We start from the raw sequence: 922,746 nt of genomic DNA, 5'->3' as shown, positions 1-922,746 counted from the left end.
CCAGCGCCAACAAGTACAGCCTGCTCGGCGGGTTGCGGGCGGCGGCCCAACTGCTCGCGTACGAGCTGCCGTTCGTGCTGGCCGCGGCGAGTGTCGCGATGGCGGCGGGCACCCTGTCGCTGGGCGGGATCGTCGAGGCGTGGCGGCCGTGGTGGCTGGCCTGGCAGCTGCCGGCGATGCTGGTGTTCCTCACCGCGGGGATCGCCGAGCTGCGCCGGCCGCCGTTCGACATGCCGATCGCCGACTCGGAGCTGGTCTTCGGGTACCTGACCGAGTACACCGGGCTGCGGTTCGCGTTGTTCCTGCTCGCCGAGTACGTCGGGATCGTGGTGGTGGCGGCGCTGACCACGGTGCTGTTCCTGGGCGGCTGGCGCGGCCCGTTCGACGCGCAGCTGGGCTGGCTGTGGACGCTGGTCAAGGTGCTGATCGTGGCGTTCGTGATCATCTGGGTGCGGGTCACGTTCCCGCGGCTGCGGGCCGACCAGTTGCAGCGGTTCTGCTGGCTGGTGCTGGTGCCGGTCGCGCTGGCCCAGCTGGTGCTGACCGTCGGCGTTCGGCTCGCCCTCGCCTGACTGTGAGGCTTTTCTTCGCAGCCTGATGGTGCTGGGCTGTGGGTCGGCAGCTGCGGGCGTGACCCTTCGCCTGACTGGCTTCGTGCCTTTGCGTGGACTTGTCCGTTCGCGGTTGTCGGCCCCCGGCCCAGTCGGAGTAGGTGGCCTGATCAGGAGCTTGACCGCCGAGCGTTCACGGCGCGCGGCGTGTCTCATCACAGTCCTGCCCGATCTCCGCACCGGACCGGACACCGCATCCGCTCCAGGCAAGGAGAGAACGCATGACCAGTGTGACTGATCTTCGAGAGATGGTCGATGTCGTGGTAGGTGTCGACACTCATGTGCACACCCATTCCGCGGCCGTGGTCGATGCCGGCACCGGCGGGGTGGTCGGCCAGATCACCGTGGAGGCCACCGCGGACGGCTATGCCCAGCTGGTGGAGTTCGCCGACCAGCACGCAACACTACGAGCCTGGGCAATCGAAGGCACCGGCGGCCACGGCGCCGGTGCGACCCGGTACCTGCAACACCACGCCGAACTGGTCATCGAACTCGACCGCCCCGAACGAACCAAGCGGCGTAACGGCGCGAAGTCCGACCCGCTGGACGCCATCCGCGCCGCCCGCGAAGCCCTGTCCCGCACCAGGCTAGGCACCCCCCGCAGCGGCGGCGACCGGCAAGCCTTGTCGGTACTGCTGGCCGCCCGTAGATCCGCGATCCACGCCGCGACCGATGCGCAGCGACAGGTGTTCAGCCTGGTGGTCGCGGCCCCGGAACAGATCCGTACCCGTTTTCGTGGTCAGAAACTGCCCGCCATGCTCACCACCGCCTCACACCTGCGCGTTCACCCATCCTGGGACGCAGAAACCACCACCACCGTCACCGTGCTGCGCTGCCTGGCCCGCCGGGCCCACGCCGCGGCCGCAGAAGCCGCCCAACACCAGAAAGCCATCCACGCCATCGTGCGGTCCTGGCGCCCCGACCTACTCCAACGCAAAGGCATCGGACCGATCGTGGCCGCAACCGTGCTCTGCGCCTGGTCCCACCCCGGCCGGATCCATTCCGAGGCAGCCTTCGCCATGCTCGCCGGAGCCGCACCCATCCCCGCCAACAGCGGCCAAACCACCAACCGCTACCGACTCAACCGCCACGGCGACCGACAACTCAACCGCGCTCTGCACACCATCGTGCTATCCCGCATCCGCTACGACCAAGCCACCCGCACCTACGCCGCCCGCCGCACCCGCGAAGGCAAAACCAACCGAGAGATCAAACGCTGCCTCAAACGCTACATCGCCCGAGACCTCTACCGACTCCTCGAATCAGGCAACCCCACCGCCACCCCTTGACAACCCATAGGAGCGTCCGCCCCGCCGTCGCGCCGGTTCGCGCCGTGGCGGCGCCGGTGCCCGGCCGCCCTCGGCCTTACGGCCGGTGTTCTGTTGATCGTCGCCCGGCTAGCATGCCGATTCGCGCACTGCCCGGCCCGATCAGAGGATCCCCACCTTGACCGATCGAGAACCCGATGCTCCGCAGGAATCCGTGGCGGCACAGCAGCGTCAGCCCGCACCACCGTCCCCTGTGGACCGCCCGGCCACGGCGTCTCCCGGCCCGGCCGATCAGGATGCGGGAGACGCCGCCGACCCGCCGGCGCCGGCTCGGTGGGCTACCGACGGTCTTCCCGCGGCGGACCGCGGGGATGCCGACGGCCCCACGGTGCTGGTCTCGGCGGACGCCGAGGAGCCGGCCGTACCGGTCCGGCGCCGCCGCCGGTGGCCGTGGGTCGCGGCGGTCGCGGCCGTCGTCGTGCTGGCCTTCCTCGGCGTGGTCGTCGGCGCGCCGCTCTACCGCGAGGTCTTCGCGCCGCCGACCGACCGGGTACTCGCGGCCGCGGCGGCGCTGCGGTCCGCCCCGGCGGTGTCGCTGGCGGGCGGGTTGAGCACGAAGGACCGACCGGTGCAGCGGGTGGAGATGACCGTGGGCACCAAGGGGGAGACGTACGGGCGGCTGCGCGGTCCCGGCGGCACCGCGCTGGTGTACTCGGCGGACGGCAACACCTACCTGCGCGCCGACCACGGCTGGCTGCTCGCCAACGCGCCGTCCGACGCCGGGTACCAGACCGATCACTGGATCGCCGCCGGCGAGACGATGCCGCTCGACCTGAGCCGGCTCACCCCGGCCGGCATCGCCGGCTTCCTGCGTTCCGGGCTGCGCCGGGGCGACCCGAAGCACGCCGCCGTCGACGCGGGCGCCGCGTACCCGACCAGGATCGGTGGTGTCGGGGTGCACGCCTACCGGCTGCCGCACGGTGCGGTCGCCTACCTGACGAGCCACCGGCCGTACCGGGTCGTGGCGGTCGACGAGCCGCCCGGTCTCGCCGAGTCGGGCGGACATCTCGCGCTCTCGGTGGCACCGGCCGACCGGTCCCGGCTGCGGGCTGCCATGGCGAAGGGCCGACGCAGCTTCGACGACGACGCCACGCCCGCCGAGCCCGCGACCTACTCGACCGACCCGGCCGAGGGCAGGTTCGGGCATTGCGCGCCCGACTCGTGCTCGGCGTCGTCGCTGGTGCGGGCGGACGACGGGGACACCAGCGCACCCGGCCACCTGGTCGGCGTCTTCTTCGCCGACCGCGCTGGCAAGACTCCGGTCGGTACCTGCGTCGCGAAGCGGCCGCACCTGAAGCCGGGCGGTTCGGCGCGGGTCTGGTGCACGACCCGTGGGGCCGCCTGGCACCGGTACACCGCGACGCACGACGGCGGCTCCGTCTGGTTCCGGTCGATCGCCCTGTCACCCGGCTACGACGGCGACCAGACCCAGGCGGTACTGGACCTCAACAGCGCCACGTTGCAGCCGATGGACTGGATCGTGCTGGAGTCGGTCGGCAAGTCGGCCGAGGAACTGGCGTTCGCGGACTGGTTGGTGACCGAGCGGGAGCTGTCGGTGCACCGGGCGCTGGCGCTGGTCGACGAGGTCGCCGGGCAGGGTCTGCTCGGGCTGGTGCCACCGCTGGTGAAGAAGGGGCGGCTGGCCGTGCCGACCGCCGCCGCGGCGCACCCGGACCGGTACCGGGAGGCGGCCCGGTTGGCGGCGAGCGGAGCGGGCAAGGTCGCGGTGGACTCGTGGACCGATCCGGACGGTACCCGGCAGCGCGGTGACGTGTTCGACGTGTCCGGGCGGAGGGTCGTCACGACGGCGATGCTCGACGACAGGTCTTCGGCCGGTGTGCGGAAGGCGGTCGCGGCCGCCGCGAAGCGGGCCCGGGCGCAGCGGATGCCGGACGGGTTCCGTCGCGGCCTGCGCATCGTGGTGGCGCCGGGCAGCGCGCTGTACCACGTCGATCCTCGGGCGCTCGCGTCGACGCTGCGCGCGGCGGGGGTGCACGGGACGACGGTGCGAGACATCGCCCGGGTCGAACTGGTGACCGGCGCGGGGACCGGCAGCGTGTCCGCGGCGGCGCTGGGCTGACCCGCCGCGACGAGCTGGCCGGTGCACGACCGGCAAAGGGCCGCGACCGTGTTGGTCGCGGCCCTTCCTGCACCCCCCGCAGGACGGTCCCGGTCGCCGGACCGGGAGTGCAGAGACCGTAACACCCCAGTACGGCCTTGTGAAACTTGACGTCCGCAAATTGCACATAGCTGTAGGGCTGCGCGCCGGGACACGGACCGGGTCGTTATGTCCCGATCACGGCGTGATCGGATGCCTCTGTCATCGGCCGTACGGCCGGTACCTGGGCGGTTTCGACCTGGCTAACCTGCGCAATCGCGCCGTTCCCGAACTATCCAGGAGATCCCCACCTTGACCGATCCCGAGCGTCCGCATCCCGACACGGACGCGGTAGACCAGCCTGCCCACGATCCGATCCCCGCTCCGAACGCGTCGCCCGCTCCGGCCCCGTCGCCCGCACCGAACGCGTCGCCCGCTCCGGCCCCGTCGCCCGCCCCGGCCTCGTCGGTCGCCCCCGACGCCCCGCCCGCACCGCATGCCGCGCCCGCTCCGGACGCCCGAGCCGCCGCGGGCGCATCCGTTGGCTCGCCCGCCCCGGACGACCCGGCGGCCCCGGATACCCCCGCCGCCGGGGACGCTTCCGCTGCGCCGGCCGAGGCCGATGGCTCGCCCGCTCTGGACGCTGCGACTGCTCCGGACGCTGTGAGTGCGGCGGACGCAGCGAGTGCGGCGGACGCTGTGAGTGCGGCGGACGCGGCGGGCGCGCCGGATGCCCCGGCGGTGCCGGATGCCCCGGCCGGCGGGGATGCTCCGGCCGCCGCGAAGACGCCGGCTGCGGACGCATCGCCCACGCCGCCCGCGCCGGGCACCGGAGCGCCATCCGTACCGGCCGGGCCGCCCGCGCCGCCGGGCGCCCCGGTCCCGCCGCCGGGCGCCCCGGTCTCGCCGTCGGACGGTGCGGTGCCGCCGTCGGGCGGTGCGGTGCCGCCGGCCGCGCCAGCCTCCCTGGCTGGGCCGGCTGGGCCGGCTGGGCCGGCTGCGCCGGCTGGGCCGACGTACGGGCCGCCGGTCCCGGCCGGGGCGGCGGGACCGTTCGTGCCGTCCGCGTCGGCGCTGCCGGGCGGGCCGGAGACCCCGGCCGGCATGCCGGTACCGGGTGCGACGGAGCCGCCGCCGGGGATCATGATCGGGCTGCCGGGGGACCCGCAGACCGCGACGTTGCCGCCCGGGTACCTCCCGGTTCCGCCGGCGCCGCGGCGCCGCCGGCGCTGGCCCTGGGTGGCCGGGGCGGTCGCGCTGCTGCTGGTGCTCGGCGCGGTCGGTGTCCCGCTGTACCAGCGGCTCACCCGGGCCACCCCGACCGAGCAGGTGCAGGCCGCACTCCTCGCGCTGCGGCACGCACCGGCGATCCGGCTGACCGGCGAGTCGATCACCCCGGAGGGTGCCACCCAGCGGCTTGCCCTGTCGCTGGACGGCAAGCGGGCCTACGGCAAGGCCCAGGACGCCGCCGGCAGCGCCGACGTGCTGGTCCAGCACGGCATCACCTACCTGCGCGGCGACCGCTCCTGGTGGCGCACGGTGGACTCCACCACCGCGCTCTACCTGGCCGACCACTGGTCGACCCAGACCTCCGGGCTGAGCGTCGATCCGACCAAGCTCACCCCGGCCGCGCTGGCGAAGTACCTCGGGAAGGGGTTGCGCGCGATCGCCGATCCGGAGACACACGCGGTGCCGGCCGGCGCCCGGTACCCGCAGACGCTCGGCGGCACCGCGGTCTCGCCGTACCGGCTGCCGAACGGCTCGGTGGTCTTCGTGACCGCGGACACCCCGTACCGGCTGGTTGGCATCGACCGTGGCCCCGGCATGGTGGACGGCGGTTACCTCGACCTCACCGTGGCCACCCTGACCAAGGGGGCCTTCGGCAAGGCCGCGAACAAGTACGCGGGTGGCCTGGGCGACGCCGATCCGAAGGAACCGGCGCACTACGACGCCAGCTACCACAACGACAAGGTCGGCGAGTGCGACCCGTACTCGTGCACGCTCTCGGCGCTGGTCACGGCGGACTCCGGGAGTACCGGTAAGACCGGCCACGCGATCGGCGTGTTCACCAGCGACGAGAACGGCAAGCACATCATCGGTACCTGCGTGGCGAAGCTGCCGTCGATCAAGCCGGGCCACTCCGGCCGCACGTCGTGCACCACCACCTCGTCGGCCTGGACCAGGTGGGTGATGGGCGCGCACAACGGCAGCCACTACTGGTTCTGGCTCGTGGTGTTCGACCCGGGCCTGGCGGGCGACCACCCCACCCAGGCGGTCACGCTGCTGACCTCCGGAATCAGCGTCGAGAACATGTACAGCGACGGGTCGCCGCTGACGCAGTCCGAGGACCTGCTGGGGATGGCCGATCACCTGATCGCGGTCGGCGGCTGGAAGGGCTCCGCGGCGGTGTCCGCCGCCATGTCGATCAGCGACGCCGGCGCGTTGGGCGTCCTGCAGCCGCTGGTCATGGCGGACCGGGTCGCGCTCGACCCGGACACCTTCCCCGACTGGTTCGGTACCGCCCAGTTGCCGGCGGCGATCGCCGCGAAGGAGCGTGCGGCGGCCGGGTCGCGGAAGCTGGCCCTCGGATCCTGGACGGACCCGGACGGGACGATCGTCAAGGCCGACCTGATCGACGTCTCCGCGAAGGCCACCGTCACCACCGGGCAGGTCGCCACGACGAGCCGGACCCGCACCGACATCGAGCACGCCGCCGACCGGGCCCGCAAGGGTGCCGTGCCGGACGGGTTCGGGCGGCAGCTGCGGATCACGGCCAGCCCGCGCAGCGCGCTGTACTGGTCGTCGGCCAAGGACGTCGCCGCCGGGCTGCGCGCGGCCGGGCTGACCCCGGCGATGCTGCACGGCATCCGCCGGATCCGGGTCGTCACCGGTTTCGGTACGGCCACCCTCACTCCGAACCAACTGCACAAGTAGGGATCCGACGTGCCCGCACAACAACCCGACGACATTGCACCGTCGAACCCGGACCAGCCCCTGGAGCCCGGCGCGCCGGCTTCGGACCGGCGACCGGAAGCCGCCGCGCCGACCTCGGAGCAGTCCCCGGAGTCCGGCGCGCCAGCTTCGGAAGCCGCCGCGCCGACCTCGGAGCAGTCCGCGGAGTCCGGCGCGCCGGCTTCGGACCAGCGACCCGAACCCGCACCCACGTCGGGCCAGGAGGCGGCCGGGTCCGGGCCGGACGGTGCCGTCACCGCGCCGCCGCCGGCGGTTCCCGTCGTGGTGCGGCGGCGGCGCCGGTGGCCGCTGCTCGCCGCGGCGGCGGCCGTCGTCGCGCTGGCGGTGCTCGGTACCGCGGTCGGCATCCCGCTGTACCGCAAGCTGACCGCGCCGCCGCCGACCGAGCGGGTGCTCACCGCGACCGCCGCGCTCGCCTCCGCGCCGGCGCTGCGCCTCGCCGGCAGCCTGTGGGAGATGGACGACGGTTCGGTCGAGACGTTCGACGCCACGGTCGGTGCCGACACCACCACGGTGGGAACCGCCTCGATCGGCGGCGGCAAGGGGGACTTCCTCGTCGGTCCGCGGCTGGTCCGGCTACGGGCCGATCGCCCGTACCTGCTGGCCATCCATCCGGACCAGGCCGAGTACGGGGTGGGCAAGTGGCTGGAGCTGGAGCCGGGGACGCTGAAGGTGGCATTCTCCGAGCTGACCCCGCGCAACGTGGCCAACCGGTTGCAGGAGGGGCTGCTGCCGAACGGCACCGGCAAGCACGCCGCGGTGCCGGCCGACGGCTTCCCGACCCGGCTCGGCCGTACCGCGGTCACCCCGTACCGGCTGCCCGGCGGCGCGGTCGCCTACGTCACGGCGGACGCCCCGTACCGGCTCGCCGGGTTCACCGGGACGACGTTCGGGCTCAGCGTCAAGGGCGAACTGACCGCCGAGGTCTCCGTGGTGGCCAGGAAGCGCTTCGCGGCCGACTACGCCCGGCGGCAGCACGCGGTCGGCGACGCGCCGATCCCGCCGGCGCACTACCTGGCCGATCCGACCAGCCTGAAGCAGGGTGCCTGCACCGAGGTGTCCTGCGCCGAGTCAGCGACGATCGCTGTCGACGGCGGTGACACCAGCCGGCCCGGCCACGCGATCGGTCTGTTCAGCAGCGACTCGGCCGGCAAGCACATCGTCGGCACCTGCCAGGCGAAGCTGCCGAAGCTGGATGCGAACGGATCGGCGCGGGTCTGGTGCACCACGAGGTCGGCGAGCTGGCGGAAGTGGGCCTCGGCGCACCACTCGTCGTACTGGTTCCGGCTGGTCCCGCTGTCCCCAGGCTGGCAGGGCGACGACCTACGGACCGTGCTGCACGTGTTCGGAACCGGCGCGGTCAACGACGACACGGTCACCGGGTACCAGCTGTCGACGACCGGGCCGGGCGAGTTCTTCGGCGCGCTGGATTCGCTGGTCGGGCAGGGCTGGTCGGGCGAGACTGCCTGGCAGGCGGTGTCGAACCTCGCGGCCTCCGGGGCTTTGGGGCTCGCCGAGCCGATGCTGCGGGCCGGTGCGCTGTCGGTCGATCCGAAGGCCGGCGCGGGCATCTTCGAGATGTCGAACCGGCCGCTCTATCAGGAGGCGTGGCGCCGGCACCGGGCGCACGGCGACAAGGTCGCCGTCGGCGGCTACACCGACCCGGCCGGCACGCACCACACCGGTGAGCTGTACGACCTGACGAAGCGGCGGGTCGTCACCACGGTGCCGCTGAACGCCGACTCGGTACGGGGGCTGCGCAGCCAGCTGCTGGCCGCGGCGAAGCGGTCCCGCAGCGTCGACACGCCCGAAGGGTTCCGCCCGGAACTGGTCCTGGTGGCGACGCCGCGCAGCCCGCTCTGCCGGCTGGCCGGCGACGCGGTGGCCGACACGCTGCGTTCGGCCGGTGTCACCGGCAAGAACCTCGCCGGCATCGCGACGCTCACCGTGGTGACCCGGACCGGGGCGATCGCGGTGCGCGCGTCCGACCTGGGCTGACCGCAACCGGTGGGAGGCGTGCCGCGCCTCCCACCGGTACGGGTCAGGAGTGGCCGGAGATCGGCTTGGGCCGGTACGGCTCGGCCAGCGCGGCGAGTTCGTCGGCCGACAGCGCCAGCTCGGTGGCGGCGATCGCGTCGTCCAGGTGGTGCGGCTTGGTGGCGCCGACGATCGGCGAGGTGACGGCCGGCTGGTGCAGCAGCCACGCCAGCGCCACCTGCGCCGCGGGTACGCCGTGCGCGTCGGCGACGTCCGCCACCCGGTCGGCGACGGCGAAGTCGGTCTCGTCGTAGTCGTAGAACCGCAGATTGCCCGGGTCGGTGCGGGCCCGGACGGTGTGCTGCCCGTCCCGGCCGCGGTTGCCGGCGAGGAAGCCGCGGGCCAGCGGCGACCACGGCAGGATCCCGACACCCTGGTCGGCGCAGAACGGGATCATCTCCCGTTCCTCCTCGCGGTAGACCAGGTTGTAGTGGTTCTGCATGGACACGAACCGGGTCCAGCCGTGCGCGTCCGCGGCGTACTGCGCCTTCGCGAACTGCCACGCCCACATCGAGGACGCCCCGATGTACCGGGCCTTGCCGGCGCGCACGATGTCGTGCAGCGCCGCCATCGTCTCCTCGATCGGCGTCTCCGCATCGAACCGGTGGATCTGGTACAGGTCGATGTAGTCGGTGCCCAGCCGGCGCAGCGAGGCGTCGACCGAGTCCATGATGTGCTTGCGGGACAGCCCCCGGTCGTACGGCCCGTCGCCCATCGGGTTGCACACCTTGGTGGCGAGCACGTAGTCCTCGCGGTGCTGGAAGAAGCGGCGCAGCAGCCGGCCGGTGATCTCCTCGCTGACCCCGACCGAGTACACGTCGGCGGTGTCGTAGAAGGTGATCCCGGCTTCGGTGGCGCGGCGGACGAACGGAGCGGCGTCGGCCTCCGGCAGCACCCACTCGCGCCAGTTGACCGGATCGCCGTAGCTCATCATGCCCAGGCACAGCCGGGACACCTTCAGCCCGCTGCCGCCCAGTCGTACGTACTCCACGGTGTTTCCTTCCCCACGAGGCCTGACCGGGCCAGCCTAGGCCGTGGCCCCGGTGCGGCGGCCCGCCGGCATCGGGCCAGCCGGCCGCCGCAGCGGGGCAGCCGGCCGGGCGCGGCGCGGCGGGTGTGCTGCCGGCGGGCCGCGGCGGTGGCAGGATGGGTGCATGGCGGGATCGGTACCGGGCAAGGGGCTCGCGAAGGGGCTGGCCACCACGCTCAAGACGATGGTGCGCCCGGCCGTGACCGAGCAGTACCCGGACGTGCAGCCGGAGCTGCCACCCCGGTCCCGGGGCGTGATCGCGCTGCTCGCGGAGAACTGCACCTCGTGCATGCTGTGCGCGCGGGAGTGCCCCGACTGGTGCATCTACATCGACTCGCACAAGGAGACGGTGCAGGTGGAGGGTGCGGCCAGGGCCCGGCAGAAGAACGTGCTGGACCGGTTCGCGATCGACTTCTCGCTCTGCATGTACTGCGGGATCTGCGTCGAGGTGTGCCCGTTCGACGCGCTCTACTGGTCGCCCGAGTTCGAGTACGCCGAGTACGACATCCGCGACATGATGCACGAGTCGGACCGGCTCGGCGAGTGGATGGCGACGGTACCGGCGCCGCCCGCGCACGACCCGAACGGCGAGCCGGCCAAGGAGGTCACCGCCGCCGAACGGGGCGGCCGCGGTCGCGTCACCCGCCCACCGCGCTGACCCGGCCGGTAGCCCCGGGGCCGCCGAGGGGCGCTCCGGGTGACGGCACACCCGGCCGGCCGGCGCGCGCCGCCCGGCCGGCGGTCACGTCGACAGCAGCGCGGTCAGCTCGTCGGGCGCGGTGAGCATCGCGTCGTGGCCGGTGCCGATCTCGTCCACCGGCCAGCCGAACTCGCGCGCCCAGGTGCCGAAGGGCATCCCGTTGTCCGGCACGCAGACGATCGCCCGGCAGGGCAGCGCCTCGACCCGGCCGGTCAACACGGTCGGTTCGGCGAACGTCCGGCGCGGCTGCGGTACCAGTCGCGGCGTCAGCCAGGCGACCTGGTCCGGGTCGTCGATGCCGACCATCCGCGGCGGCGGCACCGCGATCAGCCCGTTCGCGGTGTTCCGGTCGACCCAGCGGCGGAACGGTTCGGGCGCCAGGCTGTCCATGCTGGCGCCGTCCGGCCCCGCCCAGGCGTCGACCAGGACCAGCCGTGCCACCCGCTCCGGTACCCGGTCCGCCGCCTGCCGCACGACCAGGCCGGCGTAGCTGTGCCCGACCAGTACCACCTCGGTGAGGTCCTCGGTGGCCAGCAGCGCGACGACGTCGTCGGCGTGGGTACCGAGCCCGACGTCGGGCCGCGGTTCGGCGCCGTCCAGGCCGGTCAGGGTCGGGGTGAGGACCCGGTGGCCGGCGGCCCGCAGCCGGTCGGCCACCGGCGCCCAGCACCAGCCGCCGTGCCAGGCTCCGGGCACCAGTACGAACGTGGACATCGGCCCTCCCCGCTCTCGGTTCGACAGCCGTCGAATGTTACCTGCCGTGCAGACATGGGTCGACTGGTTGTCGCGCCACGCGGGGTGACACGGCAGGATGGATCACCATGGGCGGATGGCAACCGTGACGGTCGCGGACGTACTGCTGGTGGCGCTCGGCGTGGTGACGCTGGGCGCCGCCATGCTGGTGGTCACCAGCCGGCACCTGGTCCGGGCCGGGCTGTGGCTGGTGGTCGCGCTCGGCGGGGTCGCCGGGTGCTACCTGGTGCTCACCGCCGAACTCGTCGCCTGGGTCCAGGTGCTGCTCTACGTCGGTGCCGTCGTGGTGCTGCTGCTGTTCGCGGTGATGCTGACCAGGGCGCCGATCGGGCCCAGCACGCAGCTCGACCGGCCCCGGCTGCCGGCTGCGCTGGTCGGCGGCGGCGCCGGCCTGGGGCTCGCCGCACTGCTGGCCGACGCGTACCGGTGGAGCCGGGTCGAGCAGCCGCCGCCGGGCACCGCGGAGCGGATCGGCAGCGCCGTGTTCCGACAGTGGGTGCTGCCGTTCGAGGTGCTGTCCGTGCTGCTGCTCGCTGCCCTGGTCGGCGCGATCGTGCTGTCCCGGCGAGCCGGCGACCCGGCGCGGACGCCGCACGGCGGTGACCGGCCGCCCGCGGCGGGCGGAACCGGCGACCGACCGCCGGCGGCACCGCGAGCCGGGCGGGGTCGCTGATGCATCCGGTGATCCCGTACCTGATCGCGGCGCTGCTGTTCGGCGTCGGCTGCTACGGCCTGCTGGTGCGGCGCAACGCGGTGCTGCTGCTGATGTCGCTGGAGCTGATGCTCAACGCGGTCAACCTGATCCTCGTCACGGCCGACACCAGCGTGGTCGGGGTGCCGCGTTCCGGTCAGGTGTTCGCGCTGTTCGTGATCGTGCTGGCCGCCGCCGAGGTCGGCGTCGGGCTCGCCGTGGTGCTGCGGTTCTTCCGGCTCCGCGGCAGCGTCGACACCGACCTGCTGGACACCCGCCGGGCCGGCCCGGGCCCGGCCCCGAAGGCGCCCGCCGCGGGCACCGCGGCCGACCCGGAGACCGCTGCCGTCACCGCGGCGGACACGGACGCCGGGGAGGCGCGGTGATGACGCCGACGGTGTTGGCGATCCTGCTGCCGGCGGCGCCCGGCGCGGCCGGGTTGGCCGGTCTGCTGGTACGACCGGGTGCGCGGCGGGCCGCGGCCGGTTTGGGCATCGCCGCGACCGCGGTGGCACTGGCCGCCGCGACGGTGCTGCTGGCCACGACGCAGAACGTGGCGGCCGGCAGCACGCTGGCCGACCTGGTGGGTGTGACGGTGCGGGTCGGTGTCTCGGTCGACCCGGTGGCCAGTGCGGTGGCCGTCGCGGTCGGCGTGGTGGCGCTGCTGGTACAGGTCTACTCGGTCGCCTACCTGCGCGGCGACGACCGGTACGGGCCGTACGCGGCGCAGGTGAGCCTGTTCACCGCGGCGATGCTGGACGTGGTGGTGGCCGGCGATCTGGTGCAGCTGCTGGTCGGCTGGGAGGTCATGGGCATCTGCTCGTACCTGCTGATCGGGCACGACCGCAGCCTCGCGACCGCGCCGGCCGCCGCGGTCAAGGCGTTCCTGGTCACCCGGGTCGGCGACGTCGGGTTCTGGCTCGGCGTGATCCTGCTCGGCACCGGCGCGGGCAGCTTCCGCATCGACGACGTGATCACCGCCGCGGCCACCGGCGAGCTGTCCCACGCCCGGGTCACCGCGGCGGTGCTGCTGCTGCTCGCCGGGGTGGCCGGCAAGAGCGCGCAGTTCCCGCTGCACAGCTGGCTGCCGGACGCGATGGCCGGCCCGACCCCGATCTCGGCACTGATCCACGCCGCGACGATGGTCGCCGCCGGCATCTACGTGGTCACCCGGCTGTACCCGCTGTTCGTCACCTCGAAGCCGGCGCTGGTGGTGCTGGGGCTGATGGCGGCGGTGACGATGCTGCTCGGCGCGCTCGCCGCGACCGCCGCCGACGACCTCAAGCGGGTGCTCGCCTGGTCCACGGTCAGCCAGCTCGCGTACATGGCCGGCGCGCTCGCGGTCGGCTCGGACCGCGCCGCGATCTTCCACCTGCTCACCCACGCCGCGTTCAAGGCGCTGCTGTTCCTCGCCGCCGGCTCGGTGATCCACGCCGCCGGCAGCAACCTGATGAGCCGGATGGGTGGGCTGCGCCGTGGCATGCCGGTCACGTTCGTGACGATGACGATCGGGTTGGCGGCGCTGGCCGGGGTGCCACCGTTCTCGGGCTTCTGGAGCAAGGACTCGATCCTGTCCGCCGCGCAGCAGGCCACCAACGGCCTCGGCGCCGCACCCGCCCTGATCGGCTGGCTGGTCCTGGTGTGCGGGCTGGCCACCGTCGCGATCACCGCCTGGTACGTGACGCGGCTGTGGCTGCGGACCTTCTTCGGTGCCCGGCGCGGCCCGGCCGGGCACGAGCCGGCCCGGTCGATGTGGATACCGCTGGTGCTGCTCGCGATCCCGGCGACGCTGCTCGGGCTGATCGAGCTGGTGCCGAGCCACAACCCGCGCGCCGACTTCGGCTGGTTCGCCTACACGCCGCGCAGGTACGCCGAGTACCTGCCGTCCGGGGTGCCGGGCAGCCACCTGCTGCCGATCGGCCGGCAGGACCTGGACCCGGTCACGATGGGCATCGGGCTGGCGCTCGTCGCGCTCGGGGTGGCCGCGGCGGTGCTGGTCTGGCGCCGGGACACCGCCGCCGATCCGGCCCGGGTGCTCGGCCGGGCGGCCCCGGTACTGCGGGCCGGGTTCCGGTTCGACGACGCGCAGCGCGCCCTGGTGGTGCGGCCGGTCCAGGCGCTCGCCACCACCGTGTGGCTGGGTGACGCGCGGGTCGTGGACGGGGCGGTCCGCGGCGTCGGATCCGGCGCGGTGCGGCTCGCCCGGCGGCTGGCCCGGCTGCACACCGGCCTGCCCCGCTCCCTCGTCGCGGTACTCGGCGGCGCGGTGCTGCTCGCGCTCGTCGCCGTGCTCGTCGGAGGTGCGCGGTGAGCCGGCCGGCGAGGCAGGGAGGCGGCGGGCGGTGCCGGCGCGGGCTTCCGGCGGAGGGGGGCGGCCGATGAGCGCGCTGTTGGTGGTGTTGCTGGCGGTGCCGGCGCTCGGTGCGGTGCTCGCCGCGCTGCTGCCGGACCGCACCGGCCGGCTGGTCGGTACCGGCGCGGCGGCCGTCGCGTTCCTCGCCACCCTGCCGCTCGCCTGGCACGGCACCCCGGCCGGCCACCATGCGATCGCCCCGTGGCACCAGCTCGACCTGGCGTGGGCGCCCGCCCTGGACATCCGGTTCCACCTCGGGGTGGATGGCATCTCCTGGCCGCTCGTGCTGCTGACCACGCTGCTGACGTTGCTGTGCTGCGGTTACACGGTCCGGCGCGCGCCCGGCACGCTGCCCGGCCGGTACCTGGTGGCGCTGCTGCTGGTGATCGAGGTCGGCATCGTGGGCGTGTTCGAGTCGCTGGACCTGGTGCTGTTCTTCGTGTTCTTCGAGGTCGTGCTGCTTCCGATGTACGCGGTGATCGTCGGCTGGGGTGGCCCGGGGCGCCGGGCCGCGGCGACCAAGTTCGTGCTGTACACGCTGTTCGGGTCGGTGCTGTTGCTGGTCGGCGTGTTCGTCGTCGTGGTGCACGCCGGGACGGCCGATCTGGTGACGCTGTCCGATCGCGGCGGCGCCGGGCTCTCCGGCGGTACCCAGCTGCTGGCGTTCACGCTGCTCGCGGTGGCGTTCGCGGTGAAGAGCCCGCTGTGGCCGCTGCACACCTGGCTGCCGGACGCGCACACCGAGGCGCCGACGGTGGGTTCGGTGATCCTGGCCGGCGTGCTGTTGAAGATGGGCACCTACGGGCTGCTGCGGGTCGCGGTCGGGGTGCTGCCGGACGGCGCGCGCGCCGCGTCCTGGGTGCTCGGCGTGCTGGCCACCGCGGCGATCCTGGTCGGTGCGCTGGTCTGCCTGCGGCAGACCGAGCTGAAACGGCTGATCGCGTACTCGTCGGTCGGTCACATGGGTTTCGTGGTGCTGGCCGTCGCCACCCTGACCGGGACCGGCTTCCAGGCGGCGCTGATCGGCAACATCGCCCACGGGCTGCTCACCGGGCTGCTGTTCTTCCTGGCCGGCGCGATCAAGGACCGCACCGGTACCGGCGAGCTGGCTCGGCTCGGCGGCCTGCGCGAGGTGGCGCCGGGGCTGGCCGGGCTGCTCGGCTTCGCCGCGATCGGGTCGCTCGGCCTGCCCGGCCTCGCCGGCTTCTGGGGCGAGTTCTTCACCGTGTACGCGGCGATCCGGCACGGCGGCCCACTGTGGATCCTGTTGGGTGTGCTCGCCGCGTTCGGCGGCGCCCTCGCCGCGGCGTACTTCCTCCGGTTGCTGCGCCGGGTCACGCACGGGCCGGCCGCCCCGGCGATCGCCGCGCTGCGCCCCCGCGCGCTGACCCGGCCGGAACTGGCCGCCTGGTCTCCGCTGGTACTGCTGGCCATCGCGGTCGGCGTGGCCCCGGCGCTGGTGCTCGCGCTCACCGCGCCGCCGGTCCGCGCCCTGATCGAGGTGGTCGGCCGATGAGCTGTGCCGCCCGACCCGACCACCCGTTCGCGGGTGCCTTTGCTCTGGACACCTATACGCACCACCGAGTGCTTCGCTCAGGTGCGCAGAGCAAAGGGCGCCGAACACGGGTGTGCCCCGCCGCCGTGCCGGTGGCCGCACCGCACCGGAAGGTGACCCGATGAGTCTGGTGCAGTCGGTCGACCAGGTGGCGCTCGCGCCGGCGTACGTCGCCGCGCTGACCGCGGTCGCGGTGCTGGTCACCGACCTGGTCGTGCCGGGCCGGCGGGTGCCGGCGCTGGTCGCCGCCGCGCTCGGCACCACCGCGACCGGCGTCGTCGCCGTACTCGTCGGGCTCGGTCCGGCCCGCGCCACCTTCTGCACCGCCGGCGGCACCCTGCCCGGTGGGGTGACCGTCGGCCGGTCCTGCTCGTACGTGGCGGACCACGTCGGCGCCCTCGTCGCCGTGCTGTTCTGCGCGATCACCCTGGTCGTACTGGCGCTGTCCACGCCGACGCTGGCGGCCCGGGTGGCGCCGAGCGGCGAGTACCTGTTCCTGCTGACCGCCTCGCTCACCGGCGGCGTCGTGCTCGGCTACGCCCGCGACCTGATCACCCTGATCGTCGCGGTCGAGACCCTCACCCTGCCGCTCTACGTCCTGATCGGGCTCCGGCACCGCGCGACCCGCCGGTCCGGTGCCGGCACGCCGGCCGACCCCACCCGGCCCGAGGTGGTCGGCGACGGGACCGGCGAGTCCGGTGCCGCCGACGACCCGCGCGGGCCGGCCGAAGCGGCGTCCGGTGCGCTGACGTTCTTCGTGGTCTCGGCGGTCTCGACGACGGTGACGCTGCTGGGCGCCGCGTTGCTCTACGCGTTGACCGGCGCGGTGCACCTGGACCGGATCGCCGCGGCGCTGGCGCACCGGGACGACCTGCACGGCGTACCGCTGACCTCGGCGGCGGTGCTGCTGGTGCTGGTGGGGCTGGCGTTCAAGCTGGCCGCGGTGCCGTTCCACGGCTGGGTGCCGGTGAGCTACGACGGCGCGCCACTGCCGGTCACCGCGTACCTGTCGACCGCGTCCAAGCTGGGCGGCGTCGTCGCACTGCTGTACGTCACGGTGTTCGCGCTCGGCCCGTGGTGGTCGGTGGTCGGTCCGCTGCTCGCGGTGCTCGCGGTGGCGAGCATGACGGTCGGTAACCTCGCCGCGCTGCGGCAGCGCCGCATGGTGCGGCTGCTCGCGTTCTCCTCCGTGGCGCAGGCCGGGTACCTGCTGGCGCCGCTCGGCGCGTTCGCCGCGGCGAACGGCGCCGCCCGGCACACGATGACCACCGCCACCCTCGGCTACACGATCTTCTACCTGCTGCTGGAACTCGCGGCGTTCGGTGCGCTGATCGCGCTGCGGGGCGCCGGGTCGGGCGGCGAGATCGACGACTACCGGGGTGCCGGCCGGGTGCGGCCGGCGACGGCGGCGGCGTTCGCGTTCGCCCTGATCGGCCTCGCCGGGCTGCCGCCGAGCCTGGCCGGCCTGTTCGCCAAGATCACCGTGGTGCGGGCGGCGCTCACCGGCGGTACGACCTGGCTGGCCGTGCTGATCGCGCTGAACGCGGTGCTCGGCCTGGTCTACTACCTGCGCGTGGTGGTCGTGCTGTGGCGCACCGGCGAGTACCGCCCGGTGCCGGTCCGGCCGCTGCTGGGCGGCGTGCTCGCCGCCGTCACGCTGGCGGCCGTGCTCGCCGGCTTCGCCCCCCAGCTGGTGCTCGACGCTGCCGCCGTGCTGCGCTGACCCGGCGGTACGTGCACGCCCGACAGGCAGCGTTTTCCCAGCTCGGTGTCAGAAAACCGGGGCATGCTGGAGTCGGCCCCGGAATCCCCGCCGGGGATGAAAAGGCGTCGGCGTGGTGTTGAACCAGCCGATCGCCACGTGCAGGGAGTGATGACGGTGACCGTACATCGGCACCACAACGGCCTCCGCACCGCGCTGCTGCTCGGGCTGCTCACCGCGCTGATCATCGGCATCGGCTATCTGATCGGCGGTACCAGCGGCCTGGTCATCGCGGTGCTGATCTCGCTGGCCATGAACGCCGCGACGTACTTCTGGTCGGACAAGATCGCGCTGCGCTCGATGCAGGCCCAGCCGGTGTCCGAGGCCCAGGCGCCCTGGCTGTACGCGATGGTCCGGGAGCTGTCGACCGCGGCCAAGCAGCCGATGCCCCGGCTGTACATCAGCCCCACCGCGCAGCCGAACGCGTTCGCGACCGGCCGCAACCCGGCCAACGCTGCCGTCTGCGTCACCGACGGCATCACCCGCATCCTGACCCAGCGTGAGCTGCGGGCGGTCATCGGGCACGAACTGTCCCACGTGTACAACCGGGACATCCTGATCTCCAGCGTCGCCGCGGCGCTCGGCGGCATCATCACCGCGCTGTCCTACCTGGTGTGGTTCATCCCGTTCGGCCGCTCGGAGGACGACGATGGCCCGGGCATCCTCGGGGTGCTGGCGATGCTGATCCTCGGCCCGATCGCGGCCACCCTTATCCAGCTCGGCATCAGCCGCAGCCGGGAGTACGAGGCGGACGCGGACGGCGCGCGGCTGTCCCAGGACCCGCTGGCGCTGGCCAGCGCGCTGCGCAAGATCGACGCCGGTGCCCAGCAGCTGCCGCTGCAACCGACCAGCCAGCTGCAGTCCAGCGCGCACCTGATGATCGCGAACCCGCTGCGTGCCGCCGGCGTGGCGAAGCTGTTCTCCACCCACCCGCCGATGGCCGACCGGATCAAGCGGCTGGAGGAGCTGGCGGTCTCCGGCGACCAGTACCGCGCCGTCGACCGCTGATCGGGAGAAGACCAACCACGAACCGGCCGCCCCACCCGGCCCGATCCGCGCGGGGCGGCCGGTTTCCTGTCGAATGGATACGGTGCGAAGCATGATCTATCTGGTGCGACACGCGCAGCCGATGGTGCGCCGGAAGGTCGCACCGGACCGGTGGCAGCTGACCGCGGACGGCCGGTCGGCCGCCGCCCGGCTGGCCGGCCGCCTCCCGTGGGACCCGTACCTGGTGGCGAGCGGCGAGCCGAAGGCGATCCAGACGCTGCAGTGCGCGTACCCGGGCCGCGCGGTCGACGTCGACCCGAGGTTCGGCGAGGTGCGCCGGGCCGAGCCGGTGGACGACGGGTACGCCGAGCGGCGCCGCCGGTACGTCTCCGGCCTGCTGCTGCCGGGCTGGGAGCTGGCCTCCGCGGTCGCGGCCCGGTTCGCCGCCGCGGTCACCGACCACCTCGGCCGGGCCGACGGGCGGCCGCTGGTCATCGGTACCCACGGGATGGCGCTGACGGTGTGGCTCGCCGCCCTGCTGCCGGCCGCGCTGACCGCCGGCCCGGCCGAGTTCTGGGCCGCGCTGGCGCTGCCGGACGTGCTCGCCGTCGACCCGTCCACCGCCACCGTCGTCCGCCAGGAGGGCTGACATGACCGACGCTCAACTGTCCACAATGGATGGATCTCGGGGCGAGATCACCGTGTACCGGTGGCCGCATCCCGCCCCGACCCACCGGGTGCTGCTGGTGCACGGGTACGGCGAGCACCTCGGCCGGTACGACCACGTCGCGGCGGCACTGCACGCCAACGGCGCCGAGGTCGTCGGACCGGACCATGTGGGCCACGGCCGGTCGGCGGGCGAACGGGTCCTCGTCGCCTCCTTCGACGACGTGCTCGCCGACCTGCGCGCCGTCGCCGACCAGGCCGGAACCGACCTTCCGGTGGTCCTCGTCGGGCACTCGATGGGCGGCATGATCGCCGCCCGGTACGCCCAGCTGCACGGCGCCGAGCTGACCTCCGTCGTACTGTCCGGCCCGGTGCTCGGCAGCTGGGCACCGGTGGCCCTGGCCGACGGCGAGATCCCGGACGAGCCGCTCGACGTCGCCACGCTGTCCCGCGACCCGGCGGTCGGGGAGCGGTACGCGGCGGATCCGCTGATCTGGCACGGCCCGTTCAAGCGGGCGACGCTGCGCGCCATCGGCCGCTGCCTGGACGAGATCAACGCCGGCCCCCGGCTGACCCCGCCGACCCTGTGGCTGCACGGCGCCGACGACGAGCTGGTACCGATCGGGCCGACCCGCGCCGGCATCGACACGATCCGCGGCGAACGGTTCGAGCAGGTCGCCTACCCGGGCGCCCGGCACGAGATCTTCAACGAAACCAACAACACCGCGGTGCTCGCCGACGTCACCGCGTTCATCGCCGGTACGCTGCCCACCGGGTGACCGGGTGACCGGGTGACCGGGTGACCGGGTGACCGGGTGACCGGGTGACCGGGTGACCGGGTGACCGGGTGACCGGGGCCGCCCGCCAGCAAGCTCCGGAGCGGGAGGTGCGCGATGTCGGCCGAGTCGGACCGGATGTGTGCGGCCTGCGGCGCGCTGCCCGGGGCGGCCGAGACCTACCCGTTCGGCGACGGGGTCGCCGTGTTCAAGGTGGGTGGCAAGATGTTCGCCCTGGTACCGCTGGGCGAGCAGGCGGCCAGCATCAGCCTCAAGTGCGACCCCGACCTCGCGCTGCACCTGCGCGACCGGTACCCGGCGATCACCGCCGGGTACCACCTCAACAAGCGGCACTGGAACACGGTCCTGCTGGACGGCTCGGTCCCCGACGACGAAGTGCTCGAACTGATCGACCACTCGTACGACCTGGTCCTGTCCGGCCTACCGAAGGCGCAGCGCGCGAAACTGCAGCGCTGAGGCCCCGGTCGACCTGCCGGCGGCCGATCGGCGGCCGGTTGGCGGCGGCAGCTTGGCGGCCGGCAGCTTGGCGGCCGGAGCCTACCGGTAGTTGGTGAACTGCAGCGGGATGTCGAAATCGGCGCCCTTGAGCAGCGTGATCACCGCCTGCAGATCGTCCTTCTTCTTGCCGGTGACGCGCAGCTGGTCGCCCTGGATCTGCGCCTGCACGCCCTTCGGCCCCTCGTCCCGGATCAGCTTGCCGATCTTCTTCGCCTTGTCCTGCTCGATGCCCTGCACCAGCTTGGCGCTGATCTTGTACGTCTTGCCGGACTGCTGCGGCTCGCCCGCGTCCAGCGCCTTCAACGACACGCCACGCTTGACCAGCTTGTCGCGGAACACGTCGAGTGCCGCCTTCACCCGGTCCTCGGTCTCGGCGACCAGCGAGATCGCCTCCTCGCCGGACCAGGTGATCTCGGCGCCGGTACCGCGGAAGTCGAACCGCTGGCTGATCTCCTTGGCCGCCTGGTTCACGGCGTTGTCGACCTCCTGCCGGTCGACGTTGCTGACGATGTCGAAGCTCGGATTCGCCACGGACAGTGCTCCCGTACTGCGTCGATGTCGGTTGATCCACCCTGCCGCGAGGAGCCCGGCGCACCGCCGGCCGCCCCCGCGCCGCCTCGACGCTACCCGTTTGCGTACCGCCCCGGGTGTACCGCTATCCTTCTTCCGCACCCCGCGTTTCGCGCGAGGTGCTGTGCCCACGGCGGGTTGCCCGAGCGGCCAAAGGGAGCGGTCTGTAAAACCGTCGGCTACGCCTACACTGGTTCGAATCCAGTACCCGCCACACCAGGGCTTCAAGGCCCCTGACCAGCAGAAATGCCGGTCGGGGCCTTCCTCGTACCGTCCAGCGGTTCACGACCGTTCACGGCCGTTCGCGAGCGCTCAGGGGCAGGACAGGGGCAGTGATCTTGCGCCGCCCGGCCCGACGGCGCGCCGCCCGTGTGACTCCAGGCACGTGCTCCGGCCACGGTGACGGCCCACGGACGGTGACCACCGGTCCCGGGGGCAAGGCGGCCCCGGTCTTGGGCCGCCGCGGCAGCGATCGCCCGCAAGCACCGACCACGGCAACCGCGCAGGGCGATCGTCGGCCTCGCGCCGAGACGTCCGCCTGGTCCTGGCCGCCGTAGAGCGCTGATGGCGCCGGTGGGGCGGCGGCGTACCGGCCCGTAGGCGCCAGCCGAAGGGCCGGGCCTTACCGCCGCCCCACCGGCGCGCGCCGCGCTCGCGCGGCGCCTTGATCCAGTAGAGACCAATTCGGCAGTTTGGACGATTGGATATCTCCGACACATCGATAGCCTGTGGCTAGGCAAGCTGCCCATATCGCGGTTGTGGCTGGGGGTTCTGATGGAAACGGATACGTCTAGCGCTCTCGATACTTGTCGGAGTGTATTCGGCGACAGATTTGTGTCGCACGTACTCAATTGTGACCGGCTCGACGATGCTCGATTGAGCGAGGTGCAGTCAAAGTTCGCGGGTGGGTTGTCAGAAGCTGCGATAAGGATCTCGCAAGCTCCTGCACCTGAAAGGCCGTTCATCGTGCAACGGTTTATTGGCGAGGCGATAGATGGGCGTGATGAGACATTCTTGACCTACGTGCGTTCGGCTTGCGGTGTAGAGATTCCTCAGTACGCGGCGAGTGACGATTTCGAGCGAGTGCTCCTACAGGTCGGGTTTGATATTTTCCCAGCGCTGCTGCTTGAGTTGGAAGCGGGTGATAATACGTCGCCGTATCAGGCGAGCCTTGTTTTAAATAGCATCTCGATTCCGATGCATGAGCGAATGGTCCAGGCGGCTATTGAGGTCGACGAATTTAGGCGTCTCTTCCCTGACTATCAGCCGGAATCAATTGTGAAACTCGAACCGCTTTGGCGGGTTAGTGCATTTGTACAATGGTTGAGGGGTGACGGAGGTTCAGTTACGCTTGGCATGCTTCCAGCCTCCGTAGTGGCTCACGCCGTCACAATGACCGGAATCCTCAATGAGATCACCATTGAGGAATGCTTTTTAAATATACGGAAGGCGATCAAATTAGCTAAAGGCCTCGCGTCCGGAGCCTCGTGTAAGATCCCGCAAGTCGTAGGCCTGTCTGGCGTCCGACTCGAAGATGATGTGCCGAAGATCGAGTTGTCTGGCGCAACTCTCACTAACGCAAATTCCTTCTCGGCTGGCTATCTGCGAGGTTGGGGTTCCGCTAGGGATCCAGCGGCCGTGCTGGTAGTCGATGTGGATGAGGAGATCATTAAGTTATCGAAGGATGTGGAGTCGGCGATCAATAACTCTCCGATCTCCATGCTTCCGGGTAGTGCATCCCGGCGGGCTCGTGACGATGTGATTGAGCAGGATCGGAAGGAAGTCGATCTAGCGCGATACGCACTATTGCTGGCGTCACCTTTTGGAGAAATTTATGCTTCGCAAGTCGAAGTCGCAACAGTTCTAAATCCGGTCAGAGCTAGTGGGTCAGCGCAGGTTCCTGTCGGGATTCGGCACGGCGGCTCCTCCGTGGAAATCGGTGCTGCCTGGGTTTCTGACATTCAGATGCTTAGTAGTCGAATTCGTGAGAGCCACCCCTCTTCTCTTAACATTGGGATAAAGCGGCTACTTTCTGCGGCGGCTGATCGAATAGACCCGATGGATTCGTTTATTGACGCTGTAATGTGTTGGGAAAATTTGTTCGGCGGTGCGCAAGAGACAACATTCAAAGTGTGCGCTTCACTTGCAATGATGCTGGAACCTGATGACGTCGAACGTCGACGTGCGCTATTTAAGAAGGCTCAGGATCTGTATAACGCTCGCAGTAAGCTCGTGCACGGCGTCAGTGAACCGAGCTTTGAAACTGCGCAGGAGTATCGCCGAGACGCGCTATTGATTGCAATGCGAGCATTGAGGCAAGCTTATTCTTTGCCAAGATTCCTGGCCTTGAAGGGTTCTGTTGAGCGGCACAAGTATTTTTTACTGAACTTTGGCTCTAACGGGGAGCCTATGGATGGCATTGCCCCTTCCTAGGGTGGCCGGCTTAGTGCCGCCGGCCATGCGTCCGCTAGAGTTAGGTATTCACTGGTGCATGACCGGAGGTGGCCATGACGTCGGCGCAGAGGGCGCGGGTGGGGGCTGAGCTGCGCCGGATCCGGCTAGCCGAGGGGCTGTCCGGAGAGGATGTCGGGGCGGCGCTGGGGTGGTCGCAGTCGAAGGTGTCCCGGATCGAGACGGGGCGGTTCGGGGTGAGCATCCCGGACCTGTCGGCGCTGCTGAGCTACTACGGCGTGCCGGAAGAGGTCAAGGCGGAGCTGCTGTCGACGGCGGCGGATGACGCCGGGATCGACGGGGCGTGGATCGTCCGGGCCGGTGGCACGCCGCGGCGGCAGGGCGAGGTGCAGGCCGTCGAGACGCAGTTGAAGCGGTTCCGGCAGCATCACCCGTTGCTGGTGCCGGGTCAGTTGCAGTCGGAGGAGTACGCGCGGGAGAACGCCCGGTTGGGGGCTGGCCTGACCCGGACGGCATCGCCCGGCGCCGAATGGTGCGGCAGGAACTGCTGGAGGGCAAGGGCGCGCCGCGCTATGAGGTCATCCTCGACGCGCGGGCGCTCTGGTACTGGCCCGGCGACCGGTCGGTGATGAAAGGCCAGATCGATCACCTCATCGAGCGGGCCGCGCTGTCGTCAGTGACGTTGCGCGTGATCCCGTTCGGGGCGGACCGCTCGGCCGTGGCGATGGCGCCGTTCATCCTCTACGACTTCACGAAGCAGACGAGTCCGCCGGTGGTGTTCCTGGAGGCGCAGACCTCGGACACGTACCTGTCGGATCCGAAGGACGTGCAGACGTACTCGGAGCTGTTCGACAAGCTTGCGGCGGACGCTCTTGATCATGCGGAGTCGATCAACTACGTTGCGTCGCTGGGTAAGGAAATCCAGTCCTATCGATCCCGAGGAGGATCACGTGGCAAGCGTGCCTGACTTCGGCAATGCCAAGTGGCGCAAGAGCAGTACCAGCGACTCCGGCGGCTGCGTCGAGGTCGCCTACGCGGACGGCTTCATCGGCGTACGCGACACGAAGGACCACGGCGCCGGCCCGGTCCTGACCTTCAACCGGCATGAGTGGACGGCGTTCCTCGAAGGCGTGGGCAACCGCGAGTTCACGTTGGACGAGCTGAGCAAGTAGATCGATGGCCACCGGTACCGACGAACGGCAGACCGTGCGTAAGCGCGGCCTGGCGCCGCTGCTCGCCTCGACGGGCGTCACGGTCACCGGTGACGGCATCTTCGCCGCGGCGGCTCCACTGCTCGCGGCATCGCTCACGCGCAACCCGGTCGCTGTCTCTGCGGTCTCCGCGGCCGGGTACGCGGCATGGTTCCTGGTCGGCCTCCCGGCCGGCGCGCTCGTCGACCGGTGGCACCGACGAGCCGTGATGATCACGGCCGACCTGGCGCGCTTCGTCGTCCTGGGCGTGCTGGCGCTCCTGCTGGTGACCGGGCACGCGACGGTCGGCCTGCTGATCGTGGCCGTCTTCCTGGTCGGAGTCGGCGCCTGCTTCTTCGAACCGGCCGCGCAGGCCGCGGTGCCGGCGGTCGTGGGACGGGACAAGTCGGCGCTGTCCCGCGCAAACGGCAAGGTCTGGGCGCTCGACACGTTCGGTCGATCCCTTGCGGGGCCACCGATCGGCGCCGCTCTGTTCGCGGCCGTGGCCGCGTTGCCGTTCGGTCTGGACGCCGTGTCCTTCCTCGTCTCGGCCGTGCTCCTGATCGGCCTTCCGGCCGGCCGCGCCAAATCGGCGGCAACCGAGCCGATCCTTCCGGCCGTACGCAACGGGGTCCGCTACCTCGTCCGCTCGGCCGAGCTGCGGACGCTCTCGCTCGGGATGGCCGCGTACAACTTCGGCTACAACGTGGCGTTCGCGACGCTGGTGCTGTTCGCCGAGGACATCCTTCACCTGGGCAACATCGGCTACGGCGCGCTCGTCGCGACGGCGGCTGTCGGCGGCATCGTCGGCGGCTGGCTCGGGCCGCGGGTCGGTCAACGCATGTCTGCCCGGCGCGTCTATGCCGTGGCGCTGCTTGCGCAGGGCGGTGCCTGGGCGTTGATGCTGTTCGGCAACCCGTGGGTCGCCGGCGTCGCCCTGGCCGTCGTCGGTATCGCGTCCACCACGGTCAGCGTCGTGGGCGGCTCGGCGCGGCAACTGCTCACCCCCGACAACATGCTCGGCCGGGTCACCGCGGCGACCCGGCTGCTCGGCATCGGCTCCGCGGGCATCGGCGCCATGGTCGGTGGCGCCATCGCGCACGCCGGGACGCTGCACACCCCCCTGATCGTCGCCCCGATCCTGCTCGCCGTGCTGTCGGTGGTGTTCGGGCTGCGATCCAGTACGACCTGACCGGAGGCGGCGATGGCCCGCGGTGACGCTCACATCGGTACTCGGGTCCGCTACTGGCGTGGTCGCCGTGGCCTGTCACAGGTCGCGCTCGCCGGTCTCGCCGGTATGAGCCAGGCGTACCTGAGCCAGATCGAAACCGGCGCCCGTACCGTCGACTCCCGCGCCACGCTCGCCCGCCTCGCCGAGGCGTTACAGGTCACCACGGCCAGCCTCGAAGGCCAACCCGCCGACCCGCGCACGCCGGAGCACTCCAGCGCATCCGCCGCGATCCCAGCGGTACGCGCCGCGCTCGTCGCCGCATCGCTGGGGGATGACGTCACGACCGGCCGCGGCGTCGACGAGCTGGCCGCCGAGGTCGACCGCGCCGTTCGGCTCCGCACCGAGGCGGACTATGCGCGCCTCACGCCGCTACTGCCCGACCTGATCAGCGACCTGCACGCGGCGACGTGCTCCGCCGACGAGCAGACCGCGCGCACGGCGCTTCGGCTCATGGTGTCCGCGCTGTACTGCTGCACGTTCACCGTGAAGTATCTCGGCTATCCGGACCTCGCGATGGCCGCCGCCGACCAGGCGCAGCGCGCCGCCGAACGGCTCGACGATCCGACGGTCCGCGGCATCGCCGACTTCGTCCGCATCCAAAGCCTTCCACCGGAGCTGGGCCGCCTCGCCCGCCACCTGTCCGCCGATGCCGTCGACCGCCTGGCGGTCCTCGCCGACGACCCCACCGCCGGCCAGGTGTACGGCATGCTCCACCTCGTCTCCGCCCGCGTCGCCGCCGTCGACCGCCGCACCGCCGACGTCGCGACTCATCTGGCCGAGGCCCGATCCATTGCGACTCGGCTCGGCGAAACCACCGACGGCGGCCTGGTCGCTCTTTGGTTCGGCCCTACCAACGTCTCCTTCTGGGAAACCGCGATCGCCGTCGAACTAGGCGAAGGCGGCCGAGTCCGCGAACTCGCCGCCGGCGTCACCCCCGACGCCGTACGCTCCGCCACCCGCCAAGCGTCCTGGTACGCCGACCTCGGCCGCGGCCTGGCCCAAACCCGCCGAGCCGACCAAGAGGCCGTCGCACACCTAGTCCGCGCTGAGCGCATCGCCCCACAACGCGTCCGTCTCAATCCGGCCGTGCGCGACACCGTCTCGCTGATTCTGCGCCGTGTACGACAGAGATCTGTGAGCTCAGACCTCCGCGCGCTCGCCGAACGAGTGGGTACCGTTCAAGGCACTTAACCAACTATGCAAACGATCAGCGTAGGATAAGTTGATAGGCTCGGTATCGGGCGATCTCGGGTTTCCCAGTTAAGAGCCCAGCAGCTTAACCTTGGCAGGGCCGGGATGCCGAATTGTCGGCACCGTTGGATTCTCGATGCTGAAGTCCACCTGTGCGTAGTCGCTGCGATACGCGGTCGGCAAGCTGTTGTCGGCAATAATGATTTGGATCTTGGCTCGGTTAACACCAATGCGTGAAAACTCCCTATTTGTGTCGGCCAGGGCGACCAAACGCCGGTACAGTGCTTGGGAGAGCGCTTCAGAATCATTCACAGATTGCCGAGGGCTATCGACTAGTAGAAATGCGGGGTAATGCGTCCAACTATGCTTCTGTGCAACCGCGAGCAGTGTCGCCCAATATGCGGTCTGGGCCGCCGTTGTGATGCCGCCGCCTCGCGGGCCGTGCTTGCGCCATGGGGTTCCATTGATAACTGGCAGATAGGTTCTTGAGTCGATCGATGCGGAGGTGATGCCGGGTACCCCAAGAAGCGAGATCGTATGACCATATTCCTCGTTTAGGTCTGAAAAGATTTGTTCACGCCGTTCTTCGAGTGCCTCTTCCAGACGTTGCAGTTCCGCCTTAGCGTTCTCGCGCTCAGACCGAAGTTCCCTTGCAGCTAGTTCGAGATCTTGTAGCCGGTCCCATTGGCGCAGGGTCCCCTCCATTTCCCGTTGTAGTGATCTTGCCTCGGCAAGCCTCTCGCTAAGGTCAGCGAATGCTTGTAGTCTTGGCGTGATGCGCTCACGAGTTCGGCTTTCAATTAGCGCTGTCAGTTCGGCAACCCGTCGCACTGCTGTTGCTTCTGTGTTGCTCGTTTCTTCTATCTGAGATGAAGCTGCATGCAGTTGAGACTCGATCTCGTTAAATTGGTCTCTTAACTGTTTGGATTCGTATTGGTCGAACTCGGCGGTCCCTGCTGGTGCCGGATCTGGCTGAAGGCAGACGCGGCATGCTCCCGTGGGAACTTCGCGGGTCGCAAGTGACTGGACGCAGCGGGGGCATACTTCAAACTCAATGTCGGCAAGACGGTGGCCGGCATCGGATATGCGGCTCAGGCGGTCGAGGTCGTCCTGAACTTGCTGCAATTCGACGCGGTACTCGCGCTCCCGCCGCTGGAGGGCCACTACTTGTGACCGACAATCAGCAACGGTACGTTCGGTGTCGGCGAGAAGATCGCGAAGCACGCTAGTCTTCCGATCCTCGACCGGATCGAGTGCGGCACGCAGTTCTGTAATTCTTACCTTCGTCTTTGCCTCGACCGACCTGGCTTCTTGCACAAGAGAATGCGCATTTTCCTGTGTCGTCGTATTGCTAGAAGCTAAGAATCCTGCCACGTTCCTAGCCTCTATTTCTGCTGTATCAATCTTTCCTTGAAGCTCATTTATCAATGAGCGCTGATTCAGTGTATCGGCATCGGTAAGGCCAAACAGTAGTTCAAATACTGCCTTGCGTTTCGGTTCTCTAACTGATTCGTCGCTATGGGCAATGTCCCGATTTATTTCTCGTTGGGGCACATAGAGAAATCCGAAGATGTCGATGAACGAAATTCGCGAGCCCGTGTTGCGGCTGACATTGGTGCGCGAAGGTGCTCTCATGTCGTCCGGCAATCCGAGCGCCGAGAGGAGGAGGCTGCTTAGACGAGGCTCAGCATTTGTCGTGTAATGATCAGCTAGTCTCTCCCGGGCTACTAGATCGATTACCCGGACAGTCTTTCGTTTGCTCGGGTCGATCGTCCGCGCCAACCTGAAACGACTATCGCCTAACGTTGTGTCTATTCGGACCTCGACAACGTAGTCACGGGCGACCTCTGCGATTTCGGCTTCTCCTCCATAGCCAAACTTGACCAACTCAAGTAGAGTTGTTTTACCGACACCGGTTGGTCCTGCCAGTACGGAGAGGTCGGAGGGAAATGTGTATCTCACCTCGCCCTCGGTGGTCTGGAGGGTTACTGCGTCCAGCCTGAAGGTAGTTGTCATCGAATAACCTGCCGATGCGGGCGGTCCATAAGACCTGCGAGTCTCTGATAGATTAAGTCTTTGAGGTTTGATCCAGTCAGTCCAGCACTGGCATCCGCGATCGCTCTACTGCGGCTGGCCATAATTCGCCACTCATTACTCGATGACATTTCCGCCGTCAGTCTTTTTCCCGCTGGCGTAGAGACAAGCGCGACGCTGCCCCGCCGACCACGCGCGTAGCGCACAAGACCCCGGCCTACCAAAGCTCCTATCATCGGATAGTATCGATCGTCCCAGGGGCCAAATTTGTATCTAATCATTGGCGCTTCGACTGATGTAGGCTCGGCCAGATCGCGTCGCGTGAGATTGAGTCGGCGATCGTTTGGGTCGAGGTCGTCTAATACGAGATGTGCAAGAGCTGGATAGCGCAGCAGGAAGTCCAGTTTGGCTAGCTTCGTCAGGCCATCAAGCTTTCCCTGATGCCCCCTCAGCGCGCTAACTGCTGTGATCAGAAGGAGCACTCGAGCTTGGTGGTAGGCAAGGTCCTCCCGCAACAAGGCGTACTTGTCTGGCTGTGGAGTCCTCGCGTACTTGTTTGGCTCCGGAGCCGCCTCGTTGTTCATGCCACTTGTCCTTGTTGGGCGTGCAGCATGGCGGTTTCGATATCGAATCGCTCGCTGAACCAAACCTGGCACTGACTCGATAAATCGCAGATGCCTCCGAGCGCCAGCTCCTTGTCCATTCGTGCAGGCAAAAGGTCCTCTCGGAGAGCTTTAATCCGCGACTGAATCTCGGTCCAAAACTGAGCGCCCCATATCTCACCTGGAACCATTACGCTGGCGGTGGCCTCGTCGCTTATGCGTAGAAGAAGTCGACGCAGGGAATCATGTTCGAATCTTGCGGAGTGGTCAACTTCTTGACTGGTTCGCCAGTACGCCCGGTAATCTAAGCGAAGCTGTTCAGCCCGCTCAACTGAGTTGTCGGAACAACCGCCTTTGGCCATTTTCAGCCCCAGACGACTTGGCGGCAATGGAGGCGGAGTTGAGAACGGTTCTGTTATTGACATTACTGCAATTTCTATGGCTATAGCGATGTCGGGTATGGGAACGATCCGAGCGCACAAGTTACTCTCAGTATTGGCGATCTGTCCGGTTTTTGTAGGCCGCCATTGCATGAGGCGAGGAAGTGATCCGTCTGGTGTAGGGCCCGCTGCGCGCATACGCTCGCGAAACAGCCCAAGCACCGCATTCCATATTTCGCTAGAGCGTTCTTCTTCATACCCCATGACTCGAAGTACGGGGCCGACGTACATCGATGGCGCGGCATGCCCTATCTCCGTGCGTAATGGTGGGTCACAATCTATTTCAAGGATCGCTAGAAATCGCATTGCCTGAGCTGTATGCGTCTGAGTTGGCTCTTCAATGGGATTCCCTGTCGCACCCGTCCACTCCGTTGGCAGCCCCGACTCATGCTCACCAGGTTTATACCCCAAGAGGCATTTGACGAAATCATCTATAACAGCTCGTTGATTGCTATCCACATTGAACGGCACTTTGTTAAGGCGCTGGCTGCGGAGCGTCTGGCAGGTGTCGATTAAATTCTTTGCCTTGCCCTTCAGGCCCGCTGTTGTCACTACCCGACAAGTTGGTTTCTCATGCAGGGCACACCAGCGCCCGAAGAGGTGTCCGCAACCTCCCTGGTTCACAAGCATATTTACAGTGGTGTATGCACCAAAAGAGCGTTCCCGGTGTTTGGCCGAGATGAGTTCAGCATCATCGTCGATGCATGTAACCCAGTCTTCATGTAGTTCGCAAATTATTCGACAGAATGGTCCGTCGTCGAGTGAGCCTTTGCTTAATACGTCATAGAGCAGCCGCAGGCCATGTGCGGCCGCCATGGCTGCCTGCCAGTCGTATCGGTCGGCGGTATCTGCACCAGAGTCATCTGGTTGTGGGGTAGATACGACAAGCGCAACTGCGGTAGGTGAGGGCGCCTGTGTGTCGTCCGGCATCTAACGGATACTAGGCGAAGCTGCCCACTTTGGGTATCCCCTCCGTGTACCGAACGCGACCCTACATTCGGCTCTCTGGACCAGGCTTCGGCTAATCCTGTGGTGAGGAACCACGACTCGTCTGCTCCGAGAGTTGGAACTTGCTGTGCTATGTGCGCTCCTCAAGAGGAGGCTGCCCGAAGGCACTTCCCGAGGCTCGATCTCGGCATCGGCCGCCTTGACGCGCGCGAGGGATTGGGGGCTCAGCAGTGTTCCGGCTGAAGGGTATAGCCGCGAGCGATATTCATAGGTGCATACACACATAGTCTGCTGGAGGCGGTCGTGGCGTCAGTCTTCGAGACGCTGCGGTCGGTGTGCAGGGGCGGCGACGTTCGGTGCCTTGGCTGGCCGTACCCCAGTCAACTCCCTAGCCTGGGCGTCGCTGCCCCGCCAGACGCGAATGGAGGGGCAGCGTGGTACGACACGGAACCCTGGCGCCGGAGGAGGAACCGCCGGACGGCGCGGATGTACTGCTGTGGCGCAGTGCCCAGCGGATGCTGAGGACCCACCGACCCGATCCGGTGGACTCGACCAGGTGCGGATTTGCGGGCTGTCTTCGGCCGGAGCAGTACCCGTGTCCGGCGCGGCGCATCGCCGAGGCGGCGTTGACGTTGAGCCTGTATGGGCACCGGATCACCACGGCGTGGGGCCGGTGATGGGAACCGGCAGGGGAGGCGGTCGCCGTGGGGTGGCCGAGGCGGATTCTTCGCGAGGCTCTGCGATACGCGGAGATCGGATGGCCGGTGGCTCCCGGTGCACGGGCGCTCGGTCCGGCTCGACGCTGGCAGTGGCTGCTCAACCCGGACGCGCCGGTACCGGCGGTGCGTTGCGAATGCGGGCCGAACTGCGCGACGCCTGCGGCCCATCCGACCGGCCCGGCGGTGACATCGGCCGCCGAGGTGCGGGCGGCATGGGACGTAAACGAGCCACCGAACATCGTGCTCGCCTGCGGGGTCCGCTTCGATGTGATCCGGGTCGGCGGCCAGGTGGCGGCCGAGAGCGAGAAGATCCTTGCCGCCTGGCGGGTGGCGCCGGCAATCGCGCTGACGGCGACCGCGGTCGTGCAACGGCTGTTGTTCGTTGCGCCGGGGGAGCCCGTCGAACTGCCGGCAGGCGCGGACTACCTCGGCCGCGGCGGCTGGGTACCGGCACCTCCCTCGTCCCGCGGCCCCGCCGGCGAGGACCGGTGGTTCTGGTCGTACGAGACGCGGTGGCGGACGCTGCCCAGCGCGGCGGACGTGGCACTCGCCGTGTGGCTGGCGGATCGCGAAGTGCGGAGGTTTCGTGATGGCCTCCTCCCTCGCCGATCGGGTCCGCTACGCGCGTGAGCGCAAGCCGGCGCCGGTCGCCGGCTCGTGGTGCTGGGATGCCCGGGACGAGCCGAACACGGGCCTCGTCTGCTTCCCGGATCTCGACCAGCGGCTACCGGGTCATGTGGCCGCTGCGCTGGCTGCGGGGCACGGCATCGGGGTCGCGATCGGCGACGTCGACGGGCTGACGGAGTACGTCGAGGCGGCCAACCAGGCGGGTAGCTGGGGCCACCTGGCGGGCAACGAGCTGATGCGGCTCGCCGGGCTGATCGCGCGGGAGTGGTTCGCCGCGCGGGTCACCGACGGGTGCCTGTCGACGTTCGGCGGGGACGAGATCGTGTTGGTCGCGGAGTCCGACGACGCGGACCGGTTTCAGGGCCACGTGGACGAGCTGCGCGGGCTGCTGTGTGATCGGCTGGCGTGCACGGTGTCGTTCGCGGTCGGGTACCTCGATCCGGCGTCGTTCGGCCCGTGGTTGTGCGCGACGTTGCTCGGGGGAGTGGACCGGGCGTTGTTCGAGCGGAAGTCCGCTCGTCGGCGCGGCGGCGACGTACCCGCGGGGTTTCTGCTGCGTGCGCCGCTCGCGCTGGTGCCGGGGAGGTCCGGTGGCTGCTGAGGTCATTGCCGGCGCGATCCCGCGGCCGGGACAACTCGTCTACCTCGGGCGGGAGGCGTCGCCGGAGTTCACCGCCAGCCCGTTCCGGCTGCTGCTGACCGCGCCGGTACAGGCGTCCAGCGTGGACCTGGCCGCCGGCCGCTCGGTCGACGATGCCGCCTGGCTCCTGCTGACCGGCTGGGAGCTGGACGAGCGGCAACGGCGCCGGCTCCTCCGTACCGTCTCGGCCCGCCGGATGGGCCTGATCATCGTCGTCGGACCCCGGTAGCCGAAATCTGCCGTACCGCCCGCCCCGTGTCTGACCAGGCACGGGGCGGCTTCGTGTGCCCGTCGGGCGAAAAAGGTGCCTTGCTTGGTTGCCGATCCTCTATGCACATGTGCATACTGGAGCTCGTTATGCAGTAGTGCATAGCGCGGACATGATCGGTGCCGGGCACGTCCCGGCCGAGGCGGAGGTGCACAGAGTGGCTATCCCGATGGGCATCCGGGTGGAGATCCCGTCCGATGCAGCGTTTCCGAACGGCGCGCTGTTCCTCGGCGTGCAGGCGGAGACCGACTTCGACAAGCGCGGCCAGGGCGACGACCAGGCGCGCGACAAGCAGACCGGCCAGCGGGTCTGGGCGGTCACGGTGATGGACCTCGACCCGGAGGCGTCGCGGTTCGGCCGTAACGCGCAGGTCAAGGTCAAGGTGCTGGCCGAGCAGCAGCCGGTGCCGCCGGCCTCCAAGATCCCCGGCTACCCGCCGGTGGTCGCGTTCGAAGGTTTGCAGTTCACGCCGTACGTCGACGACAAGAAGTGCCGCGCGCCTCGCGACGGTGGCGCGCACCGGTGCCGGGCGCAGCAGACGTACTCGTTTCGCGCCACCGGCATCTGCGAGCCGGCGCGCGTCGCGATGCCGGAACAGGTCGCCTGAGTCTTCCCCGATGAGGGGCGCGGGACGGCCCTGCTTGCCGGCTGACCGTCCCGCGCTTCTCCTGACCGCTTCACGTTTCAGGAGGAAACCAGCATGTCACGCCACGATGTGGTGAGTTTGGCCTGCCCTGGGCTGGCCGAGGTGCGAGCCGCGTACTGTTCGTCGGCGTCGGACGCCGATCGGGTGGCCGCGCTCGTCGAGATCGCCGGTGCCGCTGCGGCGCTGGCCCGAACGATCTGCCGGTACCGGCACCTGGACCCCGTCCAGCTGGCGGAGCTGGTGTCGCGTCCGATCGACGTGCCTGCCGCGCTGGGCCGCGGAACGTGGTTGCCCACGATGGTCTTCAGCATCCCAACGAAGCCGGAACGAAACCCGTTGCGGCGCAAGACATCGAACAACACGCCGAGCGGCCGTGGTTCTACTTGTGCGGTTCAGTCGACGTTGTTCCCGGTCGTGCCGGCGTTCGCGAGCGCTGGGGGTGCCCGATGAACGGCCCCACGGACGACGGCTCTCGCGATGCGCTGCCCGGTGAGCTGTGCACGTGTGGTCGTCAGGCGATCGCGGTGTTCTCGACCAGGTTCGGCCTCGTTGGTTCGTGCGGCATCGCGGACGGCGGCAGCGACGTTGGCCCGTGCCCGTTCTGCTCGTCGCCCCGTAAGCACTTCGACGAGCTGGGATACCCCGAACGTTGCCCGGACTACCGGCTGCGTCCGGTGATGGGTGGTGGTCGGTGATGGCGGGGCGTCGTGAGCCGCAGTTGGTGCGGCTGCAGTCGTCGGTGTTCGCGCTGCCTCGGTGGGCGCTGCTGATCGGTCTCATCATCCGGTGCGTGTTCCGCGCTGTGCGGTTCGTGTTCCGGTACTGGCGGGTGACCGGACCGGCGTTCCTGCTCGCCTGGTTGGGCTTCAACGCCGGGTGGAAGACCGTGCCGATCCTGCTCGTCCTGGTGGCCGCCGCACTGTCTGGCTGGCGGGTCGGGCATCGCGAGTCGTTCGACCGCTGGGTCCGCTGGCCGTTCGCGTCGCGGTGGCGCCGGTGGTGGCTGTACCGGCGCGGTTGGGAACCGACGATGCGCGCGTGCGGGCTGTCGTTCGCACACGGGTCGGAGCAGTACTGGCCGCGCGTCCTCTCGGTCGCCTCGTCCGTCGCCGGTGATGTGGTGCGGCTGCGGATGCTGCGTGGGCAGACGCCGGAGCACTACACCGGCAAGTCGGCCGAGCTGGCGTACTCGTTCGGTACGCGGCTGTGCCGGGTGTTCTCCGGCCGGGTCAACGTCTCGCCGCGCGTGCACTCCGGGCGGCTCGGCGCCGTCGTGGCGTGGTGGGAGCGCCGCAAGTACGGCCGCGATCGTCCGACCGAGATGACGCTGGTGTTCGTCCGCGGTGACCTGCTCGCGTACGTCGTGCCTGCGATCGCGTCGGACCGGATCGCCAGCGCGCCGGACCTGGCGCGGCTGCCCGTCGGGCTCCGAGAGGACAACGCGCCGCTGCACCTGGTACTGGCGCAGACGCACGTCCTGATCGCGGGCGCCACCGGTGCCGGGAAGGGCTCGGTGATCTGGTCGATCATGCGGGCGTTGGCCGGCGGGATCCGCAGTGGCCTCGTGCAGGTGTGGGCCATCGACCCGAAGGGTGGGATGGAGCTGGCGATGGGGCAGCGGATGTTCGCCCGTTTTGCGTACTCGTCGCTGACCGAGATGGCCGGCGTCCTGGACCAGGCCGTCGACGTCATGCGCGAGCGGCAGAACCGGTTGGCCGGCGCCGTTCGCCAGCACACCCCGACTCCGCAGGACCCGACGATCGTCGTGCTCGTTGACGAGCTGGCCGCGCTGACGGCGTACCTGACGGACAAGGATCTCCGGGCGCGAATCGAGTCGGCGTTGGCAATGCTCCTGTCGCAGGGCCGGGCGCTGGGCGTGCACGTGATCGCTGCGGTGCAGGACCCGCGCAAGGAGGTCGTCAAGTTCCGCGACCTGTTCCCCACCCGCATCGGGCTGCGGATGACCGAAGACCAGCAGGTCGACATGGTGCTCGGTGCCGGCGCACGCAAGCGGGGTGCGCTGGCGGACCAGATCCCGGCCAGCCTGCCCGGCGTCGGCTACATGGTGCTCGACCAGCGGCCCGAACCGGTGCGGGTGCGGTTCACCCACGTCACCGACGAGCACATCCGGGACATGAACGCGCGGTTCGCCTGCCCGAACGCGTACCGCTCGGGTTCCGTCGACCAGGAAGCGTCGACGAGCCGGCCAACGGTACCGGCGCAGACCTCGGCCGGTCGACGCACCACCGTCATGCCGGCGGGGCTGCTGGACAAGCTGAGGGCCGAGCAGTGACCGCCGCCGACATGTGGGCCGCCCGGCTGTGGCGGCTGCGCGTTCCGGATGTACGGACGAAGGGCACGGCGGTGACCGTTCGCCTCGACGCGAACGAGACCGATGCCCGGATCTGGCTCGCGGTGGGGTCCGGGCATCGGCGGATGCCGCTGACGCTCCCGGAGGCGTGGGCGGTCCTGAAGCTCCTCGCCGAGGCCGTCGACTTCACCGGTGATCCGCCGCCGTTCGTCGCTCGCACCGTCACCCCGACAACCAAGTAAGGGACGCACATGCCTACGGGAGAGCAGGTGGAGAGCGTCGCGCGCGTCGGCATCCTGGCCGGTATCGGGGTGATGGCGGGCGCCGCGAGCTTCACCCACATGCACGACTGGACGATGCAGGCGCTCCCGCACGGGACGGCCGACTGGTTCGGCTGGGCGAATGCCGTCGCTTCCGAGCTGATGCCGACCTGTGCGCTGTTGGAGATTCGCCGCAAGCGCCGGGCGGGTGGTTCGATCACCTACCCGGTGACGCTGCTCGTCGCGTCCGGGCTGCTCTCGCTGGGTGCGCAGGTCTCCCAGGCCGGTGACTCACTCACGTCGAAGGGGCTGGCCGCGCTACCAGCGGTAGCGTTCATGCTGCTCGTCAAGCTGGTGTTCTCCGGGCTGCCGCACGGCACGCCGGCGACAGAACCGGCGTCCCGCCATGATGCACCCGGCCGTCCAGATCACGCCGACGCCGGCGACCACCGCGGGGACCGCCACAGCCTGGTGGAAGACGGCGCGCGCGATCGTGAAGAACACACCGACCCACGCCAGGGAGATGCCGACCTGGCACAGCCGGTCCCAACGGTCCCGACGACGAGTGAACCACCGCATCAACCACAACACGGCCAGGCGCTATCGGCGCCAGCGCCGGTAGCGCCTCGTCCGATCGTCCCGTCCGCGCCGGTCGTGGCGGGTCGGGTCAACGGTCGCCCGGTGGTGATCCGCCGATGAGTACCAGTGTTCGACGGGCTGCCGTGGCTGCTGGGCTAGGCGGGCCGCTCGGAAGGCAGCGGATCGCGCACGAACTTGCGGCATCGCTGGTCGCATGCGCCGAAGGCGGCGAAGTTACGGCGCGCATCGGTCAGACTCAGCCGTTTGTTCGGTCCACCGCGTACCAGATCGGCGTCATGGTCGTCCTGCCCGTCGTCCTCCCAGAAGCAGACCGAGCAGATCTCAAACATTCCGCGCTCAGTCAACGTGACGTATCCGCAGCACGGGCATCGATGCGGCCCGTCGGCTTCACCGCGGACGACGTTCGTGAACGGCTCGATATGCGGCTCTGGATGCTCCGGCGTCTCCACGCCCGTGATCGTGTCACCCGCTCGGCGAACAGGACAACGGCATGACCGAAACGACAGCGCTTAAGTTGCCTGGACTCGGCCAGGACTACCAACCACGTCCGGGCTCACGGGCGGCTCGGTTGTTGCAGCCGATCGCGAAGGACGTTGCCGCGGAGCTGGCGAAGCAGTTCGGGGTGTGCGTCAAGCCGGTATGGCTGCGTCGCACCAACACCGCCACCGGCGAGACGGAGCTGATCTCCGTGCCGTGCGGCGCCACGTCGGCGGCGAAGTGTGAACCGTGCGCGGAGGCCAACCGGCGGCTGCGGATGCAGCAGATCCGCGAGGGCTGGCACCTGACCGAGGAACCGGTCACCACCCCGGACGCTCCGACCGACGAGCAACGGGAGTTGGTGGAGTACCGGGCCGTCCTGGAGTTCGCCCGGACCTCGGTCGTCATGGCGGCCGAATGGGAGCAGGTCGCCGAGCTGGACGCCGAGATCGACCAGGTGGACGAGCAGATCACCGCGGCCGGTATCCGCGGCTCGGTGCTGCCGGGCGGCAGGAAGGACGGCACCGACGGGCAGGAGTCGGCTCCGGCGCGGAAGCGGTCGACCAAACGGCGGCAGGACGCACCCGACCTGCCCCGGCTGCCCGTCGCGAACCGCACGATCCCGCATCCGCACATCGGGTCGGACGGGCGGGAGCACCGGGACTCGATGTTCCTGACGCTCACCCTCGGCTCCTACGGTCCGATCCACTCGGCCTACCACCGGCGCGGCCGGGTGCAGACCTGCGAGTGCGGGGAGCTGCACGGCCAGCATGACCCGCGCCTCGGTACCCCCGTCGACCCCGACTCGTACGACTACCGGGCCGCGGCGCTGGACTGCATCCATTTCGCCAAGGTGCTCGACCGCTTCTGGCAGAACCTGCGCCGCGCGGTCGGCTGGAACGTGCAGTACGCCGGATCGACCGAAATGCAGAAGAGGCTGGCTCCGCACGGGCACTTCGCGATCCGGGGCGCGCTACCACGCAAGCTGGTCCGGCAGGTGGCGGCGGCTACCTATCACCAGGTGTGGTGGCCGGCGCATGACCGGCTCGTGTACGACCCGGACGGCCCTCTGCCGACCTGGGACGCGACCGAGAAGACGTACCGCGACCCGGACACCGGGGCAGCACTGCCGACCTGGGATGAGGCGCTGGACGCGATCGACGACGACCCCGACGCTGAGCCTGTCCACGTGGCCCGGCTCGGCACCGTCAACGTCAAGGGCGTCCGCGGCGGCTCCGAGAGCGCCGAGAAGACCATCCGCTACATCACCAAGTACATCGCCAAAGACATCACCGACGCCGTCTCGCCGGACTCGCGGGCGCAGGAAGAGCACATGGCACGGCTTGCGGTCGAGCTGCAGGTGTTGCCGTGCTCGCCGACCTGCCCGAACTGGCTGCTCTACGGCATCCAGCCGAAGAACGCAAAAGCGACCGCGCGGCCGGGCGGTGCAAGGGCAAGGTGCATCAGCGGCGCACGCTCGGCTTCACCGGTCGGCGCGTCCTGGTCTCTCGGCAGTGGTCGAACAAGACCCTCGCTGACCACCGCGCCGACAGGAAGGCGTGGGTGAAGGCGCTCCTCGCCCTTTCGGCAACCGACGAGCAGGGCCAGGCGGACGACACCGACGGGCCGGCACTCGACCGGTACGAGTACGCGTTGGCGTCCCGGGACGACCCCGACGTGCCGCCGGCGCACGTTCATTTCCTGCGCAAGATCGCCGAACGGCAGCAGTGGAAGGCGCAGCGCGACGCGGCCATGGAACGGCTGCGCCTTCTTTCGGCAACTCCGAACCAAGCGGCATGAGACCTGGGGGAAACAGCGTGTTGATCAAGGATGAGTGGTTGAGCATCGGCCAGATCGCGGCGGAGCTGCGGGTCTCGCGGTCGACGGTCTACTACTGGCGCCAGACCGGTACGGGTCCTCGCGCGACCCGGCTCCCGAACGGCGAACTCCGCATTCGTCGCAGCGTGCTCGACGCCTGGCTCGCGGACCGGGAGGAGGCCGCGTGAACAGCTATGACGTCCAGATCTCCGACGTCTGGAAGCGCAAGGACTCCGGCGGCGTCCGGCGGTCGAAGCCGTACCGGCTGCGGTGGAAGGTCGGCGGCCAACCGTTCGAGCTGTACTACCGGACGAAGGCGCTCGCGAACTCCGACCGCGCCCGCCTGGTGCACGCGGCCAACGCCGGCGAGCCGTTCGACACGGAGACCGGCCGGCCGGTGACCGAGGCGCGCACCCTGAACATGGCGACCTGGTACGAGCACGCCCGCGACTACGTGTCGATGAAGTGGCCGCGCGCGGCTGCGAAGACCCGGCGCTCGATGGTGGAAGCGCTGGTGGTGATCACGCCGGTACTGACGAAGCAGGTGAAGGGCCGCCCCTCGGCCGCGGTGCTCCGTCGCGCGCTCTACCTCTACGGGCTCAACCCGCGACGGTGGGACGAAGAGGTACCGGCGCCGGAGGCGAAGGCGCTCGACTGGCTGGTGCGGGCTTCCCTGCCGCTCGACGCGCTGGCCAACGCAGCGACGGTACGGCGGGCTCTCGACGCGTGCGCGGTACGGCTCGACGGGAAGGCCGCAGCCGCAACGACGGTCGCCCGGAAACGCGCCGTCTTCTACAACGCGCTCGGGTACGCGGTCGAGCGGGAACAGCTTTCGGCAAACCCGATCGACAAGATCGACTGGAAGGCGCCGCAGGTCGCCTCGGCCGTCGACCGGCGCACCGTGGCCAACCCGGACCAGGTGGCGAAGATCCTCGACGGCGTGCGCTCGCTCGGCAAGCCGGGCCTGCGGCTGCTCGCGTTCTACGCCTGCATCTACTACACCGGCGCGCGTCCGTCCGAGGTCGCGTACCTGAAGCGGTCCGACTGCCGGCTTCCGGCAACCGGCTGGGGGAGGGTCACCTACGTCGAGACGCAACCGCGGGCCGGCGGCCACTGGACCGACGACGGCAGTCCGCGCGAGGTACGGGGGCTCAAACACCGACCCCGGAAGGAAACCCGCGAGGTACCGGCCCCGCCGGAGCTGGTCGCGCTGCTCCGCGAGCACATCGACCGCGAAGGCGTCGCTGCCGACGGGCGGCTGTTCCGCAGCGCGCGGGGCAACCCGGTCTCGGACAGCGTGTACGACCGGCTGTGGAAGAAGGCCAGGAAGCAAGCGTTTACCGCGGAGCAGGTGGCCTCTCCGCTGGCCCGCCGTCCGTACGACCTGCGGCACGCCGCAGCGTCGCTCTGGCTCAACGCCGGAGTCTCGCCGACCCGCGTCGCCCGCCGGCTCGGGCATAGCGTCGAGGTGCTGCTCCGGGTGTACGCGAACTGCGTCGACGGTGACGAAGAGTTGATGAACCAGCGGATCGGCCAGGCGCTCTCCGGCCAGGGCGTCACCGCGGCGCTCGAACAGGCGGCCGAGGGCACCGCGGAGGGCAGGCGCCCGGCCGGGGGCACGGCAGGGGCAGACGACCTCGCCGAGGGTGCCTGACGATGCCGTTGATGCAGGTAGACGCCGGTTTGCCGGCCAAGATCACGCGTTGTCTGTAAAACCGTCGGCTACGCCTACACTGGTTCGAATCCAGTACCCGCCACACCAGGGCTTCCAGGCCCCTGACCAGCAGCAATGCCGGTCAGGGGTCTTTCTCGTGTGTCCGGCCGTGTCCGGCGTTGACCGGCGGTCTACGGCTGGGCGCGGGGAATACGCGGGGCGTTTTGGGAGCCGGCCGCTTTGGCACGGACACAGAAAGACGCCCCCGACCCTCGCCACGCGCGAGGGTCGGGGGCGCCATGGTCAGCCTTGCTCGTCCTGATCCGTGTCCTCTTGTCGTAGTCCTTCGGCAATGCGACGCCGGGCGATGCCCTCCTGGCCATGGATGCACTTGGCGTACGTGCGGAGCCAGCACGGCGACGCTGTGCCCCGCCCACTCCGCCACCTGCGTGGCCGGTGCCCCAGCGCTATGTGCGGTTATGGCTTGGTGGCGCGGGTGGCGAAGTAGCCGGGCAGGTAGCGGGCGGTGGCGTCCGCGTGGTGTGGAGCTTCCTCGAAGTGGGTCAGGGAGAAGCCGGCCGCGAGCTGGCCGCCGATCTGCGCGGTCAGTGTGTGGCTGTACTCGATCGGCCCGGTGCCGTACGAGCGCTCCCGCTCGGCGTCGGGGAGGTCGAGGCTGCTGAACGGGAGCGGGTGGCGCACGACGAGCTCGTCCCGCTCCTCCAGCGCCGTGACGTCGAAGATGAAGACGTCGGGGTTCATGAACCCGGCCATCAGGACCCCACCCGGTCGCAGCACGCGGTACGACTCGCGCCAGACCGGTGCAAGATCGGGGCAGAACACGTTGGACACCGGGTTGAAGACGACATCGAAGCTGGCATCGGGGAACACGCTCAGGTCGCGCATGTCGCCGAGCACGGTGCGGACGTCCAGTCCCTCGCGGGCGGCGACTTCCCGGTCGCGGTCGAGTTGCCGCTGCGAGTTGTCCAGTACCGTCACGGTCGCGCCCGCCGCGGAGAGTACCGGCCCCTGCTGGCCGCCGCCGGACGCCAGGCACAGCACGTCGACGCCGGCCAGTTCGGCCGGAAACCAGTCGCGCGGCACCGCCTGGTAGCCGATCAGCACGATGGACCAGTCGCCGGCCCGGGCCCGGGCGATGGCCTCCGGCCCGACCGGCCGGGTCCACTCGTTGCTGTTCTCCACCTCGCGGTCCCAGGCGGCACGGTTGTACGCCACGGCGTCAAAGCTGTCGGTCACAGCATCAGAGCTTAGGAAGCCAGCACCGGGGCGCCTGACGCGGGCCGGGAGGTACCGCCGGCCGCGGGCAGTGCGGATGATCTGGTCGCGCAGTCCCGGGCCGGGTCCGGGTACCGGTTCGGGGTGTGCTCGTGCCGAGAGCGTGATTCCGTCGGGGTCGGGCCGAGTGACCGGTACGGGGTGGGGTGGCATCCGTCGCCACCCCACCCGGCGGATCAGGTGGTGTTCGCGATGATCGCGAACGTGCCGGGGTCGAGGCTCACGTCGAAGTCGGCACCGGTGGTGTAGTCGGCCAGCTGCTGCAGCGTGATGTTGTGCACCACGTCGTTGGCCGGGTCCCAGACCGCGAGGGTCTGGATGTCGTACGGGACGCCGCTGATCACCGTGCGCTTCGGCGCGCCGTAGCCGATCACGGTGATGTAGTGCCGGACGAACGTGCCGGTCTCGATGTCCCAACTCGACGGCAGGTTGTTCGGGTTGATCAGCAGGATCGCCGCCCGGCCCTTGTTCAGCTGCTGGCGCAGCGCCTCCAGGTCGTACAGCTCGCCTTCACCGTAGTTGTCCCAGAACAGCACCTTGTAGTCGGCGTTGCTCACCCGCGAGTCCAGCGAGTTCGGGATGTTGAACGGCGAGGTGAAGTGGATCGAGTCGGTGCCCTCCTCGGAGGCCAGCGTGGACTGCGACGGCATCGGGTAGCCCATCGTGCCGAGCGCCGCCTGGGTGCTGGCCGGCCCGCAGTAGTCACCCTTGGTCTGCTGGTCGCCGTACAGGTTCATGGTGAAGGCTCGCTGCGACTCCTGCGTCGAGCCGTTCACCGTGAACGTGGCATCGGCGTGCAGTGTGGGTGAGCCGATGGCGACCCAGGAGGTCGCGCACGTTCGGTACCCGGAGTAGTCGATGGTCAGACATCGGGCCGTGCGTACGGTGCCGCCGACGGTGAGGGTGACCGTGGCCCCGAACGCCTTCATGCTGCTCGGGTCGGCGATCGCGATCCCGCGGGCCTGCCGGCCGACCATCTGCACGCAGCTGTAGAACGCGGTGTGGTCCGGGCTGGTCAGGTCCTGCGAGCACACCGGGTCGGCGTAGTTGGTGCCGGTGGTGCCGTCGGAGAACTTCTGCGCGTACTGCGAGTTGGTGTCGTAGTCCGAACCCCACCTGGTGTCGCCGGAGTCGTTGACCGGTGCGACGACCGCGAAGATGCCGCCGTCGTGCGGGTGGTAGCTGGCCGCCTGGCTGGGCAGGTAGGGGCCGATCCTGCGGACCGCGTTGCTCATGTTGCCCTCGATGGTGGTGATCTCGCCGTCCGACTGGACGTCCACGACCACCCCCACGTGGTTGCTGTCCGGCCACTGTGGACCGCTGCCGAACAGCACCAGGTCGCCGGGCCGGATGTTGCTGGTGCTGCGCAGGGTTCCGTGCCGCTGCGCCCAGTAGTAGAAGTCGCCCGAGTAGGGCAGGGAGACGTCGATGCCGGCCTGCCGGAACGCCCAGCTGGCGAAGATCGAGCACCACGGTTCGCCGCAGACCGTGCCGCTGGTCCCGTACGGGTTGCAGTTGTCGCCCCACTCGTGCACACCCACCTGGGTGCGTACCGCGTTCACGATGTGGTCGCGCATCTGCGAGGACGCCACGCTGCCGGCCGGCGGCGTGCCCGGCACGCTCGGGTTGCCGGGGCCGCCGGTGGGTTTGGGATCGTTGTCGCAGCGCGACAGCACGATGTCGTAGCTGCCGGTCTTGACGTAGTAGTCGGCGACCCAGACGCCGTCGGTGGTCTTGTCCCACACCGCCGAGCTGCCGTAGTTGTACTCGCCGTACGCCTGGCAGACCACGGTGAGGTAGCTGCCGCCCAGGTACTTGTTGTTGACGTAGCTGGAGTTCAGGCTCTTGGACGAGTACCCGTTGAGGTCGGTCTCGGCGAGGAACCGGGTGCCGGAGCCGCCGGACGGGCCGTCGCTGTCGCAGCGCGACATCACGAAGCCGGTGGAGCCGGTGTGCACGTAGTAGTCGGCCACCCAGTAGCCCTCGGCGGTGCGGTCCCAGATCGCCGACCCGCCGTAGTTGTACGCACCGTAGGCCTGGCACATCACCGTCAGGTACTGGCCGTCCAGGTAGGCGTTGTCGACGTAGCTGGAGCTCAGGCTCTTCGACGAGTAGCCGTTGAGGTCGGTGGCGGCCACGAACCGCTGACCGCCGTTGGTGTTGGTGCTCGCGCCGCCGTCGATGCCGAGGTCGCTGCAGCGCGGCATGCCGGGCAGCATCGCGTTGGTGCCGGTCTTCACGTACGTGTCGGGGATCCAGTAGCCGTCCGCGGTGTAGTCCCACACCGTGTCCGAGTTGACCGACGGCCCGTAGTCCTGGCACTTGATGAACACGTCGCTGCCGGCCAGGTAGGCGTTGTACTTGATCCGGTCGGCGGTGTTCATGCTGCCGCGGCCGTCGATGTCGACCTCGGCCTTGTAGTCGCCCTGCACCGACCCGACGCCGGAACGGCCGTCCAGGCCGATCGACAGGCAGCGTGGCGCGCCGCTGACGAAGCCGCTGGTGCCGGTCTTGATGTAGGCGTCGGGTTCCCAGTAGCCGTCGGTGGTGTAGTCCCAGATGGTGCTGCCACCGTAGGAGGGGCCGGTGTCCTGGCAGATCAGGTAGAGCGTGTCGCCGGTGAGGTAGGCGTTGGTCTTGGTCCGGTCGTCGATGCTCATGCTGCCGCGAGCATCCAGGTCGACCTTGGCCGTGTACGGTCCGAAGTGGACGTACGGATCGGGATCGGGCACCATCGCGTGGGCTGGTGCGGTGGCTGCCAGCACGCCGACCGTCGGCACGACGATCAGGGACAGGGCAGCCGTCAGCAGACGTCGTAACCGACGCACCGAGGCTCCATTCGGGGGTAGGAAGCGGCCCCGCACCGCACCGACCATTCGGCACATTGTCTTAGGAACCGCTTAAGATCGCTGGGGCGAGGCGAACCTAGCACCAAAACCCCCGCTGGTACCCCGGGAAATCCATCGGTGCCGATAAATGCCGAATGTCCCCCGGAGGTCTCGCCGCAGCTCCGACGGCCCCAGTGGCCCAGCGCCCCGGCGGCCCCGGCGGCCCCGGCGGCTCGGCCGCCCCGGGCCTGGCCCTGGCGGCTCGGCCGAGCTGCTGCCCGGCCGGGCTTGGTGGCTGCGGGGCCGGCGACACCCCGGCCGGACGACTACCGTCTACCGGGGCCGGGAGGCGTCGCCGGAGTTCACGGCGAACCCGTGTCGGATCCGGCCGACCGGAGCGCGTTCATGGCGGCGGTCAACCGCGTCCGCGCCTCGTCGGCGACCCCGCGCAGGTTCTCCTCGCCCGCGACCTCCACCATGACGTTCGGGTCGAGCGCTTCGACGAGGACCTCGTCACCGTCGGCACGTACCACGACGTTGCAGGGCAACAACAGGCCGATGTGCCGGTCGACGGCCAGGGCGCGATGCGCCAGCGGCGGGTTGCAGGCGCCGAGGATCAGGTAGGGCTCCATCGACTCGCCCAGCTTGTCGCGCAGGGTCGCCTGCACGTCGATCTCGGTGAGTACGCCGAAACCCTGCTCCTTGAGGGCGGTGCGCACCCGCTCCACGGCCGCCGGGAAGGGCCCGGCGACCCGCGTCGCGATTCCGTAGCTCATCGATGGGTCCTCTCCTCCGGCGTCGTTGTGCCGGCCAGGTCCGTCCACGCACCGGCAACGTACGTTCAGCATCTGCCCCGGTGCGTCGGGTGAGTAGGGGATGACGGCACGACACGCCGGGACGAACGACACCGGACGGCGGCCCGGTGCGGGGCCGAGCCGCGGTGCGCGCACGCTGCGGGTCCGGCCGTGCCGGGCGCCGCCGACCGCCTGGTCTGTTCCACCCATCGGCATCGGGTCGTTCGGCACAGGTGGCAGCGCCCGCCGGGGCCCATTCTGGTATCGGCACCCGACGAGGCGGCGTTGCCGGAAGCGAGTCGAGATGCGGCGACCCAGCAATGGGCGCTTGTTCTCGCTGTCGTTGGCGACAGGTCGCCACCCGGCGACGGGCCCGCCGGGTGTCCGTACGCCAGGGCCGGCCGCGGCGACTCGGGCGTGCGGTACCGGGCGGGGGAGACCAGCAGCGCGACCGAGCGTGGCACGGTGCCGGCGGGTGTCACGGCGGGCCGCCGCGGTGGGGATGCGGTGGGTGATGGGTGCACGAAACGCGGCGCAGCGCCCAGCGGCGGTGCAGCGAGCCGGGCCGCCGGCCGGCACGGAGTCGTACCGGCTGCTGTATCGCGTCGGCGGGTTCGCCGCGCTGGCCTCGGCCGCGCTGATCCCGGTTCAGATCGCCGTCTTCCTCGCGGTCCCGCCGCCGCTGTCGGGTACGGCGGTGGCCTGGTTCGGGCTGCTCCGGGCGCATCCGGCGCTGGGGCTGGTCGATCTGGACCTGCTGCTCGTGGTGGACAACGTCCTGCTCGTTCCGCTCCTCCTGGCGCTGTACCTGACGCTGCGCCGTGCGTACCCGGCTGCGATGCTGCTCGCCGCGGCGGCGGGGCTGATGGGAGCGCTGCTGTACGTCGCGTCGAATCCGGCGATCCAGCTGGGCCGGCTCGCGGGGCGGTTCGTGGCCGCCGACAACGCCGCCGATCGCGCCGCGATCCGCGCGGCGGGTGAGGCGGCGCTCGCCACCTGGCAGGGCACCGGGTTCCAGGTGGCGTACCTGCTGGGGTCGCTGGCGGGGATCGTCGTCGGCGTGGTGATGCTGCGTACCCCGGTGTTCAGTCGCCTGACCGGCTGGATGGCGATCGCCGGCAACGTGATCGGCCTCGGCCTGTACCTGCCGGCCGTCGGGGTCTACGTCTCGGTCTTCTCGGTGCTGTTCCTGGAGGTGTGGTACGTCCTGGTCGGGGTACGGCTGGTGCGCCTCGCCGGAACCCGCTGACCGGGCACGTTCCGGGCTTGTCGCGGGGGCGGGGGCCCCACCGGACGCGGGTTCGGCCCGGCCGGGCCGACGGCGTACGGCCCGGCGGCCCGGCCGGGGCCGCGGCGTTCGGCCCGGTGGCTCGGCCGGGCGGTGCCGTCCCGTCAACCGATACGGTGTATCGGGGCATGCGTTGTACCGTGACGCCATGTTGGTGTGGGAGCGGCCGGAGCCGCCGGACCGGCCGGTACCGGCGCCGCTGAGCCGGGAGCGGATCGTCCGGGCGGCTATCCGGTTGGCCGACGCGGACGGGCTGCCGGCGGTGTCGCTGCGCAAGGTCGCCGCCGCGCTGGATGTCGGGCCGATGCGGCTGTACGGCTACCTCGACACCAAGGACGAGCTGCTCGACCTGATGGTCGACGAGATCCATGCGGAGATCCGGCCGGTCGGGGACGGGTGGCGGCAGGTGCTGCACTCCCTCGCCGGCGCCACCCGGCAGGCCGTGCACCGGCACGAGTGGCTGGCCGACCTGATCGGTGGCCGGCCCGCGCTCGGGCCACACGCGCTGGCCAGGGGCGAGGCGGTGGTCGCCGCGATGGGCGGTGTCGACATCGACCTGGTGATGCCGGTGGTCGGCGCCGTGGACGCGTACGTGATCGGCGTGGTGCGGCGCGAGATCGCCGAGCGGCGCGCCGAGCGGTCCAGCGGCCTGGACCAGCGCCAGTGGCAGCGGGCGTTCGGGCCCTACCTGGAGCGCACCTTCGCCACCGGCCGGTTCCCCGCGCTGGCCTCGGTCGTCCGCGACGCCGCCCACCTGGACGCCGAGGAGACGTTCCGGCTGGGGCTCGACTTCGTGCTCGACGGCGTCGAGGCGCGGCTCGCCCGCTGACCCGCCGAGGACCCGAGCGCGACGACGGGTGTCAGGCCGGGCCGAGGATGCAGAACTGGTTGCCTTCCGGGTCGGTGAGGACCCGCCAGCTGACCTCGCCCTGGCCCACGTCGGCGGCTGCGGCGCCGAGCGCCTCGACCCGGGCCACCTCCGCCGCGAACCGGTCGACGGGGTGCGGAACCAGATCGAGGTGGGCCCGGTGCCACCCGCTCGGGAGGTGCGGCGTGCGGACGAACTCCAGGTACGGCCCGATGTCGCCGGCGGCGCGCAGCAGGGCGCGCTCGTCGGACACGTCGTGCCGCGCCCAGCCCGCGGCCTCCGTCCAGAACCGGGCCATGGCCGCCGGATCCGTGCAGTCGACGACGATGGCGGCGATCGGTCCGGTGTTCCGGTAGCCCTCCCGCGGTTCCCGGACGCAGAACTGGTTGCCTTCCGGATCGGCCAGTACGGTCCAGGCGGCGGTGGCGTCGACCGGTGTCGCGCCGAGCCCGGGCAGCCGCGCGACCAGGTCCGCCCGGTGCGCGGTGGAGGTGGTGGCGAGTTCGAGGTGGGCACGGTGCCGCACGTTCTCGGGATCCGGTACGGCGATGAAGTCGATGGAGCTGGTGGCGGGCGCCGGCCAGGCGGCGCCGGCGGGTAGCACGCTGGCCGCCCCCGGTTCCGTGCTGGCGGCTTCCCAACCGAGTGCGGCCGCCCAGAACCGGGCGAGCGCGGATTCGTCCCGGGCCTTGAGGTTCACCTGACCGAGGTGCAGTGCCATGCCGCCGAGCCTATCCGCGGCGTGGTCGGCGTCGGCGGCGCCGCGCGTCGCCGGGCCAGGCGGCGCCGCGGAGCAGCCGCAGGCCGTTGAGGCCGACCAGCACGGTGGAGCCTTCGTGCCCGGCGACGCCGAGCGGCAGCGGCAGCTCGCCGGCGAGGTCCCAGGTGACCAGACCGGCGATGACCGTGGCGGCGATGACCAGGTTGGCCACCACGACCCGCCGGGCCCGCCGGGACAGGGCGATCGCGGCGGGTACCGCGGCCAGCTCGTCCCGGATGATCACGGCGTCGGCGGTCTGCAGCGTCAGGTCGGAGCCGGCGCCGCCCATCGCGAGTCCGGTGTGTGCGGCGGCGAGCGCGGGCGCGTCGTTGATTCCGTCGCCGACGACCGCGATCCGGTGCCCGGCCCGCTCGTACTCGCGCACCGCGGCGACCTTGTCGTCCGGTAGCAGCCCGGCGCGGACCTCCCGGATGCCGACCTGGTCGGCGAGCTGCCGGGCGGCGGGTTCGTTGTCGCCGGTGAGCAGCACCGGCTCCCGGCCGGTGAGCCCGGCGACCGCGCCGACGGCTCGGGGGGCGTCGGCCCGCACCTGGTCGGTGATGCCGAGTACGCCGATCGGCCGGTGGTCGACCAGCACCACGACGGCGGTCCGGCCGGCCGCGCTCAGGTCGGTACCCGCGGTGCGGGCCGCGGCGCGCGCGGCAGCCAGGTCCGTACCGGCGGTGTGGCTGCCGGTGGCCGCGGCTGCCCCGCCGCCGGCGGCGAGGCCCGCGGGGATGTCGGCGACGCCGTCCGGGCGAGCCGCCGCGCCGGTGGTGTCCGGCTCGTCGCCGGCCGGCGGTAGCAGCCGGTCCGGTGCGCCGACCTGGACGAGGTGGCCGGCCAGCCGCGCCGTGATGCCCTGGCCGGGCCGGGCGTCGAAGTCGTCCGCCGCGATCAGTGGCAGGTCGCGCTCGCGGGCGGCCCGGACGATGGCCGCCGCCAGCGGGTGTTCGCTGCGGTGCTCCGCGCTGGCCGCCCAGCGCAGTACCTCGTCGTCGGTGTGCCCGGGCAGCGCGCGGAGGTCGACGAGGTGTGGGACGCCGCGGGTGAGGGTGCCGGTCTTGTCGAACGCGACGAGGCTGGCGGTGCCGAGCCGCTCCATCACCACGGCGGATTTGACGAGTACGCCGTGCCGGCCGGCGTTGGCGATCGCGGCGAGCAGCGGCGGCATCGTCGCCAGCACCACCGCGCAGGGGGAGGCGACGATCATGAACGTCATCGCCCGCAGCAGCGAGTCCTGCAGCGCCGCCCCGAACAGCAGCGGCACCGTGAACAGCAGGACGGTGGCGGCGACCATGCCCACGGAGTACCGCTGCTCGACCTTCTCGATGAACAGTTGGGTGGTCGCCTTGGTCCGGGACGCCTCCTCGACCAGCGCCGCGATGCGCGCCACCACCGACTCGCCCGCCGGCCGCTGCACCCGTACCCGCAGGGCGCCGGTGCCGTTGACGGTGCCGGCGAACACCTCGTCGCCGGCGCTCTTGTCGGCGGGTAGCGGTTCGCCGGTGATGGTGGCCTGGTCGACCTCGCTGGCGCCGTCGAGCACGGTGCCGTCGGCGCCGATCCGGTCGCCGGGGCGGACCAGGATGACCTCGCCGACGGCGAGGTCGGCGACCGGTACCGTCGTTTCCGCGCCGTCCGAGTCGAGCCGGGTGGCGGTGTCGGGGGTCAGGTCGAGCAGGCCGCGCACGCTGTCCTCGGTCCGCGCCGTGGCCAGCGCCTCCAGCGCGCCGGAGGTGGCGAAGATGACGATCAGCAGGGCCCCGTCGAGTACCTGGCCGATCGCCGCGGCGCCGATCGCCGCCGCGACCATCAGCAGGTCCACGTCGAGCGTCCGGTCCTTCAGCGCGCGCAGCCCGGCCAGCGCCGGCTCCCAGCCGCCGGCGAGGTAGCAGGCGAGGTACAGCGGCCAGTACGCCCAGGCCGGCCCGCCGGTGAGGTGCACGGCCAGGCCGGCCAGGAACAGCGCGAGTGCCGCGGCGGCCCACCGCATCTCCGGCAGTGCGAGCAGCCGGGTGCGCCGCCGGCCGACCACCGCGGTACGGGTCGGCGCGGGTGCGGCGGTCAGGGTGTCCATGGTGGTCACTCCCCGGGGCGGGTGCACGGGCAGCTCCGAACGATAGCAGAACACATGAAGACGTCTTCATATGAGACAAGTGCGGGTAGGGTACGGCCCATGGGGCACGGAGTGGACGGCACACCCGGCGCGGCCGAGCGGCTGGACGCCGAGTCCGCGGCCACCGTCGCCGCCACCCTCCAGGCCCTCGCCACCCCCAGCCGGCTGCTGATCCTGACCCGGCTGCGGCAGAGCCCGTGCCCGGTCGGCGAACTCGCCGAAGCCGTCGGGATGGAGCAGTCGGCCGTGTCCCACCAGCTGCGCCTGCTGCGGGCATTGGGCCTGGTCGCCGGCACCCGCTCCGGCCGCCGCATCGTCTACTCGCTGTTCGACAACCACGTCGCGCAGCTGCTCGACGAGGCGATCTACCACATCGAGCACCTGCGGCTGGGTAAGCGCGACCCGATCGTCGAAGCCGGCTGAGGAGCGACGATGCCGTGGTGGCTGGATGCCCTGATCGGACTGGCCGGTGCCCTGCTGTTGGCCTGGCTGGCGCTGGCCGTCGCGCTGCTCGCGGCCAGACCGCGCGGGTCGCTGCTGGCCGAGGCGCTGCGCCTGCTGCCCGACCTGGTACGGCTGCTGCGCCGGCTCGCCGCCGACCGCGCCCTGCCCCGCGGCGTCCGGATCCGGCTCGCGCTGCTGCTGGGCTACCTCGCGTTGCCGATCGACCTGATTCCCGACTTCATCCCCGTCCTCGGCTACGCCGACGACGCCATCGTGGTCACGCTGGTCCTGCGCAGCACCGTGCGGCGGGCCGGCCTGGCCGCGGTGCGTGCGCACTGGCCCGGCACGCCGGACGGCTTCGCCGCGCTCTGCCGGCTCACCGGCCTCCCCGGCGCGCCGCAGCCGAGCGAGGCGGCGTGACGGGGCGGGCGGTCGCGCGCCGCTACGCCGTCGGGCCGTAGCGGCGGGCGATGTCCTCCGAACCGGTCCAGCGGCTGTACGTGGGTTCCTGCGGCCAGCCGTCGGGGGAGTCCTGCCACTCCTCCTGCCGCCCGTACGGGAGCAGGTCGATCAGTGCGAACGTGTGGCTGAGCTGCTCGGTACCGCGGCCGTTGGTGTGCCAGGTGCGGTAGACGGTGTCGCCGTCGCGCAGGAACACGTTCACCGCGAACCCGCCCCCGGGCGGCGCGCCCACGTCGGCCCCGAACGGGCTGTTCGCGGTGGAGTACCAGGTCATCTTGTTGCCGACCCGCTTCTTGTACGCGAGTGCCGCCTCGATCGGGCCCTGCGTGACGATGACGAACCGGGCGTCGTACGGCTCGAGGAACTCCAGCCGGGTGTACTGCGAGGTGAATCCGGTGCATCCCGGGCACTGCCACTCCTGGTCCGGGAACCACATGTGGTTGTAGACGATCAGCTGCGACTTCCCGTCGAACACGTCGGCCAGCCGGACCGGGCCCTCCTCGCCTTCCAGGGTGTACTCCGGCAGCTCGACCATCGGCAGCCGGCGGCGCTGCGCGGCGATCGCGTCGAGTTCCCGGGTCGCCGCCTTCTCGCGAACCCGCAGCGCATCCAGTTCGCGCTGCCAGGTCTCGGCGTCGACGACCGGCGGTCGTGCATTGGTGGCCATGGGCCCCTCCCGCGGTTACGTCGGATGATCCGTACGGGTAGACGGCCGCCGGCCGGCGGACTCATCGGTGGCCGCCGCACCGGATCGGTCGGCGCCGACGGTTCGGTGACCGCCCGCGGGTACTCCGGGGCGCCGGATCGGTCGGCGCCCGCGGCTCGGTGTCCCCCGGTTCGGGACGGGGCCGCCCCGGGGCAGCCGGCCCGGTTCAGAGCCAACTGGTGGCGAGCCAACCGGCGGCCACCGCGGCGAGCAGCAGGCCGATGTTGAGCCCGATGACCCGGGTCTCACCGCGGGAGACGTGCACGACGATGCCGCCGACCTGGATCAGGACCAGCCCGATGGCCGCCGCGATGGCGAGCCCGACCGCGATGCCGGTGAGCGGCGGCAGGACCAGGCCGATCGCGCCGAGGAGCTCCAGCGCGCCGATCAGCCGCACCGCCGGCATCGGCACCCGGTCGACCCAGCCCATCATGGGGCGCAGCTGCTCCTGGCTCTGCAGGAGCTTCCTGCCACCGGCGAAGAGGTAGAGCACCGCCAGCAGCGCGGCGACGATCCAGTAGACGACGTGCATGTGCGGCTCCCTGCCCGATGGTTACCAGCGGTAAGTTGCCACATCATGAGTCAGAATCGGGGACCGTACAAAAGGCACATGGATGTGCGTGACCCTCGGGAGCGGTCGTGTCGCGATACCAACACACCTGCCTGATCCGTGGCGACGGCGGGCAGACGATCCGCGCGGTGCTCGACCGGATCTGCGACAAGTGGGCGATGCTGATCGTCGCGACACTCGACGGGAACCGGCTGCGCTTCGGTGACCTGCACCGGCAGGTACCGGGCATCTCCCAGCGGATGTTGACGCGCACCCTGCGCAACCTGGAACGTGACGGACTCGTCCGCCGCACCGCCTACGCCGAGGTGCCGCCCGGGTCGAGTACGAGCTGACCGCACTGGGGCGCAGCCTGCTCCCGCCGGCGCTCGCCCTCGCCGGCTGGGCGATCGAGCATCTCGCCGAGATCGAGGCCAGCCGGGCCGCCCACCCGGCCCGCTGACACCTACCGGCTGCGCCACCGGCCGAGGATCGCGGCCGAGTCGTACCGCACCCGGTCCGGCTGGTTGAAGCGCAGGAAGTCACGAACCGCCTGGTTGACGGTCTGCTCGCCGAAGTCCTGCCCGGACACCAGATCGGGCGGCACCAGGTAGTGGTAGCCGCGCTCGGCGGCACCGAGCACCGCGTACAACACACAGCAGACACCGCGCCGGCGCCACCTCGAAGAACCCTGTCGTTCGCGCCGCGTCCATGCCAGCAGTCTCCCGAAGAGACCGGCTCGGCGCGACCGTCACTCGGCTTGCGGAGCGAACCCGCCGAGGTGCGCGCGGTGGTGACGCAGTGGTGGAAGGCGGTCTCACTCGGCTGAAACGCGCGAACCGAGTTTTCGGAAGGCATGGGTAGGGCCGCGTCGACCGGTCGTCCGGGCCAATAATCTTTCCGGCAAAACGGTCATTAAGGTGACGATCTGTGCGTGTGCTCGTGTCGAGGCGCGCCCGGACCTCTTCTACTCGCGTGGTGGTTGCGGCTAACATCTCCTTGAGGCTGCGCCAGCAGCCGCATTCCCCCACCTCGTTGACAGGAGACACCGCGATGCGTATGCATGTCGCCTCCGCGCACCGTTCCGACTATGGCTGGAACATCATCGGACGCTGACCTTGTCACGGGTCGTTTGACTCGGGTGGTGCTCGAGTGCGGCCCCGGGAAGGTGAGCGGATGGGCTCACTGACGAGTATCTCGGGCCGTCGGGCGCTGTATTCATGGGCGTTCACGGCGGGCCTTCTGCTCGCTGCACTTGGCATGACTGTGGTCAACCCGCGGGTCCACGGCTTCGACGTGGGCCCGACGGGGTTGTTCGCCGTTCTCGCTGGTGGTTTGCTGCTCAGCCAGGCCGCCAAGCTGCACATCGAGATCGGTCGGCAGAACATCACGGTGTCGCCGATCGAGATCCCGTTCCTTATCGCGCTGTTCGTGCTGCCGCCCGTCGGCGTGCTGGTCGCACGGCTGCTGGCCGGGGTCGTCGTGTACCTCTGGCTCAGCAAGGACAGCACCAAGTACGTCTTCAACGTCGCGCTGTTCGCCGCCTCGACTGCGGCGGCGAACCTGGTCGTCGCCGCGTTCGGGCCGCTGAAAATCGGGCAACCGCGAAGCTGGTTGGTGGCGCTGGGCGCCGTCCTGGTGCTGGAGGTCTTCGCATACCTGTGCGTGGCTGCCGTCGTCGGAGTCATGCAGGGCGCCGTGTCGCCCGGCGATCTGCTGCGTAACGCCTCGTCGCTGCTGTTCGGCGAGGCTGCGGCGGTGATCGGCCTGATCATGCTGCTCGCCATCCAGGTGACCCTGTGGGCGCTGGTTCCGCTCACCGCGCTCGCGCTGATCGTGGCGTACGGGTTCCGGATGTACGCGCGGTTCATCAACGAGCACCAGAAGCTCGACGAGATGTACGAGTTGACCCGGGCGGTGCGGCAGGCCACCTCCGAGGGGGAGCTGGCCGACATCCTGCTCAGCCGGGTGCGCGGGATGCTGCGCGCCGAGTACGCGACGCTGTGGCTGCCGGCCTCCGGCCGGTACCCGGAGGTGCTGCTCACCGCGAAGGAAGGCGTCCGCGGGCTGCTCGATCGGGCGCCGGCACCGGCCGACCTGCGCCGCGAGGCGTTCGCCGAGGGCGGCACCGTGGCGGTCGGCCCGAAGCTCGGCGACGACGCCCGGCGCGGACAGTTGCTGGACAGCCGTACCAAGGACGTCATCATCGTGCCGCTGCGCTCCGGAAGCGCGACGGTGGGCACCGTGGAGTGCGTGAACCGGCTGGGCGACGTGCACCAGTTCGGCCCGGCCGACGTGAACCAGATGGAGGCCATCGCCTCGCAGACCGCCGCCGCGGTGGAGAATGCCCGGCTGGTGGAGCGGCTACGGTTCGACGCGTACCACGATGCGCTGACCGGGCTGCCCAACCGGCACCGGATGATCACCGCGATCGAGGAAGCGGTGAAGGTGCGCGCGCCGGGCGAGGTGGTCAGCGTGCTGGTCTTCGACGTGGACGGGCTGCGCGACGTGAACGACTCGCTCGGCCACGGGGCCGGCGACCAGTTGCTCGCCGAGGTCGGCGAGCGGCTGCGGTCGGCGGCGCCGGCGGGTTCGCTCGTGTCCCGGGTCGGCGGGGACGAGTTCGCGCTGCTGGTCCGGATGCCCGGGATCGAGGACGCCGTCGCGCTGGCCGGCGAGCTGCGGACCGCGCTGCAGGAGCCGATGCCGTTCGGCAACGCCCGGCTGGACGTGGACACCGCGGTCGGCCTGTCGATCCATCCCGACCACGGCAGCGAACCGGAGGTGCTGCTGCAGCGCGCGGATCTCGCCAACCTGGCCGCCAAGGGCACCCAGGCCGCCGTCCAGGTGTTCAACCTCGGGCTGGAGTCGAGCAGCGTCCGGCGGCTCGGGCTGGCCGGTGACCTGCGCCGCGCGATCGACGCGGCCGAGCTGGAGGTGCACTTCCAGCCCAAGATCGCGATCGGTCGGCGGGAGCTGATCGGGGTGGAGTGCCTGGCCCGGTGGAAGCACGCGACGCACGGCTGGGTCGCACCGAGCGACTTCGTCGCGGTCGCCGAGCACACCGGCCAGCTGGGCCGGCTGACCGACCTGGTGCTGCGCGAGGGGCTGCGGCGTTGCCGGGAGTGGAGCGAGGCGGGTCACCCGCTCAGCGTCGCGGTCAACCTCTCCCCGCGGACGCTGGTCGACCCGGTGTTCCCCAGCTACCTGCAGGAGCTGCTCCGGGAGTACGAGGTGGCGCCGGCGCTGCTGACGCTGGAGATCACCGAGGACCGGATGTTCGCCGAGACCGACCGGCCGCTGCCGACGCTGCGTCGGCTCCGGGACACCGGTGTCCGGCTGTCCGTGGACGACTTCGGCACCGGCTACTCGTCCCTGTCGTACCTGCGCCGGCTGCCGGTTCAGGAGGTCAAGATCGACCGGTCGTTCGTGCAGGGCATGGCCACCGACGACGGCGACTACGCGATCGTGCGCGCGGTCGTCGACCTGTCTCGCCACTTCGGCCTGGAAGTCGTCGCCGAGGGGGTGGAGAGCGAGCTGGCGCTCAGCCAGTTGGAGGAGATCGGCTGCGACATCGGCCAGGGCTTCTACTTCTCCCGGCCGTTGTCGTACGAGCGGCTGGTGGCCTGGCTCGCGGCCCGCACCGAGTTGGCGGAGCCGGCCGGTGACAGCAGCCGGCGGCTGCGCGTCGTCACCTGATCCGGCGCCTCGCGGGGGTGGGGGATCCGATTTTGGGGCGGCAAACCCACCGTGTACCCTTACCCAGGCAGCTCCCCGCGAGGGGATGCACGCCCCTTTAGCTCAGTCGGCAGAGCGTCTCCATGGTAAGGAGAAGGTCTACGGTTCGATTCCGTAAAGGGGCTCGACATCGGGGTGTCCTGCGCCCGCCGCGAACGCGGGCCGGGATGTCTCGCTGATGCCAGCCCGGGGGGCGACCCCCGGACCCCCGAATGTCCAGGGCTTCGCCCCCGAACCCGCGGCCGGCCGCGTTGTCGGTGAGCCAGGTTCGCGGCGGGCACCTGGTCAAGCGGGCTCAAGGTTCGGCCTGACGCGGGTGTGGGTTTGCCTGGGGTCGGGTTTGCGGCGGTGTAGCTCAGTTGGCAGAGCAAGCGGCTCATAATCGCTGTGTCGCCGGTTCGAGTCCGGCCACCGCTACGGGACGTCGCCGATCTGGCGATGTATCTTTGTCCGGGCGCTTCCCTGAGCGCCTGACGACGGCCGTTCGTGGTCGTCGAGACAGCACCGACGAGAAAGGCACTCCGCCGTGGCCAAGGCGACCGATGTACGTCCGAAGATCACGATGGCGTGCGTGGAGTGCAAGGAGCGCAACTACATCACGCGCAAGAACCGTCGCAACGACCCGGACCGCATGGAGCTGAAGAAGTTCTGCCCGCGTTGCGGCAAGCACACCGCGCACCGCGAGACCCGCTGACCCGAAGCCGTGCAGCCTCGGTGGCTGCCGGCCGGCAGGTTCGCGCAACAGCACGTCACGACCGGCGCCCTCGGGCCGCCGGTCGTTTCGTGTCCGCCGCCACATCGATCAGCTGTCTCGGCCGGGTCGCCGGGACACCGCACCGGACGGGGAGCACCGATGCCGCTCGACAGCTCGTTCGTGGGCCGCAGTTACCCGCCCACCCCGGCGTACGAGGTGGGCCGGGAGAAGATCCGCGAGTTCGCCGTGGCGCTCGGTGACGACAACCCGGCGTACCGCGATCAGGCGGCCGCGCGCGCCCTCGGCCACCCGGACGTGATCGCGCCGCCGACGTTCGCCATCGCGTTCACCTGGCCAGCCAGCCAGCAACTGGTCCACGACCCGGAGTTGGGGCTCGACTTCGGCCGCGCCGTGCACGGAGACCAGAAATTCGCCTACCACCGGCCCATCCACGCCGGTGACCGCTTGCGCAGCACGGTGATCGTGGAGAACATCCGTGCGGTGGCCGGCAATGACATCATCACCACTCGGATCGAAGTGACCGACGAGGCCGGCGAGCCGGTCGTGACTACCTGGTCCACGCTCGTGGTCCGGGCTGCGGAGGTGTCGGGATGATCGCGTTCGACGAGGCTCCGGTCGGTACCGAGTTGCCGACCCGTACGTTCCGGGTGACTCGTACCGATCTGGTGCGGTACGCGGGCGCGTCCGGGGACTTCAACGTGATCCACTGGAACGAGCGCCGGGCCACCGCGGTCGGCTTGCCGGACGTGATCGCGCACGGCATGTACACCATGGGGCTGGCCGGCCGGGCGGTCACCGACTGGCTGGGCGACCCCGGCGCACTGGTCGACTTCGGGGTGCGGTTCAGCCGCCCGGTGGTGGTGCCGGACACCGACGACGGTACCGAGGTGCAGGTGTCCGGTGTGGTCAAGCGCGCCCTGGACGAGCGGCAGGTGGTCATCGAGCTGACCGTCTCGAGCGCCGGCGTCAAGGTGCTCGGGCAGGCGCGGGCGACCGCCCGGCTGGCCTGACCACGGCGGTAGGAACGAGGCGAGAACACCGCCACGACGCCCCGGTGGGGTGCCGGTTGGGAGATTGGGGTGGCAACCCGTACACTGGTCCGCCGGGGGTGCCGGTGCTTTGCGGTGCGTGTCGCCGATCGTGCCAACACCCTCGCTCCGTGACGTGCCGCGACAGCGTCGGGTCACGAAGGGGCGTGGCGCAATTGGCAGCGCAGCGGTCTCCAAAACCGCAGGTTGCAGGTTCGAATCCTGTCGCCCCTGCGCCGAGTACGTCCCGGCCGTTTCCGGTCGGGCGGGCAGGCGTGGCAGCACGTTGGTTCGCCGTCGCGCTGTCCCGACAATCCGGCGCGGATCCCATCACGGGGTTGGCTCGGGAGCACGAAATAGGCCAGGATCGAATGGCCCAGGACGTGGCTGGGATCGTGTTGGCATAGGGACCTGAGAGGGCTGAAGTGGCCGAGAGGAAGCGACGCGGGGGCGACGCCGACGGCGGATCCGCCGACGACGAGGTCCGCGACAGCCTCGATGAGGCCGCCGCCGAGGAGACCCTCGAGGACGACATCGCGGACGAGTCGGACTCCGACGACGAGGGTTCCGCGAGCGACGAGGGCACGACGGGCTCCGGCGCCAAGCGATCCACCCGGGCGAAGAACGCGGGCGGCAAGCGGGACGACAAGAGTTCCGGCGCCACCGCGGTGCGCAGCAAGAGTTCCAAGGCTGCCGGCAAGCCCGGTGACAAGAAGAACGACAAGTCGAAGAAGGACAAGACCGACGGACGGCCGCGTGGTCTGGGGCGGCTCACCCGGTTCGTTCGTGAGGTCGTCGCCGAGCTACGTAAGGTGATCTGGCCAACCCGCAAGGAACTGGTCACCTACGCGGTCGTGGTGATCATCTTCGTGGCGGTGATCCTGACGATCGTGGGGCTGCTCGACCTTGGGTTCTCCAAGGCGGCGCTGTGGGTCTTCGGCGGCGGTAAGAATAACCAGTAGACGAAGCCCGCGGAGCCTGAGCACCGCGTTCGCATCTCGGGTTGGCCGGCAACGCGGGCCGGCCCGTGATCCACATTGGAAGTGAGCAAGCGTGTCTGAGTTCGACGAGACCGGCCGGCCGACCGACGAGCAGGAGTCCTCGCCGGCGGCTGAGGCTGCCGCCACGACCGGTGGCGCGGCCGGGGACGGCGCCGCCGAGCAGGCCGGTACCGGCGCCGTGGCCACCGCCGTCGAGCCGACGGGCGAGCCGACCGCGGCCGACGCGGCCAGCGCCCAGCCGGCCGACGCCGAGCAGGCCGACGCCGAGCAGGCCGGCGCCGAGCAGCCGGCGGACACCGAACCGGCCGACGCCGAGCGGGCCGACGCCGAGCAGGCCGGTGCGGCGGCAGCGGACACCGAGCCGCAGGTCGACGCCGAGCTGGCCGACTCCGCCGACGAAGAGGCCGCCGAGGTCGATCCGGTGACCGAGCTGCGCCAGGCGCTGCGGCACGCACCCGGCTACTGGTACGTCGTGCACTCCTACGCCGGGTACGAGAACAAGGTCAAGACCAACCTGGAGAGCCGGATCCAGAGCCTGGACATGGAGGAGTACATCTTCCAGGTCGAGGTGCCGACCCGGGAAGAGGTCGAGGTCAAGAACGGCAAGCGGCAGAACGTCCAGAGCAAGGTCTTCCCCGGCTACATCCTGGTTCGGATGGACCTGATCCCGGAGTCGTACTCCTGCGTCCGGAACACGCCGGGTGTCACCGGCTTCGTCGGCGCCACCGACCGTGCGGACAACCCGTCGCCGCTCACCCTCGACGAGGTGATCAAGTGGCTGGCGCCGGGGGTCAAGGAGGAGAAGGCCGAGGCCGCGGCGGGTGCCGGCGCCAAGCCCGAGATCAAGGTCGACTTCGAGGTCGGCGACTCGGTCACGGTCATCGACGGCGCGTTCGCCTCGCTGCCGGCCAGCATCTCGGAGATCAACGCCGACCAGCAGAAGCTCAAGGTGCTGGTGTCGATCTTCGGCCGGGAGACCCCGGTGGAGCTCAACTTCAACCAGGTCTCGAAGATCTAGCGGTGGTGTGGAATCGGGCGGTGCGGCTGCGGCCCACCGGTCCCGGGCCGCGCGGCCTCGTGACACAACCGAAAACGTCCGGCGCCCGGGGCAGGCCCGGGTGCCGGTGTGTGGAAAACAAACCAGCGCCGCCGAGGACACGTCCGTGGCCGAGGCGGCCCAGTCCCGGGCCGGCCGGCAGCCGGTGCGGGGCGCGTAGGAGAAAGCCCAGGGTCATGCCTCCCAAGAAGAAGCTCGTCACCACGTTCAAGCTCGAACTGCCCGGTGGCCAGGCGACGCCGGCTCCGCCGGTCGGTCCGGCGCTCGGTCAGCACGGCGTGAACATCATGGAGTTCTGCAAGGCGTACAACGCGCAGACCGAGTCGCAGCGGGGCGAGATCGTCCCGGCCGAGATCAGCGTGTACGAGGACCGTTCGTTCACGTTCGTGCTGAAGACCCCGCCGGCGGCCAAGCTGCTGCTGAAGGCGGCCGGGGTGGCCAAGGGCTCCGGTGAGCCGCACAAGGACAAGGTCGGTACGGTCAGCCAGGCCCAGGTCCGTGAGATCGCGGAGCGCAAGATGGCCGACCTGAACGCGAACGACCTCGACCAGGCGTCGAAGATCATCGCCGGCACCGCCCGTTCGATGGGCATCACGGTCCAGGACTGAGAGCCCACCCCAGCACGACCGTGGGAGGGGCAGGCGCTGCCCCGCACCACGCACCACACCACTCGTGGAGGAAACGCACCATGGCGCAGCACGGCAAGCAGTACCGCAAGGCATCCGACACGGTCGACGGCGACAACCTGTACAGCCCGCTCGACGCGATGCAGCTTGCGAAGGACACGTCGAAGACCAAGTTCGACGCCACCGTCGAGGTCGCGATGCGACTCGGCGTCGACCCGCGTAAGGCCGACCAGATGGTGCGCGGCACCGTCAACCTGCCGCACGGTACCGGCAAGACCGCCCGTGTGATCGTCTTCGCCACCGGCGACAAGGCCACCGAGGCCATCGCCGCCGGCGCCGACGAGGTCGGCTCGGACGAGCTGATCGCCCGCATCCAGGGCGGCTGGCTCGACTTCGACGCGGCGATCGCGACGCCCGACCAGATGGCCAAGGTCGGCCGGATCGCGCGGATCCTGGGCCCGCGCGGTCTGATGCCGAACCCGAAGACCGGCACCGTCACCATGGACGTGACGAAGGCGGTGGCGGACATCAAGGGCGGCAAGATCGCTTTCCGGGTCGACAAGCACTCGAACCTGCACCTGATCATCGGCAAGGCCAGCTTCGACCAGCGTCAGCTGGTGGAGAACTACGCGGCCGCGCTGGACGAGGTGTTGCGGGCGAAGCCGGCGTCGGCCAAGGGCAAGTACCTCAAGAAGATCACCGTCTCCACCACGATGGGGCCGGGCATCCCGGTGGACACCAACCGGACCCGTAACCTCACCGAGGACGAGGTGGACGCCTGATCCGGGCGGTACTCGTGGGCGGGGCGTGCCGAGCGATCGGCGCGCCCCGCCGGCGTATCCGGCCGGTGGCCGCGCGGGCCGTCCGGCGCTGCTCGTTGTGGTGTGGCGTCGCCTACTCCGGTTGGCCGGCGCTGCCCGGGATCGAGTAGGCTGAACAGGCTTTACCGAAGACCGCTGGTCACCGCGCCGAGAGCGCGGTCGAAGGCTCCGCTCACCGCGGACGGCCCGCGCAGGGAAGACGGTCGCGATCCACACCGCAGGTCATCCAGGCTCCCGGATGACGACGGTGCCGGTGATCCGATCCGGTGGGCGGCACGCGCCACGTGGCGCCGCCCGGAGCCGGAGTCACGGACACCGAGTCGGTTCCTCGCCCCGTGCGCCCTGCGCCGGGGCGTTTCTCGTGTCTGCCGGGCCTTCGACGAGACCGGCCCGAGCATGCATGAGAGGAGGGACATGGCGGACACACATGGCCGGACCAAGCCAGTACGCGAGGACAAGGCCGCTGCGGTCACCGAGATCGTGGACCGGTTCCGCGCCGCCTCGGCGACCGTGATCACCGAGTACCGCGGGCTGAGCGTTTCGCAGATCACCGACCTGCGGCGCGCCCTGGGTGAGGACGCGCACTACCGCGTCGCGAAGAACACGCTGGTGAAGATCGCGGCGAACGAGGCCGGCGTCGAGGGCCTCGACGCGCTGTTCGTCGGCCCGACGGCGGTCACGTTCGTCAACGGCGACGTGGTCGACGCGGCCAAGGGGCTGCGCAACTTCGCGAAGGACAACCCCGCGCTGGTCATCAAGGGCGGCGTCTTCGAGGGCAAGGCCCTCACCGCGGACGACGTCAACAAGCTGGCCGACCTGGAGTCCCGCGAGGTGCTCCTCGCCAAGCTGGCTGGTGCCATGAAGGGCAGCATGTCCAAGGCCGCGAGCCTGTTCCAGGCCCCGCTGTCGAAGACGGCGCGGCTCGCTCAGGCCCTTGCCGACAAGCAGTCCGACGAAGCTGCCTGACCTCGGAACGCATCGCGCTGCGTGATGCGGTTCCGCAGGAACGGCGGCGTCGCCGCCTGACGGTCGCACCGGCCGTCGCCATGTTCGAAGAACTCGCCGCGATCCGGTTGCGGCAGTGGGAATCCGCCGCGAGTGGTTCGCGACGACAGACATACCGCGACACGGTCGTGGAGTAGGAAAGGAATCCGCCATCATGGCGAAGCTCAGCACCGAAGAGCTGCTCGACGCGTTCAAGGAGATGACGCTGATCGAGCTGTCCGAGTTCGTGAAGCAGTTCGAGGAGACCTTCGAGGTCACCGCGGCTGCTCCGGTCGCCGTCGCGGCCGTGGGCGGCGGCGCCGCTCCGGTCGAGGCCGCCGTCGAGCAGGACGAGTTCGACGTCATCCTCGACTCGGCCGGCGACAAGAAGATCCAGGTCATCAAGGAGGTGCGCGCGCTGACCAGCCTGGGCCTGAAGGAGGCCAAGGACGTGGTCGAGGGCGCGCCGAAGGCGATCCTGGAGAAGGTCACCAAGGAGGCCGCGGAGAAGGCCAAGGAGCAGCTCGAGGCTGCCGGCGGCAAGGTGACCCTGAAGTAAGGGTCCGCACCGCGGTTCCGCTGCGGCCAGCCGGCCGCGAGCACGAAGGCGGCCGTCCCCACCGGGGGCGGCCGCCTTTTGCTGTCCGGACGGAGCGGGCCGGACGGAGTCGGCCGGGCGAGTGGGTCGGGCGCCGGGAAAGCGCCGGGCGAGTGGGCCGGGCGCCGGGGAGTGCCGGGGGAATGGGTGACGGTGGCCCAGGTCACGTAACGTTGTAGGGCAAGCCGGGCACCGCGGTCACGCTCGATCTGTCCGGAAGCTACGGAGAGCTACGAAAGATCGCGACTGGTGCGCTACGTCGAGAGAATCATGACGTACGGCTCGACTTAGACGTTACTCGGAAGTTAACTTGTTCGCGTCACTACCGGCTCCGCGGCCTCTCCGGTACCGGCGGATCGCCGAGACCGGGCCATATCGAGGCTGCGCCGGCCGTGCCACGGCCGCAGCGGTGACCACGTCGGGAAGGAAGTACGCGTGGGCGTCGAGGTGCAGATCGACGGGCTGACGAAGTCCTTCGGTCGGCAGAACATCTGGGCGGACGTCAGCTTCACGCTGCCCGAGGGCGAGATCTCCGTGCTGCTCGGCCCCTCCGGTACCGGCAAGTCGGTGTTCCTGAAGACGCTGGTCGGGCTGCTGCGGCCGGACCGCGGGCACATCTGGATCGAGGGCCGGGACCTGCCCGAACTGTCCGAGCGCGACCTGTACGAGGTGCGCAAGCTGTTCGGGGTGCTGTTCCAGGACGGCGCGCTGTTCGGCTCGATGAACCTGTACGACAACGTGGCGTTCCCGCTGCGCGAGCACACCCGCAAGTCGGAGTCGGCGGTCCGCGACATCGTGATGGAGAAGCTCGACCTGGTCGGGCTGGCCGGTGACGAGGGGAAGCTGCCGGGCGAGATCTCCGGCGGGATGCGCAAGCGGGCCGGGCTGGCCCGGGCGCTGGTGCTGGAGCCGGAGATCATCCTGTTCGACGAGCCCGACTCGGGCCTCGATCCGGTGCGCACCACGCTGCTCAACCACCTGATCGTCGATCTCAACCAGCAGACCGGCGCGACGTTCCTGATCGTCACGCACGACATCAACACGGCGCGCACGGTGCCGGACAACATCGGCCTGATCTACCGGCGGCACCTGGCCATGTTCGGGCCCCGGGAGATGCTGCTGTCCAGCGAGGAACCGGTGGTCCGGCAGTTCCTGAACGCGCAGCGGCACGGCCCGATCGGGATGGCCGAGGAGAAGGACGCGAGCGAGCTGGAGGCGGAGGCCGCGGCCGGCATCGAACTGCCGATGCTGCCGCCGATCCCGCTGCAGATGCAGCCGACCGACGGGCTGCCTCGCCCCGCGGAGCGCGCCCCGGGCGAGTGGTGCCGGGCGAACGGGGTGACCCCACCGGCCGGCTCGTTCGTGCCGGCGCCGGGCCAGCCGGTGGTGCCGGGGCAGCCGACGGTGAGCGACTGGGCGGGGCCCCGCCCCGCCGACCCGCACGCCGACACCGTCGCCATCGAGCGGAGGGACGGCGGTGTCTGAGCGGCGTGCCCGAATCGGGGCCGGGGGTGAACGGTGAGCAATCCGGTCGCCGGTGCCCTGCGGCAGTCCGGCTCGTTCTTCGCGTACTGCCTGGACTGCCTCCTCGCGATCCCGCGCCGGCCGTTCCAGCTGCGCGAGATGATCCAGCAGGCGTGGTTCGTCTCCAGCGTGTCGATCCTGCCGACGGCGCTGGTGGCGATCCCGTTCGGGGCGGTGATCTCGCTCCAGCTCGGCACCCTGACGAGCCAGCTCGGCGCCCAGTCGTTCACCGGGGCGGCGAGCGTGCTCGCGGTGGTGCGGGAGGCGGGGCCGATCGTGACGGCGCTGCTGATCGCCGGCGCGGGCGGTTCGGCGATCTGCGCCGATCTCGGCGCCCGGAAGATCCGGGAAGAGCTGGACGCGATGGAGGTGCTGGGCATCGACCCGGTGCAGCGGCTGGTGGTGCCCCGGATCATCGCCTGCATGATCGTCGCGCTGCTGCTCAACGGGCTGGTCAGCGTCGTGGGCGTGGCCGGCGGGTACTTCTTCAACGTGGTGCTGCAGGGCGGTACGCCGGGCGCCTACCTGGCGAGCTTCCAGGCGCTGGGGCAGATCCAGGACCTGATCGCCGGTGAGTTCAAGGCGGTGGTGTTCGGCGCGATGGCGGCGCTGATCGCCTGCTACAAGGGGATGACCGCGAAGGGTGGGCCGAAGGGTGTCGGCGACGCGGTCAACCAGAGCGTGGTCATCAGCTTCATGTTGCTGTTCGCGGTGAACTTCGTAATGACCTCGATCTACTTCCAGATCGTCCCGCAGAAGGGCACCTGATGGCGCTGCTGGGAGGGGGCCGTACGGCCGGCATCGTGCGCAAGCCGCTGGGGTTCCTGGACGACCTCGGTGGCCAGATGTCGTTCTACCTGCGCGCGTTCGCCTGGGCCCCGCGCACCGTCCGGCGGTACAAGCGGGAGGTGCTGCGGCTGCTCGCCGAGGTCTCGTTCGGGTCCGGCGCGCTGGCGGTGATCGGCGGCACCGTCGGGGTGATCGTCGCGATGACGTTCTTCACCGGGACGGAGGTCGGCCTGCAGGGGTACGAGGCGCTCAACCAGATCGGCTCGTCCGCGTTCACCGGCTTCATCTCCGCGTACTTCAACACCCGGGAGATCTCGCCGCTGGTGGCCGGGATCGCCCTGTCGGCGACGGTGGGCTGCGGGTTCACCGCGCAGCTGGGCGCGATGCGGATCAACGAGGAGGTGGACGCGCTGGAGGTGATGGGACTGCCGTCGCTGCCGTTCCTCGTGACCACCCGGATGATCGCCGGCCTGATCGCGGTGATCCCGCTGTACGTGATCGGCCTGCTGGCGAGCTACCTGGCGACCCGCGAGATGGTCACGCTCTACTTCGGGCAGTCGTCCGGCACCTACGACTACTACTTCCACCTGTTCCTACCGCCCGAGGATGTGCTGTGGTCGTTCGGCAAGGTGCTGGTGTTCAGCGTGATCGTGGTGCTGATCCACTGCTACCACGGGTACCACGCGTCCGGCGGCCCGGCCGGCGTCGGGATGGCGGTGGGCCGCGCGGTGCGTACCGCGCTGGTGGCGATCAACGTGGTCGACTTCTTCCTCAGCCTGGCGATCTGGGGCGCCACCACCACCGTACGGATCTCCGGGTGAGTGGCGGATGTCGGTGAACAGGGTGTCTGACGGGCTGCGGCGCCGGTTGCTCGGCGTCGGGTTCGTCCTGCTGGTGGCGGTGCTACTCGCCGCGGCGGTCGGTGCCTACCAGAAGGTGTTCACCCCGGCGGTGTGGGTGACGGTGGTCGCCGACCACACCGGGCTGCAGGTGGACCGGAACGCCGACGTGAAGCTGCGCGGCGTCGTCGTCGGCCAGGTACGCGACATCTCCGCGAACGGGCAGCGGGCGAAGCTGCGGCTGGCGCTGGATCCCGGCTCGGTGCCGCGGATCCCGTCGAACGTGACGGCCAGGATGCTGCCGAAGACGCTGTTCGGCGAGAAGTACGTGTCGCTGGACGCGCCGGCTCGGCCGTCCGGTCACGCGATCACCGCCGGTACGGTCGTGCACCAGGACCGCTCGGCGCAGGCGGTGGAGCTGGAGCGGGTGCTCGATCGCGCGCTGCCGCTGCTCAAGGCGGTACCGCCGGAGAAGGTCTCGGCGACGCTGACCGCGCTGGCGGAGGCGCTCCGCGGTCGCGGCGAGGAACTCGGCGACACGCTCGTGACGCTGGACAGGTACCTCAAGACGCTGAACGCGCAGATGCCGACGATCCAGTCCGACATCCGCAAGCTGTCCGACGTGCTGGACACCTACACCGGGGCGTTGCCGGACCTGATGGCGATCCTGCGGAACCTGACGGTGACCTCGTCGACGGTCGCCGAGCAGCGCAGCCAGCTCGCCGCGTTCTGGTCCGACACCACCGGGCTGGCCGACACGGCGACGCCGTTCCTGCAGCGGCACGAGGGCCGGCTGATCCAGCTCGGCCAGGTCAGCCGGCCGCTGCTGGACGTGCTCGCCGAGTACTCGCCGGAGTATCCGTGCCTGACCGCCGGCGCGGTGCGGTTGCAGCAGAACATCGAGGGCGCGTTCGACACCGGCCGGCTGCACATCACCCTGGAGATCACCAAGGACTCCGGCAAGTACGTCGCCGGCGACGAGCCGGCGAACCTGGCCGACACCGGGCCCAACTGCCGCGGCCTGCCGAGCCCGGCGGTGCCGTACCCGGGTGGCACGGTCGCGGACGGTTACCAGCACGGCGTGTCGCACCCGGGCGGCCTGCTCAGCGGCGGCGGCGACCCGGGCACCGCGGGGAGTGGCCTGGGTGGCATCGGTGGCGGGTCGGGCGTGGACATGGGCTACGCGGGTACGAGCGCCGAGCAGTCGGTCGTCAACCCGCTGGTGGCGGCGGCGACCGGCCGCAACGTGACCGACCTGGGCGGTATCGACGACCTGCTGTGGGGTCCACTGATGCGCGGATCGGTGGTGAGCGTCAAGTGACCGAAGGAACGCACCGACGCACCGGGCTCGCCGGGGAGCGGCGATGAGCGGCCGGAGCAGCAGCCGGAGCGTGGCGCCGGCGTTGATCAAGCTGATCGTGTTCGCCGTGGTGACGGTGGTGCTGACCGGGCTGCTCGCGACCACGCTCGGCTCGCTGGGCTGGTTCGGCGGGACCCGGTACAACGCCCGGTTCACCGACGTCACGGGCCTGTTGAAGGGCGACGACGTGCGGATCGCCGGGGTCAAGGTGGGCCAGGTCAAGGGCATCTCGCTGGTGCACGGCAAGACCGCGCAGGTGTCCTTCACGGTCGACGACACGGTGCCGATGCCGAAGTCGGTCCGGGCGAAGATCCGGTACCGCAACCTGATCGGCCAGCGCTACGTCGAGCTCACCGAGGGCACCGGGGACAGCGCCACGCTGCCCGCCGGCAGCACCATCCCGCTGTCCCACACCGCGCCGGCGCTCGACCTGACCGCGCTGTTCAACGGGTTCCAGCCGCTGTTCGCCGGGCTGTCGCCGAAGGACGTCAACAAGTTCGCGTACGAGATCATCCAGGTGCTGCAGGGTGAGGGCGGCACGGTGAACGACCTGCTCGCCCGGACCGCGTCGCTGACCAACACGCTGGCCGACCGGGACAAGGTGATCGGCCAGGTGATCGACAACCTGAACAAGGTGCTGGCCACGCTGAACGCCCGGGACGACAAGCTCTCCGACATCATCTCGTCGCTGCAGGACTTCGTGTCCGGGCTGTCCGCCGACCGCAAGAACATCGGTGACTCGATCCAGAGCCTCGGCGACCTCGCCGGTACCACCGCCGATCTGGTCAAGGACGGTCGGCCGGCGCTGAAGGACGACATCAAGCAGCTGCGCTCGCTCGCGACCACGCTGAACGCCAACACCAGCGTGATCGAGGGGACGCTGGCCCGGCTGCCGGTGCGCACCGCGGCGCTGACCCGGACCGCGTCGTACGGGTCCTGGTTCAACTTCTACATGTGCAACTTCGACGGCACCGTCAACGTGCCGGGCATCGGTGACGTGAACCCGGCGACGGTGTCGGCGACCGCCGCCCGCTGTGCCTCGCCGGCGACGAGCGGGGGTGCGAAGTGAAGCCGTTCCGGCAGCGCAACCACCTCGTGATCGGGATGGCCGGAATCGCGGTCGTGGTGCTCGGCGTGCTCGCCGCGTTCAACGCCGACAAGCTGCCGGTGATCGGCGGCGGCGACCGGTACTCGGCGGAGTTCACCGACGCGAGCGGCCTCGCCACCGACAACGAGGTACGCATCGCCGGGGTCAAGGTCGGCAAGGTGACCGGGATCGACCTCACCCACCACGACGGGAAGCCCGCGGTGCGGGTCGACTTCCGGGTCGACCGCGGTGTCTCGTTCGGGACGAAGACCGAGGCGACGATCCGGATCAAGACGGTGCTGGGGCAGAAGTTCCTCGGCCTGGAGCCGGCCGGGCCCGGTTCGATGCGGCCCGGCCAGCAGATCCCGCGCTCGCGCACCTCGTCCCCGTTCGACGTGGTTCAGGCGGTGAACGGGCTGGCCGACACCGTCGACAAGATCGACACGAAGCAGCTGGCGAAGGCGTTCGACACGCTGTCCGCGACGCTGGCGGACACCGCGCCGAACGTGAAGGGCTCGATCCACGGCCTGTCCCGGCTGTCCCGCACGGTGGCCAGCCGCGACGACGCGCTGCGCCAGTTGTTGCGCCGGGCGCGCGGGGTCACCCAGGTGCTGGCCAACCGGGACAAGCAGTTCCAGCAGCTGCTGACCGACGGGAACAAGCTGCTCAAGGAGGTCAAGGCCCGCCGGGACGCGATCCACCAGTTGCTGGTGAGCACCGACGAGCTGGCCAAGCAGCTGTCCGGGCTGGTCGAGGACAACCAGAAGCAGCTCAACCCGGCGCTCAAGCAGCTGCGCCAGGTGGTGCAGGTGTTGCAGAACAACCGCGACAACCTCACCAAGAGCATCCAGAACATGGCGCCGTTCCTGAACGCGTTCACCAACGTGCTGGGCAACGGCCGGTGGTTCGACTCGTACATGGACGCGCTGCTCCAGCCGTACACGGTGGGTGCGCCGCCGGCCCGCCCGCAGGGCGGCGACCGGGCCGGCTCCGCCGCCACCCAGACCGGCAGCGAGAGCACCGGGAGCGGCAAGACCGACCAGGGCGGTTCGGCGAAGCCGAAGGCCACCCCGTCGGCGGGGGCCACACCGTCCGGCGGCGCGTCGCCCGGCGGTACCGGGACGCCGGCGCCCGGCGGCGCACTGTCACCGTCCACGACCGCGAGCCCGGGCAGGTGAGGGCGATGATGGTCCGCAGTCACCGGGACAGCCGTTCGCTGGGGGTGTTCCGCAGCCGGCTCGGGATCGGCCTGGCCGTCGCCGTGGTCGCCGTGCTCGGCACCGCGATCGGCCTGGCGGTGTGGCGGATGGGCCCGCCGCAGAAGACGCTCACCGCCTACTTCAGCCAGTCGGTCGGCATCTACGCCAACTCCGACGTGCGGGTGATGGGCGTCAAGATCGGCCACGTCACCGCGGTCCGACCCGGCGGCCGGACGGTCGCGGTCAGCATGACCTACGACGCCGACTACGAGATCCCGGCGAAGGCCAAGGCGGTCATCGTGCCGCCGAGCATCGTCGGCGACCGGTACGTGCAGCTCACCCCCGGCTATGTCGGCGGCGCGGTGCTGTCCACCGGTGCGGTGCTGCGCGGCGACCGGGCGGTCGTGCCGCTGGAACTCGACGACGTGTACAAGGCGCTGAACAACCTCAGCGTCGCGGTCGGCCCGAACGGCGCCAACAAGAACGGTTCGCTGAACAACCTGATCCGGACCGGCGCGAAGAACCTCAAGGGCAACGGCAAGGACCTCAACCAGACGCTGCGGGACCTGGCCGCCGCGCTGGACACCGTGTCGGACGGCCGGCAGGACCTGTTCGGCACCGTGGTCAACCTGCAGAAGTTCACCACCGCGCTGGCCGAGAGCGACGGCGCGGTCCGCCAGTTCAACAAGCAACTGGCGGACGTCTCGGAACAGCTGTCCAACGAGCGGGACGACCTGGCCGCCGCGCTCAAGGACCTCGGTACCGCGCTGAAGCAGGTCGCGACGTTCGTCAAGACCAACCGCAAGGAACTGTCGGACAACGTGGCCGCGCTCACCGACATCACCGGGGTGCTGGTCAAGCAGCAGAAGTCGATCATCGACGTGCTCGACCTGGCGCCGACCGCGCTGTCCAACCTGAACCTCGCGTACAACGCTCGTTCCGGCACGCTGGACACCCGCGACGACATCATCGGGCCGTACGACCCGGCGTCGTACGTGTGCTCGCTGGTGACCCACCTGGTGCCGGTCAAGCAGGTTCCGGTGGCGTGCTTCGAACTGGCCGCGTTCCTGGCCAAGGCCGGTTCACCGCTGACCACCGAACTCAAGCACCTGCTCAACCTGCTGCCGATCCCGGGGCTGAACCTCGGCGCGATCATCCAGCCGGACCCGGACGGGACCACCGGCGGTACCGACCGGGTCGGCCAGAAGCCGGTCGACGGCGAGACGACGCCGCAGGGCGACGGGTCCGGTGGCGTCGCGTCCGACCCGACCCTCGGCGGCATCCTCGGAGGTGGTGGCAAGTGAGGACGCGCATCCGGCGGCTGCTGCCCGCATTGCTCGGCCTGGTGCTGCTGGCCGGCTGCGGCTCGTCGGGGCTGTCCGGGGTGCAGCTGCCCGGCGGTGCCGGCGGTGACGGCTACCGGCTGACGATCGAGTTCGGCAACGTGCTCGATCTGGTCCCGCAGGCGGCCGTGAAGAGCAACGACGTGACCGTCGGCAGCGTCCGGTCGGTGACCCGGAAGGGGTGGCACGCGCAGGTCGAGGTGCAGGTCGACAAGAACGTCGAGCTGCCGGCGAACGCGGTCGCATCGATCCGGCAGACCAGCCTGCTGGGCGAGAAGTTCGTCGACCTGGACGCCCCGACCGACCGGCCGGCGACCGGCCGGCTGCGCGCCGGCGCCACCATCCCGCTGGCCCGGACCAGCCGCAACGTCGAGGCCGAGGAGGTCCTCGGGGCGATGTCGCTGCTGCTCAACGGCGGCAGCCTGGAGAAGCTGAAGACGATCAACGACGAGGTCGCGAAGGTCTTCGACGGCAGGGAACCCGACGTCCGGGACACGTTGAAGCAGCTGGACACGTTCGTCGGCGGCCTGGACGACCAGAAGAAGCAGATCGTGCGCGCGATCAACGCGCTGAACACGTTCTCCCGCCAGGTCGCGAAGCAGAAGACGACGGTGGCGAAGGCGGTCGACGCGCTCGACCCGGGCCTGAAGGTGCTGGACGACCAGAAGAAGCAGCTGATCGACATGCTCGCCGCGGTCAAGAAGCTCGGCACCGTCGGTACCAGGGTGATCAAGGAGAGCCGGCAGGACCTGCTGGCGAACCTGAAGTCGTTGCAGCCGACGCTGACCCAGCTGGTGAAGTCGGGCGACAACCTGCCGAAGTCGGTGGACCAGCTGCTGACCTACCCGTTCCCGCCGAACGTCGGCGGCGCCATCGTCGGCGACTACGTCAACCTGCACCTGACCGTCGACCTCAACGTCACCGACATCCTGTCGAACCTGCTGACCAGTACCCCGGTCGGCGATCAGCAGGGCAAGGTCGCCGACCAGAACGGCCCGGTCCGGGACCCGAACCAGACGGGGTCGAAGTCGACCACCGCGCAACCGGGGCCGACCGACGACAAGGGCCGGCAGCTGCCGGCGGGCGAGTCGAATCCACGGCAGGGCGACCTGCTCAGCATCCTGCTGGGAGGGCTGACCGGATGACTCCGCGCAGCGTCAAGATCAAGGTGCTGGCCTTCGTACTGGTCAGCGTGCTCGGCGTCTGCTACGTCGCGGTCCGCTACGTCGGGGTCGGCGCCGCGCTGCTGGGCAACACGTACGAGCTGGCGGCCGACTTCAGCAACGCCGGCGGCATCTTCACCAACGCCTCGGTCACCTACCGGGGCAGCCCGATCGGCAAGGTCACCTCGGTCGACCTGACCGCCAAGCAGGTCCGGGTGACGATGCGCATCGACCGCGGGGTGCGGATCCCGCGGGATCTGCGCGCCGTGGTCACCGACCGCTCGGCCGTCGGCGAGCAGTACCTGGACCTGCGGCCGAACACCGCCTCCGGCCCGTACCTGGCGCCCGGCGACGTGATCCCGGCGAGCCGGACCGGGATTCCGCTGCCGACCGAGACGCTGCTGGCCAACCTGGACAAGCTGGTCAGCTCCGTCGACACCAAGGACCTGCAGGTCGTGGTGAACGAGCTCGGCGCGGCGTTCCAGGGCAGCGAGGGGTCGCTGCAGCAGATCATCGACTCCAGCGACAAGATCCTCGCCACCGCGAACCAGGATCTGCCGCAGACCGTCAAGCTGCTGCAGGACGGCCAGACCGTGCTGACCACCCAGCAGGCCAGTGCGGCCGAGATCCGCCGCTGGGCCAAGGGACTCGCCGACCTGACCCACACCCTGCGCACCTCCGACGCCGACCTGCGGAAGGTGATCGCGAACGCGCCGCCCGCGGCGAAGCAGGTGTCCGGTCTGCTGCGCGACGTCGACCCGAACATCGGGATGCTGCTCGGCAACCTGATCACGGTCGGTGGCATCGCGACCCGGCGGCTGCCCGGCATCAAGCAGATCCTGGTGGTGTACCCGCTGGACATCGCCGGCGGTTTCACCGTGACGCCGGGCGACGGTACCGCCCACTTCGGCCTGGTACTCGACGTCGACGACCCGGCGCCCTGCCAGTACATCCGGACCGGGGTGAAGGTGGCCTGCACCAACTCCGAGCGGGCCAGCGGCTCGGAGGTACGCGGCAGCCAGAACACGCCGCGGCCCACCGGCCCGGAAATCACCCCGGTACCCGAAGGGGCCGGCTCGCTGCCGTCCACCGGTTCGACGTCCGGTTCGGGCGACACCGGGTCGGTCGACGGCGCCACCGCGAAGCCCGGTGCCGATCTGGCCGGGTACGACCCGTCGACCGGGCTGGTGCTCGGGCCGGACGGGCAGCCACTACAGTTCGGCGGCACCGGCGGCCAGTACCAGTTGGCCGGCGACCAGTCCTGGAAGCAGTTGCTGCTCACGGGGCTGGAATCGTGATCGGAACGGAGCGCACCAAGCGATGAGCAAGCCCTCGACGTCGACGACGTCGGCCAGCCGGGACACGCCGACCACGTCGGCGGGCCGGGGCACGACGAAGTCGACCACCTCCGGATCGGCCAAGGGCAACTCGACCAAGGGCAAGGGTGCGCCACCGACCGGGGGCGAGACCGGCGGCGAGCGCGGGTCGGCGGAGTCGACCGAGCGGGAGCCGGTGGCCGCCCGGGGCGGTTCGGCGGGCACCAAGCGCGGCTCCGACGCGGGGCGGCGGGGGTCGGACGCAGCGACCGGCGCCGCGGGGGCGCGCCGGAAGCCGTGGCAGCCGGTCGGCGCGGTGGTCGGCCGAGCCTGGCGGTCGCTGGCCGCGACCCGCGTTGCCGTCGCCGTGCTGGCGGTGATCCTCGCCGGTGCGCTCGGCGCCGGCGGCTACGCCGGTTGGCGGCACTACCAGCATCGCCAGGACGAGAAGGCCCGCAAAGCGGCGGTGTCGGCGGCGGAGACCACGGTCAGCAACTTCATGAGCATCAGCACCAAGACCGTCGACCACGACCTGAAGCGGGTGTTGACCGGGGCGACCGGTGACTTCAGGACCCAGTTCAAGAACGGCATGGGGCAGACGAAGACCGCGGTGGTGGAGAACAAGGTCACCTCGAAGGCGCACGTCAAGTGGGCCGGGGTCGTCACCAGCAAGCGCCGGTCGGCGACGGTGCTGGTGGCGATGGACGCCACCGTGAAGAACACGAACGCGCCGAAGGGGAGGCTCGCGCACTACCGGGTCAAGGTGACCATGGCCGAACAGAACGGCCGTTGGCTGGTGTCCGAGCTCCAGTTCGTCTGATCAACCGCTGCACGCTACGGAGGATGTCCCGCGATGGCTCGTTTCATCCCACGGACGCTGCGCGGCCAGATGCCGGCCAAGGGCGGCACGCCGCGCCGCCCGGCCCGCCCCCGGTCCGGCTCGCCTCGTAGCCAGCCGCCCCGCGCCGGCACCGACGACCAGCAGTACGACGAGCCGCCGGCACCGGCCGCCGAACGGGGTGCGGACGAGCCGTTCCACATCGACCCGATCGCCGTGGAGCCGGTCGATTCCGAGCCCGGTACCGATCGGGCCGGGAACCGCGACAACGCTGACGCGGGGTCCTCGGCCGGGCGCGACGCCGCACGCCGGCCGAGCCCACGGCCGCGCCCGGGCGCGTCGGCGTCGTCGGAGGAGTCCACCGGCGAGGCGCGGTCGCGTCGGCGCCGGCCGTCCCCGCGGCCGAAGCCGTCCCCGCGGCCGTACGCCGCGGACGACGCGGGTGATGCGGACCGGGACGCCGGGGTGGTCGCGGACCCCGGTGCGGGGTCGAAGACCGGGAAGGCGAAGCCGAGCCGGCCGCCGGTGAAGGCACCGGCCCGGCTGGGCGCAGGCGCCCGTGGCGGGAAGACGTCGGGCGCCGGCAAGTCCGGGAAGGCCGGCAGGTCCGGCCCGGCCGGCAAGCCCGGCGGCCGCGCCGGCAAGGCGGGCAAGGCAGCGCTGGCGCGTCGACGTCGTGCGGAACGCGCACTCGAGCGCACCCACCGGGCGATCGTGATCGTCGGTGTTCTCGCGGTGCTGGCGCTCGCCGCCGGTGGTGGCGCCTGGTGGCTGCACCTGCGTGACGACGCGGTCGAGCAGGCGCGGGACGACGCGGTGTCCGCGGCGCAGGCCGCCGCGCCAGCGCTCCTGTCGTACGACTACCGCACCTTCGACGCGAGCGTGCGGCGGGCCAAGCCGTACCTGGGTGGCAGCTTCGCGAAGAAGTACGCCAAGACGACGGCGTCGCTGAAGAAGTACGCGGTGAAGCAGAAGGCGATCCTGACCGCGCGGGTGTCGGCGACCAGCGTGGTGTCCGCGCAGGCCGACCGGGTCGTGTTGCTGCTCTACGTCGACCAGTACAAGCAGAACACGACGATCACCGGCCAGAAGGTCGACCAGAACCGGGTCGTGCTGACCATGACTCCGATGGCCGGCAAGTGGAAGGTGACGAAGGTCACTGCGATCTGATGGCGGTTCCGGCCACGGTCGGGGGTGAGTTGTGATTGCAGTCGGCTTTCGCCGCTCTACCGACGGTTGTCTGGTTCGCCGATTCGGGTTTCCGGGCATGTTGACCGCGTGCCAGCCCTTGACGACCCAGTGGTATCCAGGCACGCTGATCCCTAGCTGCCTCTGCATCGCGCGGAAGCCGGCCGAACGAGAGTTGGTGTTGTGCTCGGAGGCGTCTCCTCCAGGGCGCGGTTGGCGCCAGCCGCGGCCTGGCCTGGACAGCGGTGGGCCGTTCGGCTACACTGCTAGTTTGCGCTGCCTTCCAACTTCGAGCTCGCCGAAATTGTCTGATTGACCCTGTCTTGGGGCCCCATTTGGGCGGTTTTTGGGGAGTCGTTTGGGGTGCGCGCGAAACGGCCGTCGCTGACAGGTCCTCGGAAGGACGCATCTTGGCAGCTTCCCGCCCTGCGAAGACCCTGACCACGAGTGCATACGCTCCCCGCCGAGTCTCCTTCGGCAGGATCACCGAACACCTTGAGGTGCCCAACCTCCTTGCCATCCAGACCGAGTCGTTCGACTGGCTGGTGGGCAACGAGGCTTGGCGTGCCCGCAGTGCCGATGACTCCGCCGCACGGAGTGGACTCGCGGAGATCCTGGAGGAGATCAGTCCGATCGAGGACTTCTCCGGCACTATGTCGCTTTCCTTCTCGAACCCACGGTTCGACGAGGTGAAGGCGTCGATCGAAGAATGTAAGGAGAAGGACCTCACCTACTGCGCGCCGCTGTTCGTCACCGCGGAGTTCATCAACCACACGACTGGCGAGATCAAGAGCCAGACCGTGTTCATGGGTGACTTCCCGATGATGACGAGCAAGGGCACGTTCATCGTCAATGGCACCGAGCGTGTCGTCGTGTCCCAGTTGGTCCGTTCGCCGGGTGTCTACTTCGACAAGCAGCCCGACAAGACGTCCGACCGTGATGTCTCCAGCGTGAAGGTCATCCCGAGCCGGGGTGCCTGGCTGGAGTTCGACATCGACAAGCGCGACACCGCCGGTGTGCGCATCGACCGCAAGCGTCGCCAGGCCGTCACCGTCCTGCTCAAGGCCATCGGTTGGACCAACGAGCAGATCCGGGAACGGTTCAGCTGGTCCGAGATCATGCTGGCCACCCTGGAGAAGGACCACATCGGCAGCCAGGACGAGGCGCTGCTGGACATCTACCGCAAGCTGCGGCCGGGCGAGCCGCCGACGCGGGAGAACGCGCAGACCCTGCTGGACAACCTCTTCTTCAACCCGAAGCGATACGACCTGGCCAAGGTCGGTCGCTACAAGGTGAACAAGAAGCTGGAACTCGACGCCCCCGTCACCACCGGCGTGCTGACCGAGGACGACGTCGTCTCCACGATCGAATACCTGTGCCGCCTGCACACCGGCGAGGACGGGTACGACGCGGACGACATCGACCACTTCGGCAACCGCCGGCTGCGCACCGTCGGTGAGCTCATCCAGAACCAGGTCCGTGTCGGCCTGTCCCGGATGGAGCGGGTCGTGCGGGAGCGGATGACCACGCAGGACGTCGAGGCGATCACGCCGCAGACCCTGATCAACATCCGGCCCGTGGTGGCCGCGATCAAGGAGTTCTTCGGCACCAGCCAGCTCTCCCAGTTCATGGACCAGGCCAACCCGCTCACGGGTCTGACCCACCGCCGGCGGCTGTCGGCGCTGGGCCCGGGCGGCCTGTCCCGGGACCGGGCGGGCATGGAGGTCCGTGACGTCCACCCGTCGCACTACGGCCGGATGTGCCCGATCGAGACGCCGGAAGGCCCGAACATCGGCCTGATCGGCGCGCTGTCCGCGTTCGCGCGGGTCAACGCGTTCGGTTTCATCGAGACGCCGTACCGGAAGGTGACCGACGGCAAGGTCTCCGACGACGTGCAGTACCTGACCGCCGACGAGGAGGACAGGTACGTCATCGCGCAGGCCAACGCGCCGCTGGCGGAGGACGGTTCGTTCACCGAGAGCACCGTGCTGGTCCGCCGTAAGGGCGGCGAGTTCGAGGCCGTCGCGCCGGGTGTCGTCGACTACATCGACGTCTCGCCGCGGCAGATGGTCTCCGTCGCCACCGCGATGATCCCGTTCCTGGAGCACGACGACGCGAACCGCGCCCTGATGGGTGCGAACATGCAGCGCCAGGCGGTGCCGCTGATCAAGGCGGAGTCGCCGTTCGTCGGCACCGGAATGGAGTACCGCGCCGCGGTCGACGCCGGTGACGTCGTCGTCGCCGAGGAGCCCGGTGTCGTCGAGGACCTGTGCGCCGACTACGTGACGGTGCACCAGGACGACGGCCACCGCCGCACCTACCTGCTGCACAAGTTCCGCCGCTCCAACGCCGGTACCTGCATCAACCAGAGCCCGGTGGTGAACGAGGGGCAGCGGGTCGAGGCGGGCCAGGTGATCGCCGACGGGCCGTGCACCGACGAAGGTGAGATGGCGCTCGGCAAGAACCTGCTGGTCGCGTTCATGCCGTGGGAGGGCTACAACTACGAGGACGCGATCATCCTCTCGCAGCGCATCGTGCAGGAGGACGTGCTCTCCTCGATTCACATCGAGGAGCACGAGGTCGACGCCCGCGACACCAAGCTGGGTCCGGAGGAGATCACCCGGGACATCCCGAACGTCTCCGAGGAGATGCTGGCCGACCTCGACGAGCGGGGCATCATCCGCATCGGTGCCGAGGTCCGGGACGGCGACATCCTGGTCGGCAAGGTCACCCCGAAGGGCGAGACCGAGCTGACCCCGGAGGAGCGGCTGCTGCGCGCGATCTTCGGTGAGAAGGCCCGGGAGGTCCGGGACACCTCGCTGAAGGTGCCGCACGGCGAGTCCGGCACGGTGATCGGGGTCCGCACGTTCAGCCGGGAGGACGGCGACGAGCTGTCCCCGGGCGTGAACGAGCTGGTCCGGGTGTACGTCGCCCAGAAGCGCAAGATCCAGGACGGCGACAAGCTCGCCGGGCGCCACGGCAACAAGGGCGTCATCTCCAAGATCCTGCCGCTGGAGGACATGCCGTTCCTGGAGGACGGCACCCCGGTCGACATCGTGCTGAACCCGCTCGGCGTGCCGAGCCGGATGAACGTCGGACAGGTGTTGGAGACCCACCTCGGCTGGCTGGCCAAGAACGGCTGGAAGCTGAAGGTCGACGACACCCCGTGGAAGCAGTCGCTCGCCTCGATCGGCGCCGACTCGTCCGAGCCGGACACGAACCTGGCCACGCCGGTGTTCGACGGCGCGCACGAGGAGGAGATCGCCGGCATGCTGGAGGCGTCGCTCCCGAACCGGGACGGCACCCAGCTGATCGGGCGAACCGGCAAGGCGAAGCTGTTCGACGGTCGTTCCGGCGAGCCGTTCCCGTCGCCGATCGCGGTCGGCTACATGTACATCATCAAGCTGAACCACCTGGTGGACGACAAGATCCACGCCCGCTCCACCGGCCCGTACTCGATGATCACCCAGCAGCCGCTGGGTGGTAAGGCGCAGTTCGGTGGCCAGCGGTTCGGCGAGATGGAGTGCTGGGCCATGCAGGCCTACGGCGCGGCCTACGCGCTGCAGGAGCTGCTGACGATCAAGTCCGACGACGTGGTCGGCCGCGTCAAGGTCTACGAGGCGATCGTCAAGGGCGAGAACATCCCCGAACCGGGCATCCCGGAGTCGTTCAAGGTCCTGCTCAAGGAGCTGCAGTCGCTGTGCCTCAACGTCGAGGTGCTGTCCAGCGACGGAAGCACCCTGGAGATGAAGGACAGCGACGACGAGGTGTTCCGCGCCGCGGAAGAACTCGGTATCGACCTGTCCCGGCACGAGCCGAGCAGCGTCGAAGAGGTCTGAGTGGTTGTACCGGGGCGCTCCGGCGCCCCGGTATCCCGACGACAGCGGCCGATACCACCGGCCGGGCGGCGTGCACACCGTCCGGCCACAACCCAAAGGGGACTGACCACAAGTGCTCGACGTGAACTTCTTCGACGAGCTGCGGATCGGCCTGGCCAGCGCCGACGATATTCGGCAGTGGTCGCATGGCGAGGTCAAGAAGCCCGAGACGATCAACTACCGCACCCTGAAGCCGGAGAAGGACGGGCTCTTCTGCGAGAAGATCTTCGGCCCCACCCGTGACTGGGAGTGCTACTGCGGCAAGTACAAGCGCGTCCGGTTCAAGGGCATCATCTGTGAACGCTGCGGCGTCGAGGTGACTCGCGCCAAGGTGCGCCGGGAGCGGATGGGCCACATCGAGCTGGCCGCGTCCGTGACGCACATCTGGTACTTCAAGGGCGTGCCGAGCCGGCTGGGCTACCTGCTGGACATCGCGCCGAAGGACCTCGAGAAGATCATCTACTTCGCCGCGTACGTGGTGACGCAGGTGGACGCCGAGGCCCGGCACCGTGACCTGCCGACCATCGAGTCGGAGATCGGTGCGGAGAAGCGCCAGCTGGAGAACCGCCGCGACGCCGACGTGGACGCCCGCGCCAAGAAGCTCGAGACCGATCTGGCCGAGCTGGAGGCCGAGGGCGCCAAGAGCGACGTCCGGCGCAAGGTCAAGGAGTCCGGCGAGCGCGAGATGCGCCAGATCCGGGACCGTGCGCAGCGGGAGATCGACCGGCTCGACGAGGTCATGGAGACCTTCCGCAAGCTGGAGCCCAAGCAGCTGGTCCCGGACGAGCTGCTCTACCGCGAACTGCGGGACCGCTTCGGGGAGTACTTCGAGGGCGGCATGGGCGCCGAGGCGATCAAGGCGCTGCTGGAGAACCTGAACCTGGACGCCGAGTCCGAGAACCTGCGCGAGACCATCCGGTCCGGCAAGGGGCAGCGGAAGATCCGGGCGCTGAAGCGGCTGAAGGTCGTGGCGGCGTTCCAGACCACCCGCAACTCGCCGCTGGGCATGGTGCTCGACTGCGTTCCGGTGATCCCGCCGGATCTGCGGCCGATGGTGCAGCTGGACGGTGGCCGGTTCGCCACCTCCGACCTGAACGACCTGTACCGCCGCGTGATCAACCGGAACAACCGGCTCAAGCGGCTGATCGACCTCGGTGCGCCCGAGATCATCGTCAACAACGAGAAGCGGATGCTGCAGGAGGCCGTCGACGCGCTGTTCGACAACGGCCGCCGCGGTCGCCCGGTCACCGGTCCCGGTAACCGGCCGCTGAAGTCGCTGTCCGACATGCTCAAGGGCAAGCAGGGCCGGTTCCGGCAGAACCTGCTGGGCAAGCGCGTCGACTACTCCGGCCGTTCGGTCATCGTGGTCGGCCCGCGGCTCAAGCTGCACCAGTGCGGCCTGCCGCGGTACATGGCGCTGGAGCTGTTCAAGCCGTTCGTGATGAAGCGCCTGGTCGACCTGAACCACGCGCAGAACATCAAGTCGGCGAAGCGGATGGTCGAGCGTGGCCGCACCGCGGTGTGGGATGTCCTGGAAGAGGTCATCTCGGAGCACCCGGTGCTGCTGAACCGTGCTCCGACCCTGCACCGGCTCGGCATCCAGGCGTTCGAGCCGCAGCTGATCGAGGGCAAGGCGATCCAGCTGCACCCGCTGGTGTGTGCCGCGTTCAACGCCGACTTCGACGGCGACCAGATGGCGGTGCACGTGCCGCTGTCGACCGAGGCGCAGGCCGAGGCCCGCATCCTGATGCTGTCCTCGAACAACATCCTGAAGCCCTCGGACGGCAAGCCGGTCACGATGCCGTCGCACGAGATGATCATCGGGCTGTACCACCTGACCCACCGCAACGAGGGTGGCAAGGGTGAGGGCCGGGTGTTCGGTTCGCCGGCCGAGGCGCAGATGGCGTTCGACGCGGGTGAGTTGGACCTGCAGGCGCCGGTCCGGATCCGGCTGACCGGGGTCACCTCGGTGAGCAACGGTGCCGGGGCCGAGCCGTGGCAGGCGCCGGAGGGCTGGCAGCCGGGCGACCGGGTGCTGCTCGACACGACGCTGGGCCGGGTGCTGTTCAACGAGGCGCTGCCGGAGGACTACTCGTTCGTCAACTACGAGGTCCGCAAGGGTCAGCTCTCGGCGATCATCAACGATCTGGCCGAGCGGGCTCCGAAGGTGCTGCTGGCGGCGACGCTGGACGCGCTGAAGGAGGCCGGGTACCACTGGGCCACCTGGTCCGGGCTGACCATCGGCATCGCCGACGTGGTCGACCCGCCGCACAAGAAGGCGATCCTGGAGCGGTACGAGTCGGACGCCGCGCAGGTGGACAAGCAGTACCAGCGTGGTCTGATGACCGCCGAGGAGCGCCGCGGCGAGCTGATCGAGATCTGGACCAAGGCGACCAACGAGGTCACCAAGGACATGGAGGACGCGCTTCCGCAGGCGAACGCGCTGTGGAAGATGATCAACTCCGGTGCCCGCGGCAACATGCTGCAGCTCCGGCAGATCGCGGCCATCCGTGGCCTGGTGGCCAACCCGAAGGGCGAGATCATCCCGCGGCCGATCAAGTCGAGCTACCGCGAGGGTCTCTCCGTGCTGGAGTACTTCATCGCCACGCACGGCGCCCGGAAGGGTCTGGCCGACACCGCGCTGCGGACCGCCGACTCGGGTTACCTGACCCGACGGCTGGTCGACGTCTCGCAGGACGTGATCATCCGCGAGGACGACTGCGGTACCGAGCGGGCCGTGCCGATGACGGTCGCCACCGAGATCGACGGCAAGCTGGTCAAGGACGAGTACGTGGAGACCTCGGTCTTCGCGCGTTCGCTGGCCGAGGACGTGCACGACACCGACGGCAACCTGATCGCCACCCGGAACACCGACGTCGGTGGTCCGCTGGTGGACAAGCTGGTCGCCGGCGGCGTCAAGTCGGTCCGGGTGCGGTCGGTGCTGACCTGTGAGTCGCGGCTCGGGGTCTGCGCGCAGTGCTACGGCCGTTCGCTGCCGACCGGTCAGCTGGTCGACATCGGCGAGGCGGTCGGCATCATCGCGGCCCAGTCCATCGGTGAGCCCGGTACGCAGCTGACCATGCGTACCTTCCACACCGGTGGCGTCGCGGGTGACGACATCACCCAGGGTCTGCCGCGTGTCACCGAGATCTTCGAGGCCCGGGTGCCGAAGGGCAAGGCTCCGATCGCGGAGAAGGCCGGCCGGGTCCGGATCGAGGAGGGGGAGAAGTCGCGCAAGATCATCATCGTGCCGGACGACGGCTCCGATGAGGTCGTGTACGACAAGATCCCGCGGCGTACCAGGCTGCGCAAGCAGGACGGCGAACACGCCGCGGTGGCCGAGAAGCTCACCGAGGGCACCGTGGATCCGCACGAGCTGCTGCGCATCACCAACCGCCGCAACGTGCAGCTGCACACGGTGCAGGAGGTCCAGCAGGTCTACCGGTCGCAGGGTGTGCACATCCACGACAAGCACATCGAGATCATCGTCCGGCAGATGCTCCGCCGGTACATCGTGATCGAGTCCGGTGACACGGAGTTCCTGCCCGGTTCGCCGGTCGAGGCGGCCACCTTCGACGCCGAGGTGCGGCGTCTGGTGGCCGAGGGCGGCCGGCCGGCGTCGGCGCGTCCGGTGCTGATGGGCATCACGAAGGCGTCGCTGGCGACCGAGTCGTGGCTGTCCGCGGCCTCCTTCCAGGAGACCACCCGGGTTCTCACCGAGGCGGCGATCGAGGCGCGCAGCGACTCGCTCATCGGCCTCAAGGAGAACGTCATCATCGGTAAGCTCATCCCGGCCGGTACCGGTATCTCCAAGTACCGCAACATCCGGGTGGAGCCGACCGAGGAGGCGAAGGCCCAGGTGTACTCGATGACCGGGTACGGCGACACCGACTACGGGTTCGGGCCGGCCAGCGGGCAGGCAGTGCCGCTGGACGACTACGACCTCGGCGGGTTCGGCCGCTGACGCGACCCGGGCGGCTCCGGCCGTCGGGTTCGGCTGGTGGTTTCGGCCGCCGGCCAGCGGGACACAGGGCGCGGGCCGTCGGTACCTTCGGGTGCCGGCGGCCCGCGCCGTTTCCCGTTGCCGCCCGCCGTGCGGGCGGGTGCCGGTCCGGCCGCCCTCCGTGGGGCGGTTCGGTCGCCCTCCGTGGGGCGGTTCGGCCGCCCTCCGTGGGGCGGTCCGGTCGAGAGCCACGGGGCCGGCGACGCGTCTCGCGCCGGCTCGGCCACGTTTCGCGGACACCCCGCGCCGCGCCCGGCTGCTGGGTGCCGCTCAGGTTCGCCGGGTACGTTGGGCGCTACGGTGCGGCCGGACTCACACCGACCGCCGAGACAGGGGGATTCGGTTGATTCCAGCAGGTGGTCCGGCGCCGGTCGGCGCCGAGCCGACCACCCCGCGCCGGCACCCGCAGGACCCCGATCCGACCAGGTCGACCAAGGCCGTCGCGGTGGTCTGGCTGGCGGCGATCGGCCTGCTGTTCTCGCCGGTGGTGGCCGGCGCGTTGCCGGCCGGGTTCGCGTTGCTGCTGGCCCGCAGTGCCGAGGCGGAGATGCGCGCCTCGGGTGGTTTCCTCACCGGCGTGGCGCCGCTGCGCATCGGCACCCGGCTGGCTCGGCTGGCGTTGCTGGTGGCGGTCGCGGTGATCGTGGTCGGGATCGTCCTGGCGATCTTCCATCTGGGAGGCTCGGGCGGTGGCACCGGCGTCCGGTACGGCTCGGACGTGAACTGACTTCGTAGTGTTGCCGCGTCAGCTTGGTTCCAGGAAGGAACCGCATGAATGAGCGCCAGCGAGCGAAACATGGGCGTCGTGTCGCCTTTGCGCCTCGCGGGCGTTCCGACGAAGGAGGGACGGCCGTGAGCGCGCGCCAGCGAGCGAATCGGGTGGCGTGCAGCCCTGCGGGCGTTCCGACGAAGGAGGAACAGCCGTGAGTGACCAGTCCGGGCACGGTGACCGCCCCGCCGCGCCGCCGGAACCCGGCTATCTGATCCCCTCCGACGCCGACCGCGGCGTCGACTCGTCGAACGTCCCGCCACCACCGCGGCCGCCCGCCCCGAGCCGCCGCCCGCCGCGCCGGCCAGCGGCCCGGCCTTCACGTTGCCGTCCGCGGAGCCGGAGTCGCCGGTCAGCGCACCGCCGCCGCGGCACTCGGGGGCGGACGAGCCGGCGACCTCGCCCGGTGGCTACGGCGCGGGGGCGACCTCGGGCGCCGGGTCGTACGCGCAGCCCGGCCCGGCGGCGCCCGGTGACTATGCGCCGGACACCCAGACCAGCGCACCGGCCGGGTACGGCCAGCCGTCCGCCCCGGCGTACGGGCAGCCCTCGGCGCCGGGTTACGGCCGCCCGCCGGGCCCGCCGCAGTACGGGCAGCCTCAGCCGCCCGGCTACCCGCCGGCCGGTGGGTACGGCGCGCCACCGCCGGCGGCGGGCTACGGTGCACCGCAGCCGGCCGGGTACGGCGCGCCGCCGCAGCCCGGGCTGCCACCCGGTGGGTACGCGGTGCCGCCACCCACCCCGCAGTACGGTGTGATGTTGCCGGCGAGCAAGCCGCCGAACTCCGGCCTGGCGATCGGTGCGATGGTGGCGGGCATCGCCGGTTGTGCGATCTCGATCACCGGACTGTGCTCGTGGATTCTCAGCGTGCCGGCGATCCTGGCCGGCGGGGCCGGGCTGGTGCTGGGGATCATCGCCCGGAAGAACCTGACCAGCACGTCCGGCCGGACCGAGCAGACCGGCTCCGGGATGGCGATGGCCGGGATCGTCTGCGGTGCGATCGGCGCCGGTCTGGGCCTGATCGGTGTGATCATCTGGGTGATTCTGATCATCGCGTCGTTCAGCTGAGCCGGGTCCGGTGTGTGTCCGGCTCCGGCCGGGCGAGCCAGGTCACGAAGTTCCCGGGGCGGCGTCGGCGGCGTCCGCCCTACCGGTAGGCTGACAGGCCACAACAGATGACGTCGGGCGTCGGCCCAGGCGCGTGGCCGAGATGGCACCCCCGTTTTGACCCTGGTCCAGATGGTGGGTACTCTTGGTCTTCGTGCCTGGGCACTGCCTGGGCTCGTCGCGTGTGCGTCCGTGGTTGGCGTGGTTGCCTCGCCAACCTGTCGGGGCTGATCGGGCCCGACCGACGGGAGCGCCACATGGCGACGTGCGACAAGACTGTGTCAAGTGATTGTGCAGTGCGTCGGTTCGCGAGCGGGCGACACGCCCGACCGCGGGGGTCGGTCATCGGCCACCGAGCTGCGCATCCGTCGGTCGGGAGCCAGCGGCGCCTGCCCGGCGCCACGGACTCGACACGGGCTCACCAGGCACGACACCCCGCAACAAGGCAACACGTAGGACCTTGAAGACTGCACGACCCTGAAGACTCCGATCACTTTCACGATTGGCCCGGCCAGTGATGGCCGAAGGGAGCGAAAGACCCGGTGCCCACGATCCAGCAGCTGGTCCGCAAGGGCCGCCAGGCGAAGACCAGCAAGACCAAGACGCCGGCGCTGAACGGCAGCCCGCAGCGGCGCGGCGTGTGCACGCGTGTGTTCACGACCACGCCGAAGAAGCCGAACTCCGCACTGCGGAAGGTGGCGCGCGTCAAGCTGTCCAGCGGCATCGAGGTGACCGCCTACATCCCGGGCGTCGGCCACAACCTGCAGGAGCACTCCATCGTGCTCGTGCGCGGTGGCCGCGTGAAGGACCTGCCGGGTGTTCGGTACAAGATCATCCGCGGGTCGCTCGACACCCAGGGCGTGCGCAACCGCAAGCAGGCGCGCAGTCGTTACGGCGCGAAGAGGGAGAAGAGCTGACATGCCGCGCAAGGGACCCGCGCCACGTCGTCCGCTGACCCCGGACCCGGTGTACAGCTCGGTGCTCGTCACCCAGCTGGTCAACAAGCTGCTCATCTCGGGCAAGCGCCAGCTGGCCGAGCGGCTTGTCTACGGCGCGCTGGAAGGCGCCCGGGAGAAGTCGGGCACCGATCCGGTCGTGACGCTCAAGCGTGCGCTGGACAACGTGAAGCCCAGCCTGGAGGTCCGCAGCCGCCGCGTCGGTGGCGCGACCTACCAGGTGCCGGTGGAGGTGCGCCCGCAGCGCGCCACCACGCTGGGCCTGCGCTGGCTGATCCAGTACTCCCGCGCCCGGCGCGAGAAGACCATGACCGAGCGGCTGATGAACGAGCTGCTCGACGCCAGCAACGGGCTGGGTGCCGCGGTCAAGCGCCGCGAGGACACCCACAAGATGGCCGAGTCGAACCGCGCGTTCGCGCACTACCGCTGGTAGTGCTCCGCCCGGTCCGCGACACGTGGCGGCCGAACCGCAACGGAGGTAGCAGTGGCTAAAGCTGACGCCGCCCTGGCCCAGCTTCGCAACATCGGCATCATGGCCCACATCGATGCCGGCAAGACGACGACGACCGAGCGGATTCTCTTCTACACCGGCATCACGTACAAGATCGGTGAGGTCCACGAGGGCGCTGCCGTCATGGACTGGATGGAGCAGGAACAGGAACGTGGCATCACGATCACTTCGGCTGCGACGAAGTGTGAGTGGAAGGACCACACCATCCAGATCATCGACACCCCGGGCCACGTCGACTTCACCGTCGAGGTGGAGCGTTCGCTGCGCGTCCTCGACGGTTCGATCGCGGTCTACGACGGTGTCGCCGGTGTCGAGCCGCAGACCGAGAACGTCTGGCGGCAGGCGGACAAGTACCACGTCCCGCGGATGTGCTTCGTCAACAAGCTCGACCGCACCGGCGCGGACTTCTTCCGCTGCGTCGACATGATGGTCGACCGGCTCAACGCGACCCCGTTGGTGCTGCAGATCCCGATCGGGAACGAGGCCGACTTCATCGGCGTCGTCGACCTGATCCGGATGAAGGCGCTGACCTGGCGTGGCGAGACGCAGAAGGGCGAGGACTACGCGGTCGAGGACATCCCCGCCGACCTGCAGGCGAAGGCCGAGGAGTACCGGGAGAAGCTCCTGGAGACCCTGGCCGACGTCGACGACTCGGTGATGGAGAAGTACCTCGAGGGCGAGGAGCTGTCCGAGGCCGAGATCAAGGCCGGCATCCGCCGCGCCACGATCGGCAACAAGGCGAACCCGGTGGTGTGTGGCACGGCGTTCAAGAACAAGGGCGTGCAGCCCATGCTCGACGCCGTGATCGACTACCTGCCGAGCCCGCTGGACGTGCCCGCCATCCAGGGTGTCGCGACCGACGGTGAGACGCCGGTCGAGCGCCACTCCGACGTGAACGAGCCGTTCGCCGCGCTGGCCTTCAAGATCCAGACGGACAAGCACCTCGGCAAGCTCACCTACGTCCGGATCTACTCGGGTTCGGTCGAGGTCGGTTCCCAGGTGGTGAACTCCACCAAGGACAACCGCAAGGAGCGCATCGGCAAGATCTACCAGATGCACTCCAACAAGCGGGAGGAGCGTCCGTCGGCGCGCGCCGGCGACATCGTCGCGGTGCAGGGTCTCAAGCAGACCACCACCGGCGACACGCTCTGCGACCCGGCCAAGCCGGTGATCCTGGAGTCGATGACGTTCCCGGAGCCGGTCATCGACGTGGCGATCGAGCCGAAGTCGAAGGCCGACCAGGAGAAGCTGACCGTCGCGATCCAGCGGTTGGCCGAGGAGGACCCGACCTTCCGGGTGCACACCGACGAGGAGAGCGGCCAGACCGTCATCGGCGGCATGGGCGAGCTCCACCTGGACGTGCTGGTCGACCGCATGCGGCGGGAGTTCAACGTCGAGGCGAACATCGGCAAGCCGCAGGTCGCGTACCGCGAGACCATCAAGAACAAGGTCGAGAACGTCACCTACCTGCACAAGAAGCAGACCGGTGGTTCGGGCCAGTTCGCGAAGGTCGTCGTGAACCTGGAGCCGCTGCCGCTGGACCCCGACTCCCCGACGTACGAGTTCGACAACAAGGTCACTGGTGGCCGGGTGCCGAAGGAGTACATCCCGTCGGTGGACGCCGGTGCCCAGGACGCCATGCAGTACGGCGTGCTGGCCGGGTACCCGCTGGTCGGTGTCAAGCTGACGCTGGTCGACGGTCAGTACCACGAGGTCGACTCGTCCGAGATGGCGTTCAAGATCGCCGGTTCGATGGTGCTGAAGGAGGCGGCACGGCGTGCGAACGCGGTGCTGCTGGAGCCGATGATGGCAGTCGAGGTCACCACGCCCGAGGAGAACATGGGCGACGTGATCGGCGACCTGAACTCGCGGCGCGGCACCATCCAGGCGATGGAGGAGCGTGGCGGTGCGCGGGTCGTGCGAGCCGCGGTCCCGCTGTCCGAGATGTTCGGTTACGTCAACGACCTTCGGTCGAAGACACAGGGCCGGGCGAGCTACTCGATGCAGTTCGACTCGTACGCCGAGGTTCCGAGCAACGTCGCCAAGGAGATCATCGCCAAGGCGACCGGCGAGTGAGGTGTGGCCGCCGAGCCGACGGCTCGGCGGCCCCGCCCTCGCGAATCACATGAAATCGTCCGGCGGCCAGCGTCAGGTGCCCGTACCGGATAGAGGTAAGTAGCAAAGAACAGTCCACAGGAGGACACCAGTGGCGAAGGCGAAGTTCGAGCGGACCAAGCCGCACGTCAACATCGGCACCATCGGTCATATCGACCACGGCAAGACGACGCTGACCGCGGCCATCACAAAGGTCCTGCACGACAAGTACCCGGACCTGAACCCGTACACGCCGTTCGACGAGATCGACAACGCGCCTGAGGAGAAGCAGCGCGGTATCACGATCTCGATCTCGCACGTCGAGTACCAGACCGAGGCGCGGCACTACGCGCACGTCGACTGCCCCGGGCACGCCGACTACATCAAGAACATGATCACCGGTGCCGCCCAGATGGACGGCGCGATCCTGGTGGTCGCGGCGACCGACGGCCCGATGCCGCAGACCCGCGAGCACGTGCTGCTGGCCCGTCAGGTCGGCGTTCCGTACATCGTGGTCGCCCTGAACAAGGCGGACATGGTCGAGGACGAGGAGCTCATGGAGCTCGTCGAGCTCGAGGTTCGCGAGCTGCTGTCGAGCCAGGAGTACCCGGGCGACGACCTGCCGGTCGTGAAGGTCTCCGCGCTGAAGGCGCTGGAGGGCGAGGAGCAGTGGGTGAAGTCGGTCCAGGACCTCATGGAGGCCGTGGACACCTACATCCCTGAGCCGGAGCGCGACATCGACAAGCCGTTCCTGATGCCGATCGAGGACGTCTTCACGATCACCGGCCGCGGCACCGTGGTCACCGGTCGCGCCGAGCGCGGCACGCTGAAGGTGAACGAGGAGGTCGAGATCGTCGGCATCCGCGAGAAGTCGACCAAGACCACCGTCACCAGCGTCGAGATGTTCCGCAAGATCCTCGACGAGGCGCGTGCCGGCGAGAACTGCGGTCTGCTGCTTCGTGGCATCAAGCGCGAGGACGTGGAGCGCGGCCAGGTCGTGGTGAAGCCCGGCACGATCACCCCGCACACCAACTTCGAGTGCCAGGTCTACATCCTGAGCAAGGACGAGGGTGGGCGGCACACGCCGTTCTTCAACAACTACCGGCCGCAGTTCTACTTCCGCACCACGGACGTGACCGGCGTGGTGACCCTCCCCGAGGGCACCGAGATGGTCATGCCCGGTGACAACACCTCGATGTCGGTGGAGCTGATCCAGCCCATCGCCATGGAGGAGGGGCTGAAGCTGGCCATCCGCGAGGGCGGTCGTACCGTCGGCGCCGGCCAGGTCACCAAGATCAACAAGTAACGGCAGGCGGGGTGGCCGGCCCCTCAGGTGGGTCCGGTCACCCCGGTTTCCGTTCGCCGCACTCTGTACGGCATACTAGACAGGTTGCGTCCGCGGGGCGCCTGCTCGTGTGTTCGGCCGGCTGGGCCGGTCTGCCGAGCGAGGGTGCGCCGCACGGCGTGGGGCCAGCGAAGTCGGCCGGTGTCGAAGCCGGGCGGTGCTGTGTCAAGCGTCGAGACCCGCGCACGGGTCGCCGTCAGTCGGCGAGCTGCGGGCAGTGACGTCGAGCAAGATGGATCCTTCCGTTCCCGGGCGGATCCATGACCTTGAATCGGCGACACGCCCGACCGCGGGGGTCGGCCGAACCGGTTCTCCGGTCGGCTGAAGAAGGACCACAGGAGCCTCAGGTCGGGACTCCAGGGCAGTCGGAAAGATCGGTTGCCCCGATTCCCGGCCAGGCAGCGGCACGAGAGAAGGAATCAGAAGCCACCATGGCGGGACAGAAGATCCGCATCCGGCTGAAGGCCTACGACCACGAGGTCGTCGACTCCTCGGCGCGAAAGATCGTCGAGACGGTGACGCGCACCGGGGCGCAGGTCGCTGGCCCGGTGCCGCTGCCCACGGAGATCAACCGTTTCTGCGTCATCCGCTCGCCGCACAAGTACAAGGACTCGCGCGAGCACTTCGAGATGCGTACGCACAAGCGGCTGATCGACATCATCGACCCGACTCCGAAGACCGTCGACTCGCTGATGCGGCTGGATCTTCCGGCTGGCGTCGACATCGAGATCAAGCTGTAGGGATCGCAGACGATGGACAGGCAAGTCAAGGGAATCCTGGGCACCAAGCTCGGTATGACCCAGGTCTGGGACGAGTTCAACCGGGTCGTGCCCGTGACCGTGGTGCAGGCCGGGCCGTGCGTCGTCACCCAGGTCCGTACCCAGGACAAGGACGGCTACTCGGCCGTGCAGCTGGCGTTCGGTTCGATCGACCCGCGCAAGGTGAACAAGCCGCGGGCCGGCCACTTCGCCAAGGCGGGCGTCACACCCCGGCGGTACGTCGTGGAGATCCGCACCAGTGATGCCGCCGAGTACGAGCTGGGCGCCGAGGTCACGCTGAGCGACTTCGAGGGCGTCCGCCTGGTCGACGTGACCGGCCGGACCAAGGGCAAGGGCTTCGCCGGTGTGATGAAGCGGCACGGCTTCCACGGCCTGAAGGCCTCGCACGGCGTCGAGCGCAAGCACCGCTCGCCGGGCTCGATCGGCGGCTGCGCCACTCCGGGCCGCGTCTTCAAGGGCGTGCGGATGGCTGGCCGGATGGGCTCCGACCGGTTCACCGCGCAGAACCTCTCGATCGTCGACGTCGACACGGAGAACAACCTCCTGCTGGTCAAGGGCGCGATCCCCGGCCCGGCGAACGGGCTGGTGCTGATCCGCACCGCGGCCAAGCAGGCGCTGCGCAAGGGCGGTGTCAAGTGACTGAGGTGAAGGTACTGGACCGCGAGGGCAAGGACGCCGGTTCGGCCGACCTGCCCGGCGACATCTTCGACGTCCAGGTGAACATCCCGCTGATGCACCAGGTCGTGGTGGCACAGCTGGCCGCGGCCCGGCAGGGTACGCACAAGGCCAAGACCCGCGGCGAGGTCGCCGGCGGCGGCAAGAAGCCGTACCGGCAGAAGGGCACCGGCCGGGCTCGTCAGGGCTCGACCCGCGCGCCGCAGTTCGCCGGTGGTGGCACCGTGCACGGCCCCGTACCGCGGGACTACACGCAGCGCACCCCGAAGAAGATGAAGCGCGCGGCGTTGCGCGGCGCGCTGTCCGACCGGGCGCGTGCCGAGCAGGTGTTCGTGGTCTCCTCGCTGGTCGAGGGCGACGCACCGAGCACCAAGAGCGCGCTGACCGCGCTGCGCCAGGTGACCAAGGCCGCCCGGGTGCTGGTCGTGGTCGCCCGCGAGGACGAGCTCACCTGGAAGAGCCTGCGCAACGCCCCCGAGGTGCACCTGCTCGCCGCGGACCAGCTCAACACGTACGACGTGCTGGTCAACGACGACGTGGTGTTCGTCGGCGACGCGCTGGACGAGTTCCTCGGCGTGCAGGGGCACGGTTCGGCCTCGGCGAGTGAGGAGGAGCAGGCATGAGTGGCGTGAGCTTCAACGACCCGCGCGACGTCATCGACCGGCCGGTCGTCTCGGAGAAGAGTTACGGCCTGCTGGACCAGAACAAGTACACGTTCCTGGTCCACCCGGACTCGAACAAGACGCAGATCAAGATCGCGATCCAGCAGATCTTCAACGTGAAGGTGCTGTCGGTCAACACGATCAACCGGCAGGGCAAGCGCAAGCGCACCCGGACCGGTTTCGGGAAGCGCAAGGACACCAAGCGGGCGATCGTGACCCTCGCTCCGGGCGACCGGATCGAGGCGTTCGGCGGCCCGGTTTCCTGACAGCGGCGCGCCGGTACCGAATCTGATGGACACCGGCCTTGAGGTAGAGAGAGAACGATGGGCATCCGCAAGTACAAGCCGACCACGCCGGGTCGTCGCGGCTCGTCCGTGGCCGACTTCGCGGAAATCACGCGAAGCACGCCGGAGAAGTCGCTGCTGCGTCCGCTGCACAACAAGGGCGGTCGCAACGCGCAGGGCAAGATCACCCAGCGTCGGCAGGGTGGTGGGCACAAGCGGCAGTACCGCCTGATCGACTTCCGTCGCAACGACAAGGACGGCATCCCGGCCAAGGTCGCGCACATCGAGTACGACCCGAACCGCACCGCCCGCATCGCGCTGCTGCACTTCGCCGACGGCACCAAGCGCTACATCCTGGCTCCTCGCGGGCTCGGCCAGGGCGCGCGGGTCGAGTCCGGCCCGGCCGCCGACATCCAGCCCGGCAACAACAAGCCGCTGCGCAACATCCCGGTCGGTACCACGGTGCACGCCGTGGAACTGCGGCCCGGCGGTGGCGCGAAGCTGGGCCGGTCCGCCGGCGCCAGCATCCAGCTGCAGGCCAAGGAGGGCATGTACGCCACGCTGCGGCTGCCTTCCGGTGAGACCCGGATGGTCGACGTGCGGTGCCGCGCCACGATCGGCGAGGTCGGCAACGCCGAGCAGTCGAACATCAACTGGGGCAAGGCCGGCCGGATGCGCTGGAAGGGCCGGCGGCCGAAGGTTCGTGGTGTCGCGATGAACCCGGTTGACCACCCGCACGGCGGTGGTGAGGGCAAGACCTCCGGTGGTCGTAACCCGGTCAACCCGAACGGTAAGCCCGAGGGCCGGACCCGGCGTCAGGGCAAGGAGTCCGACCGGCTCATCGTCCGTCGTCGTTACGCCAACCGGAAGCGCTAGGAGTAGGGATGCCTCGCAGCCTCAAGAAGGGCCCGTTCGTCGACGACCACCTGATGAAGAAGGTGGAAGTCCAGAACGACAAGGGCACCAAGAACGTCATCAAGACCTGGTCTCGCCGGTCCACGATCACGCCCGAGATGCTCGGCCACACGATCGCGGTGCACAACGGCCGCAAGCACATCCCGGTGTTCATCACCGAGGCGATGGTCGGGCACAAGCTCGGCGAGTTCGCGTTGACCCGGACGTTCAAGGGTCACGAGAAGGACGACAGGAAGAGCCGGCGTCGCTGACCTGCGGGTCGCCCAATGACGCTGACGTACGAATCGATACGAGGAAACGAGCAAGGGGACAGCGATGCCAACTAAGGGCGACGCTACTGCGCCTCCCGGCGCGCGGGCGGTTGCGCGACACGTGCGCACCTCGCCGATGAAGGCGCGCCGTGTGGTCAACCTCGTTCGCGGGATGTCCGCGAAGGAGGCCCTCACGGTGCTCAAGTTCGCCCCCCAGGCAGCCAGCGAGCCGGTCTACAAGGTGGTTGCCTCCGCGATCGCCAACGCCGAGAACAACGAGCGGCTGGACCCGGATTCGTTGCTCATCAGCGAGGCGTACGTCGACGAGGGGCCGACACTGCGGCGCTTCCGTCCGCGTGCCCAGGGTCGGGCGTACCGGATCCGCAAGCGCACCTGCCACATCACGATCGTGGTGGAGAGCGTGCAGGCGGCGCCGGCGGACCGGAAGGGCGCCAAGAAGGCGGCGGCGAAGAAGGCCGCGCCGGCGAAGAAGGCGGCCGAGCCGGCGGCGAGCGCCGAGGGCGAGGCTACGACGGCCGCGGCGGCAGAAGCCACGACGTCGGCAGCTACGACGGCCTCCGCGGAGAAGAACGCGTCGGCCGGCGAGAAGGAGAGCGCGGAGTAATGGGTCAGAAGGTCCACCCGCACGGGTTCCGGCTCGGTATCAGCACCGACTGGACCTCCCGGTGGTACGCGGACAAGCTGTACAAGGACTACGTCGCCGAGGATGTCAAGATCCGTCGGATGATCTCCGGTGGCCTGGAGCGGGCCGGTATCTCCCGGGTCGACATCGAGCGCACCCGGGACCGGGTCCGCGTCGACATCCACTCCGCGCGGCCCGGCATCGTCATCGGCCGCAAGGGCGCCGAGGCGGACCGCATCCGCGGTGAGCTGGAGAAGCTGACGAAGAAGCAGATCCAGCTCAACATCCTCGAGGTCAAGAACCCCGAGTCGGACGCGCAGCTCGTCGCGCAGGGCATCGCCGAGCAGCTGGCCCAGCGGGTCGCGTTCCGGCGGGCGATGCGCAAGGCGATCCAGTCGGCCATGCGCAACCCGCTGGTCAAGGGCATCCGGGTGCAGTGCGGCGGCCGCCTCGGCGGCGCCGAGATGTCCCGCTCGGAGTTCTACCGCGAGGGTCGGGTGCCGCTGCACACGCTGCGCGCCAACATCGACTACGGCTTCTTCGAGGCCCGGACGACCTTCGGCCGGATCGGTGTGAAGGTCTGGATCTACAAGGGCGAGGCCGTGCCCGGTCGCGAGCAGCCGGAGGTTCCGTCCGGTCGTCCGCGTCGGGACCGCAACGACCGTCCGCGGCGCACCCGTTCGGGTTCGTCCGGCACGACCGCCGGCGGTACCGAGGCGGGTCGCGCGGCTGCGGCCGAGCGTCATGGTGGTCGCCCGGCGCCCGAGCCGGCTGCAACGTCGACGGCCCCCGCGGCCGAGAAGAGTCAGGAGGGCTGAGCAATGCTGATTCCGCGTAAGCCCCGAAGGGCTTCCGGAAGCCGCATCACCCGACGCGCCGCGGCAAGTCCAAGGGCGGTACCCGGGTGGCGTTCGGTGAGTTCGGCATCCAGGCGCTGGAGCCGGCGTACGTGACGAACCGGCAGATCGAGGCCGCGCGTATCGCCATGACCCGGCACATCAAGCGTGGCGGCAAGGTCTGGATCACGATCTTCCCGGACCAGGCGCTGACGAAGAAGCCGGCCGAAACCCGGATGGGTTCCGGTAAGGGTTCGCCCGAGTGGTGGGTCGCCAACGTCAAGCCCGGCCGGGTGATGTTCGAGCTGTCGTTCCCGAACGAAGCGGTAGCGCGTGAGGCGCTGACCCGCGCGATCCACAAGCTTCCGATGAAGTGCCGGATCGTGAAGCGCGAAGTGGGTGAGGTCTGATGGCGGCTGGTACGCCTTCCGGTGAGCTGCGCGAGCTCGGCGACGAGGAGCTCGCGACGAAGCTCGGCGAGGCCAAGGCGGAGCTGTTCAACCTCCGCGTGCAGGGTGCCACCGGGCAGCTGGACAACAACCGTCGGCTCCAGGTGGTACGCCGGGAGATCGCCCGGATCTACACGATCATGCGTGAGCGCGAGCTCGGCCTCAGCGCTGCGCCCAGCGAGGTTGCGTGATGAGCGAGCAGACGACAGAGCAGCGTGGCCGCCGCAAGGTCCGTGAGGGCCTGGTGGTCAGCGACAAGATGGACAAGACCGTCGTGGTCGCCGTGGAAGACCGGGTCAAGCACCCGCTCTACGGCAAGGTCATGCGACGGACCAACAAGCTCAAGGCGCACGACGAGCAGAACCAGTGCGGTGTCGGCGACCGGGTGCGTCTGATGGAGACGCGTCCGCAGTCGGCGACGAAGCGGTGGCGGATCGTCGAGATCCTGGAGAAGGCCAAGTAAAGCGAGCCGCCGTGACCCGGAAACGGGCTGCGGCGGGACGTTCCGCCAGGCTTCGCGTCAGCGGAGGACCGGCAGACATCAGGAGTTGACGTGATTCAGCAGGAGTCGCGACTGCGCGTCGCCGACAACACGGGTGCCAGGCAGATTCTGTGCATCCGGGTGCTCGGCGGCTCCGGTCGGCGCTACGCGAGCATCGGCGACGTCATCGTGGCCACCGTCAAGGACGCGATCCCGGGCGCCGGTGTGAAGAAGGGCGACGTGGTCAAGGCCGTCGTCGTCCGCACCGCCAAGGAGAAGCGCCGGCCGGATGGCTCGTACATCCGCTTCGACGAGAACGCAGCGGTCCTGATCCGGGACGGCGGGGACCCTCGGGGTACCCGCATCTTCGGGCCGGTCGGCCGGGAACTGCGCGACAAGAAGTTCATGAAGATCATCTCCCTGGCACCGGAGGTGTTGTAGGACCATGAAGGTCAAAAAGGGCGACACGGTCCTCGTCATCGCCGGCAAGGACCGGGGCGCGAAGGGCAAGGTCATTGCGGCCTACCCGGAGCAGAACCGGGTTCTCGTCGAGGGCGTGAACCGAGTCAAGAAGCACACGAAGATCCAGACGTCCCAGCGCGGTTCCCAGAGTGGTGGCATCGTCACCCAGGAGGCGTCGATCCACGTCAGCAACGTGATGGTGGTCGACGGCGACGGGAACGCGACCCGTGTGGGTTACCGCAAGGACGAGTCCGGGCGCAACGTGCGGATCTCCCGGCGCTCCAAGAAGGACCTGTGATGTCGACGGCAACTGATGAGAAGGTCACCCCGCGCCTGAAGGAGCGGTACCGGGCGGAGATCGCGGGCGGGATGGTCGAGAAGTTCGGCTACACCAACCCGATGACGGTTCCCGGTCTGGTGAAGATCGTCGTCAACATGGGTGTCGGCGACGCGGCCCGGGACGCCAAGCTGATCGACGGTGCGGTGCGCGACCTGACCGCGATCACCGGCCAGAAGCCGCTGGTGCGTCGGGCGAAGAAGTCGATCGCGCAGTTCAAGCTGCGTGAGGGGATGCCGATCGGCGCGAAGGTGACGCTGCGCGGCGACCGGATGTGGGAGTTCCTGGACCGGCTGCTGTCGATCTCGCTCCCGCGCATCCGTGACTTCCGCGGCCTGTCGGCGAAGCAGTTCGACGGGCACGGCAACTACACGTTCGGTCTCACCGAGCAGTCGGTCTTCCACGAGATCGACCAGGACAAGATCGACCGTGTGCGCGGTATGGACATCACCGTGGTGACGTCCGCAACGACCGACGAGGAGGGCCGGCACCTGTTGCGGCTGCTGGGCTTCCCGTTCAAGGAGAACTGACATGGCCAAGAAGGCGCTAGTCATCAAGGCGGCGCGGAAGCCGAAGTTCTCCGCGCGTGCGTACACTCGCTGCCAGCGTTGCGGTCGCCCGCGGGCGGTCTACCGCAAGTTCGGGCTGTGCCGGGTGTGCATCCGTGAGATGGCGCACCGCGGCGAGCTTCCCGGTGTGTCCAAGGCGTCCTGGTAACAGCCGACGCTGGATAAGCAACGCCACAGGCCCGTGAGGCGGGAACCGGGGCGAGGAAGGCACCACATCACATGACGATGACCGATCCGATCGCAGACATGTTGACCCGTCTGCGTAACGGCAACCAGGCATACCACGATGTCGTGGCGATGCCCTACTCGAAGATCAAGGCGAACATCGCCGAGGTCCTCAAGCAGGAGGGCTACGTCACGGGCTGGTCCGTCGAGGAACCGGCCGAGGGTACCGTCGGCAAGAAGCTGAGCGTCGAGCTGAAGTTCGGCCAGAACCGGGAGCGCAGCCTCGCCGGTATCCGTCGGGTCTCCAAGCCGGGCCTGCGGGTGTATGCGAAGGCAGACGAGCTGCCCCGGGTGCTCGGCGGTCTGGGCGTCGCGATCATCTCGACGTCGCAGGGGCTGCTGACCGACAGGCAGGCTCGCAAGCGCGGCGTGGGCGGGGAAGTCCTCGCCTACGTCTGGTAAGGGAGTTGCTGAGCCATGTCTCGGATTGGACGTAAGCCGATCCCGGTCCCGGCCGGTGTGGACGTCAAGATCGACGGCGCCACGGTCGCGGTCAAGGGCCCGAAGGGCGAGCTGTCGCACACGCTCGTCGAACCGATCACCGCACGCGTCGAAGACGGCACCATCTACGTGGAGCGGCCGAACGACGAGCGTCGTTCGCGCGCCCTGCACGGGCTGTGCCGGACGCTGGTGAACAACCTGGTCGTCGGTGTGACGACCGGATACGAGAAGGTGCTGGAGATCCAGGGCACCGGTTACCGGGTGCAGGCCAAGGGCCAGGACCTGGAGTTCGCGCTCGGGTTCTCGCACCCGGTCGTGGTTTCGGCGCCGGCCGGCATCACGTTCAGCGTGCAGAAGCCGACCCAGCTGACGGTCTCGGGCATCGACAAGCAGCAGGTCGGTGAGATCGCGGCGAACATCCGCAAGATCCGGCCGCCGGAGCCGTACAAGGGCAAGGGTGTGCGGTACCAGGGCGAGAACGTTCGTCGCAAGGCTGGAAAGGCGGGTAAGTAATGGCTGCCACACTGGCCAACCGCAACTCGGCGAAGGGCGGTGCGGCGGCGCGCCGGATTTCCCGGAACCGTCGGCACTTCCGGGTGCGCAAGCGGGTGACCGGCACCGAGGTTCGTCCTCGGCTGGTCGTGACCCGTTCGCTGCGGCACATCTACGCGCAGGTCATCGACGACACCAAGGGCCACACGCTGGTCGCGGCGTCGACGCTCGATGGCACCCTGCGCAGCGCCGATGGCGACAAGAAGGACCAGGCCCGCAAGGTCGGCGAGCTGCTCGCCGAGCGGGCGAAGGGCGCGGGTGTGACCAAGGTGGTCTTCGACCGGGGCGGCAACGCCTACCACGGTCGGGTTGCCGCGCTTGCCGACGCCGCTCGGTCCGGTGGCTTGGAGTTCTAGGAAACCGACCAGCATCGGGCCCGACCGGTCCGGTGACGAGGGACTTAAGAAAGGTAGCGCCTGATGGCAGGTCCGCAGCGCCGTGGCGGATCCGGCGATAACCGCCGGGATCGCCGGGATGGCGGCCGTGGCGGCGCGGCCGCGGAGAAGACACCGCACCTCGAGCGGCTCGTCAAGATCAACCGCGTCGCCAAGGTCGTGCGAGGTGGTCGACGCTTCAGCTTCACCGCGCTGGTCGTGGTGGGCGACGGCGACGGCACCGTCGGTGTCGGATATGGAAAGGCCAAGGAGGTGCCCGCGGCGATCGCCAAGGGCGTCGAGGAGGCCAAGAAGCACTTCTTCAAGGTGCCGCGCATCGGTGCGACGATCACCCACCCGGTGATCGGCGAGGATGCGGCCGGCGTCGTGATGCTGAAGCCGGCCAGCGCCGGTACCGGGGTGATCGCGGGCGGCCCGGTGCGTGCCGTGCTGGAGTGCGCCGGTATCCACGACGTGCTGTCCAAGAGCCTGGGTTCGTCCAACCCGATCAACATCGTGCACGCCACCGTGGCAGCCCTGAAGGGCCTGGAGTCTCCGGAGCAGGTGGCCGCGCGCCGTGGCCTGCCGCTGGAGGACGTGGCTCCAACCGCGATGCTGCGGACCCGTGCGGGCCTGGCGAGCTGAACGGGAGACATGACATGGCACGCCTGAAGGTCACCCAGGTCCGGTCCGTGATCGGGTCGAAGCAGAACCAGCGCGAGACGCTGCGCAGCCTCGGCCTGAAGCGGATCAACGACGTGGTGGTCAAGGAGGACCGTCCGGAGATCCGGGGCATGGTCCGTACCGTGACCCACCTCGTGCAGGTTGAGGAGGTGGAGTAGCGATGGCGCTCAAGGTGCATCACCTGCGCCCGGCTCCGGGTGCGAAGACCGCGAAGGTGCGGGTCGGCCGCGGTGAGGGCTCGAAGGGCAAGACCGCCGGCCGCGGTACGAAGGGCACCAAGGCCCGGAAGAACGTGCCGGCGTACTTCGAGGGTGGGCAGATGCCCATCCACATGCGGCTGCCGAAGCTGAAGGGCTTCAAGAACCGGTTCAAGGTCACCTACCAGGTGGTCAACCTGGACCGGCTGGCCGCGCTGTTCCCGAACGGCGGCGAGATCGGCCCGGTCGAGCTGGCGAAGGCGGGCGCGGTGCGTGCCGGCGAGCCGGTGAAGGTGCTGGGTTCCGGCGACCTCGGTGGCGTCAAGCTCCAGGTGCGGGCGCACGCGTTCAGCGGCTCCGCCAAGGAGAAGATCGCCGCCGCCGGCGGTTCGGTCACCGAGCTGTAAGTGAAGCATTTTGCCGCGCCGTTGTGAGCCTCACCAGGGGCTTCACAACGGCGCGGTCTCATGTCGGTGCGGAAGTGCCCGGCACGGATACCGCCGTAAACGCCCGTACTGTTAGAGTCGCCCCCGGACCCCGGCCATGCCGTGGGCGAAGGTCTCGACACGCACCGCCGCGTCGGCGGTCAGTCTGCGCAGGAGGAACAGTTGCTCTCCGCCTTTGTCAGTGCGTTCAGAACGCCTGACCTGCGCAAGAAACTGCTGTTCACGGTCTTCATCCTGGCCATCTTCCGGCTCGGGGCCGCGCTGCCGAGTCCGGGCGTGTCGTACACCAACGTGCAGACCTGCATCGGCATCGCGTCGAAGTCCGGCGGTACGCAGGACGTCTTCACCCTGCTGAACCTCTTCTCCGGTGGCGCGCTGTTCCAGCTGAGCGTGTTCGCGCTGGGCATCATGCCCTACATCACCGCGAGCATCATCCTGCAGCTGCTCACCGTGGTGATCCCTCGGTTGGAGCTGCTGAAGAAGGAAGGCCAGTCCGGTCAGGCGAAGATCACCCAGTACACGCGGTACCTGACGCTGGGGCTCGCGGTGCTGCAGGCGTCCGGCTACATCGCGCTGGCCGAGTCGGGCCAGCTGTTCGGCAACCAGTGCCCGGACCCGATCATCCCGACCGTCGGCCCGCTGCCGCACTGGCTGACGCTGGTGATGATCGTGACCACGATGACCGCCGGTACCGGCTGCATCATGTGGCTGGGTGAGCTGATCACCGATCGCGGTGTCGGCAACGGCATGTCGGTGCTGATCTTCACCAACATCGCGGCCCGGATGCCCGCCGAGGGCTGGACGATCCTGAAGAAGGGCACGCTGACCTTCGCCATCGTGCTCGGCATCGGTGTCGTGGTGATCGCCGCGGTGGTCTTCATCGAACAGGCCCAACGCCGCGTCCCGGTGCAGTACGCGAAGCGCATGATCGGCCGCCGGATGTTCGGCGGCACCTCGACCTACATTCCGCTGAAGGTCAACCAGGCCGGCGTCATCCCGGTGATCTTCGCGTCGTCGCTGCTCTACCTTCCGCAGCTGGTCACCCAGCTGGCCGGGTCGAACAGCACGAACCCGGTGGTCGTGTTCATCAACCGGTACATCACCCAGCAGGACAACTGGGTGCACATCGTCTTCTACTTCCTGCTGATCATCTTCTTCACGTACTTCTACGTCGCGATCACGTTCAACCCGACCGAGGTCGCGGACAACATGAAGAAGTACGGCGGTTTCGTGCCCGGCATTCGTCCCGGCCGACCGACCGCCGAGTACCTCGACTACATCCTGAGCCGGATCACCCTGCCCGGTTCGCTCTACCTGGGCATCATCTCCGTCCTGCCGAACCTGTTCATCGGCCTGGTCGGCGGTAACGTCCAGAACTTCCCCTTCGGTGGTACGGCCGTGCTGATCATGGTCGGCGTGGGCCTGGAGACTGTGAAGCAGATCGAGTCGCAGCTGATGCAGCGCAACTACGAAGGGTTCCTCCGGTAGTGTCGCCGCGCAGCGGGGCAGCGGCGACGGTGCCGGCAGAGCGGATCGAGGTGACGGGCGTGGACGAGCGTCGGCAGATTGGTCCTGCCCGGCCGGAGCGAAGCGGAGGGCGGGCATGAGCGAGCGCGAGCGAGCGAATCATGGGCGTCGCGGTCTCGTGTCTCATGCCCGGCCGGAGCGAAGCGGAGGGCGGGCATGAGCGAGCGCGAGCGAGCGAATCATGGGCGTCGCGGTCTCGTGTCTCATGCCCGGCCGGAGCGAAGCGGAGGGCGGGCATGAGGTTGGTGCTGGTGGGTCCGCCCGGGGCGGGCAAGGGGACCCAGGCCGAGTTCATCGCCGCGCACCTGTCGGCGCCGAAGATCTCCACCGGTGACATCCTGCGGGCCAACGTCGCCGAGGGCACCGAGCTGGGCCGCGAGGCCAAGGGCTACATGGACTCCGGCGAGCTGGTCCCCGACCAGGTCGTGATCAACATGGTGCGGGATCGGCTGGCCGAGCCGGACGCCGAGGACGGGTTCCTGCTGGACGGCTTCCCGCGCACGGTGCCGCAGGCGCAGGAGCTGGACAAGATGCTCGCCGACCTGGGTACCGGCCTCGACCTGGTGCTGGAGCTGGTGGTCGAGGAGGAAGAGGTGATCCGGCGGCTCTCCGGCCGGCGCACCTGCCGCGGTTGCGGCAAGATCTGGCACGTCGAGTTCGACCCGCCGGCGGTGGACGGGGTCTGCGACCGGTGCGGCGGCGAGCTGTTCCAGCGCGACGACGACAAGCCGGAGACCATCGCCGAGCGCCTCCGGGTGTACGCGCGGGACACCCAGCCGCTGGTGGCCTACTACGGCGCCCAGGGCAAGCTCGTCGGCCTCGATGCGGTCGGGCCGGTCGAGGACGTGACCCAGCGCGCGTACGACGCTCTCGCGTCCTACGGCGGCTGACAGACCGTCCGGGACGGCGCCGGCCCGAGCCGGTTGCCGTGCCGGTACGCACAACCCGTGAGGACCACTTTGTTCGCCAAGCAGCAGATCCAGCTCAAGACGCCGGAACAGATCCAGATGATGCGGCGGGCCGGTCTGCTCGTCGCGGACACGCTGGCGAAGGTCCGGGCCGCGGTGGCGCCCGGGGTGTCGACCGCGGAGCTGGACGAGCTGGCCGAGGAGAACATCCGGGCCAACGGCGGGATCCCGAACTTCAAGGGCTACTACGGCTATCCGGCGACGATCTGTGCGTCGGTCAACGACCAGGTCGTGCACGCGATCCCGAGCCGCAAGAAGGTGCTGGCCGAAGGCGACATCATCTCGATCGACGCCGGCGCGATCATCGCCGGCTGGCACGGCGACTCGGCGATCACCGTACCGGTGGGTGCGGTCGATCCGGCGCTGCTGCGGATGATCGAGGTCGCCGAGGACGCGATGTGGGCCGGCATCGCCGCCGCCGGTACCGGGAAGAAGCTCACCGACATCTCCGCCGCGGTGGAGCGCACCGTTCGTGCCGGTGGTTCGTACGGCATCGTCGAGGGGTACGGCGGGCACGGCATCGGCACCGAGATGCACCAGGATCCGCACATCCTCAACTACGGCAAGCCGGGGCGCGGCCCGAAGCTCGTGACCGGGATGGCGCTGGCCATCGAACCGATGATCACGATGGGTTCGGCGGACGTGGTGGAGCAGGACGACCAGTGGACGGTGGTGACCGTCGACGGGTCCCGGGCCGCGCACGTCGAGCATTCGGTGGCGCTGTGCGACGACGGCCTGTGGGTGTTGACCGCGGTCGACGGGGGCCGGGCCCGGCTGGGGTCGCTGGCCTCCGCCCGCGCCGATTCGGACGGCTGACCTTGCGGGGCCCGCTGATCGGCCCCGCCGAACGGCCTCGCCGGCGGAGCGCACCGGCCGGCAGTGCGCACCGGCCGGCAGTGCGCACCGGCCGGCAGTGCGCACCGGCCGGCAGTGCGCACCGGCCGGCAGTGCGCACCGGCTGGCAGTGCGCACCGGCCGGCGGATCATGCCGGCCAGCGGATCACGCCGATCGGCTGAGCGGCGTCGGCCGGCGGTGCCGTCTGCGTCGACTGAGAGGTCACTGAGCTGGCGAGCTGGCCAAGGTAAGCGCTTTCCCGCTTTTGCCGCCGTACGATGGACATGGTGGCTCTGCAGCGCGGGGAGGGGGCGGCCGTGGACCGGCAGGACATGCGGGTTTCCGATGCCGAGCGGCAGGAGGTCGCCGAGCGGCTGCGCACCGCGCTCGGCGAGGGCCGGCTCGAGCTCGACGAGTACGACCAGCGGGTGCAGTCTGCGTATCAGGCGAAGACCTATCGCGAGCTGGCGCCGCTGACCGCGGACCTGCCCGACGTGCCGATGCCGATGCCACCGGTGGAAGGGCGGGTGCGGGAGCAGCAGCGATCCGCCCATCCGAACCGGACGGTGGCGCTGCTCTCGGTCGTTTTCGTGTTCATCGGGCTGAGCGTGTTGCTCTCGGTGGCCAGCGGTGGGGTGTTGGTGCCGTTCTGGCCGCTGTTCATCTTCGGGTTCTGGGGTCTGGCCCGCTCGGGGCGGTACGGGAGGCGTTGACCACCCCTGCTGGCAGGCGAGCTGGCGGCGGGCTAAGATATCCGGTGGCGCACAGCGCCCGTCCCTTCGTGTCCGGAATTCGAACACGCCATGAACCCGTCTCCTGCGAGGCGGGTGGTGTCGTTTCGGCTGGTCAGCTGAGGGGCGCGGCTGAGGGTGTTGTACGTCGACCATAGGATCCGACTCGTCACGGTTAGCGGAGGACATGCCGAAAAAGGACGGCGCCATCGAGATCGAGGGCCGTGTCGTCGAGCCCCTGCCGAACGCGATGTTCCGCGTGGAGCTCACCAACGGTCACCGGGTGTTGGCACACATCAGCGGCAAGATGCGGCAGCACTACATTCGCATCCTGCCGGAAGACCGAGTCGTCGTGGAGCTCTCTCCCTACGACCTGACTCGGGGTCGCATCGTCTACCGCTACAAGTAGCCCGCCCGTCGGGCTGCTTCGAGCGACGGGGCAACCGAGCCACGGTTCGGAGACCTCGTCATCAGCTCGCTGACGCGGATCCACGTGTCCGTGATCGAAGCGCGTCTCCGCATGCGCGGCGGCGAGGATCGCAACAAGGAAGCCAACAACCGTGAAGGTAAAGCCGAGCGTCAAGAAGATCTGCAACAAGTGCCGGGTGATCCGTCGCCACGGCCGGGTCATGGTGATCTGCTCCGACCCGCGCCACAAGCAGCGTCAGGGCTGAACCCGCAGCACCCAGCGGATCGACAACGCTGACCACAGAAAGGCCCGTTCACAGTTCACCCCCGGCCCGGAGGCTGGGGCCCCGCTCATTGGGCGGGCGGGGACGGACGGGCGCAGACCTCCGGATGGACACGAGGAGTACGCCCAGCAATGGCACGTCTGGTTGGCGTCGATCTCCCCCGCGAAAAGCGGCTGGAGATCGCGCTCACGTACATCTACGGGGTGGGCCGGACCCGCGCGGCGGAGACGCTAGCGAAGACCGGCGTCAGCCCCGACAAGCGCGTCCGTGACCTCACCGACGAGGAGCTGGTGCAGCTCCGTGACTGGATCGAGGCCAACTACCAGGTAGAGGGCGACCTTCGCCGCGAGGTTGCTTCGGACATCAGGCGCAAGATCGAGATCGGTTGCTACCAGGGCATCCGGCACCGTCGCGGCCTGCCCGTCCGCGGGCAGCGGACCCGTACCAACGCGCGTGGACGCAAGGGTCCCAAGCGCACCGTCGCCGGCAAGAAGAAGCCCGGCAAGAAGTAGTAGCCACCTCGATTAGGAGAGACATACAGGTATGCCGCCCAAGGCGCGCGCCGGTGCCAAGAAGGTACGGCGCAAGGAGAAGAAGAACGTGGCCCACGGCCACGCCCACATCAAGAGCACGTTCAACAACACGATCGTGTCCATCACCGACCCGACCGGCGCGGTGATCTCGTGGGCGTCGTCCGGGCAGGTCGGTTTCAAGGGCTCCCGCAAGTCGACCCCGTTCGCGGCGCAGATGGCGGCCGAGGCCGCCGCCCGCCGTGCGATGGAGCACGGCATGCGCAAGGTCGACGTGTTCGTCAAGGGTCCCGGTTCCGGCCGGGAGACCGCGATCCGGTCGCTGCAGGGCGCCGGGCTCGAGGTCGGTTCGATCCAGGACGTCACGCCGCAGCCGCACAACGGATGCCGTCCGCCGAAGCGGCGCCGGGTCTGAGGGGGAGCAGAGAATCATGGCTCGTTACACAGGCGCGGACTGCCGCCGGTGCCGTCGCGAGAAGATGAAGCTGTACCTCAAGGGCAGCAAGTGCGAGGGCCCGAAGTGCCCGCTGGAGTCGCGTCCCTACCCGCCCGGCCAGCACGGCCGCGGTCGGCTCAAGGAGACCGAGTACCTGCTCCAGCTGCGTGAGAAGCAGAAGGCCAAGCGGGTCTACGGCGTGCTCGAGAAGCAGTTCGTCCGGTACTACGACGAGGCGAACCGGCAGAAGGGCAAGACCGGTGAGGCGCTGCTGCAGCTGCTGGAGATGCGGCTGGACAACGTGCTCTACCGGGCCGGTTACGCGAAGTCGCGCGACATGGCCCGCCAGCTGATCCGGCACGGCCACATCGTGGTGAACGGCCGCAAGGTCGACATCCCGTCGTACCAGGTCTCCGAGCACGACATCGTCGAGGTCCGGGAGAAGTCCCGCGAGCTGACGCCGTTCGTGGTCGCGCGGGCCGAGGCCGGCGAGAAGACGGTCCCGGCGTGGCTGGAGGCCATCCCCGGCCAGATGAAGGTTCTGATCCACTCGACGCCGGCCCGGCAGGTCATCGACACGCCGGTGCAGGAGCAGCTCATCGTCGAGTACTACTCGAAGTAACACCGGTGGCAGCGGGGTCGTGACTCGCCGGTCGGTTTCCGGCCGGCGGATCGCGACCCGCCCGGGGCCGACGGTCCCGGGCGCCACGGCGTGAAGTTTGCGGCGTCATATGGCGGGCGCCCGACTTAGAAGGAGATTCACCGTGCTCATCACCCAGCGGCCGTCGCTGTCCGAGGAGTCGATCGTCGAGAACCGCTCGCGGTTCACGATCGAGCCGTTGGAGCCCGGCTTCGGGTACACCCTCGGCAACTCGCTGCGGCGTACCCTGCTCAGCTCGATTCCCGGCGCCGCCGTCACCAGCATCAAGATCGACGGCGTGCTGCACGAGTTCACGACGATCCCCGGTGTCAAGGAGGACGTCGTCGACCTGGTGCTGAACATCAAGGAGCTGACCGTCAGCTCCGAGCACGACGAGCCGGTCACCATGTACCTGCGCAAGCAGGGCCCCGGCCCGGTCACCGCGGGCGACATCCAGCCGCCGGCCGGCGTCGAGGTGCACAACCCGGACCTGCACCTGGCCACCCTGAACGACAAGGGTCGGCTGGACATGGAGCTGGTCGTCGAGCGTGGCCGCGGGTACGTGACCGCGGCGCAGAACAAGCAGCAGGGTCAGGAGATCGGTCGGATCCCGGTCGACTCGATCTACTCGCCGGTGCTGAAGGTCAGCTACCGGGTCGAGGCCACTCGTGTCGAGCAGCGCACCGACTTCGACAAGCTGATCCTGGACGTCGAGACGAAGAACTCGATCTCGCCGCGTACCGCGCTGGCGTCCGCCGGTTCGACCCTGGTCGAGCTGTTCGGGCTGGCCCGCGAGCTGGACGAGGCGGCCGAGGGCATCGACATCGGCCCGTCGCCGCAGGACGCGCAGCTCGCGGCCGACCTGGCGCTGCCGATCGAGGAGCTGGACCTGACCGTCCGGTCGTACAACTGCCTCAAGCGCGAGGGCATCAACAGCGTCGGTGAGCTGCTGTCCCGGACCGAGGCCGACCTGCTGGACATCCGGAACTTCGGTCAGAAGTCGATCGACGAGGTCAAGATGAAGCTGGCCGGTATGGGGCTGGGCCTGAAGGACCAGGCTCCCGGGTTCGACCCCGCCAGCGTCGCGGAGAGCTTCGCCGAGCCGGACTACGACGGCAACGACTACCGCGAGACCGAGCAGCTGTAGCCGCGCGCCGCGGCGGAGCCCGTCTCCGTCACGGTTCGCACCGGAGCAGCACTGAGCTGGAGTACTTCGCCGGCAAGGGGCACCCCCGAGCCGCACTGGAATAAGGAGCCTGAGAAATGCCCAAGCCGACCAGGGGTGCCCGCCTGGGTGGTAGCCCGGCCCACGAGCGGATGCTGCTGGCGAACCTGGCGACGTCGCTGTTCAAGCACGGCCGGATCACCACCACCGAGGCCAAGGCCAAGCGGGTCCGCCCGCTGGCCGAGCGGATGGTGACCTTCGCCAAGCGCGGCGATCTGCACGCGCGTCGCCGGGTTGCCACCGTCATCCGTGACAAGGACGTGGCGTACCAGCTGTTCGCCGAGATCGCGCCGCGGTTCACCAGCCGGCCGGGTGGCTACACCCGGATCGTGAAGGTGGGCCCGCGCAAGGGTGACAACGCGCCGATGGCCGTCATCGAGCTGGTCGAGGAGCTGGCCGAGCCGACGAAGCCGGCGCGCGCCTCCCGCCCGGCGAAGAAGCAGGACACCGCCGCGGCGCTGGCACCGGAGGAGTCGACCCCGGCCGCCGAGGCCGCCGAGTCCGACGAGAGCAAGACCGAGGAGTAGACCTCCTCGACGCACGATGCCCGAGCCCGTCACCCCGGTGGTGACGGGCTCGGTGCGTACCGGGAAGTGAAGGTGGTGGCGGTGCGGCTGCGGTTGCGGGTGGCGTACGACGGGACCGGGTTCTCCGGGTGGGCGGTGCAGCCGGCGCGGCGCACCGTGGCCGGTGAGCTGACCGCGGCACTGGGCCGGCTGTTCGGACCGGTGACCGGGCTGACCGTGGCCGGCCGTACCGACGCCGGCGTGCACGCCACCGGGCAGGTCTGCCACCTCGACGTACCGGACGAGCAGTGGCAACGGGTGGCCACCGCCCGGGGCACCGGCGAGCCGGACCCGACGGTGCTGGTACGGCGGCTCGCCGGGGTGCTGCCGCCGGACGTCCGGGTGCCGGGCGTCGAGGTCGTCGACGACCGGTTCGACGCGCGGTTCTCCGCCCTCCGCCGGCACTACCGGTACCGGATCACCGACGACCCGGCCGGGCCGCCGCCGCTGCGCCGGTTCGACACGCTGGGTTGGCCGCGACCGCTGGCCCACGACGCGATGGCGGCCGCCGCGCCGGGGCTGCTCGGCGAGCACGACTTCGCCGCGTACTGCCGGCGCAAGCCGGACGCGACCACGATCCGCGAGCTGCAGCGGCTCGACGTGTCCCGGGCCGGCGACGGCGTGATCGGTGTCGCGGTCTCGGCGGACGCGTTCTGCCAGGCGATGGTGCGCAGCCTGGTCGGCGCGCTGCTGGCGGTCGGGGAGGGTCGGCGTCCGGTGGACTGGCCGGCGAGCCTGCTGACCCGGTCCGATCGGGCCAGCGAGGTCACCGTGGCACCGGCGCACGGGCTGACGCTGGTCGGCGTGGACTATCCGGCCGATCCGGCGCAGTGGTCCAGCCGGGACGCGGCCACCCGCCGCCGCCGCGACGGGTAGCTGGTTCGGGCGCCGCCACGTGGCTGACCGCCGGGCGGTCGAGTCGGGGCACCTCGGCTGGGGCGCCGGCCGTCGGCGCGGTCAGGGGCGAGGCAGGGTGTAGAGCACGAAGTGCTCGCCGCGGTGCCGGATCGGGCGCGGATCGCTCATCCCGAGCCGCTCCATCACCGCCCGGGAACGGCCGTTCTCCGGCTCGGTGAACGCGACGATCTCGTCGGCGCCGAGCTCACCGAAGCCGACGTCCAGGCCGGCCCGGCCGATCTCGGTGGCGTAGCCGCGGCCCCAGTACCGGGCCCGCACGATCCAGCCGATCTCCAGCCGGCGGGCGCCGTCGACGTGCTGGTACGACAGGCCGCCGCGGCCCATCAGCTCGCCGCTGACCCGGTGGTACGCGATCCACTTGTGCACGCCGTCGCGCGCCCAGCCGGCGGCCATCTCGTCGGCGGTCGCCTGCGCCTCCGGCAACCGGAGCCGGCCGAGATGCCAGATTGCGACCGGTTCGTCGGCGTGCAGCCGCCACAGGTCGACCGCGTGCGCCGGCCCGATCGGCTCCAGCCGAAGGCGCTGCGTGAAGTACCGATCCACCATCCGCCGACCGTAGCGCGCCGGTGGCCCGGTCGACACCGGATATCCGCCCTGGCGCGAAGGAGGACCCGGCGGAGTAGCCATCCGCCGGGTCCAGTGGGAATGCAACTGCTCTACCGGATTGAGCTACCAGCGCAACCGCCGGGGAGGACTCGAACCTCCAACCCGTTGCTCCATAACCCTCGCCGACTTTCCCGCGCCGACACGTTTAAGAGCCGGATCATCTTCACGACCCATGACTCTTCCATTGAGTCTACCGCCCGATGGGAAACCGTTGCGCCGCAACGGTTTCGAGTGGCCGGGCGGGCCGGATTCGAACCGGCAACCTGGGTCTACGTCCTGGCTCCCTCGATTCGACGCTCGGCGAAATGCTGAAACTGGAGCGATAGCGTGAACGTGAGTCGGTCTCCGGGACTGCCTCTGCCAGTTGGGCTATCCCGTCCTGGGTGACGGGAGGAGGACTCGAACCTCCACTGTGGACCCGGAGCCTGGAACGCGCGGGATTCCCGCCCGCGCGACCCTGGTTCAGGCTGAGCATCAGTCTCAGTCTGCGCTCCTTGGCGCGCGGTCAGCATAACCCGCGCGGCCAAGCCGTTCGAGCGCATTCGGCCCGCGCGACGGCGCCGAACGGGCCGGTCAGCCGAAGAGGTAACCGAGGACGCGCTCGCCGACCTTGCGGTCCTCCACCTCGGTGCCGTTCGCGTCCTCGCGGGCGAACTTGATCGCCGCCTGCAGCTTCTCCAACCGGTCCAGCAGCTCGTTGATCCGGCTGGCCGGCAGCGCTCCGGAGAACTTCACGGTGCGCCAGTAGCCCACGGTCACGTCCTCGTGGTACACCTCGACCTGTGCCGGGTGCTTCTCGGTCGCCTCCGCCTTGACGTGGTTGCGCGGCACCTTGCGGGTGCGCAGCGTCTGCACCGGTTCGGTGGCGAAGCAGTCCGCGGACGCGTCGTAGTTCCACGTCTCGGCGGCGTCCAGCGCCGGCAGCTTGCGGACGAACGTGTGCAGGTCGACCAGCTGCTTCTCCAGGAACAGCAGGTAGGTCACCGGCACCTCGGCGAGGATCGTCCGGCCGTCGACGACCACGTCGGCGCGGGCCGTGCAGTTCGCCCAGTCCTTCGTCGCGGTCACGTCGAACAGCTTGGTGAGGATGCGCGAGGTCTCCCGGATCACCTCCTCGGCCTTCACCTGGACCCGGGTCGACTCCGGTGGCAGCCGCTCACCCTCCTCGTCCTTCGGCTGGTACGTCCGGGAGATGCCGGACAGCGCCGCCTGCTTCTGCAGGGCGTGGTGGCTCGCGGTGAGTTCGGCGAACGAGCGGCTCTTGACGCCCTTCTCCACGGCGATGATCTGGTTCAGCTTCGTCATCGGGTCTGCCTTCGTCCATCCGGTCCCCGTCCGCGACGAGGATTGCTGGTTCGGCGTCGGAGGCTACCGCCCGCGGGCAACCGGCCGGCACCCGTTTTCCGTTGCGGCGCCCCGTTGCCCGCCACTGCACCAGCAGTACGCCGGCGAGGATCAGGGCGCCGCCGGCCAGGTGCCGGGCGGCGAGCGACTCGCCCAGCAGCAGCGCGCCGAGCAGCGTCGACCAGACCGGCGTCAGGTACGTGACGGTCGAGGCCACGGTCGCCCCGGCGGTACGGATCACCGTCAGGTTCAGGATGTAGGCGATGCCGGTACCGAGGGCGCCGAGCGCCAGCAGCGCACCGGCCGCGATCGGACCGGGCCACCGCGGGGCTTCGCCGGACAGCGGCGCGAGGACCGCGAGTTCGGCGGTGGCGCAGACCATCTGGACCGTACTGAGGCCCGTCGCGGACGCGGACCGGTGCGCGAGGAAGCGGCGCGTGTAGGCGAACCCCGCGCCGTACAGCACGGTCGAGGCGACGCAGGCGAGCGCGCCGGCGAGGGTGCCGCCGGGCAGCCCGCGCCACACCCCGAGCAGGACCAGCACCCCGCCGAGCCCGACGCCGAGCCCGGCGGCGCGGCGACCGGTGAGCCGCTCGGCCGGGACCAGCGCGACGGCGAACGCCATCGTGGCGAGCGGGGTGACGGCGTTGCACAGCCCGGCGAACACCGACGAGACGTGCGTCTCGCCGAAGGCGACGAGGGTGAACGGCACGGTGTTCAGCAGCAGCGCCACCACCAGGCCGTGCAGCCAGGTCACCGGGTCACGGCCGGGGCTCTCCCGGCGTACCAGGCAGACCAGGGCGAGGGTGAGCGCGCCGGTCAGGCAGCGGACGAACGCGAGCCAGGGTGGCGGCAGGCCGCCGTCGACCGCCAGCTTGATGAAGGTGAAGCTGGCGCCCCAGATCATCGAGACGAGCAGGAACCCGGGTACCCAGCGGGGGATTCGCACGCCGGCGATCGTCGCCGGATGCGGCATCATGAGTCCAACAAGTCGTGTCGACCGACTCATGAGGACCACTCATGGACATCAGCGTGCCGCAGCTCCGAGCCTTCCTGGCGGTACTCGACGAGGGCGGGTTCGGCGCCGCCGCGGACCGGCTCGGCATCAGCCAGTCCGCGGTGTCGCACAACGTCGCCGCGCTGGAGCGGGTGCTCGGCGGGCCGGTGGTCGAACGAACCGGGCGGATCCGGCCCACCGCGTTCGGCGAGAGCATCGTGCCGGCGGCCCGGGAGGTGGTCGGCGCGGCGGGCCGGATCGGCGCGATCGCCGCGCGCCGGGACGGCAGCCCGGCCGGTACCGTCCGGCTCGCCGCACCGCCGACCGCCTGCCAGGGGCTGCTGCCCGGGCTGCTGGCGCTGGTGTACCGAGCTGCCCCGGATCACCGTCACCCTGTTCGAGGGGGAGGACGACGAGATCGCCGGCTGGCTGGACACCCGCACCGTCGAGCTGGCGGTACTGGTCGACCCGCCGGCCGGCCGCGGCGTGCTGCTGGCGTCCGACGCGTTCTGCGCGCTGCTGCGCCGGGACCATCCGCTCGCCGGCGAACCATCGGTCACCGTCGGTGACCTGGACGACGACCCGTTCCTGCTGTCCCGTGGCGGCTGCGAGCGCCACATCCGGCGGCTGTACCGGTCGGCGCGGGTGCCGTTCGCGCCCGCGCACCGGGTCCGGGAGATGGGCACCCTGCTCGCGATGGTGCGGGCCGGCGTCGGCGTCTCGATCGTGCCGGACCTCGCCGGGTCGATGCTCGACGGCGACCTGACCCTCGTCCCGGTCCGGCCGCGGCGCACCCGGCGGTTGGTACTGGCCGCCGCGCCGGACGCGGATCCGGCCGCCGCCGCGCTGCTCGCCGCCGCCCGCGGCCGTACCGTGGGACCCGACCCGGCCCGGTCCGGCGGACGTGCCGGCGCCCCCATCGACGCGGGCCGGAACGTCGGAGCAGCGCAGTAGTCTCGGCGGTATGACCGGTACGGGTCGGCGCGCGGTGCCCCGGGCGGCCGCCGGAGCCTGGTCCACGCCGGCCGCGGCCAGCGCCGCGGAGTGGTCGGCGCCGACCGGCGCCACCTGGTACCGGCCGCGTCGGCCGCCAGCGGACCTGACCGCCGGCTTGGCGGTCGGCTGGACCGCGCGGATGGCCGGACGGTACCGGCTGGTGCCGGACGGCGCGGTGGAACTGCTCTGGCTCGACAGCGGCACGATCTGGCTCTGCGGTCCGGAAACCGCCGCCTGGCAGACCGACCTGCCGGCGCCGGTCGACGCGGTCGGCATCCGGTTCCGCCCCGGCCAGGTGGCGGGCGCCCTGCGGCTCGACGTGGCCGAGCTGCGGGACCGCCGGGTGCCGGTGGAGGACGTGTTCGGGTCCGGGTTCGCGCGGCGGCTGGCCGACCGCCTGGGCAGCGCGCCGGGCCCGGCGGCCCGGCTCGACCTCCTGCACGGCGCGGCCCGCGGCTGGCTCGCCGAGGCCGCCGACCCGGACCCCGTCGCCGGCATCGTCGCCGGGCTGCTCACCGCCGACCCGGCCACCTCGGTCGCGGATCTGGCCGCCGAGGCCGGCCGCAGCGGCCGGCAACTGCACCGACGCTGCCGGTCCGCCTTCGGCTACGGGCCGGCCACGCTGCGGCGGATCCTGCGGTTGCAGCGGTTCCTGGCACTGTCCCGGCGCACCGACGCCGGGCTCGCCACGCTGGCGGTGCTCGCCGGCTACACCGACCAGCCGCACCTGTCCCGGGACTGCCGGCAGATCGCCGGCGTCAGCCCCGCGGTACTCGTCGGGGCCCGCTCCGCGCCGCCGTCCCCGGCGCGGCGGGCGTGACCCGGCCGGGCGTTGCCGAGGCACCGTGCTGGCGGGACGGCGTTGCCACCTGGTGGGGCGGGCGTGGCCGGACCGGGCGTTGCCGCGGGCACCGTCGTGGTGGGGCGGCGTGGCCGATCCGTACACGACGGGCGGGGCGCGGCGGCGCAGGATGGGGGCATGAGTGAGATCGCCGAACGGCACCGGAAGCTCGCCGCCGAGTTCGATCGACGGGTGGCCGCGGTGCCCGACACCGCATGGGACAACGCCTCGCCGTGCGCCGGCTGGTCGGCGCGGGACGTGCTCCGGCACGTACTGGAGACCTCGTACCGGGACATGCCGGCGCACGTCGGCCTGACCGTGACGACCGGATCGGTGGACGACGACCCGGTCGGTTCCTGGCGGGCGGCGCGAGACCAGCTCCAGGAGATCCTGGCGGACCCGGACCGCGCCGGGCGCCAGTACGAGGGGATGTTCGGCCCACCACGCTGGAACGGACCGTCGGCGGCTTCTGCCTGTTCGACCTGCTGATCCACGGCTGGGACATCGCCCGCGCGACCGGCGGCGACGAGGTACTGCCGGCCGACGAGGTGCACGCCACCTACGAGCAGGCCGTCGGGATGGGCGACATGTTGCGCGCCGACGGGGTGTGCGGATCCGAGGTTCCGGTCCCGCCGGACGCCCCGGAGCAGGACCGGCTGCTGGGCCTGCTCGGCCGCGATCCGCAGCGCTGACCGGCTCGGCCGACATCGCCCCGATGGTCGGACCCGGCGCGTCCGGCCGCCGCGCGGTGCGGCGCGGTGCCGTGCGCGCGGTGCCGTGCGCGCGGTGCGGTGCGGTGCGGTGCGGTCGAGCGTGGCGGGCGGCCGGTTCGGGTGTCAGTCGGCGGTGCGGCGGGCGTCGATCACGCCGGTCAGGTAGCTCTGCACCAGATCGGTGACGATCTGCTGGGTGGTCGCGTCGGCGCTCGGCGCCTTCCGGTCGGTGCGGCCGACGACCACGTAGAGCAGGTAGTGCCCGTACGGCTGGAGGGTGAACGCGGTCGGTGACGTCGCCAGCTTGCTCGCCCCCGGCGCGGACAGCGCGGTGAGCGCGCCGTCGCCCGCCTTGCCCAACTCCTTGATCTTGTCGGTGGCCGCCTGCGCGCCGTCCGAGTCGGCCAGGTTGGCGATCCCGAGGGTCGCCACGTAGCCGTCGGCCGGGGCGGCGACGGTCGCCCGGATCACCTGATCGCACTTGTACTGCGCGAGCACGCCACCGACCTGCCCGCGCGCCGCCTTGCCGCAGTCGGTCCGTGGCTTGTCCCGGGCGAGCACGTGGTAGACGGCGTCCCGGCCCGGATCCGGTTGCAGATCGTCGCGGCCGAACACCTCCTTGACGGTGAGCGGCGCCGGGTCGGTCGCCCGGGCGCTGACGTCGATCGGCGACTTCTCCGGCGTCGGGCTGCCGGTCGGCGACTCGGCCCGAGCCGACGGACCGGTCGACGGCCCGTCCGAGGGGCTGCGCCGGACCAGCGCGTACGACCCGGCGAGCAGCCCGCCGAGCACCAGCACCGCGATGATGCCGGCCAGTACCTTCGGCCACAGCCGCGGTCCGCGCTCCGGCGGCCGTCCGACCTCGACCGGCGGGGGCGTGGTGTTTCCCTCCGGGTACCGGTCGGCCCCGCCCGGCTGCCAGCTGCCCTGCCCGGCGAACGGGTCGGCGGCGCCGCCGTCGGCCGGCCCGGGTGGCGCGAACCCCGACCCGACGGTACCGCCCGCTGGTGCCGGGGCGAATCCGGCGCCCGCCGGCACCTCCGGCCACGGTGCGGCCCCGGGGCCGCCGCCGGCCGGTGGCGGGTACCCGGGTCCGGTCCCGGCCGGTGGCCCGTACCCGGCACCGGGGGCCGCGCCGGCCTGCGGCCCGTACCCGGCACCGGGGGCCGCGCCGGCCTGCGGCCCGTACCCGGCACCGGGGGCCGCGCCGGCCGGCGGCCCGTACCCGGCACTGGGGTCCGTGCTGGCCTGCGGCGGGTAGCCGGCGCCGGGGTTTCCGGCCGACTGTGGCCCGAACCCGGGCGTACCGCCGGCCGGCGGTACCCAGCCGACTCCAGCCGACTCGCCGGAGCGCGGTGGGACGTCGCCGGAGTGCGGTGGTGGGGATCCACCGCCGGGGCGGGGCGCCGGGTGGCCGCTGCCCGAGCCCCCGTCGAAGCCGGGTCCGGCGGCGGTGCCGAAGCCGGGTCCGGCGGCGGTGCCGAAGGGGGGTCCGGCGGCGGTGCCGGAGTCCGGCCGGGCCGGCGGCCGGGTGCCGGGCGCTGCGGCCGGCGGCGGAACCGACAGCGTGGTCGGTTGTTCGTCGGAGCGCGTCGGATCGCGGTCACCGGCCGGCAGGCCGTCGGGGAAGCGGTCGGGGCCACCCGGATACCGTGGGTCCCGGTGCGTCATGCGCGCCAGCCTACCCAACCTCTTCGAGGGGACCCGCCGTGTCGAACGACCACTACTTCTCCGCGGATCCGGCCGCGCCGGCCACCCGGGTACAGGTGTCGTTCACCGCGGCCGGCCGGGAGCTGGAACTGACCGCATCCGCCGGCGTGTTCTCCGCGTCGCGGCTGGACCCGGGCACCGCGGTACTGCTGCGCAAGGCGCCGCTGCCGCGCCGCGCCGGCACCCTGCTCGACCTCGGCTGCGGGTACGGGCCGATCGCGGTGACGCTCGCGGTCAGCGCGCCGGCCGCCACCGTGTACGCGGTGGATGTCAACGCCCGCGCGCTGGAGCTGGTGCGGGAGAACGCGGCACGCATCGGCGCCGCCGACCGGGTCGTCGCGGTGCCGCCGGGCCAGGTCCCGGCCGACGTGCGGTTCGACGAGATCTGGTCGAATCCACCGATTCGGATCGGCAAGCCGGCGCTGCACGAGTTGCTGCAGACCTGGCTGCCGCGGCTCGCGCCGGGCGGCGTCGCCTGGCTGGTGGTGTCGCGCAACCTGGGCGCCGACTCGCTGGCCGGCTGGCTGGCCGAGCGCGGCTACGCGGTCGACCGGCATGCCAGCCAGAAGGGGTACCGGGTGCTCAGCGTCACCGCCGGCGACGACTGACCGGCCGAATTCGGTTCGCGTTCCGCCCGGCCGGCCGGCAGACTCCGGTAGCCGTGGGGTATGTCGACGTGGCCGGGGTGGCGCAGGTGCTGCCGGACGGCCGGGAACTGTTCGCGGACGTGTCGTTCCGGGTCGGTGAGGGCGCCAAGGTCGCCCTGATCGGTGCGAACGGGGCCGGCAAGACCACGCTGGTCTCGATGGTCGCGGGGGACTCTCCGGTCACCATCGGATCCGTCACGCGGTCCGGCGGTCTCGGCGTGATGCGCCAGTTCATCGGGATGAACCGGGCGATCCCCGGCATCGACGCGCCGCACGGCGGCTGGACGGTCGGCGACCTGGCGTTGTCGCTCGCCCCGCCCGCGGTGCGGGAGGCGGGCCGGGCCCTGGCCGCCGCGGAACGGCGGATGCGCGCCGAGGAGACCCGCGGCAAGTTCTCCAACGTGGCCCGGCGGGCCCAGGTGGAGTACGCCGAGGCGCTGGGCGCGTGGGGCGACGCCGGCGGGTACGAGGCGGAGGTGGCGTTCGACGTCGCCGCGATCGAGGTGCTCGACGCGGAGTGGCCGGACGTCAATCACCGCCGGCTGGACACCCTGTCCGGCGGCGAGCAGAAGCGGTTCGCGCTGGAGCTGCTGCTCGCCGGGCCGGACGAGGTGCTGCTGCTGGACGAGCCGGACAACTTCCTGGACGTACCGGCGAAGCGGCGGCTGGAGCGGCAGCTCACCGCCTCGGACAAGAGCATCCTGTACGTCAGCCACGACCGGGAACTGCTCGCCAACACCGCCGACCGGGTGGTGACGCTGGAGGCCGGCAGCTGCTGGACGCACGGCGGCGGCTTCGCCACCTGGCACCAGGCCCGGGAGGACCGGTACGAGCGGCTCGACGAGCTGCGCCGCCGCTGGGACGAGGAGCACGCCAAGATCAAGCAGCTGGTGCTGATGTACCGGGAGAAGGCGAAGTACAACGCGGACATGGCGAGCCGGCTGCAGGCGGCGAAGACCCGGCTGGCCAGGTTCGAGGAGGCCGGCCCGCCGCCGGAACGGCCGCGGGACCAGGACATCCGGATCGACCTGCGCGGCGGCCGGACCGGCAAGCGGGCCGTCGTCTGCGAGCAGCTGTCGCTCACCGGCCTGACCGACCCGTTCGACCTGGAGATCTGGTACGGCGACCGGGTCGCGGTGCTGGGCGCCAACGGCACCGGCAAGTCGCACCTGCTGCGCCTGCTGGCCCTCGGCGGTACCGACCCGGAGCCGGGCACCGTGCTGCCCGGTACGCACCTGAAACCGGTGGCGCACACCGGCGTGGCGCGGCTCGGCGCGCGGGTACGGCCCGGGCACTTCTCCCAGACCCACGACCGGCCGGAACTGTCGGGGCGGCTGCCCGGAGCGGTCGGCGGAGACCCGGGCGCCCGACGGTCGCTGCGGGACATCTTGTGGCACGGCGACGAGGACCGGGACGGCATGGACCGGTCGGCGGCGATGAAGGTGCTCAGCCGGTACGAGCTGGCGTTGCAGTCCGAGCAGGACTTCGACACCCTGTCCGGCGGTCAACAGGCCCGGTTCCTGATCCTGCTGCTGGAACTGAGCGGGGCGACGTTGTTGCTGCTCGACGAGCCGACCGACAACCTCGACCTGGTCAGTGCCGAGGCGCTGGAGGCGGGGTTGGCGTCGTTCGCCGGTACCGTCGTCGCGGTCACCCACGACCGCTGGTTCACCCGCGGCTTCGACCGGTTCGTCACGATCGCCAACGATGGCACCGTCACCGAGACCGCCGAGCCGGTCTGGGACGTCCGCTGACGCGGTGCGTGCCGCGGTGGGAGACCATGGAACGGTGTCCATTCCCCACCAGACGCTCGACGCGCAGGCTGCGCACCAGACGGACGACGCACCGGACCCGCACCGGACGGGCGTCGCACCGGATCCGGGCCAGGCGCCCGACCGGCCGGCCGGCGCGGACGACGTAGCCCGGCCGGCCGGCGCGGACGACGTAGCCCGGTCGGAAGGCGCGGACGACGTGTCGCGGGTGCTGCCGATCCGGCTGACCGCGGACGACTCGGACGAGCCGTTCGACGTGATCGACGCGCTGACGCTGATCCGGTTCACCAACGGCGAGCAGCCCTTCGCCCGCACCGTCCGGCTCGACCGGGTCAAGCCCGACGCCACCCTGATCCCGCCGGACGGCCGGCTGCTGCGCGGTGTCCGGGAGGACACCCGCCGCTCCCAGCTGGTCACCGGCACCGGCTGGACGCTGCGGGCGGTGCGCTGGCACAGCGGCGGCGGCGAGGTGACGGTGACCGCCGAGTCCGAGCAGCTCGCCGACCAGGTACTGGAGCGTGCCATCGCGGGCGCCGCGGCGGAGGAGAAGCCGCCGACCGACACCGTCGAGATGGGCTTCTGGTACCACTCCAGCCGGCGCGGCGCGTACCGCACCACCCGGTCGATCGCCGCCGCGGACTGGGCCGACATCCGGCGCAACTACTCGCGCCCGGTGTCCGCGGCGCTGGACTCGCTGATGACGTTGACCGCGGAGACGGTCACCGGCCGGCTGCTGCTGTTGCACGGCCCGCCCGGTACCGGCAAGACCACCGCGCTGCGGTCGCTGGCCCGGGCCTGGCGGGACTGGTGCCAGGTCGACTGCGTGCTCGACCCGGACAAGCTGTTCGGTGAGCCGAGCTACCTGATGGACCTGGTCATCGGGGACGACAGCGACGACGGCCGGTGGCGGTTGCTGCTGCTGGAGGACTGCGACGAGCTGGTCCGCGGGGAGGCGAAGTACGCCACCGGGCAGGCGCTGTCCCGGCTGCTCAACCTGACCGACGGGCTGCTCGGCCAGGGGCGCAACGTCATGGTCGGCATCACCACCAACGAGGACCTGCAGCAGTTGCACCCCGCGGTGGTACGGGCCGGCCGGTGCCTGGCGCAGGTGGAGGTCGGGCCGCTCGCCGCGGACGAGGCGCAGCAGTGGCTGGGTGACACGACGAGCGCGCCGCCAGGCGGCGCGACGCTCGCCGACCTGTTCGCGCTGCGTTCCGGCCGGCGTCCGGTCGAACTCCGCCAGGAGCCGGAGCCGGCCGGCGGCTTCTACCTGTAACACCCGCGCTGCGCGCGTCGCCCGGTTCGGTTGCCCGAGTTGGGCTGTTTCTCCAGCTCAGAGGTGGGTCTTCTCACTGTCCGCGGGTCGCTGTAACGGGACACCATCGAAGAGTGAGCGCCCCCCGTGAGCTGACCGTGCCCGCTGCCGCCAGCGACCCGGTCCGCACCCTGCCCATCGTCGTGCACATGGACGACGCCGACACCACCTACGACGTGGTCGACGCGCTGTCGCTGTCCCCGTTCGCCGACGGCGCCCAGCCGTGGGCCCGCACCGCCCGGCTCGACCACGTACGGCCGGAGGCGACGCTGCTGCCGGCCGGCGCCGTGCCGGTACGGCAGGCGTCCGGTGACCGCCGCGAGGCGCTGCTGGCCACCGGCGAGGGCTGGACGCTGCGCGCGGTGCGGTGGCGGGGCGGCGGCGGTGAGGTGACCGTCACCGCGACCAGCGACGAGCTGGCCCGGCGGATTCTCGCCGAGGCCGTGGCGGACGCCGCGACCCCGGTGCTGGAGTCCGCGGACAGCGAGGTCGAACTCGGCTTCTGGTACCACTCGGCGCGCCGCGGCGGCTACCGCACGGTGCGCGCGGTGGACGCCCCGGACTGGGCGGAGATCCGCGGCAACTACGCCGCCAGCGTCGGTGCCGACCTGGACCGGGTGATGGCGTTCCGGCCGCGGCCGACCGCGGGCCGGCTGCTGTTGCTGCACGGCGAGCCGGGGACCGGCAAGACGACCGCGCTGCGCTCGCTGGCCCGGGCCTGGCACGACTGGTGCCAGGTCGACTGCGTGCTCGACCCGGAGCACCTCTTCGCCGACCCCGGCTACCTGATGGACGTGGTGCTCGGCGACGACGAGGACGACGACGACGGCCGCTGGCGGCTGCTGCTGCTGGAGGACTGCGACGAGCTGATCCGCGGCGACGCGAAGCGGGCCAGCGGGCAGGCGCTGGCCCGGCTGCTCAACCTCACCGACGGGCTGCTCGGCCAGTCCCGCCGGGTGCTGGTGGCGATCACCACGAACGAGGACCTGACCCGGCTGCACCCGGCGGTCACCCGGCCGGGCCGGTGCCTGGCGCACCTGGAGATCGGCGCGCTGCCGCACGAGGAGGCGGCCCGGTGGCTCGGCGACCCCGGCCCGCTCGCCGGTACCGGCGCCACCCTGGCGGAGCTGTTCGCGCTGCGCGACGGCGGCGGCGCGGTCCCCGCGGCCCGTACCGCCCGGCCGGCCGGCGGCTTCTACCTCTGATCGGCATCCCACCCGTCGCCGATCCCGCCCCAGCCCCGCGTTGATCATGGCGTTGTCTGCTTGGTAAGCGCATACCGAGCGAGACAACACCATGATCAACGCGGCGGGGGCGGGGTGGGGCGGGCGGGGTCAGGTGCCGACCTTGGCGGCGACCGCCGAGGTGTCCGAGGTGCCGAACCGGATGCCGCGGCGTTCCTTGCCGATCGCGCTGAGCACGATGACCGCGACCAGGACCGGCACGATCGTCGCGGTCAGCGCGAACGGGTAGCCGTGCCGTTCCGCGAGCGCCGCCTGGATCGGCAGGTTGAGCGCCGCCAGCAGGTTGCCCAACTGGTAGGTGACGCCGGGGTAGAAGCCGCGGATCTCGTCCGGCGACAGCTCGGTCAGGTGTGCCGGGATCACGCCCCAGGCACCCTGCACCATCACCTGCATCAGGAACGAGCCGAGGCACAGCATCCCGGCCGTGGTGGACAGCGCGAACAGCGGTACGACCGGCAGCGCCAGCACCGCGCAGAAGACGATCAGCAGCCGCCGGCCGAACCGCTGGGACAGCGTGCCGGCGACGGTACCGCCGACGATCGCGCCGATGTTGTAGAGCACCACGATCCAGGTGGCGGTGGTCGGGTCCAGCCCGATGCCGCCGTGCCCGGTCTCCTTCAGGAACGTCGGGTACACGTCCTGGGTGCCGTGGCTCATCCAGTTGAACGCGGTCATCAGCAGCACCAGGTAGATGAACCGGCGCAGCGTCTTCCAGTTGAACAGCACCTGCGCGATCGAGGTGCTGGTCATCCTGCGGCGCTCGGTGGCCTTCTCCCACACCTCCGACTCGCGGACCCCGAGCCGGACCAGCAGCGCGATCAGCGCCGGGATGATCGACAGCGCGAACATCCACCGCCAGTTCAGCCCGAGGGTCGAGTGCACCAGCAGGAACGCCAGCGAGGCCAGCAGGTAGCCGAACGAGTAGCCCTCCTGCAGGATGCCGGAGAAGAAGCCGCGCCGGCCGGCGGGGATCTTCTCCATCGCGAGCGCCGCGCCGAGGCCCCACTCGCCGCCCATCCCGATCCCGTACAGCAGGCGCAGGACCATCAGGGTGGCGAAGTTCGGCGCGAAGGCGCACAGGAACCCGACCACGGCGTAGAAGCAGACGCAGACGATCAGCGGCACCCGCCGGCCGATCCGGTCCGCCCACAGCCCGAACAGGGCGGCCCCGACCGGCCGCATGACCAGCGTGAGCGTGGTGATGATCGCGGTCTCGGCCAGCGAGACCTTGAACGTGTCGGCGATGTCCTTGATGACCAGGACGACGATGAAGTAGTCGAAGGCGTCCATCGTCCAGCCGAGCAGTGCGGCGAGGAACGAACTGCGTTGGTCCCGGGTGAGTCGCTGCCGCCCGGACGGCGCTATGTCACTCATAGCCGCATACTGCTCTCACAAGCGATCTTTCGCACTATTCCGAACCAGTCGGATTTTGCCGGCTACAGCCGGTCGGCAGAGCCATGAACCGCGCTAGGCTGGTGCTTGACCGGGGCCACTTTGACCCTGCCGGATCGCGGCGGGTATCGTTGCGGGCTGTTGCGTGTACCGTCCGCGCGTCTGCCCGCGCCAGCCCGGCCAACCGGCCCGGTCTCCAGTGCGGCAGGCGTCGATAGCGTCAGGCGGCCGCACCCCGAGACACCGACGACAGACAAGGTAAACCTGTGCGTACGTACAGCCCCAAGCCGGGCGAGATTGCGCGCCAGTGGCACGTCATCGACGCCACGGACGTCGTGCTCGGCCGCCTCGCCAGCCAGACCGCGCAACTGCTGCGCGGCAAGCACAAGCCGACGTTCGCCCCGCACATGGACATGGGCGACTTCGTGATCATCGTGAACGCGGGCAAGGTCGCGCTGACCGGCAACAAGCGTGAGCAGAAGATCGCGTACCGGCACTCCGGTTACCCGGGCGGCCTGAAGCAGGTCCGCTACACCGACCTGCTGGCCAGCCGGCCCGAGCGCGCGGTCGAGCTGGCCGTCAAGGGCATGCTCCCGCACAACAAGCTCAGCCGGCAGGTGCTGAAGAAGCTCAAGGTCTACGCCGGCCCGGAGCACCCGCACCTGGCCCAGCAGCCGGTGCCGTTCGAGATCACCCAGATCGCGCAGTAAGGGCAGGGATTACGTGACCAGCGCCATCGAAACCGCCGTCGTGGCCGAAGAGCCGATCCCGACGCCGCGTGCTGCCGACCGTCCGGTGCAGACCGTCGGTCGCCGCAAGGAAGCCGTCGTCCGGGTCCGCCTGGTCCCGGGGACCGGCCAGTTCAAGCTGAACGGCCGCTCCCTGGAGGAGTACTTCCCGAGCAAGGTCAGCCAGCAGCTCGTCAAGGAGCCGCTGGTCACCTCCGACCGCCTCGAGGCGTACGACGTGCACGCCAACCTGAAGGGTGGCGGCATCACCGGGCAGGCCGGCGCGCTGCGGCTGGCCATCGCCCGCGCGCTGGTGGAGGTCGACCCCGACCACCGTCCGGCGCTGAAGAAGGCCGGCTTCCTCACCCGTGACGACCGCGCGGTGGAGAGCAAGAAGTACGGTCTGAAGAAGGCCCGCAAGGCGCCTCAGTACTCCAAGCGCTGATCCGAGCACGCCGGCCACTGCGGCCGGGACCGCATTTTCGGCCGGGCACGAGTGTCGTGTCCGGCCGAAGTGCTGTAGTGGGAACATGTCCTGCGGTCGAACGGACGATGACACGCCGGTGACCGCGACGCGAGCGACGTGAGGCGGTGCGCATGGGCCGACTGTTCGGTACCGACGGGGTTCGGGGCCTCGCCAACGCGGAGCTGACACCGGAGCTGGCGGTCGCCGTCGCGGTGTCGGCGGCGCACGTGCTGGCGCCGGAGCCGGACGAGTCGACCGGTCGGCGGCCGGTCGCCGTGGTCGGCCGGGATCCCCGGGCCAGCGGCGACATGCTGGAGGCGGCCGTGGTCGCCGGGCTGTGCAGCGCCGGTACCGACGTGCTGCGGGTCGGCGTGCTGCCGACGCCGGCGGTGGCGCACCTGGTCGCCGAGACCGGCGCGGCGTTCGGGGTGGTGCTGTCGGCGAGCCACAACCCGATGCCGGACAACGGGATCAAGCTGTTCGCCGCCGGCGGTCAGAAGCTGCCGGACGACGTCGAGGACGCCATCGAGCGGCTGGTCGCGGCGCCGGACGGGTGGCGCCGGCCGCGAGGCGGTGCGATCGGCCGGGCGGTCGACCACGCCGCCGGCGCCGATCGGTACCTGGAGCACCTGCTGGGCGCGCTGCCGCACCGGCTGGACGGGCTGCGGCTGGTCGTCGACTGCGCCAACGGGGCGGCCTCCGCGGTCAGCCCCGAGGCGTACCGCCGGGCCGGGGCCGAGGTGATCGCCATCCACGCCGAGCCGGACGGGCTCAACATCAACGCCGACTGCGGCTCCACCCACCTCGGTTCGCTGATCGCCGCGGTCGCCGAGCACGGCGCCGACCTGGGCATCGCGCACGACGGGGACGCCGATCGCTGCCTGGCGGTGACCGCCGACGGTACGGCCGTCGACGGCGACCAGATCATGGGCATCCTGGCGCTGGCGATGCGGGAGTCCGGCGCGCTGACCGACGACGTGCTGGTCGTCACGGTGATGAGCAACCTGGGCCTGCACCTGGCGATGCGCGAGCACGGCATCGAGGTCGCGACGACCGCGGTCGGCGACCGGTACGTGCTGGAGCTGCTCCGTTCCCGCGGCCTGGCGCTGGGCGGCGAGCAGTCCGGTCACGTGGTGCTGCCGCAGCACGCGACGACCGGGGACGGCACGCTGACCGCGCTGCAGCTGATGGCCCGGATGGCGGCCACCGGCGCGAGCCTGGCCGAACTGGCCGCGGTGGTCCGGCCGCTGCCGCAGGTGCTGCTCAACGTGCGGGTGGCGGACAAGGCGGCCGCCGCGGACACCGGCGTGCAGGACTCGGTGGCGAGCGCCGAGCGGGAACTCGGGGACAGCGGCCGGGTGCTGCTTCGCCCCTCCGGTACCGAGCCGCTGATCCGGGTGATGGTGGAGGCGGCGACGCAGCCGCAGGCCGCCGAGACGGCGGAGAAGATCGCCGCCGCGGTCCGTGCCGCCAGCCCGATCTGACCGACCTGCCGCGGCCGCCCGGCGTGCCGGCGGCGCGGTTCCGGCACGAGCAGAACACCCGCTCCGCGGCGCGGACGCGGCCGGGCGTCGGCCGGTGACGGTGGGCGTGGCGGCGGGTCAGTCGGCGACGGTGGCGCGCAGCCGGGCGAGCAGTTCCTCGGTGAGCGGGGAGTGCCAGCGGCCGATCGGGTAGACGGCGCCGACGTGCCGGACCGGTTCCGGGTCGAGGGGCCGGGCGACGATCTCGCCCGGCGGGTTGGCCAGTGCGACGGTAGGTACCAGCGCGATGCCCATTCCGGCGGCCACCACCGACTGCATGAACAGGTAGTCACTGGCGTAGCAGGCGACCCGCGGGGTGAAGCCGGCGACCGCGGCGTGGTGGTCGAGCAGCGCCCCGACGTCGGCCCAGCCCTGCACCCAGCGTTCGTCCGCGAGGTCGGCGAAGGCCACGGTGCGCCGGCCCGCCAGCGGGTGGTCGGCGGGCAGCACGACCCGGACCGGGTCCCGGCGCAGCCGCACGTACCGCAGCGACTCGCCGACGCCCCAGTCGTCCGGCGGCCGGGGCGAGCCGAAGTGGTAGACGATGGCGAGGTCGGCGTCGCCGCGCCGTAGCCGCGGGACCGCGTCGAACGGCTCGTACTCCAGCACGGTGACCTCGGCGTCCGGGCGGTCGGCGGCGAGTGCGCTGACCGCCTGCGGCAGCAGCCGCTGACCGGCGGAGGCGAAGGTGGCGACGGTGAGCCGGCCGCGGGTCCCCTCGGCGATCTCGGCGATGTGACGCTCCGCTTTCGCCAGCTCGGCGGCGATGACGTCCGCAGTGGCCACCAGCGCGCGGCCCGGCGCGGTGAGCGTGATGCCGGTGGTGCGGCGCTCGACCAGCGGCACGCCGACCTGCCGCTCCAGCGCCGCGACCTGCTGTGATACGGCCGACGGTGTGATTCGCAACAGGCGTGCGGCGGCGCTCAGGCTGCCCCGGGCGGCGGCCGCACGCAGGACCATCAGGCGGGCCACGTCGATCATAAGTTCTACTTAACACCCCTGCGTCAATTCCCCTCTACTGCTGGCAAGGAAATCGACGCACAGTAGTTTCCGTGAGTCGACGTTCGCTGCTCCTGCTGCTCGTGCTGTCCGCCACCTGGGGCGCCTCGTACCTGTTCATCGACCTGTCGTTGCGCGGCCTGTCCGCGCCGGTGGTGGTGTTCGGGCGGCTCGCCATCGGTGCCGGGGTGCTGGGTGCGCTGGCCCGGTCGACGAACCGGCGGCCGTTCGCCGCGCTGCGCGGTGACTGGCCGCGGATCACCCTGTTCGCGCTGTTCGAGATGGTGCTGCCGTACCTGCTGATCGCGTTCGGCGAGGGCCGGATCGCGACCGGTACGGCGAGCCTGCTGGTGTCCACCCAGATGCTGTGGCTGGTACTGCTGACCCCGCTGATGGTGCGCGGCGCCCGGGTGCGCGCGGTGCAGCTGGCGGGCGTCGGGGTGGGGCTCGCCGGGGTGGCGGCACTGGTGCAGCCGTTCGGCTCGGCCGGGCCGCCGGACCCGGTCGGCGCGGTACTGGTGACGCTTGCGGCGGCCAGCTACGCGATCGGCGCGCTGCTGCTCGGGCTGCTGCTGCCGGGTCGGCCGACGCTGCCGGTCACCGCCGCCGGCCAGGCGGTCGCCGCGGTACTGGTCGCCCCGGTCGCGGCGGTGAGCCTGCCGCGCGCGGTGCCGGCCGCGGGCACCTTCGGCGCGCTCGCGGTGCTCGGGGTGGCCTGCACGGCCGGCGGCTTCCTGCTGTTCAACGTGCTGATCACCCGCTCCGGCGCGGGCACCGCGAGCCTGGTCGCCTACCTCGCGCCGGTGTTCTCGCTGGCGTACGGGGCGCTCGCGCTGCACGAGCCGTTCACGGTGTCGGCGGCGGCCGGGCTGCTGCTGATCGTCGCCGGGTCGGCGCTGACCGTGTCGCGGCGACGGGCGGTTCAGCCGAAGACGGAGTCGACGCCCGCGGCGGTCCGGGTCGGCTCGACCTCCACCACCCGGTAGCGCGCCACGCCGGACCGGGTGAACGGGTCCTCGTTGATGATCTTGTCCAGCGTGGCCCGGTCGACGCCGCGGGCCAGGATCGCCCCGCCGGTCCGCGGCACCTGCCGCCCGGACAGGACGAACGTGCCGTCCGCGTAGTACCGGTCGAGGTAGGCGCGGTGTTCCGGAAGCAGCGCGTCGATCTCGCTCAGCGGCTTCTGGTAGTCGAGCAGCAGGATGTACACGACGCGCAGTCTGGCACGGATCCGGCTGCGGCGCTGTGACGCGTTCGTACCGAGGACGCCTGTTGCTCATCTTGGTGTCGAATGGTGTTTCCGATCAAATCGGCTGCGTGAAACATCGGGGACTGCGCATCGAGGCTGCGCGTTTCGCTGCTACCCTGCCGGCATGTGCGGCATCGTGGGGTACGTGGGAGCGCGGCCGGCGTGCACCGTCGTCGTGGACGGGCTCCGCCGGCTGGAGTACCGGGGGTACGACTCGGCCGGCGTCGCCGTCGTCGCCGACGACGAAGTCCGGGTGGTGAAGCGGGCCGGGAAGCTGACCAACCTGACCAAGGCGCTGGCCGAGCTGCCACCGGCCGACCGGATGCGCGCCGCGGTCAGCGGCATCGGGCACACCCGGTGGGCGACGCACGGCGCGCCGACCGACCGCAACGCGCACCCGCACGCCTCCGCGGACGGCCGGGTCGCGGTGATCCACAACGGCATCATCGAGAACTTCGCCCGGCTGCGCGACGAGCTGGAGGCTGCCGGGGTCGAGCTCGCCAGCGACACCGACAGCGAGGTCGTCGCGCACCTGCTCGCCGCCGAACTGGCTCGCACCGCGGTACCGGCCGGCGTGGGTGCCGGTGCCGCCGCGGTGGCCGCCGGCGGCGCGGCCGTCGGCGGCCGGGGCACCGCCGACGAGGTTGCCGCACCGGTGGGCGCCGGGGCGCTCGACGACGGTACCGCCGGGGCGCTCGAAGACGGTGCCGCCGGCACCGGGTTGGTGGCCGCGATGCGGGCCGTCTGCGCGCGGCTGACCGGCGCCTTCACCCTGCTGGCGGTGTCGGTGGACGAGCCCGGGTTGGTGGTCGGCGCGCGCCGCAACTCGCCGCTGGTCGTCGGCGTCGGGGCCGGCGAGTACTTCCTCGCCTCGGACGTGTCGGCGTTCATCGAGCACACCCGGGACGCGGTCGAGCTGGGCCAGGACCAGGTCGTCGCGATCACCGCGGACGGCTACCAGGTGACCGACTTCGCGGGCACCCCCGCGGTGACCCAGCAGTACCACGTGGACTGGGATGCCGGCGCCGCCGAGAAGGGCGGCTACGACTACTTCATGCTCAAGGAGATCGCCGAGCAGCCGAAGGCGGTCGCCGACACGCTGCGCGGCCGGCTCACCGAGGCCGGCGAGATCACCCTCGACGAGGTGCGGCTGTCCGACCAGGACCTGCGCGACGTGGACAAGATCTTCATCGTCGCGTGCGGCACCGCCTACCACGCCGGGCTGGTCGCGAAGTACGCGATCGAGCACTGGACCCGGATCCCGTGCGAGGTGGAACTGGCCAGCGAGTTCCGCTACCGCGATCCGGTGCTGGACCGCTCGACGCTGGTGGTGGCGATCTCGCAGTCCGGCGAGACGATGGACACCATCATGGCGCTGCGGCACGCGAAGGTGCAGAAGGCGCGGGTGCTCGCGATCTCCAACACCAACGGCTCGACGATCCCGCGCGAGTCCGACGCGGTGCTCTACACGCACGCCGGGCCGGAGGTGGCGGTCGCCTCGACGAAGGCCTTCCTGACCCAACTGGTGGCGTGCTACCTGGTGGGGCTGCACCTGGCGCAGGTGCGCGGCATCAAGTACGCGGACGAGGTCGCCGCGGTGGTCGCGCAGCTGACGGCCATGCCGTCCAAGGTGGACGAGGTGCTGGCCATCATGGAGCCGGTACGGGAGCTGGGGCGGTCGCTCGGTTCCGCGCCGTCGGTGCTGTTCATCGGCCGGCACGTCGGCTACCCGGTGGCGCTGGAAGGTGCGCTCAAGCTCAAGGAGCTGGCGTACATGCACGCCGAGGGGTTCGCCGCCGGCGAGCTGAAGCACGGCCCGATCGCCCTGATCGACAACGGAACCCCGGTGATCTGCGTACTGCCGTCGCCGCGCGGCCGGGCCGTGCTGCACGACAAGATGATCTCCAACATCCAGGAGGTACGGGCCCGCGGCGCCCGGGTCGTCGCGATCGCCGAGGAGGGCGACACCGCGGTCGCGCCGCACGCCGACCACGTGGTGTACGTGCCGCGCACGCCGACGTTGCTCGCGCCGCTGGTGACGACGGTGCCGCTGCAGGTGCTGGCCGCCGAGATCGCCACCACCCGCGGCCACGACGTCGACCAGCCCCGTAACCTGGCCAAGTCCGTCACCGTCGAGTAGCCCGCGGGGCCGGCGGGCGTCCTGATCGGCGGGACTCGACGTCACAGGGACACGTCGAGGGCGCCGCGGTCGGCGAGGGCCCGGAGGAAGCCGGCCGGGTCGAAGATCTCGCCGGCCGACGCGACGCCGACGGTCCTGGTCTCGCCGCCGAGAACGCGGCGTACCGCCTCCACCACGAGCGGTGCGGTGACCGCGTAGATGTCCTGCCCGCGTGCCACCGCCCGCCGCTCGGTCCCCCTGCTGCGGACCAGGGCCTCGACCACGAACGTCTGCGCGGAGCGGCCCCGCTCGTCCACGGCGGCCGGCGTGGGGGTGTCCGGCGCGGCGATGTCCCGGGCCGCCTCGGCGGTCATGTACGTGCACACCTCCCCGACGTCGAGGTGGCTGGGCACGGTGACCACGTCGGCCATGGTGAACTCCGCGAGCACCGTCCGCGAACCGATCGGCGCCGGGAAGTCCCAGGTCAGGGTCGTCGGCTGGCCGTCGTGGTACTGCAGTCGGCCGTCCTGGTAGCGCACCCGCCGGCCGTCCCGCCGCCGGCTCGACACCACCCCCGCGGCGCGCGTCCCGGCGGTCGGGTGCCAGCTGCTCAGCCCGTACCCGACGTGCACCTCGTCGGCGCCGGTCTCGCCGGCCAGCACCGCGCTGACCAGCAGGTCGCCGAGGCCGCCGTAGAAGGCCATCGCGGGGACCACGATCGCCTCGGCGGCCCGGGCGCGGTCGCCGAAGTGCCGGAACGTGTCCAGGTTCGCCTCGATCTCGGCGGCGACGTCCAGGTAGGGGATGCCGGCGCGCAGGGCGGCCTCGACCACCGGCCCGGCGGTGGTGGCGAACGGCCCGGCGCAGTTGATCACGGCGGCGACGCCGGCCAGTGCCCGGTCGAGCGCGGCCGGGTCGTCGACCGCGGCCGGCCGCACCTCGGTACCCGGGTGGGCCGCCGCGAGAGCCCGCAGCCGGTGCTCGTCGCGGCCGGACAGGACCGGGCGGAAACCGCGGTCGCGCAGTTCGGCGACGACGAAGCGGCCGGTGTGGCCGTAGGCGCCGTACACCGCGATCTGGTGGTTCGTGTTCATGGCTCTCCGCCCTGCTCGTACCGGTGGACGGGGACCAGCCTGGCAGCGCCGGGCCGCCGGCACGAGTGGCGGGAACGCCAACTCGCGTATAGTTTCGGACATGCGTACCGTCGCGTTCGCCGTCACCGACGGCATGCTGAGCCTGGAACTGTCGATGGCACACGAGGTCTTCGGCGGTGGGCCCGCCACCGAGCGTTACCAGGTCGCCCTCTGCGGGCCGCGCCCGGTGCCGGTCGGCCTGTTCCAGGTGGTCCCGGACGGCGGTCTCGACCGGCTACGGTCCGCCGACACGGTGATCGTGCCGGGCTGGGCCGACGTCGACGCGGACCCGCCGGCCGACCTGGTCGACGCGGTACGGGCGGCGCACGCGGCCGGCGCCCGCGTCGCGTCGCTGTGCACCGGCGCGTTCGTGCTGGCCGCGGCGGGGCTGCTGGACGGCCGGCGGGCCACCACGCACTGGGCGCACACCGCCGCGCTCGCCGCCCGCCACCCGCGGGTGACGGTCGACCCGGACGTGCTCTACGTCGACAACGGCAGCGTGCTCACCTCCGCCGGCAAGGCCGCCGCGATGGACCTCTGCCTGCACCTGGTACGCCTCGACCACGGTTCGGCGGTCGCCAACGCCGTGGCCCGTCGCCTGGTCGTACCGCCACACCGGGACGGCGGGCAGGCCCAGTTCGTCACCGCCCCGGTACCGGCATCCGACGCGGTGCCGCTCGCCGGCCTGTTCGACTGGGCGCTGGCCCGGCTGGACCGGCCGCTGACCGTGACCGACCTGGCCCGCCGCGCCAGCATGAGCCCCCGCAACCTGGGCCGGCACTTCCGGGCCGCGACCGGTACCACGCCGCTGCAGTGGCTGCTGTCCCAACGGATCCGCCGCGCCCAGGAACTGCTGGAACGCACCGACGACGGGATCGACGCCATCGCCGCGGCGACCGGCATGGGTACCGCCGCGACGCTGCGCCGGCACTTCCACCGCACCGTCGGGGTACCCCCGGACACCTACCGCCGCACCTTCACCGCTCCGCGCACGCCCGTCGAGTGACGGCGGCCCGCGGCGTCGACCCGCCTGCCGCGCGACCGGCCCCGGCACCGCCCCGCGACCAGGCGCCGCCCCCACGATCAGGCAGTGCCCCGCGACCAGGCACCGCCCCGCGACCAGGCACCGCCCCGCGACCGGGCAGTGCCGAACCGGGGACGTCAGTGCATCACCGCGGACACCTTCCGGAGGCTCGCCCTGGCGACCTGGGCGAGCGCGTCCGCCTCGGTATCGAGCCGTTCTCGCGGAATGGTGGGCCGGGGAGCCCCCTCCAACCATTCGCCGAAATCGAGGTCGACCTCGATCAGGATCAGGTAATCCGCCTTGCGCACCACGATCTCCAGGCCGTAGCCGACACCGTCGCCGGCCGGGCCTGACGGCGCGGGCGATGGTGCACCCGTGTTCTGGGCGGCGATGAAGTCGGGCAGTGGGCCGACGACCGCCTCGTCACCGATCGAGAGCTTCTTCACCGGGTAGTCGTGGTTCAGGCGCATCGCGGCGACGAAGTCGGTGTACTCGCCGGATGTCCTGCTGCCTTGCGAGTCGACGTTGAACGTGACCCCGCTGACGTCGATCTTGGGACGGCCCTTGCCGATGGTGTCCAGCGAGCACAGGTCGGTCCCGGAGTGGCCATTCGGGACGGGTTTCGCACTCGGTTTCGGGACCCCGAACTTCGTGTAGAGCGGCGTCATGTCGATGTACTTGCAGGCGTGTGAGCGCAGGTCGGCGGGCAGCGCGCGGGGGGCGTTCCGCTGCTCGTAGATCGCGCCGGCGGCGATGGCGACCAGGAGGAGCACGGTCACGCAGATCCCGAGCACCAGACCGAGACGGCGACGACGGCGCAGGGTGTGGGCTGACGCGGCCGGCCTCGCAGGCCCGGCACCACCCGCATTCGGCGCCGGGGAGCCCGAAACCGAGGCACCCGGCACCGAGGCGGCCGGCACTGGCGAGGGCGTCCCCGCCTGGTACGCCATGGCAGCGGGCGGCGTCGACGACAGCGCGGGCGCGGACACGGGAGACGCGGCACCCGGCATCGCCGACACCGGTGCGGCCCCATCGGGGGCTCGCCACGCCTGGCTGTGGTCGCCGTGCACCCCGGCCACCGGGCCACCGGGCCAGCCCGACGTCGCGCCGGCGCCGCCGGGCCCGGCCGACACCTGCCCCGGGGCGTCGGGCACGGCGGAGACCGGGCCCGGATCGCCGAGGCCGCCCGGCGCCGGCCGCGGCGGGTACGGCCCGAGCAGGGTGGCCGGCGCCGCGGTGCCAGTGGCGGTGCGGTGGTGCAGGGCGCCCTCGGCGACGACGATCTCGGGCTGTTCCAGTGCGATCGGCGCGAGGCCGACCCGCTGGTGCAGCAGCGTCGCCGCCATCGGTACCCGGGTGGATCCGCCGACGAGGAAGAGGCCGGCGACGTCGGCGGGGGTGATCCGGGCCTGCCTGATCGCCGACAGCGTCGCCTCGGCCGTACGGGTCAGCGCCGCGCGGGCAGCCGACTCGAACTGTTCCCGGGTGACGTGCACGTCCCGGTCGACCAGCGGGACGAAGATGCCGGCGGTGTTCTGCCGGGACAGCGCCTCCTTGGCCAGCCGGGCGTCCTCCCACAGGGTCCGGGAGTGGCGCAGCTCGGCCGGGTTGCTCGGGTGCGCCAGCCGCTGCCACTCGTCCGGTGCCTGCGCCCCGGCAACCTGACCGACGATCTCGACGACCAGCGCGTCGAGATCGACGCCGCCGATGTCGTCGAGCCCCTGGTAGGAGAGGGGTTCGAAGCCGTCGGCGCCGCGGCGGACGACGCACGCGTCGAACGTGCCGCCGCCCAGGTCGTACACGACGACACCGTGGCCGACCGGCACCCGGTGGTCCAGCACGTCGACGAAGTAGGTGGCGGCGGCGACAGGCTCGGGCACCAGCGTCGGCCGGGACAGTCCGGCGCGGTCGGCGGCCTCGGTCAGCAGCGCGCGCCGGGCCGGACCCCACTCGACCGGGTGGGTGATGGTGACGTCGGCGACCGGCGCGCCGGCGATGCGGGTCGCTTCCGCGGCCACCCGACGCAGCGTCGCCGCGACCAGCTCGCTCAGCGGGTAGGTGCGGTCGCCGAGCAGCACGTCGAGTTCGTCGATGCGGCGTTTCGGGTTCGGCTCGAACCGCTCCGGTGCGAGGCGGGCGGCGCGCGCCGCTTCCTGGCCGGTGATCAGCGTGCCGTCCGCGCCGGCGCACACCGCCGAGGGCAGCACCGGGGATCCGTCGAACAGCAGCGGCCGGGCGCGACCGTCCGGCCAGGCGAGGACGGCGACGGTGTTGGACGTGCCGTAGTCGATGCCGAGCCGGAAATCGTCGTGCACCTGTCTCCCCGCCTTGCTCGCCTGCCGGGCGCCGTTCCGACCCAGGCCCGTTGATACCACCGGGGGCAAGCGCACCGGCCGCGGCGTCGGCCCTCGGTGCCCGGATCTCGGCGCGGCGACCGGCGCCGGCACGCCCAGCCGGCGTCTGGGCACCCCGGCGCGGCGACCGGCGCGATCGGGTCAGTCCGCTGTGCGCGCGGGGTCGAGGAGGAACTCGGCGCCCGCGGTGACGGCGAGGTCGGGACCGAACAGCGCGGCCGGGGTGTACGCACCGGGGCGGCCGGCGCCGGCCGCGAGCCGTTCGGCCAGCGTCGCGGCGGTAGCCACGGTGAACGCCATCGCGTCGCCGGCCCGCAGCCACCCCTCCCGGCTGCTGCCGTCCGACCACCAGGCGCGGGCGTGCGCCCAGGTGAACGGGCGGGCCGGCGGCCGGTCGGCGACCTGGACGCGGGCCAACCGGCGCTTCGCGAAGCCGCCGATCGACGGCCGGGACAGCAGCGCCGTCACGGCCGGCAGCACCGCCCGGGCCGCCGTACCCGACGGCGCCATGCTCGACGCGGCCACCACCGCCGGGGCGCCGCTGGCCCGCTGCGCGGCCACCAGCTCGCCGGTCGGCACGCCGGCGGTGCGCGCGGTCGTACCGTCCGGGAGGGTCAGCCGGGCCGGGTCGTTGCCGAGCCGGGTCCGCACCAGCCGGCCCCGCTCGTACCGGAGTCCGCCGGCGGCGAGGCCGTCGACGATGCTCGCGGCGAGCGCCGGCCCCAACCGGCCGGGTTCGTTGCGCACCATGGGTACCGCGTCGACGCGGACCCGGGCGGGGGTCGGCCGGTCCGCGCACAACCGGCGTACCACGCTTTCGGTGCCGAGCACGCCGTAGCCGCCGCCGGTGACGAGGCAGTGCCGGCCGGCGACGGCGTCGTCGTGCCGGTCGAGCAGCCCGGCGACCGCGGGCAGCTCGTTCGCCAGGTCGACGTAGTGGGTGCCGGGCGGCAGCGCCGCGACGACCGCCGGCATGGTGCTGGTGAACGGGCCGATCGTGTTCACCACGACCGGCGGCGCGGCGTCCCGCAGCCGGGCGGCTGCCTCGTCGACCGATCCGGCAGGTACCACCCGGGCCGGCCCGGGGAACGTGTCGGCCAGCGCCGCGAGGCGCGCCCGGTCCCGCCCGACCAGTACCGGGGTGGCGCTGGCGGCCAGTCGGGCGGCGATGGCGCGGCCGGTCCGGCCGGTCGCGCCGAGGATCCAGATCTCGTTCATCGTTGCGGTCCGCTCGTTCGACGGTGCGAGGCCGCGGTCTGCGGCCCTGTCCATCGTGCGGGGGCGCCGTGCGCAGGGTCCAATGAGAGATCCGCACAGCGCATCTCGATTCATGCATCATCGCAGTTCAGCAGCAATATTCAGAGGTGAGACCGGGCGCCTCGGGTGGTTACGCTGGACGCATGACGAACGCCGAGTTGGACCTGCGGCTCGTCCGGTGCTTCGTGGTGGTCGCCACGCACCGCCACTTCGGCCGCGCCGCGACCGAGCTGCACCTGACCCAGTCGTCGCTCAGCCGCCAGATCCGGCGGCTGGAGCAGGGCGTCGGGGCGCGGCTGCTGGACCGTTCGCCGCAGGGCACCGCGCTCACCGAAGCCGGTGCCGTGTTCCTGCCGCTGGCCCGCTCGATGCTGGCCGCGGCGGCGAAGGCGGTGGCCCGGACCCGGGCCGCGGCCGACCCGAGCCGGGTCACGATCGGCTTCACCACGAACATCATCGTCACCCCGGCCGTCCGCGAGTTGCGCCGCCGGCACCCGGACGCCGAGATCGCAACCCGCCACCTGAACCTGGACGAGCCGCGGGCCGCCCTGCTGGACCACCGGGTCGATGCCGTCGTCACCCGGTTGCCGCTGGCGCCGGACGGGCTGCACGTGACGATCCTGTACGACGAGCCGCGGGCGCTGCTGCTGCCGGCCGACCACCGACTCGCCGGCCGCCGGTCGGTCACGCTCGCCGACATCGCCGACGAGCCGGTGACCCGGGCGGCCGACCCCGAGTGGGACGCGTTCTGGCGCATCGACCCGCGCCCGGACGGCAGCCCGGCACCGGACGGCCCGTACATCGAGTCGGTCGAGGACAAGATCGAACTCGTCGCGGCCGGTGCGGCGGTGGCCATCGTGCCCGTCGTGAACGGTATCGAGATGCTCCGGGCCGATCTGACCGTGGTGCCGCTGGACGGGGTGGAGCCGAGCCACGTGGTACTCGCGACCCGGGCCGGCGATCGCAACCGGCTGGTGGCCGACTTCGCCGGGTGCGCCCGCACCCTGCCGGCCCCGCCGAAACGGTGAGCCGGGTCCGCCCACGGTGCGGGCGAACCCGGCACTTTCTGTCTACTGTGGACGGACGGTCAGCCGCGCTGCCAGCCGTCCCGGACCGCGAACGGGGTGGCGATCTTGCCGGGATCGCGTTCGACCAGGTCGCCGAGGTCGGGGTCGACGAACGCGGCGTCGATGCGGGCCAGCGTGTCCGCGTCCAGCACCGCGCCGGCCGCCACCGCGTTGTCGCGCACCTGCTCCGGCCGGGAGGCGCCGAGGATCGCGCTGGACACCGCCGGGTTCGTCAGCACCCAGCGGATCGCCAGCTGCGCCAGCGTCAACCCGTGCTCGTCGGCGATCGGCCGCAGCCGCTGCACGGCGGACAGCACGGCGTCGCCCAGGTACCGGCCGACGAACCGGCCGCCGCGCTCCTGGGTCGCCCGGCTGCCCGCGGGTAGCGGCTGGCCCGGCAGGTACTTGCCGGTCAGCACGCCCTGCGCGACCGGCGACCAGACGATCTGGCCGATGCCGAGCCGCTCGCAGGTCGGCACCACCTCGGGCTCGATCACCCGCCAGAGCATCGAGTACTGCGGCTGGTTGGAGATCAGCGGCACCCGCAGCTCGGCGGCGAGCGCGGCGGCCGCCTCGATCTGGTCCGGCCGCCACTCCGAGGTACCGAGGTAGCCGACCTTGCCCTGCCGTACCAGGTCGGCGAACGCGACCATGGTCTCCTCCAGCGGCGTGCCGTCGTCGTACCGGTGCGCCTGGTACAGGTCGATGTGGTCGGTGCCGAGCCGGCGCAGCGAGGCGTCGCAGCTCTCCAGGATGTGCTTGCGGGACAGGCCCTGGTCGTTCGCGCCCGGCCCGGTGCGGCCACACACCTTGGTGCACAGCACGTAGCCGGCCCGGCGCACCGACGCCAGCGCACCGCCCAGCACCTCCTCGGCGGCGCCGTAGTCGGGCGCGCCGTACACGTCGGCGGTGTCGAACGTGGTGATGCCGGCGTCGAGCGCGGCGGCGACGCACTCCCGCGCCACCCGCTCGGTGTCCTTGCCGTGGGTCAGCCAGTTGCCGTACGTGACGGCGCTGACCTGCAACCCGCTACCACCCAGTCTCCGATGTTCCATCCGTCCACGCTAACAACAGCGCTGGTCGTCGCCGGGTGTCGGCTGTTGGCCGGGGTGGCTACGGTCGGAGCGGTACGGCAGGCGTGGCCTGCGCGCCGATCGGACGGAGGGCCCCGATGGCGGTGGGATGCGGGCTGGCGGTCCAGCTGGGCGCGGTGCACACGGTGGCGATGCTGGGCCACCCGGACGGGCGGGTCGAACCGCTGCTGTTCGACTCCTCGCCGCTGCTGCCGTCGGCGGTGTTCGCCCAACCCGACGGAGGCCTGCTCGCCGGCCGGGACGCGGTGCACGCCGCCCGGCTCGCCCCGGAGCGGTACGAGCCGAACCCGCTGCTGCGCATCGCCGACGAGACGGTGAAGCTGGGCGCCGACGTACCGGTCGTCACGGCGCTGGCGGCGGTGCTCGGCCGGGTCGCCGCGGAAGCGGCCCGGGTCGGCGGAGCCGCGCCCGGCACGGTGGTGCTGCTGTGCCCGGCCGGCTGGGCAGAGCGGGAACGGTCGGTGCTGACGGTGGCAGCGGAGTCGGCGGGACTGGGCAGGGCGCTGCTGGAGGCGGCGCCGATCGCCGCCGCCCGGTACTTCCACCGGCTGTTCGGCGCCCAGGCCGCGCCGCTGACCGTGCTCGATCTCGGCGGTACCGCCGCAGTCTCGGTGGTGTTCGGCGACCGGATCCTGGCGACCGAACGGCTCGCCGAGGCCGGCGGGCTGGACCTGGACGACGAGCTGATCGACCACCTCGACCGCACCCACCGGGAGCGGGATCCCGCCGGGTGGCAGCGGCTCCGGGTGCCGGACACGCCGGACGACCGGCGGGCGCGGCAGCAGCTGCTCGACGACGTACGGGCCGCGAAGGAGATGCTGTCCCGCACCCCGCAGGCGAGCGTGCACGTACCGCTGGTCGGCGTCGACGCCCCGATCTCCCGCGCCGAGCTGGAGGGCATCGCCGAGCCGATGGTCGGCGACGCCGTCGAGGCGCTGCGGGCGGTGCTCCGGGCGGCCGGCCTGGCACTGCCGCTGCCCGGGCCGATGTTCCTGGTGGGCGGGATGAGCCGGATGCCGCTGGTGGCCACCGTGCTGCATCGCGAGCTGGGGGTGGCGCCCACCGGAGTCAACCAGCCGGAACTGGTCGGCGTGCACGGCGCGCTGCTCGGGCTGCTCGCCCGGTCCGCCCCGGTAGGCGGCCCGGCGGACCCGCGGCGGGTCCGGGCCGACCAGGCGTACCGGCTGCTGGCCCAGGCGGAGCAGCTCGCCCGCCGGGTGTCCGCGCCGGCCGACCGGGCGCCGGCGTTGGCGCACCTGGCCGCCGCGATGGCGTCGGTGGCGCCGGATCGGGCCCGGCAGCTCGCGGTCGAGGCCGACGCGGTCGCCCGGACCACCCACGACGTCCGGTTCCGGGCCGGCGCGCTCGGCGAGGTGCTGGTCGGGTTGGCCGCGGCCGAACTGCCCGAGCTGGCTCCGCTGGGGTCCGCGGCGGCGCGGACGGCGCTGGCCGCGCCCGACCCGTACTGGCAGGTGATGGCGTTGGCGGATCTCGCCACGGGCCTGCGGCCGGTGCTGCCGGCCCGCGCCGCCGCGCTGATCGAGGTCGCCGAGTTGCTCGTCGAGGGGATCGCGGACCAGCAGCAGCGCCGGGACGGCCTGCTGTCGGTCGGGCAGGCGGCGGCGCTGGTCGATCCGGCGCGCGCGGTGCGACTCGCTGGCTACCTGGACGACCCGGACGCCCGGGCGAGCATGCTGGCCTCGGCTGCGGTCACCGTCGCGGCGGTCGATCCGGACCGGGGTGCCGAGCTGGCCGCGGAGGCGCTGCGGTGCGCGCGGACGCAGGCCACGCCGAACACCTGGGTCTCCGTCCTGACCTACCAGGTGCTGACCGGCGGCCCGCGCTGCGATGCCGCGACCGTCGAGGAGGCGGTACGGATCGCCTACGGTTGCGGCGATCCGGTCGACCGGGCGTGGCTGCTGGCGTGCTGCGCGGTGCTCACCGACGACGCAGCGAGGGCCGAGCGGTTCGCCGCCGACGCCACCGCGCAGACCCGGTTCGACGACACGGATCCGGCCGTCGCGGCGGGGATCGCCGCAGCCGCCCGGCTGCTGGCCGGGCCGCTGCCGGTGGCGGCGGAGGTGCTCGGCACCGCGTGTGCCCGGATGGTCGCCGCGACGGCCAAGGGCCGCTCGTCCGAGTGGCACCTGGCCGCGGCGGCGACGGTGCTGGCCGACCTCGCCCGGCTGCTGGCCGGTGGCCGGTTCGGTCCGCAGGACATCTGGTCCTGACCGTCTACCGGGGACACTCGGTGCCGGCCAGGTGGCGGTGCAGGAAGTGGTGCACGAGGGCGGACAGGAACGCGGCCTGGGCGTTGTCGGCGGCCCCGGCGTGGCCGCCCTCGATGTTCTCGTAGTACGACACGTCGTGGCCGGCCGCCCGCAGCCGGGCGACCATCTTGCGGGCGTGGCCGGGGTGCACCCGGTCGTCCCGGGTGGAAGTGGTGAACAGCAGTGGCGGATACTCGCCGTCCGGCCGGATCTGGTGGTACGGCGAGAACTCGCGCAGGAACGCCCAGTCGTCGGCGACGTCCGGGTCGCCGTACTCGGGCACCCACAGCGCGCCGGCGAGCAGCCGGTGGTAGCGGCGCATGTCGGTCAGCGGCACCTCGCTGACGGCGGCGCCGAACAGCTCCGGCCGGCGCATCGCCATCAGCGCGGTCAGCAGCCCACCGTTGCTGCCGCCGAGGATGCCGAGCCGGCTCGGTGTGGTGAGCCCGCGCTCGGTCAGATCCGTTGCCACCGCGGCGAAGTCGTCGTACACCCGGCGCCGGTTCGCGCGCAGCGCGGCGGTGTGCCAGGGCGAGCCGTACTCGGCGCCGCCGCGGGTGTTCGCCACCGCGTACCGGAAGCCGCGGGCCAGCCAGGCCCGGCCGATGACGCCGGAATAGCCTGGCAGCAGGGAGATCTCGAAGCCGCCGTAGCCGTACAGCAGGGTCGGCAGCGGCTCGTCGGTGTCCGGCCCGACCACGAAGTACGGCACCTTCGTGCCGTCCGCCGAGGCGGTGAACTGCTGCCGCACCGCCAGCCCGGTCGCGTCGAAGTAGCGCGGCTCGTGCTTCACCGGTACCGCGTCGCCCGCGCCCGCGGTGCCGAGGTGCACGGTGGACGGGGTCAGGAAGCTTTCCACGGTGAGCTGGTACTCGTCGTCCTCGTCGCTGTCGGTACCGAACGCGGACGCGTCGCTGTGCGCCGGCAGCGCGGTCAGCGTCGCCGCGTGCCACGGCCCCGATTCGGCGGGTGTGAGTACCCGCAGGTGGCTCGACACGTCCCGCAGTTCGGTGACGATCAGCCGGTGCCGGGTCCAGGACCAGCCGGCGAGCGCGGTGTGGTCGTCCGGTGCGAACAGCACCACCAGCTCGGGTGCGGCTGTGGCACCGCCGGCGAGGAACTCCTCGAACCGGGTGGCGAGCAGCGAACCGGCCGGGTGCGTGGTGCCGGCCACCGGCCAGTCGGAGCGCAGCTCGATCAGCAGCCAGTCGCGCTGCACGGCGGCGATCGCGTCGTCCGGCACCGGGATGCGGCGCAGCGCGGCACCGTCGCGCAGGTACCACTCGGTGCGGTAGAAGTCGACCGAACGGGAGACGAAGTCGCGTTCGAAGCCCGGGGTGTCGTCGTGCCACGCCGAGACGCCGGAGTCGGTGGGCTCGCCGGCGTACACCAGCTCGGCGTCGGCGAGCGGCGTGCCGCGGCGCCATTCCCGTACGGTGCGGGGCAGCCCGGCGGTGGTCAGGGTGTCGGGGCCGAAGTCGGTGGCGACGTAGATGCGGTCCGCGTCGATCCAGTCGATCGACGTCTTCGCCTCCGGCAGCACGAAACCGTCGGCGACGAACTCGCGCCGGGCGAGGTCGTACTCGCGGACCACGCTGGCGTCCGCCCCGCCCCGGGACAGCGACACCAGCGCCCGGGTGTAGTCCGGCCGCAGCACGGTCGCGCCGTCCCAGACCCAGTTCTCGCCCTCGTCGGCGGCGAGCCGGTCGACGTCCAGCACCGTCTCCCACACCGGCTGCTCGCTGCGGTACGACTCGGGTGTGGTGCGGCGCCACAGCCCGCGCGGGTGCTCCGCGTCGCGCCAGAAGTTGTACCGGTACGCCCCGCGCCGGGTGACATAGGGGATCCGGTCGTCGGCGTCGAGCACCTCCCGGATCGACGCCCGCAGCGTCTCGAACTCCGGTCCGGACAGCGCGGCGATCGTCTCCGCGTTGCGTTCCCGGACCCAGCCGAGCGCGCGCGGCGAGTCGATCTCCTCCAGCCAGAGGTTCTCGTCGTAGTCGTCCGGATCGGTCATCGGCACGTTCCTCCAGGTGATACGGGCGGCAGGCGAGGCGGTCGGGCGGGTGCCGGGGGCGGGCGGTGCCGACGGGCGGTGCCGGCAGGCGGTGCGGGTGGGCTTCCAGGCTGCCACAGCCGACGTTGCTCACGCCCCGCCGCGGTGTGTCAGGGTGGAGCCGTGATCATCGGGGTGGGAGTGGACGTGGTGTTGGTCGAGCGGTTCGCGCGGGCGCTGCTGCGGACGCCGATGCTGGTGGACCGGTTGTTCACCGACGACGAGCGGGTGACGGCGGTCGGCCGTCCGCGCGCGCCGGAGTCGCTGGCCGCCCGGTTCGCGGCCAAGGAGGCGGTGGCCAAGGCGCTCGGCGCACCGGCCGGGCTGAACTGGCGCGACTGCGAGGTGGTCGTCGACTCGGCGGGCCGGCCGTGGCTGGCGGTCACCGGTACCGTCGCCGACGCCGCCGCCGAACACGGCGTCGAGCGCTGGCACCTGTCGCTGTCGCACGACGGGGGATCGCCTCGGCCATGGTCGTCGCGGAGGGGGAGTCATGAGGCACGCGTACGGGGTGGCGCAGGTGCGCGCCGCGGAACAGGCGCTGATGGCGACGGTGCCGGACGGCGCGCTGATGCAGCGCGCCGCCGCCGGGCTCGCGGTGCGGGCCGCGAGCCTGCTCGCCGACCGCGGGGTGTACTCGTCGCGGGTGTTGCTGCTGGTGGGTGCGGGGAACAACGGTGGGGACACGCTGTTCGCCGGTGCCCGGCTGGCCCGGCGCGGGGCGCAGGTGCGGGCGTTGCTGCTCGGTGGCGACCACACCCACGCTGCCGGGCTGGCCGACTTCCGCGCCGCCGGCGGCCGGCTGGTCGACTCGGTGGCCGGCCCGGTCGACCTGGTACTCGACGGCATCGTCGGCATCGGTGGCCGGCCGGGGCTGCGACCGGACGCCCTCGCGGCGGTCCGGGCGGTCGCCGAGACGGGCGCGCCGGTGCTGGCCGTCGACGTACCGTCCGGGGTCGACGTGGACACCGGCGCGGCGCCGGCCGAGTCGGTGTGCGCCGACGTCACCGTCACGTTCGGTACCTACAAGCCGTGCCTGGTGGTGGGGCCGGCCGCGCCCCGGGCCGGGCTCGTCGAGCTGATCGACATCGGCCTGGGTCCCTACCTGCCGGCGCAGCTGGAGCCGCCGGCCGGACCGGTGTTGTCGGTTCCGGACGCCGGCGACATCGGCGCCGACTGGCCGGTGCCGGGGCCGCTGTCGGACAAGTACACCCGCGGGGTGGTCGGGGTGGCGACCGGTTCCGAGGCGTACAGCGGTGCGGCGGTGCTGTCGGTCGGCGGTGCGCTGCTGGGTCCGGCCGGCTTCGTCCGGTACGCCGGCCACGCCGCCGACTTCGTGCGGCGGGCCTGGCCGTCGGCGGTGATCTCCGACCGGGTCGGTGACGCGGGCCGGGTGCAGGCGTGGGTGGTCGGTTCCGGCCTCGGTACCGACGTGCGGGCGAAGGGCGAGCTGCGCGCGGCGCTCGCCGCCGACGTACCGGTGTGCGTGGACGCGGACGGCCTGACGCTGCTGGCCGAGGATCCGGCCGGTTGGCTCGGGGATCGTGCCGCGCCGACCGTGCTGACGCCGCACGACCGCGAGTTCGCCCGGTTGTCCGGCGCCGAGCCGGGCGACGACCGACCGGCGGCAGCGCGCGCGTTGGCCGCCCGGCTGGGGGTGATCGTGCTGCTGAAGGGCGACCGGACGGTGGTCGCCACGCCGGACGGCCGCTGCCTGGTCAACTCGACCGGTACCGCCGCGCTCGCCACCGCCGGTTCCGGCGACGTGCTGTCCGGCCTGCTCGGCTCGCTGCTCGCGGCCGGGCTGCCGGCGGATCGTGCCGCGATCGCCGCCGCCTTCGCGCACGGTCTCGCCGGCCGGGAGGCGGCCGGGCACGGGCCCGTGACCGCGATGCACGTCCTGTCCGCACTTCGACCCGTTGTCCGGTCCCTGACCAGCGGAAACGGCAGGACGAACACTTTCAGATGAGGAAGCCGGGACGGCACGCAGGGTAGCGGTCGTACCGCTTCCGGGGGCGGGTGACCGTCCGGTGTGCGCCGTTTCCGCGAACGAATGCGGCTACGCAGAGTCGTTCTGCCGGTGCCGTGTGCGCCTGGGCCGACGAATCGACGGTGGACGGCGCGGAGATCGCCAGGCATCATGACCAGGGTCCACAACGATTCGTGTTGGGACGCACACACAGCGGTGTTGATCGTCGCGTGCCGGTACCCGCCCGGAACTGGGGGGTGCGGACGGGCACCGGGCGCGGCGTTCCCCGCCTCGCGGGGTATTGCCGCCTTGGCCTGGCACCCGGACCGACCGGAATGGTCCGGGCGCCGGGTCGAACGGGGAGAGAGGTTCCAGACGCCTCTCTCCCCGTTCGCCTGTCTCCCCGTCGCCCACCCGCTCGAGGCCCGGCGCGGCGTCACCTCGGTCCGACCCGGCCGGGGCCGGCCGCCCGCCCGTCCACCAGCGCGCCAGCGGGCGGGGTGGGCGGTGCACCTGGAACACTGGGGGGATGGAGCAGGCCGAGGCGGTGATCGATCTCGACGCGATCGCGAGCAACGTGGCGCAGCTGGGTGGGCTCACGTCGGCCGAGGTGATGGCGGTCGTCAAGGCGGACGGGTACGGGCACGGCGCGGTGCCGGCGGCCCGCGCGGCGCTGCGCGGCGGGGCGAGCTGGCTCGGCGTGGCCACCCTGCCCGAGGCGTACCAGCTGCGTGACGCGGGGATCACGGCGCCGCTGCTGGCCTGGCTGATCGCGCCCGGTACCCCGGTGGACGCGGCGGTGCGGCGAGACGTGGACCTGTCCTGCGCGACGCTCGGTGGCCTCGCCGACGCCGCCGCGGCGGGGCGGTCCGCCGGCCGGCCGGCCCGGGTGCACCTCAAGATCGACACCGGCCTGTCCCGGGGCGGCGCGACCGCGGATCGCTGGCTGGACCTGGTCACCGCCGCGGCGAAGGCGCAGGCGGACGGCGCGGTGCAGGTCGTCGGCGTGTGGAGCCACCTGGCCTGCGCGGACGAGCCGGGGCATCCGAGCGTCGACCGGCAGCTCGCGGCGTACCACGACGCGTTGGCGGTCGCCGAGCGCGCCGGGCTGCGGCCGACCCATCGCCACCTGGCCAACTCGGCGGGCCTGTTGACCAGGCCGGACACCCACTTCGACCTGGTCCGTCCGGGGATCGCCTGCTACGGGCTGTCGCCGGTGCGCGGGTGGCCGGCCGCGGCGCCGCTGCGGCCCGCGATGACGGTTCGGGCGCGGGTGCTGATCGGCAAGCGGGTGCCGGCGGGCGCCGGCGTGTCGTACGGGCACACCTACCGCACCGAGCGGCCGAGCACGCTCGCGGTGGTCCCGCTCGGCTACGCCGACGGGGTGTTCCGGGCGGCGAGCAACGCGGGGCAGGTGTGGCTCGGCGGCGCCCGCCGAACGATCGCCGGGCGGGTCTGCATGGACCAGTTCGTGGTCGACCTGGGGGACGACCCGGTGGCCGACGGGGACGTCGCGGTGCTGTTCGGCCCGGGCGACGACGGCGAGCCGACCGCCGACGACTGGGCCGACGTGGTCGGCACGATCAGCTACGAGGTGGTGTGCCGGCTGGGCGTCTCGCGCGCGGTGCGGCGCTACGTCGGCGGCGCGTCGTAATGGCCGAACGACGCAGCAGGGCCCGTACCGCCGGGCTGGTCGGCGCGGCCGTCGGCGCCGCGGCCGCCGGGGTCGCCGGTGGCATCGCGGTGCGGGCGCTGCTGACCCGGCGCGATCGCACGCCCGCCGCGGCCGACCCGTACCGGGACGAGCCGTTCGACGCGCTGCCGGTGGACGCCGAGCTGATCGTCACCACCGACGACGGGGTGGATCTGCACGTCGAGGTGGTGGAGCCGCCGGGGCGGGGCTCGCCGGCGCTGACCGTCGTGTTCGTGCACGGCTACGCGCTGGATTCCGGCACGTTCCACTTCCAGCGCAAGGCGCTGTCGGAGCTGACCTCGCCGCGGCTGCGCATCGTCGCGTACGACCAGCCCGGGCACGGCCGGTCCGGCCGCCACCCGGCCGGGGAGTACTCGATCGATGCGCTCGGCGGCGCGTTGTGGCGGGTGCTGGAGGAGGTCGCGCCGGACGGGCCGGTCGCGCTGGTGGGTCACTCCATGGGCGGGATGACGATCATGGCGCTGGCCGAGCGCCATCCGGAGCTGTTCGAGCAGCACGGCCGGGTGCGTGCCGTGGCGCTCATCTCCACCTCGGCCGGTGAGCTGGCCGGGGTTCCGTTGGGGTTGCCGAAACTGCTGCCGCGGGCGAGCCTGCTGCCGGCGCTGGCGAACGCGGCGAAGCTGACTCCGGGGATCATCGACCGGGCCCGCGACGCCGCCGGCGACCTCGCGTACCTGCTGACCCGGCGGTACGGGTTCGCCGGTGCCGCGCCGAGCCCGGCCGTGGTGCGCTACGTGGAGCGGATGAACGCGCGTACCTCGGTCGAGTCGATCGCCGGCTACGTCAAGACGCTGTACGGGCACCGCCGGTACCAGGCGCTGGAAGCCTTGCGGCACAGTCGGGTGCTGGTGATCGCGGGCGACAAGGACGTGTTCACGCCGCTGTCGCACGCGCAGGAGATCACCCGGCTGCTGCCGAACGCGACGCTGCTGGTACTGCCGGATGCCGGACACATGGCGCTGCTGGAGTACCCGGAGGCGGTCGCCGAGCCGCTCCGGGTGCTGCTCGTGGCGGCCGCGAAGAAGAGGAGTGGTGCGTGATCGACACCGTCCACCATGAACTGTCCACAGTGGACGACACGCGGGCGTTCGGCGAGCGGCTGGCCGGGCTGCTGCGCACCGGCGACCTGGTCGTGCTGGTCGGCCCGCTCGGCGCCGGCAAGACCGCGCTGACCCAGGGCATCGGTGTCGGGCTGGGGGTGCGCGGCGACGTCACCAGCCCGACGTTCGTGATCGCCCGGGTGCACCCGCCCGATCCGGCCCGCGGCGGGACGCTGCCCCTGGTGCACGTCGACGCGTACCGGCTCGGCGGCGCGCTGGAGGTCGACGACCTGGACCTGGACGCGAGTACCGAGGAGTCGGTGACCGTGGTCGAGTGGGGTGCGGGGCTGGTCGAGCAGCTGGCCGACGCGCGCCTGGAGGTGCGGATCGACCGTCTCGACGACGACACCCGCACGGTCACCCTGGTGCCGCACGGTGGCGACTGGCCGGAACGCCTCGCCGGCCTCTGAGGAGAAGCCGCCCGGCACCCCGGCACGCCGCGATCGCCGGTTCAGGGCGCGGCCGGCTCCTCAGGCGGTGAGGAAGGGCAGCAGGGCGGCGGTGAGCTGGGCCGGTGCGTCCTCCTGGACCAGGTGGCCGGCACCGTCGATCACGGCCAGCTCGGCCGACGGGATCAGGCCGGCCAGCTGCCGCCCCCGGTCGAGCGGGATCCACTCGTCGTCGGCGCCCCAGCAGACCAGTACCGGCAGGTCGAGGTCGCCGAGCCGGTCGTGGAACTCGTCGGTGTAGCGCTCGTCGGCCTGGGCGATCTGCCGGTAGAAGGCGGGCTGGCCGGCGTCGCCGAGCCACGGTGCGACCAGCGCGTCCAGCGTGGCCGGGTGCAGGCCGGGCGAGCTCGCGGACGACACGTAGCGCCGGACCAGTGCCTCGTGCAGGTGCGGCGGCAGCTGCTCGAACACCGCGGAGTTGGCACCGACCAGCCGGAAGAACGGCGATCCCCAGGGCGCGAGCGCGACCGGATCGACCAGGCCGAGCCGGCGGTACCGGGCACCGTGCAGCAGCAACGCGCGCAGCGCGACGGCGCCGCCGAAGTCGTGCGCCACCACGGCCGGCGCCTCCAGCTGCCAGTGCGCCAGCAGCTCGGTGAACACCCGGGCCTGCGCGCCGAGCGAGACGTCCTGCCCGGTGGACATCGCCGAACCGCCGTAGCCCGGCATGTCCCAGACGTACACCCGGTGCGTGGCGGCGAGGGCCGCGGCGACGTTGCGCCACACGTACGAAGAGAACGGGGTGCCGTGCAGCAGCACCACCGGGTCGGCGTCGTCGGGCCCGAACCGGTCCCACCGTACGGTGCCCGATTCGCTGTCGTATGTCCTGCTCGGCGACCATGTGCTCATCCGCCGATGGTGCCAGTTCCGGGCGCGGCGGGTGCGGCGGGTCCGGCCCGGCGCCCGGCCGCCGGCGGTGTGGTAAGAGGTCGGCCCGTGGCCGCGAGGACCGACGGGGCAGGATGGGTACGTGCTGGTATTGGGTGTTGACACGGCGACCGCCGCGGTGACCGCGGTGCTCGCCGAGGTGACCGACGACGGGGTACGGGAGCTGGCCACCGAGGTGACGGTGGGCGGCCAGGCGCACGGGGAGCGGCTCGCGCCGGCGATCGAGACAGTGCTGACCGCGACCCGGCACGTGCCGGCCGACCTCGCCGCCGTGGTCGCCGGTACCGGCCCGGGGCCGTTCACCGGGCTGCGGGTCGGGCTGGTCACCGCGACCGCGCTCGGCCAGACCCTGGCGATCCCGACCTACGACGTGTGCACGCTGGACGCGCTCGGCGCCGCTGCCGGCCCCGGCCGGGTGTTGGTCGCCACCGACGCGCGCCGCCGGGAGATCTACTGGGCGGTCTACCTGGACGGGGTCCGGCAGACCGAGCCGGCGGTGGCCAAGCCCGCCGACGTCGCCACCGGACCGGCCATGGCCGCGGGCGGCGCGCCGGCCGGGGGCCGGGTGTCGAGCGGGCGGTCGGGGACGGCGCCGCGAAGTACGCGGAGATCCTTGGCGTGCCGGTCGCCGACGAGCCGCGCTACCCGGTCGGTACCGCGCTGGTCGCGCTGGCCGCCGACCGGATCCGGGCCGGGGCGCCGACCGAGACGCTGGTCCCGCGGTACCTGCGCCGGCCCGACGTGACGCCGGCCGCCGCGCCGAAGCCGGTCTCGGCGCGGTGAGCCGGGGCCGGTGCGAGGAACGGGGCCGGGGCCGGTGAGCGCGATACGGATCGAGCGGTTGCGCTGGTGGCACATCCGCGAACTGCTGCCGATCGAGGACGACCTGTTCGGCGCGGAGCGGTGGAGCGCGGCGATGTTCTGGAACGAACTGGCGTCCGGGCACTACTACCGGATCGCCCGCGACTCGTCCGGCATCGTCGGCTATGCCGGCCTCGCGGTCACCGGCCCGGACGAGGCGTGGATCCAGAACATCGCGGTACGCCGGGACAGGCAGCGTGCCGGGGTCGGCCGGGCGCTGCTGGACGATCTGCTCGCCGAGGCGGACCGGCGCGGCGCGCGGCACGTCCTGCTGGAGGTCGCGGTCGACAACGACCCGGCCCGCACGCTGTACGGTCGCTACGGCTTCGTCGAGGTCGGCCGGCGTCGCGGCTACTACCAGCCGAGCAACACCGATGCGTTGGTGATGAGCAGGGAGGGTTCGGGCGGTGCGTGAGCGAACCATCGGGATCACCCCGCGGTGTCTGGTCGGCGTCGTGGGAAGGAGGAGCGTCGATGAGCGTCGATGAGCCGCTGGTGCTCGGGATCGAGACGTCGTGCGACGAGACCGGCATCGGCGTGGTGCGCGGTACGACGTTGCTGGCGGACGCGATCGCGTCCAGCATGTCCGAGCACGCCAAGTACGGCGGGGTGGTGCCGGAGGTGGCGAGCCGGGCGCACCTGGCGGCGATGGCCGGCACCATGCGCGAGGCGCTCGACACCGCCGGCGTACGACTGTCCGATGTGGACGCCGTCGCGGTCACCGCCGGCCCGGGGCTGGCCGGTGCGCTGCTGGTGGGCGTCGCCGCGGCGAAGGCGTACGCGCTGGCCGCCGGCAAGCCGCTGTACGGGGTGAACCACCTGTCCGCGCACGTCGCGGTGGACACCCTGGAGCACGGGCCGCTGCCCGAGCCGGCGATCGCGATGCTGGTGTCCGGCGGCCATTCCTCGCTGCTGATGGTGGAGGATCTGGCCGGCCGGGTCGAGCCGCTCGGCGCCACCATCGACGACGCGGCCGGTGAGGCGTTCGACAAGGTGGCCCGGCTGCTCGGGCTGCCGTTCCCGGGTGGCCCGCCGATCGACAAGGCGGCCCGCAACGGCGACCCGGTCGCGATCGACTTCCCGCGCGGCCTGACCTCGCCGCGCGACCTGGCCCGGCACCGGTTCGACTTCTCGTTCTCCGGGCTGAAGACCGCGGTGGCCCGCTGGGTCGAGGCACGGGAACGCACCGGCGAGCCGGTACCGGTGGACGACGTCGCCGCGTCCTTCCAGGAGGCGGTGTGCGACGTGCTGTCCCGCAAGGCGATCGACGCGTGCCGCAGCAACGGGGTGGACACCCTGCTGATCGGCGGCGGGGTGGCGGCGAACTCGCGGCTGCGGTCGATGGCCACCGAACGCGCCGAGCGGTACGGGATCCGGGTTCGGGTGCCGCGGCCGAAGCTGTGCACCGACAACGGTGCGATGGTCGCCGCGCTCGGGTCGCATCTCGTCGCCGCCGCGGTACCACCGTCCGGGTTGGACATACCGGCCGACTCCTCGCTGCCGGTGACGACCGTCTCGCTCGCCGACCGGATCGGTGGCTGAGATGGTGACGGTGCGGATGTGGGAGGCCAGGGCGCACCCGGCGGAGTTCGCCGAACTGCTCGACTGGGTGTACGAGGCGGTCGTGCCGGCGCTCGCGGCGGCACCCGGCCACCTCGGTACCGAGGTGTTCCGGTCCGGCGACGAGCGCATCGTGCTGCTCTCCCGGTGGGGCGGCCGGCCGGCCGAGATCGCCGAGCCGCCGGCCCGGCTGGTGCCCCGGCCGCCGCACTCGTGGGACTTCGTCCCGGTCGACCGCGACGGGTCCTGACCGGCGCGAGACCTACCGGTCCTCGTCGGCCACCAGCTCGTCGAGCAGCGCGGGCAGGTCGGCGAGGGAACCGATCCGCGGCCCGGTCCAGCTGCCGGTGTCCGCCCACGGGTCGGCGATCGCCGTGTCGGCCAGCACGGTCGGCAGGCCCAGCGCCGCGGCGCCGGCCAGCTCGTCGCTGGCGCCGTCGCCGACGAACGCGCAGGAGGCGGGCGGCAGGTTCAGCGCGACGACCGCGGCCAGGTACGCGCGCGGGTCCGGCTTGACGTGGCCCAGGGTGCTGGAGAACACCGCCAGTTCGAACCGGTCGGCGAACTCGGTCTCGCGCCACAGCATCGGCACCTCGGCGCTGCAGTTGGTCACCAGCGCCAGCCGCCAACCGTTGCCACGCAACGCGTCCAACGCCGCCAGCACGCCGGGGGCGGGGTGCAGCTGGCGGCGGGCCAGGGCGAGCCGCTGCCGGACCGCGCTGTCCACGGCGGCCGGGGACGGCCGGCCGCCGACCCGTTCGGCGAGCGTCCGCATCGTCTCGGGGAGGTCGCCGAGGTGTCCGGCGAACCGGTCCTTGCGGCTGGCCTGTACCTCGGCGGCGAACCGTTCCGGGTCGACGCCGAGCACCGCGGAGATGCGCCGGGACACCTCGTCCCGCTGCACCCCGGTGTCGCCGGGTACCAGCGTGCCGAACAGGTCGAACAGAATCGCGCGAGTCACGCCCGCACGCTACCGTGGCCGCCCCGGTCCGGGCCGGGTCAGGCCGGTGCCGGGGCGGGCCAGTAGGAGCGGCGCTCGGCGACGGCGGTGAAGCCGAGCGCCCGGTACAGCGCCACGGCCGGCCGGTTGGAGACCGGGGTCAGTACCGCGACGCCGGTCGCGCCGAGCCGGGCGAGCCGCCGGAACGCCTCGACGATCACGGCGCTGGCGTGGCCGCGCCGGCGGTGCCCCGGATGGGTACCGGCCGGTTCGAGCAGCGCGGTGCCGCCCGGCGGCCCGAGCCAGGCCAGGCAGAACGCGGTGATCCGGTCGTCGACCGTACCGACCAGGTCGAGTTCGGCGCGGTAGTCGGGCACCGCGCGCAGCCGCCGGTACCGTTCCGCGGTCAGTGACGAGCCCGGGAACGCGGCGTGCTGCACCGCCACCCGCTGCGCCGCGTCGCCGGGCCGGAACGCCCGTACCGTCGGTTCGGGCCGGGGCTGGTGGGCCGCGCCGGGCAGCGGGCGCCACAGGTGCAGCCAGATGTCCGGGTCCGGCTCGTACCCGGCGGCGAGCAGCGCGCGGGTCAGCGCCCCCGGGCCGGGCGGCGGGTCGATCCACGGGCCGCCGCCGGCCGGGTCCAGCCGGCGGGACAGGTCGGCCAGCACCGCGTCGGCCAGCGTCGAGTCGTGCAGGTACGCGGGGTTGACCGCGCACCGGGCGCTGCCCGGCTGGTCGCACAGGATCACCGCGGCGGGGCGCCCGGTCGCGTCCCACCACACCCGGATCTGCTCGTCCCGGATCGCCGGTTCGAACCGCAGCGCCCAGCCGAGGTCGCCGGCCTGCAGCTGCCACCCGCAGCCGGCCGACGGTTCCCACGCGCGCAGCGATGCCAGCACCGTGCCGGCGTCCCGGTCGGTCAACCGGCGCCGGGTGAACCCCGTACTCACGAAACGGCACCCTATGTGCCGGTGCCCGGGCGCCCGGTACGCAAATCGCCGAACTGTGTCGCACGGCGCACCGGATCGACCGAACGGCGGACCCGCCGGCCGCCCGCCTGCTCCGGCCCCGGCCCCGTTGCACGCTCCTTCCGCCTGCCTGCTCCGGGGTCGGGCCCTTTGCACGCGCCTGCTCCGGGCCGGCCCCTTTGCGCGCGCCTGGTTCCGGGGCCGGGCCTTTTTCACGCTCCTTTGCTCTGCCTACCTATACGCAACACTTTGGTGGCACGCTCAGGTAGGCAGAGCAAAGGACGCTGCGCAGGGGGTGGCCGCCGGCGCCCCGAGTACCGGGGAAACTCGGTCGCGGTGGCCGTCGGTGCCGCCGTAGCGTCGAGGGTCGTGCGTCGACTGCCCCTCGCCGATCCCGGCACTCCGGTACACCGCTCACCCGCGTCGTACCTGCGCTGGCTGGTGCGCAGGCAGGCCGGCACGATCCTCGTCGCGATGTGCTTCGGGGTGGCGTGGATGCTCGCCCAGGCGCTGATGCCGGCCGCGATCGGCAAGGCGATCGACGCCGGCCTCGGCCACCGGGACACCCGCGCGCTGTTCGACTGGGCGGCCGTGCTGTTCGGGCTCGGCGTGGTGCAGGCCGCCGCCGGCGTGATGCGACACCGGCTCGCCGTGTCCAACTTCCTGACCGCCGCGTACCGGACCGTGCAGGTGGTGACCCGGCACGCGGTGCGGCTCGGTGCCACGCTGCCGAAGCGGGTCGCGACCGGTGAGGTGGTCACCGTCGGCGCCACCGACATCGCCCAGCTCGGCAACACCCTGGACATCTCCGGCCGGCTCGCCGGCTCGGTCGTCTCGTTCGTCACCGTGGCGGTCATCCTGCTCACCACCTCGGTACCGCTGGGACTGCTGGTGCTGATCGGGGTGCCGCTGCTGGTGCTCGCGATCGGGCCGGTGCTCAAGCCGCTGCACCGCCGCCAGCAGGCGCAGCGGGAACTCGCCGGCGACCTCACCACGTACGCGAACGACATCGTGCACGGGCTGCGGGTGCTGCGCGGGGTGGGCGGCGAGGAGGTGTTCGCCCGGCGGTACGCCACCCGGTCGCAGCGGGTCCGGGCGGCCGGCTACCGGGTCGCCGGCGTCGAGTCGACCCTGGACGCCACCCAGATCCTGCTGCCCGGTGTGTTCGTCGTACTGGTCACCTGGCTCGGCGCGCGGTTCGCGCTGACCGGCGTGATCAGCCCCGGCCAGCTCGTCGCCTTCTACGGGTACGCGGCGTTCCTGGTGCAGCCGCTGAGCACGCTCACCGAGGCGGCCGACAACCTGACCCGCGGGCTGGTCGCGGCCCGCCGGGTGGTGCGGATCCTCGACATCGAGCCGGAGCTGGCCGACCCCACCTCGCCCGCCCCGGTACCCGACGAGCCGGGTGCGGTGGAGCTGGCCGACGCCGCCTCCGGGATCCGGATCGCCGCCGGCTCGCTGACCGTACTGGTGGTGTCGGGCCGGCCGGCCGCGGCGCAGCTCGCCGACCGGCTCGGCCGGTACGCGGCCGGCTCGGTGCTGTTCCGCGGGGTACCGCTGGACCGGCTGCCGGCCGCCGAGGTGCGCCGCCGGATCCTGGTGTCCGACACCGGGGCCCGGCTGTTCGCCGGGCCGCTGCGGGCCGAGCTGGACCCGTCCGGTGCGCTGCCCGACGAGCGGATCCTGGCCGCGCTGGACGCCGCGTCCGGGGCCGACATCCTGGCCGGCCTGCCGGACGGGCTGGACACCACGATCGAGGAGCGCGGCCGGTCGGTGTCCGGCGGCCAGCAGCAGCGGCTGGTACTGGCGCGGGCACTGCTCGCCGACCCGGACGTGCTGATCCTGGTCGAGCCGACCTCCGCGGTCGACGCGCACACCGAGGCGCGGATCGCGTCCCGGCTGGCCGGCTTCCGCGCCGGTCGGACCACCGTGGTGCTGACCGAGAGCCCGCTGCTCGCCGGCCGGGCCGACACGGTGCTGTTCGTGGCCGACGGCGTCCTCGCCGCCGCCGGCAGCCACGCCGAACTGCTCGCGGACCCGGCGTACCGCGCGGTGGTGCTCCGCGGCGAGGACGACGACGAGGACCGGCCCGGTGTCCCGACGCTGCCGCCACGGTCGCGACACACCGTGGAGGCGACGGAATGACGGTGCAGCTGCCGGTGGCGACGCCGGCCCAGGTCCGGCGGTACGCCCGTACCCTCGCCCGGCGGCACCCGAAGGCGCTGGTGACCGCGCTGGTCCTGCACGCGCTGGCGGCCGTCGCCGGTCTCGGCGCGCCGCGGCTGCTCGGCAACCTGGTGCAGGCGGTACAGGATGGGACCACCCGGGTCACGGTGGACAAGGTGGCGCTGGCGATCGCGGCGTTCGTGATCGGCCAGTCGGTGCTGACCCGCTTCGCCCGGCTGGTGTCGTTCCGGCTCGGCGAGCGGGTGCTGGCCGAGCTGCGCGAGGAGTTCGTCCGCCGGGTACTGTCCCTGCCGCTGTCCACGGTGGAGCGTGCCGGCACCGGTGACCTGCTGACCCGCACCTCCCGGGACGTCGACGCGCTCGCCCGCACGGTCCGGTTCGCCGCGCCGGAGACGCTCATCGCGCTGGTCACGACCGTCCTCACGCTCGGCGCGCTGGCCCTGGTCGGCCCGCTCGTCGCGCTGCCCTGCCTGATCGCGGTGCCGATCCTGTGGGTCTCGACCCGCTGGTACCTGCGCCGTGCCACCGCCGGCTACCTGCGCGAGAACGCCGCGTACTCGGACGTCAACGAGGGGCTGGCCGAGACCGTCGAGGGCGCCCGTACCGTCGAGGCGCTGCGGCTGGCCCGGCAGCGGATCCGGCGCACCGACGGCGACATCGGGCGGTCGTTCGCGGCCGAGCGGTACACGCTGTTCCTGCGGTCGGTGTGGTTCCCCGCCGCGGAGGTCAGCTACGTCCTTCCGGTGGTGGCGACGCTGCTGGTCGGCGGGCTGCTCTACACGCACGGCATGGCCAGCCTCGGCCAGGTCACGGCCGCCACGCTGTACGTGCAGCAGCTGATCGACCCGGTCGACCGGCTGCTGTCCTGGCTGGACGAGTTGCAGGTCGGCGGCGCCTCGCTGGCCCGCCTGCTCGGCGTCTCCGCCGAACCGGGCGACGGGCGGGGACGCACCCCAGCGGGCAGCGCGCGGGGGCCCGGCGAAGCAGACACCGCGCAGAGGCCCGGCGAAGCAGACACCGCGCGGGGGTCCGGCGAAGGGGACACCGCGCGGAGGCCCGGCGAAGGGGACCATGCGTGCGGGCGCGGCGAAGGGGACACCGCGCCGACCCTGGTCGCCGCCGGCCTGCATTACTCCTATGTGGACGGTCGGGACGTGTTGCGCGGCATCGACCTCGCGGTACGACCGGGCGAACGGCTGGCGATGGTGGGCCCGTCCGGCGCGGGCAAGTCGACGCTGGGCCGGCTGCTCGCCGGCATCCACCCGCCGCGGGAAGGTTCGGTGACCATCGGCGGCGTACCGCTGACCTCGCTGCCGCTGGCCCGCCGGCGCCGCGAGGTGGCGCTGGTGACCCAGGAGCACCACGTGTTCGTCGGTACCGTCGCCGACAACGTGTCGCTGCCGCGGCCGGACGCGAGCGAGGCCGAGGTACGGGCCGCGCTGCGCGCCGTCGACGCGATCGGCTGGGCCGACGCGCTGCCGGACGGGCTGGCCACCGTGGTCGGCTCCGGCGGTACCGAGCTGTCCGCGGCGCAGGCGCAGCAGTTGGCGCTCGCCCGGCTGGTGCTCGCCGACCCGCACACCCTGGTACTCGACGAGGCGACCTCGCTGATCGACCCGCGCGCCGCCCGGCACCTGGAGCGTTCGCTCGGCGCCGTGCTCGACGGCCGTACCGTGATCGCGATCGCGCACCGGTTGCACACCGCGCACGACGCGGACCGGGTCGCCGTCGTCGCGGACGGCCGGATCGTCGAGCTCGGTTCGCACGCCGAGCTGGTCGCTGCCGGCGGCGACTACGCCGCGCTCTGGGAGTCCTGGCACGGCCGACCCTGACCCGGCCCGGCCGGTGGGCCGGCACCGACCCGGCCGGCGGGCGGGGTCGCCCGGGTTGCGTGGGTCGGTGATGATGTCGGCCGATCTCCTGGAGGCATCGTGACCGATCCGTCCCGACCCGACGACCCGCCACCGGCGGCCGGACCAGCGGAACCCGGCGGTGCCGAGGGGGCGGGCCGGCCCGAGGCGGCCGAGCCGCCAGGCGACGCCCGGCCGGCCGGGGAGCCGGGGGGCGCCGGTGGGTCGGCGGCGGAGGAGAGCGGCTGCCGCGGGCCGGGCGGCCGGGCCACCCAGGCCGCCGCGGGCGGCGCCGGGGCTGGTGCGGTGACGGGCCGGGCCGTCGTACCGGCGTCCCCGCATGCCGGGGCGGACCCGGCCGATGCCGCCGGGGCGCCGGGGCCGCCGGGCGGCTGGCGACGGCTGGTACCGCGGCGGCCGTGGCGGTGGCTGGGCGGCCTCGCCGCGCTGGTCGCGTTGGGTTCGCTCGCGATCGGCGTGCTGGTCGTCTGGCTCACCCAGCGTCCCGGCCACGGTGCGCCCGCGGCGCCCGGTGCCGGCCCCTCGTCCGGTCCGGGCCCGTTGTCCGGCGCCGGTTCGGGCCGCCCGACGCCCGGCCACACCCCATGGACGCCCGGTGCCGGTGGCGGCCCGACCGGCGATCCGACGGGTGTGGGTGGCGGCGCCACCGGTGGCCCGACCGGTACCGGCAACGCCGGGTGCACGGTCGAGGGGGTCAACTGTGATCCGGCCGGCAAGGCGTGCGACTCGGCCTGCAGTGGCACCGGCAGCGACTGCGGCAAGCAGCTGGACGACTCGTGCGCCGGTCCGTCGGGCGGCTGCGCCGGCTCCGACCCGGGGTGCGGCAGCAGCGGCGGTGGCTGCTCGAACACCGCGCACACGCTGCTCGTGTCGCTGGCCGGCACCGGCCTGCCGTACCTGCACCGCACCGCGACCGGTCCGTCCGTGCCGGCGGGTGCGGCCGACCTACCGGCCCGCCCGGCCGTTGTGCCGGCCCGGCCTCGGCCGGCCGGGGCCGGGCCCGCCCGCCGGGTCGGGGTGCCGGCCCGCGCCGGGGTCGCCGCGATCCGGGCGTACCAACGGATCTCGCCGCGGCTGCCGACCCGGTGCCGGTACGCGCCGACCTGCTCGCGCTACGGCCGGCTTGCGATCGAGCGGTACGGGCTGCTCACCGGGGCGCGGCTCGCGGTGTTGCGCATCCACCGGTGCACCGCGGACGTGCTGCCCGGCACCGCGGACCCGGTGCCGGCCTGACCGGAGGCCGGTGCCGTGCCGGCCGCCGGCGCCGGGCGGGCCCGCCGCGAGCCTCCGCCACCGGCCGGCGCCGCTGCGAACCGGTCAGCGCGGATCGGTGTCCAGTACCGACATCATGATCTCGTCGACGTACTCGCCGTCCCAGCGCAGCGCGTCCCGGAACCGGCCCTCGACCTGGAACCCGGCCTTCTCGTACACGTGCACCGCGCGTGGGTTGAACGGGTAGACGCCGAGCGAGACCCGGTGCAGCCCGACGGTGTCGAACGCGTGGTCGAGCAGCAGCGAGATCGCGGCGCTGCCCAGGCCGCGGCCGACCCACCGCGGCGCGATCATGATGCGCAGGTTGACCGAGCGGTCCGGCACGGACAGTTCGTTGAGCACGATCTCGCCGGTGCACTCGCCGCTCGCCCGGTCGACGATGGCCAGGTCCAGCCGGTCGTCGTGGTCGTGCCGGGTCCGGTACCACTCCTCGACCGCGCGCCGCCGCAGCTCGGGCGACGAGTCGTACGGCCGGGGGTGGCTGCCGGTCAGCCGCTGGACCTCCGGGTCCTCCATCGCCGCGAGCAGCACGTCGGTGTCGGCCACGTCGACCGGCCGCAGCAGCACCCGCTCGCCGGTCAGGGTCGGCTTCTCCGCCAGGTTGATGTCCACCGGCCGACCGTAGCCGGCATCCCGCCGGACCGTCCCGCAGTTTTCCGGTACCCCGATCCGGCGCGTCCTTCGGGAGCCGGTGCGGGGCATCGCGCCCCGCAGCGGCCGGTCAGTGCCCGGCGATCGGAGCGGTGACGGCGGCCAGCAGGCGAGCCAGGTCGGCGGCGGCCAGTTCCAGCTCCAGGCCGCGTCGCCCCGCCGAACAGAACACCGTCGGGTACCCCTCGGCCGACGAGTCGATGACGGTACGCAGCCGCTTGCGCTGGCCGAGCGGGCTGATGCCGCCGCGCACGTACCCGGTGGCGCGCTCGGCCGCCACCGGATCGGCCATCGTCGCCTTCTTCCCGCCGGCCGCCGCGGCCAGCGCCTTCAGGTCGAGCGAGCCGGTGACCGGCACGACCGCCACCGTCAGCGCCCCGTCCACCTCGGCCACCAGCGTCTTGAACACCCGTTCCGGCGGCACCCCGAGCGCCGCGGCGGCCTCCTCGCCGTACGACTCGGCGCGCGGATCGTGGGCGTACTCGTGCACCCGGTGGGTCACTCGTTCCCGGGCGACCAGCGCGGTCGCCGGGGTACCTTTGCCTGCCACGGTGCGGCACGTTACCCGCGTCGAGCGGCCGGAGCCGCTCATTTCCCCGGCCGCGGTTCAGCGTCCCAGCGGCCGGAGCCGCTGCTTTTCGGGCCGCGGTTCAGCGCGCCAGCGGCCGGAGCCGCTCCTTTTCGGGCCGCGGTTCAGTGCGCCAGCGGCCGGGCGAGCAGCGCGGTGGGTGCGCCGGCGATCCGGGTGACCAGCACCGTCGCGGTGCCGGCCCCGGAGGGTTTCAGCGAGCGCCGCAGCGCGTCCGGGTCGAGCGCGATGCCGCGCTTCTTGATGGTCACCACCCCGATGTCGCGGGCCCGCAGCGCCGCCCGCAACCGCTTCACCGAGAACGGCAGCACCTCGTCGATCCGGTACCCGCGGGCGAACGGCGTGGCCACCTCGGCGTCGGTGTACAGGTACCCGACGCCGGGCTCGCCGATGCTGCCGTCGATCGCCTCGGCGAGTTCGGCGACCAGGTGCGCGCGCAGCACCGCGCCGTCCGGCTCGTACAGGTAGCGGCGCAGCGGTGCGACCGGCGCCTCGCGGGTGCCGTCCCCGGTGAGTTCGGCGGCCGACGTACCGTCCAGTACCGTGGCCCGCCGCGGCACCCGGGCGAGCGGCCCGCACCACAGCGCGGCCTCGACGACCTCGCCCCGCACCGAGACCCATTCGGCCTCGACGCCGGGCGGCAGCAGCGCGTGGTCGATGCCGGGCCCGAGTTTCAGGCAGGCCGCCGAGCCGGTGAGGGACAGCAGGAAGTCCCACGGCGGGGAGTACGCGGCGGGGTCGAACACCCGGCGACCGCCGGCCCGCCGGGCCGGATCGCAGAACACCGCGCCGCCACGCCCGGACAGCTCCCGGTGCACCGTGGCGGCGTCCCCGACGCGGACCTCGATCCGGTCGGCGAGCCCGAGCTCCGCGGCGTTGGCGGCGGCGACGGCCGCGGTACCGGGGTCGGCGTCGACCGCGGTGACCGCCAGGCCGGCGCGGGCGAACGCGATCGCGTCCGACCCGATCCCGCAGCACAGGTCGAGCACGTGGGTGTGGCCGGCGGCGGCGAGGCGGCGGGCCCGGCGGGCCGCGACGACCGGCCGGGTCGCCTGCTGCAGGCCGTCGTCGGTGAACAGCAGCAGGTCGGCGTCGGCACCGAACTTGCCGGCGCCGCGCTGCCGCAGCCGCGCCTGACCGAGCGCTGCCGCGGCGAGCTCCGGGCTGCGACCGGCCCGGCGCAGCCGCTCGACGGCGGCGAGCAGGTCGGTGTCCGCCAGTGCCGCCGCGGCGGTCAGCGCCTCGCGGCCGGCCGCGGACCGCAGCATCGTCACCTGTTCCGGGGTCACCGTGCCGATGGTGCCCCAGCCCGGATCGGCCGCGTCGACCACCCGCGGGCGGTCCGAGCGGATGATTCGTCAGGTTCGGTGCCCGGTGGCCTGTTCGTCGACCACGCAGTCCGGCCCCGGGTACACCAGGTTCTCGTGCCCGTCGGGGAATCGGACCAGGTACGGCGGGGTGCCGTGCTCGCCGCGCACCTCGACGATCTCCCCGACCCGGTCGTGCTCGCCGACCGTACGGCCGTGTACGTGCAGATGTTCGCCAACTGACGCCCGCATGCTGCTCACCTCCGTCCACCTCCAGTCTGCGGCGGCGGGCGGCGGGGCGCGTAGCGTTCGCTCCGGCCGGCCGAAACATCGGCGTGGCGATTGGCACTCTCCTTGACGGAGTGCCAATCGTCGACCTAACCTTCGGTTAGCACTCTCGCGACAGGGGTGCTAACGAAGCGCCGTCAGGTGCCCTCGTTAGAGCTTCTGAGAGTGTCGACACATGACACTGGCCAGCGGTCCGGCCACCCGCGACGACGGATCCGCCGGTCACCCAAAGGCATGCAGATGAGTACCCCAGGAGGGTCTTGCCGTGACCACCGCGACCAAGGTTGCGATCAAGCCGTTGGAGGACCGGATCGTGGTCCAGGCCAACGAGGCTGAGACCACGACCGCGTCGGGCATCGTGATTCCCGACACCGCCAAGGAGAAGCCGCAGGAGGGCACCGTCCTCGCCGTCGGCCCCGGCCGGATCGACGACAAGGGCAACCGTGTCCCGGTCGACGTCAAGGAAGGCGACGTCGTCATCTACTCGAAGTACGGCGGCACCGAGGTCAAGTACGCGGGCGAGGACTACCTGATCCTCTCCGCGCGTGACGTCCTCGCGATCGTCGAGAAGTGACGCTCTCGTAACCACTCGCCCCGGAGTCGACCGCGTGTCGACTCCGGGGCGGTTCCATCTTTGAACGAAAAGGACCGGGGATGCCCAAGATTCTCAGCTTCTCCGACGACGCCCGGAAAGGTCTGGAGCGCGGGGTCAACGCGCTCGCCGATGCGGTCAAGGTGACCCTCGGTCCGCGCGGGCGCAACGTCGTACTGGACAAGAAGTTCGGCGCTCCGACGATCACCAAGGACGGCGTCACCGTCGCCAAGGAGATCGAGCTCACCGACCCGTACGAGAACCTCGGCGCGCAGCTCGCCAAGGAGGTCGCCACCAAGACCAACGACGTGGCCGGCGACGGTACGACCACGGCGACGGTGCTGGCCCAGGCGATGGTCCGGGAGGGTCTGCGCAACGTGGCCGCCGGCGCCAACCCGACCGCGCTGAAGCGGGGCATCGACGCGGCGGTCGCGGCGATCTCCGACGAGCTGGTCGCCAAGGCCACCGAGGTGGACACGCAGGAGCGCATCGCGCACGTCGCGACGGTCTCCGCGCAGGACGCCACCATCGGTGAGCTGATCGCCGAGGCGATGGAGCGGGTCGGTCGGGAAGGCGTCATCACCGTCGAGGACGGTTCCACGCTCACCACCGAGCTGGAGATCACCGAGGGGATGCAGTTCGACAAGGGCTACCTCTCGCCGCACTTCGTCACCGACCCGGAGGCCGGTGAGGCGGTGCTGGAGGACGCGCACATCCTCATCACCACCGAGAAGATCTCCTCGGTCGAGGACCTGCTGCCGATCCTGGAGAAGGTCCTGGAGACCAGCAAGCCGCTGCTGATCATCGCCGAGGACGTGGACGGCCAGGCACTGTCGACGCTCGCCGTCAACTCGATCCGCAAGACGCTGAAGGCGTGCGCGGTGAAGGCGCCCGGCTTCGGCGACCGCCGCAAGGCGATGCTGCAGGACCTCGCGATCCTGACCGGCGCCGAGGTGATCGCACCCGAGCTGGGCTACAAGCTCGACTCGGTCGGCCTGGAGGTGCTCGGCAGCGCGCACCGCGTCGTCGTCACCAAGGAGACCACCACGGTCGTCGACGGTGCCGGCAGCGACACCGCGGTCGCCGACCGGGTCACCCAGATCAAGCGCGAGATCGACGAGTCCGACTCCGACTGGGACAAAGAGAAGCTGAACGAGCGGCTCGCGAAGCTCTCCGGCGGCGTGGCGGTCATCAAGGTGGGCGCCGCGACCGAGGTCGAGATGAAGGAGAAGAAGCACCGCATCGAGGACGCCATCTCGGCGACCAAGGCGGCGGTCGAGGAGGGCACCGTGCCCGGTGGCGGCGCCACCCTGGTGCAGGTGGCCGGCAAGCTCGAGGGCGGCCTCGGGCTGTCCGGTGACGAGGCGACCGGCGTCAAGCTGGTCCGCACCTCGCTGGACGCGCCGCTGCGCTGGATCGCCGAGAACGCCGGCCGGGACGGCTACGTCGCGGTCGAGCGGGTCCGCGAGGCCGACTTCGGTACCGGCCTCAACGCCGCCACCGGCGAGTACGTCGAGCTGGCCAAGGCCGGCATCATCGACCCGGTGAAGGTGACCCGCAACGCGGTCGCCAACGCGGCGAGCATCGCGAGCCTGCTGCTCACCACGGAGAGCCTGGTCGCCGACAAGCCGGAGGAGCCGGAGGCGCCCGCCGCCGGCGGCCACGGCCACGGCCACCAGCACGGCCCGGGCTTCTAGCTCAGGGACGCTGCGCCGGGCCCGTTTGCCCGCTGGACGGCGCCGATTCGAGGCTTGGGTTCGCGCCCGGCGCCTCGCCTCGGCTTGCCAGCGGCCGAACGGGCCGCGGCTCGCTCACGCCCCACGGGGTGCTGTGGGCGCCGAAACACGACACGACGAAGCGGGCCACCTCGAGGTGGCCCGCTTCGTCGGGTTTCTAGGCGGAGGCCAGTTCGGGTTCGTCGGCGCCGGACAGGCGGGCGTCGAGCCGGCGCAGGTCGACCCGGTGCCGGCGCCGGTCGGCCAGGTCCTCCCAGCCGCCGTCGATCAGCCGCTGCCGCTCGGACTCGCTCAGCCCGCCCCACACGCCGTACGGCTCGTGCACGGTCAGGGCGTGCGCGGCGCACTGGGCCCGTACCGGGCAGGTACCGCAGACGGTCTTCGCGGCCCGCTCGCGGCGGGCCCGGGACGGCCCGCGCTCGCCGTCGGGATGGAAGAACATCGCGCTGTCCAACCCACGGCAGTTGCCGGCGAGCTGCCAGTCCCACCGGTCGGTGTTGGTACCGGGTAGGCGACGAATGTCTGCCATCGGTCCTCCCTGCGCGGCGGGGTGTGCCGCGTCGGTCGTTCAGTGCGGCGGATGCCGCGTCGGTCGTTCGGTGCGGCGGGGTGCCGCGTCGGTCGTCCGGATCGGCAAGGATGAGCGGATGCCTGCCTCGTCCGAGCCGGTGCCGGGTGCCCGGCGCCCGCCTTCGCCGTACCCTCGGCCGGCGAACGGCAAACGGCGCGGCGACACCCCGGTCGATCGGGCCGAGCGGGCGCTCTGGTTCGGCCGGCCGGCGCGGGCGTTGCCGCTGCTCGCGCCGGTACCGGCCGGGCCGCGGTCGGCGTGGCTGCGGGGCGTGGCGCTGATCGCGCTCGGCCGGTACGGTGCGGCCGACGAGGTGCTGCTGCCCGCGGCCCGGCTCACCGGATCGGTGCCTGGCCGGCTGCGGCCGGGCACCGACCAGCGGTACGTGTCGCTGGCGCGTTCCGCGCTCGGCAGCTCGGCCCGGCAGCGCGGGCGGTACGAGCGGGCCGCGGAGCTGGACGCGGCGGCGCTGGCGGCGGCCGGCAGCGATCTGGAGGCGCGGGCGGACGCGCTGGTCGGGTTGACCGCGGACGCGATCGGTGCGGGCGACCGGGGGCTGGCGGAGTGCCGGTGGGCGGCGCTGGCCGAGGTGGCCGGCACGAGCTGGCGAACGGCCGTACGTTGCGGTTGGGTTGCAGCCGAACTTTCCCTCCTTTCCGATCTTCCGGAAAACGCGGCCGACGCGGCCTACCGGGCGGTACGGTGCGCCGAAATGGCGCAAGCACGGCGTCATCTTGCGAAGTCTCTGCTCTTTTATGGCGTTTCGGTGCGGGAAGTTGCCCGCAGACAAGCGGTCGCACCCCTATTCCGGTCCGCGGCAGTGATACTGAGAAGAGCGGAGCGGCTCGCGGCGGCGGTCGAGGCGTTCCCGGTGTGGGGAGTGGCGTGCCGGCTGCGACAGGAGACCTTGAAGGAGGTCGTCGTGACGGGGGAAGCTGTGGCGCAGAACACGTACACCACAATCGCGTCATGAGCCCGAGTCACCGGGGTCTCTCTGTCTGGGAGAGAGGAGAAGCACGTGCGCTCGGTGCTCGTCTGTGTACGAACGCCCGTGGCGGCGCAACGCATCGCTGCCTGGGCTGCGCATCTCGGCGTCGCTGCCGCGGTGCGGACGGCGCTGTCCGGTGAGGAGGCGCTGGCCCGGATGGGCGAGCGTCCGGCGGACGTCGTCCTTATCGATGTCGGAATGACCCGGCCGGATCCGGTGCAGTTCACCCGCCGGGTTCTCAGCCGCGGTCCACACACCGCACTCGTGCTCGTCGGCGCCGACGACCCGCGGGCCGCGGCGGCCGCGGTCGCCGCCGGTGCCCGCGGCGTGATCCGTGCTGGCGAACACGGGGAAGACCTGGTCAGCGCGCTGGCCCAGGGGATCCTGCTGGCGTGCCCGAACGGGCGGCAGAATCCCGCCGGTTCCCCGACGCTCGGCCGCCCGGCCCAGCCGGCGGGGCCGCGGCGCGGGGTGCTCACCGAACGGGAGCTCCAGGTACTGCGGGGAATGAGCGAGGGGAAGAGCAACGCCGAGATCGGCCGGGAACTGTTCGTCTCGGAGGACACCGTGAAGACGCACGCCCGCCGGCTGTTCCGGAAACTCGGCGCGCGGGACCGGGCACACGCCGTGGCGTCCGCGTTCCGCTCCGGCCTGGTCAGCTGACGGGAGGCCGTCCCCGGACCCGCCCGTGCTCCGGGACGGGTCCGGGCCGGGGCGGGTCCGGGCCGGGCCGCTCGGGGCGACGTGTCGGGTGACCGGGCTCGGCCCGCCCGTGCCGGCCACGGCCAGCCACCTGACCTGCCCTGATGGGCGCCGACGGAGGTCTGTCGAGGCCCCAACCGGCGACGACCTCTATGCGAAGATCGCCGCAAACACGCTACCGTTCGGCGGAAGGTTCGTAACGGGAGAGTGCGAGCGGGCGATGACATCACCGGAGGCGGGGCTCACCGAGCTCGCCGTACGCGCCGGCGGCGGCGACCGCGCTGCGGTCGAGGAGCTGCTGACGCGGATCCGGCCGATCGTGGTTCGTTACTGCCGTGCTCGACTCGGTCGGACCGGCCGCGGCGCGTACACGACGGCTGACGACGTGGCGCAGGAGGTGTGTATCGCCGTGCTGGGTGCACTGCCCCGGTACCGGGCGGGCGGCTCGCCGTTCACCGCGTTCGTCTTCGGGATCGCCGCGCACAAGGTCGCCGATGCCCACCGGGGCGCCGCCCGGGACCGGTCCGAGCCGGTCGCGACGCTGCCCGAGCAGGTCGATCTGAACGCCGGGCCGGAGGCCCGGGCCATCGCGCTGGACGCGGCCGGTCGGATGCGCGGCCTGCTGGAACGGTTGACGCCGCAGCATCGCGAGGTCGTCGTGCTGCGGGTCGGTGTCGGCATGACCGCCGAGGAGACCGGGCACGCTCTGGGCATGACCGCCGGTGCGGTGCGGGTCGCCCAGCACCGCGCGCTGAACCGGCTGCGTGCCCTCGCGGCCGAGCTGTACGACGAGGTCGGAGTATGAGCACCCGAGCCGAACGAGCCGGCACCGACCGGAAGGCGGAACCCGACGACGCCACCCCGCCCGCGGACGCGGTGGCCCGGGACGACCGTGCTCTCGATGCGCTGCTCGGCCTGGCCGAGGGCGGCGGCCGGTACGACGACCCGGCGCTGCAGTTGCTCTCCGCCTGGCGCGAGGACATCGTCACCGGAGCCGGAGCCGGAGCCGGAGCCGGAGCCGGAGCCGGAGCCGGAGCCGAAGCGGGAGCCGGAGCCGGAGCCACCGGGGCCGGGGCCGAGACCGGAGCGGGTGCCGGGCCGGCGGACGCGAAGCCGGCGGCCGGCCGGCCGCCGCAGCTGCCGCGGATCCGGCGCGGCGGGCCGACGAGCCCGGCGCCGGGCCGGTCCCGCCCGCGGCGCGGGGCCCGGCCCCGCCGGCGGTCCGGCCGGCTCGTCCTGGCCACCGGGTTCGCGGTGCTGGCGGCCGGCGGGTTCGCCGGAGTGGCGATGGCCGCCGGCGGCGCCGCGCCGGACAGCCCGCTGTTCCCGGTGACGAAGGTGATCTATCCGGACCGGGCGGCGGTCGCCGAGCACCGGTCCGCCGCGGCCGCCGACGTGGACGACGCCCGCAGGGCCGCCCGGGAGGGGCGGGACGACGATGCCCGGCGCTACCTCGCCGACGCCGACAAACACGTCCGGCACCTGCCCGACGACGCGGCGCGGCCGTTGCGCCGCAAGGCGGACGAGGTGCGCCGCGGTCTGGACCCGTCGCCCAGCGGCGCGCCGGGCCTGACGGCGAGCCTTGCCCCCAGCCCGAACGAGCCGTCGCCGGAGTCCAGCGACAGCCCGTCGGCCGAGCCGTCGCCGTCGGACTCGTCCGCGGACGCCGGGCACACCCCGTCCTCGCCGGGCGGGCAGGAGTCGCCGAGCGCCGCGGCATCGGTGAAGGTGCAGTCGTCGGGCGCCGCGCACGGCAAGGCCGACCATCGCAGGAGCAGGCAGGGCAACGACGACGGGTGACCTGCCGGGGCCGGGTCAGTCGTGCTCGGCGGCCCGCGCCCCGTCCACGTAGCCCCGCGCGTACTCCCAGGAGACGTAGTGGTCCGGGTCGGGCTGGTAGGCCGGCTCGTGCAGCCGCGGCCGGCCGTGCTCCAGCACGTGGTGCAGGCTGCTGCGCAGCAGCTCCCAGGCGACGTAGTGGGCGGCGTGGCAGTCGTCGCAGTCGAACACCACGCCGCGGATCCCGGTCGGCTCCAGGAACCGCTGGAACTCGTCCAGCTCGGCCAGCTCCGCGGTGACCTCGTCGCGCTCGTCGTCGGCGAGCGGCTGGCCGGGCACGCCACCGAACAGGCCGGCGGTCGGGTCGGTCGGGTCGTTCGCGAAGGGGTCGAGCGGCTCGTCACGCACGAGCCCACGGTATCGCCTGGGTAGGCCCGCCCGCCGCCCGTGCACGGCCGGGTGATCCCGACAACCGGGCAGGTTCCACGCCGGCCCGGGTGTCTGGACGTGCTGCGGGCCGCACCCGGGAACAGCCCGCGTGGCGGGAATGTTGCCGGGCGTAGGATCGGAACACGCGGCCGGCGGCAGCGCTTGACGCTCGGCGTGCTGACGGTTCCCGCGTGCCGGAAGACGACCAGGCCCGGCCACCGGGGTCAACCAAGATCGGATCAACATGGCTGCCACGCATCCCGTCGACCATTCCCAGGACCTGCCGCTCGGCGCCGCCGCGAACCTACCGCTCGGCCTCACCTTCGACGACGTGCTGCTGCAGCCCGTCGAATCGGACGTCGACCCGGCGGAGATCACCCCGGCGACCCGGCTCACGAAGGACATCGAGCTGGCCATGCCGCTGGTGTCCTCGGCGATGGACACCGTCACCGAGGCGCGGATGGCGATCGCGATGGCGCGGCTCGGCGGCATCGGCGTGCTGCACCGCAACCTGTCCATCGACGACCAGGCCGGCCAGGTCGACCTGGTGAAGCGGTCCGAGGCCGGGATGATCACCCACCCGGTGACCTGCTCGCCGGACGACACCCTCGCCGAGGTGGACGCGCTGTGCGCCCGGTACCGGATCTCCGGTGTCCCGGTGGTCGACCCGGACGGGGTGCTGCTCGGCATCGTGACCAACCGTGACATGCGGTTCGTGGCCGACAAGCAGACCAAGGTCGGCGCCGTGATGACCGCGCAGCCGCTGGTCACCGCGCCGGTCGGGGTGGCCCGCGAGGACGCCTTCGCGCTGCTGCAGCAGCACAAGGTGGAGAAGCTGCCGCTGGTGGACGACTCCGGCCGGCTGCGCGGGCTGATCACCGTCAAGGACTTCACCAAGTCCGAGCAGTTCCCGGACGCGACGAAGGATCCGGCCGGCCGGCTGCGGGTGGCGGCGGCCGTCGGCATCGGCGACGAGTCGTACAAGCGGGCCCGCACGCTGGTGGATGCCGGCGTCGACGTGGTCGTGGTGGACATGGCGCACGGGCACAGCCGGGCCGTGGTGGAGATGGTGTCCCGGATCAAGAAGGACACCGGGGTGCAGGTCATCGGCGGCAACGTGGTGACGTACGAGGGGGCGAAGGCGCTGGCGGAGGCCGGTGTCGACGCGGTCAAGGTGGGTGTCGGGCCGGGCTCGATCTGCACCACCCGGGTGGTCGCCGGGGTCGGCGTGCCGCAGATCACCGCGATCATGGACACGGTCGCCGCCTGCAAGCCGCTCGGCGTGCCGGTGATCGCCGACGGCGGGATGCAGTTCTCCGGTGACATCGCGAAGGCGGTCGTGGCCGGTGCCGACAGCGTGATGCTCGGCTCGCTGCTGGCCGGCTGCGAGGAGAGCCCCGGCGAGCTGATCATCATCAACGGCAAGCAGTTCAAGTCGTACCGGGGGATGGGGTCGCTCGGCGCGATGCAGACCCGTGGCGCCGGCAAGTCGTTCTCCAAGGACCGGTACTTCCAGGGCGAGGTGGCCTCGGACGAGCAGCTGATCCCGGAGGGCATCGAGGGTCAGGTGCCGTACCGCGGTCCGCTGCGCGGGGTGGCCTACCAGCTGGTGGGCGGGCTCCGGCAGGCGATGCTCTACTCGGGTGCGCAGACGCTGCCGGCGCTGCAGGAGCGCGGCCGGCTGATCCGGATCACCGCCGCCGGGCTCAAGGAGAGCCACCCGCACGACATCCTGATGACCGCCGAGGCGCCGAACTACCACACCCGCTGAGCCGCCGACCGGTTCCGGGTACCGATCGGGTGGTCCCGTCGACGCACGTGCCGGTCACCATGACCGGTACAGTGCCGTTTCGGGTGTGAGTTCCGGACAGCGCGGCGATCCGGGCTCCGGATGGCGGGAGGGGTCCATCGTGCGGGACATGGTCGAGATCGGAATGGGTAAGGCGGCGCGTCGCGGGTTCCACCTCGACGAGGTGGCGCTGGTGCCGACCCGGCGCACCCGCGACGTGGACGACGTGTCGACCAGCTGGCAGCTCGACGCGTACCGGTTCGACATCCCGTGCGTGGGGCACCCGTCGGACGCCACGATGAGCCCGGAGTCGGTGGTGGCGCTGGGCCGGGCCGGGGGCCTCGGGGTGCTGAACGCCGAGGGCCTCTGGACCCGGTACGAGGATCCCGTGCCGGTGCTGCACGAGCTGAGCCAGCTGGACGAGGAGGCCGCGGCCACCCGCCGGCTGCAGCAGCTGTACGCGGAGCCGATCCGGCCGGAGCTGATCGGCGAGCGGGTCAAGCAGATCCGGGACGCCGGCGCCACCGTGGCGGTGCGGGTGTCGCCGCAGCACACCCTGCAGCTGGCCCCGGTGATCCTGGACGCCGGCATCGACATCCTGATCATCCAGGGCACCATCGTGTCCGCCGAGCACGTGTCGACCACCGACGAGCCGTTGAACCTCAAGGAGTTCATCGCCGACCTGGACCTGCCGGTGGTGGCCGGCGGCATCACCAACTACCAGACCGCGCTGCACCTGATGCGCACCGGCGCGGCCGGCGTGATCGTCGGGGTCGGCGCGGACGACTTCTCCACCACCGACACGGTGCTCGGCATCCGGGTACCGATGGCCACCGCGATCTCGGACGCGGCGGCGGCCCGGCGCGACTACCTGGACGAGACCGGCGGCCGGTACGTGCACCTGATCGCCGACGGCGGCCTGTCCACCTCCGGCGACATCGCGAAGGCGCTCGGCTGCGGGGCGGACGCGGTGATGCTCGGCGAGCCGCTGACGATGGCCACCGACGCGCCGGCCGGCGGCGCCTGGTGGCACTCCGCGGCCAGCCACCCGAAGCTGCCGCGCGGGATGTTCAGCCCGGCCGGCGAGCAGCTCGGCAGCCTGGAGGAGATCCTGTACGGGCCGTCCGACGACCCGGAGGGCGCGATGAACCTGTTCGGCGGCCTGCGCCGGGCGATGGCCAAGTGCGGCTACTCCGACCTCAAGGAGTTCCAGCGGGTCAACCTCATCCTCGACCGCTGACCGGTCCGGGACTCCTCGGGAAGGCCGGTGCCGGTAGAAGCGCACCCAGGTCAGGGACGGCCGGTACTCCGGTAGCAGGCCGTCTCGTTCCATCAGGGTGACGATCGTGTCGGCCTCTCCGGCCGCGAGCTCGGCGGATCGTTCGATGCGGCCGTCGTCGATGCCGAGCTGCCGGGCGCGGTGTACCGCTACGACCCGACGAAGCTCAGCTCGTACACGGCGACCACGTTGGCCTGGCTGGGAGATCCGGCGGCCGCCGGGCACGCCCGTAGCGTGATCGCCCGGCTCACCGCGGAACCGGATCCCGGCCGGTGGCCGCGCCGGGTCGCGGCGGCACGACTGGATCTCGCCCTCGCGCTCGCCACCTCTGGTGAGCCGGAGGGCGCGGTACTCGAAGCGTGTCAGGCGTTCGAGTCGGGACGGGTGGTGCGATCCAACCGCTGGCGGGCGCGCGAGGTGATCGCCGCGGTCGCCGACACCGGGGCCCCGGTCGCCGGGCTCCGGGAGGCGTACCGGCAGATGCCGTCCTGGTAGCTACGGGCAGGGTGGGGTGGGCTGTTCGCGCGGGCCCGGCAGGGTCTTGGCGAGCAGGGTTCCGTGCGGGCCGAAGCCGGCCGAGGTGTAGAAGCCCACGGCGTCCCGGTTGGGTGCGAAGACCACGGCGAGGAGGACCTCGACTCCGCGGCCCGTCGCGGTCTGCTCGGCCGCGGCGAGCAGTGCCCGGCCGACACCCAGGCCGCGGTGGCTGTCGAGTACCACGGTGTGCACCTCCGCGGTACGGCGCGGAACCAGGATCTGGTGGTCCGGCGGCTCCGGGCGCAGCACGACCTCGGCCATGCCAGCGGTCGTACCGGCCGTCTCGGCCACCAGGAGCAGGTCGTCCGGTCCGTCGCTCAGCCGGCGCTCGAAGTAGCGGCGCACGCTGTCGCGGTCCGGCACGCGGTGCGCGGCAGGGCCGAGCCGAACGTGGTGTTCGGCGTTGGAACAGCGCAGCTCGACGAGGGCGGGCACGTCCGCCGGGCCCGCCGACCGGGTCAGCACGGTCACGATGCACCTCCGTCGATCGGCGACCAGGTTAACCGTGCCGATGGCTATGGCCGTGCGCCGGCGTCGCCGAAGGCGTCGGCGAGCAGGCGGATGCCGGCGTCGATCCGGTCGGCGGGGACGGTACCGAAGCCGAGGGCCAGGCCGTGCTGCAGGTTCTGCTTGGTGCAGAAGCGATCCAGCGGGTCGACCGCGACGCCGACCCGGCTCGCCGCGGCGAGCCGAGGGCCGAGGTCGTGATACCGGCCGGCGCCGAGGGACCGGTCGGTCAGCCGGGCGGCGACGTGCAGGCCGGCGGCGGACGGCACCACGGCCAGCCGGTCGCCGAACCGGCGGTGCAGGGCGTCGAGCAGCGCCTCGCGGCGCGCCGCGTACGTGCGCTGCGCGCGGCGGACGTGCCGGGCCAGCAGGCCCTCGTCGATGAACCGGGCCATCGCGCCCGCCACGACCGGGTCGCCGTACCAGTCGGCCACCCGGCGGGCCGCGTGCAGCGCCGGGATCAGCGAGGCCGGCGCGACCAGGAACCCGAGCCGCAGCATCGGCGCCATCGTCTTGGCGAACGACCCGACGTACACGACCCGGCCGGCGGTGTCCAGGCTCTGCAACGGATCCAGCGGGCGGGCGCCGTACCGGAACTCGCTGTCGTAGTCGTCCTCCACGATCACCGCGCCGTGCCGGCCGGCCCAGTCGAGCAGCGCGTGCCGGCGGGCCGGTGACATCGCCACCCCGAGCGGGAACTGGTGCGACGGGGTCACGTACACCAGCCGGGCGTCGTCCGGCAGCGCCGTGACGTCGATGCCCTCGCCGTCCACCGGTACGCCGACGATCCGGGCACCGGCCGCCCGCAGCGCCTGCCGGGCCGGCAGGTATCCCGGGTCCTCCACTGCGACGCGGTCACCCGGTTCGACCAGTACCCGGCCGAGCAGGTCGATCGCCTGCTGCGCGCCCTGCGTGACGACCACGTCGTCGGCGCCGGCCCGGACCGACCGGGACAGGGCCAGGTGCCGCGCGATCGCGGCGCGCAGCGCCGGCAGCCCGGCCGGCTCCGCGTACGGCGGGCGGCGCAGGGTGGTGGCCCGCAGCTCGCCGGCGACCAGCCGGCGCCAGGTGGCGAGCGGGAACAGGTCCGGGTCGGGGACACCGACCCGGAAGTCGTACCGGGCCGGGGACGCGTCCGGCGCCGGCTCGGCGGCCAGCTGCCGCCAGATCGCCCGCGGGTGGACCCCGTGCCGCGGGGCGACGGGCGCGTCGCCGGGTGCGGTCGGCACCGGCCGCACGAAGGTACCGGCACCGACCCGGCCGGTGAGGAACCCCTCGGCGATCAGCCGCTCGTACGCGGCGGTCACGGTGGTCCGAGACACCGCGAGCGTGCTGGCCAGTTCCCGGGTCGGCGGCAGCCGGGTGCCGGCGCGCAGCCGGCCGTCCACGATCGCGTCGCGCAGCTGCCGGTAGATCCGGGTGGTCCGGTCGCCGCGCCCGGCCAGGCTGATGTGCACGTCCACCACGTGCTCGATCCTAGCCATTGGTCCAGTCGAGATGGCAGATCTTGGCCCTGTCGGTGCACCAATGCAGCACCGTAGCGTGGCCGCCATGAGCCGGTTGACCTCGGTACAGGGTGCCGCCGTGACCATCGGTGCCGTCCTCGGCACCGGCGTGATCACGCTGCCCGCGCTCGCGATCCGTACCGCCGGGCCGGCGTCGCTGCTGTCCTGGCTGGCGCTGATCGTGCTGTCGGTACCGTTGGCTGCCGCGTTCGCGGCGCTCGGCGCGCGGTACCCGGACGCCGGCGGCGTCTCCACGTACGTGCGGCGCGCGTTCGGCCGGCGCGCCGCGGCGGTCGTCGGCTGGTGCTTCTACCTCGCGGTGATGACCGGCGCGCCGGCCGCCGCGATGTTCGGCGCCGGGTACGTGTCGGCCGCCCTCGGCGGTGGCCGTACCACCACGATCGTGGTGTCCGGGCTGATGATCCTGGCGGTCGCCGGGGCGAACGCGTTCGGGGTCTCGCTGTCCGGCCGGATCCAGGTCGGCCTCGCCGGCCTGCTGGTCGCGCTGCTGCTGGTCGCGACGATCGCCGCCGCGCCGCACGCCCGGCTGGCCAACCTGCACCCGTTCGCGCCGCACGGCGGCCTCGCCGTGGTGTCCGCGGCGACGCTGCTGGTGTGGGGGTTCGCCGGCTGGGAGGCGGTCACCGCGCTGGCCGCCGACTTCCGCCGCCCGGCGCGCGACCTGCCCCGGGCCACCGCCGTGGCGCTGGTGGTGATCGGCGTGCTCTACCTCGCGATCGCGGCGGCCAGCGTGCTGGTGCTCGGCTCGGCCGCCGGACAGGCACAGGCACCGCTGGCGGATCTGCTGGCCATCGCGTTCGGCGGCGGGGTACGGATCTTCGCCGCCGTCGCCGCCGTGCTGCTCACCCTCGGCGCGATGAACGCATACTTCTCCGGTGCGGCGAAGCTCGGCGCGGCGCTCGGCCGGGACGGCGCGCTGCCCGGCTGGTTCTCGCACGGCAGCCAGGCCGGCGAGGTACCGCGGCGCAGCCTCGCCGTGGTCACCGCGATGGGCGGTGTGGCGCTGCTGGTGGTCGCGGCCACCGGGGCCGGCACCGAGGTACCGACCCGGCTCACCACCGGCTCGTTCGTCCTGGTGTACGTGCTGGGTACGGCCGCGGCGGTGAAGCTGCTGCCGCGCCGCAGCTGGTCCCGGCGGGCCGCGGCGTTCGCGCTGGTGTGCGTGTCGGCGCTGTTCGTGCTGGCCGGGCCCTACCTGCTGTGGACGCTCGCGGTGGCCGCCGCGGCGCTCAGCTACGACCACCTCCGGCACCGCCGGCGCGGCACCCCGCAGCCGACCGGCGACGCCGAACTGACCCGTGCCGGTCCGTGACGCCGGCCGGCGGGCCCGGCCCCGCCGGCAGCCACCCCGACCGGACGCCGGTTCAGGTGGGCAGCGGCGGGGTCTCGCCGGTGAGCACCAGCCGGCGCTCGGCCCGGTGCCGGCTCACCGCGATGGTGTATCCGGCGCGCACCGCGACCAGCTCCAGCCGGTCGCCGGCGCCCGCGCTGCGCACCACCGACCAGCCCTCGGCCACCAGGTGCCGGCGGACCGCGGCGAGGCGATGCTCCGGGTCGCCGTCGGCCGGGTCGCCGATCTCCACCCGGATCCGGCTGACCAGCGAGCTGGCCGCGCCGTCGGACAGCGCGCCGGCGCCGGTCGGCCCGGCGTCGACCGCCACGACCGGATGCTGGTCCGGCACCCCGGCCACCGCCGCCACCAGCAGCAGCCCGCGCAGCTCGTCCCGGGCCTGGTAGGGGTTCGCGGCACGACGCGGGTGGCTCATCCGCCCGCTCCCGGCCTCGGGGACTGCACTGCGGCGGTCGGCTGGCCGGGCGCCGACGCGGCCGGGGTCGACGCCCGGTCGGCCGGCGGCCGGGTCAGGACCCCGTCGAGGCTGCCCAGCACCCCGTCGACCGGGGCCTGGCCGGGCGGATGCACCGGCGCCGGCCGGTCCAGGCCGGCAAGCAGCAGCTCCTCCTCCAGCGTGGTGTCGGTGCAGGTCACCTCGGTGAGGCGGCCGGCGACCACGCGAGCCAGGTTGTCCAGCGATTCGCTGCCGATCGCGTAGTACCGGTCGTGCCCGACGACCTCGGTGCCGCCCTGCGTCTCCAGCCGGGTCACGTCGGCGAAGTCGGCCGGATCGGCGCCGTGCACCCTGGAGTACGCGAGGGTGTCGCCGGGCGCACGCACCGCCCACCAGCGGGTGCCGGTGCGTGCCCGCAGCACCGGTCCGGGCAGGTCGTCCCTGCCGTTCGGGGTGGCCGGCCGCAGGTCGGCCGCCGACCTGATCCGCTCGCCGAGGCCGGCACTGCCGACGAACACCGCATCGTCCGGCTGGTACCCGGCGCGCAGCGCCGCGGCCACCAGGACGGTGCCGAAGCCGTGGCCGAGCAGGACGGTACGGGCGTCGGGGCGCAGGTTCGGCGCGATCCCGGCGACGAACCGGCGCAGCGCCGTCGCGCCACTGCGGGCCCGGGCCGGCACCCCGCCGGGGCCCGCCGCGCCGGCCGAGTCGTACCCCAGCCAGACCACCACGGCGGTGCCGGGGCCGGCGGTGTCGGCCAGCAACCGGGCGTCCGCGGCGAGCGAGTTGAACGTGTCCAGCCCGTTGCGCCCGCCCGGCACCAGCACCGCGACGTTGCGGGCCCGGGCCAGATCGCCGAACACCTCGGCCACCCGGCCGGCGCCGCTCGGGTCGAAGCCGAGGAAGCTCCGCTCGTACCTGTCGGTGACGCGACCCCCGGTGGCCGGATCCACGCCGCTGACCGTGCGGGCGGCGAGGAACGAGTTGAGGGTGCCGATCCGCTGGTTGATCGCATCGGTGGTACGGGCCCGGGCCACCGACCGCTCGCCGTCGTCGTCGGCCGCGGCCAGCGCGCTGCGGCTGCGTCGCAGCTCGGCCCGGCTCTCGTCGATCAGCTGCCGGCTCGCCGCGTACCGCTCCGGCAGCGGTGCGCCGGGCAGCCCGGCGACCAGGCCCGGTCGCTTCCGGCGTGCCGCCCGGCGGCGGGACGCGGACATCCCGGCGTAGAGCAGCATCACCGCCGGGGCGAGGTCGCCGACCGAGCTGTGCTGGCCGGACAGCTGGTCGAGCCGGTCCGCGTCGTCCTGCTGGTCGGCCCGGTCCGTGGGCTCGCGCGGGTCCTCGCCGGCCGACGCCAGCTCGCTGCCGCCGCCGTGCTCGCCGGCCCCGGCCGGCGGACCCGGGGCGGCCGGCGGCTCGTCGCCCGGGTCCGGGTCGGCCAGCTCGCCGGGTGCCGCGCCGAGCGCCCGGGACGCGTGCAGGTCGGCCGCCTCGGCGACGACCAGCGCGCGGGCGGCGAGCGAGGCGGCGGTGCGGCGGACCGAGTCGTACACGTTGGCCAGCGGGCCGAGCATCGTGGACGGCAGCACGGTGACCTCGGCCCGGCCGTGCACCCGGCAGCCGACCAGCCCGGCGAACGAGTCGGCCAGCGACAGCAGCTGGGTCGCCTCGTCCAGCCGTTCGGCCACGTCGGCGATCACCGTCGCCGCCTGGGTACGCGCCTCGCCGAGCCGGCGCGCGTCGTCGACCAGCGCATGCCGGTGCGCGGTCGACGCGGTGGCCGCCGGCCCGTGCCAGCTGGCCAGGTCCTTGCCGGCGGACTCGACCGCCTGCTCGACCACCGAGGCCATCCGGGCGGCGTCGGCGCGCAGCGTGTCGGCGACCGCGGCGACCCGGCCCGGCCGTACCTGCCGAAGCTGCTCGACGGTGAGCATCACGAGCTGCCGCCGCGCAGCACCTGGTCGATGATGCGCTCGGCGTCGTCGTACCGGTCGGCGGCGGCCCGCAGCTGATCGGCATGGTCGGAGTAGTCGGCGGCGAGGCCGGCGACGCAGGCGTCCCAGCTGGCGTGCAGCCGGGACAGCACGGATCCGAACGACCAGCCGTCCAGCCCGGCGTCACCGAGCAGTTCGGCGGGATCCGGCATCGGCCCCGGCGGCTCGGCCGGGTCACCCGTCGGTGCCGTGCCGGCCCCCGGCACGGGGTGTGCCGCGCCGCCCGCCGCCGCGTCACCGGCCGGGGAGAGCCCCGGGCCGACGGGGTGGCCGAGGCGGTCGCCGATCTCGGCCAGTCGGGCGGCGGCGCTGCGCAACTGATCGGTGTCGACCTCGAACCGGTCCGCGGTCATGACCGTCTCCCTCCTGCCCGCGTACCGAAGATGGACCGCCGTGCCGAGCATCCCCGTACCTGCTCGGGCAACGGTGCGGTCGACCGGCGACCGCGCACCACGCCATACCACCGGCGCGCTACCCATCAGGTGCCATACGGGGGATCATTGTCCATCGACGCAAACCCGGTGGCGGGAAGGAGCCAAATGGGTGTGACCGAGCCGATCGCCGGCTTCGACGTGGTGATCGTCGGGTCGGGATTCGGGGGCAGTGTCGCGGCCCTGCGGCTGACCGAGAAAGGTTACCGGGTGGCCGTCGTGGAGGCCGGCCGCCGGTTCGCCGACGACGAGTTCCCGGAGACGTCGTGGCGGCTGCGCCGGTTCCTGTGGGCGCCGCGGCTGCGCTGCTACGGCATTCAGCGGATCACGCTGCTACGCAACGTGCTGGTGCTGTCCGGTGCGGGTGTCGGCGGCGGCTCCCTGGTCTACGCGAACACGCTGTACCGGCCGCCGGAGCGGTTCTTCGCCGACCCGCAGTGGGCCGACATCACCGACTGGTCGGCCGAGCTCGCAGCGCACTACGACCAGGCGGAACGGATGCTCGGCGTGGTGCCGTACGTGGGGGAGACGCCGTCGGACCGGGCGATGCGCACGGTCGCCGGGCAGATGGGGGTCGGCGACACGTTCCACAACGCGCCGGTCGGTGTCTTCTTCGGTACTCCGGGTGAGTCCGCCGAGGATCCCTACTTCGGTGGTGCCGGTCCGGCCCGCAACGGCTGCCTGCAGTGCGGCGAGTGCATGACCGGCTGCCGGCACAACGCGAAGAACACGTTGGTGAAGAACTACCTCTACCTGGCCGAACGGGCCGGCGCGCGGGTCTTCCCGATGAGCACCGTCACCGCGGTACGGCCGCGGCCCGGTGGCGGCTACCGGGTCGAGACGACGCGGACCGGATCGGTCGGGTCGGCCGCCAACCGGCGGGTGTTCGCCGCCGACCAGGTCGTGTTCGCGGCCGGCGCGCTCGGGACCCAGCGGCTGCTGCACGAGCTGCGCGACACCGGCGTGCTGCCCGAGCTGTCGCCCGCGCTCGGCACCCTGACCAGGACCAACTCCGAGTCGATCGTCGGCGCCAAGTCGAACCGGCCGGACGTCGACTTCACCCGCGGGGTGGCCATCACCAGCTCGTTCCATCCCGACCCGGACACCCACATCGAGCCGGTCCGGTACGGGCACGGGTCGAACGCGATGGGCCTGCTGCAGACGCTGCTCACCGACGGTGGCGGCCGGCTGCCCCGGTCGCTGAAGTGGCTGGCCGAGGCGGCCCGGCACCCGGGCACGCTGGCCCGGGGCATCTCCACCCGGCGCTGGTCCGAGCGCACCATCATCGCGCTGGTCATGCAGTCGCTGGACAACTCGCTGACGGTGCGGCGCCGGCGCGGCCCGTTCGGCGGGCTGACCAGCAGCCAGGGGCACGGCGAACCGAACCCGGGCTGGATCCCGGCCGGCAACGAGGCGGTACGGCGGCTCGCCGAGCTGATCGACGGGGTGCCCGGCGGCAGCTGGGGCGAGATCTTCAACATCCCGCTGACCGCGCACATCCTCGGCGGTTGCCCGATCGGCGCCGACCCCGAGCGCGGCGTCGTCGACGCGTACCAGCGGGTGTACGGGCATCCCGGGCTGCACGTGCTGGACGGTGCGGCGGTGTCGGCGAACCTCGGCGTCAACCCGTCGCTGACGATCACCGCGCAGGCCGAACGCGCGGTGTCGCTGTGGCCGAACCGGGGTGCGCCCGACCCGCGCCCGCCGCTGGGTGCCGGGTACCGCCCGGTCGAGCCGGTACCGCCGTCCGATCCGGTCGTGCCACGCTCCGCCCCGGCCGCGCTGCGCCTGCGCCCCGCCCGCTGACCCGGCTTCGCCGGCCGGGTGCCGGGGCGGGGTGCCGCTACCGGGCTCGACGTGCTTCGCGCTGTTCGGGGTGTTGCGCGAACGCTGCGGCGATACCGGGCCCGATGGGTCTTTCCCGGGCGGCAACCCGGTGAAGGCGAGCTGAAACCGCCCGCGGTCACCATGGGCGCATGAGCATCACCGACACACACACCGCCCGCCGGCCGTCCGGCCGGTCGGGTACCGGGGGCGCCGACCTCGCGGTGTACGCCGAGGGGCTGGTCAAGTCCTTCGGTGCGCAACGCGCGGTCGACGGCATCGACCTGGAGATCCGTACCGGCGGCGTCTTCGGGGTACTGGGCCCCAACGGCGCCGGCAAGACCACCACACTGCGGATGCTGGCGACGCTGCTGCGCATCGACTCCGGGCATGCCGAGATCTTCGGCGTGGACGTCGCCCGGCAGCCGCACGTGATCCGCCAGCTCGTCGGCGTGACCGGGCAGTACGCCTCGGTCGACGAGAACCTGACCGCGCGGGAGAACCTGTGGCTGTTCGCCCGGCTGCACGGCATCCGGTCGGCGCGGGCCAAGAAGCTCGCGGTCGACCTGCTGGAGCGGTTCGGCCTGGGCGACGCGGCGGACAAGACCATCGCCAAGTTCTCCGGCGGGATGCGGCGGCGCCTGGATCTGGCCGCGAGCCTGATCACCACCCCGCCGCTGATCTTCCTGGACGAGCCGACCACCGGACTGGACCCGCACACCCGCGGCCAGATGTGGGACACCATCCGCGGGTTGGTCGCGGACGGCTGCACCGTGCTGCTGACCACGCAGTACCTGGACGAGGCGGATCAGCTCGCCGACCGGATCGCGGTGATCGACCACGGCCGCAAGGTCGCCGAAGGCACCCCGGAGGAGTTGAAGGCCGCGGTCGGCGACACCAGCCTGCAACTGGTACTGGTCGAGCCGGAGCAGACCGGCGCGGCCGGCGACGTGATCCGCCGGGTACTGGGGCTCGACCCGATCCTCAGCCCGGAACGGTCCCGGTTGCAGGCCCCGCTGAAGCAGGCCGACCTGGCCGCCGAGGTACTGGTGGCGCTGCGCGACGCCGGCATCCGGGTCGCCTCGGTCAGCGTCGACCAGCCCAGCCTGGACGAGGCGTTCCTGACCCTCACCGGCCACCCCGCCGAACCGCAGGAACACGAGTCGGCCGAGGACGTTGCGACGAAGGAGGGACGGCGATGAGCGCCATCGGCGTGCTCGGCGAGCAGCGGGTCCGGCCGGCGGACCGGGTGGCCGCCGCGCGGCGGCGGATCAGCCCCCGCGAGGTCGTCAGCCAGACGATGACGATGGCCTGGCGGGCGTTGAAGAAGATGCGCCGCAACCCGGAGCAGTTCTTCGACGTGACGCTGCAGCCGATCCTGTTCACCGCGATGTTCGCGTACATCTTCGGCGGCGCGATCGCCGGCGACGTGCGCAGCTACCTGCCGCTGATGATCCCCGGCATCCTCGCCCAGACCGTACTGACGACCTGCATGGCCACCGGTACCCAGCTGCGCGAGGACATGGAGAAGGGTGTCTTCGACCGGTTCAAGTCGCTGCCGATGGCGCGGATCGCGCCGCTGGCCGGCCCGATGGTGGCCGACCTGGTGCGGTACGCCATCGCCGCGACGCTGACGTTCGGCATGGGCATCGCGGTCGGGTACCGGCCGGACGGCGGGGCGCTCGGGGTGCTCGGCGCGATCCTGCTCGCGATCGTCAGCGGCTGGTCGCTGGCCTGGGCGTTCACCTGGGTCGGCACGATCGCCCGCAGCGCCCAGGCGGTGCAGGGCATCTCGATGATGATCATGTTCCCGCTGACGTTCCTGTCCAACGCGTTCGTGCCGGAGGCCTCGCTGCCCGGCTGGCTGCAGGCGTTCGTCCGGGTCAACCCGGTGTCGCACATGGTCACCGCGGCGCGCGACCTGGCCAACAAGGGCACGATCAGCGCCGAGGTGGGCTGGACCCTGCTGGCCTGCCTGGTGGTCGTGGCGATCTTCGCCCCGCTGTCGGTGCGCAGCTACCGCCGGCACCTCTGAACCGCCGCACCTCTGGCCGTCGCGCCGGCCGGGCCCGACCGGGGCCCGGCCGGCGTCACGGTTCCTTCCGGTCCGGTCCGAACACCTGGTCGAGCACCCGGCCGGCCTCGTCCCGCAGCGCCGGGCCGCGCCGGTCCCCGTACTCCTCGCGTACCGCTTCGAGGCGGCCCAGCGCGACCCGCTCGGCGCGCGGGACGATCCGTTCGGGCGCCATCACCGGGACCACGTGCAGGCCGCCGAACCGTTCGGCCAGTACCAGCATCCGGATCGCCGGCTCGGCGGGCGCCGCGTCCCGCAGCAGCGCCCAGCAGGCCAGCCCGAACAGCAGCGCGCCCGCCACCGGATAGTCCGGGAACGCGGTACCGCCGAAGATCAGCCGGCGCACGCTGCGGCCGCAGTCGGCGAACAGCGTTGCGGCGAACGACACCTCGGCCGGCTCGGCGAACTCGGCGTACGCGGTCAGCGCCGCGGCCTCCGCGGTCATCACCCACGGCTCGGCGCCGGTGGACACCGCCGCGTTCGGTACCCGGAAGTCGCGCGCCCGGTGCACCGCCAGCCGGAACTCGGCCAGGCTGCGTTCCCGCTCGCCCCGGGCCAGGGCGAGTTCGGCGGTGCAGAGGTGGACGAGCCCGAAGCTGCCGAAGATCGGTTTCCCGTCGACGACCCGGGTGATGCCGGCCAGCTCGCGTTCCGCGCTGGCCAGCTCGCCGTCGCGGATGGCGGCGGCGAACAGCACCGCCCGCATCTGCGTCTCGTCGTCCACCGAACCCATCCGCGCCAGTACCGGCAGCGCGGCGCGGGCGTGCTCGACGGCACACCGGTGGTCGCCGAGCCGCAGCCGCAGCGAGGCGAGCATCGCGTGCAGGATTGCCGCCAGCCACGGCCCCTCGTCCCCGGTGATCAGCGCCAGCGCCTCCTCGGCGGCGTCCGCCGCCGCGTCGGGTTCGCCGGCGTTCTCCAGCAGGAAGCTGGTCATCTGCGCGGCGAGGAACACCACGGTGCCGTCGCCGCTGCGGCGGAGCTGTTCGAGATGGCGCCGCGACGCGAGGCCCTCGCTCGGGTCGCAGGCCATCAGTACGGTTGTCATCGCGGTGACGCGGGGATCGGTGTCGTGGCCCTCCGGCAGCCGGGCGAGCAGGTCGCGCAGCGGCAGCGACAGCTCGTCCTCCAGGATGGTCATCACGTTCATCAGGGTGGTGACGAGCGCGCCCCGGGTGACCTCCACCAGTTCCGGCGGCGGGGTCCAGCCGGCGAGGCTGGCCCCGATCGCGTCGCCCAACGCGATGAGGCGCAGGTGGTCGCCGCGCAGCGACCACAGCGGTGCCAACCCGGCCAGCAGGTGTACCACGGTCGCCGGGTCCGGTTCGGCGAGTGCCTGGCGCAGCAGTTCGGCGAGGTTGCCCTCCTCCGCCCACAGCGCGTCCACCGCCTCGAACTGGTCGCGGCCGAACAGCGCCGACGAGTACCGCTCGGTGTAGCCGATCGCCCAGGCACGCTGGGCGGCGAGCGCCTCGTCCGCCTGCCCCGCCTCGGCCAGCCGCAGCCGGCCGAACTCGCGGACCGTCTCCAGCATCCGGTACCGCAGGCCGGTGCCGGTCTCCTGAACGCTCAGCAGCGACTGGTCGGCGAGCGCGTGCACCGCGGCCAGTGCGGACGGCCCGAGCATCCGTTCGGCCGCGTCGAGGGTGAACCCGTCACCGAACAGCGACAGCCAGTGCAGCGCGCGCCGCTGCGCGTCGTCGAGCAGGTTCCAGGACCATTCGATGACGGCCTGGAGCGTTCGGTGCCGGTCCGGTGCGGTCCGGTCGCCGTCGCGCAGCAGCGCGAACCGGTCGGCCAGCCGGCGTGCGACCTCGTCCGCCGACATCACCCGTACCTTGGCCGCGGCGAGTTCGATGGCGAGCGGCAGCCCGTCGAGCCGGGTGACGATCTCGGTGACCGTCGGTTCGGCGATCCGGGCGCCCGGCCGTACCGCCAGGGCACGCTGCCGGAACAGCGCCGCGGCATCGGCGCTGGCCAGCTCCGCGAGCGGATGGACCTGTTCGGCCGGGATCGACAGCGGGGACCGGGAGGTGGTCAGCACCCGCAGGTCGCGCGTCGTCGCCACCAGGTACGCGACGAGCTCGGCGACCGCGGCGACCAGGTGCTCGCAGTTGTCCAGGATCAGCAACGCCGGCGCGCTGTCCAGATGCCGGGCCATCCGGGCGCGCACGTCGGCGCGCTGCCGGGCGGTCAGCATCCGGTGCCCGCGGACCGAGTCGCGCACCCCGAGCATCGCGCCGACCTCGCCGACCACCGCGTCCGGTGACGAGACGCCGACCAGCTCCACGAAGTGCACCACCGGCGCGGTGGACCGCCGGCCGACCGCGTGCGCCAACCGCGTCTTGCCCAACCCGCCGGGCCCCACCACCGAGACCACCCGGTGCGAGCCGAGCAGCCCGAGTACCGCGGAGATGTCCTGGTCGCGGCCGAGCAGCGTCGAGGCGTCGTAGTACAGCCCGGTGCGTACCGGCCGATCGGCGGCGAGCAGTTCGGCGTGCACCCGGGACAGTTCGGGCCCGGGGTCGGTACCGAGCCGGTCCCGCAGCGTCGCCCGATGCCGTTCGTACCGTTGCAGCGCCGGCCCGTTGCCGCGCACCGCGGCCTCGCTGCGCAGCAGCCGGGCGAGCAGGTCCTCGTCGTCGGGGTGCTCGGCCAGCGCCGCCTCCAGCAGCGGCAGCGCGCCGTCGTGGTCGCCGCCGAGGCTGCGGGCCAGGCCCACGATCCGCCGGGCTTCGGCGCACTCCCGCGTCGCCCGCCCGGTCAGCTCGGCGAGCGGCCCGTCCGGAGGGGCCGGCGTCGCCGCGCCCAGCAGGAGCGCTTCCTCGGCCAGCCGGCGGGCGTCGTCGGCCCGGCCGGCCGCGAGCGCCTCCCCGGCCCGGCGCATTGCGGCGGCCAGCCGCAGCACGTCCACCTGCTCGTCGGGCAGCCCGAGCCGGTAGCCGCCGGGGGTGCGCAGCACCGCGTCCGGCGCGGTCACGGCGCGGGTGCGCGACACCACCACCTGCAGCGCCTTGGTCGGGTTCGCCGGCGGCTGATCGGGCCAGAGCCGGTCGACCAGCCGGCCGCCGCCGACCCCGGTACGGGGGTGCAGGGCGAGCAGCGCGAGCAGGGTCCGGGCGCGGTCTCCGGGGATCGGCGTCCCGTGCCAGCGCACGCCGTCGAGCAGGGTCAGCACCGGGGCCACGCGGTCAAGGATATGGGCCGGCGGCGAGGGGCCGCCGCTCGCGCCGGGGCTCGGCGTGGCACCGCACGCTCGTACCGGTATCAACCGCCGCACAGCGGTCAGCGCTGGGCGGCTCCGTGGCGGCGGGCGGCGTCGCGGCCGGGCGGATCGGTGCGCCGGAGGGTGTGCGGGCCTGGCGGCAGCCCGGTGGCGCCGGAGGGCGCCCAGGCCTGGCGGCAGCCCGGCGCGCCGGAGGTGCGGGCCTGGCGGCAGCTCGGCGCGTTCGGCCTGGTAGCGCGCCGATGGACAGAAATCGTCCAGGATGTGGGATCAGGGCAACGCGGGCATAACAGTTTGCTCACCGCGGGTTCTAACCCTATCCGGCATGTCAGTCGGGTTGTAAGCTCGGGCACCGTTCATAGCCGGAACTTTCCAGATTAACTCTTGGGACATGTTCGGCGCCTTAACTTCCCGAAAATTGGAAGTGCGAGGCGGGAAGAGGACGCGCGACTGCCGTGGCGACAACGCAGCTAGACCGACCCAGCCGGCGTGGGGTCGCGGTGCGGAGCCGGCGCCGGTCCCGTGACCGCTCCGGGCCGACGGCGGTGCTGTTCAGCCTGCCGGCGCTGGTGATCTTCGCGGTCTTCACCATCCTGCCGACCGGGTACACGTTCGTGATCAGCCTGTTCGACTGGAACCCGCTGAACGTGTCGCAGTCGACGTTCATCGGCGCGGACAACTATCGCCGGCTGTTCGCGCACTCCACCCCGTCGTTCGCGGCGAGCGCGCTGACCTCGCTGTACTTCACCGCCGGCATGGTGATCGGCGGCACCGCGATCTCGCTGGCGATCGCGCTGCTGCTGTCCCGCGGCGGCGCCTGGCTCTCCGGGGTGCGGGTGGCGGTGTTCGTGCCGCACGTGACGCCGCTGGTGGCCACCTCGATCGTCTGGGTGTGGATCTTCAACCCGCAGTTCGGCCTGGCCAACGCGATCCTGCGGTGGCTGCACCTGCCGGCGGTGGACTGGCTCGACTCGTCCAGCACCGCGATGCCGGCGATCCTGACCTACAGCCTGTGGCACGAGGTCGGGTTCACCGTGGTGATCTTCCTCGGCGGGCTCGCCGTGGTCAGCGGCGAGCTGGGCGAGGCGGCCCGGGTCGACGGGGCGAACCGCTGGCAGGAGTTCTGGTACGTCACCTGGCCCCAGCTGCGGCCGGTCACCCTGTTCGTCGTCACCATCTCGACGATCTCCTCGCTGCAGGCGTTCACCCAGTTCTTCGTGATGACCGAGGGCGGCCCGGCACACGCCACCACCACGCTGAGCTACCTGCTCTACCAGGAGGCGTTCGTCTTCTTCCACACCGGTTACGCGGCGGCGCTCGCCGTCGTGCTGTTCCTCGTCACCGCGCTGTTCACGTTGCTGCAGTTCCGTACCCGTCGGTCCACCCTCAGCTAGGAGGTGTCTGCACAGCCAGCCACCCGGCTGCGCCGGGCCCGTTCGCCCGCTCGCCGCGTTGTCGGCGCGGGCACATACGACACCGGTATGCACCCGCACCTCCGCCTTGCGAGCGGACAAACGGACTCCGGCTCGCCCGGGCGGAGCCATGAAGACACCCCCTAGGAGTACCAGTGCATAAGACTCGTGTCGCCGCCGCGCTCGCGGTGTGCGCGCTCGGCGCGGGCGGGCTCGCCGCCTGCGGATCGGGTTCGTCGTCCGGCAAGACCACGATCACCTTCATGGAGGCGATGAGCTCCGGCACGCTCAAGACCTCGATGCAGACGCTGACCAAGCGGTTCGAGAAGGCGCACCCCGACATCGACGTCCAGCTGCAGGTCGAGCCGGACTACGGCACGCTGCACAACAAGGAGACCGCGGCGCTGTCCGCCGGCAAGCCACCGACGATCGGACAGGTCTACTCGGACTGGGCGGCCACCTTCGCCAAGAGCAACGTGGTGGTGCCGCTGACCGACTACGCCAAGCCGGCCGACGTCGATTCGCTGTATCCGAGCGTGCGCCACGACCTCTACCTGCCGGCCGACCACAAGCTATACATGTGGCCGTTCAACAAGAGCGTGGTCATCCAGTACTACAACAAGAAGCTGTTGTCCGCCAAGGGCAGGAGCGCGCCGAAGACCTGGGACGAGTTCGCCGCGACGGCGAAGGCGGTGTCCGGCAACGGTACCGTCGGCATCGCGATCGACCCGGGCGGCTCGGCCGGGCCCGCCGGCGGGGAGGCGTGGTTCGAGATCCTGTCCCAGGCGTACGGCACGCCGGTGTTCGCCGCCGACGGCAAGCCGCAGTTCACCAGCCCGGCCGCGGTCAAGGCGATGAACTACCTGGTGGGGTTGAAGAAGGCCGGTGCGCTGACGCTCGGCAAGAACTACCCGGGCCAGGTCGCGCTCGGCGCCGGCAAGGGCGGCTTCGACGTCTCCAGCGTCGCGAGCTACTACTACAACGCCAAGGCGGTCGGCGGGAAGTTCCCGATGGGCACCGCGCCGCTGCCGACCGGCCCCGGTGGCACCCGGGCGAACCAGATGGCCGGCACCAACATCGTGCTGTTCGCCAAGGCGTCCGACGCGGAGCGCACGGCGGCCTGGACCTTCCTGAAGTTCCTCACCTCGGCCGACTCCCAGGCGTACTGGGCGGAGAACTCGGGCTACCTGCCGGTGACGCCGTCCGCGCTGCCGAAGATGACCGACTTCATCACGAAGAACCCGTACCAGAAGTTCGCCGCGCAGGCACTGACGACCGCCAAGGCCGACCCGCCGTACCCGTGGATCACGCAGGCGCAGGGCATGCTCGCGGTGGCGATGCAGTCCGCGATCACCGGCAAGCAGTCAGCGTCCGCGGCGCTGGGTTCGGCCCAGCAACAGGCCGTCGACGCGATGAAGTCGGGGCAGTAGATGGCAACCCGGCGACGAGTGGCCGGCCCGGTACTGCGCCGTGTCGTGGCGGTCGTCGTCGGGCTGGCGTTCCTGGGGCCGTTCTGGTGGGTGCTGGTCACGTCGCTGGCCCGCACCGGCGACGTGTACAAGTTCCCGCCGTCGCTGCTGCCGCACTGGCACTGGGCGAACTACGCCCGGGCCTGGGCGGCGGCACCGTGGGTTCGGCTGTTCGGCAACACCGTCCTGATCGCGCTGTGCACGGTGGTGCTCGCCGTGGTCACCTCGGTACTGGCCGGCTACGCGTTCGGCGTGCTGCGCTTCCGCGGCCGTACCGCGCTGTTCACCGTGGTGCTCGCGGTGATGATGGTGCCGCAGACGGTGCTGCTGATCCCGGACTACGTGATCGCGCAGACCATCGACTGGCTGGACAGCTACTGGATCCAGATCATCCCGTTCGGTGGCAGCGTGTTCGGCATCTTCCTGGTCCGGCAGTTCTTCGCCGGGCTGCCGGCCGAACTGTTCGACGCCGCCGAGCTGGACGGCGCCGGCAGGCTGCGCACCCTGTGGTCGATCGGGGTGCCACTGGTCCGCCCGGCGGTCATCATCGTCGCGCTCAACGTGTTCATGGGTTCGTGGAACGCGTTCGTGTGGCCGTTCATCATGACCTCCTCCACCTCGGTGCAGCCGGTGGAGGTCGGCCTGGCCACGTTCTACGGCGCCGAGGGCACCGACTGGACCGGCCTGTCCGCCGCGGTCACCTTCACCACCATCCCGGTGCTCGCCATCTTCCTCGCGCTGCAACGACACTTCGTCACCGGCGCGTACTCGGCGGCCGGGGGTCTGAAGTGATCGAAGGCATCCTGCTGGTCGACCTGGACGGCACGCTCTACACCGGCGACGAGCCGATCCGGTGCTACGCCGCCGAACTGGCCGCGCTGACCGGCGATGCGGGCCTGGTTCCGGGCGTCGAGGCGTACCTGGCGGGCACCTCGCCGATCGTCGCCGCCGACGGCTGGGAGGCGGTACGGGCGATCGCCGGTACCGTCCCGCGCCGGCTCGCCGACGCCGCGTTCCTCCGCTCCCGGTACGGGATGGCCGACGGCACCGTGCCGGTCACGGTCTCGGAACCGTTGGTGCGGCTGGTGACCGAGCTGCGGGACCGGTACCTTCCGGTCCTCGCGACGAACAGCCCCCGAGACGGCCTGGTCGCACTGCTCGACCGGCTCGGGGTGGCGAACCTGTTCGCCGAGGTCGTGTTCAGCGCGCACAAGCCGGACGGGCTGGTACCGCTGGCGACCCGGCTGCTGCGCTCGATCGGCGCGGCCGGCCAGCCGTGGCGGCTGCTCAGCCTCGGCGACCACTGGCGCAACGACATCGCACCCGCGTTGCGGCTCGGCGCGATCGGTGGGTATGTTGACCGGTTCGGCCGGCAGGCCGGGCCGGCGCAGCTGTCCGGGCGGGTCGTGGACGACCTGCTGCCCGGTGTCCGCAGCTGGGCGGCGGATCCGGCCGGTTTCGCCGCGAGCCACCAGGTCGGCTGACGGCCCCTCCGGGCGGTGGCTCGGCCGGTACCCAACCAGTTTCGGGAGATGTGTGTGTCCACTGTGGAGTTCTTTGGCGGGCTCGGGGTCATCGGATCGAGCAAGATCCTGGTCAGCCACGGCGGACACCGGGTGCTGCTGGACATCGGCCTGGACATCCCGGCCGGCGGCGACCTGTTCCGCGCGCCGGTGACGCCGCGGCCGGGCCGCGACCTCGCGGACCGGCTGCGGGTCGGCGCCGCGCCGCGCATCCCCGGGCTGTTCGACCCGGCCCTGCTGCCGGGCGCCGACGAGGATCGCGAGCTGGCCGCGCTGGCCCAGCCGGCGGGCGAGACCGCGGTGTTCGTCAGCCACCCGCACCTGGACCACGTCGGCCTGGCCGGCTTCGTCCGCCCGGACCTCGGGGTGCACGCGCATCACGACGCGGTCCGGTTGCTGGCGGCGCTGGCCGACACCGGTGCCGGGCTGCCCGGCCGGGAGCCGGCCTGGCGGCCCCTCCACGACGGCGAGATCGTCCACTGTGGAGAAATCAGCGTCGAGTGCGTCCCGGTCGATCACGACGTGCCCGGGGCCAGCGGTTACCTGGTCCGTACCCCGGACGGGGTGCTCGCCTACACCGGTGACATCCGGTTCCACGGCCGGCATCCGGACCGCTCGGAGTCCTTCGTGGACCGGGCGGCCGGCTGCGATCTGCTCGTCACCGAGGGCACCACGCTGGGCTGGCCGGCCGCCGACGGCCGGCCCCGGGACGAGGACGACGTCGCCGCCTCGTACCGCACCCTGTTGCGCGAGACGAGCGGCCTGATCCTGCTCGCGCTGTACCCGCGGGACGTCGAGCGGGCGGCCGAGTTCGTCGCGTGCACCGAGACGGCCGGCCGGCGCCTGCTGTGGCCCGCCCAGGTGGCCGCGTTCCTGAACCGGCTGGGCGTCGCCGCCGAGTCCGCGGACTCGGTACCGCCGGCGCAGTTGCACGCCGCGCCCGGTGACTTCGTCGTCGCGCCCGAGCCGTACGAGTTCCCGGCGCTGCTGGACCTACCGCTGTCGGTGGACTCCGCGTACGTGCACGCCAACGGTGAGCCGCTCGGCGCGTTCGACCCGCGGTGGTCGCTGCTGACCGGCTGGCTCGCGACGCTGTCCGTACCGCTGCACACGATCGGCTGTTCCGGCCACGCCTCGCAGGACGACCTGCACCGGATGGTGCAACGCATCCACCCGGCCACGGTCGCGCCGATCCACACCACCGAGCCGACCCGGCTGCACCCGCCGATCGGCACCCGCCGCCTCGTCCCCGAGTACGGCACCCGCTACACCCTGACCGGCGACCCACTCTGACCGTGCGTTCGGACGGGCCGGGCCGGGTCGCGAGCTCCTCGTCGAGCACGGCGGCCCGGCCGCAGGCTCGCAGGACAGGAGACCGAGCCGCCCGGGTGGCCGACGCCGGCGCGGGGCGGATACCCGGGCCGGCCCGGCGATCAGCCTGTTCGGTCCCCGGACAGGGCCCGCATCGCGAAGCGCGGACCGTGGCGTGCCAGCTGTTCGCGGGCTGCCAGGTAGCTGGTGACCAGCCTGTGATTGGTACCCAGGTCACCGAAGACGGGAGCGAACTCCAGCAGCGCACCCGGGTGCGTCCGTTCCTGCGCGACGAGCGCCAGCAGCTCGTCCGCTCTCCGGTCGGTGATGGTCACCGCGTTCGCCGGCAGGCCACCTTCGAGGCACCTGCTCCACGCGGCGAGCACCAGCACGCAGCAGTCGATCGGCCCGCCGTCGGCGAGCTGCCGGCGAAGTACCGGGATCAGGAACTTCGGCAGCCGGTCCGACGCGTCGACGGCACGGCGCGCGAGGGTGTCCCGCACCGCCACCCCCGCGAACCGTTCGATCAACTGGTCGCAGTACGCCGGCAGGTCGACGCCAGGCACCGGGCGCAACGTCGGGACGGCTTCGGTTTCCATGTAGCGGCGCAGGAACGCGACGTAGGTCGGGTCAGCGCACACGTCGTGCACCCACGTTCGACCGTCGAGGAGGCCGAGATGGCTCATCGCCTGGTGCGAGGCGTTCAGCAGCCGTAGCTTCATCAGCTCGTACGGCTCGACGTCGGGGACCAGCTGGACACCCACCGATGCCAGATCCGGCCGGCCCGCCGGGAAGTCGTCCTCGACGACCCACTGGATGAAACTCTCCGACCGCAGCGCCCAACGATCCTCGACCCCGTACTCGTCCCGCAACGCACGGCGGGCCTCGGCCGTGGGCACCGGGGTGATGCGATCCACCATGCAGGACGGGAAGCTCACCGTGGCGTCGATCCAGTCGGCGAGCTGCGGGTCTCGTGCCCGCGCGAACGAGACGACCGCCTTCTTGGCGGTGTGCCCGTTGCCCTGCATGTTGTCGCAGGACAGAACCGTGAAGGGTGGGGTGCCTTCGGCCCGGCGGCGCCGGAGTGCTTCGGTGAGGTAGCCGAAGGCGCTGTGCGGGATGGTGGCACCGGCCAGGTCCAGGAGGGTGAGTTCGTCGTGCGGATCGAACTCTCCGGTGGCGTCGTCGATGCCGTAGCCACCTTCGGTGATGGTCAGTGAAACGATCCGGGTCGATGCGGCAGCCAGGACGTCCAGAACCGCGGCCGGATCGTCGGGTCCGAACAGGTAGCGGATCAGCGTGCCGATCACCTGTGCCTGCCGGGTGCCGTCGGGCGCGCTGGTGGTCAGGACATAGAGACCATCCTGCGCGTGGGCCGCGTCGCGGGCCGCGGCGTCCGGTGGCAGCAGACCCACCCCGCAGACACCCCAGTCGGTTTCGCCGCTGGCGGCGATCGCGTCGAGGTAGACCTGCTGGTGGGATCGGTGGAAGCCCCCGACGCCGAAGTGGACGATGCCGACCTGCAACGCAGAACGGTCGTAGGCGACGGTCGCCACGCGCGGGTCCAGCCGGTCGGTCGTCGCGGAGGTCAGCTCGGTCATGGCGGTGACACGCCTTTCGTATCGTCGAGCAGCGGGTTGGGTGGGCGGCACCGCCCGATGGGATCGCACGCGGTCGTATCGTCGGGGCTGGCGGCGGCGTTCGACACGGTCGGCGGCGCCGAGTGGCAACGCGGTACCAGGACGGTTCGGGTGCGCCGAGCCTCCTCAGGGTTCCTGGACCGCTCGGTTGCGCAGTTCCGCGAAAGCCGACACCGCCGAGCGCAGCGCACGTGCCGCGGCCGGCACCCGGTCGGTCATGTCGGCCCAGCCGTGCGGCAGGGTGGCGGCCGGTAGGTAGACGGTCGGCACACCGGCCTCGACCAGGCGTACCGCATAGGCCCGGCCTTCGTCGTGCAACGGGTCGAAGTGTGCCGTCGCTACGACCGCCGCGGGAGCGGAGGACAGCTCGCCGTGCAAGGCGGGCGCCGCGGTGGGGTGCTGGGACTGTTCCGGTGTCGTGTAAGAGCGCCAGTAGTAGTCCATGGCGGCGCTGGTGAGCTGGTACCCCTCGGCGAACGTGCGGTAGGACGCGGTGTCCTGCCGGGGATCGAGCGCCGGGTAGAGCAGCAGCTGGCCATCGATGAGATCCGGGAACTCGTTGGCCATGGCCGCGGCGAGGTTCCCCCCTGCGCTGTCGCCCGCCACACCCAGCCATCGTGGCTGACGGCCGGCCGCCCAGCGGATGACCGTGGCACAGTCCGTGGTCGCTGCCGGGAACGGGTGTTCCGGAGCGAGCCGGTAGCCGACGGACACGACCGTCGCACCCACGATGCTGCAGAGGTTGCGTGCGGTCACGTCGGCGGTGTCGAGCCCGCCGACGACCCAGCCGCCGCCATGCATGTAGACGACGGTGTCCGGGGTGCTCCTACTCGGCGGCGTGTAGAGCCGTACCGGCACCGAGGTGTCCGGCCCGTCGATGGTGCGGTCCTCGCTGCGGATGCCCGCGGCGGGCGAGGACGGCTCCCGCAACCAGGCGGTCGTCGCGGCGAAGTCGCCGCGCACCTGTTCGGGCGCCGAGTCGGGATCGATGTTCATGGTCTGCGCCATGTGTTCGATGACCAGTGCGGCGGCCGGATCGAGGTTCGGCTGACGCGCGGATGTCTCCATCGGACGGCTCCTGGACACGGTCACGGGGCGAGGGCTCGCTGCAGAGCGCGTACCTGGATGTCCAGGCACTCCAGTCCCAGCCGGGTGGCATCGAACGAGTCGAAGGAATGGAATCCCCGGCCGAAGTGGTGCAGGTCGACGGGTACGCCGGCGCCTGCCAGCCGAGCCGCGAACGCGAGCCCCTCGTCCCGCAGCGGGTCGTACTGGGCGGTGACCATCAGCGTCGGCGGGAAGCCGTGCACGTCGGTGGCCTCGGCCGGGGACGCGAGCGGCGGCAGTGGCGCCGCGCGCTGGCCGGGTTCGCCGAGGTAGAGGTTCCACAGCCGGTGGACGGTGTCGGCGATGAGCACCGGGGTGTCGGTGAATTCGTTGACCGACGGCGTCGCGAGCCGCGCATCGAGCACCGGGAACAGCAGCATCAGGAAGACGGGCCGGATGTCCCGATGCTCGGCTGTCCACAGGGCCAGTGCCGCGCCGAGGCAGCCGCCAGCGCTCAGGCCACCGAGCGCGATTCTGGCCGGATCGCAGCCGAGAGTGCGCGCATGCTCGACGATCCAGCCGAGCGCGTCCTGGCAGTCCTCGACCGCGGCCGGAAAGGGATGCTCGGGGGCGAGGCGGTAGTCCACCGCGACGACGGCGACCTGGGCCTCCCGCGCGTAGTGGATGCAGCGGTTGTCCTCGCTGTGCAGCCCGCCGGTGACGAAGCTGCCGCCGTGGATGAACAGGAGCACCGGCAGCGTGGCGCCGCGCCATCGGGCGGGCCGGTACAGCCGCATCGCGAGCGCCGTACCGTCCCGGCGCTCTCCGACCAGCTCCAGGACTTCGACGTCGTCCGGCTGCCGGGTCGTCTGTGTCGCCAGCGTCTGCTCCAGCTCGCGGGCGGCAGTGAGGTCGTCCAGCGTGATCCGCGGGGAGAGGACCTGCATCGCCGCGAGCTCGGGATCCACGTGGCGTGCCTGCACCGTCCAGTTCGTGGTCATCGCGTCAGCCCCGCCGGTACAAACGCTTGCGGCGCAGGTGATCGATCCCGACCGCGCCGATGAGGATGGCACCGACGATGATGTTGTTGTAGGCCGGCGGCACCTGCGCGACGATCAGCGCGTTGTCCACGGTCGACAGCAGGAGGGCACCGAACGCCACACCGGTGATCGTGCCGAGGCCGCCGAACAGGCTCACTCCGCCGATGAGGACGGCGGTGACGACGTTGAGGGTCGTGGTTGCGCCACCGGCCTGCACCTGGCCGGCGCCGACGCGTGCGGTGTAGATGATTCCGGCCAGGCTCCCGGTCGCCCCGGCGATCGCGTAGAGGGCGAGGTTGAGCCGCACCACCCGAAGCCCGTTCTGGACCGCTGCTTGCCGGTTGCCGCCGAGGGCACGAACGTTCACCCCGAACCGGGTGCGTTCCAGCACGAACCAGCAGACGACGCCGACGACGACGGCATAGAGCACGACGTTGGGAACGCCCAGGACGTTGCCCTGTCCCAACTTCGTGAACGAGTCCGGCAGCGGCAACACGTCGTCTCCCTGCGAGACCTCCGCGTTCACGCCCAGCAGTACGAAGAACGTGCCCAGGGTCGCGATGATCGGCGGGACGTGCCAGTAGGTGATGATGAGGTGGTTGACGATCCCGACCAGGGCACCGACCGCAACCCCGAACAGCACCGCCAACGGCCACGGGACATCCCGCACCAGCAGGAGGCTGGTGCTCAGGGCCCCGAGCGTGAAAACGCCGCCGACCGAGAAGTCAAGCCCGCCACCGATGCTGAGCATGGCCGCACCGCAGGCCATCACGAAGTAGATGACGGAACTGCGAAACAGTTCGAGCACGTTGTGGCCGCTGAGGAACTCGGGGTTACGCGTGAAGGCCGCAGCGCCGATGGCGATGATGACGAGCACGAGCGTGAGTTCCTGCCGCAGCAGCGCTCTGGACAGCACGCTGCGGTGAGCCGCGGCGGGTTCCGCACCCCGGGATGCGGTGGCAGGCTCCTGGTCTGCGGCCGAGGACGGCTGGGTGGCGGTCATGCCGGATCCTTCTGGGTTCGGACGGGCCGCGGATCACCGGGGAACGCTCCGGTGATGAGCCCGATGATTTCGTCGCGAGTGGTGTCCGCCGTCCGGCGGGTGCCGACGCTCACTCCCAGCCTGAGGACGGTGACCCGGTCGGCGTGGGCGAAGACGAACTCGAGATCGTGGCTGATGCAGACCACCGCCTTGCCGGCGGCGCGCAGCTCCTCCATGATCGTCCCGACGCGGGCCGACTCCTGGACGCCGAGGGCCGCGGTCGGCTCGTCGAGCAGGATCAGCGGTTTGTCCATCCGGACGGCGCGAGCAATCGCGATGATCTGCCGCTGGCCGCCGGAGAGCAGGCCGACGGGTGTGTGGACGTCGCCGACCCGCACCTTGAGGTCACTGAGCACCTTGGCCGCATCCCGCGCCATCCGTTGCCGGTCCAGCACGATGCCCCAGCGGCGGGGCAGGCTCCCGAGCGAGAGGTTCTGGGCGATGTCCAGGCATTCGACCAGGGCGAGATCCTGGTAGACCACCGCAACACCGAGATCCTGCACGGTCGTGGCGTTGTGGCGCAGCTCGACCGGCCGTCCGTTGAGGTGGATTTCGCCGGTGTCGGCCTGATGGATACCGGTGACGATCTTGAGCATCGTCGACTTGCCGGCACCGTTGTCGCCGACGATCGCATGGATCTCCCCGGGCCAGGCCGAGAAGTCGACGTGTTCGAGCGCCTGCACGGATCCGAAGCTCTTGGTGATCCCCCGCAACTGGAGGGCGGGACTGCTGCCGGTGTCCGAAGGTGGTTCGTCGGTCATCGGATCGGTCACCCCCAACCCTGCCCGAGCAGGGTGCTGAGGTTCTTCTTGGTACCGATGGTCTCCTTGGCGTCGATGTGCGCCGGCACCGTCTTGCCCTCGGCCTTGTCCGCGACCGCGTCGATGATGGTCTTGCCCTCGTCGCACAGGCCCTGCAGCCATGCCCCGTACGCGATGCCGTGCGCCACCGCCTCCTTGCCGCCGTTGTCGGCGCCGGACGCGACGAACACGACCTTGCCCACCAGGTTCCGTGACTTGATCGCGGCGACGACACCGGGCGTGACGGAACCCATGTGGCTGGCGATCACGTTGATGTCCGGGTGCGCGGTCAGCAGCGCGTTGGCCTGGTCGAGAGCCTTCGCGGCGTCGTCGTTGGTGTAGACGGTCCCGACGACCTTGACGTTGCTCGTGGCCTTCGCCGCGGCCACGACACCGGCCGTCCACTGCTTGGCCTGGCCGGTGTCACTCTGCGCCATCAGGCCGAGATTCTGCTGCCCGGGGCGCTTGGCGATGGCATCGACGAACATCTTGCCCAGCTTGGTGTAGTTGGGGCCGACGACGACGTCACCCCCATCGCCGTACAGCGTGCCGGTGACGATGCCTGCCTTCCGCGCGTTCTGCAGCACCGGCGTGAAGGCATCGCTGGCCGGGAAGGTGATGATGGCGCCCTTCTTGTCGGCGGTCGCCTGCTGGATCTGCTGGATCATCTTGGTGGCGTCGAGAGTGCCCCCGGTCGGGCCGCTCTCGGTGAAGTCGATCCCGCGGGACTTGGCCTCGCTCGCCATGCAGTCGCCGATGGTGCGCCACGCCGGGTACTGCGGCAACGGGTTGACGAACTCGGCCGATGCCAAGGGCTTACCGGTGGTGTGGGCTTTCGTCGAACTGGTCGTCGATGCGCTGCCTTCGTTGGGGTTCGCAGCACACGCCGACAGGACCGCCAGTATCGAGGTGCACGCGGCGACAACGAGTAACCGGCCTGAGGTGCTCCGGGTTCGTCCGGACATGCGAGGTCCTCTCAGCCGCACGAACGGCTACGGGTGGTGTTCGGGAAGGTGGAACGAGTCTCGCAACCGTCGGCGCGTAACGACATCGGAACCTGGCTGAAATAGCCGTCCGTAATTCCGCCAGATGGCGGAATGGACTCATCGGCAGTGCAGCCGCCAGAAGATCAGGGCCGTTCTGGCCCGATACCGCCCCACGGCCGTGCCGAGGTTCATGCCGAGTTGGGCGCCGAGTGCCTGCGCTCGGTAGTTGACGCTGCTGTGGTGCATGTGCGCCGAAGTGGCCGCTTCGCGTAGCGAGTTCGATGCGCAGATGACGTCGAGCAGGTCGAGGTCCTCCTTGCCGCGGCGACCGGCGGCGACCGCCCCCACCGCCCGCACATCCGCGAGTTCCCTGATCCCGTCACGGTCGAGCCCGTCGAGCGCGAGCAGGCATCCCAGGTCGGCGGTGTCGATCAGCGCCGGCCAGCTCGGTGACATCGCCGCGAACCGCAGGCCGCGATGGGCGGAGCGCCACGAGACGTCGGCGTGCTCGACTGGCACGGTGGGGCCGACGCAGCCGGTGGTGCCGTCCGGCAGTGTGATCGACGTCGGCAGCGGCGACCCGATGACCGCCGCGTCGGTCCCGCTCAGGGCGGCGAGGACGACGAAACCCGCGAACGCCGCACGCAGCTCCGACATGCGGTTCGAAAGGTCGGCGCAGGCAACGACGACGACCCTGACCTGCTGACCGGCCCGGAATCCGAGCAGTTGGGCGGCCCGGCTGGCGTCGGGCTCGGAGATCCCACCACCGAGGAGGTACTGCACGATGGCGGGGTCGGTCGGCCCGGAGACCAGGTTGCGCTCGGGGGGCCGCCGCCTGGCGTGGGCGGCGGCGATCGCCAACGCCATCCGCTCCATCACCAGATCGTCCCAGTCGCGCTCCAGGTCGCCCTCGGCGCGCGCGAGCCAGACTCGCCCGATCACCTCGTTGCCGTGCACGACGGGCCGGGAGATCGTTTTCGCGCCGGTCTGCTGAGCCGGCCGTCCGGCGGGTGTCATCGCGCACGCGACGTCGTGCACGTCGTCCTCGGCGCCGGCCGTCGCCTCGGCCATCACCGCGGTGGCGCGGGTCACCGCTTCGATGTCGGCGTCGTGCCGGGTCAGTTGGTCGAAGAACTCGATGATGCGCAGGGCGCGTTCGGCCGCGGAGTCGATCGTCGAGACCCATCGCAGCAGCCCTTGCATGCGGGCACTGTAGCCGTCGGAGCTGCGCACGGAAGGCTTCGCGGGTGTGGGCGTCGGATGCGGGTCGGGCCCGCGCGAGATTTCTCGGGTGCCGGCGGCTGCCGGATTGGGGGCGGTCTGCCGATGATCGACGAGTCACGGTGACGCTGTCGGGTTAAGCGCTCACTGGTGCGGTATGCGGGCTTCTGGCGGACCGACCCCGCGTCGTCGCCGCCCTGCCGTCACGGTCGTTCTGGGTCCTCCCAGGCGGCCGGCGACATCGAGACGGGCTGCTCGGGTCGCGAACGTCGGCCGTCGCGGTGGTCGCCTCGACGGTCACGGGAGGGCGACGGAGGCGTGTTCGGCTTCGAGCAGTTCGGTCAGGCGGGTCGCGTTGGTCTGGGCGTAGTCGCGGTAGCAGTTGTTCAGCAGGACGTAGGTGCGGTCCGAGTCGTCGGCGAGCCGGGCCAGCCGCGGCGCCCACTCGGCGAGTTCGGCGTCGGAGTAGTGGTAGCCGAACTTCTGGTGGATGTCCTTGCTAGTCCACTGTGAACTGTGGCCATGGAAGCGCATCACCGAGATCGGTGCGGTGGCGCGCAGCACCGGCGGTACCGAGGAGCGGTGGCCCTGCGGCATGTCGACTGCCACGTACGGGATCTCGTTGCGGGACAACAACTCCAGCGTCTCGTCGGCGTTGTCGCCGTCGAACCAGCTGGCGTTGCGCAACTCCACCAGTGCCGGGATCGGTGCGCACCGGTGCGCGCACTCCAGCACGAACTGCTTGTTGTCGCGCCGGATGGTGAACCACGGCGGGAACTGGAACAGGATCCCGCCGAGCTTGCCGGCCTGCACCAGCGGGTCCAGCGCGGAGAGGAACCGGTCCCAGCAGTCCTCCAGGGCCTGCGCGGGCAGGTCCTTCGGGTACACGTTGCGCTTGTCGGTGTCCGGCCGCAGGTCCTTGTAGATCGCCGACACCCGGGTCGGGTGCCCGGTCAGCAGGCTGAACGCCTTGATCGTGAAGGTGAACCCGGCCGGCGTACGAGCGGCCCAACTGCTCGCGGTGCGCTCGGCCGGCGGCGTGTAGTACGTGGCGTCCACCTCGACCAGCGGGAACCGGCTGGCGTAGTAGCTCAGTCGCCGCTCCGGGTTGTCGGCCGAGGCCGGGTACCAGCCGGAGTCGAGCAGCGTCCGGTCGGTCCAGGACGCGGTCCCCACCCGGATCTCCCCCATACCCGACAGTTCACCGCGCCGGGCCGGCGCCGGCAACCGGAACCGCGGTCACGGCCTGGTATCGGACCGGTTGCGTCCGGTGTCCCGCCTCGCGTCGCGCCGATACCCTGCCGGTATGCGTCCGACTGCTCGCGCCCTTGGTGTCCTTGCCGCCCTTGGCCTGGCCGCGGCCGGTCTGACCGGCTGCGGGTCGACCACGACCGAGGTGCGCGCGCCGGCGTTCACCGTGCCCACCCCGCCGCCGCTGGAGCAGCAGGGCCGGCCGGGGACCGCGGGTCAGGCCAACACGTTCCTGAGCGGGTGGGTGGCGGGTTTGGGCCGGGCCAGCGACCCGGACACCCGCCGGGCGTTGGAGGACGCCTGTCACCAGGACGAGAGCTGCCTACGCCTGGTAGCCGTCGCGGCCACGCTACCGAAACCGAAACAGGACCAGTACTTCCAGAACTGGGCGGTCGGCGTCGCCGGGACGGTTCGCGCCGACCCGAAGCATCCGAAGAGCTGGTCGGTGGTGATCCGACCGACCTGGCGCAGTTTCGACAAGCCCTACCTGGGTCGGTACGACGGCTGGACCACCCGCACCCCGGTGCGGGCCCGGCTGGAGCTGGTGGGCAAGGACGTGCAGGACGACTGGCGGCTCTGGCTCACCCCGCTGCCGAGCGGTACCCACATCGACGGGTCGGCGCCGCTGTCCAGGCCGAAGTACGGGGACATCTGACCGGCCGCCGCGGCAGGGCGCCGTGCTCGGCGCCGCGCCGGCCGCTGTGCTCGGCGCCGCGCCGGCCGCTGTGCTCGGCGCCGCGCCGGCCGCTGTGCTCGGCGCCGTGCCGGTCACCGTGCTCGGCGCCGTGCAGGCCAGGCACCGCGACCTGGCGCCCGGCGGAGTGCGGGCCGGGCGGGGCCGCCTGGATGCGCCCGGCGCCGGGTCGGTCCGGCTCGCTGGCTACGCTCGGACCATGGAAAACACGCCACGGGCCGGTGTGCCGCGTCCGGTGCTGGTCGTCGACTTCGGCGCGCAGTACGCGCAGCTGATCGCGCGGCGGGTGCGCGAGCTGCAGCTCTACTCCGAGATCGTGCCCCATTCGGCATCGGTGTCCGAGCTGCTCGCCCGGGACCCGGCCGCGATCGTGCTGTCCGGCGGCCCGGCCAGCGTGTACGCCGAGGACGCGCCGGGCGTCGACCCGGCCCTGTTCGACGCCGGGGTGCCGGTGTTCGGCATCTGCTACGGGTTCCAGGCGATGGCCCGCGCGCTCGGCGGCACGGTGGCGCAGACCGGCCGGCGCGAGTTCGGCGGTACCCCGCTGGTGGTCGATACGCCCGGCGCGGTGTTGGCCGACCTGCCGGCGGAGCAGTCGGTGTGGATGAGTCACAACGACGCGGTGACGGTGGCGCCGGGCGGTTTCGCGGTGACCGCGCACTCGGCCGGCGCGCCGGTCGCGGCGTTCGAGAACACCGCGCAACGGCTCGCCGGCGTGCAGTTCCACCCGGAGGTGGCGCACACCCCGCGCGGTCAGGACGTGCTGCGCCGCTTCCTGTTCGACGTGGCCGGGCTGACCCCGAACTGGACCACCGGTTCGGTCATCGACGACCAGGTGGCCGCGATCCGTGCCCAGGTGGGCGACGCGGCGGTGCTGTGCGCGCTGTCCGGCGGGGTCGATTCGGCGGTCGCCGCGGCCCTCGTCCACAAGGCCATCGGCGACCAGCTGACCTGCGTGTTCGTCGACCACGGGCTGCTGCGTGCGGGCGAGGCGGAGCAGGTCGAACGCGACTACGTGGCCGCCACCGGGATCAAGTTGAAGGTCGTCGACGCGGCCGAGACGTTCCTCGGCCAGCTCGCCGGTGTCACCGACCCGGAGCAGAAGCGCAAGATCATCGGCCGCGAGTTCATCCGTACCTTCGAGGCCGCCGCCCGCGAGGTCGCCGCCGCCGAGGGCGTGCAGTTCCTGGTGCAGGGCACCCTCTATCCGGATGTGGTGGAGTCCGGTGGCGGCACCGGCACCGCCAACATCAAGTCGCACCACAACGTCGGCGGGTTGCCCGACGACCTGGCCTTCACCCTGGTCGAGCCGCTGCGCACGCTGTTCAAGGACGAGGTGCGGGCGATCGGCGCGGAGCTGGGGCTGCCGACCGAGATGGTGCAGCGGCACCCGTTCCCGGGGCCCGGCCTGGCGATCCGGATCATCGGCGCGGTGACGCCGGAACGGCTGGCCATGCTGCGCGCCGCCGACCTGGTGGCCCGCGAGGAACTGACCGCCGCCGGGCTGGACGGCGAGATCTGGCAGTTCCCGGTGGTACTGCTGGCCGACGTGCGCTCCGTCGGGGTGCAGGGCGACGGTCGCACGTACGGGCATCCGGTGGTGCTGCGCCCGGTGGTCAGCGAGGACGCGATGACCGCCGACTGGGCCAAGCTGCCGTACGAGGTGCTCGCCCGCATCTCCACCCGGATCACCAACGAGGTGCCGGAGGTCAACCGGGTCACCCTGGACATCACCAGCAAGCCGCCGGGCACCATCGAGTGGGAGTGACCCCCGGACAGGGGGAGACCGGGGCCGCGTCCGGCCCCGGTCGGTGGGGGTGGGGCTCTCGCCGAACTGCCGGCGCTCCGCGACCGGAGCGTCGGCGCTCCGGGGCGAGCGGCCGGAGCGTCAGCTCTCCGGGGTGGAGCGTCAGCTCTCCGGGATGAACAGCGCCGCCGCCAGGTACGCGATGACCAGGGTGCCGCCGGTGAACAGCGCGCCCAGTACCACCGCGATGCGGACCAGCGTCGGGTCGACGTCGAAGTACTCGCCGAGGCCACCGCAGACGCCGACCACCTTCCGGTCGGTACGGCTGCGCAGCAGTCGCCGATAGGTCGTGTCGGTCTGTGTCGTCATCGAGGCCGCCTCCCGGCTCATCGTCGGTTCCTGTCGGATGCGATAGGAACTAGGTATGCCTCCACGGTGCGGTACGAGCCGCCCGAGCGGCATCGGGTGCGACCCCTGGTCGCACCCTGACCCGCGACCCTGATCCCGGGGGGCGGCACGGACCCGAGACGGAGGCGGCGTGCAGGCTCGACGAATCGGCGCGTACGGAGTGCTCACGGACGGCGCGGGTCGGGTGCTGTTGACCCGTTCGTCCGCGCTGTCCGACGTCGTCGGCACCTGGTACCTGCCGGGCGGCGGCGTCGAGCACGGCGAGGCCCCGGCCGACACGGTGGTACGGGAGGTCGCCGAGGAGACCGGCCTGCGGGTCGCGGTGACCGGGGTGCGCGACGTGGTGTCCGACGTGCTGGCCATCCCGGCCCGCGGCCAGCGGTTGCACACCGACCGGGTGCTGTACGACCTGCGGCTGCTCGGCGGTGCACTGCGCGCCGAACCGTCCGGCACCACCGACCTGGTGCGCTGGGTGGCGCCGGACGAGCTTCCGGCGCTGCGGCTGATGCCGTTCGTGGCCCGGGCGCTGGGGCAACCGGTCCGGGCCCCGTGGGTACGGCCGGATCTGCCGCCGGCCGAGCCGGCGCCGGCGCCGGGCGGGTCGCCGCGGGGCCAGCGGTTCGCCGCCTACGCGGTGGCCACCGACCCGGCCGGCCGGCTGCTGCTGACCCGCATCTCGCCCGGGTACCCGGGCGCCGGCCGCTGGCATCTGCCCGGCGGCGGTGTCGACCACGGCGAGCAGCCCGGCCAGGGGCTGCTGCGGGAACTGCGCGAGGAGACCGATCAGCTCGGCGTGCTGGGGGAGCTGCTCGACGTGTCCAGCCACCGCGATCCGGCCGCGCTCGGGCCGGAGGGGTATCCCATGGACTGGCACGCGGTGCGCGTACTGTATCGGGTCCAGGTGCCGGAACCGACCCGACCCAGGGTGATGGACCCGGACAACTCGACCGACGCGGCCGAGTGGTTCAGTCCGGCACGGATCGCCGACCAGGCGGTCACCGATGTGGTACGACGAGCACTCGAAGCACTTCCGTCGTCACGCTGAGCATCACCCAGCGTATTTCTCATCCGCAGGCATATGCAGTGGTTCGTCACTCTGTCGGCTAGAGTGACCGATCACTGGCATCGCCAAGGCATGTACTCGTATGCCATGGTGTAGGACGCGCGCCGGGCGGCCGCCGACGAGGCGGGACCAGCCGACCCGGCGAGGAGGAGACTTCGTGCCGACAAGCCCTTGGCGTCGCCGCCGTGTGACGGACAGTCCACGGCCCGGCGGTCGCCGCATCAGCCGAGGTCTGCGCCGCGGCGGCTCGCTGGCCCGGCGAGTGCTCGTCGGGCAGCGCTCGTACGAGCCGACCGCCACGATCCGGCGGCCGGACGACGCGCCCCGCGACGGCCAGCACCGCACCATCGGCACGATCGTGCCGCCGCGCCCCGAGGCGGCCGCGCTGGCGCTCCCGCCGGTACCGGTCGAGCCCGGGTTCGAGTCGACCGCGCCGCGGGTGCCGCGGCTGCTGCCGGGCGAGCACACCCTGCGCCGCCGGGTCGGTTTCCTGCTCGCCAACGGCTGCACCGTGGCGAGCCTGCTGCTCGGGGTCACCTCGATCTTCCTGGCCATCGCCGGCGACCTGCGGATCGGGGCGCTCTGCCTGGTCGGCTGCGTCGTCTTCGACGGGCTGGACGGCGGTGTCGCCCGCGCGTTCGGCGTGTCCAGCCCGTTCGGCGCGCAGATGGACTCGATGGCCGACATGTGCTCGTTCGGCATCGCCGCACCGGTGCTGGTGTTCCGCTGGCTGTCCGACGACACCCCGCTGTACGTGCTGGGGCCGGCCTGCGCGCTGATCGCGGTCTGCGCCGCCATCCGGCTCGCCCGGTTCAACGTGTCGCCGAAGGACGGCTGCTACTTCTCCGGCATCCCCACCACGATCGTCGCGTGCATCCTGGCGCTCGGCTGCCTGCTGCACCCGCACCACGGCGCGCCCATCGTGGCCAGCATCGCGGTGCTGGCGCTGCTGATGGTCACCACCTTCCCGTACGCGAAGCTGGCCCAGCTACGGCGGCTGCCGCTGTGGCTCGCCATCGTCCCGGTCGCCGGCGCGCTGCTCGACCTGAGTACCACGTTCCTCGCGCTGGTGGCGATCTACCTGCTGTCCGGCCCGGCCATCTGGCTGCTGCGGCGTCGGCGCACCGCCAGCCCGGCCTGAGCCGCCGCACCACCAGCCCCGTCCGAGCGGGACCGCCCGAACCGGGTGCCCGGGCCGCGCACCGACCGAGTGGTGCGGCCCGGCGGCACCCGGCCCGCGGTGCTCGAACGGCGACCCGGGCCGCGGTGCTCAGACGGCGACCCGGGCCGCGGTGCCCAGACGGCGGCCCGGCCCGCGGTGCTCGAACGGCGACCCGGGCCGCGGTGCTCAGACGGCGACCAGACCCGACTGGTACGCGAAGACGACGAGCTGCGCGCGGTCCCGGGCGCCGAGCTTGGTCATCGCCCGGCTCACGTGCGTCTTCGCCGTCGCCGGACTGATCACCATTCGGGCGGCGATCTCGTCGTTGCTCAGCCCGTACGCCACCAGCGTCACCACCTCGCGTTCCCGGTTGGTGAGCACACCCAGCCCCTCGGCCGGCAACGCGTCGGCCGGCCGGGAGACGAACTCGGCGATCAGTCGGCGGGTGATCGCCGGTGACAGCAGGGCGTCGCCGCGGGCCGCGACCCGCACCGCGGTCAGCAGCTCGGCCGGCTCGGTGTCCTTGAGCAGGAACCCGCTCGCGCCCGCGCGCAGCGCGGTGAAGACGTACTCGTCCAGGCCGTAGTTGGTCAGGATCACCACGCGCACCGCGGCGAGCCGCGGGTCGGCGACGATCCGGCGGGTCGCCTCGATCCCGTCCAGCACCGGCATCTGCACGTCGACCAGGGCCACGTCCGGTACGTGCTCGGTGGCCCGCGCGACGCCCTCGCTGCCGTTCGCCGCCTCCGCCACCACCTCGATGTCGTCCTCGGCGGACAGCAGCGCCCGCAGGCCGCCCCGGATCAGCGCCTGGTCGTCGACCAGCAGTATCCGGATCATGCCGGCTCCCGCAGCGGCAGCTCGGCGCGCACCGCGAAGCCACCGTCCGGGCGCGGCGCGGCCGACAGGGTGCCGCCCAGCGCGGTCACCCGCTCCCGCATGCCGAGCAGCCCGATCCCGGGGTTCGGAGGCGCATCCGGGGTGGCGCAACCGTCGTCGGTCACCTGCACGACCAGGCTGTCCGGCAGCCGCCGGATCTCGACGGTCGCCGCCGACGCCCGCGCGTGCCGCCCGGTGTTGGTCAGCGCCTCCTGCACGATCCGGTACGCGGCACGGTCCACCGCGGCCGGCACCTGCCCGGCCGTGACGTCCCGGTGCAGCGTGACCGGCAACCCGGCCGCCACCGAGCGGCCCACCAGGTCGGGCAGCGTGTCCAGGCCGTTGCCCGGCTCCGTCGCGTCGGTACGCAGCGCGCCGAGGGTGGCGCGCAGCTCCCGGTTGGCGTCCCGGCCGGCGTCCTGGATCGCGGTCAGCGCCTCCGGTACCGGCTCGCCGCGCTTGTTGGCCAGGTGCACCGCCACCCCGGCCTGCATGGCGATCACCGAGATGCTGTGGGTCAGCGAGTCGTGCAGTTCGCGCGCGATGCGCAGCCGCTCCTCCGCGGCGCGGCGGTGGGCGGTCTCCTCGCGGGTACGTTCCGCGTCCGCGGCCCGCTCCTCCAGCTGCCGCAGGTTCGCCTGGAACTGCCGGCGCGCGGCGCCCATCGCGGTGGCCGCCACGATCCACCCGAGCAGCAGGAACGCGGACTGCGAGGCCTGCCGTACGGACTGGCCGGCGAGCACCCAGACCACCGCGCTCAGTGCCAGCGCGGCCACCGGCACCAGCGCGATCCAGCGCCCGCCGGCCCGTACCGCGGAGAACAGCGCGACCAGCAGCGGCAGCGAGATGCCGTACCCGGGGTAGTCGAAGTCGAAGTAGACCGCGATGCACACGGTCGTGAGCACCACGACCGTGCCCGGCAGCCGGTGCCGGGCCAGCAGGCTCGCCGAGGCCAGTACCGGCAGCGCGTAGCCCAGCGCGTCCAGCGCGGTGCGGCCGGGCGGGGCGATCAGCGCCGCCACCGTCGCCACCGCCGCGACCGCGAGCACCAGGGCGGCCTCCTGGCCGCGCCGGCCGGCGGCACCCGTGGGACTCATGCCCGAACGGTAGCCGAGCGGCTGGCCCGGCACGTCCTCCGGCAAGCCGAGACGCCGGCTACTCCCGGCGTGGTAGCCGGCACCGAACCCTGCCGCCGGCCGCGCAGCCGCCGGTGTCATCCCTCGCCCGACGACACGACGCGCCGCCCCGGCCAGCATCGACGGCATGAACACGACACCGCTGCGGACATCGGCCGGCACCCGCCGGGCACGCTCGCCGGGGCACCCGCGTACCACCGTCAAGGACCGACTGTTCCATCTCTCGACCGCGCTGCACCGGCGGATCTTCCGGGCCACCAGGGGCCGGGTCCTCGGCCGCGCGATGGGCATGCCGGTCGCCGAACTCGTCACCGTCGGCCGCCGTACCGGCCGGGAACGCGGCACGATGCTGGCGGTCCCGGTCCTGGACGCCGACCGGGTGGTGCTGGTCGCGTCGTTCGGCGGTGACGACCGGAATCCGGCCTGGTTCCTCAACCTCCGCACCAACCCCTCGGCGCGGGTCACCGTCGCCGGGTCGACCCGCCGGGTGACCGCGCGGACCGCGACCGGCGCCGAACGCGCCGAGCTGTGGTCGCGCATCGTCGAGCGCTACGCCGGCTACGCGCGCTACCAGCAGCGCACCGAGCGGGAACTTCCGATCGTCGTACTCGAAAGCGGGAGGCAGGCATGACGATGCAGCTGGACGGGGAGATCGTCGGCCCCGGCGACCCGGCGTACGACGAGCTGCGGCGCACGTTCGCGCACCGCGGGCGGCCGGAACTGATCGTCCGGTGCCGCAGCGCCCGGGACGTCGCCGCCGCCCTCGACCACGCCCGTACCCACCGGCTCGCGGTGTCGGTGCGCGGCGGCGGCCACCACGCGGCCGGCTTCGGTACCAACGACGGCGGGCTGGTCGTCGACCTGTCCCCGCTGGACGCGATCGAACTGCTCGACCGCGACCGGCGGCTGGTCCGCATCGGCGGCGGCGCCACCTGGGGGCCGGTGTCCACGGCGCTCGCCGGGCACGGGCTGGCGCTCAGCTCCGGCGACACCGCTGACGTCGGGGTGGGCGGGCTGCTGCTCGGCGGCGGCATCGGCTGGCTGGCCCGCCGGTACGGGCTGGCGCTCGACGCCATCGTCGCCGCCGAGGTGGTCACCGCGGACGGCTCGATCGTGCGGGCCAGCGACACCGAGCGGCCGGACCTGTTCTGGGCGCTGCGCGGCGGGGGCGGCAACTTCGGCGTGGTGACCGCGTTCGAGCTGGTCGCGCAGCCGGTCACCGAGGTGGTGTTCGGCTCGGTGCGGTTCCCGGCGACGAGCGCCGCCGACGTGCTGCGGCAGTGGGCCCGGCATGCCGCCGCGGCCCCGGACGAGCTGACCACCGCGGTCAACCTGCTGCCCGGCGACGCCCCGGTGACGGTACAGGCCTGTTACGCCGGCGGTGACCCGGCAGCGGCGCGATCGGCGCTGCGCCCGCTGCTCGGCGCCGCACCGGAGCTGTCCGACGACCTGCGCACCATGCCGTACCCGGAGATCCTCGCCGACATGCCTGGCCTGCCGCCCGGATTCCGGTTCGTACTGCGCAGCGCGTTCGTTCGCCGGATCACGCCGGACCTGATCGAGGAGCTGGTCGCCGCGGCGCCGACGACGGCGGTGAACGTGCGCGGCCTCGGCGGCGCGGTGGCCCGGGTGGCACCGGACGCCACGGCGTTCGGGTACCGGGACAGCGCGGCCCTGGTCACCCTCGCGCTGATGGGCGACGCGGAGACGGTGCAGCGGGCCACCCCGGCGTTGGCCGAGACGTGGCGCCGGATCGAGCCGTTCACCACCGGTACCTACTCGAACTTCGGCACCGCCGACCAGCCCGTCGACGCCGCCTCGAGCTACCCGGCGCCGACGCTCCGGCGGCTGGCGGAGGTGAAGCGGGAACTCGACCCGGGCAACGTGTTCCGGCACAACTACAACATCGCCCCGGCCCGGCCCTGACTCGCGCCGCCACCGGCCGTGAGTCGGCGGCGACCCTGCCGCTGGGTCCGTCGGCGCGGTGGCTCCCGCCGTCGCCGCCGCCCGGCGCGGTACCCGGGTAGTCGCCGCCGGCCGGTGATCCTGGTTGCGGACCCCGGCCGGCGGGCGGTGCTAGGGCGTGTCTTCATGGCTCCGCCCGGGCGAACGGGCCCGGCGCAGCCGGGTGGCTGGCCATGAAGACCCGGCCTAGCTCGGCTGCCAGCGGGCGATGACGGTGGCGCCACCGGCCACCTTGTCGCCCGGCGCGACGACCGCCTCGGCGGCCCCGGCCGGCAGGTACACGTCGGTGCGGGAACCGAACCGGATCAGCCCGAACCGCTCGCCCCGGGCCAGCAGCCCGCCGACCGGCGCCCGGTGCACGATCCGCCGAGCGACGAGCCCGGTCCGCTGGGCCACCACGACCGGCCCGTGCGCCGTCTCCAGCACCGTGTACGCGGCGACGTTGTGCTCGGCCGCCGCCTTCATCGCCGGTGCGTAGCCGCCGGTCTCCCGGAACACCTCGATCACCCGGCCGGCCACCGGCGCCCGGTTGATGTGCACGTCCAGCACGGACAGGAAGACCGCGACGCGCAGCCAGTCGCCGTCGCCGACACCGAACTTGTCGTCGTGCAGCTGCTCGACGCCGAGCACGGTGCCGTCGCTCGCCGCGACCACCGCGTCCGGATCGTGCGGTGTGCTGCGCTGCGGGTCCCGGAAGAACGCCGCCGCCGGCACCGCCGCGAGCGCCGGCACCAGCCACAGCTTCGAGGACGGCCGGGCTCGCTTGGCCAGCAGGGCGAGCCCGAGGCAGGCGACGCCGGCGGCGACGCCGTTCGAGTCCAGGTGCATCCCACCGGTCAGCGGTACGCTGCTGGGCCGCGTCACCGGTGCCAGCCGCTCGGCGAGTGCCGGTTCGGCCGGGGTGAACCGCAGCCGGTGCACCCGCAGCGCCGGACGGTGCCGCAGCAGCAGGTCGGAGCCGACACCGTGCCGTTCGGTCAGATCGGACAGTTCGGCCGCGGCCGGATCGGTCATCCGGGCGGCGGTGGCCACCACCAGGATGCCGCCCGGCGCCAGCAGCTCCCGCAGCTCGGCGAGCAGCCCGGCGACCGCGGCGGCCGGACCGGCCAGCGGCTGCGCCACGATCACCACGTCACACGGCTTCGCGTCGGCGAGCGAGTCGACGATCTCCACCTGGTCCGGCCGGCCGGCGGCCACCTCGGCGACGTGTGCCGGCGCCTCGATACTGCCGGCGTCGGCGAGCACCGTCAGGTGATCCTCGGCGGCGAGCGCGTCCAGCGCGCCGGCCAGCACCGGTGAGCCGGCCGGCACCCCGACCAGCAGCGCCGACTTCGGTCCCGGATGGCGGGTCAGCTCGGCCAGCAGCGCGCGGGCCAGCCGCCCGCTCGGCCGGGTGGTGCGCAGCGGCAGCGCGTCGCGGCTCGCGCCGGTGCGGCTCGTGGTCATGCGACGGGTGCTCCGTCCTGATCGGCGTGCCTGACGCTGCCACCGTACCTGTGTGCCGCGCCACGGCCCGCGGTCAGGTGCCGCACCCGGTACCGATCCGGGGTCTCGTCGCCCACCGCCCGGGGCCCGTCGGCTTCCGGGGCCGGGGCCCGTACGCCGCCGCGGGCCGGGCCACCCGGCCGCGGCGGCGTACGGTCACGGGTTCTTGTTCCGGCCGACCCGGACCGCGGCGAACAGGCCGATCGCGCCAATCACGATCAGCGACAGCGCGAGCAGCCAGCCGAACGGCAGCCGGATCGAGGACACCTCGGCCACCAGCCACCAGCCGCCCGCGCCGAGGAAGATCAGCCCGAAGACGAGGGAGAGTACGTCGGTCGGGTGCGGCGCCAGCCCGCGTCGCCGCTCGGTGTCGTCCTGCTGGTTCACCTGGTCACCTCCACATCGCCGGCGTTGTCCTTGATCCGCAGGTCCAGGATGCCGCCGCCGCGCCCGTCCGGCCCGAGGTCGGTCCGTTCCTGGGTCTTGTTGTGCGGGCTGTCCACCGGCTGGCCGAACAGCGTGGCGTCACCCAGCCCGGGCTCCAGCGTCACCGTGACGTCCACGTTCGGCGGCAGCAGGACCTTCACGTCGCCGACCGAGTTGTGCACGCTGACCGCCTCGTGCTGCCCGGCGAAGTCCACATTGGACAAATCGAGGGTGGCGTCGCCGACCGAACCGGTGTAGTCGGGCCGCAGTCCCTGCACACTCCGCGGCACCCAGACGTGATCGCCGGGGGAGAACTCCCGGGACCTCGACGGCCCTTCCCAGTGCGCGTTCTCCGAGACCCAGGCGATCGGTAGCGCCAGCGCGAACACGCAACCCAGGATGATCAGCCAGCGGGCCCGGCCGCGCCAGGCGCCGAACACCAGGCCGCCGCCCAGCACCACCAGACCGAGCGCGAAGAACGCCGATGCCGGTACGTGCAGCCCGGCCGCGGCGAGCACCGCGAGTGCGCCGATCGCGAGGCACAGGACGAAGAACGTCAGCCGGCCCAGGATCGACTTCTGCTTCGGCGGCTTCGGCGGCTTCCCCCGGTACTGCGGGGGCGGTGGCGGCGGTGGCAGCATCCCACCGATCGGCACCTCGCCGGCGCCGAGCGGGCTCGCGGTCCGCGGGCCGTACGGGCCGTGCGGCGCGAACGGCGGCCGGTAGCCCGGCTGCTGCGCCGTGGTCGGCGGGACCGTGTAGTTGGGCGTCACCCGGTAGCCCGCCGCGGTCGGCGGGGCGCCGGTCGCGGCGGGTGCCGCCGCCATCGCCGGATCCGGCGTCGGCCGGTCCGCGCCGCTCGGCGCCGTGGCACCGGACGGTGCGGCGGAACCGGGTGCGGCCGGGTCACCGTCGGTGGGGCGCTCCTGGTTGCGCCGGGTCAACACCACGGCCACCACCACGGCGACGCCCATCATCAGCACCATGGCCCGGAACCCGCTGTTGAACACGAAGAACACCAGCCCGATGCCGATCACCCCGAGCAGCACCGTGAGCACCGGCGACGTCGCGGAGCGGCCGCGGCCGACGAGCGACTCGACCGGCGCGACCTGGTCGTCCTCGCGCGGCATGCACAGCCAGCCCACCACGTAGGCGAGCAGGCCGACGCCGCCGAAGAACACCAGCACGGTGAGGATGACCCGCCACAGCACCGGATCGGTGCCGGTGGCCCGGCCGATCCCGGCGCAGACGCCGGCCACCTTCTTGCCCTGTACCGGCCGGATCAGCTGGTGCCGCCGGGCGAACCCGGTGATCGGCGGCGGTTCGTCCGCCCAGCCGGCACCGGACCCGCCTGGTGGCGGTGGTGGCGGTGGTGGCGGCGGACCCCCGTCGAACTGGCCGGCCGGCGGCGGCTCGGCGCCGAGGTGCGTGGTCGGCGACTCGTCCGCGGCCGTGCCGAACGCCGGCTCCTCGCCCGCCACCCGGTAGCCGGCGGGAACGTCGTCCTCCGGCTCGCCGGCCGCGCCACCCCCGGCGCGGTGGCGTCCGTCGAGCCGGCGTCGGACGGCTCGGCCGGGCTCGTCGAGCCGGCGGCCGGCGGCGGCGTCGGATCGTCGCCGGCCGGTGCGGCCGGCGGCATCGGATCGTCGCCGGCGGGTACGGCCGGCTCGCGGCCGTCGCCGGGCTCGGTCTCGCGGCTCATCGGCGCCCCTCCTGTCCCGGAACGCGTCGCCCCGCCGAACCTCGGCCGGGTGCTCTGTCACACGCCCTGGTCCTCATGGCCTCGATCGTGCCCGCTGCCGGTCGCACCAGCATCGGGGCCGCGACCCTGAGTCGACCCTGACCTGTACCGACGCGAAGGTCCGGGGTCGACCCGGTGGCCAGCCCGCGCCCCGCGTGTGAGGATCGATTTCGATGACATGACCGCTGTGCCAGCGTGAGGAGTCGGACATCAGCCACCCGACCGGGCCCGCATCCGCCGATCCGCGGCGGCAGGGTGAGCAGTCGACGGCGCCCGCCGCCGGCGATGCCAGGCTGGGGCCGTATCCGCCGCGTTGGGCGGCACAGCAGCAGCCACCGCCGGTACCGCCGGGAACGCCCGGTTCCGGCACCGGTCGCCCGGCCTGGTGGGGTCGTGGCCGGCCCTCCGGCCGGCCACGACCGGGTGCGTCCGGACAGTGGGGGAGCCAACCGGTTCAGGCCCAGCCGAGCCAGCCCCAGCCGAGCCAGCCCCAGCCGAGCCAGCCCCAGCCGCAGCCGCAGCCCCAGGGCCGGCCGACCCAGGCGCAGGCTCAGGGGCCGTGGGCGCCGGGCGGGGCGACGCGGCAGCTGCCGGCCGGCTGGCCCACCACCCCGATGCCCGCGATGGCGCCGAACTGGCGGCCGCCGGTGGTTCCGCCCCCGGCCGCTCCGGCACCGACCGGACCCCGGTTGTACCGGTCGGCCAACGGGCGCGCGCTCGCCGGTGTCGCCGCCGGCATCGCCAAGCACCTGCGGGTTCCGGTGCTCGCGGTGCGGATCGTGTTCGTCGTCCTGCTCGTCGCGTACGGGCTGGGCGCCATCCTCTACGCGGCGTTCTGGGCGGTGCTGCCGGTCGACCGCAGCACCCCGCCGAGCCGCCGCGACGTGGGCCAGCTCTCCGCGCTGGCCGCGCTCGGCATCGGCCTGGTCACGCTGCTCGGGATGGCCGGTTGGGGCGGTACCGCGTTCCTGATCGGTCTGCTGGCGGCGATCGTCGCGCTCGGTGTCGGGGTGATCTGGCACCAGGCCGACCCCGACCGGCGGCGCCGGATGGAGGACGCCGGCGTTCCGGACGTGTCGAAGGTGCCGGTGCTCGGCACCCTGAGCGGCGCGCTGGGCGACCGGCGGTCGATGATCCTGCGGTTCGGCGGCGGTGCGCTGCTGGTCGCCGTCGGCATCATCGGCCTGGTCGTGGTCACCTCCGCACTGGCCGGCGCCCAGATCAGCTGGACCGCGCTGTTGAACGGGTTGCTGTTCGCGCTGCTCGCGGTGCTCGGCATCACCGTGGTGTTCGGGCCGATGCTGTGGCGCTCGGTCGGCGCGCTGCGCACCGAGCGGGAGGCCCGGATCCGGGAGACGGAACGGGCCGAGATCGCCGCGATGGTGCACGACCAGGTGCTGCACACGCTCGCGCTGATCCAGCGCAACTCCGGTGACGCGCGGGAGGTGGCGCGGCTCGCCCGCGGGCAGGAACGCAGCCTGCGCAACTGGCTGTACAAGCCGACCGCGTCGCCGGCGGAGAAGCTGTCGGCGGCGCTGGAGGAGGCCTCGGCCGAGGTCGAGGACACGTACGCGATCGGGGTGGACACGGTCGTCGTCGGGGACGTGGACGTCGACTCGGACGTCGCGGCGCTGGCCGCGGCGGCCCGCGAGGCGATGGTGAACGCCGGCAAGCACGCCGGCGTGGAGACCATCTCGCTGTACGCGGAGATCGAGCCCGAGCAGGTCAGCGTCTTCGTCCGGGATCGGGGCGCCGGCTTCGACCTGGCCACCGTGCGGGATGATCGGCATGGGGTGCAGGGCTCCATCATCGGTCGGATGCAACGGCACGGCGGCCGGGCGGAGATCCGCAGCACCCCGGGCGAGGGCACCGAGGTCCGGCTGTACCTGCCGCGCCGGTCCGACGAGGGCACGAACAAGGAGAGCGGGCATGACTGACGAGACCCGGCCGCTGCGGGTGTTCCTGGTCGACGACCATGCCATGTTCCGCGCCGGGGTGCGGGCCGAACTCGGCACCCGGGTGTCCGTGGTGGGCGAGGCGGCGACGGTGGCCGAGGCGATCTCCGCGATCGCCGCGCACGAGCCGGACGTGGTGCTGCTGGACGTGCACATGCCCGACGGCGGCGGTCGCGCCGTGCTGGAGGCGATGCGCAAGACGCACCCGCAGGTGAAGTTTCTCGCCCTGTCGGTGTCCGACGCCGCGGAGGACGTGATCGGGCTGATCCGGGCCGGCGCCCGTGGCTACGTCACGAAGACCATCTCGGCCGAGGAGCTGGCCGGCGCGATCCGCCGGGTCGCCGAGGGGGACGCGGTGTTCAGCCCCCGGCTGGCCGGGTTCGTGCTGGACGCGTTCGCGGCCCGGCCGGACCAGCCGATCAGCGATCCGGAGCTCGACCAGCTGACGAACCGGGAGCGCGAGGTGCTGCGGCTGCTCGCCCGCGGCTACGCGTACAAGGAGATCGCCAAGGAGCTGTTCATCTCGATCAAGACGGTCGAGACGCACGTCTCCAACGTGCTGCGCAAGTTGCAGATGTCCAACCGGTACGAGCTGTCCCGGTGGGCCGCCGACCGCCGCCTGGTCTGACCTCGACCGGGCCGCCGGCCGGCGCACCGGGATGGGTTGGCCGTATCCACCAGTGTCGATACCTCGGATGAATTGATCCGATTCCGCCTTTCCCCGAGGAGTCGGCAGCGTCGGTTTCCCGCTTTTCGCCGTGCCGCATTCCCTGGTTTCCACAATGGACGATCTGCGCTTTGCCGGAGATGGTGACCATCTGTGTGATTGTTCGTGCCACTCCGCAACGCCATATCGTGTGTGGTGGTTGCTGACGATCGCTGTGAACTAGGTCCCCTACGTTGGGTCTTGTTCCAAACACGGGATTCGCGTATGGTCTGGCTCGCTTTTCCCTTTTTTCCAGCAGAGCTGGTGGCCTCTGCGCGATGGACGTCGTGCCGGGGCGGCCGAGATCCCTCAACCTGACACCCCATGCCCGGCTGGCCGTTCGGCCCGGCCGGGCGCTCCATCCCTCAAGCGCAGAGGAAGGCAATCAGTGTTCGCAGGAAAGAGCCGGCGTAGAGGCTTCGGCCTGCGCGCCGCGGTCGTGCTCGCCGCGACCGGCGCCCTCGTGTTCGGTGGCGCCGCCGCCGCTTCCGCCAAGGGTGACGACGGAACGAAGTCCGGCCCCGCGACCTTGTCGGACTCGTCCCTTCCGGCCGGCGGAGCGAAGATCGGCTACCAGGGCGATCAGGTCGCGGTGACGACCAGCAAGGGCAAGGCGGACGTCGTCGAGATCACGCTGCAGTTCTCCAGCGGTAAGCCGAAGCTCGCCTACTGCATCGACTACAGCCACACTGCCGGTGGCAAGGGCTCGCAGTACGACGCCGGCGCCTGGGACGGCGCGAACGTCAACAACCTGACCAAGATCCAGTGGATCCTCACCAACAGCTTCCCGAACAAGAGCGCCGCGGACGTCCTGAAGGACGCCAAGGTGAGCGACACCAGTGCGCTGAAGTCGGCTGAGCTGGACGCCTACGTTGGCACCCAGACCGCCATCTGGAACTTCAGCGACGGGGTGAAGCTGACCGGCATCGGCGACGGGCTCTCGCAGGCCGACCAGGCCGCTGCCACCGCGGTGCACGACTACCTGGTCAAGAACGCGCAGGACGCCAAGGAGCCGGCGGCCCCGGCGGTGTCGATCACGCCGCAGCAGGCCACCGGCCACGTCGGTGACAAGGCCGGCCCGTTCACCGTGCACGCGACCAACGTCAAGGACGTCGTCCTGGCCGCCGACAACGGGCAGATCGTCGACGCCGACGGCAAGCCGGTGACCTCGCCGTTGCACGACGGTGACCAGTTCTGGGTGAAGACCGACTCGACCGGCACGGTGTCCGTGACCGCGAACGGTTCTGGCGTCCTGCCGACCGGCTCGGTGTTCATCATGAAGGGCGACAACGCGAAGGTTCACCACCAGAAGCTGATCCTGGCGAACACCGCGAGCAAGAAGGTCGGCGCGAAGGTCACCGTGACCGTGACCGCGCAGCCGTCGGCCAGCCCGAGCAGCCAGGCGCCGTCCGCCTCGCCGTCGGAGTCGACCGCCGCGCCGGCCTCGCCGAGCGCGTCCGGCACCGCCGGTGGTGGCCTGCCGGTGACCGGTACCTCGCTGCCGATCATCATCGGCGTCGCGCTGGTGCTGCTCGTCGGTGGTGGCGCGGCCGTCTTCGTGGCCCGTCGTCGTCGCCTGACCAGCTGATCCGACTGACGTCAGAGAAACGGCGCCCCGGGCAACCGCCCGGGGCGCCGTTTCGTTCCGGTTTTCGGATGGCGTCTCGCCTGGGCCGCGCCCCGCCACGCCGGGCCCGGCGTGGCGCGGCCCAGGCGAGACGCCCGTTTCTAGCGAGCGATGGTGAACGACTCGGCGATGCGGCCGGCCGGCATCCCGGCGCGCTCGGCCTGCGCGCCGAAGCGTTCCCGCAGGCCACCGACGATCGCGTCCGGGTCGGGCAGCTGGCTGGCGTGCGACCGCAGCGCCGCGATCTTGCGGTCGAAGGTGTCGGTGATGTCGACGAAGTGGTCCGGTTCGGGCACGCCGGAGTACCAGACCTCGGGCACCGTCCAGGCCGCGAGCCCCTCCTCGGCCAGCAGTTCGGGGTGCGCGAACGGGTTCCGCGCGTCCGGGTACACCGCGTACGTGGTGGCCTCGCCGACGGCCTGGTGGTCCGGGTGGCTCGGTCCGCCGAGCATCGACCAGCTGCGTACCGGCGAGTTGGTGAGGACCCGGTCCGGCCGGAACCGGCGGATCTGCCGGGTGATGTCGCGTCGCAGCTGGTGGGTCACGTAGACCGCGCCGTCCGGGTAGCCGTCGAGGAAGTGCACCTCGTGCACACCGACGGCGGCCGCCGCGGCCTTCTGCTCGGCCTCCCGGATCTTCGGCATCTCGGCGCGCGGGGTGTCGTCGAAGCCGCCCGCGTCGCCGCGGGTGACCAGCACGTACGCCACCTCGATGCCGGCGTCGGTCCATGCCGCGACGGTGCCCGCGGCGCCGAAGTCGATGTCGTCGGGGTGCGCGAACACCGCGAGCACGCGCTTGACCCCGTCGTCCTGTGTTCTGCCGTCCTGTCCGCTCACCGGACCGATCCTAGGGTGCGTTTCGGAGCCCCCGGTCGAGCGAGGCGAGCCCCGGTCGTCTGCGGCTGCGGCGGAGGGCGGACCGTGTGCCCGGCTCGCACCCGGGCTGACCGACAACGCCGCGAGCGGCAGGGGTCGCCGCAGCTGGCCCGCAGCCAGCAGGCCGGTGGCTGCGGACTGCGGGCACGGGGCCGTCGCAGCCGGCACACGGGAGCCCGAAACAACACCCTGGGCACCCGGACGACTCGATCGGCGGGCGCGAGCGGGATCACCTTGCGGCGGCGGGCAGCTCGACGGCGGTACCCGGCGCCGGCCGTTCGTACCGGGCGCCGGTGCCCGGGCCGCCGGCGCCCAGGAAGCCGCCGACCATCGCGATGCCGACGTCGTTGAGCGCCCCGTCGTGGATCGCGTACGCCTGGCGCGGGCCCACCTCGCGGACGTAGTCGATCAGCTGCCCGGTGGCGGACCAGGGGGCGTGTACCGGCAGCAGCAGCGTGTCGATCGCGGTGCCGGGCACGGTGAGCGCGTCACCGGGATGGAACACGGTGCCGTCGAGGAGAAAACCGACGTTGCGGACGCGCGGGATGTCGGGATGAACGACCGCGTGCCAGGTCCCGTGCACCTGCACGTCGATGCCGGCGGCGGTGAAGGTGTCGCCGGCATCGACCGTGCTGACGCGGGTGCCGAGGCCGTCCAGCCGGGCGGCGACGGCCTGGTTCGTCCAGATCCGCAGCGCCGCGTTGGCGGCGGCGGCCGCCCGCAGGGTGTCCTCGGCGAAGTGGTCGAAGTGCTCGTGGGTGACCAGCACCGCGTCGGTGCCGTTGAGCGCCTGCGGCTCGGACAGGCCGCCGGGGTCGATGACCAGGCGCTGGCCGTCCTTCTCGACGCGGATGCAGGAGTGGCCGAACTTGGTGAGCAGCATGGTGCCTCCATTTCTACACCTAGACTGTACAACTGGGTTGTAGATATGCTGGCGCCATGGGTGAGGACGCGTTGGCCGACGAACTGCGACAGGCGATCGGGCAGCTGGTCCGGGCGGTGCGGTCGGCGGACACGATGCCGCCCGGGGAGGCCGCCGTGCTCGGCTACCTCGACCGGGACGGACCGCAGACCACGGCCGACCTCGCGTACCGGCGCCGGGTCAGTCACCAGTCGGCGGCGAAAACGGTGCAGACCCTGCTCGGCACCGGTCTGGTGCGCACCGGGCCGCACCCCCGCGACGGTCGCAAGCTGCTGGTCAGCATCACCGACGCGGGTCGGCTCCGGCTCCGGCAGGAACGCGCCCGCCGCTCCGGCTCACTCGACGGCGCCATCCGGGACGCGCTCGACGCCACGGAACGGCGACAACTGCGGGCCTGCGTACCGCTGCTGGACCGGTTGACCGCGACGATCTCCGCACGCTGACCCGGGCGACCGCGCCACCCGGGGCGAGCCACGGCCGACGGTGTGGCCTCGCCCTGGCGAGAGCGCCGCGGGCGGTGCTGGCTTCGCCTCGGCGGGGGCGCCGCGGGCGGTGCTGGCCTCGCCCCGACGGGCTGCCGCGGGTGGGACTGGCTTCGCCCCGACGGCGCCGGTCAGGAGGCGTCGACGCCGCCGAGCGGGCCGCGGCCAGCGCGCAGGATCAGCAGTGCCACCTGGGTGCCGTCCGGGCCCATGCCCTCCCGGTACCGCTCCATGATCACGCGCTCCCGGGACAGCACCAGCCGGGTACCACCGGAGGCGATGCGGGTGGCGCCGACCTCCTGGGAAGCCGCGGCGCGTTCCTGCCACAGCGCGATGATCTGGCCGTCTATCTCGTCGATGCGTCGTCGCAACGCCGAGATCCGGTCGCTCGCCGCGGGCTGGTCTGTACCGGTCTCGGGGCTGTCGGTGGCTGGGCTCATCGGATGCTCCTGGTCGTCGGCCCGGCACCCCGGCCCGGGCAGACGAAACGCCCCGGGCTCGAGGAGCCCGGGGCGTTCGTGTCGGTCTGCGGTGTTCAGGCGCGACCTACGGCTGCCGGGTCTCCGGTGCCATAGCCATAAAATCGCGCGTCGAACAGCACGGTGCGACTATACACGGCGCCGAGGAAGGGGCCGCCTTCCTCGGCGCCGGGGCAGCAACTGACCGGGCGCCGGGCGCCGGGTCGGGAGCCGACCGCGGTGTCGGTCAGAACTGGACCGACCAGGAGTCGAGCGTGCCGGTGTCGCCGGAGTAGACGTCGGTCACCTTCAGCTTCCAGGTGCCGTCGCGCGTCTCGTCCGAGGCGTTCACCGTGTACGTCGCGTCCACGTCCGCCGCCCCGTCGTACGGGTTGGCGTTCTTCAGCCGTGCCGTGTCGCCCTTCGGCGAGATCAGGTCGATCTGCAGGTCACCGCGGTACGTGTGGCTGATGTGCACGGTGATCTTGGTCTGCGCGGTGGCGTTGCCGGCGCAGTCGGCCACGGCGATCGAACTGGTCACCGAGCCGTTGTCCGGGATGGCCTGCGGCGCGGCGCTGGTGACCGTGTCGCAGTTGTCCCCGCCGCCGGGCGGCGGCGTGGTCGGGTCGGTCGGGTCCGGGGTGCCGTCGCACGGCGCGTCGCTACCGTCCACCGACACCGCCGACCAGGCGGACTGGGTGGCTTGGTATTCGGCGCTGCACTGGCCGTAGAGGTCGGTTGCGGCCTTGAGGGTGTCCTGGCGGGCCTGTGCGTAGGTCTCGGTGGAGACCATGTAGGCGTCCAGGGCGTGGTACCAGATGTTGGCGGCCTTGTCCCGCCCGATGCCGGTGACGGTCGAGTTGTTGCAGGTCGGGCTGTTGCCGTACTGGGTGTCTCCGCTGCCCTCGGCGAGCAGGAAGAACAGGTGGTTGCCGACGCCGGAGGAGTAGTGCGGGTCGGACTGCGGTACGGCCGAGGACCAGCAGTCGTAGGAGGCGCCGTCCAGCGACGGGTGGTACATGTACCGCAGCGGGGTCCCGTCACCGTTGATGTCGATCTTCTCGCCGATGTCGTAGTCGCCGGGGTCCTCGCTGTTGTTGGCATAGAACTCGACCATGGTGCCGAAGATGTCGCTGTTGGCCTCGTTGATGCCGCCGACGTCACCGGAGTAGCCCAGGTCGGCCAGCGCCTCGGACACGCCGTGCGACATCTCGTGGCCGGCGACGTCGATCTCGACGAGCGGGGCGTTGTTGCCCGCGCCGTCGCCGTACGTCATCTGCTGGCCGTCCCAGAAGGCGTTGACGTAGTTGTTGCCGTAGTGCACCCGGGACGGCACACCCTTGCCGTCGCCGAAGATGCCGTTGCGGCCCTGCTTCTGCTTGTAGTAGTCGAACGTCATCGCGGCGCCGTACGCCACGTCGACGCCGGCGGTGGCGCGGTCGGAGTTGCTGCCGTTGCCCCACTTGTTGTCCGAGTCGGTCAGCGTGGTGCAGGTGCCGCTCGTGCTGTTGTTCAGGTCGCAGGTGTAGCCGTCACCGTGCGACGGGTCGACCATCTCGTAGCCGCCGCTGGCCTGGGTGGTGTCCAGGTCGACGGTGCCGACGAACAGGCCCTGCCCGGTACCGGCGACGTTCTCGACCTCGTCCCAGGAGCGGATGGTCCTGCCGGTGTCGGCGTCGACCAGCACGTGCTGCTTGCTGGGGGTCTGGCCGTCCGCCTGGAAGCCGGTCACGATCGTCTCGTACGCGAGTACCGGCGTGCCGGCGGTCGCGTCCACCACGAGCCTGGGGTCGCCGACTCCGGTGACCTTGCCCTGGTGGTCGGCGCGGGAGGTCTTCGCAGCGGTGGCCGCACCGACCTTCGCGCTGGTCCCGACGGCGATGGTGCGGTGCTGCGCGACGGTCACCCCGGCGTACGAGCCGCCGGGCGCGTTGTGCACCACGAAGTCGCCGCCGTACACCGGCATCCCGTGGTACGTGCGGGTGTAGCGGACGTGGGTCGCGCCGGTGGGGTCGGTGACGACCCGGCGGACCTTGAAGGTGTCGGAGCTGGACGCGTGGATCGCGCTGCGGTGTGCGGTCAGCGCGCCGTTGGCCGTGCTGATGGCCTGCGCCCGGCTGGGGATCGACGGTCCTGCCTGTGCAGACGCGGCCAGCCCGGCGCCGATACCTCCGGCGACGAGTACCGCGGCGCCCGCGGCGGCGAGGGTCTTTCTCACCCTGAGCCTCCCAGACTTTGAGGGGTGCGTGACTGTTGTCACGGAAGGCGGTATAACAGGACATTTGGACCGGAGTAAAGGCACTCTTAATTGCCTTTTAAGATTGATGGCCATAATTAGGCAGAATTACCCACAACAACCACCGAACCGGCCGGTCGTACGACCCACAGTCACCGCGCATGGCGATGGCCCCGGCGGTACTGCCGGGGCCATCGCACTCAGGGGGTTTCGCGAGTGAAGTCGTGCCGCGGAATCAGCAGTCGCCCACCTTCTCCCAGACCGCCCAGGAACCCGCCTCGCCCGGCGCCGCGCCGGTCGACCACCAGGTCGCCTTCCAGAGGCTGCCGTCGTACGAGACCTCGTCGTCCGGCTCGTAGCCGGTGCTGGCATCCCACGCCGGCACGCCACCGCAGCCCTGACCGGGCGGCGGGGTGGGTGACGAGGTGTCCGTCGGCGAGGCCGTCGGGGTGCCACCGCACGGCTGGTCGTTGCCGGTCACGCTGACCGCCGACCAGGCGGACTGGGTGGCCTGGTATTCGGCGCTGCACTGGCCGTACAGGTCGGTTGCGGCCTTGAGGGTGTCCTGGCGGGCCTGTGCGTAGGTCTCGGTGGAGACCATGTAGGCGTCCAGGGCGTGGTACCAGATGTTGGCGGCCTTGTCCCGCCCGATGCCGGTGACGGTGGAGTTGTTGCAGGTCGGGCTGTTGCCGTAGGAGGTGTTGCCGCTGCCTTCGGCGAGCAGGAAGAACAGGTGGTTGCCGACGCCGGAGGAGTAGTGCGGGTCGGACTGGGGTACCGCGGAGGACCAGCAGTCGAACGACGAACCGTCCAGCGACGGGTGGTACATGTAGCGCAGTGGCCGGCCGCCGAAGTTGCCCGAGATCATCTCGCCGATGGTGTAGTCGCCCGGGTCGCCGGGGCTGTTGGCGTAGAACTCGACCATGGTGCCGAAGATGTCGCTGTTGGCCTCGTTGATGCCGCCGACGTCACCGGAGTAGCCCAGGTCGGCCAGCGCCTGTGACACGCCGTGCGACATCTCGTGGCCGGCCACGTCCAGCGCGATCAGCGGGTACTGGTTGTTCTGGCCGTCGCCGTAGGTCATCGACGAGCCGTCCCAGAACGCGTTCACGTACCCGTTGCCGTAGTGCACCTTCGACGGCACGCCCTGCCCGTCGCCGAAGATGCCGTTCCGGCCGTAGGTCTGCTTGTAGAAGTCGAACGTCTTGGCGGCGCCGAAGTGCGCGTCCACCGCGGCGCTCGCCCGGTCGGAGTTGCTGCCGTTGCCCCAGTCGTTGTCCGAGTCGGTGAAGATCGAGCAGCTGCCGCTCTCCGACCCGTGCATGTCGCAGGTGTAGCCGTTGCCGTGCGCCGGATCCTGCAGCTGGTAACCGCTGCCGGACTGGGTGGTGTCGATGTCGACGGTGCCGACGTACAGGCCGTGGCCGGTGCCGGTGACCGTCTCCACCTCCTCCCAGGACCGGATCGTCCGGCCGGTGTTCGCGTCCACCAGCACGTGCTCCCGGCTCGGCGTCTGCTTGTCCGCCTGGAAACCGCGCACCACCACGTCGTACGCCAGCTCCGGCCGGCTCCGGGTGGCGTCCACGACCAGGTCCGGGTCGGAGACCGAGGTGACCTTCCCGTCGTGGTCGGCCCGGGCGGTCCGCGCCGCCGCGGCGGCCTTGATCTTCGCGGTGGTGGACACGTCGATGGTGGCGTGCTGCGCCACGTCGACGCCGGCATAGCTGCCACCGGGCGCGTTGTGCACCACGAAGTCACCGCCGTAGACGGGCAGCCCGTGGTACGTGCGGGTGTAGCGGACGTGGGTCGCGCCGGTGGGGTCGGTGACGACCCGGCGGACGGCGAAGGCGTCGGCCGTCGAGGCGTGGATCGCGGCGTGGTGCGCGGCGAGCGAGTGGTCGGCGCGGGCGATGGCCGCCGATCTCGTCGGTACCGAGGGTTTGGCCGAGGCGGTGGCCGCGATGCCGGCGGTGATCCCGCCGGCGACGAGGACCGCTGCGCCGACCGCGGCGAGCGTTCTCTTCACGTGTTCCTCCCTGCGTGGGGGTAGCAGGGCCCGATCCGCGGGGTGGTGCGGAGGGCCGGGAGAGGTGCGTGCGCGGCGCCGCGCTGACGCGACGTTAGTAAACTTTCCTGCCAGTACGGTAGGTGTCCGACTGGCGGGTAAATGTCACGGTGCGGGAACGCGCCGGCCGTGCCCTCCTCGTACCGGTCGGCGGCGTCACCCGGTCTCGCCGGTCACCGGCCCGCGGTCTCACCGGTCCGCGGTCTCGCGGGTCACCGGTCCGCGGTCTCGCTGGACGCCGGGCTGCGGTCTCGCCGGGTACCGGTCGGCGGCGGCCGGGCCGTGCCCGGTGTCGGGTGGTCGTGCCGCGACTGGTGTCGGTGCCCCGGCATAGACTCGGTCGCGATGCACGCACTCTTCGAGATCCCACCGGTCCAGCCCGCTTCGTCGGCCCGTCGGCCGCCCGGTTCCGACCCCGACGAGTTGCTGCGCGGGCTCAACGCGCAGCAGCGCGCGGCGGTCGTGCACGCCGGTTCGCCGCTGCTGATCGTGGCCGGTGCCGGTTCCGGCAAGACCCGGGTGCTGACCCACCGGATCGCCTACCTGCTCGCCGCGCGGGACGTGACGCCCGGTCAGATCATGGCGATCACGTTCACCAACAAGGCGGCCGGCGAGATGCGCGAGCGGGTCGCCGGCCTCGTCGGGCCGCGCGGCCGGCGGATGTGGGTGTCCACCTTCCACTCTGCCTGCGTGCGCATCCTGCGCGCCGAGCACGAGCACGCCGGGCTGAAGTCGACGTTCTCCATCTACGACGCGGACGACTCGCGCCGGTTGATGCAGTTGGTGGCCCGCGAGCTCGATCTCGACCCGAAGCGCTACCCGGCCCGGTCGCTCGCCGCCCAGGTGTCGAACCTGAAGAACGAGCTGGTCGACGAGTCGACGTTCACGGCCCGGGCGTCCGGCCCGGCCGAGCGGGCGCTCGCCGAGGCCTACTCGTCGTACCAGCAGCGGCTGCGGCAGGCGCACGCGCTCGACTTCGACGACCTGATCATGACCACGGTGCGGCTGCTGCAGACGTTCCCGGACGTCGCGGAGCACTACCACCGCCGGTTCCGGCACATCCTGGTGGACGAGTACCAGGACACCAACCACGCCCAGTACGTGCTGATCAAGGAGCTGGTGGGGCGCAGCCCCGAGGCGCCGTCGGACCTCGACGACGTGGCCGCGTCCGCGCCGGAGCTGCTGGCCGACGGGGCGCCGCTCGGGCCGGCCGAGCTGTGCGTGGTCGGCGACGCGGACCAGTCGATCTACGCGTTCCGTGGTGCGACGATCCGCAACATCATGGAGTTCGAGCGCGACTTCCCGGACGCCGAGACCATCCTGCTGGAGCAGAACTACCGCTCCACCCAGACGATCCTCAACGCCGCCAACCGCGTCATCGAGCGCAACAGCGAGCGCAAGCCCAAGAACCTCTGGTCCGACTCCGGCCCCGGCGAGAAGATCGTCGGTTACGTCGCGGACAACGAGCACGACGAGGCCGACTGGGTGGCCAAGGAGATCGACCGGCTGGTCGACGACGAGGGGTACAAGCCGGCCGACGTGGCCGTCTTCTACCGCACCAACGCGCAGTCCCGGGTCTTCGAGGACATCTTCATCCGCTTCGGCGTGCCCTACAAGGTCGTCGGTGGGGTTCGGTTCTACGAGCGCAAGGAGGTCCGGGACGCGCTCGCCTACCTGCGCGCGATCGCCAACCCGGACGACGTGGTCAGCGTCCGGCGGATCCTGAACACACCGCGCCGGGGCATCGGGGAGCGGGCCGAGGCCTGCGTGGACGCGCTGGCCAGCAAGGAGAACATCTCGTTCGGCGCCGCACTGGAACGGGCCGGCGAGGCGGTCGGTATCTCCTCGCGCGCGGTGAAGGGCATCGGCGACTTCACCACCATCATGGCCGAGGTGCGGCAGATGGCCGCGACCGAGCCGCCGGAGGACGTGCTGGAGGCGGTGCTCGCCCGGTCCGGTTACCTGGCCGAGCTGGAGGAGAGCGACGACCCGCAGGACGCCGGCCGGGTGGAGAACCTGCAGGAGCTGGTCAGCGTCGCCCGGGAGTACACCGAGCGGATCCAGCGGGCCGCCGCGGCCGGTGACGCCGACGAGGACGCCGGCCCCGACCCCGAGATCGAGGAGACCCCGTCGCTGGCCGGGTTCCTGGAACAGGTGGCGCTGGTCGCCGACGCGGACGAGATCCCCGACGACGACGGCGAACAGTCCGGCGTGGTCACCATGATGACGCTGCACACCGCGAAGGGGCTGGAGTTCCCGGTGGTGTTCCTGACCGGGATGGAGGACGGCGTCTTCCCGCACATGCGCTCCATGGGCGACAAGCGCGAGCTGGAGGAGGAGCGCCGCCTCGCCTACGTCGGGATCACCCGGGCCCGGCAGCGGCTGTACATCTCCCGGGCGGTGACCCGCTCGGCGTGGGGGCAGCCGCAGTACAACCCGGAGTCCCGGTTCGTGCCGGAGCTGCCCAGCGAGCTGATCGACTGGAAGCGCACCGCCGACGCGTACACCAGCTGGACCCGTGGTGGGGTCGGCCGGGGCGAGTCCGCGCAGTACCGCGGGCCGAGCAGCGCGCTGACCAACGGCCCGAAGAGCCAGGCGCTGGCCGGCAAGCTGGGGCTGGATCCGAAGCTGGTCGGCGCGGCCAGCGAGATGCGGCAGGTGCCGTCGCTGTCGCCGGGCGACCGGGTCAACCACGACCGGCACGGCCTCGGCCGGGTGGTGGCGGTGCAGGGGTCCGGGCCGCGGGCCCAGGCGCAGATCGATTTCGGCGACCAGACGATGTGGATCGTGCTGCGGCACGCCCCGATCCAGAAGCTCTGAACCCGGCCGTGTCGAGCCGCCCCTCGCCGCTGGGCCGTTCGTCTCTGCGGGCCGCCTGCCGCCGGTGCCATGGTGGGTTCGGGGTGGTCGACGATGAACGAGCAGTCCCCGGTGCGGTGGCACACCGCGATCGGCGCCACGGCCCGCTGCTTGCTGGTCAGCGCGGGGTTGCTGGTTCGTGGTCGGATCCGGCAGCCGGCCGACGCCGTCGGCCGCCGCATCCGGTTCGCGAACGGCACCTCGGCCCGGGTGTACCGGGAGACGCGGCTGGCCGGCGCGACCGGCGACGGGCCGTGCACGCTGGTGGTGGCGTTCCGGGTGCGACTGCTGCGGGGCCGCTGGCATGCGCTGTTCCGTGCCGTGAGCGTGCTGAACACGCCGCTGTTCGTCGGCTATCCGGGCTTCGTCGGGAAGCTGTGGCTCGCCGCCGACGAACGCGGTGACTACCGCGGCGTGTACGACTGGGACGGTTGGCAGCGCGCCGAGTCGTACGCACGCTCGCTGTGGCGGGTGCTGCAGCTGATCAGCGTGCCCGGCTCGATCCGGTACGAGGTGATTCCCGGGGTGCGCCGCGACGAGGCGATGGCCGACCCGGCGCTGCTGGTCCGGCTCGGCAGCGTCGACGGCACGGCCTGGTGGCGCCTGGTGGGTACCTCGTGAGCGACGCCGACGTGCTCGTGGTCGGTGCCGGGCCGACCGGCCTCACGATGGCGTTGCAGGCGTACGACCACGGTGCCCGGGTCCGGGTGGTGGACCGCCGGCCGGAGCCGTTCCGCCCGTCCCGGGCGCTGATCGTGCATCCGCGCACGCTGGAGGTGCTCCGCCCGCTCGGGGTGTCCGATGCCCTGGTGGCGCTCGGGGACACCGCGCCGCGGGTACGGCTGCGTCTCGGTCACCGGGTGACCACGGTCGGGCTCGCCGACCTGGACCTGCCGGACACCGGATACCCGCACCTGACGCTGCTCCGGCAGTCCGACGTGGAGCGGGTACTCGCCGCCGCGCTGGCGGAGCGGGGGGTGCCGGTGCGCTGGGGCACCGAGCTGGTCGACGCGGTGGATCGCGGTGACGGGGTGGACGTGACGCTGCGGTCGGCGACCGGGGCGACCGGGGCGACCGGGGCGACCGGGGCGTCCGGGGCGACCCGGGCGGCGTGCGGCTACCTGGCTGGCTGTGACGGCCCGGCCAGTACGGTCCGGAGCCTGGCCGGCATCGGTTGGCCCGGCGCGGCGTACCGCGAGGAGGTGGTCCTGGCCGACCTGGATCTCGAGCTGGACGTCCCGGATCACCTGGCGGTGGCCGGCCGCGACGGCCTGGTGCTGCTGTTCCGGCTGGGCGAGCTGGCCACCTGGCGGCTGCTCGCGACCCGGGTCGCGGCGGGGCCCCGGTCGCCGTTCGGGCAGCCCGGCCCGCCGGTACCGGACGGCGCGGTGCGGGCCCTGCTCGCCGAAGCGGGGCTGGCCGACCGGCTGCGCGGGGTGGGCTGGTCGGCCCGGGTGCCGTTGCAGCATCGCGTGGCGAGCCGGTTCCGGCGGGGCCGGTTGTTCCTGGCCGGGGATGCCGCGCACGCGTACTCGCCCGCCACCGGGCAGGGCATGAACGCCGGCATCCAGGACGCGGCCAATCTGGGCTGGAAGCTCGCCTTCGCCGCCGGGGCGGGCCCGGCGCTGCTGGACTCGTACGACCGGGAGCGGCGGCCGGTGGCCCGGGACCGCCTGGCGCTGACCCGGGCGGCGTTCTGGGCCGAGGCGTCGACGAACCGGCTACCGGCGACCCTGCGGGCGGTCGGCGGCCCGCTCCTGGCGCCGGTACTTCCGGTGCTGCTGCGGCGTCGGCGGCTGGTCGCGGCGGCCGTGCGGGTGCTGTCCCAGCTGCGCGTCGACTACCGGGACAGCCCGCTGTCGGTGGATGGGGCCGGGCGCCGCGGTGCGCCGCGCGCGGGTGACCGGCTGCCGGACGCCACCGTGCGGTGCGAGGGCCGGTGGGTGCGGCTGCACGAGCTGTTGGCCGGTCCGGGCATGCACGTGCTGCTGCATCGGGACGCCGACCCGGGCGTGGCGGCCGCCGCCGGCCGGTTCGTGACCGTGTGCCGGCTGCCCGGGGTGCCGGGGCCCGGCATGGTCGCGGTACGGCCGGACGGCCATGTCGGGCTCCGGGCGGCGGTGGCCGACCGCGACCAGCTGGCGCGCTGGCTGGCGTCGTGCGGCGTCGACGCCGCACCGGTGCCGTCCGGCCGCTGACGTGCTGACGGGCTGACGCGCTGACGAGCGGACGCGCTGATAGGTGGACGCGTTGACGGGTGGACGTGCTGACGCAGGACTCGTGCCGCGGTGACGTGCGGCGCTCCGGCGGCGGTTTCGGGACCGATATCACGCTGGCGCTCCCGGCCGCGCCGGCTATCCTGAACGCATGCAGGGCTTCGTGGTGCATTCCGCCGCGGCCGCGCGAGCTGCCAGCTCGCCGGCCGCCGCCTGATCCTGCATGTCATCCGGCGACCGGACACGGTCGCCGGATTCGTGTCTCCCGCAGGCCAGTGAGCCGTGGGATCCCGTGTCGTCGACGGTGTCCGGTCGCGCCATCCGCGCACCGATGGGAGTCCACAATGGACACCAAGCCGACCCTCGACCGGGAGCCCCGGCACACCAACGAGGACACCCCGATCCGGGACAGCACAACGTTTCCCGGTCCCGACACCGAGCAGGTGCTGGGCAGGTTCCTCGACTTCTACCGGGAACGCGGGCACCAGCCGCTGCCCGGCGGCTCGCTGCTCCCACCACCGGGAGACCCGGTGCTGTTCACCACCTCCGGCGTGCATCCGATGGTGCGCCATCTCGACCGCGGTGAGCATCCGCTCGGCAGCCGGTTGACCAACGTCCAACGATGTCTGCGTACCAAGGATCTCGACGAGGTCGGTGACGACTGGCATCTGACCCTGTTCGAGATGCTCGGCAGCTGGTCGTTCGGCGACTACTCGCACCCGCAGAGCCTGCGCTGGGGTACCGGCTGCTCACCGACGGCTTCGGGCTGCGCCCGGATCGCTTGCACGTCACGGTGTTCGGCGGCAACGGCGAGGTCAGGCCGGACACCGAGTCGCTGCGTACCTGGGGTGAGATCGGGCTGCCGGTCGAGCCCAGCGACGAGAACTGGTGGTCGCTCGGCCCCACCGGCCCGTGCGGTACCGACTCGGAGATCCACGTGTGGAGCGGCGACGGGCCGCCGACGGGCACACCCCACAGCGACCCGCGCTGGGTCGAGCTGTGGAACCACGTCGAGATGCGGTACCGGCGGCTCGGCGACGGCCGGCTGGAACCGCTGCCCCGCCGCGTGGTGGACACCGGGATGGGCCTGGATCGGTTGGTGGCGCTGGTCCAGGGCGGCCGCAGCGTGTACGACACCGACCGGTTCCGGCCGTGGCGCCGGCTGCTCGGCGAGCGGTGGCAGCTGGACGAGCAGTTGCTGCGGATGGTCTGCGACCACCTGCGCTCCACCGTGGTCCTGCTCGGTGACGGTGTGCGGCCCGGCAACACCGGCCGGGGGTACGTGCCGCGCCGGCTGATCCGCCGGGTCTTGACCACGCTGTGGCGCGATGACGACTCACGCTCGCTGTCCGAGTTGCCGGACGAGCTGGTCACCGGAACCCTGCGGCACTTCCGGCTGCCGCTGGATACCCCGGTACGCCAGGTGTTGCGGGACGAGCAGCGCCGGTTCGGGGACCTGGTCCGGCGCGGCCGGCGGGTGCTGGGCCGGTACCGGGGTCGGCCGCTGACCGACGGCGACCTGCACTACCTGCACGACACCCACGGCCTGCCGGGCGATCTGGTGCGGGAGCTGCACGTGCCGGGCTGACCGGCCGAGGTCGCGTCGCCACCACACCCGGATCCCGCCGCGCCGCGCGGCTCCGGGTGCGGCGCCGCCCGGAGCCGCCCGCGCCGCCCGGATTCGGGCGTGGCGGCGGCAACGCCGGGGTCAGCCGCCGGCGAGCAGATCGAGCCCGCGGGCCCGCAGGTAGGGCACCGGGTCGAAGGCGACGCCGTTGCGGCGCAGCTCGAAGTGCACGTGCGGGCCGGTCGAGTCGCCCGTCGACCCGGAGTACGCGATCAGCTGGCCCCGCGTGACGTGCTGCCCGGCGGACACCGTCACCGACGAGTTGTGACCGTACACAGTGGACAGCCCAGCGCCGTCGTCGATCTCGACACCGTTGCCGTACCCGCCGTCCGCGCCGGCCAGCGTGACGGTGCCGGAGTGCGCCGCGTACACCGGCGTGCCGGTGGCGACGGCGAGGTCGATGCCGGGATGGTTGGTGCCCCACCGGGCGCCGAACTGCGAGGTGACCGTGTAGCCGTGCACCGGCAGTACCCACTCGACCGGTTTCGCCTTCGGTTTCGCCGACGTGCTCCGGGACGGGCGCGGCGACGCGGACGCCGATCCGGACGCGGACGGGGACGCCGAGCGGGACGCGCCGGGCGCCGGCGACGCGGTACGGGCCTTGCCGCGCGAGGCCCGCTGCGAGGCGGCCTGTTGCCGGTCCGCGGTGGCCCGCGCGGTCGAGGCCCGCGGCTCGGCGGACGGGCCGGCCGGCTGGTCGGTGGCCGCGTAGGCGGCGCCGGCGCCCAACGCCGCCGTCATGGTCAGGATGGCGGCGACGGTCAGGGTGCGCCGGCCGCGCCGGGCCGGCAGGTGGTGTCGGCCGGTGGTGCGGAACCTCCTCGGCAGCAGCGCCAACGTTCGGTCCTCCAGGGTCGTCCGCGGCGGCGGGGGTGTCGCCGCGAGTCGCCGCGCCGACAACCAGCACCGGCGCGGCGATCACGGTAGGCATCGAGGGCAGCGCGGAGTGTCCGCGTTTGCGTGCCGCACCGGCTACCGGCCTCGATGCGAGGATCGATACATCGCGATTGGGGCGGTTCATCCGGTGCGGGAAGCGTCACACTGTGCCGCTCGCCTCCCCGTACGGGGCACCGTGGCCTGGGGAAACCGCGCCCGGTGCCGCTCGCGTCGTACCCGCGGCTGCCGGCGGGCGCGGTTCCTGCGCCGACGGCTTAGGATTCGTTCAGGTCGCAGCGGAGGGACGGACGATGAGTGGACGGATCCGGGTCGTGGTCGCCAAGCCTGGGCTGGACGGGCACGATCGTGGCGCCAAGGTGGTGGCCCGCGCGCTGCGGGACGCCGGCATGGAGGTCGTGTACACCGGCCTGCACCAGACCCCGGAGCAGATCGTCGCGACGGCGCTGCAGGAGGACGCCGACGCGATCGGCCTCTCCGTACTCTCCGGCGCGCACATGACGCTGTTCGCCAAGCTGGTGGAGCTGCTCGCCGAACGCGACGCGAGCGACATCGTGGTCTTCGGTGGCGGCATCATCCCGGACGCCGACCTGCCCGAACTGGAGCGCATCGGCGTCGCCAAGATCTTCACCCCGGGCGCCAGCACGCAGGCGATCGTCGACTGGGTCACCCAGAACGTACCGGCGCGGGTCTGAGCGATTCGCCGTCCGTCGCCTGGGGTCTGGCCCCTGGCGACCGCCGCGCGTACCCATCGTTGGGAACTCTCTGTAAAAGTCAACGCGACTGGGCGTTACCTCGATCACGGACCGTCGTTGAGATCAACGTCGGCGTCGAAGCGATTCGGTACCGGCGCAGCAAGACGGCCGATGCCCTGTCGGTCGAGGGGTGGCGGCAGGGCGTCGTGCATAGGGGCCGGGTGTCTGAGGGGTGCACCCGGCCCCTTCTTTCTGCCCGCCGGTGCCGGCCGAAGAGCCGCCGCGGCCGGTGGCGAACCCCGGCCGCAAACCGGGGCGTCTCGGCCGCGGTACGGACGAATCCGCGGGCCGGTTTCCCTTTCGGACCGTTTGCTGGCAAGGTGGGAGGGCCATCCGGCCCGAGCGCCGCCGCCGGTGGTCGTGGGCGACATCGGCCACCGTCGCCGAGCCGCCCGCACGCCACGTCCGGTCCGTACAGGAGAATGCTGTCGTGAACGACGCCCCTCGGTACACGACCCGGGTGCCCGCTGGCCGGCCCGTCGTGGTCGAGCCGGACATCCGCCGCATCGCCCGCCGGTACGGTCGGCGCCTCGCCGTCGGCATCGCGATGATGGCGCTGTGGATCGCGCTCGCCGCGATCGGCCTGACCACCGGCGCCTTCGACGTGGACACCCCCACACTGATCGCCTGGCTGCTCGGCGCCGTCGTGGTGATCATCGGCGTGGTGCTGGTGATCCAGCGCTGGCGCGCCGAGTCCCGCGGCCCGCTGCTGGTGGCCGACGAGCAGGGGGTCTGGCTGCGGATGGGCGGCACCATCAAGGTGCGCGGGCTGTTCCTGCCGTGGGACACGGTGGAGACGGTCGAACTCGTCGAGTACCGGCGGGCCGCCGTGCTGTGCGTGCGCAGCGAGCTGGGCGAGGCGACGGTCCGGCAGAAGTCCGACGACCTGCTGATGGAGGTGCGCCGGCGGCGGCGCTGGTGCGACAGCTCGTTCGCGGTGCACGCCTGGTTCACCCGGGCGCAGCTGCCCGACGTGCTCGGCCGGCTGCACTCGCTCGGCGGCGAACGGGTCCGCGCCGAGGCCGAGTGACCCCACCGGGCCCGCCCTGCCACCGGTATTTCTACCCACCATCTTTGGCCGTTCTCCCGATCTGATCGGTCGATCGGATCGTTACCGTCGTTTCGTGCCCGATCTCGTACCCTTCACCGACAACGTCGACGACCTCTCCAACACCGAGGGCTATCAGTTCGAGTTCCGTTGTGAACGATGTGGCAACGGGTACCGCTCGCCGTTCAAGCGGGACAAGGTGGAGACCGGGCGCGGCCTGCTGCGCGCGGTCGGCTCCCTGTTCGGTGGCATGGCCGAGGACGTCAGCCGGTCCGTCGAGCAGTGGCGGTACGACCGGGCCACGAACTCGCCGGCCAAGGACCGCGCACTCACCGAAGCGGTCACGGCGGTACGCGGCCGGTTCCGGCAGTGCCGCGGCTGCGGCGACTGGATGTGCGTCGACGTGTGCTGGAACGACGACATCGGCCAGTGCCTGCAATGCGCCCCGGCGGTCGCCGAGGAGATGTCCCGCGCGCAGGCCGCCGCGCAGCGCGACCAGATCTGGGAGAAGGCGCAGCGGACCGACTGGACCGAGGGGTTGGACGTCGGGCACCGGGCGGTGGTGCAGTGCCCGGAGTGCGCGGCGAAGGTCGACGGCGGCAAGTTCTGCTCGTCCTGCGGCGCCTCGCTGGCCCCCAAGACCCGCTGCCCGGGTTGCGGGCACGACGGCAACCGGGTCGGCGCCCTGTTCTGCGCCGAGTGCGGCAGCAAGCTCTGACGATCCGGTGCACCATGGCCGGGTGGCCGTCGGTCACCGCCCCGCCGGTACGGGGTGACGTAGCAGGCATCAGGGACACCCGGGCGGGCGTGGACGGGTCTGCGTCGCTACCCTGCGCCGGTAGAGCGCTGCGGTGGCAGCGAGACAATGACGAACGTCAAGGACGACGGAACGGGACGCGCACGTGGACCTGTACGAGTACCAGGCGCGGGAGCTGTTCGCGCGGCACGGTGTGCCGGTGTTGGACGGCGGCGTCGCTAGCACCCCCGACGAGGCCCGGAAGGTGGCCGACCAGCTCGGCGGCCGGGTCGTGGTGAAGGCCCAGGTCAAGACCGGTGGCCGGGGCAAGGCTGGTGGCGTCAAGCTCGCCGACGACGCAGCGGACGCGCAGGCTCGCGCGACCGACATCCTCGGTATGGACATCAAGGGTCATACCGTTCACAAGGTGATGCTGGCGGTCACCGCCGACATCGCCGAGGAGTACTACTTCTCGTTCCTGCTCGACCGGGCCAACCGCACCTTCCTGGCGATGTCCAGCGTGCAGGGCGGGGTGGAGATCGAGCAGGTCGCCGAGGAGTCTCCGGACCAGGTCGCGAAGATCGCGATCGACGCCAACGTCGGCGTGGATCGGGCGAAGGCGGACGAGATCGTCGCCGCGACCGGCTTCCCGGCCGAGGTGGCCGACCAGGTCGCCGAGCTGGTCATCAAGCTGTGGGCGGCGTTCGTGGCCGAGGACGCCACGCTGGTCGAGGTGAACCCGCTGGCGAGGACCACCGACGGCCGGGTGCTCGCGCTCGACGCGAAGGTGACGCTGGACGAGAACGCCGAGTTCCGCCACCCGGAGCAGGCCGAGCTGGCGGACAGCAGCGCGGTCGACCCGCTGGAGCAGCGGGCCAAGGAGAAGCACCTCAACTACGTCAAGCTCGACGGCGAGGTCGGCATCATCGGCAACGGCGCCGGCCTGGTCATGTCCACCCTGGACGTGGTCGCCTACGCGGGCGAGGACCTGCCCGGTTCGCCGAAGCCGGCGAACTTCCTGGACATCGGCGGCGGCGCGAGCGCCGAGGTGATGGCGAACGGGCTGGAGATCATCCTGTCCGACCCGGCCGTCAGGTCGGTGTTCGTGAACGTGTTCGGCGGCATCACCGCCTGCGACGCCGTCGCGAACGGGATCGTCCAGGCGTTGCAGGTGCTCGCGGACCGCGGTGAGGACGTCAGCAAGCCGCTGGTCGTCCGGCTCGACGGCAACAACGCCGAGGAGGGCCGTCGCATCCTCACCGAGGCGAAGCACCCGCTGGTGCAACAGGTGGACACCATGGACGGTGCGGCCCGCCGCGCCGCCGAACTCGCCGCGCAGGGGGCCTGAGATGGCGATCTTCCTCACCGAGAACAGCAAGATCATTGTCCAGGGGATCACCGGCTCCGAGGGCACCAAGCACACCAAGAAGATGCTGGCCGCCGGCAGCAACCTGGTCGGCGGCGTGAACCCGCGCAAGGCCGGCCAGAAGGTCGACTTCGACGGGACCGAGCTGCCGGTGTTCGGCACCGTGGCCGAGGCGATGAAGGAGACGGGCGCCGACACGTCGGTCATCTTCGTGCCGCCGAAGTTCGCCAAGGACGCGATCATCGAGGCGGTCGACGCCGAGATCCCGCTCGCGGTGGTCATCACCGAGGGCATCCCGGTGCACGACTCGACCGCGGCCTGGGCGTACGCGTCGGCCAAGGGCAACAGGACCCGCATCGTCGGCCCGAACTGCCCCGGCGTCGCGAGCCCCGGCAAGTCGTACGCCGGCATCATCCCGGCCAGCATCACCGGCCCGGGCCGGATCGGCCTGGTGTCGAAGTCCGGGACGCTGACCTACCAGATGATGTACGAGCTGCGCGACATCGGCTTCTCCACCGCGGTCGGCATCGGCGGTGACCCGGTCATCGGGACCACCCACATCGACTGCCTGGCGGCGTTCGAGGCGGACCCGGAGACCGACGCGATCGTGATGATCGGCGAGATCGGCGGCGACGCCGAGGAGCGCGCCGCCGACTACATCAAGGCGCACGTGACGAAGCCGGTCGTCGGCTACGTCGCCGGCTTCACCGCGCCGCCCGGCAAGACCATGGGGCACGCCGGCGCGATCATCTCCGGTTCCTCCGGTACCGCCGCGGCGAAGAAGGACGCGCTGGAGGCGGCCGGGGTCAAGGTCGGCAAGACGCCGACCGAGACCGCGAACCTGATGCGCGAGCTGATGCAGAAGTAGGACCCGTCGCGCGGCGGCGCACCGCGACCGCCGCGGCTCGGGCACGAAGAAGGGGCACACCGCGTGGTGTGCCCCTTCTCGCGTTGGCTAGTAGGTGCTGGTGGCAGCGGAGTTGGCGGCCATCAGACCGCCGCAGCTGGCCAGCCCGAAGATCAGGCAGCTCAGCACGTACCAGCAGATGCCGATGATGGTGGCGAGCTTCGCCCACTTCTTGGCGTCCTCGGACGCCGCCTGCGCGCCCATGTAGTCACCAGCGGCGACTGCGGCGTTGCAGCGGCTGGCGGCCATGATCGCCGGGATGGCGAGCGGCCAGAACAGGAAGATGGCACCGATCGCCCAGCCCATGTGGCTGTTGACCGGCTCCTGGGGCGCGCCAGGCGGGGGTCCCTGCTGGTACCCCGGTGGGGGAGGCATACCCGGCTGCATCGTTCTCCTTAGAGGGGTGTGTTGGGTCGGGTGCGGGTCAGCGTAATGAAGCGGCGCCACACCCGGAACACCCTGGTCGGCATCAGATGATGCCGTACGCACGCAACTTGACTCGTTTGCGGGGCGATGATCACGTCGGGTGACGGTGGCCGGCTTTTCGATGCCGATGCCGGCCGCACCGCGTGTCGTTGCGGCGATCCGGCCGCCGATGGTGTTCGGTGAGAGCGTCATGTCCGTCACCGAACCGAGCACCGCTCCCGCCGAGGACTCCCCACCCGCGCCGGCGACGACCACTCCCGATGCCGCGCCGCTGGGGCGTGCCTCGGTGTTCGTCGCGGCCGCCGCGACCGCCGGCTGGGCCGCGCTCGTCTCCTTCGTCCCGCTGCTGGTGCTGGTCCTGCTCGGCTGGCTGGTCGCCGGCGGGGCCGGCGCCGCCACCAGCGCGCTCCGGGTCGCCGGCGCCGCCTGGCTGCTCGGCAACGGCGTGCCGATCCACACCCCGATCGGGCCGTACGGGCTGGTGCCGCTCGCGCTGACCGCGTTCATCGGCTGGCGGCTGGTCCGGGCCGGCGGCAACACCGCCCGGGCGCTCGGGGACCGGCGCGCCGCGCTGCTCGGCGCGGTCGGCGTCGCCGTCGGGTACGGCCTGCTCGCCGCGCTGCTGGCGCTGCTGGTGTCCGGGCCAGAGGTGTCCGTCCCGGTGCCGCGAGCGTTCCTCACCGCCGGCGGGTTCGCGCTGGTCTGCGCGGTGGTCGGGGTCGCGCACCGGAGCGGCATGCTGCGGCACATCGGCGGCCAGCTCTCCCCGGCCGTACGGCTCGGGCTGCGCTCCGGCGCGTTCGCCGCGGTGACCCTGCTCGGGCTCGGCGCGTTCACTGCCGGCGGTTCGCTCGCCTGGCACGCCGACCGAGCCGCGGACACGTTTCGCGCGTACCAGGCCGGTCCGGTCGGCGACATCGGCCTGACGCTGCTCTGCCTGCTGTACGCGCCGACCGTCTCGGTGTGGGCGGTGGCCTACCTGTCCGGGCCGGGTTTCGCGTTCGGCGCGCACACCGCGGTCGGCATCGGCGGCGTGCATCTCGGGCCGGTGCCGGCGATACCGCTGCTCGCGGCGCTGCCGACGAGCGCGGCGCCGGCCACTGGTGCGCTGCTGCTCGGGTTGCCGCTGCTGGTCGGGGTGGCGACCGGCTGGCTCGCCGCCCGCCGCGACACCGGGCCCGGGCTGACCCCGCTGCTGCTCGCGACCGCGCTGTCCGGCGCGGTGGCGGGTGCGCTGTTCGCGGTGGCGGGCGCGCTGTCGGCCGGCAGCCTCGGCGGCGGCCGGCTCGCCACGATCGGACCGTCCTGGTGGCAGCTCGGGCTGGCGGTGGCCGGCCTGATCGGGCTCGCCGCGATGGCCGCCGGGCTCACCGCCCGCACCATCGCCCGGGTCCGTCCGCGACCGGCACCGACCGGCTCGACGAACCTGGGGCCCACGGCCACGGCCACTGCCACGGCCGAGACCGACGGCCCAGCGGCCGGGACGAGCGGTCTCGGCGACGGCTCGGTGGCGGCGGGCGCGGCCGGCGAGGCCGGCGAGGCCGGCGAGGCCGGCGGCTCGGGTGCGGGCGGTGCGGCCGGCGGCTCGGGCGCGGTCGCACCCGCCCGCGGTGGCACGGCGAGCGCGGCCGGGTCAGAGGAGCAGGCCGACCCCGTGCAGGATCCAGCCGCCGAGCCCGCAGCAGGCCGCCAGCACCCAGCAGATCGGCCCGGCGACGAAACCGGCGCGGGTCCAGCGACGTGACTCGTTCGCGTTGTCCTGGGCGAGGCCGACCTGACCCGCCCGGTACGCGATCCGGGCCCGCCGGGCGTCGATGGTCGCCGGCAGCGCGAACGGCGGGAACAGCAGAAACATCGCCACCGCGGTCCCCAGGTTGGCGCTGAACGGCACCGCCCGGCGGGCGGCGGGGTACCGGGCTGCGGTGCCGGCGCCGGTCGTGGTGCCGGCGGTGGCTGCGGGGCGGGTGCGGGCTGCGGTGCGGCGTACGGCTGGTGTGGCGGTGGGTTCGGCAGCGGCGGCAACACCTCGCCTTCCAGCACCGGCTCCGGCCGGGCCTGCGGCGGCACCGGGCGACCCCCCGGTGCGGGGGAGCCGGCGTGCGGCGGCGTGGGGCCCCGCGGCGGGTCGGGCTGGCCGGGCTGCGTCATCGGCTCCTCGCAAACCATCGCTGGATGGGCGAAAGCTTAGCGGCCGTTCGCCGCGCGGTCGTCCGAGCCGACGCACCGGGGCTCGATCGCGCCCTGCGCCTATCGGGGCCGGGCGGCCGGTTCAGGATGCGCCGGGCTCGCTGCGGGCATCCGGTTCGCGGGACGCAGCGCCCAGGAGGCGACCACCAGCAACGTGATGGCCGCGGTGACGACGAGGTGATAGCCGCCGGCACCGTAGTCGTGCCGGACCAGGTGCGAGATGAAGGCCCCGGACATGTTGAAGAACATTCCGGCGTACGCCCACTCCTTGAGCCGCCCGAATCTCGGCACCAGGATCGCCGCGCTGCCGAGCAGTTTCCACGTCGCGATGATGGACAGGAAGTACGTGGGATACCCCAGGATGGTGTGCGTCTCGAGGGTGCCGTACTGCCGGGTCATCTCGCCGTAGGCGCCGGTGCTCAGGACGAACACCAGGATCAGGGTGCTGGACCAGTACGCGATCATGCGCAACCGCGCCCTTGTGGCGGGCCGGGTCTCGCGTCGCTCGATCGTGGTCATCGGGGGTTCCTCTTCCTCGCCAGGCCGCTCGGTTCGGGACAGCTGGTTGACCGGTGCGGCGGGAGGAATGTGACACGCCTGGTTCGCGACCCGACCGGATCCCGTCGAGGCCGACACCGGCCGCGGCGACGGCGGACGAGCCGCGCACCGGGTGGGCGGCCCGGCCACCCACCCGGCGGACGCGGTCACCCCTGGTTCTGGACGTTGCGCACCCAGTTGGCGCTGACGCCGGTGATGACCAGGATGATCTGGACGATGAAGATCACGGCGCCGATGATCCCCAGGATCAGGCCCACCGTGCCCATCGTCTTGTTGGTGGCCTGACCGGCGTCGGCCTTCTTCCGGCCGAGGATGCCGAGCACGATCGCCGGGACGCCGGCCCACACGCCGGCGTAGAAGCAGCAGATCACGATCGACACGATGCCGGCGATCATCGACAGCAGGTTGAGCACGTTGCCGCTGCTGTCCGGCGTCCCGCCGGCCTGGTACGGCGGGGGCGGCGGCGGTACGCCGGGGCCGCCGGGCGCGCCGTACCCGGGCTGCTGGCCGTACTCGCCGGGCTGGCCGTACGGCGTGCCGGGCGGTTGCCCGTACGGCGGGCCGGACGGCTGCCCGTACTCGCCGGGCGGTGGCCCGGACGGCTGGCCGTACTCGCCGGGCTGACCCGGGTACCCGCCGGGTTGGCCCGGGTAGCCACCGGGCTGGCCCGGCGGCGGTCCGGGTGGCCCGGACGGCTGGCCGTAGGGCGGGCCCGAGGGCTGGCCGGGCGGGCCCGAGGGCTGGCCGTAGGGCGGCCCCGAAGGCTGTCCCGGGTAGCCGCTTGGCGGGCCGGACGGTGGGCCGGGCGGCCGGTCGGACGGGCCACCGTAGCCGGGTTCGGGGCGGGGCCGGCCGCCGTGGTCCGGATCCTCCGGCTCGCCCGGCCCGCGCGGTGGTGGCGGTGGGTATGTCACGGTGCTGGTCCCCCCTCGTCCGGTCGCTGCCTCCCGGCGGCGACCGTGCGCGTTGTCTCCGACCCCCCAGTCTTACCGGCCGGACGTGCGCGATGCGGCTGGACGGGCGAATTGCGCCGGTCCGGGGTGGCCGGGCGGGGCGGGGGCTCGGGTCGGGCTTCCCGGGCACCGCCGACGCCCGGGTGGCGGGCCGCACCATGCGGGTGAGCTGGCTCCTGCCGGGCGCCGGCCGCGCGTGGGGCGCCCGGTCGTACCGGCTATCGTGTGGGCGTCGCCGCTGCTGAGGGCGGTCAGCCGCGCCGACGTGCACGGACCGCTGGGGCGCGGTCCGGGTCGATCCGGCCGTCGCGACGGCACGGCCGAAACCGCCGGAGGAGTAGCGCGTGGCAGCTCGCCTCGTCGTCCTGGTGTCCGGGGCGGGGTCCAACCTGCAGGCGTTGCTCGACGCCTGCGCCGACCCGGCGTACGGCGCGACCGTGGTGGCGGTCGGCGCCGACCGGCCGGGCGTCGAGGGGCTGGCCCGCGGTGCGCGCGCCGGTGCCGACACGTTCGTGGCGCGGGTCGGTGACTTTCCCGATCGGGCCGCCTGGGACGTCGCGCTGACCGAGCAGGTCGCCAAGTACCAGCCGGACCTGGTGGTCTCGGCCGGTTTCCTGAAGCTCGTCGGGCCGGCGTTCCTGGCCGAGTTCGGTGGCCGCTACCTCAACACGCACAACGCGCTGCTGCCGGCGTTCCCCGGCATCCACGGTCCGCGAGACGCCCTCGCGTACGGTGTCAAACTCGCCGGTGCCACGTTGTTCCTGGTGGACGAGGGTGTCGACACCGGCGCGATCATCGCCCAGGTGGCGGTCCCGGTGCTCGACGACGACACCGAGGAAAGCCTGTCCGAGCGCATCAAGCAGGCCGAACGGCCGCAGCTGGTGGAGTACGTCGGCCGGATGGTCCGGGAGGGCTGGACGGTCACCGGAAGAAAGGTCACCGTTCCGTGAGCGACATCGCGAGGAAGCCGATCCGCCGCGCGCTGATCAGCGTGTACGACAAGACCGGCCTGGAGACGCTGGCCCGGGCGCTGGCCGATGCCGGCGTGGAGATCGTGTCGACCGGCAACAGCGCCCGCACGATCTCCTCGTACGGCGTGCCGGTGACGCCGATCGAGCAGCTCACCGGGTTCCCGGAGTGCCTGGACGGGCGGGTCAAGACGCTGCACCCGAAGGTGCACGCCGGCCTGCTCGCCGACGTCCGGCGCGACGAGCACGTCAAGCAGCTGGCCGAGCTCGGCGTCGAGCCGTTCGACCTGCTGGTGAGCAACCTGTACCCGTTCCGGCAGACGGTGGCCTCGGGCGCGTCGTTCGACGAGTGCATCGAACAGATCGACATCGGCGGGCCGGCGATGGTGCGCAGCTCGGCGAAGAACCACGCGAACGTCGCGGTGGTCGTCTCGCCGGAGCTGTACCCGGAGCTGATCGAGGCGATCGCGGCCGGTGGCACCACGCCCGAGCAGCGCCAGCGGTACGCGCTGGGCGCGTTCCGGCACACCGCGTCGTACGACGTGGCGGTCGCGTCCTGGCTGGGCGGCCAGACCGAGGACGGCTTCCCCGGCTGGACCGGCGCCACCTGGGACCTCGCCACCACCCTGCGGTACGGGGAGAACCCGCACCAGCAGGCGGCGCTGTACACGCACTGGCGGCCGGGCCTGGCACACGCCGAGCAGCTGCACGGCAAGGAGATGTCGTACAACAACTACACCGACACGGATGCGGCGTGGCGGGCGGCGCACGACTTCACCGAGCCGTGCGTGGCGATCATCAAGCACGCCAACCCGTGCGGCATCGCGGTCGGCGCCGACGTGGCCGACGCGTACGCGAAGGCGCAGGCCTGTGACCCGCTGTCGGCGTACGGCGGGGTCATCGCGGCGAACACCGCGGTCACCGAGCCGATGGCCCGGCACATCGCCGAGGCGAGCTTCGCCGAGGTGGTGGCGGCGCCGGACTTCGAGCCGGCCGCGGTCGAGGTGCTCAGCAACCGCTGGAAGAACGTCCGGCTGCTGCGGGTGCCGGCCGAGGCGGCGCCGGACCCGGTGGAGTTCCACGGCATCTCCGGTGGCGTGCTGATGCAGACCGTGGACAAGGTCGACGCGCCCGGCGACGACCCGGCGAACTGGACACTGGCCGCCGGCGAGCCGGCCGACGAGGCGACCCTGGCCGACCTGGTGTTCGCCTGGCGGGCGATCCGCGCGGTCAAGTCGAACGCGATCCTGCTGGCGGCCGACCGCGCCACCACCGGCGTCGGGATGGGCCAGGTCAACCGGGTCGACGCCGCCCGGCTGGCGGTGCAGCGGGCCGGCGCCGAGCGGGCCGCCGCGTCGGTGGGCGCCTCGGACGCCTACTTCCCGTTCCCGGACGGTCTGGAGGTGCTGGCCGAGGCGGGCGTGCGCGCCGTCGTCGAGCCGGGCGGGTCGAAGCGCGACCCGGAGGCGATCGCCGCCGCGAAGGCCGCCGGCGTCACCCTCTACTTCACCGGTACCCGCCACTTCTTCCACTGATCGCCGGCGCCGCCGGTCACCCACCTCGCATCCGGCGGGGTTGACCCTGACGCAGGGTCAACCCCGCAGGATGGCGGCATGGACAGCCACCTCGCCGGAGCGCAGGCACCGCGCCCCTTCACCGTCGACCACGACGGCGTCACCATCGCCGCCGCCCGGGGCGGCGCTGGCCGCCCGCTGGTCCTGTGCCCGGGACTGAACGCCACGCAGGCAGATCTCGCCGAGCTGGCGGGCGCCCTGCGCCGGCACGTCGACCTGGTCACCTTCGACCTGCGCGGTCACGGCCGCTCGTCGGCCGCCGCCGACTACTCCGTCGCCGCGTTCGGTCGCGACCTGGCCGCCGTACTGGCCGCGGCCGGACCGATGGCGACCGCGCCGGTGCTCGTCGGGTACTCGATGGGTGCGGACCTGGCCGTGCGCCACGCCGCCGAACATCCCGGCGCGGTGGCCGGGCTGGTACTGCTGGACGGGGCGAACCCGGTGCCGGAACCGGTCGTGACCGAGCCGGTTGCCGCGCTGCTCCGGGCCGCCTGGACGGAGCTGGCGGTACGGCAGGCCGGTCGGGACCGCGCGCACCGGGTGGTGTTGACCGCCGAGGAGATCCTCGATCTCAACGTGGAGATCGACGGGGTGCGCGCCACGATCCTCGACCGGTACCGCCGGATCGACGTGCCGGTCAGCATGATCATGTCGACCGCGATGGCGGGCGACGCCGCCGACGACCACGTCGCGCGGCTCAACGAGAACTGGCGGGCCGGGGTCGGGCGGCTGGTCCGCGAGCGCCCCGGGGTCGACCTGCATTGGGTCGAGGCCGATCACGGTCTCGTCTTCAGCCACCCCGCCGAGATCGTGCGGATCATGCTGGGTACGCCGGCCGTCGGGTCGACCGGCTGACCAACGGGGGCCACGGTGTTGACCATCGGTGAGCTGGCGGCGTACGCCGGCGTGACCGTCCGTGCGGTCCGCCACTACCACGCGAGGGGGCTGCTGCCGGAACCGGAGCGGGACGGCTCCGGCTACCGCCGGTACGACGCCGGCGCCGTGGTCGAGTTGATCAGGATCCGGACGCTGGCCGAGGCCGGCGTCCCGCTGGCCCGCGTCGATGAGCTGCTGCGCGCCGACGGGCCCAGTTTCGCGGCCGCGATCGCGGAGATCGACACCAGGCTCGATGCCGAGATCCAGCGGCTGCGCCGGCACCGGGAACACCTCGCCCGGCTCGCCGCCGGCGACGGCCTGACGCTGCGGCCCGAGGTGGTCGACCATCTCGACCGGATGCGGGCGCTGGGCATCGACGAGCGGATCGTCCGGGCCGAGCGGGACGGCTGGATCCTGCTCGACGCCCAGTCGCCCGAACGGGTCCCGGACTGGATCGCCGGCAAGTCCGAGCAGCTCGCCGACCCGCGGTTCGTCGGGTTCTACCGCACCCTGGGCCGCGCGCTGGACCAGCCCGCCGACGCGCCCCTGGCGGCCCTCGCCGACGAGCTGGCCGACCACCTCGGCCAACTGGGTGAGGGGTACGTCGACGACCTCGGCGTCGAGCCGACGATGGTACGGCTGATGGACGCGCTGGCATTCGACACCGTGCCGGCCGCCCGCCGGCTGATCGCGCTGCTGCGGCAACGCGGCTGGACCGGCTGGACCCGGCTGGAACAGCGCGATCCGCCCGCCGCCGGACACCGCGACACCGGCCCCGGCGCCGGTTAGCGCACCTGGCACCGGGGCGGACGCCCGGCACCGAGCCGGGCGCGCGGTCAGCCCATCCGGTCGAGGTCGGCGGGGGTGACCTCGTGTTCCAGCGGGCGGCCGGACCGGTAGCGGTCGATCTCGGCGAGGACGATGTCGCCCTGGCGGCGCCGGCCCTCGACCGTCCCGGCGGCCTGGTGCGGGGTGAGCAGCACGTTGCGCAGGCCGCGCAGCGGGTGGTCGGCGGGCAGCGGTTCGGCGTCGTACACGTCGATCGCGGCGTCGAGCCGGCCGGTGGCCAGCTCGGCGAGCAGCGCGTGCTCGTCCACCAGCCAGGACCGGGCGGTGTTGACCAGGCCGGCACCGTCCGGCATCAGCGCCAGCTCCCGGGCGCCGATCAGGTGCCGCGTCTCCGGCAGTACCGGGGCGTGCAGGACGACGATCCGCGAGGAACGCAGCAGCGTGTCCAGGTCGGTACGGCGTACCCCGAGCGCGGCGGCGTCCGCCTCGGTGAGCAGCGGGTCGGCGACCGACACCGTGGCGCCGAGCGCCCGGGCCATCGCGATGTACGCCCGGCCGGTACGGGAGGCGCCGACGACCCCGATCGGGCAGCCGGCGATCTCGTGCCGGGCCGGGGCGCCCGATGCCTGGTCCCAGCCGGTACCGGCGTGCAACGCGTGGTCGAACCGGGGCAACTGGTGCAGCAGTGCCAGGGTGAACGCGAGCGCCACCTCGCCGACCGCCGGCGCCATCGCCTGCCCGGCCTGCGTGACGCGGACGCCCCGGTCGAACAGCTCGTCGGTGACGAAGAACTTGACGGTGGCGCCGGTGTGCGCCACCAGCCGCAGCCGCGGCGCGAGGTCCAGCAGCTCGGCGGACAGCCGCGGCTGACCCCAGCTGGTCACCAGGATCTCCGTGCCGGGCAGCGCCGCGGCGAGCCCGGTATGGTCGTCCACCAGCCGGAATCCGGGCAGCCCGGCCGGGAAGAACTGGCGACGCAGCGCGGGGGACACGCTCACCAGCACCGGATGGTCGATCATCGTGCTCCCTTCGGATGGCAGGATTCGGGCAGGACACGTCCGGGGACCGGGAGGGGGAGCGGGTGGGCGACGAGCTGGCCGACACGACGCCGCGGCTGACCGAGGCGATCCGCGGTCGGTTGATCGCCGCGCCGGTGACCCCGATGGACGAATCGGCGCACATCGCCCCCGCCGACCTCGACCGGTACGCGGCGGCCATCGCCGGCGCGGTCGACGGCGTCTGCGTCTGGGCGCACACCGCCCGTGGCCTGGAGCTCACCGACACCCAGCGGGACGCGGTACTCGCCGCGTTCCGGGCCGCGACCGACGGGCCGCTGCTCGCCGCGGTCGGCCCGCCGGCCGGCACCGGCGACGACTTCGCCAGCCAGTGCGCCGCGACCGCCCGGCTGGCCGAGCGGGCCGCGGCCGGCGGCGCGGACGCGCTGATGGTCTACCCGGTGTCGAGCCTGCGCGCACCGCAGACCCGGGCGGAGCGGACGATCCGGCTGCACGCCGAGGTGGCCGCCGCGGCCGGGTTGCCGGTGACCGGCTTCCTGCTGTACCCCGAGGCGGGTGGGGTCAGCTACCCGCCGGCGCTGCTGACCGAGCTGGCGGCGCGGCCGGAGGTGTTCGGCGTCAAGCTGGCCACCCTGTACGACGCGGTGGCCTGCCAGGACGCGATCGCGGCGATCCATGCCGGCGGTGCGCTCGCGATCACCGGCGAGGACCGGATGTTCGGCCCGTCGCTGCTCTGGGGCGCGGATGCCGCGCTGGTCGGTGTGGCGGCCGCGGTCGCCGAGCTGTCCGCCCGGCTGGTGCACGCCTGGTTCGCCGGCGAGACGGCGGCGTTCGTGGTGGCGGCGCGGCGGCTGGACCGGTTCGCCGCCGCGGTGTTCCGCGACCCGATGGACGGGTACGTGCAGCGCATGCTCTGGGCGGCCGAGCGCGAGGGCATCATCCCGGCGGCGTCGGCGCACGACCCGCACGGGGTCCGGCCGGACCCGGCCGAGCGCGCCGCCGTCGCCGCCGCCTACCGGGACGCGGTCGGCGGCTGACCGCCGGCGCGCGGCAGCTCCACCGGGGCACTCGCCGCCGGCCACCCCGCGGCGGCCCGCGGCGGCCCCACCTGGGCAGTCACCGCCGGCCACCGCGCTGGGGTCGGCGGCGGCCTCACCGGGGCGGTCATCGCCGGCCACCCCGCTGCGGTCCGCGGCGGCGGCCGGAATGCGGTCCGTCACCGGGCGGCGTACGCGGCTTCGGCCGGGGCGGCGAGGTCGAACAGTGCCGCGGCGTTGCGCCAGTACAGCGCCTCGGCGGTGGCCGGGTCCAGCGCGGCGTCCTCGACCTGACCGAACGACACCGCCGGGTCGATCAGCGTGGCGTCGGTGCCGAACAGCAGCTGCCCGGCCGGTACCCGGGCGGCGACGTGCGCGACCTGGCCGGCGTCGGTGATCGAGCAGGACGGTTCGAGGTAGAGCCGGTCGCAGTCGCGGGCGGCCTCGGCGGCGAGGTCCCAGCGGTTCGCGCCCATGTGCGCGGCGATCACCCGCAGCCGCGGGTTGGCGGCGAGCAGGCCGGGCAGGTCGAGCACGTCACCGCCCCAGGTGTGGATCAGGATCGTCGCCGCGTACTCGTTCAGCAGCGCGAACGTGTCGCGCATCTGCGGCGAGGAGATCTCCCGGCGCGGGTACCCGGTGTGGATCTTGACGCCGCAGAACAGCCCCGTGCCGGCGTACCGGCGCAGGTCGGCCTCGGTGGCGGCCGGATCGTTCGGGTTCGCCACCAGGTAGCCGCGCAGCCGCGGGTTCGCGGCGAGGATCTCGGCGAGCCGGGCGTTGCCGCCGGGCGCGTCGTAGGTGACCGCCTCGGACGCGGAGACGATCTGCAGGCTGATGCCCCACTCGTCCATCACCCGCAGGTTCTCGGCGACGTCGCCGATGTCCATCGCGAAGAACCACGGACCCCAGTGCCCGTGCACGTCGATCACCGGATGGTTCTTCACGGCTTCACCCTGTTCTTCAGGAGGGCTTCGAGGGTGCCGCCGGTGACGGCGGCCCAGTCGGCGTCGGACAGCCGGGCGTGCCGCATCCGCAGCACCGCCGGCGATGTGTCGTGCAGCGGGGTGCGGGAGCCGAACGTGAGATGGCCGGCCCCCACCTCGCCCACGACGGTCTCGATCGAGTCGGGTGCGTTCAACAGCCGGGTGGACGCGACGAAGCCGGGCTCGCGCCGGGCCAGCAGCACGAAGTCGGCCAGGTGGTACGCGTGTACGTCGAGGAACACCACCCGCGCGCCGCGGTCGGCGAACGCCGGCCAGCAGCTGCGTATGTCGCCCTCCACCAGCGGCAGCAGACCCCGGGCCAGCACCTCGTCGACGACGTGCCGGTAGCCGGGGAACACCGGTTCGCAGCCCTGCAGCGGACCGAACAGCCGCACCGCGCGTACTCCGGCGGCGCGGATCCGGTCCAGCTCGGCCTCGGCCCGCAGCGCGTGCCGCAGGTTGATCGTGCCGACCGGGACGAATCCGGGACCGGCGGCGAGCGTCTCGGTGTTGCCGTCGATGTCGTCGAACCAGGCGCCCCGGCCGGAGCAGACCAGCCCGGTCTCGATGCCGGCGGCGGTGAGTTTCGCGCGTACCGCCTCGGGGCGGAAGTCGAGCTCGGCCCGGGCCGGCCAGGTACCGCAGAGGGTGTCGCAGTCGTACCGGATCGGCTCAGCGCGCATGATGCTTGGCCACCTTCCGTACCGCCTCGACGATGTCGTCGACGTCCCGCTCGGTGAACCGCTCGTTGCACTGCAGCACGAGCAGGGTGCGGCCGATCAGGTCCTCGGCGACCGGGCAGTCGCCGGCCGCGTACCGGATCTCGGTGCGGGCCGGCGGCGAGGTGAACGGGAAGTCGGAGGTACCGAAGACGTGCCGTTCGGTCAGCGCCGGGTTGAGGTAGACGGGCCGGTCCAGGTAGCCGGCGGTGACCGGGATGCCTTCGGCGGCCAGCGCGGCGCCGAAGCGGGCGTTGTCGGCGCCGGCGACGTCCGGGTCGAGCAGCATCGGGAACAGCCAGAAGCTGTGCCGCTCGATCTCGGCCGGCGCGGGCAGCCGCAGGCCGGGCAGGTCGGCGAGACCGTCGACCAGCCGGCGGGCCACCGACCGGCGGGCGGCGACCACGCCGGCCAGCCGGGTCAGCTGCACCCGAGCGACGGCGCCGACCAGTTCGGTCATCCGGTAGTTGAGGCCGTAGAACAGGTGGGTGCGCTCGCCGGTGTCGCGCGGCCAGCCCTTGTCGGCGAACAGCCGCATCCGCCGGGCGAGCGCCGGATCGTCGGTGACGGTCAGCCCGCCGTCGCCGGCGCTGATGTGCTTGGACTGCTGCAGGCTGAAGCAGCCGATGTCGCCGCGGGTGCCGGCCCAGGTGGTGCCGCCGGCCGGCACCGTCAGGTACGCCTGGGCGCAGTCCTCGATGACCGCGACGCCGCGCGGCCGGCACAGCGCGACGATCTCGTCGATCGGCGCCGGCCCGCCGAACAGGTGTACCGCGAGGACGGCCCGGGTGCGCTCGGACAGTTTGGCCGCGACGGTCTGCGCGGTGAGGCAGCCGGTGACCGGGTCGACGTCGGCGAAGATCGGCACCGCGTTGCAGGCCAGTACGGCGATCACGGTGCCGAAGTCGGTGATGGGCGGGACGATCACCTCGTCTCCGGGCTCGGGGTCGATCGCGGCGACCGCCAGGTGCAGCGCGGCGGTACCGGACGTGCTGGCCACCGCGTGCCCGACACCCAGGTAGCCGGCGAACTCGCGCTCCAGCGCGTCGACCTCGGTGCCGGTGACGCGCCACAGCGCGCCGGACGCGACGACTCGGGCCGCGGCGGCTGCCTCGGCGGCGCCGAAGGTCCGGCCGGACGCGTCCGAGACGGTGGGGAAGGGCGTGTCGCGTACCGGTGTGCCGCCGTCGAGGGCGAGCGTCATCGTGCCTCCTGCGGCTCGGCCGGCCGGCGGGTCGGCAGCGCGCAGGTGCGCCGGGCGGGTCGGTGGTGGCGTGCTGCAGGCCGGCAGGTACGGCCGATTATGGTCGCGACCGTAAGGCCAGGCAAGGGGAAGGCGGCAGGTAGTCCCATTGACCGCATGTCCGCACCGGCGCTACCGTCCTGCAGCGAACCATTTGAGCCATGACCTTAATTGGCAATAAGGCACCATCGAGCTCGTGGTCTTGGAGGCACCGTGCCCACACCCCGACACGCTCCCCACCCCGACGCGTCCGCCGCTCCCCGCCGCGGCGAACCGCACCCCGAACTGAGCGGGCGGCTGTCCCGCCGTACCTTCGTTGTCGCCCTCGGCGGCGCCGTCGCGGCCGGTGCGCTGCCCGGCGCCGCCCTCACCGGCCCGGCCCTCGCCGGTCCGGCACCCGCGACCGCCGCCGCGACGCTGGCCGACCTCGGCATCCCGCTCTCCGACGTACTGGCCATCGGCGGCGCCGTGGGCCCCGGCCCGGACGGCCGGCCGGTGCTGTGGTCGGCGGTGTCCGGCGACCCGGCGCACCTGGTCGCGGTCGACCCGCGTACCGCGAAGACCGTCTCCAGCCAGCCGCTGACTGGGGCCCCCGGGTCCTACGGGGTGGCGCTCGGTCCGGACGGCACCGTCTGGGTCGGCGCGTACGGCACCGGGCAGCTGTTCCGCCGGCCGCCGGGACGGCAGAGCGAGATCGAGGACCTCGGCCAGCCACTGCCCGGCGAGTCGTACGTCTGGCGGCTGGCCGTCGACGACGCCGGCGTCGTGTACGGCTGCACCTACCCGCACGCCCGCGCGTTCGGCTACGACCCGGCGACCGGCGCGGTGCGCGACTACGGCACGGTCGTACCGGGCATGTCGTACGCCCGCAGCATCGCCACCGACGGCGGGAAGCTGTACGTCGGTACCCAGCCGGACGCGCACCTGGTGGAGATCGACATCGTCACCGGCGCCCGCCGCGAGCTGCCGCTGCCGGCCGAGGTCGGCGACGGCGCCGGCAGCACCGTGTACGACCTGGACGCCTACCGCGGCCTGGTGTACGCCCGGTTCGGCTCCGCCATCGACGGCAGCCTCGGGATCTGGGACACCCGCCGGCAGAGCTGGGGGCCGCTGCGCGACCACGTCGCCGGGCTGGACGTGTCCGAGCCGGGGCCCGGCGGCCTGGTCTACTACACCCGCGGCGGGGAACTGACCGGGCTGCTGCCGCGCACCGGTACCGAGGTCGGCACCGGGCTGACGTTCGCCGGCCGGGTGGTCAACAACCGCGGCATCGGCTGGGTCGACCTGCCCGACCGGGACCACCCGGGACGGACGCTGGTCGGGCTGCTGTGGCGCGGCGAGATGTTCCGCTACAACCCGAAGACCGGCGCCGGGGAACTCAGCGCGACCGACCTCCCGGGCGAGCCGATCCCGCTGGCCAGCCTCGCGGTCGGGGCCACCGGGCGGCTGTGGGCCGGCGGGTACCTCAACGGCGGGCTCGCACAGCTGGATCCGCAGACCGGATCGCCGACGTTCCACCGGTTCGCGCAGACCGAGAGCGTCCTCGACCTGGGCGACTCGATCTGGCTCGGCACCTACCCGGACGCCCGGCTCTACCGGTACGACCCGAGCCAGCCGTGGAGCAGCGCGGAGTACTCGCCGGGGCCGGCCGGCACCCCGGACAACCCGGTGAAGGTCGTCGACCTGCACGACCACGACCAGGTACGGGCCCGGGCCAGCGTCGACGCGGGCGACCACGTCGCGTACGGCACGATGCCGAACACGACGTTGGGTGGCGCGCTGGTGGTGGTGGCCAAGGCGACCAACGCGGCGAGCGTGCACCGGCCGGTGGTCACCGACCAGTCGATCGTGTCGCTGGCGTACACCGGCGGCACGATCGTCGGCGGCACCTCCATCCACGGCGGCTACTCGGTGCCGGCGCCGACGCAGACCGAGGCGAAGCTGTTCGGCTTCGACCCGGTGGCCGAGGCGAAGACGTTCGAGGCGGTACCGGTACCGGGCGCCGAGTCGGTCGACGGCCTGGCCGTCGACGCCGACGGCGGCGTGTGGGGGCTCGCCGCGGGCACCCTGTTCGCCTTCGATCTGCCCAGCCGTACCGTGACCCGCCAGGTCGCGGTCGCCACCGGCACCGGCCGGCTCGGCTACCACGCCGGGTCGGACACCTTCCTCGTCCTGGCCGGCGGCGCGCTGCACCGGGTGGCGCGCGCCGACCTCACGGTGAGCACGGTGCTCGACACCGACGCCGACTACCTCGCGGTCGCCCCGGACGGCACCGCCTTCCTCGGCGCCAACACCCGCGTCTACCGGGTGGTGCCGGGATGAGCCGCGGCAGGATCGGACAGCTGCGGCGGATCGTCGCGGCGCTGCTGATCGGCGGCCTCGCCGCTGCGTCGGTCGTGGCCGGCCCGGCCGCGGCCGAGCCGGCGCCGCCGGACGCCGGTACCGCGAGCGCCGCGGGGCGGGTGGACGACCTGGGGCCGGCCTCCGAGGTCACCTCGACCGGGGTGGCCGAGCCGGTCGGTGACCTGGTGTACACCGCCACGTCCGGGGTGTCGCCGGTGCAGGTGGCCGCGTTCGACCCGGCGAGCCACCGGATCACCGGCACCGTCGACCTGCCGACCGGCGAGGGCACCTGGGCGATGACGCACGTCGGCACCGACCTCTACGTCGGCACGTACGCGCCGGGTGACCTGTACCGGATCGACACGACGACCGGCACCGTGACCAGGGTGGCGCACTTCGGCTCGTTCGTCTGGTCGATCGCCGCGGCCCCGGACGGCACGATCGTGGCCGGCACCTACCCGGACGCCGGGGTCTGGAGCTACGACCCGGCCACCGGCCAGACCCGCGGCTACGGCGCCGCGGTCGCGGGCGAACAGTACGCGCGCAGCATCGCGGCGACCGACACCACGATCTTCGCCGGCGTCGGCACGCACGCGCACCTGATCGCGATCGACCGGGCCACCGGCGACCGTACCGACGTGCTGCCCGCCCAGTACGCGAACCGTACGTTCGTGGCGACGCTGGCGCTGTCCGGCGACACGCTCGCCGCCGGACTGTCGCCGACCGGCACCATGCTGGTGTTCCGGCTGGACGACCTGGCACACCCGGTCGAGGTGCAGGCCGACCCGGCCGAGCACTACGTCACCGCGATCACCGTGCACGGCGACTCGATCTACCTCGGTACCCGGCCGGCCGGCGTGCTGTGGCGCTACGACACGGCGGGCGACACCGTCACCCGGCTCGGCTCGCCGTACGACGGGGCGTACTTCAACCGCATCATGGTCGGCGCCGACGATGCCGTGACCGCGGAGCTGACCAGTACGTTCGTCGACTACGACGCGGCGTCGGGCAGTTTCGACGGCACCGACCTGACCGCGGCCGGGCTACCACCGGCGCCGGAGCTGGCCATGCAGGTGACCGCGACCGACGACCGGGTCCTGGTCAGCGGCAAGGCCGGGGTCCAGGTGCACGACCTCGCCACCGGGGTCAGCCACCGGACGTTCCTGGCCGGCGAGGCGAAGACCATGACGCCGGTCGGCGGGCAGGTCTACCTCGGCGTGTACACCCTGGCCCGGCTGTTCTCGGTCGCGCCGGACGGTACCGGGCTGCACCAGGTCGGCGACGTGGCGAACGAGCAGACCCGGCCGACCGACGCGGTGTACGACCCGGCGGTGGGCAAGCTGCTGGTCACCACCGAAGCCGACTACGGCAAGTACGGCGGGGCGCTGGCCTGCTTCGATCCGCGCACCGGCGCGGTGCGGGTGTACCGCGGTGTGTTGCCGGACCAGTCGGTGCGTTCGGTCGCCGCCGCCGGCGGCACCGCCTACCTGGGTAGCGAGATCCGCAACAGCCTGGGTACCGACCCGATCGTCGAGGAAGCGACGCTGTCCGCGTTCGACCTGCGCCGCGGCACGGTGCGCTGGCAGCTGACGCCGGTACCGGGTGCCGGGCAGATCACCGACCTGGCGCTGTGGCGCGGCACGCTCTACGGCACCACAGACACCGGGACCCTGTTCGCCTTCGACCCCGGTACCCGAACCGTGCTGTCCACCGTGGACGTCGGCGCCGGCGCCACCCTGGTCACCGCGCGCGGCCAGCTCTACGGCGCCACCGGCGACCGCATCTTCCGGGTCAACGGCGACGGCACCACGACCACGCTGCTCGACGACCTCGCCGCCGAAACGTACGGCCCACCCATGCTCGCCCCCGCCCCCGACGGCCGCTCCCTCTACACCCTCCGCCACCGCAACCTCATCCGCCTCTGGCTCTGACCCCCACGTGGGTGTGTGTCCACAACGGACACACACCCACCCGACCCCGCACACCGAACGCCGAAGCACGAGCACCGAAGGCCCGAGGCGCGAAGCACGAGGCCCGAGCACGAGACCCGAAGCGGCATGGCTCCCCGACGCGAGCCCCGTAGCGGCATGGCTCCCCGACGGCGAGCACCGGCCCCCGACATTCCGAGAAGGCCAGGCGGCGTCCGGACCTCGTCACCGTTCCCCCGACGGGGGATGGTCAAGGGGCGAAGGCCCCTTGACGGGGAAGGAGCGCGAGGAGGGGGCGAAGCCCTCTCCTCGCATTCCCCCACGCGGGCTCAGACCGCGAACAGAGGTGGCCTTTGCACCACCGCTCCAGGGCACACCTCAGCGCACAGAGATGGACCATCACCCCGGACGGTCAGAGCCTCACCCGAGGCGGACCCGGTAGATGGTCGGCGGTCGCCCGGTCGTCCCGGCCATCACCCGCCCGATCGGCTGCGCCACCCCGGCCCGCTCCAGCCGCTTCAACGTCCGGCGGGCCGAGCGCGGCTCGATGTCCAGCGCCTCGGCCACGTCGGACGCGGTGACCCCGTCGGCGCCCCGCTCGTACAGCATGGCCTTGAGCCGGTCCAGGTTCGCCTTCGAGAGGCCGGAACGGCGCGCGGCGACCCCGACCGGTACCGGCTCGTCCAGGCCCGCCTCGGCCGGGTCGACACCGCCGAGCATGATGTCGCCGCCGTTGCCCAGCGACACCACGGCGGCGAACGGGCCGGCGGCCCGGCAGCGGGCCAGCGCCCGGCGGGCCAGCGCCTCCGCCTCGGCGGCGGACCGGCCGACCCCGCAACCGACGTGCGCCCACATGTGTCGCTGGCTCAGCGCGGCGAGCAGCGGCAGCCGCTGGAAGCCGCCGGTCGCGCCCTCCAGCACGCCGCGGGTGGTGACCAGCAGGTACCGCCCCTCCTGCAGGGTGAACAGGCTGCCGGCCAGCGCGGTGATGTCGTCGGCGAGTTCCTGGTCGGGTTCGGACAGGTCGATGAAGCCGAGCACCACCTGCGCGTCGGCGTGCACCCGCCCGGCCGAGGCCAGCATGATCGTCTGCAGCGCGGACCGGACCGACACGATCGCCGGGGCCAGCCGTACCGTCTCGATGTCGCCGCGGATCTGCTCGTACACCGAGCGAACGCAGGTGATCGCCACGCTGCTCGCGGCGCCACGGGCAGCAGCCCGGTGGAAGTCGGCGAACTGGGCCGCGTCCCGCCCCGGCCGGTACTCCATCACCCGGACCCCCTCGACCGGCAGCGCGGCGTCCCGGAACGCCTCCACCACCTGGTCGCGGTCCAGGGTGTCGATGCTGATGGTGTCGACGGCGCGCCCGCTGGACAGCAGCTCGACGAGCACCCGGTACAGGGTGGCGCCGCTGTAGGTGATGTAGGTGGCCGGCCGGTCCAGCACGCCGGCCTGCTGCGCCAGCGTGTACGGGATGGCGCCGGTGAACAGCCAGGAGTCGACCTCCGGCGGGCGGTCGGCGACGATGTCCGCCGCCTGCGACTCGTTCTGGTACGGCAGCGGCCGCAGCTCCAGCTGCGGGAAGTCCCGGGCGGCCACCTGCTGGACCAGCGGCACCAGGTCAGGCGGCCCGACCACCCCGACCGTGGCCCGGACCTCCGCCTGATACCGGGGGTTGGTCATCACACCCGCATCGTGCCATGTCATCGGATGGTCGTACCGTCCCTCACCGGCCCGGCCGTCCCGGTGGTCAGCGCCGCCGGGACGTCGCCGCCGGTCAGGTCCGGGTAGGCGGTGAGTACCCGGCCGATCTGGTCGGCCTGGCCGGGGGACAGCCGTTCGGCGTCGGCCAGGCACCAGTTGCCGGCGAGCAGCCCCTCCCGGGCGAGTACCTCGTTGACCCCGGCGATGCTGCCGGCGAAGCCGTGCGCGGCGTCGAACACCGCGGAGTTCGCGTCGGTGAGCTGGGCGGCGCGGGCCAGCAGGTCCAGCGGTACCGGCGCGCCGGCCCGCACGATCGCGCGCACCTGGGCGTGCAGCGCCACCGCGGCCGGCGTCCACACCGCCCACTGGCCGAGCAGCCCGCCGACGATGTGCACCGTGCTGCCGCCGAACCGGTACGGGGTGAGCAGGTCGGCGACGATGTTGTCGTCGTTCCCGGTGTACAGCGCGATCCGGTCGGCGCTGCCGGCGTCCACCACGGCGCGGATCACCTCGATCGTGGCGTACCGGTCGAACGGTGCGATCTTGATCGCCTCGACCCCGGGCAGCCCCGCGTAGCGGCGCCAGAACTCGTAGCCGAAGCTGCGGTGGCCGATCGTCGGCTGCAGGTAGAAGCCGAACACCGGCAGGATCTCGGTGACCGCGGCGACGCCGGCGAGGATCTCCGCCTCGGGCGCGTCGCCCCAGCCGTTCATCGCCACCAGCGCCAGGTCGTAGCCGAGATCGGCGGCGAGCCGCGCCTCGGCGACCGCGCGCTCGGTCGGGCCGAGCACCCCGGCGACGAGCAGCGCCCGGCTGCCGCCGGCCGGATCCGGGGCCACCGCCGCCGCCTCCTCGGCGGCCAGCCGCAGCACCGGCTCGTACAGCCCGTTGTGGTGGATCTCGAACTGGGTGGTGTGCACGCCGACCGCGACCCCACCGGCGCCGGCACTCAGGTAGTACCGGGTCAGGCCGCGTTGCCGGGGTTCGTCCAGCCGCAGGTCCGCGGTGAGCGCCAGCGGGTGCGCCGGGATGACCATGCCGTCGCGCAGCCGGCTGCGCTTCTCCTCGTCGTACATCAGAACTTGCCCGCGCGCTCGGTGAAGTGGGTGGGCTTGTCCAGCAGCGGGCCGCCCTCCAGCAGCCACGCCGCGGTCCAGTCGAGCATCTCGGCCAGGCTGACCGACGGGTAACCGAACAGGCCGAAGCAGCGGGCCGCGTTGGACAGCAGCGCGGTGTCGGCCTCGGCGCCGCTGAACACCGGCTCGCGGTCGAGCCGGCGGCCGAGTTCGGTGCCGAGCCAGCGCACCGAGGCCGTCTCCGGGCCCGTCACGTTGAGCACCAGCGGGCTGCTGCCGAGGTGCGCGAGCGTGCTCAGCACGTACCGGTTGGCGTCGCCCTGCCAGACCACGTTGACCGCGGCGTTGCCCAGTTCGACCGGTTCGCCGGCGCGCACCGCGCGGGCGATGTCGGTGAGCACCCCGTACCGGCAGTCGATGGCGTAGTTGAGCCGGATGATCCCGAGCCGGCTGCCGGTCGCCGCCGCCTGGTGGGTCAGCACCCGCTCCCGCCCGAGGCAGGACTGCGCGTACTCGCCGACCGGGTCCGGCGCGACGGTCTCGTCGGCGCCCCCGGAGTGCGGCGGCACCAGCGGGTAGACGTTGCCGCTGGAGAACGCGACGAAGTTGGTGCCGGCGTAGCGCTGCGCCACCCGGCCCGGCAGGTAGGTGTTGAGCGCCCAGGTGGTCGCCGCGTCGGCGGCGGTGCCGAACTTGCGCCCCACCATGTACACCACGTTCGGCGCGTCCGGCAGGTTGGCGAGCGCCGCCTCGTCGGTCAGGTCGGCGGCGACGGTGTGCACGCCGGCCTCGTCGAGTTCGGTGCGGGCCTGCGGGTCGGAGAACCGGGACACGGCGTGCACCCGGCGGCCGCCGGGGAGCCGGGCGAACGCCTCCGCGGCCATCCGGGCCAGGCTCACGCCCATCTTGCCGGCGGCGCCGAGCACGACCAGGTCGCCGTCGGTGTGGCCGAGCTGCTCGATGAGCCGGTCGTCCGGCTCGTGGACCCGGCGGGCGATCAGCGTGCGCAGCGCCGTCATCGGTATCTCCTCCACTGCGGGCTGGGGGAGGGGCCGGGGTGGGTCCGGCGTCGGTGCCACCGGGCGCCCGCTCCTCCAGAATAAGGGCTGCGCCGAAAGTATCCGCTGCTCGACGGCGCGTCAACGGTTCCCGCTCCACGGTCACTGTTGCCGCAGGTATTGACCGCACATCCGAGCCTAGCTATGTTCATCGTGACTTCAGGCACGACCGTAATTGGTTTGAGGACTCACCGCCTCTCAGGTCCGCGGGTCTTCGGCTGTGGGGCCTCGCCCCGGTGCTGCCGGCCGCGCCGGTCGCCGGCAACCTCGGTACCTGCTTCGACGCGGCCATCCAAGCGAGTCACGGACAGGGAGTGCAGGCAATGCGAGTACGGGCAATGGCCGCGGCGCTGGTCGCGGGCGTACTGGCGGTGACCGCCAGCGCATGCAGCTCGGGCTCGGACGCGAAGGTGCCGTCCGATCCCAGCAAGGTGTCCGGCACGGTCACCATGTGGATCTACCCGATCAACGAGAAGATCGAGAACACCTGGTGGAAGTCCAGGATCGCGGCCTTCGAGAAGAAGTACTCCAAGGTGAACGTCAAGGTCGTCGTCCAGCCGTGGGCGAACCGGGACGAGCAGCTGACCACCGCCATCGCCGGCGGCAAGGGCCCCGACGTGGTGTACCTGATCCCGGACCAGATCCCGCAGTACGCCAACACCGGGGCGCTGGCCGACGTGTCCGACGTGGTGGCCAAGGACAAGGGCGACTTCCGGCAGAACGCCCTGGCCGCGATGACCTACCAGGACAAGCTGTACGGCGTGCCGATGCTGATGTCGGTGACGGCCACCGTGGCGAACAAGAAGGTGCTGGCCAAGGCCGGTATCGACGCGCCGCCGGCGACCTGGGACGAGGCGCTGGCCGACGGCGCCAAGCTGAAGAAGAAGGGCCTGTACCTCACCGACTACGTGGCCTCGCCGGACGCCACCCTGAACCAGACCTTCTACCCGCTGCTGTGGCAGGCCGGCGGCACCGTGCTGTCGCCGGACGGGAAGAAGGCCGCGTTCAACTCGCCGGCCGGGGTCAAGGCGCTGACGTTCGTCAAGACGCTGGTGGACCGGGGTTACGTCCCGAAGGACAGCCTGACCGTCACCCCCAAACCGGACCAGAGCGTGCTGTGCACCGGCAAAGCGGCGTTCGGGTTCGCCAGCGCCACCGCCGAGGTGACCATCTGCCCCGGGTACCAGGCGAGCGACTGGCAGGTCGCCGCGCCGTTGCAGGAGTCCAAGTCGGTCTCGTACGGCACGGTCGGCGGGCTGAGCGTGCTGTCCGGGTCGAAGAACGCCGCCGCCGCGAAGGCGTGGGTGCAGTGGATCAGCTCGCCGAGCCAGCTCAAGCAGTTCGACCTGGACCACGGCTACTCGTCCACGCGCACCTCGCAGGGCAGCCTGCTGGCCGACCAGCCGCTGGTGGGCGAGAGCGAGAAGTACCTCGGTGACATGAAGACCGGCGTCACCAACGCCGCCGCACCGCGGCAGCTGATGGACGTCATCAAGCCGCACCTGCAGGCGGCGCTGCTCGGCAAGGTCAGCGTCAAGCAGGCGCTCGCGGACGCCGAGAAGGACGCCAACAAGCAACTCGCCCGGGGCTGACCCGGCACGCCGCCGCCCGGATCACGGTCCGGGCGGCGGCATCGGCAAGGGGTTCCCACCGGACGGCGTCGATCCTTTCCGTGGCGGCCCCGGAGAACAGGAGCGGCACATGACGACCCAGACCGCGCCGCGGACCGAGCCGGCTGCCGGCCGACCGGCGCGCCCGTCCCGCTGGAGCCGGATGCGGCGTTCGGGCAGCGGGATGGCGCTGCTGTTCGTCGCACCGTACCTGCTGCTGTTCCTGGTCTTCCGGATCCTGCCGACGCTCGCCGGGATGGCGCTGAGCCTGGCGAAGTACCAGATCACCGGGATCCTCGAGTGGCGCGGGCTGGACAACTTCCAGCGGCTGTTCACCGACGACCTGTTCTGGAACGCGCTGCGGGTGACCGCGGTGTACACGGTGATCGCGGTGCCGCTGACGCTGGTCGTGGCGCTGGCGATGGCGCAGCTGTCGGCCCGCTCGATCCGCGGCATCCGGGTCTACCGCGCGCTGTACTTCCTGCCGGTGATCACCAGCCTGGTCACCAGCGGCGTGATCTGGCAGTGGCTGTACGCCGAGCACGGCCCGCTGAACGGGCTGTTCGGCCTGCTCGGCATCGGGCCGGTGCCGTGGCTGTCGTCCGGCGCGGCGGTGCTGCCGTCGCTGTCCCTGCTCAGCGTGTGGACCCGCTTCGGCTACGACATGCTCATCCTGCTCGCCGGGCTGCTCGCGATCCCGCAGGAGTACTCCGAGGCGGCGATGCTGGACGGTGCCTCGGCCTGGCAACGGTTCTGGCACATCACCCTGCCGCAGCTCAAGCCGGCGATGTTCTTCGTGGTGATCCTGGAGATCGTGCAGTCCTTCCAGGTCTTCGACGTGATCTACGTGATGACCGGCGGCGGCCCGGTGCGGTCCAGCTACTCGCTGGTGTTCTTCGTCTACGACCAGGGCTTCCACTACTTCGACTTCGGTTACGCCAGCGCCGCCGGTGTGGTGCTGTTCGCCATCACCCTGATCGTGTCGCTGGTGCAGCGGCGCCTGTTCCGGGAGGACTGAATAGTGTCCACTGTGGATAGAGTCGCCCGGAAGTCGCGACGCAACCGGCGGCGGCTGTGGGCGCACCTGCCGCTGGCGATCGTCGCGGTGGCCACGATCATCCCGTTCTACGTGATGATCGTGCTGTCGCTGCGCAAGGGGCGGTCGCTGTCGCTGCCGGACGCGCTGCTGCCGTTCCACGTCAACTTCGGCGCGTACGCCGACGTGCTGGCGCACGCGCAGGTGGTGCGCTGGATGCTGAACACCGCGGCGTACTCGGTGATCAGCGTCGTGCTGGTGCTCGTGTTCGCGTCGTTCGCCGCGTACGCGTTCGCCAAGAAACGGTTCTTCGGCCGCAACGCGATGTTCTGGACGCTGCTGGCCACCCTGATGGTGCCCTACCACCTGACGCTGATCCCGCAGTTCATCCTGATCTCGAAGATGGACGGGCTGGACACGCTGTGGGGCCTGATCGTGCCGACACTGGCCAACACCCAGGCGCTGTTCCTGATGCGGCAGTTCATCATGGGCATCCCGGACGAGCTGATCGAGGCGGCCCGGATCGACGGCGCCGGCGAGATCCGGCTGTTCTGGCAGATCGTGCTGCCGCAGACCAAGCCGATCCTCGCCACCCTCGGCGTGTTCGTGTTCCTGTGGCACTGGAACGACTTCCTCTGGCCGCTGGTCGCCACCCGCTCGCCGGACCACTACGTGCTCACCGTCGGGCTCAACAGTCTGCAGGCGCAGGACTCGTCGTTGACCGTGACGATGGCCGGCGCGGTACTGACGTTCCTGCCGATCCTGCTCGTCTACGTGCTGTTGCAGCGGTACTTCGTCCGCGGCGTGACGATGAGCGGGCTGAAGTGAGCGGCGCCGCGCGGAGTGGCCGGCGCAGCGACGAGGTGCGGGTCGGCATCGTCGGCACCGAGAGCTCGCACGTCGACCACGTCGTCCGGTACTGCAACGCCGAGCACCGCGCCGGCCCGGCCCGGGTGGTGGCGGTCGCGCCGGCCACGCCGGACGAGCGGGTACGCGATCTCGGCATCGACCGGGTGGTCGGAGCGCCGGAGGAGCTGCTCGGGCTGGTCGATGCGGTGGTCGTCGCCGACCGGGACGCCCGCCGGCACACCGGGCAGGCGCTGCCGTTCCTGACCGCCGGGCTGCCGACACTGGTGGACAAGCCGTTCGCCGCCGATCCCGCCGACGCCGAGGCGATGGTCGCCGCGGCCCGGCGGCACGGCGCGCCGCTCACCTCGTACTCGGCGCTGCGCTGGCATCCGGCGCTCGCCACGGTGCGGCGCGTCCGGCCGCGCGCCGTGGTGGCCACCGGGCCGGCCGATCCGGCCAGCCGGTACGCCGGGATCCACTTCTACGGCACCCACCCGGTCGAGCTGGCACTGTTGCTCGCGCCGGGGCCGGTCGGGCCGGTACGGGTGCAGACCGGCGACGGGATCGTGGTCGCCACCGCGGTCGTCGGCGGAACCGCGGTGACCGTCCAGTTCGTTGCGCCGACCGACCCGCCGGTGCCGTTCCACGTGCAGGTGACCGGCCATGCGGAGGTCGTCGGTACCGCACTGGAGCTGAGCCCGGACTACCTGCATCCGGGGCTGGACGCGTTCTTCGAGATGGTGCGGACCGGCACCCCGCCGCTACCGCTCGACGACCTGCCGCGGCCGGTGCGGTTCCTCGCCGCCGTGGCGCAACAGCTGGCACAACCCTAGATCGGGCACGGCGCTCGATCGGGCACGGCGCTCGATCGGGTGCGGCGCCGGATCGAGCACAGCCCTGATCCAGGCTCCGCCGCCGCGCGGAGCTCCGCTTCCGAGAAGGGATCACCGTGCGACGACACGACACCGGTACCGTGCGAAGACTCCGCCTCGTCCCCCTCGTACTCGCGCTCCTCGCCCCGCTCGCCCTCGCCGGCACCGCGCACGCCGGCGGCGCCGATCCGGTACGGGACCTCGGTACCCCGCTCACCTCGCTGACCGTGATGCAGGGCGCGGTCGGCCACGATCCGGACGGCTCCGACGTCCTCTACGCGGTACCGGCCGGCGAGAACGCCGAACTCAACGTCGTCGACGTGCACAGCCGGACGCTCAAGCGGGCGGTACCGCTGCCCGGCGCGGCCGGCGCGTGGGCGATCACCGTCGCCTCCGACGGCAGCGTGTACGTCGGCAGCTACTCCAACGCGCACCTCTACCGCTACACGCCCGCCGACGGCACGGTGACCGACCTCGGCCAGCCGATCGGCGGCGAGCAGTTCCTGTACGGCCTGTCCGCCGGCGACGACGGCAGCGTGTACGGCGGCACGTACCCGCACGCGCACGCGTTCCGCTACGACCCTGCCGACGGCCAGGTCACCGACTACGGCTCGCTGGACGACGTGCAGCAGTACGCCCGGTCCACCGCGTACGACCCGGACGACCGGGCGCTGTTCGTCGGGCTGGCGACGCCGAAGGCGCGGCTGCTGCGCATCGACGTCGACTCCGGTGCGGTGACCGAGCTGACCCCGGCCGGCTTCGGCGGTACCGAACTCTCCGACCTCGACTACGCGGGCGGCAAGGTGTTCGGCAACGACCACGGCCAGCTGGTGGTGTTCGACGCGAAGACCGGCAACCAGCTCGACTTCACCGACCCGTCCGGTGCCACGGTCGACCAGTTCCCGCTGTCCGCCCGCGGCGTGTCCCCGGCGCACGACGGCGCCGTCTGGTTCACCACCAGCACCCTGCACCTGGTCCGGTACGACCTGGCCACCGACACGCTGACCGACACCGGTGCGCGGGTCAGCCGGGGCGCGGCCATCGGGTACGGCTGGGTCGACGACCCGACCGGGCCGGCGCTGTACGGCCTGGCCGGCAACTACTCGGGCGGCACGTTCCGGTTCGACCCGGCCACCAACGCGCTGACCCAGTGGTCGTCGCCGCTGCGGTACGTACCGGTGCCGCTGATGAACGTGCTGCCGGACCCCACCGACGGCACCGTGCTGGTGGACGCGTTCCTGAACGGCACCGCCGGCAGGTACGACCCGGCGACCGGGAAGACCGCCGCCGCGCCGCGACTCGGCCAGGTGGAGGACTGGGCCTGGGGCGACGACGGCAAGGTCTACTTCGGCATCTACCCGTACGGGCAGCTGTCGGTGTGGGATCCGCACGCCCCGGCCGGCGCCGACAACCCGCGCAAGCTGTTCGCCCTGGTGGACAGCGACGAACAGAACCGCCCGGTGGCGGTGGTACCGCACGGGCGCCGGGTCTACGTCGGCACCACGCCCGGCTACGGCGTGTACGGCGGTGCGCTGAGCGTCTACGACTTGGACACCGGCGAGCTCGCCGTGCACCGCAACATCGTTCCCGACCAGACGGTCGCATCGCTGCTGCCGGTCGGCGACGCGGTCTGGGGCGGCTCCAGCATCGACGGCGGCCAGGGCACCGAGCCGAAGGCGACCGAGGCGAAGCTGTTCCGCTACGACCCGGCGACCGGCACCAGGACCGCCGAGTACACGCCGGTGCCGGGGGCCGAGAGCATCACCGCGCTGACCGTCGGCCCGGACCACGACCTGTGGGGGCTCGCCGACGGCACCGTGTTCGTGTTCGACCCGGACACGCACCAGGTGGTGCGCCGCATCCCGGTGTTCACCGGCGGTACCGGCGCCCAGGACGGCGCGCTGGTCTGGCGGGACGGCATGCTGTACGGGGTGTCCGGCGGCCGGCTGTTCGTGGTCGACTCGCTGGGCGGCACCGCGCGGGTGCTGCACTCCGGCGGGCTGCTGCGGCTGGCGCCGGCCGCCGACGGCACGCTGTACACGTTGCTGCAGCCGGCGGGCAGCGTCGACCGCACCCACCTGGCCGCCTACACCCCGCCGGCCGACGCCTGCCCGAGCTCCGACCTGCGCGGCACGGTCTGGGCCGGCGACGTCGACAGCGGCGTACCCAACCGGTTCGTCGGCGACGGCTGCACGGTCACCGACCGGCTCCCCGACCCGGACGCGAACTGGCCGAACCACGGCAGCTACGTCGCCGCGGTCACCAGCTCGGTCGATGCCCTGGTGGACAACGAGTCCGTGACTCCCGACGAGGGCGATCGGATCGTCGCCGCCGCGGCCCGCTCCGCGGTGAGCTGAGCACCACGGTGGCATCGGCGAGCGCGCTCGCCGATGCCACCGCCCACTCGCGGTCGGAGGATCATCTCGCTTCCGGCGTCGTGTTGCCCGGCCACGACGCAGAGCGCTCATCCGTTGGTCAACTACTGGTGGGGCGCTGACGTGTCTGGGAACTCACGGGACACTCGGTGAGTGAAGGCCGGCGCACCGCACCTGGCGAGATTCTGGAGGAGTTCGGAAACCGGGATCGCTGGTTTGCCTGCTTTGCCGGTGTCGGCGCTCTGCTCTCGAATGACCGATGTAACCGTTTGCGGCGCCAGGTCGAACTGATGCAGGAGAAAGTCATCCGGGTCCAGGCACTCGATGTGGAAGGGGGCGCACGCCGACGTTGGGAAACCGTTCCGATCGTCGCTGACGATCACGTCAGCTCGCCCAACGGCCGCTGCTGCCAGCACGTGCCGGTCTTTCGCGTTGTTCTTCATGCTGCTCACGATCGGCTCGTAGCCCTCGACGAGGGCATCGTCGAAAGCGGCGTTCATGCACTGGAACATGCGGTCGACGCTGGACTTGGTGGCAGTCGGTGCGAGTTCGAGGATGTGACGTCTGGTTTCGTCCAGGATGCCGACAGACCACAGCGGTCGATACAAGCCTGCCTCCGCGATGCGCAAGAGCGTGTCGCGAAGGCAGCTAGGAATCAGGACGTTCGCGTCTAGCAGGGCGGAGAAAGGCACACAGGTAGGTTATTCGTCCTACAGGGCGTTCTGCCAGAAGCGGATCACTCCGTGTTATCTGGCCGTTCAACGGATGGCAAGGGGGCATCGTAGAGCCCCATGTCGATGCTGTCCTGCGTCAACTGCCTCAGGGCACTGCGCCTCTCGCTGCGCCGCCGTTGCTGGTAGTCAATCAAGTCTGCGAGCTTGACGCGGCGGTGCATGTTGGGCTTCTCAAACGGGATCTTCCCTGCTTCGAGCATCTTCGTCAGGGTTGGGCGCGAGACGCCGAGGAAGTCAGCGGCCTGCTGCGTTGTGAGCGTGGTGTGTTGGGGAGCGATAGTGATCGCGTACCCGCTGGCCAGCGCCTCCACCGCCTTGACCAGGACTTCGTGCAGGCGGGGCGGCAGCTCGATGGCAGTGCCGTCTGCGCCGATTAGTTTGGCGTGTGCTTCTGGAACCTCCACCCCACGCTGACGAAGTACCTGGAGCAGGTTGACAACGGTCGCGTGATCGGTGGCCTCTGGCAGGATCGTCTGCTCGTCCATCACTCTTGCTGCCGTCGTGGTCATAGCCTCAGCCTCACCCAAATTCGAAAGAAACGCAACCGACTGTTCGGTCAAACGAGGGAAGAGGATCCTCGTGGCGGCGAGGCGTCGCCGATGCGGGTGGCCGTCGAGCCTCGATGCTGGTCGGCGACCTATCGGAGCGGTCTGGTCCACCGCTACCCCTGGTCCGAGGCGTGCCGGGGGAGGAGGAAGACCAGGGCGAAGGTGACGGCGAGCAGCGCGATCGCGACCGGGATCGTGGTGCGCAGGGCGGCGGTCCAGTCGGCGGCGTCCGGGCGCGGGCCGGCGAGGCCGAAGAACAGCGTGCCGAGCACCGCGGTACCGGTGGCGGTGGCGACCTGCTGCACCGCGTTCAGCAGCCCGGCACCGGCGCCGGCGTGGTCGCCGGCCACGTCGCCGAGGACGAACGTGAACAGCGGCGCGAAGACGGTACCCAGGCCGAAGCCGAGGACCAGCAGGGCCGGCGCGAAGTGCCACCAGGCCAGGCCGGCGCCGACCGTGGCGAGCAGCCCGGCCAGGGCCGCCAGGCCGACGGCGATCACCAGCACACCGAGGTGCAGGACGCGGCGGCCGAGCCGGCCGGCGACGGCGCCGCCGACGATGCTGCCGGCCACGATGCCCAGCGCGTTCGGCGCGCTGGCCAGGCTGGCCCGCAGCGCGCTGTATCCCAGCCCCAGCTGCAGGTAGAGCGCGAACGCCAGGGTCACGCCCATCACCGCGGTGAAGAACACCACGCCGAGGATCAGCCCGCCGGTGAACGAGCGCCGCCGGAACAGCGCCGGCAGTACCAGCGGGTCCCGGCCGGCGCGGCTTCGCGCGACCTGGTGGGCGGCGAACACCGTGAGCAGCGCGGCACCGAGACCGAGCAGCGCGAAGCTCCACCACGGCCAGCCGAGCTCGCGCCCCTGCACCAGCGGGTACAGCAGGGCGACGAGGCCGGCGCCGACCAGCAGCATGCCGACCGGGTCGAGCCGCTGCCCGCGCGTCGGCCGTACCGAGGGCAGGAAGAGGACCGCGCCGAGGATGCCGGCGAGCCCGATCGGCAGGTTGATCAGGAAGATCGACCGCCAGCCGGTGCCGAACAGGTCGGCGCCGAGCAGCACCCCGGCGAGGATCGGCCCGCCGACCGCGGACAGCCCCATCACCGGCCCGAACGCGCCGAACGCCTTGGCCTGGTCCTTCGGGCCGAACATGTCCTTGAGCAGCCCCAGTCCCTGCGGGATCAGGATCGCGCCGAACGCGCCCTGCGCGGCACGGCAGGCGATCAGCATCGCCGGGCCGGTGGACAGCCCGCAGGCGACCGAGGCGGCGGTGAAGCCGACCGCGCCGAGCAGGTACATCCGGCGCCGCCCGTACAGGTCGCCGAGCCGGCCGCCGGTGATCAGCCCGAGCGCGAAAGCCAGCGTGTAGGCGGCGCCGAGCCACTGCATGAACGTGGTGCCGCCGCCGAGCCGGTGCGCGATGCCCGGCGCCGCGATGGTGGTGATGGTGCTGTCCAGCAGGTCCATCACCTCGGCGCACAGCACGACGGCGAGGCCGAGCCAGCGCCAGCGGTACCCGGGCGGCGCCGCGAGGTGGCTGCCGGTTTCGGTCATGGTCATGAAGGCTCTCCGTACATTGATCGTGGAACGAACGGTGTTCGTAACTCGACTACCGTTCTACGGTGCGAATGGTGATCGCGTCAACTGGTATCGTGTCCGCGTCGATGTGAGGAGGGACATGCCGACGCAGTCCGCGGAGGGAAGAGCATGACCGAGATCCCGGCGCCACCCTGGCGCACCGGAAAGCGGCCGGTGCGCCAGCCGCTCAGCCAGGACGCGATCGTCGCCGCCGCGATCCGGGTGCTCGACGCCGAGGGGTTGGACGCCGTCTCGATGCGCCGCGTAGCGCAGGAACTCGGTACCGGGCCCGCATCGCTCTACGCGCACGTCGCGAACAAGGACGAACTGTACGAACTGATGCTGGACGCGGTGGTCGGCGAGACCGTCGAGGAGGCCGAGCGCGCGGTGTCCGAACCCGACTGGCAGCAGGGCGCCCGGCGGATCGCCCGCGCCGGCCGGGACGCGCTGCGCCGGCACCGCGACCTCGCCCGGGTCGCGATGACCGGGTTCCCGTTCGCGCCGAACAGCATGCGGGTCACCGAGTCGTACCTGGCGATCCTGCGCGGCGCCGGGCTGCCCGACCAGATCGTCGCCTGGGCCGTCGACCGGCTCGCCCTGTACGTGACGGCCGACGTGCTGGAGGGCGCGTACTACTACGCCAAGGGCTGGAAGACCGAGGAGGAGGCGCACGCCCACCTGGACCAGGCCGCCGAATACCTGCGGACGCTGCCGGCCGAGCGCTTCCCGCACATCGTGTCGATGGTGGACGCGCTGATGTCCGGCGGCTCCGACGAGCGGTTCGAGCAGGGCCTCGACATGATCCTGGACGGGGTCGCCAAGTACCTGCCGTGACCCGCTGGCGGCGCCGAAATGTCACCGCCCGGTGGCATGCTGCACCGCATGACCGACGAGGACGAACGACCGGAGCGGGTCGGTGAGCGGATCGACCACGAAGACTGGGCCTGCGCGACGGTCGAGCGGCAGCGCTTCGTCGACTGCGAGTTCGTCGAGGCCGACCTGACGGAGCTGACCGCGACCGCGTGTACCTTCGAACGGTGCACCTTCGTCGGGGCCCGGTTGAACGCCGCCGTGCTGACCCGGTGCGCGCTGCTGCACTGCACGTTGCGAGCGGCGTCGCTGTTCGGCGTCACGTTCGACGACTGCAAGCTGACCGGCAGCACGTTCCTGGGCTGCACGCTGCGACCGCTGACCGTCCGCGGCGGCGACTGGTCGTACGTGTCGCTGCGCGGGCACGACCTCGGCCGGCTCGACCTGCGCAAGGTTCGGCTGCGCGAGGCCGACCTGTCCGAGTCCGACCTGAGCCGGGCGGACCTGCGCGACGCCGACCTCGGGTACGCGAAGCTGTCGCACGTCAAGCTGGTCGACACGGACCTGCGTGGAGCCGACCTGACCGCGGTCGCGCTGCGCGGGCTCGATCTCACCGGCGCCCGCATCGATCTCGGCCAGGCCGTCCAGGTGGCCAGCTCGTACGGCGCGGTCGTCGAGGCGTAACGGCGACGTCGCGCCGCCCCACCCCGTACTCTCGCCCCAGAGCACCCGGACGCCGGCGCACTCGGAGCAAGCGAATGTCTGGTGATCGTTGGGCCTGCGGGTTCCCCGATCGTCCCGTCCGGGAGCGCGAATGTCGTCGGGGTCGGTGGTGATCGTTGGGCCTGCGGGTCTCCCCGATCGTCCCGTCCGAAGCGAGCGAATGTCGTCGGGGTCGGTGGTGATCGTTGGGCCTGTGGGTTCCCCCGATCGTCCCGTCCGAAGCGAGCGAATGTCGTCGGGAGGGGCGGGTCGTGATCTATGAGCCTTTGAGTGCCCCCCAACCCCCCGTCAGGACCGAGCGGATGTCTCCCCGGGGAGGAATACGCACATGCCCTGTATTCACATGGACCAGGCGGCCGAGCAGCCCGACCCGCCGCCGCAGACGCCGGCCGGCTGCACCGACTGCCTGGCCGAGGGCCGGCACGACTGGGTGCACCTGCGGCTGTGCCTGACCTGTGGTCATGTCGGTTGCTGTGACTCGTCGCCGGCCACCCACGCGACCCGCCACTACCAGCACACCGAGCATCCGGTGGTGCGCTCGGCCGAGCCGGGCGAGTCGTGGCGCTGGTGCTTTCCCGACGAGTTGGTCGGCTGAGCTGCCGGTCGGCCGACCGGCGTCGGTGGCCGTCCGGGACCGTGACAGACTGCGGTGTGTGAGCGAGCAGGCGACGATTCTCGACGGCAAGGCGACCGCTGCGGCGATCAAGGACGAGCTGCGGGCGCGGGTCAAGGCGCTGACCGAGCGGGGCAGCACTCCGGGGCTGGGCACCATCCTGGTCGGTGACGACCCCGGTTCGCACGCGTACGTGGCGGGCAAGCACCGGGACTGCGCCGAGGTCGGCATCACCTCGATCCGCCGCGACCTGCCGGCCGACGCGACGCAGGCGGACGTCGAGCGCGCGGTCGACGAGCTGAACGCCGACCCGGCCTGCACCGGCTACATCGTGCAGCTGCCGCTGCCGGACCAGATCGACACCCAGGCGATCCTGGAGCGGATCGATCCGGTCAAGGACGCCGACGGGCTGCACCCGGTCAGCCTGGGCCGGCTGGTGTTGGGCGAGGCCGGCGCGTTGCCGTGCACGCCGCGCGGCATCGTGGAGCTGCTCACCCGGTACGGGGTGGCCCTGCGCGGCGCGGAGGTCACCATCATCGGCCGCGGCACCACGGTGGGCCGGCCGCTCGGCCTGCTGCTGACCCGGCGCAGCGAGAACGCCACGGTGACGCTGTGCCACACCGGTACCAGGGACGTCGCGGCACACACCCGGAACGCCGACGTGGTGGTGGTCGCGGCCGGCCGGCCGCACCTGCTGACCGCGGACATGATCAAGCCCGGCGCGGCCGTGCTGGATGTGGGTATCACTCGGGTACCGCAGGAGTCCGGCAAGGCGAAGCTGGTCGGTGACGTGCACCCGGAGGTCCGGGAGGTCGCCGGCTACCTGGCCCCGATGCCCGGTGGTGTCGGCCCGATGACTCGCGCGATGCTGCTGACCAACGTGGTGGAGGCCGCCGAGGCGCGGCTCGGCTGAGCGACCGCTCGGATCGGCCGTGGCGGCCGGTTCCGGGCCGCCGGGGAGGTGGGCATGGCCGGCAAGGTGTCGGTGATCGGTGCCGGTGCGTACGGCGCGACGACGGCGCACCGGTTGGCCGAGTGCGACGCGTTCGACACGGTGGTGTTGACCGACGTGGTGGAGGGCCGGGCCGAGGGGCTGGCGCTGGACATCGGTCAGTGCCGGCCGATCGTCGGGTTCGAGACGCATGTGGTGGGGCGCACCACCGGTCGCGGTGGCGACGGGTACGACGTGCTGGCCGGGTCGGATGTGGTGGTGCTCGCGGCGGGGGTGCCGCGCACCCCGGGGATGAGCCGGCAGGAGCTGTTGGACACCAATGCGGCGGTGGTGCGGGACGCGGCGGCGCAGATCGCCCGGCATGCGGCCGGCGCGGTGTTGATCGTGGTGACCAATCCGCTGGACGAGATGACCGCGCTGGCGCAGCGGGTCACCGGGTTCCCGCCGTCCCGGGTGATCGGCCAGGGTGGGGTGCTGGATTCGGCTCGGTTCAGCACGTTCGTGGCGGATGAGCTCGGTGTGCCGGTCTCGTCGGTTCGTACCCTCACGCTCGGGTCGCACGGCGACGCGATGGTGCCGGTACCGTCGCGGTCGACCGTGGATGGCCGGCCGCTGGCGGAGGTGGTCGACGCGGACGCGCTGGACGCGTTGACCGAGCGGACCCGTACCGGTGGTGGCGAGATCGTGGCGCTGCTCAAGACCGGGTCGGCGTACCACGCGCCGTCCGCGGCGGCCGCTGCGATGGCGCGGGCGATCGCCGGGGACACCGGCGCGGTGCTGCCCGCCTGCGCGTGGCTGACCGGCGAGTACGGCATCGCCGACGTGTATCTCGGGGTGCCGGTGGAGCTCGGGGTGACCGGGGTGCGCCGGGTCGTGACGACGCCGCTGGCCGAGTCGGAGCTGGCGGCGCTGACCGAGGCGGCGGACACCCTCCGGGAGCGGCAGGCGAGGCTGCGCTGATCCGGCCGCCGGGTGTCGGGTTCGGCGCCGGTTGGCCACCGCGTCGGGTGTCGGGTTCGGTGCCGGTTCGCCGCGGAGTGTCGGGTTCGCGCCGGGCCGCGGATCCGCTCAGCGCTGGGTCGCCGCGAGCTGGTATTGGCCGCGGGCGCTGCGGCGCGGTCCCTCGGCGGCGCACCACAGGCAGAACACGACGAACGCGCCGGGGATCGCGGACCACAGCCACCACGGCGCGTCCCAGCCGCCGATCAGGCCGATCATCAGCCAGATCACGATCTGTACCGCGGTCGACACCAGGGTCAGCCCGGTGAGCAGCCGGATGGCCAGGAACAGGCCGGCCGGCGGGTACGGCGTGACGGGCACGCCGCGCAGCGCCGCACTGAGGTGGCCGCGGTTGGTGGCGCTGCCGATCCGGTTCAGCGCGCGGGCGTAGCGTTCGGCGTCGAGGTCGTTGCGCTGGTACGCGGTGCGGGCCGAGTCGCGGGCGATCCGGCGATCGATGTCGTCGATCGGCAGGATCTCGGGCCACAGCAGGTGGGTCGCGACGGTGGACGGGGCGCTCATCTTCGTGCTCCTGGGGTGCGGAACGGCGTCGTACCTGACCTCTCCAACCTGCCCGACGGGCGCGCCCGGGGCGATCCGGCGGCCCGGCGTCCGGGTGCTGGAGCTGCCCCCACCCCACCGGTTCGGCCGGTTTCGTCTGGTTGGCCGCGGCGGTGAGGGAACGGGTCCCGCCCGGCGGCGGGCGGATCGGCGCGGCCCCAGGGTGTACGGGGCCGGTGCTGTCCAGTACGCTCGTACTGTTAATGACCGTGAGAGGAGAGCCCGGCCGATGGCCAAGATCAAGGTAGCCAACCCGGTCGTCGAGCTCGACGGCGACGAGATGACCCGGATCATCTGGAAGCAGATCAAGGACCAGCTGATCCTGCCGTATCTCGATGTCGATCTTGAGTACTACGACCTGGGCATCGAGCACCGCGACGCGACCGACGACCAGGTCACGATCGACGCGGCGAACGCGATCAAGAAGCACGGCGTCGGCGTCAAGTGCGCGACGATCACCCCGGACGAGGCGCGGGTCGAGGAGTTCGGCCTGAAGAAGATGTGGCGCTCGCCCAACGGCACCATCCGCAACATCCTCGGCGGCGTGATCTTCCGCGAGCCGATCGTGATGTCCAACATCCCGCGGTACGTGCCGGGTTGGACCAAGCCGATCGTGATCGGCCGGCACGCGCACGGCGACCAGTACAAGGCGAGTGACTTCGTGGTGCCGGGGCCGGGCAAGGTGACGATCACCTACACGCCGTCCGGCGAGGGTGCGCCGATGGAGTTCAACGTCGCCGACTTCAACGGCGGCGGCGTCGCGGTCGGCATGTACAACTTCGACGACTCGATCCGGGACTTCGCCCGCGCGTCGCTCCGGTACGGGCTGGAGCGCAAGTACCCGGTCTACCTGTCGACGAAGAACACCATCCTGAAGGCGTACGACGGCCGGTTCAAGGACATCTTCGCGGAGATCTTCGAGGCGGAGTTCAAGGCCGACTTCGACGCCGCCGGCATCTGGTACGAGCACCGGCTGATCGACGACATGGTGGCGCAGGCCATCAAGGGCGACGGCGGCTACGTGTGGGCCTGCAAGAACTACGACGGCGACGTGCAGTCCGACGTCGTCGCGCAGGGCTTCGGCTCGCTCGGCCTGATGACCTCGGTGCTGATGACCCCGGACGGCCGTACGGTCGAGGCCGAGGCCGCGCACGGCACCGTGACCCGGCACTACCGGCGCTACCAGCAGGGCGAGAAGACCTCGACCAACCCGGTCGCGTCGATCTTCGCCTGGAGCCGGGGCCTGGAGCACCGTGGCAAGCTGGACAACACCCCGGAGCTGGCCGAGTTCGCCCACCAGGTCGAGGCGGCCTGCGTGGAGACCGTCGAGGCCGGCCAGATGACCAAGGACCTGGCGCTGCTCATCGGCAAGGACGCCCCGTGGCAGTCCACCGACGAGTTCATGTCCTCGATCGCCGACCGGCTCGCCGCGAAGCGCGCCTGACTGGGCGCCGGCGAAGCAACCTTTGCGCCTGCCGGTCGACCGACCCGTTCGACGGCCCGGACCGATCACGGTCCGGGCCGTCGGCGTGCCGGCCGGCTGTTGCCTCCGCCAGGTGGGTGAAACCGGTTGCGGGACAACCGACAGCGTGCTGCACTGCCGGCGTGATCGAACTGGACAGCTCAGCCCAGGCCCTGGCGTACCGCGGGGCGTACGACGACCAACTGCGCGGCCGGGCGGGCAGCGGCAACGGCGGCCAGATCGAGCGGGTCGGTCCGCTCGTGCGGAAGACCGCGCTGGAAGGCGCCGGCTTCGTGCTGTACCGCGATCTCGGCGGGCTGCGCGGTGCCGAGCTGGACGCGCTGATCGACGACCAGGTGCGGCACTTCGCGGCGCTCGGCCAGTCGTTCGAATGGAAGTGGCACCACTACGACGAGCCGGACGATCTGACCGATCGGTTGCGCGCCAAGGGTTTCACCCCGGAAGAGGACGAGACCATCCACATCGGGCCGGTGGCGCCGCTCGCCGTGCCGGCCACGGTAGCGGACGGGGTGGTGGTCCGGGCGGTTACCGGTCGCGCCGACCTGGAGCGGATCCGCGCGATGGAGGAGAAGGTCTGGGGGTTCGACCACTCCTGGCTACCGGACGCGCTGACCCGGTTCATGGATCCCGAGGACGGTGATCCGGCCGTCGTGGTTCTCGCCGAGGCCGGTGACGAGGTCGTCTGCGCATCCTGGGTGGTGTTCCACACCGGTACCGAGTTCGCCTCGCTGTGGGGTGGATCGACGTTGCCACAGTGGCGCGGCAAGGGCATCTACCGGGCGCTGGTGGCGCACCGGGCGCGGCTCGCCGCCGAGCGCGGTTACCGCTACCTGCAGGTCGACGCGTCGCCGGACAGCCGACCGATCCTGACCCGGCTCGGCCTGCGCCCGGTCGCCGTCACCGTTCCGTACATCTGGCGCCCGTCCGAGTAGCCTGCACCGTCGGCGTAGCGGCGTCTTCGCGTGGCCGCAGCCTATCGGAGTGGCGGCGCTGTGGTGTGGCCGCCAACTTTCGGCGTGGCGGCGCTGTGGTGTGGCCGGCGGCTTTCTGCCTGGCCGGCGGCTTTCTGCCTGGCCGGCGTTCCTCGGCGGGGCCGGCCCGTTGTGACCGCCCTTTGCTCTGGACACTCATGTGCACCACCGGTGGTGCACATGAGTGTCCAGAGCAAAGGGGCGTGGTCATGCCCACGCTCCGGGGCCGGGGCCGGGGCCGGGGCCGGGGCCGGGGCCAGGGCCAGGGCCGGGCGGCCGGAGCCGGTCGCTCAGGCGAGCCGGCCGGCGCCCTGCGAGGGCACCGCGAGGAACGTCGCCGGTTCGGTGAAACCGTTGCTGGCGAAGGCGTTCCGGACCGCCTGCTGCACCTCGTCGACCGCGCCGGCATCGGTGAGTGCCAGCACGCAGCCGCCGAAGCCGCCGCCGGTCATCCGCGCCCCGTACGCCCCGGCGGACAGCGCGGCGGCGACCGCGGTGTCGACCGGCGGCACGGTGATCTCGTAGTCGTCCCGCATCGAGGTGTGCGACGCGGACAGCAGCGGGCCGATCGCTCGCAGCTGTCCGGCCCGCAGCAGCGACACGGTGTCCAGTACCCGCTGGTTCTCGGTGACGACGTGCCGGACCCGGCGACGCGACTCGTCGTCCGGCAGGGCGGCGAGCGCGGCGTCGAGGTGTTCGCCGGAGACGTCGCGCAGCGCCGGGACGCCGAGGACCCGCGCGGCCGCCTCGCACGCCGACCGGCGCTTGGCGTACTCGCCGTCGGTGTGCTGGTGGGGCGCCCGGGTGTCGATGACCAGCAGGGCCAGGCCCGCGGCGGCGAGGTCGAACGGTACCTGCTCGTTGGACAGGTCCCGGCAGTCGAGGAACAGCGCGTGCCCGGCCTGGCACAGGATCGATGCGGACTGGTCCAGGATGCCGGTGGGCGCGCCGACGTAACCGTTCTCCGAGCGTTGCACCAGCCGCGGCCGGGCGGTCACCGGTATGTCCACATCGGACAGATCAGTGAGCGCGCCGAGCACCGCGCACTCCAGCGCGTGCGAGGAGGACAGCCCGGCACCGAGCGGCACGTCGGAGTCGATGAACAGCTCGGCGCCGGCGACCCGGTGCCCGGCCTCGTGCATCGCCCAGACCACCCCGGCGACGTACGCCGACCAGCCGGCCAGCGCGCCCGGGGTGGCCGCCGCGGCCTCGTCGATCTGGACGGTCTCCTTGGTCAGCGTCGAATGGACAGTCCACTGTGGACCAGCTGACCGCCGGGCGGTGACGGTGGTGCGCTGCGCCAGGGCGAACGGCAGCACGAACCCGTCGTTGTAGTCGGTGTGCTCGCCGATCAGGTTGACCCGACCGGGCGCGTACCATACGCCGTCCGGCTCCCCGCCGAACACCTCGGCGAAGGAACTCATGAGCGTTCCTCCTTCGTCGGAACACCCACGAGACACGGCGGACGATGCCGACGGTTCGCTCGCTGACGCTCGCTCACGGGCGCACCCCCGGACGGCCCGGCACCGGCTGGCGCGTCACGACCGGCCCTTGTCGTACTGGTAGAAGGTCCAGGCGTCGGCGATGATGTCGGACAGCCGCGGCTTCGTCGGCACCCAGCCGAGCTCCCGGCGGGCCTTCTCCGAGGAGGCGACGACGACCACCGCGTCGCCGTCCCGGCGCGGCGCGAGGGTCACCGGCAGCTTCGCCCCGGTCACCTCCCGGACCACGTCGATCACCTGCTTGTTGCTGTACCCGTTGCCGTTGCCCAGGTTGAAGATCTTGTGCTGCCCCGGCTCGGTGTTGTCCAGCGCCAGCAGGTGCGCGGTGGCCAGGTCCTCGACGTGGATGTAGTCGCGGATGCAGGTGCCGTCCGGCGTGTCGTAGTCGTCGCCGAACAGGAAGAACTCGCCCCGGTCGCCGGCCGCGGCCTGCAGCGCGATCGGGATCAGGTGGGTCTCCGGTTCGTGCCGCTCGCCGAGGTGCCCGGCGTCGGACAGTGACGCGCCGGCCGCGTTGAAGTACCGCAGGCTCACCGCGCCGAGGTTCGAGCCGCCGCACTCGCCGGCCAGCATCAGGTCGATCATCAGCTTGCTGGACGAGTACGGATTCGTTGGCGCGACCGGCGCGTCCTCGGTGATCTTCGCGGACGGGTCGTCGCCGGACACGTTGCCGTGCACCGTACCGGTGGAGGAGAAGATCAGCCGCGGGGTGCCCGCGGCGCGCACCGCGTCCAGCAGGTCGAGCGTGCCGCGCACGTTCGTGTCCCAGTACAGCCCCGGGTTGGACACCGACTCCTCGACGGCGATCTTCGCGGCGAAGTGCAGCACCCCGTCGAACCCGGCGTCCGGGGTCAGCACCTGCGCGACGTCGTGGATCGACAGCTGGTGGAACGGCACCCCGTCGGGCACGTTGTCCCGGAAGCCCTTCGACAGGTCGTCCAGGATCTCCACCTGGTGACCGGCCGCGAGCAGCTGGCGGGTGACGATGCTGCCGATGTACCCGGCGCCGCCGGTGACGAGAAGCTTCACTGTTCTACCTCGACTCCCTCAACATCTGCGCCGCCCGTTCCGGGCGGATGTCGTTGACGAATGCCCCCATCGCCGACTCCGATCCTGCCAGGTACTTGAGCTTGCCCGGCGCGCGGCGGATGGAGAACAGCTGAAGGTGCAGGTAGGCGAGGTGCCGGTCGGCGTGTACCGGGGCCTGGTGCCAGGCCGACACGTACGGCATCGGCAGGTCGAACAGCGCGTCGAAACGTCCCAGTACGTCCAGGTAGAGTGGTCCGAAGGCGTCCCGTTCCGCATCGGACAGGGCGGGGATGTCGGGCAGCTGGCGGTGCGGGTAGAGGTGCACCTCGAACGGCCAGCGAGCGGCGGCCGGCACGAACGCCGTCCAGTACTCGTTGCTGGCCACCACCCGGGAGCCGTCCGCGCGCTCGGCGGCGAGCAGGTCGGCGAACAGGCCCCGGCCGCCGGTCCGGTGCCCGTACCGCCGGGCCGAGTCCAGGGCGGTCGCGGTCTGCGGCGTCACGTACGGGTAGCCGTAGATCTGGCCGTGCGGGTGGTGCAGGGTGACGCCGATCTCCTCGCCCCGGTTCTCGAAGCAGAACACCTGCGCGATGCCGGGCAGCGCGGACAGCTCGGTGGTCCGGTCGGCCCAGGCTTCCACGACGGTACGCACCCGCTGCGGGGTCAGCCGCGCGAACGACGAGTCGTGGTCGGCGGTGAACCCCACCAGCTCGCAGCGGCCCCGACCGGGCACGGCCGGTACCAGGCCCTCGGTGCCGGGCACGGCCGGCGGGGCACCGGTGCCGAGCGGGCCCGCGGCGCCGTCGCCGATGCGGTGACTGAACGACGGGAAGCGGTTCTCGAACACCACCACGTCGTAGTCGTACGCCGGGATCTCGGTGGAGCGTTCCGGCGTCGACGGGCACAGCGGGCACTGGTCCGACGGCGGCAGGAAGGTGCGGTTCTGCCGGTGCGCGGCGACCGCGACCCACTCGTCGAGCACCGGGTCGTACCGCAGCTCGGAGGCGGGCGGTGGCTCCGGCAGATCGCGGCGGTCCGGCATGCTGCGGTCGGCGTCGTCGCGCTCGTCGAAGTAGATGAGCTCGCGGCCGTCGGCCAGCAGGATCGGGGTGCGTTTCATCGACTCGCCTGTCCAGCATCCACATCGGTGTCGGTATCGGGCGTGGCGCCGGCCGGCGCCACGAGCAGGTCGCCGACCAGCCCGCCCAGGATCTGCTGGGCATCGTCGGGCAGGCCGTCGTCGGTGACGAGCGCGTCGGCCTCGTCGAGCCGGGCGATGGTGGAGATGCCGACCGTCTCCCACTTGGTGTGGTCGGCCAGCACGACCAGCCGGCGGGCGGCGGCCACCAGTGCCCGGTCGGTCTCCGCTTCCATCAGGTTCGGCGTGGTGAAGCCGGACCGCTCGTTGATGCCGTGTACCCCGAGGAACAGCTGGTCGAGGTTGAGCGACCGGATCGCGGTCTCGGCGAACGGGCCGACCAGCGCGTCGGACGGGGTACGGATGCCGCCGGTGAGCACGACGGTCTGGTCGGCGCGGCCGTTGTGGTAGAACACCTCGGCCACCGGCACCGAGTTGGTCACCACGGTCAGCGCCGGTACGTCGAGCAGCTGGTGCGCGAGTGTCCAGGTGGTGGTGCCGGCGGACATCGCGATCGCGGTACCGGGGGAGACCAGTTCGGCGGCCCGCCGCGCGATGGCCTCCTTCTCGGCCTGCTGGCGCATCGACTTGGCGGCGAACCCGGGTTCGTCGGTGGAGCCGGGGGCGAGCGTGGTGGCGCCGCCGTGCACCTTGGCCAGCAGCCCGCGCTGGGCGAGCGATTCCAGGTCTCTGCGGATCGTCATGTCCGAGACGTTGAACTCGCGCACCAGGTCGGAGACCCGGACGCCACCGTGCCGGCGGACCAGGTCCAGGATCGCGGACTGCCGTTGCTGTGCGAGCATCTGGGAGCCTCCTGGGTGCGCCGACTGCGATGCACCGGGCCGAACGTGCGGACGTGTTCGGCTCGGCTGACGGGTGTCCCGCCGGGTCGGCGGCGTGGTCCCCGGCCGACGGAGTCCGTCGTCGCCGTTATCAACTCTTATGCCAGATCGACCAAGAGTCAACACGTTCGAACGAGAGTGTTGCACACCTCCGCCACCCGCCGATCGGTCGGGTCGCCTTCGTACCGTCGGCCTGTTTCCCGTGCGTTGCCACCGGATGGCCGATCCGTGACTACCGTGTGGGCAGCGAGTATCGGCCGACCACGCGGGTTTGGCATCGATCGGGCCACGAGCGCGGCGAGGGACTTGACAGGTCTTCACCCGGGCGGTGGAATGTGGGGACTTTTGAAGGGTCGCGTTTGATTCCTCGTTCTTTCCTGTAGGGGGTTTCCCATGGCGCAGTCATCGACCGGAAGCGGTCCTGGTGCCGCGGGTCCTGCCGTCTCTCGACGCGGCCTGCTGCGTGCGGCCGGCATCGGCGCGGGCGCGCTGGCGGTGCCCGCCCTGGCCGCGGCGTGCAGCGGCGACAGCGGTTCCGGCGGGACCACGAAGGGTGGCGGCAGCAGCTCGAAGATCACCTTCGGCTCCAACTACTCCGACCCCGCGCCGAAGCAGGCGTTCGCGTCGCTGATCTCGGCGGCCAAGGCCAAGACCGGGGTCACCACCAAGATCAACACCACGGACCACAACACGTTCCAGAACAACATCACGTCCTACCTGCAGGGCACGCCCGACGACCTGGCCACCTGGTTCGCCGGCTACCGCATGCAGTACTTCGCGAACCAGGGGCTGCTCGACCCGCTGGACGACGTGTGGGACAAGATCGGCGGCAACTTCCCCGACGTGGCCAAGAACCTGTCGAAGGGCGTGGACGGGCACTACTACCTGGTGCCGATCTACAACTACCCGTGGGTGGTGCACTACAACAAGAGCACCTTCGCCGACAAGGGCTACGACGTCCCGAAGGACTGGGACTCCTTCATCGCGCTGTGCAAGCAGATGAAGAAGGACAAGATCATCCCGCTCGCCTTCGCGGACAAGGACCTGTGGCCGGCCCTGGGCATGTTCGACATCCTGAACATGCGGATCAACGGGTACGACTACCACATGAAGCTCATGCAGAACAAGGCCGCGTACACCGACTCCGAAGTCACCAAGGTCTTCGACCAGTGGCGTGAGCTGATGCCGTACCTGCAGTCCGGCGCGAACGGCCGGATCTGGCAGGACGCGGCGAAGACGCTGGAGGCCAAGAAGGCCGGCATGATGTTCCAGGGCACCAACCAGGTCGCGGCGCAGTACGTGACCGACAAGAAGGACATCAAGGACCTGGACTTCTTCGCCTACCCGGCGATCAACCCGTCGTACGGCCAGGACTACATGGACGCCCCGGCGGACGGCTTCATCATGCCGAAGAAGGCGAAGAACACCGCCGGCGCGAAGAAGGTGCTGGAGTACATCGGCACCAAGCAAGCCGAGATCGCGTACCTCAAGTACGACCAGTGGGACGTCGGTCTGGCCACCGACCTGGTCGCGCCGACCTACAACGACATCCAGAAGAAGTCGGCGACGATGATCGCGCAGCAGAAGGCGGTCGCGCAGTTCGGCGACCGGGACACCGACCCGGCCATGGCCACCGCGCTGGAGCAGGCGATCCAGAAGTTCATCGGTGACCCGACCGCCGGCACGATCTCGACGATCCAGCAGAGCCTGGCCAAGCAGGCCAAGTCGATCTTCCACAGCTGAGTTCGCCGCCGCCGGTACGTCGTGGACGACGTACCGGCGGCCTGCACGCCGGCCGGGTGCGCCGGTGGCAGACGCAGATTGGAGTCCGAACGGATGGCTTCGACGGTGAACGACGCGTCGCCGGCGGTGACGCAGGCGCCGAAGCGCCGTCGCCGCCGGCTCGGCCGGTTGACCAAGAAGGAGATCCTGGTCGTCCTCGGCATGCTCGCGGTGCCGATCGTGGTCGACCTCGCGTTCGTCTGGGGCCCGGCGATCGCCTCGGTGGTGCTGTCGTTCTTCCGGTGGTCCGGCGTCGGCGGGCTGCACCCGCGGGCGTGCCGGCCGTCCGGCGGCCTGATCCAGGACAACGGCTGCTTCACCGGCGTCGACAACTACCACCGGGCCGCGACGAACTACCCGCCGTTCTGGCCGGCGGTCGAGCACAACGTGCTGTGGCTGCTGGTGTTCATCGTGATCGCCACCCCGCTCGGGATGCTGTTCGCGGTGGTCATCGACCGCGGCATCAAGGGCAGCCGGATCTACCAGAGCGTGCTGTTCCTGCCGGTGATGCTCTCGCTCGCGCTGATCGGGATCATCTGGGAGTTCGTCTACTCGCCGAACTACGGCCTGATCAACACGATCATCGGGCACAACCAGAACGACAACCTGATCGACTGGCTCGGCAACCCGCACCTCAACCTGTGGGCGGTGCTGGTGGCCGCCACCTGGCGACAGGCCGGGTACGTGATGGTGCTCTACCTGGCCGGGTTGAAGGCCGCCGACCCGGCGTTGCGCGAAGCCGCGCAGGTCGACGGGGCGAACGCGTGGCAGACGTTCTGGCGGGTCATCTTCCCGACGCTGCGGCCGATCAACATCGTCATCATCGTGGTCACGGTGATCGAGTCGCTGCGCGCGTTCGACCTGGTGTACATCGTCAACAAGGGCTCGAACGGCCTGGAACTGCTGTCGGTGCTGGTCACCAACAACATCGTCGGCGAGACGTCGCAGGTCGGCTTCGGCTCCGCGCTCGGAGTCGTGTTGCTGGTGATCTCGCTGATCCCGATCTCGATCTTCCTGTACCAGAACTTCAAGCGGAAGGAAGGCCGATGAGCGCGGCCACTGCCGACGTGGGCCCGGTGTCGCGGCAGAAGGCCGGGAAGCGGTTCCCGATCGGCCGGATCCTGTCGTACGTGCTGATGATCGGTGCGACGGTGCTGTGGCTGGTGCCGATCCTGTTCGCGCTGTACGTCTCGCTCCGGCCCTACGCGGAGACCTCGAAGCTGGGGTACGTCTCGCTGCCGCACAAGCTGACGTTCTCGAACTACGTGAACGCCTGGCAGCAGTCGGACATGTTCCACTTCTTCCTCAACTCGGTGCTGATCACGCTGCCGGCGGTGCTCATCACGCTGTTCCTGGCGTCGCTGGTGGCGTTCGTGCTGACCCGGGTCAACATCAAGATCAACGTCGCATTGCTGATCCTGTTCACCGCCGGCAACCTGCTGCCGCAGCAGGTCATCATCACCCCGCTGTACCGGCTCTACCTGATGATTCCGCTGCCGCACTTCCTGGCCGAGAGCGGCCTGATGTACAACTCGATCGCCGGGCTGGTCGCCATCAACGTGGCGTTCCAGCTGGGGTTCTGCGTGTTCGTGCTGAGCAACTTCATGCGCACCATCCCGGACGAGATGTACGAGGCGTCCGTGGTGGACGGCGCCTCGCTGTGGACCCGGTACTGGAAGTTGACGCTGCCGCTGGTGCGGCCGGCACTGGCCGCGCTGGCGACGCTGCTGACCACCTGGATCTACAACGACTTCTTCTGGGCGATCACGCTGATCGAGACGGGCAGCCGGCGGCCGGTGACCTCGGCGCTGGCGAACCTGCAGGGCCAGTTCGTCTCGAACCAGAACCTGATCGCGGCGGCCGCGATGATCGTCGCGATCCCGACCCTGGTCGTCTACATGCTGCTGCAGCGCCAGTTCATCTCCGGCCTCACCCTCGGCTCCACCAAGGGCTGACCCGACCCCCTGTCGATCATGGCGTTATCTCCGTCGGTAAGCGCTTACCGGCCAGATAACGCCATGATCGACTTTTCCGGCGGGTGCGGGACGGGTGGTGGCGGGCTGTCGGGCTGCTGACACAATTGCGGCATGCCCGATGCCCGACCGCGCGTGTTCTCCGGTATCCAGCCCACCGCCGACTCGTTCCACCTCGGCAACTACCTCGGCGCGCTGCGCAGCTGGGTGCGGATGCAGGACACCCACGACTGCCTGTACTGCGTGGTCGACCTGCACGCGATCACCGCCGGGCACGAGCCCAAGGTGCTGCGCCAGCGCACCCGGGTGGCGGCCGCGCAGCTGCTCGCGATCGGCATCGACCCGGAGCGTTCCACCCTGTTCGTGCAGAGCCACGTGCCGGCGCACGCCGAGCTGGCCTGGGTGCTCGGCTGCATCACCGGGTTCGGCGAGGCCAGCCGGATGACCCAGTTCAAGGACAAGGCCGCCCGGCAGGGCGCGGAGCGGGCCAGCGTCGGCCTGTTCACCTACCCGGTGCTGATGGCCGCCGACATCCTGCTGTACCGGGCGGCCGCGGTGCCGGTGGGCGAGGACCAGCGGCAGCACCTGGAGCTGTCCCGCGATCTCGCGCAGCGGTTCAACCGGGACTTCGGGAAGACGTTCGTGGTGCCGGAGGCGTACATCCCGACCGACACCGCCAAGATCACCGACCTGCAGGACCCGACCAGCAAGATGTCCAAGTCGTCGTCCACCCCGAACGGGATCGTCGAGCTGCTGGACGAGCCGAACCGGTCGGCGAAGCGGATCCGCAGCGCGGTCACCGACACCGGCCGCGAGATCGTGTACGACCCGGAGCACAAGCCGGGCATCTCGAACCTGCTGTCGATCTACTCGGCGCTGGCCGGGGAGAGCGTCGCCGAACTGGAGCAGCGGTACGAGGGGCACGGTTACGGCGACCTGAAGAAGGACCTCGGTCAGGTGGTGGCCGATTTCACCGCCCCGATCCGGGAGCGCACCCAGGCCTACCTGGACGATCCCGCCGGGCTGGACAAGATCCTCGCGGTCGGCGCGGAGAAGGCCCGGGCGCTGGCCGACGCCACCCTGCGTCAGGTGTACGACCGGGTCGGGTTCCTGCCCGCGGCCAGGTAGTCGGGCGGGCGGCCGGCGCCGGTCCGGTCGGCGCGCACCCGAGGCCGGTCTGTACGACAGGCGTACCGGCCGGTTAGGGTCTGCCTCGCGGGACCTCGGAGGCAGGAGGTGCGTTCGCCGGCGCGGCGCCGTCGGGCGTGGTGTGACACGGTCTTTTGCTGGAGGCGCGATGCGGGTCATCGGGGTGGCGATCGACGTTCCCGAGCCCTGGGGCAGCTATCTGAACCGGTGCCGGGCGCAGGCCGGTGACCCCCAGGCCGAGTACGTGCCGACGCATCTGACCCTGCTGCCGCCGACCGAGATCGGTGACGACGCCGAGCCGGTGGTGGAGCGGCACCTCGCCCAGGTCGCCGCCCGGCACGCCGGCTTCAGCCTGTTGCTGCGTGGCACCGGTACGTTCCGGCCGATCACCGACGTGGTGTTCGTCGCGGTCGCGGCCGGCATCAGCGAGTGCGAGCGGCTCGCCGCCGACGTGCGGTCCGGCCCGCTGGAGCGGGAGATCAAGTACCCCTACCACCCGCACATCACGGTGGCCCAGGACGTGCCGCAGCCGGCGCTGGACCAGGTCTTCACCGACCTGGCCGGGTTCGAGGTGCGGTTCGACGTGGTCGGGTTCCGGCTGTTCGTGCACAACGGCGACAGCCGCTGGCGGCCCCGCCGTGACTTCGCGCTGACCGCCTGACTCCCGGCCGCCGGGTGGCGGAGCGTCAGCGCCGGTCGCGCAGCAGCGCCCGGACGCCGGCGAGGTAGTCCCGGCGGTCCGGCTCACCGATCAGCACTCGCTGCAGGATGTAGCCCGGGATCAGGCCGAACAGCGCGGCCCCGGCCTGCGCCGGGTCGGTTCCGGCGGGCAGCACGCCGGCCGTCGTGGCGCGCTCGGCGTAGCCGACGAACAGCGCGCGCAGCCGGGCGTAGGTCGCGGCGACGAACTCGGACATCGCCGCGTCGTGCATCGACTCGCCCCACACCTGGACCGCCAGGCGCAGCATGCCGTCCGGGCCGAGGTGCCGGTCGACCTCGGTGAGGACGGTGTCGAGCAGTTCCGACACCGGCGGCGGCGGGTCGGCGTCGAGGCTCGCACCGACGCCGGCGAGGACCTGGCCGATCGTCTCGCCGGCGATGGTGGTCATGATCTCGTCCTTGCTCCGGAAGTAGCCGTAGACCGCGCCGGCGGACAGCCCGGCCTCGGTCAGGATGTGCTGCATCGAGGTGCGGTGGAACCCGTTGCGGTCGAAGCAGCGGCGGGCGGCGTCCAGGATCTGACGCCGCCGGGCGGTGCGGTGTTCGGCGGAGACCCGGGGCATGCCCCGACAGTAAAACGAATGTTCGTTCTTGACAACCGGGAGCCGTCGGGCGCACCCTGAGCAAAGGAGAACGACCATTCGTTTTTTGGAGCGGTCATGGACATCCGCACCGTCGAATCCGGTACCGAGGCGCCGGGCGCCACCCGCCGGAGAGTCGCCGGCCCGCTGGTCGGCATCGTGCTGGCCGTCGTCGCCGTGCAGGCGGTCCTGCTCACCCTGTTCGCCTGGCCGGCGCTGCACAGTGCGCCACGCGACCTGCCGATCGTCGTCGCCGGCCCGGCCCCCGCCACGCACCAGCTCGCCGGCCAGCTCGCCGCGGCCAAGCCCGGCGCGTTCGACATCGACACCGTGCCGACCGCCGCAGCAGCCGACCGCGCGCTGCGGCACCGGGACGCCTACGGGGCCTTCCTGGTGAGCCGCGGCGGCGTCCAACTGCACGTCGCGTCCGCTGCGGCACCGCAGGTCGCGCTGCTGCTGCGGCAGGTCGCGCAGGCCGCGGGACAGCGCACCGGCGCGCACATCGCGGTCACCGACGTGGTACCGAGCGACCCGGACGACCCGAACGGCGTGCTGCTGTCGATCGGCATCCTGCCGCTGGTGATGACCAGCATGCTGGCCGGGATCCTGCTCGGGCTGGCGATCGCGTCCCGCTGGCTACGGTTGCTCGGGGTGCTGCTGTTCGCCGCGCTCGCCGGGCTGGCGTCGATGGCGATCGGGCAGTACGCGCTGGGTGCGGTGCCGGGCAGCTACCTGCTCAACGCGGCGGTCGTCGGGCTGCTGGCGCTCGCCGTGGCCGGCAGCATGCTCGGACTGGTCGCAGTGCTCGGCTCGCCCGGCGCCGGCGTCGGTGTCGCCGTGCTGTTCGTCCTGGGCATCCCGCTGGCCGGGCTGACCTCGGCGCCGGCACTGCTGCCGACCGGGTGGGGCACGTTCGGCCAGTTCCTGCCGCCCGGCGCCGGCGGCACCCTGCTTCGCTCGGTGGTCTACTTCGACTCGGCCGGCGCCGGCACGCCGCTCGCGGTGCTGGCCGGTTGGGCGGTGCTGGGCCTGGTCCTGGTGCTGGTCGGGCGGGCCAGGCCACGTCGCCGGCTGCCGGTGGCGGCCCCGGCCACCGGCTGATCGGTGGCCCGCGCGGGCCGACGAGGATCATCGCGGGGTGGACAGCGCGACGGCCCCGGGCGGGTCACCGCCTCGGGGCCGTCGGCCTGAGATGAAGCGACCCATGGGTGCTTCCTTCCGGGACGGAAGGCCCAGGTGGACAAAGCCTGGGACCCATGGGTCGGGTAGTTGCCTGGGATTCGCCGCCCACCGTCCGCCCGCAACCCGACCCCTATCGGGGTGCCGGGGGCGAAGCCCGCCGGCGCAGGGTCTGGGGGCTGCGCCCCCAGGAGGCAAAACGGAGAGATCCGGCTCGCGTTTTCCGCGAGCACACTCCGGCCAATCTCGCAGTCCGAACGGCGGCTAGCGGACAACCACCTCGCGAGTCCGTTTACCACACATGTATCGGACCACCTCCTTTCCCACGTGGCTCGAACAGTACGCCCGGCTGGGGCCGGTCGCCAAGGTCTTTTTCGCGCCGGCCCGGGGTGGCTTCGACGGTCGGTAGAAGACCGGCGATACTGGCCCGGTGAAGCTGTCCCGACTGACCTCCACCCTGCTCGTCGCCTTCGGCGTGTGGACCTGGATCATCTGGCCCCGGTTCGCGCTCGCCGTCTGGCAGGACGACCGGGCCTGGCAGCACGGCTCGCCGACCGCCTTCCTGTGGGTACACGTGCTGCTGATCGCGGCGTCCGTGCTGTTCGGAACGGCGATCGCGGTGCTCGGCGTGCGCGGCTGGCTGGCGATTCGTGCCGCCGCGCGGTCCGGCGCGGCGGAACGGGCCGGAAAGATACATACCCGTTGATCTGCCTGGGGCGAAGCTGACCTTCTGGGGTGCTGTCGTCCGGGCAGGTCACGGCTCGGTACCGGGGTGCCAGGCCGCGCCGGTACGACGGGAGTGCTACGACTACGCTGCCCACCGGTAAAGCCACCGCATCGGAGCGGTGGCTGGTGCGGAAGGAGACCGTCTTGCGCCGGGTGCGTGGGGTGCGGCTCGTCACGGTGCTCGCGGTCGGAGGGCTCTCGCTCGCCATGGCCGCCGGGTGTGGCAAGCCGCCGGAGAAGAGTGCCAGCAGTGGCGGCAGCGGGAGCGGCCAGTACAAGGCATGCATGGTCACCGACACCGGTGGCATCGACGACCACTCGTTCAACGCGTCGGCCTGGCAGGGCATGCAGGACGCGAAGAAGGACGACAGCAAGGTCGACATCCAGAACACCCAGTCCTCCAGCGAGCAGGACTACGAGCCGAACCTGACGAAGTTCGTCAACGCCAAGTGCGACCTGGTGATCGGCGTCGGCGGGCTGATGTCGGACGCGCTGACCAAGGTGGCGAAGGCGAACCCGAAGCAGAAGTTCGCCATCATCGACGCCCAGGTCGACCTGCCGAACGTCTACTCGATGCAGTTCAACACCGCGCAGCCGGCGTTCCAGGCGGGCTACCTCGCGGCGGGGATGACGAAGACCGGCAAGGTCGCCACCTACGGCGGGCTGAACATCCCGCCGGTGACGATCTACATGGACGGCTTCTGGGAGGGCGTCCAGTACTACAACAAGACCAAGCACAAGAACGTCAAGGTGCTCGGCTGGGACGAGAAGTCCAAGAAGGGCGTTTTCGCCCAGAGCTTCACCGACCAGAACAAGGGTCAGTCGCTGACCAAGACGTTCATCTCGCAGGGCGCCGACATCATCCTGCCGGTCGCCGGCGGTACCGCGCTGGGTACGGCGGCGACGACGGTCAAGAGCGGCGGCAAGCAGTCCACCATCTTCGTCGACTTCGACGGCTGCGTGAGCGCGAAGAACTACTGCTCGACGTTCATGACCTCGGTGACCAAGGGCATCGCCGCGGCGGTGCAGAAGGCGGTCGAGGGCGCCCAGAAGGGCAAGGCGCTGACCGGCAGCTACATCGGTGACCTGAGCAACCAGGGGGTCGGCCTGGCGCCGTACCACGACTGGGAGTCCAAGGTCCCGACCTCGCTGCAGAAGGAAGTCACCCAGGTCGGTTCGGACATCGAGTCCGGCAAGATCACCATCACTTCCGGGGCGCAGCCCAAGTAACCCGCGCCGTTCGGCGGCGGTACGGGATGCCCGTACCGCCGCCGAGGCGTCACGTGCAGAAGGGGCGGGACGCTGAAACTCGAACTGCGGGGCATCACCAAGCGGTTCGGTGACCTGGTCGCGAACGACCGCATCGACCTCACGGTGGAGCCGGGAGAGATTCACGCGCTGCTCGGCGAGAACGGCGCCGGCAAGTCGACCCTGATGAACGTCCTGTACGGGCTGCTCGACCCGGACGAGGGCGAGATCGTGGTGGACGACGTACCGCGCCGGTTCGGCTCACCGCGGGACGCGATCGCGGCCGGCATCGGCATGGTGCACCAGCACTTCATGCTCGTTCCGGTGTTCACCGTGGCCGAGAACGTCATGCTCGGCGCCGAGCGCACCAGCGCGTTCGGCTGGCTGGACCGTCGCCGGGCCCGGCGCGACGTGGCGGCCGTGTCCGAGGAGTACCGGCTGCGGGTCGACCCGGACGAGCTGGTGGCGAACCTGCCGGTCGGCATCCAGCAGCGCGTCGAGATCATCAAGGCCCTGGTCCGCGAGGCGGACCTGCTCATCCTGGACGAGCCCACCGCGGTACTGACCCCGCAGGAGATCGACGACCTGCTCACCGTGATGCGGTCGCTGAAGGCGGCCGGCAAGTCGATCGTGTTCATCACGCACAAGCTGAAGGAAGTCAAGGCCATCGCGGACCGCATCACGGTGGTCCGCCGCGGCCGGGTCGTCGGCGCCGCCGAGCCGTCCGCGTCGGAGGACGAGCTGGCCGCGCTGATGGTCGGCCGCAACGTCAAGCTCACCGTGGACAAGGAGCCGGCGACGCCCGGCGAGGCCGTCCTCGCGGTCGAGTCCCTGTCGATGGTCGACGACCGCGGGCACCGGGCCGTCGACGGCATCGACCTGACCGTGCGCCGGGGCGAGATCCTCGGCGTGGCCGGGGTCGAGGGCAACGGCCAGACCGAGCTGGTCGAGGCGATCATGGGGCTGCGCCCGGCGATCGGCGGCGCGGTGCAGCTCGACGGCCGGCCGGTGCTGTCGTCCGCGCAGCACGTGGCCACCAGCACCGCGGCGGTGCTGGCCGGTGGGGTCGGGTACGTGCCGGCCGACCGCGGCCACGACGGGCTCGTCGCCGACTTCACGGTGGCCGAGAACCTGGTTCTGGACCGGTACCGGACGGCACCGTTCGGCCGTGGCCTGTCGCTGAAACCGGCCGCGATCCGGTCCTCGGCGCGCGAGCTGATCGACGAGTTCGACATCCGCACCTCCTCGGAGGCGACACCGGCGGGCACCCTGTCCGGCGGCAACCAGCAGAAGGTCGTGGTGGCCCGGGAGATGTCGCGGCCCCTCGACCTGCTGGTCGCGGCCCAACCGACCCGCGGGGTGGACGTCGGTTCGACCGAGTTCATCCACGCCCGCATCGTCGCCGAGCGCGACAACGGCGCCGGCGTGCTGCTGGTCTCCAGCGAACTGGACGAGATCCTCGCCCTCGCCGACCGGATCGCCGTGATGTACCGGGGGAAGGTGCTGGCGGTGGTGGATCCGGCCACGCCGCGGGAGCGGATCGGGCTGCTGATGGCGGGCGTGACCGAGGAGACGCCCGGCGACGGGTCGGCCGCGGAGGACGGCGATGAGTAGCGACGACGAGAAGCCGGCGGCGGACACCCCGGGCGCGGCGAAGAAGAACCCGCCCGCCCCGGCGGGTGAGGCCCGCGCGGAACGGAAGAGCGGCGACCCGCGGCGCAGCCGCACCGCGATCGTCATCGACGCGTTGACGACCGCGAACTCGGCGACCGTCACGGTGCTCGCGATCGTGCTGGCACTGGTGGTCGGCGCGCTGGTGATCGCGCTGTCCGACCAGCAGGTGCTGGACTCCATGCAGTACTTCTTCGCCCGGCCCGGCGACACCTTCTCGGCGGCCTGGCACGCGATCTCCACCGCGTACGCGGCGTTGTTCACCGGGTCGATCGTCGACCCCGAGACGCTGAACTACGCCTGGTGGGGGATGGCCAGCTGGACCCAGGTCCTCACGCCGATCTCGGAGACGCTGACCTTCGCGGCACCGCTGATCGGTACCGGTCTCGCGGTCGGCCTGGCGTTCCGCGCCGGCATGTTCAACATCGGCGCGCAGGGCCAGGCGATGATGGGCGCGATCGGCGCCGGCCTGGTCGGCTTCCTGCTGCCCTGGCCGCCGGTGATCGGGGTGATCGCGGCGGTGCTCGGCGGGCTGCTCGGCGGCAGCATCTGGGGCATGATCGCCGGCTGGCTGAAGGCCAAGTTCGGCGCGCACGAGGTGATCACCACGATCATGCTCAACTACATCGCCGCGCCGAGCTTCGTGACCTGGCTGGTCACCCAGCACGGGATCCAGCAGCCGGGCCGCAACGACCCGATCAGCAAGCCGGTGGTGGCCAACGCGCAGCTGCCGCACCTGTTCGGCAGCGGGTTGCGGGCGAACCTGGCGATCGTGCTGGTGGTGGCCGCCGCCATCGGGGTGTCCTGGCTGCTGCGGCGCTCGACGCTCGGCTTCGAGTTCCGCGCGGTCGGCTCGAACCCGAACGCCTCCCGTACCGCGGGGATCAACATCAACCGGACCTACCTGCTGGTGATGATCTTCGCCGGTGCGCTGGCGGGTCTCGGCGGTGCGGCCATCGTGCTGGGCAACACGCCGAACTCGATCACCCCGTCGGTGGTCGGCAACATCGGCTTCGACGGGATCACCGTGGCGCTGCTGGGCCGCGGCAAACCGGTCGGCACCGTACTGGCCGGGCTGCTGTTCGGTGCGCTGCAGGCGGGCGCCTCGCAGATGCAGGTGACCTCGCAGATCCCGATCGAGGTGTCCACGATCATCCAGTCGCTGATCGTCATCTTCGTCGCGGCGCCGGCGCTGGTGAAGGCGGTCTTCCGGTTGCGGGCGCAGCGGGTCGGCACGATCGGGCAGAACCTGGCGAAGGGGTGGAACGGCTGATGGTCGGCCCAGGACAGGCGGTGCTCTCGGACACCGTCGCGGAGTCCGTCGCGGTGCACGGGTTCTGGACCCGGTCCCGCAAGGCGGGGCTGGTCTATCTGGTTGCCGGGGTGTTCGCCGCGGTGGTGTTCGGCCTCGCCACCAAGGCGCACGAGACCGCGCGGTTCACCCTGTCGGTCAAGTCCAACGGCGCCGGGATCGACCTGCCGGCGCGGCCGTTCGCGATCGCCTTCGGCGTGGTCTGCGCGCTGGTCGGCGCCGCGATGCTCGGCGGGTACCTGAAGCGCCGGTTCGGCGCCTGCACCGCGGTGGCGCTGGTGGCGTTCGTGCTGTCGTTCCTGTGCTGGCAGATCGCCGGCAACTTCCTGCCGCTGGTGGGGTTGGCGCAGCAGACGCTGTTCCTCGCGGTGCCGCTGATCCTCGGGTCGCTGGCCGGTGTGCTGGGTGAACGGTCCGGCGTGATCAACGTGGCCATCGAGGGCCAGCTGCTGACCGGTGCGTTCTGTGGCGCGCTGTTCGGCTCGATCTTCGCGAGCGCCTGGGCGGGGCTGATCGCGGCGGCGATCGGTGGTGCGCTGATCGGCGCGATCCTCGCCGTGCTGGCGATCCGCTACCTGGTCGACCAGGTCGTGCTGGGCGTGGTGCTCAACGTGTTCGCGATGGGTGTCACCGGCTACCTGTACGACCGGTTCATGCAGCCGAACACCGAGGCGTACAACAACCCGCCGACGTTCGGCCCGATCCACATCCCGCTGCTGGCCGACATCCCGGTGCTCGGCCCGGTGCTGTTCCAGAACACGATCATCACCTACCTGGCGATCGTGTTGGTCGTGGTCGTCACGTTGGCGCTGAACAAGACCCGGTGGGGGCTGCGGACCCGGGCGGTCGGCGAGCACCCGACGGCGGCCGACACGCTGGGCATCCGGGTCCGGCTGGTCCGGTACCGCAACGTGCTGATCGGTGGGCTGATCGCCGGGATCGGCGGCGCGGCGCTGACCGTCGGTTCGGTGGGCCAGTTCGGCAAGGACATGTCCAACGGGCGCGGGTTCATCGCGCTGGCCGCGTTGATCTTCGGCCGGTGGAGCCCGACCGGCGCGCTGTACGGCGCGCTGCTGTTCGGGTTCGCCGACGCGCTGCAGAGCAACCTGTCGTCGCTGAACAGCGTGATCCCGTCGCAGTTCCTGACCATGCTGCCGTACATCGCGACGATCCTCGCGGTGGCGGGGTTGGTCGGCAAGGTGCGGGCGCCGGCCGCCGACGGCAAGCCGTACGTGAAGAGCTGACGTGGACGAGCACCACGAGCCGGCGGTGGACTGGGCCGCGCTGCGGGCCGCGGCGCGCGAGGTGATGCGGCACGCGTACGTGCCGTACTCGAAGTATCCGGTCGGCGCTGCCGGGCTGACCGCGGACGGCCGCATGGTGACCGGCTGCAACGTGGAGAACGCCGCGTACGGCGTGGTGCTGTGCGCGGAGTGCGGCGTGGTGTCGGCGCTGCACGCCACCGGCGGCGGCCGGCTGGTGGCTGTGTCCTGTGTGGACAGTCGAGGGATCGCGCTGATGCCGTGCGGCCGGTGCCGGCAGTTGCTCTGGGAGCAGGGTGGGCCGGCGTGCCTGGTCGACGCCGATCCGGCGCCGATCCCGATGGCGGAGCTGCTGCCGCACGCGTTCGACGTCACCGACCTGTCCGCCGGTACGTCGGACTGATCCCGCCGTCCCGCGCCGTCCGCGGGGCGACGGTACGACCTGCATCCGTGCACGAGGGGGAGCGATGGGTTATGCCGCGGTTGACGTTATTCGGGCGAAGCGGGACGGGCAGGTGCTGTCCGATGCGGCGATCGACTGGGTGATCGGGGCGTACACCGCGGGCGAGGTCGCCGAGGAGCAGATGTCGGCGCTGGCCATGGCGATCCTGTTGAACGGGATGACCGGCGCCGAGATCGCCCGGTGGACCGCCGCGATGATCGCCTCCGGTGACCGGCTCGACCTGTCCGGGGCGCGGCGCCCGACGGTCGACAAGCACTCCACCGGCGGGGTCGGGGACAAGATCACCCTGCCGCTGGCGCCGCTGGTGGCGAGCTTCGGCGTGGCGGTACCGCAGCTGTCCGGCCGCGGCCTCGGCCACACCGGCGGCACGCTGGACAAGCTGGAGGCGATCCCGGGGTTCCGGGTCAGGCTGTCGAGCGAGGAGTTCGTCGGCCAGCTGCGCGAGGTGGGCGCCGCGGTGTGCGCCGCGTCCGACGCGCTCGCCCCGGCCGACCGCAAGCTGTACGCGCTGCGCGACGTCACCGGCACCGTCGAGTCGATCCCGCTGATCGCCAGCTCGATCATGAGCAAGAAGATCGCCGAGGGCACCGGCGCGCTGGTGCTGGACGTCAAGGTCGGCTCCGGTGCGTTCATGAAGGACGTCGCGTCGGCGCGCGAGCTGGCCCGCACCATGGTGGAGCTGGGTGGCGCGCACGGGGTGCGTACCGTCGCGCTGCTCACCGACATGGCCACCCCGCTCGGCCTGGCCGTGGGCAACGGCATCGAGGTCGCCGAGTCGGTGCAGGTGCTGGCCGGTGGTGGCCCGGCCGACGTGGTGCAGCTGACGCTGGCGCTGGCCCGGGAGATGCTCGCCGCGGCGGGCCGGCCGGACGTCGATCCGGAGGCGGCGCTGGCGAACGGTACGGCGATGGACTCGTGGCGCGCGATGGTGCGCGCGCAGGGCGGCGACCCGGACGCGCCGTTGCCGACCGCCGCGGAGACCGAGCTGGTGCGCGCCGACCGGGACGGGGTGGTGTCCGCCATCGACGCGTACCGGGTGGGTGTCGCGGCGTGGCGGGCGGGTGCCGGCCGGGCTCGCAAGGAGGATCCGGTGTCGGCGGCGGCCGGGGTGCTGCTGCACCGCAAGCCGGGTGAGTGGGTGGCGCGCGGTGACGTCCTGGCGGAGCTGCGGGCCGACGACCCGGACCGGATCGCGCCGGCGCTGGACGAGCTGCGGGCCGCGGTCACGGTCGCGGACGAGGCGCCGGCACGTCGCCCGCTGGTACTGGACCGGGTCAGCTAAAGGTTGACGTCAACTCGGCGTTGACGATCCACCATGCGTCAACTTATGGTTGACGCATGGCAGAAGAGATCGTGTCCCTGGGGGCACTCATCGACCAGGTCAACTCCACCACCGAGGACCCCGTCGAGCGGCTCGCCAGCGCGGCCCGCCGCGCCGGCGACCTCAGCGCGCTCGGCGACCAGCTCATCGGCCACTTCGTCGACACCGCCCGGGTGTCCGGTGTCTCCTGGGCGCAGATCGGGCAGGCGCTCGGCGGGGTGAGCAAGCAGGCGGCGCAGAAGCGCTTCTCGCCCGACTTCTCGCGCTTCACCGCCCGCGCCCGGCACGTGATGGTCGGCAGCGAGGCGATCGCCGTCGAGCACCGGCACAGCTACATGGGCACCGAGCACATCCTGATCGCACTGTGCGGCGACCCGGACAGCCTGGCGGCCAAGGCGCTCGACGCGCTCGGCGGCCCGCTCGCCGAGATCCGGGACGCGGCCACCGCGGCACTCGGCCCGGCCAGCCCGGTCCAGGGCAAGCCGCGTTTCACCGCGAAGGCCAACGCGGCGCTGTCCGCCGCGCTGAGCGAGGCGCTCAACCTGAACCACAACTACATCGGCACCGAGCACCTGCTGCTCGGGCTGCTGGCCGGTGACCAGTCCGACCAGGACGGGTCGGTCGCGGCGCGGCTGCTGGCCGAGCGGGACATCACCTACCCGGCGGTGCGGGACAACATCGTCGAGCAGCTCTCCGGCTACCTGCGCGCGCAGGGCAAGTGACGGTCTCGCGGGCGGCGGGCACGCCTCGCCGCCGGTGGCCGTTAGTCTCGGCGGATGCCTGAACTGATCGACACCCCGACCCAGATCCCGGTGCCCGGCGGCAAGGTGATCAAGGAGTACGTGGGCCGCGTCAACAGCGGCACCGAGGCGGTCTCGGTGGCCCACATGATCGCCCCGGCCGGCTGGGACGAGCCGCCGCAGACCCCGGACTTCGACGAGTACACGGTCGTGCTGCGGGGCCTGCTGCGGGTGGAGCACGACGGCGGCGCGATCGAGGTGGCGGCCGGCCAGGCGGTGATCGCCCGCGCCGGCGAGACCATCCGGTACACCACGCCGGAGGGCGCCGAGTACCTCGCGGTCTGCCTGCCGGCCTTCGCTCCCGATCTCGCCCACCGCGCCTGACCCCGCCCGCCCGGGGCCGGGACGGCCAACCCGGGTTCGCCCGGATCCGGACGAACCCGGGTCGAGGTCAACCGATTAGGGCACCGCGCTGCCCACCCGCGTCATCAAACGCTACGTGCCGCGTTGATCACCCAGAGGCTGATTTCGGGTCTCTCCGGCCCGGCACGACGCGCAGGAGGTGAGGGGGCGTGGACGGCTCGATCCTGGAACGGATGGCGCTCGCCCCGGACCCGACCGAGGTACGGCGGGGCACGCTCGACGAGCTGAGCCGGCTCGGCGTCCGGCTGCCACCGCCGCAGTACCCGCTGATCTGGGATCCGGGCGACCGGGTGGCGATCCGGCCGCGGCGCGAGCTGGCCTGCCGCGCCGCGATCCTCACCGTCCTGCTGGCGGTGCACGACCGGCTGCCCCGGCGCAGCGCGATGCGCTGGCTGCGGGACGCCCAGCTGCTGGACCGGGTCACCCGGCGGGAATGGCGGTTCATCGCCGGCCGGCTCGGCGACCCGGCGCTGGTCGACCTGCAGCGCGACGCGCTGCACGGGCTGGTCTGGGTACTCGGCCTGGCCGACGACCTGGATCCGCTGCTGCCCCGGTCGGACCGGCTGGACGTGCTGCTGCCCGACCCGTGGGCCGACCCGGCTGCGTTCCCCGCCTGGTTGACCCGGCTGCCCCCGCCCCGGCGCGACCCGGCCGAGGCCGCCGCGCTGCTCGACCTGTACTGCTGCCTGGACTGGGCGTACCAGGAGGGCGAGCGGCACGGCGATCCGACGCCGGGTCCGGTGCCGCCGGTCGCGATCGGTGCCCGCCGCTGGGCGCTGGAGTGGGCGGTCGTGCTGCGCGGCCCGTACCACGACGACCCGCCGAACTGGGACGACGTCGACCTCTCGGTCTGAGCCCGGCGCGGGCGGCCGGCGGTCGAACGAGTGACGTCCGGCCGCCACCCGGTAGCCGAAATGTCGCGGCCCGCACCGAGCGACTAGGGTCGGTACATGGCACGACCTGTACCCACCATCGACGAGATCCGGCAGGCACCCAAGGTCCTGCTGCACGACCATCTGGACGGCGGGCTGCGGCCCGCGACCATCATCGAGCTGGCCCGCGAGATCGGCTACGCGGACAGCCTGCCCTCGACCGACCCGGACGAGCTGGGCCGCTGGTTCGTCGAGGCGGCGAACTCCGGCTCGCTGGAGCGCTACCTGGAGACCTTCGACCACACCGTCGCGGTGATGCAGACCGTGGCGGGTCTGCAGCGCGTCGCCGCGGAGTGCGCCGAGGACCTGGCCGCCGACGGCGTGGTCTACGCCGAGGTCAGGTTCGCGCCGGAGCAGCACACCGCCCGCGGGCTGAGCCTGTCCGAGGTGGTGGCCGTGGTGCTGTCCGGCTTCGCGATCGGCAGTCACCGTGCCGCCGAGGCCGGGCACCAGATCCGGGTCGGCACCCTGCTCACCGCGATGCGACACCAGGCCCGGTCGATGGAGATCGCCGAGCTGGCGGTCGAGTTCCGGGACGAGGGTGTCGTCGGCTTCGACATCGCCGGTGCCGAAGCCGGATACCCGCCCACCCGGCACCTGGACGCGTTCGAGTACCTGCAGCGGGAGAACTTCCACTTCACCATCCACGCCGGCGAGGCGTTCGGGCTGCCGAGCATCTGGCAGGCGATCCAGTGGTGCGGCGCGGACCGGCTCGGGCACGGCGTGCGCATCGTCGACGACATCGCCCGCACCCCGAACGGGCACCGGATCGGCCGCCTCGGCCAGTACGTGCGAGACAAGCGGATTCCGCTGGAGCTGTGCCCGTCGTCGAACGTGCAGACCGGCGCCGCCGCGTCGATCGCCGAGCACCCCATCGGGCTGCTGCACGACCTGCGGTTCCGGGTCACCGTCAACACCGACAACCGGCTGATGTCCGGTACCAGCATGTCCCGCGAGATGGCGCTGCTCGCGGCGGCGTTCGGGTACGGCTGGAACGACCTGCAGTGGTTCACCGTGAACGCGATGAAGAGCGCGTTCATCGGCTTCGACGAGCGACTGGCGCTGATCAACGACGTGATCAAGCCGGCGTACGCGAAGCTGATCGGCTGAGGCGATGCGGCTGCTGCGCGCGCTCGGCTGGGTCCTGGTCGTCCTGCTCACGGTGATCATCGTGGTCCGCTGGGCCGGCTGGGACCGCATCACGCCGCTGGTGCAGGCGATGGTCTTCGTGCCGTACCTGACCGGGCTCAGCCTGCTCGGCATGCTGATCCTGTTCGCCGGTGGCCGCCGGAAGCTCGGCATCTTCATGGTCCTGGTGACCATCGCGTACGCGGGTGCGCTGCTGCCCCGGTGGGCGGTCGGCCCGGTGCCCAAGCCGAACGGCTACCAGCTGACGGTGATGACGGTGAACCTGCACGCCGGCGGCGCGGACGCGGCCGGGCTGGTTCGCCGGATCGCGTCGGTCAAGCCCGACCTGCTCGCGGTGCAGGAGCTGACGCCGGCCGCGGTGAGCGCGCTGCGCCGGGCCGGGATCGGCAAGTACCTGCCGAGCCAGGTGCTCAAGCCGGCGGACAAGACCACCGGCACCGGGTTGTACTCGTCCGGCCACCTCACCGCGGGGAGCCTGTCCGGAACCACCTCGACGCTGGCCCGGGCCAGCCTGCCGGTCGGGAACACCACGCTGGACGTCGTCTCGGTGCACACCCGTACCCCGATGCTGGGTTCGACGGTGGGCGACTGGACCCGCGACCTGTCGGCGCTGCCGCGCACCACCGAGCCGGGCAGCCAGCTGCTGCTCGGCGACTTCAACGCCACCCAGGACAACCAGGCGTTCCGGCAGCTGGAGGACAACGGCTACGACGACGCGGCGATCGGTGTCGGCGCCGGCCTGAAACCCACGTACGCCGGGTGGCCGGTGCCGCCGACGCCGGTCGACCACGTGCTGCTCGACCACCGGGTCAAGCCGAGTGCCATCCACACCTACCAGCTGCGCGGCACCAGCCACCGCATCCTGGTCGCCGACCTCGCGGTCAGCTGAGCGCGGTCTCGCTCGGGCGGCGGCCCGGCCGCGCGCCGGCTGACCGGCGCCAACGGAACGGTGCGGCGGCCGGGATCGCGGGCAGGTCAGGCCGGTGTGGTCGGACCGTTCGGCTCGGTGCTGCTGTGCGGCGGGCCGCTCGGCTGCTCGCTCGGCGGCGCGGTCGGGTCCTGCGGCGCGACCGGCCGGGACGGCGGCTCGTCGGCCGGTGGCCGGGGCGGCTCGTCGTCCAGCCCGATGCGGATGTTCGGGTCGGCCGGGATGGCGGCCGGCGGCGGGTCGTCCAGCCCGATCCGGATGTTCGGGTCGTGCGCGACCTCGGCCGGTGCCGCATCGAGCGCGTCGCGCACCACGTGCAGCGCGCTCTCCGGCAGTTCGGACTGCATGATCGTGGCGCCCGGGAACCGCTCCAGCTCGGCCTGCAGCGCCGCCGTCGACACGTTGCTGACCAGCAGTGCGAGCGCCGTGGTGCCGGGGCGGACGGTCTCGCGCAGCTGCTTGACCTCGTGGTCCTTGATGCCGGTGTCGATCAGCTTGCCGAGCAGCGCGCCACCGCCGCCGGCGGCGGCGCCACCGACCAGCGCCCCGATCGGGCCGCCGAGCAGGGTCCCGATCAGCACCCCCCACATCGCGCCGCCGAGGGCACCGCGGCCGGGGTGAGGTCGGTCGTCTCCCGCACCATCGACCGGCCGTCGGCGCCCCGGCTGACGAACACGGCGTCGTGCAGCGTCAGCTGTCCCTCCTTCACCAACCGCGTCGCGGCCAGCAGGAACTCCTGGGCGCGCAGCGCGTCGTCGAAGTCGATGACGACCAGCTTGCGGGCATTCTGTTCGGCCACTGATCCCTCCCGGCATCTGGCTCCTGCGCCAAGCCTAACGGGTTCGGGCGCCGTGTCACGGGAGTCGGCGGTGTGGTCGTTCTTCACGCCCGACCACCGGATCCGGTTGCGGGCAGTGGCGCGGCCCTCATTGTCCGTGCCTGGGCGTCTTCGCTGGTCGCAGGCGTGTTGAACTGACTGCAGCCACCTTGGGGAGGTGGCGGGAGTTCTGAGGTGGGGGAAATGCGTACCGCTGTGTTCACCGTGCTGTTTGCCGTCCTGTCGATCGTCGTGCTGGTGCAGGCGATCCGCGCCATCCGCCGCGACGGTTCCTGAGCCGCCCGTACCGGCGCCCGGGCCCGCCTCGGCCGGCACGGGCGCTGTCACCTCGACCGCCGCGCCCGCTGGGCCGATCCCGCCGGTGCCGCCGCGCCCGCTGGGCCGATCCCGCCGGTGCGGACTAGGGTCGGTGCCGACATCGGCGTACCGAGCTGGTGCGCCGGTCCTGGAACCGACGGTCGGGGAGGCAGCAGGTGACCGAGCAGGTCGTACGGGCGGCGGAGGAACTGCGCGGGTACGACCCGCGGACCGGCGCAGAGGTGGGCTCGCCGGTGGCGGTGGCCGACCCGGCGCAGGTCGATGCGGTCGCCCGGGCCGCGGCCGGGGCGGCCGGCCCGCTGGCCGCGCTGAGCCTGCCGGAACGGGCCGGGCTGCTGCGCGCGGTCGCGTCCGCGCTGCGCGACCACGACGCCGAGCTGATCGCGTTGGCCGACGCGGAGACCGCGCTCGGTTCGCCGCGGCTGCCCGGCGAGCTGGCCCGGACCGCGGCGCAGTTGGAGCTGTTCGCCGACGCGGTCGAGGAGGGCTCCTTCTGCGAGGCGACCGTCGACCTGCCGGACCCGAACGCGACGCCGCCGCGGCCCGACCTGCGCCGGTTGCTGCTGCCGCTGGGGCCGGTCGCCGTGTTCGCGGCGAGCAACTTCCCGTTCGCCTTCTCGGTGGCCGGGGGCGACACCGCGTCCGCGCTCGCGGCCGGTTGCCCGGTGGTGGTGAAGGCGCATCCGAGCCACCCGGCCACCTCGGTACGCACCGGGGAGGTCGTCGCAGCGGCGCTCGCCGCGGCCGGTGCACCGGCCGGGACGTTCGCCGTCGTGCACGGCGAGCAGGCCGGCCGGGACCTGGTCACGCACCCGGCGATCACCGCGGTCGGGTTCACCGGCTCGCTCGGCGGTGGTCGGGCGCTGTTCGACCTGGCGTCGTCGCGGCCGGACCCGATCCCGTTCTACGGTGAGCTGGGTTCGCTGAACCCGGCGGTGGCCACGCCGGCCGCGGTCGCGGTGCGCGGCGCCGAGATCGCCAAGGGATTCGTCGGGTCGTACACGATGGGCAGTGGCCAGTTCTGCACCAAGCCGGGGCTGCTGTTCCTGCCGACCGGGCACGCGCTGACCGAGGTGCTGGTGCGGGCGAGCCGGGCCGCCACCGTCGCGCCGCTGCTCAACGCCCGGATCCGCGCCGGGTACCAGGCCGGGGTGCGCGAGCTCGCCGCGGTGCCCGGCGTCCGCGCCCTGCTGGCTCCATCCACTGTGGATGGTCCGGGCTTCGGGGCGAACCCGGCACTGCTCGCCGTCGACGTGCCGACGCTGGTCGAGCACGCCGACGAGCTGCTGCGGGAGTGCTTCGGCCCGGTCTCGCTGATCGTCGAGTACGCGGACGCCGACGAGCTGCTGCGCGCGGTCGAGCTGCTGCCCGGCAGCCTGACCGGCACCGTGCAGGGTGAGGAGACCGAGCCGGAGCTGCCGGCGGCGCTGCTGGAGGCGTTCTCCGAGCGGGCCGGCCGGGTGCTGTGGAACGGCTGGCCGACCGGTGTCGCGGTGTCCTGGGCGCAGCAGCACGGCGGGCCCTGGCCGGCGACGACCGCGCCGCTGTTCACCTCGGTCGGCGTCACCGCGATCCGCCGGTTCCTGCGCCCGGTGGCGTACCAGGACGTGCCGGACGCGCTGCTGCCCGCCGCGCTGCGGGACGCGAACCCGCTCGGCCTGCCGCGCCGTCTCAACGGCGTACTCACCGACGCCCCCGCCACTCGCGGCTGAGCCCCTGTCGATCATGGGGTTGTCCGGCTGGAGAGCGGTTGCCGGACAAGATAACCCCGTGATCAACGCCGTCGGCGGCGGGTTGGGCGGGGGTGGTTGGCGTCGTATTGCCTTCGGTCGATCGGGCTGGCAAGCTCGCGAGCGCAAGATCAGTGGTGCGTGGCCGGCCGGGGGAGCGCCCGGCCGGGACGGCCGAGGCCGGCAAGGGAGCAGTGGTGGCAACCGACGAGCAGGTCGTCTACGACCCGCAGACCTACCAGACCGGCATGCCGTACGAGCAGCTGACCCGGCTGCGGGAGGCGGCGCCGGTGTCCTGGGTGCCGGAGCGGTCGGTCGACGGTGCCGAGCACGGCCCCGGGTACTGGGCGGTCTGGCGGCACGCCGAGGTCAAGCAGGTGTTGAAGCGGCCGCAGCTGTTCTCGTCCGAGCTGGGCGCCACCCAGATCCGTGACCCCGCGACGCCGGAGGACCTGGCGTACGTGCAGAAGTCGATGCTGAACATGGATCCGCCCGAGCACTCCCGGCTGCGCCGGATCGTGAACCGCTCGTTCACCCCGCGGGCGGTCGAGCGGCTGCGGGAACGCATCGTGGAACGTGCCCGGCTGATCGTGGACGAGATGATCGACGGCAGCACCGACCACACCGCCGACTTCGCCAAGGTCGCCGCCGACCTGCCGGTGTGGACGCTGGCCGACGTGCTCGGCGTGCCGCAGACCGACCGGTACCTGATGTTCGACTGGGCCAGCCGGGTGATCGGCTTCCAGGACCCGGAGTACGCGGCGATCTCGCTCACCGACGCCACCGGCACCACGCCGATGGCGAAGGCGGCGCTCGCGGTGCGGCCGAGCCCCGGCCCGGACGGCACCATGCCCGACCCGCGGACCCGCGGCGGCATCCCCGACCTGTACGCGTACGCGCACGAGCTGGCGGCCGAGAAGCGCCGCGCGCCGGGCGAGGACATCATGTCCCTGATGCTGTCCCAGGTGGACGGCGACGGGCTGTCCACCGACGAGTTCGAGAACATGTTCTGGCTGTTCGCGGTGGCCGGCAACGAGACGCTGCGGAACGGCATCCCGGGCGGCATGTACGCGCTGCTGCACCACCCGGAGCAGTGGCGGCGGCTGGCCGCGGACCGGTCGCTGCTGCCCGGCGCGGCCGACGAGATGCTGCGCTGGTGGACCCCGGTGATCCACTTCCGCCGGACCGCCACCGAGGACACCGAGCTGGCCGGGCAGCGCATCGCCGCCGGCGACAAGGTGGTCGTCTACTTCGCCTCGGCCAACCGCGACCCGCGGGCGTTCGACGACCCGGACACGTTCGACGTGACCCGCTCCGCGGCCGATCACCTGTCGTTCGGCCACGGCCCGCACTACTGCCTCGGCTCGATGCTGGGCAAGGCGCAGCTGGTGGCGATGTTCGACGCGCTGCTGGACCGGCTGGCCGAGGTGCGCGCGGCGGGTGAACCGCAGCGGCTGCGGTCCAACTTCCAGCACGGCATCAAGCACCTGCCGATCGGCTGGACCCTCCGCTAGAAGCCCTGTCCAGGCCGTTCAACCGGCCTGGACCCCAGGAAGCAGCAGCGGGCCGGCCCAGCGACCCGACCCTTACCTGACCAGGCGCTTGAGGGCTGCGGCGGCGCCACCGACGATGCCGCGCGGCAGCAACCGCAGCACCAGGATCAGCGCCAGGCCGTACGCGATGATCTCGACCTGGCCGCCGGCGTGGCTGGACACCGCCGGCAGCCACTCCTTGGCGAACCGGGCGAGCGACACCACGACGAACGCACCGACCGTCGCGCCGTACACGCTGCGCCGGCCGCCGACGGTGGCGATGATCAGCAGCTGCAGCGACAGGTTCAGGTCCAGCGTGTTGACGTCGACGAAGCTGGACCACAGCGCGTACAGGGTGCCGCCCAGCGCGCTGCACACCGCCGCCAGGACGAAGGCGAACCGCTTCTGCGGTGCCGGGTCGACCCCGGCGGACTGCGCCGCGATCGGCGAGTCGGAGATCGCCAGCAGGGTGGTGCCCAACTGGGACCGGCAGACCCGCTGCACGACCAGGCTCGCCACCACCAGGACCGCCGCGGCCAGGTAGAAGAAGCTCACGTCGTCGCTGAACTGCAGACCGCCGAGCGACAGCGCGGGGAGACCGGAGATGCCCTCGGCGCCGCCGGTCAGGTCGAACTGCTTGACCACCACGGCGAGCACCAGGCCGACCGCGATCGTGGCCAGCGTCAGGTAGTGGCCGGCGGCCCGGAACAGCGCCAGGCCGAGCAGCCACGCCAGCAGCCCGGCCGCGACCACCCCGACCAGGATGCCCAGCAGCGGACTCAGGTGGTAGTGCACGGTCAGGATCGCCGTCGCGTACGCGCCGGTGCCGTAGAACGCCGCCTGCCCCAGCGAGACCTGCCCGGCGTACCCGGTCAGCGGCACCAGCCCCAGCGCGGCGACGGCCAGCAGCACCAGCTGCACCCCGTCCGCCATCGTGTACGGCGCCACCCGGGTGAACACGAACGGGATCAGCAGCAGCGCGACGAGCAGCAGTGCCGCCGGCAGCGCCACCCGGACCAGCGGCCGGAGCCGCCGGTGGGTGTCGATCCGGGCCAGCAGCCCGGTCGGGGCCTCGGCCGGCGCGGTGTCGGTGGCGGCCATCAGACGCGTTCTCCCGTGACTCGGCGCAGCAGCCCTGTCGGCCGGGCGATCAGCGCCACCAGCAACACCGCGTACGCGATGCCGTCGGCGAACCCGGACTGGGACGACGGCAGGTACCCGCTGGCCAGCGCCTCGACGACGCCGACCGCGAGGCCGCCCGCGACCGCACCGGCCGGCCGGTCCAGGCCACCGATCACCGCCGCCGCGAAACCCTTCAGCCCCAGCCCGATGCCGACGCTCGCGTCCGGGGACTGCAGCGGCGCGAGGACGATGCCGCCGATCGCGCCGAGCCCCGCCGCGGCGAGGAAGACCAGCATCGACATCCGGCTCGGCGAGATGCCGGACAGCCGGGCGGCGTCCGGGTCCATCGCGGTGGCCCGCATCGCCCAGCCGGTCCGGGTGCGGGTGAGCACCAGCCACACGGCGAGCATCACCAGGGCCGCGATGCCGATCACCCAGAGGTACTGGCGGTCCATCGAGGCGCCGCCGAACCGCAGCGCGTCACCGGCGGTGAACGGCCGGGCGAACTTCGGCTCGGTACCGATCGTCACGAACGCCACGCCCTCGATGACGATCGAGGCGCCGATGGTCAGCATGATCGCCTGGTCGGTGCGGCCGGCTGCCTGCCGGGGCAGCACCAGCCGCTCCAGGGCCAGCCCGACCAGCACCGTGACGGCGAGCGCCGCGAGCGCGGCGAGCACCGTCGGTACCTGGTGCTCCTCCAGGACCGCGAACAGCAGCCCGGCGAGCATCACGAACTGACCCTGGGCGAAGTTGATCACCCCGGTGACCTGGGCGATCAGGGCGATGCCCAGGCCCACCAGGGCATACGCGGAGCCGGTCGTGAGACCGGTGACCACGTACTGCAGCAGTTCGCTCATCAGCCGAGATCGCTGAGAGACCACGTCCCGTTCTTCACCTGAAGGACGGTCAACGAGGACTCACTGACCCCGCCGTGGTTGGTCGGGCTGAACTGGTAGGTACCGAACGCGCCGTCGTAGCTCAGGTGCTCCATCGCCTTCTGGATGTCCTGCGGATCGGCCGAGCCCGCCTTCTTGATGCCGGCGACGATCAGGTTCAGCGCGTCGGCGGCCATCGGCGCGAAGCCGGAGAAGCCGCCGTACTTCGCCGAGTACTCGGTGAAGAAGTTCTTCTCGGTCTGCGCGGCCGGGGTGGTCGCGGTGATCTCGTTACCGGCCAGCACCCGGGAGTGCACCATGTACGAGCCCTCGGACGCCGCACCGGCGCCCTTGACGAACAGCTCGGAGCCGGCGCCGGTGTCGTAGTAGACCTTGTCGCCGGAGAACTTCTTCTGCCGCAGCGCCTTCGCGGCCAGGCCGGACTGCGGCGGGATCGCCCACACCACGACGGCGTCCGGCTTCGCGGCCAGCACCTTCGTCGCCTGGACGCTGAGGTCCTTGACCTCGCTGGAGAACTTCTGGTGCGCGACCAGGTCGATCTTGCCGGCCTTGTCCAGCGCCTGCCACTCCTTCAACCCGGCCTCGCCGTACGGGTTGTCGACGGAGAGCACCGCGACCTTCTTGATCTTCTTCTTGGCGAACGCCTTGAGCATGACGTTGCCGATGACGTCGGTGTTGCCCGGCGTCTTGAAGATGTACTTGCGGACCGGCGTGACGATCGCCCCGGAGGAGCCCATCGAGACCAGCGGGATCTTCGCCTTCTCGACGGTGGGGATGATCGGAATGGTGGTCGGAGAGGCGCCGGCGCCGACGATCGCCACCACGTGGTCGTTGTTGATCAGCGACTTCGCCACCGTCAACGACTCGGCCGGATCGGACTTGTTGTCCCGGATGACCAGCTTGACCTTCTTGGTCTTGCCGCCGACCTTGATGCCGGTCTTGTTGATGTCGGCCTGGACCATCTTGAGCGCCCGCTGGTATGCCTCGCCCTGGACCGCGGCGGGGCCGGACAGTTCGAGGTCCGCTCCGATCACGATCTGCGAGCTGCCGTCACCGCCGGAACTCTGCTCCTTGGCACATCCAGTACCGACGGAGAGTGTCACCACCGCGGCAAGACCAGCCGCTACCCAGTGTCGCGTGGACACCTGCTCGCCCCCTGCTCAATTCGTGGGATCGATCGGGTGGGCCGAGACGGCACAACCCGTCGCGCCACCGCTCAGCCGGACCACAACGTGCGTGGCCGCCGCGGGTCGGGCGGGTCGACGTGCGAACGACTACCGCAGTGCAGCGCAGCGATGATCTTCATGATCTTCGTGCCGGGCGTCAAGCGGTGGACCTGCGCGGATGTCGGATTGATACTGAACCGCAAGACAGCACGCGCAGGCCAGCGCGGAGATGACCGTACGCCACGGATCGGCATCGATCGATACGTGGTGACACACGTCGCGATGACGACCACCGACCGTGCGGGTCGCTGCACCCACCGTCGATGCAGTACGTCGAGCGGGTGACATCGAGATGTCGGAACCTCGCACCGGCTGGTACGGAAAGTCAGGACAGGGCGGTCTGCCGCGCCGTCGACGTCCCGGCGGCCGCGATGATCGTGCGGCGGACCGTGGCCGCCGACGCCGGCCGGCAGCCCAGCGCCGCCTGCCGGGTCAACACCCGCGACTCGTCGTGGTAGAGCCGCACGCCGCGACGCAGCAGCACCGCCGGCGGCTTGCGGTGCTCGCGCAGGTCGCGGGCCAGCCGGCGGCAGAACGTGACCCCCCGGGGCCGCCGCAGCGCGTACGCCCCGGCGAGCACCCCGCGGTCCCGGCACGCGGCGGCGATCTCCGCGGCGAAGATGCCCTCGGCCACGAACACCCGGGCGCCCCGCAGCTCCAGCCGCTCGTACCCGGTGCACCGGTCGACGCTGATGTCGTAGTGCGGCACCTCGACCGAGCCGGTCCGGGCCAGCAGTTCGATCGCGGCAACCGCAGCGGTGGCGTCCCAGCTCGCCGGCGACTCCCAGTCCACCGGCGCCGGGTTCGGGCCGGTCGCCGGACCGTCGCCGACCCGGGGCAGCCGCGGATCGTCGCCGTTGAGGTAGAAGTCGTCCAACGGCAGCACCGGAACGCCGCACCGGCGCGCCACGTACGACTTGCCGGAGCCGGACGGGCCGGCCAGCAGCACGACCCGGGCGATACCTCCGTCGGCGTGCATCGCCCCTCCGTTCGGCTCCGTCGACAGGTCCAGAGCAGGGTACCGGTGCGGTCGCGTCGCGGTGATCGCCCGACATCCCCGCCGACACCCCGAAACAGCGCCGGTGAGCTGCGGTTTCGTTCGACCGGGGCGGGCGCGCAGGGTGGCCGGAAACACGGTCGGCGCGCGGCGCGGGTCCCGGGGACGTCACCCGGGGTCTGCGTCGACACGGCCGGCAGGACCGCCCACGTGACCCCCGGCGCCGCGTACCTCCCGGGCCAGCCACCCGGTCGACCGGGGCGTCGGTGTTCCCGGCCCCCAGCCGGTCGCGGTGCAGGTCGGGCACTCCGACATGCGCCGCTACCGCGTCGTTCTGCAGCTGGTCATCGGGCCGGCTGCCCCAGGTACGCCTGGTGCACCCGCGGATCGTCGCGCAGCTCGTCGACCGTACCGGCGGTCACCACCGCACCGCGGTCCAGCAGGTAGCCGCGCTGCGCGACGTGGAAGGCGACCTGCGCGTTCTGCTCGACCAGCGCCAGCGTGGTGTCCCGGCCGGCCAGCTCCACCAGCGCGTCGGCCACCTCGCGGACCGCGAGCGGCGCGAGGCCGAGCGACGGCTCGTCCAGCAGCAGCAGCTTCGGCCGGCTCATCAGTGCCCGGCCGATCGCGAGCATCTGCTGCTCGCCGCCGGACATGGTGCCGGCCGGCTGCCGCCGGCGGTCCTTCAGCTTCGGGAACAGCTCGTAGACCGTGGCCAGCCCCTCGCCGGTGGACGAGCGGGCCCGCGAGTACGCCCCGAGGTGCAGGTTCTCCTCGACGGTGAGGCCGGCGAACACCCGCCGGCCCTCCGGTACCAGGGCGAGGCCGGCGCGGCTGCGCCGCTCGGCCGACCAACGGGTGACGTCCTCGCCGGCGAACTGGATCCGGCCGCGCCAGGACCGCAACAGGCCGGCGATGGTGCCCAGCAGCGTCGTCTTGCCGGCTCCGTTGGCGCCGATCAGGGTCACCGCCTCACCGGCGCGTACCTCGATGTCGACGCCGTGCAGCGCCTCGATCCGGTCGTACCCGGCGACCAGCCCGGTCACCGACAGCACCAGCTCGCCGTCGTCCGCCCCGCTCGGCGTCGCCGCCGCGGCCGTCTGCCCGCTCATGTCCACTCCTCACCGAGGTACGCGGCGCGGACGGCCGGGTCGGCGGACACCTCGTCGGGCGTGCCGTCGGCCAGCAACCGGCCGTGGTCGAGCACCAGGACCCGCTTGGACACCGACAGCACGCTGGCCACGTCGTGCTCGACCAGCAGCACGGTGATGCCCTCGGTGGACACCTTGGTGAACAGTTCGGTGAGGTCGACGCTCTCCGAGGCGGACAGCCCGGCGAGCGGCTCGTCCAGCAGGATCAGTGCCGGGTCGCCGGCCAGCGCGCGGGCGATCTCCACCCGCCGCTGCAGCCCGTACGGCAGCGAGCCGGCCGGCTGGTCCGCGTACCCGGCGATGCCGACCCGGTCGAGCAGGTCGTGCGCCCGGGCCCGTTCGGCCCGCACCTTGCGGTGTGCCTGCGGCAGCAGCACCATGTCGCCGACCGCGGTCGCCCAGCCGCGGGCGACCCGCGGCAGCAGCACGTTGTCCAGCACCGACAGCGAACCGAAGATCTGCAGGTTCTGGAAGGTGCGGGTGATGCCGAGCCGGGCGATCTGGTGCGGCTTGCGGCTGGTCAGGTCACGCCCCCGCAACGAAATCCGCCCGGTGGTCAGTCGGACCGCGCCGGACAGCACGTTCAGCAGGGTGGTCTTACCGGCGCCGTTGGGCCCGATCAGGCCGACGACGCCGCCGTCGTCGTGGTGGAAGGACAGGTCGTCGATGGCCGCCACGCCGCCGTAGCGGACGGTCGCCGCGGAGACCTCCAGGGCACAGTTCATCGGACCGACGGCCGATGCAGAGCTGACATTTTTCCCTTACCAACACTCGATCCGCACGGCACGTCGTGGCCGTTCTGTCGCCGGTCATTCTCGCGCCCTCCGGCGGCGGGAGGAATGGTGCCCGGGCAGCTGGTTGGGGGCGGACCGCGGCGATATCTTCGTAGCTCGGTCGTTTCTCGCCAACGGGGCACGAACCGACCGCTACCAGATTGATACGGATCGATGACCACGGGTGCGCTGGCGGCCGGTTCGCCGCGGCATGACCAGGCCGAATGCTCTGCACTGTTGGTAGCGACATGAACACTCTCCGACCGGATCGGATGTCGCCCGGCCGGCCGGTATGCGGTGTCCCACTTGCCGTACCCTGCTCGGGGTTTCTCTTTCTGATCGAGCGTGGTGGAATCCCCCGGGGGCTCGGTGTAGTGGCCCGGCCCGACAAGCACACAAGCAGTCACGCAGTCTTGGAAGGCGGCAGCAAGTGAGCAAGCGGACCGCGGCGACCCAGGCAGGACGCCAACGCCGGCGGCGCCCGATTCCGCGGCTGAGCGACGTCCGCATCCAGTCGAAGCTGGGCCTGATCCTGGTCGTCCCGGTGCTCGCGGTCGTCGCACTGGCCGGGATCGAGCTCGCCAACGCGGGGAAGACGCTGTCCGACGCACGCCGGGTGGACGCGACGCTGCAGCTGAGCACGCAGGCCGGCAACCTGGTCGAGCAGTTGCAGAACGAGCGGCTGGACGCCGCCGAGGCGATGCTGTCCAAGGGCCGGTCCGGCTACTCCGACCTGGCCGACCAGTTCAAGAAGCAGTCGTCCGCCACCGACGAGCGGATCGGGGCCTACCGCACCGAGCGGGACAAGGTCAGCGGCACCTCCGAGGACATCTCCAGCAACCTCACCGTCATCGACGACCAGCTCGACTCGCTGACCAAGACCGGCCGCAGCGAGGTGCTGTCGTCGTCCAGCGACGCCACCGTCGCGTCCGTGACCTTCCGCTACCAGGTCCTCATCTCCGAGCTGCTCGATCTGCGCGACTCGATGACACACCTGACCGACGACCGCAGCCTGTCCAGCGAGCTCACCGCGAACGCGGCGCTCTCCGACGCCAAGGAGTACGCGGCCCAGGAGCAGCTGGCGCTGCTGCGGGTCATCGACGACTCCAGCGGGTTCGACGCGACCAGCTTCGAGACGTTCCTCGGCACCCTGACCGACCAGCAGAGCGCGTACGACTCGTTCAACCGGTCCGCCTCCGACGAACAGAAGCAGGAGCTGGAGGAGTCGGTCAGCGGCCCGCAGGTGCAGGACTCGACCCGGCTGGAGACCGACGCCCGTACCGTCGGGCTCAACAACCACCTCGACATCCAGGCCAGCGACTGGAACTCCGCCATGGCGAAGCGGATCAACGCGATCCGCTCGGTGGAGAAGCTGCTCGACGCGAACGCCGCGGCGCACGCCAAGGCGCAGGTCGCCTCGGTGGTCCGGCAGGTGATCGCGGAGGCCGGCGCCGGCCTGGTCGTCCTGGTGATCGCCATCGTGCTGGCCCTGCTGGTGGCGCGGGCGATGGCCCGGTCGCTGCGCCGGCTGCGGGAGGGCGCGCTGCAGGTGGCGTACGAGGGCCTGCCGCAGGCGGTCGGCCAGCTGGAGACGGCCGAGTCGATCGGTGGCCAGACCCCGGAGGAGATCGCCGGCCAGGTGCGCGACCCGATCCAGGTGCGCGGTCGGGACGAGATCGGCCAGGTCTCCGAGGCGTTCAACGTGGTGCACCGGGAGGCGGTCCGGGTGGCCGCCGCCCAGGCCGTGCTGCGCGCCAGCGTTTCCACCATGTTCATCAACCTGGCCCGCCGGTCCCAGCTGCTGGTCGACCGGCTCATCGGTCACCTCGACCGGTTGGAGCAGGGCGAGGAGGACCCGGACCGGTTGGCGCAGCTGTTCCAGCTCGACCACCTGGCCACCCGGATGCGCCGGAACGACGAGAACCTGCTGGTCCTCGCCGGTGCCGACTCCACCCGCGCGCGCCGCGAGGCGGCGCCGCTGGGCGACGTGTTGCGGGCCGCGCAGTCCGAGGTCGAGCAGTACACCCGGATCGAGTTCGGGGTGGTCGACCGGGACGTCGAGGTCGAGGCGACCGCGGTCAACGACGTGGTGCACCTGGTGGCCGAGCTGCTGGACAACGCGACCGCGTTCTCCTCGCCGGACACCGCCGTGGTGGTCGACGCGCGCCGGGTCGGCGACCGGGCGATCGTGCAGATCGAGGACCGCGGTATCGGCATGTCCGGCGACGTGCTGGCCGAGGTGAACGAGCGGCTGGCCAATCCGCCGCTGGTGGATGTCGCGGTGTCCCGGATGATGGGTCTGGTCGTGGTCGGCCGGCTGGCGTCCCGGCTCGGCATCAAGATCGAACTGCGGCCGGCGCCGGAACGCGGCACCGTCGCCGACGTGGTGCTGCCGGCCGCCGTGCTGGTACCGACCGAGCGGCCCGGCGTTCGCCCGAGCGAGCTGCCGGCGCAGGGCGGTCCGCTGGCGCTGGAGACCGGCCCCGGCGGGTCCACCCGGGAAGCGCCGCGGCCGGCCGCCCCGGAGCCGGTCGACCCGATGCCGGGCATCCCGTTCCAGCCGCCGGCGCGCGACAGCCTCGCCGACGCGGCCAACGGGCACCGGTTGAACAACGGATCGAGCGCGTTGCCCCGGCGCCAGCCGGGCCAGCAGGACGAGCCGACGAGTACGGAGCCGGCCCCGGCCCGAGGCGCCGACGAACCGATCCGGCGCAGCCTGTTCGACCCGCCGCCCCGCAAGCTCGCCCAGGAGCAGACCGGCAGTTTCGATGCGCCGCCGGTGGCCGAGCCCGGCCCGTACGAGCAGTCCCGGCCGGCGGCCTACCAGCAGCCGGAGCCGAGCGCGTTCGAGCAGACCTCGTACCAGCAGGCCGAGCCGCCGGCGTACGAGAAGCCGGCCGAGCCCGGCCCGTACCAGCGGTTGACCGGGTCGGAGCCGGACCGGACCGCGTCGCTTCGTCGGGAGGGCAGCACGCCGCCGGCCTCGGCGGCCGACGACACGGTGACGTTCGACCGGATCCCGGCGGAGCCGCCGCGCCGATCGCTGGACGATTCGGTCCGGCGCGCGGCGCAGCGACCGACCGCCGATCCGGAGCCGGTCAGCGAACCGGCGGCGGGCACGCTTGGCGGGCACGACCCGTGGGCGGAGCCGCCGGCCCGGCCGATGGCCGAGGACCTGACGGTGGAGACGCCGCAGCTGCCCGGCCGGGACGTCTGGTCCCCGTCGGCGCCGGCCGACCCGGCCCCGGTGGCGCAGCAGCGCCGGTCGGACGGCGGCCGGTTGGATGAGGAGATTTCGGCACAGCGCGGGCTAGAATCGGCCACGCCGGAGCCCGAGCACGGTTCCGGGGCAGGTCGGGCCGAGATCATCCCGAGGAATGTCGACGACACGATGGAGCTGCCCATCTTCCGCGAGGTCGAGTCGGCCTGGTTCCGGACCAGCCCGTCCCGGCCCCGGTCCGCGCCCGCGGTCGGTACCCCACCCGCGCCGGTGGCGGCCGCCGCCCGACCGGCGGGGATGACGGCAACCCGAGCACAGGAGGCGCCGGTGCGTGCGGCCGAGCCGAAGAAGCGGCCCACCGTGCTGCCTACTCGGGTGCCCGCCGGCAGCGACGCGCCGCGAAACCAGCCGGTGGCCCGGCCGGCGGAGCCGGCGCGCCGCCCGGCCGAGCCGGGCCCCGCCGCACCGGTGGACCGGCCGATGGCCGAGCCGATGGACCGGCCGATGGCCGAGCCGCTCGCGCGCCGGCAGCCGCCGGCCGAGATGCCGCCGGGCCGGCCGGCGGCCGAGGTGCCCTCCGAGGGCCGGCCGGACATCGACCCGTGGCGCTCGGCCGCCGACAAGGGCTGGCAGGCGGCCTCCGCGATCACCACCCCGCGGGAGTCCGACACCACCTCCGCCGGTCTGCCGATCCGGCGCCCGATGGCTCAGCTGGTGCCGGGCGGTATCGAAGATGCGTCCCGTCCTAAGTCCCGGGCACGGGAACGTTCACCCGAAGCGGTCCGTGGGCTGTTGTCCGCGTACCACCGAGGCGTCCAGCGCGGACGCGCCGGCGGCGGTGACTCGCCGCGGGCGGGAGCCGCGCCCGGACACAGGAGCACCGGTGACGGTGCTGGCGAGGAGCAGGAGGCATGACGACCCAGCAGATAGGTACCCAGGACCTCGGTTGGCTGCTGTCCAACTTTGCGGACAGGGTTCCCGGAGTGGCGCACGCGGTCGCGGTCTCCGCCGACGGCCTCTTACTCGCCTCCTCCCGGGACCTGCCCCGCGACCGGGCCGACCAGCTCGCCGCCATCGCGTCCGGGCTGGTCAGCCTGACCCAGGGCGCGTCGAGGTGTTTCGAGGGCGGCGCGGTGTTGCAGACCGTCGTCGAGATGGACAACGGCTTTCTCTTTCTGATGTCGATCAGCGACGGATCCTCGTTCGCGGTGCTGGCTGCCCGGAGTTGTGACGTCGGGCAGGTGGGGTACGAGATGGCATTGCTGGTCGACCGAGTCGGCGATGCGCTCACCCCGGCACCGCGCGAGGGGACCGCACGGTTGAGCTGAGGGGTCTCGTGGATTCCCTCGGGCTGACGACTCGGTGCGTGGCGGTGTGGTTCGCCGCGTCCGCGCATCGAGTCGGGACCATCCTGGATCGGGGTGTGGGGCATGATGAATGACCCTGATGAGCCGAGCAACGCGCTGGTTCGCCCCTACGCCGTGACCCGTGGCCGGACCCGGCCCCGGGTGGAGATCGCGATCGAGGCGCTGGTGGAGACGACCGCGAGAGGTCGTGACGCCAGCGTGGTCGGTGGGCGGGAGCAACAGCTGATCGCGGGGCTGTGCGCCCTGCGGGTGCAGTCGCTCGCCGAGATCGCCGCACGTATGCAGATGCCTTTGGGAGTGGCTCGGGTGCTGGTCGCGGACATGGCCGCGGACGGACTCGTCGCCGTGTACGAACCGACTGCGGTCGGGGACGACGCCGTGGGCACGGAACTGCTGGAGAGGGTGCTGAGTGGGCTTCGGAGGCTCTGACGAGGGCTACCGCCGGCCGAGCGGGCGGGTGACCTCGTCCAAGATCGTTATCGCCGGCGGTTTCGGCGTCGGAAAGACCACACTGGTCGGATCCGTCTCGGAGATCACGCCGCTGACCACCGAGGCGATCATGACCTCGGCCAGCGCGTCCGTCGACGACCTTGCCGGAGTGCCGGGCAAGAGCACGACGACGGTCGCGATGGACTTCGGCCGTATCACGATCGACCAGGACCTGATCCTCTATCTGTTCGGGACGCCCGGACAGACCCGGTTCTGGTTCATGTGGGACGAGCTGGTGCGCGGCGCGATCGGCGCGATCGTACTGGTGGACACGCGACGGCTGGCCGACTGCTTCGCCGCGGTCGACTTCTTCGAGCACCGTGGCCTGCCGTACCTGGTCGCGGTGAACTGCTTCGACGGCGTCCAGCTGCACCAGCTGGACGACGTGCGGGAGGCGCTTGCGGTGGGTCCGCAGGTGCCGGTGATCCCGTGTGACGCACGGAGCCGGGAGTCCACCAAGCAGGTGCTGATCACGCTGGTGGAGTACGTGTTGAAGATGCGGCGCGGTGCGGTGGCACCGTCCCGGTAGCGCCGCGACGTTCCGATCTCGACGCCCCGCTCGGCTCCGGCCGGGCGGGGCGTTTCGTGTCCGCGCCGCGCGTACACCGCCCTGTTCGACGCACCGTTCGGGGTGGCCGACCGAGTGGGCCAGAACTCAGAATCCCCAATGCGTGACGGTGAGTTACATCACCCGCCTAAACTCCGGTCCAGGCAAGGGGTCGAGTGTCCGTTCCGGCGCGCTCGACCGCCTGGTCGTGCCCGTCTCGAACGGTGCGCGACCTGGACATGAGGGGGGAGACGAATGCGACCACGGCTGGCAGTTGCCGCCGTAGGCGCCGTCGCACTGTTGGCGACGGTCGGTGCCTGCAGCAAGAACACCGGGTCGAACCAGGGGAGCGGCGGCCAGGGGTCGACGCAGAGCGGGTCGATCGCGACCGACCCGGCCGACTCGCAGGGGCCGGCGAAGGCGGTCAGCGGCGCGAAGACCGGCGGCACGCTCTATCAGTACGCGGAGGCGGACTTCGATCACCTGGACCCGACCCGGGCCTACGTGAACAACGCGACCGCCGTGATCAACCTGTTCGCCCGCACCCTGACGATGTTCAAGGACGAGGGCAACGGGAAGCTGAAGCTCGTCGGCGACCTGGCCACGACGCCCGGTAAGGACGTGTCGACCGGTACCAAGTGCACCTCGTGGGAGTTCACCCTCAAGAGCGGACTGAAGTACGAGGACGGCACGCCGATCACCGCCGCGGACGTGGCGTACGGGGTGGCGCGGTCGTTCTCGCCGGACCTGGCCGAGGGCCCGCACTACATCCAGCAGTGGCTGGCCAACGACGTCAACTACAACAAGACGTACAAGGGCCCGTACAACGGCGGCGCCCCGATCCCGCCGGGGGTCAAGGTCAGCGGCAACAAGATCACGTTCGACTTCAAGCAGCCGCACTGCGACATGCCGTTCGCCGCGTCGTGGGGGACGACGACGCCGCTGCCGAAGGCGAAGGACACCCGCACCAAGCTCGACCTGCACCCGTTCTCGTCCGGCCCGTACAAGGTGCAGACCTACACCCGGGACAGCAAGCTGGTGCTGGTCCGCAACAAGTACTGGGACCCGAAGACCGACGCGGTCCGGCACGCCTACTTCGACAAGTTCGAGACCGACATCGGTCAGGACGCCGACCAGCAGGCGAACTCGATCAAGGCGAGCCAGGGCAAGAGCGCCAACGCGGTGATGGGTGCGAACGTGCCACCGGCGCTGATTCCGACGGTGCAGGGGGACCCGGCGGTGAAGAGCCGGGTGGCCGCGGGCTACACCCAGTTCGTCTGGTACATGGCGATCAACAACCAGCGGATCACCGACCTGAAGGAACGCCAGGCGCTGAACTACGGGTTCGACCGCAAGTCGTTCATCCAGACGCTCGGCGGGAGTACCGCGGGGGATCCGGCGACGACGCTGCTGTCGCCGACCACGATCGGCTTCAAGAAGTACGACGCCTACCCGTACAGCCTGGACAAGGCGAAGCAGCTGCTCGGCAGCAAGCACCCGAAGCTGGTCTTCGCGTTCGCGAACACGGCGCAGTGGCAGAAGCGCGCCACGAACGTGCAGAACACGCTGCAGAAGATCGGTTTCAAGGTGGTGCTCAAGCCGATCGACGCGGCCAGCTACTACACCCAGATCGGTAAGAAGGACAACCAGTACGACCTGTACTTCGCCGGCTGGGGTTCGGACTGGCCGAGCGGGTCGACGATCATTCCGCCGGTGTTCGACGGCCGCAACATCCAGGCCCAGGGCAACTCGACCTACCCGTACTTCAACAACGATTCGGTGAACGCCCAGATCGACAAGCTCAGCAAGCAGACGGCGACCGAGGCGGCGCCGGGTTGGGCGAAGCTCGACAAGGACATCATGACGAAGTACGCGCCGGTCGTGCCGGTCTGGTACGACAAGGCCTACCAGCTGTACGGGACGAACGTCGGCAACATGAAGATCGGGCAGAGCACCGGCTGGCCGGTGTACTTCAACGCCTACCTCAAGAACGGCAAATAAACCGGTTGCGTGAGCGAGACTTAAGGTCTCCTTGAGCGGGGGTCGGATCCTAGCGGTCCGGCCCCGCTCTTGCTGCCCCGAAGTGCTGCGATGGCTGCCCAATCGTTAGCCCGCTGTGACGGGTCGGGCCTGAACGTCCACTAATTTCACAGGCGGGCGCGGGCGATCCGGCCCTACCGTGTGCCGTCCGGCCGCGGTGTGATGAGGAGGAGAAGACATGCGACCACGGATGGCTGTGGCTGCCCTCGGCGCTGTCGCTGTCGTCGCTGCGCTGGGTGCCTGCAGCAAGAACACGGGCGATAGCGGTGGCTCCAGTGACAAGGCCCAGAAGCAGTCCGGCGGTATCGGGACGGCGGCCGACTCGAAAGGCCCGGCGCCAGCGGTCAGCGGCGCGAAGAAGGGCGGCACGATCTACCTGATCCAGGAGAAGGACTTCGAACACCTGGACCCGGCCCGGATCTACGTCAACAACGCCCAGGTCTTCGGCCGGCTCATCCAGCGGCAGCTGACCGCGTTCGTCGACGACCCGAAGACGGGCAAGTCGACGCTGGTCGGCGACCTCGCCACCGATCCGGGCAAGGACATCTCCAACGGCAAGTGCACGTCGTGGCAGTTCACCCTCAAGGACGGGCTGAAGTACCAGGACGGCTCGCCGATCACCGCGAAGGACGTCGCCTACAACGTGGCGCGGTCGTTCTCGCCGGACCTGGCCGACGGTCCGCACTACATCCAGCAGTGGCTGGCCGACTCGATCGACTACAACAAGACCTACAAGGGTCCCTACAACGGCGGCTCGGACACCCCGCCGGGGGTCAAGGTCTCCGGCCAGAAGATCACCTTCGACTTCAAGAAGCCGCACTGCGACATGCCGTACGCGGCGTCCTGGGGCACCACGGCCCCGGTGCCGAAGGCGAAGGACACCAAGACCAAGTACGACCTGAACCCGTTCTCGTCCGGGCCGTACAAGATCGACACGTACAACCGGGACAGCAAGATCGTCCTGAGCCGTAACAAGTACTGGGACCCGAACACCGACCCGCTGCGGCACGACTACCCGGACCACTTCGAGGTGGACATGGGTGCCGATGGGGTGCAGCAGACCAACCGGATGATCTCGTCCAACGGCAACGACGCGTACGCGATCATGCAGAACTCCGGTGGTGTCGACGCGACGCTGATCAAGAAGGTGCAGGGCGACGCGTCGCTGAAGCCGCAGATCCGCGCCGGCTACACCCAGTTCACCTGGTACCTGGCGATCAACAACCAGCGGATCAAGGACCTCAACATCCGCAAGGCGCTGAACTACGGCCTGGACAAGAAGGCCTACATCCAGGCGCTCGGCGGCAGCGCGAAGGCGGACCCGGCGACCACGCTGGAGTCGCCGACCACGGCCGGGTTCAAGAAGTACGACGCGTATCCGTACGACCCGGCGAAGGCCAAGCAGCTGCTCAACGGCAAGCACCCCAAGCTGGTGTACGCCTACACCAACACCTCCACCGGGCAGAAGTACGCCACGGTGGTGAAGAACAACCTGGAGAAGATCGGTTTCCAGATCGTGCTCAAGCCGATCGACGGCGCGAGCTACTACACCGAGATCGGTCGCAAGAACAACAAGTACGACCTCTACCTGGCCGGTTGGGGCTCGGACTGGCCGAGCGGCTCGACGATCATTCCGCCGGTGTTCGACGGCCGGACGATCATTCCGCAGGGCAACAACGACTACTCGTACTTCAACGCCGATGACATCAACAAGCGCATCGACGAGATCAACCTGATGGCGCCCGACAAGGCCGCTCCGGAATGGGCCAAGCTGGACCAGGAGATCATGACGAAGTACGCGCCGGTGGTGCCCTTCTACTACCAGAAGGAGTACACCCTGGTCGGCAAGAAGGTCGGCGGTTGCGACCTGGGGCTGTCCAGCGGCTGGCCGGAGTACACCAGCGTCTACGCCAAGTAGGCCAGAACAGAACACGGCATCGGGGTCGCATTCCCGATCACGACAAACCGGGCCGGACTCGCGCAATGCGGGTCCGGCCCGGACGTGTCTGGACGAAGCGAGGCTTCGGTCGACCGCACTTGCCTCAGTGTGACGGTCGGCTCTCTTTCCGTGGTTTCTGGACCGGTTCGGGGTCGACCAGGAACGCAATCGTTAGCCGGCCGTGATGGCTGCCCGTGTCAAGTCCATTAGCTTGCTCTCATTGCTGGCCCGCGCTCCGCCGCGGCCAGTCCCCCGCACGCCGACCGGCGGCGGTAGCAAGAGGAGGAAGAATGCGACCACGGGTGGCACTCGCCGCCGCCGGCGCCCTCGCCGTCGTGGCCGCTCTCGGAGCCTGCAGCAAGAACACCGGCTCCACGGGCGGTACGAACGACAACGTGAAGGCTCAGCAGGGCGGCATCGGCACCGCTGCGGATTCCAAGGGACCGGCGAAGCCGGTCGCCGGCGCCAAGAAGGGTGGCACCATCACCCTGATCCAGGACGCCGACTTCGAGCACCTCGACCCCCAGCGCATCTACGTCAACAACGCGCAGGTGTTCGCCAAGCTGTTCAGCCGGCAGCTGACCGGGTACGTCGACGACCCGAAGACGGGCAAGTCGACGCTGGTCGGTGACCTCGCCACCGACACCGGCAAGGACACCTCCGGCGGCAAGTGCACGTCGTGGCAGTTCACCCTCAAGGACGGGCTGAAGTACCAGGACGGCTCGCCGATCACCGCCGCCGACGTGGCGTACGGCGTGGCCCGGTCCTTCTCGCCGGACCTGGCCGACGGCCCGCACTACATCCAGCAGTGGCTGGCGGGGTCGATCGACTACAACAAGACCTACAAGGGCCCGTACAACGGTGGCGCGGCCATGCCGCCGGGCGTCACGGTCGACGGCAACAAGATCACCTTCAAGTTCGCCAAGGCGCACTGCGACATGCCGTACGCGGCCTCGTGGGGCACCACCGCGCCGCTGCCGAAGGCGAAGGACACCAAGACCAAGCTGGACAGCAAGCCGTTCTCGTCCGGCCCGTACCAGTTCGACACCTACAACCGGGACAGCAAGATCGTGCTGACCCGGAACAAGTACTGGGACCCGAACTCGGACCCGATCCGGCACGACTACCCGGACAAGTTCGTGGTCACCATGGGTGTCGGCTCGACCGACCAGACCAACCGGATGATCTCCGACAACGGCGACGACCAGTACGGGATCATGCAGGGCAACGTCGACCCGACGCTGGTGAAGAAGGTGTCGACCGACCAGTCGCTGCAGAGCCGGGTGCTCAAGGGCTACACCCAGTACGTGTGGTTCCTGGCGATCAACACCGAGCGGGTCAAGGACCTCAACGTTCGCAAGGCGCTCAACTACGCGCTGAACAAGAAGTCCTACATCCAGGCGATCGGTGGCCCGAACGTCGCGGAGGCCGCCGGCACTCTGGAGTCGCCGACCACCACCGGCTACCAGAAGTACGACGCCTACCCGTACAACGTGGCGAAGGCGAAGAAGCTGCTGAACGGCAAGCACCCGAAGCTGGTGTACGCCTACGCCAACACCGAGACCGGTCAGAAGTACGCGACCAACATCAAGAGCAGCCTGGAGCAGGCCGGCTTCCAGATCGTGCTGAAGCCGATCGACAAGGCCAGCTTCTACACCGAGATCGGTCGCGACCACAACAAGTACGACCTGTACAAGCCGGGCTGGGGCTCGGACTGGCCGTCCGGCTCGACGATCATCCCGCCGCTGTTCGACGGCCGGACGATCCAGCCGCAGGGCAACAACAACTGGGCGTACTTCAACAACGCCGACGTGAACAAGAAGATCGACGAGATCAGCGACATGGCTCCGGAGAAGGCTGCCGCCGAGTGGGCGAAGCTGGACAAGGAGATCATGACGAAGTACGCGCCGGTCGTCCCGTTCTACTACGACAAGGAGTACACGCTGATCGGCAGCAAGGTGGGCGGCTGCGTGCTGGGTAACTCCAGCGGCTGGCCCGAGCTGACCGGCGTGTTCGCCAAGTGAGATCGGTCCTGGTCTGACCGACGAACGCCTCACCAGTGGCCGGGTCCGCCTCGTGCGGGCCCGGCCACCGGGCTGTTCGGCGCCTGCCGCTCGGGCGGACCGGCGACTGGACCGGCGCCGTACCGTGCGCGATCACGTTCCGCTGTTCGGTTAACGTCGCGGGACGATACGTCGCAGGTCGGTCGTCAGGAGGTCACATGCGCAAACGTCGCATCGTCGGTGTCGCGTGCGCGGCACTGCTCGTCGCCGGGATGGCCGGTGCATGCAGCAAGAACACCGGCGAGAACACGAAGGGTCCGGCGATCCGGCAGGACGCCGGGTCGATCTCCACCGACCCGGCCGAGTCGCAGGGACCGGCCAAGCCGATGCCCGGCGCGGTGCGCGGCGGCACGCTCTACTCGATCCAGCAGACCGACTACGAAACCCTCGACCCGCAACAGATCTACGTCAACGCGTCGATCGCGGTGGGGCAGCTGTTCACCCGCACCCTGACGATGTTCCGCAAGGACCCCAACACCGGCAAGGACCTGCTGGTCGGCGATCTCGCGACGGGCACCGGTACCGACGTCGATCACGACGGGAAGACCTGGCGCTACACCCTGAAGAAGGGGCTGAAGTACGAGGACGGCAGCAGCATCACCGCCGCCGACGTGGCGTACGGGGTGGCCCGGTCGTTCTCGCCGCAGGTGGCGGAGGGCCCGCACTACATCCAGCAGTGGCTGACCGGGCGCACCGACTACAACAAGACCTACCAGGGGCCGTACGACGGGGGCGCGAAGCTGCCACCCGGGGTGACGGTGTCCGGCCGGACGATCACCTTCCACCTTCAGCAGGCCGAGCCGGACTTCCCGTTCGCGGCCTCGATGGGGACCACCACGCCGCTGCCGCCGAGCCGCGACAAGGGCCGCACGCGCTGGCCGACCACCCGTTCTCGTCCGGCCCGTACAAGATCGAGTCGTACCAGCGGGAGCGCCAGCTGGTGCTGGTGCGCAACCGGTACTGGGATCCGCGCACCGACCCGGTACGGCACGACTACTTCGACCGGTTCGTCGTCGAGATGGGGCCCTCGCAGGTCGAGCAGACCAACCGGATGCTCGCCGACAACGGCAACGACCGGTACGCGGTGCAGGTCAACCCGGTCGCGCCGGAACTGATCAGCAAGGTGCTCGGCGACAAGAGCCTGAGCAACCGGGAACTCGCCGGCTACCTCGACTACGTGCGGTACCTGAACATCAACACCCGCCGGGTCACCGACCTCGACACCCGGCGCGCGATCAACTACGCGATGGACAAGGCCGGCTTCCTGCAGGCCGAGGGCGGCAGCCCGATCGGTGACGTGGCCTCGACGATCCAGTCACCGACCACGATCGGGTTCGAGAAGTACGACGCCTACCCGACGCCCGGCAACCACGGGGACGTGGCCAAGGCGAAGAAGCTGCTCAAGGGCGCGAAGCCGAAGCTGGTACTGGCGTTCCCGAACACCGCGGCCGGGCAGAAGGAGGCGACCAAGGTGCAGCAGAGCCTGGCCCGCGCCGGCTTCGAGATCGTGCTCAAGCCGATCGACCAGGACAACTACCTGACGATCCTGGGCCGCCGCGACAACCCGTACGACATCTACGTGTCGGCGTGGGCGTCGGACTGGCCGAGCGGGTCGACGATCATCCCGCCGCTGTTCGACGGCACCGCGATCGCGGCCACCGGCAACAACTCCCGCACCTACCTGGACGCGAAGCCGGTCAACGACCGGATCCGGCAGATCGCGAAGGAACCGGCGGCAAAGGGTGCCGCCGACTGGATGAAGCTGGACCAGCAGATCATGACCGACTACGCGCCGCTGGTGCCGCTCTACTACGAGAAGAACCTGTCGCTGTACGGCAGCCGGGTGCACGGCATCCTGCAGGGCGGCGCGCCCCGGTACTACGACGCCTGGGTGACGCAGTAGGCGATGACCGCGCATCGGGTGCTGCGGTGGGCGGCGGCGGGCATCGCGGTGCTCGTCGCCGCCACCGGCTGCACCGGCGGCGGCCGGCGCGCCGAGCCGGCCCGGTCCGCCGGGTCCGGGCCGGCCGAGCCGGTACCGGGTGCGAAGCGCGGCGGCACCCTGACGATCCTGCAGCAGGACGACTTCGACCACCTGGACCCGCAACGCCAGTACGTGACGCATGCCAACGCGGTCGACCAGCTGATGGTGCGGACCCTGACGATGCTCAAGAACGACCCGCGTACCGGCAGGCAGCTGCTGGTCGGTGACCTCGCCACCGATGCCGGTACCGACGTGCACCACGACGGGCGCACCTGGCGCTACACGCTGCGCGACGGGCTGCGGTACGCGGACGGCTCCGCGGTGACCGCCGCCGACGTGGCGTACGGGGTGGCCCGGTCGTTCACCCCGCAGCTGGCCGACGGGCCGCACTACATTCAGCAGTGGCTGACCGGCGCCGTCGACTACCGGTCCCACTACCGGGGTCCGTACCACGGGGGCGGCCGCATCCCGCCCGGCGTCACGGTGTCCGGCCGGACCATCACCTTCCACCTCGCCGCGCCGCACCCGGACTTCGGGTACGCGGCGTCGCTCGGCACCACCGCCCCGATCCCGGCGGGTACCGACCCGGGTCTCGCGCACGCCGACCGGTACGACACCGCGCCGCCGGCGACCGGCCCGTACCGGGTGTCGAAGTACCAGCGGGGGTGCGGCTGACCCTGGTGCGCAACCGGTACTGGGATCCGCGGACCGATCCGGTCCGGCACGACTATCCGGACCGGATCGTGGTGCGCATCGGCGCCGATCCGCGGCAGCAGACCGACCGGCTGATCGCCGACGAGGGCGCCGACCGGTACGCGGTGTCGATCGACGGGGTGCCACCGGACCGCGTCGACGCGGTGCTCGCCGACCGGTCGCTGCGGTCCCGCGAGGTGGTCGGCTTCTGGCCGTTCGTCACGTACCTGATGATCAACACGCGTCGGGTGTCCGACGTCGCCGAGCGCCGTGCGATCAACTACGCGGTCGACAAGGCCGGCTACCTCGACGCGATCGGCGGGCCGACGCACGGCGAGGTGGCGTCGACGCTGCTGTCCCCGACGGTGCTCGGCTTCGACCGCTACGACGCCTACCCGACGCCCGGCGACGCCGGCGCCCCGGCCAGGGCGCGCCGGCTGCTCGGCGACCGGCACCCCAGGCTGCGGTACGCCTACCCGAACACCTCGGAGGGCCGGGCGGCGGCGAAGCCGCTGGTGGCGTCGCTGCGCCGGGCCGGCTTCCGGGTGGCCGCGACCGCCCTGGACCCGGTGGACTTCTACTCCGACATCGCCCGGCCGGGCAATGGCTACGACCTGTACCCGGTGTCCTGGGGTGCGGACTGGCCGACCGGTACGACGGTGCTGCCGCCGCTGTTCGACGGGACGGCGATCGGGGTGGGCGGCAACGACTGGTCGCTGCTGTCGGTGCCGGCGCTGACCGACCGGCTGCACGCGCTCAGCGCCGAACCGACCCGGACGGCGGCTGCCGGCTGGGCCGCGCTGGACCGCGACATCATGCGCCGGTACGCGCCGTGCGTGCCGCTGGTCTACATGAAGAACCTGTCGCTGGCCGGCAGCCGGGTGCACGGCGTGTTCCAGAGCGGTACCGCCGGCAGCCCGCTCTTCTACGATTCCTGGCTCGGCTGACGCCTGCGTTCGGCCGGTTGCCGGCGGCGTTCGGCTCGGCTGCGGTCCGCGGTTCCCAGTTCGGCTCGGTTGCGGTCCGCGGTTCCCACCAGCTGACATCACCGCCACTTGATGCCGATTCGTGACCATCCATGGATATGGTCCGGGAAAACGCTTTCGAGGGGGTTGACCAGGTGCGTCGGGTCGTCATCGCGTCGGCTGCCGCGTTGCTGTGTGTCGGCGCGGCCGCGGGCTGCAGCAAGAACACCGGCGACACGTCCGCCACCAGGACCAAGCACACGGTGCAGACCAGCGCGATCGACACCGACCCGGCGCACTCCGCCGGCCCGGCGAAACCGGTCCCGGGAGCGGTGCGCGGCGGCACCCTCTACGCGCTGCAGGAGCAGGACTTCGAGCACCTCGACCCGCAGAACGTCTACATCTCCGACGCGGAGTCGGTGTCGCAGCTGCTGTCCCGGTCGCTCACCACGTTCCGGGAGGACTCGTCCGGCAAGCTGACGCTGATCGGCGACCTCGCCACCAGCCCCGGCGTCGACGTGCACCACGACTGCCGCACCTGGCGGTTCACCCTCAAGCCCGGCCTGAAGTACCAGGACGGGTCGACCATCACCGCCGCCGACGTGGCGTACGGGGTGGCGCGGTCGTTCTCGCCGGACATCAACCACGGGCCGCACTACATCCAGCAGTGGCTGGCCGGTTCGGTGGACTACAACGCCAAGTACAAGGGGCCCTACGACGGCGCAGCGAAGCTGCCGCCCGGCGTCACCGTGCAGGGCGACCGGCAGCTGACGTTCCAGTTCCCGAAGCCGGCCTGCGACCTGCCGTTCGCCGCCGCCTGGGGCACCACCGCACCGGTGCCGGCGGCGCGCGACCACAAGCCGCTCGCGCTGGACACCCACCCGTTCTCGTCCGGCCCGTACAAGATCGGCAAGTACACCCGGGGGAGCGAGCTGGACCTGGTGCGCAACGAGTACTGGGATCCGCGGACCGACCCGCTGCGGCACGACTACCCGGACAAGATCGTCACCCGGATCGGCGCCACCGCCGACCAGCAGACGCACCGGGTCCTCACCTCGCACGGGGACGACGCCGCGACCGTCACCCGCTCCTCGGTACCGGCCGAGCTGGTCCCGGTGGTGCAGCGGGACGGCACCGCGCGCCATCGCACCCTGGCCGGCTTCACGCCGTACGTGGAGTACCTGAACATCAACACCGAGCGGGTCACCAGCCTGGCCGAGCGGCAGGCCATCGAGTACGCGTTCAACCGGCGCGGCTACCTCCAGGTCGCCGGCGGGTCCGCGGCGGGGGAGCCGGCCAGCACCATCGAGTCGCCGCTGACCGCGGGCTACCACAAGTACGACGCGTATCCGGCCGGCCCGTCCGGCAACCCGGCGAAGGCGAAGAAGCTGCTCGGCGGCAAGCACCCGAAGCTGGTGTACGCGTTCACCAACACCGAGGAGGGCCAGAAGAAGGCCACCGTGGTGCAGGACGCGTTGCAGAAGGCCGGCTTCACGGTGGTGTTGCGGCCGGTCGACAAGTCGTCGTACTACGCGACGGTCGGCAAGCGGGACGCCGGCTTCGACATCTTCGTCACCGCCTGGGGTTCGGACTGGCCCAGCGGGTACACGATCATCCCGCAGCTGTTCGACGGCCGCGCGATGGACGTCAACGGCAGCTGGACCTGGCTGAACGAGAAGGACGTCAACGCGGCGATCGCGAAACTGTCCACCGAGGACGCGAACACCGCGGCGGCCGCCTGGGCCAAGCTGGACGAGCACATCATGCGGGCCTACGCGCCGGTCGTCCCGATCGACTACGAGAAGAGCTTCACCCTGGTCGGCAACCGGGTCGGTGGTGTCTTCCTGAGCGGCTTCGTCGGCGCCCCCGTCTACTACGACGCCTACGTCAAACCCTGATCCCGGCCACGCCACCCTCGGCTGCCCCCGGGCCGGCAAGGCGGAGGAAGAGTACGTGCGGGGCTGGCAAGGCGGAGGAAGGGTGCGTGTGGCGGAGCCACTCGGGCCTGACGACAACGCCGCCAGCGTCGTTCTGAAACCACCGAGCTCAGCGGCGGATGACGAGGCCCTCTATCCGGACGAAGAGGCTACGCTCCGTGTCGTCGTCGGTGAGCGGGTCGAAGCCGTCGAGATAGACCCAGCCGTTCTCGGACGACGCGCGCACCCCGGTGACCCGGAACCAGTAGTTGGTGCTGAAGTGCGGGCCTGCCGACGGGCCGACCAGCACCGTCTCGCCAGCACGCGGCAGCACGCCGCACACGGCACTCATGACCGGTCACCCCGGTACTGACGACTGGCGGCCACGATGGCCCCTTCTCCGCCAGGGCCGGGCTCGTGGTACGGACGAGCCCGGCCGGCCGATCACGGGCGCCGCCGCCTGGTCTGGCGAGACGACGACGCCCGTGGCTTGACGGACCGACGAGCCGGACGTTTCAGATGGCGATGCCGGTCCAGGACAGTGTGCGCGTTAACAACCCAATACGCAACTCCCGAAAATCGACCCGGAGTGTTTCGTCGCACTGGCTGTGCGTCGCCGGCGGGATCAGTTGTCCGATCGGGGGCTCGGCCATGGCGTCGGATGCCGGTCTTGTTGCACCATGTGCACATGTCGACCAGGACCAGCCCCACCGTCAAGCGTCGCCGCATCGCCGCCGAGCTGCGTCGACTGCGTGCCCGTACCGGAATGTCGGCGGAGGAGGCCGGCCGGCAGGTCGGCTTGAGCAAGTCGGCCATCAGCCGGATCGAGAACGCCGAGTCGACGCCGCAGGTCGCCACCGTCGCCGCACTGATGCGGCTGTACGGTGTTGCGGAGAGTGACATCGAGCAGATCTCCGACGTCGCCCGGCAGGCCCGCACCCGGGGCTGGTGGCAGCGCTGGAACGACGTGCTGCCCGGCTGGTTCGACACCTACGTGGGGCTGGAGTCGGAGGCCAGCCACATCAGCGAGTACGAGCCGCAGCTCGTACCAGGCCTGCTGCAGACCGCCGACTATGCCCGCGCGGTGATCCGCGCGGAGCACCCGGACGAAACCCCGGAAGGCATCGAACGCCGCGTGGAGCTGCGACTTCAGCGGCAACAGCAGCGGTTGGAGCATCCGCCGAAGCTGTGGGTGGTGTTGGACGAGGCGGTGCTGCACCGCATCGTCGGCAGCCGCGACGTGATGCGCAATCAGCTCAAGCGGCTGGCCGACGTCGCGGTGCAACCGGGCAATGACCTTCAGGTGCTTTCGTTCGAGGCGGGCGAACACGGCTCCATGGGATCCGCATTCTTCATTCTGCGGTTTCCGGACGTCGGTGACACTCCGTGCGTGTATCTGGAGACCAGAGCAGGTAGCCTCTACTTGGAGGAAATCGACGAGGTCGAGCAATACACGACCCTGTTCGACCATTTGCGTGCGACAGCGGTCGGTGTGCGTCGGTCCGAGGAGATGATCTCCGAGGCAATAAACAGGCTCTAGACCTACCTGGGGCCTGCCCTACTGAGAAGAAAGGAGCGCGGGATGATGTCCTCGCCAGACCTGACCCGCGCCCTCTGGCGCAAGAGTACCCGCAGCAACGGCTCGGGTGCATGCGTAGAGGTGGCACGGAACCTGCCCGGAATTGTCGCCATCCGAGACAGCAAGGATCCGCAGGGTCCTGCCTTGACGGTGGCCCCGACCGACTGGTCGTCCTTCACCGCGATGGTCAAGGGCGGCCGGCTGGACGGCTGAGTACAGCGACAGGTTGACGGCGGTCGGCCGCCACACCACCAGTTCGGTGTCGGTGGCCGGCCGTCGTCGTGCCCGCAGCCGTCCGCTCCGTGCGCAGGGATATGTTGGGCGCCAGCACGCTCGTACCGGGGAGGAACACCGATGAGTCGTCGGCTGCTGCTGATCCACGCCCATCCGGACGACGAGGTGATCGGCACCGGTGCCACGATCGCCCGCTACGTCGCGGAGGGCGCCCAGGTCACCCTCGTCACCTGCACCCTCGGCGAGGAAGGCGAGATCCACGTACCCGAACTCGCTCAGCTCGCCGCCGACCAGGCCGACCAGCTCGGCGGGTACCGGATCGCCGAGTGGCGGGCCGCCGCCGCGGCGCTCGGCCTCACCGACGCGCGGTTCCTCGGCGGTGCCGGGCACTTCCGTGACTCCGGCATGATGGGCACCCCGGCCAACGACCACCCGCGCGCGTTCTGGCGCGCCGAGGTGGACACCGGCGCCGCGCTCGTCGCCGACATCATCCGGCAGACCCGGCCGCAGGTGCTCGTCACGTACGACCCGAACGGGTTCTACGGGCATCCCGACCACATCCAGGCGCACCGGGTCGCGATGCGCGGTGCCGAACTCGCCGCGCCGGACTGGCAGGTGCAGAAGATCTACTGGACCGCGGTGCCGCGCAGCATCTTCGCCGACCGGATGGCCGAGTTCGCCGACCGGGCGGACAACCCGTTCGGGGACGCCCGTACCGTCGAGGACCTGCCGTTCGGCTGCGCCGACGAGGAGATCGCGGCCCGGCTCGACGGTGCCGCGTACGCGGCGGCGAAGACCGCGGCGATCCGCGCCTACCCGACCCAGATCCCGCCGGACAACTGGCTGAACACGCTGGCCGACGCGGACGGCGGCGCGCTCGGCGTCGAGTACTTCCGGCTCGCGGTCGGCACCCCCGGGGTGCCGGACGGCTGGGAGGACGACCTGTTCGCCGGCGTCGCCGAGGACGGCCCGGAGGTCGATACCGGCGCAGAGGCGGCTACGCTGCGCGCATGACCAGCCGCCCCGCACCGCAGGATGATCGCCGGCCGGCCACCGCGACGATCCGGCCGGGCGGCCCGCTCGACCTGACGTTGCGGATCGCCGGCGGCCTCGTCGCGGTGTGGGGGTCGATCGTCGCCACCCTGCTGGAGGCGTTCCTGGTGCCGCTGCGGATCGACGGCGTCCGGGCCCCGATCTGCCTGCTGCTCGCGGTGGTCGGCAACATCGCGCTGATGAGGTTCGCGCACGTCGTGACCGGCAGCCGGTTGTTCGCGTTGCTGCCCGGGCTCGTCTGGTTCGGCGTCACGATCGTGCTGAGCACTCAGACCGGCGCCGGCGACACCGTGCTGGTCGGCGGCGACTGGGTGCCGCTCGCGCTGCTGCTGCTCGGCGCCGCCTCGGTCGCGGTCGGCGCCTACCTGGTCGTCGTACCGCGACGGCGGTGACGGCCGCCGTTTTGACCGGGGTTGCCGGGCCGGCCTTGCCGGAACACAGGTTGGTTGGGCATCCTGTGGCCGGATTCGCGTGCTCAGCCGGCCGTACCGGTGCCGGCACCGACCGGCGCGCCTCGCCGAGGACAGAGGGGTACTACTCGTGTTGCGTCACCGCTGGACGCCGGTCGTCCTGGTCGCCCTGGCCCTGTTCGTGATCAACGTGATCGGCCGGGTGGTGGTGTACGCGGCCGGCATCGACGGCGACAAGCAGATGTTCATGGCCAGCCTGTACTCGATGCTCGCGATGGCGCTCGTCGCCGGGTACGCGGGTTTCCGCTGGACCCGCCGGTACGAGATGGTCCGGGTGGTCGGTGAGGTCGGGTTCGCGATCATCCTCGGCAGCCTGTTGACCACGATGGTCAGCCCGCTGTTCGTCGGGCTCGACCCGTTTTCCGGCGGCGCCTCCATCTACCTTCGGCAGCTTGGCGTGTGCTTCGTGATCTGCGCGGTCGGTGCGCTGGTCGGGTCGCTGATCGTGCTGGCGATGGGGCAGGACCGGACCGGGCGGGCGTGGAAGTACCAGGAGCAGCGGCTGCGCGCCAAGCCCCGCCGTACCGCCAAGCGCTGATCCCGCTCGCTCCCGCCCGGGGCGCTCGTGCGCCTGGGCCGACGGGTCGAGGTCACCCCGGTGCCCGGGTCGGCGGGTCGAGGCCAGCTCGGTTCGCTCTGCCGACCCCTGGGCGGGTAAGGCGGGCGGGCTCCCCGCTAGGGGGCGGTGCGGTAGTGGTAGCGGTGGTGCAGGCGGAAGGTGAGCCGGGCGTAGAGCGCGCGGGCTGCCGCGTTCTCCTCCTCCACCTGGAGAAACGCGGTGTGCGCGTGGTCGAACGCGGCGTCCGCGAGGGCGGCCAGCAGGTGCCGGGCCAGGCCGCGGCGGCGGAACGCCGGCGCCACCTCGATCGCGCTGAGCCCCAGGTGGCCGTCCGCGATCGCGCCGCGGCCGATGGCGACCAGCGCACCGTCCAGGTGTACCTCGGCGAAGCGGGTGTCACCGGCGGTGAGCACGGCGGTCGCGGCGGGGGCCAGGCCCTTGCGCGCGCCGAACATCGCGAGCCAGTCGGGCGTCGGCGTCTCGGACAGCCGGACCGGCGGCAGGCTGGCCGGGCGCGGCGCCCGGCGGAGCCGGTCGATCGGCGCCGTGAGCAGCAGCGTCTCCGCCTCGACCGGCCAGCCGCGGGCGGCCAGCGCGGCGTCGAGACCGGCGACCCGGCGCAGCTCCGGGTCGTCGGCGCCGGCCGGTGAGTCCGGGTCGACGGCGACCAGCTGGGCGCGCGCCGGCTGGTCGTGCCGCTGGTACCAGGCGACCACCGCGTCGATGGCCTCGGCCAGCGGCAGGCCCGGGTCGCCGGCGGCGACGACCGAGTTGGCCCGCCGGGTCCAGCCGTCCGAGCTGCCGAGCAGCCAGTCGCCCAGGGTGTCCCGGCGGTACGGCTGCCAGGTGGCGGCGGCGATGTGCTGCAGGTGGATGGGGGAGACCCGGCGGCGCCGCGGCGGTACCGGCTTCGCCGCCTCGACCTCGTCCCGCGGCACCGTGACCAGCGGGCCACCGCGGTCCGGCCGGACCGACAGCGCGGCGTCGTCGGCGGCGACCAGCTCACCGAGCACGTCGGCGAACTTCGGCGCGCCGGACGCGTCCCGCACCCGCCGCCGGATCACCACCCGGCGGCCCACGTCCGTGCTGCTCAGCATCGCACTACTATCCGGCAGTATCGATGGCCGCGGACGGCCGGGGTGGCTACGGTCGGGGGATGCGGGGAGCGGGACACCACACCCCCGCGGCGGAACGACGGCCCGGTCGGATACTAGGCTGTGCGGCGGAGACTCGCGGCCGGCGCCGACGCGGACCGCGGGCTGCCGGGAACGGAGAGGACGACGACCCGTGACATACATCATCGCCGAGCCGTGCGTTGACCTCATCGACAAGGCCTGCATCGAAGAGTGCCCGGTCGACTGCATCTACGAGGGCAACCGGATGCTCTACATCCATCCGGACGAGTGTGTCGACTGCGGGGCATGTGAGCCGGTCTGTCCGGTGGAGGCCATCTTCTACGAGGACGACGTCCCGGAGCAGTGGCGCGACTACATCTCCGCCAACTACGACTTCTTCGACGACCTGGGCTCGCCCGGCGGCGCCTCCAAGGTCGGCAAGATCGAGAAGGACGCCGGCGTCGTGGTGGGTCTGCCACCGCGGGAGAACGCGCACTGAGCGCGTCACCGGTGCCGCATTCGGGCGGTCGCGTCTCGGCGCGGCTGCCCGATTTTCCGTGGGACCAGCTCGCGCCGTACAAGACCCGGGCCGCCGGGCATCCGGGCGGCCTGGTCGACCTGTCCATGGGTACCCCGGTCGACCCGGTGCCGCCGCTGGTGCAGGCGGCCCTGGCCGACGCGGCCGACGCGCCCGGCTACCCGACGACCGCCGGGACGCCGGAGCTGCGGGCCGCGATCTCGACGTACCTGACCGACCGGTTCGGGGTCCCCGAGGCCGCCGCGGTGCTGCCGACGATCGGTTCGAAGGAGCTGGTGGCGGGGCTGCCGGGGCAGCTGGGGTTGGGCGCCGGGGACCTGGTGGTGATCCCCGAGGTGGCCTACCCGACGTACGCGGTGGGTGCCCGGCTGGCTGGCGCGCAGTGCCTGGCGGCCGACTCGCTCACCGCGCTCGGTCCGCGCCGCGTGTCGCTGCTGTGGCTGAACTCGCCGGCCAACCCGACCGGCAAGATCTTGCCGGTCACGCACTTGCGCAAGGTGGTCGCCTGGGCCCGGGAACGCGGCGTGATCGTTGCCAGCGACGAGTGCTACCTGGAACTCGGCGGCGCCGAGCAGCCGGTGTCGATCCTGCATCCGGACGTGTCCGACGGCGACTTCACCGGGCTGCTCGCGGTGCACTCGCTGTCCAAACGGTCCAATCTCGCCGGGTACCGGGCCGGGTTCGTCGCCGGTGACCCGGCGCTGGTGCGCGAGCTGCTCGCGGTGCGCAAGCATGCCGGGCTGATCGTGCCGACCCCGGTGCAGGCGGCGATGACCGCCGCGTTGCGCGACACCGCGCACGTCGACGCGCAGCGGCAGCGGTACGACCGGCGGCGGGAGCTGTTGCGCGGCGCGCTGCTCGCGGCCGGGTTCGGCATCGAACACTCCCAGGCCGGGCTGTACCTGTGGGCCACCCGGGACGAGGACTGCTGGCAGACCGTCGAGTTCCTCGCCCGGCGCGGCATCCTCGTGTCACCGGGCGCGTTCTACGGCCCGGCCGGCGCCCGGCACGTGCGGGTGGCGCTGACCGCCGCCGACACGCAGATCGCCGCCGCCACCGAACGCCTCGCCGGCTGACCGCCACCGCCGATCAAGGCCGGGCACGCACGACGCTGTCGATCGAGTGCCTGCGGTCGGCGATTCCGGCGTGACACGCCCGCGCGAGTCCTTGATCGACAGCTGCCGAGCGACGTGGCAGATGAGCGGGTCAGGCTGGGCGGAGCAGGACGAGGCGGTCGCCGGTGAACTCGTGTCGCAGGCCGGCGGCGGCCGCCTCGGCGAGCACCGTGGCTTCGTCCGAGGCGTACACGGTGGTCTCGACGACGTGTTCGGCGAGCACCGTCCCTCGTCGGACCACCCGGTAGGTGTTGCGGGCGTGGATGCGGTCGGGCTTCGCGGTGGCGGCGAACACCCGCTGGTACTCGCAGTCGCCCTGCCGGACGGTGGCGCTGACGGTCTCGGGTACCGGCTTCGGGTCGGCGGTGCCGTAGTGCCGGTCCAGCACGGCGACGCCGTCCGGGGCGAGCCGGTCGGCGAGCAGCGCGAGCAGTTGCCGGCGCTGCTCCGGGGCGAGCTGGCAGACCAGGTGGATGGCGAGCGCCAGGCCCCACGGCCCGGGTTCCGGGTCGGCGAGCACGTCGCCGGGCAGTACGGTCACCCGGTCGCGCAGGTCGGGGCGGCCGGCCAGGCGGGTCATCAGCGCGGTGCGCATCTCGGGGTCGCGCTCGACGGCGATCACCGGCGAGTCGGGCAGCGCGTCGGCCAGCGTCACCGTGCCGATGCCGGTGCCGGCGCCGAGGTCCAGGGCGAGGCCGGTGGTGTGCTGCGCGCGCAGCACGTCGGGGAGAGCGGCGACCAGCGGGTCGCCGCCGACGGAACGGATGAGGTCGGCGAACTCGCCGAAGACGACGTCGGGCACGGGACTCCTTGCGGTGGGCGGCGTCGGGCCCGCCATTCTGCCAACGCCACGCACCTCGTCGTACCCGGAATGTCGCCGGACCCGCCGCCATGATCGACGGCGGGCTCCGGGTCAGTTGTGGGCGTGCAGTTCGGTGTTGAGTGCGATGCCGGTACGGCCGGCGCGCGGCACCGCCTCCAGCGTGCCGGTGACCGAGTTGCGGCGCAGCAGCAGGTTCGACTGGCCGGACAGTTCCCGGGCCTTCACGGTGCTGCCGTCCGGCAGCGTCAGCTTCGCGCCGGCCGTGACGTAGCAGCCGGCCTCGACCACGCAGTCGTCGCCGAGCGAGATGCCGATGCCGGCGTTGGCGCCGAGCAGGCAGCGTTCGCCGATCCGGACCACTTCGGTACCGCCGCCGGACAGGGTGCCCATGATGGACGAACCGCCGCCGACGTCGGACCCGTCGCCGACCACGACGCCCTGCGAGATGCGGCCCTCCACCATCGAGGTGCCGAGGGTGCCGGCGTTGTAGTTGACGAAACCCTCGTGCATCACCGTGGTACCGGCGGCGAGATGGGCGCCGAGCCGGACCCGGTCGGCATCACCGATGCGCACCCCGGTCGGTACGACGTAGTCGGTCATCCGCGGGAACTTGTCCACGCTGGAGACGGCCAGCCGGTGCCCGGCGCTGCGGGCGGCGAGGCGGACCGCGTCGACCCGGTCGGCGGCCACCGGACCGAGATCGGTCCAGGCGACGTTGGCCAGCACGCCGAAGATGCCGGTCAGGTTCGCCTCGTGCGGCCGGATGTGCCGGTGCGACAGCAGGTGCAACCGGAGGTAGCCGTCGACGGCGTCGGCGGGTGGCTCGCCCAGCGCGCCGATCACCGTGGCGACCGCGACGGTGCGCACGTCCCGGATCTCGTCCCGGCGCAGCGTCGCGGCGAGCTGCTCGCCGAGCACCTCGGCCGCCTCCGCGGCGTCGAGTTGCGCGGTGCCGGCACGCTCGACGCCGAACGGCGGCGCGCCGAGCCCGAGCTTGGCAGCGGGAAACCAGGTGTCCAGGATGGTGCCGTCGGCCTCGACGGTGGCGATCCCGACACCCCAGGCGGAAGTAGGCTTCGTCGTCACCCGGCCACCGTACCGGTGCCGGTCGGCGGGGCTGGCGGGAAGGCGCCGACCGGGCGGTCAGCCGGTCGGGAGGTGCCGGGCGAACCAGTCGAGCGTCCGGGCGTGCTGGTCCAGAATCGCCCGCTGGCCACGCGTCACGTGCCCTTCGTTCGGGTACCTGACGTGTTCGACCGGGGTGCCCGACTCGGCGAGCGCGGTGGCGAACTCGGTCGACTGCACCGGCGGTACCCCGGTGTCGTCGGCGCCGGCGAACAGCAGCGTCGGGGTGCGTACCCGGTGCGCGAGCGACAGCGGGCTGCGGGTGAAGTGCGGGCCACCCGGCGTGTCCGGGGTGGCGCCGAGGAACGCGACGTCGAACCAGCCGATCTCGGAGGCGAAGTGCTGCACGTACCAGTCGGTGACCGAGGACGCGGCGACCGCGGCGGCGAACCGGCCCGGGTGCGCGCCGACCAGCCAGCAGGACATGAAGCCGCCGTAGCTGTGCCCGGTGACGCCGATCCGGCCCGGCTCGGTGACGCCGCGTTCGATCATCGCGTCGACGCCGGCGAGCAGGTCGCCGGCGTCCGCGCCGCCCATGTCGCCGACGACCCGGTCGACGTACTCCCGGCCGCGGCCGGTGGAACCGCGCGGGTTGGCCGACAGCACCGCGTAGCCGTGCGCGACGAGCAGTCCGATCAGCGGATGGCCGAGCTGCCAACGGTTCCGGAACGCGAGCACCGGCCCACCGTGCACGTGCAGCACCAGCGGATGTGGCCCGGTGCCGGCGGGCCGGGCGAGGAAGCCGCCGATCCGCAGCCCGTCCGGCGCGCTCCAGTCCACATAGGACAGCGTGCCGGCGCGGTCCCGGACCCGGTGCTCGCCGTCGTGCCCGGCGGCCAGCACGGTCCGCGGTTCGGCAGCCCGGTCGAAGACCGCCAGTTCCGGCGGCCGGGCGTAGCTGGAGTGCACGGCGACAAACCGGCCACCCGGCAGCGGCGCCACCGCCGGGTAGAACTGCCCGATCGTGTCCGTGCCGGACCAGATCTCCTCGCCCGCGCGGCTTCCGGCTGCCGGTGCCACCTCGGTGCTTGCCGGCGCCGGCCGTGCCGGGTCGCCGTCGACGCCGGTACCCGACACCACGCCGACGGCGGTCTCCGGCTCCCGGATCCCGGCGTACCACAGGGAGTTCGGCCACCGCAGGTCGGTCACGTCGACGCCCCGGGTGTCCACATCGGACACCGTTCCGGTGGCCGGGTCGAGCAGCTTGAGCGCTCCGGCCACCACCCCACGATCGGAACACCAGCACTCGACGAACGCGACCGCGGAACCGTCCGGCGCGCCGGTGGGCAGCGCGAGCTGCCGGTCGGAGCGGTACCCGATGCGCTGCCCACCGGCCACCTCGATCAGCGTGAGCGTCGCGGTGTACCAGGAGTTCTCGGTGGGCCGGTCGGAGACGATCGCGGCGATCCGGTCGGCGCCGCACCAGCTCGCCTCCCAGACCGCGCCGGTGACGGTCAGCTGCCGCACCGATGCCGTTGCGGTGTCCCAGATCCACAGCCCGCGCGCACCCTCGTCGGCGCCGGTACCGGTGACCACGGGTGCGGCATCGCCGCCGGTGGCCGCCGGGCGGTGCACCCCGAGCAGCAGCTGCCGCCCGTCCGGCGCCCACTGCAGGTACTCCACCACGCCGGGCACCGGTGGTGCCGGGGTGCCGGCGCCGGTGTCCGGGTCGACCAGCCGGGCGGCGCCGCCGGTGGCGACGGCGATCCGGGTGCCGTCCGGTGACCACTGTGGACAGACATCGCCGCCGTCGCCGAGCCGGGTCGTCGCGCCGGTGTCGAGGTCGACCAGGTGCAGCACGGCGTCGGGTCGGTCCCGCCAGGCGGACCGGATCTCGCCGAGGACCGCGGCGCGCCGCCCGTCCGGTGCGGCGTCGACGGCGAGCACCTGACCGAGCCGGCCGAACGCCGAGCCGTACAGCGCGGTGAAGTGCTCCTCGACGATCCGCCGGTACCTGCTCGGGGTGCTGTCGAGTCCCACGTTGTGCTCCCGTCGTCGCCCGCTTCCTTCGGACCTGACCGACATGCTAGACAAGTTTCGTCAGCAAGGTTCGGCGGTGCTGAGGCGGTGTGTGATGGGACGACCGGCCCGGTGGGGCGTGCTGGTGCTCGCGCTCGGAGTGACGGCGACGTCGCTCGTGGCGTGCTCGAAGAACACCGGCGAGCACGGCGGCACGGCGCCGCGGCCGAAGATCTCCGGCGGGATCTCGACGGATCCGGCCGACTCCCGGGGCCCCGCGCCGGCGGTCCCGGGCGCCCGCCGGGGCGGCACCATCGACCTGCTGCAGGACAGCGACTACGGCCACCTGGACCCGCAGCGCACCTACTCGATCCGGGAGTTCGCGATCGAGCAGGAGTTCGCCCGGCCGCTGACCTCGTTCCGGCAGGACTCGGCGGGCCGGATCACGCTGGTCGGTGACCTCGCGACCACGCCCGGTACCGACGTGCGGCACGACTGCACGACCTGGCGGTTCACCCTCAAGGACGGCCTGCGGTACGCCGACGGCAGCACCATCACCGCCGCCGACGTGGCGTACGGGGTGGCGCGCTCGTTCGCGTCGTTCGAATCCGACGGGCCGCACTACATCCAGCAGTGGCTGGCGAACTCGCCGGACTACAACGCGAAGTACCACGGCCCGTACGACGGGGGAGCCGCGGTGCCGCCCGGCGTCACGGTGTCCGGGCGCACGCTCACGTTCCGGTTCGCGAAGCCGCACTGCGACCTGCCGTTCGCGGCGTCGATGGGTACCACCGTGCCGGTGCCGAAGGACAAGGACACCAAGCAGCGGTACGATCTCGCGCCGTTCTCGTCCGGGCCGTACCGGATCGCCGACTACGCCAAGGGCAGCAAGCTCACGCTGGTGCGCAACAGGTACTGGGATCCGGCCACCGATCCGATCCGGCACGCCTACCCGGACCGGCTCGTCGTCAAGCTGGGGCTGACCGACGAGCTGCAGGCCAACCAGGAGATCGCCGACTCCGGCGACGCGCGCTACTCGATCTCGCAGAACAGCGTGCCGCAGCAACTGCTGTCGAAGGTCACCGGCGCCGTGGCGGCGCGCAGTACCAAGGGTCTCACCTCCTTCGTGCAGTACCTCGCGATCAACACCCAGCGGGTCAAGGACCTGACGGTGCGCAGGGCGATGGAGTACGCGATCAACCGCGCCGGGCTGGTGCAGGTGATCGGCGGTCCGCTGCGCGGCACCCCGACCACGACGATGCTGTCCCCGGCCACGATCGGGTACCACCACTACGACGCGTACCCGGCCGGGCCGAACGGTGACCCGGCGAAGGCGCGGAAGTTGCTGGCCGGCAAGCATCCCAAGCTCGTCTACGGGTACGAGAACAACGCGGAGGGACAGAAGCAGGCGACGGTGGTGAAGGCGGCGTTCGAGAAGGCCGGCTTCCGCATCTCGCTGTCCCCGATCGACGCCGCCACGTTCTACTCCAGCCAGCAGCGGCGGGACAACCCGTGGGACTTCTACCTGGCGAACTGGGCCGCCGACTGGCCGAGCGGGTCGACCGTCCTGCCGCCGCTGTTCGACGGCCGCGGCCTGCAGCCGCAGGGCAACTCCGACACCTCGTACCTCGACGATCCGGCCATCGACAAGCAGATCGACCGGATCGGCGCGCTGCCGTTCGCGCAGGCGGCGCCGGAATGGGGCAAGCTCGACCAGCGGATCGTCACCGACACCGCCGCCGCGGTTCCCGCCTACGACTCGAACTTCGTCGGGGTCAACGGCTCCAAGGTGGGCGGCGTGGTCCTGTCCAAGGTCCTCGCCACCCCCGTCTTCACCGACGTCTACGTCAAGCCGTAGCGGCGGCGCCGGCCCCGTGACGGCCGCTGAAGTAGGGTTCGGCGGTGGACAGTTTCAGTACCGAGACGTTGGCCGATCCGGTGGCGTTGACCCGGGCGCTGGTGGACATCGAGTCGGTGTCCGGCGACGAGCAGCGCATCACCGACACCGTCGAGCGGGCGCTGCGGTCCGCGCCCCACCTGAGCGTGCAGCGCGACGGCAACGTGCTCTGCGCGCGTACCGAGCTGGGGCGCGAACGGCGGGTCGTGCTCGCCGGCCACCTGGACACGGTGCCGATCGCGGACAACCTGCCGTCCCGGGTCGACGGCGACGTGATGCACGGCTGCGGTACCAGCGACATGAAGTCCGGCGACGCGCTCGCGCTGCACCTGGCGGTGACGCTGCCGGCGCCGCGGCACGACGTCACGTACCTGTTCTACGACTGCGAGGAGGTCGAGGCCGAGCGCAACGGCCTGAGCCGGATCTCCCGGACCCGGCCGGACTGGCTCGCCGCCGACTTCGCGATCCTGCTGGAGGGCACCTACGGCGAGGTCGAGGCCGGTTGCCAGGGGACCATGCGGGCCCGGCTGACCGCGACCGGGGTGCGCGCGCACTCCGCCCGCAGCTGGCTCGGCAGCAACGCCATCCACGCCGCCGGTGAGGCGCTGGACCGGCTCCGCGGGTACCAGCCGCGCACCGTGGTGATCGACGGCTGCGAGTACCGCGAGGGGTTGAACGCGGTGCGCATCGCCGGCGGCATCGCGGGCAACATCGTCCCCGACGAGTGTGTCGTCGAGGTCAACTTCCGGTTCGCCCCGGATCGTACCGAGGCGGATGCGCACGCGCACGTGCGCGAGGTGTTCGCCGGCCTGCCGCTGAAGGTCGAGATCACCGACTCGGCGCCCGGCGCGCTGCCCGGCCTGTCCGAGCCGGCCGCGGCCGATTTCCTGGCCGCGATCGGCACCCGGCCGCGCGGCAAGTTCGGCTGGACCGACGTGGCCCGGTTCGCCAGCATCGGCGTTCCGGCGCTCAACTACGGGCCGGGCGACCCGAACGTCGCGCACGCCCGGGACGAGCGGGTGGAGATCCCGCTGATCCGGTCCGGCGCCGAGGCGCTGCGCCGCTGGCTCGCCTGACCCGACATGGCCGCGGGTGGTGCCGCCGCCGGGATGCGGCCGGCACGGTGCCGCCGGCGGGCCAGCCGAGGACGGTGCCGCAGGCCGGCTCGCCAGATCCCGGGTCGGAGTGCCAGATCCCGGGCCGGAGGGCCAGATCCCGGGCCGGAGCGCCAGACCCCGGGTCGGAGTGCCAGGTCCCGGGCCGGAGGGCCAGATCCCGGGTCGGAGTGCCAGGCTCCGGGCCGGAGCGCCACCGGTTCGGTGGAGCCCGCCGTTCACCGGCGGTTGACCGTCGCGCCGGCCCGCCGCACCGCGCGGGTCGGTTCGGTCGCCGATGATCCGTTCGTGCGGATGGGACGGTGGGCGGGTGGTGCCGCTGGCGCGGCCGGATGCTGGTTAACGTGGTGCCCATGAGTGACGGATCCGGGGTGGACGAGGGCCGGCCGGCCGATCGGGACCGGTCGGTGAAGGGGCCGAGCTGGCAGCGCGGGCCGGTGGTGTTGCGGCGCGCGTCGCTGCCGCGCAGCATGGTCGACCAGCGCCTGCTGGACTCCCGGGAGCCGGTCGACTGGGTGCACACCGACCCGTGGCGGGTGCTGCGGATCCAGTCCGAGTTCGTCGAGGGTTTCGGTGCGCTCGCCGAGCTCGGCCCGGCGGTCAGCGTGTTCGGGTCGGCCCGCACCAAGCCCGGCACCGAGGAGTACCGGATGGCCGAGGAGCTGTCCGCCGCGCTCGCCCGCGCCGGGTACGCGGTGATCACCGGCGGCGGCCCCGGTGCCATGGAGGCGGCGAACAAGGGCGCCAGCCTCGCCGGCGGCACCGCGGTCGGCCTGGGCATCGAGTTGCCGTTCGAGCACGGCCTCAACGACTGGGTCGACCTGGGCATCAACTTCCGGTACTTCTTCGTGCGCAAGACGATGTTCGTCAAGTACGCGCGGGCGTTCTGCGTGCTGCCGGGCGGCTTCGGCACCATGGACGAGCTGTTCGAGGCGCTGACGCTGGTGCAGACCAAGCGCGTCACGTGGTTCCCGGTCATCCTGCTCGGCCGGGCGTACTGGCAGGGTCTGCTCGACTGGCTGCGCGACACGATGGTGCCGGCCGGCACGATCAACCCGTCCGACCTGGACCTGGTCCGGGTCACCGACGACGTCGACGAGGCGGTGGGCTGGGTGCTGGAGAGCGAGCAGGCGCGCGACGCCCGGCAGGTCGAACCGGACGTCACCGAGCCGCCGGTGGAGGGCTGAGATGGCCGCGATCGGGGTGTTCTGCGGCTCGTCCACGCAGATCAGCAAGGGCTACCTGGACCTGGCGGCCGACACCGGTGCCGAGCTGGCCCGGCGCGGTCATCTGGTGGTGTCCGGCGGCGGCAGCGTGGGCATGATGGGCGCGCTGGTGGCCGGCTGTCGGGCCGCCGGCGGCCGGACGTACGGCGTGATCCCCGAGGTGTTGTACGGGCGGGAGATCGCCGACGTCGGGTCCGACGAACTGGTCGTCACCACCGACATGGCGGAGCGCAAGAACCGGATGATCGCCGCCGCGGACGCCTTCCTCACCCTGCCGGGCGGGGTCGGCACCATGGACGAGCTGTTCGAGGTGTGGACCACCGGGCACCTCGGCCTGCACCGCAAGCCGATCGTGCTGGTGTCCACCGACGGCTTCTACGACGGCCTGATGTCCTACGTGGACACCCTGGTGCGGGACCGGTTCCTGTCCGCGGAGGCCCGCGACCTGCTGCGGGTCGTGCACGACGTGCCGGCGGCGGTCGACGTCCTCGAGGCCGCGCTCGCCGCCTGACGGCGGGCCGGACGGCACCGCTCCCGGATGGCACCGCTCCCGGATGGGCGCTGCCGCGGCGGTGCGCTGCCCGGTCGGGACCGCTGCGGTGTGGGCCGGGTGGCGCCGTGTCCGGGGTCAATCCGGCTCCGGCCAGGGCAGCACGGTCAGCTCCGGCCAGCGGGCCCGCCAGCGCGCGGCCTTTGTCTCGTAGACCGAGCGCGGTGCCTGCACCGGGTTCGGCCGCAGCACCAGGTTGAACACGTCGGACAGCCCGTACGGCGCGTAGACCCGCCAGCGGCCGTCCGGCTCGGCGCGCAGGCCGACGCAGCAGGTGGTGGCGGCGAAGCTGTCGATCGCCGCCTCGCTGGAACCGTAGGCCGGGCAGGGCACCCCGAACTTCTCCTCGTACCAGAGGTGGACCCGGGCCTCGTTGCGGATCTCGACCTCGACCGGCAGGTCCGCGAACACCGTCCGGCCGGCGGCGATGACCTCGTCCTCGGCCGCCCAGGACAGGTCGGTGTCGTCGAAGTAGAACACGTCGTAGTCCTTGATGCCGCCGCCCGGCGGCCGGCCGGTCACCACGTTCCACACGGTCTGGAACACGCACCCGGCGGTCAGGTACCACCCGGGCAGGCCCAGCCCGGCGGTGCGGGCCAGCACCTCGGTGAGCAGTTCGTTGGTCTGCAGGGCCGCGCGCAGCGCGGGCAGCTGCTCGTCCAGCGGCAGGCGACCGATCATGCCGCCCTGCCTACCAGCCGGCTGTGACATCGAACCGCGGTCACGCCCGCAGCTGCCGACCCACAGCCCAGCACCATCAGGCTGCGAAGAAAAGCCTCACAGTCAGGCGAGGCCGCGGCGGGCGGCGGCGGGCTGCCGGTCGCCGCGGATGGTGGCGACCATGTCCAGCGCCTGCCGGGTGGCGCGGACCTGGTGGGCGCGGAAGAAGCGGGCGCCGAGCCACGCGCTGACCACGCTGGCGGCGAGCGTGCCGGACAGCCGGCCGGCCACCGGTACGTCCAGCGACTCGCCGACGAAGTCCTTGTTGGACAGGGCGACCAGCACCGGCCAGCCGGTCTCGGCGAGCTCGTCCAGCCGGCGGGTGACCTCCAGCGAGTGCCGGGTGTTCTTGCCGAAGTCGTGCGCCGGGTCGATCAGGATCCCGTCCCGCCGTACTCCCAGCGAGACGGCCCGGTCGGCCAGCCGCGTCACCGTGTCCAGCACGTCGGCCAGCACGTCGTCGTAGGCCGGGCGGTGCGGCCGGGTACGCGGCGGCAGCCCACCGGTGTGCGAGCAGACCAGGCCGACGCCGGTCCGCGCGGCGACCTCGGCCAGCTGCGGGTCGGCGCCGGCCCAGGCGTCGTTGAGCAGGTCGGCGCCGGCGTCGACCGCCTGCCGGGCCACCTCCGCCCGCCAGGTGTCCACCGAGATCACCAGGTCGGGATGGCGCGCCCGGATGGTGGCCACGAACGGGACGATGCGCCGGATCTCCTCGTCGGCGTCGACCACCTGGCCCGGCCCGGCCTTGACGCCGCCGATGTCGACGATGTCGGCCCCTTCCTGGACCGCCCGGTCCACGGCGGCGAGCGCCGCGTCGGTACCGAACGTGGCGCCCTGGTCGAAGAACGAGTCCGGGGTCCGGTTGATGATGGCCATCACGGCCAGCTCGGTCGGCTCGAACGTGCGGCGGCCAAGCCGCACCGGACCGCTGTCCACGCGCTACCTCCTGATCGGATGGTGACCGCACCATCGGGTGTCGACCCCGGTCAAACGCCTGGTCGTCCCCGGTGGCGACGGCTCGGCGAGCCCGGCCAACCGTACCGGGGTCCTGGCGGTCTGTTCGTCGTGTCACGATTGCCGGTATGCGCGAGATTCTCCTGCTGCTCGTGGTGGCCCTGGTGGCGGCGGCCATCGTGTTCGGTGTGATCGTGGCGATCACCGGCGCGGCGCGCGGCCTGCAGCCGGCCGAGCCGGACGAGCGGGCCCGCCGGCTGCCCGGTGACCGGCCGCTCGCGGAGCGAGACCTGGGTTCCGTCCGGTTCGACGCGGTCGTCCGCGGGTACCGGATGGCGCAGGTCGATGCCGCCCTCCGCCGCGTCTCGTACGACCTGGGCTACAAGCAGGAGCTGATCGCCGCGCTGGAGGCCGAGGTCGCGGCGCTGCGAGACGGTCGCACCGCGGACGCCGACCTGCTCCGGGACCGCCGCCTCGCCGCCGCCGCGCCGGCGAACCGGCACCCGGCCGAGGGCGTACCGTCGACGGCCGCTCCGGCGGACACCGGCGCCGGGCCGGCAGCTGACGACGTGCCGGTCGACCGCGACGCGCCGGGCGTGGACGGGGTCGGGGTGTCGGCGGAGCACGACGCGGTGCTGGCGCGAGACGACGTGCCGGCAGCCGGCGGGGCTGACCGGGACTCGGTGGACGGTGCCGGTGCGTCGCCCACCGCGGGCGACGCCGATACCCCCGAGCCGGCCGCCGCGGACGCCGGTGCCGCGGCCGGCGAGCCGCCCGTCGGGGATGCCGGCGCGAGCGCGTCCGACGAGGACGAGCCAGCCGCGGACGGCGGCGCGACGACGGCGGGCGGGGACGAGCCGGCCGGCGCGGCCGCCGGGCACGAGGGCGAACCGGGCGACGGTACGGCGCCGGACGCGGACCGTGCCGGCCCCTCGAACGGGCGGCCGGGTGGCGCGGCCCGGCGGGTCGCGGACCAGCCGGCGGTGAGCTGACCGGATGAGCCGCACCCCGAGTTCACCGGACCTGCTCGTCGGCGCGGACGGCCAGGGCCGCTGCCCGTGGGCCGGCAGCGCGCCCGAGTACGTCGAGTACCACGACAGCGAGTGGGGCCGCCCGGTCCGCACCGACGACGGACTGTTCGAGCGACTCACCCTGGAGGCGTTCCAGTCCGGCCTGGCCTGGATCACCATCCTGCGCAAGCGGCCGGCGTTCCGACAGGCGTTCGCCGGGTTCCGGATCGGCACCGTCGCCGCGTTCGGTGCCGCCGACCGGGAACGGCTGCTGGCCGACGCCGGCATCGTCCGCAACCGGGCCAAGATCGACGCCGCGTTGCAGAACGCCCGGGTCGCGGCGGAGCTGCCGGGCGGCCTCGCCGCGCTGATCTGGTCGTACGCGCCGGAGCCGCGGCCACGGCCGAAGCGGCTCGCGGACGTGCCGGCGACCAGTCCCGAGTCGGTGGCGCTGGCGAAGGAGTTGAAGCGGCGCGGGTTCCGGTTCGTCGGCCCGACCACCGGGTACGCGTTGATGCAGGCAGCCGGGTTGGTCGACGACCACCTGGCCGGCTGCATCGCCCCGCGCCACCCCGCCGCCTGACCGCGCGCCGGCGTCGACCGGCGTGCCGCCGCCGGGCCGATCCGGGCGCCGTGACCGGCCGATCCGGCGTTCCGCCGATGGCACGGTGGACCCGGTGGAGTGGGTGCCCGCCAACCCCGGCATGCTGAAAGCTAAGGGTTGCCTCAGCAGCGCTGTGGCTGCGGGTGACCTCGACGGGGTGCGGAGGTGTCATGACGCAGTGGATGGTCGCGGTCGGTCCGGAGCAGTTCCGCTCGGAACGGCTCTACCAGCACGATCAGCTGGAAGTACCGCTGCCGGCGGTGCTGCCGATGGCGGCCGGTGACCCGGTCGCGCTGGTCACCAGCGGCGGCACGGCCGGCGAGCCGGTCGTGTTCGGGCTGGCCCGGGTCGTGACCCCGCCGTACCCGATCGACCGGGTGCCGGACGACCCGGACGACGACGACGCGGGGCTGCCGGCGGCGATGGTCGTCGAGTACCTGTCGCGGGCGGTCGACCGGCCGGTACCGCTCGCCGATCTGGCCCTGCCGGACGCGATGGAGTTCGAGGCGGGCGACCCGGCGGTACTGGGAGAGCCCGCGTACGGCCGGATCGTGGAGGCGCTCGGCCCCCGGCCGAGTCCGGTCGCGCCGAAGCGGGAGTGGCTGGTCAGCCTGGACCTGCCGATCGAGGCGGACTCGCCGGCCGAGGCGGTCCGGATCTTCTGGACCTACGTGCGGCAGCTCGGCCCGGCGGAGTTGCCGGCGTTCGTCTCGCCGCGCGGCGACGAGACGGCGATGCGCCCGTACGTGCTCGGCGCCGAGCACGAGATGGACCCCGAGGAGGACGAGTAGCCCGCCCGCACCGGTTGATCATGGTGTTGTCTTGCCGTGCAACCGATTCCCGGGCGGATGCCACCATGATCAACGGCGCTGGGGAAGCCGGCGGGTCGGCACGCCATGATCAGCGTGCCGGGGCCGGCGATGCGGTCAGCGGCCGTGGAAGGTGGGGCGTTGCTTGGCGACGAACGCCTCGGTGGCGGCCCGGTGGTCGGCGGTCCCGGCGCAGACGGCTTGCGCGTCCGCCTCGACCGCGAGCGCGTCGTGCAGGGTGCCCGACGCGCCGGTGGCCAGCTCCCGCTTGAGCTGCCCGTACGCGACGGTCGGGCCGGCGGCGAGCCGGGCGGCGAGCGCGGTGGCGGTGGGCAGTACCTGGTCGTCGTCGGCGACCAGGTCGGTGAGCAGGCCGAGCCGGTCGGCGGTGCCGGCGTCCACCTTGGTACCGAGCAGGGTCAGTTCGGTGGCCTTGGCGTAGCCGACCAGCCGGGGCAGGCTCCACGAGATGCCGGTGTCGCCGGCGAGGCCCACCCCGGCGAAGCTCATCGAGAACGAGGTGCCGGGGCCGCCGATGCGGAAGTCGGCGAGGAACGCCAGCGCCGCGCCGGCGCCGGCGGCCGGCCCCCGTACCGCGGCCACCACCGGCTTGGGCATCCCGCCGAGCAGCTCCGCGATCGGCGTGTAGTGCTCGTGCACGGTCCGCATCGGGTCCGCGCTCGTGTCCAGCGTCTCGATGTGTTCGCGCAGGTCCTGGCCGACGCAGAAGCCGCGGCCGGCGCCGGCGAGCAGCAGCGCCCGGCAGCCGTCGTCGGCGGCGGCGTCCCGCAGGGCATCCCGCAGCGCCTCCTTCAGCTCGGTGGACAGCGAGTTCAGCGACTCGGGGCGGTTGAAGGTGAACGTGACGACGCCGGTGTCGGCGCGGTCGACCAGCAGCACTTCGGTCATGGCAACCCTTCGGTCTCGGCGCGGTGTGGCACGCCCGATGATGTCGTCTCAGCGGTGGGTGGTGGGCAGGCAGGAGTCCACGTACCGGTCGGCGGCGGCGCGCAGCCGCCCCGCGTACCGGTCGAAGAAGACGGCCGCGGTGGTGCCGGGCCAGTCGGCGGGCAGCAGTTCGGCGGGCAGTTGCGGGTCGGAGAACAGGAACGTCCGCCAGGCGTGCACCAGCCGGAACCGTGCCGCGTACGCCTGCTCGTCGGTCGCGGTGGCCGGCAGCCCGGCGACCACCGGGGTGTACTGGGCCACGAACTCCCGGTACGCGGTGGCGAGCGCCGGCAGATCCCAGGCGCGGCGGACCAGCTCGGCGGCGCCGCTGGTGTCGCCACCGTGCCGGGCGACGAACCGCTCGGCCGGGACGCCGACCTCGTCCAGCAGCGCGGCGACCTCGGCGTCCCGGGCCCGTACGGTGCCGCGCCGGGGCGCCGCCCAGGTGCTCGGCGACAGCGCGCCGAAGCCGAGGTAGCCGAGGGTTTCGGCGAGCCGGGTCCGTTCCGCCCGGCCGACCGGTCCGGTCAGCACCAGCAGGTCGAACCGGCCGTCCCAGTCGCGGCGGGTGGTCCGGTAGATGCGGGCGGCGGCCTCGTCGAGCCGGCGCATGCCGCGGGCGGTGAGCGCGTAGCCGGGTCCGGCCGGCAGCCGGACCGGGGCCAGCCAGCCCTGCCGGACCATCCGGGAGATGGCGGTGCGCACGGCGGGCGCGGCGATGGACAGCGGCGCGAGCAGCCGGACGAGGGCCGCGACCGGTGCCTCACCGCCGCGCGGCCGAAGGTGATCTCCATAGAGATCGAACAGCGCGGAGCGGGCCTGCACGCTCGCGAGTGTGACAGTTCGATACCGAAGATGCCAACAACTGTCACATATCCCGGGGTCGGTTTGGGTCCCGGCCCGCTTATCAGGGAAAATCATCGTCGTGGAAGTGCGTCGCAGGCCGGCGGGCCGGCTCGGCCGCGACGCGCGGAAGGTATCGGCCGCGGGAAGGCCCGCGGTATCGAGTCGAGGGGAGACAACATGGCGGCCATGAAGCCGCGGACGGGCGACGGTCCGCTGGAGGTCACCAAGGAGGGCCGCGGCATCGTCATGCGGGTTCCGCTCGAAGGCGGTGGCCGGCTGGTCGTCGAGATGACCCCGGAGGAAGCCGGCGAGCTCGGCGAGGCGCTGAAGAACGTCGCGGGCTGATCCGTTTGCGGGGCGCCGTGCGGCACCCCACCGACCCACACCGGCCCGGTACCGATCCTCTCGGTACCGGGCCGGTGTCCTGACCTGGTTCCCTCGACCTGGCTTGTCCCGGCCCCGGGACGGATGGAGCTGCGTGTGGCCTCCCTGACCCTGCGACTCGGCACGGCCGCCCGGCCTGCCGTACTGGCCGTCCCGGTCGCCCCGACCGGCCCCGACGGTGCCTCCGGTACCGACGGTGCCGGCAGCGACGCCCCGGCCGCGGTGGTGTCCGGCGTGCCGCTGCCGGCCGGCACCGGCACCGTGCTCGCCACGTACCTGGCCGACGTCGAGCACACCGGCGCCGCCGGGGCCGTCGACGTGCTGCCCCGGCCCGGCGAGCGACCGCAGCAGCTGATCGCGGTCGGCGTCGGCGACGGTGCGGAAGCCGACTGGCGGGCCGCCGGCGCCGCCGTCGTCCGGGCCGCCACGACCCGACCGGCGGTCACCGTCGCGGTACCGGACGGGCTGACCGACACGCAGTTCGCCGGGCTGGCCGAGGGCATCCTGCTGGCCGGGTACCGGTTCAGCCTGGCCGCGGACGACAGCGGCGCACCGGCGCTGAGCCGGGTCACCATCGCCGCCGACGCCGACCGGTACGGCCCGGCGCTGGCCCGCGCGCAGGCGGTCGCCGAGGCCACCACGCTGGCCCGGGACTGGGTCAACACCCCCAGCAACCACAAGTCGCCGGACTGGCTCGCCGGGCGGATCGCCCGCGCCGCCGAGAAACACCAGGTGCAGGTGCGGATCCGGGACGCCGACCGGCTCGCCGCCGAGGGGTTCGGCGGGGTGCTCGCGGTCGGTGCCGGCTCGCCCCGCCCCCGCGGCTGGTCGAGCTGCGCTGGCGGCCGCGCGGCGCGCAGCGGCACGTCGTGCTCGTCGGCAAGGGCATCACGTACGACACCGGCGGCATCGACATCAAGCCGACCGGTGCGATGGAGCTGATGCGCAAGGACATGGGCGGTGCCGGCGCGGTCGCCGCGGCCGTGGTCGGGGCCGCCGCGCTGCGGCTGCCGGTCCGCGTCACGGCGCTGCTGCCGTTGGCGGAAAACACCGTCAGCGGTGCCGCGTACCGGCCGGGCGACGTGGTGCGGCACTACGGCGGGATCACCAGCGAGATCCAGAACACCGACGCGGAGGGGCGGATCGTGCTCGCCGACGCCCTCGCGTACGCGGTGCGCCGGCTCGCCCCCGACGTGCTCGTCGACCTGGCCACGCTGACCGGCGCGCAGCGGGTCGCGCTGGGCAAGAAGACCGCCGCGCTGTACGCGACCGACGACGAGCTGGCCGCCGCGCTGCTCGCGGCCGGCGACGCCGCCGGCGAGCCGATGTGGCGGATGCCGCTGCCCGCCGACTACGTCGAGAAGGTGCACGCCTCGGCGGTCGCGGACCTCACCAACGCCCCGGTACCGGGCGAGGCCGGGTCGGTGATGGCCGCACTGTTCCTGCGCGAGTTCACCGCCGACCACCCGCGCTGGGCGCACCTGGACATGTCCGCGCCGGCCTGGTCGTCCAGCGCCTCCGGTGAACTGCCGAAGGGCGCCACCGGCTGGGGAGTGCGTACCCTGCTGCGCTACCTCGCGACCCAGTAGCTGCGCTACCTCGCGACCCGGTAGCTGCGCTACTCGCCACCCGGTAACCGGCGCCGCCCCGCCCGCCGATCTCCACCCGGCTCTCCACCCACGCGCCGATCCGGCCGGACCGCCCGATCCCTACCTTCGGTGCCCGGGGAAAGGGGTAGGCGATGGGGAAAGCCGTGCTGGCCGTCGGCGTGGTCCTGGTGGTCGTCGCGTTGATGATCGCGCGCCGGGTCTACGGCGAGCCGTTGAAGGTGCGCCGGCTGCTGCTGGCGCCGCTGTTCGAACTGGCGATCGGCGGGTACCAGATCGCCACGCACGGCGGGCTGCCGGCGGGGGAGTGGCTGTCGCTGGCGCTGACCGGCGCCCTGTCGTTGGGGCTGGGAGCGGCCCGTGGCGCGACCGTCGAGCTGTTCGAGCGGCGCGGCGTGCTGTGGCAGCGGTACCGGCTGCGCACCTTCGGGGTGTGGCTGGCGGCGTTCGTCGCCCGGTTCGGGGTCCGGGCGCTGCTCGCCGTGCTCGGCGTCACGACCGCCGCGGCCAGCATCTCGTCGCTCGCGTCCGGCGGCAAGCCGCACTTCAGCGCCGCGCTGATCGGCACCCTGCTGATCACCTCGGGGCTGGGCTTCCTCGGCGAGTCGCTGGTGCTCACGCCGCGGGCGCTCGCCACCGGCGTACCGCTGCAGCCGTCCGGGCGTACCGGGTCGCCGCTGCTGGCGATACTCGACGGGGTACGAGGCGGCGACCGGCCGGCGGGTGGCGCTCGCCGGCGGAGGTGAGACGTGCAGCCCATCTGGTGGGGCCGGCCCGAGGACGGCCCGGTGACCTGGGATCTCCTGGTACGCCGGGGGATCCGGCTCGCGGTGCTGGTCTTCATGGCCGCCGCGGTGTTCTTCGTCGAGGTGCGGCACTGGTCGCCGGCGCGAGGGGTGCCGGCGCTGGTCCTGCTGGGCCTGTCGGTGGTGGGCATGCTGCTGCTGTGGCCGATGCGCCGCAGCGAGCACCGCTACGTTCCGGTGATCCTGCTGACGACCGCGGCGCTGACGGTGACACTCGGCATCCTCACACCGGAGACGATCGGTGGGTTGTTCCTGTTCCTGCCGGTCTCGGTGGTCGCGATCCGCTGGCGCATCGACGCATCGGCGGCGGTCCTGGTCGGCATCGTGGTCGCCTACGTCGGCGGCACCTGGCTGGTGTGGCAGCAGTGGCCGGACTGGTGGCTGCTCGGCGGGCTGGCCGGCTCGTACCTGGGCGGGCTGCTCGACCACGCGCATCAGGACCGGGTCCGCCAGTCGGCCGAACTGGTCGTGCAGGAGCAGCGGGCGCAGGTGGCGGAGGCGCGGTCGGCGACGCTCGCCGAGCGCAGCCGCATCGCCCGCGAGATCCACGACGTGCTGGCGCACTCGCTGGCCGCGCTGGCGGTACAGCTGGAGGCGGCGGACGCGCTGCTCGGCGCCGGGCGGGAGGGGGAGGCGCGGGAGGTGGTCCGGACCTCGCGCCGGCTCGCCCGGGAGGGGCTGGCCGAGACCAAGCAGGCGGTGCTGGCGTTGCGGGAGGGCGCCAGCGCACCGCTGCCCGAGTCGCTGTCCGCGCTGCTCGCCACCACCGCACCCCGGCCGCCCGGCCCGGTGCCGGCCGCCTCGACGCCGCCCGCGCCGGTACCGGCCGATTCGGTACCGGCGGGATCCGGGCCGGCACCGGCCGCCGGGGCTCCGGTGGCCACCGCGCCCGCACCGGCCGACGGGGAAGGCACCGGGTGGGACCCGCGGCTGCGGGTGGACGGGGCGGTACGCGAGGTGCCCGAGGAGGCGAGCTTCGCGCTGTACCGGATCGCCCAGGAGGCGCTGACGAACGCGACGAAGCACGCCGCCGGTGCGGCGGTGCGGATGGTTCTGGCGTACACCGACGACCAGGTCGCGCTGACGGTCCGGAACGGGCCGGCGCCGGACGGCGCGCCGACCTCGCTGGCCGCCGCCGGCGGCGGGTACGGCCTGACGGGCATGCGGGAACGGCTGGAACCGCTCGGTGGCAGCCTCGACGCGGGGCCGCTCGACGGCGGTTGGCAGGTGGCGGCGAGGATTCCGGTATGACCGAACCGGTGCGCATCGTGGTCGCCGATGATCAGACCGCGGTACGGGAAGGGCTCGCCACCATGCTCGACCTGCTGCCCGACGTGACGGTGGTGGCCACCGCGCCGGGTGGCGCCGAGGCGGTCGCCGCGGTCGCCGAGCACGCCCCCGACGTGGTGCTGATGGACCTGCACATGCCGGGGATGGACGGGGTGGCAGCGACTCGCCGGATCGCGGCCGGCCACCCGGCCACCCGGGTGGTGGTGCTCACCACGTTCGCCGACGACCAGAGCGTGCTGGCCGGGCTGCGCGCCGGCGCGATCGGCTACCTGACCAAGGAGGCCGGCCGGGACGAGATCGCCCGCGCGGTGCACGCCGCGGCCGCCGGCCAGGGGGTGCTGGATGCCGACGTGCAGCGCCGGCTGGTGGCGGCGACCGCGACTCCGCAGCCGCCGGTGCCGCGGGAGTTGCCGGACGGGCTGACACCCCGCGAGGGCGAGGTGCTCGCGCTGATCGCCGTTGGGCTGACCAACCGGGAGATCGCCACCGAGCTGTACGTCAGCGAGGCGACGGTCAAGACCCACATCAACAACCTGTTCACCAAGGCGCGGCTGCGGGACCGGGCCCAGGCGGTCCGGTACGCCTACCGGCACGCCGTCGTCGCCCCGGACCGCTGAGGCCGCCTCGCCCGCGCGCCGCGCCCGGGTGGTACCGGCGCCTCGGCACTCCAGGACCGAGGCGCCGCGCGATGCCCCGGGTGCTCGGGTACCGACCGGTCAGGCGCCCGGGGGCGGTGCGATCGGGCTGAGGTGCAGGCCCGCGAGGCGCCACCGGTCGTCCTGGCGGACCAGGATCTGGGTGACCCGGAACTGCCCGTCGCTGGGCCGCCCGCGGTACGCGGCGCGCTGCTGCTGGATGCCGATCGCGACGGCGGTGTCGCCGTAGCGGCGGACCGTGACGTCGTGCCAGTCCAGTTCGTCGGTGACGAACTGGCCGGACCGGTACCGGTCGAGCCACTGCTTCTTGTCGAGCAGGAAACCCAGCGGCCCGACCAGGGTGAAGTCGTCGACCGCCAGCTCGTCGAGGGTGTCGGTGTCGCCCTGCAGCTCGGCCGCGACCCAGCGCCGGCCGAGTTCGGTGATCTCGGTGATGGACATGGTCCCGCCTCTCGGTTGCTTTGATGGACCATTGGCTTCGATGACTAAACATTAGATCTCTAATGATTAGCCGTCAAGCATTTCTGTCCGAACTGGGTTACGCTCTCGCCATGGGACCGCCTGCCCGGATGCCGATCGGCCTGGCCCTGGCCCGTTCGGCCAAGACCGTGAGCCGCGCCTTCGACGACGCACTCGCCGCCGCCGGCGGCAGCCTGCCCAGCTGGCTCATCCTGATCTCGCTGAAGACCCGCACACACGCCAACCAGCGCGAACTCGCCGCGGCCATCGGCATCCAGGGCGCCACGCTGACCCACCACCTGAACGCGATGGAGTCGGCCGGCCTGCTGGTCCGTCGCCGCGACCCGGCCAACCGCCGGGTGCACCAGGTGACCATGACCGACGAGGGGGAGCAGCTGTTCCACCGGCTGCGCCGGGCCGCCACCGAGTTCGACCAGCAGCTGCGGGCCGGCCTCGACGACGCGGACCTCGAGACGCTCACCCGGGTGCTCGGCACCCTCGCCGGCAACGTCGCCACCGACGCCACCGACCCGGCCGACGCCTTTCCGAACCCGGCCGCGGCCCACTGACCGCCCCGCGCCGGCGCAGTTCCACGATCGGCGGGCCGCGCCGGCAGGCCGCCACGATCGCCGGATGGTGCCGCCGTGGCTCCAAGGTCGACGCGCGCGCCGGTCAGGCGGAGGTCAGGCGGCCCGGTGCGGGCGGGTGGCGTGCGTGGTCGGCACACCCATGCTGGCCAGCGCGGTCTTCGCGTAGTACGCCCACCAGCCGAGATAGCGGCCGTACCGCTCGGCAACCGCGTCGATCGAGGTGCCCGGCCCGTAGAGTCGGGCGGCCACGTCGGCGAACTGTGGCATCCCGATCGGCAGCCGGTCCGGCCGGCCGAGCACCCGGAGCATGATCGCGGACGCGGTGAAATCCCCGACGCCGCGGATGCGTCGCAGCTCGGCCAGGACCTCGTCGTACGGCGCGGTCGCGAGCCACTGCTCGTCCGCACCGGCGAGCGCGTGGATCGCGGCCAGCAGGTAGTCGGTCTGCCGGGCGTTGCCGGTGAACCGGCCGAGCTGGTCGGGGCCGAGACCGGTCAGGGTGGGAAACGCCGGGAACGCCACGAAGCGCTGCCCGCCCACCGTCAGCGACGGCCCGTGCGCCGCCGCCAGCCGGCGCTTGCGCAGCCCGGCGACCCGCTGCGCGGTGCGTTGGGTCAGCACGAAGTAGCACGCGCCCTCGGCCAGCGACGCGAACCGGACCTGGTGCAGCCCGGCCACCTCGGCCAGCACCGGCCGGATCGCCGGGTCGTCGGCGGCCACCGCGAGGAACCCGGTCATGTCGTCGGCCAGGCCGAGCCAGTCGGTCACCCGCCGCTCGGCCCAGCGCAGCTCGTCGTCGGCGAGCGCCCGGCCGCCGAACACGGCGAGCGAGACGCCGGCCCGGCCGTCGCCGCGCGGACCCACCTCCACCACGATCGCCTCGGCGGCCGGCGTCGGCAACGCGAACGCCTTGCGCACCGCGCCGTCGGCCACCACCTGCTCACCGGCGCAGGGGGCGAAGCCGGACAGCGCGCGCAGGCTCTGCCGCAGATCGAACGGTGACACGGCCGGAAGCTTGGTGGTGTGCTGCAGGCTGCTCGACATGCTCCCAGCATCGAACACCGGTACGACACTTTCCGGCTCGCGCGCCCGGGCCGGCGGCACCCCTGGCGGGATCCGGAAACGAGGTGCGGATCAGGTATAAGGGAGCGGGACAGCCCATCGGAGCCGGGAGTGCGCATGTCCACCAGCAGCGAACCGGACGTGCTCGTCGCCGGTGCCGGCATCGCGGGGCTGACCGCCGCGCTGAGCCTGGCCGTGGCCGGCCGGCCGGCGACGGTGGTCGACCCGGTCCGGCGGTTCACCCCGCTCGGCGTCGGCATCAACCTGCAGCCGCACGCGGTCCGCGAGCTGACCGAGCTGGGGCTGGCCGGCGAGCTGGCCGGGATCGGCATGCCGATCGAGGAGTGCGTGCACGTCGACCGGCACGGGAACCGGATCTGGAGCGAGCCGCGCGGCACCGCGGCGGGCTACCGCTGGCCGCAGTACGCGGTGCATCGCGGGCAGCTGCAGATGCTGCTGCTGGCCGCGGTCACCGCGCGTCTCGGCCCGGACGCGGTCCGGCCGGGCACCGGCGTGGTCGACGTCACGGATCGGCCCGACGGGCTGAGCGTCACCGTGCAGGACCGCGCGACCGGTGCGCGCCGGGAGCTGCCGGCCGCGGCGCTGCTCGGCGCGGACGGGCTGCACTCGACCGTCCGGGCGCGGTTGCATCCGGGCGAGGGCGAACCGCTGGGCAACGGGATCCTGATGTTTCGCGGCACCGCCCGGGTCGAGCCGTTCCTGACCGGCCGGTCGATGCTGGTGGCCGGCTGCAACACCCGGTCGAAGTTCGTCGCCTACCCGGTCTCGCCGGTCGTCGACGGCCTGGTCACCGTCAACTGGGTCGGCGAGGTCCGGCTGCCGGACCCCGCGCGGGGCCACGCGGCGGACTGGACCGCGGCCGGCTCGCTGGCCGACGTGCTGCCGCACTTCGCCGACTGGCGGTACGACTTCCTCGACGTGCCGGCGTTGATCCGCGGCGCCGAGCGGATCCTGGTGTACCCGATGGTCGACCGGGATCCGTTGCCGTGGTGGGGCCGCGGCCGGGTGACGTTGCTCGGTGACGCCGCGCACCCGATGTACCCGATCGGCTCGAACGGTGGTTCGCAGGCGATCCTGGACGGCCGGATCGTGGCGTACCACCTGGCGACGGCGCCGAGCGTCGCCGACGCGCTGGCGGGGTACGAGGCGGCCCGGCGGGACGAGGCCGTCGGGGTGCAGCGGGCGAACCGGGCGATGGGGCCGGAGCGGGTGCTGCGGCTGGTCGCCGAGCGGGCCCCGGACGGCTTCGCCCGGGTCGAGGACGTGCTGTCGGCGGCCGAGCTGGCCGCGATCGGCGCGGCCTACCAGCAGACCACCAGCATGGACGTGCCGGCGCTGAACGCCCGCCGGTCCTGGACGGTGCGCCCGACGGCCTGACCGCGGCCGGTCGGCTCGGCGCCGTCAGAGCAGGGTGCGGTAGAGCTCGGTGGTGCGGGCGGCGATGGCGTCCCAGCCGAACTCGGCGACCGCGCGGGCCCGCCCGGCGCGGCCCAGCGCCGCGGCCCGGTCCGGGTCGGTGAGCAGCGTGTTGAGGGCGGTGCCGAGCCGGGCCTCGAAGCCGTCCGGGTCCGCCGCGTCGTAGTGCACCAGCAGCCCGGTCTCGCCGTCGTCGACGACCTCCGGGATACCGCCGACGTCGGACGCGACGACCGCGGTCTCGCACGCCATCGCCTCCAGGTTGACGATGCCGAGCGGCTCGTACACCGAGGGGCAGCAGAACGCCGTGGCATGGCTGAGCAGGGTGATCACCTCGGCGCGGGACAGCATCGTGTCGAGCCAGACCGTACCGCCGCGGTGCGCGTCGAGTTCCTCGACGGCGGTGGCGACCTCGGCGGCGAGCTCGTCGGTGTCCGGTGCGGCGGCGGCGAGTACCAGCTGGGCGGACGGGTCCAGGTCGACGGCGGCGCCGAGCAGGTGCGGCAGCCCCTTCTGCCGGGTGATGCGGCCGACGTAGAGCACGTACGGGCGGTCCGGGTCGATGCCGTGCGCGCGCAGCAGCGCCTCGTCCGGGCGCGGCTGGTACAGCTCGGTGTCGATGCCGTTGTGGATGACCTGCACCCGGTCCGGGTCGATCTCCGGGTAGCTCGCGAGCACGTCGTCGCGCATCCCGGCGGACACCGCGACCACCGCGTCGGCGGCGAGGTAGGCGGTGCGCTCGGCGAACGAGGACAGCGCGTACCCGCCGCCGAGCTGTTCGGCCTTCCACGGCCGCAACGGTTCCAGCGAGTGCGCGGTGACCACGTGCGGCCTGCCGTACAGCAGCTTCGCCAGGTGCCCGGCGAGGTTCGCGTACCAGGTGTGCGAGTGCACCAGGTCGACCGACGGGTCGATCCCGGCGGTCATCCGCAGGTCGGTGGACAGGGTGCGCAGCGCGGCGTTCACGCCGGCGAGCGCCTCGTCCGGCCGGTACCCGGCGGCGTCCGGGCGGTCCGCGCCGAAGCAGTGCACGTCCACGTCGACGATCCGGCGCAGCTCGCGCACCAGGAAGTCGACGTGCACGCCGGCCCCGCCGTAGATCTCCGGTGGGTACTCGTTCGTCAGCATCGCCACCCGCATGCCGCCACCCTATGCGGCGTAGCGGCTGCCGCGCCCGTTCGCGGCCGGAGTGCTCGACCGCGGTCGTGGTGGCGCGGCGCCGGGCCGAGCCGGCCCCGGGCCGCCGGGGCCGGGTGGTTGACAGCGGCAGGGCCGAATGACAACGCTGTCATGCAGCTCCCGGGGCGGGTCGCACGACCCGCCGGCCCCGGCCACCCCGCCGACCCCTCGCACCGAACGAAGGAGCCCCCGATGAGACGAACCCTGCCGCGGCGACATCGGCCCCGCGCCGTCGCCGTCCTGGCGCCCGCCGTCGCTGCCATCGCCGTCTTCGCGCTGGCCGCCCCCGCCCACGCGGCACCCCGACCCGGGTACGTGACCGACCCCGCCGCCACCGTGAACACCCTCACCGGCACCGGGACCGGCGGCGAGACGGTCGGCTCGATCAACAACTTCCCCGGCCCGACCGTCCCGTTCGGCATGGTGCAGTTCTCCCCGGACAACCCGAACACCGGCCAGGGGTACTACTACGCCAACTCCACGTTGCGCGGCTTCGGCCTGGACCACGCGTCGCAGGGCTGCGGCGCGCTGGGCGACTTCCCGGTACTGCCGACCACGACGAGCATGGCGGCGAGCGCGAAGCCGTGGACGAAGACCGAGTCGTACTCACACGACGGTGAGGTCGGCACGCCCGGCTACTACCAGCTGACCTCCACCGACGCGGCCGGCGCGAACATCACCTCGCGACTGACCGCGACCACCCGCACCGGTGTCGCCACGTTCACGTTCCCCGCCGGTACGACGCCGTCGGTCACGTTCCGCTCCGGGGTGTCCAACAGCGGCGGCACCCGGGCCGGCGCGATCGACGTGAACCCGAACACCGGGATCGTCACCGGCTGGACGAAGTCCGGGAACTTCTGCGGCAAGAACAACTCCTACACCGCGTACTTCGCGGCCACCGTCGATGCCGGCATCGCCGGCTACGGCGCGTGGGACGAGTCGAGCGGCACCGTGCACGTCGGCGACGGCAGCCACGACGCGGCGGTCAGCAACGCCCGGGCCGGCGGCTACCTGTCGTTCGCGCCCGGCACCAGGACCGTCCACCTCAAGATCGCGATGTCGTACGTGAGCACCGACAACGCGATCCTGAACATGAACACCGAGGTGCCGACGCCGAGCGCGGCGGCGCACGGCACGCACCCGTACGGCTCGTGGCCGGCGGCGTTCGACGGGGTGCGCGGCGACGCGCACGACGCCTGGCGCGCCGCCCTGTCGACGGTGCAGGTCAGCCGGACCGCGACGGCCGAGCGCACCAGCACCTTCTACCACTCGCTGTACCGGTCGTTGCTGCACCCGAACACGTTCGACGACGTGAACGGGCAGTACCTCGGGTTCGAGGCGACGCCGAAGGTGCACAACGTGTCCGAGCATCCCGGCAGCGGCGGCCGGGCGCGCCACCAGTACGCCTACTACTCCGACTGGGACACCTACCGGACGCTGACGCCGCTGCAGTCGCTGCTGTTCCCGGACCGGGCCGCGGACATGGCGCAGTCGCTGGTCAACGACGCCGAGCAGAGTGGCTCCTACCCGCGGTGGGCGTTCGCGAACGCGGGCACCAACCAGATGAGCGGGGACAGCCCCGCCGCGCTGATCGCGCAGACGTACACGTTCGGCGCCCGCGGCTTCGACGTGCCCACCGCGCTGGACTACATGGTGCGCGGTGCGGTCGGCAGGAACGCCGGCCGCAACACCGGTGGTACCAACGACCAGGCGGTCGAGCGGTTCGGGGCGACCGTGTACAACCAGCGGCACTACGCGCCGCAGGTGAAGCAGTTCCAGACCGACCACGCGGTCACCGGCGCCTCGATCACCGAGGAGTACTCGGTGGACGACTTCGCGATCGGCCGGCTGGCCGGCTCGCTCGGCCGGCACGACCTGGCGGCCGAGTTCCAGGACCGGTCGAACTACTGGCAGAACCTGTTCAACCCGGCCACCCGGTACGTGTCGCCGCGGGACGGCTCCGGCGCGTTCCCGGCCGGCGACGGCTACACGATCCCGGACGACTTCGGCTACCGCGGGCACATCACCGGCTTCGGCTCGGTCGGCTACGACGAGGGCAACGCCGAGCAGTACCTGTGGCTCGTCCCGCAGAACGTCGGTGGCCTGGTGACCGCGCTCGGCGGCGACGAGATCGTCGGCCGGCGGCTCGACGCGTTCATGAGCCACGGGATGAACGTCGGACCCAACCAGCCGTACATGTGGGCCGGCAACGAGCCCGACTTCGGCGTCCCTTGGTACTACAACCACCTCGGCCAGCCGTGGCGCACCTCCGAGGTCGTCGACGAGATCCGGACGACCCTGTTCGGCGCCGAACCGAACTACGCCGAGCCCGGCAACGACGATCTCGGCGCCCAGTCCAGCTGGTACGTGTGGGCAGCGCTCGGGCTGTTCCCGGCGACGCCCGGGACGGACGTGCTGACCGTCAACGCTCCCGCGTTCGACGCCGCCCGGCTGCATCTCGCGGCCGGCCGGACCCTGGACGTGACGGCCGCCGGTGCCGACGAGGGCCGGCGGTACGTCGCCGGGCTGCGGGTGGACCGGCACCCCGGCACCGCGACGTACCTGCACCTGGACTCGCTGGCGCGCGCGGCGACCGTGGACTTCACCCTCGCCGGCCGGCCCAGCCACACCTGGGGCACCCGGGCGGCGGACGCGCCACCCTCGTACGGCCGGGGTTCGGCGCCGTTCGCGGTGCACGCCGGGCCGGACAACCCGGCGGTCGAGCCGGGCGGCAGCGTGGCGTTGACCGTCGCGGCGCAGCGTTTCCAGCACACCTCCGCACGGGTCCGGCTGACCGCGAGCACCTCGGTCGCCGGCCTGACCGTCACCCCCTCGGCGGCCATCCACCTCGACAAAACGGGCGCGGGAACGGCGCGGCTCACCGTGCACGCCGCGGCGTCGGTACCCGACGGGTACTACCCGGTGCGGGTCACCGCCCGCGCCGGCGCGGCGAGCATCCGGACCGAGTCGACGGTAAGGGTCGCTCGCGGCGGCGGCCTGCTCGCGGCGGCGAGCCTGGTCGGTACCTCGCCGCGGGACGCCGTCGACGGCAACTTCGACGGCGGGGGCAACAGCTATGCGCGCGACCAGCTCGCGTCCGCCGGCCTGGCGCCGGGTGCCACCACCACGCTCGCCAACGGTACGACCCTGACCTGGCCGAGCGCCCCGGTCGGCGAGCCGGAGACGGTGGCGCCCGCGGGGCAGCGCATCACGCTGGGCACGCCGGCGTCCCGGATCTCGTTCGTCGGCGCCGGCATCAACGGTGGTGGCCAGAACACCGCGACGGTCGAATTGAGCGACGGGACGACGGCGCGGGCCGACCTGTCGTTCGGCGACTGGGTGCTGCCGTCGAACCGGGGGAGCAAGGACGACGGGACACTCGAACCGGTCTACGGCAACTCGGTCGTGGCCTGGACGCCGGTCCGGAACGCCTCGTCCAGCGACCCGGGCGCGTACGTGTTCGCGACGCGGCCGTACGTCGCGCCGGCCGGTACCCACGTCGTCTCGGTGACGCTGCCGACCAGCGACAAGGTGCGGGTCTTCACGATCGCGCAGGGCTGAGCGGCGCCGTCGGCGCCCCGGTCGTCCGGGGCGCCGACGGCACGACCGGTGCAGCGGCCGGCACCGCCGCACCGTGCGGTGCAGCGGCCGACACCCCGCACCGGGCGGTGCGGTGGTGCCGGTCAGGGCGCGGTGGCGACGCCGAGTACCGAGTCGGCCATCCCGAAGTAGAGGAACCGCCGGCCGTGGAAGCGCACCAGCCCCTCGCTGAACACGACGTGGTTGACCTGCCCGTTCTGCTCGTCGTCGGCGGTCGGGACCAGGCACGGGCGCTCCAGCCGGGCGATCGCCTTGGTCGGGTCGGCCGGGTCGATCAGCAGCTGTCCGGTGGAGTACTGGCCGTTGGTCCAGCCGCCGCTGCCGTTCGCCCGGCCGTTGTAGACCAGCAGGATCTTGCCGTCGGCGGTGACGACCGGCGGCGGTCCGGGCTCCATCAGCCCGCGTTCCCAGGCGAACGCCGGGGTCGCGACCGGGTCGTCGTTACCGGGTGTCTCCCAGTGCAGCAGGTCCTTCGAGCGTGCCCAGAACACGTTCGACTCGCCGAAGTACATCCAGTGGTACCCGCCGATCGGGGTGGTGAGGATGGCTCCGGACTTGTTCCACGGGTTGCGGCCGGTGTGCCCCGGGTCCGGCAGGTTCGGGAAGAGCGGTCCGTGCTTGGTCCAGTGCACCAGGTCGGTGGAGGTGGCGAGGCACAGCAGCGCGTGCCTCCCGTCGTAGCCGGTGTAGGTCAGGTAGTAGGTGCCGTCGATGCGCACGACGCGCGGGTCCTCGCAGCCGCCGGGTGTCTCGTACGGTTCGGTCGGCGCCAGGACCGGTTCCGGCCGGCGTTCGAAGTGGAAGCCGTCGGTGCTGGTGGCGAGGCCGATGCTGGAGGTCTTGGCGGCGTTCTGGGCGCGGTAGAGCAGGGCGACGTGGCCGTCGACGACGATGGCGCACGGGTTGAACAGCCAAGCCGACTCCCAGTCGTGGCCGGGATCCGGGGTCAGGATCGGGTTCCCCGAGTACTTGGTGAACGGGCCGAGCGGGAACGTGTCGTGCGGGTGACCGTGCGGGTGGGTGCCTGCCGGGTCGGCGGCGGCCGGGGTGCTGGCGGCCAGCCCGGCCAGCGCCGCGGCGCCGCCGGTCGCGAGTACCTGCCGGCGGCCGATCCGGGCCGCTCCGGGTGGGTTCATCGGTGCCTCCTTGGGCCGGGGCCGGTCGACCTCGGCCCGGTCGGTGGTGGTGACGCCAGATGACATCGTTGTCATCGCCCAACGCACCCTGTCTAGCGGTGATCGGGCCTTCGTGTCAATCGCCGCAGAAGCACCACAAGGCGGCGGCCGGGCCGCGGCGGGTGCGCCGCGGCCCGGCCGGCCGAGGGCTGCTGCTACGCGGTGAGGTTGGCGCCGGAGTGCGGCTCGAACACGTCGATCGAGTCCGGATCGAACCAGACCTCCAGGTTCTGCCCCTCCCGAACCCGGGACCGCGCGTCCAGCTCGGTGACGATCTGCGCCTCGCCGATCTCCTCGCCGCCGGTGTCGCGCTCGATCTCGGCCAGATGCTCGGAGTCGACGCGCGCGTTCTCCAGCGAGAAGTACGCGTACTTCACCGAGCCCATCGACTCCAGGATGTCCACCGGCGCGGTGAACGTGACGCCGCTGCCGCGGCTGGCGTCCACCAGCGCGGCGTCCTCGAACGCCTCCGGCCGGACGCCGACGATCACCTCGCGGGGCACCTCGTGGGTGTTCATCGCGGTACGGATCCGGTCGGAGAGCGGGATCCGGCCGAGCACCGTGTCGATCGCGTCGTCGGCGATGGTGCCCGGCACGAAGTTCATCGACGGGGAGCCGATGAAGCCGGCGACGAACAGGTTGACGGGCTTCTCGTACAGCTCCTGGGGGAGCCCACCTGCTGGATCAGTCCCGCGCGCATCAGCACGATCCGGTCGCCGAGGGTCATCGCCTCGGTCTGGTCGTGCGTCACGTACACGGTGGTGGTGCCGAGGCGCTTCTGGATCCGGGAGATCGAGGTGCGCATCTGCACCCGCAGCTTGGCGTCCAGGTTGGACAGCGGTTCGTCCATCAGGAACGCCTTGGGGCTGCGGACGATCGCCCGGCCCATCGCCACCCGCTGCCGCTGGCCACCGGACAGCGCGCCGGGCTTGCGGTCCAGGTGCGGGGTGAGATCGAGGATCGCCGCGGCCTCCTCGATCTGCTTCTTCGCGGTCTCCTTGTCCACTTTGGCGAGCTTCAGCGGGAAGCCGATGTTCTCCCGCACCGTCATGTGCGGGTACAGCGCGTAGGACTGGAACACCATGGCGATGTCCCGGTCCCGGGGCGCGACCTCGTTGACCCGCTTGCCGTCGATGCGCAGTTCGCCGTCGGAGATGTCCTCCAGGCCGGCGATCATGTTCAGGGTGGTGGTCTTGCCGCAGCCGGACGGGCCGACCAGGATGATGAACTCGTGGTCGGCGATGTCCAGGCCGAACTTGTCGACGGCGAGGGTGCCGTCCGGATAGCGCTTGGTCACCTCATCGAGGACGATCTCAGCCACTGTTGACACTCATCCCTTCACGGCACCGGACGTGAGCCCGGAGACGATCCGACGCTGGAAGATCAGTACGAAGATGATGATCGGGATCGTGATCACCACCGCGGCCGCCATGATCGAACCCACCGGGTCCTCGAACTGCGAGGCGCCGGTGAAGAACGAGATCGCCGCCGGTGCCGTGCGCGCCGTGTTCGACGAGGTCAGCGAGATGGCGAAGACGAAGTCGTTCCAGCACATGATGAACGCGAGGATCGCGGTGGTGATCACGCCCGGCATCGCGAGCGGCACGATCACCTGCCGGAACGCCTGGAACGGGGTCGCCCCGTCCATCTTCGCCGCCTTCTCCAGCTCCCACGGGATCTCCCGCAGGAACGCCGACAACGTGTAGATCGTCAGCGGCAGCGCGAACGTGATGTACGGCAGGATCAGGCCCGGCCAGGTGTTGAACAGGCCGATCTGCCGCTCGATCTGGAACATCGGGGTCACCAGCGACACCTGCGGGAACATCGCGATCAGCAGCGACGCGCCGAGCATCAGCCGCTTGCCGGGGAACTGCAGCCGGGCGATCGCGTACGCGGCGAAGGTGCCGAACACGATCGCGATCAGGGTGGAGATGACGGCGATACCGATCGAGTTGATCAGCGGCCGGCCGAAGCTGCCGACCTTGAAGATGTTGATGTAGTTCTCGAACGTCCACTTGCGCGGGATGAAGTGCCCGTCGGTGAACGTGCTCTTGTCCTTCAGCGACAACGACAGCAACCACAGCACCGGGATCAACGCGTAGATCGCCACGACGACGTTCGCGATGGTCCAGCCGGTGCGCTGCCGGGTGGTGGTGGCCATCAGCGCCTCCCCGTGGCGTCGGAGCCGGGCGCGGCCGTGCCGAACCCCTTGATGAAGATGAACGCGATGATCGCGACGGCGATGAACATCAGGATCGACATCGTGGAGCCGATGCCGAGGTTCAGCCCGCCGATCAGGTTGTGGTACGTCAGGATCGACAGCGAACTCGTGCCCTGCGCACCGTTGGTCAGCACGTAGATGTTGTCGTAGATGCGTACCGCGTCCAGGGTGCGGAACAGCAGCGCCACCAGGATCGCCGGCTTCATCAGCGGCAGCGTCACCTGGGTGAACCGCTGCCAGGTGGTGGCACCGTCCATCGACGCGGCGCGCTGCAGGTCGTCCGGCACGATGGCGAGACCGGCCATCAGCAGCAGCGCCATGAACGGCGTCGTCTTCCAGATCTCGGCGAGGATGATGATGCCGACCGCCGGCGCCTGCTGGGTCAGCGGCGCCGAGTTGTGGGCCAGCACGTTCGCCAGGTAGCCGTAGCCGGGCGTCCACGCGTACCGCCAGCCGTAGGCGGCGACGACCGTGACGATGCCGTACGGGATGAGCGCCAGGGTGCGCACCAGCCCGCGGCCGAGCAGCGTCCGGTGCATGATCATCGCCAGCGCCATGCCGAGGACGAGCTCGACCGCGACGCTGACGACGGTCACGATCATGGTGATCGCGAACGCGTGCCACCAGAACGAGTTGGTCAGCACGGTGACGTAGTTGGTCAGCCCGATCCACTTGTTGTCGCTCGGGAACCGCAGGTCGGCCCGCTGGAACGACAGCAGCAGCGCGTAGACGATCGGGTAGATGGTCACCACGACCATCACCACCGCGGCCGGCAGGCACAGCAGCCAGCCGAGCCGCCGTTCGGAGCGCCTGCCCTCGCTGAGTGCCGCCCGGTGCGCGCCGCGGGCCGCCGGCTCGGCGCCGCCGGCCGCCGCGACGGTCCCGGCGGCCGGTTCGGGGATGCCGGCTCCGGCCGTCCCGGTCTCCTCGCGGGGCGGTCGCGTCTCGCCGTCCTCGGTCACGGCAGAACCCCCTTGGACTGGAGTGCCTTGTCGATCTGCGATCGCAGTTCGCGCTCGGTGGGCACCGGTTGGATCGCCTGCGGCGGCGACAGCAGCGTCGAGGTGACCGTCGAGACGTTCTGGTAGGTGGCCGTCACCGGCCGGGACACCGCGGTGTGCAGCTCGTCCAGGATCGCCTGCCGCATCGGGTAGGCGGTGACCATGCTCGGGTTGGTCTTCGCGTCGGCCTTCTTGCTCGGATCCAGTGGCCTGGTGTCGTGGTAGACCGACTCGATGGTCGGCGGCACCCCGTCCAGGATCGCGCCGTACTTCTGGTTCGCCGCATCGCGCAGGCACAGCGCGGCGGTGAAGGCCAGGTCCGGGTGGTCGGAGTACTTGCTCACGGCGAGGTTCTCGCCGCCGATGGTGGCCTTGCCGGTACCGGTGATGCCGGGAATGGGCGCCCACTTGAAGTTCTTCAGCATCGCCGGCTTGTCGGCGGCCATCGACGCGTACACGTACGGCCAGTTGATCTCTGCCGCGGCGGTGCCACCCTCGACGGCCAGCCGTGCCGGGTCCTCCTGGGTGTTGGACAGCGACGGGTCGGCCGCCGCCGAGTTGGCGAACTTGTGCATCGTGGACAGCGCCGTCACCGCCGGCTTGCCCAGCGACACCTGGGTGCCGGCCTTGTTCAGGATCGAGCCGCCGGCCGCGGCGAGCACGCTGTTGAACCACACCACCAGGCCCTCGTACTGGGCGCCGGTGACCTCGACGTAGTGCGGTTTGCCGGCCTTCTTCAGCCGGGTGGCCTCGTCGATCAGCCCCTGGTAGGTCGACGGCGGCTTCGGCATCAGGTCGGAGCGGTACCAGAGCAGCTGCACGTTGGTGTTGTTCGGCGCCCCGTACAGCTGGCCGTTGATGGTGGCGGTGGACAGCGGCGCCGGCAACGTGCCGTGCTCCACCTGCTGCCGGTTGCTGCCGGTCCACGGGAGGATCCAGCCCGCCTTCGCCAGCTCGGCGGTCCAGGTGACGTCGACGCCGAGGATGTCCATCCCGTGGTCACCGGCGGCGAGCCGGCGCACCAGCTGCTCTCGCTGCTGGTCCGCGGTACGCGGCAGCAGGTTCAGGTCGATCCGGTACTTGCCGTGCGCCTGCTGGTTGCAGCGCTTGACGAGGTCTGCTCGGTGCTGCTGCGGGTACGCATACAGGTTCAGGACCGGGGTGCCTGTCGATCCCGATCCACAGGCGGACAGCAGCGTGCCGGCCATGATGGCCGCCGCTCCCACCGCCAGTGCTGTGCGCAGCCGCGGGTGACGACCTGGTGGGCGATGGCCCGGCAGGCCACTGCCGCGTGCCAAGCCGTTGGTTTCTGGCCGCACGATCCGCTCTCCTTCCGGCAATCCGGGCCGGGTAGCGCGTGCCCGCCCCGTTCTGGGGTCGCCGCACTCGCGGTACGAGCGCGTGAGCGTCGCCAAGATGCGACACTCAGTAATCTAATTCCGGCTCGGGTAGGGCGCTGCCGTTTCCGCCCAACGCGTGGATGCGGCCGTGGCCGGCCCTCGCGAACCGCTGTGTGGCAGGGCAGGTTCCGCGAAGGACAAAGCGCTTCGCATCAGTCGGTACGGCGCCACGGGTACGAAACCACCGTAGTCCCAGCCGAAGCGGCCGGGCGGCGGTACCGGCCGGTGGGCCGGCACCGCCACCGGTCAGACCTCGCGCATCGCGCGCAGGCCGTCCCGCAGCGAGCCCATCGTGGCCAGCACCGCGCTCGGCTCGTACCCGCAGTGCGCCATGCAGTTGTTGCAGCGGGGGTCCCTGCCCCGCCCGTACTGGTCCCAGTCGGTGTCCTCGACCAGCTCCCGGTAGCTCTTCGCGTAGCTGTCGCCCATCAGGTAGCAGGGCCGCTGCCACCCCTTCAACGAGTACGACGGGATGCCCCAGGCGGTGCAGTCGAAGTCCCGCTTGCCCTCCAGGAAGTCCAGGAACAGCGGCGAGTGGGACAACCGCCACTTCTTCCGGTTGCCGTTCGCGAAGGCCTTGGCGAACAGTTCCCGGGTCTCGGTCACGCCGAGGAAGTGGTCCTGGTCCGGCGCCTTCTCGTACGCGTAGGCCGGCGAGATCATCATGTCGTCGACCTTGACCTCGTCGTTGAGGAAGTTCAGCACGTCGATGATGGTCTGCGGGGTGTCGGTGTTGAAGAACGTCGAGTTCGTCGTCACCCGGAAACCCTTGGCCTGCAGGAACCTGATCGCCTCGATCGCCTCGTCGAACACCCCTTCCTTGCTCACCGACTCGTCGTGCCGCTCGCGCAGCCCGTCGATGTGCACCGCGAACTGGAAGTACGGCGAGGGCCGGAAGTCGAACTTGTCGAACCGCTTGCGCAGCAGCACCGCGTTGGTGCACAGGATGACGAACTTCTTGCGCTTGACCAGCTCGTTGACCATCACGTCGATCTGCGGGTGCATCAGCGGCTCGCCGCCCGCGATGGAGATGGCCGGCGTACCGCACTCCTCGACCGCGGCGATCGCCTGCTCCACCGGCATCCGCCGCTTGAGCATGTCGTGCGGTTCCTGGATCTTCCCGCAGCCGGCGCACGCCAGGTTGCAGGCGAACAGCGGCTCCAGCTCCAGTACGAGCGGGAACTTGGTCCGGCCGGCGAGCTTGTTCTTCAGCACGTAGGCACCGACCTTGACCGCCTGGCGCAGTGGTACACCCATGTCAGCGCGCCTCCTTGAGGGGTTGGTGTGATTCGTTCCGCGGTGCCGGGTCCGCCGTTGCGGCCCAGGCGGTGAGCACGCCGGCCAGCGCCCGCAGCCGGCGCAGTGCGACCCCCAGATGCCACAGGGTGGCCGGGCCGAACACCGGCCCCGGCGCGCAGTCGGCGACCACCCGCAGGCACCCCACCGGCCGGGCCGGGCCGGACAGCAGCCAGTACGACTCGGTGTCGACAGCGAGCGCCCCGGTACCGGCCAGCCGGTCGCGTGCGGCGCCGGCCACGATCCCCGGCCGGCTCCCGACCGGCCCGATGTGGACGGGGTGACCGGCGGCGCGCAGCAGCGCGGCGAGCTCCGTCGCGCCGCGGAGCCGTACCGGGACGTCGTCCGGGCCCGGCCCGCGCACCTCCTCGGCGACCACCACGTCGCCGGTGTGCAGCGATGCGACGAGCCCGCCGCCGACCCCGGCGACGCACACCCCGCGGCCGGCGAGCCGGGCCGCGGCGCGCGCCGCCCGTAGCGGACCGACGCCGGCGTGCAGTACCGGTACGCCCCGCGTGGGCGCACCGGTGCCCGTCGCGCCGCCCCGGCGCAGGGCGCGGGCCTCGGCGCGCATCGGGGCGAGCAGTACGGTCATCGGACCGCCCGGGCCTCGTCGTCGGGAGCCGGCGTGACCCGGCCGAGGATCCGGCCGAGCGCGCTGACCGGGAACACCATCCGGTACAGCTTGTAGCTGAGGTAGAAGTCGCCCGGGAAGCCGGTGCCGGTGAAGAACTCCTCGTCCCAGGAGCCGTCCGGGTTCTGCGTCTGCGCCAGGTACCCGGCGCCGCGGCGGGCCTCCGCGCTGCCGCCGGCAGCCGCGGCGTCCAGCGCGAGCAGCGCCCACGCGGTCTGCGAGGGCGTCGACTCGCCGCGCCCGCGCCAGGCGTCGTCGCGGTAGGACCGCAGGTCCTCACCCCAGCCGCCGTCCGGGTTCTGGTGCGCCGACAGCCACCGCACCGCGCGCCGGATCCGCGGATCGTCGGGTGTGCGGCCGGCCGCGATCAGCGCGGGCAGTACCGCGCCGGTGCCGTACACGTGGTTCGCGCCCCACCGGCCGTACCACGAGCCGTCGTCCTCCTGGTTGCGCAGCAGCCAGTCGACGCCGCGCCGGACCACCGGATCGTTCGCCATCCCCTCGGCGCACAGGCACTCCACCACGTGCGCGGTGACGTCCGCGGACGGCGGGTCGGTCATCGCACCGAAGTCGGCGAACGGGATCTGCGCCGGAATGCTGGAGGTGTTGTCGGCGTCGAACGCGCCCCAGCCGCCGTCCGCGGACTGCATCCCGGCGAGCCACCGGACCGCCCGGCCGATGGTGGCCCGGCGCTCCCGGGTGTCCGCCGCCCCGGACCGGATCCGGCGCAGCGCGAGGATCACCTCGGCGGTGTCGTCGGTGTCCGGGTAGCCGTCGTTGGCGAACTCGAACGCCCAGCCGCTCGGCGGGAGCCCCGGCCGGCGCACCGACCAGTCGCCGGTGCGCCGGATCTCCTCACCGACCAGCCAGCGGCCGGCCCGGGTCAGTGCCGGATCGTCCGCCGGTACGCCGGCGTCGGCGAGCGCGGTGACCGCGAGGCAGGTGTCCCAGACCGGGGACTGGCACGCCTCCATCCAGCGGACCGGCCCGGCCGGGGAATCCTCGTGCACGGTGAAACCGTCCAGCCCGGCGAGCGCCGCCCGCTGCACCGGATGGTCCAGCGGGTAGCCGAGCGCGTCGAGCGCCATCAGCCCGTACGCCCAGGGTGGCTGGATGCCGCCCCAGCCACCGTCGGCCTCCTGCCGGGCGATCATCCACTCCGCACAGCGGGCCAACGCCAGTTCGCGCAGCGGCCGCACCGGGTGCCGCTCGTAGGGCACCAGGACCTGGCGGTCGAGCAGGTGGAACAGCCCCGGTACGGACAGCGCCCGGGGCGGCGTGGGCGGCGGGGAGCCGGCGCGCAGCTCGGCCAGCGAGACGCCGAGGCGGCGGGTCGGCCGCAGCGCGCGCAGCACCGCGATCGGCACCACGGTCTGCCGGGCCCAGCAACCGAAGCTGTACAGCGACAGCGGCGCGGACGGCGGCAGGAACACGATCTCCGGTGGGATCACCGGGACCAGCCGCCACGGCCACTCGCCGAACAGCGCCAGCCAGATCCGGGTGAACACCCGGGTCGATTCGAGACCACCGTGGGCGAGCACGTACCGCCGGGCGGCGGCCATGTGCGGGGCGTCGACGTCGTCGCCCGCGAGCTTGAGCGCCAGGTACGCCTCGACCGTGGTGGACAGGTCGGCCGGGCCGCCGTGGAAGGTGGCCCAGGTGCCGTCGTCGCGCTGCTTGGAGCGGATCCAGCGGGCCGAGGCCACGGTCTGCTCCGCGGTCCGGATGCCGAGGAACTGGCGCATCAGCAGGTCCTCGGCATCCATGGTCACGTTGGTCTCCATGTTGCCCTTCCACCAGCCGTCCGCGGTCTGGTGGTCGCGCAGCCACGCCACCGCACGGTCCAACGCCGCGCCGGCAGCGTCCAAAGTGGACTCAGCCTGTACCGTCATCGATCCCGTCCCGTGACGAAGTGCGCGAGGTCGATCAGCTCGGCCCGCACGTCGGCCGGCAGCGGTGCGGCTGCCGCCTCGGCGGTGCCGGCGAGCTGGTCGATCTCGTCGAGTTGGGCCAGCGCGAGGTCGAGCTGGCGGCCTGCCTCGTGTTCGGTCCACGCCCGGCCGCCGGCCCGCTCCACCAGCGTCGCGGCCTCGGCGAGCTGGTCGCCGGTCAGCTCGCCGGGCGCGAGGTACAGCTCGCGCAGCCGGTCGGCCGCGGCCACCCCGGACCCCAGCGCGTACACCACCGGGATCGACTTCTTGCGCGACTGCAGGTCGTGCAGCACCGGCTTGCCGGTCACCGCCGGCGTGCCCCAGATCCCGAGCAGGTCGTCGACCAGCTGGAACGCGACGCCGAGGTGCTCGCCGTACCGGGCGAGCCGCAGGGTGGTCTCGGCCGGTGCGTCACAGAGCATCGCGCCGATCGAGCAGGAACAGGCGAACAGCGCCGCGGTCTTGCCGCGCACCATCTCCAGGCACTCGTCGAGCGTGACGTCGTCGCGGCCCTCGAAGCCCAGGTCGGCGGTCTGCCCGGCGACCAGCCGCCGGACCGTCACCGACAGGGTACGCAGCGCCCAGGTCGCGGTCGGCTCGGCCGCCTCGGCGAGCAGCTCGAACGCCAGGCCCAGCAGCGCGTCCCCGGCGAGGATCGCGTCCGCCTCGCCGTACGCCGCCCAGGCCGACGGCCGGTGCCGCCGCTCGACGTCCCGGTCCATCACGTCGTCGTGCAGCAGCGAGTAGTTGTGCACCAGCTCGACGGCCGCGGCGGCGGGCACCGCGCGGTCCGGTCGGGCGCCGGCCGCCCGCGCGCCGAGCAGCGTGAACGCCGCGCGCATCCCCTTGCCGCCGCCGTCGGTGGGCGTCCCGTCGACCTCCCAGAAGCCCAGGTGGTAGCCGGACACCAGGCGGCAGTGCGGATCCAGCCGGTCGATCGCGCCCCGGATCGACGGCTCGACCAGCGCCCGCAGGGTACCGAGTGTCTCGGGTATGGTCGCCGTCATCGTGCCGGCTCCGGGGTGACCGCCGGGCGGTCCCGGGGTGTGCTCATGATGCTGCCTCCGAGGTGAGACGGGGATCCAGGTTCGACGGTGCGGTGGCCGGCTCCGCGGCGCCGGGTCTGTGCACTGTGGATTCGGGTGCCTCGCCGAGATGTTCCGCGATCGCGTCCGCCGCGGCGTTGCCGCTGCGGACCGCGCCCTCCATCGTGTCCGGCCAGCCGGTACCCACCCAGGCGCCGGCCAGCGCCAGGCCCGGCAGGGCGGTACGGGTCGGTGGCCGCAGCGCGCGCGTTCCCGGCGCCTGGCGAAACGTCGCGCGCGGCTCGCGGGTCACGAACGCCTCGGTCAGCTCCGCGCCGCGGGCGGCCGGCAGCAGCGCCGCGAGCGCGTCGCGCTGCTCGGCGATCAGCTCGGCCGCCGGCCGGCCGAGCAGCGCGTCGGCGGCGGACAGCGACACCGCCAGGTACTGCCCGGAACGCAGGCCGGACTCCCGGGTCCGGTCGAAGAACCACTGCACCGGCGAGTCGACCGCGGCGGCGAAGCCGTGCTCGGTGACGGTCCGGTCGTAGCGCAGGTGCACGTTGACGATCGCGGTGGCCGACAGCGCCGCCCAACGCTCCGGTGCCTCGACCGCGCCCGGCGGCACCAGCCGGGCGGCGGCCGGGTGCGGCACCGCCAGTACCACCGTCCGGGCGGCCACCTCGCCGTCCGGGGTGGACAGCGTGAACCCGGCGCCGGACCGGGTGATCCGGGAGACCTTGCAGCGGGTCCGGACGCTCGCGCCCCGCTCCCCGAGCACCCGAACCGCCGGCTCGGCGTGCAGCGCGGACAGCCCGACCCGCGGGCGGCCGATGTCGCCGGCCCGCGCCGACTCCAGCAGCCCGGTGCGGAACACCCGGGCGGCGAGCGCCAGCGACGCCTCGCCCGGCGGCACGTTCAGCGCGGACACCGCGACGAGCTCCCACAGCCGCCGCACCGTGTCCGGCGACTGGTGCCGGGCGGCGAAGAACTCGCCGAGGCTGCGCGCGTCGGTGGCCGGCGAGTCCGGGTCCACGAACCGCAGCGCCGCGGCGGCGTGCAGCGCGCCGAGCCGCTCGGGCACCGTCAGCGGCGCGTACCCGAGCAGCGCCGGCAGCAGGTGCAGCGGCGCCGGCAGCCCGCGGGTACGGCGCAGCCGGTGCACCGGCCGGCCCGGCGCGAGGACCGGCACGTCGAACCGGTCCTGCAGCTCGACCGAGCCGGCGCTGCCCAGCCGCCGCAGCAGCGCCAGGTAGTCGGTGTAGCAGCGCAGGAACACGTGCTGCCCGGTGTCCACGGTCAGCTCACCGCGGTGGAAGGAGTAGGTGGCGCCACCGAGCCGGGGCCGTCCCTCCAGCAGCGTGACGGCGGCGCCGGCATCGGCGAGCCGGACCGCGGCGGCGATGCCGGCGAGGCCACCGCCGACCACCGCGACGTCGTACCGGTTCGCGGTCACGACACCCCCGCGGTACCGCGCCGCCGGCGCGGCACCAGTGCGCGGCCCGCGACGAGCGCCTTCTGCCGGGCCGGCAGCGACATCCGGCCGCGGGTGACGGCGAGCGGGTCGCGCCAGATCCGGCGCAGCAGCGCGTGGTAGATCCCGGCCATGGCGCCGGTGCAGGCCGCCGAGCGGTGATCCAGCCGGGGGAGCAGTTGCAGCCCGACGGTGTACCAGCGGCCGGCGCGCGCCGCCTCGAACCGGATCAGCCCGGCCAGCGCGGCCCGCTCGTCGTCGAAGCCGACGCCGTCGCGCTCGGAGTCGGCGAGCCGGAGCCGGACCCCGAACCGTTGCAGATCCTGCTTGGGCAGGTAGATCCGGTCGTTGCGGCGGTCCTCCAGCACGTCGCGCAGGATGTTGGTGAGCTGCAGCGCGACGCCGAGCACGTCGGCCAGTTCGGCATCGGTGAGCGTGTCCGCGCTGGCCGGCTCCGGCGCCAGGTCGAGCATCCGCTCGATCGGCAGCGGCGGTCCGACCGTGGCCCGGTACGAACCGCCGGTCGCGGCCGGCGTTCCGGTGCCACCCTCTCCGAGGAAGACACCGAGCGACAGCCGGCCCACCGACCCGGCCACCTGGCGGCAGTAGCCGACCAGCTCGGCCAGCGTGCGGTAGCTGGTGCCCCGCACGTCCGCCTCGCAGCCGTCGACCAGCTCGTCGAAGCAGGACAGCGGGATCGGGAACCGGCGGGCAGCGTCGGTCATCGCGTACAGCACCGGGTCGTTCGGTTCGGCGTCCGGGTCGGCCAGCACCTTCAGGTCGGCGCGGACCGCGGCGAGGCCGGCGAGCCGCTCGTCCACGCTGCCCGCACCGTCGCCGATGTCGTCGATCCGGCGGGCCAGCGCGTACACGGCGGACAGCGCGCGCCGCTGGTCGGGCGGCAGCAGCCGGATCCCGTACGAGAAGTTCCGCGCCTCGGCGCGGGTGACCTGCTCGCAGTGTTCGTACGCGGCCTCGATGACTGTCATGCGCGCCTCCCGAACGTGGTGCGCAGCAGCGCACCCACCACCATCGCCTTGCTCGCCTTCGGCGGACCGGGCAGCGGGTCGTACCCGCTGCGGGCCAGGGCGGCGAGCGCGGCCCGGCCGCCCGCCGCGTAGCCGGTGACCGCGAGGCGCGCGAACCCGTGCAGCGAGTACAGCAGCGGCTCGCCCGCCGACAGCCAGGCCGCGGCCCGCTCCGCCTGGTACGCCACCAGGTCACGCAGCGCGGCGTTGGCGCGCGGCGCGGCCAGGTCGGCCTCGGTGACGCCGAACCGGTCCAGGTCCTCCTGCGGCAGGTACACCCGGCCGGCGCGGTGGTCCTCCGCGACGTCCTGCAGGTGCTCGATGATCTGCAGCGCGGTGCAGATCCGGTCGGACAGCGCGACCCGGGTCGGGGTGTGCCGGCCGAACACGTACAGCACCAGCTCGCCGACCGGGTTCGCGGACAGCGTGCAGTAGTCGGCCAGCTGGTCGAACGTCGCGTACCGCGCCACGACCTGATCGACCCGGTTCGCCTCGATCAGCCGGACCAGCACCTCGGCCGGAATCCCGCACGCCTCGATCGTCGGTGCCAGCTCGCGCAGCACCTGCTCCTTCGCCGGCCGCCCGGCGTACAGCCCGCGCAGCTCCTGTTCCACCGCGTCCAGCCGGGCGATCCGGTCACCGGTGTACTCGTCGCCGATGTCGTCGACCATCCGGGCGTACCCGTAGATGGCCATCAGGTGCCGGCGCGGCGCGGCGGGCAGCACCTTCAACGCGACCGGGAAGTTCTCCGCGCCGGCCTGCTCGGTCGGATCGGCCGTGACGGCGAGCCGTTCCGGCCCGGATCCGGTGTCGTCCGAGATGTCGTCGGGGTGCGCAGTGCTCATCGAGTCAACCGATCAGGCCGTCGTTGCGGTGGGAATGCGGCCGAGCGAGTCGAGCGTCGCGGCGGCGATGCCGGCCGCATCCAACCCGCACCGGCCGAGCAGGTCGCCGCGACCGGCGTGCGGCAGGAACTCGCGCGGCAGGCCGAGGACGGTGACCGGTACCTCGACTCCGGTGTCGGCCAGCAGCGTCGCGATCGCCGCGCCGACGCCGCCGTCGCGTACCCCGTCCTCGACGGTGACGACCAGGCGGTGTTCGGCGGCGAGATCGGCCAGTACCGGAGGGGTCGGCCGGACCCAGCGCGGATCGACCACGGTGACCCGGTGGCCGAGCGCGGCCAGCTCGTCGGCGGCGGCGAGCGCCGCACCGGCCAGCACGCCGACCGACACCAGCAGGATGTCCGGCCGCTCCGGCCGGCGCAGCAGGTCGACCCCGCCGACCCGGTGCAGCGCCGGGATGTCGTCGGACAGCGACGCCTTCGGGAACCGCAGGACGGTCGGCCCGTCGGTGACGTCGACCGCCTCGCGCAGCTCCTCGCGCAGGGTGCCGGCATCGCGCGGGGCGGCCAGCCGCAGCCCCGGCACCACACCGAGCGCGGCCATGTCCCACATGCCGTGGTGGCTCGGCCCGTCGGGCCCGGTCACACCGGCCCGGTCCAGCACGAACGTGACCGGCTGCCGGTGCAGCGCGACGTCCATCAGCACCTGGTCGAAGGCGCGGTTCAGGAACGTCGCGTAGATCGCGACGACCGGATGCTTGCCGCCCATCGCCAGCCCCGCCGCGGAGGTCACCGCGTGTTGCTCGGCGATGCCCACGTCGTACACCCGGTCCGGGAACTTCACCGCGAACGGGTGCAGTCCGGTCGGCCGCAGCATCGCCGCCGACATGGCGACCACGTCCGGCCGCTCGGAGCCGAGCGCGACCAGCTCGTCGGAGAACGCGTGCGTCCAGGTGCGCTCCGACTTGACCGGGGTACCGGTCGCGGCGTCGAGCACCCCGATCGAGTGCAGCCGGTCCGCGTCGTCGGTCTCCGCGGGCCGGTACCCGAGCCCCTTGCGGGTCAGGCAGTGCACCACCACCGGCCGGCCGTACTCCCGGGCGGCGGCGAACGCCGCCTCCAGCGCGGCGATGTCGTGCCCGTCGACCGGGCCCAGGTATCCCAGCCCGAGCCCGCCGAACAGCTCGCTCGGCGTCGGTGCCGCCGACCGCTCCGGCGCACCCTCCAGCAGGGCCAGCACGTCCGCGTACCCGCTGCGCCGGCGCAGCGCGGCGAGCTGGCCGGCGAGGCCGCCGACGGTCGGTTCGTACGAGCGGCCGTTGTCGTTGAGCACCACCACGACCGGCCGGTCGCAGGCGCCCAGGTTGTTCAGTGCCTCCCAGGCCAGCCCGCCGGTCAGCGCGCCGTCCCCGATCACGGCCACCACCCGGCGGTCCGAGCCGTCCAGCGCGTACGCCTTGGCCAGGCCGTCGGCGTAGGACAGCGCGGTCGACGCGTGCGAGTTCTCCACCAGATCGTGCACCGATTCGGTCCGGCTCGGATAGCCGGACAGCCCGCCCGCCTGGCGCAGGCCGGCGAACCCGGAACGGCGGCCGGTGAGCAGCTTGTGCACGTAGGACTGGTGGCCGGTGTCGAACACCAGCCGGTCGAACGGGGAGCCGAACACCCGGTGCAGCGCGATGGTCAACTCCACCACGCCGAGGTTCGGCCCCAGATGTCCGCCGGTGCCACACACCGTGCGGATCAGGAAGTCCCGAATCTCGCCGGCCAGCTCGGTGAGCTGAGCGGCGGCGAGCCGGCGGAGGTCCGCCGGCTCGGTGATCGACTTGAGCAGAGCCATTGCTGCCTCCGCGGGTTGGGCGCATCGGTGGTGTGTGCACTGCCTCACCGTCAGATGTACCCGTGCCGGCCGCCAATATCATCGATCTTGGGGAATCATTGTCTTCGCGGAGGTTTCCGCCCGGCCGCGCGCAGCCTCCTCGACCGCCCGTCGGTCCGTGCCGGAACGCCCGGGTGGCACCATGGAGGCGTGGGACGCACGCAGCAGGTACCAGTCGCGCCGGAGGGCGGCCACCGGGCCGCGCCGAGGCGGTTCGGTGCCGCGGAGGCGCGATGAGCAGCGACAGCCAGACCGCGGTCCGTCCGGTCGAGGAGACCGAGGTGGCCGAGCGGCCGGACGTCGACCGGCCGTGGGTCACCGTCGTCTGGGACGACCCGGTCAACATGATGACGTACGTGACCTGGGTGTTCGTCAAGCTTTTCGGTTATCCGAAGCCGACGGCGGAGAAGTTGATGCTGGACGTGCACACCAAGGGGCGCGCCACGGTGTCCACCGGCGCCCGGGAGCGGATGGAGTTCGACGCGAGCCGGCTCCACTCGTACGGGCTGTGGGCCACCGTCGAGCAGCAGTGACCGCCCCGGTACCACCATCGGCGCGAAGCAGCGATGGACCCGAGACAGCGACGACCCTGGATGTGCCGTGACCGAGCCCAGCGGGGAGTTCACCCTGTTTGTCCGTGATGGCGACGAGCTGGTCGGTTCGTTCGCACCGGAGTACGCGAGCGTGCTGCGCGAGCTGGTCCGGCAGAGCAGTGAGGTGCTCGACCAGCCGGTCGACCGCACCGACCCGGGACTGGCCCGGCTGTTCCCCGACGTGTACCCCGACTCGCTGGCCGACTCCGCCGAGCTGCGCCGGCTCACCGAGAGCGAGCTGCGCGGCGACAAGCTCGCCGCGGCGCAGCTGATCCTGGACACGCTGCCGGCCGACGGTGGCGAGGTCAGGCTGTCCGACGATTCGGCGGGCGTCTGGCTGCGCGGCCTGAACGACATCCGGCTGCTGCTCGGCAGCCGGCTGGAGGTCGACGCCGACACCGATCTCGCCGAGGAGCTCGACGCCGAGATCACCCGCGATCCGTCCTCGCCGCGCGCCGCCCAACTGCTCGCCTACGTGGTCGCCGGCGAGGTGCAGGACGCCCTGCTCACCGCGCTCACCGGCTGGCGGTACTGAGCGGCCGACCGCTGGGGTGGCGCCCGGGTGGCACGCGGGCGGGGTCCGAACCGGCTGCCGTCCGGTTCGCCCGGGTCTGACGCCGCCTGGTGAGACGTGCCACTCCCGGTGTCGGCCCAACGCCGGTTAGGCTGGAGGCGTGCTGAGGCTGGGCCGCTCCGTTCGGGACGCGATCGTCGAGCACGCCCGCCGGGACCACCCGGACGAGGCGTGCGGCATCGTGGCCGGTCCGGCCGGTTCGGACAGCGCCGTCCGCTTCATCGCGATGCTCAACGCCGAGCGGTCCATGACCGGCTACCGGTTCGAGGGCGACGAGTGGCGGCGCGTCTATCTGGAGCTGGACGACCGGGACGAGGAACCCGTCGTCATCTACCACTCGCACACGGCCACCGAGGCGTTCCCGTCTCGGACCGACGTCAACCGCGCCGCGGAGTACGCGACGATGCTGCCCGACCCGCACTACGTGCTGGTCAGCACCCGGGACGCGGAGACCGTCGAGTTCCGCTCGTTCCGCATCGTGGACGGCGTGGTCACCGAGGAGCCGGTCGAGATCGTCGACGACGACGCCGACCCGGTCCAGTCGTACAAGTTCGGGCACACCCCGACGTCGGTCGTCTACGACTGTTCGACCGGCGCTGCCGACGCCTGAGCGGCGTCGCCCACTCGTCGCGGTTCGTCCTTCTTCAGTTTTGTCGTCCTGCCCACCCAAGGAGTGCCCGCATGGCCATCGAGGTCCGCATCCCGACCATCCTGCGCAGCTACACCGGCGGCGCGAAGAGCGTCGAGGCGTCCGGTAGTTCGCTGTCGGAGGTGATCACCGACCTGGACGCGCGCCACCCCGGCCTGCGCGGCCGGCTGATCACCGACGACGGCGGCCTGCACCGCTTCGTCAACGTGTACGTCAACGACGAGGACGTCCGGTTCACCGGCGCCCTGGACACCTCGCTCGCCGACGGCGACTCGGTGACGATCCTGCCGGCGGTGGCCGGCGGGGCCCGCTGAGAGGTCACGCCATGTCCCGGTACGAGTCGCTGCTCGACGCCTGTGGTGACACGCCGCTCGTCGGCCTGCCCCGGCTGTCCCCGGCGCCGAACGTCCGGCTGTGGGCGAAGCTGGAGGACCGCAACCCGACCGGCAGCGTGAAGGACCGGGCCGCGCTGTACATGGTGCAGGCGGCGGAGCGGGCCGGCACGCTCCGCCCCGGCGACACGATCCTGGAGCCGACCAGCGGAAACACCGGTATCGCGCTGGCCATGGTGGCGAAGCTGCGGGGCTACCGGCTGGTTTGCGTGATGCCGGAGAACACGTCGGCCGAACGCCGCCAGATCCTCACCATGTACGGCGCGGAGATCATCTCCTCGCCGGCCGCCGGCGGCTCCAACCAGGCGGTCGCGATGGCCAAGGAGCTCGCCGCCGAGCACCCCGACTGGGTGATGCTCTTCCAGTACGGCAACGAGGCGAACGCGCGGGCGCACTTCGAGACGACCGGACCGGAGCTGCTTCGCGACCTGCCGACGATCACGCACTTCGTCGCCGGCCTCGGCACCACCGGCACCCTGATGGGCACCGGCCGGTACCTGCGGGAGAAGCAGCCGGACATCCAGGTCATCGCGGCCGAGCCGCGCTACGGCGAGCTGGTGTACGGGCTGCGCAACATCGACGAGGGCTACGTCCCCGAGCTGTACGACGCGACCGTGCTCACCCGCCGATTCTCCGTCGGTACCCGGGACGCGCTGCTGCGCACCCGGCAGCTGATGGAGGTGGAGGGGATCTTCGCCGGCCCGTCCACCGGCGCGGTGCTGCACGCCGCGCTGGCGGTGGCGCACCAGGCGCACCGGGTCGGGGAGGACGCCGACGTGGCGTTCGTGGTCGCCGACGGCGGCTGGAAGTACCTGTCGACCGGTGCCTATTCGGGCACCCTCGCCGAGGCGGAGACGGCCCTCGAAGGGCAGCTCTGGGCCTGACCGCCGACCCGGCCCGGGGCGCCGATGCCGTCGGGCCGGTCGGCGTACCGGCTCGGGGTGCCGAGCCGTCGGGCCGCCGGCTCACCGGCCCGGGGTGCCGAGCCCCCGGGCCGCGGCCGGGTCAGGTCGCGGAGGCGGTCAGCACGAACCCGGCGACCAGCGTGACGGTGCTGCCGCCGAGCAGCAGCCATGGCACCAGCTTCCGCTCGGCCAGCGGGAACGCCGCCGCGGCGAGCGCCAGGCCGAACACCCCGACGACCACGATCGCCGGCTCGTACCAGCTCGTCGTGGTCAGGCCGGCGAGGATCGCGATCAGCCCCCAGGTACCGCAGGCGAGGCCGCCGAGGCACAGCAGCAGCGCCCAGATCGCGGCGAGGCCGAGCGCCCGCATCCGTGGCGTACCGGTCCGCTTGGCGAGCTTCGGTTCCGGTTGACCGGGCTGGCCCATCAGGCCGAGCACCGCGTCGCGCCGGGATACCCCGGGTGCGTGGTCGGAGGTCACCGGGATGGTCTGGGTCGCGCTCATCCCGCCACCCGGGACGGGTGCGGCGCTCGCCGGCATCCGACCGCCCCCGGGCCCGTCCGGTGCGGCCGGGCCGAACGCCGCGTCCGGGCCGGCGCCGCCCCTGCCCGGTCCGCCGGTACCCGGTGCGCTCGGTGCCGCGCCCCCGGCCCGGGGCCGGGCGGGACCGCGCCGGCCGGAGCGGCGGTACCGGCGATGGTCGGGTCGGGCATGTTGCCGCGGTCGGGGTCGGGTCGAGCCGCCGGTGCTCCGGCCGGGGTGGCGGTCTCCTGCGGCCACACCGGCATCGGACCGGTCGGCGGCGCGGGCGGCGCGCCGCCCGCGGATGCCGCGGACCGCTGGTCGCCGCTACCGGCGCTGTCGCTGCTTGCTGGCTGCGAAGTCACGCGTCCGATTCTTCCGTATGTCGGTCGTCACCGGGTCCGGCCACGCGAAGCGAGCCGCCGACACGGTGCCGTGGCGGTTGCCGTGGCCCAGCATGTCAGGTCCGCCGGACGGGGTGCGCGTGAGGCGCCGGCCGCGTCGTGCCGTCACCAGAGTGTCACGTTCGCGACATTCAGCCGCGCTGGACGGCCCGGGGTGGCGCCGACGGTTAGGCTCACGCCCGTGACCGACGCGCCCATCGGCATCTTCGACTCCGGCGTCGGCGGCCTCACGGTGGCCCGCGCGATCCTCGACCAGCTGCCCAGCGAGCAGCTGCTCTACGTCGGGGACACCGCGCACGCGCCGTACGGGCCGCGCCCGATCGCCGAGGTCCGGCGCTATGCCCTCGACGTGCTCGACCACCTGGTCGAGCAGGGGGTCAAGATGCTCGTCATCGCCTGCAACGCGGCATCCTCGGCGTGCCTGCACGACGCGCGGGAGCGCTACCGGGTGCCCGTGGTGGAGGTGATCCGGCCGGCGGTGCGCCGTGCGGTGGCCGCCACCCGCAACGGTCGGGTCGGCGTGATCGCGACCCGGATGACCGTGACCAGCGGCTCGTACGAGGACGCGTTCTCGGCCGCGCCGGGGGTTTCGGTGCGCAGCGTCGCCTGCCCGCAGTTCGTCCCGTTCGTGGAGCGCGGGATCACCACCGGCCGGCAACTGCTCGGCCTGGCCCAGTCGTACCTGGAACCGCTGCAGCGCGACGATGTCGACACCCTCGTCCTCGGTTGTACCCACTACCCGCTGCTCGCCGGCCTGCTCGGGCTGGTGATGGGCGACGGCGTGACACTCGTCTCCAGCGCCGATGAGACGGCCAAGGACGTGTACCGCGTTCTTACCGAGGGAGACCTGCTGCGTGCCGAGGGTGCGGACGCGCCGCGGCACCGGTTCCTCTCCACCGGCGACCCGGCCCGGTTCGAGGCGCTGGCCCGACGGTTCCTCGGGCTCTCCGCGGCGACCGCGGAGTCGGTGCACGGGACGGCGTTCGGTGGGGTCTCGCTGGCGTCCTGACGGGCGGCGGACCGGTGCCGCGGCACCGGACAACCTCGGCGCCCGCGGGCGTCCGTACACACCGACCGAGGCGCCAGGTCGCGCGGCGGGGTGCACCCCCGCGGCGGCGCAGCCACACACAGGCAACGCAAGGGGTAGAGCAACGTGAAACTGACCATCGTCGGCTGTGCCGGCAGCTTTCCGGGTCCGGAGGCGCCGTGTTCGGCCTACCTGGTCGAGGCCGAGGGGTTCCGGCTGCTGGTCGATTTCGGCACCGGATCGCTGGGCACGCTGCAGCGCTACGTCGACCCGCACTCGATCGACGCGATATTCCTCAGCCACCTGCACGGCGACCACATGTTCGACGCGTCGTCCTACGTGGTGGCCCGGCGGTACGGGCCGAACGGGCCCTACCCGCAACTGCCGGTGTACGGCCCGGCCGGTACCGAGCAGCGGCTGTCCGCGGTGTACGACGGCGGCGAGGAGCCGCTGGGTGACGTGTACCGGTTCGTCACGTTGACCCCGGGCACCGGCACGATCGGCCCGTTCGAACTCACCGTGGACCGGATGAACCACCCGGTCGAGACGTTCGGCGCGCGCATCGAACACGGTGGCCGCACCCTCGCGTACTCGGCCGACACCGCGTCGTGCGACCAGCTCACCAAGCTCGCCGACGGCGCCGATCTGTTCCTGTCCGAGGCGAGCTACGTGGAGACCCGGCAGAACCCGCCGGACCTGCACCTGACCGGCCGGGAGGCCGGCGGGTACGCCAGCCGCGCCGCCGTCGGCCGGCTGCTGCTGACCCACCTGGTACCGGCGTGGCACTCCGAGGCGCAGACCCTCGACGAGGTGGCCGGGGAGTACGACGGGCCGACCGAGGTGGTCCGGCCGGGTGCCTCGTACCAGATCTGAACCCGTCGGTGCCCGTCGGTAGGGTGAGGCGCATGACGCGAGCTGACGGACGGAACGCCGACGAGCTGCGCCCGGTCACCCTGACCCGCGGCTGGACCAAGAACCCGGAGGGCTCGGTGCTGGTGTCGTTCGGCGACACCCGGGTGCTGTGCACCGCGAGCGTCACCGAGGGCGTGCCGCGCTGGCGCAAGGGCAGCGGCGAGGGCTGGGTCACCGCGGAGTACGCGATGCTGCCCCGGTCGACGAACACCCGCGGTGACCGGGAGAGCGTCAAGGGCCGCATCGGCGGGCGGACCCAGGAGATCAGCCGGCTGATCGGCCGCAGCCTGCGCGCCTGCCTCGACTTCAGGGCGCTCGGCGAGAACTCGATCGTGCTCGACTGCGACGTGCTGCAGGCCGACGGCGGCACCCGCACCGCCGCCATCACCGGGGCGTACGTGGCGCTCGCCGACGCGATCGCCTGGATGGGGGAGCGTCGCATCCTGGCTGCCTCGCCGGGCAAGGTGCTGCACCGGTCGGTGTCGGCGATCAGCGTCGGCGTCATCGACGGCGAGCCGCGCCTCGACCTGCCGTACGAGGAGGACGTCCGGGCCGATGTCGACATGAACGTGGTCTGCACCGGCACCGGCGAGTTCGTCGAGGTGCAGGGCACCGGCGAGCACGACGTGTTCGACCGTGCCCTGCTGGACAGGCTGCTCGACCTGGCCTCCGCGGGCTGCGCCCAGCTCGCCGAACACCAGCGGAAGGCGCTCGTGTGATGACCACCCGATTGCTGCTGGCCAGCCGGAACGCCAAGAAGCTCGTGGAGTTGCGCCGCATCCTCGCCGCGACCAGCGCCGGCGAGCAGGTCGAGCTGATCGGCCTGGACGACGTCGCCGAATACCCCGAGGTGCCCGAGTCGGGTCTCACCTTCGCCGAGAACGCGCTGATCAAGGCGCGCGAGGGTGCGCAGCAGACCGGGCTGCCCACCGTCGCCGACGACTCGGGGCTCGCCGTCGACGCGCTCAACGGCATGCCCGGCGTGTTCAGCGCCCGCTGGTCCGGCCGGCACGGCGACGACGAGGCGAACCTGCAGCTGGTCCTCGACCAGATCGGCGACGTACCGGACGAGCACCGCGGCGGCGGGTTCGTCTGCGCCGCGGCACTGGTCTGGCCGGACGGCCGGGAGCAGGTCGTGGAGGCCCGGATGCTCGGCCGCATCATCCGCACGCCGCGCGGCCGGAACGGCTTCGGGTACGACCCGATCTTCGTCCCGGAGGGCTACCAGCAGACCTCCGCCGAGCTGTCCGCCGACGCCAAGGACGCGATCAGCCACCGCGGCAAGGCGTTCCGTGGCCTGGCCGACCTCATCGCTGCCGAACTGCACTGATCCGGCCGGGCCGGGACGAGCGCCCGCGCGGGCGAGGTGCCGGTGGCAGGATGCGGATATGGGACGGACGGTGTATCTGGCCGGTGAGCCGGCCGCGGACTCGTTGCTCGCCGAGTCGCCGCTGGCGCTGCTGATCGGCATGCTGCTGGACCAGCAGGTGCCGATGGAGACCGCGTTCGCCGGGCCGAAGAAGATCGCCGACCGGTTCGGTGAGCTGTCCGCCGGGGCGATCGCCGACGCCGACGAGGACGAGTTCGTGGCGCTGTGTTCCGAGCCGCCGGCGGTGCACCGGTTCCCCGGCTCGATGGCCCGCCGCATCCAGGCACTCTGCCGGTACCTGGTGGCGGAGTACGACGGGACACCCGAAGCGTTGTGGACCAGCGGCGACCCGGACGGCGCGACGGTGCTGACGCGGTTGAAGAAGCTGCCCGGCTACGGCGAGCAGAAGGCCCGCATCTTCCTCGCCCTGCTCGGCAAGCAGTTCGACGTGCGACCGGCCGGCTGGCGCGCCGCGGCCGGCGACTACGGCGTCGCGAACTCGCGCCGGTCGATCGCCGACGTGGTCGACGACAGGTCACTCGCCGAGGTACGTGCCTTCAAGAAGCTCAGCAGGCGCTGAACGCCGCCTGCTGAGCGGCGGTGGTCTACGGCTGGGGTGGGCGTCACGAGTGGTTGCGGTGGGCGCACGACGCTGGGGTGGGCGCACGACGCTGGGGTGGGTGTCGGGAGTGGTTGCGGTGGGCCACGACGCTCGGGTGGTCAGCCGGCCGGGGGCGGGCCGGTGAGACCGTTGATGAGGTGGTCGAGGGCGGCGACCATCTCGGTCCGGGCGGCGTCCGGGTCGGCGGACTCGGCGACGTAGAGGGCCGCCTCGTCGCTGGCGCCGAGCAGTAGGTGGGTGAGCGGGGCGACCGGCTGGCGGGGGATCCGGCCGGTGTCCATCGCCGCCGCGAGCAGATCGTGGACCAGCCGGAAAACGTACTGCTGGCAGAGCGCGCGCCACCGGGCCCAGCCCAGTACCGAGGGGCCGTCGACCAGCACGATCCGCCGGACGTCGGGGTCGGCGCAGGCGTCCAGCCAGGCGCGGGCGGCGAGCCGCATCGCCGCGACCGGTTCGGTGACGCCGGCGGCGGCGACCCGCTCGGTGAGCCGCTCGGCGACGCCCGCCTCGACCGTCTCCAGCACCGCCGCGAACAGCGCCGTCTTGTCGGCGAACTGGTGGTACATCGCGCCGCGGGTCACCGCCGCGGCGGCCACGATCGCCTCGGTGCCCACGTTGGCGAAGCCGTGCGTGGCGAACAGCGGTCGCGCCGCCGTGACCAGCGCTTCCCGGGTCGCCGCGGAACGCTCGGGCTGGCTACGGCGGGGCCGCTTCGGCGTGGTCGAAGGCATCGGGCCCGGACCCTCCTTGATTTACATACAGTCTGTCTGTATCTTAATTGCATGGCCGGCGCCGCGCCAGCGCGCCGTCGTACCGAGTCTGCCGCCCCGTGCACGCACCTCCGATCCCGGGACGCCGGCCGGCGCAGCCGACACGCTCCGGGCGTGCGGCAGGCATCCGAAGTGGAGGAGTGAGCATGGCTCAGCAGATCAGGCCCCTCGCGGCGTCGATCGACGTCGCCGCGCCCGCGACCAGCGTGTGGCGCGTCGTCGCCGACGTGCGCCGCACCGGGGAATGGTCGCCCGAGTGCCGCCGGGTGATCCCGATCGGCGGTCGGGTCCGCCGGGGCTCGTGGCTGCTCGGGCTGAACCGTCGGGGCGGCACCCGGTGGCCCACGCTGTCCCGGGTGACCCGGTTCGATCCCGAGCGGGAGATCGCCTGGCGGGTCAACACCAACCGGTCGCAGTGGGGCTACACCCTGCGGGCCACCGACGCCGGGTGCGAGCTGACCTCGACCCGCCGCACCCCGGACGGGGTCGGCGCGTTCGCCAGCTGGTTCACCCGCACCTTCCTCGGCGGGCAGACCGGGCACGACGCGGAGCTGGAGGCCGGCATGCGGGCCAGCCTGGAACGGATCAGGGCGCTCGTCGAGTCGTGAGCGGCGCCGAGGGTGGGGCCGGTGAGATTCGAACTCACACTGGCATGGACCTAAACCATGTGCCTCTGCCGTTGGGCTACGGCCCGCGCACGCGTTGCGCCCGCTCCGAACGGAACGGGCGCGTCGAACGCAGGCCAGTCTAGGCAGCGGGCGCCGGCCGGCCCCGCCGGGTCAGTCCTGCGGCTTGTCGCCGCCCTCCGGGCGTTCCGCGGTGCCCTCCGGGCCGGCCTCGCCGCGCGAATTGGCGTCGCCCCCGGAGCCGGCCTCGCCGGCAGCGTGGTCCGGTCCGGTGTCGCCGTCGCGCGCGGTGCCCTCGGCGGGCGAGTCGCTACCCGCCTCGGGGGGCACGGTGCCGGTGAGGGCCGGGTCGGACAGGTCGAAGCCCATGTCACCGATGTCGAACGAGGACGTGTCGGCGAACGCGGCCGGTTCGGCGAAGTCGTCGGCCGACGGCAGCAGGTCCGGGTGGCCCCAGATCGCGTCCCGGCCGTCCACACCGCGGCGGGCCCGCAGCTCCTCCCACAGTGCGGTCGCCTCGCGCAGCCGGCGCGGCCGCAGCTCCAGTCCGACCAGCGCGGCGAACGTCTGCTCCGCCGGGCCGCCCTCGGCCCGGCGCCGCTGGAACGCCTCGGTCAGCCGCGCCACGTTCGGCAGCCGGTCCGCGACCGCGGCGGTGACCACGTGCGTCACCCAGCCCTCGACCAGCGCCAGGCTGGTCTCCAGCCGGTTCAGCGCGGACCGCTGTGCCGGGGTGTCCTCCGGGGTGAACACGCCCTCGAAGTTGAGTTCCTGCATCGATTCCGGGTTGCTCGGGTCGACGTGGCCGAGCGCCTCCTCGATGGCCTCCCGGTTGACGGTGATGCCCTGGGCGTACGTCTCGACGGCGGCGAGCATGTGCCCGCGCAGCCACGGGACGTGCGCGTACAGCCGGTGGTGGGCGGCCTCGCGCAGCGCGGTGTAGAGCCGGACCTGGTCGGCCGGCAGCTCCAGGCCCTCGCCGTACGCGGCGAGGTTGGTGGGCAGCAGCCCGGCCACCCCGGCGGGGCCGAGCGGCAGGCCGATGTCGGAGTCGGACAGCACCTCACCGGCCAGCGACGCGAGCGCCGCGCCGAGCTGGCCGCCGAACATGGCGCCGCCCAGCGAGGAGACCATCGCCTGCATCGGACCGAGCTGGCCGCGCAGTTCCTCCGGCATCAGGTCGCCCATCGAGTTGACCATCCGGCCGGCGACCGGATCGCACAGCTGCTGCCAGACCGGCAGCGTCTTCTCGATCCACTCCCGCCGGGTCCAGGCGGCGGTCGAGCGGACCCCGCTGGGCAGCGTGGTCACCGGGTCGAGCCACAGGTCGGCGAGCTTGAGTGCCTCGGCCAGTTCGGTGCGGTCGGCGCTCGCGACGGCGGGGTCGTCGGCCTCGATCTGGCTGGTGGCGACCTGCTTGGCCAGATCCCAGTTGACCGGGCCGGAACCCGGAGTCACCAGGAACTGCTGAAGCTGGGACAAAAACCGCGCCATCTGCTGCGGGTCGTTGGGGTCGGGTGTGCCTCCCGGCACCGAGAACCCGAACGGAATATCAGTCATCACAACGTCCCATCGCACCGTGTGCAGGTAGGTGCAACCGCCCCGGTCACACCTTCCACGGTACGCGACGTGCGGTGACCGGACACCCGGGCGGCGTCCGCTACGCGCGAACACGCGTCGCCGGCGGCGCCGGGCACCGGCCCGCCGAGCTGGGCCGACACGCGGTACGCGGGTGGCTGCGCCGGCGTGGCGCCGCCCGAATAGGCTCCCAGCATGGAACGACGCGGGTGGACCGTGCTGATCGGCACCGTACTGGTGGCCCTGCTGACCGCAGCCTCGCTGCTGGTGAAGGTGCCGTACGTGGCGCTGGGCCCGGGACCGACGGTCGACACGCTGGGCTCCGTCGACGGGACGAAGATCATCACCGTGCAGCGCGGTACGGCGTCCAAGTCGACCGGGCAGCTGCGGCTGGTCACGGTCTCGGTCTCCGACGATCTCACCCTCTGGTCGGCGATGTACGACTGGTGGGACGACCGGTACGCGGTGGTGCCGCGGGACGCCGTCTACCCGCCGGACCAGACCGAGCAGCAGACCGACAAGCAGCAGCAACAGCAGTTCCAGGACTCGCAGACCGCGGCCGAGACCGCCGCCTACCGGGAGCTCGGCTGCCCGGTGGTGGTGACCGTCAAGTCGGTCGCGGCCGGTTCCGGCGCCGCCGGCAAGCTCAAGGCCGGTGACGTGCTGAACAGCATCGACGGCAAGCCGGTCACCTCCACCGCGAAGCTGGTCACGCTGGTGCAGTCGGAGGCGGCCGGCAGCAAGCGCGAGGTCGGCTACACCCGCGGCGGCAAGGCCCGGACGACGACGGTCACCACCGGCAAGGGCGACTCCGGCAAGGCCGCGCTCGGTGTCACGGTGACCGAGAAGCAGCCCTGCCGGTACCGGGTGAAGGTGAGTCTCGGCGACATCGGTGGGCCGTCCGCCGGGATGATGTTCGCGCTGGGCATCATCGACACGCTGACCCCGGCCGACCTGACCGGCGGCAATGTCATCGCCGGGACCGGCGAGATCGACACGGACGGCAAGGTGGGCCCGATCGGCGGCATCCAGCAGAAGCTGCTGGGCGCCAAGCAGGACGGCGCGACGGTGTTCCTCACCCCGGCGGACAACTGCGCGCAGGCCAAGGGTGCGGTACCGAGCGGGCTGAAGCTGGTGAAGGTGAGCACCCTGCATGGCGCGCTGCAGGCGCTGTCCGAACTGCGTGCCGGCAAGCCCACCCCGTCCTGCTGAACGGCGCATCGACGCTCCCTTGAGGTTTCCTGACCGGCCGGCAGGCAGGACCGTGCGGGCGGTCGCTGGCGCGATCGCCTAGTCTGGGACGCCACGCGCAGGTCGGTGGGGTCGGCGGGATGGGGGAATAGCCGGTGACGATGCGTACGCCGCTGCCGATGGTCGGTCGCCGTGCCCGGCGGATCCTCGCCGTGATCGTGGCGCTGATCGTGCTGCTCGCGGCCGGCAGCTGGGTGGTGTCCACCTGGACCGACTGGCTGTGGTTCCGGGAGGTGTCGTACACCTCGGTGTTCGCCACCAACCTGCGCACCAGGCTGGCGCTGTTCGCGGTGTTCGGTGCCGGCGCCGCGGTGTGGCTCGGCGGCAACATCCTGCTCGCGTACCGGCTCCGGCCACGGGTGCGACCCCGCTCGCCCGAACAGCAGAACCTGGACCGGTACCGGGCGGCGGTGACGCCGCGGATCCGGCTGATCGTCGCCGCGGTGGCGATCGTGACCGGGCTGATCACCGGGCTGTCCGCGCGCGGCGTGTCGGCGCAGTGGCTGCTGTTCAGCAACGCGCAGCGGTTCGGCGTCGGCGACCCGCAGTTCGGCACCGACATCGGGTTCTACGTCTTCAAGTACCCGTTCTACCGGTACCTGATCGGGGTCGGGTTCACGCTGGTGTTCCTGGCGCTGGTGGCGGTGTTGCTGACGCACTGGCTGTACGGCGGGGTCCGGCTGTCCGGCCGCGGTGACCGGATCACCCACGCCGCGCGGCTGCACCTGTCGATCCTGGTCGCGCTGTTCGTGGTGCTCAAGGCGGTGGCGTACTTCCTGGACCAGCGTGGGCTGCTGCTCGGCCACACCTCCACCACCGGCACCGACGGCGCCGGCTACACCGCGATCAACGCGTTGCTGCCGGCGAAGCAGATCCTCGCCTGGATCGCGCTGGTGGTCGCGGTCGCGGTGCTGGTGTTCTCCAACGCGGTGGCCCGCAACCTGATCTGGCCCGGGGTGTCGCTGGCGCTGCTGGCCATCGCCGCCGTCACCGTCGGCGGGATCTACCCGGGCATGGTGTCCACCTTCACCGTGAAGCCGAACATCCCGGCCAAGGAAGGCAAGTACATCCAGCGCAGCATCACCGCGACCCGCGCGGCGTACGGGATCCAGGACATCGGTGGCGGGGTGTACCCGGCGTCCAACACCACGCCCGACGCGAAGCTCGCCGCGGACTCCAACACGGTGCCGAACGTCCGGCTGCTCGATCCGGCGAAGGTGCCGGCCACCTTCACCCAGCTCCAGCAGGTGCGCGGGTTCTACGACTTCGGCGACAAGCTCAACGTCGACCGGTACACGGTCGGCGGTCGTACCCAGGACTACGTCGTCGGGGTGCGGCAACTCGACTCGTCGCGGCTGTCCGGCGCGCAGCGCACCTGGCAGAACCGGCACGCGGTGTTCACCCACGGCTACGGGTTCGTCGCCGCGCCGGCCGACACCACCTGCGCCGACGGGCAACCGTCCTTCGTCTCCGGCTCGCTCGGCGACACGAAGCGGGCGGCGAAACAGGGCGACTGCTACTCCGGGCCGAGCAAGCTGCACGTCGAACAGCCGCGGATCTACTACTCGGACAAGCTCACCGACTTCGCCATCGTCGGCAAGGACGGCGGCGCCGACCGCGAGTACGACCGGCCCGGCGGCGGTGGCGCCAACGCACCCGAGCTGCAGAACACCTACCACGGCTCCGGCGGCGTGCCGGTCGGCTCGTACGGCCGGCGGCTGCTGTACGCGCTCGACTTCCACGACAGCAACTTCCTGCTCGCCAGCGACTACTTCAACGCCGACTCGAAGCTGCTGTACGTGCGCGATCCGCGGGCCCGGGTGGAGAAGGTCGCGCCCTTCCTGACCGTCGACGGCGACCCCTACCCGGCGGTGGTGAACGGCCGCGTCCAGTGGATCCTGGACTGCTACACCACCTCCTCGACCTACCCGTACTCGCAGCGCACCGACCTGCAGTCGGCCACCAGCGACTCGCAGACCGGATCCGGTACCGCCGAGCAGGACCGGCGCAGCATCAACTACATCCGCAACTCGGTCAAGGCCACCGTCGACGCCTACACCGGCAAGGTCACGCTGTACCAGTTCGACCGCACCGACCCGGTGCTCAAGGCCTGGAACGCGGCGTACGGCGGGATCCTGAAGACCGACATCCCGAAGGACCTCGCCGCGCACTTCCGGTACCCGGAGGACCTGTTCAAGGTGCAGCGCGACACGCTGAACCGCTACCACATCACCGACCCGCAGGCGTTCAACAAGCAGGACAACCTGTGGGAGACGCCGAAGGACCCGACCCGCTCCGGCGGCCACAAGCAACCGCCGTACTACGTGGTGGCGCAGTTCCCCGAACAGCAGCAGCCGACGTTCCAGCTGACCGCGGCGCTCACCTCGCACAACCGCAACAACCTCGCCGCGATCCTGTCCGCGTACTACGACGCGTCCGGCCGGCCGAAGCTCGCCGTCACCGAACTGCCCGGCAACTCCAACTTCCTCGGCCCCAACCAGGTCCAGTCGAAGATGCAGAACCAGGAAGGCATCCAGAACAACCTGGCCCTCGGCGACTCCAAGACCTCCAGCCTCGACTACGGCAACCTGCTCACCCTGCCGGTCGCCGACGGGCTGCTCTACGTCGAGCCGGTGTACATCAAGGGCAAGAACGTGCCGTACCCGTTGCTCAAGACCGTCCTCGTCGGGTACGGCAGCCAGGTCGGCTACGGCCCGGACCTCAAGTCGGCGATCGCCAACATGACCGCGTCGTCCACCGGTACCGCACCGCCCGGCGACGGCGGCTCCGACGCCGGCGGCGACACCGGTACCGGCTCGCCGGACCTCGACGCCGCGGTACGGGCGATCGACAAGGCACTCGCCGACCTGTCCGCCGCCCGCAAGGCCGACGACTACACCGCCGAGGGCAAGGCGCTCGCCGAGCTGAAGAAGGCCACCAAGCAGTACGAAGACGCCAAGAAGGCGGCGAAGGCCACCGGCTCACCCGGGGCCAGCGCGACGCCGTCGCCGGGCGCGAAGGCGACCCCGTCACCAGGGAGATGAGGGACACCCCCACCCCGATTTGGAGCCCTCCGAGAGGCCCGCTAGTATTGGTCTCACCGCCGCGGGGTGGAGCAGCTCGGTAGCTCGCTGGGCTCATAACCCAGAGGTCGCAGGTTCAAATCCTGCCCCCGCTACGAGGGAAAACGCCCTCCTGGAGATCATCCAGGAGGGCGTTTTCGCGTCTCCGTGACCAGATCCGTGACCAGGGACCCCGGTCAGGATGCTCGAGCGCGGTTCATCGCCTCCTCGATCAGCCTTCCGATCAGCGTGGCGGCCGCCTCGTCGTGGCCCGACGAACGGTGCACGTAGACCTTGCTCGTGATGCTGGTGTCGGAGTGCCCGATCCTGTCGCTCACGATCTTCAGGTCCACCCCAGCGTCGAGCGACAGCGTCGCGTACGTGTGGCGCACGTCGTGTAGCCGGATGCGCGGCACCCCGGCCGCGTCGACGAGCCGGTTGAACATCCGCGTCACGGTGTCGGGGTGCGGTAACCGGCCATCCTCGTACGCCATCAGCTTCCCGTGGTCGGGGTACGCCGTGCCGAACGCGCGGCGTTCCTCGCTCAGTTTGGCGAGATACGGCACCAGCGCGGCGCCGGTGAACGGGTCGACGGAGACCTCACGGACGCTGTCGTCCGACTTCCCGTCGGAGTCTTCCGCCCGCCCGGCGACCACGACCCGCGTCGGCTCGATGACGAGCGTTCCACGCACGACCACACCGGCCGCGCCGCACTTCTCGCACTTCTTCAACTCGCCCGCCTCCTGGCGGTGCTCGCACTTCACGCACTCGCTCCACAGCCGCAGGTCGTCACGCATGATCCCGGCCAGCTCGGACCGGCGCATGCCGGTCGTGGCGGCGAGCACCCACAGGCCGGCGAACCGGTCCCGCATCGCCACCGCCAACCACGCGGCCAGCTCGTCGACCGACCACGGCGCCGTCTTGCCCGCCCGTCGCTTCCGCTGAACGCGCGGAACGCTGGCGTGCACCGCCGGATTCATCGCGAGGTACTCCCACGCCACCGCGTCACGGAACGCGCGATGCAGCATCCGATGGATGTTCTTCACGGTCTTCGGTTCCAGCCCCGGCGACTTCGCCACCGGGATCCGGCCGCGCCGGTACCGGAGTACCGCCGCTCGTGCGGCGTAGATCGTTGTGCCGCAAGCTTTTGCGATCTCGGCCGGGCGCGGCCCCCTCCGTCGTTCGAGGCTTTCCGCGCCTTCCAGTACTCGTACATCTTCGTGTTGTTGTCCGGCTTCAGCCGGCCGGAGTCCAACAGCCGGCGGTACAGGAGGTTGAGCACGGGAACCTTGATCTCCTGTAGCGGACGCCCGCCGATGATCGGCACGACGTACGAACGCGTGTAGTCGGCGTAGTTCTGATAGGTGGTCGCCTTGACCTCGGCGCGGGTGGTCTCCAGCCATTCCGCCATGAAGGCCGCCACCGTGCGGGGCGATCGTTTGACCTGCCGTCCCGCATCATGGGCCGCTTTGGACTTCAGCACGGCGTCCCACGCCTCGTCTTCGGTGGCGAACCCGCCCCGGTTCTCCCGCTGCCGCTTGCCGGTCAACGGGTCCGGGGCGAGGTCGAGCCGATACGACCAGGTGGCGCCGCGCTGATAGACGGAGATTCCGGGGATCCGGCGTTTGGGCGTGCTCACTGAACGGTCTCCTCGGTGCCTTCGACGATCGCCCGCAGGCGGGCCGTGATGACATACACCCGGCGTCCACCGAACCGCTTGACCGGAAGGTCACCGGATGCGGCGTACCGGTAGGCGGTGGCGCGCGTGAGCCCCAGGATTTCGCCGGCGAGCGGAATGGAGATCAGCGCGGGAAGGTCGGACAGGCTCGTCATCGTCATGTTCGGGGTGGTCATGGTGGCGGTCCTCCACGACGAGTGCGGTTCAGGGGCAGAGACACCGGTGACACCCGCAAATGCGGGTGTCACCGGTGTTTGTGCAGGTCATGTGGGAAGCGGTGACACGGTGACGCGCCTACGCTGGATCGGCCGTCGCGGTCGGGTCGATGTACCGGCCACCGCCCGCGCGGGCGAGCTGCCCGTCGTCGGCCATACGGCGCGCGGTCTGCTTGACGGTGTCGTAGTCCAGGCCGGTGCCGTCGGCGATGGCACGCGGCGGCGAGCCGGGATGCTCGCGCACCCACCGCAGGACCGTTGCGCGGGTGACGCCGATCGTGTGATCGGACGCCGGCCCGTCGAGCAGCCGCCACGTGCCGGTGTCGGGCTCGAACCGCAACGCTTTCTCGATCTCGTCGACGTCGCGGCCGGTGCCGTGCAGCACGCCGTCAGCCTCGCCACGTCCGCGCTTGAGTACCAACGTCGTGTCGGCCGCTCCGGCGAACCCGTTGGTGCCGGACACCTCGTTGAGGTAGTCGTCGGCGGCGGCTTTGCGGAGGTGGCAGACGAGCACGATCGCGATGCCGTACGCGTCGGCCAACTTCTTCACGTGCCCGACGGCGGCGTAGTCCGCCTCGTACGCGGACAGGCCGGGCGGCGGTACGCCACGGATCTTGGCGAATACGTCGATGACGACCATGCGGGCCGATCGGTTGCGTTCCAACCATCGCGCGATCGCGTCGGTACCGCCCGACGTGAGCGGCGGGCAGGCGGTAGCGATCGTCAAGCCGGACGGGGCCATCCGGTCGCGCAGCAGCTTGCCCATGCGCGATTTGAGCCGCCGTGCGGTGTCTTCCAACGCCAGGTAGAGCACGGGGCCGCTGGTGACGGGAATCGAGCCGAACGCCGCGCCGCCCGAGGCGATCTCGATACCCAGCCCGAGCGATGCCCAAGACTTGCCGACCTTCGGCGGCCCGGCGAACAGGCTCACGCCTTCCGGGATGATGCCGGGTACGGCCCACTTCGGCTCGGGAAACTCGGTGGCCATCAACCGATCGGCGGTCCAGGCGGTCGCGAGCGGGTCGGGCCGCTCTCCGTCGCGGACGGGCCGCAGAGCGGGCCGGTCGTCCACCGGAATCGTGTCGGGTTCGGTGTGGGTGTCGGTGGCCATCTCAGACCTCTCGTCCGGTGGCGTGGTGGGTGATGAGTCGGCCGATGTGTTCGGCGACGGCGGGCACGACGGCGTTTCCGAGGGCTCGACGTCGGTCCACCCCGCGGGGAACCCCATGAGCCATTCGAGCCAGGTCGGGTTCAGCGGGCCACCGACCCGCTCCGACAGTGGCCGTCCGGGCCGGTCCCATCCTGCGCCGCGGTTGGCGTCCCGGGCTGTTGGCGTGGGCCAGCGTGAACAGTCGGGGCCGTGGGTGTGGGGCGCCCATCTCGCAAGCTCGGAGAGTGCCGGCACGGGTGGTGTAGCCGAGCCGTTCGAGGTCTGCCAGCACGATGCCGAGTCCCTTGGTGCGGTGTCCGGCGACGTTCTCGCCGATGACGTAGCGGGGTCGTAGGGCGGCGATGATGTCGGCCATGGCCGGCCACAGCCATCGTGGGTCGGCGGTGCCGAGCCGGGGTCCGGCGACGGATTCGGGTTGACAGGGGTAGCCGCCGGCGACGACGTCGACGCGGGGTCGGGGTTGGGAGCGCCACCAGGTGAGCGCGGTACGGACATCGTCATGACGCGGCACCCCCGGCCAGTGCCGGGCCAGAACGGTCCGGCAGAACGGATCGATCTCGACTTGCCCGACGACCGTCATCCCGGCCCGTTCCAACCCGAGCGACAGGCCGCCGATCCCGGCGAACAGCTCCAGCACGTTCATGCGGCCACCGTCCGGGGGCGTTTCGCGCCGGCCTTGAGTCCGGAGCTGATCGTGTTGTGTGCCTCGCGCTGGTTGTGGTGGCGCGGTTCGGCGGAGATGTGCACCGCGAACGCGTCGGACAGAATCCCCCGGACGTCGTCTTCGGTGAGCGCGCCTCCGGCGACGAGTTGCCCGAGTGCGCAGGCGGCGATGTAGAGGGCTCCGTTGTGGTTGTCCGGCTCGTCGCGGACCCGGGCGGCTTCGGCGCGGATCGCGGCGGCGACGTACCCGCCGTGTCGGCCGGTGTCCAGCTGGACCGGCGTGGCCGATACAGGTGGCGCGGTCGGCGGTTCGAGCAGCGCGGCGAGCCATGCGGGCAGCGGCGCCGGGTCGGTGTCGGTGACCGTCCGGTACGCCCGGCCGCCCACGGTCGAACCGGCGCCCACGACGTACCCGCCGGATGCGCGGGTGTCGATCAGCGCACCGAGCCGGCCGGCGGTGTTACGCCACGTCCGGCCGGCCGGGGCGGCGAAGTACAGGTGCCGCCCGCCGGACCCGGTCGCGACCGCGTAGGTGGAGTCCGGATAGGGCTGGCCGTGCTGTGCGGCGAGTCGGGCGAGCACGTCGGCGCCGGTGGCGCCCGGCGAGCCGGTGTGCTCGCCGGTCTTGGGCATGTCCAGGTCGACCACCAGCAGCCCGGACGGGCCGCAGGCGACACCGACCCCGTACGGGCCGGCGATCCAGCAGCGGCGGATGCGGTCGGGGTCGGTGGTGGCGCGGGCTTCCCACCCGCGCACGGCGGGGCGTTTGGCGTCGGGGACGAGCGGGAACACCCGCCAGCCCCGCTGTGCGGCCGCCAGAGCGGCGTTCAACGATGATGCGGTCATGCGGTGATGTCCTTTCGGGTCAGCCGGCCAGCGGCAGCGACACGGTGTCGGGCGCCGTCCCGCCCGTCGGACGAGCCGGGGCGGGCGGAATGGCAGCGGCGGCGACGGTCAGCCGCAGGTACAGGCGGAAGCGGCCGGGTTGTTCGAGCGGGTGCAGCTCGCCCAGGTGCGTGACGGTGCCGAGCTGGTGCAGCGCCGCCCATGCGGCGCGTAGCTCGTCTTTGCTGCCGTTGAGCCAGACCTCGACCCCGGTCAGCGCGGCCACGGCTACCGGCCTTCGCGGTACAGGCGACGAACGGCGTTGTAGACCTTCCGGCCGGTCCGCAGTCGGGCGCCGGTGCCCTTGCAGCGGCGGCAGTAGCGGAACGCGCGGCCGGACGGTGAGCGGTGTTTGCCGGCGCCGCCGCAGCGTCGGCAGGCGGTGAACGGCCAGACCGCGCACGCCATCACGTAACCGAGCGTGAGAACGATCATGGCGAGGATGGCGACGATAGCGACGCCAGCGTGGGGGTGCACGAACAGCCTCCAAGGGGGTTTTCGGGGTGTGTTCGGCTCGGGCCGCTAGCTCCTAACGGCCTGATCAGGTATCGGATCGGTTGCTAGCAGGGGTGCTAGCGCTAGCAGTCCCAGCCGCTAGCGCTAGCACCCGTTCCGTGGCCTACTCGGCCTGCCGCTTGCCGTTACGCTCCGCGATGGCGGCGAGGATGTCGGGCTGTGCCGGGCCGCGCCGGTTGACGGTCTTGCCGTCGACCCGGCGGCCGACCTGCCCGACCTTGACGCCGTGCACCGCGAGAGCGGCGGTGAGCTGTTCGGGCTTCCAACCGGCGTACACGTCGGCCCGGTACTCGGACAGCCGCTCGATCAGCGTCTCGTTCCACGCCTTCTCGTCACCCTGCGGCCAGACGGTGGCGACGTCGGCGAGCACGTCGTAGCCGGTCGACGTGTCGCGGGTCTGCTCGTCGGGCGCCGGCATCACGCCGGCCTTGGTACGGGCCTCGATCGCGCGGGCCATCACTCGGCCGGCCTGGTCGGTGTCGACGTAGTACGAGCGCAGCGCGGCGGGCTTGCCGATGCCCGACAGGATGCCCCATCCGGCCTCGACGACCGGCTCGAACACCGTGGCCCGGTACCCGTTCTTGTAGGCGGAGGTGCCAAGGATCATGTCGTTGGCGGTCTGGTCGGCCACCGACAGGCAGAACCGGGTGTTGACGTTGCGCGTGATCCCGGTCGGCAGGCTGTCCTTGTCCGGGATCTGCGTACCGATCAACAGGACCACCCCGAGCGCCCGGCCGAGCTTGATGACCTTCTCGGCGATCTCGCCGGCCTTCTTGCCGTACTTGGGGTGCCGGAACAGTTCCTGAATCTCGTCGATGAACACCACCAGCGGATGCAGCCCGGATCCCTTGAGTGACGCCAGTTCCGGCGTGACCTTGTTCTCGGGCGCCTTGCCGAGCTTGGCGTAGTGGTCGATGCGCTTGGACCGCCGGCGGCACTCCTCGTACAGCCAGTCCAGCATCGCGGCGCACCCGGCGATCGTGTCGTCGTCGAACCCGTTGCCGTACTCGGCGCACACCGGCGCCACGACACCGAAGTCACCGACGCCTTTCAGCTCGTACCCGCGGATCTCGGTACGCACGTCCAACGCCGCCGCCAGCACCAGGTCCCGCAGTGCGAACGTCTTGCCGGATCCGGGCTGGCCACCGAACAGCCAGTTGCGCGACATCAGTTCCGCGTTCACCGTCTCCAGACGCGGTGTCGTGGCGAACGGGAACGGCTTGAACACGTCCACCTTGCCGCCCGAGATCAGCGGCCACGCGGGCTGTTTCATCTGCGACGCGGGCTCGAACCCGACCCACAGCCCGAGCCGGCCGGTGTGTCCGGGTGCGGTTTCGGGCCATACCTGATCCAGCGGCAGACGCAGCGCCGAGGCGAGCCGGCCGCGCCGGGCGATGACGTCGGATGCCTCCACCCCGTAGGGCAGGTCGACGATGGCCATGTGACCGGGTCCGTCGCGGTGAATCTCGGTTGGAAACGAGATCGCGCCCGGATCCTGCGCCACGGCGCGATTGATGCCCGAGAGCTGAATCGAGGTGAGCGCACGTCGGACGAGTTCGGCGGTGAGCTTGCGGTAGGTCTTACCAGCCGAGACGCGGTCGGTGATCGGCTTGTCGGCGGGCCGTCCCAGACGCGCCAGGACCGGCACCGCCAGCGCCAGCGCCGCCCACTTGCCGGCGGTCGGGACCGGACCCAGCGCCAGGAACGAGGTACCGGCCGCAGCGATCGCACCCAGGCTGAGCACCAGCGTCCAGCGCCACCGGGACTGACGCTGCCGGCGCGCGTCCAACTTCATCCACGTATCCGCGTCCCCACGGTCGGCCGCGTGCTGCCGCAGGTCCCAGTTGTGCCGCTCAGCCATCGCCCACGAACCCAGCCGGTGCACGGTGCGAACGAACCCGACCGGCGCGTACACGATCGCCTTGCCCGCGTACTTGGGGGAGCGGATCGCGTGGTAGCCGGCCCGGTACCGGGCTTCCTTCATGCCGTAGACCAGACTCGTGCGGATGTTCGCCCGCGAGTTGAGCCACACCGGCACCACCGGCGCCCGATCCCGCTTGCCGGCCGACCGAGTGCGCGGCTCGTCCGGCGGATCCACCGGCCGACCCAGCTCCGGCCGGTCGATGCGCACGCTCTCGTGGTCGTAAAACTCGTCGTCCGCGTCGACCTGGTCGACGTCGATCCCGTCGGCCGCCGCGCGGCGGCGCGCTTCGGCCAGGTCGACCACATCGGCACCGTTGCCGTCGGTACCGGTCGCGGCCATCTCACGCGACAGCCGCTCGAACAGCTCGCGTTCGTCTTTGTCGTGGTTCACTGAAGGCTCCTCGCCTGTCTGGTGATGGGTGGAGGGGCCGGGACACGGCCGGGTTTCCTAGGCCGTGAGGCCGTGTCCCGGGCGGAACTACTCGGAGCGCACCAAGTGCGCCAGCGCCGCGCCCATCCCGAGCACAGCGACCGGGAGGCAGGCGACGAGCATCGTCACCGGCCACGGGGCGTGCGTGAAGTGCGCGGCCGACAGCAGGTGGTATGTGACCTGCCCGGCGGCGCCGGTGATCAGCGACGCGATCGCGGACACCTTCGCGAACTTCCGCGCGCGGGCTGGAATCCCGACCGTGAGCCACACGTAGAGCGCGTACGCGGCGTAGACCTCGACACCAATCGGCAGCGTGATCGCGGTGTTGAGCGTCAGGTGATCCGCGATGCCGGGCAGCGGGTGCACGACCCCGAAACCAGCCATGGCACCGAGCGAGACCCAGCCAGACCACACCGCGACGAGAGCCGGCAGCGTCAGCGCCATGACCGGCAGCACCGACACCGTGCGCCGCTTGTGCGCGGGCTCGTCGGGTACCTCGTGCGGCTCAGCGGTCGAGCTGACCGGCCCAGGGGCAGTACTTGGCTCCGGTGCTGTATTGGTGTCTTCCTGCGGCGGAGGCTCGTCGTCGGTCAAGGCTGACGGATCGGTCGGATCCGGCTCGGTCGTGGTGCCGGCGGTGGTGCCGTCGGGCTCAGCGTCCAGCTCGTCGACTGTGTCCGGCTCGTTGGTCGCCGGCTCGGGGTCCGGCTCGGTCGCAGCGTCGGGTACGACGTGCAGGTCCGGGCGCAGCAGCGCCGCGTGTACCTCGCGCGCCTTCGGCGCTCCGATGTGCAGCAGTCGAGTCAGCTCGTTCTGCGAGGGAACCTCGCCGCGCTCGTCGACGAGCTTGCGGGCCGCGTCGAGCAGCTCCGGCAGCGATCGGCGGTACGCCGAACGCGGTTTCGGGCGACGCTGCCGGCGCGGTTCCGTGGTAGCGGTACTCATCGTTTGATCTCCTTACTGTCCGAACAGGACAGACGTCGTTCGTTGGGGTTGCTGACATTCACGACAGGATCCACGCGCCGATCGAGTCCAGACCGGAGCGGATCGCATCCACAGTTCCGTGCGCGGCGTGCGCCATCGCGCCGTTCGAACCGGCGATGACCACGCCCAGCAGCACACCGACGATGACCGCCGCCGCCGACCGTGTCTTCTTCCAGCCGAGCAGCACCGCTGTCACCAGCAGCAACAGACCGAAGATCGCCAGACTCACGCTGCGGTTCCTTCCGCTGGCCCGTACTCGCAGTCCAGGCAGCACCCGAACCGCGATGGGATGACGTATTCGGTGAGGTGCCCGCATTCGGGGCAGGTGCGCCGCGCGGCGTTCGCCTTGACCAGCGCGGCCAGCTGGCGCGCGGTGGCGGTCCGCTTCGGTTTGGCCGTGGCGATCGGATACAGCAGTGCGAACCGGTCGCCGCCGACGCCGTGCCACATGATCTGAGCGACCGGAGCATGCCCGCCCGGTCGAAGGCTCATCGCGCGTAGCTGCCGGCGGGTAGCCAGTCCCGGTGGGGCCAGACCCCAACAGAACGTCGGGATGCCGTACCGGTCGCCGTCGGGATCGATGTAGCGGGCTCGGATCCGCGACGAGCGGCTCATCACGCCGCCCGCGTCCCGAACCGACGCATGATCGCCAGCCGCAGCCACGCGGCCAGTACCGCGCGCTGCGCCGACCGATACCGCTGCCAGTCCAGCTCCGATGCCTTGCGCCGGCCGACTGTGATCAGCCGGATCTCCGCGTCGGTGAGCGCGATCTCCGCCTCGATGACCTCTTGCTCGTCTTCGATCGCGGCCAGGTCAGCCGCCGACGGCTCGTCGTCCTCGGGCTCGTCAGTCTCATACACCTCGTCGTACATCAGGAGCTCTCTTTCGCTTGTGCGCCAACCGGTATCGGCGCTGCGTGCCCGCTCACGGCTCGAACGTGAGTGCCTGCCAGGTCGGGCGAGGTTGGGTTAGGCGCACGCGGCGAGGATCAACGCGGCCACGAACAGAAACAGGTAATGAGCGGACTGGTCGAGCGCGTAGGCGCCGGTGCCGAGCGTCGGGTTGTCGTCGTGGCCGGGCCGCGGTGCGCCCATCCGCACGAACGCGCGGGAACCGGTGCGTTCGGCCAGCCAGATCAGCGGCCAACGCCGGTCGATCAGCCAGTGCGTGACGCCGGAAACGGCCAGCCCGGCGGCGGTGCCGGCCGGCGGCAACGGCAGAGCCACGGCCAGGTGCAGCGCGACGAGCAGGACCGCGCAGGTGGCGGTGTAGGTGGCCACGTGCCAGGTACAGGCGATGCGGCCGGGCCAGCCCGGCAACGCCTTACGCGCCGCCTGCCGGTCGGTCTGGATCCAGTGGTCTGACAGCTGGTGACCGACGAACAACGCGGCGAACGCGGCGCCAAACACGGCGAGCTGAGACAACATCAGCGACTCCTGACGGTTCGTCCCGCCCGTTTGGGCAGGTCAGCGCTTGCCCCCGACTCGCACCGGGGGTGTCTGCTACGTCAAGCGCGGCGGACCCGTTTGTCCGCCGGTGCCGCCTTTTCGGTGGGAGGCGGTGACCCGATCCAGTTGTCAAAAGCCCTGCGCACGGCAGGTCAGCGGGCAGCACGAAACGTCTTCTGCCATGGCCTGCCGGCCGCTCCGATCTGGCCGGCTTGGCTAGCCATCTCGGAACTGAGAACAACATGGCCAACATGGCTAGCCATGTCAAGCAGTGGAGAGGAATTTAGCCATCTTGGCTAGTCAGGCCGTATGCTGTGCGGCATGCCGACGCAGAGCGATCAGCTAGCGGACCTCGACCCCGACGACCCCCGGTCACCGGCGCAACAGATCGCGAACGCCCTCCGGGCGGCGATCCTGACGGGCAAGCTCGCGCCGGGGGACAAGCTGCCCTCACAGAACGACCTCGCGGCCCGGTACAACGTGGCCCGCGAGACGGTCAAGCGCGGCCTTGCCCTGCTGCATGCGGAGAACCTGACGGTGAGCCGGCAGGGGAGTGGCGTGTTCGTCCGGCAGCGCACCGAGCGCGCCGTCGGCCTGCGCCCGCACATCGAGGCGGCGTTTCAGCGCGCGCACGTGTCCATCGACTTCGCCGGCTTCTCCGGCGAGACGCTGAACGGTGCGCTGGCCGAGCCGCTGGACAAGGTGCGCGCCGGTCGCCTCACCCCGGAGTCGATCGCCATCCGGCTCCTGCTGTCCGACCTGGACCGGCCGACCTCGCTGCCGTCGAACGCGGAGACCGGCGAGGATGACCCGGCCGTACGGGCACGCGCGGATCGCATCGTGCGCCGGTCGGTGGAGGGCATCACCGAGGCGGTGCACGAGCTGGCCACGATGGGCTTGGTGCACAGCGCCCGGGTGGAGGTCCGTACGCACGACATGCCGCCGTCGTTCAAGCTGTACGTCCTGAACGGCACCGAGGCGTTCTTCGGCTTGTACCAGGTGGTGGACAACCGGGTCAGCATCGACGGCACGCCGACGGTCATCCGCGACGTGCTGGGCAAGGACAGCGAGCTGTTCCACTTCGCCGACACCGACGGCGACACGTCGATCTCCCGCGAGTTCATCGACCAGCTACAGCAGTGGTTCAACACGCGGTGGGAGACGATCGCGAAGGACTACCCGCTATGACCGCGGTCGCCGCCGCGCTCGCGGTCGAGGTCATCTTGCTCGATTTCGACGGGCCGACCTGCCACCTGTTCGCCGGCCGTCCCGCCCGCGAGATCGCCGCAGACTTCCGCGCATACCTCGCGCGGATCGGCGTACCGGTCGACGGAGCCGACCCGTTCGACCCGCTCGCGCTGTACGCCGCTGCGGTTGTTGCGGATGCAGGCCAGGCGGACGCCGCCGAACGATGGCTCACTGAAGCCGAGGTCGCTGCGGCCGGCACCGCCGAGCCGACGCCCGGATGCCGCGCTGTGCTCGACGCTGCTCGTGCCGCCGGGCGGCCGGTCGTGATGGTCAGCAACAACTCCGGCGGTGCCGTACGTGCCTACCTCGCCCGCGAACGGCTCACCGATCACGTGGCCGATGTCGTCGGCCGACCGCACGCCGCGCCGGACCGGATGAAACCGGCCCCCTGGCCGATCCAGGAAGCAGCGCGGCGTCAAAAGGTCTCTCCGGCCTCGTGCGTGCTGATCGGAGACTCCGTGACCGACCTCGACGCGGCCAACGCCGCCGGCGCCCGCAGCATCGGCTACGCCAACAAACCCGGCAAGCGCGAACGCTTCACCGACGCCACCGCCATCGTCGACGACATGCACGCGATAGCCGACGCCATCCGCGCCACCCACGCCGACCGCACGGCGACGCCATGACCGACACCGCCCCGTTCACCGTCCCGGCCGAGGTCATTCGCGAGGTCCGCACACGCTGGCCCCACGTCGCCGGCACCTGGTCAGACAGCGCAACCGCCGAACTCCAACGATTCTGCGACCGGTACGAGGCGACACCGACCCGCGTCATGCCCTCCCGGTCCGGCCTCATCGTCAAGGCGGACACCGCATCCCGGCCGCTTGTGTTCCGGTACAGCCCCGATCCCAACGGCGCCGCACAAGCCACCGTCGCAGCGGCCCTCGCAGCCCTCGACGTCTCGCCCGCAGTGCGCGAGACAGCGACGACACCCCACGGCACGACAACGGTCCTCGACTTCATCACGCCCGGCACACCACTGGGCGATGCCAACACGCTGCCTTGTCCCGATCACATCGGGGCGATGCTCCGCCCATTGATCGGCCGACCGGCACCGCCCGGATTGCCAAGCCTCGTTGACTGGCTCCGCGACCGTCTAACGGACGACCACCTTGCCGACCTGCCGCCAGGCCGAGCCGTCGCCCCGCCGTCTGAGCGTCGAGCAGCACTCGCCTTGCTCGATAGCCTGTCTTGCGACCACGTTCCGGCCCTCTGCCACGGAGACGCGTCGCCCTGGAACATCCTGTACGGCCCAGCCGGCAGGCCGTACCTCATCGACCCCCGGGGCATCGGCGGTGAGCTGATGTACGACGTCGCAGTGATCGCCATGAAAGGCGGGCGGTTCATCCCCGCTGTTAGGACGGCCGCCGCGCTTGCCCGGAGCCTCGGTCTATCACTAGGCCGAACCGAGACCTGGCTGAGAATCGCGCATGCGGCGAGGGTCTGACGGGGAGAAACGGCGCCAGATGACGGATGATCTGGATCGCCGGCGCTGATGAGGGTGCCTGAGCCCTCCTCGCCGCCCCTTCTCCGCGGCCCCGTCTACGAGTTCCAACGGTGCGAAACTCCAGACATCTAAGCCAGAATAGCTGTATGGAGGAGCGTTGGGACGAGACATGGCAGCGGTTGCGGCTGTGGACATCAGGACAAGCGCCATCGGAACGGTTGGCTGCCCAAATATTATTGAATGATGACTTTTCCCGTTTAGACCCAAGTCATCCGCTCGGAGGGCCTGACGGGAAGAAAGATGCTCTGGTCTACAGGGACGGTCATAAGTGGATCATGGCCGTCTATTTTCCACGCGGCCAACGACCCTTTCGAGAGGTCAAAGCAAAGTTCATATCGGATCTGGCTGGCGTATCGGAAAACGGTGCTGCCGGGATCGCGTTTGTGACCAATCAAGAATTGTCCCTAATTGAGCGCGAAACGTTAGAAGATCAAGCGGCGTGCGCTTGCGAGATCTATCATCTTGAGCGAATAGTGGCCGTGCTCGACAAGCCAGCAATGGCGTCTGTTCGAGCTCAATACTTACGCATACCGCCTACGCACAATACTCTCACGCCACCACATGCAATCTTTGTTCGTAAGATCCTATCTACAAGTGGTATGGGAAATCGGTTTGTAGGCAGAGAAGACGATCTGCGCGATGTCAATAGTTTCCTGCTCAAGCCGTCAATTGAACCTGAATTTGCGCATGTAGGTGTAATCACAGGAATGCCCGGCGTTGGTAAGACGGCGCTTGCTCTAGAAGCTGCGTCCGATGCCTGTCAAGAACAGCGGTTTGGAGGCGGGGCCATCATTGCGGACTTTAAGGGGTATGAGGAGAGCCCTAAGGAGTTCATTGAGCCCCCTCAGGCAATTTCTGGTCTGCTATTGGCCCTAGGCATTGATCGCATCGATCCTGAGCCGGCGATTAATCTCATGGCTTATCGCGACCTGCTGGAATCTAGAGCGCGAGCTGGACGGCCTGTGCTTCTATTGTTTGACAATGTCGCAGAAGTACGTCAAGTCGAAGATCTCCTGCCGCCTCCGGGGATCCATCGCGTCATCATAACCTCGCGTAATGCGCTTGGCCCGAGGATTCCCGACTCAGTGAGCTTTCGTCTATCCACGCTTTCCGTGCATCGATCGATGGAAATGCTAGCACAGGTGCACGAACGGAGGTTCGTTGATCAGCAAGAGGGGTTACGGTCGCTCGCGAACCTGTGCGGTGGACTACCAATCGCCCTCCGTTTGATTTCTCAGATTCTTGCGAATGATCATGATCTGAGCGCGCTTGAGTTAGCCACCGAATTTGAGGAAGAGGCCGAGAGGCTGGCGGGCCTTGAATTTGAAGACTCAGAGATTCGCGCCGTATTTCGAGGCTCGTATCTGAGGCTTCCAGTCGAATCTGCTAGGTGCCTTCGATATCTGTCAATTCATCCAGGGGAAAAAATTTCATTACGGTCGACCGCGTATCTCTTGGACATTAGTGAAGGGAAAGCGCGACGTTTACTCAGGCGCCTTGAATCTTCCCACCTAGTTACGCGAGACCCGGAGCAACGAGCTTGGACGCTCCATGATCTCCTGCGTCTCTATGGCCGCGACGTTGCTCGCGATGTGGACACCCGAGACGATCAGGACGCTGCCTTGCATCGGCTATTCGAGTACTACCTTGAGTCGACCCAGCAACTTAACGGATGGCTCAACGATAATTCACTACGAGACGGCGATGAATTGTTTAGCGCGGCTAAGGACGCGACCGATTGGGCCGTACGTGAGTATACAAGCGTGATCGCATGTATTGGCGCGGCTCTCGACATAGGAGCCCTTAGCGACGCTTGGGCCTTGGCAATCGACATATGTCAGTACCTCTGCGTGCGGGGTGACTGGCCCACCGTCATCAGTGTCTCCGAATCAGCCGTTTCCATTGCCAAGATGTGTGGCGACAGGAAGAGAGAAGCGGATGCGCTTAACAACCTTGGGTTGGCCTATAACTCTCTTCGTGAATATTCTCGCGGCAAGGAAATATTTCTGCGAGCAAGAAAGATTTTCAAGGAGATTGGCGACAAGGAAGGTGAGGCGCGGGTACTAACGGGCCTTTCTGAATCGATGCGGGCTGAGGGGAATGCCCCGGCTACAATTCCGATGTTGCGACGCGCGGTCGGTTTATATACAGAGGCGAATAGCGCCTATGGACTCGGCTTTGCGCTCACCAATCTTGGAACATCTCTGAGGGAAGACAAGCAGTATCCGGCCGCCATTGAGGTTTTGGACCAAGCCCTTTATATTCATCGCGCTAACGGAGCAAAAAGAGCAGAAGCGGCGACCTTGGGACAGTTGGGGACCGCTCTTGGGCACGTGGGCCATGTACAAGCGTCAATGGACATGCTCGGTGAAGCAGCACGCGTCGCAAACGAAGTAGAAGACTATCTGTTGGCTGGAATGGCGTACATGAATAAGGGGAACTTTTTCAGGTTGCAGGGCCGCCTTCTGGACGCTGAGGAACTGTACGCAAGCGCCATCGATGCGTTTAGAAGAATTGGCAGCGTCTGGAACGAAGCTATTGCATTGATCAATATGGACCGACTCTATAGCGCATGCGGTGAGACGGAAAAGCAGGAAGAATGTCGGGCGAGGATTAGAAGACTCGGTTCAGCCGGTGCAGAGGCGCTAAGGATGGCACGAAACCAAGGTTGGGGTCCGGGCCGTGGTCCACTTTCATACTGACGCACCACGATCGGCCATGAGAGCAGCCTACCGGAGGAGCTGGTTGGTCGTTGCCATGGGCACATGAAGGGTCTAGTAGGTTGGTGATGGATCTCGCGCCGGCAGGCGATGCGCCGGCTCAGAAATCGAATAGGGCGATCGACCGTCGATCCGGCTCCAGCATTGAGGCGAGGATGCCGAAGGGAGTAGTTCTGAAAGTGATGACTAAAACTCTCGAAGTGCCAGACACTGTCTATCATTACACTAATGGAAGTGGCCTTTGTGGACTCCTCCAGGGTCGGTCCTTCTGGATGACAGATGTTGAATATATGAATGATGCGGAAGAGTTGGAGTATGCGAAGGAGCCAGTTTTAGATCTGTTACTTCGCAAGGCGGATTCTCTGGCGTCTCCGAGTGATTCGGTTTCGGCAAACGGGAATAGGGCATCGATTCTCAGAAATATCGTCGGTGAAGTGACTGGCGAGCGTTACGAGAATGGGAGCAGGTTCCACGTCTACGCAACGTGCTTCTGTGCTGAGAATGATCTCTTGAGCCAATGGCGTGCCTATAGTGGCAGTGGAGGGTATTCGATCGCATTCGCGACGAATGGATTACCTGTAGGAGACATTGAAGCCTTGGGCCTTAATCTTCTTTTCCGCCCAGTCGTTTACGGCCTTGAGTCTGCCGTCGACCACATTGCGAGGCTGGTAGACGATGCTGCTCCTGAACCCAGGGGCCACCCAGGAACGCAAGGATATTCGCAGGCGATGCGGCTTGTGCTTCCTGGTTTGGCCACGGTGAAGAACCCAGCGTTCATGGAGGAGCGCGAATGGCGACTCATAATGACAACCTGGGGTGACTGGCCTGATTTGCATTTCCGGAGCGGATCGGTGGGCATCGTCCCCTATCGTAATGTTCTATTTGAGCGATCGGCAGTGACGCAGGTTATGGTCGGACCGGGGAGCTACGTGGAACAGCGGATGAAGGCAGTGCGTCAGCTACTTGGTCAATATAAAGAGTACGAGGGCGTTGACGTGGTTAAGTCGAGCTCTCCACTTCGCTTTTAGTGGCGCCATAGGTTCGGGCGTGCGTGCCTCATGTACCCCGATCATCGCTTCCTTTTGGCCTGTGACGAGGTGTAGTGATCGGTGACGGTGGGGACGAACTCGCAGCTTCCATTTCAGCGGAGGTCCAGCGTGTCCGAGACGCGCCCCCGGCGCTGATGTTGGCCAGGGCCGTTGCCTAGGCACCGCGTGCTTGGGTGTCATTGAGCCGCAGATAGTCATCGCTGCGCCGAGTGGCGGAACTCCCCGTCAGCGGTCGAGGCCAGTTTAGAATGTCACCGTGTCACCATTTGCCCCCTGGCCTGCGCAGACATTGGTGACAACGTAGGCGGTGGTGTCACCGGTGTTCCCACGCGCCGGGAGTCTCCGTAGGCTGAAACATTGGGGTGAGCTTGCCTTCCGTTCGTTCGGAGCTACATTGGCTACCACCGGGCGATGTTAGGTCGTCTACGGCCGCCTCAGAGCCCCCTACATTCGCGCTGTACCGGTGCTCCCTCGCCGCTGCGCTACGAACCGTGCGCATCGCGGTTGACGGCTCTACAGCGAACTTGGCGGGTGGGCGCGGTGCGCCCCCTCTGTCGCGATGCCCCTGATGTTTCAGCCTGAGACAGACGGCACGCGAGAGTCCTGCGAGAGATTCGGACCCGTATTTCGCTAACGTGCGTTGTCGCAGGTCAATCGGTGTGCCTCGCGGTGAAGTTGACTCGCTTCCGGAGCCGTGTGCGCATGCGATCGCCTCCCTTGGGGGAGGGTCAGGAAGTCGGGGACGATGGACTGCGTCCGCCACGCCGCGTACCGGCGCGTGGAGCGCTGCGAAGACGTGGCCAGATCCGTGACCAAGACGGGTCGAGGGGCGTGAGACTTCATGAGACAGGCGAGACGACATGGCCGTGTTCTGCGAGGTCAGAGCGTCGCAATGGGGCCAACCGGGAACTCGTGAGACGGACGTCAGGCTACTCATAACCCAGAGGTCGCAGGTTCAAATCCTGCCCCGCTACGAGGGTGAGAGGGCCGTATCTGCGGAAAGCGCAGATGCGGCCCTCTTCGCATTCCATCTGGGGGGCCGAGCCCCCAGACCCCGCGTTCCGGCAACTCACTGGCCTGCCCTTCCGCAGGGCACGTGCCCTCGGGCCCTCGTGTTCCGGCAGCTCACCGGCCTGCCCTTCCGCAGGGCACGTGCCCTCGGGCCCTCGTGTTCCGGCAGCTCGCTGGCCTGCCCTTCCGCAGGGGACGTGCCCTCGGGGCCTCGCGTTCCGGCAGCACTGGCCTTTCCTTTCGCGGGCACCTTTTGGGCTAGGCGGGGTCGTGCCCTCGGGCCCTCGCGTTCCGGCGGCTCGGGGGCGCTTTCGTCGGTGTTTCCGTGCGCATGCGTGTGGCCACGGGTGGTTGTGAACGGGTGGCATCATCGGGACACGACGGGCGAGAAGGGGAGATCATGGACGTGTCTTCGCTGAGCCGGGATGTCATGGCCGAGGTGAAACAGCGCGGGCTGTTTCTGCTCTCGCCCGAGCCCGAATATCCGGGCGACCCGGACTTTGTCTGCGTGGTCCAGGATCCCTCCGGATTTCCGCAGGTCGGCCACGTCGGCGCGTCGATGGGCGGTGGCCCGCCGTACGTCGCGTTCGCGCCGGACCCGAGGAATCCGATGCGTACGGACGAGATCGCCGTCGGGCTGACGACCTGGGAAGCCGGCATCAGGGCGGTGCTCGCCGCCTTCGACCGTTCGTGACCCGACCGGGTTCCCCCGAAGCCCCGCGGGCGCTCGGTCGGGCGAATGTCCGACGGCCCCGGTGCGGCGGTGTCGGGCCGGTGCCGACACGAACGAGGTGGTTCGACTCGACGGTAACGAGGTACTCGACGGTAAGGGGCCGCGCCATGTGGGTGTTGCTGGTGCTCGGCGGTCTTGCTCTGCTCTGGTGGCTGGCCGCACGCCGCCCGTCCGGGTACCGGGATCGGCCAAGCCATCCCGATGGTCGCGGCGAATACCTGGGCACCGGGTGCCCGGGATGCGGCGACACCGCCCGGCCCTGCAAGTGCGTCACCGACCCGATCGACTGATCGCGGGAGATCGCCGCCGCACCGCATTGCGGTTGCGCCGATCGCGGAGCCTCGCCAGGGTGGGGGCGTGTGGGAGCCGGTGACGGTGGGGATGTCCGGGGCCGTGGTGGAGCGGCGCGGCGGCGTGTACCGCAAGCGGTCGACCGATCCGCGGCACGACCTGGTCGGGGAGGGCGAGCGGCTGCGCTGGTTGCGGGAGCAAGGGTTTCCCGCGGCGGAGGTGCTGGACTGCCGGCCGGGGTTGCTGGTGACCGCGGCGCTGCCCGGCCGGTCCGCGGCCGAGCACTGGCCGGCCGCGGCACGCCCGTCCATCGTCGCCGGGTTGGCCGACCTGACCCGGGCGCTGCACGGGTTGCCGATCGCGGCGTGCCCGTTCGATCGCCGGCTGGCGGTCGCCGTGCCCGAGGCGCTCGCCGCCGGCGTCGAGCCGACCGCACTGGGCGAGGAACGTACCGGCTGGTCGCGGGATCGGCTCGCCGCGGAACTGCTCGCCACCCGGCCGGACGACGAGGACCCGGTGGTGTGCCACGGTGACCTGTGCCTGCCGAACGTACTGTTCGATCCGGACAGCTACCGGCCGACCGGGGTGATCGATGTCGGCCGGCTCGGCGTCGCGGACCGCTGGTGTGATCTTGCCCTCGCGACCCGGTCGCTGACCGCCGCGAACCTCAACCCGCAGTACGGGCCGTGGGCCGCGGCGGCGTTCCTCGACCGGTACGGCATCCCGGTCGACCCGGACCGGATCGCGTTCTACCGGCTGCTCGACGAGTTTGCCTGACAGGTGGCGTCGTGCCGGTCGCCGCCCGGTGCCGGCGTGCATCGGCAGCCGAGCCCGGACGAGGAACCGGTACCAGGGCCGGACGCAGAGCCGATGTCGGTGCCGGACGCAGAGGCGGCGCCGAGCCCGGTACCAGGGCCGGACGCAGAGCTGGCGCCTGGGCCGGACGCAGAGCCGGTGTCGGTGCGGGGGTCAGTCGGCGGTGGCGTAGACGAAGAGCTGGAACTCGGTGGTGTCTCCGAGCGCGACCTCCTGGCGGTGCAGGGCGCGAACCGAGTAGCCGGCGGAGCTGACCGTGTCGGACAGGCCGGCGGCGGACGCCGCAGAGACCCGCACCGGTACGCCCAGGAACTCGATCGGCACGTCGTCCAGGTCGCCCTCGACCATCCCCAGGACGAGCAGCTTCGGGCCGTGCAGCCGGGTGCGCAGCGCGGCGAGGGTGTCGCGCCACTCGGCGCGGGGGAGCATCAGCAGCGAGAAGAACGCCACCACGGCGTCGACGGTACCCACGGCGTCCGGCAGGGCGCGCAGGTCGGCCTGGTGGAACTCGGCCTCCGGCACGTTGTGGCGGGCCAACTCCAGCATCCGGGCGGAGGTGTCGACGCCGACGACCTCGACGCCGCCGTCGACGAGCTGGCGCGCGGTCGGCAGCCCGGAGCCGCAGCCGAGATCGAGAACCCGACCGGGCCGGGGTAGCTCGTCCAGCAGCCACCGGCCGGCGGCGAGCTGGCCCGCACGATCGGTGGCGGCCTCGTCGTACCGCTCGGCGATCTCGTCGAATGGCTCGCTCATCCGCCCATCATGCCGCAGCGGGCCCAGCCGTACGCCATCCCGCGGCAGCAGCGACCTGTGCCACAGGGTCGACCGGGTTCGCGGTACGGCCCGCCGGGCAGGCCGGGCTCGGAGACCCAGGAGAAGCCGTCGGGCTCGGCGACCCAGGAGAAGCCGTCGGGCTCGGCGACCCAGGAGAAGCCGTCGGGCTCGGCGACCCAGGAGAAGCCGTCGGGCTCGGCGGGCCAAGAGAAGCCGTCGGGCTCGGCGGGCCAGGAGGAGCCGTCGGCGGTCCACCCGGACGGCGTCCGGTCACCGCGCGCCGCCGGTGCGCAGCGCCCGGGCGCGGCGGGCGGCGAGGGCCGAGCCGGACTCGCGGCGTGCCATCCGGCGCAGCACGACCGGTGCCAGCAGCAGTCCGACGACCGCCCAGGCGCCGAGTACGCCGACGGTTTCCAGGTGTCGCCAGGAGTGGCCGAGTTCCACCGCGACGGCGTCCGGCGGCAGCAGCGCCGAGCGCATCCCGAGGCCCAGCCAGTAGAGCGGGAAGACCTGCGCGATGCCCTGCACCCAGCCGGGTAGTGCGGCGATCGGGTAGAAGATGCCGGAGATGCCGATGACGCCGAGGATCGGCAGCGTCAGCAGCCCTTGGCTGCGCGAGCTGCCGAACGCCGAACCGAGTACGGCGCCGGCCGGCAGGGTGGCGACCAGCGCGAGAGCGAGTACCCACAGCAGGGTCAGCCACCGGCCGAGCTGGTTCAGGATCAGCCCGTCGGCGAGCAGCAGCGCCGGGACGAAGAACAGGGCGAGGTCCAGCAGCAGCCCGCCGGACACCGAGACGAGGCGGCCGACCAGGTAACCGACCATGCCGTGCGGGGTCGCCTTGGCGCGCAGCAGGGTGCCGTCCTCCCGGTCGGCGGTGAGGTACTGGCTCATCGTGACCATGGCCATTGCCGCGTTCATGCCGAGGATGCTGGGCACCGCCAGCGTGGCGAGCGGGGTGCCGCCGAAGTGCCAGCGCCGCAGGAACACCACCGCGATCAGCGCCAACGCCGGCCAGAACGCGTGGTTGAAGATCTCGGCGGGGCTGGTGATCGACTGGCGGAACTGGATGGCGCCCCGGGCGAGGCCGGCCCGGACCGCGGTGCTCGCGGCGCTCATCGTGCTGCTCCTTCGGGTTGCTCGGCGTGCCGGACCAGCCGCAGGTAGGTGTCCTCCAGCGACGGGCGGCGCACCTCCAGGTCGGTGATCTGCTCGCCGTACCGGCCGAGCAGGTCCCGGGTGAACCGGGTCGGGGTGGCGGTGCGTACCTGGTGTGGCTGGTCGGCGTGCACCCACCGGACCTCGCCCTCGCTGCCGAGCGCGGCGGCCAGTGCGGCGGCGGTACCGTCGGCGACGATGCGGCCGCCGTCCAGGATCAGGATGCGGTCGGCGAGCCGGGCGGCCTCGGCGAGGTCGTGGGTGGTCAGCACGATCGTGGTGGTACGCGGTGCGATCAGGTCGCCGATCAGCCGGTGGAACTCGCGCCGCGCCTCCGGGTCGAAGCCGGCGGTGGGCTCGTCCAGGAACAGCAGTTCGGGCCGGCCGACCAGGCCGATGGCGACGTCGAGCCGGCGGCGTTGGCCGCCGGACAGGGTGCCGATCCGGTGGTCCGCGCGGTCGGTGAGGCCGACCGCGGCGATCAGGTCGTCGGCCGGCCAGGGGCGCCGGAGCGCGGGTGTCGAGTACGCGGCGTAGTAGCTGCCCAGGTGGTCGAGCAGTTCACGGACCCGCCACCGGCCGTGGTCGCGCCAGGACTGGAGGACCACGCCCACCCGGGCCCGCCACGCCTCACCGGCGGTGGCCGGGTCGGTGCCGAGCACCCGTACCCGCCCGGCGGTACGGCTCCGGAAGCCTTCCAGGATCTCGATCGTGGTGGTCTTCCCGGCGCCGTTCGGTCCCAGCAGCGCGAGCACCTCGCCGGGCCGCGCGCCGAACGTGACGTTGTGCAGCACGTCGGTTGTGCCGTACCGCATCCGCAGGCCGGTGACCTCGATCGCGGGCGGTTCAGCGGCCGGCACGGCGGGCCTCGATCACGTCCCGTACCTGCTGGGCCAGCGCCGCGCGGTCGACCCCGGCGAGCGCCAGTGCCCGCGGCACCGTACCGACCTCGGCGGTCAGGATGCCGAGCAGTACGTGTGCGGCGGTGACGTCGCGTTTGCGGGTGGCGGCGGCGAAGCCGCGTTCCATCGCGAGCTTGGTGGACGCGCCGAGCCCGATCGACCCGGTGCGTACGGCGGGGCGTGGCAGCCCGGTGGTGCCCGCGCCGACGCCGGCGGCGGCGAGGCTCGTCGTGAACTCGCGGTCCAGCGCGCGGTGCAGCGCCGCATGGTCCAGGCCGGCCGCGGCGAGCAGCGGCGCGGTGGTCGGATCGTCGGCGAGCGCGAGCAGCACGTGGTGGGCTTCCAGCGTGCCGGACCCGTCGGCGCGGGCGTGTTCGGTGCCGGTGTCGAGCAGCCAGGTCAGCGTGGTGTCGACGTCGCTCATCCAGATCGCCTCCGTAGGGTGACTCCGGCGGCCATCAGCCGCTTGGCGTGTTTCTTGTAGACCGCCTGCCGGGTGATGCCGAGCGCCTCGGCGACCTGCGGCCAGCTCCAGCCGGCGCGCATCGCCTCCTCGACGGCGTTGTCCTCCAACCGGTCGGCGAGTCGGCGCAGCGCGCCGACGGCGGCCAGCCGGTCGTCGACGTTTCCCGGCGGCGGTATCTCCAGCTCGGACACGCAAGCAACCTTAGTTGACTAATCTCGCGATAGTCAACCCAGGTTGCTTAGTGCGGGTGGTCAGAGCCAGCCGCGGCGGACGGCCTCCATGCCGGTCTGGAAACGGGTGGTCGCGCCCAGCTCGGTCATCAGCCGGTGGATGTTGCGCTGCACGGTGCGGATGCTCCAGCCGAAGTTGCGCGCGATCGCGGCGTCGGTGGCGCCGACGGCGAGCAGCCCGAGGATCTGGCGGTCCCGGTCGGCCAGCCCGGCGGCCCCGTCGCCGACCGGTTGGTGCAGCGGAGTTGCCTTGTCCCACAACGCTTCGAACAGCTCGGTCAGCACGTCCAGCAGGGTCGAGGGGTGGACCAGGAACGCGATGCCGGCGGCCAGGTCGTCGGGCGCGGCCAGCACCGCGAGCTTGCGGTCGCTGAGTACCAGCTTGACCGGTGTGTTGGCGCACACCCGGGCCCGCTCGCCGAGCCGGACGCCGTCCCAGATGTTCTCCAGCCGGCCCGGCAGCGCGATCGTCTCGTGGTCGTAGATGACGCGGTAGCCCGCCCGCCCCTCGCGCAGGTGGCGCCGCTCCTCCAGGTTCGGGCCGTCGTCGCCGTGTTCGCCGGGCGGCACGAAGTACGGCGGCTTGTCGATGGCGCGGATCTGGTCCTGCGCGGCGCGCTGTACCCGGACGAAGGTGCGCCACACCGCGGTCGACCCCTCGATCACCTCCAGGTGGTCGGCCGGATGCCCCCTACCCCGCTCGGTCCGGAACCGGTCGTCGAGGGTGCTGAGGTGGTCCTGCAGGCGATGCAGCTCATCCTCGCGCTTGGCGATCAGGACCGAACCGGCCAGCGACGGTTCCGCCGCCGAGAACCGCGCCGGCCGGCCGGGCAGCCGGGTGACCAGGCCGCGGCGGCTGAGCCGGGCGAGCGAGCGCGCGGTCTGGGCGGCGGAGAAGCCGGCCCGTTCGGCCAGCTCGGCGACCGTGGACTGGCCGCGCGGGATCAGCGCCTCGTAGATCCTCGCGTCGGTGTTCGGAATGCCGACCGCTTCCCACACGTCGTCTCCCTGGCATGTTTGTGCCAATGTCCTGTAATTGACCCTGTCAGGTGCTTGTCCATGTTGACACAACTATGACAGCGTCCGTCGCTGACCGGCATTGACGTGCAGGTAGTGCCTGAGGAGTCGATCGATGCGAAGAACACCCCGGTTACGCGGACCCGCCGGTTGGCTGGTCGCGCCCCTCGCCGTACTGACGATGTTGTTCACCCCCGCCGTCGCCGAGGCTGCCCCGGCCCCGGTGCACACCGACCCACCGCCGGCCACCGCCAGCGCGCACGGCGCGAACGGCGGGCCGCTCGGCGCGGGCGTCGACTACCGCAGCGCCGGCTGCAACTCGCTGACCGCCGCGGAGCTGAACAAGGCCGAGCCGTACGCGCGGTGCTTCGCGCTCGGGCGGGCGACCGCCGACGGGAAGCTCGTCGTGCAGCCGAACACGCCACCGTCGACCGCGCTGACCCCCAGCGACCTGCAGGACGCGTACCACCTGCCGGACGGCGGCGCCGGCATGACGGTGGCGATCGTCGACGCGTACGGCTACGCGTCGGCGGAGTCGGACCTCGCGGTGTTCCGCGAGTACTACGGGCTACCGGCGTGCACCGCCGCGAACGGCTGCTTCCGCAAGGTCGACCAGCGCGGCGGGACCGATTTCCCGGCCGAGGACAACGGTTGGTCGATCGAGACCGCGCTGGATCTCGACGCGGTGTCCAGCGTCTGCCCGAAGTGCAACCTGCTGCTGGTGGAGGGCGACACGGCGAACCTCGGTGACCTGGGCGAGGCGGTCGACACGGCCGTGCAGCTGGGCGCCCAGGTGGTGTCGAACTCGTACGGGATCGCGCCGGAGGTGCCCCAGGAGACCCAGTACGACGCGTACTACGACCACCCCGGCGTCGCGATCACCGCGTCCACCGGCGACACCGGCAACCTCGCCGGCTGGCCGGCGACCAGCGGTCACGTCACCGCGGTCGGCGGTACCAAGCTGGTCAAGGACACCGGGAACGCGCGTGGTTGGGCCGAGTCGGCCTGGACCGACGGCGGTTCGGGCTGTTCGCCGTACGAGCCGCGGCCGGACTTCCAGCAGGGTGTCGAGACGAACTGCCCGAACAACCGGGCGGTGGCCGACATCGCCGCCGACGCCGACCCGTCCACCGGGATCGGCGTCTACAACACGCACCTGAACGGTTGGGCGCAGTACGGCGGGACCTCGCTGTCCGCGCCACTGGTCGCCGGCATGTACGCGCTGGCCGGTGCCGCCACCCCGAACACCTACCCGGCGAGCTACCCGTACCGGGACGCGCACGCCGCGCAGGACCTCAACGACGTGACCGCCGGGGTCGACGGCAGTTGCGGCAACCTGCTGTGCCAGGCCGGCACCGGCTGGGACGGGCCGACCGGGTTGGGCACGCCGAACGGCGTCGCCGCGCTGACCCAGGGCGAGCACGGCACGATCAGCGGCACCGTGACCGACGGCGACGGTACCGCGCTGGCGGGCGCGACCGTGGCGGCCGCCGCCGCGGACGGCACCGTCTACCACGCCACCAGCGACGACCAGGGGCACTACGACCTCGCCGTCGCGACCGGCAGCTACCAGGCCACGGCCAGCAAGTACGGCTACGGCGACCAGACCCGGTCCGACCTGACGGTGGCCGCCGACGCGACGGTGACCGCCGACTTCACGCTGGCCAAGAAGCCGACCGACACGGTGTCCGGCACCGTCACCGACGGCTCCGGGCACGGCTGGCCGCTGTACGCGAAGATCACCGTCGACGGTTACCCGAACGGCGCCGTCTACACCAACCCGTACACCGGTCGGTACTCCGTCGAGCTGCCGCACGGCGCCACCTACCGGATGCACGTGAGTTCGGTGGAACTGCCCGACTACGTCGACCAGAACCGCACCGTCGACCTGACCGGCGGTACCGCCGCCGCGTCGCCGAAGGACGCCGGCGCGCTGACCGAAGGCAGCGGGCAGGACGTCGCGCTGCCGGTCGACACCGCGCAGTGCACGGCGGTCGGCTACGACTGGGCGACCACCGGCAGCACCACCGGGTTCACCGGCTGGACCGGGGGCACCCCGCAGGACGGCTGGACCGTCACCGACGCCGCGGGTACCGGGCAGACGTGGCGGTTCGACAACCCGGGCGGCTGGGCCCCGCCGGCCGGTGACGCGTCGTTCGCGGACATCGACTCGAACTGGTTCGGCGAGAACGGCAGCCAGGACAGCTCGCTGGTGTCGCCGGCCGTCGACCTGTCCGGCGCGGCCAACCCGGAGATCGGCTTCGACACCGTCTACATCGGATTCCCCGACCAGGTCGGCACCGTCGACCTGAGCACCGACGACGGCGCGACCTGGTCGACGGTGCAGACGATGTCCGGCGGGTTGGGCAACCGGCTCGACATCCCGATCCCGCAGGCCGCCGGCAAGTCGAAGGTGCGGGTCCGGTTCCACTTCACCGGGAGCTGGAGCCGGCGCTGGGAGCTGGACAACGTGCTGATCGGCACCCGTACCTGCGCGCCGACGCCCGGTGGCCTGGTCGCCGGCGTGGTGCGGGACGGCAACACCGGCGACCCGCTGGTCGGTGCGACGGTCCGCAGCGACGCGGACGCCACCCGGTTCGGGGTGACCGAGGCGACGCCGGACGACCCCGCGGTACCGGACGGGTACTACTGGCTGTTCAGCTCGCACACCGGGGACACCGCCTTCACCGTGACCGACGCCCGGTACTCGACGCGGCACGCGTCGGCCACCCCGGTCGCCGACGCGGTGGTGCACCGCAACTGGAAACTCGGTGCCGGGCACCTGGCAGTCGACAAGTCGAGCGTGTCGGCCACCGAGACGCTGGGCGCGACCGCGACCCGCCAGGTGACGTTCCACAACGACGGGACGGCGCCGCTGCACGTCCGGCTGGCGGAGGAGGACGGCGGGTTCACCCCGCTGGGCGCGCCGCAGCAGGACAGCACGCCCGGCGCGGTGACCCGGACGGTCAGGACCGCCACCAGCCTCGCCGCGCAGCCGGCCGGCAAGGCGGCGAAGTCGGCGACGGTCGACGGGCATCGGGTGGCGCTGCGGCAGGGCGCCGCGGCGGACGGCTGGCAGGACGTGGCCGACTACCCGACCGCGCTGATGGACGACGCGGTCGCCTACCACGACGGCAAGGTGTACGTGGTCGGCGGCACCACCGGCTCGTCCAGCCTGGCCTCGGCGAACGTGTACGACCCGGCGACGCAGTCGTGGAGTGCGCTGGCCGATCTGCCCGAGGCGCTCAACGGCCCGGTCGCCGCGTTCGTCGGCGGCACCCTGTACGTGGCGGGCGGCTGGACCGGCGGCACGCAGGCCAGCACGCACGCCTACGGGTACGACCCGGGCAGCGACACCTGGTCCCGCGTCGCGGACATGCCCAGCGGCGCCGCGATGGCCGGGGTGGCGGTGCTCGGCGGCCGGCTGTACGTGATCGGTGGCTGCACCACCAGCTCGTGCGCGCCGTCCTCGACGTCGGTGGTCAGCTACGACCCGAGCAGCGACGCCTGGACGGCGGCGCCGGACTACCCGACCCCGATCGCGTACGGGTCGTGCGGTGCGGCGTCCGCCGAGCTGGTGTGCGCCGGCGGCATCGACGCGTCGGCGAGCACACCGTCGGCGCGGACGTACAGCTACTCGCCCGGGGCGAGCGGCTGGACGCGGCGGGCCGACCTGCCCGGCACGGTGTGGGGCGCCTCGGCGGCGGCCGCCAACGGCGGCGTGCAGATCGTCGGCGGCGTGGTCGACGGCAAGGGCGTCAGCAACCAGGCGCTGGAGTACGACCCGCAGCAGGACCGGTGGGTGGCGCTGCCGAGCGCGAACAACGCCCAGTACCGCGGTGGCGGCGCGTGCGGCCTGTACCAGGTCGGCGGGTCCGCCGGCTCGTTCGGCAGCACCGCGTTCGTGCAGCAGCTGCCCGGCTACGGTAGTTGCAACGGCGACGCGGATCTGCCCTGGCTGGCCGAGGGCACCGTCTCGTTCGAGGTGGCGGCCGGCGCGTCGGTGACGGTACCGGTGAGCCTGGACTCCTCGGCGGTCGCCCAGCCCGGTGACTACCTGGGGCTGGTCGACGTCGCCACCGACACGCCGTACGCGTCGTCGCCGGTGTCGGTCACGATGCACGTGACGCCGCCGAAGCGGTGGGGCAAGATCACCGGCACCGTGTCGGACGAGAACGGTGCGCCGCTGGCCGGCGCCACCGTCCAGGTGTGCACGATGTACGACCGGGGCACCGGTACCTGCGGGCCGCAGTCGTTCACCCTCGCGACCGACGGCAGCGGGCACTACCAGCTGTGGCTGAACAAGGGGTTCAACCCGCTGGAGGTGATCGCCGCGATGGCCGGCCGGCAGCCCAAGATGAAGGTGGCGCGGGTCGGCGCCGGCGCCACCACGACCGTGGACTTCGTGCTACCGAAGATCTGACCCGGTCGTCGCAAACGCCGCGGGGGTACCCGGTTCGGGTGCCCCCGCGGCGCGCGCGTTGCGGGGACGGGCGGGCCGCGGCCGGTGCGGTGGCCGGTCGGCCCGCGCCGGCGACACCGTTCGCCACCGGCAACCGGCGGTGCCGGGGCACCCGTTCCGCCCGCGTCGTGTCACGTTCGCGGGCGATGATTCGTCCAGGCGGGCGGGGGTGGTACGCGATGAGCGACGAGACGCGGATCCGGGCGGCGTGGCAGGCGGACCGGCCGTACCTGCTCGCGGTGGCGGCCGGCATGCTGGGGCGGTCGGTCGACGCCGAGGACGTGGTGCAGGAGGCGTTCGCCCGGCTCGCCGAGGTCGGCCCGGCCCGGATCGACGACCTGCGCGGCTGGCTGATCGTGGTCACCCGGCGGCTGTGCCTGGACCGGCTGCGGGCCGCCGAGACCCGCCGGACGACGGCCACCGCGACCCCGCCGGAGGCGGCGCCGGCGGCCGGCGCCGATCCGCTCGGCGCCGACCCGGCCGACCGCCTCACCCTCGACGACGAGGTACGGCGGGCGCTGACGGTGCTGCTGGACCGGCTGTCGCCGGCGGAGCGCACCTCGTTCGTGCTGCACGACGTGTTCGGTTTCCCGTTCGACGCGGTCGCCGAGCTGGTCGGCCGCACCCCAGGAGCCTGCCGGCAGCTGGCCCGGCGGGCCCGGCTCTCGCTCGGCGCCCCCGAACCGGCCCGGCGGGCCGCGCCGGTACCGGCGGAGAGCGCCGCGCTGGCCGACCGGTTCATCGCCGCCTGCGCCGGTGGCGACGTCGGTGCGCTGGTCGGGCTGCTGGATCCGGCCGCCGACGGGCTGGCGATCGTGCTCGGCCTCGGCGCGCCGGCGGAGACGCACGGGGTACCGGCGGTGGCCGAGCGGGCGATCGCGTTCTTCGGCCCGGCGGCCGGGGTGACGCTCGCACCGTTCGCGCTGGAGGGCCACGCCGGGGTGCTGGCCCGGCGCGGGGACGCCGTGGTCGCGGTGATCCGGCTCGACGAGCGGGCCGGCCGGATCCGCCACCTGCACGCGATCGCGTTGCCGCTGTTCCCGGCCTGAGCGCTCGCCGGCCGTGCGCCGAACGGCCGGAGCGCGCACCGCCGTGCGGCGGACAGCCCGAGGCGTCGGCGGCCGTGCGGGCGGACGGCCCGGCGCGGCCGATCGGGCGGACCGCGGTCTGCCGCCGGGGCCGGGGCCGGCCCGCCTGCCTCGGCCCCGGCGGCGGTCAGTGCTTGCTGCCGACCGCCTCGCGCCACATCATCGATGCCAGGCTCGGGCTGCCCTCGGTGGTCAGGACCGCGACCGCCTGCCGGTGGTGGCCGTTCTCGCCGAGTTCGCGCAGCAGGCAGTCGGCGAGGTCGATGCGGGCGGTGAACCTGCCGACACCGTGCCCGGGCACCACCGAGTACCGGCTGACCTCGGCGGCGGCGAACAGGCCGGACGGCCGGACCAGGGTCCAGTCCAGGCCGCTGGCCCGGATGATCGCCTCGCACCGGCGCATGTCGTCGTAGAGCGTCTTGCCGAGCCGGTTCACCACGTACGGCTGGAGCACCCGTTCGAACAGGAAGCCGCCGATCCGGTTCGGGTTCGGCTCCACCGCGCTGGAGGTGACCGCCACCAGCCGCTCCACCCCGGTACGGTGCATCGCCGCGGTGACGTGTTCCGCACCGACCGAGTAGACGGTGATCGGATCCTTGCTGTACGGCACGCCCAGTACCGACAGCACCGCGTCCTGGCCGGCGACGGCGTCGGTGACCGCGTCCTGGTCGGCCACGTCGCCGGCCGCGACCACCAGCCGCGGGTGCTCGATCGGGAACTCGTCCGGGTGCCGGGTGAACGCGGTGACGTGGTGCCCCTCGCCGAGCGCCTGGCCGGTGACCAGCCGGCCGGTCGGCCCGTTGGCGCCGAACACGCAGAGCCGCATGGTGACCATCCCCTTCGTCTGCCGGACCGCCGTCGCGGACCGCGGTCTGCCGGGGCCGCTCGGCCGCCGGGTCGACGGTTCGCGTCGACACCTGGCATGGACGAGGCGGCCGGGCAGCGTGTGACGCCGAGTGGCGCGGGCCACCCCGGACGGCCACCCCCGGACGGCCAGCCTGGACGGCCAGCCTGGACGGCGAGCCTGGACGGCAAGCCCGGACGGCCAGCCCTGCCGGCCGACCCCGCGGGCCGGGCCGAACGACCGACGCGACGGGCGCCACGCTGGGTTACGGTGAGGGCCTGCACCGCCCCACCGGGCACGGTGCCCGTTCCGGCATCCGGTGGTGCCTGCCGCGGGGGTGCGGTGCGCGTGCCGGCCGGTGCTCCACCGACGGCCGGCCCAGCTCCGGCGTTCCCGCGCCGGCGGTACGAGGTGGCGCCTGGAGCCTCGCGGCTGACGCGCAGCGGCGCGGGCGGCGCGGGGCAGGCGGACGGCCCCGGCGCAGCGCCGGGGCCGTTTCCACGGCGGTCGGGCGCCGCGTTCCGTTTCCACGGCGGTCGGTCGTGGCGTTCCGGTTCCGTGCCGGTCGGTCGCCGCGTTCCGGTTCCGTGCCGGCCGGGCGATCCGGTTCCTGATGGTCCGGTGCGCGGTCGGGTGGCGTCCGGAACCGTGCCGCAGCGCTCGCCGGGCCACCGAGATCCGGATTACGGTGGCGGCCGGGCGGGACGCTGTTACAGTTGACCGCTGTGTGCCGCGGGCGGTCGGAGCCCGGGCCCGATGGGGAGCGCAGACATGGCGGGTGACGACGACATCTCCGGGTGAGTCCCGGACGTGATCGACCGGCGGCAGGCTCGGCCACCGCGGTTCGGTCCCTCGTCGTCCCGTTCCCGCGACATCCGGCGCCGCTGCGACCGGATGCCTTGCACCCCAAGGATTCCGCATGTTCGATTCTTCCGTCGTCGCTACCCGGCTGCACTTTTCCTGGCCCGACGGCACCGTCGTGTTCGACGACCTGTCCTGGTCGTTCGGCGCCGGCCGCACCGGCCTGGTCGCGCCCAACGGCGCGGGCAAGAGCACGTTGTTGCGGTTGATCGCCGGGGAACTCACCCCGTCCGGCGGCACCGTGACCGTCTCCGGCGTGCTGGGCTACCTGCCGCAGAACCTGCCGCTGCGCTCCGGCGCGACCGTCGCCGAGGTGCTGGGCGTCGCGCCGGTGCTCGCAGCGCTGGCCGCGGTGGAGTCCGGCGACGCCAGCGAGGAACATTTCGCCACCATCGGCAACGACTGGGACGTGGCGGAACGTACCGCCGTGGAGCTGGACCGGTTGGGCCTCGGTGACGTGGCGCTGGATCGGCCGCTGGCCAGCCTGTCCGGTGGCCAGGTGGTGTCGCTCGGCCTGGCCGCGCAGCTGCTGAAGCGCCCGGACGTGCTGCTGCTCGACGAGCCGACGAACAACCTGGACGCGGACGCGCGGCACCGGCTGCACGACGTACTGGCCGGGTGGCGGGGTTGCCTGCTGGTGGTCAGCCACGACCGCGCGCTGCTGGACCGGATGGACCGCATCGCGGAGCTGTCCGCCGGCGAGATCCGTTCGTACGGTGGCAACTTCACCGACTACGAGCAGGCGGTCGCGGCCGAGCAGGAGGCGGCGCAGCGGGCGGTGCGCAGCGCGGCACAGGAGGTCAAGCGGGAGAAGCGGGAGCTGCAACAGGCCCGCGAGCGGGCCGCGCGGCGGGCCGGGAACGCCAGCCGGCACCGCAAGGACGCCGGCCTGGCCCGGATCGTCGCCGGCGGCCTGCAACGGCACGCGCAGGAGTCGGCCGGCAAGGCGAACGAGACGCACGCGGCCCGGCTGGGCGAGGCGCGGGCCAAGCTGGACGAGGCCGGCCGGGCGGTGCGCGACGACATCCGGATCGCCCTGGAACTGCCGGACACCGCGGTCCCGGCGGGCCGCACCGTGTTCACCGGTGAGCGGCTGCAGGTATGCCATGCGGGGCGGGAGCTGTTCGCCGCGCCGGGCCTGGACCTGACCGTACGGGGACCCGAGCGGATCGCGCTGACCGGCGCCAACGGTACCGGCAAGACGACGCTGCTGCGGCTGATCGGCGGCGACCTCGAACCGTCCGGCACGGCGCCCGGAGCCCGATCGCCGGCCGCCGCCCCGGACAGGTCGAGCGCCGGCCCGGATGCCCCGGACAGGTCGAGCGCCGGCCCGGATGCCCCGGACAGGTCGAGCGCCGGCCCGGATGCGCCGGGCGTCACCCTGGACGCGGCGGGCGAGGACCGGGGCGGGCCGGGCGACGCTTCGGGCGGGCCGGGCGACGCTCCGGGCGACGACCGGCGGGCCGTACCGCCGCCGCTGGTGCGCCGCGCCGACGGGCGGGTGGCGTACCTGTCGCAGCGGCTCGACCTGCTGGACGAGGACGCCTCGGTGCTGGACAACCTGACCCGGTTCGCACCCGAGCTGCCGCCGGACCGGCGGATGAACCTGCTGGCCCGCTTCCTGTTCCGCGGTGCGCGGGCACAGTTGCCGGTCGGTGCGCTGTCCGGTGGCGAGCGGTTGCGCGCGACGCTGGCCTGCGTGCTCTACGCCGAGCCGGCACCGCACCTGCTGCTGCTGGACGAGCCGACCAACAACCTGGACCTGGTCAGCGTCGGCCAGCTGGTGAGCGCGTTGAACGCCTATCGCGGCGCGTTCGTCGTGGTCAGCCACGACGAACGGTTCCTGGCCGAGATCGGCGTGACCCGCGGCCTGCACCTGGCCGCCGGCCGGCTGACCGAGGCTGCCGCGCCGTGACCGGCCGGGCGGTCCCGTTCGGGTAATCCGGCAAGCCACGCTTTTCCGGCACCTAGACTGGCCCGCGACGCTGCGGGTCGAGGTCGACCCCGTACCGACGGCGACCAAGTACCGACGGCGACCCCGCACCGACGGCGACCCCGCACCGACGGCGACCCCCCGCCCGGGCCGCCGAGCCGCGGTCGAGAAGGGCGAGGGCGTGGCGCTGCTGATCGTGGTCGGCCTCACGGTGCTGGTGCTGTGGGCGCTGGCCGAGCGTGGTCTGGAGCGCGTCCGGCTGACCGGCCCGTTCGTGATGCTGGCGTGCGGCGTGCTGGTCGGCGTGCTCGCGGCCGACGACTTCAACAGCCGGCTCGACACCGCACACGCGGAGAAGGTCGTCGAGCTGATTCTCGCGCTGCTGCTGTTCGTGGACGCCACCGAGGTACGCGGGGGGCCGTTCGGCGGCGAGGCCCGGGTGATCTCCCGGCTGCTGTTCCTCGCCATGCCGCTGTCGCTGATCGCGGCGTTCGTGGCCGGATCCTTGCTGCTGCCGGCACTGTCCGGGCCGGTACTGCTGATGCTGGCCTGCATCGTGATCCCGACCGACTTCGCGCCGGCGTCGCCGATCCTGCGGCACGCCGCGATCCCGGTCCGGATCCGGCACATCCTCAACGTCGAGAGCGGCTACAACGACGGGATCGTGTCGCCGATCTTCGTGTTCGCGGTGTCCCTGGTCGGCAAGCGTGCCGGCCTGGACGGTGTCGAGGCGCTGCTGGACGGCCTGTGGGCGTTCCTGTTCGCCGCCGCGGCCGGGATCGTGGTCGGCGGCGGTGCGGGTTTCGTGCTGCGCGGTACCCGGCGGATCGGGTTCGCCTCGGACCGGTCCGGCCGGTTCGCGATGGTGCTGGTCCCGCTGCTGTCCTACGTGGCCGCCAACCTGGTGGAGGCGAACGGGTTCGTCGCGGCGTTCCTCGCCGGCATCGTCTACCGGGTGGTACGCGGCGGTTCGCGGCACGCCGACCTGGACCCGGCGGAGACCGCGTTCGCCGACGACGTCGGCCAGCTGGTGTCGATGGCGATGTGGTTCGGGTTCGGTGCGGTCGCGGTACTGGTGTTCAGCAACGGGCTCAAGCCGGCGCTGATCCTGTTCGGCGTGCTCGCGGTGCTGGTACTGCGGCTGGTACCGGTCCTGCTGTGCCTGCTGCGCAGCTCGCTGCGGTGGCGGGAGCGGATCGCGGTCGGGGTGCTCGGCCCGCGCGGTACCGCGTCGATCGTGTTCGGCTTCCTCGCCTTCGACGCGCTGCCGGAGTCCGACGACCTGCCCCCGCTGTACGCGATGACGGTGGTCGTGGTGCTCAGCATCGTGTTGTACGGCGTGGTCGCGCCGCCGCTGACGGCCCGCCTGCTGCGGAGCCGCCGCGGCGGCTGACCGGCCGGCCGCCGAACCGGCTGACCGGGCGGCCGTCGAAACGGCTGACGGGCCGGCCGCCGGGGCGGCCGACCGGTGGGCTCAGGACGGGACGATCTCGTTCTCGAACGGCCGGCGGGTGCGGGACCGTTTCAGCTCGAAGAACCCGTCGGTACCGGCGCACAGCAGCACGCCGTCCCACAGCCGGCCGGCGGCCTCGCCGCGCGGTACCGGGGTGACGACCGGGCCGAAGAACGCGACCAGCCCGTCCGGCCCGGGTACGTGGATGGCCGGGGTGCCCAGGTCCTCGCCGACCGGGCCGAGACCGGCCCGGTTCGCCTCGGCCAGGCCGGCGTCGAGCGACGTGTCGTCGGCGGCGTCGGCCAGCTCGACCGGCAGCCCGGCTTCGGTGAGCGCCGCGACGTACAGTTCGCGGCCGAGCGGTTCGCGCTTGCGGTGGATGTGGCTACCCAGCGCGGTGTAGAGCCCGCGCAGCGACTCGGCGCCGTGCGCGCGTTCGGCGGCGAGGCAGATCCGGGCCGGCCCCCACCCGGCGTCCAGCCACTCCCGGTACCACGGCTCGACCTCGCGGTCGGCGTTGAGCGCGGACAGGCTGAGGGTGTGGAACAGCACCCGGATGTCCCGGACCTGCTCGACCTCCAGCAGCCAGCGGGACCCGTTCCACGCCCACGGACATTTCGGGTCGAACCACATCTCGACGGTGGTGCTCATGGCCTGCTCTCCTCGCCTGGCAACGTCTTACGCTCCGACGGTACGGTGGCCGATTGGTTCGGTGACAGGTCCGATCGGTGCCTAGTCGAGCAGACCAATCGGTGGCTGACCGGCCGTGCTGGACGGCCGCGATCAGCGCCGCAGCAGCGGCAGCACCCGATCCACCGGCAGCGCCTCGATCACGTGGCCGCGCGCCCCGGCGGTGCGCGCCCCGGCGAACAGCGAGTTGACCACCGCCTCCGCGGTCGCCTCGGCGACCGCGGTGAACAGCACGTCCAGCACCGGCCCCTCCTCGGCCAGGACGGTCGTCGCCCGCGTCGGCCCGGCCGGCACGTGCGGCACCCGGTTCGCGGTGCTGAACGCCACCGCGTACTCGCCGCTGCCGTGCTGGATCACGCTGCCGCCGCGGGCCAGGCCCACCGCGGCCCGCCGGGCCAGCCGGCCCAGCTGCCGGGCATCGGCCGGCGCGTCGGTGGCCAGGACCACCACGCAGGAGCCGGCGCCGCGAGTCCACTCCGGCGCCCGCCGCACCGGTTCGGGCCGCACCGTCGCGCCGACCGGTACGCCGGCGATCGTCAGCTCCGCCGGCCGGCCGTGGTTGGTCAGCACCAGCGCGCCGACGGTGTGGTCGGCCACCCGCCGGGACGCCGTGCCGATGCCGCCCTTCCAGCCGAAACAGACCATCCCGGTACCCGCGCCGACCGGGCCCTCGGCGACCGGGCCGGGACCCGCCGCGGTGAGCGCCCGGGCCACGTGCTCCGGCCGGACGTGCAGCCCGCGGATGTCGTTGAGCCAGCCGTCGTTGCACTCCAGCACCAGCGGGTTGACCGTGCCGGTGGTCACGCCGATCTCGTCGTGCCCGGCCAGCGCGTGCCGCACCAGCCCCTCGTGCGCGGCGCCGACCGCGAGCGTGTTGGTCAACACGATCGGGGTCTCCAGCACGCCCAGCTCGGTGATCTGACTCAGCCCGGCCGCCTTGCCGAACCCGTTGAACACCGCGACCGCGGCCGGGAACTTGTCCCGGAACGCCGAACCCGGGCCGGGCGACACCGCGGTCACCCCGGTGCGTACGGCGTCGCCGGCGTGCAGCGTCTCGTGCCCGACCAGCACGCCGGGCACATCGGTGATCGCGTTGTGGGTACCGGTGGGCAGCCCGCCCAGCGGCACCCCGGCCTCCCGCGCCCGGCCCATCCCGTACCCCCCGCTCGCTCGCGAACGCCGCGGCGCACCGCCGCGACCGAGCGGAAGTGTAGGACCCGGACCGATCAGCGGTGGAAGACGATCTCCGGGTCGGCCGGGTTCGGGTGGTCCAGGATCGGTTCGTACCGGCCGCGCAACTGGCGGTCGACGAAGGCGGCCACGTACCGCCGGGTCAGCCGCACCGAACGCGCCCCGCCGACCGCGGCGAGCGGCGGCAGCCCCAGCTGGTCGTTGAGCAGCGTGAGATCGGTGAACGTGAAGTGCTCGGAACCGGTGACGGTCAACCACCGGTGCCAGCCGGTCAGCTTGCCGGCCAGCGCGTCCCACTTGCCGTCGTCGCCGGGCAGGTGGTGCGCCGAGGACCCGAACAGCAGGAACGGTCGGTGCAGCCCGCCCGCTGGTGCCGGTACGTGCGGGGTGCCGTCCATGTTGATCCCGGCGTCGATGCGCCGGTCGGCGGCCATCGCGGCGGACGCGGTCGCGCCGCCGACCGAGTGCCCGACCAGGGCGATCCGGGACGCGTCGATCCGGCGTGCCCACCGCCACGCCGGCTGCCGGCCGGTCAGCTCGTCCAGCACGAAGCGGATGTCGGCGACCCGGCTGGCCACCACGTCGGAACCCGCCGCGCCGCAGGCCTCGCAGGTGTCCAGCTGGCCGCCCGGATAGGTGGTGGCGACCGACTCGTACCGGTGGTCGACCGCCGCGACCAGGTAGCCGCGGCTGGCGAGGTCCTCGGCGACCGCGGTCAGCGTCGCCGCCGGCTGGGTGAACCCGGGAGACAGCACGACCAGCGGCCGCCGGCCAGGCAGCGGCGCGGTGCCGGCGTAGGAGTGGGTACGGACGTGGCTCAGCGCGTCCGGCGGCACCGCCGTCAGGTGGTCGGCGGTCAGCAGCGCCGCCGACTCCGCCGCGCCGAGGTACGGCGCCGGCCCGCCGTGCCGGTGTGCCGTCGGGTACCGCAGCGTCACCTTGAGCCGCCGCGGCCCGGCCGACGGCACCCAGGGGTCGGTGCGGCCGGCGTCCACCAGGTCGATCCGGTCGACGCCCACCGGGTACCGGCCGGTCGGCGCCGGCAGCGCGAGCGCGCCGCCACCATCGAACTGGTGTGCCGGCGCCGCGGTGGCCGTCGCCGCCGGCGCCACCGCCACCGGGCCGAGCAGCCCGGCCAGGGCCACCGCACCGATCGCCCGCCGGGCGAGCGACCTGGATGCGCGGCCGGACACGCGTCGCTGGCCGCCTTTCGGTACCGCGGGGCCCGATTGCCGGCGGTCGAACCGGCGCAGCCGGCCGATCGCGCCGCGCAGTCTCGCGCGGGGGATGCCGGGGAGGTCGTCGCTGGGACGTGGTCGAGGTTTCTGCATGCCGTCCAGCGTTGGTGCACCGGCCGCGTCGTGTCGTCGGCGGGACGTTGCCGGCGGGTACGACTTTCGTCGTGCCTGGCGACTGTCGATCGATGGACGCGGCGTCCGGAACCGGTCCGTACGCTGGTGCGATGCAGTACGTGGCGGGCCGGGCGGCGGGCGGGGCGATCTTCGAGGCGGCCAGCCGTGCGGTGGTTCGGTGGTCGCCGCTGCTGGTCGGGATCGGCGTGTTCGCGTTCGCCACCGCCGGGCTGGATCTCGGCCCGATCCCGGCGGACGCCAAGCATGGCTGGCTGCTGGCCGGCTGCGCGGGGTGCGGCGTGGTCGCCGGCCTGGCCCGCTGGCGGCTGTGGCCGCTGTTCGTGCTGGCCCCGATTGCGCTGGTCGGCGCGCTGCTGTGGCCGCCGACGGTGGTCGCCGCGTTCTACGCCGGCTACCGGCTGCGGGGCCGGCGGCTGCTGGCCTTCGGCGCCGCTGCGGTGGTGGTCGAGGCGGCGTCGGTGCTGGTCAACCAGCTGATCGGGGGCTACCGCGCGGTGTGGGGGAGCATCTCGAACACGCTGCTGGAGGTGGTGGTGTTCGTGGCGCTGCCGATGATCCTCGGGCTGTGGCTGGCGGCCCGCCGGGGCCTGCTCGACGAGCTGCGGGACCGGGCGGAGCGGGCCGAACGCGAGCAGGCGGCGCGCGCCGAGGCGGCCCGGTCCACCGAACGGGCCCGGATCGCCCGGGAGATGCACGACGTGGTGGCGCACCGGGTGTCGCTGATGGTGCTGCACGCCGGCGCGATCGAGGTGACCGCCACCGACGCCGGGGTGAGCGCCGAGGCGGCGCTGATCCGTACCACCGGGCGGGCGGCGCTGACCGACCTGCGTGCCGTGCTCGGCGTGCTGCGCACCCGCACCGGCGAGTCCGGTACCGCGCCGCAGCCCGGGTTGGCCGAGTTGCCGGCGCTGGTCGAGCAGTCCCGGTCCGCCGGGGTGCCGGTGACGCTGGAGGTCGACGCCGCGTCCGCTCGAGCGCCGGACACGGTGCGGCGGGCCGCGTACCGGGTGGTGCAGGAGGCGCTGACCAACGTGCACAAGCACGCCGGCCGGGTCGAGACCGTGGTGCGGGTCGGGCTCGCCGCCGGCGGCCTGACCGTCGAGGTCCGCAACGAACCGCCGACCGAGCCGGTGGAACCGGCGGTGTCCGGCCGGCTCGGCCTCGCCGGGCTGCGCGAGCGGGTGGCGCTGCTCGGCGGCGAGTGCCACGCCGGGGCCGACCCGGACGGTGGCTTCACCGTTCGTGCGGTGCTGCCGGTGCCGGCCGGGACGGCGGCGGCATGATCCGGGTGCTGATCGTCGACGACGAGGCGCTGGTGCGCTCCGGGCTGCGGCTGATCCTGTCCGCGGCCGAGGACATCCTGGTGGTGGCGGAGGCGGCGGACGGCGCGGCGGCGGTGGCCGCGGTTCGCCGGCACCGGCCGGACGTGGTGCTGATGGACGTCCGGATGCCCGGCACGGACGGGCTCACCGCGGCCGAGCAGCTGCGCGCGTTGCCGGCCCGACCGCACGTGATCATGCTGACCACTTTCGACGAGGACGAGTACGTGCATCGGGCGCTGCGCGCCGGCGCGGTCGGCTTCCTGCTCAAGGACACCCCGCCGACCGAGCTGGCCGGCGCGGTCCGCACCGTCGCGGCGGGCAACGCGATGCTCGCGCCGACCGTCACCCGGCGGCTGCTGGACACCTTCGACGACCGGTACGCCGGCCCGGCGGTGGCGGCGAGCGCCCGCCTCGACGTGCTCACCGACCGGGAGCGGGAGGTGGCCGACGAGGTGGCGGAGGGCCGGTCCAACGCCGAGATCGCGCGCCGGCTGGGTACCACCGAGGCGACGGTCAAGACGCACGTCAGCCGGATCCTGGCGAAGCTGGGCCTGGACAACCGGGTGCAGGCCGCGATCCTGGTCCGCGACGCCGCCCACCGCTGAGCGCCACCCGCCTTGTTGATCATGGCGTCGTGTCGATTGCTCGCCCAGCCAACGCCATGATCAACGCGCCTGTGGGACATGGGGATAGGTTGGCGGAGTGCGGAAGGCGGCGATGGCGGCGGCGGGGCTGGTGCCGGACCGGCCGGTCACCGCGTGGCCGGTGCGCAAGCTGTGGGTGCGCGGGCTGGCCAGCCGGATGCGGGTTGTCGGCGAACCGGGCGGCACCCCGATCGCGTACGTGCACGGGCTCGGCGGTTCGGCGCTGGACTGGACGCTGCTGGGCGGGCTGCTCGCGCCGCGCCGCGGGTACGCGCTGGACCTGCCCGGGTTCGGCGGCAGCGCGCCGCTGCGCCGCTGCACGCTGCCGGCACTGGCCGAGCACGTCGCGGGCTGGCTGGCGGCACTCGACGGCCCGGTGCACCTGGTCGGCAACTCGCTGGGCGGGGCGGTCACGGTGCGGGTCGCGGCGGCCCACCCGGAGCTGGTGCGCAGCCTGACCCTGATCTCGCCGGCGATGCCGTTCCACCGACCGTGGCAGTCGCAGCTCGGCCCCCTGGTGCCGGCGGCGTGGCTGCCGGGCGCGGCGCTGGCGCTGTCGGCGTCGATGCGCCGGCTCGGCCCGGCCGGCCTGACCCGGCAGTCGCTGGACAGTTGCATGGCGCAGCCCGGTACGGTCACCGCCGAGTTGCTGGACGCGTTCGTCGCCGAGGCCGGCGAGTGGTTGACCACCCGCTGGCACGCCGAGGCGTACCTGCGGACGTTCCGGGCGCTGCTGGTCGACTTCCTGCGTGCCGGTACCGACACGCTCTGGTCGGCGGTCGCCCGCATCGCCGTGCCGACGCTGGTGGTGTGGGGCCGCGACGACCGGTTGGTGCCGGTCCGGCTGGCCGACCGGCTGGCCGCCACCGGCCCGGACGTCCGGCTGCTCACCCTCGACGGCGTCGGCCACGTCGCCCAGCTGGAGAACCCGCGTACCGTGGCGCGTGCGCTGCTCGCCCTCGTCACCGAAAGCGACCGGGCCGCCAGCGACCGGGACGGCGGTGACCGGGCCGCCAGCGGCCGGGACGGCGGTGACCGGGACGGCGCGGTCGGTGCCGACAGCCGGGCCGGCGTGCCGGGCGAGGGCGGTCGGGCCCGTGGCCCCGCAACGGGCGGTGGGGCCCGCGGCCCCGCAACGGGCGGTCGGGCCGGCGGCCCCGGCGGGGCGGGCGAGGACCGGCCACGATAGCGCCGGCGGCCGGCGGATCGGCCAATGCCGTCGATACGGTGAGAAACGTCGCTGGTTCGTGTCGTGACGCGATCACCTGGGCCGTTCGTGGCACCCTGAGCTGCAATGTCAGCACCGACGCGCCCACGTCCACGCAGCGGGGCGGCAGCCCGGGTCGACGCCCGGCTGCTCGCCCGGCAGCGGATGCTGCGTCGTCGCCGGCGGACGTTCCTGCTGGTGGTGCTGCTGGTTGCGGTGGTCGTGGTGGCCGTCGACCTGGTCCAGGGCGGGACCAGGGATCCGCGGCACGGTGCCTCCGCGGTGGCGAAGTCGCCGAGTACGGTGCCGAGCGGCGCCCCGGTGAGTCACCACCACAGCGCGTCACCGACGCCGAGCGCGTCGGCGAGCGCCGAAACGGTGCGGTACCCGAAGGACGGGTCCGGGAAGTTCGTCACCGCGCCCGGCACCAGCAAGGTGTACGGCCGCTCCGGCACGTTGCTGCGGTTCCAGGTCGAGGTGGAGACCGACATCAAGGGCATCGACGTGTCGGCGTTCGCCGACCGGGTGGTGGCGATCCTCGGCAACAAGCAGGGCTGGACGGCCGGCGGTGACTGGCGGTTCCAGCGGGTCGGGCCGGGCGCGTCGGCCGACTTCGTGCTGCACCTGGTCACGCCCGGCACCCGGGACCGGATGTGCCACGACGACCCGGACGGCTACACCTCCTGCCGGTACGAGGACAGCGTGATGATCAACGTGTCCCGCTGGGTGCACGGCGTGCCGTACTACAAGAATCTCGACGACTACCGCGACTACGCGATCGGTCACGAGGTGGGGCACCGGCTCGGCCACGGTCACCAGCTGTGCCCGGGCAAAGGCAAGAAGGCGCCGACGATGCAGCAGCAGACGCTGGGCATGCACGGCTGCGTGCCGAACCCGTGGCCGTACCCGAACGGCAAGCTCTACCAGGGCCCGGAGGGCGACTACTCGCAGGCCGACATCCCGAAGGACCCGTCGAGCTACTACACCGGCTGATTCCGATACACCGGCTGATTCCGAACCGGCTGATTCCGAACCGGCCGGCTCGACCGGCTGCTGGGACGGGTGGCGGAGGTCATGGGCGACCCCCGCGCCGGCGAGCAACAATGTTCGATGAACGTCAACCCGTACCCGAGCCACGGAGGAGACCCGTGTCGCTCCCACCGCTCGTCGAGCCCGCCGCGGAGTTGTCCGTGGACGAGGTCCGGCGCTACTCCCGGCATCTGATCATTCCGGACGTCGCCATGGACGGCCAGAAGCGGCTGAAGAACGCGAAGGTGCTGTGTGTCGGCGCGGGCGGGCTCGGCTCTCCGGCGCTGCTCTACCTCGCGGCGGCCGGTGTCGGCACCCTCGGCGTGATCGACTTCGACACCGTCGACGAGTCGAACCTGCAGCGCCAGATCATCCACGGCGTGTCCGACGTGGGCAAGTCGAAGGCGCAGTCGGCGAAGGAGTCGATCGCCGAGATCAACCCGCTGGTCGAGGTCGTGGTGCACGACGAGCAGCTGACCATCGACAACGTGATGGACATCTTCGCCGGTTACGACCTGATCGTGGACGGCACCGACAACTTCGCCACCCGGTACATGGTGAACGACGCGGCGGTGCTGCTCGGCAAGCCGTACGTGTGGGGGTCGATCTACCGGTTCGACGGGCAGGCCAGCGTGTTCTGGGCCGAGCACGGCCCCTGCTACCGCTGCCTGTACCCGGTGCCGCCGCCGCCCGGGATGGTGCCGTCCTGCGCCGAGGGCGGGGTGCTCGGCGTGCTGTGCGCCTCGATCGGCTCGATCCAGGTGAACGAGGCGATCAAGCTGATCACCGGGATCGGTGACCCGCTGGTCGGCCGGCTGATGGTGTACGACGCGCTGGAGATGTCCTACCGCGACATCAAGGTGCGCAAGGACCCGAACTGCCCGCTGTGCGGCGAGCACCCGACCCAGACCGCGCTGCTGGAGGACTACGAGGACTTCTGCGGCGCGGTGTCGGACGAGGCGACCGAGGCCGTGCAGGGGTCGACGATCACCGCCACCGAGCTGAAGGAGTGGCAGGACGCCGGCAAGGACTTCCTGCTGGTCGACGTGCGGGAGCAGGCCGAGTTCGAGATCATCCGGATCCCCGGCTCGGTGCTGATCCCGAAGGGCGACATCCTGTCCGGCGAGGCGCTGGCGTCGCTGCCGCAGGACCGGCAGATCGTGTTGCACTGCAAGTCCGGGGTGCGCTCGGCGGAGGCGCTGGCGGCGTTGAAGGCGGCCGGGTTCGCCGACGCGGTGCACGTGCAGGGCGGCGTGCTGGCCTGGCAGGCCCAGGTGGATCCGAGTCTGCCGACGTACTGATCGTCCGAACCGTGTGGCGGGGCCCGGATCCACCCGGATCCGGGCCCCGCGTCGTTCCGGTCCGATCCGTGCCCCGTGGGCGGTGCCTGGCTCAGCGCACGGTTACCGCTCGGCCAGTCCGGGTGAAGACCTGATCAGCGGACGATTAACGCTGATCCGCGCACCCCGGCAACGGGCTCGCCGCACACTAGTTTCCGGGGGAGGGCGTCACCTGGCGCCGGGGATCGCTAGGGAGCGTTGCGGTGCATGCGTCGCAGTACAACCACATGGCCGAGACGATGTCGAGGTACCTGCCGAAGGGGCGACATCTGGACGTCGTGGAACTCGGGTCCGCCACGTCACCGAACCAGCTGGTCACCCATCGTGCCCTGTTCGAGGGCATCGACCACTCGTACTTCGGCGTCGACGTGCGGGACGGCAACAACGTCGACGCGGTGATGCCCAAGCCGTACACGATCCCGGTGAAGAGCGGCCGCGCCGACGTCGTCGTGTCGGGTTCGGTGTTCGAGCACATCCCGATGCCCTGGGCGTCGATCCTGGAGGTCGCCCGGATCCTCCGGCCCGGCGGGCTGTTCTTCTTCACCGCGCCGTCGCGGGGGCACAAGCACACCGGCGTGGACTGCTGGCGCTACTACCCGGACGGGGTCCGGGCGCTCGCGACGGCGTCCCGGCTGACCCTCCGGCACGTGCACACGCACTACCCGCCGAAGAGCGACGGCCGGCTCGACTACGCGCGGATCGCGGTCGACGACTACTGGGGCGACACGGTCGCGGTGCTGCAGAAACCGGTCAAGTACGCCCCGACCATGCGGTTCATCCGTCCGGTGGTGCGCTGGTGGGCCAACCGTGCCTCCCGGCTGGGGCCGCTGGGCGACACCCCCGATCCGGCGACGCGCTGTTCGGTCGTCCGGGACCGGGCGGCGGGGCCGTGGGACGAGGTGTTGGAGCAGGCCAAGGCGCGGGCGGGGCAGTCCGCGGACGAGACCGCGGCTGCTGGCCGATCCTGACCGCCGGGCTCCCCGGGCTCCCCGGGCTCCCCGGGCTCCCCGGGCTCCCCGGGCTCCCTGGGCTCCCTGGGCTCCCCGGGCTCCCCGGGCTCTCGGGGTTCCCGGCTCTCGGGGCTCCCGGGGCCGCGCCCGGTGTCCGGGCTGGGTCCGCCGCCGGCCGGGCGTGTCGGTTCGCAGGTTCTCGACGGTCGACTTCACACCGGCTTGACACCCGCCGGCATGATCATGGTGTGCCTGCGAACCTGCCGACCGCCTGCCGGGCGTTGACCTCCGCCGACCAGCCCGGATTCGCCACTGCACTGTCCACTGTGTACGGTCAGGTGGCCGTCGCGACGCCCGCCGACCGGCAGGCCGCGATGACCCACCTGGGCGGCAGGCTGGAACTGCTCGACCCGGCCCCGGCCAGCTGGGCGGCCACCGTCGTCGCCCTGCTCACCGAGTACGGCGCCGATCCCGCGCCGGCGGTGTCGCCGGTGCTCGGCTGCCTGAAGACCGTCGCCGAGGGCGCCGGCTACTTCGCCGACGCCTGGCACGAGGCGACCGACGAGCCGCTGCCCGACCCGGCCGGCGTGCCCGACCGGCGGATCCGCCGGATCCTGGAACGTGGGCTGGGCGACGCGACCGAGGTGGTGCTGGAGGCGTGGGCCAGCCTGCCGCGCTGGTCCGCCGCCGCGCTGGCGGTGCTGCGGGTGGTGGTCCCGCCGGACGGGCCGGACACCGCGCAGCTGGTGCGCGCGGTGACCGGCGCCGAACCGTACTGCGTGGACCTGGCCCCGGTGCGCCGGCTGCTCACCGAACCCGCCACCGTCCCCATCTGACCCGGGGCAGTACCGTTCGGGTATGGAGCTGCCCGACAACGCGGACGCGGTGTTGACGGTCGTCGAGGCGATCCCGCCCGGCCGGGTCATGTCGTACGGGGCGATCGCCGACGTGGTGTGCGCGCGCGGCGGCGTGGCGTCGGCGCGCTCGGTCGGTACGGTGATGGCCCGCTACGGTGCCGCGGTGTGCTGGTACCGGGTGGTCAACTCGGTGGGGCGGACGCCGCCGGGGCACGAGCTGCGGGCCCGGGCGCTGCTCGCCGCGGAGGGCGTGCCGTTCCGCGGCGACCGGGTGGACATGCGGGCCGCCGCCTGGTACCCGGCGGACTGACCCTCCCTTGTGGATGGTGTCGGCGCGACGACGGCCCGCCGGAACGGATCCGGCGGGCCGTCCGTGGCTGGCGCGCTACTTCTGCACCGCGCGGTTGTAGTCGGCGATCGGCTTGGCCAGCGAGTCGGCCGCGGCCTTCATGTTGGCCGCCGCGGTGCTCGGGTCGCCGGAGGTGATGGTCTTCTCCAGGCCCTCCTCGGCGGCCTGCCGGGCCTGCGGCATGACGCCGAGCGCGCAGCCGGAGCTGGCGATCGACGGCTTCGCCGAGTGCAGCTGCTGCACCGCGACGTTGAACTGCGGGTACTGCTTCACCCACGCCTTGTCGGTCGGCTCGTCCAGCGCTTTGCTGTTGACCGGGAAGTAGCCGGTACCGGTGTGCCAGCTGGCCTGCATCGCCGGGGACGAGGCGAACTTGACGAACTCCCAGGAGGCGCGCTTCTGCGCGTCGGTGTGGCCGATGCCGTCGATCCACAGGCTGGCGCCGCCGATGATGGTGCCGCCGTCGGGCGCACCGTTGCCGGTCAGTCGCGGGAACGGCGCGGCGGCGACGCTGAACTTGCCCTTCGAGCCGTTGATGAAGTCGCGCAGCTCGCCGGTGGACTCCAGCTCCATCGCGACGGTACCGGACTTGAACGCCTGCTGCGCCGCGTCGGTGGTGCGGCCGGTGTTCGAGGCGTACCCCTTCTTGACCATGGTGGTCCACCACTGGGCGAGCTTGATGCCGTCCGGGCCGGCGAAGTTCACCTTGCTGGCGAGGCCCTTGCGGCCGTTGTCGTCGTTGCAGTACTGGTCGCCGTTGGTGGCCATCAGCTGTTCGAGGTACCAGCCGTAGATGGCGGCGTTGAAGCCGACGATGTTCTTCTTCTTGTCGGTCAGCTTCTTCGCGTCCGCCTCGATCTCGTCGAGGTTCTTCGGCGGCTTGTTCGGGTCCAGCCCGGCCTTTTTGAACAGGTCCTTGTTGATGTACAGCAGCGGCATCGAGGAGTTGAACGGCATCGACCACTGCTTGCCGTCGAACTGGTAGTAGCTCGCGATGTTCGGCTCGATCGCGGAGGCGTCCCACTTGTCCTTGGCGATGAACTTGTACATCGGCACGGTCTGCTTCGAGTCGATCATGAAGCGGGACCCGATGTCGTACACCTGGATCAGTTCCGGCGTGTTCTTCTGCTGCACCGCGGTCTTGTACTTGGCGATCGCGTCGTCGTACTCGCCGACGTACAGCGGCTTGACCACGATCTTGCCCTGGTGCGCGGCGTTGAACTTGTCCACGATCTGCTTGAGCGCGGTGACGTTGGCGCCCTTCATGCTGTGCCAGAACTCCACCGTCACCGGCGACTTGGCGCCCTTGAGGGCGTCGGCGCCGGGCGCGTCGGTGGAGTTGGTGCCGGAGTCGCTGCCGCCGCAGGCGGCCATCGTGGCGGTCAGTGCCAGCGCGGCGGCGCCGACCAGGGCGCGCGCCGCGAGGCCGCGCCGGATCTTGGCTGATCTCATGGTGTCGTTACCTCCACAGGGGTTCGTACGGTCGACGGACCGGCACGCGGGGTCGTGGTTCTCAGCGCACCGCGCCGGCGGTGAGGCCGCGGACGATGTAGCGCTGGCCGAAGATGACGATCAGCAGGGTCGGGATGACCGACAGGGCGGCCCCGGCCACGACCAGGCCGAGGTCGCCGACCTCGGCGTTGCGCAGCTGGGTGATGCCGATCTGCAGGGTCTGCTGGGAGGCGCTGCGGGTCACCAGCAGCGGCCAGAAGTACTGGTTCCACGCGGTGAGGAAGATGTACACCCCGGCGGCGGCGATCGACGGCCGGGCCAGCGGTACCAGGATGCGCCACAGGAACCGCAGGTGGCCGCAGCCGTCCATGGTGGCGGCGTCCCGCAGCTCGCTGGGGAACTGCAGGAACGCCTGGCGCAGCAGGAAGGTGCCGAACATGTTGGCCAGGAACGGCAGCACCAGACCGACCAGCACCCCGAAGCCGGACGTCAGCAGGTGCCAGTCGCCGATGTGCAGGTAGTTCGGGATGATGATCGACTCGGCCGGCACCATCAGGGTGGCCATGAAGGCGCCGAACAGGTAGCGGCGGCCCCACATCGGCATCAGCGCGAACGCGTACGCCGCGAAGATGCTCGTGATCAGCTGCGCGATCGTGATGATTCCGGCCTGCACCACCGAGTTGAGGTACTGCCGGCCGAGCGGGATGGAGTCGAACACGCCGGTGACGTTGGACCAGCGGAACCCGCTGGGGAAGATCCGCGGCGGGGAGGAGGCCAGGTCGCCGCCGGGCATCACGCTGCCGACGAACGCGTAGTAGATCGGGAAGACGACCGGGATCAGCGCCAGGATCAGCACCAGGTAGACCACGATCTTGCCGGCGCCGATCCGCCGCCGCGGCCGGGCGGCCACCGGTTTGTCCACAGTGGAGGGGTTCGGTTCGGCCATCAGTAGTGCACCTTCCGCTGCAACAGCCCGAACTGGATGCCGGTACAGGCCAGCACGATCACCAGCAGCACCATCGCCTGGGCGCTGGCGGTACCGAAGTCGCTGGAGCCGAACGCGAACGCCTTCTTGTAGATGGAGTAGACCAGCGTGGTGGTCGAGTTGTCCGGGCCGCCCCTGGTGAGGATGTGGATCTGGCCGAAGCTCTGCAGCGACTGGATCGTGGTGACCACGACGAGGAAGAACAGCTGTGGCGACAGCAGCGGCAGGATGATCCGGCGGGCCAGTTTCGGCCCGCTCGCCCCGTCGAGCCGGGCGGCCTCCATCACCTCGGTCGGGATCGAACCGACGCCGGCGGACAGGACGAGCACGTTGTAGCCGAGGTTCATCCACACCGTGGTCAGCGCCAGCGAGATCATCGCCACGTGCGGGTCGGTGGTCCAGCCGACCTTGCCGATGCCGAGGAAGCCGAGAATGCCGTTGGCCAGGCCGATCTGGTAGTTGTAGATGACCGAGAAGATCACCGACGCGGTCGCCACGCTGAACGCGAACGGCAGCGCGAACGCGGTGCGCAGCACCCGCACCCCGCGCAGCTGCGCCTCCAGCAGCAGCACCACCGCGAGCGCGCCGAGCACCCCGGGGACGACCGTCAGCAGCACGAACTCGACCGTGTTGAGCAGCACCCGGCCGAACTCGGCGGAGGTGAACATGTCCCGGTAGTTGTCCAGCCCGACGAACACCGACGCGCCGCCGAACAGGTCGCTGCCGTGCAGCGACAGGTAGATCGAGTCGCCCAGTGGCCACACCACGAACAGTGCGAACACGATCGTCGACGGCACCAGGAACAGGTACGCGAGGGCGTGCTCGCGGCCGTGCCGGGGTGTCGCCCGGGCGGGCCGGTCGGTGGGGGAGGGGTCGGCGGGGGCACCGCGGTCGGCGGCCTCGGCGGCACCCCGGGTCTGTGCGGTCACTCCGGATTCCTCCCGTCCGACCATGGTTCACGTCATGTTCGCCGTTAAGCAGAGGTATCACCTGTTGCTGATCATTCCAGCGCTCGGATTCTGCCACGACCGACATGTCCGTGCTGTACGCCGAAGGTTGATCTATCGGCGGTACCCGCGTGAACAGCAGGTTTCCCCGTTCCGTTCTGATGCGTGATGTCGCATCTGCGCCGAGCGTGTCAGGGGTTGACGCCAAATTGACTTGACTGACGTCACGAATGCCGTCACCATGGCGTCGTACGGCCGACGCTGGCCGCCGACCCCTGGGGGAACCAGACATGATTATCGAAACCACCGCGCTGCGAAAGAGCTTCCGGTCCCGCAAGGGCACCGTCGAAGCGGTTCGCGGTGTCGACCTGGCCGTGGCCGAGGGGCAGGTGTTCGGCTTCCTCGGCCCCAACGGCGCCGGTAAGACGACCACCCTGCGGATGCTCGCCACGCTGCTCGCCCCGGACGGCGGCAGCGCCGTCGTCGCCGGCGCCGACCTGCGCCGCGAACCCGGCGAGGTGCGCCGCCGGATCGGCTACGTCGGCCAGAACGGCGGCACCTGGCGGGAGGCCACCGCGCGCGAGGAACTCGTCCTGCAGGCCCGGCTGTACGGGGTGAGCAAGGCCGACGCGGTCCGGCGCGCGGCGCGCTCGATCGAGGCGTTCCAGCTCGACGCGTTCGCCGACCGCAAGACGGTGACCTACTCCGGCGGCCAGAAGCGCCGCGTCGACATCGCGCTCGGCCTGGTGCACGACCCGCGGCTGGTGTTCCTCGACGAGCCGACCACCGGCCTGGACCCGGCCAGCCGCAGCCACGTCTGGGACGAGGTGCGCCGGCTGCGCGCCGAGGGCATGACGGTCTTCCTGACCACCCACTACCTCGACGAGGCGGACGCGCTCTGCGACCAGATCTCCATCATGGACGGCGGCCTGATCGTCGCCGAGGGCACCGCCGACGAGCTCAAGCAGCAGGTCGAAGGCGACGTCATCACGCTCGGCTTCGGCCCGGACGGCACCGAGGCGGTCGCCGCCGCGGAGAAGCTGCTCACCGCGGAGCCGTACGCCCGCCGCGCCGAACGCGCCGACACCGAGCTGCGGCTGTACGTCGCCGGCGGCGCCACCGCGATGCCCCAGCTGATGCGGGTACTCGACGGCGCCGGCCTCACCGTAGAGACCGTCGAGCTGCACCGGCCCAGCCTCGACGACGTGTTCCTCGCCAAGACCGGCCGGTCGCTGCGCGACTGACCGGGCCGCGGCGGACGGGAGCCCGTCACCGGCACCGTCGCGCCGCGCGCGCCGAATCGCTTGCCTACAAGGAGAATCGTGATGCCATCGTTGGTCCGGGACACCTGGCTGGTGTTCCAACGATCGATGTTGTTGACCCTGCGCAACCCCACCTGGGTCGCCGTCGGCCTGGCCCAGCCGCTGTACTACCTGCTGCTGTTCGCGCCGCTGTTGAAGAACGTGCGGGCGCCCGGGATGGCCGGCGGCGATGCCGCCTTCGCCTTCTTCATCCCGGGGCTGCTCACCCAGCTGGCCCTGTTCGGCACGCTGTTCGTCGGCTTCGGGCTGATCGGCGAGCTGCGCGACGGCGTGATCGAGCGGATGCGGGTCACCCCGGTCAGCCGGTTCGCGCTGCTGCTCGGCCGCGCCCTGCGCGACGTGGTCACCCTGGTCGTCCAGGCGATCGTGCTGGTCGTGATCTCGATCCCGTTCGGCCTGTCCGTCCACTTCGGACCGCTGATCCTGGTGCTGTGCCTGATGGTGCTGCTGGCGCTGCTCGGCGCCTCGGTCTCGTACGCGGTGGCGCTGATCCTGAAGAGCGAGGACGCGCTGGCCCCGCTGGCCAACGGCGTCGCGATGCCGATCCTGCTGCTGTCCGGCGTGTTCCTGCCGATGGCCGCCGCCCCCGGCTGGCTGCAGGGCATCTCGCACGCCAACCCGCTGCGCTACGCGGTCGACGCCTCCCGCGACCTGTTCGCCGGTCACATCACCACCAACGCGGTGTACGAGGCAGCGATCATCCTGCTCGCCCTCACCGTCGCCTCGGTGATCTGGGCCGCCCGCCGCTTCGCCCGCAGCGTCTCCTGACCCGCCCTTACCCACGCAGCGCCCGGTCGGCACGAGGGGTCCGACCGGGCGCCGCGTTTACCGCCCCGACGGGACTTCGAGGTCGGTGTCGTTCGACACCGCGCTGGGCGGATCGATCGTCGACCGGGCGGCCTGGTCCGGGTTCTCCTACCAGACCACCAGCTACAGCGGCAGCGGCGGGAAGGCGGTGGCCCAGTCGATCACCACTCCGTGGCAGTCGTCGGCCACCGCGACCAAGACGCTGTCCGGGCTACCGGACCTGATCGCCCGGCACACCGACAGCTCCAAGACCGACACCCGGCAACTGCTGGCCGACGGGACCTGGCGCACCGCCGAAACCCTCACCACCCACGATGACGCCACCGGACTGCCGACCAAGGTCGACGACAAGGGCGAGATCGACGGCGACGGTGACCCGGTCGGCGGCAGCACCCCCGAGTCCTGCACCACCACCAGCTACGCCTCCGACCCGGCGCGCAACATGCTCGGGTTCGCCGCGCAGACCATCACCAACCAGGGCCCCTGCTCCACAGCGGTCAACACCACCACCATCGCCGCGTCACGTAACTACTACGACGGGTCCACCACGCTCGGCGAGCTGACCGGACCCGCCGAGGTCACCTCGTCCCAGTCGCTCAAGACGGCCGGCGCGGGTGGCGACGCGGTCTGGACGACACCGGCCCGCATGTCCTTCGACGCCTACGGCCGCACCCTGACCAGCACCGACCCGTTGGGCCGCACCGCCTCCACCAGCTACGGCACCACCGCCACCGACCGCAAGTACCTCCCGGTCAAGACCGTGGCGACCAACGCTGCCGGCTGGACGACCACCACCACGCTGGACCCCGGCCGGCAGCTGCCGCTGACCACCACCGACGTCAACGGCGGCGTGACCACCAACACCTACGACGGGCTCGGTCGGCTGACCGCCGTCTGGTCACCCGACCATCCACAAAGCGCGAACCCGACCCTGCCCTCGGCGAAGTACTCCTACCAGGTGTCGACCACCGCGCCGGTGGCGATCACCAGCCAGGCGCTGCTGGACACCCACAAGTATTCGGTGTCAATCTCGATCGACGATGCGCTGCTGCACGAGCGGCAGATCCAGTCCAGCCCGCTCAACGGCGCGGCCGGCGCCCGGCTGATCGGGATGGTCGACTACGACTCGCACGGCTGGACCACCAACACCGCCCAAGCGTTCTTCAACAAAGACAGTGCCCCCTCGGCGACACCGGTGTCGGTGGAGTCGGGCGAAATCCCCGCCGAGACCCGCGTCGGCTACGACGGTCAGGGCAGGCCGACCGGCTCCACCTTCTACTCCAACGGTGCTGCGCAATGGCAGACGGCCACCGCCTACCCGGGCGCCGACGAAACCGATGTCACTCCGCCGGCCGGTGGTACCCCGACCGCGGCGATCACCGACGCCCGCGGCCAGCAGACCCAGCTTCGGCAGTTCCACGGTGCGACACCGACCGGAACCTACGACGTCACGCACTACAACTACGACGCCGCCGGTCACCAGATCAGCATCGTGGGCCCGTTGGCGCAGACCGCTGACCCCAGCAGTTCCACCCTGCGTTGGACCAGCCGCTACGACGCACAGGGCAACATCGTCGCCTCCAGCGACCCGGACTCGGGCACCTCGACCAGCACCTTCGACGACGCCGGCCAGCAGATCTCCAGCACCGACGCCGCCGGCCAAACCATCACCACCGACTACGACCTGCTCGGCCGCCCGACCGGCACCCACAACGGCGACGCGTCCGGGCCGCTGCTCACCTCGCTGACCTACGACACCGCGACCCTCGGCAAGGGACTCCCGCAACCGCGACAGCCTATGCCGCCGACGGAACCACACCGACCTGGACCAGCAGCACCTCCGCCTACACCATCGATGGCAAGCCCATCGACCAGAAGGTGACCATCCCGGCCGGCGCCTACGGCAACACCCAGGCCATCAGCTACGGCACGCACACCGAATACACCGATGTGCTCGGTAACGTCTACAGCACCAAGATGACCGAGACCGGCGCCGGCGGCCTGATCGGGAACGAAACAGAATACTTCGGCTACAACCTCACAGGCCTGCCCACGTCGTCCGGCGGCATCGACTCCTACGAGACCAACACCAACTACGACCCCCACGGCCGCGTCACCCGCGCCACCAGCGGCGTGACCCCCAACCACATCGCCACCACCAACAACTGGGACGAGCCCACCGGCCGGCTGCTGGACACCACCGTGTCGGCGCAGTCCGGCGACAACTCCGCCGCCGCGGTCGACACCTACGACTACACCTACAACCCGGCTGGCAAGATCACCTCGTCCACCGACACCCGGGACGGCGGCGGCACCAGCAACGTCGACCGACAGTGCTACCTGTACGACCACCTCGGCCGCCTGTCCGACGTGTGGACCGACGCCGGCGGCGTCACCACCGCCCCAAGCCCATCGGTGCAGAACGTCGGCGGCTGCGACACGACCGACCCGAGCACGGCGTCGTTCTCGGGCCGGCGCCGTACTGGCGCAGCTACGCCTACGACCTGACCGGCAACCGGACCACCGCCACCGATCACGCGGTGACCGGCGGGGCGTTGACGACCACCACGACCACCGAAACCTTCGACACCCCCAACGCCGCGCACGCCGTCCACACCGCCACCACCGCGGTCGACGGCGCCACCAGCGGCAAGCAGACCTGGACCTACGACCCCGACGGCCGCCCCACCGGCATCGACAAGACCGGCGGCACCCAGGCCGACTCGACCCAGACACTGGCCTGGACTCCGACCGGGCAGCTGGCGAACCTGTCGACCGCTGAGAGCGGTAACCCGACCCACGACACCAGCTACGGCTACGACGCGACCGGCGGGTTGGTGGCTCGTACCGATGACGGTGTGACGACCTTGTATCTGGGGTCGGACACGATCACCGTCTCGGACGGGACGGTGTCGAAGGTGTCCCGGGCGTACGCGTTCCCGGGCGGCCCGACCGCGGTACGGGAGGCGACCACCGCCGGCACCACCTTGCATTGGCAGACCGCCGATCCGCAGGGCACGGGCCTGGACGACTTCACCGCCGACACTCTGTCGTTGACCCGACGCACCTACACCCCGTTCGGGCAAGACCGTGCTGCGGGCAACACCGGCACCGGCTGGGCCGGCGACAAGGGGTTCCTGGGCGGCGTCGCCGACGACACGACCGGCCTGACCAACCTCGGAGCCCGCGAGTACGCCCCGGCGCTGGGAAGGTTCCTCAACCCCGACCCCCTGCTGCAGCCAGGCAACCCGCAGCAGTTCAACGGCTACGCCTACGCCAACAACGACCCGGTCAACCAGTCTGACCCGACTGGGCAGGTTGCGTGTGCCGACCGTGGTGCCGTCTACGGGTGGACCGCACAGGACTTCAAGGATGCGGCCAAGCAGCGCGGCGACACCGTGGTGGTGGGCTCCAGCCCGCCGCCTCCGCCGGCGAAGCCTGCGCAGAAGAAGTGCGGCTGGTTGTCGTTCTGCAAGATCAAGCAGGTCGGGAACAGTGCGCTGCATTGGGCGCAGAAGCATCCCACGCTCGTCTCCACGATCGTGTCGATCGGGGTGGGTGTCGGCTGTGGCGCCGCGATCGGCTGGACCGGCGTGGGGGCGATCGCGTGCGGGGCGTTGTCCGGTGCCATCGGCGATGCAGTTTCGTATGGCTTGGAATGCTCAGCCGCCGGTGACTGTACTGGCGGAGGGTTCGCGAAGGCGGCGATTGTGGGAGCCGTCGCTGGGGCCGTAGGTGGAGCGATCGGTGGCGGCGCCGCCGGCAAGGTCATCCGCGCATTGGGCAAACGGGTCATCGCGAAAGCATTGAAGAAGGGCGCCACGGATGTCGTCGAAGACGCCGCAGAAACTGTCGGAAGTAAATCCGCCGAGGGGGCAGCTGAGACAGTAGAAGCAGGCGCAAGAGATGCGTCGACCTTGGAAGAGTCGGCAGGGAAAGAGTTGTTGCCATCGCCGTGGCCGCCGAATGATGGCTTCATGCACGAACCGGTCGATACCGTCTTAAAGCCCGGCTCCCGTATTGATCGATTCGGCCACGATGGCGGCCGGTTCGTTGCAAAAGAAGGAACCCCTCTCCCGCAACGAGCGATGAGGGTGGGAGCGGACAGGGCACCATACTCGATCTTTGAAGTTCAGGCCGACATGCAAGTCCGTGGCGGGATTACCGCGCCGGCATTCGGCCAGCCGGGTGGCGGAATCCAGTATACTTTGCCGGATTCCGTTGCAAATCTCCTGAAGGCTGGGACCATCCGAAGGGTCGGGTAATGGACCGAGAATCGTTCGAGGAAAGCGTGAGGGCTGAAGGAATTTCTTCTACCTCCTATATGATCGGCGGAGAGTTGGATGAAACATATTGCTTAACGCGATCCTCGGACGGCCAGTGGTCCGTGTTTTATTCCGAGCGTGGCCACCAGAGAGACAAGCGAACATTCGTAACAGAGGAGAGTGCCCGCGCGGATTTGTACGGGAGGCTCGTCTCGGACCCAACCACGCGAACTGGCTATATTGGCCCGGAGCTGCCTCGGGGGAGTGGCTGACAAACAAGAACCTGTCTTAACAGTCTCGCGATTGTGGATCATGGAGGCTTATTCACACAGTTGTGTAGAAATGAAGCCGGATCGCGGTTGAGATCGTTTCGGGGAACGTTGTGATCGGCCGCCGGTAGACTGACCCGACCGCGCAGTATGACCAGTTCCAGGGTAAGAACGACTCGGGGCGACTCGTGCTACAACCTGGTGGCTTACAGCCCGCCGCCTCCGCCGCCGGCGAAGCCGGCGCCGAAGAAGTGTGACTGGCTGTCGTTCTGCAAGACCAAGCAGGTCGGTAACTCCGCGCTGCACTGGGCGCAGAACCACCCCACCGCGGGTCTCCACCGTGGTGTCGATCGGGGTGGGAGTCCGGCGTGATGCCGCGATCGGCTGGACCGGTCTGGGGATGGTGGCCTGCGGGGCGTTGCCCGGTGCGGTGGCCTCGGCTGTGTCTTACGGGCCGACGTGTTCGGCAGCCGGTGGCTGTAGCGCGAAGGCCCTGGTCAAAGAGACGGTGATCGGGAGCGATCACCGGCGCTGAGGCTGGTGCTGGTGCGTGTTCGATTCACAGTTTCACTGGCGATACGCCGGTGGTGATGGCTGATGGGTCGTCGCAGCCGATCGACACGCTCCAGGTCGGTGATCAGGTCGCCGACAGCAAGCCCGGCGGGCATGGCACCGAGAAGCATCGGGTCGACCGGGTGATCGTCACCCACACCGACCACGACTTCGTCGACCTGACCGTCACCACCACAAAGGCCTCCCGGTCGCGCCGGCTGCCGGCCGGTGTCGCCGGCCCGGTCGTACCCGCTGCCGCTCATGCGACCGCGACGCTGACTACCACGACCCATCATCCGTTCTGGGATGTCACCACCCACACCTGGACCCAAGCCGCCAGCCTCCACCCCGGCGACACCCTGCAAACCCCCACCGGCCGGGCCCAGGTCGTCGCCTTGCACCTTTACACCGCCACCCAGACCACCTACGACCTCACCATCCACCGCCTCCACACCTACTATGTGAAGGCCGGGGCCACACCAGTCCTCGTCCACAACTGTGGCTACGAGGCGGAGGCAACTGCTGCGCAGGGCCGTGCGCAAGACCTCGAGGCGCAGCGAGGTTGGAGCGGAGGAACCACGGCCGTTATGGGGGTTCGAAATGTGGAGACTGGCTCCGTGGCAATTCGAATCGCTATAAATGGAGACAGGGCAATGCCGAAGTCGTGGGAACTGGGGGCAGGCGAAGAATTCGTACGAGGCGCCGGGCATGCTGAGGAGACGATATTTAACAGCCTTGCGTCTAATGAGGAAGTTGTCTATGGCGGGACATCTCGAAATGTGTGCCAAGCCATATGTGCGAAATTTATGCGACCGAACTCATTGACTCTGGGCGGTCGGCCATTTATGGGTCGTGCCGACAAGACTGCGTTTCGGACATTCTGGCGGCCTTGGCGCTCTAGGAGGTAATAGTGCGTATTACGCAATATCTTGATATTGAAGCGGCGCTTGGATCTCTTGATGCCATACTTGTTGAGACTGATGTAAACGCCTTGCGCGCAGAACATCTCGCTGCACACTTTGTCTATGATGATGAGGACCTAGACCTCGTGTGTCCCGCCTTCGGTGTGCAGCCAGACGCAGTGAGGACGGCGTATCACGAGCTGAAAAACCCAGATGAGTGGCCAGTATTCCGGATTAAGATGTCAAATAACTGCTCAATGCTGGTGATATATCGGAATTTTGAGGATGATCCTGGTATCGACTTTGTTCTCCAATTTGCGGATGTGGCTCGGGAAGCTCGCATCTCTGCATTGGAGGGCCACTATCTTGGCCCTGGACTCTCCTCGGGCGAATATCTGTCATTGGATGCGGGGATTGACTCAACCTCATTCGAGATCCTTCTCTTAGTTCCGATCGTTGGTGAAGCCCAGCCTGTCAATAACTACTATGAGCACGTTCTGTCAAGGATCCGGCAGGTGAACGGTGATCCTCGTGCGGCTGCCGAATTGGCGCGTCAATGGTGTCATCACAGTCCTTTCTGGCCGATGCCGACGTGGCGTAAACTTGACTCTGGGGTATTGGTTTCGGACGGGCAGTATAGTCCGAGGAATCCGGAGAATCCAAATGCTCTTGATCCGACACTTATGAAACTAGTGAGTCGCACGTTAAATGATTTTTCTGGATGAGGATGTAACAGCCCATCGTTCGGCAAATGCTACTGATCGGAGTTCGCCATTCACCACGTCGAGTTGGGCCTGTATTACCTTATATGAGCCATGTCGATGGCGGGAACAAAATTCCAAGAACAAGAAGCACTACGATAATCGCCGCGTTGAGGTACATGGTTGGGCTCCGCCAATAGCGCTTGCTTAGCTCCGGGACGTACGTCATGGACAGCCCTTACGGCCATGCGGTTCCGAACAGTCCTACTTCGTGCCCATTTCATGACTCAGTTCGTTCGTCATAGTCGGGAAACTTTCACCGTCATCCGGATCGTTTCTCAGGCTCATTCTATTCGCAATAGTCTCCAATGGAGATATCCATCAGTAGGTCTGGTCTGCTCACCGCCGCGACCAGCCACGATGCGTCCCAACTTGCCGAACTGCCGAGCCGACAGACCCGTGAACACCGGGATCTACTGCGGCTGATCGGATCTGATCGTTCGCTCCGGCTAAGACCAACGACCGACTCCGCCCACGATTACGGGACAACCTTTAGGGGCGTTTATGGAGGGAGCCGTCCGGCCTGCAGATGTTTCCGGCGAGTCGCTCCTGGACGTACTCACGCAACCTGTCGTTGATCGCGAGCCTCGCCGTCTTCGGTCGCTTCGCCGCCCCGCTTCCAGGCCACGGTCGATGCGGTCCTGCCGCCGCCAGGTGTAGATCGACTGATCGCTGATGCCCAGATCCCGCGCCACATCGGCCACCGCCCGGCCCGCCTCCACCGGGTCCAGCACCCTGCGCCGAAACTCCGGCGGGTACCCACGCCGTCCCATACCACCCTCTCCTTCAACATCGAGCGGCACAAGAATCCAACAACTCGCCTCCGAAAACCCCGGGACATACCACCTATGCGCGACCGCACTATCATGGCCCCAATGGTGGGCATTACTTCTATGGAGAGCGCATATGGTAAATGATCTTCACGTGCTCAATGAACAGGAAGTCACCATGTTCTTGACCGGGTCGGGACTCAAGCTCAGCGGTCATGGGGAACTCGCAGCGTTATGGCTTCCTGCTGCTGGCGAAGACGAGCCTCTGATGTTTGAAGAGTTGAGTGGTGCATGGTGCCAATTCAATTGGTGGGCGATGGGAAGTTGGTTTTCGACTAAAACGAACCCCGACCCCGCAAAAAGTTTCTCGGAACGATATCCTGAGCTCGCCGTTAAGAGCGTGATTTCGAATTGTATGATGTCTATCCCTGGAGGACGGAGGCTCTGGGCAGAGTGGTGCTCTGTCGAACTCGGAGCTGACCAACTCTACGCTCAAATAAGGCAATTACGGACCAGCCATGGGAAAGGTAAGTGCCTATCAATTGCCCCGCTCGGTGCGATCGTTGAAAGTTGGTACGCATCATCGATGATGATGTTTTACCGCGCGGTGATGGCTGCGAGCGGCGGGCGATACATATCAGATTTCGATGCAATAAATAGGGCCATTATTGCTCGATATCTTTCGGGCTCTTTGGAGGGCGGTTTTTCCTGTGTGATTCCGCTGGATCTCCACCCCTGGGGTGGTTGCGTTATGGTAGCGAGTGAGCAGGTTGTGTTAACTTTGAAAACTGCGTTGCCGAATACCCGCAAGGGCTCGCACGCGTCAGTTGGGAAGAGGTACGGAGTCATGCGGGCGGTATTTCGGTTTGATATGAAGTGGTCAACTCTGGAGGCTATTGGTCCTGAACCAGAAGCCCATGGGCAGGCAGAAAGCATTGTGCGAGAGGCCTTGTTAAAATTGTCACCCTAATGCATGGTTCGTGCGATTACCGGAGGCGATCGCTACTGATTGAGTGAAAGTCGGGGCTAGGTGTCCCTGGCGGAAAACCGTAGGCCGGAATACCAATTCCACTAAAAAATTCCCAGCGTAACAATGCTCGCCGATACGAGAACTCCTGGTTCCGTGACGACTGAGCGAGCGGTGCTGGTGCGTGTTCGATTCACAGTTTCACTGGCGATACGCCGGTGGTGATGGCTGATGGGTCGTCGCAGCCGATCGACACGCTCCAGGTCGGTGATCAGGTCGCCGACAGCAAGCCCGGCGGGCATGGCACCGAGAAGCATCGGGTCGACCGGGTGATCGTCACCCACACCGACCACGACTTCGTCGACCTGACCGTCACCACCACAAAGGCCTCCCGGTCGCGCCGGCTGCCGGCCGGTGTCGCCGGCCCGGTCGTACCCGCTGCCGCTCATGCGACCGCGACGCTGACTACCACGACCCATCATCCGTTCTGGGATGTCACCACCCACACCTGGACCCAAGCCGCCAGCCTCCACCCCGGCGACACCCTGCAAACCCCCACCGGCCGGGCCCAGGTCGTCGCCTTGCACCTTTACACCGCCACCCAGACCACCTACGACCTCACCATCCACCGCCTCCACACCTACTATGTGAAGGCCGGGGCCACACCAGTTCTCGTCCACAACTGCGGAGACGCTCTGCCGGCGGCAGACCGCGAACCGCCGAATGCCGGTCCAGTTCTATCCAGGAATGCCGATCCTGGCGAAGAGTTCAACATGGTCTTGTCGCATGGACAGCCGGTGAGCCGGCCGGGTGGGTTCGGCACCTTCGATGACATCCCAAACCAGGCTTATGCAAGGAGTCAATTGGCGATCCGAAGCGACTGGAAGCCGGATGTTTCCGTAGTGCAGCGGTACCGGATCCCCGGTGGGGATCCCATCAGAATCCAGGAAAGTATGGTGGGTCCACAGTATGATCCCAGCACCGGGCAGATTCTCCCCGGCGGAGGTACTCAATTGGAAATCCTGAATAATGCGGACCGTGCCCGGCTCATCCCCGTGGGTTCCCCAGTGGCGCTGTCGCCCTGAAGGTGGTCAGAATTGGACTCTGAGATAGCTCTTGAATGGGACGAGGGAGAACCCGATGTGGCGTGGAAATACCGGGGGTCAGAGTAGAGAAGCGCTTTCCCGAGCCGCCGAGCAGTGTCGTCGTTTGGGCGAATCCTCCAAGCGTTATCGTTGTTGAGCCCATCGTGAGTGCTGGGCGACTAGATAACGCGATCGTATTCGCGCCAAGCGGAATGGAACGCCTGCGCCTCGTGCCTCCCGCAGTCACCAGTGAGCGGTCGTGGAGGCTGGGATACTACGCTGTTTTCGTCAGTGATGGTGTACTGACTGCCGTTTTTTCGACCAGGATCGGCGACTATTGGGGTGTGCCGAACCTCGAAACAGGCGAGTTGGAGCAAGTTGCGGAATGGCGTTAGCCCGACCCGGCGCCGATGGCACGTCCTACAGCTGACCCGACGCACCTACACCCCGTTCGGGCAAGACCGCACCGCCGGCAACAGCGGCACCGGCTGGGCCGGTGACAAGGGGTTCCTGGGCGGCGTCGCAGACGACACCACCGGTCTGACCAATCTCGGAGCCCGCGAGTACTGCCCGGGGCTGGGCCGGTTCCTGAATCCGGATCCCCTGCTGCAGCGAGATCCTGTCCTGGTTCGGCTACATCCCCGTCGCCGGATCCGTCGCTGACGCTGCCAACGCTGTTTGGTATGCGACCGAAGGGCGCTGGGCCGAGGCGGGGGAGTCTCTGGGCTTCGCGGTGATCGGCATCATTCCGGTCGGGAAGATCCTCAAGCTCGCGGGCAAGCCGCTGATCAAGGGCAGCGTCAAGGTCGCCAAGATTTTGACCAAGGGTGCCGAAGACGGCTCAAAGGCCGTCAAACCCGCAGTCAAGGACGCTGGAAAATCCCTGGCCAAAGACACCGCCGAAAGCGGCGGTAAGAAGGCGGCGAAAGGTGCAGGAAAGGATGCCGCAGAGGGTGTAGGGAAGTCGGCGAAGTCGGCCGAGTCCTCACATGGGGGTGGTCGCCCGAAGGGGTGCAACAGCTTCCCCGGAGACACGAGGGTCCTTCTCGCAGACGGCAGCTCGAAACCCATCGCCAAGCTTCACATCGGCGATCATGTCACCAACGAAAAACCAGACAAGCACGGCACGCAAAAGCACCGCGTCGATGGTGTCATCCGCACCACCACTGACCACGACTTCGTCCAGATCACGCTTCAGGACGGCCAGGGCCAACAGAAGATCACCGCGACCGCCCATCACCGCTTCTGGGACCACAGCAGCCACCGCTGGACTGAAGCTGTTGACCTGAAGAGCGGCGATGAACTCCAAACGACGCACGGCACGACACGCATTAGCACGCTCACGCGCTAAAGGTTGTCCCGTAATGATCTTGATGGGTTGATGCGGAAGGGCTTCACGGCCGAGCTGGACCAGTCATACGACCATGGTCAGGTTGCGCATCAACGCGATACCCGCGGCGGCGTACCAGACACCGTGTCGTTTGCGGCGGCAGTCACGCAGGATCTTCCAGGACTTCATGTGGGCGAAGCAGTGCTCGACGCGGGCGCGGATACGGCGGTGGACGGTGTTGAGGTCTGGTTTCCACTGCGGCAACGGCGGTTGGTCCTCGCGGGGGTTGCGGTAGGGCATGATCACGTCCGGGTTGCCCTGGTAGCCGCCGTCGGCGATCGCCGCCGCGCCGGCGCACTGCTGATCGATGCCGGAGTCGGTGTAGGCGGTGCAGTCGTTGCGGTTGCCGGGCAACGGATCTCCCACCGCGACGGTGATCCGGGTGTTGGCGTCGATGGCCACTTGCAGGTTGGTGGAGTACCGGTAGTTCTTCGACCGGGCCGACATGTCCCGGTCGCGGATGGGCACCAGCGTGCCGTCCACGATCAACACCGCCTCGGGCCGGTGCCGGCGGGTCTGGGGCACCAGGACCAGGTGTGGAGCGAGGTGATCGACGATGCGTCCGGCAGCGGACTTCGATACTCCGAACAGCGGGGCGATCTGGCGCAGGGTCAGGTTGGTGCGGTAGTAGGTGGCCACCAACAACACCCGGTCGGCCAGCGACAGGCCCCACCGGCGGCCAGCGCCGGTCTGCTCGCCGCCGCGACCAGCCACGATGGCCACCAACTTGCCGAACTGCCGCTCCGACAGCCCAGTGAACACCGGGATCCACTGCGGCTGATCGGCCCTGATCGTCTGTTCCACACCAAGATCAACGACCGAGCGGACCAACGATTACGGGACAACCTTTAGGGGCGTTTATGAAGGGAGGGAAGATGGGAGATATAAAACTTCTTGGGACTGCCCCGAGTTTGTTTGACACTCGGGGTTGGCGGGTGTCAGGCCGCGTGTGTGGTGGTGTAGATGGTCTCAAACTCGATCGGGGTCAGTCGTCCGAGGCGGGTTTGACGGCGACGCCGGTGATAGGTGGCTTCGATCCAGGTGACGATCGCGAGCTTCAGCTGGTGGCGGGTGGTCCAGCGGCGGCGGTTGAGGACGTTCTTTTGCAGCAGGGCGAAGAACGATTCCATGGCGGCGTTGTCGCCGCAGGCACCGACCCGTCCCATCGATCCGGTCAGCCCGGCCTGGTGCAGTGTGGTGACGTATTTCCGGGACCGGAATTGGCTGCCCCGGTCGGAATGTACGATCGTGCCACCTGGTTCGCGCACCGCGACGGCGTGCTGCAGCGCGGCGACGGCCAGGTCAGAGGTCATCCGGGAGTCGATGGAGTAGCCGACGATCCGGTTGGACCACAGGTCCTTGATCGCGCACAGATACAGCTTGCCTTCGGCGGTGGGGTGTTCGGTGATGTCGGTCAACCACACCCTGTTCGGTGCCGAGGCGGTGAAGTTCCGGCCACCTCCAGGACGCTTGAGCAGATCGTCATGCACCGGTGGCCCCGGCCTACGGCCCAGCTCCCGCTTGCGGGAGTGAGTCGAGAAGATCCGCTGGTCGCGGCACAGCCGCCAGACCCGGTTGTCGGAGGCGTGGTGGCCGGCGGCACGTAGTTCGTCGGCAACCAGCCGGTATCCGAACTCCGGATCGTCGGCATGGGCATCGATCGCGGCGTTGGTCAGATACGCATCCTGCACGTCGCGCTGGGACACCGGCTCGGCCAGCCACTGGTAGTAGGCCTGCCGGGAGAAGCCCAGCACCCGACACGTCACCGCGACCGGCACCCGGACAGGGGCGTCGGCCGCGGCCAGGTCACGGACGAGCGGGTAGGTCATTTTGGGTTGATGTCCCGGGCCAGATAGGCAGCGGCCCGGCGCAGGACCTCGTTTTCCTGCTCCAACAGCCGGATCCGCTTCTTCGCCTCACGCAGCTGTTCGGACTCCTCGCGGGTCACTCCCGGACGTTGGCCGTCTTCCACGTCCGCGGCACGCAGCCAGTTGGACAAGCACGACTCGGAGATCCCGAAGTCTTTCGCGATCTGCGTCAACGGCGCGCCGCCGGCACGGGCGACGGCGACCACATTGTCCCGAAACTCACGGGGATAGGGCTTGGGCACAGCAAACATCCTTCCAGCAAGGCCAGCAGCCTCACAGATCAGGTGTCAACCAAACCCTGGGCAGTCCCCGGCCAGGTATTTGGATGAGAACGGAGAGGCCCAGACGATCGTTGCCCGCTCATCAAAAGGTAGAGGCAACCATGCGGAGAATAAGATTTTGCGGATGGTAGATCCCGCGCCAATAACGGACCTCTACTCAGAACTCCAGCCCTGTGCACGGTTGTGTGCGAAGGCACTAGGTCAAAATCCACACATAAACGTGACGTGGAGTTGGGCCTGGACTACCTCCGCTGCCGGGGGGGGGGGCATCGCGAGCGGCGCAATCCGCGGCAGTTAGCTCCCTTTTCGGAAGGTCGTGACTATGGCGAGTCGGGTCGTGCGCAGAGCGATATTTCCGCTGGAATCAACAACGCGGCTCAATAGCCGTGATGCTCAGATGTTCTTGGCTAACGAAGGTTTGCCAGAGCAGGACCTCTTGGTTGAATACTGCGATTGGCAAAACGTTTCGTCAATTGATATCGGATCAAATAGTTTTCTTTCGATCGGCAATGCCGGAGATGAGATTTTAGGAATTGATACGACTACCGCACGGGTTGTGGCTATCTCTCGGATAGACGCCGACATCGCATATATTGCCAGCTCGGTGATCACATTTGCCGCCCTGCTGGAGGCGTTTACGAGGCGTTACCCGTTTCTTCCTGATAAGTCCGGCCCAGATGGATTCGTGCATGCAGCTGATGAATTCAAAAGCGAGTTGCAGAGGATCGATGCATCCGCGCTTTCGGAAGATCCCGGTTTTTGGAACGACCTATTGATGGATATCTCCATTGGAGATTATTGCGAATAGAATGAGCGTGACTATGACGAACGAACTGAGTCATGGAACGGGCACGAAGTAGGGCTGTTCGGAACCGCATTGCCGTAAGGACTATCAATGACATATGTCCTAGAGCTGAGAAAACGCTATTGGCGAAGTCCGACCATGTACCTCAACGCGGTGATCATGGCGGTGCTTCTTGTTCTTGGAATTTTATTCCCGCCGTCTGCGTGGCCTGTATACCTGCTTGCTCTTATCGTCTTCTCGGTGGTCATAGGTTCGGGTGTGCGCTTTGTTGGGCGAATGTGGATCCGGCTGGATCGGGGGCGCGTTTACGTTGATGACATGCAATGGGGGCGGCGCCAGATGGATCGAAGTCAGGTGGCGCAGATCGTTGTGGGTGGACGAGTCTGGCGTGTTGAGTCGAGAGATGGATCGATCTTACGGCTGCGGACGGAGTGGTCCGATGGCGAGTTGGACCTCTTGGCTCAGGAGCTTAAGGTCCCGTTGATCCGTCAGGCATGATTCCCGTTAAGACCGTGAGCCTTTTTCTTCGTGCGGGGAGTTCGTGTCGGTGGAGGACGTGGATGCTTTGGTCAGGCGTCCGGCTCGGTCGGGGCTGGAGCGGAGTTTCCGCAGGATGCGCCGGGTCTTGAGTTGAGAGTTGGCTCGTTCGCCGGGGCCGCGTGTCGTCGTGTGGGCGCAATTGGCGGTCTTCTGCGGTTCGGGGTGGTTGCGGCCCTTGTGGTGGCCTGGTCACTTCCGGGCCGGTACGGTGGTAGCCCATGTCGCCCAGGGCGATCAGCCCCGCTTGGTGTAGTGCGGGAAGGATGTTCCAGATCCGGGCCGCGGCGGTGTCATGCACGCTGCCGGGCAGCGGACGCGACACCCACACGATGCTCCCGTCGGGTGCTGAGATCACCTGCAGGTTCATCCCGTGCTTGCGGTGTTTGCCGGAGTAGAACGGCCGGTCGCTGGTTACCCTCGACGATCTCGTTGACATGCTGCCAGCACGTGGTCGTTGACACCTCGAACCCGGGCGTACGGCGCCGTACCCCCCGGTAGTACAGGTCGTCGGCAAGCCCTCGTCCAGCGGCGGTTGCCGCACCCGGGACACGTACTCCACGCCCACCAGTATCGCCGCCCGCCCGGTACGCGTCCGGTTGCCCACGAGACGTTCCCGCGCGCGGTCCGAGGCCATCGATCGAGCAGGTCGGAGCAACGATCCGAGCGTGGCCGGGCGGCCGTGCCGGGTGGTCGGAGCGGTTCCGTCCCGAGAAATCCGGTCGCACGGCCAGGAGGCCGTTGGCAGGGTCGGGGCATGGCGGGTGGGTTCGTGGCGGGGTTGGAGCTGTCCCGGGGGTTCTACCGGGAGGCGGTGCGGCCGATTCTGGACGCGGCGGTACCGGGAGTGGAGCACAGTGCGGCGCGGCTCGGGAGCGGGTCGGAGGTGTTGGGGTTCGACACGGCGCGGTCGGCGGACCACGAGTGGGGGCCGCGGGTACAGCTGTTCCTGAGCGCGCCGGATGTCGCGGAGCACGGGGCGCGGCTCGATGCGGTGTTCGCGGAGCTGCTGCCGAAGACGTTCCGCGGCTATGCGACGCACTTCGTCGCCGCCGGGGCGAACGGCATCGGGACGATGCAGGTCACCGACGGTCCGGTACGGCATCGGGTCGAGGTCACCGATCCGCACAGCTGGTTCGTCGGGCAGCTCGGGTTCGACCCGGCCGACGGGGTGACCACGGCGGACTGGCTGGCGGTGCCGACGCAGCGGCTCGCCGAGGTGACGGCGGGCGCGGTGTTCCACGACGGGCTCGGGGCGCTCGGGCCGGCGCGGGCGCGGCTCGACTGGTACCCGCACGACCTGTGGCTGCACGTGCTCGCCTGCCAGTGGCAGCGGATCTCGCAGGAGGAGGCGTTCGTCGGACGCTGCGGCGAGGTGGGTGACGAACTGGGGTCGGCGGTGGTCGCGGCCCGGCTGGTCCGCGACCTGATGCGGCTGTGGCTGCTGCTGCACCGGCGCTACCCGCCGTACGGGAAGTGGTTGGGCAGCGCGTTCGCCGGCGTGCCGGGGGCCGGTGCGCTCGGCCCGCACCTGAGGGCGGCGCTGGCGGCGACCGACTGGCACACCCGGGAACGGCACCTCGCTGCGGCGTACGAAACCGTTGCGGCGCAACACAACCGGCTCGGCCTCACGGATCCGGTCGATCCGGCGACCCGGCCGTACCACAGCCGCCCGTTCCGGGTGCTGCACGCGGAACGGTTCGCCGCCGCGCTCGCCGCCCGGATCACCGACCCGGAGGTGGCCGCGCTGCCGGCGGTCGGTGCCGTCGACCAGTTCGTCGACAACACCGACCTGCTCTGCCGCCCGGCCCTGACCCGTGCCGTCACCCGAGCCACCGTCGCCGAGCCGGGCTGACGCGACCATCCACAGTGGAGTCAGTGGGCGCGGCGGGCCGCGGCGATCTCGGGCTGATGCTGCACCGCCCAGTCGGCGAGCGCGGACAGCGGCACGAGCAGGGTTCGGCCGAGCGGGGTGAGGCTGTACTCGACGCTCGGCGGCACGGTCGGATGCACCTCCCGGTGCACCAGCCCGTCGGCTTCGAGGCCGCGGAGGGTGCGGGTCAGCATCCGCTGGCTGATCGTCTCGATCCCGCGGTGCAGTTCGTTGAACCGGTACGGGCGGGTGCCCAGCAGCACGATCACCAGCACCGACCACTTGTCGCCGACCCGGCGCAGCACGTCGGTGACCGGGCACTGCTCGTGCTCCGCGGCCGGCACCGGATTGGGCAGCGGGGTGCTGACCATGGAGGGCACACCGCTGTGCGTACCTGACATCGAACTGCCTTCTTCCGCGGGCCGCTCCGGTTACTCATGATTGCGGTAGGTACCAAGAGTAACTACCCAGGAGCGGCCGTCGTGTCCAACCGGAACCAACCCCGCGTCATCGTGGTCAGCGGCGGTACCGACGGGATGGGGCGGGCGCTGGCCCTCTCCCGGGCGGAGCGCGGCGATTGCGTGGTCGCGCTCGGCAGCAACCCCGGCAAGGGCGAGAAGCTGCTTGCCGAGGCCGACCGGATCGGCGCCGCCGGGCGGATCGACTTCCTCCAGGTCGATCTGTCCAGCGTTGCGCGGACCCGGGCCGCCATCGAACACGTCGCCGCTCGGCATGACGCCCTCGACGCACTGGTCCTGTTCGCGAACAGGCAGGCACCCCGGCGGATCGCCACGACCGAACGGCTCGAACAGACCTTCGCGCTGTACTACCTGAGCCGGTACCTGCTCAGTCACGAGCTCGCGCCGTTGCTGGCCCGCGGCCGGACCGGCGTGATCGTGAACGTTGCCGGGGTGGGGATCCGCAGGGGCGGGGTTCACTGGGACGATCTGCAGCTGCAGCGCGGCTACCGGATGGTCGCCGCCCAGCTGCAGGCCGGCCGCGCCAACGATCTGCTCGGGGTCGCGTTCGCGGCGCAGCACCCTTCCGTGCCCTACGTTCTCTACCACCCCGGGTTCACCAGGAGCGGCGATCTCAGCACCCTCCCGGTACCGATGCGGGCCTTGATCCGGCTCGCCGCACGGATGGCGGCACGACCGGTCACGACGTCGATCGAGCCCATCCACCGGCTCATCGACCACCCGCCGACCGCGCCGTTGACCGCGATCGACCGGGACCGGATGCTGCCGCTGACGCTGGACACGCTCGATCCCGCCAACGCCACCCGGCTCGACGCGGCGACGCGGACGCTGCTCGCGGCGCTCTGAGTACCCCGCGACCCGGTCAGGTGGGGCGCCGGGATCGCGTCCCGACGCCCCACCACTCAGCACCGGCGGCGGACGACGATGCGGTCCAGCCAGATCATGACGCGGCCGGGGCGACCGTCCCGCCAGGTGCCGACCAGGTACGCCCAGCCGGGTGTGTCGCACGGTTGGGTCCAGCGCACCGTCAGGACGTCGGTGCGCACGGCGAGCGGAGCGACGGCCGGGCTGATCGGTACCTGGTCGCCCGGCAGCGGCAGCACCCCCGAGGCGTACACGGCGCTCACCACCGGTCCGCCCGTGTCGCCGCCGGTGCGCTGGGCGGCTGCTCGCCTGTCGCGTTGCCCCACAACGGGTCGGGCAGCCCGCGCAGCCGCGCGACCGGTACCAGGTAGCTGCGTTCGTGGACGGTGCCGCCGTCGATCAGGTACCCGTCGAGCCACCGGTACCCCTCGATGCCGGGATCGCGGACGCCGAGCACCCGGTACGGCAGGTCCGGCAGCCACGCCGGCAGGCCCAGCAGGTCGCCGATCCGCGGCGGCCGGTCCATCAGCGCCGCCATGTCGGCACCCGCTCGGGTTCGAGCCGTTCGACCAGCCCCGGTGGCGCCCAGGTGACCCGGCCGTCGGTGCCGGTGATCTCGACCAGCCGCCCGTGATGCAGGTACGCCTCGGCCACGGTGACGGTGCGCCGGCCGATGCGCGCCCGGTCGCCGGGGATCACGACCATGGCGCACCACCCCGGCCGGCGGCGTGCGCGGGTACCCGCTCGCGGCGGCGTGCGGCCAGCTCCTGTGCCTGCTGGTACGGGTCGCGCAGTGTCGTCGCCGACCGGCGTCGGCGGCCGGCCTGCCGGTCGATCAGGTACGCGGCGACGATGGTGACCGCCGCCGCGCCGACGACGAACGCGGTGCCGAGCACCGCCGCGTACGTGATGGCGTTCATCGCCACCACCCGTCCGGGTCGACCGGCCGCGCGGCAACCTCGTCCCGCCAGTCCCGTATGCGCGCGCGGACCCGCCGCAACGCTCTCACGGTACGGTGATACAGCTCCATCGGTAGGGCTCCAATCCTTCGATGGGGCGGGGCGCGGTGCGAGCTTGCAGGCGAGGCACCGCGCCCCACCGTCTTTATGGGACCCGCCGTCGGGTACGGCGACGACGGGCCGTTCTGTGGCCGGTCGATGGTCGGTTCGCTCAGGTGAGTGCGCATTCCAGACCAACCGGCGTGGTCACGATGCGGCTGCTGAGTCTGAGAAGACCGCTCCGTGACGCACTCGTTCGTCACATCGCGTCATGCCCGAGATGCGTGCGGCGACCGATCAGTCGATTAGACACGGCAATAAATTAAATTTCAACCCTATCGACAAGGTTGGATTGACTTTCGCGATTGACTGTTCTGTGCCAGACTGGTCGGCATGGGAACCGGACCAACCGCTCAGCGTCGCCGTCTGGGCATACTGCTTCGCGAGATGCGCAATGCGGCCGGGAAGGACGGATCCGCTGCCGGTGCAGCAGTCGACCGCTCGGCCGCCTGGGTGAGCCATCTTGAGGCGGGAAGGGTCGGCATCCGGCCGAAGATGCTCGATGAGCTTCTGGCCTTCTACGGCGTCACCGACGACGAGATGCGGCGCGAGATGCATCAGCTCGCCGTTGGTGGCCGCGAGCGAGGCTGGTGGTCGAAGTACGCGAGCGTGCTCAGCACGCAGTACTCGGCCTACGTCGGCTACGAGAACGATGCGACCGGCCTGCAGATCTACGAGACGCTGATCGTTCACGGACTGCTCCAGACGCCGGAGTATGCCGAGGCTGTGGTGCGGGCAAGCCGACCTGGTGAGTCCTCGGCGACGATCCGCAAGTTGGTGGACGTCAGGCTGAACCGGCAACGTCGGCTGCAAGGTGAGAATCCGTTGCAGCTCATGGTGGTCATGGACGAGGCGGTGCTGCATCGCATCATCGGTGGGGACGTACAGGTCCACCTCGACCAGATGACCCGCCTGCTCGACGTGGCGAGGGGCGAACCGCACGTGCGCGTGCAGATCATCCCGTTCGACCACGCGATGTTTCCCGGCATGCTCAGTTCGTTCACGATCATGGGCTTCGCCCGTGACCCGGACATCGTTTATGTCGAGACGCTCACCGGCGACCGCTACGAAGATCCGCCCGAAGCCGATCGCTATACAGTGGCGTTCGGCGATTTGCGGGCGGCTGCCCTGTCCGAGTCCGCGTCGGTCGAGCTGATCGAAGCGGCAGTGGACCGGGCCGCCACGAAACTGAAGGGGGCAGCCCATGCCCATGGACTCACGGTGGCGGAAGAGTAGCCGTAGCGGCGGCAACGGATCCTGCGTCGAGGTTCGGCTCGTCGACGGCGTGGTCCAGGTTCGTGACACCAAGCTCGGCGAGGCGAGTCCGATCCTGGACTTCCCGGCCGCGCAGTGGGCCGCGTTCACCGCGGACGTCCACGCGGGTGCCCACGACCTCGCCTGATCAGTACCGAGACGAGCGGGCGGTCTGTTGATCGCCCGCTCGCCGCGCGTGCCGCGCCGATTGTCGGTGCGACAGGGCGCGGCCCCGAGAACGATCTCGGGGCCGCGCACCCTTTTATGGCCCGTATGTCCGGTCTAGGCTCGGCGTGGATCCGGGTGCCAGGAAGGAGCCGCGGAATGTTCTTTGCAGAGCTGGCGCAGGCACGGTGGCGCAAATCCAGCCGATCTGGCGGCAACGGCGGTCAGTGCGTTGAAGTGGCGAGCAATCTCCCCGGCGTCGTCGCCATCCGTGACAGTAAGGATCCGAGCGGCCCCGTGCTGGTCGTCGAGACGCCTGCTTTTCGGGCTTTCGCGGCGACGGTGAAGTCGCTGTAGCTGCATGCCGAACGACCCCCGAGCGCCGCTCGGGGTCGTTTCGTGTGGTCGGCGGGGGATGGGTGGGTCGCTGGCGGGTGGGCGGGCCACCTCGTGCTGCGCGTCGGCCTCGATGACGAAGCGGAACTCGCGCGCGTTGGGGTGCCAGATCTCCTCGGCCGGGCCCATCAGCGCACCGCGCCGATGGCCAGGGGGTAGGCGACCGACGGAGATTGTTCTAATATCGCACAGGTGGATGTGACTGGGCTCGGGGCTCGGCTCGCGTCGGCCAGGCGGCAAGCCGGCATGACGCAGGCCCAGCTTGCGACGATCGCTCACCTCGATCGTTCGGCGTTGGCCAAGATCGAGTCGGGCACTCGGCAGGTCTCGGCGTTGGAGTTGGCTCGGCTGGCAACGGCACTGGACGCGCGAATCGAGTGGTTCGTCGGGGACGAGCCGGCACCCTTGCTCTCCCGGCGCAACATGGCCGAGCCCGGGGCGCCAAGCCCGGCGGTGGATGCGACGGTCGAGCGCATCAGCCGCGGCGTGTTGTTCGTTCGAGAACACGATCCCCGCTTGTCGGCATCGGCGATCGAACCGAAGCCGTTTCCGACGACGTTGGCCGAGTGCGAGGCGCTGGCCGTGACGGTGCGAGACGAACTGGGTGTCGGCGCGGACGCGCCCTTGGACCGGTTGGCTGAACGAGGCGAGCGGCTTGGGCTGCTGACGTTCAGTTTGGATCTCGGCGGGTCCGCGAACGCAGCCGATGCAGCCACGATGCTGCTTGACACGGGCGGTGTGGCACTCATCAACGGGCAGCTCAAGGTCGGCCGGCGGCGGTTGGCCCTGGCGCACGAGATTGGCCATTTCCTGGTCGCGGACGATTACACGGTCGACTGGCGCATAGCGGCGGAGCAGAACGCCGAGCGACGTGAGCAACGGCTCGATCGATTCGCTCGCGCCCTGTTGCTTCCGGCCGGCGCCGTGCGTCAGCAGTGGGACGCCCTTCTCCGGGGACCGGAAGGAAGCCTGCGTACCGCAGCGGTCAAGCTTGCCAGCTCGTACCGGGTGGACATGTCGACGCTGGCGCGCCGGTTGCAGGAACTCAACATCGTCGATGGCAAGGCGGCCGGAATCGTGCGTGAGGTTCGGACGAAGAAGGCCGACATCGTCGACTTCGATCTTGTGGTCAGTCATGAACTGGCACCGCCGGAGTTGCCGGACAGCTACATCCGTGCCGTGCTCGGTCTGTACCGCAAGGAAACGATCAGCGCGCCGCGGGCACTGGATCTTCTTCTCGACACCTGGCCCGTTTCGGAACTTCCCGATCTGCCGGAGCGTGCCGAACAAGCGATCTGGCAGTACCTATGACGACATCGGTCGCCGACGAGCTCGTCTTCGACACCGGTCCGCTCTCCCACTTCGCCAGACAGGGATGGCTCGGCGCGCTTCGTTTCGTGCTGGACGGTCGAACGGCCGTCACCCCGGACACCGTGATCGCCGAGCTGCAGAGCGGACTGCGTGCGCACCCGTACCTGCAGCTGGTGCTGGATGCTTCGTGGATTGTCCAGCGTCCCCTGACCAGTGCCGCGGAGATCGGAGAATTCGCTCACTTCTCCGCCCTTCTGGTGGCGCGCGGGCGCAATGTGGGCGAGGCCGGAGCCCTCGCCTACGCCAAAGTCCACAATAGAACCGTCGTTCTCGACGACGGTGCGGCCCGTAAAGCGGCGCAGGCTGCCGGGATCAAGTGTCGCGGTACGTTGAGTCTGCGTGCGAGGCCGTCCGAAAGGGCCAACTGACCATGACGATGGTCTCTGCGCTGGTCGACGATCTTATCGAGGGCGAGTACCGCCTGCCGCTTCCTCCTGGCGGCTTCGAGAAGTGGGCACGCGACAACGGGCAGATCTGACCACCAGGCGGATGTGGAGGCGTTTCACCTGTGCGGGTCGATCAGCGCGCGGTCAGCGGGGATGGGTGGGTCGCCGGCGGGTGGGCGGGCCACCTCGTGCTGCGCGTCGGCCTCGATGACGAAGCGGAACTCGCGCGCGTTGGGGTGCCAGATCTCCTCGGCCGGGCCCATCAGCGCGCCGCCGATGCCCCGGCGGCGGGCCCACCCGGCGAGCCGCATCAGCACCCAGGCGGCGCCGCCGGCCACCACCGCCAACACCGCGAATCCGATCAGGTCCCGCATCGGCCGAGCCTAACCCGGGCCGGTACCGGGGTCGAGGACGCGGCGACCGTCGTCGGTGGGTCGTGACATCGTGGCGGCATGAGCATCGAGGTTCGTCCCGCGTCGGTCTTCCCCGACGTGCGTGCCGTGATCGGGCCGAAGTCACCGGCGGCCACCGTGTGCTGGTGCCTGAGCCACCGGGTCCCGGCCAAGCTCGACCACGAGCTGCGCGGGCCGGAGCGCGGTGCGTACGTCGAGGAGCTGTGCCGGGCCGATCCCGCACCCGGCGTGCTCGCCTACGACGGGGACGAGCCGGTCGGCTGGGCCGCGGTGGCGCCGCGGGCGAACACGTCCTACGCGCGTAGTCGCAGCATTCCGCGCCTCGACGACCTGCCGGTGTGGTCGCTGTGGTGCATCCGGATCCGGCCGGGGCACCGGAAGCAGGGCATCTCGCACGCGCTGATCGCCGGTGCGGTCGAGTTCGCCCGGACGCACGGTGCGCCCGTGCTGGAGGCGTACCCGCTGGACAGCGGGACGGCCCGGGTCGACACCACGATGGCCTACGTCGGGTTCCGGAAGAACTTCGAGCGGGCCGGCTTCGTGCACGCCGCGGACACCACCTCGGTGCTCGCCGGCCAGCCCCGCATCCTGATGCGCCGCACCCTGTAGCCCGCACGCTGTAGCCCGCACCCCGTGGGCCGTGCCCTCCGCGGCCGTGCACCCGGTGCCCCGCACGCCGTGGACGACCGCACTTCGTTGCGCCGCCCTGCCACCCGCACGCCGTGTACCGCGCGCTTCGGGGACACAGCCCGGCCAATGGCTGGCCGTGGGCGGCGCCGGCGCGCCATCGTGCCGCGGCGACGGTTCAGTGCACCCCGCGCAGCGCCTTGACCTGCGTTTCGTCCATCGTGGCGTCGGCCTTGCCGTCCGTGCCGTAGGACTGGACGACGACGAACCGGCCGACCCGGCTCCAGCAGGTGGTGCCCTGCTGCCAGTGCTCGCCCCGGGCGCAGAGCCGCTCGTCACCCGCGCCGGCGCCGACCCGGTGCGGCGCCTGCTGGTACCGGTAGTCGGTCGACATCCCGGGCAGCTTCCCCAGTACCGCGTGCGCCGCCGCCCGGTCGGCATAGGCGTAGACGGTGTCCTTGCCGTAGAAGACCGTGTCGACGCCGCTGTCCGCGAACGGCTCGTCCAGCAGCGGCTGCACGTTCAGGCCGTCGCGCCGGCCGCTGACCTGCAGCTGCGACTGGTACCAGCCGCCGGAGCTGATGATCGGGACGCTCGCGGTGCCCGGCATCCACGTCGCCGGCACCGGCTGGCTCCGCACCGTCTCGATCGCCCGGACCGCCTTGCGGGCGATCGCCAGCAGGGCATCGGCCTGCTCACCGCCGTCGGCCGAGCTGGCGCACCCGTTCGTGATGGACAGCGCGACCCTCCCGTCCACCACGGCATCCACCGCCACCGAGATCGGCTTGCCCGCCTTCGGCCGGCACGGTGCCGAGAGCGACTTTCCCTGCCAGGCGGAGACGTGGCTGGCGCCGTCGATCGCCGGCGACGACACCCGCCGCAGCGACTCCCCGGACCGGTCGTCGCGCAGGGCGGCGAGCGCGTCGCTCGACCGCCCGTACTCGCCGACGTGGATGTCGTCGCTGCCCTCGGCGCCGCTGTCGGTGGTGCCGGTGCTGGCGCTGGCGCTGCTGGTGCTGGTGCTGGTGCTGGTGCCGTGCGGGTAGACCGACAGGCCGGCGAGGTAGGAGCCTCGCCGGTGCTGGGCCGGCGACTCGCCGCGGCGCTGATCGGGATCGAACGTGTACTCCTGGTCGACCTGCTGCTGGCCCAGCCCGGTGACGACGCTGCGCCAGGCGATCTCGTACTGCTGGGCCCGCAGCACGCTGCGGACCTGGGGGTCGGTGCTGCGTACCGGCCGGATCCGGGCGCCGTCGGCCCACGGTGCGGGGTTGACGGGCGGGTGCGAGGTGGGGCCGAACAACCCGGTGACCGCGCCGATGCCCACCACTGCCGCCACCAGGACCAGCACCGCAAGCCCGACGATCAGCACGATCAGGCTCCGGCGGATCCGACGCCGGCCCGGTGCCCTACCCGGTGCCCCGCCCGGTGCCATGGTCATCGCTGCCTCCCTGGGACGTCCGGGTCGAGTGTGCAAAGCCGGGGCCAGACCGGCGGGTGGTGAGCCGCGCCGACCGTACCGCGGGCCGGCAGCACCGCCGGTGCGGGTCCGGGGACCTGTACCGACCGCCGGCAGTACGGTCCGGGCATGACCGTCGTGCGCTCGTTGTTGCTGTTCGTGCTCGCCGCGCTCGCCGAGATCGGCGGGGCCTGGCTGGTGTGGCAGGGCTGGCGGGAGCACCGCGGCGTGCTGTGGATCGCCGGCGGCATCATCGCCCTCGGCTGTTACGGGTTCGTCGCCACGTTCCAGCCCGACCCGCACTTCGGCCGGATCCTCGCCGCGTACGGCGGGATCTTCGTGGCCGGCTCGCTGGCCTGGGGCATGCTCGTGGACAGGTTCCGGCCGGATCGTTGGGACCTGATCGGCGCCGGCATCTGCCTGGTCGGCGTCGCGGTCATCATGTACATGCCCCGCCGCTGACCGTCCGTCGCTGCGACGCGCGACGCGCGCGGGATTCCGGCTGGTGCGCTCAGGTGTCCAGAGCAAAGGTGCGCGTACACCGCCTGGTGGTGCGCTCAGGTGTCCAGAGCAAAGGTGCGCGTACACCGCCTGGTGGTGCGCTCAGGTGTCCAGAGCAAAGGTGCGCGTACACCGCCTGGTGGTGCGCTCAGGTGTCCAGAGCAAAGGTGCGCGTACACCGCCTGGTGGTGCGCTCAGGTGTCCAGAGCAAAGGTGCGCGTACACCGCCTGGTGGTGCGCTCAGGTGTCCAGAGCAAAGGTGCGCGTACACCGCCTGGTGGTGCGCTCAGGTGTCCAGAGCAAAGGTGCGCGTACACCGCCTGGTGGTGCGCTCAGGCGTCCAGAGCAAAGGCGCGCGAACACCACCTGTCCCCAGACGCGAGTACCCGGCCACTCGCGGGTGCGGGTGGCCGGGTACCGGATGGGTCGTGCCGGCCGATCAGGCCGGGTAGATCTTGCGGGACAGCCAGCGGCGGCCGCGCTTGATGTTGTTGCCGAGCTTGCCCGAGTCGGCGACCCGGGTGTACTCGACCATCTTCTGGCCGTTCGGGTGGCCCCACTCGCCGATGTAGCGGAACTTCCAGGCGCCGAACCCGGCGACCCACTGCAGGTCGGACCGGAAGTACCAGAAGACGTTCTGCTCGCTCAGCAGCGGCCGGCCGCCCTTGCGGATCGCGGTGATCTTGTCCAGCTTGGTGCCCGGCGGCTGCTCGAAGAACGTCACGTAGAACTTGCCGCCCGGCCGCATCACGCGCGAGACCCGGTTGAGGCACAGCCGCATGTGGTTGAGCGACACGTGGGTGAACACCGACTGGGCGATCGCGTAGTCGAACTTGACACCGAAGTTCGCGTCGAACCGGTCGTTGGCCCGCAGGTTCTCGGTGGGCAGCTTGGTGCGCTGCTCGTCGCTGAGCTCGACCTCGTACCCGGTCTCGATCAGCGACAGGTTGGCGTCGATGCCGTAGTAGTGCCCAGGCTCCAGCAGGTCGACGAAGTGGCGCCCGGCGCGGAACGCGCCGCAGCCGACGTCGAGGAACTTGTGTTCGGGCCGCAGGCCGCGCTCGGTGAGGAACTCCACCTGGTGCTGGCCGTGCCCGTCCCAGTGGCCACCGATGAACTTGCGGTGCACGCCGTTGGCGATCTGCTCCTCGGTGAACTTCTTCCCCGAATAGTCGGGTGTGATGGCCCGCTCGGTTTCGACGCGATGTTCGATCACGGTCATCGTGGGGGTCGGCCCTTCCTTTCGACGGTCCGTCCGGTGGCCCGCTCCGGTGCCGGCAAGGTGCCGGGATGTGGGAATGAGCCGACCGGACCGTGACAGTTTGTAGAACTTGTGCCGGATATTCGGCCCACCCTAGGTAACGACGGCGAGATGCGCCAGTGATTGCGTCGCGGCGGACCGGACTGTGCTGGCACAACACGTTCGGCGTCGATGCCTGGTTGCCGCCCGTTCAGATCTTGTGCCGTGTGGTTGTGTGTGTTTAAGTGCACATACCCAACGCCGCCACGGCGATAACCGCACATACCTCCACACGCTTGATCGTCGTCAGCGGCAGCGGATCCCAGCACAGGTACGCGAAAGGACGGCTCATGCGAAGACTCCTCGCGTTGGCAGCGGTCGCCGCGCTCGCGATCGGCGGCGCCACCGTCGTCGGCACCGTCGCCCACCCGACCGAGGCGAAGGCCCTGGACAACGGCCTCGCGCTCACCCCGCCGATGGGCTTCAACGACTGGAACTCGTTCGGCTGCAACGTCGACGAGCAGCTCATCAAGCAGACCGCCGACTTCTTCGTGTCGAGCGGCCTCAAGGACGCCGGCTACGAGTACGTCAACATCGACGACTGCTGGTCGGAGCGGCAGCGCAGCGCCGACGGGCACCTGGTACCCGACCCGGTCAAGTTCCCCGACGGGATCAAGGGCACCGCCGACTACGTCCACTCCAAGGGACTCAAGCTCGGCATCTACTCCAGCGCCGGCGACAAGACCTGCGCCGGCTACCCGGCCAGCTTCGGCCACGAGACCACCGACGCCAACGACTTCGCCGCCTGGGGTGTCGACTACCTCAAGTACGACAACTGCGGCAGCCGCGACACCCCGGAAACCGAGGCCGGCTACATCGACCGGTACTCCCGGATGCGCGACGCCCTCGCCGCCACCGGCCGGCCGATGGTCTACTCGCTGTGCGAGTGGGGCAACTTCGACCCGGCGAACTGGGCCGGCGACGTCGGCAACCTGTGGCGCACCACCGGTGACATCAGCGACCACTGGTCCAGCCTGAAGAGCATCATCCGCAAGAACATGGGCCTGTACGCGGCGGCCAAGCCCGGCGCCTGGAACGACCCGGACATGCTCGAAGTCGGCAACGGCGGGATGACCGACACCGAGTACCGCACCCACTTCGGCCTCTGGTCGATGATGGCCTCGCCGCTGCTGATCGGCAGCGACCTGCGCAAGGCGACCCCGGCCACGATGGAGATCCTCAGCAACTCCGAGGTCATCGCGCTCGACCAGGACTCGCTGGGCAAGCAGGCCAAGCCGATCGCGGACAGCAACGGGCACGTGGTGTTCGCCAAGCCCCTCGCCAACGGCGACGTCGCGGTCGCGCTGTACAACGAGTCCGACAGTGCGGCGACCATCTCCACCACGGCCGACGCGGCCGGGCTGCCGCACGCCGCCGCGTACTCGCTGCGCGACGTCTGGCAGCACAGCAACACCGAGACCGCCGGCACCATCAGCGCCTCGGTACCCGCGCACGGCACCGCCATCTACCGGGTCTCGGTGGACCACCGGTGGAACTCGTACCCGCCGAGCACGTCGGCCGGGGTGGACGCCGGTACCGTCTACGCCGGTGCGCCCGCGGCGATCCTGACCCCGGGCAAGGCCAACGAGGTGACCACCACGGTCGCCAACAACGGCCGGGTCCCGGTGCACGCGGTCCAGGCCGGCCTGACCGGCCCGGACGGCTGGCAGCTCAAGGCCACGTCGGGCACCGAGGCGCCGGCGCTGCCGACCGGCAAGTCGCTGACCACGACCTGGCAGGTCACCCCGCCGGCGAACGTCGCGGCCGGTACCTACTCGCTCAAGCTGCACGGTACGTACCAGTGGAATGGACACGGCTACACCGCGGACGGTGGCACCTCGGTGCTGGTCGCGGTCGGGCCCACTGCCGGCACGCACTACCTCAGCGACCTGGACTGGCTGTCCGCCGACAACGACTGGGGTCCGGTGGAACGCGACTCCAGCAACGGCGAGACCGGCGCCGGTGACGGGCACACCATCACCATCAACGGCGTCACCTACGCCAAGGGGCTCGGCACCAACGCGCCCGCGACCATCACGTACTTCCTCGGCGGTACCTGCACGGCGTTGCACACCGACGTCGGTATCGACGACGAGAAGGACGGCAGCGTCGCGAACGCGTCGTTCGAGATCTGGGTGGACGGCAGCAAGGTCGCCGACTCGGGCCCGATGACCGCCGACGACGCGGCCCGGACCCTGACCGCCGACCTGACCGGTGCGCACGTGGTGCAACTGGTCGCGAACGACCAGGGCGACGCCAACTCCGATCACACCGACTGGGCCGGCGCCGCGATCACCTGCTCCTGACCGCTACCGCACCGTCCGCCGACCCACCGCTGCACCGTTGATCATGGGGTTATCCACTCGGCAAGCGCTTGCCGCCCGAGATAACCCCATGATCAACTTCTGCCGGCGGGGTCAGACCGTGCGGCTGGACCGGGCGCCGTCCAGACCCCACGAGATGATCCGGCGCGGCGTGATCGTGATGATCTCCCGGGAGAAGTACGGCAGCGGCGGCTCCTGATCGGTCAGCGCCACCGCCGAACCCCGAACCTCGATGCCGCGCGGCACCCACGGATCCACCGACGCGAGATCGTCCACCACGAACGACACCGTGCTGCCGCGCTGCACGTTCCGGAACTTCTTGGAGGCGCCCAGCGCGTGCCCACCGATCGTGATCGTGCCCGCGCCGGCATCCACGAAGAACCCCACCGGATTGTTCTGTACCTGCCCGTCCGGAGCCACCGTGGCCAGCCGCCCGAGGCGCTGGGTGCCCAGGTAGTCCAGCTCTGCTGGGGTGAAGACCATGCGAACCAGTCTGCCCGCCTGACACCGCTGTCGGTCGACCGAGCCGGAATCAGGTCGACCGAGCGGGAATCAGGTCCACCGGACGGTCGGGACTCAGGTCCACAGGGCGGTGACGGGGATGTCCAGATCGGCCAGCAGGGTACGCAGCAGAGGCAGGGAGACGCCGACCACGGTGCCCGGATCGCCGTCCACGCCGGACACGAACGGGCCGCCCCGGCCGTCGATGGTGAAGGCGCCGGCCACCGCCAGCGGCTCCCCGGTCGCCACGTACGCCTCGATCTCGGCGTCGCTGACCTCGGCGAACCGCACGGTGGTGGCCGCGACGGCGCCGACCGCGGCGTCGTTGCGGGTGTCGATCAGCCAGTGCCCGGTGTGCAGCACGCCGCTGTGCCCGCGCATCCGCCGCCAGCGCGCGACCGCGTCGGCCGGGCCGCTCGGCTTGCCCCACGTCTCCTGCTCGAACTCCAGCACCGAATCGCAGCCGAGCACCACCGCGCCGGCCGCGGTGTCGCGGGCCGCGACCGCCTCGCACTTGTGCCGGGCCAGGATGCCGGCGAGCGCCGCGGTGTCGGCCGCCCGGACCGCCGACTCGTCCACGCCGCTGACGATCACCTCGGGGTCGAACCCGGCGGCGCGCAGCGACGCCAGCCGGGCCGGGCTCTGCGACGCGAGCACGAACCGCACCTGATCAGCCATGCCGCCTGTCTACCCGACGCCGGGGCCGGCGGCCGGCCCGGGGTCGGCGGATTTCGGTGTTTCCCGCGGGCACTCGGGCGAATCGCCCTAGGATCGGCCACATCGAGCACGACGGATCCACGGAGGGCGACGTCGTGGGATCGTCACCGTCCAGGCGGGTCCGTCGGCGTTCGGCGCCGGTACCGCGCGGCCGGGCGCCCTGGGTGCTGAGCCGGCGTCGTCGACGGCTGCGAGCCAGCGCGGTCGGGCTGCCGTACGCGGTGGCCGGCGTCATCCTCGGCGTGCTGCTCCCGACCATCCACAGCGGACCGACGGTGAACGCCGACAAGGTGACCGGCATCCTGCAGGCGATGGCCGCTGGACTCGTCGCGCTGACCGGGCTGGTCTTCTCGCTGCTGTCGGTCGTGGTCCGGCACGTCAGTACCAACCTGTCGCCGCGGCTGATGCTGTTCCGCGACCACCCGCTGGTCTGGCACGCGCTGGGGCTGTTCGTCGGGGTGCTCCTGTTCTCCGTCAGTGCCTCGCTGCAGGTCAGTCACGATCGCCGGATGTCGCTGGTGGTCCCGGTCGTGGCGGTGCTGCTCGTGCTCTGCTGCATGGCCGTCGGCGGGCAGCTGCAGTTGCGGGCGCTGTCGGCGGTGCAGTTCGAGTCGGTCCTGCAGCGTGTCACCGGGGAGGGCCTGCAACTGCTCGCCCGGCTGTACCCGGCGAGCTACGACGCGGCGCCCGCCCCCGCCCCGCTGCCGCCGGTGTCGCGCGCGGTGAGCTGGCCCTACCGGTACGCGCTGCTGCAGCAGGTCGACCTGCCGGCGTTGAGCGCGCTCGCCGAGGACCACGGCTGCACGATCGTGCTGGGCTACCGGCCCGGTGTCACGATCCCGTTTCGCGGTACCGCGCTGCGGGTGCACGGCCCCGATCCGGGCGTGCCGGACGCGGAACTGCTGGGCGCCCTCGACGTCGGCGTGGACCGTACCTTCGACCAGGATCCGCTGCTGGCCTTCCGGCTGCTCAACGACATCGCGCTGCGGGCGCTGTCGACCGCCGTCAACGACCCGTACACGGCGGTCCGGGCCGTCGACGGGATGGCCGACCTGCTGCGCGCCGTCGCCGACCGGGACCTGGACATCGGTACGGTGCGAGACGACCGGGGCCGCCCGCTGGTGGTGGCCCCGCTGCCCGGCTGGCCGCGGTTCGTGGCCGCGGCGACCGAGATCCTGCCGTACCTGACGGCGGCGCCGATGGTGCGAGCCCGGGTGCTGCGGATGCTCGACGAGACCGCGGCGGCCGTACCGCCGGACCGCCGCGCCGAGCTGACCGCCGCAGCGGGCTCGCTCCGGTGAACGGGCGCGACCCACCGGACACGGCCCGGCCTCGGGCCGGCGGTCGGGACGGGCCCGGCGCCGGCCACCGGCCGGCGCTCGGGGCGAGCGGCGCCGCGTGACTCTCCGCAGCTCCGCTCGGTAGTTCACGGGGGTTCCCGTAGTTCACGGGGGTGCAAAGCAGCCGCCGCATCGGCGGCTGCCGTTCATACGACTGATGGGGGGAAAGAATGAAGGCGACCATGGCGTCCCGATGGGCGACGGTGATGGTGGCGGCAGCGGTGGTCGGTGCCGGGCTCGGCGCGCCGGGCGCGGCGCTCGCCGCACCGGGCGACAACGGCGACGTGAAGATCCACAACTCGGGTACTCCGGTCGACGACCCGAGCAACGAGCCGAAGGTCTGCGTCTTCTATCTGGACGCGTTCAACTTCGACGGGTTGCAGCAGGTCAGCTGGCACATCGACGAGCAGCCGCCGACCGGAACCAGCCAGGTCGGTCAGGGCACGATCACGCTCGACCCGGACGGCAACGGGCACACCCAGGACATGACGCTGCCGAACGGGCACTACAAGCTCGTCTGGAACTGGGAGGGCGAGAACGGCGCGGGCAAGTCCAAGGTGTTCACCGTCGAGTGCGCCAGCCCGTCGCCGTCGACCAGCCCGTCGGCGTCGACCAGCTCCTCGCCGTCGGCGAGTACCAGCCCGTCCGGTTCGGCGAGCGCCTCGACGTCGACCAGCCCGTCGACCCCGGCCAGCCCGTCCGGTTCGGCGAGCCCGACCTCGGCTGCGCCGGTGTCACCGCAGCCCAGCGGATCGGGCTCGGCCGGCCCGACGCTGCCGGTCACCGGCACCCCGCTGGGTGTGCTGGCCGCGATCGCCGGGGCACTCGTGGCCGGCGGCGTCGCCCTGCGGCTCCGGATGCGGCGCCGTAGCTGAGTGCTGCGGGCCGGCGGCCGGCCGCCTCCCGCGCGGGATGAGCGGCCGGCCGCCTCCCGCGCGGGATGAGCGGCCGGTCGCCGCACGCCGGGGCCGGACGGGCCCCGGCGTGCGGCGATCAGGGTTCCACGATGTTGAACTGCGGGTCGCCCGGATCGAGCAGGCCGAGGAGGGTCTGCAGCGCCTGACGATCGCCGTCCATGGTCAGGCCGGCCGCCGCCGCGGCGTCCAGGTCGCCGCTGGCCAGGCCGGCCAGCGCTGCCCGGGGCACGGTGAGGGTCAGGTCCACGTCGCCCTTGCCGTCCCGTACCCGGGTGAACACCCCGTTGTGCAGCACCGTCCGGAACCTCTCGCCGTGGTCCGGGAAGTGCCAGCCCAGCGCGAGCTCGGTGTCCCACGCGCGCGGCCCGTCGACCTGTACGGCGATCGAGTCGAAGAACATCTCCGGCGGCAACTGCGCGAGCATGTCCGGCGACGAGCTGGTGGTCGGGGTACCGAAGTTCTTCCCGCGCAGTTCCGTCGCGCCGGACAGGTAGAAGTTGCGCCAGATGCCGTTCTCGCAGCCGAACCCGAGCCGCTCCAGTACGTCGGCGAGCAGTGCCCGGCCCTCCTGGTGGTCGGGTTCGGCGAACACCACGTGGTCGAGCACCTGTGCCGCCCAGCGCAGGTCGCCCTCGTCGGCGGACTTCTTCGCCTTGGTCACCACCGCGTCGGCGCCGCCCATGAACTCGACGTAGCGGCGGGCCGACTCCTCCGGCGGGTGCGGCCAGAGCCGGGATGGCACCCCGTCGAACCAGCCCATGTACCGCTGGTAGATCGCCTTCACGTTGTGGCTGACCGAGCCGTAGTAGCCGTGCGTGTGCCAGACGTTCTGCAGCGCCGGCGGCAGCTCGATCCGTTCCGCGATCTCGATGCCGGTGTAGCCCTTGTTCAGCAGGCGCAGCGTCTGGTCGTGCAGGTACGCGTAGAGGTCGCGCTGCAGGCCCAGGAAGGTCCGGATCTTCTCGGTGCCCCAGGTGGGCCAGTGGTGCGAGGCGAAGGCCACGTCGGAGGAGTCGGCGAACAGCTCGATCGCCTCGGTCAGGTAGTTGGCCCAGGCGTGCGGGTCGCGCACCACGGCGCCGCGCAGCGTGAGCAGGTTGTGCAGGGTGTGGGTGGCGTTCTCGGCCATGCACAGGGCGCGCCGGTCCGGGAAGTGGAAGTGCATCTCGGCCGGCGCCTCGGTGTTCGGCGTCAGCTGGAACACGATCCGCACTCCGTCGACGGTCAGCTCCTGCCCGGTGTGGGTGATGTCGACGGTCGGTGGGATCAGGCTGACCTGGCCGGTGGAGGTGGTTTGTCCGAGGCCGGCGCCGACCGCGCCGTCCACGCCACGGGCCAGCGCCGCACCGAACATGTACCCGGAACGGCGGCCCATCGCGGTGCCGGCGTACATGTTCTCCGAGATCGCGTGCTCCACGAACCCGGCGGGGGCGATGACCGGCACCTGCCGGGCGTCGGCGTCCTCCTGGGACAGCACCCCCTTCACCCCGCCGAAGTGGTCGACGTGGCTGTGCGTGTAGATCACCCCGGTCACCGGCCGATCGCCACGGTGTTCGCGGTACAGCGCCAGCGCGGCGGCGGCGGTCTCCACCGAGATCAGCGGGTCGATCACGATGACGCCGGTGTCGCCCTCGACGAACGAGACGTTCGACAGGTCGAAGCCGCGCACCTGGTAGATCCCGTCGACGACCTCGAACAGGCCGTGCCGGGCCACCAGCCCGGACTGCCGCCAGAGACTGCCGTGCACCGAGTCCGGCCGCTCGCCGTCGAGGAACGCGTAGGAACCGGCGTCCCAGACGACCTGCCCCGCGTCGTTGGTGACCGTGGTGTCCTCCGCCGATCCGATGCGTCCCCGTTCCGCGTCGGCGAAATCGTCACGATCCTGGTAAGGGAATGTCGTCTGCGCCATGGCCGTCCCCCCGGTGAGCCGTTGCAGCCGTTCGTCGATAACGACACGCTATGCCGACGGGACGGAGTTCGTACCGGCAACGACGGCCGCGCCGGCGATCAGATCTGGATCGGGAACAGCGCCAACGTGACGATGCAGCCGATCAGCACGGTACCGGCCAGGATCGTGAAGAACAGCTGGAGGCGCCGCCCGTTCGCCTTGCTGGCCATGCCGGAGAAGAACAGTACGGTCGCCAGGGCCACGGCGGTCAGCACGTAGTTGTCGGACCGCTGGTTGGCGGATCGTGCCTTGGCGGCCAGTTTCCCGGCGCTGTCGACCAGCCGTTCGGAGCGGCGCTGCGCGGCCAGCCGGTACTGCGGCATGTCGAACGGCGTCGCCGGCGCGTCGGCATTGATCAGCGGGTGGGTCGCGAGCCAGGCGTTCACGGCCGGCCGGAACTCCGGCCGGAAACGTTCGAACAGGAACCCGGACACGGCCTGCTGGTTGGGCTTGTAGTTTCCCTTGGGGCGTACCGAGGGGTCGGCCACGATCTCCGCGTTCAACGCGTTGAGCCAGGCGGTGAACGAGACGACGTCGATCCCGCGTTGCTGGCCGGCCAGCGTCGCGGCCCGGCTCGCCTCGGCCCGGTCGGCGCCGGCCGAGGCGTAGGAGTTGGCCTGCACGCCACTCCACTTGGCGCTCTCGAACCCGGCCCAGGCGGTGCCGACCGCGGCCAGCGCCATGAACAGCGCCACCACCAGATCGAACCGGGTGTTCCGCGATTCTTCGGCCATGGTTCATCATGGTCCGGTCCGGACCGGCGACCGGGCGAAACCACGGATCCGGCCGGTCCATTGTGGACTCGGCCGGCTATCCGGTTGGTCGGCTCACGCGGCACCGGGCGCCGGGGTCGCCGCCGGCGGCGCCGCGGGCTCCGTCGCCCGGGCCAGGATCTCGACGACGAGGACGAGCACCAGCAGGCCGAGGCCGAACCCGATCGCGCTGCTCACCCCGGCGCCGGTCAGTACGAAGCCCAGCAGCGCCAGCACCAGCGCGGCGATGTCGATGGCGACGTGGTAGCGGCGCAGCACCCGGGGTACCGGCCCCAACGGCACGCCGGTACGGCCCAGCGCGGCGCCGGTGGCGTCCAGGCCGCGGCCGGTGAGGTGGCGCAGCCCGACCGCGGGCCGGGCCGGGCCGGCGAGCCAGCAGGCGATCGCGAGCAGCGCGCCCAGCACCGCGATCACCCGGTACGCCTGGTACGGGCGGGCGAGCACCTGGTCGAGGATGTGCGCGACCGCGTCCGGCGACTTGACCTGGGCCGGCAGGTTGTTCAGGTAGTAGGCGCGCAGCACGGCCATCGCCGCCAACACCAGCAACGCACCGACGGCGAGGAACACGCCGACCACGAGCAGGCCGCGACGGTGCGCCGGGGCCACCGCGACGCCGAGCGCGAGCAGTACCAGGCAGATCCACGGCAGCCAGGTCGCCACCGTGTTGAGCAGCGTCACGTAGTTGCGCAGCTTCGGCAGCTGGGCCGAGGAGAACAGCACGAACTCCACGTTCACCTTCGGGATCTTGCTGGCCAACCCGAACCCGCGGGCCTCCAGTCGCTGCTTGACCGTGGCGATGAGCGCACCGAGGTCGACCGACACGGTGGTGCCCTGGCTCTTGATCGCGGTGGAGCCGTGGCCGGTCAGTACCGCGTCGAGGTTCTTGTGTGCCGCCCGGATGGCCGCGTCCCACGCCTGCGCGAACGTGTCGCTGTGCACGATCGCGGTGATCTGCCGGGAGATGAACGACTCGGCGCCGTTCACCGCCGGGCCGACCAGCGAGTTCACCGCCGGCGGCGCGCCCTGCTTCTGCAGCCAGGCGGACGCGTCCCGGCCCAGCTTCTCCAGGTCGGCCCGCTGGGTCACCTCGGTGGTCAGCCGGCGCGCGATGGCGTCCTGAACCACCGGGTCGCGGGCCAGCGGGGCCATGGTGGTGACGAACCGGTCGGTGTTCAGCAGCTGGTTGCGGGCGAACACCGCGAGGACCGACACCATCGCCAGCAACGCGGCGACGGTCACCAGCGCGATCGCGCCGACCCACCGCCCGGTCCGGGTACCGCGCCCCATCGACCGCACCGGTCGTTCCCCGTCGCTCATGCCCGCACCCTCCCGCCGGGCGGGCGTGGCCGGCCGGCGACGCCCGAGCACCTGAAGACAGCATGAGCGTACGGTCCCGGATCGGTCGCTGATCGTGGTTTCGGGCAACCGGTGAGACGGACGATTCCGGCCCACCGCTGCGTGTCGCCGAGATCCGACCGGCCCAGATCGTTAACCTCTGCGAGTCCAAGCGACTACGGAGAGTTGACTTCGATGGCGATAGCGGCGGTCAAGGCATCCACGGCGATGATCGGCGCCGCCGTCGCGGCAGGTGCCCTGTTGCTCGCGACATCGGCCATCGGCGTGCTGCTGCCGGGCGCGCGCGGCACCGCCGCACCGCCGGCGACGCCGTACGCCAGCAGCACCTGGGCCGAACTGCAACTCGACCCGACCGTGTACACCTCCGGAGTGTCCGGAAACTTGGCCGAACTCGCCGTGCGCGGTGACGGCGAGCAGGCGTGGGACATCGCCACCGGGCCCGGTTCGAACATCTCGCCGCACGTCCCGTCCGCGACCGGGACCGCCGAGGTCAACACCACCACCGCCCCGGCGTCCGCCCGCGCCCGCGCGGACGGCGCGTACACCCAACTGCTCGTCCCGCAGCCGGCCGACCCGACGGGCCCGGCCCAGGTGATCAACCAGTACGGCACGCCCAACGGCGATCTCACCCGGATCCTGCACGTCTCGACCTGGCAGAACAGCGTCAACTGCACCTACCCGTACGCGCCGATCTTCCTGACCAGCGCGGTCGACGTCCAGGTGCTCGGCCGGTCGATCGACGTGACGCAGCAGCTGCAGACCGAGACCTTCGACCTGCCCGGCGACTTCGGCCCGGGTGCCTCCGGTGTCCGGCTCGCCGTCACCAGCCAGCAGCTCCAGGAGATCGACGGGCTGCTGGGCCACGCCGAACTGGACCTGTCGGCCACCGCGCAGCTGCTGGACGAGGAGGGCGCCCCGACCGGCGCCGCCGATCCGCTGTTCGACCTGGTCCTCGGCGACGTCCGGATGGACTGCTCCGCGGTGAGCCCGACACCCACCGCCACCGGTACCGAGACGATCTCGCCGTCCGTCTCGCCCAGCGAGTCGCCGTCGGAGTCGCCGAGTCCCTCGCCGACCAGCACCGGCGCACCGAGCGAGTCCCCGAGTGCCGCACCGACCGAGTCCCCGAGTGTTTCGCCGAGCGAGTCGCCGTCGGACACCCCCTCCGGGAACCCGTCCGGGAACCCTTCCGGCAGCGCCAGCCCCTCCGCGCCGCCCAGCACCTCGGCCAGCGCGAGTACGCCGGTGGCGCCGGGCGGCGGTTCCGGCGCGGCCGGTGGTTCAGCCGGTTCCGGCGGCCAGCCGAGCCTGCCGATCACCGGCACCAGCCTGGCCGCGCTGGCCGGTACCGGCCTCGCGATCATCGGCGTCGCGGTCGCGCTGCTGGTCCTGGCCCGCCGCCGCCGGACCTGACGACCCGTTCGCCAGGCCGAGCCAGGGCACCGGTCGCCGCGCCGGGTTGGGCCGTTCCGGCCGCGGGGAGTTCCGCCGCCGCATACGCTGCACACGGGGGAAGGAGACCACCGATGGGCCGTGGTCCGATGGAGTTCGTGGTCGTCGAGTTTCCGACCACCACGATCGATCAACAGCTCGCCGAGCAGCTCCGCGAGGTCGTCGCGGCCGGCCTGGTCCGGGTCGTCGACGCGATGGTGATCCGGCGCGACGAGGCCGGCACCGTCACCATCCAGGAGTTCGCCGACCTAGCACCCGAGGCGGCCCGGCCGTACGCGGACGTCGTCGGCACGATCGAGGGGCTGATCGCGGACGAGGACGCCGCGGACATCGCCACCCGGGTGCAGCCCGGCACCAGCGCGCTGGTGGTGCTGCTGGAGCACCTGTGGCTGACCGGGCTGGCCGGCGCGATGGCGGCGGCCGGCGGCCGGGTCGTGTTCACGGAGCGGATCCCCGCCCCGGTGGTGGACCAGGTCCTCGCCGAACGCGCCGCCAGCTGACAGCCGGAGGGGGACGAGATGTTCATGCGCCCTGGATTGCGCCGCGGGCCCGGCCTGCTCGGCGCGGTCGCCCGCACCGCCGTGGTCGCCGGCACCGCCACCGCGGTGTCGCGCGGGGTGAACCGGTCGATGGAGAACCGGTCACAGCAGCGCGCCGAAGCCGCCGCCTACGAGCAGCAGGCCGCCCAGCAGCAGGCGCCCCCGCAGCAGGCGGCCCCGCCACCGGCCGCTGCGCAGGCGCCGGCCGGGCAGGACGATCTGATGGCCCAACTGCAACGGCTCGCGGACATGCGACAGCAGGGGCTGCTCGACGACCAGGAGTTCGCCGCGGCCAAGGCGAAGCTGCTCGGCTCGTGAGGCACCGGGCCGCCCGGTTCACAACCAGTCCCGGCGCTTGAAGGTGGCGTAGAGGCCGAGGAAACTGGCGACCAGGACCACGCAGCACAGCACGAAGCCCCACTCGCGGCCGATGCCGGGATAGGGCACGTTGATCCCGAAGAAGCCGGTGACCACCGCGGGCACCGCGACCAGCGCCGCCCAGCCGCTGACCTTCTTGCTGATCACCGTCATCCGGCTGTCGTGCAGCGACATGGTGGTCTGGGCGATCGAGGCGACCATCTCCCGCAGGCTCTCGGTCCAGTCCGACATGCGCCGCACCCGCTGGTGCACGCCGTGCAGGTACGGTTCCATCGCCGCGTCGTAGCGTGGCCGGGCCTCGCCGCCGAGCCCGTCCAGCGCCTCGTCGAACGGGAGGATCGCCCGGCGCAGCGACACCAGGCACCGGCGCAGCGACAACGACCGGCGCTGCGCCTCGTCGGACGAGGCGTAGTCGAAGATCTGCTCGGCCAGCTCGTCCAGCGCCTCGTCCAGCGCCCGGACGGCGTCCTCGGTGGTGCGCGACATGACCTCCAGCAGCCCGTACAGCAGGAAACCGACGCCGTGCCCGGCGAGTTCCGGCTCCTGGTCCCACTGGGCACGCAGGGCCTCGGCGGTCAGGATGCCGGGCCGGCGCACCGTGATCAGTGCGTTCGGGGTCAGGAAGGCGGAGACGACCTCGACCCGGAGCCGGGCCGGCTCCGGGTCGAACCGCGCCGTCGGGCCGGACAGGAAGTCGTGCGACGCGTACCGGGCGAAGGTGTGCGCCGGATGCGCCGTCAGCGCGTCGCGCACCGCGACCGCGTGCAGGTCGAGCTGCGCGGCGAGCGCCCGCAGCGCCGGCTCGTCGTCCGGCGTCAGGTCGATCCACACGCTGGTCCGCCGGCGGCCGATCAGCCGCGCCGCCTCGTCCACCGGCAGGTCGTCGTGCAGCACGCGGCCGTCGTGGTACACCCGGGTGTGCGTCATGCCGCCAGGGTACGAACCGGTTGCCGGGTCCGGCACGTCCAGCGTCGCAGCCGGGTCAGCGCTGCCGTCGCCGGGACCAGCGGGGCCGGGTCAGCGCTGCCGGCGCCGGGATCAGCGCGGCCGGGCGCTGGCGGCCCAGGCGAGCGGGCCGCGCCGGGCCACGCCGAGCCGAGCCGCCGGGTCCCGCCACAGCGACCGCGGCGCCGGTGTCGCGGCGGGCGCCCCGGCCGGTACCGCCGCGAGGGCGGTGACCAGCGCGGCGAGTTCCTCCGCGGTCGGCTCGCCGCGCACCACCCGCAGGATCGGTTCCTCCACGATGGACACTCCAGTTCCGTTGCTACAGCGGGATGTTGCCGTGCTTGCGTGGCGGGTTGGTCTCCCGCTTGCCGCGCAGCATCGCGAGGCCGCGGGAGATCGCCACCCGGGTCCGGGACGGCGGGATCACCGCGTCGACGTAGCCGCGCTCGGCCGCCTCGTACGGGTTGCAGAGGGTGTCCTCGTACTCGGTGATCAGCTCGGCGCGCTTCGCATCCGGGTCGTCGGCCGCCGCCAGGGTGCGCCGGTGCAGGATGTTCACCGCGCCCTGGGCGCCCATCACCGCGATCTGCGCGGTCGGCCAGGCGAAGTTCAGGTCCGCACCCAGGTGCTTGGACCCCATCACGTCGTACGCCCCGCCGTACGCCTTGCGGGTGATCACGGTGATCAGCGGGACGGTGGCCTCCGCGTACGCGTAGATCAGCTTGGCGCCGCGCCGGATGATGCCGTTCCACTCCTGGTCGGTACCGGGCAGGAAACCGGGCACGTCCACGAACGTCAGGATCGGCACGTTGAACGCGTCGCAGGTGCGCACGAACCGGGCCGCCTTCTCCGACGCGCCGATGTCCAGGCAGCCGGCGAACTGCATCGGCTGGTTCGCGACCACACCGACCGAATGCCCGTCGACCCGGCCGAAGCCGCACACGATGTTGCCCGCGTACAGCTCCTGCACCTCGCAGAACTCGCCGTCGTCGAGCACGTGCCGGATCACCGTGTGCATGTCGTACGGCTGGTTGTCGGAGTCCGGGATCAGCGTGTCGAGTTCCGCGTCGGCGTCGGTCACCGCGGCCGCCGGCTCGACCGGGTCGACCGGCGGCTCGTCCAGGTTGTTGCCCGGCAGGTACGACAGCAGCTGCTTGACGTAGTCGATCGCGTCCTGCTCGTCGCTCGCCAGGTAGTGCGCGTTGCCCGACTTCGTGTTGTGCGTGCGTGCCCCGCCGAGCTCCTCGAACCCGATGTCCTCGCCGGTCACCGTCTTGATCACGTCCGGCCCGGTGATGAACATGTGCGAGGTCTGGTCGACCATCACGGTGAAGTCGGTGATGGCGGGGGAGTAGACCGCGCCGCCGGCCGCCGGGCCGAGGATCAGCGAGATCTGCGGGATCACCCCGGACGCCTTGACGTTGCGCCGGAAGATCTCCGCGAACAGGCCGAGCGCGACCACCCCCTCCTGGATCCGCGCGCCGCCGCCGTCGTTGATGCCGACGATCGGGCAGCCGGTCTTCGCGGCCAGGTCCATCACCTTGCAGATCTTCTCGCCGTACACCTCGCCCAGCGAGCCGCCGAACACGGTGAAGTCCTGGCTGAACACCGCGACCGGCCGGCCGTCGACGGTGCCGTACCCGGTGACGACGCCGTCCCCGTACGGCCGGTTGGCGGCGATGCCGAAGTTGACCGAACGGTGCCGGGCAAGCTCGTCCAGCTCGGTGAAGGAGCCCGGATCCAGCAGCATGTCGATCCGCTCCCGGGCGGTCTTCTTGCCCTTCGCGTGCTGTTTCTCCACCGCCCGCGCCGAGCCCGCGTGCACCGCCTCGTCGGTACGGCGGGACAGGTCGGCGAGTTTGCCCGCGGTGGTGTGGATGTCCGGCCCCGGTTCGCTCACGTCTGCACTCACGCCGGGCAGCCTAACGCCGGCCGCCTTCCGGCCCGCCGGGCCGGCCGGTGGTGCGTGATTTGCGGGGGAAAGAAAAAGGGCGCCCGAATCCGGTGCGCCCCTTGCCCCACTCTCATTTTATACCCGAAAAGTGCCGCTCATGGCCAGCCGATTTCTGCGTCATAATCGGCCGCCACGTGCTGGAACACCATTGAGGAGCGGGCGGAATTGGCATACGTGTCGAGCCTTCACGACATCGACCGGACGCAGCGGGGTCGCGCCGGCGGTAAGGGCGCGCACCTGGGGGAACTCACCCGGATCGACGGCGTCCAGGTACCGGACGGCTTCTGCGTGACGACCGACGCCTTCGACCGGGCGCTGTCCACGGCGCCGTCGGTCGGGGCGGGAATCGAGCGGCTGGCCCGGCTGGGACCGGGGGACCAGGACGGCATCCGCGCGCTGAGCGCGGAGATCCGGCGAGAAATCGAGAAGATCACCGTGCCGGCCGAGGTGGCGGCGGCGATCGAGGCGCGACTCGTCCGGCTCGGCGACCGGGCCGGCTACGCCGTGCGGTCCAGCGCGACGGCGGAGGACTCGCCGACCGCGTCGTTCGCCGGCCAGCAGGACAGCTACCTGAACATCGCCGGCCCGGAGGTGCTCCGGCACGTCGCCCGGTGCTGGGCGTCCCTGTTCACCGAGCGGGCGGTCACCTACCGGCTGCGCAACGGGTTCGGCGACCGGACGGTTCGGATGGCGGTGGTGGTCCAGCGGATGGTCGCCGCCCAGGCGGCCGGGGTGCTGTTCACCGCCGACCCGATCACCGGCAACCGGAAGGTGATCTCGATCGAGGCCACCCTCGGCCTCGGCGAGGCGCTGGTGTCCGGCCAGGCGAACGCGGACCGCTACACCGTGCGGGACGGCGAGGTGCTGGACCGCACGATCGCCACCAAACAGCACGCGCTGCACGCCACGTCGGCCGGCGGCACCGAGGAACGGGAGGTCGAGCCGGGCCGGCGGCACCAACCGGTACTCACCGACGAGCAGGTGCTGCGGCTGGCCCGGCTCGGCCGGCGGATCGAGGCACACTTCGGCTGCCCGCAGGACATCGAATGGTGCCTCACCGACGGTGCCGGCTCGGTCGGCGCCGCCGACGGTGTCGGCGGCGCCGACAGTGCCAGCTCGGTCGGTCCCGAGGGTGACTTCCAGGTCGTGCAGAGCCGGCCCATCACCACGCTGTTCCCCATCCCCGCGGTGGCCGGAGACGGCGCGAACCACGTCTTCCTGTCCGTCGGGCACCAGCAGATGATGACCGATGCCTGGAAGCCGCTGGGCATCTCGATGTGGCAGCTGACCGCGGCCGGGCCGATGCACGAGGCCGGGGGTCGGCTGTTCGTGGACGCCACCCGCATCCTGGCGGCGCCGGACGGCGCCACGGTGGCGATGGTCAGCCGGTCCGACCCGCTGACCGGCGACGCGCTGCGCACCATCCTGGACCGCGGCGACTTCGTCCCGCCGGCGCCGGCCGCCAAGCCCACCGACCCGCCGCCGGCCCCTGCCGAGCCGCCCGCCCCGCTGCCCACCGATCCGGCCGTCGTGGACGAACTGGTCGAGCGGAGCCGCCGGTCGATCGAGGAGTTGCGGCGCGAGATCCCGACCCGGACCGGGCCGGAACTGTTCGACTTCATCAGGACCGACCTGACGGGCGAGCTGAAACCGACCCTGTTCGGGCCGCGCAGCCATCAGGTGATCATGGCCGCGATGGAGGCCGCCTGGTGGCTCAACGACCACCTGGCCGACTGGCTCGGCGTCACGAACGCGGCCGACACGCTCAGCCAGTCGGTACCCGGCAACGTGACCGCCGAGATGGGGCTGGCGCTGCTGGACGTCGCCGACGTGATCCGGGCTCACCCCGAGGTGGTGGCGTTCCTGGAGCAGGTCGACGACGACGGCTTCCTGGCCGAACTGCCGGCGCTGCCCGGCGGCCGGGACGCGTACGACGCCATCCGCGGTTTCCTCGACCGGTACGGGATGCGCTGCCCCGGCGAGGTGGACATCACCCGGCCGCGGTGGAGCGAACGGCCGAGCATGCTGATCGCCGCGATCCTCGCCAACGTCCGCGGGTTCGAACCGGGCGCCGGTGCGCGGCGGTTCGAGCAGGGGCGGCGGGAGGCGGCGGAGTTCGAGCGGGACGTGCTGGCCCGGCTGCGCGCGCTGCCGGACGGGGCCGAACGCGCCGCCGAGACCAAGCGGATGATCGACCGGGTCCGCACCTTCACCGGCTACCGGGAGTACCCGAAGTACGCGATGGTCAGCCGCTACCTGCTGTACAAGCGGGCGATCATGCGGGAGGCCGACCGGCTGGTCGACGCCGGCGTGCTGCCCGACGCGACGGACGCCCACTACCTCACGGTCGCCGAGTTGCAGGAGGTGGTGCGCACCCACCGGGCCGACGCCGAGCTGATCCGGCAGCGCAAGGCGGACTTCGCGCGGTACCAGGCACTCACCCCGCCACGGGTGCTCACCTCGGACGGCGAGGCCGTCGCCGGGGCGTACCGCCGGGACGACGTGCCGGCCGACGCGCTCGCCGGCATCGCGGTCTCCGCCGGCACCGTGGAAGGGCGGGCCCGGGTCGTGCTGGACATGGCGCAGGCCGACCTCGCCGCCGGCGACATCCTGGTCACCACGTTCACCGACCCCAGCTGGGTACCGGTGTTCGTCGGGATCGGTGGCCTGGTGACCGAGGTCGGTGGGCTGATGACGCACGGCGCGGTGATCGCCCGGGAGTACGGCCTGCCGGCCGTCGTCGGGGTCCAGGACGCCACCCGCCTGATCCGCGACGGGCAACGCATCCGGGTGCACGGCACCGACGGCTACGTCGAACTGCTCGACTGACCGCCGCGCCGATCGGGTCCCCGGCCCGTTCCCGTTGCCGATCGAGGGGGTCGTGCCCGCCCGCCTCGCCGATCGAGGGCCGTGCCCGCGTTCCGGGCGCGAAGCCAAGCCGCCGATCGAGGGTCGTGCCCGCGTTCCGGGCGCGAAGCCAAGATCGGCGGCGGCCCGGCCCGGGACGGGTCGTAGCCTGGGCGGATGAGTTCGGCGTACTCGGATCTGGGACGGCCGCCGCTGTCGGCGGAGGCGTTGGCGCGGGTGCTGGTGCGCCCCGGCGGGCTGTGGACCGAGGTACGGGTGGTGCCGAGCACCGGCTCGACCAACACCGACGTGGCCGCCGCCGCGGCCGGCGGGGCGCCCGAGGGGCTGGTGCTGGTCGCCGAGCAGCAGGTCGCCGGGAAGGGCCGGCTGGGGCGCACCTGGACCTCGCCGGCGCGGGCCGGACTGCACGTCAGCGTGCTGCTCCGGCCCGGCCGCACCGACCCGGACGGCCACCGGCCCGTGCCGCCGGCCCGGTACGGCTGGCTCACCCTGCTCGCCGCGGTCGCGCTGCGCGACACGGTGCACCGGCTGGCGGCGGTGTCGGCCGCGGTGAAGTGGCCGAACGACCTGCTCGTCGGGCCGGCGGGGGAGCCGGCGACGGGCAAGTGCGCCGGCATCCTCGCCGAGATGGTGCCGGACCCGGCCGGCGACGGCCCGGCGGTGGTGCTCGGCATCGGGCTCAACGTGACGCTGCGCGCCGACGAGTTGCCGCGCGCCGACGCGACCTCGCTCGCGCTCGCCGGCGGTACCTGCACCGACCGGGATCCGCTGCTGCGAGCGCTGCTGCGCGGGCTGGCCGACTGGTACGGGCGGTACCGGGCGGCCGACGGTGATCCGGTCGGCAGCGGCCTCGCCGCCGCGTACCGGCAGGCCAGCGGCACGCTCGGCAGCCAGGTACGGGTGGCGCTGCCGGACGGCGACACCCTGGTCGGCCGGGCCGTCGACGTCGACGACGACGGCCGGTTGGTCGTCACCGCCGAGGACGGTCGCACGGTCCCGCTCGCCGCCGGCGACGTCACTCACGTTCGCCCCGCCACCCCCTGACCCCGTCGCTCACGGCGCGCTCCGCTCCCACGGCGCGCTCCGCCGGTGACAGCGCGCTCCGGCTCGGCCGGACCACCCGTCCTGGGCGGCAATTGCTGGATTCGGCCGCGTCGCCTGCGGAAATGGATCACGCTGGTACCAACCTGCCGTGACACGGGAACGGCCGGGCCGCGGCGGCGAGGAGGAGTGATGTCCCACCGGCAGTACGCCTTCCTGGTCGGGCTGTTGATCGCCTGGCTGTGGGCGAGCGTCGGCTTCCTCGTCGCGGTCGGCGGGGTCGCCGCCGGGCTCGTCGGCTACGTGATCGTGCGGGTACTGGAAGGCGACATCAGCCTCGGTGACCTGACCGACCGGTTCGGCTCGTCGAAGCGGCCCCGCTGACGGTTCGATCGTGCCGGGTGGGCCCGGCATCTCGACCGGTGGCGGGCCAGATGTGGCAACGGATGTGGTAGGCGACGGGAAGGGGTCCGGTGATGGCGAGCAGTTCGTCGACCACGGCGGCGGAGCGGGACGGTGGCGGCGCGGGCACCGGTGCGGGCAGCGGCGCCACGGGCGGGCCGCGGCGCACCGGATCGGCGCCGGGCGCGCCCCCCAGCCATGCCGCGCTGACCACCGAGCACGGCCAGACGCGGATCGCGGACGGGGTGGTCGCGAAGATCGCCGGCTTGTCCGCCCGGGAGATACCCGGCGTGTACTCGATGGGAACCGGGTTCGCGCGCCGGATGGGGCAGTTGCGCTCCCTGGTGCCCGGCAGCAACGAGGTCGACGCCGCCGCGCAGGGCGTGTCCGTGGAGGTCGGCGAGCGGGAGACCGCGGTCGACCTGGACCTGGTCACCTGGTACGGGCAGAACATCGTCGAGGTGACCGAGGCGGTGCGCAACAACGTGATCGAACGGGTCGAGGGAATGACCGGGCTGCGCGTGGTCGAGGTGAACATCAACGTCGACGACATCTACGTCGAGGGCCAGGAGACCAGCGAGCCCAGCCAGCCGCGGGTGCAGTGACGTGGTCGGTTCGGATCGGGTCGCGCTGGCCCGTGCCGTCGCCGCCGCTGCCGGTGCCACGCCGGGGGTGTCGCGGCTGGTCGCCGGCGGGCTGATCCCGGCGGTCACGCACGTTCCCGGCGGGACCGTGCCCGGCGTGCGGCTCGGCAGCACCGCGGTGTCGGTGCACATCGCGGTCGACCGGTTCCCGCTGGAGCCGGTGATCACCGGCGTGGTGCACGCGGTCGGCGCGGTGCTGTCCGGCGCCGACGACCGGCGCCGGGTCGAGGTCGTCGTCGAGGACGTGGAGGACAGCGCGCTGCGTTCCGGCCCGTTCGGTACCGGGGCGTCGTGATGCGGCTGGTCAACCGGCTGCTGGCGCTGTTGTTCGGGCTGGCGCTGCTGGCCGGTGGCCTGCTGCTCGCCGCAGAGGCGGTGCTGGCCGCGGTCGGTCGCCCGCCGTGGCTGATCCGGTTCGACACCTGGCTGGCCCCGTTGCAGCGCAGCACGCTGGGCGATCCGATCGTGCTGGCCATCGCCTTCGCGGTCGCCGCGGTCGGCCTGTTGCTGCTGTTCGTGCAGGTACGGCCGTGGGCGCCGCGGCTGCTCGCGATCCGCCGCCGCACCGGGACCGAGCCGGTGCGCTGGTCGGTGTACCGGCGCTCGGTGGAGCGCCAGCTGTGCGTCGCGGTCGATGCCGTCGCAGGGGTCGGCGAGACCACCGCGCGGTTGCGCGGCAAGCGATCCCGGTGGCGGCTGACGGTCAGCCCGCGCGGGCGCGGCGACTCGCGCGGCCAGGTACGCGAGGTGGTGGCGGGCCAGCTGGACCGGATCGCGGCGCCGCTGCCGGTGAAGCTGCGGGTGTCGATGCGCCGGCCCCGGCGGGTGGCGTGATGGACCGCGGCAACCGGGTCCTGTTCGCGATCGTCGGGGCCGTACTGCTGGTCGGTGGGCTCGCCGTCGGTGTCGCCGGACTCGGCCTGGTACCCGCCGTCGACTCGTCGACCCGGCTGCTGCCCGCCGCGGTGCGCGACCGCTGGCACGACTGGGGCACCACCGCCTGGATCGTCACCGCCCTCGCCGGCGTACTGCTGGCCGCGCTCGGGGTGCTGCTGGTGCGCGCGCAACTCGTCTCCGGCCGCGGCCGTCCGATGCCGGACCTGTTGCTCACCGATCCCGTGGTGGGCGCCGACGCGCCGGATGATGTCGGCCGCGGCGCCGATGCGCCGGATGGTGTCGGCCGCGGCGCCGATGCGCCGGGCGGGCCGGGGCCCGGCGAGGAAGCGGTCGCGCCGGGGGCGGGTGCCGGTGCCGACGGCAGCGGGAACGGGCGGGCCCCCGGGCCGGGGCGCACCCGGGTACGGGCGGTGGCGCTGGTGCACGGCATCGAGCGCGACCTGGCCCGGCACCCGAAGGTACGGCGGGTCAGCGTGGCACTCGGCGGCGACGCCGCCGAACCTCGGGTGTACGCCCGGCTGGAGCTGCGTGCCGACGCCGACGTGCCGCACGTGCAGGCGTACCTGTCGGAGAGCCTGGCCCGGTTCACCCGGACGACCGGGCTGGCGCCGACCGACGTCGACGTCGTCCTCCAGCTCACCGGGCACGACCAGCTCCGGGTGCACTGACCGTACCCGGGCGCTCGCCGGGCGGCACTGGCGCGAGTCGACTAGATTTCCCGGGGAATCGGTCGGTGCGGCAGGAGGTCGTCGTGGGTTTCCCGGAGAACTTGCTCGTCGCCGAGGAGCGGGTCGCGCTGCGGTTGCATCCGCACTGGAAGCGCCTGGTCGGTGCGTTCCTGTTCACGCTGCTCGTGCTGGCCGCCGCGATCGCCGGCGTGGTGTACGCGCCGTGGCAGATCCTGCGCTACATCATCCTCGGGCTGGCGGTGCTGCTGCTCGTCATTTACCCGCTGCGGCGGCTGATCACCTGGGCCACCACGCACTACGTGTTCACCACGCACCGGATCCTGCTGCGTTCCGGGGTGATCTCGCGCAAGGGCCGCGACATCCCGCTGGACCGGATCAACGATGTGTCGTTCGAGCACAACCTGTTCGAGCGGATGCTCGGCTGCGGCACGCTGGTGATCGAGTCGGCCGGCGAGCACGGCCAGATCGTGCTCAAGGACGTCCCGCACGTCGAGCGTACCCACGGCGTGCTCTACCAGCTGGTCGAGCAGGACGACAGCCGCGCCGACGCCTGAGCGGCCGTCGGGGAGTCGCCCGCTCGGCGGCGCCGGCCCCGTCGCCGCGCGGCGTTCCGGGCGGGCGTCAGGCGTCCACCGGCTGGCCGGCGATCAGGTCGATCAGCGCGGCGTGCGTCCCGGCGTCCGCGGCCGCGACCAGGCCACCGATCCCGCTGCCGAGCGGGGCACCGTCGAGCCCGGTGACCACGCAGCCGGCCGCCTGGCACAGCGCGACACCGGCGGCACCGTGCACCCCGGACGCCAGCCCGCCGTCCGTCACGTACCCGGCGCGCCGGCCGGCCGCCACCCAGGTCAGCGGCAGGCTGGTGGACAGCACCCGCGGGCGGAAGCGTTCGGCGAAGCCGGCATCGGCGAGCAGCCGGACCGCGCGGAACCGCGCCCCGTTCGGGAACGGCGGATCCAGGTTGACGTCCACCAGCCGCGATTCGCCGGACGGGGCCAGCGGTTCGTCACCGCCGGCCCGGCGCACCGCGGCGCGGCGGCCGTCGGTCCAGAACACCTCGTCGGTGAACGGATCGGCCACCGCCGCGATCGTCGCGCCGGCGGTTCGCAGTGCGACGTTCACCGCGACCAGCATGGTGCCGGCGGCGTAGTTGAGGGTGCCGCACAGCGGATCGACCAGCCAGCGGCGTTCGGCGCCGGCGGGGCCGCTGTCACCGGACTCCTCCCCGGTGACCGCGTCGTCCGGCCGGGCCGACCGCAGCATGTCCAGGATCGCCCGCTCGGCCTCGATGTCGGCGGCCGTCGCGAAGTCGCCGCCGCCCTTGTCGTGCCGGGCCAGCGCCGTCCCGTACCGCTCGCGGACGATCAGGGCACCGGCCTGCGCCGCCGCCACCGCCAACTCCGCATCGCCGATCGCCATCCGCTCACCCTATGCAGGCTCGGTCCGCGCCGACCAGGGACCTGCCTCGCTCCCGCGCTGCGGGCGGGTGGGGCGGCGGGGTCAGCTCGGGCGGCGGGTGAACCAGCCGCGGAAGCGCAGCAGCAGCACCGGTACGTCGGGCTCGCCGCCGGTGCCCCGGCGAGACAGCGACCCGGCGAGCTGGACGGTACCGAGGTCGGGCCGGGTCGCGGAGGGGGAGCGGTCCAGCACGTGCAGCTCACCGGTCAGCGTGTCGCCGGCGCGTACCGGCGCCTTCCAGCGCAGCTCCTCCAGGCCCGGGGAGGCAGCGGCGGCGGCGCGGGACAGTACCCGGTCGACGTAGCCGCGCATGAACAGCGAGGCGGTGAACCACCCGCTCGCGATCAGCCCGCCGTACTCGCTGTCCGCGGCGAGCCTCTCGTCGACGTGGTACCACTGCGGGTCGAAGCGCTGCGCGAACGCGAGCATCTCGGTGCCGTCCACGACGGTCTCGCCGAGGTCGAAGCTACGGCCGGGGACGAGGTCCTCGTAGTACCACTCGGGCACCTGGCCGGTGCCGGAACGTGCTGCGGTCACTGCTACTCCGGGCTTGCGACTCGGCGCGACCGGCCCTCGGCCGGCCGCCGACCGGGCTGGTCGGCCCGCTCGGCGTCGGTCGGTTCCTGGTCGCTATTCGGGCTGGCTTCCGTGCTCGCCGTCGGCCGGCTCCGGCAGGCCGGTCGCCGGGTCGACGCCCGGGTCGTGGGCCGGTAGGAACACCCACTTGCGGTAGGCGAAGAACCGGAACAGCGTACCCAGCGCGGTACCCACGATCGAACCGGAGATGTTGTTCGCCAGCGTGGTCCGGAACACCGCCGGCCACTGCTCGCCGAGGACGTAGTAGCTGAAGCCCAGGCACAGCAGGGAGATCAGCAGGCCGACCGCGTTCATCACGAAGTAGAGGAAGTACTCGCGGGCCAGGTTGGTGCGCGGCCGGTTGCGCCACGTCCAGTACCGGTTGCCGACGAACGCGAGGGTGGCCGCCACGGTCACCGAGATCGTCTTGGAGGTCAGCGGGCCCAGCCCGAGCAGCGACTCGCAGACGTTGTAGAGGCCGATGTCGACGAAGAAGTTGACCCCGCCCACGACGCCGAACTTGGCGACCTCGTGGATCAGCTGGCGGAACCGGGCATACAGCCCGCGCAGCCCACCCATCGCCGGGGCTGCTGCCGCGCCCTCCGCTCGCGACTCCGCCACCCGGCCGAGAGTACCGACCGGCCGGGGCCGCCCCGCCGTGAGCACGAGAATCCCGCCGGCACGTCCCGGTGCGGTTCACCCGGCCGGCCGATCCGCCAGGAAGTATCGCCCTGGGTGTCGTGTTGACTACCCTGGGGGCGTCTTCCCGGCTCTGCCCGCGTCGGCGGGCCGGCGCAGCCGACTGGCTGGCCGTGCCGGCGGGGGAGCCCCCGGCGGGTCGGCGCACCCGGCCAGCTGCGGTGACCGGTGGCCGGCGGTGACGGCGCCGCTCGGCGGCGGCACCCGGCCCCGGTTCACCAGTGCCGGGTGCCGGGCTGCGGATCAGCCGGGCCGGCCGGTCAGCTGACCGGCCCGGCGATGGCCAGGGCGCCGACGTAGAACTTGTCCTGGCCGGTGCTGAAGGTCAGTTCGCCGTCGCCGGCCACCGGCGCGGAGCGGGTGGCGACGTCGGTACCGAGCAGGTTCCAGTTCGGGTCGGCGGCCGACTCCGGTGCGCTGGCCGACGCGCTGTGCCCGACGTCGGAGACGGTGCTGGAGCCGAGGCGCAGGGTGTCGTCGCCGAGCTGGTTGCCCTGCCGGCGGTCGCCGTCCCACAGCGTCGAACCGACCTGGGCGGTACCTGCGGTGCCGGCGCCGAGCCGCGCGACGAGCTGCTGCCCGACCTGCTGGGCGCCGTCGAACACCGCGACGTTGCGCTCCGGGCCGCTCGGCAGGGTGACCACCACCTGCAGGCTCCAGCCGTCGAACACGCCGCCGACGGCGGTACCGGTGAACAGGTCGTCGGCGGCGAACGTCCAGGTACCGCCGCCACCGTTGGCGATCAGCGAGGTGACGTCCGCGCTGTACTGGCGTCCCGCGGTGAGGGTGGTGGCCGCTCCGGTGATCCCGTGCGTCCCGCCGGACGGGTCGACCAGCCGGACCGCGGCCGGCAGCGAGCCCTTGCTGCCGCGACCGGCCCAGGTCAGCCGCGCGTACGAGACGTGCGCGCCGGCCGGCAGGCTCAGCCGGGCCCGGCTGCGGGCACCGGAACTGGCCGCGTACGCACCGCCGTCCCCGTGGTAGGGCACGACCGAGCACTCGTCGTTGATCGCGCACGGGCCGCGATGCCCGATGGGCAGCGGGATCGGCAGGATCCCGATGCCGCGGCTGGCGGTACCGCGGATCAGCGTGTTGCCGGCCGACACCAGCTGTGCCCGCCCGGTCGCCGCGTACACGGTGCGCATCTGCTGCGGCGCGACCACCACCGGGAAGCGCTCCGACACGGCCTGGCCCGGCACCGCCACCCGCACCCGGACCGGCTGGAACCCGGCCACCGAACCGACGTCGACGTGGGGTTTCAGGGTGCTGCTGGCGCCGGCCGGCAGCAGCGCGTGGGTGCAGGTGATGGTGGCCTCGGCTCCGGTGCAGTCCCAGCCGTTGCCGGCCGAGCCGGTGCTGCCGGCGGTCATCGGCGACGGCAGCGTGATGGTCACGGTCAGTTTCCCGGCCGGGGACGGGCTGGGCGACGCCGACGCCGACGGCGAGGCGCTGGCCGACGGCGTGCCGCCGGGGGTGTCGTACCCGCCGGCCGGTCGTTGTGCGGGCGCCACCGTGCTTCCGGTCGGGGCCGTGGTGGGCAGCGGTGGGCCGGGCGCCGGATGCGGTGTCGCCGGGTCGGCGGGATGCGGTGTGGCGGTGCCGCTGGGTGCCGCGGTCGGGTCGGCGAGCGGGATCAGCCCCTCGCCGTCGCCGCCGCCCCCACCGCCGGCCGGGTTGCTGATCGTGATCGGCAGTGCCGAGTTGGTGTCGCCGACCGACAGCGTGCCGGTGCTCAGCTTCGGCGGCGTCACCCGGTACGGCGGCTGCGCCGGCGCCGGCTGGTGCTTCGTCGGCGGCGCCGGGTGGTGCTGCGTGGTGGTGGGCCCGGCGGTCGGGTGCTGGGTGGCCGGCGGCGCCCCGGCGGCTGGCTTGCTGGCGGCTGACCGCCGGGCGGGGCGCCGGGCGGCGCGGCGGGCTGCGAGCCGGCGGCGCGCGGCCGGTGCGACGGCGGGGCGCCGAGCCGGAGGTGAGCAGCAGGCCGATGACCACGGCGACGGCGACCGCGGCGCCGCCACCGATCGCGGCGTTGCGCGGGCCGATCTTCGTCCACAGGCCCTTGAGCCAGAGCAGCACGCCGTGCCAGGCGTGCTGGAACCACACGACGACGCCGGTGCCGGCGACCGCGGCGGCCTTGCCGGCGCTGCCCAGGCCGAGATAGGCCGACCAGGTCGTACCGGCGATGACCGGGGCGATCAGCTCGCGCAGGCCGGAGTTGATCTCGCCCAGTTCGGTGTAGAGCAGGGTGCACTTGGCGCAGGCGGCGAGGTGCTCGTCGACCTTGTGCCGCTCGCGCCGGGACAGCCCGTCCCGGACCCGGGTACCGAGCCGTTCGGCCGCCCAGCGGCAGGCGGTGTCGGTCTCCCCGGCGATGTGTTCCTGCAGGTACATCTGCTTGAGGCGTTCCCGGGCCCGGTACGCGAGGGCGGAGACGCCGTTCGCGGTCAGCCCGAGCAGCGGCGCCACGTCGGCCGGGCTCTCGCCCTCGATCTCGGTGTGCCACAGCACCGTCTGCCAGCGTTCCGGCAACCGGCGGAACGCGCGGGCGGCGAGGCTGCGTTCCAGCCCCTCGCTGGCGGTGTCGGTGAACGGAACGCCCGTCTCGTACTTCCCGATGTCGTCGGTGACGGTCAGCCGCCGGTCCCGGCGCACCTGGTCGTAGAACAGGTTGCGCAGGCTGGTCAGCAGGTAGGCGCGGAACGCCTCGGTCGGGCCGTGCCCGGCCCGCAGCGTCGACAGCACCTTCGCGAACGCCTCGGCGACCAGGTCGTCGACCGCCGAGGAGTCCCGGACCAGCGTTCGGGCGAGGCGCTGGGCGGCGTCGACGTGGCGCAGGTACAGCAGGCCGAACGCGACCGCGTCCCCGTCGCGGGTGGCCGCGATCAGTTCGGCGTCGCTGCGTTCGACCGCGGCCGACGCGGTCGACCCCGGATCGGGTGAGGTAGTCATTACGTGCCGTTCTCTGGTGGGAGCGGTGCGTTGACCGACAAAACACGCTTACCGGTTCAACGGACCAGCTCGATCTTGGTGACGGCGCAGTCACGCACCATCTGCGCCGTTGCGTGTCGACAGTCCCAAAATCTCTGTCAAATCCGCGTCATGATCCTTGCGCTGCCGCGTCACTCCATCGGGGTCACGCGCGCTGCGGTGGGGGCTGCCGTCCGGCAGGTGCCGGCAGCGTCGTGTCCGGCCCCCACAGGTGCCGTAGACGAGGGAGACGGTGTGGCAGGCAGCCACCGCAGGTTGACCAGCGTGCCCGGGGTGCCGGGCAACTGGAGTTACGGGCGCAACCTGGAGCAGATCCGCCAGACCTGGCGTCGGGAGTCCGTCGCGGCCGGCTGGAGCCGCCCGCACGACTGGTGGGTACCGGAGGTCGACGTGCTGGCCGCGGCGCTGAGCCGGGCCAGCACGACGTTCACCCCCGGCGCCGGGAGGGCCCCGATCCCGGACGGCGCGGGACGGGTCGGCGCCGCGGTACCGGCCTGCGCCGGGCTCGGGCAGGCGCGCGCCGAGGCCGGGGTCGGCCTCGCCGAGGCGCTCGACGACCTCGCGGCGCTCTACCGCACGCTGCCGGTCGGCACACCACCGCTGCCGGCGGTACGGGCGTTCGTGGAGTCGTGGGCGGACGTGTGGCTGCGGGTGGTGGCCGACGCCGGCTGCGTCGATCCGATCACCGAACTGGCCAGCCGCGGCTACCTGCGGGCCCGGCTGACCGAGCTGTACCGCGCCAGCGAGCAGACCGGCGAGCCGGTCCCGGACCGGTACCGGCTGGTGCTGGTCACGCTGGATGCGCCGGACCGGCCGGACGGGCGGCCCGGCTGGCGGCTGCTGCTGCGCCGGGTCGCGGTCGCCGAGGCGCTGCGGGCGGCGTTCCCGGGCGGCGAGACGCTCGCCGCGGTCGCGCCGGACCGTGCGGTCGCGATCGTGGACCGGCGGCTGCCCGACCCGGTGCACCGGCTGCGCGACGTACTGGCCGGCCGGCCCGGCATCGCCCCGGTCCAGGTGCACACCGCCGACCTGCCCGAGCGAATCGGTGGCCTGGCCGGGCTGCTGACCCGGCTGGGCGAATGACGTTGCCCGGCCCCGGGGGTGGGGCGGGTGGTGTGGGACGGTCACGGGGCCGCCCCACACCACCCGAGTGCCGCGCCCGGCCTGCCGCGCACCCGGCGGCGGGCGGGCCGCGCGAACCGGGCGCCGATCCGTACCCCGGGGTGGAGCCGGGGACATACCCGGCGCCCGGGCGGAGCCGCCGACCGGTGCGTACGGCGCGGCCCATAGGCTGGGCGCCGATGGACACGCGCACCAACCTCCCCGTGGTCGGCATGGTCGGCGCCGGGCAGCTCGCCCGGATGACCCACCAGGCCGCGATCGCCCTCGGCCAGTCCCTGCGGATCCTCGCCGCGAACGCCGACGACGGCGCCGCGCTCGTCGCCAGCGACGTCCTGGTCGGGTCGCACACCGACCTGGCCGCGCTGCGCGAGCTGGCCGCCGGCGCCGACGTGGTCACCTTCGACCACGAGCACGTGCCGGGCGAGCACATCCGCGCCCTGCTCGCCGAGGGGTACAAGGTGTTCCCCGGCCCGGACGCGTTGATCTGCGCGCAGGACAAGCAGGTGATGCGGGAGCGGCTGAGCAAGCTCGGCGCACCGTGCCCGCGCTGGGCGCCGGTCGACACCCCGCAGGACCTGCTGGACTTCGCCGCCGGGAGCTGGCCGGTGGTGCTCAAGGCGGCCCGCGGTGGGTACGACGGGAAGGGCGTCTGGCTGGTCGGCTCGGCCGACGAGGGGCAGCGGCTGGTCACCGAGCTGCGCGCGGCCGGTACCCCGCTGATCGTGGAGGAGCGGGTCGCGCTGCGCCGGGAGATCGCCGCGGTGGTGGCCCGGTCGCCGTTCGGGCAGGTCGCCGCGTACCCGGTGGTGGAGACCGTGCAGGTGGACGGGATCTGCGTGGAGGTGATCGCACCGGCGCCGGGGCTGCCCGAGCCGCGCGCGATCGAGGCACAGCAGCTGGCCATCCGGATCGCCAACGAGCTCGGCGTGGTCGGCGTGCTCGCGGTCGAGCTGTTCGAGACCGACCCGGGTTCGGACGGGGCGGCCGACGCCGGGCTGGTGGTCAACGAGCTGGCGATGCGACCGCACAACTCGGCGCACTGGACCATCGAGGGTGCCCGTACCTCGCAGTTCGAGCAGCACCTGCGGGCGGTACTGGACTACCCGCTGGGTGCCACCGGGCTGACCGCGCCGTGGGTGGTGATGGCCAACGTGCTCGGCGGCCAGCCGGGCGGGATGGGCATCGACGAGCGGCTGCATCACCTGATGGCCGAGCTGCCGGACGCGAAGGTCCACCTGTACGGCAAGCAGGTACGGCCGGGCCGCAAGATCGGGCACGTCACGGTGCTCGGCGACGACCTGGCCGCGGTACGCGACCGGGCGGCCCGCGCCGCGGCCTGGATCCGCGACGGCGGCTGAAACCCCGGTAGCGCAGCGGCGTGACGGCGGCCGGCCGCGGTGACGCCGGAACCGGCCGCCGGGGCCACCGATCGACGACAGGAGAGGTACTCGTGGCGGAGCAGGCGGCACCCACGGTCGGCGTGATCATGGGCAGCGACTCGGACTGGCCGACGATGCAGGCGGCCACCGACGCGCTCACCGAGTTCGACGTCGACTTCGAGGTGCGGGTGGTGTCGGCGCACCGCACCCCGGCGCTGATGCTCGACTACGCGCGACAGGCGGCCGACCGTGGCCTGCGGGTGATCATCGCCGGTGCCGGCGGCGCGGCGCACCTGCCGGGCATGGTCGCCTCGGCCACGGCGCTGCCGGTGATCGGCGTACCGGTGCCGCTCAAGCACCTGGACGGCCTCGACTCGCTGCTGTCGATCGTGCAGATGCCGGCCGGCATCCCGGTCGCGACGGTCTCGGTCGGCGGCGCCCGGAACGCGGGGCTGCTCGCGGTGCGCATCCTCGCCGCCTCCGACGCCGGGCTGCGCGACCGGATCGTCGCGTTCCAGCGTGACCTGGAGCGGATGGTCGCCGACAAGGACGCCAAGCTGCAGGAACGCCTGCGCGCCTGAACATCGGACGCCGGGCTGCCGGCATCGTGGCGCCGCAACGGGCGGGCGCGGCGGGTCCGGAACGGCGGGCTCAGCGCAGCAGCGCGGTGCGGCGTCGTGCCGCGGTGCGCGGCCACAGCTCGGTGAGATCGGCCGGCCACTCGGTGCTGCCCCGGCGGTCCCGGATCGCCAGCGCCGTCGCGTACAGCTGGACGTCGCGCAGGTCGAGACCGTGCCCGGCGGTACGCAGCCGCGCCAGGACCGGCGCGACCTCGTCGGCCCACCAGTCCGCGGCCAGCTCCTCCCGGTCGGTGGGGGCCTGCCCGGCGAGGGTACGGTCCAGCGCCCACGCCTGGGCGGCGTCGGCGAGCCGCAGCCATTCGGCCGGGGTGTCCAGCCACAGGTCGGTGCGCACCGGTTCGGGCAGCGGGACCCGCCGCAGGAACTCCAGCTCGGCCCGCTTGCTCGCCAGGTGCACGGCGCGCAGGCACGCCATCCCGTACGCGATGGTGCAGATCCGGCGGACCCGGGCGGTGATCACCAGCCGGCCCAGCTCGCGCGCCACCGAGACGCGGTGGTGGCCGTCGGCCACGAAGTACAGCTCGCCGAGCTGGACGAGGTCGACCGGCGGCGGTTCGACGCCGGCCGCCATGGCCCGCGCCAGGCTCCGCCAGCGGCCCTGCAGGTGGGCGTTGACCAGGCGAAACTCCTGGTCGAAGTCGTCCGGCCGGTCGACCGTACCGACCACCTGGGCGAGCGGCACGTCGGCGACCCGACGCTCCATCACCCCGTCCGCGCCCAGCGCCGCCAGCGCGTCGTCGAACCGCATCAGCCTGGGCCGCGACCGCCCGCCGAACATCCGCATGTAACCACCAACCAGGCTACGACGGTGTTCATTCCGGTGTGGGCGGCTTGGACGGGGAGGGCGAACCGCGGTTGCGCCGGTCAGGGCCGGGCCGAACCAGCCGGGCGGCCCCGCGCCTTCACTGCCCGGAGCGGGACCATTCGATGGCCGGGCAGGTGTCCATCACGACGGCGAGGCCGGCTGCGGCGGCCCGGTCGGCCGCCGCCTCGTCGACGACGCCCAACTGCAGCCAGACCGCCGTGGCGCCGGCGGCGATCGCCTCGTCGACGTGCGCGCCGGCCTGCTCGGAGCGGCGGAAGACGTCCACCACGTCGATCTGCTCGTCGATCTCGGCCAGCGTCCGGACGCCCGGGCAGCCGAGCACCGGCTCGCCGCGCGGGTTGACGGCGATCACGTGCTTGCCGCGGTCCAGCAGCACCTGCGCGATCCGGTACGCGGTGCGGGCCGGGTTGTCGGTGAGCCCGACCACCGCCCAGGTGCGCAGGTCGAGCACCCGGGCGATGGTGGCGGGGTCCTGGTACCGCGAGGTCACAGGATCGGCCGCCCCATGCCGCGGTAGTCCCAGCCAGCGGCGATCCACGAGGCGTGGTCGAGACAGTTCATCCCGTCGATGATCCGGCGCGCGTTGGCCAGCTCGCCGATCGCGTGCGGGTCGGCCCGGCGGAACTCGTCCCACGCGGTGACCACGCAGGTCAGGTCGGCGCCGGTGACCGCCTCGGTGAGCGAGGTGACGTACTCGACGTCGGGCAGCTCGCGGTGCGCGTTCTTCGTCGCCTCCGGGTCGTAGATGACGATCTCCGCGTTGGCCTTGGCCAGCGCCTTGGCCACGGCCAGCCCGGGCGAGTTGCGCACGTCGTCGGTGTTCGGCTTGAACGCGGCGCCGAGCACCGCGATCTTGGCGCCGGCGAGGTCCGGGCCGGCCGGCCCGAGCGGCCGGTCGAGCAGGTCCGCGGCGAGCGCCAGCACCCGGTTGCGGCGCCGCTGGTTGACCAGGTCGACCTCGTGCAGGAACCGCAGCGCCTCGCCGGCACCGATCTCCTGGGCGCGGGCCTGGAACGCGCGGATGTCCTTGGGCAGGCAGCCGCCGCCGAAACCGATCCCGGCGCGGAGGAACTTGTTGCCGATCCGGGAGTCGTACCCGATCGACTTGGCCAGCAGGGTCACGTCGGCACCGGCCGCCTCGCACACCTCGGCCATCGCGTTGATGAACGAGATCTTGGTGGCGAGGAACGCGTTCGCGGCGACCTTGACCAGCTCGGCGGTGGCGTAGTCGGTGACCACGACCGGCACCTCGCGGTCCTCGGTGGCGGCCAGCTCGAACAGCGCCTTGTGCGACGCGTACAGCATCTGGCGGGCCCAGTCGGACTTCACCCCGAACACGACCCGGTTGGGGCGCAGCACGTCCTCGCAGGCGAACCCCTCGCGCAGGAACTCGGGGCTCCAGGCGATCTGCACGTCCACCCCGTCCGGCGCGTGCTTGCAGGCCAGCTCCTCGACCCAGTTCGCGGTACCGACCGGGACGGTGGACTTGCCGACGATCAGGGTGCGGCGGGTCAGGTGCGGCGCCAGGGTGGTGACGACCGACTCCACGTACGACAGGTCGGCGGCCTCACCGTCGGCGCGCTGCGGCGTGTCGACGCAGATGAAGTGCACGTCGCCGAACTCGGCCGCCTCCGCGTACGAGGTGGTGAACTTGAGCCGGCCGCTCTCCAGGTTGTGTTTGAGCAGCTCGTCGAGGCCCGGCTCGTGGATCGGGTTCTCCCCGGCGGACAGCTTGGCGATCTTCGCCTCGTCGATGTCCACGCCGAGCACCTCGTAGCCCAGCTCGGCGAAGCACGCCGCGTAGGTCGAGCCGAGGTAGCCGCAGCCGAGGAAGGTCAGCCGCGGCTTCGGCGCGCCGGACGGCGGGGTGCTCGTCGCTTGCGGCTGCACCGGTGACGTGCTGGGGTACTGGACGGTCACGTTGTCTCCGCTCCGCGAGGGCGCTCCGACGCCGGGTCATCGTGGCAGATCGTTGCTGTTTTTCGGATATATCCTGGCCGTTTCGGCCCGCTTGACGCTGCCCCGGCGAGGATAGCGCTCCGAGCTCGGAGCTGACCGACGGCGGATGCTACTCGTCGGTATCCTCACAGGGGTCAATGTGGATGCGGTGGCCTGCGATCGCCTTGGGCCAGTCGGGAGCGAGTCATGAGCCTGAACAATCCGGATTTCGCGGTGTACGAGCTGCCCGAGGAGCACCAGACGATCCGTGAGGCGGTGCGTGCCGTCTGTGACGGCAAGGTCGCCCCACACGCCGCCGAGGTCGACGAGAAGTCCGTCTTTCCGCAAGAAGCGTACGACGCGCTGCGAGCCAGCGACTTCCATGCGCCGCACATTCCCACCGAGTACGGCGGGGCCGGCGCCGACGCGCTCGCCACCGCGATCGTGATCGAGGAGGTGGCGCGCGCCTGCGCGTCCTCCTCGCTGATCCCGGCGGTCAACAAGCTCGGCACCATGCCACTGCTGCTGGCCGGCAGCGACGAGCTGAAGCAGGCGTACCTGCCGCCGGTGGCGCGCGGCGACGCGATGTTCTCCTACTGCCTGTCCGAGCCGGAGGCGGGCTCCGACGCGGCGTCGATGAAGACCCGCGCGGTGCGCGACGGTGACTTCTGGGTGCTCGACGGCGCCAAGCGGTGGATCACCAACGCCGGCGTCTCCGAGTACTACACGGTCTTCGCGGTGACCGACCCGGAGAAGCGGTCGAAGGGCATCTCCGCGTTCGTGGTGGAGAAGGGCGACGAGGGCGTCAGCTTCGGCGCACCGGAGCACAAACTGGGCATCAAGGGTTCGCCGACCCGCGAGGTCTACTTCGACAACGTCCGGATCCCGGCCGACCGGATCATCGGCGCCGAGGGCGAGGGGTTCAAGACCGCGATGCGCACCCTCGACCACACCCGGGTCACGATCGCCGCGCAGGCGCTCGGCATCGCGCAGGGCGCGCTGGACTACGCCGCCGGCTACGTCAAGGAGCGCAAGCAGTTCGGCAAGCCGATCGCCGACTTCCAGGGCATCCAGTTCATGCTCGCCGACATGGCGATGAAGCTGGAGGCGGCCCGGCAGATCACCTATGCCGCGGCCGGCAAGTCCGAGCGCGGCGACGACGATCTGACCTTCTTCGGCGCCGCCGCCAAGTGCTACGCCTCGGACGCCGCGATGGAGATCACCACCGACGCGGTGCAGCTGCTCGGCGGGTACGGCTACACCAAGGACTACCCGCTGGAGCGGATGATGCGCGACGCCAAGATCACCCAGATCTACGAGGGAACCAACCAGGTGCAGCGCGTCGTGATGGCCCGCCAGGTCCTCGCCCGGCACTGACGTCGGCCTCGCCCGGGCGGGCGCGCGATCGAATCCCCCTGCCGCACCGTGTCGGCAGGGCCGGGCGGCTTCGTGCTGTCTCGGTCTCTCGGGGGCCGAGACTCCTCGTACCGGAAATGTCAAGAAGAAGCGACGATCGACACTTGTCGATCGCATGCCCGGTCCGGCCGAATGTATGTACTTAACGTGACGATATGACTCCCCTCAGTTGTATTGCGTCGGGCATCGTCGGCCGCCCACCGAACGCGCCGGTACCCCACTGTCCGGGTCGGGGCCATGCGCGCGAGCCCCGGGCAGTCCGCGGATGGTGAGTTCGCCGGCCGGCACGAGCGGGTGGTCCTGCTCTGCCGAGGGTGCCCGCTGACCGAAGCGCTGGCGGCCGGACTCCGGCTGTGCGGCTGGCGAACCTCCGTGCTCGGACACCCCACCGAGCTGGCCGCTCGGGATACTCACCCGCTGGTTCTCGTCGAGGACGAGAGCGGGGAACTGCCGTCCGTCGTGGCCGCCGGCAGGGTCGTCGCGGTTGCCGGTGTCGGCGCCGTCGACGCGCTCCGGGCTGCGGTCGCCGCTGGTGCCCGGGCGGTCAACGCGCAGCTCCCGTACCGCGTTCTGCTCGCCGAGGTGCGAGCGGCGCTGTCGCTGCCGGTACCCAGCCCGGCGCAGCGCCAGCAGACGCTGCTCGACCTGCGGGCGCGCACCGCCGCGGCGCGTTGCTTCTGGAGCCTGACCGACCGAGAACGGGCGGTGCTGGTCGACGTCGCCTCCGGACTGCGGGCCGAGGCCATCGCCGCCCGCCGAACCGTCTCGCTGCCGACCGTTCGCAGCCAGATCGCCGCCATCCTGCACAAGCTCGGGGTTCGCTCGCAGCCCGCCGCGGTCGCGCTGCTGCTCGCGGCGTGCCCGGACCCACGCATCACCGACGCGCTCGCGCGGTTTCATCAAAATTATCGATGATTCGATCATGTTCGGAAAGTGACGATGAATGCGTCATGCAGGCCCCGAAAGATCGGAGAGGAAATGACGACCATCACCGTCGACCAGTTCGCCGTCGCCAGCACGCAGTGGGCGCGCCTGAGGAACGGCCAGTTCGCCCGGAACTGGCCGGTGAAAGGAGGGTGGGAGGGCTGGGTCCAGGTGGACCTGACCGCACACATCATCGCGGCCGACTCGCGGATCGACATTCTCCGGGAGCAGCCGGTCTACGCCAACAACCGGCAACGGTGCGACCTGCTGCTCAATGCGGACGAGGTGCCGGCCGATCAGATTCCGGTGGAGATCAAGGCCGAGTCGTTCGACAACCGGGGTCGGTTCATCAACGGCGTCGAGGAGGATCTGGACAAGTTCGACGGCCGCGACGGCGCGTACCTGAATTCCACCTGCGTGATGCTGGCGATTCCGTTCAGCCAGGGCGGTTACGACGAGTTGCTCGCCCTGCAACGCGGGGGCCACCGTATCTTCCACAGCATCTTCATCGGGGAGGTGGCGTGCGTGATGGCGGTCTGGATGCCGGGTCGAGGCTGGCTGAGCCCGACCCAGGTGCCCGCCGCGGAGGCCACCGGGAAGCTTGCGCGGCCCGAGTCGCCGTGACCGCGGCGGTCGACACCGGAACCCGCAACCGAGTCGGAAACAGGAGAGGAACCGAACATGAGCAACAGCATCGTCACCCCCGAACTGACCGTCGCCGAGCGCAAGCTCGCCATCGCCAACGCGTCGAACTACCTCGATGCGCTGCTGCTCGACGACGAGTACGACCCGAACATCGCCGACAGCGACGGGCTGGTCAGCTACATCAACGCCACCACCAACCCGCCGCCGCCGGAACTCGTCGAGGAGCGCAAGGAGGTCGCCCGGGTACTGGAGGGGCTGACCGGGATCGTGGCCGCGGGGGCGCTCGCGGCAGCTGGCGGCGATCAGGCGGCCAAACATCAGCCAGATCTGTGGAAGGCGCCGGTCATGTACGGTTTGGCGCCGTTCACCAGCGGTTATCTGTCGGAGGTGACAACCTACAAACGAACCGTCGTCGGCGTCGAGGTGGCCGTGCAGTTCCTGAACATTTTGCTGGACGCGGTGGCCAGTCAGGGCGCCGCGCTCGCCTCGTTCGCCAAGTTCCTGGCCGGTCAGGGCCAGACCATCCGAATGAACGGTTCGAACACCCAGGAAGGCTACAAGTACGCCTGCATCGGAATGGTGCACGAGCTCTTCCAGGTGGAGAACGGTGAATGGATCTACACGCCGAAGATCCGGATGTACTTCACCCACTTCACTCGGAAGACGTTCGTCGTCTCCACCTCCTGCTCGTCCTACCAGAAGGTCAGTTTCGACTTCATGATCGACAAGTTCGTCGCCCCATTCAAGATCGAGACCTGGCGTAAGGACGAGACGTTCCGCCAAGAGGTCGACTCGTTCATCAAGCGCTACACCAAGGCGCAGATCGACCGCTCCAAGAACTACTTCGACGACATCTTCCAGTCCGCGAAGGGCAAGCCTGTCGCGGGCTGAGCGTGCCGCCACGGTCACCGGCCCGGGCCGCCTGTCCCCCTGCAGGCGGTCCGGGCCGGCTCCGTCAGCCGGCGTTGTCGGCCGCCGGCACGAGCTGGGGCGGCAGGATCGCCTCGGACAGCGTGGCCGGGCCGAACGGGGCCGGGTCCTCGCCGAGGAAGATCTTGCGCACCACCCGCTCCGCGGCGTACCCGTCGTCGTACGGGCAGAACCGGGCACGGAAGCTCCGGCGGACGGCGGCCAGCTCCGCCGAGTCGTACGAGCCGGTGCGCAGCGCGGCGCACAGCTCGCCGGCGGCGCGGGTGACGAGGCCGGGCGCCTCGGCAAGCAGGTCGAAGTACGTGCCGCGCACCGTCCGGTACACCTCCCAGTCCGGTGCGAACAGCACGATCGGCCGGTCCAGTACGAGGTAGTCGAACATCGCCGACGAGTAGTCGGTCACGAGCACGTCGGCGACCTGGTAGAGCTCCCGGATGTCGCCGTGCTCGGAGACGTCCAGGATCCGGCCGTCCTCGACGGTCGCGCCGGCACCGCGGTCCAGGTGGTGCCCGCGGATCAACAGCCGGCAGCCGGGCCCGAGCGCCGCGGCGAGTTCGCGGTGGTCGATCAGCGGATCGCCGCCCGCGCGGTACTCGCGGAAGGTCGGCGCGTAGAGCACCACCCGCTCGTCGGCGCCGATGCCGAACTCGGCCCGCAGCCGGGCGGCCGACTCCGCGGTGGCGGTCGCCAGCGCGTCGTTGCGCGGGGAACCGTACTCCAGCGTCCGGACGCTGATCGGGTACGCGCGTTCCCAGACCTCGCTGCAGTACGGGCTGGTCGAGATGCTGTAGTCCCACCGGTCGCACTTGCCCAGCAACGCGGCGAAGTCGTTCTGCCGGGCGAGGATCGGGGAGTTCCGCATGTCGACGCCCATCGCCTTGAGCGGCGTGCCGTGATGGGTCTGCACGTGCACGCTGCCCGGCCGCTTCGGCGTCGACACCGGGAAGTTGACGTTGTTGAACAGGTACTTGGCCCGGGCCAGCGCCCGGTAGTAGGCGGCGGTGCCGTGCACCGCGTACTCGACCCCCGGTGGCAGGCTCGCGACCGCGTCCGGTTTGACCAGCCAGATCCCCCGGACGTTCGGGGCGATCGCGCGCGCTGTCTCGTAGATGGCCCGGTTGTGGCAGCCGTAGCCGGCACCCCAGTAGATCTCGTACACGGCGAGGTTCCGGTCCACCGGGAGCCGCCGCTGCAGCAGGTGGTAGCGGTAGAGCAGGGACCGCTTCGCGCGGTACCTGAGCCGGCCGGCGCGCCGGCGCAGCCCGCGTACCTTGCCGCGCGCGGTCCGGAGCACCCGCAGGGCGGTGCGGGGCAGGCTGAACCGGGCCCAGGAGCCCTGGACGAGCAGCCGGTACCGGAGCCGGCCGATGTCCCGCGGTGGCGCCCAGCCGGCCGGTTCGTGCGCCCGGCACAGCCGGGCCGCGGCCAGGAAGAACCGCCGCCGCAACGCGTTGCCCGGATGGTCGGGGCCGAGCCGGTTGCTGGTGCCCAGCAGCACCAGCAGGTGATCGACCATCCGCGCGTACACGGCGGGCAGCACCGGCGCGGCCCGGTCACCGAGGGCGGCGAGCCGTTCGAAGACCAGCTGGTACTGGTCGATCATGACCAGGTGCTTCGCGCCGCTGGTGCGCAGGATCGAGCCGTGCCGCCGCTGCCGGTAGTGCACGACGACCTGGTCGAGGATCGCGATCCGGTCCGCGGCGCACAGCAGCGGGTAGCTGAACGGCAGGTCCTCGTAGTACCCGGGCGGGAAGTCGAGGTCGTGCCGGAGCAGGAACTCGCGGCGCACGATCTTCGTCCAGGCGCACGGGAACACCCGCAGCAGCTGCGGGAACTCGCCGATGCGGAACACCTCGGGTGCGCCGGCGAGCAGCTCGGCCGTCGAGTTGCGCACCGTACGGCCGTCCCAGTACGTGCGCGCGTAGTCGACGACGAGGACGTCGGGTGCGGTGGCGGCGATGCGTTCGGCGATCGCGGCCAGCGAGTCGGGTGCGATCGAGTCGTCGGAGTCGACGAACCAGACGTACTCGCCGGTGGCGAGTTTCAACCCGGCGTTGCGCGCCGGGCCGAGCCCGCCGTTCACCGGCAGGTGCACCGCCGTGACCCGGGAGTCGGCCGCCGCGTACTCGTCGATGATCGCGCCGCAGTGGTCCGGCGAACGGTCGTCGACGGCGATCACCTCGATGTCGCGGAACCGTTGGTTCAGCAGGGAGTCCAGGCATTCGCGCAGGTATCCCTGCACCTGGTACACGGGTACGACGACGGTCAGGAGCGGCAAGGGAGTCACCTTCGGGCCAGGGCACGGGAAAGGGCCCGGCATCGGAACGCGTGATGCGGGCGGATCCCCGAACGGTGGGGTCAGGACTGGATGTGGCAGCCGCGCGCCGGGGCCGTCAGCAGCGGGCGGCGCAAGCGCCGTCGCCGACGTGGCGCGCGATATCGGTCACCCGGGGGTGCCGGTGCGCGCGAACGGATCGACCCGGAGCACGGCGGTGGCCGGTCTTCGGGGGCTCATGGGTTCCCTTCATGGCGTCGACGGGATCGCGAGACGTCGATGGGTCGCGCTCACTACGTAGACGCCCAGGGGTGGGGCCGGGTTGCTTGTTACCGCGAAGTAGTTGTCCGGCAGGTGACCGTCACCTTGCCGGCGCCGGTACCGTGCCAGCGCGGTGCGGTCAGCATTGGGGCGCGGTGCCGGCGGAGGGCCGGTACCGTGCCAGCGCGGTGCCGGCCGGTGCGGTCGGGGTTGCCCGCGGCGCCGGCGGGTGTCGGTCAGCGTGCGGGCGGGACGGCCGCGGGGCGGGAGCCGCGCTGGACGAGCCCCACGATGGCGATCACCGTGGCGGCCACGCCGACCAGGATGGCGAGGAGCAGCGCGATCATGAAACCCAGCCGGAAGCTGAATCGCTCGCTGACCACGGCGCCGATCAGGGGGCCGGCGACGCCGGCGACGACCAACCCGGCGCCGGACCCGACGGCGGCGGCGACCCGCTGTGCCGGCGCGACGCGCACCACCAGGGCGGCGGCGGTGCCGAGGACGGCGCCGGCACCGATCCCGCCGAGCAGCCTGGCCAGTGCGAGCACCGTGGGGTTCGGCGTGAACACGGCCAGGGTCAAGCCGACCACCATCATCGCGATCGCCGGCAGCGCGACGGCGTTCGGCGCCCGCCGCCCGAGCAGGTACCCGACGGGGAACAGCAACCCGGCCGCGATCAGGTACGGCAGCACGATCCTGGTGAACTGCTGCCCGCTCGACGCGTGCAGCACCCACCGCATCCTCGTGAGGTTCGGCCCGGTCGCCAGGGTGAACACGAAGACGGCCAGCCACGCCGCCGGCACGATTCCGGCGAGCGTCCACAGGGGCCGGGCCGCCGGGCCGGGCCGTTGCCCGAGCGGTCCGGGCGCACCGCCAGCGCCGAACGCTCCGGGACCGTCGGCGAACCCCGCCGTACCAGCGATCCCGGGGCTGCCGGGCATCCCGGGGCTGCCGGGCATGCCGGGGCCGCCAGCGGCGCCGGGCACCCCGGTGCCACCGGGCATCATCCCCGGGACGGCGGGCGGGTTCGGGCTGTCGGGGCCGCCGGGCGTACCGGGCGCGGGGGGATACACGGCGCGAGCGTACAAGGCAGTCAGACCCGCGACAAGGCGGCGGAGCGCGCGGGAGCGGCCGAGCTCGGCGACCGGGCCGGCGGCAGCTTCGTTCCGTGTACTCCACCGGTGGCTCCGCGGTACGGGTGCGGGATGGCTCCGCGGTATGACGCCGCCGGCGTGCGGCGGCACCTAGCGTGCGGGGCATGACGACGACGCACCCACCCGCCCCCGTCCGCGTGCTGCGCGCGGTGCCCGTTGCCGCCGGTCGCGGTGCGCTGCTGCTGCCGCGCGCGCTGGTGGCGCTGGCGGCCACCCTCACCGGCCGTGCGCAGCTCGCCTCCCGGCTGCTGCACCGGGACGCCGTGGACGCCGCCGGAGCCGGTGCGGCGCAACGGATCCGGGCGGCGCTCGCCGGGCTGGTGCTCGGTGTGCTGGCGTTGCTCCCGGTGGGTGCAGTGGTGCTGTGCGTGGCGCGCGGGCTGTGCTACGGGCTGGTCGACCGCGGCCCGTACGACCACTCCTGGGGTGGCCCGACGATGGCCGGCGCGTGGGCGGCGCACTTCGCCATCAGCCTGCCGTTCCTGGCGCTCGGGCTCCTTGCCCTGGCGGGGCTCGACGGGCTGCACCGGCAGCTCGCCGCACCGCTGGCCGGTCGGCGTACCCCGGCCTGGGCGGTGCTGGTCGCGCTGGTCGGGTGCGTGGCCGGGGCGCTGCTGTTCGTGGCCTGGCTCCGGCAGATCTGACCGGCCCGGCAGTTGTGACGGACTCCGGCGGCGGTGACCCGCTGGGCGCCGGGCCTGGGTCGCTGGCAGGATCTGAACCCATGGTTACCTTCTCCGCCGCCGACGGGACCCGACTCGCGTACCGGGTGCTCGGCGAGGGCGACCCGATCGTGTGCCTGCCCGGCGGCCCGACCGACTCTGCCTACCTGGGCGATCTCGGTGGGCTGTCGAAGTACCGGCAAGTGATCGTCCCGGACCTGCGCGGCACCGGCGGCTCCGCGCTCCCGGCCGACCCCGCCTCGTACCGGTGCGACCGGCTGGTGGACGACGTCGAGGCGCTGCGGGCGCACCTCGGGCTGGACCGCATCGATCTGCTCGGCCACTCCGCCGGTGGGAACATCGCGGTGCAGTACCTGGCCCGGTACGCCGAGCGGGTCCGCCGGTTCGCGCTGGTGTGTCCGAGCCCGCGTGCGGTCGGTATCGACATCACTCCGGCGATGCGGCTCGACCTGGCCCGGCAGCGCAGCGCCGAACCCTGGTACCCGGCGGCGTACGCGGCGCTGAGGGTGGCCGCCGAGGGTGGTGACGCGGACCGGGACGCGATCATGCCGTTCTTCTGGGGCCGCTGGGACGAGGCGGCGCGCAACCACCCGGCGAACCGGCCGCACACCAATCCGGAGCTGGTCGAGGGCTACCGGGCCGATGGGGCGTTCGACCCGCCGGCCACCCGGGCCGCGATCGCCGGGTACGACGGGCCGGTGCTGGTGCTGGCCGGCGAGCTCGACATGAACAGCCCGCCGGCCCCGATGTCCGAGTACGCCGGGCTGTTCGCGCACCCGTCGCTGGCGGTACAGCCCGGCGCCGGTCACTACCCGTGGGTCGACGACCCGGCCGCGTTCCTCCGGACCCTGACCGCCTTCCTGCGCTGAGCATCCAGAGCAGTCCACTGTGGACGGGTCGGTGGGGTTCGCCGGTCCCCGGCCGGCCCCGCGGTCAGTTCCCGGGGTCGGCCGATGCTCGGGCCGGCCTGGCCGTCAGTGCGGCGGTTCCGGGGGTCGGCCGATGCTCGGTCCGCCCGCCGGGTCGTCACCGCTGGGTTGCTGCGCCGGCATCGCCCGGGTCGGATCCTCCGCGCCGCTCGGCTGCGACATTCCGGTGTCGGTGGTCAGCGATCCCGAGCGGCTGCCCGACAGCGGGAACTGCCGATCGGTCGTGTCGCCCAGCCCGCTGCCGGCTCCGGCGCTCGCACCGGTGCGGCCGGGGGCGTGCGCGCCGGTGCCGGTGCGCGACGGCCAGCGCTGCCAGCGCCGGACGCTCGCGACCGCGACCAGCATGGCCAGGCCCAGTACCGCGAACAGGCCGCTGCGGGCCGGTCGGGTCCAGATGTCGGTCTGGCCGAACACGCTGTGCGGCAGCCAGTTCAGGAATCCGGGCCACTGCACGTACAGCGCCTGCAGGACCAGGTAGCCGATGCCGGCGATGAGCGGGCCGCTCGGTGAGATCCGGGTCGAGGCGATCAACCCGATCAGCAGGCCGCCGATCGCGAGGAACAGCAACGGCCAGGAGTAGGTGCCCCAGTTGTGGCTGGAGATGCCGGCAACCGCCGTGGCGCCGAGTTTCGCCTGGGCCCAGCCGAGCACTCCCCAGGCGACGATCGCGACCACGATGCCGGCGATGAAACTGCTGAGGTGTCGCATCTCTGCCTCCCTCGACAGCGAGTCGAGGCAATAGCCTCCCGGGCCGGTTCGTCCGGCTCGTCGGGTCGGGCGGTGTGGCAGCCGTCCGGCTCCGGACGGGACGTGAGGACCAGCCCCAAGCCCGACCGTACCGTGTCAGGCATGAACCTGCTCGCTGGGAAACCGACGTCGTACTCCCGGGTAACACTCAGTCGGATCATGACCGCCGCCGACGTCAACCTGTACGGGACCGTGCACGGCGGCGTGATCATGAAGTTCGTGGACGACGCCGCCGGCGCGGCCGCGGCCCGGCACTCCGGTGGCAACGCCGTCACCGCGGCCATCGACGAGATCGTCTTCGCCGCCCCGGTACGAGTGGGCGACCTGGTGCACGCGCACGCCGCCGTGAACTGGACCGGCAGCTCGTCGCTGGAGGTCGGCGTGCGGGTGGTGGCCGAACGCTGGGACACCGCCGGTACCGAGCCGGTCGAGGTGGCCACCGCCTACCTGGTGTTCGTCGGCATCGACGCGGACGGCAAGCCGCGCCCGATCCCGCCGGTACTGCCGGAGACCCCGGACGACGAGCGCCGCCAGCGCGAGGCCGAGATCCGCCGCACCCACCGGCTCGCCCGCCGCGACGCCATAGCCCAGTCCCGCACCGCCTGACGGTTCAGCGGCCGCGGACGTAGCTGCCGCGGCCGGTGACGGTGTAGACGAGGCCGCGTTCCTGGAGGTCCCGGATCACTCGCCGCGCGGTCATGATGGCGATGCCGTACTCCTGTCGCATGGCGGTCTGCGACGGGATGGCGTCGTCCTGGTGGAACTCGCCAGCCTTGATCCGCTGGGCGATGTCGTCCGCCACCTGTTTCCACACCGGCACCGGCCCGCCGTGTCGGATCTCCATACCGCTGAGCATGGCGACCTGCAACTAACTTCGTAGGTGTATATCAATCTATAGCTCGATGTAGATCGGTATAGATTTGACTGCTAAGGTCGGCCAGGTCCGTTGTGCGCTTGGTCCTCGGCGTGAACCGTCACCTTCCCGGAAAGTGGGTCCACATGTCGAAAGCTTCTGAACCGGTCATCCGGTACTGCACACCGCGCGCCGGCGATCAGGTCTTCATCTGTCCGGCCGCGGGAGTGCACGGCCACGGCAGTTTCTGGGCCATGGTCGTCAGTACGACGCCGGCGCTCGTCCGGCAGGCGCTGTACGTGAGGGTCGTGCCGGTTGACGAGATCGACGGCGCGGCGCGGGTGCAGACGTTCTACGTGCGACTCGCCGGGTTGCTGACCCGGGTCATGTCGTGACCGTTCCGCTCGCCGCCGGTTGGGTCCTCTCGTTGTTCCTCGCCTTCGCCATCGGCCTCGTAGTCGGTCATGGTCAGCGGTGACGGAGGTTCTTTGGCGGTGTCACCGCGCCCTCGGCCGACGATGTCGACGCGGACGGCAAGCCGCGCCCGATCCCGCCGGTACTGCCGGAGACCCCGGACGACGAGCGCCGCCAGCGCGAGGCCGAGATCCGCCGCACCCACCGGCTCGCCCGCCGCGACGCCATAGCCCAGTCCCGCACCGCCTGACCGCGCTATCGCTGCCGATGCGCGCAGCACATGCCGAGAACGAAGGCCAATACCAGTGAAAACGTCCAACCCAGCGCGATCGGAATAGTCATGGCATTCGCCGGACGAGCAGGCTGGAGATCCGTGCGTAGAAGACCTTCGGCGTCGCGGTGCCGTCTCGATGTCGTCGACCGGCACGACGCGCAGATAGACCGCACCGTTGACCAGTGCGGGCATCGTGGAGACGACCATCGCCCACCAACATCCGTGTCCATGAATCCCGGCGCGGGGGGCGATGAAGACCTGATCGCCTGCTCTGATGTCGTCCGCCGAGAGCACGTACGTGGCCGTAGGCTTGGACATGTCCGCTCCCTTCACGAGCGGTCAGACCCTCGGGCGCCCCGACCGGTGTCCGAGGGTCGCTTTGTGCGCTGACGCCGTCACGATAGCTAACTCATCTGTAGACGTCTACTCCGGGCTCATGACAGATCTAGAGATCATGGCATCGATGTACGCCATAGCCTCGGGGCATGGTCGACTTCTCAGGGGTGGATCCCGATCGGGTCGAGCCCCTGTACGAGCAGGTGGCCGAGGTGCTCCGGGCTGCGATCAAGGCCGGCGAGGTGCAGCCCGGCTATCGGTTGCCGTCAGAGTCCGGCATCGTGCAAGCGAGCGGCGTCTCGCGGCTGACCGCACGCCGCGCCGTCCAGTTGCTCGTCTCGGAAGGCTTGGTCACGGTCGTGCAGGGCCGGGGCACCTTCGTCAAGAAGTAGTGTGACCCGGCCCGCGCGGCGTGGGTCCGGACGTGTCGATCACTCTCAGCAGCGCGAGATCGATGCCTTCTCGGATGAGTTGGTTCCGAGACCGGCCAGTCGGACGGGCCATTTCCTTGAGCCCTTCCAGCTGTGCACGGCTGAGATAGATGCTCATGCGCACCTTGTCCATGTACCCAGCCTGGTCCGCGGCCGGGGGTGACGGGGGAGCCTGGGGTGGGCAAGATGGGGGCCGGTCACGACGGGGTGATGTGAGGAGGCGGTATGGGCGGGATCGACCAGGACGCGACCGGCGAGGCGGCCGAGACCGGCGCGGTGCTGTGGCGGCCACCGGCCGACGTGGCCGACCGTACCCGGGTCGGTGACTACCTGCGCTGGCTGCGCGAGCACCGCGGGCGCGACTTCGCCGGCTACGCCGACCTGTACGACTGGTCGGTGACCGACCTGGCCGGTTTCTGGTCCTCGGTCTGGGAGTACTTCGACCTCACGCCCGGGGTGCCGGCCGGCCCGGCGCTGACCGAGGACCGGATGCCCGGTGCGCGCTGGTTCCCGCAGGCGCGGCTGAACTACGCGCAGCGGGTGCTCGCGATGCCCGGCCTGGCCGACGACGATCTCGCGGTGCTCGGCCGGTCGCAGAGCCGCGGCCCGGTGGAGCTGACCGCGGCGCAGCTGCGCGACCAGGTGGCGCGGGCCCGGGCCGGGCTGGTCCGGCTCGGCGTCGGCAGGGGCGACCGGGTCGCCGCCTACCTGCCGAACGTGCCGGAGACGGTGGTGCTGCTGCTCGCCACCGCGAGCCTGGGTGCGGTGTTCTCCAGCTGCGCGCCGGAGTTCGGCACCCGCAGCGTGTGCGACCGCTGGCAGCAGATCGAACCGACCGTGCTGGTCGCGGTCGACGGCTACCAGTACGGGCGCAAGGCGATCGACCGCACCGCCGAGGTGGCGGCGATCCGGGACGCGCTGCCCAGCGTCCGGCACACCGTGGTGTTGTCCTATCTGGACGGTGTCGCCGCGGTGCCGGACGCGTTGTCCTGGCAGGAGTTCACCGCCGAGGCCGGGCCACTGGAGTTCGAGCAGGTCGGTTTCGACCACCCGCTCTACGTGCTCTACTCGTCCGGGACGACCGGGCTGCCGAAGCCGATCGTGCACGGCCACGGCGGCATCCTGCTCGAACACGTCAAGTCGCACGCGCTGCATGCCGATCTCGGCCCCGGCGACCGGTTCTTCTGGTTCTCCACCACCGGCTGGATGATGTGGAACTACCTGGTCAGCGCGCCGGCGGTGGGCGCCGCGATCGTGCTGTACGACGGGAATCCCGGCTACCCCGACCTCGGTGCCCTGTGGCAGCTGGCGGCCGAGACGGGCGTGACCTACTTCGGTACCTCCGCGCCGTTCCTGCTGTCCTGCCGCAAGGCGGAGCTGGTGCCCAACCAGCTCGCCGAGCTGAGCCGGATCCGGGGCGTCGGGTCGACCGGCGCGCCGCTGCCGCCGGAAGGCTTCCGCTGGGTGTACGAGAACGTCGGCGCCGACGTGCTGCTGTCGTCGTTCTCCGGCGGTACCGACGTGTGCACCGGCTTCGTCGGCGGCTCGCCGCTGCTGCCGGTGTACGAGGGGGAGATCTCCGGCCGCTGCCTGGGCTGCGCGGTGGAGTCGTTCGACGCCAACGGAACCCCGCAGCGCGACCGGCTCGGCGAGCTGGTGATCACCCGACCGATGCCGTCGATGCCGGTCGGATTCTGGGGCGACACCGACGGCTCCCGGTACGCCGACGCGTACTTCTCGGTGTTCCCGGGCGTGTGGCGGCACGGCGACTGGATCACCATCACCTCCCGCGGCACCTGCCTGATCACCGGGCGGTCCGACGCCACGCTCAACCGCGGCGGGGTGCGGCTGGGTACCGCCGAGTTCTACTCGGTGGTCGAGGGGCTGCCGCAGGTCGAGGACTCGGTGGTGGTGCACCTGGAGGACGACGAGGGCGGCGCCGGTGAGCTGCTGCTGTTCGTGGTGCCGGCGGCCGGGGTCGACCTGGACGACGAGCTGCGCCGCACCATCAACACCGCGCTGCGGTCCAACCTGTCGCCCCGGCACGTACCGGACGCGATCTACCAGGTGCCGGCGGTCCCGCACACGCTGTCGGCGAAGAAGTTGGAGGTGCCGGTCAAGCGGATCCTGACCGGGACGCCGGCCGATTCGGCGGCGGCGAAGGGCGCGCTGGCCAATCCGGAGTCGCTGTCCGCGTTCGAGCAGCTCGCCCGGGACCGTCAGGGCTGACAGGGCGGCCCCCCCGGCCGCCGGGGGCCGTCCCCGCCGCACCGGGCCGGCCCGGTGCGGCGGCGCCCCTGCCGCACCGGGGCCGTGGTCAGCTCCGGAGGAACTCCAGCAGGTCGGTGTTGAACTGCTCCCGGGTGCCGGCCACGGCGGCCAGGCCGTGCGAGGCGCCGGGATAGACCTTGAGGGTGGCGTTCGGGATGATCGTCGCCGCCTTCTGCGAGGCCGGGCCGATGGGCACGATCTGGTCGTCGTCGCCGTGCACCAGCAGCGTCGGTACGTCGATCTTGCGCAGGTCGGGCGTGAAGTCGGTCTCGGAGAACTGCGCCACGCAGTCGATCGCGCCCTTGATCGTCTGCTGCATGGCCATCCGCCAGAAGTCGTCCTTGTTGCCCTGGGTGACCTTGTTGCCGGGCCGGTTCGCCCCGAAGAACGGCTCGGTGAGGTCGCGCCAGAACTGCGACCGCCCGGTGCGGATGCCGTCCCGGATGCCGTCGAACACGTCCATCGGCAGGCCGTCCGGGTTGTTGTCGGTTTTGAGCATCAGCGGCGGTACCGCGCCGACCATCACCATCTTGCTCAGTCGCGCGGTGCCGTGCCGGCCCACGTAGCGGGCGATCTCGCCGCCGCCCATCGAGTGCGCGACCAGGACGACGTCGTGCAGGTCGAGCTTCTCGATCAGCGCGGCGAGGTCGTCGGCGAACGTGTCGTAGTCGTACCCGTGCCACACCTTCGACGAGCGGCCGTGGCCGCGCCGGTCGTGCGCGATGCCGCGGTAGCCGTTCTCCGCCACGCACAGCAGCTGGTCTTCCCAGGCGTCGGCGTTGAGTGGCCAGCCGTGGCTGAACACGACCGGTTGTCCGCTGCCCCAGTCCTTGTAGTAGATCTCGGTGCCGTCCGATACCGTCACGTAACCCATTGCGCCTCCCGTTGCTGCGAGCCCACCCGGGTCCGGGCTCTCCCCGAAGGGCCCGCCGCGACGCCGTCTCGGCCGGCGCGACGCCGTCTCGGCCGGCCTGGGCCGGACGCGGCGGGACCCTCTGCCGAGGTTCGCAGCAACGCGACGCTGCGCCGCCCGGAACGCGAAAATCCGATCCGGAGCTGGCCGAGGATCGGGCCCGGCATCGGGCGAACGGACGAGTGCCAGCTCAGCGCAGGCCGGCGAGCAGCGTGTCGACCAGCGCCGCGGCCCGCTGCTGCGCCTGCGCCGGGTCGTACTCGCGCTGCGCGAAGGTGTCCAGGAACGCGTGCTGCAGGCAGCCGCCGATCAGCAGCCGGGCCGCCGCGGCGCAGTCGGCATCGGCCCGTATCCGGCCGGCGCGCTGCTGGTCGCGCAGGTAGCCGGTGAGGCCGTCGACCGGTTTGTGCGGCCCGGCGCCGCGGCGCTCCAGCTCGGCGCGGTGCGCGGCGAGCAGCCTCGGCTCGGAGAACAGCGAGGCGCCGATCGGGTAACTGTCGTGGTAGAAGGCGAGTGTTCGGGCGGCGATGGCGACCAGGTTGTCGCGCAGCGAACCGTCCGGTTCGGCGGCGAGCAGCCCGGCGAGCGAGGGCAGCCGTTCGTGCAGGACCGCGAGGAACAGCTCGGTCTTGTCCTCGAAATGCTTGTACAGCGTGGCCTCGGAGTAGCCGGCCGCCCTGGCGATCTGCTTGGTGGTGGCACGAGCGAGCCCGTCGCGGTGCATCACCTCGGCGGCGGCGTCGAGGATCCGGTCCCGGGTACCGCCGCGTCGCCCTCCGCTGCCACCCGCAGGCGTGCTCGGCACGGTGCTGCTGGGCGTGCTCGGCACGGTGCTGCTGGGCGTGCTCGGCACGGTGCCGCCGGGCGTGCTCGGCACGGTGCCGCCGGGCGTGCTCGGCACGGTGCCGCCGGGCGTGCTCGGCACGGTGCCGCCGGGGGTACTCGCAACGGTGCGGTCGGGGCTGCTCGGCACGCTGCCTCCTTGACGGGTTAGTGGTTACTCACCATACTAGGTGGGTGAGTGCTCACTAACCAGAAGGGCGAGCTCATGCAGATCACCGTCTTCGGGGCAACCGGCCGCATCGGTACCCACGTCGTACGGCAGGCGCTCGACGCGGGACACAAGGTCGTCGCCGTGGTCCGGGACCCGGCCCGGCTCGACGTGGCCGCCACCCCGGCGCTGCGGGTGCACACCGCCGCCGTGCTCGACCCGGAGAGCATCACCCCGGCGGTGGACGGTGCCGACGCCGTGGTCTCCGCGCTCGGACCGCACGGCCGCGGCCCGACCACGGTGTGCTCCGACGGCACCCGCGCCGAGCTGGCCGCGATGGCTGCCACCGGGGTACGCCGGCTGGTCGTGGTCAGCGCCAACGGCGCCTACGTCGACGCCGGGGACAACCTGCTCAACCGGTTGGTGGTCAAGCCGCTGCTCGGCCGGCTGCTGCGGGAGGGCTTCACCGACACCCGGCGGTCCGACGACCAGGTCCGGGCCAGCGGGACGGACTGGACGATCATGCGGCCGCCGCGGCTGACCGACGGTCCGCACCGCCGCTACCGCACCGCCCTGGACCGCAACATCGGCATCACCATCGCCCGTACCGACGTGGCGGCGGCGATCCTCGCCGTGCTGGCCGACGACACGACGATCCGGCACACCGTCGGCGTCGGCTACTGAAGGTCGTCCACTATGGACGGTCAGGTACGGGTGGTGACCCGCTCGGCGGCCGCGATCGCGTCCAACCGTTCCGCGCCGGCGTTGCGCACCAGCACCACCGAGGCGCCCAGCATCAGCGGCGCGAACAGCCAGGCCACCGGATCCGGCTCCGCGTCGACCGGGATCAGCAGCCGCCCGCCGGGCAGCAGGCGGGACTCGCCGGCATGCCGCCGGGCCCGGTCGGCCAGCGCCGTCTGGCTCACCGGTTCCGGCTCGTACCAGGCGATCCCGCTCGGATCCGCCGGCGCCGCGGAGTACCGGTCGCCGAACGCGCGCACCGCCACCACGTAGTCCAGCGCGCCGGCCGGGACGGTACCCAACGGCATCGCCATCGGCGCCAGCCCGAGCAGGTAGGTCTCGGCCGGCCGGGCGGCCCGCGCCTGCTCGGCGCGATCGGGCGTGGCGAACGCGATGTCCACCGGCACCGGCCCGGCGGCGGCGTCGGCGACGCGCACTGGTACCCCGGCGGTCAGGCAGCCGAGCAGCACCGCGGCGGTCTGCCAGTGCGCCGGCAGCAGCACCGCGACGCTGTCGTCCGGGCCCAGCGCGGCACCGTCGACCAGCAGGTTCGCCGTCTTCGACACCCAGTTGTCCAGCGTCACCGCGGACAGCTCGGTCCGCTCGCCGAGCCGCTCGTCGTAGTACGTGATCAGCGGCGCGTTCTGGTTCGCACGCAGCGCGGCGGCCAGCGCCGCGGGCACGGTGGACGGATCGCTCGACACGGCCACACGATATCGTCGGTCGCTGGCGTGCCCACCCCGGGCGTGCCGTGACCCGGCCGCCGAGCCGCGGTGACGCCGATCCGGGCGGTATCCGGGCCTGCCGGCGAACGTGTCCCGGCCCGGGGGCGATGCCGGCCAGCCGGCGTGCCGCGGTACCAACCTCTAAGGTGAACGGGTCGGTACCGGGACGTGTCGGTCGTCGTGGCGCCCGTCGTTCGCGACGCTTCCGGCGTAGGCTTGCAGGCTGGCACCCGACGCGGCGCGGCCCACCGTGCGGCGGGTGTCGGGTACGAGAAGGTGACTTCGCATCGGCGGAGCGCGCAGCGGCTGGGGAGTGGTCGGGATGACCGGAGGCGAACTGCCCCGGGTGCTGTTCGACGCGACGAGCGTGCCGGCCGACCGAGGTGGCGTCGGGCGCTACGTGGACGGACTGCTGCAGGCGTTGTCCCGGGTCCAGCACGGTTTGACGGTGGTGTGCCAGCGCACCGACGCGGAGCGATACTCGCGGCTGTTGCCGCACGCCGACGTGGTCGTCGGCCCGGCCGCCGTGTCGCACCGCCCGGCCCGGCTGGCCTGGGAGCAGACCGGGCTGCCGCTGCTCGCGCAGCAGCAGGGCGCGCACGTGATCCACTCGCCGTTCTACACCTGCCCGCTGCGCGCCGCCTGCCCGGTGACGGTGACCGTGCACGACGCGACGTTCTTCACCGAGCCCGACCACTACGAGAAGGCACGCGGCACCTTCTTCCGGTCCGCCATCAAGACCTCGCTGCGCCGTGCGGCGCGGGTGATCGTGCCGAGCAAGGCGACCCGCGACGAGCTGATCCGGTTGCTGGACGCCGATCCGACCCGGCTGGACGTGGCGTACCACGGGGTCGACCCGGACGCGTTCCACCCGCCGTCGGCGGACGAGCAGGCCCGGGTGGCGGCCCGCCTCGGCCTCGCCGACACGCCGTACGTGGCGTTTCTCGGTGCCAAGGAGCCGCGCAAGAACGTGCCGGAGCTGATCCGCGGCTGGGTGCGTGCGGTGTCGGCGCGGGAGAACCCGCCGGCGCTGGTGCTCGCCGGCGGCAACGGGCACGACGAGGAGATCGACAAGGCGGTGGCCGAGGTGCCGCCGCACCTGCGGCTGCTGCGGCCCGGCTACCTGCGCTACGCCGACCTGCCCGGTTACCTGGGTGGCGCGCAGGTCGCGGCCTACCCCAGCCACGGCGAGGGGTTCGGGCTGCCGGTGCTGGAGGCGATGGCCTGCGGCGCCGCCGTGCTGACCACGCCGCGCCTGTCGCTGCCCGAGGTCGGCGGCGACGCGGTCGCCTACACCGGCGAGTCCGCCGAGGAGATCGGGCACGACCTGGCCGCGCTGCTGGACGACGTCGAGCGACGCGCCGACCTGGGCCGCCGGGGCTACGAGCGGTCCCGGGAGTTCACCTGGGAGCAGAGCGCCGAGGTGCACATCGCGGCCTGGACCAGGGCCGCCGCTCTGGTCACCGCCTGACGGCCGCTGCCGGGTCGCGGGTCCGATCACTCCCTGGTGTCGTCCAGGTGGCTTTCAGTTCGGCCGGTTAGTCTGCCGGGATGACCGACGAGGGCGGCTTCTACGCGGTGGTACCGGCGGGCGGCAGCGGCACCAGGCTGTGGCCGTTGTCGCGCGCCGGCCGACCCAAGTTCCTGCACCACCTGACCGGTTCGGACCGCACCCTGCTGCAGGCGACCATCGACCGGCTGGCGCCGTTCGCCCCCGCCGAACGCACCTACGTGGTGACCGGGGTGGCGCACGCGGCCGGGGTGTCGCGGCAGCTGCCGGCGCTGCCGGCGGACAACATCCTGGTCGAGCCGTCGCCGCGGGAGTCCTGCGCGGCGATCGGGCTGGCCGCGATGGTGATCGCCCGCCGGGACCCGACCGCGGTGATGGGCTCGTTCGCCGCCGACCACCTGGTCCGCTTCACCGAACGGTTCCGCTCCTCGGTGCGGGACGCGATCGACACCGCCCGCGCCGGCTACCTGACCACGATCGGCATCACCCCGACGCATCCCGAGACCGGTTACGGCTACCTGCGCTGCGCCGAGACGCTCGGTGCCGGGCCGGGGCGGCTGGTCGGCGAGTTCAAGGAGAAGCCGTCGCACGAGGTCGCCGTCGAGTACGTCGAGTCCGGGAAGTACCTGTGGAACGCCGGCATGTTCGTCTGGTCGGTGCGCGCGTTCCTGGACGAGCTGGCCCGCCAGCAGCCCGAGCTGCACGACGGGCTGAGCCGGGTGGTCGCCAGCTGGGACTCGCCGCAGCGGGAGGAGACCATCGGCGAGATCTGGCCGACGCTGCCGAAGATCTCGGTCGACTATGCGGTGATGGAGGGCGCGGCCCGGGCCGGCCGGGTCGCCACCGTGCCGGGCAGTTTCGGCTGGACCGACGTCGGCGACTTCCACACCCTCGGCGTGGTACTGCCGATGGACGACGACGGCAACGTGGTGGTCCGGGGCGAGGAGCGGGGCGGTGAGGTGCTCGCCATCGACGCGCACGACACGGTGGTGGTGCCGCGTTCCGGCCGGCTGGTCGCCGCCCTCGGCGTGCACGACCTGGTGGTCGTCGACACCGCCGACGCCGTCCTGGTCTGCCCGCGCAACCGCGCCCAGGACGTCAAGAAGCTCGTCGACCGCCTCAAGGAACGCGGCGAACGCGAACTGATCTAGAAGATCACTCAGTCTTGGAGCCCGTTCTTCGCGGGTGCCCCGAGCCTGCCGGCTAGCGCTCGTCGTTCGGTGACTCGATCCCCGGACCCGGGTTCCTGCCGGCGCGGACACCCGCTATCAGCCGGCCGGCACCCGCGCACGGCGGACCCAGGTCGACAGGGCGGTATCGAGGCCGGTGGTATCGCCCTCGACCGCGGTGGCCCAGGCGATGTGGCCGTCCGGGCGGACCAGCGCCGCGGCGGGTGCCGGTACCGTGCCGAGCACCGGCACCCGCCACGTCGCCGCAGTGCCGTGGGCGAGCACGTGATCGATGGCGCCAGCCCGATCCCGCGGTACCGCGACGGGTGTGGCGCCGAGGTCCAGCAACACCGGCCGGGCCGGGTGCAGCAGTTGGTAGGCGCGCCGACCGTCGGGCAGATCGATGTCGGGCAGCCGCCGGCCGACCAGCGGGTGCCCGCCGCCCAGCGGGTAGGTCACATCGAGCGCGGTGACCATGCCGGCCAGCTGGTCGTTGACCGCGGGCTGCTCGATCAGGCCGGCCATGGTGGACCGCAGCGCCTCGGTCTGCGCGTCGTACCCGCCGAGCGCGACCTGCGCACGGGTGTTGTCCAGCACGCGCGCGCCGACCGGGTGCCGCTCGTCGTGGTATGTGTCGAGCAGCGTGTCGTCGGCATCGCCGCGCAGCACTGCGGCGATTTTCCAGCCGAGGTTGATCGCGTCCTGCACGCCGGTGTTGAGGCCCTGCCCGCCGGCCGGGTAGTGGATGTGCGCGGCGTCGCCGGCGAGCAGCACCCGGCCCTGCCGGTACCGGTCGGCCTGCCGAGCGGTGTCGCCGTAGCGGGACAGCCAGCGCGGCGAGTGCAGCCCGAAGTCGCGACCGGCGATCTCGATCAGGCTGCTTCGCAGCCGGTCGAGGGTGACCGGGCCGTCCTGCGGAAGCACGCCGGTCCGGGTGGTCATCACCCGGTACCAGCCGGCCTCGAAGCCGAGCACGCTGTAGTCGCCGCGGGCGGTGCGCTGCTGGAAGACGTTCCCTGCGGGCGGGTCGGCCAGCTCGACGTCGCCGAGCAGCGAGGTCAGCGTCGCGTCGGTGCCGGGATAGCCGATGCCGGCGCGGTGCCGCACCACGCTGCGGCCTCCGTCGCAGCCGACCAGGTACCGGCCGCGCACGGTGCCGCCGTCGGCGAGCGTGACGGTGACGCCGTCGGTGTCCTGCCGCAGGTCGGTGACCTCGGCGTCGCGCCGGATCGCGACGCCGAGCGCGCTGGCCTGCTCGGCGAGCAGCCGTTCGACATGCGACTGCAGCAGCACCAGCAGGTACGGGTATCGAGTGGGCAGGTCGTGCAGGCGCAGCGGCAGCCCGGAGAAGTGGCCGGCCGACAGTGGCCGTCCCTCGGCGAGGAACGGTTCGACCATGCCGCGCTGGTCGAGCACCTCCAGCGTGCGGGCGTGCAGGCCGCCCGCGCGGGACTCGCCGGTGGGGCCGGTGCGCCGTTCCAGGATCAGCACCTCGACGCCGGCGAGGGCGAGCTCGCAGCCGAGCATCAGGCCGGTCGGGCCGGCACCGGCGATCACCACGTCTGCCATGACGCGCTCCTTAACATCGTTAAATTTAACGCTGTTAAGGATGGCTTGAACGCTGTTAAGGTGTCAACGTGCCGAAGGTGCGAAACGGATCACGCCTCGACCGGGCGGCGATCGCCGCCGCCGGGCTGCGGCTGCTCGACGAGGCCGGCCTGGACGGGTTGACCATGCGCGCGGTCGCTGCTGCACTCGACGTGCAGGCGCCCGCGCTCTACTGGCACATCCGCAACAAGCAGGAACTGCTCGACGCGATGGCCGAACGCCTGTTCGTCGCCGTCGCCGACGGGGTCCGCGCGCCCGCCGAGGGCGTCGACTGGATGCAGTGGTCCGCCGACGTGGTCCGGCGGCTACGCCGCGAGCTGCTCCGACACCGCGACGGCGCCCGGGTGCTCGCCGGTACCGACGTGTCCCACCCGGCGGTGCACGGGGTGATCGAGCTGACCCTGCACACCCTGACCGCGGCCGGCTTCGGCACCCGGCAGGCGGCCCGGGCCTTCCCGACGCTGCTGCACTACACGATCGGGTTCACCATCGAGGAGCAGGCGCGGGTCGGCGAGGCGTACCCGGAGAACCCCTACATCCCGGAACGCATCGCGCAGAGCATCGACGCGACGAGGTTCCCGCTCACCGCCGCGACCATCGGCGACATGTTCGACCCGGACACCGACGCCGCCTTCGACGAGGGTCTACAGCTCATCCTCACCGGCATGGCCGCCCTGCTCCCCGGCCAGCGGCGGTGACGGCGAGGTACTCGGCCACCAGCCGTCGCCAGACACCCGGGTGGGTGTGCCAGAAGTCGTGCGGCACCGCCGGTACCCGGTGCAGCGATCCATCCGGGGTCAGCGCAGCGAGTTGCTCGATCGGCCAGGACGGCCGGACGTCCCCGCCAGCCAGCACGAACCGGACCGGTACCGGCAGGCGGCTCAGCCGCGCCAGCAGGTCCGGGCGCTTGATCCAGCGCCGCCAACTGCTGGTCAGGCTGCGATGCACGGCCTCGTCGTACTCGATGTCGACGGCCGGCTCGGCGGCTCGCCCCGCCTCGTAGGCCGCCTTCCAGTCCCGGTCGTTCTGGATCCCGGTGCCGCAGACCGCCAGCACGCCGGCCACCGAGCCCGGGTACTCGACGGCATACGCCAATGCCAGATCCGCGCCGAAGGAGTGACCGAGCACGAGCCAGCGTTCGGTGCCCACCGTGCGGCGCAGATCCTCCAGGTCGGCCATGGCCCGGGCGATGCCATGCGGCCCGCCACCACTCGACCCGACGCCGCGCGGCTCCGGCGACAGTGCCCGTACCGGTGCCTCCGGGCCGAGGTCGGGAAGGTAGTTGACGCAGCCGGGTCCACCGCTGAGCTGCACCAGGGTCGCGTCCGCGGCGGATCCACTCCGGCGGACGACGAGTTCCACACCGTCGTCGGCACGCATGGGTCCGAGTCAATCAGTACCCGCCCGCCGGGGTCTGGCGGGCGGGTACTGGGTCAGCGGAACGCGGCGAGGGCCGGGGCGATCAGGTGCTCGGTGGCGGAGGCGAGCGGGGTCGGCAGCTCGTCCGGGCGGAACCAGCCGAGCGCGTCGGACTCGGCGCTGACCCGCTCGCGGGCGTCGGGCGGCGCGAGCACCGCGTAGCGCACGTCGTGGTGGTACGAGTCGCGGCCGGCGCAGCGCACCGGATGGATGTCCAGGTCGATCGGCTCCGGATGCAGCCGCAGCCCGGCGATGCCGGACTCCTCGGTCGCCTCCCGCAGCGCGGCGGCGGCGATCGACGGGTCGTCCGCCTCGACGTGCCCACCCAGCTGTACCCAGCGGTGGAACTTGCCGTGCAGGCACAGCAGCACCCGGCTCAGGTCGGCCGAGACGACCAGCGCGCTGGCCGTGACGTGCCCCGGGTCGTACCCGCGGGTGAGCGCCACCGGCCCCGCGTCCAGCAGCGCCAGGCTGCGCGCCCGCGACTCGCCCGTGCGCCAGCCCGACACCACCCGTACCGCATCGTCGTACAGCTCGGTCATCACCGCTCCAGGTAGGCGTCGCCCGGGTCGTCGTCGGCCGGCACGACCGGGCGTGCCGGGTACCCGGCGGCGGTGGCGCCCAGGAACTGCCAGCTCGCCGGTACGCCGAGGGCGGCGCCCAGCGCCACCGGATCCGGCGGGTCGATCAGGCCGGGCGTGACCATCACGTGCACCAGGCCCTCGGCGGCCAGCGCGTCGGCGGCGCAGGCGATCCCGTCCATCTGCCGCATGACCGCGGCGATCGTCTCCGGATCCTCGTCGTCCAGGTCGAACGCGCCCAACGCTTCGGTGCGGAACGCCACCAGCAGCACCGGCGCGCGCGTCACCAGGTCGGTGTCGATCTCGCCGGGCAGCAGGTCGGTCAGTGCCCGGCGCGCGGCCGGGGAGCTGACCCGCACGTACCGCCAGAGGCCCGGTTCGCTGGCCTGGCCGCGCATGACGGCGACGGCACGGCGTACCGGGGCGTCCGGGACGGGGTCGTCGGACAGCTCGCCGGCGGCGAGCCGGACGGCGAGCACCTCGCGCCGGCCGGCGGCCAGCGCCTCCGCGGTGCCCAGCGAGAACATGTCCTCGGCCGACGGGCGTACCAGCGCGGCGGCGCCGGGGCCGTCGTCGGCGGCGACCGGGCCCAGCCCGCGTACCACCGCGACCGGCACGCCGGACGTCTTGCCCTTGACCAGGTCCGCGGCGGCGGCGAGCTCGTCGATCACCGCGGCGGCGGTCACCGACAGGTCGTTGCCGTAAGGGTCGGTCTGGCCGCGGTGGTCCCGCAGCGGTGCCAGCCCGGCGGCGCCGATCGCCACGTCGGTCTGCCCGTTGCGCCAGGTGCGGCCCATCGTGTCGGTGATCACCACCGCGACCCGGATGCCGAGCCGGGCGGCGAGCTCGGCCCGCAGCGCGCGGGCCGAGGCGTCCGGGTCGACCGGCAGCAGTACCAGCTGCGTGGTGTCCACGTTGGACGCGTCGACGCCGGCGGCGGCGAGCACCAGGCCGTGCCGGGTCTGCACGATCCGGGTCCGGCCGCGGGTGGCGACCACCCGGACCGTCTCCGCGGTGACCGCCCGCTGCCGGGCGGCTTCCCGGGCCTCCGGGTCGGCCGGCGCGGGGACCAGCCGGCCCTCCGCCTTGCTGACGATCTTGCTGGTGACCACCAGGATGTCGTCGTCCCGCAGGTCCGCGCCGAGCTTGCCGATCAACGCCGCCAGGTCGTCGCCGGGCGTGACCTCCCCGATCCCGACCAGCGGCAGTACCTCGATCCGCGCCGGCACGGTCACGCCAGCCCGGTGCTCGTCGCCGCCCGATGCCGGCCTGCCGGTCTCGTGTTCGTCGCGTCCCGGTGCCGTCGCGCCGGGCTGGTGGGCGGTGGCGTCCGGTGTCGCTCGCTCAGGCATCGGCCAGGCCGATCGCGTCGGTGACGATGGCGGCGGTCTCCGCCTCGTCGGTCATCAGCAGCGGGCGGGCCAGCACCCGCACCCCCGGTACCGTCGTGGCGGCGTCGACCGGGTCGACCAGCCAGCCGGACAGCAGGCCGCCGTCGCCGGCCGCGCCGAACATCCGGCCCACCCCGGCGGCGCTGACCTCGACGCCGATCGCGGTCAGGCACTTGTCGGCCATGCCGCGCACCGGGGCGCCGCCGATGATCGGCGCGATCCCGACGACCGGGGCGGTGCCGGCGACCAGGGCGTCGCGCAGTCCCGGTACGGCGAGAATCGGGCCGATGCTGACCACCGGGTTGCTCGGTGCGAGCAGCACGACGTCGGCGGCGGCGAGCGCGTCCAGTACTCCGGCGGCCGGCTTGGCCTGCTCCGCGTCGACGAACACGAACCGCTGCGCCGGCGGCTCGGCGTGGTAGCGCACCCACCACTCCTGGAAGTGCAGTGCCCGCGGTGCCGCCTCGCCCTCGACGGTGGCGACCACGTGCGTCTCCATCCGGTCGTCGGTGGCCGGCAGCAGCCGGATGCCGGGCTGCCAGCGGGCGCACAGCGCCTCGGTCACCGCCGACAGCGGGTAGCCGGCGGCGAGCATCCGGGTCCGGATCAGGTGGGTGGCGAGGTCCCGGTCACCGAGGCCGAACCAGGTCGGCTCGGCGCCGTAGGCGGCCAGCTCGTCCCGCACGGCCCAGGTCTCGCCGGCCCGGCCCCAGCCGCGATCCGGGTCGGCGCCGCCACCCAGCGCGTACATCACGCTGTCCAGGTCGGGGCAGATCCGGACGCCGTGCAGGGTGACGTCGTCGCCGGTGTTGACGATCGCGGTGACCTCGTGGCCGCCGGCCGTGGCGAAGGCGCGCACCCCCGCCAGGAACCGGGCGCCACCGATGCCACCCGCGAGTACCACGATGCGCATGCCGACAATCCTCCCGCATGCCCCGGGTGCCGGCTCGGCGCGGTCCGGACCTGCGGGCTCGACCGGTCCGCGAGCATCCCGCTACCGTCCGGGTGGCGCCGGCGTGCGGCGCGCTGGCCATGCTGGGTACCGCGTGATACCACGGGGGGCGCGCCGCGGTTAGTCTCGTCGGGACATGGATGCCCACGAAACCACTGCGCTGTGCTACCCGAAGGGGGAGCTGTGACAACCCAGACGGCGGCCGACGAGAAGGACCCGACGGCCAGTCAGTACACGAAACCCATCCGGCTCATCGCCGCGTTCATTCTGCTCGGCGCCGCTGCCCTGCTGCTGCTGGCGAACATCATCCAGCTGGTCCCGACCGACCAGGCCTCGTTCAGCATCCGAGCCGGCAGTGGCGTCTCCGGCTTCCTCGACTGGGCGACCGTGCTGCCGCCGGTGCTCGCAGTGCTGTTGGTCAGCCACTGGCGGCCGATGCTCGCGCAGGCGAAGATCATCACCCTGATCGCGCTGATCGAGTACGGCGTGATGCTGCTGCTCGGCCTGATCGGCACGATCGCCGGCGCCTACCACAACTTCACCAACACCGGGGCGTACGCGGGCATCGGTGACGCGGCCGGCATCCTGCTGGGCGACCTCGCGCTGCTCGCCCTGGGCGGCGCCGGCGGCCTGGTGACGTTCCTGGTGTTCCGTGGGCTGTCGGCGCCCAAGCCGGCCGCCTTCGGCCAGTACGGGCAGGCCGGCTACGGCCAGCAGGGTTATCCGCAGCAGGGCTATGGCCAGCAGCAGTACGGCCAGGCCCAGCAGCAGTACGCGCAGCAGCAGGCCCAGGCCGCCCAGTACGGGCAGGCGCAGCAGGCGGCCGACCCGGCCGCGCAGCAGGCGGCCCAGCAGCAGGCCGCGCAGCAGGCCGCTCAGCAGCAGGCGGCCCAGCAGCAGGGTGCCGCCCAGTACGGCCAGCAGGCGTACGGCCAGCAGGCCCAGGCCGGGTACGGGCAGCAGGCCGGCTACGGGCAGCAGGCCGGTTACGGCCAGCAGCAGTACGGCGCCGCGGCCCCGACCTCGGGTGCCGGCGCACCGACCTCGGGCGCCGCCGCGCCGACCTCCGGTGCGGGCCAGGCCCAGCAGCAGGCGCAGCAGGGTGGGTACGGCTGGCCGAACCAGGCCGGCGGCGCGTCCTGGCCGGCCGGGCAGCAGGGCCAGCAGGCCCAGCAGGCCCAGCAGCCGCCGGCCGCGCAGGGCCCGGCGACGGCCGCGTGGCCGACCACCCCGGCCGCCGGCAACTGGCAGCAGCAGGCCGAGCCGGCGGAGCCGGAGAACCCGGACGAGGGTCAGCGCACCCAGCTGATCACGCCGGAGATGCGGCAGCGTCAGCAGAACCAGTGACACCCGGCGGGTCGGCGCGAGCCGCCCGCCACCGAACGTTCGTGGCCCGGCCGAAATCGGCCGGGCCACGGTCGTTGCCGGCCCGAGAGGACGCCCGGGTGTGGCTGCGGGCCGTTCGTGGCCGGCCGCAGCCCGGTGCTCCGGCCCGACCGTTCGCACCGCTCCGCGAGGTCGGCGAATCTCGTCCGGAAACGACCGGAGCTGGGTAGTCTGGTTGCCGCTCCTACCCCCGTTCCTGCCGGTCCGCACGAAACGCACGCCGAACGGGCCTATTTATCAGGTTCGGCTTGACGACGCACGCATTACACGCGTGTAATTTTGGGTGCGGACATTGGTGGGCCCGGTGCCGAGGCAGGACGCGGCGCCGCGTCCGGCGGCAGACGTCCGCGAGCAACAACTGAACGGGGCCTTCCGCGTGGGGGGTGAGCATCGGTGATCGTGGCCGATGCGCGGAGCTAGGAGGCACGTAGATGGACGGCCGGGAGACGGTGGCCGACCTGATGGAGGACGCACCGGAGTGGCAGGAGCGGGCCTTGTGCGCGCAGACCGACCCGGAGGCGTTCTTCCCGGAAAAGGGGGGTCGACCCGGGAAGCGAAGCGCATCTGCTCGCGCTGCGAGGTGCAGGCGGAGTGCTTGGAATACGCATTGGGCAAGGACGAGCGGTTCGGCATCTGGGGCGGATTGTCCGAACGCGAACGGCGAAAGTTGAAGCGTCGGGTCGGTTGAGGCCGACTCCGGCGAGCTGCAAAGGCCCGGTGATGGCGGGGGCGCCACACCGGGCCTTGCCGTATCCGGGTGGTCCGAGCATCCGGGCGTGATCCGAAGGGCGCGATTCCCGCGGTCAGTCCGGGTCGACGTCTTCGGGGTCGAGGCCGAGCAGGTTCGCCACCTGCTCGACGATCACGTCCTTGACCAGATCGGCCAGGTCCTCCCGGTCGACGGCGCGCAGTTCCAGCGGCCGGCGGTACAGCACGATGCGCGGCGGGACGCTGCCGGACCCGCCGGCCCGGCCGGGCAGCAGCCGGGCGATCGGCACCTCGCCGTCCTCGAGCACGTCGGCGTCGTAGACGTTCAGCGCGGGTGGCACGTCCTCGACGGCGAACTCGACGCCGCTCAGTTCCTGGGTGAACCGGTGATCGAGCAGCTCGACGGCGTCTCGGACCATCTCGTCGAACAGCTGGGCCCGGGTGCGCGACAGCGGCAGCGATGCCGGCACCAGCCGCCCGCGCAGGCCGCGCCCGCGCCGGTCTCGATGCGGACCGGCGGGCCGGCTGGTTCGTGGTCGCGTACTCACGCAGCCAGCGTAATGCGCCGACCCCGCCGGGTGGCAGAGCGGCCGGCCGCCCGGTCGTTCCGCGGCCCGCGGGGCCGGTGGTTCGGCGCCGGACCCGGCGCGGCGGCGGGCCGGTCGGGGTCGGACGGTGTGCGGAGTCGGGTGGCCCGAGCCGGCGTGCATTGTCGCTCGGCGTGTCGAGGCCCAACCGGACGAACGACGCAGCGCCGGGCGTTAACGTGATCGGTCGTGAGGTCTCCACGGCGTTGCACCCGAACCGGCTGCCCGAACCCGGCCGTCGCGACGCTGACCTACGTCTACGCGGACTCCACCGCGGTCGTCGGCCCGCTCGCGGCCTTCGCCGAGCCCCATTCGTACGACCTGTGCGAGCAGCACGCGCTGCGGCTGACCGCGCCGCGTGGCTGGGACCTGGTCCGGCACGAGGGCGAGTTCGAGGCACCGGCACCCACCACGGACGATCTGGTCGCGCTGGCCGAGGCGGTGCGCGAGGCGGGCCGGCCGGTCCGGCGGGAGGAGCCGGAGCGGGACGACGGGCGCGAGGTGGGGCGACGGGGGCATCTGCGGGTCATCCCACCACCGGCCTGAGTGGCCGGTGCCGGCGGCGGCCGGAAATGTCCGGGTGACGGGGCTGCCCGGACGGCCCGGGTTCGTGCCACGCTGAACCCATGAGCGAGCGCGAGCGAGCGAATCAGGGGTGCGGTGCGTGGTGCCTCGTCGGTGTTCCGACGCAGGAGGAACGCCGATGAGTGTGCGCGAGCGAGCGAATCAGGGGTGCGGTGCGTGGTGCCTCGTCGGTGTTCCGACGCAGGAGGAACGCCGATGAGCATCCAACCCGCCCCGCTGACGGTCATCGAGGTGCGGCGCACCGGTCCGCTCGTCGACGCGGTGTACACGGACATCCTGCAGCCCTCGTTCCCGCCCGCGGAGCTGGTCTCGCTGGCCGGGCTGCGGGACGCGATCACGGCGGGCCGGGCCACGCTGACCGTCGCGCTGGACGCGACCGGCCTGCCGTGGGGTGCGGCGGTCGGCGAGTGGTACGAGCCGGCCCGGGTGGTGCTGCTCGGCTACCTCGCGGCACGGCCGGGCAGCCGCGGTCGTGGGGTCGGCGGTCAACTGCTGGAGGAAGCGACCCGCACCTGGTCGGAGCGGTACCGGCCGTGCCTGGTGCTCGCCGAGGTGGAGCGGCCCGACCGGCACCGGGCCTCGCTGGCGCACGGTGACCCGGTCGGCCGGCTGCGGTTCTACCAGCGGTACGGGGCGAGCGCGCTGGACCTGCCGTACTTCCAGCCGGCGTTGCGCTCCGACGAGGACCGGGCGTACGGGATGCTGCTGGTCGCGCTGCACGTCGAGCAGGAGTACCGGCGGGGGGAGCGGGCGGTCGACGCCGAGCCGGTGCGCCGCTTCTGGTTCGATCACCTGGCCGCCACCGAGGGCGCCCCGGTCGACGGTGCGGCCCGCCGGATGGCGGCGGCGCTCGGCGCCGAGCGGGTCGCGCTGCGCCCGCTCGACGAGTACCGGCACATTCCGGTGGCCGCCGGCTGACCAGGGTGGTCCCGGCGGATTCGGGGGTCGTCGTCGCACACCACGTCGTGGCCGACCGGCCCGGGTCGGTACCCTTCGGGGCATCCGACTGGAGGACGGACGGGAGCGTGCGGTGGACCTGACCGAGATCGTCAAGGCGTACGACGTGCGCGGTGTGGTGCCCGACCAGCTCGACGACCGGGTCGCGCGGGCGGTGGGTGCGGCGTTCGTCCGGGTCACCGGGGCGGACCGGATCGTGGTCGCGCACGACATGCGTACCTCGTCGCCGCAGCTGGTGGCCGCGTTCGCGGAGGGCGCGACGAGCCAGGGAGCCGACGTGGTGGACGCCGGGCTCGGCCCGACCGACATGCTCTACTACGCCTCCGGTGCGCTGGACCTGCCCGGCGCGATGTTCACCGCCAGCCACAACCCGGCGCGGTACAACGGCATCAAGATGTGCCGCGCGGGTGCCCGGCCGATCGGCCAGGAGACCGGGCTGGCGGAGATCCGTGAGCTGGCACAGCAGTTCGTCGCCGAGCCGCCGGCGCCGGCCGCGACGACCGGCAGCGTGACGAAGCGCGACCTGCTGACCGACTACGCGAAGCACCTGCGGTCGCTGGTCGACCTGTCCGGCATCCGGCCGCTGAAGGTCGTCGTGGACGCCGGGAACGGGATGGGTGGCTACAGCGTGCCGACGGTGCTCGGCGACGAGAAGTTGCCGGCGCTGCCGCTGGACATCGTCCCGATGTACTTCGAGCTGGACGGCTCGTTCCCGAACCACGAGGCGAACCCGCTGGAGCCGAAGAACATCGTCGACCTGCAGGCCAGGGTGCGCGAGGTCGGCGCCGACATCGGGCTGGCGTTCGACGGCGACGCGGACCGGTGCTTCGTGGTCGACGAGCGCGGTGAGCCGGTCGCGCCGTCGGCGATCACCGCGCTGGTGGCGACCCGGGAGCTGGCGAAGGTGCCGGGCGCGACGATCATCCACAACCTGATCGTGTCGCACGCGGTACCGGAGATCGTGCGTGAGCACGGTGGGGTGCCGGTGCGTACTCGGGTCGGGCACTCGTTCATCAAGGCGGAGATGGCGAAGACCGGCGCGGTGTTCGGCGGCGAGCACTCGGCGCACTACTACTTCAAGGACTTCTGGTTCGCCGACACCGGGATGCTCGCCGCGATGCACGTGCTGGCCGCGCTCGGTGGCCAGGAGCGGCCGCTGTCCGAGCTGGTCGGCGAGTTCAGCCGGTACGTGGCGTCCGGCGAGGTGAACTCGACCGTGGACGATCAGGCCGCCCGGGTGGCGGCCGTCAAGGCGCGGTTCGCCGACGCGGATCTGGACGAGCTGGACGGGCTGACCGCGCAGTTCGACGACGGGTCCTGGTTCAACCTGCGGGCCTCGAACACCGAGCCGCTGCTGCGGCTCAACGTGGAGGCGCGCGACGAGCAGCGGATGGCCCAGCTGCGCGACGAGGTGCTGGCCGTCGTCCGCGGCTGAGCCCGGCGACCGCAGACGGCGCCGTGCCGAACGGCAGCCCGCGATCCGGAGGCGATGGTCCGCCGGCGGTGCCGGCGGGGGAGCGGCGACGAGAAGCAACCGGCGGTGCCGGTGGGAACGACCAGCCGGCCGGTGCCGGCGACGAGGAGCAGCCGGCGGTGCCGGCGCGGAGAACGGGAGGTGAGCGTCATGTCCGAGACCCCGGCGGTGCTGGACGATGAGCTGCTGTCGATCCTGGCGTGCCCGGACGAGCATCACGCGCCGCTGACGTACGACGCGGCGGCGCAGACTCTGACCTGCACCGAGTGCCACCGGGTGTTCGACGTGGTGGACGGGATCCCGGTGCTGCTGCTGGACGAGGCGCACGGCGGCCCCGCCGAGTCCGAGTCGTGACCGAGCCGGGTACGGAGGGCGTCAGCGGCCACCGCGACGTCGACGAGGCGCTGCTGGACGACCCGGCCCGCATCGACGCCGCGGACCCGGGGTTCATGCTGCGGGCGATCGCGTCGGGCGGCCCGCAGATCCGGGAGGCGATGTCGCTCGCGGCCGAGGCCGACCTGGCCTCGCTGGCCGACGAGGGCCGGCCGCGGTCGCTGGTGGTGGCCGGCGCCGGCACCGCCGCACGCACCGGTGACGTGCTGGCCGCGGTGGCCGGGCCGCGCTGCCCGGTGCCGGTGGTGTCGCACCGCAGCGCCGGGGTGCCCGGCTGGGTCGGCGCGGCGGACACGGTACTGGCGGTCTCCGCGTCCGGCCGCAGCCCGGAGGCGCTGGCGGCGGCGGATGCGGCGGCGCGGCGCGGCGCCCGGCTGGTGGCGATCGGCGCCCCCGGATCGGAGCTGGCGGCGGTCGCGGAGCGGGCCCGCGCGCCGTTCATCGCGGTGCCACGGCGGGCGCCGGCGCGCGCCAGCTTGTGGGCGCTGACCGTACCGGTGCTGCTGGCCGGCCGGGCGCTGGGGCTGCTGCGGATGGCGGAGGCGGACCTGGCCGAGGCGGCGACCCGGCTGGACGACGACGCGGAACGCTGCAAGGTCGGCAACGACGCGTTCACCAACCCGGCGAAGGCGCTGGCGCTGGACCTGGCCGGTTCGCTGCCGGTGGTCTGGGGTTCGACCCCGCTCGCGGCGGTGGCCGCCGGCCGGTTCGCCGAGATGCTGGCCGCGAACGCGCGGTACCCGTCGGTGGCGGACTCGCTGCTGGAGGCCGGCCGTGGCAGCGTCGGGCTGCTCGACGGCGTGTTCGGCGCGCTGGCCGAGTCGCAGCGCGACATCTTCGCCGACGAGCCGGGCGACGGTGGTACCCGGCTGCGGCTGGTGATCCTGCGCGACGACGGTTTCGAGTCCGGTACCCCGGCGGAGGACAGTGACGGGGACGAGCCGCCGGCGGTGGAGAGCCGCCGCGCCGAGGCGGTGCAGTCGCTGGCGGAGCGGCGCGGGGTGCGCTGCACGGTGCTGCGCGCCGAGGGGGCGTCGCCGTTGGAGCGGCTGGCGTCGCTGACCGCGGTGCCCGACTTCGCGTCGGTCTATCTCGCGCTGGCGCACGGGTTCGACCCGATGGCGGTGCCGGCGGTCTCGGAGATGAAGGATTTCGTGACCCCATGACCCGTCCCCCGATGAGAGGCAGCTCGTGAGTTCGTCCGGCGGTACCAAGGCGGTGTTGGCGGCGCTGGCCGCGAACCTGGGCATCGCGGTGGTGAAGTTCCTCGCGTTCCTGCTGACCCAGTCGTCGTCGATGCTGGCCGAGTCGATCCACTCGGTCGCCGACTCGGGCAACCAGGTGCTGCTGCTGGTCGGTGGGAAGCGGGCGCGGCGCAACCCGGACCCGGAGCACCCGTTCGGCTACGGCCGGGAGCGCTACATCTACGGGTTCATCGTGGCGATCGTGCTGTTCGCGGTCGGCGGCCTGTTCGCGCTGTACGAGGGCTATCACAAGGTGATCCACCCGGAGGCGATCCACTCCTGGCAGTGGGTGCCGATCGTGGTGCTGCTGGTGGGCATCGTGCTGGAGGGCAACTCGTTCCGTACCGCGCTCAAGGAGTCGGCGGACGCGCGGCGCAAGGTGGGTTTCCTCGGCTACATCCGGCGGGCGAAGAACCCGGAGCTGCCGGTGGTGCTGTTGGAGGACTCGGCGGCGCTGATCGGCCTGGTGTTCGCGTTGTTCGGGGTCGGGCTGACGTTGCTGACCGGCAACGGCGTGTTCGACGGCATCGGTACTCTCGCGATCGGTGCGCTGCTGGTGTGTGTCGCCGCCACGCTGGCGGTGGAGACCAAGAGCCTGCTGCTGGGCGAGTCGGCCACGGTGGCGAACGTGCGGGCGATCGAGGCGGCGGTGCTGGACGGGCCGGAGGCCGAACGCATCATCCACATGCGCACCATGCACCTCGGTCCGGAGGAGCTGCTGGTGGCGGTGAAGGTGGCGGTGCACCACGACGACACCGCGCAGGAGGTGGCCCGCGGCATCGACGCGATCGAGGCCCGGATCCGCGCCGCGGTGCCGATCGCGCACGTCATCTACATCGAACCGGACCTGTACCGGGCGGCCGCCGTCCAGCAGCCGAAGCAGTCCTGACGCCGGGTGGCGTCGGGTCGAGGGAGCCGAACATGCGCGCACTGACCGGCCGGATCCAGCCGTACGCGTGGGGGTCGCGTGCTGCGATCGCCGCGATCCAGGGGCGGCCGGTGCCGTCCGGGACGCCGGAGGCGGAGCTGTGGCTCGGCGCGCACCCGGCAGCACCATCCACAGTGGACGATGGTCGGTCGCTGGTGGACGTGATCGCCGACGACCCGGTCGGCACGCTCGGCCCGGCGCGCCGGTTCGAGCGGCTGCCGTTCCTGCTCAAGCTGCTCGCCGCGGACCAGCCGCTGTCGCTGCAGGTGCACCCGAACTCCGACCAGGCACGCGCCGGCTTCGACGCGGAGAGCGCCGCCGGGGTGCCGTTGACCGCGCCGGAGCGCAACTACAAGGATCCGTACCACAAGCCCGAGATGATCGTCGCGCTGACCGACTTCGACGCGCTGTGCGGGTTCGCGCCGCCGCAGCGGTCGGCGGAACTGCTCGCGGGGCTGGCCGTACCGGCGCTGGAGCCGGTGGTGTCGGCGCTGCGCTCGGACGAGGCCGCCGACGGGCTCCGGGCCGCGGTCGCCGCGCTGCTCGCGGTGCCGGTGCGTACCGTCGAGGAGGCGGTGCGCGCCGCGTCCGGCCGGACCGGTGCGGCGCCCGGGTACCGGCTGATGGTGGAGCTGGCGCGCCGGCATCCGGGTGACCCCGGGGTGCTGGTCGCGGTGCTGCTCAACCAGGTGCGGCTGCGGCCGGGGCAGGCGCTGTACGCGCCGGCCGGCTGCCTGCACGCCTACCTGGCCGGTGTCGGCGTGGAGCTGATGGCCGCCAGCGACAACGTGTTGCGGGGCGGCCTGACCCCCAAGCACGTCGACGTGCCGGAACTGCTCCGGTTGCTGCGGTACGAGCCGGCGCCGCCGCCGATCGCCGACCCGGTCCCGGTCGCCGGCGGGCTGGACAGCTACCCGCAACTGCTGCCGGGCGTCGCGGAGTTCGCGCTGTCGGTGGCCCGGGTGGGCGGCCCGCACCGCCGGGTGGAGCTGGCCGCGGACGGGCCGCGGGTGCTGTTCTGCGTGTCCGGCCGGGTGCTCGCCGACGACGGTGCGGCCGAGCTGTCGCTGGGGCCGGGCGAGGCGGCGTTCGTCGCGGCCGACCGCCGCACCGTGCAGCTCTCCGGGTACGGCGAGGTGTTCCAGGCGACGACCGCCTGAGCCCGGTCCGGCCGGCGGCGTCCGTCCGAGCCCGGTCCGGCCGGCGGCGTCCGTCCGAGCCCGGTCCGGCCGGCGGCGTCCGTCCGAGCCCGGTCCGGCCGGCGGCGTCCGTCCGAGCCCGGTCCGGCCGGCGGCGTCCGTCCGAGCCCGGTGGCGGATTCACCGGCCGGCGCGCCGGTCAGAGCAGCGGTCGCAGCGTGTTCCAGCCGGTGCCGAGCTGGATCCGGGTGCCGAAGCTGCCGTTGCGGCCGGGGTAGAGGTAGAGGCGGTTCGTCGACTTCTCGACCGCGAACAGGTCCGGGTAGCCGTCCCGGTTGAAGTCGCCCACCCCGGCCAGGTTGCGCATCCCGTTCCAGCCGGTGCCGATCCGCACCCTCGGCCCGAAGCCGATCCCGGTGCCCGGGTAGAAGTACAGGTCGCCGGAGCTGTTCAGGCGGGCGATCAGGTCCGGCCGCCCGTCGTGGTTCAGGTCGCCGATCGCCGCCAGGTCGCCCATCGCGTTCCAGCCGGGGCCGAGGCTGACGCGCGGGCCGAACCCGGCGGCCCCGCGGCCCGGATAGAAGTACAGGTAGCCGTTGGAGGACTGGACGGCGAGCAGGTCGGGGTGGCCGTCGCCGTTGAGGTCGCCGGTCGCGGTGATCTCGCGCATCCCGCCGAAGCCGGTGGCCAGCGTGACCCGGCTGCCCAGCCCGGAGCCGGTGCCCGGGTACAGCCAGAGGGTCCCGGTGGAGGTCTGCCGGGTGATCACGTCGGGACGGCCGTCGCCGTTCACGTCGCCGTACCGGGTGATCGTGTCCATCGCGTTGAACCCGGTGCCGAGCGACGACCGGCCGCCGAAGTTGGTGCCGTTGCCGGGGTACAGCCACAGCGTGCCGGTGGTGTTGTCCCGGGCCATCAGGTCCGACCAGCCGTTGCCGGTGGCGTCGCCGAACCCGGCGGCCGGCAGCGGAGCGAGGTCCACCAGGTCGTTGTCGATGGTCATCGTGACGCCGCCGTAGGTCTCCGCGTGCCCGCCCTGGTACTGCTTGATTCGCCGGTGCGGCGACCAGTACGAGGCGGGGATCGACGAGTTGGACAGCGTCGCGACCCCGTCGTAGCGGGCGAAGTCGAGGTAGTCGGCGCGCACCCGGCTGGTCGAGTTGTACACCGACACCTGGTCGGTGACGCCGGAGCCGAGGCTGCCGTAGAACCCGGCGAAGTATCCCCGCGTGTGCAGCCGGGCGTTGAACGAGCTCACGTACGACAGGACGGCGTTGCGGCAGCTGGTGTCGCCGGTGCGGTACGCCTCCATGTCCAGGATCAGCGCGCTGGAGGCCGGCAGCCCGATGGCCTGGGCCGCCGTCACCGCGTCGTCGGCGGAGGAACGGCCCTGGGTGGCCGCCGTGGCGGGGTCGATCCGGTACTTCTTGTTCGACGTGGTGCAGGGCGCCTGCAACCCCATGTACAGCGGCAGCAGGTGCCAGCCCGCCGCCTGCTGGGTGGCGACCCAGTCGGCGGTCAGGTTGGGTTGCGCGCACCCGCGGTTCGGCCCGCCGAAGTAGATGCCGACCGACCGGTACGGCGAGGCCAGCCAGGCGTGCATCGCCGCGCTCGACGGTGCGGCGCAGGTGTCGAAGCCCTTCCCGGCGTACGTGCCGGGGGCGGCCACCGCCGCCGCGGCGGCGGGCCGGGGCGGCGCGACGAGGGCGGTGATCGCCAGTGCCAGCGCGCCGAGGGCCGCTGTCCGGAATCGCACCCTGGCCATCTCACGCCTGCTTTCGTCGACCGTCGTGCCCAGCGCACCATCCGGTGCGGCCGGGCGCACCGGCCGAACGGAAGGCAACGCCGAGCCGAAGGTCCCGCCGGCGCCTCCGGAACTGCCGGGCGCGCCGGCCGGCTATCCGACCGGCAGCGGCCCGGTGACCCGGTACCGGCTCAGTACGACACCGGAGGGCGTCGTGCTGGTGTCGGCCAGCTCCAGCGACCGGGCCGGTGTGCCCTCCGCGACGAGGCGTTTCCCCGTCCCCAACACGATCGGGTAGACGATCAGCAGCACCTCGTCCGCCAGCCCGTCGCCGAGCAGGGTCGAGGCGAGCGTGGAACTGCCGCAGAGCACCAGGTCCGGGCCGTCGGTCGCCTTGACCCGGCGCACGCCCTCGGCCACGTCCGGCCCCAGCGGCTCGACCGGTCCCCACCGCAGGCTCTCCGGGCGGTGCGTCGCGACGTACTTCGTGGCGGCGTTGATCCGGTCCGCCATCGGGTTGGCCGGCGCGGTGGGCCAGAACCGGGCCCAGAGGTCGTAGGTGTGCCGTCCGAGCACCAGGTCGAAGCGCTCGCCGTGCAGGGCGAGTACCGCGTCCCGGCCCTCGGGTGTCCGGTACGGCAGGTTCCAGTCGGGGTACGGGAAGTCGTCGCCGTCGGCGGAGTGCTGGACCACCCCGTCCAGCGAGACGTGTTCGATGATCTTGAGCTTGCGCATCCCGGGCCCTCGTGTTCTCTCGTCGGTGTCCGTACGGCGGGGTAGACGACGCGCCGGGCCGGCACTCATCGCCGTGGCCGGCCCGCATCGCACGGCGGGTGATCCGCGACCCGCGCTCGCCGGTGGCGTCGAAGCCGGCCGCTGCCGTGCACCCGGGCCCGTCCCGCCGGGTACGCACCGGCGACGAGCGGGCCCGCCGGGTTCATCCGGCCGTCATCGGCCATCCCCTACCGACGCGCCGGGCTCCGCCCGCTGCCGGCGGGCACCGCGCGGGTTCGGCGCGTCGAGGCCGGCGAGCGTGGCGCGGACCAGCCGGCGTACCGCCGCCGGGTTCCGGCCGCGGACGGCTTCCAGGGCGTGCAGGCAGAAGCCGGCGAGCTCGTCGGGGTGGGCACCGCCGGGCAGGTCACCGGCCGCGGCGGCGTCGGCGATCAGCTCGCGGACGAACTCGTGCAGGCGCCGGTGCGCGGCGGCGACGTGCGCCCCGCGGTGCAGCGGGGCGGCGGCCGGTTCGGCGGGCGGGTGTGCCGTCCGGATCGCCCTGGCGTAAGCGGTCAGGACCGCGTCGAGCCGCTCGCGGGCGCCGTCGGTGCGGTCCCGGACCCGGACCAGCTCGGCCAGCTGCGCGTCGACCTGCCGGTCGTGCCAGGCGACCAGGATCGACTCGACGTCCGGGAAGTACTTGTACAGCGTGGCGCGGCCGATGCCGGTGTCCTTGGCGATCTGGGACATCGTGACACCGCTCGGTCCGCGCTCGGCGACGAGCGCCGCGGTGGCCTCGATCGTGGCGTCGCGGACCGCGTCGCGATGGGCCTCGATCGTCCGGCTCCAGATCCTGGGCATGCCGGTAGCGTACAGGACGGCGTGGTCCGAGACAGATGACTTGACGTAGACACTGTGTATTGAAAAACTGGGGACGGACGCGAGCGGCGTGCCGCCGCCGAACACCGATCCGTGACGAGGTGCGAAGCCGTGACCCACCCCGAACCGAAGACGCCGCCCAGCACACCGACCCCGGCGGACCCGGCGAGCGACACCACGGCGCCCGGCGGGACCGGTACCGGCCGGCAAGCCCCGGCGAGTGCACCGAACGACGACGCCGGGACGCTCGTCGAACGGTTGCTCGCGCCCGCCGGCCGCGCCGACCCGTACCCGCTCTACGCCGAGGCGCACCGGCTCGGGCCGGTGTCCCGGCTCGCCGACTCGCTGTACCTGGTCGCCGGGTACCAGGCCGTCGACCAGCTGCTGCGGGACCCGGGATTCGGCCTGTACACGATGGCGACCGGGCAGGACGCCGAGGGGCCGCTCGACCTGCTGAACCGGTCGATCCTGCGCGCCAACCCGCCGGACCACCCGCGGATGCGGTCGCTGATCGGGAAGGTGTTCACCCCGCGCCGGGTCGCCGCGCTCGCCCCGCGGGTCGAACGGGCGGTCGACGAGCTGCTCGACGCGCTCGCCGCCGGGAGTGGGCCGGTCGACTTCATGGACCGGTTCGCCTTCCCGCTGCCGGTCACGGTGATCTGCGCGCTGCTCGGCGTCGAGGAGCGCGACCACACCCGGCTCCGGCCGCTCGCCGCGGACCTGACCGAGGTGCTGGAGCTGACCGGGCCGACCACGGAGGCGGCCGCCGCGGCGGCGACCGAACTGGCCGGGCGGTTCACCGGGCTGGTCGCCGCCCGCCGCGCCGAACCGCGGGACGACCTGATCAGCGCGCTCGTCGCGGTGCGGGACGCAGAAGACGGCCGGCTCTCCGACGCCGAGCTGCTGGGCAACCTGATCCTGCTGCTGGTGGCCGGTTTCGAGACCACCACCAGCCTGCTCGGCAGCGGCCTCTCGCTGCTGCTGGAGCGCCCCGAGCTGCTCGCCGCCCTGCACGCCGCCAGCACGGCCGGCGACGGCGACGCGGCGGTCGCCGGGTTCGTCGAGGAGGTGCTGCGGTACGAGTCGCCGGTGCAGGTGCTGACCCGGACCGCGCTGGTCGACGGGCGGACCGTGGCCGGCCGGCCGGTACCGCGGGGCGCCGACCTGATCGTCCTGGTCGGCGCCGCCAACCGGGACCCGGCCCGCTACCGGGACCCGGACTCCTTCGACCCGACCCGGACCGACGTCCGGCCGCTCAGTTTCGGTGCGGGCGCGCACATCTGCCTGGGCAACAACCTCGCCCGGCTGGAGGCGACGGTGGCCTTCACCCGGCTGGTACGCCGGTTCCCGGCGCTGGCCGCCGCCGGCCCGGCGGTGCGCCGGGACCGGCTCGTGCTGCGCGGCCTGCAGTCGCTGCCGGTCCGGATCGGAGCCGCGGGTTGACGGTCAGCGTCGAAGCGGGACGCGCCGGGCGCGCACCGTACGGTGGCTGATCCGCCAGCCGGCCGCGGTGCGCACCACGGTGTCCTCGTAGGTGGCGCTGCCGCAGCTGCGGTCGGCGTGCATGGCGATCGCCTTCGACCAGGCGTGGACCCGGCCGTCGTCGAGCTCGGTGAGCACCGTGTTGGTGACGTGGTGGCCGACCGGGTTGCCGTCGCCGAGGGCGTACCCGGCCTCGATGACCGCCGTCACGCCGTGCAGCACCCCACCGCCGACGTCGCTGACGTCGTACGCCACGTCGGTGGTGAACAGCTCGTGGAACCGGTCGAGCTGCCCGCTGTCCGCGTACAGCCCGTGCAGGTTGATCAGGTCGGTGATGGCGACCCGGTCGTCGGTGGTCAGGCTCATCGGCGTTCCTGCCGCGTCGGACGGCCGACGGGGCACGACGCACCAGCGTCGTGATTCGCTCGCATGGCTACACTCCCAGCTATCCGGGGAACTCCCCGCTTCAACGTACTGGGGAGTTCCCCACTTGTCCAGGAGGCGACCGTGGCCGGACGCAGGATCGACGCGACCCGCAACGCCGAACGGCTGCTCGCCGCCGCCCGGGAGCTGTTCGACGAGGTCGGGCCGGACGTGGCGCTGGACGAGGTGGCGCGCCGGGCCGGCGTCGGCAACGCCACCCTCTACCGCAACTTCCCGACCCGCGGTGACCTGCTCGTCGCCGCGTACGCCGACGAGGTGGCCGAGCTGTGCGCCCGCGGCGACGCGCCGACGACCGCGGACCCGGCGGACGCGCTGTTCGACTGGCTCGGCGAGTTCGTCACGCACGTCGCGACCAAGCGCGACCTGGCGTACGCGGCGACCAGCGGCGACCACCGCACCGAGCGGTTCGACCAGTGGCACGCGGCGATGCACCGAACCGCCGCCGGGCTGGTGGACCGGGCATTGCGGGCCGGTACGCTCCGCCCCGACGCCGACGCGGCCGACCTGCTGGCACTGGCCAGCGGGGTCGCACTGGCCGGCGGGACCACCGGCTCGGCCCGCCGGCTGCTCGACCTGGTCCGGCACGGCGTCGAGGTGCCGTCGGGATGATCGATCAGCGCAGCCGCCGCAGCGGGCAGCGGGACGCGGCGGGCAACGCCACCGGCCGGTAGGGGGCAGGGGTCAGGTCGGCACCCACCTGCAGCGGATCGCGCAGGTGGGCGGGGGCGAGCGGGACCCGGTGCTGCGCCGCGTACCGCAGCAGCCGGCGCCGGCTGCCGGCCGCGGCGCCCGGGTCGGTCTCGTACCGGTAGGGCAGGTCCGGCCGGTGCGCCTGGGCCGGATGCACCAGCACGTCGCCGGCCAGCACGGCGCCGTCGGTGAGCACGCTCTGGTGCCCGGGCGTGTGCCCGGGTGTCGGCAGCAGCCGGTAGCCGCCGGGCATCGTCGCCGCACCGTCGACCGCCCGGAGCTGACCGGCCCGGGACACCGGGGCGAGCAGCCGGCGGTACGTGCCGGTCCCGGCGACGTGGTCCAGCTCGCTGCGCTGCACCAGGTACTCGGCGCGGGGGAACAGCGGCGCGCCGGCGTCGACGTTCCAGCCGGCGTGGTCGAGATGCACGTGGGTCAGCACCACGGCGTCGATCTCGGCCGGGGCCACGCCGGCCTCGGCCAGCAGCCCCGGCAGCCGCCCCGCGGTACCGAGCCAGTCCGCGCCGGGTGCGCCGGCCGGGCCGACGCCGGTGTCGACGAGCGCGGCGTGCCCCTCGCCGGTGAGCAGGAAGCTGTGCAGGTGCAGCACCCAGCCGGCCGGTGCGTGGTTGCCGGGTGCGCGGGCCGCGGTCCAGTCCGCATCGCCGGCCGACCAGCCGGGCAGCGCCGAGTCGAGCGGTTCCGGGAACACCGCGACCGCGTCGCACAGCATCGTCACGTCCACGGGCGGTTCCTCAGTCCAGGAAGGCGCCGAGCACCGGGTCGAGGATCTCGACGCGATGGGTGGCGAGCATGTGGGTGGTACCCGGCAGGACCAGCAGTTGCGAGCCGGGCGTCTTCTGCACCATGAAACCAGCGTGCTCGATTGTGGTGAAGTCGTGGTCGCCGATGACGAACAGCACCGGCGCGGTGACCCCGGCGAGCTGCTCGTCGGTCCAGCCCCGAAGGTCCTCCTCCGACGCGGACAGGGTGCCAAGGAACTCGTCGAAGTGCTCCGGGTGCGGCGACAGCCGGGTGTACGCCTCGCGCATCGCCGCCATGTCCTCCGCGGTCGGCATCCGGGTCGAGGTCGCCATCGCCTCCGGATCGCCGAAGTCGGCGTGCATCCCCTCCGGGCGCACGGTGATGGAGATCGGCACCACCGACAGCACCCGGTCGGGGTGGCTGACCGCGAGCTCCATCGCGACCGCACCGCCCATCGAGTGCCCGAGCACGTGGGCGCGCGGGATACCGAGATGGTCGAGCAGCGCGACGACGTCGCTGGCGGAGTTGGCGGGGGAGATGACCCGGTCGATGTCGCCGGTGCGGCCGTGCCCCTGCTGCTCGACGGCGATCACGCGGTGCCGGGCGGCGAGGCGCGGGATCAGCTCGGCGAAGTTGAGGTCGATGGTCAGCATGCCGCCGTGCAGCAGGACCAGCGGGGTGCCGGCGCTGCCGTACTCCTCGTAGTAGAGGTGCAGGCCGTCGACGTCGGCGTAACCGGTGCGGATCGGGGTGCTCATCGTGGTCATGCCCGTATCGACGGCGCCGGCCGGCAGAACTCATCGCTGCCGGCCGGGGTGGTCAGGTGAGGCGGGTGGTGCGGCTGGCGATCGCGGCCGGTACGACCGTCCAGGCGACCAGTACGAGGTAGGGAACCGCGTCCGAGTCGCTGCCGCGGGCCAGCGTGTCGGTCAGCCCGCCGGCCAGCGCGCCGGAGGGCAGCAGGTCGACGACGTCGGCGAGGCCGACGGGCAGCGAGGACATCGGTACCGCGATGCCGCCGGCGAGCAGCAGGATGAACCAGACCGCGTTGGCCACCGCGAGCACCACCTCGGCCCGCAGCGAACCGCCGAGCAGCACGCCGAGCGCGCCGAACGACAGCGCGCCGAGAACCAGCAGGCCGATCGCCGGGCCGACGCCGACCAGCTGCGGCGACCAGCCGAGCAGCGCGGCCACCCCGCCGAGCACCACCAGCTGCACGACGATGACCAGCAGCCCGGACAGCACCCGGCCGGCGACCAGCAGCCAGCGCGGCAGTGCGGTGGCGGCGAGCCGTTTGAGCACCCCGTACCGCCGGTCGAAACCGAGCGAGATGGCCTGGCTGGTGAAGCCGGTGGACATGATCGCCAGCGCCAGCACGCGCGGGGTCACCCAGTCCACCCGCGGGTGGCCGACGTCGATGATCGGCAGCTCGGTGAGCCCGATCAGCAGCGCCAGCGGGATGATCAGGGTCAGCAGGACCTGTTCCCCGTTGCGCAGGGCCAGCTTGGTCTCGGTGGCGGTCTGCGCGGCGAGCATCCGGACCAGCCGCCCGCGGCCCGGTGCGGGGGTGAAGGTACCCGGGGTGAACCGGCTGTCGGCCCGCATCGCGGCTCCCGGATGGTCGGCACTCATCGCAGCTCCCGCCCGGTGAGGTCGAGGAACACGTCCTCCAGGCTGCGGTGCGCGACCCGCAGCTCCTGCGCCAGCACGTCGTGCTCGGCGCACCAGGCGGTCACCGTCGACACCTCGGTCGGGCCGATCGGGCCGACCAGCTCGTACCGGCCGGGGCTGGGTTCGGTGGCGGCGCAGCCGGCCGGCAGCCGCCGCTCCAGCTCGGCGATCGGCAGGCCGGCGGTGGCGCGGAAGTCGAGCCGTTGCCGGCCGCCGCTCTCGGCGGTCAGCTCGGCCGGCGTACCTGCGGCGACCGGGCTGCCATGGTCGATGATCACGACCCGGTCGGCCAGCGTCTCCGCCTCGTCCATCAGGTGCGTGGTCAGCAGGACGCCGACGCCGTCGGTGCGCAGCGCGTCGACCAGCTCCCAGACCAGCCGTCGGGCCTGCGGATCGAGGCCGGCGGTCGGCTCGTCCAGGAACACCAGCTCGGGGCGGCCGACCACGGCGCAGGCCAGCGACAGCCGCTGCTGCTGCCCGCCGGACAGCCGCTTGTACGGGGTGCGCAGCGCGTCCCGCAGGCCGAGCACGTCGAGCAGCCAGTCGGGGTCGAGCGGGTGTGCGGCGCAGGAGGCGACGAGCCGCAACATTTCGCCGGCACGTACCCCGGGGTAGGCGCCGCCGCCCTGCGGCATCACGCCGATCCGGGGGCGCAGCGCGGCGCCGTCGCGGGTCGGGTCGAGGCCGAGCACCCGGACCCGGCCGCCGTCCGGGCGCAGGAATCCCTCGCAGATCTCCACGGTGGTGGTCTTGCCGGCGCCGTTGGGGCCGAGCAGGGCCAGCACCGTACCGCCGGGCATGGTCAGGTCGAGCCGGTCCACCGCGGTGGTAGTACCGAACCGTTTGACCAGGTTCGACACGGCGAGGGCCGGGGTGCCGGTGGCATCCGGCCCGGCGTGGACAGTCGCGCCCTGCGGCGTCGCTTCCTCGCTCACGGTCGCAGGGTATGCCGGGGCGTGCCGGCGCCCCGCGCCGGGGAGTGCCGGCTGCCGGAACGGTCACGATCAGGTACGGCAATCCGCGCCGCCGGCCGCAACAAATGGTGGAAGATCAGCGAACCGGCTTGACACCATCATGATTCTCAGTAACGCTACGACTACAGAACGTGAATCGGTGGTTCGAGTGCGGCACGAACCACGGTGAAGGCGCGGGGCGGGCGAGGCTTCACGGTACGGGGGGCACTGTGAAGCCGCGACCGCCCCGCGCGCCATTCCCCGCCGGGGACAGCGCGGGCGCCGGATCCGGCGCCGGCTCGGCCAGGATCCGGGCGGCGATGCCGCGGCGCACCGCCTGCCGGTGCAGCGACCGGCGATGCCGCTCCGCCACCACCGCGGCAAGGTACGCCCAGCCCGGCGTGCCGGGCGGCGCCGGCGGCGTCGTCTGCGCCGCCACCTGGGAGGCCAGCGCCAACCCGAGCCGGGTACGCGCCGGCTCACCGATCCGCCGGTTGCGGGCCAGGTAGTGCCGCACCGTGTTGGCCAGCTGATCGTCCAACGCGGTCAGATCCAGCCGCTGCGCCCAACCGGCCAGCTCCACCGGCATCGCCGGCACCCACCCCCACGACTGCGGGCTGCGTTCGTGCACCACCAGGGTGCCGGCGGCAAGATCACCCAGCCGCCGGCCGGAGCGCTGGCCGACCATCACACCCAGGCACAGCAGCCAGCTCACCGGCGGTACCAGCAGGCCCGGCCACTCCACCGCGAGCCCGACCAGCGCCCGGGTCAGCGCGTGCCGGAAACCGATCGGCCCGCCGTCGACCCGGACCACCCGCAACCCGAGCGCGAGCTTGCCGACCGACCGGCCGCCGGTGAGCGTCTCCACCAGCACCGGCGCGGCGACGAAGACCAGAACGGTGGCCACGACCAGGACGCCGCGGCCGAACGCGGCGGACCGGGGCAGCGTCAGCGGCACCACCACCGTCGCCACCGCCAGCCCGAACGCCAGCTGCAACGACAGGTCGACGACGAAGCCGAGCATCCGGGACCCGAGCCGGGCCGGCCGCAACTCGACCGCCACCGCCTCGCCGTCCACCACCGTCCCGTCGGCCATCCGCACATCCTGCGGCATCCCGTCCAGCCGGGACAACCACGGTGCCGGCCCAGCTCTCGGCGCAGCGTCGCGCTGGCGCCGCGACCGTATGCTGCCGGGGTGGATCTCGACGCCTTCGTCACCGAGCACCGGGACGAGTGGCGCCGGCTCGCGGCGCTCGCCGGCCGGCACCGCCCGGACGCCGCGGAGGCGGACGAGCTGATCGCGCTCTACCAGCGCACCGCCACCCACCTGTCGATGGTGCGCAGCCAGGCACCCGACCCGGCGCTGGTGGCGCACCTGTCCCGGCTGGTGCTGCGGTCCCGGGCCACCATCACCGGCGGTCGCTCGGTGCACCCGCGCGACGCGCTGCGGTTCGGCACCGTCACCTTCCCCGCCGCGGTGTACCGCACCTGGCGCTGGTGGTGCGGCGTCGCGGCGGCGTTCCTGGCCGTGTCCGCCGCGCTGACCGGCTGGTTCGTCGCGCACCCGGAGGCGCTGCGGGCGCTGATCGGCGACGGTGGCGCGCGCGCCCTCGCCGACCACGACTTCGCCAACTACTACCGGTCCGCGCCGGGGCAGGACTTCGCGTTCGAGGTGTGGACCAACAACGCGCTGGTCGCCGGGCTCTGCCTGGCTGGCGGCATCCTGCTGGTACCGGTGCTGCTGGTGCTTGCACAGAACGCGCTGGTGGTGGCGGTCGACGGGGGCGCGATGCTGGGCGCGGGGCGGGCCGACGTGTTCTTCGGGCTGCTCGCCCCGCACGGGCTGCTGGAACTCACCGCCGTGTTCGTCGCCGCCGGTACCGGCCTGCGAATCGGCTGGTCGTGGGTGGCGCCGGGACCGTACCTGACCCGCACCCAGTCGCTCGCCGGCGCCGCCCGCTCCGGTGTGGTGGTGGCCCTCGGGCTGGTGGGGGTGCTCGCGGTCAGCGGCGCGATCGAGGCGTTCGTGACCCCGTCGCCGCTGCCGACCGCCATCCGGGTCGGCATCGGCGTCCTCGCGCTCGCCGCGTTCCTGAGCTACGTCGTGGTGTTCGGCCGCCGTGCCGCCGCCGTCGGCGAGACCGGTGACCTCGCCCCCGAGCTGCGCGAAGCCACCGCCCCCAGCCACTGACCCCCGCCGCGGCCCGGGGCTCCAGAACGCACCCTAGCTGCCCAGATAGCGGAGGACGGCGAGGATGCGGCGGCTGTGGGTGCCGCTTCCCGGCAGCTCCAGCTTCGCGAAGATCGAGTTGACGTGCTTCTCCACCGCGCTGCGGGAGACGAACAGCTGGCCGCCGATCGACGCGTTGGTGTGTCCCTGTGCCATCAGGTCCAGCACGGCGCGTTCTCGCTCGGTGAGCCGGGACAGCGGGTCGGCGTGCGTGGTGGCGGCCAGCAGCTGGCGCACCACCTCCGGGTCGAACGCGGTACCGCCGGAGCCGACCCGGACCAGCGCGTCGAGGAACTCGTCGACGTCCACCACCCGATCCTTGAGCAGGTACCCGACGCCGGCCGGGTCGCCGCTCAGCAGCTGCGTGGCGTACCGCTTCTCGACGTACTGGGAGAGCACCAGCACCGCCACCGCGGGCCACCGCTGCCGGATCGTCAACGCCGCCCGTAGTCCCTCGTCGGTGTGCGTCGGCGGCATCCGTACGTCGAGCACGGTGACCTGCGGCCGGTGCTCGGCGACCGCGGCGAGCACCGCGTCCGCGTCACCGACCGCGGCGACGACCTGGTGGCCCTCCTCGGTCAGCAGCCGGACCAGCCCCTCGCGCAGCAACGCGGAGTCCTCCGCCAGCGCTACCCGCACGACGGCCCCGCGGGCTCGGTCGGGATCTCGGCGGTGAGCACGGTGGGGCCGCCTGCGGGGCTGCACACCGCCAGCCGACCGTCGACCGCGGCGAGCCGGCGGGCCAGCCCGGACAGGCCGGGCCCGGCCGGGTCGGCGCCGCCGCACCCGTCGTCGTGCACCTCGATGCGGATCATGCCGGCCTCCTCGGTCAGCCGTACGGTCGCGGTCGCGGCGTCCGCGTGCTTGGCCGCGTTGGTGATCGCCTCGCACACCACGAAATAGCAGGCCGCCTCGACGCCGGCCGGTGGCCGCGCGAGCAGCCGGTGATCCAGCCGTACCGGCAGCCCGGCGCGTTCGGCGACCGATTCCAGCGCGGCGGGCAACCCGGCGGAGTCCAGCGCCGACGGGTACACCCGCCACGCCACCTCGCGCAGCTCCACCAGCGCCCGACGGGACTCCTCGTGCGCGGCACGCAGCAGCTGCCCGGACCGTTCCGGGTCGGTGGCGCGACGGGCCCGGCCCAGCAGCATGCCCAGCGCCACCAGCCGCTGCTGCACTCCGTCGTGCAGGTCGCGTTCGATCCGGCGGCGTTCGCCGTCGACGGCGGCGACCACCTCGGCCCGGCTGGCCGACAGCTGGTCGATGCGGTGTTCCAGCGCGGCCCGACCGGGCCGCCGGGTCCGGTTCGCCCACCGCTGGTCCAGGGCGGCGACGGCGATCATGCCTTGTACCGCGAGAAACGCGAGGACCAGCCCGCCCATCGTCAGGTAGCCGACGATCAGCCAGGACGGGGTGATGTCGTCCAGCGGGTCGCCGGTCAGCCAGCCGGTCAGCAGCCGTGCGCCGGTCACCAGCCCGGCGCCGAACAGCGCCAGGACGGCGCCGCCGAGCAGCCCGAGGCCGAGGCGCACCACCAGGTAGCCGACGCAGCGTGCGGGAGGTGGCGGTACCGGTCGGGTGGCCGGCCAGCGGGCCGCCCGGGACAGTTCGGCGGCGGCCAGCCGGCGCAGCGTGCCGGCGATGGCGCGACGCGGGGCCGGCCGGCCGAACGTGACCAGTACCGCGAGCCCGGCCACCACCAGCGCCAGCGCCTCCGGCGGCACGGCCAGCGCGCCGACCAGCAGCGCCGCGACGGCGCGGGCCGGCCGGGTCAGCTGCCGCGCGGCGGCACCGGCATGGCGGGCGCTCACGGCTGGCGCCCGGCGAGCGCGCCCGATGCCATCCGGCGGCGGACCGTGCGGGCAGGCGCTATGGCCGTCCACCCGGTTCGGTGGGCCGGGAGCCGTACACGGTGCCATGGAACCGCTTCACCAGCGTCGGCTCCGAATCCTCGGCACCGGTGCGGGGCGCGTCGCGGGCGTCGGTCACCGGCTGGCCGTGCCGGCCGCCGTCCGGCCCGGCCGCGGGCCGCCCGCCGGGCCGGAACGAGGTCGGCTCGTCGAGCCGCCTGTCGTCCCGTGGATCCGCGGCGTGCCCGCCGGGCCGGAACGAGGTCGACTCGTCGAGCCGCCTGCCGTCCCGTGGATCCGCGGCGTGCCCGCCGGGGTACGGGTCGGGGTCGGGCGCCGCGGCATGCCGGGGCCGGCCCGGTGGGTACGGAGCGCCGCCTCGGCCGGGGCCCGGTGCGCCACCAGGCCCGAAGGCCACGTCCGCGCCGCCAGCGACGTCGCCGGCGGCTCCCCGCGGGGCGCCGCGACCGGCGCCGTCGGGGTAGCTGGATCCGCCCGGATGGCCGGCGCCGCCGGCGAAGCCGGGCCCGGCGTCGGCACCGCGAGCGAAGTCGGCGAAGCCGGGGTGCTCGTCGGCCTCGCGATGCTCGCCCACCATGCCGAAGCCCGGGTGCTCGTCGGCTTCCCGCTGGGCGGCCTCGCGTCGGCGGCGCAGCAGCCGGGAGATCACGAAGTACGCGATGGCCAGCACGATCAGCACGATGATCGCCTTGGAGAAGTAGCTGCCGTACTTCTCGACCGTCGCCCAGTTGGCGCCGAGCGAGTAGCCGGCCAGGACGAACACCGTGTTCCAGATCGCCGAGCCGGCGGCGGACAGCAGGGTGAACTTGGCCAGCGGCATGCGTTCCAGCCCGGCCGGCAGCGAGATCAGGCTGCGGAACACCGGGATGAACCGGCCGAAGAACACCGCCTTGCTGCCGTGCCTGCGGAAGAACGCCTCGGTGCGCTCCACCTCGTGCACCTGGACCAGCGGGATCTTCGCGGCCCAGCGCAGCACCCGCTCCCGGCCGAACGCCGCGCCGATGTAGTACATCACGACCGAACCGACGATCGAGCCGATCGTGGTCCACACCAGCGCCGCGTACAGGTTGATGCTGCCGCGGCTCGCGGCGAACCCGGCCAGCGGCAGGATCACCTCGCTCGGCAGCACCGGGATGATGCTGTCCAGCGCGTTCGCCAGGCCGGCACCGGGGCTGCCGGCGACGTCCATGATCTTGGTCGCCCAGTCGGCGACCGTACCGGCGAGGCCACCGCCGGTGCTGGCGTCGGCCAGGAGGATCAGGCTCACGTACGCATCTCCTTCGTCGCGCCGTCGCCGGCGGCATCCGTCCTGTTGCCGACCAACGCTACGGGGCCGCACTGTGCTTCCGCCATGCGGACGCGTTCCGGGTCCCCCTGTGGACAACCGCAGTACCGGTTGCTCACCCGGCGCTTGCCTGGCGCTCACGCCAGGGGGCTGGCCGGAGTCACCGCCAGGGTGATGGCGCCAGGTCGAATCCGGGAGCTGACGCCAGGGTGCTGCGGCCCGAACCGGACGAAAGTGGTGACCAGCCCAGCGAGGAGGAGAGTCCGATGAGTCAGGCAGAGATCCGGCCCGCGTCGGCGCCAGGTCGGCGCCGGCAGCGGGTGTGGTGGCTGGTGCCGTTCGCGGCGGTGTGGCTGCTGATCCTGTCGTACATGCTGTCCGCCTACCTGCCGCCGGAGATGCGGACCAGCCGGATACCGGTGGCCGGCGACCCGGTGCACTACTGGCTGCTCGTCGCGCACATCGGTACCGCCACGATCGCTACCCTGACCGGGTTCGTCCAGTTCTGGCCGTGGTTGCGGCGCGCCCACCCGCGGGTGCACCGGTTCGTCGGCCGCGCGTACTTCTTCGCCGGGGTGTTCCCGTCGCTGGCGCTCGCGGTACCGGTGGCGCTGCTGAGCACGTTCGGGCTCGCCAACATGGCGGGGCTGCTCGCGCTGGACGCGGCGTGGGCGATCACCGCGATCGCCGGGCTGCGCGCCGCCGTGCGGGGCCGCTATCCCGACCACCGGCGGTGGATGATCCGCAACTTCGCGGTGACGCTCGCCTCGCTGGCGTCCCGGCCGTGGCAGCTGGTGATGTCGGTACTGGTGTTCGGCTTCGCCGACAGTCCGATCTACCACGGCAACACCCTGGCGATGATCCACGACGTGGCGAGCTCCAGCGTGTGGCTCGCGCTGGCCGGCAACCTCGTGGTGGTCGAGATCTACCTGGCCCGGCGGTACCCGCTCCGGACGGTGCGGGCCGTGCCGCGGGTGCGGTCCACGGCCCCGGTGCTGGAGTCGGCGCCGCGCTGAGGTGTTGCGCTCCCTGCGGAGGAAGTCCCGTTACGGCATCAACCGGGTCGATCGGACGGCATCGAGGGGTTGCCGTCCGATCGACCCGGTTCGGTCCACCGGCGCCGGGAGCGGGCGCCGGCCGGCGACGCGGTTCAGCGCTCCCGGGCCGGTGCGGCGGTCGTGGCCGCCGCCCAGCCGAAACCGTCCGGGTCGGCGAAGCCGCCGGCGTCGCCGCCGATGGTGAGGCGGTGCGCACCGCTACCGGCGGCGTCGACGCCGAGGTCCTTGGCCGCGGCCCGCCGGCTGTACATCGCCAGCTTGATCGGCGCGGTGCCGAACTCGACGTACTTGCGGCCGTAGCTCTTCGTCACCGGCAGGCCGCGCTCGACGTAGTACCGCTTGCTGGCGGCCACGTCGGTGACGCCGAGCAGCAGCACCACGTCGTCGACCTCGCGACTGGCCGGGCCGGTGTCCTTCTTGGCCGACGAGGCGATCTTCCAGATCGTGCCGTACGGGTCGCGCAGCACCGCGCCGTAGCCCCAGAAGCTCCTGGCGGCGGGTTTCAGCGCGGTGGCGCCGCCGTCCAGGGCGGTACCCGCCAGGCTGTCCACGGTGCTCGGCTGCGCCACCACCAGCGAGACCGCGAAGCCGCGGAACCCGGTCGTGGCCGGCTGCCCCTCCCGTACCCGGATCCGGTCGCCCAGGCCGAACGCGGCGGCGTAGAACGCGGCGGCGGCGTCGGGGTCTGCGACGTCGAGGGTCAGGCTGTGAATCGCGGTCATGACAGGCTCTTTCTGCTCGAAGCGATGCTCGGGGTCACGTCCCGCGCGGGTGATCGGTGACGTGCCCCCAGCCTCTCGTCGTTGCGGGCCACGCACATCCGTGCTGAGCACGGATCGGCCACGGAGCGGTACGGGACAATGGCCGGTGTGAGCGCGCCGGTGGAGGTCTCGGCCCGGGAAACCGAGGTGTTGCAGCTGATCGGGGAGCACCTGAGCAACGCCGAGATCGGGGCACGGCTGTTCATTTCGGTGCGTACCGTGGAAAGTCACGTCTCCTCGCTGTTGCGCAAGCTGGGCGCGCCGGACCGGCGGGCGCTGGCCCGGCGCGCGGCCGAATCGGCCCGGCGGGGCCCGGCGCTTCCGGCGCCGGCGACCTCGTTCGTCGGGCGGGCCGCCGAACGGGCCGAGCTGGCCGGGCTGATCGCGACGCACCGGCAGGTCACCGCGCTCGGTGCCGGCGGCGTCGGCAAGACCCGGCTGGCGCTCGCGGTCGCGGCCGATGTCGCCGGTTCGTACCGGGACGGCGTCTGGTTCGTCGACCTGGCGCCCACCGGCGACCCGCGGATGGTGGCCGCTGCGGTCGCCGCTGCGCTCGGGCTCGGCGAGCAGCCGGGTCGCGGCATGGCCGAGTCGGTGTTCGCGGCGTTGGCCGACCGGCAGGCGCTGCTGGTCCTGGACAACTGCGAGCAGGTACGCGACGGGGTGGCGGACTTCGCCGACCGGCTGCTCGCGGCGTGCCCGCAGGTCAGGGTGCTCGCCACCAGCCGGGCGCGGCTGCTGGTGCCGTTCGAGCACCCGTACCCGGTGCCGCCGCTGTCGCTGTCCGGCGCCGGTGAGTCGGAGGCGGTGGCACTGTTCCTCGACCGGGCGGCGGCGGCCGGCGCGCGGCCCGACCCGGCGGTACGGGACGCGATCGCCGCGATCTGCGGTCGGCTGGACGGGATGGCGCTGGCGATCGAGCTGGCCGCGGCGCGGTGGCCGGCGCTCGGGCCGGACGGGTTGACGGCCGCGCTGGCCGACCCGCTGCGGGCGCTGGCCGGCGGTTCCCGCGCGCACGACCGGCACCGTTCGGTGCGGGCCGCGCTGGACTGGAGCCACCAGCTGCTGGACCCGGACGGCCAGGCGTTGCTGCGCCGGGTGTCGGTGTTCGTGGCGCCGTTCACGGTGGCCGCAGCGGCCGACATCGCCGGCGTCGAGGTCGGTGCCGCGGCCGACGGGCTGGCCCGGCTCGCCGAGCAGAGCCTGCTGGTGGTGTCGGTCGCGCCGGCCGGCACCCGCTACCGGGCGCCGGAGACGATCCGGCAGTACGGCACCGAGCGGCTCGCGGCGGCCGGTGAGGACGCCGGCACCCGGACCCGGCAGCTGCGCTGGTGCCTGGCGGTCGCCGCGGAGCTGGCGACGGCCGGCGAGGACTGGCGTGCCCGGTTCGACGCGGCGGCCGACGAGCTGCGGGCCGGGCTCGGCTGGGCGGTCGGTCGGCCCGAGCTGCGGGCCGAGGCGTACCTGCTGGCCAGCCGGCTCGCGGAGCTGGCGTTCACCCGCACCCTGACGGGCGAGTCGCAGGACCGGTACGAGCAGGCGGCGGCGCTGGCCGGCGATCCCGCGCGGGCGGCGCCGATGCTGCGCCGGGCCGCGGCGGTGGCGGGCTGCCGCACCCGCGGCGACGACGAGTACCGGCTGCACCGGGCCGCCGCCGACGCCGCCCGGCGGGCCGGTGATCACGCGGCCGCGGCCAGGGACCTGGCGACCGCGGCGACCTGCGCGTACCGGTTCTCCACCAAGTTCGAGCGGCTGCCGCCGCAGCCGGAGGTACGGGAGCTGCTGGCCGAGGCGCGGCAGCTGGCCGGCGCCGATCCGGCGGCGCGGGCGGCGGTGGCGCTGGCCGAGGCGGGGGTGTTGGCGGACGCGTTCGGCGCTGCCCAGGGGCCGCCCGACAACGCGGTGACCGACACGATCGCCGCCGCCGAGCGGGCGGTGACGCTGGCCCGCCGTACCGGTGACCCGATCGCCGAGTCGGCCGCGCTGGACGCGCTGACCGGGGCGCAGAGCTGGGCCGGCGACACGTTCGGTACCGCGGCCACGGCGCGGCGGCGCTGCACGCTGCTGCGCGCGGTACCGGTGACGCCGGAGAGCGTGCGCGAGCTGGTCGACGCGCTGGGCATGGCGGTCGAGACCAGCCTGGGTGTCGGTGACCTGGCCGGCGCGCACCGCTGGGGCCGGCAGCTGGCCGAGCATCCGCTGCTGGCCGAGGTCGGCCACCGCGCGACCGGGTGGCTGCTGGTCGCCGACGCGTTGGCCGGCAACGTGCCCGAGGTGGGTACCGGCAGCGTCCGGTTCCGGGAGGCCTGGCGGCGCGCCGGCAGCCCGGCTGCCGCCGCGTACAGCCCGGCGGCGACCGCGGTGGCGACCATCCACGCGCTGCGCGGTGACGAGGCAAGCCGGCGCGAGTGGGAGGCGATCCGGGACCGGCTCGGTACGCCGCCGGAACACACCTACGGCTACGGCGCGGTCTTCGACGCGCTGCGGTTGCTGCACGAGGGCGACCCGGCCGGTGCGGCCGACCGCACCGCGCCGGAGCCGGCCGAGGTGTGGAAGTGGGTCACCTGGATCTGGCTGCACTGGTACGTGGCGCTGCGCGCCGAGGCGGCGGTGCTGGCCGGCGATCCCGCCGCGCCCGACCGGGTGGCTGCGGCCGCCGCGGTCGTGGCGGGCAACCCGGTGGCCGGTGCGCTGGTGGACCGGGCCGCGGCGCTGCTGGCCGGCGACCGGGACCGGCTGCTCGGCACGGCCGCCGCGTTCGAGGCCGCCGGCTGCCGCTACCAGGTGGCCCGCACCCTGGTGCTGGCCGGCGGGGAGGACGCGCGGCGGGGCGGGCGCCAGGTCGCCGATCTGGGCCTGGTACCGATGGCCCCGCCGTCGCGCCGCTGAACCGCTGCCGGTCGCCCGGCGTCAGTCCATCGTCTCGGTACGGGCGATCTCGGCCAGCGCGGCCCGCAGGTAGCTGCCGAGCGGGTGCGGCGCCCCGGTGGCCAGCTCCGCGATCAGCAGCGGACCGTGCCCGGCCACCTCGGCGGCGGCCAGCGGCAACGGTTCGCCGTCGGCCTCGTGCACGCCCAGCGCGCCGGCGATCAGCGTCATCGCCACGGTCGGGTCGAACTCCGGGTACCAGCCGGCCGCGGCGGCGCACCCGGTCAGCACGGCGCGCAGGTCGTCGCCGGTCAGCCCGTCCGGGTACCGCTCCTCCAGCAGCAGCCGCACCGTCTCACCGGCCACGATGCCGACCTGCTCGGCGTGCTGGCCGGCCAACCGCGCCGTCGCGAGCTGGTACGACTCGGCGTCGGTGTCGCCGGCCGCGGCCACCGCGGCGGTGGTCGCCTCGGCGATGCCGCGGGCCGGCTGGGGCAGGTCGGACCACTCGGAGCTGTGCACCCCGCCGTTCTAGCAGACCGCATTGCCCGGCGCCCCGGTGGTGTCGGTGCGCAGCGCGTCGACCGCGGCGAGGATGGCGGCCCGGTCGTACCCGCCGGTCGGTACGGTGGCGGCGCGCACGTGCCGAACCGCACCGGCCGCGTCCAGCAGTACCGTGCCGGACTGCTGGATGCTGCCGAAGACCCGGCGGCCCAGGCCGACCCGCTGGTGCGGGTGGTCGCCGCGGCCGACGAGCACCGGGAACCCGACGTCGCGGCGGGCCCGCCAGGCCGCGGCCGTGCTGCGGTCCTCGGGTACCACCAGCAGGATGCGGACGTCGGCCAGCCGCGCCGCGTTGGCGGCCAGGTCCCGGACGTGCCGGTTGCACACCGGGCAGGTACTGGACCGCAGGAAGTACAGCAGGACCGGGTGACCGCGATGGTCCGAGAGGCGGACGGGGCGGCCGGTGGTGTCCTGGAACTCCAGATCCGGGGCCGGCGATCCGATGGCGAGCATCGCGAGATTCCTTCCCTCGATGGGGGTCCGCCACCAGATGCGGGCGGCGGCCCTGGTACGACGACGGATCGGTACGGTCAGCCGCGCCCGGCGCCGATGCCGGTGTCGCGCAGCTCCCGGCGCACCGCCGTACGCGCCCGGTGCAGCTGGGACTTCATCGCCGCGGTACTCAGCCCGAGCGACTCGGCGACCGCGCGTCCCGGGTGGCCCAGCACGTCGCGCAGCACCAGTACCCGGCGCTGGGTCTCCGGCAGCGCCCGGATCGCCGCGGCGACCCGCGCGGCGTCGAGCCGGTCCAGCGCCTCCTCCTCGGCCGATCCGACCGGCGCGGGCCGGTCGGCGGCCTCGGCCGGGACCTCACGGCGCCACGACCGGGCGCGGCGCAGGCACTCGTTCCGGACGATCCGGAACATCCACGACGTGAGGGCCGCGGTGGTGCGCAGGGTGCCGATCTTGCGGTACAGCACGAGCAGCGCCTCCTGCGCCGCGTCCTCCGCGTCCTGGCTGGTGGCGCACAGGTGCTGGGCGAAGCGCCGGACGTGCGGGTGGGCGCCGTGCACCACGGCGGTGAGCGAGTCGAGGTCCCCGGCCTGCGCGGCCTCGATCACCTGCCTGCTTGCCCATCCCGGCCCGGCCAACGCCGCCTCCCGTGCACCGTGCGAGCCGCCCTCGACCCGCGTTCGATCCGTCCGGGACAAGAGCGCCCGGCGCCGGGAAAGGATTCGCCCCCGGCGACTTCGTTACCCTGGCGGGCCGGTACCCGTCATGGTCATGACGGAGCGTGTGCAGGAAGGTAGCACCATGGCAGCAACGGGGCCGGAGACGCTTGCGGCGGCATTCGAACAGCAGCGGGGACGGCTGGTGGCGGTCGCGTACCGGATGCTCGGGTCGCGCAGCGACGCCGAGGATGCCGTGCAGGAGGCGTGGCTGCGGCTCAACCGCCAGGACGCCGCCGCGATCGACAACCTGGCCGGCTGGCTGACCACCGTGGTCGGCCGGATCTGCATCGATCTGCTGCGCTCCCGCAGAACGCACCCCGAGGTGTCGTACGAGCACCAGCTGCCCGACTTCGTGGTGACCGAGGACGACGGCGCGCAGCCGGCGGACGAGGCGGTACTGGCCGAGTCCGTCGGGTTGGCGCTGCTGGTGGTGCTCGACACGCTCGGGCCGGCGGAACGGCTGGCGTTCGTGCTGCACGACATGTTCGCGGTGCCCTTCGACGAGGTCGGCCGGGTCCTCGACCGGTCCCCGGACGCGGCGAAGATGCTGGCCAGCCGGGCCCGCCGCAAGGTGCAGGGCACCGCCCGGCCGAGCGACGACCGGCAGCGGCAGCGGGAGGTCGTGGACGCGTTCCTGGCCGCCTCGCGGGCCGGCGACTTCGACGGGCTGCTGCGGGTACTCGATCCGGACGTGCGGTGGACGGCGCACACCGCCCGCGGGGTGCTGGTCCGGCGCGGCGCGGCCGAGGTCGCCGAGCGCGCCCAGCTCGGTGCCCGGGCCGCGGTGGACGCCCGCCGCGCGCTGGTCAACGGCGAGCCCGGCATCGTGGTACGCGGGCCGAGCGGCACGCTGATCGGCGTGATGGCCTGTACGGTCGCCGACGGCCGGCTGGTCGAGATCCTTTCCGTCAACGACCCCGCCCTGCTGGCCTCGATCGACGCCCCCGGCCGGTAGCACCGGCCGTCGCCCCGGCCGGTGGCACCGGGCGCCGGACCTGCCGGACCGCCCCGGTCGGGCCGGCCGGGCCGGCCGGGGGCGACGGCGGCTCGGGCCGGAGCCGGGGAACGATCAGGCGGTGTAGCCGTTGAAGTAGTGCACGCCGTCGTGCGCGGTGTCGCCGGCAGCTTTCCTGCGGTTGGTGCTGAACCAGAGGTGGCTGCCGGCGCCGATTCCGACGCTCTCGATCTCGAAGAGATCCGGATAGGCGCTGGAGGTGATCCGGAAGGACAGGTCGTCGGCCGACCGGATGGTGCCACTCGCACTGGAGATGTTGCGATAGACGAGCACGACGCTGACGTTCTCGTGGGTCATCGGAAAATAGACCGTGTTGCTGTGGTAGCCGAAGCCCTGGTTCGCGTACGAGGTGATGTCGGGGACGGTCTTGCCGTTCACCAGCGCGTCGGCGACGTCCAGGGTGAAGCCGGCGGTCAGGTTGATGGTGCCGCTGGTCGCGGTCAGACCCAGGGCGCCCCGGTAGAAGGTCCGGCCGCTCTTGAACAGGAAGTTGATGGTGCTCGCGGTCTTGCTGGTGATCTTCACCCCGGACATGGACTTGTTCACGCCGTTGTACTTGATCGTGTAGCTGCCCACCTTGTAGTAGGTGGTGCTCACGTACTTCAGCTTCACCACGCTGGTGCTGCCGGCCTTCATCGTCACGACGAACATGTAGTAGTTGCCGTCGTTGGAACTGAGCACGACGTCGTTCGCGTGACCGAGGTAGCTGGCGTAGCTCGTTCCGTTGTCGCCGTTCTTCATCAGCGTGGTGGTGCCGTCGCTCATCCTGGTGCGGTAGATGACCGCCTTGCTCTCGTCGCCGTTGATCTTCACCGCGTAGGTGTAGCTGGAGCCGACCGCGAACCCCTCGGCCGCGTAGCAACTGTTCGCGTTACCGAGCGTCGCGACGGTGGTGTAGGTGTTGAAGTAGCCGGTGCTGGCCGCGGGGCGGGCAACCGAGGCGCTTCGGGTGGCGCTCGTCGAGCCGAGGTCGCCGTTGGCGCTCTCGGCCGAGACCTGGCCGGCGCTGGCAACGGTGGCCACTGCCACGGCCGCGACGGTCGCGCCGATGACCATTCTGAGCCTTCTCATGCTTGGTCCTCCTGCCCGTCCCCGAGTGCCGGCATATTACCTTTTGCCGGGGATGGGAATCGACCCCGAGAGCGGAGGCGGCGCCTCCCGATCGCGCCGCCGCCGTCCTCGGCGTGGGCCGGTCGCGCGAACCGCCGGCCGTCACCGGCGGTTCGGTGTTACCTCTCGGGGCGCTGCGTCGTCGGGTAGGTGAAGCAGCACCGATACGAGGAGATCACCATGCAGGCTCGACTCGACGTCATGGCCACCGAACTCGGCCCGAAGCTCGTCAAGCACCTGGTCGCGTCGCACCGCGCCGTCACCGCATCGTCGGTACCGCAGGCGACGCTGAACCTGGTCGACATCCGGGCCAGCCAGATCAACGGCTGCGCACCCTGCCTCGACATGCACACCAAGGAGGCCATCGCGGCGGGGGAGACCTCGGTACGGCTGAACCTGGTCGCCTGCTGGCGGGAGGCGAGCGTGTTCACCGAGCCCGAGCGTGCCGCGCTGGAACTCGCCGAGCAGGGCACCCGGCTGGCCGACGGCGCCGGTGTCGACGAGGACGCCTGGCAGAACGCGGCCAAGCACTACGACGAGGAGCAGCTGGCGGCGCTGGTCGCGCAGATCGCGCTGATCAACACGTTCAACCGGCTCAACGTGATCACCCGCCAGGTCGGCGGCAGCTACCAGGCCGGCCAGCTCGGCTGACCGCAGCCGCGGGACGGCGATCCGCGCCGTCCCGCGGGCGCGTGCCCGGGGCCGGCTGGCGGTGCCGCCCGGCGTGGTCTGCTGCCAGCGCCGGGCCGCCGGCTCCGGTGCGCGGAACCGGTCGGTGGCGCCGGGTGTCCGTCACCGGCCGGAGCCGACCGGTGCCGGTACCGTCGCCGGGCGCGCCAGTATGGTCAGCAGCAGCGCGACCGCGGTGGCCGCCGCGCCGACGCTCACGCAGGTCACGAAGCCACCGGTGAGGTCGTGCCGGGAACCGAGCAGCGGGCCGAAGGTGGCGACCCCGAGCGCGGCGCCGAGCTGCCGGGACGTGTTGAAGGCCGCGGCTGCCGCACCGTGCAGGTCGGGCGGCACCGCGGCGATCGACTGCGCGGTCATGGTCGGTACCAGCATCCCGGCGAAGAAGCCGGCCGGCAGCAGGGCGGCCACCAGCGGCCAGAGTCCGGCTGCGGTGCTCGCCCAGGCGACCGCGAGCAGGGCGCCGGTCAGCCCCGCCTGACCGAGGTAGAGCACCCCGCGGCGGCCGAGTCGCTGGGCGAGCGGCGCCGCGCACAGGCTGCCGAGCGAGATGAGGCCGGTCAGCGGCAGGAAGAGCAGGCCGCTGCGCAGCGGGTCGAGCCCGCGCCCCTGCTGGAGCAGCAGGCTCATCGCGAACAGCAGGCCGTAGAAGGTGAAGTTGAACAGCGCGCCCTGGCCCGTGCTGGCCGTGAAGCGGCGATCGGTGTACACCCCGGGCGGCAGCAACGGGGTGCGGACTGTTCGCTCGGCCCGGACGAAGCCGGCCAGTCCGGCCAGCGCCAGGACCATCGCGGCCAGCACGGTGGGGCTGGACCAGCCCCGTGCCGGCGCCTCGATGCAGGCGAAGACCAGCCCACCGATCAGCGCGGTCGCGGCGATCATCCCGGCCGTGTCGAAGCGCCGGTCGCGGCGCGGTACGGCGGGCATCGAGCGCAGGCTCCAGGCCACGGCCGGGACGGCGATGACCACGTTGACCGCGAAGACCGCGCGCCAGCCGGCGGTGGCGACCAGCACGCCGCCGAGCAGCGGGCCGGCCGCCATGCCGACGCCGCCGGCGGCGGTCCAGGCGCCGATGAGCCGGTGCCGGGCTCGTTCGTCCGGTGCGGACGCGGTCGCCAGCACCAGCGCGCTGGGCAGCAGCAGTGCCGCGCCGGCACCCTGGGCCAGCCGGGCGAGGTCCAGCGCGACCATCGATCCGGCGGCGGTGCAGATCGCGGAGGACGTACCGAAGACCAGCAGGCCGGCGACGAAGGTGCGCTTGGCGCCGAGCACGTCGGTGACGGCCCCGGCGGCGAGCATCGTCGCGGCGAACGACAGCGTGTACGCGTTGACCGACCATTCCAGTTCGCGGCGGGAGGCATCGAGCTGGGTGGCGAGCTCGGGGAGGGCGATGGTGACGATCGTCCCGTCGACGAAGACCATGAACGCCGCGATCAGCGCGAGCAGCACCACACTGCGGCGATGTTCGAGAATCATGGAACTAAACATAGAGCAATGTTCGATGTTCTTCGAACATGGGGTCCGGTACTGGTCGGGAACGCCGCGGTGACTTCCCGACGCGGGTACGCCGTCCGGTACTGCCGGGCGCCCACCGGCTGCGATGATCTGGTCATGCCCGCATCGCACCGCCCCGGTTTCCACCTCGCCATCCCGGTCGACGACCTGGCCGCCGCCCGCCGCTTCTACGGCGAGGTGCTCGGCCTGCCGCAGGGTCGCGACAGCGACCACTGGATCGACTGGGACCTGTACGGCCACCAGTTGGTCACCCACCTGGTACCCGATGCCACCGGCCCGGCCGGCCGCAGCGAGGTGGACGAGCACCGGGTACCGGTGCCGCACTTCGGGCTGATCCTGCCCGCGGACGAGTTCCACCAGTTGGCGGAGCGGCTGCGCGCGGCCGGCGTCGAGTTCGTCATCGAGCCGTACCTGCGGTTCCCGGGCCGCCCCGGCGAGCAGTGGACGATGTTCCTGCACGACCCGGCCGGCAACGCGCTGGAGTTCAAGTCGTTCACCGACGAGTCGCAGATCTTCGCCCGCTGACGCCCGACCCGGGTCCCGGTTCGTGACCCGACAGACACCCCCGCGGGTCCGGCGGCTGCGAGAATCGCCGGATGACCGAACCCTGGCGACTGCCCGACGGCCGAACCCTCGATGTCGACGTCACCGGCCCGGCCGACGGCGTTCCGCTCGTCTTCCATCACGGCACCCCCGGTTCGGCGGTCCCGGTACGGGCGTTCGCCCGCGCGGTGCACGACCGGGGGCTGCGGCTCGTCACGTACTCCCGGGCCGGGTACGGCGGATCGACCCGGCGCGCCGGCCGCAACGTGGCGGACATCGCGGGTGACGTCGCGGCGATCCTGGACCGGCTCGGCGCGGAGCGGTGCGTGACGGCGGGCTGGTCCGGCGGCGGCCCGCACGCGCTGGCCACCGGCGCGCTGCTGGCCGATCGCGTCGCCGGGGTGCTGAGCATCGCCTCGGTCGCCCCGTACGACGCGGAGGGGCTGGACTTCGACGCCGGTGCCGGCGAGCAGAACGTCGAGGAGAACGACGCCGCGCTGCGGGGCGAGTCGGCGCTACGGCCCTACCTGGAAGCCGAGGCCGCCGACCTGGCCGACGCCGACGCCGACGGGCTGATCGCCGGGATGTCGACGCTGCTGCCGCCGGTCGACCGGGCGGTGCTCACCGACGAGTACGGCGAGGACCTGGCGGCCGGGTTCCGCGAGGGGATGCGGTCCGGCGTCGACGGTTGGGTCGACGACGACCTCGCGTTCGTCACGCCGTGGGGCTTCGCGCTGGAGTCGATCACGGTGCCGGTGTCGGTGTGGCAGGGCAGCGAGGACCTGATGGTGCCCTTCGCGCACGGGGAGTGGCTCGCGGCGCACGTTCCGGGTGCCCGCGCGCACCTGCTGTCCGGCGAGGGCCACCTGTCGATCGGCCTGGGTTTCACCGCGGCGATGCTCGACGAGCTGACCGCCACCCTCTGACCCGGCTCGGCGCGCCGGCCGCCGTGCGGTGGCTCGGCGATCGTCGCCGTGCGGTGACCCGGCCGCGACACCTGGTTCCCACTGTGTCCACTGTGGATGGTGCTGGTTCGGTTGCCGGGGAACGACAGCAGCCGGTCGTGTCGCTGTCTACGGGGCCGTCGAGCGACCGTTGCGGGCGGATCGGTGGCCGGCGGTCGCGGCGCCGAGCCTTCGCCACGACCCGATAGGCTGCGCGCCATGGCAGGTCGCGTTCTCTCGGTGGATTACGGGTCGTCCAGCACGGTCGCCGCGATGCGGGAGCCCGACGGGCGCGACCGCCTGCTGCTGTTCGACTCCTCGCCGCTGCTGCCGTCCGCGGTCTGCGCCGACGCGGACGGGGCGCTGGTCGGCGGGCAGGAGGCGCAACACCTGGCCCGGGTGCATCCGGAGCGTTACGAGCCGACACCGAAACGTCGCATCGGCCAGATCGAGATGCTGCTCGGCGACCGGGCGTACCCGGTCGTCGATGCGGTGGCCGTCACGCTGCGGCTGGTCACCGACGCCGCGACCGAAGCGACCGGGGCGGCACCCGACACGGTCACCGTCACGCATCCGGCCGGCTGGCCGGCGACCCGCCGCGGCGTCCTGGTCGAGGCGGCACGCCGGGCCGGGCTGCCGGAACCCATCCTGGTGCCCGAGCCGGTCGCGGCTGCCCGCTACTTTCGCAACCTGTCCGACTGCCCGGCCGGCCCGCTCGTCGTGTACGACCTCGGCGCCGGCACCTGCGACGTGTCGGTCATCGCCGACGACGGCACGGTCCTGGCCGTCGACGGCATCGACGACCTGGGCGGCGCCGACCTGGACGAGATCGTCGTGACGATGGTGGCCGAGGCGGTGCCGGCGGCCCAGCTCGACCGCTGGCGGGCGATGACCGCACCGACGAGCGGGCCGGACCGTCGGTACTTCCGCCTGTTGTGGGACGACGCCCGCGCGGCGCGGGAACTGCTGTCCCGGCGGGCCGGCACGCAGCTGCACCTGCCGGCGCTGGGGATCGACGCGCCCGTGGGGCGGGAGCGGTTCGAGCGGGCCGCCGGACCGGTGTTGGTGCGCAGCGCGGGGCTGGCCGCCGGGCTCATCGGCCGGGCCGGCACCACCCCGACCGAGCTTGCCGGCATCGTCCTGGTCGGCGGCGCGTCCCGGACGCCGCTGGTCGCGACGCTGCTGCACCAGACCATCGGGGTCGCCCCCACGATGCTCGACCAACCCGAGCTGGTCGTCGCCGAGGGCGGTCTGCTCGCCGCCGCGGCGCCCGCCGCCAGCCCGACCGGCGTGGCTCCGGGCGCCGAGCTGGCCGGCACCGCGGTGCCCGGCGGCGGGCGCGGCACGTCGATCCCGGTCGCGGCGCCGGCGGGGCCGGCCGCGGTACCGATCGGATCGTTGCCGGCGGCCCCCGTTCGGGCGGCGGGCGGCTCGGCCCCCGGCGCCGGGGTGGTGGGAGGCGCCGGGCGGGCGGTGCCGGAGCACGCCGCGCCGGTCGGTACGGCCCGGTGGCCGTGGTGGCCGCCGGTGATCCTGCTGCTGCTCGGTCTGACCGTCTGCGCCAGGGTCGACAGCGTCCTCGGTCAGGACGGGCGGCTGCCGATACCGGTCGCGGTCGCCGCACTGGTCATCGGGGGGTACGCGGTCTTCGACACCGCGCGGCGGGCTCAGCCGGGAGCGACGCCGACCCGGTTGGGTGTCGCCGGCGGCGTGCTGCTCGCTGCCGCGGCGGCCTGCGACCCCCTCGCGTACCTGGTGTACGGCGACGACGACCTCGCCGGCGGAGGCGCCCTACCGGTGCCGTTCCTGCTGGTGTGCGGCACGGTCGCGGGCCTGACGGCGTGGCGTGGCAGCCGCGGTGGGCGTGCCGGGCCGCCGGTCGCCGTCCTCGGCACCGCGCTGCTGTACGGCGCCAGCTCCGCGGCGGTGTTCGCGGTGGTCGCCGTGGAGAACCCGGAAGATCCCAGCCTGGCCGTGCCGGCGGATCACATCATGGTCGCCGGCCTGGTCGCGGCGCTGCTGGCGACCGCCGGGTTGCTGGCCGCCGGCCGGTCCGCGCGATCGCGCCGCTGAGCCGGCGGCGCCGGGGCCGGCCCGCGGCGCCACCGGTCAGGCCGCCAGGCCCGGCGGCAACTGTCCACTGTGGATAACGCCGAGCCGGTTGGTGGTCCGGGTCAGCGCCACGTACAGATCGGAGTAGCCGCGCCGCGACTCGGTGACGATCTCGTCCGGTGCCACCACCAGTACGGTGTCGAACTCCAGCCCCTTGGCCTGCCGTGCGGTCAGCACCGCGACGCCGCGCTCCAGGTCGGCGTCGTCGCCGCTCGCCGCGTCCGGCGCGACCGCGCGCACCGCCGCCGCGACCGCGTCGGCCCGCCCGGCCGGTACGATCACGCCGACCCGCCCGTCGCCCACGGCGGCGGCCTCGACGCGCACCGTGTCCGCGACCTCGGTGGCGATCAGATCGCCGGGTACGCAACGGAACCACGGCTCGTCACCGGTGTCGCGGACCGCGCGTGGCGGGGTCAGCGTCGGGTCGATGTGGGCGAGCAGCCGGGCCGCCACCGTGAGGATCTCCGCCGGGGTGCGGTAGCTGGTGGCCAGCTCCGCGGTGCGCAGCCGACCGTCCACATAGGGCGCGAACGTGTCGGCCCAGGTGCGGGTGCCGGACTCGTCGGCGGTCTGCGCCACGTCACCGACGACGGTCAACGACCGGGTCGGGCAGCGGCGCATCAGCGCCCGCCACGCCATCGGCGACAGTTCCTGCGCCTCGTCCACGATCACGTGCCCGAACGTCCACTGCCGGTCGACCGCCGCCCGCTCGGCCGCGGTACGCCGGTCGGCCTCCACCTGCCGCTCGGCGAGCTGCTCGGCGGTCAGCGCGTCGGTGACCTCCAGGACCTCGGTCTCCTCGTCCTCGAACTCCTGCGACATGGAGCCCGCGGCGACCTCCAGCACGCCCTCCGCGTACTCGATCCGGCGGCGGCGGGCGCGTTCCTCGCGTGCCCGACGGGCCCGGTCGTCGGCGCCGAGCAGCTCGGCCGCCTCGTCCAGCAGCGGTACGTCGGAGACGGTCCACGCCGCCCCGGGCTCGCGGCGCAGCAGCGCGCGCTGCTGCTCGGGCAGGTCGGGCGCGGCAGCGGCGAGCCGGTCGTCGGACGCGTACAGGTCGGTGAGCAGCTGCTGCGGGGTGAGCGTCGGCCACAGCTCGTCCAGTGCGGCGGCGAGCTGAACGTCGGTGGCGAGTTCCCGACGGATCTCGGCCACGTCGCCCTCGTTGAGCAGCAACGCGCCCTCGCCGGGCGCGTCGTTGCCGCCGAGCGCGAGATCCGCGTACGGGTCGTCGCCGAGGCGCTGCGCGACCTGCCAGCCGAGCGCGTCGACGACCTCGGCGACGAACACCTCGCGGGCCAGGTTGTGCGGCCGGGTGGTGCGGCGGGCGCGGTCCCGGGCCGCCGCGATGGTCTCCGGCTCCAGCACCACGGTGTCGTGCTGGAAGCCGAACCCCTGGTGGCTGTCGTCGATGCGCACCTCCACCGGCTCGTCCGGTACCCGCTGCCGGTCGGCGACGGCGGCGCGCAGCACGTCGACCATCGACGTCGCGCCCTTGACCAGGCCGGCCTCGGCGGTCTCCTCGGCGGTGGCGCGCACCCCGGGGAACAGCTCCCCGACGGTGCGGGCCAGCACGCCGGTCTCGGCCAGCGCCGGCAGCACGTGCTCGATGTAGCGCAGGAACGTCCGATGTGGACCGACCAGCAGCACGCCCTGCCGGGTCAGCTGTTCCCGGTAGGTGTAGAGCAGGTACGCGGCGCGGTGCAACGCCACCGCGGTCTTGCCGGTACCGGGGCCGCCCTGGACGACCAGCATGCCGGCCAGCGGCGCCCGGATCACCGCGTCCTGCTCGGCCTGGATGGTGTCGACGATGTCGCGCATCCGCCCGGTGCGGCTGCGGGACAGCGCGGCGAGCAGCGTCGCCTCGCCGGTCAGCCCCTCGTGCCCGGCGTGAGCGGCGTCGTCGAGGTCGAGCACCTCGTCGGTGACCTCGACGACCCGGCGACCGCGGGTGTCCAGGTGCCGGCGGCGGCGGACGCCCTCCGGGGCGGCGGCGGTGGCCAGGTAGAACGGCCGGGCGGCCGGTGCGCGCCAGTCGACCAGCAGCGGCTCGTACCCGTTGGCCTCGTCGAACATCCCGATCCGGCCGACGTAGCGGGGCGGCTCGTCGGCCTCGAAGTCGAGCCGGCCGAAACACAGCCCCTGCTCGACCGCGCCGAGCATGGCGACCTGGTCGTTCGCGTCCCGGACCATGCTCTCTCGCTCGGCCCGCTCGGACGGGGTGCTCCCGGTCTGCCGCAGCGCCCCGGACAGCCGCCCCTGCGCGTCACCGCGCAGTTCGTCGAGCCGCCGGTACAGCCGGTCGAGGTGGCGCTGCTCGACCGCCAGGGCCGCCGCACCGGTGTCGGCGCCCGCAGCGGGGCCGGACGCGGCCCCGCCGGTACCGCCGTCCGCGTCCCGGACGGCGTCGGGTGCCGGTTGCTCTGCCACCGTCGATCGGTCCCTGTCTGCCACGCGCCTGCCACCTTCGCCCCGGGGAGATCTACCGGCCGGTCGACGCTGCGGCAGCCGCGAGGGCAGCGCGCACCGTGAACCCGAGCCGAGGGCCTAAGCTAACGCGTGGCGGCGCGATCCGCCCATCATCTGCCGACTGCCTCACCATTCCGTCGGACAGCGCCGGAACCGGCCGTTCTGCCTGTTAGAATGGCTCAGGACGGCGCGCTTCGGTCACTCGACCGACCGCCGTCTTTCTGTGCCATCCGGCCGCTTCGCACCGTTCGGTGCCGGCTTCGACCCGACCGTGGCCCGAGGACGGGTCGGGTTGGCAGGATGGCCGGGTGACGGCGATCTCGGCTGCGGATGCGCGCAGCGTGACGGAACTGGTGGCGGCGCTCGACGCGGGCGCGACACCGAAGTGGCTGGTGTTCTGGGGCCATCGACCGGACCGCGGCGGCGCGGTCGGGAAGGGCTGCCTGAGCCAGTGGTGGCCCACTCTGTTCACTGTGGACGGTGTCGACTACGCCTCGGCCGAGCACTGGATGATGGCGGGCAAGGCCAGGCTGTTCGGTGACGACGACGCGGCGGCGCGGATCCTGGCGGCGCGGACACCGGCCGAGGCGAAGAAGCTGGGCCGCACGGTCCGCGACTTCGACCAGGCGACCTGGGCGGCGCACCGCGTCGAGCTGGTGGTCGACGGGAACGTCGCGAAGTTCGGTCAGGACCCGGCACTGCGTGGGTTCCTGCTCGGCACCGCGCCGCGGGTGCTGGTCGAGGCCAGCTCGTACGACCGGATCTGGGGTGCCGGCGTCGCGGCCACCGACGAGCGGGCCACCGATCCGAGGCGCTGGCCGGGTACCAACCTGCTCGGGTTCGCCCTGATGCGGGCCCGGGACCTGCTGGCGGCGCCGCCGGAGCGGGGCTGAGGCCAGCCGGTTGCGGCCTGCCGACATGGTTGGTCTCGACTCCGTGCCGCGACCGGCAGATCAACCGCCGGCGGCCCGGTCGAGCCGATGTCGCGTCCCCCGCGCGAGCTACCTGGAAGTGTCCGCTCGATGGTGACGATTCCGACCGGTCCGCTCCGTAGCGTTCCGGGCGGTTGCGGCGCATTGGCCGCGCGTTCCGGTGAGGAGTCGTCGTGAAACTGTTCTTCAGGACCGTCCTGCAGCTGGTCGCCGTGGTGGTGGTGGCCGCCGCCGGTGGCCAGGCGATCACCGCGGTACAGAAGAACCCGTGGCTCATGCTCGCCGTCGGTGTCGGCAGCGCCGTCGCCGCGCTGTTCGTCTACAAGGGACTGGTCCGGCTGACCGAACGTCGCCGGGTGGTCGAGGCCGGCGCCCGGGGCCTGGTACCGGGGCTGCTGCTCGGCACGGCCATCGGTGTCGTGGTGTTCGGCTGCGTCATCGCGAACATCTGGTTCCTGGGTTACTACCGGGCGCACGGCGTGGGGCTGCACCAGGCGATGATCGGGCTGGTCGGCTACATGGCGGCGGCCGCGGTGACCGAGGAGCTGATGTTTCGCGGCGTGCTGTTCCGAGCGCTGGAGCGGGGCACCGGCACCTGGCTCGCGATGCTGATCTCCGGCCTGCTGTTCGGCGCCTACCACCTGGCGAACCCGGACGCGAGCCTGTGGGGGCGGCGGCGATCGTGGTCGAGGCGGGCGGCATGCTGACCGCCGCGTACGTCGCAACCCGCAAGCTGTGGGTACCGATCGGGCTGCACTTCGGCTGGAACTACGCCGAAGCCGCCATCTTCAGTACCGAGGTCTCCGGCAACGGCGGCAACCAGGGGCTGCTGGACGCCACGATGCACGGCCCGGCGCTGATCACCGGCGGCGAGTTCGGCCCCGAGGGCAGCCTGTACTCGATCCTGTGCTGTGTGGGCACCGCGGTCGTGTTCCTGCTCGTCGCGTGGCGGCGGGGGAAGCTGGTGCCGCGGAAGGCGCGGGCGGCCCGGCTCGCGACCCTCGACGCCGTTCCTACACTTTCGCAGTGATCGCTCTACCGCGAATCCCCGGACCGTGGCGCCGCATCGGCGCCGCGGTCTGGTACGTGCCGCTCGCGCTCGCGCTGTTCGTCGCGTCGCTGGTCCCGGAGTTCCACCACTACGGCACCCGGCTCGGCGGCGTGCCGACGCACCGGTTCGACCTGTGGGCGCTGCTCGCGGTCGCGTTGCAGTGCCTGCCGCTGATCAGCCGGCGCCGCTGGCCGCTGGCGAGCCTGGCGCTGGTGTCCGTCGGGTTCGCGCTCGACCAACTGCGCGGGTACCACACGGTGGCCGGTACCGCGCTGCCGTTCGCGCTGATCGGGGTCGGTGCCGCGCTGGATCGCCTGCGGCGTACCACGGTGCTGGCCGGTTCGGCGGGCTTCGTGGCGCTCGCGGTGGCGCTGGACCGGGTCGGTACCGGCGAGACCGTGACCGAGTTCGCCGCCTTCTACCTGGCGTTGGCGTTGTGCTGGGGGATCGGCGCCTGGTGGCGGACCGCCCGGCTGGCCGAGGCCGAGCGGCGCGACCGCGTCGCCGCGGACACCCGGACCGCGGAACGGATCCGGATCGCGCGGGAACTGCACGACGTGGTCACCCATCACGTGACGGCGATGGTGGTGCAGGCCGAGGCGGCGCGCTATCTGACCGCGGCGCCGGAACGGCTGGAGGAGACGCTCGGCGCGGTCTCCGACACCGGCCGGCGGGCCATCACCGACCTGCGGCACCTGCTGGATCTGCTCGACCCGGAGCACGACGTCGAGGCGCGCACGCCGACCGTGGGGCGGCTGCGTACGCTGGTCGAACAGACCCGCCAGGCGGGTCAGCCGGTGACGTTCGACGAGGTGGGTACGCCGGCCGAGTCGACCGGCAGCGCCGACCTGGTGGCGTACCGGGTGGTGCAGGAGGCGCTGACCAACGCCCTGAAGTACGCGCACGGGCGGCGGACCGTGGTGCGGGTGCACCACGGCGAACGGGAGATCGGTGTGCTGGTCACGACGGACGGGCCGGAAACGCCGGCCGCGGACGAGGCGACCGCGCGCCCGGCCGCCGAGCGGGTCCGGGTCGGCACGGCGACGGTGCCGGCAGGCAGCGACGGGCCGCGACTGCCGGCGGGCGGTGCCACGCCGGGGTTCCCGGCCGGTGGTCGGGGGCTGGCCGGTCTGCGCGAGCGGGTGGACGTGCTCGGCGGCGAGTTCGACGCCGGCGCCCGGTCGGACGGCGGTTTCCGGGTGTCGGCGCGGATCCCGGTGGGGAAGGCGTCGTGACCGCGCCGATCCGGGTACTGGTCTGCGACGACCAGGTGCTCATCCGCACCGGGCTGGCGACGATCATCGACGCGCAGCCGGACCTGGCCATGGTCGGCGAGTGCGGCGACGGCAGGGCCGCGGTCGAGCTCGCCGGCCGGCTGCGTCCCGACGTGGTGGTGATGGACGTCCGGATGCCGGTGCTCGACGGTATCGCGGCCACCCGGCTGCTCGCAGGCGCCGGTGTCGAGCAGCCGGTGAAGGTGCTCGTGGTGACCACGTTCAACCTGGACGAGTACGTCTACCAGGCGCTGCGGGCCGGGGCCAGCGGGTTCCTGCTCAAGGACGCGCCGCCGGCCCAGCTGCTGCACGGCATCCGTACCGTGGCGAGCGGGGCCGCGCTGCTGGATCCGGAGGTGACCCGCCAGCTCGTCGGCCGGTACGCGGCGCGGATCCGCCCGGTGGATGGCGCCGCACCGGACCGGCCGCTGACGCCGCGCGAGCTGGAGGTGCTGCGGCTGATCGCGGACGGGTTGTCCAACTCCGAGATCGCCGCGACGCTGCGGATCAGCCAGGAGACGGTCAAGACGTTCGTCTCCCGGATCCTGACCAAGCTCGGCCTGCGCGACCGGGTCCAGGCCGTCGTCTACGCCTACCGGCACGGCCTGGTCACCTGACCCGCCGGCCGGGACGGATCGCCCGCGCCGCGCCGCGAGGCGAGCCTTCCGGACGGTGCGCTGCGGCCGCACGGCACGGTGCCCACTCGTCGGCTTGCTCACATGGCGGGTGGGGCACGCCGGAGCGGCCGATAGGGTTCCGTGGTATGGCCGGTTCCGCAGTGCAGGGTGATCAGTGGCCGCCGTCGGTCGAGTCCGGCGAGCGGGACACGCTCGTCGCGTTTCTCGACTACGTGCGGGCGTCGGTGTTGGCGAAGCTGGACGGGCTGACCGCCGAGCAGGCCGCCGCGCCGGGAGTGCCGTCCGGTACCAGCGTGCTCGGCCTGGTGCGACACCTGGCCGGAGCCGAGACCGGCTGGTTCGCCTGGTCCTATGCCGGTGAGGACATCGCCTATCCCGATCTGGGCATGGCGCTGGGACCCGGTGACACACCGGAACGGGTGGCCGCCGGTTACCGGCGGGCGATCGCCCATTCGAACGCGATCGTCGCAGCCAGCCCGGATCTGTCGGCGCGCTCCGCCCGACGTAACGGCCAGCATCCGGACCGGACGTTGCGCTGGATCCTCACCCACATGATCGAGGAGACGGCGCGGCATGCCGGTCACGCCGACATCCTCCGCGAGCAACTGGACGGCGCCACCGGCCGCTGAGCCGGCCGGCGCGCCGCACCCGGGTGGCTTCGGTCCCCGGATGCGGCGCGCCGCGAATTCCGGATTCCGTTTCGTGCCAACGGAGGCGGGACTTCGACGTGACCGGGCGGCACTCGGCAGGCCGGGCCGGGCTCGGCTGTGCTGCCGCGCGCGGCAGTGCGGCGGTTCAGTCGAGGGCGGCGAGCTTGCCGGACAGTACGGTGCGTTCGGCGTCGTTGTCGCAGCGCTGCACGGCGAGCCGCAGTGCGGCGCGGGCCTCGTCGGTACGGCCGAGGCGGGCGAGCAGCTCGCCGCGGACGCTGGGCAGCAGGTGGGAGCCGGCGAGCGCGCCCGCGCCGGCCAATTCGTCCACAATGGACAATGCTGCCGCCGGGCCGTCGGTCATGCACACCGCGACCGCGCGGTTGAGTTCGACCACCGGCGAGGGCGCCAGCCGGCCGAGCGCCTCGTAGAGCAGGACGATGCGCGGCCAGTCCGTGGTGGCGACCGAGTCGGCGACCGCATGGCACTCGGCGATCGCGGCCTGCAACCCGTACCCACCGAGCCCGCGGCCGGCGCGCCCGGCGCGGGCCAGCGCCGCCCGGCCACGGCGGATCGCGGCACGGTCCCAGCGGCGGCGGTCCTGCTGTTCGAGCAGCACCGGCCGGCCGTCCGGACCGGTACGGGCCGGAAACCGTGCCGCGGTCAGTTCCAGCAGCGCGAGCAGGCCGTGCACCTCCGGTTCGTCCGGCATCAGCCGGGACAGGATGCGGGCCAGCCGCTGCGCCTCGCCGGCCAGGTCGAACCGGATCGCCTCGCTGCCCGAACTGGCCGACGAGCCCTCGGTGAAGATCAGGTAGACGACGTTGAGCACCGAGCCGAGCCGCTGGGCCCGTTCGGCCGGCGGCGGGACCGCGAACGGCACCCGGGCCGCGCCGAGCGTCTTCTTCGCCCGGGTGATCCGGGCCTGCACGGTCGCGGTCGGTACCAGGCTCGCCTTCGCGATCTCGTCGCTGGTCAGGCCGCCGAGCACGCGCAGCGTCAGTGCCACCCGGGCCTCCCGGGACAGCACCGGGTGGCAGGCGACGAACATCAGCGCCAGGGTGTCGTCGTCGATGCGGTCCGGGTCCCACAGCACGTCGTCACCGTCCCGGGCCGGATCGCCCGGTACCGGGCCGGACGCGGTGCCACCCTCGCCCAGATCGCGGGCGAGGGCGGCGTACCGGTCGTCCAGGGCCGCGCGGCGGCGGTACGCGTCGATCGCCCGCCGCCGCCCGACCGTGAGCAGCCAACCCGCCGGATGCCGCGGCACGCCGTCGCGCGGCCAGGTCACCAGCGCCTCGGCCAGCGCCTCCTGCGCCAGGTCCTCGGCCAGCGCGAAGTCGCCGGTGTAGCGGGCGAGCGCGCCCACGATGCGGGCGGACTCGATCCGCCACACCGCGGCCACCGCCTCCCGGCCGCTCGCCTCGCTCATCGTGTCCCCCTCGGCCTGCCCGCACCCGACCGCCGCTCAGAGCTGGCCGGTGGACTCGCGCCAGGCCCGCTCCCGCTTGATCCACTCGTTGTCCTGCGGGAACTCGTCGATGGTCGGCACCCGGCGGATCTCGGTCTTGAAGCCGGGACCGGTGACCGGGGACCGCTTGGCCCACTCGACCGCTTCCTCCTTGGACGCGACGTTGAGCAGGTAGAAGCCGCCGAACAGCTCCTTGGTCTCCCCGTACGGCCCGTCGGTGACCAGCGGCGGCTCGGTCGAGTAGTCGACGACCACCCCTTCCGCGGCGTCGGCCAGCCCCTCCATGGCCAGCAGCACCCCGGCGCGGATCATCTCCTCGTTGTACCGGCCGATGGTGGCCAGCATCTCGGTGAAGTCGGTACCGGCCATCTGCCCGAGCGCCGTGTCGTCCGCCCGCATGATCAGCATGTACTTCATGGTGGTGCCTCCGTGTTTCGTCCAGGCCGCCGTCCGGCCCCGTTCATCCGTAGGTCGAACGGTGCCGCGCCGGATCGACACCCGGCCAGATTTTCCGCAGGGTTTTTCTGCTCGGCCCGTTCCCGGGGCGACATCGCAGGTCGAACCGGGCGTTACCGCGCCGGGTCGGCGGGCTTCGCGGGGCGGCGCCACCAGCGGACCGGGCGGTAGCGGGGGCAGACGTCGGGACCGCAGACGGCACAGTCGCTGCCGTGCCGGTAGTGCTGGTGCGCGCTGCGCGGGTGGCCGCACACGCACGGCCGGTCGCCGCCGGCCGGTCGGCCCGTCCCGGGTGGCGGAGCGTTCACCGGTCCGCCCGTCCGGGGCCGCCACCGGCGCGGGCGGTCGCCGCCCACAGCACGATCGGCGCGGTGACCAGCGCCTCCAGCGCGAACACACCGACCAACCACAGCACCATCGTGGTCAGCCCGCCGTGGGTCCCGCCGTACGCGGCGGCGGCGATCTCCAGGCAGCCGGCGAGCACGGCGCCGACGGTGGCGAGCCGCACCCTGTCGAGCACCCGTACCACCCCGACGACGAGCTGGCGGAACACCGCGAGCAGGTAGCTGAGGGCCAGCACGCGCAGCGCGCCGGTGGCGACGTCGGCGTACTCGGGGCCGAACAGCGACATGATCGGCCGGGCCGCGACGGCCACCACCACGGTGGCCGGGACACCGACGCCGATCGCGACCGCGAGCGCGGTGCGCAGCTTGGCCCGCAGTACCGCGCGCTGCCCGGTCGCCACCGCGAACAGTGCGGTCGCGAGGTTGCCGGGCAGCATCACCGCGACGGTGTAGACCATCCAGGCAGTGTAGAAGGCGCCGGTCACCCGCACCCCCAACACGGCGGTGACCACCAGCGGCAACGTGATGTGCGGCAGGTACAGGGAGAGGTTGAGCAGGTTGTAGTCGAGGGTGCGGGCGGTCCGGCCGCGCAGCATGGACAGCGCCGGGCGCAGCGAGCCGAGCCGGCCGCGGTGGCGCAGCAGCGGGGCGAGCAGCAGCAGCGACAGCATCAGCCCGGCCAGCCAGCTGACCAGGATCGGGGTGCCGGTGCCGGTGCCGGTGCCGGTCAGCAGCGCGGCGGCGCCGAGCAGCAGCAGCTTGGCGACCGCGAAGTACAGGTTGCGCAGCGTCTGGTACGGGCCGGCGGCGAGCCCCACCAGCCCGTCGTCGACCACCAGCGCCATCGCGGTCAGCACGATGCCGGCCGCGACCAGCAGCACCATCGCCGGCCCGGGCAGTGCGGTGCGCAGGCCGGGGACGGCGAACCAGGCGAGGCCGAGATAGATCAGCGCGCCGACCGCGGCGATCGCACCGCTGGCGAGGGCGGCGGCCGACAGCAGCGGCCACCGGTCACCGCGCAGCCGGGGCAGCTCGCCGATCAGCATGGTGCCCAGGCCGAACATGCCGAGCGTGCCGACCAGCGTCATGGCGGACACCGCGGCCGAGGCGGTACCGACCGCCGCCGGGCTGAACAGCCGGGCGGCGACCAACCAGTACAGGAAGCCGGTGCCGGAGGTGATCAGGGTGGAGGCGGTCAGCGAGCCGGAGCTGGTGAGCAGGTCGCCGTCGCGCCGGGCGAGGCGGGCCAGCCGCGCCGCCGGGCGGGGCAGCGTCGGGGTACCGCGCTGGTGGCTCACGGCCGCCTCACCCCCCGGCCAGGAACACCGACCGGTACGGGGTGTGCCGGTCGCCGGTGTAGAGCTGTGCGGTGATCCGGCCCGCGCCCGGTACGGACAGCTGCCAGGTGCGGGAGTCGCCGGGGGCGAGGCGCGCGCTGCGCCGGGTGGCGTATCCGTCCGCCCCGGTCACCCGCAGCGTGTAGCCGGTCGGCCCGGATTCGTTGCAGGACACCGTGATGCGTACCGACCGGTCGAGCGCCTCGGCGGAGCCGACCGGGGTGATCGACAGCGCCGTGTAGTGCTGCACCGACCCGGCCCGTGCCGCCCGCAGCGCCACCGCGCCGGCCCCGCCGAGCAGCGCGATGGTCAGTACCGCCGGGACGACCGCCCGCAGCACCCGCTGCGCCGCTGGCCGCGGCCCGTCGCCGTCCGCGTCGCCCGGCCGCCGCCGCGCGGGTACCGGTCCCGCCGGCCGCTGCGCGCCGACGGTCCGCGGCGCTCGTGCCACGAGCGCGAGGTGCGTACCGCAGCCGGCGAGGGTGACCACCGTGGTCAGGACCGCCCAGACCGGGGCGGTCAACCGGGCACCAGCTGCGTAGAATCCGATCCCGCCGAGCACCGGTACCGCGATGCTCAGCAGTGGCACCAGCGCCACACGTTCCATTGTGGACAGCCGGGGCCGGAGCGGGCCGACGGCGCCGAGGCCGGGCAGGGCGAGCACCAGCCCGAGGCCGGCCGGCACCCGCAGCACCGGTACCGGCAGCAGCACCGCACCGGCGGCCAGCAGCGCGGCGAGCGCCACGCCGACCGGCCACCGCGCCCCGCGGACCGCGCCGACCGGCCACCGCACCCCGCCGGCCGCGGCGCTCGGTTGCCGGGAACCGCCGGACGTGCCGGCCGGGCGCCGCGGGCCGCGGGTCGGCCAGCGCAGTCCGCCGGCCGCGACGGTCGGCCAGCGCCGTCGGGCACCCGCTCGGCGATGCGCGCCGCTCATTGCTGCCCCGCCGTGTAGATCCGGACCGCGCCGTCGTCGTAGCGCCGGTCGGCGCCCGGCAGCCGGTCGAACTTGCCGACCGCGGCGGATGGCAGCGGCCGGTCCCGCCGCCCGGCACGCGGGTCGGTCGGGAACAGGCTGCCGGTCGGTGGCGTCTCGGTACCGAGCCGGCGATCGACCCACAGCAACGACACCGCCTCCCGGTCCAGCTGCGCCTCGGTACCCGGCGTCCAGCGCGGTGCGGTGTACACCGGGGCGAGGTAGCCGACCGGGTCGAGCCGCCCGTACGCGGCGGCGAGCGTGCAGCCGGTCAGGTCGCACCCGATCCGGGTACCGGGCGGGTACTGCCGGCCGAGCCACCGCGCCGCCGCGACCGACCGCGTGTCCACGCCGCTCTCGAACCCGTCGATCCGGAACCCGCCCGGTACCCGCTCGAACGCCGGCGGCCAGCCACCCAGCCGCGCCCCGACCAGCAACAGCAGGGTCAACGCGGTACCGGCAGCGACCCGCGACCGGTGGCGTGCCGCCGGTACCTCGCCGCCGAGCCCGGTGGTCCGGCGCGCGGTGGCGCCGACCAGCACGCCCGCGGCCAGCAGCGACAGCGGCAGGAAGGTGAACGTGGCGGCGCGGCCGGCGATCTCCGGCCCCTGCCCGCCGACGAACCGGATCGCCGCGACGGCGAAGAACGCACCGCCACCCACCAGCAGCCCCCACCGCCACGGATCGCGGCAGCGGGCGCGTACCGTCGCGCGCAGCGCCACCACCAGCACGGCGAGCAGCGCCAACAGCCCCGCCGCCTGAACCGCCGCCGACACCGGATCGGTACCGGTCGAGCCGGTCGACCGGCCGGACAGCAGCCCGCCCGCCGCGGCGCCCAGCTGGCTCAGCTGCGGGCCGAGGTAGCCGAACACCGACCGCGCCGGGCCCAGTGTCCACCCTCCCACCAGCACCGCCCCGGCCGCGGCGAGCAGCAACGTCTCGTACCGGCGGGGGCGGCCGGCCGTGCCACGCCGGCCCAGGAACGCCTCCAGGGTGCCCAGCAGGGCGAGGACGGCCACGGCGAAGTACCCGGTGAGGTGGTGGGTGACCGTCATGGTGGCGAGCGCGGCCAGCCCGATCCCGGCGTACGGCAGGGTGCCGGTCGAGCGCAGCCGCCAGCGGCGGCCGGCCCACAGCGCCAGCGGCAGGAACGGCAACGCGACCGTCTGGTAGAGGTACATCGAGTCGAAGAACAGGTAGTGCAGGCCGGTCGCGTACAGCACGCAGGCCACCGCCGCGGTGCGTGGCCCGGCGCCGGTGCGTCGCGCGAGCACGAACAGCGCCGCGACGAACGCCAGGTGGCAGACGCCGGCGACCAGCAGTCCGGCGACGGTGACCGGCAGCCCGGTCAGGCCGGCGACCGCGGCGCCGACCTCCGCGATGCCTGGGTAGTGCGCGGCGATCGGCAGCGCCTCGTTGGTGCGGTACAGCGCTCCGGTGTGCAGCAGGTCGGTGGTGCCGGCCCAGTGCTGCAACTCGTCGGTGAACCGGAACCGGTCCGGGCTGTACATCCACTTCAGCAGGTACTGCAGGACCGCCAGGCCCAGCACCAGCGTGCCGGCCTCGGCGGTACGGATCGTGCGGGCCGCCAGCAGCCGCACCGCGACCGGCGCGAACACCAGGAGCTGCCCGCACCAGTACGCCAGGGTGCCGTCGCCGCCGGCCCAGCCCTGCGCGTACGAGACCGCGACCAGCGCGACACCGACCGCGCAGAGCGTCAGCGTCTCCGGGGCGCGGCCGATGCCCGGCGCCCGCGGGACGGCGGGTGCCACCGCGTGCCGAGGCCGGTCGGCGGTCAGCGTCACGGGTGCTCACCTGCCCGCGCGTCGGCCCGGCGGCCACGCAGGTACCAGAGGGGGCCGCGCAGCATGCCGTGCCGGTTGGCGGTGAGCAGCTCGCGCGGGAAGTCCGGGCCGATGGTGGCGGTCCGGGGACTGTCGGCGGCGAACAGGTCGTGCAGCGCCCGCGGCGCCAGCCGGGCCAGGGTGAGCAGCGTCGCCGGGCGCCGGCGTACCAGCGCGGTGTAGGCGGCGGTCAGCCCGGCGCCGTAGCCGATCAGCTGGCTGCGCAGCCCGGCGAGGTCGTCCCGGTGCCGGTGCCGGACCAGCGCGCCCGGCTGGTACACGACGGTGCCACCGGCGGCGAGCAGCGACATGAACGCGAGGGTGTCCTCGCCGCCGCGCGCCGGGGTGCCGGCGCCGAGCGCCGGGTCGAACCGGCCGATCCGCTCGATCGCGCTCGGCCGCAGCGTCATGTTGACGCCGCTGCCGACCGCCGGCAGCGGGTAGAGCGGATGCTGCCGGTCGGTGCCGCCCGGCCCGAACACCCAGGTGCGGAAGCCGCGACCCTTGCTCAGCCCGCCGAACTGCTCGAACCACACCTGCGCCCGGGTGTCGAGTACCAGCGGGACCACCGGGCCGGTGACCGCGTCGGCCGCCGGGTGGTCGGCGAACGCGCGCGCGACCTCGGCCAGCCAGTACCGGTCGGGTTGGGCGTCGTCGTCCAGGAACGCGATGGTGCGGCCGCGGGTCGCCGCCAGCGCCGCGTTGCGGGCGTGGGACAGCCCGGCGCGCGGCGCCCGCAGGTAGTCCAGCCGCACCGGGTAGCGGGCGGCGGCAGCCGCGACGCAGCGGCGGGTGGCCTCGGTGCGCGGCGCGTTGTCCACCACCAGCACCCGGAACCGCGGATGGTGTTGGGCGGCAACGGCATCCAGGCACCCGGCGAGCAGCTCGGCGCGTTCCCGGGTGCAGATGACCACGGTGGTCTCCGGAGCGTCGCGCAGCACCTCGGCCCGGCGGCGCAGGTACTCCGAACCGTCCATGGTGGACGGACGGGAGGCCGGGGCCGGTTGGTCGGCGACGGAGTGACCGGGTGGCGCCGCGGTGGCAGCGACGGCGTCGGCGACCGGACCGGAACCCAGGCTGGCGACCAGCGCCGCCGCGAGCCGGCCCGCGGACAGCCCGCCGTCCGGAACCTCGACCGGTACCAGCGCCAGCGGTTCGGTGTGCAGCCGCAGCAGCAGGAAGGCCCGGTCGGCGCGGCGTCCAGCGTCGTCACAGGGCGGCAGGGCGGGCAGTCCGCCGGTCAGCTCCACGTCCCGGACCACGGCCGGGATCCGTACCGGCGCGGTCATCGCCGCCACCGGCGGGTCGATCCGGACCGCCGGCCGCCGGTCAGCTCGACCAGCGCGCCGCAGCCGGCCGCGCCGACCCCGGCGAGCATCGCCGCCGTCGGCAGCAGCGCGGCGGAGTCACCGCGCAGCGGCGCGGTCGCACCGCGCAGTACCGCCCGCGGCACCGTGCCGAGCAGGTACCCGCGTTCGCTGGACAGGCTGGCCGGTCCGCGGTTCAGCCGGGCCAGCGCGATCTTCCCGCGACCCTCCTGGTAGCAGCGGCCGAGGAAGTAGCGCAGCAGCGCCTTGTCGGCGTCGACCGGGTGCCGCACCCGCGCATCCGGCGCGTACCACCAGATCCCGCCGGCGACGCGGCTCATCCGCAGACACAGGTCGGTGTCCTCCGGCCGGGACAGGTCCCCGACCTTGCCGAAGTCGACCCGGAACCCGCCGACCGCGCGGAACGCCTCGGTGCGTACCGCCATGCTGGCCGACCAGACGTTGCGCACCGGGCCGGCGGTGGTCGGCAGGCCGGCGTAGGCACCGCCCCACGCCCACAGGAACTCCTCCGGTACCCACCGGGGCCGCCGGCCGGTCCAGACCGGGGTGATCGCGCCGCCGACCCCGCACACCGACGGGTCGGCGAACGGCGCGGTCAGCGCGGCGAGCCAGCCCGACTCGGCCGACGCGTCGCCGTCCAGCAACGCGATCACCGGGGTGTCCAGCAGCCGGGCTCCGCTGTTCCGGTTGCCCGACACGCCGCGCCCCGGGTACCCGTTGGCGACCGTGGTGACCTGCGGAAACGCCTCCCGGATCCGGGTCCGCAGCGGTTCGTTGTGGTCGACGGCCACGATCACCCGGGCGGCGGCGGGCCGCTGCGCGAGTACCGAGTCGATCGACCGGCGCAGCAGCGGCCACTGCCGCTCGTGGTGGCAGGGCACCACGACGCCCACGTCGCTGACCGCGGTGGACATCTCAGCGCTCGCCCGGATCGTGCTCGTCGGCCGGGGCCATCGAAGCCAGCCTGGCGGCGACGCTCAACGGGGTCATGGCCCGATGCCGCGGGCGGGCCGCGCGCCGCGCCCGGCGGTACTCGGTGGCGATGGTGCCGAGGATGCGCCGGCCGTCCCCGAACACGTGCAGGTTGCTCTCGCCGTGCAGCCGGCGGGCCTCCACGCTGGACACCTCCCGGATGGCCAGCCCGGTGCGGGCGGCGCGGATGTTGAGCAGCGTCTCGATCTCGAACCCGTCGCCCCAGATGCGTTCCCGTTCCCCGGTCTCCGCCGCCGGGAGCCGGGGGTCGGGCAGTTCCAGGGTCGGGATCACGTCCCGCCAGAACGCGTTGTAGCCGTAGCACAGGTCGGTGAACCGGGTACCGAACAGGCGGTTGACGATGCCGTTGAGGATCGCGTTCCCGAGCCGCCGCACCGGGGTGATGTCCGCGCTGCCGCCGCCGGTACGGAACCGGGAACCCTTGGCGTAGTCGGCGCCGGCCCGCAACGCGGCCACGAACGCCGGGATCTCCGCCGGATCGGTGGAACCGTCCGCGTCGATCATCACCACCACGTCGCCGGTGCAGACCGCGAACCCGCACGCCAGCGCGTTCCCCTTACCGGTACGGGTCTGCCGCACGACCCGCACGTCCGGCCGCAGCGCCCGCGCGACCGCGACGGTGTCGTCCACCGAGCCGCCGTCGACCAGAACCACCTCGGACAGGTCCGGGGGCAGCCGCCCGAACACGTACGGCAGGTTCCTCGACTCGTTGAGCGCCGGGATCACGACGCTCACCCGCGGCGCCCCGCCCGGTGATGGCTGGTCGCGGCTGACGGCAGAAGGCAGTGCCATGGTTCCCCCGTGCCGGCGCCGCGCAGCCCCCGATGCACTGCCGCGACGGGTATCGACGTAGCGCAGCCGTTCCGACACCCAGAAGCTATCCCCGGCCTGACCTGCGAGAATCCACCAAATGGCCACCGTTGCGCGGCGTCCCGTCAGCCGAGGGCACCGACCGTCGGCCGGTCCTGGACCGACGGAGCGTGACCGGCACCGCGTGGCCGCCGGTACCGGTCGGTAGGGCCGCGGCGGGGCGCCGCCGGACGGTGCGGCGGTCGTTTCGGTGGCCGGTACCGGTCGGAGTCCGACAATCGTGCCGGGTGCCGGGTGCCGGGTGCCGGGTGCCGGGCCGCGGCCGGGCGACGGTGGCGCCGGTCGCGGTCGCGCGGCACCCGCCGCCGCTCAGCCCGACAGCAGATCCGCCGGCCGCTCGCAGACCAGGTCCAGCGCGCGCCGGACCTGCCCGGCGGCGAAGCTGGTGGCGTGGAACGACGCGTCCAGGTGCAGCACCCCGGACAGTTCGGCCACCGAGACCGTGATGGCGTCCGGCCCGGCCGGGGACAGGACCGTCACGTTGCGCCGGTCCGGCGGTGCCGCCGCCCAGGGCAGCGGCGCCAGCGGCTCGCACCGGCCGAAATGGGTCAGAGTCATGGTCGGCGCGCCGGCCCACCGGTGCGCGCCCCGCGCCGAGTGCGGCGCCAGCATGACGTGCGCGGTCCGGGCGACCATCATCGACAGGGCACGGCCGGCGGCGAGCTCGGCCCGTACCGCGCCGTCGATGGCGACCGGATCGTCCAGCGGCTCGGGCCGGAGGTACTGGCCGAACGCGAAGTTGCCGGCCACCGGCCGGCTCGCGGGCAGGTAGCGGCGGGCGTCCACCAGGACCGTCACACCGGGTCCGCGGGCCGGCAGCCCGGCCGCGGCGAACGCCCGTAGGACCGCGGCGAACAGCGCCGACGCGGTGCTCACCGCCGGCGCGGTCGTCGCGCGCCACTCCCGCAGCGCCGGCAGCAGCCGCGCGGACCGTACCGACCGGTGCGTCGGTTCCGGCCGCCAGCCGGCCGGCAGCCGCAGCTCCGGCACCGGTGGCCGCGCCAGGCGCAGCGCCGCCGGCACCGACCGCGGATGGCGGCCGAAGTGGCCCAGCACGGCGCGCGCCAGCGGCGCACCGATCGGCGCGGCCGACGGGTCCGGGTCGTCGTCGCCGGTCGCGTCGCCGGTCGCGTCGGCGGCGAGTGCGCCCAGCAGCGCGTTGAAGCCACGCGCGTCCGCGACGCAGTGGTTGACGGCGGCGGCCAGGTAGCCGCCGCACACCGCGAGCCGCAGCGGCGTCTCCCGCACGTCCGCCGCCAGTACCACGGCGAGCGCCTGCCCCGCCGGGTCGCCGGCCGGGCCCGGGGTCGAGACGAGCGCGGCGACCTGCGCGGCGACGTCCGGCCCGGTGCGCGGTACCCAGCGTCGACCGTCCACCAACCGGGACAGCGGAGGCCAGCCCGGATCCGCCGCCTGCCGGCGGATCAGCGCGGTACGCAGCTCGGCCGGACACAGCCCGTGCAGCGGGCCGAGCAGCCGCACCATCCGTACCGCCGTCCAAGCCCGGTCCCGGTAGGGCACCCGGCGCCCGGCGCCGGTGGCGTGCCCGCTCATCCCCGGAACCGCGGGTCGCCGGCCATCGCCCGCACCGCGCCGAGCAGTCGGGGGCTGGAGTCGATGCGCCAGTTGGCCGCGGTGGCCTGCGAGGTGTCGGTGTCGAACCAGATCACCGCCCTGGTCCGGGGGTGCCGGACGACCCACCGGCGCAGTTGCGCGACCCAGCGCGCGGCGTAGCGGGAATCGGCGTGCACGCCGGTCTCGGCGAGCATGAACGGCTTGCTCGTCCCCAGCCCGTACACCCGGTCGAACAGCTGGTCCGGCGACTTGGTGCCGTAGCTGTAGCCGGACACCGCGATCCAGTCCACGTACCGGTCGCCGGGGTAGTAGTGGCGCACGTCGTTCCAGCTGGTGTCCGGGTTGGAGTTGCGGTTGGGCCCCCACACCCAGCGCACGTTCGTCGCGCCCTGCCGGTCGAAGATCGCGTGCAGGTGCCGCCAGGCGGCGACGTAGGCGGCCGGGTCGTTGCCGTTGGCGGCGCCGCCCCAGGCGAACCAGTCGCCGTTCATCTCCCACCCCCAGCGCAGCAGCACGGTCCTGCCGTACTGCCGGAGCCGGTCGGCCTGGGCGGCGATCCAGGCGTCGTCGGAGCCGTCGAGGATCTCCCGGTAGTGCGTGCCGCGCCACGACACCATCAGCAGCTGCCCCGGCTGCGGCGCCGGCGAGCCGACCAGCAGCGAGTCCTTCCAGGCGAAGAACTGCTGGTCGATCCGGTACGGGCGGCCCAGCTGGCGGCGGCGCAACGCCTCGGCCTGCGCGTGCGTGTGCCCGGACAGGTCCAGGTACGCGCCGAACATCACCCGCGGCGGCATCGACGGGCTCGGCGACGCCGACGGTGATCGGTGCGCCGCGGACGGTGCGCGCCCGCCGCGCGGCGCAGGATCGGCGTTGCCGCCGCCGGACCCGCCGGCACTGCAGGCGGACAACACGGCTGCCACCAGCAGCGCGGCGAGCGTCGCACGCAACCGCCGGGTACCGCCGCGGCGTGCACCGGGATGGCCGGTCATGTCAGCATCCGACCGGAGGCCCGGAACACCTGCCGTCGCACCAGCCGCCAGCCCGGCTGCGCCATCGTCCGCAACCGCGCCGACCAGACCGGGCCGCCGGTCGCGACCAGGTCCACCACCTGCGCCCCGGACTGGTCCGGGGCGGGCATCAGCCGCGGCACCGCGAACCGGTCGGCGCCGACGGTGTACAGCCGGCGGCCGACGACGCAGGCGTTGTCGTACCCGTGCCGGGCCACCGCGGCGCGCACCGCGGTGTCCTGGTAGCCGTGCGGGTAGCAGAACGACCGGAGCCGCCGGCCGTACCGCTCGGTCAGCCGCTCCCGGGCGGCCCGCAGCTCCTCGTCGACCTGGCCACGCGGCAACACGTCCAGCGGACGGTGGGTCAGGCCGTGGCAGCCGATCTCGATGCCGGCCGCGGCGACCTCGTCCAGCTCCGGCCAGTCCAGCAGCCGCCCGAACAGACCGGCCTGCTCGCCGAGCCAGTCCGGTTCACCGCCGAGCTGCCCGACCACCGGGTACAGCGTCGCGCCGGCGCCGACCGCCCGCAGGATCGGCAGCGCGTCGAGGAAGTCCGCGTACCCGTCGTCGAAGGTCACCGCCACCACCGGGTCGGTGAACCCGCCGGACACCAGGTCGAGGGCGTCGCTGAGGCCGACCAGCCGGTACCCGGCCGTCACCAGCGCGGCGAGCTGCTCGCGCAGCCGCCGCTGGGAGACGGCCAGCTCGGCGAGAGGTCCGGCGGGCACGGTCGACACCGAGTGGTACATCAGGACCGGCAGCGTGGCCGGGCCGGTGTGCTCCGCCACGATGCCTCTTCTCGTCGTGGTGCCCTCGGCGCGAACCCGCCCCGAGTATCGGCACCCGTCCGCCTCGCAGGCATCCACCGGTCAGCCCGTACCCTCCGCCGCTCGGGCGCCCCGGCCCGCCCGAACCGCCCCGCCCCACCCACCTACCGGCCAGCCGTGGCGAGCACCGGTCCGGTACCGCCGGCGCCGGTCGAACCGGTCATCCGCGGCGAGGGCGTGCAAACGCGGCAGCGGGTTTCGGCCGGCCGGGACCGGGTAGCCGACCGGTGCTGTCCGGACGGCTGGGGGTGAGGCGGCATGACCGGTACGGTGGCCGAGAAGCTGATCGCCGAACATCTGGTCGAGGGCGAGGCGACCCCGGGTGCCGAGATCGGCATCCGGGTGGACCAGACGCTGACCCAGGACGCCACCGGCACCCTGGTGATGCAGGAGCTGACCGCGCTCGGCCTGGACCGGGCCCGGACGAAGCGCAGCGTGCAGTACGTGGACCACAACCTGCTGCAGGCCGACGAGCGCAACGCCGAGGACCACGAGTTCCTGCGGACCGCGGCGCAACGGTTCGGCCTCTGGTACTCCCGGCCCGGCAACGGGGTCTCGCACCCGACGCACATGCAGCGCTTCGGGGTCCCCGGCCAGACGCTCGCCGGCTCCGACTCGCACACCTGCGCGGCCGGTTCGCTCGGCATGCTCGCGATCGGCGTCGGCGGCCTGGACGTCGCGCGGGCGATCGCCGGGGAGCCGCTGTACCTGCGGATGCCGGAGATCTGGGGCGTCGAGCTGACCGGTGAGCTGCCGCCGTGGGTGTCGGCCAAGGACGTGATCCTGGAACTGCTGCGGCGGCACGGGGTGGCCGGCGGGGTGCACCGGATCATCGAATACCACGGGCCGGGGCTCGCCGGGCTGACCGCGATGGACCGGCACGTGCTGGCGAACATGGGCGCCGAACTGGGCGCCACCACCACGGTGTTCCCGGCCGACGACGCGGTCCGCGACTTCCTGCGCGGCGAGGACCGGGCGGGCGACTTCACGCCCATCGCGGCCGACCCCGGCGCCCGGTACGACCTCGACGAGCGGATCGATCTGTCCACCGTGGAGCCGCTGGTGGCCCGGCCGTCCTCGCCGGGTGACGTGGTGCCGGTCCGGGAGGCCGCCGGTACCCCGGTCGGGCAGGTGGTGCTGGGCTCGTCGGCCAACCCCGGGCTGCGCGACTACGCGGTCGCCGCCGCGATCGTGGCCGGCCGGCGCATCGCCGACACCGTCTCGTTCGACGTCAACCCGACCTCGCGGGAGATCCTCGTCGACCTGACCCGGATGGGCGTGGTCAGCCGGTTGATCCAGGCCGGCGCGCGGCTGCACCAGACCGGATGCCTCGGCTGCATCGGGATGGGGCAGGCACCGGCGGCCGGCACCAACTCGCTGCGTACCTTCCCGCGCAACTTCCCGGGCCGCTCCGGTACCGCCGACGACCGGGTGTGGCTGTGCTCCCCGGAGACCGCCGCGGCGTCCGCGCTGACCGGGACCATCACCGACGCGCGGGAGCTCGCCGACCGGCTCGGCCTGGAGTACCCGGAGCTGACCCCGCCGGCCGAGCACCGCATCGACACCGAGATGGTGGTGCCGCCACCGCAGCGGGAGGCGGTGCGGATCGAGCCGACCCGCGGGCCGAACATCTCCGAGCTGCCCGAGCTGGATCCGTTGCCGGACACCGTCGAGGCGCCGGTGCTGCTGGTGCTCGGCGACGACGTGTCCACCGACGAGGTGTCGCCGGCCGGTGCCGCGGCGCTGCCCTACCGGTCGAACATCCCGAAGCTGGCCGACTTCACGTTCACCCGGATCGACCCGGACTACCCGAGCCGGGCCCGCGACACCGGGACGCACCTCGTGGTGGCCGGCGCGAACTACGGGCAGGGCTCGTCCCGCGAGCACGCCGCGATCACGCCCCGGTACCTGGGGATGCGGGTGGTGCTGGCGCGCTCGTACGCCCGGATCCACGCGCAGAACCTGGCCAACTTCGGGGTACTGGCGCTGGAGTTCGCCGACCCGGCCGACGCCGACGGGATCCGGGTCGGTACCACCCTGCGGTTGGCCGGGTTGCGTGACGCGTTGACCGCGGGTGACACGGTGACGGTGCGCGACGTCGAGACCGGCCGCGACATCCCGGCCCGGCACCGGCTGTCCCCGCGCCAGGTCCGGATGGTCCTCGCCGGCGGCCTGATCCCGCTGCTGCGCACGGAATCGACCTAGCGGCACGGCGCGGCGCCGGTCCGGGGTCGGCTGGGGCGCGGCTCCGGCGGGTCAGCCGTCGATACCGGTCGAGCGGCGGGCGGCGGCGGGGGAGTCACCGAAACCGACGGCGAGCCGGTAGGTCATGTCGGTGAGCAGGAAGCGGATCTGCGCCGCGGGCACCACCTCGCCGAGGGCGAGCACCACCATGCCGTGCTGCATGGTCCACAGCTCGGCGGCCCAGCCGACCGGTAGCGGGTCGGCGGCGGCCTCGAACCGGCCGGCGTCGATGCACCGGCGAACGGTGCCGAGCAGCCGCTGGAACAGGTCGTTTCCCGGGTCCTCGGTCCCTGCGGGCGGGCGGTCGACGAACATCGCCCGGTACAGCTCGGGTCGGGCCAGGCCGAAGTCGAGGTAGGTCAGTGCCCCGGCGGTGAGGTCGGCGAGCGGGTCGTCGGTGCGGCCGAGCGCGTCGAGGTCGGCGCCGAGCCGGGCGAACCCGTCCCGCCGGACCGCCTGCCGCACCTGGTCCATGCTGCCGAAATGGGTGTAGACGGCCATCGTCGAGGCGCCGACCTCGGCGGCGAGCCGCCGGGTGCTCAGCGCGCCCGGCCCGTCGGTGGCGAGGATCCGGGCCGCAGCGTCGAGCAGCGCGGCGCGGACGGCGGGATCAGCGGATCGGGGACTCACCGGTTGACCGTACCATAACGTCGGTATATAACAGCGATATGGAAACCGAGCGGATCGCCGACGAGGCGCGGTCACCCCGGCACGCCGGCACGGGCACAACCGGCCACGGCGCAGCCGGTCGCGCTCCTCGGCGGATGCGCTGGCTCGGCCCGGTCGCCGACCTCGCCCTCCCGGTCGGCGGGTACTACCTGCTGCGCTGGCTCGGCCTGTCCGACTGGACGGCGCTGCTGGCCGGCACCCTCGCGGCCGGGCTGCGAGTGCTCGTGGTCGCCGTCCTGGCCCGCCGGGTCACCTGGTTCGGTGCGCTCACCCTGGCCGTGTTCGGCGTCGGCCTCGCGCTCGCGTTCGTCGGCGGGGACGCCCGATTCCTGCTGTGGAAGGACTCCGCCGCCACCGGCGCGGTCGGGATGGTGTTCCTGGCCAGCGTCGCCGCCGGCCGCCCGCTGACGCTGTCCGCCGCGCAGACCTGGCGGCCCGGCCGGGCCGGGGCGCTGGCGGCGGCGTACCGGGCCGAGCCGTCGGTGCGGCGGGCCCTCCGCGGCAGCGCGATCGGCTGGGGCGCCGGCCTGGTCGCCGACGCCGCGCTGCGGCTCGCCGTCGCGTACCTGCTGCCGCTGGACGTCGCGGTCGGACTCACCGCCGCGCTGCCGGTCGTCACCCTGGTCGCGATCGGCGGCTGGAACGTCGGCTACCTCGCCCGGGCCGGCCGCCGGTCGCCCCGGCTGGCGTCCTTCCTGCCCGGGCTGCGGGCCGCGGCTCCGGCGCGCCGCATTACCGAAGTCGCCGTTCTCGACCCCGACCAGAAGGGACGACAGTGATGGATCGGACGACCGCACCGCGGGCCGAGGTGCCTCGCACCGGCAACCGCATGCTGTGGGTGCTGCAGGCGGTGACCGCGCTCGGTTTCGCCGGTGCCGCCGTGCAGAAGCTCACCGCCAGCGAGCAGGTGATGGCCACGTTCCAGGCGATCGGGCTGGGCAGCTGGTTCCGGTACCTGCTCGCCGGGTTGGAGTTGCTCGGTGCCGCCGCGCTGTTCGTACCGCGGTTGGCCGGGCTGGCCGGGCTGGCGTTCACCGGGCTCGCGGTGGGCGCGGTGGCCGCCCAACTCGGTACCGGTGGCAGCCCGGTGCCGGCGCTGGTCCTGCTGGTGACCTCGGCGGTGATCGCCTGGGGCCGACGATCCGGCACCCGCCGGCTGTGGCGGGCGCTGCGCCGACCCCGGCGGCCCGATGCGTCGCGCTGAGCCGCAGTCCGTCGCCGGGCTGCCGGCCTACCGCTGCTGTGCGGCCCACTCGGCGTAGGTGAGGGTGCCCAGCTCGGCGTCGGTTCCCGGCACCAGCGTCTCCTCGCCGACCTGGACACCGAAGTACGGCGCCTGGGGGTCGGTGACGACCGGGCGCGGGTCGCCGATGCCGGCGAGCGCGGTGCGCACCATCTCGTCCAGCCGGGACTGCTCCGGTCCGGCGACCTCGCGGATCGCGTTCAGCGGCGCGCCGGTGGCGACGCGGGCGACGCCGGCGGCGACGTCCTCGGCCGCCATCGGCCGGAACAGCACCGGCGGCAGGTGCACCTCGCCGTCGACGGTACTGAAGTCCGCGATGCCGCGAATGAACTCGAAGAACTGGGTGGCGTGCACGATCGAGTACGGCAGGCCGGAGCCGGCGATCATGTCCTCCTGCGCCTGCTTCGCCCGGAAGTAGCCGGAGTCCAGCAACTGGTCGGTACCCACCACCGACAGCGCGACGTAGTGCTTGACGTTCGCCTTCTCCGCCTGCTGCAGCAGGTTCGTGGTGGCGGTCCGGAAGAACCTCATTGCCGGATCGTCGTCGAACGAAGGCGAGTTCGACACGTCCACGACGACGTCGGCACCGTCCAGCGCTTCGGCGAGGCCCTCGCCGGTCAGCGTGTTCACGCCCGTGTTCGGCGCGGCAGCGACTGCCTCGTGGCCCTGCTCGCCGAGCCTGCTGACCACCTTCGAGCCGATCAACCCGGTACCACCGATCACAACGACCTTCACGATGCTTCCTCTCTGCGCTTGCGCTACGCCGCCGGTCTCACGCGACGGCTCCTGACCAGGGGACAGCGCGGCGGCGGGATTTGTGACGCCGGTACGGCGCTGTCACCGCATCGGGTCGATCCACCGGCTCGGGCCAGCCGTACTCCGCGTGCCGGTGCGGTTGACAGGGCAGCTTTGAGAGAACACTATCGATACAGTTCTCTCAAAGGAGCAGCATGGCGAACCGGTTGGGCGACGTCGAACTCGACGCCCGTGGCATGCGGGCGCTGGCGCACCCGGTGCGGCTGGCGATCCTGCGCACCCTGCGCGAGCACGGCCCGTCCACCGCGACCCGGCTGGCACCGCTGGTCGGCGCCAGCCCCTCGGTGACCAGCTGGCACCTGCGGCACCTCGCCGAGCACGGCCTGGTCGAGGACGCACCGCACGACGGCGGTGGCCGCAGCCGCTGGTGGCGTGCGGCCGGCCGCGGCTTCCGGTTCCAGACCGATCCGGCCGACCCGGAGGCGGCGAACCGGCTGCGCGACGCGCTGCAGGCCGACGAGGGCGACCTGGTCGGACGCTGGACCGCGGAGGTGCGCCCGCACCTGGACGCCGACTGGTTGTCGGTGGCCACCCGCCGCAACACCGGGCTGCTGGCCACCGCCGAGGAACTGCGCGCGCTCGACGACGCGATCGAACAGCTGCTGCTGCCGCTGGCCCGGCGCGACCCCGCCGACGCGCCGCCGGACGCGCGCCGGACCCGGCTGCTGCTCCACCTGCTGCCGTCCGCCGAACCGGGCGCCGACCGGTGATCGCGCCCCGCGGTACCGGGGACGGTTGCGGGGCGTGCCGCCGACCCGGAGAACGCCCGGCGTGAGTACGTCGACGGCCGAGGCGCTGCCGCTCCGGCGCAACGGGCGGTTCCTGCGCTACTGGTTCGGCCACGCCACGTCGATGTTCGGCGACCAGATCTCCGCGCTGGCGATGCCCTACCTCGCCGCCACCACGCTGCACGCCGGCGCCGGCCAGCTCGGGGTGCTCACCGCGGTGCTGTGGGCGCCGCAGCTGCTGTCGCTGCTGGTCGGTACCGGGGTGGACCGGCTGCGCCGGGTGCGCCGCCCGCTGATCGTGGCGAACCTGATGCAGTGCCTGACCGTCGCGGCGGTCCCGGTCGCGGCGGTGTCCGGGGTGCTGTCGATGCCCCTGCTGTACGGGGTGGGGCTGGTGCTCGGCGCCGGCGCCGTGCTGTACGGCACCTCGTACCCGCGGTTCTTCGTCCGGGTGGTGCCGCGCACCCGGTACGTGACGGCGAACTCGCTGCTGTCCACCACGGGTTCGGCCGCGAACATCGCCGGCCCGGCCCTCGGCGGCGCCCTGATCCAGCTGCTGACCGCGCCGTTCGCGATGCTCGCGGACGCGGTCACGTTCCTGGTGTCGGCCGCCGCGATCCGTACCGTCGACGTCGCCGCGGCCGGCACGGACGACACCGGCCCCGAGCCGTACCTGCGGCGGCTTCGCGCCGGCGTCCGGTACCTGCGGCGGCATCCGCACCTGCGGGCCAGCCTGGGCTGCTCGACCACGATGAACTTCGCCGCGTTCGTGGTGCAGGCGCTGCTGGTGCTGTACGCGACGCGCGGGCTGCAGCTGGGCGCCGGCCGGATCGGCGCCGCGCTCGCCGTCGGTGCCGTCGGCGGCCTGATCGGCGCGATGGCGTCGGGCCGGATCGCCGTGATCCTCGGTACCGGCCGCACGATCGCGCTGGGCGCGGTGCTCTACTGCCTGCCGTTCGCCGGGCTGGTGCTGGCCGGCCCCGGGACACCAGGACTGTTGGTGCTGGCCGGCGTCGAGGCGGTGTCGAGCTTCGGTGTGATGCTGTTCGACGTGCACAACAACGCGTTGCGCGCCACCGTCACCCGCGACGACATGCGGGCCCGGGTCTCCGGCGCGTACTCCACCGTGAACTACGGCATCCGGCCGGTCGGCGCCCTGGTCGGCGGCGTCGCCGCGGCGCATCTCGGCCTCGCCCCGGTGCTGGCCGGAGCCGGCGCGCTCGGCGCGCTGTCGGTCCTGTGGCTGCTCGCCAGCCCGATCCGCCGGCTCCGCTCGCTCACCGACCTGGGGTGACCCGCCCATCGCACCGGTCGATCGGGTACACCAGTGGGATGGTCGTTCCCACCGAGATCGTCGAGCCGGTCCGGATCGAGGTACGCGACGGGCACCGGCTCGCCGTGCGGCGCCGCGGCGACGGTGGCGTACCGCTGCTGCTGGTGCACGGATTTCCCTGCACCAGCCGGATCTGGTCGCACAACCTGCTCCCGCTGGCGGCGGCCGGCTTCGACGTGGTGGCGCCGGACCTGCGCGGCTACGGCGACTCCGACTTCGCACCGGACGGGTGCTACGACTTCGCCGCCTTCGACACCGACCTGACCGACCTGTTCGACCGGCTCGGCTGGAACCGGGCGGTCGTCGCCGGGCACGACCTGGGCGCCATGGTCGGCATCGACCTGGCCAATCGGTACCCGGATCGGGTGGACCGGCTGGTGATCCTGGACGACTCGATGCCCGACCTGCCGGAGGCGTTCGCCGCGGCGGGCATCCCGCCGAGCCCGGCCAAGCCGGCCGTGTACGACTACCAGCGCCGGCAGGGCCGGCACGCCGACGAACTCGTCGCCGAGCTGAACACGCCGGAGCGGCGCCGCCGCTACGTCGGCGAGTTCTTCGGGCATCGATTGTGGTGCCCGCCGGACGCGTTCGACGAGGCCGACCTGGCGTTCCTGACCGAGCCGTACTCGGATGCCGCGCGGCTGCGCGCCGCGTTCGCCGACTACGAGGTCGTCATGGGTACCCGGCCGGTCTCGGCGCCGGAGCTGATCGACCGGCCGGTACGACAGCAGGCGCTGGTGCTGATCGGTACCGACCAGGTGACCAAGGGCGAGCACGCCGAGCAGCGCTGCGCGATCGCGTTCCCCGAAGCGGTCGGCCCGTTCTGGGTCCGGGGCGCCGGGCACTTCCTGCCTTGGGAGCGGCCGGAGCTGGTGAACCGGGCGATCCGCGCCTTCTGCGGCGACCTGCTGCTGCGCCGCTGACCGGCGCCGGGCACTCCGCCGCGGCGTGGCGGCACCGTTCGGTGCCGGTGGTGCCGCGCGCAGGTCACCGGCTCGGTTCGCTGAAGTCGCGCCGGACCATGACGACCAGGGCATCGACGTCGGCGTCGGACATCGGTGCACCTGTCATGCCCAGCCGGTGCAGCAGGGTACCGACGACGGTGTCGATGAGGAACAGCACGCGCTGCTCGGGCTCGCCGAGCGCTTTCTGCAACGCCAGCCGGTACGGGTCCTGGAACCGCGCGGCGAGCATCTCGCGCAGCGCCGGATCGCTGACCGCGTCGCTGAACACGCCGGCGAACGCGTCGCCGATGCCCGGCTCGCCGATCTTGCCAGCGATCCACCGGATGGCGGTTTCGATCAGTGCGCCGCGGTCGGTGGCGTCCAGCGGTGCCGGACCGAACGCGTCGAGTAGGCAGTCGATGATCAGCGCGCCCTTGGTCGGCCAGCGGCGGTAGACGGTGGTCTTGGCGATGCCGGCCGCAGTGGCGATCCGGTCGACGGTGGCCCGCGCGTAGCCCAGCTCGTGCACGGTGCGCAGCGTCGCGGCGAACACGGCCGCGTTGAGGCCGGCGCGGGGACGTCCGGGCGCGCGGTGCGCTGTGGTCGGCGTCATGTGTGCACGGTACCGCGAGTTGCGATACCTTGAGTATCGAAACCAAAGGTAGCGAAATTAAAGGGAGCATCATGAGTGAACCGCCGGCCGCCGCGTTGCAGGCCGCCCTGGACGACGTGCACCGCGCCGGGATGCCCGGCATCTTCGCCGAGGTCCGCGACGGCGCCGAGGTGTGGCGCGGCGCCGCCGGCGTCGCCGACCTCGACACCGGCCGCCCGGCCGGCCCCGAGCTGCGGCACCGGGTCGGCAGCATCACCAAGGCGTTCACCGCCGCCGCCGTGCTCCAACAGGTCGAGCAGGGCCGGATCGGCCTCGATACGCCGATCGGCCACTACCTGCCTCGGCTCGTGCCCGATGCGCGCGGCGAGGCAATCACGGTCCGGATGCTGCTCGGCCACACCAGCGGGCTGGCCGACTACCTGCCGTACGCATACCCGTCGCTGCGGGACTTCCCGGCCGTCGCCCGGACGACCCCAGCCAGCCTGGACGACCACCGGTTCACCCGATTCGACCCGGTGGAGCTGATCGGGCTGGGTGTCGCAGCGCCGCCCGCCGGCGCTCCGGGTGACGCGCCCGGCGTCTACTCCAACACCAACTACCTGCTGCTCGGCCAGCTGCTGGCGCACGTCACCGGCACCAGCGCCGAGCGCTACCTCACCGATCAGGTCATCGGCCGTGCCGGCCTGCGCGACACCACGCTGCCCACCGGTACCGGCATCGACGGGCCGCACTCGAAGCACTACGAAGCCTGGTTCGGCATGATCGACCCGCCCCGCGACTACAGCGTGTTCGACATGTCCTGGGTCGGCCCGGCCGCGTCGCTGATCTCGACGGTCGGCGACCTCAACCGGTTCTTCGGGCTGCTGCTCGCCGGGGAGATCGTCCGGCCCTCGTCGCTGGCGCAGATGCAGCGCACCGGCCCGGTGATCTCCTTCGAGGGCAGGACGATCGAGTACGGGCTGGGCCTGCACCGCGTCGAGCTGCCTGGCCACGGCACGTTCTGGGGCCACGACGGCACGGTCTGGGGTGGCGGTGCGATGTCGCTGACCCGAGCCGACCGCGGTCGGCAGTTCTCGATCGCGGTCAACCTGATGCGCCCCAACCGGATAGACGCGGCCGGCCGGCCGCTGCGGCACCCGCTCGACGATGCGCTGCCCGCTCTGTACCGGTTGGCGATGGCCGGCATCCCGGCGCCGACGCGCCGCTGAGCCCGATCCGGCGCCGCCGCGCCGCGGAGCCCGATCCGGCGCCGCCGCGCCGCGAGCCCGATCCGGCGCCGCCGGGCCGCGGTACCCGGCCCGGTTGGCCGATCCGGGTCGCCGAGGGCGCACGGGGCAGCCCCCGGCCGCGGTGCGCCGCTACGGTGGGGACACCATCGAGCATTCGGGGAGGGCGCATGGTGGACCGGACCAGCCGCGAGATCGACCGCCGGCACGTGTTCTATCCGTGGGCCGCGCAGGCGCGCATCGAGCCGGTCGTGGTGACCGGCGGCGCCGGCGCCCGCTTCACCGACGACACCGGCAGCAGCTACCTGGACTTCGCCTCGCAGCTGGTGCACGCCAACCTCGGCATGCAGCACCCGCGGCTGGTGGCCGCGCTGCACCGGCAGGTCGACCGGCTGTGCACGGTGTCGCCCAACCACGCCACCGACGTCAAGGCCGAGGCGGCCCGGCTGATCGCCGCGCACGCGCCGGGCGGGTTGGACACCGTCTTCTTCACCACCGGCGGTGCCGAGGCGGTGGAGAACGCGATCCGACTGGCCCGGTTGCACAGCGGGCGGCACAAGATCCTCGCCGCGTACCGCTCGTACCACGGGTCGACGGCCGGCGCGGTGACCGCGACCGGCGAGCCGCGGCGGTGGGCCAGCGAGCCCGGCATCCCCGGCGTGGTGCACTTCTTCGGGCCGTACCTCTACCGCTCCGCGTTCCACGCCACGACCGCCGCGCAGGAACGCGACCGGGCGTTGGAGCACCTGGAGCAGGTGATCTGCTTCGAGGGTCCGGACCAGGTCGCCGCGATCCTGCTGGAGCCGGTGGTGGGCACCAACGGGGTGCTGGTGCCGCCGGACGGCTACCTCGCCGGCGTCCGGGAACTCTGCGACCGCTACGGGATCCTGCTGATCGCCGACGAGGTCATGGTCGGGTTCGGCCGGGTCGGCGAGTGGTTCGCGGTCGACGCCTGGAATGTGGTGCCCGACCTGCTGACCTTCGCCAAGGGCGTCAACTCCGGGTACGTACCGCTCGGCGGGGTGCTGCTGTCCCCGGCGATCGCGGCCAGCTTCGCCGATCGCGCCTATCCCGGCGGCCTGACGTACTCCGGGCATCCGTTGGCGTGCGCGGTGGCGGCCGAGTCGGTCCGGGTGTTCGAGGACGACGACATTCCGGCGCGCGCCCGCCGGCTGGGTGAGACCGTGCTGGCGCCGGCCCTGGCGAAGATCGCCGAGCGGCACCCGTCGGTCGGCGAGGTGCGCGGTCGCGGGCTGTTCTGGGCGATCGAGCTGGTCACGGACCGCGACAGCCGTCGAATGCTGGTGCCCTACAACGCATCCGGCCCGGCTGCGGAACCGATGACGCGGGTGCTCGCGGCCTGCAAGCGGCGCGGCGTGTGGCCGTTCACGCACTTCAACCGGGTCCAGCTGGCGCCGCCGCTGATCATCGACGAGGCCCAGTTGGCGGAGGGGCTCGCGGCGGTGGACGAGGCGCTGACGGTCGCCGACGAGTACGTGACCGGATGACCGACACGCTGCTGATCCTCGGTACCGGATCGTTGGCCGGTTCGGTGTGCGGCTCGATCGCCGTGCTGGCACCGGAACCGCTGCGGTTGGTGCTGGTCGGCCGCGACGCCGGTCGGGCCGCCCGGCTGGGCTACCTGACCGCCACCCGGGCCCGGCTCGCGGGTCGCCCGGTGACCGTGCAGGTGGAGGTCGCAGACGCCACCGACCGGGCGGCGCTGGATCGGCTGGTCACCCGGTACCGGCCGGTCGGGGTCGCCTCGATCACCTCGCCGCAGTCCCCGTGGGAGCCGCAGCGGGCCCGGTCAGCCTGGACGGATCTGCTGGCGGACGCCGGCTTCGCCCTCACCCTGCCGTTCCAGGCGGCCGTCGCCGGGCGGGTCGCCGAGGTGCTCGCCGAGCGCGGCGGCTGGCTGGTCAACGCGAGCCTGCCCGATGCGGTCAACCCGCTGCTCGCGGCACGCGGCACCGCGCCGCTGTGCGGGGTCGGCAACGTCGGCATCCTCGCCGCGTCGCTCGCCGCGACCCTGCCGGCCGGTGCGCCGCTGCGCGTGGTCGGGCACCACTGGCACCTGCACGCGCCCGACGACCCGGCCGCCGAGGCGCGGGCATTCGTTGGTACCGAAGAGATCCCGGACGTGTTGGCCCGGCTCGCCGGACAGCGTGGCACCCCCCGGGAGATGCTCAACCAGGTCACCGGTCTCGCCTCCGCCCGGGTACTGCTGGGTCTGCTCGGTGTCGGCGAGGCGGCGGCGAGCGTGCCCGGCCCGCTGGGACTGCCCGGCGGCTACCCGGTACGGCTGGGCCGCGGCAGCGTCACCCTCGATCTCCCGCCCGGCCTGGACCGGGACCGCGCCGTCGCCCTCAACCAGGACTGGAGCCGCCGCGACGGCGTCTGGCTCGACGGCACCCAGGTGGTGTACGCGGACCGCGTCGTCCGCGCGCTGACCCGGTACGCGCCCGACCTCGCCGCCGGATTCGCCGCCACCGACCTCGACGCCGCGTATGCCGCCCTCACCGCACTGCGCACCGCCCTCCGCACCCAACCACCGCGCAACGAGTGAGCCCCGGTCGCCGGATGGTGTCGGTAAGGGGGCACGTCGTGCGGTTCCGACCCACATGTTTCGCGGCGGTGCACGGTCGGGGGCCGCGCTGCAGCCCGGCACCCGATCCGCGCGCCGGCGCGTCCGGCACCCGATCCGCGCGCCGGCGGTGAGCCCGGCCCGCGAGACGCGGACCGGGACACGCCGCGGCTACGGCTCGACGACGAGGTGCACGGTGTCGGCGAGTTCCTGGTAGGTCTGGGAGAGTTCGTCGCGGGTCTCGAGCCCGGCGACCAGGAAGTTGATCGGGAACGTCTCGTAGCTGTGGTCGAGCCGTTCGCCGATCGCGGTGGCGACCACCGTGCTGATCACGTCCGGATGGTCGCGGGCCTCGTCCAGCCCCTCGATCGCCACCAGCCGGCCCGATTCGTGGCCGAACACGGTGAGGGTGGCCAGCGGCGGCGGCAGCTTCGGCGTTCCCCGTTCGGGCCGTGGAGCGCCGGTGGCGAGCGCGATCAGCTCGGCGCGCGGGTCGACACCGGTGGCCACCGCGGTCAGCGGCCCGATCAGCTGGCCGCCGCCGCGGCCGGCGTTGACCTCGACCACGGTCGGGCCGAGCCGCGGATCGTCGTACAGCTCGACGTGCGCCAGGGTGCGATCGAGGCCGAGCGCGCGCGCCGCGGCGACCGCCGTGGCGGCCAGCCCGGCGACCCGCTCGGCGGCCAGCTCCAGCGGCGGCCAGCAGAAACCGCACTCGAAGTGGTCCCTGTCGACCAGGAACTTGTCCAGCACCAGCACCGGCTCCGGCTCGCCGTCGCGCACCACCAGCTCGACGCTGTACTCCCGGCCGGTCAGCATCGACTCGGCCAGGAACACCCGCGTCGGGTCCAGCGGTGTCTCGGTGTCCGGGTCGACCAGCATCCGGTCGTACATGCCGCCCAACGCGCCGGGCGCCGCCGCGGCAAGGTCCCGGTACGCGGTGGCCAGGCCGGCGACGTCGGACACCCGGCGCACCAGGTTGCTGCCGCTGCCGTTGACCGGCTTCACCACCGCGGGCAACCCGACCTGTTCGGCCACCGACGCCGCCGCCTCGGCCGAATCCAGCAACGCGAACCGGGGACCGGCCAGCCCGGCGGCGGCCAGCGCGCGGCGCGCCGCGTACTTGTGCCGGGCCCGGGACAGCGCCGCGGCGGGCGCGGCCGGCAACCCGACCAGCGCAGCAGCGGCGGCAGCAGGGACGATCGTGCCGTCGTGTACCGACAGGATCGCGGCCGGGGTGCCGCCACACATCATGATGGCGGCATCGGCGAGCGCCCGCGGGTCGGTCGGATCGTCGACCTGGCACAGGCCGTCGAGCTGCGGCCGCAGCCGGGTCAGCACGTCGTTCGCCGCGGCCCGGCCCAGCACCGCCATCGGCCGGAACCCGGCGTCTCGTACCGCCTCCGGCAGCATCGAGATCCCCGGTCCATGACTGGACACCAACACCACACCTCGCGTCCGCGAGGACGAGAAACCCTCCACAGGGCAGCCTCCGATCGCCTCTGTTCGAGCACACGTGTCGGACCGCGTCGTTCGTCGCGTGGTCCGTTGGTCCCGATCCGTCGCGCCCACACGGCACCGGCGGCACCGGGCGTGCGTCGCGTCGCGGCGATCTGCCACCCGCTGCCGGCGGGTGGGGATCTCGTTCACACCAGGTGCCGTGCCGTCGGGGTCTTCCCCGGAAGCCGAGCCCTCCCATGCGTTCCCGGACGTCGCGGGACCGCGGCGGCTCGATTCGCCATGTTCGTCAACAGGTGAGGACGCCGACACGGTAGGGCATCACCGCAAACCCATCGCGGGATCGCGGGCCGGAAGCCGTTCTGGTCGAGCGCTTCACCGACACGCGACGAGAGGTTTGGCCGGCGCACCGTCTCGGGCCTTTCGCGGCGGTCGCGCGGCATCCGGTTCAGCCCGGATGCGCGCCGCGAGCGGTGCCACGTGCTACCCGGCGGCGGCACCAACCCGGCAGCTCACACGGCATCCCGAGCGGCTCACGCGGCGTTCCGCGCGTCCCTGCGGCGTTCCGCGCGCCCCTGCGGCATCCCGAGCGGCTCACGCGGCGTTCCGAGCGCCCCTCCGGCGTGGCGAGCGTCCCTGCGGCGTTGCGAGCCGCTCAGGCGGCCTCCCGCGCGGGTGCCGCCGGTACCGCGCCGCGTTCCTGCGCGCCGACCAGATCGTCGGGCACGGCGTCGGGCACCTGCTCGTCGAACCGGGCCAACCGCCGCACCACCATCGCCCCGCCGGCCAGCAGCGCCATCGCCGCCCCGGCCAGCAGGTACACCAGGGCGATGCCGCGGCCCGGCCCGGTGCCGAGCAGCAGGCCGGCCGAGCCGGCCAGCGCGCCGTGCCGGGTCATCAGCGGTTCGACCAGCCGTACCGCCAGCGGCACCAGCAGGCCGAACCCGATCGGCAGGGTGGACCAGGCGACGAGCTGGTTGATGGCGAAAACCCGGCCGTGGAACCGTTGCGGCACCTTGACCTGGATGATGGTCAGGTAGATGCCGTTGACGACGGTGAGGCTCAGCGCCAGCCCGGCGACCCCGGCACCGACCAGCCAAGCGGACGGCCGCAGCGCGGTGACCACGCAGCTCACCGCGAGCAGCAGCATCGCGACCTGCACGCCGCGCATCCGGCGCTTCGACGGCCCGCCCCAGGCGGTCATCAGCAGCGCGCCGAGCACGCCGCCGATCGCGCTGGCGAACGAGACGCGGCCGACGGTGCCGATGTCGCCGAACGACAGCACCAGCGGCGAGATCAGCATCATCGGCGCCGCGAGGAACAGGTTGAACAGCGCGAACATCGCCAGCATGGCGCGGAATCCGCGGTTGTTCCAGACGTAGGTGAAGCCGTGCGCGATGTCGCGGACCAGCGTCTCGCGGCGACGCCAGCCGAGGGTGGCGGGGAACCGGACGACCAGTACGACGGCGATCGCGACCAGGTAGCTGACCACGTCGATGGCGAGGATGCCGCCCAGCTCGATGGCGGCCAGCAGCCCGGCGGCGATCAGCGGTACCAGCAGCTGCGCCACCCCGGTGGCGAGCTGGGTGATGCCGGTGGCGTGCCCCAGGTAGGCCTTGGGCACCAGTTGCGGCAGTGCCGCGGAGAACGCGAGCCGCTGGAAGGTGGCCGCCACCGACAGCAGCGACAGCAACGGGTACAGCGCCCACAGGTGCAGGTGCCCGCTCCACACCAGGACGCCGAGGGTCAGCTGGACGGCCATCGCGGTACCGTCGCCGGCGAGCATCACCGCGCGCCGGTTGACCCGGTCGACGATCGCACCGGCCAGCGGGGACACCAGCAGCCCCGGCACCAGGCTGAGCACGCCGAGCAGGCCGAGCTTGGCCAGCGACCCGGTCGCCAGGTAGACGAAGATCGGGATGGCCCAGCTGGTCAGCGACGAGCCGAGCAGCGAGACGAGCTGGCCGGCGGCCACTGCGACGAACCGGCGCAGGTCGGGTTTGACGGCACGGCGGGCCGGCGGGGTGTCGGCGCGGTTCGCGACGCCCTCCAGGTACCAACCGTCGGCCGGGCCGCGGGCCGGCTCGGCGAGCCGTTCGGTGCTGCCGGCGGCGATCGCGGGATGCACCCGGGTGACGATCTCGGCGAGCTCGGCGGCCCGGTACTTGAGGAAGAAGTGCCCGGCCTGGTCGAGCACGACGGCGGCGGTGGTGTCGGTGAGGAACTGCCATTCGGTGTAGCGCTCGGCGTGGAACTCGGTGGCCGGGTCCTGGTCGCCGACCACCGCGATCACCGGCGCCCCGATCGAACCGAGGTCGCCGTCGGTGTCCAGCAGGCTGGTGAAGTACTCCTCGGCGCTGCGCGAGTCGCGGCGCATGTTGCGGATGATGCGTCGGGCCTGCTCGGCGTCGAGGTCGTCCATGCTGACGCCCATCGACTTGAGCCAGTTCTCGTGGTTGCGGTCGGCGGACAGCCGGTCCATCGCGGCGACGCGGGAGAGCGTGCGCAGCACCCCGCGCGGTTGCGCGAACGGGAAGATCGCCCCGATGTACACGGCGGTCAGCGGCCTGCCGGCGGCGGTGAGTGCGCGGGCCAGCGCCACCGTGAGGGCACCGCCGACGCCGCAGTGCCCGTACAGCACCAGGGGCCCGGTGATGCGGGAGCGGATCTCGGCGACGCAGGCGGCGACCAGGTCGTCGAACGGCATCGAGTCCTGGTCCAGGCCGACGTCGTGGCCGGGGATGGCCAGCGCGTACAGCGCGTTCCCGGCGGGCAGCGCGTCGGCGAGCGGCTGGTAGGCGATGGCGCTGCCGCCGCCGTACGGGACGCACACGTAGCTGACGGTTGCCCGCCCGGCCGGGGTCAGCTGGTGCAGCAGCTGGACCGGGCGGTCGGTGTCGTCGTCGAGCAGCGCGGCGAGCGCGCGGATCGTCTTGTGCTTGAACACGTCCAGCACGCCGACGCGCGGCCGGTCGGGCAGCGCGCTACGCAGCCGGGCGACGACCTGGGTGGCGAGCAGCGAGTGGCCGCCGACGTCGAAGAAGTCGTCGTCGACGCCGATCGTCTCGACGCCCAGCACCGCCGCCCACACGTCGTGGACGGCACGTTCGGTGTCGGTGGCCGGCGGGGCCGACCCGGCACCCGCGCCGGGCGCCGCCGGTGCGGGCAGCGCGGCGCGGTCGAGCTTGCCGTTCGCGGTGACCGGCAGTGCCGGGATCGGCACCAGCGTCGCGGGCACCATGTAGTCGGGCAGTTCGGCACCGAGCGCGGTCCGCAGCTGCGCCGGGTCGGCGTCGCCGACCAGGTAGCCGACCAGCCGCTGGTCGCCGGGCCGGTCCTCGCGGACCACCATGGCGGCGTCGAGCACCCCGGGCTGGTCGCGCAGCGCGGCGGCGATCTCGCCCAGCTCGATCCGCAGGCCGCGCAGCTTGACCTGATCGTCGAGCCGGCCGAGGAACTCGATCGCGCCGTCGGCGGTGCGGACGCCGAGGTCGCCGGTGCGGTAGAGCCGGGAGCCGGGCGCGCCGTACGGGTCGGGCACGAACCGGTCCGCGGTCAGCCGGGGCCGGTCGTGGTAGCCCAGTGCCGGTGCGGCGCCGCCGATGCACAGCTCGCCGGGCAGCCCGGCCGGGCACGGTGCGCCGGCCGGGTCGAGGACGTGCACCGCCACGTTGTCGATCGCGGTGCCGAGCGGGACCCGGGAGCGCCCGGCGAGCGAATCGACGGTGCAGTCGTACGCCAGGACGTCGATCGCGGCCTCGGTCGGGCCGTACAGGTTGTGCAGCGCGGTGCCGGGGTGCCGGGCGAGGAAGTCGCGGGCGACCGCGACGGGCAGCTCCTCGCCGCTGCACACCACCCGGCGCAGCGACGTCGGGCCGGACGCGGTGTCGTCGGCGAGGTAGGCGGCGAGCATCGAGGGTACGAAGTGCGCGACGCTGACCCGGTGCCGGTCGATCGCGGCGCGCAGGTAGGCCGGATCCTTGTGCCCGTCCGGCGCCGCCAGCACCAGCCGGGCGCCGGTGCGCAGCGGCCAGAAGAACTCCCACACCGACACGTCGAAGCTGGCCGGCGTCTTCTGCAGGACCGCGTCGGCCGGCCCGATCGGGTAGGCGGCCTGCATCCAGTCGAGCCGGTTCAGCACCGCGCGGTGCGCGTTCAGCACGCCCTTCGGCTTGCCGGTCGACCCGGACGTGTAGATCAGGTACGCCGGCGCGTCGGCGCCGCCGTGCCACTCCGGGTTCGTGCCGGGCTGGTCGGCCCAGCCGGCCGGCTCGTCGGCGAGCAGCAGCGGGATCCCGGCATCGGTGCCGAGTTCGGCGTGGCCGCGGCGGCAGACCAGGGTGCCGGCGCCGGAGTCGGCCAGCAGGTAGCGCAACCGGTCACGCGGATGCCCGGGGTCCAGCGGCAGGTAGGCGGCGCCGGACTTGAGCACCGCGAGCAGCGTGACCGCGAGTTCGATCGACCGTTCCAGGCACACCGCGACCACGTCGCCGGGGCCGATTCCGTTGGCACCCAACCGGTGCGCCAGCCGGTTCGCCTGCTCGTTGCACTGCCGGTAGGTCAGCGTGCCGGTGTCGGTGACCAGGGCGGGCGCGTCCGGTCGGGCGGCGGCCTGCGCCTCGATCGCGGCGTGCAGCGGCTCGATGGGTATCGGCGTAACGGTGCCGGTCGCGGCGCGCGCCTCGGCCCGTGCATCGGCCAGCGCCAGCCGCGCGACGGGGGTGTCCGGGTCGGCGAGGGCCCGGTCGAGCAGCACCGGCAGCCGGTCGGCGAACCCGGCGATGCGGTCGGCGTCGAACAGGTCGGTGTTGTACACGAACAGGCAGTCCAGCCCCGACTCGGCCTCGAAGACGTACAGCTCCAGGTCGAACCGGGTGGACTCGGGTTCCATGGTGAACCAGCTGACGTCCAGGCTTTCGGCTTCGGCGGCGGACCCGGCGCGGGCGTAGTTCTGCATCGCCAGCGTCACCGAGAACACCGGCGGCCGGCTCACGTCGCGCGGCACGTTGAGTTCGGTGACGATGTGCTCGAACGGGGTGCCCTGATGCTCGTACCCGTTCAGCGCGGTGCCGCGCACCCGCGCCACCAGGTCGGTGAAGGTCGGGTCGCCGGCCAGCCGCATCCGCATCGCCAGCACGTTGGTGAACATGCCGACCAGCCCCTCCAGCTCCGGCCGGGTCCGGCCGGCGATCGGGGAGCCGATGGCGAAGTCGTCCTGCCGGGCGTACCGGCCGAGCAGCGTGGCGTAGCCGGCGAGCAGCGTCATGTACAGGGTGGCGCCGTGCGCGCGGGAGAAGTCGCGGATCGCGTCGGTGAGCGCCGCCGAGAGGTGGAACCGGTGGGTGTCGCCGGCGAAGGTCTGTTCGGCCGGGCGGGGCCGGTCGGTCGGCAGCTCCAGCGGCGGAACCGCGGCCAGCTCGCGCCGCCAGTAGTCCAGGTCGCGGCGGGCCGGCGTGCTGCCCTGGGTGGCCCGCTGCCAGGCCGCGAAGTCGCGGTAGCGCACCGCGGGCTCGGCCAGCGTCTCGCCGCTGCGGTAGGCCCGGAGCAGGTCGGCGACCAGCACGTCGGTCGACCAGCCGTCGATCGCGATGTGATGCACGTCGAGCACCAGCAGGTGGTCGTCGGCGGCGATGCGGACCAGGCAGGCGCGGATCGGCGGCTCGGTGGTCAGGTCGAACGGGAACGCCAGCTCGGTGCGGACCGCGGCCTCGACGGCGCGTTCGTCGCCGTCCACGGTGATCGTCGGCAGCGGGACCGGTGCGGGCGGGTCGACGACGATGCGGGGCCGGCCGTCGTCGGTGGCGGGGAAGCGCATCCGCAGCGTCTCGTGCCGCCGGCACACCTCGGTCAGCGCCGCGGCCATCGCGTCGCCGTCCACCGCGCCGCGCAGCCGCAGCACCACCGGCACGGTGTACGCGGTGCTGCCGGGCACCAGCTGGTCCATGAACCAGAGCCGCTCCTGGGCGTACGACAGGATCGGCTCGGCGTCGTCGGCGCACCGGTCGATGGTGCCGGGTGTCTCGGCGTGCGCGGTGCGGGCGCGGCGCAGCCGGTCGGCGAGCAGCGCGCGTTTGGCGTCGGGGAGCTTGGCGGTGGTCATCGGCGCACCTCCCGGAACGTCGGTCGACCCGGTCGTCGCGATGCCCGGCGCCTCCCGCTCGCGGTCATCGTGGCTCGTCGGCGAGTTCGGCGTCGGTCGACTCGTCGATGTCGTCCAGCAGCAGCCGTTCCAGCTCGGCGGCGAAGCCGCGCACCGTCGGATGCCCGAACAGGGTCCGGATCGGGATCGGCAGGTCGACCGCGGCGCTGAGCCGGGCCACCGCGCGGGTGGCGAGCAGCGAGTGGCCGCCGAGGTCGAAGAAGTCGTCGGTGGCGGCGAGCGGGCCGCGGCCGAGCGTCTCGGCCCAGACCTGGGCGACCAGCTCCTCGGCGTCGCCGTCCGGCGGTGTCGCGTCGCCGGCGGCCGGCGCGTCCGGTGCCGGCAGCGCGGCGCGGTCGAGCTTTCCGTTGGCGGTCAACGGAAAACGATCCAGCGGGACGATCGCGGCGGGCAGCAGGTGGGCCGGCAGCACGGTGGCCAGCTCGGCCCGCAGCGCCGCGGCGTCGGCGTCACCGACGACGTAGCCGACCAGACAGGGCTGGTCGCTCGGGTCGCGGTGGACCAGCACCGCGGCCTGCGCGACGCCCGGCCGGGAGGCCAGCGCCGCCTCGACCTCGCCCGGCTCGACCCGGTGGCCGCGCACCTTGACCTGCTCGTCGAACCGGCCGAGGAACTCCAGCTGGCCGTCGGCGCGCCAGCGCACCCGGTCGCCGGTGCGGTACCAGCGGCCCCCGCCCGGCGCTGGCACGAAGGCCGCGGCGGTGGCGGCCGGGCGGCCGAGGTAGCCGCGGGCGAGCCCGGCGCCGCCGAGGTACAGCTCGCCGGCTACACCGATCGGCACCCGCCGGCCGCCCCCGTCCCGCACGCTGACCCGGGTGTCGCCGACCGGCCGGCCGATCGGCAGCCGGTGCGACAGCTCGGCGCCGGTCAGGTCGGCGGCCGTGGCGATGATCGTCGCCTCGGTCGGCCCGTACGTGTTGAGCACCCGGACGCGGTCACCCACCCGGCGCCGCCAGGCGGCCAGCGCCTCGGTGCCGACCTGGTCGCCGCCGAGGATCAGCAGCCGCAGCCCGGCCGGCCAGTCCAGGACCAGGTCGGTGCCGACCAGCTCGTGCCAGTACGAGGTGGGCAGGTCGAGCACGGTCGCGCCGGCTCCGTCGCCGGTGCGCAGGTAGTCGGGCAGTTCGGCGGCGGGGCCGTCCGGTACCAGCGCGGTGGCGCCGCTGGCCAGGCCCGGCCACAGTTCCTCGGCGTGGGTGTCGAAGCTGGTCGAGGCGAACTGGACGATGCGGTCGTCGCCGGTGATCCGGTAGTGCTCGGTCATCCAGGCGACGCGGGCGGCCAGGGCCCGGTGCGGCACGCCGACCGCCTTCGGGTCGCCGGTGGAGCCGGAGGTGTAGCAGACGTAGGCGAGGTCGTCCGGCCGGCCGGCGGCCGGCAGCGTGCCGGCACCGGCTTCGTCGGGCCGGATCGAGGTGACGCCGGGCCAGCCGCCGCCGGCGCCGATCACCTGCCGCACACCGCTGTCGGCGACCATGTACGCCAGTCGGGCGGCGGGGTAGCGCGGGTCCAGCGGCAGGTAGCCGGCGCCGGCCCGCCAGCAGGCGAGCATGCCGGCGATCGCGTCCGGGCCGGGCGGCAGGTGCACGCCGACCACGGAACCGGGTGTCACCCCGGCGTCGACGAGCCGGGCCCCGAGCCGGTCGGCGTGCTCGAACAGCTCGGCGTAGCGCACGTCGCGGCCGGCGTGCCGGATCGCGGTCCGGCCCGGGTCGATCCGGGCCACCCGCGCCGGCACCAGCTCGTACGGTGGCAGGGCCGGGCCCTGCTCGGCGTCGCGCAGCCGGTCGAGCTCCCCGGCCGCCAGCAGGTCCACAGTGGACAGGTTGGCCGCCGGGTCGGCGGCCACGGCGCGCAACAGCACCTCGAACCGGGCGGCCAGCCGCTCTATGGTCGCCTCGTCGAACAGCTCCGCGGCGTAGGTGAACCGGGTGTGCAGCCCGCCCCCGGCCTCCCGCCACGCCTCCAGGGTCAGGTCGCAGGTGGCCGGATGGTCGCCCTCGTCGTACGAGGTGGTGGTCAGCCCGGCGAACTCGGCCCGCGAGGTGCCCTGGTTCTGGAAGGTGAACACCGCCTGGAACACCGGCGTGCGGCTGGTGTCGCGGGGCAGCTTCAGCTCGGCGGTCAGCGTCTCGAACGGCACGTGCTGGTGCTGGTAGGCGGCCAGCGTGCTGCTCCGGGTGCGGCGCAGCACGTCGACGAAGGCCGGATCGCCGCGCAGGTCGCCGCGCAGCACCAGGGTGTTGGTGAAGTAACCGATCAGCGGCTCGAACTCGATCCGGTCCCGGCCCGCGATCGGCGCCCCGACCAGCACGTCGTCCTGGCCGGCGTGCCGGCCGAGCAGCACCTGGTAGGCGGCGAGCAGCAGCATGAACATCGTGCTCTGCTCGGCGGCGGCCAGCTCGGCGAGCCGCTCGGTCAGCTGCGGGTCGAGGTCGCGGACCACCCGCCCGCCGGCCGAGCCGCGGACCGGCGGGCGGGGCCGGTCGGTCGGCAGCTCCAGGGTCGGCGGGTCGGCCAGCGAGTCGCGCCAGTGCGCCAGCGACGCCTCGGCGTCCGGGCCGGTCAGCACCTCCTGCTGCCACCCGACGTGGTCGCCGTAGTGGTGCGGCAGCGCCGGCAGCGGGCGGCCGGAGTAGGCGGCGGCCAGTTCGTCCAGCAGTACGGTCATCGACCAGCCGTCGGCGACGATGTGGTGCAGCACCAGGCACAGCAGGTACTCGTCGTCGGCGACGGTGAGCAGGCTGGGCCGCAGCGGCGGGCCGGCGGTCAGGTCGAACGGCCGGCGCAGCCGGTCGGCGACCGCGGTCGCCGCCGCCTCGGCCGGATCGGGCCGGTCCCGCAAGTCCACGTATTCCCAGTCGACCGGCGCGGCCGGCGCAACGTGTTGCCGGCCCTGCCCGTCGCGGTCCAGGAAGCGGGTGCGCAGCGGCGCGTGCCGGGCCACCACGGTGTCCAGCGCGCGGCGCAGCGCCTCGACGTCGAGCCGGCCGTGCAGCCGGCGCACGATCGGCACGTTGTAGGCGGGATCGGCCGGATCGAGCTGGTGCAGGAACCACAGCCGCTGCTGCCCGGCGGACAGCGGCAGCTCGCCGATCTCGCCGGTGTGCGGCACCGCGATCGCGCCCGCGCCGGCGCGGGCGGCGGCCACCGCGCGGGCCAGCCCGGCGACGGTCGGTGCGGCGAACATGGCGCCGAGCGTCACCTCGACGCCCAGCACGGCGCGGATCCGGGCCAGGATCGCGGCGGCGCGCAGCGAGTGGCCGCCGAGCGCGAAGAAGTCGTCGTCCGGGCCGATCGTGGCAACCCCGAGCACCTGCGCCCAGATGCCGGCGACCGCCTCCTCGTCGGTGTTGCGGTAGCGCACCTCGCCGGTGCCCGACGGGCCGGTGGGGGTGGGCAGCGCGGACCGGTCGAGCTTGCCGCTGGGCGAGACCGGCAGCCGGTCCACGGTGCTCAGCACCGACGGCACCGCGGCGTCCGGCAGCGTCGCGCGCAGCGCGGCGCGGTCCGGCGGGGTGCCGACCACCCAGCCGACCAGGACCGGCTCGCCGGTGGCGTCCGGGCGCAGGTCGGCGGCGGCGGCCCGGACCCCGGGTGCGGCCCGCAGCGCGGCCTCGACCTCGCCGAGTTCGACGCGCTGGCCGCGGATCTTGACCTGCCCGTCCCGCCGGCCGCGGAACTCCAGCACGCTGCCGTCCGGCCGCCAGCGGCCGAGATCGCCGGTGCGGTACAGCCGGGCGCCGGGCGGCCCGTACGGGTCGGGCACGAAGCTGGCCGCGGTCGCCGCCGGGCGGTGCAGGTAGCCGAGAGCGGGTGCGGCGCCGCCGAGGCAGATCTCGCCGATGGTGCCCGGCGGTACCGGCCGGAGCCGGTCGTCGAGCACGTGGACGGCGACGTTGTCGATCGGCGTGCCCAGCGGCACCGTGGTCAGGTCGGGGTCGGCCAGCGCGTCGGGCGCGCAGTGCCAGGCGGTGACGTCGACCGCGGCCTCGGTCGGTCCGTAAAGGTTGTGCAGCTCGGCGGGCAGGGCGCCCACGCAGCGCCGCGCCAGCGCCACCGGCAGCTCCTCGCCGCTGGTGACGATGCGGCGCAGGGTGCGGCCGGCGCCGGCCGGCAGCGCGTCCAGGAACGGCCCGAGCATCGACGGGACGAAGTGTGCGGTGGTCACGCCGGCCCGGTCGACCAGCTCGGCCAGGTACGCCGGGTCGCGGTGTCCGTCGGGCCGGGCGAAGACCACGGTCGCGCCGGCCAGCAGCGGCCAGAACAGCTCCCACACCGACACGTCGAAGCTGATCGGCGTCTTCTGCAGCACGGCGTCGTCGGCGCCCAGCCGGAACCGGCGCTGCATCCAGCAGAGCCGGTTGACGATGGCGCGGTGGCTGGTCAGCACGCCCTTGGGGCGGCCGGTCGAGCCGGACGTGTAGATCAGGTACGCGGCGGCGCCCGGGTCGCGGTGCGCTCCGCCGCGCGGGTGCTGGTGGGACGCGGCGTCCGGGGCGGCGTCGGTCGGCTCGATCGGGTCGTCCAGGCAGCGGATCCGGGCGCCGGTGGCCGGCAGCTGGCCGAGCCGGGCTCGGTCGGCGAGCAGCACCGGCGCCGCGGCGTCGTCGAGCATGAACCGGATCCGGTCGGCCGGGTATCCGGGGTCGACCGGCAGGTAGTGCCCGCCGGCGCGCAGCACCGCGAGCAGCGCGGTGAGCAGGTTCGGTCCGCGGTCGGCGCAGACCGCGACCGGGGTGCCCGGCCCGACGCCGGCCTCGGCGAGTTCGGCGGCGAGCGCGCCGGCCCGCCGCCACAACCGGTGGTAGCTCAGCTCGCCGGTCTCGGCGGCCACCGCGGTCGCGTCGGGGGTGCGCCGCACCTGCGCGCCGATCAGCTCGTCGAGGGTGCCGTCGGGGTGGGCCACCGGCTCGGGGCGGGCGGTGGCTTCGGCGAACTCCCGGTCGGTGAGCAGCGGCAACGCGCCGATGCGCTGCTGCGGCGCGGCCAGCCCGGCGGCGAGCAGCCGCTGGTAGCGGTCGGCGAACGCGGTGACGGTGGCGGCGTCGAACAGGTCGGTGCGGTACTCGATCCGGCCGGTGGAGGTGGCGAGTTCGAGCAGCAGGTCGTCGCGGGCGGTGCCGTAGCTGGCGTCCAGGCCGGAGTGCGGCAGGTGGTTGAACGACAGCTGGTAGAGCGGGCGCACCGCCGGGTCGCGGTCCAGGCCGAGCCGGTCGACCAGCAGCTGGACCGGAACGTCGGCGTGTTCGTGGGCGCCGAGCACCGCCTCGCGGACCCGGCCGACGAGGTCGGCGAAGCTGGGGTCGCCGCCGGTGTCGACCCGGATCACCACCGGGTTGACGAACATTCCGATCAGCGGGGCGAGTTCGGGTCGGTCGCGGCCGTCGACGGGCAGCCCGACGACGATGTCGGTGCTGCCGGACAGCCGGGTCAGCAGCGCGAGGTACCCGGCCAGCAGCACCATCGCCTCGGTCGCGGACAGTGCCCGGGCGGTGTCGGCGAGCCGGCCGGTGACGCTCTCCGCCAGCTCGAACCGGTGTTCGGCACCGGCGAACGACGCGTGCTGCGGACGGGGCCGGTCGGTGGGCAGCTCGTGCACGGTGGGCAGACCGGCGAGCCGGTCGAGCCAGTAACCGACGGACTTCGAGCCGCCGGTGAGCTGGTCGCGCTGCCACGCCGCCCAGTCCGCGTACTGGATGGCCAGCTCGGGCAGCGCCGCCGGCCGGTGGGCGGTGGCCGCGGCGAGCAGCTCGGTGAGGTCGTCGCGCAGCACCGCAAGCGAGCCGGCGTCGAACACTGCGTGATGCACGATCAGCAGCAGCAGCCGGCCCGGGTACCGCGGTCGAGCACGGTGGCGTGCCACAGCGGCGCGGTGTCGATCGGCATCGGCCGGGCGACCAGGGCGCGCACCGTCTCGGTGAACGTGTCCTCGTCGGGGCCGATGGTCATCGTCGGGCAGTCGACCGGCACCGTCGGCGCGATCTCCTGCACCAGCCCGTCGGTGGTCAGCCGCAGCGCGGTGCGCAGCGGCTCGTGCCGGTCGACCAGGCCGCGCAGCGCGGTGTGCACGGCGGCGTGGTCGGCGTCGGCGGGCAGCGGCAGCGGCGCGATGACGTGGTAGACGGGCGATTCGGGGTCGAGCTGGTTGGCCAGCCAGACCCGCTCCTGCGCGTACGACGCCGCCGCGACGAACGGATCAGTCACGGTTGCCGGCCTGCTCGGTCGCCGCCCGCAGGCTGGCCGGCCGCAGGTCGGTCCAGACCTTCTCGACGTGATCCAGGCAGTCGTTCCGCGGCCCGGTGAAGCCGGACCGGTGCCAGCCGGCCGGCAGCTCGCGATCGGCCGGCCAGGTCGAGTACTGACCTTCGTCGTTGTGCACCACGCTGTGCAGCTCGTCGGCCATGTCAGCTCCTGAGGTCGTGTCGTCCAGCGCGTCAGCTCAACCGGACCGCTACCGGGCATGCAGACGATAGCCGACCGGCGCAAGGCCAAAATGGCGGAAATCCGTTATGTCCCAGGCGTTTCCACCGTATGGATCGACAGGGGTTGCAGGTGCCCGAGACCGTACCTACGATCGCCGCAGGTCACCGCGAGATCCACGGTGGCCGATATGGAGCGACTCGGTCCGACCGACGGGTGCCGCATCATTCCGGCGAAACGGATGCCGGTCTGCGCTGCGCCGTTGCCTTTCCACGGGGAGTGAACTGGCGCATGTTCCGGACGATGCTGCGAGCCAAGATCCATCGAGCCACCGTCACCCGGGCCGACCTGCACTACGTCGGCTCGATCACGGTGGACGCCGACCTGATGGCGGCGGCCGACCTGGCGCCCAACGAGCTGGTGCACGTGGTGGACATCAACAACGGTGCGCGGCTGGAAACGTACGTGATCGAGGGCGCCGCGGGTTCCGGCGAGATCGGCATGAACGGCGCCGCCGCCCGGCTGATCCAGCCCGGCGACCTGATCATCATCATCGCCTACGGCATCGTCGCCGACGGCGAGAAGGTCGAGCCGCGCATCGTGCACGTGGACGCCGCCAACCGGATCGTCGACCCGGCCGTGGGCGGCTGAGCCGCCGGTTCGGCTCCGCCCCGCCGTCCGTCCTTCGGCCCGCATCCACGGGAGACGCCAACGATGTCGCACCCGCCGACCGCGAACCTGATCCTCGACTACTACGACCGGCTGCCGGAGGTGGTGGCCGCCCGGGTGCACGACCCGTCACCGGTCGCCGACCCGGTCGCGTTCTCGCCGGGCTTCCGGTTCCCGGAACTCGACGACCGGCTGCGCGAGTTCTTCTCGGTGGCCGAAGCCCGCTGGTGGCAGCTCGGCGAGCACGACTCCGGTCGGTTGCAGCTGCTGGACCTCACCCGGGCCCCCGGCACCCGGACCACCAAGACGTTCGCCTCGCTGCTGATCGTGGCGCGTGCGGTGGAGTTCATCCGGCAGACCGGCGAGCCGGTGCTGATCTTCACGCCGACCTCGGCGAACAAGGGCACCGCGCTGCGCGACGCGGTGCAGCGGGCGATCCGCTGCGGCCTGGTCACCGCCGACCAGCTGCGGATCGCGATCGTGGCGCCGGCCAGCTGCCAGCCGAAGCTGCGCGGCGGCCTGTCCACCGGCGACGCCGCGCTGGACCCGCGGCGCAACCCGATCTTCCTGTACGACGGGGAGCGCTCCGAAGGAGTCAAGGCACTGGCGCGGGAGTTCGCCGACCAGTACGCGGGGAAGCTCGGCGCGCACCTGTGGTTCTCCCTGGAACTGCGCAACTACCTGGTCGCCGACGCGGCACGGGCCTTCTTCGAGCACGACGTGGCGCCCACCGTCGGTGCCGCACCGCGCTGGCACGCGCACGCGGTGTCCAGCGCGTTCGGGCTGCTCGGCTACAACCTGGGCCGCGACGTGCTGGAGGAGCGCGGGGTGGCCGAGCCGGCGCAGCGCCCCGGATTCCTGCTGGTGCAGCATCTGGACACCCCGGACATGGTGCTCAGCCTGCGCCGGGGCGGGTTCGACCGTGCCCTGCTCCCGGCGTACCAGGCGGCCGGCGGGTTGTACCGGCAGGACGCCGACCCGCACTTCCCTTACACCACCTACGATCCGGACGAGGTGCTGGACCCGACGTTCTACTCGCACGCGCCGGCCACCTCGCCGGCGATGAACGAGCTGATCGCCCGGTACGGCGGCGATGGCATCGTGGTCTCGCTCCACGAGTGCCTGCAGCGCTACCCGCAGATCCGCGAGCTGCTGTCGGCCACCGACCGGCCGCTGCCGGCCGATCCGCGACGGCTGCGGGAGTTCTCCCTGGTGATGGCGCTGACCGGGGTGCTGAACGCGGTGCAGCGAGGGTTGGTGCCGGACGGCACGGACATCGTGGTGCACGCCTCCGGCAGCTACACCGTCGACGACTATCCACCGCTGGCCGCCACCGACACCGTGCCGGTGCGCAGCGTGGCCGACATCGCCAAGGTCCTGCTGGGCACCTCGTGACCACGCTCGGCTCCCGCTACCCGTCGGTACCGCCGGATGCGCTGCGGCGCACCGCGATCGTCGATCCGGCGGAGGTGACACCGCGGTTGCCGGCCTGGCACGAGGCGCATCCGGGGTGGCGGGTTTCCTGGAGCGAAGCGCCTCCCGGGCGGCAGGCCGGTCCCGGCGCGGCGCGGCTCGAGGTCGACGCCGACGGCGGGTTCGACCACCGGTCGCTCGCCGGGGCCTGGACGGACCTCCTCGGCCGGCCGGCCAGGCCAGCGATCCGGTCCAGGACCGCTGCGCTGGCACCGGCGGTGCGGCACGACTGGGTGGCGCCGGAACTGGCGCCGGGGCGGGTGGTCGAGTCACGGCACGGCGTGGACGGCTGGTGCGCGGTAGCCGCCGATCACGCCGGCTCGGCACACCAGGTGCAGCGCGCGCTGCGGGCGGTGCTGACCCGCTACACCGGTACCGTCGGGTTCCCGATCGCTCGCGCGGTCGCCGGCGAGTCCGGCCCGCGGCTGATCCTGAGCGGTGACGACGCGGCCGGTGCGGCCGATCCCGTCGGCGCCGCGGCCGTCGATCCGGTCGACGCCGGTACGACCGGGGCCAGCCCGGCGGCGGGCGTGCCGTATCAGGAAACGCCGGCGGCGGGCGTGCCGTACCAGGAGGCGCCGGCGGCGGCGTCGGTCTGGCTGGTGACCGGCGATGCGATGGTGCCGGGGTGCACCGACGAGGTGGCCGAGCTGGTCCTGGCCGCCGGGTGGTACCCGTGCGACCTGGTCGTGGTGGTGACCGGGAACCGGGTCTGGCTGGGCCACGACCGGCAGGTGGTCGACGACGCCCTCGCCGGGTGCCTGGCCGCCGACCTGGCCGCCACCCTGACCGCCGGCGAGTTGCCGGACCGGATGACCATCGAGCGCCGCCGGCCGCCCGAACTCGGTGACCGGCACCGCCCCTCGGTCGGGTGGCGCCCCGCGCAGCGCACCGGCACGGTGCTCGGCCGGTTCGCCGAGTTGGCCGCCACGCAGCCCGATCGGCCCGCGGTGCTGGCCGACGACGGCACCCTCGGCTACGCCGCGCTGGCCGCGGCGGCCGGTGGCGTCGCGCGGGCGATCGCCGCCGGCGGGACGGCCGGTGACCGGGCAGCCGCCGGCCCCGGCGTGCCGGCCGGTGGCCGGGTCGCGGTGCTGCTCGGCCACGGCGCCAGCACGGTCGCGGCGATCCTCGGTACGCTCGCCGCCGGCGCCGCCTACGTGCCGGCCGACCCGTCGTACCCGCCGGCGCGGCTGGCGCACCTGCTGCGCGACAGCGGTGTGCACACCGTGCTGGTCGATGCCAGTACCCGTCGCCTCGCCGCGGAGCTGACCGCCGAGGCGGCGAGCGGGCGAACGGCGCGCGGCACGCTGCCACCCGCCGTCCGGGTGCTGGACGTGTCCGGGTTGCCCGCGGCGCCGCTGCCGGTGCCCGACACCGACCCGGACGCCGAGGCGTACGTGCTGTACACGTCCGGGTCGACGGGGCTGCCCAAGGGCGTGGTGCAGAGCCACCGCAACGTGTTGTTCGCGGCCGGCAACCACATCGACAACGCGCGCATCGACCCGGACGACCGGGTCGCGGTGCTCAGCTCGTTCAGCTTCGACATGGCGATCACCGACCTGTTCTCGGCGCTGCTGTCCGGGGCGGCGGCGGTGCCGGTGGACATCCGTACCCACGGGCTGGCGCATCTGGTCGACGCGTTGCAGGAGCGCCAGGTCAGCGTCTACCACTCGACCCCGACGGTGTACCGGCATCTGGTCGCGGCGCTGGACGGCGGTCGGCTGCCGGCGATCCGGGTGGTGCTGCTCGGCGGCGAGGCGGTGCACGCCGCCGACGCGGTCGCCTACTGGCGGCACTTCGCGCCGGACGGCGTGTTCGTCAACGGTTACGGCGCCACCGAGATCAGCTTCATCGCGCAGGACCACCTGACCGCGCCGCCGGCCGGCGGGCTGGTGCCGGTCGGCCACCCGCTGCCGGGCATCGAGGTGACGCTGTGCACCCCCTCCGGTGCGCCGGCGGCACTGTTCGGCGAGGTCGTGGTGCGCAGCCGGCACCTCGCCATCGGGTACGTCGGCCGGCCGTTCCCGACCGCCGGAGACGCCCGGACCTACCGCACCGGTGATCTGGCCCGGCGACTGTCCGACGGCCGGCTGGTGCACCTGGGCCGGGTCGACCGGCAGGTGAAGATCCGCGGGTACCGGGTGGAACTCGGCGAGATCGAAGCGGTGCTGGCCGAGCTGCCCGGTGTGCGCCAGGCCGTCGCGGTGGCCCGGGACCGGCCGGCCGGCACGGTGCCGGCCGAGCGGGAACTGGTCTGCTACGTGTCCGGGTCGGCCGGGCTGACCGCGGACCGGCTGCTGGCGCAGCTGTCCGAGCGGCTGCCGCACTATCTGGTGCCCCGGGCGGTGGTGGTGCTCGACGCGCTGCCGACCACGCCGACCGGCAAGGTGGACGTCGCCGCGCTGCCCGCCCCGCCGGCGCCCGCCGCCGGGGCACTGCCGGACGATCCGCTGGTGCGTACCGTGGCCGCGGCCTGGAGCGCGGAGCTGGGCGTGCCGCTCGTCGACGTGGACCGCAACTTCTTCGACCTGGGTGGCCACTCGCTGGCGCTGGCCGGCGTGCAGCGGCGGCTGGAACGTGACCTCGGGGTGCGGCTGCCGCTGCCGGAACTGTTCGAGTACCCGACGGTCAGCGCGCTGGCGCGCCGGATCGCCGCCGCGACCAACGTGTCCACAATGGACGGTGGTGGGGCGCGGCGCGCCGAGATGGCGGCGGGCGCCGGCGGGGAGCGGCTGGCGGCGCGGATGGCGCGCCGGGCGGCCCGGCGGGGTGCCCGATGAGCGACGAGATCGCGATCGTCGGGATGGCGGCCCGGCTGCCCGGCGCCGCCGACGTCGCCGGCTACTGGGACAACCTGCGGGCCGGCGTCGACGCGATCCACCGGTACTCCGACGTCGAGCTGCGCGCCGCCGGGGTCGGCGACGAGCTGCTGGCCGACCCGCGGTACGTGCGGGCCGGCGGCTACCTGCCCGGCATCGAGGACTTCGACGCCGAGTTCTTCGGCTACACCCCGGCCGAGGCGGCCGAGATCGACCCGCAGCACCGGCTGTTCCTGGAGGTCGCCTGGCACGCGTTGCAGGACGCCGGAGAACAGCCGGGCCGGCTCGACGCGCCGGTCGGCGTGTTCACCGGCACCTCGGTCAACCGGTACTTCCTGCGCCACCTGTACCGGCCGGACCGGCTCGGCGCCGCGGACGAGCCGATGCCGCCCGGTCACGCGCCCGACTACCTGCCGCTGCGCACCGCGTACAAGCTCGGGCTGACCGGGCCGGCGGTGGCGACCCAGGCGGCGTGCGCGTCGTCGCTGGTCGCGGTCTGCCTGGCGGCGCAGAGCCTGCTCGACTACCGCTGCGATCTGGCGATCGCGGGCGGCTCCTCGGTGGCGGCGACGACACCGTCGGGCTATCTGGCCCGGGCGGGATTGTCGCCGGACGGCGTGATCCGCGCGTTCGACGCCAAGGCGCAGGGCACCCGGTACGGCAGCGGCGCCGCCGGGGTGGTGCTGAAGCGATGCGAGGACGTCACCGACGACCGGGTGTACGCGGTGCTGCGCGGCTGGGCGGTCACCAACGACGGCGCCCGGCGCGGTGGCTTCGCGGTACCGGGAGTGGCCGGCCTCGCCGACGCGGTCGCGGAGGCGCTGGCCACCGCGGAGCTGACGCCGGCCGACATCGGCTACCTGGAGGCGCACGGCAGCGGCACCCCGCTGGGCGACGCGATCGAGGTACGCGCGCTCGGCTCGGTGTTCGCCGGGGCGGCCGACGGCTGCCTGCTCGGCTCGGTGAAGCCGAGCATCGGCAACCTGGACGCGGCGGCCGGGGTCGCCGGGCTGATCAAGGCGGCGCTGACGGTGCGCGACGGGGTCGTCCCGGCGAGCCTGCACGTCGAGGCGCCGCACCCGGACGTCGACCTCGCCGCCGGCCGGTTCGAGATCGCCACCACGACCCGCCGATGGCCGACGCCCGGCCCCCGGTACGCCGGGGTCAGCGCGATCGGGCTGGGCGGCACCACCGCGCACGTCGTACTGGGGGAGCCGGCTCCGGCCGACGGGCCGCGCCGCACCCCGTTGCCGGCCCACCGGTTCCGCCGCCAACGGCACTGGATCGAGCCGGCCGGGCGACCGGACCGCGCCGACCGGGCAGCCGGTCCGGAAGCGACCCGCGGGTCGGCCCGGCAACGGGACCGGGCAGCACAGGGATCGAACGGCAACGGGGATCGAGCCGAGACCGGAGGTCGACGATGACCGAGGACAACGTCGAGCGCATCGCACTGGTGGGGTTGGCCTGCCGGGTGCCGGGCGCCCGGGACGCCGGCCAGTTCTGGTCGAACCTGGTCGACGGCGTCGAGTCGATCCGGTTCTCCAACCGGGACGAGCAGCTGAAGCTGGGGCTGCCGGCCGAGATGGTCGACCATCCCGACTTCGTCGCCGCCGCACCGGTGATCGACGACATCGAGTACTTCGATCCGGGGCTGTTCGGGATGAGCCGTCGGGAGGCCGACGTCGCCGACCCGCAGCACCGGCTGTTCCTGGAGCTGTCGCACACCGCGTTGCAGGACGCCGGCTACGATCCGGCCCGCTACCCGGGGCTGGTCGGCGTCTACGCCGGTACCGGTGCCACCGACTATCTGTGGAAGAACGTGCGGGCGAACCCGCGGCTGGCCGACGCCGCCGGCAACCTCGCGGTCAACATCGGCAACAACCCGGACTACGTCGCGACGCTGGTGTCGTACAAGCTGAACCTGCGCGGGCCGAGCTTCACCCTGCACACCGCCTGTTCCACCTCGATGGTGGCGATCCACCTCGCCTGCGAGGCGCTGCGCAACGGCGAGTGCGACATGGCGCTGGCCGGCGGGGTGTGCATCGAGCTGCCGCACGGTGGCGGCTACATCGCGCAGGACGGCGGGATCACCGCGCCGGACGGGCACTGCCGGCCGTTCGACGCCCGCGGCGCCGGCACCCTGTGGGGCAGCGGCGGCGGCGTGATCGTGCTCAAGCGGCTGTCCGACGCGCTGGCCGACGGCGACGACGTGCGGGCGGTGATCCTCGGCAACGCGATCAACAACGACGGTGCGGCCAAGGTCGGTTTCTCGGCGCCCAGCGTCGAGGGCCAGACCGACGTGGTGGCGCAGGCGCTGGCGATGGCCGACATCGACCCGCGCACGGTGTCCTATGTGGAGGCACACGGTACCGCCACCGCACTCGGTGACCCGATCGAGGTGGCCGCGCTGTCCGCGGCGTACGGCGCGCAGGCCGACGACGCCGGCTGGTGCGCGCTGGGCTCGGTGAAGTCGAACATCGGCCACCTGTCCCAGGGGGCCGGTGTCGCCGGGGTGATCAAGACGGTACTGGCGTTGCAGCACAAGCTGATCCCGGCGAGCATCAACTACGAGTCGCCGAATCCGGCGATCGACTTCACCACCAGCCCGTTCTACGTCAACGCGATGCTGTCCGGCTGGCCGGCCGACGACGGGCCGCGCCGGGCCGGGGTCAGCTCGTTCGGCATCGGCGGTACCAACGCGCACGTGGTGCTGGAGGAGGCGCCGGCGGCGGCGCCGGCGGCCGCTCCGGCGCGGCCGGTCGAGCTGATCCAGCTGTCGGCCCGGTCCGAGACCGCGCTGGCCACCGTGGTCGACCAGCTCGCCGCCCGGCTCACCGAGGCACCGGACACGCCGCTGGCCGACGTCGCGTACACGCTGCGGGTCGGGCGCGAGGCGCATCCGCACCGCACCGTGGTGGTGGCCGAGGACACCGCCGGCGCGGTGCGGGCGCTGGCCGACCGCAAACGGCACACCGACCGGGTCGGCAGGTCCGCGCCGCAGGTGGCGTTCCTGTTCTCCGGCCAGGGCGCGCAGTACGCGGGAATGGCAGCGCAGCTGCGGGCCGCGGAGCCGGTGTTCGCCGCCGCGGTGGCCGAGTGCGCCGCGGTGCTGGGCGCCGACCCGCTTGCCGCCGACGGCGAGACGCTGCAGCAGACCCGGCATGCCCAGCCGGCGCTGTTCACCGTCGAGTACGCGCTGGCCCGGCTCTGGGAGTCCTGGGGTGTGGCGCCGGCGGCGATGATCGGCCACTCCATCGGCGAGTACGTGGCGGCCACCCTGGCCGGCGTGTTCGCGCCGGCCGACGCGCTGCGACTGGTGGCGGCCCGGGGTCGGCTGATGCAGTCGGCGGCGCCGGGCTCGATGCTCGCCGTGCAGCTGGCCGCCGACGAGGTCGCCAAGTCGCTGCCGGCCGGGCTGGACGTCGCGGCGGTGAACGGGCCGCGCACCTGCGTGGTGTCCGGGCCGGCGGACCTGATCGACCGCTACGCGGAGGAGCTGACCGGGCGCGGGGTCGGCCGTCGGCGGTTGCGCACCTCGCACGCGTTCCACTCCGCGTCGATGGACCCGGTGCTCGCCGAGTTCGCCGAGCTGGTCGCCGCGGTGCCGCGGCACGCGCCGCAGCGCCGATACCTGTCCAACCGCACCGGCGACTGGATCACCGCCGAGCAGGCCACCGACCCGGCGTACTGGGCGGCGCACCTGCGCGAGCCGGTCCGGTTCGGTGACTGCGTGGCGCGGCTGCGCGCCGACGGCGACTGGCTCGCGGTCGAGTGCGGGCCGGGCAACCAGCTGGTCGGGCTGGCCCGGATGCAGATCCCACGGGACGAGCGGCTGCCGGTGCCGAGCCTGCCGGGCCCGGACGGCCGGCAGGGCGATCTCGCCCCCCTGTACGCGGCGGCCGGTCGGCTCTGGGCGGCCGGCGTCGACCTGGCCGGGTTCGGCCAGCCGGGGCGGCGGATCCCGCTGCCGACCTACCCGTACGAGCGCAGCTACCACTGGGTCGACCCGGCGCCGTCGGCCGCACCGGCGCCCGCCCCGGCGCCGGTGGACCGCGGCATGGCGCAGTGGTGCAGCGTGCCGGTCTGGCGGCAGCTGCCGCCGGCCGTCGACGTGCCGGCGGCCCCGCGCTGCCTGCTGCTGGCCGACGGCGAGTACGGCGACGCGCTCGCCACCGCACTCGGCCCCGACACGGTACGGGCGCCCGCGCTCGCCCCGGCCGACCGCGCCGGGTACGCGGCGCTGCTCGCCGAGCTGGCGGCGGGTTCCGGAGTCCCGCAGCGGGTCGTGCACGCCTGGACGGTCCGGTCGGCGGCTCCCGGGACCCAGCACCAGCACTCGGGCCCGGACTCCGGGGTGGACGAGGCGGTGCACAGCATCGTCGCGCTCGGCCAGGCACTGGCCGAGGCGTCGCTGCCCGGCCCGGTGCACCTGGACGTGGTCACCGCCGGTACCCGGGCGGTGCTGGGCGGCGACGTGACCGACCCGGTCGCGGCCGGCGCCGCGGCGGCCGCCTGGTCGCTGCCGACCGAGCTGCCCGGCGTGGTCACCGTCCGGCACGTCGACGCGGCCAGTTCGTCGGACGTGGCGGCGGTCGCCGCCGAGCTGCGGGTGCCACCGTCCGGCGAGTACGGCCAGACGGTGGCGCTGCGCCGCGGCCGGCGCTGGGCGCCCGGCTTCGAGCCGGTGCCGCTGCCGGCGGCGGCCGATTCGCTGCCCGACGGCGGCGTGTACCTGATCACCGGTGGCACCGGCGGGATCGGCGGCACCGTCGCCGAGGACCTGGCCCGCCGCTGCCGGGCGAGGATCGTCCTGCTGGCCCGCACCCCGCTGCCGCCGCGTGACCAGTGGGCGGCGCTGGCCGGCGGCGGCGATCGCATCGGCCGCACGGTGGCCGCGATCCGGCGCATCGAGGCGGCCGGCGGCCAGGTGTTGCCGGTCGCCGCGGACGTCACCGACGCGACCGCGCTGCGGGTGGTGCGCGAGCGCATCCTCGCCGAGTACGGCCGGCTGGATGGCATCGTGCACGCCGCCGGTGTCCCGGGCGGCGGCCTGATCGAGGTGAAGACCCGGGAGGCGGTCGAGGCGGTACTGGCGCCCAAGCTCGCCGGCACCCGCGCGCTGGCGGAGGTGTTCGGCGACCTCGACCTGGCTTTCGTGGTGCTGTGCGGGTCGGTGACCGGCGTGGTCGGCGGGCTCGGTCAGGCCGACTACGCCGCGGCGAACGCCTACCTGGATGCGGTGGCGCACCACGGTGGCGGGTTCGGCTGCCCGGTGCTCAGCGTCGACTGGGGTGCCTGGAGCGAGGTCGGCATGGCAGTCGAGACCGCCCGCCCGGCCGCGCTCGGCGGTACCGCCGAGGCTGCCTCGTCCGCTGCCGGTGCCGGCGCGCTCGCGGTGGGATCGCCGGCCGACGCCGACTCCGCTGCCGGACCGGCCGGGGCGGTGCGCGCGGTGCGGCATCCGGTGCTGACCGACCGGGTCGACGACGGGCCGGGTTCGGTGGTCCGCGGCCGGCTCGGGCCCGCCAGCGACTGGGTGCTGGGTGAGCACCGGATCGCCGGGGTGCCGGTGCTGCCCGGCACCGGCCATCTGGAGCTGATCCGGGCGGCGTTGGCCGCGGCGGTGCCGGCGCCCGCCGCGGACGCCGTGGTGGAGCTGCGCGACGTGGCGTTCGTCGCGCCGCTGGCGGTGCCGGACGGTGCCGAGACGACCGTGCAGGTGCGGCTGCGTCCCGGCGACGACGGGTACGACGTCACGGTCGCCACCGGCGCGGGCCCGCACGTACGCGGCACCGCCGCCTGGGTGCGCACCGCTGCGCCGCAACCGATCGCGGTGGCCGAGCTGCGCGATCGGCTGGGTGCCGGCACCGAGGTGACGAGCCACCGGTCCCGGTCCGGGCTGGTCGAGTTCGGTGGCCGCTGGCAGAACCTGCGCGCCGTCCACCGGGGTGCCGGCGAGGTGCTGGCCCGGCTGGTCGCGCCGCCGGCGGTCGCGGCCGAACTCGCCGACTGGCCGCTGCACCCGGCGCTGCTGGACGAGGCGACCAGCCTGCTCGACGTCGAGGGCGGCTCGTTCCTGCCGCTCGGGTACGGCCGGATCACCGTGCACGCGCCGCTGCCGGCGCGGCTGTGGGCGCACGCGGTCGGGCAGCCCGGCGACGAGGTCACCACCGCCGACATCCGGCTGCTGGACGACGACGGCCGGGTGCTGGTCGACATCGCCGACTTCATGCTGCGCCGGGTCGACCCGGCGGCGATGGCCAGCACCGTGCAGGCCACCCCGGCGTCCGGCGCACCCCCGGCGGGCGGGGCCGCGCCGGCACCGGCCGGTGCGCTGTCACCAGGTGCCGCGGCGGCGGACCGCGGCAGCACGCCGCCCGGCGGTACCGCGGGCGGCAGCGGTGCGGCGGGCGGGATCGCGCCGGCGGACGGCGCCGAGGTGCTGTGGCGGCTGCTGTCCGGTGGGCTGGGGCCGCAGGTCGCGGTGTCGGTGCGGCCGATGGACGAGCAACTCGCGGCGGCCGCCGCGACCATCGACACGCTCACCGGGCCGGTCGATCCGGACGCGGGCGGGGCGCTCGGCGACGAGGCGGCACCCGGTACCGAGCTGGAGGCGCAGCTGGCGGCGATCTGGGCCGAGGTGCTCGGCGTGCCGGCGGTCGGCCGGGACGACGACTTCTTCGACCTGGGCGGCAACTCGCTGGTCGCGGTGCAGCTGATCGGGAAGGTGCGCACCGCGACCGGGGTGAAGCTGCCGATGCGCAGCCTGTTCGAGACGACCACCGTGGCCGGCATGGCGGAGCTGGTCGAGCAGCGCCGGGACGCCGCCACCGAGGCGCCCGCGGCGGCGATCCCGCGGCTGGCCCGGCCGCGATGACCGGGATCGACGACGCCGCCCGCACCGCGGTGGACCGCTGGTTCCCGCGGCCGGCGCGGCGCCCCGACGCCACCTGGCAGCTGTACTGCCTGCCCTACGCCGGCGCCGGCGCCAGCGCGTTCCGGCACTGGCCGGCCGCGTTCGGTGCCGAGGTGGAGATCGTCCCGGTGAAGCTGCCCGGCCGGGAGGGCCGGTACGGCGAGCCGCTGACACTGGATCCGGTCGCGATCGCCGACGCGATCGTGGCCGACGCCGGCCCGCGGTTCGCGCTGTACGGGCACTCGCTGGGCGCCCGGCTCGGCTACGAGGTGGCCCGGGTGCTGGCCGAGCGCGGTGACCGGCTGCCGGAGCGGCTGTTCGTGGCCGCCGGCCGGCCACCCGACGAGGCCGGTGACGGGCCGCTGGACAACATCGCGGCGCTGCCCGCGACCGGCTGGTGGCCCGGGTGGTCGCGGCCGGCGGGATGCCCACCGAACTGCTCGACGCGCCGGACCTGCTCGACCTGCTGCTGCCGGTGCTGCGGGCCGACCTGGCCTGGCTGGAGGCGTACCGGTACCAGCCGCGGGGGCCGCTGCCGGTCCCGGTGACCACCTTCGCCGGCGCGTCCGACCAGGCGGTACCGCCGGCGCGGCTGGCCGGCTGGCAGCGACACACCGACACCGAGGTTCGCGGGCACCAGCTGCCCGGCGGCCACTTCTTCCCGCACGATGCGCTCGCCGAGCTGGCCACGCTGATCCGGGACGACCTGCACGCCGGCCGCTCGCCGGCCGGCCGGCCGCCCGGCGCACCGGCGTCCGCTGCCGGATCCGGTGCGACCCGGTCGGCGGACCACCGGGCGCCGTTGGGGGACACCGGCTGGTCGGTGTGGCGGGACGCGCTGCTGCGCGGCACCGGGTTCCCGGCCGCCGGGCTGGACCGGTTCGCCGCGCCGGAACTCGCCGCGACCGCCGACGCGCTGGTACCGGTCGACCCGCAGCGGGCGGTCCACGACGACCGTTTCGTTGCCGCGTACCAGGCTGCGGTGGCGCGGGGTTCGGCGGTGGCGGCCGAGCTGGCCGCGGATCCGCTGCTGCGCGAGGCGGTCGGCTGGCAGAACCTCAACGCGCTGACCGGCCTGGACCACCTGCTGCCCGGCCGCGGCACCGGCCGCCCGTCCAAGCGGCGGGAGCGGGAGACCGCGCTGATCCGCTACTGGCAGCGGTACTGCGGGAAGAACGACACGATCGGCTTCTTCGGCCCGACCTGTTGGGTCACCGTCGATCCGGAGCTGGCCGAGGTGGCCACGGTCCGGCCCGGCAGCGGGCTGACCCGGCGCCGCCGGGTGCACTACGAGACCTGGGCACTCGACGCGTACGCGCAGCGGCTCGCCGACGATCCGGCGATCCGGCGCTGGCTGCCGGTGGTGGTCTCGCCGGAGATCCACCGGGACGGCAGGCTGGCGTACCGGCCGGCGCAACCGCCGGTGTCGCTGTCCGCGGCGGCCGCGGCGGCGCTGTCGGCGGCGGACGGCAGGCCGGCCGTCGAGGTGGTCGCCGAGCTGTCGACCGCGCCGGAGCTGGGCCTGCGCCGCGCCGACGACGGGTACCTGCTGCTCGACGGCCTGGTCCGGCAGGGGTTGCTGCGCTGGGGCGCCGACCTGCCGCTGCACCCGGACGCCGAGGCGGTGCTGCGGGAGCGGATCGCCGCGATCGGCACCGAACCGGAGCGCGGCAGCGCGCGGCGCGGCCTGGACCGGCTGGACGCGGCCCGGGACGCGGTGGCTGCCGCGGCCGGCGACCCGGAGGCGCTGCGCGCCGCGCTCGGCGGGCTGGCCGAGACGTTCGAGGCGGTGACCGGCCAGCCGGCGCAGCGGCGGGCCGGGCAGACCTACGCCGGCCGGGCGCTGTGCTACGAGGACACCGACCGTGACCTCGACGTGGTGTTCGGCCGCCCGCTGCTCGACGAGCTGGCCGGGCCGCTGGACATCCTGCTGCGGGCGGCGCGCTGGCTGACCGTGGCGCTCGCCGACGCGTACGGCGACGCGCTGCACGAGCTGTACCGGGAACTGGCCGCCGAGCCGGGTCCGGTGCGGCTGTCCGACCTGTGGTACCTGGCGCAGGGCCCGCTGTGGGGCGGCGGGGACCGGCCGGTCGACGCGGTCGCGGCGCAGTTCGCGGCGCGCTGGGCCGGCCTGTTCGGCGACACCGGCGACGGCCCGGTCCGGCGCAGCGCGGCGGAACTGGCGCCCGCGGTCGCCGCGGCGTTCCCGGCCGAGCGGCCCGGCTGGTCGGCCGGCTTCGTGCACAGCCCGGACCTGCAGCTCTGCGCGACCGACGTGGCCGCGTTGCGGCGCGGCGACTACCAGGTGGTGCTGGGCGAGATGCACGTCGCCTGGCCCACCTTCGACTGCGCGGTGTTCACCGAATGGCATCCGGACGCCGACCGGCTGCGCGCCGCGCTCGCCGCCGACCTGGGGCCGGGCCGGGTGCGGCTGCTGTACCCGCCGGACTGGCCGCGGCACACCGGCCGGGTCGCGCACAGCCTCGCCGACGCCGACGACGCGCACCTGGGTGTCGCGCCCGGCCCCGTCGCCGCCACACCGGGGCACCTACCGGCCAGCGGCGTGCTGGTCACCGAGCAGGACGGCGGGCTGGTCGCGACCGACCCGGCCGGCCGGCGACGGCCGCTGCTGGAGCTGTTCTCGGCGCTGCTGGCGATGCATGCGGTGGACGGGTTCAAGCTGCTGGCACCGGCCGCGCACACCGCCCGGCTGTCCATCGACCGGCTGGTGGTCAGCCGGGAGACCTGGCGTACCACGGTGGACCGCAGCGGGCTCGCCGCCGCCCGCGGCGACGCCGCTCGCTACCTCGCGGTACGCCGGTGGCGGGCCGAGCTGGGGCTGCCGGAGCGCGTCTATGTCAAGATCGACACCGAGATCAAGCCGTTCTTCGTCGACCTGACCAGCCCGCAGTTCGCGGTGGCGCTGTGCAACGCGGCGCGCGGGGCGCGCACCCGGGCCGGCCGGGACGTACCGGTGTCGGTCACCGAGATGCTGCCCACCCCCGACGAGTGCTGGGTGCCCGACGCCGCCGGCCGCCGGTACTTCAGCGAGCTGCGGCTGCAGATCACCGACGCGGAGGCGATGGATGGCTGACGAGAGCCTGTTCGCGCTGGTCCTGGCGCAGGCGCGGGCGACACCCGACGCGACCGCGGTACGGCAGTGGGAGCGCGCCGAGAGCTACGCGTCGCTGCTCGGCCGGGCCGGTGCCCTCGCGGCGACGCTGCCGGCCGGTGGTACCGGGCTGGTCGGGGTGTGCACCGAGCGCGGCGTCGAGATGGTCGTCGCGGTGCTCGGGTGTTGGGCTCCGGCGCTGGCTACCTCCCGCTGGACCCGGCGCACCCGCGGGACCGGTTGCGGCACCTGGTGACCGAGTCGCGGGTGGACGCGATCGTGGTCGATGCCGCCGGCCGGGAGGCGCTGGGCCCGGTCGACGTGCCGCTGGTGGAGGTCCCCGCGGTGCCCCTGCCGCTGGCGGAGGTGCCGGCCGGCCCGCCCGGCCGGGACCGACTCGGGTACCTCACCTACACGTCCGGCTCGACCGGCACCCCGAAGGGCGTCCTGGTCAGCCAGCGCAGCGTGCTGGAGTTCGTCGACGCCTGCCGGGCGATGACCGGGGCGACCGCCGCCGACCGGCTGCTCGGGCTCACCTCGTTGAGCTGGGACGCCTCGGTGATGGACCTGTTCCTGACGCTGACCACCGGCGCCACCGTCGCGCTGGTCGGCCACCGGGACCGGATCGACCCGGCCCGGCTGGTCGCCTTCGCCGCCGCGCACGAGGTCACCTGGTGCGTGGCGACCCCGCCGGTACTGGCGCTGCTCGACCCGGTGGCGCTGCCGACGCTGCGCACCATCGTGGTCGGTGGCGAGGCGCTGCCGCCGACGCTGGTGCGGCGCTGGCGGGAGCGTCGCCTGTTCAACGTGTACGGCCCGACCGAGACGACGGTGTTCGTGCTGGCCGCCGACCTGCACGGGGCGCCGGACGGGGAGCCGCCGATCGGGACGCCGGTGGGCACGCACGCCGCGTACCTGGTCGACGAGCAGTTGCGGCCGGTGCCCGACGGCGAGGCCGGTGAGCTGCTGATCGGCGGCCCGGGAGTGGCGTACGGCTACCTCGACGCGCCCCGGCTGACCGCCGAACGGTTCGTCCCGGACGCGCTGTCCGGCCGACCCGGCGCTCGGCTGTACCGCACCGGCGACCTGGCCCGGCGGCGGCCGGACGGCCAACTGGAGTTCCTCGGCCGCCGGGACGGTCAGGTGAAGATCCGCGGTCAGCGGGTCGAGACCGGCGAGATCGAGGCGGTGCTGCAGGCGCACCCGGACGTCACCCAGGCCGCGGTGCTGGCACTGCCCGGCCCGATCGGCCCGGAACTGGTCGGGTTCCTCGCCCCGGCGACCGCGCCGGCCGACGACGCGCTCGTCGCGCACGCCGCCCGGCGGCTGACCGACACGATGGTGCCGCGGCGGTACGTGCGGCTCGAGGCGCTGCCGTTCACCGTGGTCGGCAAGGTGGACCGGGACGCGCTGCGAGCCTTGGCGCCGATCGGATCGGTGGCCGTGCCGGCCGACCCGGTCGCCGCCGCCTGGTCCCGGGTGCTGGGCGGCAGTCCCGGCCCGGACGACGACTTCTTCGCCGCCGGTGGGCACTCGCTCGCCGCGATGCGGCTGGTCGCCGAGCTGCGCGAGCAGTTCGCCCGTGACGTCACCGTCGAGGACGTGTTCACCGGCCGCACCCCGGCCGGCATCGCCGCCCGCCTCGCCGCCGCCGGGCCGCTGACCGGCCCGGAGCCGACCAGCGGCAACCCGCCGACGCTGTCGCCCTCGCAGCGGCGGCTGTGGTTCGTTGACCAGCTCGCCCCCGACTCCGCCGCCTACAACATCGCGTTCGCCGAACGCCTCCGCGGCCCGCTGGACGTCCCGGCGCTGCGCCGCGCGCTGCGCCGGCTTTCCGACCGGCACGAGGTGCTGCGCTGGCGCATCGAGCAGCACGACGGTGTTCCGCGGCCGGTCTGCGACCCTAGCGGCGAGGTTCCGCTGCCGGTCACCGATCTCACCGAGGACGAGCTGCCCGCCGCGCTGCGCGAGCGCGCCGGTACGGTCGTCGACCTCGCGGCGGGCCCGGCGTGGCGCGCCGAACTGCTCCGGCTGGGCCCGACCGAGCACGTGCTGTGCCTGGTGCTGCACCACGCCGTCGCCGACGGCTGGTCCCAGTCGGTGCTGTACCGGGAGCTTGCCGCCGGATACTCGGGCATCGACGCCGAGCCGCTGCCGGCCAGCTACGCCGACTACGCCGCCTGGCGGGCCGACCGGGACTCCGCGCGGGGCACCGCCGACCTGGCCTGGTGGACCGAGCACCTGGCGGACGCGCCGACCGTGCTCGACCTGCCCCGCGACCGGCCCCGCCCGCCGGTGCAGACCTACGCCGGTGCGGTGCTCGCGGCGCCGCTGCCGGCCGCGACGGACGCGAACGTACGGGCCGTCGCCGCGCGGTACGGCGCCACCCCGTCGGTCGTGGTCCTCGCCGCGATCGGGGTGGCGCTGGGCCGGCTGACCGGCCGCACCGACCATGTGGTCGGTGCCGTCGTCGCCGACCGTCGCCGCACCGCGTTCACCGACCTGGTCGGCTTCTTCGTCGACATCGTGCCGCTGCGGCTGCGCAGCGCCACCGGCGGCAGCTTCGCCGACGACATCCGGTACTGCCTGGGCGAGGTGCTCGCCGCCGAGGCCCACCCGGGTGCCCCGCTGGAGGAGATCGTCGCCGCGCTCGGGGTGGCGCGCGATCCGTCCCGGGCGCCGCTGGTGCAGGTGCTGTTCAACGTGTTCAACTTCGCCGAGCCGCGGCTGGAGCTGGCCGGGCTGGAGGTCGCGCCGGTGCGGCTGCCGGTGCCGGGTTCGCCGTTCGACCTCACCCTGTACCTGACCGAGCGCGACGGACGGTTCGTGCTGGAGGCCGCCTACAACACCGACCTGTACCGGCCGGAGCGGATGCACGCGCTGCTCGACGGCCTGGTGGCGCTGATCGGTGCCCTGGCCGCCGCGCCGGATGCGGTCACCGGCGAGGTGGGGCCGCGGTTCGACACCTCGGGCGCCGGCGACGCTCCGGAGGTGCCGACCCGGACGGCCGGGGCGGTGTCGCAGACGGGGACGACCGGGGCGGTGATGCCCGCCGGGACGACCGGGGCGGTAACGCCGGCCGGGACGACCGGGGCGGTGGCGCCGGTGACGGACACCGAACGGTTGGTCGCCGAGGTGTGGCGGGCGCTGCTGGACCGGGCCGAGGTGGGCGCCACCGACAACTTCTTCGAACTCGGTGCGACGTCGCTGTCGATGGTGGAGGCCGGCAGCCGGATCGCTGCTCGGATCGGCCGGCCGGTACCGGTGGTCGACCTGTTCCGGTTCCCCAACATTCGCGCGCTGGCCGAGCACCTGGACGGCTCGGCGGACGACTCGGCGCTGACCCGCGCCCGGCAACGCTCGGCGCTGCGCCGCCGCAACGCGTCCCGCCGCCCCGGCCCCGGCCCCCGCTGACCCCACGCCCGCCTGCCTCGGCCGGCCTCGTCCCCGCCTGTCCCGGCCGGTCCGGGGCCGGCCGGCATCGGCCCACTGCGGCGGCGCGGCGGTGCGATCCAGGTCAGGGTCGGTCGGTGCGATCGTCCCGGTGCTCCTGCCACTGTTCGATGCTCCGCCGGAGAGCGTCGCTGACCAGGGACAGGAACTCGGCCGAGGCGGCGAAGCGGGCGCCCGCTGGTGTCTCGCTGCCGAGTACGTCGGCCCCGTGCTGCCATGCGGTCACCAGCTCGTCGTTCATCCGTGCCGCGGCCAGCGTGGACCGGACCCAGATCTCGTCGTCCACGACGTACCGCTCCCGGCGGGCGCCGGCGATCCGTTGCCGGCCGAGCAGTCCCTGCTGTTCCAGGAACCCGACCGCGTGCGAGATGGACGCCGGGCTGACCCGCAACTGCCGTACCAGGTCGGCGACGGTCAGCGCGCCGGAGTCGGTGAGGTAGAGGCAGGCCAGGACCCGGGCCGCCATCGGGGGCAGGCCCTGGCGCTCGAACAGGGCGGTCAACGACTCCGACAGCGCCCCGACCTGCCGCGGATCCCGGTCATGGCTCTGCTCCGGCGCCGGCGCGCGCTCCGGTGCGCGTTTCTGCCGGTGTGCTCGCCGGCGGGTCGCCTGCCGGGCGCGGTCCGCCTGGTAGCCGCCCGGTCCGCCGTTGCGGGTGACCTCGCGCATGATCGTCGAGGCCGGCCGGCCCAGCCGGCGGCCGATCGCGGCGTAGCCGAGCCCCTCGGCCAGGCCGGCCGCGATCTGCCGACGGTCCTCGTCGGTGAGCCTGCCTCCGGGCATCGACGCTCGCCTCCTCCTCGTCCGGCCGAACGCCGCGCGGGTTGCGCGGTGCGGTGTCCAGCGCTCTTCTCATTGCAACACAACCGACGCATCATCTTTGCGTTCAGCTCCAAAGCCATTGCAATACTCTCAATATCGCACGCATTGACAAGGAACTTCGACACCGAAGCTACGTTGACGGATTCATAAACGCAATGTAGCGTTCCGGGCGTTCAGGGATCCCTGAACGTTGCTGGCGGCATCAGGGAGAGCGACATGGGAAAGAGTCTGTCCGAGGCCGGGTTGCGCAGGCTGCGCGAGGTGCTGGTCCGGCATGTCGAGTCCGGCCGGATTCCGGGGTTGGTCGCGCTCGTCGGCCAGGGTGACCAGACGCACGTCGAGGTGCTGGGCACGATGCGAAAGGACGGCGGCGCCGCGATGCGGCGCGACACGATCTTCCGGATGGCGTCCACCTCCAAGCCGGTGTCGATCGCGGCCGGCATGGTGCTGCTGGACGAGTGCCGGTTGCGGCTGGACGACCCGGTGGACGAGTGGCTGCCGGAGCTGGCCGACCGGCAGGTGCTGAAGCGTCTCGACGGACCGCTGGACGAGACGGTGCCGGCGCACCGGCCGATCACCGTACGAGACGTGCTGACCTCCACGTTCGGGCTCGGCATGGACATGACCTCGCTCGGTACGCCGATCATGAACAAGGTGTTCGAGCTGGGGCTGACCCCCAACATGCCCGAGCCGCAGCCGGAGCCGGACGAGTGGCTGCGCCGGCTGGGCACGCTGCCGTTGATGCACCAGCCCGGTGCGCAGTGGCAGTACCAGATCGCCAGCGACCTGCTCGGGGTGCTCGTCGCGCGGGTCACCGGCCAGACCTACGACGCGTTCCTGCGGGAGCGGATCTTCGACCCGCTGGGCATGCGGGACACCGGGTTCTGGGTGCCGGCCGACAAGATGGACCGGTTCGGGCCGCTGTACGCGCCGGACCCGCAGTCCGGTGAGTTCCACGTCTGGGACGAGGCCGAGGGCGGGCGGCACAGCGCGCTGCCGGCGTTCCAGGGCGGCGGTGGCGGCCTGGTGTCCACTGTGGACGACTACTACGCCTACTTCCGGATGCTGCTCGACGGCGGGATGCACCGCGGCGAGCGGATCCTGTCGCGGCCCGCGGTCGAGCTGATGACCACCAACCGGCTCACGCCCGAGCAGAACGCGGCCCGGACCAAGCTGGCCCGCGACAACGTGCACATCTCGTTCGGCCAGGGGCAGCACGGCGGCTGGGGCTTCGGGATGGCGGTCCGCACCTACCGGGGCGACTACGCGCCGGTCGGGCAGTTCGGCTGGGACGGTGGGGCCGGCACCTCGACCTACGCCGATCCGGCGAACGACCTGGTCGGGATCCTGCTCACCCAGGTCGGTACCTCCAACCCCAACTCCGCGTGGGCGTTCCACGACTTCTGGACCACCCTGTACCAGGCCGTCGAGGACTGAGCCCGTCGGCCCGACCGGCCCGCCCGGGGTGATCCTCGCGGGCCGGTCGGGCGGCTCACGGTGCTGCGGCGGGGCGCGGCGCCGGGAGCGGCGGCAGGCCCGTGACCAACGGGTCGATCCGGCCGGCCGGGTACGGCGTGGTGCGGCTGGTGCCGAACAGCTCCCAGTAGAAGTCGTTCACCGCGACCGCGACCGGCGCGTACCGTCGGATCAGCGCGGCGATCGCCGGCGGCGCGCCGGCGATCTCGCCGCCCGCGGCGCACCGGCGCAGGTAGTCGTTGCGCTGCACCGGGCCACCGGCCGGCGGCACCGGCACCCCGCACACGTGCACGACCAGCCAGTTGAGCAGCTGGGTCAGCGCGTAGCCCACGTCGTGACTGCCGTGCCGGGCGACGAAGTCGGCCTCCGCCGCGGACAGCGCGAACCGTGGCGAGCTGGCCAGCCCCAGATCGACCAGGTAGAGCCGGGTTCCGTCGGTGCGGATGTTGCCGAAGTGCGCGTCGAAGTGCAGCAGCCCGGCGGAGTTCAGGAAGCCGAGATCGAGCCGCAGCCGCCGTTCCACCATGGCCGCGGCCGTCGCGATCGCCGCCGGCCCCTCGGCGAGCCGGCTCCGCAGCCAGTCGTCGAGGCCGTCCGGGACGTACTCCAGGAACAGCACGACGCTCGCCGACGCCGTCGCCGCCGCCTCGATCCGCTCCCGTACCGCGGCGGAACCGTGCAGGTAGGCGACGGTGCGGTCGACGTCGGCCAGCTCCTCGGCGAGTGGCGGGCTGCCGGGCAGCGTGCGCCAGTGGTAGAGCAGCGGGAACGCCTCGGTGCGCCGAGCCAGCACCCAGTCGGTCGTCATCGTGTTGGCGGTCACCTCCCGCCACACGCCGAACCCGGGGCCGCCCACGCCGTACTGGCAGTACGGCGGCAGCCCGAACAGGTTCGCCGTGGACAGCACGTGCTCCGGCCGGCGTTCCCGGTCGCTGAGCGGGATCCGCTTGACGAACACCGGGGTGTCGCCGATCGTCAGCAGCGCCGAGGTACCGCCGATGCCGTGCGCCAGCGGCCGGGCGCCGCGCACGAGCCGCGCCAGCTCGCGCTCGTCGAGCGCGGCCAGCGCCTCCGACACCCTGCCGTACCGCGTGATCCGTGCCGGCAGCTCCATCTCCGCGGAGTCGGTCACCACACGTCCTCCCGTCACCGCCGGAGCGGGCTCGACACTGTCCATAGTGGAGATACCGTGGCTGCGCCGGCGCGCGGTGCGGGCCGGCCGCGGCGCCGATCCGCGCATCGGCGCCGGCGCGCGGTGCCGGCCGGCCCGGCGCCCCGATCGCGCATCGGCGCCGGCCCGCCGGGACGGCGGGCGCCCCGCCGCCGGCGCCGATCGGCCGAGGTCAGGGGACGGCGCGGATCAGGACCAGGGAGCCGTTCAGCTGGCTCTGGCGACGGAGCTGGCCGTACCGGTCGTCCCAGGAACCGGAGTCCAGCGCGGTCCGCAGCCGGTCGGTGTACCGTTCGGCGACCTCGGGTTCCACGAAGCTCCAGGCGGAACAGGACTGCCGGGCGGCGGGGTCGAGCAGCATCTCCGGCCGCGCGTAGTACGCCTCGTTGAAGCCGTCGACGCAGTCCGCCGGGATCGGCACGGTCCGCACCTCGGCCCGGCCGCCGAGCGTGTCGACGATGTCGGCGATGGCCGGGTAGCGCCGCGCCTCGGTGTCCAGCACGGCCGGCGCGTACTCGTACAGCCAGAAGTCGCGGACCCGGTCGGGATCGCAGGTCAGCACGACGACCGGTCCGCGGGCGACCCGGCGCATCTCGCGCAGGCCGGCGGTCAGGTCGGGCCACTGATGCACGCTGAAGGTGGTCATCGCGGCGTCGAACGTGTCGTCGTCGAACGGCAGCCGCTCGGCGACGCCGTCGACCGCGGCGGGCAGGTGCGCGGGGCGTTGCGCGCGCATCGACGCGGACGGCTCGACCGGGGTGACCGTGCAGCGCGGCGACTCGTACGAACCGGCGCCGGCGCCCACGTTGACCACGGTCCGGGCACCGTCCAGCGCCTGCTCGATCAGCGCGGTGATCCGGGGCTCCGGACGGCGGTACCGCGCGTACCCGCCGCCGATCGTGCCGTAGTCGGCGTCACCGGCGCTGCCGTCGCTGCTGCGTGCCCTCATCAGCGGGTTCCCTCCTGCCGCGGGACGGTACCGACATCCTCCCGCGGGCACGGCACGCGCCGCCGCGCGGTGGGGCGATCGGCGGTGCCGACGGGGGATCCGGGGGCCGGCCCCGCGGCGGTGCGCGTTCAGCGGGTGTCGGTGGGCGCCCACAGCTGGTCGGCGTCGCCGGCGGCGAGGCTGCCCCGGTAGACGTCGATCTTGTGGTCGATCAGTTTCAGGTTCTCCTGGATCTCGGCGAGCCGGGCGCGCACGTCGGCCCGGTGCGCTTCCAGCAGGGCGAGGCGCTCGGCCTCGTTGCCGGGTCCGGCGGCGACCAGCTCCGCGTACCGGCGGATGCCTCGGATCGGCATCCCGGTCGCGCGCAGCTTGGTGCAGATCACCACCCACTTGAGGTCGAGGTGCCGGTAGCGCCGGCGGCCACCGCTGGTGCGGTCCACCGGGCTGATGACCAGGCCGGCACGCTCGTAGTAGCGCAGCGTGTGCACGCTCACCCCGGTGCGGCGGGCCGCTTCCGCGATGGTCACCCCCTCCGGCGGCAGCGGCTCCCGGGCCACCTTGCGGCGTGCCGGCGGGCCAGGCTCGGCGCGGGTCGCGCGCGGCTCCGGCCGGATCGTCGGTTGCGACTTGACTTCGAGCACGCTCTAAATTCTAGCGTCGTCGGCATGAGGTCACCCGTGCTGTCGCCCGCCCCACCGGCCACGCTGAGCAGCCGCCGCAAGTCCCTGGTCCTCGCGATCTGCTGCATCAGCATGATCGTGGTGGTGATGGACGTTTCGGTGGTGAACGTCGCACTGCCGTCGATAGGCCACGATTTCCATGCCACCGAGTCGGGCCTGCAGTGGACCGTCGACGCGTACACCCTGGTGCTGGCCGGCTTCCTGGTACTGGCCGGGTCGACCGCGGACCGGATCGGCCGGCGGCGGGTCTTCCAGGCCGGGCTGACCGTGTTCGGTGCCGGATCGCTGCTGTGCGGGCTGGCGCCCGGCATCGGCTGGCTGATCGCGGCGCGAGTCCTGCAGGCCGTGGGCGGCACCATGCTCAACCCGGTGGCGATGGCGATCGTGGCGAACACGTTCACCGGCGCCGCCGAGCGGGCCCGGGCCATCGGGGTGTTCGGCTCCATGTCCGGGCTGGCGCTCGCGCTGGGGCCGATCCTCGGCGGCGGGTTGGTGGACGCGTTCGGCTGGCGCGCGGTGTTCTGGATCAACGTGCCGGTGGTGGCCGCGGCGATCGTGGCCGCCGCGCGGTACGTGCCGGAGTCCCGGGCGCAGCGGGCCCGGCGGTTCGATCCGGTCGGGCAGCTGCTGATGCTGGTACTGCTGGGCAGCGTGGTGTTCGCGATCATCGAGTCCGGCTCGCTGGGCTGGGGCTCGCCGGTGATCGTCGGGCTGCTGGTGGTCGCGGCGGTCGCGGTGGTGGGCATCGTCTGGTACGAGCCGCGCCGGGTCGATCCGCTGCTGGAGCTGCGGCTGTTCCGCAGCCTGCCGTTCAGCTCGGCGATCGTGCTCGCGGTGTTCGCGCTGTGCGGGTTCGGCGCGTTCCTGTTCGTGACCACGCAGTACCTGCAGGACCTGCGCGGGATGTCGCCGGTCACCGCGGGGCTGTGCCTGCTGCCGGTCGGCGTGCCGGTGCTGCTGATCTCGCCGCGCACCGGGCGGATCGTCGGCCGGTACGGGCCGCTGCCGCCGCTGCTGGTGGCCGGCACCGCGCTGGCGCTGGGCGGTGCCGCCTCGTGGTGGCTGCGGACGAGCACGCCGCTGCCCGCGGTACTGGCGGTCTACCTGCTGTTCGGGGTGTTCCTCGGGGCCGTCAACCCGCCGATCAGCAACGCGGCGATCGCCGGGATGCCGCGCTCGATGGCCGGGCTGGCCGGCTCGCTCGCGTCCACCGGCCGCCAGGTCGGTACTACGCTGGGCGTCGCGGTGTCCGGCGTGATCGTCGGCCCGGCGCTCGCCGCCGGCGGCAGCGGGTTCACCGGCGCGGCACACGGCGTGTGGTGGCTGGTCGTGGTGCTCGGCGTCGGCATCGTCGCCCTCGCCCTGCTCGGCACCCGGACGGTCCACCCCGCCGCACGGTGACGGGGCGGCGCCATCCCGGCCAGCGGTGGTTGGATGCGGTGATGCGCCGATCAGCGATGCTGGCACTGGTTTTGACGTTCGCCGCGACCGCGCTCGGTGGCTGCGGCCGGAACGAGCATGCGACGATCTCGGTCGACCACCCCGACTCGCTGGCCGACCGGCCGGTGCACGTGCGCATCGCCGGCCTGCCGCCCGGCCACACCGTCTCCGTCCGGCTTCGGCTGGTGGACAAGCGGACACTGGCGTCGACCGCGTCGTACCGGGTGTCCTCGACCGGGGTGGTGGACCTGCGCACCGCGAAGCCGGTGGATGGCACGCCGTACCGCGGGGCCGACCCGATGGGGCTGTTCTGGACCCTGCGCGCGAACTCCGACCAGAACTGGCACCTCGGGTGGACGCTGCGGTTCACGCTCACCGTCCGGGACGGCGATACGGTCGTCGGGCAGCGCACCCTGACCCGCCGCAGCACCGTCCCCGGGTTGCGCAGCCGGAAGCTGCGCCCGGCTACGGACGGCGTGTACGGCACGGTGTTCGAGCCGCCGGCCGGATCACCGCGACGCCCGGGGGTGCTGGTGTTCGGCGGCTCGGAGGGCGGCGAGTACCTCGACGGGGTGGCCAGGCTGCTTGCGGTGCACGGCTTCCCGGCGCTGAGCCTGGCGTACTTCGCCGAGCCGGGGCTGCCGTCGACGCTCCGGCGGGTTCGGTTGGAGTACTTCGCGAAGGCGCTGACGGTGCTGTCCCGCCAGCCCGGCGTGGACCCGAAGCACCTGGCCGTACTGGGCGCCTCCCGCGGCGGCGAGGCCGCGTTGCTGGTCGGATCGTACTTCCCGCGCCAGGTACAGGGCGTGATCGCGTTGACGCCGGCGAACGTCGCGATCGGCTCGCCGCCGTCGGGCACCGCGCCGGCGTGGACCTACCGCGGCCACCCGATCCCGTACACCCGGCAGTTCAACGAGCCGGCGCCGACCGACGTGCCGGACGCGGTGATCCCGGTCGAGCGCATCGCCGGACCGGTGCTGCTCACCTGCGGCGGCAGGGACGCGGTGTGGGCCTCCTGCCCGTACGCCCGCGCCGCCGACGCGCGGCTGACCGGGCACCACGACCGGTACCCGCACCGGGTTCTCGCCTATCCGGACGCCGGTCACCACAGCAACGCCCTGCTGCCCTACGTCCCGGTGATGGGTGATCCCACCGCGCAGGCCGACGAAGCGGCGAAGCTGGCCGAATGGCCGGCCACCCGGACGTTCCTGAGCGACCTCGCGTCGCGCTGAGTGCCGGAACCGAGCTGCCGCCGGATGCGGCGGGAACGGACGTGCGGATCCACACACTTTCCCGGGTTCGGTAAGTACCGCGAGGTCCGCGGCCACCAACCAACGACCCAACGGGAACCGTGTGAGGAGACATCGTGAAGGCTGGGAAGACTCTGATCGCCGGTGCGGCGGTCGCCGCGGCGGCCGCGGGGCTGGGCGTCGCCGGCCCGGCGCAGGCGCAGGTGCAGCACGGGCGCACCGCCGGTGGGGCGGTCTTCGTGCAGACCGACAACCCGGACGGAAACAGCGTGGTGGCGTTCGACCGGTCCGCCGACGGCACCCTGCGGCAGGCGCGAACGTACCCCACCGGCGGGCGCGGGGGTGTGCTCGCCGGCTCGCAGGTCGACCACCTCGCCTCGCAGGGCGCGCTGGCCAGGTCGGGCAACACGCTGTTCGCGGTCAACGCCGGCAGCGACACCATCAGCGTCTTCGGTGTCCGCGGCGACCGGCTGCACCGCACCCAGGTGGTCGGCTCCGGCGGGGCGTTCCCGGTCAGCGTCGCGGTGCACGGCTCGATGGTGTACGTGCTCAACGCGCGCAACGGCGGCTCGATCCAGGGCTTCCTGCGGCTCGGTGACCGGCTGGTCCGGGTACCCGGCTGGCACCGCGGGCTCGGGCTCGACGCCGACCAGACCCCGGAGTTCACCAGTACCCCGGGGCAGGTGGCGTTCACCCCGGACGGGACCAAGCTGGTCGTGACGACCAAGGCCAACGGCAACGCGATCATGGTCTTCCCGGTCTCCCCGCTCGGGCCGGGCCGGGCGGTGACCACACCGGATGCGGGCAACGTGCCGTTCGCCGTCACGTTCGACCCCGCCGGCCGGATGCAGGTCGCCGAGGCCGGCCCGAACGCGGTCGCCATCTTCACCGTCGGGCGGGACGGATCGCTGCAGCTGCGCTCCCGTACCGCCACCGGCCAGCGGGGGACCTGCTGGATCGTCCGGTCGGGGCACTCGGTCTACGTGTCGAACGCCGGCAGTGCGACCGTCTCCCAGTACCGGTCCGAGCGGGGCGAGCTCACCTCGGCGGGAACGGTGCCGACCGACCCGGGCACCGTGGACGCCAGCGCCAGCTCCGACGGCCGGTTCCTCTACGTGCAGACCGGGCAGACCGGCACCGTCGACGAGTTCCGGATCGGGCCGGCCGGCAGCCTCACCGCGATCGGATCGGTGACCGTCCCCGGCTCGGTCGGCGGCGAGGGCATCGTCGCGTCCTGACCGCCGTACCGGTGTCGATCAGCGGGGTTGCCCGAACCGCCGGGCAACCCCGCCTGCGGCGGGTTGCCGTCGTCGCACTCCGGGCGATGGCGGTAAGACGGGGGCTCGCCGCCGACACCGACGTTCATGAACACTTCTGAGCAGACCGGTACGGTGGGCCTGACCGGACGGCTGGCGGTCGTCACCGGCGCGGGCCGGGGTATCGGTCGCGCCGTCGCCATCGAGCTGGCCCGGTCCGGCGCCCGGTTGGCGCTGGTGGCGCGCAGCGCCGACCAGCTGGCCGAGGTGCGCGACGAACTGGCGGCGGCCGGTACGACAGCGGAGGTGTACCCGGCCGACCTTGGCGACGTCGACGCGGTCGCCGAACTCGGCGCCCGGATCGAGCGCGAACTCGGCGGGGTGGGCGTGCTGGTCAACAATGCCGGTGTGGTCGGCCCGATCGGCCCGACCGAGCAGCTGACCGCCGCCGACATCGAACGGTCCTACCGGGTGAACGCGATCGCGCCGGTGTTGCTCACGGCGGCCTTCCTGGCGTCGATGCGGGCGGCCGGCTGGGGCCGGATCGTGAACGTGTCCACCGGCGTGGTGGCGCGCCCGGCGGCGATGGCGCGGGGGAACACGTACGTGGCGGCGAAGAGCGCGTTGGAGGCGCACAGCCTCAACCTGGCGGCGGAGCTGGCCGGCACCGGAATCACCGTCAACGTGTACCGGCCCGGCCGGGTCGACACCGCCATGCAGGGCTGGATCCGGGACCAGGACCCGGACGCGGTCGGCGGCGGCCTGGTCGAGCGGTTCGCCGCGTCGTACCGGGCGGGCGAGCTGATCACGCCGACCCACTCGGCTCGGGTCCTGGTGTCCCGGCTCGGCGGTACCGAGACCGGCCTGGTCCGCGACGTCGCGGACGGCGACGCCGCCTGAACCGGTACGCGGTCGGGCCGCGCCGCCGTCACGCGAGGGCGAGCAGGCCGGCAAGGTCGTCGGCGCACGGCGCGCAGTCGTGCAGGTGCGCGGCCACACCGGGGAACCGGGCGGCGGGATCGAGGCCGGCGAGGATCAGGTCGGCGTACACGTCGAGCACGTCGCGGGTCGCGCCGCAGCCGGCGTCGTCGTCCTGCGTCGCCAGGAAGGCCAGGAGCGCCGGACGCCCGTCGGGTGTCGTGTCGGGCTGCGTCATCGGGTTCCATCCTCGCCCAGGTGGCCGTTGGTGACCAGGTAGGCACGGATCTTGCGGCGCGCGTCGAAGACCGCTTTGTACACCGCGTTGCGGTTCGACCCGATCTGGTGCACGTAGCTGTCCAGCGGCATCCCGTCGACCACGATCGCCACGAACGCGTCGCGCTGCCGACTGGTCAGTTCCTTCGAGACGGCATCCCGGACGGCGGCGAGCAGGTCGGCCGACTGTGCCGCCTGCTCCGGGGAGAACCCGAACCGGTCCGGCAGCCGTTCCCACTGCTCGCTCTCCAGCGGCTGCGCGGCGCGGGCCCAGAAGTGCCGGGAGATCTTCGCCGCGACCTCGAACACCACGAACTTGTACACCCAGGTGGTGAACCGGCTGTCGCCGCGGAACTCGGGCAGCTTGCGCAGGATCGACACGAGCGCGTCGTCGGCGGCCTGGTGGGCGATGTCGTCCAGCTCCGGCCCGGCCAGCCGCAGCTGCCCGGCGCGGCGGCCGGTCTCGGCCCGTGCCGCGCGCAGCAGCAGGGCGTGCAGCCGTGCCTGTGCGGCGGTGCGGGACGTGCCCTGCAGCTCGGCGAGCCAGGTCAGGGTCTGCTCGTCCGCTGCCGGTCGGGGCGGTCTCGGCGCCGATGGGGATGCCACGCACCGAATATAGGCACGCCCGGCCGGCGCCGCGGTGTGCCGCCGGCGCCCGTTGCCGGTCGGTAAGAACGTCGCCGGCGGCCAGGCACCACCCCGGAAGTCCATCGCATCACCCCGGAAGTTCATCGGGTGGCGGTAAGACCCGGGCCGGGGGTGCCACTCACGACTGTGGCCGGTGCCGGCCGGCAGGGAACGCCGGACGTCCTGCGCAGCGGTTCGGCGCCGGCCACAGCCGCGTACCGGACGTTGTGAAGGATCCTGATGGCCCTGCTGAACCCTGGTGACAAGTTTCCCGAACTGCCCGTGCAGCTGCCGGCCGGGCGAGCGATCACGCTGCCCGACGAGCTGGTCGGGCACTACGGCGTGGTGCTGGTCTACCGCGGCTCCTGGTGCCCGTACTGCAACGCGCAGCTGGCGTCGTTCCAGCGGGCGAAGGACAAGCTGGCGAAGGTCGACGCCCGGGTCGTCGCGCTGTCGGTCGACGACGAGGCGACGACCGCGGAGCTGGTGGCCAAGCACGGGCTGGCGTTCCCGGTCGGGTACGGCGCGGACGCCGCCGAGGTGGCCGAGGCGACCGGCGCGTTCGTCAACCCCGATCCGGTCTACCTGCAGTCCACCGGGTTCGTCCTGGACCGCGACGGCAAGGTCGTCGTCTCGGTGTACTCCAGCGGAGCGATCGGCCGGCTGGTCCCGGCCGACGTGATCGGGCTCGTCGAGTACCTGGACGCGCATGCCTGACCCGGTCCCGGACGGCGGGGAAACACGCCGGCGTCGGCGGCCACTGGCGTAGCTTGTGCACAGCGAGATGTTCTGCGGCATCGACCCGGCCGGCGGCCGCACGCCGGCGCGGAGGGGCCACGTGCTCGTCGACCGACGTACCGAAGCCGAATCGCTCGATCGACTGCTCGACGACGTGCGGGCGGGGGAGAGCCGGGCGCTGGTGCTGCGCGGTGCGGCCGGTATCGGCAAGACCGAACTGCTGGGCTACCTGCGGGACCGGGCCGGCGGTTGCCAGATCGTGCCGGCTGCCGGGGTGGAGGCGGAGACCGGGTTCGCGTTCGCCGGCCTGCACCAGGTGTGCGCGCCGATGCTGGAGAGCCTGCGGCGCATCCCGGCGCCGCAGCGGGCGGCGCTCGACATCGCGTTCGGGCTGGACAGCGGCACCCCGCCGGACTCGTTCTTGGTGGGTATGGCCGCGTTGAGCCTGTTCGCCGAGACTGCCCGGGAACGGCCGCTGCTGTGCCTGATCGACGACGCGCAGTGGCTGGACCGGGCCTCGGCGCAGGTTCTGGGGTTCGCCGCGCGGCGGTTGCAGGCCGAGTCGGTGGCGCTGGTGTTCGCGGTCCGGGACGGCGACGACACTGTCGAGGCCCCGGAGCTGGCCGGCCTGGCCGAGCTGCCGGTGCGCGGCCTGCCCGAGGCGGATGCCAGGACGTTGCTGGCGTTGGCACACCCCGGCCCGGTCGACGCCGGTGTACTGGACCGGATCATCGCCGAGAGCCAGGGCAATCCGCTGGCGCTGGTGGAGCTGCCCCGCGGGTTCACCCCGGCGGAACTGGCCGGCGGGTTCGGGCTGCTCGGCTCGGCGCCGCTGCCGCGCCGGATCGAGGAGAGCTTCCGGCGTCAGATCGCCACCCTGACGCCGACCGCCCGGCAGCTGTTGCTGGTCGCGGCGGCCGAACCGGTGGGCGATCCGGTACTGGTGTGGCGGGCCCTGGGCCAGCTGGGCGTCGATGTGGACACCGACCCGGCGGCGCGGTTGGCGACGGAACGGTTCGTGACTTTCGGTGCCCGGGTGACGTTCCGGCATCCGCTGCTTCGTTCGGCGGTCTACCGGGCCGCCGGGTCGGCGGATCGGCGCCGGGTGCAGCGGGCGTTGGCGCAGGTGACGGACCCAAAGACCGATCCGGACCGGCGGGCGTGGCATCGCGCGCAGGCCGCCGTCGGCGAGGACGAGGAGGTCGCGGCGGAGCTGGTGCACTGCGCGGCGCGGGCTCAGGCACGGGGCGGCCCGGCGGCCGCCGCGGCGTTCCTGGAACGGGCGTCGGACCTGACCCCGGACCCGGCCCGGCGCGCGCAGCGGCTGTTGGCCGCCGCGGAGGCTCGGTACCAGGCCGGCCTGCCGGAGCCGTCGGTACGGTTGCTGGCGCGGGCCGAGGCCGGACCGCTCGACGAGGTGGCCCGCGCGCACGCGAACCTGCTGCGGGCCAGGATCACGTTCACCGTCGATCGCGGGGCGGCGGCGCCGGGCCTGCTGCTGCAGGCGGCCGGTCAGCTGCAGCCGCTGGACGCGCAGCTGGCGCGGGAGACCTACCTGGACGCGATGCAGGCGGGCTGGTTCGTCGGTGCCGGTGGGTCCGGCCCGGGGCTGCGCGAGCTGGCCGCGGAGGCGCTGGCCGTGCGGTCCGCGCAGGACCCGGCCGACGGGTGCGATCTGCTGCTGACCGGTCTCGCGGTCCGGTACCGGGACGGCTATCCGGCCGGGGTACCGCTGCTGCGCGAGGCGTTGGACGTGCTGCGGGCGGGGCCGGTCGGCGAGACCGGGTTGCGGTGGCTGTGGTTCGCCGCCACCTGCGCGTTGGATGCCTGGCAGTACCCGGCGGCCGACACGATCACCGCGGCGTTCGTGGCGCGGGCCCGGCGTACCGGCACCCTGACCGCGTTGCCGTTCGCGCTGGCGCAGCGCATCGTGGTGCAGGTGTTCACCGGCGAGCTGGCCGCCGCGGACGCGCTGGTGCACGAGTTCGACGCGGTGCGCGACAGCACCGGGCTCGACGAGCCGGCGTACGCGACTCAGGTACTGGCCGCCTGGCGCGGCGCGGCGGACACCACCACGATGCTGGTGGCCGCCACCACCAAACAGGCGGAACAGCGGGGTGAGTGGTTGGGGTGGCGGCCGGCGGGTGGGCGCTGGCGGTGTTGCACAACAGCCTCGGCCGGCCCGACGAGGCGTTGGCGGCGGCGCTGCCGGCGGCCGAGTCGGACGCGGATCTCGGCGTGGTGACGTGGTGTTCGCTGGTGGAGCTGATCATCGCGGCCGCCCGGCTGGGCCGGCTGGACCTCGCCGGGCGGGCGCTGGCGCGGTTGCGGGCGATGACCCAGGCGGCGGGTACCGACTGGGCGCTCGGCCTGGAGTCGCACTGTCAGGCGCTGGTCGACACCGACGCCGAGCCGCACTTTCGTGCCGCGGTGGAGCGGTTGGCCGGTACGCCGATCCGCGGCGAGCTGGCGCGCACCCGGCTGCACTACGGGGAGTGGTTGCGCCGGCAGAACCGGCGCACCGACGCGCGCCGGCAGCTGCGCGCCGCGTACGAGATGTTCGGTGAGATGGGGATGACGGCGTTCGCCGTGCGGGCGGCACGGGAACTCGGCACCACCGGCGAAACGGTACGCAAGCGCGGCGACGGGAACGCGGCGGACCTGACGCCGCAGGAGGCGCAGATCGTTCGCCTGGTCCGCGCCGGACTGTCCAATGTGGAGATCGCGACCCGGCTGTTCATCAGCCCGCGCACGGTGGAGTGGCACCTGAGCAAGACGTTCGCGAAGCTGGGCATCACCTCCCGGCGCCAGCTGCGGCGCTGACCGCAGCCGCCCGCGTACCGGGGTGGCCCGGGGCGCCGACCGGTGGCGGGCACGGGCGCGACGCCGGCCCCGGCGGCCACACCCTGTGGGGGCGCGCCGAGCCACGGCGCCGTCATCGAACCAGCAGGGGTGAGAGCGATGCCAGCCGTCCACCACCGGTACGCGGCCATCGACGGGCACCGGTTGTTCTACCGGGAGGCCGGTGATCCGGACGCACCGACCATCGTGCTGCTGCACGGGTTCCCGACCAGTTCGTTCATGTTTCGCAACCTGATCCCGGCGCTTGCCGACCGGTACCACGTGATCGCGCCGGACCATCTCGGTTTCGGCCTGTCGGACGCGCCACCGGCCGACGAGTTCGACTACACCTTCGACGCGCTGACCGAGCTGACCGTCGGGCTGCTCACCGAGCTGGGGGTGCTGCACTGCGCCCTCTACGTGCACGACTACGGGGCGCCGATCGGCTGGCGGATCGCGCTGCGCCATCCGGACGCGGTGACCGCGATCGTCACCCAGAACGGCAACGGCTACGACGCCGGTTTCGTCCCGGACTTCTGGCGCACCGTGTGGGACTACCAGCGGGAACGCACCCCCGACACCGAGGCCGCGATCCGCCAGGCGCTGACGCGGGACGTGACCCGGTGGCAGTACCTGACCGGGGTACCGGACGAGACGCTGGTCAGCCCGGACACCTGGCACCACGACTACGCGTTGCTGAGCCGGCCGGGCAACGACGAGATCCAGCTGGCGCTGTTCCGCGACTACGCGACCAACGCGCCGATGTACCCGCAACTGCACGAGTACCTGCGTACCAGCGCGGTGCCGGTGCTGGCGGTGTGGGGCCGCGGTGACGAGATCTTCGGCCCGGCCGGCGCGGAGGCGTTCGCCGCCGACGCGGTCGACCCGGAGATCCGGCTGCTGGACGGCGGCCACTTCCTGCTGGAGAGCGCCGGCGACGAGGTGGCGGCGCTGATCCGCGACTTCCTGTCCCGCCGCCTGCCACGACCTGCCGACGTGCCGGTCGCGATGTGAAGGAGAACGCGATGACGGAGGACTTCGCCGGGCGCAAGCTGATCGTCGTCGGCGGGAGCAGCGGGATGGGCCGGCAGGCCGCGCTCGACGTGGTGGCCGGTGGCGGCAGCGCCGTGGTCGTCGGCCGCAACCGCAACCGGGTGGACCAGACCGTCAGCGCCCTGTCGGCGCACGGCAAGGCGTGGGGGATCACCGCCGATCTGACCCGGCGCGACGAGGTCGAGGACGTGCGGCGGCTGATCGCCACCGACCATGCCGACGCGAGCCTGCTGGTCAACGCGGCCGGCGTGTTCGCCCCGCAACCGTTCCTGGAGCATGACGGCGACTCCTACGACTCGTACCAGGAGCTGAACCGGGCGATCTTCTTCCTGACGCAGACCGTGGTGGCGGGCATGGTCGCCGCCGGCGGTGGATCGATCGTCAACATCGGCAGCATGTGGGCGCACCAGGCGGTCGGCGCCACGCCGTCCGCCGCCTACTCGATGGCGAAGGCGGGGCTGCACGCCCTGACCCGCAACCTGGCGATCGAACTGGCCGGGCACCGGATCCGGGTCAACGCGGTCGCGCCCGCGGTGGTCGCCACCCCGATCTACGAGAGCTTCGTGCCGGCGGACAGGCTCGACGAGACGCTGCACGGGTTCGACGGCTTCCACCCGCTGGGCCGCATCGGTACCGCCGAGGACGTCGCCGCTGCCATCACCTTCCTGCTGTCGGACCGGGCCAGCTGGATCACCGGCAGCATCGTCGACGTCGACGGCGGGGTGATGGCCGGCCGCAACTGATCCCGCCGCCACCGCGGTGGCGACTGTCGCAGGAACCCGAGGGAGGTAGCGATGACACGATCGATCGCATGGGACCGGGTGACCCCGGCCGACGTCCGGCGGGCGATGAAGGAGTACGACAAGCTCGGCCCGCAGCGGTTCTTCGCCGCGCACGGGTTCGCCCCCACCACCACGTACACCCTGGTGCAGGACGGCCGGTCGTACCCGCCGAAGGCGATGCTCGGGGTGGCCTACGAGTTCGCCACCGGGGAGCGGCTCGCCTCCGGCGACTTCGAGGGCGGCAGGGCCGGTGCGGTCACGGTGCTCGGCCGGCTCGGCTTCACCGTCGAGCACGTCTGACCGGGTACGCGCCGTCGGGGACGACGTGCACGGCGGCCTCCTCGGCCGAGGCGCCGCTGCCGTCGATGCCGACGTCCCGAGCGACGAAGTCCTCGCCGGGGTCCGAGTCGTCCAGGTCGACGAACACCAGCCGCCCCGACCGGTCGGCGCCGACCTGGTCGTCGATCGGCTCGCCGTCGGTGTCGGTGGCGTCGCCGATACCGTCCCCGTCCGCGGCATCGCTCACGTCCGGTAGCTCGCGGGCGAGCCGGCGGGACAGCGACTCGTGGTCACCGATCTCGCGGTCGGTGACCCCCCAGGCGGGCCGGTCCGGCGGGGAGTACCCCTCGTCCGGATCGACACCGACCTCCTCGTCGTCGAGGCTCTCCTCGGCCGCCAGCAGGCTCTCGCCCAGCGAACCATCGTCTGAACCGGTCACCGGTCAGTCCCTTCTCCTTGCGGGGCAACACGTGGGGTGGCGCCGGTCGGGCCGGCTTCCGGTCGCCGGTCCGGCCCCGGTGGTGCCGGAGCCGGACCGGGATGGCCGCAGCTCAGCCGCGGTAGGCCTCCAGCAGCCGCAGCCAGACCTCGCTGATGGTGGGGAAGCACGGCACCGCGTGCCACAGCCGGCCGATCGGCACCTGACCGGCGACCGCGATCGTCGCCGAGTGCAGCAGTTCGGCGACACCCGGGCCGACGAACGTGACGCCCAGTAGCGTCTCGGTGTCCAGGTCGACGACCATCCGGGCCTGTCCCTGGTAGCCGTCGGCGTACAGCAGCGCGCCGACGACCTGGCGACCCAGATCGACGTCGACGACGCGGATCCGGTGCCCGGCCCGCTGCGCCTGGGCGGCGGACAGCCCCACCGCGCCGACCTCCGGATCGGTGAACACGGCCTGCGGTACCGCCGCGTTGTCGGCGGTCGCCACGTGCGCGCCCCACGGTTCGTCGTCGACCGGCCGGCCGGCGGCGCGGGCGGCGATCGCCGCGCCGGCCATCCGTGACTGGTACTTGCCCTGGTGGGTGAGCAGCGCGCGGTGGTTGAGGTCGCCGACCGCGTACAGCCAGCCGCCGGCCACGCCGCGCACCCGGCAGGTGTCGTCCACGTCCGGCCACGAACCGGCCGTCAGACCGACCGTGTGCAGGCCGATGTCGCCGGTGTTGGGTTTGCGACCGGTCGCCAGCAGCACCTCGTCGGCCTCGAACTCGCTGCCGTCGTCGAGCACCAGCCGCACCGGCCCGGTACCGCCGGGGCGGCTCAGCTCGGTGACCGTGACGCCCAACCGGACGTCGACGCCGGACTCCTTGAAGCTGTGCTCGACGAGTTCACCGACGAACGGCTCCATCCGCGGCAGCAGCCCGGACTCGCGGACCACCAGGGTCACCGTCGAGCCCAGGCCGCTCCACGCGGTCGCCATCTCGACCCCGACCGGGCCGCCGCCGACCACGGCGAGCCGGCGCGGCACGGTGCTGCTGTCGGTGCCCTGCCGGTTCGTCCACGGCCGGGCCTCGGCGATGCCCGGCAGGTCGGGCAGCGCGGGCGAGCTGCCGGTCGCGAGCACCACCGCGTGCCGGGCGGCGAGCCGGACGATCCGGTCGTCGGGGGTGGCCACCGACACCCGGCGCGGCCCGTCCAGGCGGCCGTGACCGCGCACCAGCACGGCACCCTTGCCGGAGGTCAGCGCGTCGGCCTGGCCGGTGTCGTCCCAGTCGCTGACGTACCGGTCCCGGCGGGTGAACACGCCCGCCGCGTCCACCGGCCCGGTGACGGCCTGCCGGGCGCCGTCGACCCGTCGCGCGTCGTCGACCGCGAGCACCGGGCGAAGCAGCGCCTTGCTGGGCACGCACCCCCAGTACGAGCACTCGCCGCCGACCAGTTCACGCTCCACGATCGCCACGCTCAGCCCGGCCGCCCGGGCCCGCTCGACCAGTACCTGCCCGACCGGGCCGGCACCCAGCACGATCACGTCGTAGGTGTCCTGCGCGGAGTCGTCCGCCGCCGCTGTCGCCTCGGTCATGTCCGTTCCTCTTCCCCGCCGTCCGAGATCGGTCCGAGTTCCCCATGCTTGCCGTCGCGCGGCCGGTTCGAACCCGTGCCGACCACCGGTCCGGCCCCAGGGATCGCCCGCTGCGCCCGGTGGCGTGGGTACCCACCGGCCGCCCGGTCAGCCCGCCCAGCGGCCGGACAGGAAGCTGACCGCGAAGATCGTGGACAGCGGTACGACCAGGCAGAGGTAACCGGTCCTGACCCGCGGCATCCGCAGGCTCGCCGCGGCGAGCCCGACCCACAGCGGCCACCACAGCAGGCTGGCGCGGGGGATCGACAGGTACCAGTACGAGGTGCCCAGGGCGCACAGGCTCAGGCCGACGTAGGCCGCCTCGGGCCAGCGGCGTCGTGCGACCAGCAGGCCCGTGACGACCAGGCCCACCAGCATCGCCAGCAGCTCGCCCGAGAACATGAACGCGAACTGGGTGGTCTGGGTGTGGGCGAACGCCGCGTGCCAGGTGTTGGTCCACGCCTGCCAGGGGCGTGAAACGTACGGCCCCAGCCGCGTTCCTGCGCGTGCTGCCACGCCATCCAGTCACCGGTGTGCACCTGCAGGTACCAGGTGTAGCCGGCCAGCGGGAGGACCGGGAGGGCCAACCACGGTGCCGCGCGCCACCGCCTGCCCCGGGTGACCAGGGCGAAGTGCAGCGCGATCGCGGCGGCCAGGAACAGCCCACTGATGCGTACCGTCGAGGCGAGCGCCGCCAGTGCCGCGGCCAGCGGCCAGTTGCGCCGCTGCGCGGCGAGCCAGGCCGGCAGCGCGAAGGCGAGGAACAACGACTCCGTGTAACCGACGAACAGGAAGATCGCGCACGGGGAGAGGACGAAGAACAGCACGGTGCGGCGGCCGATGCGCGGGTCGGGCAGCTGGAGTTCGGCGATGCGCGCCAGCGAGAACACCGCGACGGCACCGGCGACGAAGGAGATCAGCAGCCCGGACAGCGTCCAGTTCGGGACGACTTCGTGTGTCGCCCGAAGCAGCAGCGGCAGGCCGGGGAGGAACGCCTCCCGGTTGTCCCAGTCGACCTGCCAGGGCCCGACGAACCCGGGGAAGTAGCCGTCTCGCGCTATTTTCAGGTAGAAATCCCAGTCCCAGTGCTGGAAGGGGCCGAGGACCGGCCCGGCGTCGCGGGCCCCCGCATCGGCCGGAAACAGCCACCGGGTGCAGTAGGCGACGATCCAGATCCCTGCCCGGCTCAGCAGGTACAGCCACCACACCTCCGGATCGAACCGGCGCGGCGGCAACCCGAACAGCCGACTGCGCCGGAGGTGGGCTGCGCGGTCCGGGTGGTCCGGTGCGGTCCGTCGCCCGCATCGCAACGGTCCGGGCGTGCCGGATCGCACCGGAAACGACATGCGGCACTCCTTCGGCGGTGCGCGGGCGGGCGAGACCGCCGAGGCGGGTACGGCAGGCGGGCGGTCGTGTGCGCGGCTGTCGGCGCGGCGGTGGCTCGGCCGGTCGGCCCGGTCAGCGGTACGCCGAATGGGTCGGCGGCGGCGTCGTGCCCAGCCCGGTGTCGGTGCGGGGGGACGACGTGTGCGCCGCCGTCCGGCTCGGGGCCGGCCGGGTGGTCGGGCTGGTCGCCGGTCGCCGCGGTGCGGACGAGGAGCCGGGGGCGGGGGTCTCGGACGACGACCGATCGGTCACCAGGGCGGCGCCGGCGGCGCCGCCGCCGACCATCGCCAGGCACACGCCGGCCGCGGCCACGGCGAGGCGGCGCCGGTGCCGCCGCCGTCCGCGGTCGGTGATGTGCGCGACCGGTGCGGGGGACGCCTGCCGGGCGCCGACGGCGGCGGCGTGCTGGAACAGCGACCGTAGTGGGTCTGGCGACTCAGGCATCGTGGTCCTCCTGCACCCGCGGATCCGGCATCCGGTCGGCCAGCGCGAGCCGGCCCCGGGCGAGGTGTGTCTTGACGGTGCTGGTGGACTGGCCGGTCTCGCCGGCGATCTGCTCGACCGTCAGGTCGCAGACGTAGTGCAGGGTCATCGTGCGGCGCTGCTGCGCGGGTAGTCCACTCAGCGCGGCGACCAGCATCACCTGCTCGGGGCCGGGGCCCTCGACGTGCGTGCCGGCGCCGCTGCGCTTCCACGCCTCGGCGCTACGGCGCCGGAACCGCCACCTGCTCACCGCCAGACGCCACGCGACGGTACGGATCCACGCCTCCGGCCGGGCGTCCCGGTCGAGCTGGTGGCGCCGGCTCCAGCCGCGGACGAACGCCTCCTGTACGACATCCTGCGCCTCCTGCAGGTCACCGAGCATCACGTAGAGCTGGCCGACGAGCCTCGCGACCGCCTGCGCGTAGAACTGCTCGAACTCCTCGACGGTCACCGCCACTCCAGATCTCTTCGCACATCACGCATACGCCTGGAGTGCCGCGTCCGGTCGACAGCGCGAACGAAGCAACGGTGTGAAGGTCGTCACTCTACGGCCCGTCGCGGCGACGAGCCCTCCGGTGGCCGGGTCAGGCGGCCGGGGTCAGCTCGGCGAAGCCGAGGGCGTCGACGCAGGTGACGCCGCGAACCTCGACCAGCACCAGCAGTACCGCCTCGCAGCCGGGGCAGCGGGCCACGGTGCCCGGCCCGGCCAGGTACACGTCGAGGGCGCCGAGCGGGTTGCTCGCTCCGCAGTGCCCGCAGATCCCGACCGCGGTGGTCATCTCGGTGCCGAACACGGCCCGCAGGGTGCCGGCGATCGCGTTGCCGTCCAGTCGATCGGTCATCAGGTCCCCCCGAAGCGTTCGGTGCGGATGCGGCCCGGGTCGTGGCCGAGGCCGACCAGCGCGTTCGAGGCCGCCTCGACGAACCCGGTCGGACCGCAGAGGTACGCCGCCGGCTGTTCGTCCGGCGGCCAGCTCACCTGCCGCAGCAGCGCCGCGTCGACCCGGCCGGTGTAGCCGTGCCAGCCAGGCGGCTGGCTGCGGGTCAGCGTGATGCTCACGTCGATGCCGTCGCGCGCGGCGATGCGCAGCAGCTCGTCGCGGTAGATGATCTCGTCGAACGAGCGCGCCGAGTACAGCAGCCGGATCGGCGCGGCGCCCATCGCGGCGCCGTGCTCCCGCAGCATCGCGCGGAACGGGACGATGCCGGATCCGCCGGCGACCAGCAGGGCCGGCGCGGTGTCGGTGGGGCGCCGGACGAAGTACCCGCCGACCGGCCCGCGCAGTTCGATCTGGTCACCGACCTGCAGCTCGTCGACCAGGTACGGCGAGACCTCCCCGTCGTCGAGGCGCTCCACGGTCAGTACCAGGCGTTCGTCGGTCGGTGCCGAGGCGATGGAGTAGCTGCGCTGCGCCTGGTAGCCGTCCTCGGCGGTCAGCCGCACGTCGACGTGCTGGCCGGACAGGTGGCCGGGCCAGTCGGGCAGGTCGAGGCCGATGCTGTGGGTGCGGTCGGTCTCGGCGGTGATCTCGCGTACCGTCGCGAGCTGCCAGCTCAGTCGCCGGCGTAGCGCTGTTGCTTCCATGGGTCTCCGTAGTTGTGGTAGCCGTACCTCTCCCAGAACCCGGGCTCGTCGTCGTCGCGCAGCTCGATGCCGCGCACCCACTTGGCGCTCTTCCAGAAGTACAGGTGCGGGACGAGCAGCCGGGCCGGGCCGCCGTGCTCGGCGGTGAGCGGCTCCCCCTCGTACTCGTAGGCGATCATCGCCTGGCCGCCGGTCAGGTCGTCCAGCGGCAGGTTCGTGGTGTACCCGCCGTCGGAGAACGCCAGGGCGTAGTCGGCGCTGGTGTCGATGTCGGCCAGCAGCGTGTCGAGCGAGACGCCGCGCCAGGTGGTGTCCAGCTTCGACCACTTGGTGACGCAGTGGATGTCGGTGGTGATGGTCGTGGCCGGCAGCGCCCGCAGTTCGTAGAAGCTCCACACGACCGGTTCGTCGACCGCGCCGCGGATGGTGAAGGTCCAGTCCGCCGCCAGCCGGCGCGGCGTGGGTCCCGCCGACAGCACCGGGAAGTCCCGCGTCACGTACTGGCCCGGCGGTACCCGGGCCGGGTCGGCCTCGGCCCGTCTGCGGCCGTGAAACCCACGGGTGACAGCCATCGTCCATGCCCCCTCACTGGCGACGACACCGGTGCCGGCGGGCTGCCGTGGCGCTCGCCGCGGCCCGCGCCCGCACCGGTGATCCAGAGCCCAGTGTGTGCCGACGGGGTGCCGCCCGCGCCGGTGTTTCCCCCGGGTCCATTCCCCGGGGTGGCCGGTCGGCGGCGCTGCGGCGGTGGCCGGCGGCGCCGCGGGGAGGCCCGGCGGTCCTGCGGCGGTGGCCGGCGGCGCTGCGGGGAGGGCCGGCGGCGCCGACCGACGGGCCGCCGGTCGGCGCCCAGACCGCGAAGACCCGCTCGAACGATGCCGGGAAGTGGCGTTCGAGGGTGAACGTCGAGTGTGTCACTGCCATGATCATCATTCCTTCAGGTAGTCGTCGAGACGGTCGAGTTGCCGTTCGCACTGGGTGCGCTGGCCGCTGAGCCATCGTTCGGCCGCGCGCAGCGTGCCCGGCTCGATCCGGCAGCTGCGCACCCGGCCGGTCTTCTCGGTCGCGATGACCCCCGCCCGCTCCAGCACCTGCAGGTGCTGCATCACCGCGGGCAGCGACATCGCCAGCGGCTCCGCGAGCGCCGTGACGGCCGCCGGGCCGCGCACCAGCCGCTCGACGACGCGCCCTCGTGCGCCGGGTTGGCACGATGGGCGACATGGCGACCGGGCAGCACAGCGTGCGGCGAGTACGGCGGGGTGAGGTGGGCGCCGCGGCGGCCACCCTGGCCCGGGCGTTCGACGACGATCCGGTGATGCGCTGGATGTTCGGCGACGAGCAGATCCTGCGGGTCGGCCTGCCGCGGATGTTCGGCACCATGATCCGCCGCTTCCACCTGCACCACGGCGCCACCGAGCTGGTGGCCGGTGCCGGTGGCCCGCTGGGGGTGGCCACCTGGGATCCGCCCGGCCGGTGGCGCACGCCCTGGTGGCGCACGATGTGGGCGGTGCCGTCGCTGCTGCGGGCCATGCCCGGCCGGGTGGCGGCCGCTCAGGCGATCGTCACTGCCATCGAGACGGTGCATCCGAGCGAACCGCACTGGTACCTGGCGTACCTGGGCACCGACCCGAGCGCGCAACGTCAGGGCATCGGCGGGCGGCTGCTGCGCTCCCGGCTCGCGGTCTGCGACGCCGAGGCGGCGCCCGCCTACCTGGAGTCGAGCAACGAGGCCAACGTGCCGTACTACCGCTCCTTCGGGTTCGAGGTGACCCGCGAGATCGCGGTCCCGGACGGTGGCCCGACCCTCTGGGCGATGTGGCGCCCACCAGCGGCCAGGTAGCCCGTACGGCAGCGGGCGCCACCCGGTCCGGCCGGGCCGCGCCACCCGGTCCGCCAAGGTCGTCACCGGCGCCACCCGGCTCGGCCGGGGCCACCCGCGCCACCGTCCGGGCGGGTCACGCGCATCAGCGGAGCGGGCCGGCCGGCGCAGTACGGTGGTGCCCGGAGGGAAGGACGGGGTGCGGTGACGGTCAGCGACATCGGCGGGGCGGGGCAGACGCTGGAACCCGAACGGGTCGACGCGTTCGTTCGCTCGGTGCTCGGCGCCGACGACTACGCCGGCCGCTCGGTGTGCGTCCTGATCCCGGACGCGACCCGCAGCTGCCCGCTGCCGTTGCTGCTCGACGCGGTGCACGGCGCGCTGGCCGGCCGGGTCGCGCGGCTGACCGTGCTGGTCGCCCTCGGTACCCACGCCGGCCTGTCCGAGGCGGACCTCGCCGCGCTGGTCGGCGCGGCGCCCGGCGGCATCGCCGACCGGTACCCGGGAATGGCGGTGCGCAACCACGAGTGGTGGGATCCGACCCAGCTGACCACCGTCGGGCGGCTGTCCGCCGACACCGTCGAACGGCTGTCCGGGGGGCGGCTGCGCGCCGGCGTCGACGTGACCCTCAACCGGGCCGCGGTCGAGCACGACACGCTGCTGGTGGTCGGGCCGGTGTTCCCGCACGAGGTGGTCGGCTTCTCCGGCGGCAACAAGTACCTGTTCCCGGGGATCGCCGGGCCGGAGGTGATCGACCTGTCGCACTGGCTCGGCGCGCTGATCGGCAGCGCCGAGATCATCGGTACCCGGGGCAGTACGCCGGTGCGCGCCGTGATCGACGCCGCCGCGGCGCTGGTACCGGCGCGTCGCCGGGCGCTGTGCGTGGTGGTGGCCTCCGGCAGCGACGCGTTGCACTCGGTGGCCTACGGCGGTACCGAGGAGGCCTGGGCCGCCGCCGCGGAGGTGGCGGCCGAGGCGCACGTGCGCTACCTGAGCGCGCCGGTCCAGCGGGTGCTGTCGGTGGTCTCCACCCGGTACGACGAGCTGTGGACGGCCGCCAAGGGGATGTACAAGGTGGAGCCGGTGGTCGCCGACGGCGGCGAGGTGGTGCTGTACGCGCCGCACGTGCGGACGGTCAGTCATACCCACGACGCCGACATCCGGGCCGTCGGCTACCACTGCCGGGAGTACTTCACCGCCCAGTGGGACCGGTTCCGGGACCACCCGTGGGGCGTGCTGGCACACTCGACGCACCTGCGCGGTGCCGGCAGCTACGACCCGGTGCGCGGCGAGCGCTGCCGGATCACCGTCACCCTGGCCACCGGCATCGACGAGGCGACCACCCGCTCGCTCGGCCTGGACTACCGCGACCCGGCCGGCATCGACCCCGCGGCCGGCTCGGCCGATCCGGACACGATGGTGGTGCCGGACGCCGGGGAGATCCTCTACCGCCTGCGCTGAGCGCGCGGCGCAGGCGGCAGGGCGTCGCCGCGTGGTCAGGCGCGGCCGAGCAGCGCGAACAGTTGAACCGCCGCGGCCTGGTTGAGGGTGCCGACCGGGAGGGACGGATCCGGTGCACCGCCGTTGGATGCCTGGAACCGGAACAGCCCGGTCGCGGGGTCCCGGTTGTCCCGCCACAGCCGCGCGGCATAGCTGTCCAATGTGGACCGATAGCCGGGTGCGATCGGCAGCACGTCGCGGAACAGGAACGCGTTGAACACCGCCGGCTGGTCGTACAGCCGGTCGCCGCTGGTCCAGTAGGCCATCGCGCCGCGCACGTCGCCGCGCGCCAGGCTCAGCCAGTGCCGGTCCCCGGTCGCCCGGTACAGCGTGGCTGCGGTGCCGATCATGGCGCCGGAGTTGTAGCTCCACAGCGTGTCGTCGTAGCTGCCGTCGTCGGCGATGTCGTTGCGGTACAGGCCGGGCGAGCTCATCAGGCAGGACCGGTTCCACCGGTAGGCGCGCACCGCCCAGTGCAGGTAGTCGCGCTCCCCGGTGATCGCGTAGAGGTTCGCGGCCAGCTCGGCGAACAGCCCGGTCACGTTGGCCGCACGGATGGTGTTCCAGCTCGCCTCGACCCAGTGCATGCCGCCGGGACAGGTCTTCGCCGGGTCGGTGTCCCAGCCGCGCAGGTCGGTGCGGAACGCCGCCTCGGCGCCGGCGAGCATCCGGGCGTCCCGGCCGCCGCGGTACGCGTCGACGAAGGACAGTCCGACCACCGCGTTGTCGTCGTAGAACAGGTCACCGTCGGTGCCCAGTGGCGGTGGCAGGTACGAGTCGTACCCGGGATGCGCCGGGTCGGTGCTCGCGTACTGCCCGATCGCGGCGAAGCGGTCGGCGACGTCGGTGGCGTAGCGGCGGTGGTTGCCGGGCAGCGCCCGCACGTCCAGCGTCGCCTGGGTCGCCTCGCGGAACTCCCACAGGTACGAGTACGGGTTGCCGTCCGGCGCCGCGGGCGTGGTTTCCGCGTACAGCCGGTGTCCGGTGGTGCCGAGGTAGAGGTGGTCCTGCAGGGCCCGGTAGCTGGCCTCGGCCCGGGTGGCCCAGCGGGCCCGGTCGGCGCCGGAGCGGTCGGGTGCGGCCGTGGCCGGGCCGGCCAGGGTGACCGCGGGGAGCACCGCCAGCAGCCCCAGTAGCCATCGGCCGGGTCGGCCGCGTCGAGCAGCGCGCATCGTATGCCCCTTTCGTTGGTGATCGGAGCGACGTTAACGCTAACGTTCCTTTCTTCGCAAGAGACCGGTTGATTCGGACGTTACCGATATCGCTGCCTGGTCGGGTCGGGCGGTTCGCCGAACCGGCCGGGAGCCGACCTCTCGGTGCCTATATTCGAGGTCGGGCGACCGGCCACCAGCCAGCGCGTGCCGCTCGCCCCGGCACGGAACCGGAGCGAACAGTCCATCCGTTGCAAGGCGGGAGCGCGACGTGCAGCAGCCACCGAACCTGCAGATCGAGATCCTGGACCGGCTGGCGATCGACGACCTCATCGGGAAGGTGCACAGCGCCGCGGCCCAACCGGGGGCGGCGGAGCGGGTGCACGGGTGGCGCTCGGAGCACGGCACCGAACACGCCACCCCGATGGCGCGCTCGTTCGTGGTGATCGGATCCACGCTGATGTTCCTGCACCCGTGCCCGGACGGGGTCGTGCTGCCCTTCGCCGCCTACCCGGACGGGACCACCAAGGTCTACACCGACGCCGACCACGCCGGGGAGAGCTTCTACCGCGCTGCCGAGCCCGGTTCCGGTACCCCCGCCTGACGACCCGCCTGCCATCCGGACCGCACATCGACGGGCACCCGGTACCGGCGCGCACCGTTGCCACGATTGCGGTGCCGGGTGGCCGGGTAAGGGAGTCGTGTCGGTTCGGCACGGAGGCGAAGGTGGTGTTCAGCAGTGTCTGCGGCCGGAACGCCGTCGGTGCGACGCGGTTCGACCGGCCCACCGGCCGGGGACGGGCAGGCAACCGTGCCGCCGGCGAAGGAGCCGACGTCACCGTTGCGCTGGGAACTGGTCAGCGGCCTCGGGTTCGACCTGGTCCGGCTCTTCGGATCGATCGACGAGGCGGACGGCCCGCGGGTACGTCACGAGCTGAGCGCCATCCTGATCGCGCATCCGCGTGCCGTCGCCGACTGTACCGGCCTGCGGGCGTCCGGTCCCGCCGCGCTGGCGCTGCTCTGTCACGCGCACGAGCGTGCCGGCGGCTGGCCGGCCAGCCGGCTGTGCCTGTACGGGCTGGGCGGCGAGCAGGCCCGGTGGTACCGGGAAGCCGCGCTCGCGGAGCAGGTTCCGCTACGCGACTCGATGCCGGAGGCGGTGGCGGCCCTGGCCGAGCCGCCCCGGCGGTTGCGGCGCAGCGCCACGCTCGTCGCGGGGCGGCGGATCGCCCGGGAGGCGCGTTCGGTGATCGACTCCTGTGCCGCGGACTGGAAGCTGCCGCGATCGGTCAGCACCCCGGCGATGTTGGCGGCCAGCGAGGTCGTCAACGGCGCGGTCGAGGCCGGGGCGGCCGAAGTGCGCATCCTCGTCGAGCGTGAGCCGGGCCGGCTCGCGGTCACCGTGCTGGCCCACCGGGATGACAGCGCCGAACTGGGCACCCTGACCGAGATCACTCTCGACGCGTTCGCCGACGCGTGGTCCACCGAATCGACCCCGTACGGCCGGCGTACCCGCGCGACGTTCGTGGTCGACTGAGCTGGCTGCCACGTCCGCTGCGGACCGTCGGCGAACCGGCATGGCCCCGCCGGGGCGGCCGGCAGGAGAGGAGTGGTTGGTGATGTACCGAAACCTCGTGGTGGCGCTCAGCGGTACCGACGACTCGTCCCGGGTGCTGGCGCACACCACCGAGCTGGCGAAGGCTACCGGTGCACGGGTTCGGGTCCTGCACGTGCGGGCGGTGGACTGTGTCGAGCCGACCACGATGGGGCTGGTGCCGTCGGCCCCGGCGCTGGTGCGCGAGGAGAACGGCACGGCGCAGGATGTGGTGGACCGGGCGGTCGGAGAGCTGACCGCGGCCGGTGTCGACGCGCAGGGCGACATCGTCGAGGCGATGCGGGCCGAGGTCGCGTCGACGGTCTGCGAGCTGGCCGAGGCCGGCGGAGCCGATCTGATCGTGGTGGGCGAACACCAGGGCGGGCTGCTCACCGCGCTGGTCGGAAGCACCGGGGAGCGCGTCGCGCGGCTCTGTTCCGTCCCGGTGTTGCTCGTCCCGTAGGCCGTGGCAGGCTCCGGCCCGCAACTCATTCGATGTTCGTCGAACAATGTAGTAGTGTTCGGGCTCCGGGGAACGTCGAAAGAGGTGGGTCATGCGCGCGTTGGTCATCACCGGACCGTCCGATGCGACGGACACCAGCCAGGTCGGCGAGCTGGCCGATCCGGAACCGGGGCCCGGTGAGGTCACCATCGACGTCGAGTACGCCGGGATCAACTTCGTCGACGTGATGATGCGCCGCGGCGACCAGCCGTACGCGGACAGCTTCCCCGCGTACCCGGGCGACGAGGTCGCCGGCACGGTGCGCGCAGTGGGGGAGGGCGTCACCGGCCTCGCCGCCGGTACCCGGGTCACCGCCTTCCTGACCGCCGGCGGCCTGGCCAGCATCGCGCGCGCCCGCGCCGAGCTGACCGTTCCGGTACCCGACGGGGTGCCGGCGCCGCTCGCCGCCGCCACCCCGGCGGTGCTGGCCACCGGGTACCTGCTGCTCACCCAGGCGGCGCGATTCCGCGCCGGCGACCGGGTACTGGTGCACTCGGCCAGCGGCGGCGTCGGTAGTGCGGTGGCGCAGCTGGTGCCGGTGCTCGGCGGCGGCCAGCTGATCGGCACAGTCGGTCGCGCCAGCAAGGTGCCGACCGCGATCGACGCCGGCTACGCCGCCGCGTTCGCGCGCGACGCCAACTACCCCGACCGGGTGCGGGCCGCGGCGGGTGGCGGCGTCGACGTCGTACTCGACGCGCTCGGCGCCGGCGAGCTGGACAACGACCTCGCGCTCGCCGCACCGGGCGGACGGATCGTGCTGTTCGGCAACGCCACCGGCGGCGCTCCCGCCACCCTGCCGCACATGGGCCGGCTGATGGGCGGCAACCTGTCCGTCGGCGGCTTCTCGATCTCCAACCTGTCCCGCGCCGCGCCGGCCCGGGTCGCCGACGCGATGGCCCGCTGCCTGGACCTGCTCGCGTCCGGCCGGGTCGGCCTCGCGGTCACCGAGGTCGACGGGCTCGCCGCGGTACCGGCGGTGCACCAGCTGCTCGCCGAGGGCCGCGGTCGGGGCAAGTACGTGGTCCGGATCTGATCCGCCGCACGGTACGACCACCCGGCGCCGGGAGCCTCGCTCCCGGCGCCGCGTGCTGCGCCCGGCCCGATCGCGAGCCGACCGCATCGGCGGAACCCGTACCGGAATGCCCGCATCGCTGGTATCCGTACCGGATTGCCTGCCCGCCCGCGCGCGGATGTAGGGACGATTAGCGGGTTCACCCGGATGGTGGGTGCTCCGCACCGTCGCGAGGATGTGATCCCGTCGGCGGCCCGCGCCGGCGGTTGGGAGCAGACATGGATCACGAGCAGACCATTCGTGGCTGGAAGGATCTCGACGCCCCGGGACGGCCGAACCCGGCCGGCCGGATCGAGCTCGACTCGGCCCACGGCGGCATGATCGCCACCCCGCGTACCGACTGGAACTGGCTCAGCGACGACTGCTGCCTGAGCGGTGTGACCTGCGGGGTCACCTGCAGCTGAGCGGATCGGGGCCGGCGGGTGCCCCGCCCGCCGGCCCGCGACCGGCCGCCGGCCACCGGCCGCGAACCCGCCGCGGCCCGCGCGCCACGCCACCCGCCGCCACCCGCCACGACCCGCGCCAGAACGACTGCGCCACACCACCTTGCGCGTGCCCGGCAACACCGTCGGCCGCGTTCGCGGCATCCCGTTCGCCGTCCGTGAGGAGTCATCGTGCCCGTCGACAAGCACCCCCTGCCGGTACTGGGACTGCCGTGGGAACGCGGCGAGCGGCCGGCGCTGACCGGATCCTGGTGGGCCCGCGCGCTGACGCTGGCCGAACGGATCGCCGCGCCGGGCGCACCGTCCCCGGCGGTACCGGGTAGCCCGGACGCCGACCGGGCGGCGCGCCGGCTGGACCGGTGGCGCACCGCGTACCCGGAGGTCACCGACGATGCCGTCGCCCCGGTGCTGACCGGGTACGGGATCGATCCGCAGCGGCTGCTCGATCTGCTCGCCGAACCGGCCGACGAGCTCGCCGCGCGTGCCGGCGCACCGTCCTGGGCCGGCCGGGTCGAACGCATCGTCGCCGAAATGCCGCACCGCAGCGTGGCCAGGACCGACGACTGGCGGGACGCGTTCGCCGCGATCGTCGAGCCGTTCGTCGCCGACGCCGCCGACCGGCTGGCCCGACGTTCGGAGTACACCCTGGCGCCGGACGTCGACGGTCCGGCGTTGCTGGCGGCGTTCCGGGCGGCGCTGGCCCGGCAGCTGGTGGATGCGGCGAGCCGGATCCTGGTGCTGGAACTCAACGTGATGCGGCTCGCCGACCGGCTGTCCGGAGCCGACGCCACCGCCCGGTTCTGGTCGTTCGCCGAACTGCTCGCGGATCCGGCGGAACTCGCCGCGCTGCTCGACGAGTACGCGGTGCTGGGCCGGACCCTGGTCACGCTCGCCGACCAGGCCGTCGAGGCGTACGCGGAGTTCCTGGCCCGGTTCGCGGCCGACCGGCCGGCGCTGGTCGACCGGCTACTCGACGGGGAGCCGGGGACGCTGGTCGAGGTCGCGATGGGCGGCGGCGACGCGCACGACCGGGGCCGGTCGGTCGCGGTGCTGCGCTTCGCCGACGGTGCCCGGCTGGTGTACAAGCCGCGGTCGCTGGCACTGCACGAGCACGTCAACGACATCCTGGGCTGGTACGCGCAGCGGCTGCCGGACGCCGCGCTGCGCCGGGTGCGGGTGCTGTCGGCGGACGGGTACGGCTGGACGGAGTTCGTCCCGGTCGCCGAGTGCGCCGACACCGACGAGGCCCGCGGGTACTTCCGGCGGCAGGGCGCCCTGCTGGCGCTGCTGTACGTGCTGGCCGCAGTGGACTTCCACTACGAGAACGTGATCGCCTGCGGCGCCGACCCGGTGGTGGTCGACCTGGAGTCCGTGTTCCACGGCGACCTGCCGGTCACCACCGGCGCCGCGTTCACCGACGACGACCCGGCGATGGCCGCGCTGCGCGACTCGGTCAGCCGTACCGGCCTGCTGCCGGCGGTGCTCTACGGACCCGACGGCGGGGTCCTCGACGTCGGCGGGATGGGCGGCGACAAGGGCGGCGTGCTGCCGTTCAAGTCGGTGACCTTCGACGCCGCCGGTACCGACGAGATGCGGCTGGTGCGCGACTACCGGGAGTTCCCGGGCAGCCAGAACCGGCCCACCCTGGCCGGTCGCGACCTGGACGTCCGGGAGTTCGCGGCGGACCTGCTGGCCGGGTTCCGGGCCGGCTACCAGGTGCTGGCCGCGCACCGGGATCAGCTCGCCGGGCTGGTCGAGCGGTGCGCGGCCGACGAGACCCGGTGCATCGTTCGGGCGACCCGCAACTACATGCTGATCCTCACCGAGTCCAGCCACCCCGACGTCGGCCGGGACGCGCTGGACCGGGAGCGGGTGTTCGGCCTGCTGTGGGCGGCGTCGGTGTCGGACGCCGCGCGGCTGCGGCTGGTCGGCGCGGAACTGACCGACCTGTGGCACGGCGACGTGCCGCTGTTTCGTACCCGGGCCGGCTCCACCGACCTGTACGGCGTCGACGGCGGCCGGATCGCCGGCGTGCTGCCGGAGTCCGGGCTGGACCGCACCCGGCGGGTGCTCGACCGGCTGGGCGACGACGACCTGGCCGAGCAGGAGTGGGTCATCGAGGCGACGCTGGCGACCCGGGCCGAGACCGGCCATGGCACCGCGTCCCGGTCGGCCCGCAGCGCGCCCGACCCGGCGGCGAGCGTGGCCGAACGCGCGCTGGAGCACGCCCGGACGATCGGTGACCGGCTGGCCGACTCGGCGTACCGGCGCGCCGACCGGGTCGGCTGGCTCGGCATGGACCTGGTGCAGGACACCCAGTGGATGGTCACCCAGCTGCGCGCCGACCTGTACAACGGCTATCCGGGGGTCGCCGTGTTCCTGGCCGGGCTGGCCCACCTCACCGGCGAGCAACGGTACGCGGACCTGGCCCGCGCGACGCTGCGCCCGCTGCCGGCCCAGGTCGACCACGTCCGGCCGATGATCGACCGGGAAGGCGAGGTCCGTGGCGTGCTCGGCCCGTACTCGGGCCGACCGGGGTGGCCTACGCGCTCGCCTCGGCCGCGACGCTGCTGGACGACGCGGAGCTGGCCGAACCGGTGCCCGGCATCCTCGACTGGGTCACCGGCCTGGTCGAGCGGGACGAGACGCTGGACATCATCGGCGGCGCGGCCGGCTGCCTGGCGCTCGCCGAGTCGCTGCTGGACGCCGGCGTCGGCGGGACGGTGGCGGCCCGGCTGGCCGCGGCCTGCGCGGCCCGGCTGGTCGACACCGCGGTCCAGGTCGAGGGCGGGACCGGTTGGTACACCATGGACTCCGGCCGGCCACTGACCGGGTTCTCGCACGGCGCGGCGGGGATCGGCTGGGCCCTGCTGCGGTACGCGGCGCGCACCGGCGACGCCGCCGCGCGTGCCGCCGGCCGGGCGGCGCTGGCCTACGAGCGGTCGCTGTTTCGCCCGGACCTGGACAACTGGCCGGACCTGCGACAACTGCCGGACCGGCCGTGGGCACGGCGCAGCGAACCGGTCGAGGTGCCGCACATGCACGCCTGGTGCCACGGCGCGCCCGGTACCGGGCTGGCGCGGGCGGCGCTGCCGGCCGGTGAGCGGGACGCCGACACGGCCGCCGACCTGACCCGCGCGCTGCGCTCCACGGCGGTGTTCGGGCACTTCGGCAACCACAGCATCTGCCACGGCGACCTGGGCAACCTGGAACTGTTCACCGTCGCCGCCCGCGCCGGCGCCCCGGACGCGGCCGGGCACCGGGACACCCTCGCCGCGGCCGTACTGGGGCACCTGGACCGGGTCGGCCCGCGCTGCGGCACCCCGTCGTCGGTGCCGACGCCGGGGTTGATGACCGGGCTGTCCGGCATCGGCCACGGGCTGCTCCGCCTCGCGGCGCCGGACCGGATCGCGCCGGTGCTGCTGCTGGCGGTACGGCCGTGACCCGGGTACCGCTGCGGTTCCAGCTGACCCGCACCGAGTGCGGTGCCGCGTGCCTGGCGATGGTGCTCAGCCGGTACGGGCGGGACACCTCGGTGCCGGAGTGCCGGGCACTTCTGGGTACCGGCCGGGACGGGGTGTCGGTGTCCGCGATCGCCGCCGCCGCCGAGAAGGCGGGCCTGGCGGTCGGCATCGAGCGCTCCGACCGGCTGCCGGCCGGGCCGCTGACCGGCCCGGCGATCGCCTACCTGGCCCGGCACCACTTCGTCGTCGTGGTGCGCGCCGACGACCGGACGGTGTCGCTGGTGGATCCGGGCGTCGGCCGGCAGCGGCTGCCGCGCGCCGACTTCGACGACCAGTACGGCGGGGTCCTGCTGCGGCTGTCGCCGACGGATCGGTTGCAGCGGCGCCGAACCCGGTGGCGGGACGCGCCGATGGTGCGCTACCTGCGCCAGTTCGCCTCGGTACCGGGCGGGCGGCGGCTGATCGCGCTGACCGTGCTGTTCGCCGCCGGGCTGCAGGCGCTGGGGCTGGGCATCCCGTTGCTCACCAAGCTGGTCGTGGACACCCTGGTACCGGCGCACCGGACCGACCTGCTGCCCGCCGTCGGCCTGGGCATCGTCGCGGTCGGCGTCGCGTACGGCGGGTTGACGCTGGCCCGCGGGCTGGCGTTGCTGGGGCTGCGCGCGCTGGGCGACCGGGAACTGACGCACGGGTTCGTCAAGCACCTGTTCCGGCTGCCGATCGGGTTCTTCCTGGACCGCGGCCGCGGCGACCTGCTGATGCGGCTGTCCAGCGTCTCCACCACCCGCGAGACGTTGAGCCAGCAGCTGCTGACGATGATCGTGGACGGGTTCCTGCTGATCGGCTACCTGGTCGCGGTCGTGCTGCTGTCCCCGCTGTACCTGCTGCCGCTGGTACCGCTGGCCGTCGCGCAGGCGCTGGTGCTGGCCGCGACGTACCGGCGGCTGCGGGTGCTGGCGCAGCGCGAGCTGACCGCCCGGTCGGAGGAACAGAGCTACCTGGTGGAGACGCTGGAGGCGGTCATCCCGCTGAAGGCCAACGGGGTGGAGGAGCGGGCCGTCGCGCACTGGCGGCGGCTGTTCGACCGGTACCAGCGGGCGATGGTGCGCCGCGGCCGTGGCACGGCGGTACTCGGTGCGGCGCAGCGGGCGGTCGGCACCCTGGGGCCGCTGGCGTTGCTGTGGTTCGGCGCCGGCATGGTGCTGTCCGGACGGTTGAGCCTCGGCGCGATGCTCGCCGCCAACGCCGTCGCGCTGTCCATCCTGTCGCCGTTGGAGACCTTCGCCGGTGTCGGCCAGCTGTACCACGCGGTGCGGGCCCAGGTGGAGCGGCTGTTCGACGTGCTCGACACGCCGGCGGAGCAGAGCGGTACGGTCCGGCTGCCGGCCGGCGAACCGACCCGGATCACCGTGCGGGGCTTGGGTTTCCGCTACCACGACAGCCAGCCGCCGATCCTCACCGACGTCGGGTTCGACCTGCCGGCCGGCGGCAAGCTCGGCGTGGTCGGCCGGACCGGGTCGGGCAAGAGCACGCTGGGACTGCTGCTGCTGGGCCTGTTGCGGCCCACCGACGGCGAGGTGCGCCACGACGGGGTCACGGTGGCCGAGCTGGACGTACCCGACCTGCGGTCGCACTGCGGCGCCGTGCTGCAGGAGCTGACCCTGTTCAACGGCAGCATCCGGGACAACCTGGTACTGAGCCGGCCGGACGCCACCGACGCCGAGGTGATCGACGCGGCCCGCGCCGCGGGCCTGCACGACGACGTGCTGGCGCTGCCGATGGGCTACGACACGCTGGTCGGTGAGGGCGGTACGGCCCTGTCGGCCGGCCAGCGGCAACGCATCGCGCTGGCCCGCGCGCTGGTGCACCGCCCCGGCTGCTGGTGCTGGACGAGGCCACCAGCCACCTGGATCCGCAGACCGAACGCGAGGTCGACGCCGCGCTGGCGCGGTTGGCGGTGACCCGGGTGGTCATCTCGCACCGGCTGTCAGCGATCCGCGGCGCCGACCAGATCCTGGTACTGGACCGGGGTCGGGTCGTGCAGCGCGGCCGGCACGCCGATCTGGTGGCGGTGGACGGCCGGTACCGGCAGCTGTTCGGTACCGCCGATTCCGAGACCCGGGGCGGCGCCGTGCCGTCTCGTGACACCGAAAGGAGCATCCGATGAGCGACCTGATCCGGTCGTGGAAGGACCCGGACTCGACGGCGGCGGCGGCCAACCCGGCCGGCGAGATCGACCTGGCCGCCGAGACCGGCGGGATGATCGCCGACAGCTGGGGCAGCGTGTGCCCGGCGTCGTGCAACGCCACCGTCGGCAAGGGCACCTGCATGGTCAGTGCCACCATTGGCTGCTGCTGAGAGGAAGACCGTGATGAGTCACGACGACACGATCCGCGGCTGGAAGGACACCGGCGCCGCGACCCGCCCGGACAACCCGGCCGGCGACCTGGCGCTGACCGGGCACGGCGGGCTGGCACCCAGTTCCGAGCACGCCTCGACGCTGGGCTGCTGCGACGGGTTGACCAACGAGTCGACCTGCGGGCTGTGCCCGACCGACTTCTTCTGCTGACCCGCGCCGCACCGATCCTTCCCGCACACCAGCAGACAGCGAACGGAGAACTCATGACCGAGGACATCGTCCGGTCCTGGAAGGACCCGGACCTGCCCAGCATCCTGGACCACCCCGCCGGGCGGGTCGAGCTGGCGGACCCGGCCGGCGGCCGGCAGATCGCCACCGAGGGCGCGCTCACCTGGGGCTGCTGCCCGGACCAGACCGGCGTGCACTGGAGCTGCCTCAGCGCCTGCTGAGCCGGGCCCACCACCGGACGGAGCGAACGACGAAGGGAGGAATCCGATGGACACCGAGGACGTCCTGCGTTCCTGGAAGGACCCGGAGGTACCGGCCGAGACGAACCCTGCCGGGAACCCGGAGTTGACGACGCTGTTCGGCGGCGCCGTGCTCAACACCGAGGGTTGGCACACGTTCGGCTGCTGCGACACCGACCGCGGCTGCCGCACGTACGGCTGATCACCCGGCCCCGCCGCCGTGCCGCACCGCCGGCGCGGCGGCGGGACCGGCGGGGCCGGCAGCCCACGGGCCGCCGGGTGATGTGCGCAGCGCTCAGGGCGACGGCGCATTGCGGGGCGACGGCGCGCTGCGGATCGCGTCGACGAGCATCGCCCGCGAGCGCACCCCGAGCTTGCGGTAGGCCCGGGACAGGTGCGCCTCCACGGTCTTGACGGTGACGTGCAACGCGGCGGCGATGTCGGCGTTGGTGGCGCCGGCCGCGACCAGCTCGGCGATCTGCCGCTCCCGCCGGGTCAGCTCGCCGCGGCCACCCGGCGCCGGTTGCCGGCCGGCGGCCGACTGCAGCTGGCGTTGCGCGCCGGCGACCATCCGGTGCAGCCACGGTGCCGGCATCGACGTGGCGAGCCGGTGGGCGCGGGCCAGCTGGTCGGTGACCGCCGACCAGCGGCCGGCCCGGGCGGACAGGGTGGCGGTGAGCAGCCGCGCGTACATCTCGTCCGGGGTCCAGCCGAGCGCGCCGAAGCCGGCGACGGCCTCCTCGGCGGCGTCGACGGCCGCGGCCAGGTCGACCTCGGCGAGCAGCCGGGCGCGCGCGGTCGCCACGTGCGCGTCGGCGCCGCGCAAACCCAGCGGCTCCGCGTGGCGGGCCGCCTCGCCGAGCCAGTGCCGCGCCCGCTCACGGTCGCCGCGGTCGAGGAACATCTCGCTGAGCACGGTGCACCAGTACGGCCGGTTGCAGACCTCGACCCAGGCCATCGTCTCGCCACCGCAGGCGCGCAGCAGCGTGTTCGGGTCCACGCCGGTGTCGCCGGCCGTGGCGGAGATCCGGGCGGCGACCCGGGCGGCGATCTCGGCGAACCAGTCCCGCTCGGTACCCAGCGGCCGGGCGAGGGCGTCGCGCACCACCGTGGCGGCCTCGGCCGGGCCCGACACGTACACCCGCGCGGACGCCTGGAACGCCACCGCCAGCACCACACTGGCACCACCCAGCCGGCGGGCCGCGTCCACGGCGTCCCGGGCCGCGTCCAGGGCCGTGTCGAAGGCGCCGAGCCGGCTGCTCGCGTACGAGCGGCCGACCAGCAGGTACGGCAGCAGGTCGGCGTGCCCGGCCCGGTCGGCGATCGCGATCGCCCGCTCGAAGTGGCGCAACGCCACCGCATCGCGCTCCAGTTCCAGTTCGGTCCAGCCGAGCATCCCGAACGGGTCGAGCAGCTGCACCAGGTGGCCGTCGCTCAACGCGTCCAGCGTGGCGGCCGCCGCGGGCAGGTCGGTCGGCACCGGCCCGCCGGTCATCGAGGTCAGGAACGCGCGCGCCACCTGCACGGCCGCGCGGTAGGCCGGGTCGGTGACAGCACCGACCGCGCGCTGCGCGAGTGCCACGAACTCGGTCACCGCCGCCGAACCGCCGAACGCCGCGCACATCGCACCCTCCAGCGCGAGCAGCACCACCTGCCGCGGGTCGCTGGTACCGGCCAGCTCGGCCTGCAGGGTCGCGACCGCCTCGGCGTAGCGACCCAGCAGCCGGGACAGCCGGGCCCGGACCAGCGCGTGCCGGGCCCGCTCGGCGGCCGGCGCCGGGGCGCGCAGGATCTCCTCGGCGGCGGCGAGGTCGCCGGTGGCGATCAGCTGGCGTGCCGTCTCGACCTCGATGGTGGCGACCAGGTCCGGCTCGGTCGGGCCGAGCAGCGACCGGGCCGCGGTCAGGTACTCCACCGCGACGCCCGGCGCCCGCGGCCCGACCTGCTGCGCGCAGTCGAGGAGCAGCCGCGCCGCCGGTACGTCCCCGGGCTGGGCGGAGCGCACCACGTGCAGCGCCCGTACCGGTGCGGTGCTGCCCCGGCGGCCGAGTTCGGCGGCGAGCCGGCGGTGCAGCCGCCGGCGCACCGAACCGGGCAGCTGCCGGTAGGCGAGGTTCTGCAGCACCGGGTGCCGGAACCAGAGGCGGCCGTCGTCGTCGAGCCGGAGCAGGTCCCGCTCCTGCAGCCGGTCCAGCGCCGCCTCGTACCGGTCGGCTCCGGCGCCGCCCGCGTCGTCGTACCGGCCCGCTCCGGCACTGGCCACGCCGTCGTACCGGTCGGCTCCGGCGCCGCCCGCGTCGTCGGTGCTGCAGGCGAGTACCAGGCTCGGCGGGCAGCCGTCGCCGGCGACCGCCGCCACCCCCAGCACCCGGGCCTGGTCCGGTGGCAGGCCGCCGACCTCGGCGCGCAGGGCCGCCACCGCCGGGCCCGCCGCGGCGTCGCCGCCGTCGATGCCGGTGCGCAATGCCAAGGCGTACAAAGGATTTCCGCCGGATGCGGCGTGGGTCTCGGTGAGCCGTGGCCCGGCCGGCAGGCCGACGAGGCGGCCGACGTCGTCGACCGACAGCGGGCGCAGCGACAGCAGCCGGTGCTCGACGGTCGGTGAGCGCAGCCCGAGCGCCTCGGCCAGCGCCGGCGGGTCCTGCCGGTGGCGGTGTGCCACGGCGGCGACCAGGCCGGTCTCCGGGGGGTCCAGCAGCAGCCGGCCGAGCAGGTCGAGCGAGGCGGAGTCGGCCCAGTGCGCATCGTCCAGGCACACCAGCGTCGGGCGGTCGAACGCCGCCCGTACCGCCCGGTACAGTTCCCAGCGGGTCAGGTCGGTGCCGCCGCGGTCGCCGTCGACGGCGATGCCGAGGCCGCGCAGCAGTGGGGTCAGCGCCGAGTACGGCACGCCGGTGGTCATCCGGGCGCCGGCGGCGTGCACGGCGTGCAGGTCGGCGCCGCGGGCCCGCTCGGACAGCGCGGTCAGCAGCCGGGTCTTGCCCATCCCCGGATCGCCGGCCAGTTCCACCAGCACTGCGGCGCCGGCCAGGCCCGACCGCACCGCCGCGTCGAGCGCCGCGAGTTCGGCGGCGCGGCCGACCAGCGTGGTACGACTGTCCATTCCGCGTCACCTTTCCCGCACGCCGTGTGTACCCATCTTCGGGCATGACCGCCCAGTCGGGCAGCCCCGTCCGAGCTGGGTACGAGTGCGCGAAGAACGCGCAATGCCAGGAAAAGTGGTGATTCGTTCTCGACGCCGATCCAAAACCGTGGCACGTCGAGGGTTAGAAACCGCGCCGGGTGGACATCACCAACATGACAACAAGTTGCCGTGCGGCAATTGATTGGGGTGTGGGTCCGCCCGCGGGCTCCGATCACGCCGGCCCGGCACCCGCCCGGCGGCCGGCGCCGCCGGGCGGGACCGAACGAGGGAGCCATGATGCTGAGCCTGCTGCTGTGGATTCTGGCAGTGATCCTGGTGGTCGCGGGCGTCGTCTCGCTGCTGCGGCGCCGGATTCTCTGGGGCGTCGTACTGATCGTCGTCGGCCTGCTGGTCGGCCCCGGCGGCGTGAGCATCTTCACGTGATCGAGCGACCGGTACGGCCCGGAGCCGGGGCGTCCGGAGATCGCGGGCCGCACCTGCCGCCCGGCTCCGTCCCGACCATTCGAGGAGGTGGCACATGAGCATCGGCATCGGCATCTTCCTGCTCGTCGTCGGCGCGATCCTCGCCTTCGCCGTGCACGCCAGCCTGGGCTGGATCAGCATCTCGGCCGTCGGCTGGATCCTGCTGGCGGCCGGCCTGGTCGACCTGGTCATCACGCTGGCCGTGTGGTCGCGCCGGAGGCGTTCGACCCGGCTGACCCAGCGGCAGGTGTACCGGAACGGGCAGCCGGTGGCCGGCACCGAACAGCGGCAGGTCGTCAGCGACGCGCCGCCGGCCGGTGCGGCCGATCCGCCACCGGACGTGCGGGCCTGAAGACGGCCGGGGCGCGGTCCCCGTCAACGGTGGGAGACGGCGGCCCCGGGAATCGGTGACACCACGAGGGGGATTTCAGATGGCAACGGATGACAAGGCGGCCAACAAGAAGGACGAGTTGGTCGGCAAGGCGAAGGAGAAGCTCGGCGAGGCCACCGACAACGAGCAGTGGCAGGCCGAGGGCAAGTCCCAGCAGGCGAAGGGCAACGTCAAGCAGGCGGGCGAGAAGGTCAAGGACGCCTTCCGCGACTGACGCAGCAGCGCCCGAACAGCAGCGCGGCCCGGCATCTCGCCGGGCCGCGCTGTCGCGCACCCTGGGCTGGCGGGTCCGCGCGCTCCGAGGGCCCGGCGCGGTCTGTCAGCCGAGCTGGCCGAGCACGACGGCGACCACGGCCAGCGGTACCAGGGCGACGACCACCGCGGGCCGTGGCCGCGGCGCGGCGGCCAGGGTGCGCAGGCCGAGCGGGACGAAGGCGACGGCGAGCCCGGCGGTCTCGACGACCGATGCCACCGTGCTGCCCTTGAGTACGCCGATCATCAGGCCGGCCATCAGGGCCAGCGCGGCACTCCGTGCCGGGCCCAGGGTCCGGGACAGATAGCAGCCGGCGGCCAGCACGATCCAGCCGGCCATGATGCACCCGGTGAGGCTGGACACGACGTACTCGGGGCGGGCGTAGTAACCGGCGACGGCGGTCGTGGCCGCGGCCACCCCGGCGGAGTCGACCAGCCCGAACGCGAAGGTGTTCGCGCCGTAGTGGAAGCTGCGGGCGAACAGGCCCAGCAGGACCAGCCCGGCGCCGCAGGCGGCCCACCGGGGCCGGGTGGCGCCGACCCGCTGGGCGACGGCCAGCACGCCGGGCCAGAGGCTGAGGATGCCGGTCAGGAAGGTCGCGTACGCCGCGTTCATCAGGGCGGCGTGCCGGCCGTACGCGGCGAGCTGGTCCGGGAAGAAGAACGGAACGCCCAGCCGCAGCAGGGTACCGGCCAGCAGCAGGATCGGCGCGACCGTCAAGGACAGTCCGGACAGCCACGGCCCCGGGAACCGGAACCGGTTCGTGCCGTCCGGAACGGATCGGTGGTACCAGCGTCGAGTCGGTTTCGTCATGGCCACCAGCGTGGGTGTCGGCACGGTCGTGCCGCATCGGTCCGGCGCCTGACATCGTCCCCCAGCGGGCCGGTCCGACGGTGCCCGCAGCGGTACCCCCGTGGTCTGTCAGCCCCCGGTACGACGCTTTCGGCCGCGGCGCGGGCTAGCGTGCCGGAGGTGATCGTCGATACGGGTGGGTGGCGCTGGCTCGCCGTGGACTCCGCGGCCGCGCTGCTGGTGGCCGCGGCGTGCGGCTATGCCGCGGTCGAGTCGGGTGCCGGTGGCGGGCACCTGGCGCTGGCGTTGGTGGTGGGGCTGCCGGTGGCGGCCCGGCGGATCTGGCCGCTGCCGATGGCGGGCGCGGCGCTCGCCGCCGGGCTGCTGGCCCTGGACCTCGGTGCGATCTCGACGGTGGCGACGCCGGCCCCCTACGCGGCGGTGGCTGCCACCCAGTACCTGGTGGGTGCCCGGTCCGGTAGTCGGGTGTCGGTCGTGGCGATCGTGCTGTCGGTGGTCGCCGCGGTGCTCGTGTCGGGCCGGACGCCGGGGTCGGCGGTGCTGGTCGCCGCGCTGGTGTGCGGGCCGTGGGCGGCCGGCAGGTACCTGCGGCACCGACGGGATCGGGCCCGCCGGGCAAGCGCCGAGCTGGCGGAGCAGGCGGTGGCCGAGGACAGGCTGCGCATCGCCCGCGACATGCACGACGTGATCGCGCACAACCTGTCCCTGATCGCGGTGAAGTCCAGCGTGGCGCGGCACGTGGCGGCGATCCGGCCGCAGGAGAGCCAGGATGCGCTGGCGGTGATCGAGACGACCAGCCGGGAGGCGCTGACCGAGCTGCGGCGGGTTCTGGGCCTGCTGCGTGCCGGTGCGGACACGATGGCGCCGGCCGGAACCGAGGACGACCTGCGGGACCTGGCGGAGCGGGCCCGGCAGGCCGGCGTCGAGATTGCCGTCGTGCTGCGACGGCCGGACCTGCCGCCGGACGGGGTACGCCGCACCGTGTACCGCATCGTGCAGGAGGCGCTGACCAACGTCGTCCGGCATGCGGGGCCGACCCGGTGCCGGCTCGTCGTGGCCGCCGAGCCGGCCGGGGTCACCGTCGAGGTCTGCGACGAGGGGCCGGCCGGGGCCCCGCCGGCGGCCGCGGTACCGGGTGCCGGCCACGGGCTGCGCGGGATGCGGGAGCGGGTCGCGGCCTACCACGGCAGCCTGGTGACCGAGGCCCGCGCGGGCGGCGGGTTCCGGGTGGCCGCGCGCCTTCCGTACCCGGCGGTCGGCGAGGATGGACGACCGTGACCGAACCGATCCGGGTGCTCATCGCCGATGACCAGACCCTGCTGCGGGACAGCTTCCGGGTGCTGCTCGACGCGGCCGACGGTCTCACCGTGGTCGGGGAGGCGGGTACCGGCGACGAGGCGGTACGGCTCGCATCGTCCGAGGCGCCGGACGTGGTGCTGATGGACGTCCGGATGCCGCGGATGACCGGGATCGAGGCCACCGAGCTGATCTGCGCCGGGACCGAGGTGCGGGTGCTGATCCTCACGACCTTCGACCACGACGAGTACGTGTACTCGGCGCTCCGTGCCGGCGCCTCCGGGTTTCTGCTCAAGGACACCTCGGCGGCCGACCTGCTGGCCGGGATCCGTCTCGTCGCGGCCGGCGAGTCGCTGCTGGCGCCGACGGTCACCCGGCGGCTGATCGCCCAGTACGTCGGTCAGCCGCGGCCGTCTCGGTCGTTCTCCCGGCGGCTGTCGGAGTTGACCGGACGCGAGCGGGAGGTGCTGGCCCTGATCGCGCGGGGGCTGTCCAACCCGGACATCGCCGCGCACCTGACCGTCAGCCCGGCCACCGTCAAGACGCACGTCGGCCGGCTGCTCGCCAAGCTCGACGCCCGTGATCGCGCCCAACTGGTCATCGCCGCGTACGAGACCGGGCTGGTCACCCCGGCCGGGGAGTGACCCGGCCGGGTATTCCTTTTGTCGGTTTATACCTTCATAATCGTCCTTGCGTGCTAAAGAAACCTTCGGGCGCGGCTCGCACGATCGTCCGCGCGGCAGGGGAGGACAGATGCGCCATCGACCGCTCGTCGCCGCGCTGGCCGTCGCCGCGTTCACCGCCCTGACCGTCGCAGCCGTTCCGGCGGGGGCTGCCCGGGCGGCCAGCCCGGAGCCGGTGATCGGACATGCCGTGTTCAACGACCCGGCCGGCTCCGCCGCCGCCCAGGACGCGGTGTTCACCCAGCTGGCCGGGCTGATCGAGCGGGTACCGGCCGGCCAGGACATCGAGCTGACCAGCTACGGCTTCGACGTCGTGGACGGCGACAACGCACCCGATCTCGCGGCCGACCTGATCGCCGCGTACCAGCGGGGGTGCACGTGCGCGTCATCGTCGACCACGCGTCCGCGGCCAACGCCCCGGTCGACACCCTGCGCACCGCGCTGGGCAGCGACGACACCGCCGCCTCCTACCTGGTCGACTGCAAGGACCAGTTCCCCGACGGGCCGGACCGCGGCTGCATCGGCACCCGCCAGTACCTGTGGCCGGGTACCAGCACGCCCACCACCGCCTACAACCACAACAAGTTCGCGCTGTTCTCGCAGGTGGCGCTGTCCTCCGGCACGGTCTCGGACGTCGTGTACCAGGCGTCGGCCAACATCGGCACCTGGGACTCCCAGGACGCCTACAACAACGCCTTCACCTACACCGACGCGCGCACCTACGGCTACTACCACCAGTACTTCGACGACCTGCGCAGCTACCGGCACAGCAGCAGCGGCGACAACGACTACTACCGCGACTCCGGCACCGGGACGAAGTACCGGGTCTTCTTCTTCCCGCGGCACGAGCCGGCCGGGGCCAGCTTCACCGACTCGTCCAGCGACACGGTCTACAACATCCTCCGGTCGGTGGCCTGCACGCACACCAATCCGGACGGATCGAAACACCAGACCCTGATCCGGGTCGCCAACTGGGCGCTGGACCGTACCGACGTCGCGCAGCAGCTCGACACGCTGGCGCAGGCCGGCTGCTGGGTGGACGTGGTCTACAGCAATGTCAGCTCCGGCGCGAACGCCGCCCTCAGCTCGGCGAAGAACCTGCAGGTCACCAAGTGCGACTACAGCACCGGCGGGCGGCGGATCCGGGTGCACTCCAAGTACCTGCTGATCAACGGCGGCATCACCGGCGACCCGGGCGCGCACCTGTGGACCGGCAGCCCCAACATCGCCTGGGGCGAGCTGCGGCAGGCCGACGAGGCGCTGCTGCGGGTGCTCGACCAGGGTGCGCACGACGAGTACCTGGCCGACTTCTGGCACCTGCGCGACACCTGCCGGGCCAACGGCGGCGTCGTCAAGTAGCCGGGGTTCACCCCGGCGACCGGGCCCGGAGAGCCTGGCCGGCCAGTCGTGGCCCACCCGGCCCAGGCGTGGTCGGCGACAGCTGGAGTTGCCCGTCGAACGCGGGAATCCGGACCGGCCGGCCCGAACCGGTACGACGGCCGTGCCCGGCTGCGTCGCGCGGCTGGGGCGCACCGGTCGCCCCGAACCTGCCGGCAGACCGGCGAACGGCGGCAGCAGGTGATGCCATCGCGACGACACGGCGGAACAGTTGGCTGCCACCGTGCGGCACGCCCGCACCGGAGCCGACACGATGCAAACCATGCGTGAGCGATTCCGGCTGCGTCGCGACGTGACGCTCGCCGGCGACGATGCCGAGTACCTCGGCCTTCGGCTGGGCGACTACGAGATCGCGCTGGCCGGCTGCGACCTGGCCAGCCGCGCGTTGCTGCTGCGGCTGGCCAACGGCTGGGTCGATGCCGAGTCCCTGCACCGGCTGCCCGGCGGGGCCGGCAGCCAGCCGCTGCGGGCGCGGGCACTGCTGCTGCGGCTGCTCGCGCTGTCGCTGCTGGACCGCCGGGCCGAGCTGCCCGGTCGGCCGCTGCTGGAGGTGCTGCCGCACGCGGCGCGGGTCGGTGCCGAGCGGCGATCGGGCCAGCCGTCCGTGCCGGCCAGCTGCCGGCTGTCCCGGTTCGTGGTGCTGCGGCCGGACGCGGCGGGGCTGGTGGCGCGTTCGCCGTTGAGCGCCACCGCGATCCGCTGCCTGGACCCGCAGCTGGTACGGCTGCTGTGCGCCGCCGCGACCGGCGAGCACACCCCGGCCGAACTCGCCGAGCAGCTGGACGTGGACACCGACTCGGCGCGCTCGATCGTCGCGGAGCTTGCGGCGGCGAGGATCCTCGTCTCGGCGGGGGTGCACACGACCGAGCACCACGCGCAGCCCTACCTGTTCTGGTCGGTCGAGGAGCTGCAGCTGCACGACCGGTCCCGGCCCGGCCGGCACGCGTTGCCGCTGGGCGGAACCCGCCGGTTCGAGGGGCGGGTGGCGCCGGCACCGCTGGCGAGCCACCGACCCTGCATCCGTACCGTCGAGCTGACCCCGCCGGATCCCGGAGCGGTGACCGGCGGCGACGCGACCCTGTCCGACCTGCTGGCAGCGCGGCGCAGCATCCGGGAGCACGACCCGGCACATCCGATCAGCCTGGCCCAGCTCGGCGAGTTCCTCTACCGGGTGCAACGGACCCGGTCCGCGGGCGTCCGGTACGGACAGGAGCTCGGCGCGCGCCCGTACCCGAGCGGGGGCGGCATCTGCGAGCTGGAGGTGTACCCGGCCGTCTGGCGCTGCGACGGACTCGCGCCCGGCCTCTACCACTACGACGGGCTGGCGCACCGGCTGGAGCTGCTCGGGGACGAGGCCGGCCGGCTGTCGGCGATCCTGGACTATGCCCGGGCCAGCCTCGGGGCCGGTGAGCTGCCGCAGGTGCTGCTCGTCGTCACGGCGCGCGTCGCCCGCCTGCTGTGGCGCTACGAGGGCATGGGGTACGCGATGACGCTCAAGCATGCGGGTGTGCTCACCGAGCTGATGTACCTGGTGGCCACCGCGATGCGGTTGGCGCCGTGCGCGGTGGGCGGCGGCGACTCCGTGGCGTTCGCGCAGCTGTCCGGGCTGGATCCGATCGAGGAACCCAGCATCGCGGAGTTCGCGCTCGGCTCGGTCGGTGCCCGGTGAGGTTCCGCGCGCAGGCGCTGCGCCACTACGAGCGGGGCGAGCGGCTCGACGAGCCGCTGCGGTTGGCGTCGGTTCCGGTGTGGATCGGGGCGCTGGTCGTGTTCGCCGTGCTGGTGGCGGGGGCGGGCTGGTCGCTGCTGGTCCGGCTGCCGACCGAACTCGCGGCCGACGGGGTGCTGCACCGGGATGCCGCTGGCTGGCAGGCGGAGGTGTCGGTGCCGTTCGCGGCGGTGGCGCCGGTACGGGCCGGGCAGCCGGTGTCGTTGACGCTGCGGTCGGTGCCGGCCGCGGTCTACGGCACGCTGTCCGGCCGGACCGTGGGCGTCTCGGCCGCGACGGCGACCAGTGCCGACGCGGCCCCGCGCGCGACCGTACGGATCCGGATCGCCGTCACCGCCGGCGGCGAGCCGCGCTGGTCGGGTGGTCCGCCGCCGTTCGCGGTGCCGCCCGGAACGCCGGTCCGGGCGCGGATCGTGGTGGCCCGGCAGCGGGCCATCGAGTGGGTGCTGGCGCGGTGAGTACCGGCTGGGCGCGGCTCACCGCGCGGGCCCGACGCCGTACCCCCGTCGTGATCCAGCTGGAGGCGGTCGAGTGCGGTTCGGCGGCACTGGCCTCGGTACTCGCCTACCACGGCCGGCACGTGCCGCCGGAGGAGATGCGGGAGGCGTGCGGGGTCAGCCGGGACGGTTCGACGGCGTCCGGGTTGCTGCGTGCCGCGCGCCGCTACGGCCTGGTGGCGAAGGGGTTTCGCTGCGAACCGGCCGCACTGGCGAACGTCGGGTTGCCGGCGATCCTGTTCTGGGAGTTCTCCCACTTCGTGGTCGTGGAGCGGCTGACCGAGCGGCGGGCGTACCTGAACGATCCGGCGAGCGGGCGGCGGGTGGTGGCCAGGACGGAGTTCGACGCCGCCTTCACCGGCGTGGCGTTGACGTTCGCACCGGGCCCCGACTTCCGCCGGGGAGGAAGCCGGTACCGGCTGTTGCCGGCGCTGGCCGGCCGGCTGCGCGCCGCGGTCGGCGCGGTGCCGGCCCTGGCACTGTTGACCGCGACGCTGGCCGCGTTGGCGTTGGTGTCGCCGATGCTGGCGCGGGTGTTCGTGGACCGGGTACTGGCCGCGGGGGCGACCGCGACCGACGCGACCGTCGTGCTGAGCACGATCGCCGCGGCTGGTGTGCTGACGATCCTCGCCGGGCTGTGCCAGCAGCGGCTGCTGGTGCGGGCCGAGTTCGGGGTGGCGGTCGGGCAGGCCGCTGACCTGATGGCGCACCTGATGCGGTTGACGATCGGCTACTTCACCCAGCGGCAGCCCAGCGACCTGACCCGCCGGGTGCGCAGCGTCGATCGCGTCGCGGACGCGGTGACCCGGCAGCTGGCCGGCATGGTCACCGACCTGCTCCTGGTCGCCGGCTACGCGGTCCTGCTCTGCTGGTACGACCCGGTCATCGGGCTGTGCGTGCTGTTGCTGGCCGGGCTGAACGTGGTCGTACTGCGGGTGTCGGCGGCGCGGCGGGTCGCGACCGCGGCGGCGGTGGAGGCGGCCCGGACCCGCCGGGACACCCTGCTGTACGGGACGGTCGCGCTGATCGAGCCGATCAAGGTCGGTGGCGGGGAGGACGATCGGTTCGCCCGGCTGGCGGCCGAACAGGCCGCGACACTGTCCGCCGAGCAGCGCGCCGCCGCACCGCTGGCGGTGCTTGGTGCGGTGCCGCCTCTGCTGGCCGCGGCGGGTACCGCGCTGCTGATCGTGCTCGGCAGCCGGCACGTGTCGCTGGGGACGCTGACGGTGGGGTCGCTGGTGGCCATGCAGAGCGTGCTCGCCGCGCTCCACCGGCCGCTGCAGTCGGTGATCGGCACCACGGCCGGGATGCAGCAGCTCGGCGCCGATCTGGCCCGGTTGCGCGACATCGAGCACGCCCGGCCGGCCGATCCGCCGCGGCCGGCCGGCCGCACCATCGGTACCGGCGTGCTGGTCGCCGACCGGGTCGACTTCGGGTACACCCCGGCCTCGGCGCCGGTGCTCGCCGGCTTCACGGTGCGGGTGCCGCACGGCGGCTGGGTGGCACTGGTCGGGGCCACCGGGTCCGGCAAGTCGACGGTGGCGCGGCTGCTCGCGGGTCTCTACCGGCCCCGTTCCGGCCGGGTCACGGTCGACGGCATCGCACCCGACGAGGTCGACCCGGCACACTGGGCGGCCCGGGTGGCGATGGTCGACCAGGTCCCGTCGCTGTTCTCCGGCACGGTGCGGGAGAACGTCACCATGTGGGACCCGGACGTCGACGAGGGTGCCGTACTGCGGGCGCTGCGGCTGGCCGAGCTGGACCGGGAGGTGCTGGCGCGGCCGGGTGGGCTGGACGCGGTCGTCACCGAGCGCGGCGCGAACTTCTCCGGTGGCCAGCGGCAGCGGCTGGAACTGGCCCGAGCCCTGGTCCGCGAGCCGGCGGTGCTGATCCTGGACGAGGCGACCAGCGCGATGGACCCGGAGACCGAGCTGCGGGTCGACGAGAACCTGCGCCGGATCGGCGTCACCTGCTTCACCGTCGCGCACCGGTTGTCCACGATCCGGGACGCCGACCTGATCCTGGTGCTCGACCGCGGCCGGGAGGTCGATCGCGGCCGGCACGAGCAGCTGATGCGGTGCAGCGAGACGTACCGCCGCCTCATCCGGTCGAGCGAGTAGGGGGTCGCGTGGACGACAGGGACTATCGCCGCGCCGTGGCCGTGCTGCGGGCGTTGACCACCGGCACCGGCCACCCGGTCCGGGTACCGCTCGGCCCGGCGCCGGCCGATCCACGCGCCGCGGTGGCGGCCGTCGCCGGCCGCAGCGGGATCCGGCTGCACCGCATCACCCTGGGGCCGGCGTGGTGGCGGGTGAACCTCGGGCCGCTGCTGTGCTGGACCGGCGCACCCGTACGGCCGGCCGTCCTGCTGTTCCGCGGCCGGTGCTACCGCCGGGTCGATCCGGATACCGGGGCCGTGCAGAGGATCTCGGCCGCCGTGGCGGCCGAGCTGGGTGACTGCGCGGAGCGGCCGGTGCTGCCGGTCCCGGCCGGTACCGGTGCCGGCGGGCTGCTGCGCCGTGCGCTGCACGGCAGCCGGGCCGAGCTGGTCCGGCTGGTCCTGGCCGGTGCGCTGGTCGCGGCGTTCTCGCTGGCCACCCCGCTGGTCAGCGGCGTGGTGTTCGGTGCGCTGGTCGACGGCGCCGGGGTGTCGCTGCTGTCCGGGCTGACCCTGGCCTACGGCGCGGCGTCGGTGCTGGCCAGCCTGCTCGGCGTGGCGGCGAACCTGCGGGTGCTGCGGCTGGAGGGCATCCTGCGGTACGACACCGAGCTGCCGCTGTGGGATGCGCTGCTGCGGCTGCCCGCCCGGTTCTTCACCCACCGCGGCGCGGGGGAGATCACCGACATCGCCCTGAGCATGTCGGTGACCCGCGACAACCTGGCCGGGCTACCGGTGCAGCTGGTCGGCGCCACGTTCACGGTGCTGCTGGAGTTCGTGCTGCTGCTGGTGGTCAGCCCGGTGCTGGCGGCGCTGGCGGCGGCGCTGATCGGGCTGGCGCTGCTGGCCCTGCTGCCGCTGTTCCGGGTCGCGGCGCGTCGTCAGCGCGAGGCGCTGCCCCGCGAGTTCGGCATGATCACCCTCACCAACCAGGTGCTGTCCGGGATCGAACGCATCCACCTGTCGGCGGCGCAGCGCCGGGTGTTCGACCGGTGGTCCGGCCGCAACCGCGAGGCGCAGCGGTCGGTACGGCGGGTGCGCTGGGCCCATGCGCTGCCGACCGTGCTGGCGTCGATGCTGCCGATGGCGGCCCAGCTGATCCTGTACGCGCTGGCCGTCGGCCCGGCGTCGGCCATCCTGACGCCGCAACGGTTCTTCACCGTCAACGCCGCGTTCGGCCTGCTGTTCGGTTCCGCCACGGTCCTGTTCGCCGGCGCCGCCACGGTGGTGCTGGTACTGCCCCGAATGAACTGGGTGGGTACGGTGCTGGCCGCGCCACGGGAGCGGCAGGAGGCCGGCGCCGATCCGGGTGCGCTGCGCGGTGCGATCGGGTTCCGGCAGGTCTCGTTCGGCTACCGGTCGGACGGGCCGGCGCTGATCCCCGACCTCGATCTGGAGATCGCGCCGGGGGAGTTCGTCGCGGTGGTGGGCCCCAGCGGAAGCGGCAAGTCGACGCTGCTGCGGCTGCTGCTGGGGTTCGAGACCCCCTCGGCCGGCCAGGTCCGTTACGACGGGCGCGACCTGGCGACCCTGGACCTGGCCGCGGTGCGCCGCCAGTGTGGCGTGGTGCTCCAGCACTCCAGCCTGCTGCCCGGTACCGTGCGGGAGAACGTGGCCGGCGGTGACGGCGACCCTGCCGAGGTGCAGCGCGCCCTTCGCCTCGCCGGGCTCGCCGACGAGGTCGCCGGCTGGCCGATGGGCCTGGAGACGATCGTCGCCGCGGGCACCAGCACCGTGTCGGTCGGCCAGGCGCAGCGGATCCTGCTCGCCCGGGCGCTGGTGCGCCGGCCGCGGATCCTGCTGCTGGACGAGGCAACCAGCGCGCTGGACAACCGCACGCAGCAGGTCGTGGTGGCCAACCTGGCCGCGCTGCGGGTGACCCGGCTGGTGGTGGCGCACCGGCTGTCCACGGTGCTGGACGCCGACCGGATCGTCGTGCTGGACGAGGGCCGCATCGTGCAGCAGGGCACGCCGGCACTGCTGCGGGCGGACACCACCGGCCCGTTCCACCGGCTGGCGCGGCGGCAGCTGCTGACCGACCCCGAACCGGACGCCCGGCGCTACGACGCGGTCGCGGACTGAAGCGCGAACGCGCCGCCAGGCCGGACGATCCGGTCAGCCGTTGTCGATGCGCCGGTCGACGGACACCAGCCGGCTGGGCGCGAAACGCTGCGCGATCAGGTCGCCGACGATGTCGTCGGCGATGTTCTCCAGCGTCGCCCGAAACGACTCGGTGAGCATCGCGATCAGCGCGCTGGCCAGCTCGACCGCGGCGCTGTCCAGGTCGGCCCAGGACCGCTGGCTGCTGCCGACCCCCGAGGTGGTGGCGACGACGCGGGTGCTGACCGAGCGCATCAGGTCGTCGCCGAGCGGCCGCAGCCGCTCCAGCGTCTCGGCGAGCAGCACGATCGCGGTGGTCGGGTCCACCCCGGAGCGCCCCAGCGCCAGGGCCGCCTGCAGCGCGCGCGGCCGTACCGGATGGGCGACGCCGGCTTCGGTGCGGCTCACCACGCCGTGCCGGGCCAGCGCGTACATCAGGGTGGGCTTGTCCTGGCCGAGCCGGCGCAGGGTGGCGAGCAGGGTGCTGTCGCTGGGCGAGTCGCCGGCCACGCCGAGCATGGCGCCGATCGCGGCCAGGTTGAACCCCTGCCGTTGCAGCGTTCGTATCGTCCGCAACCGGCCGACGTGCTGCTCGTCGTAGTAGACCAGCCGGCCCTGCCGGCACGGCGGCGGCAGCAGCTTGCGGCTCTGGTAGGCGCGGATGTTGCGTGCGGACATGCCGACCGTGGCGGCCAGCTCGGTCACGCTGTACCGGCGGGACCGACCGGCCGCGATCGGCACCGCGGCGACCTCGTCGTTCATGGTTGTCTCCTCCCCAGGTACCTGTCCGACCGTAGAGCCATCGGGGCGGAGCGCACATTCGGGTAAACCCTCGATTCGGCTCCCGGGCGGCCGGATTGGCACCGATTCGTGCAACGGCGACGGCAGATCGTGCGATCGACCGCGCTCGATGCCTCCGGCGCTGCCGGCGACCGGGCTCGATTCGCTGCCGCGGCCGGTACCGGCGACGGCACCGACCCGGTCCGCGTGCGAGCACCGCCACGGCTGAACCCGCTGCCATCCCGGCCGGGCCCTTCTCGTTGCCACGAAACGGATCTAGCTTTCTCCCGGAGGTGCCACCAGGCGCTGCCGACAGTGAGGAGAAGCCATGAGCGACAAGGAACTCGACCAGACACCGGAGCGCCGGTTCATCGAGGCGTACTCGGACATGGTGATGGCCGTGTGGCGGGACGAGGCGGAGGCGGCGCGGCTGGAGAGCGACCCGCGCGGCTACGCGATCGCCGCCGGGCTGACGGTCGCCGACGGTGCCGAGGTCGTCCTCGACCGCAGCCAGCCGAGCGAGGTGCTCACCCAGGAGCAGGTCCTGGCCGACTGGAACGCGACCCCCGGTCGGCACGTCCTGCATGTGCCCGGTACGCCGCTGATCGACCTGAGCGAGCTGACCGAGGACGAGCTGGACCTGGTCGCGGCCGGCTACAACGCCGCCACCGCACCCGGAAACAACAACAACAACCACAACAACGTCATCGTCCTGATCGTCTGACCGGCCGCGCGGTCGGGCCGGCGACCGGGACCGCCGGCCCGACCGTTGCACCGATGGATGGCGTCGCCGGCAGCGCCCGCCAGCGTCTCGTGCGGGACCGGCCGGATGCGCATCCGCTGTCTTCCGGTCGAACCGCGTTGCTGCTGTAGTGGCTGCGAGTCCAGCGGATGCGCCCGGCGTCGAACCGGGTTCGCGGGCAGGGAGGGTCCATGACGGTGGCAGCCGGTTTCCATGCGGCGAGCGGCATCGACCGGATCGTGCTGCGCAGCGGTACCTACCGGGTCAGCGAGGCGGAACGTACCTGGGAGCGCATCCGCCCGGTGTTGCCGATGCTGGGCATCACCCGCATCGCCGACATCACCGATCTGGAGGACTTCGGCATTCCCACGCACACCGGGCTGCGCCCGACGGGTGCCACCGTGGCGGTGAGCATGGGTATGGCGATCGACCCGGCCCAGTCGCGGGTCAGCGCGGCGATGGAGTCCATCGAGGCCTGGCACGCCGAGAACCCGGGCGTGGCACCGGTTGCCCGCGGATCGGCACACGATGTCGGACTGCCCTACGACGTGCGTTCGCTCAACCTCGCGGCCGGGTCGCTGCTCACCGAGCACACCGTGCTGGACTGGGTGGCGGGGACCGGGTTGCTCACCGGGACCCGGATGCTGGTGCCGGCGGATCTGATCCTGCTCGACTCGGTGCGGCAGCGCACCCTGGCGCTGGCCCTGTTCGTCCCGACCAGCAACGGAAACGCCTGCGGGAACTCGGTGACCGAAGCCGCCCTGCACGGGCTGCTCGAACTGGTCGAGCGGGACTGCATCAGCGATCTGGTGGAGCGCTCCGCGGTCGACCGGATCGGCGTCGATCCGGACTCCTCGACCAACGAGACGACCGGGCAGGTGGTGGCCGCGCTGCACCGCACCGGCTGCCGGATCGAGCTGATGGACATCACCAACCCGGTCGGTGTTCCCTGCTACAGCGGGCGGATCTGGGCCGACGGCTATCCGGCCAACTACGGCGGGTTCGGCTGCCACCTCGATCCGCAGATCGCGGCCGGCCGCGCGCTGGGTGAGGCGATGCAGTCGCGGCTCGCTGCGGTCGCCGGGGCCCGCGACGACATCGTGCTGGCCGCCTACGACGAGCGGCCCGCGGCGCCGCCACCGGACTTCTCCTTCGGCTCCGTGGTACCGATCCGGCCCCGGCCGGCGGGACTGCCGGACTCGGCGAGCGCGGCGCTGGGGTGGCTCGCCGAGCGGGTACGCCGGCACACCGGGGTCGAGCCGTTCGCGGTCGACCTCAGCCGTCCCGAGGTCGGCGTGCCCGCGGTCAAGGTGTTCGCGCCCGGGCTGCGGCTGTTCCCGCTGGACGGCCTGTCGTTCGCGGACGGTGAGGCATGAGCGACTACCTCTTCCTCGGACCGTCGCTGTCGCCTGCCGAGGCCACCGAGCTGCTGCCCGGCGTGACCGTGCTGCCGCCGATCCGGCACGGCGACCTGTTCCGGGTCGACGCCGGCGAGGGCGACCGGGTGCTGATCGTGGACGGCTTCTTCCTGCACACCGCTCCGGTGCGGCACAAGGAGATCCTCGGTACGCTCGCCGCGGGTGCGGTGGTCGCCGGTGCCGGCAGCATGGGCGCGCTGCGCGCCGCGGAACTCTGGCCGTACGGGATGCGCGGGGTCGGTGCGGTCTTCGAGTTGTACCGGGACGGCGTGGTGACCGGCGACGACGAGGTCGCCGTCGTGCACGCGCCGCAGGAGGACGGGTACCGGTCGCTGAGCGAACCGCTGGTCAACATCCGGCTGTCGCTGCGGGCCGCGGCGGAGTCGCACGCGATGACCGTGGCGGCCACCGAGCGGGTACTCGCCGCCGCCCGCGCGCTGCCGTTCCGCGCCCGGTCGCTGCGCGCCCTGCAGCGGCTGGCCGCCGGCGCCCATCCGGCCGCCGACGACATCCGCACGTTCCTGGACTGGCATCGGCGGCGCCGCCCGGACGCGAAGGCCAGCGACGCGCGCGCCCTGCTGGCCGCGGCGGCGGCCGGCTCCCTCGCGCCGCACGGCCCCGGGGACGCGCCGATCGACAACGTCGGCACCGGCAACCAGCGGCGGTGGTGGCTGGAGCAGAGCCGGCCGGCCGCCGACGGGGTCAGCCGGCTGGACCTGGTGCTGGCGATCATGCTGCTGCACCCGGAGTATCCGGCGCTGCTTCGCCGTGCGGTGCTGGCCAGCCTGACCGGTCTGGCGCCGGGCGACCCGGACCTCACCACCCGGGCCGTGGCCTGGCTGCGTGAGCACGGCCTGATGACCGGGTTCGACGCCGACTGGTTGTCGATGGCCGAACGCCGCGTCCTGGACCCGGCGGCCGGTGCGCTCACCGCCATGGTCCGGGCCGGTGGTGCCTGGCGGCTGCCGGAGCTGTCGCCGCCGCCGTTCGCCGACCGGTTGGACCGCCCGGAACTGTGGCGGGCGGCGGCCCGGGTCGTCGAGCTGGCCGGGCGGGCCAACGCGTGGCTGCCCACCACCGGCGGCGCCCGGCGGCTGCACTTCCGGCCCGAGGTCGTCGATGCCTGCTTCGCCCGGCTGTGGGGGTGCGAACCCGCGGAGATCGACAGTGCCGCGCGGGACCGCGGCTTCCCGACCCCGAGCCTGTACCGGCGGCATGCCGAACGGTACGTGGCGCTGCTGAAGACCGGCGGCCCCGGCCCGCTGCCGCCGTTGCTGGGGCTTGCCGCGACGGCCCCGGCCGAGCGATGACCCCGCCACAGCCGCCAGCACCGCCGACCGACCGACTGCCCTGGGAGAGCCCATGCCTGCACCGAAGGTTGCGCTGATCTATCCGCCGGTCACCGATCCGACCTCCGGGTACCACTCGCTGTGCTACCTGGACACCTACGCGCGCTCGCGCGGGTTGCCGGCCGCGGACATCATCGACGCGAACATCGAGGCGTTCCACCACTCGTACACCGACGCCGCGGTGGCCGACCTGGCCGCGAGGCTGAGCGAGCCGGTGGCGCCGGACCCGCTCGGCTTCTACCGGCTGGAGCAGTTGCAGGCCGAACGGCTCGCGGTCGGTGATCCCGACCCGGCGGCGATCCGGGCCGCGGTGGCCACGATGCAGGATCCCGTCCGCTTCTACGACTACGACCAGTACCGGCACGCGGTCGACTCGATCACCGCCTGGATGAACTGCGTCGGCGCGATGGGTTATCCCGGCCAGTTCCGCAGCGGGTTCAGCCCGAACGCCCCGGCGCCGATGATGCTCGGTTCGATGAAGGTGCTGCGGCGCGAGGCGGCGATCGCCCGGATCAACCGCCCGTTCCAGCACTACTACGAGAACTCGCTGCTGCCGCGGCTGGCCGGCCGCTACGACGTGGTGGGCATCAACGTGACCTACCAGTACCAGCTGCCGTACGCGCTCTGGTTGATGCGGTTGATCCGGCGGGCGATGCCGGACGCGTTCCTGATCGCCGGCGGTACCGAGATCTCCGACACCTGGAAGTACATGGTGGACAAGTCGCGGCTGTTCGAGCTGTTCGACGAGCTGGACGCGGTGGTGGTCGGCGAGGGGGAGACCGCCTACGAGCACATCCTGCGTTCCCGGGCCGCCGGTGAGCTGCCGGCCGGGCATGCCAACGTCCGGCTGCACCCGCGGCACGGCGCGGTGCGCTCGCTGCCGCTGATCTACGAGCCGATCCGGGACCTGCCCACGCCGGACTTCAGCGGGCTGCCCTGGGACTCCTACCTGAGCCCGGAACGGTTCGTCTACTACTCGCCCACCCGCGGCTGCTACTGGAACAAGTGCACGTTCTGCGACTACGGGCTCAACGGGGACAGCCCGACGAGCCCGTGGCGGCAGAACACCGTCGACCTGATGATCAGAGACGTCCAGCGGCTGTCCGAGGTCGCCAAATTCGTCTACTTCTCGGTCGACGTGCTGGCCCGGCGGCGATCCTGCGGTTCGCCGAGCAGGTCGTCGAGCGCGGCATCGACGTGCGGTGGGGCGCCGAGATCCGGCTGGAGAAGTACTGGTCGGCGGAGCGCTGCGCGCTGCTCAAGCGGGCCGGCTGCACCGCGGTGTCGGTCGGTTTCGAGTCCGGCAACCAGCGCATCCTCGACCTGATCGACAAGGGCATCACACCGGCGCAGGTGCGTACCACGATCGAGGCGATGTCCGGCGCCGGTATCGGGGTGCAGATGATGGCCTTCACCGGGTTCCCCAGCGAGACCGCGGCGGAGGCGATGGACACCGTGAAGTTCCTCGCCGACAACCGGAAGTCCTGGACCTACGGCGGGGTGGGTACCTTCGTGCTGACCTCCGGTGCGATCGTGGCCCGGCACCCGGAGCGGTTCGGGATCGAGAACCTGCGGCCGATCCCGGACAGCGACATCCACCGGGTGCTGCTCTACGACGAGCCGGGGGTCGCCGAGGCGGACCGGCGGCGGGTCGACGCGGCGAAGCAGGCGCTGGACCCGTGCGACTACCCGCGACCGTGGATGAGTGCCACCGACACCCCGCACACGTTCTTCTACCACGGCCGGTACGGCACCGAGGTGCGCGAGCTGACCCAGGCGGCCAAGCGGCTCACCGCGGCCGACCAGCACACCGCGTACCAGGCCAACGGCGAGTTCGTCGGGCGCCCCGACGATGCGCTGCTGACCGCCTACCGGGACGAGCACGGGCTGTTCGAGGGTGACACCCCGCCGGCCGGGTGTGCGCTGTTCCGCCGCGCCGACGGGCAGCTGTTCCTGATCCCGGCGAACGTGGAGCGCGTGTTGCGCAACTTCACCGCGCCGACCAGCCTGGCCGAGGCGACGGCCCGGACCTGGCTGGCGGACTCGACCCGGCTCTGGCGGCTGTACGCGTCGTTCGTGGCCGAGCGGCTGCTGCGCCGGGCATCGCGGGCGAGTTCGCCCGAGGTGGGCCGGGCGCCCGCGGGTGCGGCGCTCCCACTCGCGGTGCGTTGAGCCTGATCGCCGGCGGGTCGCCCGGTACGGCGGCCGACCCGCCGGCGATCAGCACTGCTCCAGCGCGTCCGGGTGGCCCAGCAGCAGCGTCACCAGTTGGGTTCGCGACCCGGCGCCCAGCTTGCGGTACACGTGTGTCAGGTGCGCCTCGACGGTCTTCACCGTGACGCAGAGCCTCTCGGCGATCCGCGCGTTGCTGGCCCCGGTGAGTACCAGTCGGGCGATCTCCCGCTCGCGGCGGGTCAGCGGCGATCCCGGATGCGCCGACGACCGGCCCGCGAGGCCGCCGATCCGCCGCTGTTGCTCGATCGCCGATCGGCGCAGCCGTTCGGACCCGGTCGCCTCGGCCAGCCGGCGGGCCGCACCCAGATGGTCCTGCGCGTCGCGCCACCGCCGGCAGCGCCCGGCGGCGATCGCGGCGAACAGGTGGGCGTCGGCCTCGGCGATCCGCCAGCCGAGCGACTGGTAGGTCGAGATCGCCGTGCCGGCCGCCGGCAGTGCCGCTTCCGGCCGGCCGCGGTGTTGCAGCCAGCGGGCCCTGGCGAGCCGCGCGTGCGCCGACATGCCGGGTAGCCCGAGCCCGCGGGCCTGCCAGAGCGCCTGGGCAACCCACCGCCGGGCGGCGGCGTCGTCGTGTCGCCGGATGGCCAGTTCGAACAGGACGCTCGACCAGTACGGCCGCGTCGCGCGCGGCACCAGCCCCAGCGACGCGCCACCGCAGCAGGCCAGCAGCGCCGCCTCCGATCCGCGCAGCCGGGCCAGCGCACGCTGCGGCAGCGATCCGTACCAGGTCGCGGCGGTCGGGGGCGGCGGGTCGGCCCCGGCGTTGCCGGCGGAGCTACCGTCCCGCTCGGCGAGCGCGGCGGCCAGCAGCGCGGTAGCCAGCGTGCCGAGATGACCCGGCGGCGAACCCTCGACGGCGCGCAGTGCGTCGCGCAGGTCGGCCACGGCGTGCCCGACCGACCCCAGCCGGAGCGCGGCGGCGCCCCGGCCGACCAGCAGCCGGGGCAGCAGGTCACCGCGCCGGGCCGTACCGGCGGTGCGCAGCGCCTGATCGAAGTGGTGCCGGGCTCGACGGTCGTGTTCGAGCAGCAGTTCGCTACCGGCCACGATCATCGCGAGGTCCGGGGCCGGGTTGGGCATCGCGTCCAGCGCGGTCGCGACGGGTTCGAGCGCCGCCAGCGCCGCGGTGCGGTGCCCGGCCGCGGCGGCTGCCAGTGCCTGGATCGCCGAGACGGTACGGAGGCCGGGGTCGTCGCCGCGTTCGGCCGCGGCGCGCCGGGCCTCGGCGACGAGTTCGTCGGTACCGGATGCGTTGCACAGCACGGCATCGAGGGCGGCCTCGGTGAGCAGCGGCAGCCGGCCCGCGGCGCCGGGTTCCGCGGTCAGCCTGGACCGTACGACGGTGAGCGCCTCGTCGGGGTGGCCGAGCAACCGCTGGCACCGGGCCCGGGTGGTGGCGGCCCGGTCGCGCAGCTCGGCCGGGCCGGCCGGCGGGTGCCGGTCCAGCAGGTCGCTCGCCTCGTGCAGGGCGCCACCGGACGCCATCGCCTCGGCCAGCTCCACCCGGGTCTCGGCGACCTGGTCGGCATCGGGCGGCAGCAGGTCCAGCGCGCTGCGGAGCAGTTCCGCGGCCCGCAGCGGATTCCGGGCGTGGCTCTGCCGGCCGGCCGCCCGCAGGGCTTCGACCGCGGCGTTGTCGCTGCGGGCGGCGGACAGCCGGACGTGCTCGGCGTAGTCGGCGGCCGGGTAGCCCCGGGATCGCAGCAGCGTGGCGGCGGCGGCGTGCAGCCGCCACCGCTCGCCGGGCCCGAGCCGCCGGTAGGCGATCATCGCCACCAGGGTGTCCCGGAAGCGCAGCCCGTTCGTCCCGTCGCTGCGCAGCAGGTCGTGGGCGACCAGCGCGTCGATGCTGCGGGCCGCGTCAGGGCCGGCCGCCAGCGCGGCGACCTCCTCGACGGCCAGCGGTGCGGTGGGCCAGTGGCCACGGGTGCGCTGGCCGCACGCGAGTACCGAGGCCGCGGCCAGGCACCGCTGGTGCCGGTCGGCCACCGCCGACAGTTCGGACCCGGTCTGCTCGATCGCCGACTGGGCCGCGGCGGTCAGCCACGCCGGTGCCGCCGCGCCGGCCAGTCCCGACGCGGTGACCAGGGCCAGCCGCGGGTTGCCCGCGCACAGCGTGTACAGGGCGGTGTCCTCGGCCAGGCCGCTGAGCCTGGTGACATCGGCCGGCGACAGCGGCGGCAGGGTGAGCCGGCGCTGCCGGGTGGCCCGGGACAGCCGGTCACGCATCCGCGGCGAGCACTGCCGCGGCCGGTACGCGACGACGGTGAGCACGCCGTCCGGCGGCTCGCTCAGCAGCCGGCCGAGCAAATCGACCGAGTCGGGGTCGGACCAGTGCGCGTCGTCGAACAGCAGCAGCCGCGGCGCCGGGAGCCGGGTCAGCCAGTCGGCCACGGCGCGGTGGACCCCGCCGGGGTCGCGGGTCTCGGCGCCGGATCGGGTCAGGATCTCCCGGGTGAGGCCGTGCGGCCGGGCCGGCGCGAACCGATCCCCGCTGGCGGTGACGACCGACGCGCCGGTACCGGCCGAGCGGTACGCGAGCTGGTCGAGCAGCGCGGTCTTGCCGCTGCCCGGGTCGCCCAGGATCTCGATCACCGCGGAGACACCGTGGCCGGCGGCGTGCAGCGCGATCGCCAGCTCGTCGAGCTGGCGATCCCGCCCGACGAGGGGCCGGGGTGTGGCTGCTGGCTTTCGCACGCGGACTCCCGGCTGGCCGGCACGCACGGCGTCGCCCGCCAGCACACCTGCCGATGTCGGGACGCCGATACCCGCTCTTTTGTCATTTGCTGTGGTGCGCTAGGAGATTAGAGGACCGCCGTACCAATTGCCCATCGGCCGTCCGTGTCCAGCTGGTGACTGGAAGTGCCGATCCTGGCTTAAGGTTGATTTAGGGCCGCGGGCCACGCACCTGGCGTCGAGGGCTGGGCCGGGCGTCGGTGTCCTCCGCCGGCTGGGCCGTGTCGGGCCACCGAACGGGATGGTGCGGTCGTGCCGGGGCGCGGCGCAGCCCCGGCACGACGTGTTCACGAGGCGGGCGTCGCGTCCCGGAGGTGCGCGAGCAGCGCCGACCGGAACGCCTCGGGCCGGTCGAGATGCGGGCCGTGCCCGGCGTCGGGGATCACCACTTCCCGGTAGCGGCGGTACGTGTCGAGCACGGCGCGGGTCTGCGCCACCATCGGTTGCGGCGGGGCGGTCTCGGCGCCGGGCCAACCCGGGATCGCGCCGAGCTGACCCAGGTAGGCGAGATCGTGCAGCGAGGTGTCCGAGACGATCACGTCGTCGGCACCGCGCAGCCACAGGATCGGCGGCTTCGGCCGTACCGACGACAGGTCGTCGATGCGGAAGTGGTTCGGTGCCATGGTGTTGAGCACGCCGCGCTCGCCCGGCCGGGTCCCCGGCCAGGTGTCGGCCGCGACGGCGTCGCCGGGGTAGTGGTCGTCGCCGGTGCGGGTGGACAGCATCGACTCGACGAGCATGTCCAGGTGCGGCGGCACGCACGGCGGCTTGACGTACTGGGCGAGCAGCACCTCGCGCGGCGACAGCGGCGACTCCGCGCCGGTGTCGCCCTCGGCGAGGCGCCGGACGAACTCCGGGTTCGCCGCGCCGGCGCCGGCGCCGACCCCGTCCGGGCCGATCGGCTCTCCGTGCGCGCCCCGGGTACCGCCGAACCCGTACGGGGAGACGGGGTCGACCAGGGTCAGCGACGCGATCCGGCCCGGTGCGTCGAGCAGGTAGCGCAGCACCACGCCGCCGCCCATGCTCCAGCCGACCAGGTGTACCGGCGCCAGGTCGAGCGCGTCGACCAGCGCGGCGAGGTCATCGGCGTAGTCGGACAGGCCGCGGGTGGCGTCGACCGGTGCCGGGTCGGTGTCGCCGAACCCGCGCAGATCCATCGCGAGCGGCGCCAGGCCCGCCGGCAGCGCGAGCATGGTGTCCTGCCAGAAGTGGCCGGACGACACGTTGCCGTGCACGAACAGCACCGGGGCGCCGTCGGTACGGGAGGCGACCCGCAGGACGTTGATCCCGAGCCGGGCCGTCTCGACGCGGTCGGCGACGATGCCGGGCAGTAGCGTTGTCATCGGTTCCCCTCTCCGAGCCAGTTCGCCACCTGGGACTCGACCGCCGGGTACCAGCCGAGTTCGAGGTGGTTGGCGCCGGTGACCAGCGCCGTGCCGGCCACCGTCGCGATGCCCGCGGTGGCGAGCGCGCTGCTTTCGAACACCACGCCGTCGCTGGGGCCGCGGTCCTCGTTGAAGATGCCCACCACCGACGGCGAGCCGCCGGCCAGCAGGTAGGTGGAGACCGAGGCGGGCACCCCGGCCTGCTGGATGCGCGAGATCAGGGAGCCGGCGTCGATCGCCGCCTGGATGCCGGGACCCTTGGTGTAGTAGCCCTGCCCGCCGTAGTAGGTGGTGTACCAGTCCTGCTGCGTCTGGTCGACGCCGTAGGTCTGGTCGAAGCGGGCCAGCATCTGCCGCTGGCCGGGGTAGCAGTCGTAGCCGCCGGTCGGGACGAACGAGAACTCCGGATGGTAGGCGTACACGCCGTAGCAGGTCATGTAGGTGTGCGGGGCGGGGGAGTTGATGCTGCCCCCGCACTCCGGCCAGATCGACAGGTCGTGCGCCCAGCCGTGTGCGAACGGGTAGTCGTACCCGGCGTTCGGGCCGCCGAGGGTGATCAGCTTGCGCACGTCGCCCGCGTACGGCCGCCCCCAGCTCGGCCGCACCGACGAGACGTACATCCGGGCCGACATCTCGCCCTTGCTCCAGCCCACCAAGTCCACTGTGGACACACCGAGTTTGGCCTTGATGATCGCGATCGCGTCACCGACCTGCTGCGCCTGCATCAGGTTGTCGCCCTCCTTGTGCGCGAACCCGACGGCGAACACGCGGTAGCCGGCGTTCGACAGGTACTGCATCATGCCGGTGCCCGGGCAGCTGGCGGCGCCGCAGCCGAACCCGCCCGACTCGCCGGGGTTGGCCCACGCCCGGTCCGGGTTGTCGTTGGCGCCGTGCACCAGCAGCACCGGAACCGGGTTGGGGTTGGTGCTCGCGCCCGGGGCGGAATAGAGCAGGAACCGGCCGGAGAACGGCTCCTTCGCACCGCCGAAGAACGTCACCCGCTGCCCGTCCTGGTCGCCGCGGCCGTCCGGCGGGTAGTCCTCCTGGGTGAAGCCGGGTGTGCTGTCCAGGTAGCGTTCCACCGTGTCCCAGCCGTTCGCGACGCTGGTGTAGCGCTGCTCCATGGTCAGGTAGGACGGGATCGTCGCGGCGCGTGCCGCGGTCGGCACCAGCAGCGTGCCGAGCAGGGCCGCGACCACGACTGTCCACAATCGACGCATTGAACCTCCCGGTTCCGGGGGCGACCGACGAGGCGACCGGGCGGTCGCCGGGTCAGCGGCTCCGCAGTGAGTCGGCGACCGCGGCGGCGCCGCGCTCGCCGAGCAGGATCGTGTAGTGGTTGGTGCCATCGACGGTGCGCACCGCGAGCCGTTCGGGCAGTGCGGTGGGGTCCGGGTAGAGGGCGGGCGGCGCGCCGAGCATCCCGTACTCGGCGCGCAGCAGTACCGCCGGATGCCGCAGCCGGCGCCAGCCGTCCGCGAGCGCGGTGCCGGCGAACGTGTCGACCGAGTCGGCCCGTACCGCCTCGGCCGAGACCTTGCTGTGCAGCCGCGGCGGCTGCCCGGTCAGGTCGTAGTCCAGGTACGCCTCGACGTCGGTGCTCCACTCGGTGAACGCCGGGTGCCGGCGCCAGAAGTCGCGGTGCTCGGCCACGCTGCCGAAGCTCATCGCGAGCCGGCGCGCGGCCGGCCCGATCACCGCGGCGAGCCGCTCGTCGTCGGTGTCGCCGGGCGGCATCGGCAGCGGCGGCCCGCCGTCCACCAGCACCAGCCGGTCGACCCGCTCGGGGTGCCGGTCGGCGAGTACCAGCGCGACGAAGCCGCCCATCGAGTGCCCGGCGACCGTGGCGCTCCCGACGCCCAGCGCGTCGAGCACGGCGACCGCGTCGTCGGCGTGCGTGGCCATCCCGTACGGGCCGGGCAGCGGCGAGTCGCCCCGGCCGCGCAGGTCCGGCGCGACCAGCCGGATCCCGGCCGGCAACCGGTCGGCCACCGGCTGCCAGGCCAGATGGTTGGCCGTGATGCCGTGCAACGCCAGGACGGTGCGGGGCCCCTCGCCCCAGACGCGCACGGTGAGCTGCCCGCCGGGTACCGGTATCTTCATCGCGCGCTCCAACCGCCGTCGAGTACCAGTGAGCTGCCGTTGACGAACGACGCGTCCGGCGAGCACAGGTAGCTGACCGCGGCGGCGACCTCGGCCGGTTCGATCAGCCGCTTGATCGCCGGTTCGGTCAGCATCACCTGCGACACCACGTCCGCCTCGGGGATCTGGTGGGCCGCGGCCTGCGCGGCGATCTGCCCCTCCACCAGCGGTGTGCGCACGTACGCCGGGCACACCGTGTTGGAGGTGACGCCGCGCGGCCCGCCTTCCAGCGCGACCGTCTTGGACAGCCCTTCGGTGGCGTGCTTGGCGGCCACGTAACCGCTCTTGTACGCCGAGGCGCGCATCCCGTGCACCGACGAGATGTGCACGAGGCGGCCCCAGCCGCGCTCGTACATGCCCGGCAGCACGGCCCGCACCAGCAGGAACGGCGCCTCGACCATCAGCGTGAGGATCTCGTGGAAGCGCTCCGGCGGGAACTGCTCGATCGGCGCCACGTGCTGGATGCCGGCGTTGTTGACCAGGATGTCGACGTCCAGCTCCAGCGCCGCCAGCGCGGCGGTGTCGGTCAGGTCGAGCACCAGGCCGCGGCCGCCCAGCCGGGCCGCCGCGTCGACCACCCGCTCGTCCCGGTCGATCAGCAGCACCGAGGCGCCGTCGTCGGCCAGCCGCCGGGCGCACGCCGCGCCGATCCCGGAGGCGGCTCCGGTCACCACCGCGGTGCGGCCCGCGAGGCTGCTGTCCCGTTCCACCATCTGCGCTCCCTCCTAGCGGGTGTGGTCGCGAGCCGGTCGGTCCGCCGCTTCCGGGCCCGCCACGTGCGGGTCCGGCACACCCAGGATCCGGGCCACGATCTCGCCGGTACTGGCCAGCACCGCGGCCGGCACGCTGTCGTGCTGCTGCCACAGCACCCAGCGCATCCCGACCATCTCGCCGAGCCCCATCAGCGACCACGCCATCAGTTCCGAGTCACCGCGGGGGATCTCGCCGGAGTCCATCGCCGCGGCCAGCCGCGCGGAGTACCCGGACACGATCCGGTCGTAGTGCCGGCGCAGTTGCTCGGGGGCGACGAACTCGGCCTGCCGCATGATCCGGTAGAGGCCCGGATGCTCCCCGACGAAGTCGAAGTACGCCGCGAAGCCCGCCCGCTCGGCGGCCAGCCGGGTCGGATGCCCATCGGCGGCCCGCGCCATCGCCCGCCGCACCCGGCGGTTGAGGTCGTCGACCAGCTCCGCGAACAGCTCGTGCTTGCCCGGGAAGTAGATGTAGAAGGTGCCCTGGGCGACGCCGGCGGTTTCGGTGATCTTCACGACCGACGCGTCGTGGTAGCCGTACTCGACGAAGACGGCTTCGGCCGCGTCGAGGATCCGTTGCCGGGTGCGGGCGCCCTTGGCGCCCAGCCGCCTGGTCCGGTCGGCCGTGGTCTCGGTCATGGTTGCCCCCGCATCGCCCAGTCCCGCAACAGGTTCCGGCATGGCTTGCCGATTCCGGTGCGCGGCAGTTCGGGCACCATGAGCACGCGCGCCGGCACCTTGAACCCGGCGATCCGGTGCCGGCACCAGTCGCGTACCGCCGCGGGCTTCAGCTCGTCGCTCGCCACCACGAAGGCGACGCCCACCGCGCCCCACCGCTCGTCCGGTACGTCCACCACCGCCGCGTCCCGGACCGCGGGGTGCGCGAGCAGTACCCGTTCCACCTCGGCGGGGTGCACGTTCTCGCCACCGGCGACGTACCGGTCGTCCAGCCGGCCGACGATGCGGTACCAGCCGCGCCGGTCGCGCTCGGCCAGGTCACCGGTGTGCAGCCAGCCGCGGTGCCGCGGCCCGCGCCAGTACCCGGCGAACACCCCGGCGCCGCGCACCAGCAACTCGCCGCGGCCCGGGCCGTCCGGCACGCCGGTCAGGGTCACCTCGACACCGGGATAGGGCACGCCGACGAACCCGGCAGAGGAGTGCACCTCGGCCGGCGGCACGCAGAGCACGTTCGGGCCGGCCTCGGTCAGCCCGTAGCCCTGGCACAGCGGCACCCCGAGCGCCCACCAGGACCGCGCCAGCTCGGCCGGCAGTGCCGCGCCGCCGGAGATGGCGAGTCGCAGCGAGGACAGTTCGGCGCCGGCCGCGGCGGCGAGCATCATTCGGTACATGGCCGGCACCGCCATGGTGACGCTGGCCCGGTGCGCCGCGATGAGTCCGAGCACCCGGGTCGCGTCGAACTCCGGTACCAGCACCAGGGTGGCGCCGCGGGCGAGCGCCAGCAGCGGCAACACCGTCCACCCGCCGACGTGGTACTGCGGCAGCAGCTGCAGCACGACGTCGTCGGGGGTCAGCCGGGCCACCCCGTCCAGCGCGTCGTCGGTGGCGGTGCACATCCGGCCGCTGAGCGGCACCCCGCGTGGCCGGCCGGCGCTGCCGGAGGTGTAGCAGAGCAGTACCGGGGCGTCCGGGTCCGGTTCGGCGTCGACGCGTGGCGCGGCGGGTGGGGTGGTGAGCGGCGCGACCGGCGTCCGGTGGGTGGCCTGCGCGAGCGCGGCCGAGGCCGCCTGTCGGTGCGCTGGATCGGTGAGCAGCATGGCCGGTGTCGCGTCGTCGAGCAGCACGGCGAGTTCGGCGGGCCGCAGCCGGTGCGGCAGCGGGGCGAGCACCATGCCGGCTCGCGCACACCCGTACAGCAGGGCGATCTGTTCGATCCCGGCGCGGCACAGGGTCGCGACCCGCTGGCCGGGAGCGAGGCGGGCCCGCAGGAAGGCGGCCCAGGCGTCGGCGCGCGCGTCCAGCTCCCGGTACCCGACGACCTGCTCGCCGCAGCGCACGGCGGTGCCGCCGTGGCCCGCGCGGCGGCGCAGCTGGGTACCGAGATCTGCCATCGCGACCCCTCGGCCGGAAAAACTGAATCAACTGTCATATTGGCCGGCGCTGCGCCGGCCCGTCAAGGCCGGCGCAGCGCGCGGGAAGCCCCCTGCGCAGCGCGTGGCAGGCCCCGGCGCAGCGCGCGGCAGCCCCGGCGCGGGGCAGAGGTGATCAGTGCGCCGGGCACCCGCGCCGACGAGATCAGGGACGACCGCCGCTGGCGGCCAGCACCGCCGCGAGGCCTTCCCGCAGGTCCCGGACGAAGTAGCCGGGAACCTCCAGCGACGGGAAGTGGCCGCCGCGCTCCGGCGACCGCCAGCGGACGATCCGCCGGTACCGTTCCCGCGCCCAGGGCAGCGGGCACTTCTCGATGTCGCGGGGGTACACGACGATCGCCGACGGGACGTCGACCCGCAGCTCGGGGTCGAGCGCGAGGTGGCTCTCGTAGTAGATGCGGGCCGACGACGCGCCGGTGCGGGTCAGCCAGTACAGGGTGACGTTGTCCAGGAACCGGTCCCTGGAGATCGTCTCGAACGGGCTGTCCCGGGTGTCGCTCCACTCGGCGAACTTGTCGAGGATCCAGGCGAGCAACCCGACCGGTGAGTCGACGAGCGAGTAGCCGATGGTCTGCGGCCGGGCCGCCTGCAGCTTCGCGAACGCGGCGCGGTGGCCGTGCCAGAACTCGCGGGTCTGCTCGGTCCAGGCGCGCTCGGCCGCGGTCAGCTCGTCGGTGGACAACCCGGGCGGCGCCTGCGCGGTCGTGGTGTGGATGCCCAGCACGTGCGCGGGGAACCGGCCACCGAGGACGGTGGTGATCGGGCCTCCCCAGTCGCCACCGTGGGCCAGGAACCTGCGGTAGCCGAGCCGGCCCATCAGTTCCACCCAGGCGGCCGCGATCCTCTCCAACCCCCACCCGGTGACGGTCGGCCGGTCGCTGTATCCGAAGCCGGGCAGCGACGGGACCACCACATGGAACGCCGGCGCGTCCGCGTCCCGCGGGGCTGCCAGGTCGTCCAGCACGTCGACGAACTCGGCGATGCTGCCCGGCCAGCCGTGCGTCATGATCAGCGGAGTGGCGTCCGCGCGCGGCGACCGGCGGTGCAGGAAGTGGATGCCCAGCCCGTCGATGGTCGTGCGGAACTGGCCGATCTCGTCGAGGCGCGTTTCGAACGACCGCCAGTCGTACCCGGTGCGCCAGTGGTGCACGACCTCGGTGAGGTCGGCGAGCGGAACGCCCTGCTCCCACCGGCGTGGGTCCGGCGCGGCATGACGGACCGTCTCGGCCTCCGGCAGTCGCGCCGCGGCCAGTCGGGCGCGCAGGTCGTCGAGGTCGGCGTCGGTCGCGCGGGGGTGGAACGCCTGTACTTCGTCGGTGTGGCCGCTCATCGGTGGCCGCCGTCGGGCCGGACCGACGCGGTGATGGCGCCACGACCGGCGTGCGGTGCGGCGTGCCTGCGGGACCGGTGGCTGGACATGGGGCCTCCTCGTCGTCGGCGAGCCGGCCCGGGAGCCATCTGGAACCGGCTAAGACGGTTCTAGCATGTTACGCGCGCGACGGGCAACCGGCTAAGGTGGTTCGATGACTGCTCGGTTCCCCGACTTCCGCCTCGGTAAGGTGCTCGCCACCAGCTTCACCGGCACCCTGTCGGAGCGGCACGGCGACGCCGTGGAGCGCATCCCCACGCCGGGCCGGCTCGTCGACTGGCTGGCGGTGAGCGGCCTCGCCGTGCCGTCCTGCACCCCAGGCCAGCTCGAACAGGCCCGGGAGCTGCGCGAATCGATCCATGCGGCGGCGACCGCGGCGGCGCGCCGGGACCCGCTCCCGGCGGCCGCGGTGCGCATCATCAACCGCTACAGCGCCCAGGGGCGGGCCGCGGCGGTCCTGACGCCGGAGGGCAACCGGCACTGGCAGCTCGGCTCCACGTCCCCGGTGGCAGACGCCCTGGGCGTCATCGCCGCCGACGCGATCGGCATCCTCGCCGGCGAACGGGACGGACGACTGGCGTTGTGCGCGTCGCCGACCTGCCAGGCGGCCTTCTTCGACACCAGCCAGAGCCGCACCCGCCGGTGGTGCGACATGAACACCTGCGGGAACCGGCAGAAGAAGGCGCGCTTCCTCGCGGCCCGGCACGAGCGCTCCGGACCGGCACGGTAGCGGGACGCGCCGGTCGATCTCGCCGCGGCCCACCGGCCCGGCGAGCGCCCGACGGGCCGCCGCCGGTCGCTGAGAGATCTGCCGGGCAACGCGGTCGGCGCCGGCAAGAACCGCCGGATCTCGACCGGCACGGACGGCGGCGACCGGACGAACGGCCGAACCCGCCGACCCCCGTACCGGCCTACCCTTCGTGGTGCGGTCGTCGAACTGGGGGGTGTCGACGCCGCGGGGGGAAGTCCAGTCGGCATGGCTCCGGCACCTGATGGCTTCAACCGGGGAAGGCTCCGTACGCCCGCGTCGGTGGCGGAGTCTTCCCTTGCCCCACCGCCACCGGCAACCGCGTCCGGCCCCGGCGACGAACGCCGCTGGGGCCGCGCGGCGCGCAGCGCCGGCTCTCGCGGCAGCAGGCCGCCGACCACCGGATCGCCGGGCCGGCCGCCTTCCGGGTAGGTCCTTGAGCCGGCCCCGGGTCCGCCTAACGGCGCGTGCCGGGGGCGATGGGAGGATGGCCGAACGGCCGGACGCATCCCGCCCACCGGCCGATGGTGCACCGCTGGGCCAGTTTGACCCGCATCCCGGTGCCCGCGACGAGACTGGACAGGGTGACCCGGGGTGGCGAGGTGCGCCACGTGGCGTACCACCGACCGGCGGGAGCCGTGCTGCGGCACCCGGAGCTACCGGTCGGACTCCCACCGACGGTGGCCGCGCGGGTGTGCGTACCGCGGGGTCCGTCGGTACGGATCGCGCGCCCGCGGCCGGAGCGCCGGCTCACCGAACTCGCGGTGGCCGGGACGGTTCTCGTCACCGCCGGGCCCGGCGAGGGCAAGACGGTGCTGGTGGCCGGGTGGGCCGGCTCCGGCCAGGCCCCCGGCCGGCTCGCCTGGTACACACTGCCGGAGGCGGACGCCGACCCGGTGACGTTCTGGTCCGGCGTGCTCGCCGCGGTGGGCCGCACCGGCGTACGGCTGGGCGATGGCCGCCCGAGGCTGCTGGCCCCGCCGGACGGCCGGCCGGACCGGCAGGTCGACGAGATCCTGGCGCTGCTCTACGACCTGTCGGAGCCACTGGTGCTGGTACTCGACGGCGTGCACACGGTTCGCGACCGCTCGGTCCTGGAGCGTCTCGACCTGCTCCTGATGCAGCCGCCGCCGGCGCTGCGGCTGGTCCTGCTCGGCCGGACCGATCCCCGGCTGCGGTTGCACCGGCTGCGACTGGACGGCCTGCTCGGCGAGATCCGCACGCCGGAGCTGCGGTTCGACCGCACCGAAACGGTCCGGTTCCTGCGGGCGCACGGCCTGTCGTTCGACGATGCGCAGACCGCCCGCCTGCTGGTTCGTACCGGCGGGTGGGCGGCGGGCCTGCGGTTCGCCGCGATGTCGGCCGACCGGGCGGACCCGGCCCGCGGCCTGGCGCGGTTCTCCGGCGCGACGGCACCGGTCGCGGACTACCTGGCCGACGAGGTGGTGGCGCCGCTGCCGCCCGCGATCCGGTCGTTCCTGCTGCGGACGAGCGTCGTCGATCGGGTCAGCGGTTCGCTGGCCACCGCGCTGTCCGGGCGGCTCGACAGCCAGCGGCTGCTGGAGGGCCTGTCCGCGGACATCGGACTGATCCAGACCGCGGACGAGCGCGGCGAGTGGTTCGCCTACCACGCGCTGCTCCGCGAGTACCTCTACCACCGGCTGCTGCTGGAGGAGCCGGACGCGGCGTCGGCGACCCACCGGCGGGCCGCCCGCTGGTACGGCGAGCACCTGGCGCCGTTGCCGGCACTGCGGCACGCGGTGTCCTCCGGCGACGACGAGGAGATCGGTCGGATCCTGTTCACGCTGGCCCTGCCGCGGCTGATGTCGGACGAGGGCGCACGGCTCGTCGACGAGGTGCGGCCGCTGGCGGCCAACGCGCGGACCGCACCGTCGCTGGCGACACTGACCTGCGCCGCCGTCACCGACATGCACCGGCGCGACTTCACCCGGGCCGGTACCCGACTGCGGCAGGCCCGGTCGCTGCTGCCGGACAAGTCGGGAGCGCTGCGCCACGCGGCCGACGTCGGGCTCTCGGCGCTGGAGGCGATCACCGCCGGGTCCCTCGGCGAGCTGGCCGCCGCCCGCAGCGCGGCGATTCGGGTACTGGCCATGACGGGGTCGGACTCCGCGTCGGAGCTGCCGGCGCTGGCCGAGTACCGGGCGCTGGCGCGCTGGCGCATCGGCCGCACCCAGCTGTGGCAGGGCGCGGTGAGCGCCGCGTACCGAACGCTGCGGGAAGCGGCCGTCGTCGCCGGGGCGTGCCGGCTGGACCTGGCGGTGCTCAGCGCCGACGCGCACCGCGCGGTCGCCGAGGTCGCGCGCGGCGAGTTGCGTACCGGCACCCGGCTGGCGCGGTCCACCCTGGCCAGCGCGGAACGCGACACCTCGGGCCGGGAACCGTACCTGGCCGCGGCGTTCCTGGCGCTGGCGCTCGCCGAACTGCAGCAGGACCATCCGCTCGTCGCGGCCCGGTACCTGGCGCGGGCCGGTGCGGCCGCGGACGCCGGCGCCGACCAGCTGATGGGCCGGGCCGTCCGGGTCGCGGAGGCCAGGCTGCGGGTGCAGAGCGGCGACCAGTCGGTGGCCCGGCGGGTACTGGTCGAGCTTCGAGACGGTGCGCTGCCGGGCCTGCTCGCCGGGTGGCTGCAGGGGGCCGAGATCGAGGCGGAACTCGCCGCGGGCGCACCCGAGCAGGTCATCGAACGGCTGGACGCGCACCGCGATCCGGGCGACTGGGACCGCATCTGGCTCGGCTGGGCCGAGCTGGCGCTGCACCGACCGGACAGCGCCCGGCGGCGCATCGCGCCGCTGCGCCGGTCGGCGGATCGCGGGCGTGCCGTGGCCGTCGAGGAGTCGCTGATCACCGCGCTGGCGGCGGAGGCCCTCCGGCAGGACGGTGCGGCCGTCGAGGCGGTGGACCGGGCGCTCGGCCTGGCCTGCGAGGACCGGCTCAGCCACCCGTTCCGCATCGCCGGCGACCGGCTGGCGCCGCTGGTTCGGCGCCAGCAGCGGGTGCTCGGCACGTACGCGGCCTTCGCCGACACGCTGTTCGACGAGCGCATCGGCACGACCAGCGAGCCGCCCGCCGAGCCGCTGACCGAACGCGAGCTGACCGTGTTGCGCTACCTGCCGTCGATGAGCAGCAACGACGAGATCGCGGCCGACCTGCACCTGAGCGTGAACACCGTCAAGACGCACCTGAAGAGCCTGTTTCGCAAGCTGGCGGTCAACAACCGGCGGGAGGCGATCCGGCAGGGCCGGGTACGCGGGCTGCTGGACCCGCCGGCCGCGACGCCGGTCCCGCGTCCGGGCGTCAACGACCCGGACTGACGCGGCTCGGACTGACGCGGCTCGGCCGGACGCCGCTCGGACCGGGGCACGAAACGCCGGCCGGGGCACCGACAACGGGTCGTTCACCCGCATCGGGTGAGGACCGGGGCGTCCGGGTCGGGGACGGTGGTGTCGTGCCGTGTTGGCGGCGGCGTCCGCCGGCCGAGGCACGGCCGTACCGGGGGAGGAGGCACAGTCATGAGCCAGTCGAGCACTGCACGGTCGTGGGCGCGGGGCGGCACGATGTTCGCCGCCACGATGCTGCTCATCGTGGGCGTGTTCCAGGTGTTCCAGGGCATCGAGGCGATCGTTCGAGGTGGTTTCTACGTCGTCGCATCCAACTACCTCTACAAGGTCGACACCACGGCCTGGGGGTGGATCCACCTGTGCATCGGCGCGGTAGCCGTACTGACCGGGATCTTCCTGTTCGTGAACGGCTCGGCGTGGGCACGCGGAGCCGGGATCGTCCTGGCCAGCCTGTCGGCCATCGCCAACTTCTTCTTCATCCCGTACTACCCGTTCTGGGCGCTGCTGATGATCGCGCTGGACGTGTTCGTGATCTGGTCGCTGGCCGCGGTCGGTTCGACCAGCCGGCGCCAGGAGCAGCTGGCCAGCGGGGCGAGCGCGGGGGCGGAACGGTGGCCGATGACCCACCAGCCCGGCGCCTCGGCGCGGATGGACGCGCAGACGACACGGACGGCGGAGCCTGATACCGAGCATCGGGCCGAGGCGCCGGGATCCCGGCACTCCTCGGCGCCGCCGAGCTGACCGCCTCGCACCAATTGCGACGGTCTGCTGCGCAGGTAGCCGCCCCGGGGAACGGCCCACCGGGCACCGACGAGGCCTGGTGGACCGGACCGGGGCGCAGATCCGCAACGGGTGAGATCAGCGGGGTGCGATCGCGCCCCGCGAACACGTTGATCCGGTGCCCGGGCGGGAGCGTGCGGATGCCGCCGGGCCACGAATCGGGGACGGAGGAACGATGAGCGATCTGGTAGCGATCGGGTACCGGGACGTCACCACGGCCGAGATGGCCCGGCAGAAGATCCTGGAACTGCAACGGGAAGGGCTGATCTCGGTCGCGGACGCGGTGATCGTCGAGGCCCACATGGACGGCACTATCAAGCTGCACCAGCTGCGCAGCAGTACCGGTCGGGGTGCGACCGGCGGCGCGCTGTGGGGCGGGCTGATCGGCCTGCTGTTCTTCGCGCCGCTGTTCGGGATGGCGGTCGGCGCGGCCGGCGGCGCGCTGTCCGGCAAGCTCGCCGACACGGGTGTGAACGACTCGTTCATGCGCGATGTCGGATCGAAGTTGCAACCCGGTAAGGCCGCGTTGTTCCTGCTGGTCGATCAGATCACCGAGGACAAGGTGGTCGCTGCGATGGCGCAGTACGACTTCCAGGGCACGTTGCTTCGCACGTCGCTGAGCCGGGAGGCCGAGCAGCACCTGGTAGACGCGGCGGCGGCCGCACGCGCCCCCGTCGGTTGAGCGACGGGATCGGCGTCCGTGCTCGCCACGGCGCCGGCCTGGCTGCCCGGCGCCCGCGGCGCCCCCGGCATCCTGCGAAGCTGCGCGGGCCGGGCCGGGCCGGGCCGGGGCGGCTCGGCTCGGCCGGTGCCGTCGGCGGGCAGCCGGCCGAGCGGCACGATCGCGAGCTTCGCCGGTGTCTAGACGGTTGCCCGCTCCGACAGTTCGACCGCCGGCGGCTGCTGCACCGGATCTTTCAGGCGCTTGCCGATCTGCACGAACAACAGGACGAGCCCGACGGTGAGCACGGTGTGGCCGATGCCCGCGACGATCGGCACGACCTCCGGGACGCTCTGGCCGAGTACGGTCAGGCAGCCGTGCACACCCATCATGGTCACGCTCACCGCGATGCCGGCGTTGTACAGCCAGAAGAAGGTGGTGTGCAACCTCGTGCCGGACAGCTGGAACTGCTTGTCGAGTGCCAGGACGATCAGGAAGCCCAGCATGCCCAGGGCCAACAGGTGGGTGTGCGTGACCGCGAGCTGGGTGTCCCCGGTGAAGTGGTTGGCCTTGGTGAACTCGCGGTAGAACAGCCCGGAGCTGACTCCCAGGATCATGTAGGTGTGTGCGGCGTAGTACGACGCCCGCATCGATACCCGTTTGGCGCTCATCGTTCCTCTGTCTCCTTGTCCCGGGCAGCACGGGCTGCTCGGGGTCGTCGTTCGGCCGAGCCGGTGTGTTGCCGCGCGGCGCGGCGGTTCCGGTCGGTCCGCGCGGCCGGCAGTGCGGATGCGCGGTGGAAGGCCCGCTGGGCCAGCACCGTGTCGTGGCGGCTCGCCCGGAGTGCGGTCATGGCAGGCAGCGTGCTCCGGTGCGCTTGGAAACGACTTGGAGCGCGCGGCATGGCCCGAGCGGGCTGCCACTTCTCCGTCGCAGGCCCGGCCGGATCGTCCGGGTGGTCGGCGGCGGTCAGGCGCCCTGCGGCGGTGCGAGAGTCAGGATGGCCCGGCCGGTGTCGTAGGTCTGCACGTACCGGTCGAGGAAGGTGGTGCCGATCAGACCGTTGAGGGCCAGGTCCTGGAACATCACGGTGGGTCGTGGCAGCGCGGTGCCCGGTGCCGCGGCGAGCGCGACCGCGCCGTCGATCGGGATGAACCGGCGCACGAACGGGTGTCCGGTCTGGTCGACGCCCTCGACGGTGCGGGCCGCGGTCTCGCTGCCGTCCACCGAGCAGGCGGGCATGAACCGGGTGTCCAGGATCGTCTCCGCCGACCCGGTGTCGATTTCGACCTCGGTGACGGTGCCGTCCGGCAGCTGCAACTCGACCAGCAGGTCGACGGCGGGGCCGTCCCGGTGTGGTCGCACCGGAACCTCGATGCGGTGCCGCGTCGTGGGCCCAGACACCGCGCCGAGCGCGACCGTCGACCGGAACGGATCGATGGTCAGGGGAAGCTCGCCGAGCAGGTCGAGTCCGAGGATCCCGTCGAAGCCGTTCGCGCCGTCTGCCGGACCGAGATCGGCCTGCCCGGCGGTGCCGGCGGCGAGCAGCCGGCCACCCAGATCGAGGTGCGGCAGCTCGACCAGCGGGATCTGCACCGCCTGCCCCGACATCCGGTGACCGGTGTAGCTGTGCCCGGTGGCCGCGAGACCACACCGTTCGACCAGGGTCGGGGAGACGACCGTGATCCCGATCCCGGTGTCCACCAGGAACCGCGCCGTCTCGCCGCCGGGCAGCCGGACGGGGATGCGCACCAGGTGCTCGACGCGGTCAAACGGGATCTCGACCATCCGGCAACGATATCGGGCGCTTTCCACGCAGCGGGGTACCGCTGGGGGCGAGCCACGGCCGGCGCGGGTCGGGGGAGGCGTCGAGCCCGAGGCGTACCTCGACGGCTGCTCCCGCTCGTCGCTGGTTGGCTGCGCCGGCTCGTCAATGATACGGTGTCTAATCATTAGACGTCTAATGTATCGGGGAGCCGGCCGGGCGCCCCGCGCGGGCCGACAATCCGGCCCCGCTGACCGGGTGCGCAGCGCCCACCGAGACAGGGCACCAAGGAGGCAACGAGATGACAGGCACCCAGCGGCAGACACTCCGGCGGCGCATCCAGCCGAAGCTGATGAACCTGGCCAACGTCCCGATGCGAGGGCTGCTCGGGCTGCCCGTCGCGACCCCGCTGGGCGGCCGGCTCATGCTCGCCTACATTCACGGCCGCCGCACCGGCAAGCTCTACAAGCAACCGATCAGCTACGTGCGAGACGGCGAGGTCCTGCTCACCCCGGGCGGCGGCAAGTGGAAGCTGAACCTCGACCCCGCCACCGCCGTACGGCTGCGCATCCGCGGCCGTGATCGGGTCGCCCGGCCCGACCTGGTGCGCGACCAGGCGGAGGTGACCCGGCTGCTCGCGATCATGTCGGCGGCAAACCCCGCGCTGCAGCGCTTCGTGCCGCTGCCCAAGGATGCCAGCGGACGGCCCGACCAGCAGGCCCTGGCGCAGGCGCTGCGGCACGGGTTCTGCATCGTGCGCTGGCGCCTCGAACCCGTCGACTGAGACGGCCCGCCGGCCCGCCGTCGTCCGGCAAGGTGGGGGCTGCACCGGTACGGCCCCGTCATCCTCGCGGAGCCGGTGCACCGAGCAGCCGATCGTGGTGCGGACGATGCGGAGGGTGTGGTGGCGGGATGACGGACGTCCTCGTGGTTGGCGGCGGGATCATCGGCCTGTCGGCCGGGTGGCACCTGGCGCGGCACGGCGCGCGGGTCACGGTGGTCGAGGCCGGCGAACCGCTGCGGTTCACCTCACGCGCTGCGGCGGCGATGATCGCCCCGGTCGGCTACCTGGAGCCGGCCGACGACCAGTTCCTGCGGCTGCGCACCGACGCCCACGCCGACTGGGACCGGTTCGCGGCCTCGTTGCTCGACGACACCGGCGTCGACCCGGCGTACCAACGGATCGGGTCGCTGGTGGCGGCGTTCGACGACGCCGGGCTGGCGCGCGCCGATGCGCTCCGGACCCTGCACGCACAACTCGGCATCGACTCCAGCGTCGTCGACGCCGCCACCGCGCACGAGCTGGAACCGCTGGTACGCGGGATGATCGGTGGCCTGTGGGTGCCCGGCGAGGGGTGCGTCGACCCGGACGCGGCCGGCCGTGCGCTGCTGCGCGGGATCCGGTCCCGGCAGGGCACGGTGCGCACCGGCGTTCCGGTGTCGCGACTGCGTTCCGACGGAGACCGGATCGTCGGCGTCACGCTGTCCGACGGTACCGACCTCGACGCCGCGCTGGTGCTCGTCGCGGCCGGCGCGGCGAGTACCGGCCTGGGCGGCATCCCCGAGACGGCGCGCTTCCCGCTTCGCGCCGTCAAGGGCCAGTCGTTGCTGGTGCGCGACCGCACCGAGGCTCCCACGGTGCGCACCGTGCTTCGCGCCGGGGCGAACCTGGTACCGCGCGGGGACGGCCGGCTGATGATCGCCGGTACCGTCGAGGACGCCGCCGGGCTCGGCGACCACAACACGGTCGCCGGGATGTACGAGGTGCTCGACCGGGCGGTGGCGGCGGTCCCGGCGGTTCGCGAGCTGCCGCTGGACGGCTGGTGCGTCGGGCAGCGTCCGGTGGCCGCCGACGACGCCCCGGTACTCGGTCCGAGCGGCACCGACGGGCTGTGGTGGGCGACCGGGCACTCGTACTACGGCATCCTGCTGTCCGGGCTGACCGGGCGGCTGCTCGCGGACGCGGTGTACGGCGATCGCGCGGCGGCCGACCGGCTCCGGCTGTTCGCCGCCGAGCGCTTCCGCACCGGCACCCCGAAGTACGCGTCACTGACCCACGACCGACACGCCTGATCCGGTCCCGGACCGCTGGCGCCGCACCGGATCCGCCGCGCGGCGGCGAGCGTCCGGAGCCGGGGCGTCCGGGGCCACAAGTGTCGGGGACGCCGGCGGACGGGGCGTCGGGTGCCCAGGTTCGCGGACGGGCAGGGCCGGGGGGCGGGCAGGACCGGGGGCGGGAAGGGCCAGGGGTGGGAAGGGCCGGGGCGGTAGGACCGGGAACGGCGTACGCCGCAGGGCAGACGTGCGGGTCTGCCCACGGGTGGACGCCGACCGGCCCGGCCCGGACGGACAGTGGGCGGCATGACCACATCGCACTCCAGCACTCGCCGGCCGTGGAGCCGGCGCTCGCTGCTCGGCACGCTCGCGGTCGCGCCGGCCGCCACCGTCGGCGGCGCCTGGGCACTGACCGAGGCGGCCGGTGCCACCGGCTCGGACCGCAGCGGCGCACCGCGCGGCGGCGACTCCCCGGTACCACCGGCGTTGCGCAAGGGCGGCGAGTTCGACCGGTACCTGAGCGGACTCGCGGCGAAGGACCAGTTCTCCGGCACCGTGCTGGTCGCCCGCGGCGGCCACCCGGTGCTGTCCCGCTCGTACGGCTTCACCGACCGGAAGACGCGGGTCCGCAACAGGGCCGACACGATCTTCTGCCTGGCCTCGGTGACGAAACTGTTCACCGCGACCGCCGTCGCCCAGCTCGTGGCGCGCGGCAAGCTCGCGGTCACCGACACGATCGGCGAGCACCTGAGCGGGTTCAGCGCGCCGGTGGCCGACAAGGTGACCATCCACCACCTGCTGACCCACACCTCCGGGCTGGGCGACTTCATGCAGGACAAGGGGTACTTCGACGCGGCGAAGACCTGGACCACACCGGAACGGATGATGGACGGGACGCTGGAGTTCATCCGCAAGGAGCAGCTGGCGTTCGAGCCCGGTGCGGGCGAGCGGTACAGCAACGCGGGCTACCACGTGCTCGGCTGCATCGTGCAGCAGGTCTCCGGCCAGTCCTACTACCAGTACGTGCAGCGGCACGTGTTCGGCGCCGCCGGGATGACGGACGCGAGCTTCTGCACGCTGCCGCAGTGGCAGAGCGAGCGGCGCATCGCCCATCCGTACCCGACGGACAGTTCCGGCAAGCGCCACGACGCGCTGTCCACGGACGCGTTCGTGTTCATCGGCGACCCGGCCGGCAACGCCTTCGGTACCGCGCGCGACCTGGTCCGGTTCGCCCGCGCGCTGGCCGCCGGGTCGCTGCTGGCCGCGCCGTACCAGGAGGTGTTCTTCACCCCGAAGACGGCGCTGAAGCCACTGCCGCCCCCGCCGGGAGCACCGTCGATGGCCGAGTACGGCAGCTACGGCGCGCAGTTGCGGCTCATCGACGGCCGCCGGTGGACGGCGGGGCACTCCGGCGGTGCGCCCGGCGTCTACGCCAACGTCGACTGGTTTCCCGGGACCGACTGGACTGCGGTGGTGCTGAGCAACTACGACGCGCCGCGGAGCCCGACGGCCCCGACCGTCGATCTGAAGCTGCGCACGATCCTGACCGCCAGCTGACCGCGCCTCCGCGACCGGCGCCGGCCCCGCGTCGGGGCCGGCGCAGCCGTCAGTGTCCGCCGTCCGCCTCCAGCACCGCGGCCAGCGCATCGAGCAGCTGCGTCCAGCCCGGTTGCAGACCGGCGATCGCCGGCGCCGCCTCGGGCGCCACGTCGGACACCTCGATGCGCAGCTCCACGCCCGTCCCGCCGGAGCGGTCGCGGTGCAGGTCGAGCGTGTGGATGGCCGAGAACAGCGGCGTACCCGTTCGGTCGACCGGCGCGAGCGTGAACACCAGCCGGCGGCCGGGCTCGGCCTCGATCACCCTGCCCCCCGACTCGTACCGGGCGCCGTCGCCTTCGCGCAGCACCAGCCGGATCGGTGTGCCGGCGTGCGGTGCGATCTCGAGTGCCTCGACGGCGAAGTGCGGCGGTGCCCACCACCGGACCGCCCGCGCCGGGTCGGTCCACGCCGTCCACACGGTCCGCGCCGGGGCCCGGACGATCCGGTGCAAGCGCAGCACCCGGACGCCCTCGCCGGTGGGCCCTGCTGCGGTCTCGGCGGCGATCGCCGCCTCGTACCCGTCCAGTACGGCATCGTCGGGGTCGTGCTCGGCCAGCCGACCGAAGTGGTCGGCAAGCTGGTGCAGCGTGGCCCGGTCGAGCCGCGCCACGCGGCGGCGCCCCAGCTTGTGCAGCCGGACGACGCCGGCCGCCGCCAGCGCGTGCAGGTGCTTGGTGGTCTGCGGTTGCAGGGCGCCGATCGCCTCGGTCACCTCGCCCACGGTGCGGGCCCGGACCGCGAGCAGCTCGACGATCCGGAAGCGGGTCGGTTCGCCCACCGCGGCAACCGCGCGCTGGGTGTCGACCGGCGCGCCGGCCCCGTCCCCGTCCCCGGCGCCAGGGACGGGGACGCCTGGTTCGGCGCGCCCGCCCCCGCCGTCGCGCGTCACTCCGCCGCGACGAGCCGGGCCAGGTTGTCCAGCTCGTTGGTACGCCCGGCGACCAGCCGGCCGGTCCACTCCTCGTCGTGCATCGGTTCGACCCGCATCACGATGCGGGTGCCGTCCTCGACCGGGGCCAGCTCGATCTCGGTGAGCTGCTCGTACGGCTCGTGGTCGGGCACGAAGTCGATCACCGACCGGTAGCCCAGCCGCGCGGGTTCGTCGATCTCGGTGAAGACCTTGCGGGACTCGGTGGCCAGCGGCATCCCGTGCTGCTGCATGAAGGCGACCTGTTCGGGCGCGACAGCGGTCATGGTGTACACGAGGTCCCCGCCGGGCCGCAGGTCGAGCTGGGTGACGTCGGTGCGGAAGCCCTCCGGCGCCCACCAGCGGGAGATGCCCTCCGGGGTGGTCCACAGCTGCCAGACGCGCTCGGGTGTGGCGGCAACGACGCGTTCGATGATCTCAGTCATGCGCTCATCATACATTCCTCTAGGGGAATGTAAAGCCCGCGGAACGGGTCGCCGCCGTCCCGTCGTCCTCGCGCGGCGGGCCGCCACGAACGGCTACGCGTCGTCGGTGCCACCCTCCCGCAGCGAGCGGATCATGCTGCGCAGGATCCGCAACGCGGTCGCGCGCTCGGTCTCGGTCAGTCCGGCCAGCATGCGGACCTCGACGGCCCGGACCGCAGCCGATGCCTTCTCCAGGCTCCGTCGGCCGCGCGGGGTCAGTCGCGCGGGAAGGACCTTCCCGACGGCTGCCTCCGCGGGCCTGGTCACGTAGCCGTCCCGCTCCAGCGCCTGCAGCAGCACGTTCATCGACTGCCGGGTCACGAACGCGCCGCGGGCGAGCTCGGAGTTCGACAAGCCCGGTCGCTGTGCCAGCAGTTCGAGGCAGGAGTAGTGCGTCACGCTCATCCCGAGCGGTCGCAGCACCTCCTCCATGGCCGACCGCAGCACGCTGGACGCCTCCTTCAGCAGGTAGCCCAGGGATGTCTCCAGGTCGATGCCGGTACCGTCTTGACTCATGTCAGGATTCTGACATACGCTGCTGCATGTCAGAAGACTGACACGAACGAAGGAGCAACGTCATGCCCGCCACCGGCCCCGACTTCATCTCGCTGCAAGCGCGCGATCTCGACGCGTCGCAGGCGTTCTACGAGCGCTACCTCGGCCTGGTCCGCGCACCGGTCGGACCCGCGCACGCCGTGGTCTTCGACACCAAACCGATCGCGTTCGCGCTCCGCGACCTCGTCCCCGGCACCGACCTCGAATCCGTCGCCCAGCCCGGCATCGGCGCCGCGATCTGGCTGCACGCCACCGAGGTCCAGGCCATCCACGATGCCCTCGTGTCGGACGGCCACACCATCGTCTCCGCACCCGTCGACGGCCCCTTCGGCCGGACATTCACCTTCGCCGACCCGGACGGCTACCAGATCACGCTCCACGACCGCGCCTGATCGGCCCCGTTACCGACGATCACCAGCCGGCAGGCCGCGGTCCGGCCCGCGACAGGCGGGCCCGGGTGCCGCCGGTCGCGCCGGGCGACCGAGCCCCGCGAGGCGGCCCCGGGGCGACACCGCGGACGGCCCACCTGCTCTCAGCGCTGCCGCGGGACGGGGACCTCGGCGACGCCGTCGGCGCGAGCCCGCGCCTCGGCGTACCAGTGCGGCGCGTTCCACCGTTCGGCGATGGCCGCCGCCTCGGCGAAGTGGGTGGCCGCGTCGCTCGCGCGGCCCAGCAGCAGGGCGAGTTCGCCGAGCGTGTGGGCGATCGGGGGGAGGGCCAGCGACAGGCTCTCCACGCCGGCCGGCGGACCGTCCCGGTGCGGCAACAGGTCGGCGTACAGCTGCTCGGCGGTGCCCGGGTCGGCGGCGCCGGCGCCCGCGAGTGCGACGACGGCCATCGCGCGCAGGCTGGTCAGGAACGTGAAGAAGAAGTCCCGACGGATCGGGCCTGCCGTCCTGTTGACCCGGCGAGCCTCCTCGGTGCGGCCGGCAGCATGCAGGGCGAGCACCAGCAGGTCGCCGGCCATCGGCCCGACCTCCTCGTGCAGCGCGCGCACCTCGTCGAGGTGCTCGCCGAGCGTGCCCTCGCCGAGCCGGATCGTCGCCAGCGCGAGCCGCAGGAACCCCGCGTGTACCGAGCCGGCCCGCGCCATCCGACCGGCGGCCTCGGTGTAGAGCCGCGCGGCGTCGGCGAACCGGCCCTCGATCAGTACCAGGGTCGCCAGCGCGATCTCGGCGACCCCGATCGGCTCGGGCATCCGGTAGGCGCGGGCGAGGTCGAGCGCCTGCTCGATCGCGCGGCGCATCTTCGTCGGGTCGTTGCCCTTGGCGGCGTCCACGGCCAGGTTGAGCAGCCCGGTGACCCGGTAGCCCGGCCGGTCGTGCTCGACGCCGATCTCGATCAGCTCCCGGGCGTACTTCGGATGCTCGGTCCCGTGCACCAGCACCAGCAGCGCCGCGGCCCGCAGATCCGGATCGGTGGCGAGATCGAGCGCCTCGCCCGCCGCGGCGAGAGCCGCCGAATCGTCCTCGCCGACCAGCTCGATCGCGTAGGCGCTGAGCAGCCGGGAGCGTACCTCGGGGCCAGGTCGGTGCGGCGCAGCAGGGCGCGCAGCCGGCCGACCACGCGGTGATCGAGCGTGCCGTAGGTGCGGATCTGCCAGGAGGTGGGCTCGGTCCAGGCGGTGAACGCGGCGATCGTCAGGTCGTCCCGGCCGACCGACTCGGCGTACTGCACCGCCCGCTCGCGGGTCTCTCGGGCCGCGGCGACGGCACCGGCCCGGACCTGCGCGCGCAGCAGCCGGCCGAACAGCTTCACGCGCTCGTCCGGATCGGTGCAACCCGCCACGGCGTCGGTGAGCAGCGCCGCCGCCACGTCGTGCGCATAGCGTGCCTCGGCCAGCTCGGCGGCCCGGACGCAGTAGCCGACGGCTTTGGGTGACCCGGCCCGGGCGTAGTGGTGGGCGAGGGCCGCGACATCGCCGCTGCCCTCCAGCGCGGCGGCGATGCGGGCGTGCATCCGGGTCGCCCGCAGCCGGCTGACGTCGGCCACCAGCGTGTCCCGTACCAGCGCGTGCACGAACCGGACGACCCCGGGCGCCGGCTCGTCGAGCAGCCCGGCGATGACCCCGGCGTCCAGCGCGTCCAGCACGCCGTCCTCGTCGCAGTCGGCGGCCCGCACCAGCACGTCCACCGAGGCTTCCCGGCCGGCCACCGCCGCCAGCCGCAGTACCGACACGCCGGCCTCGGGGAGCCGGGCGAGCCGGCGCCGCAGCACGTCGCGTACCCCTTCGGGGACTTCGGACAGCGCGACCAGGGCGCCCTCGCCGCTGAGCAGCCGCGCGCTCTCCCGCACGTAGAACGGGTTGCCGCCGGTACGGTCCGCGATCCCGGCCACGGTCGCGTCGTCGGCATCGCACTCGGCACGGACCAGCGCCGCAACCGCCGCGCCGGTCAGGCCGGGCAGCTCCAGCCGGAACGGCTCGGCCCGGGCGAGGGAAGCCAGCGTGTCGGTGAGCCGCTCGCTCTCGTCGCCGCGGTAGGCCGCGACGAGCAGGACCGGGGCCGGCACCGTACCGCTGCCGGCGAGCAGTTCCCGCGTCGCGGCGTCCGCCCAGTGCAGGTCGTCGAGCAGCACCGCGACCGGCCGGTCCCGGGCCGCCGAGGCGAGCCAGTGCCACACCGCGCGGCGCAGCCGGAACCGCCCGGCCGCCGCGTCACCGTCCACCGGCACCGCGTCGGACAGCAGCGGCGCCACGTCGTCGGCGAACTCGCCCGGCGGCGCGGTCTGCGCCACCGTCCGCAGCGCCTCCACCCACGCCCACGCGGGCGGGGCGCCGTCCCCCTCGGGGCAGCGCCCGGCGGCCACCAGCCACCCGTCCGCGGCCAGCCGGGCGCCGAGCCGTTCCAGCAGCGTCGACTTCCCGAGCCCGGCGTCCCCGGTGACCAGCGCGACGCGTGCCGCCCCGGTGGCGGCCTGGCCGGCGACCGCCAGCAGCGCCGCCAGCTCGCCGTCGCGGCCCACGAACAGGACCTTTCCGGCCTCGTCGCGCGCCGTCGTCGAGGCGCTCGCCAACGGCGGCTTCGCTTCCAACGCCGGCTTCGCCTCCACCGGCCGCGTCTTCGCGTCCGGCGGCGGGACCGCCGCGCGCAGGACGTCGGTGCGCTGGGTGAGGATCGCCTCCTCCAGCGCCACCAGGTCCGGGCCGGGGTCGAGCCCCAGCTCGTCGGCGAAGGTGGCGCGGGCCCGGCGCAGCGCCGCCAGTGCCTCGGCCTGCCGGCCGCTGCTCCACAGGGCCAGGGCGTGCAGTCGCCAACCCTCCTCGCGCAGCGGCTCGTCGCGGGTGAGCCCTTCCGCCTCGACCACCACCGCCGCGGGGTCACCGATCCGCAGCCCGGCCGCGACGTGCAGTTGGCGGGCGACCAGGCGCAGCTCGTGCAGCCGGGCGGTCTCGGCGGCGGCCCACGGCTCGTCGGCGACCTCGGCGAAGGCCGGGCCCCGCCACAGCCCCAGCGCCTCGGCCAGGAGGGCGCGCGCCTCCCGGGCGTCGGCGACGGTACCGGCCTGATCGAGCAGTTCCTCGAACCGCCACGCGTCCACCGCCCCCGGCGGCAGCCGCAGCGCGTAGCCGGGCGGTGCACTCACCAGCAGGCTGGCCGGGGTCCGCGGCGGTCGCCCCGGCTCCAGCAGGCGGCGCAGGTTCGACACGTACGCCTGCAGCGACGACAGGGCGCGGGCCGGCGGCTCGCCGCGCCACAGGTCCTCGACCAGCCGGTCGACCGGCACCACCTGGCCGCGGGCCGCCACCAGCAGCGCCAGCACGCCGCGCTGCCGCGGACCGCCCAGCGGCACCAGCGTGCCGCCGACCTCGGCCGCCAACGAGCCCAGTACCCGGATCAAGACCATGACCTGGCACATCGTATGCGCGGTCGCGAGCAGCACGCCAAGTCGGCTCCAAGTGCCTTCCAACCGCCCGGGAGCAGTCTCACCACGTCGAACGCAGGAAAGGCAGGAGCCAAATGACCGTCAACACCCAGGACATGGAAATCGTCCACCGCGCCTTCCGCCGGGAGTCGCGGCTGCTGATCGAGCTGGTCTCGGCGGTCGCCCCGGGCGACACCGCCCGCGCCAGGGTGCTCGCCGACCACTTCCGCGACTACCGGCTCGGACTGCACAACCACAGCGAGGGTGAGGACGAGCTGCTGTGGCCGCCGCTGCTGTCCCGGGTCGACCTGGAGGCCGAGGTGATCCTGCGGATGGAGGCCCAGCACGAACGGATCGCGGCGACGCTGACCCGGCTGGACGCGGCGATGCCCGCCTGGGAGGCCACCGCCGCGGTCACCGAACGCGACACCGTCGTGGCGGCCCTCGCCGACCACTGGGCGGTACTGCTCGAACACCTCGACGACGAGGAGACCACCCTGCTGCCGCTCGCCGCGCAGCACATCACCGAGCAGGAATGGGCCTCGCTGGGCACTCACCTGGTGGCCAACACTCCCAAAACGACCCTGCTGACGCTGTTCGGTCTGGTCCTGGAGGATGCGGATCCCGCCGAGCGGGCCCTGCTGCTGTCCGTCCTTCCCGCACCGGTACGCGGCTTCTGGCACCTGATCGGCCGCCCCCGCTATGCCCGCCACATCCGCCGCGTCCGCGCGGCCTGAACCACCCCACCCCGGCTCGTACCCGGCGTGGCCTGGCCGAGCCGCTGGCTCTCATCCGAACCAAGCAAGGAGACGACCATGTCCCGCAAGACCGTCAACACCGTCCTGATCACCGCCGGCATCCTGTTCATCGGGTACGTCGGGGTGAGCTACGTGCTCACGCCGGAAACCACGGCGCCGGGGTTCGGCCTGCCGCACTGGCCCTCCGGCGACGGCGACGGCTTCCTGATCCTCAAGGGCATCCGCGACATCGTGTCCGGTCTGGTACTGGCCATCCTGCTGGTGACCGGTCACCGCCGCGCCCTGGGCTGGGTGCTGCTGGCCACGGCCCTCACCCCGCTCGGCGACATGACCACCGTGCTCGCCCACCACGGTTCGGCGGCCGTCGCGTTCGCCGTGCACGGCCTGACCGCGGCGCTGGTCGTCCTCACCGGCCTGCTCACCCTGCGCGAGACCCGCACGACCACCGCGCCCCCGGCCCCCGCCACCCGGTGACCTCGGGGCGGCCACGTGGCTTCACCCCGTCCGACGGGGCGGCAGCCGGAGCCGCCTGCCGCGTGCGTGCTGCGTGGTGGCGTCGCGAAGGTGGCGATCACCCTCAGCGTGCGCGGCCGGTTTGGTTTCACCGCGAACCCGACATGTCGCGGCGGTCCGGCAGCGACGGCGCCATGAGCACACCGCAGATCGCTACGCTGGCACGGTGATCCGGGACGAGCTGCTGCGACTGCGTGCAAGCGCAGCGATCGAGGCGGCGACGCTGGACCGGGAGCTGACCGAGTTGTTCGTGGCATCACGCGATTCGAACGCCGACGACGAGCACGACCCGGAGGGCGCCACCATCGGCTTCGAACGCGCCCAGCTGACCGCGCTGCTGGCCGCCACGCGGGAACGGATCGGCGAGATCGACGCCGCGCTGCGCCGGGTCGACGCAGGGTCCTATGGCGTCTGCGAACGGTGCGGGCAGCCGATCGCCGAGGAACGGCTTGCCGCCAGGCCGGCCGCACGTTGCTGCATCACCTGCTCGTAGCCCACGCTGCCGCCGGGTCAGCGAACGCTGGGAGGCACGGTTCGCCGGGAGTTCGCGGACCGGTCGGCCAGCCGACCGATGAGTTCCGGGCCGCGCGGACGTCACCACTTGCAGCGTTTGCGAGCGGCTGACGCGTGTTCGGATCTGGAGGAGACGGATGGCGAAGCTCATCTACTCGATGATCACCTCGCTCGACGGCTACGCCGAGGCGGCCGAGGGCGGCCTCGGCACCGGCGCCGAGGACCCGGAGGTACACACCTTCATCAACGACCTCTACCGTCCCGTCGGCACCTACCTGTACGGCAGGCGGATGTACGAGACGATGGTCTACTGGGAGACCGCGCACAGCCAGCCCGACCTGCCGCCGCACATCGTGCAGTACGCGCGCGACTGGCAGGCAGCGGAGAAGGTCGTGTACTCCACGACGCTGCAGTCGGTGTCCAGTGCGAGGACCAGGATCGAGCGGAGCTTCGATCCGGATGCGGTGCGCGCGCTCAAGGCCGAGTCCGACCGCGATCTGACCGTGGACGGTCCGAACCTTGCGGCCCAGGCGATCGCGGCCGGCCTGGTCGACGAGTACCACCTGTTCGTCACCACCAGCGTGGTCGGTGGCGGCAAGCGGTTCTTCCCGGACGGGGTGCGCCTGGATCTCGAACTCGTCGAGGAACGCACCTTCGACAGCGGCATGATCCACGCCCGCTACCGCACCCGCTGAGCCGCGCCGGTGCAGCGATGGCAGACCCGGATCGCCGAGCACCACGAAGCCGGGATCCGGCGGCGTCGTAGGGTCGCGCCATGTCGCTTCGTGAGCTGGCCGTGCTGGGCACCGCGAGCCAGGTGCCGACCCGGGCCCGCAACCACAACGGCTACCTGCTGCGATGGGACGGCGAGGGGTTCCTGTTCGATCCGGGCGACGGCACTCAGCGCCAGCTCGCGCACGCCCGGCTCGCCGCCTCCGACATCACGCGGCTGTGCCTGACGCACTTCCACGGCGACCACTGCCTCGGCGTACCGGGCGTGCTGCAGCGGCTGTCGCTGGACCGGGTCCGGCATCCGGTGGATGCGTACTATCCAGCGAGCGGGCGGGAGTTCTTCGCCCGGTTGCGGTACGCCTCGGTGTACCACGAGACGACCGAGCTGCGCGAGACGCCGGTCTCCTCCGACGGGGTGATCGCGACCGGTGCGTTCGGCACCCTGACGGCGCGGCGCCTCGACCACCTGGTGGAGTCGTTCGGGTACCGGATCGAGGAGCCGGACGGGCGCCGGATGCTGCCCGACCGGCTGGCTGCGGCGGGCCTGCGCGGGGCCCAGATCAGCCGGTTGCAGACCGACGGCAGCGTTCAGCTCGACGGGCGCACCGTGACCCTCGCCGAGGTGAGCGAACGCCGGCCCGGCCAACGGTTCGCGTTCGTGATGGACACCCGGCTCTGCGACGGGGTGTCCGCCCTGCTCGACGACGCGGACCTGGCGGTGGTCGAGTCGACGTTCCTGGACGCGGACGCCGACCTCGCCGCCGGGTACGGGCACCTGACCGCCGGGCAGGCCGCCCGTGCCGCCGCCGAGTGCGGCGTCCGGACCCTGGTGCTGACGCACTTCTCGCAGCGGTACGACGATCCCGCCGCCTTCGGGGCGGAGGCGGCCCGCTACTTCGACGGCACCGTCGTGGTCGCCGCCGACCTGGACCGCGTCCCGGTGCCTCGGCGCCGCTGACCCGAACCGCCCGCTCGCGATCGGGCGCGGCCCTCGGTCCCGGCCCTTCGCGGCCGGGACCGAGGCGGGTGCGGCGACCTCAGCCGAAGTCCACCGCGACGTGCGAGATCCGGCCGCCCCAGCCGTCCTGCGGGAAGGCGTCCGAGACGCGGACGTAGACCGCCTTGTCCGGCCCGAGGTAGGGCGTGAGGTCGATCGTGCGGTCGGCCTTGTTCGAGCCGTCGTGGATCTGCCGGTCCTCCTTCAGTACGGTGGTCCACTGCGTGCCGTCCGGGCTGACCTGGACCAGGAATTCGTTGTCGATCGCGAGCGTGGCGCTGGCCCGGCTGGTGTCGGACGGCAGCGGGAACTTGTAGACGAAGTAGTGGTCGTTGTCGGCGAAGCGGTTGCGCACTCCGTTGCTCTGCGAGCCGTCGGCGTCGAACATCCACGTCAGTTCGGCCGCGGTACCGGTGTCGAAGTCGATGGTGTGGGTGACGAGGATGTCCGCCGTTGCCCGGAAGGTGAGGCCCGGACCCGCCCGGACCGTGGCGGTGACCCGGTGATGGCCGTCCACCGCGTCGGCCGGTACCTGCACGGTCATCGGGATGCTGCCTCGGGCCGGATCGGCGCTGCCGTTGGGGTGCAGGGCGATCGAGTCGTGTGCGGCGGTGACCGTCCATCCGGCGGGTCCGGCGGTGCCGACCCGTACGTTCATCGGTGCCGGGCCGGGTGAGGTCGCCAGGACGGTCAGGGTCAGGGCCAGCCGGGTCGGCTTGCTGGCGGCGGGAATGACCACCGGCATGGCCGGTGACAGGGTGGCCGACAGCGACCACCGTGGCGCTGGCCGTGGAACGGCGGCGATCAGCGCGCTCAGAGCGCTGGCCTGGGTGCGCCAGTCGAACGCGTTCGGGGCGGCGTCGCTGGTCGGGCCGGACCAGCGCTCGCCCAGCTGGTCGCCGGCGTTGCGGTCGGCCGTCCAGATGCTCGCGGCCTGCCGCTGGACGAACCGGGTGTAGCGCGGATCGTGCGTGGTGTCGGCGGCGTCCATCAGGTACCGCATGAAGATGCCCTTGAACTGCTTGCCGTTGTCGTCGCAGGTGCGGTCGGTGGCATCGCAGGACTCGTGTAAGACATCGTTGTCAACCAGCGACGGGGAGGCGATCGCGGCGTCGGCGAGGCGCCGCGCGGTGGCCAGCACCGACCGGTCGTGGGTGGCCCGCCACAGCTCCAGCCCGGCGCCGATGGCAAGGCCCTGGTTGTAGCTCCAGACCGTCTGCCCGTTGCTCTGACAGGAATCGGTCAGCCCGTCGTTGACCAGGCCGGAGGAGTTGATCATCCCGGAGCCGGTGAACCAGTTCCACGCCGTCGTGGCGCGCGCGAGCCAGGTGCGGTCACCCGGGATCCGGTTGTGCAACTCGGCGGTGAGCCGGATGAACAGACCGTTGGTGACGGCGTTCTTGTAGGTCTTCTCGGCGTTCCACCACACGCCGCCACCGCAGGTGCCCGGGTCCCAGTACCCATAGGCGTAGCTGGCGATGGTCGTCGCCATGTCCAGGTACTTCCGGTTGCCGGTGAGGTCGTACGCCTCGACCCAGGTCAACCCCCACCACTCGGAGTCGTCGATCGCCCGGCTGGTGAAGTTGCCCAGCAGCGGGTCGCCGGACAGCACGCCCGGCGGGAAGGGGCCCTTGTCCTTCTCGAACGTGTTGTCCAGCTGAGGGAGAAACCTGCGGTCCCCGGTGCGCTGCATGTAGTCGCCGACGGTCTGCAGCGCGACGGCGGAGTTCCACCAGCTCGACGGCCACCATGCCTTGACCGGGTCGTACGAGTGCATCAGGACGTCGGCCGCGACCCGGGAGCGTGCGACGGCGGTGGCACCGGAGCCCGCCCGGTGGGCGGAGGCCGACGCCGGCGTCGCGGCGGTGCACACGGCCAGCAGGATCATCAGCCCGGCCAGCAGGCGCCCGGCCTGACGGATGGCGAGTCTTCGCATACGGTTCTCCTTCGCTCCGGTGGCAGGCGCAGCTGCGCCACCCGTTGTAGTTCGGGAGAAGCGTCGCGAACGCAACAAAACGTCCGGAGTGCGGGACAACCGGTGCCGCACACCGTCCGTCCCGACCAGGCCGGCATCGTCCCGGCATCGGCGCCGTTCGAGGCTCGGAGCGGGCATGGTTCGGGCGGCCGGTCCGGGTGGGGGCGGCCGGACGGCCGATGGGAACCGGGACGGATCGGGCCCACGATGACCGGGAAGGTGCCCGGGCTCGGTCGGGGGCGGGCGCGACGACACCGGGGGGCTGTGATGGCTCGCGCGCTCGGGCGTATCGGTACCGGCAAGTGGAGCAGGTTCGCGGTCGTGCTGTTCTGGCTGGTCGTGGTGGCGGCGGCCGGCCCGCTGGCCGGCAAGTTGACCGGCGTGGAGAAGAACGAGGCGAAGTCCTGGCTGCCGGGCAGCGCCGAGTCCACCCAGGTGCTCGCCGCCGAGTCGAGGTTCACCTCTCCCAACACGCTGCCCGCGGTCCTGGTGTACACCCGGCCGGGTGGGTTGACCCGGCCCGACCTGGCGAAGGCGGCGGCCGACGCGCGCGCCTTCGGCCGGTTCGGCTCGCTGGACGGCAAGGTCGTCGGGCCGGTACCGTCCCGCGACGGTCAGGCCGCGCAGACCGTGATCCCGCTGAACCTCGGCAGCAACGGCTGGTCGAAGGCCGGTACCGAGGTCGACCGGATCCGGGCCATCGCCACGACCGGCGCGGCCGGAATGACCGTGCACGTCACCGGGCCGGCCGGCAGCGCCGCCGACTCGTCGAAGGCGTTCGCCGGCATCGACAGCACCCTGCTGTACGCGACGGTCGGTGTGGTGGTGGTGATCCTGCTGTTCACCTACCGCAGTCCGATGCTGTGGGTGCTGCCGGTCGTGTCGGCCGGGGTGGCGCTCGCCGTCGCGCAGGGGGTGATCTACCTGCTGGCGCGGTACGCGCACCTGACCGTGAACGCGCAGAGCGCGGGCATCCTCACCGTGCTGGTGTTCGGCGCCGGTACCGACTACGCGCTGCTGCTGATCGCCCGGTACCGGGAGGAACTGCGCCGGCACGAGCAACGGCGCGAGGCGATGGCGGTGGCGCTGCACCGGGCCGGTCCGGCGATCCTGGCCAGCGGCAGCACCGTGATGCTCGGCATGCTGTGCCTGCTGGTCGCGGAGACCAACTCGACGCGCGGGCTGGGACCGGTCGCCGCGATCGGCGTGTTCGTGGCGCTCGCGGTGATGCTGACGCTGCTGCCGGCCCTGCTGGTCATCGTCGGTCGCTGGGTGTTCTGGCCGGCACGCCCGCGGTACGGCTCGGACGAGCCGACCAGCCGCGGGCTGTGGGCCAGGACCGGCGCCCGGATCGCCCGCCGTCCGCGCCGGACCTGGGTGATCACCGCACTCGTCCTGGCCGCGCTGTCGGTCGGGCTCGTCACGCTGGACGCCACCGGCCTGACCAACGCGCAGTCGTTCCGCGGCCACCCGGACTCGGTGGCCGGCGAGCAGGCCCTCGCGGCGCACTTCCCGGCCGGCGCCGGCAGCCCGGTGGTGGTCGTCGCCAACAGCACCCGGGCCGCCGCGGTGCGCGCCGCCTTCGCCGGTACGCCGGGTATCGACGCGGCCACCGTCACGCCGCCGATCAGCCGCGGCGGCATCGCCTACCTGCGCGGAACGCTGACCTCGGCGCCAGACAGCCAGGCCGCCTACGACACCGTCGACCGGGCCCGTGCCCGGGTGCACGCGGTACCCGGCGCGCACGCCCAGGTCGGCGGCAACACGGCGGTCAACCTCGACGTGCAACGGGCCGCGGTCCGCGACCGCAACCTGATCATCCCGATCGTGCTGGCGGTGGTCTTCGTGATCCTGGCGCTGCTGCTGCGCGCGGTGCTGGGTCCGCTGATCCTGATCGGCACCGTCGTGTTGTCGTTCGCCGCGGCGCTGGGCGCCAGCGCGCTGGTGTTCCGGTACGTGTTCGGTTTCGGCGGGGCGGACGCGTCGCTGCCGCTGTTCGTCTTCGTGTTCCTGGTCGCGCTGGGCATCGACTACAACATCTTCCTGATGACCCGGGTCCGGGAGGAGTCCGCCCGGGTCGGTACCAGACGGGCCGCGGTGGTGGGCCTCGCCGCGACCGGCGGGGTGATCACCTCGGCCGGCCTGGTACTCGCCGGCACCTTCGCGGTGCTCGCCACGCTGCCGCTGACCGCGTTCGCGGAGATCGGTTTCGCGGTGGCACTGGGCGTGCTGCTCGACACGATCGTCGTACGGTCGATCCTGGTCACCGCCCTGAACCTGGACATCGGCCGGCGCATCTGGTGGCCGGGGCGGCTGTCCCGGGAGCCCGAGGCGGGCCCGGTCGAGCCGGTCGGCTCGTCCAGCCGGACGCTCGGTTGACCAACCGTGAGCCACAATGGTGCGGCAGCGTGCATCGGGCAGCGGGAGGGCGGACGGGTGCCGAAGGCGTACTGGATCAACACGTTCCGGGTGATCGACGACCCCGACCGGGTGGCCGCGTACGCGGAACTCGGCGGTGCGGTGATGCGGGCCCACGGCGGTCGGTTCCTGGCCCGCGGGCTGCCGGCCGCGGCGTTCGAGGAAGGCGCGATCGAGCGGACGACGCTGATCGAGTTCGACAGCGTGGCGGACGCGGTGGCGGCGTACCGGAGCGACGCCTACCAGCACGCGCTGGCGGTGCTGGGCGACGCCGCGGTGCGCGACATCCGCATCATCGAGGCCGCCGGCTGACCGGTGCGCCGACCGCCGGCATGGCCCTCGCTCCGGGCCGCCCGGGACGAACACGCGTGGGTCGATGCGAACGCCCGCCAGCTCAGCCGGCGGGCGGCCGGGGGCCGGACGACGCCGGGTCGCTCGGGTGCGGCGTGAGTGGGGTGATCTGCTCGGTCAGCCACGGTGCCATGGGCAACGAATCCAGCATCGTCCGCAGGTGTTCCGGGTTCCGGGCCCGCCACAGGCCCAACGCGTGCGAGCCGTCCGGCCAGGCCGGCAACAGCCACAGCCGGATCAGGTGACCGTGTTCGGCCAGTTGGTGCGTGCGGGTCGCCTCACCGTGACGGGCGTCCTCGACCACCTCCGCTGGCGTGCCGTCGGGGATGGCGACGACGAACGTGGTGAAGTACTCCGAGCCGTTCGGTTCCGCCGCTGCCCGGGACGGGGCCGGGTCGTTCGGGTGCGGCGCCAGCTCGGTCACCTCGTCGGTGCGCCAGACCCGAAGCGGCATCGAGGCGAGGATCCGCTCCAGCTCGCGCCCGTCCACGGCGCTGAACAGCCCGAGCGTGCGCCACTCGCCCGGCGCCAGCGGTGGTCGCCACAGCCGTAGCACGTGGCCGTCTCGTGCGAGTTCGGCGGTGTGCGCGGCTTCCCGGGCGCGGACGTCCGCGACGGCCCGCTCCGCTGTTCCGTCCGGAACGTGCGTGGTCATGGTGACGAGGAATTCCATCGGTGCTGCCTTCTCCGGCGACGGTGGTTGCGCCTGCTCAGTGGCCCGCGCTCGTACCGCCGTCTATGTGCAGGATCTCCCCGGTGACGTGCGGCGATGCCTCCAGGAACAGTACGCCGCCGACGACGTCGCCGACCCGGCCCGGATGCCCGATGGGTGGCAGCTGCTCGCCCGTCCCGTCCGGGCGGCTCTGCGGCGGGCGCGTCGATGTCTGGATCATGCCGGGCGAGACGGCGTTGACCCTGATGCCGCGCCCCGCGTACTCGATGGCCAGCGACCTGGTCAGGGCGGCCAGGCCGCCCTTCGTGAGTGCGGCCAGCGCGGCCGGTGCGTGCGAGTCCGCGACCTCGGCGATGGTCGCCGCGATGTTCACGATGTGACCGCCGTGCCGGTCCAGCATCGGCGCGACGACCCGCTGCGTGAGCCAGAATGCTCCGGCCAGGTTCACCCCGGCGGCCAGCGCGTAGTCGTCGGCCGTGTACTCGATGAACGGTTTCGCGACGAAGACGCCGGCGTTGTTCACCAGGGTGTCGATCCGGCCGAACCGGTCGAGCGCCTGCGTGACGATCCGGTCGGCGGTCGCCGGGTCGGAGATGTCCCCGGCAACGGGCAGGAGCGCCGGGTCGTCGCTCGGCGTGATCGTGCGCGCGTTGGCCACGACCGCCCAACCCTGCGCGCGGTACCCGGCGACGATGCCGGCGCCGATACCCCGCGACCCGCCGGTGACGATGGCGACCTTCCGATCCGGCTCGCTCACACGCCCTGGTCGAGACACGCGTCAGGCTCGCATCCGATAGAACCGGTAGAACGGGTTCTCGATGGGGAGGATTTCCGTCCGGTCGAATCCGGCTTCGGCGGCCAGCTCGGCCATCCGGGAGGCTCGGATCACGGTACCGACCGGGTCTGCGTCCGGCGCGGAACGGCCCTGCGGCAGGCACCAGATGGGGCTGATGGCGCCGAAGAACCGCTGTACCGGATCGTCGGTCGGTGCGATCAGCTCGTCGTCGGTGGCCTCGTCCATGACCAGAACCACGCCGTCGGGGGCCAGGCAGTTCCGGGCGGTGGCGAGCACGCGGGCGGGATAGGCCATGTCGTGCACGCACTCCAACAGCATCACCAGGTCGTATCTGGTCTCGTCCGGCAGCGGCTCGGCAAGATCGTGCACCCTTGCCACGACCCGGTCGGCCACGTCGGAGTCCGCGGCGTTTCGCCGGGCGAAGGACACCGACGTCCGGTCCGCGTCGTAGGCGTCCACCGTGATCTGCGGGTACCGGACGGCCAGGGAGATCCCCGCCCAACCACCGCCACAACCCAGATCGGCCACCCGCGCCGGGTGGTCGCGATCGGCCAATCGGGCCGCGAGATCCGGGATGGCGGCGATCCACGACTCGGCCAGTTCGTTGTGGTACGCGGGGCGGTTGAGGGCCGCCTGCGCCGTGACCCCGTCCGCCCCGTACTCGTCGAGAGGTACGCCCGAGCCGCTCCGGTAGGCGCGGACCAGCGCCGGCATCGCTCGGCCCAGCGCGGCCGGGAACTGCGCCAACGCGGCCAGATAGGTGGGTGACAACTCGTCCACGAGGACGTCTCGGCCGCCCGGCGGCAGGCTGAACGTCGCGGTCTCCAGGTCCGGCCCGGACGTCGTGACGAATCCGGAGATCACCTGTCCCTGCAACCACTCCCGGGCGTATCGGCGGTCCACGCCGGTACAGGCGGCCAGTTCGGCGCAGGTGAGGTTCGCGGGGTCGGCGAGGGGCCGGTACAGCCCGAGCACCACACCGAGGTAGACGCCGGCCAGTTCGGCCGCGGCAACGCCTGCGGTGAAGATGCGTTCGCTCAACTCCTCGGCGGCCGTCGGTTGTTGCGTCATGGTCCAGCCCTTCGTCGACACCGCGTCTCCACCGAACTCACGGTGCCCCGCGCGCTCGGCGCCCGTGGCGGTACTCGGCAAGCAAAGCCGTACGGCGGGCACGTTCCACCATTCGTGGATCGCACCGCGCCGATCATCCGAACGCCCGGCCGCAACGCCCGCTGTGCCGACCGACCGGGTTCACCGGATTCCGGCCCGCGCCGGCGTACCTGCTGGGCCGGGAACGCGCGGCCATCTGCCCGCCGAGCGCGCGCGCCGGCTGCTGGGCCTGGGCGCGCCGAGGCGGACTCCGCCAGAGCGACGTCAGCCGCGCCGGGCGGTCCGGCTCGGCGGGCCTAGCGGGCCGATTCGCGGTCGTGTTCATCCCGGCGGTGCAACCGGGCGAGCATCGACCCGGCGGCAAGTCCCGCCCGAGCACCACCGTGGGCACCCAGACCCGCCACGGCGCGGGATCGTCGAGGGCGTCGAAGCGGCCCAGGTACTCGAAGCCGCCCCCGGCGGCGAGGGTCAACACCGGGGCCAGCACGACGATGGCGGCGCGGGGCCGCAGGCCGCCGAGGGTGAGCAGCAGCCACAGCAGGAGGGTCACCAGGAAGGCGGCCACCACCACCATGACCGGGAGGGTGAACAGGCCGTATCCAAGACCGCAGTAACTTTCCGGGTTGACCGCGTCCTGAACGGCGCAGAAATCGTGCGAACGCTGCGCCTCCCGCAACCACACCAGGCCCGAGACCACGCCCGTCCCGGCACCGATCGCCAGGGTGGCCGTCGACCACGCGGCGGTCCTGGCCCATGCACGGCGGGTCCCGCGCTGCGCGGGTGGTTGCCTGCTCTCGTCGTCCACCGCATCATCCTCGGCCAGCGACGCAAGCCGCCCGCCGGACCAAGATCACACCGGCGTCCCGCGAGTGTGCTAACTTGGTCGAGTGACCAACTTAGTCGATCGACCAACATCGGGCCGCGGTCGTCGACGTCGCGATCAGTTGATCGAGGCGGGCTTCACCTTGCTGGCCGAAGGCGGCTGGCCCGCGGTCACCACCCGGGCGGTGGCCGAGCGCGCCGGTACCAACGTCGGGCTGATCCACTACCACTTCGGCGGCCTGCCCGGACTGCACGAGGCCGTCGCCCACAAGGCCGGCCGCGAGATCGTCGGCTCGGTCGTCGATGCGTTGGTGGCGGCGCCGGACGCGCCTGCGGCGCTGGGCGCGGTCCGCGCGCTGGTGCCGGCCACCACCGGCGACGGCCAGCGGGTGCGGTTGGCGGTGGAGGTGATGGCCGGCTCGTTGCGTGACCCGATGCTGGGCACGGTGCTGCGGCAGGAACTGCGCACCGCGCGGGAGCGCATCGGCGCCCGGCTCGCCGAGCTGTACCCATCCTGGTCGGAGGGCCGGCGGGCCGGTGCGGCCACCGTGCTCGTCGCGCTGGTCGACGGCCTGCTGCTGCACCGGCTGCTGGACACCGCGCTGCCGGTCGACGAGGCGCTGACCGCGCTGGGCGACCTGCTCGGGGACCGGCCGTGAGAGTGCTCGTCTCCGGCGCCGGCGTCGCCGGCCTGACCTGCGCCTACTGGCTGCACGAGGCGGGCCATACGCCCGTCGTGGTCGAGCGGGCCGCGGCCGGCCCACTCGGTGGCTACGGCATCGACCTGTCCGGCAGCGGCTACGACGTCGCCGGCCGGATGGGCATCCTCGACCGGCTCGCCGCCCGCCAGTTGCGGGTCGACTCCGTCGCCCTCGTGGACGGCGCCGACCGGATCACGGCCCGGCTGGACCGGCCGTTGGCGGAGAAGATGCTGCGCGGGCCCTACCTCGGGCTGATGCACAGCACGCTGGAAGAGGTCCTCGCCGGCGCCGTCGAGGACCGGGTCGAGATCCGCCACCGGCAACGCATCGCCGCGCTGCGGCAGAACGACGACGACGTACTGGTGACCTTCGCCGACGGCACGCGGCAGCGCTTCGACGTGGTGGTCGGCGCCGACGGGGTGCACTCGGACACCCGCGAGCTGGTCTTCGGGCCCGAGCCGCGCTGGGCCCGCCAGCTGGGCTTCAGCATGGCCTGCTACCCGGTGCCGGACGTCGCCGGGCGCACCGACGTGCGGGCCCACTTCACCGAACCCGGACGCCAGACGGTGCTGTACCCGACCGACACGGTCGGCACCTCGGTGGCGCTGTTCCTGTACCGCTCCCAGCGGCACGGCCGCATCCCGCGCGCCGAGCGTGTCGCCCGGCTGCGGGCGGCCTACCAGGGTGCCGGCTGGTACACCCCGGAGCTGCTCGCGCAGGCGCCGGACGAGCCGTTCATGGACGACCTCACGCAGATCGAGCTGCCGCGCTGGCACCGCGGCCGGGTGGTCCTGATCGGCGACGCCTGCGGCGCGCTGACGCTCGGGTCCGCGCAGGGCGCCTCGGTGGCCATGGCCGGCGGGTACCTGCTCGCCACCGCCCTCGCCGCCCACCCCGGCGCGCACACCGACGCGTTCGCCGCCTACGAGGCCCGGGTGCGGCCGTTCGTCGCGGAGCGGCAGCGCCGGGCGCGCAGCTTCACCCGCGGGCTGGTGCCGGCCACCCGCGCCGGCCGCGGAATCCAGCGAGTGTTCACCCGGCTCGTCCTGCGCGATGCCGCCGTTCCGCTGCTGCGCTTCGGTTTCGGCGACGTCAGCAGCATTCTGCCCGGCCCGTCCCACCATTCGAAGGAGAGGCAGCGGTGAAGGTCTTCGTCGCCGGTTCGACCGGCTACCTGGGTTCCCACATCGTCCGGGAGCTGAAACAGCGCGGGCACCACGTTCGGGCGCTGGTCCGCAACCCGGAAAGGCTCGCGCCGATCCGGGACGCGGTCGACGACGTGCGCACCGCGGACGCCACCGATCCGGACGCGCTCGCCGGTTGCTGCGAGGGCGTCGACGCGGTCGTCAGTACCGTCGGGTTGGTGGGCAAGGGCGGCGGGAAGACCTGCTGGGACGTCGACTACGGGGCCAACCGGAACCTGCTGGACGAGGCCGTGCGGGCCGGCACGGGCAAGTTCGTCTACTGCTCGGTGGTGCGCGCGCCCGCCCTGGAGAAGCTGCAACTGGTCCGCGCCAAGCGCGCGTTCGAGCAGCGGCTGCGCGACTCCGGGATGGCCCACACGATCCTGTTTCCGAACGGCTTCTTCTCCGACTTCGACGCGTACCTCGGGATGGCCCGCAAGGGCCGGGTGTTCGTCTTCGGCAACGGCGGCTTCCGGATCAACCCGATCGACGGCGCCGACGTTGCCGCGGCGGCCGCCGACGCGCTCGGCACCGACGCCGCGGAGATCGAGCTCGGCGGCCCCGACGTGCTCACCCACGAGCAGATCGCGCAGCAGGCGTTCGGCGCGCTGGGCGCGAAGCCGCGCATCACCCACATCCCGGCGTGGCTGCTGACCGCGAACCTGGCGGTGCTGCGGCGGGTGACCCCGCTGCGGGTGCACGGCACCGTCGAGTTCCCGCTCACGGTGCTCACCCACGACGTGCTGTCCCCGGCGACCGGGCAGCACCACCTCGCCGGCTACTTCCGCCAGGCGGCGACCGGTGAAACGACAGCGGAGGGTGGCCGGGCCGGCGTCGCCTGATCTCCACCGCTGCCGAGCACGCTCGTTCCCTGGCCGGAGCACTCGCGACGCTCGTCGACCCGGCGCCCGAGCCGGGCTATCGTGTCGCGGTGGACTGGGACGCCTTCGAGACCGCATGGCACGACAGCGGATGCCGGGCGCTGGCCGGCATCGCCGCAGCGCATCCCGACCAGCCGCTGTACGCCGCCGCCTTCCACCTGTGCTACCTCGACGGCACCGAGATCCTCCCGCCGGCACTGGCCACCAACACCGACACCGCGGTGCACCAGCGGTACGGGTACTCGACGCGGTTCGTTCCGCCGGAGTGGCGCTGGCCGGTGCTGGAGAGCGCCAGCGAGCAGCTTCGGCCCTGGTACCGCCGGCTCAGCGACCAGTACCTCGCGCCCGCGGCGGACGACGGCCAGCGCGACGCGGCGATGGCCGCGCTGGAGGCCGCGCACGACGCCGCCCTCGCCAGGGTGTGCCGGGCGATCACCGCGACCGCCCGTCGCGGCGCCATCCACGACGCGCTGCCGCCGTCCTTCGTCGCGGTCGTCCTCGACGGAGAACGCGAGGACGAGCAGGCCGACCTGATCCGCGCGAGCGTCGCCGCACCGGTACTCGCCACCGTCCCCGACCTGGTCAGCTACCTGCGAGAGCTCGACGAGGGCTGACCAGCTCGGGGCACTCCCGCGCATCGCCGTTGCCCGGGCCGGTCGGCTCAGCAGATCTTGTGCAGCTTGTCGACCGTTGCGCGGGCGGCCTGCTGCGCCAGGGCGCTGTTGGCGCCCGACACGCCGCCCGCGGCGACGAACACCCCGCAGTGCCCGACGGACAGGTACGCGACGGTCATGCCCAGGGTGATGCCGGCGTCGCCCTTGGCCTCCCGCTGGAACGCGACGCGGTCGTCGCCGAGCTTCGGGAAGCTCGCCTTCTCGAGGGTGACCGTGCTGGTGGTGCCGTCCGGGTCGGTCGCGGTGTAGCGGGCGCACTTGCGCAACGCCGTCCCGGCCTGGTCCAGCAGGTTGCCGGGGCCTTCCCGGAACGCGTAGACGCCGACTCCGTACAGCAGCCCCTTGTCGGTGTCCGCGTAGGCGACCTCCGCCTGCGCCGCGTGGTCCACCTGGCCCATCGCGTTGGTGGCTGTGGCGCACCCGGCCGGCTTGGTGGTGGTGCCGCTGTCGCTCACGCCACCGTCCTGCTTGGTGTACCCGCTGGGCACGTCGCCGTGCGCGGGCAGCGCGGCGGCGAGCTGTTTGGAGCTGGGCAGCGGGGCCGTGCTCGGCGAGGCGCTGGTCGGGCTGGCCGCCATGGGGCTGGCACTCGGCGTGCCGGTGGCCGCGCGGTCACCGCCGGTGCCCGTGGAGCAGGCAGCCAGGGCGAGCGTTGCGGCCACGAGCGCGGCGAGGGCGAGGGATCGGCCCCGATTCATGAAGTACCTCCTTGGTGTCACCGTGAGACCCTGCCGATTTGGGGTCCGGCGCGCCAGGGGGCCGTTGCGTCAGCAAACACCACCTCTTCGGCGGATGCGGCACCGTGCCTGCGGCCGGGCGCCGAGCTGGCGACCTGGCGTTGCTTGGACGCCCGGCGACGGCCCGGACGCGGCGCGGTGCCGGACTCCGAGCGCGGCTCGGTGGGCAACACCGCACGGCGGGCCGCCCGCGATCCGGCGCCGCTCAGAAACTCGGCTGGAACGTGCATGGAATCCTCGGGCCCGGCGCGTCATAGCAGGTGGAGGAGGTGCCGATGGACGCCGTCGCGGAGCGGGAGTTCCTGGAGTTCGCGCGCACGCGCACGCAGGTGTTGCTGCGGTCGGCGTACGCGCTGACCGGGCAGCAGCAGAGCGCCGAGGACCTGGTGCAGTCCGCGCTGGCCAAGACGGCCGCCGGGTGGCGGCGCATCGACGCCGACCCCGAGCCGTACGCGCGCAAGGTCCTCTACCACGAGTTCGTCTCCTGGTGGCGGCGGCGCTCGACGCACGAGGTACCGACCCCCGAGCTTCCGGACCAGCACGCACCCGACGCGACCGGGCGCAGCACGACGCGGCTGATGCTGCACGCCGGGCTGGCCCGGCTCGGGCGCCGGCAGCGGGCGGTGCTGGTGCTGCGCTACCTGGAGGACCGCAGTACCAGCGAGGTGGCCGAGATCCTCGGCTGCCGGCCCGGCACGGTCGCCAGCCAGACCGCACGCGCGCTGGCCCGGTTGCGGGTGGTGGCACCCGAGCTGCGGGAACTGCTCGACTCCGAGGAGGCCGTGCGATGACACGAATCGACGACGCGCTGCGCGACACGCTCCAGACCCTCGCCGGGCAGGCCCGGGAGGCGGACCTCGGGCCGGCGGCGTTGCGGCAGGCGCGCCGGCGCCGCCGCCGGCGGCTGGCCGGGACCGGCGCCGCCGCGGCGGTCGTACTGGCGGCGGCGATCACGCCGGTCGTCGCGCAGCACGCCAACGCGCCCGAGACCGCCGCGCCCCGGCCGCACCGCACGTCGGCCGGCCCGGTACCGACCGAGACGCCCGCTGTCGTGCCGCCCACGGCCTACCCGAGCGGCGGTGTCGCGCTGCCGAAGCGCCTGTTCACGGTGAACGGCTACGCGGTGACCGGCTGGGCCAGCCAGCAGGGCACGCCCACCTATCCGAGCGTGCTGTGGGACGGTGTCCACCGCCGGTACGTCAAGGTCGACTACTCCAGCGCGGTGCCCTCGCCGAACGGCCGGCAGGCCGTGGTCATCGGGCAGTCGATGCCCTACCGGCCCGGCATGCTGGACTTCGCGACCGGCACGGTGACACCCCTGTCGATCCCCGGGTACGAGCCGTCGTCGCCGCAGTGGTCGCCGGACGGCAGGACCGTGCTGTTCACGGTGACGCAGAAGGACGATCCCAGCCACTTCCTCGGGTTCGCCCTGCTCGACGCGGCCACCGGCAAGGCCACCGTGCACTGGATCGACTCGCAACGGTTCGACAGCAGCCAGGCGGTGCTGTCCTGGAACCGGGACGGCACCCGCATCGTGCTCACCGTCGCCGACCGGGCGCACATGTCCGAGGCGACCCCGGACCGGGTGGACCACCTGCAGCTGTTCGACCGGAATGGCCGGCCCCGCCAGAAGCTGCCGGTCCGCGGCCTGGTCTACGGCGCGGCCAGCTGGTCCCCGGACGGCCGGTACGTGCTCGCCCAGGGTGTCACGACCCGCTCCGGCCCCGGCAGCACCCAGTTGCAGGTGGTGCGCACGAGCACCGGCAAGGTCGTCGCCCGGATCGCCGGCGGCGAGCGGGGATGGCAGACACCCGGTGTGTGGCTGGACGACCGCCGGGCCCTGGTGCCGACCTCCGCCGGCGGCCCGCTCCGCACCGTGGACGCGTTGACCGCCGTCACGGTCGGCGGCGGGCAACGTGTCCTGGGCTACCTGCCGAACGTGTACCCGGCCGGCGTGGCGCACGGCACCCTGACCTGGCGCCGCCGCTGACGGCCGGGCGGCCGTCCGTCGGGCCGCGAGCGGCGAGGGTCCAGCCCGGCCCGCACGAACGGTGTCCGGGCTCTGCCGTCCAGGGCTTTGAACCCGGCAGGAATGCCCCGGCTGCGCCGGGCCCGCGTCCCGCCGCGCCGGGCGCGGCTCGCCCGGGCGGAGCCATGAAGACACGCACTAGTGGCCCGAGCTGAGGGTGCCGGCGAGCCGGGTGTGCAGGGTGGCGCTGGGTTGGTTGAGGCCGACGATGGTGGCGGTCTTGCCGTGGTGCTGGTACTTGGTGGTGATGGCGTCGAGAGCCGCGACCGAGGAGGCGTCCCAGATGTGCGCGTCGGTCATGTCGATCAGCACGGTGTCCGGGTCGCCGGCGTAGTCGAACTGCTCGTAGAGCTGGTTGCTGGAGGCGAAGAACAGCTCGCCGGTGACCGCGTAGATGCGCTGCCCGCCGTCCGGGTCGTCCACACTGGACACCTGGACCAGCCGGGCGACGCGGCGGGCGAAGATGACCATGGCGGCGAGCACGCCGACCACGACGCCGATGGCGAGGTTGCTGGTGGCCACGACGACCGCAACGGTCAGAGCCATGACGATCGTCTCGCCGGCCGGCAAGCGCTTGAGGGTGGCGGGTTTGATGCTGTGCCAGTCGAAGGTGCCGACCGACACCAGGACCATCACGGCGACCAGTGCCGCCATCGGGATCATGCCGACGATCGGGCCCAGCGCCACCACCAGGATCAGCAGGAAGGTGCCGGCGAGGAAGGTGGACAGCCGGGTGCGGGCACCGGATCGTACGTTGATCATGGTCTGGCCGATCATGGCGCAGCCGCCCATGCCGCCGAACAGGCCGGTGACGATGTTGGCCACGCCCTGCCCCCACGACTCGCGGGTCTTGGACGAGCGGGTGTCGGTGACGTCGTCGACCAGCTTCGCGGTCATCAGCGATTCCAGCAGCCCGACCAGCGCGATGCCCAGCGCGTACGGGGCGATCACGGTCAGGGTGTGCACGGTCAACGGCACGTTCGGCAGGCCGGGTGCCGGAAGGGTGTCCGGCAGCCGGCCCATGTCGCCGACGGTGGGTACCGAGACGCCGGCGAGAACGGTGAGCACGGTCAGTGCCACGATCGCCACCAGCGGAGCCGGGATCACCCTGGTCAGTTTCGGGAACAGCAGGATGATCGCGAGGCCCGCTGCGACGAGCGGATACACCGGCCACGGCACGTGCCGCAGATTGGGCAGTTGGGCGAGGAAGATCAGGATCGCCAGGGCGTTGACGAAGCCGGTCATGACGCTGCGCGGCACGTAGCGCATCAGTTTCGCCACCCCGAGCACGCCGAGCACGACCTGGATCAGCCCGCCGAGCAACACGGCGGCGATCAGGTAGTCCACCCCGTGCTCGCGCGACAGCGGCGCGACCACCAGCGCCACCGATCCGGTCGCCGCGGAGATCATCGCGGGCCGGCCGCCGACCAGCGCGGTGGACACGGCCATCGTGAAGGAGGCGAACAGTCCGATCCGCGGATCGACGCCGGCCACGATCGAGAACGAGATCGCCTCCGGGATCAGCGCCAGCGCGACGACGAGGCCGGCGAGTACCTCGATGCGGAACACGCGGGGTGACAGCCAGGCGGGCCGGGGCAGGCGGGCAGCGGTGAACGGTGAGTGCATGGGGCCGTTTCTGGTCAGGGCAGCGCCAACCATCGGTACGAGAGCGTGCCGGGCGGTCACGAGCGCGGGGTAGCGGCCGGTCGGCGTTGACCGGGCGAGGTGCACATGGGCTACCGGGGGCCGAGTGCGGTTCCACCGCGGCAGGACGCAACCGGGGCGCACCGGCATCCCAAACCCTACCCGCACGTCAGGGAAGAGTCTTTTCTGTAGCGGATCTTGTGTCAACGCTCACGTGCCGGCACATCGCGCCGGTACTGGGCGTGGGCGGCTGCCGGGTCGTGCGCGGTCACCGGGTTCGTCGTGGCTGGTCGCCGCTGGCCCGACCGCCCGACCGTCCGACACCATGGTCAACGTCCTGATCGAGATGTGCTCCGCCGCGACCGCGCGGCGCCGCATCCGCGCCGCCGTCGACGAGCTGTACCGCTGAGCCGCTCAGCCGGTGCCGGCGACCACGTCCGGCGCCGCCCCGGTCGGCACGCTCTGGTCGTGGCCGGTCCCCGGGGCGTCGTCAGCGGCTGCTCCCGTCCTCGGCCGCGCCATGGGCGCGCCGGCCCGGTGCGTCCGCCGGACCGGGCGCCTGGCCGGCCGCGGAGCGCAGTTGAGCGGCGAAACGTTCCGCCGTGGTCAGTTGCTCGCGCAGCGCGTCGATGCGGGCGGCCACCGCGTGCTGGTACATCTCCAGCCGATCGCGCAACGCGGCCCGAGCCGGGGCGTCGTCGGTGGCGGCCAGGCGATCCACCACGCCGAGCAGATCGCGCATCTCCTGCAGGCTGAACTCCAACGGTTTCATCTGCTTGATCAGGTTCAGCCGTTGCACGTCGGCCTCGGTGTAGAGCCGGAAGCCGCCGCGACTGCGCGCCGAGGGCACCACGAGTCCGACCTCGTCGTACCACCGGATCGTGCGCAGTGACAGGCCGGTGCGCACCGACACCTCGCCGATCCGGATGTGCGCCTGTTCCACGTTCCACCTCACCCGCGCCGACGTCGACCGCACGATCCGCCACCGGCAGGACGGCCACCAGGTTCCGACGAGCGGGCTCGCGCCGCCCGATCCCCACCCTACCGTGACGTGAGAGTAATGTGGGTGTCGTCGCGCACGCCCCCGGCATGCTGGCTGGCCGTGTTCCGCCGGGTGCGGGGTGCCGGAGCCCGCGCCGGTGCGCCCGGGCGGGTGGCGCACGCTTCTCCGGGCGGCCGGCCCGAACGGACTCGTCAGGGCGGAGTGAGAGTGTGAGCGCGCGGTTTGCCGAGCTGGACTGGCAGCAGACACCGATCGGAGCGGTCAGCCTGCGGCGGCGGGTGGAGCCGACCCTTCGGGTGGAGCTGTACGAGGTCAAGCTCGACGACGAGTACCTGATGTCGAGCCTGTTCACCGACGGCGAGGTGGCGCTCGCCGACCTCGCCCTGGCGGAGCTGCCTGGTGACCGGCTGGACGTGGTGGTCGGTGGCCTCGGACTCGGATACACCGCACGGGCCGCCCTGGCCGATCCGCGGGTGGCGTCGCTGATGGTGGTGGAACTGCTGGAACCGGTGCTCGACTGGCACCGGCGCGGCCTGCTACCGGCGGCGGCGTCCCTGACCACCGATGCCCGCTGCCGCCTGGTCCGCGGAGACTTCTTCGAGCTGGCCGCGGACGCAGCTGGCTTCGACCCGGACGTGCCGGGCCGGCGGGTCGACGCGATCCTGCTCGACATCGACCACTCGCCCAGCCACCTTCTCGACGACCGCAGCGCCACGTTCTACTCGCCGGCAGGACTGCGCCGTCTGGTCGCCCACCTGCGTCCGGGTGGGGTGTTCGGGTTGTGGTCCAACGACCCGCCGGACACCGCCGTCACCGCCATGCTCGCCGAGGTGTTCCGCGGCGCGGCTGCACACGTCGTACGGTTCGCCAACCCGCTGCAGGGCGGCGAGGCGACCAACACCGTCTACCTCGCCACCGCGTAGCCGGGCCGTTCGCCACCAGGTACGCCCCAGGCAGGTCAGGTCACCGTCGGTTCGCCACGCTGAGCAGGCCGTCGTAGGCGCCACCGCCGATCTCGTCGATCAGCGAGGGCTGGTCCGGGTGCCAGCCGAGCAGCTCTCGGGTCGCCTCGGAGGAGACCGGATTGTCCAGCTGCACGAGGTGCCCGAGCCACCCGAAGTGGTCGGCGGCCCGCTCGGCTGGCACCGACGCCGTCGGTACGCCGACCAGCTGGCCGATCGCCTCGGCGATCTCGCGGATCCGTACGCCCTGCTCGGCGACGCCGTGCAGCCGGGTACCGGCCGGGGCGTGTTCCAGAGCGAGGCGGTAGAGCACCGCCGCGTCCGCGCGATGCACCGACGGCCAGCGCTGCTCGCCGTCCCCGACGTACCCCGAGACGCCGGCCCGGCGCGCCACGCCGATCAGCGTGGAGACGAAGCCACGTACGTCCGCGTCGCTGTGCACCGTCGGGGCGAGGCGCACCACGGCGCTGCGGACTCCGCGGTCGGCCAGCGCCAGCGTCGCCTCCTCCGACGGGCCGCGCGCCGCCCCGAGCGGAGTACGGAAGTCGGCGGCCAGCCGCTCGGTGGCGAGGCTGCCGGCAGCACCGACCAGCAGGGTGCCCGAGGTGGTCACGAGCGGCTTGCCGGTACCCGCCAACGCGTCGCCGATCGCCGCGATGACGGCTGCGTCCGCGCGACCGCTGCCGGCCAGATCGGTCGTGTCGTCGGTCTTGTAGCCGAGGTGGGCGACGCCCTCGGCGGCGCGGGCGAGGTCGGCCACGGCCGCCGGCTCGTCCAGCGTCCCCGCCACGGCACGGGCTCCGAGTGCCTCGATCCGTGCGGCACCTGCTGGACTGCGGGCTAGGCCGGTCACCCGGTGCCCGGCCGAGATCAGTTCCCGCACCACACCCTGACCGACGTACCCGCTTGCCCCTGTCACGAAGAACTCCATGCCACGACGGTAGGTACGGGAGAGGTCTGCGATCCAAGATCCGATCCGAGAGAGGCGATGCGGAACGGGCATCGCGCGAGGTCGGCGTCGGTGGGTGGGTACGCTCGGGGCGTGCCGGATCTGGATTTGCGGGTGGTCCGCTACTTCGTGGCGGTCGCCGAGCACGAGCATTTCGGCCGCGCGGCGAGCGCGCTGCATGTCGCGCAGCCGAGCCTGAGCCGGCAGATTCGACAGCTCGAACACCAGCTCGGTGTCGCGCTTCTGGACCGGACGCCTCGCGGCACCCGGCTCACCCCGGCCGGCCAGAGCTTCCTGGAGCGGGCGCGGCAGCTGCTCGGGGACGCCGAGGCCGCCGTCGCGAGCGCCCGCGCCGCCGCGAAGCCGGACGCCCTGGCGGTCGGCTTCGGCGGCGATCTGATCGTGACGCCGATCGTCCGCGAGCTGGCGCACCGGTTCCCCGAGACCCAGGTCACGGCCCGCCACATCGAGGCGCGCCACGTCCGCGAGGCGCTGGTGCACCACGAGCTGGACGTCGTCGTCGCCCGCACACCGTTCGACACCGCGGGGCTCGCCGTGCAGGTGCTCTACGACGAGCCTCGGGTGCTCGTCGTGCCGGTCGGCCACCGGCTCGCGGGCAAGGAGAGCGTCGTGCTGGCCGACTTCGCCGACGAGCCACTGGTCGGGGTGCAGGATCCGGACGCGGACGCGTTCTGGCGGGTCCTGCCCCGGCCCGACGGTCGGGTCCCGCCGCCCGGCCCGCTCATCAACGACCCGGAGGACAAGTTCGAGCACGTCGCGTCCGGCCGAGCCCTCACCCTCGCGCCGGCCAGCCGCACGGGTCCGCAGCGCCGTTCCGACATCACCGCCGTGCCGGTCGCCGACATCCCACCGCTGCAGGTGGTCATCGCGCATCGGGATGGCGAGGACGGTCCGCTGCTGCGGGCGTTCTGCCGCGCGGCGCGGGCCCAGTTGACCGGTGCACCAAGGGAATGAGCCACCGCCGCGACGAGGCGGCGGCAGGTCGCGGCGAGGTCCGAACGCCCCCGCCCGGCACCACCACGAACCGTACGACCGAAGGAGCCGATGCCGGATGACGCTGCAGCGACAGGTACCCGCGCAGGACGAGGTGCTCGGGTACTTCGACACGCTGTCCAACTGGGGACGCTGGGGTGACGACGACCAGCGCGGCGCCCTCAACCACATCACCGACGGCGTCCGGCTGGCGGCGGCGCGGGCCGTGCGCCACGGCCGGAGCGTGTCGTGCGGGTGGGAGGTTGCGGTACCGGCGGAGATGGAGCGGTCGACGACGGCGTGCCCGCGTGCCGCCGAGATGCCCGGTGCCGAGAACATGCCGGCGGCGTTCCACCGCGACCGGCGGTGGGGCTTCTCGAACGAGCGGCTCGGCATCCTGTTCCACGGCAACACCATCACCCACCTCGACTCGCCGTGCCACCTGTTCTGGGACGGCGCGATGTACAACGGTCGGTCGCACTCGCTGGTCGACGCCGCGACGGGATCGGCGTGGGCGGCCGTCACGGCGGCGGCGAACGGGATCGTCACGCGTGGCGTCCTGCTGGACATCGCCGGAGTCCGGGACGTGCCGTGGTTGGAGCCGGGGCAGGGGGTGTTTCCCGACGATCTGGAGGAGGCCGAGCGTCGCCAGGGTGTGCGGGTGCGGCCCGGCGATGCGGTCCTGCTGCGCACCGGCTACGGCCGCGCCCGCCACGAGGCCGGCCCGGCCGGCGGTGTCACGCAGGCCGGCTGGCACGCGTCCTGCCTGCCGTGGCTGCAGGAACGGCAGGTGGCGCTGATCGGCGCCGACACTCCCCAGGACGTTCAACCGTCCGGATACGACGACGTGTTGATGCCGGTGCACGCCGTGGGGCTGGTGGCGATGGGGTTGTGGCTGCTCGACAACTGCGATCTGGAGGACTGCGCGGCGACGGCCGCCGAGCTCGACCAGTGGGACTTCCAGCTCGCCGTCGCGCCGGTCCGCTTCGCCGGCACCTCCGGCAGCCCGGTCAACCCGATCGCCACCTTCTGAGTCGGGCACTGCTCAGGGGTTCCGCTCGGCGGCCAGCGTCTCGTGGTCAGGCCCGGTCGGGGGCCATGGCCTGTACGCCGACGACGGACAGCAGGTCGAGCTTGGCCGCGCCGTCGGTACCGACGGCCGGGGTGAACCACAGCAGCCGCTGCCGGCCGTCCTCGCTGAACAGGTTGAGGCAGTTGACCTCGATCAGGCCGAGGCTGGGATGCACGATCCGCTTGCGGTCGTCGCGCCGGAACCCGACCTCGTGCTCGGCCCACAGCCGTGCGAACTCCGGTGAGCCGGCGGACAGCTCCCGGATCAGGTCGGCGGCCTCGGTGTCGTTCGCGTCCCGCCGGGCCGCCGCCGCGCGCAGGTCCGCGGTGAACGACCGGGACTGCGTCTCGTGGTCCTCGGCCGGATAGAGCGCACGGGCCTCGGGGTCGGTGAACCAGCGGTGCACGAAGCTGGCCGACCGGCCCCGGTAGCCCGACTGGTCTCCGAGCAGGGCGACCGCCAGCGGGTTCTGCACCAGTGTCACGTGCAGGTCGGTGATGACCTGTGCCGGTGTCGTCTGCAGCCGGTCGAGCAGGTCGAGCATGCCGGGATGGACGTGCGAGGCCGGGCCGCCCTGCACCGGTACCGGCCGGTCGGCCAGGTGGTAGAGGTGGTCGCGCTCGTCGGCGGTCAGCCGCAGCGCGCGGGCCAGCGCGGCGAGCATCTGTTCGGACGGCTGGGCGCCGGCACCGCGTTCCAGCTCGGTGTAGTACTCCACGGAGGCTCCGGCGAGGACGGCCACCTCGTCGCGCCGCAGTCCCGGCACCCGGCGCCGCGGTCCGTGCGGCAGCCCGACGTCGGCCGGGCGGATGCGATCCCGGCGGGAGCGCAGGAACGCGCCCAGTTCGGCGAGCTTGTCGGTGCGGGCCATCCCAGCGTTCCTCTCCTGCGGTGCCGGCTGCCTCCAGTGTTCCCCGCCGACCGGCGCCGAGCCTGGGGTTGCCGTCCCCACCTTCCGCGGCCACTGGTCCGCCGCGCCGTGCCGCCGCATCGTCGGGTCATGACCACATCGAACAACTCTCCCCGGGTCGCGATCGTCACCGGGGGATCGCGCGGTATCGGCCGGGCCGTCGCGCTCCGGCTCGCCGCCGACGGCCTGCCGGTCGCCGTCGGTTTCGCCAGCAACCGGAAAGAAGCCGACACAACGGTCGAGGAGATCGAGGCCCTCGGCGGCCGGGCCGTCGCGGTCGCGGCCGACGTCGCCGAGCCCGATGCCGTCGCGGCGCTGTTCGACACCGCCGAGCAGAGCTTCGGCGGTGTCGACGTCGTCGTACACGCCGCGGGGCGGCTGGCCCTGTCCACGGTCGCCGATCTCGATCTCGACCTGCTCGACGACCTGCACCGGACCAACATCCGGGGCACGTTCGTCGTCGCGCAGCAGGCGGCGCGGCGGCTGCGGCCCGGTGGCGCCCTGATCACCTTCTCCACCTCGGTGGTCGGGCTGCAGTTCCCGAGCTACGGGCCGTACGCGGCCAGCAAGGGAGCCGTCGAGGCGCTGACCCTGATCCTGGCCCGCGAGCTGCGCGGCCGGGATGTGACGGTCAACGCGGTGGCGCCCGGGCCGACCGCGACCGACCTGTTCCTGGACGGCAAGGACCAGCAGACGATCGACCGGCTCGCCCAGCAGGCGCCGCTGGAACGGCTGGGTACCCCGACCGACATCGCGGCCGTCACCGCGTTCCTGGCCTCGCCGGACGGGCACTGGGTCAACGGTCAGACCGTGCGCGCCAACGGCGGAATCGTCTGAGCCCTGACATATCGGCAAACCAGTACACCGATCAAGGAGAAACCATGCCGTTCGCGAACTTCAAGGTGCCGGCCGGCACCATCACCACCGAGCAGAAGCAGCAGATCGTGCAGCGCGCGACCGACCTGTACGCGGAGATCTACGGGGAACGCGCCCGGGCCAGCACCGTCGTCCTGGTCGACGAGGTGGCCGACGGCGGTTGGGGTGTCGGCGGCACCGTCCTGACCGCCGCCATGCTCAACGGCGAGCGCTGAGCGACCGGCGCAGCGGGCGGTACGCGCCGATCGGTGTGCCGCTGCGCCGGTTGCCCGAACCGGCACCGGCATCCCTGTTGTCCACATCGGACAATGCTGGTAGCGGTCCAGAGCGGGCAAACCGCCGGGCAGATCCCCGCGATTCGTTGCGGCTGTGCCGATCGCGGTACCGAGCCGGCCGCCGCCAGCGCGGACGCGGTGCACCGGAATCCTGCTCACACCCCGCAATCCCGGCCCGTCGTCCGACCGGATCGGGCCACCCGCCGGGCTACGATTCCGCCGTGATCGATGGAACGATCCCGAGCCGGCAGGCCCGGGTGTTGCTCGGGGCGCTGCGCCGCGCCGGGCTGGGGGAGGGCAGCCGGGCCCGGCTGCCCGAGCTGGCCGCCGACGTGCTGGTCGACGAGCTCGCCCGCCCGTCGACCTCCAGCGCCATCCAGCTGTGGCGCGAGTTCACCCTGCTGCCCGATGACAGCTTCATCGACCTGTTCCCCGCCGGCCAGTTGCCGCTGGGCGCGTTCGGCGTCTGGGACTACCTCTACACCGCCGGCGACGACCTCGCCGGCTCCATCCGGCTGGCCACCGCGCACACCGGCAACCTCGCCGACCCCGCCCTCGAACGACTCGACCTCGTCGAGTCCGACGGGCTGCTGACCCTGCAACGCGCCAACAGCGTCCCCGGTGACCCGGACGTCGCGGCGGTGATCGAACAGTTCGCCATGCTGCTGTACCTGACCCGCTCCCGCGACGCGACCGGTCGGATGCTGACCCCGGTGCGGGTCAGCTTCACCCAGCGCGCGCCGCGCCGGCACGGCAACCTGGCCCGCGCCCTGGGCACCGGCACCATCGAGTTCGACGCCGAGTACAACTCGATGACGCTGCGCGGCGACGACGGGCGGCTCGAGATCCCCCAGTTCCGGCCGGGGTTGGGCGAGGTACTGGGCAGGCACGCCGAGATGCTGCTGACCGCGTCGCGGCCGGTCCGATCCTGGCAGGCGGGTTTTCGCACCGTGCTGCGCCGCAGCTTCGACGGCCGCGAGGTCTCCCTCGACGCGGTGGCCCGCCGGATGAGCATCAGCACCCGCACCCTGCAGCGCCGGCTCGCCGACCATCACACCACCTGGCGCGAGGAGGTGGAGGCGGCCCGCCGCGACGTGGCGACCACCCTGCTGCGCGACAGCCCGCTGCCGGTGGCCGCGATCGCCGCCCGCGTCGGTTACAGCGACGTACGCACGCTGCGCCGCGCGGTCCACCGCTGGCACGGCCGCTCGCCCAGCGCGCTGCGAGCCGCCTGACCCCACCGGCGTACGCGCGGCGACCGCCACCGGCCCGGTCCGGTGCCGGCGGCGGCCGCCAGGCTGCTCATCCGCGTTGCCGCGGCTCCAGTGCCTCTGTCACCCGCGTTGCCACAGCTTCAGGGCCTCTGCTCACCCGTGTTGCCACAGCTCCAGTGCCTCGTACGCGGGCTGCCACTGCGTCAGGTACGCCTGGTACGCCGGCTTCGGCAACGGTGCGAGCATCGTGGCGCGTACCCGCTCGTCGGCCCCGTCCAGCAACCATGGCAGCAGCCGGGGCGCGTTCGGCCCGATCCGCTGGGCGTGCACCTGGCCGAACTGCGCCCACTGCTCCGGCGTCACGAACGCCCCGATCACCGGCAGCGCCGCGCCCTCCTCGTGCTTCAGGTGGGCGTCGAGGCCGGTGACCAGCGCGTCGAGCAGGTCGCCCAGCGGCGCCTCCGGCTCGGCCACCGCGGCATCGATGGCCTGCAGGATCGGATCGATCGCCGCGTGCTCGGCCTCCATCGCATCCAGCAGCGCCAACTCGTCGGGCCGGTCGGCCAGCTGTTGCCGCATCGCCGGCCACAGCGCGTCGTCCTCGGCCGTGTGATGGATGTGCAGCGACGTCTTGAACAGGTCCCAGCCCGCGGCCGTGGCCAGGATCCGTCGGGGCTCGGCACCGGTCTGCCCGGCGAACCGGGCCAGGTGGGTCATTTCCCGGCGCAGCGCGTCGTGCATGGCGTACATCGCCGTCATGTCGAGAGTGCTCAAAACGGTGTCCTTCAACGTTGTGGGGACTCGGGCGGCAGCCCGGTCAGCCCCAGGTGGCTCCGGCCGGCTCCTGGATGGTGGCGTTGAGCCGGTTGAACAGGTTGGTCACCGAGATGACCAGGATCAGCCCTGCCAGCTGCTGCTCGTCGAAGTGGTCGGCCGCGGTGTCCCACAGCTCGTCGCCGACCGCCTCGGACGACCGGTCGGCCAGCCGCGTCACCGATTCGGTCAGCTGCAGCGCGGTACGTTCCGGCTCGGAGAAGTACGGCGCCTCCCGCCACGCCGCGACTCCCGCGATCCGTTCGCTGCTGGTACCGGCCTTGATCAGGTTCTGGGTGTGGGCGTGCACGCAGGCGCTGCACCCGTTGATCTGGCTGGCTCGCAGGCCCACGATCTCCTGCAGTTCGTGCGACAGGCCGCTCTGGTCGACGGCCTTGACGATGCTGCCGATGCCTTTCATGCCACCGGGCAGCACGAAGGCCGGGTTCTTCATTCTCGCGGGCATTGCGTCCTCACTTGCCGGGTCCGTTCGGTTGCGGAGCCGGCGAATCCGGCCTCGCAACCGAACCGTAGAGCCGGCCGGACCCACCCTGGGAGGACCGCACACGCCAGCCACCGGACCCAACCCGCCAGCCTGCTCGGCGTGGGGACAGGTTCGTCGCGGGTGGGTGGCGCGGGCAGCCGCCGGGCGCCGGCGCCGCCGGGGTTGGCCAACGGACGGCAAGCGCTCGGTTCCTGCAATCGCCGCGTACCGATCGGCTCCTAGAGTCGGTGTCGGGGCCCACGGGTACGCGACCACGAGACGGGCGGCCGGGCGAACCGCACCCGATCGAACCAGCTGGCGCCGTACCGCGGGTACCCGGAGATGGGGTGCCGGGGTCGATGGTGGCGACGTTGTCGGGTGGTGACGCCGGCGCCTCGACGCTGCGCCGCGAGCGTCTCGGTACCGCGCGGGCGGTGTCGCTGGCCGTGCTGGTGGCCTCGGTCGTCGCCGGCGCCGGGCTCGGCCGCAAGCCGCTGTCCTGGGACGAGGCGGTCAGCCTTTCCGCCGCGCAGCACCGGCTCTCGGGCCTCGCCGCGCTGCTGGCGCACACCGACGCACCGCTGGGCGCCTACTACCTGCTGCTGCATGGCTGGTTGGCCCTCGGCCGGCTGCTCGGGCAGCCGCCGGTCGAGTCGTGGGTGCGGCTGCCCAGCCTGGTCGGTGCCGTCGTCGCGGTGGGCTGCATTGTCGCCCTCGCCGCCCGGTACGTCGGTCCGCCGGCCGCCGCGGTCGCGGGGGTGCTGCTCGCCGTGCACCCCACGTTCGTGTTCTACGCCCAGGATGCCCGCCCGTACGGCCTGGCCACCGCCGCGATCGCCGCGGCGACGGTGCTGTTCGTCCGGGCGCTGGACCGGCCGTCCCCGGGGCGGCTCGCCAGCTACGCCGGGGTCGCCGTGCTGGCGGTCGCGCTGCACCTGTTCGCCGCGCTCGCGCTGCTGGCACACGCGGTGGTCGCGGTACGCCGGGGCCGGCCCGCCGGCAGGTGGGTGCTGACCGCGATGGCCGTCGCGATCGCGGTGACGCCGCTGGTGCTGGTGTCGGCCCGGCAGACCGCCGAGGTGTCGTGGATCCCGCCGGCCAGCCCGCGCGCGGTCGCCAGCGTCCTCACCCACCTGTACGGCGGGCCGCTGGTGCTCGCCGCCCTGCTCGCCGTGGTCGTCGCCGTCCTGGCCACCCGGTACGGCCCGCACCGGGCGGCGGTGCCCGTCGGGGACCCGCCGACCGGCCGGTGGACCGGCCTACGGTCGATGCTGCCCACGCTCCGGGCGTCCCCGGTGGCGGGGGTGCCGCGCCTGCCGCGGACCGGACCGGCACGGCCGCCGGTGGCGCCCTGGTCGGTGCCGATCGTGGTGGCGCTGCTGCCGCCCGTGCTGCTGGTCGCCGCGGACCTGCTGCGGCCGGTGTTGGTCGCGCGGTACGCGCTGGTGGCGCTGCCGGCGACGGTGCTTGCGGTGACCGGCGCCGCGGTGCGCGGTGGCCGGGTGGCACGGGCGATGCTGGCCGTGGCGCTGGTGGCGGCGGTGGGCACCACGGCGGTGCAGCAGCTGCGGCCGTACAAGTACGAGAACTTCCGGGCGGCCACCGACGCGGTCACCGACACCGCGCGGCCCGGTGACGGGATGCTGTTCCTGCCGCTGTCCAGCCGCGTCGGCTACCTGGCGTACGCCGGCCGCGACCGCGACGGCCACCTCCCGGCCGATCCGCTGCTGCGGCGTGCGCCGCGACTCGCCGACCGGATCGGTGGACGCGAGGTCGCGGCCCGACTCGTCCCGGCCCGCGTGCACGCCGCTCGCCGCATCTTCCTGTACGGCACGGATCTCGCCGCGCTGTCGGCTCGTCCCGGGCCATCCTCGGCGCCGAAGGTCCGGGCGGTCGCCGGCTGGCGGGTTCGCTGGATCCGCCACTTCGGTGCGGTCTCCGTCGCCCTGCTCACCCCGCCCCGGCCCGCGACCCCGCCGGCCACCAGCGCCCCGGTCAGCCAGCCCGACCCACCGGCCGATCGGTGACGGCACCGACGGTACGGCCGGGTTCGGCGACGCTGTGCGATGCCCGATAGGCCGGAGATTGTCTGCGTCTGCGGCTCGACGTCCCACACCTGCCGCCCGATGCCGGGGGTGACCGGGCGACTGTTGTGGTGCCGGTGCAGGATTGGCGCATGACCTGTGACAGCCGTCCCGGCCGGACCGATACATGACCGCCCAGCGGGGTGACGATTCGGTCAATGCAACACAGACGGCCGGCCGTCGATCCCCAGCGCCGGGCCGGGGCGGCGCGGTCGGGCTGGCGATCGCCGCGCTGGGTGTCGTGTTCGGCGACATCGGGACCAGTCCGCTGTACGCGCTGCAGACGGTGTTCAGCATCGACGGCGGCATCGTCCGGCCGACCCAGCCCGACGTCCTCGGCGTGGTGTCGCTGATGTTCTGGAGCCCGACGATCGTGGTGTCGATCAAGTACGTCACGATCCTGATGCGGGCGGACAACAACGGCGAGGGCGGGGTGATGGCGCTCGCCGCGCTGGCGCAGCGACTCTACGCCAGCCGGTTGGGTCGCACCACGTTCTTGTTGATCATCGGCATCGTGGGTGTCTCGCTGTTCTACGGCGACTCGGTGATCACGCCGGCGATGAGCGTGCTGTCGGCCGTCGAGGGGCTCAACGTCGCGGTACCGGGCATCGGACACCTCGCCGTGCCGATCGCGGCGCTGATCCTGACCGCCCTGTTCGTCGTCCAGCGATTCGGTACCGGGAAGGTCGGGCGGCTGTTCGGCCCGGTCATGATCCTGTGGTTCACGGTGCTTGCCGTCGCCGGGATCAGCGGCATCGTCCGGCGGCCCTCGGTGCTGCTGGGGCTGTCACCCACCTACGCGGTGGCGTTCGTGGTCGCGCATCCGGTCATCGCGTTCGTGGCGATGGGCGCCGTGGTGCTGGTGATCACCGGTGCCGAGGCGCTGTACGCGGACATGGGGCACTTCGGCCGGCCCGCGATCCGCCGCGCGTGGTTCTTCGTGGTGTTCCCCGCGTTGATGCTGAACTACCTGGGCCAGGCGGCGCTCGTTCTGCAGGATCCCGCCGCGCGGGCCAACCCGTTCTTCCTGCTGCTGCCCGGCTGGTCCCGGCTGCCGGTCGTGGTCCTGGCCACCGCGGCCACGGTGATCGCCAGCCAGGCGGTCATCTCCGGGGCGTTCTCGCTGTCCCGGCAGGCGACCCAGCTGGGGCTGCTGCCGCCGTTGACGGTCCGGCAGACCTCCGAGGAGGAACGCGGACAGGTCTACCTCCCGGCGGTCAACACGCTGTTGTTCATCGGGGTGCTGGCCGTGACGATCCTGTTCGGCTCGTCGGCCCGGTTGGCCACCGCCTACGGCGTCTCGGTGACCGGTGCGCTCGTGGTCGACACCGTGTTGCTGCTGATCGTGGCCCGCGTGCTGTGGGGATGGAAGGCCTGGCAGATCGCGCTGGCGGCGGTGGTGTTCGGCAGTCTCGAGCTGACGTTCCTGAGTGCCAACCTGTCCAAGATCCTGCATGGTGGTTGGGTGCCGCTGCTGCTGGCGCTGGCCGTGATCACCGTGATGACCACCTGGCGTCGCGGCCGGCAGCTGGTCGCCGACCGGCGCAAGGGCAAGGAAGGCTCGCTCGCCGACTTCGTCGAGTACGTGCGGGAGCAGCAGGTGCCGCGGGTCCCCGGCATCGCCGTGTTCCCGCACCCCCACAAGGGCACCACGCCGCTGGCGTTGCGCGCGAACGTCGAGCACAACCGCGTGCTGCACGAACACGTCATCATCGTGTCGGTACAGACGACCAACGTGCCGCACGTGCCCTGGGACAAGGCGTTCACGCACGACGACCTGGGCTACTCCGACGACGGGATCGAGCACCTCAACATCCGGATCGGCTTCTCCGACACGCCGAACATCCCGCGAGCGCTCCGGCGGGCCTGTGTCAGCGACGCGATCGGCGTCGAGGCCAAGGACATGGCGCGCGCGTCGTACTTCCTGTCGCGCGGCCCGGTCCGGACCACGCGGTCACGGACGATGGCCCAGTGGCGCAAGAAGCTGTTCGTCGCCCTCGCCAACAATGCGGCCAACCCGGCTGCGCGCTTCCAGCTGCCGCGGCGCCGCACCGTCACCATGGGTACCGACGTGGAGATCTGACCCTCGTCGCCGAGGTCGACGGCGGGCCGGTATCGAGGCGGGCAGCGTCAGTGGGCCACCGTCGTCTCGGTGGCGGGAGCCTGGCGGGCCAGTGTGTCCCGAAGGCGGCCGACCTCGCCGGCCGGTAGCTTCTCCACGAACCGCAGCAGTTCCACGGGGAACGGCAGAACGAGGGTGGAGTTCTTCTCGGCGGCGACCTCCACCACCGTCTCCAGCAGCCGCAGCTGCAACGCGCCGGGGGTGTCGGCCATGGCGTGTGCCGCCTGGGCGAGTTTCTCGGATGCCTGGAGTTCGCCGTCGGCGGAGATGACCCGGGCCCGGCGTTCGCGTTCGGCTTCGGCCTGGCGCGACATCGACCGCTTCATCGTCTCCGGCAGCGCCACGTCCTTGATCTCGACCCGGTCGATGTGGATTCCCCAGCCCAGCGCCGGGTTGTCGATCATGACTTCCAGGCCCTGGTTGAGTTTGTCCCGGTTGGACAGCAGATCGTCGAGCTCGCTCTTGCCGATGATGGAGCGCAGCGAGGTCTGCGCGACCTGCTCGATGGCGAACAGGTAGTCCTGCACGTTGATGATGGCCCGCGCCGGGTCCAACACGTTGAAATAGACCACGGCATCGACCCGGACGGTCACATTGTCCCGGGTGATGCCTTCCTGCGCAGGCACCGGCATGGTCACGATCTGCATGTTGACCTTGCGCAGCCGGTCCAGGACCGGCGCGAACAGCACCAGGCCGGGACCACGCACCGCCGAGCGGAGGCGGCCGAACCGGAAGACCAGGCCCCGCTCGTACTGTTTGACGATCCGCACGCCGGTAGCCAGCCACAGCGCGAGGACGATGAGCACACCGACAACGATGCCGACGACAGCCAAACCGCGCTCCCCGCGGATCCTGCCTCATGTCAGGCTTGGCGGGGCTGTCCGCTCCGCAAGGACCCGTTAGCCAGATCGTAGCGCCGAGAAGGGCACTCGCGTAGCGCTGAGCCAGCCGATCCTGGTGGTGGGCCGGGGTCGGTGCCGACGCCCCCGTGCAGCGTGCACCGATCGGCCGGGTCGAGCCAAGACAACGACCTCGTCGGGTCGTACGATGGAGGGGCAATTGACCGGTTGGCCCGACGCCGAGACCGGTCGTGGTTGCTCGACCACCTGCTCACAGCCATGATCACCACAGCGACGATCCGCACATATCGCGTCCCGGTCCTCCTCGACGTGCTGGAGGCCCGTCTCGACGCGGCCGGTGCCCGGCCCGCCGCGAACGGTGCCCGGGCCGGGTCGGCCGAGCGGTTCCGCGACCGGCCACTCCCGACGCAGCGCGGCGAACCCGTCGGCGGGCGGCTGATCGGGGAGTACCTGGCGGCGCAGCGGGACGCGCTCGTGGCCAACGATCCGGGAGCGCGGGCCGGTGATTCCGACGCGGTGCACGACCTGCGGATCGCGGTCCGGCGGCTGCGGTGCACGCTGCGTGCCTTCCGGCCGTTGCTGCGCAGCGAAACCACCGAGCCGCTCAGGGCCGAGCTGGGCTGGCTGGGCCGGCGGCTGGGCGCGGTTCGCGACGCGGACGTGATGTCGGCGAACCTCGCGGCGGCGATCGACGCGGTGGACCCGGAGCTGATCGTCGGTCCGGTCGCCGACCGGATCGGCCGACGCGTCGCCCGCGGCGCCGAGAAGGCCCGAAGCCGGCTGCTGCGCGCACTCGCCAGCCAGCGGTACGCCGGGCTGCTCGATCGGCTGGATCAACTCGTCGCCGAGCCGCGCGCGATCTCCTACCAGCAGGCGACGGCCTGCGCCGCCAAGGCACTGCGGCGCGCCGACCGCAAGCTGGACGCCGCGTTGCGCCACCCGCCGCGGGCACCCGTCGCCGCCGCGGCATCCGGCGAGACGGCGCTGCACGAGGCACGCAAGGCGTACAAGCGGGCGCGGTACGCGTTGGAGGTCGTGCTGCCCGCCGCTGGCCACCCCGCCCGCAGGCTGGTGCGCAGGCTGCGGGTCATGCAGGACCTGCTCGGCGATCTGCACGACGCGTGGCTTACCGCCGACCTGCTGCGTGACCACGGGATGCGAGCGCACCTGGCCGGCGAGAACGCCTTCAGCTACGGGATCCTCGTCGCCGACCGCAATGCCGCCGCCCGTGACCTGCTCGCCCGGCTACCCCGGGCACGACGCAGGCTCCGCAAACCCCGGCTCCGGCACTGGCTCGAACGGTGACCGCCGACCATGCCGACCGCCGTGCCGCACTCGTGGGCGCATCCCACGAACCCAACCGCGCCGCCCAGTAAAGCCTCCCCGCGTCGGGCTCACCGCGGCGATGCGGCGGCCGGCCACTCGTCCGCCGTACCGACGATCGAGCGGTGCAGCGCGGCCGGGTCGGTGATGCCGGGCAGCGCGGCGGTGGCGAGCCAGGCAGCCCCGGCCGCACCGCTGCCGGCGGTCAGTACCCGCGGCGCCGACTGGTGCGGACCGGGCGACCAGCCGGCCAGCCGCCGGCGCAACTGTGCACCGACCGGCGTGGCGGGCCGGATCACGCTGCCGGACAGCACCAGCGGGCCGCCCCCGTACGCCGCGGTGGCCAGCGTGAACAGATGCCGGCCGGCGCGCTCCACGATGTCTTCCGCGACCGGGTCACCGGCCTCGGCGGCGGTACTGACCAGCGACGCCAGCCGGGCGAGGCGCAGCGGATGGGCGTGGTCGACCGCGCTGACGGTGCGTTCGGTGTCGCTGCCCGGGTTCGCCGGGTCGACGGGCAGCTGGGCGGCAACCAGGTCGGTGAGCATGCCGGGTGGCCGCAGGCCGTCGGTGACCATGAGCAGCGCCCGGACCGCTTCCCGGCCGAGCCAGAACCCGGCGCCCTCGTCGCCGAGCAGCCAGCCGTACCCGGCGAACGCGCGGGTCATCCGGTGACCGGTGATGCGGCCTGCCGCGGTACCGGTGCCGGCGATCAGGATCGTGCCGTCGGGTTCGGCGGTGCCCGCTGCGTAGGCGACCTCCACGTCGCTGACGACGCGCATCGGGCAGCGCAGGCCAAGATCGCCCCAGGCTCGGCGGAACGTGTCGCCGACGGCCGGGACGGTGAGCACGTTGCCGCCGGCCACGCCGAGCACCCCCAGGCCCACCGCGGCGGGATCGTGGTCGCCCAGCGCCGCGCGCACGGCCTCGCGCAACGCGCCGGCCGCGCCCTCGGGTGCGTGCGCGAACGGGTTGCCGGGACCGGCCGCCCCGGTACCGAGCACGACACCGGACTCGGCGGCGAGCACCGCGCGGGTCGCGGTACCGCCCATGTCCAGGCCGAGGGCCAGCCGCATCGGTGCTCCCGGGTCGAGCGGGTACGACAATCGTGCATGATACGTGTGGTGCCTGACGAGAATTGATCGAAATGCGGGACATTCGCGTACCTGACGTCACGGTTGCGCGTTGTGCCCGACCCTGCAGAGCGGTGCGGCGCCCCTGGCGCGGCGCCGCCGGCGCGAACGAGAGCAAAGGGTGAGGACCGAATGACGGTGGATGGTGCGGTCTACGCGGCTGCCGCCCGCACGGTGCTGGACCGGGTGATCGACAGCCAGGCCGACGCGGTGGGGCAGGCGGCGGACCTGATCGTGGCGAGCCTGCGCGACGGCGGCGTGATCCAGGCGTTCGGCAGCGGCCACTCCGAGGCGCTGGCGATGGAGATCGCCGGCCGCGCCGGTGGGCTGGTGCCGACCAACAAGCTCGCGCTGCGCGACGTGGTCGTGTTCGGCGGGCAGCCGCCGTCGGTGCTGTCCGACCCGCTGCTGGAGCGTGACCCGGCCATCGCGCACCGCGTCCTGGAACTGGCGAACATCCAGCCCAGCGACGTGTTCGTGATCGCCTCCAGCTCCGGCATCAACGGCTCGACGGTGGAACTGGCCCGTACCGTCAAGCAGCGCGGGCACAAGCTGATCGCGATCACCTCGCTGGACCACACGGCCAAGGCCGAGCCGCGGCACCCGTCCGGGCAGCGGCTGTCGGAGGTCGCCGACGTGGTGCTCGACAACGGCGCCCCCTTCGGTGACGCGGTACTGCCGCTGCCCGGCGGCGGTGCGGTCGGCGCCGTGTCGTCGCTGACCGCGGCGATGCTGGCCCAGATGATCACCACCGAGGTGGTGCGTCGGCTGCTCGACGCCGGTGAGCAGCCGCCGATCTACCTGTCCGCGAACGTGCCCGGTGGCGACGAGCACAACCAGGCGCTGGAACAGCGCTACGCCGGCCGGATCCGCCGCACCGCCTGACCGCCGCCGCGCCAGGCCAGCGGCACCTGGGCCAGCGGTTGCAGCACCGGGCGACCCGCGGCGTCTCGTGCCGTGCCGTCCAACCGGACCCGGGCCGACCGGGCCCGCAGCTCCAGTGTCCCGACGGCGTTGGAGAAGTACGGGCCGGCGAGCTTGCGCCAGCGTGGCCCCGGCCGCGGTACCCGGGCCAGCCGGGCGATGCCCGCGGCGATCCCGGCGGCGGCGCGGCTCCAGCCGATCCGGAAGCCGATCTTCATCTCCGGCGGAGCCTGGTTGTGGGTCGGCGAACAGGTCAGCTGGTACACCCGGCTTCGCTGGTCGGGGCCGAGGTCGGCGGCGGCGACGTAGCTGTGGTGCACGTCGCCGGACAGCACGCTGATGCTGGCCGGCGGCCGCGGCGTGCACCTCCCGGCGGAGACGTCGCGCAGCAGCTCGCCGAACCGTTCGAAGGAGTCCCGGAAGGCGGCCCAGTGCTCCATGTCGGCGACCTGGCGCACCCGTTCCGCCCCGGCCGCGACCAGCGCCCGGGGCGAGTCGGCGAGCTTCTCGTCGGCGGTCTCCAGGTCGTGGATGGCCGGCGGCAACAGCCACGGTAGCGACGCGCCGACGATCAGGTGGTCGTAGTCGCCGCGCACCTGCTCGGTGAGCCAGTCCCAGTCGGTGGGGGAGAGCATCTGCCGCCGGCCCGGTGTGAGCACCCGGCCGCTGCGGTTGTCCAGCACCAACACCCGGGTACGGGCCAGGTCGATGCGGTAGCTCCAGCTCGGGCCGACCGTCGGTGTGGCCGGATCGGTGGCGCGGTCGCTGACGATGGCGAGGCGGGCCAGTGCCGCCGACGCGTCGCCGCCGGTCAACACCTCGCGGGCCGTCTCGTCGCTGGCCAGCTGGTCCGGGGTGAGGTTGCCCAGCTGCTGGTACACCCAGTACGAGGCGAGCCCGCCGACGATGCGGCGGCGCCACCAGGTGGTGGCGTGGATCCGTGCGCGCCAGGCGGCCGAGGTGTTCCAGTCGTCCACGATCTCGTGGTCGTCGAAGATCATCGCGGACGGCACGGTGGACAGCAGCCAGCGGATCTCCGGATCGGTCCACGACTCGTGGTAGAGCCTCGTGTACTCCTCGAAGTCGGCGGCCTGGTCGGTCGGCGCGTCCGACGGGCCGTCACCATGCTCGCGCCGGTCGCGCAGGTACCGCTGGGTGTCGGCGGAGATCTCGTCCGCGTACACCTGGTCGCCCAGCAGCAACAGGAGATCCGGTACCGCGGCGTCGCCCCTGGCCAGCGTGCGGGCGAAGGTGTCCAGCGCATCCGGCGGGAACCCGTCGTCGGTGTAGGGGGAGGCCTCCCGGCAGGAGCCGAACATCACCCGCACCGTCGCGGGCGGCCCGCCCCGGGTGCGCAGCCGGCTCGGCGGGTACTCGCCGCGCCGCGGCGGCCAGACCCGCTCACCGTCGAGCCGCACCGAGTACGGCAGGTCGGCGCCGGGTCCCAGGCCCGACGCTACGACGAGCGCGTAGTGATGCCCGAAGGCGGTGAAGGTGTCCGCGTGCGCGCTGACGTCCCCGGCGCGGACCTCGACCCGCGCCGGGGAGTCGGTCTCCACCCAGATACTCGCCGTGTCGTCCGTGGCGCATCGCAACACCGGTCCCAGCACCAGCCGCCGGGAGATCTCCCCGCTGAAGGTCATGCCCGATACTTTCCCGCAGACAGCGGTCGCGACACATCGGGCGGATGGTCATCGGCGGCCCGGCCGGTGCGGTGGCCGGGCTGCGCCGGTACGGGATCGTTGCCCGCGGTGCGTCCGCTGGGTGGTTCAGCGGCGACCGCGGTCCACCGGAGCCGCTGCCGGTGTGGATGCCTGTCCGGGGTGCAGGACGATCTTGCCGACGTGGCGTCGGCGGGCGAGCTGTTCCTGCGCCCGAGCCGCCTGTTGCAGGGGGAACGTCGCGGCGACGACGGGCCGGATCGCGCCGCGCCGGGCCAGCTCCATGAGCAGTGCGAAGTGGGTGCGCGTGTGCATCGCCGATCCGATGACCTGCGCGTTGTGCAGGTACAGCCGGCGCACGTCGAAGGCCACGCCGTATCCACCCAGTGCACCGGCGACCACCCACCGGCCGCCCTCCCGCATCAGCGGCAGCCCGTCGCTGAGCAGATCGCCGGCGACCACGTCGAGCACCACGTCGACGCCGTCGGGGGCGGCGGCACGAACCTGCTCGGCCACGTCCGCCGCCCGGTCGACGACGTGCCGTACCCCGGCTTCGCGCAGTACGCCGATCTTGGCGCCGCTGCTGATGGCAACCACTCGTGCTCCGCGGGCCTGGGCGAGTTGGACCAGCGCGATGCCCACACCGCCGGACGCCCCGGAGATCAGGGCGGTCTCGCCGTCGCGAAGCCGGCCGCGCTCGATCATCCCCAGTGCCGTCCCGTAGGCGGTCGGCAGTGTCGCGAGCTGGTCGTCGGTGAGTGGGGACTCCGTCACGTCATGGACCTGCTGCGCGGGCGCCGTGACGTACTCGGCGTACCCGCCGTCGCGCTCGCTGCCCATCAGGCCCACCGGGTTCGCGTCCGGCCCCTCACCCGCGTAGATCGCCGGATCGACGACCACCCGGCGCCCGACCAGGCTTCCCGGCACGCCGGGGCCGACCGCGGCAACTCGACCGGCCACGTCGGCGCCCTGGGTGCGGGGGAAGGCGATCGGCCCGCGCCAGCCGGACCGGGCGGCGGGCTCACCCGGGCGACCGTACGCGCCCTCCCGGGTCCACAGGTCCGTGTTGTTGAGGGCCACCGCGGCGACCCGCACCAGCACCTCGCCGGCCCGGGGGACCGGCACGGCCACCTCCGTCGTGCGGAGGACCTCCGGCCCGCCGTGTTCGATGATCCGCACTGCTCGCATGGTCGAGGACGCGCTCACGCCTGACCCCCTAGGTATACTGATCTGTGAACCCGAACCACGGTACACCGATCTGTGAAGGAGTGCTCGTGCAGCAGACGCCGCCGCTGACTCCGGCCGGGCGCCGCATCGTGGCCAGCGCGGAAGAACTGTTCTACGAGCGCGGCATCACCGCCGTCGGGGTGGACCTGATCGCCGAGCACTCCGGCGTGACCAAACGAACCCTCTACAACCAGTTCGGTTCGAAGGACCGGCTGGTGGCCGCCTACCTGGCCCAACGCGACCGGCGCTGGCGAGACCTGGTCCGCGCCGCCGTCGCGGCCTGCGAGGATCCCGTCGAGGCCGTCACCGCCCCCTTCGAAGCGCTGCGCACCTGGACCCGGACCAGCGCCCGGGGCTGCGCGTTCATCAACGCGATGGCCGAACTCCCGGATCCGGCCCACCCCGCATACCGGATCGCCGAGGACGAGAAGCTCTGGCTGCTGAACCTGTTCGAGGAACTCGCCACCGAAGCCGGCTGCCCGGCCCCCGCCACCCTGGCCACCCGGCTGCTGGTGCTGCACGAGGGTGCCCTTGCCACGCAGCCGCTCCCCACCGAAACCCTGCAGCAGGCAACGGAGTTGGCACGCGCCCTGGTCCGCTCCCCGTGACCGCCGCTGCACGAGAAGCCCTTCGCCGACACTGGTCCGGCCGCGGGGTCGCTGGACGACGCCCGGCGCCGACAGCTACCAGGAGGTGAGGGTGTCGTACAGCGGCTGCAGCAGCTCCGTGAGGTTCCGGCGGCCGATGACGATGTCCGGGGTGTCGAGGTGGCGCGGCGCCGGATCCGGATCCTGCGGCGGGTGGTCCTCCGGCCAGGCCAGCTGTTCGGGATGCTCGCCCAGCCAGTAGGTGCGCGGGGAACGGGTCAGCGGGACCGGCGTGCGGGTCGGCTCCCGCTCCGCCGGCGCCGCGCCGGCCGCAGGCTGGTCCGCGGTCAGCGCCTGTAGTCGCCGGCGCAACCGCTCGTACCGCCGGCCACGCCAGAGCAGCATCAGCAGCGGGTCGTCGTCGAACGAGCGCGCCACCTCGTGCAGCACGGCGATCAGGTGCCGGCACGGCACCGACCACTGTGGACAGGAGCATTCCAGCTCCAGTTCGGGGCGCTCTGGCAGCAGCGCCAGGCCGACCGCGTCCACGATGGACTCGACGTGGTGCGGCACGCTGCCGGCCAGCAGCTGTGGGCCGGCCGTGGCGTCGGCGGCCAGCGCCCGCTCCACGCGTTTCCACTGCACCGGAGTGAAGACGGGAATCTCCACCAGCACCTGGTACGGCCGCGGGTGCGAGCCGTGCACCTCGGCCGCCACCGATCCGGCGGTCAGGTGCAGTGCCGCCACCCGGTCCGGCCCGTCGGGCGGTCCGGCCAACCCGGCTCGGTCGAGGAACCGGCCGGACCAGTGGCCGGCTCCACCGTTGCCGCTACTCACCGATCGCCTCCGCGGACAACGTGACCAGCTCGCGCAGCTGCTCGGTGGACAGGTCGGTCAGCCAGCCGTCGTCGGCGCCGACCGCCGCGCGGGCGAGCGCCCGCTTGCCGTCGATCAGCGCGTCGATGCGCTCCTCGACGGTGCCGGCGCAGACCAGCTTCCGGACCTGCACGTTCCTGCGCTGCCCGATGCGGAACGCCCGGTCGCTCGCCTGTTCCTCCACGGCCGGGTTCCACCAGCGATCCACGTGGATGACGTGGTTGGCGGCGGTGAGGTTCAACCCGGTGCCGCCTGCCTTGACCGACAGCAGCAGTACCGATGGGCCGTCCGGTCGCTGGAACCGTTCGACGATCTCCTGCCGGCGGGGCGCCGGGGTACCGCCGTGCAGGTACAGCACGTCGTCGGGCAGTCGGCTGAGCAGATGCCGCTGCAACAGCGTGCCGAACCGGGCGTACTGGGTGAACACCAGCGCGCGCTCGTCGTTGGCCAGCACGGTGCGCAGGATCTCCTCCAGCCGCGCCAGCTTGCCGGAACGACCCGCGAACGCCGAGCCGTCCTGCAGGAAGTGCGCCGGATGGTTGCAGATCTGTTTGAGCCGGGTCAGCGTGGACAGCACCAGACCCCGGCGCCGGATGCCCTTCGTGCCGCGCATCCGGGCCAGCATGTCGTCCACCACCGCCTGGTACAGCGTCGCCTGCTCGGCGGTGAGCGTGCAGGACACCGTCATCTCCACCTTCGCCGGCAGCTCGGCGGCGACGGCCGGCTCGGCCTTGAGTCGGCGCAGCACGAACGGTGCGATCCGGCGCCGGAACGCCGCCGCGGCCTGCTCGTTGCCGAACCGTTCGATCGGGATGGCGTAGCGTTCCCGGAACGCGGCCCGGGAACCGAACAGGCCGGGGTTGGCGAAATCCAGGATGGCGTGCAGGTCGGTGAGCCGGTTCTCCACCGGCGTACCGGTCAGCGCGATCCGGTGCCGCGCCGGCAGGCCGCGGATCGCGGCCGACTGCCGGGTGGCCGCGTTCTTGATGTACTGCGCCTCGTCGAGCACGATCCGCCGCCAGTCGACCGTGCGCAGCAGCCGCGCGTCGCGCTGGGCGATGCCGTACGTGGTGATCACCAGATCGGAGGCGCGGGCCGTGGCGGCCAGCTCGGCGCCGTCCAACCGCTGCCCGCCGTGGTGCACGTGCACCACGAGATCCGGGGCGAACCGGGCCGCCTCCCGCTGCCAGTTGCCCACCAGCGACATCGGGCAGACCAGCAGGGTGGGCTCGCTTGCGCCGGCATCGGCCGCGGCCCGCTGCGCTTCGACGTGGTCAGTGTGCTCGCCGGTCGCGGCTGCCGCCCGCTCCGCGGCCAGCAGCGCGAGGACCTGAACCGTCTTACCCAGCCCCATGTCGTCGGCCAGCACCGCGCCGACCCCCAGCCGCGACATCAGTGCCAACCAGGACACCCCGCGCCGCTGGTAGGGCCGCAGCGAGGCCCGGAAGCTCGCCGGCACCGCCACCTGCTCGTCGGCGCCGGCCGAGGTGTCCGACTGCTCGTCCGGACCGGCCAGGGCGGCGGTGTGCTGGTTGACGCCGGTCAGCGCGGCGGCGTGCTCGTCCGCGCCGGCCAAGACGACGGCGAGGGCGCCGTCGGTGTCGACACCGGTCACCGGCAACCCGGCCACCTCGGCGTCCGGTTCGACCGCCAGCCGCAGCACCTCACCGCTGGCCATGGTGCCGCTGCCGGCGCGCGCCAGGAAGGCCGCGGCGGCGGCGATCTGCTCCGGGTCGGCCGCCAGCCACTGCCCGTGCAGCCGCACCAGCGGCGTCTTCGCGGCGGCCAGCATCCGCAGCTCGTCCTCGGACAGCGGGGTACCGCCGATCGCCACCTGCCAGCGGAACCCGACGACCGCGTCACGGTCCAGCAGTCGCGACTGCCCCTCGCTCGGCTGCTGCGCGCGGGTGGTCAGGCTCAGCCCCAACCGCTGCGGTTGCCGCCACCAGGCCGGCAACAACACCCCGAACCCGGCCGTGGCCAGCCGCGGCGCGACCTCACGCAGGAACGCGTGCGCACCGGTACGGTCCAGCGTCACCACGCCGCGCGGCGCCGGCCACGACACGTCGCGCAGCACCGGGTAGTGCTGGGCGGCCCGCGCGAGTTCGGCCAGCAGCACCTCCTGCGGCCGGTGCACGTGCCGGCGCAGCGCCCGCAGGCCCGGACCCGCCGACCAGACCTCGTCCGCCTGCACCAGCAGCGAAGGCTCGTCGACGGCCTGCACCAGCACGTCGAGCCGCCAGTCCTCCCGGGTCGTCGACCCCGACGGGTCGTCCGGGTCCAGACCGACCGGCTCGGCCAGCCGGAAGCACAGCCGCAGCGGCCCGCCCGCCGACGCACCCGACCGGCGCCAGCCCGCGAGCGCCTGCCGCAGCGCCGCCAGCTCGTCCGGGTCGGCGCCGTCGATGCGCCCATCGGCCGAGACGAGCGCCCGCAACCAGACCTCGCCGGTACCGTCGGTTGCGCTACGACCCCGCCCGCCGTCACTCGAGCGAGCGCCGCCCCGACCGGCGCTGCCCCGTCCGGCGCCGCTCGGGGGACCGTCGCCGGTACCGCCTTGCCCAGTGCCGTCGGGTCCGGCGCTGTCGAGCCGGGTACCGCCCTGCTCGACGGCGTCGGGCGCGGCGCTGGCTGGTGCGGTACCGCCGCGTCCGGCACTGGCAGGGACCGGCCGTGGCTGGTCTCGCAGGGCGGCGCGGACCTCGCGGTCGACCAGGCAGTTCAGCATGTCGGTGAGCAGCTCGGCCGGTGCCCGCCCGTCCGGCTGCGCCGCCGCCCATTCGGCGCGGCAGACAGGCGGGCAGCTGGCCGTGAGCCGGCGGATCTCGGACCAGATCACCGCGTCGGCGACCGGCTCCCAGCGGGCGGCCGGTGCCGCGTCCTCGGTCCGTACGGTCGGCAGGACTCGACCGCGGCCGGCGACCCGCCACGCCAGATCGTGCACCAGGATCAGCCACAGCAGCGAGGTACCGCAGGGCAGCTCGACCGGGGTGCCTGGCGGCGACTCGGTGGGCAGGACCGCCGAGCCCGGCGCGGACAGCTCACCGAGAAGCTGGGCCGCCTCGGCCGGGTCGAACAGCAACGCCGGCACCCCGAACCGGACCAGCCCCCGCTCCGGCGGTCCGGCCGCCGGTGCACCCGCGCCCAGCGTGCTCAGCTCCGGAGACGGCACCGGCTCCCCACCGCACACCGGCATCTGCAGGGTCACCTGCCCGTACCGCGCCCGGCCCGTGAGCCATTCCAGCCCGGGGCCGACGGCGGAGAGCAGCTCGGCCAGCGCTGGCGCCGGGCAGGCGTAGGGATGCGGCGGCAGCGCCACCCGCGCCGGGTCGTCCGCCGCCGCGGACCCGAGCAGCCGGGCGTCCTCTGCTGCGGACCGGCCGAGCAGCCGGGCGTCCTCCGCCCACAGCGCCAGGCGGCGGTCCAGCGTCCACAGGCCGTGCAACGCGAGCACCCGCCGCCCCCTCCCTCGGTCGAGCCCGTGTGAAGGTCTCCGCCACGCCGACCGGCCCCTGGGCCGGCGGCCACGAGACCGGCCGCGGGCGGGCCCCAACCCTACCGAGCCCCACCGACATCACCCGATGGGCGAGAACGTGCCCACCACTGCGCTGCTGCGCGGCAGCGCACCGATCGCCCGGCTCGCCCCGACCGGGCATCGACCGCGCATCCGTGGGACCGCACCGCACCGCCGCGGGTTTTGGGACACCGGCGCGCGGTTGGTCGAAGGCCCCCCGCGCCCCGCCCGCGGGCAACGGTGTTATTCGGCCGCGACTACGCCGGCTCTGCTAACCGACCATCAGCGCCGAGTGCCGGGGCGCGAGGAAGTGGTCCATGATGAGTTCCGCCGCGCCTTGGGCCGCCACGTGTTCCCCGACGGCCGAGCCCTGAACGACGAGACCGTCGTGGGTGGCCACCAGCTCCTGCGTGACGAGCCGCGGCAGCACGGGCAGGAACGTTTCGCTCAGCCGGTTCCAGAGCGGACCGCCGACGATGACCCTCGGCACGTCCAGGAGGTTCACCAGTACCCCCAACCCGACAGCGACCCCGCGCGCCGCGCGGGCCAGGATGCGGGCGGCGCCACCGTGGCCCGACGAGGCGAGGGTGCACAGCTCGGTACAGGAGTCGTCGATCGCCAGGTAGTCGTTGAGGTCGGGCAGCGGCAGCAGGCCCAGCCGGGCGGCCTGGATGACGAGCGCCTCGGGGACGCACGCCGCGGCGAGCCCGCCGCGCCGGGAGAAGCCGTCGAGGGGTTCCGCGTTCGGATCGACGATGATGTCGCCGATTTCGCCGATGTTGTTCGTCGTACCGCGCAGGACCTGGTTGTCGGCGACGACGGCCGCGCCGACCCCCGAACCGAGGTAGAGGAAGACGAAGTCGGTCGCGGTACCGCGTGACGACCGCAGCTCGGCGGTGGCCGCGGCCGTCACGTCCTTGTCCAGCAGTACTGGCAGGTTCGTCGCTTCGTGCAGGTCGGAGCGCAGCTGGACGTTGCGCCAGTTGGGCAGCTGCGGCGGGTCGAGGACGACGCCGGCCTGGACGTCGAGGGGTCCGGGCGCGGCCAGTCCGAGCCCGAGGACGCGATCCCGATCCACGCCGGCACGCCGCACGAGGGATGCGGCCTGGTCTGCCAGCAGCGTCGTGACCTCCGTCGGGTTGGTCGCCTGGGGCGTTCGCAGTTGCTGCTTGCGGCGCACCTTGCCGCTGAGGTCGAGCAGCACGATGGTCAGGCGTGCCGGATCGATGTGCACCCCGACCGAGAACGCGCCGTCGGGGTTGACGGTGAGCGGGATGCTCGGCCGGCCGCGCGCTCCGGCGCCGGGGGAGCTTTCCCGGATCAGGCGATCGTCGATCAACCGTCGGGTGATGTTCGAGATCGTCTGGGAACTCAACCCCGACGCGCGTTGCACGCCGGCGCGGCTGACGCCGGGCGTGCTGCGGATCGCGTCCAGCACGACGGCCTGGTTGAAGTCGGCGAGCTGGAGCTGGTTGCTTCCTCGGTGCACGGCTGGTTCCTCCGGCCGGAGCGCGGCTTTCATCAAGCCGATCGATAAATTGACCACCGGGGCAGTGGCCAGAAACGACGGTGCGGCTGTCCCGCTAGGTCCGTACTACCTGCTGTCTTGTTGGGTCGAACGGTTGCTTTCGGCTGGTGAGTGTGCCTAGCATGGCCGCCATCTTATCCCCATCCGTTGGAAAAATGAGGGCGCGGAGAGGTGGCACCATGCGCAGTCGTGTCGTGGCCGCTGTGGCGGCGGCCGTGATTGCGGGCAGCGGGCTCAGCGCGTGCTCGTCGGGTTCGGACAGCGGCAGCGGAACGATCACGCTGCTCGAATACCAGCAGGCTCGCGCGGATGTCGCCAAGAAGCTCATCCCCAAGTTCGAAGCCGCGATGGCGGCGAAGGGCAAGCACGTCAAGGTCAAGCTGGTCACCGACCAGCTCACCGACGCGCAGTTCAAGACCAAGATCACCCAGGAGTTCCACTCGGGTACCGCCCCCGACGTGATCGACACCGGCGGCAACCAGATGACGGGTCTGGCGGGAGCAGGCTACCTGCTGGAACTCGACGACTACCTGAACAAGTGGTCCGGCTGGTCGAGCTACTACCCGTCCGCCAAGGCGCCGGCCAAACAGTCGGACGGCCACTACTACTCCCTTCCGCACGAAGCCAGTGTGCAGAGCATCTTCTACCGCAAGGACGTCCTGCAGAAGCTGGGCGTCTCGACCGCCCAGCCCACGACCTGGGCCGAGCTGATCGCGCGGCTGAAGTCGGTCACGGCCAAGACGGGCAAGCCGTCGATCGTGATTCCGGGCGGCACCGCGTGGGGCGACGGGTCCTGGAGCGAGGGCTTCCTGCCCATCGTCGGCGGTACCGGCAGCACGTTCTACGACAAGAGCAGCGGCAAGTGGAAGCTGAACAGCGCCGGACTCACCGCCACGTTCAACCTCTACTACGAGCTGAAGAAGGACGGCCTGCTCCCCGTCCAGGACCTGCTCAACCCCAACCCCTGGGAGCCGACGAAGTACGTCGCGTTCAAGAAGGGGACGCTGCCGGTGTCGGCGCAGGGCACGTGGGGCTGGCGGTACGACTGGGGCCCGGACGGGGCCGCGCCGATCGCCGGCGTGCAGGACAAGGTCGCGACCTGGAACTATCCGGCGCTGGTGTCGGGCACCAAGCCGTACTCGATCAGCGGTGGTGGCTTCGCCTACGGGGTGAACGCGAAGTCGGCGAACGCCGATGCCGCGGTCGCACTCAGCGAGTGGCTCAGTTCCGGCACGGCACTCGCCCAGCAGCTCACCACGACCGGTGCGGCCTCACCGCGCTCCGGGATCTCCGGCCTGGCACCCTACAAGAACGAGCCAACGCTGCTGGACGCCGAGCACAAGCTCAAGACCAGCATCCTGCCGCCGCAGGGTGACGGCTCCGACCAGGTCTCGCAGGCCGTACAGCGCGCGACCGAGAGCATCCTCGACGGCAAGGCCAACGGTACGCAGGCAGCCGCGTCGTTCGCGAAGAACGCCGCCGACCTGCTCGGGCCGGACCTGGTAGCCAAGTGATGACCGCTCGTTCGTCGATCGCGAGCCAGGGCCGAGGGCACCGGCCGCGCGGCCTACTGCCGCTGCTGCTGGGTCCGTCGGTCCTGCTCATCGCGGTCTTCGTCATCGCGCCGGCCGGCTACAGCGTGTACCTGAGCCTCACCAACACGCGGTTGCTCGGGTTCGGCGCCCGGGACCCGAAGTTCGTGGGCCTGGAGAACTTCCGGTACCTGCTGGGGTCGGGCGACTTCCTGGAATCGTTGGGGCATACCGGTGTCTTCGTGCTCGGCTCCGCGATCGTCGGCCAGACCGTACTGGGCATGGCGGCCGCGCTGCTGCTGGGCCGAAAGTGGATGCGCGGCAAGGGGCTGTTCGGCGCCGCCGTACTGCTGCCGATGGTCGTTCCGGAGGTCGTGGCGTCCCTGACGTGGGCCAGCGTGCTCTCGCAACGCGGCGACGGCACCCTGAACCGCATGCTCGGGCTGGTCGGTGAGGGGCCGGTGGCGGCGCTGCAGTCGGCGCCGATGCTCTGCCTCGTGATCGTCAACATCTGGCGCGGCATCGCCTTCGCCATGATCATGTTCCAGGCGGCGCTGGAGGACATCCCCAACGAGCTGATCGAGGCGGCTCGCATCGACGGCGCGAGCGCTCCCCAGGTGTTCCGGCACATCACCCTGCCGCTCATTCGCGGTCCGGTCTTCCTCTACCTGCTGCTGACCACCATCACCACCGTCGGCGTGTTCGGCCTGGTCTACTTCCTCACCCAGGGCGGCCCTGGTACGTCGACGCAGCTGACGTCGATCTACATCTACCAGCGGGCGTTCGAGTACTCCCAGATCGGGCTCGGCAGCGCCGCGTCGGTCATCCTGCTCGCGATCCTGCTCATCCTGGGCCTGACCTACGTGCGTCTCGCGAAGGTCGACGTCTGATGGCCGCGGCACGGCCGGGGTTGCCGGCGATGACGGTGGTACGGCGCACGCTGCAGTACACGTTGATCGCGCTGATCGCGCTCTTCTGCCTGGTGCCGTTCGCCTGGGTGGTGTTGAGCGGGGTGGACGCCGACGCCGGGCCGACGGTCAAGGCCCCGTCGTTCACACTGGACAACTTCGCCCGCTTCTTCACCAGTGCCGACACACCACGGCTGCTGGTGAACAGCCTCGTCATCTCGGTGGGGGCGACGGCTCTCAACCTGGCGTGCGGCATCTTCGGCGGGTACGCGTTGGCGCGCTTCCGGTTCCGCGGTCGCAAGATCTTCATGTTCGCGATCCTGCTGATCCGGGTGATCCCGGCGCCGGCGACGATCGTGGCGCTCTACCTGATGATGACCAAGATGCACCTGGACAACAGCTACCTGGGCCTGATCCTGGTGGAGGCCGCCGCGGCGCTGCCGGTGACGCTCTGGCTGTTGAAGGGAACCATCGACGGGATCCCGTTCGAACTCGAGGAGGCCGCCTGGATGGACGGCACCTCGCGGCTCGGCGCGATCCGCACGGTCGTCCTTCCGCTGGCCGGCCCCGGCCTGGGCGCGGCCTCGATGCTGACGTTCATGGCGGTGTGGGGCGACTTCCTCGCCCCGCTGGTGTTGCTCCAGTCGCCCGAGCTGTACCCGTTGTCGATCGGGCTGTTCCGCTCCTTCAGCGCGTTCAACCAGGTGGACTGGGGCGTCCTCGCGGCCAGCGCGGTGATCTACATGGTGCCGCCGGCCGTCCTCTACGTCGTGCTGCGGCGGTACCTGCTGCGGTCCAGCCTCGGCGGTGCGCTCAAGGGCTGACCCAGCACGACACGACAACTCACCCACCGGGGGAAACAACACTGTGGTCGACGACTTCAACCCGAACGGCCGGACCCGACACGACGCTGTCGCGCTCGCGATGCTGCGCGTACGGCGGTTCACCAGGTTTCGCATCACGCCTGCGGTCTACCGTGACCCGCGCCCGGTACGGATCGGCGCGTGGCCAGTCGGCGGCGAGCCGGTACCGTTCGCGGATGCCGTCAGGCACTCGTTCGAGCCGTTCGAGCTCGGCCGGGAGTGGGGGCGGCCGTGGGACACGGTGTGGTTCGACGTGCGAGGTGAGGTGCCCGCGGACTGGGCGCCGGGTGCGGCCGAGCTCGTGGTTGATCTCGGCTTCACCGGCGACCAGCCCGGTTTCCAGGCCGAGGCGACCGTCTACCGGCCGGACGGTACGGTCGTCAAGGGGATCGAGCCGCTCAACAACTGGGTACCGCTGCCCGAGCCGGGGCCGTTCCGCCTGCTGGTCGAGGCCGCCGCGAACCCGGTCATCCAGGTGCCCTACGAGTACGAGCCGACGCACCTGGGTGACCGGGCCACCGCGGGCGAGACACCGCGCTACCGGCTCGCCGAGATGACCGTGGCGCGGCGCGACCCGATGGTGTGGAACCTGCTTCAGGACATCGTGACCCTCGACGGTCTGGTCGACGTGCTGCCGCCCGACGGCGCCCGCCGCGCCGAGATCGTGCACGCCCTGGAACGCATGGTCGACGCGATGGACCCCGACGACATCCCCGGCACCGCGCAGATCGGGCGCCGGGCACTGGCACCCGCCCTCGCCGGCAACGCCGCCAGCAGTTCCCTGATCGTGTCCGCGGTCGGCCACGCGCACATCGACTGCGCCTGGCTGTGGCCGGTACGAGAAACCGTGCGGAAGGTCGCGCGTACCTTCGCCAACGTCCTCGACCTCATCGATCGCGACCCGGACTTCGTCTTCGCCGCATCCTCGGCCCAGCAGTACGCCTGGCTCAAGGACAGCCAGCCCGAGCTGTTCGAGCGGGTCCGGGCGGCGGTGGCGGCCGGGCGCATCCGGCCGGTCGGCGGCATGTGGGTCGAGTCGGACACCAACATGCCCGGGGGAGAGGCGCTGGCACGGCAGTTCGTGCTCGGGAAGCGGTTCTTCGCCGAGGAGTTCGGTGTCGAGACCGACGAGGTGTGGCTGCCGGACTCGTTCGGCTACACGGCCGCCATGCCGCAGATCGCGCGGGCGGCCGGCGCCCGCTACTTCCTCACCCAGAAGCCGTCGTGGAACGAGATCAACGCGATGCCGCACTCGAGTTTCCTGTGGGAGGGCATCGACGGGTCCCGGTTGTTCACCCACTTCCCGCCGGCCGAGACGTACAACTCCGACCTCGGCGCGCACGACCTCGACCGCGGCGAGCGGCTGTTTCGGGAGAAGGGCGCGGCCCGACACGTGCTCGGGCTGTTCGGCTGGGGCGACGGCGGCGGTGGGCCGACCCGCGAGATGCTGGCGGTCGCGGAACGCAAGCGGGACCTCGACGGGTCGCCCCGGGTACGCCTCGGCGACCCGAACAGCTTCTTCCGCAGCGCCGAGGCGGAGTTGCCCGCGCCGCCGGTCTGGGTGGGCGAGATGTATCTGGAGCTGCACCGCGGCACGCTCACCTCGCAGCACCGTGGCAAGCATGGCAACCGGCACAGCGAGGCGCTGCTGCGCGAGGCGGAACTGTGGGCGACCACCGCCGCCGTGCTGCGCGGCACGCCCTACCCGTACGACGCGCTGGAGGCGGCGTGGCGGGTGGTGCTGCTGCAGCAGTTCCACGACATCCTGCCGGGGACGTCGATCGCCTGGGTGCACCAGGAGGCCGAGCGAAACTACGAGCGCGTCGCCGCCGACCTGACCGCGCTGATCGACGCCCGCCTGGCAGCGCTCGGCGGGGGCGGGACTACACCGATCGCCGCGAACGCCGGGCCCTACTCCCGTACCGGGGTGCCCGGCATGGGCATCGGGCCGGTGACACCGCCCGCGACCGTACGGCCCCGGCGCGACGGCGACCGGATCGTCCTGGAGGACCCGCTGCTGCGCGTCGAGGTCGGGCGGCACGGTGCGCTCGCGTCCGTCGTGGACCGGGTGGCCGACCGTGAGCTGCTGCCCGCCGCGACCCTGGGCGGCGTGCTGCAACTGCTGCGCGACACGCCACGCGAGTGGGACGCCTGGGACATCAACGAGGAGGACCAGCGCAGCGGGCGCGACCTTCTCGATCCCGTCGCGGTCGACCTCGTCGACGACGCGGTGCTGGTACGTCACGAGGTGGGCGCCACGACCATCGAGGTCACGGTGCGGCTCGTGGACGGCGTCGTCGAGTACGGTTTCCGGATCGACTGGCACGAGTCTCAGAAGCTGCTCAAGCTGGCTTTCCCGCTGGACGTCCGGGCCGACCGGGCGACCTCGGAGATCCAGTTCGGGCACCTGCACCGACCGATCCACCAGAACACGTCGTGGGACACCGCGCGCTTCGAGACCGTCGCGCACCGATGGATCCAGGTCGGCGAGCCCGGCTACGGCGTCGCGATCGCCAACGACGTGGTGTACGGCCACGACGTCCGCAACGCCCACGCACCCGACGGCCGGCCGATGACCACCGTGCGGCTCTCGCTGCTGCGGGCACCTCGATACCCGGACCCGTCGGCCGACCAGGGCAGCCACGAGTTCACCGTCAGCCTCCGCCCCGGCGGGGTCGCCGAAGCGATCACCGACGGGTACGCACGACACCTGCCACCACGACCGACCACGGGCACACCGGTGGCGCCACTGATCGAGGTGAGCAACCCGGCGGTCGTGGTCGAAAGCGTCAAGCTGGCCGAGGACCGCTGCGGTGATGTCGTCGTGCGTCTCTACGAGGCGCATGGCAACCGATCTTCGGCGATGGTGCGGACCTCGTTCGGCTGGGACCGGCTGACGACCACCGACCTGCTCGAACGGCCCGTCGCAAGCGACGCGGTCCGCGCCACGACGCCCGGGCCGCGGTCGACCTGCTGCTGCGCCCCTTCGAACTGGTGACCCTGCGATTCCACGACCCGAGGGCATGATGACCCGCCCGAACACGGAGAGCAGCCCGCCGATGGACGACGCATCGCAGCCGCGCCAGGAGTACCCGCGCCCCCAGTTCCGGCGCGACCGGTGGCTGAACCTCAACGGACGCTGGGGCTTCGAGATCGACCACGGAGACAGCGGGGTCGAGCGCGGCATGGTCGACCGGCCACTGTCCGGGGAGATCCTGGTACCCTTCGCGCCCGAGACGACGCTGTCTGGCGTCTCGGAGCTGGACTTCATGCGTGCCGTCTGGTACCGGCGGACGATCACGGTGCCGGCCGCGTGGGCCGGCAGCCGGATACTGCTGCACTTCGGCGCGGTCGATCACGACGCCACGGTGTGGGTCGGCGGTAGCGAGGTCGGCCGGCACCGCGGCGGGTTCAGCAGCTTCAGCCTGGACATCACCGACGCCGCACCCGCCGGTACCGAGGTGCCGCTGGTGGTCCGCGCCCGCGACGATCCGGACGCCTGGCAGGCGCGCGGCAAGCAGTCCCGCGACTACGCTCCCCGGGCCGGGAAGTACTGGCGCACCACGGGAATCTGGCAGACGGTCTGGCTGGAACCCGTACCGCAGACCGCGATACGCCGCCCGCGCATCACGCCCAACGTGGCCGGCCACTCGTTCGACGTGGTGGTACCGCTGTCGGGCAACCTGGCCGGCGGGGTCGTCCGGGTCATCGCGTCCGACGACGCGGGAGAGGTCGCGAGCGCGGAGGTCCGTGCCGACCTGGACCTCGCGCCCCGCGCCGCCCTCGTACTGCCGGCCGACCGGGTACGGCTGTGGGCTCCCGGCGACCCGTACCTGTACGGTCTTCGTATCGAGCTGCGGGACTCGGGCGGGCGAGTGGTGGACGAGATCGAGTCGTACGCGGGGCTGCGCGGGGTCGCCATCACCGGCAAACAGGTCCGGCTCAACGGCGAGGTCGTCTTCCAGCGGCTCGTCCTCGACCAGGGCTACTACCCGGACAGCCTGATGACGGCGCCGAGCGACGCCGCCCTCGTCCGCGACATCGAGCTGTCGCTCGCCGCCGGCTTCAACGGGGCACGCCTGCACCAGAAGGTGTTCGAGGAACGCTTCCTCTACCATGCCGACCGGCTCGGCTACCTGGTGTGGGGCGAGTTCGGCGACTGGGGCTGCAACACCGACCAGGGGCAGACCACCAACCAGCAACCCGACGCCGCCTACGTCCAGGAGTGGCTCGAGGTGTTGGAGCGCGACCACTCGCACCCGTCGATCATCGGGTGGTGCCCGATGAACGAGACGTGGCAGCAGTACGGCGACCGCATCACCGCGCTGGACGACGTGATGCGCGGGATGTTCCTGGCGACCAAGGCGTTCGACACCTCGCGCCCGGTGCTGGACACCTCGGGGTACGCCCATCGCATCGCCGAGTCCGACGTCTACGACAGCCACGACTACGAGCAGGATCCGCGGCGCTTCGCCGCGAACCACGCTGGTCTGGCCGCCGGCGACCCGTACCTGAACCGCTCGGACGACACCGGCGATCCGTGGTCGATCCCGTACCGGGGGCAGCCGTTCTTCGTCAGCGAGTTCGGCGGGATCTGGTGGAATCCCGCGGCCCGCGGCCGTGCCCAGTCGATGAGCGAGTCGTGGGGGTACGGCGACCGGGTACGTAGCGTCGAGGAGTTTCACGCGCGGTTCGAGGGCCTGGTGGCCGCGCTGCTCAACGACCCGGACATGTTCGGATACTGCTACACCCAGCTCACCGACGTCTTCCAGGAGCAGAACGGCATCTTCGCCTTCGACCGTACGAGCAAGTTCGACGTGGCGCGGATCCGGGCTGCCCAGGCGCGACCGGCCGCCATCGAGCGCGCGGCAGGACCGACACCATGAACGACACACCGTCGGAGAACGACATGCCCGATGCGGCACGACCCAACGTCCTGGTTCTGTACGCCGATGATCTCGGGCGCGGTGACGTCGGCTGTTTCGGCGCCGACGACATCCCGACACCCCACCTGGACCGCCTGTGCGCGTCCGGTGTCCGGCTGTCCCAGTGGTACTCCAACTCGCCGGTCTGCTCGCCGTCTCGCGCCGCCCTGCTGACCGGTCGCTACCCCGCGCACGCCGGTGTCGAGACCATCCTGGGCGGCACCCGCCGAACCCCGGGCCTGCCCCGGCAGGAGACGCTGGCCACCCAGCTTCGTCGCCGCGGGTACCGGACAGGGATCTTCGGCAAGTGGCATCTCGGGGTCGCACCCGAGTACAGTCCCGCGCACTTCGGGTTCGACGAGAGCTTCGGCTTCCGCGCGGGCTGCGTCGACTACTACTCGCACATCTACTACTGGGGCGACCACAACCCGGTACACGACCTCTGGGATGGCGACCAGGAGGTGTGGCTCAACGGTGACTACCTGACCACCGTCATCGGCGAGCGGGCGTCGCGGTTCGTCGCCCGCGACGTCGAGCGTCCCTTCTTCTGCTACGTGCCGTTCAACGCACCGCACTACCCGCTGCACGCCCCGCCCGAATACCTGGAACGGTTCCGGCACCTCGCCGACGGCCGCCACACCATGGCGGCCATGATCTCGGCGATGGACGACGCGATCGGGCAGATACTCGACACCCTCGACCGGTGCGGCCTGCGCGAGAACACGCTCGTCTTCTTCTCCTCGGACAACGGCCCGTCGGCCGAGAGCCGCAACTGGCTCGACGGCGAGGAGGTCTCCTACACCGGCGGCTCGACCGGCGGCCTCCGCGGTACGAAGGGTTCGGTGTTCGAGGGTGGCATTCGGGTGCCGTCGATCCTCTCCTGGCCGCGCGGGCTACCCGCGGGCGTCGACCATGGTGGCGTTGGCCTGATGATGGACGTACTCCCGACGGTGCTCGACGCGGTCGACGGTGCGCCAGCGGACCTGGCCGGCGTGGACGGCCGCTCGCAGCTCGCCCGGCTCCGGCGGCCGACCGGCACTCCCGACGAGCGCGCCGTCTGCTGGGCGCACGACGGTCAGTGGGCGGTGCGCCGTGGCCGCTACAAGCGTGTCCACGACGCGCAGGAAGGGATGACGCCGCCGGCTGCCGTGCATCGCGCCCTGTTCGACCTGGTCGAGGACAGCGCGGAGACCACCGATGTCGCCGGAGATTTCCCCGGTGTGGCGGACGAGCTGGATCGCGAGCTGGCCGCCTTCCAGGCACAGCACGCGGCCTGGCACGGCGCGGGGAACCGAACGGCCCGGTAGAACCTACGCGTCGGACGTGTCGCTGCCCGGAGTCGAGCGAGGCGCGTGACCGGTGGACGCGTGCTGCTGGTAGCGCGGCAGCGGAGCGCCCGCGCGGTCGGCCGGTTCGCCGTCGCGCATTCGCCGCGTCGTGCACGTGGCGCGGAAGCCGCCGATCCACATTGCGTGCGGTCGGTGCCGGGCAGCGCCGCGGGCCACGGAGACCGGCGACGGGTCGGTGCTGCCGCGGTGGCGGGATCCTGCCAAGGCCTTTCTGAGTTATTTGCGCGTGTCTATACTTTTGTCCGTTTGCTCCGTCTGATCCCCTCCAGTAAAGGAGCTCTCCATGCATCGCAGACTCGCCGGCCTCGCGATCCTCGGCGTCGGTGTGCTGGCCGCCGCCGGCATCGGCAGCACCCCGGCACAGGCCGCCCCACCGCTGTCCGCCGCCGTCCAGGCCGCGGCCGTACCGCAGGCCAACACGGTCGCGCACCGCCTCGGCAGCCGCAGCGGCGGCGTCTACCTGGACCGGAACGGTCATGCAGTGGTCACCGTGACCTCTGCCGCCGCCGCCCGCACGGTACGGGCGGCCGGGCTGCGCAGCCGAGTCGTGCACTACAGCGCGGCGTCGCTGACCAGTACCAAGAACCGCCTCGACCGGCTCGCCGGGGTACCCGACACCGCCTGGGGCATCGACACGGCACGCAACCAGGTCGTCGTCACGATCTCCGACTCGGCACCGAAGGCGGGCGCGGCTCGGGTACTGGCCGCCGCCCGCCGCTACGGCAGCGAGGTACGCGTCGAGCACAGCACCGGCCACTTCAGCACCTACGTACGCGGCGGCGACGCGATCCAGAACGACCAGGCGCGCTGCTCCGACGGGTTCAACGTACGGCGCAACGGCCGGTTGATGGTGCTCACCGCCGGGCACTGCACCAACCTGGGCGGCACCTGGTACCCGATGGGAGGGCAGGTCGTGGCGAGCTACTCGCCCGGGGCGGACGAGGGGTTGATCGACAACCCCAGCGGCAGCGGCCCCAGCCAGGTCAACACCGGCCAGACGATCAGCTACATCGGTCAGCCGACCCAGGGTGAGTACGTCGTCAAGAGCGGCTCGACCACCGGCGTGACCAGCGGCAGCATCGAAGCCGTGGACCAGACGGTCAACTTCGACGTCGGCGTGATCTACCACCTGTTCGCCACCAACGTGTACTCCGACCACGGTGACAGCGGCGGCCCCGGCTACAACGGGTCGACCGCCCTCGGCACGTTGACCGGCGGCGACACGCAGACCACGTTCTTCTACCCGGCGTGGCGCGAGTTCAACGACTACGGCCTCACCCTGCCGTAACCGTGCACCCGAGTGCCTCCCGGCGCCGTCCCCGGCAGCCGGGAGGCACTCCCATGCGTGCGCCCCGGACGCAGCTGGGCTCAGCGGCGCCGCGGTCGAGCAGCCTGGCAGCGCGAGTTGTCGCGCTACCAGATCGGCACCGCCTACCAGATCGGCACCGCCTGCTACGTCGGTCGGCTGTCCGAAGGCCGGCGTCGCCGGACGCCGACCTTCGGATGCCGGGCAGGCACTGGCCCGGCAGCTACCTGCAGCGGCAGCGAGCCCGTGCCCGCAGGTCGGCTACGCTCTCCGGGTCGCCGTCCAGGCGGGGTGTGGCCATCGGCGGGCCGCAGTCAGGTGCGGCCGGGGCGGTTCACTCGCCGCAGAGGCCGTTGCACTCGTTGAGCCACAGGTCCCCGCAGCCGCTGGAACTGCAGACGCAGGGCCCGTAACAGAGATCGTCGCACCCGGTGATGGCCTCGCAGTTGGTGTCGCAGTCTGGTCCGACCGGCTCACACCACAGATCGACCGACGGTTTCGCGGCATCGCCGGCAGCCGCACGGCTCTCGCCGGCGAGCGCCGGTACGGGGCCCTGCTCGCCGGTCGGCTGCGCGGCCTGCTGCGGACCGAGGGTGCCCAGCAGGGCCCGGGCCTCCTCAGCGCCGAACGCGGTGACCGCCGCCGTCGCCAACTCGCGCAGGTCGTCGCGACCCCGACCGGTCGTGAGAACTCGCGGTGCCAACCGCTCGACGTCGTCGATCACGCGTACCTGCGCGCGCGACAGCCTCGGATGGGTCTGCCGGTAGTGCGCGAAGTGCTCGCTCCAGAGCGTGACGCGCGCCGCCGGGGGCAGCACGTTGAACATCGCCCTGCGGTACGCCATCGGGTAGGCGGTGAACTCCCGGTAGGCGGTGGGCAGCCGGCCGGCGTTGGCGCGGGCCCATTTCGCCGCCGCACCGTTGTTGGACCGGGTGGCGGCCATCGCCGGCGCGGCGAGGCCACCGGAGACCACGAACGCTCCGAGACCCAGCAGCGGCACCGCCTTGAGTAGCTTGCGGCGACTGGGATGCCGCACGATGTCGGCGCGATTGAGAGCTCGGACGACTCGCGCCGAGTCGACCATGCCGAGCAGCCGGACGAGGCGCAGCGACAACGCCGGCCCGGTCCAGGCATGGACGTCGTCACCGTCGACCGCGAGCAGGGTGGGCGCCCACGGCGCGTCCTCGCCGAGGGCCTGTTGCCGCCAGCGGCGGATCCGCGGCTCGGTCAGGCCGGCGGTGTCGAGCTTGCCGTTCGTGCTGGCGCGCACCCGATCCACCACGTCGGTGCATGATCGGCAGCCCGCGTCGAAGGCCAGGATCCAGCTGGTAGTCACGGTTTCCCCATTCTGCAGGCGACGCCGGCCGGTCTCGTGGCCGGCAGGCGACGCGGTGGGTTCGGTACTCACGTCCCGTGCGCACCATGGCGGTTCGCAGAGTCATGAGTACGTCACTGAAAATCACAGAGCAGGGGAAGTCTGTCAAGCTTGCCCGGGTTGGTTCGCAAATTTCCGGATCGTTGCCCAGCTCCTCGGCGCCGTCGCCGTCGACGGCGCGGCGCAAGAGCCGCCGGTCCGAGGCCATCTCCGAGGTATCCGGGTGGCCGGCGCAGCCGCCGACCCGGGGCCATCTCCGAGGTATCCGGGTGGCCGGCGCAGCCGCCGACCCGGGGCCATCTCCGAGGTGTCCGGGTGGCCGCGGTACCCCTGCGGCACCGCCTACCAGCTACCGACCGGATGAACCCGCCGCGCGTCACGCCACGGTGCGCCCCAGCCCGACTGGACCGACCGGGTCTTGCCGATGCCGGGTTCCCCGGCGACGACGACCACTTCCGGCCGGCCGGCCGCGGCCAGCTGCGCCAGTCGACGCAGCTCGCCATCGCGGCCGACCATCATCGGACCGTTACCATCCCACCCGCGCACGGATCCACAGTAGCGGTGCCCCGCGGCGTCGCGTGCCGGCGCGTACGGCGGTGACCGCCACGCTTGCGCGCGGCGAACAACCGCGCCCGGCCGGCCGCCTCCAGATGGTCCTGCTGGTAGCCGTTGGCCAGGTCGAGCATGATTTCCGGGTTGCTGTACATGGTTCCTCCAAACCAGTCATCAGGTATGTGTTCATCCTGCGCTGGTAAGGGGCCACCCACATCGGCATCGATTACCTATCTTCACCGCTGCCGGATACCTAGACACACACCCAGACGCCGCCAGGCATGCCTACCGGCCTTCCCGGCACGGCCTAGGTATACCTAGTCGCGGTGGACCATGAAGTCGATGTCGTCGGGAACAGCCCCGCGTGCGCGGGGACGACCCGAGGTCGCCAATCTTGGCGATGACGGTTCCGGGAACAGCCCGCGTGCGCGGGGCCGTTCCCCCTTCCCCGGACAGCACCACGCACCCGAAACGGGCCTGTCTGAACCGCACCGGTTTGGGTAGATATCTCGGATTGTGGTTGTGGCCTGAGGTTTTGTGGTTGTCAGGGAGTAGTTGATCTCGTAGTCGACGGGCGGGACATGGCCGGTCTGACCGTGGAGTCGCCTGTCGCGCGTCAGACTTTGTGGCGGGTCTCGTTTCTTGCGAGTCCTGTCGTGGGTGAAGTCGATGTTCGCGGGTTTCGACACCACGACCCGCGGCATGCCAACCCCGACCGCGCATGCCTCCACCGACAGCATCCGGGGCTGGACAAAAGGCCGCGTCGAACAGGCGAGCACCGAGATGATGTCGGGCGGCCCGTCGTGCCAGCCGTGCAGTACGGCGACGAGGTCGACTCAGTCGTCCAGCGGGTCGGTGACGCACTTGCACGGGATGCTGCCGCTGCCGCACGCAGGGCAGTCCGTGATGGCGGGCTCCCCGCTTCCAGACGAGCGTGATGGGCCGCTGTCGCCGCGTCCGAACCAGGCAGCAGCCAGGATGATCACCCCGCATACCACGATCAGCAAGTGCTGCACCTCGCGCTCCCTCCGCTTGGCCACTTCAGTATCGGCTCGGCCGGTCCAGGAGTTCACGTCGGATTTCGGTCATGCTGGATCGGGTGAACAGCCCCGGTTTTGTCGGTCTGAGGTGACATCACTTGTTCGTCGGTGGTGACCGCGCCACGACCGTCGATCGCCTCACCTTCGGCGGCACCATCATCGAGACCGGCACCGACTCGTTCCCGCTGGCCCAGACCCGCGCCCGCGCCGAGCGACGCACGAGCTGACCAACCCGACCGCAGTGATCAGCAAGTGCGGTCACTTCTCTCACGCATTGATCACGGTTCCGGCCCGTCCGTGGTGTCGAAACTCGCCGTCAAGCGGTGTCATTTCCCGCGCACCAAGCCAGGTGGGCTCGATGTCTCGCCAGGTGCCGTCGAGCGCGGCATTCCACTGCTCCTCGTAGTAGATGCTGGTCTGCCGCCGCGATACCGACAACGCGACGACCAGCAGGTTGTCGCGGCGCCGGCCACCGACCGTCCAGCTCGGGTACGCCCGCTCATCGGTCCGTTCGGCCCGATCGATCCCGCCAGCAGGGGGCGCGGCATGCATCCGTAAGCGGAACCTGGCGCCGTCGGAGGCGAGCGGCCGCGCGTCCCGGCGCAGCGTTTCGCGCTCGGCGGCATCGAGCTCGCCGGCCGGGTCGTACAGCTGCCGATCGCAACCGGCGCCACCGTCCGCGCGGCTGGACACGGCCTGGGCGAGCCGCCCAGGCCGTGCGTCGGGTCCGCTCCGGCCGCGGCCGGGCACGCCAGCACGCCCGCCACAGCGGCCAGCAACAGCGCGCACCAGGTTCGTAGCGCCGCGCGCCATAGGGCGGTTTCAACATCGCACCGTCACCACCCCATGATTAGCCACCCGGCACGGTCGTACCTCCGGCGCCGCGGATCCGGGCAGTCCAACTCGTCGCCGGCGCGGGCGTGGCGGCTGGTCGGGCCTCGGTCGTCTCGGCGAGCACCGCGCGTGCGGCGGACAGCGTGCGAGCGGTACGGCGATGATGACGGACGAGGACGCCGGTGAACACCGTGAGGGCGATCCAGGCCAGCACGAAACCGATCAGTTCGGCCGGTGGCATCGCCTCACCGAACAGCAGCAGGCCGCAGCCGGGTTGCAGCATCGGCGCGAGATACTGCACGACGCCGACCGACGACAACGGCAGCCGGTTCGCGGCCGAGGCGAAGCACAGCAGCGGAACGGTCGTCAGCACACCGGTGCCGGCCGACAACAGCGTATGCCCGATCGAGCCGGCGCCGAAGGTGCCGGTGCCGGTGAATGCCAGGTATCCCAGGTAGCCGGCGGCCGCCGGCGCCAGCACCGCCGACTCGGCGCACAGGCCGCGCGTCGCTGGCAGCCGCAGTGCCTTCTTCGCCAGCCCGTACAGCCCTGACGAGCCGGCCAGCGCCAGCGTGATCCACGGCGGCCGGCCATGGTCGAGAGTGATGACGGCGACCGCCGCGACACCGAACGCCGACGCCGCCCACTGCAACTGCCGCCGTTCCCGCAGCACCACGACCCGAGCAAGGATCGACACCAGCGGGTTGACGACGTAGCCGAGCGGCGCTTCCACCACGTGCCCGGAGTTGTCGCCGTAGATGTAGACGCCGCAGAGGCCGACGCGGCGACGATCCACCGACTGCCTCCACCGGACTTCCACTCTTCGTAGTACTTCGTGCGCTCCTCGTAGCGAATATCACATTTCGTCGCGGCCGGACGGTCGTTGAACAAGTGCGTCATCTGAACATTTCCGGTGATTCTGCGTCGGGTGGTTCTGCATTGGCCCAAGGGGGTGGCATCACGGCGCCTGTTGCGCGATCGCTGGGTAGCGGGCTGCGGGCGTCCGACCAACTCACCAGAGGGGGAACGTGCACGGCAACGCTCGCGCGCCCGGAATGCGAACGGGCTCCGCGGAACCCTGGGAGCTTCGCCGAGACCGGCTGCTCGGTGCGGCGTACGAAGCCGTTGTCTCATCCGTGGTCATCACCGGCGAACCCGGAGCGGGCAAGACGACCTTGCTCTCCCAGTTCGCCCGCACACTGTTGATGCGCGGCTTCGAAGTCTGCTGGGGCGTGGTCGACAGGAGCGCTGCCACCAACCGTTTGGCGGTGGTCTCGAGCACACCGGCGAGAGACCTGACGGGCAGCAGACGGCGGCGATCGCTGTCGACCGAGTACCTCGCCACCCTCGCCGAGAACACCGCCAAACCGCTGGCGATCGTCGTCGACGACGTCCATCTGCTCACGCCCGGTGCACAGACAGCGGTGTCTGAGCTCATCCACCGGCTGCCGGCCACCGTCCGGTTTCTGCTTGCCGGACAGTTCGGTGCGGTCGAATGTATCGGCGATCTCCGCATGATGCGTGAGACCACGGTGCTGGGCACCCGCGAGCTCAGGTTTCGCCGGCACGAAGTCGAGCAGCTCTTCCGCGACGTCTATGCGGAACCGTTGAGCAAGGCCGAGGTACATGAGGTGGCATGGCGCACCGAGGGCTGGATCGCGGCAATCCATACGTTCCACAGCATCACCGCCGGTCGCTCGGGGGCCGACCGCCTTCGCGTGCTGCCCACGCTGGCCAGTGCCGATGGCCCACTGAGGGAGTTTCTTGCGGCCAAGGTCATGGCGAGCCTCACCGACGATGTCCGGTCCTTGCTGGTGGGAAGTAGCCCGCTGCCGGTGCTTCACCCGACTGTGTGCGACCAGCTGCTAGATCGTCGGGACAGCGATGCGGTGCTGCGCTGGCTCGCCGGACGCAACTTCTTCATCACGCGGCTCGACAGCCCAGCGGCGGGGTACCGCGTACCTCCGCTCGTGCGCAGCTATCTACAGGCGGAGCTGACCGAGCTGATCGGTACCGAAGGGTTCTCCGACCGCTGTCGGCAGGTGGGCCGGCTGTTGGCGGAGAGCGGGCTGGCGGGGGCGGAGCCCGAATCGTCCGGGTCGGCCAGCGAACCAGATGCCGGCATGCGCCGGGCTTCAGCCGTTGAGCTGCAAGCGGAGCCGGCTGCCGGCGAGCCGCGGCCGGACGCATGGCGACGCGTGGCTGCTGCCCATGGCAACCTCGACCGGGGCCGGTTGGCCGCCGCTCTTGCCGACTATGACGCCGCCCTGGCCGAACTTCCCGAAGGGCCAGCGCGGCGGGCCTGCATGGTGGAGCGCCAACTCGTCCATGCCTGGGCGTCACCGGATCCAGTGCGTACTCCCCTCGTCGACGAGCACTGGGCCCGAATGCTCCGTGAAGCGTTGCGAGAACGGCCCGCCCGCGTGGCCGAGTTGGCCGATGCCGCCGACACTGCCGACGGTGGGCATGCGTTGGTGGGCGGGGTGGCTGAGCTGCTGTGTGGCAACCAAGAACGGGCGAGGGTCCGATTGGATCGCGCCAGTCGGTCGGCAACGCCGGTCATCCGACAACTGGCACAGCTGCTTCGGACGGCGATCGACCGGAGTGTACAGCCGCCTGGGCGCGGGCCCACCGATCCGGTCGCCGAGCCCGCGCCGACCGAACCGCTGTGGCTGTGCCGATTGGACCGGGCGGCCCGCGCCCTGTCGGGCGACGCCGAACTGCTCGAGCGGGCCGAGCGGCTGGCTCTGGAGTGTGCTGAGACTGGTGACCGGTGGGGCGCGTTGTTGGCCCGACTCGCCGTCGTGATCGGTCGCGGTGCGGCCGGCCAGCTCCGGCATCGCAGCCTGCTCTCCTGCATCGAAGAGGCGATGGCGTTGGGCGCCGGAGTGATCGCCGCCTGGGCCCGGGTCGCCCTTGCCCGGGACGCCGCCCAACGCGGCCGGCCAGAGGCGGCACGGCTCCGCGTCGAGGCCGATGCAGCAGCAGCGAGCGTGGGCATTCCCTTGGGCATGGTCGTGCCGGCGAGTACCAAGCCGCTCACACCACCGTCCGCGGCATGGTCGGCGCGGTCGCCAGCCGTGTCGATCCGGTGCTTCGGCCGGTACGAGCTGAGCTCCGGCGGGCAGCCGCTGCGGTGGCAGGCGCTGCGGCCGCGGGTGCGGTCGGTCCTTCGGCTGATCTCGCTGCGGGCTGGGCACGACGTGCCCGTGGAGACCCTGCACGAGGCGTTCTGGCCGCAGGTGTCCGTCGAGTCGGCACGCCGCAACGTACATGTGGCCGTGTCGATGATTCGTTCGATCCTTGAGCCGGGCCGCGATCGTGCGCAGCGTTCGATGCTCGAACGCCGCGGGGACGCGTACCACCTGACGCTGCCACGTGGATCCGATCACGATGTGCAGCGGTTCGGCGCCGCCATGGCCGCCTGGCGCCGGCAGCGCACCAGCGGCCCGGCAGCGGCCGTCGGGCCGCTTCGGGCGGCAGTCGCTGCATACACCGGTGAGCTGCTGCCCGAGGACGGAGCAGCCGAGTGGTTGGTGGAGCAACGTCGCAGCCTGCGGGCCGAGGCCGTGACCGCAGCCACCGCGCTGGCCGCAGCACTGTCGCTTCTCTCCGAGCAGGACGGGGTGGTGGAGGCCGCGCAGCACGCATTGCGGATAGATCGGTTCCACGACCCCGCCTGGCGGCTGCTCATCGAGGGCTATGAACGGGCAGGGGACAGCGCGGCAGCCCGCCGCGCCCGCACCGAGTACACGGAGATGCTCATCGATCTGGGGATCGACCCGATCGATTAGATCAGCCCTTCCCGCACCGCATAGGCCACGGCATGCGAACGGTTCTTCAGCTGGAACCTGGTCGTGATGTCGTGCAGGGCATTTTTGACCGTACGCTCGGAGTAAGCCAGCCTCTTTGCGATATCGCGGGTGTCGTAGCCGTCCGCGACCAACCGGAGGATCTCGATCTCCCGGTCGGCCATCCCGCTGACGCTCAGCCCACGCGGCGCGAGCACCTGGTGCTGAAGCCGGGAGACCTGCCGTAACAACCGGCCGAGGACATCGGCAGGCATGGCGGCCTCACCGGAAGCGGTCATCATGATGAGCTGGGCCATCCTGTTCGTGGTGGCCTCCTGGCGTGCCACCATCGCGGACACGCCCAGCTCGATGGCGGCCATCAGATCGATGTCCTGTGGGGTGGTGGTGACGAGCACGAAGCGTTCGCAGCCCAGCCGGCGCATCGACCGCACGAGGGCCAGGACCGGTTCGGTCAGCGAGTCCGCGGCAACCAGTCCGACCGTCTCGGCGGTGACCGCCTGTTGTTCGATGATCTCGATCTCGGGGTGGCCGCGCAGAGCGGCGGAGAGCCCCGCCACCGAGATCGGATCCATGGCCCGGACATGAACGGGTACGCGTTTGGCCATCTCAAGCCTCCTGGGTGCCGGATGGTTGTCCGTTCAGTCTCCGAGTAACGCTTAACGTGCACTTATCGAGTGCCTTGCGCGGCGGGTCTGTTGCCGACCGACCAGATCAGCCGAGAACCGTCTCCTGCCCGGGCCGGGATACCGAGACCATCCCGCCGTACGTGCAGGCGCAGGTGCAGGTCTGATCGACCGCGGGGTTACCGCCGACGAACACGGTCGCAGCGCCTGGCAGCCACCGGGCGAGGACCGTTGGCACGCACGGCTGCGGGGTGAGTACGCCCTGGGCCGACGAGGTGGCGCTGGCCACCTCCGGATTGCCGAGCGATCGACACATTCCGAAGGAAGGAACGTTGGCCATCGTCGCGGTGTCCGTCACCGCCGCGGCCGCAGCGCCACCGATCAGGACCTGTGTTCCGGGCGGGACGAGGAGAGTTCCCGGGGCCGAACCCATGGAACAGACCAGGGTGGCGCCGGCGGCGATCAGAGGAGTGGGCATGGCGCCCAGGTAACCGCTGCCGATCCGCCCTCGGCCAGCCACGCTGAGGCGCCCATTCGGGAACCGACGGCTGCCCGATCGGCCCCTCGAAAGCGGCCCGCGGCCGCTGTTACGTCGGGCTGCACCAAAGCGCAACCGCCAGTGCACAGCGGGCTGCGCGGACATACGTTCGCGGCGTCTGTGGCCACGCCTACGGTTCGAGCAGGTACGCCCCGGGGCGCGGAAGCGGCCCACGGGGCGAGGGAAGTGGAGGGGAAGCACATGCCGAATCCGCCCACCCCAGAGTGGACAGTCGAGGACTACCTGGAATGGCTGCAGCGACCGTTCGAATACCTACACTTCCAGTGGGTCGAGCAGGACGGCGAGAAGCCCGAGTGGGAGCGGGTCTGCCGGCCGGACTTCCTGACGACGCTCGATCTCGATGACACACGCGTCGATACCGACCCGGATCTTCGCGTTCTGCGACTGTTCCTCGTCCACGTCGACGAGAGGATCACGAACGAGGACGAACGCCGCGAGTGGCTTCTGGACGAGGACAAGCGGCGACGGATCCTGACCGACTGCATCGACGAGGACCGCCGCGAGCGGGCCGAGTCGGTACGACGGTTGGACTGGGTGACCCCCGAGCAGGGGAGCGCACTGTCGGCGCTCGGAGCGGACTGGCGACAGACGGTGCCGGCGCGTCTCGACCAGATCTGGGCGGGGTGGTCCGACCGCGGGCCCGAGGAACTGGTGGGGTGGCTCGACGACTGGATTCCGACCCTGACCGGCAACTTCGCTCCGGCGCCGGCCGCACCGCCGCCGCCGGGCACACCGGAGAGCTTCACCTGGGTCGGCGACGAAGCCCGCGCCGCGCTCGGCGACGGCTGGCGCGAGACGATACGGAGCCGGATCGATCGGTCCTGGGCCGAGTGGAAACAGGCCGACGACACGCAGCTCGCCCAGTGGTTGCGGGACTGGATGCCCACCCTGACCGGGAACTACGCCGCGCCCCCCGTGGCGCCGCCACCACCGGAGACGCCGCAGAGCTTCAGCTGGGTCACGAAGGAGCAGCGGGACCTGCTCGGCAAGGACTGGCGCGATCTGCTTCGGCGGAGTCTGGACCACTACTACGCGGCTTGGCCCCAGCAGACCGATCTCGCGCTGCTCACCACTTGGCTGGACGGCTGGATGCCCGTCATTCGCGGTATCGCACCCGTTGCACCTGTCCCGCCGCCGGCGCAGAAGGTCGCGCAGGAGCCCGCGCCCGCGTCGCCGCAGTCTCCGGTGGAAAGGGTCACCGGACAGGTCACCGAGCAGGTCGTGTCCGGACGTGCCGACCTGACCAAGCTGGTACCGGAGCGGGCGGAGCTGGAAGAGATCGTCGCGGAGGTCGTCGCGGAACGGTTGGCGGCCCGCGCCGCCTGATCGGGGAAGGGGTGCCATGAGCAACGATGTCGACGATCCTCGCCACCCGACCGACTCCCAGCGGCACCCGGCCGCCCAGATCTTTCCCGACGTCGTGCTCATCACCGAACGGGTGCTCCTGCGGCCATACACCGAGACGGACGTGGATGCCCATCAGGCGATCTTCAACCACGACCTGGTGCGCCGCTGGTCGATCGCCGCACAGCCCTACACCTACGGTGACGCGGCTCGGTGGTGCACCCGGACTGCGGCGGAGATCAGGCTGACCGGCGACGGGATCTGTTGGGCAGCAGAGGATCGGGCCAGCAGCCGGCTGATCGGGGTTACCGGATTTCATCGCACCGACTGGAGCGAGCGCAGTACCGAGGTCTCCGCGACTGCGGCGGAATGGGCGCTGCGACAGGGGTACGCGAAGGAGGCCCTGCTGGCGATGAGCCACTGGGTACTGACGGTCGTGCGCTTCAACCGGGTGCAGATCTCGGCCGCGGTCGGCAACCGGCCGCCGCGGGCGGTGGCCGAGGCCTGTGGCTTCACCGCCGAGGGGGTGCTGCGCAACGCCGCTTCGGTGCCGGCCGGCCGGGTCGATGTCGCCGTGTACGGCCTGGTGCCAGGTGATCTGCGCGGCCGACCGCGGCCCCGCTACCGAGTGGCGGCCGGCGTGGAGCCGCAGACCTGGTCGAGCGAACCTCGGCGCACCGGTGTCGCTCTACCCGCGTCCGCTGGCGGTCCACCCGCCGTGGACCGCAACAACGATCACTCCCGGAGGAGATCATGACCAGTCCGGTCACTCGCAACAGGGTGAAGTTCGAGCTGTTGCCTCTTGTCGACAAGTACCTCGACGAACACCCCGAGCTCGTCCGCCAGTACAGCTCCGCCCCCAAGCCGCTGGTGCCCGTCGCACCGAGCCGGCGCCCGCGCCGGCCAAACCTGAGTCGGCGGCCAGGCCGGTGACGGGAGCCGCGACGGGCACTATGGCCGGGGACTCGACGATGGCGGGCGGCGGGGGCACTCCGACGGCCTCAGCGACCGCCGCGGCCGGGTCGCCGGCCGTCGATGATCTCGACATCGAACTGGACGACTCCGACCTCGAACTCGACAAGGTCATCGATGGCGCGCTGTCGAAGGTGGAACCGCAGCTGGCCGAGCAGACCGCGACCGAACTCACGGCAGCCGACGAGGCCGATGAAGTCGACTCCGCCGGTGCCGGTGAACAGATACGCGTGGTGCTGGTGTCCGCACCCAAGAAACCGGTCGGTTAGCCAGTCCGATATCCGTGGCGACACGAGCGTGAGGTGGAGGGAAGAGCGGAATGACGGATCCAGTAGGTGAGTCCGGGGCATCGCCGGCAGAGGCCGAGACGTTGGCGCTGGTGGCGGAGATGGAAGCGTTGACTGCGCAGATCGAGAAGGAACAGGAGTCGATTCCCGACGAAGGACCCGCAGAGTAGTCGTCGAGCAGACCGAATCGCCGAACGAACACCGAAGGGGAATCGATGGAATTTGGAAACCTTGCCAAGGAGCAGATCTCCGAGCTGCCGAAGAGGGTCATGGAAGGTGTTGATCACCTGGAGGAGACTTTCAACGCCAATCAGAAACAGTCTATGAGCATCAGCACCGAGGAGATTGGCAGCCTTGAGGGAATTCCCGAGCAGCGGCGGTGGAAATTCGACTGGAAGACCGTCGAGTCTCGTCGCTACGTGGGCGGCTACATCTCATGGATACGAATGTATCGCATGATGGGCGCGGATGACGTCGCGGCCAAGAAGAATAAGGCCGCGATAGAACACGAAATGAGCCAAGGTGCCAAGGTGGACACCTCGGAGCCGCTTAGCCGGAAAGCAAAGAACGAACTGAAGATGCTCGTGGACGAAGACGTCAAACAGTACGTCGTCCGCTATTACAAGGAGAAAATCGAGCGTCTGCGCGCCCGCGTCGAGGCAGCGCAAACCGTGAAATACCCGGATGCGGTACAGAAACAGCAGACCGATCCCGCGCAGAGACTGCGGGAGCTGGGGACAAGGAGCGAAAACCTCAAGGTGGACATCGGCACCAACGTGGATCGGCAGGCTGGGCGCTTCAGCGAAGCGGTGAAATCCATGATTGCCAAGCATGGATTCCAGCACAACAGCGGCGCGACCACTACTGCCTTCGGCGGTAATCCGCTGCCATTGGCCGAACATATCGCCGAGCAGATGATCGCCTCGGAAGACCCTCGGTTGGAGGCTAAGTACCAGGCGCTGCAGAACAGGTTCTTCGTCGCGCAAGAGGAGAACCGCTGGAAGCTGCGGCATCCGGGCGAGGAAGTCGACGAGGCGGTCCGAATGAAGATCAGGTCGAGGTTGCAACAAAATCAGCTCGCCCAGTACGAAAAGGATTTCGGAGTCTCGGTGGTGGTCGGATTTGCTGCCCAGTACTCGATCATCGCGGTGGACGAGGATGAGGTCAGTCGGCGGTGGGAGCGGCTGGAAAGCGAGCTGGAGGAGTGGCACTCGAAAACGGTCGACGACCACCATCTCAAGGTGCTGGAGGTGGTGGGAAAGGCGAACAGCCTAGATGCGAAGGCGGCGGGTCCAGCCAAGGATCTGCTGGCGAAGGCGGTCGCCAAGCTGACCGCGGCGGACGACAGATTCGACAAAGTCTACAAAGACAAGAGGGATCAGCTGAAAAAGGCGCGAAAGGAGGTGGGCACACTACTGAAGGACGATCGTTTTAAACGACGAATAGGAAGTTTCAAGCTGAGTCCGGTGGCGATGGTGGCCGGACTGCCGGTGCGGGTCCACTCCCTCGACTCCAATGCCGACGTCGCCATCAGCGCGCAGGCCTTCGGTACCTGCGTCCGGGTGCATGTGGAGTATGTGGAGACGGCCGAGGGGCTGGCTGCGAAGATTCCGGGCAGGTACCTGCGGGAGAGTGGCGATATCGAGTTCGGCGTCGATGGTGTGAAGGCATCCGGAAAGTTCGGCAAGCAGTGGGTGCTGAACTCCGACGCGCCGCGATGATTCGGCTACGTACGCGCATCTCGGGCGGCGACCCGACGGCTCAGGAGTTCGCCACCCGAGGTGTTCGGCCCGGTGCGCTGGTTCCGGTACTGCTGCCCCGGGGGCCGAGACTCGCCGTCACCCTCTGCCGGATCCTTCGGCTCGGCGCCGGGTACGTGGCGTTGGACGAACGTTGGCCGGACGAGCGGGTACGGCGAGTCTGCTCGATGCTGGACGCGCCCGTCGTGGTGACCGACCAACCGTGGCGGGTCGAGCGGGGCTGGTGCCCGCCGGAGCTCGACGACCTGGACGCCGGCGCTCTGCGCGTACCGACTCCGTTTTGCGCGGTGGCTCCCGATGCGGTGTTCACCGCCTTTTTCACCTCGGGATCGACCGGGGAACCGAAGGGCGTGGCCGCCACCTACCGGGCGCTGGCGGCGTTGCTTGCGCCGGGCGCGATGCCGTTGCGGCTGGATTCCGCCACCGTCATGACGGTGGCGGCGGCGCCGCCCTGGGACGCGTTCGCGTTGGAGCTGTGGGGGCCGCTGTGCAACGGTGGAAGCTGCCTGTTGCCGGCAGGTGAGCACCTGTCCCCGGGCCAGGTACGTGAGGGTGTGGCGCGGGACGGGCTCAATACCGTGTGGTTGACCAGTTCGCTGTTCAACCTGTTCGTCGAGGAGGACCTCGGGGCCTTCACCGGTCTCGATCAGGTCGCGACCGGCGGCGAGCGGTTGTCCGTCGACCACGTCCGGGAGTTCCTGCGCGCCCATCCGGGTGTCCGGTTGTTCAACGGCTATGGCCCGGTGGAGAACTGCGTCTTCAGCACGATGCACCTGGTCTCGCTGGACGACTGTGACCTGTCCACGGGAATCCCGATCGGTACACCCGTTGCCGGAACCGGTGTGCACGTGTTGGACGGTGATCGCCCTTGCGAGCCGGGCGAGGTCGGTGAGATCTGCCTGACTGGCGACCGCTTGTCGCCTGGCTATCTGGGTAACCCGGAGTCGACTCGTCGGGCGTTCGGTTCCATCGAGGTCGGCGGGAAGCAGATGCGTTGCTACCGTACCGGCGATCTGGGCTGGCACGACGAGCGCGGTCGGTTCCACTACCACGGGCGGCTCGACCGGCAGGTGAAGATACACGGCCACCGGATCGAGCCGGCGGAGATCGAACGACACCTCGCGGAGCATCCGGCGGTGGACCAGTGCGCCGTCGTCGCACTGTCCGGGCCGGGCGCGGACAGTGTTCGGTTGGTTGCCTGTTACCGCAGCCGCGACGGCCAGGTGGCCGGCGCCGAGCTTCGGGCCTACCTGCATCGCAGGCTGCCGGCCTACCTGGTACCGGCGCATTGGCAGCAGCTGGAGAGTTTTCCCTTACTTGGTAACGGAAAGGTCGATACAGCGGCGGTACGAGCCAGGGCGGCATCGGCGGTGCAGCGACCCACCGGGACGGTGTCCGGCGGCGTGGCGGGCGATGCGCCGGCCGCTGTGGGCCCGGGCGAGCGGCGTCCGGCCGTGCAGGTCCCAGCGGAGCTACGGACGCTCGTCCGCGAGTGCACCGGCGTCGACGTGGCTTCGCCGGACGATTCGTTGGTGGACGCGGGCGCCGACTCTCTTGCTCTGCTGCGGTTGTGTTTTCGTGCGGGCCACCGCTTCGGCGTGAAAGTCGCGGTGGACGAGCTGCTGGCCCGCCCGACGACGCACGCCCTGGCCGAGTTACTCGACCGCGCGGCCGCGATCGGCCAGCCGCCGAGTCCCGCTGTGCCGGCGGAGCGGCCGCTGACGCCTACCCAAGCGGCGTTCCTGGTCACCGAGGCCGTCGATGCGGCCAACCGGCAGGCGTGGCACTGCGCTCTGGTGTGGCGGATCACCGGCACCGTCGACGTGGCGGCGTTGCGGCGGGCCGTCGGCCGGGTGCACCACCGGCACCCGGCCCTGCACGCGCGCTACCCGACCGAACCGCCCTTCGCGCGGGCCCGGACAGTCCCACCGACCGAGTCGGAGTTCCACCTCTTGCGGTGCCAGGACGAGCAGACCGCCGCGGCGCGGCTGGACGCCGTCCTCAACGAACCGTTCGACCTCGACCGGGGCCCTGCCTGGCGAGTCGTACTGGTCACCGGTGCCGATCGGCACCGCGCGTTGCTCGGGCTTGCCGTGCACCATGTGGCCTTCGACGGCTGGTCGGAGCACATCGTGGCGAGGGACCTGGCCGCAGCGTACCGCGCCGAGGTGGCCGGTAGGTCAGTCGGAACCGGGTGGTACGCCGAGCAGCAGCCGTGGCCGACGGCAACACCGGTGGACGAAGCCCGGTTGCGGTCACTGCGCGCGGACCTGGCGGCCGAGTTGCACGACACACCACCGTTCACCCTGCCTGCGCCGCCCGGCCGGCCCGACGACTCGACCGGGCTGCTGGTGCGCCGGCTGGATGCCGACCAGACCCGCCGTTGCCACGCGGTCGCGGCCGCTCGGCACAGCACCCCGTTCGTCGTCGGGCTGGCCGGCTATGCGGCAGCGGCTGCAGAGCTCACCGGCGCAGACGACATACCGGTCACCGTTCCCGTCGTGCAGCGCGATCCCGCCTCCCAGGACGCGGTCGGCTGCCTGATCGGTTTGCTGTGCCTCCGGCTGCGTGTGCCCCCGGCAGTAGCCCGGCGGCGCTGGTCGATGCCGCGCGGGGCGCGCTGCACCGCGGGCTGCGTACCCAAGCCGTACCGTTCCCGGAGGCGATCGAGTGTCTGCGGCCGCGCGCCGACCTCGGTCGTCCGGTGGTTCCGAATCTGTTCGTCGTCCAGCAGACCGAACCGCCGCTGCTGGACCTGCCCGGGTGCCGGGCCGAGCTGAGCAGGCCGATGCCGCACCGCGCCGGGTTCGCCTTCCAACTCGAACTGCGACTGCCTGCCGGCTCGACCGGAGAGGTCGTCGCCTCGTACCGATGCGGCGAGGTCGACCAGGCTGCGGTTTCCGGCTTCGTCCGCACGTTCACCGCATTCGTCACCGGTGCCGTCGACGATCCCCCGCCGGCGGGGCCGAAATGACCGCGGCCGGAGCGGGGTTGGCGGCGCGGCTGCTGTCCACGGCGGGTCGTGCGGACCCGTACCCGATCTACCGGCGTCTGCACGAACAGGGTTCGGTGCTGTGCGGTCCCGACGGTCCGACGCTGGTCGTCGGGCACAGCGCCGCTCGCGTCGCACTACGGGATCGCCGGCTGCTGGTCGAGGACGCGGAGCACCTCGACATGGTGGCGCCGTTGTGGCGCACGATGCCGTCACGACGGCTGTTGGGCGACGCGATGATCCTGGTGAACGGCGAGGCGCATGACAAGATGCGCCGGCTGGTTGGCCAGGCGTTCACCGCGCACCGTGTCGATGCGCTGCGGCCACTGGTCGCGGACCGCATCGGTCGGCTACTGGACCGCCTGGTCGCGCTCGGCGCCGGCGGCGGTTCGGTCGATTTCATGGCGGAGTTCGCCTTCCCCCTGCCGGTCAACGTCGTCGGTGATCTGCTGGGTGTGCCCGATGCCGACCGACCCCGGCTTCGCCAGCTGATCGCCGAGCTGGCGCGTGCTCTCGAACCCGACTGGCCCCGCGCCGAGCTGACGAAGGCGGACCGGGCCGCCTTCGCGCTGTCGGAGTACTTTCACTGGTTGCTCGAACGGCGGCGAGACAGTCCGCGAGCCGACCTGATCAGCGCTATGGCGGCCGGCAACGCGACTGCCGACGATCCGCTCAGCTCGGCGGAACTGGTGGCCAACGCGGTGTTTCTGCTGCTGGCAGGGTTCGAGACCACCGTCGGCTTGCTGGGAAACGGCTTTCAGATGTTGGTCGAGCACCCCGCCGAGCTGACACGACTGCGACGTCGCCCGGATCGGGCCGCGGCGTTCGTCACGGAGTTGCTGCGGTGCGAGGCGCCGGTCCAGATGACCGCTCGGCGAGCCGCTCGCGACCTGGAGATCGACGGTACCGCCGTGCCCGCCGGAGGGGCGGTGATCATCCTGATCGCCGCCGCCAACCGGGATCCGAGCCGGTTTGTCGAACCGGACCGTTTCGACTCGGCACGGCTAGTCAACGATCCGCTGAGCTTCAGCGGCGGGGTGCACTACTGCCTGGGCGCGAGACTGGCCCGGCTGGAAGGCGAGCTCGCTTTCTCCATGCTCGCCACCCGGTTGGCGCGGCTGTCGATCGCCGGCACGCCGCGACTGCTGGACCGGTTCAACTTGCGCGGCTACGCGAGCCTGCCGGTGTCCGTCGACTGATCGTCGTTCCGCGGGCCCGCGTCGATCGCCGGTCAGATCGCGCCGAGGTGCCGGAGCGGTGCCAGATCAGCATGACCGCACGGCGTCCATCGCGCTCAGCCCTTGACCAGCTGCCCGTCCAGATAGGCCGACGGCGTGCACTTGGTGGCGCCGGGGTTCTGGCAGTCCACCGCGAGGGTGATGCGATCGGTTCTGGTGAAGCGCAGCGGCTGGACGAAGTGGTAGTCCAGGTCCCGGAAGTTGGCCAGGCCGAACTCGAACAGCACGATCCGGCCGCGACGTACCTGCAGGGTGCCCGTGTCGCCCTGCGGGTTCTGCAGCACCATGTCGGTGATCCACAGGACGGTCTTCTTCGGCTGATCGTGGCTGGCGGTGGTGAAGCTACCCGGCCGGCCGGGCGCGACGCTGGTGGTGATCCGGAAGTCGATGGCTGTCTTCGAGTCACTGTTTGCCAGGGTGCCCGCAGCAGCGCCGCGGGCACCGCTCGGCGTCGGGCTCGCCCCTCCGCTCGGCGACGCCTTTGCCTGCTGTGCGGACTGGGCCGCCCGGCTGGCCTGCGCCTGCGCCTCGGCGGCGTGCTGCTTCGCACTGTTCGCCTCGGCGGAGAGCTGTGCACTCTGCTGCTGCACCGCCTTGGTGGCCTCCGAATGCACCTGCGGCTTGAGCACGGTGAACCACAGTGCAACCGAGGCGGCCACCACGGCCAGCGTCAGGGCGACCACCTTCATCGTCGATTTGGGAAGGAGCGCGTGCTGGAGCATGGCCCCGTCGGCGGTGGTGGCCTCCACGTCAGGCGCGGTGACAAACGCCTGGAACGGCAGGGTTCGGTTGTCGCCGCGCAGGAAGCGGCGGGTGGGCTGGGCCCGCAGCTTGATGAAGGTCGCAGTTCCCGGCGCGAGGTCGAGCAACGCCGGAGAGATCCGGAAATCCAGCAGCCGATCCGGGTCAGCGGCGTGGATCTCGACGGTCAGGGGATGGTTGCCGTTGTTGTCCACCACCAGTTCGTGTCGGCCGGTGCGGCTGCCCCGTGAGGTACGCGGAACCAACTCGGTACCCAAGTCGGTGAAGGGCGCCACGGTCAGCTCGCCCTCCTCGACCCGGGAGGACTCCGGATCCTCGGACGAGCGGACCTTGACCCCGAACGGCATGCTTCCGGCGCCGACGGCCGAGCTACGTGGTGGCCGGAACGTCAGAACTACCTGGCTCTCGGCTCCGGGCAGCAGGCTGACCACGGACGGCTCGACGTCGGTCCAGTCGCATGCAGCACCCACCAGCTCGACGGCGAACCGGTCGACGACCGGACCCGCGTTCCGGATCCGTACCGAGCAGCTGGTCTCGCTGCCGGGCTCGGCGGTCACGTTGCTCTCGGTGAGCCTGACTACGGCGGCCATGCGGTCAGTCTCCCGACAGCCCGGCCGCCTCGGTACCCGGCGGGAGGAACGATAGAGGGCATCCGGTCCGGACCCTTCGGGCAACGGTGCGTGCCTATCGCCTGGTGTCGAACCGGTTCGGTTGGCTCGTCGCCGCCTGCACCAGTAGCGCCGGCCCGGTGACCGCCCCGACTCCCGCTACGAGCGCACGCGGCCGGCTGGTACCCGTCGGTTCGTCGCCCAGAAGTACCACCGGCACGGCGAAGGTCCCGGAGCGGTCGGTGTCGACATCGACGGCCGAGCGCCGCACTCCACCGATCCGTACCCTCGTGCCGGGCGGGAAGTAGCGGCCGCTGAGCGTCACCACGTCGTGTGGACGGACCACCGTCGGGTTCAGGGCCAGCACCGGTGTGCGCGTGGTGGCGGATACCGGTACCAGTTGCGCCGTGTCGGCCTGCCCAGCGGAGCCGGACACCGCCAGCTCGCCCGACAGGCGTCCGAGCTGTCGTGGTGTCACCCGTACGAACAGGTGACAACCCGCCCCGGGCGCCAGCGAGCCGCGGCACGAACCGGTGGTGACACCGAACTGCGCCGGCCCCCGGCCGGGCAGGAACGCCGCGGTGACCGCCAACGGCACCGTTCCGGTGTTGGTCAACGCGAGCGCGACCCGATCACTGGCGACGCCGAGCTGCTGGCTGCCCAGCTTGAGGGAGTCGGGGACGGCGCGCAGTCCTGCGCTCGCGGGCGCGCCGGTGCCCGACAGCGTCACGCTGGTTGACCCGCCGATCGGCGCGGCGAACACCAACGCTGACACGGTGAGCTGACCGTTCAGGTCGCCGGACGTGGTCGGCTCGAAGACGATGTCGAGGCTGCAGGACTCGTTGGCGTGGACGGTGGAGCCGCAGTCGCTGTCGAGTATCCGGAACGGGCCGGTGACACCGATACTGGCGTGCAGCGGGCCCGGCCCAGCGTTTCGCACCCGCACGGTTCGAGGCAGGCTGGTAGTGCCGGCCGGCTGTGGGTCGAACGCGATGTCGGTCGGGGAGGTCGATGGGCTGGGATAGCGGAGCCGGGCGAGGAACGTGGCGGGTTGACGAGCCGATGCCACGGAGCTGTGCACGGTGTCGGCTGACCGGAATCCGACGACCCCGCCGTCCGCGCTGATCGCCGGATCCTGGCCGTGCCCGGCCGGGCTGGTCGAGATCAGCTCGGTCCCGGTCTGGCTGGTGTGAGCCGTGCCGAGGTTGCGTGCATATACTTGCGGGCCGCCCTCCACCGGCACGGGCACGGTGACCAGGTCGGTCGCGGTGGACTGCCAGGCCACCGTAGTGCCGTCGGCGGACAGGGCGGGGCGAGAGCTGGGGCCATCGGCGCCCACTCCACTGCGGACCGCGGCGGAGACGAGCACGGTGCGGCCGTTGGTCTGGTCGCGCAGGTAGATCTGGCCGGTGTCCTGACCGGTGCGTCGTGCCTCGAACGCGACCCGGGAGCCGTCGGCCGACAGCGTCGGGGCGTGGGCCGACTGAGCCACCGAACCGCCGGCGCTGCCGGTCGCGGGCAGCCGGGACACCAGCGCGGTGTGACCGGTGCGGGTGTCGCGCAGATAGACCAGATCGGTCGGTTCGGTTGCCGTGGTGGTGGCGCGGTGGGACCGGAACGCCACGTACCGACCATCGGCGGAGACCGCCGGCTCTCGCCCGTCGATGGCCGCGCCGCCATCGTCGGTGCTGACCACCGTGCTTTTCGCGGCGGCGAAGTCGCCGTGCCCGCCGGGATCGCGGCGGGCGACCACGCCGTACTGGCTGGCGGAACCAACGACAAGAGTGGTTGTGGTAGGCCCGTCGCCCCAACCCGCGGCGGTACTCAAGGTGGCGCGCAGAACCGAGGGTGGGAACGTGTCTCGCCGTGGCCGGTAGGCGACCACCAGCGCGCAGTCGCCGCCGGGCGGAACCGCACCGCTTCCGCAGCGAGTGTCGGGGCCGGTGGCCCCACCGAGTTGGGTGAGGGAGCAGTCGCTGCCCTGCACATCGACCAGTGCCGGCTCGCCCAGGGTGTTGTGGATCGTGTAGCTCGTCACGTAGGTACCGCCGGCGGGTCGGGCACCCAGGTCGACCAGTGTGGTGCCGGCGTTGTCGGTGCCCACCGAGGCCGACACGGTGTCGGGCCGAGCAGGGTCGGCGGGCGCGCACTGGCTCTCTACAGCCCGACAGCCGCCTGCCGCGTTACGGGCCACCAGGGTCAGGGCGCTCTGGCCGGCCGGCGTACTGCCACGCAGCGTCAGGGTTGCATACCGGGCTGCGCATGGATGCTCCCGGATGTCGGCGGTGTAACTGACCCACAGCGTGCAGGTGGCGCCTACGGCGACCGGGCGGCAGGCATCGCTGGTGTCGGTCGGCGTGCCGTCATCGTTGGCGAAGCCGAAGCCCGCACCCGCGGGCATCGGGGTCGAGGGCTGGATGTTGGCCGGAATCCGCAGCGAGCCGACGCCGGGTTGACCGCTGCCGAGGACCGTGACATGCAGCGGCAGCGTGACCACGGTTCCGGTGGTGTAGGCCGAGCCGAAGTCCAGGACCGGATCCGCGGCGAGTTGGCTGGCGGCTGCGGTCACCGTCCGAGGGCCCGGCGCCGCGCTCGATGTCTGCACGGCGTCGGTGCTCAGCCGCAGGTATGGCGATCGGGCGGTCTGCCGCACCGGGTAGACCAGGGTGTTGCCGTCACCCGACAGGCGCGGTCCGCACGGGTCGCTGGCGTCAGGACCCGCTCCGAGGCAGGGCACGACCCGCTCGTACTGCAGGTCCCGGGCGCTCCCGGTCACCTGTTGCAGGGTCCCGTCGCCAGACCGGCGCCACATCTCGATGCCCGAGGTTGGCGTGGCGCCGTCATCGACCTGGTAGGTGACCAGTGCGCCGTCCCCGGAGACACTCGGCGCGCTCGCCGCTTCGCCGGCCGGCGAGATCGTCTGCTGGGTACCGGTCTGCAGGTCGGCGAGCTGAATCCGGCTCGGTTGCCCCGCCGTACCGCTCGAGTAGGCCAGGTAACGTCCGTCCGCGCTCAGCGCGGTGCCGCTACCGGTGCCGCTCGGGAACGGGATCGTGCCGCTGCCCACCAGGATGGTCCGGCCGCTGGTTTCCGGCGCGGACGACGCCGCGCCGCCGCCGAGATCGGCGCCCAGCATGGCCAGGACCGCGGTTGCGGCGACGCCGCGCAGCCACCGCCGACGACGGCCCGGCGCCGTGTGGTGCAGATCAGCCATCCCGCCAGCCAACCGGGCCGGAGCCGCCGGAAGCAGGAGGTGTGGGGTACCCGGCGGGGAAGGTTCCGTTGCCCGAAGGTCACGGTCCCTCGATGACGGCAGGACGCTGTGGCCGGGGTGTCGTCGCTGCCGGAGACTGCTGCGATCGCAGCGCGACCCGCCTCGGCGACGGTGCAAGTTCGGCGTCGGCCTCGGGTACGAGGGTGGCGAGCACGGTGAGGGCAAGAGCGGTGTGCGCCGCCGGGCGGGCCGCCCACCAACCGGTTCCGACCGGCCGGTCGGGACCCTGCGGCGCGCAGCGCACCACGACCGGATACCCGTTGGCCAGCCTTCCGTCGAGGTACTCCGGCGGCAGCGCGAGGGTGCTTGCCGCGGCGACAAGGACCTGTCCGAGCAACTCGTGCTCGCGCCGGGCGGTCTGCGCCCACGCCGTCAACAGGTAGTCGAACCGGTACCTGCGCGGCGCCGGCAGCCGGGCGACCACCCGGCCATCGTCATTGCGCACGCTGCTGCCACCCGCCGGTGCACCGTCGGGGTCCTCGCGGATTGCGTACAGCCAGGCGTGCACCACCGGGGCCGGGCCGGGTGTCGCGGGCGGGTCGAGCACGATCGCAACCTCCTGGGGCAGCATCCGCGCAAGCCAACGCTCCAGCGCGGTGTCCAGGTCGGCGATCACCCCCCGATCGTCACCGAGCGGCGTGCCGGCTGCCTGCCCCGGCGGGCAGACAGGCGAGCGTCGTCGATGCCCGTCCGGGCATCGGCGGTGGCCCGATCGGAGGCCCGTGCGTTCGGTACGGCCCGCGGGCCCAGCTGCGATGCTCGCCCCACCCGGCAACGCTGCGGCGTCCCGGTCGCGCTCCGACAACTTCGACCCAGTGGGGTGTCCGATGGCGGCGACGTACCTGTCTCCCGGTGTCTATGTCGAGGAAGTCTCCTCCGGCTCACGACCGATCGAAGCGGTCGGCACCGCTGTTGCCGCCTTCGTCGGCTTCGCCGAGAAAGGCCCGGTTCACGAGCCGACCCTGATCACCAACTGGACCCAGTTCACCCGAACCTTCGGTACCTTCCTCGACGGCGCCTACCTGCCACTCGCCGTCTACGGCTTCTTCCTCAACGGCGGCGGGTCGGCCTATGTGGTCCGGATCGGCGCCGGGATGGTGGGTAACGCGGCCAACTCCGGCGATGAGCCGGCCGCGCTCACGGCTGGCCATGCCACCGCGAGCCTGCCGGCAAGCACAGGAGACAAGACGGCGCTGCGGGTACGGGCGCTGCAGCCGGGCCCGGCCGGCCGGGCACTTGCCGTGCTGGTCGAAGCGGCGTCCACGCCGTCGGACGGGACGTTCACGTTGACCGTCAAGCAGGGCGACAAGGTGGTCGAGACCTTCGCCGACGTGACCGTCAAGCGTGGCGCGACCAACGTGGTCACCGCGGTCCGGCAGCGCTCGAAGTTGATCGCGGTCGAGGAGACCAAGGGCGGATCGTTGGTACCGCGCCAGGGCGCCGAGGTGGCGCTGTCCGGCGGCGACGCCGCTCCCGCGGACAACCGGCTCGACGCGGCCGAGTACGTCGGGGATGTCGGCGACCGGACGGGCTTTGCCGGACTGGAGGCCCTGGAGGACGTCACCATGCTGTGCGCGCCTGATCTGATGAGCGCCTACCAGCGTGGCGCGCTCGACGACGACGGGCTCAAGGCGGTGCAACTGGGGATGATCGCCCACTGTGAGCTGATGGGGGATCGGGTCGCGATCCTGGATCCGCCGCCCGGCCTCAACGCCCAGCAGCTCAAGGAGTGGCGCAACGTCGTGGCCGGCTACGACTCGAAGTACGCGGCGCTCTACTGGCCCTGGATCAGGGTCATGGACCCGGCGCAGGGCAAGCCGATCCTGATGCCGCCCAGCGGGCATCTGGCCGGAGTGTGGGCACGAAGCGACGAGACCCGTGGCGTGCACAAGGCCCCGGCGAACGAGGTGGTGCGCGGTGCGCTGACGCTGGAGCTTGCCATCACCAAGGGCGAGCACGACCAACTCAACCCGATCGGCGTCAACTGCATCCGGTTCTTCCCAGGGCAGGGCATCCGCGTGTGGGGGGCGCGCACCCTCTCCAGCGACGCCGAGTGGCGCTACCTGAACGTGCGTCGTCTGTTCAACTGGGTGGAGAAGTCGATCCTGCTGGGTACCAACTGGGTCGTGTTCGAGCCCAACGACGCCGCGCTGTGGGACACCGTCGGCCGAGTCATCACGATGTTCCTCGGCCGTATCTGGGCGACCGGTGCACTGATGGGCAGCAGCTGGGCGGAGGGCTTCTACGTCAAGTGCGATGCCGAGAACAATCCGCCGGAGAACCTCGACGCGGGCGTACTCACCGTCGACATCGGCCTGGCACCAGTCAAACCGGCCGAGTTCGTGGTCTTCCGCCTCTCCCAACTCGCACAGGGTGCGGCGCTGGAGGAGTGAGCGTACCCCGGTCGTTCGGCATCCGATGCCGGCGCCGTGCCGTCGCCCCGTCCACCGCAAAGGAGTCATCTGATGCCAGGACCACGCCAGATCGCCCGCCCCGGTGCCCACACAGAGCTGCTCAGCGCCGCGATCTTCCAGTTGGAGATCACCGGGATGTCGACCGTCAACTTCGCTGAGCTCGGCGCCATCAACATGGAGACCACCACGGGCGAGTATCAGGCGATCGGGAAGAAGGGCATCGAGCACGCGAAGCTGTTCGGTGCGCAGAAGCCGCCGACCGTGACGCTCAAGCGTGGCCTGGACAAGGACCTCACGATCTGGACCTGGTACCAGATGGTGCGCACCGGCTTGGAGACGGCCTACAAGACCTGCACGCTGAAGTTCTTCCGGCCGATGGACCCGTATCCGGGCGGGCCACCCGGACTGCAGTACATCCTCCAGAACGCCTGGCCGTCCAAGATGAACATCGGATCGATGAAGTCCGGTACCAGCGATCTGGTGATGATGGAGCTGACGTTGATCTGCGACAACATCATCGACCCGAACGCCAAGGCGTCGTTCTGAGCCGATCTCGGGAGGTGCAGTCGTCATGGCGCGAGGCGTGCAACGCGCTCCGGGACAGCTGATGGACCCGTCCCTGCGCACCGAGTACCCGTTCGTGCTGCCCCGGGGATACCGTGACCGCAACGGATCCCTGCACCGAGACGGCGTGTTGCGGCTCGCGACCGCGCGGGACGAGATCGCGCCGCGCACGGACTTTCGGGTACGGCAGAACCCTGCCTATCTGACCGTCGTGCTGTTGGCGCGCACCCTGGTGCGCCTCGGCACCTACGAGCCGGTCGACACCGACGTCGTCGAGGGCCTGTTCGCCTCGGACCTGGCCTTTCTGCAGGACCTGTACCGGCGGATCAACCAGCAGGGGCACACGGAGGCGGACGTCGCGTGTCCCGAGTGCGGGCACGAGTTCAGCGTCGACATCGGCGGTGATGCCACGGGGGGATCCTGACGTACGCGACCGATCAGCTGTGGGGCGAGATCGCGTACGTCGCCTTTCATCTCCACTGGAGCCTGGACACCATTCTCGATCTGGAGCATCCGACGCGCATCCGCCTGTTGGCCGAGCTGGACGTGCTTGCCGGCCGCGGTGGCGGCACGGCGTGGGGATCAGTGTGAGCCGAGATATCGGGAGGAGGCAGGGGCATGCGATGGCCGTTCACCGGTCGGCGTGCAACGACAGCGGGCGCCGGCACCGGCGTGCATCCCGCTCGGGCGTGGGCGAGGCTTGCTCCTCTAGTTCCGACCGCCGGTGCCCTGACGCCGACGATCGGCTTTCAGCCGCCGGTGCCTGCTCTTTCGGCGGCGGACCCGCCGATGCGGGCACTCCCACCGCTGGGCCGGTCCCCGGCCGGCACGGTGGGCGGTCTGGCTCGGCCGGCCGTACCGGATGAACCGATCGAGACGGTCGCCGCGGTCGAGCGCCGGGCACCGGACGGGTGGCGACGCTCGCGTCACCCGGTCGTCGCCCATCCAGCCGGTCGGCATGACCTGACCGACGCTGGTGACCGCTGGGTCGGTGCACCGCGCCCGCCGGATACCGTCCGCGGCGTCCGGGTAGACGATCAGGCCGGGCCTGACGAGGACGACCCGGTCTGGGACGAGGACGACCCGGTCTCGGCAGCGGCGAACCACGACACGTCGCTCTGGGTACAGGGCGAGCCACCGCTGATCCCGGTACCGGTCGACCAGGACGTGACCGGCCCGCTCCCTCCGCCGGATCCGACACCGGGCCCCGTCGCCGGGATCTGGCCTGAACCTGCACCGGATCAGGACTTCGACCAGACCGATGACGAGTCGTCGGGTGAGCCGGCCTGGCTGGACCTGCTGCGAACGTTGGACCAGCAGGACGAGGCCCGCCGAGCGCACCGGAACGACCAGATGCCCGGCCCGCGGGCGAGCCTCGGCCAGAGCCGGCGCCTTGGTCTGCACTCGACCGCCCGTCCGCAACAGCGGACCCCGTCGGTCCCAGTGGCAGACGCACCTGCAACGGCTGGCACGGATGCGCCATCGGCACCGGCTCGGGGGCCGAAGCCGCCCGCTGCGGATGCGGGAACCGTTGCTGTGCCACATCACGACACGACACACCGCGCGGAGGCCGTGCCGCAGCGCGCCACCCTCGCATCCGGCGCCGACGGACCTCCGAACACCGCCGTCCCACCGGACCCGGCCCCGGTGCCGGATGCCGAAACCGCGCCGAAGGGCGAAACCGCACCGGATGTCGGCCCGCCCACGGCAGACGCGACACCGGATGTCGAACCCATACCGGATGCCGGCGCGGATGCCGGTGTGGGGCCTGATGTCGAAGGGGTACCGGCCGCCGATGCCCCGCCGGGAACCGGCGCGGTGCCGGAGGCCGAAGCGGTGCCGAACAGCGAGCTACGACGAGACCTCGGCGCCCAGGTCAGGTCGGCGGCCGGAGCCCGTTTCGCGGACACCGATCCGACGGTGCCGAACTCCGACGACCCGCTTCCCCGCCGATCGCCGGAGGGTAGGGGGCGTCCCTCCGCGCCTCGCCAGCACCCTGCGGCGACCATTGCGGCCCCCTTTCCCGAGACGGTTCCCGGGCCACCGGGCGCCGAGCGGACCGGTCCGGAACCCGTCGAGCCGGCCGCCGGCCCGCGTCAGACCGTGCCGGGTATGCCCGGCCGTCCTGCAAGCACCAGGCGCCCAGCAGAACCGGTCGATCCGATGCCGCTCGGTGGACGGGAGCGGCGTCGCACCGCACGGGTGGGCGCACCGACCACGAGCGCCACCTCCGAGCGGCAGGCACGACCCGATCGGCACGCACCATCGCCCCGTACGGACCTGTCGCACACCGGTACAGCGCCGGCGGTCGGCTTCGGTCCCGCTTCTTCGAATCCAGCCGGTGCCGGATCGATTGCCTTGCCCCGGCTCCGTCGCCAGTACGATGGCATCAAACACAGCCCGGGAGCCTCCAGCGGCGCGCCAGCAGGCCCGCCGGAAATCTTCGAACGGGATGCTTCCCCGTCGATGCCACTTCGCGCCACGGCCCCGGCGATCCGCGTGGACGGCCCCGACCGGGTGCCAGGTGTTCATGTCTCCCAGCTTCAGACGCAAGGGAGTGGAGCTCGCCGCGCGCTACCGAGCATACCGGCCGGCAGGTGGCCACGATTCCCGTCGGAGCCGGAACTATCGGCCCGCCCGAACGATCGACACCCCAACGGCGGCGTCCGGTGATCCCGCGATCCGACGGGAGCCGGGTACCTTGGCCCAGCGGTGGGGGCCCAACCGCGCCAATGCGCTGTTGGCGGCGGCCACCCGCCCCGATCCGCAACCCCCTGGCCCGGACCGCTGGGATGTCTCCGAATCCTTCGGCGACCCGGCCGCAGGCCGCAGTGGCGGGTCGCCCGTCCCCGTCCCGCTACAGACACTGGCCGAGCCCGCGCCCGATCTCGACGAGCTGCGGGAGTTGCTGCACCGCGAGTTCGGTGACCCGCCGGCGGCTGCCGACCCGTTGCCCGGGTGGGCCGCACCGACGGTTCCGGGCCCCCCGGAAGTGCCCGCCGCCGTGACGGGGACAGAGGTTGAGCTCGCCGCCCTCGCCCAATCCGTCGGCGAGCTTCGCAATCAGGTCCTGGACATCCGCACCGACGGGGTCGCGGCGCGAGCCGACGCCACGGCACTGCGCGGTCAGCTGGACCGACTCACCGACGCGCTGGAACGCCAGCCAGTCGACACCGGCCCGGCCGACCTGGAGGAGCTGACCGATCGGCTGTATCCGGGCCTGTTGGGCCGGCTTCGCCACGAACTGCTGGTCGACCGCGAACGCCGCGGCTGGCTCGCCGATCAATAGGGAGTTTCGATGGTCGCTGTCGTGGCATCGCCGCAGAAACACACCACGATGGGCACCGCCCATCACTTCTTCGTACACCTCGACCGCAGCGCCTACGACCTGGGTTCCTGGCAGAAGGCCAGCGGGCTCAAGGTCAGCTGGCAGATGTGTGAGTACCGCTCGGGCGACAGCAACCATGTGCGCCAGTACCCGGGCAACCCGAGCTACGAACGGATCCGGCTCAGCAGGGTGGCCTGCCCCGACTCCGCCGTGGTACGACGCTGGCTCGCGTCGCTGTCGGCCGAACACGACCCGATCAGCGGCGTGATCCAGATGCTGAGCTCCGACCTCAAACCGATCATCGAGTGGACCCTGCGCGACCTGTTTCCGGTGTCCTGGTCGATCGGTGAGTTCGACGCGGGAGGACCCAAGGCCATCGTCGAGACGCTGGAACTCGCGCACACCGGCTTCCTGGACGACAGCGTCAAGTACCGCAGGAGCTGAGTTGTGGACAAGCGATCGCACAGCCGAGGGGAGCGGCGATGACCGTCACCGTGGGTAGCGTGCCACCCGCCCGGAGCGACCCCGCAGGATCGGTCACTGCCGGACCGACGCCGACGACCGGCACTGCCTCATCGGCTGATGGCGGCACCCAGGCACCGGGCTCACCCGCGTCGGGGACCGCAACCGATGCCGCGACCGGCTCGTCGAGTTCGCGTCGGAGTACCGCACTGGGCCTGTCGATGCGCTTCGCCGTCAAACTCGACAACACCCATCTCGGAGAGTGGCAGTCGTGCAGTGGGCTGTCGGTGAACTTCAACCCGCAGGCGGTTCGCACCGGCGGTGACCACCTACACCAGTACTACCTCACCGGGCAGCTCGAGTACGGCACGATCACGCTGGCCCGTGCGATGAACGGACGAAGCTCGCCGCGCCTGCAGGCTTGGCTGCACGAGGTCACCAGTGGCTGGTCGGCCGGTGTGATGGACGAGGATCGCACCGCCACCGTGACGCTGCTGGACGCGGACCGCAAGATCGTGGCCCGGTGGGAGTTGCGGGGTGTGGTGCCGGTCGCCTGGACCGGTCCGGATCTTGCCGCCGGCACCAACGCCGTCGCCATCGAGAAACTGCAGCTACGCCACCAGGGGTTCCTCGGCGGCATGCTCGGCGGATCGGCGGGCTCCTCGACGGCGGGGCCGGGCCGCAGCGTGATCACCCTGAGCGATCAACGAACCGAGCAGCGAGTGGAGTTCCGGTACAACGCCGAGTCGATCAGCGTCAGCCGCTCGACCCAGCGCTCGGAGAACAAGGACGCCAGCGGCGCCAAGGTGCAGGTCGAGGCGAACCAGACGACCTACAGCGTCAACAACCTCCGGCTGGTGGGGCCAGACACCGAGATGTACGTGGAGCGCCTGTTGGCGTTCGCGACGCCGCGTGCTCAGGAGTCCGAGCCGGGCGCGTCGATGAACCCCCAGGTCTTCCGGCCACCGCAGCTGTCGTTTCGGTGGGGCGCCTTCGACCATCTGGTGGTCATCGACAAGCTCGGTACCACCTACGATCGGTTCGACGGATCGGGACGTCCGGTCCGCGCGACGGTCAGCCTCACCCTCAAGGAACAGAGCCCGGCCGACGCGGCGACGCCACCTGACGCTGGGCCGCCGGCCGTGGAACAGTCCGCGGTGGCCGGTGCGGCCGCCGCGGACACGACCGCGACGGATCCGGGCGACGATGAGTCGGCGGCCACCCCGGAGGCGAGCGCCGCCTCCCCGGCTGCCGACGAGGGTGGCGACGCCGAGGATCGTCGACCCCAGCCGGGTCAGGACGTGCGCACCGGGCTGGCCCAACGGCCCGGAGGGCGGCTCTGATGAGCACGCCAACCGCACCGCTGGACGGCACCGCCTTCGCGCATCCGGTGATCAGGACGGGCATGGAGGCGGCGGTGCTACCCGCGGCGGCCGCGGACCGGATCCGGCTCGTCGCGGTCGACTCGCATCTGACGGTGCCCGACATGTTCGAGATCAGGTTCCGGGATCCCGACGGTGCGGCACTGCGCATCGCCGGGCTCGCACTGGGCACCCCGATTCAGGTCTGGGGGCCCGACACAGCCGGTGGTTCGCACCGACTCATCGCCGGGGAGATCACCACGGTGGAAGGCAGCTTCGTCGAGTCGAGCGCGACGACCGTCGTACGCGGCTACACGCTGGACCACCGGTTGCAGCGGGCCCGCCGCACCCGGACCTTCCTCCAGCAGAAAGACTCCGAGATCGCCCGGCAGGTGGCCACCGATGCGGGCCTTGCGGTAGGGAGGGTGGATGCCACCCCCGACCCGGTGCACTACGTCGTGCAGGCCAATCAGACCGACTGGGAGTTCCTGTGCCAACGGGCCCGCGAGATCGGCTACGAGCTGGGGGTGGCCGATGACGGTTTCTACTTTCGCCGCCGATCGACGGTGGACACCGCAACACCGTTGCGGCTGCGCTACGGCGCGGAGCTGCGCCGGCTGTTCCCGCGTGTCACTGCGGGAAACCTGGCGCCGCAGGCAGAGGTGCGGGTGTGGGATCCGCTTCGGGCGACCACGGTCTCGGCCCAGCATGAGGTGGCCAACGCCGGGGCCACTACCGTCGCCGGCCCCCGGGCAGCCCGCTTCGCGGGTGCGTTCGTCCCACCGACGCGCGGGCCCGAACCGGCACACCGCGGCGTGGCCGACGATCTGGGACCCGCTCCCAACCCGCAAGCCAACGTCGTCACCACCCTTGCCCTGCCGCTGCCCGGCGGCAGTGACGCGGCAGCCGCCACCGCCGCCCGCTCCGCTGCCGCCCGATGGGGAAGCACCCAGGCGGAGGCGGACGGAGAGTGCCTGGGGGATGCGCGCATTCAGGCCGGATGCGTGGTACAGCTTGACCGATTGCCCGGCACGTTCGCCGGCCGCTGGCTTCTCAGCGGTGCCCGGCACATCTTCGATACCGAAGTCCTCGGCTACCGCACGAGCTTCACCGCCAGCGGGACGCAGGATCGCTCTCTGCTGACGCTGGCCCGAGCAGACCCGTGCCGTCGCGACAGCGCCGCCACTGTCGACGGGGTGGTGTGTGGGGTGGTCACCAACATCAACGATCCCGAGCAACTCGGCCGAGTGAAGGTCAGCCTGCCATGGCTCTCACCCGCACACGAGTCGGACTGGTCGCCGACCGGGCAACTGTTCGCCGGCACAGCGGAGGGCGCGCTCTTTCTCCCCAGCCCCGGCGACCAGGTCCTGGTGGCATTCGAACACGGTGACGTGCGCCGCCCGTACGTGCTGAGCAGCCTCGCGAGCACACGCACCGGATACGGACTCGCCGGCGGCAGGCGCGGCCGACCCGGCAACGGCGGCGTTCATGCGGCCGGCGAGTCCGGCGCCGTGGCCCGGCGCGGGCTGATCACCCCAGCCGGCAACGTCCTTGCCTTTCACGACGAGGTACCACCCAACGGCAAGGGAAAGCCGCTTGCAGCAGACCTGACGCTCGGCTCGGCAGATGGCCAGATCGGCCTGTGCCTGGACCAGGTGGCGGGGTCCGTGGCGCTGCGCTGCAGCCCGGACCGGCCCGGCCTACTGACGATCGAGTGCAACGGCTCGATCGAGATCAGGTCGGGCGCGGCGGGCACGGTGACCATCGACGGCGGCTCCCGATTGATCCTCAAAGGCAAGACCGTCGAGATCGACGGCGCCGGGCCGGTCGCGGTCAAGGGCAAGCCGATCCAGCTCAACTAGTCAAGCCAACGCGAGGAGGAGCCGTGAAATCCGACAGCATCGGAACCGGTTGGGTGTTCCCACCGCGGGCACGAGCCCACGGCGCCATCGCCGTCAACAGCGGGGTGGAGCGGGTGGAGCAAGCGATGCGCATCATTTTGTTGACCTACCCCGGTGAGCGGCAGATGCGGCCGGACTTCGGCTCACGGTTGCGTGACTTCGTGTTCGCCGAGATGAGCGTCGACACCGCCGGCCGCATCGCCACCGAGGTGCGGGCCGCCCTGTCGCGCTGGGAACGGCGCGTACAGGTGCGGGAAGTCTTCGTGGAACCGGCCGTCGATGAGGCCGCCGGCCTGTTTCGCATCGACATCCGCTACCGGCTCGCCGGTGAGCCCGATCGCAGCGTCGTGATCGATTTCGACAGCTTGGAGGAGAACACCGGCGTGGAAAGAAGCGGCGTCCGATGAGCCTGCCCTTGCCGAATCTCGATGACCGTCGGTTCGATGACCTGGTTGCCGACGCACGCCGGCTGATCATGCAGCGTTGTCCGGAGTGGACGGACAGGGGACCGGCCGATCCAGGCATCACCCTGGTCGAGGCGGTGGCGTTTCTCACCGACCAACTCCTGTACCGGCTCAACCGGGTGCCGGACCGGTTGTTCGTGAGGTTCCTGGACCTGATCGGGGTGCGACTGATCCCCGCCACTGCTGCCCGGGCCACCGTCACGTTCTGGCTCGCCACGCCGGCCCGTGCTCGGCTGGTGATACCGATCGGGACGCTTGTCGCCACCCAACGCACCGGCGCACAGGCGCCGCTCGTGTTCTCCACCGGTGCCGAACTGGAGGTCACCCCGTGCGCACTGTCGACGCTGCGGACGCGCTCAGCAGGCGCGGGCGAGTCGGTCGAGCAGACCCAACGACTGGAGCTCGGTACCCCGGTTCCTGCCTTCTCAGCGATGCCGGTACCGGACGACACGCTGTTGCTGGGCGTTGATGCCGAGGTACCCAGCGCCGCGGTACGCATCGACTTCGAAGGCCGGGTGGAAGGCATCGGGGTCAATCCGGTACATCCGCCGCTGGTATGGGAGGCCCGCTGCGCCGACGGCTGGGTCGAGTGTGCGGTGGGGCTCGACGAGACGGGTGGCCTCAACCACCCGGGGGCCATCATCCTGCACGTTCCCCCGGGGCACCGGCAGAGCCTGATCGACGGGCAGCTCGCCGGCTGGCTGCGGGCACGGGTGGTCGACCCGGCCGAGGGCCAACCGCCATACCACAGCAGCCCGCTGATCGAGGGGCTCGCCGCCTCCACCGTCGGCGGCACCGTTGAGGTCTTCCACGCCGAGGTGATCGACGGGGAGGCGGTCGGCACCTCCGACGGCACACCGGGCCAGTGGTTCACGCTGTCGCGTTCCCCGGTGCTGGCCGGGTTCGGCGCCCCAACTCTGCAAACCGGATCCGATCGCGGTTGGCGGGATTGGATCCAGGTCGAGCACTTCGCCGACAGTGCTCCCACCGACCGGCACTTCGTGTTGGACGCCCTCAGCGGCCGGGTCCTGTTCGGCCCGTTGGTGCGCCAACCCGACGGCACGACCAAGCAGTACGGCGCGGTGCCCGAGCGCGGCGCGGTCGTCCGGATGCTTCGCTACGCGGTGGGTGGTGGCAGCCACGGTAACGTCGCGGCCGGCGAGATTCGTGCCCTGCGTTCCTCCATCCCCTTCGTGTCGGCGGTGCAGAACCGGCAGCCGGCCCAAGGTGGCGTCGACGCCGAGTCGCTGGAGCAGGCGAAGGTGCGGGGGCCGATTCTGCTGCGCAGCCGCAACCGCGCCGTCACCGCCGAGGACTACGAAGAGATCACTCGCGAAGCCGCGCCGGAGGTGAGTCGGGTGCGCTGTGTGGTGGCCGGTGAGGCTGGCGTGCACGCCGGCCAGGTTCGGGTACTCGTGGTACCGGCCGCGCCCGACCGCCGTGGGCACCTCAGGCTGGAGGATCTCATCCCGGCAGAGGACACCCTGGCGCGCATCGCCGAACGGCTGCGGCAGGTCGGTGTCCTGGGTGTGCAGGTCATGGTCGAGCCGCCGCTGTATCGCGGGGTGACCGCGGTTGCGAGATTGGTCGCGCGGCCGAGGACCGATGCGGAACGACTCCGCGAGGACTCGTTGGCCGTGCTGTACCGGCTGCTCAGTCCGCTTCCGGGAGGCGGCCCGCACGGACATGGCTGGCCGTTCGGAAGGCCGGTCCAGGTCGGCGAGGTGTTCGCCGCGCTGGAGACGGTGCGTGGAGTGGATCTGGTGGAGGATCTGCGGCTGTTCGCCGCCAACCCGGTGACCGGCACTCGCGGCCCAGAGGTCGGTCGCGTCGACCTGGAACAGCACAGCCTGGTCTTTTCGTTCGAACACCAGGTGAGGATCGAGGGCAACTGATGCGTGGCACCGTCCCCGGACTCACCACACCGTACCCGCTGCGGGCCTTCCTACCCTCGATCTACCAGGACGACGACTTCACGATGCGCTGGGTCTCGGCGTTCGACGAGGTGATCGCGCCGGCTGCGCTCAGCCTGGAGTGTCTCGAGTCCTACCTCGACCCGCGGCTGGCCCCACCCGACTTCCTGCACTGGCTGGCCGACTGGGTCGGCGCCGTGACCGACGAGACCTGGGACGACCGCACCCAGCGCGACGCCGTACTTGCCGCGGTGCGAATCCACCGCTGTCGCGGCACGGTGGCAGGGCTGCGGATGCTGCTGGAGACCGCGACCGGTGGCCGGGTGGAGATCGTCGACACCGGCGGGGTTCACGTGTCTTCGATTCCCGGCGCCGAGGTCCCCGAACCCGGCGGACGGTTGAGCATTCGGGTCACGCTGGCGGACCCGGACTCGGTCTCCGTCCCGCTTCTCGACGCCTTGGTCCGCGGCGCGAAACCGGCCCACGTCCTGCACGAACTGGAGCTGCGACGCGATGATCATCTGCACCCGATGCGGTAACCACAACCAGGACGCCGATGCTTTCTGCGGCTCCTGCGGCGCATTCCTGGAGTGGACCGGCGAGCGCGTCACGCCGAAGGTCTCCGCGGAGGTGATCGACGAGGCCGTGGCAGAGCCGCACGCCGAGCCGCCGGGCCTGCTGGCACGGATCGCCAACGTCTTCTCACCGACCACGCAGACCGTCGACCGGCCCGGGCTGAGCTTCAAGGCACCGCCGGAGCCGCCCAGCTCCACCGGCGGTGCAGCCAGCACCGCCGGCGCCCAGACGGCGCCGCCCCGCCCGCCATCGAGCCCGGCTCCGAAGCCTCCGCCCCCTCCGCCGCGACCGGCCGAGGCAGTTGCCCCACCGCCCCGGTTCCCGCGCCTGCCCCGCCTCCGCCGCCACCGCCGCCACCGGGCGGCGGCGTGCCGCCCCCGCCACCGCCACCGCCACCGCCCCCGCCACCGGCACCGGCACCGGCACCGGCACCGGGTGGGGCTACCTCGCCCGCGCCATCCGGATCGGCCGTTGTGCCGCCCCCGCCCCCGCCTCCGCCGTCCCCGGGCCGCTCGGCGCCGACGGGGCCGGCAGCACCGGCGCACAGCCGGGCGGCATCGACGCCGTCAGCCGGCCCAGACGCGGGCGAGGAGCTGGGCGACGATGACGCGGCGAGGTTCCGGGCCACCCTGGCGGGCCGAGAGGCGAGCCAGCTGGTGTCCGCCGTCGGCCCGGCCCATTCCGCCGCGGCTGAGCAGCCCGGCCCCGGATCGCAGGCCGAACGCCCCACACCAGTACCAACCGACGACTCGCCCGGCAGCGTGGTGCCGCAACGGCCGCAGGCCCGTTTGACGCCGGTCCAGAAGACCAAACCCAGCCGGCGGCTTCGTCCCGGCGATCTGATCTGTGCCGAATGTGGCGAGGGCAACGCACCGACTCGGAAGTTCTGCAGCCGCTGCGGCACCGCGCTCACCGAGGCGCTGCCGGTACGCCGGCGATGGTGGCAGCGGCTGTCACCGCATCGCGGACCACGGGTTCTCGCTGCCGGTGCGCGGCGCGGCTCAGGCGGGCAGCGCGACATCCGTGCCGCCCTCCGTCGGCTGTACCGCCGGGCGGTCACGATCGCCGGGATTCTCGGTGTGCTGGTCGGCCTGACCTACGTTGCCTATCCGCCTCTGCGCAACAGGGTCAACGGGATCGTCGCGCCACGGGTCGAGGCGGCCAAAGACCGCGCCTGGGGGATGGTGCATCCGACCTACGTGCCGGTCCACCCGTCGACGGTGTCCGGAACGACGGGGCGGCACGGCCATCCGCCGGCCGATGTCGCCGATGGGTACAGCAACACCGCGTGGGAAGTCGTCTGGACGCCGAACAGCCCGCCCACGCTGACGTTCGATCTGGGGCGCCGGGTGAGCCTTACCCGGCTGGTTCTCACCGCCGGCACCGTCACCGGCTACGCCGACCATGACCGGCCTGCACAGCTACATCTCGTCTACTCGAACCGGCAGTCGGACACCCTCACCGTCACCGACCAGGCACGACCGCAGACCTTGACGCTGTCCCACGCGGCCGGGGTCACACAGGTCGAGGTCCAGGTAACCCACGTGTACCGATCACAGCACGGCAGCGACGTCGCGATCAGCGAGATCGAGTTGTTCGCCAAACAGTGAGCGCGAGTCCGGTGGCCCAGCGAGTTCGGCGAAGGACGCGGCCCGCCGTGGTGGCCCGCGGTCAGTTGGCGGCGTCGTCGGACCACAGCGGACCCGCGGTATCTGTCGGCGCCAGCAGCTCTGCCTGCCCAAGCTCGGCAAGCAGCTGCCGCACATGAAGGCACATCGTGTTTGCGGCGCGCTGCGGGTCCCCCGACTCGATGGCCTGGGAGATCTGGCGGTGCCAGTACCCGCTCCGCCGAGGGGCGCCGGCAACGCTCAGCGACACCCGTGCGCACGCGCTGGCCGTCGGCAGCAGCGTCAGGTACGTCGACAGGAGGACCGGATTGTGGGTGGCCTGCGCGAGCTCCTGATGAAACGCCAGTTCGCTTCGGACGCTCGCCTCCATGTCGTCGTCCGCTGTCTCCACCCGGATGGACAGCGCCCACATCCGTCGAATCTCCTCGTGGCTGGCCCGGCGGGCCGCCAGGGCGGCCATCGCCGGGCCTACGACCTCACTGGTCTCCAAGAAGTATCGAATCAACTCAGGACGACGCGGGTCCGCCGGCACGCTCGTGCCGGCTGGTTCATCCCCAGGGGTCCCCGCCCAAGTCGTCATGCCCGGCTCCTTCTCGACCATGCTTCGGCCGACCTGGAAGCGGCACCACGCTAGTTGTCCGATCGATGCCCCGGTATCCGGCAAACGGACGATCCGGGCCGATGGGTTCAGCGTCTGGACCGCCGGTCCGTCGGGTAGAGCGGCGAGACCCAGACGCGTGGTGTCGAGCACGTGCGGGAGCGGGGCAACCCGGACGGCGAGGAAGGCCGGTGGCCCCACCATCGCTCGGGTAGCTGGGCCGCTACCGCCGGGGGTCCGTGGCCGCCGGGTCGTCCAGTTCGGGCCGCCGCTGGTTCGGCGTCGGCGGCGCGGGCTGGTTGGCCAGCACGACCGTGCGGATCGGGAACGGGATCTCGATGCCCTCCACCCCGTACCGGCGGTGCAGACGCTTGATGAACTCGTGGGTGACCAGGTACTGGTCGCTGAACTCCTGGCAGCGCAGAATCACGTTGAACTCGATGCTGGAGTCGCCGAACGTGTGGTAGCGGATGGATGGCTCGTGGTCGGGTACGCCGCCCTCGACGGTGCGCATCACGTCGTCACCGACTTCGACGGTGACCCGCTCGACGTGGTCCAGGTCGCTGTCGTAGGCGACGCCCACCGGCACCAGCACGGACATCGGTGACATGGGGCGCTGGTAATTGGTGACCAGCGCGTCGGCGAACCTGGCGTTGGGCACGATGACCAGGTTGTTGCCGAGTTGGCGGATGGTCGTGTTCCGCCAGTTGATGTCCTCGACGTAACCGCCTTCGCCGCTGTCGAGCTGGACATAGTCACCGGGCTGCACCTTCCGGGACGCCAGGATGTGGATGCCGGCGAACAGGTTGGACAGGGTGTCCTGGAGCGCGAGGGCGACCGCGAGGCCGCCGACTCCCAGCGCGGTGAGCAGCGGCGTGATCGACACCCCGATGCTCTGCAACAGCAACAGCAGGCCGAGGGCCATGACCACGACCCGGGTGACGTTGACGAAGATGGTGGCCGACTGCGCGACACCGGAACGCCCCAGCGCCACCGTACGCACCACGCCACCCGCGCTGCGCGCTACCGCCAGCGTCACGGCCAGCACCACGGCAGCCACCAACGCCCGGCCGAGCAGTACGCGCACCGACGAACGCGCGTCGAACTCGTGGAGCGCCAGCCACAGCCCGGTGCTGACGGCGGCGATAGCGGCCAGGTCGCCGATCAGCGCGAGGCCGATGTCGTCCCACGCCCACCGGGTCTGGTCGGCCCGCCGCTTGAGGTAGCCGAACACCAGCCGCGTCAGCAGCGCGACCAGTATCCCGCCGATGATGTACCCGCCCGCGAGGAGCAGATGTTCGGTCGAACTGCCTCCCATCGCCGCGCGTACCTCCAGGTCTCGGCCGTCACTGATGGCCGATCGTAGGGCAGCACAGAGATCGCGGTCGATGTGGGTACGCCGCCGGGTGCCCTCGCCATCTCCGCCCCGGGTGCTCGTCGGTGTGGGGCGACACGTCAGGTGTCGAGTCGAGCGGCTCTCCACCCCCGGTCTCCTCCCGGTAGGAGGAGACCAACCCGCCGATCGAACCGCGGACCGATGTCCGAGCCGGCCGCTCGCCCGACGATGGGGCCATGACCGCAAGCACCGTGCTCATCCAAGTCATCGTTCTGGCCGTGACCCTGGAGTCGGACCTGGGCCGACGCAAGATCGGATGGTTTCGGGTCCTGCGCCCCGTGATCAGCGTCGCGGCGATCGCCCCGTTCTTCTTCACGAGCGTCCCGACAAGCGGCAACAGCGTGATCCTGCAGAGTGCGGGGGCAGTGCTCGGGCTCGGCATCGGAGCGGTGTCGGTGTCGGGTGCCTTCGTCTCGATCGAGCATGAACCGCGATACCGGGGGTGGCTGGCTCGGCTGACCCACCGCCCCGCGGTACCCGCCATGATGAGCCGATGCGGCATCGGCTACGCGGTGATCTGGGCGGCGGTCAGCGTCGGCCGCCTGGCCTTCGCGTACGCCTCGGAGCACATCTTCCCGGCCGCGATGGGCACGTTCATGGCCGCGCACCAGTTGAGCCCGGACGCGTTGGCGAACGCGTTCATCTTTCTCTCGTTCGGGATGGGGATCGCCCGCAGCGCCCTGCTGGTGGGGCGGGCCTACGTCGCCACACGGTCGGCATCGGCCGTGCCGGCGGCGCAGCCGGCCATACTGGAACCCGATGGCACCCACGTTTCTGCGGCCACCCGACGGTGACGAGCCCGTGCACGTGACCGCAGCGCCGCCCCGCCCTGGCCCGCGCCGGTTGGCGGGGCTGCGCCGTTCCGACATCGGGCTGGTCGACCTGATCCCGCACCACGTGGTGCGCGTCAGCGCCGGTCTGGCCGCACTGGCCGCTACGGTCGCCGCCAGCGTCGCCGGCATGCATCACCCGGCGCCCGGTTGGGCGGCCTGCGCGGGCGTGGGTATCGCGCTCGCCGTGGTCGGCTGGTTGGGGTGGCTGTGGGCCAAGCCCGGCGGCTGGCTGTTGCCGGGAGCCCTGGTTCTGATGGCCGTCGGCGGTGGCGTCGCCAGCGCCGTCACCGTCAACGCGGTGGTGTTCGCGGCGGTCGCGGCCAGCGGAGCGGCCCTGTCGTTCGACCTCGGCACCGCCGCGCTGTTGGCCGGTGTCGGCCCGGTCTGCTTCGTCGCTGCCGCCGCAGCGCACGGCGACCTGCCCGGGCGGTTGCTGGTCGTGGCGGTGGCGTGCCTGGCGGGGTTGCTCAGTTCCACCGGCCGGCGACAGATCATCCTGCGTACCCGGCAGGCCGCCAGGGTCGCGGCAGCCGATCAGCGCACCGACCTCGCGCGCCGGGAGGCCCAACTCGCCGAAGATCGCAACCGGATGGCGCGGGAAGTTCACGACGTGTTGGCGCACACGCTCGGTGCGCTGTCGATGAAGCTGACCGCGCTGGAGTCGCTGGTGGCGTCCGGCGTCGACGTGGCCCGCCTGCGCCAGGAGATCGAGATCAGTCACCGCTTGGTGGGGGAGGGCCTGGACGAGGCGCGGCACGCGGTCCACGCGCTGCGCGAAGACCCGACCCCGCTGCCGGCGCGGTTGGCGGAACTGGCGGCACTGCACCAGGCCACCTTCCGCCATTCCGGTCCGGACACCGCGATCGCGGTGGAGGTCGGGCTGGCGCTGTACCGGGTGGCGCAGGAAGCGCTGACCAACGCGCACAAACACGCGCCCGGAGCGCCGGTCACCATCGGTCTGATCGTCGATCCCAACGGGGTGATGCTGACCGTCTCGAACCGCCGGGCAGTGCGCACCGGCGATACCAGAATCGGCGCGTCCGGTGGCGGCTTCGGCCTCCAAGGCATGCGGGAACGGTTGCTGCTGGTGGGCGGTCGGCTGCGGGCCGGGCCGGTGCCCGACGACGGCTGGCAGGTCGTCGCCCAGGTACCGTCCCTCCCGACCGGTGCCCCACCGCGGTCTCTCCCGACCTCGTCGACAGAGCGGAACATCTGATGCACAGCGGCCCTCGCAGGATCGTCATTGCCGATGACCAGCGCATCATCCGCGACAGCTTGGAGACCATCCTCGGCGCCATGGACGATGTCGATGTGGTGGGCACGGCACAGGACGGCGCCGAGGCCGTCGAACTGGTGGAGCGGCACTCGGCCGACCTGGTGCTGATGGACCTGCGCATGCCAGGGATGGACGGTGTCGAGGCCACCCGCACGCTACGCCAGCGCCGGCCCGACACCGCCGTGGTGGTGCTCACCACCTACGTCGACGACGAATCGGTGACCGCGGCGCTGGCGGCCGGAGCCACCGGGTACCTGACCAAGAACGCCACGGTGGCCGACATCCGGCGCGCGCTCGACGCCGCCGGTTCCGGGCACTCCCTTGTGGACACTGCGGCGATCGCCCGGCTGGTGGAGTCGGCCAGCCGGCAACCGTCGCCCCAGGGCCGTCCAGCACGACACGCCGCACTGCCCGACGGCCTCACCGAACGCGAGGGCGAAGTGCTGGCTCTGGTCGCGCAGGGCCGATCGAACGCCGAGATCGGTGCCCAGCTGTACGTGGCGATGTCCACCGTCAAGACACACATCAACCAGATCTACACCAAGACCGGCTGCCAGAACCGAACGCAGGCCGTCCTCTACGCCCGCAACCACGGCATAGCCTGACCGTTCAGCAGCCGCCTGACCCTGTTCGCGCTGCCGCGGCTCCGATGCCGTAGCGACCTCCCCGCGATGCGGTCGGTTGTTGCCCGGGCCCGGCGACCCCAGCGTCGTGACCGGCGAGTGGGCTGCCGGCGGCAGCTCACGGCATCGGGGTACCTGCGGCCAGCGATCCAGGCGGTGACGCGGTCAGTCGGCGTGGACACCCTCCCGTCGCAGCCAGGCTGCGCACGCGGCCGTCCAGGACGCGGTGTGCGGTTCGCGCGCGATGGACTCGTGCGGTTCGCCGCCGTATTCCACGCCGTCGGCGAGGCCGATGCCGTGGCTGCCGCCCGGGTAGACATGCAACTCCACCGGTACCGCGGCGGCCGCCAGCGCCCGGGTCCACTCCAGGGCGTGGGACAAGCCCGGCGGGTCCTGGGCGGTGGCCCAGACGAAGGTGGGGCACACCGACGCGTCCACATGCTTGGCCGGGGACAGCTCGTCCTTGCTGGGCAGCAGGTCACCGAGCAGGTTCTCGACCACCGGCGGCGGCAGCAGGTCGAGGTCGGCCAGCGCGTAGGCCAGGATCGCGAAGTCCGGTCGGGGCGGGTCGGCGACGCCTTCCTCGATGGACAGGACCTGCCCGGTCATGAGCAGGCCGGCGAGTTGACCGCCCGCGCTTGAACCGATGACACCAACCCTGCCGATGTCGAGGCCGTGGTCGCCGTTGCGGATGTGGTCCAGTCCGGCCCGGGCGTCTTCGAGTGGGGCCGGGAACCGGTTCGGCAGCAGCCGGTAAGACAGGACGAAGGCGTGGATGCCGAGGCCGGACAGCCAGCGCGCGTAGCCTTCGCCCTCGTGCGGTGGAAGTTCCCGGAAGCCGCCGCCGGGCAGCACGAGCACGGCGGGTCGGGGGCCGAAGAACCGGCCCTCGGCGGGGTAGAGCGTGATCTTCTGGGAAACGGGCGTGGGAATGGTCGTAGCCACCTTTCGATGCGAAGTCGCCATGACGATCTGTCTGCCGCCGGCACGCGATGCTGCCTGGAACCATGGCCGCGAACGCCAGCTGGGCGCCTCCAGCCAGGGCGCTCGCAGCCGGTCCGGCCCGTGGGGCGTGGCGTGTGCTGCCGGGCCCGACTGGTGGCGTCAGTCGGCGTCGAGGGTGTAGGTGAGGGTGAGGACGCCGTGTCGGGCCTCGGTGGCATGGCCGGCCAGGCCGGCAAGTTCTGCCGTACCCGAGCGCGGGACGACGGTACCGAAGGTGCTCTGGTCCGTACCGTCCGCGAGGCCGCCGTGTTGGATCACGAAGGTGCCCCTCCGGCCGTCGAGTGTCGCCTGGATGTGTTCGGAGGCGACGTAACCGGCGCCCGCCGCGCCTTGGGCGGTGAGAACCTCGGCGACGCCGGTGCCGTCCAGCGCCCCGCGGTAGGTTTTGCGGATGGTGACCCTGGTCAGCTTCGGCCCCTCCGCGGGTTCGAGGTAGGGGCTCTCGTCCCAGTCGTCGATCTCGAACTCGGCGTCGATCGTTCGCGATGCGGTCGTCATGGCTTCCTCTGCTGGGTCGCTGTCAACGGGTGATGCGGGCGAGCGCGCCGATCTCCAGCGCCGCCCACAGCGCGCCGTCCGGGCCGAGGGTGATTCCGTGCGGTTCGGCGCCCGGGGTGGGCAGCTCGTACACCTGGATCAGGCCGTCCGCGGTGACCGAGCCGATGCGGTTGGCCGCCCATTCGGTGAACCAGTACCTGCCGTCGCCGCCGGCGGTGATGGCGTGCGGCTTGGCCGTCCGGTCGGGCAGCGGGACCTCCGTGATCGTGCCGTCCGGGTCGATTCGGCCGAGCTGGCCGGCCGCGATCTCGACGAACCACGCGGTTCCGTGCTCGCCAGCGGTGATGCCGACCGGCCCGGCAGCGGGCGTGGGCAGCGGGTGCACGTTTACCGTGCCGTCCGGCTCGACCCGGCCGATGGCGTTGGCCCGGTTGAGGGTGACGTACATGGCGCCGTCGTCCGCCACGGTGATCGCGGACGGGAACGCGTCGTCGACCGGGAGCGGGTACTCGGTGATCTGCCCGTCGGGCGTGATCCTGCCGATCTGGTTGGCAGCGGTCTCGGTGAACCACAGCGCACCGTCCGGCCCGGAGGCGATGCCGTACGGCCCGGAGTCCGGGGTGGGCAGCTGGAACTCGCGAACGGTTCCGTCGAGGGCGATCCGCCCGATCCGGTGTGCCTGGTACTCGGTGAACCACAGCGCGGCATCCGGCCCGACGGTGATGATCGTCGGGCCGCAGCCCGGTTCGAGCTGATGGCTGACGGCTCTCTCGCCGGGGGCCAGCCGACCGATGCTGCTGCCGGCGACCATGGTGAACCACAGCGCACCGTCGGGGCCGGCGGTGACCGCGTACGGGCCGTCGCCCGGCACCGCGTACTCCTCGATGGACACGGACGTCATGCGTTCTGCTCCAGGTTGTGCTCGACGGCGATGCGCTCGATGTCGACCGGGGTGCCGGCCATGATGACGCGGGCGTGCTCGGTGACCAGGGCGGCCGGCCAGTCCCACCAGGCGGCCCGGCGCAGGCGCTGGACGTCGGCGTCGTCGAACCGCTGGCGGATCGGCCGGGCCGGATTGCCACCGACGATCGTGTACGGCGGTACGTCCGTGGTGACGACCGAGCCGGCCGCGACGACGGCCCCGTCGCCGATGCGTACCCCGGGCATGACGGTGGCCTGGTGGCCGAACCAGACGTCGTGGCCGACGACGGTGTCGCCGCGGCTCGGCATCGCGGTCACGATGTCCAAAGTCCGTTCGGCCCACTCGCCGCCGAACATCGTGAACGGGAAGGTGGACGCGCCGAGCATCGGATGCTCGGCCCCGGCCATCAGAAAGCGCGTCCCGGCGGCGATCGCGCAGTACCTGCCGATGACCAGCCGTTCGGGGCCGTAGGCGTAGAGCACGTTGCGCTGCTCGAACCGGGTCGCGTCGTCGGGATCGTCGTAGTAGGTGTACTCACCGACGATGATCTTCGGCGAGCTGACCAGCGGTTTGAGGAACACCACCCGTGGGTGTGCGGCGAGCGGATGGATGGTCAACGGATCAGGTGACGACATGGGGCCTTCCTGTGCTTTCGTGTCGATCGGGCGGGTCTGTCCGGGCCTCTCGCCGGTCCGTCCAGACCCACGGGTCGCCCAGCGGCTGCCCGTTCGGGCTGGAGCTGCGCTACCGGTGCTGGCCATCACGCTAAGCGTGGATCGGCACGGTCGAATCCGTCACGGCATGAGTACTTGGCTCCGACGCAATGAGACACCCTGGGTACGGTGCGCGCATGATGCACGGACGCGCCGACGAGCTGACGGTCATCGACCGGCTACTTGCCGGGGCGCACGAACAAACCAGCGGTGTCCTGGTCGTCCGCGGCGAACCGGGCATCGGGAAGACCACGCTGCTGGCGTACGCCGCCGACGCCGCGGCGAGCTGGCGGGTACTGCGCGGTAGCGGTGTCGAGACCGAGATCGACCTGCCCTACGCAGGCCTGCACATGCTGCTGCGACCGGCGCTGGATCGCCTCGGCGCCCTGCCGGAGCCGCAGCGAAACGCGTTGCAGCGCGTGTTCGGTCTCACCGCGGCCCCCGGTCAGGAACCGGCGGACCGGTTGCTCGTCGGCCTGGCCGTCCTGTCGCTGCTGTCCGAACTCGCGGAGGACGGACCGCTACTGTGCCTGGTCGACGACGCGCACTGGCTCGACCCCGCGTCGACGCAGGCGCTCGTGTTCGCCGCGCGCCGGCTGGGTGCCGAAGGTGTCGTGATGATGTTCGCCGCCCGGGACACCGAAAGCGACGTCACCAGCTCCGAGCTGCCGCAACTGCGGCTCGGTGGCCTGGAACCGTCCGCCGCCGCCGCGCTGCTCGACGAACGGGTCCATGATCTGGCACCGGAGCTGCGCCGCCGGGTGCTGGCCGAGGCGGGTGGCAATCCGCTCGCCATCACCGAGTTGCCCGCCGCCGTGGCGGACCTCCGCGCCAGCGACGTACGAACACTGCCGGCGACGCTGCCTTTGACCGACCGGCTGCGAGAGGCGTTCGCCGGCCGGATCCGGAGCATGCCCGACGCCACCCGCGTACTGCTGGTCGTTGCGGCCGCACACGACACCGGCGAACTCGACGTCGTGCTACGGGCGGGAGCGCGGCTCGGGGCGGCGCCGGGCGACCTGGAGCCGGCAGAGCGCCTGGGGCTGGTCCGCGCGGATCCTGCCGCCGTGACGTTCCGGCACCCGCTGGTACGCGCAGCGGTCTACGAGACGGCCCCACACCGGTACCGTGTCGACGCCCACGCGGCGCTCGCCGCGACGCTGGACGGCCCCGACGACGCTGAGCGTCGTGCCTGGCATCGCGCCGCCACGGCAACCGACCCCGACGAGGACATCGCGGCGGAGCTGGAACGCAGCGCGGAGGCGGCGGCGGCGCGCAGCGGCTACGCGGCAGCGGTGTCGGCCCACGAGCGGGCGGCGCAGCTCACCCCGCCGGGCGAACGCCGCGCCGGCCGCCTTGCCCTCGCCGCCGAAGCCGCCCTCAACGGTGGCGATCTCCAAGCCGCGACCGACCTTGCGGACCGGGCCGCTGCCCACACCACGGATCTGGGCCTGCGCAGCCGGCTGGCCGGCGCGCAGGGTACCGCGGCGTTCTATCGCGGGTCGCTGCCCGAGGCGCGCCGCCTCCTGGTCAACGCCGCCTCAATGGTCGCCGCCGACGACCCCCGCCGGGCGGCCGACCTGCTCCTCGACGCCGTACACGTCGGCTGGTACCTCGGCGCGCCGCCGGTCACCGACGCTGCCGAACGCCTCGCCGCCCTTCCGCTGCCGACCGACGACCCGCTCTCGCATGTCGTACGACTGCTGGTGTGGTGCGTCCGGGACGCCGTCGACAACCCGAGCCCGGACAGCCTCACGGAACTCGTCGCCCGAGCACGCGACACCGGGTACGGAGGACCCGACGGCCTCATCCTCGTCGCCGCCACCGCTCTCCAAGCGACCGGACAGGACGCCGAGGCACACCGCGTCGCGACACGCATGCTGCGTAACCACCGGGAACGAGGCTGGCTCGGCCAGCTACCGCCCGTCCTGTCCTGCGTGGCACGCTCGCAGCTGTTCCACGGTCAGCACCTGGCGGCCCGCGACGCCGCGGAGGAGGGCGTACGCATCGCCCGTGCCGCCGGACACGACACCCTGGCCACCGACCTCAGCGGCGTGCTCGCCGTACTGGCCGCGTTTCGCGGTGACGCCGAGGCATGCCGCGCCTACTCCGACGACGCGCGCGCCGCCCCCGGGCCGGACCTGCTGGCGCCTGGCCTGGCGTGGGCGCACTGGGCGGACGGTCTGCTGCACCTCGGATCCGGCCGCTGGGACCGCGCCCTTTCCCGCCTCGACGCCCTCAGCCGGTCGCCGGCTCGCCACCACCTGCCCGGCAGGCGCAGCATCCCCGACCGTATCGAGGCAGCGACGCGGCTCGGTCGAACGGCGCACCTCGGCGACGCCCTCGCCTACCTGGCCGAGTGGGCCGACCGCGTCCGGCAACCCTGGCTCGACGCGGTGGTCCTGCGCTGCCGGGCGATGCTCGCGCGCGACAGCGACGCCGACGACCTCTACCGCGCCGCGATCCAGCGGCACGAACCCGACAACCGCGGATTCGAACGAGCCCGCACCCACCTGCTGTACGGCGAATGGCTGCGCCGCTCCCGCCGAAAGGCCGATGCCCGCACCCACCTGCGCGCGGCGCTCGAGGTATTCGAACCCCTCGGCGCCGCACCGTGGGCGGCGCGGGCTCGCGGCGAACTCGGCGCCGCCGGCGGCGCTGTCGCCCCGGCTGATCCGGGTAACACGACCGTCCTGACCCCGCAGGAACAGGCGGTCACCCGACTCGCCGCGCAGGGACTGTCCAACCGCGACATCGCCGCGCAGCTGTTCCTCAGCCCCCGCACCGTCGCCAACCACTTGTACAAGGCGTTTCCCAAACTCGGTATCGCCACCAGAACCGATCTGCCGATTCCATGACCGAGGTGGCCCGCTCCGGACCTACCTGACGGATGGCTCGACGGCGCGGTGCGCGTGTTCGCCCGGATCGCCAAGGGTGCCGCGCATCTGGTCGTCGCGTGGCTGGTCCAGAACGGGGGGCTCGACTGGCCCTGGCGGCCGTCCAAGCGGCCCAGCGCGCCGGCCCCGGCCAGCGTAACCGGCACTTGTCCCGGCGCCGGGTGTCTCGCCGGCGAGTGTCCGGTGTCGACGGCGGGCCAGACGGAGCAGCGGCGCAGCAGGTAGGCGGTGCCGAAGGCGACGGTGTAGCGGCCGGCGAACTCGGCGCCGCAGATCGCTCGGGCGCCGCAACCCGACCCGTGGGATCACTGGTGCACAAGCGATCCGCAACGGCCGGCCGGGTTCGGGGCCGCCAGTGCTGGTTGGTGGTCGGGTGCCGTCGCCCCGAGCCGGCAGGATGACGCCGGCGCTCCACACGATGCCGCCGGACCGCCGGGGGGCGGCCGCCGCCGGGCCGGCGCGTGGTGGGCGGTCAGAGCAGTCGGTCGACCAGCCCGTCGATGTACTCCGGGGTGAACGGGACCATGTCGAACAGGACGCGGACGTACATCGGCGCCAGGAGATGGTCCAGCACGTCGAGCGCCTCGGGAGCGTCCTCGCCGCGTGCGCGGGCGCGGTCGAGCACGGACTGCAGCTGCCGGGTGCGTTCGTCGCGGAGTGCTTCGGCCGCCCGCGCGCCGCGTTCGCCACTGCCGGACAGCGCGACGGCCAGATGCAGCACGACGGGCCCATCGGGGCCGGTGATCTCGCGGGCGACCTGGGCGGCGTACGTGCGAAGGTCGCTGGCCAGGCTTCCGGTGTCGGGCATCGGTGACTGCGTGTTGAGGCGGGTCAGCGCCACGTCGGTGAGCAGGGCCTCCAGGCTGCCCCACCGGCGGTAGATGCTGCTGTCGGCCACGCCTGCCCGGGCTGCGACGTCGCCGACGGTGAAGTTGCCGTACCCGCGGTCGCCGATCAGGTCCGTGACGGCCCGGTGCACCTGCGCGCCGACGCGGGCGCTGCGCCCGCCGGGACGGCGCCGAGCTTGCTGTCGCTCGTTCATCCCGTCACCTTAACGCAGTTCTCACTTGCGTTTGCGGGTCGGTCTCCCTACAGTCGCACTAACGCAGTCATCGACTGCATTAGTGTGACCGAAAGGGGATCCCAATGACGCTGCCGCACGCGGCCACGGGCAGCCGGCCGAACCGGGCGGTGCTGCTCGCAGTGACCTGCCTGGGCCAGTTCATGGTGCTGCTCGACAACACGATCGTCGGGGCGGCACTACCCGACATGCGGCAGCGGCTGGACACCGGGTTGACAGGTTTGCAGTGGATCGTCGACGGCTACGTCCTGCTCGTGGCCATGCTGCTGCTGTCCGGCGGTGTCTTCGCCGACCGGTTCGGCCGCAAGCGGGTCTACCTCGCCGGCGTGGCGGTCTTCACCGCCGCCTCTGTGCTGTGCAGCCTCGCGCCCTCGCTCGGCTGGCTGATCGCCGGCCGGATCGCGCAGGGAATCGGGGCGGCCGCGCTGAGCCCCGCCTCGCTGGCGCTACTCGCCGCCGCTCATCCCGCACCGTCGGAACGGGTCAGGGCCATCGGACTGTGGGCCGGTTTCAGCGGCATCGGTCTGGCCGCCGGCCCCGTGGCCGGCGGCGTACTGACAGACGCCTTCGGCTGGCCCGCGATCTTCCTCGTCAACCTGCCTATCGGCCTGGTCCTGCTGCTGGCAGGCCGACGCCACCTCGCCGAGTCCCGCAACCCCGCCGCCCCCGCCGTCGACCTGCCGGGAACAGTGCTGTCCGTCCTCGGCGTGGGCGTCCTCACGTACGGGCTGATCGAGAGCGGCGCCCGCGGCTGGACGTCGCCGGTGATCCTGACCAGCTTCGCCGCCGCCGCCGTGCTGCTGGTCGCCTTCATCGCAGTCGAGGCGCGCCGCGCCGCGCCGATGCTGCCGCCGAGGCTGTTCCGGCGGCGGTTGTTCAGCGTGTCCAACACGGCGATGGCCGTGGTCGGATTCGCGCTGATGGGCTCGTCGTTCTTCTTCTCCCAGTTCTTCGTGGACGTCCAAGGCAGTTCGGTCCTGCGCGCCGGCCTGGAGACCCTGCCCGTCTCCTTCGCCATGGTGGTCGTCAGCCCGTACGCGGGCCGGTTGGCCGCCCGGTACGGCTTCCGCGCCGCGGTCACCGCAGGCCTGGTCCTGGCCGGCCTGGGACTGCTGGCGCTGGGCGCCGTGCACGCCAGCACCAGCTACGGGAACGTGTGGTGGCGGCTCGCGGCCGTCGGCGCCGGCTTCGCCCTGACCCTCTCACCGCTGACGGGCGCCGCCATCCAGTCGGTCGGCCCGCAGGAAGGCGGCCTCGCCTCGGGCGTCAGCAGCACTGCCCGGCAGATCGGTGCGGTGCTCGGCGTGGCGGTGCTCGGAGCCGTCGTCCGCGCCCAGCAGTCCGGCGGCGCCTCCTTCGGCGCCGGCCTCGACGACGCCTTCCGCACCGCCGGAATCCTCACCCTGGGCACCGGCGTCGTCACCAGCCTGTGGCTGACGAAGCCCACCCTCGCGGGGCGGGCGACCGCGGGATCCACCCAGACCCAGGCCGCCAGCTTCCACGCCGCCGAAGCTGGCGAGCCCGTCGCGGTCCCGCCCCGCATGGCCGGTTCCGGCCGGCGGAGGCGTCAGAAACGGCGGAGTCGCACTGGGTCGATCGGGTGATCGCCACCCACGCCGATTGCTGGACATCGACGTCTCGGCGCTCAGGCGCTGCGGCTGACGCCGACCCGGTCCAGGTAGTCCCGCACGGCGGTCCTGCTGGCGCCGGGCGCGCGCAGCGCGAGGTAGCCATCGGGCCGCACCAGGACGAGGGTGCCCCCGGTGACGCCGTACGCGGTCCGCGCGTGCCCCTCGACGTCCACCAGATCGGCGCCGCTGCCCGGCGCACCGACCGACACCGGCTTGACGAGTCCACGGTGGACCGTACCGGCGTCCCGCAGTGCACCGGCGCAGGACTCGCCGAAGCCGAGCAGGGTGAAATGCGGGCCGCGGAAGGCGTCGAACAGCCGCCGTGGCGTACCGGAACGGTCCACGCAGGGCGCGTCGGGCGCACGATCACCGGCCCGCGGTCCATTCCCGGCGTCGCCGTCGACCGACAGCGAACTGGCCGGGTAGCCGAGTTCGAGCTGCTGGCCGTCCCGGTGCGCGCCGTCCGTGATGTCCGCGCCACCACCGTCGACGAACCGCGATGCGACCCTGCGCAGCCCCTCGGTACTCACGCCGAGCGTCCACGCGGCGACCGGGAGCCGCTCCTCCTGGTAGCTGTCCAGCAGCGACTGCCGCGCGCCGGAACACACCATGGCGAGCTTCCAGCCCAGGTTGTACGCGTCCTGGATGCCGGTGTTCATGCCGAGGCCACCGGCCGGCGGATGCACGTGCGCCGCGTCGCCGGCCAACACCACCCGGCCCACCGTGAACCGGTCGGCCATCCGCACGTTCACCCGGTACGTGGACAGCCAGGTCGCCGTCGAGAGGTGGATGCCGTGCCCGCCGGCGAGATCGTCCACGATCCGCCGGAAGTACGGCAGCGACGGCTCGGGGAGGCCGCCCTCCGCGCCGAAATCGCGCAACGGTACGGCCTGCAGTTGCCAGGACCGCTCGTCGCGGAACGGGCACAGGGCCAGAAACCCGCGCCCGCGGACGGTCCACTGGTACCAGGCGTCCGGCTCGAGCCCGTCGAGCTCGACGTCCCCGAGCAGCATGGCCTGCTCCCCGCTCTCGCCCTCGAAGCGCACCCCGAGCGCCTTGCGCACGGTGCTGCGCCCGCCGTCGCAGCCGACCAGGTAGCGCGCAGCCACCTGCTCGCCGGTGTCCAGCACCGCATGCACACCGTCCGCGGACTGGCTGAACTCGGCGACGCCTGCGGCCAGCTCCACCCGCACGCCGTCCTCGGCGAGCCGCGCGCGCAGGATCCGCTCGATCCGCCACTGCGGGATCAGCAGCCCGCCGTCGTAGGGCCGATCCGGGGCGGGTGCCCGCTGGGCGTGCGGGTCGGCCTCGGCAACCAGCTCACCGTCGACGTATCGCCGGTGTGGCAGGTGCCGGAACCCGTAGTGCAGCACCTCGTCGGCGACACCGAGATCGTCCAGCACCTCCTGGGTGCGTGCGGTGAGCCCCTTCCCGCGCGAGCCGGGGAAGTGCTCGCCAGCTCGGTCGACGATGCGCACCTCGACGCCCCGGCGGGCCAGCTCGATGGCCAGCGTGAGCCCGGTGGGTCCGGCGCCCGCGATCAGAACGTCGGTCACCGGTGCCCGCCCTGACGCACTCCCGGCAGCCATGCGGCATGCATCCTCGCCATCACACCCTCCTGATCCCGTGTCACTGAGGCGATCGGCGATGACACTAGCCGGCTTCCGGGCCGGGTGTCCTCGTGCTGGAGGTTGAGATCCGGGTGGATCCCTGCCCTGGGCAATCTCCAACCACGAACCGACGACACACCCGGGTCGGTGTTCGTAGCGTCGCCATCAACGGATGTGCCGTCGCGACAGTGACCATCGAAGGAGCCCACCCATGTTGATCGGATCCCTGCTGGTTGCCATTGGCCTGTTGTCCGGTGTGCCAACGGCAGTGTGGCTGACCGTCGCTGTCCTCGCCGTGGTGGGCGTGATCGCCGTCAAGATGCGGCGGCGCCGGCGGCGTTGACCACCGCCATCGTTCTCCCATCCTGGTCGCAGGGCTGAGGCCGCGCGACCAGGATGATCTGGCATGCACGAGTGACCGATCGGTGCGCTGTGGCCTGCTCGGGCAGGCCTGGTGTGCGTGGCCGGCGCCTGCCGGCACACGGTCGGTGACATCGTTGCGCTACAGCAGATGCAGACAAGCGACGAGGTGCGCGACACGGATGTGACAGGCGGAGCCGTTGGCCCGGCACGAGGCGTTAACCGGCCGCCGCAAGTCCGATGGCGCCCCGCCGGGTCGGTACACCACCTTCGACCATCGCAGCGATCCGACCGGACGGGTGGTGGTGCCGTTGGAAGCGCACATCCGCCGGGCGAAGCCGCGAATCCCAGCCACGGACAGCCGCCGGATCCTGCAGCGCGTGTACTCGCACCGCAACGAGCCGGATGGTCAGGGGCGGGCGGATGAGGGTCTGGTCCTTTGGTGTTTCCAGCAGGATCTGGACCGCCGGTGCGTCATCATGGAACGCCGCCTGGCGGGTAGGGGGTTGTCGAAGTCCATCCTGCCGTCCGGCGGCGGCTACTGCTACGTGCTGCCCGGCATCGACCACACCGCGCACGAGACTCTGGGCGGTGGCGTGCGCCAGGCAACCTCCGGTTCGTGACAGCCGGTCGACGGCGGCTCGTTCCCCAGCGGGGCTGGCAAGACGGATGCTCGCCTGCGCAACACACTCCACATCACCCTCGAGCGACCACTCCAGCCCGTGTTGGTGCCGGCATCCGACTCTGACCGCATTCGCTACGCCGACAGCGTCGCCACTCACCGGTTGCCGGGCCCGCCGGCTACGGCGGGCGCCGTACATTGCCCCGAACCGTCGCCTGTCGACGGTTCGGGGCGGCGGCTGGTCGCGGTGCGGTGTGCCAACGGCGCCGGCTGTCAGCCGACGTGGCGGCGTCGAGCAAGAAGCAAGGCGACCGCGCCGGTGCCGAGGAGAACGGCCGCGATTCCACCGACGAGCAGCAACGACGTACCGGTTACGGGCAGGCCACCGGCCGCGGGCGCACTCGGCGACGCGGTGAGGGTGGCCGTGGCGCTACCGCTGGGTGACGCGCTCGACGACACCAGCGTCACCGGTACCCGCGTCGAGACGGTGCCCTCGTCGTTGTGCGCGGTCAGGGTCACCCACCGCGTGGTCGGCGAGTGCGTCAGGTGCCGGACGACCAGCGTCGTGGTGTAGACGGCCGCGTCTTCGTCGGTGGGCACCTGGCAGGTCATCCGCGATGACGTGGTCATCTCGCACGCGTACTCCTCCGGTGTGTACCGCACCGACAGCGGGCCGCCGAGGCCGTCGACGGTCAACTGCCCGCCGGCGCTGGTGTACCGCACGGTCACGGTAAGCGTGACCCGGGTGTTCTCCGCCGCCGGGTTGGGCGAGAACACGCCTTCCACCGAGAACTGCGGCCCCGGCTCGCTCGAGGTACTCGGGCTCGGGCTCGGGCTGGAGCTGTCGTCGGGTGCGGACGTACTGGGGCTTGGGCTTGCGCTCGTACCATCGCTCGGGCTGGGGCTCGCGCTGATGGTGTCGCTGGGACTGGCGCTGGGGCTCGGGCTCGTCGGTTTCGCGAGCGCCGGCGCCCCCGCAGCGAGGGCGATCGCGGCCGCGGCGACCGGTACGGCGATCATTCTGGGGATACGCATGATGTCTCCACGGGATGAGGTAGCCGTCCGGGCGTCCACTCCACGCCGTGCCCACCGTCCCGGTTTCACCGGGGGCTCACCGAGTTCTCGCCGGTCAAGGCCGATCGGTACCGATGCGTGGCATGCTGCAGGTACTGCTTGGGCCCCTTGACGCCGATCGATGACGGACCTGGATGCGATCTTGTTCGTGCTGCGGTCGGGGTGTCAGTGGCGGATGATCCCGCACGACCTGCTGCCCTGGGACGCCGCCTACCGCTGGTATCGGGCGTGGATGGCTGATGGCACCTGGGGCCGTATCCGCGACACGCTGCGCGATCGGGTGCGTCAGCAGGCGGGACGTGATCGTTCGCCATCTGCGGCGGTGATCGACGCCCAGTCGATCAAGTCCAGCGAAGGCGGGCAGGCGCGCGGCTACGACGCCGGTACACGCACCACCGGCCGTAAACGCCACATCGTGGTCGACACGATGGGACTGCTGCTGGGCGTGGTGATCACCGCCGCCAGCCTGCAGGATCGGCCCGGCGGCCGCAGGAGGCTTTCGGTTCTTGCACAACGCTTCCCGTCCGTGTCACTGGAATGGGCCGACGGCGGCTACGCCAACCAGGTCGACACCAGCCTGATCGACTGGGCGCGCACCACGCTGCGGCTGGTCGTGCAGATCGTCAAACGCACCGACGACAAGAAGGGATTCCAGGTGCTGCCTCGCCGCTGGATCGTCGAACGCACCTTCGGCTGGCTGGTGCGCAACCGGCGCCTGGCCCGCGACTACGAACGACTCACCGCCAACTCCGAGGCCATGATCACGATCGCCATGATCCGGCTGATGCTCCATCGCCTTACCGAACAACAGATCCGATGGTCCAACCACACCGAACGCGAAGCCGCCCGCCGCCTCACCCTCGAAACCCACCTCGCAGCGCAACTACCCGCATACCCAACAGCCTCTCAGTCGCAGCTGCCGATCGGCCGCCCGTCTGCGGCGGGGTTGGACTGGAGTCGGTCGGTCATCGTCGGGTGCCTGCGCGGAAAACACTCGGTGACTGCCCGGTCTGGGTGACGAAGAAGGCCGAAAAGTTCGACGGGTCGCGGAAACCCAGGCGGTGAGCGAGTTGGGTGATCGGTTGGTCGGTGTGGGCGAGCAGGCGGCGGGCTTCGAGGACGAGGCGCCGGTTGATGGCCTGTTTCGGTGATTCGCCCACCGCGGTGTGGGTGGCGCGGTTGAGGGTGCGGGTGGTGTAGCCGAGTTGCCGGGCGTAGTGATCGACGTCATGGGCGGTGGTGAAGTCGCGTTCGAGCAAGGCGCGGAAGCGGGCGTCCAGACCAGTGCGATCGGGGGTGGGCTCCGGGGCGGCGCGTGCGAGTTCCAGGATGAGGACCGAAAGCAGGTGGCGCAGCGTCTCTGCTGCGACGAGGGTCGGCTTCCGGGCGCGGTCGTACTCGTGGCGCAGCGCGCGGCGAGCCGGTTCGAAGGGCGCGATCACTGTGACCGGGCCGCAGTGGCTGTCCGCGAGCGCCGCCGCGTGGGTGCCGGGGATGAGAAAGTCCGACTCGAACAGCACCAGGTCACCGGCGGCCCGTTCCCCGAAGACCTGGACCTGGCCGGGCCGCACCCACAGCGCGCAGCCGCGGGTCAGGTGGTGCTCCTCGAAGTCAAGGGTGTGTGTGGTCGCGCCCCCGGTCACCAGCAGCAGCAGGTGGAAGGTCGGGCGCTGCGGTGCGGCGAGGTAACCAGGCGGGGCCATCGCCCACAGCTCTGCAATCGACATCACCTCGACGCCGAACGGCGTGGGCGCCTGAAACGGCACCCGCCGAATCGCCTGTCTCGTTTTCACCGGTGGAGGTCCCTTCTGCACCTGTGGTCGTCACTAGCGTGTTGAAGCGTGACCGATTCTTACATCACCTCCGACGAGGTGTCACTGCACATCGCGGACACCGGTGGCGACACCCCGGCGCTGGTGTTCCTGCACTACTGGGGCGGATCGACCCGGACCTGGGACGCCGTTGTCGACCACATGACTGCTCGCTGCGTCGCGATCGACCACCGTGGCTGGGGTCAGTCGAGCGCACCCGAAACCGGCTACACGACGGCCGACCTCGCCGATGACGCGCAGACCGTGCTCCTCACTCTTGGCCTGCGGGACTACGTCCTGGTCGGGCACAGCATGGGCGGCAAGGTCGCGCAACTGCTCGCCACGCGCCGTCCGGCCGGACTGCGGGGCGTGGTCCTCGTTGCCCCGGCCCCGGCCAAGCCCGTCGCCGTGCCCGACGAGGCTCGTGCGCAGATGGCCGCGGCCTACGACAGCCGGGAGTCCGTGCTGGCGACGCTGGACGCCGTACTGAGCCACGCGCCGCTGACCGACGCGGCCCGCGAGCAGGTCGTCGTGGACAGCCTGGCGGGCACACCGGCGGCCAAGCGCGCGTGGCCGGCACGGACGATTCTCGAGGACGTCTCGACCGACCTCGCCCGCATCGACGTTCCGGTACTCGTCGTGGCGGGAGAGTACGACCGCGTGGAGCCGGTGGAGCTCATGCGCAGCCACGTCACCGACCTCATCCCCGGTGCTCGTCTCGACGTCATCCCCGACGCCGGGCACCTGCTACCGCTGGAACGACCCGATGCGCTCGCCGAGCGCATCGACACTTTCCGGAAGGACCTCCCGACATGGCCCTAGTCAAGATCACCACGAACGACACCGCCTTGCGCGACCACGACCCCGAACGGATCGCCGCCGCACTCGGCGAACTCACCTACTCGGCCGGGGGTTCGCGGGCAGCACTATCGCGCCGGAGTTGACTGGGTGCTGTTCGAGCAGCTTCTCCGACATCACCGATGGCGACCTCGTCATCGGAGGCCGGGCCACCTCACTGGCCACGCTGCGCGCCCTCGTGACTGGAAAGGAAATTCCGATGGACACCACGATCACCGACCCTGCTGACTTCGCCACGGCGTTCGACCACGCGCTCAACGCCGGTGACGCCGACCATCTCCTGGCTCTCTACGAGCCCGACGCCACCATGCGCACCTCCGACGGCTCGGTCGTCGAAGGCCACGACCTCGTCGGACAAGAGGTGAAAAACCTGATCGCCGCCCACGCGCATCTGGACAACCACACCCGGCATGTGTTCCGTCGCGGCGACATCGCGCTGATCATCGTCGACTACACCCTGTGGATCACCACCCCGGATGGACAGCGCATCGAGTCGCGGGGCACCGCCACGAACGTCCTGAAGCACACGCCCGAGCACGGCTGGCGCATGCTCATCGCGAACCCTCAAGGGATCGCGTGACGCTCACCCCTCCGAAGCGGACGGCCGCCGCCGTCCGCTTCGGCCTTGTCGCCGCCGCGTCGGCGAGCAGCGTGACGCCGGGTCGACGGTGGCCACCAAGACGCCCGCGGCCGAGATCGCCGGCACCTTGTTGACGATGGCGGCAAGGCCCAGCAGCGCGTTCGCCGCCTGCACCTGCTCCTCACCGACCAGCGAGGGCACCGGCCCGGAGGCGGCCGGGACGAACAGCGCCGCGCCCCTCCCGCCGGGGCCTGGAGCACCGCCAGCGTTGCGAGGTCGGCGTGTCCGGAGATCAGCAGCAGCCCGGTCGCGGCCTGGACGCAGCAACGCAGAACGTCGACGGTCGGCGTCGTCCACAAGACCTCAACCCGCCGGATCCTTCCGACCAGTAGGAAGGCGGACCGTTCGGCGACTTCGTGGTCCATCGGCGTTTCTCGTCCCATGCCGCCACGGTCACTCCGCAGACGTGCCGCCGCATCATCGACCCGCGACCTCATGATCCCTCTCAGAGACTGTTGGGTATGCGGGTGATCACGCTGTGATGAGGGTTTCGGCGGTGAGTCGGCGGACGGCTTGTCGCTGGTTGTGGTTGGACCATCGGATCTGTTGGCCGGTAAGGCGATGGGTCATCAGACGGATCATCGCGATCTTGATCATGGTTTCGGAGTGGAGCGTGAGGCGCTCGTAGTCGCGGGCCAATCGCCGGTTACGCACAAGCCATCCGAACGTTCGTTCCACAACCCAGCGACGTGGCAGTACCTGAAAGCCCTTCACGTCATCGGTTCGTTTGACGATCTGTAGCAGCAGGCCCAGCTTCTGGCGGGCCCAGCCGATCAGACTCCTGTCGATCTGATTGGCGTAGCCGCCGTCGGCCCACACCAGCGCAATCGAGGAGAACCGTTGCGCCAGCAGCGAAAGGACCACCTTGCCGCCGGGCCGGTCCTGGACGCTGGCGGCGGTGACGACCACGACCAGCAACAACCCCAACGTGTCGACCACGATGTGGCGTTTACGGCCGGTCGTGCGCTTTCCCGCGTCGAACCCGCGCGCCTGCCCGCCCTCGCTGGACTTGATCGACTGCGCATCGATGACTGCCGCCGATGGGTCAACATCACGCCCGAGCCCAGCCCGGACCTGGTCACGCAGCGCGTCATGAACCCGATCCCAGGTGCCGTCGGCGATCCACGCCCGATACCAGCGATACGCGGCGTCCCACGGCAGCAGATCATGCGGGATCATCCGCCACTGGCAACCCGAACGCACCACGAACAAGATCGCATCCAGCACCAGCCGATCACCGTAGCGACGCTTGGCGCCGCCCTTGCTGCGGTCGCGGGCCGGCATCAACGGCTCAACCAGCGCCCACGCACGTTCAGACAGGCTCGACGGATACGATGAACGGCGGTCGTCCCCGCCCAGGTCATGGTTGCTCACACAACACGATCTTGGCGGGGACGATCTTGTTTACACGGCTGACACGCCACCAACCCCAACGCAACCACGCTACGAAACCATCCAGCTACCCAACAGCCTCTCAGCGCCAACCGCTGTACCGCCGCCACTCAACCCCGGGGTCGTCGAGCGACCGGCCGATGCTGGCAGCGGTGGACATGTGTCCCCTCCGGATGGCCGCCCCTCGACGGCATCGTTGAAGATCGCATGAGACTCTCTCGACTGCGACCGGCCATGGCCGGCACGAGGGATCGTGTGCTGTCAGAGGCCCGCCCGGTTCAAGCGCGCGGTGAGGCTCGGTTTCCGAGCGTTGGCCTGCCGGATCTGCTCGGCGCCTGGCGCGAAGAAATGACGTCGGTGGTACGGACGGAGAGGTCTCGGAGGTCGATGAGCAGACTGACCGCCGCGTCATGGCCCGACGGTTTGCGGGTGCCGATCAGCTCGTCGACCCGCGGACCATGCCACCTCGTCTTCGGCGGCGAGCTGCTCGAGCCTCCGCTGGTACACCATGGCGCGTTCCTTGTCCCGGAGCGCCAGGTCCGCGGCGGCGCGTGGCTCCTCCCGGCGGCGATGTTCGGCGCGCGGGCGTGCTGCTTCGTCGAGCAGTTCGCCCACCCGTCGGCGGTGCGATGTCGCGGTAGTCGGGCCGGGGTCACAGCGGAAGCGGTGTGTCAGCTTCAGCTGTACCCCTGTCCCGCCGCCGGGCGCGACTCGGGCCAGGTACTGGTCCTTCTCGGCCGCCGGCAGCCCGACTACCCAGGCGGCGAGATTGTGGGTGAAGCGGCTGCCATGGTCAGCTCGACGTGCCGCTGGCCCGGTGCTTTACCACCCAGCTCGGTGCGGGTGGATAGCAGTGGCCGGGCGGCGGAGGGTGTGTTCGGTCCGCAGATCGGCGTCGCGGCACCAGCCCATCAGGTCGCACCGGGCGGCTATCGCAACAGCGGCCCGATCACGACACGAAGGAGCGCTCGGCGTCACCGACCGCGGCGCCCCGATGCGCTGCAGCAGCAAGAACGGCGACCACCCCCGCTGACGCTCAGCCGGCTGACACGGCGGTCGATGGAAACCGACGACACGGGCCGACCTCATCGACGTGGGCTGGCGCCACTGCGCCCGAATGATCAGCATGGGCGGGCGGCCACACGGCCGGCAAGGTTTGTGAACCCGCCCAACCTGATGTCGATCTCCACGCCGTCGACGAGCCAGCGCCGCTGCGGGCCTGGCCGCTCCCAGTCGTGAGACCACGCTCGGTCCCGACCCTTCGAGGGCCGGGACCGAGGAGGGTGCGGCGACGCTCAGCTGAAGGTCAGCGTGACGTGCGAGATCCGGCCGCCCCAGCCGTCCTGCGGGAAGGCGTCCGAGACGCGGACGTAGACCGCCTTGTCCGGCCCGAGGTAGGGCGTGAGGTCGATCGTGCGGTCGGCCTTGTTCGAGCCGTCGTGGATCTGCCGGTCCTCCTTCAGTACGGTGGTCCACTGCGTGCCGTCCGGGCTGACCTGGACCAGGAATTCGTTGTCGATCGCGAGCGTGGCGTTGGCCCGGCTGGTGTCGGACGGCAGCGGGAACTTGTAGACGAAGTAGTGGTCGTTGTCGGCGAAGCGGTTCCGCACTCCGTTGCTCTGCGAGCCGTCGGCGTCGAACATCCACGTCAGCTCGGCCGCGGTACCGGTGTCGAAGTCGATGGTGTGGGTGACGAGGATGTCTGCCGTTGCCCGGAAGCTCAGGCCCGGACCCGCCCGGACCGTGGCGGTCACGCGGTGGTGGCCGTCCGCTGCGTCGGCTGGTACCTGCACGGTCATCGGGATGCTGCCGCGGGCCGGTTCGGCGCTGCCGTTCGGGTGCAGGGCGATCGAGTCGTGTGCGGCGGTGACCGTCCAGCCGGCGGGTCCGGCGGTGCCGACCCGTACGTTCATCGGTGCCGGGCCGGGTGAGGTCGCCAGGACGGTCAGGGTCAGGGCCAGCCGGGTCGGCTTGCTGGCGGCGGGAATCACCACCGGCATGGCCGGTGACAGGGTGGCCGACAGCGACCACCGTGGCGCCGGCCGTGGAACGGCGGCGATCAGCGCGCTCAGCGCGCTGGCCTGGGTGCGCCAGTCGAACGCGTTCGGGGCGGCGTCGCTGGTCGGGCCGGACCAGCGCTCGCCCAGCTGGTCGCCGGCGTTGCGGTCGGCCGTCCAGACGCTCGCGGCCTGCCGCTGGACGAACCGGGTGTAGCGCGGATCGTGCGTGGTGTCGGCGGCGTCCATCAGGTACCGCATGAAGATGCCCTTGAACTGCTTGCCGTTGTCGTCGCAGGTGCGGTCCGGCGCGTCGCAGGACTCGTGTAAGACATCGTTGTCAACCAGCGACGGGGAGGCGATCGCGGCGTCCGCGAGGCGCCGCGCGGTGGCCAGCACCGACCGGTCGTGGGTCGCCCGCCACAGCTCCAGCCCGGCGCCGATGGCAAGGCCCTGGTTGTAGCTCCACACCGTCTGCCCGTTGCTCTGACAGGAATCGGTCAGCCCGTCGTTGACCAGGCCGGACGAGTTGATCATCCCGGAGCCGGTGAACCAGCGCCACGCCGTCGTGGCGCGCGCGAGCCAGGTCCGGTCACCCGGGATCCGGTTGTGCAACTCGGCGCTGAGCCGGATGAACAGGCCGTTGGTGACGGCGTTCTTGTAGGTCTTCTCGGCGTTCCACCACACGCCGCCGCCGCAGGTGCTCGGGTCCCAGTACCCGTAGGCGTAGGTGGCGATGGTCGTCGCCATGTCCAGGTACTTCCGGTTGCCGGTGAGGTCGTACGCCTCGACCCAGGTCAACCCCCACCACTCGGAGTCGTCGATCGCCCGGCTGGTGAAGTTGCCCAGCAGCGGGTCGCCGGACAGCACGCCCGGCGGGAAGGGGCCCTTGTCCTTCTCGAACGTGTTGTCCAGCTGAGGGAGAAACCTGCGGTCCCCGGTGCGCTGCATGTAGTCGCCGACGGTCTGCAGCGCGACGGCGGAGTTCCACCAGCTCGACGGCCACCATGCCTTGACCGGGTCGTACGAGTGCATCAGGACGTCGGCCGCGACCCGGGAGCGTGCGACGGCGGTGGCACCGGAGCCCGCCCGGTGGGCGGAGGCCGACGCCGGCGTCGCGGCGGTGCACACGGCCAGCAGGATCATCAGCCCGGCCAGCAGGCGCCCGGCCTGACGGATGGCGAGTCTTCGCATACGGTTCTCCTTCGCTCCGGTGGCAGGCGCAGCTGCGCCACCCGTTGTAGTTCGGGAGAAGCGCCGCGAACGCAACAAAACGCTGGCAACTGGGCGACTGGTCGTGGCTACGCCCGGCACAATGGGTCGCGGGTGCCCGGGCCCGGTCGGGGTCGGGGGCGGGAGGACACCGGGGCTGTGCTGGCTCGCGCGCTCGGGCGCATCGGTACCGGCAGATGGAGCAGGTTCGCGGTCGTGCTGTTCTGGCTGGCCGTGGTGGCGGCGGCCGGCCCGCTGGCCAGCAAGTTGACCGGCGTCGAGCAGTCAGGACATGTCGGGTGCCCACCCGGAGCAGCTGGCCAACGATCCGATCGAACTGCTTGCGGTCAGCGGGGCGGCCAACGAGTCCAAGGGCGACCAGGCCGCTTCGTAGTGGCTGTCAACCAGCAACGGATTCGACTGCACCTACGTCGCGGATCAGATCACCGTCAAGGCCACCTACGGCCTCTGGGTCACCAGCGCCGAGCACGACGCGATGGCATCCACGCTCCGCACGTGCGGCGGTGTCGCGCCGCAGCCCCCGCGACGCCAGTCGTGCCACTATCACCGCGGCCAGCCAGGACGCGGGCACCGCCGACGACTCAGGCACCGCCGCCGACGCAGCCGACCGGCAACGGCGGCGGGCAGACGATCGTGCACCCCGGCGCGTTCTGCTCACCGGAACGAGCGCTCGGCGTCACCGACCGCGGCACCCCGATGCGATGCGCCAGCAAGAACGGCGACCAGCCCCGCTGGCGCTCGGCTGCCTGACAGGGCGATCGATGGGAAGCCCCGGTGAGGACCCGGTCCGACCTCATCGAGCCGGGGGGCGTCACTGCACACGAACGACCAGTCACGATCACCGACTACGCGGCCATCGGTCCGAGCTCATGGATCGCCAACGCATCATGCCGTCATCCATCGACCAAGCCCCACCAGATGCCCTGTCAGGCTGTTGATCGCGTCGGCTCGAACCATTGCCGATGTTCACCACCGCCCGGGCGGTGGCTGCCTGAGCTGCCGTGCGGCCGAGGCAATGCGGCGCAGGGCGAATGGGACGGACTGCGCTCACCGCTGACCTATCGGCAGGCAGATCGAACGAAACCGTCACCGACTGCTGCCGACAAGGCATACCGGCGTCGACGATCGGCGTGGGCGGGTCCGCCACGCAGTCGATACCTTCCGTCTGCGACGAGAGCACACTCAGTAATCACGGGGGAAGGAAATACACATGAATCAGCAACCACCCAGCGGGCCGCCTCCCAACGGCGGCCAGCCCTACTACGTTTACCCACCACAGCCGCCGCCCAAGAAGCACACGGCGCGAACCGTGATCATCACTCTGTCCGCCGTGTTCGTCGTACTCGTGGGAGGCATCGCCAGTTGCACCGCGCTCGTCGTGGGTGGCAGCGGGGACGACAGCGGCCATACACAGGTGTCGGGCAACGGTGGCACCCGAGCCGATGGATCCGGAAAGGCGCAGAAGCCAGCCGCGAAGAAGTCGCACGACCCGACCAAGTACGGCTACTGGTACGACGCGAAGAAGGACGTCGCCGTGGACGGTGTGGCGACGGGGTCGTTTGATCAGTACGTGGCGTTCAGCGTCAAGAACCAATCCGACACGACGCTGGACTACGACGTCACGTTCGGCGAGTACAACGCGCAGGGCGAACGCATCGGAGAGACCTACGCCGTGACAGAGTCCGTGCAGCCCGGCGAGACGGTGCGCGGCAGCGACACCGACACCATGGTGGATCCGGGCACGAAGGCCGTCAAGGTAGTGGCCGCCGACGCCGAACCGTCGTCATGAGACAAGTGCGCAGCCGCGCTCGCGGTGGAGGCGGTCGCTGCTGCGCCGCTGACACGACCACTCGTCAGTCGTCCAAGTCGATGAACGCAGGTCCCGGCCACACAGTGCACACATGGGCACGTTCACGTACCGGCACAGCAGGTCGAGCCAGGTGTCGCGCTGCCAGACCTGCTCCCACAGGTAGGACGTGCGGTAGCCGTCGGTCGCGCCCGGGTTGCCGGCGCCGCCGTCCACGTCCGGTCCGTTGCTGCCGATATTGAACGGCAGGAAGCGGGTCTTCTCACCGGCCAGCTTCGTGGTGAGGAAGACGTAGTCCTGGTCCATCGCGAAGTGCACCAGCGCGCGGCGGGCGAACAGCAGCTCCCGCGGGTCGCGATCGGTGCAGTACTGCCGCTTCGCGTGCTCAACGGTCTGGCGGGTCAGCGCGTTCTTCAGCTCGGCGATCGCGACCGGGATGCCGTTGACGAACAGCGCCAGGTCGAGCGACTTGCCGGTCTCGGTGGCGGAGTAGTGCAGATGCCTGCGCTGCGCGTCCTCGACGCCGGCGTGGAACGCGAGGCGGCGCTCCACTCGTCCGGCTGCGTCCCCGATGAACGTCTCCAGCTCGGCGCCGTCGATGCCCAGCTTGGGGTCGTAGTTCTCGCCCAGGCCACGCTGCCAGCCGCCGCCCAGCAGGGAAGCTTCAATCGCGTCCTCGAAGCGCACCTCGCGGTGTTCCTGTCCTATTTGCGCTGCCTCCCCGTCACCGCGCCGTGTACGCACGGTGCGAAGCTCGCCCGCATCGAACGCCGCACCGCAACCTCCCTCCGGCCACGACTTGATCATCCGAACCGCGTGCCGGGTCGTTGACTTCCACCGCAGTACGAACGTATGTTCGATCGATGGAGTTTCGGCGCAGGTCACGATGCTGCGCGTCGGGCGGAGACGTCGGTACGGCGGCGCATAGGATCGGCGCCGTGCGAAACCAGGCGGAGCAGCGGGCGGCGCTGGTGGCGATGCTTCGACAGCCCGGAGCGCGCTGGTCGGAGATCACCGACGAGGTGCTCGACTCAGGCGACGCGATCGAGGTGCTGCGTTGTCGCCTCGGCGAGGGCGGTCTGTTCCCGGTCGCGGACGCAGGCGCGATGCTCGACGACGCGGCGCAGCTGATCGCCCAGTGGTCGACGGATGGGATCTGCTTCCGCACGTTCCTGGACGACGACTACCCGGCGCAGCTCCGGGACATCCGCGAGATGCCGCCGGTCCTTTTCAGTCGGGGTACCGACGCGCCGGACGAACGAGCCATCGCGGTCGTTGGTACCCGGCGGGCCAGCGAGCGGGGGATTCGGATCGCCGAAGCGGTGGCCACCGATCTCGCTCACCGCGAGGTGACGGTGGTCAGCGGCCTCGCGGCCGGCATCGACACCGCTGCCCACACTGCGGCGCTGCGGGCCGGCGGCCGTACGGTCGCTGTGATCGGTACGGGCATCCAGCGGTACTACCCGGCGCAGAATCGAGAGCTGCAAGACGAGATCGCGGCCAAGGGGCTCGTGCTCAGCCAGTTCTGGCCCGACGCCGCCCCGACCAGGCAGAGTTTCCCGATGCGCAACGCCGTGATGAGTGGCTACTCGGCGGCGACGGTCGTCGTCGAGGCACCTTGGCGGAGCGGGGCGCGTATCCAGGCCCGGCTCGCCCTCCAGCACGGCCGCCCAGTTGTCATGCCGAAGGAACTGTTGGAGCATGACTGGGCACAGGAGTTCGCCACCAGGCCCGGGGTTCGGGTCGTCGGCGATCTGGCGGAGCTGCTGGATGTGGTCGAGGAGCTGATCGCCATGATGTCGGGGGCGCTGGTGCCGCTGACCGGGATCCCCGGCCTTGCCGACGCATGACCAGTGGGGGCGCGTCCGCGCCCTGGTGGAGCTGCAGAGCAACTTCCTCGTCAACCCATTGCCCGCCGGCTCTGGTGTCTGCTCGGTATGCCGCGGCGCGGCGACGGTCGGCTACCCGCGCTGCTACAACTGCGGGAAGCACCGAAACGCGGCGGCCGGAAGACTCTCGCATGTGGTCGTGCCGGTGTCGTACGCCGTCAAGCGCACGCAGCATGCCCAGAATCTGGCCCGGTACAAGTCACCACGGCCGTCGCTCGGTGCCCGGCGGTCGCTGCATGCGTTGCTGGTTCTCTTCGTGCGGCAGCACGCCCACTGCCTGATCGGTGCCGCTGGTGGTCGCTTCACCCATCTGGTGACGGTCCCCAGTACCAGAGGCAGAGCCGGACCCCATCCGTTGGCAGAACTGGCGGTGCCGGCACTCCGGCTCCCCGTGCTCGCCGCGTCGTCGGCGGTGCGGTACCCGGAAGACGACCGCAGCTTCCATCCCGATCGGTTCCAGTTTTCGACGGCGGTTCCGGATGGGGCTCGGGTACTGCTCATCGATGACACCTGGACCACCGGCGGAAGGGTCCAGTCCCTCGCATTCCAGCTCCGTGAGAGCGGCGCAGATCGTGTCGTGTGCGTGGTGCTCGGGCGCCACATGGGACCGGACTTCCCGCTGAACCGGCCCATTCTCGATGCGGTGGACGGGAAACGCTTCGACATCGACCGGTGTGTTCTCTGCGCGGCCGGCCCGCCGACGGCCTCGTCCTGACCGATTACGGCTCCCGATACGGGCGCACGGCAGTTGAGGGGACCGGAGGGTGCGTTCGACCAGGGGATCGGCGTCGAGGTACCAGCCGGTGAGGTGCAGGTGGTTGGCGGGTAGCGGCGCCACGTCGATGACGCGGAACGGGGCCGGCTCGCGGCCGGGCTCGGCGACCAGGATGACGTCGCCGAGGTCGGGTCGCCAGCCGCTGCGGTCGACCGGTGGGCGCGGCAGGCTGCGCCGGTGCGGACCGCGCGCCAGATCCTCCGCCTCGCGGGCGAACGAGTAGGCGCGGCACGGCCACAGCACCCGGCACGTCGGCGAGGTGCCGGGCCGGCGTGCCGGATCGTTCGGCCAGTGCCGCGCCAGCACCGCCTGCGCGGCCCGCCACAGCAGCACGTCGGTGACCTCGCGCGGAACCGCGTCGTCGGCGCTCACCGGTGACCATCCCGATCCAGCGGTACGAGCGTGAAGCCGCCACGCGGGTCGCGAGCCAGCGCCCGCACGATCGCCTGCCGCCGACGGCGCGCGACGCGCAGCGCCGCGAAGTACGAATCGGTGGGCCGATCCCTGGTGCGTCCGGTGAACACGGCACACAGCCGCCCACGGAGACGATGAAGCGCCTCACGGAGACGTCCAGATTGTGAGTAGGGCAAGGGGACACGGCGCCTCATCGAGGCGCGACCGTGCAGACCCAGATCACCTGGGGCCACCTACAGTCGCCGCTCCTGCGGGAGCGGCCCTTCATCGAGGCCAGTCGTGCGTGCCCGGCTATGTCATGCCCGATGCCTCAGCCGCGCTCCTGCGGGAGCGCCCTTCATCGAAGCATCGTGGAGCCGCCACGACGGACGGGCGCCGGGCGCAACCGACGATGCCGCGAGGGTCGACAACGAGGTGGTCGGCTGTCCGGTCTGGCGGTGTCGGCCGGTAGTTCTGCCGGATTGGTGCCGTTCGGCTTGCCGTCTCCGAGGTGGGCTGGCGCGGCGTCGCGATCCGATCAGGAATCGAGAAGTACCGACGGACGCAGCACCGTAGCGTTCGATGCGGCGGCCGGCGCCATGCCGGCCGGACACGTACCGAAAGGCGAGGGCTGATGGCTGAGACCACCGACGCGAACGACGGGTTCACCGCTGCCGAGCGCGCTGCGATGAAGCAGCGCGCCGCGGAGCTGCGGGCCGAGGGGAGGAAGGGCGCGAAGAAGGCCGACGGTTTGCAGGCAGCGCTCGATGCGATTGCGAAGATGGATCCCGAGGACCGCGCGCTCGCCGAGCGGGTTCACGCCACGATCGCCGCCACCGCACCGGATCTGCTGCCGAAGACGTGGTACGGGATGCCCGCCTACACCAATGCGGACGGCAAGGTGGTCGTGGCGTTCAAGAACTCCGGGAAGTTCGGCACTCGTTACTCGACGCTGGAGTTCCAGGACGCTGCACGCCTGGACGACGGCGACGTGTGGCCGGTGTCGTTCGCGCTGCTGCGGTGGAGCCCTGCGGTCGAGAAGAAGGTGACCGAGGCGATCCGCGCCGCCGTCGCGTGACGCAATTGACGGCGGCAAGCCCAACTCGCCAGCACAGTGGGTGAGCGCCATGACGATCCCCGTCGGCGCGCCAATGCCACCGCCGAAGAAGCGACACGGCATCTTTCACCGGATCCTGGTCATCGTCGGCATCGTGCTGGGCAGCGCATTTGTCCTGTTCGTGACGCTGGGGATTCTCGGCGCCACCGGGGTGTTGCCCACCGCAGACACCAGCGCCAGCCCGACTCCAGCGCGTACCCAGGCTGCCGGCCACGGTTCGTCCGCCGCACCGAGCCACAGCCCGACGCCCGCAGCGGCCCCCCACCACGGTCCGACATCTGCCGCGCCGCCCAGCCCCAGTTCAACGCCTGCGGTGCTGCCCAGTACCGCACCGCCCGGTACCGCGCCCCCGGCCGCGGCGCCGACGGCCGGACCACAGAACGGCGACGGTACCGGCACCGCAGCCTCGGCCGCTCTCGCCGAACTTGCCAAGCTGCCGGTCAAACCCGCCGCACCCATGGCCGGCTACAGCCGCGACCAGTTCGGCCACGGGTGGATCGACACCGACCACAACGGCTGCGACACCCGCAACGACATCCTGCGCCGCGACCTGTCTGGCGTCGTCGCCAAGGCCGGGACCCACGGCTGCGTCGTGGCGGGCGGCGTGCTGAACGATCACTACACCGGTACCACCATCACCTTCCACCGCGGGGAGACCACGTCCACGGCGGTGGAAATCGATCACCTCGTAGCGCTCGCCGACGCCTGGCGCACCGGCGCGCAGGACATGTCGACCGCCCAGCGGGAGCAACTGGCCAACGACCCGATCGAACTGCTCGCCGTCAGCGGCCCGGCGAACGAGTCCAAGGGCGACCAGGACGCCTCGCAGTGGCTGCCGTCGAACAATGCGTTCGACTGCACGTACGTCGCGGACCAGATCACCATCAAGGCCACCTACGGCCTGTGGATCACCAGCGCCGAGCACGACGCCATGGCATCCACCCTCCGCGACTGCGGCGGCGTCGCGCCACGGCCTCGTACGACGACGGTCGCGCCCCCACCGCCGCCCGCGACAACGCACGGGCCGCCGCCTGATACGCCCCAGGCGCCGCCCACGCATTCGACCGACAACGGTGATGGTTCGACCGACGACGGCGGCGGAGCCTCGGTCGTACACCCGGGCGCGTTCTGCTCCCCGGAAGGCGCCGTCGGAATCACCGACCGCGGCACCCCCATGCGCTGCACCAGCAAGAACGGCGACCAACCCCGCTGGCGCTCCGCCGGCTGACTGATCTGACATCCGATTGGAGCCGTCGGCGAGGGCCAGCGGCTGAGCTCAACAAACAGGTGGTGTGCCCACATTCGAGAGGCCATTGCGGACTCCATGCAGCCGTCGCCTCTCGTTGAGGTCCGTGGTCGTGTTCGTCCGCTCCGCGGAATGAAGGCACGGCGCTGGTCGGTGGATGCCTGACGCGGTGCCCTCGAAGGTCGAAGTCTGGTCCCGACGTCAGCTCGGGCTGTCTGGGTGCACCGCGAAGACCGCTCGAGCACTCGGGAGGCGGTCACCCGGCGCTCGCATGGTCGATGCGCGTCTCGCGGTGCCTGCCCCACTTGCGCTGGCTTCCCGTCGGTGCGCGATTCAGGCACCCTGCCAAGTTGGCCTGCTTCGGTCGTCGCTTCGCGAGCTCGCTCGGACTCGATTCGATCACCCGAAGCCTCCAGGCATCCGACCAGCCTCGACCCGACCGAAGTGCGGCGCCTACCGACGATCGACCACGACGAGCTCGTCGCGGGCGCGCGTCGCCGCAACGTAGATCAACGAACGGTCCCTGAGCTCCAGATCGGTGCGCTCCTTGTCGTCCAGGACGCGTCGGCGTTCCTGCTCGGCCGGGGTCCTACCGCCCTTTGCCAGGATGACCCGGGCGAACTCCATACCCTTGGCGCGGTGCGTCGTCATCACCAGCACGCGGTCGGTTGGCGGCCGGCCACGATCCAGCGCGGCAGCCGGCACCCCCTTGGCGTCGAGCGAAGCGACGACCCGCTCTCGCAGGGCACGGTCCGGTACCAACACCGCGATCGTCTCGGGCGGTACCTTCTCGTCGACCCAGCGCCGGGCCTGGCCGGCGACGTGGTCGAGTTCGTCGGACAGTGAACCCACGGTCGAGACCTGTGGGTTCGGGCCGCTGCGCACCGACCGGTAGGTCGCTTCCTCCCACTGGTCTTCCAGGTCGGTGTACTGGCCGCCGGCCAGCCGGTCCAGGGCGTAGCGGAGGTTCTCCGCGGTGGTGCGGTAGTTCAGCGTCAAGCGCCGGGACCGACCGACGATCTTGATGCCGTAGCGGGCCAGCACCAGCCGGGCTCCGTAGATGCGCTGGTGGGCGTCCTCGGCGATGAACAGGTCGTCGGCGTGCTCGCCGACGAGTGCGCGCAGCATCTGCCAGTGTGTCGGGGACAGGTCCTGGCCCTCGTCGACCAGCACGTGGTCGACCAGCGGGCCGACGTGGCCGAGATGGCAGGCGGCGACCGCGGATGCTTCCGGGAAGTCCAGGCTGCCGTCCACTCGGCACTGCGCCCGGTAGGCGGCGATCAGTGACCACACCTGCGATCGTTTCCGGCGGTCCAGCGCGACGCCTCGGCCGGAGCGTCGAACCCGCAGGTAGCCGGCTTCGTCGGTGATTCGGTTCGGCAGCACCACCTGGCCGTACTCGCCGGTCAGGAAGGTCTCGTTGGCCGCCTCGGCCGGCAGTTCGGTGGCCGAGGCTTCCACCACGTCCCGCCAGCGGGTCGACGGCGGCCGTGGGGTACGCGACGTCCGTGCCTCGCCGAGTACCTCGCGCATCGCCTCGTCGACGGCGGCGCCGCCCGCCCGCAGCACGGCGGCGGCGAGCGCGTCGACCCCGGCGACGTAGACACCGGCGGCGCCGGGCCGGTCGGCGATCGGCAGGTCCGGGTCGAGCTGGCGGAGGCTGTCGCGCAGCGACTCGGCGAGGTTCGTGGTGAACGTGGTGAGCACGATCCGGGTGCTCGGGTCGCGGCGGAGCAGCGCGCGGGCCCGGTGTACCAGCACGACGGTCTTGCCGGTGCCGGCGCCGCCGGTGAGGCGGAACGGTCCGGAGTAGGAGCGGTCCACGTAGCGGCGCTGTTCGGGATGCAGGAACACCCGCCAGGCGGCGAAGTCGCCGCCTTCGATGACGCGACGCAGTTCCTGCTGGTCGCCGATGATGGTGAACTGCAGCTGTGCGGCGGGCCGGCGCAGCGAGTCCAGCAGACCCTGGTCGGTGTCGTCGGAGGTGCCTTCCGACAGCTCCATCGTCGCCGCGATCTCGTCCAGGGAGTCGCCGGCCCCCAACGACACCAGGATCGTGCCGAGCCAGCCCTCGTGCCGGGCGGCCAGGTCGAGCAGCGCGTCCTCGCTGGTGACGGCGAGCGCCTGGGTCGCGACCTCGGCCGGCACACCGAGCCGGTCGGTCAGGTCGGCCAGCTGGTACCCGTGCCGGGCCAGCAGGGGTCGTTCGACCGGCGGCGCCACCACGATCGTCGGATGCTCCGTCGGCGCCGGGGCGTCCTCGAACTGGGGCAGCCCGTTGACCGGGTTGACGGTCAGCCGGACCTTGCGTGCGATGGCGATGGCCTGATCGTGCGGCCACACGCCGTGGATGACGTAGTGCGTTTCGCCGTCGTGGTCGGCGCGGAACATCACCGCACGCCAGCCGTCGTCCACCCGTCCGGTGCGGACCCGCTGGTCGGCTGCCGACGCGATCGGCTCGACGTGCAGGCCCGGCAGGGCGTCGTTCTCGGCGAGCTTCTGCAGGAACGTCATGGCCTTGCCGCGGATCGACTTGTCCATGGCGCCGGCCAGCTTCGACATGATGATCGTCGGCACGTGTCACTCCCGTCCTGTCAACGCGGCGACGACCGCGTCGGGCTGCGGCTCGACGACGTCCCAGCCGGCCTCGGCCAGGTCGTCGCGGTCCGTGTCCGGCATCTGTTCGAACGCCACCGTCAGCCGTTGCGCCGGCCAGGCCAGGCTCAGCGGAATGCCGTCCGGCCCTTCCGCCCCGACCTGTGGTGGCGTGATGTCTCGTTCGGCCAGGGTGACGACCAGGTCGCGTTCGGGACCGGGGGTGGCCTCGTCGAAGATCTCGCCCCACCGGCCGCCCGGCCGGGCGACGCGCTCCGGCACCGCCGGTTCCTCGACCGCGCCGAGACCGACGGTGGTGACCGTCACCGGCCAGTCGCTGGCGGCGACGCTGTTGGCCAGCCGCAACCAGCGCTGCCAGGCCTGCGCGTACCCGTCGCCCATGACCGCGTCGCGGTCGTCCAGGACCAGCGCGCTGGACAGTGCGGTTCCGACCATCTCCACCACCGTGACCATCGGCCCGACTCGTCGGACCTGGACCTTACGCGGCCCGGGCGGGATGGGTCGCTCCAGCAGCACGGCACGGCCGACGTCGGCCAGCGTCGCGTCGGCCTCGACCGAGACCTGCTGCGACCCAATGTTGAGCATCATCGAGACGCCGTGCGCCACTTGGGTCAGGTCGCGTGGCGACGGTTCACGGACCCATTCCTGCAACCATTCGACCGGGTTGGCGGCCAGCCGGCGGTAGGCGTCCGGTGACGCCTGGAACATCGGCATCGACTGGAGTTGCCCGACCAGCTGGTCGTCGTACCAGTCGGGCGGCTCGGCGCGGGCCGCGTGCTCGGCGGCGAGCACGTCGTCGTGGGTGAGGGAGACGACGAGCTGGCCGGCGTCGCGCAGGTTCGTGCGAATCCGTGCGTCGTCGGCGATCCTGTTGTGCGTCGTCGTGGCGTGGAAGCCGCGGCCGTCGGTGAACACCACGACCGGCGGCACGTTGGTGTCGTTGCAGCGCAGCACGAAGTCGGCGCGTACCTCGCCGAGTTGCTCCTGCGGCAGCAGCGTCCAGTGCCGTGGGGTGCCGGGCAGCGTGAACCGCACCGCGTTGCCCCACTGGCCGGGCACCTCCTCGATCGCGGCGCCCTGGCGTCGCAGCCATCCCAGCAGCAACCGCCGCAGCCGCTGTTCCAGGTGCGACTCGGGCTCCTCCTGCGGAGGCACCTCACCCACCTGCCAGCTGCCGGACGATGGGTCGGACGCGTCGTCCGGCAGCCCGAGCAGGGTGCGCAGGTGCCGATCGGCGGAGGCACGCGAGACTCGGCGTACAGAGTTGGCGGAGATGAACGGCAACAGGCAGCGGTGACAGGCCAGCCGGTCCTCGTTCTGGCATTCGCAGTCACGCACCTTCTCCCAGGCCCGCACCAGCAGGTCCCGGAAGTTGTCCGGCACCGCGACTTCGGCGAGGTACCCGGTGCCGCCGGGCACCGTGTCGTGTATCAGCAGCGCCTCGTGATTGTCGGAGCCGTCCGACGAGGTCGGGTCGACGATGTTCTCGATGAGCAGGTGATCTGGATCTCCGCCCAACTGTTCGCGCAGCCCGAGCTGCAGCGCGGCCGCCAGGCTCGGTACCGCGAAGTCGTCGCCGACGGTGACGCTGTTGGGCAGCCGGACCACCACGCCCTGGGTTCGCAGCTTCCGAGACAGCGCGATACGCCTGGTGTGCTCGTCGGTGGACGTGCGGAACCGGCACCACGGGCGGTGCTCACGCGGGCTGTTGTGTCCGCTGTCGCTGTCCTTCTTGCCGCAGCCTTCGCAGACACGGAACATCTCGCCGGTGCGGTCGGCGCCGGCGATGCGTCGGGTGGTACCCCGTCCGGTGAGACCGATGTTGAGCCAGCGCAGGTCCATGGTGTGCAGGTAGGTGACGCCCAACCCGGTGTTGTCGGCGAACCACCGGCGGCCGATGTGCGCCGGATCCACGTCGGCTGCGGCGAGCACCGTGAACGGTGCGTTGCGCCGCTCGTCGCGCCGGTCGGAGATCGTCGATTCGTCTCGCCGGATCTCGGCCGACACACGAGTCAACTCCACGACGTCCAGCCGGGAGCCGACGTCGGCGATGCCGCGGCTGCCGCACCGAGGACACCGTGCCACCGCGACCTCCACGCCCGTCGCGGCGAGGTCGGCGGCGTATCCGCAGTCCGGGCAGAAGACCCACGGGCGAATCGCTGCGCCGTCCAAGCCCAGGTCCACCGCGTCGATGGAAATCTCCATACCGCGGGCGTAGAAGGTGGCGCCAGGAGCGAACTCGCGGATGGCCTGCGCCGAAGCGCGCTGGAACTGATCGTGCCGGTACTGGAACTGGTCGGTGTCCGGGTCGGTCCAGGACAACCCGACGTCGAGGACCGCAGTGTCGTCGAGCAGCGTGTAGTTCGGCAGCAGCCCGTACTCCTCCAGCACCCCGATCCAGTACTCGGTGCGCAGGGCGGCGAGTTGGCCACGAACGAGCTTCAGCGTCGACTCGGCCGACCGGACCTCCCGTTCGTCGTCGTCGGTGTGTGCCGGCGAGTCGGCCTGGGTGCGCAGTTCGGGCAGCAGCGTCTCGATCCGGGTTCGCCGGGTCTCCAGCTCCTGGATCGTGGCGTTCCAGCGTTCGCTGGCGGCCCGTACGTGTGCGGCGAACGGGCTGGTGCGTCGGCCGCCAGCCGGGCTCAGCCAGGCGCGGAGCCGGTCCACGACGTCGTCGGGCAGCCCGCCCATCGCGTCGACGAAGCCGGGCAGGCGTTGGCCGAGCGTCGATTCGGCCAGGTCGATCAGGTCGCCGAGGAAGCTGCCCGGCGCGGTACGGCCGATCGCCTGCGTCGCGCGCTGCGGATGGAACGCGCCGGGGTCGCGGGCGACCGAGTCGACCAGATGCGCGGTGTACTGCCGGCGCAGGATCTCCTCGGCGGACAGGTAGGTCGCCGGCGGGCGCACCTCGCCGTTCACCACCGACAGCGGGTCGCCGAGCTTCGGCAGCTGCTCGCCGCGGCCGCTCACGTACGCCAGGTCGAGCGCGTTGCCGGTCTGCCGGCCGGCGCGGCCGACCCGTTGCAGGTAGGAGGCGACGGTGCGTGGCAGCGAACCCAGCAGCACCGTGGACAGGTCGCCGATGTCGATACCCATCTCCAGCGTGGGCGTGGCGACCAGAACGTTCGGCGACTGCGGGGTCGGGTCCGGCGACTTGAACCCGTCCTCGTACTCCCGGCGGGTCGCGTCGTCGAGCAGGCTGGTGTGTTCCCGGGAGACGACCCGGCGCATGTCGGTGGAGTCGTACAGCCGCCGGTAGAAGTTGTCGCCGATCGGTGCTCGGGTGAGCTGCCCGCGGCAGCCGCCCAGCAGGCAGGGCCCGCCGTCCAGCTGGTCGATGCTGGTCACCGAGCCGGGTACCGGGGTGCGGCAGGTGTCGCAGCTGAGCAGATGCCGGCCGGCTTCCAGGTCGGGCAGGTCGGCCGCGGCGACGACGATGCGCTCCGGCCGGATCGCGTAGACGGTCGCCCCACTGCGGCTGGTCTCGGCCTTCAGCACACCACGTCGGTCCAGCTCGGCAAGCAGCATCCGCGCGAGCCGGGCACCGTCGTGCGGTGCCACGCCGAGGGCGCGTGCGGTCCAGCGCGCGTACCAGGACTGCGACGCGCCGACCGGTTGCAGGCCGCTGTCCTTGGGGATCGGAGCGCCGCCCACCCGCGGGTAGGCCGGCGCCGGCCGGTTCCTGCCGAACGCCGGCATCCCCTGGTGGCGCGGCCGTCCGCCGGTCAGCCACCACCGCTTGCCATCGTCGGTGCGGTACGTGCCGAACCATTGATGGTCGATGGCCCCCTGCGCGCGCATCCGGTCGAGGGTGCCGCGCACCCAGCGCACCAGGGCGGCCTCGGTGGCCGCCCCGTCGATGGTCAGCTGCAGGTCGGTGCCGTCGACCGAGGCCCGCGCCATGGCGGCGACCTCGCCCGGTGTGCCGGCGTCGACTTCGACGGTGGCCGAGCCGGTCAGCTCCAACGGCCGGCCGATCCGCGAGTTGAGGCCGAACTCCAACGCCGCGTCGAGCGCCAGCCGCAGCCGCACCCGGTTGGCCACCGAAGCGGGCACACCGGACAGCGTGGCGGCCTGCCAGAACGGAGCGAACGCCTCCCGATCGGCCAGCTCCGGCGGGAGCAGCCGGTAGCGCGCGAACGGGTCGTCGCCGGCCAGCTCGATCGCCCGGGAGACCACGGCGTCCAGGCTGCGCGGCGAGTCGCCGACCGCCTGCCGCAGCACCGCACGCAGCGTCAACGTGTGCGACCGGGCCTGCACGAACCCGGCCCGGTGCGCCGCGTCCTGCACCGAGTCGGTGAACACCAGGGCCTTCTTCTCCACCGTGTCCAGCACGGCCGAGCCGAACATCGTGGACAGCGACACCGAGAGCAGGGTGGCGACCGCGCTGCCGAGGAACCGGATGCCGTCGTCCTGCCGGCAGGAGGGGCAGAAATCGTCCTGCGCCTGCCGGTCGGCGTCGTCGCCGCTCGTGGTGAGCACCGGCAGCGTCCAGCCGTCCGCCAGGTCCGGATCGTCGGCGGCGACGTCGTCGACCAGGCGGCGGTTGTGCACGTCGAGGAAGAGCAGACCGTCCGGCCGCTGCTCGCCGTCGAAGTGGGCTTCCGCCTCGGCGGGGGCGTAGAGCAGCGCCCGGAACCGTCCGTCGTGCCGCCGGTGGTTGCTGCGGATCGAGTCGTCGTCGACCGCCAGGTCGAGGCCGACCGGTGCCAGCCCGACGCCCCAGCCGGACCGCCCGCAGTGCCGGCAGTAGATCGCGGGGAACATCGGCCGGGACTCCTCGTCGGCTCCGGCCGGCGGACCGTCGTCGAACCAGTGGAACCGTGCCGTGGTGCCGGCCGCCCGGTCGATGCGCACCAGCTCCCGCACCCACAGGTGCACCTCGACCGACAGTGCGCCCCGCCCGGCGCGCGCCCGCACGTGGCCGAGCGCGCCGGCCAGATACGACAGGAACGTCACCCACCGCGGATCCGGGCCGGCGACGGCGGCGGCCAGCTCGGGCAGCGGTGTCGCGTCCGCGGCGTGCCGGGCCAGATCCTGCACCATCGGATGGGCTCGGGACGCGGCGAGCAGGAACCTGGCGTCGGCGTCGGTGAACCGGGTGGGCGGCTCGTCGTACAGCAGGCCCAACATCGTGTCGGCGACCCTGCCGCCGGGCGGGTCGAAGCCGAGCGCCTCGATCGCCGCCGTGGCCGCGGCCAGATCGATCGCGTCGGCCGGGACCGGAACCATCTCGGCCGCCGCCACCTCGGACGGCGCGGCATCGACCCATTCCTCGACGCCCAGCCTGGTCTCGGTGACCACCGCGTCCGCATCGAATCGTTCCCCGAACACCGTCTCGGCGAACTCGCGCATCACCGCCGGGTCGCCCTTGTCGCCGAGCGTCGCCGAGGTGGCGACCGGGGTGATCCGGCCGAGCGGCCGGGCCCGGTCGGCGGCGTCGATCGACGGGTCGTCGGCCGGCCAATGGCTCTTCAGCGCCAGGCCCAACCGCCGCAGCAGCATCGCCACGTCGGTGCCCTGCGCGCCGTCGTAGGTGTGGAACTCGTCGAGCACCAGATAGGTCAGGCTGGTCGCCGACTTCGCCCACAGCGGCTGGTCCGCGGCCCGCAGCAGCAGCTGGTCCAGCATCTTGTAGTTGGTGAGCAGGATGTCCGGCGGATCGTCCCGGACGATCTCCCGGTCGGTGATCAGCCCGTCGGCGTCGACCGCCACCCGGGTCGGGCCGCCCTCGCCGGTGTAGAGCGCGGCCGTGATCCCGGCCAGCTCCGGATGCCCCGTGAGCAGCCTGGTCAGCCGGCCGGCCTGGTCGTTGGCCAGGGCGTTCATCGGGTAGAGGATCAGCGCCTTGGTCCCGGTGACGCCGGCGCGCCGGGCCCGGCGCACATGGTCGACGATCGGCATCAGGAACGCCTCGGTCTTGCCGGATCCGGTGCCGGTGGTGACCAGCGTCGGCAGCGGCCGGCGGCCTCGCCCGTCCACGCTGGAGGACAGCCGGGCGAACGCGGCGGCCTGGTGCCCGTACGGCTCCGGCCCGTCGTACCACTCCAACAGCGACTCCCAGCCGGGCTGCGCCGGCCGGAACGGCAGCCGGAGCCGCAGGTAGGGGCCCTTGAACATGCCGTCGACCGGGTCGCGCAGAAAGCGGCCGAGGTTGTCCCGCGCGTCGCCGTCGGTCAGCCCGAACGTGGTGGTCAGATAGTCGGTCAGGCCGGCCCGCACGTTGGCGGCCAGCAGCGTCGGCAGCAGCTCGCTGCGATCCCGGTTCACGACCGGGCCGCCAATCTGCGTTCGAACTCCTGGTACGCCTCGGTCATGTCCTTCTCCCGGTCCAGCGTCCGGAACGGCAGCTGGTAGGTGTAGGTGTTGCCCGCCTGGTTGGTTGCCGTCTGCTCCTCGACACTCAGTCGGTCACCCTTCTTCCGCCACACCGTCAGCACCGAGTTCGGCACCAGCCGCCCGTTCGCGTCGTAGTGGTAGACGTTGTGGTCGTACCCGTACAGCACCGCGAACTGCGTCCGATAGATCGTGCACAACTCCTCGGCGCTCAGCCCCAACATCAACGCCACCAACGCATCGATCTCCACCAACGCCTGCCGCCGATCCGCCGCAATGCGCAACGGCGTGGCGGGGCTCCAATCCGGTCCGATGTGGCAGAGCGGTTGCCGGCGTGCGTGCTCGAACCCGCCGGCCCAATGGTCGTCCATGAAGTCGCGGGAGTAACACGCATTCCAGAGCTCCGTGTAGGCACTGGTGATGCTGTTCAGTCGAGCGGATCGCAGGACCAGCGAGCTCAGCATCGGATGGTCGAAATTCGCTGGCATCCGTTCGATCGTGCCGAAGAGGATCTCCGACTTGGGTACACATCGAACCGAGAAGTCCAGCACGATCGACGACGTGTAGGCGCACGCGGCCAGCAAGCTCGGCAGGTTCCGGTCGCTTGGCGCGAAGGTGTGCACGGGATGCACGTGTGCGGAGCCTGGTGGTACCACTGCTCCGATCAGCGTGCGCTCACCGGTGTTTGCGGCCATCCGCCGCCAGGCGACGCGGTAGTAGTTGCGGGCGGAGCGGGGGCCGTCGGGGGTGGGCCAGGTGGTGTAGGCGGCGTCGTAGCGGGCGCGGTCGCCGCGTGGCTTGTAGGCGGTGGCGGGAACGGCGTCGGCCGCCAGCGCCTCGAAGTCGGTCGCCGACCAGTCCTTGTTGCTGTTCATGGTCTCGTTGGGTGTCTTGTAGAATGGCGTCGCCACGAACAGATGCGGCCCCTGCAGGATCACATCGTCCCAGAACGCCGGGACCCCCCACTCGGTTTCGAAGTACCCCTTCTTCCGATCGATGCTCTCGTCCCAGCCGCGCGAGAATTCCAGATCGAGGTCACCGATCCGTGGGGCGCGCGAGAGCTTGTCGAGCACGGAGACGACCGACCGATTGACCGCATAGACCATTCGGGTCTGGCGGATTGGCACGTCCGGATCTTCCAGCATCGTATGCCAGGTGGTTAATGTCGTGTCGGTCACCCAAGTGAGTCGCGCGCGATGCGGTCGGACGTCCCATCGGCCTTCATGGTCCTTCAGACCCGGCTCCTCGCCAGAACCGTCGTGCTCGAACGACCTTATGGCTGTCTCAGGATGGTAAAGCCAGGAGGCCTGTATGAAATTGGGCGCCTCACGCTTTGAACCCTGGATTGTAATGCCGAAGTGTTTGTGATTCTGAATTTCGAAAAGCAAGAGCTGGTTGACGAAGTGCCAATGCCGCCGGAGTCTCAGGTATAGCTCTTCACGTAACAGCCCAGCACGCTCATCTGTAAAATGAGACTCCAGGTGGATCATGCCGGTTACACCGGACGTTGATGCATGTTGCCACATGCGCTCCATGAAGCAGCGGTAGAGATCAGGTTGGAGGCCTTGCAGGCGCGGGTACTGGGCCGATGACCCGAGATAGTCGGCGAGGCAGGCGATATCGGTGGTGCCGTCGAGTACCAGGTCGGTCATGCCCGGCAATGCGAGGGTCTCCTCGCGCTTGGCCGTGATCTGTTCCTGAGCTGGTCTGCGGGCAAGTTGCCACCAGGGATCGCCCTCGGCGAGCAGTGCATCGACGTCGGAGCGGGGACGGACCCAGGGTGGGTTTCCGAGCTGGAGGTCAAAGCCGCCGCGGGCGAAGACGGTGGCGAAGTCGAGATTCCAGTGGAAGAAACCCTGCTGGGCGGCGACCCGTTCGCAGACGACCAGCCACGGGTGGTCGGCGAGCAGTGGGCCGATCGAGGCGACACTGGCCATGCCGAGATCCGTCGTCTCCTGGTTGTTCAGGTCCTGCCAGGACGAGCCGGTCTGCAGCGACGACTGACCGGCGGCCACCCGCCGCTTGCCGTCGTGCCGGCCGAGCAGCCGGCGCAGCGCGTCGATCCACTGGTCGAGTGTCGGCGGATCGACGGCCTTGTCGTCCACCGTGGTCGTCGCCTCGGTGAGGGGCCAGAACCAGAGGGCGCACCAGGCGTCCATGGCGCGGCGTAGCCGTCGGTAGGCGCCGTTCGGGTCGGCGAGCTTGCGTTCGATCTCCTCCCGGGTGACCGTCCCGCCGGACGGCAGTCCGGGTGCGCCCCAGACGTCGATGTTGCGGCGCACCTCGGCCTCGGCGATCTGCAGGCGCCGGTGGGCGAGCCGCCACAGCGACTCGACCCGCTTGGCCAGGTCGGTCAGCGCGGCGACCTGCTTGGCGGTCGGTTTGAGCCTGACCGCCTTGCGCCAGTCCTTCAGCCGCTTCGCCGCGTCGGGCGCGAGCCTGGCCGCCTCCTTCGCATCGGCGGCGGCCCCCCAACCGGGCGCCGGCAGCAGGAAGTGGTGCACGGCGTCGCCGATTCCGGCGCCGGTCTGCTCGTCGGGGTCGCGGTCGACCAGGTCGGTCGGCGGTACGTCCCGCGGGATCGCCGTCAGCCAGGACTTGTCGGCGACCTGCTTGCGGTCGAAGACGGCGCGGCGGGCGCCGACCAGCGAGTTGCCGCGGCGCAGATGCAGGCCGAACCACGGCGCGTCCAGGCCGGCGACCATGGTGTCCAGCCACAGCGAGATCTCCGCCAGCTCGACGGCGGTGGAGTTGAGGTCCACGCCGTGGACGTTGTGCAGGGCGAGGTACGCCTTGACCTTCTGCAGCTCCCGCTGGTACTCGTCCGGGTCGATGGTGGTGCCCAGCTCGGCCTGCCGCCGCTCCAGATATTCGGCGGCCAGCTGCCGGACCGCCTCGATGGCGAACGCGCCGGACCCGAGCGCCGGCTCGCAGATCGTCAGGTCCAGGATGTCCCGCGCCGACATCGGCGGCCTCGCCGCCGCATCGTCGGCCTCCGGCTCTTCGCCCTCGTCGTCCCGGCTCGCGTGGACGGACCTCTCGCCCGGTTTCGGCGGCAGCAGCTCGGCCAGCGCCTGACCGACGGTGAAGCGGGTCAGCACCTCCGGCGTGTAGTACGACGCCGACTGCTGGCGCTCCCGGCCGGCCAGCCGGTACACGAACGAGCCCCGCCGATGCAGCACCGGCTTGTCTTCGCCGGTGTCCGGGTCCTCGGCACGGACGAAGTCGTTCGTGCCGATGCCGTCGGCGCGGTCGACCGGCACCACCCAGGAACCCTTGTCCGCGTTGCCGGCCTTGGCCACCTCGTACAAGTCGGTGTCGGCGAAGAAGCCGGTGTAGGACATCAGCCCCTCGTACACCGCGCCCAGCTGGTTGATGCCCAGCTCGGCGTAGGAGATGTAGCCGCGGTCGCGGCCGCGCTGCTTCTTCGACAGCAGCAGATGCCCGAGCACCTGTTGCAGCGCGAGGTTGCCGAGCCCGACCTCGTCGATGAACGCGGTCGCCTCCGGCCGGAACAGGTCCGCGCGCAGCGGGTGGAAGGTCAGCTCCTCGCTGCCGGTGGCGTCGTCGAACCCACCCGGATGCCCCTTGTCGACCAGCCGGAACAGGGTCGCCAGCGACTCGTACAGGTGGGTGCCGGACCGTGCCTGCGGCGACGGCAGCTCCACCTGCACCAGGTCCCGCATCCGATCCAGCCCGTATCCGGCGTCGTACTCGGGCGCCCCCGCCGGCAGCACGCCCAGTTCCGGCTTCGCCTCGGCGTAGAGCAGGAACAGGATCCGGTAGAGGAACCGCAGCGCGTGCTTGGCGAGGTCCTGCGCGTCGTGTTGCGGCAGCGGCTCCAGGCCCGCCTCCCGCCGCCGGGTCACCACGTCGTTCGCGATGATCTCGATGGAGAGCCGGACGCCCTCACGCAGATCCGCGGAGACGCCGACGGTGTGCTCGATCGACTCGGTCAACGTCTGCTGCCACCACAGGTCGCCGTCCGCGTCCGGGGCGATCGACTCGACCGACAGGCAGGTCAGCGCCCGGTCCACCTCGCCGCCGCGGGTGCCCACGTTCCGCTCGCAGACCAGTTGCAGATCGACGGCGAGGTACCGGCCCTCGGCCCATCGTTCCCGCTCGGCGAGCATCGCCCACCGCCCGGCGAGCACCAGCACCAGCTGCGGCGCCTCGTCCCCGGTGAACAGGGTGGAGACCAGGCGCGCGGCGGAGGTGATCTCGTCGCCGTCCTCGTGCAACACGACCGGGACGGCGAGAGTGCGCGCATGCCGGTCGATCAGCTCCTCGACGGTGGCGACCGGGTAGCCGGAGACGACCGCCAGCGGGGCGGGGCCCTCGATGCCGGGTGTGCGCACCCACCGCAGCGGATGCTCGCCCCGCACCGTCAGCGCGCCGCCGGTGATGCCGAGGACCGCCAGCAGCCGGTCGGACAAGGCGTTCGCGGTCGCCGCGGTCTGCGCCCGGTCGACCGCGTCGATCGTGCCGGGGTCGGCGTCGGTGTCGAGCCGCTCGGCCAGGCCGACCAGCGTATCGAGCAACTCGCCGCGGGCACCCAGGAACCGGGACCGCGGGGTCACGGCGGTCTCGCCCGGCTCCTGCCCGGCCTCCTTCGCCTTCGCGGCCCGCTCCCGGGCCGCCGCCTCCTCCTCGTCCCACGCCTTGCGCCGGGCCAGCACCCGGGCCTGGAACGACTTGGCGCTGGTGGCGCTGGTGAAGTAGTGCTCGGAGATCCAGCTCTCCCCGATCACGATCGCGTCGCTCATGCCTCGCCCTCCGACGGCTCGGAGCGTTCCGGTACCACCACGATCAGCGGGCGGACCAGCTTTCGGTCCGGCGCCATCGCCTCGACCAGTTCCCGCTCCTGCCGAACACCGACCCGGTGCCGCTTCAGGTCCTCCCGCTGGATCAGCGCGTCCGCGTCCTCCTCCCAGCCGTCGAGCCGGCTCGACCAGGCGTCCAACCGCTGCTCGACGTCGCGGGTCGCCGACTCGAAGACGCTGGCCATGTGCTGCCCCGCCGCATCCACCGCGGCAGGAACGAGCGCGCGCAGGCCCTCGACGTCCACCGCGCCGGTGTTCGGCCGGGACCGGTCCAGGCCGAGCGCGGCCAGCGCGTCCGACGCCGACTCGTACGGCGTGACCGGGGCGAACGACGCGTCGCCGGTCGGGAAGGCCACGGTCGGCCAGGTCGTGGCCACCACCTGCCCGCGCCGGTTGGTGAGGGTGCCCACCAACAGCACGGTGGGCTCGTGCACCGTGCCGCGCACGGCGAAGATCTGGTTGCGGCCGAGCCGGGCCAGCGCCCGGTCGGCCGCCCACTCCAGCACCGGATGCAGCGGCGCCAGATAGTGCGCGTCCGGCCAGGTGGTGCCGGCCTTGTCGGCGAGCGCGGCGGCCAGCCGCTGCTTGCCCAGCAGCGGAGTCGTCGCCAGCAGCAGCCGGTCGGTGACCTTCCGGTCGGCGAGATAGGACTGCGGCAGATACGCCAGCCGCTGCACCAGATCCTTCGGCGGGGTCAGCTCGGCCGTGCCGTGCGCCTCGTGCAGCCGCCAGCCCACGCCCCGCGGCAACGCCTCGGCCGGGTCGACGTACGCCTCGTGCAGCGCGTCGTCGAGGAAGGACACGTCGTCGGGAAACAGCCCGGTGCCGGTGGGCGACTCGACCGAGCCGGTGGTCGCCGCGGCCGGTGTCGCCGCGAAGTGGGCGAACATCGCCGCGAGGCTGTCGTCGGCGCTCGCCTGCTCGACGGAGTGGACGACCTCGTCGAGTTCACGCTGCCCGGCGAGCACCTGGCGGATCTTCTCCTCCTCGTCGGACACGCTGTACTCGCCCATCAGGGAGGCGGCGTCGCCCAGCGCCGTGTGCGCCTCGCTCTCCTTCCGTACGAGACTGGACAGCACCCGGACGTCGCCGCGGAACCGCTCGCTCGCCGGGTCGAGCAGCAGCGCGGTGATGCGCGGACTCTGCCGCTGCCCGTACCGGTCGATGCGGCCGTTGCGCTGCTCGATGCGGATCAGGCTCCACGGGATGTCGTAGTGCACCAGTTCGTGGCACTGGGCGTGCAGGTTGACGCCTTCCGAGGCCACGTCGCCGGTCACCAGGACCCGGATCGGCGAGCTCTGCTGCTTGAACTGCTCGACCAGCTGCTGCTGCTCGTCGTCGGACAGCGAGCCGTGCATCACCCGCACCGCCTCGTCCGGCAGCTGGAGATCCGCCGGCAGCTGGCGCCGCAGCCAGTCGAGGGTGGCGATCCGCTCGGCGAACACCACCGCCCGGCTCGGCGAGTCCGGGCCGACACCGATCTCGCGCAGATGCTCGACCAGCGCACGATACTTCCCGGTCGGCGCCTGCAACGTCGCCTCGTTGACCGCCGTCAGACGATCCAGGGCGGCCCGCTCGGCCGCGGTGTCGGCCGTGGCGGCGAGCCGGTTCCGGCGGGCCGCGATCGTCTCCGCCAACGCGGCGGGGGAGGACAGGAACGCCTTGGCCAGCGTCCAGGCGAACAGCGCGCCGTTGCGTCCCGAATACGGCGGCGTCCCGCCGGCCGGCCACAGCCAGGTGTGCTCCAGCTCGTCGGCGACCGCGTTCTCGGCCTCGGTGGCCGGGACCAGCACGTTGTGCGGCGGCTGCCGCTCCTTCCAGTCGGCGCCGACGACGCTGGCCACCTCCGGGCTGTGCCGGTGCCGGCGCACCACCAGCCGCCCGACCTCGTCGCGGTTCAGCTCACCGCTGGGCGGCACGGCGGAGGGATCCAGCAGCCGGATCAGTTCGGCGAACGACTCGGCGCGCCCGTTGTGCGGCGTCGCGGACGCCAGGATCAGCGCCTCGGTGTTGTGCGACAGCAGCCGGGCCAGCCGGTTGTTCTGGGTGTTTCGATTGGTCAGGTTGTGCGACTCGTCGATGACCACCGCGTCCCAGCGGTGCTTGGCCAGCGCTGCCTGGTACCGGTCCGACTTGAGCGTGTCGATGGACACGATGACCCGCTTGAAGTAGCTGAACGGGTTGCGGGTGGCCGGCAGCTGCTGCCGGACCCGCTGGATGCCGGCCGAATCCAGCCGGACGAACGGCAGCGCGAACCGGGTCCACAGCTCGTGTTGGGTCTGTTCCAGCACGTGCCGCGGGGTGACCACCAGGATGCGCTCGCCGCGGCCACGTCGCACCAGCTCGGCCAGGATCATGCCGATCTCCAGCGTCTTGCCGAGACCGACCGCGTCCGCCAGCAGGATCCGCGGCCGAAGGTTCGCCGGATCCAGCGCCTTGGCCACCGCCGAGCGCTGGTAGACCAGCGCGTCCGCCAGGCCCTGGGTGGCCACGGTCAACTCCGTCTCGGCCAACGGGACGGCCGTCTTGCGGATCGTCGCCTCCAGCCACAGCCGGGCACGGCGATGATGGGAGCTGTCGTCGGCCACCACCACCGCATCCCGTGGATCGAGCGGCTCCACCCGGTCGAGACTGGTGAAGAACGCCGCGGCGGTGTCTCGAACCAGCTCGGACAGGCCCTGGACCCGCAGCAGGGTACCCTCCGGCGTCGCCTCGGTCGCCTGGACCAGCCATTCCTCGTCCCGGACCACCACGACCGAACCGGGCGCGAAGGCTGTCTGTTTGGTCAATGTCACTGCCAATTTCTCCGTCTTGTCGCAACCCTCGACGCCTGCTCGGTCACTCGGCGTACCATATCGTCCGGTCCCCGCGGTCCGGGATCGGCAGATAGGTTGATCACGATGGATCGGCCAACCCCACTCGACGCCGCCACCTCCGCCCGGCTCGCCCGGCAACCGCGCGCCGGCACCAAGCCGGAGCTGGCGCTCCGTCGCGAGCTGCACCGACGCGGGCTGCGGTACCGGGTGGTGCTCGCCGGTCTGCCCGGCCGCCCGGACATCGCGTTCACCCGGGCCAAGGTGGTGGTCTTCGTCGACGGCTGCTTCTGGCATCGCTGCCCGCAACACGGCACCATGCCGCGCAACAACCGCGGCTGGTGGGCCGACAAGCTGGCGCGCAACGTCGCGCGCGACCGGGCGAAGGACGCCGCGCTGGCCGAGCTGGGATGGACCGTGCTGCACGTGTGGGAACACGAGCCGATCGGCGACGCCGCCGACCGCGTCCAGGCCGCCGTCATCGCCGCAGGTAGCCGTCCCGCTCGAAGAGCACCCGCCGATCCAGGAACCGGTTGAAGTATCGGCAGGACGGCTCGCCCAGATGCACGCACGCACTGCACGCGCCGCTGCCCCGCGCGCAGCCGGGATCCAGCGGGCACCGATGCTCGGCGTCCACGAACTCGGTCAGCAGATCGTCCAGGTTCGACTCGAACACCGCCTGCATGCCGCCCAGGACGAAATCGCCGCGCGCCGCCGCGTACACGAAGAACGCCAGATGCCCCGGCAACAGGTACTCCGACAACGCGTCCCGGTCGATCCCGCACAGCACCGCCGCCTGCCGGACGAACCGGTGCGCATACGTGTGCACCAGCTTCAACAGGTCACTGCCGGCGGTCGGCGCCGGGGCGTCCTGCCGATGCGGGATGTCCACGTCGGTCAGCACCGCCAGCCGCGCAGCCTGCGGATCGGTGTCACCAGCGGACCAGCCGGACAATCTGTGGCCGCGCGCCAGCAACCAGTCTGCGACCCGGGCCGGATCCAGCCGGATCAGGAACGCCTCGGTGTCGCTGCGGTAGCCGTACAGCCGGTACTTGGTGCCGTTCCGGAACGGCACGAGGGTGCAACGCGCCGGATCGTCCTCGCCTCGGGTGTACCCGTACGCGGCCTGCAGGACAGGGAACTTGTCGACCAGATCGAGCCCCGCGATCCCGGCACGCTGCAGTGCCCGCGGATAACGCACCTGGTAGGCGTCGGTCAACGACGGGGGCGACGTCTCGGCGGCCAGTGCGGACACCGGGCGATGTCCTTCGGCCACCGCCATCGCGATGTCGACCGCGCCCTGCACGGCGAGTTCCCGCCGGTCCGCCGGAAGCCGGTCCGCCGGATGCTCCTGCGCCTCCGGGCGGGCCGCCACCGCCATCTCGGCCACCTCCCGCGGAATCTTCATGTCCAACAGCTTCTGCAGGGCGTGCTCCGCGGACTCGGGTGCGTCCACCTCGTTCGGCGACGGCACGGCCAGACCCTCGACCACCCAGATCAGTGCCTGGCGGGCGCCGCCGTTGCGGTTCAGCTCCGCCATCCGCTCGGGATCCGGCGGGTTGATCAGCACCATGCTGCGTGGCGTGTAGACCATCCGCGCCTTGTGCACGTTCCACCGGATCGTGCCGTTTCCGCACTCGCACTTGCGGTTGAAGCCGAGGCCCTGCTGCACCAGTTGGCGACACTCCGGGCAGACGAAACGGATGTCCGCGGCCTTGGCGCTCTTCGGACTGTCCAGCCGGACGTCCTGGTGCGCCGGACACTGTCTGATCCACGGTTCGACCACCCGGCCGCACTCGTGCACTCCCAGATAGTGCAGTTGCGTCCAGTCCTTCGTACCGCATCGGCATCGGACGTTCTGGTTGCGGCCGATGCGTCGGCAGCCGTTGCACAGCCACACCCGGGGGAAGCGCGTCACATGCACCCCGAAGCGGTCGTCGACCCGGACGACCTCCACCGGCGCACCCCGCTGCAGGGCCTGCCCCATGCCCATGTCGTGGTCGGCGAGCGTCCAGGGATAGATGTCGCCGCGCAGCCGCCGGCGCACCATCTCCCGGTCGACCTCGACGACCTCCGGTGCCTTCCACTCGGTCACCTGGTAGATCCGTCGATTCAGGTCGACGGTCTGGTACGGCAGGAAGGCCCGCATCATCTGGCTGCCGCTGCGCTTGCTGAGCTGGCGCATCATGCCTCCTCGTCGTCGAAGACCGGCGCGCTGGACTCCACGTCACGCAGGCTCAGCATCGGTGTGCGCGCGCTCAGGTCACGGGGGAACTTCCGGTCGAACGCCGGGTCGTCGAGATTGGCGAACCACTCCTCGAACCAGGACTCGATCTGCTCGCGATGCAGCGGGTCGTCGGCATCGAAGCCGAGCAACTCGGCGATGGCGGCCGCCTCCGACTCGGCGGTGGCCCCGATGTCGTGCAGGTAGCTGCGCAGCCAGGACACCATGGTCAACCGGGTCTTGCTCGCCGGCTCCTGCACCATCACGGTGCGGGCGGCGACCAGACCCGGCAGGGTCAGATCCAGCACCCGGCGGCTGCGGCGGGTGATCGGGATCGGCTCCACGAACCGGTCGCCCTGCGCCACGAACGGCCCGAAATGCCGGAACGTCTGCGCGTCGCGTTCCCGGGCGATCTTGTGCAGGACGTAGACCAGACCGGGGAAGCTGCGGCCCACGCGCGCGGTGGTCTGGATGAACTCGGCCGTGCTCAGCGGCAACCCCAGCATCACCATCGTGTTGAGCCGGTCCACGTCGACGCCGTGCGACAGCATGGAACTGGCCGCGACCACGTGCACACGCTCGCCGAAGTCGTCCTCCGGGTGCTGGAGCCGATTCAGGATCCCCCGCACGTCGTCGAACGCGGTCTGCCCGGTCAATTCCTCCACACCGACGCCGGACACGGACAGGTTGCTCTCGGCGCTGCGCGCCGCGGCCGTCACGTCGTACAGTGCCGTGCCGTAGACCACGTCGGTGCCGTACAGGCTCACCAACTCGCGCGCGAATCGTGGATCGACACCGGCCGCGGCGCACACCTCGTCCGGCTCGGTCAGCAACCGGCGCACCGATCGTTGCAGCGTGTCCAGGGTCCGGTCGTTCACGTGCTCCAGCGTCACGCCCCTCGGCGCGACCGCCACGTACCGGCGCAGCGGCTTATCGGTCGACCGGGTCCAGAACGACTCACCCGACCGCGGCCCCGGCTGCGGGAAGACCCGGGCCTGCCGCCGATACAACACGTCGATCTGGCGTTCGTAGCCGGACAACGTGGCGCTGGAACCCACGATCTTCGGCTTGGATCCACACAGCTGGAGCTGCAGGAAGTCCAGCAGGCTCTCGTAGTGGCTGTCCACCGCCCCCAGGCTGTCGCGCAGCAGATGCAGCTCGTCCTGCAGCCGCAGCGCCGGTCCGAACCGCTCCGCCGGCATCGGAAGCGGGTCGGGCGCGCCGCCCTGGCAGTCGGGCACCAGGCACCCGTACGGAGTCTTGCCGCGCTTCGCGTAGGTGAAGCCGTGGCCGGGAATCGTGCAGACACCGTACGGCGCGCCGACCAGGCCGCGCATCGCCTGCTGGTGGGCGATCGTCGCGGCCTTGTCGAGCGTGCCGACCAACACCGTCGGCAGGAACCGGTACATCTCCTGGTCGACCACGTAGAACGGCAGCGCCGGCCGCTTCCACCAGCAGTCGGCGTTGCCGCACCGGTGTTGCAGCGTCCAGGTGCGTCGGTCGAACCTCGTCGTCACCGACTCGGACCGGCAGAACGGGCAGCGCAGCAGCACCTGGTACGGCACCGCCACGTCCTTCTTGGCCACCACGTCACCGTCGTGCTGCTGCTGACCGTTCGGAACGATCTTGTTCGGAGTGTTGTTGCTCCCGACGAAGAAGCCGAGGCTGAACGGCTCGCCGCCGACCCGCTCGTCCTGCCGGACCCGCTCGGCACCGGCGAGAGCGTCGGCGAATCGCTGCGTCTGCTGCAGACTCAGCAGGCGCAACGGGAACCGCGACCACGCCGTGATGCCGTGCGTCTTGCCGGTGAGCCGGTCGTGGAAAGCGGTCGTCAGCAGCAACCCCAGATAGGTCTCGGTCTTGCCGCCACCGGTCGCGAACCAGACGACGTCCACCACGTCGGCGGAACGCTCCGGGGCGGTCAGGAACGTCACCGACGCGAGCAGGAAGCCGATCTGGAACGGCCGCCACGAGTCGTAGCCACGCCCCTCGGTCGCGACTCGCATCGCATCGTTCATCAGACAGAATGCCCGCCGCAGCGTCGCATCGTCCCGCAGCGCGGCGAGCCCCTCCCGCAGCCGGTCCAACTCGTCGAACACCTTCGCCGCATCGGCGGCGGCAGCCGTGCGCATCGGCTCGGTCCAGTCTTCGGCTTCGGCCCGCGTATCCAGGATCTCCGCCGACCATTGCTGCCGGTCGTACTCGTCCACGGCGTCCACCAGGGCCGTCAGGTGCGGCAGCGGATCGTCGGCGAGCGCGGCGAAGCGCAGGTCGGGGCGGCTGTGGGTGCTGTTCCAGTAGTCGGGACGCCAGCTCTGCGCGACCACCGTGTCCGTGGTCGCGAACACGCCCGGCTCCGGCTGCTCGACCCCGACGTTGATCCCGTAGGCCGGCACCTGCCGGTCGTAGCGGTAGCTGTCCGGCAGCGCCTCCAGCTCGAACGGCACCGTCGCCAGACCTTCGACCGTCAGTCGGGTCTCGAACAGGTGGGTGTCCAGGCCCTTGATCTTCTCCGGGCTGGTGTTCACCAGCTGGACCACCAGCTCCGGCGTACGGTGCCAGTCCTCCACCTCGACGCGCACCTCGGCGGTCAACCCGTCGGCCCCGACCACACGGAAGGCGGTCGCCAGCTGCTCGCTGCCATACTCACCGTCGTGGTCGAGCCCTGTCACCGTCACCGTCTCCTCGACCGGATCCAGCCGGCGCCAGCGCTGGTCAGGGTCGGGGTCGTCCTTGGAGGCCTGGAACCAGGCCTGCGCCCGGACGGTCACCCGCAGCGACCATGGTGACGGTTCGGCTGGGCGCAGCCGGACACCGATCGCACACGGGTCGAGCCGCTCGGCGCGCTCGTCACCCTGCCCCCGGCGCACCTCGTCCTCGGTGGCCAACCGACCCAACCAGAAGACGCTGGACGGACGCACGTCGAGCCGTTCGACGTCGTCCCCGCGCCCGACCATCAGCACCTCGTGGTCCAGCCACTCGACGAACCGCTCGCACGCCGCTCCGATGCTCTGTTCGGTCACCGACGTTCCCCCCTTCCCTCTGCCACTTCCGAAGGCGCCGGCCCGTCGGACAGGTACGAATACAGCGGCGCGATCGTGTCGCTGTCGCGCAACTTCCCCAATGCTTTCTTCACTATCTGACGAATCCGTTCCCTGGTGACGCCGAGAGCAGCGCCGATCTCGTCGAGAGTCTGTGCGGCGTCGAACCGGATGCCATACCGTCGGCAAACGATCTCGTACTCCCGCTCGGACAGCGTCGCTCGCAGCGCCCGATCGACGTCGCTTTCCTGCGCGGACGCCGTCACCCACTCGACGGGGTCGGACATCACCCCTCGGTCGACGACGAAGTCGGCAAGGTGGGAGTCGCCGTCGGTGCCGATCGGTGCGTCCAGACTTACCATCGGCCGATCCAGGTCGCGGATCGCGTCCACGGCGCCGGGCTCAAGCCCCGCCTTCTCGGCGATCTCGGCGGTCGTCGGCTCGCGGTCCAAGCGCGCGGTCAGCAGCCACTGTGCCCGGCGCACCTTGTCGACTTGCTCGGCCATGTGCACCGGCAGGCGAATGGTGCGCCCCGTGTCGGCGAGGCCCCGGGTGATGCTCTGCCGGATCCACCAGGTGGCGTAGGTGGAGAACTTGTAGCCCTTGGAGCCGTCGAACTTGTCCGCGGCGCGCATCACGCCCAGGTTGCCGAACTGGACGAGGTCGGCGAGGTCGAGCCCACGAACCTGGTAGCCACGCGCGATCGAGACGACCAACCGCAGGTTCGCGCAGACCAGTTCCTCGTGCGCGCGGCGCCCCACGGCGGAGATCTCCCGCAGCCTGGCCTGCTGGTCGAGCGTTTCCTGCCGATCCGACGACAGCTCGGCGTCGGCCTGCGCGCCCTGGGAGATCGCCGACCACAGCTCCACCTCCCGGCCGGCGTCGATGAGCCGGTACCGGCCGATCTGCTTCAGATAGCGACCGAGCGCGTCGCCGACCGGCAGTTCGCCCACCGACCGGTCCACCGGTCGGCGACCGCCAGTGACGTCCGGTCGTTCGAGCGACACACCCGAGTCGCGGAGCAGGTCGTACAGCTCGGCCGTCTCGCCGCCGCTCAGCTCGTGGTCGGCGGCGGTCGTGGCCACCTGTTCGTTAGTGAGTCGCCCGGTACGCAGCCAGTCGCCGACCAGGTCCTCGCCGGCGTCGGCCACCGACTGGCTGGATGCCCGGACGGAGTCGGGCGCCAGGGCGGATCGTTGTTCCGGGATCGGGGCGGCCGGTGCGGTCGGCTCTGCGCCATTCGCGGGTGCATAGCTGGCGGCCAGCTCGGCCAGCAACGGCCCGACGGCGTCGCTCGTCAGGCCGTGCCGGGCCAGGAACTCGTCGAGCGCCGCTCGGCTCGGACGGCCGGCCTGTCTTCGGACGAGAGCCGAGAATTCCTGCTGGATACGGCTTTCGCCGACCTCGTCCTGCCGGTGGGAACGGTGTGGTGCAGGGAAAACGTTCGCGGTCACGTCGATCCCTCCTCGAATCGCTCCACACCGTAGGGACGGGGTCCGACAAAAGGGCGAATTCGAACACGAGTTCGACATCGAGCCGCGTCCCGAATACAACTTTTCTCTCGGATACCAGAGCCTGTACAGGGCTGACATTCCTGTTTCCGACCGACGCATCGTCGGCCCCACGAGCCCACGGCCGCTGTCGGCTTGCCGACATCGCGAGGCGGCACCCGTTGCCCGTCGACGAGGCGGCCTCGATCGGCTAGAGTCTGCTCGTGCCCGTGCCGCCCCGTGTCTCCGCCGTCGACCTGTTCTGCGGAGTCGGTGGGTTGTCCTACGGTCTGTCGCAGGCCGGCATCGACATCGCGGCCGGGGTCGACCTGGACGAGGGCTGCCGCTATCCGTACGAGCAGAACCTCCACGCGAGCTTCCATCGCCGGGATGTCACGACGCTGTCGGCGCGTGAGCTCCGTGCGATGTGGCCGAAGGGCACGCGGTACCGGGTGCTCGCTGGATGTGCGCCCTGCCAGCCGTTCTCCTCCTACCGCCGGGGCGCGGACACCACCGCGGAGCGGCAGTGGCCGCTCGTCGACCAGATGAGCCGCCTGGTCGCCGCGACCAAGCCGCACGTCGTGACGATGGAGAACGTGCCCCGCATCGTCAACACCGACGTCTTCCAACGGTTCGTGGACACGTTGCGGGACAAGGGATACCTCGTCGACCATCGCTCGTGCCATTGCCCGGACTACGGGGTGCCGCAGTACCGACGCCGGCGCGTGCTGCTGGCGTCCCGCATCGGTCCGATCACGGTGCCGACCGGCGGCCTCTCGGCCGGCGAATACCGGACGGTCCGCACCGAGATCGGTGGACTGCCTCCGATCGAGCACGGTCAGGAGCACCCAGACGACCGGCTGCACAAGAGCCGCACCCTCGGCGCGACGAACCTGGCCCGGATACGGGCCTCGAAGCCGGGAGGCACCTGGCGCGACTGGGACGATCCGAAGCTGCTCTCGCCCTGTCACACCAAGAAGAGCGGCGCCACCTTCCGCAACGTCTACGCGCGCATGGTCTGGGACGAGCCGGCGCCCACGATCACCACGATGGCCTACAACTTCGGTACCGGCCGGTTCGGCCATCCGGAGCAGGACCGGCCGATCAGCCTGCGCGAGGCGGCGATCCTGCAGAGTTTCCCGCCGAGCTACGAGTTCGTGCCGCCGGACCAGCCGGTGCAGCTGGCTCCTCTCGGCCGGCTGATCGGCAACGCGGTGCCGCCGCGGTTGGCGGAGGCGATCGGCCACCGCATCCTCGACCACGTCGGCACGAGACACTGAACGTCCTGTTCCCCAGGGACTCGCACGATGCGAGGTCGGCCAGCGACTGGCTGTCTCGGCGACACGCGTGAGCCCGACCGACAGGAGCCTCGGCAGAGCATCGAATGCGTTCCGGCGTCGAGCCGACAATGCATGGGTAGGACCGGGCCCGTCGAGGGCGCAGGTTCGCTGCCTGTCTGTCGAGGTCGAGCAGGCGGCCGTCCAGTCGATCATGACGGGCCGGCGCCCAGGGTGAAGGTGCCGATGATGCCGGACAGGCCGCCCTTGATTTCGAGCTGCCCGCCGTGCAGCACGGAGCTCGGTGCGTCGAACATGACCCAGCCGCGCGCGGTGCTGCCGGCATAGACGGTGCCCGAATGGAGTTCGTGGTAGCCGGAGTCGAGGGCGAAGTCAGGGTCGTAGCCGTCGCCGTTCGGACCGCGCAACGCGAAGTCGTACTCGTCGTAGTCGAGCTGCCCGCTGGTGCCGTGGTAGCTGACCGAGAACGCGATGTACTGCCCGTGTTCGGAGATGCCGTCGACGTCCGCGACGATCTTCGGCTTGGCGACCCGCAGCGTGGCGGTGCCGTCGTACCCGTCGGTGGAACTGGTCATCTCGTAGTCGGTGCCGAAATCCATCGCGATCGGCCCCTCGTCCGGCGTCGCCTCGTCGGTCCGGGGCTCGTCGGTGGGTTCCTCCGTCGGTTCGTCGACCGCGGCGCTCGCACTGGCGTGCGCACTGGCGACGGCCGCGGGGCGGTTGCTCCGCTGCACGAGGGTGACCGAAACGGCGACGCCCACGACCACCACTGCGAGTGCGGCAGCCAAGGCGACGACGAGGGTGCGCAACCGGACCGTACGAGCAGGATGGCGGTGCGGCGCCAGCTCGGCGCCGGACGGCTGGTCGTCGGGCCACCCGGGGTCCGGCTGTTCGGGGATCGACTGTTCGTAGGTAGGTCGGTCCTGCGGCGACTGGTCGTCGGGCGATGTCTGGTCGTGCGGTGACATGATGTCCTCCTCTCCGTGGGCCCGTCGGCGCCGACGGCACCGACGGGCCCGCCGGTCACATGTCCTTGTTGCAGGTGACGACGGCGTACTGGCCGCGCGAGGTGTTGGTGACGGCCACCTTGCCGTCGACGCTGATGCTGCAGGTGATGGAGCCGGAGGTGCCGTCGGACTGGGCGGTCAGGCCGAGCAGCAGGACGCTGTCGTCGGTGTGCGACTTCTTCGTCCACGGCAGCGCCGCACCGTTGTCCTGCGACTGGTTGGCGCCGATGCCGTAGGTGATGTCGTTGGCCTTGCTCACCCCGTTTCCGGTGACCTTGAAGACGATGGTGTGCCCGGACTTGCGGTGCTTCGTTTCCGACGAGCCGTGCTTCGTCGCGGGCGTGCCCTGCCCGGAGGCGGCCGGGGTGCCGTCCTCGGCGCCGGGGCCCTTCGTGGTGCCGGTGCCGCTGCCGGAGCAGGCGATGGCGGTGACGGCGAGCAGGGCGAGCGGGATCGCGGTGAGCAGCTTGTTGCGCATGGGATCTCCCGAGTACGTCGAATCGATCGCGGTCGGATCGACGGGGCGTGTACTCGATCGGGCGCCGGATCGGAACTCTCGGCGTCGGACCGGTGCCGGCACTGCGTCGGCAGGAGCCACGATGAGGGCCGACGACGAAGCGGGTCAATTAATCGACCTGATAACCAGGGTTATCAGGTCACCGATTTGATTTTCGGAACCATGCGGTCATAGCCTGCGAGAGACAACTGCCGGTTTCGACGCCGGCGGCGCCCGATGTCGGGAACAGGAGGCCGTGCGGATGGACCCGCTGCTGATCTCCATGCCGGACATCGCCGAGCTCGCCGACGTGCAGCGCCCGGTCGTGACGACGTGGCGCCGACGGTACCCGGACTTTCCGCCACCGGTCGCGACCGACACGAACGTTCCGCTGTTCGTCGCCCGCGACGTGGCCGACTGGCTCACCCGCACCAACCGGGTCACCGCCCCCGATCTCGACACCGACCTCGCGCTCTACGGGCTGGCCCGCTACACCGACCGGATCGGCGGCGAACGCCTCGTCGCCGCGCTCACCGCCCTGCTATGCCTGCGCCACCTGGACGGCAGGCCGCTGCGGCCCGGCGCGGCGACCGGCAGCCTGTCTCGACTGCGCCGCCGAGCCCGCGCCGCCGACCCCGACGACCTGCTGCTCGCCAGCGAGATCGGCGAGCTCGGCGACGACGCCGCGTTCCTCGTCGAACACGCCGAACTGCTGGTCGAGGCCGCCTGGGACGTCCGCCGCGCATTCCGCCACGTGCTGCGATGCCGGCACCGGCTGGCCGCCGACGCGACCACCCGCGACGACGTGCTCGGCGAACTCGCCCGCCTGGTCGCCGGCCTCTCCGGAGCCGCCGACCGGGCCGCCACCGGCACCGTCCGGCTCGTCGACCTGGCCGCCGGCAGCGGTGACCTGGTGTCGGCGGTCCTCGCCGACCTCGACGAGCTCGCCGACACCCGGATCCGCGCCGCCGAAACCGACCGGGCCACGGCACGCCTGCTGCGGCGTCGCCTCGCGATGGCCGGCCTGCCGCCGCGTGCGGTCGTCGATCGGCCGACCGGGCCGGTCGCCGACGCGCTCGGGTTGGAGGACGATCCGCCCGACGTGGTCCTGCATCGGTTGCCGTACCGTCCGGGCGAGTCTCGGGCGGCTCGGCGTGCGCTCACCGCTCTGGCCGACACCGCGGACCTGCTGCCCACCGGCGCCACCGCCGTGCTGCTCGGCCCGGCCGCCGCACTGACCGAGCCGCTGCCCGCGTACGGGCCGGCCTGGCGGCTGCGCGCCGACCTGCTGCGAGCCGGCAACGTCGAGGCCGTGATCCGGCTGCCCGGCGGCTGCCTGCCCTACCGGCCGGCGCACCGGCTCGCCCTGTGGGTGCTTCGCCGGGAGCGCGACAACCGGGACGCCGACCAGGTGCTCACCGCCGACCTCTCCGACCGGGCGCTCGGCGCGCGCGACGTCGACGAGATCGTCACCGACGTGGTCACCTGGCGTCGCGACGGCTATCCGCGGCAGGCACGGGCCTTCGCACTGGCGGTCCCGGTACGCACCGCCACGCTGCTGGCCCGCGACACCGAACTGACCGCGGTGCACCGCCCGCATCGGCTCACCGACGCCCCGGCGGAGGCGCAGGCGATCGAGCTGGAAGCCGAACTGAACCGGCCCGCGCCGCCGGCGCCCGTGCACCTGCTGCTGGCGCCGCGGCCGAGTGCGGACCGGCCCGCCGTCACCACGCTCGGCGCGCTGATCAGGCAGCACGCCGTGCTGGTACGGCCGGGCACCAGGCTTCGCGCCGAGGACACCGCCGTCCGGGACGGACATCCGGTCTTCGGCGCGCCGGAACTGACCAGCCGCCGGGTGTCCGGCCACCGCCGGATCGACCGGGCCGTCTTCGCCGCCCGATACGACCATGCCGCCCTCACGCAGCCCGGCGACGTGGTGGTCACCGTGAAGCCGGAGCTGGCGGTGCTGGTCGACACCGACGGCTACGCCGTCGTCGAGTTTCCGGCCCGGGTGCTGCGCATCGCCCCGGAAGAGGACCGCTTCACCCCGTCGACCCTGGCGGCGCTGCTGTCCGCGGCGCACTCCGGCGACCGGCCCGCCGGCGCGGTGCACGAGCCGCTGCGGCTGGACCAGTACCCGCTGCCGCTGCTGCCGCCCGCCGAGACCGCGCGCCTCGACGCCGCGCTGCGCACCGTGCAGGACCGTCGGCGGCAGGCCCGGGAAGAGCTGGCCGCCCTGGACGAACTCACGCATCTGGCGGCCGGCGCACTGCTGGCCGGCAGCCACACCATCGGGGCCGACACGGCCCCGCGCTGAAGGAGAAACCATTGCCCAGAACCAAGAAGAGCGACCAGGCGATGCTGCCGGGCGTGCCGACCATGGCCGACCTGCGCGAAACGCTGTGGAAGGCCGCCGACAAGTTACGCGGCTCGATGGACGCCGCGCAGTACAAGGACTTCGTGCTCGGCCTGGTGTTCCTCAAGTACGTGTCGGACGCGTTCACCGAGCGCCGCGAACAGATCGCCCAGGAGGTGCGGGCCGAGGGCATCGCCGAAGAACGGGTCGCCGACTTCCTCGATGACGTGGACGAGTACACCGGCGAGGGCGTGTTCTGGGTGCCGGCGCCGGCCCGCTGGGACAACATCGCCTCCCGCGCGAAGGAAGGCCGGGTCGGTGAGCTGCTCGATGCCGCGATGGACGCCGTCATGGGCGCCAACGACGCGCTGCTCGGCGTGCTGCCGAAGATCTTCAACCGGGACAACGTCGACCAGCACCGGCTCGCCGAACTGGTCGACCTGATCTCCGACGCCCGGTTCACCGGGCACGGCGACCGGCCCGCCCGCGACGTGCTCGGCGAGGTGTACGAATACTTCCTGGAGAAGTTCGCCCGCGCCGAAGGCAAGCGCGGCGGCGAGTTCTACACCCCGGCCAGCGTGGTCAAGACCCTGGTCGAGGTGCTGGAGCCCTACCAGGGCCGGGTCTACGACCCGTGCTGCGGCTCCGGCGGCATGTTCGTGCAGGCCGAGAAGTTCGTGCTGGCGCACAGCAACCGGGCCGACGCGATCGCCGTCTACGGCCAGGAGTCCAACGAACGCACCTGGCGGCTGGCCAAGATGAACCTCGCCATCCACGGCATCGGCGGCAACCTCGGCCCCCGCTGGGCCGACACCTTCCGCGAGGACCGGCACCCCGACCTGCGGGCCGACCACGTGCTGGCCAACCCGCCGTTCAACATGTCCGACTGGGCCCGCAGCACCGACGACCCGCGCTGGCGCTACGGCGTACCGCCGGCCGGCAACGCCAACTTCGCCTGGATCCAGCACATCCTCGGCAAGCTCGCCGAACGCGGCACCGCCGGCATCGTGCTCGCCAACGGGTCGATGTCCTCCAAGCAGTCCGGCGAGGGCGCGATCCGGGCCGCGCTGGTCGAGGCCGACCTGGTCGCCTGCATGGTGGCGCTGCCGCCGCAGCTGTTCCGCACCACCCAGATCCCCGCCTGCCTGTGGTTCTTCACCAAGGACAAGACGCCGCAGGGCGGCGCCGCGCTGACCGACCGGCGCGGCGAGGTGCTGTTCGTCGACGCCCGCTCGCTCGGCACCATGACCAACCGCACCGAACGGGTGCTCACGCCCGACGAGATCGCCCGCATCGCCGGCACCTACCACGCCTGGCGCGGCACCAAGACCGCGACCGCGGCGTACGAGGACGTGCCCGGCTTCTGCTACTCCGCCAGCCAGGACGAGATCCGCACCCACGACCACGTCCTCACCCCCGGCCGCTACGTCGGCACCGCCGAGGTCGACGACACCGACGCGGAGCCGACAGCCGACAAGATCGCCCGCCTCACCAAGGACCTCTACACCCACTTCGACGAATCCGCCCGCCTCGAACAGGCCGTCCGCGAAGGATTGGAGCGCCTGGCATGAGGCTGAACGTGAACTGGCCCATCGTCGAATTGTCAGAGCTGCTCAAGATCCCGCCGTCCTATGGGATCGTCCAGCCAGGGCGTCACGTTTCAAGTGGTGTCCCAATCGTGAGAGTCGGTGATATCTCCAATGGTCGGGTCGATGCGTCGGCGCCGCTGTGTGTCGACGCCGAGGTCGAAGATAGATATCGTCGAACACGCCTCGAAGGCGGTGAGATCGTCTTATCGCTCGTTGGATCGGTTGGTAACGCCGCCGTCGTTGCGAACGATCTGTCAGGCTGGAATGTTGCACGTGCTGTGGCCGTCTTGCGTCCCAAGGATCCGGAGTTCACTCGCTGGATCTACTATTCGTTGCGATCCTCGACGGCTCAGGAAAGCATGAGGAATTGGCAAACGACGACTGTCCAAGCCACGCTGAACCTTAGAGACGTGGCGCGCATTCCAATTTCTGTGCCTCCCCCTGCTGTTATTGGAGCCGCAACATCGGTGTTGGGGGCGCTGGACGACAAGATCGCGGTCAACGAGCGGATCGCCGCTACCTGTGACGAGTTGAGGAGTCTCCTTTTTGCAGAGGCGATTTCGCGTGACCGTGCGAGGTGCGATGAGAGGCCACTCTCCGGCGTGGCGTCATTTGTCAATGGTCGTGCCTTTACGAAGGATGCGAACGGAACAGGGCGAGTGGTCGTTCGCATTGCCGAACTCAACTCAGGTCCGGGCGCGTCCACCGTCTATAGCGACATCGAGGTACCTGATCGGCATCTTGCCCGATCCGGGGACGTATTGTTCGCATGGTCGGGATCGCTTCGAGTCGCGCGCTGGTTCCGTTCGGCGGCAATCGTCAATCAGCATATATTCAAGGTGATTCCCCACTCCGGGATGCCGAATTGGCTCGTGTACGAGCTGATCAATCTGCGTATGCCGGAGTTCCGAGGGATCGCTGCCGACAAAGCTACGACCATGGGGCATATTCAACGAAAGCATTTGGATGACCTTGTCTTTGTGCCGAATGAAGATTTGTCGGCCGACCTGCACGGACGGCTTGAGCCGCTATGGCAGCGCGCCCTCACGGCCGAACAGGAATCGCTGGCGTTGACGGAGCTGCGGGATGCGTTGTTGCCGAAGTTGATGTCGGGGGAGATCCGGGTGAAGGACGCGGAGAGACAGGTCGGGGAGGTGGTGTAGGGATGCCGGGGGATTCCGAGGCGGACTGGGAAGCGGACGCCTACGACGAACTGGCCGGGCTGGGCTGGGCGTACCAGCCGGGCACGCAGATCAAGCCGGGCACCGGGGAGCGGGAGCGCTGGGAGCAGCTGGCGATCCCGGGGCGGCTGCGGCAGAAGGTGGCCGAGCTGAACCCTCGGCTGCCCGCGGCGGCGATCGACGAGGTGGTCGGCCGGGTGCTGTCCCCGGCCTCGCAGGATGCGATCGCGGAGAACCGGCGGGTGCACGAGCTGATCACCGGCGGGGTGCCGGTGGTGTACACCGACGACGGCGGGGTGGAGCAGAACCCGACCGCGCGGCTGGTCGACTTCCGCGACCCGAGCCGCAACGACTACCTGGTGGCCGACCAGGTGACGCTGCGGGACGGGCAGCACCACCGCCGGCTGGACCTGGTGATCTATCTCAACGGCCTGCCGGTCGGTGTGATCGAACTGAAGCGGGCCGACGACCAGTACGCCACCCTCGACGGTGCCCGGCAGCAACTGGCCACCTACGCGGCGGAGTTCCCGCAGGCGTTCGCGGCGAACGCGGTGTGCCTGGTGTCGGACGGCTGGACCGCCCGCTACGGCACCCCGTTCACGCCGTTCGAGCACTGGGCGCCGTGGAACGTCGACGAGAACGGCGAACCGGTGCGCACCGAGCCGGGGCACGTCTCGGTCGAGAACTGCCAGCTGTTCGTGGCGCTGGCCGGGCTGTTCACCCAGTTGCGGTTCCTGGAGCTGCTGAACGGCGGCATCACGTTCGGCACCGGTGAGCGTGGCCTGATCAAGCGGATCGCCAAGCCGCACCAGTACTTCGCGGTGCGCCGGGCGGTGCAGCGCACCGTGCAGGCGGTGCGGTCGGACGGCCGGATCGGCGTGGTCTGGCACACCCAGGGCTCCGGCAAGTCGATGGAGATGGAGCTCTACACCCACGCGGCGATGCGCGACCCGGCGCTGGGCAACCCGACCATCCTGGTCGTCACCGACCGCACCGACCTGGACGACCAGCTGTACAACACGTTCGCGGCGAGCACCCTGCTGCCCGAGCCGCTGCGTCCGGCCACCCGCGAGGACCTGCGGGCCGAACTGAACGGCCGGGCCACCGGCGGCATCATCTTCACCACGCTGCAGAAGTTCGGCCTCAGCCGCAAGGAACGCGACGACAACCGGCAGCATCCGCTGCTCAACGACCGGCACAACATCGTCGTGGTCGTCGACGAGGCGCACCGCAGCCACTACGGCGACCTGGACGGCTACGCCCGGCACCTGCGGGACGCGTTGCCGCACGCCAGCTTCGTCGCGTTCACCGGCACCCCGATCGCGCAGGCCGACCGCAACACCCGCACCGTGTTCGGCGACGTCATCGACGTCTACGACCTGACTCGGGCGGTGCGGGACGAGGCGACCGTCCGGGTGTACCACGAGAGCCGGGTGATCGACGTCCACCTGCCGTCCGACGTGACCGCCGAAGACATCGACGAGCAGGTCGACGAGATGACCGACGGACTCGACGAGGCGGAGCGACGCAAGGTCGAGCGCACCGTCGCGGCGATGAACGCGGTCTACGGTGCGCCGTCCCGGCTGCGCGAGCTGGCCGTCGACATCGTGACGCACTGGACCCAGCGCTCCGAACAGATGCAGGGGTTCCTCGGTGCGCCGGGCAAGGCGATGATCGTGTGCGCCACCCGGCGGATCTGCGCCGAGCTGTACGAGCGGATCGTCGAGTTGCGGCCCGACTGGCACGACGACGCCGTCGACCACGGCCGGATCAAGGTGATCTACAGCGGCGACGCCACCGACCCGGACCCGATCCAGCGGCACGTGCGCCGCCCGTCGCAGAACAAGGCGATCGAGGGGCGCATCCGCGACCTGGACGACGAGCTGGAACTGGTCATCGTCAACGACATGCTGCTGACCGGTTTCGACGCACCGCCGCTGCACACCATGTACATGGACCGGCCGATGAAGGGCGCCGCGCTGATGCAGGCGCTGGCCCGGGTCAACCGGCGGCTCGCCGGCAAGCCGGACGGGCTGCTCGTCGGCTACGCCCCGCTGACCGAGAACCTGCACAAGGCCCTCGCCGAGTACACCGTCACCGACCAGCAGGAGGAGCCGGTCGGCCAGGACGTCGAAGCGGTCGCTGCCTCCCTGCGCGACCAGCACGGCGTGCTGGGCGGCATCCTGCAGGGCTGCCCGTGGCGGCAGACCCTCGACGACGGCCGGCCGATGGCGTACCGCCGGGCCACGATCGCGGTCGTCAACTTCCTGCGCGACCCGGCCACGCCCGGCAACCAGGTCGAGGAGGGCGAGCCGGACCTGGCCGAACGGTTCCGCCGTGCCTCCCGGCACCTGGACCGGCTGTGGGCGCTGTGCTCGACCAGCGCCAGCCTGCGCGACTTCAAGGAGGACATCGCCTTCTTCAAGTCGGTGCGGGTCCTGATGGCCAAGCTGGACGCCGAGGAGCGGCGAGCCGCCGGCAAGCCGGTGCCGACCGAGATCACGCTGTATCTCAGCCAGCTCACCGCCGGCGTCATCGAGGCCGGCGACATCACCGACATCTACCGGATGGCCGGCATCGAACGGCCCGACCTGTCCGACCTGGACGAGTCCTATCTTGAGCGGCTGCGCGACAGTCCGCATCCGAGCCTGGCGATCGAGGCGCTGCGCAACGCGATCCAGCGGGAGATGCGACACGTCACCCAGCACAACCTGGTGCGGCAGGAGTCGTTCGCGGCCCGGCTCGAAGAGCTGATGCGCCGTTACCAGATGGAGAACCTGTCCTCCGCGCAGATCATCGCCGAACTGGTGGAGTTCTTCCGGACCGTCCGCGCCGAACGCGACCGGGGCGAGCGGTTCGACCCGCCGCTGTCGGAGGCTGAGCTGGCCTTCTACGACGCGGTCTGCTCGTCACCGTCGGCGGTCGAGCAGATGGCGGACGGCACGCTGGCCGACATCGCCCGCGACCTGGTCGACTCGGTGCGCCGCAACCTCAGTGTCGACTGGTCCCGCCGCACCGACGTGCAGGCCCGGCTGCGCCGTACCGTCAAACGACTGCTGGCCAAGCACGGCTACCCACCGGAAGCGGAGGCGCACGCCATCCGGACCGTGCTGGCGCAGGTCGAGCAGTCCGGTGAGCTGTGGAGCGCCGAGCGGACGCACTGACGCGGAGACATTCGGAGGGGCGGACGCATTCGGGGGGATGGTGCCGCGACCGAGACCGCGACCGGATCAGGGGATCAGCATGTACGACCACCGCTACACGGCCACCTATCAGGACTGCCTCGAACGATACCGGGGACGCGCCGACGTGCTCGCCTCCTTGTCCGAGAGCCTCGTCGAGCTGGCACGACAGCCGTTCGGCAACCCCAAACTGGAAACCCACCGGGTCAAGCGAGCCGCCGACGACACGTTCACCTCCCACGTCGGAAACCACGGGCACCGGCTGATCTGGCGTCGGGTCGACAACGTGCTCATCCTGCTGCTGTTCGGGGAGCACGAGGCGGTCTACCGGCGGGCCGAACGGCTCCGGTTGGAGATCGACGACAGCCAGAACGTGCTCCGCGTCTACGACCAGGACCCCGTCACGGAACGACCCGTCCCGTACAGCGAACGCCGCAGCGGCGAGGGCCGGCTGTTCATGGCCTGGAACGACCGGGAACTCACCGAGTTCGGCCTCGACGCGGACCAGATCTCCGTGCTGCGAAGGCTGGACACCGAAGACGAACTGATCGTCCTCGACGACCGGCACCCGGACCGCTGGCGGACGGCACTGAACCTGATCACGTACGCGAACCCGGACGGGCGGGCGACGTCGGTCGGCACGGCAGAGGCAGCGGAAACGGAGGCAGCAGAAACGGAGGTAGGGGAAGAGGTCACCGCCGACCCCACGATGCCGGCCGGCGGCACGCTCGGCGCGGCACTGCGCGACACCCGCAGCCACCGCGAGTTCGTTCCCGTGCCGGCCGACGAGTTGGCGAGGGTGCTGGCCCGGCCGATCGAGGACTGGATGGTCTACCTCGATCCGAACCAGGAGTCGCTGGTGCGGCGGGAGATGTCCGGCCCGGCGCGGGTGCGCGGCGCCGCCGGCACCGGCAAGACCGTCGTCGCGCTGCACCGGGCGCGGCGGCTCGCCGCCGCCGGCAAGCGGGTGCTGGTCACCACCTACGTACGCAACCTGCCGGAGGTCTACCGGGAGCTGTTCGGTCGGTTCGCGCCCGAATGTGACGGCGTCGAATTCAGCAACGTGCACCGGTGGGCACTCGGCTACCTGTACCGCAACGACGTGCGCCTGAAGATCGATACCGAGGCGATCAGCAGGGCATGGGGCGCGGCCTGCCGACGCGAGCTCACCGACGGGAGCGCGCTGAAGCGCGCCGGCCTGACCCGCGGCTACCTGCAGCAGGAAATCGAGTGGGTGATCAAGGGGCGTGCGCTGACCAGCCTGGACGACTACCTGAAGCTGGAACGCTCCGGCCGGGGCACGCCGCTCGGCGCCGACCAGCGCACCGCGCTCTGGCGACTGTACGAGCGCTACCAGCGGGAACTGACCAGCAGGCGCGCCTGCGACTTCACCGACGTGCTGCTGCGCGCCGCCGAGGTGGCGTCCGCGTCGTCGGAGAAGCCGTTCGACTGCGTGATCGTCGACGAAGCGCAGGACCTGACCGAGGCCGCGATGCGGCTGCTGTCGCAGGTGGTCGACACCGGCGCGCCGGACAGCTTCCTCGTCGTCGGCGACGGGCAGCAGTCTGTCTACCCCGGCGGGTTCAGCCTGGGCACGCTGGGCATCCAGATCCGCGGCCGATCGTTCGTACTGACCCACAACTACCGCAACACGCGAGAGATCTACGATCTTGCCGCCGCCGTCGCCGAGCAGTCCGGCTTCGACGACGGTGGCACACAGCGCGAGTCGGGGCGCCGCGTGGTGCGGCTCAGCCGACACGGGGCGGCCCCGGTGCTGTCCGGCCACGACACCGAGGACGACCACGACCTGGCGCTGTGCGCGGCGATCCAAGCGGCCGTCGACGGTGGCACCGGCAGCGGGGACCTGGCCGTCCTGCTGCCCACCAACGTCATGGTGCGGCGCTACCGGGAGCGCATCGAGAGCCTCGGGCTGCCCGCGCAGGACCTGACCAAGTACAACGGCGAACCCAACCGGTACGTGAAGGTCGGCACCTACCAGCGCGCCAAGGGGCTGGAGTTCAAGCACGTCTTCCTGCCCCGGCTCGATCCGGACGGACTGCACGAGGCGAAGCAGCCCAGCGAGGACGACGACACCTACGCCGAGCGCCTCGACCTGACCCGCCGCCAACTGTTCGTCGCCATGACCCGGGCCCGCGACGCCCTCTGGCTCGGCTGGCTCGGCACCCCGGCCCAAGCGCTGCACACGGTCGTCGGCAAGCCTGTCCGATGAGCTGATCCCGACTCGATCCTTCGACGACTAACCTCCGTCGCGCCCGTCCGACCGTTGCTGGAGTCGACATGCAGGTTCGCAAGACCACGTTCGCCGAGCTGGTGAGTACGCCCAAGACGCAGTTCCGGGTTCCGCTGTATCAGCGTCCGTACAGCTGGGGCAAGAAGAACTGGGCCGCGCTGTGGGAGGCGGTGACCGAGCAGGCGAACGCCATCACCGACGAGGACGAGGCGGAACACTTTCTCGGTTCGCTCGTGCTCGCACCCGGTGTCCCGGCCGCCGGTGGCACCACCGTGTGGATCGTGGTGGACGGGCAGCAGCGACTCACCACCCTGTCGATCCTGCTGTGCGCGCTACGCGATCGGATCGTCGGCGAAGACCGGACGGTCGCCGAGGAGATCGAACGGACCTACCTGCTCAACAGCAGGCTGTCCAGCGAGCGGTGGAAACTGCTGCCCACCCAGGTCGACCGGGAGGGATACCGCGCGTGTCTCGACGGTCGACCGGGTGCCGGGAACGTCGGCGAGGCGTACCGGTTCTTCCAGCGCGCCGTCATGGCCTACGACGACCCGGACGACCCGCACGACCTCGAACGGCTGGAGCAGGCGGTCAGCCAGCGTATGGAGCTGGTCTGCATCACCTCCGACCGGGACGACAACGTGCACCGGATCTTCGAGTCGCTCAACAACACCGGCATGACGTTGGGCCAGTCCGACCTGCTGCGCAACTACCTGTTCATGCTGCTCCCCACGCGTGATGAACAGGTGTACCGGCGGCACTGGGAGCCGATGGAACGGCTGCTGGACCGCGAGGACGAGGGCAACACCCTGGTCGAGCTGCTCGCCTGGTACGACCTGGTGATGGACGGCAACGTCCGGGTACGCAAGGACAACACCTACGCACCACACCAGAAGGCGTTGGACGAGCTGGCACGGTCGGGCGGCGAGGATGCGGTCGTGCAGGTCGCGGCGCGCTGGCACCGGCGGGCCGAGTACATGCGACTGCTGTGGCACCCGGACGAGGAACACGCGGCGGGCGTCCGGCAGGGACTGCAGCGGTTCATCGACTGGGGCACCGACGCCGCCGACCCGGCGCTGATGCTGCTGCTGGAGCGGCGAGCCCACGGCACGGTGCGCAGCGACGAGATCGTCGAGGTGATGCGGCTCGTCGAATCGTTCCTGGTGCGCCGGATGCTGTGTGCGGTCCCGACCAACAACCTGAACCGGATCCTCAACACGCTGCCCGGCGAACTCGCCGAGGGGCCGGTCGTTGAGAAGACTCGCGCCTATCTGTCCCGGGAGCGGCACCGTTGGCCGGACGACGACCAGGTCGTCGCCTCGATCAGGGAGAACAACTTCTATTGGTCCGGCCGCCCGGCGCAACGCTTCTACGTGCTCCGCCGGCTGGAGGAGTACCTCGACCACAAGGAGCCGATCGCGTGGGACGACACCGCGCTGTCGATCGAGCACGTGCTGCCGCAGACGCTGAGCGCCGGCTGGCGCGCCGACCTGGCCGGCTGGTGCGCCCCGGACGAGTCGGTCGACGACGTCGCCGCCGAGCTGGAACACAACCTCGGCAACCTCACGCTCACCGGCTACAACAGCGAGCTCGGCAACCGTCGGTTCGCGGACAAGTGTTCGCTGTTGCGAGACAGCGGGTTGGCGATGAACCACGAGATCGCCACCGAACAGCGGTGGGGCCCGGCCGAGATCCGTGCGCGGGCCGAGCGGCTCGCCGAACGGGCACTTGCGCTGTGGCCCGCACCGCTGCCACGAGAACACGCCCGGCCGGTCTCGCAGCTCAAGTGGAAGGCCCTGCACCAGGCGCTCGCCGCGATCCCGGCCGGGTCGTGGACGAGCTACGGCGACCTCGCCGAGCTGATCGGCAGCCATCCGGTGCCGGTGGGGGCGCATCTGGCGAGCAACGCGGCGCCCAACCCCTGGCGGGTGCTCAGCGCCGACGGCACGGTGTCCCCGCAGTTTCGCTGGCTGGAGCCGGACCGTGCCGACGACCCGCTGGAACTGCTGCGGTCCGAAGGCGTCAAGGTCGACGAGTCCGGACGGGCCGACCCGGCGGCGCGGATGACGGCCGCGGAGCTGGCCGGCGAGCTGGACATCGACCTGTCGGAGCAGGGCGAGGACCGGTCCGATGACCGCCGGGATTCGTTCGAAGGCCTGCTGGAGCACAACCAGCGGGCGGAGACCGTCGCCGCCGTTCGTCACCTGTTGGCGTTCTGGGACGATGCTCCTTCGAGCTGGCTCGGCTTCGGCACCGGCAAGGAGACGAGCTGTTTCCTGTTCACTCAGACGCGAGACGGGCACATCTGGCCGTTCACGCTGTACCCGGTGAGCGGGCGGATCGAGGTGGTCTTCCAGCATCTGAAAGGGCGGCATCCGTTCGACGACCCTGCCCTCCGGGAGGAGTTCCGTCAGGTGTGCAACACCATCGGCGACGTACAGATCCCCGCAGCCAAGATCGACCTACGCCCGTCCTTCGACATGGCACAACTGTCCGACCCGACCGCACTCGCCGCCGCCAGTTCCGCCCTCGACTGGTTCCGCCAGGCCGCAACTGAGTGAGAGTCGTGTCGAGGCGAGGTCGCCGCCGTGGGCGCGGGTGCGAGAAGCAGGATGCCGGCGTCCGGGCACGAGCGCGGCGGTGTCCCAGCGGGATTGTGTGCCGTCGGTGAGGTGGACAGGAACGTCGTCCAAGCGGTGCGCGAGGCTACCAGCACCGGCCCCCTCGCGGTCCTCGGAATCACGGACGCCGACCTCGACACGGTGACCCGCTCGCTGACGTGACGGGACAGCGAGACCGCCCGTAGCCCGTGCAGTTAACAATCCTGGCGCACGCGAGTGCGCTAGTGCGGCAGTGTAGACGGGCGGCTACGTTGGAGCCATGACGAGGAAGGTTCGAGCCGAAAAAGCACCGATCAGCGCGCTGAGCGGTCTCGATTTGAGGTCATGGCAGGGCGAGAGTGCCGGCGTACTGCTCGCTCAGGTTAACAAATCGACTGCAACGTCGGCCGAGGGAGAGGCCGCAGATCCGCACGTGGCGCTGGTGAGCCAGACCGCGATCGCCGGTCGTGCCGGGGTCAGCCTGGGTGCGGTGAGCAACTGGAGCAGGCGGCACGCGGACTTCCCGGCTTCCGTCGAGACCGTGGCGGGCCGGGAGCTGTTCGCCGCCGACCAGGTGGCCGCCTGGCTGGACGGCCGGCGCATCCCCAGCAACGCCCTGCGGCCCACCGAGCGTTCCGGGCGCACCTATGGCCAGCGGTTCCGGTCGGCCGGTCCAGACACCGACGCGACCGAGAACGATGGCGCGACCGAGCACGACGGCGCGACCGGGACGCCGGAGGCGGTGGTGGACGACCTGTTGCAAGCGCATGTGTACCGGCGCATCGGCGAGCCGCGATACCGGCAACTGCTGCTGGACCAGATCGCGGCGATGGGAGTCGGCGGGGTGCCGGCCGCCGGCCAGCCGGCGGCGGACGAATCGAAGGTTCGGGACGCCGTCAAGACGATCCTGGCCAGCAGGAAGATCACCGATGCCGCAACCGCGGCGCCGGTGTTCGACCGGCTCGTCGACCGGTTCCAGCTGCGGGACAAGCGCCGCAGCAGCGAGCCCGTCACGCCGCCGACCGTGGCCGAGCTGGTGGCCAAGCTCGCCCCGGTCGGCATCAGGGCCGCCTACGATCCGTACTGCCGGACGGGCGAACTGCTGGCCGCGGTCGTGGCCGGCCTGCCCTGCCGTGACCTCCTGGTCCGTGGCTGCGTACCTCCACACCGCAGCCCACGGCTGGCGCAGCAGCGGCTCGGCCTGCACGGCGTTCTCCTCGACGTCCCGCCGAGCGCTCCGCTGGACCGCGCCCGGGAACGCTTCGACGTGGTGGTGTGCAACCCGCCGTTCAACGCATCCCTCGGCATGTTCGCGCCGGGGCGGTCCTGGCCGTTCGACCGGCCGCCGGACAACAACGCCAACCTCGCCTGGCCGCAGCACGCCTGGGAGTCGCTCGCCGAGCCCGACGGCCGGGCGTTCGTGTTGATGCCGAACATCGCCGCGGTGTCCGGCCATCCGAACGACCGGGCCGTCCGGCAGGCGATGCTCGATTCGGGCGCGATCGAAGCGGTCATCGCGCTGCCGGAAGGTCTGTTCGCCGACACCGGCGCACTGACCATGCTGTGGGTGCTGTGCCGGCGCGGCGCCGAGCGGGTGCTGTTCATCGATGCGACCTCGGCGGGGCTGCGCGTGCACGGCCGAACCGTGTTGGCCGACCCGGACGCGATCGCGCGCTGCTACCGCCGCTGGCGTGTCGGCGCCGACTACCGGTCCGCCCAGGTGCCCTGTCAGGAGGTGCACACCGACGACGTCGTGCGCGCGGACTGCTCCGTCGACCCGCGTCGCCATGTCGCCCTCGACCCCGATCCGCGCACCGTCGGTGCAGATCAGGAACGATTCCTCGGCGCGGCCGTGACCGACCTGCAACGGGCCCGAGATGCGGTGGCGGAACTCTCCCCGGCACCGGTATCCGCGCTGACCGATGCGAGGACGCCGGTACGGCGACGTCGGTCGGTCCGGCTCGACGAGCTGTGCGAGGTCCAGCCCGGGCCATCCAGCCGACGACTGAAGGAGGTACCGGACGGCGGGGTGCGGATCCGGTTGGTCCGCCCACGGCACCTGGACGACGGAGCACTGGCGGCCGAGCTGGACGACATCTCCGTGGTGAGCACGCCGGACCGGTCCCGGTACGAACTGGAACCCGGTGACCTGGTCTGCGTGCGCAAGGGCAGCGTCGGAGGAATCGCCTTGGTCGACGCGGCCGCCGCCGGCGCGATGTTCGACACCGGGCTGATCCGCCTCCGGGCGCGCCGAGACGTGGTCGATCCTCGCTACCTGCTGCGGTGCCTGCTCCGCCCGGACGTCACCCAATGGCTGCGACGCAACAGCGGGGGCAGCGTCGTCCGGTCGATCCAGTCCCGGCGGCTCGGCGAACTCACCGTCGAGGTGCCCTCGATGGAGGCGCAGCGCAGTATCGCCGACCAGCTGGACGCGGTGGAGCACGAGCTGACCGCATACCGCGCCGCCGCCTCGGCGTCCGCCGCCGTCCGGGAGGCGCTGACTCGCCAGCTGCTCTCGGTGGCCGTGGACCATCCCCACCACGAGCGCTGACGCATCGCGCGCCGCCAGCGAGCCCAAGCCTTGCGGGATACGGCCCGCAACAGCGTCGAACCGTCCTGCCGGGCGGACTCATCTGGACCGATGACAGAAGGAGTACCCGTGAGCCTGATCTCGCAGCTCGCCGTGCCGACGGCGGTGGTGGCTTCGCTGGCCCTGCTGATCGTGTGGGACGCCATCCACGACGACGCCCTCACCCACCGTCTCGACACGCTGCTGCGCACGGTGCTGACGACCGTCGAGACCTGTTGGCTGGCCTCCCGCCGCAAACGCCGGCGAAACAAACGCCATTAGCGCGATCCCGACGCGGCTGGACTGCGCAGGCGTCGGGGTCGGCGCTGTTGGATGTCGCCGCGGCCCGGGGCCGGGCACGGCGCACCGGCGGTGTGCTCGACGGCAACGACGACACCCGTGGCCGGGAGCCCGATCGGCTGCAACGGCCGTGCGAATCCGCACGGCCGGCGGCGGTTGAATCACCGACCCGAAGCCAGTGCTCGTGTCGAGCTGAAGCGGTTCGCCGGCCGATTGCAGGAAGGACAGCAATTTTCGAACCTCGACGAGCGAGGCTTCCAATGCGCGTTCCGAGTATCGAGCCAGGATCTGGACAAGAACTGCCCGTGCCGGATTCATCGGCGGCCGGTGGCTGTACGCATGTCGGCAGCGGCAGGCGGCCCTCCCGGTGGGTAGAGCACGACGTGCACGTCGGGATCGAGCCTGCCCAGCACCGAGCGAATGCGTGGTTCGACCTCAGCCCACGGCAAACCCCCGTTGCCGCAACCCAGCGGCGGGACAGCGATCGAGCGGATGCGAAGTTCGCGTGCGGTGCGCACGAGATCGTCCAGACCTCGCTCGATGGCGGCAAGCCGCGATCGAGCGCGCCAGTGCCCCTTGGTCGGGAAATTGATCACGTACCGAGGCCCGGTGGGCGCCCCGGTCTGCCAGACGTGCATCCGCCCCAATGTGATGGCACCAGCCTTGGCGTCACGCTGGTACGTTTCGTACATCTTGGGGTATGCGCGGCGGAACTGCAGCGCGATGCCCCTGCCCATCACGCCGACCGTGTTGACTGTGTTGACCAACGCATCGACGTCGGCGTCCAGCAGATTGCCGTGCGCTTCGGTGATCATCGCCGTCCGTCCCATGGTCCAGAAGTACCAGCCGGCTGTGACACGAACCTTTTTTCCGAGCTCCACGCCTGCAGCTTCGGCCGGACCCGAATCCAGGGGTGGGGAGCTGGCGAGTCCGTCCGGCCGTTGGCGGCGTCGTGACTGTCGTAGCCGCGCGATACGGTCGGGGCGCTCGGATGGGGAGGTGGGATGGAGTACGACGAGTTGGTGCGGTTGCGGGACGGGAGTGCCGGGTGGCGGTTGTTGCGGGCCGATCATGCGCCGTTGGTGCTCAGCGTGCTGGGGCAGGTGTTCGTCGACGACAACGAGCGGTCGGTGCCGGCGGCGCGGCTGGTGGAGGTGCTCGACGACCATCTCTACGCGCTGAACGAGCGGCTCGGTGCGGGCACGTTTCCGCGGCCGGCGAAGGCGTACCTGGACGAGTGGGCTCGGCCCGAGGTGGGGTGGCTGCGCAAGTACTATCCGGCCGACTCCGACGAGGCGCATTTCGATGCGACGCCGGCGGTGGAGCAGGCGTTGTCGTGGGTGCGGTCGCTGGCGCCGCGCGAGTTCGTGGGGACCGAGTCCCGGCTGAACCTGATGGTCGACCTGTTGCGGCAGATCGCGTTCGGTGCGGAGGAGGATCCGGACGTGCGGCTGGCCGAGCTGCAGCGGCGCCGCACCGAGCTGGACGCCGAGATCGAGCGGGTGCGGTCCGGCCGGCTGGACGTGATGGACTCCGTCGCGCAGCGCGACCGGTACCAGCAGTTCGTCGGCATGGCGCGGGGGCTGCTGGCCGACTTCCGGGAGGTGGAGGCGAACTTCCGGCAGCTGGACAGGGAGCTGCGAGAACGCATCGCCGGCTGGTCCGGCGGCAAGGGTGAGCTGCTGGACGAGATGCTGCACAGCCGGGACGCGATCGGCGAGTCCGACCAGGGGCGCAGCTTCCACGCCTTCTACGACTTCCTGCTCTCCCAGCGCCGCCAGGACGAGCTGGAGGACCTGCTGACCCACGTGCACCGGCTCGACGCGCTGCGCGCCTCGGCCGACCCGAAGCTGCGCCGGGTGCACTACCAGTGGCTGGTCGCCGCCGAACGCACCCAGGCCACCGTGCGGCTGCTATCCGACCAGCTGCGCCGGTTTTTGGACGACCAGACGATCGTGGAGAACAAGCGGGTGCTGGAGCTGGTGCGCGGCATCGAGGCGACCGCGCTGCGGCTGCGGGAGGCGCGGCTTCCCGGGCCGGGCAGCACGCTGGACGCGCTGGCCCCGACGGTGTCGCTGCCGATGGAACGCCCGCTGTACCAGCCGAGGTCCGAGCTTGCCGTGGACAGCGGCGAGATCCGGGCCGGCGAGTCGGACTCGGACCTGTCGTTGCTGTTCGAGCAGGTGTACGTGGATCCGGCGCGGCTGGCCGAGCGGGTCGGCGACGCGCTGTCGCGGCAGCCGCAGGTGCGGCTGGTCGACCTGGTGCACACCCATCCGATCGAGCAGGGGCTGGCCGAGCTGGTCGGGTACTTCGCGCTGTCCGAGCCCGGCTTCGAGACGGTGTTCGACCCGCAGCGGTCCGAGCGGATCGGCTGGCGGGACGAGTCCGGCGCGCGGCGGGTGGCGACGGTGCCGGCGGTCAGTTTCGTGCGGGCGGAGGCCGGCCGGTGAACCACGATCCGGACCTGGGGCTGGTCGTCACCCACATGATGAAGGGTGTGGTCTACCGGGACGGCCAGCCGGAGGTGTGGCGTGCCCTGCTGCGGCTGCGCACCCAGGCCCACGACCACGTCGGGGTGCTGGGGCTGCGGATCGACATCGACGAGGCGGAAGGGTACGCGTTCCTGCGGTCCCGGCCGCAGGGTGACGACGAGGCGGCGCTGCCCAGGCTGGTCGCCCGGCGCTCGTTGTCGTTCCACGTCAGCCTGCTGGTGGCGCTGCTGCGCAAGAAGCTCGCCGAGTTCGACGCGGCGAACAGTGACACCCGGCTGATCCTGACCCGGCAGCAGATCGTCGAGTCGGTCTCCATCTTCCTGCCGCCCGGCAGCAGCGAGGCCCGGCTGATCGACCAGATCGACACCCACATCGGCAAGGTGGTCGAGCTGGGGTTCCTGCGCAAGGTCACCGGCACCGAGCACAGCTACGAGGTGCGGCGCATCATCAAGGCGTTCGTCGACGCGCAGTGGCTTTTCGAACTGGACGAACGGCTCCGCGAGTACGCCAGGCAACTCGCACCGGACGGCGAGGGGGAGGCGTGAGCGTACACGGGTTCCGGCTGCGCCGGCTGGAACTGTTCAACTGGGGCACGTTCGACGGCCGGGTCTGGAGTTTCGCGCCCGACGGGGCCGACTCGCTGCTGACCGGCGACATCGGCTCCGGCAAGTCGACGCTGGTGGACGCGGTGACCACGCTGCTGCTGCCGGCCAACAAGATCTCCTACAACAAGGCGGCCGGCGCGCTGAACCGGGAACGCAGCCTCCGCTCCTACGTGCAGGGGTACTTCAAGTCCGAGCGCAACGAGTCGACCGGGGTGGCGCGGCCGGTCGGGTTGCGATCCGGCAGCTGCCTGAGCGTGCTCCTGGGCGTGTTCGGTGACGCGGCCAGCGACGAGACGGTCTCGCTGGCGCAGGTGTTCTGGCTGCGGGACGGCCAGCCGGGCCAACCCGACCGGTTCTTCGCGGTGTCCGACGCCGAGTTGACGATCGCGGCCGACTTCGCCGACTTCGGCTCCGACATCGGGGCGCTCAAGCGGCGGCTGCGGCGCGGTGGGGCGAAACTGTCCGACTCCTTCCCGCAGTACGGCAAGGAGTTCCGGCGCCGGCTGGGCATCCGCTCGGAGCAGGCGATGGAGCTGTTCCACCAGACGGTGTCGATGAAGTCGGTCGGTGACCTGAACGACTTCGTCCGCGACCACATGCTCGAACCGTTCGACTCGGCCGGCTGGATCGACCGGTTGGTCCGGCACTTCGAGGACCTGACCAGCGCGCACGAGTCGGTGGTGCAGGCCCGCGACCAGCTCGCGCTGCTCGACCCGCTGCTGGGCGACTGCGACAAACACGAGAAGGCCGCCGGGCAGATCGCCGAGTTCGACGCGCAGCGCGAGGCGATCCGCTACTACACCGCCGACCTGCAGGAACGCCTGCACGGTGCGGAGATCGACCGGCAGAACGCCACGATGGCGCAGCTGGAGTCCGCCGGTGCGGCCTGCGCGGCTCAGCTGGGCGAACTCGACCGGGAACGCGACGCGCTGCTGGCCGAACGCGCCGGGCACGGCGGCACCCGGCTTGCCCAGATCGAACACCTGATGCAGTCGTGCGGGCAGCAGCGCGACGAACGGCGCAAACACGCGGAACGGATGGCCGCCCTGGCCGGGCAGGTCGAGCTGCCCGAGCCCGACTCGGCCGAGCAGTTCGCGGTCTTCCGGCGGTCGGTGGCCGACGAGCGGCAGTCGACCGCGAAGCGCCGCGAACAGATCCAGCAGGACCAGACCGACGCGCAGCTGGCCGTTCGCGAACTGACCAGCACCGTCGACGAGATCAACGCCGAGCTGCGCAGCCTGCGGCAACGCCGCAACAACATCCCCGCCTGGCTGGTCGCCCTGCGGGCCCGCATCGGCGCCGAACTGAACGTGCCCGATGACCGGCTGCCGTTCGCCGGCGAACTGATCCAGGTCCGGCCCGAGCATGCCGACTGGGAAGGCGCCGCCGAGCGGGTGCTGCACGGCTTCGGGATCTCGCTGCTGGTCGCCGAGCAGGACTACGCCGAGGTTGCTGCCTGGATCGACCAGCATCACCTCGGCGGCCGGCTGGTCTACTACCGGGTGCCGGCCGGGCGCCGGCACCCGCCGGAGCCGACCGGGCCCCGGTCGCTGGCGTCGAAACTGCAGATCAAGGATGGCCCGCTGGCCGGCTGGCTGGCCGAACAGGTGGCCCGCCGCGCCGGGCACGACTGCGTCGAGACGATCGACGAGTTCCGTCGGGCCGAGTGGGCGGTGACCCGCGCCGGGCAGATCAAGAACCGCGGCGGCCGGCACGAGAAGGACGACCGGCACCGCATCGACGACCGCGGCACCTACGTGCTGGGCTGGAGCAACGAACAGAAGATCACCGCGCTGCTGGCCGAGGCGACCGGCATGCACACGAAACAGCAGCAGGCGATCGAGCGGGTCGATGCCGCCCGCAGGCAGTTCGACGCAGTCGACCACCGGCTGCAGACGCTGATCACGCTGGGCGAGTTCACCGACCACGAGCAGGTCGACTGGCGCGGACCGGCCCGGCAGATCGCCACCCTGCAGGCCGAGAAGGACGAGCTGGAGTCCGGGTCCGGTGCGCTGGCCAGGATCGCCGCCCAACTCGACACGGTCGAGCGGCAGATCACCGAACAGCGCGCCCGGCAGGCCACCATCTCCGGCGAGGTGGGCGCCTGCCGCAACACCATCGAGCAGGCGCGGCGCGGGCAGCAGCAGGCGGCCGCGGTGCTGGCCGAACCGGACGCAGTGTCGGCCACCGCGCACTTCCCGGCGCTGGCCGAGCACTTCGACCCGGCGCCGACCGACGCCGTCGGCTGCGAACGGCGCGCCGGCGAGGTGCAGCGCACCCTGACCGCCCGGCGCGACCAGCGCTCCCGCGGACAGCAGCAGCTGACCGCGCGGATCGTCAACCAGATGGCCGCGTTCCGCAACCGGTACCCGACCCAGACCACCGAGATGGACGCGGCCATCGCCGCCATCGGCGAGTTCCGCGCCCTGCACCGGCGGCTCGCCGGCGACGACCTGCCCCGGTTCGAGGCCGACTTCAAGCAGTACCTCAACACCAACACGATCCGGGAGATCGCCCAGTTCCGGTCCGAGCTGAGCCGGCAGGCCGACCTGATCAGCGAGCGCATCGACACCATCAACGACGCGCTGGTCGACATCGACTACAACCCCGGCCGGTTCATCCGGCTGGAGGCCACCCGCACCCAGCTCACCGAGATCCGGGACTTCCGCACCGCTTTGCGCGACTGCACCGCCGACACCATCGGCGACGACTCCGACCAGTACTCCGAACAGAAGTTCCTGCAGGTCAAGCAGATCATCGAACGGTTACAGGGCCGGCCCGGGCAGGCCGACGCCGACCGGGGCTGGGCGCACCGGGTCACCGACGTGCGCAACTGGTTCACCTTCGCCGCCTCCGAGCGGAACCGCGACGACGACACCGAGTACGAGAACTACACCGACTCCGGCGGCAAGTCCGGCGGGCAGAAGGAGAAACTCGCCTACACCATCCTGGCCGCCTCGCTGACCTACCAGTTCCGGCTCGGCGAGCCGAACGACACCGCCCGCACGTTCCGGTTCGTGGTCATCGACGAGGCGTTCGGCCGCGGCTCCGACGAGTCGACCCGGTTCGCGCTGCGGCTGTTCGAACGGCTCGGGCTGCAGCTGATGATCGTCACACCGCTGCAGAAGATCCACGTGATCGAGCCGTACGTGTCGGCCGTCGGCTTCGTCGACAACCCGACCGGGCGCTTCTCCCGGCTGCAGACCCTGACCATCGCCGAGTACCGGAAACGGCAGCAGCGGCACGCGATGGGTGCAGGCAACGAGCCAGGTACCGAGAATGGCTGACTGGACGACTGCCGACGACGTCGTGGCGCAGCTGCGACGCCGATGGGATCGCGGTGAGCTGGTGGCGAGCGCCAGCGGCGTCACCGAATGGTCGCCGGTGTCGGTGCGGCTACGCGGCCCCTCGGCTCGGGAGCTGGCGAACCAGTTCGGGGCCGTGCAGGACTGGGCCGCCCGGTGGCGGGCCGACGGTCGCGGCGTCCGGGTGGAGTGGAGGCCGGTGGGCGGAAGACTGGTCGGCACGAACAAGCTTCCCGCTGTCGTATGGGTCGACTCCGCGCAGCAGCTGTGCAGCCTGTTGCGAGTCGGTCCGGTCGCGCGGAGCTTCAACACCGCGCACCAGCAGACCACCCAGCTGGTGCCGGCTCTCGCGGACTGGGCCGTCGCGCATTCGGCCACGGTGCTGCGCTGGCTCGACGACTGGGAGGCGCTGCTGCGCACCGTGCGCTGGCTGGACGAGCACAGCGGCTCCGGCAGCTACCTGCGTCAGATCGACGTACCGGCCGTCGACACCAAGTTCATCGAGAGCCATCGGGGCATCCTCGCCACCCTGCTCGACCAGGTCCTGCCCGCCGGACGGGTCACCGCGTCCGCGCCACCGGCACGGTTCGCCACCCGGTACGGGTTCGCCGACAAACCCGACCGGCTGCGGATGCGGGCGCTGGCCGGAGACGTCTCGCTTGGCGGGCCGTTCACCGACGTCACCGTCCCGGCGGGCGAGCTCGCCCACCATCCCATCGCTGCCGACACCGTATTCGTGGTCGAGAACGAGGTGACCTTTCTCGCCTTCCCCACCGTGTCAGGTGGGCTGCTGCTGCTCGGTGGCGGGTACGCGGTGTCCCGCCTCGCCGCCCTGCCGTGGCTGGCGGAGCGTCGGCTCGTCTACTGGGGTGACCTCGACACCCACGGTTTCGCCATCCTGCACCGGCTGCGAAGCGCGTATCCGCACACGCACTCGATCCTGATGGACCGTCCGACGCTGCTTGCGCATCGGTCGCAGTGGGTGGCCGAGCCGCAGCCGGTCCGGGACGACCTGCCGCTGTTGACCGAAGCGGAAGCAGCAGCGTACGACGACCTACGGCACGACGCACACGGCGACCGGATCCGGCTCGAACAGGAACGGATCCGCTTCGACCTGGTTCGTGCCGCGGTGGCTACGAGGTGACCTGCATCAAGGCAGCGACGATCGGTACGCAGCGGTTGGAGTTGCTGCCGGTTCGGGTGGAGTATGCCGAGGAGATGGCTCGGGTGTTGGGTGATCCGGCGCTGCACAGCTACATCGGTGGGGCGCCGGAGACCGTGGAGCAGCTGCGCTCGCGCTACGAGCGATGGTGCGCGGGCTCGCCCGACCCGACGGTCACCTGGCTCAACTGGGTGATTCGGCTGCGGAGCGACGGTCACCTGACCGGTACAGTCCAGGCGACCATCGCTCCCGAGGACGACGGCGTGGTCGCCGAGGCCGCCTGGGTGGTCGGTGCCCCATGGCAGCGCCGGGGCATCGCGACCGAGACCGCCGGCGCGCTCGTCGATTGGCTCGCGGCGCAGCCGGTGCACGAGATCACCGCGCACATCCACCCCGACCATGCGGCGTCGGCCGCAGTGGCCGCAGCGGCGGGCCTCACACCTACGGACCGCTGGCAGGACGGCGAGCGCCGGTGGCGGCGACGCATCCAACGGCGCCCGGGACGACTGCCGCCGCGGATTCCATGACGTGTTCCTGCCGAGGGTCAAGGAGATCACCCAGGATCGACTTGTTGCCGATGCCCACAAGTGGCTGACGTCGGTCGCGTGACAGGGGCGCGGAACCGAGAACCGTCCCCTGGGCGGCCGTGTATGACCATCCGCCGCACCTTGGTAGTCGCGGCCACCGCGGATCCGGCGTCTTGCTCGACCGCGGAGGGGTCACTTTCGGCGGAGGCCGTCGATGATGACGGCGATGATCGTCGGCACCCGCCGCTCCCAGTCGGACTCCGGTATCCGGGACAGGACACCCAACAGCAGGATCACGTCAGTGACGTCGACCTCGTCGCGGACCTCGCCGGCGGCCTTGCCCTGGTCGAGCAGTGCGCCGAGGGCCTCGTCGAGCCGGTGGTGCTGGTCGGAGTAGAGGTCGCGCCAGGCGGAGGCCTCGATGGCGGCCATCACGCCGCGCTTGACCCGGGCGTACTCGACGAGCCGGCGTAACCAGCGGGTCAGCGCGTCGAGCGGTGCGTGTCGTGCCAGCAGCGGGGCCACGGCGTCGACGAGTTCGGTCAGCTCGTCTCGGTACGCGGCCGCCAGCAGGTGTTCACGGGTCGGGAAGTGCCGGTACAGGGTGCCCTGGCCCACACCCGCGGCCTTGGCGACCACGTGCAGCTTGAGCTCGTCCGCGGTGCCGTTGGACTTGCTCAGTTCGGCCCGTGCGGCCTCGACGATGCGGTCGCGGTTCGCGGCAGCATCGGACCGCAACTCACGGGTCGCCACGGCATTCCCCTTCCCGCGCATCTCGGCGCGACCTCGGTGCGGTCTCCGGTGGCGGCGGCGTGGGCCGCGGCGCACCGCTCGCCGCACCCTCCCCACGAGCCAAGCGGACAAATGTCCGCTACGCTAAAGACGTAACCGGACAGTTGTCAGCTTAGACTGGGGGTGCTTCGATGAGCACGCTGGACGGCAAGGTCGTCGCCATCACCGGCGCCAGTAGCGGCATCGGCGCCGCCACCGCAGGTGAACTCGCGGCTCGTGGCGCCACTGTCGTACTCGGCGCCCGGCGCACCGACCGGCTCGCCGAGACGGTCGCGGGCATCCGCGCCGCGGGGGGTCGCGCCGAGGCGTTGACGATCGACGTCACCCGCAGGGCCGACCTCGAGCGGCTGGTCGCCCGGGCCGTCGACGAGTACGGGCGGCTCGATGTCCTGGTGAGCAATGCCGGCGTCGCCCGCATCGCCCCGATGGCAGACCTCGACGCGGACGACTGGGACACCATGATCGACGTCAACCTGCGCGGCGTCCTGCACGGCATCGCCGCCGCGCTGCCGGTCTTTCGCCAGCAGGGTCGGGGGCACTTCGTCACCACGGTGTCGACGTCGGGGCTGAAGATCGTGCCGACCCAGGCGGTCTACGCCGGCACCAAGAACGCCGTGCGTACGGTGCTGGAAGCGCTGCGCCAGGAGTCCACCGACGGCGTCGTGCGCACCACCGCTGTGTCACCCGGGTACGTGCGCACCGAACTGGTCGACGACATCGAAGATCCCGAGCAGCGCGCCCAGGTTCAGCACGCCATGGCCACGCTCGGCATCGGACCGGACGCCGTGGCGCGCGCCGTCGCGTTCGCCATCGAACAGCCCGACGACGTCGAGATCGGTGACATCACGATCCGTCCCACCAGGCAGGGCTGAGCATCGGCCACCGGATCGTGACGTGGCGCCGGCGAGCCCGCGCGACGCCGTGGCCGAACACCACGCCGATCCGCGGCGTCCGCCGGGTGGGCGCCGCCACCGGCCGCAGGCCAGACACCCGTACCTCGCCGGCGAACGGGCTCAGCACGCCGCTGAGCAGTGCTGCGCCTCCACGTCCCGGTCTTCTGGGCCGGGTTGCGGGATCCCGCGTGCCGGCTCCCGTGGCGTCGGTCGCCGACCGGCGGAGGGCGGGCCTCGTCGTTGGGGCTGCGCAGTCCCCCTGGCGCCGGTGGTCTCGCGCCTCGGGTTTCGCGCCGCGACACCACCGGCCGGTGCTCAGCCGTGGCCGGCGGCGCGGACGACGTGCAGGCCGTGGGCGTTCAGGTAGGGGAGCGGGTTGAACGGGACACCGTGCCGGCGCATCTCGAAGTGCACGTGCGGGCCGTGCGAGTCGCCGGTGTTGCCGGACAGGGCGATCACCTGACCAGCCCGTACCCACTGTCCATCGTGGACAAGCACCTTGGAGTTGTGACCGTAGACGGTGGCGATGCCCTGCCCGTTCTCGATGCCGACGGCACGGCCGTACCCGTCGTACCAGCCGGCGATGCTGACCCGGCCGGCGTGCGCGGCATGCACCGGGGTACGCATCGGGACCGCGAGGTCGACGCCGGCGTGCAGCACGCCCCACCGTCGTCCGAACCCGGAGCTGATCCAGTAGTGCTTGGCCTGCACCGGAAGCCGCCACGAGCTGCCGCGATCGACGTACTGGTAGGGGTTGGCGGCCGGCGCGCGCTTGGCGGCGGGCTTGCGCTTCGCCGGCGGCTTCGCGGGCTTGCCCTGGCCCTGTGGTGCGGGCTGCTGCTTGCCCCGCTTCTGCGTGGGCTGCGCCGGAGCGTGGCTCGGGGTGTTGCCGGGCGCGGGCCGGTCCTGGCCGCGGCTGGCGGCGGTGTGGCGATCGGCGCCCGCGTGCTGTTCGGCGGCCTGCGCTGCGGGGGCGCCGCCGCCGGTGTGTACCGCGGCGGCGGTGGTGGCGGTCGCGGCGATGACTGCGCCGCCCAGCAGCGCGGCGACGCCGAGACGCAGCGTCCGGGGCCGCCGGGCCACCGTCACGGTTCGCTGGCCAACGCCCCGCCACCAGCGCGGGTCCGAGACGCTGACCAGCACGGTACGGGCGTGCTTGCGCCACGGGGTGGTGCGGAGCGCGACGACCACGGTACGGGCGTGCTGGCGCCAGGGCGTGGTGCGCAGCGCGACGAACGCGGTACGGGCGTGCTCGCGCCACGGCGTGGTGCGCAGCGCGGTGACGGCGCTGCGGGCGTGCCGGCGCCACGGCGTGGCAACCAGCCAACGGACGGCGCCGCGGGCGTGTCGGCGCCACCGCGCGGCGTGCAGCGCAACCAGGGCGCGCAGCGAGCGGAGGGCATGCTCGGCCCGCCGGCGCCACGGGGTGTTGCCGAGGCTGGCGCGGAAGGTCAGGAGCGTACGGAGTGCCGAGTCCAGGGCACGGAACAGCAACGACAGGGGGTTCATGGGGGATGTCCTTGCGTCGGCGGCCCGGCGATGCGAAAGGGGTTCGCCGGAGCTGCTGCGGGGATGCTCTTGTCCGGGCCTCGGGCGGCCGCGCGACCACCCGACGGCAGCGCCCACCGTAGACGGAGTGTGACCGGAGCGGTGCGCGGTACGCGGCGAATGGCACGCCTGCGCGGTACGCGCGGTTCGCTTTGCCGGGTGGGTCCCGATTTCTGCGGTGCGTGCTGCGTCACATCGTGACCGTCACCTCAGGTGATCACGTGATCGTCGCAGCGTCTGCGGTCCGAGCGAGGCCGGGACCTGCCGGTACCGGTCAAGGCCGTGGTGGATGGCCTCTTGCCCGGGCAGCGCGTGGCGCCGCCGCCCGCGAGATCGCCGCCGCCACGATCCGGACCGTGCGGGAGCGTCGCCGCCACGATCCGGACCGTGCGGCAGCGTCGCCGCCGCGAGATCGCCGCCGGCAACTATCCGGACCACGCGCCGCCGCCGCGAGATCGCCGCCGGCAACTATCCGGACCGCGCGCCGCGGCCGCGAGACCGGCGGCACGATCCGGACCGCCGGGCGGCGATCAGTGCGTGCCGACCCGCTCGGTGCCCAGCACGCCGAGCAGTGCCAGCGCCTCGGCGTCGTGCGAGCCGGCGGGTGCGGTGTAGAGCACCAGGTGCTGGTCGCGGTCGGCGAGGGTGAGCACGTCGCAGTCCACGGTGATCGCACCGACGGACTGGTGCTGGAACGTCTTGGTCAACATCGGCGCCGGCTGCACGTCGTGTCGCTGCCACAGCCGGTCGAACTCGGCGCTGCCGGCGCGCAGTTCCTCGACGAGTCCGGTCACCGCCGGATCCGACGGGTAGCGGGCGAGGGTGGCGCGCAACGCCATCGCCACCTGCTGCCGGAACTGCGGGACGTCGGAGACCCCGTACAACGGGCTGGCGGTCGCCGGCCGCAGGAACGCCTTGCGGGCGAGGTTGCGGCTGGCCGGGTCGAGCCGGCCGAAGTCCTCCATCAGCGCGGCGGCCAGCTCGTTCCAGGCGAGCACCTCGAAGGTCGCCGACAGCACGATGGCCGCCGTGTGCGGAAGCCGCTCCAGCAACGCGAGGATGCTCGGGCGCACGTCGCGGCGGTGCACGCCGGACCGGGACGGTGCGGTACCGGCCAGCGTGTGCAGGTGCTCGGTTTCGGCGTCGGTGAGCCGCAGCGCACCGGCGATTCCGGCCAGCACCTCACCCGAGGGACGCGGCGCCCGAGCCTGCTCCAAGCGGACGTAGTACTCGGTGGAGATGTGCGCGAGCACCGCCACCTCCTCCCGGCGAAGGCCGGGCGTGCGGCGCCGCGGCCCCGACGGCAGACCGGCGTCCTCCGGCCGTAGCCGCTCGCGGCGGCTGCGCAGAAACGCGCCGAGTTCCTGCTTGTCCATGGCTCTAGTGTGCCCGCCGATCCCGCGCCGAGCCTGGTACCACCGGTGCCTGTCTGCGCGGCCGGCACGCGGCGAGGCTTGCGGCATGACCACCGACATCACCACCACTCCAACCCGGCTGCTGGCCGGCAAGGTCCTGTTCGTCACCGGCGCGAGTCGCGGCATCGGCGCTGCCGCCGCCCGGCTGTTTGCCCGCGAAGGCGCCGCGGTCGTCCTGGCCGCGCGCGGTATCGACGCGCTGGAACGCATCGTCGCCGACATCCGGGCGGCCGGCGGCATCGCCGACGCCGTACCGCTGGATCTTGCCGAGACGGCGAGCATCCGGGCGGCGGTCGACCACGTCGAGCGGCTGCACGGGCGGCTCGACGGGGCGTTCAACAACGGTGCGGCGATGCAGCAGCCGGGCCCGCTGGACGACACCAGCGACGCGGACATCGACCTGCAGTACGCGGTGAACTTCCGGGCGCACTGGACCGCGATGACCGCCGAGGCCGCGCTGCTGCGCAAGCGGGGTGGCGGAGCGATCGTCAACACCTCCAGCATCGGCAGCCGCCGCGCCAACCCTCACCTGCCCGCGTACGGGGCGATGAAGCGCGCGTTGAACAGCCTCACCGAGACCGCTGCGGTGACCTGGGGACGCCAGGGCATCCGGGTGAACGCCATCACCCCCGGCGGTACCGCCACCGAGATGATCGAGGCGTGGGAAGCGGCCAGCCCGGGCGTGATCGAGCGCAACAACGCCGCGACCCCGCTTGGCCGGATGGCCGAACCCGGTGAGGTCGCCGAGGTCGCCGCGTGGCTGCTCAGTGACCGGGCGTCGATGGTGACCGGCGCGATCGTACCGGTCGACGGTGGTGCCGGCGCCTGAGCGCCAGCACATCGGACCGTACGACCGGGGCGTGCGGCGCTGTGCGCTTCGTGTCGCCGTGGCGTGCTCTCGACGCGGTTGACCGGTGTGCTGCCGGCGGGCAGTCCCGGCCCCGCTGTCACGACGATTCGTGCCGATTGCCAGGGAGGTCGGCGCTGTCTAGGGTGAGGGAGCAAATGACAGCGTTGTCATTCGAGGTGTCGTCGCGGAGAGGGTGGAAGGTTTGCGCAGGTTACGAGTCCGGTGCGGGGCGGTGGTGGCGGGAGCGGCGCTGGTGCTCGGCGTGCTCCAGCCGGCCGGTGCGGCGCCGCAGCACGGTAGGCAACACGGCGAGCTGCCGCTGACGCAGTACGTGAATCCGTTCATCGGGACGGCGGTGTCGCCGACCAGCGGGTACGCCGGGAACGTGAACCCGGGCGCGCAGGTGCCGTTCGGCATGGTCGACTTCGGCCCGGACACGCCGCGCACCAACTTCAACGGCTCCGGCGGCTACCTCACCGACGCCGACGCGACCAACGGCCGGATCAACTTCTTCAGCCTCACCCACCTCAACGGCCCCGGCTGCCCGGGACAGGGCGTGGTCGGCATGATGCCGGCGGCCACCCCGCAGCCGGTCGCCTCGGATACGGGCGTGCCGACCGGCGTCGGCTTCCAGACGGCCAACGAGTCGGCCTCGCCCGGCTACTACTCGGTGCGGCTGGACAACAAGGTCGGCGTGCGGTTGACCGCGACCACGCGTACCGGGATGGCGCAGTTCAGCTACCCCGGCACGGATTCCGGCTACTTCTCGCTGGACACGCGGCTCAACGCCAACAGCAACATGGCGAGCACCGCCGGCAAGGTGTCGGCCGACAACACCGCGCTCGACATCGCCGACCACGGGCGGGTACTGACCGGCAAGACCGTCGCGCCGGCGTTCTGCACGCCGTACGGCACCCAGTTCAACTCCAACGTGTACTTCTACGCCGAGTTCGACAAGTCGCTGCGCGCGCAGCCGGCCGGCAGCACCCTCAACACGGTGCGGCACGGTGCCGCGCTGCTGCAGTACGACCTGACCGGCGCCGATCACACGCTGACGATGCGGGTCGGGATCTCCTCGGTCAGCGTCGCCAACGCGAAGCTCAACCTCAAGACCGAGAACGCGCGGTCACGGTTCGGGCAGGTGCGCGCGCATGCCGACGCGGCGTGGAACACGCGGCTCAACAGCGTGCAGATCGACGAGGCCGCGCGGCCGGGCCGGCTGACCGGCACCCAGCGTGACAACCTGACCAAGTTCTACACAGCGCTGTACCGGGTGTTCGGCACGCCGACGATCTACTCCGACGTCAACGGTGAGTACCGCAGCATGGCCGCGACCCCGCCGTACCCGAGCACCGTGGACACCTCCGGTGGCGTGGACCGGCGCCCCGTCGCGAACGTCGCCGACGACACGTTCACCCGCCCCGACGGCAGCACCGGGCATCCCCGGTACCACTACACGGGGCTGTCGATGTGGGACACCTACCGCTCCGACGCGCAGCTGCTGGCCATGCTCGCGCCGAAGGAGGCCAGCGACGTGATGCAGTCGCTGGTGGTCGACGGCGAGCAGTGCGGCGCCTTCCCGCACTGGGTGGACGCCAGCGACGACTCGACACCGATGGCCGGCGACAACGCGCTTCCGGTGCTGGCCGCCTCGTACGACTTCGGGGCCACCGACTTCGACGTGACCACCGCGGCGCGGCTGGTCAAGCAGTCGGTGTTCGACCCGACCAGCGCCTGCAACGGCCGGGCCAGCATGGCCAACGCGAAGCAGTACCTCGCCGACGGCTACTACCCGGACACCACCTCGCCCAACATCGAGCAGTACGCCGTGGACCACGCCGCCGCCACGTTCCTGTCGGCGCTGCCCGCCAGCGTGCGGTCCGACCCGACCGTCCAGGTCAGCCAGGCCGACATCGCCAAGCTCGACGACCGGGCCACCTGGTGGCGGCACATCTTCGACCCGAACAACGACACCATCGCCGCCCGCAAGCCGCCGACCAGTAGCGGCGAACCCGGCGAACTGGAGGCCGGCTGGTACCACGAGTCGACCGAGCCGAACTACTTCTGGTCGTTCGGCTACGCCTGGCCGCAGCTGATCGACGCGATCGGCGGCAAGGCCAAGGCGGTGGACCGGCTCAACACGCTGTTCTCGGTGGACTCGGCGCTGACCAAGGTACCGACACTCCAGCAGCTCAACGGCGGTCAGGACTCCCAGGGCTTCTACATGGGGAATGAAATGGGTTTCCCGGCGCCGTGGGCCTACAACTGGGTCGGCAAGCCCGCCTCGACGCAGTACGTCGTGCAGCAGTTGCTGCACACCGCTTTCGGCACCAGCCGTGACGGGCTGCCGGGCAACGACGACATGGGCGCGGAGTCCAGCTGGTACGTGTTCGCCTCGCTGGGCATGTTCCCGGCCTCCCAGGCCGACGGCGGACTCGCGCTGTCCACGCCACAGTTCCCGTCCGCCACGGTCCATCTCGGCAACCACCGGCTGCGCATCCGTACCGACCGGGACGCCTCGAGCGCACCGTTCATCCGGTCGCTTCGCGCCGACGGCCACAACCAGCAAGGATCGTGGCTGCCGCTGAACACGCTGCGCTCGACCAACACACTGCGGTATGCACTGAGCGCCAGCCCGACCTCCTGGGCGAGCACCGTCGACCCGGCCGGGCCGGCGGCGAAGCCCGCGAGCTGACCGCTCCCGTTCCGAGAGCCTCGGCCGCGCCCACGGGCCCGGCCGAGGCTCTCGGAGACCGTGCGAGGTTAGGCAGGCCAGGTAGCCTGATCCAGGGCTGTCATATGTGGGTACACCGTCCAAGGCGCCATCATTCTCATGGGCTGCCGAATCCGCCGAGCTGCCGTCACCGACCCCGTCAGCGGTGACCGGTCGGCCCGAACAAGTCGGTCCGAAGGTCCACCCGAGTGGCCCGATTGGCCGAGATCTGTTCGCGGCCAACGGAGTTAACGTGTGCGGAGGTAGCCCGGGGAGGACGCCGTGGAGTATCGGTACAACTCGCCGCCCGGCTGGCCTGTGCCACCGCCAGGATGGCGGCCTCCGCCAGGCTGGCATGCCGATCCTCGCTGGCCGGCGCCTCCTCCCGGATGGCAATTCTGGAGCCCCGTAACCGCGGATACTCCTGCGGCGGCACCCGCAGCCGGGCCAACGCCCGGAGATCCAACCCCAATCGACGGCACGAAGGGCGATGAACCCCGGCGACGTCTCGGTGCCAGGAGGCGGTTGCGTGTCGCCGAGGAGAGAAACAGTGAACTCGGCGATCAGGTAGCCGTCCTGAACACCGAGGTCACCAAGCTGCGGGCACGCGTCGATCAGCTGCGTGGCATGGATGCCACGGCGCTGGAGGCGGAGACAGAGCGCGCTCGTGATGAACTCGCGACAGTTCGCCAGCAGATCGAGCAGGAACGCCAGCGCGCCGACGAACAGATACGGCAGCAAGACAAGCAGGCCGAAGCGGACCGGGCCGCGGCCGATCGGTCGCTGCGCGACCTTCTGCGGCAGAACGAGGAAGCAGCGACTCAGCTCGCGCAGACTCAAGCGCAGATCGTGCAAACGCAGGATGTGGCGATGCTGCAGGAGGCGGGGCTCTACGAGTTCCGGCACCGGCTGGCTGATGCCGTCGCATACAAGTCGCGGCTGGACGACCTGCGGGACGAGATCAAGACCGCTGTACGGGCCGGTGACGCGGTCGAGTCGGCGACGGGCTGGATGGTCAATGGCTCGGCCAGCCAAGGACGCAAGATGCTCCGAGAAACCACGAAGCTGATGCTGCGCGCCTACAACGCTGAGGCCGATGCGTGCGTTCGGACGATGCGCCCCCATCGCCTGGCCTCCTGCACGGATCGTCTTGGCAAGGCACGCGACACCATCGCCCGTCTCGGCTCGACGATGAACATCCACATCACCGAGCATTACCACGGGCTTCGCGTCACCGAACTGGAGCTGACCGCCGACTATCTCGCAAAGGTAGAAGAGGAAAAAGAGCGCGTCCGAGCCGAACGCGAGGCCGCTCGTGAAGAGGCGGCGCTACGCCGGGAGATCGAGCGGGAGCGTGCCAAGCTTGCCAAGGAAGACGCGCACTGGGCCAACGTTCAAGAGCGGATGCGTGCCGCGGGTGACACCCTCGGCCTGTCCGAGGCTGAGACTCGACGCACGGAGATCGCGCAGGCGTTGCAGGACGTCGAGGCGCGGGCCGCGAACGTCCGCACTGGATGGGTGTATGTCATCTCCAACATCGGCGCCTTCGGACAGCACATGGTCAAGATCGGCATGACCCGCAGGTTGGACCCGACCGAACGGGTCCGCGAGCTCGGAGACGCGTCCGTGCCGTTCAAGTTCGACACCCACGCACTCATCTTCAGCTCGGATGCCGTCAGCCTGGAGACTCGCCTGCACCAGGAACTGGCCCATCGCCGAGTCAACCAGGTCAACCTGCGGCGAGAGTTCTTCTACGCCACTCCGACCGAAGTGCGGGACCTACTGCAACGGATCGACGGACAACACCTGCTGGACTTCACCGAAGACTGTGAGGCGTCGGAATGGCGTGCGAGCCAACATCCGGCTATCGAGACAAGCCCTGACCAGTCACACCCGACGCTGAGCGTGAAGTAGCCGTTCCACGACGTGGTATGGCCGACTCGGCGCCCGCGCACGAGCCGATGTTGCGGCGGTCACTCGGTGCGGAGTGCGACGGCGGTCCGGACGCGAATCGCCCACCCGGCGGGCAGCAGAGCGCCCACAGTGGCGATCACCAGTCCGCCCAGAAGCAGCGGGAGCACCAGCGGCAGGTGGTACACGGCGGTGTCGACGGCGGGGATGTCGGTTCCCGCGGCGCGGCCCATGATCGGCAGCACGACACCGTGCAGGGCGACGCCGAGAGGAACGCCGACGGCGCCGGCGATCAGGCCGACACCGGCCACGGATGTGATGGTCATGCCGATCGTCTGTCCCGGTGACATGCCGAGCGCCTGGTACACCCCGAGATCGTGCACGCGTTCGCGGGTCTCGAGCACGGCGGTGTTGAGCACCCCGATGCCGGCGACGGACAGCAGCAGGACGGTGAGAGCGCCGGCCAGCGCATCCATGGCAACGACGGTGTCACTGAGCTCGTCGCTGTTGCGGGTTGCCGAGACGCCCAGCGGCGCCAGATCGCGGTTCAGCGCCCGGAGGTAGTCGTCGCGAGGCACGCCCGGTTTCAGGCGGACGTTGAACCGGTACGAGAGAGGATCCAGCTCCGGTCGCAGCGCGTCGATCGACCTGCGGTCGAGCACGAGCAGCATGCCCTCCTGCCGCACGTCCAGGACCTCCCCTACGACCCGAACCGTCGCCGACCGGGATCCATCGACGAGCGTGATGCTGTCGCCGATGCGGGTGCCGGTTGCGTGCAGGAAGCCGGAGGCGGCGACGACCTCACCCGGCCGGTGGAACCAGCGCCCGCGGATCATCTGCCAGGACGCCCAGGAGGAATCACCCTGGTAGGAGATCACGGTGGTCGAACCGGCCAGGCCTGCCACCCCGAGAGCTGCCTCGGCGCTGTTGCACCACTGCCCGGTCCCCTGCTGTTGCCTGATCGCGGCGTCGACCCGGTCGGCGTCCACCGGCGAGGTCAGGTCGCTGACCACCACGTCGCCCGGGGAGCGGAGGTTGATGCCGCTCTGGATGCCGTCGACCGAGAGCACCAGCCCGATACCGAACGTCGCACCGATCGTGCCGATCGCCACGGCCACCGCCATCGTCGCCGAGCGGCCCGGACGCCCGAACGGTGCGGCGAGGCCGAGCGTGAGCGGGCGGGGCAGCGGAAGCCGTCCGAGTACCCGACGGGCTGCGCGACCGTGACCGCTGTCCGGCGTGCGACCCACGGCGATCGCCTCGACGGTACGCAGGTTCCCCGCCCGGCGAGCCGGCACCCCGGCACTGACGCCGATGCAGAGCAGAGCCACCGCCGCGACCAGAACGTCCACCCGAGGATCGATGCCGGCCCGGCCGACGCCATACACCTCAGCCGTGTCACCCATCACCGGGATCGCCAGCAGGTTCCCGAGAACCAGGCCGAGCAGGATGCCGGCACTGCCGGGCAGGAGCGCCTGCCCCAGGTAGGCCCGCACCACCTGGCCGGGCGTGCATCCCAGCGACTTGAGGATCCCGATGCGGCGCGTGCCGGCCGCCACCGCGCCGCCCACGACGATCCCGACGACCAGCATCGACATGGCAAGCCCGAGGATGCCGAAGGCCACGATGAAGGGCGCGAACGTCGCGGACACCCGGGTCGCGGCCAGCCGTACCTTCAGCCAGGACTGCACACCGACCAGCGACCCATCGGGCGCCAGGGCGGCGATCGTGGCGCGGTCGGCGCTCACCTGGGCGCTGGTCGAAGCCCGCCGAAACCGGTAGAGCATCTGGTAGTCGGGCCGGCTACCGGCGGCCGTGAGCGAAGAAATCGTCGTCGGCGGTACCCAGGCATCGGCCGTCTCGCCGACCGAACGGGCGATGCCGACGACCGTGAACAGCGGGTCGCCGGGTACCCCCGGGAAGCGCAGAGTGTTGCCCAGCACGAACGGTTCGTTGTGGGCGCTCATCACGATCTCGCCCGGCCTGGTGGCCCAGCGCCCCGCGGTGAGGGTCAGGTCGTCGACCGCGCCGCCGGGCTGCCGGCCCACGACCGTCAGATCCGTCAGCTGGATGCCCGGCGGCAAACCTCCCTTGGTGTCGACCGGAATCGGCTTGACCGATACCAGCGGGTACGGGCCGGCGGCGGCCGTGACCTGGCGTGCTCGCGTGGTGGTGGACACCTGGGCCGAGCTGATCCGCGCCGAGTCGAAGCGCGCCGACAGGTGGGCGCCGTGCTGCCGGTCGAACGCGTGGTCGAACGGGCCCTCGGACGCGACGATCAGGCCGGCGGCCAGTACGGACGCGGTGACCGCGAGCGTGGCCGTCAGGACGATGACCGCGGTCTGGACACGCCGGCGGCCGACGGCCGCGCGCACGATGGTGCCGAGGCGCCCGGTCATTCGCCGACCGCCGCGCCGTGCCGGGCGAGCCGGCCGTCCACCAGTTCGACCGTTCGGGTGGCGCAGCGTGCCGCCAGGCCGGTGTCGTGCGTGACCAGCAGGATGGTCTGGCCGCGTTCGTTGAGGTCGCGGACGAGTCGGACGACGCTGTCTGCGGCGGCGCGGTCCAGCGCGCCGGTCGGCTCGTCGGCCAGGATCAGCGGCGGGCGGTTGACCAGCGCCCGGGCCACCGCGACGCGTTGGCGTTCGCCGCCGGACAGCCGCCCCGGGAAGGTGTCCCGGTACTGGTCGACGCCGAGGTCGGCCAGCAGTGCGAGAGCGCGCTCGCGGGACTCGCCGCGGCCCATGCCGGCCAGCTGGGCCGGCAGCAGCACGTTGTCCTGGACGGTCAGGTCGTCCAGCAGGTTGAAGAACTGGAAGACCATGCCGATCGTCGCCCGCCGGTACCGGGCGGAGCCGGCCTCGCCGAGCTGGTCGACCCGCACGCCGTCCACGGTCACCGTGCCCTCGTCGGGCTTGTCGAGCCCGGCGATCATGTTGAGCAGCGTCGACTTTCCGCTGCCGGAGGGCCCCAGCACGGCGAGCGCCTCGCCGCGGCGAACCTGCACGGTGAGGTCGCGCAGCGCCGGATTCCCGGACCCGTACCGCTTCGTCAGATGACCGATCGAAATCAGCGGGCCAGCTCCCGAGCCCGTCGTGTTCTCCATGCGCCGACGCTAGAAACGGATCGCCGGCCGCCGCGTCGTCGGCGATGTGGAACCCGAGCCGAGGTCGTCCCTACGATGTACGTCGCTCGGACCGGCCACCTGCTCGTGGCGGGTGATGCGTGGCGGCGAGCGGCCCTGCGACACTGTCGAGGTGCAGAAGGTCCTGGGCCGATGGAGCGCGCGGCTGGCAACGTTGCGGCGCCCGGGCCCGGCCAGGCCGGTGACCCGCAGCGCCCTCCTGCTGGACGGCGGGCTGGCGCTCCTGATCGCCGTCCTGATCGCCGCCTCGGCGGAAGTCCACGGCGGCCTGGTCGACTCCACGGCCGCCCTGGCCAGTTCGAGGCGGGCCTGGGCGATCGGGATCGGCCTCGCGGTCGCACTGCCGCTCGTGTTCCGGCGCCGGGTGCCACTGACCACGTTCTGGCTGGTCCTGCTCGTGGTGCACGCCAGCCGGCACGCACTGGGGGTGGGGCCGACCTTTCTCGTGGTGGCCACGGTGATCGCGGCCTACAGCGCCGCGATGCACAGTCCGTACCAGATGCCGGCGATCAGCAGCGTCCTGCTCGGCACCGTCGTGCTGCTGGTCGACTACCGGTCCAGCCTGACGTCGGTTCGTCCCGGCATTCTCATGGTCTGCTTCCTGGTGCCGGTGGTGCTGGCGGCGGCCACCATCCACACCTGGCGGCGGCAGATCCGGGCCCTGGAACGCCAGCAGCAACTCGCCACCCGGCGGGCCGTGGAGCAGGAGCGGTCGCGCATCGCCCGCGATCTGCACGACGTGGTCAGCCACAACGTGAGCGTGATCGTGATACAGGCCGGTGCTGCGCGCAGGGTCATGGACAGCCGGCCGGACCTGGCCCGGGAGGCGCTGCTCGCCGTCGAGGACGGCGGCCGGGCCGCGATGACCGAGCTGCGGCACGTGATGGGGTTGCTGACGGCAGACAGTGCGGACGTGCGGGCAGCGGCGCCCGACGCCGGCGCCGAGCAGGCCACGCTCGCCCCCCAGCCGGGTATCGATCAGGTCGCGGACCTGGTCGACCGGGTACGCGACACCGGCGCGCGCGTGCGGCTGCAGGTCACCGGGTCGGTTGCACCGCTGCCGCCGGGTGTCGGCCTCGCGGCGTACCGGGTGGTTCAGGAGGCGCTCACCAACACCCTGAAGCACGCCCCGGGCTCGGAGGTCGCGGTGCTGGTCGACTACCGTCCCGGGACGATCCGGCTGCGCATCACCAACAGTGCCGGCAAGGCCGAGGACACCCGGCGCACCCGCACGCACGACACCGGGGGCGGGCACGGTCTGGTCGGGCTTCGAGAGCGCATCGGGATCTACGGAGGAACCGTGCAGACCGAACACCTGCCGGATGGCGGCTACCGCCTGGAGGCCCGGATCCCGACGGACGCCGGATGAGTGACACGGTCCGGGTCGTCATCGTCGACGACCAGGCGCTGGTACGGAGCGGGTTCACCATGATCCTCGCCGCGGACGGCATCGCGGTCGTCGGTGCGGCCGGCGACGGCGAGGAGGCGGTCGAGGTCGTTCGCCGAACGAACCCGGACGTGGTGCTGATGGACATCCGGATGCCGCGGCTCGACGGGCTGGAGGCGACCCGGCAGATCCTGGGTCGTGCCGGCCCGGCCCCGCGCGTCGTCATCCTGACGACCTTCGACCTCGACCGGTACGTGTACGCGGCGATCGCCGCAGGCGCGAGCGGGTTCCTGCTCAAGGACGTGTCGCCGGAACAGCTGGTCGCGGCGGTGCGACTGGTACGGACCGGCGACGCGCTGCTCGCACCGGCGATCACCCGTCGGCTGATCCAGCGCTATGCCCGGCGGGATCACCGGTCCTTTCCGTTGGCCGGCGATCTGTCCGCGCTGACCGCCCGGGAACTGGAGGTCCTGACGGTCCTGGCCCGGGGGCACAGCAACGCCGAGATCGCGCAGACCCTGCAGCTCAGCGAGACGACCGTGAAGACGCACGTCACCCGGATCCTCGGCAAGCTGGACCTGCGGGACCGAGCCCAGGCGATCGTCCTGGCCTACGAGGTGGGCCTGGTGACGCCAGGCTCCGCCGGCTGAGACCACCTCTGGCCGGGGCAGGCGGCCGTGCCGAGGCTCGGGCACCGCGGTCCCGGGTAGCAGCCGTTCCTTGCTGCGGGTTCGCCGGTGGGGCGCTGCGGTCGATGCCGGCTCACGGCCCGATCGGTGCACCAACGTCGCTGCCGGGACGATCCCGCCGATCCGGGTTGGACCGGTTGATCCATGATGATCAGTCATGGGGAGAGCGACGCGCCGGCGGGCGGACTGGGCGGTCGGCGTGCTGGGGCTGGTCGGGCTGACCGTGTCCGTGGTGCTGGGGTGGCGGCGGCTGCGCTTCGGTGATGTCGATCCGGCGTCGCTGGTGGTGGGGGTGGCCTCGCTGGCCGCCGCGGTCTGGCCGATGTGGCGGGGCCGCCGGCAGGAGAACGACGTGACTCTCGCCGCCGACCGGCTGGCCCGGACGGTCGGTGCGGTCGAGCGGCAGGAGCGCGCCCGGCTGCTCGGCGACGACGACCAGGCGCTCGACCTCGACCTGCGGATCGAAACCGACCGCCGCGGCCAGGCGGCGGTGCCGGCCACCGGCCTGCGGCTCAGCGAGCTCACCGACCACTTCCGGTCGCTGCCGGCGGGGCAGCGGCGGCTGGTGATCAGCGGCGCGCCCGGCGCCGGCAAGACGGTACTGGCTTTGCAGCTGATGCTGGACCTGCTGTCGCGGCGCGACCCCGGCGACGCGGTGCCGGTACGGCTGTCGTTGCCGGCCTGGCCGCCCGACACGTCGCTGGAGGACTGGCTCGTCGCCGCGCTGCGCGACGACTACGGGCTGAACACGGCGACCGCCGAGGCGCTGGTCGAGGACCGCCGGATCCTGCCGGTGCTGGACGGGCTCGACGAGATGGACGGCGCCGCCAAGCCCGGCTACGAGTCCCGGTCGGCGCACGCGGTGCGCGCGATCGACACCTACCGCGCCGGTACCGGCAAGGCCGACGTCGTGCTGACCTGCCGCACCCGCACCTGCCGGGCGTTGCGGGCGATCAAGGTATGGCCCAGGGACGCGACCTGCGTGCACCTTGCCCCGGTACGGCCGGCCACGGTGCGCGAGTTCGTCGCGCGGCGCTGCGCCGACCCCGACCGGTGGGCTCCGCTGCTGCGACAGCTCGACGAGCATCCGCAGGGCACCCTCGCCCAGGGCCTGTCCACGCCGTGGCGGCTGACCGCCGCGGTCACCGCCTACGAGCAGCGCGCCCCGGTCACCGGTGCCTGGGCCCGGGAGCCGGCCGAGCTGCGCACCGTCGCCCGCCGGGGCGCCGCGGCACTGCGCGACTGGCTCAACGAGCAGTACCTGCGGGCCCGCGCGGCGACCGGCCCGTACTCCGAGGAGCAGGTGTACGGCTGGCTCAGCCTGCTCGCCGCCGCACACCCGCGCGGCCCGGCACCCGCCCGCACCGCCACCCGAGAACACGCTGCCGCCCGCCCGGCCGGTGCCACCGGGCAGCGCAGAACGGCAAGCGAGCGCAGTGGCGCAGGGCAGCGCGGTACCGCAGGCGGGGCCCGCCCGGTGTGGCGGCGTGCGGGCCGGACGGCGCCGGGCCACGACATCGTGTTGCAGCGGCTCGCGTCGTCGAGCGGCTCGGTACGCCCGCGAAACCTCGCCTTCGTACTGGCCTGGCTGTGCCCGGTGGCGGCCTTCGGCACCGCCATGGCGCTGAGCGGCACCCTCGTGCAACCGATCTCGCACCTCACCACGGTGCTCGTGGTGTGCGCCGAGTGCTGGGCGATCAGACAGCGCATCGACCGGGAGCCGCCGAGCCGGCTGCATGTCGATGTCCGGCGGCTCGCCACCGTACGAGGTGCGCTGCTGTTCGGCTGGCGGTTCGCCACCGGACTGGTGCTCGGCTTCCTGCTGATGCTGCTGTCGGTGGCGGCCTTCACGTACTGGGCGGGCGGATCGCTGGGCCTGGAGCTGCCGCTGGCCGCCGGGTTGGCGACCGGGCTCGCCAACGCCACCGTCTTCGGGCTGGGCGCCGACAGCGCCTCGCTCGCGGTACGGCCGAACGACCTGATCCGCAACGACGTGGTCAGCGCCGTCGTCGGCCTGGTCCCGGCGGCACTGCTGTGTGCCGTGGTGGTCGGCGGGCAGGGCCCGGTGCCGTTCGTCTCCTACGACCTGCGCCGCGGCGCGCTGCTGGGCACCGCGCTGCTGGCGGTACCGACCGGGGTCGGCCTGGTGTTCGCCACCGGTGTCGGCCTGCAGGCGGTGCGCTACCTGGCGTTTCTGCTCAGCTTTCGCCGCTTCCGCGGGTCGCGCCTGCCGTTGCGGCTGGGCCGCCTGCTGGCCTGGTGCCACGGCGCCGGGCTGGTGCGCGTCTCCGGCGCCGCCTACCAGTTCCGGCACCGCGAACTGCAGGACCACCTGGCCCGCCATACCGAAGAGTGACCTGTCACCGTCGCCCGTTCAACAGCGGGGTTTCCTGGTGAGGTGCTTGGCTGGACGCTGACACTGTACTGCTGATCTCCGCCTCGGCAGGGTTGCGGAGACGGTCTTGCTGTCCACGACGAACGAATCCATCAGCGGGTCGCTGGCTCTGTCATGGCGGTGATGCTGTCTTCGCTTGAACCATTCTGTTTGGAAGGCGCTCAACTCCACGCCGCGCTCTGCGGGTCCCAGCTTCCCCTGGCACCACCGCGCAGGAGCGGATCCGTGAACCGGGCGACTGCGCTCAGGGCGTCCGCGAAATCGGCAGGCAAGTCTCCGTCCCTGCCGATCCGGACACGCCACGCCCGCCATTTCGACTGAGCCTGCTGCGACATGCCGGCCAATGCAGGCAACAGTGGCACGAGTTCCACGTCGCGGTACGCGGCAACAGCCTCCATCGATCCGCGCACCTCGGTGGCCTGCAAGGTGTGAACGCGTATCAGTGTGTACACGTCAGCGAAGTCGCGCCAGCGGGTGTTCGCGACGCCGCGATCCACGGCGGTAACGATTTTCTCGGCGATCACCATGCTCAAGGGATAGCCGAGGATCTCCACCGGTGCTCGCCCGACGTCAATGACCCGGGGAAGCTCGATGAGACCAGGCTCCGGCCAGATCGGGTCTCCGAAGTTCACGTCCACGCCGATCGTGATGCGGGCGCGGCCGAGCGTTCCCACGAGCTTCACCCGGATGCCGGCGTACTCGTCGTCGTCGCGGATCACGCGGGCGACGACGCTGTCGAGATCGAACACGACGCCGTCCGGCACGTCGATCGCTGCGACTTCCCGGACTCGCTGGGCGACTTGGTCGGCGTCGTTGGACAGGCGGTGAGCCTGCAAGTCGATGTCCTTGGTCGGTCGTCTGACTGCGAATGCAGCCAGCAGCACACCACCCTTGAGGACGAAGTCGCGCTGGTAGGGCGAGACGGCGATTCGGGCGAGCAGCGCCTCCAGCACATAAAGGGTCTGCAACTCCTGCACATCACCGCCGGTGCGTCGGGCCAACTGCTGGATTGCGATCGTGGCGTCTCCGGCGGGGGTGCCGTGTTGTGGGGCAGGGCTCATAGGAGGATCTCCAGAGTGGTTCGGAGGCTGGCGTAGGCGTCCGGGAAGTGCGCCGCGAGTGCAAGCAGCTTGGACGGGCTGTGGCCCCGCCCCGGCAACCACCGTTTCAACGCAGTGATGGCGAGGTCGGCGCCGTGGGTGTGGCGGAGCCGGAACGAGTCGATGATCGTCCGCTCGGCCGAGTACAGGCCGATCGACATTCCGCCGGGCAGAGCGTGTTCGCCGCGCCCGATGAGAAACGTGTCAGCGGCGAACGTGTGCCACGCGATCGGCGCGTGGCGAACCTTGATCGGATGGGTGCCGCGGGGCAGGGCGATGTCGCTTCGAGTGGGGATTTCGTCGGTCAGGTCGTGCAGCGCGAGCGCCGTGAGTAGACACAGCGTCGACTGAGGTTTCCGGGCGGCGATCGCCATCCACGCGGCGATGGTGTCGTCGGTGAGGCCAGCGCGGAGGAACAGGCCGGGTGCGATCCGCTCATAGTCGCCGCTGGCGAGGAGACGTTCAAGCTGGTGACGGCTCAGTTTGGGTCGATTGCGACCATATCCGATCAGGTCGGGCAGTTCGGTGGTGTTCACGGACCCTCCCCTCGTCGACAGAAACCGTGACAGGTCCAGGATACCTGTCACGGTTTCTGTCGACACTGTGATCTGCCGGGCCTGCGCACAGCGCCGGTGACATCGACCGGATCATGTCCGACGGGCCTTCCCACAATCAGCTGCAGCCCGGTTGGCGAGAGTGGCCTTCCAGCGGTACCAGGGCTCGTTCTCACCGGGGGTCAGGTGCCGGCCGGATTGCACCGGTCCGGCGCCTGCGGCGGCACCACTAGGGTCAACGGCGCTGTCGAACCGCGCGCGGCGACCGGTGAACCGGCACCGGACGCCGTCAGGAGCGGGGTTTCAGGGTCACGTGCTTGTGCTGGACGCCGGTGTCGTACCGCGGGTCGCCGCCCTGGTACGGGGTGGCCGAGACGGTCTTGTCGTCGACGACGAACGAGCCCACCGGCAGGTAGTTGAGCGTGCCGGAGCGCAGGCTCGCCGGTACGTCGAAGGCGAGGTCGAGGTGGCCGCCGGCGCCGCCGACCGAGTTCGGGTCGCTGGTGGTGTCGCCGCTGCTGGTGGCGTGGCCGGTCAGGGTGGTGCCGCCGGCGGTCAGCGTCAGGCTACGCGCCACGTTCGGCTTGAACTGCGACATGCTGCTGGTGGTGAAACCCACGGTGACGAAAAGCCAGGCGCGGCCCTTGCGCGCCCAGCCGAGCTTGTCGGCGTACGGGGCGAGCACGGCCTTGCCGCTGGCGGAGCTCAGGCCGGCGGAGCTGTGCGGGCCGGTCACGTAGTAGTCGTCGTCGAACGACGGGCTGGCCTCGCGCACCGGGTAGTACAGCGGGCTCGCGGTCCGGGTGCGCTTGCCGGTGCGCAGGTCGAGATCCTGCGCGCGACCGCCGTCGTTCATCCGCAGCGCGACCGGTGCGCCGGCCGGCACCGACACGATGATCGTCTCGTCGGCGAACAGCTGGCCGGGCACGCTGCGGCTCGTGCCGTCGACCACGATGGCGGCCTTGCTGGCGTTCAGCGCATCGCCGTCGTAGCCGGGCAGGCCGGGGCGGGCGACACCCGTGCCGGCGGTGCTGTTCGGGGTCAGGTGTGCCAACACGAACTCGTACCCGGATCGGGCGTGCGCCGGCAGGGCCTGGTCGCCGAGCTGGGCGACGCCGATCTGGTCGGCGGTCAGTGTGGTGGTCCGCGCGATGCGGTCGAGTTGCAGGAACGAGTGCGGTCCGACCAGCACGGCCTTGCTCGGGGTCAGGCTCTTCGTCGTCTTGATCCCGCGGTACGAGCGGCCGACCGCGGTGGTGAACGCGGCCGGCACGGTGGAGCCGCTGGCCGACGGTGACGGCGTCGGTGAGGTCGTCCCGCTGCCGCCGGGAGGGGTGGCGCATCCGGCGGTGCACAGCATCGCCGCCCCGATCGTGACCGCTGCTACCGCCCGCCGCATCCTGCCCCCTCGTCGCTGCCGACGGCACACGTTAGCGCCTCGCAACCGCGGCGCCGAGCCGGGACGGGACGCCGCACTGCCGTGCGCGGCCCGGCGCACGGCAGTGCGGACAGCTGTGGAGCAGGTTCAGCCCATGGACTTCGCGCCGTCGATCGACTCGCGGATGATGTCGGCGTGGCCGGCGTGCTGGGCGGTCTCGGCGGCGATGTGCAGCAGCGTGCGCCGCACCGACCAGCGGGCGCCGGGCTCGTTCCACGGCGCGTCCGGCAGCGGGTGGCTCGCGTCCAGGTCGGCCACGGTGCGCACCAGCTCGTCGGTGCGGCCGGCGACCTCGTCGTACGCCGCGAGCACCCCGGCGAGGGTCTCGCCGGGCAGCAGCTCGAACTCCTCGGCGCGGGCCTGGAAGTCGGCCTCGGTCATCTTGGTGAAGTCGGGCATCGCGGCGGGGCCCTCGACGATGAAGGTGGCCCAGCCGCGTTCGACCGACGTCACGTGCTTGATCAGCCCACCCAGGCACAGCGCGCTGGCGGTGCTGCGCTGGCGGGCCTGCTCGTCGGTCAGGTCGCGGGTGGTGAAGCGCAGGAAGTGCCGCTGGTGCGCGAGCAGCTGCAGGATGTCGGCGCGCTCCTGGCTGATCGCGGGCTGCTCGTCGGTGCTGGTCGGCTCGTTCACGGTCGGCATGATGCTCCCGGTGGTCCGTTCTCGCTGTTGAAGACCAGGTTACCGACTGTTGCGGTCAGCTTCTGTCCTCAGTCTCATCGCTGCTGGTCTGGTCCCCGCCCGCTGTGCCGTGCGGCGTCGAGAATGTCGATGTGCGGCGAACGGGCGCCGGAGTGCTGCCGCACGTACCTGGCGTGGGTGGCAGGTGACCAGACACCGACAGGGGAGTGGCCGAGGTGCGGGACGGGCAGGATCCGGACGGCGAGCGGGCCGAGGACGGCCGGCGGGCCAGGCATGTCGAGCGGGCTGAAGACGTCGGGCGGGCCGGGGAGGTCGGGCGGGCCGGGGACGTCGAGCGGGCCGAGAGCGACGGCGCGGAACCGGTCATCGAACTGGACGCGGCACAGCGCACGAGCGTGGGCCGGGCGGACAGCCGGTCGGTGCCGCGCCGGTACCTGGTGCTCGCGGCGGTCGCGCTGCTGGTGCTCGGGTTCGCCGCCGGCGTGCTGACCCAGCGCGCCCGCACCCCGAAGCCGCCACCGGCCGCCACCTCGCACCTGGGGATCCCGGAAGTGGGGATCGGCTTCGTCGCATCGGGTGACGTCGGTGGATGCCACTCGCTCCAGCGCGGCTACCACGAGGCGGGGGTGGTGAGCGTCTGTACCGGAACGCTGCGCAGGATCCGGCACACCGGCACCGACTGGCGGCTGACGATCGTCGGCGCCGGCCACACGGTGCATCCGGTCCTCGCGCACGACGACACGGCGGTACTGCCGGGCGGCTCGGTCGCCGACCTGCGGGTCGGCATGAAGCTTCGCGTCAGTGGCCGCGGCATCCTGCAGGACAACGCCTTCCACGCGGTGGCGATCAGCCGCGAGTGACCGATCCGCGGCCAGAACAGCCCGGCGTGGTGGATGCGCCGCAGCCCGGGGTGTCTCTCACGTTCGGCCGCTGTAGCGCAGCAGGCTCGGCACCGCGAGCGCCAGGCCCACCAGGAACAGCACCAGCAGGCTGCCGCTGATCATCGTGGTACCGGCCACGCCCAGGATCTCGGCCACCGCGCCGAGCATGATCGTCGCGAGCGGCATCACCCCGATGGCCAGCTCCTGCAACCCGAGTACCCGGCCCTGCACGGCCGGCGGGGTCAGCATCAGCAGCAGCGTGGTCTGCAGCACCCCGAACGCGGAGCTGGCCAGCCCCACCCCGGCGAGCAGGACGAACGACACCGGCACCACGCTCGACGCGGCGAACGCCACCCACAGGGTGCCCCAGATCGCGGTACCGACGACGAACATCGCGCCCTTGTACCGGAAGTCACCCAGCGCGGCGATGATCAGCGAACCGACCAGCCCGCCGAGGCCGCTACAGGTCAGCAGCCAGCCCAGACCACCGGCATCCAGGCCCAAGTGCACCTTGGCGAACACCGGCATGAACGCCTGGTAGATCGGCCACAGCAGGATGTTGGCCAGCAACGTGATCAGCAGTACCGCGGTGGCCAGCCGGTTGTCGAGCACGGCCCGGATTCCGCTGGATACCAAGCGCCGCAACGACTCCCCACCGGCGTGCGCCACCCGCCCGGCGGTGTGTCGCAGCGGCCACAGCGTCACCAGCGAGACCGCGAACCACGCGGTGGACACCCACAGCGCGCCGGGGGCGCCCAGCGCGCTGATCATCGCGCCGCCGATCGCCGGCCCGATCACCTGCGTCATGTTCATCACGATCGAGTTCAGCGCGTTGGCGTTGCTCAGGCTCTCCCGCCCGACGAAGTCCAGTACCAGGGTGGAGCGCGCCGGCTGGGACGGCGACTGCGCCAGGCCCAGGCACAGCCCACCGGTCACCAGCAGCCAGTAGGGTGCCGCGCCGGCCGACACCAGTACCGACAGCAGCAGCAGCACCACCGCCAGCGCCCACCCCGAGGCGGCCAGCAGCAACCTGGCCCGGTCGAACCGGTCGGAGACCACGCCGGACAGCGGGCCGAGCATCATCGGCGCCAGCCGCACCGCGGTGAACACCGCCAGCCGGAACTCCGAGCCGGTGGTGTCGAACACCAGCCAGCCGAGGATCAGCGTCTGGGTCCACACCCCGCCGAAGAAGAACAGGTTCGACACCCACAGCAGCCGGAACCGGGGGTAGCGCAGCAGCGACGCGAACACCCTGCGGTGCAACCCGTCGGGCCGCGGGGGAGCGGCCGGCGGGGCCACCTGTGCCATTGCTACTCCTCTGCACCCCGGCACACCGGCGCCGAGCCGGATCGACATCCCGGGGCGGATCGCCTGGCGTGGAAGGGAAAGCTCCGTCAGCCGCGGACCACGTTGCCGGCCACCACGACGATGTCGCGGGCCGGGGCGCGGGTGATGGCGTCCTGCGGGTTCTGCGCGTCCAGCAGCACCACGTCGGCCGGCGCGCCGACCACCAGGTCGTGCCGTTCGCGGCCGACGAACCCGGCCGCCGCCGAGGTCGCGATGCGCGCCGCGGACAGCAGGTCCTCGTCGCGGCGCCACCCGGCCAGCTGCGCCAGGGTGCCGGCCAGCCGCAGCACGTCGCCGTCGCCGAACGGGCCCCACAGGTCGCGGATCCCGTCGGTACCCAGGCCCACCGGTACCCCGGCCGCGCGCAGCATGGTGTTCGGCAGCCGCGGCGCGGTCACCCCCGCCACCGTGCTCAGCGACACGCCCGCCTCGGCCATCGCGTCGACGATCTCCAGCTGCCGGTCGGGCGTCAGGTTGCCCAGCGCGAACCCGTGCGAGACGTTGACCCGGCCGGCCAGGCCGGTCGCGCGGGTGCGTTCGATGATCAGCTCGTACTGGAACGCGCCCAACTCGCCCCGGTCGTGCAGGTGGATGTCGAGCCCGACGCCGCGCCGGTCGGCGATGTCGAACAGCGCGTCGAGCTGCCCGACGGGGTCGCGGTCGATCGACGCGGGGTCCAGCCCGCCGATGTGGTCGGCGCCCTCGGCGGCGGCCCGGTCGAGCAGGTCGAGCACGCCGGGGCGGCGCAGCACGCCGTCCTGCGGGAACGCCACGATCTGCAGCCCGATACCCGGATCGACCGCGGCAACCGCCTCGCGCACGAGCTGGATGCCGGTCAGGCCGACGCCCAGGTCGACGTCGACGTGGCTGCGAAACGCGGTGGTACCGAAGGAAAGCAGCTCGCGCACCAGCGCGGTGGTGGACTCCGGGCTGGGGATGCCGAGTTCCTCGCGGTGCGCCCGCTCGTGCGCGATGCGCCCCTGCGTGGTCGGCTCGCCGCCGTAAGGCACCCAGGGCCTGCCCCACCAGCTCTTGTCCAGGTGCGCGTGCGCGTTGATCAGGCCGGGCAGTGCGAGCAGCCCGCGCCCGTCGATGACGGTGGTACCGGCCGGCTGCGCGGTGCCGGTCGGCCGGATGTCGGCGATCGTCCCGTTCTCGATGACGAGGTCGCTTGCCGCGGCACCCCACGGGCGCACGTCGGTCACCACGGAACGGGTCATCTCCTACCTTTCTTCGCTGGGTCCGGCGGCTCACCCGAGGCCCGCGAAAAATGGTATACCAAACTCGGGCCATGGATCCGTGGCCCGAGCGGTGAGCGTGCCCACCCCCGATCGCGGCCGCGTCCGGCGCAACGACGACTCCGCTGTTTTCCTGGGCAGTCCCGGCCGACCGTGCCGCTCGTCGTTTCGCCGGCGGCGCCCCGCGGCATGCTCGCGACCGGACGACTCGAAGCAGCCTCGCCGGCGCTCGACACCGACCCGCCGAGCGCATCGGTCTCGCGTCAGCGGCTCGCGCGAAGCCCGGCGAACAGGTCGTCCTCCGGTCGCGAGACCTCGACCAGCGACCGGGCCAGGTGGTAGTCCTCCGTGGGCCACACCTCCCGCTCGATCGCCCGGTCGTGTCGCATGAACCCGGCGTGCGGATCGATCTGCGTCGCGTGCGCCAGCAGTGCCCGGTCCCGCACCGGGAAGTACTCCGCGCACGGCACCCGGGTGGTGATCGACAGAACCGGCGCGTCGTCGGAGAACTCGGCCAGCACCTCCGCCATCCCCGAGTCGATCCCGCGCGCGGTCATGGCGTCGTGCAAGGTCTGGAACCACGCCCGCGACAGCACACCGTGGTAGTACAGCTTGCGCGGCTGCCACGGTTCGCCCGCCTCCCGGTAGCGGTCGGCGTCGCCCGCCGCCTCGTACGCCGCGACGGTCACCTCGTGCGTCCGGAGGTGGTCGGGATGCGGATAGCCGCCGGTCTGGTCGTAGCTGACGACCACGTGCGGCCGGAACGCGCGGATCCGCGCCACCAGCCGCCCGACCGCTTCATCCAGCGGCCGGCGCGCGAAGCAGTCGTCCGGCAGCGCTTCGCCCTCGCCCGGCAGCCCCGAGTCGACGAAACCCAGGAACTCCTGCCGCACCCCGAGGATCTCCCGGGCGGCGGCCATCTCCGCGCGGCGGATCTCGGCCAGCCTCTCGCGTACGCCCGGCCGGTCCATCGCGGGGTTGAGCACGTCGCCGCGCTCCCCACCGGTGCAGGTGACCACCAGCACCTCCGCGCCCTCGGCGGCGTACTTGGCGAGCGTGGCAGCGCCCTTGCTCGACTCGTCATCGGGATGCGCATGCACGCTCATCAGTCGCAAGGTCTCGCCGCGGGTCACCCGCAGATTCATCGCTGCCTCTCGGTCTTTCGTCAGGCGCGGGACGTGCTCGTGATGCAGCAGGCCCCGCTTGAGCGGGTACAACTATATGTCGGACCTATAAATGTGCAAAGCATAAATTTAGCGCGAGTGTGCGCTGGAGCTGGTCTCCTCTCGACGGCGTACGGCGCGTCGAGTGCGTTCGCGAGCTCGTACGATGGGGCGTTGCCGTCGGTCGTGGTGGAGCTGGTGTGGCCCAGGAAAGCGAGCAGCCCCGCGAAGGCGGGCGAGTGCTGCTGGTCGCGCTGTTCGTGGTCTACCTCGCCCTGCTGTGCTGGCTGGTGCTGTGGAAGCTGGAGCCGCCGCACATCGGTGACGGCAGCCTGCGGCACCTCAAGCTCGTCCCGTTCAGCGCGGACGGCGGGCTGGACCCCAACTCGCCGCAGGAAGTGGCCGCGAACCTGCTGATGTTCGTCCCGTTCGGCCTCTACCTGCGGCTGCTCGCCCCGGCCCGGCCGTGGTGGCAGGCGGCGGTCGTGGTCGCCGCGGCGAGCGTGGCGCTGGAGACCACCCAGTACGTGCTGGCCATCGGCTGGTCCGATGTCACCGACGTGATCACCAACACCGCCGGGGGTGCGGCCGGCATCGCCCTGACCGCCCTGGCACGCCGGCGCCTGCACGCCCGTACCGCCCGCGTGCTGACCCGAATCTGCCTGATCGGCACCGTGCTCGTCCTGCTCGCCACCGGACTGTTCGTCGCCTCCCCGCTGCACTACGCACCGATGCACGACCGCAGCGCAGTACCCGCGCATCCCCGTGCCGGTGCAACCGCCGGCCACGCACGCCCGGCGCCGCCGCTGAGTGCGTCGTCGTAGCCGGTGGGTGCGTTGCGGTGACCGTGGTGATGGCGCCGGGCGCCCGGCATGTGCCCGACCGGTCCCGCACCGGGCACGCAGGAT

819 protein-coding genes, 6 tRNA genes and 21 pseudogenes (1 of these 846 cut by a window edge) are annotated in these 922,746 nt (G+C 72.0%); 517 read left to right on the top strand and 329 right to left on the bottom strand.

All coding sequences use genetic code 11. The annotated features are described in order from the left end of the window. The 5 genes from Athai_RS26980 to Athai_RS26960 form a co-directional block, all read left to right on the top strand. Positions 1-572, top strand: partial view of a complex I subunit 1/NuoH family protein gene (locus Athai_RS26980; RefSeq protein ID WP_203964080.1) — the 3' portion only. It extends 388 nt beyond the left edge of the window; 572 of the gene's 960 nt are visible here — the last part of the coding sequence; the start codon falls outside the window, past its left edge; the stop codon is at positions 570-572. Between the two features lie 260 nt (positions 573-832). After that, entirely contained in the window at positions 833-1,900 is a 1,068-nt protein-coding gene (locus Athai_RS26975) for an IS110 family RNA-guided transposase (protein ID WP_203964079.1), read from the top strand. A gap of 367 nt (positions 1,901-2,267) precedes the next feature. After that, positions 2,268-4,019, top strand: a complete 1,752-nt coding sequence (locus Athai_RS26970) for a hypothetical protein (RefSeq protein WP_203964078.1) — start codon at positions 2,268-2,270, stop codon at positions 4,017-4,019. 1,074 nt (positions 4,020-5,093) lie between these two features. Beyond that, on the top strand, positions 5,094-6,971 hold the full coding sequence (locus Athai_RS26965) for a hypothetical protein (RefSeq protein WP_203964077.1): 1,878 nt from the start codon (positions 5,094-5,096) through the stop codon (positions 6,969-6,971). Between the two features lie 300 nt (positions 6,972-7,271). Further along, positions 7,272-9,008 (top strand): hypothetical protein, encoded by a 1,737-nt coding sequence (locus Athai_RS26960; protein ID WP_203964076.1) that lies wholly within the window; start codon positions 7,272-7,274, stop codon positions 9,006-9,008. Between the two features lie 43 nt (positions 9,009-9,051). Here Athai_RS26960 and Athai_RS26955 read toward each other — a convergent pair whose 3' ends face one another. Further along, on the bottom strand, positions 9,052-10,038 hold the full coding sequence (locus Athai_RS26955; RefSeq protein ID WP_203964075.1) for an aldo/keto reductase: 987 nt from the start codon (positions 10,036-10,038) through the stop codon (positions 9,052-9,054). 163 nt (positions 10,039-10,201) lie between these two features. Here Athai_RS26955 and Athai_RS26950 point away from each other — a divergent pair. Further along, positions 10,202-10,778: pseudogene (locus tag Athai_RS26950) on the top strand (NuoI/complex I 23 kDa subunit family protein). A gap of 41 nt (positions 10,779-10,819) precedes the next feature. Here the strand turns inward: Athai_RS26950 and Athai_RS26945 are convergent. After that, entirely contained in the window at positions 10,820-11,491 is a 672-nt protein-coding gene (locus tag Athai_RS26945; protein ID WP_203964073.1) for an alpha/beta fold hydrolase, read from the bottom strand. Positions 11,492-11,615: 124 nt separating this feature from the next. On the opposite strand from Athai_RS26945, the gene Athai_RS26940 reads away from it, so the two are divergent. The 9 genes from Athai_RS26940 to Athai_RS26900 all read left to right on the top strand — a co-directional run bounded on the left by Athai_RS26940 (position 11,616) and on the right by Athai_RS26900 (position 20,797). Beyond that, positions 11,616-12,203, top strand: coding sequence for an NADH-quinone oxidoreductase subunit J family protein (locus Athai_RS26940; protein ID WP_203966253.1), 588 nt, complete (start codon positions 11,616-11,618; stop codon positions 12,201-12,203). Next, positions 12,203-12,607: an NADH-quinone oxidoreductase subunit NuoK gene (gene nuoK, locus Athai_RS26935; RefSeq protein ID WP_203964072.1), complete on the top strand. Its 405-nt coding sequence runs from the start codon at positions 12,203-12,205 to the stop codon at positions 12,605-12,607. Before Athai_RS26940 ends, nuoK begins: the two co-directional genes overlap by 1 nt. Beyond that, positions 12,604-14,532, top strand: coding sequence for an NADH-quinone oxidoreductase subunit 5 family protein (locus Athai_RS26930; RefSeq protein WP_203964071.1), 1,929 nt, complete (start codon positions 12,604-12,606; stop codon positions 14,530-14,532). Before nuoK ends, Athai_RS26930 begins: the two co-directional genes overlap by 4 nt. Positions 14,533-14,599: 67 nt before the next feature. After that, complete coding sequence (locus tag Athai_RS26925; RefSeq protein ID WP_203964070.1) at positions 14,600-16,090, top strand: complex I subunit 4 family protein; 1,491 nt, start codon at positions 14,600-14,602, stop codon at positions 16,088-16,090. 160 nt (positions 16,091-16,250) lie between these two features. Then, complete coding sequence (locus tag Athai_RS26920; RefSeq protein ID WP_203964069.1) at positions 16,251-17,852, top strand: NADH-quinone oxidoreductase subunit N; 1,602 nt, start codon at positions 16,251-16,253, stop codon at positions 17,850-17,852. Positions 17,853-18,008: 156 nt separating this feature from the next. Continuing rightward, the gene (gene htpX / locus Athai_RS26915) at positions 18,009-18,899 is read left to right on the top strand and encodes a zinc metalloprotease HtpX (protein WP_239157194.1); all 891 of its coding nucleotides are present in this window, start codon (positions 18,009-18,011) and stop codon (positions 18,897-18,899) included. Between the two features lie 91 nt (positions 18,900-18,990). Next, positions 18,991-19,527 carry a histidine phosphatase family protein gene (locus tag Athai_RS26910; RefSeq protein ID WP_203964067.1) on the top strand — a complete coding sequence of 179 codons (537 nt, stop codon included), beginning with the start codon at positions 18,991-18,993 and terminating at the stop codon, positions 19,525-19,527. A gap of 1 nt (position 19,528) precedes the next feature. Beyond that, positions 19,529-20,323: an alpha/beta hydrolase gene (locus Athai_RS26905; RefSeq protein ID WP_203964066.1), complete on the top strand. Its 795-nt coding sequence runs from the start codon at positions 19,529-19,531 to the stop codon at positions 20,321-20,323. A 114-nt stretch (positions 20,324-20,437) separates the two neighbouring features. After that, complete coding sequence (locus Athai_RS26900) at positions 20,438-20,797, top strand: MmcQ/YjbR family DNA-binding protein (RefSeq protein ID WP_239157193.1); 360 nt, start codon at positions 20,438-20,440, stop codon at positions 20,795-20,797. Positions 20,798-20,878: 81 nt separating this feature from the next. On the opposite strand, the gene Athai_RS26895 is transcribed toward Athai_RS26900, so the two are convergent. After that, positions 20,879-21,370 carry a YajQ family cyclic di-GMP-binding protein gene (locus tag Athai_RS26895; protein ID WP_203964065.1) on the bottom strand — a complete coding sequence of 164 codons (492 nt, stop codon included), beginning with the start codon at positions 21,368-21,370 and terminating at the stop codon, positions 20,879-20,881. 171 nt (positions 21,371-21,541) lie between these two features. Between Athai_RS26895 and Athai_RS26890 the strand changes: the two genes are divergently transcribed. The 6 genes and pseudogenes from Athai_RS26890 (at position 21,542) to Athai_RS26860 (ending at position 27,433) form a co-directional block, all read left to right on the top strand. Further along, positions 21,542-21,623 (top strand) — tRNA-Tyr (locus tag Athai_RS26890). Positions 21,624-22,285: 662 nt separating this feature from the next. Then, the gene (locus tag Athai_RS26885) at positions 22,286-23,842 is read left to right on the top strand and encodes a HEPN domain-containing protein (protein WP_203964064.1); all 1,557 of its coding nucleotides are present in this window, start codon (positions 22,286-22,288) and stop codon (positions 23,840-23,842) included. A gap of 74 nt (positions 23,843-23,916) precedes the next feature. Continuing rightward, positions 23,917-24,788: pseudogene (locus tag Athai_RS35400) on the top strand (helix-turn-helix domain-containing protein). Then, positions 24,772-24,993 (top strand): DUF397 domain-containing protein, encoded by a 222-nt coding sequence (locus Athai_RS26870; protein ID WP_239157191.1) that lies wholly within the window; start codon positions 24,772-24,774, stop codon positions 24,991-24,993. The pseudogene Athai_RS35400 and the gene Athai_RS26870 overlap by 17 nt, the downstream one beginning before the upstream one ends. 4 nt (positions 24,994-24,997) lie before the next feature. After that, positions 24,998-26,203, top strand: coding sequence for an MFS transporter (locus Athai_RS26865; protein ID WP_203964062.1), 1,206 nt, complete (start codon positions 24,998-25,000; stop codon positions 26,201-26,203). A 12-nt stretch (positions 26,204-26,215) separates the two neighbouring features. Beyond that, positions 26,216-27,433 (top strand): helix-turn-helix domain-containing protein, encoded by a 1,218-nt coding sequence (locus Athai_RS26860; RefSeq protein ID WP_203964061.1) that lies wholly within the window; start codon positions 26,216-26,218, stop codon positions 27,431-27,433. 69 nt (positions 27,434-27,502) lie between these two features. Here the strand turns inward: Athai_RS26860 and Athai_RS26855 are convergent, their stop codons facing one another. From Athai_RS26855 to Athai_RS26845, 3 genes are read right to left on the bottom strand one after another with little or no spacing between them, the layout of a single operon-like run. Next, complete coding sequence (locus tag Athai_RS26855; protein ID WP_203964060.1) at positions 27,503-29,449, bottom strand: AAA family ATPase; 1,947 nt, start codon at positions 29,447-29,449, stop codon at positions 27,503-27,505. Next, positions 29,446-30,051 carry a hypothetical protein gene (locus Athai_RS34485; RefSeq protein WP_239157190.1) on the bottom strand — a complete coding sequence of 202 codons (606 nt, stop codon included), beginning with the start codon at positions 30,049-30,051 and terminating at the stop codon, positions 29,446-29,448. Before Athai_RS34485 ends, Athai_RS26855 begins: the two co-directional genes overlap by 4 nt. Then, positions 30,048-31,439 carry a hypothetical protein gene (locus Athai_RS26845; protein ID WP_203964059.1) on the bottom strand — a complete coding sequence of 464 codons (1,392 nt, stop codon included), beginning with the start codon at positions 31,437-31,439 and terminating at the stop codon, positions 30,048-30,050. Before Athai_RS26845 ends, Athai_RS34485 begins: the two co-directional genes overlap by 4 nt. A gap of 722 nt (positions 31,440-32,161) precedes the next feature. On the opposite strand from Athai_RS26845, the gene Athai_RS26840 reads away from it, so the two are divergent. From Athai_RS26840 to Athai_RS26800, 9 genes are all read left to right on the top strand, one after another. After that, entirely contained in the window at positions 32,162-32,806 is a 645-nt protein-coding gene (locus Athai_RS26840) for a bifunctional DNA primase/polymerase (protein WP_275422584.1), read from the top strand. After that, positions 32,766-33,404 carry a nucleotidyl cyclase domain-containing protein gene (locus Athai_RS26835; protein WP_203964057.1) on the top strand — a complete coding sequence of 213 codons (639 nt, stop codon included), beginning with the start codon at positions 32,766-32,768 and terminating at the stop codon, positions 33,402-33,404. Before Athai_RS26840 ends, Athai_RS26835 begins: the two co-directional genes overlap by 41 nt. Continuing rightward, positions 33,394-33,672, top strand: coding sequence for a hypothetical protein (locus Athai_RS26830; RefSeq protein WP_203964056.1), 279 nt, complete (start codon positions 33,394-33,396; stop codon positions 33,670-33,672). Before Athai_RS26835 ends, Athai_RS26830 begins: the two co-directional genes overlap by 11 nt. A 196-nt stretch (positions 33,673-33,868) precedes the next feature. Next, positions 33,869-34,318: a hypothetical protein gene (locus Athai_RS26825; RefSeq protein ID WP_239157189.1), complete on the top strand. Its 450-nt coding sequence runs from the start codon at positions 33,869-33,871 to the stop codon at positions 34,316-34,318. 93 nt (positions 34,319-34,411) lie between these two features. Beyond that, positions 34,412-34,807 carry a hypothetical protein gene (locus Athai_RS26820; RefSeq protein ID WP_203964055.1) on the top strand — a complete coding sequence of 132 codons (396 nt, stop codon included), beginning with the start codon at positions 34,412-34,414 and terminating at the stop codon, positions 34,805-34,807. Then, entirely contained in the window at positions 34,804-35,052 is a 249-nt protein-coding gene (locus Athai_RS26815) for a hypothetical protein (RefSeq protein ID WP_203964054.1), read from the top strand. Before Athai_RS26820 ends, Athai_RS26815 begins: the two co-directional genes overlap by 4 nt. Next, positions 35,052-36,650 carry an FtsK/SpoIIIE domain-containing protein gene (locus tag Athai_RS26810; protein WP_203964053.1) on the top strand — a complete coding sequence of 533 codons (1,599 nt, stop codon included), beginning with the start codon at positions 35,052-35,054 and terminating at the stop codon, positions 36,648-36,650. Before Athai_RS26815 ends, Athai_RS26810 begins: the two co-directional genes overlap by 1 nt. Further along, positions 36,647-36,910 carry a hypothetical protein gene (locus Athai_RS26805; protein WP_239157188.1) on the top strand — a complete coding sequence of 88 codons (264 nt, stop codon included), beginning with the start codon at positions 36,647-36,649 and terminating at the stop codon, positions 36,908-36,910. Before Athai_RS26810 ends, Athai_RS26805 begins: the two co-directional genes overlap by 4 nt. Positions 36,911-36,937: 27 nt before the next feature. Then, positions 36,938-37,627 (top strand): DUF2637 domain-containing protein, encoded by a 690-nt coding sequence (locus Athai_RS26800; protein ID WP_203964052.1) that lies wholly within the window; start codon positions 36,938-36,940, stop codon positions 37,625-37,627. Between the two features lie 35 nt (positions 37,628-37,662). On the opposite strand, the gene Athai_RS34480 is transcribed toward Athai_RS26800, so the two are convergent. Further along, the gene (locus Athai_RS34480) at positions 37,663-37,977 is read right to left on the bottom strand and encodes a CPCC family cysteine-rich protein (protein ID WP_239157187.1); all 315 of its coding nucleotides are present in this window, start codon (positions 37,975-37,977) and stop codon (positions 37,663-37,665) included. Between the two features lie 41 nt (positions 37,978-38,018). Here Athai_RS34480 and Athai_RS26790 point away from each other — a divergent pair. From Athai_RS26790 to Athai_RS26780, 3 genes and pseudogenes are all read left to right on the top strand, one after another. Further along, positions 38,019-39,805: pseudogene (locus tag Athai_RS26790) on the top strand (replication initiator). A 17-nt stretch (positions 39,806-39,822) separates the two neighbouring features. After that, positions 39,823-40,011, top strand: a complete 189-nt coding sequence (locus Athai_RS26785) for a helix-turn-helix transcriptional regulator (RefSeq protein WP_338028161.1) — start codon at positions 39,823-39,825, stop codon at positions 40,009-40,011. Then, the gene (locus Athai_RS26780) at positions 40,008-41,477 is read left to right on the top strand and encodes a tyrosine-type recombinase/integrase (RefSeq protein ID WP_203964051.1); all 1,470 of its coding nucleotides are present in this window, start codon (positions 40,008-40,010) and stop codon (positions 41,475-41,477) included. Before Athai_RS26785 ends, Athai_RS26780 begins: the two co-directional genes overlap by 4 nt. A gap of 477 nt (positions 41,478-41,954) precedes the next feature. Here the strand turns inward: Athai_RS26780 and Athai_RS26775 are convergent, their stop codons facing one another. The 3 genes from Athai_RS26775 to Athai_RS26765 all read right to left on the bottom strand — a co-directional run bounded on the left by Athai_RS26775 (position 41,955) and on the right by Athai_RS26765 (position 46,377). Then, positions 41,955-42,734 (bottom strand): class I SAM-dependent methyltransferase, encoded by a 780-nt coding sequence (locus Athai_RS26775; RefSeq protein WP_239157184.1) that lies wholly within the window; start codon positions 42,732-42,734, stop codon positions 41,955-41,957. Between the two features lie 215 nt (positions 42,735-42,949). Further along, positions 42,950-45,601, bottom strand: coding sequence for a CHAP domain-containing protein (locus Athai_RS26770; protein WP_203964049.1), 2,652 nt, complete (start codon positions 45,599-45,601; stop codon positions 42,950-42,952). Positions 45,602-45,963: 362 nt separating this feature from the next. Then, positions 45,964-46,377, bottom strand: a complete 414-nt coding sequence (locus Athai_RS26765) for a DUF302 domain-containing protein (RefSeq protein WP_203964048.1) — start codon at positions 46,375-46,377, stop codon at positions 45,964-45,966. Positions 46,378-46,906: 529 nt separating this feature from the next. Here Athai_RS26765 and Athai_RS26760 point away from each other — a divergent pair. Together Athai_RS26760 and Athai_RS26755 are read left to right on the top strand one after the other, a co-directional pair. Further along, positions 46,907-47,644, top strand: coding sequence for a hypothetical protein (locus Athai_RS26760; RefSeq protein WP_203964047.1), 738 nt, complete (start codon positions 46,907-46,909; stop codon positions 47,642-47,644). A 187-nt stretch (positions 47,645-47,831) separates the two neighbouring features. Beyond that, a complete protein-coding gene (locus Athai_RS26755; protein ID WP_203964046.1) occupies positions 47,832-48,512 on the top strand; it encodes a TetR/AcrR family transcriptional regulator in 681 nt (226 codons plus the stop codon). Positions 48,513-48,543: 31 nt separating this feature from the next. Here Athai_RS26755 and Athai_RS26750 read toward each other — a convergent pair whose 3' ends face one another. Together Athai_RS26750 and Athai_RS26745 are read right to left on the bottom strand one after the other, a co-directional pair. Then, complete coding sequence (locus Athai_RS26750) at positions 48,544-49,272, bottom strand: VOC family protein (protein WP_203964045.1); 729 nt, start codon at positions 49,270-49,272, stop codon at positions 48,544-48,546. 10 nt (positions 49,273-49,282) lie between these two features. Then, on the bottom strand, positions 49,283-51,391 hold the full coding sequence (locus Athai_RS26745; protein ID WP_203964044.1) for a heavy metal translocating P-type ATPase: 2,109 nt from the start codon (positions 51,389-51,391) through the stop codon (positions 49,283-49,285). Between the two features lie 99 nt (positions 51,392-51,490). Between Athai_RS26745 and Athai_RS26740 the strand changes: the two genes are divergently transcribed. Further along, positions 51,491-51,853: an ArsR/SmtB family transcription factor gene (locus Athai_RS26740; RefSeq protein ID WP_203964043.1), complete on the top strand. Its 363-nt coding sequence runs from the start codon at positions 51,491-51,493 to the stop codon at positions 51,851-51,853. Between the two features lie 9 nt (positions 51,854-51,862). Continuing rightward, a complete protein-coding gene (locus tag Athai_RS26735; RefSeq protein WP_203964042.1) occupies positions 51,863-52,294 on the top strand; it encodes a YkvA family protein in 432 nt (143 codons plus the stop codon). Between the two features lie 22 nt (positions 52,295-52,316). Here Athai_RS26735 and Athai_RS26730 read toward each other — a convergent pair whose 3' ends face one another. Further along, positions 52,317-53,003, bottom strand: a complete 687-nt coding sequence (locus tag Athai_RS26730) for a DUF899 domain-containing protein (protein WP_203964041.1) — start codon at positions 53,001-53,003, stop codon at positions 52,317-52,319. A 205-nt stretch (positions 53,004-53,208) separates the two neighbouring features. After that, on the bottom strand, positions 53,209-53,574 hold the full coding sequence (locus tag Athai_RS26725) for a DoxX family protein (protein ID WP_203964040.1): 366 nt from the start codon (positions 53,572-53,574) through the stop codon (positions 53,209-53,211). A gap of 107 nt (positions 53,575-53,681) precedes the next feature. On the opposite strand from Athai_RS26725, the gene Athai_RS26720 reads away from it, so the two are divergent. Beyond that, positions 53,682-53,945, top strand: a complete 264-nt coding sequence (locus Athai_RS26720; RefSeq protein ID WP_338028160.1) for a winged helix-turn-helix transcriptional regulator — start codon at positions 53,682-53,684, stop codon at positions 53,943-53,945. A 110-nt stretch (positions 53,946-54,055) separates the two neighbouring features. Here Athai_RS26720 and Athai_RS26715 read toward each other — a convergent pair whose 3' ends face one another. Then, on the bottom strand, positions 54,056-54,244 hold the full coding sequence (locus Athai_RS26715) for a hypothetical protein (protein ID WP_203964039.1): 189 nt from the start codon (positions 54,242-54,244) through the stop codon (positions 54,056-54,058). A 605-nt stretch (positions 54,245-54,849) separates the two neighbouring features. Between Athai_RS26715 and Athai_RS26710 the strand changes: the two genes are divergently transcribed. The 65 genes and pseudogenes from Athai_RS26710 (at position 54,850) to truA (ending at position 110,754) form a co-directional block, all read left to right on the top strand. Further along, positions 54,850-57,288 carry a putative bifunctional diguanylate cyclase/phosphodiesterase gene (locus Athai_RS26710; RefSeq protein WP_239157183.1) on the top strand — a complete coding sequence of 813 codons (2,439 nt, stop codon included), beginning with the start codon at positions 54,850-54,852 and terminating at the stop codon, positions 57,286-57,288. A 91-nt stretch (positions 57,289-57,379) separates the two neighbouring features. Then, a tRNA-Thr gene (locus Athai_RS26705) sits at positions 57,380-57,452 on the top strand. Between the two features lie 219 nt (positions 57,453-57,671). Beyond that, positions 57,672-57,744, top strand: a tRNA-Met gene (locus Athai_RS26700). A gap of 109 nt (positions 57,745-57,853) precedes the next feature. Beyond that, positions 57,854-58,021, top strand: a complete 168-nt coding sequence (gene rpmG, locus Athai_RS26695; protein ID WP_030446732.1) for a 50S ribosomal protein L33 — start codon at positions 57,854-57,856, stop codon at positions 58,019-58,021. Positions 58,022-58,180: 159 nt separating this feature from the next. Next, positions 58,181-58,636 carry a MaoC family dehydratase N-terminal domain-containing protein gene (locus Athai_RS26690; RefSeq protein ID WP_203964037.1) on the top strand — a complete coding sequence of 152 codons (456 nt, stop codon included), beginning with the start codon at positions 58,181-58,183 and terminating at the stop codon, positions 58,634-58,636. Continuing rightward, positions 58,633-59,052 (top strand): MaoC family dehydratase, encoded by a 420-nt coding sequence (locus Athai_RS26685; RefSeq protein ID WP_203964036.1) that lies wholly within the window; start codon positions 58,633-58,635, stop codon positions 59,050-59,052. The genes Athai_RS26690 and Athai_RS26685 overlap by 4 nt, the downstream gene beginning before the upstream one ends. 179 nt (positions 59,053-59,231) lie before the next feature. Continuing rightward, positions 59,232-59,304: transfer RNA gene (locus tag Athai_RS26680), tRNA-Trp, on the top strand. Positions 59,305-59,495: 191 nt separating this feature from the next. After that, the gene (gene secE / locus Athai_RS26675; RefSeq protein ID WP_420829803.1) at positions 59,496-60,032 is read left to right on the top strand and encodes a preprotein translocase subunit SecE; all 537 of its coding nucleotides are present in this window, start codon (positions 59,496-59,498) and stop codon (positions 60,030-60,032) included. A 217-nt stretch (positions 60,033-60,249) separates the two neighbouring features. Next, complete coding sequence (gene nusG, locus Athai_RS26670; RefSeq protein ID WP_420829846.1) at positions 60,250-61,089, top strand: transcription termination/antitermination protein NusG; 840 nt, start codon at positions 60,250-60,252, stop codon at positions 61,087-61,089. 215 nt (positions 61,090-61,304) lie between these two features. Further along, positions 61,305-61,736, top strand: coding sequence for a 50S ribosomal protein L11 (gene rplK, locus Athai_RS26665; RefSeq protein ID WP_030446737.1), 432 nt, complete (start codon positions 61,305-61,307; stop codon positions 61,734-61,736). 80 nt (positions 61,737-61,816) lie between these two features. Beyond that, positions 61,817-62,536, top strand: a complete 720-nt coding sequence (gene rplA / locus Athai_RS26660) for a 50S ribosomal protein L1 (protein ID WP_203964035.1) — start codon at positions 61,817-61,819, stop codon at positions 62,534-62,536. A 453-nt stretch (positions 62,537-62,989) separates the two neighbouring features. Continuing rightward, positions 62,990-63,541, top strand: coding sequence for a 50S ribosomal protein L10 (rplJ, locus tag Athai_RS26655; protein ID WP_203964034.1), 552 nt, complete (start codon positions 62,990-62,992; stop codon positions 63,539-63,541). A gap of 193 nt (positions 63,542-63,734) precedes the next feature. Next, positions 63,735-64,118 (top strand): 50S ribosomal protein L7/L12, encoded by a 384-nt coding sequence (gene rplL, locus Athai_RS26650; protein ID WP_203964033.1) that lies wholly within the window; start codon positions 63,735-63,737, stop codon positions 64,116-64,118. Positions 64,119-64,592: 474 nt separating this feature from the next. Continuing rightward, a complete protein-coding gene (locus tag Athai_RS26645) occupies positions 64,593-65,642 on the top strand; it encodes an ABC transporter ATP-binding protein (protein WP_203964032.1) in 1,050 nt (349 codons plus the stop codon). A 33-nt stretch (positions 65,643-65,675) separates the two neighbouring features. Next, entirely contained in the window at positions 65,676-66,449 is a 774-nt protein-coding gene (locus tag Athai_RS26640; RefSeq protein WP_203964031.1) for an MlaE family ABC transporter permease, read from the top strand. Then, positions 66,449-67,291 (top strand): MlaE family ABC transporter permease, encoded by an 843-nt coding sequence (locus tag Athai_RS26635; protein WP_203964030.1) that lies wholly within the window; start codon positions 66,449-66,451, stop codon positions 67,289-67,291. The genes Athai_RS26640 and Athai_RS26635 overlap by 1 nt, the downstream gene beginning before the upstream one ends. A gap of 13 nt (positions 67,292-67,304) precedes the next feature. After that, entirely contained in the window at positions 67,305-68,630 is a 1,326-nt protein-coding gene (locus Athai_RS26630; protein WP_203964029.1) for an MCE family protein, read from the top strand. 43 nt (positions 68,631-68,673) lie between these two features. After that, entirely contained in the window at positions 68,674-69,738 is a 1,065-nt protein-coding gene (locus Athai_RS26625) for an MCE family protein (RefSeq protein ID WP_203964028.1), read from the top strand. Beyond that, positions 69,735-70,934 carry an MCE family protein gene (locus tag Athai_RS26620; RefSeq protein ID WP_239157182.1) on the top strand — a complete coding sequence of 400 codons (1,200 nt, stop codon included), beginning with the start codon at positions 69,735-69,737 and terminating at the stop codon, positions 70,932-70,934. The genes Athai_RS26625 and Athai_RS26620 overlap by 4 nt, the downstream gene beginning before the upstream one ends. Positions 70,935-70,939: 5 nt before the next feature. Further along, entirely contained in the window at positions 70,940-72,259 is a 1,320-nt protein-coding gene (locus tag Athai_RS26615) for an MCE family protein (protein WP_203964027.1), read from the top strand. Beyond that, complete coding sequence (locus Athai_RS26610; RefSeq protein ID WP_203964026.1) at positions 72,256-73,443, top strand: MCE family protein; 1,188 nt, start codon at positions 72,256-72,258, stop codon at positions 73,441-73,443. The genes Athai_RS26615 and Athai_RS26610 overlap by 4 nt, the downstream gene beginning before the upstream one ends. Continuing rightward, positions 73,440-74,759 carry an MCE family protein gene (locus Athai_RS26605; protein ID WP_203964025.1) on the top strand — a complete coding sequence of 440 codons (1,320 nt, stop codon included), beginning with the start codon at positions 73,440-73,442 and terminating at the stop codon, positions 74,757-74,759. The genes Athai_RS26610 and Athai_RS26605 overlap by 4 nt, the downstream gene beginning before the upstream one ends. Positions 74,760-74,781: 22 nt before the next feature. Then, on the top strand, positions 74,782-75,597 hold the full coding sequence (locus tag Athai_RS26600; RefSeq protein ID WP_203964024.1) for a hypothetical protein: 816 nt from the start codon (positions 74,782-74,784) through the stop codon (positions 75,595-75,597). 33 nt (positions 75,598-75,630) lie between these two features. Then, positions 75,631-76,785, top strand: a complete 1,155-nt coding sequence (locus Athai_RS26595) for a flagellar basal body-associated FliL family protein (protein ID WP_203964023.1) — start codon at positions 75,631-75,633, stop codon at positions 76,783-76,785. Positions 76,786-77,213: 428 nt separating this feature from the next. Beyond that, the gene (gene rpoB, locus Athai_RS26590) at positions 77,214-80,642 is read left to right on the top strand and encodes a DNA-directed RNA polymerase subunit beta (RefSeq protein WP_203964022.1); all 3,429 of its coding nucleotides are present in this window, start codon (positions 77,214-77,216) and stop codon (positions 80,640-80,642) included. 112 nt (positions 80,643-80,754) lie between these two features. After that, entirely contained in the window at positions 80,755-84,645 is a 3,891-nt protein-coding gene (locus Athai_RS26585; RefSeq protein ID WP_203964021.1) for a DNA-directed RNA polymerase subunit beta', read from the top strand. A gap of 382 nt (positions 84,646-85,027) precedes the next feature. Continuing rightward, a complete protein-coding gene (locus Athai_RS26580) occupies positions 85,028-85,411 on the top strand; it encodes a hypothetical protein (RefSeq protein ID WP_239157181.1) in 384 nt (127 codons plus the stop codon). A gap of 366 nt (positions 85,412-85,777) precedes the next feature. Beyond that, positions 85,778-86,521, top strand: coding sequence for a DUF4190 domain-containing protein (locus Athai_RS26575; protein WP_203964020.1), 744 nt, complete (start codon positions 85,778-85,780; stop codon positions 86,519-86,521). A gap of 581 nt (positions 86,522-87,102) precedes the next feature. Continuing rightward, positions 87,103-87,477 carry a 30S ribosomal protein S12 gene (gene rpsL / locus Athai_RS26570; protein ID WP_030446756.1) on the top strand — a complete coding sequence of 125 codons (375 nt, stop codon included), beginning with the start codon at positions 87,103-87,105 and terminating at the stop codon, positions 87,475-87,477. 1 nt (position 87,478) lies between these two features. After that, entirely contained in the window at positions 87,479-87,949 is a 471-nt protein-coding gene (gene rpsG / locus Athai_RS26565) for a 30S ribosomal protein S7 (RefSeq protein ID WP_030446757.1), read from the top strand. A gap of 51 nt (positions 87,950-88,000) precedes the next feature. Then, positions 88,001-90,103: an elongation factor G gene (gene fusA, locus Athai_RS26560; protein ID WP_203964019.1), complete on the top strand. Its 2,103-nt coding sequence runs from the start codon at positions 88,001-88,003 to the stop codon at positions 90,101-90,103. Positions 90,104-90,233: 130 nt separating this feature from the next. Next, positions 90,234-91,427, top strand: a complete 1,194-nt coding sequence (tuf, locus tag Athai_RS26555; protein ID WP_203964018.1) for an elongation factor Tu — start codon at positions 90,234-90,236, stop codon at positions 91,425-91,427. A 470-nt stretch (positions 91,428-91,897) separates the two neighbouring features. Beyond that, positions 91,898-92,206, top strand: coding sequence for a 30S ribosomal protein S10 (rpsJ, locus tag Athai_RS26550; RefSeq protein ID WP_007073037.1), 309 nt, complete (start codon positions 91,898-91,900; stop codon positions 92,204-92,206). Positions 92,207-92,218: 12 nt separating this feature from the next. Next, positions 92,219-92,884 (top strand): 50S ribosomal protein L3, encoded by a 666-nt coding sequence (gene rplC / locus Athai_RS26545; protein WP_203964017.1) that lies wholly within the window; start codon positions 92,219-92,221, stop codon positions 92,882-92,884. After that, complete coding sequence (gene rplD / locus Athai_RS26540; protein ID WP_203964016.1) at positions 92,881-93,543, top strand: 50S ribosomal protein L4; 663 nt, start codon at positions 92,881-92,883, stop codon at positions 93,541-93,543. The genes rplC and rplD overlap by 4 nt, the downstream gene beginning before the upstream one ends. Then, entirely contained in the window at positions 93,540-93,848 is a 309-nt protein-coding gene (rplW, locus tag Athai_RS26535; protein ID WP_203964015.1) for a 50S ribosomal protein L23, read from the top strand. The genes rplD and rplW overlap by 4 nt, the downstream gene beginning before the upstream one ends. A 57-nt stretch (positions 93,849-93,905) precedes the next feature. Continuing rightward, positions 93,906-94,742: a 50S ribosomal protein L2 gene (gene rplB / locus Athai_RS26530; protein ID WP_203964014.1), complete on the top strand. Its 837-nt coding sequence runs from the start codon at positions 93,906-93,908 to the stop codon at positions 94,740-94,742. Between the two features lie 8 nt (positions 94,743-94,750). Then, the gene (gene rpsS, locus Athai_RS26525) at positions 94,751-95,032 is read left to right on the top strand and encodes a 30S ribosomal protein S19 (RefSeq protein WP_030446764.1); all 282 of its coding nucleotides are present in this window, start codon (positions 94,751-94,753) and stop codon (positions 95,030-95,032) included. A 64-nt stretch (positions 95,033-95,096) separates the two neighbouring features. Beyond that, positions 95,097-95,576: pseudogene (gene rplV / locus Athai_RS26520) on the top strand (50S ribosomal protein L22); the annotation flags it as partial. A gap of 80 nt (positions 95,577-95,656) precedes the next feature. Continuing rightward, the gene (gene rpsC, locus Athai_RS26515) at positions 95,657-96,493 is read left to right on the top strand and encodes a 30S ribosomal protein S3 (protein WP_203964012.1); all 837 of its coding nucleotides are present in this window, start codon (positions 95,657-95,659) and stop codon (positions 96,491-96,493) included. A 3-nt stretch (positions 96,494-96,496) separates the two neighbouring features. Then, positions 96,497-96,921 (top strand): annotated as a pseudogene (gene rplP / locus Athai_RS26510) (50S ribosomal protein L16). Next, a complete protein-coding gene (gene rpmC, locus Athai_RS26505; protein ID WP_030446768.1) occupies positions 96,921-97,151 on the top strand; it encodes a 50S ribosomal protein L29 in 231 nt (76 codons plus the stop codon). The pseudogene rplP and the gene rpmC overlap by 1 nt, the downstream one beginning before the upstream one ends. Further along, on the top strand, positions 97,151-97,423 hold the full coding sequence (rpsQ, locus tag Athai_RS26500; protein ID WP_203964011.1) for a 30S ribosomal protein S17: 273 nt from the start codon (positions 97,151-97,153) through the stop codon (positions 97,421-97,423). The genes rpmC and rpsQ overlap by 1 nt, the downstream gene beginning before the upstream one ends. A 90-nt stretch (positions 97,424-97,513) precedes the next feature. Continuing rightward, positions 97,514-97,882 carry a 50S ribosomal protein L14 gene (gene rplN, locus Athai_RS26495; protein ID WP_030446770.1) on the top strand — a complete coding sequence of 123 codons (369 nt, stop codon included), beginning with the start codon at positions 97,514-97,516 and terminating at the stop codon, positions 97,880-97,882. A 4-nt stretch (positions 97,883-97,886) separates the two neighbouring features. After that, positions 97,887-98,201 carry a 50S ribosomal protein L24 gene (gene rplX / locus Athai_RS26490; protein WP_203964010.1) on the top strand — a complete coding sequence of 105 codons (315 nt, stop codon included), beginning with the start codon at positions 97,887-97,889 and terminating at the stop codon, positions 98,199-98,201. Then, positions 98,201-98,770 carry a 50S ribosomal protein L5 gene (rplE, locus tag Athai_RS26485; RefSeq protein WP_203964009.1) on the top strand — a complete coding sequence of 190 codons (570 nt, stop codon included), beginning with the start codon at positions 98,201-98,203 and terminating at the stop codon, positions 98,768-98,770. The genes rplX and rplE overlap by 1 nt, the downstream gene beginning before the upstream one ends. 1 nt (position 98,771) lies before the next feature. Continuing rightward, positions 98,772-98,957 carry a type Z 30S ribosomal protein S14 gene (locus Athai_RS26480; protein ID WP_030446773.1) on the top strand — a complete coding sequence of 62 codons (186 nt, stop codon included), beginning with the start codon at positions 98,772-98,774 and terminating at the stop codon, positions 98,955-98,957. A gap of 71 nt (positions 98,958-99,028) precedes the next feature. Next, positions 99,029-99,436 (top strand): 30S ribosomal protein S8, encoded by a 408-nt coding sequence (rpsH, locus tag Athai_RS26475; RefSeq protein WP_030446774.1) that lies wholly within the window; start codon positions 99,029-99,031, stop codon positions 99,434-99,436. Between the two features lie 15 nt (positions 99,437-99,451). Next, positions 99,452-99,988 carry a 50S ribosomal protein L6 gene (gene rplF / locus Athai_RS26470; RefSeq protein ID WP_203964008.1) on the top strand — a complete coding sequence of 179 codons (537 nt, stop codon included), beginning with the start codon at positions 99,452-99,454 and terminating at the stop codon, positions 99,986-99,988. Then, entirely contained in the window at positions 99,988-100,383 is a 396-nt protein-coding gene (gene rplR, locus Athai_RS26465; RefSeq protein ID WP_203964007.1) for a 50S ribosomal protein L18, read from the top strand. Before rplF ends, rplR begins: the two co-directional genes overlap by 1 nt. 63 nt (positions 100,384-100,446) lie before the next feature. Beyond that, positions 100,447-101,046, top strand: coding sequence for a 30S ribosomal protein S5 (rpsE, locus tag Athai_RS26460; protein WP_203964006.1), 600 nt, complete (start codon positions 100,447-100,449; stop codon positions 101,044-101,046). 14 nt (positions 101,047-101,060) lie between these two features. After that, positions 101,061-101,243 carry a 50S ribosomal protein L30 gene (gene rpmD / locus Athai_RS26455; protein WP_030446778.1) on the top strand — a complete coding sequence of 61 codons (183 nt, stop codon included), beginning with the start codon at positions 101,061-101,063 and terminating at the stop codon, positions 101,241-101,243. A 2-nt stretch (positions 101,244-101,245) separates the two neighbouring features. Then, the gene (gene rplO, locus Athai_RS26450) at positions 101,246-101,689 is read left to right on the top strand and encodes a 50S ribosomal protein L15 (protein ID WP_203964005.1); all 444 of its coding nucleotides are present in this window, start codon (positions 101,246-101,248) and stop codon (positions 101,687-101,689) included. A gap of 141 nt (positions 101,690-101,830) precedes the next feature. Further along, positions 101,831-103,216, top strand: coding sequence for a preprotein translocase subunit SecY (gene secY, locus Athai_RS26445; RefSeq protein ID WP_420829802.1), 1,386 nt, complete (start codon positions 101,831-101,833; stop codon positions 103,214-103,216). 275 nt (positions 103,217-103,491) lie between these two features. Next, a complete protein-coding gene (locus Athai_RS26440) occupies positions 103,492-104,145 on the top strand; it encodes an adenylate kinase (protein ID WP_203964003.1) in 654 nt (217 codons plus the stop codon). A 57-nt stretch (positions 104,146-104,202) separates the two neighbouring features. Then, positions 104,203-105,039, top strand: a complete 837-nt coding sequence (gene map, locus Athai_RS26435) for a type I methionyl aminopeptidase (protein ID WP_275422573.1) — start codon at positions 104,203-104,205, stop codon at positions 105,037-105,039. Positions 105,040-105,345: 306 nt separating this feature from the next. Next, a complete protein-coding gene (locus Athai_RS26430; protein WP_239157180.1) occupies positions 105,346-105,771 on the top strand; it encodes a DUF1707 SHOCT-like domain-containing protein in 426 nt (141 codons plus the stop codon). Between the two features lie 205 nt (positions 105,772-105,976). Beyond that, entirely contained in the window at positions 105,977-106,198 is a 222-nt protein-coding gene (gene infA / locus Athai_RS26425) for a translation initiation factor IF-1 (protein WP_030446784.1), read from the top strand. A gap of 151 nt (positions 106,199-106,349) precedes the next feature. Continuing rightward, positions 106,350-106,463: a 50S ribosomal protein L36 gene (gene rpmJ / locus Athai_RS26420; RefSeq protein ID WP_021596712.1), complete on the top strand. Its 114-nt coding sequence runs from the start codon at positions 106,350-106,352 to the stop codon at positions 106,461-106,463. Positions 106,464-106,612: 149 nt separating this feature from the next. Beyond that, on the top strand, positions 106,613-106,993 hold the full coding sequence (gene rpsM, locus Athai_RS26415) for a 30S ribosomal protein S13 (protein WP_203964002.1): 381 nt from the start codon (positions 106,613-106,615) through the stop codon (positions 106,991-106,993). Between the two features lie 31 nt (positions 106,994-107,024). After that, positions 107,025-107,426: a 30S ribosomal protein S11 gene (rpsK, locus tag Athai_RS26410; protein WP_030446786.1), complete on the top strand. Its 402-nt coding sequence runs from the start codon at positions 107,025-107,027 to the stop codon at positions 107,424-107,426. Positions 107,427-107,442: 16 nt separating this feature from the next. Then, positions 107,443-108,069: a 30S ribosomal protein S4 gene (gene rpsD / locus Athai_RS26405; RefSeq protein WP_203964001.1), complete on the top strand. Its 627-nt coding sequence runs from the start codon at positions 107,443-107,445 to the stop codon at positions 108,067-108,069. Positions 108,070-108,211: 142 nt separating this feature from the next. After that, entirely contained in the window at positions 108,212-109,234 is a 1,023-nt protein-coding gene (locus Athai_RS26400) for a DNA-directed RNA polymerase subunit alpha (protein WP_030446788.1), read from the top strand. Between the two features lie 116 nt (positions 109,235-109,350). Continuing rightward, complete coding sequence (rplQ, locus tag Athai_RS26395; RefSeq protein ID WP_203964000.1) at positions 109,351-109,839, top strand: 50S ribosomal protein L17; 489 nt, start codon at positions 109,351-109,353, stop codon at positions 109,837-109,839. Positions 109,840-109,920: 81 nt separating this feature from the next. Next, the gene (gene truA / locus Athai_RS26390; protein ID WP_203963999.1) at positions 109,921-110,754 is read left to right on the top strand and encodes a tRNA pseudouridine(38-40) synthase TruA; all 834 of its coding nucleotides are present in this window, start codon (positions 109,921-109,923) and stop codon (positions 110,752-110,754) included. Between the two features lie 81 nt (positions 110,755-110,835). On the opposite strand, the gene Athai_RS26385 is transcribed toward truA, so the two are convergent. The 3 genes and pseudogenes from Athai_RS26385 to Athai_RS26380 all read right to left on the bottom strand — a co-directional run. After that, on the bottom strand, positions 110,836-111,342 hold the full coding sequence (locus Athai_RS26385; protein ID WP_203963998.1) for a GNAT family N-acetyltransferase: 507 nt from the start codon (positions 111,340-111,342) through the stop codon (positions 110,836-110,838). 633 nt (positions 111,343-111,975) lie between these two features. Further along, entirely contained in the window at positions 111,976-112,707 is a 732-nt protein-coding gene (locus tag Athai_RS34465; protein ID WP_239157179.1) for a DUF7873 family protein, read from the bottom strand. Positions 112,708-112,846: 139 nt separating this feature from the next. Further along, positions 112,847-113,722: pseudogene (locus Athai_RS26380) on the bottom strand (DMT family transporter); the annotation flags it as partial. Positions 113,723-113,766: 44 nt separating this feature from the next. Here Athai_RS26380 and Athai_RS26375 point away from each other — a divergent pair. From Athai_RS26375 to Athai_RS26355, 5 genes and pseudogenes are all read left to right on the top strand, one after another. After that, positions 113,767-113,943, top strand: a pseudogene (locus Athai_RS26375) (helix-turn-helix domain-containing protein); the annotation flags it as partial. Positions 113,944-114,115: 172 nt separating this feature from the next. Then, positions 114,116-114,697: a LysR family transcriptional regulator substrate-binding protein gene (locus Athai_RS26370; RefSeq protein WP_239157472.1), complete on the top strand. Its 582-nt coding sequence runs from the start codon at positions 114,116-114,118 to the stop codon at positions 114,695-114,697. A 10-nt stretch (positions 114,698-114,707) separates the two neighbouring features. Further along, complete coding sequence (locus Athai_RS26365; RefSeq protein ID WP_203963996.1) at positions 114,708-115,559, top strand: helix-turn-helix transcriptional regulator; 852 nt, start codon at positions 114,708-114,710, stop codon at positions 115,557-115,559. Between the two features lie 159 nt (positions 115,560-115,718). After that, complete coding sequence (locus Athai_RS26360) at positions 115,719-116,069, top strand: maleylpyruvate isomerase N-terminal domain-containing protein (RefSeq protein WP_203963995.1); 351 nt, start codon at positions 115,719-115,721, stop codon at positions 116,067-116,069. 59 nt (positions 116,070-116,128) lie between these two features. After that, positions 116,129-116,272 carry a hypothetical protein gene (locus tag Athai_RS26355; protein ID WP_203963994.1) on the top strand — a complete coding sequence of 48 codons (144 nt, stop codon included), beginning with the start codon at positions 116,129-116,131 and terminating at the stop codon, positions 116,270-116,272. 144 nt (positions 116,273-116,416) lie between these two features. On the opposite strand, the gene Athai_RS34925 is transcribed toward Athai_RS26355, so the two are convergent. After that, positions 116,417-117,964: a hypothetical protein gene (locus Athai_RS34925; protein ID WP_203963993.1), complete on the bottom strand. Its 1,548-nt coding sequence runs from the start codon at positions 117,962-117,964 to the stop codon at positions 116,417-116,419. A gap of 38 nt (positions 117,965-118,002) precedes the next feature. Between Athai_RS34925 and Athai_RS26345 the strand changes: the two genes are divergently transcribed. From Athai_RS26345 to Athai_RS26330, 4 genes are all read left to right on the top strand, one after another. Beyond that, complete coding sequence (locus tag Athai_RS26345) at positions 118,003-118,611, top strand: class I SAM-dependent methyltransferase (protein WP_203963992.1); 609 nt, start codon at positions 118,003-118,005, stop codon at positions 118,609-118,611. Positions 118,612-118,664: 53 nt separating this feature from the next. After that, the gene (locus Athai_RS26340) at positions 118,665-120,404 is read left to right on the top strand and encodes an ATP-binding cassette domain-containing protein (protein WP_203963991.1); all 1,740 of its coding nucleotides are present in this window, start codon (positions 118,665-118,667) and stop codon (positions 120,402-120,404) included. Between the two features lie 34 nt (positions 120,405-120,438). Beyond that, complete coding sequence (locus Athai_RS26335) at positions 120,439-121,698, top strand: DUF5925 domain-containing protein (protein WP_239157177.1); 1,260 nt, start codon at positions 120,439-120,441, stop codon at positions 121,696-121,698. Between the two features lie 113 nt (positions 121,699-121,811). Continuing rightward, positions 121,812-122,942, top strand: coding sequence for a DUF5925 domain-containing protein (locus Athai_RS26330; RefSeq protein ID WP_239157176.1), 1,131 nt, complete (start codon positions 121,812-121,814; stop codon positions 122,940-122,942). 129 nt (positions 122,943-123,071) lie between these two features. Here Athai_RS26330 and Athai_RS26325 read toward each other — a convergent pair whose 3' ends face one another. Continuing rightward, positions 123,072-124,355, bottom strand: a complete 1,284-nt coding sequence (locus Athai_RS26325; protein ID WP_203963989.1) for an MFS transporter — start codon at positions 124,353-124,355, stop codon at positions 123,072-123,074. A 284-nt stretch (positions 124,356-124,639) separates the two neighbouring features. Here Athai_RS26325 and rplM point away from each other — a divergent pair, with 284 nt between their 5' ends. From rplM to glmM, 3 genes are all read left to right on the top strand, one after another. Further along, on the top strand, positions 124,640-125,083 hold the full coding sequence (rplM, locus tag Athai_RS26320; RefSeq protein ID WP_203963988.1) for a 50S ribosomal protein L13: 444 nt from the start codon (positions 124,640-124,642) through the stop codon (positions 125,081-125,083). 13 nt (positions 125,084-125,096) lie between these two features. Further along, positions 125,097-125,546 carry a 30S ribosomal protein S9 gene (gene rpsI, locus Athai_RS26315; protein ID WP_203963987.1) on the top strand — a complete coding sequence of 150 codons (450 nt, stop codon included), beginning with the start codon at positions 125,097-125,099 and terminating at the stop codon, positions 125,544-125,546. 152 nt (positions 125,547-125,698) lie between these two features. After that, a complete protein-coding gene (gene glmM, locus Athai_RS26310) occupies positions 125,699-127,051 on the top strand; it encodes a phosphoglucosamine mutase (RefSeq protein ID WP_203963986.1) in 1,353 nt (450 codons plus the stop codon). Positions 127,052-127,168: 117 nt separating this feature from the next. Here glmM and Athai_RS26305 read toward each other — a convergent pair whose 3' ends face one another. Continuing rightward, positions 127,169-128,071, bottom strand: a complete 903-nt coding sequence (locus Athai_RS26305; RefSeq protein WP_203963985.1) for a LysR family transcriptional regulator — start codon at positions 128,069-128,071, stop codon at positions 127,169-127,171. A gap of 71 nt (positions 128,072-128,142) precedes the next feature. Between Athai_RS26305 and Athai_RS26300 the strand changes: the two genes are divergently transcribed. Further along, a complete protein-coding gene (locus Athai_RS26300) occupies positions 128,143-129,075 on the top strand; it encodes a DMT family transporter (RefSeq protein ID WP_203963984.1) in 933 nt (310 codons plus the stop codon). Here the strand turns inward: Athai_RS26300 and Athai_RS26295 are convergent. After that, on the bottom strand, positions 129,012-129,299 hold the full coding sequence (locus tag Athai_RS26295) for a YciI family protein (protein WP_203963983.1): 288 nt from the start codon (positions 129,297-129,299) through the stop codon (positions 129,012-129,014). The two genes, Athai_RS26300 and Athai_RS26295, sit on opposite strands and share 64 nt — an antisense overlap. 163 nt (positions 129,300-129,462) lie before the next feature. On the opposite strand from Athai_RS26295, the gene glmS reads away from it, so the two are divergent. Beyond that, positions 129,463-131,478, top strand: coding sequence for a glutamine--fructose-6-phosphate transaminase (isomerizing) (gene glmS / locus Athai_RS26290; protein ID WP_203963982.1), 2,016 nt, complete (start codon positions 129,463-129,465; stop codon positions 131,476-131,478). A 41-nt stretch (positions 131,479-131,519) separates the two neighbouring features. On the opposite strand, the gene Athai_RS26285 is transcribed toward glmS, so the two are convergent. Beyond that, positions 131,520-132,551, bottom strand: coding sequence for a saccharopine dehydrogenase family protein (locus Athai_RS26285; RefSeq protein WP_203963981.1), 1,032 nt, complete (start codon positions 132,549-132,551; stop codon positions 131,520-131,522). A 100-nt stretch (positions 132,552-132,651) separates the two neighbouring features. Here Athai_RS26285 and Athai_RS26280 point away from each other — a divergent pair, with 100 nt between their 5' ends. Further along, positions 132,652-133,596 (top strand): helix-turn-helix domain-containing protein, encoded by a 945-nt coding sequence (locus tag Athai_RS26280; protein WP_203963980.1) that lies wholly within the window; start codon positions 132,652-132,654, stop codon positions 133,594-133,596. Positions 133,597-133,751: 155 nt separating this feature from the next. On the opposite strand, the gene Athai_RS26275 is transcribed toward Athai_RS26280, so the two are convergent. After that, positions 133,752-136,004 carry an Hsp70 family protein gene (locus Athai_RS26275; RefSeq protein ID WP_203963979.1) on the bottom strand — a complete coding sequence of 751 codons (2,253 nt, stop codon included), beginning with the start codon at positions 136,002-136,004 and terminating at the stop codon, positions 133,752-133,754. A 105-nt stretch (positions 136,005-136,109) separates the two neighbouring features. Beyond that, entirely contained in the window at positions 136,110-137,186 is a 1,077-nt protein-coding gene (locus Athai_RS26270; RefSeq protein ID WP_203963978.1) for a saccharopine dehydrogenase NADP-binding domain-containing protein, read from the bottom strand. A gap of 182 nt (positions 137,187-137,368) precedes the next feature. Here Athai_RS26270 and Athai_RS26265 point away from each other — a divergent pair, with 182 nt between their 5' ends. Continuing rightward, on the top strand, positions 137,369-138,253 hold the full coding sequence (locus Athai_RS26265) for a LysR family transcriptional regulator (RefSeq protein ID WP_203963977.1): 885 nt from the start codon (positions 137,369-137,371) through the stop codon (positions 138,251-138,253). Positions 138,254-138,312: 59 nt separating this feature from the next. Here Athai_RS26265 and Athai_RS26260 read toward each other — a convergent pair whose 3' ends face one another. Next, positions 138,313-139,347 (bottom strand): aldo/keto reductase family protein, encoded by a 1,035-nt coding sequence (locus Athai_RS26260; RefSeq protein WP_203963976.1) that lies wholly within the window; start codon positions 139,345-139,347, stop codon positions 138,313-138,315. A 116-nt stretch (positions 139,348-139,463) separates the two neighbouring features. On the opposite strand from Athai_RS26260, the gene Athai_RS34920 reads away from it, so the two are divergent. Continuing rightward, on the top strand, positions 139,464-141,617 hold the full coding sequence (locus tag Athai_RS34920; protein ID WP_203963975.1) for an Hsp70 family protein: 2,154 nt from the start codon (positions 139,464-139,466) through the stop codon (positions 141,615-141,617). Between the two features lie 4 nt (positions 141,618-141,621). Here the strand turns inward: Athai_RS34920 and Athai_RS26250 are convergent, their stop codons facing one another. Further along, positions 141,622-143,673 carry a prolyl oligopeptidase family serine peptidase gene (locus Athai_RS26250; protein ID WP_203963974.1) on the bottom strand — a complete coding sequence of 684 codons (2,052 nt, stop codon included), beginning with the start codon at positions 143,671-143,673 and terminating at the stop codon, positions 141,622-141,624. A 162-nt stretch (positions 143,674-143,835) separates the two neighbouring features. Between Athai_RS26250 and Athai_RS26245 the strand changes: the two are divergent. The 5 genes and pseudogenes from Athai_RS26245 to tsaE all read left to right on the top strand — a co-directional run bounded on the left by Athai_RS26245 (position 143,836) and on the right by tsaE (position 148,905). Next, positions 143,836-144,209: pseudogene (locus Athai_RS26245) on the top strand (holo-ACP synthase). Continuing rightward, positions 144,206-145,681, top strand: coding sequence for an NAD(P)H-hydrate dehydratase (locus Athai_RS26240; RefSeq protein WP_203963973.1), 1,476 nt, complete (start codon positions 144,206-144,208; stop codon positions 145,679-145,681). The pseudogene Athai_RS26245 and the gene Athai_RS26240 overlap by 4 nt, the downstream one beginning before the upstream one ends. Before the next feature lie 529 nt (positions 145,682-146,210). Next, positions 146,211-147,335 carry an alanine racemase gene (gene alr, locus Athai_RS26235; RefSeq protein WP_203963972.1) on the top strand — a complete coding sequence of 375 codons (1,125 nt, stop codon included), beginning with the start codon at positions 146,211-146,213 and terminating at the stop codon, positions 147,333-147,335. Continuing rightward, positions 147,335-148,435, top strand: a complete 1,101-nt coding sequence (locus Athai_RS26230; protein ID WP_203963971.1) for an alpha/beta fold hydrolase — start codon at positions 147,335-147,337, stop codon at positions 148,433-148,435. The genes alr and Athai_RS26230 overlap by 1 nt, the downstream gene beginning before the upstream one ends. After that, on the top strand, positions 148,432-148,905 hold the full coding sequence (gene tsaE / locus Athai_RS26225) for a tRNA (adenosine(37)-N6)-threonylcarbamoyltransferase complex ATPase subunit type 1 TsaE (RefSeq protein WP_203963970.1): 474 nt from the start codon (positions 148,432-148,434) through the stop codon (positions 148,903-148,905). Before Athai_RS26230 ends, tsaE begins: the two co-directional genes overlap by 4 nt. Positions 148,906-148,965: 60 nt before the next feature. Here the strand turns inward: tsaE and Athai_RS26220 are convergent, their stop codons facing one another. Then, on the bottom strand, positions 148,966-149,793 hold the full coding sequence (locus Athai_RS26220) for an alpha/beta fold hydrolase (RefSeq protein ID WP_239157175.1): 828 nt from the start codon (positions 149,791-149,793) through the stop codon (positions 148,966-148,968). A gap of 121 nt (positions 149,794-149,914) precedes the next feature. Here Athai_RS26220 and tsaB point away from each other — a divergent pair. The 4 genes and pseudogenes from tsaB (at position 149,915) to Athai_RS26200 (ending at position 152,503) form a co-directional block, all read left to right on the top strand. Continuing rightward, positions 149,915-150,615: pseudogene (gene tsaB / locus Athai_RS26215) on the top strand (tRNA (adenosine(37)-N6)-threonylcarbamoyltransferase complex dimerization subunit type 1 TsaB). 34 nt (positions 150,616-150,649) lie between these two features. Continuing rightward, positions 150,650-151,108, top strand: a complete 459-nt coding sequence (gene rimI / locus Athai_RS26210; protein ID WP_203963969.1) for a ribosomal protein S18-alanine N-acetyltransferase — start codon at positions 150,650-150,652, stop codon at positions 151,106-151,108. 59 nt (positions 151,109-151,167) lie between these two features. Beyond that, a complete protein-coding gene (gene tsaD / locus Athai_RS26205; RefSeq protein WP_203963968.1) occupies positions 151,168-152,235 on the top strand; it encodes a tRNA (adenosine(37)-N6)-threonylcarbamoyltransferase complex transferase subunit TsaD in 1,068 nt (355 codons plus the stop codon). A gap of 1 nt (position 152,236) precedes the next feature. Then, positions 152,237-152,503, top strand: a complete 267-nt coding sequence (locus tag Athai_RS26200; RefSeq protein ID WP_420829801.1) for an antibiotic biosynthesis monooxygenase — start codon at positions 152,237-152,239, stop codon at positions 152,501-152,503. A 12-nt stretch (positions 152,504-152,515) separates the two neighbouring features. Here the strand turns inward: Athai_RS26200 and Athai_RS26195 are convergent, their stop codons facing one another. Both Athai_RS26195 and Athai_RS26190 read right to left on the bottom strand, forming a co-directional pair. After that, the gene (locus tag Athai_RS26195; protein WP_203963967.1) at positions 152,516-153,214 is read right to left on the bottom strand and encodes an HAD family hydrolase; all 699 of its coding nucleotides are present in this window, start codon (positions 153,212-153,214) and stop codon (positions 152,516-152,518) included. Positions 153,215-153,252: 38 nt separating this feature from the next. Next, entirely contained in the window at positions 153,253-154,143 is an 891-nt protein-coding gene (locus tag Athai_RS26190) for a GNAT family N-acetyltransferase (protein WP_203963966.1), read from the bottom strand. Between the two features lie 387 nt (positions 154,144-154,530). On the opposite strand from Athai_RS26190, the gene Athai_RS26185 reads away from it, so the two are divergent. The 3 genes from Athai_RS26185 to yidD all read left to right on the top strand — a co-directional run bounded on the left by Athai_RS26185 (position 154,531) and on the right by yidD (position 159,452). Next, on the top strand, positions 154,531-156,306 hold the full coding sequence (locus Athai_RS26185; protein WP_203963965.1) for an ABC transporter ATP-binding protein: 1,776 nt from the start codon (positions 154,531-154,533) through the stop codon (positions 156,304-156,306). Next, on the top strand, positions 156,303-158,180 hold the full coding sequence (locus tag Athai_RS26180) for an ABC transporter ATP-binding protein (RefSeq protein ID WP_203963964.1): 1,878 nt from the start codon (positions 156,303-156,305) through the stop codon (positions 158,178-158,180). Before Athai_RS26185 ends, Athai_RS26180 begins: the two co-directional genes overlap by 4 nt. A 99-nt stretch (positions 158,181-158,279) precedes the next feature. Beyond that, positions 158,280-159,452, top strand: coding sequence for a membrane protein insertion efficiency factor YidD (yidD, locus tag Athai_RS34445; RefSeq protein WP_239157174.1), 1,173 nt, complete (start codon positions 158,280-158,282; stop codon positions 159,450-159,452). Positions 159,453-159,536: 84 nt separating this feature from the next. On the opposite strand, the gene Athai_RS26170 is transcribed toward yidD, so the two are convergent. From Athai_RS26170 to Athai_RS26155, 4 genes are all read right to left on the bottom strand, one after another. Further along, positions 159,537-160,103: a GNAT family N-acetyltransferase gene (locus tag Athai_RS26170; RefSeq protein ID WP_239157173.1), complete on the bottom strand. Its 567-nt coding sequence runs from the start codon at positions 160,101-160,103 to the stop codon at positions 159,537-159,539. Between the two features lie 109 nt (positions 160,104-160,212). Then, positions 160,213-160,692 carry a Cys-tRNA(Pro) deacylase gene (gene ybaK, locus Athai_RS26165; RefSeq protein ID WP_203963962.1) on the bottom strand — a complete coding sequence of 160 codons (480 nt, stop codon included), beginning with the start codon at positions 160,690-160,692 and terminating at the stop codon, positions 160,213-160,215. A gap of 143 nt (positions 160,693-160,835) precedes the next feature. Continuing rightward, positions 160,836-161,999, bottom strand: a complete 1,164-nt coding sequence (locus Athai_RS26160; RefSeq protein ID WP_420829844.1) for a class I SAM-dependent methyltransferase — start codon at positions 161,997-161,999, stop codon at positions 160,836-160,838. A gap of 90 nt (positions 162,000-162,089) precedes the next feature. Continuing rightward, on the bottom strand, positions 162,090-162,290 hold the full coding sequence (locus Athai_RS26155) for a DUF1918 domain-containing protein (protein WP_203963961.1): 201 nt from the start codon (positions 162,288-162,290) through the stop codon (positions 162,090-162,092). Positions 162,291-162,591: 301 nt separating this feature from the next. Between Athai_RS26155 and groES the strand changes: the two genes are divergently transcribed. After that, positions 162,592-162,900: a co-chaperone GroES gene (groES, locus tag Athai_RS26150; protein WP_030449259.1), complete on the top strand. Its 309-nt coding sequence runs from the start codon at positions 162,592-162,594 to the stop codon at positions 162,898-162,900. Between the two features lie 80 nt (positions 162,901-162,980). Beyond that, positions 162,981-164,615: a chaperonin GroEL gene (gene groL, locus Athai_RS26145; protein WP_203963960.1), complete on the top strand. Its 1,635-nt coding sequence runs from the start codon at positions 162,981-162,983 to the stop codon at positions 164,613-164,615. Between the two features lie 196 nt (positions 164,616-164,811). On the opposite strand, the gene Athai_RS26140 is transcribed toward groL, so the two are convergent. Continuing rightward, entirely contained in the window at positions 164,812-165,183 is a 372-nt protein-coding gene (locus tag Athai_RS26140) for a WhiB family transcriptional regulator (RefSeq protein ID WP_203963959.1), read from the bottom strand. 313 nt (positions 165,184-165,496) lie between these two features. Between Athai_RS26140 and Athai_RS26135 the strand changes: the two genes are divergently transcribed. The 4 genes from Athai_RS26135 (at position 165,497) to Athai_RS26120 (ending at position 168,715) form a co-directional block, all read left to right on the top strand. Further along, positions 165,497-166,198, top strand: coding sequence for a hypothetical protein (locus Athai_RS26135; RefSeq protein ID WP_203963958.1), 702 nt, complete (start codon positions 165,497-165,499; stop codon positions 166,196-166,198). Between the two features lie 45 nt (positions 166,199-166,243). Continuing rightward, positions 166,244-166,876, top strand: coding sequence for a response regulator transcription factor (locus Athai_RS26130; RefSeq protein WP_203963957.1), 633 nt, complete (start codon positions 166,244-166,246; stop codon positions 166,874-166,876). A 259-nt stretch (positions 166,877-167,135) separates the two neighbouring features. Then, positions 167,136-167,720, top strand: coding sequence for an RNA polymerase sigma factor ShbA (gene shbA, locus Athai_RS26125; protein ID WP_203963956.1), 585 nt, complete (start codon positions 167,136-167,138; stop codon positions 167,718-167,720). Further along, positions 167,717-168,715 (top strand): hypothetical protein, encoded by a 999-nt coding sequence (locus tag Athai_RS26120; protein WP_203963955.1) that lies wholly within the window; start codon positions 167,717-167,719, stop codon positions 168,713-168,715. The genes shbA and Athai_RS26120 overlap by 4 nt, the downstream gene beginning before the upstream one ends. Positions 168,716-168,730: 15 nt before the next feature. Here the strand turns inward: Athai_RS26120 and Athai_RS26115 are convergent, their stop codons facing one another. Continuing rightward, positions 168,731-169,102, bottom strand: a complete 372-nt coding sequence (locus tag Athai_RS26115; protein WP_203963954.1) for a DUF5319 family protein — start codon at positions 169,100-169,102, stop codon at positions 168,731-168,733. Positions 169,103-169,367: 265 nt separating this feature from the next. On the opposite strand from Athai_RS26115, the gene guaB reads away from it, so the two are divergent. The 3 genes from guaB (at position 169,368) to Athai_RS26100 (ending at position 172,686) form a co-directional block, all read left to right on the top strand. Continuing rightward, positions 169,368-170,894: an IMP dehydrogenase gene (gene guaB, locus Athai_RS26110; protein ID WP_203963953.1), complete on the top strand. Its 1,527-nt coding sequence runs from the start codon at positions 169,368-169,370 to the stop codon at positions 170,892-170,894. 139 nt (positions 170,895-171,033) lie between these two features. Beyond that, on the top strand, positions 171,034-172,152 hold the full coding sequence (locus tag Athai_RS26105; RefSeq protein WP_203966188.1) for a GuaB3 family IMP dehydrogenase-related protein: 1,119 nt from the start codon (positions 171,034-171,036) through the stop codon (positions 172,150-172,152). Positions 172,153-172,332: 180 nt separating this feature from the next. Continuing rightward, positions 172,333-172,686, top strand: a complete 354-nt coding sequence (locus tag Athai_RS26100; RefSeq protein WP_203963952.1) for a hypothetical protein — start codon at positions 172,333-172,335, stop codon at positions 172,684-172,686. On the opposite strand, the gene Athai_RS26095 is transcribed toward Athai_RS26100, so the two are convergent. Both Athai_RS26095 and pdxR read right to left on the bottom strand, forming a co-directional pair. Continuing rightward, entirely contained in the window at positions 172,687-173,199 is a 513-nt protein-coding gene (locus Athai_RS26095) for a GNAT family N-acetyltransferase (protein ID WP_203963951.1), read from the bottom strand. Between the two features lie 44 nt (positions 173,200-173,243). After that, on the bottom strand, positions 173,244-174,719 hold the full coding sequence (gene pdxR, locus Athai_RS26090) for a MocR-like pyridoxine biosynthesis transcription factor PdxR (RefSeq protein ID WP_203963950.1): 1,476 nt from the start codon (positions 174,717-174,719) through the stop codon (positions 173,244-173,246). Between the two features lie 67 nt (positions 174,720-174,786). Between pdxR and Athai_RS26085 the strand changes: the two genes are divergently transcribed. Then, on the top strand, positions 174,787-176,073 hold the full coding sequence (locus tag Athai_RS26085) for an APC family permease (protein WP_239157172.1): 1,287 nt from the start codon (positions 174,787-174,789) through the stop codon (positions 176,071-176,073). 52 nt (positions 176,074-176,125) lie between these two features. Here the strand turns inward: Athai_RS26085 and Athai_RS26080 are convergent, their stop codons facing one another. The 3 genes from Athai_RS26080 to Athai_RS26070 are packed head-to-tail and all read right to left on the bottom strand — an operon-like array spanning position 176,126 to position 178,895. Continuing rightward, entirely contained in the window at positions 176,126-176,527 is a 402-nt protein-coding gene (locus tag Athai_RS26080) for a hypothetical protein (RefSeq protein WP_203963948.1), read from the bottom strand. Next, positions 176,524-178,482, bottom strand: coding sequence for an alpha/beta hydrolase (locus Athai_RS26075; protein ID WP_203963947.1), 1,959 nt, complete (start codon positions 178,480-178,482; stop codon positions 176,524-176,526). The genes Athai_RS26080 and Athai_RS26075 overlap by 4 nt, the downstream gene beginning before the upstream one ends. Continuing rightward, a complete protein-coding gene (locus Athai_RS26070; RefSeq protein ID WP_203963946.1) occupies positions 178,482-178,895 on the bottom strand; it encodes a WXG100 family type VII secretion target in 414 nt (137 codons plus the stop codon). The genes Athai_RS26075 and Athai_RS26070 overlap by 1 nt, the downstream gene beginning before the upstream one ends. Positions 178,896-179,087: 192 nt before the next feature. Between Athai_RS26070 and Athai_RS26065 the strand changes: the two genes are divergently transcribed. The 3 genes from Athai_RS26065 (at position 179,088) to Athai_RS26055 (ending at position 182,832) form a co-directional block, all read left to right on the top strand. Next, positions 179,088-180,779, top strand: coding sequence for an FAD-dependent oxidoreductase (locus tag Athai_RS26065; protein WP_275422563.1), 1,692 nt, complete (start codon positions 179,088-179,090; stop codon positions 180,777-180,779). Positions 180,780-180,949: 170 nt separating this feature from the next. Beyond that, the gene (locus tag Athai_RS26060) at positions 180,950-181,999 is read left to right on the top strand and encodes an ATP-binding cassette domain-containing protein (RefSeq protein ID WP_203963944.1); all 1,050 of its coding nucleotides are present in this window, start codon (positions 180,950-180,952) and stop codon (positions 181,997-181,999) included. After that, positions 181,996-182,832 (top strand): ABC transporter permease, encoded by an 837-nt coding sequence (locus Athai_RS26055; RefSeq protein WP_203963943.1) that lies wholly within the window; start codon positions 181,996-181,998, stop codon positions 182,830-182,832. Before Athai_RS26060 ends, Athai_RS26055 begins: the two co-directional genes overlap by 4 nt. Positions 182,833-182,887: 55 nt before the next feature. Here Athai_RS26055 and Athai_RS26050 read toward each other — a convergent pair whose 3' ends face one another. Then, positions 182,888-186,058, bottom strand: a complete 3,171-nt coding sequence (locus Athai_RS26050; protein ID WP_203963942.1) for an ATP-binding protein — start codon at positions 186,056-186,058, stop codon at positions 182,888-182,890. A 539-nt stretch (positions 186,059-186,597) separates the two neighbouring features. Between Athai_RS26050 and Athai_RS26045 the strand changes: the two genes are divergently transcribed. The 5 genes from Athai_RS26045 to Athai_RS26025 all read left to right on the top strand — a co-directional run bounded on the left by Athai_RS26045 (position 186,598) and on the right by Athai_RS26025 (position 191,794). Continuing rightward, on the top strand, positions 186,598-187,491 hold the full coding sequence (locus tag Athai_RS26045) for a carbohydrate ABC transporter permease (RefSeq protein WP_203963941.1): 894 nt from the start codon (positions 186,598-186,600) through the stop codon (positions 187,489-187,491). 173 nt (positions 187,492-187,664) lie between these two features. Next, positions 187,665-188,939 carry an ABC transporter substrate-binding protein gene (locus tag Athai_RS26040; RefSeq protein ID WP_203963940.1) on the top strand — a complete coding sequence of 425 codons (1,275 nt, stop codon included), beginning with the start codon at positions 187,665-187,667 and terminating at the stop codon, positions 188,937-188,939. Beyond that, complete coding sequence (locus Athai_RS26035; protein ID WP_203963939.1) at positions 188,940-189,770, top strand: carbohydrate ABC transporter permease; 831 nt, start codon at positions 188,940-188,942, stop codon at positions 189,768-189,770. After that, positions 189,767-190,462, top strand: a complete 696-nt coding sequence (locus tag Athai_RS26030) for an HAD family hydrolase (RefSeq protein WP_203963938.1) — start codon at positions 189,767-189,769, stop codon at positions 190,460-190,462. Before Athai_RS26035 ends, Athai_RS26030 begins: the two co-directional genes overlap by 4 nt. A gap of 54 nt (positions 190,463-190,516) precedes the next feature. Then, positions 190,517-191,794, top strand: a complete 1,278-nt coding sequence (locus Athai_RS26025) for an MBL fold metallo-hydrolase (protein WP_203963937.1) — start codon at positions 190,517-190,519, stop codon at positions 191,792-191,794. 140 nt (positions 191,795-191,934) lie between these two features. Here the strand turns inward: Athai_RS26025 and Athai_RS26020 are convergent, their stop codons facing one another. The 8 genes from Athai_RS26020 to Athai_RS25985 all read right to left on the bottom strand — a co-directional run bounded on the left by Athai_RS26020 (position 191,935) and on the right by Athai_RS25985 (position 200,779). Further along, a complete protein-coding gene (locus tag Athai_RS26020) occupies positions 191,935-193,413 on the bottom strand; it encodes a mannitol dehydrogenase family protein (protein ID WP_203963936.1) in 1,479 nt (492 codons plus the stop codon). A 165-nt stretch (positions 193,414-193,578) separates the two neighbouring features. Further along, positions 193,579-194,520: an alpha/beta hydrolase gene (locus Athai_RS26015; protein ID WP_203963935.1), complete on the bottom strand. Its 942-nt coding sequence runs from the start codon at positions 194,518-194,520 to the stop codon at positions 193,579-193,581. Between the two features lie 20 nt (positions 194,521-194,540). Then, the gene (locus Athai_RS26010) at positions 194,541-195,500 is read right to left on the bottom strand and encodes an alpha/beta hydrolase (RefSeq protein ID WP_203963934.1); all 960 of its coding nucleotides are present in this window, start codon (positions 195,498-195,500) and stop codon (positions 194,541-194,543) included. A 4-nt stretch (positions 195,501-195,504) separates the two neighbouring features. Next, positions 195,505-196,542 carry an ABC transporter permease gene (locus Athai_RS26005; protein ID WP_203963933.1) on the bottom strand — a complete coding sequence of 346 codons (1,038 nt, stop codon included), beginning with the start codon at positions 196,540-196,542 and terminating at the stop codon, positions 195,505-195,507. Continuing rightward, entirely contained in the window at positions 196,539-197,354 is an 816-nt protein-coding gene (locus tag Athai_RS26000) for an ATP-binding cassette domain-containing protein (protein WP_239157171.1), read from the bottom strand. The genes Athai_RS26005 and Athai_RS26000 overlap by 4 nt, the downstream gene beginning before the upstream one ends. After that, entirely contained in the window at positions 197,351-198,193 is an 843-nt protein-coding gene (locus Athai_RS25995; protein WP_203963932.1) for a sugar ABC transporter substrate-binding protein, read from the bottom strand. The genes Athai_RS26000 and Athai_RS25995 overlap by 4 nt, the downstream gene beginning before the upstream one ends. A 291-nt stretch (positions 198,194-198,484) precedes the next feature. After that, positions 198,485-199,570: a CdaR family protein gene (locus Athai_RS25990; protein ID WP_203963931.1), complete on the bottom strand. Its 1,086-nt coding sequence runs from the start codon at positions 199,568-199,570 to the stop codon at positions 198,485-198,487. Between the two features lie 315 nt (positions 199,571-199,885). Next, positions 199,886-200,779 carry a DUF72 domain-containing protein gene (locus tag Athai_RS25985; RefSeq protein WP_203963930.1) on the bottom strand — a complete coding sequence of 298 codons (894 nt, stop codon included), beginning with the start codon at positions 200,777-200,779 and terminating at the stop codon, positions 199,886-199,888. 115 nt (positions 200,780-200,894) lie between these two features. Here Athai_RS25985 and Athai_RS25980 point away from each other — a divergent pair, with 115 nt between their 5' ends. Continuing rightward, positions 200,895-201,494, top strand: coding sequence for a hypothetical protein (locus Athai_RS25980; protein WP_203963929.1), 600 nt, complete (start codon positions 200,895-200,897; stop codon positions 201,492-201,494). Between the two features lie 238 nt (positions 201,495-201,732). Continuing rightward, the gene (gene guaA, locus Athai_RS25975; protein ID WP_203963928.1) at positions 201,733-203,301 is read left to right on the top strand and encodes a glutamine-hydrolyzing GMP synthase; all 1,569 of its coding nucleotides are present in this window, start codon (positions 201,733-201,735) and stop codon (positions 203,299-203,301) included. 141 nt (positions 203,302-203,442) lie between these two features. Here guaA and Athai_RS25970 read toward each other — a convergent pair whose 3' ends face one another. After that, positions 203,443-203,649 (bottom strand): PspC domain-containing protein, encoded by a 207-nt coding sequence (locus Athai_RS25970; RefSeq protein ID WP_203963927.1) that lies wholly within the window; start codon positions 203,647-203,649, stop codon positions 203,443-203,445. A 169-nt stretch (positions 203,650-203,818) separates the two neighbouring features. Here Athai_RS25970 and Athai_RS25965 point away from each other — a divergent pair, with 169 nt between their 5' ends. Beyond that, complete coding sequence (locus Athai_RS25965) at positions 203,819-204,733, top strand: NUDIX hydrolase (RefSeq protein WP_203963926.1); 915 nt, start codon at positions 203,819-203,821, stop codon at positions 204,731-204,733. Between the two features lie 250 nt (positions 204,734-204,983). Continuing rightward, positions 204,984-205,892, top strand: a complete 909-nt coding sequence (locus Athai_RS25960; protein ID WP_420829843.1) for a CDP-alcohol phosphatidyltransferase family protein — start codon at positions 204,984-204,986, stop codon at positions 205,890-205,892. Between the two features lie 207 nt (positions 205,893-206,099). On the opposite strand, the gene Athai_RS25955 is transcribed toward Athai_RS25960, so the two are convergent. Then, complete coding sequence (locus tag Athai_RS25955; protein ID WP_203963924.1) at positions 206,100-206,753, bottom strand: response regulator; 654 nt, start codon at positions 206,751-206,753, stop codon at positions 206,100-206,102. Next, entirely contained in the window at positions 206,750-207,889 is a 1,140-nt protein-coding gene (locus Athai_RS25950) for a sensor histidine kinase (RefSeq protein ID WP_203963923.1), read from the bottom strand. Before Athai_RS25950 ends, Athai_RS25955 begins: the two co-directional genes overlap by 4 nt. Positions 207,890-208,055: 166 nt before the next feature. Here Athai_RS25950 and Athai_RS25945 point away from each other — a divergent pair, with 166 nt between their 5' ends. Together Athai_RS25945 and Athai_RS25940 are read left to right on the top strand one after the other, a co-directional pair. After that, positions 208,056-208,559 (top strand): nitroreductase/quinone reductase family protein, encoded by a 504-nt coding sequence (locus Athai_RS25945; RefSeq protein ID WP_203963922.1) that lies wholly within the window; start codon positions 208,056-208,058, stop codon positions 208,557-208,559. Next, entirely contained in the window at positions 208,556-209,854 is a 1,299-nt protein-coding gene (locus tag Athai_RS25940; protein ID WP_203963921.1) for an FAD-binding oxidoreductase, read from the top strand. Before Athai_RS25945 ends, Athai_RS25940 begins: the two co-directional genes overlap by 4 nt. A gap of 225 nt (positions 209,855-210,079) precedes the next feature. On the opposite strand, the gene Athai_RS25935 is transcribed toward Athai_RS25940, so the two are convergent. From Athai_RS25935 to Athai_RS25925, 3 genes are all read right to left on the bottom strand, one after another. Beyond that, the gene (locus Athai_RS25935; protein ID WP_203963920.1) at positions 210,080-211,339 is read right to left on the bottom strand and encodes a phosphatidylserine decarboxylase; all 1,260 of its coding nucleotides are present in this window, start codon (positions 211,337-211,339) and stop codon (positions 210,080-210,082) included. Positions 211,340-211,534: 195 nt separating this feature from the next. Beyond that, complete coding sequence (locus tag Athai_RS25930) at positions 211,535-211,765, bottom strand: hypothetical protein (protein ID WP_203963919.1); 231 nt, start codon at positions 211,763-211,765, stop codon at positions 211,535-211,537. Then, the gene (locus Athai_RS25925) at positions 211,762-213,285 is read right to left on the bottom strand and encodes a PspC domain-containing protein (RefSeq protein ID WP_203963918.1); all 1,524 of its coding nucleotides are present in this window, start codon (positions 213,283-213,285) and stop codon (positions 211,762-211,764) included. The genes Athai_RS25930 and Athai_RS25925 overlap by 4 nt, the downstream gene beginning before the upstream one ends. 883 nt (positions 213,286-214,168) lie before the next feature. On the opposite strand from Athai_RS25925, the gene Athai_RS25920 reads away from it, so the two are divergent. The 3 genes from Athai_RS25920 (at position 214,169) to Athai_RS25910 (ending at position 217,794) form a co-directional block, all read left to right on the top strand. Next, a complete protein-coding gene (locus Athai_RS25920; RefSeq protein WP_203963917.1) occupies positions 214,169-215,482 on the top strand; it encodes an ATP-binding protein in 1,314 nt (437 codons plus the stop codon). Next, on the top strand, positions 215,475-216,128 hold the full coding sequence (locus Athai_RS25915; RefSeq protein ID WP_203963916.1) for a response regulator: 654 nt from the start codon (positions 215,475-215,477) through the stop codon (positions 216,126-216,128). Before Athai_RS25920 ends, Athai_RS25915 begins: the two co-directional genes overlap by 8 nt. A gap of 466 nt (positions 216,129-216,594) precedes the next feature. Then, a complete protein-coding gene (locus Athai_RS25910; protein WP_203963915.1) occupies positions 216,595-217,794 on the top strand; it encodes a thioester domain-containing protein in 1,200 nt (399 codons plus the stop codon). Between the two features lie 140 nt (positions 217,795-217,934). Here Athai_RS25910 and Athai_RS25905 read toward each other — a convergent pair whose 3' ends face one another. After that, complete coding sequence (locus Athai_RS25905; protein WP_203963914.1) at positions 217,935-218,669, bottom strand: PIG-L deacetylase family protein; 735 nt, start codon at positions 218,667-218,669, stop codon at positions 217,935-217,937. A 268-nt stretch (positions 218,670-218,937) separates the two neighbouring features. Next, positions 218,938-219,591 (bottom strand): MBL fold metallo-hydrolase, encoded by a 654-nt coding sequence (locus Athai_RS25900; RefSeq protein ID WP_203963913.1) that lies wholly within the window; start codon positions 219,589-219,591, stop codon positions 218,938-218,940. Positions 219,592-219,647: 56 nt separating this feature from the next. Here Athai_RS25900 and Athai_RS25895 point away from each other — a divergent pair, with 56 nt between their 5' ends. Continuing rightward, entirely contained in the window at positions 219,648-220,073 is a 426-nt protein-coding gene (locus Athai_RS25895; RefSeq protein ID WP_203963912.1) for a MarR family winged helix-turn-helix transcriptional regulator, read from the top strand. 170 nt (positions 220,074-220,243) lie between these two features. Here Athai_RS25895 and Athai_RS25890 read toward each other — a convergent pair whose 3' ends face one another. The 3 genes from Athai_RS25890 to Athai_RS25880 form a co-directional block, all read right to left on the bottom strand. After that, positions 220,244-220,552, bottom strand: coding sequence for a chorismate mutase (locus Athai_RS25890; protein WP_203963911.1), 309 nt, complete (start codon positions 220,550-220,552; stop codon positions 220,244-220,246). A 265-nt stretch (positions 220,553-220,817) separates the two neighbouring features. Further along, complete coding sequence (locus Athai_RS25885; RefSeq protein WP_239157169.1) at positions 220,818-222,788, bottom strand: M4 family metallopeptidase; 1,971 nt, start codon at positions 222,786-222,788, stop codon at positions 220,818-220,820. Positions 222,789-223,041: 253 nt separating this feature from the next. Further along, positions 223,042-224,832 carry a M4 family metallopeptidase gene (locus Athai_RS25880; RefSeq protein WP_203963909.1) on the bottom strand — a complete coding sequence of 597 codons (1,791 nt, stop codon included), beginning with the start codon at positions 224,830-224,832 and terminating at the stop codon, positions 223,042-223,044. A 384-nt stretch (positions 224,833-225,216) separates the two neighbouring features. On the opposite strand from Athai_RS25880, the gene pcrA reads away from it, so the two are divergent. From pcrA to Athai_RS34910, 5 genes and pseudogenes are all read left to right on the top strand, one after another. After that, complete coding sequence (pcrA, locus tag Athai_RS25875) at positions 225,217-227,691, top strand: DNA helicase PcrA (protein WP_203963908.1); 2,475 nt, start codon at positions 225,217-225,219, stop codon at positions 227,689-227,691. 93 nt (positions 227,692-227,784) lie between these two features. Further along, positions 227,785-228,351: a hypothetical protein gene (locus tag Athai_RS25870; RefSeq protein ID WP_203963907.1), complete on the top strand. Its 567-nt coding sequence runs from the start codon at positions 227,785-227,787 to the stop codon at positions 228,349-228,351. Continuing rightward, positions 228,348-229,928, top strand: a complete 1,581-nt coding sequence (locus Athai_RS25865; RefSeq protein WP_203963906.1) for an FAD-dependent monooxygenase — start codon at positions 228,348-228,350, stop codon at positions 229,926-229,928. Before Athai_RS25870 ends, Athai_RS25865 begins: the two co-directional genes overlap by 4 nt. Positions 229,929-230,290: 362 nt before the next feature. After that, positions 230,291-230,623: pseudogene (locus Athai_RS34915) on the top strand (alanine--tRNA ligase-related protein); the annotation flags it as partial. Between the two features lie 116 nt (positions 230,624-230,739). Beyond that, positions 230,740-231,534 carry an alanine--tRNA ligase-related protein gene (locus tag Athai_RS34910; RefSeq protein ID WP_275422557.1) on the top strand — a complete coding sequence of 265 codons (795 nt, stop codon included), beginning with the start codon at positions 230,740-230,742 and terminating at the stop codon, positions 231,532-231,534. Positions 231,535-231,654: 120 nt separating this feature from the next. Here Athai_RS34910 and Athai_RS25855 read toward each other — a convergent pair whose 3' ends face one another. Then, complete coding sequence (locus tag Athai_RS25855; protein ID WP_203963905.1) at positions 231,655-232,410, bottom strand: M23 family metallopeptidase; 756 nt, start codon at positions 232,408-232,410, stop codon at positions 231,655-231,657. A gap of 350 nt (positions 232,411-232,760) precedes the next feature. Between Athai_RS25855 and Athai_RS25850 the strand changes: the two genes are divergently transcribed. The 5 genes from Athai_RS25850 to sucD all read left to right on the top strand — a co-directional run bounded on the left by Athai_RS25850 (position 232,761) and on the right by sucD (position 237,240). Continuing rightward, positions 232,761-233,162 carry a coenzyme B12-dependent isobutyryl CoA mutase small subunit gene (locus Athai_RS25850; RefSeq protein ID WP_203963904.1) on the top strand — a complete coding sequence of 134 codons (402 nt, stop codon included), beginning with the start codon at positions 232,761-232,763 and terminating at the stop codon, positions 233,160-233,162. A 490-nt stretch (positions 233,163-233,652) separates the two neighbouring features. Further along, positions 233,653-234,252 carry a hypothetical protein gene (locus Athai_RS25845; RefSeq protein WP_203963903.1) on the top strand — a complete coding sequence of 200 codons (600 nt, stop codon included), beginning with the start codon at positions 233,653-233,655 and terminating at the stop codon, positions 234,250-234,252. 94 nt (positions 234,253-234,346) lie between these two features. Beyond that, a complete protein-coding gene (locus Athai_RS25840) occupies positions 234,347-234,988 on the top strand; it encodes a double zinc ribbon domain-containing protein (RefSeq protein WP_203963902.1) in 642 nt (213 codons plus the stop codon). Positions 234,989-235,172: 184 nt separating this feature from the next. After that, positions 235,173-236,354 (top strand): ADP-forming succinate--CoA ligase subunit beta, encoded by a 1,182-nt coding sequence (gene sucC, locus Athai_RS25835; RefSeq protein WP_203963901.1) that lies wholly within the window; start codon positions 235,173-235,175, stop codon positions 236,352-236,354. A 1-nt stretch (position 236,355) separates the two neighbouring features. Continuing rightward, positions 236,356-237,240, top strand: a complete 885-nt coding sequence (gene sucD / locus Athai_RS25830) for a succinate--CoA ligase subunit alpha (RefSeq protein WP_203963900.1) — start codon at positions 236,356-236,358, stop codon at positions 237,238-237,240. 87 nt (positions 237,241-237,327) lie between these two features. On the opposite strand, the gene Athai_RS25825 is transcribed toward sucD, so the two are convergent. Continuing rightward, complete coding sequence (locus Athai_RS25825; protein ID WP_203963899.1) at positions 237,328-237,654, bottom strand: CD225/dispanin family protein; 327 nt, start codon at positions 237,652-237,654, stop codon at positions 237,328-237,330. A gap of 241 nt (positions 237,655-237,895) precedes the next feature. Between Athai_RS25825 and Athai_RS25820 the strand changes: the two genes are divergently transcribed. Further along, a complete protein-coding gene (locus tag Athai_RS25820; protein ID WP_203963898.1) occupies positions 237,896-239,449 on the top strand; it encodes a cell division protein PerM in 1,554 nt (517 codons plus the stop codon). Between the two features lie 503 nt (positions 239,450-239,952). On the opposite strand, the gene Athai_RS25815 is transcribed toward Athai_RS25820, so the two are convergent. Continuing rightward, entirely contained in the window at positions 239,953-240,411 is a 459-nt protein-coding gene (locus Athai_RS25815) for a DoxX family protein (protein ID WP_203963897.1), read from the bottom strand. 185 nt (positions 240,412-240,596) lie between these two features. Continuing rightward, complete coding sequence (locus tag Athai_RS25810; RefSeq protein ID WP_203963896.1) at positions 240,597-240,845, bottom strand: hypothetical protein; 249 nt, start codon at positions 240,843-240,845, stop codon at positions 240,597-240,599. Between Athai_RS25810 and Athai_RS25805 the strand changes: the two genes are divergently transcribed. From Athai_RS25805 to Athai_RS25785, 5 genes are all read left to right on the top strand, one after another. Continuing rightward, positions 240,832-241,074, top strand: a complete 243-nt coding sequence (locus tag Athai_RS25805) for a hypothetical protein (RefSeq protein ID WP_203963895.1) — start codon at positions 240,832-240,834, stop codon at positions 241,072-241,074. The two genes, Athai_RS25810 and Athai_RS25805, sit on opposite strands and share 14 nt — an antisense overlap. 673 nt (positions 241,075-241,747) lie before the next feature. Then, positions 241,748-242,353, top strand: coding sequence for a phosphoribosylglycinamide formyltransferase (gene purN / locus Athai_RS25800; protein ID WP_203963894.1), 606 nt, complete (start codon positions 241,748-241,750; stop codon positions 242,351-242,353). Continuing rightward, positions 242,350-243,906 (top strand): bifunctional phosphoribosylaminoimidazolecarboxamide formyltransferase/IMP cyclohydrolase, encoded by a 1,557-nt coding sequence (gene purH, locus Athai_RS25795; RefSeq protein WP_239157168.1) that lies wholly within the window; start codon positions 242,350-242,352, stop codon positions 243,904-243,906. The genes purN and purH overlap by 4 nt, the downstream gene beginning before the upstream one ends. A 78-nt stretch (positions 243,907-243,984) precedes the next feature. Then, positions 243,985-244,800, top strand: a complete 816-nt coding sequence (locus Athai_RS25790; protein WP_203963893.1) for an alpha/beta fold hydrolase — start codon at positions 243,985-243,987, stop codon at positions 244,798-244,800. A gap of 15 nt (positions 244,801-244,815) precedes the next feature. Then, positions 244,816-245,610 (top strand): MerR family transcriptional regulator, encoded by a 795-nt coding sequence (locus Athai_RS25785; protein ID WP_203963892.1) that lies wholly within the window; start codon positions 244,816-244,818, stop codon positions 245,608-245,610. 47 nt (positions 245,611-245,657) lie between these two features. On the opposite strand, the gene Athai_RS25780 is transcribed toward Athai_RS25785, so the two are convergent. After that, positions 245,658-246,629, bottom strand: coding sequence for a hydroxyacid dehydrogenase (locus Athai_RS25780; protein ID WP_203963891.1), 972 nt, complete (start codon positions 246,627-246,629; stop codon positions 245,658-245,660). A 14-nt stretch (positions 246,630-246,643) separates the two neighbouring features. On the opposite strand from Athai_RS25780, the gene Athai_RS25775 reads away from it, so the two are divergent. After that, the gene (locus Athai_RS25775) at positions 246,644-247,663 is read left to right on the top strand and encodes a dihydrodipicolinate synthase family protein (protein WP_203963890.1); all 1,020 of its coding nucleotides are present in this window, start codon (positions 246,644-246,646) and stop codon (positions 247,661-247,663) included. A gap of 179 nt (positions 247,664-247,842) precedes the next feature. Here Athai_RS25775 and Athai_RS25770 read toward each other — a convergent pair whose 3' ends face one another. Genes Athai_RS25770 through Athai_RS25760 form a run of 3 tightly spaced genes read right to left on the bottom strand, consistent with a single transcriptional unit; the run spans position 247,843 to position 250,572 of the window. After that, complete coding sequence (locus Athai_RS25770) at positions 247,843-248,610, bottom strand: amidohydrolase family protein (protein ID WP_203963889.1); 768 nt, start codon at positions 248,608-248,610, stop codon at positions 247,843-247,845. After that, complete coding sequence (locus Athai_RS25765) at positions 248,607-249,332, bottom strand: amidohydrolase family protein (RefSeq protein ID WP_203963888.1); 726 nt, start codon at positions 249,330-249,332, stop codon at positions 248,607-248,609. The genes Athai_RS25770 and Athai_RS25765 overlap by 4 nt, the downstream gene beginning before the upstream one ends. Beyond that, complete coding sequence (locus Athai_RS25760; RefSeq protein WP_203963887.1) at positions 249,322-250,572, bottom strand: DegT/DnrJ/EryC1/StrS family aminotransferase; 1,251 nt, start codon at positions 250,570-250,572, stop codon at positions 249,322-249,324. Before Athai_RS25760 ends, Athai_RS25765 begins: the two co-directional genes overlap by 11 nt. 252 nt (positions 250,573-250,824) lie before the next feature. Here Athai_RS25760 and Athai_RS25755 point away from each other — a divergent pair, with 252 nt between their 5' ends. Together Athai_RS25755 and Athai_RS25750 are read left to right on the top strand one after the other, a co-directional pair. Beyond that, positions 250,825-252,933: a ligand-binding sensor domain-containing protein gene (locus Athai_RS25755; protein WP_203963886.1), complete on the top strand. Its 2,109-nt coding sequence runs from the start codon at positions 250,825-250,827 to the stop codon at positions 252,931-252,933. Beyond that, on the top strand, positions 252,930-254,885 hold the full coding sequence (locus Athai_RS25750) for a PQQ-binding-like beta-propeller repeat protein (protein ID WP_203963885.1): 1,956 nt from the start codon (positions 252,930-252,932) through the stop codon (positions 254,883-254,885). The genes Athai_RS25755 and Athai_RS25750 overlap by 4 nt, the downstream gene beginning before the upstream one ends. Before the next feature lie 417 nt (positions 254,886-255,302). Here the strand turns inward: Athai_RS25750 and Athai_RS25745 are convergent, their stop codons facing one another. The 3 genes from Athai_RS25745 to Athai_RS25735 are packed head-to-tail and all read right to left on the bottom strand — an operon-like array spanning position 255,303 to position 258,681. Then, complete coding sequence (locus Athai_RS25745) at positions 255,303-256,589, bottom strand: helix-turn-helix domain-containing protein (protein ID WP_203963884.1); 1,287 nt, start codon at positions 256,587-256,589, stop codon at positions 255,303-255,305. Then, entirely contained in the window at positions 256,586-257,662 is a 1,077-nt protein-coding gene (locus Athai_RS25740; RefSeq protein ID WP_203963883.1) for a dihydrodipicolinate synthase family protein, read from the bottom strand. Before Athai_RS25740 ends, Athai_RS25745 begins: the two co-directional genes overlap by 4 nt. Further along, on the bottom strand, positions 257,662-258,681 hold the full coding sequence (locus Athai_RS25735; protein WP_203963882.1) for an NAD-dependent epimerase/dehydratase family protein: 1,020 nt from the start codon (positions 258,679-258,681) through the stop codon (positions 257,662-257,664). Before Athai_RS25735 ends, Athai_RS25740 begins: the two co-directional genes overlap by 1 nt. 362 nt (positions 258,682-259,043) lie before the next feature. Here Athai_RS25735 and Athai_RS25730 point away from each other — a divergent pair, with 362 nt between their 5' ends. The 5 genes from Athai_RS25730 to Athai_RS25710 all read left to right on the top strand — a co-directional run bounded on the left by Athai_RS25730 (position 259,044) and on the right by Athai_RS25710 (position 265,444). Then, positions 259,044-260,312, top strand: coding sequence for an ABC transporter substrate-binding protein (locus tag Athai_RS25730; protein WP_203963881.1), 1,269 nt, complete (start codon positions 259,044-259,046; stop codon positions 260,310-260,312). Between the two features lie 109 nt (positions 260,313-260,421). Then, the gene (locus tag Athai_RS25725) at positions 260,422-261,348 is read left to right on the top strand and encodes a carbohydrate ABC transporter permease (RefSeq protein WP_203963880.1); all 927 of its coding nucleotides are present in this window, start codon (positions 260,422-260,424) and stop codon (positions 261,346-261,348) included. A gap of 12 nt (positions 261,349-261,360) precedes the next feature. After that, the gene (locus Athai_RS25720; protein ID WP_203963879.1) at positions 261,361-262,194 is read left to right on the top strand and encodes a carbohydrate ABC transporter permease; all 834 of its coding nucleotides are present in this window, start codon (positions 261,361-261,363) and stop codon (positions 262,192-262,194) included. Continuing rightward, a complete protein-coding gene (locus Athai_RS25715) occupies positions 262,191-263,048 on the top strand; it encodes a Gfo/Idh/MocA family oxidoreductase (protein ID WP_203963878.1) in 858 nt (285 codons plus the stop codon). The genes Athai_RS25720 and Athai_RS25715 overlap by 4 nt, the downstream gene beginning before the upstream one ends. Before the next feature lie 116 nt (positions 263,049-263,164). Continuing rightward, on the top strand, positions 263,165-265,444 hold the full coding sequence (locus Athai_RS25710) for a DUF6923 family protein (protein ID WP_203963877.1): 2,280 nt from the start codon (positions 263,165-263,167) through the stop codon (positions 265,442-265,444). Between the two features lie 122 nt (positions 265,445-265,566). Here the strand turns inward: Athai_RS25710 and Athai_RS25705 are convergent, their stop codons facing one another. The 3 genes from Athai_RS25705 to Athai_RS25695 all read right to left on the bottom strand — a co-directional run bounded on the left by Athai_RS25705 (position 265,567) and on the right by Athai_RS25695 (position 268,303). After that, on the bottom strand, positions 265,567-266,154 hold the full coding sequence (locus Athai_RS25705; RefSeq protein ID WP_203963876.1) for a PIN domain-containing protein: 588 nt from the start codon (positions 266,152-266,154) through the stop codon (positions 265,567-265,569). Positions 266,155-266,198: 44 nt separating this feature from the next. Continuing rightward, on the bottom strand, positions 266,199-266,705 hold the full coding sequence (locus tag Athai_RS25700) for a helix-turn-helix domain-containing protein (protein ID WP_239157167.1): 507 nt from the start codon (positions 266,703-266,705) through the stop codon (positions 266,199-266,201). A 152-nt stretch (positions 266,706-266,857) separates the two neighbouring features. Then, positions 266,858-268,303 (bottom strand): MFS transporter, encoded by a 1,446-nt coding sequence (locus Athai_RS25695; RefSeq protein WP_239157166.1) that lies wholly within the window; start codon positions 268,301-268,303, stop codon positions 266,858-266,860. 147 nt (positions 268,304-268,450) lie between these two features. Here Athai_RS25695 and Athai_RS25690 point away from each other — a divergent pair, with 147 nt between their 5' ends. The 5 genes from Athai_RS25690 (at position 268,451) to Athai_RS25670 (ending at position 272,379) form a co-directional block, all read left to right on the top strand. Beyond that, positions 268,451-269,155, top strand: a complete 705-nt coding sequence (locus Athai_RS25690; RefSeq protein WP_203963875.1) for a TetR/AcrR family transcriptional regulator — start codon at positions 268,451-268,453, stop codon at positions 269,153-269,155. Positions 269,156-269,203: 48 nt separating this feature from the next. Then, entirely contained in the window at positions 269,204-269,815 is a 612-nt protein-coding gene (locus Athai_RS25685; RefSeq protein WP_203963874.1) for a pentapeptide repeat-containing protein, read from the top strand. Between the two features lie 367 nt (positions 269,816-270,182). Then, on the top strand, positions 270,183-270,449 hold the full coding sequence (locus Athai_RS25680) for a UBP-type zinc finger domain-containing protein (protein WP_203963873.1): 267 nt from the start codon (positions 270,183-270,185) through the stop codon (positions 270,447-270,449). A 58-nt stretch (positions 270,450-270,507) separates the two neighbouring features. Continuing rightward, on the top strand, positions 270,508-271,380 hold the full coding sequence (locus tag Athai_RS25675) for a bifunctional methylenetetrahydrofolate dehydrogenase/methenyltetrahydrofolate cyclohydrolase (RefSeq protein WP_203963872.1): 873 nt from the start codon (positions 270,508-270,510) through the stop codon (positions 271,378-271,380). Positions 271,381-271,434: 54 nt separating this feature from the next. Then, complete coding sequence (locus tag Athai_RS25670; protein ID WP_203963871.1) at positions 271,435-272,379, top strand: malate dehydrogenase; 945 nt, start codon at positions 271,435-271,437, stop codon at positions 272,377-272,379. 108 nt (positions 272,380-272,487) lie between these two features. Here Athai_RS25670 and Athai_RS25665 read toward each other — a convergent pair whose 3' ends face one another. After that, positions 272,488-272,940 carry a hypothetical protein gene (locus Athai_RS25665; protein WP_203963870.1) on the bottom strand — a complete coding sequence of 151 codons (453 nt, stop codon included), beginning with the start codon at positions 272,938-272,940 and terminating at the stop codon, positions 272,488-272,490. A gap of 268 nt (positions 272,941-273,208) precedes the next feature. Between Athai_RS25665 and Athai_RS25660 the strand changes: the two genes are divergently transcribed. Together Athai_RS25660 and Athai_RS25655 are read left to right on the top strand one after the other, a co-directional pair. After that, a complete protein-coding gene (locus Athai_RS25660; protein ID WP_203963869.1) occupies positions 273,209-274,423 on the top strand; it encodes an NADP-dependent isocitrate dehydrogenase in 1,215 nt (404 codons plus the stop codon). A gap of 161 nt (positions 274,424-274,584) precedes the next feature. Further along, entirely contained in the window at positions 274,585-275,394 is an 810-nt protein-coding gene (locus tag Athai_RS25655; RefSeq protein ID WP_239157165.1) for a GNAT family N-acetyltransferase, read from the top strand. A gap of 329 nt (positions 275,395-275,723) precedes the next feature. Here Athai_RS25655 and galK read toward each other — a convergent pair whose 3' ends face one another. From galK to Athai_RS25635, 4 genes are all read right to left on the bottom strand, one after another. Beyond that, a complete protein-coding gene (gene galK / locus Athai_RS25650; protein WP_203963868.1) occupies positions 275,724-276,857 on the bottom strand; it encodes a galactokinase in 1,134 nt (377 codons plus the stop codon). 114 nt (positions 276,858-276,971) lie between these two features. Next, a complete protein-coding gene (gene galE, locus Athai_RS25645) occupies positions 276,972-277,964 on the bottom strand; it encodes a UDP-glucose 4-epimerase GalE (protein ID WP_203963867.1) in 993 nt (330 codons plus the stop codon). A gap of 4 nt (positions 277,965-277,968) precedes the next feature. Beyond that, positions 277,969-279,084, bottom strand: a complete 1,116-nt coding sequence (gene galT, locus Athai_RS25640) for a galactose-1-phosphate uridylyltransferase (RefSeq protein ID WP_203963866.1) — start codon at positions 279,082-279,084, stop codon at positions 277,969-277,971. Beyond that, positions 279,081-279,905 (bottom strand): DeoR/GlpR family DNA-binding transcription regulator, encoded by an 825-nt coding sequence (locus Athai_RS25635; RefSeq protein ID WP_203963865.1) that lies wholly within the window; start codon positions 279,903-279,905, stop codon positions 279,081-279,083. The genes galT and Athai_RS25635 overlap by 4 nt, the downstream gene beginning before the upstream one ends. Before the next feature lie 432 nt (positions 279,906-280,337). On the opposite strand from Athai_RS25635, the gene Athai_RS25630 reads away from it, so the two are divergent. The 5 genes from Athai_RS25630 to Athai_RS25610 all read left to right on the top strand — a co-directional run bounded on the left by Athai_RS25630 (position 280,338) and on the right by Athai_RS25610 (position 285,509). Continuing rightward, entirely contained in the window at positions 280,338-281,687 is a 1,350-nt protein-coding gene (locus tag Athai_RS25630; RefSeq protein ID WP_203963864.1) for an ABC transporter substrate-binding protein, read from the top strand. Positions 281,688-281,780: 93 nt separating this feature from the next. Beyond that, a complete protein-coding gene (locus Athai_RS25625) occupies positions 281,781-282,776 on the top strand; it encodes a carbohydrate ABC transporter permease (RefSeq protein ID WP_203963863.1) in 996 nt (331 codons plus the stop codon). Then, positions 282,773-283,681 (top strand): carbohydrate ABC transporter permease, encoded by a 909-nt coding sequence (locus tag Athai_RS25620; protein WP_203963862.1) that lies wholly within the window; start codon positions 282,773-282,775, stop codon positions 283,679-283,681. Before Athai_RS25625 ends, Athai_RS25620 begins: the two co-directional genes overlap by 4 nt. A 132-nt stretch (positions 283,682-283,813) precedes the next feature. Beyond that, positions 283,814-284,827 carry a tryptophan--tRNA ligase gene (trpS, locus tag Athai_RS25615; protein WP_203963861.1) on the top strand — a complete coding sequence of 338 codons (1,014 nt, stop codon included), beginning with the start codon at positions 283,814-283,816 and terminating at the stop codon, positions 284,825-284,827. A 169-nt stretch (positions 284,828-284,996) separates the two neighbouring features. Then, the gene (locus Athai_RS25610) at positions 284,997-285,509 is read left to right on the top strand and encodes a 2'-5' RNA ligase family protein (RefSeq protein ID WP_203963860.1); all 513 of its coding nucleotides are present in this window, start codon (positions 284,997-284,999) and stop codon (positions 285,507-285,509) included. A 25-nt stretch (positions 285,510-285,534) separates the two neighbouring features. Here the strand turns inward: Athai_RS25610 and Athai_RS25605 are convergent, their stop codons facing one another. Next, positions 285,535-286,131: a TetR/AcrR family transcriptional regulator gene (locus tag Athai_RS25605; RefSeq protein WP_203963859.1), complete on the bottom strand. Its 597-nt coding sequence runs from the start codon at positions 286,129-286,131 to the stop codon at positions 285,535-285,537. A 96-nt stretch (positions 286,132-286,227) separates the two neighbouring features. Between Athai_RS25605 and Athai_RS25600 the strand changes: the two genes are divergently transcribed. From Athai_RS25600 to Athai_RS25540, 13 genes and pseudogenes are all read left to right on the top strand, one after another. Continuing rightward, positions 286,228-287,250: a hypothetical protein gene (locus Athai_RS25600; RefSeq protein WP_203963858.1), complete on the top strand. Its 1,023-nt coding sequence runs from the start codon at positions 286,228-286,230 to the stop codon at positions 287,248-287,250. A 508-nt stretch (positions 287,251-287,758) separates the two neighbouring features. Next, complete coding sequence (locus Athai_RS25595; protein WP_203963857.1) at positions 287,759-288,034, top strand: SCO4848 family membrane protein; 276 nt, start codon at positions 287,759-287,761, stop codon at positions 288,032-288,034. Between the two features lie 182 nt (positions 288,035-288,216). After that, positions 288,217-289,284 (top strand): BMP family lipoprotein, encoded by a 1,068-nt coding sequence (locus Athai_RS25590; RefSeq protein WP_203966175.1) that lies wholly within the window; start codon positions 288,217-288,219, stop codon positions 289,282-289,284. 72 nt (positions 289,285-289,356) lie between these two features. Further along, positions 289,357-290,916, top strand: coding sequence for an ABC transporter ATP-binding protein (locus Athai_RS25585; protein ID WP_203966174.1), 1,560 nt, complete (start codon positions 289,357-289,359; stop codon positions 290,914-290,916). Next, a complete protein-coding gene (locus tag Athai_RS25580; protein WP_203963856.1) occupies positions 290,909-292,246 on the top strand; it encodes an ABC transporter permease in 1,338 nt (445 codons plus the stop codon). Before Athai_RS25585 ends, Athai_RS25580 begins: the two co-directional genes overlap by 8 nt. Continuing rightward, positions 292,246-293,529, top strand: coding sequence for an ABC transporter permease (locus tag Athai_RS25575; RefSeq protein WP_203963855.1), 1,284 nt, complete (start codon positions 292,246-292,248; stop codon positions 293,527-293,529). The genes Athai_RS25580 and Athai_RS25575 overlap by 1 nt, the downstream gene beginning before the upstream one ends. A gap of 25 nt (positions 293,530-293,554) precedes the next feature. After that, positions 293,555-293,947: pseudogene (locus Athai_RS25570) on the top strand (cytidine deaminase); the annotation flags it as partial. 67 nt (positions 293,948-294,014) lie between these two features. Then, positions 294,015-295,292 carry a thymidine phosphorylase gene (locus Athai_RS25565; protein WP_203963854.1) on the top strand — a complete coding sequence of 426 codons (1,278 nt, stop codon included), beginning with the start codon at positions 294,015-294,017 and terminating at the stop codon, positions 295,290-295,292. A 56-nt stretch (positions 295,293-295,348) separates the two neighbouring features. Continuing rightward, a complete protein-coding gene (locus Athai_RS25560; RefSeq protein ID WP_203963853.1) occupies positions 295,349-296,053 on the top strand; it encodes an ATP-dependent Clp protease ATP-binding subunit in 705 nt (234 codons plus the stop codon). A 54-nt stretch (positions 296,054-296,107) separates the two neighbouring features. Further along, the gene (locus Athai_RS25555) at positions 296,108-296,455 is read left to right on the top strand and encodes a cupin domain-containing protein (protein WP_203963852.1); all 348 of its coding nucleotides are present in this window, start codon (positions 296,108-296,110) and stop codon (positions 296,453-296,455) included. A 212-nt stretch (positions 296,456-296,667) separates the two neighbouring features. Beyond that, a complete protein-coding gene (locus Athai_RS25550; protein ID WP_203966170.1) occupies positions 296,668-297,348 on the top strand; it encodes a DUF4272 domain-containing protein in 681 nt (226 codons plus the stop codon). Positions 297,349-297,444: 96 nt separating this feature from the next. After that, positions 297,445-298,536, top strand: a complete 1,092-nt coding sequence (locus tag Athai_RS25545) for an adenosine deaminase (protein WP_203963851.1) — start codon at positions 297,445-297,447, stop codon at positions 298,534-298,536. A gap of 4 nt (positions 298,537-298,540) precedes the next feature. After that, positions 298,541-299,464, top strand: coding sequence for an endonuclease/exonuclease/phosphatase family protein (locus Athai_RS25540; RefSeq protein ID WP_203963850.1), 924 nt, complete (start codon positions 298,541-298,543; stop codon positions 299,462-299,464). Between the two features lie 86 nt (positions 299,465-299,550). Here Athai_RS25540 and Athai_RS25535 read toward each other — a convergent pair whose 3' ends face one another. Beyond that, positions 299,551-300,084 carry a DUF1269 domain-containing protein gene (locus tag Athai_RS25535; protein ID WP_203963849.1) on the bottom strand — a complete coding sequence of 178 codons (534 nt, stop codon included), beginning with the start codon at positions 300,082-300,084 and terminating at the stop codon, positions 299,551-299,553. Beyond that, positions 300,078-300,302: a hypothetical protein gene (locus Athai_RS25530; RefSeq protein WP_203963848.1), complete on the bottom strand. Its 225-nt coding sequence runs from the start codon at positions 300,300-300,302 to the stop codon at positions 300,078-300,080. The genes Athai_RS25535 and Athai_RS25530 overlap by 7 nt, the downstream gene beginning before the upstream one ends. A 512-nt stretch (positions 300,303-300,814) precedes the next feature. Here Athai_RS25530 and Athai_RS25525 point away from each other — a divergent pair. Further along, positions 300,815-302,371, top strand: coding sequence for an aldehyde dehydrogenase family protein (locus Athai_RS25525; protein ID WP_239157164.1), 1,557 nt, complete (start codon positions 300,815-300,817; stop codon positions 302,369-302,371). 215 nt (positions 302,372-302,586) lie between these two features. Beyond that, on the top strand, positions 302,587-303,903 hold the full coding sequence (locus tag Athai_RS25520) for a cytochrome P450 (protein WP_239157163.1): 1,317 nt from the start codon (positions 302,587-302,589) through the stop codon (positions 303,901-303,903). Positions 303,904-303,975: 72 nt separating this feature from the next. Here Athai_RS25520 and Athai_RS25515 read toward each other — a convergent pair whose 3' ends face one another. The 6 genes from Athai_RS25515 to Athai_RS25490 all read right to left on the bottom strand — a co-directional run bounded on the left by Athai_RS25515 (position 303,976) and on the right by Athai_RS25490 (position 310,041). Further along, complete coding sequence (locus Athai_RS25515) at positions 303,976-305,022, bottom strand: branched-chain amino acid ABC transporter permease (protein WP_203963847.1); 1,047 nt, start codon at positions 305,020-305,022, stop codon at positions 303,976-303,978. After that, entirely contained in the window at positions 305,022-305,903 is an 882-nt protein-coding gene (locus Athai_RS25510; protein WP_203963846.1) for a branched-chain amino acid ABC transporter permease, read from the bottom strand. The genes Athai_RS25515 and Athai_RS25510 overlap by 1 nt, the downstream gene beginning before the upstream one ends. Continuing rightward, on the bottom strand, positions 305,903-307,048 hold the full coding sequence (locus Athai_RS25505) for an ABC transporter substrate-binding protein (RefSeq protein ID WP_203963845.1): 1,146 nt from the start codon (positions 307,046-307,048) through the stop codon (positions 305,903-305,905). Before Athai_RS25505 ends, Athai_RS25510 begins: the two co-directional genes overlap by 1 nt. A 445-nt stretch (positions 307,049-307,493) precedes the next feature. Continuing rightward, on the bottom strand, positions 307,494-308,147 hold the full coding sequence (locus Athai_RS25500; protein WP_203963844.1) for a uridine kinase family protein: 654 nt from the start codon (positions 308,145-308,147) through the stop codon (positions 307,494-307,496). 362 nt (positions 308,148-308,509) lie between these two features. Then, positions 308,510-309,223, bottom strand: a complete 714-nt coding sequence (locus Athai_RS25495) for an ABC transporter ATP-binding protein (protein WP_420829842.1) — start codon at positions 309,221-309,223, stop codon at positions 308,510-308,512. A gap of 50 nt (positions 309,224-309,273) precedes the next feature. Further along, positions 309,274-310,041, bottom strand: a complete 768-nt coding sequence (locus Athai_RS25490; protein ID WP_203963842.1) for an ABC transporter ATP-binding protein — start codon at positions 310,039-310,041, stop codon at positions 309,274-309,276. A 478-nt stretch (positions 310,042-310,519) separates the two neighbouring features. Between Athai_RS25490 and Athai_RS25485 the strand changes: the two genes are divergently transcribed. The 11 genes and pseudogenes from Athai_RS25485 (at position 310,520) to Athai_RS25435 (ending at position 327,294) form a co-directional block, all read left to right on the top strand. Continuing rightward, the gene (locus tag Athai_RS25485) at positions 310,520-314,224 is read left to right on the top strand and encodes a sensor histidine kinase (RefSeq protein ID WP_203963841.1); all 3,705 of its coding nucleotides are present in this window, start codon (positions 310,520-310,522) and stop codon (positions 314,222-314,224) included. Beyond that, positions 314,221-314,637 carry a roadblock/LC7 domain-containing protein gene (locus Athai_RS25480; protein ID WP_030449102.1) on the top strand — a complete coding sequence of 139 codons (417 nt, stop codon included), beginning with the start codon at positions 314,221-314,223 and terminating at the stop codon, positions 314,635-314,637. The genes Athai_RS25485 and Athai_RS25480 overlap by 4 nt, the downstream gene beginning before the upstream one ends. A gap of 105 nt (positions 314,638-314,742) precedes the next feature. Further along, on the top strand, positions 314,743-315,105 hold the full coding sequence (locus Athai_RS25475) for a DUF742 domain-containing protein (RefSeq protein WP_030449103.1): 363 nt from the start codon (positions 314,743-314,745) through the stop codon (positions 315,103-315,105). A gap of 28 nt (positions 315,106-315,133) precedes the next feature. Beyond that, positions 315,134-315,694 carry a GTP-binding protein gene (locus tag Athai_RS25470; RefSeq protein ID WP_203963840.1) on the top strand — a complete coding sequence of 187 codons (561 nt, stop codon included), beginning with the start codon at positions 315,134-315,136 and terminating at the stop codon, positions 315,692-315,694. A gap of 273 nt (positions 315,695-315,967) precedes the next feature. Next, complete coding sequence (locus tag Athai_RS25465) at positions 315,968-317,713, top strand: ABC transporter substrate-binding protein (RefSeq protein ID WP_203963839.1); 1,746 nt, start codon at positions 315,968-315,970, stop codon at positions 317,711-317,713. 217 nt (positions 317,714-317,930) lie between these two features. Next, the gene (locus Athai_RS25460; RefSeq protein ID WP_203963838.1) at positions 317,931-319,670 is read left to right on the top strand and encodes an ABC transporter substrate-binding protein; all 1,740 of its coding nucleotides are present in this window, start codon (positions 317,931-317,933) and stop codon (positions 319,668-319,670) included. Between the two features lie 311 nt (positions 319,671-319,981). Then, complete coding sequence (locus Athai_RS25455) at positions 319,982-321,715, top strand: ABC transporter substrate-binding protein (protein WP_203963837.1); 1,734 nt, start codon at positions 319,982-319,984, stop codon at positions 321,713-321,715. 197 nt (positions 321,716-321,912) lie between these two features. Beyond that, a pseudogene (locus Athai_RS35130) lies at positions 321,913-322,587 on the top strand (ABC transporter substrate-binding protein); the annotation flags it as partial. Between the two features lie 41 nt (positions 322,588-322,628). Beyond that, positions 322,629-323,657: an ABC transporter substrate-binding protein gene (locus Athai_RS25450; RefSeq protein WP_338028186.1), complete on the top strand. Its 1,029-nt coding sequence runs from the start codon at positions 322,629-322,631 to the stop codon at positions 323,655-323,657. A 3-nt stretch (positions 323,658-323,660) separates the two neighbouring features. Beyond that, positions 323,661-325,378: pseudogene (locus tag Athai_RS35395) on the top strand (ABC transporter substrate-binding protein). A gap of 173 nt (positions 325,379-325,551) precedes the next feature. Next, positions 325,552-327,294, top strand: coding sequence for an ABC transporter substrate-binding protein (locus Athai_RS25435; protein WP_203963833.1), 1,743 nt, complete (start codon positions 325,552-325,554; stop codon positions 327,292-327,294). A 148-nt stretch (positions 327,295-327,442) separates the two neighbouring features. Here the strand turns inward: Athai_RS25435 and Athai_RS25430 are convergent, their stop codons facing one another. After that, positions 327,443-327,664, bottom strand: coding sequence for a hypothetical protein (locus tag Athai_RS25430; protein WP_203963832.1), 222 nt, complete (start codon positions 327,662-327,664; stop codon positions 327,443-327,445). Positions 327,665-328,000: 336 nt separating this feature from the next. On the opposite strand from Athai_RS25430, the gene Athai_RS25425 reads away from it, so the two are divergent. The 5 genes from Athai_RS25425 (at position 328,001) to Athai_RS25405 (ending at position 331,186) form a co-directional block, all read left to right on the top strand. Beyond that, on the top strand, positions 328,001-328,852 hold the full coding sequence (locus Athai_RS25425; protein WP_203963831.1) for a helix-turn-helix domain-containing protein: 852 nt from the start codon (positions 328,001-328,003) through the stop codon (positions 328,850-328,852). A 42-nt stretch (positions 328,853-328,894) separates the two neighbouring features. Next, the gene (locus Athai_RS25420; RefSeq protein ID WP_203963830.1) at positions 328,895-329,104 is read left to right on the top strand and encodes a DUF397 domain-containing protein; all 210 of its coding nucleotides are present in this window, start codon (positions 328,895-328,897) and stop codon (positions 329,102-329,104) included. Between the two features lie 141 nt (positions 329,105-329,245). Then, positions 329,246-330,139, top strand: a complete 894-nt coding sequence (gene mshB, locus Athai_RS25415) for an N-acetyl-1-D-myo-inositol-2-amino-2-deoxy-alpha-D-glucopyranoside deacetylase (RefSeq protein ID WP_203963829.1) — start codon at positions 329,246-329,248, stop codon at positions 330,137-330,139. Continuing rightward, positions 330,136-330,570 carry a hypothetical protein gene (locus Athai_RS25410; RefSeq protein ID WP_203963828.1) on the top strand — a complete coding sequence of 145 codons (435 nt, stop codon included), beginning with the start codon at positions 330,136-330,138 and terminating at the stop codon, positions 330,568-330,570. The genes mshB and Athai_RS25410 overlap by 4 nt, the downstream gene beginning before the upstream one ends. Before the next feature lie 148 nt (positions 330,571-330,718). Further along, the gene (locus Athai_RS25405) at positions 330,719-331,186 is read left to right on the top strand and encodes a hypothetical protein (RefSeq protein ID WP_203963827.1); all 468 of its coding nucleotides are present in this window, start codon (positions 330,719-330,721) and stop codon (positions 331,184-331,186) included. A 137-nt stretch (positions 331,187-331,323) separates the two neighbouring features. On the opposite strand, the gene Athai_RS25400 is transcribed toward Athai_RS25405, so the two are convergent. Further along, positions 331,324-332,304 carry a GNAT family N-acetyltransferase gene (locus tag Athai_RS25400; protein WP_239157162.1) on the bottom strand — a complete coding sequence of 327 codons (981 nt, stop codon included), beginning with the start codon at positions 332,302-332,304 and terminating at the stop codon, positions 331,324-331,326. A gap of 190 nt (positions 332,305-332,494) precedes the next feature. On the opposite strand from Athai_RS25400, the gene fdxA reads away from it, so the two are divergent. Then, complete coding sequence (gene fdxA, locus Athai_RS25395; RefSeq protein ID WP_239157161.1) at positions 332,495-332,821, top strand: ferredoxin; 327 nt, start codon at positions 332,495-332,497, stop codon at positions 332,819-332,821. Between the two features lie 11 nt (positions 332,822-332,832). Continuing rightward, positions 332,833-333,936 carry a succinyldiaminopimelate transaminase gene (gene dapC, locus Athai_RS25390; protein WP_239157160.1) on the top strand — a complete coding sequence of 368 codons (1,104 nt, stop codon included), beginning with the start codon at positions 332,833-332,835 and terminating at the stop codon, positions 333,934-333,936. A 130-nt stretch (positions 333,937-334,066) separates the two neighbouring features. On the opposite strand, the gene Athai_RS25385 is transcribed toward dapC, so the two are convergent. From Athai_RS25385 to Athai_RS25375, 3 genes are all read right to left on the bottom strand, one after another. Beyond that, the gene (locus Athai_RS25385) at positions 334,067-334,777 is read right to left on the bottom strand and encodes a class I SAM-dependent methyltransferase (RefSeq protein WP_203963825.1); all 711 of its coding nucleotides are present in this window, start codon (positions 334,775-334,777) and stop codon (positions 334,067-334,069) included. Positions 334,778-334,888: 111 nt separating this feature from the next. Continuing rightward, the gene (gene dapD / locus Athai_RS25380) at positions 334,889-335,884 is read right to left on the bottom strand and encodes a 2,3,4,5-tetrahydropyridine-2,6-dicarboxylate N-succinyltransferase (protein WP_203963824.1); all 996 of its coding nucleotides are present in this window, start codon (positions 335,882-335,884) and stop codon (positions 334,889-334,891) included. A gap of 57 nt (positions 335,885-335,941) precedes the next feature. Beyond that, positions 335,942-337,903 carry a S9 family peptidase gene (locus Athai_RS25375; RefSeq protein WP_203963823.1) on the bottom strand — a complete coding sequence of 654 codons (1,962 nt, stop codon included), beginning with the start codon at positions 337,901-337,903 and terminating at the stop codon, positions 335,942-335,944. Positions 337,904-337,979: 76 nt separating this feature from the next. On the opposite strand from Athai_RS25375, the gene Athai_RS25370 reads away from it, so the two are divergent. The 4 genes from Athai_RS25370 to Athai_RS25355 all read left to right on the top strand — a co-directional run bounded on the left by Athai_RS25370 (position 337,980) and on the right by Athai_RS25355 (position 342,631). Beyond that, on the top strand, positions 337,980-339,740 hold the full coding sequence (locus Athai_RS25370; RefSeq protein WP_239157159.1) for an ABC transporter substrate-binding protein: 1,761 nt from the start codon (positions 337,980-337,982) through the stop codon (positions 339,738-339,740). Between the two features lie 44 nt (positions 339,741-339,784). Then, a complete protein-coding gene (dapE, locus tag Athai_RS25365; RefSeq protein WP_203963822.1) occupies positions 339,785-340,855 on the top strand; it encodes a succinyl-diaminopimelate desuccinylase in 1,071 nt (356 codons plus the stop codon). Positions 340,856-341,247: 392 nt separating this feature from the next. Then, the gene (locus Athai_RS25360) at positions 341,248-342,081 is read left to right on the top strand and encodes an LOG family protein (RefSeq protein ID WP_203963821.1); all 834 of its coding nucleotides are present in this window, start codon (positions 341,248-341,250) and stop codon (positions 342,079-342,081) included. A 1-nt stretch (position 342,082) separates the two neighbouring features. Further along, positions 342,083-342,631: an LOG family protein gene (locus tag Athai_RS25355; protein WP_203963820.1), complete on the top strand. Its 549-nt coding sequence runs from the start codon at positions 342,083-342,085 to the stop codon at positions 342,629-342,631. 117 nt (positions 342,632-342,748) lie between these two features. Here the strand turns inward: Athai_RS25355 and Athai_RS25350 are convergent, their stop codons facing one another. After that, positions 342,749-343,351 (bottom strand): nucleotidyltransferase family protein, encoded by a 603-nt coding sequence (locus Athai_RS25350; RefSeq protein ID WP_203963819.1) that lies wholly within the window; start codon positions 343,349-343,351, stop codon positions 342,749-342,751. A gap of 102 nt (positions 343,352-343,453) precedes the next feature. Further along, on the bottom strand, positions 343,454-344,266 hold the full coding sequence (folP, locus tag Athai_RS25345) for a dihydropteroate synthase (protein WP_203966160.1): 813 nt from the start codon (positions 344,264-344,266) through the stop codon (positions 343,454-343,456). Between the two features lie 206 nt (positions 344,267-344,472). On the opposite strand from folP, the gene Athai_RS35390 reads away from it, so the two are divergent. The 3 genes from Athai_RS35390 (at position 344,473) to Athai_RS25330 (ending at position 346,749) form a co-directional block, all read left to right on the top strand. Then, complete coding sequence (locus tag Athai_RS35390) at positions 344,473-345,336, top strand: DivIVA domain-containing protein (RefSeq protein ID WP_203963818.1); 864 nt, start codon at positions 344,473-344,475, stop codon at positions 345,334-345,336. Between the two features lie 4 nt (positions 345,337-345,340). After that, positions 345,341-345,937, top strand: a complete 597-nt coding sequence (locus tag Athai_RS25335) for a DNA-3-methyladenine glycosylase I (RefSeq protein WP_203963817.1) — start codon at positions 345,341-345,343, stop codon at positions 345,935-345,937. 191 nt (positions 345,938-346,128) lie between these two features. Further along, entirely contained in the window at positions 346,129-346,749 is a 621-nt protein-coding gene (locus tag Athai_RS25330; protein WP_203963816.1) for a hypothetical protein, read from the top strand. Positions 346,750-346,884: 135 nt separating this feature from the next. Here Athai_RS25330 and Athai_RS25325 read toward each other — a convergent pair whose 3' ends face one another. Next, positions 346,885-347,676 carry an enoyl-CoA hydratase-related protein gene (locus tag Athai_RS25325; protein ID WP_203963815.1) on the bottom strand — a complete coding sequence of 264 codons (792 nt, stop codon included), beginning with the start codon at positions 347,674-347,676 and terminating at the stop codon, positions 346,885-346,887. Positions 347,677-347,724: 48 nt separating this feature from the next. After that, positions 347,725-348,540 carry a PaaX family transcriptional regulator gene (locus tag Athai_RS25320; RefSeq protein WP_203963814.1) on the bottom strand — a complete coding sequence of 272 codons (816 nt, stop codon included), beginning with the start codon at positions 348,538-348,540 and terminating at the stop codon, positions 347,725-347,727. A gap of 198 nt (positions 348,541-348,738) precedes the next feature. On the opposite strand from Athai_RS25320, the gene Athai_RS25315 reads away from it, so the two are divergent. The 5 genes and pseudogenes from Athai_RS25315 (at position 348,739) to Athai_RS25295 (ending at position 353,265) form a co-directional block, all read left to right on the top strand. Beyond that, positions 348,739-348,906: a DUF3117 domain-containing protein gene (locus tag Athai_RS25315; protein WP_084132636.1), complete on the top strand. Its 168-nt coding sequence runs from the start codon at positions 348,739-348,741 to the stop codon at positions 348,904-348,906. A gap of 123 nt (positions 348,907-349,029) precedes the next feature. Continuing rightward, positions 349,030-350,534, top strand: a pseudogene (locus Athai_RS25310) (leucyl aminopeptidase). 152 nt (positions 350,535-350,686) lie between these two features. Then, positions 350,687-351,298 carry a hypothetical protein gene (locus Athai_RS25305; RefSeq protein WP_203963813.1) on the top strand — a complete coding sequence of 204 codons (612 nt, stop codon included), beginning with the start codon at positions 350,687-350,689 and terminating at the stop codon, positions 351,296-351,298. Between the two features lie 42 nt (positions 351,299-351,340). Next, a complete protein-coding gene (locus tag Athai_RS25300; protein ID WP_203963812.1) occupies positions 351,341-352,609 on the top strand; it encodes a sensor histidine kinase in 1,269 nt (422 codons plus the stop codon). Further along, the gene (locus Athai_RS25295) at positions 352,606-353,265 is read left to right on the top strand and encodes a response regulator (RefSeq protein ID WP_203963811.1); all 660 of its coding nucleotides are present in this window, start codon (positions 352,606-352,608) and stop codon (positions 353,263-353,265) included. The genes Athai_RS25300 and Athai_RS25295 overlap by 4 nt, the downstream gene beginning before the upstream one ends. A 99-nt stretch (positions 353,266-353,364) precedes the next feature. Here the strand turns inward: Athai_RS25295 and Athai_RS25290 are convergent, their stop codons facing one another. Next, positions 353,365-353,745: a nuclear transport factor 2 family protein gene (locus Athai_RS25290; RefSeq protein WP_203963810.1), complete on the bottom strand. Its 381-nt coding sequence runs from the start codon at positions 353,743-353,745 to the stop codon at positions 353,365-353,367. Positions 353,746-353,855: 110 nt separating this feature from the next. On the opposite strand from Athai_RS25290, the gene Athai_RS25285 reads away from it, so the two are divergent. Continuing rightward, a complete protein-coding gene (locus Athai_RS25285; protein ID WP_203963809.1) occupies positions 353,856-354,332 on the top strand; it encodes a MarR family winged helix-turn-helix transcriptional regulator in 477 nt (158 codons plus the stop codon). 114 nt (positions 354,333-354,446) lie between these two features. On the opposite strand, the gene Athai_RS25280 is transcribed toward Athai_RS25285, so the two are convergent. Next, complete coding sequence (locus Athai_RS25280; RefSeq protein ID WP_203963808.1) at positions 354,447-355,397, bottom strand: DNA-3-methyladenine glycosylase family protein; 951 nt, start codon at positions 355,395-355,397, stop codon at positions 354,447-354,449. 135 nt (positions 355,398-355,532) lie between these two features. Here Athai_RS25280 and Athai_RS25275 point away from each other — a divergent pair, with 135 nt between their 5' ends. Beyond that, positions 355,533-356,813 (top strand): flavin-dependent oxidoreductase, encoded by a 1,281-nt coding sequence (locus Athai_RS25275; RefSeq protein ID WP_203963807.1) that lies wholly within the window; start codon positions 355,533-355,535, stop codon positions 356,811-356,813. Between the two features lie 24 nt (positions 356,814-356,837). Here the strand turns inward: Athai_RS25275 and glgA are convergent, their stop codons facing one another. Further along, complete coding sequence (gene glgA / locus Athai_RS25270) at positions 356,838-357,992, bottom strand: glycogen synthase (RefSeq protein WP_203963806.1); 1,155 nt, start codon at positions 357,990-357,992, stop codon at positions 356,838-356,840. Positions 357,993-358,223: 231 nt separating this feature from the next. Between glgA and Athai_RS25265 the strand changes: the two genes are divergently transcribed. Then, positions 358,224-361,592 (top strand): GH92 family glycosyl hydrolase, encoded by a 3,369-nt coding sequence (locus Athai_RS25265; RefSeq protein ID WP_203963805.1) that lies wholly within the window; start codon positions 358,224-358,226, stop codon positions 361,590-361,592. A 122-nt stretch (positions 361,593-361,714) separates the two neighbouring features. On the opposite strand, the gene Athai_RS25260 is transcribed toward Athai_RS25265, so the two are convergent. The 14 genes from Athai_RS25260 to dxs form a co-directional block, all read right to left on the bottom strand. Then, positions 361,715-362,767, bottom strand: coding sequence for a glycoside hydrolase family 130 protein (locus tag Athai_RS25260; protein ID WP_203963804.1), 1,053 nt, complete (start codon positions 362,765-362,767; stop codon positions 361,715-361,717). A 194-nt stretch (positions 362,768-362,961) separates the two neighbouring features. After that, positions 362,962-363,411, bottom strand: coding sequence for a P-loop NTPase family protein (locus Athai_RS35485; protein ID WP_476692253.1), 450 nt, complete (start codon positions 363,409-363,411; stop codon positions 362,962-362,964). Then, positions 363,408-364,127, bottom strand: coding sequence for an ABC transporter ATP-binding protein (locus tag Athai_RS35480; RefSeq protein ID WP_476692252.1), 720 nt, complete (start codon positions 364,125-364,127; stop codon positions 363,408-363,410). The genes Athai_RS35485 and Athai_RS35480 overlap by 4 nt, the downstream gene beginning before the upstream one ends. A gap of 9 nt (positions 364,128-364,136) precedes the next feature. After that, complete coding sequence (locus tag Athai_RS25250) at positions 364,137-364,967, bottom strand: carbohydrate ABC transporter permease (RefSeq protein WP_203963803.1); 831 nt, start codon at positions 364,965-364,967, stop codon at positions 364,137-364,139. Then, positions 364,967-365,929: a carbohydrate ABC transporter permease gene (locus Athai_RS25245; RefSeq protein ID WP_420829841.1), complete on the bottom strand. Its 963-nt coding sequence runs from the start codon at positions 365,927-365,929 to the stop codon at positions 364,967-364,969. Before Athai_RS25245 ends, Athai_RS25250 begins: the two co-directional genes overlap by 1 nt. 56 nt (positions 365,930-365,985) lie before the next feature. Beyond that, a complete protein-coding gene (locus Athai_RS25240; RefSeq protein ID WP_239157157.1) occupies positions 365,986-367,254 on the bottom strand; it encodes an ABC transporter substrate-binding protein in 1,269 nt (422 codons plus the stop codon). 420 nt (positions 367,255-367,674) lie between these two features. Beyond that, positions 367,675-368,685 carry an adenosyl-hopene transferase HpnH gene (gene hpnH / locus Athai_RS25235; protein ID WP_203963802.1) on the bottom strand — a complete coding sequence of 337 codons (1,011 nt, stop codon included), beginning with the start codon at positions 368,683-368,685 and terminating at the stop codon, positions 367,675-367,677. Between the two features lies 1 nt (position 368,686). Beyond that, positions 368,687-369,319 (bottom strand): phosphorylase family protein, encoded by a 633-nt coding sequence (locus Athai_RS25230; protein WP_203963801.1) that lies wholly within the window; start codon positions 369,317-369,319, stop codon positions 368,687-368,689. Further along, a complete protein-coding gene (shc, locus tag Athai_RS25225) occupies positions 369,316-371,250 on the bottom strand; it encodes a squalene--hopene cyclase (RefSeq protein WP_203963800.1) in 1,935 nt (644 codons plus the stop codon). The genes Athai_RS25230 and shc overlap by 4 nt, the downstream gene beginning before the upstream one ends. Next, on the bottom strand, positions 371,247-372,296 hold the full coding sequence (locus tag Athai_RS25220) for a polyprenyl synthetase family protein (RefSeq protein WP_203963799.1): 1,050 nt from the start codon (positions 372,294-372,296) through the stop codon (positions 371,247-371,249). Before Athai_RS25220 ends, shc begins: the two co-directional genes overlap by 4 nt. Positions 372,297-372,339: 43 nt before the next feature. Beyond that, positions 372,340-373,767 carry a hydroxysqualene dehydroxylase HpnE gene (gene hpnE, locus Athai_RS25215; protein WP_203963798.1) on the bottom strand — a complete coding sequence of 476 codons (1,428 nt, stop codon included), beginning with the start codon at positions 373,765-373,767 and terminating at the stop codon, positions 372,340-372,342. Next, a complete protein-coding gene (locus Athai_RS25210) occupies positions 373,764-374,774 on the bottom strand; it encodes a squalene/phytoene synthase family protein (RefSeq protein WP_203963797.1) in 1,011 nt (336 codons plus the stop codon). Before Athai_RS25210 ends, hpnE begins: the two co-directional genes overlap by 4 nt. After that, on the bottom strand, positions 374,771-375,658 hold the full coding sequence (hpnC, locus tag Athai_RS25205; protein WP_203963796.1) for a squalene synthase HpnC: 888 nt from the start codon (positions 375,656-375,658) through the stop codon (positions 374,771-374,773). Before hpnC ends, Athai_RS25210 begins: the two co-directional genes overlap by 4 nt. 12 nt (positions 375,659-375,670) lie before the next feature. Continuing rightward, positions 375,671-377,494 (bottom strand): 1-deoxy-D-xylulose-5-phosphate synthase, encoded by a 1,824-nt coding sequence (dxs, locus tag Athai_RS25200; RefSeq protein ID WP_203963795.1) that lies wholly within the window; start codon positions 377,492-377,494, stop codon positions 375,671-375,673. 272 nt (positions 377,495-377,766) lie between these two features. Between dxs and clpS the strand changes: the two genes are divergently transcribed. The 5 genes from clpS (at position 377,767) to Athai_RS25175 (ending at position 380,625) form a co-directional block, all read left to right on the top strand. Beyond that, positions 377,767-378,066, top strand: coding sequence for an ATP-dependent Clp protease adapter ClpS (gene clpS, locus Athai_RS25195; RefSeq protein ID WP_203963794.1), 300 nt, complete (start codon positions 377,767-377,769; stop codon positions 378,064-378,066). A 67-nt stretch (positions 378,067-378,133) separates the two neighbouring features. After that, positions 378,134-378,661, top strand: coding sequence for a DUF2017 family protein (locus Athai_RS25190; RefSeq protein ID WP_203963793.1), 528 nt, complete (start codon positions 378,134-378,136; stop codon positions 378,659-378,661). Positions 378,662-378,800: 139 nt separating this feature from the next. Then, on the top strand, positions 378,801-379,310 hold the full coding sequence (locus Athai_RS25185; RefSeq protein ID WP_203963792.1) for a M67 family metallopeptidase: 510 nt from the start codon (positions 378,801-378,803) through the stop codon (positions 379,308-379,310). 71 nt (positions 379,311-379,381) lie between these two features. Then, complete coding sequence (locus Athai_RS25180) at positions 379,382-379,663, top strand: MoaD/ThiS family protein (protein ID WP_203963791.1); 282 nt, start codon at positions 379,382-379,384, stop codon at positions 379,661-379,663. 11 nt (positions 379,664-379,674) lie between these two features. Next, the gene (locus Athai_RS25175) at positions 379,675-380,625 is read left to right on the top strand and encodes a PLP-dependent cysteine synthase family protein (RefSeq protein WP_203963790.1); all 951 of its coding nucleotides are present in this window, start codon (positions 379,675-379,677) and stop codon (positions 380,623-380,625) included. Positions 380,626-380,746: 121 nt separating this feature from the next. On the opposite strand, the gene Athai_RS25170 is transcribed toward Athai_RS25175, so the two are convergent. Continuing rightward, the gene (locus tag Athai_RS25170) at positions 380,747-381,151 is read right to left on the bottom strand and encodes a hypothetical protein (RefSeq protein WP_203963789.1); all 405 of its coding nucleotides are present in this window, start codon (positions 381,149-381,151) and stop codon (positions 380,747-380,749) included. Positions 381,152-381,754: 603 nt separating this feature from the next. On the opposite strand from Athai_RS25170, the gene murI reads away from it, so the two are divergent. From murI to Athai_RS25145, 5 genes are all read left to right on the top strand, one after another. Next, entirely contained in the window at positions 381,755-382,582 is an 828-nt protein-coding gene (murI, locus tag Athai_RS25165; protein ID WP_203963788.1) for a glutamate racemase, read from the top strand. A gap of 144 nt (positions 382,583-382,726) precedes the next feature. Then, positions 382,727-383,473, top strand: a complete 747-nt coding sequence (locus Athai_RS25160) for an MBL fold metallo-hydrolase (RefSeq protein WP_203963787.1) — start codon at positions 382,727-382,729, stop codon at positions 383,471-383,473. A gap of 32 nt (positions 383,474-383,505) precedes the next feature. Beyond that, positions 383,506-384,231, top strand: coding sequence for a ribonuclease PH (rph, locus tag Athai_RS25155; RefSeq protein ID WP_203963786.1), 726 nt, complete (start codon positions 383,506-383,508; stop codon positions 384,229-384,231). Then, positions 384,231-384,842, top strand: a complete 612-nt coding sequence (gene rdgB / locus Athai_RS25150; RefSeq protein ID WP_203963785.1) for an RdgB/HAM1 family non-canonical purine NTP pyrophosphatase — start codon at positions 384,231-384,233, stop codon at positions 384,840-384,842. Before rph ends, rdgB begins: the two co-directional genes overlap by 1 nt. A 58-nt stretch (positions 384,843-384,900) precedes the next feature. Then, entirely contained in the window at positions 384,901-385,461 is a 561-nt protein-coding gene (locus Athai_RS25145) for an HhH-GPD-type base excision DNA repair protein (RefSeq protein ID WP_203963784.1), read from the top strand. 140 nt (positions 385,462-385,601) lie between these two features. On the opposite strand, the gene Athai_RS25140 is transcribed toward Athai_RS25145, so the two are convergent. Then, complete coding sequence (locus Athai_RS25140; RefSeq protein WP_203963783.1) at positions 385,602-386,234, bottom strand: TetR/AcrR family transcriptional regulator; 633 nt, start codon at positions 386,232-386,234, stop codon at positions 385,602-385,604. 185 nt (positions 386,235-386,419) lie between these two features. On the opposite strand from Athai_RS25140, the gene Athai_RS25135 reads away from it, so the two are divergent. Then, positions 386,420-386,881, top strand: coding sequence for an SRPBCC family protein (locus tag Athai_RS25135; RefSeq protein ID WP_203963782.1), 462 nt, complete (start codon positions 386,420-386,422; stop codon positions 386,879-386,881). Between the two features lie 13 nt (positions 386,882-386,894). On the opposite strand, the gene Athai_RS25130 is transcribed toward Athai_RS25135, so the two are convergent. Then, positions 386,895-386,966: transfer RNA gene (locus Athai_RS25130), tRNA-Leu, on the bottom strand. An 86-nt stretch (positions 386,967-387,052) separates the two neighbouring features. Then, on the bottom strand, positions 387,053-388,459 hold the full coding sequence (locus Athai_RS25125; RefSeq protein WP_203963781.1) for a zinc-dependent metalloprotease: 1,407 nt from the start codon (positions 388,457-388,459) through the stop codon (positions 387,053-387,055). A 213-nt stretch (positions 388,460-388,672) separates the two neighbouring features. Between Athai_RS25125 and Athai_RS25120 the strand changes: the two genes are divergently transcribed. From Athai_RS25120 to Athai_RS25110, 3 genes are all read left to right on the top strand, one after another. After that, positions 388,673-389,689 carry a YlbL family protein gene (locus Athai_RS25120; RefSeq protein ID WP_203963780.1) on the top strand — a complete coding sequence of 339 codons (1,017 nt, stop codon included), beginning with the start codon at positions 388,673-388,675 and terminating at the stop codon, positions 389,687-389,689. A gap of 140 nt (positions 389,690-389,829) precedes the next feature. After that, positions 389,830-392,772 (top strand): UPF0182 family membrane protein, encoded by a 2,943-nt coding sequence (locus Athai_RS25115; protein ID WP_239157467.1) that lies wholly within the window; start codon positions 389,830-389,832, stop codon positions 392,770-392,772. Positions 392,773-392,832: 60 nt separating this feature from the next. Next, positions 392,833-392,906: transfer RNA gene (locus Athai_RS25110), tRNA-Met, on the top strand. 81 nt (positions 392,907-392,987) lie between these two features. On the opposite strand, the gene Athai_RS25105 is transcribed toward Athai_RS25110, so the two are convergent. The 14 genes from Athai_RS25105 to Athai_RS25040 form a co-directional block, all read right to left on the bottom strand. Continuing rightward, a complete protein-coding gene (locus Athai_RS25105) occupies positions 392,988-393,818 on the bottom strand; it encodes a tyrosine-type recombinase/integrase (RefSeq protein WP_203963778.1) in 831 nt (276 codons plus the stop codon). 14 nt (positions 393,819-393,832) lie between these two features. Next, entirely contained in the window at positions 393,833-394,429 is a 597-nt protein-coding gene (locus Athai_RS25100) for a tyrosine-type recombinase/integrase (protein WP_203963777.1), read from the bottom strand. Beyond that, positions 394,426-394,644 carry a helix-turn-helix transcriptional regulator gene (locus Athai_RS25095; protein ID WP_203963776.1) on the bottom strand — a complete coding sequence of 73 codons (219 nt, stop codon included), beginning with the start codon at positions 394,642-394,644 and terminating at the stop codon, positions 394,426-394,428. Before Athai_RS25095 ends, Athai_RS25100 begins: the two co-directional genes overlap by 4 nt. A 118-nt stretch (positions 394,645-394,762) precedes the next feature. Continuing rightward, on the bottom strand, positions 394,763-395,794 hold the full coding sequence (locus Athai_RS25090; protein WP_203963775.1) for an AAA family ATPase: 1,032 nt from the start codon (positions 395,792-395,794) through the stop codon (positions 394,763-394,765). A gap of 1 nt (position 395,795) precedes the next feature. Further along, positions 395,796-396,497: a DNA cytosine methyltransferase gene (locus tag Athai_RS25085; RefSeq protein ID WP_203963774.1), complete on the bottom strand. Its 702-nt coding sequence runs from the start codon at positions 396,495-396,497 to the stop codon at positions 395,796-395,798. Next, entirely contained in the window at positions 396,494-397,363 is an 870-nt protein-coding gene (locus Athai_RS25080) for a bifunctional DNA primase/polymerase (RefSeq protein ID WP_203963773.1), read from the bottom strand. Before Athai_RS25080 ends, Athai_RS25085 begins: the two co-directional genes overlap by 4 nt. Before the next feature lie 19 nt (positions 397,364-397,382). Further along, positions 397,383-397,628 (bottom strand): hypothetical protein, encoded by a 246-nt coding sequence (locus Athai_RS25075; RefSeq protein WP_203963772.1) that lies wholly within the window; start codon positions 397,626-397,628, stop codon positions 397,383-397,385. 2 nt (positions 397,629-397,630) lie between these two features. Beyond that, a complete protein-coding gene (locus Athai_RS25070) occupies positions 397,631-397,837 on the bottom strand; it encodes a hypothetical protein (RefSeq protein WP_203963771.1) in 207 nt (68 codons plus the stop codon). 184 nt (positions 397,838-398,021) lie between these two features. Continuing rightward, positions 398,022-400,181 (bottom strand): P-loop NTPase family protein, encoded by a 2,160-nt coding sequence (locus Athai_RS25065; RefSeq protein ID WP_239157466.1) that lies wholly within the window; start codon positions 400,179-400,181, stop codon positions 398,022-398,024. A gap of 138 nt (positions 400,182-400,319) precedes the next feature. Continuing rightward, complete coding sequence (locus Athai_RS25060; RefSeq protein WP_203963769.1) at positions 400,320-401,216, bottom strand: ICP22 family protein; 897 nt, start codon at positions 401,214-401,216, stop codon at positions 400,320-400,322. Positions 401,217-401,274: 58 nt separating this feature from the next. After that, complete coding sequence (locus tag Athai_RS25055) at positions 401,275-401,484, bottom strand: hypothetical protein (protein ID WP_203963768.1); 210 nt, start codon at positions 401,482-401,484, stop codon at positions 401,275-401,277. Further along, positions 401,481-401,870, bottom strand: coding sequence for an RRQRL motif-containing zinc-binding protein (locus tag Athai_RS25050; protein WP_203963767.1), 390 nt, complete (start codon positions 401,868-401,870; stop codon positions 401,481-401,483). Before Athai_RS25050 ends, Athai_RS25055 begins: the two co-directional genes overlap by 4 nt. Further along, the gene (locus Athai_RS25045; RefSeq protein ID WP_203963766.1) at positions 401,870-402,127 is read right to left on the bottom strand and encodes a DUF6284 family protein; all 258 of its coding nucleotides are present in this window, start codon (positions 402,125-402,127) and stop codon (positions 401,870-401,872) included. The genes Athai_RS25050 and Athai_RS25045 overlap by 1 nt, the downstream gene beginning before the upstream one ends. Positions 402,128-402,223: 96 nt before the next feature. Next, a complete protein-coding gene (locus Athai_RS25040) occupies positions 402,224-402,682 on the bottom strand; it encodes a DUF3307 domain-containing protein (protein WP_203963765.1) in 459 nt (152 codons plus the stop codon). A 342-nt stretch (positions 402,683-403,024) separates the two neighbouring features. Here Athai_RS25040 and Athai_RS25035 point away from each other — a divergent pair, with 342 nt between their 5' ends. From Athai_RS25035 to Athai_RS25000, 8 genes are all read left to right on the top strand, one after another. Then, positions 403,025-403,891, top strand: coding sequence for a GntR family transcriptional regulator (locus tag Athai_RS25035; RefSeq protein WP_203963764.1), 867 nt, complete (start codon positions 403,025-403,027; stop codon positions 403,889-403,891). Beyond that, positions 403,888-404,577 (top strand): HAD family hydrolase, encoded by a 690-nt coding sequence (locus Athai_RS25030; RefSeq protein ID WP_203963763.1) that lies wholly within the window; start codon positions 403,888-403,890, stop codon positions 404,575-404,577. The genes Athai_RS25035 and Athai_RS25030 overlap by 4 nt, the downstream gene beginning before the upstream one ends. After that, positions 404,574-405,398: a phosphotransferase gene (locus Athai_RS25025; RefSeq protein ID WP_203963762.1), complete on the top strand. Its 825-nt coding sequence runs from the start codon at positions 404,574-404,576 to the stop codon at positions 405,396-405,398. Before Athai_RS25030 ends, Athai_RS25025 begins: the two co-directional genes overlap by 4 nt. Positions 405,399-405,544: 146 nt before the next feature. Next, positions 405,545-408,160 carry a tetratricopeptide repeat protein gene (locus Athai_RS25020; protein WP_203963761.1) on the top strand — a complete coding sequence of 872 codons (2,616 nt, stop codon included), beginning with the start codon at positions 405,545-405,547 and terminating at the stop codon, positions 408,158-408,160. 290 nt (positions 408,161-408,450) lie between these two features. Further along, entirely contained in the window at positions 408,451-409,206 is a 756-nt protein-coding gene (locus tag Athai_RS25015; RefSeq protein ID WP_203963760.1) for a DUF2971 domain-containing protein, read from the top strand. 1,432 nt (positions 409,207-410,638) lie between these two features. Further along, the gene (locus Athai_RS25010) at positions 410,639-410,932 is read left to right on the top strand and encodes a hypothetical protein (RefSeq protein ID WP_203963759.1); all 294 of its coding nucleotides are present in this window, start codon (positions 410,639-410,641) and stop codon (positions 410,930-410,932) included. A 146-nt stretch (positions 410,933-411,078) separates the two neighbouring features. Beyond that, entirely contained in the window at positions 411,079-411,261 is a 183-nt protein-coding gene (locus tag Athai_RS25005) for a hypothetical protein (RefSeq protein WP_203966770.1), read from the top strand. A gap of 67 nt (positions 411,262-411,328) precedes the next feature. Next, positions 411,329-412,039 (top strand): APH(3') family aminoglycoside O-phosphotransferase, encoded by a 711-nt coding sequence (locus Athai_RS25000; protein ID WP_239157156.1) that lies wholly within the window; start codon positions 411,329-411,331, stop codon positions 412,037-412,039. A 192-nt stretch (positions 412,040-412,231) separates the two neighbouring features. Here the strand turns inward: Athai_RS25000 and Athai_RS24995 are convergent, their stop codons facing one another. From Athai_RS24995 to Athai_RS24970, 6 genes are all read right to left on the bottom strand, one after another. Then, the gene (locus Athai_RS24995) at positions 412,232-412,831 is read right to left on the bottom strand and encodes a methyltransferase domain-containing protein (RefSeq protein ID WP_203963757.1); all 600 of its coding nucleotides are present in this window, start codon (positions 412,829-412,831) and stop codon (positions 412,232-412,234) included. A 291-nt stretch (positions 412,832-413,122) separates the two neighbouring features. Further along, positions 413,123-413,971, bottom strand: a complete 849-nt coding sequence (locus Athai_RS24990) for an ABC transporter permease (protein WP_203963756.1) — start codon at positions 413,969-413,971, stop codon at positions 413,123-413,125. Next, on the bottom strand, positions 413,968-414,825 hold the full coding sequence (locus Athai_RS24985; RefSeq protein WP_203966154.1) for an ABC transporter ATP-binding protein: 858 nt from the start codon (positions 414,823-414,825) through the stop codon (positions 413,968-413,970). The genes Athai_RS24990 and Athai_RS24985 overlap by 4 nt, the downstream gene beginning before the upstream one ends. 31 nt (positions 414,826-414,856) lie before the next feature. Then, positions 414,857-415,336, bottom strand: a complete 480-nt coding sequence (locus Athai_RS24980) for a Clp protease N-terminal domain-containing protein (RefSeq protein ID WP_203963755.1) — start codon at positions 415,334-415,336, stop codon at positions 414,857-414,859. Beyond that, positions 415,333-415,569 (bottom strand): helix-turn-helix domain-containing protein, encoded by a 237-nt coding sequence (locus tag Athai_RS24975; RefSeq protein ID WP_239157155.1) that lies wholly within the window; start codon positions 415,567-415,569, stop codon positions 415,333-415,335. The genes Athai_RS24980 and Athai_RS24975 overlap by 4 nt, the downstream gene beginning before the upstream one ends. 60 nt (positions 415,570-415,629) lie before the next feature. Further along, positions 415,630-416,607 (bottom strand): helix-turn-helix domain-containing protein, encoded by a 978-nt coding sequence (locus Athai_RS24970; RefSeq protein WP_203963754.1) that lies wholly within the window; start codon positions 416,605-416,607, stop codon positions 415,630-415,632. Positions 416,608-416,740: 133 nt separating this feature from the next. On the opposite strand from Athai_RS24970, the gene Athai_RS24965 reads away from it, so the two are divergent. After that, complete coding sequence (locus Athai_RS24965; RefSeq protein WP_203963753.1) at positions 416,741-421,048, top strand: carboxypeptidase regulatory-like domain-containing protein; 4,308 nt, start codon at positions 416,741-416,743, stop codon at positions 421,046-421,048. Between the two features lie 218 nt (positions 421,049-421,266). Further along, positions 421,267-422,136, top strand: a complete 870-nt coding sequence (locus Athai_RS24960; RefSeq protein WP_203963752.1) for a sigma-70 family RNA polymerase sigma factor — start codon at positions 421,267-421,269, stop codon at positions 422,134-422,136. 166 nt (positions 422,137-422,302) lie between these two features. Here the strand turns inward: Athai_RS24960 and Athai_RS24955 are convergent, their stop codons facing one another. Beyond that, the gene (locus Athai_RS24955) at positions 422,303-423,010 is read right to left on the bottom strand and encodes an NAD(P)-dependent oxidoreductase (RefSeq protein ID WP_239157154.1); all 708 of its coding nucleotides are present in this window, start codon (positions 423,008-423,010) and stop codon (positions 422,303-422,305) included. A gap of 928 nt (positions 423,011-423,938) precedes the next feature. On the opposite strand from Athai_RS24955, the gene Athai_RS34435 reads away from it, so the two are divergent. Both Athai_RS34435 and Athai_RS24940 read left to right on the top strand, forming a co-directional pair. Continuing rightward, positions 423,939-425,795 (top strand): ATP-binding cassette domain-containing protein, encoded by a 1,857-nt coding sequence (locus Athai_RS34435; RefSeq protein ID WP_239157153.1) that lies wholly within the window; start codon positions 423,939-423,941, stop codon positions 425,793-425,795. Between the two features lie 199 nt (positions 425,796-425,994). Next, positions 425,995-427,206, top strand: coding sequence for a cation:proton antiporter domain-containing protein (locus Athai_RS24940; protein ID WP_203963751.1), 1,212 nt, complete (start codon positions 425,995-425,997; stop codon positions 427,204-427,206). A gap of 81 nt (positions 427,207-427,287) precedes the next feature. Here the strand turns inward: Athai_RS24940 and Athai_RS24935 are convergent, their stop codons facing one another. From Athai_RS24935 to Athai_RS24925, 3 genes are all read right to left on the bottom strand, one after another. Then, on the bottom strand, positions 427,288-427,917 hold the full coding sequence (locus Athai_RS24935) for a mycothiol-dependent nitroreductase Rv2466c family protein (RefSeq protein ID WP_203963750.1): 630 nt from the start codon (positions 427,915-427,917) through the stop codon (positions 427,288-427,290). Positions 427,918-428,049: 132 nt separating this feature from the next. Further along, the gene (locus Athai_RS24930; protein WP_203963749.1) at positions 428,050-429,108 is read right to left on the bottom strand and encodes a DmpA family aminopeptidase; all 1,059 of its coding nucleotides are present in this window, start codon (positions 429,106-429,108) and stop codon (positions 428,050-428,052) included. A gap of 74 nt (positions 429,109-429,182) precedes the next feature. Then, positions 429,183-430,340, bottom strand: coding sequence for an alpha/beta hydrolase family protein (locus tag Athai_RS24925; RefSeq protein ID WP_203963748.1), 1,158 nt, complete (start codon positions 430,338-430,340; stop codon positions 429,183-429,185). A gap of 269 nt (positions 430,341-430,609) precedes the next feature. On the opposite strand from Athai_RS24925, the gene Athai_RS24920 reads away from it, so the two are divergent. The 8 genes from Athai_RS24920 (at position 430,610) to Athai_RS24885 (ending at position 438,179) form a co-directional block, all read left to right on the top strand. After that, the gene (locus Athai_RS24920; protein ID WP_203963747.1) at positions 430,610-431,803 is read left to right on the top strand and encodes a sensor histidine kinase; all 1,194 of its coding nucleotides are present in this window, start codon (positions 430,610-430,612) and stop codon (positions 431,801-431,803) included. Further along, complete coding sequence (locus Athai_RS24915; RefSeq protein ID WP_203963746.1) at positions 431,800-432,447, top strand: response regulator; 648 nt, start codon at positions 431,800-431,802, stop codon at positions 432,445-432,447. The genes Athai_RS24920 and Athai_RS24915 overlap by 4 nt, the downstream gene beginning before the upstream one ends. 97 nt (positions 432,448-432,544) lie before the next feature. Beyond that, entirely contained in the window at positions 432,545-433,675 is a 1,131-nt protein-coding gene (locus Athai_RS24910; protein ID WP_203963745.1) for an alpha/beta fold hydrolase, read from the top strand. 105 nt (positions 433,676-433,780) lie between these two features. Beyond that, complete coding sequence (locus Athai_RS24905; protein ID WP_239157152.1) at positions 433,781-434,686, top strand: DUF3152 domain-containing protein; 906 nt, start codon at positions 433,781-433,783, stop codon at positions 434,684-434,686. A 110-nt stretch (positions 434,687-434,796) separates the two neighbouring features. After that, the gene (moeZ, locus tag Athai_RS24900; RefSeq protein ID WP_203963744.1) at positions 434,797-436,023 is read left to right on the top strand and encodes an adenylyltransferase/sulfurtransferase MoeZ; all 1,227 of its coding nucleotides are present in this window, start codon (positions 434,797-434,799) and stop codon (positions 436,021-436,023) included. Between the two features lie 242 nt (positions 436,024-436,265). After that, complete coding sequence (locus tag Athai_RS24895) at positions 436,266-437,030, top strand: class I SAM-dependent methyltransferase (RefSeq protein WP_203963743.1); 765 nt, start codon at positions 436,266-436,268, stop codon at positions 437,028-437,030. A gap of 230 nt (positions 437,031-437,260) precedes the next feature. Further along, on the top strand, positions 437,261-437,848 hold the full coding sequence (locus Athai_RS24890; RefSeq protein WP_203963742.1) for a hypothetical protein: 588 nt from the start codon (positions 437,261-437,263) through the stop codon (positions 437,846-437,848). Between the two features lie 22 nt (positions 437,849-437,870). Further along, positions 437,871-438,179: an MGMT family protein gene (locus Athai_RS24885; RefSeq protein WP_203963741.1), complete on the top strand. Its 309-nt coding sequence runs from the start codon at positions 437,871-437,873 to the stop codon at positions 438,177-438,179. 75 nt (positions 438,180-438,254) lie between these two features. On the opposite strand, the gene Athai_RS24880 is transcribed toward Athai_RS24885, so the two are convergent. From Athai_RS24880 to Athai_RS24870, 3 genes are all read right to left on the bottom strand, one after another. Further along, positions 438,255-439,670: an ABC transporter substrate-binding protein gene (locus Athai_RS24880; RefSeq protein WP_203963740.1), complete on the bottom strand. Its 1,416-nt coding sequence runs from the start codon at positions 439,668-439,670 to the stop codon at positions 438,255-438,257. A 61-nt stretch (positions 439,671-439,731) separates the two neighbouring features. Next, the gene (locus tag Athai_RS24875; RefSeq protein WP_203963739.1) at positions 439,732-440,616 is read right to left on the bottom strand and encodes a carbohydrate ABC transporter permease; all 885 of its coding nucleotides are present in this window, start codon (positions 440,614-440,616) and stop codon (positions 439,732-439,734) included. Next, complete coding sequence (locus tag Athai_RS24870; RefSeq protein ID WP_203963738.1) at positions 440,616-441,584, bottom strand: carbohydrate ABC transporter permease; 969 nt, start codon at positions 441,582-441,584, stop codon at positions 440,616-440,618. Before Athai_RS24870 ends, Athai_RS24875 begins: the two co-directional genes overlap by 1 nt. 311 nt (positions 441,585-441,895) lie before the next feature. Between Athai_RS24870 and Athai_RS24865 the strand changes: the two genes are divergently transcribed. From Athai_RS24865 to Athai_RS24840, 7 genes are all read left to right on the top strand, one after another. Continuing rightward, a complete protein-coding gene (locus Athai_RS24865) occupies positions 441,896-442,846 on the top strand; it encodes an ATP-binding cassette domain-containing protein (protein ID WP_203966146.1) in 951 nt (316 codons plus the stop codon). A gap of 81 nt (positions 442,847-442,927) precedes the next feature. Then, positions 442,928-443,692, top strand: a complete 765-nt coding sequence (locus tag Athai_RS24860) for an ABC transporter permease (protein ID WP_203963737.1) — start codon at positions 442,928-442,930, stop codon at positions 443,690-443,692. Between the two features lie 85 nt (positions 443,693-443,777). Next, positions 443,778-445,613, top strand: a complete 1,836-nt coding sequence (locus Athai_RS34905) for an RHS repeat domain-containing protein (protein ID WP_203963736.1) — start codon at positions 443,778-443,780, stop codon at positions 445,611-445,613. Next, a complete protein-coding gene (locus Athai_RS34425) occupies positions 445,610-446,239 on the top strand; it encodes a hypothetical protein (protein ID WP_239157150.1) in 630 nt (209 codons plus the stop codon). The genes Athai_RS34905 and Athai_RS34425 overlap by 4 nt, the downstream gene beginning before the upstream one ends. Positions 446,240-446,286: 47 nt before the next feature. Beyond that, on the top strand, positions 446,287-447,996 hold the full coding sequence (locus Athai_RS34420) for a glycohydrolase toxin TNT-related protein (protein ID WP_239157149.1): 1,710 nt from the start codon (positions 446,287-446,289) through the stop codon (positions 447,994-447,996). An 859-nt stretch (positions 447,997-448,855) separates the two neighbouring features. Further along, positions 448,856-449,725 (top strand): polymorphic toxin-type HINT domain-containing protein, encoded by an 870-nt coding sequence (locus tag Athai_RS24845; protein WP_203963735.1) that lies wholly within the window; start codon positions 448,856-448,858, stop codon positions 449,723-449,725. 2 nt (positions 449,726-449,727) lie between these two features. Continuing rightward, positions 449,728-450,444 (top strand): hypothetical protein, encoded by a 717-nt coding sequence (locus tag Athai_RS24840; RefSeq protein ID WP_203963734.1) that lies wholly within the window; start codon positions 449,728-449,730, stop codon positions 450,442-450,444. A 722-nt stretch (positions 450,445-451,166) separates the two neighbouring features. Here Athai_RS24840 and Athai_RS35385 read toward each other — a convergent pair. After that, positions 451,167-451,253, bottom strand: a pseudogene (locus Athai_RS35385) (hypothetical protein); the annotation flags it as partial. Between the two features lie 151 nt (positions 451,254-451,404). On the opposite strand from Athai_RS35385, the gene Athai_RS24830 reads away from it, so the two are divergent. From Athai_RS24830 to Athai_RS24815, 4 genes are all read left to right on the top strand, one after another. Further along, positions 451,405-452,220 (top strand): hypothetical protein, encoded by an 816-nt coding sequence (locus Athai_RS24830; protein WP_203963732.1) that lies wholly within the window; start codon positions 451,405-451,407, stop codon positions 452,218-452,220. 221 nt (positions 452,221-452,441) lie between these two features. Beyond that, positions 452,442-453,302: a polymorphic toxin-type HINT domain-containing protein gene (locus tag Athai_RS24825; RefSeq protein WP_203963731.1), complete on the top strand. Its 861-nt coding sequence runs from the start codon at positions 452,442-452,444 to the stop codon at positions 453,300-453,302. A gap of 342 nt (positions 453,303-453,644) precedes the next feature. Then, a complete protein-coding gene (locus Athai_RS24820) occupies positions 453,645-453,965 on the top strand; it encodes an RHS repeat-associated core domain-containing protein (RefSeq protein WP_239157148.1) in 321 nt (106 codons plus the stop codon). Positions 453,966-454,035: 70 nt separating this feature from the next. Then, the gene (locus Athai_RS24815) at positions 454,036-454,653 is read left to right on the top strand and encodes a Hint domain-containing protein (RefSeq protein ID WP_203963729.1); all 618 of its coding nucleotides are present in this window, start codon (positions 454,036-454,038) and stop codon (positions 454,651-454,653) included. A 63-nt stretch (positions 454,654-454,716) separates the two neighbouring features. Here Athai_RS24815 and Athai_RS24810 read toward each other — a convergent pair whose 3' ends face one another. Then, a complete protein-coding gene (locus tag Athai_RS24810; RefSeq protein ID WP_203963728.1) occupies positions 454,717-455,496 on the bottom strand; it encodes a transposase in 780 nt (259 codons plus the stop codon). Positions 455,497-455,630: 134 nt separating this feature from the next. Then, positions 455,631-456,802, bottom strand: a protein-coding gene (locus Athai_RS24805; RefSeq protein ID WP_239156759.1) for an IS3 family transposase whose coding sequence is annotated in 2 segments (ribosomal slippage) — positions 455,631-456,532 and positions 456,532-456,802 — 1,173 coding nt in all. Because the reading frame shifts where the segments join, the coding sequence is not laid out codon by codon here. Here Athai_RS24805 and Athai_RS35380 point away from each other — a divergent pair. The 3 genes from Athai_RS35380 (at position 456,795) to Athai_RS24790 (ending at position 458,144) form a co-directional block, all read left to right on the top strand. Next, positions 456,795-457,139, top strand: coding sequence for a nucleic acid/nucleotide deaminase domain-containing protein (locus tag Athai_RS35380; RefSeq protein WP_420829800.1), 345 nt, complete (start codon positions 456,795-456,797; stop codon positions 457,137-457,139). The two genes, Athai_RS24805 and Athai_RS35380, sit on opposite strands and share 8 nt — an antisense overlap. A 24-nt stretch (positions 457,140-457,163) precedes the next feature. Then, complete coding sequence (locus tag Athai_RS24795) at positions 457,164-457,649, top strand: SUKH-4 family immunity protein (RefSeq protein ID WP_203963726.1); 486 nt, start codon at positions 457,164-457,166, stop codon at positions 457,647-457,649. Between the two features lie 87 nt (positions 457,650-457,736). Further along, the gene (locus Athai_RS24790; RefSeq protein WP_203966768.1) at positions 457,737-458,144 is read left to right on the top strand and encodes a hypothetical protein; all 408 of its coding nucleotides are present in this window, start codon (positions 457,737-457,739) and stop codon (positions 458,142-458,144) included. Here the strand turns inward: Athai_RS24790 and Athai_RS24785 are convergent. Continuing rightward, the gene (locus Athai_RS24785; RefSeq protein ID WP_203963725.1) at positions 458,116-458,553 is read right to left on the bottom strand and encodes a transposase family protein; all 438 of its coding nucleotides are present in this window, start codon (positions 458,551-458,553) and stop codon (positions 458,116-458,118) included. The two genes, Athai_RS24790 and Athai_RS24785, sit on opposite strands and share 29 nt — an antisense overlap. A 387-nt stretch (positions 458,554-458,940) precedes the next feature. Here Athai_RS24785 and Athai_RS24780 point away from each other — a divergent pair, with 387 nt between their 5' ends. Further along, a complete protein-coding gene (locus tag Athai_RS24780) occupies positions 458,941-460,038 on the top strand; it encodes a DUF4037 domain-containing protein (RefSeq protein WP_203963724.1) in 1,098 nt (365 codons plus the stop codon). 20 nt (positions 460,039-460,058) lie between these two features. On the opposite strand, the gene Athai_RS24775 is transcribed toward Athai_RS24780, so the two are convergent. Beyond that, positions 460,059-460,457 (bottom strand): winged helix-turn-helix transcriptional regulator, encoded by a 399-nt coding sequence (locus Athai_RS24775; RefSeq protein WP_203963723.1) that lies wholly within the window; start codon positions 460,455-460,457, stop codon positions 460,059-460,061. A gap of 36 nt (positions 460,458-460,493) precedes the next feature. Between Athai_RS24775 and Athai_RS24770 the strand changes: the two genes are divergently transcribed. Next, on the top strand, positions 460,494-461,381 hold the full coding sequence (locus tag Athai_RS24770) for an SDR family NAD(P)-dependent oxidoreductase (RefSeq protein WP_203963722.1): 888 nt from the start codon (positions 460,494-460,496) through the stop codon (positions 461,379-461,381). Between the two features lie 56 nt (positions 461,382-461,437). Here Athai_RS24770 and Athai_RS24765 read toward each other — a convergent pair whose 3' ends face one another. Genes Athai_RS24765 through Athai_RS24750 form a run of 4 tightly spaced genes read right to left on the bottom strand, consistent with a single transcriptional unit; the run spans position 461,438 to position 462,319 of the window. Beyond that, on the bottom strand, positions 461,438-461,662 hold the full coding sequence (locus Athai_RS24765) for a hypothetical protein (protein WP_203963721.1): 225 nt from the start codon (positions 461,660-461,662) through the stop codon (positions 461,438-461,440). Continuing rightward, a complete protein-coding gene (locus tag Athai_RS24760) occupies positions 461,659-461,937 on the bottom strand; it encodes a hypothetical protein (protein WP_203963720.1) in 279 nt (92 codons plus the stop codon). Before Athai_RS24760 ends, Athai_RS24765 begins: the two co-directional genes overlap by 4 nt. Further along, a complete protein-coding gene (locus tag Athai_RS24755) occupies positions 461,925-462,104 on the bottom strand; it encodes a hypothetical protein (protein WP_203963719.1) in 180 nt (59 codons plus the stop codon). Before Athai_RS24755 ends, Athai_RS24760 begins: the two co-directional genes overlap by 13 nt. After that, a complete protein-coding gene (locus Athai_RS24750) occupies positions 462,095-462,319 on the bottom strand; it encodes a hypothetical protein (RefSeq protein ID WP_203963718.1) in 225 nt (74 codons plus the stop codon). The genes Athai_RS24755 and Athai_RS24750 overlap by 10 nt, the downstream gene beginning before the upstream one ends. Positions 462,320-462,790: 471 nt before the next feature. Between Athai_RS24750 and Athai_RS24745 the strand changes: the two genes are divergently transcribed. The 5 genes from Athai_RS24745 to Athai_RS24725 all read left to right on the top strand — a co-directional run bounded on the left by Athai_RS24745 (position 462,791) and on the right by Athai_RS24725 (position 466,011). Continuing rightward, a complete protein-coding gene (locus tag Athai_RS24745) occupies positions 462,791-463,693 on the top strand; it encodes a helix-turn-helix domain-containing protein (protein WP_203963717.1) in 903 nt (300 codons plus the stop codon). Next, positions 463,662-463,859, top strand: coding sequence for a DUF397 domain-containing protein (locus Athai_RS24740; protein ID WP_203963716.1), 198 nt, complete (start codon positions 463,662-463,664; stop codon positions 463,857-463,859). The genes Athai_RS24745 and Athai_RS24740 overlap by 32 nt, the downstream gene beginning before the upstream one ends. 176 nt (positions 463,860-464,035) lie before the next feature. Next, the gene (locus tag Athai_RS24735) at positions 464,036-464,233 is read left to right on the top strand and encodes a DUF397 domain-containing protein (protein WP_203963715.1); all 198 of its coding nucleotides are present in this window, start codon (positions 464,036-464,038) and stop codon (positions 464,231-464,233) included. A gap of 231 nt (positions 464,234-464,464) precedes the next feature. Beyond that, complete coding sequence (locus Athai_RS24730) at positions 464,465-465,583, top strand: helix-turn-helix domain-containing protein (RefSeq protein WP_338028159.1); 1,119 nt, start codon at positions 464,465-464,467, stop codon at positions 465,581-465,583. Continuing rightward, on the top strand, positions 465,580-466,011 hold the full coding sequence (locus Athai_RS24725) for a PIN domain-containing protein (protein ID WP_203963713.1): 432 nt from the start codon (positions 465,580-465,582) through the stop codon (positions 466,009-466,011). The genes Athai_RS24730 and Athai_RS24725 overlap by 4 nt, the downstream gene beginning before the upstream one ends. Positions 466,012-466,145: 134 nt before the next feature. On the opposite strand, the gene Athai_RS24720 is transcribed toward Athai_RS24725, so the two are convergent. Beyond that, positions 466,146-466,403 (bottom strand): hypothetical protein, encoded by a 258-nt coding sequence (locus Athai_RS24720; RefSeq protein WP_203963712.1) that lies wholly within the window; start codon positions 466,401-466,403, stop codon positions 466,146-466,148. 78 nt (positions 466,404-466,481) lie between these two features. On the opposite strand from Athai_RS24720, the gene Athai_RS24715 reads away from it, so the two are divergent. Continuing rightward, positions 466,482-467,051 (top strand): GNAT family N-acetyltransferase, encoded by a 570-nt coding sequence (locus tag Athai_RS24715; protein ID WP_203963711.1) that lies wholly within the window; start codon positions 466,482-466,484, stop codon positions 467,049-467,051. A 196-nt stretch (positions 467,052-467,247) separates the two neighbouring features. On the opposite strand, the gene Athai_RS24710 is transcribed toward Athai_RS24715, so the two are convergent. Then, entirely contained in the window at positions 467,248-468,510 is a 1,263-nt protein-coding gene (locus Athai_RS24710; protein ID WP_203963710.1) for a hypothetical protein, read from the bottom strand. Between the two features lie 147 nt (positions 468,511-468,657). Between Athai_RS24710 and Athai_RS24705 the strand changes: the two genes are divergently transcribed. Beyond that, complete coding sequence (locus Athai_RS24705) at positions 468,658-468,990, top strand: YnfA family protein (RefSeq protein ID WP_203963709.1); 333 nt, start codon at positions 468,658-468,660, stop codon at positions 468,988-468,990. Between the two features lie 478 nt (positions 468,991-469,468). Here Athai_RS24705 and Athai_RS24700 read toward each other — a convergent pair whose 3' ends face one another. Next, complete coding sequence (locus Athai_RS24700) at positions 469,469-470,251, bottom strand: class I SAM-dependent methyltransferase (protein WP_203963708.1); 783 nt, start codon at positions 470,249-470,251, stop codon at positions 469,469-469,471. A 368-nt stretch (positions 470,252-470,619) separates the two neighbouring features. Between Athai_RS24700 and Athai_RS24695 the strand changes: the two genes are divergently transcribed. After that, complete coding sequence (locus Athai_RS24695; RefSeq protein WP_203963707.1) at positions 470,620-472,635, top strand: NPCBM/NEW2 domain-containing protein; 2,016 nt, start codon at positions 470,620-470,622, stop codon at positions 472,633-472,635. A gap of 111 nt (positions 472,636-472,746) precedes the next feature. On the opposite strand, the gene Athai_RS24690 is transcribed toward Athai_RS24695, so the two are convergent. Both Athai_RS24690 and Athai_RS24685 read right to left on the bottom strand, forming a co-directional pair. Next, positions 472,747-473,136, bottom strand: a complete 390-nt coding sequence (locus Athai_RS24690) for a PPOX class F420-dependent oxidoreductase (protein ID WP_203963706.1) — start codon at positions 473,134-473,136, stop codon at positions 472,747-472,749. Between the two features lie 93 nt (positions 473,137-473,229). Beyond that, a complete protein-coding gene (locus Athai_RS24685) occupies positions 473,230-473,832 on the bottom strand; it encodes a Maf family protein (protein ID WP_203963705.1) in 603 nt (200 codons plus the stop codon). A gap of 203 nt (positions 473,833-474,035) precedes the next feature. Here Athai_RS24685 and Athai_RS24680 point away from each other — a divergent pair, with 203 nt between their 5' ends. Both Athai_RS24680 and Athai_RS24675 read left to right on the top strand, forming a co-directional pair. Then, entirely contained in the window at positions 474,036-475,172 is a 1,137-nt protein-coding gene (locus tag Athai_RS24680) for a DUF2254 family protein (protein WP_203963704.1), read from the top strand. A gap of 221 nt (positions 475,173-475,393) precedes the next feature. Continuing rightward, on the top strand, positions 475,394-476,086 hold the full coding sequence (locus Athai_RS24675) for a hypothetical protein (RefSeq protein WP_203963703.1): 693 nt from the start codon (positions 475,394-475,396) through the stop codon (positions 476,084-476,086). Positions 476,087-476,204: 118 nt separating this feature from the next. On the opposite strand, the gene Athai_RS24670 is transcribed toward Athai_RS24675, so the two are convergent. From Athai_RS24670 to Athai_RS24660, 3 genes are all read right to left on the bottom strand, one after another. After that, complete coding sequence (locus tag Athai_RS24670; RefSeq protein WP_203963702.1) at positions 476,205-478,037, bottom strand: alkyl/aryl-sulfatase; 1,833 nt, start codon at positions 478,035-478,037, stop codon at positions 476,205-476,207. Positions 478,038-478,135: 98 nt separating this feature from the next. Next, the gene (locus tag Athai_RS24665) at positions 478,136-478,810 is read right to left on the bottom strand and encodes a hypothetical protein (protein WP_203963701.1); all 675 of its coding nucleotides are present in this window, start codon (positions 478,808-478,810) and stop codon (positions 478,136-478,138) included. 93 nt (positions 478,811-478,903) lie between these two features. Next, entirely contained in the window at positions 478,904-480,166 is a 1,263-nt protein-coding gene (locus tag Athai_RS24660) for a hypothetical protein (protein WP_203963700.1), read from the bottom strand. A 213-nt stretch (positions 480,167-480,379) separates the two neighbouring features. On the opposite strand from Athai_RS24660, the gene Athai_RS24655 reads away from it, so the two are divergent. The 3 genes from Athai_RS24655 (at position 480,380) to Athai_RS24645 (ending at position 482,514) form a co-directional block, all read left to right on the top strand. Then, positions 480,380-481,618 carry a hypothetical protein gene (locus Athai_RS24655; RefSeq protein ID WP_203963699.1) on the top strand — a complete coding sequence of 413 codons (1,239 nt, stop codon included), beginning with the start codon at positions 480,380-480,382 and terminating at the stop codon, positions 481,616-481,618. Between the two features lie 113 nt (positions 481,619-481,731). After that, a complete protein-coding gene (locus Athai_RS24650) occupies positions 481,732-482,157 on the top strand; it encodes a DUF6325 family protein (protein WP_203963698.1) in 426 nt (141 codons plus the stop codon). 24 nt (positions 482,158-482,181) lie between these two features. Further along, positions 482,182-482,514, top strand: coding sequence for an SHOCT domain-containing protein (locus Athai_RS24645; protein WP_203963697.1), 333 nt, complete (start codon positions 482,182-482,184; stop codon positions 482,512-482,514). Positions 482,515-482,532: 18 nt separating this feature from the next. On the opposite strand, the gene Athai_RS24640 is transcribed toward Athai_RS24645, so the two are convergent. From Athai_RS24640 to Athai_RS24630, 3 genes are all read right to left on the bottom strand, one after another. Next, positions 482,533-483,501 carry a magnesium transporter CorA family protein gene (locus Athai_RS24640; protein ID WP_203963696.1) on the bottom strand — a complete coding sequence of 323 codons (969 nt, stop codon included), beginning with the start codon at positions 483,499-483,501 and terminating at the stop codon, positions 482,533-482,535. A 111-nt stretch (positions 483,502-483,612) separates the two neighbouring features. Next, entirely contained in the window at positions 483,613-483,825 is a 213-nt protein-coding gene (locus Athai_RS24635) for an acyl-CoA carboxylase epsilon subunit (protein WP_239157147.1), read from the bottom strand. Between the two features lie 13 nt (positions 483,826-483,838). Continuing rightward, the gene (locus tag Athai_RS24630; protein ID WP_239157146.1) at positions 483,839-485,431 is read right to left on the bottom strand and encodes an acyl-CoA carboxylase subunit beta; all 1,593 of its coding nucleotides are present in this window, start codon (positions 485,429-485,431) and stop codon (positions 483,839-483,841) included. A 216-nt stretch (positions 485,432-485,647) separates the two neighbouring features. Between Athai_RS24630 and Athai_RS24625 the strand changes: the two genes are divergently transcribed. The 8 genes from Athai_RS24625 to Athai_RS24590 all read left to right on the top strand — a co-directional run bounded on the left by Athai_RS24625 (position 485,648) and on the right by Athai_RS24590 (position 492,568). Next, positions 485,648-488,302 (top strand): phosphoenolpyruvate synthase, encoded by a 2,655-nt coding sequence (locus tag Athai_RS24625; RefSeq protein WP_239157145.1) that lies wholly within the window; start codon positions 485,648-485,650, stop codon positions 488,300-488,302. A 195-nt stretch (positions 488,303-488,497) separates the two neighbouring features. Beyond that, positions 488,498-489,385: a biotin--[acetyl-CoA-carboxylase] ligase gene (locus Athai_RS24620; RefSeq protein WP_203963694.1), complete on the top strand. Its 888-nt coding sequence runs from the start codon at positions 488,498-488,500 to the stop codon at positions 489,383-489,385. 189 nt (positions 489,386-489,574) lie between these two features. Next, a complete protein-coding gene (locus Athai_RS24615) occupies positions 489,575-489,766 on the top strand; it encodes a hypothetical protein (protein ID WP_203963693.1) in 192 nt (63 codons plus the stop codon). Positions 489,767-489,858: 92 nt separating this feature from the next. Beyond that, on the top strand, positions 489,859-490,389 hold the full coding sequence (locus Athai_RS24610) for an Asp23/Gls24 family envelope stress response protein (protein ID WP_203963692.1): 531 nt from the start codon (positions 489,859-489,861) through the stop codon (positions 490,387-490,389). Between the two features lies 1 nt (position 490,390). After that, the gene (locus tag Athai_RS24605) at positions 490,391-490,723 is read left to right on the top strand and encodes a hypothetical protein (protein ID WP_203963691.1); all 333 of its coding nucleotides are present in this window, start codon (positions 490,391-490,393) and stop codon (positions 490,721-490,723) included. Continuing rightward, positions 490,723-491,262 (top strand): DUF6286 domain-containing protein, encoded by a 540-nt coding sequence (locus Athai_RS24600; RefSeq protein ID WP_239157463.1) that lies wholly within the window; start codon positions 490,723-490,725, stop codon positions 491,260-491,262. Before Athai_RS24605 ends, Athai_RS24600 begins: the two co-directional genes overlap by 1 nt. Next, positions 491,262-491,993 (top strand): hypothetical protein, encoded by a 732-nt coding sequence (locus Athai_RS34900; protein WP_203963689.1) that lies wholly within the window; start codon positions 491,262-491,264, stop codon positions 491,991-491,993. The genes Athai_RS24600 and Athai_RS34900 overlap by 1 nt, the downstream gene beginning before the upstream one ends. Positions 491,994-492,058: 65 nt before the next feature. Continuing rightward, positions 492,059-492,568, top strand: coding sequence for a PH domain-containing protein (locus Athai_RS24590; RefSeq protein WP_239157144.1), 510 nt, complete (start codon positions 492,059-492,061; stop codon positions 492,566-492,568). Between the two features lie 67 nt (positions 492,569-492,635). Here the strand turns inward: Athai_RS24590 and Athai_RS24585 are convergent, their stop codons facing one another. The 5 genes and pseudogenes from Athai_RS24585 to Athai_RS34405 form a co-directional block, all read right to left on the bottom strand. After that, positions 492,636-493,433 carry an inositol monophosphatase family protein gene (locus Athai_RS24585; RefSeq protein ID WP_203963688.1) on the bottom strand — a complete coding sequence of 266 codons (798 nt, stop codon included), beginning with the start codon at positions 493,431-493,433 and terminating at the stop codon, positions 492,636-492,638. Between the two features lie 81 nt (positions 493,434-493,514). Next, entirely contained in the window at positions 493,515-494,009 is a 495-nt protein-coding gene (locus Athai_RS24580) for a MaoC/PaaZ C-terminal domain-containing protein (RefSeq protein ID WP_203963687.1), read from the bottom strand. Positions 494,010-494,102: 93 nt separating this feature from the next. Continuing rightward, positions 494,103-494,669, bottom strand: a complete 567-nt coding sequence (locus Athai_RS24575) for a GtrA family protein (protein ID WP_239157143.1) — start codon at positions 494,667-494,669, stop codon at positions 494,103-494,105. A gap of 338 nt (positions 494,670-495,007) precedes the next feature. Then, complete coding sequence (locus tag Athai_RS34410) at positions 495,008-496,117, bottom strand: hypothetical protein (RefSeq protein ID WP_239157142.1); 1,110 nt, start codon at positions 496,115-496,117, stop codon at positions 495,008-495,010. Between the two features lie 922 nt (positions 496,118-497,039). Continuing rightward, positions 497,040-497,693, bottom strand: a pseudogene (locus Athai_RS34405) (RNA polymerase sigma factor); the annotation flags it as partial. A 273-nt stretch (positions 497,694-497,966) separates the two neighbouring features. Here Athai_RS34405 and Athai_RS24565 point away from each other — a divergent pair. From Athai_RS24565 to purE, 3 genes are all read left to right on the top strand, one after another. Beyond that, positions 497,967-498,815 carry a hypothetical protein gene (locus Athai_RS24565; protein ID WP_203963686.1) on the top strand — a complete coding sequence of 283 codons (849 nt, stop codon included), beginning with the start codon at positions 497,967-497,969 and terminating at the stop codon, positions 498,813-498,815. Positions 498,816-499,033: 218 nt separating this feature from the next. Next, on the top strand, positions 499,034-500,212 hold the full coding sequence (locus Athai_RS24560; protein ID WP_203963685.1) for a 5-(carboxyamino)imidazole ribonucleotide synthase: 1,179 nt from the start codon (positions 499,034-499,036) through the stop codon (positions 500,210-500,212). A gap of 128 nt (positions 500,213-500,340) precedes the next feature. Next, positions 500,341-500,814: a 5-(carboxyamino)imidazole ribonucleotide mutase gene (purE, locus tag Athai_RS24555; RefSeq protein WP_203966130.1), complete on the top strand. Its 474-nt coding sequence runs from the start codon at positions 500,341-500,343 to the stop codon at positions 500,812-500,814. Between the two features lie 70 nt (positions 500,815-500,884). Here the strand turns inward: purE and Athai_RS24550 are convergent, their stop codons facing one another. The 3 genes from Athai_RS24550 to Athai_RS24540 form a co-directional block, all read right to left on the bottom strand. Then, positions 500,885-501,658, bottom strand: coding sequence for a ParB N-terminal domain-containing protein (locus Athai_RS24550; protein WP_203963684.1), 774 nt, complete (start codon positions 501,656-501,658; stop codon positions 500,885-500,887). A 118-nt stretch (positions 501,659-501,776) separates the two neighbouring features. After that, on the bottom strand, positions 501,777-502,190 hold the full coding sequence (locus Athai_RS24545) for a CoA-binding protein (RefSeq protein WP_239157141.1): 414 nt from the start codon (positions 502,188-502,190) through the stop codon (positions 501,777-501,779). Beyond that, on the bottom strand, positions 502,187-503,620 hold the full coding sequence (locus Athai_RS24540; RefSeq protein WP_203963683.1) for a UDP-glucose dehydrogenase family protein: 1,434 nt from the start codon (positions 503,618-503,620) through the stop codon (positions 502,187-502,189). Before Athai_RS24540 ends, Athai_RS24545 begins: the two co-directional genes overlap by 4 nt. Before the next feature lie 225 nt (positions 503,621-503,845). Here Athai_RS24540 and Athai_RS24535 point away from each other — a divergent pair, with 225 nt between their 5' ends. From Athai_RS24535 to Athai_RS24520, 4 genes are all read left to right on the top strand, one after another. Beyond that, a complete protein-coding gene (locus tag Athai_RS24535) occupies positions 503,846-505,015 on the top strand; it encodes an acyl-CoA dehydrogenase family protein (protein ID WP_203963682.1) in 1,170 nt (389 codons plus the stop codon). A 276-nt stretch (positions 505,016-505,291) separates the two neighbouring features. After that, positions 505,292-505,969 carry a helix-turn-helix domain-containing protein gene (locus Athai_RS24530; RefSeq protein WP_203963681.1) on the top strand — a complete coding sequence of 226 codons (678 nt, stop codon included), beginning with the start codon at positions 505,292-505,294 and terminating at the stop codon, positions 505,967-505,969. 63 nt (positions 505,970-506,032) lie between these two features. After that, on the top strand, positions 506,033-506,602 hold the full coding sequence (locus Athai_RS24525; protein WP_203963680.1) for a hypothetical protein: 570 nt from the start codon (positions 506,033-506,035) through the stop codon (positions 506,600-506,602). Between the two features lie 57 nt (positions 506,603-506,659). Further along, on the top strand, positions 506,660-507,514 hold the full coding sequence (locus Athai_RS24520; protein WP_203963679.1) for a hypothetical protein: 855 nt from the start codon (positions 506,660-506,662) through the stop codon (positions 507,512-507,514). A gap of 64 nt (positions 507,515-507,578) precedes the next feature. On the opposite strand, the gene Athai_RS24515 is transcribed toward Athai_RS24520, so the two are convergent. Both Athai_RS24515 and Athai_RS24510 read right to left on the bottom strand, forming a co-directional pair. Then, complete coding sequence (locus Athai_RS24515) at positions 507,579-509,831, bottom strand: bifunctional glycosyltransferase/CDP-glycerol:glycerophosphate glycerophosphotransferase (RefSeq protein ID WP_203963678.1); 2,253 nt, start codon at positions 509,829-509,831, stop codon at positions 507,579-507,581. 494 nt (positions 509,832-510,325) lie between these two features. After that, a complete protein-coding gene (locus Athai_RS24510) occupies positions 510,326-511,162 on the bottom strand; it encodes an MFS transporter (RefSeq protein WP_203963677.1) in 837 nt (278 codons plus the stop codon). Between the two features lie 185 nt (positions 511,163-511,347). Between Athai_RS24510 and Athai_RS24505 the strand changes: the two genes are divergently transcribed. Next, positions 511,348-511,887, top strand: coding sequence for a hypothetical protein (locus Athai_RS24505; protein WP_203963676.1), 540 nt, complete (start codon positions 511,348-511,350; stop codon positions 511,885-511,887). Positions 511,888-511,967: 80 nt separating this feature from the next. Continuing rightward, positions 511,968-512,795: an alpha/beta fold hydrolase gene (locus Athai_RS24500; protein WP_203963675.1), complete on the top strand. Its 828-nt coding sequence runs from the start codon at positions 511,968-511,970 to the stop codon at positions 512,793-512,795. Between the two features lie 105 nt (positions 512,796-512,900). On the opposite strand, the gene Athai_RS24495 is transcribed toward Athai_RS24500, so the two are convergent. Continuing rightward, positions 512,901-513,563 carry a hypothetical protein gene (locus Athai_RS24495; protein ID WP_203963674.1) on the bottom strand — a complete coding sequence of 221 codons (663 nt, stop codon included), beginning with the start codon at positions 513,561-513,563 and terminating at the stop codon, positions 512,901-512,903. Positions 513,564-513,704: 141 nt separating this feature from the next. Between Athai_RS24495 and Athai_RS24490 the strand changes: the two genes are divergently transcribed. Next, on the top strand, positions 513,705-514,208 hold the full coding sequence (locus Athai_RS24490; protein WP_203963673.1) for an acyl-CoA thioesterase: 504 nt from the start codon (positions 513,705-513,707) through the stop codon (positions 514,206-514,208). Between the two features lie 4 nt (positions 514,209-514,212). Here the strand turns inward: Athai_RS24490 and Athai_RS24485 are convergent, their stop codons facing one another. Then, a complete protein-coding gene (locus tag Athai_RS24485) occupies positions 514,213-514,446 on the bottom strand; it encodes a GntR family transcriptional regulator (RefSeq protein WP_203963672.1) in 234 nt (77 codons plus the stop codon). A 155-nt stretch (positions 514,447-514,601) separates the two neighbouring features. Between Athai_RS24485 and Athai_RS24480 the strand changes: the two genes are divergently transcribed. From Athai_RS24480 to Athai_RS24470, 3 genes and pseudogenes are all read left to right on the top strand, one after another. Next, positions 514,602-514,850, top strand: coding sequence for a hypothetical protein (locus tag Athai_RS24480; RefSeq protein ID WP_203963671.1), 249 nt, complete (start codon positions 514,602-514,604; stop codon positions 514,848-514,850). 125 nt (positions 514,851-514,975) lie between these two features. Then, positions 514,976-515,119, top strand: a pseudogene (locus Athai_RS34400) (acyl-CoA thioesterase); the annotation flags it as partial. Positions 515,120-515,628: 509 nt separating this feature from the next. Continuing rightward, positions 515,629-515,871: a GntR family transcriptional regulator gene (locus tag Athai_RS24470; RefSeq protein WP_203963669.1), complete on the top strand. Its 243-nt coding sequence runs from the start codon at positions 515,629-515,631 to the stop codon at positions 515,869-515,871. Here the strand turns inward: Athai_RS24470 and Athai_RS24465 are convergent. Further along, positions 515,861-516,043 (bottom strand): ribbon-helix-helix domain-containing protein, encoded by a 183-nt coding sequence (locus tag Athai_RS24465; protein ID WP_203963668.1) that lies wholly within the window; start codon positions 516,041-516,043, stop codon positions 515,861-515,863. The genes Athai_RS24470 and Athai_RS24465 overlap by 11 nt on opposite strands. Positions 516,044-516,135: 92 nt before the next feature. Between Athai_RS24465 and Athai_RS24460 the strand changes: the two genes are divergently transcribed. Then, positions 516,136-518,139, top strand: a complete 2,004-nt coding sequence (locus tag Athai_RS24460) for an acetoacetate--CoA ligase (RefSeq protein ID WP_203963667.1) — start codon at positions 516,136-516,138, stop codon at positions 518,137-518,139. An 88-nt stretch (positions 518,140-518,227) separates the two neighbouring features. Here the strand turns inward: Athai_RS24460 and Athai_RS24455 are convergent, their stop codons facing one another. After that, positions 518,228-519,055: an alpha/beta fold hydrolase gene (locus Athai_RS24455; protein WP_203963666.1), complete on the bottom strand. Its 828-nt coding sequence runs from the start codon at positions 519,053-519,055 to the stop codon at positions 518,228-518,230. A gap of 229 nt (positions 519,056-519,284) precedes the next feature. Beyond that, positions 519,285-519,899, bottom strand: coding sequence for a TetR/AcrR family transcriptional regulator (locus Athai_RS24450; RefSeq protein WP_239157140.1), 615 nt, complete (start codon positions 519,897-519,899; stop codon positions 519,285-519,287). Here Athai_RS24450 and Athai_RS24445 point away from each other — a divergent pair. Both Athai_RS24445 and Athai_RS24440 read left to right on the top strand, forming a co-directional pair. Then, on the top strand, positions 519,889-520,080 hold the full coding sequence (locus Athai_RS24445; protein WP_203963665.1) for a hypothetical protein: 192 nt from the start codon (positions 519,889-519,891) through the stop codon (positions 520,078-520,080). The genes Athai_RS24450 and Athai_RS24445 overlap by 11 nt on opposite strands. A 35-nt stretch (positions 520,081-520,115) precedes the next feature. After that, positions 520,116-520,769: an NAD(P)-dependent oxidoreductase gene (locus Athai_RS24440; protein WP_239157139.1), complete on the top strand. Its 654-nt coding sequence runs from the start codon at positions 520,116-520,118 to the stop codon at positions 520,767-520,769. A 20-nt stretch (positions 520,770-520,789) separates the two neighbouring features. Here Athai_RS24440 and Athai_RS24435 read toward each other — a convergent pair whose 3' ends face one another. Further along, a complete protein-coding gene (locus Athai_RS24435) occupies positions 520,790-521,530 on the bottom strand; it encodes a TIGR03089 family protein (RefSeq protein WP_420829799.1) in 741 nt (246 codons plus the stop codon). A gap of 343 nt (positions 521,531-521,873) precedes the next feature. On the opposite strand from Athai_RS24435, the gene Athai_RS24430 reads away from it, so the two are divergent. Next, entirely contained in the window at positions 521,874-523,022 is a 1,149-nt protein-coding gene (locus tag Athai_RS24430) for a glycosyltransferase family 4 protein (RefSeq protein ID WP_203963664.1), read from the top strand. Positions 523,023-523,102: 80 nt separating this feature from the next. After that, positions 523,103-524,212, top strand: coding sequence for a mannose-1-phosphate guanylyltransferase (locus Athai_RS24425; protein WP_203963663.1), 1,110 nt, complete (start codon positions 523,103-523,105; stop codon positions 524,210-524,212). Between the two features lie 117 nt (positions 524,213-524,329). On the opposite strand, the gene Athai_RS24420 is transcribed toward Athai_RS24425, so the two are convergent. Next, the gene (locus Athai_RS24420; protein ID WP_275422670.1) at positions 524,330-525,841 is read right to left on the bottom strand and encodes an FAD-dependent monooxygenase; all 1,512 of its coding nucleotides are present in this window, start codon (positions 525,839-525,841) and stop codon (positions 524,330-524,332) included. A gap of 26 nt (positions 525,842-525,867) precedes the next feature. Here Athai_RS24420 and Athai_RS24415 point away from each other — a divergent pair, with 26 nt between their 5' ends. Then, positions 525,868-526,536, top strand: coding sequence for a TetR/AcrR family transcriptional regulator C-terminal domain-containing protein (locus tag Athai_RS24415; protein ID WP_239157138.1), 669 nt, complete (start codon positions 525,868-525,870; stop codon positions 526,534-526,536). Here Athai_RS24415 and Athai_RS24410 read toward each other — a convergent pair. From Athai_RS24410 to cofD, 4 genes are read right to left on the bottom strand one after another with little or no spacing between them, the layout of a single operon-like run. Then, positions 526,496-527,218, bottom strand: coding sequence for an alpha/beta fold hydrolase (locus Athai_RS24410; protein WP_203963661.1), 723 nt, complete (start codon positions 527,216-527,218; stop codon positions 526,496-526,498). The genes Athai_RS24415 and Athai_RS24410 overlap by 41 nt on opposite strands. 53 nt (positions 527,219-527,271) lie before the next feature. After that, entirely contained in the window at positions 527,272-527,799 is a 528-nt protein-coding gene (locus tag Athai_RS24405) for an NUDIX hydrolase (protein ID WP_203963660.1), read from the bottom strand. Continuing rightward, a complete protein-coding gene (locus tag Athai_RS24400) occupies positions 527,799-529,190 on the bottom strand; it encodes a coenzyme F420-0:L-glutamate ligase (RefSeq protein WP_203963659.1) in 1,392 nt (463 codons plus the stop codon). The genes Athai_RS24405 and Athai_RS24400 overlap by 1 nt, the downstream gene beginning before the upstream one ends. Further along, positions 529,183-530,142, bottom strand: coding sequence for a 2-phospho-L-lactate transferase (cofD, locus tag Athai_RS24395; protein ID WP_203963658.1), 960 nt, complete (start codon positions 530,140-530,142; stop codon positions 529,183-529,185). Before cofD ends, Athai_RS24400 begins: the two co-directional genes overlap by 8 nt. Before the next feature lie 222 nt (positions 530,143-530,364). Between cofD and Athai_RS24390 the strand changes: the two genes are divergently transcribed. Together Athai_RS24390 and Athai_RS24385 are read left to right on the top strand one after the other, a co-directional pair. Then, the gene (locus tag Athai_RS24390) at positions 530,365-531,528 is read left to right on the top strand and encodes a hypothetical protein (protein ID WP_203963657.1); all 1,164 of its coding nucleotides are present in this window, start codon (positions 530,365-530,367) and stop codon (positions 531,526-531,528) included. 470 nt (positions 531,529-531,998) lie between these two features. Next, positions 531,999-532,225 (top strand): annotated as a pseudogene (locus tag Athai_RS24385) (WhiB family transcriptional regulator); the annotation flags it as partial. 145 nt (positions 532,226-532,370) lie between these two features. Here the strand turns inward: Athai_RS24385 and Athai_RS34395 are convergent. After that, positions 532,371-532,745 carry a metallopeptidase family protein gene (locus tag Athai_RS34395; protein ID WP_225918244.1) on the bottom strand — a complete coding sequence of 125 codons (375 nt, stop codon included), beginning with the start codon at positions 532,743-532,745 and terminating at the stop codon, positions 532,371-532,373. Positions 532,746-533,051: 306 nt separating this feature from the next. Between Athai_RS34395 and Athai_RS24375 the strand changes: the two genes are divergently transcribed. The 7 genes from Athai_RS24375 to manA all read left to right on the top strand — a co-directional run bounded on the left by Athai_RS24375 (position 533,052) and on the right by manA (position 539,603). Beyond that, positions 533,052-533,408 (top strand): DUF3499 domain-containing protein, encoded by a 357-nt coding sequence (locus tag Athai_RS24375; protein WP_203963655.1) that lies wholly within the window; start codon positions 533,052-533,054, stop codon positions 533,406-533,408. Positions 533,409-533,642: 234 nt separating this feature from the next. After that, on the top strand, positions 533,643-534,365 hold the full coding sequence (locus Athai_RS24370) for an N-acetyltransferase (RefSeq protein WP_203963654.1): 723 nt from the start codon (positions 533,643-533,645) through the stop codon (positions 534,363-534,365). Positions 534,366-534,477: 112 nt separating this feature from the next. Beyond that, positions 534,478-535,839 (top strand): phosphomannomutase/phosphoglucomutase, encoded by a 1,362-nt coding sequence (locus tag Athai_RS24365; RefSeq protein ID WP_203963653.1) that lies wholly within the window; start codon positions 534,478-534,480, stop codon positions 535,837-535,839. A 189-nt stretch (positions 535,840-536,028) separates the two neighbouring features. After that, positions 536,029-536,232, top strand: a complete 204-nt coding sequence (locus tag Athai_RS24360; RefSeq protein ID WP_203963652.1) for a Trm112 family protein — start codon at positions 536,029-536,031, stop codon at positions 536,230-536,232. Continuing rightward, positions 536,229-537,437, top strand: a complete 1,209-nt coding sequence (locus Athai_RS24355) for an SIS domain-containing protein (protein WP_239157137.1) — start codon at positions 536,229-536,231, stop codon at positions 537,435-537,437. Before Athai_RS24360 ends, Athai_RS24355 begins: the two co-directional genes overlap by 4 nt. Positions 537,438-537,462: 25 nt before the next feature. Continuing rightward, a complete protein-coding gene (locus tag Athai_RS24350; RefSeq protein ID WP_203963651.1) occupies positions 537,463-538,404 on the top strand; it encodes a cation diffusion facilitator family transporter in 942 nt (313 codons plus the stop codon). Between the two features lie 32 nt (positions 538,405-538,436). Continuing rightward, positions 538,437-539,603, top strand: coding sequence for a mannose-6-phosphate isomerase, class I (gene manA / locus Athai_RS24345; RefSeq protein WP_203963650.1), 1,167 nt, complete (start codon positions 538,437-538,439; stop codon positions 539,601-539,603). Between the two features lie 178 nt (positions 539,604-539,781). Here manA and Athai_RS24340 read toward each other — a convergent pair whose 3' ends face one another. From Athai_RS24340 to Athai_RS24330, 3 genes are all read right to left on the bottom strand, one after another. Further along, complete coding sequence (locus tag Athai_RS24340; protein WP_203963649.1) at positions 539,782-541,347, bottom strand: glycoside hydrolase domain-containing protein; 1,566 nt, start codon at positions 541,345-541,347, stop codon at positions 539,782-539,784. A 132-nt stretch (positions 541,348-541,479) separates the two neighbouring features. After that, on the bottom strand, positions 541,480-542,061 hold the full coding sequence (locus tag Athai_RS24335) for a dihydrofolate reductase family protein (RefSeq protein WP_203963648.1): 582 nt from the start codon (positions 542,059-542,061) through the stop codon (positions 541,480-541,482). A 213-nt stretch (positions 542,062-542,274) separates the two neighbouring features. Then, a complete protein-coding gene (locus Athai_RS24330) occupies positions 542,275-542,904 on the bottom strand; it encodes a TetR/AcrR family transcriptional regulator (RefSeq protein ID WP_203963647.1) in 630 nt (209 codons plus the stop codon). A 276-nt stretch (positions 542,905-543,180) separates the two neighbouring features. On the opposite strand from Athai_RS24330, the gene Athai_RS24325 reads away from it, so the two are divergent. After that, a complete protein-coding gene (locus Athai_RS24325) occupies positions 543,181-544,365 on the top strand; it encodes a cytochrome P450 (RefSeq protein WP_203966116.1) in 1,185 nt (394 codons plus the stop codon). A 3-nt stretch (positions 544,366-544,368) separates the two neighbouring features. Here Athai_RS24325 and Athai_RS24320 read toward each other — a convergent pair whose 3' ends face one another. Continuing rightward, entirely contained in the window at positions 544,369-544,770 is a 402-nt protein-coding gene (locus Athai_RS24320) for a nuclear transport factor 2 family protein (RefSeq protein ID WP_203963646.1), read from the bottom strand. 141 nt (positions 544,771-544,911) lie between these two features. Here Athai_RS24320 and Athai_RS24315 point away from each other — a divergent pair, with 141 nt between their 5' ends. Next, complete coding sequence (locus Athai_RS24315; protein WP_203963645.1) at positions 544,912-545,457, top strand: TetR/AcrR family transcriptional regulator; 546 nt, start codon at positions 544,912-544,914, stop codon at positions 545,455-545,457. Between the two features lie 4 nt (positions 545,458-545,461). Here the strand turns inward: Athai_RS24315 and Athai_RS24310 are convergent, their stop codons facing one another. The 5 genes from Athai_RS24310 to Athai_RS24290 form a co-directional block, all read right to left on the bottom strand. After that, positions 545,462-546,283: an MBL fold metallo-hydrolase gene (locus Athai_RS24310; RefSeq protein ID WP_203963644.1), complete on the bottom strand. Its 822-nt coding sequence runs from the start codon at positions 546,281-546,283 to the stop codon at positions 545,462-545,464. A 10-nt stretch (positions 546,284-546,293) separates the two neighbouring features. Continuing rightward, positions 546,294-547,070 carry an alpha/beta fold hydrolase gene (locus Athai_RS24305; protein WP_203963643.1) on the bottom strand — a complete coding sequence of 259 codons (777 nt, stop codon included), beginning with the start codon at positions 547,068-547,070 and terminating at the stop codon, positions 546,294-546,296. A 52-nt stretch (positions 547,071-547,122) separates the two neighbouring features. After that, positions 547,123-547,935, bottom strand: coding sequence for an ABC transporter permease (locus Athai_RS24300; RefSeq protein ID WP_203963642.1), 813 nt, complete (start codon positions 547,933-547,935; stop codon positions 547,123-547,125). Further along, entirely contained in the window at positions 547,932-548,909 is a 978-nt protein-coding gene (locus Athai_RS24295) for an ABC transporter ATP-binding protein (protein ID WP_239157136.1), read from the bottom strand. Before Athai_RS24295 ends, Athai_RS24300 begins: the two co-directional genes overlap by 4 nt. Before the next feature lie 229 nt (positions 548,910-549,138). Further along, entirely contained in the window at positions 549,139-550,023 is an 885-nt protein-coding gene (locus Athai_RS24290) for an RDD family protein (RefSeq protein ID WP_203963641.1), read from the bottom strand. A gap of 99 nt (positions 550,024-550,122) precedes the next feature. Between Athai_RS24290 and Athai_RS24285 the strand changes: the two genes are divergently transcribed. Then, positions 550,123-551,118, top strand: a complete 996-nt coding sequence (locus tag Athai_RS24285; RefSeq protein ID WP_203963640.1) for a stage II sporulation protein M — start codon at positions 550,123-550,125, stop codon at positions 551,116-551,118. Positions 551,119-551,151: 33 nt separating this feature from the next. Here the strand turns inward: Athai_RS24285 and Athai_RS24280 are convergent, their stop codons facing one another. From Athai_RS24280 to Athai_RS24270, 3 genes are read right to left on the bottom strand one after another with little or no spacing between them, the layout of a single operon-like run. Further along, positions 551,152-551,796, bottom strand: a complete 645-nt coding sequence (locus Athai_RS24280; protein ID WP_203963639.1) for a response regulator transcription factor — start codon at positions 551,794-551,796, stop codon at positions 551,152-551,154. Then, positions 551,787-552,968: a sensor histidine kinase gene (locus tag Athai_RS24275; protein ID WP_203963638.1), complete on the bottom strand. Its 1,182-nt coding sequence runs from the start codon at positions 552,966-552,968 to the stop codon at positions 551,787-551,789. Before Athai_RS24275 ends, Athai_RS24280 begins: the two co-directional genes overlap by 10 nt. A 58-nt stretch (positions 552,969-553,026) precedes the next feature. Beyond that, positions 553,027-554,295: a DedA family protein gene (locus tag Athai_RS24270; protein WP_239157135.1), complete on the bottom strand. Its 1,269-nt coding sequence runs from the start codon at positions 554,293-554,295 to the stop codon at positions 553,027-553,029. 284 nt (positions 554,296-554,579) lie between these two features. Here Athai_RS24270 and Athai_RS24265 point away from each other — a divergent pair, with 284 nt between their 5' ends. Next, the gene (locus Athai_RS24265; protein ID WP_203963637.1) at positions 554,580-555,329 is read left to right on the top strand and encodes a DUF2306 domain-containing protein; all 750 of its coding nucleotides are present in this window, start codon (positions 554,580-554,582) and stop codon (positions 555,327-555,329) included. A gap of 134 nt (positions 555,330-555,463) precedes the next feature. Here Athai_RS24265 and Athai_RS24260 read toward each other — a convergent pair whose 3' ends face one another. Further along, on the bottom strand, positions 555,464-556,093 hold the full coding sequence (locus Athai_RS24260) for a VOC family protein (protein WP_203963636.1): 630 nt from the start codon (positions 556,091-556,093) through the stop codon (positions 555,464-555,466). A gap of 147 nt (positions 556,094-556,240) precedes the next feature. Here Athai_RS24260 and Athai_RS24255 point away from each other — a divergent pair, with 147 nt between their 5' ends. Further along, on the top strand, positions 556,241-559,021 hold the full coding sequence (locus Athai_RS24255) for an ATP-binding protein (RefSeq protein WP_239157134.1): 2,781 nt from the start codon (positions 556,241-556,243) through the stop codon (positions 559,019-559,021). Positions 559,022-559,042: 21 nt separating this feature from the next. Here Athai_RS24255 and Athai_RS24250 read toward each other — a convergent pair whose 3' ends face one another. From Athai_RS24250 to Athai_RS24240, 3 genes are all read right to left on the bottom strand, one after another. Further along, positions 559,043-559,522, bottom strand: a complete 480-nt coding sequence (locus Athai_RS24250) for a hypothetical protein (protein ID WP_203963634.1) — start codon at positions 559,520-559,522, stop codon at positions 559,043-559,045. 9 nt (positions 559,523-559,531) lie between these two features. Beyond that, positions 559,532-560,017 carry a peroxiredoxin family protein gene (locus tag Athai_RS24245; RefSeq protein ID WP_203963633.1) on the bottom strand — a complete coding sequence of 162 codons (486 nt, stop codon included), beginning with the start codon at positions 560,015-560,017 and terminating at the stop codon, positions 559,532-559,534. Positions 560,018-560,094: 77 nt separating this feature from the next. Further along, complete coding sequence (locus Athai_RS24240; RefSeq protein WP_239157133.1) at positions 560,095-560,625, bottom strand: RNA polymerase sigma factor; 531 nt, start codon at positions 560,623-560,625, stop codon at positions 560,095-560,097. A 193-nt stretch (positions 560,626-560,818) separates the two neighbouring features. On the opposite strand from Athai_RS24240, the gene Athai_RS24235 reads away from it, so the two are divergent. Then, positions 560,819-561,691, top strand: a complete 873-nt coding sequence (locus tag Athai_RS24235) for a sigma-70 family RNA polymerase sigma factor (protein ID WP_203963631.1) — start codon at positions 560,819-560,821, stop codon at positions 561,689-561,691. Positions 561,692-561,805: 114 nt separating this feature from the next. On the opposite strand, the gene Athai_RS24230 is transcribed toward Athai_RS24235, so the two are convergent. Continuing rightward, positions 561,806-562,822 carry a hypothetical protein gene (locus Athai_RS24230; RefSeq protein ID WP_203963630.1) on the bottom strand — a complete coding sequence of 339 codons (1,017 nt, stop codon included), beginning with the start codon at positions 562,820-562,822 and terminating at the stop codon, positions 561,806-561,808. A 219-nt stretch (positions 562,823-563,041) separates the two neighbouring features. Between Athai_RS24230 and Athai_RS24225 the strand changes: the two genes are divergently transcribed. Next, entirely contained in the window at positions 563,042-563,512 is a 471-nt protein-coding gene (locus Athai_RS24225; RefSeq protein WP_203966109.1) for a carboxymuconolactone decarboxylase family protein, read from the top strand. Between the two features lie 141 nt (positions 563,513-563,653). Here the strand turns inward: Athai_RS24225 and Athai_RS24220 are convergent, their stop codons facing one another. After that, the gene (locus Athai_RS24220) at positions 563,654-565,024 is read right to left on the bottom strand and encodes an MFS transporter (RefSeq protein WP_203963629.1); all 1,371 of its coding nucleotides are present in this window, start codon (positions 565,022-565,024) and stop codon (positions 563,654-563,656) included. A gap of 135 nt (positions 565,025-565,159) precedes the next feature. Between Athai_RS24220 and Athai_RS24215 the strand changes: the two genes are divergently transcribed. The 3 genes from Athai_RS24215 (at position 565,160) to Athai_RS24205 (ending at position 568,623) form a co-directional block, all read left to right on the top strand. Then, entirely contained in the window at positions 565,160-565,588 is a 429-nt protein-coding gene (locus tag Athai_RS24215; RefSeq protein WP_203963628.1) for a VOC family protein, read from the top strand. Positions 565,589-565,659: 71 nt separating this feature from the next. Beyond that, positions 565,660-566,532, top strand: coding sequence for an alpha/beta fold hydrolase (locus tag Athai_RS24210; RefSeq protein WP_203963627.1), 873 nt, complete (start codon positions 565,660-565,662; stop codon positions 566,530-566,532). 237 nt (positions 566,533-566,769) lie between these two features. Beyond that, positions 566,770-568,623: an Hsp70 family protein gene (locus tag Athai_RS24205; RefSeq protein ID WP_203963626.1), complete on the top strand. Its 1,854-nt coding sequence runs from the start codon at positions 566,770-566,772 to the stop codon at positions 568,621-568,623. Between the two features lie 36 nt (positions 568,624-568,659). On the opposite strand, the gene Athai_RS24200 is transcribed toward Athai_RS24205, so the two are convergent. Continuing rightward, positions 568,660-570,990, bottom strand: a complete 2,331-nt coding sequence (locus tag Athai_RS24200) for a HelD family protein (RefSeq protein ID WP_203966107.1) — start codon at positions 570,988-570,990, stop codon at positions 568,660-568,662. 449 nt (positions 570,991-571,439) lie between these two features. Between Athai_RS24200 and Athai_RS24195 the strand changes: the two genes are divergently transcribed. From Athai_RS24195 to Athai_RS24175, 6 genes are all read left to right on the top strand, one after another. Then, positions 571,440-572,024 (top strand): NADAR family protein, encoded by a 585-nt coding sequence (locus Athai_RS24195; protein ID WP_420829798.1) that lies wholly within the window; start codon positions 571,440-571,442, stop codon positions 572,022-572,024. Between the two features lie 212 nt (positions 572,025-572,236). Beyond that, entirely contained in the window at positions 572,237-572,770 is a 534-nt protein-coding gene (locus tag Athai_RS35125) for a CPBP family intramembrane glutamic endopeptidase (protein ID WP_338028157.1), read from the top strand. Continuing rightward, positions 572,764-573,093 (top strand): hypothetical protein, encoded by a 330-nt coding sequence (locus tag Athai_RS35120; RefSeq protein ID WP_338028156.1) that lies wholly within the window; start codon positions 572,764-572,766, stop codon positions 573,091-573,093. Before Athai_RS35125 ends, Athai_RS35120 begins: the two co-directional genes overlap by 7 nt. After that, a complete protein-coding gene (locus tag Athai_RS24185) occupies positions 573,090-574,349 on the top strand; it encodes a sensor histidine kinase (protein WP_203963625.1) in 1,260 nt (419 codons plus the stop codon). The genes Athai_RS35120 and Athai_RS24185 overlap by 4 nt, the downstream gene beginning before the upstream one ends. Beyond that, positions 574,346-575,005, top strand: a complete 660-nt coding sequence (locus tag Athai_RS24180; protein WP_203963624.1) for a response regulator — start codon at positions 574,346-574,348, stop codon at positions 575,003-575,005. Before Athai_RS24185 ends, Athai_RS24180 begins: the two co-directional genes overlap by 4 nt. A gap of 146 nt (positions 575,006-575,151) precedes the next feature. Then, positions 575,152-575,655: a DinB family protein gene (locus Athai_RS24175; protein WP_203963623.1), complete on the top strand. Its 504-nt coding sequence runs from the start codon at positions 575,152-575,154 to the stop codon at positions 575,653-575,655. Positions 575,656-575,821: 166 nt separating this feature from the next. Here Athai_RS24175 and Athai_RS24170 read toward each other — a convergent pair whose 3' ends face one another. From Athai_RS24170 to Athai_RS24120, 11 genes are all read right to left on the bottom strand, one after another. Then, positions 575,822-577,108, bottom strand: a complete 1,287-nt coding sequence (locus tag Athai_RS24170) for an RNA polymerase sigma factor (RefSeq protein ID WP_203963622.1) — start codon at positions 577,106-577,108, stop codon at positions 575,822-575,824. Between the two features lie 36 nt (positions 577,109-577,144). Further along, the gene (locus tag Athai_RS24165; RefSeq protein WP_203963621.1) at positions 577,145-577,564 is read right to left on the bottom strand and encodes a YciI family protein; all 420 of its coding nucleotides are present in this window, start codon (positions 577,562-577,564) and stop codon (positions 577,145-577,147) included. Positions 577,565-577,907: 343 nt separating this feature from the next. Beyond that, entirely contained in the window at positions 577,908-579,245 is a 1,338-nt protein-coding gene (locus Athai_RS24160) for a lipopolysaccharide biosynthesis protein (protein WP_203963620.1), read from the bottom strand. A gap of 7 nt (positions 579,246-579,252) precedes the next feature. After that, entirely contained in the window at positions 579,253-580,221 is a 969-nt protein-coding gene (locus Athai_RS24155) for a DUF1616 domain-containing protein (RefSeq protein ID WP_203963619.1), read from the bottom strand. After that, the gene (locus Athai_RS24150) at positions 580,218-582,065 is read right to left on the bottom strand and encodes a hypothetical protein (protein ID WP_203963618.1); all 1,848 of its coding nucleotides are present in this window, start codon (positions 582,063-582,065) and stop codon (positions 580,218-580,220) included. The genes Athai_RS24155 and Athai_RS24150 overlap by 4 nt, the downstream gene beginning before the upstream one ends. Beyond that, positions 582,062-583,393: a glycosyltransferase family 2 protein gene (locus tag Athai_RS24145; protein ID WP_203963617.1), complete on the bottom strand. Its 1,332-nt coding sequence runs from the start codon at positions 583,391-583,393 to the stop codon at positions 582,062-582,064. The genes Athai_RS24150 and Athai_RS24145 overlap by 4 nt, the downstream gene beginning before the upstream one ends. Next, complete coding sequence (locus Athai_RS24140; RefSeq protein WP_203963616.1) at positions 583,390-584,346, bottom strand: glycosyltransferase family 2 protein; 957 nt, start codon at positions 584,344-584,346, stop codon at positions 583,390-583,392. The genes Athai_RS24145 and Athai_RS24140 overlap by 4 nt, the downstream gene beginning before the upstream one ends. A 1-nt stretch (position 584,347) precedes the next feature. Next, complete coding sequence (locus tag Athai_RS24135) at positions 584,348-585,160, bottom strand: glycosyltransferase family 2 protein (RefSeq protein ID WP_239157132.1); 813 nt, start codon at positions 585,158-585,160, stop codon at positions 584,348-584,350. Between the two features lie 444 nt (positions 585,161-585,604). Continuing rightward, positions 585,605-586,849, bottom strand: a complete 1,245-nt coding sequence (locus Athai_RS24130) for a hypothetical protein (protein ID WP_203963614.1) — start codon at positions 586,847-586,849, stop codon at positions 585,605-585,607. Continuing rightward, positions 586,846-587,859 (bottom strand): glycoside hydrolase family 26 protein, encoded by a 1,014-nt coding sequence (locus tag Athai_RS24125; RefSeq protein ID WP_203963613.1) that lies wholly within the window; start codon positions 587,857-587,859, stop codon positions 586,846-586,848. The genes Athai_RS24130 and Athai_RS24125 overlap by 4 nt, the downstream gene beginning before the upstream one ends. Further along, a complete protein-coding gene (locus Athai_RS24120) occupies positions 587,856-588,665 on the bottom strand; it encodes a polysaccharide deacetylase family protein (protein ID WP_203963612.1) in 810 nt (269 codons plus the stop codon). The genes Athai_RS24125 and Athai_RS24120 overlap by 4 nt, the downstream gene beginning before the upstream one ends. Positions 588,666-588,962: 297 nt before the next feature. On the opposite strand from Athai_RS24120, the gene Athai_RS24115 reads away from it, so the two are divergent. Beyond that, positions 588,963-590,909 carry an aconitate hydratase gene (locus tag Athai_RS24115; RefSeq protein WP_203963611.1) on the top strand — a complete coding sequence of 649 codons (1,947 nt, stop codon included), beginning with the start codon at positions 588,963-588,965 and terminating at the stop codon, positions 590,907-590,909. A 51-nt stretch (positions 590,910-590,960) separates the two neighbouring features. On the opposite strand, the gene Athai_RS24110 is transcribed toward Athai_RS24115, so the two are convergent. Continuing rightward, a complete protein-coding gene (locus Athai_RS24110; protein WP_203963610.1) occupies positions 590,961-591,578 on the bottom strand; it encodes a TetR/AcrR family transcriptional regulator in 618 nt (205 codons plus the stop codon). Between the two features lie 134 nt (positions 591,579-591,712). Between Athai_RS24110 and Athai_RS24105 the strand changes: the two genes are divergently transcribed. After that, a complete protein-coding gene (locus Athai_RS24105) occupies positions 591,713-592,396 on the top strand; it encodes a VC0807 family protein (RefSeq protein ID WP_203963609.1) in 684 nt (227 codons plus the stop codon). Next, positions 592,396-592,821, top strand: coding sequence for a DoxX family protein (locus Athai_RS24100; protein ID WP_203963608.1), 426 nt, complete (start codon positions 592,396-592,398; stop codon positions 592,819-592,821). The genes Athai_RS24105 and Athai_RS24100 overlap by 1 nt, the downstream gene beginning before the upstream one ends. Positions 592,822-592,848: 27 nt before the next feature. Here Athai_RS24100 and Athai_RS24095 read toward each other — a convergent pair whose 3' ends face one another. Continuing rightward, entirely contained in the window at positions 592,849-593,595 is a 747-nt protein-coding gene (locus Athai_RS24095) for an SDR family oxidoreductase (RefSeq protein WP_203963607.1), read from the bottom strand. A 215-nt stretch (positions 593,596-593,810) separates the two neighbouring features. Here Athai_RS24095 and Athai_RS24090 point away from each other — a divergent pair, with 215 nt between their 5' ends. The 3 genes from Athai_RS24090 (at position 593,811) to Athai_RS24080 (ending at position 596,660) form a co-directional block, all read left to right on the top strand. Further along, entirely contained in the window at positions 593,811-594,386 is a 576-nt protein-coding gene (locus Athai_RS24090; RefSeq protein ID WP_203963606.1) for an ArsR/SmtB family transcription factor, read from the top strand. 61 nt (positions 594,387-594,447) lie between these two features. Continuing rightward, complete coding sequence (locus tag Athai_RS24085; protein WP_203963605.1) at positions 594,448-595,698, top strand: MFS transporter; 1,251 nt, start codon at positions 594,448-594,450, stop codon at positions 595,696-595,698. 38 nt (positions 595,699-595,736) lie between these two features. Beyond that, complete coding sequence (locus Athai_RS24080; RefSeq protein ID WP_203963604.1) at positions 595,737-596,660, top strand: alpha/beta fold hydrolase; 924 nt, start codon at positions 595,737-595,739, stop codon at positions 596,658-596,660. A 64-nt stretch (positions 596,661-596,724) separates the two neighbouring features. On the opposite strand, the gene Athai_RS24075 is transcribed toward Athai_RS24080, so the two are convergent. Beyond that, positions 596,725-597,294, bottom strand: coding sequence for a TetR/AcrR family transcriptional regulator (locus tag Athai_RS24075; protein WP_239157131.1), 570 nt, complete (start codon positions 597,292-597,294; stop codon positions 596,725-596,727). 71 nt (positions 597,295-597,365) lie between these two features. Here Athai_RS24075 and Athai_RS24070 point away from each other — a divergent pair, with 71 nt between their 5' ends. From Athai_RS24070 to Athai_RS24060, 3 genes are all read left to right on the top strand, one after another. Beyond that, positions 597,366-598,502 carry a serine hydrolase domain-containing protein gene (locus Athai_RS24070; RefSeq protein WP_203963603.1) on the top strand — a complete coding sequence of 379 codons (1,137 nt, stop codon included), beginning with the start codon at positions 597,366-597,368 and terminating at the stop codon, positions 598,500-598,502. A gap of 188 nt (positions 598,503-598,690) precedes the next feature. Next, on the top strand, positions 598,691-600,028 hold the full coding sequence (locus Athai_RS24065; protein ID WP_203963602.1) for an aspartate aminotransferase family protein: 1,338 nt from the start codon (positions 598,691-598,693) through the stop codon (positions 600,026-600,028). Further along, entirely contained in the window at positions 600,025-601,089 is a 1,065-nt protein-coding gene (locus Athai_RS24060) for a potassium transporter TrkA (protein WP_203963601.1), read from the top strand. Before Athai_RS24065 ends, Athai_RS24060 begins: the two co-directional genes overlap by 4 nt. Positions 601,090-601,278: 189 nt before the next feature. On the opposite strand, the gene Athai_RS24055 is transcribed toward Athai_RS24060, so the two are convergent. The 5 genes from Athai_RS24055 to Athai_RS24035 all read right to left on the bottom strand — a co-directional run bounded on the left by Athai_RS24055 (position 601,279) and on the right by Athai_RS24035 (position 615,131). Next, positions 601,279-602,547 carry an ATP-grasp domain-containing protein gene (locus Athai_RS24055; RefSeq protein ID WP_203963600.1) on the bottom strand — a complete coding sequence of 423 codons (1,269 nt, stop codon included), beginning with the start codon at positions 602,545-602,547 and terminating at the stop codon, positions 601,279-601,281. Between the two features lie 673 nt (positions 602,548-603,220). Next, positions 603,221-608,665 carry a non-ribosomal peptide synthetase/MFS transporter gene (locus Athai_RS24050; protein ID WP_203963599.1) on the bottom strand — a complete coding sequence of 1,815 codons (5,445 nt, stop codon included), beginning with the start codon at positions 608,663-608,665 and terminating at the stop codon, positions 603,221-603,223. A 64-nt stretch (positions 608,666-608,729) separates the two neighbouring features. Next, positions 608,730-614,537 (bottom strand): non-ribosomal peptide synthetase, encoded by a 5,808-nt coding sequence (locus Athai_RS34895; RefSeq protein ID WP_203963598.1) that lies wholly within the window; start codon positions 614,535-614,537, stop codon positions 608,730-608,732. Between the two features lie 2 nt (positions 614,538-614,539). Then, entirely contained in the window at positions 614,540-614,932 is a 393-nt protein-coding gene (locus tag Athai_RS34890) for a condensation domain-containing protein (protein ID WP_203963597.1), read from the bottom strand. Next, on the bottom strand, positions 614,925-615,131 hold the full coding sequence (locus Athai_RS24035; RefSeq protein WP_203963596.1) for an MbtH family protein: 207 nt from the start codon (positions 615,129-615,131) through the stop codon (positions 614,925-614,927). The genes Athai_RS34890 and Athai_RS24035 overlap by 8 nt, the downstream gene beginning before the upstream one ends. 308 nt (positions 615,132-615,439) lie before the next feature. On the opposite strand from Athai_RS24035, the gene panD reads away from it, so the two are divergent. From panD to Athai_RS24000, 9 genes and pseudogenes are all read left to right on the top strand, one after another. After that, on the top strand, positions 615,440-615,799 hold the full coding sequence (gene panD, locus Athai_RS24030; RefSeq protein ID WP_203963595.1) for an aspartate 1-decarboxylase: 360 nt from the start codon (positions 615,440-615,442) through the stop codon (positions 615,797-615,799). Positions 615,800-615,862: 63 nt separating this feature from the next. Then, on the top strand, positions 615,863-617,212 hold the full coding sequence (locus Athai_RS24025; RefSeq protein ID WP_203963594.1) for a DUF6002 family protein: 1,350 nt from the start codon (positions 615,863-615,865) through the stop codon (positions 617,210-617,212). Then, positions 617,209-620,073, top strand: coding sequence for a non-ribosomal peptide synthetase (locus Athai_RS24020; protein ID WP_203963593.1), 2,865 nt, complete (start codon positions 617,209-617,211; stop codon positions 620,071-620,073). Before Athai_RS24025 ends, Athai_RS24020 begins: the two co-directional genes overlap by 4 nt. Then, positions 620,070-621,536 carry a beta-ketoacyl [acyl carrier protein] synthase domain-containing protein gene (locus tag Athai_RS24015; protein ID WP_203963592.1) on the top strand — a complete coding sequence of 489 codons (1,467 nt, stop codon included), beginning with the start codon at positions 620,070-620,072 and terminating at the stop codon, positions 621,534-621,536. The genes Athai_RS24020 and Athai_RS24015 overlap by 4 nt, the downstream gene beginning before the upstream one ends. Beyond that, positions 621,533-626,989 carry a type I polyketide synthase gene (locus Athai_RS24010; RefSeq protein ID WP_203963591.1) on the top strand — a complete coding sequence of 1,819 codons (5,457 nt, stop codon included), beginning with the start codon at positions 621,533-621,535 and terminating at the stop codon, positions 626,987-626,989. The genes Athai_RS24015 and Athai_RS24010 overlap by 4 nt, the downstream gene beginning before the upstream one ends. Then, positions 626,986-627,315, top strand: a pseudogene (locus Athai_RS35115) (thioesterase II family protein); the annotation flags it as partial. The gene Athai_RS24010 and the pseudogene Athai_RS35115, both read left to right, overlap by 4 nt. A 119-nt stretch (positions 627,316-627,434) precedes the next feature. Continuing rightward, positions 627,435-630,122 carry a lantibiotic dehydratase gene (locus Athai_RS24005; protein ID WP_338028155.1) on the top strand — a complete coding sequence of 896 codons (2,688 nt, stop codon included), beginning with the start codon at positions 627,435-627,437 and terminating at the stop codon, positions 630,120-630,122. After that, positions 630,115-630,396 (top strand): hypothetical protein, encoded by a 282-nt coding sequence (locus Athai_RS34375; protein ID WP_239157129.1) that lies wholly within the window; start codon positions 630,115-630,117, stop codon positions 630,394-630,396. Before Athai_RS24005 ends, Athai_RS34375 begins: the two co-directional genes overlap by 8 nt. Next, on the top strand, positions 630,324-633,554 hold the full coding sequence (locus Athai_RS24000) for an amino acid adenylation domain-containing protein (protein ID WP_239157128.1): 3,231 nt from the start codon (positions 630,324-630,326) through the stop codon (positions 633,552-633,554). Before Athai_RS34375 ends, Athai_RS24000 begins: the two co-directional genes overlap by 73 nt. A gap of 103 nt (positions 633,555-633,657) precedes the next feature. Here the strand turns inward: Athai_RS24000 and Athai_RS23995 are convergent, their stop codons facing one another. After that, the gene (locus tag Athai_RS23995; protein ID WP_203963590.1) at positions 633,658-634,377 is read right to left on the bottom strand and encodes a GbsR/MarR family transcriptional regulator; all 720 of its coding nucleotides are present in this window, start codon (positions 634,375-634,377) and stop codon (positions 633,658-633,660) included. Between the two features lie 255 nt (positions 634,378-634,632). Here Athai_RS23995 and Athai_RS23990 point away from each other — a divergent pair, with 255 nt between their 5' ends. Beyond that, positions 634,633-635,853, top strand: a complete 1,221-nt coding sequence (locus Athai_RS23990; protein ID WP_203963589.1) for a serine hydrolase domain-containing protein — start codon at positions 634,633-634,635, stop codon at positions 635,851-635,853. Positions 635,854-635,908: 55 nt separating this feature from the next. Here Athai_RS23990 and Athai_RS23985 read toward each other — a convergent pair whose 3' ends face one another. The 3 genes from Athai_RS23985 to Athai_RS23975 form a co-directional block, all read right to left on the bottom strand. Next, complete coding sequence (locus Athai_RS23985; protein ID WP_203963588.1) at positions 635,909-637,024, bottom strand: serine/threonine protein phosphatase; 1,116 nt, start codon at positions 637,022-637,024, stop codon at positions 635,909-635,911. Positions 637,025-637,235: 211 nt separating this feature from the next. Beyond that, positions 637,236-638,012, bottom strand: coding sequence for a class I SAM-dependent methyltransferase (locus tag Athai_RS23980; protein ID WP_203963587.1), 777 nt, complete (start codon positions 638,010-638,012; stop codon positions 637,236-637,238). A 128-nt stretch (positions 638,013-638,140) separates the two neighbouring features. Further along, the gene (locus Athai_RS23975) at positions 638,141-638,653 is read right to left on the bottom strand and encodes a MerR family transcriptional regulator (protein WP_338028154.1); all 513 of its coding nucleotides are present in this window, start codon (positions 638,651-638,653) and stop codon (positions 638,141-638,143) included. Positions 638,654-638,677: 24 nt separating this feature from the next. On the opposite strand from Athai_RS23975, the gene Athai_RS23970 reads away from it, so the two are divergent. From Athai_RS23970 to Athai_RS23955, 4 genes are all read left to right on the top strand, one after another. Continuing rightward, positions 638,678-640,093 (top strand): MFS transporter, encoded by a 1,416-nt coding sequence (locus Athai_RS23970; protein ID WP_203963586.1) that lies wholly within the window; start codon positions 638,678-638,680, stop codon positions 640,091-640,093. Positions 640,094-640,134: 41 nt separating this feature from the next. Continuing rightward, positions 640,135-641,364 carry an acyl-CoA thioesterase/bile acid-CoA:amino acid N-acyltransferase family protein gene (locus Athai_RS23965; RefSeq protein WP_203963585.1) on the top strand — a complete coding sequence of 410 codons (1,230 nt, stop codon included), beginning with the start codon at positions 640,135-640,137 and terminating at the stop codon, positions 641,362-641,364. A gap of 134 nt (positions 641,365-641,498) precedes the next feature. Continuing rightward, positions 641,499-642,620 (top strand): lactonase family protein, encoded by a 1,122-nt coding sequence (locus Athai_RS23960; protein WP_239157127.1) that lies wholly within the window; start codon positions 641,499-641,501, stop codon positions 642,618-642,620. A 126-nt stretch (positions 642,621-642,746) separates the two neighbouring features. After that, positions 642,747-643,538 (top strand): SDR family NAD(P)-dependent oxidoreductase, encoded by a 792-nt coding sequence (locus Athai_RS23955; RefSeq protein WP_203963584.1) that lies wholly within the window; start codon positions 642,747-642,749, stop codon positions 643,536-643,538. Between the two features lie 28 nt (positions 643,539-643,566). Here the strand turns inward: Athai_RS23955 and Athai_RS23950 are convergent, their stop codons facing one another. Next, complete coding sequence (locus Athai_RS23950) at positions 643,567-643,794, bottom strand: hypothetical protein (protein ID WP_203963583.1); 228 nt, start codon at positions 643,792-643,794, stop codon at positions 643,567-643,569. Then, positions 643,791-644,438 (bottom strand): RNA polymerase sigma factor, encoded by a 648-nt coding sequence (locus tag Athai_RS23945; protein ID WP_203963582.1) that lies wholly within the window; start codon positions 644,436-644,438, stop codon positions 643,791-643,793. The genes Athai_RS23950 and Athai_RS23945 overlap by 4 nt, the downstream gene beginning before the upstream one ends. A 261-nt stretch (positions 644,439-644,699) precedes the next feature. Here Athai_RS23945 and Athai_RS23940 point away from each other — a divergent pair, with 261 nt between their 5' ends. The 6 genes from Athai_RS23940 to Athai_RS23920 all read left to right on the top strand — a co-directional run bounded on the left by Athai_RS23940 (position 644,700) and on the right by Athai_RS23920 (position 650,173). Beyond that, on the top strand, positions 644,700-645,176 hold the full coding sequence (locus tag Athai_RS23940) for a peroxiredoxin family protein (protein ID WP_203963581.1): 477 nt from the start codon (positions 644,700-644,702) through the stop codon (positions 645,174-645,176). A gap of 121 nt (positions 645,177-645,297) precedes the next feature. After that, on the top strand, positions 645,298-647,442 hold the full coding sequence (locus Athai_RS23935) for an ATP-binding protein (RefSeq protein WP_239157126.1): 2,145 nt from the start codon (positions 645,298-645,300) through the stop codon (positions 647,440-647,442). Next, the gene (locus Athai_RS34370) at positions 647,355-648,020 is read left to right on the top strand and encodes a helix-turn-helix transcriptional regulator (RefSeq protein WP_239157125.1); all 666 of its coding nucleotides are present in this window, start codon (positions 647,355-647,357) and stop codon (positions 648,018-648,020) included. The genes Athai_RS23935 and Athai_RS34370 overlap by 88 nt, the downstream gene beginning before the upstream one ends. Before the next feature lie 138 nt (positions 648,021-648,158). Then, on the top strand, positions 648,159-649,052 hold the full coding sequence (locus Athai_RS23930) for an alpha/beta fold hydrolase (protein ID WP_203963580.1): 894 nt from the start codon (positions 648,159-648,161) through the stop codon (positions 649,050-649,052). An 11-nt stretch (positions 649,053-649,063) separates the two neighbouring features. Continuing rightward, on the top strand, positions 649,064-649,834 hold the full coding sequence (locus Athai_RS23925; RefSeq protein WP_203963579.1) for an SDR family NAD(P)-dependent oxidoreductase: 771 nt from the start codon (positions 649,064-649,066) through the stop codon (positions 649,832-649,834). Between the two features lie 51 nt (positions 649,835-649,885). Continuing rightward, entirely contained in the window at positions 649,886-650,173 is a 288-nt protein-coding gene (locus Athai_RS23920) for a ScoMcrA-related endonuclease (RefSeq protein WP_203963578.1), read from the top strand. On the opposite strand, the gene Athai_RS23915 is transcribed toward Athai_RS23920, so the two are convergent. From Athai_RS23915 to Athai_RS23870, 10 genes and pseudogenes are all read right to left on the bottom strand, one after another. Next, the gene (locus Athai_RS23915; protein WP_203963577.1) at positions 650,154-650,591 is read right to left on the bottom strand and encodes a DUF5709 domain-containing protein; all 438 of its coding nucleotides are present in this window, start codon (positions 650,589-650,591) and stop codon (positions 650,154-650,156) included. The genes Athai_RS23920 and Athai_RS23915 overlap by 20 nt on opposite strands. 112 nt (positions 650,592-650,703) lie before the next feature. Beyond that, positions 650,704-652,170, bottom strand: a complete 1,467-nt coding sequence (locus Athai_RS23910) for a dihydrolipoyl dehydrogenase family protein (RefSeq protein ID WP_203963576.1) — start codon at positions 652,168-652,170, stop codon at positions 650,704-650,706. A gap of 147 nt (positions 652,171-652,317) precedes the next feature. Beyond that, on the bottom strand, positions 652,318-652,587 hold the full coding sequence (locus tag Athai_RS23905) for a hypothetical protein (RefSeq protein ID WP_203963575.1): 270 nt from the start codon (positions 652,585-652,587) through the stop codon (positions 652,318-652,320). After that, a complete protein-coding gene (locus tag Athai_RS23900; protein ID WP_203963574.1) occupies positions 652,512-653,417 on the bottom strand; it encodes a mannosyltransferase family protein in 906 nt (301 codons plus the stop codon). The genes Athai_RS23905 and Athai_RS23900 overlap by 76 nt, the downstream gene beginning before the upstream one ends. 250 nt (positions 653,418-653,667) lie before the next feature. Continuing rightward, a complete protein-coding gene (locus tag Athai_RS23895; protein WP_203963573.1) occupies positions 653,668-654,039 on the bottom strand; it encodes a hypothetical protein in 372 nt (123 codons plus the stop codon). Next, positions 654,032-654,529, bottom strand: coding sequence for a SigE family RNA polymerase sigma factor (locus Athai_RS23890; RefSeq protein ID WP_203963572.1), 498 nt, complete (start codon positions 654,527-654,529; stop codon positions 654,032-654,034). Before Athai_RS23890 ends, Athai_RS23895 begins: the two co-directional genes overlap by 8 nt. A 133-nt stretch (positions 654,530-654,662) precedes the next feature. Then, positions 654,663-654,920 (bottom strand): DUF6510 family protein, encoded by a 258-nt coding sequence (locus Athai_RS23885; RefSeq protein WP_203963571.1) that lies wholly within the window; start codon positions 654,918-654,920, stop codon positions 654,663-654,665. Continuing rightward, positions 654,920-655,663 carry a ferredoxin reductase gene (locus Athai_RS23880; protein ID WP_203963570.1) on the bottom strand — a complete coding sequence of 248 codons (744 nt, stop codon included), beginning with the start codon at positions 655,661-655,663 and terminating at the stop codon, positions 654,920-654,922. The genes Athai_RS23885 and Athai_RS23880 overlap by 1 nt, the downstream gene beginning before the upstream one ends. Continuing rightward, positions 655,633-656,235 (bottom strand): sulfite oxidase-like oxidoreductase, encoded by a 603-nt coding sequence (locus tag Athai_RS23875; RefSeq protein WP_203963569.1) that lies wholly within the window; start codon positions 656,233-656,235, stop codon positions 655,633-655,635. Before Athai_RS23875 ends, Athai_RS23880 begins: the two co-directional genes overlap by 31 nt. Positions 656,236-656,592: 357 nt before the next feature. Next, positions 656,593-656,844: pseudogene (locus tag Athai_RS23870) on the bottom strand (ArsR/SmtB family transcription factor); the annotation flags it as partial. A gap of 38 nt (positions 656,845-656,882) precedes the next feature. Between Athai_RS23870 and Athai_RS23865 the strand changes: the two are divergent. Continuing rightward, on the top strand, positions 656,883-657,503 hold the full coding sequence (locus Athai_RS23865) for a GNAT family N-acetyltransferase (protein ID WP_203963568.1): 621 nt from the start codon (positions 656,883-656,885) through the stop codon (positions 657,501-657,503). Positions 657,504-657,686: 183 nt separating this feature from the next. Further along, the gene (locus tag Athai_RS23860; protein ID WP_203963567.1) at positions 657,687-658,943 is read left to right on the top strand and encodes a lactate racemase domain-containing protein; all 1,257 of its coding nucleotides are present in this window, start codon (positions 657,687-657,689) and stop codon (positions 658,941-658,943) included. A 35-nt stretch (positions 658,944-658,978) separates the two neighbouring features. Here the strand turns inward: Athai_RS23860 and Athai_RS23855 are convergent, their stop codons facing one another. Continuing rightward, complete coding sequence (locus Athai_RS23855) at positions 658,979-660,154, bottom strand: glycoside hydrolase family 76 protein (protein WP_203963566.1); 1,176 nt, start codon at positions 660,152-660,154, stop codon at positions 658,979-658,981. Positions 660,155-660,404: 250 nt separating this feature from the next. On the opposite strand from Athai_RS23855, the gene Athai_RS23850 reads away from it, so the two are divergent. From Athai_RS23850 to Athai_RS23795, 13 genes and pseudogenes are all read left to right on the top strand, one after another. Continuing rightward, on the top strand, positions 660,405-660,737 hold the full coding sequence (locus Athai_RS23850) for a hypothetical protein (RefSeq protein ID WP_203963565.1): 333 nt from the start codon (positions 660,405-660,407) through the stop codon (positions 660,735-660,737). Positions 660,738-660,944: 207 nt separating this feature from the next. After that, positions 660,945-661,670, top strand: coding sequence for a hypothetical protein (locus Athai_RS23845; protein WP_203963564.1), 726 nt, complete (start codon positions 660,945-660,947; stop codon positions 661,668-661,670). 82 nt (positions 661,671-661,752) lie between these two features. Next, positions 661,753-662,190, top strand: coding sequence for a universal stress protein (locus tag Athai_RS23840; protein ID WP_203963563.1), 438 nt, complete (start codon positions 661,753-661,755; stop codon positions 662,188-662,190). Positions 662,191-662,281: 91 nt separating this feature from the next. After that, positions 662,282-663,262: a quinone oxidoreductase family protein gene (locus tag Athai_RS23835; RefSeq protein WP_203963562.1), complete on the top strand. Its 981-nt coding sequence runs from the start codon at positions 662,282-662,284 to the stop codon at positions 663,260-663,262. 257 nt (positions 663,263-663,519) lie between these two features. Then, complete coding sequence (locus Athai_RS23830) at positions 663,520-663,705, top strand: hypothetical protein (protein WP_203963561.1); 186 nt, start codon at positions 663,520-663,522, stop codon at positions 663,703-663,705. Between the two features lie 570 nt (positions 663,706-664,275). Beyond that, positions 664,276-666,207 (top strand): annotated as a pseudogene (gene lanM / locus Athai_RS23825) (type 2 lanthipeptide synthetase LanM); the annotation flags it as partial. 74 nt (positions 666,208-666,281) lie between these two features. Next, the gene (locus Athai_RS34365) at positions 666,282-667,187 is read left to right on the top strand and encodes a lanthionine synthetase LanC family protein (RefSeq protein ID WP_239157123.1); all 906 of its coding nucleotides are present in this window, start codon (positions 666,282-666,284) and stop codon (positions 667,185-667,187) included. After that, on the top strand, positions 667,184-669,169 hold the full coding sequence (locus Athai_RS23820) for a peptidase domain-containing ABC transporter (RefSeq protein ID WP_203963559.1): 1,986 nt from the start codon (positions 667,184-667,186) through the stop codon (positions 669,167-669,169). The genes Athai_RS34365 and Athai_RS23820 overlap by 4 nt, the downstream gene beginning before the upstream one ends. Next, positions 669,091-669,375 (top strand): hypothetical protein, encoded by a 285-nt coding sequence (locus Athai_RS23815; protein ID WP_203963558.1) that lies wholly within the window; start codon positions 669,091-669,093, stop codon positions 669,373-669,375. Before Athai_RS23820 ends, Athai_RS23815 begins: the two co-directional genes overlap by 79 nt. Beyond that, positions 669,372-669,566 carry a hypothetical protein gene (locus Athai_RS23810; RefSeq protein ID WP_203963557.1) on the top strand — a complete coding sequence of 65 codons (195 nt, stop codon included), beginning with the start codon at positions 669,372-669,374 and terminating at the stop codon, positions 669,564-669,566. Before Athai_RS23815 ends, Athai_RS23810 begins: the two co-directional genes overlap by 4 nt. Positions 669,567-669,579: 13 nt before the next feature. Then, positions 669,580-669,777: a hypothetical protein gene (locus Athai_RS23805; RefSeq protein WP_203963556.1), complete on the top strand. Its 198-nt coding sequence runs from the start codon at positions 669,580-669,582 to the stop codon at positions 669,775-669,777. 53 nt (positions 669,778-669,830) lie between these two features. Next, positions 669,831-670,016, top strand: coding sequence for a hypothetical protein (locus Athai_RS23800; RefSeq protein WP_203963555.1), 186 nt, complete (start codon positions 669,831-669,833; stop codon positions 670,014-670,016). Positions 670,017-670,062: 46 nt separating this feature from the next. After that, positions 670,063-670,236 (top strand): hypothetical protein, encoded by a 174-nt coding sequence (locus Athai_RS23795; RefSeq protein ID WP_203963554.1) that lies wholly within the window; start codon positions 670,063-670,065, stop codon positions 670,234-670,236. Between the two features lie 93 nt (positions 670,237-670,329). On the opposite strand, the gene Athai_RS23790 is transcribed toward Athai_RS23795, so the two are convergent. Further along, positions 670,330-673,137 carry a helix-turn-helix transcriptional regulator gene (locus Athai_RS23790; protein WP_203963553.1) on the bottom strand — a complete coding sequence of 936 codons (2,808 nt, stop codon included), beginning with the start codon at positions 673,135-673,137 and terminating at the stop codon, positions 670,330-670,332. A gap of 321 nt (positions 673,138-673,458) precedes the next feature. On the opposite strand from Athai_RS23790, the gene Athai_RS23785 reads away from it, so the two are divergent. From Athai_RS23785 to Athai_RS23775, 3 genes are all read left to right on the top strand, one after another. Further along, positions 673,459-673,602 (top strand): GPGG-motif small membrane protein, encoded by a 144-nt coding sequence (locus Athai_RS23785; RefSeq protein WP_239157459.1) that lies wholly within the window; start codon positions 673,459-673,461, stop codon positions 673,600-673,602. A gap of 94 nt (positions 673,603-673,696) precedes the next feature. Further along, entirely contained in the window at positions 673,697-673,993 is a 297-nt protein-coding gene (locus Athai_RS23780; RefSeq protein WP_203963552.1) for a DUF6458 family protein, read from the top strand. A gap of 79 nt (positions 673,994-674,072) precedes the next feature. After that, the gene (locus Athai_RS23775; RefSeq protein WP_203963551.1) at positions 674,073-674,246 is read left to right on the top strand and encodes a CsbD family protein; all 174 of its coding nucleotides are present in this window, start codon (positions 674,073-674,075) and stop codon (positions 674,244-674,246) included. A 105-nt stretch (positions 674,247-674,351) separates the two neighbouring features. On the opposite strand, the gene Athai_RS23770 is transcribed toward Athai_RS23775, so the two are convergent. Continuing rightward, positions 674,352-675,098, bottom strand: coding sequence for a hypothetical protein (locus Athai_RS23770; RefSeq protein ID WP_203963550.1), 747 nt, complete (start codon positions 675,096-675,098; stop codon positions 674,352-674,354). Between the two features lie 159 nt (positions 675,099-675,257). On the opposite strand from Athai_RS23770, the gene Athai_RS23765 reads away from it, so the two are divergent. From Athai_RS23765 to Athai_RS23735, 7 genes are all read left to right on the top strand, one after another. Then, a complete protein-coding gene (locus Athai_RS23765; protein ID WP_203963549.1) occupies positions 675,258-676,376 on the top strand; it encodes a sensor histidine kinase in 1,119 nt (372 codons plus the stop codon). Next, positions 676,373-677,038 carry a response regulator gene (locus Athai_RS23760; RefSeq protein ID WP_203963548.1) on the top strand — a complete coding sequence of 222 codons (666 nt, stop codon included), beginning with the start codon at positions 676,373-676,375 and terminating at the stop codon, positions 677,036-677,038. The genes Athai_RS23765 and Athai_RS23760 overlap by 4 nt, the downstream gene beginning before the upstream one ends. A gap of 417 nt (positions 677,039-677,455) precedes the next feature. Next, a complete protein-coding gene (locus Athai_RS23755; RefSeq protein ID WP_239157122.1) occupies positions 677,456-678,436 on the top strand; it encodes a phospholipase D-like domain-containing protein in 981 nt (326 codons plus the stop codon). Between the two features lie 301 nt (positions 678,437-678,737). Beyond that, positions 678,738-680,144, top strand: a complete 1,407-nt coding sequence (locus Athai_RS23750; protein ID WP_203963547.1) for a SagB/ThcOx family dehydrogenase — start codon at positions 678,738-678,740, stop codon at positions 680,142-680,144. Further along, the gene (locus Athai_RS23745; protein WP_203963546.1) at positions 680,141-680,662 is read left to right on the top strand and encodes a hypothetical protein; all 522 of its coding nucleotides are present in this window, start codon (positions 680,141-680,143) and stop codon (positions 680,660-680,662) included. Before Athai_RS23750 ends, Athai_RS23745 begins: the two co-directional genes overlap by 4 nt. After that, positions 680,659-682,821, top strand: coding sequence for a cysteine peptidase family C39 domain-containing protein (locus Athai_RS23740; protein ID WP_203963545.1), 2,163 nt, complete (start codon positions 680,659-680,661; stop codon positions 682,819-682,821). The genes Athai_RS23745 and Athai_RS23740 overlap by 4 nt, the downstream gene beginning before the upstream one ends. Positions 682,822-682,829: 8 nt before the next feature. Then, positions 682,830-684,941: an ATP-binding cassette domain-containing protein gene (locus tag Athai_RS23735; RefSeq protein ID WP_203963544.1), complete on the top strand. Its 2,112-nt coding sequence runs from the start codon at positions 682,830-682,832 to the stop codon at positions 684,939-684,941. A gap of 33 nt (positions 684,942-684,974) precedes the next feature. Here the strand turns inward: Athai_RS23735 and Athai_RS23730 are convergent, their stop codons facing one another. After that, a complete protein-coding gene (locus tag Athai_RS23730; RefSeq protein WP_203963543.1) occupies positions 684,975-685,721 on the bottom strand; it encodes a MerR family transcriptional regulator in 747 nt (248 codons plus the stop codon). 346 nt (positions 685,722-686,067) lie between these two features. Here Athai_RS23730 and Athai_RS23725 point away from each other — a divergent pair, with 346 nt between their 5' ends. The 5 genes from Athai_RS23725 (at position 686,068) to Athai_RS23705 (ending at position 691,420) form a co-directional block, all read left to right on the top strand. Further along, positions 686,068-686,463, top strand: coding sequence for a hypothetical protein (locus Athai_RS23725; protein ID WP_203963542.1), 396 nt, complete (start codon positions 686,068-686,070; stop codon positions 686,461-686,463). A gap of 209 nt (positions 686,464-686,672) precedes the next feature. Beyond that, on the top strand, positions 686,673-687,857 hold the full coding sequence (locus tag Athai_RS23720; protein ID WP_203963541.1) for a YcaO-like family protein: 1,185 nt from the start codon (positions 686,673-686,675) through the stop codon (positions 687,855-687,857). After that, positions 687,854-689,209, top strand: coding sequence for a TfuA-like protein (locus Athai_RS23715; RefSeq protein WP_203963540.1), 1,356 nt, complete (start codon positions 687,854-687,856; stop codon positions 689,207-689,209). Before Athai_RS23720 ends, Athai_RS23715 begins: the two co-directional genes overlap by 4 nt. Before the next feature lie 52 nt (positions 689,210-689,261). Further along, on the top strand, positions 689,262-690,575 hold the full coding sequence (locus Athai_RS23710) for a radical SAM protein (protein ID WP_203963539.1): 1,314 nt from the start codon (positions 689,262-689,264) through the stop codon (positions 690,573-690,575). Next, positions 690,530-691,420, top strand: coding sequence for a radical SAM protein (locus tag Athai_RS23705; RefSeq protein ID WP_203963538.1), 891 nt, complete (start codon positions 690,530-690,532; stop codon positions 691,418-691,420). The genes Athai_RS23710 and Athai_RS23705 overlap by 46 nt, the downstream gene beginning before the upstream one ends. Before the next feature lie 48 nt (positions 691,421-691,468). Here Athai_RS23705 and Athai_RS23700 read toward each other — a convergent pair whose 3' ends face one another. The 8 genes from Athai_RS23700 to Athai_RS23665 form a co-directional block, all read right to left on the bottom strand. Then, positions 691,469-694,180, bottom strand: a complete 2,712-nt coding sequence (locus tag Athai_RS23700; RefSeq protein ID WP_203963537.1) for a LuxR C-terminal-related transcriptional regulator — start codon at positions 694,178-694,180, stop codon at positions 691,469-691,471. 326 nt (positions 694,181-694,506) lie between these two features. Further along, on the bottom strand, positions 694,507-695,562 hold the full coding sequence (locus tag Athai_RS23695; RefSeq protein WP_203963536.1) for an alpha/beta fold hydrolase: 1,056 nt from the start codon (positions 695,560-695,562) through the stop codon (positions 694,507-694,509). Continuing rightward, complete coding sequence (locus tag Athai_RS23690; RefSeq protein WP_203963535.1) at positions 695,559-696,824, bottom strand: esterase/lipase family protein; 1,266 nt, start codon at positions 696,822-696,824, stop codon at positions 695,559-695,561. Before Athai_RS23690 ends, Athai_RS23695 begins: the two co-directional genes overlap by 4 nt. Before the next feature lie 52 nt (positions 696,825-696,876). Then, a complete protein-coding gene (locus Athai_RS23685; RefSeq protein WP_203963534.1) occupies positions 696,877-697,707 on the bottom strand; it encodes an alpha/beta hydrolase in 831 nt (276 codons plus the stop codon). Further along, entirely contained in the window at positions 697,704-698,459 is a 756-nt protein-coding gene (locus Athai_RS23680; protein ID WP_203963533.1) for a 3-hydroxybutyrate dehydrogenase, read from the bottom strand. The genes Athai_RS23685 and Athai_RS23680 overlap by 4 nt, the downstream gene beginning before the upstream one ends. Positions 698,460-698,471: 12 nt before the next feature. Then, positions 698,472-699,137 carry a TetR/AcrR family transcriptional regulator gene (locus tag Athai_RS23675; RefSeq protein WP_203963532.1) on the bottom strand — a complete coding sequence of 222 codons (666 nt, stop codon included), beginning with the start codon at positions 699,135-699,137 and terminating at the stop codon, positions 698,472-698,474. Beyond that, complete coding sequence (locus tag Athai_RS23670; RefSeq protein ID WP_203963531.1) at positions 699,134-700,567, bottom strand: class I adenylate-forming enzyme family protein; 1,434 nt, start codon at positions 700,565-700,567, stop codon at positions 699,134-699,136. Before Athai_RS23670 ends, Athai_RS23675 begins: the two co-directional genes overlap by 4 nt. 184 nt (positions 700,568-700,751) lie before the next feature. Further along, positions 700,752-701,936, bottom strand: a complete 1,185-nt coding sequence (locus tag Athai_RS23665) for an epoxide hydrolase family protein (RefSeq protein ID WP_203963530.1) — start codon at positions 701,934-701,936, stop codon at positions 700,752-700,754. Between the two features lie 193 nt (positions 701,937-702,129). On the opposite strand from Athai_RS23665, the gene Athai_RS23660 reads away from it, so the two are divergent. The 4 genes from Athai_RS23660 to Athai_RS23645 all read left to right on the top strand — a co-directional run bounded on the left by Athai_RS23660 (position 702,130) and on the right by Athai_RS23645 (position 707,544). Then, positions 702,130-702,705, top strand: coding sequence for a CGNR zinc finger domain-containing protein (locus Athai_RS23660; RefSeq protein ID WP_203963529.1), 576 nt, complete (start codon positions 702,130-702,132; stop codon positions 702,703-702,705). Between the two features lie 629 nt (positions 702,706-703,334). Next, a complete protein-coding gene (locus Athai_RS23655; RefSeq protein WP_203963528.1) occupies positions 703,335-706,055 on the top strand; it encodes a winged helix-turn-helix domain-containing protein in 2,721 nt (906 codons plus the stop codon). Positions 706,056-706,253: 198 nt separating this feature from the next. Continuing rightward, positions 706,254-706,823 (top strand): DUF7144 family membrane protein, encoded by a 570-nt coding sequence (locus Athai_RS23650; protein WP_203963527.1) that lies wholly within the window; start codon positions 706,254-706,256, stop codon positions 706,821-706,823. A 214-nt stretch (positions 706,824-707,037) separates the two neighbouring features. Further along, positions 707,038-707,544 (top strand): DUF1269 domain-containing protein, encoded by a 507-nt coding sequence (locus Athai_RS23645; RefSeq protein ID WP_203963526.1) that lies wholly within the window; start codon positions 707,038-707,040, stop codon positions 707,542-707,544. A 179-nt stretch (positions 707,545-707,723) separates the two neighbouring features. Here the strand turns inward: Athai_RS23645 and Athai_RS23640 are convergent, their stop codons facing one another. Further along, entirely contained in the window at positions 707,724-708,194 is a 471-nt protein-coding gene (locus tag Athai_RS23640) for a DUF2871 domain-containing protein (protein WP_239157121.1), read from the bottom strand. A gap of 298 nt (positions 708,195-708,492) precedes the next feature. Further along, complete coding sequence (locus Athai_RS23635; protein WP_203963525.1) at positions 708,493-709,311, bottom strand: retropepsin-like aspartic protease; 819 nt, start codon at positions 709,309-709,311, stop codon at positions 708,493-708,495. Between the two features lie 278 nt (positions 709,312-709,589). Between Athai_RS23635 and Athai_RS23630 the strand changes: the two genes are divergently transcribed. The 3 genes from Athai_RS23630 (at position 709,590) to Athai_RS23620 (ending at position 712,900) form a co-directional block, all read left to right on the top strand. After that, entirely contained in the window at positions 709,590-710,072 is a 483-nt protein-coding gene (locus Athai_RS23630) for a nitroreductase/quinone reductase family protein (protein ID WP_203963524.1), read from the top strand. A gap of 128 nt (positions 710,073-710,200) precedes the next feature. Further along, entirely contained in the window at positions 710,201-711,361 is a 1,161-nt protein-coding gene (locus Athai_RS23625; protein ID WP_203963523.1) for an NAD(P)/FAD-dependent oxidoreductase, read from the top strand. A 288-nt stretch (positions 711,362-711,649) separates the two neighbouring features. Further along, complete coding sequence (locus Athai_RS23620) at positions 711,650-712,900, top strand: serine hydrolase domain-containing protein (protein ID WP_203963522.1); 1,251 nt, start codon at positions 711,650-711,652, stop codon at positions 712,898-712,900. 49 nt (positions 712,901-712,949) lie between these two features. On the opposite strand, the gene Athai_RS23615 is transcribed toward Athai_RS23620, so the two are convergent. The 3 genes from Athai_RS23615 to Athai_RS23605 all read right to left on the bottom strand — a co-directional run bounded on the left by Athai_RS23615 (position 712,950) and on the right by Athai_RS23605 (position 714,850). Then, positions 712,950-713,720, bottom strand: coding sequence for an SRPBCC domain-containing protein (locus tag Athai_RS23615; protein WP_203963521.1), 771 nt, complete (start codon positions 713,718-713,720; stop codon positions 712,950-712,952). A 107-nt stretch (positions 713,721-713,827) separates the two neighbouring features. Next, positions 713,828-714,295 carry an SRPBCC family protein gene (locus tag Athai_RS23610; RefSeq protein ID WP_203963520.1) on the bottom strand — a complete coding sequence of 156 codons (468 nt, stop codon included), beginning with the start codon at positions 714,293-714,295 and terminating at the stop codon, positions 713,828-713,830. A 93-nt stretch (positions 714,296-714,388) separates the two neighbouring features. Beyond that, entirely contained in the window at positions 714,389-714,850 is a 462-nt protein-coding gene (locus Athai_RS23605) for a MarR family winged helix-turn-helix transcriptional regulator (protein ID WP_203963519.1), read from the bottom strand. Positions 714,851-714,912: 62 nt separating this feature from the next. Here Athai_RS23605 and Athai_RS23600 point away from each other — a divergent pair, with 62 nt between their 5' ends. After that, complete coding sequence (locus Athai_RS23600) at positions 714,913-715,281, top strand: VOC family protein (protein WP_203963518.1); 369 nt, start codon at positions 714,913-714,915, stop codon at positions 715,279-715,281. A gap of 140 nt (positions 715,282-715,421) precedes the next feature. Here the strand turns inward: Athai_RS23600 and Athai_RS23595 are convergent, their stop codons facing one another. Both Athai_RS23595 and Athai_RS23590 read right to left on the bottom strand, forming a co-directional pair. After that, a complete protein-coding gene (locus Athai_RS23595; protein ID WP_203963517.1) occupies positions 715,422-716,276 on the bottom strand; it encodes a hypothetical protein in 855 nt (284 codons plus the stop codon). Further along, positions 716,231-718,735 carry an ATP-binding protein gene (locus Athai_RS23590; RefSeq protein ID WP_203963516.1) on the bottom strand — a complete coding sequence of 835 codons (2,505 nt, stop codon included), beginning with the start codon at positions 718,733-718,735 and terminating at the stop codon, positions 716,231-716,233. Before Athai_RS23590 ends, Athai_RS23595 begins: the two co-directional genes overlap by 46 nt. A gap of 113 nt (positions 718,736-718,848) precedes the next feature. On the opposite strand from Athai_RS23590, the gene Athai_RS23585 reads away from it, so the two are divergent. The 5 genes from Athai_RS23585 to Athai_RS23565 all read left to right on the top strand — a co-directional run bounded on the left by Athai_RS23585 (position 718,849) and on the right by Athai_RS23565 (position 722,227). Beyond that, positions 718,849-719,490, top strand: coding sequence for a hemerythrin domain-containing protein (locus Athai_RS23585; RefSeq protein ID WP_203963515.1), 642 nt, complete (start codon positions 718,849-718,851; stop codon positions 719,488-719,490). Between the two features lie 78 nt (positions 719,491-719,568). After that, complete coding sequence (locus tag Athai_RS23580) at positions 719,569-719,985, top strand: DUF4267 domain-containing protein (RefSeq protein ID WP_203963514.1); 417 nt, start codon at positions 719,569-719,571, stop codon at positions 719,983-719,985. A gap of 205 nt (positions 719,986-720,190) precedes the next feature. Beyond that, on the top strand, positions 720,191-720,517 hold the full coding sequence (locus tag Athai_RS23575) for a TraR/DksA family transcriptional regulator (protein WP_203963513.1): 327 nt from the start codon (positions 720,191-720,193) through the stop codon (positions 720,515-720,517). Positions 720,518-720,674: 157 nt separating this feature from the next. Continuing rightward, the gene (locus Athai_RS23570) at positions 720,675-721,232 is read left to right on the top strand and encodes a dihydrofolate reductase family protein (protein ID WP_203963512.1); all 558 of its coding nucleotides are present in this window, start codon (positions 720,675-720,677) and stop codon (positions 721,230-721,232) included. 80 nt (positions 721,233-721,312) lie between these two features. Further along, positions 721,313-722,227: a ribonuclease Z gene (locus tag Athai_RS23565; RefSeq protein WP_203963511.1), complete on the top strand. Its 915-nt coding sequence runs from the start codon at positions 721,313-721,315 to the stop codon at positions 722,225-722,227. A 79-nt stretch (positions 722,228-722,306) separates the two neighbouring features. Here the strand turns inward: Athai_RS23565 and Athai_RS23560 are convergent, their stop codons facing one another. Then, complete coding sequence (locus tag Athai_RS23560; protein ID WP_203963510.1) at positions 722,307-724,202, bottom strand: glycoside hydrolase family 76 protein; 1,896 nt, start codon at positions 724,200-724,202, stop codon at positions 722,307-722,309. A 306-nt stretch (positions 724,203-724,508) separates the two neighbouring features. Here Athai_RS23560 and Athai_RS23555 point away from each other — a divergent pair, with 306 nt between their 5' ends. Both Athai_RS23555 and Athai_RS23550 read left to right on the top strand, forming a co-directional pair. After that, positions 724,509-726,620 carry an MMPL family transporter gene (locus tag Athai_RS23555; protein WP_203963509.1) on the top strand — a complete coding sequence of 704 codons (2,112 nt, stop codon included), beginning with the start codon at positions 724,509-724,511 and terminating at the stop codon, positions 726,618-726,620. Between the two features lie 6 nt (positions 726,621-726,626). After that, positions 726,627-726,971, top strand: a complete 345-nt coding sequence (locus Athai_RS23550; RefSeq protein ID WP_239157120.1) for a DUF1330 domain-containing protein — start codon at positions 726,627-726,629, stop codon at positions 726,969-726,971. Between the two features lie 82 nt (positions 726,972-727,053). Here Athai_RS23550 and Athai_RS23545 read toward each other — a convergent pair whose 3' ends face one another. The 4 genes from Athai_RS23545 to Athai_RS23530 form a co-directional block, all read right to left on the bottom strand. Continuing rightward, a complete protein-coding gene (locus tag Athai_RS23545) occupies positions 727,054-727,683 on the bottom strand; it encodes a muconolactone Delta-isomerase family protein (protein ID WP_203963508.1) in 630 nt (209 codons plus the stop codon). Between the two features lie 37 nt (positions 727,684-727,720). After that, positions 727,721-728,440: an SDR family NAD(P)-dependent oxidoreductase gene (locus Athai_RS23540; RefSeq protein WP_203963507.1), complete on the bottom strand. Its 720-nt coding sequence runs from the start codon at positions 728,438-728,440 to the stop codon at positions 727,721-727,723. Between the two features lie 21 nt (positions 728,441-728,461). Continuing rightward, complete coding sequence (locus tag Athai_RS23535) at positions 728,462-729,550, bottom strand: methyltransferase domain-containing protein (protein WP_203963506.1); 1,089 nt, start codon at positions 729,548-729,550, stop codon at positions 728,462-728,464. Positions 729,551-729,683: 133 nt separating this feature from the next. Next, entirely contained in the window at positions 729,684-730,394 is a 711-nt protein-coding gene (locus Athai_RS23530) for a hypothetical protein (RefSeq protein WP_203963505.1), read from the bottom strand. Between the two features lie 139 nt (positions 730,395-730,533). Between Athai_RS23530 and Athai_RS23525 the strand changes: the two genes are divergently transcribed. The 4 genes from Athai_RS23525 (at position 730,534) to Athai_RS23510 (ending at position 733,791) form a co-directional block, all read left to right on the top strand. Continuing rightward, complete coding sequence (locus Athai_RS23525; protein ID WP_203966088.1) at positions 730,534-731,070, top strand: TetR/AcrR family transcriptional regulator; 537 nt, start codon at positions 730,534-730,536, stop codon at positions 731,068-731,070. After that, entirely contained in the window at positions 731,067-732,257 is a 1,191-nt protein-coding gene (locus Athai_RS23520; protein ID WP_203963504.1) for an FAD-dependent monooxygenase, read from the top strand. Before Athai_RS23525 ends, Athai_RS23520 begins: the two co-directional genes overlap by 4 nt. Continuing rightward, positions 732,254-733,138 carry an SDR family oxidoreductase gene (locus Athai_RS23515; protein WP_203963503.1) on the top strand — a complete coding sequence of 295 codons (885 nt, stop codon included), beginning with the start codon at positions 732,254-732,256 and terminating at the stop codon, positions 733,136-733,138. The genes Athai_RS23520 and Athai_RS23515 overlap by 4 nt, the downstream gene beginning before the upstream one ends. Positions 733,139-733,227: 89 nt before the next feature. Beyond that, positions 733,228-733,791, top strand: coding sequence for a hypothetical protein (locus Athai_RS23510; protein ID WP_203963502.1), 564 nt, complete (start codon positions 733,228-733,230; stop codon positions 733,789-733,791). 47 nt (positions 733,792-733,838) lie between these two features. Here the strand turns inward: Athai_RS23510 and Athai_RS23505 are convergent, their stop codons facing one another. Further along, entirely contained in the window at positions 733,839-734,549 is a 711-nt protein-coding gene (locus Athai_RS23505) for a hypothetical protein (RefSeq protein WP_203963501.1), read from the bottom strand. Positions 734,550-734,863: 314 nt separating this feature from the next. On the opposite strand from Athai_RS23505, the gene Athai_RS23500 reads away from it, so the two are divergent. Both Athai_RS23500 and Athai_RS23495 read left to right on the top strand, forming a co-directional pair. Beyond that, a complete protein-coding gene (locus tag Athai_RS23500) occupies positions 734,864-735,379 on the top strand; it encodes a SigE family RNA polymerase sigma factor (protein ID WP_203963500.1) in 516 nt (171 codons plus the stop codon). Beyond that, a complete protein-coding gene (locus Athai_RS23495) occupies positions 735,376-736,578 on the top strand; it encodes a TolB family protein (RefSeq protein WP_203963499.1) in 1,203 nt (400 codons plus the stop codon). The genes Athai_RS23500 and Athai_RS23495 overlap by 4 nt, the downstream gene beginning before the upstream one ends. 177 nt (positions 736,579-736,755) lie before the next feature. On the opposite strand, the gene Athai_RS23490 is transcribed toward Athai_RS23495, so the two are convergent. Together Athai_RS23490 and Athai_RS23485 are read right to left on the bottom strand one after the other, a co-directional pair. Next, a complete protein-coding gene (locus Athai_RS23490; RefSeq protein ID WP_203963498.1) occupies positions 736,756-738,243 on the bottom strand; it encodes a SulP family inorganic anion transporter in 1,488 nt (495 codons plus the stop codon). A 508-nt stretch (positions 738,244-738,751) separates the two neighbouring features. Continuing rightward, complete coding sequence (locus Athai_RS23485; RefSeq protein ID WP_239157119.1) at positions 738,752-739,204, bottom strand: MerR family transcriptional regulator; 453 nt, start codon at positions 739,202-739,204, stop codon at positions 738,752-738,754. A 269-nt stretch (positions 739,205-739,473) separates the two neighbouring features. Between Athai_RS23485 and Athai_RS23480 the strand changes: the two genes are divergently transcribed. After that, positions 739,474-740,187: a polyamine aminopropyltransferase gene (locus tag Athai_RS23480; protein WP_203963497.1), complete on the top strand. Its 714-nt coding sequence runs from the start codon at positions 739,474-739,476 to the stop codon at positions 740,185-740,187. Between the two features lie 40 nt (positions 740,188-740,227). On the opposite strand, the gene Athai_RS23475 is transcribed toward Athai_RS23480, so the two are convergent. Further along, a complete protein-coding gene (locus Athai_RS23475) occupies positions 740,228-741,157 on the bottom strand; it encodes an SDR family oxidoreductase (protein WP_203963496.1) in 930 nt (309 codons plus the stop codon). Positions 741,158-741,268: 111 nt separating this feature from the next. On the opposite strand from Athai_RS23475, the gene Athai_RS23470 reads away from it, so the two are divergent. Both Athai_RS23470 and Athai_RS23465 read left to right on the top strand, forming a co-directional pair. Then, on the top strand, positions 741,269-742,150 hold the full coding sequence (locus Athai_RS23470; RefSeq protein ID WP_203963495.1) for a LysR family transcriptional regulator: 882 nt from the start codon (positions 741,269-741,271) through the stop codon (positions 742,148-742,150). Positions 742,151-742,247: 97 nt separating this feature from the next. Beyond that, positions 742,248-743,201, top strand: coding sequence for a cyclase family protein (locus Athai_RS23465; protein ID WP_203963494.1), 954 nt, complete (start codon positions 742,248-742,250; stop codon positions 743,199-743,201). A gap of 46 nt (positions 743,202-743,247) precedes the next feature. Here the strand turns inward: Athai_RS23465 and Athai_RS23460 are convergent, their stop codons facing one another. After that, positions 743,248-744,111 (bottom strand): helix-turn-helix transcriptional regulator, encoded by an 864-nt coding sequence (locus tag Athai_RS23460; RefSeq protein WP_203963493.1) that lies wholly within the window; start codon positions 744,109-744,111, stop codon positions 743,248-743,250. A gap of 129 nt (positions 744,112-744,240) precedes the next feature. On the opposite strand from Athai_RS23460, the gene Athai_RS23455 reads away from it, so the two are divergent. The 3 genes from Athai_RS23455 (at position 744,241) to Athai_RS23445 (ending at position 746,536) form a co-directional block, all read left to right on the top strand. Beyond that, entirely contained in the window at positions 744,241-744,987 is a 747-nt protein-coding gene (locus Athai_RS23455) for an SDR family oxidoreductase (RefSeq protein ID WP_203963492.1), read from the top strand. A gap of 44 nt (positions 744,988-745,031) precedes the next feature. Then, positions 745,032-745,241 (top strand): 4-oxalocrotonate tautomerase family protein, encoded by a 210-nt coding sequence (locus Athai_RS23450; protein WP_203963491.1) that lies wholly within the window; start codon positions 745,032-745,034, stop codon positions 745,239-745,241. Between the two features lie 281 nt (positions 745,242-745,522). Beyond that, a complete protein-coding gene (locus Athai_RS23445; protein WP_203963490.1) occupies positions 745,523-746,536 on the top strand; it encodes an AraC family transcriptional regulator in 1,014 nt (337 codons plus the stop codon). Positions 746,537-746,668: 132 nt separating this feature from the next. On the opposite strand, the gene Athai_RS23440 is transcribed toward Athai_RS23445, so the two are convergent. Both Athai_RS23440 and Athai_RS23435 read right to left on the bottom strand, forming a co-directional pair. After that, positions 746,669-747,289 carry a hemerythrin domain-containing protein gene (locus Athai_RS23440; RefSeq protein ID WP_239157118.1) on the bottom strand — a complete coding sequence of 207 codons (621 nt, stop codon included), beginning with the start codon at positions 747,287-747,289 and terminating at the stop codon, positions 746,669-746,671. Between the two features lie 43 nt (positions 747,290-747,332). Then, positions 747,333-747,794, bottom strand: coding sequence for a carboxymuconolactone decarboxylase family protein (locus Athai_RS23435; RefSeq protein ID WP_203963489.1), 462 nt, complete (start codon positions 747,792-747,794; stop codon positions 747,333-747,335). A gap of 377 nt (positions 747,795-748,171) precedes the next feature. Between Athai_RS23435 and Athai_RS23430 the strand changes: the two genes are divergently transcribed. Together Athai_RS23430 and Athai_RS23425 are read left to right on the top strand one after the other, a co-directional pair. Further along, positions 748,172-749,839, top strand: a complete 1,668-nt coding sequence (locus Athai_RS23430; RefSeq protein ID WP_203963488.1) for a glycosyltransferase family 39 protein — start codon at positions 748,172-748,174, stop codon at positions 749,837-749,839. A 184-nt stretch (positions 749,840-750,023) separates the two neighbouring features. Then, positions 750,024-751,979: a potassium transporter Kup gene (locus Athai_RS23425; RefSeq protein ID WP_203963487.1), complete on the top strand. Its 1,956-nt coding sequence runs from the start codon at positions 750,024-750,026 to the stop codon at positions 751,977-751,979. Positions 751,980-752,026: 47 nt separating this feature from the next. Here Athai_RS23425 and Athai_RS23420 read toward each other — a convergent pair whose 3' ends face one another. Continuing rightward, positions 752,027-752,824 carry a slipin family protein gene (locus Athai_RS23420; RefSeq protein WP_425544226.1) on the bottom strand — a complete coding sequence of 266 codons (798 nt, stop codon included), beginning with the start codon at positions 752,822-752,824 and terminating at the stop codon, positions 752,027-752,029. A 312-nt stretch (positions 752,825-753,136) separates the two neighbouring features. On the opposite strand from Athai_RS23420, the gene Athai_RS23415 reads away from it, so the two are divergent. Then, positions 753,137-754,183, top strand: coding sequence for a CHAD domain-containing protein (locus tag Athai_RS23415; protein ID WP_203963485.1), 1,047 nt, complete (start codon positions 753,137-753,139; stop codon positions 754,181-754,183). 89 nt (positions 754,184-754,272) lie between these two features. On the opposite strand, the gene Athai_RS23410 is transcribed toward Athai_RS23415, so the two are convergent. After that, positions 754,273-755,307, bottom strand: coding sequence for an N-acetylglucosamine kinase (locus tag Athai_RS23410; RefSeq protein ID WP_203963484.1), 1,035 nt, complete (start codon positions 755,305-755,307; stop codon positions 754,273-754,275). A 159-nt stretch (positions 755,308-755,466) separates the two neighbouring features. On the opposite strand from Athai_RS23410, the gene Athai_RS23405 reads away from it, so the two are divergent. Continuing rightward, the gene (locus tag Athai_RS23405; protein WP_203963483.1) at positions 755,467-756,219 is read left to right on the top strand and encodes a sugar isomerase domain-containing protein; all 753 of its coding nucleotides are present in this window, start codon (positions 755,467-755,469) and stop codon (positions 756,217-756,219) included. On the opposite strand, the gene Athai_RS23400 is transcribed toward Athai_RS23405, so the two are convergent. Both Athai_RS23400 and Athai_RS23395 read right to left on the bottom strand, forming a co-directional pair. After that, entirely contained in the window at positions 756,189-757,901 is a 1,713-nt protein-coding gene (locus tag Athai_RS23400) for an alkaline phosphatase D family protein (RefSeq protein WP_203963482.1), read from the bottom strand. The two genes, Athai_RS23405 and Athai_RS23400, sit on opposite strands and share 31 nt — an antisense overlap. A 126-nt stretch (positions 757,902-758,027) precedes the next feature. Further along, positions 758,028-759,044 (bottom strand): zinc-binding dehydrogenase, encoded by a 1,017-nt coding sequence (locus tag Athai_RS23395; protein WP_239157117.1) that lies wholly within the window; start codon positions 759,042-759,044, stop codon positions 758,028-758,030. A gap of 149 nt (positions 759,045-759,193) precedes the next feature. Between Athai_RS23395 and Athai_RS23390 the strand changes: the two genes are divergently transcribed. Continuing rightward, positions 759,194-759,754, top strand: a complete 561-nt coding sequence (locus Athai_RS23390; protein WP_203963481.1) for a TetR/AcrR family transcriptional regulator — start codon at positions 759,194-759,196, stop codon at positions 759,752-759,754. A 75-nt stretch (positions 759,755-759,829) separates the two neighbouring features. On the opposite strand, the gene Athai_RS23385 is transcribed toward Athai_RS23390, so the two are convergent. The 3 genes from Athai_RS23385 to Athai_RS23375 form a co-directional block, all read right to left on the bottom strand. Beyond that, a complete protein-coding gene (locus tag Athai_RS23385; RefSeq protein WP_203963480.1) occupies positions 759,830-760,570 on the bottom strand; it encodes an SWIM zinc finger family protein in 741 nt (246 codons plus the stop codon). After that, positions 760,563-764,063, bottom strand: coding sequence for a DEAD/DEAH box helicase (locus Athai_RS23380; RefSeq protein ID WP_203963479.1), 3,501 nt, complete (start codon positions 764,061-764,063; stop codon positions 760,563-760,565). Before Athai_RS23380 ends, Athai_RS23385 begins: the two co-directional genes overlap by 8 nt. Before the next feature lie 331 nt (positions 764,064-764,394). Beyond that, the gene (locus Athai_RS23375) at positions 764,395-765,612 is read right to left on the bottom strand and encodes an ROK family transcriptional regulator (protein WP_203963478.1); all 1,218 of its coding nucleotides are present in this window, start codon (positions 765,610-765,612) and stop codon (positions 764,395-764,397) included. A gap of 218 nt (positions 765,613-765,830) precedes the next feature. On the opposite strand from Athai_RS23375, the gene Athai_RS23370 reads away from it, so the two are divergent. The 7 genes from Athai_RS23370 (at position 765,831) to Athai_RS23340 (ending at position 776,516) form a co-directional block, all read left to right on the top strand. Next, complete coding sequence (locus Athai_RS23370) at positions 765,831-767,165, top strand: extracellular solute-binding protein (protein ID WP_203963477.1); 1,335 nt, start codon at positions 765,831-765,833, stop codon at positions 767,163-767,165. Further along, complete coding sequence (locus tag Athai_RS23365; protein ID WP_203963476.1) at positions 767,165-768,073, top strand: carbohydrate ABC transporter permease; 909 nt, start codon at positions 767,165-767,167, stop codon at positions 768,071-768,073. Before Athai_RS23370 ends, Athai_RS23365 begins: the two co-directional genes overlap by 1 nt. Further along, positions 768,073-768,915 carry a carbohydrate ABC transporter permease gene (locus tag Athai_RS23360; RefSeq protein ID WP_203963475.1) on the top strand — a complete coding sequence of 281 codons (843 nt, stop codon included), beginning with the start codon at positions 768,073-768,075 and terminating at the stop codon, positions 768,913-768,915. The genes Athai_RS23365 and Athai_RS23360 overlap by 1 nt, the downstream gene beginning before the upstream one ends. 43 nt (positions 768,916-768,958) lie before the next feature. Next, positions 768,959-771,952 carry an alpha-mannosidase gene (locus Athai_RS23355; protein ID WP_239157116.1) on the top strand — a complete coding sequence of 998 codons (2,994 nt, stop codon included), beginning with the start codon at positions 768,959-768,961 and terminating at the stop codon, positions 771,950-771,952. Positions 771,953-772,013: 61 nt separating this feature from the next. Beyond that, positions 772,014-773,840 (top strand): glycoside hydrolase family 2 protein, encoded by a 1,827-nt coding sequence (locus Athai_RS23350; RefSeq protein WP_203963474.1) that lies wholly within the window; start codon positions 772,014-772,016, stop codon positions 773,838-773,840. Continuing rightward, entirely contained in the window at positions 773,837-775,186 is a 1,350-nt protein-coding gene (locus Athai_RS23345) for a sulfatase-like hydrolase/transferase (protein WP_203963473.1), read from the top strand. The genes Athai_RS23350 and Athai_RS23345 overlap by 4 nt, the downstream gene beginning before the upstream one ends. A gap of 325 nt (positions 775,187-775,511) precedes the next feature. After that, on the top strand, positions 775,512-776,516 hold the full coding sequence (locus tag Athai_RS23340; protein WP_203963472.1) for a S1 family peptidase: 1,005 nt from the start codon (positions 775,512-775,514) through the stop codon (positions 776,514-776,516). A gap of 352 nt (positions 776,517-776,868) precedes the next feature. Here the strand turns inward: Athai_RS23340 and Athai_RS23335 are convergent, their stop codons facing one another. The 4 genes from Athai_RS23335 to Athai_RS23320 form a co-directional block, all read right to left on the bottom strand. Further along, positions 776,869-777,870: a bacteriocin fulvocin C-related protein gene (locus Athai_RS23335; RefSeq protein ID WP_203963471.1), complete on the bottom strand. Its 1,002-nt coding sequence runs from the start codon at positions 777,868-777,870 to the stop codon at positions 776,869-776,871. Between the two features lie 381 nt (positions 777,871-778,251). Next, positions 778,252-778,425 (bottom strand): ATP-binding protein, encoded by a 174-nt coding sequence (locus Athai_RS23330; RefSeq protein WP_203963470.1) that lies wholly within the window; start codon positions 778,423-778,425, stop codon positions 778,252-778,254. Further along, positions 778,425-778,616, bottom strand: a complete 192-nt coding sequence (locus Athai_RS23325; RefSeq protein WP_203963186.1) for a hypothetical protein — start codon at positions 778,614-778,616, stop codon at positions 778,425-778,427. The genes Athai_RS23330 and Athai_RS23325 overlap by 1 nt, the downstream gene beginning before the upstream one ends. A 681-nt stretch (positions 778,617-779,297) precedes the next feature. Continuing rightward, positions 779,298-779,477 (bottom strand): hypothetical protein, encoded by a 180-nt coding sequence (locus tag Athai_RS23320; RefSeq protein WP_203963469.1) that lies wholly within the window; start codon positions 779,475-779,477, stop codon positions 779,298-779,300. 122 nt (positions 779,478-779,599) lie between these two features. On the opposite strand from Athai_RS23320, the gene Athai_RS34885 reads away from it, so the two are divergent. After that, complete coding sequence (locus tag Athai_RS34885) at positions 779,600-779,728, top strand: hypothetical protein (RefSeq protein ID WP_275422532.1); 129 nt, start codon at positions 779,600-779,602, stop codon at positions 779,726-779,728. 40 nt (positions 779,729-779,768) lie between these two features. Here Athai_RS34885 and Athai_RS23315 read toward each other — a convergent pair whose 3' ends face one another. Together Athai_RS23315 and Athai_RS23310 are read right to left on the bottom strand one after the other, a co-directional pair. After that, the gene (locus Athai_RS23315; RefSeq protein WP_203963468.1) at positions 779,769-780,194 is read right to left on the bottom strand and encodes a hypothetical protein; all 426 of its coding nucleotides are present in this window, start codon (positions 780,192-780,194) and stop codon (positions 779,769-779,771) included. Between the two features lie 157 nt (positions 780,195-780,351). Further along, a complete protein-coding gene (locus tag Athai_RS23310; RefSeq protein ID WP_203963467.1) occupies positions 780,352-781,131 on the bottom strand; it encodes an EamA family transporter in 780 nt (259 codons plus the stop codon). A gap of 259 nt (positions 781,132-781,390) precedes the next feature. Between Athai_RS23310 and Athai_RS23305 the strand changes: the two genes are divergently transcribed. After that, positions 781,391-784,129 carry an AfsR/SARP family transcriptional regulator gene (locus Athai_RS23305; protein WP_338028184.1) on the top strand — a complete coding sequence of 913 codons (2,739 nt, stop codon included), beginning with the start codon at positions 781,391-781,393 and terminating at the stop codon, positions 784,127-784,129. Here the strand turns inward: Athai_RS23305 and Athai_RS23300 are convergent. Together Athai_RS23300 and Athai_RS23295 are read right to left on the bottom strand one after the other, a co-directional pair. Then, positions 784,126-784,752 carry a helix-turn-helix transcriptional regulator gene (locus Athai_RS23300; protein WP_203963465.1) on the bottom strand — a complete coding sequence of 209 codons (627 nt, stop codon included), beginning with the start codon at positions 784,750-784,752 and terminating at the stop codon, positions 784,126-784,128. The two genes, Athai_RS23305 and Athai_RS23300, sit on opposite strands and share 4 nt — an antisense overlap. A gap of 106 nt (positions 784,753-784,858) precedes the next feature. Continuing rightward, positions 784,859-785,290, bottom strand: coding sequence for a DUF4280 domain-containing protein (locus Athai_RS23295; RefSeq protein ID WP_203963464.1), 432 nt, complete (start codon positions 785,288-785,290; stop codon positions 784,859-784,861). 219 nt (positions 785,291-785,509) lie between these two features. Here Athai_RS23295 and Athai_RS23290 point away from each other — a divergent pair, with 219 nt between their 5' ends. The 8 genes from Athai_RS23290 to Athai_RS23255 all read left to right on the top strand — a co-directional run bounded on the left by Athai_RS23290 (position 785,510) and on the right by Athai_RS23255 (position 793,883). After that, positions 785,510-786,655, top strand: coding sequence for a hypothetical protein (locus Athai_RS23290; RefSeq protein ID WP_203963463.1), 1,146 nt, complete (start codon positions 785,510-785,512; stop codon positions 786,653-786,655). Between the two features lie 16 nt (positions 786,656-786,671). After that, entirely contained in the window at positions 786,672-787,430 is a 759-nt protein-coding gene (locus tag Athai_RS23285) for a GNAT family N-acetyltransferase (RefSeq protein WP_203963462.1), read from the top strand. Between the two features lie 214 nt (positions 787,431-787,644). Then, the gene (locus Athai_RS23280) at positions 787,645-787,914 is read left to right on the top strand and encodes a hypothetical protein (protein WP_203963461.1); all 270 of its coding nucleotides are present in this window, start codon (positions 787,645-787,647) and stop codon (positions 787,912-787,914) included. 50 nt (positions 787,915-787,964) lie between these two features. Then, positions 787,965-788,102 carry a hypothetical protein gene (locus Athai_RS23275; protein ID WP_203963460.1) on the top strand — a complete coding sequence of 46 codons (138 nt, stop codon included), beginning with the start codon at positions 787,965-787,967 and terminating at the stop codon, positions 788,100-788,102. A gap of 45 nt (positions 788,103-788,147) precedes the next feature. Next, positions 788,148-789,653, top strand: coding sequence for a hypothetical protein (locus Athai_RS23270; protein ID WP_203963459.1), 1,506 nt, complete (start codon positions 788,148-788,150; stop codon positions 789,651-789,653). Further along, a complete protein-coding gene (locus Athai_RS23265; RefSeq protein ID WP_203963458.1) occupies positions 789,650-792,472 on the top strand; it encodes an AMP-binding protein in 2,823 nt (940 codons plus the stop codon). Before Athai_RS23270 ends, Athai_RS23265 begins: the two co-directional genes overlap by 4 nt. A gap of 8 nt (positions 792,473-792,480) precedes the next feature. Continuing rightward, entirely contained in the window at positions 792,481-792,666 is a 186-nt protein-coding gene (locus Athai_RS23260; RefSeq protein WP_203963457.1) for a hypothetical protein, read from the top strand. Positions 792,667-792,683: 17 nt separating this feature from the next. Then, entirely contained in the window at positions 792,684-793,883 is a 1,200-nt protein-coding gene (locus tag Athai_RS23255; RefSeq protein WP_203963456.1) for a cytochrome P450, read from the top strand. Positions 793,884-793,978: 95 nt separating this feature from the next. On the opposite strand, the gene Athai_RS23250 is transcribed toward Athai_RS23255, so the two are convergent. The 3 genes from Athai_RS23250 to Athai_RS23240 all read right to left on the bottom strand — a co-directional run bounded on the left by Athai_RS23250 (position 793,979) and on the right by Athai_RS23240 (position 799,182). Continuing rightward, the gene (locus Athai_RS23250; protein ID WP_203963455.1) at positions 793,979-795,358 is read right to left on the bottom strand and encodes a COG1470 family protein; all 1,380 of its coding nucleotides are present in this window, start codon (positions 795,356-795,358) and stop codon (positions 793,979-793,981) included. 10 nt (positions 795,359-795,368) lie between these two features. Continuing rightward, positions 795,369-798,506: a choice-of-anchor D domain-containing protein gene (locus Athai_RS23245; protein ID WP_203963454.1), complete on the bottom strand. Its 3,138-nt coding sequence runs from the start codon at positions 798,504-798,506 to the stop codon at positions 795,369-795,371. A 79-nt stretch (positions 798,507-798,585) separates the two neighbouring features. After that, entirely contained in the window at positions 798,586-799,182 is a 597-nt protein-coding gene (locus tag Athai_RS23240) for a Pvc16 family protein (RefSeq protein ID WP_203963453.1), read from the bottom strand. Between the two features lie 211 nt (positions 799,183-799,393). On the opposite strand from Athai_RS23240, the gene Athai_RS23235 reads away from it, so the two are divergent. From Athai_RS23235 to Athai_RS23185, 12 genes are all read left to right on the top strand, one after another. Beyond that, a complete protein-coding gene (locus Athai_RS23235) occupies positions 799,394-800,959 on the top strand; it encodes a phage tail sheath family protein (protein ID WP_203963452.1) in 1,566 nt (521 codons plus the stop codon). A gap of 72 nt (positions 800,960-801,031) precedes the next feature. Further along, positions 801,032-801,526, top strand: a complete 495-nt coding sequence (locus Athai_RS23230) for a phage tail protein (protein WP_030449761.1) — start codon at positions 801,032-801,034, stop codon at positions 801,524-801,526. Positions 801,527-801,551: 25 nt separating this feature from the next. Then, positions 801,552-801,968: an RING finger protein gene (locus tag Athai_RS23225; protein ID WP_239157115.1), complete on the top strand. Its 417-nt coding sequence runs from the start codon at positions 801,552-801,554 to the stop codon at positions 801,966-801,968. Further along, a complete protein-coding gene (locus Athai_RS35375) occupies positions 801,962-802,135 on the top strand; it encodes a DUF6760 family protein (RefSeq protein WP_420829840.1) in 174 nt (57 codons plus the stop codon). Before Athai_RS23225 ends, Athai_RS35375 begins: the two co-directional genes overlap by 7 nt. A gap of 2,149 nt (positions 802,136-804,284) precedes the next feature. Continuing rightward, positions 804,285-804,833, top strand: coding sequence for a hypothetical protein (locus tag Athai_RS23220; protein WP_203963451.1), 549 nt, complete (start codon positions 804,285-804,287; stop codon positions 804,831-804,833). Positions 804,834-804,842: 9 nt separating this feature from the next. Next, positions 804,843-805,316, top strand: a complete 474-nt coding sequence (locus Athai_RS23215; RefSeq protein ID WP_203963450.1) for a phage tail protein — start codon at positions 804,843-804,845, stop codon at positions 805,314-805,316. 239 nt (positions 805,317-805,555) lie between these two features. Beyond that, the gene (locus Athai_RS23210; RefSeq protein ID WP_203963449.1) at positions 805,556-806,677 is read left to right on the top strand and encodes a phage tail protein; all 1,122 of its coding nucleotides are present in this window, start codon (positions 805,556-805,558) and stop codon (positions 806,675-806,677) included. Further along, complete coding sequence (locus Athai_RS23205) at positions 806,677-808,557, top strand: phage baseplate assembly protein V (RefSeq protein ID WP_203963448.1); 1,881 nt, start codon at positions 806,677-806,679, stop codon at positions 808,555-808,557. The genes Athai_RS23210 and Athai_RS23205 overlap by 1 nt, the downstream gene beginning before the upstream one ends. Before the next feature lie 23 nt (positions 808,558-808,580). Then, on the top strand, positions 808,581-809,003 hold the full coding sequence (locus Athai_RS23200; protein ID WP_203963447.1) for a GPW/gp25 family protein: 423 nt from the start codon (positions 808,581-808,583) through the stop codon (positions 809,001-809,003). Next, the gene (locus Athai_RS23195) at positions 809,000-810,955 is read left to right on the top strand and encodes a putative baseplate assembly protein (RefSeq protein ID WP_203963446.1); all 1,956 of its coding nucleotides are present in this window, start codon (positions 809,000-809,002) and stop codon (positions 810,953-810,955) included. The genes Athai_RS23200 and Athai_RS23195 overlap by 4 nt, the downstream gene beginning before the upstream one ends. Then, positions 810,955-811,512, top strand: coding sequence for a phage tail protein I (locus Athai_RS23190; protein ID WP_203963445.1), 558 nt, complete (start codon positions 810,955-810,957; stop codon positions 811,510-811,512). Before Athai_RS23195 ends, Athai_RS23190 begins: the two co-directional genes overlap by 1 nt. Before the next feature lie 693 nt (positions 811,513-812,205). Then, complete coding sequence (locus Athai_RS23185) at positions 812,206-813,159, top strand: NADase-type glycan-binding domain-containing protein (protein ID WP_203963444.1); 954 nt, start codon at positions 812,206-812,208, stop codon at positions 813,157-813,159. Between the two features lie 61 nt (positions 813,160-813,220). On the opposite strand, the gene Athai_RS23180 is transcribed toward Athai_RS23185, so the two are convergent. Both Athai_RS23180 and Athai_RS23175 read right to left on the bottom strand, forming a co-directional pair. Then, a complete protein-coding gene (locus Athai_RS23180; protein WP_203963443.1) occupies positions 813,221-813,928 on the bottom strand; it encodes a FadR/GntR family transcriptional regulator in 708 nt (235 codons plus the stop codon). A gap of 70 nt (positions 813,929-813,998) precedes the next feature. Further along, a complete protein-coding gene (locus Athai_RS23175; RefSeq protein WP_203963442.1) occupies positions 813,999-815,093 on the bottom strand; it encodes a mechanosensitive ion channel family protein in 1,095 nt (364 codons plus the stop codon). Between the two features lie 254 nt (positions 815,094-815,347). Here Athai_RS23175 and Athai_RS23170 point away from each other — a divergent pair, with 254 nt between their 5' ends. Genes Athai_RS23170 through Athai_RS23160 form a run of 3 tightly spaced genes read left to right on the top strand, consistent with a single transcriptional unit; the run spans position 815,348 to position 817,885 of the window. Continuing rightward, positions 815,348-815,965: a hypothetical protein gene (locus Athai_RS23170; RefSeq protein WP_203963441.1), complete on the top strand. Its 618-nt coding sequence runs from the start codon at positions 815,348-815,350 to the stop codon at positions 815,963-815,965. Then, entirely contained in the window at positions 815,931-817,220 is a 1,290-nt protein-coding gene (locus Athai_RS23165; RefSeq protein ID WP_203963440.1) for a sensor histidine kinase, read from the top strand. The genes Athai_RS23170 and Athai_RS23165 overlap by 35 nt, the downstream gene beginning before the upstream one ends. Then, positions 817,220-817,885 (top strand): response regulator transcription factor, encoded by a 666-nt coding sequence (locus tag Athai_RS23160; RefSeq protein WP_275422531.1) that lies wholly within the window; start codon positions 817,220-817,222, stop codon positions 817,883-817,885. Before Athai_RS23165 ends, Athai_RS23160 begins: the two co-directional genes overlap by 1 nt. A 183-nt stretch (positions 817,886-818,068) precedes the next feature. On the opposite strand, the gene Athai_RS23155 is transcribed toward Athai_RS23160, so the two are convergent. The 4 genes from Athai_RS23155 to Athai_RS23140 all read right to left on the bottom strand — a co-directional run bounded on the left by Athai_RS23155 (position 818,069) and on the right by Athai_RS23140 (position 820,963). After that, complete coding sequence (locus tag Athai_RS23155) at positions 818,069-818,848, bottom strand: alpha/beta hydrolase (protein WP_239157113.1); 780 nt, start codon at positions 818,846-818,848, stop codon at positions 818,069-818,071. A gap of 159 nt (positions 818,849-819,007) precedes the next feature. Further along, on the bottom strand, positions 819,008-819,406 hold the full coding sequence (locus Athai_RS23150; RefSeq protein ID WP_203963438.1) for a DUF3224 domain-containing protein: 399 nt from the start codon (positions 819,404-819,406) through the stop codon (positions 819,008-819,010). 22 nt (positions 819,407-819,428) lie between these two features. Continuing rightward, positions 819,429-820,307: a Vgb family protein gene (locus Athai_RS23145; RefSeq protein ID WP_203963437.1), complete on the bottom strand. Its 879-nt coding sequence runs from the start codon at positions 820,305-820,307 to the stop codon at positions 819,429-819,431. Continuing rightward, entirely contained in the window at positions 820,304-820,963 is a 660-nt protein-coding gene (locus tag Athai_RS23140) for a CatB-related O-acetyltransferase (RefSeq protein WP_203963436.1), read from the bottom strand. The genes Athai_RS23145 and Athai_RS23140 overlap by 4 nt, the downstream gene beginning before the upstream one ends. 215 nt (positions 820,964-821,178) lie before the next feature. Between Athai_RS23140 and Athai_RS23135 the strand changes: the two genes are divergently transcribed. Continuing rightward, positions 821,179-823,899: a helix-turn-helix transcriptional regulator gene (locus Athai_RS23135; RefSeq protein WP_203963435.1), complete on the top strand. Its 2,721-nt coding sequence runs from the start codon at positions 821,179-821,181 to the stop codon at positions 823,897-823,899. Between the two features lie 511 nt (positions 823,900-824,410). Here the strand turns inward: Athai_RS23135 and Athai_RS23130 are convergent. Further along, the gene (locus tag Athai_RS23130; protein ID WP_203963434.1) at positions 824,411-824,980 is read right to left on the bottom strand and encodes a TetR/AcrR family transcriptional regulator; all 570 of its coding nucleotides are present in this window, start codon (positions 824,978-824,980) and stop codon (positions 824,411-824,413) included. Between the two features lie 104 nt (positions 824,981-825,084). Between Athai_RS23130 and Athai_RS23125 the strand changes: the two genes are divergently transcribed. Then, entirely contained in the window at positions 825,085-826,623 is a 1,539-nt protein-coding gene (locus tag Athai_RS23125; protein WP_203963433.1) for an MFS transporter, read from the top strand. Positions 826,624-826,664: 41 nt separating this feature from the next. Here Athai_RS23125 and Athai_RS23120 read toward each other — a convergent pair whose 3' ends face one another. Then, complete coding sequence (locus tag Athai_RS23120; RefSeq protein WP_203963432.1) at positions 826,665-828,206, bottom strand: FAD-dependent oxidoreductase; 1,542 nt, start codon at positions 828,204-828,206, stop codon at positions 826,665-826,667. Between the two features lie 265 nt (positions 828,207-828,471). On the opposite strand from Athai_RS23120, the gene Athai_RS34880 reads away from it, so the two are divergent. Both Athai_RS34880 and Athai_RS23115 read left to right on the top strand, forming a co-directional pair. Beyond that, positions 828,472-828,603, top strand: a complete 132-nt coding sequence (locus Athai_RS34880) for a hypothetical protein (RefSeq protein WP_275422530.1) — start codon at positions 828,472-828,474, stop codon at positions 828,601-828,603. A gap of 217 nt (positions 828,604-828,820) precedes the next feature. Beyond that, positions 828,821-829,243 carry a Dyp-type peroxidase domain-containing protein gene (locus Athai_RS23115; protein WP_203963431.1) on the top strand — a complete coding sequence of 141 codons (423 nt, stop codon included), beginning with the start codon at positions 828,821-828,823 and terminating at the stop codon, positions 829,241-829,243. 272 nt (positions 829,244-829,515) lie between these two features. On the opposite strand, the gene Athai_RS23110 is transcribed toward Athai_RS23115, so the two are convergent. After that, complete coding sequence (locus Athai_RS23110; protein ID WP_203963430.1) at positions 829,516-830,277, bottom strand: hypothetical protein; 762 nt, start codon at positions 830,275-830,277, stop codon at positions 829,516-829,518. Positions 830,278-830,437: 160 nt separating this feature from the next. On the opposite strand from Athai_RS23110, the gene Athai_RS23105 reads away from it, so the two are divergent. Then, entirely contained in the window at positions 830,438-831,334 is an 897-nt protein-coding gene (locus Athai_RS23105) for an IS5 family transposase (protein WP_203963429.1), read from the top strand. On the opposite strand, the gene Athai_RS23100 is transcribed toward Athai_RS23105, so the two are convergent. After that, positions 831,282-832,109 (bottom strand): helix-turn-helix domain-containing protein, encoded by an 828-nt coding sequence (locus Athai_RS23100; protein WP_203963428.1) that lies wholly within the window; start codon positions 832,107-832,109, stop codon positions 831,282-831,284. The genes Athai_RS23105 and Athai_RS23100 overlap by 53 nt on opposite strands. Positions 832,110-832,187: 78 nt before the next feature. On the opposite strand from Athai_RS23100, the gene Athai_RS23095 reads away from it, so the two are divergent. Then, positions 832,188-832,949, top strand: coding sequence for an alpha/beta fold hydrolase (locus Athai_RS23095; protein WP_239157112.1), 762 nt, complete (start codon positions 832,188-832,190; stop codon positions 832,947-832,949). Between the two features lie 235 nt (positions 832,950-833,184). Then, positions 833,185-833,565 carry a YybH family protein gene (locus Athai_RS23090; RefSeq protein WP_203963427.1) on the top strand — a complete coding sequence of 127 codons (381 nt, stop codon included), beginning with the start codon at positions 833,185-833,187 and terminating at the stop codon, positions 833,563-833,565. A gap of 3 nt (positions 833,566-833,568) precedes the next feature. Here the strand turns inward: Athai_RS23090 and Athai_RS23085 are convergent, their stop codons facing one another. From Athai_RS23085 to Athai_RS23070, 4 genes are all read right to left on the bottom strand, one after another. Next, positions 833,569-833,766: a hypothetical protein gene (locus Athai_RS23085; protein WP_203963426.1), complete on the bottom strand. Its 198-nt coding sequence runs from the start codon at positions 833,764-833,766 to the stop codon at positions 833,569-833,571. A gap of 330 nt (positions 833,767-834,096) precedes the next feature. Beyond that, positions 834,097-834,984 carry an IS5 family transposase gene (locus Athai_RS23080; RefSeq protein WP_239157458.1) on the bottom strand — a complete coding sequence of 296 codons (888 nt, stop codon included), beginning with the start codon at positions 834,982-834,984 and terminating at the stop codon, positions 834,097-834,099. A gap of 441 nt (positions 834,985-835,425) precedes the next feature. After that, the gene (locus tag Athai_RS23075) at positions 835,426-835,632 is read right to left on the bottom strand and encodes a hypothetical protein (RefSeq protein ID WP_203963425.1); all 207 of its coding nucleotides are present in this window, start codon (positions 835,630-835,632) and stop codon (positions 835,426-835,428) included. A gap of 680 nt (positions 835,633-836,312) precedes the next feature. Then, positions 836,313-838,208 (bottom strand): glycoside hydrolase family 76 protein, encoded by a 1,896-nt coding sequence (locus Athai_RS23070; RefSeq protein WP_203963424.1) that lies wholly within the window; start codon positions 838,206-838,208, stop codon positions 836,313-836,315. A 1,249-nt stretch (positions 838,209-839,457) separates the two neighbouring features. Between Athai_RS23070 and Athai_RS23065 the strand changes: the two genes are divergently transcribed. Then, positions 839,458-840,036, top strand: coding sequence for an FxLYD domain-containing protein (locus Athai_RS23065; RefSeq protein WP_203963423.1), 579 nt, complete (start codon positions 839,458-839,460; stop codon positions 840,034-840,036). On the opposite strand, the gene Athai_RS23060 is transcribed toward Athai_RS23065, so the two are convergent. After that, positions 840,031-840,861, bottom strand: a complete 831-nt coding sequence (locus Athai_RS23060; RefSeq protein ID WP_203963422.1) for a type I restriction endonuclease — start codon at positions 840,859-840,861, stop codon at positions 840,031-840,033. The two genes, Athai_RS23065 and Athai_RS23060, sit on opposite strands and share 6 nt — an antisense overlap. A 56-nt stretch (positions 840,862-840,917) precedes the next feature. On the opposite strand from Athai_RS23060, the gene Athai_RS23055 reads away from it, so the two are divergent. Then, positions 840,918-841,904, top strand: coding sequence for a DNA-processing protein DprA (locus tag Athai_RS23055; RefSeq protein WP_203963421.1), 987 nt, complete (start codon positions 840,918-840,920; stop codon positions 841,902-841,904). A 238-nt stretch (positions 841,905-842,142) separates the two neighbouring features. Here the strand turns inward: Athai_RS23055 and Athai_RS23050 are convergent, their stop codons facing one another. Then, a complete protein-coding gene (locus tag Athai_RS23050; RefSeq protein ID WP_203963420.1) occupies positions 842,143-843,090 on the bottom strand; it encodes a hypothetical protein in 948 nt (315 codons plus the stop codon). Positions 843,091-843,745: 655 nt separating this feature from the next. Here Athai_RS23050 and Athai_RS23045 point away from each other — a divergent pair. Together Athai_RS23045 and Athai_RS23040 are read left to right on the top strand one after the other, a co-directional pair. Beyond that, positions 843,746-844,189 (top strand): iron chaperone, encoded by a 444-nt coding sequence (locus Athai_RS23045; RefSeq protein ID WP_203963419.1) that lies wholly within the window; start codon positions 843,746-843,748, stop codon positions 844,187-844,189. A gap of 496 nt (positions 844,190-844,685) precedes the next feature. After that, positions 844,686-845,456, top strand: coding sequence for an HNH endonuclease family protein (locus Athai_RS23040; RefSeq protein WP_203963418.1), 771 nt, complete (start codon positions 844,686-844,688; stop codon positions 845,454-845,456). Positions 845,457-845,927: 471 nt separating this feature from the next. Here Athai_RS23040 and Athai_RS23035 read toward each other — a convergent pair whose 3' ends face one another. Genes Athai_RS23035 through Athai_RS23020 form a run of 4 tightly spaced genes read right to left on the bottom strand, consistent with a single transcriptional unit; the run spans position 845,928 to position 862,044 of the window. Continuing rightward, positions 845,928-848,051 (bottom strand): UvrD-helicase domain-containing protein, encoded by a 2,124-nt coding sequence (locus tag Athai_RS23035; RefSeq protein ID WP_203963417.1) that lies wholly within the window; start codon positions 848,049-848,051, stop codon positions 845,928-845,930. 3 nt (positions 848,052-848,054) lie between these two features. Next, positions 848,055-854,360 carry a DEAD/DEAH box helicase gene (locus tag Athai_RS23030; protein WP_203963416.1) on the bottom strand — a complete coding sequence of 2,102 codons (6,306 nt, stop codon included), beginning with the start codon at positions 854,358-854,360 and terminating at the stop codon, positions 848,055-848,057. Further along, positions 854,357-859,192 (bottom strand): DNA methyltransferase family protein, encoded by a 4,836-nt coding sequence (locus Athai_RS23025; protein ID WP_203963415.1) that lies wholly within the window; start codon positions 859,190-859,192, stop codon positions 854,357-854,359. The genes Athai_RS23030 and Athai_RS23025 overlap by 4 nt, the downstream gene beginning before the upstream one ends. Next, the gene (locus Athai_RS23020; RefSeq protein ID WP_203963414.1) at positions 859,189-862,044 is read right to left on the bottom strand and encodes a helicase-related protein; all 2,856 of its coding nucleotides are present in this window, start codon (positions 862,042-862,044) and stop codon (positions 859,189-859,191) included. Before Athai_RS23020 ends, Athai_RS23025 begins: the two co-directional genes overlap by 4 nt. A 105-nt stretch (positions 862,045-862,149) precedes the next feature. Here Athai_RS23020 and Athai_RS23015 point away from each other — a divergent pair, with 105 nt between their 5' ends. Beyond that, a complete protein-coding gene (locus tag Athai_RS23015; RefSeq protein WP_203963413.1) occupies positions 862,150-862,599 on the top strand; it encodes a very short patch repair endonuclease in 450 nt (149 codons plus the stop codon). Here the strand turns inward: Athai_RS23015 and Athai_RS23010 are convergent. Genes Athai_RS23010 through Athai_RS23000 form a run of 3 tightly spaced genes read right to left on the bottom strand, consistent with a single transcriptional unit; the run spans position 862,541 to position 868,781 of the window. Further along, positions 862,541-864,247: a hypothetical protein gene (locus Athai_RS23010; protein WP_203963412.1), complete on the bottom strand. Its 1,707-nt coding sequence runs from the start codon at positions 864,245-864,247 to the stop codon at positions 862,541-862,543. The genes Athai_RS23015 and Athai_RS23010 overlap by 59 nt on opposite strands. Beyond that, complete coding sequence (locus Athai_RS23005) at positions 864,247-867,309, bottom strand: helicase-related protein (protein WP_239157110.1); 3,063 nt, start codon at positions 867,307-867,309, stop codon at positions 864,247-864,249. Before Athai_RS23005 ends, Athai_RS23010 begins: the two co-directional genes overlap by 1 nt. Continuing rightward, complete coding sequence (locus Athai_RS23000; RefSeq protein ID WP_203963411.1) at positions 867,306-868,781, bottom strand: sigma-70 family RNA polymerase sigma factor; 1,476 nt, start codon at positions 868,779-868,781, stop codon at positions 867,306-867,308. The genes Athai_RS23005 and Athai_RS23000 overlap by 4 nt, the downstream gene beginning before the upstream one ends. A gap of 260 nt (positions 868,782-869,041) precedes the next feature. Between Athai_RS23000 and Athai_RS22995 the strand changes: the two genes are divergently transcribed. Further along, entirely contained in the window at positions 869,042-870,097 is a 1,056-nt protein-coding gene (locus Athai_RS22995; RefSeq protein WP_239157109.1) for a DNA cytosine methyltransferase, read from the top strand. A gap of 209 nt (positions 870,098-870,306) precedes the next feature. On the opposite strand, the gene Athai_RS22990 is transcribed toward Athai_RS22995, so the two are convergent. Both Athai_RS22990 and Athai_RS22985 read right to left on the bottom strand, forming a co-directional pair. After that, positions 870,307-871,083, bottom strand: coding sequence for a DUF4352 domain-containing protein (locus tag Athai_RS22990; protein ID WP_203963410.1), 777 nt, complete (start codon positions 871,081-871,083; stop codon positions 870,307-870,309). 55 nt (positions 871,084-871,138) lie between these two features. Beyond that, a complete protein-coding gene (locus Athai_RS22985) occupies positions 871,139-871,600 on the bottom strand; it encodes an MmpS family transport accessory protein (RefSeq protein ID WP_203963409.1) in 462 nt (153 codons plus the stop codon). A 280-nt stretch (positions 871,601-871,880) separates the two neighbouring features. Between Athai_RS22985 and Athai_RS22980 the strand changes: the two genes are divergently transcribed. The 8 genes from Athai_RS22980 (at position 871,881) to Athai_RS22945 (ending at position 887,625) form a co-directional block, all read left to right on the top strand. Further along, complete coding sequence (locus tag Athai_RS22980; RefSeq protein ID WP_203963408.1) at positions 871,881-873,935, top strand: thioesterase domain-containing protein; 2,055 nt, start codon at positions 871,881-871,883, stop codon at positions 873,933-873,935. 11 nt (positions 873,936-873,946) lie between these two features. Continuing rightward, complete coding sequence (locus tag Athai_RS22975) at positions 873,947-875,545, top strand: class I SAM-dependent DNA methyltransferase (protein ID WP_239157108.1); 1,599 nt, start codon at positions 873,947-873,949, stop codon at positions 875,543-875,545. Beyond that, entirely contained in the window at positions 875,542-876,726 is a 1,185-nt protein-coding gene (locus Athai_RS22970; RefSeq protein WP_203963407.1) for a restriction endonuclease subunit S, read from the top strand. The genes Athai_RS22975 and Athai_RS22970 overlap by 4 nt, the downstream gene beginning before the upstream one ends. A 2-nt stretch (positions 876,727-876,728) precedes the next feature. Next, the gene (locus Athai_RS22965) at positions 876,729-879,908 is read left to right on the top strand and encodes a type I restriction endonuclease subunit R (protein ID WP_203963406.1); all 3,180 of its coding nucleotides are present in this window, start codon (positions 876,729-876,731) and stop codon (positions 879,906-879,908) included. Between the two features lie 79 nt (positions 879,909-879,987). After that, positions 879,988-882,156: a UvrD-helicase domain-containing protein gene (locus Athai_RS22960; RefSeq protein ID WP_203963405.1), complete on the top strand. Its 2,169-nt coding sequence runs from the start codon at positions 879,988-879,990 to the stop codon at positions 882,154-882,156. A 68-nt stretch (positions 882,157-882,224) separates the two neighbouring features. Further along, positions 882,225-884,735, top strand: coding sequence for a GmrSD restriction endonuclease domain-containing protein (locus Athai_RS22955; RefSeq protein ID WP_203963404.1), 2,511 nt, complete (start codon positions 882,225-882,227; stop codon positions 884,733-884,735). A 472-nt stretch (positions 884,736-885,207) separates the two neighbouring features. Next, positions 885,208-887,325: an N-6 DNA methylase gene (locus Athai_RS22950; RefSeq protein WP_203963403.1), complete on the top strand. Its 2,118-nt coding sequence runs from the start codon at positions 885,208-885,210 to the stop codon at positions 887,323-887,325. A gap of 108 nt (positions 887,326-887,433) precedes the next feature. After that, a complete protein-coding gene (locus tag Athai_RS22945; RefSeq protein ID WP_203963402.1) occupies positions 887,434-887,625 on the top strand; it encodes a hypothetical protein in 192 nt (63 codons plus the stop codon). 332 nt (positions 887,626-887,957) lie between these two features. Here the strand turns inward: Athai_RS22945 and Athai_RS22940 are convergent, their stop codons facing one another. Further along, positions 887,958-888,524 (bottom strand): macro domain-containing protein, encoded by a 567-nt coding sequence (locus Athai_RS22940; protein ID WP_203963401.1) that lies wholly within the window; start codon positions 888,522-888,524, stop codon positions 887,958-887,960. 123 nt (positions 888,525-888,647) lie between these two features. Between Athai_RS22940 and Athai_RS22935 the strand changes: the two genes are divergently transcribed. From Athai_RS22935 to Athai_RS22915, 5 genes are read left to right on the top strand one after another with little or no spacing between them, the layout of a single operon-like run. Continuing rightward, positions 888,648-890,096: a DUF3375 domain-containing protein gene (locus tag Athai_RS22935; RefSeq protein ID WP_203963400.1), complete on the top strand. Its 1,449-nt coding sequence runs from the start codon at positions 888,648-888,650 to the stop codon at positions 890,094-890,096. Next, on the top strand, positions 890,093-890,683 hold the full coding sequence (locus tag Athai_RS22930) for a DUF4194 domain-containing protein (protein ID WP_203963399.1): 591 nt from the start codon (positions 890,093-890,095) through the stop codon (positions 890,681-890,683). The genes Athai_RS22935 and Athai_RS22930 overlap by 4 nt, the downstream gene beginning before the upstream one ends. Beyond that, the gene (locus Athai_RS22925; protein WP_203963398.1) at positions 890,680-894,030 is read left to right on the top strand and encodes an ATP-binding protein; all 3,351 of its coding nucleotides are present in this window, start codon (positions 890,680-890,682) and stop codon (positions 894,028-894,030) included. The genes Athai_RS22930 and Athai_RS22925 overlap by 4 nt, the downstream gene beginning before the upstream one ends. After that, positions 894,023-895,192: a Wadjet anti-phage system protein JetD domain-containing protein gene (locus Athai_RS22920; protein ID WP_203963397.1), complete on the top strand. Its 1,170-nt coding sequence runs from the start codon at positions 894,023-894,025 to the stop codon at positions 895,190-895,192. The genes Athai_RS22925 and Athai_RS22920 overlap by 8 nt, the downstream gene beginning before the upstream one ends. Continuing rightward, complete coding sequence (locus tag Athai_RS22915; RefSeq protein WP_239157107.1) at positions 895,189-895,737, top strand: GNAT family N-acetyltransferase; 549 nt, start codon at positions 895,189-895,191, stop codon at positions 895,735-895,737. The genes Athai_RS22920 and Athai_RS22915 overlap by 4 nt, the downstream gene beginning before the upstream one ends. Before the next feature lie 192 nt (positions 895,738-895,929). Here the strand turns inward: Athai_RS22915 and Athai_RS22910 are convergent, their stop codons facing one another. Beyond that, positions 895,930-896,490, bottom strand: a complete 561-nt coding sequence (locus Athai_RS22910) for a TetR/AcrR family transcriptional regulator (RefSeq protein WP_203963396.1) — start codon at positions 896,488-896,490, stop codon at positions 895,930-895,932. A gap of 170 nt (positions 896,491-896,660) precedes the next feature. Here Athai_RS22910 and Athai_RS22905 point away from each other — a divergent pair, with 170 nt between their 5' ends. Continuing rightward, entirely contained in the window at positions 896,661-897,401 is a 741-nt protein-coding gene (locus tag Athai_RS22905) for an SDR family oxidoreductase (protein ID WP_203963395.1), read from the top strand. 336 nt (positions 897,402-897,737) lie between these two features. Here the strand turns inward: Athai_RS22905 and Athai_RS22900 are convergent, their stop codons facing one another. Together Athai_RS22900 and Athai_RS22895 are read right to left on the bottom strand one after the other, a co-directional pair. Continuing rightward, positions 897,738-898,931, bottom strand: coding sequence for a M23 family metallopeptidase (locus tag Athai_RS22900; RefSeq protein WP_203963394.1), 1,194 nt, complete (start codon positions 898,929-898,931; stop codon positions 897,738-897,740). A 569-nt stretch (positions 898,932-899,500) separates the two neighbouring features. After that, a complete protein-coding gene (locus Athai_RS22895) occupies positions 899,501-900,346 on the bottom strand; it encodes a helix-turn-helix transcriptional regulator (RefSeq protein ID WP_203963393.1) in 846 nt (281 codons plus the stop codon). 85 nt (positions 900,347-900,431) lie between these two features. Between Athai_RS22895 and Athai_RS22890 the strand changes: the two genes are divergently transcribed. The 3 genes from Athai_RS22890 to Athai_RS22880 all read left to right on the top strand — a co-directional run bounded on the left by Athai_RS22890 (position 900,432) and on the right by Athai_RS22880 (position 905,862). Beyond that, on the top strand, positions 900,432-901,214 hold the full coding sequence (locus Athai_RS22890) for an SDR family NAD(P)-dependent oxidoreductase (protein ID WP_203963392.1): 783 nt from the start codon (positions 900,432-900,434) through the stop codon (positions 901,212-901,214). A gap of 223 nt (positions 901,215-901,437) precedes the next feature. Then, positions 901,438-903,930 (top strand): glycoside hydrolase domain-containing protein, encoded by a 2,493-nt coding sequence (locus Athai_RS22885; protein WP_203963391.1) that lies wholly within the window; start codon positions 901,438-901,440, stop codon positions 903,928-903,930. Between the two features lie 543 nt (positions 903,931-904,473). After that, the gene (locus tag Athai_RS22880) at positions 904,474-905,862 is read left to right on the top strand and encodes an SNIPE associated domain-containing protein (RefSeq protein ID WP_239157106.1); all 1,389 of its coding nucleotides are present in this window, start codon (positions 904,474-904,476) and stop codon (positions 905,860-905,862) included. Positions 905,863-905,921: 59 nt separating this feature from the next. Here Athai_RS22880 and Athai_RS22875 read toward each other — a convergent pair whose 3' ends face one another. Together Athai_RS22875 and Athai_RS22870 are read right to left on the bottom strand one after the other, a co-directional pair. Further along, on the bottom strand, positions 905,922-908,258 hold the full coding sequence (locus Athai_RS22875) for an ABC transporter permease (RefSeq protein ID WP_203963390.1): 2,337 nt from the start codon (positions 908,256-908,258) through the stop codon (positions 905,922-905,924). Continuing rightward, entirely contained in the window at positions 908,255-908,965 is a 711-nt protein-coding gene (locus Athai_RS22870) for an ABC transporter ATP-binding protein (RefSeq protein WP_203963389.1), read from the bottom strand. Before Athai_RS22870 ends, Athai_RS22875 begins: the two co-directional genes overlap by 4 nt. 151 nt (positions 908,966-909,116) lie before the next feature. Here Athai_RS22870 and Athai_RS22865 point away from each other — a divergent pair, with 151 nt between their 5' ends. The 3 genes from Athai_RS22865 (at position 909,117) to Athai_RS22855 (ending at position 913,436) form a co-directional block, all read left to right on the top strand. Then, positions 909,117-910,373 (top strand): sensor histidine kinase, encoded by a 1,257-nt coding sequence (locus tag Athai_RS22865; protein ID WP_203963388.1) that lies wholly within the window; start codon positions 909,117-909,119, stop codon positions 910,371-910,373. Continuing rightward, positions 910,370-911,041 (top strand): response regulator, encoded by a 672-nt coding sequence (locus Athai_RS22860; protein WP_203963387.1) that lies wholly within the window; start codon positions 910,370-910,372, stop codon positions 911,039-911,041. Before Athai_RS22865 ends, Athai_RS22860 begins: the two co-directional genes overlap by 4 nt. Positions 911,042-911,237: 196 nt before the next feature. After that, positions 911,238-913,436: an NACHT domain-containing protein gene (locus tag Athai_RS22855; protein ID WP_203963386.1), complete on the top strand. Its 2,199-nt coding sequence runs from the start codon at positions 911,238-911,240 to the stop codon at positions 913,434-913,436. A gap of 200 nt (positions 913,437-913,636) precedes the next feature. Here Athai_RS22855 and Athai_RS22850 read toward each other — a convergent pair whose 3' ends face one another. The 4 genes from Athai_RS22850 to Athai_RS22835 all read right to left on the bottom strand — a co-directional run bounded on the left by Athai_RS22850 (position 913,637) and on the right by Athai_RS22835 (position 917,200). Next, the gene (locus Athai_RS22850) at positions 913,637-914,536 is read right to left on the bottom strand and encodes a nucleotidyl transferase AbiEii/AbiGii toxin family protein (protein WP_203963385.1); all 900 of its coding nucleotides are present in this window, start codon (positions 914,534-914,536) and stop codon (positions 913,637-913,639) included. Continuing rightward, entirely contained in the window at positions 914,533-915,111 is a 579-nt protein-coding gene (locus tag Athai_RS22845) for a type IV toxin-antitoxin system AbiEi family antitoxin domain-containing protein (protein ID WP_203963384.1), read from the bottom strand. The genes Athai_RS22850 and Athai_RS22845 overlap by 4 nt, the downstream gene beginning before the upstream one ends. Positions 915,112-915,418: 307 nt before the next feature. Next, a complete protein-coding gene (locus Athai_RS22840) occupies positions 915,419-916,528 on the bottom strand; it encodes a hypothetical protein (RefSeq protein WP_203963383.1) in 1,110 nt (369 codons plus the stop codon). 126 nt (positions 916,529-916,654) lie between these two features. Continuing rightward, positions 916,655-917,200, bottom strand: coding sequence for a DinB family protein (locus tag Athai_RS22835; RefSeq protein WP_239157105.1), 546 nt, complete (start codon positions 917,198-917,200; stop codon positions 916,655-916,657). Positions 917,201-917,424: 224 nt separating this feature from the next. Between Athai_RS22835 and Athai_RS22830 the strand changes: the two genes are divergently transcribed. Then, entirely contained in the window at positions 917,425-918,069 is a 645-nt protein-coding gene (locus Athai_RS22830) for a hypothetical protein (protein WP_203963381.1), read from the top strand. A 57-nt stretch (positions 918,070-918,126) separates the two neighbouring features. On the opposite strand, the gene Athai_RS22825 is transcribed toward Athai_RS22830, so the two are convergent. The 3 genes from Athai_RS22825 to mca form a co-directional block, all read right to left on the bottom strand. Continuing rightward, a complete protein-coding gene (locus tag Athai_RS22825; protein WP_203963380.1) occupies positions 918,127-919,398 on the bottom strand; it encodes an MFS transporter in 1,272 nt (423 codons plus the stop codon). A gap of 86 nt (positions 919,399-919,484) precedes the next feature. Beyond that, positions 919,485-920,657, bottom strand: a complete 1,173-nt coding sequence (locus Athai_RS22820; protein WP_203963379.1) for an amidohydrolase — start codon at positions 920,655-920,657, stop codon at positions 919,485-919,487. A 281-nt stretch (positions 920,658-920,938) separates the two neighbouring features. After that, positions 920,939-921,781: a mycothiol conjugate amidase Mca gene (mca, locus tag Athai_RS22815; RefSeq protein WP_203963378.1), complete on the bottom strand. Its 843-nt coding sequence runs from the start codon at positions 921,779-921,781 to the stop codon at positions 920,939-920,941. Between the two features lie 257 nt (positions 921,782-922,038). Here mca and Athai_RS22810 point away from each other — a divergent pair, with 257 nt between their 5' ends. Beyond that, entirely contained in the window at positions 922,039-922,662 is a 624-nt protein-coding gene (locus Athai_RS22810; RefSeq protein WP_203963377.1) for a VanZ family protein, read from the top strand. The last annotated feature ends 84 nt before the right edge of the window (positions 922,663-922,746 follow it).

Origin of the sequence: Actinocatenispora thailandica (assembly GCF_016865425.1) — a bacterium.
GTDB lineage: Bacteria > Actinomycetota > Actinomycetes > Mycobacteriales > Micromonosporaceae > Actinocatenispora > Actinocatenispora thailandica.
Note: the sequence above shows the minus strand (reverse complement) of the source record. Positions and strands in the feature narration are given on the sequence as shown.

What these genes read in the sequence shown, in the direction of transcription:
- Athai_RS25950 (WP_203963923.1), bottom strand. Translation starts at nt 207,889, where the DNA reads ATGAGTCCCACGGGTGCCGCCGGCCGGCGCGGCCAGGAGGCCGCCCTG.
- Athai_RS26865 (WP_203964062.1), top strand. Translation starts at nt 24,998, where the DNA reads ATGGCCACCGGTACCGACGAACGGCAGACCGTGCGTAAGCGCGGCCTG.
- Athai_RS24930 (WP_203963749.1), bottom strand. Translation starts at nt 429,108, where the DNA reads ATGGGCCGGGCGCGGGAGGCCGGGGTGCCGCTGGGCGGGCTGCCCACC.
- Athai_RS34880 (WP_275422530.1), top strand. Translation starts at nt 828,472, where the DNA reads ATGTTGATCGGATCCCTGCTGGTTGCCATTGGCCTGTTGTCCGGTGTG.
- Athai_RS25850 (WP_203963904.1), top strand. Translation starts at nt 232,761, where the DNA reads ATGAGTGGACGGATCCGGGTCGTGGTCGCCAAGCCTGGGCTGGACGGG.
- Athai_RS25325 (WP_203963815.1), bottom strand. Translation starts at nt 347,676, where the DNA reads ATGACCGAAGTGCTGCTGGTCGACCGCGCCGACACCGGCGTCGTCACG.
- Athai_RS23500 (WP_203963500.1), top strand. Translation starts at nt 734,864, where the DNA reads ATGGACGCCGTCGCGGAGCGGGAGTTCCTGGAGTTCGCGCGCACGCGC.
- Athai_RS24010 (WP_203963591.1), top strand. Translation starts at nt 621,533, where the DNA reads ATGACCGAGGACAACGTCGAGCGCATCGCACTGGTGGGGTTGGCCTGC.
- Athai_RS25980 (WP_203963929.1), top strand. Translation starts at nt 200,895, where the DNA reads ATGCGTCCGACTGCTCGCGCCCTTGGTGTCCTTGCCGCCCTTGGCCTG.
- dxs (WP_203963795.1), bottom strand. Translation starts at nt 377,494, where the DNA reads ATGGCTCTGCTCAAGTCGATCACCGAGCCGGCGGACCTCCGCCGGCTC.
- Athai_RS23645 (WP_203963526.1), top strand. Translation starts at nt 707,038, where the DNA reads ATGAGCGATCTGGTAGCGATCGGGTACCGGGACGTCACCACGGCCGAG.
- Athai_RS24230 (WP_203963630.1), bottom strand. Translation starts at nt 562,822, where the DNA reads ATGAGAAGGCTCAGAATGGTCATCGGCGCGACCGTCGCGGCCGTGGCA.
- Athai_RS25010 (WP_203963759.1), top strand. Translation starts at nt 410,639, where the DNA reads ATGGACGTGTCTTCGCTGAGCCGGGATGTCATGGCCGAGGTGAAACAG.
- glmS (WP_203963982.1), top strand. Translation starts at nt 129,463, where the DNA reads ATGTGCGGCATCGTGGGGTACGTGGGAGCGCGGCCGGCGTGCACCGTC.
- Athai_RS26055 (WP_203963943.1), top strand. Translation starts at nt 181,996, where the DNA reads ATGAGCGCCATCGGCGTGCTCGGCGAGCAGCGGGTCCGGCCGGCGGAC.
- Athai_RS23070 (WP_203963424.1), bottom strand. Translation starts at nt 838,208, where the DNA reads ATGCGAAGACTCGCCATCCGTCAGGCCGGGCGCCTGCTGGCCGGGCTG.
- Athai_RS26765 (WP_203964048.1), bottom strand. Translation starts at nt 46,377, where the DNA reads ATGAGCTACGGAATCGCGACGCGGGTCGCCGGGCCCTTCCCGGCGGCC.
- Athai_RS24145 (WP_203963617.1), bottom strand. Translation starts at nt 583,393, where the DNA reads ATGACCGCGCCGGTACGGATCCCGGCCGTGGTCCGGGACGTGGAGCTG.
- Athai_RS24320 (WP_203963646.1), bottom strand. Translation starts at nt 544,770, where the DNA reads ATGAGCCTGACCACCGACGACCGGGTCGCCATCACCGACCTGATCAAC.
- Athai_RS22970 (WP_203963407.1), top strand. Translation starts at nt 875,542, where the DNA reads ATGAGGCTGAACGTGAACTGGCCCATCGTCGAATTGTCAGAGCTGCTC.
- Athai_RS23280 (WP_203963461.1), top strand. Translation starts at nt 787,645, where the DNA reads ATGGCGGGCGGCGGGGGCACTCCGACGGCCTCAGCGACCGCCGCGGCC.
- Athai_RS34900 (WP_203963689.1), top strand. Translation starts at nt 491,262, where the DNA reads ATGGACCGCGGCAACCGGGTCCTGTTCGCGATCGTCGGGGCCGTACTG.
- Athai_RS24760 (WP_203963720.1), bottom strand. Translation starts at nt 461,937, where the DNA reads ATGGCGGCGCTGATGGACCGGCCGCCGCGGATCGGCGACCTGCTGGGC.
- Athai_RS26285 (WP_203963981.1), bottom strand. Translation starts at nt 132,551, where the DNA reads ATGAACACGAACCACCAGATCGCGGTGTACGGCGCCTACGGCCACACC.
- Athai_RS23160 (WP_275422531.1), top strand. Translation starts at nt 817,220, where the DNA reads ATGCACAGCGGCCCTCGCAGGATCGTCATTGCCGATGACCAGCGCATC.
- Athai_RS24695 (WP_203963707.1), top strand. Translation starts at nt 470,620, where the DNA reads ATGCGAAGACTCCTCGCGTTGGCAGCGGTCGCCGCGCTCGCGATCGGC.
- Athai_RS26730 (WP_203964041.1), bottom strand. Translation starts at nt 53,003, where the DNA reads ATGGCCACCAATGCACGACCGCCGGTCGTCGACGCCGAGACCTGGCAG.
- Athai_RS24070 (WP_203963603.1), top strand. Translation starts at nt 597,366, where the DNA reads ATGAGTGAACCGCCGGCCGCCGCGTTGCAGGCCGCCCTGGACGACGTG.
- Athai_RS26085 (WP_239157172.1), top strand. Translation starts at nt 174,787, where the DNA reads ATGAGCCGGTTGACCTCGGTACAGGGTGCCGCCGTGACCATCGGTGCC.
- Athai_RS26155 (WP_203963961.1), bottom strand. Translation starts at nt 162,290, where the DNA reads ATGCGGGCGTCAGTTGGCGAACATCTGCACGTACACGGCCGTACGGTC.
- Athai_RS25790 (WP_203963893.1), top strand. Translation starts at nt 243,985, where the DNA reads ATGGACAGCCACCTCGCCGGAGCGCAGGCACCGCGCCCCTTCACCGTC.
- Athai_RS23165 (WP_203963440.1), top strand. Translation starts at nt 815,931, where the DNA reads ATGGCACCCACGTTTCTGCGGCCACCCGACGGTGACGAGCCCGTGCAC.
- Athai_RS23990 (WP_203963589.1), top strand. Translation starts at nt 634,633, where the DNA reads ATGGGAAAGAGTCTGTCCGAGGCCGGGTTGCGCAGGCTGCGCGAGGTG.
- Athai_RS23225 (WP_239157115.1), top strand. Translation starts at nt 801,552, where the DNA reads ATGGCGCGAGGCGTGCAACGCGCTCCGGGACAGCTGATGGACCCGTCC.
- Athai_RS24170 (WP_203963622.1), bottom strand. Translation starts at nt 577,108, where the DNA reads ATGAGCGAGGCGAGCGGCCGGGAGGCGGTGGCCGCGGTGTGGCGGATC.
- Athai_RS23270 (WP_203963459.1), top strand. Translation starts at nt 788,148, where the DNA reads ATGGAATTTGGAAACCTTGCCAAGGAGCAGATCTCCGAGCTGCCGAAG.
- Athai_RS24650 (WP_203963698.1), top strand. Translation starts at nt 481,732, where the DNA reads ATGGGCCGTGGTCCGATGGAGTTCGTGGTCGTCGAGTTTCCGACCACC.
- Athai_RS26835 (WP_203964057.1), top strand. Translation starts at nt 32,766, where the DNA reads ATGGCCTCCTCCCTCGCCGATCGGGTCCGCTACGCGCGTGAGCGCAAG.
- Athai_RS24065 (WP_203963602.1), top strand. Translation starts at nt 598,691, where the DNA reads ATGGTGGACCGGACCAGCCGCGAGATCGACCGCCGGCACGTGTTCTAT.
- Athai_RS24525 (WP_203963680.1), top strand. Translation starts at nt 506,033, where the DNA reads ATGACGACCATCACCGTCGACCAGTTCGCCGTCGCCAGCACGCAGTGG.
- Athai_RS23545 (WP_203963508.1), bottom strand. Translation starts at nt 727,683, where the DNA reads ATGGAATTCCTCGTCACCATGACCACGCACGTTCCGGACGGAACAGCG.
- Athai_RS23455 (WP_203963492.1), top strand. Translation starts at nt 744,241, where the DNA reads ATGACCACATCGAACAACTCTCCCCGGGTCGCGATCGTCACCGGGGGA.
- Athai_RS23460 (WP_203963493.1), bottom strand. Translation starts at nt 744,111, where the DNA reads ATGGCCCGCACCGACAAGCTCGCCGAACTGGGCGCGTTCCTGCGCTCC.
- Athai_RS23370 (WP_203963477.1), top strand. Translation starts at nt 765,831, where the DNA reads ATGCGCAGTCGTGTCGTGGCCGCTGTGGCGGCGGCCGTGATTGCGGGC.
- Athai_RS25545 (WP_203963851.1), top strand. Translation starts at nt 297,445, where the DNA reads ATGGCACGACCTGTACCCACCATCGACGAGATCCGGCAGGCACCCAAG.
- Athai_RS23670 (WP_203963531.1), bottom strand. Translation starts at nt 700,567, where the DNA reads ATGGCAGATCTCGGTACCCAGCTGCGCCGCCGCGCGGGCCACGGCGGC.
- Athai_RS24780 (WP_203963724.1), top strand. Translation starts at nt 458,941, where the DNA reads ATGGCGGGTGGGTTCGTGGCGGGGTTGGAGCTGTCCCGGGGGTTCTAC.
- pdxR (WP_203963950.1), bottom strand. Translation starts at nt 174,719, where the DNA reads ATGGCTAGGATCGAGCACGTGGTGGACGTGCACATCAGCCTGGCCGGG.
- Athai_RS25120 (WP_203963780.1), top strand. Translation starts at nt 388,673, where the DNA reads ATGGAACGACGCGGGTGGACCGTGCTGATCGGCACCGTACTGGTGGCC.
- rpsM (WP_203964002.1), top strand. Translation starts at nt 106,613, where the DNA reads ATGGCACGTCTGGTTGGCGTCGATCTCCCCCGCGAAAAGCGGCTGGAG.
- Athai_RS23215 (WP_203963450.1), top strand. Translation starts at nt 804,843, where the DNA reads ATGGTCGCTGTCGTGGCATCGCCGCAGAAACACACCACGATGGGCACC.
- Athai_RS25045 (WP_203963766.1), bottom strand. Translation starts at nt 402,127, where the DNA reads ATGTACGACGAGGTGTATGAGACTGACGAGCCCGAGGACGACGAGCCG.
- Athai_RS25065 (WP_239157466.1), bottom strand. Translation starts at nt 400,181, where the DNA reads ATGGCCGCGACCGGTACCGACGGCAACGGTGCCGATGTGGTCGACCTG.
- rplA (WP_203964035.1), top strand. Translation starts at nt 61,817, where the DNA reads ATGGCGCAGCACGGCAAGCAGTACCGCAAGGCATCCGACACGGTCGAC.
- Athai_RS26900 (WP_239157193.1), top strand. Translation starts at nt 20,438, where the DNA reads ATGTCGGCCGAGTCGGACCGGATGTGTGCGGCCTGCGGCGCGCTGCCC.
- Athai_RS23895 (WP_203963573.1), bottom strand. Translation starts at nt 654,039, where the DNA reads ATGCCTGAGTCGCCAGACCCACTACGGTCGCTGTTCCAGCACGCCGCC.
- Athai_RS23775 (WP_203963551.1), top strand. Translation starts at nt 674,073, where the DNA reads ATGGCAACGGATGACAAGGCGGCCAACAAGAAGGACGAGTTGGTCGGC.
- Athai_RS26740 (WP_203964043.1), top strand. Translation starts at nt 51,491, where the DNA reads ATGGGGCACGGAGTGGACGGCACACCCGGCGCGGCCGAGCGGCTGGAC.
- Athai_RS24505 (WP_203963676.1), top strand. Translation starts at nt 511,348, where the DNA reads ATGACGACGACGCACCCACCCGCCCCCGTCCGCGTGCTGCGCGCGGTG.
- Athai_RS24155 (WP_203963619.1), bottom strand. Translation starts at nt 580,221, where the DNA reads ATGAGCGGCGCGCATCGCCGAGCGGGTGCCCGACGGCGCTGGCCGACC.
- Athai_RS23345 (WP_203963473.1), top strand. Translation starts at nt 773,837, where the DNA reads ATGAACGACACACCGTCGGAGAACGACATGCCCGATGCGGCACGACCC.
- Athai_RS25970 (WP_203963927.1), bottom strand. Translation starts at nt 203,649, where the DNA reads ATGACGACACAGACCGACACGACCTATCGGCGACTGCTGCGCAGCCGT.
- hpnC (WP_203963796.1), bottom strand. Translation starts at nt 375,658, where the DNA reads ATGAGCACTGCGCACCCCGACGACATCTCGGACGACACCGGATCCGGG.
- Athai_RS25500 (WP_203963844.1), bottom strand. Translation starts at nt 308,147, where the DNA reads ATGCACGCCGACGGAGGTATCGCCCGGGTCGTGCTGCTGGCCGGCCCG.
- Athai_RS35120 (WP_338028156.1), top strand. Translation starts at nt 572,764, where the DNA reads ATGCTGACCGCCGCGTACGTCGCAACCCGCAAGCTGTGGGTACCGATC.
- Athai_RS25360 (WP_203963821.1), top strand. Translation starts at nt 341,248, where the DNA reads ATGAGTGACGGATCCGGGGTGGACGAGGGCCGGCCGGCCGATCGGGAC.
- Athai_RS24610 (WP_203963692.1), top strand. Translation starts at nt 489,859, where the DNA reads ATGGCGAGCAGTTCGTCGACCACGGCGGCGGAGCGGGACGGTGGCGGC.
- Athai_RS23690 (WP_203963535.1), bottom strand. Translation starts at nt 696,824, where the DNA reads ATGCGTCGATTGTGGACAGTCGTGGTCGCGGCCCTGCTCGGCACGCTG.
- Athai_RS24995 (WP_203963757.1), bottom strand. Translation starts at nt 412,831, where the DNA reads ATGAGCGAGCCATTCGACGAGATCGCCGAGCGGTACGACGAGGCCGCC.
- Athai_RS23090 (WP_203963427.1), top strand. Translation starts at nt 833,185, where the DNA reads ATGGACACCACGATCACCGACCCTGCTGACTTCGCCACGGCGTTCGAC.
- rph (WP_203963786.1), top strand. Translation starts at nt 383,506, where the DNA reads ATGACGCGAGCTGACGGACGGAACGCCGACGAGCTGCGCCCGGTCACC.
- Athai_RS25630 (WP_203963864.1), top strand. Translation starts at nt 280,338, where the DNA reads ATGGCGCAGTCATCGACCGGAAGCGGTCCTGGTGCCGCGGGTCCTGCC.
- Athai_RS23680 (WP_203963533.1), bottom strand. Translation starts at nt 698,459, where the DNA reads ATGGTGGAACGGGACAGCAGCCTCGCGGGCCGCACCGCGGTGGTGACC.
- Athai_RS26615 (WP_203964027.1), top strand. Translation starts at nt 70,940, where the DNA reads ATGATGGTCCGCAGTCACCGGGACAGCCGTTCGCTGGGGGTGTTCCGC.
- Athai_RS25290 (WP_203963810.1), bottom strand. Translation starts at nt 353,745, where the DNA reads ATGTCCATCACCGAGATCACCGAACTCGGCCGGCGCTGGGTCGCGGCC.
- Athai_RS25940 (WP_203963921.1), top strand. Translation starts at nt 208,556, where the DNA reads ATGACGATGCAGCTGGACGGGGAGATCGTCGGCCCCGGCGACCCGGCG.
- Athai_RS25295 (WP_203963811.1), top strand. Translation starts at nt 352,606, where the DNA reads ATGACCGAACCGGTGCGCATCGTGGTCGCCGATGATCAGACCGCGGTA.
- Athai_RS23605 (WP_203963519.1), bottom strand. Translation starts at nt 714,850, where the DNA reads ATGAGTCAAGACGGTACCGGCATCGACCTGGAGACATCCCTGGGCTAC.
- Athai_RS24165 (WP_203963621.1), bottom strand. Translation starts at nt 577,564, where the DNA reads ATGAAGTACATGCTGATCATGCGGGCGGACGACACGGCGCTCGGGCAG.
- Athai_RS25610 (WP_203963860.1), top strand. Translation starts at nt 284,997, where the DNA reads ATGCGGGTCATCGGGGTGGCGATCGACGTTCCCGAGCCCTGGGGCAGC.
- Athai_RS23265 (WP_203963458.1), top strand. Translation starts at nt 789,650, where the DNA reads ATGATTCGGCTACGTACGCGCATCTCGGGCGGCGACCCGACGGCTCAG.
- Athai_RS25775 (WP_203963890.1), top strand. Translation starts at nt 246,644, where the DNA reads ATGGCAGGATTCGGGCAGGACACGTCCGGGGACCGGGAGGGGGAGCGG.
- Athai_RS24220 (WP_203963629.1), bottom strand. Translation starts at nt 565,024, where the DNA reads ATGATTCTCGAACATCGCCGCAGTGTGGTGCTGCTCGCGCTGATCGCG.
- Athai_RS23055 (WP_203963421.1), top strand. Translation starts at nt 840,918, where the DNA reads ATGGAGTTTCGGCGCAGGTCACGATGCTGCGCGTCGGGCGGAGACGTC.
- Athai_RS25330 (WP_203963816.1), top strand. Translation starts at nt 346,129, where the DNA reads ATGACGCAGTGGATGGTCGCGGTCGGTCCGGAGCAGTTCCGCTCGGAA.
- Athai_RS25220 (WP_203963799.1), bottom strand. Translation starts at nt 372,296, where the DNA reads ATGACGGCGACCATACCCGAGACACTCGGTACCCTGCGGGCGCTGGTC.
- Athai_RS25140 (WP_203963783.1), bottom strand. Translation starts at nt 386,234, where the DNA reads ATGCCTTCGACCACGCCGAAGCGGCCCCGCCGTAGCCAGCCCGAGCGT.
- Athai_RS25135 (WP_203963782.1), top strand. Translation starts at nt 386,420, where the DNA reads ATGGCTCAGCAGATCAGGCCCCTCGCGGCGTCGATCGACGTCGCCGCG.
- Athai_RS34920 (WP_203963975.1), top strand. Translation starts at nt 139,464, where the DNA reads ATGGCGGTGGGATGCGGGCTGGCGGTCCAGCTGGGCGCGGTGCACACG.
- sucD (WP_203963900.1), top strand. Translation starts at nt 236,356, where the DNA reads ATGGCGATCTTCCTCACCGAGAACAGCAAGATCATTGTCCAGGGGATC.
- Athai_RS24245 (WP_203963633.1), bottom strand. Translation starts at nt 560,017, where the DNA reads ATGCTCGCCATCGGATCGCCGGCCCCGGATCTGGAGTTCCAGGACACC.
- Athai_RS23910 (WP_203963576.1), bottom strand. Translation starts at nt 652,170, where the DNA reads ATGACCGAGGCGACAGCGGCGGCGGACGACTCCGCGCAGGACACCTAC.
- Athai_RS23110 (WP_203963430.1), bottom strand. Translation starts at nt 830,277, where the DNA reads ATGCGTATCCCCAGAATGATCGCCGTACCGGTCGCCGCGGCCGCGATC.
- Athai_RS24770 (WP_203963722.1), top strand. Translation starts at nt 460,494, where the DNA reads ATGATTGCGGTAGGTACCAAGAGTAACTACCCAGGAGCGGCCGTCGTG.
- Athai_RS24720 (WP_203963712.1), bottom strand. Translation starts at nt 466,403, where the DNA reads ATGCGGGACCTGATCGGATTCGCGGTGTTGGCGGTGGTGGCCGGCGGC.
- Athai_RS24025 (WP_203963594.1), top strand. Translation starts at nt 615,863, where the DNA reads ATGTCGCACCCGCCGACCGCGAACCTGATCCTCGACTACTACGACCGG.
- Athai_RS23210 (WP_203963449.1), top strand. Translation starts at nt 805,556, where the DNA reads ATGCGCTTCGCCGTCAAACTCGACAACACCCATCTCGGAGAGTGGCAG.
- Athai_RS22920 (WP_203963397.1), top strand. Translation starts at nt 894,023, where the DNA reads ATGGCTGACTGGACGACTGCCGACGACGTCGTGGCGCAGCTGCGACGC.
- Athai_RS24700 (WP_203963708.1), bottom strand. Translation starts at nt 470,251, where the DNA reads ATGACCGTGATCGAACATCGCGTCGAAACCGAGCGGGCCATCACACCC.
- Athai_RS24130 (WP_203963614.1), bottom strand. Translation starts at nt 586,849, where the DNA reads ATGAGCGGGCACGCCACCGGCGCCGGGCGCCGGGTGCCCTACCGGGAC.
- Athai_RS25810 (WP_203963896.1), bottom strand. Translation starts at nt 240,845, where the DNA reads ATGATCGCCGGCATCGTGTCGATCGTGATCTGCTGCTTCTACGCCGGC.
- Athai_RS24370 (WP_203963654.1), top strand. Translation starts at nt 533,643, where the DNA reads ATGAGCATCCAACCCGCCCCGCTGACGGTCATCGAGGTGCGGCGCACC.
- Athai_RS26180 (WP_203963964.1), top strand. Translation starts at nt 156,303, where the DNA reads ATGACGGTGCAGCTGCCGGTGGCGACGCCGGCCCAGGTCCGGCGGTAC.
- Athai_RS23040 (WP_203963418.1), top strand. Translation starts at nt 844,686, where the DNA reads ATGGCCGGCTACAGCCGCGACCAGTTCGGCCACGGGTGGATCGACACC.
- Athai_RS25285 (WP_203963809.1), top strand. Translation starts at nt 353,856, where the DNA reads ATGGGACCGCCTGCCCGGATGCCGATCGGCCTGGCCCTGGCCCGTTCG.
- Athai_RS25455 (WP_203963837.1), top strand. Translation starts at nt 319,982, where the DNA reads ATGCGACCACGGGTGGCACTCGCCGCCGCCGGCGCCCTCGCCGTCGTG.
- Athai_RS24600 (WP_239157463.1), top strand. Translation starts at nt 490,723, where the DNA reads ATGCGGCTGGTCAACCGGCTGCTGGCGCTGTTGTTCGGGCTGGCGCTG.
- guaB (WP_203963953.1), top strand. Translation starts at nt 169,368, where the DNA reads ATGGCTGCCACGCATCCCGTCGACCATTCCCAGGACCTGCCGCTCGGC.
- Athai_RS23830 (WP_203963561.1), top strand. Translation starts at nt 663,520, where the DNA reads ATGGATCACGAGCAGACCATTCGTGGCTGGAAGGATCTCGACGCCCCG.
- Athai_RS25915 (WP_203963916.1), top strand. Translation starts at nt 215,475, where the DNA reads ATGACTGACGAGACCCGGCCGCTGCGGGTGTTCCTGGTCGACGACCAT.
- Athai_RS23635 (WP_203963525.1), bottom strand. Translation starts at nt 709,311, where the DNA reads ATGGTCGAGATCCCGTTTGACCGCGTCGAGCACCTGGTGCGCATCCCC.
- Athai_RS26625 (WP_203964028.1), top strand. Translation starts at nt 68,674, where the DNA reads ATGAGCGGCCGGAGCAGCAGCCGGAGCGTGGCGCCGGCGTTGATCAAG.
- rplC (WP_203964017.1), top strand. Translation starts at nt 92,219, where the DNA reads ATGGACAGGCAAGTCAAGGGAATCCTGGGCACCAAGCTCGGTATGACC.
- alr (WP_203963972.1), top strand. Translation starts at nt 146,211, where the DNA reads ATGGAGCAGGCCGAGGCGGTGATCGATCTCGACGCGATCGCGAGCAAC.
- Athai_RS25955 (WP_203963924.1), bottom strand. Translation starts at nt 206,753, where the DNA reads ATGATCCGGATACTGCTGGTCGACGACCAGGCGCTGATCCGGGGCGGC.
- Athai_RS23305 (WP_338028184.1), top strand. Translation starts at nt 781,391, where the DNA reads ATGCGAACGGGCTCCGCGGAACCCTGGGAGCTTCGCCGAGACCGGCTG.
- Athai_RS24100 (WP_203963608.1), top strand. Translation starts at nt 592,396, where the DNA reads ATGGATCGGACGACCGCACCGCGGGCCGAGGTGCCTCGCACCGGCAAC.
- Athai_RS23610 (WP_203963520.1), bottom strand. Translation starts at nt 714,295, where the DNA reads ATGACTGAGATCATCGAACGCGTCGTTGCCGCCACACCCGAGCGCGTC.
- rplB (WP_203964014.1), top strand. Translation starts at nt 93,906, where the DNA reads ATGGGCATCCGCAAGTACAAGCCGACCACGCCGGGTCGTCGCGGCTCG.
- groL (WP_203963960.1), top strand. Translation starts at nt 162,981, where the DNA reads ATGCCCAAGATTCTCAGCTTCTCCGACGACGCCCGGAAAGGTCTGGAG.
- Athai_RS23125 (WP_203963433.1), top strand. Translation starts at nt 825,085, where the DNA reads ATGACGCTGCCGCACGCGGCCACGGGCAGCCGGCCGAACCGGGCGGTG.
- Athai_RS23580 (WP_203963514.1), top strand. Translation starts at nt 719,569, where the DNA reads ATGTCCCGCAAGACCGTCAACACCGTCCTGATCACCGCCGGCATCCTG.
- Athai_RS24645 (WP_203963697.1), top strand. Translation starts at nt 482,182, where the DNA reads ATGCGCCCTGGATTGCGCCGCGGGCCCGGCCTGCTCGGCGCGGTCGCC.
- Athai_RS23565 (WP_203963511.1), top strand. Translation starts at nt 721,313, where the DNA reads ATGTCGCTTCGTGAGCTGGCCGTGCTGGGCACCGCGAGCCAGGTGCCG.
- Athai_RS24140 (WP_203963616.1), bottom strand. Translation starts at nt 584,346, where the DNA reads ATGTCCACCGCGGTCAGCGACGTGGGCGTCGTGGTGCCCTGCCACCAC.
- Athai_RS24340 (WP_203963649.1), bottom strand. Translation starts at nt 541,347, where the DNA reads ATGGCCAGGGTGCGATTCCGGACAGCGGCCCTCGGCGCGCTGGCACTG.
- Athai_RS25510 (WP_203963846.1), bottom strand. Translation starts at nt 305,903, where the DNA reads ATGAGCGAACTGCTGCAGTACGTGGTCACCGGTCTCACGACCGGCTCC.
- Athai_RS25460 (WP_203963838.1), top strand. Translation starts at nt 317,931, where the DNA reads ATGCGACCACGGATGGCTGTGGCTGCCCTCGGCGCTGTCGCTGTCGTC.
- Athai_RS23840 (WP_203963563.1), top strand. Translation starts at nt 661,753, where the DNA reads ATGTACCGAAACCTCGTGGTGGCGCTCAGCGGTACCGACGACTCGTCC.
- Athai_RS24425 (WP_203963663.1), top strand. Translation starts at nt 523,103, where the DNA reads ATGACCGACGAGGGCGGCTTCTACGCGGTGGTACCGGCGGGCGGCAGC.
- Athai_RS24060 (WP_203963601.1), top strand. Translation starts at nt 600,025, where the DNA reads ATGACCGACACGCTGCTGATCCTCGGTACCGGATCGTTGGCCGGTTCG.
- Athai_RS22955 (WP_203963404.1), top strand. Translation starts at nt 882,225, where the DNA reads ATGCAGGTTCGCAAGACCACGTTCGCCGAGCTGGTGAGTACGCCCAAG.
- moeZ (WP_203963744.1), top strand. Translation starts at nt 434,797, where the DNA reads ATGTTCGATGAACGTCAACCCGTACCCGAGCCACGGAGGAGACCCGTG.
- Athai_RS25735 (WP_203963882.1), bottom strand. Translation starts at nt 258,681, where the DNA reads ATGACGGCGCTGCGCACGCTGATCGCCCGCCGGGTCCACGAGCCGGAC.
- Athai_RS25895 (WP_203963912.1), top strand. Translation starts at nt 219,648, where the DNA reads ATGGGTGAGGACGCGTTGGCCGACGAACTGCGACAGGCGATCGGGCAG.
- Athai_RS24725 (WP_203963713.1), top strand. Translation starts at nt 465,580, where the DNA reads ATGACGACATCGGTCGCCGACGAGCTCGTCTTCGACACCGGTCCGCTC.
- Athai_RS25125 (WP_203963781.1), bottom strand. Translation starts at nt 388,459, where the DNA reads ATGACTGATATTCCGTTCGGGTTCTCGGTGCCGGGAGGCACACCCGAC.
- rplW (WP_203964015.1), top strand. Translation starts at nt 93,540, where the DNA reads ATGAGTGGCGTGAGCTTCAACGACCCGCGCGACGTCATCGACCGGCCG.
- Athai_RS24620 (WP_203963694.1), top strand. Translation starts at nt 488,498, where the DNA reads ATGAGTTCGGCGTACTCGGATCTGGGACGGCCGCCGCTGTCGGCGGAG.
- Athai_RS23190 (WP_203963445.1), top strand. Translation starts at nt 810,955, where the DNA reads ATGCGTGGCACCGTCCCCGGACTCACCACACCGTACCCGCTGCGGGCC.
- Athai_RS23475 (WP_203963496.1), bottom strand. Translation starts at nt 741,157, where the DNA reads ATGGAGTTCTTCGTGACAGGGGCAAGCGGGTACGTCGGTCAGGGTGTG.
- Athai_RS26005 (WP_203963933.1), bottom strand. Translation starts at nt 196,542, where the DNA reads ATGACCGCCACCCAGCCGTCCTCGGCCGCAGACCAGGAGCCTGCCACC.
- Athai_RS24955 (WP_239157154.1), bottom strand. Translation starts at nt 423,010, where the DNA reads ATGGTCACCATGCGGCTCTGCGTGTTCGGCGCCAACGGGCCGACCGGC.
- Athai_RS23640 (WP_239157121.1), bottom strand. Translation starts at nt 708,194, where the DNA reads ATGAGCGCCAAACGGGTATCGATGCGGGCGTCGTACTACGCCGCACAC.
- Athai_RS23730 (WP_203963543.1), bottom strand. Translation starts at nt 685,721, where the DNA reads ATGAACGACGAGGTCGCCGCGGTGCCGATCGCGGCCGGTCGGTCCCGC.
- Athai_RS25265 (WP_203963805.1), top strand. Translation starts at nt 358,224, where the DNA reads ATGAGACGAACCCTGCCGCGGCGACATCGGCCCCGCGCCGTCGCCGTC.
- Athai_RS26015 (WP_203963935.1), bottom strand. Translation starts at nt 194,520, where the DNA reads ATGGAGACATCCGCGCGTCAGCCGAACCTCGATCCGGCCGCCGCACTG.
- Athai_RS25805 (WP_203963895.1), top strand. Translation starts at nt 240,832, where the DNA reads ATGCCGGCGATCATCGACAGCAGGTTGAGCACGTTGCCGCTGCTGTCC.
- Athai_RS24470 (WP_203963669.1), top strand. Translation starts at nt 515,629, where the DNA reads ATGGTCGACTTCTCAGGGGTGGATCCCGATCGGGTCGAGCCCCTGTAC.
- Athai_RS25985 (WP_203963930.1), bottom strand. Translation starts at nt 200,779, where the DNA reads ATGGGGGAGATCCGGGTGGGGACCGCGTCCTGGACCGACCGGACGCTG.
- purE (WP_203966130.1), top strand. Translation starts at nt 500,341, where the DNA reads ATGGGCAGCGACTCGGACTGGCCGACGATGCAGGCGGCCACCGACGCG.
- Athai_RS23360 (WP_203963475.1), top strand. Translation starts at nt 768,073, where the DNA reads ATGGCCGCGGCACGGCCGGGGTTGCCGGCGATGACGGTGGTACGGCGC.
- Athai_RS24660 (WP_203963700.1), bottom strand. Translation starts at nt 480,166, where the DNA reads ATGAGCGACGGGGAACGACCGGTGCGGTCGATGGGGCGCGGTACCCGG.
- Athai_RS23495 (WP_203963499.1), top strand. Translation starts at nt 735,376, where the DNA reads ATGACACGAATCGACGACGCGCTGCGCGACACGCTCCAGACCCTCGCC.
- Athai_RS23710 (WP_203963539.1), top strand. Translation starts at nt 689,262, where the DNA reads ATGCCTGCACCGAAGGTTGCGCTGATCTATCCGCCGGTCACCGATCCG.
- Athai_RS23630 (WP_203963524.1), top strand. Translation starts at nt 709,590, where the DNA reads ATGACAGGCACCCAGCGGCAGACACTCCGGCGGCGCATCCAGCCGAAG.
- Athai_RS23920 (WP_203963578.1), top strand. Translation starts at nt 649,886, where the DNA reads ATGACACGATCGATCGCATGGGACCGGGTGACCCCGGCCGACGTCCGG.
- rpsD (WP_203964001.1), top strand. Translation starts at nt 107,443, where the DNA reads ATGGCTCGTTACACAGGCGCGGACTGCCGCCGGTGCCGTCGCGAGAAG.
- Athai_RS26745 (WP_203964044.1), bottom strand. Translation starts at nt 51,391, where the DNA reads ATGGACACCCTGACCGCCGCACCCGCGCCGACCCGTACCGCGGTGGTC.
- Athai_RS26160 (WP_420829844.1), bottom strand. Translation starts at nt 161,999, where the DNA reads ATGCTGCGGTCCGCGGCCGGCCGCGAGGCGCTGACCGCCGCGGCGGCA.
- rpsG (WP_030446757.1), top strand. Translation starts at nt 87,479, where the DNA reads ATGCCGCGCAAGGGACCCGCGCCACGTCGTCCGCTGACCCCGGACCCG.
- Athai_RS23955 (WP_203963584.1), top strand. Translation starts at nt 642,747, where the DNA reads ATGAACACTTCTGAGCAGACCGGTACGGTGGGCCTGACCGGACGGCTG.
- Athai_RS23235 (WP_203963452.1), top strand. Translation starts at nt 799,394, where the DNA reads ATGGCGGCGACGTACCTGTCTCCCGGTGTCTATGTCGAGGAAGTCTCC.
- Athai_RS23875 (WP_203963569.1), bottom strand. Translation starts at nt 656,235, where the DNA reads ATGGCTGTCACCCGTGGGTTTCACGGCCGCAGACGGGCCGAGGCCGAC.
- Athai_RS25475 (WP_030449103.1), top strand. Translation starts at nt 314,743, where the DNA reads ATGAATGACCCTGATGAGCCGAGCAACGCGCTGGTTCGCCCCTACGCC.
- galK (WP_203963868.1), bottom strand. Translation starts at nt 276,857, where the DNA reads ATGAGTTCCTTCGCCGAGGTGTTCGGCGGGGAGCCGGACGGCGTATGG.
- Athai_RS25760 (WP_203963887.1), bottom strand. Translation starts at nt 250,572, where the DNA reads ATGACGCTCGCCCTCGACGGCGGCACACCGGTACGCGACACGCCCTTC.
- Athai_RS24215 (WP_203963628.1), top strand. Translation starts at nt 565,160, where the DNA reads ATGCCCGCATCGCACCGCCCCGGTTTCCACCTCGCCATCCCGGTCGAC.
- Athai_RS23415 (WP_203963485.1), top strand. Translation starts at nt 753,137, where the DNA reads ATGATCACCACAGCGACGATCCGCACATATCGCGTCCCGGTCCTCCTC.
- Athai_RS22890 (WP_203963392.1), top strand. Translation starts at nt 900,432, where the DNA reads ATGACCACCGACATCACCACCACTCCAACCCGGCTGCTGGCCGGCAAG.
- Athai_RS25690 (WP_203963875.1), top strand. Translation starts at nt 268,451, where the DNA reads ATGACCGAGATCCCGGCGCCACCCTGGCGCACCGGAAAGCGGCCGGTG.
- glgA (WP_203963806.1), bottom strand. Translation starts at nt 357,992, where the DNA reads ATGCGGGTGGCGATGCTGACGAACGAGTACCCACCGGAGATCTACGGC.
- Athai_RS25665 (WP_203963870.1), bottom strand. Translation starts at nt 272,940, where the DNA reads ATGAGCGCCCCGTCCACCGTCGCGACCCACCTGCTGTGGCCCGAGATC.
- Athai_RS24090 (WP_203963606.1), top strand. Translation starts at nt 593,811, where the DNA reads ATGGCGAACCGGTTGGGCGACGTCGAACTCGACGCCCGTGGCATGCGG.
- Athai_RS23675 (WP_203963532.1), bottom strand. Translation starts at nt 699,137, where the DNA reads ATGACCGAGACCACGGCCGACCGGACCAGGCGGCTGGGCGCCAAGGGC.
- Athai_RS24405 (WP_203963660.1), bottom strand. Translation starts at nt 527,799, where the DNA reads ATGACCGAGCTGTACGACGATGCGGTACGGGTGGTGTCGGGCTGGCGC.
- Athai_RS23855 (WP_203963566.1), bottom strand. Translation starts at nt 660,154, where the DNA reads ATGCGCGCTGCTCGACGCGGCCGACCCGGCCGATGGCTACTGGGGCTG.
- Athai_RS34410 (WP_239157142.1), bottom strand. Translation starts at nt 496,117, where the DNA reads ATGACCGCCGGCAGCACCGGCTCGGCCGGCAACGGCTGGGACTGCACC.
- Athai_RS26600 (WP_203964024.1), top strand. Translation starts at nt 74,782, where the DNA reads ATGAGCAAGCCCTCGACGTCGACGACGTCGGCCAGCCGGGACACGCCG.
- Athai_RS24960 (WP_203963752.1), top strand. Translation starts at nt 421,267, where the DNA reads ATGAGCGACGAGACGCGGATCCGGGCGGCGTGGCAGGCGGACCGGCCG.
- rplJ (WP_203964034.1), top strand. Translation starts at nt 62,990, where the DNA reads ATGGCGGACACACATGGCCGGACCAAGCCAGTACGCGAGGACAAGGCC.
- Athai_RS23450 (WP_203963491.1), top strand. Translation starts at nt 745,032, where the DNA reads ATGCCGTTCGCGAACTTCAAGGTGCCGGCCGGCACCATCACCACCGAG.
- Athai_RS26020 (WP_203963936.1), bottom strand. Translation starts at nt 193,413, where the DNA reads ATGACCGAGCTGACCTCCGCGACGACCGACCGGCTGGACCCGCGCGTG.
- Athai_RS25210 (WP_203963797.1), bottom strand. Translation starts at nt 374,774, where the DNA reads ATGACAGTCATCGAGGCCGCGTACGAACACTGCGAGCAGGTCACCCGC.
- Athai_RS24825 (WP_203963731.1), top strand. Translation starts at nt 452,442, where the DNA reads ATGGCTGATGGGTCGTCGCAGCCGATCGACACGCTCCAGGTCGGTGAT.
- Athai_RS25605 (WP_203963859.1), bottom strand. Translation starts at nt 286,131, where the DNA reads ATGCCCCGGGTCTCCGCCGAACACCGCACCGCCCGGCGGCGTCAGATC.
- Athai_RS22870 (WP_203963389.1), bottom strand. Translation starts at nt 908,965, where the DNA reads ATGGAGAACACGACGGGCTCGGGAGCTGGCCCGCTGATTTCGATCGGT.
- hpnH (WP_203963802.1), bottom strand. Translation starts at nt 368,685, where the DNA reads ATGGGTGTACCACTGCGCCAGGCGGTCAAGGTCGGTGCCTACGTGCTG.
- Athai_RS26010 (WP_203963934.1), bottom strand. Translation starts at nt 195,500, where the DNA reads ATGACCACGAACTGGACGGTGCAGGCACGCCACGTGGATCCCGAGCTC.
- Athai_RS25250 (WP_203963803.1), bottom strand. Translation starts at nt 364,967, where the DNA reads ATGGCCACCACCACCCGGCAGCGCACCGGCTGGACCATCGCGAACGTC.
- Athai_RS22850 (WP_203963385.1), bottom strand. Translation starts at nt 914,536, where the DNA reads ATGAGCCCTGCCCCACAACACGGCACCCCCGCCGGAGACGCCACGATC.
- infA (WP_030446784.1), top strand. Translation starts at nt 105,977, where the DNA reads ATGCCGAAAAAGGACGGCGCCATCGAGATCGAGGGCCGTGTCGTCGAG.
- Athai_RS26265 (WP_203963977.1), top strand. Translation starts at nt 137,369, where the DNA reads ATGACGAACGCCGAGTTGGACCTGCGGCTCGTCCGGTGCTTCGTGGTG.
- Athai_RS26075 (WP_203963947.1), bottom strand. Translation starts at nt 178,482, where the DNA reads ATGCTCACCGTCGAGCAGCTTCGGCAGGTACGGCCGGGCCGGGTCGCC.
- Athai_RS24530 (WP_203963681.1), top strand. Translation starts at nt 505,292, where the DNA reads ATGCGCGCGAGCCCCGGGCAGTCCGCGGATGGTGAGTTCGCCGGCCGG.
- Athai_RS25680 (WP_203963873.1), top strand. Translation starts at nt 270,183, where the DNA reads ATGCCCTGTATTCACATGGACCAGGCGGCCGAGCAGCCCGACCCGCCG.
- Athai_RS24790 (WP_203966768.1), top strand. Translation starts at nt 457,737, where the DNA reads ATGACATATGTCCTAGAGCTGAGAAAACGCTATTGGCGAAGTCCGACC.
- rplK (WP_030446737.1), top strand. Translation starts at nt 61,305, where the DNA reads ATGCCTCCCAAGAAGAAGCTCGTCACCACGTTCAAGCTCGAACTGCCC.
- Athai_RS23535 (WP_203963506.1), bottom strand. Translation starts at nt 729,550, where the DNA reads ATGACGCAACAACCGACGGCCGCCGAGGAGTTGAGCGAACGCATCTTC.
- Athai_RS25815 (WP_203963897.1), bottom strand. Translation starts at nt 240,411, where the DNA reads ATGACCACGATCGAGCGACGCGAGACCCGGCCCGCCACAAGGGCGCGG.
- Athai_RS24675 (WP_203963703.1), top strand. Translation starts at nt 475,394, where the DNA reads ATGGCGTCCCGATGGGCGACGGTGATGGTGGCGGCAGCGGTGGTCGGT.
- Athai_RS25465 (WP_203963839.1), top strand. Translation starts at nt 315,968, where the DNA reads ATGCGACCACGGCTGGCAGTTGCCGCCGTAGGCGCCGTCGCACTGTTG.
- rpsQ (WP_203964011.1), top strand. Translation starts at nt 97,151, where the DNA reads ATGAGCGAGCAGACGACAGAGCAGCGTGGCCGCCGCAAGGTCCGTGAG.
- Athai_RS26925 (WP_203964070.1), top strand. Translation starts at nt 14,600, where the DNA reads ATGAGCGCGCTGTTGGTGGTGTTGCTGGCGGTGCCGGCGCTCGGTGCG.
- Athai_RS24905 (WP_239157152.1), top strand. Translation starts at nt 433,781, where the DNA reads ATGTCAGCACCGACGCGCCCACGTCCACGCAGCGGGGCGGCAGCCCGG.
- Athai_RS25025 (WP_203963762.1), top strand. Translation starts at nt 404,574, where the DNA reads ATGACCGACACCGCCCCGTTCACCGTCCCGGCCGAGGTCATTCGCGAG.
- Athai_RS26855 (WP_203964060.1), bottom strand. Translation starts at nt 29,449, where the DNA reads ATGACAACTACCTTCAGGCTGGACGCAGTAACCCTCCAGACCACCGAG.
- Athai_RS23620 (WP_203963522.1), top strand. Translation starts at nt 711,650, where the DNA reads ATGACCACATCGCACTCCAGCACTCGCCGGCCGTGGAGCCGGCGCTCG.
- Athai_RS26735 (WP_203964042.1), top strand. Translation starts at nt 51,863, where the DNA reads ATGCCGTGGTGGCTGGATGCCCTGATCGGACTGGCCGGTGCCCTGCTG.
- Athai_RS24980 (WP_203963755.1), bottom strand. Translation starts at nt 415,336, where the DNA reads ATGAGCGACGTCGACACCACGCTGACCTGGCTGCTCGACACCGGCACC.
- Athai_RS24480 (WP_203963671.1), top strand. Translation starts at nt 514,602, where the DNA reads ATGTCGAAAGCTTCTGAACCGGTCATCCGGTACTGCACACCGCGCGCC.
- Athai_RS25580 (WP_203963856.1), top strand. Translation starts at nt 290,909, where the DNA reads ATGAGTAGCGACGACGAGAAGCCGGCGGCGGACACCCCGGGCGCGGCG.
- Athai_RS22990 (WP_203963410.1), bottom strand. Translation starts at nt 871,083, where the DNA reads ATGTCACCGCACGACCAGACATCGCCCGACGACCAGTCGCCGCAGGAC.
- Athai_RS26250 (WP_203963974.1), bottom strand. Translation starts at nt 143,673, where the DNA reads ATGACCGATCCGGACGACTACGACGAGAACCTCTGGCTGGAGGAGATC.
- Athai_RS24080 (WP_203963604.1), top strand. Translation starts at nt 595,737, where the DNA reads ATGGTCGTTCCCACCGAGATCGTCGAGCCGGTCCGGATCGAGGTACGC.
- rplO (WP_203964005.1), top strand. Translation starts at nt 101,246, where the DNA reads ATGGCGCTCAAGGTGCATCACCTGCGCCCGGCTCCGGGTGCGAAGACC.
- Athai_RS24845 (WP_203963735.1), top strand. Translation starts at nt 448,856, where the DNA reads ATGGCTGATGGGTCGTCGCAGCCGATCGACACGCTCCAGGTCGGTGAT.
- Athai_RS24935 (WP_203963750.1), bottom strand. Translation starts at nt 427,917, where the DNA reads ATGAGCACCACCGTCGAGATGTGGTTCGACCCGAAATGTCCGTGGGCG.
- Athai_RS23685 (WP_203963534.1), bottom strand. Translation starts at nt 697,707, where the DNA reads ATGAAGATACCGGTACCCGGCGGGCAGCTCACCGTGCGCGTCTGGGGC.
- Athai_RS22965 (WP_203963406.1), top strand. Translation starts at nt 876,729, where the DNA reads ATGCCGGGGGATTCCGAGGCGGACTGGGAAGCGGACGCCTACGACGAA.
- Athai_RS26220 (WP_239157175.1), bottom strand. Translation starts at nt 149,793, where the DNA reads ATGAGCACATGGTCGCCGAGCAGGACATACGACAGCGAATCGGGCACC.
- Athai_RS24795 (WP_203963726.1), top strand. Translation starts at nt 457,164, where the DNA reads ATGGCGAGTCGGGTCGTGCGCAGAGCGATATTTCCGCTGGAATCAACA.
- Athai_RS23195 (WP_203963446.1), top strand. Translation starts at nt 809,000, where the DNA reads ATGAGCCTGCCCTTGCCGAATCTCGATGACCGTCGGTTCGATGACCTG.
- Athai_RS23505 (WP_203963501.1), bottom strand. Translation starts at nt 734,549, where the DNA reads ATGAATCGGGGCCGATCCCTCGCCCTCGCCGCGCTCGTGGCCGCAACG.
- Athai_RS25335 (WP_203963817.1), top strand. Translation starts at nt 345,341, where the DNA reads ATGAGCCGCACCCCGAGTTCACCGGACCTGCTCGTCGGCGCGGACGGC.
- Athai_RS26810 (WP_203964053.1), top strand. Translation starts at nt 35,052, where the DNA reads ATGGCGGGGCGTCGTGAGCCGCAGTTGGTGCGGCTGCAGTCGTCGGTG.
- Athai_RS24175 (WP_203963623.1), top strand. Translation starts at nt 575,152, where the DNA reads ATGGCCGGTTCCGCAGTGCAGGGTGATCAGTGGCCGCCGTCGGTCGAG.
- Athai_RS25920 (WP_203963917.1), top strand. Translation starts at nt 214,169, where the DNA reads ATGGCGCCGAACTGGCGGCCGCCGGTGGTTCCGCCCCCGGCCGCTCCG.
- Athai_RS23925 (WP_203963579.1), top strand. Translation starts at nt 649,064, where the DNA reads ATGACGGAGGACTTCGCCGGGCGCAAGCTGATCGTCGTCGGCGGGAGC.
- Athai_RS25050 (WP_203963767.1), bottom strand. Translation starts at nt 401,870, where the DNA reads ATGAGCCGCTCGTCGCGGATCCGAGCCCGCTACATCGATCCCGACGGC.
- Athai_RS25400 (WP_239157162.1), bottom strand. Translation starts at nt 332,304, where the DNA reads ATGCTGAGCAGCACGGACGTGGGCCGCCGGGTGGTGATCCGGCGGCGG.
- Athai_RS24560 (WP_203963685.1), top strand. Translation starts at nt 499,034, where the DNA reads ATGGACACGCGCACCAACCTCCCCGTGGTCGGCATGGTCGGCGCCGGG.
- manA (WP_203963650.1), top strand. Translation starts at nt 538,437, where the DNA reads ATGCGCGCACTGACCGGCCGGATCCAGCCGTACGCGTGGGGGTCGCGT.
- rplF (WP_203964008.1), top strand. Translation starts at nt 99,452, where the DNA reads ATGTCTCGGATTGGACGTAAGCCGATCCCGGTCCCGGCCGGTGTGGAC.
- Athai_RS25305 (WP_203963813.1), top strand. Translation starts at nt 350,687, where the DNA reads ATGGGGAAAGCCGTGCTGGCCGTCGGCGTGGTCCTGGTGGTCGTCGCG.
- Athai_RS25575 (WP_203963855.1), top strand. Translation starts at nt 292,246, where the DNA reads ATGGTCGGCCCAGGACAGGCGGTGCTCTCGGACACCGTCGCGGAGTCC.
- Athai_RS24460 (WP_203963667.1), top strand. Translation starts at nt 516,136, where the DNA reads ATGGGCGGGATCGACCAGGACGCGACCGGCGAGGCGGCCGAGACCGGC.
- Athai_RS24550 (WP_203963684.1), bottom strand. Translation starts at nt 501,658, where the DNA reads ATGCGGATGTTCGGCGGGCGGTCGCGGCCCAGGCTGATGCGGTTCGAC.
- Athai_RS24990 (WP_203963756.1), bottom strand. Translation starts at nt 413,971, where the DNA reads ATGAGCGCCGCGAGCACCGCGGTCCGGGCCGGCCTCGCCCGGGGCGCC.
- Athai_RS23140 (WP_203963436.1), bottom strand. Translation starts at nt 820,963, where the DNA reads ATGTCGTCACCTGATCCGTTGACCATCCATCCGCTCGCCGCACACCCA.
- panD (WP_203963595.1), top strand. Translation starts at nt 615,440, where the DNA reads ATGTTCCGGACGATGCTGCGAGCCAAGATCCATCGAGCCACCGTCACC.
- Athai_RS23175 (WP_203963442.1), bottom strand. Translation starts at nt 815,093, where the DNA reads ATGGGAGGCAGTTCGACCGAACATCTGCTCCTCGCGGGCGGGTACATC.
- Athai_RS25490 (WP_203963842.1), bottom strand. Translation starts at nt 310,041, where the DNA reads ATGAACTGTGCCCTGGAGGTCTCCGCGGCGACCGTCCGCTACGGCGGC.
- rplE (WP_203964009.1), top strand. Translation starts at nt 98,201, where the DNA reads ATGTCGACGGCAACTGATGAGAAGGTCACCCCGCGCCTGAAGGAGCGG.
- Athai_RS23465 (WP_203963494.1), top strand. Translation starts at nt 742,248, where the DNA reads ATGACGCTGCAGCGACAGGTACCCGCGCAGGACGAGGTGCTCGGGTAC.
- Athai_RS23750 (WP_203963547.1), top strand. Translation starts at nt 678,738, where the DNA reads ATGCGTGAGCGATTCCGGCTGCGTCGCGACGTGACGCTCGCCGGCGAC.
- Athai_RS23400 (WP_203963482.1), bottom strand. Translation starts at nt 757,901, where the DNA reads ATGACCTTCAGCGGGGAGATCTCCCGGCGGCTGGTGCTGGGACCGGTG.
- Athai_RS23795 (WP_203963554.1), top strand. Translation starts at nt 670,063, where the DNA reads ATGGACACCGAGGACGTCCTGCGTTCCTGGAAGGACCCGGAGGTACCG.
- Athai_RS25945 (WP_203963922.1), top strand. Translation starts at nt 208,056, where the DNA reads ATGAACACGACACCGCTGCGGACATCGGCCGGCACCCGCCGGGCACGC.
- Athai_RS24455 (WP_203963666.1), bottom strand. Translation starts at nt 519,055, where the DNA reads ATGGGTTACGTGACGGTATCGGACGGCACCGAGATCTACTACAAGGAC.
- Athai_RS22855 (WP_203963386.1), top strand. Translation starts at nt 911,238, where the DNA reads ATGGGGAGAGCGACGCGCCGGCGGGCGGACTGGGCGGTCGGCGTGCTG.
- rdgB (WP_203963785.1), top strand. Translation starts at nt 384,231, where the DNA reads ATGACCACCCGATTGCTGCTGGCCAGCCGGAACGCCAAGAAGCTCGTG.
- Athai_RS23780 (WP_203963552.1), top strand. Translation starts at nt 673,697, where the DNA reads ATGAGCATCGGCATCGGCATCTTCCTGCTCGTCGTCGGCGCGATCCTC.
- Athai_RS24535 (WP_203963682.1), top strand. Translation starts at nt 503,846, where the DNA reads ATGAGCCTGAACAATCCGGATTTCGCGGTGTACGAGCTGCCCGAGGAG.
- Athai_RS23720 (WP_203963541.1), top strand. Translation starts at nt 686,673, where the DNA reads ATGACGGTGGCAGCCGGTTTCCATGCGGCGAGCGGCATCGACCGGATC.
- Athai_RS24235 (WP_203963631.1), top strand. Translation starts at nt 560,819, where the DNA reads ATGGCAGCAACGGGGCCGGAGACGCTTGCGGCGGCATTCGAACAGCAG.
- rpsJ (WP_007073037.1), top strand. Translation starts at nt 91,898, where the DNA reads ATGGCGGGACAGAAGATCCGCATCCGGCTGAAGGCCTACGACCACGAG.
- Athai_RS23430 (WP_203963488.1), top strand. Translation starts at nt 748,172, where the DNA reads ATGGTGGCGACGTTGTCGGGTGGTGACGCCGGCGCCTCGACGCTGCGC.
- Athai_RS24225 (WP_203966109.1), top strand. Translation starts at nt 563,042, where the DNA reads ATGCAGGCTCGACTCGACGTCATGGCCACCGAACTCGGCCCGAAGCTC.
- Athai_RS34375 (WP_239157129.1), top strand. Translation starts at nt 630,115, where the DNA reads ATGGCTGACGAGAGCCTGTTCGCGCTGGTCCTGGCGCAGGCGCGGGCG.
- trpS (WP_203963861.1), top strand. Translation starts at nt 283,814, where the DNA reads ATGCCCGATGCCCGACCGCGCGTGTTCTCCGGTATCCAGCCCACCGCC.
- Athai_RS23010 (WP_203963412.1), bottom strand. Translation starts at nt 864,247, where the DNA reads ATGCGCCAGCTCAGCAAGCGCAGCGGCAGCCAGATGATGCGGGCCTTC.
- rplQ (WP_203964000.1), top strand. Translation starts at nt 109,351, where the DNA reads ATGCCCAAGCCGACCAGGGGTGCCCGCCTGGGTGGTAGCCCGGCCCAC.
- Athai_RS24335 (WP_203963648.1), bottom strand. Translation starts at nt 542,061, where the DNA reads ATGCGCAAGCTCAAGATCATCGAACACGTCTCGCTGGACGGGGTGGTC.
- Athai_RS25095 (WP_203963776.1), bottom strand. Translation starts at nt 394,644, where the DNA reads ATGACCACCCCGAACATGACGATGACGAGCCTGTCCGACCTTCCCGCG.
- Athai_RS25825 (WP_203963899.1), bottom strand. Translation starts at nt 237,654, where the DNA reads ATGCCTCCCCCACCGGGGTACCAGCAGGGACCCCCGCCTGGCGCGCCC.
- Athai_RS25420 (WP_203963830.1), top strand. Translation starts at nt 328,895, where the DNA reads ATGATGTCCTCGCCAGACCTGACCCGCGCCCTCTGGCGCAAGAGTACC.
- Athai_RS23300 (WP_203963465.1), bottom strand. Translation starts at nt 784,752, where the DNA reads ATGGCCAAACGCGTACCCGTTCATGTCCGGGCCATGGATCCGATCTCG.
- Athai_RS24880 (WP_203963740.1), bottom strand. Translation starts at nt 439,670, where the DNA reads ATGAGATCAGCCAAGATCCGGCGCGGCCTCGCGGCGCGCGCCCTGGTC.
- Athai_RS23205 (WP_203963448.1), top strand. Translation starts at nt 806,677, where the DNA reads ATGAGCACGCCAACCGCACCGCTGGACGGCACCGCCTTCGCGCATCCG.
- Athai_RS25765 (WP_203963888.1), bottom strand. Translation starts at nt 249,332, where the DNA reads ATGCGCGCTGAGCCGATCCGGTACGACTGCGACACCCTCTGCGGTACC.
- rpmD (WP_030446778.1), top strand. Translation starts at nt 101,061, where the DNA reads ATGGCACGCCTGAAGGTCACCCAGGTCCGGTCCGTGATCGGGTCGAAG.
- shbA (WP_203963956.1), top strand. Translation starts at nt 167,136, where the DNA reads ATGACATCACCGGAGGCGGGGCTCACCGAGCTCGCCGTACGCGCCGGC.
- Athai_RS24715 (WP_203963711.1), top strand. Translation starts at nt 466,482, where the DNA reads ATGAGCATCGAGGTTCGTCCCGCGTCGGTCTTCCCCGACGTGCGTGCC.
- Athai_RS26080 (WP_203963948.1), bottom strand. Translation starts at nt 176,527, where the DNA reads ATGAGCCACCCGCGTCGTGCCGCGAACCCCTACCAGGCCCGGGACGAG.
- Athai_RS25260 (WP_203963804.1), bottom strand. Translation starts at nt 362,767, where the DNA reads ATGAACCCACCCGGAGCGGCCCGGATCGGCCGCCGGCAGGTACTCGCG.
- Athai_RS25935 (WP_203963920.1), bottom strand. Translation starts at nt 211,339, where the DNA reads ATGACCACGAGCCGCACCGGCGCGAGCCGCGACGCGCTGCCGCTGCGC.
- Athai_RS22960 (WP_203963405.1), top strand. Translation starts at nt 879,988, where the DNA reads ATGTACGACCACCGCTACACGGCCACCTATCAGGACTGCCTCGAACGA.
- Athai_RS25740 (WP_203963883.1), bottom strand. Translation starts at nt 257,662, where the DNA reads ATGTACGACGAGGAGAAGCGCAGCCGGCTGCGCGACGGCATGGTCATC.
- Athai_RS25020 (WP_203963761.1), top strand. Translation starts at nt 405,545, where the DNA reads ATGGAGGAGCGTTGGGACGAGACATGGCAGCGGTTGCGGCTGTGGACA.
- Athai_RS23015 (WP_203963413.1), top strand. Translation starts at nt 862,150, where the DNA reads ATGGATCGGCCAACCCCACTCGACGCCGCCACCTCCGCCCGGCTCGCC.
- Athai_RS23365 (WP_203963476.1), top strand. Translation starts at nt 767,165, where the DNA reads ATGACCGCTCGTTCGTCGATCGCGAGCCAGGGCCGAGGGCACCGGCCG.
- Athai_RS26035 (WP_203963939.1), top strand. Translation starts at nt 188,940, where the DNA reads ATGGCAACCCGGCGACGAGTGGCCGGCCCGGTACTGCGCCGTGTCGTG.
- Athai_RS23585 (WP_203963515.1), top strand. Translation starts at nt 718,849, where the DNA reads ATGACCGTCAACACCCAGGACATGGAAATCGTCCACCGCGCCTTCCGC.
- Athai_RS25870 (WP_203963907.1), top strand. Translation starts at nt 227,785, where the DNA reads ATGAACGAGCAGTCCCCGGTGCGGTGGCACACCGCGATCGGCGCCACG.
- Athai_RS25175 (WP_203963790.1), top strand. Translation starts at nt 379,675, where the DNA reads ATGTCCCGGTACGAGTCGCTGCTCGACGCCTGTGGTGACACGCCGCTC.
- glmM (WP_203963986.1), top strand. Translation starts at nt 125,699, where the DNA reads ATGGGCCGACTGTTCGGTACCGACGGGGTTCGGGGCCTCGCCAACGCG.
- rpsH (WP_030446774.1), top strand. Translation starts at nt 99,029, where the DNA reads ATGACGATGACCGATCCGATCGCAGACATGTTGACCCGTCTGCGTAAC.
- Athai_RS24670 (WP_203963702.1), bottom strand. Translation starts at nt 478,037, where the DNA reads ATGGCGCAGACGACATTCCCTTACCAGGATCGTGACGATTTCGCCGAC.
- Athai_RS26280 (WP_203963980.1), top strand. Translation starts at nt 132,652, where the DNA reads ATGCGTACCGTCGCGTTCGCCGTCACCGACGGCATGCTGAGCCTGGAA.
- Athai_RS24685 (WP_203963705.1), bottom strand. Translation starts at nt 473,832, where the DNA reads ATGGCTGATCAGGTGCGGTTCGTGCTCGCGTCGCAGAGCCCGGCCCGG.
- Athai_RS24665 (WP_203963701.1), bottom strand. Translation starts at nt 478,810, where the DNA reads ATGGCCGAAGAATCGCGGAACACCCGGTTCGATCTGGTGGTGGCGCTG.
- Athai_RS26120 (WP_203963955.1), top strand. Translation starts at nt 167,717, where the DNA reads ATGAGCACCCGAGCCGAACGAGCCGGCACCGACCGGAAGGCGGAACCC.
- Athai_RS24965 (WP_203963753.1), top strand. Translation starts at nt 416,741, where the DNA reads ATGCGAAGAACACCCCGGTTACGCGGACCCGCCGGTTGGCTGGTCGCG.
- Athai_RS26305 (WP_203963985.1), bottom strand. Translation starts at nt 128,071, where the DNA reads ATGATCGACGTGGCCCGCCTGATGGTCCTGCGTGCGGCCGCCGCCCGG.
- Athai_RS22900 (WP_203963394.1), bottom strand. Translation starts at nt 898,931, where the DNA reads ATGAACCCCCTGTCGTTGCTGTTCCGTGCCCTGGACTCGGCACTCCGT.
- rpsE (WP_203964006.1), top strand. Translation starts at nt 100,447, where the DNA reads ATGGCAGGTCCGCAGCGCCGTGGCGGATCCGGCGATAACCGCCGGGAT.
- rplX (WP_203964010.1), top strand. Translation starts at nt 97,887, where the DNA reads ATGAAGGTCAAAAAGGGCGACACGGTCCTCGTCATCGCCGGCAAGGAC.
- Athai_RS25030 (WP_203963763.1), top strand. Translation starts at nt 403,888, where the DNA reads ATGACCGCGGTCGCCGCCGCGCTCGCGGTCGAGGTCATCTTGCTCGAT.
- Athai_RS24750 (WP_203963718.1), bottom strand. Translation starts at nt 462,319, where the DNA reads ATGAACGCCATCACGTACGCGGCGGTGCTCGGCACCGCGTTCGTCGTC.
- Athai_RS24745 (WP_203963717.1), top strand. Translation starts at nt 462,791, where the DNA reads ATGGGAACCGGACCAACCGCTCAGCGTCGCCGTCTGGGCATACTGCTT.
- Athai_RS23150 (WP_203963438.1), bottom strand. Translation starts at nt 819,406, where the DNA reads ATGACGACCGCATCGCGAACGATCGACGCCGAGTTCGAGATCGACGAC.
- Athai_RS23805 (WP_203963556.1), top strand. Translation starts at nt 669,580, where the DNA reads ATGAGTCACGACGACACGATCCGCGGCTGGAAGGACACCGGCGCCGCG.
- Athai_RS25410 (WP_203963828.1), top strand. Translation starts at nt 330,136, where the DNA reads ATGACCAGCCGCCCCGCACCGCAGGATGATCGCCGGCCGGCCACCGCG.
- Athai_RS24260 (WP_203963636.1), bottom strand. Translation starts at nt 556,093, where the DNA reads ATGACCGCGATTCACAGCCTGACCCTCGACGTCGCAGACCCCGACGCC.
- Athai_RS25620 (WP_203963862.1), top strand. Translation starts at nt 282,773, where the DNA reads ATGAGCGCGGCCACTGCCGACGTGGGCCCGGTGTCGCGGCAGAAGGCC.
- Athai_RS24305 (WP_203963643.1), bottom strand. Translation starts at nt 547,070, where the DNA reads ATGACCACGATGAGCACCCCGATCCGCACCGGTTACGCCGACGTCGAC.
- Athai_RS22820 (WP_203963379.1), bottom strand. Translation starts at nt 920,657, where the DNA reads ATGACCCGTTCCGTGGTGACCGACGTGCGCCCGTGGGGTGCCGCGGCA.
- Athai_RS23065 (WP_203963423.1), top strand. Translation starts at nt 839,458, where the DNA reads ATGAATCAGCAACCACCCAGCGGGCCGCCTCCCAACGGCGGCCAGCCC.
- Athai_RS24500 (WP_203963675.1), top strand. Translation starts at nt 511,968, where the DNA reads ATGGTTACCTTCTCCGCCGCCGACGGGACCCGACTCGCGTACCGGGTG.
- Athai_RS23950 (WP_203963583.1), bottom strand. Translation starts at nt 643,794, where the DNA reads ATGACGCAGCCCGACACGACACCCGACGGGCGTCCGGCGCTCCTGGCC.
- guaA (WP_203963928.1), top strand. Translation starts at nt 201,733, where the DNA reads ATGGAAAACACGCCACGGGCCGGTGTGCCGCGTCCGGTGCTGGTCGTC.
- Athai_RS25090 (WP_203963775.1), bottom strand. Translation starts at nt 395,794, where the DNA reads ATGGCCACCGACACCCACACCGAACCCGACACGATTCCGGTGGACGAC.
- Athai_RS25900 (WP_203963913.1), bottom strand. Translation starts at nt 219,591, where the DNA reads ATGCTGCTCACCAAGTTCGGCCACTCCTGCATCCGCGTCGAGAAGGAC.
- Athai_RS22935 (WP_203963400.1), top strand. Translation starts at nt 888,648, where the DNA reads ATGGAGTACGACGAGTTGGTGCGGTTGCGGGACGGGAGTGCCGGGTGG.
- Athai_RS24520 (WP_203963679.1), top strand. Translation starts at nt 506,660, where the DNA reads ATGAGCAACAGCATCGTCACCCCCGAACTGACCGTCGCCGAGCGCAAG.
- Athai_RS26845 (WP_203964059.1), bottom strand. Translation starts at nt 31,439, where the DNA reads ATGCCGGACGACACACAGGCGCCCTCACCTACCGCAGTTGCGCTTGTC.
- Athai_RS23790 (WP_203963553.1), bottom strand. Translation starts at nt 673,137, where the DNA reads ATGGACAGTCGTACCACGCTGGTCGGCCGCGCCGCCGAACTCGCGGCG.
- Athai_RS25700 (WP_239157167.1), bottom strand. Translation starts at nt 266,705, where the DNA reads ATGACCACGACGGCAGCAAGAGTGATGGACGAGCAGACGATCCTGCCA.
- rpsK (WP_030446786.1), top strand. Translation starts at nt 107,025, where the DNA reads ATGCCGCCCAAGGCGCGCGCCGGTGCCAAGAAGGTACGGCGCAAGGAG.
- Athai_RS25730 (WP_203963881.1), top strand. Translation starts at nt 259,044, where the DNA reads ATGCGAGTACGGGCAATGGCCGCGGCGCTGGTCGCGGGCGTACTGGCG.
- Athai_RS26365 (WP_203963996.1), top strand. Translation starts at nt 114,708, where the DNA reads ATGACCGGTACGGGTCGGCGCGCGGTGCCCCGGGCGGCCGCCGGAGCC.
- Athai_RS23660 (WP_203963529.1), top strand. Translation starts at nt 702,130, where the DNA reads ATGACTGCTCGGTTCCCCGACTTCCGCCTCGGTAAGGTGCTCGCCACC.
- folP (WP_203966160.1), bottom strand. Translation starts at nt 344,266, where the DNA reads ATGGCCATCATCAACCGGACCCCGGACTCGTTCTTCGACCAGGGCGCC.
- Athai_RS25555 (WP_203963852.1), top strand. Translation starts at nt 296,108, where the DNA reads ATGCCTGAACTGATCGACACCCCGACCCAGATCCCGGTGCCCGGCGGC.
- Athai_RS25515 (WP_203963847.1), bottom strand. Translation starts at nt 305,022, where the DNA reads ATGGCCGCCACCGACACCGCGCCGGCCGAGGCCCCGACCGGGCTGCTG.
- Athai_RS24740 (WP_203963716.1), top strand. Translation starts at nt 463,662, where the DNA reads ATGCCCATGGACTCACGGTGGCGGAAGAGTAGCCGTAGCGGCGGCAAC.
- Athai_RS23980 (WP_203963587.1), bottom strand. Translation starts at nt 638,012, where the DNA reads ATGAGGGCACGCAGCAGCGACGGCAGCGCCGGTGACGCCGACTACGGC.
- Athai_RS25350 (WP_203963819.1), bottom strand. Translation starts at nt 343,351, where the DNA reads ATGATCGGTCGCCTGCCGCTGGACGAGCAGCTGCCCGCGCTGCGCGCG.
- Athai_RS25480 (WP_030449102.1), top strand. Translation starts at nt 314,221, where the DNA reads ATGACGACCCAGCAGATAGGTACCCAGGACCTCGGTTGGCTGCTGTCC.
- Athai_RS23940 (WP_203963581.1), top strand. Translation starts at nt 644,700, where the DNA reads ATGGCCCTGCTGAACCCTGGTGACAAGTTTCCCGAACTGCCCGTGCAG.
- Athai_RS23260 (WP_203963457.1), top strand. Translation starts at nt 792,481, where the DNA reads ATGCCGCACCGCGCCGGGTTCGCCTTCCAACTCGAACTGCGACTGCCT.
- Athai_RS25890 (WP_203963911.1), bottom strand. Translation starts at nt 220,552, where the DNA reads ATGAGCCCAGCCACCGACAGCCCCGAGACCGGTACAGACCAGCCCGCG.
- Athai_RS25635 (WP_203963865.1), bottom strand. Translation starts at nt 279,905, where the DNA reads ATGCTCGCACAGCAACGGCAGTCCGCGATCCTGGACCTGGTCCGCCGG.
- Athai_RS26140 (WP_203963959.1), bottom strand. Translation starts at nt 165,183, where the DNA reads ATGGCAGACATTCGTCGCCTACCCGGTACCAACACCGACCGGTGGGAC.
- Athai_RS23905 (WP_203963575.1), bottom strand. Translation starts at nt 652,587, where the DNA reads ATGCTGGTGGGCCTGGTCGTCACGGGCCTGCTGGTCGCACGACGCCGC.
- Athai_RS26905 (WP_203964066.1), top strand. Translation starts at nt 19,529, where the DNA reads ATGACCGACGCTCAACTGTCCACAATGGATGGATCTCGGGGCGAGATC.
- Athai_RS26750 (WP_203964045.1), bottom strand. Translation starts at nt 49,272, where the DNA reads ATGGCACTGCACCTCGGTCAGGTGAACCTCAAGGCCCGGGACGAATCC.
- Athai_RS24075 (WP_239157131.1), bottom strand. Translation starts at nt 597,294, where the DNA reads ATGACGCCGACCACAGCGCACCGCGCGCCCGGACGTCCCCGCGCCGGC.
- Athai_RS25725 (WP_203963880.1), top strand. Translation starts at nt 260,422, where the DNA reads ATGACGACCCAGACCGCGCCGCGGACCGAGCCGGCTGCCGGCCGACCG.
- clpS (WP_203963794.1), top strand. Translation starts at nt 377,767, where the DNA reads ATGAGCAGCGACAGCCAGACCGCGGTCCGTCCGGTCGAGGAGACCGAG.
- Athai_RS26440 (WP_203964003.1), top strand. Translation starts at nt 103,492, where the DNA reads ATGAGGTTGGTGCTGGTGGGTCCGCCCGGGGCGGGCAAGGGGACCCAG.
- Athai_RS24115 (WP_203963611.1), top strand. Translation starts at nt 588,963, where the DNA reads ATGACCGGTACGGTGGCCGAGAAGCTGATCGCCGAACATCTGGTCGAG.
- Athai_RS25560 (WP_203963853.1), top strand. Translation starts at nt 295,349, where the DNA reads ATGGCAGAAGAGATCGTGTCCCTGGGGGCACTCATCGACCAGGTCAAC.
- Athai_RS23350 (WP_203963474.1), top strand. Translation starts at nt 772,014, where the DNA reads ATGGACGACGCATCGCAGCCGCGCCAGGAGTACCCGCGCCCCCAGTTC.
- Athai_RS25015 (WP_203963760.1), top strand. Translation starts at nt 408,451, where the DNA reads ATGACAGATGTTGAATATATGAATGATGCGGAAGAGTTGGAGTATGCG.
- Athai_RS26480 (WP_030446773.1), top strand. Translation starts at nt 98,772, where the DNA reads ATGGCCAAGAAGGCGCTAGTCATCAAGGCGGCGCGGAAGCCGAAGTTC.
- Athai_RS23230 (WP_030449761.1), top strand. Translation starts at nt 801,032, where the DNA reads ATGCCAGGACCACGCCAGATCGCCCGCCCCGGTGCCCACACAGAGCTG.
- Athai_RS24920 (WP_203963747.1), top strand. Translation starts at nt 430,610, where the DNA reads ATGCAGTACGTGGCGGGCCGGGCGGCGGGCGGGGCGATCTTCGAGGCG.
- Athai_RS24875 (WP_203963739.1), bottom strand. Translation starts at nt 440,616, where the DNA reads ATGGCCGAACCGAACCCCTCCACTGTGGACAAACCGGTGGCCGCCCGG.
- Athai_RS22895 (WP_203963393.1), bottom strand. Translation starts at nt 900,346, where the DNA reads ATGGACAAGCAGGAACTCGGCGCGTTTCTGCGCAGCCGCCGCGAGCGG.
- Athai_RS25180 (WP_203963791.1), top strand. Translation starts at nt 379,382, where the DNA reads ATGGCCATCGAGGTCCGCATCCCGACCATCCTGCGCAGCTACACCGGC.
- Athai_RS25280 (WP_203963808.1), bottom strand. Translation starts at nt 355,397, where the DNA reads ATGTCGAGCAGCCTGCAGCACACCACCAAGCTTCCGGCCGTGTCACCG.
- Athai_RS25115 (WP_239157467.1), top strand. Translation starts at nt 389,830, where the DNA reads ATGCGTACGCCGCTGCCGATGGTCGGTCGCCGTGCCCGGCGGATCCTC.
- Athai_RS26945 (WP_203964073.1), bottom strand. Translation starts at nt 11,491, where the DNA reads ATGTCCACGTTCGTACTGGTGCCCGGAGCCTGGCACGGCGGCTGGTGC.
- Athai_RS25170 (WP_203963789.1), bottom strand. Translation starts at nt 381,151, where the DNA reads ATGAGCGCGACCCAGACCATCCCGGTGACCTCCGACCACGCACCCGGG.
- cofD (WP_203963658.1), bottom strand. Translation starts at nt 530,142, where the DNA reads ATGCGCATCGTGGTACTCGCGGGTGGCATCGGTGGCGCCCGGTTCCTG.
- Athai_RS23275 (WP_203963460.1), top strand. Translation starts at nt 787,965, where the DNA reads ATGACGGATCCAGTAGGTGAGTCCGGGGCATCGCCGGCAGAGGCCGAG.
- Athai_RS23285 (WP_203963462.1), top strand. Translation starts at nt 786,672, where the DNA reads ATGAGCAACGATGTCGACGATCCTCGCCACCCGACCGACTCCCAGCGG.
- Athai_RS24300 (WP_203963642.1), bottom strand. Translation starts at nt 547,935, where the DNA reads ATGAGTGCCGACCATCCGGGAGCCGCGATGCGGGCCGACAGCCGGTTC.
- mshB (WP_203963829.1), top strand. Translation starts at nt 329,246, where the DNA reads ATGAGTCGTCGGCTGCTGCTGATCCACGCCCATCCGGACGACGAGGTG.
- Athai_RS26240 (WP_203963973.1), top strand. Translation starts at nt 144,206, where the DNA reads ATGAGGCACGCGTACGGGGTGGCGCAGGTGCGCGCCGCGGAACAGGCG.
- Athai_RS35390 (WP_203963818.1), top strand. Translation starts at nt 344,473, where the DNA reads ATGCGCGAGATTCTCCTGCTGCTCGTGGTGGCCCTGGTGGCGGCGGCC.
- rpsC (WP_203964012.1), top strand. Translation starts at nt 95,657, where the DNA reads ATGGGTCAGAAGGTCCACCCGCACGGGTTCCGGCTCGGTATCAGCACC.
- Athai_RS24775 (WP_203963723.1), bottom strand. Translation starts at nt 460,457, where the DNA reads ATGTCAGGTACGCACAGCGGTGTGCCCTCCATGGTCAGCACCCCGCTG.
- Athai_RS23695 (WP_203963536.1), bottom strand. Translation starts at nt 695,562, where the DNA reads ATGACAACGCTACTGCCCGGCATCGTCGCCGACCGCGTCGAGACGGCC.
- Athai_RS24640 (WP_203963696.1), bottom strand. Translation starts at nt 483,501, where the DNA reads ATGACGCACACCCGGGTGTACCACGACGGCCGCGTGCTGCACGACGAC.
- Athai_RS24690 (WP_203963706.1), bottom strand. Translation starts at nt 473,136, where the DNA reads ATGGTCTTCACCCCAGCAGAGCTGGACTACCTGGGCACCCAGCGCCTC.
- Athai_RS23835 (WP_203963562.1), top strand. Translation starts at nt 662,282, where the DNA reads ATGCGCGCGTTGGTCATCACCGGACCGTCCGATGCGACGGACACCAGC.
- Athai_RS25625 (WP_203963863.1), top strand. Translation starts at nt 281,781, where the DNA reads ATGGCTTCGACGGTGAACGACGCGTCGCCGGCGGTGACGCAGGCGCCG.
- Athai_RS24210 (WP_203963627.1), top strand. Translation starts at nt 565,660, where the DNA reads ATGACCGAACCCTGGCGACTGCCCGACGGCCGAACCCTCGATGTCGAC.
- Athai_RS25550 (WP_203966170.1), top strand. Translation starts at nt 296,668, where the DNA reads ATGGCGCTCGCCCCGGACCCGACCGAGGTACGGCGGGGCACGCTCGAC.
- Athai_RS25750 (WP_203963885.1), top strand. Translation starts at nt 252,930, where the DNA reads ATGAGCCGCGGCAGGATCGGACAGCTGCGGCGGATCGTCGCGGCGCTG.
- tsaD (WP_203963968.1), top strand. Translation starts at nt 151,168, where the DNA reads ATGAGCGTCGATGAGCCGCTGGTGCTCGGGATCGAGACGTCGTGCGAC.
- Athai_RS24290 (WP_203963641.1), bottom strand. Translation starts at nt 550,023, where the DNA reads ATGGCCGACGGGACGGTGGTGGACGGCGAGGCGGTGGCGGTCGAGTTG.
- Athai_RS24465 (WP_203963668.1), bottom strand. Translation starts at nt 516,043, where the DNA reads ATGGACAAGGTGCGCATGAGCATCTATCTCAGCCGTGCACAGCTGGAA.
- Athai_RS26920 (WP_203964069.1), top strand. Translation starts at nt 16,251, where the DNA reads ATGAGTCTGGTGCAGTCGGTCGACCAGGTGGCGCTCGCGCCGGCGTAC.
- Athai_RS23715 (WP_203963540.1), top strand. Translation starts at nt 687,854, where the DNA reads ATGAGCGACTACCTCTTCCTCGGACCGTCGCTGTCGCCTGCCGAGGCC.
- Athai_RS23880 (WP_203963570.1), bottom strand. Translation starts at nt 655,663, where the DNA reads ATGGAAGCAACAGCGCTACGCCGGCGACTGAGCTGGCAGCTCGCGACG.
- Athai_RS25425 (WP_203963831.1), top strand. Translation starts at nt 328,001, where the DNA reads ATGTCGACCAGGACCAGCCCCACCGTCAAGCGTCGCCGCATCGCCGCC.
- Athai_RS23885 (WP_203963571.1), bottom strand. Translation starts at nt 654,920, where the DNA reads ATGACCGATCGACTGGACGGCAACGCGATCGCCGGCACCCTGCGGGCC.
- Athai_RS23965 (WP_203963585.1), top strand. Translation starts at nt 640,135, where the DNA reads ATGCGCCGATCAGCGATGCTGGCACTGGTTTTGACGTTCGCCGCGACC.
- Athai_RS23130 (WP_203963434.1), bottom strand. Translation starts at nt 824,980, where the DNA reads ATGAACGAGCGACAGCAAGCTCGGCGCCGTCCCGGCGGGCGCAGCGCC.
- pcrA (WP_203963908.1), top strand. Translation starts at nt 225,217, where the DNA reads ATGCACGCACTCTTCGAGATCCCACCGGTCCAGCCCGCTTCGTCGGCC.
- Athai_RS25990 (WP_203963931.1), bottom strand. Translation starts at nt 199,570, where the DNA reads ATGCAAGGGCTGCTGCGATGGGTCTCGACGATCGACTCCGCGGCCGAA.
- rpmC (WP_030446768.1), top strand. Translation starts at nt 96,921, where the DNA reads ATGGCGGCTGGTACGCCTTCCGGTGAGCTGCGCGAGCTCGGCGACGAG.
- Athai_RS26260 (WP_203963976.1), bottom strand. Translation starts at nt 139,347, where the DNA reads ATGGAACATCGGAGACTGGGTGGTAGCGGGTTGCAGGTCAGCGCCGTC.
- Athai_RS23970 (WP_203963586.1), top strand. Translation starts at nt 638,678, where the DNA reads ATGAGGTCACCCGTGCTGTCGCCCGCCCCACCGGCCACGCTGAGCAGC.
- Athai_RS34435 (WP_239157153.1), top strand. Translation starts at nt 423,939, where the DNA reads ATGTTCGATTCTTCCGTCGTCGCTACCCGGCTGCACTTTTCCTGGCCC.
- Athai_RS25035 (WP_203963764.1), top strand. Translation starts at nt 403,025, where the DNA reads ATGCCGACGCAGAGCGATCAGCTAGCGGACCTCGACCCCGACGACCCC.
- Athai_RS24785 (WP_203963725.1), bottom strand. Translation starts at nt 458,553, where the DNA reads ATGAACCTGCAGGTGATCTCAGCACCCGACGGGAGCATCGTGTGGGTG.
- Athai_RS23560 (WP_203963510.1), bottom strand. Translation starts at nt 724,202, where the DNA reads ATGCGAAGACTCGCCATCCGTCAGGCCGGGCGCCTGCTGGCCGGGCTG.
- Athai_RS24015 (WP_203963592.1), top strand. Translation starts at nt 620,070, where the DNA reads ATGAGCGACGAGATCGCGATCGTCGGGATGGCGGCCCGGCTGCCCGGC.
- Athai_RS34465 (WP_239157179.1), bottom strand. Translation starts at nt 112,707, where the DNA reads ATGACGAAGCTGAACCAGATCATCGCCGTGGAGAAGGGCGTCAAGAGC.
- Athai_RS24705 (WP_203963709.1), top strand. Translation starts at nt 468,658, where the DNA reads ATGACCGTCGTGCGCTCGTTGTTGCTGTTCGTGCTCGCCGCGCTCGCC.
- Athai_RS26685 (WP_203964036.1), top strand. Translation starts at nt 58,633, where the DNA reads ATGATCGCGTTCGACGAGGCTCCGGTCGGTACCGAGTTGCCGACCCGT.
- Athai_RS24205 (WP_203963626.1), top strand. Translation starts at nt 566,770, where the DNA reads ATGGCAGGTCGCGTTCTCTCGGTGGATTACGGGTCGTCCAGCACGGTC.
- Athai_RS24755 (WP_203963719.1), bottom strand. Translation starts at nt 462,104, where the DNA reads ATGGTCGTGATCCCCGGCGACCGGGCGCGCATCGGCCGGCGCACCGTC.
- Athai_RS25695 (WP_239157166.1), bottom strand. Translation starts at nt 268,303, where the DNA reads ATGACCATGACCGAAACCGGCAGCCACCTCGCGGCGCCGCCCGGGTAC.
- Athai_RS23045 (WP_203963419.1), top strand. Translation starts at nt 843,746, where the DNA reads ATGGCTGAGACCACCGACGCGAACGACGGGTTCACCGCTGCCGAGCGC.
- Athai_RS24485 (WP_203963672.1), bottom strand. Translation starts at nt 514,446, where the DNA reads ATGGAGATCCGACACGGCGGGCCGGTGCCGGTGTGGAAACAGGTGGCG.
- rplR (WP_203964007.1), top strand. Translation starts at nt 99,988, where the DNA reads ATGGCTGCCACACTGGCCAACCGCAACTCGGCGAAGGGCGGTGCGGCG.
- Athai_RS23435 (WP_203963489.1), bottom strand. Translation starts at nt 747,794, where the DNA reads ATGCCCGCGAGAATGAAGAACCCGGCCTTCGTGCTGCCCGGTGGCATG.
- Athai_RS25275 (WP_203963807.1), top strand. Translation starts at nt 355,533, where the DNA reads ATGTCCACCAGCAGCGAACCGGACGTGCTCGTCGCCGGTGCCGGCATC.
- Athai_RS34485 (WP_239157190.1), bottom strand. Translation starts at nt 30,051, where the DNA reads ATGAACAACGAGGCGGCTCCGGAGCCAAACAAGTACGCGAGGACTCCA.
- Athai_RS26060 (WP_203963944.1), top strand. Translation starts at nt 180,950, where the DNA reads ATGAGCATCACCGACACACACACCGCCCGCCGGCCGTCCGGCCGGTCG.
- Athai_RS26360 (WP_203963995.1), top strand. Translation starts at nt 115,719, where the DNA reads ATGAGTGAGATCGCCGAACGGCACCGGAAGCTCGCCGCCGAGTTCGAT.
- Athai_RS22905 (WP_203963395.1), top strand. Translation starts at nt 896,661, where the DNA reads ATGAGCACGCTGGACGGCAAGGTCGTCGCCATCACCGGCGCCAGTAGC.
- Athai_RS34925 (WP_203963993.1), bottom strand. Translation starts at nt 117,964, where the DNA reads ATGACGCACCGGGACCCACGGTATCCGGGTGGCCCCGACCGCTTCCCC.
- mca (WP_203963378.1), bottom strand. Translation starts at nt 921,781, where the DNA reads ATGAGCGTGCATGCGCATCCCGATGACGAGTCGAGCAAGGGCGCTGCC.
- Athai_RS26820 (WP_203964055.1), top strand. Translation starts at nt 34,412, where the DNA reads ATGTCACGCCACGATGTGGTGAGTTTGGCCTGCCCTGGGCTGGCCGAG.
- Athai_RS25230 (WP_203963801.1), bottom strand. Translation starts at nt 369,319, where the DNA reads ATGACCGTACTGCTCGCCCCGATGCGCGCCGAGGCCCGCGCCCTGCGC.
- Athai_RS23340 (WP_203963472.1), top strand. Translation starts at nt 775,512, where the DNA reads ATGCATCGCAGACTCGCCGGCCTCGCGATCCTCGGCGTCGGTGTGCTG.
- Athai_RS24400 (WP_203963659.1), bottom strand. Translation starts at nt 529,190, where the DNA reads ATGCCTGAGCGAGCGACACCGGACGCCACCGCCCACCAGCCCGGCGCG.
- Athai_RS24330 (WP_203963647.1), bottom strand. Translation starts at nt 542,904, where the DNA reads ATGCCCAGGATCTGGAGCCGGACGATCGAGGCCCATCGCGACGCGGTC.
- shc (WP_203963800.1), bottom strand. Translation starts at nt 371,250, where the DNA reads ATGACGGTACAGGCTGAGTCCACTTTGGACGCTGCCGGCGCGGCGTTG.
- Athai_RS23135 (WP_203963435.1), top strand. Translation starts at nt 821,179, where the DNA reads ATGATGCACGGACGCGCCGACGAGCTGACGGTCATCGACCGGCTACTT.
- Athai_RS24735 (WP_203963715.1), top strand. Translation starts at nt 464,036, where the DNA reads ATGTTCTTTGCAGAGCTGGCGCAGGCACGGTGGCGCAAATCCAGCCGA.
- rpsS (WP_030446764.1), top strand. Translation starts at nt 94,751, where the DNA reads ATGCCTCGCAGCCTCAAGAAGGGCCCGTTCGTCGACGACCACCTGATG.
- Athai_RS23555 (WP_203963509.1), top strand. Translation starts at nt 724,509, where the DNA reads ATGGCTCGCGCGCTCGGGCGTATCGGTACCGGCAAGTGGAGCAGGTTC.
- galT (WP_203963866.1), bottom strand. Translation starts at nt 279,084, where the DNA reads ATGAAACGCACCCCGATCCTGCTGGCCGACGGCCGCGAGCTCATCTAC.
- Athai_RS24915 (WP_203963746.1), top strand. Translation starts at nt 431,800, where the DNA reads ATGATCCGGGTGCTGATCGTCGACGACGAGGCGCTGGTGCGCTCCGGG.
- Athai_RS23330 (WP_203963470.1), bottom strand. Translation starts at nt 778,425, where the DNA reads ATGGTCGGCCGCGATGGCGAGCTGCGTCGACTGGCGCAGCTGGCCGCG.
- Athai_RS23290 (WP_203963463.1), top strand. Translation starts at nt 785,510, where the DNA reads ATGCCGAATCCGCCCACCCCAGAGTGGACAGTCGAGGACTACCTGGAA.
- Athai_RS23725 (WP_203963542.1), top strand. Translation starts at nt 686,068, where the DNA reads ATGAGCGACAAGGAACTCGACCAGACACCGGAGCGCCGGTTCATCGAG.
- Athai_RS24410 (WP_203963661.1), bottom strand. Translation starts at nt 527,218, where the DNA reads ATGCGTGCCGACGACGGTGTGGAACTCGTCGTCCGCCGGAGTGGATCC.
- Athai_RS26815 (WP_203964054.1), top strand. Translation starts at nt 34,804, where the DNA reads ATGAACGGCCCCACGGACGACGGCTCTCGCGATGCGCTGCCCGGTGAG.
- Athai_RS23105 (WP_203963429.1), top strand. Translation starts at nt 830,438, where the DNA reads ATGACGGACCTGGATGCGATCTTGTTCGTGCTGCGGTCGGGGTGTCAG.
- Athai_RS24125 (WP_203963613.1), bottom strand. Translation starts at nt 587,859, where the DNA reads ATGACCGGCCATCCCGGTGCACGCCGCGGCGGTACCCGGCGGTTGCGT.
- Athai_RS26385 (WP_203963998.1), bottom strand. Translation starts at nt 111,342, where the DNA reads ATGGTGGATCGGTACTTCACGCAGCGCCTTCGGCTGGAGCCGATCGGG.
- Athai_RS25040 (WP_203963765.1), bottom strand. Translation starts at nt 402,682, where the DNA reads ATGTTGTCTCAGCTCGCCGTGTTTGGCGCCGCGTTCGCCGCGTTGTTC.
- Athai_RS24655 (WP_203963699.1), top strand. Translation starts at nt 480,380, where the DNA reads ATGGCGATAGCGGCGGTCAAGGCATCCACGGCGATGATCGGCGCCGCC.
- Athai_RS25670 (WP_203963871.1), top strand. Translation starts at nt 271,435, where the DNA reads ATGGCCGGCAAGGTGTCGGTGATCGGTGCCGGTGCGTACGGCGCGACG.
- Athai_RS25745 (WP_203963884.1), bottom strand. Translation starts at nt 256,589, where the DNA reads ATGACATGGCACGATGCGGGTGTGATGACCAACCCCCGGTATCAGGCG.
- Athai_RS23060 (WP_203963422.1), bottom strand. Translation starts at nt 840,861, where the DNA reads ATGATCAAGTCGTGGCCGGAGGGAGGTTGCGGTGCGGCGTTCGATGCG.
- Athai_RS24035 (WP_203963596.1), bottom strand. Translation starts at nt 615,131, where the DNA reads ATGGCCGACGAGCTGCACAGCGTGGTGCACAACGACGAAGGTCAGTAC.
- Athai_RS23995 (WP_203963590.1), bottom strand. Translation starts at nt 634,377, where the DNA reads ATGCCCGGAGGCAGGCTCACCGACGAGGACCGTCGGCAGATCGCGGCC.
- Athai_RS26270 (WP_203963978.1), bottom strand. Translation starts at nt 137,186, where the DNA reads ATGAACGAGATCTGGATCCTCGGCGCGACCGGCCGGACCGGCCGCGCC.
- Athai_RS23425 (WP_203963487.1), top strand. Translation starts at nt 750,024, where the DNA reads ATGACCGCCCAGCGGGGTGACGATTCGGTCAATGCAACACAGACGGCC.
- Athai_RS24860 (WP_203963737.1), top strand. Translation starts at nt 442,928, where the DNA reads ATGCCATCGTTGGTCCGGGACACCTGGCTGGTGTTCCAACGATCGATG.
- Athai_RS23570 (WP_203963512.1), top strand. Translation starts at nt 720,675, where the DNA reads ATGGCGAAGCTCATCTACTCGATGATCACCTCGCTCGACGGCTACGCC.
- Athai_RS26200 (WP_420829801.1), top strand. Translation starts at nt 152,237, where the DNA reads ATGGTGACGGTGCGGATGTGGGAGGCCAGGGCGCACCCGGCGGAGTTC.
- Athai_RS23245 (WP_203963454.1), bottom strand. Translation starts at nt 798,506, where the DNA reads ATGGCTGATCTGCACCACACGGCGCCGGGCCGTCGTCGGCGGTGGCTG.
- Athai_RS23490 (WP_203963498.1), bottom strand. Translation starts at nt 738,243, where the DNA reads ATGCACTCACCGTTCACCGCTGCCCGCCTGCCCCGGCCCGCCTGGCTG.
- Athai_RS23865 (WP_203963568.1), top strand. Translation starts at nt 656,883, where the DNA reads ATGGCGACCGGGCAGCACAGCGTGCGGCGAGTACGGCGGGGTGAGGTG.
- Athai_RS25540 (WP_203963850.1), top strand. Translation starts at nt 298,541, where the DNA reads ATGCGGCTGCTGCGCGCGCTCGGCTGGGTCCTGGTCGTCCTGCTCACG.
- Athai_RS23800 (WP_203963555.1), top strand. Translation starts at nt 669,831, where the DNA reads ATGACCGAGGACATCGTCCGGTCCTGGAAGGACCCGGACCTGCCCAGC.
- Athai_RS26595 (WP_203964023.1), top strand. Translation starts at nt 75,631, where the DNA reads ATGGCTCGTTTCATCCCACGGACGCTGCGCGGCCAGATGCCGGCCAAG.
- Athai_RS25600 (WP_203963858.1), top strand. Translation starts at nt 286,228, where the DNA reads ATGGACATCCGCACCGTCGAATCCGGTACCGAGGCGCCGGGCGCCACC.
- Athai_RS25005 (WP_203966770.1), top strand. Translation starts at nt 411,079, where the DNA reads ATGTGGGTGTTGCTGGTGCTCGGCGGTCTTGCTCTGCTCTGGTGGCTG.
- Athai_RS26710 (WP_239157183.1), top strand. Translation starts at nt 54,850, where the DNA reads ATGACTGTGGTCAACCCGCGGGTCCACGGCTTCGACGTGGGCCCGACG.
- Athai_RS24360 (WP_203963652.1), top strand. Translation starts at nt 536,029, where the DNA reads ATGTCCGAGACCCCGGCGGTGCTGGACGATGAGCTGCTGTCGATCCTG.
- nuoK (WP_203964072.1), top strand. Translation starts at nt 12,203, where the DNA reads ATGCATCCGGTGATCCCGTACCTGATCGCGGCGCTGCTGTTCGGCGTC.
- Athai_RS22860 (WP_203963387.1), top strand. Translation starts at nt 910,370, where the DNA reads ATGAGTGACACGGTCCGGGTCGTCATCGTCGACGACCAGGCGCTGGTA.
- Athai_RS24490 (WP_203963673.1), top strand. Translation starts at nt 513,705, where the DNA reads ATGAACCTGCTCGCTGGGAAACCGACGTCGTACTCCCGGGTAACACTC.
- Athai_RS24710 (WP_203963710.1), bottom strand. Translation starts at nt 468,510, where the DNA reads ATGACCATGGCACCGGGCGGGGCACCGGGTAGGGCACCGGGCCGGCGT.
- Athai_RS23770 (WP_203963550.1), bottom strand. Translation starts at nt 675,098, where the DNA reads ATGACGAAACCGACTCGACGCTGGTACCACCGATCCGTTCCGGACGGC.
- Athai_RS23325 (WP_203963186.1), bottom strand. Translation starts at nt 778,616, where the DNA reads ATGTACAGCAACCCGGAAATCATGCTCGACCTGGCCAACGGCTACCAG.
- Athai_RS25085 (WP_203963774.1), bottom strand. Translation starts at nt 396,497, where the DNA reads ATGAACGTGCTGGAGCTGTTCGCCGGGATCGGCGGCCTGTCGCTCGGG.
- Athai_RS25105 (WP_203963778.1), bottom strand. Translation starts at nt 393,818, where the DNA reads ATGCTGCATCGCGCGTTCCGTGACGCGGTGGCGTGGGAGTACCTCGCG.
- Athai_RS23650 (WP_203963527.1), top strand. Translation starts at nt 706,254, where the DNA reads ATGAGCCAGTCGAGCACTGCACGGTCGTGGGCGCGGGGCGGCACGATG.
- Athai_RS23625 (WP_203963523.1), top strand. Translation starts at nt 710,201, where the DNA reads ATGACGGACGTCCTCGTGGTTGGCGGCGGGATCATCGGCCTGTCGGCC.
- Athai_RS26975 (WP_203964079.1), top strand. Translation starts at nt 833, where the DNA reads ATGACCAGTGTGACTGATCTTCGAGAGATGGTCGATGTCGTGGTAGGT.
- Athai_RS25660 (WP_203963869.1), top strand. Translation starts at nt 273,209, where the DNA reads ATGGCCAAGATCAAGGTAGCCAACCCGGTCGTCGAGCTCGACGGCGAC.
- Athai_RS23025 (WP_203963415.1), bottom strand. Translation starts at nt 859,192, where the DNA reads ATGAGCGACGCGATCGTGATCGGGGAGAGCTGGATCTCCGAGCACTAC.
- Athai_RS26605 (WP_203964025.1), top strand. Translation starts at nt 73,440, where the DNA reads ATGACTCCGCGCAGCGTCAAGATCAAGGTGCTGGCCTTCGTACTGGTC.
- Athai_RS26230 (WP_203963971.1), top strand. Translation starts at nt 147,335, where the DNA reads ATGGCCGAACGACGCAGCAGGGCCCGTACCGCCGGGCTGGTCGGCGCG.
- Athai_RS25780 (WP_203963891.1), bottom strand. Translation starts at nt 246,629, where the DNA reads ATGATCGACCATCCGGTGCTGGTGAGCGTGTCCCCCGCGCTGCGTCGC.
- Athai_RS24885 (WP_203963741.1), top strand. Translation starts at nt 437,871, where the DNA reads ATGGAGCTGCCCGACAACGCGGACGCGGTGTTGACGGTCGTCGAGGCG.
- Athai_RS23590 (WP_203963516.1), bottom strand. Translation starts at nt 718,735, where the DNA reads ATGGTCTTGATCCGGGTACTGGGCTCGTTGGCGGCCGAGGTCGGCGGC.
- Athai_RS23665 (WP_203963530.1), bottom strand. Translation starts at nt 701,936, where the DNA reads ATGAGCGGCCACACCGACGAAGTACAGGCGTTCCACCCCCGCGCGACC.
- Athai_RS24495 (WP_203963674.1), bottom strand. Translation starts at nt 513,563, where the DNA reads ATGCGACACCTCAGCAGTTTCATCGCCGGCATCGTGGTCGCGATCGTC.
- Athai_RS24585 (WP_203963688.1), bottom strand. Translation starts at nt 493,433, where the DNA reads ATGGCGATCGGCGATGCGGAGTTGGCGGTGGCGGCGGCGCAGGCCGGT.
- Athai_RS26325 (WP_203963989.1), bottom strand. Translation starts at nt 124,355, where the DNA reads ATGAGTGACATAGCGCCGTCCGGGCGGCAGCGACTCACCCGGGACCAA.
- Athai_RS35485 (WP_476692253.1), bottom strand. Translation starts at nt 363,411, where the DNA reads ATGAACTTCGTGCCGGGCACCATCGCCGACGACGCGATCGACACGGTG.
- Athai_RS23600 (WP_203963518.1), top strand. Translation starts at nt 714,913, where the DNA reads ATGCCCGCCACCGGCCCCGACTTCATCTCGCTGCAAGCGCGCGATCTC.
- Athai_RS23145 (WP_203963437.1), bottom strand. Translation starts at nt 820,307, where the DNA reads ATGACGTCCGTGTCCATCGAGGAGTACGCGGTGCCGGGCGACGGCCCG.
- Athai_RS23405 (WP_203963483.1), top strand. Translation starts at nt 755,467, where the DNA reads ATGACGGTGGATGGTGCGGTCTACGCGGCTGCCGCCCGCACGGTGCTG.
- Athai_RS22875 (WP_203963390.1), bottom strand. Translation starts at nt 908,258, where the DNA reads ATGACCGGGCGCCTCGGCACCATCGTGCGCGCGGCCGTCGGCCGCCGG.
- Athai_RS26690 (WP_203964037.1), top strand. Translation starts at nt 58,181, where the DNA reads ATGCCGCTCGACAGCTCGTTCGTGGGCCGCAGTTACCCGCCCACCCCG.
- rplL (WP_203964033.1), top strand. Translation starts at nt 63,735, where the DNA reads ATGGCGAAGCTCAGCACCGAAGAGCTGCTCGACGCGTTCAAGGAGATG.
- Athai_RS26725 (WP_203964040.1), bottom strand. Translation starts at nt 53,574, where the DNA reads ATGCACGTCGTCTACTGGATCGTCGCCGCGCTGCTGGCGGTGCTCTAC.
- Athai_RS24615 (WP_203963693.1), top strand. Translation starts at nt 489,575, where the DNA reads ATGTCCCACCGGCAGTACGCCTTCCTGGTCGGGCTGTTGATCGCCTGG.
- Athai_RS22840 (WP_203963383.1), bottom strand. Translation starts at nt 916,528, where the DNA reads ATGCGGCGGGCGGTAGCAGCGGTCACGATCGGGGCGGCGATGCTGTGC.
- Athai_RS24430 (WP_203963664.1), top strand. Translation starts at nt 521,874, where the DNA reads ATGACCGGAGGCGAACTGCCCCGGGTGCTGTTCGACGCGACGAGCGTG.
- Athai_RS25080 (WP_203963773.1), bottom strand. Translation starts at nt 397,363, where the DNA reads ATGACCGCATCATCGTTGAACGCCGCTCTGGCGGCCGCACAGCGGGGC.
- Athai_RS25820 (WP_203963898.1), top strand. Translation starts at nt 237,896, where the DNA reads ATGTCCGTCACCGAACCGAGCACCGCTCCCGCCGAGGACTCCCCACCC.
- Athai_RS25355 (WP_203963820.1), top strand. Translation starts at nt 342,083, where the DNA reads ATGGCCGCGATCGGGGTGTTCTGCGGCTCGTCCACGCAGATCAGCAAG.
- Athai_RS26910 (WP_203964067.1), top strand. Translation starts at nt 18,991, where the DNA reads ATGATCTATCTGGTGCGACACGCGCAGCCGATGGTGCGCCGGAAGGTC.
- Athai_RS26860 (WP_203964061.1), top strand. Translation starts at nt 26,216, where the DNA reads ATGGCCCGCGGTGACGCTCACATCGGTACTCGGGTCCGCTACTGGCGT.
- Athai_RS23810 (WP_203963557.1), top strand. Translation starts at nt 669,372, where the DNA reads ATGAGCGACCTGATCCGGTCGTGGAAGGACCCGGACTCGACGGCGGCG.
- Athai_RS25315 (WP_084132636.1), top strand. Translation starts at nt 348,739, where the DNA reads ATGGCGGCCATGAAGCCGCGGACGGGCGACGGTCCGCTGGAGGTCACC.
- Athai_RS22980 (WP_203963408.1), top strand. Translation starts at nt 871,881, where the DNA reads ATGGACCCGCTGCTGATCTCCATGCCGGACATCGCCGAGCTCGCCGAC.
- Athai_RS26070 (WP_203963946.1), bottom strand. Translation starts at nt 178,895, where the DNA reads ATGACCGCGGACCGGTTCGAGGTCGACACCGATCAGTTGCGCAGCGCC.
- Athai_RS25565 (WP_203963854.1), top strand. Translation starts at nt 294,015, where the DNA reads ATGGGTTATGCCGCGGTTGACGTTATTCGGGCGAAGCGGGACGGGCAG.
- Athai_RS23170 (WP_203963441.1), top strand. Translation starts at nt 815,348, where the DNA reads ATGACCGCAAGCACCGTGCTCATCCAAGTCATCGTTCTGGCCGTGACC.
- Athai_RS24985 (WP_203966154.1), bottom strand. Translation starts at nt 414,825, where the DNA reads ATGCGGTACGGCACAACCGACGTGCTGCACAACGTCACGTTCGGCGCG.
- Athai_RS25685 (WP_203963874.1), top strand. Translation starts at nt 269,204, where the DNA reads ATGACCGACGAGGACGAACGACCGGAGCGGGTCGGTGAGCGGATCGAC.
- Athai_RS24105 (WP_203963609.1), top strand. Translation starts at nt 591,713, where the DNA reads ATGCGCTGGCTCGGCCCGGTCGCCGACCTCGCCCTCCCGGTCGGCGGG.
- Athai_RS23930 (WP_203963580.1), top strand. Translation starts at nt 648,159, where the DNA reads ATGCCAGCCGTCCACCACCGGTACGCGGCCATCGACGGGCACCGGTTG.
- Athai_RS24050 (WP_203963599.1), bottom strand. Translation starts at nt 608,665, where the DNA reads ATGACCACCGCCAAGCTCCCCGACGCCAAACGCGCGCTGCTCGCCGAC.
- Athai_RS22985 (WP_203963409.1), bottom strand. Translation starts at nt 871,600, where the DNA reads ATGCGCAACAAGCTGCTCACCGCGATCCCGCTCGCCCTGCTCGCCGTC.
- Athai_RS25145 (WP_203963784.1), top strand. Translation starts at nt 384,901, where the DNA reads ATGGGACGGACGGTGTATCTGGCCGGTGAGCCGGCCGCGGACTCGTTG.
- Athai_RS25060 (WP_203963769.1), bottom strand. Translation starts at nt 401,216, where the DNA reads ATGAGTACCGCTACCACGGAACCGCGCCGGCAGCGTCGCCCGAAACCG.
- Athai_RS26635 (WP_203964030.1), top strand. Translation starts at nt 66,449, where the DNA reads ATGGCGCTGCTGGGAGGGGGCCGTACGGCCGGCATCGTGCGCAAGCCG.
- Athai_RS22825 (WP_203963380.1), bottom strand. Translation starts at nt 919,398, where the DNA reads ATGGCACAGGTGGCCCCGCCGGCCGCTCCCCCGCGGCCCGACGGGTTG.
- Athai_RS24265 (WP_203963637.1), top strand. Translation starts at nt 554,580, where the DNA reads ATGAGTCAGGCAGAGATCCGGCCCGCGTCGGCGCCAGGTCGGCGCCGG.
- Athai_RS25070 (WP_203963771.1), bottom strand. Translation starts at nt 397,837, where the DNA reads ATGATCGTTCTCACGCTCGGTTACGTGATGGCGTGCGCGGTCTGGCCG.
- Athai_RS25430 (WP_203963832.1), bottom strand. Translation starts at nt 327,664, where the DNA reads ATGAGTGCCGTGTGCGGCGTGCTGCCGCGTGCTGGCGAGACGGTGCTG.
- Athai_RS26755 (WP_203964046.1), top strand. Translation starts at nt 47,832, where the DNA reads ATGTTGGTGTGGGAGCGGCCGGAGCCGCCGGACCGGCCGGTACCGGCG.